Source organism: Cryomorphaceae bacterium, assembly GCA_017798125.1.
Taxonomy (GTDB): Bacteria; Bacteroidota; Bacteroidia; order Flavobacteriales; family ECT2AJA-044; genus ECT2AJA-044.
This window is the reverse complement of the sequence record CP059070.1, coordinates 749,728-1,672,473: the sequence shown is the minus strand read 5'-3', so window position 1 is coordinate 1,672,473 and position 922,746 is coordinate 749,728. Positions and strand designations below refer to the sequence as shown.

The following is a 922,746-nucleotide window of genomic DNA, read 5'->3' as shown; positions in this document are numbered from 1 at the left end:
GAACCAGATGTAACGAGCCGTGAGAATCGCGGCTAGAGGAAACAGTGGGAATATGTAATGCGGGAGCTTGAACTGACTAGAGCTCAGGGCGATAAAGGTGAAGGTGAACCCCGAGATAGCCAATGCTTCGTGCCCTTCCTTCACGCGAAATCCGTTCTTGACAATGCGAATCCATCCCGAAACCCAAGCCGGGATGAAAAAGAGCATCCAAGGACTGAAGTCCCAGAGCATCGATCCGATAAAAAACAACGGTCCGCTGTCGTCTTCCCAGTAAATATCTCCTGTTACCCTTCCAAAACTCTGGGTCCAAAAGAAGAACTCAATACCACTTGGCCCATCCAGACCGTAGACGTGCTTCTCCGGGTGAAGATCAAACTGTTGATAAAGTCCCCAGAGCATTGGAGTGAGAAGCAAAAGGGCAAAGCACAAAAAAACCAGCCAACGCCAATTCAGTATGTTTTTCCAGTCTCTGGTCAACAACAAATGACCACCCACGGCAATACCGGGAAACACAATCCCAATAGGTCCTTTCGACATCATGGCCAAGGCCACCCCTAAACTACTCCCCAACAAATACTTCCATTGACCGTGTTGTAGGAAGGCACTGAGCTGCCATAGCGCATAGGCGGTAAATCCCGTTAAGATTCCATCGGTCCGCACATCATTGGTCATCAAGAGCATGGCCTGGGTCGTTCCCAGAATCAATGCGGCCATCCGCGCGATACGCCGATCGTACCACATGGAGGCCAGCTTATAGGTCGAAAAGATCCCCAAAAGGAGGACAAAAAGTGCGGGTAGTTTAAAGCTCCAATTGTGGTAGCCAAACAGGGTAAAACTCGAACTGGAGAGCCAAAACAGCAAAGGAGGCTTATCGAGGTAATCCTTTCCTCGTTCAAAGACCTGGAGATAGCTACCGGTCTCGGCCATCTCCCGGCTGATCTCCGCATACTGAGCCGCATCTACCTCCATGATGTCCACAAAAAGATTGGCGACAAACACGAGAAGGATCAAGCCGACGGCCACGTGATAGCGATATGTGAAAAGGTGCCTCACGGCACGAAGGTAGGGGAAATTTGACGGCCTAAATGTAGATTCGAGCCCGGTCTTCGGGACCAAAGGTGCGGTGTGCGCCTTTCTGGTACCGCTCTGCGGAACTCAAGGCCAAAAGCGCATCGAACTCATGCCAGTTTTTGAGTTCTCCCTGCAGTTCCCAATGAGGGTGTTCTTCTTTCAACCGAGTCAAAAAAGCAGGAAGGCCACTGAAGTCCTTTTTGTAAACCTCCTCGTTCAACTCCAGTTCTCTTGCTCTGAGCTTGGGATATGATTCCAGAATGATCACTTTACCCAACTGCTCTTCCAACTGCTTCTTCAGGCGCATGGCTCTTGCCGTTAATCCACCGAGAAACATGGGCGACATGGCCCCGACTTCTCGGTCCACCGGGCGGTAGAAATAGTCGTCTCCATCACCAAAATAAGCACCAGGCAGACTCAGGGGAGCGTCTAGAAATATGATTTCAGGCCTTTCCCCGAGGGCAATATCCAAGATCATTTTATCCGCATCTTGACCCTTTACGGAGGAGTAAATGCGTACGCCTTCGCCCTCTGTAGAGGCTATGGCGGTAGTCCCGGCCATCTTGGATCCGTAATCAATTCCCCAAATTCGCATGAGTTGTAAACCGCTGAGGACTCTAGGTTGTTCTCCAAATGTGAAAACCCTGCGCCTTATTCTCGGAGATCAGCTCAATGCCGCCCATTCATGGTACAAAGAGAAGACTCCAAATGTCCACTATGTCCTGATGGAAGTGCGGTCCGAAACGGACTATGCACCTCATCATATTCAAAAAGTTTGTGCGCTTTTTGCCTCCATGCGCCGCTTTGCCAAAGCCCTTGAATCTGCGGGGCATCAGGTGACCTATATCGCTTTGGACGCACCCGACAATAGCGGATTTGAAGGAAACCTTCAGAGACTCATCGCAGAATACGGGATCGAACGATTTGAATATCAGTGGCCCGACGAATATCGTCTGGACCAACTCCTTCAACGAATGGACTTGGGCATTCCAACAGAAGGTGTTGATACCGAGCACTTTTTGACCAAACGCACGGAACTCGCTGAATTCTTCAAAGGGAAAAAGACCTATTTGATGGAGAGCTTCTACCGCTCCATGCGAAAGAAATACGATCTCTTGATGGTGGCAGGAGAACCTGAAGGCGGAAAGTGGAACTACGACGGGGCCAACCGCAAAAAATTCCCCAAGAACGTCGTGTTTCCAGAGCCCTTGGAATTCGCCCATGACGTCCGTGATATTGTGGAAATGCTGGATCGAGAGGGAGTAGAGACCATTGGCAACCTGGATGAGGAACGGTTGCCTTGGCCGACATCGCGCCGTGAGGCGCAAGAAGTGCTGGACTACTTCGCAGAGCATCTGCTCCAGCAATTTGGGACCTATCAGGATGCCATGCACACCGATGACTGGAGTGGGTATCACAGTCGATTGAGCTTTGCGCTGAACACGAAGATGCTCCATCCCCTCGATGTGGTGAATCGGTGCATCGCCGAATACCGAAAGCGCGACGACATTGAGCTGAACCAAATTGAGGGCTTTGTGCGGCAAATCATTGGGTGGCGTGAATATATGCGCGGCGTTTATTGGGCGCATATGCCGGATTATGCCGAGAAGAATGCCCTACGGGCCGATCGTCCCCTTCCCTCCTATTTTTGGACGGGAGAAACCAAGATGAACTGCGTCCGCCACTCGGTGAAGCAGAGTTTAGACCACGCTTACGCCCACCATATTCAGCGTTTGATGGTCACCGGAAACTTCGCGCTTTTGGCCGGTATAAATCCCGATGAATTGGACCGTTGGTATTTGGGCATTTACATCGATGCCTTCGAGTGGGTCGAGATCACAAACACCCGGGGGATGAGTCAATTTGCAGACGGCGGAATTGTGGGAACCAAGCCCTATAACTCTAGCGCAAATTATATCAACAAGATGAGCAACTACTGCTCGGGATGCCACTATCAATTCAAGGAAAAGACCGGTGATAAAGCGTGCCCTTTCAACAGTCTGTACTGGCATTTCTATGAACGACATCGCGAGGAGTTCGGCAAGAATCCGCGCATCGGGATGGCCTACCGGAATCTAGACCGAATGGACCCGGAGCAGCGAGCCAAAATCATGCAACGCGCAGAGTGGGTCCTCGAAAACATAGAGGAACTGTGAATCTTGTTTGGATCAAACGGGACTTCCGAACTCGTGACCACGAACCTCTATTCGCGGCTGTAGCTTCTGGAGAACCTACGCTTATCGTCTGGATTGTTGAACCTTCTCTGATGGCGCATTCCGAAATGAGTACGCGTCATTGGCAATTCATGTACCACAGCTGGCTGGAGTTTCAGCGGCGTGTTCATGGGCACGGCGGCAAAGCCGTTCTTTGTTATGGAGAGGCCCTTGACGTCTTCGAGAAACTTCAACCCAAGACTATATACTCGCATCTCGAAGTCGGCTTAAGACTCACCTTTGATCGAGACCAATCTGTTGGACTCTGGGCTCGGGCAAATGGCGTGCAGTGGCATGAGTACCGACAGCAGGGCGTTCGGCGAGGTCGGAAGAACCGACAAAATTGGGATGCGGAGTGGCGCTCGCTTATGCTACAGCCCAAGAAAAACCCAGATTGGTCCAAAGGAAGCTGGGTCTCGGATATGGATGTGGAGTCGTTCGAATTGCCGGAAGACTTACGGAAAGCTTGGAGCGATTATTCAGAGGCCTATCAGGAACCGGGAGAAGCTGCAGCACACGCCTGTCTCAAGTCTTTTCTCGAGGAGCGCAGCATTAATTATCAACGTCATATCTCCAAACCGAGCGAAGCTCGATCGAGCGGATCTCGATTGAGTCCTCATTTGGCGTGGGGCACCATAAGTATCCGCCAGGTGTATCAAGCAGCTCGGGGTGCTTTGGAGCGGGGGAATAAGCGAAACCTTCAAGCCTTCATCAGCCGAATTCACTGGCACTGTCATTTCATTCAAAAGTTTGAAAGTGAGTGCCGTATGGAGTTCGAGGACATCAACCGGGGGTTCGCGGCGTTGGAAAAGCCCGTCGATCAAGAGCTAGTAGAAGCCTGGACGGCTGGGCAAACAGGAGTCCCTATGGTCGATGCCTGTATGCGCTGTTTGAATGAAACGGGTTTTCTCAACTTCCGAATGCGGGCCATGTTGGTGAGCTTCTTAACCCATCACCTATGGCAGCCCTGGCAAGCCGGAGCTCAGCATTTGGGTAACGTCTTTTTGGATTTTGAACCGGGCATTCACTTTCCACAAATTCAAATGCAGGCAGGCGTTACGGGGATCAATACGGTGCGCATGTACAATCCAATCAAGCAAGGTGAAGATCACGATCCAAAAGGCTTGTTTATCAAACGATGGATCCCGGAATTGACTGACTTGCCGATCGAATTTATTCATGAGCCTTGGAAAATGACGGAAATGGAACAAGAGCTGTACGAATTGCGTTTGGGCATTGACTATCCGCGACCTGTTGTGGATGTGGCAGCATCGGCCCGTAGGGCCAGAAAATGGATTTGGGAGGCGCAGAAATGGCCTCAAGTGAAGAGCGAAAGTCGCCGTATCTTAGCAAGGCACACAGCGCCAAACAGAAGTATACGGAGGCGGACACAAGAGATATTGAAATGAGCGAAGAATTCAAGAATCCGATTGACAAGGACAAGGTGGCCGAAAAGCCGAGTACCTTGGAGTACGAGCACCATGTGGGCAGCGCCAAGATTGAGAAGGTCGATAAAAAGAAGGTTCGTGTGAAGGCCTTGAGTGCCATGTATGAGCAGACGGACCAGCAATTGGGCCAAATTAAAGATCAAATTGAATTGCTCGCAAAGCAGGCCAAGGCCATCGAGGACCGAAAGGAAATTTCCGAAATGATCTATGCTGCAGAAATGAATTTCTCCCCGGAAATCAATCACGTTTACCACTTGTACCGCAAGGAGGACAACGAAAGTGTATTGTCTCTCATTGGACCCCGGGAATGGGGGCGTTCGAAATCCTATCCAGAATTCGTAGCTTCGGTAAGGTTAATGGCGGACCATACATGGGATATTCTGCCAGAGCCCGATACGCATTAAATCCTATACCATGAACCGAACTGTTTCTCGTTTTCTCGCTGCACTCCCGATATTGATGCTCGTGAGTTGTATGAGCCCTTCGTCACCCAAAGGCAATGATGAAAAGCCGGTGATCAATTGGAAGGAACGCGAAACCAACGTCGTTCGCTTGGATTCTCTGGACCGAGGCGTCACTTATGTTCCTGTGTATTCGGGAATCTACAGTCAAACGGAAAAACGCCTGCACGCTTTGACCGTTACCGCGAGTATCCGAAATACCAGCGTTAAAGACACGCTGTTCTTAACCAGTGCCAACTACTACGACACTCATGGAAACTTGGTTCAAGAACACCTCACCAAGCCCGTTTACTTATTGCCGATGGAAACCGTCGAAATCGTGATCAATGAGAGCGATGAATCAGGTGGCCCGGGCAGTAACTTCTTAATCGAATGGAAACACGAAGCAGGGTCTCCTGAGCCTTTGATGGAGACGGTGATGATCTCCACCTCTGGGCAGCAGGGAATCTCCTTTACCTCTCGAGGCGTGCGCATCGAATAAGATCTATTCGCCCATGTGGTCGCATATCCTTGCCCAGATTGTTATTCTCTTCGCGGTCATCGATCCGATCGGTTCCATACCCGTATATCTTGAAGCCACCAAACAGCTCAACGGACAGCACACGCGGAAAGTGGCTATTATTGGGCCCCTAGTCGCCTTTGGCATTTTCCTCTTTTTCATTGTTGTCGGTCAAATCATCTTGGAATGGATGCACATTTCCCTGGACGCCTTTCAGATCAGCGGCGGTTTGATTCTATTTCTATTCGCTCTCACTATGGTCTTTGGTCAAGGAAAGCCAGCGAGCGAAGTTGAACTGATTCAAGACTACAAGCACGTGACGGTTTTCCCGGTCGCCATTCCTTCCATTGCTTCACCAGGAGCCATCATGGCCGCAGTACTCCTTACGGACAACCACCTCTATTCCTTGAATGAACAAGCCCTCACTACCGTATTGGTCTTGGTCATAGTCCTTTTAACCATGATTGTTCTATTAGCGGCTAGTCGACTCCAGAAGGTCATTGGTATCTACGGCATCACTATTATTTCCAAGATCATGGGGCTTATTCTGGCCTCCTATGCCATGCAGAGTATCCTGAGTGGTATCCGCGACTTCTTCCAACACGGATAATAACTTGGACTTTTTCAGAAAGTCCCCGAACTTGGGTTCACCTAGTTTTGGGGCATGATCATCAGTAGCCAAATCATCGAATTTCAGGGAAGACCGCTTTTTCAGAAGGCGCGCTTCAGCACCCCTATGGACATGCAAGGGTCCATTCAAGACTTCGCCTGTTTTTTCTACATGGTGGAAGGAAACATGCTGAGCTACGATTCTCGTGGCGTCCACCGAATAGGGGAAAACGAAGCCGTGGTAAAAAACTGCAACAACTACGTGCAGCGCTACGTACCCGCCAAAGGAGGAGAAGAATGCGAAGCGATCGCCATATACCTGTATCCGGATCTACTGAAGACCATCTACAAAAATGAAGTGCCCAGTTTCTTGAAAGCCGATGGGAACCAGAGCCCGCCTCAGTTCGTGGACAACCGGCTCATTGAGCAGTACGTGACCAACCTGTCCATCTACTTCGAAGAGCCCAGTTTACTCGACGAGGAACTCGGTATTCTCAAACTCAAGGAGCTCATGATGATTCTGCTGAAAAGCGAGAATTACGAGAATATTCGGCAGCTGCTCTCCGAAATCTTCGCCCCGGTCAATATGGAGTTTGTGCAGACCATCGAGCGCAATCTCTTCAATTCCCTGAGCATGGACCAACTGGCCTTTATCTGCAACATGAGCCTGTCCACCTTCAAACGGGAATTCAAAAAGGAATTCGGCGAATCCCCGGCCCGTTACATCAAGAACCGCCGGCTGGAACATGCCGCCAACCGCATCCTCTGCACCACTGAGCCCATCTCAAGTATCGCTTACGATTCCGGCTTCCAAGACGTGACCACCTTCAGCGCCAACTTCCACAACAAGTACGACCTTTCCCCGTCAGCTTACCGCTTAAACCAAAACAGAAAGTAAGCGGACCTTTTCGGAAAAGCCCGACCCCCTATTCCCCGGATCTTTGTCTTGTAACTTAAATCAATGCACGATGAAGAAGTTCCTAGCAACACTAGTCGTTTTATTCACCCTAAATGGAATAGTCATGGCACAACATGGATTTGATGTAGAAAGAGAAATAGTCATCGAAGTCTCTGCAGACGAGCTTTGGGAAATGGTTGGACCTGGATTTGTAGATGTCTACAAGTGGTCTTCTAATGTAGATCACGCCGTAGGAACGGGAAACCCCGAATTTGAAGGAGCCGTTTGCAGCGAGCGCTTCTGCGACGTAAATGTCAAAGGATTCAACAAAATCAGCGAGCGCTTAACCGCCTACGACGAGGACCGCATGAATCTGGCCTACGAGGTCACGGACGGCCTGCCCGGTTTCGTCACCTTCGCCGAGAACAACTGGACGGTGGTTCCGGTCTCTGAAAACCGAGCCATCTTGGTTATGAAAGCCAAGTTTCGTTCCAAAGGACTCATGGGTTCTTTGATGAATGGAATGATGGAGAAGAAGATGATCAAGACCTTAGAAACCGTTCTGGAGGACGCGAAAATCTACGCCGAAACAGGCGAGCAATCTCCCGCAAAGAAGAAGCGCGTAGCCGATCTGGCCAAGAAAGCGCCCGTCGCGGCTTGAGCGATTCAGATCAGTTAGGTAGTAAAGGCGCGGCATTGGCTGCGCCTTTTTCATTCTGCGCAGATTGAATACCTTCTGCATCAAAACCGACGCACATGTCCGACCTTCGCTACCCCATTGGCCTCCTTTCCGCTTTCCCCCGAGTCTCTTATAAAGATCGCCAGGAATACGTGGACTTCATCGGTGCCTTCCCTCAGTTGATGGAGGAGAAGATTCAGGGCCTACGGCCCGATGCCCTCCGGCTCCCCTACCGCCCTGACGGTTGGTCCATTCTCCAGGTGGTGCACCACTGCGCGGACAGCCACCTCAACGCCTATACTCGGTTTCGTTTGGCCCTGACCGAAGACCGTCCCCACATTCGCCCTTACCAAGAGCACCTCTGGGCTCAATTGGCGGACGCCGTTAATCCTGACCTCACGCCTTCTCTTCAAATCCTAACGGGCGTCCACCACCGCTGGCATCAACTTCTTGAATCCATGACCGAAGCGGATTGGAATCGAACTTATCTTCATCCGGAATACAACGATGAATACGACCTACTAGACGTCTTGGCCCAGTACGTCTGGCACGGCAAACATCACTTGGGCCATATCGATCAAGCCCTTCGCTTTCAGGGGGCCTTTCCCGTCTAAACCACGCTTCCAGCACAAAAAAAGCCCGCTTTCTGTCGAAAGTGGGCCTTGTTCTAATAAGCTGTTCGATTATTTCAGGAAGCTGTACTCCCTAGCATAATACATCATCTGCTCGGTAAAGTCTGCTGGATAGTAGACCTCAGCATCTACAACGCTATCTCCCTCCATTACAGGACGAATCTCAGGGTTGATGAATCCTCCGTAAGGAGCTACGTTCAACGCCTCTGCGCGTTCCAATACTTCAGCGTGAAGTTCATTATCGATTTGAACACCGTAGTTCTCGACCAATGCTTTACCTGCTTCATAGTCACCTTCCGATTTGATGCGTTGAATCTCACGCAACAACTCACCAAATAGCTCGCGAAGCTTATCGTAATCGTTCACCACCACGTAGGTCTTTCCGTCAATGACGTCAAAGCTGACCACATTGTCCGCCTTTCCTTTTTCGTAGGCCCAGAGGGCATTGATCTGGCGATTGCGCATGTGCGCTTCTTCCAGTACCTCACCCGGCTCAAGGCGACGCAATTGGGTCATCAATCCGTTCATCATATAGCTGTCGAACTCGGCCATTCCCACATCAGTGCTAGGAACAAGACCCAATTCCACCAATTTAGGATCAGTGATGTAGTACAAGGACACCAAATCAGCTCTCGCTTCTTCCAAAGTACTCGCGTAATTCTTCAGCGTCTCCTTTGGCGTGCCAACGCCTTCGTTCAATTGTCCAGACGCGTGTCCAATAACTTCATGCAAAGCTGTGTGCATCTTCGAGGCCAATTTCCCGTGTTCCTTCATGCGATCGCGAACGGCATCGTCGTGGACAAATTCTTCCAAGAAACCTTCTCCAGACGCAGCTTCATAAGCGGCTACAATGTTTCCAAGGCTCACCGATTTTGACCCGTGCTGGGCACGAATCCAGTTCGCGTTCGGCAGGTTCACTCCAATCGGCGTACTCGGAGAAGCATCCCCGCTCTCACCGGCTACATTGACCACTTTATAGCTCACGCCGACCACGTTCTCTTTTTTGTGCTCATCCATGATGCTGGAATTGTCCTCGAAGTACTGAGCATTTTCCGCAAGTACACTCATCCGCTCAGAAGCGTCAAAGTCCTTAATCTCCACGATACTCTCATAGCTTCCCTTGTACCCTTTCGGATCGTTGTAGACCTCGACAAACCCTTGGATGTAGTCAATATCTCCTTCTGTGGCACTGACCCAGGCCACGTTGTACTCATCCCAGGTCTCTAAATCTCCCGTGCGGTAATAATCCACCAACAGGCGTAGTGCATTTGCCTGAGCCTCATTCTCCGCAACACCTGCCGCTTTCTCCAGCCAGTATACCACCTGTTCAATGGCTGCTCCATACATACCACCAACATGCCAGACGCGCTCTTCGAGCTGTCCGTCTTCATTGCGTACCACCTTTGAGTTCAATCCGAAGGAAACATCTTGATTCTCTGCGTTAGCCTTCATGCCTGCATAAAACGCATCCACTTCTTCTTCGGTGACATCCGCATCGTAAAAGTTTGTAGCAGATCCAGCTACCAATCCTTTTGTTGGATCTAGATTCACTTTTTTGTTATCCACCGAAGGATCAAACATGGCGACAACGATCTGAGCATCGAGGCTGTATCCGGTTTCACTCATCAAGCTTTGGAAGTACTCCTGTGAAAACTCGGGCATGATCTTACTCATGCTGTAATGGTGATGGATTCCATTCGAAAACCAAACGCGCTTGGTATAAACCATGAAGTTAGCCCAATCATCGCTCTCGCGATCTCCTTCGAAGTTTTCTACGATGTGCTCCAAGGCATGGCGAATGTCCAAGTTGTAACGGTAGTTCTGATCCCAAATCATATCTCTACCTGCTAAACCCGCTTGAGTCAAGTAATAAACCATGGTTCTTTGCTTTGCCGTCAAGCGATCAAATCCAGGTACTTGGTATCGAATGATTTTCAGGTCTGCAAACTGCTCGGTTTGCCATTGGAACTCTTCAGAGGTTACTTCCCCGCTTTCTTCTCCTTGAGGTGCAGAATTACAGGCGGTTAAGAATAATCCGCCCGTAAGGGCGAGATAGAATAGCTTTTTCATGGTAGTGAATTCATTTTGAGGCGCCTAAAGTACAAATTCGTAACTTGGTTTCGCGCTATTCAAAACCTCAACCACATGAAAGCTTTAAGAATTATTCTCATCGTACTCCTTGTGTTATTTGGAGTATTTGTCATTTTGAACGCGGCCTTGCCTAAGAATGTGCAAGTGAGTCGCGAGCTGGTGATGGACGACAGTCCAGAGGCCATTTATGCTCAAATTAGTGACGTGCAAAACTGGCAGAATTGGTCTGTTTGGTACGAAATCGATCCCAACGCGGAGTATGAATACAGTGACCCCAGTAGCGGGGTTGACGCTTGGTACAGTTGGAACAGTGAAGACCCCAACCTCGGAGTTGGCAAGCTGACCATTGTCGAAACAGAAGAGCCAAGAGCCATGCGCACGCGTATCGAATTCGAAGGAATGGGCGGCGTAGACGGATCCTGGTCCTTGACCCCTATGGAAGAGGGTACCAAGGTCGTTTGGACCGCGGACATGGAATTTCCGTTCTTCCAACGCTGGGTTGGAATGATTATGGACGGTGCTTTAGGACCTCAGTTTGAAGGAGGCTTGGCGAATATTGACTCAGTGGCCAGCGCTGCTGGTGAAGCGGCGGCAGCAGACTATGGTTTTGAAGAAGTAGAATTCGACGAAATCATGGTGTACTACGTCTCTATGGATGAAGTGCCTATGACTGACATCTCTGCAAAAATGGGCGAAGGCTTTGGCGCTATAATCGGCTGGCTAGGTGAAGATGCTGCCAATATGGATTATCCCATGTGTGAGTACACCCTTTGGGACGAGGAAAACGGCATTTGCACATTCCGGACCATGGTGTCTGTAGAGACCGACAAAGCCGCTAGTCCTCCTGTGATGGAAGGCACCTTGATTGGAGGCCGATACATGAAAGGAGTGCACATGGGGGCATATGAAGACATGATGGGTATTTATTTGGCTGCTGACGACCATATCGAAGATATGGGATGGGAACTCGTTGGAGGCCCTGTGGAGCAGTACATCACGGATCCAGCCATGGAACCCGACACGTCAAAATGGATTACAAACATCTTCTGGCCAATTGCAGCGGAAGGTGACAATATTGAAAGCTAAGCCTAAACCGAAAAAAGTTTCATAGCGCAGAAATCCCGCCTTCACGGCGGGATTTTTCTTTTTCTGAACCCTTGCTTAGGATTGAGGGTTAAGCCTCTATGCATCGCAAAAAGCACCTACCCCAAAAAGACTGCCTAGTCTGTGGTAAGCCCTTCTCTTGGAGGAAAAAATGGGCCGATGATTGGGAATCGGTCAAGTACTGCAGTGAGCGATGCCGAAGGAATAAGAATAACGCCGAATACAAGGCTAAATTTCAATGACATGCGCGCTCTAATCTGGTTCAGAAATGACCTTAGGATACACGATCACGAAGGCCTTTACAAAGCCTCCATGGACCACCGCGAACACATCGGACTGTACTGCTTTAAACCTGCTCAGTTTGGAGAAACGACGTCAGGACTCCCAAAGACCGGCGCTTTCCGCGCGCAATTTGCCATTGAAAGTGCTATTCAATTGCGCTATAATCTTCAGACACTGGGTGGTGATTTGATCGTACGACAGCAGGACCCTGCAGAAGTCATTGCTCAAATACATGAACAAAGCCCGCTCGATGTCATCTATTTTGAATCCGAGAATACATTTGAAGAACAGGAGGAAGAAGAAGCCGTTCGCGCCTTGGGTATTCCCATGGAATCCTATTGGGGTAAGACCCTCGTTCATCCAGAAGATGTGAATAAGGGAATTGAGAGACTTCCCAATGGGTTTACCTCATGGAGGAAACGGCAAGAGGCCCACTGGACCATTCGAAGCGAATTCCCGAGGCCGCGTCAACTTTTCTTTCCCGATACTTTGGCCATTGGTCCAATCCCTACCCTAGATGATCTTGGACTCGAGGCCCAGGAACCGGACGCTCGAGGAGTCCTTACATTCAAAGGTGGAGAAAGTGAAGCCCTTACACGTCTTCAGCATTATTTCTGGGACGCCAATGAGCTCAGGAGATACAAGGAGACGCGAAATGGACTTCTCGGGCCCGACTATTCCAGTAAATTTTCTCCGTGGCTCGCCAATGGAAGCCTTTCGCCGCGTCGCGTGTACTCTGAAATCCTTCGGTACGAAGAGCAAGTCGAAAAGAATGAAAGCACGTATTGGATGATCTTTGAATTGCTTTGGCGAGATTTCTTTCGCTTCAAAAGCATGAAACTCGGAGCTGGATTCTTCAAATATCCCATTCGAGGCAGGATTAAAAACCCATGGGGTCTGTCTGAATTTCGAGCGTGGACCGCTGGAGAAACAGGGGTTCCATTCGTGGATGCAAACATGAAGGAATTGGCGGCCACAGGATTCATGAGTAATCGAGGCCGACAAAACGTAGCGAGCTACCTCATCAACGACCTGCGCGTCGACTGGACCCTCGGGGCGGAATGGTTTGAAAGCCTATTAATTGATTACGATGTCGCCAGCAATTATGGTAACTGGACCTACCTAGCCGGCAATGGAGCTGATCCAAGGGGACAGCGGTACTTCAACATACCGAAGCAAGCGTCGATGTACGATCCAGTTGGAGCATACCAGGCCCATTGGCTCGAGGATTAATTACCCTCTGGGCTTCAACGGTCTTATTTCCAAATCTACCGGGAAGTAGTTGTGGTGCGTCTGAAGCAATTCAACCACGCTCTTGGCAACATCTTGAGGGCGCATCATGTTTTCGTTGGCCTCGATCATGTCGATATCGTCGAAGAAGCTCGTATTCACACTTCCTGGGTATACCGTACTCACTTTAATCCCAAAATCTCGAAGCTCTTGATACCAACTGTGGCTAATTCCCCGAACGGCGTGCTTTGTTCCCACGTATCCACTGAAGCCTTTAACCCCATTCAAACCCGCTATTGAGCTAATATTAACGATATGCCCCTGCCCTAGCGCTTTCATGCCCGGAAGCAGGTTTCGCGTCACTTCGAATAGGCCTAGAACGTTTACGCGAAACATCCCTTCCCAATCACTCCAAGACTGCTCGTCAAGGTTTCCATAAACGCCGTATCCCGCATTATTCACAAGAAAAGAAATGTCACGACCTACACGTTCAAAAGTCTCTTGGGCAGCATTTTGAATAGAAGCTTCGTTTCCGACATCGCACGAAACAAAATGAAAATGATCGTGCTCCATTTGCGGCTCAGTCCTGCCCCAGCCAACAACCACAGCTCCTTTGTCCAGCAATTGCTTTACCAATTCCAAGCCAATTCCCTTGCTTACTCCAGTGACCACACCAATTTTGCCTTGTAGTTCCATGCGTTTCTTATTTTCGAAGGTCAACGAACTCAGAAAGCAAAGGTTTACAAAGGTGAAAACCTTTAACCGGCTCACGAGTTAGACCTCAAAGGACCTTTTGTGAACTACTGCTCTCATTGTGGATCGAGTCGCTTGGATTTCACCATCCCGGAAGGGGATAATCGTCTTCGCTTTGTATGCCAAAATTGCGGACGAATTCACTACCAGAATCCACGTATGATTGTAGGTTGCCTCCCCTTGTGGAAAGGACACATTTTATTGGCCAGAAGAAACATCGAACCCCGATTTGGACTTTGGAACCTTCCAAGCGGATTTTTGGAAAACGGTGAAACTGTGGAAGAAGGCGCGCTGCGAGAACTGCACGAGGAGACACATGCAACTGGCCGAATTATAAGACCACACGCGGTCTATAACCTGCCGCACGCCAATCAGGTATATCTTCATTTTTTGGTGGAACTGGATTCAGATCATTATGAATTGACTCCCGAGTCCTCAGAAATCGCCTTCTTCTCTCCGGAGAATATTCCATTCGAGGATATGGCCTTTAGCTCCAGTACGTTTTCGATTAAGAAACACTTAGAATACCCCGATGGGCCTGCTTCAGGCGTGCACATCGGTGCTTATACCAAAACATTTTAAATGGAATCACTTTCCCTTGAATATCGCATACGCGAACCACTCGTTAAAGCAAAAACCCCACCCCTTGTCATCATGCTTCATGGTTATGGGGCCGATATGAACGATCTCTTCACTTTTGCGAACGAGATGCCTCCTCACGTCTTGGTCATCAGTGTCCAAGCCCCTCACCGATTACCTTGGGGTGGTTATGCCTGGTGGCCCTTGGAAATGGATCCGAATGGCGGCATCAAAAGAGATCCAGAGCAAGCCCAAAAGGCCGTACAGTTGGGACGAGGGTTCATTGAAGAGGTCGAAGAGCACTTCACCTTTGATCCCGAGCAGTTCTTTCTTCTTGGCTTCAGTCAGGGCGGAATGATGAGCTATGGCTTGGCACTCTCCGATCCCGAAAAATACTCTGGGGTCATGGCCCTTAGCTCCTACTTAATGCCTGGAATCATTGGCAAACTGCCTACGGCAGGATCTCCACTTCCGCCCTTTTTCATCAGTCATGGAACGCAAGACCAAGTTTTGCCAGTTCAAGGTGGACGTGAAAGCCGGGATCGATTGGAAGATTGGGGCGCAGATGTAGTCTACAAAGAATACCCAATGCCTCACGGCATTAATCCGGATAATCTAAGAGACCTTTTGGATTGGCTGAATCGACGATTGAAAGGATAATCACGGATTATTATGACCTGCCGCGTTCTATTCCCTCTTTATATCGACTAATGGCTCGTTCCCGAGCCATTTTATGCTCGACGATTGGCGTGTAGGTTAATTCTTGAAATTCGGGCACCCACTTCCTGACATAGGCTAATTTCGGGTCAAACTTTTTCATTTGGAGTTCGGGGTTGAACACCCTGAAATAAGGTGCAGCATCCACACCGCTACCAGCCGCCCATTGCCAACCACCATTGTTACTGGCCAGCTCAAAGTCCATGAGCTTTCGAGCGAAATAGGCCTCACCCCAACGCCAATCAATCAAAAGGTGCTTGGTCAGGAAGGACGCGACAATCATTCTCACTCGGTTGTGCATGAATCCAGTCGCATTGAGCTCACGCATTCCCGCGTCTACAATGGGATATCCCGTTCTGCCTCGGCACCATCGATCGAAGTGCTCCTCGTTGTTTTCCCACTCGATAAAATCGTACTCAGGTCTGAATGCTTTTCCGTCGACTTGCGGAAAATGGTAGATGATGGCCTGGTAAAAATCCCGCCAAATCAACTCGTTCAAATACTTTTCATTAAGCGCTAATGCGCTTTTGGTCAGGGATCGGATACTCACTGTTCCGAAGCGAAGATGCACGCTCATGCGAGTGGTTCCACGCATGGCGGGAAGGTCTCTTGTCTCGTGGTACTGAGATACAATATCTTCGTCTAGCCTTCGACTGGGTATTTCAAGCGAGCTCGGAATAAAGCCCATATCATTCAAGGATATGGCTTGCGAAGGAGGCATCTGATTAAGCCCGCTAAGATTGCTTTCTGACGTGAACGGGGCAAGGTGATCTTCAGTCAACTGCTTCTTCCACAATCGGCTATATGGGCTATAAACCACATAAGGTGTACCATCACCTTTGACCACTTCATCTTTCTCGAATATGACATGGTCCTTTACCGCCTCAAAAGAAACTTCGTTCTCGCTGCACAATTGGGCTATTTCACGATCCCGATCACGGGCATAAGGCTCGTAGTCCTCATTCGCATATACCTTGGCGACGGGATATTCCTCGAGCCACTTGGACCAAACCTCATGAGGCGTTCCATAACCAATGAGCAAAGTTCCACCCGCTTCTTCGTATTGTTCTTTTACGCGCAGAACTTCATTGTGAATAAAAGTCACACGCCCGTCGTCTTTATCCTCTAGCTTATCGAGAATTGAACGATCAAAGATGAAAACAGGGATGGTAGGCTCATCGGCCCGTAGGGCCAGATACAATCCGTGATTATCTTCTATGCGAAGGTCACGGCGGTGCCAGAAAAAATTGACAGGACTCAATGCTCCTGATTTTGCTTGTTGAAGTTGAGTTCGCGAAGGTCTTCGTAGGGCCGTGCGTAAGATAAGCGGGCGATCTTCTCAGTAGTCAAGTAAGCGTCAAGTCCACTCCCTGTGACGGTTCCCGCAGCGTGTAAGTCGATAAAACCATCCATACCCACCGCATTCTTGGGAAGAATTACTTCTACAACTTCCCCAACAATCATGATGGTGTGATTGGCTTGGATGTTGTAGCGTTCGCGAAAGCGCAAACCAATTTTTATTCGAGACTCGGCGACATAAGGCGCTTTCATATTTTCCGAAAAATACGGGGTTAGACCCGTCATTTCGAACTCGCTCTGTGTGCGGGTATATTTCGCCGCTGTTTGATGCGCCGAAGCCACGATGTCCTCATGGATATGGTTGAAGGTGTACTCGTTTTGCTCTATAATGTTGGTCAAGGTATGACGGGGCACCGTAGCGGGGCGAATAATCATACCCATCAAAGGTGGGTTACTTCCCAAATGAAATACCGAGTTGAAAATGGCCAGGTTGGGCTTTTCGCTCTTGCTGCACGATCCACACAGATTTACACTTTTGAATCCAGTTAGGGAATTGAAAAAGTGTGCGCGGTACCTGCGCTCCATTTGTGGAAAATCATCCGATGTAAAACTGAGTTCGTCCATGTTGGTTAGAGGGGTCTCAAGGCCGACATTCCGCCGTCTACTTGCATTATTTGTCCGCTGATCCAGCTCGAGTCTGTTCCGAGAAGGAAGCGCGTGGCTGCGGAGCTATCCTCCGTGCTACCCACTCTTTTCAGTGGGTGGCGGTCGGAGCTGGCTTCGCGTTTTTTATCGTTGTTGAGCAACCGATCCGCAAGCGGTGTGTCGACCAAACTTAAAGCGATGGCGTTCACGCGAATCTTGGGTGCAAATTCAGCAGCCAAAGAACGGGTTAGACCCTCAATGGCTCCTTTACTCGATGAAATACTGGCGTGGAAGGGCATCCCAGTTTGGACGGCCACCGTACTGTACAAGACAATAGAGGCGTGTTCCGAATTCTTGAGTCGCGGAAGAGATTGTTGTATACTGCGCACCGCACCAAAGAAATTCACTTCCATTTCGTCGCGAAAAACACGCTCGCGGAGCATGTGAAATGGCTTCAAATTAATCGTCCCAGGTGCGTAGACCAATCCATCCAGCACTTCAGGAAGATCATTTAAACTAGCTTCTTCATCGGTCACATCAAAAGACTGCCAGTGGACGCCAGACAGGCCTTCAAGACCTCCTTCGCTTCTGCTCGCTGCCCAGATTTGGTGTCCTTCTTGAAGCAGATCCTTTACAACCTTCAAGCCCGTCCCTGAACTTCCGCCTATGATGAGGTAATGAGCCATTACTTTTTGCTTCTGAGTTCGTCCATTTGCTTGGCAATTTCTTCTGCTTCAGCGGTCAATTGACCGGCCTTAAGCACGTCGCCTCCTCGCTGAACATCCCGAGCTTCTTCCAGCTTCGCTTTGTAAGCTTTCTCTAGCTTCTTGATGGGATCTGATTTGAATAGTCCAAACATATCAGTCGAGGTATTTAAGGAATTCGTTTTGTGTACGCTCGGTTTTAAACGCTCCACTGTAATGCGAAGTAACTGTTGCGCTGTTTACATCTTCAATCCCGCGGGTACTTACACACATATGCTCCGCGTCTATGATTACTGCCACGTCTTCCGTCTGAAGAACGCGTTTTAGCTCATCTGCAATTTGCTCCGTTAGGCGCTCTTGTACTTGAGGTCGTTTTGCGAAGTACTTCACGATGCGATTAATCTTACTCAATCCGATCACCTTCCCATTGCTCTTGTACGCCACATGCGCTTTCCCGATAATGGGCACAAAGTGATGCTCGCAGTACGAGTGTAAGGTGATGTTCTTTTCTACGAGCATTTCGTCGTACCCGTATTTGTTTTCAAACAGCTTAACCTCCGGCTTATTCGCTGGATTCAAACCGCTAAACACTTCTTTGATATACATCTTGGCCACACGGCCAGGAGTTCCTTTCAGACTGTCATCGGAACGATCTAGTCCCATGATGTCCATGATTTTGCCGAAATGAAAGGCAATCTGCTCGATCTTCTCTTCATCCGTTGCATCAAAGGCATCTTCGAGCATCGGAGTATCCTTGCTCGTTCCTACATGGTTATCCCCAATGAAATCCTCATCTGGTTCAACCACTGTCAATATTTCTTCCGCCAGGCGAACGGCACCATTGTGGTATCCGTTATTTTCCGTCGTATTCGACGAAATTCCGTTGCGTTTCATACAGGGTCACTTTTAGTTCATATTGCTCATTGATCCTTGCTCGGATCCTGCGCCAAATGACTACGGCAATGTGCTCGGCCGTCGGAATTAGTTCCGCAAACTCAGGCACATCCAGATTTAGGTTTTTGTGGTCAAAAGGTTCTTCCACTTCTGTGCGGATAATATCCTTTAAGACCTTCATGTCAATGACGTAACCCGTTTCCGGGTCAATCTCCCCCTTTACACTGACAATTAAGTCGTAATTATGGCCGTGATAGTTATCGTTCGCACACTTACCAAAAAGCTGTCTATTTCGTTCATCGTCCAACTTAGGATTGTATAGGCGATGAGCCGCATTGAAATGCGCTTTACGATGTACTGTAACCTTCATTGATCAATCAAGTTCTTGCTCCGCTCAACTCTTGCATGTGCTCATGAAAGGGTTCAAAGCATATTTTAAACCACTCGGTAAAGCGTTCTGGATGGCTTTGTATCTCAAGGCTCACTTCGTCTAGACCCACCCATCGAAAATCTGCGACCTCTGCTGAATTCACAATAGGATCTTCATTGTAGTAACCCAACAAAACATGGTCGAGTTCGTGTTCTGTGAGTTCGTTGTCTAGCTCAGCTCGGTAAATGAACTTGAATAAACGTTTAAGTGGAGTTGTGAATCCCATTTCTTCTATGAGTCTTCTTTCTCCCGCGACTAGAACTTGTTCGTCTGGTCTTGGATGACTGCAGCACGTATTCGTCCACAGACCACCACTGTGATACTTCTCATGAGCACGCTGCTGGAGCATTAATTCTCCCCGGTCGTTCAATACAAAGGCAGAGAATGCTCTATGGAGGACTCCTTTGCGATGAGCTTCCATTTTCTCCATTCGGCCCAATGCTTGGTCCTGTTCGTCAACGAGTACGACTTCTTCTACCTTCATAGCAAGTTCATGCGATAACGGAAGTAGGTTCCAACCATGAGGCCATACTTCTTTGTATTCGGGATGCGAACACGTTCCTGCATGATGACCATGGGTTCTGTGTTCCTAATTTTTTCAAACAAGCGCGTATAGTACATGTAGGCCAGATATACTCCGAACCGCGCTTTTCTCGGTAATTCTTTAATTCCCTCTAAGGCCTCTTTAAAATCTGCTTCAATATCAGCCTCGATCTCTTGTTTGCTCATTTGGTCAAACATCTCGAGGTTTACGTCGGGAAAGTAGCTTCGACCAAGCTTCTCATAATCCGCCTTTAAATCCCGCAGAAAATTGACCTTCTGAAAAGCTGAACCCAGCTTCATTGCCGGTGCCTTTAGTCTTTGGTACTCTGCTTCATCTCCGTTGAGGAAAACCCTTAAGCACATCAGTCCAACTACCTCAGCCGATCCCAAAATGTACTCTTCAAAACTGCTCTGATCATATTCGCGATCTTCTAAATCCATTTCCATGGAATGCAGGAAGGCATCAATGAGTTCGCGCTCAATACTATAGCGATGAACGACCTCTTGAAAACTGTTCAAGATGGGATTCAGACTGATTCGTTCCTCCAATGCCTGATAGGTCTCTAATCTGAACCGATCGAGGAGCTCTTTTTTGTCAAAATCATGGAAACTATCGACAATTTCGTCAGCAAAACGCACGAATCCATAAACCGCATAAATAGGATCATGAAGCTCTGAACTCAGCAAACGGATCCCCATAGAAAAAGAGGTGCTGTAAGAGCGTGTAACGATTTTACTGCAGCGCAAGCTGACTTGATCATACAAAGCTTTCATCCAAATCTTTTTTTAGGTCCTTTACCACCTCTCCCGCAACAACCTGGCCGCTAATTAAACTGGGAGGAACACCTGGCCCAGGCGTAGTAAGCTGTCCTGTAAAGTACAAGTTCTTAATTTTCTTACTCTTCATGGCCGGTTTGAGAATGGCTGTCTGGTCAAGGGTGTTGGCCAGACCATAAGCATTGCCTTTAAAGGCGTGATAGTCTTCAACAAAGTCTTTATGGGCGTAGGAGCGCTGATAAACGATATGGTCACGGACATTCTGACCCGTCAACCGCTCTAACCGCTCCAAGACGATTTCTAAGTATTTCTCTCGCACCTCAGGCCCATCTTCCAATCCAGGTGCCGTAGGGATAAGAATAAAAACATTCTCCATACCCTCAGGAGCACTGTCAGGGTCTGTTTTGCTTACGGCGCTGACGTAGAAAAGAGGTTTCGATGGCCATTTTGGGTTTTCATAAATCTCCTTGCCGTGCTCTTCTAGGCTCTCGTCAAAGAACAACGTATGATGCAACACACCATCAAGAGGTTTGTCCAACCCAATGTAGTACAACAAGCTACTTGGGGCCATTTTTCTCTTACTCCAGTACTTTTCGTTGTACATTCTACCCTCTGGAGGGAGTAAATTCTGTTCTACATGGTGGTAATCCGCTCCGGCCACGAATACATCCGCTTCATACACTTGTTCGGTCGTATATACTCTATTTGCGCGCCCTCCATGAATGGCAATTCGGGTAACTTCTTGATCACACAAGATTTGAACACCCTTTTCTTCAGCTAATGAGACCATCGCTTTGACAATCTCATACATCCCTCCTTTTGGATACCATGTTCCTCCAACCATGTCAGCGTAATTCATGAGGCTGTATAAGGCAGGAGTATCTTTGGGCATTGCTCCCAAGAACAGCACTGGAAACTCGAGTAAGGATCTGAGTTTTGGATGACTGAATTTCTTGTGAATGACCTTTTGAATGGAACTGAACAACTGCAACTGGACAACTCCTTTTGCAACGCGCCAATCAGCGAATTCGAGCAAGGATCGACCGGGCTTCCGAACTAGATCATTAATACCTACTTCGTATTTATAGGCAGCATCACTTAAAAATGACTTAAGCTCCGCGGCACTGCCAGACTCAATTCTATCGAACATGTCAAAAAGCTCTTCGATCTCAGCGCTTAAATCGACAAAATCATTTTCACCGAAATAAACCCTATATGAAGGATCGAGTCTTTCTAACTGATAGTAGTCGGATACTTTTTTTCCAAACGTCTGAAAGTATTGCTCAAAAACATCCGGCATCCAATACCATGAAGGCCCCATGTCAAAAGTGAAACCGGCGGCTTCAAATTGTCGAGCACGGCCGCCTGGCTGACTATTCTTTTCAAGAATGGTCACCTCGAATCCCGCCTCAGCAAGGTGCGTTGCTGCAGACAAGCCGGCAAAACCGGATCCTATGACAATGGCTTTTTGGGACATGTAATTCTTAGTAGCGGTAGTCTTTCAACTTCTCCATGAGCTTTTTACGGGCCAAGAAGATTCGACTCTTTACGGTACCCAATGGAATGTTCAAGATCTCTGCTATCTCTTCGTACTTATACCCTTCGTAGTGCATCATAAAGGTATCTACGTAGTTCTTGTCCACGGATTGGATTTGCTCCATTAAATAATTCTGATTGACGACAGAATCAGTTTTGGACTCCTTATTCGCTTCCTTTTGATTTAGGAAGTAGTTGTTATCTGTACTGTCGACAAAAGTGTTACGAGACTTTTGCTTGCGATACTTATTAATAAAGGTATTCCGCATGATGGTATACAACCACCCTTTGATGTTTGTCCCGGGCATGTATTTGTCTTGATTCGCGATGGCCTTAAGGAAGGTATCTTGAGTCAAGTCATTGGCTTCTTCGACATCTTTAGTCAAATTCATGGCCAGACGCTTGAGGAATTGCGTGTGATCAACCATGAGATTTCCAAATTCTGCAGTTGTCATTATTTCAAGAGGTTTGTTTAACGTTTACAATCCAAAATTAAACAAGAAACTTCAAACCACCATGGATTGTGGAACTTATTTAACACTTTGTTAAACATTTTATTTTTACCCCTGATTTTCAGCTACTTACGTTCTTTCATTTCTTTTCGAAACTTTAATATGTAACTTTATGGCTGATTTTTAACTTCGTTAGTCCAGGAATTAGAGTAACCATGATCGATTTAAAAGAAACCCAACGCCTTAAAGAACAACTGGAAGCGAACCCAAGTGATTTCGCAGCAATTATTGAAAACACCCCTTTGGCAATTTGTATTACCAACGAGCTTGGAAACTATTCCGCGGTCAATCAAAACTACTTGCGCTTGTACGGGTACGAGGAATCCGAGATGGTCGGATCATCCTTTCTCATGGTTGTACCAGAGAATGATCAAGATAGGCTGCAAGATCTGCACGACATCTTCATGAAGCTTAAAGACGAGATTTTTAGAAACTGGGAAGTCCAGCACAAGGATGGCCACACCTTTAAAATCTCGGCAGATGCTGGTTTTTCCCCAGATATACTAGGGAAGCCACATAAAGTCACCTTCATATGGCCAGAAGAAGAACATGATCAAAAGCGCATGCAGGCTTAGTGGATCACCTCAACAAGGTGACGGAGGGAGTCAATAATAGTTACGTTACCCGGGCGATCTAGATCGTGTAAGAAGGATACATTACCCGAAATTATAATAGACTCAGAGGGAAAAGTCTCCGCCAATTGATTGATGTATTCCTGACTTTCCTCCTGGCTTGCAGGTTCCGTTAAGAAGGTCATCAAGGCGTGCGGTGATGTTATCTCCGCTACAGATTTCAAGTCTTGAAAAGGGATATCTTGCCCCAAGTAGATACACTGCTTTCCTTTACTCTTTAGTATATAGGTGGACAACAGCGTCAAGAGCTCATTGAACTCAGACTCCGGTAAGAAGAGCAGGAATTTTTCATTGTCTCCCGTCGCGAGTGGAATAGCATCAATTGCTACCAGCACCTTTTGACGAATGAGGTTCGTGATGAAGTGTTCTTGTGCGCAACTCACCTCACCCGTGCGCCACATTATCCCAATGCGCTGAAGAAAAGGATAGATTAACTCCAGGATGGTTCCTTCGAAGCCGCGCTTCAGCAGGCTCGTAGAGAAGATCTTCTCAAATTTGAGCTCGTCCAATTCCAACATGGCCATGATAAGGCCATTGATCTTCACTTTTATCGCCTCTGAAGAAGCTTCGTTTTCAAAGCGCTCATATATGGAGCGAACTTCTTGATTAAACTCTTCAGAACTGTATTTCGCGATTTTCGAAATCTTATGGCCGTTGTTGGCGAGAAGACTGATGTTGAGCAAGTGCTTTAGCTGCTCTTCATCATAAAACCGGATGTTACTATCTGTTCTTTCAGGGTTTAATAGGCCATAGCGCTGCTCCCACACCCGAATGGTGTGTGCCTTTATTCCGGAGAATTTCTCCAAATCTTTGATGGAATATGTAACCATCAGCGCTTTTTTGTTCAAGTTTAGTTCAACAAAATTAGACAAATGCCTATGTATCACCAACAACCATCGAAAAAAAACGTTCACATTGGCTTGTGAAAAAGTATAATACCTTCTGATTATCAACACCTTAACTTAGTGTTGAAAAGACAATAAGTATTTGTTTAAGGCAAGAGTACAGAAGAAATACGGAGTTCTGGGTTCCGAATGGTATTCGAATCAGTCAGAGTCAGCAGGAAAGACAGTAGAGCATCTCGATCTTCGACATTCAGCTGAAACCCCTTGATTTTAGGATCCAAATGCTGATTGCTATTGCCTTTGGTTGCGTAATGATCGAGGACTTCCCCCAGGGTTTGCACCTCACCGTTGTGGAAGTACGGTTTGGTGAAAGCTAGGTTTCTTAAGGTGGGGGTTTTGAACTTTCCGCGATCAAGAGAGTCCAGCGTCACCCTAGATCGTCCAGGGTCATTATCGCCCCAAGACCAAATCCCGGTATTGTGAAAATCTAAGTCTGTGAAAAGTGGAGGTGTATGGCAATTCGAGCAGGCAAGGCTATCGGAAAGGAACAACTCCTCCCCCCTGAGCTCCAAGGGGGAAAATTTAGCTCGGCCCCTTTGGACTTGATCCCATTTACTTTGGGCTGAGATTAATGAACGCTGATAAGCCCCCAATGCTCGGGTGATGCCGTACATGTCAGGTTCCTTTCCGAATACTCCATTGAATCGTTGGCTGTAATAGGCATCGCGCCGTAGGCGCAAAAGAAGCGTATCCAAACGCATGTTCATTTCATCCGGATTCTCCAGAGGGGCAAGCACTTGCTTTTCCAAACTCGTGGTTCCACCGTCCCAGTGCCAAGAGGTGAAGAAGCCCACATTTAAAAGCGAAGGCGGATGGCGAAAAAAACGGGTCCCTTCCGTTCCCATGACCAAGGCCTCTTCAACCGTCCAGGCGTGATCGGGCTGGTGGCACGTTCCGCAGCTGACATTGCCCTGTCGACTGAGCATCGGCTCAAAAAAAAGCTCTTTTCCAAGGGCAGCCCGTTCGGGATTCCAAGGATTATCATCGACCTCCGAGATGGAAGGCCATGAAGAAGGGATTTCGGGACGTGCTAGTTCAGGCGAAGGCCGTCGAGCACAAGAACCGAACAAGGTGATGATGCCAAGCCCAAAGAAGAGGACGCCTTTCATCAATTACTCCACGCTGAAGCTCGCGGCGGCGTTATCAGTGATGCGACGTGCGAGCTCCATATTGTCCATGGTATGGGTTGCATCATCGACAAATACATCAATAGGATCTTCAGCACGATATAGGACATTCTGAAGATCGAAATTCAAGTCAATGGTATACTGACCTTCTCCGCTGACATCTAAATTCAGCGCTATACTCTCAAGCTCGCGATAAAGGGTATCCGTTCCTGTATGGTAAACGAGGAGATGGTCGAAATTATCGGACTGCGTGCTGTCTACACGCCCTTCGTAAATGAGGAATCGGTACTTGGACGCCCAGGTCCAGTACATGTTTTGAACAGCGCTCAAGGGGTGCTCTGCATCAAACATAGCAGGGTCGCTGGCATTTACATCCTCTGGCAGGCCGAGAGACATTTCCAATGCGGTGTACTTACCTTGTGGAACTTCGAAATCAAAGGTGTAAACCTCGTTCTCCGAATCGACCAAGACAACATCGGATAGACTGCGGCGCGCACCGCAATCGCAGACTAAGGTCAAATTGGAGAGGTACATTTTAATTTTGGATACTTGGTGGTCCGCTCCGTTGTATGCAAAGCTTTCATTCAAGCCAATGTCATTGCCTTGAGCTTTAAAATTAACGCGAAGGGTTACCGACCCATCTTCGGGATCATTATCCTTATCGCAAGAGGAGAAGAAAAGCGAAGTAGATAAAAGAGCAGTGAGGAGAATTAATCTTTTCATTTTGAGTAGTGATCTAGTAATCGTTCTTAAAAAAGAACGTGTGTCTTCTTAGTAACGTTGGGAAAGTACAAAAGTGTTGCGTGTAGGTCAGTACCAAGAGTCACGTTTGGCTGGCTCATTGCTTTCCCCATCACCGATTTGCCCCATCAAGTTGAATTCTGGAGTCTGCTCAATGGAATGCATGATCTGATCTAGGATGTCTTCTACCGGGGCGTCATAGTCGATATCCAGCGGCTCCTTGACCTGGACCTTGAGCTGAACATTGCGCCCTTTTAAGAGAATACCCTTCTTATCGAATGCACGTCGAAAACCGTCAATAGTAATAGGCACCACTATGGGTCTAGTGTTTCGAATAAGATGCGCTGTGCCCTTTCTTCCGGCAACAAAGGGCTTGGTGGTGCCTTGTGGGAAAGTGATAACCCAGCCGTCACTGAGGGCCTTTGAAATATTGTCGGGATCCTTTTGATCCACCTCGCGCTGAATTTCTTGGCCTTTTTCTCTCCAGGTTCGCTTGACCGAAATGGATCCAGCGAGCTTAAAGATTCGCGGTAGCAGACCGCTTTCCATGGTTTCTTTTGCAGCAACGAAATACAGTCGAAGGACTGGATTAAGCAGAAAAATCGGATATTTGATGGTGTTGCGAAACCCCCATCGGGCCGAGGAAAAAATGTGGAAGAACGCCGCAACGTCAGCGTAGTACGTCTGGTGGTTTGAAACAAAAAGGACATTTTTCTTGGGCAGGGCTTTCAGGATTTCTGAGCCCCGAATCAAGGTCTTGTTTCGGATATTGAAGCGAGGGTAGGTGTAGATTCCGAAAACCAGAATCATCAGCCGCTTGAGAATCAGAGGATTTCCGAACCGGTCAACAAACAGATGGCGCAACTTCAAATGGACTGCTTTTGATTCAGTACATCAAAGATATAGCTTTTTTCATGGCTACTCCTTGAAGCCGGACCGCTCCAAGGCCACGGAAAGCTCCGCCAGCATCATTCCCGTGGCTCCCCATATCACGTGACCATCATATTGGTATGCCGGGACCTTCATGTTGCCGTACCTTGTTGTGACCGGATGATATCCCACATTTTGAGCACCCATAATCACGCTCAAAGGCATTTCAATCACCTCGGCCACTTCACCCACTTCGGGAATCCAATTTCGTGGACCATCAATTACCCCCACAAAGGGATGGACTAGAAAATTACTGGGTGGAATATAAAGTTGAGAAAGGGCGCCTAAGTGATCGATGCGCTCGGGAAGAAGCCCTACTTCTTCGCGGGTCTCCCGAATCGCCGTTTCTTGAAGATTGAGATCGGCCTTCTCGTGTTTTCCGCCAGGAAAGGCAATTTGGTCACTGTGTACTCCGGGATAAGAGGGTCTTTTAATGAGTACGGTATGCCAGGTGGATTGGTCCTGAAAAAGAAGGACCATAACTCCCGCGTGGCGGGCATTCAAGTCCGCAAGTTCTTCTGGGCTTGGAGGTATTCGATCCCCCAAGGCTAAGAGGTTTTGTGCCTCATAGCCTGGAGGATCAGTATTGAGTAATGTTCTGAGCTGTTCTATCAAACCGCGAACTGTGTGTCACCGGTCAGATGTTTGTAATTGGCCACAACCCATTCTTTTAAATGGATCGCTTCCTCGCGACTGACCCAAGTCAGGCTTTTTTTGAGCTCCTTACGAAACAATCGAGCATCAAAACTCACCTTGTGCAGGATGAGCTTAGCGTACTCGAGTCGAGACGTCTTTTTATTCATGTTGCGTAGTGTTTGTGGTGTGACAAAGAACGTGTATTCAGGTATTCCCAAAATGCTCTTTAATTTATCGAAAAATTAAATCGATTTCGAAGTCCCCGATTAAATCTTATTAACCACCAACGTCGAGTAAGCTGAACTAAGTATGTAGAAGCACGTTCAAAGTGCATGAAGGTCGTTTTAACCGGAGCAAACGGATACATAGGTCGGCGTTTGTTGGATCGCTTGGTTCGACAAGGCCACGAAGTGTACTGTTTTGTGCGAAGTCGAAATCGACTCATGCTCTCTCCATTTTTGGAAGACCGAGTCCACGTTTTTGAGACTGACTTTTTACGACCACTTGATCAGCCCGACCTACCGCGTGAATTCGACGCCGCGTACTACCTCGTGCACAGCATGACCAGCAGTACCAACAACTTTGCCTATCTCGAAGAACAGTCGGCCCACCACTTTATTGACTACATCAACGACACCAGTTGTCGACAACTCATATATCTGGGAGGCATCTACAATGCCCAGGAGCTTTCTGACCACCTAGAGAGTCGTCAGAATGTCGAGCGGATTCTTTCATCGGCCCGCAGGGCCAAACTCACCGCCTTAAGGGCAGGGATCATTGTGGGCAGCGGCAGCGCGAGCTTCGAAATCATTCGGGACCTAGTAGAAAAACTCCCGGCCATGGTCGCTCCCAAATGGCTCAACACGCGGTGTCAGCCCATTGCGATTCGAGACGTGCTGGCCTACCTCAGCGGGGTTTTGGGCGTGGAAGAAACCTATGGAAACAGCTACGACATTGGAGGACCCGATATTCTAACCTACAGAGAAATGCTGCTGCAATGCGCGGAGGTTCGCGGGATGAAGCGATGGATCTGGACGGTACCGGTAATGACTCCTAAACTCAGTTCCTACTGGCTGTATTTTGTGACGCGCACCAGTTATAAATTGGCCATTAACCTCGTTGACTCCATGAAAGTTGAGGTGGTCGCGGAACCGAATAACCTAGATGAATTCGTTCCCGGTAAGCGACTTCACTACAAGGAAGCTGTTGATTTGGCCTTCCAGCGCATCAAGCAGAACGAGGTAGTAAGCAGCTGGAAAGATGCGGTGACAAGCAGTCTGGAACGAGACGACCTGCACGAGCATGTGGAAGTTCCGACCTACGGATGCTTTATCGATAAAAAGGTACGGGTCTTGGATCAACCCGGGCCAAGCGTAAAGAAGAATATTTGGAGCATCGGAGGCGAAACGGGCTGGTACTACGGAAACACCCTTTGGCGCTTTAGAGGCTTTTTAGACAAACTTGTTGGCGGGGTCGGATTACGGCGTGGACGTCGAAGCGCGAAGGATTTGTGGGAAGGAGACGCATTGGATTTCTGGCGTGTTCTGATTGCGGACGAACAGCGCATCCGGTTGCTCCTCTATGCAGAAATGAAATTGCCCGGAGAGGCCTGGTTGGAATGGAAGATTATTCAGGACGGGGAGAATCAAATTTTGGAACAGACAGCCACTTTTCGTCCGTGGGGGCTTCTGGGTAGACTCTATTGGTATGCCGTACTCCCCTTCCACTATTTCGTCTTCAACGGAATGATCGATGCCCTGAGCACAAAAAGAAGCACGCCAGACGCGAACCATTCGTGAAGAATGTTGTTCCCGATACGTGGATCAGGATGAACTTCATACACCATGTTTTCCTTTAGGCATGTTTCTCTTACCCGGAGAACAAACCTATCTACATTTATTTGAACCCCGGTACAAACAGCTCCTACACGACGTCCTTTCGGGCGATCGCGTCTTTATAATACCCTACGTTCAAAACGGAAAAACCACGCATTTAGGAACCCGCGTCAAGGTTCGCAAAGTGGTCAAGACCTATGTGGGTGGAGAAAGCGACATCCTCATAGAGGCCACCGAAGTTGTTCGTATGCTCAAGATAGAAGATCAATTGGAGGATCGACTCTATCCCGGCGGCGTTGTCCGGAATCTTCGTCTGCAATCTGAGGAATCAGTAGGAACAGAACTACTGGAGCGATTCAAAGAGTTCGAACTCAATCGCGGAAATACTCGAGAAGGCTACGATTATCTACCCACGGTCGACCTCTACTCTATTGCTTCCAGCCTGAATTTGAGTGCGGAAGACAAGTTTCGATTGATTCAGTTGAGCTTCAAGCAAAAGCAGCAGTTTCTCGTCAAGCAAATTGAATACCTCGATTTGCTCCACACGCAGGAAGACCAGATCTTCAAGAACATCTACTTGAATTAGTAGGGCGTTCCTTCAGCTCGTTCATTCTTAAACGCCCTGAGGTACCATTCAAATTCGGTCAGTACCCGATCAGCTCTTCGTATATAAGCCTCATCTAAGGCCTGCCCTTCCTCGTCGAAGCTCTGCCCCACCTTGCTTATCGGCAAGGAAGACGGAATACTGATCATTCCCAATTCACCGGTAACAGCCCGTAAATGAGGCTCCACTCGGATCCCCCCAAAGGGACCTGCCGAATAGGTGACCAATAAGCTTGGCTTGAAATAATACTCCTTTTGAAAATGGTCCAGCACATTCTTCAAAGCAGGAGGAATACTGTGGTTGTATTCCGCCGAAACCAAGACAAACCCATCCGAAGCTTCCAAATGGTTATGAATGGATTCAAGAGGCTCTGGCGCCGGTTCATCGCGATACTCCTTATACATCTTTCGGAGCAGTGGAAGCTCCTTTTCCAGCGGATCGATAAGGTTTACTTCATGTCCGCGCTCGCGAAGTTGTGTCTGCAGAAATAGCGCAGCACGGAGGCCTTGTCTTTTGTCACGGGTGGATCCGTAGAACACTGTAATGACCATGGTTCAGGTTTTTCCGGAAGATATAAAGAAAGGAAGAAGCGCTTGGCCCTACGGGCCGATAAAAAGGGCGCGGGCCGATCAACTTGTGAAGGGCCCGTGTCCTCATCCGCGTGCAAGAAATCTTTTTTGAGTTCGCCATTGGCCTCCAGGCCCGTCCTTGCAGCACGAATCACCTAACGTATGTGATGTAATCTCTATTGATTACTTTAACGAATGTATAAGGAATTACGGGAATTGGTAATGACAAAAGTCAACTCTTGAAGAACATTCAGCAGGTTTTAGACGAACTAGACGAGATCATAGCTCGGAGTAGCGCAGACCAGTCGGCGCATGGTTTTTTTGCCACACTTTATCGACAGGTCACAGCGGATGTCGCTCGTGGAATTGCAGAGCAACGCTTCGAAGACAACGCACGCATGGAAGAGTTGGATGTTGTATTTGCCCAGCGCTATTTGGACGCCTACAACAGCTATCAAAGCGGAGACCCCTGCACGGAATCTTGGCGCGTCGCTTTTGATGCTGATCGGGCCCGCCGCAGTATTCTCTTGCAGTATCTTATGCTGGGCATGAACGCACACATCAATCTCGATCTGGGGATTGCCGCCTCTCAAGTCATGAAGGACCAACCCATAAATTCCTTAAAAAAAGATTTCGATCGAATCAACGAACTCCTCGCCGCACGAGTTGACGAAAGTCAAGATAAAATAGCTAGGCGCAGCTGGCTGTTCGGTCTTTTGGATCGATGGATGAAAAATTCTGATGAATGGCTAGCCAAGTTCAGCATCAATGCTGCCCGAGACGGCGCCTGGGCTTTTGCCGAAGAACTTCACCAACAAGCCCAAAAGGAAGCCCTGATAGAATCCCAAGATCAGCGCATCGCTGAAATCGGCCATTTTATTGAGGTTCCCGAAGGCCGTGTCCGATGGCTCCTGAGGCTTATAAAATGGACCGAGAACCAACGCTTGCCCTGGAACGATTGATATCGGGCAATTTCCGGACTGCTATCGTGCGGCACAGGACTGGCATAGGACCACTGCTCCATCTAGATTTACCCTAAAAAAGATGGACTACTTTACGTACACGCAAAAACTCGACGCCTTCAAACGCCTTGCCCAGCTTCAAGCCACAGGGACTCCTCGAGAAGCGGCCAACCGGCTAAACCTTTCCGAACGAACCATCAAGCGAATGGCCAGCCGCCTCCGACAAAATGGAACTCCAATTTTTTTCGACCGCGGCATACAATCTTACATCTTGCCGGAGTTTTCTTAAAGCGCTATTTTTAAGAAAACGTTTTCATGCCCCTCCAACTCGACCGTACCCTTCTTCGGAATAAGGCCATGTCCCTACGGGACGATTTGGAACCTGAAGTGCATGAATCCGGATCCCTTTCCATCACAGAACACGTCTTGGATCATCCGCGTTTAAAGCGGTTCAATTTCATCTTTCTCTACTTGAGTTATCGGTCCGAAGTTGATACTTGGCTCTTGGCCCAAGAACTACTCGACCGCGGGAAGACGCTCTGCGTTCCTCAGATCAGTGGACCCGGAAAAATGAAAGCAAGACAGATTAAAAACCTGGATGACGATTTAGAGAAAGGGCCAATGGGAATTGCCTCACCTGTTCCGAGGACCAAAGAAATCGATCCCCGATTGATGGATTTGATTCTGGCCCCAGGACTACTGTTTGATGAAGCAGGAACTCGCGTGGGATATGGAGGAGGGTTCTATGATCGCTTTCTTCAACAAGTTCGAGAGGGTATTGAAGTATGGGGGCTTTGTTTTGAAGAACAAATGAGCGGGCAACCCATACCTCGAAACGAATGGGACATACCCATGACCGGTTTGGTCCGTCCCAGTGGATTCAGCTCAATAGATTCATGAGAAGGCTATTGCTGTCTCTAGCCTTGTCCCTTTGGGTCCTCATCTGGCTTTGGGGAACGTCTCAATGGCACTGGACTCCGTGGGTTCGAACTATTGCCTATTTCAGCTATTTCACTGTAGCTATTTGGGTTCTGGATATTGGCTACCGAAAAATTCGTCCGAAAACGGATTGGTCCATTCGTTCTGGGCTGTTGCTCGTGATGGTCATGGCTGCCCTTCTTATTGCCGGGGGGCATGCCCTTCTGACACAAGGCTTTAACCTATCCTTAGAGCGCACCGTACATTATGACTGGACCGCACTCAAAGAGCAGAACCCTTGGCTTTGGTCATTGTCTACAGGGCTTCTGCACGCCATGATCATAGGCCTTATGGGTATGACCGTATTGATCTGGAGACGTCCGATCTCAGATTAGAGATGCTTGTTGATTTTTCCGAGAAGTTCAGCCGGGTTAAAGGGTTTTGAAACGTATTCGTCCATCCCCACGGTGAAGATTTCGTTCTGCTCATCGAGCATAGCGGATGCCGTCAAAGCTATGATTGGGGTCCTAAGCCCCGCACCAGATTCCCTTTCGCGAATAATGGCCGTGGCTTCTATTCCTGACATTTCAGGCATTCGGAGGTCCATCAGAACGACATCTGGCTTTCGTTCCTCCCAGCTTGTCACGGCCTCGGCTCCGTTTTTCGCCACGTTTATTTCAGCGCCCCATTTACTCAGAATCTTTTCGGCGACGATGACATTTACTGGGTTATCCTCAGCCAGTAGAATATACTTGCCCGCTAGTGGTTTCTCTTCTGTGCTTTCTTGGTTTGCTGAGGATTCAAAAGCGCGACCAACTTTGAGTGGAAGTTCAACTCTAAAGGTAGACCCATTCCCTTGTTCACTTTGGAGGGAAATCTTGCCGTCCATCAGTTCAACCAATTGACGAGTTATGGCCAATCCCAACCCTGTACCTCCAAATTTCCGCGTAGTCGAATTATCCTCCTGAGTGAAGATTTCGAAAATATCGCCCTGTCGCTCTTCAGCAATACCAATACCAGAATCGACTACGGTAAAGATGACCCGAACTTGGTCCTGGTGCCGGTCCTTCAAAGTAATATTGAGGTCAACACTTCCATCTTCAGTGAATTTCACCGCATTCGATAGAAGATTATTCAAGATTTGAGTCACACGGGTAGAATCCCCAATCAGCACTTGAGGAACGGACTCTGCACGCTTTAAACTCAATCGAACGCCTTTTTCTTCCGCCTTTAATGAATGTGCTTGCTCCAAGCTGTGCAGCAACTCATCAAGATGGAATTCGGCTTCTTCAAAGACGACTTTTCCCGCTTCAATCTTACTGTAGTCCAGTACATCATTGATCAAAGACAAAAGATTCTCCGCACTGAATTTCAGAATGTTCAGGTTTTCCAATTGGTCCGGACGAGGATCTTCTTCCTGGAGAATATAGCTCATTCCAATTACGGCGTTCAAAGGAGTCCTGATCTCGTGACTCATCGTGGAGAGGAACTCGGACTTAGCTTGTCCTGCCTTTTCGGCTTCATTTTTAGCCCGAATCAGATTTTGATGAGTCCGCTGCAACTCTAAATTCTGTTTTCGGACGATCTGTCGTTCGCCGTCGTAGTTGTTCTTAAAAAGAGCAAAGGCCGCTCCAGAGAAAATAGTGAGCGCCGTGGTGGCATATAGAATCTGACGATGTCTTAATTCGTCTGTGGCATAACTCGTAATAGCCTCTGGGAAAGTCGTTTCGAGCATATAGCAAGCCACAAAAGACAAGGCATTGATGGCAATGATGTAGGGATAGTACTTCCGCTTGACGAGACTTACACCGAGGATACAGCTGAAAACAAAATATGGCGGAACATCCCCGTTGATTCCATCACTCAGGAAATAAAGTCCGGAGATCGAGATCAAACCAATAGCAATGAATATTGGCGTTACGATTCGGTTGTATCCCCGAACTCGGGCAAAGAAGTACAGACAAGCAAATACTACGGATAGGCTTCCAACAATGATCGAAAGCATTGGATCCAATCCTTCAACCACGCTCTGAGCCGACAGCAGGGCCGTAAAGAACGTTGTCACAAACAGGGTCATGTTCAAGATCCGAGCATGGATCGAGAAGGCGTGAGCAGATCCCGCGAGTGCGTTGAACAGGCGTACTAGCATAATTGGAAGTTACATATTCCTTCTGTACTGCCCTCCTACTTGGAAGAGCGACTCCGTGATCTGCCCAAGGGAGCAGTGCTTGGTCGCCTCCATCAATTCTTCAAAAATATTCTGGTTCTCTAGTGCGGCCGATTGGATACGCTTCAAAGCTTCTTCGGACTGACCCGAATGACGCTCGTGTAAACGACCCAGCATGGCAATTTGATACTCCTTTTCTTCCTGAGTAGCTCGAATAACCTCCCCTGGAATAACCGTAGGCGATCCTTCTTTATTTAAGAAGGTATTCACCCCGACGATGGGATAAGTACCATTGTGCTTGAGTGTCTCGTAATACAGAGATTCCTCTTGAATCTTGCTTCGTTGATACATGGTTTCCATAGCACCGAGCACACCGCCGCGCTCCGTGATGCGATCAAACTCCATGAGCACAGCCTCTTCAACCAAATCCGTGAGCTCTTCAATGATGAAACTTCCCTGCAGTGGGTTTTCATTCTTGGCCAAGCCCAGTTCTTTATTGATGATGAGCTGAATAGCCATTGCTCGGCGCACACTCGCTTCCGTAGGCGTGGTAATGGCCTCGTCATAGGCATTGGTGTGCAACGAATTACAGTTGTCGTAGATCGCGTACAGTGCCTGAAGCGTCGTCCGGATGTCATTGAAGTCAATCTCCTGGGCATGAAGACTTCGGCCCGAAGTCTGAATATGATACTTCAGCATTTGGGCGCGTGCGTTGGCGCCGTATTTCTGCTTCATCGCCTTGGACCAAATCCGGCGAGCTACGCGGCCAATGACGGCGTACTCTGGATCAATTCCATTACTGAAGAAGAACGACAGGTTGGGCCCAAAGGCATTGATGTCCATTCCTCGGCTCAAGTAGTACTCTACATACGTGAATCCATTGGCCAAAGTGAAGGCCAGCTGAGTAATGGGGTTCGCTCCCGCTTCAGCGATATGGTAGCCGCTAATAGATACCGAATAGAAGTTTCGGACCTGTTGCTCGATGAAGTACTGCTGCACATCTCCCATCAATCGCAAGGCAAACTCCGTAGAGAAAATACACGTGTTCTGAGCTTGATCCTCTTTCAAGATATCGGCCTGAACGGTCCCGCGTACTTGCTTTAAGGTATCTGTTTTGATGCGCTGATACACCTCTTGAGGCAAGACCTGGTCTCCAGTGACCCCGAGGAGCATGAGCCCGAGTCCGTCATTTCCCTCCGGAAGATCCCCCTGATAACGAGGACGTTCTACTCCTTGCGCTGCAAAGATGGATTCCAGCTTCTTTTCGATTTCCTTTTCTAAGCCTTCGGCTCGAATATACTTTTCGCATTGCTGATCAATAGCGGCATTCAAAAAGAATCCCAACAACATTGGTGCTGGGCCATTGATGGTCATGGAAACCGACGTTTTGGGATCGGCTAAATCGAACCCGCTGTAGAGTTTCTTAGCATCATCCAGGCAGCAGATGCTGACCCCTGAGTTTCCAATTTTACCGTAGATATCCGGGCGTCGATCTGGATCGTTACCGTAAAGCGTGACCGAATCAAAGGCCGTGGACAAGCGCTTAGCAGGCATATCCAAACTCACGTAGTGGAACCGGCGATTGGTACGTTCTGGGCCACCTTCTCCCGCAAACATCCGTGTAGGGTCTTCTCCTTCTCGTTTGAAGGGATAGATCCCTGCGGTGAATGGGAATTCACCGGGAACATTTTCTTGCAACATCCATTTCAGCAAAGCGCCCCAAGCGTCGTAGCGAGGAACGGCTACTTTAGGAATCTGAGTATGTGAAAGCGACTCTGTATGCGTCTGGATGCGGATCTCCTTATCCCGAACCTTGAAGATGTACTCCGGCTCGCTATACTTTTTCTTTTTCTCCTCCCAGTCTTGGATGAGCTTCCAATTGTGTGGATCCAAATCAAGTTTGACCTGTTCGAAACGCTCTTGAAGCCCCTTGATCAGGCGATCTTTATCTTCCAAAGCTGAGGCCTTCAAGGACTCAATGCCCACGTGGACTCCGTAGAGTTCCTCGGCAACCCGCGCCTGATCATTAACCCAGTCGTCAAAGCTTCGGTTGTTCTCCGAAATCTCGCTTAGGTAACGCGTACGTTTGGGTGGAATGATGAAGATTTTCTCAGACATCTCCTTGGTGGCCGCATAGCTCGATTTCAAGCTAGCTTCCGTCTTCTCATCGACCAAACCCATCAAAACTCGATACAGTTCATTCATCCCCGGATCGTTGAACTGACTGGCAATCGTTCCGAAGACCGGCATACTGTCCGGATCCTGGTCCCAAAGATTGTGGTTGCGCTGATACTGCTTTTTGACATCGCGCAAGGCATCCAAAGCACCGCGCTTGTCAAATTTGTTCAGGGCAATGACATCGGCAAAATCGAGCATATCGATTTTCTCCAACTGGGTGGCCGCTCCGTATTCCGGCGTCATGACATATAGCGATACATCTGAGTGATCTAGAATCTCCGTATCACTTTGTCCAATCCCAGAAGTCTCCAGGATAATTAAATCGTATTCTGCTGCTTTAAGAATGTTTACAGCCTCTTGCACGTGCTTGGAAAGAGCCAAGTTACTTTGGCGTGTGGCCAAAGAGCGCATATAGACGCGCTCGTGATTGATGCTGTTCATCCGGATTCGGTCTCCCAGCAAGGCACCACCAGTCTTGCGTTTCGATGGGTCAACTGAAATGATTCCAATGTTTTTATCCTCGAAGTCCAACAAGAATCGGCGAACCAATTCATCAACGAGGCTCGACTTTCCAGCTCCTCCCGTTCCGGTGATTCCGAGGACCGGAGTTATGGATCGCGCCGCAAGGCGCTCGACTTCATCCAAAGTAGCGCGGCTCTCTTCTGGGTTGTTTTCCGCGGCAGAAATGAGGCGTGCAATGGATTTAGGGTCGCGTGTGTCTAGGTGACTCAGCTCTCCATTGAGGCTAAAGCCAACAGGGTAATCGCTCTGCTGCACCAAATCGTTAATCATCCCTTGCAGACCCAATTCACGGCCGTCATCTGGACTGTAGATACGAGTAATCCCGTAATCCATGAGTTCTTTAATCTCTTCGGGCAAGATAACGCCACCGCCACCGCCAAAGATTTTTATGTGACCAGCACCGCGCTCTTGAAGTAAGTCGTACATGTATTTGAAGTACTCCGTGTGCCCGCCTTGATAAGAGGTCATTGCAATGGCTTGGGCGTCCTCTTGAATCGCGGTATTCACTACCTCATCAACCGATCGATCATGGCCGAGGTGGATAACCTCGCATCCTGTACTTTGAATGATGCGACGCATGATATTGATGGCGGCATCGTGCCCGTCAAAAAGACTGGCTGCCGTCACGATCCGAACCTTGTTGGTGGGTTTGTAAGGTGCAGCTATTTGCATGTGTGTAGTGTTTAGTGGTACAAATATACCTCAAATGAGGGCAGTTGACTTACTCGGGCAAGCGGATCAATTCTCCACTTCCATTGTAAATGGCAACGATTTGAGTGACGGGCCCTGTGTAGTAGACATCTCCTGTACCATTGAATATGATGGTCATGTTCGAAATGACATGAATGTACGTGTCGCCAGGTCCGTTGACCTCAACCTTGCAGCTTTCGACGATTAGATCGCGTGCGTCCACTGTTCCGGGGCCCTGGTGATTAACCGAAAGCACCGCGCCTTCCCCGGTCATCAAGAGTTGGCCAGCTCCGGAAAAGACGCCCTCGAAGGAATTCCCGATACCCGTTATACTTACGTCGCCTGTGCCGGCAATCTGATAGGCTAAATTCTGAAAAGGGAAATTGACGAGCTCCACATCTCCGGAGCCGGCGTATAGAAATCTTCGCGGAGGAAGCGATTCCAAGTGTACGCGCCGATAGATGTCTGGATATGCTCCTTCTTCATCTTCAATAATCAAAGACGACCCTACGACCTGAGTCATGATATTCTCATGATCTCCCGGATAGGCTTCGGTAGTGATCCGAACTGAATCCGCAGGAGTGTAGCGTACGTTTGTGGTGCCTTCAACATACACGGCATCGAACTCCTCTTCGATGGGCCGATCGACCAAGGTCAGCGTTCCCAAGGGTTCAACGCTCTTTTGGCATCCCGAAAAGATGACTAAAAAAGCTATGAATCCTAGGTATTGCTTCATGTTTACTTGACTTCTAGGGATGCGAGCTGTTCGGTAAGCACCTTGATTTTCAACTCAGCATCCGCTTGTTTTTTACGCTCAATGGCAACCACCTGTTCTGGGGCGTTGTTCACGAACCGCTCATTGCCGAGTTTCTTCATCACCGAATTCAAGAAGCCTTGCTGGTATTTGAGCTCTTCCTGAATTTTGGCGATTTCCCCCTCCACGTCTACGTGATCTCCCATCGGAATAGCGAACTCGTTCGCTCCAACTCGGAAGGAATACGAAGCCTCAGGTTTGGGCTCGTCTTCATGAATGGTCCCAATGACGCCGAGCTTGTGGATGATGACGTCGAATTCATTACCTGTTGGTTCGTTCTTCTTCACGTACAGATCAAACTCTTCCTTTGGAGAAATTCCCTTGTCCTGTCGGAAGTTTCGAATGGCACTCACTATTTCTTTAACACGTTCAAAGTCCGCTACAAGGTTGGCATCAAAGGCCACTTGTGCCGGATAATCGGATACGGCAACGCAATCTCCTTCCTCACGTTCCGCAATTTGATGATAGACCTCCTCCGTCAAGAACGGCATAAACGGATGCAACAAGCGAATAATCAAGTTGAAATTGTGTCGGATATTCAACATGGAAAGGGTGGAAATTTTCTCTCCATACGGCGGCTTTACTGCCTCCAGATACCAAGAACAGAAATCATCCCAGATCAACTTATAGATGGTCATGAGGGCTTCAGAAAGGCGGTAATCTTCGAAGGATTTTTCGATCTCCGCCAGTGCGCTTTGGAAGCGATTCTGGAACCAAATGTTCGCAGCTTTCTCTTCAGGTCGAGGGTCGCTACCATCTGTTTCCCAACCTTTTACTAGTCTAAGGGCGTTCCAGATCTTGTTGGCGAAGTTCCGTCCCTGTTCGCACAGTTTTTCGTCGAACAACAGGTCATTTCCCGCCGCTGCGGACAGGAGCATCCCTACGCGTACCCCATCGGCGCCGTAATCTTCAATGAGTTTCAAAGCGTCTGGAGAATTACCCAGCGACTTACTCATTTTTCGGCGTTGCTTATCGCGGACCATCCCGGTGAAGTAAACGTGCTTGAATGGACGCTCTCCTTTAAACTCATATCCGGCCATGACCATTCGGGCCACCCAGAAGAAGATGATGTCCCATCCGGTGACCAAAACCGTTGTGGGGTAGTAGTAATCCAATTCCGTTTTGTCCTCGCCAAACCCGTCAAAGACACTAATGGGCCAGAGCCATGAGCTGAACCAGGTGTCTACTACGTCCTCATCCTGCCGTAAGGCAGTCATAGGTAGTTCTGCATTTCCAGTCTTATCTCGGGCCTGCGTCAAAGCCTCCTCCGCGGTTGCCGCTACGATGACCGTGCCGTCTTCCAGGTAGTAGGCCGGAATGCGCTGTCCCCACCATAATTGTCGGCTAATGGGCCAGTCCCGGATATTCTCCATCCAATGACGGTAGGTGTTTTTAAACTTAGGCGGGAAAAAGGCTACCTCATCTTCCATGACGGCCTCCAAGGCTTTCGGCGCGATTTTCTGCATATCCACAAACCACTGCAGGCTCAAGCGAGGCTCGACTATCGTATCGGGATTCCGCTCCGAATAACCCACCTTGTTCTGAATCGGCTCGATTTCGACGAGGTGATCACGCTCCTTCAGATCTTTTACGATCTTCTTACGAACGTCCATGCGATCCTCTCCAATGTACCACTGAGCTGCTTCGCTCATGGTTCCATCGGGATTCATGATATCCACGGTTTCAAGTCCGTGTTTTTGACCCAAATCGTAATCATTGGGATCATGCGCTGGTGTTACTTTAAGGGCTCCCGTTCCGAATTCACGATCCACGTATTCATCAAAAATGACGGGAATCTCTCGTTCTACGAGGGGAACGATAACGCGAGCACCCTTTAAATGCGTATAACGTTCATCTTCGGGGTGAACACAAATCGCCGTATCGCCCAATATGGTCTCGGGACGAGTCGTAGCAATGGTTAGATATTCATCACTTCCCTTAATCGAGTAACGAACGTGGTAGAGGTTGCTCTGCTCCTCTTTATAGATGACCTCTTCATTGGACAAGGTCGTTTGCGCAGCTGGGTCCCAATTGATCATTTTCAGATCGCGGTACAGGTATCCTTTGTTGTAGAGATCTACAAAAACCTGAATGACCGCATCGCTCAGACTGTCCTCCATGGTGAACCGAGTCCGGTCCCAATCGCAAGAAGCTCCCAGTTTTTTGAGCTGCTCAATGATGATCCCGCCGTACTGATCTTTCCAATCAAAGGCGTGGCTTAAGAATTCTTCGCGGCTGATGTCTGCCTTAGTAATACCCTGCTCGCGCAATTTGCGAACGACTTTAGCTTCCGTGGCAATGGATGCGTGATCGGTACCCGGAACCCAGCACGCATTGAAGCCCTGCATCCGCGCGCGGCGAATCAAGACATCCTGAATGGTGTTGTTGAGCATGTGGCCCATGTGTAAAACACCCGTCACGTTTGGCGGTGGAATGACAATGGTATAGGGCTCACGATCATCCGGTACGGAACGAAACATCCCTTGTTCCATCCAGTGATCATACCACTTCTGCTCTACTTCTTTTGGGTCAAAATTCTTCGCGATCTCCATGCGTCAATGATTGGGCGAACAAAAGTAGCAATTCCGCCTTGTTTTTAGGCGTGAACCATCCAACCATTGGGATGTTAATGCCGTGTTAATGCAAAGTCGCCCTTGCAAATGTGGCGCACCCTTTGCTACCTTTGTACTACGTTTCAAAACAAAAACATTGAACTCATGAAAAAACTGATCGCCACTCTTACATTGGTCTTCGCTGGTGTAGCATTGACTTTCGGTCAAGCCAATACCAATCCAAACGCACCTCAAATCTCTTTCGAGAAAGAGACCCACGACTATGGGACTATTGACCAAGGCGCGAACGGAACCTACGAATTCGTCTTCACCAACACCGGTAAAGAGCCGTTGATCATTACCAATGCGAAAGGATCTTGCGGATGTACCGTACCTGCATGGCCGAACGAGCCGATCGCTCCTGGAGCATCTGACGTGATCAAAGTAAAATACGACACCAAGCGTTTGGGCGCATTCAACAAATCGGTAACGATTACTTCCAATGCAGCGACCCCAACAAAGGTGATCAAAATCAAAGGTAAAGTGAACGCACCAAGCGGAAACACATCACCTGTAAAGCAGTCTGGAGCTTCGCCTGTGGCAAAGCCTTGATGCAAATCGAAAATTTTATTTTTGTCCCGGAGTTAACGCTCCGGGATTTTTTATTTCTGGCCCTACGGGCCGATGTCAACTAGTCAGCCATGCCATCACTTTCCCAGAAAGGGCAGCGTATGCCCTCCTCTCCAATCCGAAAGCTCGTTCCTTTTGCGGATGCCGCTAAAGCAGGTGGAACCACCGTATACCACCTCAACATTGGACAGCCGGACATCAAGACGCCAGAAGTCGTACAAGACGCCATCCACGTGGCTCCAGTGGAAATTATTGCCTATTCCCACTCCGAAGGAATCCTTACCTATCGAGAAGGATTGGCTAAGTACTATCGGAACGTGGGACTGGAAGTGAATGCCCACGATATTATGGTGACAACGGGTGGGTCTGAAGCCCTTAGCTTCATCATTGGCGCTACCATGGACCCAGACGATGAACTCATCGTTCCCGAACCCTTCTACGCAAACTACAACGGTTTCTCCATCGCTAATGGAGTCAACGTTCGAGCAGTCACAGCTTCCATTGAGGACGGATTTGCCCTTCCCACCATTGAGGAATTTGAAAAACTGATTGGTCCCAAAACCAAGGCCATCCTCATCTGCAACCCTGGAAACCCGACTGGGTACTTATACAGCGAAGCAGAACTGGAGCAGTTGCGGGCACTCGTGATCAAACACGATCTCTATTTGATTGCCGACGAAGTCTATCGCGAGTTCTGCTATGATGGCCGGACACATCACTCAGTTATGGCTATGGAAGGCTTAGACAATCACGCCATTATGGTCGACAGCGTATCCAAGAGATACAGCATGTGCGGAGCTCGTATTGGTTGCATTGTCTCGCGCAACAGCCATTTGATGGCCACCATCATGAAATTCGCACAAGCGCGATTGAGCCCACCGAGCCTAGGACAGATTGCCGCAGAAGCTGCCTTGAAAACGCCTCAAAGCTACTTCGACGAAGTCATTGAAGAATACGTGGAACGACGAGATGTCTTGGTCGACGGATTGAATAAGATTCCTGGGGTCCGATGCCCTAAACCTTCAGGTGCGTTCTACTGCATTGCCGAATTGCCCGTTGATGATGCCGATAAATTTGCGGAATGGCTCCTTTCGGATTTCAGCTATGAAGGAGGCACGGTCATGATGGCTCCAGCTAGTGGATTTTATTCTACTCCAGGTAAGGGTAAGCAGGAAGTGCGGATCGCGTACGTACTTAACATTGAGAGCCTCAAAAAATCTCTGACCATTTTGGAAAAAGCCTTAGAAGCTTATCCGGGACGCATTGGATGATTGCCGCCTTTGAACATATGGTGAAATGGCTTGGATACGCTCTGTGGATTGAGGCTGTTACTGCATTTTCGCCGCAGACCATGGGCCTTGAACCGCAATTCTTAATGCCTCCCATATTAGAGGAAAACAGCGGCCTAGTTTGGGACAGCGAGCATCAAACCTTTTGGACACACAACGACAGCGGAGGCAAGCCTCGTCTGTTCGAAGTGGATACGACCGGTAAAATCGTGAAAGAGGTCTTTTTGAAAGGGGCCTCTAACCGTGATTGGGAAGAATTGGCACTGGACCGTGAAACGAACACTCTATTCGTCGGTGACTTTGGCAACAACCGGAATAAACGAAAAGACCTTAGCATCTATCGACTCCCTTTGCCTCGAGGAAAAGCACAGGAAGTGCCGTGCGAGATCATTTCCTTTCGCTACCCCAATCAAAAGGACTTCCCTCCTGCAGATCGCGCCAAAGAATTTGACATGGAAGCCATGATCTACTGGAATGATTCGCTCTACCTTTTTTCCAAGAATCGAACAAAGCCGTATTCTGGATACACCTTCATGTATCGCGTTCCCTCGGCTCCGGGTGAATACGTTGCCGAGTTGGTAGACTCCTTTGCCACGGGAGGCTCGTATTATATGACCCAGTGGATTACAGCCGCAGACCTAAGCCCTTCTGGTGATCGTCTGGTATTGCTGAACAACGGTCATCTTTGGTCCTTCTCCAACTTCACTCCACCCTACTTCCTGCGAGGAGAAGCCACTAAACACCCTTTTGAGCGCACGACTCAAAAAGAAGCGATCACCTTCAAGGATGATCGGACGCTATTTATCTCTGAAGAGAAAAGCAGCGGCCCAGGGGCGTTATACCTCGGCATTTTACCAGAGAGGCACTAAGGGCCAAGTCGGGTCCCTGACTTAGCCCACTTTAGCCGGGTGAAAAGCCTCTATTTTCTGCAATTCTTACTACTCTCGGGAATGTGCTCCATTCCTCGCCCACCTACCCATGAACTACCCAGAGGATTTGTCCCCCCTTCGGATTCAGTACTGCGCATAGCCTTTTACAACCTTGAGAACCTCTTTGATACCGTGGATGATCCCAACACCCAAGATGAAGGTTTTACGCCTTTAGGTAGTCATCGTTGGAATGAGAAACGGCTTCAGCGAAAACTTTTAGAGCACGCACAAACTCTTCGCGCTATCGGGAGTTGGAACGGACTTGGACTGATCGGATTTGCCGAAGTTGAACACGAAGAACTTCTGCAAAGACTGTCCGTTCAACTCCCTTTAAAAAGTTTTGGTTACCAAACGCTACATTTCGAATCCGACGATCCTAGAGGAATTGATGTAGGAGCACTTTGGAACCCAAAGCAGCTGGACTTGGATACGACGGCCTGCTTTGACGTTCCTTTGAGTCTAGGGGATCGCCCGCTTCGATCATTCCTTTGGGCTCGGTTCTTTTTGAATTCAAGTGCCTTTCACGTCATTATTGTCCACTGGCCTTCACGATATGGGGGGCAAATGAATACCGAGCCTAAGCGCATCCGTGCGGCCCACAGAGCCAACGAAGTTCACGATTGGATAAAGCTCACTTATGGGGATGAACCCATCATCTTGATGGGAGACTTGAACGACGGGCCAAACAACTCCTCCATTCAAGATGGTCTGGGCCTCAGAAGTGACTCAAGTCGCTGGGAAATTCACTTTCCTGCACCCAACGCATTCTCAGGGACGCACGTTCATGCAGGTAGGTGGAACCTACTCGACCAATGTTACTTGTCTCTAAACCCAAACACTTCAGAGCGCCAATTGCGCTTCGACTCGCTTCGTATCTTTTCAGCTGCCTGGCTATTGGAAGAAAGCGAGCAAGGGCAGATTATACCTTTTCGGACTTATCGAGGACCTTCCTATCACGGAGGAGTCAGCGACCATTTACCCATCTATTTCGACCTGATTCAATCGAATCAGGACTAAACGGAAAAAACTTATCTTGCTTTATCTACAGTCGATCAAGTGGATTGGAGCAGAAGATGAGACGAATCGCACTACTTTTTTTCATTCTATTCTCGGCCTTTTTTACTTCGTGCAAAAAGGATGCTGAGGTTATTCCCGACAATGACGCGCCGTATTACGAATCTATACCACGCGTCTTAATTGAAAACTACGTCAATCGGACCTTCATCGACCTTATTGGTCGAGAACCACTAGATCCAGAAATGGCTTATTATGTCGATTTCCTCAAGGTGAACAACCTGGATTTCGAATCGCGGGACAGCATGATTATCGTGCTGATGACGGATACCCAACCGCGTCCCGAAGAAGGCTCCTATGTCCAAGCGTACTACCAAAGAGTGTATGACTTGAGTAAAGCCCGCTTTTTAGAGGGGGTTGCCGACGCCTACATTCAAAGCGAAATTGGTCAACTCTCCTTTGGGTTGCAAGTAGACAGCCTGAATGGAGACTATGCCGCTGCGGCTGAAAAACTAAGAGAGATTCGAAAATTCCAGAACATCCTGGATTGCCGTGTTGATTACATGAATGATTCTATAGGATTGGATTCGGTCTGTGCCCGCATGATCAACAACAATATTTATGACTTCATCAATATGAACACGTTCAATTTTGTGAATGCATCGTTTGACGATCTCTTTTGGAGATTCCCTACAGAAGGAGAATTCTGGGCGGGATACGACATGATCGAAAGCAATCAAAGTCAGATTATTTTTGGCGAATCCGGCACCAATAAAGAAGAGTATATCGACATTCTCGTTCGGCAAAGAGAGTTCTACGAAGGGAATATCACTTGGGCATACTCTACCCTCTTAGCCCGCCCTGCCAGCACTTTAGAGCTTTCGGACATGATGAATCATTTCTGGTTTGATCACGATTTTCAACGTGTTCAAAGGAAAATTATAAGAACAGATGAGTATGCGGGTTTCTAAAATAGCAGCGCTTAGCCTTTTAGGTCTCTGGCTTGTTCTCGCTTCTTGCCGGAAGGAGGCCGATATCTATGAAGTAAATCCCGAAGGTCTTCAGCTCGTAGAAACGAGTAAGTTCAAGTTGAAAACCACGAATCAATACGTCGCCATTCTCTATGCCAACCTCTTTCAAACGGCCCTTTCGGCCAACAAGCTGGTCGAGATCAACCGCTTGTTTGACGCTATTGGAGATGATCAAGTGGCCAAAGAAGTGCTCATTTCAAATTTCATGAATGACCCAGCGGTGATCATTCCGAGTGATTCGGATATGAGAGCTGATCCGGAAACTTTTATTTACGAGACCTATGTGCGCTTCTTAATTCGGAGACCTACGGAAGCTGAGCAGACGCACTTTGTGAACCTCATCAACACCAACACAGACATCACTGCAGAGCTGATTTACTTCTCCTTCGCACTGTCTGACGAATACGAATACTACTGATATGGAACGCAGAGAATTCTTAAAGAAATCGGCATTGACGGCTGCGGGAAGTATTGTCATGCCCCATATTTTACCCTCGGGCCGACTATTTGCTCAAACCGGAGTTCCGATGGCCGGACACGTGGTCTACGTCCTTTTCGCTGGAGGTGTACGACAACAAGAAGCGGTTCTTCAACGATATTTGGACGATAGCCAAAACGTCAATATTCCCGGGAACATCATGTACAACATGTTCAACGGACAAGCACCAGCGGCAAAAATCGTTTACGGCACCAACGTTCCAGGTGAACCCGACGGGAGCGCCCCAATTTCTGGAATCCTCGGTTCTACCATACAAAGCCAGGGTACCACCTTTGCGGAGGTACGCGCAACGACGGCGGGTCATTATAGCGGATTGAATACGCTATTGACGGGAAACACCGGTGTTACACAAGGACTAAAACAGAAGCCTGTTTTCCCGACCATCTTTGAATACGCACGAAGACACGCTGGATACAAGGCTACAGATTGTTGGTTTGTCGGCAATGGAATCGGGAATTCCACCCCGCTCCTCGACTTTTCAGAACATCCAGGGTACGGAGCTCAATATGGAGGTAACTTCCTCTGTCCAGAAGTCGCTTTTGGCGATGATGGAGTAGAGCACTTGTCCAACGCAAAAATTTACCATCCGGATGAAGAGCTGGACCCTATGTACAAGATGAAATACTTCTTGGACAATGCTTTCCGCTCAAACGGAGGAATTCCCGTACCAAACATCGGAAACACAGAAGAGGAAAAACAGGAGATCAAGCAGTTCATCAGTGACATGTTTGTGAAGCGAGCCTCCGGGAATGTGACCATGCCGCCAATTGCGGACAACGGTGACCTGCGCAACATTGGATGGGCTTGTGAAGTCATGCAGCGATTCAAACCGAAAATCACGGTGGTAAACCTCGGGGCTGTGGATGGCTGCCATGCCGATTTCACAGGTTATCTAAGGAGCCTACATAGAGCGGATCACGGAGTAGGATTTTTGTGGAACTATATCCAGACTCAGATTCCAGAAATGGCCAATGATACGGTGATGATTGTGACTCCAGAACACGGTCGAAATCAGATGCCCAACCCCATTTTAGACGAAAATGACTGGTTTGCATATGACCATAGTGACGCGAACAGTATGCGCGTGTTTACCCAAATGGTTGGCCCTGGAGTTCAAGGAAACCTCACCGTGGGAAGCGAAACGAACCAAATCGGAACAACGATGGACAATGTCTTGACCATTGGCGAAATTCTCGGGTTCAAAAGCGACATTCAAACGGCTGGATTGATGTCTGGAAGTGCACTGAGCTTATTTGATCGTATATGAGAAACGCTCTGGCCATTTTCATGCTTACTGGACTCTTCTTTTTCGTCGTGTCTTGTGCCGACGAAGAAAAGGATAACCCCTTCAACAATCCGAACCTTCAAGAACCCGTGGACTCCGTGGATACGGACACCCTCACTCCCGGCTCATTCGCTTTCTTGCACTATAAAGTCTTTCGTCCTACATGCGCAAACAGCGGGTGTCATGACGGAACTTTTGAACCTGATTTCAGGACCATTGAAAGCTCGTACAACACGATGGTCTATCAACCTGTGATCAAGAATGACGTCAGCAATTCCTTCGAATATCGCGTGAAGCCAGGAAGTTCTTCGGAAAGTGTTTTGATGAATCGCCTTACGGTCGATATTGACGGACAGTCGGGAATCATGCCTTTGAGTATTGACCCAGGAAGTGATTGGCCCGCACAAGAAAACAGTTACGAGAACTACATACGGGACTGGATCAACAACGGGGCATTGGACCAATTTGGCAATCCGCCTACCCAAGGGAATAGAGAGCCCCAGATGCTCGGTGTGGTTGCCTTTGCCGATGGCAGTCCAACAGCCTTACCTAGAGGAGCCGGGAACGGTCCTATTGAAGTACCTTCAAATACGCAAAGCCTGCAAATCTGGATTGCCTTTGCAGATGACCAAACTCCTGTAGGACAATTAGGTGTGAACGAGATCAGGTTTAGCAATGGCATCAATGACTTCACTGGAGCAACGGCTGAGACCTTGAGTGTTGTAGGACAACCCATTACCGCCGAAGGATACTTTGGCGATCCGGTATCGTATTTCCATCGCATTACCATCGACCCAAGTCAATATGCCAACCTGGGGCAGTTTAGCTATTTCAGGACCACGATTCAAGATGCAGACAATGATCCCTCCGAGATTCCGAATCAAGGAAGCTTCCAATACATCAAAGAATACTTTGCCTTTACTGTAATACCCTAATGAAACAGATTCGATTCTATATAGGGCTTATCTTGCTTTTGGGCCTAACGGCCCGATGCACCAAAGAGGTAGACAACGGTATTTCGGATGTGCCAGCCATCGAAATACGCCAAGTCTCCCCATTGACGATTGAGGAGTTCGACGGTAATGTAAAGGTCTTCCTCAAGTACGAAGACGGAGACGGAGATCTGGGTTTCCCAGAGGCGGATTCACTTTCATTGGAAGTCTGGGATGCCCGACTTTCAGAACCGGACTATTACTATGTGCCTGCGCTGGCTCCGGTCGGCGAATCTCTGACCATTCGCGGTGAACTGGAAATCACGTTAAACGGGACCTTCATCTTGGGAAATGGTCAACAAGAGACTACGACATTTACCATGCGCATAAGGGATAGAGCAGGTCATTGGAGCAACACGGTGGTCACTCCGACCATCACCATCGTTGAACCCTAAGCAGCATGAAGCACTGGAGGTTGTGGATTATCGGAAGCTTTTGCTTGCTGAGCCAATCGCTTTTGGCCCAGGGTGACTTCTATATGTCCAATGCCACCATCAACAACTGTTACGGTAATTTTTTCGACTCTGATCTAGGGATGCCCGCGGGCAACTACGACCATAACGAAAACCTAACGTTCACCATTTGCGTCCCCCAGGCTACTCAGATCACCATGATCTTCTCCCAATTCTGTACCGAAGCAGTTCTCGACTACATCCGGTTTTACGACGGACCCGACACCCTTAGCCCTTTGATTTTTGGACCCTGGTCAGGAGGAAACACTCCTCCCCCAATCGTCGCCACCTCAGGCTGCTTAACGATCAACTTTATATCAGACGTATCTGTGGCGTGTACCGGTTGGTCCGCACAATTCTTCAGTGATGTCCCGCCCCCTATTCCACCGAACATCACCGCTGTTGCAGGCACGTGTAATTCCAATCAATTGGTTGTTGGCTTCGATGCACCTATAGACTGTGATTCATTAAACGCAGGAGCATTCACGCTAAGCGGCACACCTGGTTACACCATCACCTCTGTACTACCGAACCCTTGCGTAAATGACTCTGCTACTTCGGCCATCCTGATGCTGGACAATGCCATCACAGATTGTGCGAGTTTCGGATTAGACTTTGATTTGACCCTTGCAGATGCTTGTGATTCGCTCCATTTCTTTACGCTAACCCAAGCTTTCGACGTATTTGACTGCCCTGTTGAGGTCCAACTTCAGGCCACAGCAGATTCCTTATGCGGTGGTGGATGTGCAGATATCCTTGCCGCTCCCAATGGAGGAGACTGCAATTACACCTATACCTGGAGCACTGGCTGGCCCAATATAGGAGGTCCCCATACGATATGTACATCGACCGATACAACCATCATCGTCACTCTTTCAGATGGACAAGGTTTCACCGATACAGACACCATCCAGATTTTTGCCATCGACGCTCCGGTGGCTGGTCCCGATACTAATGTTTGCAGCACATTTGGACCCCTTCAGCTCATTGGAGCAAGCCCTGCCGGCGGCATTTATTCCGGACCTGGTATTTCAAGTCCCACAGGTATCTTCGACCCTTCCCTCTCGGGTCTAGGTAGTTTTTATGTTTACTATGACTTCCAGGGATGCATCGACAGCCTTGAAGTCACCGTCTACGAGCTAGACGCGGGACCAGACACAGCTGCGTGCCCTGGAAGTGGGCCCCTGTTCTTAACAGGCGCTAATACTCCCGGTGGGACCTGGACTGGACCAAATGTAACGCCTACGGGGGTGTTTACTCCACCCGCGGTTGTGGATTCCTTTACCGTGTTCTATTCTGCCAATGGCTGCACTGATTCACTGACCATTTATGTCGACAGCATTGCCCTGGCGCCATTGGACTCGGTTTGTCAAAGTGACCCCATCGTTCAACTTCAATTCTCCCCACCAGGAGGATTGTGGAGCGGACCTGGGATCGTTGATGGTCAGCTTGGCTATTTTGATCCGGATGATGCCGGCGGCGGACTGCACACCCTCACCTATACCATCAGCGGTTGCGCAGGGTCTGAGGACATCTATGTATGGCCAATCGACATTGGGCAGAACAGGCTCGTGGTATGTCCTCAAACAGATACTGTATTCTTACCCACACCAAACCCAACAGGTGGGTATTGGAGTGGTCCCGGAATAATTGACTCGATCGCCGGGATATTCAACCCTTCCTTAATTGGTACTGGTGGGAACTATAACCAGGACATCTTTTACCATGTGAATGGTTGTGTGGACACCCTTGAAATTCGAGCGAGAAATACAACAGTCGACAGTGTTGTCCTGCGACGCTGCATAAGCGACACCATATTTGAACTAGGTAATGGAAATACGGGTCGAAATCCGTGGAACGGGGACTGGTCAGGTCCGGGCGTTATTGATCCCAATTATCCCGGCGAGTTTGATCCAGCGGCAGCTGGCCCGGGATTGCACCTTTTATACTACGACGCCAATGGCTGTAGAGACTCCATGTACATCGAGGTCTTTCCCCTGCCGACCGTTAATGACACCATTGTCTGCGAAGCTTCAGGAATCATCAATTTGTCCGAATCCGTTCCTGGCGGAATCTGGTCCGGACCAGGAATTGTAGTGGACACGACGGGCCTATTCGATCCTACTTTAGCAGGACCGGGAAGCCACACCTTGTACTACGATATATTTCAAGCCTGCCGCGACAGCATGGTGATCACGGTGGATAGCCTACCGGTTATTGACATGAGCTTTGTGGACTCTGCCTACTGTTTTATCGACAGCGTTATTGACTTAAACATCACGCCCGCCTCCGGAACTTTGACGGGTCCCGGTGTTATCGGCAACAACTGGAATGCCGCACTCGCGGGATCAGGAGTTCACCTCCTTCGTTTTGAAGCCACCAATGGAACCTGTACGGTTCAAGATTCTGCCTTTGTGTTGGTTCGAGATACCCTGGAAGCCAATAGCTCCGTGGATTCCACGGCTATTTGCTATGGTGATTCAGTTTTAGTCGACGTCAGTGCGGCTGGCGGAGAGACGACAAACATTCAATACCTCTGGAGCGATAGCCTTGGAACTGGACCAAGCCAAGTGCTTCAACCACTTCAATCGACAACCTATTTCGTCACCATAACGGACAACTGCTCCGAACCTGTGGTGCTTCCAATCGACATTGAAGTCTATCCGGAGATTGAAGTGGACCTCTTGCGTTCCGATACGGTCTGTTACGACTCCACAGGATGGGTGAGTATTCAAAGTGCCAATAACATAAATTACACTTTCACATGGCTGACCAATCCCACGCAAAATAGCCCGACGATCGACGTGGAGCGTGGGACCTACTACGTGGAATCCACCGATCCCAATACCGGCTGCTCCGTGGTCGACACCATTACGCTACCGTCCTTCTCCCAGCTCAACGCCAATTTTAGCCTTAACCCTAATTTCGATTGCTTATACCTAAGCGAGTCTCAGGTCAACCTCATCGATTTCAGTATTGGTGGTACTAGTGGCTATTGGGACTGGGGAGACAATACCGGCAATGTGCTCTACCAATTGGGGCAATATCCACAGCACTCGTATGCAGACTCCGGGCAATTCACCGTCACGCTTTACCTAGAGAACGAGGGTGGGTGCTTTGATATTCATCAAGAAACGGTCTGTATTGAACTGGACCCTGGAATCTGGATTCCGAATGCGTTCACCCCAGATGCCGACAACCTCAACGACGGGTGGAGGCCCGAAGGGTCGCAAATCGAAGAATATCGATTACTCATCTTCAATCGCTGGGGCGAACTCATGTTTGAAACGGACGATTTTTACGAAGCTTGGGACGGCACCTACAAAGGCGAGCCCGCCAAGAGCGACGCCTACGAATACCGATTGTGGTACCGATACATCGATGCGGAAACCGTCCATGAACGCATAGGTCAGCTCTATCTAATTCGCTGATTTCCTCCTATTTACTATCTTGTATACGATTCCCTTGGCCCTACGGGCCGATGGAGTAGCCCCGGCGGAGAGGTCTGCGGTCGTGAAACAACCCGGCTATTACGCCACCAAACCAAACCGCCTTGGACGCTTTGCGTCCTGCAACGCCTATGGCCGACAAACTGATCTACGAGAGCAAGAAGTCCAAGATTTACTTCTACGAGGACTCGGAGTGGAACAAACCCGTTTTGCTCAAGCTCCTGAACTATGAATTCCCGACGCCTCGGGATATTTCCCAGTTCTACAACGAATTCGATATTATCGAAGGTCTCGGTATGATTGGTACCCGAGAAGCTTTGCAACGCTTAAAGTACAAGGGCAAACACGCCATGTATCTTGAATGGGTGGAAGGTCAGACGGTCAAAGAAGCCTTCCAAGGAAAGCAAGAGGACATCCGGGACTTCCTACATTTAGCTGTTCCCATGGCTTCGGCAGTAGCAGAGCTGCACGATCAGAACATCATCCACAAGGACATCTCGGGGAACAACATGATTGTAAACCTCCAGGAACGTTGGGTGAAAATCATCGATTTTGGTATTGCTTCGAAGATTACGCTCAAAGAGCAGCACCTCGGAAATCCAGAGCATCTGGATGGCACGTTGGAATACCTGAGCCCGGAACAAACGGGTCGAATGAATCGCGTCATTGACTATCGAACCGATTTGTATTCATTGGGCATTGTTTACTACGAAATGCTCTGCGGCCGCACACCTTATCAAGGACTAGATGCCATGGGAATTGTCCATGGACATATCGCCGTCACTCCTCCTTCCCCAAGTGAGGTCAATCCGAAAGTTCCTCAGGCGATATCCGATATCGTCATGACTCTTTTGGCCAAGGAGTCGGAATTGCGCTACCAGTCGGCTCAAGGATTGCAAGCCGACTTGAAGCGTTGCGCGGAGGAATGGTCGTCGAAAGAAAGCATCGAGCCGTTTAGGCTCAAAGAACAGGACTACTCCGGAAAGTTTAGCTTACCGCAAAGACTCTACGGTCGGGATGGCGAAATTGAAGTCCTACTTCAAAAATTTACCGATGTGGCAGAAGGAGGGCTCGAGCTAGTCCTCGTCGCGGGCTATTCCGGAACGGGAAAGTCCGCATTGGTGCATGAAGTGCACAAACCGATAACGGAAAAAGCCGGGTACTTTGTCGAAGGAAAGTTCGATCAATACCAGCGATCGGTCCCCTATTACGCCTTGCTCCAGGCCTTCAATGAGTTTATCGACATTCTCCTGAGTGAAAACACATTGCGGCTTGATGCCATACGCGAGCAAATTCGCGAGGCGGTTGGTGAAGAAGGAAAAGTGTTGACAGACGTACTTCCCAACCTTGAATTGGTCATTGGCGAACAACCTGAGGTGCCGGAACTCGGAGGCTCGGAGGCCCAGAATCGTTTCAACTATGTCTTTCGAAAGTTTGTCAATGCCGTTTCTACGGAGGAGCACCCAGTGGTGGTTTTCATCGATGACTTGCAATGGGCAGATTCCAGTTCTCTCAGCCTGCTGAAGTCCCTAGTTACGGACTCTGACAATGCCTATCTCCTATTCATAGGAGCTTATCGGGATAACGAGGTCAGCCCTTCCCACCCTTTTATGATTGCCGTAGATGACGTTCGAAAAACGGGTGCTGAAGTTTACGACCTCCATATTGGGAACTTGAGCTACGATCACGTTCAGGAATTAGTCTCCGACGCACTCAACAAGGACCCTAAAGCCGTCGAGGACCTCTGCGAACTCGTGGTTCAAAAGACCCAAGGGAACGCCTTTTTTGCCACCCAATTCTTGAAATCCCTTTACGAGGATGAGCTGCTGATCTTTGATCGGTCCGAAAAATCTTGGTCCTATAACCTAGCGCGCATTCAGGAAAAAAACATCACGGATAATGTGGTGGACTTCATGGCCGCTAAAGCCCTCAAACTTCCCGAATCTACACAGAGTGCTTTAAAGTTCGCCGCTTGCTTCGGCAATCAATTTGACCGGGCAACGCTGATGACTATTAGCGAGCAGAGCGAAGAAGATACCATTGCTGATCTCCAACCAGCCCTAGCGGAAGGGCTCTTGCTCCCCTACGGAGATGAAGGCTTCAAATTTGCCCACGACCGCATCCAACAAGCAGTGTATTCTCTCATCCCAGAGGAAGAACGCGATGCCAATCACCTTCGCATCGGTCGACTACTGCTGCAAAATGCCGACGATCAGGTGTTGGAAGATAAGCTGTTTGACATCGTCAATCAGCTCAATTGGGGGGTTCGACTGATCGAAAACGAAGTAGAAAGAACGGAGCTCTGTGAGCTGAACCTTCGAGCCGGGATCAAAGCCAAAGAATCCTCTGCCTTCAAAGTAGCCTACGACTACTTTGTGGCGGGAATCGACCTTTTGAGTAAGGACCCGTGGAAAAATCAGTACCGCACTACCCTCCAGTTACATGCCCTGGCCGGAGAGACCGCCTATTTGAATGGGGACTTTGAGCAGATGAACCAAATGATCAATACGGTCATAGATCGCGCCGAGCATCTGTTGGAAAAGGTGAAGTCCTACGAGATTAAGATTTTAGCTTACAAGGCTGAAAATAAGCTGATTGAAGCGATCAACACTGGGCTCGAGCTCCTGGCACAACTGGGTGAGAAATTCCCCAAGAAGCCGACAATGGTCCATGTTATGGCTGCATTGATCAAGTCTAAAATTCAGCTTCGAGGCAAGTCAAACGAAACCTTGGCGGATTTACCCGCCATGACCGACGAGAACAAAATCGCGGCCATGCGCATCATTGCCGACATTGCCAGTTCCAGTTATTGGGCGACTCCAACCTTGTTTCCCTTGCTCATGTTCCGCATGGTTGAGCTTTCGCTTAAATATGGGAATACAGCGGTTTCTGCCTTCGCCTTCGCCACCTACGGGGTGATCATGTGTGGCGTATTGGGCGCCATGAAATCCGGCTACGAATACGGTAAACTCGGACTCATTCTTCTTGAGAAGTACAAGGCCAAGGAGTGGAAGACTCAGATCTATACCCCGATGTATTGCTTGATCGTAAATTGGAACGAGCACATTGATCAGACCCTGGGACCCCTTCAGGAATCCTACCACATCGGTTTGGAAACCGGAGCGATTGAGTTTGCTTGCGTCAATACTAATATCTACTGTATTCACAGCTACCTGAGTGGTAAGCCGCTCGATCGTTTGGAAGTTGAGACCCGGTCGTACAGCGAAAGTTTCGATCAATTCAAGCAAGAGACCAACTTCAACTACAATGAGGTCTATCGTCAAGGAATGCTCAACTTCATGGGGCAATCAAAAGACCCCATTGTTCTTACAGGGGATGCCTACGACGAGGAGAAGATGATGGCTCAAAACCAAGAGCGAAATGATCAAACCGGAACCTTCTTCCTTCATTTCAACAAACTCATACTCTGTTACTGCTTCGGCGAGTATGAAAAGGCCGTACATCATGCTGCGGAAAGTCGTAAGCTTTTGGAGGCCGTATTAGCCAAGTTCGAAATCCCCAATCACCACTTCTATGAGGCTCTGACGCTTCTTGCCCTCTATGATCGAAGTACGGGTGCACAAAAAAGAAAGTCCATTCGACGGGTGCGAAAGACCATTCGTCAAATGAAAAAGTGGGCCAAGGACGCTCCTGAAAACTTCATGCACAAATACCACTTGCTCAAAGCCGAATTACTTCGAGTTCGCGGACGAATGAAGGAGGCTGGATTGGCTTATGACGAGGCCATTAAAGGAGCCAGCCAACATGCGTTTACACATGAAGAGGCCATCGCTCATGAATTGGCCGGTGTATTCTACATCAAACAGAACTCCGAGCGTTTGGCGGAGCACTATTTGAAATCCGCCTACAATGCCTATAGAGAATGGGGAGCTCAGGCCAAATTGAGGGCTCTTGAGCAGGAACACCCGAACTACGTTAGTGGTGTGCATGGAAGTTCTGGCATTGGCACCCTGACCACTTCTGGATCCAGTTCCATGGGCCGAACGAACAGTATGCTCCTGGATATGAGCACGGTGATCAAGGCTTCAGCCAGTATCACCCGTGAAATTGTCTTACACAAGCTCCTGAAAAATCTGATGCACATCGTGATGGAGAACGCCGGTGCCGATCGAGGAATCCTACTCCTCAAAGATGGTGCTCAGTTCAAGGTTCAAGCCCAGTCTGATGATTCAGGATCCACGGTGGAAATTCTTCAAGGAACCGATTACCACGACAGCGCTTCCTTGTCTGAAAGCGTGGTCTCATATGTCATTCAATCGAAGAAAAATGCAGTGGTACAGGATGCCAAAAATGATGTCCGCTATACCCAGTGCAAATACATCAAGGACTCATCAGTTCAATCCATTCTGTCCTTGCCTATTCTAAATCGCGGGAATCTGGACGGGGTACTTTACTTGGAGAATAATCACGCCACTGCAGCTTTCACTCAAGATCGGATTGATCTTCTCGCCCTTCTATCCGGACAAATTGCTGTTTCCATCAACAACGCGATTCTGTACGAGAACTTGGAGCAAAAAGTAACCGAACGCACCGCGGAACTCGCTGCGGAGAAAAAGAAATCAGACGATTTACTCCTAAATATTCTTCCTTTAGAAACCGCTGAGGAGCTTAAGCGGGATCGAAAGACTACCCCGCGACATTTCGATATGGTCACGGTCTTGTTTACTGATTTCAAAGGCTTTACGACAATGAGCGAGCAGCTAAGTCCGGCAGAAATTGTAGATGAATTGGGGCGCTGTTTTGGCGCTTTTGACAAGATCTGCGATGCTCATAAGATTGAAAAAATCAAGACCATTGGAGATTCCTATATGTGCGTTGGCGGTCTTCCCGTGCCGAATTCGACGCACGCTGCAGATGCGGTAAAAGCGGCCCTGGAAATGCGTGATTGGATTGAAGAATACAAGGCTGTTTCAAAGGCGCAAGGAAAACCCATTTTTGAAATCCGTATTGGATTGCACACGGGACCTGTGGTTGCAGGTGTCGTGGGGTCAAAAAAATTCGCATACGACATCTGGGGGGATACCGTGAACACCGCGGCTCGGATGGAAGCCTCAGGAGAGGTCGGAAGGGTCAATATCTCCGGAAGCACGTTTGATGCCGTAAAAGATTTGTTCGAATGTACCTACAGGGGAAAAATCGACGCCAAGCACAAAGGCGAAGTCGACATGTACTTTGTAGAAACCGTTAACACCCCAGTCCCTACATGAGCCTATTCCCACCCGGCGCTAACGAAGAAGAAATAGAACGCGTTTATCGTGAGGCGCACAAAGCAACTCGAATAGATTACTCCGCTTCAGGTGGTTTCTTTGGACCTAAACTCAGGAATATCAATCACCTGGAAGTTGGAAGATCGAAAATCATCAACAGCTGGATCGTTCGCATCGCTGAGTACCTATTGGTGCTCTATCAGCGAACGATTGAAGCCATTCAACGATTGAAGCGGAAGATTTGGCCCAAAAGACGGACGATACATGGGCATCGTAAAGACGCCTATGTCACGGCCAAGTTGACCTTTGCCAAGCGTGATGACTACGCAACTCCAATCCACAACATGCCTTGTCAGCTTTGGGCGCGAACGCGCCTTGGCGGATGGCGCTTGTTTTCCGAAGGGTGGAGCGATCGAGACGGAATAGTTAAGTTGGAATTCGACTTTTTGGAATCGCGCCGTAGGCGCTATCATTCGTTTCATTTCGAGGTCTGCCAAATTGAGCACGTCTTTTTTCATCCGGACAGTGAAATCGCCACCACTGAATATCAAACCTTTGAGCGGCTCAAGGTCGCGAAAGGAGATATGACGGGGATGGGTTTGGATTTGGGCAATGTTCAGCTCTTCTATTGGGAGTACCGCCGAGATGTCCCCATTCCACGGGTGGTGATTAAGGATCACGACGAGGATGCGCCAGAGTACTACAGTGATGGTCGTAATGATGCCATTCAGCAGCAGTTTGTGCCCATTGAACTGACAAAGGACAAGCATCTGGCGCAAATTGCACTTGACCCTGACTCCTTGAGCATCAAGGAAATCCAGAAGGATTATCCGAAGAATTTGACGGTGGCGATGGAGGAAAAAATGCCTGGCTCAACGCGCTGTGACTACTGGTTTGGACGCCGGATGATGAACGGTATGAACTGTGCAACCTTTGTGCCGGACGAGCACGAATCGGACCGTTACTGGGTGCGGTACTTCGGAGCATGCAATTACGAGGTAAACGATGAGTATGCATTTCCAACGGTGGAAATGAAGTTCCATATTGCTCCAGACGGGCTTCCTGTTCCCGAAGAAATCATCACGACTGGACCGACCAATCAGTACGATAAATCCCCCTTCCAGCAGCGACGTTTTACACCCGCAGACGGCGAAAAGTGGGAACAGGCGAAGAGGGTTGCACGCGTATCGGGAGCCCTTTCTACGGAATTGGACGATCACTTTGCAGGGACACACGTCAATACCGAACAATTTGCCATAGCCGGGCGGAGAAACCTAAGGAAAAGTCCTTTGAGCACTCTGCTCTTCCCTCACCTCAAAGAGGTGGTATTGGTGAACCACAGCGCCGACGATATTCTGATTGGGCCTGGATATATTCCAAGGGCCTCGGCCATGACAGCCAATGGAATTGTGGAACGATGTACGGACATGATGGGTGTGTTGGACTGGAAGAATTGGTCGCCGATGGAGATCATTAACGATCAACATACTTATGCCAAAGCAGAACATCTCTTTTGGGAGGTGGTCTGTGATTTTGTGGATGACTTCTTTCAGAAAAATGAAGCGGGAATTCGTAAAGAATGGTTTGAGGTCTATCGCTTTTCTGAGGATTTGGTCAACAATAGCGCGCCGGTTTTTCACGATAAGAGGGATCTGGAGAGCTTAGCTCCGGACGCCGCTGCCTTCGAGCGCAAGCGAATCGACTACTACCATGCACGATATCGTTTCGATCCAAAGCTTGAACGCAGCTCTTTTGAAGGGCATCGGCGAAGCATGAGCCCTATTACGCACAATCCACTGGAACCTGATGCCGGGGATATGGACAATTTGAAAGACGCTTGTAAGTACGCCATTATGACGGCGACCTTTATGCACACCTGGGTGAACGAGCATCAGTATGAAGATATTGGAGAGGTTCTGTACAGCAGCCTCGGGTTGAGGTTTGGAGAACACAAGGACGGAATATTCCGGCCCGAGGATGACTATTCCATAGCTCCGGATCTCACTCGCTCTACGCAGATGATGTGGTTTAGCAACCTGCTTTCTCGCACAGAATACGGGTTCATTACCCGCAATGAAGAACACGATATTGATCCGCTGTTCTCTCACTTACTCGAGGAAAAGAGAACCGATTTCGAAGAGTTATACGTGGAAATCGACAACATTGAATCGCGAACCAACATCTAAGCTATGAGTTCAACGGCAATACATATTGAGCATACCGCTGAACGCGGGATTCGTGGTCTTTGGAACCGTTTTTATCTATGGCTTTTCAGCGAAATGTTTAGCTGGGCCATCGTATTTACATTGAGCCTGACGCATCGAAAACGCATGTCACATGACAACGGGATTGCCGGCGGTGGTAAAGTGACCATCGTAAAGGACCCTAAATTCCCAGAACACGAATTCTTCTCACCGGGCCGAGTCTTTCCGGCGCGAATTCGACATGCCTCTGCTACCTTTTTGGATGACGCGATGAACTGTATTCGATCCATGTCGATCAAATTCAGTGATGAGCACTTCAAAAGCCCCTTTGACATTGAAATGAATACAGGTGAGGTCAGCCTGTTCTGGTCTGCTCAGAGCTTCATGCAGTTTGCCAAGCTTCGTCGGGAGAAGTACGGAATTGAGTACATCGACTATTACAAAAAGTATCCCGAAGGATTGTTGGGCGCCCAAGTGGCCTTGCGGAGAGATCCGATCAGCTTTCACAACCTTCGTTACTATTGCAAAACGCCCTTTCGATTCTTGGGCAAGGACGACATACCGCGTTATGCTAAATACCGCGTACGCCCCTATGACAACGAACCCGAAACTGGTATCATGAAAGACCCTTCTACTGTGGATACTGGAAACCAGCGTATTCTACCCCACGAAACTAAAGGTCGGAACTACCTGAAGTATGAATACGAGGATCGTGTGAAAAGAGAAGGGGCTAAATACATGATGCAGATTCAAACCCGTATTGCCCAGGACGACGATGATCCTGAAATATTCAACAATATGGTTCCTTGGGACGAACATGCTCATCCATGGCACGATTTGGCCGTCATAGAGATTGATCACACCTACGATTGGAAGGAAAGTTGCCGAACCAGCTTTTCTTTGAACCATATGCCCAAGTCGTTGGGAATTATCAAGGCCAAGAGCATTTACGACTACAATAGCTTGAATTACATGCGATCACACAGTGAAAAAGCTCGGGTGGCGCGAATGTTGAGCTATCGACTATTTGGGTATCCAAATGCGATTCCCAATAACGACGACCGCAACTCTGGCGATTGGGCCAAGATACAGAGAGAGAAAGTCAGTAAGTCAAGTCGGGAGTCTTAAGGCAAGTGTTCCGCGATATCCGACTCAATCGCTTCCGGTGTTGTTGTGGGAGCGTATCTCTTAATGGGCGTGCCGTCCGGGCCGATCAAAAACTTGGTGAAATTCCATTTCACAGCATTTCCTAAGGTTCCCGGTAAGGCCTTTTTCAAGTATTTGAAGATAGGATCAGCATCTTTTCCGTTCACTTTGACCTTTTGGGTCAGCGGAAAGGTGACACCGTAATTCAATTCGCAGATATTGGCCATCTCCTCATTGGTCAGCGGCTCTTGACTCGCGAATTGATTGCATGGAAATCCGATGATTTGCAGCCCATCTTTTCCGTATTTGTCGTGGAGTTCCTCCAGTCCCTTGAACTGTGGAGTGAGGCCACACTCGGATGCTGTGTTGACGACCAAGAGTGTTTTACCCTTGAAATCCCCCATAGAAATCTCTTCGCCAGTGGATTTTTTCGTCGAGAACTCGTAGATGGACATAATCTGTTGTTTTTTCTACTAACAGTAAAAGTTGCACGAAGTTCTATTCAAAATCAGGATAAAGCAAATACTTTTTCCGTTTGAATTTAAACTGAAGTAGCTCTTTCTCCCAAGCCTCTCGAATCTCCTCCTCTGTCCGTCCTGCAATAATCTGTTCCCTAAGTGTTGGACCGCCGGCAAGAAGATCGAAGTAGTTCGGCCTCGCAAAAAACTCCTCACCTTCCGGGCAGAGACGATACGCATCGAGCAGCCAAAAAAGGTTGATTTGCCCATTTGCAGGAATAAAATCTCTTCCAAAAGTGGTCAAATCAAAGCCCTGACACAATTGGCCTTCGTGCTTTGGGTGATAGGATCCGAATCCTGCTTTCGGCGTAAAGCTGGTTGTACCTGGGGGCATCCAGGGGGCGCCCACTACCTCAAAAGGCTTCTCTGTTCCTCGCCCGATGCTCACACTGGTCCCTTCAAAGAAGCAAAGAGAAGGATAGAGATAGACTGCCGACATAGAGCGCAAATTGGGTGATGGATTGACGGGAAGAGCGTATCTCGTATTGTGGTCATATCCGGAGCAAGGCACAACTTTGAAGTCGAGCTCATTCTCCGTTTGAAGCCATCCTTCGCCAATAGCCATCCGAGCATACTCACCCAAAGTCAAACCATGTGCCACGGGAATGGGATGCAAGCCAATGAAGGAAGGCTCCGGTAGGTGGTTCATGGGGCCATCCACATAAAAACCATTGGGATTAGGACGATCTAGAATCAAAAAGTCAACATCAAAATCCGCGCACGCTTCCATGATGTAGCTCATGGAACTGACGAAGGTGTAGAAGCGCACACCTACATCCTGAATATCGAAGACGACGACGTCAATCCCTTCCATGTCCTCCTTGATGGGTTTTTTGTGGCTACCGTATAAGCTGATGACCGGAAGTCCCGTTTTGGGGTCTTTCCCGTCCGCTATTTTTTCGCCATCTGGAACATCACCTCTGAAACCGTGCTCTAGGGCAAAGACTTTCTGGACATCCACACCTAGGCTAAGAAGGGTATCAATGAGGTGCTGATCGCCAACGATTGAAGTGGGGTTTGCGACGACAGCGACGGATTTGCCGTACAACAGAGGACGGTAACGGTTCAATTGTTCAGCGCCAGTTTTGACTTGGCCCTGTCCCAAAAGGCTCAATAGAAGGCCGAGGAACGTCAATTTTATACCTTTAGCGCGCATTAATTCGTGCATGCATATGCGGTTTGAGTGGTTTATAGCGCGTCGACTTTCGAAAGCCGAAGCAAGTGATCGCAGTATCAGCGGTCCAATTATTCGGGTGGCCATTATCGCCGTTGCCTTAAGCTTTGCGGTAATGTTGATTGCCGTTTCGGTTGGAACAGGGCTGAAATCCAAGATCCGCGACAAAGTAATCGGTTTCACCGGGCACATCCAAATCACCAACTTCGACCAGAACTCGAGCTTTGAGCCCATTCCAATTGAGGCGGAAGCCGATTGGATTAAAGAAGTCCAAGAGCTTCCTGGAGTAAACCGCATCCAAAGCTATGCCACGAAGGCTGGCGTCATGAAGACTCGTGATGATTTCGAGGGTATTGTGCTCAAAGGACTCGGAGAAGAATACGATTGGACCCCCTTTCTCCCCTACTTGAATGAAGGCCGATTCCCGAGTCTTTCTGATACATCGAATCGAGAAATTCTCGTCAGCGATTATTTCGCGCGCAGACTGAACTTAGAAACGGGATCCAGAGTCCTGCTCTACTTTGTGCAACCACCGCCCAAAAATCCGCGGAGATTGCCTTTCACGGTCAGCGGAATCTACAAAACAGATCTTGAGGAATACGATCAGCTGTATGTGATGGGACGGTTGAGTGATATTCAAAACCTCAACGACTGGGGAACCGATCAGGTGGGTGGATTTGAAGTGCTCATTGACGAGTTCGACAATTTGGTGATGATAGGCGCTCAAGTAAATGCACTCATCGACTACAACCTCATTGCACGAACGGCCAAGCAAAAAAGCCCTCAGATTTTTGAATGGCTAGCCCTTTTTGATTTAAACATCTTCATTGTATTGGCCATCATGGTGGCCGTTGCGGCGATAAACATGTCCACGGCCCTGCTGATATTAATATTGGAGCGGACTCCTTTCGTCGGTACCATGAAAGCACTAGGGGCTCGAAATTGGAGCATTCGACGGATATTTCTCTACGATGCGTTCTATCTCATCGGATGGGGACTCTTCTGGGGGAACCTCATCGGCGGCGGTCTTTTGTTGCTTCAGGATCAATTCGGATTGGTGACCCTCGATGAAAGCACCTACTACGTCAGTGAAGCCCCGGTGGCGCTGCACTTATGGCAATGGAGCGCCATCAATTTGGGAACACTTGTTTTGTGCTTGATTGTTCTGATCCTCCCCTCCTACCTAGTCACTCGGATACCCCCAGCGCGAGCCCTCCGATTTGATTAATCATCGGCCCGTAGGGCCTCGCTAATCCGCCCAAGAATGGGTACCTTTGCCGCCAACTACAGCACAACGAAAAGCGCGGCATGATTTACGACAGCATCCTCGATACCATTGGTGACACTCCTATGATCCGCATGGATCGCATTGCCAAGAAATACGGAATTCCAGGAACCCTCTTGGGAAAGGTGGAATACTTCAATCCTGGGCATTCGGTGAAGGACCGAATGGCCTTGAAGATGATTGAAGACGCGGAAGCGGAAGGTAAAATCACCCCTGGAGGAACCATCATTGAATGTACTTCAGGGAATACGGGAATGGGGCTTGCCCTTGCGGCCGTGATAAAAGGGTACAAGTTGATTTGTACCATGAGCGATAAGCAGAGCAAGGAAAAGATGGATGTCCTAAAGGCGATGGGCGCTGAAGTGGTGGTTTGCCCTACGGATGTGACTCCAGAGGACGAACGTTCCTACTACAAAGTTGCAGAGCGCTTAGCTCGCGAAATCCCGAATAGCTTTTACCCCTTTCAATACGACAACCTGAGCAACCGGGCAGCACATTACGAAAGCACCGGCCCTGAAATTTGGGAGCAGACGGAAGGGAAAGTGACGCACTTCGTTGTAGGTGTAGGTACAGGAGGTACTGTTTCCGGTACGTCGCGCTATTTGAAAGAGCAGAATCCTGATGTTCAGACCTTGGGCGTAGATTCCTATGGTTCTGTTTTCAAAAAGTACCACGAGACTGGCGAATTTGATGAAAACGAAATCTACTCGTACATCACCGAAGGTATTGGCGAGGATATCTTGCCGAAGAATGTGGATTTCAGCTTGATCGATCACTTCGAAAAAGTTGGGGACAAAGAAGGCGCGCTCATGTGTCGCGAGCTGGCCCAAACCGAAGGCTTCTTCTTGGGATATTCCTGTGGATCAGCCATGCAAGCGGTTGTTCAAATGAAGGATCGCTTCGACGAAGACTCGGTCATTGTGGTCCTTTTTCACGATCACGGAAGTCGTTATGTAGGCAAGGTCTACAATGATGACTGGATGAAGGAACAGGGCTTTATTGACGCCTAATGCGCCCATTTATTGATCAGCTGGGAAGAACCGTGGCAGTGCCGGAGGCACCCAAGCGCATCATTTCACTGGTTCCCTCTCAAACAGAATTATTAGCTGATCTGGGCCTCGATGACGAGGTTGTTGGATTGACGCGCTTTTGCGTACATCCCGATCAATGGCGGTTTAAGAAGACGCGCGTAGGCGGAACCAAAGACTTTAAGCTCGATCGGATTCGGGATCTGAGGCCTGACCTCATCATCGCCAATAAAGAAGAGAATGAGCTTGAGGGCATTGAAGCGCTTGCATCGGAATTCCCGGTGTGGATCAGTGATGTTCAGAACCTCAGCGATGCCCTTTCCATGATCGAATCGGTTGGCCACCTCGTGAACCGTCCGGAAAAAGCTGCAGAACTCATTGAACGCATTGAAGGCCCGTTTCAGGCCTTAAGGGCCGCGCAACGGGACTCAGTGCCTGTTGCCTATCTCATCTGGAAGAATCCCTATATGAGTGTTGGCGGGGACACTTTTATTCACGCTATGCTCGAAGAGGGTGGCTTTGCGAATGTTTTTGGTGAGGAAAGCCGGTATCCTGAAGTTGATTTAACCGATCAGAGGTGGCAGAATGCCGAGCGCATTTTCTTGTCTTCTGAGCCCTATCCCTTCAAGGAGGAGCATATGGAGGAGTTGAGGCGCATCGCGCCGCAGGCGCACATTGAATTGGTGGATGGCGAACTCTTCAGCTGGTATGGAAGTCGCCTGGTGAAGACGCCTTCCTATTTGAGGGAATTAGGCAAAAAATAAGCCCCGGCAACCATGTGATACCGGGGCTTCTCGGGCTCGAGATAGTTTGGGTTATCTGGAGACCGAACCCGTAGGAAAATTACTTGCCACTTGATTTTCAATTGGATAGTTCACATGATCCATGGCACCGGCCATCGTGAACAGGGGTTTGAAAGCAAATGGAGCTTCTGAGTTGTCCGGATTGGGCTCAATGGAGATGACCAAAGGCATACCCGCCAAATCCACAGGGAAGGTCAACCCATTTGGCGCATTCATGACAAAGTCTTCGCCAGGGAAAGGAGGAGATCCAGCGTCCGTTCCGCTGAACGGTGCGTCTAGATCCGCGACAGAAGGATCGCTGAATCTTCCTGTAGAGACAGGGGTACCGTTGATCACGGCCCATCCTTCGTAGATCCAATTCGCAGGCAACGCCGGGAGGTCTAATCCAGCCGAGCCGTTACTCCCATCGAGAAACCAAACTCCACTCAGCTCGTCCGTCATATCGCTCGTGGTCGGCGTTGCCAATAAATATGTTCCCATTGCATTGGACAAATCTGCATTCAGAGCAGCTGGGTGCGCCGCAGATACCATGGCCTCATCACCGTTGAAAGCTCCTCCTAGAATTTTAATGTCGCTTGGAGCAGGGTCATTGTCTTGCTTGGGCTCAATGCTCAATACAAAATCAGTTGCCGCTGCGAGGTCCGCCTCGTCTACGGTAAATCGTGTGCGGGAAAGAACTCCGGCATCATCAACAGTAAAGGTTCCCGTGCTGACTGGGGCACCATCGACAATGATCCATCCTTCGTAGACTTCATCGGCCTCGACTTGAGCCAATTGTGAAAGGTTGAGTTCAAGGTTGCCTTGGTTGGAAGATGAATCGTCGTCATCTTCTGAACATGCAGTGAAGGCAAAAAGGGATACTCCTAAGAGTAGTAAAGACGCAGTTTTCATAATTTCTTTTTTTATGATTTCTGAGTCAAAGATCCTCCGAGAGTATCACGAAAAAATCACGGGCTCTTCACTTTTTCGTGACCTTCCTCACGCCGAGGGTAAGGAGAAGGCAAAAGTGGTGCTCTGATTGGCCTTGCTGACCACTGCGATCACGGATTGATGCAGATCCAAAATCCGTTTAACGATAGCCAAACCGAGTCCCGTCCCTTTGTTGTCCTTGGCCTGAGCGCGGTAATAACGATCAAAAAGATGCGGGACGTCTTCACTTGGAATTCCCGGGCCAGAATTCTCGATTTCAAACCTAATCTCCTCCTCCTCTTTTTTGACCCTTAGGGCCACGAATCCGGCTTCGGGGGTATACTTGATGGCGTTGTCGAGTAAGTTCTGCAAAACGCGTTGGAATAGCGCAGGATCCACTTGTACCTCCGGCAGGTCTGGTTGAACTTCGAGGTCGAACTCCAATCCCTTCTCAGACGCCAAGAGGGAAAAGTCTTCTGCAGAATGACGAACCAATTCTTCGGGTGTTGTCGTTTCTAGGTGAAGCTCCATTTGATCACTTTCCAATTTGGATAGCTCGAAGAGGCTGGCCACAAGTCGCTCTAATTTGTCGCTGCTGCGCAGCACGCGCTCAAAGTATTCGGCCCGTTGTTCCGCTGTGAGGGAATCGTTCTTGAGGGCAAGGGTTTCAATGTACCCTTGGATCACTGCCATTGGACTGCGAAGATCGTGGGAGACGTTGGCAATTAAATCGCGCCGTAGGCGATCGACTTTTTTGAGCTCTTCGATATTAGCGCTGAGGGTATCCGCCATCTGATTGAAGGTGCGCCCTACGGCGGCCAATTCGTTATCGGAGGTAATGGGTACCCGGGCCGTAAGATCTCCGTTCTCGTATTGCTGCACCGTCTTAATAATCTGACGGAGGTTACGCGTGAGCAAGAAAATCAAAGCAACGCTGATAAGAAGCGCCGAAATCAGAGTGATCACGAAAGATCGAGTACCAAGCTGCATGAAATAGTCGGAATACAGGGAGGCGGAGACCGTTTCGTACTGGTCGCTGGCCAGGACCATGTAAACATAGCCGAGTAGCTGGCCAGCTTCCAATACTTCTGTAGCCGAAAAAATGGTCTTTCTGCCGGGAATCCGAGGGTCGTCGCCCAAAACATAGGCGCATCCCGAGCTGGAGAGGAACTTTTGTACGGGTTCTAATTCTATGCTGTTCAGGCGAACCTCTTTGTCCAAAACCACATAGGAGAGAATTTCGCCAGAGGGATCCACGAGGTATACCTCCAGATTAGGGTTGACCGCCATCATGGAGTGCATGATTTGACCCAATGCCGCTTCATTGACTTCCCCATCTACAAAGGGCTGCACCTCTAGCAGCATATGTTCAGCTACGTGTGCATGGAGCTGCTGTGTGGTCTTTTGATGGTACTCTCGCATGGTGTTCGCCGTGAAAAACACGTAGGAGATTCCGATAACGACAAAGAGAAGGAACAATACCAAGCTCAGTCGCCAGACAAGGCTATTTTTAAAACTTTGGCCCATGAGATTAAAGTTGATCGTTGAAGCGGTAACCCACGCCCCAAGTCGTTAGAATAAAAGGAGCGTCAGCTTTGTCCTTATCGATTTTGGTCCGCAACCGGTTTATGTGTGAATTTACCGTATGCTCATAGCCTTTGAATTCGTAGCCCCATATATGAAGAAGCAGTTGCTCTCTGCTGAAACTCTGGCCTGGTGAATCTGCGAGCAACACCAACAATTCATACTCCTTTGGAGTAAGCTCAATTCGCTCACCATCAATTTCCACCTTTCGTTGCTCCAAGTCTATGAGCAATCCTCCTCGCTCAATGCGCTGGCGTTCTGAACCAGAGTTGCTTTTCAAACGCTCTTCTCTTCTCAACAAGGCCTTGACTCTTGCCTTCATTTCACGAATGCCAAAAGGCTTGGTCAGGTAGTCATCAGCTCCACTTTCTAAGCCGAGTACCTTATCGAATTCTTCGCTTCGAGCCGTAAGCATCATAACAGGGGTGAAAACTTCAAGCGCTCTCATCTTTTGGCAAATCGAAATGCCGTCCGTTCCGGGGAGCATGAGGTCCAAAAGAACTAGATCGTAGTTTCCAGTCAATGCCTCTTGAAGTCCACGGTTCCCATCCCCCACGCCTGTGGGTGTGCAGTCCATATCTTCCAAATGAAGCGTAATCAAGTCTCGGATATCTTGATCGTCTTCTACAACGAGTACCTTCTTCATAAGTCAGCGTTTGACTTACAAAGCTAGAAGCTAAGTATCACGAAAATGTCACGGTGCTTACATTTGGCCCTGAAGGCCAGCAAAATGGGCAAAAAAGGCGCGCAATATTTCGTGACTATTGAAGGTGTCCTATAGAGCCCCGTCGAAACTACGCGAGCAATTTAAAGGGACAAAAAAAGCCGCCTCGTTTCCGAAGCGGCTTCTTACTATTTCTAGAGCTTAAGCTTGGGCAGTCGGTCCGCCGAAATTCAGCGGAATGTTGCCTCGGTTGTCTTCTTGAATCTCACCGAATTGCTGCTCGTACTTTTGTACGTTATCGGCCAAAGCACGCATCAAACGCTTGGCGTGCTGGGGCGTCAAAACAATTCGAGACTTAACTTTCGCTTTGGGCACACCGGGCATCATCTTCACAAAGTCGACGACAAACTCCGCCGGACTGTGATTGATGATCGCCAAGTTACTATACGTCCCTTCCGCGATTTCTTCGGGCAATTCAATGTTGATTTGATTGCCTTGGTCTTGATTCTGATCAGCCATCTTAAGCTTCCTCTTCTACTTTAGCTTTCTCTGCCGCTTTTTCTTCGGCAGCCTTCTGCATCATGGCCTCCAAGTCTTCTTTGCTTCCTACGATCAAATCTTCGTATTCACGCAAACCTGTACCAGCTGGGATCTTGTGACCTACGATCACATTCTCTTTCAAGCCTTCGAGGTAGTCGACCTTTCCGCTTACTGCAGCCTCGTTCAATATCTTTGTGGTTTCCTGGAAGGAAGCCGCTGAGATAAAGGACTTGGTCTGGAGTGATGCTCGGGTAATTCCCTGGAGAATTGGACGGGCAACTGCTGGCAACGCTTCACGCGTTTCTACCAACTGCTTGTCGTTGCGCTTCAAGAAGCTATTTTCATCACGCAATTCACGTGCGGTGATGATCTGACCATTGCGTAGCTTTTCACTTTCTCCTTGGTCAGTAACGACGAGCTTGTTGTAAATCCAATCATTCTCTTCCATGAAGTCGTACTTGTGCACGAGTTGATGCTCCAAGAACTTGGTATCTCCTGAATCGACGATTTGCACTTTACGCATCATCTGACGAACGATTACTTCAAAGTGCTTGTCGTTGATCTTCACCCCTTGCAGACGATATACTTCCTGAATCTCATTCACGATGTACTCCTGAACAGCAGTGGTACCTTGAATACTCAAGATATCTGTTGGGGTAATGGCACCGTCAGACATCGCCATTCCAGCACGTACGTAGTCATTCTCCTGTACCAAGATCTGCTTCGATAGCGGAACCAAGTACTTCTTCACCTGACCTGTACGGCTTTCTACGATGACCTCGCGGTTACCACGCTTGATCTTTCCGTAGGAAACGATACCGTCGATTTCAGATACTACTGATGGGTTCGATGGGTTACGCGCTTCGAAGAGCTCAGTTACCCGTGGAAGACCTCCAGTAATATCACCAGCTTTAGCACTGCTGCGCGGGATCTTCACAAGTACCTTACCTGCTTCGATCTTATCGCCATCATTTACCATGATGTGTGCTCCAACTGGAAGGTTGTAGGTCTTGATGACCTCTCCTTTCTTAGATGTAATCTGAACGGTAGGAATCTTCTTCTTATCGCGCATTTCCGAGATCACCTTCTCCTGGAATCCGGTTTGCTCGTCAATCTCAACGCGGTACGTAATTCCCTCAATAACGTTGTCGAATTTGATCGTACCCGCAGTTTCCGAAAGGATTACCGCGTTGTATGGATCCCACTCGCACATCACATCACCCTTCTCGATTTTCTGTCCAGGCTTCACAAACAACTTAGCTCCATAAGGAATGTTGTTGGTGGAACGCAAGTGACCCGACTTAGGATCTACGATGCGCATCTCACCTGTACGACCGATAACGATGTTGTCTGGCTCTCCTGTAACAGGATCTTTGGCCCCTTCAACCGTACGCAATTCGTCAAATTCGATGACTCCTTCAAACTTCGCCATCATCGTTGATTCTTCGGCGATGTTCGAAGCCGTACCCCCAACGTGGAAGGTACGCAGCGTCAACTGTGTTCCAGGCTCACCAATGGATTGTGCCGCGATAACTCCAACTGACTCTCCCATTTGAACGGTTGAGTTTGTAGCCAAGTTACGTCCGTAACACTTCGCACAGATACCCTTGCTGGACTCACAAGTCAATGGTGAACGGATTTCAACCGCTTCAATTCCCGCATTGTCAATCGCCTCAGCGATATCCTCAGAAATCAATCCACCCGCTTCGACGATTACTTCGTCTGTATCTGGGTGATACACATCAACCAAAGAGTTACGTCCAACGATACGATCGTAGAGGCTTTCTACAATCTCCTCGTTCTTGCGCAATGCCGTTGTATTCAACCCGCGGAGTGTACCGCAGTCCACTTCAGAAATGATGACATCCTGGGCAACATCCACCAAACGACGTGTCAAGTAACCCGCGTCAGCCGTTTTCAAAGCCGTATCCGCAAGACCCTTACGTGCACCGTGGGTAGAGATAAAGTACTCGAGAATCGAAAGACCTTCCTTAAAGTTTGAAAGAATCGGGTTCTCGATAATCTCACCACCTGAGCTACCAGATTTTTGCGGCTTGGCCATCAAACCACGCATTCCAGAAAGCTGACGAATCTGCTCTTTAGAACCACGTGCTCCAGAATCCAACATCATAAAGATACTGTTGAATCCTTGGTTGTCTGTAGTCAAACGCTCCATCACACGCTCAGTCAAGCGCGCGTTGGTGTTCGTCCAAACATCGATCACCTGGTTGTAACGTTCGTTATTGGTGATCAATCCCATGTTGTAGTTTCCGGTGATTCCTTCGATCTGATCGATCGCACTCTTCACCATTTCCTCTTTTTCCTCTGGGATAATTACATCACCCAAGTTGAAGGACAACCCACCTCGGAAGGCCATGGTATATCCCAACTGCTTAATGTCGTCCAAGAAGGCCGCAGCCTCGGGCAAACTCGTGTGCTTCAATACGCGAGCAATAATTCCGCGAAGCGCTTTCTTGGTCAATACTTCGTTAATGTATCCTACTTGTGGTGGTACAGCTTCGTTGAAGATGACACGACCTACAGTAGTTTCGATCATGGTGTCCTTGATTTCACCGTGTACCAAGTCTTTGGTTTTCACCTTGATCCACGCGTGCAAGTCAACACGATCTTCATTATATGCAATGTTCACCTCTTCAGGAGAGTAGAAGGTCAATCCTTCACCGCGAACCACTTCATTCTTAGAACTCTTACGGATCTTAGTCATGTAGTACAGACCCAAGACCATATCCTGAGAAGGTACCGCAATAGGAGCACCATTCGCAGGGTTCAAAATGTTGTGAGAGGCCAACATCAAAAGTTGTGCTTCCAGAATCGCTTCATTACCCAAAGGCAAGTGAACCGCCATCTGGTCACCGTCAAAGTCAGCGTTGAAGGCCGTACACACGAGTGGGTGCAACTGAATCGCTTTACCCTCAATCAATTTGGGCTGGAAAGCTTGAATACCCAAGCGGTGAAGCGTTGGGGCCCGGTTCAAGAGAACTGGGTGTCCTTTCAATACGTTCTCCAAAATATCCCAAACGACCGGATCACGACGGTCAATAATCTTCTTCGCAGACTTCACCGTTTTAACGATTCCGCGCTCGATAAGCTTACGGATGATAAAAGGCTTGTACAGCTCAGCAGCCATTCCCTTAGGAAGACCACATTCGTACAACTTCAATTCTGGTCCAACGACGATTACCGAACGAGCTGAATAGTCAACACGCTTACCCAAGAGGTTTTGACGGAAACGTCCTTGCTTACCCTTCAAGCTGTCCGACAACGATTTCAAAGCACGGTTGCTCTGCGTTTTCACAGCGCTGGCTTTACGCGTATTGTCAAACAAGCTGTCTACAGACTCCTGAAGCATACGCTTCTCGTTACGCAAGATCACCTCAGGTGCTTTGATCTCCAACAAGCGCTTCAAGCGGTTGTTACGGATGATCACACGACGGTACAAGTCATTCAAGTCAGAGGTCGCGAAACGTCCACCATCTAGCGGTACCAATGGGCGAAGATCTGGTGGAATTACAGGAACAACCTTCATAATCATCCACTCAGGATTGTTCTCCATACGGTTATTCGCGTCGCGGAATGCTTCCACTACTTGCAAACGCTTCAAAGCCTCGTTCTTACGTTGCTGTGAAGTCTCTGTGTTTGCTTTGTGACGCAATTCACTAGACAAGGCCAATAAATCGATGTTCTTCAACAAATCGTGAAGTGCATCCGCACCCATCTTGGCGATGAATTTGTTCGGATCTGCATCATCCAAATACTGGTTCTCTGCTGGAATAGTATCCAAGATATCGAGGTACTCTTCCTCGGTCAAGAAATCCATTACCTGCAATGGCTCGCCATCCACATTCTGTGCGATACCCGCTTGAATAACGACGTAACGCTCGTAGTAAATGATCATATCGAGTTTCTTGGTCGGCAATCCGAGCAAGTATCCGATTTTGTTTGGCAGCGATTTGAAGTACCAGATGTGCGCTACAGGTACCACCAAATTGATGTGCCCCATACGCTCACGACGTACTTTCTTTTCGGTTACCTCCACACCGCATCGATCACAGATAATTCCCTTGTAGCGAATACGCTTGTACTTACCACAGTGGCATTCGTAATCTTTGACCGGTCCGAAGATCCGCTCGCAGAAAAGACCATCACGCTCCGGCTTATGCGTCCGGTAGTTGATCGTTTCTGGCTTCAGCACTTCTCCCCACGAATCTTCCAGGATTTTCTCCGGGCTGAAAGACTGATCGTAATCGCTGAAAAGTTGAACTCTTGGGTTTATTCTCTGTTCTCATCGCCATGATAAAGATGATAATAAAGTCGCTTTTCTGCGCCTACGGCGCGATGGGCAACTTCAATTAGTCAAGAGTTACATTGAGTCCGAGACCCTTCAATTCGTGCAAGCAATACGTTGAACGATTCTCAGGAATGCCCGGCTCTGGGCAGCGCGTCACCTTACACGATCGATTCATAGGCCTTAGCCCTTCCGATCACATCATCCGACTTCACGGTCAAGATCTCACGCAAGATGTTCGACGCCCCGAATGCCTCGAGTGCCCAAACCTCCATCTCTCCAAAACGCTGACCCCCGAACTGTGCTTTACCACCGAGCGGCTGCTGCGTAATAAGTGAGTAAGGTCCAATCGAACGAGCGTGCATCTTGTCATCCACCATGTGACCCAGTTTCAACATGTAGATAATTCAACCGTTGCTGGCTGATCGAATTGTTCACCGGTTCCTCCATCGTACAGGTAAGTCATTACGTACCGAGGCACGCCAGCGTCATCCGTGTGTTTACCCGTTGATGTCGTCAATGGATCGCACCATCAAATACGGCGTGTTGAACTTTCACACCTAGCTCGTCTCCGGCCCAACCAAGAACTGTTTCATAAATCTGTCCCAGGTTCATCCTCGAAGGTACGCCCAGTGGGTTCAAAACAATGTCCACTGGTGTTCCATCTTCCAAGAAAGGCATGTCCTCTTCACGAACGATCTTGGCCACGATACCTTTGTTACCGTGACGTCCGGCCATCTTATCTCCTACCTTCAGCTTTCGCTTCTTGGCGATGTAAACCTTGGCCAACTTCACAATTCCTGCAGGCAAGCTCATCACCAACGGTGATCTGGAACTTCTTACGCTTGTACATTCCAAGCAAGTCGTTCGCTTGGATATTGTAGTTGTGAAGCAGTCTCTGAATTAGTTTGTTAGAGTCATCATTGGACGTCCATCCTTCAGGGTTGATCACCGTGTAAGTCCTCGATGCTGTTCATCAAGTTCTTCTGAGTAAACTTCACACCCTTCTTGATGACCTCTTTTCAAGTTGTTGAAGACACCATTAGACTTCTTGGTACCAATAAGCTTCAACAGCTTACCGGCTAGTACCTTCTTCAATTCAGCACTGTCCTTGTCGAACTCCTTATCTAACTGCTCCAGGATCACCTTATCCTGTGCTTTAGACTTTCTATCCTTAATGGCTCTTGAGAAGAGCTTCTTGTCGATAACCACACCTTTTACAGATGGAGGCACCTTCAATGAAGCATCCTTCACATCTCCCGCTTTGTCACCGAAGATGGCTCGAAAATTTTCTCTTCAGGAGAAGGATCTGTTCTCACCTTCGGTGTGATCTTACCAATTAGAATGTCTCCTTCCTTGATCTCAGCACCGGTTCTAATCAAACCGTTCTCATCGAGATCTTTGGTAGCTTCCTCACTTACGTTTGGAATATCAGAAGTCAATTCCTCCAATCCACGCTTGGTATCCCTAACTTCCAGGGTATACTCATCAATGTGAACTGAAGTATAAATATCCTCCTTAACCACCTTCTCGGAAATCACGATTGCATCCTCAAAGTTGAATCCTTTCCAAGGCATGAATGCCACTTTCAGGTTCTGTCCAAGAGCAAGCTCCCCTTGCTGTGTCGCATATCCTTCACAAAGCACTTGACCTTTGGTCACCTTCTGTCCTTTCTGAACAATCGGCTTCAGGTTGATACAAGTACCTTGGTTAGTCTTAGCGAACTTGGTGAGTCTGTACGCTTGAAGGTCATCCTTGAAGCTAACTACTTTCTCAGTGTCGGTTCTGTTGTATCGGATAGCGATCTCCTGTGCATCCACATACTCAACAACACCGTCACCTGTGCATTGATCAACACGAGAGTCTCTCGCCACCAATTCTTCCAGACCAGTACCAACGATTGGAGAGTTTGGTCTCATCAACGGAACGGCCTGGCGCTGCATGTTCGATCCCATCAGGGCCCTGTTCGCATCATCGTGCTCCAGGAACGGAATCATGGATGCTGCGATGGAGGCAATCTGGTTGGTTCCAACGTCCATCAAGTGAAGTTCTCTGGCTCAACAACCGAAGTCACCTTCGAAACGTGCCTTAACCTTCTCCGTTAGGAACAGACCTTTGCCATCAATCTGGGCGTTCGCCTGTGCAATGATCTTCTCATCTTCTTCCTCAGCACTTAGGTACAAAGGATCCTTGCTCAAGGCAACCTTTCCTTTGTTTACTTCACGATAAGGTGTCTCGATGAAACCAAGCTTGTTCACCTTGGCAAATACACACAGTGAGGAGATAAGACCAATGTTCGGACCTTCCGGCGTCTCAATGGTACAAAGTCGTCCGTAGTGTGTGTAGTGTACGTCACGCACCTCGAATCCTGCTCTTTCTCTCGAAAGACCTCCAGGTCCAAGGGCAGATAATCTTCTTTTGTGTGTTACCTCAGACAGTGGGTTTGTTTGGTCCATGAACTGAGATAGCTGGTTGGTACCGAAGAAAGAGTTGATGACCGAAGACAGGGTCTTGGCATTAATAAGGTCAGTTGGGGTAAATACCTCATTGTCCCTTACGTTCATTCTTTCCCGGATAGTTCTGGCCATCCTGGCCAGACCAACACCGAACTGGTTGTAAAGCTGCTCACCAACCGTTCTTACACGTCGGTTACTCAAGTGATCGATATCATCCACATCCGTCTTGGCGTTGATCAACTTGATCAAGTAGGTAACGATGGAGATGATGTCCGTTTTGGTGAGAACGCGCTGATCGTCGGCCTCTTCCAGTCCTAATTTCTTATTCAATTCAAACGGTAAACGACCTACCTCACCCAGATCATATCGTGGTTTCAGAGAAGAATAGTTTGTCGATTACACCACGTGCAGTCTCCTCATCCGGCGGCTCGGCGTTACGGAGCTGACGATAGATGTGCTCAACAGCTTCTTTCTCAGAGTTAGATGTATCCTTCTGAAGGGTGTTATAGATGATGGCAAAATCCGCAGAGTTGATGTCTTCTTTGTGCAAGGATAACCGTTTTCACTCCAGCGTCCAGGATTTGCTCCATGTGCTCCTCTTCCAGTATAGTCTCACGATCTATAACAACTTCATTTCTCTCAATGGAAACAACCTCACCAGTATCTTCATCCACAAAGTCTTCGATCCAAGACTTCAGTACCCTTGCCGCTAGTTTACGGCCAAGCACTTTCTTAAGACCGGCTTTGGTCGCTTTAACCTCATCGGCCAGATCGAATATTTCCAGAATCTCCTTATCACTTTCCCAACCGATGGCTCGGAACAGGGTAGTAACAGGTAACTTTTTTTCTTTCGGTCGATATACGCGTACATCACATCGTTGATGTCTGTTGCGAATTCGATCCATGACCCTTTGAAAGGAATGATACCCTTGCTGAGTATAGTTTGGTCCCGTTAGCATGACGGCTCTGACCAAAGAATACACCTGGTGATGAAGCTGTGATACAATCACACGCTCCGCGCCGTTTACAACAAAGGACCCTTTAGGGGTCATATAAGGAATGGTACCCAGGTAAACATCCTGTACAATGGTTTCGAAATCCTCGTGCTCAGGATCCGTACAGTACAGTTTTAGTTTGGCCTTCAAAGGCACTGAGTACGTCAACCCACGCTCGATACACTCCTCAATCGTATACCTTGGTGGATCGATGAAATAGTCGAGGAACTCCAATACGAATTGGTTTCTCGTATCCGTAATCGGGAAGTTCTCGCTAAATACTTTATACAATCCTTCGTGCTCCCGGTCTCCAATCTTGGTAGTTTCAGCTGGAAGAACTCCTTGAAGGATTTTAATTGTATCTCAAGAAAGTCGGGATAAGCAAACCTGGTTTTACTGCGAATGCAAAATTCTTTCCTTCTTGCGTGTTGTAGCCGCTAATGTTGCCAAAGCAATTGGTTAATTGAAGAAAGAGCGATAAACCCTTGTAAACAAGTGGTTAACCCCTAATGGTTGTTACTAAAAAATGTCTCCTTATAAAACCTTAAACCACGCACTGGGCGTGGCAAAGCTTGCGATGCTTACTTCAGCTCAACCTCAGCACCAGCTTCTTCAAGCTGAGTCTTGAGGGCTTCAGCCTCATCCTTAGGTACACCTTCTTTGATAGCATGGAGCGTCGCACCATCAACCATTTTTAGCTTCTTTCAGTCCCAGACCAGTTAGCTCTTTTACAAGTTTAACTACAGCTAGTTTGGAACCTCCGGCAGCTTTGAGAATTACGTCAAACTCAGACTTCTCTTCACCACCTCCGGCATCTCCACCGCCACCACCAGGGCCAGCAGCAACAGCTACTGCAGCAGCAGCTGCGTTCGATACCGTATTCGTCCTTCAAGTAATCGGCCAACTCGCTTACTTCCTTCACGGTAAGGTTTACAAGCTCGTCGCCCAATTTTTTGATATCTGCCATTTTAATGTGTTTTAAAGTTTATATTGTATAAGGTGCGTAACCACATTTATTGCGCTCTTTCTTCAAGAGCTTTAAGCAGTCCAGATCGTGCTCTTTCCAGACTGAAGTCCAGAGATAACAGTTTTCGCGGCGATTGAAGAAGTACCAGAACATGTCTCCGATAGCTCATCCTTCGACTCTTCATGATTGGCAAGGGTTCCAACTGATCACCGCCAATGTAGATTGCTTCTTCAACGAAGGCCCTTTGATAATTGGCTTATCACTTTTCTTTCTAAAATCCTTGATGAGTTTGGCTGGTGCATTTCCAGTATCGGAAATCATCAATGCCGTAGGGCCTGTTAACAGATCATACAACTCAGAGAAATCCTTGCCTTCAACTTTGTCCATTGCCTTTCTCAGCAAAGTATTCTTCACAACGCTCAAGCTCACTTTGTTGATTAAAGCAAAGAGCGTCTCAAGTTGTTGGCTTGCATCTACATCCAATCCAGACGTATCGCGTTAGGTAGATGTTCTTCAGTTATCTGTTGAGCGTCTGGGCTAATCCTCAATGATCTGATTTTTTTCTTCTTTAGTCATCTGAATACTGATTATTCAGCCCGCCGCTGATTGATTTTGGATCAACCGCTAACGCTGGGGCTCATTGTACTCTCAGGTAAATGCTTTTCACATGTAAGTTCCCTTAGCCGCTGTTGGCTTGAGTTTCAACCAGTGTTTGTAATAGTTCGTTCGCATTATCTTCAATCTTCTTAGCGTCAAACGAGGCTTTAGCCATGGAAGCGTGAACTATGCCGTATTTATCCACTTTGAAGTCGATCTTTCCGGACTTAACATCACTTGAACTGCCTTCCCAATGTCCATAGTAACCGTTCCGGTCTTTGGGTTTGGCATCAAACCACGTGGTCCGGAATACGACCTAGGCACCAACTTTACCCATTACTGGAGGCATGGTGATGATGACGTCCACGTCGGTCCAACCGCCTTCTTGATTTTTCAATGAACTCATCCAATCCAGCATAATCTGCTCCTGCCTCCTTTGCTTCAGCTTCTTTATCTGTACAATGCCAAGGACTGATACGTTCTTTCCTGTTCCATGTGGAAGGGTCACAACACCACGAACCATCTGGTTGGCCTTTCGTGGATCAACACCTAGTCTGAACCGCTCAGATCTACTGAAGCATCGAACTTAGTGGTAGCTAATTTGTTTGATCAATCCTGAAGAAGCTTCAACGTGTAGGTCGTACTTTCTCCTGACATATGCTCTAGTGCTGCTTTTCTGCTCTTTTCGATAATTTCGCCATGACACTCTATATTGAAACGGAAGGGTCCCTTTACGTTAACACCCATGCTTCTTGCTGTTCCAGCAACCATACGCATGGCAGCTTTCAACTTGAAATGCGTTCAAATCCTGCATCTTGTCTTCTGCAATCGTCTTAACCTGGTCCCACGAAATCTTGGCCACTTTCTGTCTGTTGGATTCTGGAGAACCTTTTTTGATCTTGGCTGCTTCCAATAGTTGAACAGCAACCGGAGGAGTTTTGATGATAAACTCGAACGACTTGTCTTATAAACCGTGATAACCACCGGTAACACCTTCCCTGCTTTGTCCTGGGTTCTACCATTGAATTGCTTACAGAATTCCATGATATTCACCCCTTGGCACCAAGTGCCGGACCAACAGGTGGCGAAGGATTGGCTGCTCCCCTCTAATCTGTAGCTTAATTAAGCCATCTACTTCTTTTGCCATCTATATAAAATTTAGTAGTGCAAACGCCCAACTTTGCTTGTGCTAGTTGAGCTCCTACTGATTCAAATGAATTAACTTCTTTTTCAACCTGCATGTAGCTCAGTTCCAGCGGTGTCTTTACGTCCAAAGATCTTCACCATAACTTTAAGCTTCTTCTTCTCTTCATTGATGTCTTCAATGATACCGGTGAATCCGTTGAACGGACCGTCGATAACTTTTATCGACTCACCGACGATGAATGGAATGTTGATCTCCTCATCACTCTCCGCCAACTCATCCAACCTTACCCAAGTATCTCGGTTCACCTCAACTTGTCTCGCGAAGCGGCACTGGGTCCTCCTTCTCTTCCACCCAAAAAGCCAATGACTTATGATATTCCTTTAATAACGTATGCTCAACTTCACCGACCAGATGGGCCTCTAACCAGCACGTATCCAGGAAAGAAGCTCCGCTCTTTGAAACCTTCTTCCCGTTTCGGATCTGGTAATACCTTTTCCGTAGGGATGAGGACCAAAACTGCGGTGACCAAGTCTTGCATTCCTAGTCGCCACTCCAGACTCGATCAGTTCCTTCACTTTTTCTCCTGTCCGCTGATGGCGCGGACTACATACCATTTTCTATCTATCTCAGCCATCCTCTAATCTTTATCCAAAGATGCTGTAGGAAAAACTTTCCAAAACATGCCTTGCTAAACCGAATGAAGTCCATCGACCCAAACAACAAGGGCAATGAGAACTCGAGGCGACCAACGAAACCGAACTGCTTTGAATTCCTCCCAAGTTGGCCAGGAAACTTTGTTGACGAATTCGTCTACTGTGTCTTCTAAGTAGGTTCTAAATTTTGACATCTGTACTCTTCAATTTGCACGGGTGGTAGGAATCGAACCCACAGCCTACGGTTTTGGAGACCGTCGCTCTACCAATTGAGCTACACCCGTATTTCAAGGGGCTCAAAACCCGCCTCTATATTACAAGTAAAAGGCCCACGCCTTTCGGCGTGGCCCTTTCACCATCAAATTATACTCTATAGAGATTACTCTATAATCTCAGTCACCTGTCCTGCTCCAACAGTTCTACCACCCTCACGGATCGCAAATCTTAATCCTTGGTTGATAGCAACCGGAACGATAAGATCTACTTGGATAGAAACGTTGTCACCAGGCATTACCATTTCACGACCTTCTTCAAGAATGATCTCACCAGTAACGTCGGTCGTTCTTAGGTAGAACTGTGGACGGTACTGGTTGTGGAATGGAGTGTGACGTCCACCTTCTTCTTTCTTAAGGATGTAAACCTCAGCTTTGAATTTAGTGTGTGGAGTTACAGAACCTGGCTTACAGATTACCATTCCTCTTCTGATATCGGTTTTTTCGATACCTCTCAAAAGAAGACCAACGTTATCTCCAGCTTCACCTCTATCGAGGATCTTACGGAACATCTCAACACCAGTACATGTAGAAGACAATTTCTCATCTCCCATTCCAAGGATGTCAACTTCCTCACCAGAGTTGATAACACCTGTTTCAATTCTACCAGTGGCAACAGTACCACGACCAGTAATTGAGAACACGTCTTCAACCGGCATCAAGAAGGCCTTGTCAATGTCTCTTTCTGGAAGCTGGAATGTGCCAAGTATCAACAGCTTTCATTAACTTCGTTGAACTAGATCCAACCCATTTCTCTTCTCCGTTCAAACCACCAAGGGCAGAACCTTGAATAACTGGCAAATCATCTCCATGGGAATCGTAGAAAGAAAGTAGATCACGGATTCCATTTCAACTAGCTCAAAAGCTCTGCATCATCAACCATGTCCACTTTGTTCATGAATACAACCATTCTTGGAACACCTACCTGGCGAGCCTAGAGGATGTGCTCACGAGTCTGTGGCATAGGACCATCTGTTGCAGCAACAACCAGAATAGCACCGTCCATCTGAGCAGCACCAGTAACCATGTTCTTTACGTAATCCGCGTGACCTGGACAGTCAACGTGTGCGTAGTGACGGTTCTGAGTTTCGTACTCAATGTGCGATGTGTTAATGGTGATACCTCTTTCTTTCTCCTCAGGAGCGTTATCAATAGTATCAAAGTCTCTTTTCTCTGCAAGACCTGCACCAGAAAGTACTGTAGAAATTGCAGCAGTAAGAGTCGTTTTACCATGATCCACGTGACCAATAGTCCCAATGTTCACGTGGGGTTTGGTCCGCTCGAAATTCTCTTTTGCCATTTTAGTCGAGTATTAATTTGATAATTGTGTTTATGTATAAAATTTTAAACTTTCCTCGAGCCAATGACGGGAGTTGAACCCGTGACCTCTTCCTTACCAAGGAAGCGCTCTACCACTGAGCTACATCGGCTTCTCTAAAGAAAGACCGACAAACGGCCTCAGTTTCCTAAGACCGTCTTGTTGAGCGGGAGACCGGGGTCGAACCGGCGACATTCAGCTTGGAAGGCTGACGCTCTACCAACTGAGCTACTCCCGCTTATTAATATTTTGTTAGTTGCGCTACTGCCCAACCACCAAAACTGGTGGGGAGAGCAGGATTCGAACCTACGAAGGCGTAGCCAACAGATTTACAGTCTGTCCTCGTTGACCGCTTGAGTATCTCCCCATCCGAGCCAGTGAACGGACTCGAACCGCCGACCGGCTGATTACAAATCAGCTGCTCTACCAACTGAGCTACATCGGCTTCTAAACCCCGTTATCTATGGCGTTTGCATAAAAAAATGCAGCCCCATTTCTAAAGGGACTGCAAATGTATAAAAAGATATAGAATTGAAACAACGGGAATTCAAAAAAATTCCCGTCTATCTTCCAGACGCCGCGAACGCGTTCTTTGCGCTTGTTTAATTGACGCTTCAACACGTCCACACTCTGATCGATCGCCTCTTCAAAACTCTTGCACTGTTTCTTCGCGATCAAATCATTCCCGGGGATGTTCACCCGAACCTCCGCCAGCTTATTCACACCATCAGTCACGTTCTCCACTCGGAGGTAGACTTCGGCATCAACGATTTGGTCGTAGAACTGATCCAACTTCTGAAGTTTGTTTTCAACGAAGGCAAGCAATTTTGGCTCCGCATTGAAATTCACGGATTGAGTGCGTACGTTCATGTGCTTGAAATTTAATGGCCCCGTGGATGGGCCTGGTTGTACACCTTTTTTAACTGGTCCACCGAGTGGTGTGTATACACCTGGGTGGCCGAAAGGTTAGCGTGCCCTAGAAGTTCCTTAATGGCGCTGAGTTCCGCCCCGGCATTTAGAAGGTGCGTTGCGAAACTGTGGCGCAACACGTGAGGACTCTTCTTTTCTACACTGCTAACATAACTAAGGTAGCGATTAACCACCCGATAGACAAGCTTCGGATATAGTTTTTTGCCCTTCTTGGTTACCAGTAATTCGGGGGGCTCAACGGCCCGATGTAAGTCCTCGCGCTCCCTCCGATATGCCGACAGAGCTTCACCTAATTCCGTTTGTATGGGAATAATACGCTCCTTGTTTCGCTTCCCGAGAACCTTTAACTGTCCTCGTCCAACATCGACATTGCGCTCGAGGAGTCCGATCAGTTCAGCCCGCCGCATACCCGTATGATACAGGAGTAATATGATAAGACGGTCCCGGGTTCCTTCGAAGCCCTCTTCAAAGTACCGTTGATCCAGCAAGTGCCCCATATCCTCTTCCGGAACAACCATTGGTAGGCGCTTGCGCACTTTTGGTGTTTGAAGCTGAGCTGTAGGATTGACGCGAATGACACCCTCGCGGAGTAAGAACTTGTAATAGGTCTTTAATGAAGTCGCTTTCCGTTGTACACTTCTCGGCTCGTAGTCTTCGTTCATCAAGGTCACGATCCAGGAGCGCACCATGGGCGCTCGTACTTCGCGTAAGTCCCCCACCTCATAGATGAGCTGCAAGAAATCGGTAAACTGCGTTAAATCGGTTTGATAGGCCTTCACGGTGTGAAGACTATAACGCCGTTCGTGGGTGAGGTAGTCGTAAAATGCTTCTGGGTTCATCTCCAGACAAGATAAAAAAAGCCCGTCCAAATGGACGGGCTGACAATATCGTTTTGGAGGATTTGACTTATGCCTCTTCCTGATCCCGCAAGTTCTGGATGTAAGCAGCTTTAAGTACCTGCTCACGACGCTGAACGGAGGGTTTGGTGAACTGCTTGCGACGACGTAATTCGCGCATAGCTCCCGTACGATCGAATTTACGCTTGTAACGTTTCAGCGCACGATCGATGTTCTCTCCATCTTTTACCGGAATAATGATCATATGTCTAGCTCCTTTATTATCTGAATTTTAGGGCTGCAAATATACAACCTTTTTAAATTCAGTCAAATTACTTCAGCAAATGTTTTGAGATGACAACTTTCTGAATTTCACTTGTCCCCTCTCCAATGGTACAGAGCTTACAGTCCCTGTAGTACTTCTCCACCGGAAAGTCCTTTGTGAAACCGTAACCACCGTGAATCTGTACCGCTTCATTAGCCACGCGAACGCAAGCTTCACTCGCGTAGAGCTTCGCCATAGCACCAGAGATGGTCACGCGTTCACCTCGATCTTTTTGGTGACCTGCTTCATAGGTCAAGAGCTCAGAAGCCTGAATCTCCGTGGCCATATCGGCCAGCTTAAAGGCAATGGCTTGAAAGTTCCCAATGGGGCGACCAAATTGCTCCCGTTCCTTGGAATACTTCACAGCGTGCTCATACGCGCCACGTGCTAAGCCCACAGAGAGCGCCGCAATACTGATGCGACCGCCGTCCAATACCTTCATGGCCTGAATGAATCCATCTCCTTCGGAACCAATCATGTTCTCGTGAGGAACACGGCAGTTTTCAAAAATCAACTCTGTGGTTTCGCTGGCACGCATACCGAGCTTGTCCTCCTTGCGTCCGGCTGAAAAACCAGGTGTCCCCTTCTCAACGGCAAAGGCCGTCATTCCATGGCTGTCTCCTTTTTCACCAGTGCGTACAATGACCACGGCAATATCTCCGGATTTTCCATGGGTAATGAAGTTCTTACTTCCGTTCAAGATCCAATCATCCCCGTCGCGAACAGCCGTCGTCAGCATACCGCCTGCATCGCTACCGGTACCGACTTCAGTCAATCCCCAAGCACCGATCCACTCGCCGGTGGCCAATTTTGGCAACCACTTTTGCTTTTGCTCCTCATTGGCGTGGTACATAATATGACCAGTACAAAGGGAATTGTGGGCGGCTACGCTCAAACCTATAGAAGGATCCACTCGGCCGATTTCGGATACTACCGTGATGTACTCATCATAGGTCAAACCCGACCCACCGTATTCCTGAGGAACCAGTACGCCGAGCATACCCAATTCCCCCAATTTCTTCATAACGTCTACTGGAAAGTGCTGCGCCTCATCCCAAGCCATAATGTTGGGCTGTATTTCGCGCGCGCAGAAGTCACGTAGGGTTTCTACGATCATCTGACGTGTTTCGCTTACTTCGATGCTCATTTTGTGTAGTGTAGTGTAGTGTGTGTAGTTAGTGATTCGTCTCGGGGTCAGTACTCAATCAGGCAGTGAATCTGATCGCTGTACTTCTTCAATACCTCATCGCCCCCCAGAAAGTTCAAACCGATGATGAAACTGAAGCCTGCAAGTTCCGCGCCGAGCTGAGCGAGCAGTTCCGCTCCAGCGGCTCCTGTTCCGCCCGTGGCCAACAAGTCATCGTGAATCAGCACTCGATCTCCGGCCTTCACCGCATCCGTATGAATCTCGAGGGTAGCTGTACCGTACTCCAACTCATAATCGTACTTGATCTTGTCATAAGGTAACTTTCCCGCCTTGCGAATAGGAACAAAAGGGACGCCCAAAGCATCGGCTAATGTCATTCCAAAGAGGAACCCCCGGCTCTCAATGCCGGCAATAGCGTCGATCTTTTGGTCTTTGTAGGCCTCTACGAGTCGATCCAATACTGCCTTTCGGGCCCCTGCTTGCCCCAACAAGGGCGTAATATCTCTAAAGAGGATTCCGGGTTTCGGGAAGTCTGGAACAGCTCTGATGTGCTGTTCTATTTCTTGTATCGTCATTGCAGCGTTAAATAGGGTACAATTTTACGGAATATAGAGTCGGTCATCAAGTATCCACCGCGGACTTCGTCGAGGTTTTTAAAACCTCCTGTTCGCTCCCGGTAACGCACCCATTCCCAAGCAATGGCGGGACGTACATAAGGATGTCGATAGAAGCGAGTGACCGTGTCTCGGTTCAGGCGTAGGGAGTCCAATGCAGCGCCGTCTTCAAGAACTTGATCGAACCATCGGCCCGAGGTGTCCAATCCATACACTTCACCCAGTTGCTCTTTATAGGCGTATCCGCCAAGCAAGGCTCGGTATTTCAATATGCGACGAGCGTAGGTGGGACCAATTCCAGGAAGGGCTTCCCAAGCAAAGGTGTCGGTTTCATTTAAGGCGATCGTAAAGGGTGCTGAATTAGTTCTACTGGTTATTCTTTTGTCCCTTACGGGACGATGTACCGCAGGCTCCAAGGGCTCGTTTTGGGCTGTTTCCTCGTACACCCTTATGGTATCGAAGACGAGGATCGGTGAGGTATCGCGCCGTGGAGGCGCAAACAAATAATCAGAAAAATAGCCGGCTGCTTCTACCAGAATCAGGAGAAAGATGAGTACGAACAGAGCCATCCGTTCTCGCTTGGAGAAGGCTTGCGGACGCCGAGATGTAAGGGGCATTTCGCGTAGGTATTACGCGCTATTCCTCGTGGCTGGTGAAGATTTCGCCGGACTTGAGTTTACTCAGATAGGTTCGCAGATCGGAACGCACTTCCCCGCTCAAAAGCAGAAGTCCCAAGATGTTGGGGAAGGCCATCGCCAAGATCATCATGTCCGAAAAATCGATCACCGCTCCCAAGCTGACAGACGAGCCGATCACAATGAAGATAAGGAAAATGAACTTGTAGGCGAGCTCGGTGCGCTTGTTCTCTCCCAATAGGAAGGTCCACGCTTTGAGGCCGTAGTAGCTCCAACTGATCATGGTACTGAAGGCAAACAGGAAGATGGCAATAACCAATACCATTGGGAACCAGCTAATCACCGTTCCAAAGGCATCTGAAGTCAACTGCGCTCCAGCTACATCCGTAACCAAGTGCTTGTCGGTAAAGATCAATACAAGCGCAGTAAGGGTACACACAACCACGGTATCGATAAACGGCTCTAACAATGCAACGAACCCTTCCGCGACGGGATGATTCGTCTTGGCTGCTGAGTGTGCGATAGCCGCAGAACCGACTCCTGCCTCATTTGAGAAGGCCGCACGTCTGAATCCTTGAATCAGAACTCCAATGAAACCTCCTCTGAGGGCTTCCGCATTAAATGCTCCATTGAAGATCGCCATAAGCGCTTCGTCTACCTTGCTGATGTTTCCGAAGATGATGATCAAGGCAGCGATCACGTAGAGTAAGGCCATAAATGGCACCACCTTTTCGGTAACGCGGGCGATCGACTTAATTCCACCGATGATGACAATCCCGACCAGGATCGCGAGCAAAACTCCAAAATATGGTCCTGCTCCTTGAAGGGTCGAGAACTCCCCGCTCAATTGCTCATAGGCCTGATTGGCTTGAAACATATTTCCACCACCGAACGATGCGCCGACGGCCAACAAGGCGAATACGACCGCCAGTACTTTACCGAGACCACCCATATTACGAGCTGCCAACCCTTTTCTCAGGTAGTGCATTGGACCCCCGGATACTGATCCATCTGCATTGATGTTCCGGTATTTCACCCCTAGCGTACATTCTACAAACTTGGAAGACATACCCAGTAGACCCGCAACGATCATCCAAAACGTCGCACCAGGACCCCCAAGGGAAATCGCTACCGCGACACCGGCAATATTCCCTAAACCAACGGTTGCGGAAACAGCGGTAGCCAAGGCCTGGAAATGGGTTACTTCTCCTGGTGCATTCGGCTCATCGTGTTTCCCACTCGCCAGGGAAATGGCATGGCGGAATCCGCGGAAATTGATAAATCCCATTTTCAAGGTGAAGAATACCGCTCCGAAGACCAGCCAGATCACAATAAAGGGGATAGATTTAGTTTGAGGCGTACCATTCGCATTCATTGCAGGTTTACCGTCCTCGTCGTAAATGTGGTTGTCATATAAGTTCAGTGCAGCAAACGGATCACCGAGCAAGACACCCCCAACAGCTGATACAAGTGGGGTAAAGGCACCATTGAATTTCTCTGCAATACTTTCTGTTGGAATGCTGATGGATTCCGAAACTTCGTTTCCGGCCGCATCAACTACTCTTACGCTGTGTCCAATTCCTTCCGTCAATCCATAAGCGAAACGACTGAGCGTATCGGTGTCAGCGTCGCTCCAATAAAAACGATAAGGCTCCTGGCCTCCGTAGACCGTTACCTCGACTTCACCGTCATTGATTTCGCTGCTTGGATTGGTAACGACCACCCGCTCGATGGTCAATGCTTCTTGTGCAAAAGTGAACACGGACAGCAACAAAGCCATCGCGGTGAGTAGATTCTTCATAAAAGCGGTTTAATGAGTCACAATAATCGAGAAAAATAGGCCGGTGACCAAATCTAAGCCTGCGCAAGCTGCTTTCCGACCAAGGCTAGTCCTTCTTCAAAACTGTGGGGTTGATAGCCCAAGACTTGTCTGGCCTTGTCGATATAGAATCCCGTTCTGGGCGGCCTACCAGCACGCTGATTGAGGCCCGTAGAAGTCACGGGAGAAACGGAGTTCGTATCTATGCCGTAGAACTTTCCGACGCGATCGACCAATTCATAAATCGACATGAAGTCATCGCCAGAAATATTGAAGACTCCTCTCCCCTCTTTCTTAGCGCACAGGTAGCATCCCATGGCCAGATCTTCGGCCAAGGTTGGTGTGCGGTACTGATCGTTGACGATTTTTAGCTCCTGCCCCTTTTCCAGGGCCCCTTTAGCCCAAAGCACGATGTTGCTTCGGCTCATGTTGTCGGCTACACCGTAAACCAAAACTGTTCGCAGAATAGCCCAAGGCGTTTTCGCTGCGCTAACGATCTGTTCACCTTTAAGCTTTGATTCGCCGTAGTAGTTAACGGGGTTCGGCTCATCATCTTCTCTGTATGGGCCTTCTAGTCCGTCAAAGATGAAATCCGTAGAAACGTGAATCAGATGAGCATCCACTTGCTCACAGGCATCCACGAGGTATTCCACTGCATGTACGTTTAGGTCGTCACAGCCTTCCTTATCGTCTTCGCAAGCATCGACGTTCGTCATCGCGGCCGTATTGATGACTACATCTGGCTCATGGCCAAAAATGAGTTCACCAACCTCTTCTTTGTTTGTGATGTCTAAGGGCTCATATACATAGCCCTCCTTCAACTTGGTTCTGTTGGCTCCGCGCGATGTTGCTATAAGCTCCACCTCTGGATCTTGCGTGATGAGGTGAATGAGTTTTTGGCCCAATAATCCATTGGATCCGGTGACAAGAATCTTCATACTACCAACTCGACGGTTTAACTAGTGCCAGAATAAGATACACCAAGATGGGAGATCCAACGCCAAGCAGCGTTACTATGATCCAGCCCAATCGCATTCCAGAAACATCTAGTTCAAATCGATCTGCTAGCCAGGCGCACACGCCCAAAAGTTTAGGTTCGGTCATGAGTATTCGTTTTTATCCAGTCTGAAGAAGTTGTTCAATTGGGTGATTTGTTCCGGGATTCCCAAAACGAAGAGTTTTGAATGCGGAACCAATTTTGTATTGGCGTCGGGATTAATCACATAATCCCCCTCCGGCGTCTTGAATCCGATCACATTGCATCCAGTCACATTTCGAATCCCCAATTCAATGAGAGACTTCATTTGATATTGCTCCGGAATTTCATCCACGGCCACTTCTTCTAGATTGATGGCTGCACTTCCTTCCACAGAGATATGATCCAAAAATTCGACGACATCAGGAGTCACTACAAGCGAAGCCATATGAGCTCCACCCACTTTATCTGGCATGATCACGTTGTTGGCTCCAGCCGCCTTGAACTTTCGTTCGCTGTTTTCACTGGAGGCCCGGGCGATGACGGTCATACTGCGGTTGAGTTCACGAGCACTTAAAACAACAAATAGATTTTCGGCATCTGAAGGTAGCGTGGTGATTAAGGCACTGGCTCGCTCAACTCCAGCTTGTTCGAGCACACCGTCCTGGGTGCTATCTCCGCTGATGACCGGTATTCCTTCTTTCTTTAGTCGCTCTACGCGCTCTTCATCGCGCTCGATAACCAAGAACTCTTTTCCGTAAGCGCGCAGCTTCCGAATGGACTGTCGTCCGTTACGGCCATACCCGCAAACGATTACGTGATCCTTCAACTTATTCACTTTTTTACTGACTTGACGATCGATTAATGCTCTCCGAACCTCTCCATTCAGCAGGCTTTGACTCAACACCGTAACGGCAAAAGCAAATGTACCGAAACTGGTTATGATCAGGAATATCGTGAATATTCTACCATTTTGCGAAAGGGTCTGAACCTCAGCAAAACCAACTGTCGAAACCGTAATGATGGTCATGTAGAGGGCATCCACGAATGAAAACCCTTCAATCCACATAAATCCAACTACCCCAATGACTACTCCACCTATAAGGAAAGCCAGGGTAATACGAAGGCGATTATAAAAAGACTGAGTATTCAACAGGTTTGCTTAGAGATCGAACACGGAAACTTTCCGTTGTAAAAGATAATCTTTTGTTCGCATCATAAAAGCCAGAGTCAGGTACAAAATCAATGGGGAGCCCAAAGTGACGAATGAGGTGTAGATAAAAAATAGACGTACTAAGTCTGCGCGCACTCCCATGCGCTGGCCCAAACGGCTCGATACTTCGAAACCGTTTTTCTCAAAATATGAGCGTAGTCTTTCTATCATTTCTCTCTTCTTGTCCTATCAAGATACGACTTTCTCGTCGCATGCGTGTTCAACTTACTAAGCACCTCAATGTTCAACTTGCTCGGATTCACGAGCAAAAGACGGCCATTTGTTCGGCGAGCTTCTGTGCGGCGACTCTTGCCTTGTCAGCGTAATCCGGTCCTGATCCCGCGTAGAGAATACCTCTGGAACTATTGACCAATAAACCGATGTCTTCATTTGCACCATGGCGCACGACTTCTTCTAAGGACCCTCCCTGAGCACCGACTCCGGGGACCAACAGAAAATGATCTGGAATGATTTGACGGATTTCACTCAAGGATTCCGCTTGAGTTGCTCCCACGACAAACATCATCTGCTCCGGACTGGACCAAGACGCCGAGGTGTTCAATACCTGTTCAAAAATGGGTGTTTCTCCGACTTGTAGTTTCTGGAAATCAGAGGCACCGGAATTTGAAGTGAGCGCCAATACAATGGCCCATTTCCCTTCCTCGTCACTCAGAAATGGTTGAACAGAATCGGATCCCATATAGGGTGCAACAGTAATCGAATCAAAGCCCATTCGATTCAAGAAGGCCTCTGCGTACATCCTACTCGTATTACCTATATCACCTCTTTTGGCATCAGCGATGGTAAAGTGGTTCGGATAGTGTTTGTTCAAGTAGGCAATAGTGCGTTCCAAACTCTTCCATCCGTCGAGTCCCAAAGCTTCGTAGAACGCTGTATTGGGTTTATAGGCTACACAGAGGTCGTGTGTAGCATCAATGATGGCCTTATTGAATGCGAATACAGGATCGGCCTCTCGTTTAACCACCTCAGGCATCTTTTGCAGGTCTGGGTCAAGACCGACACATAGAAAGGTTCCCTTTTCTCGGATTTGATCCACAAGCTCTTTACGGGTCATACACTAGTTTCAGTTTCAGATCCTTCTTTCATTTTCTCGGCATTCTCCACCATTTGCAGCTCGTCACTAATCTTAGCTAGATCTCCATTCATTACATCACCCAAATTGTACAAGGTCAAGTTAATGCGATGGTCGGTGACACGGCCTTGTGGGAAGTTATAGGTCCGAATCTTAGCGGATCGGTCACCAGTACTCACCATGGTCTTGCGCTTGCTGGAGATTTCGTCCAAATGCTTTTGCAATTCTTGCTCGTAAATACGGCTCCGAAGGACCTTGAGGGCCTTATCGAAGTTTTTGATCTGAGATTTTTGGTCTTGACATTGCGCAACGATTCCCGTCGGAAGGTGTGTCAACCTTACCGCGGAATACGTGGTATTCACGGATTGACCACCAGGTCCAGAACTGCAATAGGTTTCCTTTTTGATATCATTCATGTCGACATCCACGTCAAACTCCTCAGCTTCTGGAAGTACGGCTACCGTGGCTGCACTGGTATGCACCCGGCCTTGGGTCTCCGTAGCTGGAACGCGTTGGACTCGATGAACACCCGACTCGTATTTGAACAAGCCATAGGCGTTATCTCCATTGATGTTGAAAATAATCTCCTTGTATCCTCCCGCGGTTCCTTCCGTGTAATCGACCAGTTCCGTTTTGAATCCCTCGTTTTCCGCATACCGCGTGTACATTCGGTACAAGTCTCCGGCAAATAAACTGGCTTCATCTCCTCCCGTTCCTGCACGAATCTCCATAACGGAATTCTTGGCATCCTCAGGATCCTTTGGTATCAAGAGAATTTTAATCTTCTCAGTCCAAGCTTCCTCTTGAGGCTCCAATTCATCAAGCTGCATCTTGGCCATTTCTTTGAGCTCAGGATCCGTTTCGTTGTGAAGAATCTCGCGCGCCTCTTCAATTCCCTCAATCAGAGCGCGATACTCTTTTCCGGCTCGTACAATGGGTTCAAGCTCTTTGTACTGCTTATTGAGTTCCACATAGCGCTTCATGTCGGATATGACCTCCGGATCACTGATCTGGGTAGCCAAGTCATTGTAGCGCCTGCTGATTCCTTCTATTTGCTCTAGTATTTGCATGAATTATCCTTGATATTCAAAGGTTCCGTGCGCACTTTGAATGGTCAATCGTTTCTCACCCTCTTCCACTCGACCGACAATTTTCGCAGGAACACCATGGCGCTCAGAAATCGAAATGATTCGCGCTGCTTCGGATTCAGGGACGTATAGCTCCATACGGTGTCCCATGTTGAAAACCTGGTACATCTCCTTCCAATCCGTTCCGCTTTGCTCTTGGATGAGCTGAAACAAAGGAGGCGTGTCGAAAAGGTTGTCTTTTACTATGTGGTGAGTATCTATAAAGTGAAGGATCTTGGTCTGTGCTCCCCCACTACAGTGCACCATACCGTGAATGTTCCCCCGGTTTGACTCCAAAATTTCTTTGATGATGGGGGCATAGGTTCGCGTTGGCGAAAGCACCAGTTTCCCAGCATCCAGTTCAACTCCTTCTACCTCGTCCGTTAGTTGCTTCTGCCCTGAATACACCAAGTCGTTTGGAACTTGAGGATCAAAACTCTCCGGATACTTCTCAGCCAAGTATTTTTCGAATACGTCGTGACGGGCTGATGTCAATCCATTGGAACCCATTCCGCCGTTGTATTCATCTTCGTAGTTGGCCTGACCGTAGCTTGCTAAACCGACAATAACGTCTCCAGGTCGAATGCGGTCATTACTGATCACGTCTGATCGACGCATACGACAGGTGACGGTTGAATCAACAATAATGGTCCGCACTAAATCACCAACATCAGCGGTTTCCCCGCCAGTACTGTAAATTCCAATTCCTTGTTCGCGAAGTTGAGCGAGCAACTCTTCAGTCCCTCCAATTAAGGCACTGATCACCTCACCGGGAATAAGGTTCTTGTTTCGACCAATCGTTGAACTCACCAGTATTTGATCAACCGCTCCAACGCATAAGAGATCGTCGATATTCATTACCAATGCATCCTGGGCAATACCCTTCCAGACACTCATATCTCCGGTCTCCTTCCAATACATGTAGGCTAGAGATGATTTAGTCCCAGCGCCGTCGGCATGCATCACCAAACAGTGATCTTCGCTTCCCGTCAAATGATCGGGAATGATCTTGCAGAAGGCCTTGGGAAAGAGCCCCTTGTCAATATCTTTGATGGCGTTATGCACATCTTCTTTAGAGGCGCTAACTCCTCGTTGATTGTATCTCTCTTGCTGACTCATAGACGTCAAATAAAAAAGCATCCCGACAACTCTGCCAGGACGCTTTTCACATAAATTCTTTTAATCTATTGGTTCTTCGGCACGTAGTTACGGCTCTTCACCTGGAAGTCCGTACGACGATTCAACTGACGAGCAATCTCATCCGCTTCATCACCATTGTCGCGTTGAAGTCTTCGGATAAAGGCTTCTGTTAAGCGATCTCCTGGCTCCAAATAATCCGGTCCTTCGTAAGACTCGTCAATAACAAATGGTTCTTTTTCACCCATACCCACCGCAATCAAGCGATCAGAGGCAATTCCGTTTTCAATCAAGTAATCCACACAAGACTGAGCACGACGTTGTGATAGTTGTTGGTTAGCAGGGTCCGATCCAATGTGGTCAGTATGTGAGCGAAGCTCGATTGTAATGTTCGGGTTGTCTTCCAGTACTTCGACCAAACCGTCCAAAGACTCCATCGCTTCTGGACGGAGCTCAGCACTGTTAAAGTCGTACTCAATTTTAGGAAGTACAATAGGCTTGCGAATCGGGTCGAGTTCTTTGTTCATGACCAAGGTGTGCAAGAAGCCATCAGTAGTCTCCTCAAATGCACTTAAGGGAATACCAACGGAAGTTACGCTACCCGACTTGGTCAAATAATCCTTAGCCTCAAAGTTTAGTGTGTAATTCACTCCTTCTGCCAATTGGTCGGCTCCGAAGAAATACGCTCCTGTTTCATCGGTGGTTGCCTCAAGTGCGGCTCCATCACTACCCACCAACTTCACTGTTACGCGATCCAAGGTACGACCCGTTTTGGTGTCGGTCACGACCCCTTGAAGGGCAAACAAAAGTGGCTTAAGACGTACTGCATAAATATCATCGCCTCCACGACCTCCGTCGCGATTCGACGTCATATAACCCACTTCCGGCTCATCTCCTTTGAAGATGATGGCAAAATCATCACTATTGGAATTGATCGGCGACTTCATGTTCTCAACTTCTCCGTAAGTTCCATCTGGATTAATCTTCGCACGGAAAATGTCCCAAGCCCCCATTCCCGGGTGGCCGTCCGAAGTGAAATACAAATAGTCTCCTTGAATAAAAGGATATCCTTCAAAGCCAACAGTGTTGATGGTTGATCCTAAATTCTCCGGTGTTCCCCAGGTACGACCTCGACGCTCGTAAGTCAACTTGTAAAGATCACGTCCTCCCTCGCCTCCGAGATCAGCAGCAATAATCATAGTCTCGTCATCGATCAAGAACGGGTGCCCAATTGAAGCCAGTGAATCGACATTCACGTTGACCAACTCAGGCTCTCCCCAAGTCTTCCCTTTTTTACGAGCCATGTAAATTCGACAACCCATAAATCCAGAATTCTTCTGGTTTTCACAACGAGTGAAGAACATCATATTTCCACGCTCGTTCACAGAAGCGAATCCTTCGTGTGCCTTAGTATTGATTTCAGGCGGTAAGGGAGCAGGAACGGACCATGTTGGTGCTTCATTCTCCGCACCACTACGACTGCGGCGACCACCGCGTTTTTTACGCTCTTCGTGGGTTTCATACAAGTCCATGAACCCTTGATCAGTCCATCCGTCAACATCTTTACCCGCACCGTCTTCGCGCTGTGAGGTGAAGATCATTGATGTTTGATCCTTATCTCCCCATGCTGGAGCAAAGTCATTCTCACGAGTATTGAAGTCACGCAGATTCTCAAGCTCGTAGCGTGAAGGAGTTTCAATCCACTCCAATGCTGCCTTACAACTTTCTACACCTTCCCGACCTCTAGGATCGGATGGTGCTTCTGCACGATAGTCTTCGTAGGCAACAATAGCCTCGTCGTATTCTCCTTGGGCCTTGAGCATATCGGCCAAATAGAGTTTAGCTTCTGGATTTGGATAGCGACGTTTAATCGCGCGATTATAGTAACCTTCGGCTTTGCGCCAGTCACCCATCATGCGATAGCATTCCGCCATGCGCCACGTAATTTCTTCTTTGATCTGACGATCTTTTTCCTTGGTTGAGGCCTTTTTATACAATTCAGCGGCTTGAGCGTAAAGTTGGGCTTCGTAAGCCTGGTCCGCCTGAATGGTGTATTTGGTTTGCGCAGAAATGCTCAGAGTTCCGACAAAGAAAAGGGCAATAAGTACCGATCCGAGTCTCTTCATGTTGTAGGTTGATGTTACGCTTTATAACGTGCTAAAATAAATAAACTTACCAAATAGCCATAAGAAAACCCGAGGCCATCGACCTCGGGTTCCCATAGTTTATGCAAATTTTGCGCTTATCGAGTGAAGAGCATCTCGCGATACTTTGGCAATGGCCAGAGCTCATCATCAATCAGCATCTCTAATTTATCAACCTCATAGCGGATGGTCTCAAAGAATGGCTTGACCGTTTCGTCGTAGGCAATGGCTAAATCACGAGCATCCTCTATGACATTTGCTTTGCGTCGCGCATCGACCATCGCATCGACGTTGGACTTAATTTTTGAGACTCGGCTTGAGATCTCGGTAATCATGTCCAATTGCTCTTTCGCTGCGCTCTCATAGGCCGCCTTTGGCAATACATCCTTCAATCCACGGACGTTGTCGATCAAAGTATTCTGGTAGCGAATGGCCGTAGGAATAACGTGGTTCTTGGCTAAGTCTCCAAGCACACGTGATTCGATTTGAATAGCCATTTGGTATTGTTCCAACATCACTTCGTGACGAGCGTGGATTTCTTTTTCGTTTAGTACTCCAAGTGATTTGAATAAGTCCGATGACTTTTTGCTCACGTAGTTATCCAAGGCTTTCGGAGTAGTTTTAATGTTCTCCAATCCAAGCTTCTTTGCGTGATCTTCCCATTCCTTGCTGTACCCATCTCCTTCGAAACGGATGGACTTTGAAGCCTTGATGTAATCGCGAAGTACATTAAAGATAGCTCCATCTTTTTTCAACCCCTTAGCGATCAAAGCATCAACGTCCTTTTTGAACTTCTGGAGCTGAGCCGCCATAATAGAGTTCATCACCGTCATTGGCAAAGAACAGTTGGCACTTGAACCTACAGCACGGAATTCAAACTTATTACCCGTGAAGGCAAAAGGTGATGTACGGTTACGATCCGTGTTGTCCAACAAGACATCAGGAATTTTACCGACGACGTTTAATTTGAGATCGGAGCGTTCCTCAGGAGAAAGCGCTCCCTCTTTTACCGCTTCTAGCTTATCCAAGGTAGCGGTCAATTGTGATCCAATGAAGACCGAAATAATCGCAGGAGGAGCTTCGTTGGCACCCAAACGGTGATCGTTGGATGCCGTCGCGATGCTCGCTCTAAGTAGTCCTGCATGTTCGTGAACCGCCGCGATGGTGTTCACGAAAAAAGTCAAGAATTGAAGGTTACTCTTCGGGTTTTTACCCGGTTTCAATAGGTTAACTCCCGTGTTCGTGCTCAAAGACCAGTTGTTGTGCTTTCCAGAACCGTTCAAGCCGGCAAAAGGCTTTTCATGGGTCAAGCAACGGAAGTGATGACGACGTGCGACTTTATCGAGCAAATCCATCAACAAAGAGTTGTGATCTACTGCCAAATTCGCTTCTTCAAAGATGGGTGCTACCTCAAATTGATTCGGGGCTACTTCGTTGTGACGCGTTGTCACTGGAATACCCAAGCGCATGGACTCTTGCTCGAATTCTTTCATGAAGGCCATGGCTCGAGCAGGGATTGAGCCAAAGTAGTGATCATCCAACTGTTGCCCTTTCGCAGGTGCATGACCGAAAAGAGTACGGCTCGTCAAAACGAGGTCAGGGCGAACATTGAACAAAGCTTCGTCCACCAAGAAATACTCTTGCTCCCATCCCAAGGTCGCATTTACCTTGGTCACATTCTTGTCGAAGTACTTACAAACGGCTGTAGCCGCCTCATCAACAGCGTTCAATGCACGGAGAAGAGGAGTTTTATTGTCCAAGGCCTCTCCCGTGTAGGAGACAAAAATGGTTGGAACGCAGAGTGTGTTATCGATGATAAAGGCTGGTGATGTAGGATCCCAAGCTGTATATCCTCGAGCTTCAAAGGTGTTTCGAATTCCCCCGCTCGGGAAGCTCGATGCATCTGGCTCTTGCTGAACCAGTAAGTCGCCATCAAAACGCTCAATAGCACGACCATCACTCAAGGGTGTGAAGAAGGCATCGTGCTTTTCAGCAGTTGCTCCTGTAAGAGGTTGGAACCAGTGCGTGTAGTGGGTTGCCCCTTTGCTAATCGCCCAGTCTTTCATAGCGCTAGCAACCTGATTGGCTATCTCGCGGTCGATCTTCTTACCGGCGACAATGGCTTCCATGACGCTTTTATAAGCTTCTTCAGGAAGATACTCCATCATGGCTCCGGTGTGGAAGACCATTTCCCCGTATAGGTCAGACATTTTGGAGTTGACTTCGAAGCCTTTGATGGGCTCCCGCTCCATGGTTTGCTTAAGTGCTTGAAAACGAATGTTGGACGACATATGGCGATTTCTTTAAATGATGCGGCAAAGATAATTCACGACATCGTCAAAAAAGAATCGTTTTACGTCTTTTTTATCAACAAACTATTAAAAACAGGGGGTACTGTGGTCTAAAGTTATTTTTCAGACCATATTTGGTCGATTTTTAGGGGGTGAAAAGCAAAATCACATAAAAAATATACACAAGGAGTAGAATGACCCCCTGCCATCTGTAAAGCTGGCGCTTGGCGTTCAAGTATAAAAATGGCGCGAGGAGAAGGGCCACACCCAGCATCCACCAAACATCCACTGCTAAAAGATGGGGGTCCGACACCTCTATGGGGGTAATCAATGCCGTAATTCCCAGCACGGCAAGAATATTGAAGATATTGGAGCCAATGAGGTTTCCAATGGAAATACTCTGCTCCTTCTTGAAGGCCGCGACGAGGGAGGCCGCGAGTTCAGGAACACTGGTTCCGACGGAAACCATGGAGACCGAAATCACGCGTTCACTTATTTCCCAGCGTCGGGCAAGGGTAATTGCTCCGTCAATGAGCCATTCTGAACCATAGAAGAGTGCCGCTGCTCCCGCAAGCAAGTACAAGGCAGTGCGACCGGGAGAATCCGGAATATCTTCTTCATCCTCTTCTGTTGTGTCGTGGATCTTGCGGGCGGCATCGCGCCGTGAGGCGCTGATCAAGAACACATTGAACGAAATTAAGAGCACCACAAAGAGAACTCCGTCCCAAAATCCCAAGCGGTAGTTAATGCTCACCAGGCCTAGAAATAGTGCAGTGGACAAGATCATCATAGGCCAGTCAAAACGCAGGCTGTTTCTGGAGATCGATAGTCCAAAAATTCCCGCGGTTAAACCCAGGACTAAACCTAAGTTCGCAATATTGGATCCAATGACGTTTCCGAAGGTAATGTCGGTATGCCCTTGAAAGGCCGCATTGAGACTAACGAGAAGTTCGGGACATGATGTTGCGAAGGACACTACGGTCATTCCGATGACCAAAGTACTTACCCTCAGACGTACCGCCAGGGAAACAGCCCCACGTACTAGTAGATCCCCACCTAGGGTCAATAGCGCCAATCCTGCAAGAAGAAAGAGCAGTGGCATTTAGGATTTAGATTCGGGTGGTTCCGGCGCGTCATTTCTGGAAGAAGCCTCATCGTTTTGGGAAGCATCTCCTTCATCTGAATTGGACGCAGGCTTCTGAGCTCGGGGTGACGTACGGGAAATAGCGCCCTCAATATCTCGAGTCTGCTGACGGATCCGTTCTTCTACTTGACGACCGAGGTTTGTGGAGTCGCCAGTGGCATCCTTAATCTCTCGCTGAATATCATTGGTTGCATTTCGAATCTCACGCATACCCTTTCCCAAAGCACGGGCTACCTCTGGAATTCGCTTAGCGCCAAAGAGCAGGATGAACACCATGAGGATGATGAAGATTTCTCCACCACCGAAATTAAAGATCAGGAAAACGGCTCCGAGCATGGGTCAAAGATACAAATTGAAGGGGCTCAGCGAACAAACAAAAAGCCGCTCCGAAAGGATCGAAGCGGCTTCTTAAAAAATCTTGTGAACGCTTTACGACTTCATCTTCTTGGCAATGGTATCGACCATTACTGGTGTAGCAATACACACTGAAGAGTATGTTCCGACAATGACACCCACCACCAAGGCGAACATGAATCCACGGATGGTTTCTCCTCCAAAGAAGAAGATAACCAAGAGTACGAATAACGTCGTCAAAGACGTGTTCACCGTACGGCTCAGTGTGCTGTTCAAAGCTTGGTTCACGTTGTCGTCAAAGTCGCGCTTTGGATGCAAGTTCAAGTACTCACGAATACGGTCGAATACGACCACCGTATCGTTCAAGGAGTAACCAATCACGGTCAACAAGGCAGCAATGAACGCTTGATCGATCTCCAAGCTGAACGGCACAAAACCATACAGGATAGAGAACAAAGACAATACGATCAAAACATCGTGGAAGACCGCAGCAACCGCTCCAAGCGAGAACTGCCAGCGGCGGAAACGAATCAAGATGTACAAGAAGATCACAACGAGCGAGAAGAGGATACTCCAAACCGCTGAGGTGCGAATGTCATCCGCAATGGTTGGTCCTACTTGTGAACTCGACATCAACCCGAATTCCTTGTCGTTAGAGTCGTTGAAGAACTGATCACGGGTGATCTCTCCTTGGAAATATGATTGAACACCCGTCCAAAGCTTGGCCTCGATGTCTTGATCAACCTCTACTCCTTTATCGTCGATACGGTACTTGGTTGTGATGCGCACCTGATTGCTTCCACCAAAGGTCTTTACCTCCGGACGCACAGCAGGTCCATCTTCTACAACGAAGGCTTGACTCAAGCTTTCCGTAATTTCAGAAGTGTTTACTGGTTGATCAAAACGAACCTGGTAGGTACGACCTCCAGAGAAGTCAACCCCTTGGTTCAATCCGCGCGTAAAGAGCGATACCAATCCAAGCACAATAACAACGCCACTAATGATGTAGTACATGCGTCGCTTCTGCAAGAATGGAATAGTCAAACCTTTGAATGCTCCTTCCGTCATCTTGGTCGAGAACTTGATGTCTCGTTTTTGTGACAAGAGGCGCTCGTAGATCAAGCGCGTCAAGAAGATCGCAGAGAAGAGTGAAGTTAAAATACCGATGATCAAGGTAGAAGCGAATCCACGAATAGGTCCCGTTCCGAATACGAATAGGATAATACCCGTCAACAAGGTCGTCACGTTTGCATCGATAATCGAGCTAAAGGCATTCTTGTATCCGTCGTTAATGGCCAATCGCAAACCTTTACCGGCCGTCATTTCTTCACGAATACGTTCGTAAATAAGAACGTTCGCATCTACCGCCATACCAATGGTCAATACGATACCCGCAATACCTGGAAGGGTAAGAACCGCTTGTACAGAAGCAAGAACTCCGAAGATGAAGAACATGTTGGCGATCAAAGCCAAGTTCGACACCAATCCAGCAGTGCTGTAATAGAAGATCATGTAGATCAACACTACACCCAAGGCAATCAAGAAAGAAACCAAACCAGCGCTGATCGCCTCCTTACCCAAGGATGGTCCTACAACGTCCGCCTGAATGATTCGTGCTGGAGCTGGCAGTTTACCCGCCTTTAGGATGTTCGCCAAATCCTTCGCTTCCTTCACTGAGAAAGAACCCGCGATTTGAGTCGATCCATTTTTAATTTCTTCGTTTACGTTTGGATAGCTGTATACGTAGTCATCGAGAACAACAGCTACTGAACGACCAACGTTATCTCCGGTCATTCGTGCCCAGATGTTGGCTCCTTGGTTGTTCATGCTCATCGATACTGATGGGCGACCCAATTCGTCGTAGTCCTGACGAGCGTCGATGATCGCATCACCTTGCAAGTACGCTTCGTTGTCGCGACTTCCCGCAATGGCCAAAAGGCGCATAAAGTTCTCATCGGAGTTGCTCTCCGTCTTCGCTTCCCAAAGGAATTTTGCGTAGCGCATTTCCGCTGGAAGTAGATCACGAACCTGCTTGAGGTTCAAGTAGTCAATCACCTTAGCCGTGTCCTTAATGGCCACGAATCCGATTACTGGACCCGTTCCAGCTTGGTTGGTTTCGAAGTTGTAGTTCGGCAGGAGAATGTCAAACAGTGGGTTGAAGGCCGCATTCGGATCCAAAGTAGAGTCCGCTGCAGTCTCACCAGCATCTGCTAAACCTAGAGAGTCTATAGAATCCTCTACGACTTCTACCGTATCTTCTTCGATTCCAAAAGAATCCAAATTCAAGGCGTCATCTGTCGCCTCAACTTCAGACTCGCTTTCAGTCTCCACTACTTCTGCAGCCGTTGGACGCTCCACGATATCCTTCAAACGCTCATTCGCAGCGTTCAAGAATGGAATCATGTCTTGGTTTTCATAGGTCTCGTAGAAACCGAGTTCCGCAGTGGACTGTAGGAGTCGTTTCACACGCTCGGGCTCCTTAACTCCTGGAAGCTCTACCAAAATTCGGCCAGTTCCTTCCAAACGCTGAATGTTTGGCTGGGCTACACCGAACTTATCGATACGAGCGCGCAATACAGTAAAGGCACGCTCAATGGCTCCTTCCGCTTCAGAACGCAAAACTCGTACAACTTCTTCGTCTGAACTGTCGAAGTTTACTTTGTCCTTAAGATCACGGTTTCCAAAGATTGTTGGATCAGCCAAACGGATATCGCTGCTCTGCTCTGTGCGGATACGCTGAAACTCTTGAAAGAAGAGTGTGATGTAGTCATCTTGACTATCGCGCTGGCGCTCATTGGCCGCATCAATGGCTTGATTGAAGATAGGATCTTTGGAGTTGTTCGAGAGCGAACGAAGAATGTCATTGACTGAAACTTCGAGGATAACGTTCATCCCCCCTTTCAAGTCAAGGCCCAAGTTGAGCTCACGTGACTTTACCTCATTGTAGGTATACTCCCGGACCAAAAGGTCAAAGACCGGTTGCGGCCCCATGGAGTCGATGTAGCTCTGATACAAGGCGGGATCACCATTCGCGTACTCTTCCGCATCTTTTTCTACACTTCTTACGATCCATGTAAAACTCAGCTGGTACAAGCAGATGAGGGCAAAGAGAATCGCAAACAAGCGGATGGCTCCTTTGTTTTGCATTTGAATTAGATAATGTTAACCTGAATTAAATCGGCCGCAAATATAGAGGAATGGTACCATATTAACAACCAACCTGGACCCGTCCCTGTTACGTATATTTGTATACCGTTGACTCCTTTGTAATGAAACGACTTATCACAATTCTTTTTATCGCCGCTGCGCACTTCAGTCAAGGACAGCAAGTGGCCTTTCAATTCCAGGACACCGTTGGTGTTTTTGAGGGTACTGACTCCCTGAACATGGCCTGGGCCGGGGGCATGAACTCGACCCACTGGTCACACATCCAGCTCAATTACGACGGTCGCATGGACCTCATTGTATTTGACAAAGCTGGAAGGCGTTGGCTACCTTTCGAAAATATAGACGTGGAGGGGCAATTGACCTACCGTTACGCCCCACAGTACATTTCGAGTTTTCCGGTGATTCGAAATTGGGCGGTCTTCAGAGATTACAACAACGACGGACGAATGGATTTGTGGTGCCATACCAATGCCGGTATTGCAGTCTACAGAAACGACGGAAACCCCACGGATGGTCTCCAATTCACGTACGCCCTCAACACGCCTCAACTTTTCACGGATTATGGAACAGGAATCCCCGTGAACCTCTATGTCGCCTCGACGGATATTCCGGGAATTGACGACATTGACGGGGATGGGGATTTAGACGTGGTGACCTTCTCTATTCTAGGCACATCGGTCGAATACCATACGTGCATGTCGCAAGAATTGTACGGCCACAGTGACTCGTTAGTTTACGAACTCGGTGATGACTGCTGGGGAAAATTCAAAGAGAGCTTCTCCAACAACGATATTTACCTAGACACCTGCGATAGCGACTTGACGAGTGGCGCAAATCGCCCACGCCATGCGGGGAGCTCCATTGCCATTCGCGATCTGAACGGAAACGGTAATATGGACTGTGTACTGGGTGACATTACCTTCAACAATGGTAACATGCTCACGAATACCGGGACTCCGGATGACGCCTTTATGAGCGCTCAAGACCCTCTTTTCCCGTCCAATGACGTTCCGGTAAATATTGAGCTCTTTCCAGGATTTCATTGGGTTGATGTAGACCGCGACGGCGACCGCGATATGATTGTATCCCCCAACATCGATGGAGGAGCGGAGAATTTACACAGCACCTTATTCTACGATAATATTGGAACGGAGAGCAATCCGGATTTCTCCTATCAGCAAGATGATTTCTTCCAAGATCGCATGGTGGAAGTTGGAGAAGGGGCCTTCCCTAGATTGGTCGATTTGAACGGAGATAATCTATTGGACTTGGCCATTGGGAATTACGGGACCATGAACAACGGGACCATCTCGGAGCCACGAATGGCGCTTTACCTCAACACGGGAACAGCAACGCGTCCGCAATTCACCCTTCAGAGTGAAGATTTTGGAGGCCTCTCTTCTCTGCCCTTCCCTGTAGGACTTATTCCGTCCTTCGGAGATTTGGATAATGATGGTGATCTAGATATGATCCTCGGTGATGGGAATGGAAACGTTCACTACTTCACCAATACAGCAGGGTCCGGCAACTTGGCCAATTTTGTACTGACCACGGCCAATTTGGACGGCATCGATGTAGGAAACATGGCCGCGCCGGAATTGGCGGATTTGGATCGAGATGGAGATTTGGATCTGATGATCGGACACTCCATCGGGCGAATTCACTACTACGAGAATACCGGTTCAGCGAGCAGTTTTCAGTTCACCCATGTCACGGATTCCTTGGGAAGTATTGATATGAGCACGCTGTGGTATTTCTTGGGATACGCCTTCCCAAATGCGGTGGATCGCAATGGCACCTGGGAGCTTTACGTGGGCGGAGCGCCAGGCAATGTTTCGCGCTACAACAATATTGACAACAATCTGAACGGAGTTTTCACGGAAGCGGATACCGCGTTGATTGGACTGTATCGACCAGGACGCCCTTCGCCAGCTGTAGCCGACCTAAACGCCGATGGACGATTGGATGTGATCCTGGGGAATTACTCAGGGGGTGTTCAATACTACGCCGGCATCAATCCACAAGACATCAGCACACCTGAGCTACCTGAGCAAGCGCAGTGGACCTTGTTCCCCAACCCGGCTTCTGAGCGCCTTCAAATTGGCGGATTGTCTGATGATACACCTGCGGACTTAACCATCTACGATCTGCACGGTCGACAAGTTCTATCGGGCAACTATCGTGGAACCATGGACATCAGCGGATTATCTGGTGGTTACTACCTTGTTCAGGTGCTTCAAGGAGATCGTTTGGAGGTGCATCGTCTCTTGATCCAACGATGAACCAACGGTCGATCGTTTTCTTTGATGGGTACTGCAATTTGTGCAGTCATTCCGTCCAATTTATTCTGCCTCGTGATCCAGAGGGGTATTTTCGAATAGCCCCCCTTGACGGCTCAACCGCAAAGGAAAAAATAGCGAGACACCCCCTACCTCATCGGCCCGATAGTTTGCTGCTATGGGAGGAAGGACAATGGTGGGTTAAATCTTCAGCCGCTCTTCGTATTGCGCGAAGAATAAAAGGCTGGAACTGGGCTTGGATCTTTCGTTTTGTACCACCCTTTATCCGAGACGCCATATACGACCTCATCGCCCGAAATCGATTCAGAATTTGGGGGAAAAGAGAAACGTGCTACTTGCCTCGTCCCGAATGGCAGCAACGCTTCTTGCCCTAAGGGCCAAAAAAAAAGCCCCAAGGGCTTACCTCGGGGCTTTTGCATCGTGCCGTAGGCACAAAAATTAGATATCCATATCGTCGAGGACCTTCATTACACCGCGAACGGCGGTAGCTGATTCCTCAAGCAATGCGCGCTCATCAGCGTTCAGATGTAGCTCGATGATGCGCTCGATTCCGTTCTTTCCGAGAATGACCGGCACTCCAAGGTAGATGCCGTCCATACCGTACTCACCGTTCAAGAGGGTACATACGGGGAATACACGACGCTGATCGCGGACAATGGCCTCGACCATCTGCGCAGCGGCAGCTCCTGGAGCGTACCAAGCAGAAGTTCCTAGTAATTTCACGATTTCTCCTCCACCTACTTTGGTGCGGTCTACAATCGCGTTCAATTTATCTTCATCGATCAGTTCCGTTACTGGGATACCTCCAACCGTGGTGTAGCGTGGAAGAGGAACCATGGTGTCGCCATGACCACCCATCAAAACGGCTTGAATGTCTTTCGGAGATACGTTGAGCTCAAGAGCCAAGAAGCTGCGGTAGCGAGCGGTATCCAGAATACCCGCCATACCAAATACCTTGCTGCTGTCCACTTTTGCGGTCAAGTACGCCTGGTAGGTCATAACGTCCAATGGGTTAGAAACCACGACGATCTTCGCATCTGGAGAGTACTTGATCACGTTTTCGGTTACCGATTTCACGATACCGGCGTTGGTCGCGATCAAATCGTCGCGGCTCATACCCGGTTTACGCGGCAATCCAGAAGTAATTACAACTACTTCAGAACCTGCAGTTTTTTCGTAGTCGTTTGTGGAACCAATCGTACGTGAATCGTACAAGTTGATAGGAGAAGTTTCCCACATATCAAGAGCCTTCCCTTCGGCAAAACCTTCCTTGATATCGACCAAGATGATCTCGTTGGCAATTTCCTTGTGAGCGAGTACGTCAGCGCAGGTAGCTCCTACGTTTCCGGCACCTACAACGGTAACTTTCATGATGTAGTGATTTTTCGTTACGAATTTTACTGCGAGCAAAGTTATGAAACGTTTGGGGCTGGACACCAACGAAAAAGGCTTTTCTCTCGTCTATTTTGGTACTTTTGAACGGGCCCTGCGGGCCGATGAAGAACCTAAGCATGAAAAGAGCACTTGTCGCGTTGATCATTCTCCTAAACCTGGGAATGGCACAAGCACAAATTTGGGCTGGATTGGACCAGGTCATTTGTGGATCTGATTCCGTTACCCTGGGCGCCCAGGTCGACTATGTTCAAGGAACGGCCTTGACCATGACCGATGATGTATACTCCCAAGTCATCCCCTTGGGGTTCAGCTTCCTCTATTTTGGCAACTCCTACGACAAGATTCTCTTCAGTTCAAACAACTACATCACTTTTGACACCACCAGCGCCGGCGGCTTTTCCAATTGGAGTATCACTGGACCAATGGGGACTCTGGGGAACACACCTGCAAATTCCATTTTGGGTCCTTGGCAAGACATCAATCCTGGCATTACCGGACCGGGCGTAAATGGGGTACTCTACGGCACCTATGGACCTCCGGGACAGCGGGTATTTGTAGCGGCCTTTTGCGAAGTCCCTATGTTCAGCTGTACCTCTCTATTGTTTAGCTCCCAAATCAAACTGTTCGAAGTGGATAACCACATCGAAATGCACATCCAGAGTAAGCCGCTCTGCACCACTTGGAACAATGGCCAGGCCATTCAAGGGCTTTCGAATTCCGATTTATCCACGACCGTTGTTGTTCCCGGGCGCGATGCAGGACCGGCGACTGCACCGTTGACTTGGAATGCCAACCAAGATGGGATGTCCTTTTTCCCCGTTGGAAATTCCTATATCGATTTTGCCATTCCCTTTTCTCCGACCATCTTTAGTTCCACTCCCCCTGTAGTGACGTGGTTCGATTCAACAAACACCATTGTTGGCGTCGGTGATACCATTCAGGTTCTTCCTCCGGGGAACATGACCTACCATGCTTCTGCTTTCATTTGCGGGGCTCAACAGACCATCACCGATACCGTGGCTATTCAATTTTCTGGCCTCAACCCTACTTGGGATATCGATAGTGTCATTTGTCGGGGAGACAGCACTGGAAACATCACTTCACTGACCACAGGGAATGCTGCACCCCTGACTTATCAATGGTCCAATGGTTCTTCAAATCCCGATCAATTGGGCGTTCCCGCCGGAACATATTATGTGACGATTACCGATCAGGTCGGTTGTTTTGTGACCGATACCGTTGATGTTTTTGAAGCGGATAGCCTTCTGTTTAACCCCATTGTAGAGAATGATCGATGCAATAATTCTGTGGGTCGCATCATTCCAAACATCACCGGTGGAGTACCGCCCTACACCCTAATGTGGAACGTAGGTAGTACCGCCGACACCTTGTCTAATCTGCCCGCAGGCCAATACGACCTTACCTGCATCGATAGCTTGGGCTGCATGCGTACTATGGATTTTATAGTGGGAAATGACGACTTTACCGTGGTTGTGGATTCTCTTTTAGCACTGCCTGAGGCGTGTGACCAAGCCGATGGATACATCGAGGTGAGCGCATCTGGAGGAACGCCGCCATACAGCTACTTGTGGAGCAATGGCCTAACCGGGGCAACTCAAAGTGCCCTTACCACCGGAACATATGGCCTTACGGTAGAAGACGTCAATGGCTGCTCCACTACCAATCAATATTTTATCCCCTTCCACGCGGCACCCATCCCCGGATTCATAGGACCTGATTCGGTCGAAACCTCATCGCCTACGGCAACCTTCTACGACACCACCGATGCTGTAGCTTCTTGGTTCTGGCAGTTTGGTGACGGAGGATCAGGCATTGACAGTGTGGTGACCCACGTGTACCAACAGGAGGGCGAGTATATCGTAACGCTCACGGTAACCGATAGCCTCGGATGTCAAGGAATTGCGACCAAAACAACCTTTGTGGTGGAGGAATTTTTCTACTATGTACCCAATGCCTTCACGCCGAACGAGGATGGAACCAACGACGATTTCTTCCCTGTGGTGGTCGGCGCTGACCCGAACACCTACGTCTTTCAGATCTACACGCGGGCCGGTCAAAAAATATTCGAATCCACGACCCTCAACGAAGGCTGGAATGGAGCTGTAGATAATGCCGGAGATTTGAAAAAACAAGACCTCTATACCTGGAGGTTGTACTTCCGAACTTTTAGCGGTCGAGAAATTGTGGAACGCGGAACTGTGACGATGATTCGATAATAAAGGAAGCCACGGGCCTCCAAACAATCAGACCTACCCAATCAAAAAACCCCGCCTTGATCAAGCGGGGTTTTTCATTAATACCTTGAGATGTTTAAGCATCAATATTTGCGTATTTCGCATTCTTCTCAATGAATTCTCGACGTGGGGGAACATCATCTCCCATGAGCATCGAGAATACTCGATCCGCTTCTGCAGCGCTGTCAATGGAAACTTGACGCAAGGTTCGGCCATCAGGACGCATTGTCGTTTCCCAAAGCTGCTCTGCGTTCATCTCCCCAAGACCTTTGTATCGCTGAACGTTCACACCTTTCTTCTCCTCTCCGCCCATCTCGAGCATCAAGCGATCCCGCATGTCGTCGTTCCACGCATACTGCTCCTTGCCGCCTTTTTTCACTAAATAAAGCGGTGGCGTGGCGATGTAGATATACCCCGCTTCGACCAATTCCTTCATATAGCGGAAGAAGAAAGTCAATATCAAAGTTGAGATGTGACTACCATCGACATCCGCATCACACATGATGATAATCTTGTGGTAGCGCAATTTTTCGGTGTTTAAGGCACGCTCATCCTCTTCAGTACCCACGGAGACCCCGAGTGCCGTAAAGATGTTCTTAATCTCCTCATTCTCGAAAACGCGGTGATGCATGGCCTTCTCCACATTCAAGATTTTTCCTCGAAGCGGCAAAATAGCCTGGAACTTACGGTCCCGGCCTTGCTTCGCCGTCCCCCCTGCAGAATCTCCCTCGACGAGGAAGATCTCGCATGCTTCTGGGTCTTTGTCCGAACAATCGGACAGTTTTCCTGGAAGCCCAGTTCCGGTGAGTACGTTTTTACGTTGAACCATTTCACGCGCTTTGCGCGCTGCATGGCGTGCACGAGCTGCGAGAATCACCTTTTGAATGATCATCTTCGCCGCCTTAGGATGCTCTTCGAGGTAGTTGCTCAGCATCTCCCCTACGAGCTGATCCACGGCACCACTCACTTCAGAGTTTCCAAGTTTGGTTTTGGTCTGACCTTCAAACTGAGGCTCCATGACCTTTACGGAAACAACTGCGGTCAATCCTTCGCGGAAGTCATCTCCGCTCACCTCAACCTTTTCTTTTTCAAGCATACCACTCTCCTCAGCATACTTCTTCAAGGTACGCGTCAAGGCACGACGGAATCCCGCTAGGTGCGTTCCTCCCTCGTGGGTGTTGATGTTGTTGACGTAGCTGTGAATGTTCTCGTTAAAAGTGGTGTTGTAGTGCATGGCGACTTCCACGGGAATATCATTCCGTTCTCCCTCCATGTACATCACATCCTCGAGCAGTTTTTCGCGGCTCTCGTCCAAGAACGCCACAAATTCACGCAATCCTCCTTCGCTGAAAAACGAATCGCTTACAAAGCTTCCGTCTTCCTCGGTTCTGCGCTCATCCGTGATAATCAAGGTAATGCCCTTGTTCAAGAAGGCGAGTTCGCGCATACGCGCACTCAAAATATCGTAGCGGTACTCCGTCTCAGAGAAGATTTCGTGATCCGGCTTAAAGTGAACAATAGTTCCACGGTAATCGGTTGTGCCTGTCTCTTTAACAGGAGCTTGAGGAATTCCTCGTTGGTAGTGCTGCTCGTATACCTTTCCATTCTTGTGCACTGTAGCATGCAAGTCCGTAGAAAGTGCATTCACACAACTAACCCCTACCCCGTGAAGACCACCGGATACTTTGTAGCTGTCCTTGTCGAACTTACCACCGGCGTGAAGTACCGTCATAACGACTTCCAACGCCGATCGCTTTTCCTTCGGGTGGATGTCCACCGGAATTCCACGACCATTATCTTTTACTGAAATCGAATTGTCTTCGTGAATAGTGACGTTGATGGTGTCACAGTGGCCAGCTAGGGCCTCATCGATGGAGTTGTCGACAACTTCGTATACCAAGTGGTGCAATCCCTTCTGCCCCACATCTCCAATGTACATTGCGGGCCGCTTTCGTACGGCCTCCAAACCCTCCAGGATCTGAATACTCCCCGCTTCGTACTCTTTCTGCTTAATTTCCTCACTCATATAAAGAACGCTAAGGTTTCGTTAGGTCTTAATCTTAGGTTAACAAAGATACTAAATTCCTACCCTAAAACCGAGCTGAAACCCGCATAAACACTGAGTTTTTCAACAATTTTTGGTCAGTTATTAACAGTCTGTGGTTTTTGGCCCTTACGGGCCGATAACAAAGGCCGCGCCTCCTTTAAAAACGATAGGTAAATCCGCCCAGAACATTGAATCTTTGGGCCGGATAATCCAACCACAATTCGTACTGTGAAGCAGTGAGGTTGTTGAAGCGTAAGAAGGCCGACAAGAGCTCACTATAGCGGTATTCCACACCTAGATTTACGTCGACATAGGCGGGGAGAACCTCACGGTTGTTCGGAATACCGACCAAGCTCTCGGGTAAAACCTGTCGCTCACCTACTAAAAACGCCTCGAGATCGAAGTAAATCTTGTCCCCGACCTGATACTTACCCAATGCGGTTAAGCGCAGAGAAGGCAAATTCCAGGCCGCTGCGAATTCCTCCGTGGAGTAGCTGTTGAACTCTCCTCGCAAACCAGCAGTGAATTTATCTCCAGTCTGATAAAAGACTTCTCCCATCAATCCGAATACAGAAAGATCGTCGTACACGATTTTGAACTTATTGGTGTCCAAATCTCCAGCTGCTGGCTGGAAGGGGTTGTTGTAGAACAAGACGAAGTCCGTATAGCTGGAAAACTGCGCCTTGACATTAAAGCTGGCCTGGGAGCTAAGTGCTCCTTTCAAACCCGCGAACATCCGACCGTTTTGAATCGTCACTTCGGGTTGAAAATTGGGCGCCAACCACGGGTTCTGATCCACCAAGCTGCGATAGGTATTGGGCATAACGCGGCCATCCCATCCCGCATAAGCGATCAGGATATCGTCCACGATACCGTAGGTCAAATCAATTTGTGGGAAGAAATTCACTCGTGTTGATTCCGCGGTCAAATCGCTGATCAAATAGGCGTGAATACCCAGTGTGAAGTGAAGGTCACCGTACTGGCTCTCGACGCGTGGACGCAATCCAAAAATGAAGTAGTCTTGAGCCAAGGTATCAAACGCAGTATTGATGTATTGGACATCCATGTCAACGCGCAAGAGCTCTTCATTGATGGGCGTGCTGACCTCACCGAGGAATTGCAAATAGTTCTCAGCACCCTCGTCTCCATCAAAGAATCGATGATACTTAATCTGCACCCCGTCAAAAACCACATCGTCGCGGTCCTTGGAGCTCAATAGCTCGAATTCTGCGCCAATGGTATGGAAGTCCTGGCGGATGCTGTCTTTCGCCACATCGGTCACCGCATTTCCGTAGTAGTGGATTCGATTGTGATCGTAATAAAGCCTCCCTCCGAGATTGAAACCGCTGTAATAGCGATGTCCGAAGGCTCCAACGCTGTTCTGTGCAAAGCCATTGAAGGCTAGATCATTAATTCCCCCTTGACTGCTCAGGTGTCGGACGTATACACCTCCTGACCAATTTCGGTTTCTACGGCTCGAATGACTGTAGTACAAATACGGCGTGGTGTAATTCCCGAAGCCGAGTTCCAGGTAGTTCTTGTACAGCTTATCGAGCTTGGAGCGACTGATTCGTGCCGGTCTGATGGGCTCGGGCGTGAATCGCGTTTGATACTCCAAGGGACGAATACTGTAATTCAGCGCCAGCGGCTCTGCTGCCGTATCGACCAGTGTGGGGAAGTACTGAAGTTTGACCGCATCCGATAAGGTTGGATCATACTCCTTGACGACCGTAATTTCTTCGGTTCCCAGGTCTCCGGGCTGGGCCATCGCGCCGTAGGCGCACATTACAAATACGGAGAGGAAAAGGATCTTCTTCATCTTATTCTTCATTTTCCTGTTCGTCCATTTCTTCCGGCATCTCGATCTGCAGGGTGTCGATCTCAATGCGCTGCTTCTCTTCTACCTTTTGCTCTTCTGAGCGGGCAATGGCCTCTTTCCATCGGCGGGCCTCGGCCAAAATCTCCTCGTTATTGCTCCGCTGGAGAATTTGGTCCAAGGTGAAGTTCGCCTGATACAAGTCTTCGAGCTTCCAGTAGTTCCGGGCCAGCAGGATCAGGGCTTTGTTTCCCCAGTACTGGTAGCTCGGCATATTTTGGAGGAGATCAAAAATGCGCTTTTGGCTCTCCTCGTAGTTCCCGGCGTCAAACTCGAGCTCAGCCAGGTAGTACTTAGCTTCTGCGCGGAATACGTTGGCCGCTTTATCTTCTACCCAAAGAAATTCGCGCTGCGCTACCATACGGTCTCCAGATTTCAGTGCGCTCTTCGCCAAGATGATGTGAGCCTCCTGCTCCAGGTCAACATCGAGCTTCTCCATGCGCAGGACGCGATTGGCATAGTCGACTGCTTTCTCACTCTTGTCGAGTTTGAAATTGGTTCGCATCAACCCAATGACAGCCGTTCGACGATTCTCGGGGAACGCCGCTTGACGCTCAAGCGAGGCGTATCGCTCCAAGGCCATTTCCCAATTCTCTCGGGAGTAATAGAGGTAGCTCGATTGAAGAAGAGCTTCTTCGCTGTACTTATTTCGACTGGCTAAAGCCAAGAATTCATAGTCTTCAAGCGCACCGCTCAAGTCGTCGATTTGAAAGCGGCACTGCGCTCGATAGTAATGCACATCTAGGTTGAAGATGCCCTGTGGATACTTATCCAAGTACTGATTCAAAGCTGGTAAGGTCTGGTTGCAATCACCAGCCGTATACTTCAAATATGCCGCGTCAAAGGTGAGACTATCGAGTTCTGCATCCGTAATGTTGGTGAAATCAAGTCCTTTGACCCAATTGGCATAGGCTTCTACATTACCCAGATCGATATAGATCTTCTCGGCAATAGCGACCGCCTCATTGGCCTCGGGAGAATTCGGATACTTGTCCACGACATCGCGTAAGACGATCAAGGCTCGTTCATTGACTCCCGCATTGTAGTGTATGAGTCCTTGGTTCATGAGCGATTTACGCGCGTAGTAGGAATCGGGGAAATCGTCCAAGACCCGCTGAAAGGCCTGAATCGCTTGTTCGTTCTGTCCCGCCTGCATATATCCTTTACCGAGGGTGTAGTATGCGTCATCCACATACTCGCTGGTCGGTTGGTCTCGAACCAAGGCGTTGAGTTGGTCGATCCGCGCTTGGTTCTTTCCGAGAAGACCTTGGCAAAGCGCAGCTTGGAAATACGCGTAATCCTGATCGGGTCCGCCCATTTTGGCGGCGTCTTCGTAAAAACGGTTGGCCGTAAAGTAGCCCTTGGTCACAAAGTAGCTATCACCGGTGCGCAACAAAGCATCGTGGATCAATCGATCCTTTTCTCCGCTCGCCTCGTCTAGGAATTTGCGGAACTGAGCCGCAGCGTTGCTGTAGTCCCCTTTTTGAAAATAGACGTAACCCAATCCATAGCGCGATCGGTTGAACAAGGGATGTTGGGTGGCTCCTGGAGTAACTTGAAAGTCTCCGTAGGCCACACGAGCCTCGTCGTACCGCTTTTGGCGATAGAGGGCCTCAGCCATCCAGTAATACGCCTCTGCTTCGAGGTCGCGATCAACGGGATACCTCAAACTCTTTCCAAAGAGGTCCAAACTGTTCTGCCACATCCGATTGTTGAAGAATTCAATGGCGCGGTTATAAGCGATCTTCTGGTAGGCTCCCTCTAATTGACGCGTCCGCGGTCCCAAGCGTTCCAAGCTTTCAAGGGCACGTCCGTAATCCTTGGTCGTTAGGTAAGCATTGACCAAGTAGGTCGAAGCCTCCTCAAAGTACTCGGACTCGGGATAATCATCGATAAAGGCCTGAAGCTCACGACCCGGATCTTGATAAGGGTTTCCCACCTCATAACTCAACTTGGCCACATTAAAGCGAGCCGTTTCCGTTAGTTCGTGATTGTAATCCAATTGAGCCACACTCTCGAAAGCATTCAGAGCCTCGCTTTTCAGATCCTTTTTGAGGTAGCAGTCGGCCAAGTGGAAATAGGCATTCTGTGCCAGAGAATCTCTGGAGTCAACAATCTTATTGAAGGCGCCCAAGGCGTCATCGTAGCGCTCGGTGCGGTAATAGGTATACCCGAGTTGGTAGTAGTCTTCGTCCTTCATTCGAGGCCCCTCTTCACGATAGCGCTCGAAATATGGCAGCGCTTCTTCGTACTCCTCCATATTGTAATGGGCTTCGCCAATAAGCCGTGCCACTTCTGGTGCTCGTTTCTCGGTTGCTGAAGCCAACAGGGACTGCCCGCTGGAGGCGAGATCCTCCCAGCGCTCCTGCTCATAGTAGATCTGAGTAATGTAGTAAGGCACGATGGGGCCAAAGCTCGGATCCTTCCGAAGGGATTCGAAGTATTCCAGTGCGCTTGCGGTTTTGCCTTCGGTATAAGCGATGTGACCATAGTAGTAGCGAGCTGAACTCTGGTACTCACTATTGGCATCCACCACTTCAACCAGTTGTGTTTTGGCCTCGTCGTATTTTTCCCGCATGAAGTAACTGTAGCCCAGCTTAAAGTGATATTCAGGACGATCCGCTCGAGGTAGAACACGCGGATTCATTTTCTCATACCACTGCATGGCATCCGTATACTTGCGGCGGCTGAAGTAGTGCCCCGCCGTGTGCCAGGTGATTTCATCGACCCTTGGAGAGGCGGGATGTGCACGCACAAACTCCTCCACAGCGTGCTCGGCGTTTCGCTGTTGCAATTCCAACGCACAAATGGCGTGGTAGTACTCCGCATCAATGCGAATCTCGGAATGGGCTTCCGGATGCGTCTCGATCAATTGGGCAAATTGATCTTGCGCTTGCACGTACTGCTCTTTGTCGAAAAGCATGCGTGCACGATCGTACGCTTGATCCGGATGGGTGTAAATTTCAGTCTGCTGAGCGAGGGTTTGACCAATGGTCAAGAAGGTTACCGCGCCCAGGGCCCAAAGCTTTAAGTGTCTCATAGTTATCTGCTCGGTACAGTACGGGTGAAGCTAAAGTACAATTGTTATATAGCGGCAGATCCTGAGGTTAGCGATAGTTATCAAACGCCGCCTGTTTATTATTATTTTAGCCCAAATTTGATACCGCAATTCCATGGACGTGCTCCTTTCTCTTCATCAAGCCTCGATTTACCAACGCGAAAGCCTTGTCCTCAGTGACGTAAGCTTTGAATTGGAAAAGGGAGCATTCGTGTATTTAATCGGAAAGACAGGCAGCGGAAAATCTTCGTTGCTCAAGACCCTGTACGGTGACTTGAGCCTTACTCAAGGAGAAGGAAGCGTCGCTGGATTCGATTTATCCAAACTGAAAGAAAAGGACATCCCATTTCTGCGACGAAAAATTGGAATTGTCTTTCAAGACTTTCAGTTGTTGACGGATCGTAACGTTCACGATAACCTACTCTTTGTAACGAAGGCCACAGGGTGGTCAGACAAGGCCAAAGCCGAAGAGCGGATTGCGGATGTACTGAAGAAGGTCGGCATGGAAACCAAGGGATTCAAAATGCCCTTTCAACTTTCGGGAGGTGAGCAGCAGCGTATCGCCATTGCTCGTGCTTTGTTGAACGATCCGGAGCTTATTCTCGCGGATGAGCCGACGGGAAACTTGGACCCCATCACTTCGGAAGAAATAATGAAGCTTCTGTGGGACATCAGCAAGACTGGCCGCGCCATTTTCATGGCCACACATGACTACAGCCTTATTCGCAAATTTCCCTCGCGTATTCTAAAGTGTGAGAGTGGACAGGTAACGGATCTTCGAACAGCAGGGGCCACAGAGAGCGAAGCGTAGCCCGATTACTGAATTGAGCTTCTAAAACTTCTTCCCGAACCGGATCCAGAGCAAAAGGCTCCATCATCAATTCTTGGATCTGCGCTTTAAAGCCCTCGCCATCCTTCGCGATATGGCAAAGACCTTCTAGCCCCGTTCCTTCAACCATGGGCGGATTTACGAGGCAGTGCCGGCCCAGGTAAAGTGCACTCAGTAATTTGAGTTTAATGCCGGTCGCTTGAAAGGTGGGGAGCACGTTGACGTGAGCTCCTTGTATCAAATCCTCAATGCGCTCCGTAGGCACGTTATTCTCCAAACGTATATGTTCATGATCAGCAACGGCTTGAACGAGGTCTGGTTGTGCATCACTACCGGCGATCACAAAAGGAATCTTGATGTCTAGAAAAACTTCATTGATCAAGTACATGGCCGCACGGTGATTCTCCGAAACCCCAAGATTACCGTGATAGAGCACATAACTTCCACGTCCCTCCAGACTGCGAACGTCAAGGTGCGCGTGAAAGGCCGACACATGCGCGACCTCCATTTCTGGAAATCTCTTTCTAAAGTAGGCCGCATCTGGAGAAGAAATGGCGGCAACGGCTGTAGCGTGTTCCAATTCTTCCTCAAAACGCTCGAGCTTGGCCGCTTCGTTTTGGAAGTACAGTCGCTTAAATACATTGGGCTCCGCTTCCGCTAAGTTCCAATAGTATTCATGCTCAATATTGTGGCTGCGCAGAATGCGCGTACGATCCTTTAAATCTGGATGAGCGAGGTAGTAGCAGCAGTGCACTCCTTCAAAGATTATCGGATGGTCATCCGCCTTTAGGCGGTCAATGAGTTCACTAGAATTTCTGCTGACTACGATATAGGGGCGGCGCTTAAACAAATTATTGCGCCCCACTTTACGCGGATAATAATGTGTTTCATGACACATGGCTTCGAGCTTTTCAGAATGCTCTCGTCCATATTCATAACAGTGCAAGTGGACTTTAACTCCCTCGTTGTACAGTGCCTGTACTTTGTAAAACACATCGATAACCCCACCGTAATTGGCTGGACAGGGGATGTCGAAGGAGATTAAATGAACGTGCTTGGGTTTAGGCAAAACGATCGATGATTTGGGTTAGGTTTTGTTTTTCGGTGTCCCAGTGCAACTCGTGCGCCGCTTCGCGTGCCTTCGCTTTACAGGTGGCTAACCACTCAGGGTCGCGAATGAATTCATTCATGACCGCTGCAATATCTGCGGGATCGTGACTCGGAATAATGTTCCCCAAGGCGTACTGCTCCACTATTCGTCTGACCTCGATCACGCCACTAGCGATGACGGCGATACCGGCTTGCAAGTAATCAAAGAGCTTGTTGGGTAAACTGTATCGGTAGTTGATGTTGGTGTCCTTATCCAGAGTGAGTCCGACGTCGCATAGTTGCGTACATTCCATCATGCGCTCATATGGCATGCGCGGATGGAAATGAACCCGGTCTCCAAGGGCCAACTGTTCCACTTTTGATTTCAGAATATCCAGAACATCACCCCCTCCGATAATCACCAAATGCGCAGTCTCCAATTGCGCCATGGCCTCTACGGCTTCTTCCGCGCCCCGGTCCACATTGATTCCACTTCCTTGCAGAACGAACACGGTCCGATCTTCGGGTAGACCCCAGTCTCGGCGAGAGCTCGCCGTCTTAACGTGAAACTTCGGGGGTATATTTCGCACAATGGTCAAAGTTTTTCCGTACTCCTGAGCGTACAAATCCGCAATACTCTGATTTACAGTGATTATGTGCTCGAGCTTCGGAAATATATTTTTCTCAATACGCTTCCAAACGGCCTGAACCCGAGGCCGAGATTCCAATTCAGGGACCCCAGTAAAGTACTCATGAGTATCGTAAACAAGCTCTTTTCGGCGCAAACGACTCACCCAGAAATTGGGCCAAAGGGTATCCAAATCATTGCTCCAGAGCAGGTCTGCTCGGCGCAGCATCAGAAAGAGGAATAGTCGCAAATTGTATTCAGCGTAGAACAGGAACCCCTTCTTAAAAACAAGATTCATCCGATGCGTTTCATAAGGGCGATCGAGGGGCAAACTACCGGGCAACTGACGGCCTACGAGCAAGACCTTCCACTCTTTCTCCAAGAGGGTCATACAGGTCTTGTGCACGCGCTGATCGGTACTCAGGTCATTCGTCACAGATACGATGGCTCGCTTCACTCCTAGGCGTTTCTCCGCAATTCGGCGTTCGGCCGCAAAAATAGGTAATTCTTAACATTCCCTTAATGGGTGGCCCTTACGGGCCGATGCCTATCTTTGTCGCTATGAATTGGACTTCCCAAGCCGATCTGACCTCCTACAACACCTTTGGACTCAGCGCCAAAGCCCAGCATTTTGGTCGCTTTGAAAACGTCGAAGATTTGCGTGAAGCGCTCCGTGAAATTGGCCATGCTCCAATGATGGTTCTCGGTGGCGGAAGCAACATGCTCTTGACCGCCGACTTCGAGGGCTATATTCTGCGGAATGAAATCCGAGGAATTGAAATGCTCTCTGAAGATGAAGCTTCGGCCATCGTCCGCGTCGGAGGTGGAGAGGTTTGGCATGACTTTGTGCTTTGGTGCATTGCCCAAGGTTTAGGAGGAGTCGAAAACTTGAGTTTGATTCCGGGCTCTGTGGGCGCCGCCCCAATTCAGAATATCGGCGCTTATGGCGTAGAACTGGAGAGCGTCTTTGAATCGTGTTCCGCTGTTGAACTCGCCAACGGGACCGTTCGTGAGTTTACGCCTGCCGAGTGCGATTTCGGATATCGATGGAGTGTATTTAAAGGCCCCCTGAAAGGAAAGTATGTCATCACCTCCGTGACCTTTCGCTTGACCAAAAATCCAGAAGTTAATACGAGCTATGGGGCTATTTCGGCCCAACTGGAAACCATGGGTGTCCAGGGAACTCCTTCCATCAAGGAAGTTAGCGACGCGGTCATCGCCATACGCGAAAGCAAACTCCCTAATCCGGCCGAGATCGGGAATAGCGGTTCCTTCTTTAAGAACCCCATAGTCGACGGTGAAAAGCACGCCGCCTTAAAGGCTGAATTTCCGGAACTGGTGTCTTATCGTGCCGTAGGCACTTCGCACAAAATTGCCGCCGGTTGGATGATCGATTACTTAGGTTGGAAGGGGTATCGAAAAGGTGATGCTGGGGTGCATGCCCGTCAGGCGCTGGTGCTCGTGAACTACGGAGGGGCCACTGGTGTTGAAATAGCACAGTTGGCTCGAGATATTCAGGACGATGTACGCGCTAAATTTGGCATTGAACTGGAGGCCGAAGTCAACTTCATTGGGGCGCACGGTCCCCTTTGATTTCGTATCTTTGCATCGCTAAACGAATTCAGATATGTTGAAGCTGGTTTTGCTTACGGTTGGCCTCCTTGCCTTGGGTATGGCAGGCTTGGCTATTAAGATTTTAGGAAAGAAAGACGGTGAGTTTTCGGGCACTTGTGCCAGTAATTCTCCATTTCTGAACAAGGAAGGTGAATCGTGCAGTATCTGTGGTGCCGCACCGAGCGAGCAGTGCCAAAACAAGGAATTGGCAAAATCGGCATAACCAAAAAAAGTTCCTAGCGAATCAATTCGGTAAAACCCTTTGATTCGTAGACCTTCCACTCCCCTTTATCATCACTGTAGACCAATAAGGCCTCGAGTCCTTCGTGGCTGTTTATGAATTCCATGGAGGCCTCTAAGCCCATCACCATAAAGGCTGTGGCGTAGCCGTCTGCGTCCATCGCCTGGTCAGCTACTACGGTTGCGCTGAGCAGATTCTGCTGAACCGTATATCCAGTTAATGGGTCAACAGTATGCACGTAGCGCTGCCCTGTTTCTTCATCAATTCTGAACTTGCGGTAGTTTCCAGATGTGGCTAGGGACTTCCCCGGTAGGGCAATGATCGCCTGGAAAGGATCTGATCCGCGCTCTTCAGTTGGTTTATCTATGCCCACACGCCAAACACGTCCTTCCAGATTGACCCCCTTCGCGCGAAGTTCACCTCCCACTTCAACGAGGTAATCAGTGACCCCTTTGGCCTCTAGGAATTCTGCTAACAAGTCCACGGTGTACCCCTGTGCGATCGCGTTGAAGTCGAAAACCACATTTGGCGACTCCTTGGTGACTCGGTCCCCATCTACCTGGACTTTGTCCATGCCCACGTAGCGCATTAGGCTATCTACTCGGCTGCTGTCCATTCGAGAAGGACCGGCAGGACCAAATCCGTAGGCATTGACTAAAGCGCCCACCGTTATGTCAAAGCGACCACCGGTTTCTCGGTTGATTTCGACAGACTTATTGTAGACCTCGCGAAAAAGACCATCGATCCGTACTGCGGTGTCCCCTTCATTCAATCGAGTAATCAGGGATGTACGGTGCCAGGGATTCATACTCTGGTCAACGGCCTTAAATATGGAATCTATGGATCGTTCAAAGGACTGATCGTCGTCGGTAACGATGGTTGTGATTTGATAAGTGGTCCCTTGGGCCTCGCCCTGATATCGGACGATCTGACCTTCGGGTCTTACGGTACAGGCGGAGAGGAGTGCTGCTGCCGATAAGAACAAGGTGGTATTTCTTAAGCGCATAGGTGTAAAAATAAAAAAGGGGACCAAACTGGCCCCCTTCTCTGGGTTTTTTAACCTCCGAAGTCGTCGAAGGCAATGTTTTCATCGGGTACCCCGAGATCATCCAACATCTTGAAGACAGCCGCATTCATCATGGGCGGTCCGCAGAGGTAGTATTCGATTTCCTCTGGCTCTGGGTGATGTTTCAAGTAGTTCTCCAATACCACATTGTGAATGAATCCTGTGTAGCCATCCCAATTGTCTTCTGGCAGTGGCTCACTCAATGCGATGTTGTAACTGAAGTTGTCAAACTCCTTTTCGATCTGACGGAAATCCTCGGTGTAGAAGAGCTCGCGTTTTGAGCGACCTCCATACCAGTAAGAAACCTTGCGATCACGTGTCTTTTCCGTGTGGAACAAGTGGAAGATGTGTGAACGCAATGGTGCCATTCCAGCCCCACCACCGATGTACAACATTTCTTTCTTAGTGTCCTTAATATGGAATTCTCCATAAGGTCCTGAGATGGTCACTTTATCCCCTGGCTTGCGCGAGAATACGTAAGAAGAACAGATTCCAGGATTCACATCCATCCATGTATTTTTCGCACGATCCCAGGGTGGAGTAGCGATACGAATGTTCAACATGATGATGTTACCCTCAGCAGGGTGATTAGCCATCGAGTATGCGCGGAAGATGGGCTCGTCATTTTTCATTTTCAGATCCCAAATACCAAACTTGTCGTAATCCGGCTTGTACTCATCACCAATGTTGTACAGATCCTTACTGAAGTCCACTTCTAGTGCAGGAACGTCAACCTGAATATATCCTCCAGACAAGAAGTCCAAAGTTTCTCCTTCAGGAAGCTTCACGACAAATTCCTTGATAAAGGTGGCTACGTTGTCGTTTGAAACAACCTCGCATTCCCACTTTTTAATTCCGAAGATCTCTTCAGGAACAGCGATCTTCATGTCGTTCTTCACCTTCACCTGGCAACCCAAACGCCAATTGTCTTGGATTTCTTTTCGTGTGAAGTAAGGCTTTTCAGTTGGCAGGATTTCACCTCCGCCTTCCATCACCTGACATTTACACATGGCACAAGTTCCACCACCTCCACAAGCAGAAGGCAAGAAGATCTTGTTGTTCCCCAAGGTGCTGAGCAATGTGCTTCCAGACTCCACTTCCACCTCTTGCTCTCCATTGATGGTCAAGCGAACAGGTCCAGAAGGGGCCAATTTTGCTTTTGCGGTCAGAAGAATCGACACCAGCAACATAATGATGATGGCGAAAGCAACGACCGTTGATACTATTGTGAGTGTACTTAAAAGCATGCGTTGTGCTTGTTGATAATTACAATTCGATTCCCATAAAACTCATGAAGGCGATACCCATCAATCCCGTGATGATAAAGGTTATCCCCAACCCTCTCAAAGGCGCTGGAACGTTGCTGTAGCGAATCTTTTCACGAATCGCAGCAATTCCTACGATCGCCAAGAACCAGCCCACACCCGAACCCAGGCCGAATGCCGTAGCTTCAACGATGGTTGGATAGTCGCGTTCTTGCATGAAGAGCGCCCCTCCAAGAATAGAACAGTTAACAGCGATCAATGGCAAAAAGATTCCCAAAGCACCGTAAAGCGCTGGGGCGAACTTCTCAACAATCATCTCAACCAACTGAACCATCGATGCGATGACCGCGATGAACATAATGAAGGACAAAAAGCTCAAATCAACAGTTGCAAATTCTGCTCCCAACCAGCTCAATGCTCCTTCTTTCAAAATGTAGTTCTCCAACAACCAGTTGATGGGTACGGTTACTCCTAGAACGAAAATTACCGCAGCTCCGAGACCTACACCTGTTTTAACCGTTTTAGATACCGCCAAATAGGAACACATTCCCAAGAAATAGGCGAAAATCATGTTGTCGACAAAGATCGACTTGACGAAAATATTTACGAGTTCTTGCATGGTCTATGGCTTAATTTTCTTCGATCAATTGACGATTCCGAGCACGTTGTACCCAGATGATAATTCCCACGGTAATCAAAGCCATAGGAGGCAACAACATCAAACCATTGTTGACGTAACCCATGGTGTACAATCCCGTTTCACTTCCAGCAGTAGAGTTTCCGAAGATGTTCACCTCAAAAAGCTGACCGCTACCGAGCAATTCACGGAAGAAAGCAACTGTGATCAAAATCCACGCGTATCCTGCTGAGTTTCCAATTCCATCGAGGAATGATCTCCATGGGTTATTCCCCAAAGCGAAGGCTTCGAAACGCCCCATGATGATACAGTTGGTGATGATGAGTCCGACAAATACAGACAACTGTTTACTGACGTCGTAAACAAAGGCCTTGAGCACCTGGTCTACGAGAATTACCAAGCTCGCAACAACGACCAGCTGGACGATGATTCGGATTCGATTGGGAATCAGGTTACGGAGCAATGAAATCACTACGTTTCCTACACCCAATACAAAGAATACCGATAAAGACATTACAATCGCTGGCTCCAATTTCACCGTGATCGCCAAGGCTGAACATATACCCAATACCTGCACAGTAATCGGGTTATCGTCATTCAACGGTGTGGTGAGGAGCTTGCGGTTTTTCTTCGAGAAGAGACCTTCTTTTTCCTTGACCTCTACTTGGGTCGTCTCTTCCACAACAGCTTCGTTCACTTCAGTGCTCATAAATCGAATTATTGTGCGTTCATGGTCATTTGGCCTCCCTGGATCTGCTCGAAGTAAGGAAGGTAGAAGGAGATACAGTCTTTCAACATTGCATCAACTCCATTACTGGTAATAGTACCACCCGAGATTCCGTCTACTTCATACTGCCCTGAGGCTCCTCCTTTCACGACGGCTACACTGATGAACTCACCATTTTCAAAAAGCTTTTTCCCGATGAATTGATCTTGGAAGAATCCTTTGTTGATTTCAGCACCAAGACCGGGAGTTTCCGTTTTGTGGTCAAAACTTGCTCCGTAAATGGTATTCAAATCTTCCTCCAAGGAAACATATCCCCAGATAGGGCCCCAAAGACCTTTGCCACGGAGAGGAACAACGTAAAAGGTCTTTCCATCTTTCTCGGCGATGTATAACGGCCAGGTCTGCTCTTCAACAGGAAGCTTTACCTGCTTGGCCAAATCGATTTTGAAAGCCTCTCCTTCAACCTCTGCTCCGGACATATCCAAAACGATTTGCTTGTTGACGTACTCAGGGAAAAGCTCTGCCGCTTCTTCACGAGAGGTTTCGTCCTTAGCAAACCCAATGGTCGAGAGGATATCTTGCTTCTTCTCGTTTTCAATGTTCTTATCCTGCATGGGCTTGAGGCTAATCGCCGCAGCCGACAGGATCACCCCTACCACTACAACCATAGCAGCGGCAAAAATGAAGGTGTAACTATTCTTATTGACGTCTACAGCCATAACTTATGCGTTTGCGGTGTTCATTCGTTTCAATCTCTTCTTGACGTTCGCCTCAACCACGTAATGGTCGATTAATGGTGCAAATACATTCATCAAGAGAATGGCCAACATGATACCCTCTGGATAAGCCGGGTTAAATACGCGAATCATGATCGCGAAGAAACCGACCAAGAATCCGTAGATCCACTTTCCCTTGTTCGTCTGAGCAGCCGATACCGGATCCGTTGCCATAAAGACCAATCCAAAAGCAAATCCTCCAATGACCAAGTGTTGGTACCATGGAGTTGCCATCAAAGCGTTTACTGAGAATGCATTGAAAATAAGACCCATTACTGTGGCCCCTACCAATCCGCTGAGCATGATTCGCCAGCTTCCGATACCCGTCCACAGCAAGAAAGCTGCTCCTAAAATAATCGCAAGTGTACTCGTTTCACCAACAGAACCTGGGATGAGTCCCAAGAAAGCTTCCATCGGCGTCCAGCTTCCGTAACCTGCAGCGGCCGTTTCACTCAACACCTCTTTTCCTGCTGCCAAACCACCGAGAATGGTCTCCCCAGAGATAGCATCTACAGTTGAGGCATCTGCAACCCATACCGTGTTTCCAGACATGAATGTCGGATAGGCGAAGAACAAAAACGCTCGAGCCGTAAGTGCTGGGTTAAGAATATTCATGCCGGTTCCACCAAATACCTCTTTACCGATGATTACCGCAAAGACCACTGAGATGGCCAACATCCAAAGTGGAAGGTCGACTGGCATAATGAGTGGAATCAACATTCCCGAAACCAAGTATCCTTCATTCACTTGGTGTCCGCGAATGATGGCAAACAAGAATTCAATCCCCAATCCAACGCCGTAGGATACAACGATCATGGGAAGAACTTTGATAGCTCCGTAAAGGAAAGCGCTGGTCAAGGTATAGGCCTCACCAGTTTGTGAGAAGTGCTGGTATCCAATGTTGTACATACCGAACAACAAAGCGGGAACCAAGGCGATGATCACGAAGAACATCGTACGTTTCAAATCGATACCGTCGCGTACGTGGGCTCCAGAGTGAGTGGTCTCCCCAGGTACAAAAACAAAGGTTTCGAAAGCATCAAGGGCGGGGTGCAGTTTTTCAAACTTTCCTCCCTTTTCAAAATTCGGCTTTACACCGTCAAAGAAATTGCGCAATAGTTTCTTCATCCTAGTTGTGCATTAAGACATTTCGTGTTTGATCATGTCGAGTCCTTCCTGAATGGTCTTTTGCAATTCCATTTTAGAAGTACAAACAACCTCGCACAACGCGAAGTCCTCGGCACTGACCTCATAAATTCCCAAACGCTCCATAGCTTCGATATCTCCGACCATGATCGCTTTGATCAACTGTTGTGGATAGATATCCATCGGAAGTACAGACTCGTACTGACCGGTCACTACAAAAGCGCGCTTTTCTCCGTGCATGTTGGTATCCAAGGAGTATTTCTTGCCTGGCATCAACCAAGACCAGAAAGCCCGTGAAGTACTGAACTTGTTGAATCCCGGTGCAATCCAACCAAAGAGCTCAGGCTCGTCTCCTTCTGGGATGGCCGTTACCATATGGTCGTAGTAACCCAAGTATCCATCCGCACTGACCTTACTTCCGGTCAACACATTTCCGGAGATTACACGCGTGTTTCCTTCCTTCAAGTTTCCGTTCAACATCGCACTTAGTTGTACTCCAGATACAACCTTGTAGTAACGCGGTTGGTTCACTTCAGATCCAGCAACACAAATGGTTTTAGACGCGTCGTATTTTCCAGTATTGAAGAATGCTCCAATGGTCGCGACATCCTGCGGATTCACGTACCAAACAGCCTCTCCTTTATTGATTGGATCAACGTGGTGAATCTGGATGCCCACATTTCCCGCTGGGTGAGGACCCGAAACGTTGTGGTTCACTACGTTCTGCGCATCTGAAAATACCTTCGCTGGCGTTGACTTGGCTCGAGTACTCAAGTGCACTTGACCATCAGTCAAAGTGTTCAAAGCATCGATTCCCGCCTGGAAATCAGCTTCACGACCTTCCATCAAGAAGTCGTAATCCGGCGCTAAGGGAGAACTATCAAAGGCAGAAATAAAAATCGCTTTCGGCGTTGCATCTGGATTGGCGATCACGTCGTACGGACGCTGACGCACCAAAGGCCAAAGCCCTGCCTCCAACATCAACGCGGTCACTTTTTCCTTGCCTAGCTCGGCAGGATTACCTGTGTTGAAGCTTTCGTAGCGTACTTCTTTATCGGCCAAAATCTTGACCTCTAAAATCTTTCTCTTTTCACCGCGTTTGATTTCAGCAACCTCGCCACTCACAGGAGCGGTAAAACGAATGCGGTCGTCATCCTTGCTGTAAAAAAGCTGGGTACCGGCAAGCACCTCATCGCCTTCTGCAACGAGCAATTTTGGAACAACACCATGAAAATCAGTCGGCTTAATCACGTAGGTTTCAGATGGGGACACCTCTCCGTAGACTTTGTCGGCACCGCCAACAAGCTTGATATCCACCCCACGCTTAATCTTAATGTCTTTAGACATTGTATATAGAATTAAATGGCTCTAAAGGGACCGCAAAATTATTAAAAAAGCCCAATGTTTTTAACTTTTACCCCTAATTTGTAACCCGAGTAACAGATCGGAATTGATACATGTTTATGAAGCGACTGCTCTGCCTAGGTTTCCTTGTTTTTAGTCTGACTTCTTGGGCCTCACGGCCCGATGCTGGACCTGCCTCTTTTGAATCGATCGACGGGCTTCGCTATGAAGACTACGTTTATCAGGATTTCATTGAAACGGTTCTTCTGTACAACACCAAGGATAGCCTTGCTTTTCCGATGATGCGACTCAATCAAGGCGGTCGCATGCGTCTGCATTTTGATGATCTGGTTGGAGACTTTCAACGATACTCGTACACCTTTGTCCATTGCAATTGGGACTGGACTCCTTCCCAACTTCAGAAACAGGAATACCTCGCTGGCTTCGACAACAACTTCATAGACGACTACGAATTCTCCTTCAACACTATTGTTCCCTACACGCATTATCAATTGGAGTTTCCGAACCAGAACGTTCGATTCTTGAAGTCCGGCAATTACTTGCTCGTAGTCTACGCGGACAACGACCCCAATAAAATCGTATTGACCAGGCGCTTTTTGATCTGGGAGCCCATTGTTTCTGCCCCCATGTTCGTTCGTCGACCAACCGTAGTAGACTACCGGGACGAGTACCAGGAAATTGACTTTGAAGTCAACCACGGCGGATACAACATCCCCTACCCCTACCAAGACCTGCATGTTGTGTTGGTACAAAACAGACGTTGGGACAACGCCATATACAACTTGCAACCGCTCTTTGTCCGAGACGGATCTCTATCGTATAACTACGAGTATGAGAATCTATTCCTCGGCGGAAACGAGTATCGATATTTTGACACCAAGGACCTCATCACCTTTCAATCCAGAGTAAGTCAAATCAAGTTCGATACCTTATTCCAAGTGCTGGTGACCCCTGATCAACCGAGGCGATTCACCACCTACAGCTTCTGGCCGGATGTGAACGGACAACGCGTCATCCGAAACATTCGAGGAAGAAATCCACACGTGGACGGGGACTACGCCATGACACACTTTCGCTTGTACATGCCCGAGCCTACCACAGAAGGAAACATCTATGTATATGGCGGCTTGAGCGACTGGCGGATTGACCCGCGATACATGATGCGTTACAATTATAAACGCGGTGCTTACGAAGCACAGATCCTACTGAAGCAAGGATACTACAACTACGAATATGTCCTGGTGCGTGATGGCACTGGCCAAGTGGACCCCTCTTATATTGAAGGCACTCATTTCGAAACCGAGAATCAGTATTCTGTATTGGTCTATCATCGCGAAATGGGTCAGCGTTACGATCGATTGGTAGGCGTCTCCACGGTGAACGCCACGGAATTCTACTAGACCTATCATTGAGAAATAGCTATCTTCGAAGGTGGCCAAAAAACAAGACCTCTCTATACTCCCGGACAATCGTCCTGCGCTTAAAGGTGACCACTGCCTCAATTGTGGCACCCCTCTTGAGCCAAAAGAGAACTTTTGCCATTACTGCGGACAACGAAATGATCAGCGAAGGCTGAATTTTTGGGATGTCCTCTCCGAGAGCATTAAGAGTTACTTTTCCGTTGATAACCGGGTCATCCATTCTTTGATTCCACTGGTAACCAAACCGGGTACGCTTACACGAGAGTACATTTCCGGAAAACGGCAACAGTTCGTTCATCCTATTCGGATGTACTTAACCGTATCGATTGTTTACTTCACCCTTTTGAGTCTGAGCAACTTTCTTGGACGGCCAGATCTGGGCTTGATCAATGTATCGGATTCGGATGGTCCAACCATTGAATTGGATGAATCCGGTCAGAACTTCATTATAGAGCCAAGTGAGGGCGATTCAGAGAACGACCTTCCACCTCCGACGGTTGTTGATTCTATCCTAAGAGAAGATTCAACGGTGGCCGCTTTTGCCGACTCCTTAAAAGAGTTGGACGAATGGGATGAAGCGGTGGCGGGAGCTTTAGTGGGTGCAGATCTGGAAGAGTTCATTTCAGATCAGTCTAAATGGGACACCGTCCCGAATGATGGCCCTTATAAACGACCTCGGGGCTACTATTTGGAGGAAACGGAGACCATAAGCCGAATCAATCGATTCATCAATGACCAGGACAGCATTGATGTGGTTGTGGCGCTTGAATACTTAGAACTCGAGAATACCCGTTGGAATCGATTTACCTATATCGAAATCCAGAAAGGTCGAACAGTCGATTGGATGGATGTACTGCGCTTTTTTGTTCGGAAATTGCCAATCATCCTATTCATCTTCCTCCCCATCTTCGCCCTGTCCTTCTGGGTGGTGTACATTCGACGCGACTATTACTACATCGAGCACTTAATTTTCCTATTCCACGTCAACACCGTTGGTTTCTTGATATTTATTCTGGATTGGCTCATCGGATTCAGCTTTCCAAACGTCGATCCTGACGGCCCTCTCCTTCTTGCTTTTATGGTCTATTCCTTCTTATCCATGAAGCGTTTCTACGGTCAAGGCTGGTTCAAAACCACTGTGAAATACGTTCTTGTGAACATTGGGTTTTTCACCTTTGGAGTAGCCTTCTTCCTACTTGCCTTCGGAATTGTTTTTCTCGCTTACTGATAATGACTATACTTGATTCGTGGTAACGCGAATTACATCCGGAATAAAAATCTCCGTGGAGACCAACTACAAGGGTCGCTACGTCAGTTCTGATGGTCCCCTCTGGGTTTTCCACTACCATGTGAGCATCTCCAACCAAGGTGATCGGGCAGTGAAGCTCCTGCGACGTCATTGGAGTATTTGGGATAGTGGCTCTTCTCCAACCGAAGTTGAAGGGGATGGAGTGATCGGCCTACAGCCAGAAATTGTTCCGGGAGATACGCATCGTTATCAAAGTGGTTGTCACCTTCGTTCCGGCATAGGCTTCATGAAAGGATCCTACCAAATGAAAGATTTGGTAACAGGTGACCAATTTGAAGTGGCAATCCCATTATTTCAACTCATCGCGCCGCAGCGACTCAACTGAGTCAAGATTCCCCGTTTTTGACCTCGATGTTTCATAAGTTTGTGCTTCATTCACTACGAACTTAAAGAGAGACCCATGTTAAAAGGTTTTTTCAATGTACCGGTTGCGACGAATGAACCTGTACAATCTTATGCCCCAGGATCACCAGAGCGAGCCGAACTCGAAGCGGAATTGGAACGTCAGATGTCCGAGGTGGTTGATATTCCCATGATTATTGGCGGAAAAGAAGTCCGCACTAACGATGAAGTTGAAATCCGTCCTCCTCACGACCACGCCAAGGTTGTTGGAAAGTACTCGCGTGCCGAAAAGAAACACGTTGAAGACGCCATTGAAGCCGCTCTAGCTGCCCGTGAACAGTGGGCAAAAATGAGCTGGGAGCAGCGCGCTTCAATCTTCTTAAAGGCGGCAGAACTGTTGGCTGGACCGTATCGCGCAAAGATCAATGCTGCAACAATGATTGGGCAGAGTAAAAATGCCTTTCAAGCGGAAATTGACGCAGCATGTGAGTTGGTAGACTTCTTCCGATTCAATGTGGAGTACATGGCTCAGATTTACAGCGATCAACCTGAATCTGCACCCGGGATGTGGAACAGAATGGAGTACCGACCTCTAGAAGGATTCGTCTACAGCATCACTCCTTTCAACTTCACCTCTATCGCAGCGAATTTGCCTGCTTCTGCTGCACTCATGGGTAATGTGAATATTTGGAAGCCATCAGACAGTCAAGTATACAGTACTCGTATCATTCTTGACCTCTTCAAAGAAGCTGGAGTTCCGGATGGTGTGATCAACGTTGTGTACGGAGATCCGGCCATGATCACAGAGACCTTATTGAGTCATCCAGATTTCGCTGGTATTCACTTCACAGGATCTACTTCCGTGTTCAAAGGATTGTGGAAGCAAATTGGTGGAAACATCGATACGTACAAAACATACCCGCGTATTGTCGGGGAAACCGGAGGAAAGGACTTTGTGGTAGCGCACCCAAGTGCTGATCCAACGGAAGTGGCGACGGCATTGGCCCGTGGCGCCTTTGAATTCCAAGGTCAAAAATGCTCTGCTGCTTCTCGTGCGTACTTGCCCAAGTCATCCGCGGGGCAAATTCTCGACACCTTAAAAGAACAAGTGGCCAGTTTCAAAATGGGTACCCCTCATGATTTCGGCAATTTCATCAATGCCGTTATTCACGAAGGCGCCTTTGACAAGCTGGCTGGTTATATTGACCGAGCCAAGGCCGATAGCGACGCCGAAGTAGTCATCGGAGGTGGTTACGACAAAAGTGTGGGCTACTTCATTGAACCCACCGTTATCGTGACAACAAACCCGAACTACGTCACTATGGAGACCGAGCTGTTCGGACCTGTATTGACCGTTTACGTATACGATGATGCCGACTGGGCTGGAATGCTGGAATTGGTCAATACAACTTCTCCATACGCATTGACTGGAGCCATCTTCAGCCGGGATCGTTACGCAGCAGAAGAGGCCACTAATGCCTTGGTGGATTGTGCTGGAAACTTCTACATCAATGACAAACCTACTGGAGCGGTGGTAGGACAGCAACCCTTCGGCGGGGCTCGAGGATCTGGTACCAACGATAAAGCTGGTTCCATGATGAACTTGATGCGCTGGATCAGTGCCCGCACCATCAAAGAAACCTTTGTACCACCGACTGACTATCGTTACCCATTCTTGGGCTAATGAAGAAGTGGTTGGATCGCATACCGTCCTGGCTGAAAAACCGCTACCTTTTGGTAGGAGCGGTTTTTCTGGCCTGGATGCTTTTTATCGATACCAACTCCTGGTGGTTTCATCGAGAGCTCAATCAAGAGATTGAAGAACTCGAAGAGGCAACCGAATACTACAAAGGAGAGATTGTCCAAGACAGCACGCTTCTCCACGACTTGGACAGTAATCCCGAAGCGCTGGAGCGGTATGCTCGGGAACGCTATCGGATGAAGAAAGAGAACGAAGACTTATTCATTATAGAACCTAAGGAAGAAGACGAGTAATGGACACGGAAAATGTGGGCGTAGGCTCTAGAGTAGACCATGAGCGCTACGGTGAAGGAATTATCGGAGCAGTGAATCTCAGTACTTATGAGATCTTTTTTGAGCGAGGAGGTAAAATGGACATCAGCAAGCACAACGACGAACTCGAAATTGTGGACGCCGTGGATGCTATTGAAGGGACAAACCCCACTTCGGGAAGTGGATTTCGTTTAGAAGACCTGAGACAAGTCATTGTTGATACGCTCGATGAATACGGACATTTGCAAGAGGTAGTTGAATTGGGTGATCGCTGGGAAGGCGGCACCCTGATTTTAAAGCCGGAAAACGAGGAACTACAGGCGAAGGAAATCCCCATTGAGACCTTCTTCCACAAGATTGTCATGATGCGAGATCGTCTGCGGGTTCTCGAGCAGAACATCAACAGCCACAAAAGCTTGAACGATGAAGAAAAGGTCAATCTGCAGCAGTACATCACCCGGTGCTACGGAAGCTTTACGACCTTCAACGTGTTGTTCAAGCACAAAGAGCAGCAATTCTCCAGTAAAGGATAAAGCATGAGCAATTCGGGCCTGTTTTCGGAGTTTTCTGGGACCTCACGGTCCGATTGGGAAGCTAAAGCAACAAAAGATCTTCGCGGAAAATCACTGGACGATCTCGCCCACACCGACCGCGATGGAATTGTGATTCAATCGTACTACACGGTCGAAGATCGACCTTCCGTCGCACTGCGAAAACGCCCGGGAAGGGCCAAGTTTGTCATTCAAGAAATCCTGGTACTCGACGAAGGTGAAGCCAACAGCTTGGCGCTAGATGTGCTCAATAGAGGAGCTACGGGCCTTCTGTTCTACATGCTGCCCAACGTGGATCTCCCCAAGCTACTGGAGGGAATTCATCCCGAATACTGTGAGCTCCACTTCGTTCAAGAAGGTGGAGGCGCCCTATTGGCCGAAGCACTGGGCTCCTATTACGAGAGTAAGGGTTATGATCACCAGAAATGTGCGGGCTCCATCAACAATGACATCCTCGAAAATTTGGCCCGAACGGGGCATTGGATCAAGGGTGAAGAAGAGGACTGGGCACACTTGACGGCATTGGTGGATCGCGTGGATTTTGCCCCTTGGAAAACCCTATGTGTGAATGCCAATTTGTTTCACAATGCGGGAGCAACGCCAGCAACACAAGTCGGTATTGCCCTCAGCATGCTTCACGAGTATTTGGTGCGCTACGGTGAAGTTGCCGCAGAGGCCCATTGGCTGAACATGGCGGTCGGAACCGCCTACTTCCACGACATTGCCAAATTGCGATCCATCCGCCAGTTGTGGTGGTTCCTCTTGGAACAGTACGAATTGGATCCAGAATCCTATCCGCTTCACCTGCATGCAGAGACAGGGTTGCGCGATAAGACTATTTATGATCCGTTCAACAACATGTTGCGCAACACCTCGGCGAGCATGGCAGCCTTGGTGGCGGGTGCGGACAGTATTTGCGTGAAGCCCCATGATGTTGCTTTCAAGAATCCCACGGAATTCAGTGAGCGCATTGCGCGTAACATTCCACTGATCCTCAATCACGAGAGCTACTTTGATGAGATTCAAGACCCGTCAGGAGGCTCCTACTTTATCGAAGCATTGACGGCAGCGATTAGTGAAAAGGCCTGGGGGGTGTTCAAGGAAATTGAAGCACGTGGCGGGTATGTGGAAGCCCTCAAGAAAGGCTGGCTTCAAGACCTCGTACACAAACAAGCAGCTGAAGAAAACGAACGGGTAACGGACGGTGAGAAAAAAGTCTTGGGCGTCAACCTATACCCAAAGGAAGAAAAGATGGCCGGAGAAGTGGAACAGGCCATGTTCTGCAGAGACCGGCAGACGGATACGGAAGTCGAACCGATTCGCATGCAGCGCTGGAGCGAAGGCTTGGAATCAAAAAGACTGAACGATGAAGCGTAAAGAGTTCAAGGACATCGAGTATGTCAAACCTTCGGGTAAAGAAAACATCGAGCCGCAGGCTCAGGAGGGTTTTGCTGCAGGCCTCCCCCCCTACCTTCGCGGACCTTATACCACCATGTACGCGAGTCGTCCGTGGACCATTCGTCAGTACGCCGGATTCTCCACCGCCGAAGAGTCCAACGCCTTTTACCGTCGAAACTTGGCGGCGGGCCAAAAAGGACTGTCAGTAGCCTTTGACCTTGCCACTCACCGCGGATATGACAGCGACCACGAGCGCGTTGTCGGCGATGTGGGTAAGGCTGGAGTGGCCATCGACAGTATCTTGGACATGAAGGTATTGTTCGATCAGATTCCGCTGGATCAAATGTCCGTCTCGATGACCATGAACGGCGCTGTTATACCGGTGATGGCCTTTTACATTGTAGCTGCCGAAGAACAAGGTGTAAAGCCAGAGCAATTGAGTGGGACCATTCAGAACGACATTCTGAAGGAATTCATGGTTCGCAACACCTATATTTACCCGCCTCAGCCGAGTATGCGAATCATTGCCGACATCTTTGCCTATACGGCCAAGAACATGCCTCGATTCAACAGCATTTCGATTTCGGGGTACCACATGCAAGAAGCTGGGGCCACTCCGGAAATTGAGCTGGCCTACACCCTAGCCGATGGTCTGGAGTACTTGCGGACTGGTATGGCGGCAGGATTGGATATCGATGCCTTTGCCCCGCGCTTGAGCTTCTTTTGGGCCATTGGCATGGATCACTTTACAGAAATCGCGAAGATGCGCGCCGGACGGATGATTTGGGCTAAACTGGTGAAACAGTTCAACCCGCAGAACCCCAAGTCCATGGCACTTCGGACCCACTGCCAAACCAGTGGATGGAGCTTGACGGAACAAGACCCGTACAACAATGTGGCGCGGACCGCCATCGAAGCGATGGCAGCTGCCTTTGGAGGAACGCAATCCTTGCACACGAACGCACTAGATGAGGCCATTGCCTTACCTACGGACTTCAGCGCGCGGATTGCGCGGAATACGCAGATATACTTGCAGCAAGAAACGGGCATTACGAACGTGGTGGACCCTTGGGCTGGAAGTGCCTTTGTCGAGCGCAAAACAGCCGAAATCGCCGAAGCGGCATGGAAACTCATCGAGGAGGTTGAAGAATTGGGAGGAATGGCCAAGGCCATTGAAAATGGACTGCCTAAGCTCCGCATCGAAGAAGCCGCCGCCAAGAAGCAAGCGCGAATCGACGGTGGAAAGGATATTTTGGTGGGGGTTAATCGCTACCGTACCAGCACCACAGATCCGATGGACATTCTCGATGTCGACAATACAGCCGTTCGTGAGGCTCAGATCAAGCACCTAAATGAAATGCGCGCTAGCCGCGACGAAGAGGCCGTTCAAAAGGCTTTGAATGCGCTGACTGAATGTGCGCGAAGTGGTGAGGGCAATTTGCTCGACAAGGCTGTGGAGGCGGCACGTCTACGTGCAAGTCTGGGCGAGATCAGCGATGCCATGGAGGACGTATTTGGCCGGTATACGGCAAAAATTCAAAGCATTAGTGGTGTGTATAGCAAGGAAATAGACCAAGACGACCGATTCAAGAACGCTCAGGCCTTGGCGGATGAATTCGCCGAAAAGGAAGGGCGCCGCCCGAGGATTATGGTGGCCAAAATGGGCCAGGATGGACACGATCGCGGAGCCAAGGTGGTCTCCACGAGTTTCGCTGACCTCGGATTCGACGTAGACGTCGGTCCGCTTTTCCAAACTCCTGAAGAAGCAGCCAAGCAGGCTGTCGAAAACGATGTACATATTTTGGGCGTCTCGAGCCTAGCAGCAGGGCACAAAACCTTGGTCCCACAGGTAATTGCGGCTCTAAAGGCCCTAGGGCGCGAGGACATCATGGTCATTGCTGGTGGCGTGATTCCCCAGCAAGATTATGACTACCTCTACGAAGCGGGAGTTGTGGGCGTCTTTGGCCCCGGAACGGTCATTGCCGAAGCTGCTGCGGATATTCTCACTAAATTGATCGCAACGGTAGATTAAAAACGTTACGATCATGGCCAAAGAATTAACCCACCCGAACTATAAATGCCCCAAGTGCAGTCACCGCACCTATACTTCTGAGTCGATCAGTACGACCGGTAGCGGATGGTCGCGCATTTTCGACATGCAGAACAAAAAGTTCACCGCAGTCACCTGCAACAACTGCGGATACACGGAACTCTACAAAGGGAAGCACAGCAACTTGAGTAACCTCTTTGATTTCTTCACCGGATAATGACTGAAGGGGCTTCCAATCTTCCAAGGCGCAAACTCCCCTCGATAGAAGAGTTTGTTAAGGGCATCTTGGCCGGTGACCGAACCCTGTTGAGCAGGGCCATCACCTTGATCGAAAGTACACGGGCCGATCATCAAGAGAAGGCCCAGGCCATCATTGAGGCCTGCCTCCCCCACTCGGGAAAGAGCTTTCGCGTTGGGATTACTGGAGTACCCGGAGTGGGTAAATCGACCTTTATCGAAGCCTTGGGCGTCCACCTCATCGAGGAAGGACATCGCCTGGCTGTGCTGGCCATTGATCCAAGTTCGAGCCGTAGTCGCGGAAGTATTCTGGGCGATAAAACCCGGATGGATAAACTGAGTACGGACGAGCGCGCCTTTATCAGGCCGAGTGCTGCAGGAACATCGCTCGGGGGAGTTGCCCGAAAGACGCGCGAGAGCATCATCCTATGTGAGGCTGCGGGATTCGACGTGATCTTTGTGGAAACGGTCGGCGTGGGACAAAGTGAAACAGCCGTTCATTCCATGGTCGATTTCTTCCTACTCCTGATGCTCGCCGGGGCCGGAGATGAGCTTCAAGGGATCAAACGCGGCATCATGGAGATGGCCGAAGGCATGATCATCAACAAGGCTGACGGGGACAATCTGAGCGCCGCTCGTCGTGCACGTGCCGACTATCAGCGCGCCCTGCACCTCTTCCCTGCTCACCCCGCGGGCTGGACTCCTCAAGTGCGTCACTGCAGCGCCTTGACGGGCGAGGGAATCCCTGAATTCTGGAAGGAAGTGATCGAAGCCTACCGGAAGGCGGTCACTGAAAATGACTATTTGCGCCTACGGCGCGATGAGCAAGCCCGCTACTGGTTTCACGAGCATATTGAAGATCGACTCCACCGCAATTTCTACGACCACAAGGCCGTCAAAGCGGAATTCGAAAAGTTGGAGGAAAAGGTATTGGCTCGGGAATTGAGTCCCTTTAAAGCGGCTGAATTACTCTTCGGTCTGGTTCAGTAAGCGGTCTTCGAGCACTAAATCCACAAAGAGTTTTTGATCGTCCACGAAGGCACTCTGCCATCGGAGCACGTCATCGGCCTGTAGACAACCGGCGCGCAGGTAGGTCGAAAGCACCACGTCATCCTCATCATCGATATAAGCCTTGGTCAAACGAACCGCGTTCCAGCGGTGAATCAAATCATCGCTGCATCGGCCTTCCATAGCCCATGCCAACATCAAATCACCGGCCAAGTCGTTGTACAGGTTCACCGCAACGGCACCGTAGTACAAAATGAATCGGCCTTCATCAATCTTAGTGATAGAGTCTGTTCCCGTAGAGGAAAAAAGTCGTTTGAGTTGGCCATCGCTGAAGGATTCGACGTACTGAGCCATCGTGCCGTAGGCACTGAAAAAGAAAAAGACGGTAAGGAGGAGGGATTTATAATTCATCAGTCACTTCGTTCTTAATGAACTCCAGGGCCCGGTCGCTCGGACTGTGCTCTTTGGCCGCCAAGATCTGCAGGACCAATGAGCGCAGATCCTCCGCAGAGGCGTCTGGGTTCAAGTTTTTTGCGGCCTGGTTGATCAAGTTAACCGTTGCGTCTTTTGCTCCTTTGATCATGCTCCACGCATTGGTGCTCACATAGATCTGCTGACTGAGGTTGTACTCGTATTCAGATCGGATCGTCTGCAAAAGAATAGCTTGGTAACCGGCCACGTTCATTCGATTGGATTTGATGCGCACCATGAGGTTCGCCGGTTGTATACGCTCCAAAAACAGGGCCAAACGTTCGTAGGCTTGGAGACGTATCGGCAAGCTGTTCCGACGACTATCCAATTTGACTTCGTACATGCGCCGTTTCTCTTCATTTCCCATGAACATGCTGAGCATGATATAGGTGATGATGAGGACAATGATGGCGGGGAGAATGTAACGGATGACTTCGAGTCCGACTTCCATGCTTTTTGTGTGTTTAGGATTAACAAACGTAATCAATAGAACGCAACTATTGCTATCTTTGGTTTCCTTCAAAAGCTGCCTTTTCATGAGCCACCCTATTTCAGACCGCCTCAACCGTTTAAGCGAATCCGCAACCATCGCCATGGCCCGTAAATCCAGGGAATTACGTACCCAGGGAGTCGATGTGATTAGCCTGAGCCTCGGGGAGCCCGATTTCAACACTCCGGACTTCATCAAGGAAGCGGCCAAAGCGGCCATTGACGATAATTTTTCGTCGTACACGGCTGTTGCCGGATACCAAGAATTGCGTGAAGCCATTGCGGCTAAATTGAAGCGCGACAATGGCATAGACTATCGTCCCAACCAAATCGTGTGTTCTACGGGAGCCAAACAGAGTTTATCCAACGTGCTCTTGGCTTTGATCGATCCGGGCGACGAAGTATTATTGCTGGCGCCCTACTGGGTGAGCTATCGGGAAATGGTCAAGTTGGCGGAAGGGACGCCCGTTGAAATTTTGGCCGGTGTGGAGCAGGAATACAAGTTTACCCCCGAACAAATCGACGCGGCCATCACGCCCCGGACTAAGGTGGTGATGTTCAATTCTCCTTCGAACCCCACAGGAGCCGTGTACAGCAAAGCTGAAATAGACGCCTTGGTGAAGGTTTTTGAAAAGCACGATCACGTGTTCATCATGAGTGATGAAATCTACGAGCACATTAATTTCTCTGGAGAGCAAATCAGCCTCGCAGCCTACCCGAGCATTTACGACCGTGTGATTACGGTCAACGGTTTATCCAAAGGGTTTGCCATGACCGGCTGGCGGTTCGGATACATTGCAGCGCCAGAGTGGATCGCCAAGGCCTGCGACAAAATGCAAGGGCAAATGACCTCGGCTACTTGTTCGATCACACAAAAGGCAGCAGAAGCCGCCATGCGGGCGGATGCCTCTTCTACCCATGAAATGCGCGATGCCTTTCGCGCACGTCGGGACAAAATGATCCCGCTATTCAACGAAATTCCAGGCTTTCACACGCCTGTGCCGGAAGGAGCATTTTACTTTTTCCCTGACGTGCGAGGCACCTTCGGCAAATCCGCAGAAGGTCGAACCATCGAAAATGCAACAGACCTCAGCATGTACCTTCTGGAAGTGGCTCACGTCGCCACGGTTCCAGGAGATGCCTTTGGTGCTCCGGGCTGTCTCCGGATGAGCTATGCGGCAGCTGAGGAGGTCTTGGTTGAGGCCATCGGCCGCATCAAAAAAGCTATTGAAGCTCTGAGCTGATGACGCCCGAGGAAATTAAGGATATCGTTCATCGGTTTTCGGATCAGAACGTCCTCGTTGTCGGGGACGCCATGATTGATTCGTACATGTGGGGGCATATTGACCGCATGTCACCCGAAGCACCCGTTCCAGTGGTTTCCATTGACTCCAGAGAAGAGCGACTAGGTGGTGCCGCAAATGTAGCCCTGAACGTTCAATCCTTGGGAGCTACCCCGTTCCTTTGCAGCGTGGTTGGTGAAGATCTCCGAGGAGAGCTCTTTGTACATCTCATGCAACAACGGGGGCTCAATACCGAAGGCATTGTGAGTGTAGATGATCGGCCTACAACCGTCAAGACGCGAATCATTAGTGATGACAAGCATGTTCTGCGCGTTGATCAAGAATCAACGGAACCGGTGACCTCCAAAAAGATCTTCAAGCGAATCAAAAAGATCTTCAAACAACATGAAATTCACGTGGTCATTTTCGAAGACTACAACAAAGGACTTCTCACTCCAGAATTAATCGAAGCTGTTATTGAATTAGCGCATTCATGCGAAATCCCGGTAGCGGTTGACCCTAAGCGCGAGCATTACTGGGCGTATCACGGTGTCGACTTGTTCAAACCGAACTGGAAGGAACTCAATGAAGGACTCGAATCTTGGCACGCTCCCGAAGACGCAGCCAAAGAAGAGCTTCGCAGCAAGGAGATTCGGGCTACTCGAGAACGCTTAGCCGCTAAGAGCGTGTTGTGCACACTGTCGGAGTACGGCGTTCAGATTCAGAGCGAAGAAGAGGAGCACCATTTCCCCGTGTATGAACGAAATATCGTAGACGTCTCCGGTGCAGGGGATTCTGTTATCAGCACTGCGGCCCTAGTTTATGCCCAAGGAGTGGCCCTTAAGGATGTCGCCCGTTTTGCTAATTTAGCAGGAGGGCTGGTGTGTGAACACGTGGGTGTCGTACCCATTGATCGTCGCCAATTACGCGATGAAGCACTTCAGCTCTTGACCTGAGACTGCCATCAATGTCATTGAGATCCTTTCGCGAACGCGTCAATATTTTTTTGTTCGACAGTAAAGAGCGTGTACTCTCCGCCCTGAATTACGGAAGTCTCATCGTCTCCCTGTTTACCATTGGCACGCTGGTGTATTTCTTTGGATACCCCCAATCCGACATGTCTAGGTCCTTTGTGATTATGGCCGTTCGCGGCAGTTTTGCCTTTTATTTCATCAAGTACTTTCTGGGATTCGTCTACAGCTTTCATCCGCGGGATTATTTTCGCGAGACCTGGTTTGAAGGCCTCTTGATGCTCCTCATCTTGATCAACTCCATCTCGCTTTTTGTCTTCGGATTCCCCTTGGTACGGTGGCTGGGCATGCAAATCGGATTCGAAAACCTGACCAGTTTTTACGTCCTTTTCATTCAGGGTTACATCCTCTTTTTAGTGGGTATTGAATTGACTCGAGCCACCACGGTGTTCAATTCCATAAGATTGGCACCCCCCACCCTACTGATCTTCAGTTTCTTGGTGCTGATCTCCCTGGGATGCGGGTTATTGAGCTTACCGGAAATGAATACTACTGGTGAACCCATGCCCTTTATTGACGCGTTGTTCACGGCCATCAGTGCCAGTTGTGTCACTGGACTTATCGTCGTTGACACCGCCACCTATTTCACCACCAAGGGACAAATCATCATCATGTTCCTCATTCAACTCGGTGGACTCAACATCATTTCCTTTGCCACCTTTATCGCCCTCTTTTCGCGAAAGGGAATTGGGATTCGTCATCAAAGTATGTTTCAAGATTCGATTTCTGCAGATGGCTTGAATGAAAGTAGAGGGCTTCTGAGGCAAATCTTCTTGTTCAGCTTTATCGCAGAGATCATCGGTGCGGTTCTCATCTTCATGCTCTGGAGTCCTAAAATGTCTTTTGAACACTTCGGAGATCGGTTCTTCTACAGTGTTTTTCACTCCATTTCAGCATTTAACAATGCGGGATTCAGTCTATTGACGGATGGACTGTTCGACGAGATGGTTCGTGGAGGCTACCTCCTGCATATTGTGATTGCCATTCTCATCTTCTTCGGTGGCTTGGGCTTTCCGGTCATCTCTGACATCTGGGGCCTTCGTCGGATGCGAGAACGAATTCAACAGCCTTGGAGAACCTACTCCATCGCTACTAAAATCGCCATTTACACGTCTATTGCCTTGGTCGTAGTAGGCGCCGTGGGCTTCTTCCTGATTGAAGATGACAATACCATGAGTTCGCTAAACTTTGGCGAACGAGTCATCACTTCAATTTTTCAAAGCGTCACCACCCGAACGGCGGGTTTCAATACCGTGGATATAGGTGCTCTAGCCACTCCTACGCTGATCATGTTTATGTTCTTGATGTTTATTGGAGCTTCGAGCGGTTCAACGGGTGGGGGAATCAAGACCTCTACGTTTGCCTCCATTTTTCTGGCCTCCTGGGCTACCATTCGAGGAAAAAAGAATGTCGATGTCTTCAAGCACACCATCCATCCAGAAACGCTGAACAAGGCCTACTCCATCTTCCTTTTTTCTGCCACCTTCGTCTTCCTCTGCATCTTTGCCCTTTCTATTGCTGAGCCAGAGATGAGCACTTTTGCTCTCGCATTTGAAGAAATATCGGCCTTTGCCACGGTGGGCCTCTCAACAGGCATCACCGGTGATCTGAGTGATGCTGGGAAAATAATTGTGATGATTTCTATGTTCGTAGGTCGCGTAGGAACACTTACCTTGGCCTTTGCGCTGAGCTCAAGAGTGGGTTCAACGGAGTACAAGTATCCTAAAGCGCAAATGATCGTCGGTTAATGCCTCAAAGCTTACGTACTTCTGGACAATTAGGGACACTGCCCGTTTTCTTGACGGCCATCTCGACCATCTTAGGAGCTATCTTGTTTCTGCGCTTTGGTTACGCAGTGGGAAACACGGGATTCCTAGGAACCATTGCCATCATCATTATTGGTCATATAGTCACTTTGCCAACAGCCTTAGCCGTGGCGGAGATCGCGACGAATATCAAAGTGGAAGGCGGTGGGGCCTATTACATCATTAGCCGAAGCTTTGGACTTAACATTGGTGCGGCCATCGGGATAGCGCTGTTCTTAAGTCAGGCCATCAGTGTGGCCTTCTACGTGATCGCCTTTGTCGAATCCTTGGCACCCTTGGCCGTCTATATGGAGGGCGAGTACGGGCTTACTTGGTGGGTAGAGCTGCTCTACAACAAAAAGGCACTTGGCTTCGGCAGTATGGGGCTACTGAGCATATTGATGCTGACCAAAGGGGCGAACATCGGAATCAAAGCGCTTTATGTGGTTGTCGTCGTTCTTTTCTCCTCCTTGGTCCTCTTTTTTGCCGGTGGAACGGACATGCCGTTTAGCGAGGTCAACTTCGTGGCCACGGTTGAGGATCCAGAACCCTTCTTTTATGTCTTTACCATCATCTTCCCTGCATTTACGGGGATTGCCGCGGGACTTGGCTTATCAGGAGATCTAAAAGACCCCAAAAAGTCGATTCCTCAAGGTACTCTTTGGGCCACCGTTGCCGGAATCCTGATTTACATCGCGGTCGCCTTTAAACTGATTATTTCCGTACCTCTCGAGGACCTGGCGAGCAATCAGCTCATCATGTCCGAGATTGCCATTTGGGGGCCCATCATCCCCATTGGTCTGGCTTGTGCCGCAATTTCCTCTGCTCTAGGTTCGGTCATGGTTGCCCCACGCACCCTTCAAGCCCTGGGGCTCGATGGCATCTTCCCCGGAAACGTCTTGAACCGCTGGACGGCTCGAGGAAAAAAGGAAGACAACGAACCTATAAACGGAAGCATCGTCACCTGTCTGATCGCCTTCATTTTTGTGAGTGCAGGGGACATCAATTTCGTGGCGGAGGTTATCTCCATGTTCTTCATGGTGACCTACGGAGCCATCTGTACGATATCCTTCTTGGAGCATTTTTCTGCGGATCCGAGCTATCGACCAACTTTTAGAAGCCACTGGAGCCTTAGCCTGATTGGAGCCGTGATGAGCCTTTGGTTGATGTTCAAAATGAACGCTCCGTACGCTTTCTTATCTCTGGCGCTCATGGGTGTGATTTACCTCTACATCAGTAAGTACAACAGCTCCAGAGGTGGTCTAGTGAAACTCTTTAGAGGAGTCATTTTCCAATTGAGCCGATGGCTTCAAGTCTACGTTCAAAAGAAGGACTACAACAACCCAGATGCCTACTGGCGCCCCTTCGCGGTCACCATTTCGGACCATACTTTTGAGCGCCGGGATGCCTTTGATCTGTTGCGCTGGTGGTCACTGAAGTACGGTTTCGGTACCTACATCCACTATGTAAAAGGATACTTGAGCGGTGAGACTCATCTCGAAACCCAAGAAGTCATGCGGCGCCTTTTGAACTTGGCCGAAGGCAATCAAAGCCGTGTGGTCATGGACACGATTGTTAGTCCTAGTTACACAAGCGCCTTAGCTCAAGTGATTCAGCTCAACGGGATTAGCGGAAAGGGACACAACCTCATCCTCTTTGAATATCCACGGAACGATGAAGAGCAAGTCGGCCAGATCGTCAACAACTACGGAATGCTGAAAGCCACCGAGTTTGACGTGGCCATTCTTAGTACGAACTACAGAGGGTTCGGACGTCGCAAAAAGATTCACCTGTGGGTCGGGTTCAGGGACTATGACAACGCTACGTTGATGATTCTCTTGGCCTTTGTCACCTTGGGTCACCCCGATTGGAAAGGTGGAGAAATCGAAATCTTTACGCTCTACGAACCCGGAAAGAGAAACGAGACGGCGGAGCGACTTCAAGAAAATATCCGCGAAGGAAAGCTCCCTGTATCACCGACGAACGTACGCTTGATTGAGAAAGGCGATGATCGTCCAATCAAAGCTTTCATCAATGAGTACAGCTCTGGAGCCGATTTGACTATGATTGGCTATCAGAGTCGCCAGTTAATGAAGCTTGGTGCGCAGGTCTTTGACGGCTACGATGATCTCGGAAACATTCTGTTTGTGAACAGTTTGCTGGAGAAAGACCTTGAATAGTTCGTACCTTTGCACGCGAAAATGGAAAAGCTCGAACAAGTCACCCCATACGGTTCCTCCGAAAAGTCGAAAAAGGAGCAAGTCGCTGAAATGTTCAACAACATCTCCAAGCGATATGACTTCCTCAATCACTTCCTCTCTCTTGGTATTGACAAGGGATGGAGAAAGAACGTGGTCAAATTGGCCAAAGCTGAAAAGCCAGAGCGCATTCTGGATTTGGCTACGGGAACAGCGGATCAAGCCATTGCACTTCGGGTAACTCAGCCTAAAGAAATTATCGGCGTCGATATTTCAGAAGGTATGTTGGAGCAGGGACGCGTTAAGGTGAGTAAGCAGGGCTTGGATGACCTCATCACCTTGAGCCTTGGAGATTCGGAAGACCTTCCATTTCCTGACGATCACTTCGATGTATTGACCGTGAGCTTTGGCGTGCGGAATTACGAGAACCTCAAGAAGGGTTTGAGCGAGATGCTTCGCGTCATTCGCCCCGGCGGAAAAGTGATCATCTTGGAATTCAGTCAGCCCGAGAAGTTCCCGATGAAACAGCTCTTCGGTTTTTACAGCAAGCGCGTTTTGCCAACCGTGGGTCGATTGGTTAGTAAGGATCCTCGCGCCTACACCTACTTGCCAGATTCTGTGGATGCCTTTCCATACGGAACGGCCTTTACGGACGTTTTGGAAGAACTTGGATACCGCGAAACGACGATAGCACCGCAGACCTTCGGGATTGCCAGTATTTACACGGGAACAAAATAAATGCGAAAAACGGGTCGTTCACCCCTCATGATGCAACATCGCCGACATATCGTTCTCATATTGGTTTTCTGCCTCACGGCAGGATGGGCCAGTGCGCAGAAGCGCTACAACTACGAGACTCGTCAGTCGCGCTCTCCGAAGTACGATTTTAAGACCATTCACTTCGGCTTCGAACTGGGCATCAACTACTACGACTTTCACGTCACCCCATCCGAAACCCTTCAGAACATTCAGGACAATCAGAACACGCTCTACAGCGTGGATTGCATTGCCACTCCTGGGTTTACGCTATTGTTGATTTCAGACTTGCGTTTGACGAGCTTTCTGAATCTGCGCTTTACCCCGGGAATCAGCTATACGCAACGGGATATGGTCTTTGATGTGTACAACGACCAGTTGGGTGACTTCTTCGTCGCGAAAAGACAAGTGGAGTCTACGTTTATTGAATTCCCGCTCTACCTCAAACTTCGCGGAAAGCGCGTTGGAAATGCGCGACCCTTTCTCATGGGTGGTGCCAAGTACATGATTGACATGGCCAGTCAAGAACTTGTGGAGGACCCTCGGTTGTTCCGAATCAAGCGCTTTGACTTCGCCTACGAGTTTGGTTTTGGTATCGATATCTACTTCGATTTCTTTAAATTCAGTCCACAGATCAAGGCTTCGACCGGTATGCGCAATATGGTCGTTCCCGATGACACGATCTTCACCGAAGGTGTGGTTGACTTGACCACCCGATGTGTTCTGATTAGTTTTCAATTCGAATAATGAAGCAGTGGGTTCTTCTTTTGGCGTTGTTCCTCATCGTGCCGCAGGCACAGGCCCAAATCGATTGGAACACGGAGGAAGAAGATGCAGCGCAGGGACGTGATCCGCAGCAAGAGGAGATTCCGCTGTCCCATACGGGGATGAGCTACGCCATCAATATTGGTGTCTACTTTGCCAATGATGTGACGGCGAATTACTACAATGGAAATCCCAATGGCCCCAACTCCATCCTTCGCCTGTACAACAACCCCAATACTTACGCGGAAATTCGGGATCAGTACAACGGAAACGACTGGTACCTGGACGGAAACAGCCTTCCGCTGGACATGCGCTATGACACGCCGATGTTGTTTGGAGTCAATTTTCAGTATTTCTGGAATGAAGACCTCGGCGCGTTCTTGGATTTCAACACAGCCCAACTCGTTTCTGGAGGCTTCGTCGCCGTACAAGTCGAAGATTTAACCGGACCGGTCATGGAGCAGCGGATCGAGCTTGAAGAAATTTGGGGAGAAGAAAGTCGGGTTCACGTGGATTTGGGGCTCACCTATGTTTTGAAGAACTCTTCGGCTTTTCAGCCCTTCATCAGTGCTGGAGTGGACTTCCTCTACACGGAAGTAAAAACCAACAAGGTCAAATTCGGGAACCGAACTTATTCTATCCTGAATCAGGGGTTTAACGGAAATGTGAACGAACCCCAAGGAGGAATGGGCGTGGGGTGGATGTTTGCCCCAGGTTTGAAGCTGCGTTTGAATGCTAGCTTTTCGGCAGATATTGGATGGAATTTCTACAATACCCAAGTACGGGTTGGCGATTATGCAGAACGCAATATGAATTCCGCCGCTTTCCTACGACTCGTCTATTATGACTTCTAAAGGAATTCGCTTCATGCTCATCAGCACCTTTGCCTTTTCGCTGATGCAGCTTTGCGTAAAGTTTTTACCACACCTTCCCGCTACGGAATTGGTCCTTTTTCGCAGTATTATTTCTTTAACACTCAGCTTGGTATACCTCCGTCGCATCGGAGTCTCGCCTTGGGGAAACAACAAGAAGTGGCTTGTTCTTCGCGGACTATTTGGCATTACGGCCTTGAGTATGTTTTTCTACACGCTCCAGAATATGCCCTTGGCTTCGGCGGTCACCCTTCAATACCTTTCTCCCCTCTTCACGGCCATCTTCGCCATCTTTATTCTCAAGGAACCCATGTCCAAGATGCAGTGGTTGTTCTTTGGACTCGCCATTGCCGGAGTCGTGGTCCTGAAAGGCTTTGACCCACGGATCGACGTCCTTTACCTCGGTCTTGGATTGGCGAGCGCTTTCTTCGCTGGCTTGGCCTACAATGCCATTCGCAAAGTGCGTGCGACGGACCACCCCGTGGTCGTGGTCTTTTACTTTCCCTTGATCGCTACCCCAATTATGGCAGTGGTCAGCCTTTTTAACTGGGTGACGCCATCCGGATGGGATTGGCTCATTTTACTGGGCATGGGTGTTTTTACCCAAATCGGTCAGGTGAATATGACCAAGGCCCTACAGGCCGATGCCGCCAACCAAGTCACTTCGCTCAAATACCTTGGGGCGGTCTACGCCTTGCTCTACGGCTTCTTCATTTTCGATGAAACCTATACCTGGGGATCGATTCTCGGGATCGTTTTGATCCTTTCCGGGGTCTTGATGAATGTCTTGACGAAAAAGAAAGTTTAGCATTATCTTGTGCTCAACTAAACTCAATTCCATGAAAAGACTCATCCTATTGTTGGCGATAGGCAGTATGGCTTTCGCTTCGAGTTGCACTCATACAAGTAAGGCCGGCGAAGAGGCCACTGTTGCGGCGCGCGATTTTTCACCTGTTGATGGAAAAGCCGTTGTCTACCTATACCGTCCTGGGAAATTTGTCGCTGGTGGTGTCATGACGCCGATTAAAGTCAATGGCTTGGATGCGGGGGGAACTGGTCCCGGGACTTTTTTCCGCTGGGAATTACCTCCAGGAGTTTACACCTTCTCAGCGCAAAATTCGGCCAGTACTCAGATGGTTCAAGTAGATGCCAAAGCGGGCGAAGTTTATTACATCAAGGAACAAGAGCACATTGGTGTAGCCTCTAGAGATACGCGCATATCAATGAAAGAAACTACAGCGAAAGAAGCTCAACCTGTCATCAAGAAAGGCAAACTCCTTTTGAGTAATTACACGCCTTAAACACTCAAGTGTGAAAGCAAGATTCCGGTGGCTGTAGCGACGTTTAGGCTGTCGATAGGTGCATGGCCGTTTTTAGGAATGGTAATGGTTTGGGAAAGCTGTGCTTTGACATCGGGCCGTAGGCCCCAACTTTCCGAACCCATCACCAAGATCATCTTTTCCGGTTTTTCAAGCGCGTGAATAGAGGTGCCATGCATGTCCGCTCCGAGTACTTGGAATCCGCGGCTGCGGCCTTCCCCGAGTAGGTCTCCGAGTTCAGTTTGCACGACGCCGAGTCGGAACAAACTGCCCATAGCGCTTTGGACCACCTTTGGATTCCACGGTTCAGCGCAGTCCGTGCTCAAGATGATTTGCCGAAGGCCAAACCACTCTCCCAAGCGCAAGATGGTACCCAGGTTTCCGGGGTCCCGAACACCGTCAAGGGCTAGAATCAAGGGGGCTTCCCAACGCACTTCAGGGGCCTCGGGAATATGGGCTACGGCGAGTACTTCGTTTGGCGTTTTGAGTCCGCTGATCATCTCCAAGTCTTTACCTGAGACTAGGGTATGTCCTTTCCCGCTATATTCTTCAAGGCCAAAGACGTCCTCAATCTGAAGAGCTGATTCGCGCAGTTCTTCGACTACTTTGGGCCCCTCCGCGACAAAGCGTCCGAATTGATTTCGGAATTTCTTTTGCTGAAGGGAACGGATGTATTTCTTTTGGGCCCGAGTGAGCATGCGATGAAGAATGGTAATTTTGCGAAGTTAGCAAATAGAAGCTGTGCCCTTGAAGAACCTATTTCGTCTTACATTTTTAGCCCTTGCAGCCGGCGCGATGCTCTCTTCGTGCAAGGCAACGCGATATGTTCCGGCAGAAGGGCACCTACTGATGAAGAATGAAGTTGAGGTGGACAGCACTCACCTTCGAGGTGGAAAGGAGTACTCTTATCTTCGAATTAGGCCCAATCGTCGGATACTGGGCGTGCCCTTTTACCTCTATCTCTACAACTCTGGTGATCCAGAGGCGGAAAAGGGATTTGGACATTGGCTTTCTGGATTGGGGGAAGCTCCCGCAGTCATTGATTCCACGAATTTGCGCAAGAGTGCTGAACAACTCAGTCGGTACTATTTCAACCAGGGTTATTTCGACGCGGAAGCATCGTACCGAGTGGAATGTAGTGACCGGCAACGCGCCAAGGTTTACTATTCCGTTCAAAAACACGAGCCCTACTTTATTCGCAAGATCGAGTACCAAATGGATGCTCCGGAGTTGGAGGAAATTGTAGTGAAACAGATGGCTGAATTGAAATTTCAGCCAGGCGATCAATACAACGCCAAGATTCTGGACCAAGAGCGTACTCGATTGACGGAGCTGTTCCGCGAGCGTGGTTTTTACGACTTCTCCAAAGAGTTTATCTACTTCGAAATCGACAGCGGATTGCCTGGACGGGTCGTGGACATTACCATGGGGATTGAAAACAAACCCGTACAGGATGGAGATTCCATTCAATACATCAAGCATACGCGATACAACCTAAGGGATATTCATATTGTCTATCGATACAAGCCTGGCGTGGCCTGGGGAGAGGAAGACACAACCTATCTCGGCTACGAATTCAATTATCGCGATGAACTCGAGTTTAGACCGCGATTGGCTACGGATGCCATCCTGATTGAACCAGGTGATCGTTATCGGCAGTCCCAGGTCGCGACCAGCTACCGACACCTCATCAATTTGAAGGTTTTTTCCGGAGTCAATATGGACTTTGTTCCGATTGAAGGCGACAGCGCCGCTCATTGGTTAGACGCTTATATTCTCCTTCGACCATTCAAGAAACAATCACTTGGTCTCGAGCTCGAAGGAACGCACACCTCTGGAAACTTTGGGGCCGGAGGTTCGGTCTTCTACCGCAATCGAAACATCTTCGGTGGAGGGCAAATTCTCGAAGTTCGGGTGAATGGTGCACTAGAAGCGCAGCAAGTAAGTTCAGATGCGAGTGGGGTATTCAACACCATCCAATACGGAGCTGGACTTACCTTACACCTTCCCTATTTCCTATTACCCTTTAATACGGAGGGCTGGATGCCTAAGAGGTACCAACCACAAACCGACATCAATGCGAGCTATAACTATCAGATTCGGGTTGATTTTGACCGGTCCATCCTCAATTTCGGCTTGCACTACACCTTCGACGAGAGCGCTGCCAAAAGACACATTTTTGAATTGGTCGACCTCAACTTTGTGAAGCTGACCAATGTCCGCGACTCCAGCAACATTGACGGAAATCGAATTCGAACCGGCTTTCAGGACGCCTTTATCCCGACCATCGGATACACCTTCCTATACAACAATCAGAGCCTGACCGCTCCGGGTCTCGACTATCAATTTTTCCGGGGGCACATCGAATTTGCCGGAAACTTGCTGAGCGCTGCAGCTGCGGCCAGCTCTTGGTCGCCGAATGACGATGGGCAGTATGAGCTTTTTGGAAACCCCTTTGCTCAATATGTCAAAGTGGATTTAGATTTCAGACAATATCAACCCGTATTGGCCTCGCGAAGGCTCGTTCTTCGACTCTATGGTGGGTTTGCCATTCCCTATGGGAACAGTGAAGTTGTCCCTTTCGAGAAACAGTTCTTTGGTGGGGGTGCAAACGACAACCGTGGATGGGTGGCCTATACCTTAGGGCCGGGTGCTGACACTACTGGCTTAGATGTGAATACCGGAGACATCAAAATTATGGCTACTTATGAATATCGTTTCGGGCTACTTGGAGACTTGAAAGGAGCCTTATTTGCCGATGTGGGGAACATTTGGACTTTAGATCCTATTGAAGAACAGTACAACACCGAGTTTCGACTAGATCGATTTTACAAAGAGCTCGCCATTGGCGCGGGTTTCGGTTTCCGCTACGATTTTGGGTTTTTTGTCTTTCGACTTGATGCCGGATTTAAAGTGGGGCAACCGGCACGTCCAAATGGACAATATTGGACTTGGGACGATATACGGCTCAGTAGGGCTGTGTGGAATTTCGGTATTGGATATCCCTTCTAAGAAAGGCTCAATTACTATATTGCAAGCCTTAATTTTACCGACCAAACTTAAACCTGATATAAAATGGCATACGATAATATCGTCTCCATCTTAGCAGACCAAGCAGATTACCTGCTCAATCACGAATCCAAGACAATGGCTAAAGAGCACCTGCATTTGCCAGGTGGTGATTTTGTCGATCGCGTTTTTGCGCCGGGCAATCGTTCGATTCAAACCATGCGCTCTCTTGAAACACTTTACGGTTCAGGCCGTTTGGGGGGATCTGGATACCTCAGCATCTTGCCTGTTGACCAAGGTATTGAGCACTCCGCTGGAGCCTCATTTGCGCCAAATCCAATCTACTTCGACCCAGAGAACATTGTCAAGCTCGGCGTTGAAGCTGGATGTAACGCAGTCGCTTCCACTTTTGGAGTATTGGCAAGCGTTGCACGCAAATACGCACATAAAATTCCGTTTGTGGTCAAACTGAACCACAATCAGCTTTTGAGCTATCCCAATACTACGGATCAAATCATGTACGGAAGCGTTGAAGACGCTTGGAATCTAGGTGCTGTAGCGGTTGGAGCGACCATCTATTTCGGAGCTCCTGAAATGGATCGACAACTGCAAGAAGTGGCCGCGGCATTTGAGCGCGCTCACGAACTTGGGATGGCCACCATTTTGTGGTGCTATACGCGTAACTCAGCATTTAAAACAGCTGAAGGAGATTTCCATACAGCTACGGATCTTCAAAGCCAGGCTAACCATATTGGAGTGACCATTCAGGCGGATATTATCAAACAAAAATTGCCGACCACCAATGGTGGATACAATGCGGTTAATTTTGGAAAAACACATCCAAAGGTATACTCTGAATTGAGTAGCGATCACCCGATTGATTTGACTCGCTACCAAGTAATCAATTGCTACATGGGCCGTCAAGGACTGATTAACTCAGGCGGTGGCTCTGGAGACAATGATATGCAAGATGCCGTAGTTACTGCGGTAGTCAATAAGCGTGCTGGTGGACAAGGATTGATTTTGGGTCGGAAGGCCTTCCAACGTCCAATGGACGAGGGTATTAAACTCCTACAAACAGTTCAGGACGTATACTTGGCAGACGAAATTACCATCGCATAAAAGAAAGCCTATGACTTGGTTTCAGCGTAAAGAAAAAGGGATTACTACTCCTACACAGGAGAAGAAGGATACTCCCAAAGGGCTCTGGTACAAAACTCCTAGCGGAAAAATTATCGATACCGATGAGCTCAAAGCAAATTTGTACGTCTCCCCTGAGGATGGATATCATGTGCGCATCGGGTCTCGAGAGTACTTTGCAATTCTCTTTGATGATGGCCAATTCGAAGAATTGGATGCCGAGATGACATCAGCAGACCCCTTGAACTTTGAGGATACCAAAAAATACAAGGACCGACTCAAAGCGACTATTGCGAAGACCAAATTGAATGATGCGGTGCGCACAGGAGTTGGAAAACTCGACGGCCACGATATCGTAATCAGTTGTATGGACTTCAGCTTTATCGGAGGCTCCATGGGCTCTGTGGTAGGTGAGAAAATAGCCCGAGGAATTGATCACAGCCTTAAAACAGGCATTCCGTTTATGATGATCAGCAAGTCTGGTGGAGCGCGTATGATGGAGGCTGCCTTCTCTTTAATGCAGTTGGCGAAAACCTCTGCGAAACTCGCTGAGTTGGATGAGGCTGGTATTCCTTACATCAGCTTATTAACGGACCCTACAACGGGTGGAGTGACGGCATCCTATGCAATGCTAGGAGATATCAATATTGCCGAACCAGGAGCACTGATCGGCTTTGCCGGTCCGCGCGTGGTACGCGAGACCATTGGCAAGGACCTTCCCGAAGGATTTCAGACGTCCGAATTTGTTCTGGAGCACGGATTTCTGGACTTTATTGCCAATCGGAAAGAATTGAAAGCCAAAATTTCACAGTTCTTGAGATTACTCGCGAACTAAAAAAGGCACAGTTCTTGAAACTTAACCGGTGTTCCGAATGGAGGACCGGTTTTTTTTATCTAACCATCTACCTTCGGGCAGCGTATTACAAGAAATACCATACATCAGCGTTTAGATCACAATGAACCTACCTCCTATGAATCGAAGACTCCTCCTTCTTTTGTTCTGGGTACTTGCAGCAGCTCCTTTGTCGGCGCAGCAGAGCTTTACCATTAGCGGCGTTGTTTCGGATGAATATTCTGGTGAATCCATGATAGGGGCCAGCGTTTTCGAACCCAATCTCCGAAAGGGCACCACAACCAACACCTACGGATTCTACAGTTTAACCTTACCCGAAGGCACCTATTCGATTGTCTTCTCCTTTGTTGGGTACGAGCCTTTCACCAGAGAGGTTGAACTCACCGAAGAACTTCAATTAGACGTCTCGCTCAAGGGCATGGAGCTCCTCGAAGTTGAACTGGTCGAAAAAGTGACTACTCAAATTCAAGAAACGACGCAGATGAGCACCATCGATCTCCCTATGGAGGCAGTGGAAAAGCTCCCTGTATTTATGGGTGAACGAGACATCCTGAAAACCGCCCAACTTCTTCCCGGAATTCAAAGTGGAAATGAAGGAACCAGCGGGCTGTTTGTCCGAGGCGGTAGTCCAGATCAAAACTTAATTCTATTGGACGGCGTACCGGTCTACAATGCCAATCACCTCTTCGGGTTTTTCAGTGTATTCAATCCCGATGCGATCAGCAGTGTGAGCATCATGAAAGGTGGATTTCCAGCACGCTATGGTGGTCGCTTATCATCGGTTATTGACGTGCATATGAAGGAAGGGAATATGCGCGAATTCCAAGGTGATCTGAGCCTTGGACTCATCGCTGCGAAGATTGCCGTCCAAGGCCCCATCAAGAAAGACACGACTTCCTACATGATCTCGGCACGAAGAACCTACATCGACGCTCTTGTACAGCCAGTGATCATCGCGGTTGAGAACACCTCTGCTGGATACTTTTTCCACGATGTCAATGCCAAGGTCAACCACAAGTTCAATCGCGAGCATCGGCTTTACGCCAGTACCTATTTCGGTAAAGACAAAGCGTACAATCGGGAGTCCTATGGAGACGGGGAGCTCTTCCGCGCTGGACTGGAATGGGGAAACCTAACCTCGGCCTTGCGATGGAATTGGCAGGTAACCGATAAGCTCTTTTCCAACACCACCCTCACCTACTCCAACTATGAAATGGCCGTCGGCTTTCAGGAAATTTGGACCGAGGACAACGAGCGATACGAGTACGAGTATGAATACTCCTCCGGAATCCGGGATTGGGCCATCAAGTACGACTTAGACTACATCCCCAACCCCAATCATTACTTCCGGTTTGGTGGGAACTACATGTACCACACCTTTAACCCAGGAGTCAATCTGTACGAAGCCAATGAGAATGGCGAAAACATTGAACTTGAAGCGGGAGGGAACAAAATCTACGCCAGTGAATACTTCTTGTACGGCGAAGACGACTGGGACATTACGCAGCGATTGAAGGTCAATATTGGTCTTCACTATTCCGGGTTCTTGACGCAAGGACAGCACTACACCAGTCTGCAACCAAGAGTAGCGCTGAGGTACTTGATCACGGATGAGTTGGCCCTAAAAGCCAGCTATGTTCAAATGGCCCAGTTCATTCACTTACTGTCGAATTCTGGAATCGGATTGCCAACGGACCTCTGGTTACCATCGACCCGTAGGGTCAAACCTCAATACAGCCAGCAGGCCGCCGTTGGATTGGCCTACACCTTCAACAACGAATTCGAGGTGTCCTTGGAAGGCTATGTCAAAGACATGCGCAATGTGATCGAGTATAAGGACGGGGCCAGCTTTGCCAGTGGCGCAGATTGGGAAGAACAGATTGAAGTGGGTGACGGCTGGGCCTATGGAGTGGAGCTGTTCATTCAAAAGAAGTTCGGAAAGTTCACGGGATGGCTCGGCTATACCTTGAGCTGGAGCTGGCGGCAGTTTGACAACTTGAATGGAGGTGATCCTTTCCCCTACCGATTCGACCGGCGTCACGATATCAGCTTTGCTGGTACCTATGAGTTCAATGAGATGAAGGACATCGGATTGGTCTGGGTGTACGGAACAGGTAATGCGGTCAGCTTACCCATCGCTACGTTCCAAACACCGAATCAGCCTTTTGACAACAATCCTTTCGGCTACTGGGGGAACCTCAATTTCTACGACGAACGAAACGGATACCGCATGCCGGCTTATCACCGTTTGGATGTGAGTTACAATACCCGAAAATACTACGAGAATGGAGCTTTGAGGACTTGGAGTTTTGGTGTGTACAATTTGTACAATCGCCAGAACCCCTTCTACCTCTATTTCCAAGACCGCGACAACGACGAGACCAACGAGCTGTATCAAATCAGCTTGTTCCCGCTCATGCCTTACGTCAGTTATAACCTGAAATTCTAAGCCATGAAAAAATTGCTCTTTATTATCTGTTTGGCGGCCTTTACGGCCGGATGCGAGAAGGAAGTTCCTTTCGACCCAGAGGAATCGCGTACGCGAATTGTGATGTACAGCTTTTTATATCCCGGGGAGATCATTCAAGTGGAGCTGACGCAAAGTCAGAACATCCTGATCAACTCGTGGAACGAAGACTACCCTCCCGTGCAAAACGCTATTGTCCGGGTCTATAAAGACGGAGAACTTCTGGGAGAAATGCAAGAAGACCAAATCAACAATAACGGTCAGTACTTCCTCTTTGAAACCGTGGAAGCTGGTGCGGAGTATCGTTTCCAAGTGGCGCACAGCGAATTCGAAGGCGTACAGGCATTTACGCGTGTGCCAGCGACGCCACCTACATTCACAGCACGCCTTATCGATACCACCAACTTCGAATGGACCCTTGAAGTGGAAGTTGAAGACCAAAGTGGAGCGAATTTCTACTTGGCGGATTTCTTGTGGGAATACGAATCTGGCGGGGCGAGTCTTCAGCCGATGTACTTCAGCTCAACGGATCCTTTCCTGAGCACTCCATATACCTATTACGACCCTACGGATCCGAACAAGTATTTCGATGGCGAGGCCTACTTTACAGACGAGCATTTCGCCGATGGCACCTATACCTTCAGGATTAAATTCTACGCGGATTATTGGACCTCACAGTCTTTCACGGGTATTCATGTTCGCTTAAAAAACATGTCTGAAGATTATTACCGCTACAAATACAGCAGCCTATTGCAGCAGTGGACTGATGGAGATCCTTTTGCTCAACCAGCCATTGTCCACAACAATGTGGAGAATGGAATTGGATGTGTGGGAAGTCTGTTTCCTGGAACCGTGGTGGTTGATCTCTGAATTATTTAAAAAGCGGCTGCGTGTATATAAAATTTAGTTTGTACATTTGCAGCTTGAAAAAGAAGCATAGTAAAGAAACTCTATCTCAGTAGTTTTATGACGATTACGCCGGAAGAAAAGAAAGAGATTTACGCCAAATACGGCAAATCAGAGAGCGATACAGGAAACGCGGAAGCACAAATTGCTGTGTTTACCAAGCGAATCAGCGCCCTCACCGAGCACTTGAAGCAAAACCGCAAGGATTACAATACACAACGTTCCTTGATCATCATGGTAGGAAAGCGCCGTAAGCTTTTGAACTACCTGAAGCAGATCGACATTGAGCGCTACCGCGCTATTGTTAAGGACCTAGGATTGCGTAAGTAATCTACTGGAATTCACGCGAATTAAAAAGGCAATTTCTACGAATTGCCTTTTCGCGTATATAGCCGTATCTTCCCGACACTTTTCTGAGCCGGGTAAACAAATCTGATACCGGCGTCCTTGAATACACACGTATACACGTACATACACACATACATTTTTATACACCCTTTTATACACACACATGAAACCAGAAGGAATCATTCAAGCTATTCAACTTCCCGACGGACGGGAAATTACCATTGAAACTGGCGTTCTTGCCAAACAAGCACACGGATCAGTTGTGATCCGTATGGGCGACACTATGTTGCTCGCAACAGCAGTCTCAAACTACGAGCAGTCTGATGTAGACTTTTTACCTCTTACGGTAGACTACCGTGAAAAATTTGCCGCCGCTGGGCGGTTCCCAGGAGGGTTCTTCAAACGCGAAGGACGTCCTTCAGATCACGAAATTTTGGTCATGCGTCTCGTGGACCGCGCCTTGCGTCCACTCTTCCCTAAGGACTACCACGCGGAGACACAGGTCATGATCCAATTGATGTCAAGCGATGAAAATGTTCAGCCTGATGCTCTAGCCGGTTTAGCGGCTGGTGCAGCAATCGCCGTTTCGGATATTCCTATGGAAGGACCAATGTCTGAAGTTCGCGTGGCACGTATCGATGGCGAGTTTGTCATCAACCCATCAAAAGAAGATACGGAGAAAGCAGACATCGATTTGATGGTGGGCGGTACCAAAGAGAGTATCGTTATGGTCGAAGGTGAAATGAAAGAAGTTTCGGAAGAAGAAATGTCCGACGCCATCATGTTTGCCCACAAAACCATCGCCAACATGTGCGTTGCTATGGAAGAACTCAGCGCTAAAGTGGGTAAAACCGAAAAGCGCGAGTACGAACCAGAAGCACAAGACGAAGAATTGCGTGCGAAGATCGCAGCTTTCTGCTACGACAAAGTTTACGCCGTTGCTAAGCAAGCACTTCCTAAGCACGATCGTTCAGCCGGATTCAGCGAGATCAAAGAAGAGATGAAGGCTCAGTTCACTGAGGAAGAACTCGAGGAAAAAGGTGCTTTGATCGGAAAGTACTGGAAAGAAACAGAGAAGAAAGCGGTACGCGACATGGTGTTGAACGAAGGTATTCGTTTGGACGGTCGTGCAACAACCGATATTCGTCCGATCTGGACTTCCATCGACTATTTGCCAGGAGCACACGGATCTGCACTCTTCACTCGTGGAGAGACGCAATCTTTGACCACGGCTACCTTGGGAACGAAGCTCGATGAAAACCGCATCGACAACGTGACCTTCCAAGGATCAGAGCGTTTTTACTTGCACTACAACTTCCCTCCATTCAGCACGGGAGAAGCTCGCCCAATTCGCGGTACTTCTCGTCGTGAAGTAGGACACGGAAACTTGGCACAGCGAGCCTTGGAACCTATGATCCCAGCCGAGAACCCATATACGGTTCGTTTGGTATCTGAGATCTTAGAATCAAACGGATCAAGTTCTATGGCGACGGTATGTGCCGGTACTATGGCCTTGATGGATGCGGGTATCAATATTACTCGTCCCGTGAGCGGTATCGCAATGGGATTGATCACGGATCAAGAGACTGGTAAGTACGCTGTATTGAGTGATATCCTCGGTGATGAAGATTTCCTCGGTGACATGGACTTTAAAGTAACCGGTACCACTGAAGGAATCACTGCTTGCCAAATGGACATTAAGATCAAAGGTCTTGATGCCGAAATCTTGGTTAAAGCATTGAATCAAGCCAAAGACGGTCGCGCACACATCTTGAACAAGATGCTTGAGACCATCTCTGAGCCACGCACAGAGCTCAAGCCAAATGCACCGAAGATCATTGTATTGGAGATCAACAAAGACTACATCGGTGCCGTGATCGGACCAGGCGGTAAGATCATCCAAGGAATGCAGGAAGAGACCGGTACAACCATCACCATTGAAGAGGTGGAGAACAAGGGAATCGTTGAGATTCTCGGTACGGATCAAGCGGGTATCGATGACGCCGTATCGCGCATCAAAGGCATTTGCTGGGAGCCTGTTGTCGGTGAGATCTACCTCGGAACTGTTAAGGCCATCCAGCCTTATGGTGCTTTCGTTGAGATCGGTCCTAAGACGGACGGTCTTTTGCACATCTCTGAGATCGACTGGAAACGCATCAACAACGTTGAAGATGTGTTGAAAGAAGGTGATCAAGTGAAGGTGAAATTGCTCGAGATCGACGATCGCGGCAAAATGCGCCTATCTCGCAAGGTCTTGTTCCCAAAGCCTGATCAGAATGAGGGCAAGCCTGAAGCAAGCGCTGAAGGAGGAGAATAAAATCTTTTTCGAAATACTGTAACCCTACGCCTCCTTTTCTCGTATAAGGAGGCGTAGTTCATTAATATAAAAGAGAGGAAAGTATATGAGACAGCTCAAGATCACGAAGCAGGTAACGAATAGAGAGACGGCGTCGTTAGACAAATACCTGCAGGAGATCGGAAAAGTGGATTTGATTACAGCGGAAGAAGAGGTAGAACTCGCCCGCAAAATCAAACAAGGTGATCAACTAGCTCTTGAGAAATTGACCAAGGCGAATCTTCGCTTCGTGGTTTCCGTAGCCAAGCAATACCAAAACCAAGGTTTGACCCTTCCTGATTTGATCAACGAAGGAAACTTAGGACTCATCAAAGCCGCCCAGCGTTTTGACGAGACCCGTGGTTTTAAGTTTATCTCATACGCCGTTTGGTGGATTCGTCAGTCTATTTTGCAAGCGTTAGCAGAGCAAAGCCGTATCGTCCGCTTGCCACTGAACAAGATTGGCTCGATCAATAAGATCAACAAGGCCTATGCTCAATTAGAGCAGGAGCACGAGCGTCAGCCAAGTGCTGAAGAGATCGGAAATATGCTCGAGATGAGCGAGAACGACGTTAAGGAGAGCATGCGAAACAGTGGACGTCACGTGTCCATGGATGCCCCGCTTGTCGATGGAGAGGACAGCAACCTGTACGACGTATTGCGAAGTGCGGAGAGTCCAAATCCAGACGCAGACTTGTTGAACGAGTCCTTGCGCACTGAAATCGAGCGTTCCTTGGCCACCTTGACCCCTCGCGAAGCGGACGTTATCCGTTTGTACTTCGGACTGAGCGGGCAGCACCCCATGACTCTCGAAGAGATTGGCGAAACCTTTGACTTGACCCGTGAGCGCGTGCGTCAAATCAAAGAAAAGGCCATCCGACGTCTAAAACACACCAGCCGTTCTAAGATCCTAAAGACATACCTAGGGTAATCCCCGGCTAAATCAATTGTAAAGCGCCCTCCGATTGGAGGGCGCTTTTCTTTTTGGGATAAGCTTATCTTTGCAGCAGAATAAAAACTGAGCCCATGCCCATCATCGCCCCTTCTATTCTCGCCGCGGATTTCGCCAACCTTGAACGCGATTCAAAAATGGTCAATCAAAGCGAGGCCGATTGGTTTCACATTGATGTTATGGACGGCGTTTTTGTTCCGAATATCAGCTTCGGCATGCCGGTCATTGAGGCCATCAATCGCCACGCTGAAAAACCGCTTGACGTGCATTTGATGATCGTTCAACCCGAGCGATACATCGAGGATTTCAAAAAAGTGGGAGCATCTATTCTGACCGTTCACTACGAAGCCAGCACCCATCTTCACCGCACTCTTCAAGCCATCAAGAACGCCGGTATGCAAGCCGGTGTCGCCCTAAACCCGCACACACCAGTATCGCTTTTGGAAGACACCATTGAAGATATTGACTTGGTCTGTTTGATGAGTGTAAACCCCGGATTTGGCGGTCAGAAGTTCATCGAGCGCACCTACGAAAAGGTTCGCGCACTTAAGGCGATGATCAATAGCCGAGGCATCTCTACCCTTATTGAAATTGACGGTGGCGTGACTGTTGAAAATGCACCAGCACTTATCGAAGCCGGAGCCGATGTATTGGTTGCCGGGTCTACGGTTTTCCGTTCTGACGATCCCGTTGCGACCGTTGCAGCCCTCAAGCGCGCTTAAGTGAATTTGGGCCTACGGCCCGATACTTCACTCCCGCCCCAAAACATAATCTTCCAAGTAGCTGAACTCCTCGGTGAGCTCACCTTTCAGATTGGTCTGGCTCGCCCGGCCGATCACATCATCTGGATCTTCAACAAGCAACGCTGGAAGCACATTTTTCATCAGCTCGCTTCCAAAATCCTCCGATGCATCTTTCGGAAGCTCACAAGGCAAGTTGTCGACCGCCATAACGCCGATAGCATTATTCGCTTCAAAGTCCACCTCGCGCTCCAAATAGGGGTCGTACCCATAAAGCGGATCCGCAATAGTAGAAGGCCTCAAAGTGGAAGCGACTGGTCCGTCAATATCACAGCTGACATCCGCTACAACGCGAATGTTGAAAACAGGATCACGGGCATCATCGCGAGTAAAAATAAATGGTGACCTATTGTCCCAATAGTGGCAAGCTATGTATACATCCATGTGACCTGCAAAGGCCATGAAGTTCGAATCAAATTCCTCGGGTGCCCGATAAAAATCACGAGGCACAAAATCGGCTCCATCCTTTCGGCGCACATAGTCCTTCACCAGGAGCTGAGCATAAATCGGATCGTCAAACTTCTCAACTGTAAACTCATCGGGACTTACCGCTTCTATCCCGGCGGTTTTAAGCACTTCCATGGCACCACCAGCTACCCTCCCTCCTCCGGTCAAGCCAATTCGGAAATGCTTGGGCAAGGAAATCTTAGAAAGCTCCGACTCCATGTCTTTCCGGTCTTCGCACTCATGAGCTGGTTTCAGCTCATATCGGTTGGTCTTCTTTCCATAGGCGAGCAGTGCATTGTATGCTCCCACAACACCGGCATATCGACCGAAACCAACCAGGCGCTTTCCACTTTTCGCGGTCAATACCTCGTAGTCGACTAGGCGAATGTTCTTTTCTAAAATTGCTCGAAGCAAATCGCGATTGTACGGCTGCTTTTTAAACGTGTGCGAAAAGAAGAAGTAGGTTTTATTCGGAAGGAGCATATCAATGGGTACTTCTTTGACACCGAATAAATATTCGCAATCGCTTAAATCCTCATCAACTCGAATTCCACGTTCTTCGTACTCTTCATCGTGAAAGCAGCGAATAGAACTAGGCTGCACCGTGATGTCCAATTCCGGAAACTGGTCTTTTAGCTGTCGACACTGGGCCGGTGTAAATGGAACGCGTTTATCAGGAGGATTTTTTCCTTCTCGAATAATGCCAATCTTGACTTTCTCCATAGCTCTTCAGAATAGTCCGCTAAGATATTGACAACTTGAGCGTCTTCCTAATATGCCGTACCTTTGCCCTCTGACTTTTACGGTCTTTGACTTGTTGGGGCTGATTTGGTTTTGACAGCGAGATAGTGGTCATGTAAGCACGCCGAGCATTGTGTTTTTGGCTCGTAAATCTCAAGACTCAATTTTTGTAATTGGCGAGACTAATTACGCTTTGGCAGCCTAATACCAGGTATTAGATGCCTTTGATCCAGGGGCTTACGTTTTCATCGTACGCGGACCCCACCGGATCATCATAACAAACGATGATAGAGAGACGCAACCGTTTCGGGCGTCAATCGAAAATTTAGAAACTAAGGAATGTGTTGGTCGTCGGGTTTCCGGCGCATTCTCGAAAATCAAACGCGACTAAGCGCGTAGAAAGCATGTCTGTTACTTGTTTGGACGCGGGTTCGAGCCCCGCCAGCTCCACAGAATAAAATGAAGCAACCCGTTTACCGTAAGGTAAGCGGGTTTTTCTTTTTAAGCGAGTCAAGCTTGCTTGTACGAGTTCGAAATGAAAAAGGCGCTGTAGGCCCGACGGGCCGTTCACGGATCCCTTTTGGGGCGCCCCCCAGACCACGCCAGAGGAGCGAAGCGATGAAGCGCTATCCTCACCACCTCCACAAAAGTCACGAGCAAACCGTTTACCGAAAGGTCAGCGGGTTTTTTTTCCGCGAGTCAAGCCTGCTTGTGCGGTTTCTTTTTATTCACCTCCTCTCCTATTCGTCCACCGATCCTTTTCGAATTGCTGAAAATATTTGAGAATAAATGAGGGATGTCTTTTTTCCAACTCTTGTTCTGAAGGTATAGGAAGAAAATGTGATGCCCAACGGCCAGAGTAAAGAAGTATAGTCCAAAGTCTAAAAGAATGCTTGGAAAAATCGGAGAATAAAAAACAATTGCGGCAATAAAGTGAAAGATCCAAAGCAGCTTAACAACATGCCATCCGTCTGTGAACGAAGCAAAAATATGACTGCTTCCCCAGAATCGTTCTCCTTCACTCGGGTCTCCATTCTTCCATTTGTTCCTCCACGCAATTTCATTATTCCAAAAGGACTCACCCAATCTGTGCATTCCCTTGCGATCAAAGAATGCGGCAAGTGTATGCCAAGTGGATAAACGATAATGATGAGGACTGGCAATTTTATCCATAGCAGCCTCCCAATACGTCCCTAAAAAGAAAATAATTAGGCTGAGCAAAGTACTTTGTACGTTACAAGGTTAATGACAACAGAGTACTGGTATGCCGAGATCGTTAAGGATAATGTTCTCCTTATCGACGTTACCAAACACCTTGGTATCACCGGCCACTTGAGCCATAATGCTGATTAAATGAGTTTCGTTATCCCGTGCATGAGCAATAGTTTGCCTGGAATAACCGACGCTGAAAATTTTGGCGTCTTCCTCTATAAGAGCATACTTGATTCCCTCCTCAGCAAAATAGTCTTCGCATTTTCTAACGTTCAATGCGGTCTCTTCGTCCAAACGATCAGTCTTGTAAATGGTGTAGAGCGCCACTTCCCCATCCGAGTTCATAAGGTCTCGGGTTTGACGCATTTTTAGCTCAAAGTTGCTGTGAGATGCGATTGGGAAGAGAACTTGTTGAAAGCCACCTACATGCCATGTGGACTGTTCTTGAATAACAAGGGAAGGAACATTAAGCATTTGGACGAGCTTCAAAATATTGGAACCAAAAAGAGCCTGTTTGATCCCTTTTTTTCCATGCGTGCCGATCAAGACTAAAGAAGTATGAAGCTTGTCTATTGCGGCTTCAATGACATCAAAAAATTGCCCCTCCACCAAATGACCTTCGCTCTTAACACCTGCAGCTTCCAATTGGGCTTGAACATCCTTCAGCGTATCCCAACATTCTTGTGCACGAGCCGTGTCTCCTTTTGGTACAACCGTCACAAAGTGTACGGGAACATTTCTATGATTGGCAATTTCGGTCGCAAATTCCACGACCCGATTAGATACTTCTGTGTGGTCAATTAGTGCGGTGATGGATCTCATCGGCTGCTTAGGTTTTGGACCAAGTTAGCCTTTTTTTAAATACGGCATTTGCCGTATGGTGAGCTTCAAAATGGCCTGCTACTTTTGAAAAAACTCGCCAAAATGAAGCATTCACTATTCTCTATTATTCTGATTTTCGCCCTCACGGGCGGACATGTCCGCGCCCAATGGGTAGCACTAGGCATTACTGCTGGACTTTCGAATCCTACTATCGAAACTATGGGGGCATTCACCAAGTACAATGGTGAATACTACGCCCACACTTTTCTGACCGGTCTCGTGAAATCACCAGATGCCATAAATTGGATACCAGTTGCTCAAACCGGACTCAATTTGCCTCCAGAAAAGCTATTTGAATGGGGTGGCCGACTATATGCGTGGTCAACCTGGAGCACGGAGGCCGCGTCTGTTCTGTACTTTTCAACCGATGGCGGGTTAAACTGGACACCAGATACTGTTGGCTCTCCCCCAAACTTCTTGGACCCAACAGTTCCGCCTGGTCATGCACGAAGTGCTGTCGTGGGGGATTACATGGTCATCCTCTATTCAAACGGCCTTCAAAACTACTGGAGACATATTGATAGCACGAATTACCGATTGGATAATTTCTTGATCGCTACTGGGGATGCAAGTGCCGTGCACTCACGGGGCGATACGATGTGGGCAGCAAGAGAAGGATCTATTTTCTACACGATTGACAATGGCTATAATTGGTCTAGTCCTCCCAATAATGGCCTTCCTTTTCCCGCTTTTTGCACAGACATATTTGTTGATGGAAATACGGTTTACATGACCACATCAACCAATTCCCAAAACGAGCCCGGATTCTGGAAATCCACGGACCGCGGCTCAAATTGGGTGGAATATTCTTTAGGATCTGTTATCGGGCCTGGAGTATTCGGTCAAAACCGAGTGATTCATTCCATTTGGGCCTCAGGTAATGACATATTCCTGGGACTTGGGTCCTCGGGACAAAACAATCCTGTTGAAATCGCTTACTCCAACGATGGAGGCTCTAGTTGGAACCTGGAATCCAACGGCATGCACAGCGATGCTTTTGGAACGGATGGAATCAATGAACTGTACATGTACGACGGCTATCTATTCGCTCAGTGCTTCTTCACCGATACCTATAAAAGAGGTTACAGCGTTGGGGTTCCTGATCAGAGCCGGCGATCCGTAAAGCTCTTCCCCAATCCGGCATCCGAATATGTCTATGTGACGGGGATTGAGCAAATTAGGAGTGCCATGGTCTTTGACCAACAGGGAAGATCAATTCAGGTATCGATCGAAGACTTTCGTTTGGATGTTTCTCATCTGGCCGTAGGTCAATACCATCTGTACGTGCAGTACGAAAATGGCGACTCCTTCAACAAAGCACTCCTCATTTCTCGGTAAATCAGAGGATTGGCCCCGATTTTGTGTATGTTTAGATAACTCTAAACACTCGGGGCTATGAATTTGAAGAAGGTCCTCCTCATCGGAATTGTGCTTGCCATGCTTGGCGGTGCCTATGGCTTGTATTTATTTTTCAAACCCGTTCCCAGTGTGGCGAGTATGAAAACGGATGAGCAAATTACGAGTATGGCCTTAGCTGGGGCTTTCGAACAGGACGAAACTCAAGCGGGGGAGCAATACCTCGGCAAAGTTCTTGAAGTCACTGGAGTGGTTACAGAAGTCATCCCGGGAGACTCTGCGGACGTGACCATCGTGCTCGGCTCTGATGGCTTTATCCAGGTGCTTGCGGGCATGGAAAAAACCTTAGTCAACGAAAGTGAATTGGTCGGAAACGAGATTACCGTTAAAGGTATTTGCACCGGATCCACTATGCTCGATGTCGTTTTGAGCAGATGCGTTTTCATCGAACCTTAGGTCGTGCTTAAAACCGTTCCACCTTCGTTTTTACAACAAACAATAATCCCTCACATTCAAATATTCCTTAGAACATGAAGCGACTCGCCTTACTACTGTCTTTTGTGATGCTTGCCGTCACCTCTGGAATGGCCCAGACCAAGTACATTACCAGAACAGCGGAGATTTATTTTAAATCCAATGGCGAAATAGATGATGGTGTTGAAGCGACCAATGCACAAGTCGCTACGATTCTGAACGGCGCCAATGGAGAAGTGGCTTTTCAGGTATTGATTAAGGCATTTAGGTTCAAGAAGGCGCTTATGGAGGAACACTTCAATGAGAACTATATGGAGTCTGATCAATTCCCGAAAGCAACCTTCACAGGTCAAGTAGAAGACTTTGAAGAGATAGAACTATCCGCTGCAGGATCTTACGAAGTGGTGGTGAATGGAAAAATGACCATTCATGGTGTTACCAACGAAGTCTCTCAGAAAGGAAGTCTTGAAGTCCTTGAAGATGGAAGTATCCGTATGAAAACGCACATGCTCATTCCTTGCGCCGACTACGGCATTGAAATTCCGTCTGTAGTGGCTGATAAAATCGCCAAAGAGATTGACGTAGATATTGACGCCTTACTCAAGCCCGTTTCCTGAGTCATCACATCTTTATGAAACAAGTGAGCCGCAAAATACTTGTTTGTGTTATGGCCTGGCTTTCTTTCGGCTGTGACAAACCGCTGCCTGATGGCTTTGTGTATTTGCATGAGATCGATCCTAGAATTCAAGTCGAATTGCGATATGCAGGATCGGACAATTTTGTGGGACGGCCCGTTGATGGGTACTCCGGGAATCACCTTATCATCACGGAACCGGCCGCTAGAGCCTTGAAACGGGTTCAAGACCGACTGGCTTCTGAAGGGTATGGACTAAAAGTTTTTGACGCCTACCGGCCGCAAAGGGCCGTAGACCATTTTATGCGATGGACTCAAGAAGCAAGTGACACCTTAACTAAATCAAAGTACTATCCTGATCTGTCCAAGGAAGTTTTGGTTCCTGAAGGATATATCTGGAAGAAAAGCGGTCATTCCCGAGGAAGCACCGTGGACCTAACTCTGATCGATCAGGAAGGAAAAGAAGTCGATATGGGGACGGGATGGGATTTCTTCGGGCCTGAATCTTGGCCATCATTTTCAGGGGTTTCAGATTCTGCTTACGCTCATCGGCAGATTCTACGGGAGGCTATGTTGGCCGAGGGGTTTTTACCCTTGAAAGAAGAGTGGTGGCATTTCACTTTGGAAAACGAGCCTTTTCCCAATACATATTTCAACTTTGTCCCTTAGGGTAACGCCGCTCGAAACCAAACGAAAACATAATATTCCGGAGTTCTTTATTCTGTTTTTTTATAACGCCCTATGACGTAAATTCGTCACTATGGCAAAAGTTAAAAAGTCACCACTAGTCGTTGAATGCGCCTGGGAGGTATGCAATCAAGTTGGAGGAATCTATACCGTAATCCGATCTAAGGTGCCCGCTGCCGTTGCGGAATGGGGTGATGATTACTGTCTCTTAGGTCCGAACGCAAACAAGGATATTCAGGCCGAGTTTGAAGACATCACGGACATGCGCGATCCCATCGGGAAAACCGTGGAAAAAATGCGGGGTATGGGCTACGAAGTTCAATACGGACGATGGTTGGTGACCGGTAGACCTAAAGCTGTGCTGCTCAATCTGCAGAATGTTTTTAACCGCCGGGACTCCCTTCATCGTCGTATGCATGAAGTTCATGGAATTGATGTTGACCCGGATCATGATCTTATTAATGACATGGTCCTTTGGTCCGATGTGAATCACACCTTCTTTCGAATATTGAGTCAAGAAGTTGTTAAAGAAAGTCGGCCTATTGTGGCACATTTCCATGAATGGATGGCCTCCATTCCTATTCTGGATATCAAGCACGAAAAGCTACCCATTAAGACTGTCTTTACGACCCACGCAACCATGCTCGGAAGAGTCTTGGCCATGAACGACCCTAAGTTCTACGACATTCTCCCCAAGTATGACTGGGAGGCGGAAGCTCGTAAGTACGGCGTGCTCACTATGACTCAGATCGAGCGTTTTAGCGCGGATAAAGCGGATAGCTTTACGACGGTATCTGAAGTTACGGGCCGAGAATGCGAGCACCTACTCGGTAAAAAGCCGGATTTTGTGACTCCCAACGGGTTGAATATTACACGGTACGCAGCCTTTCACGAAGTTCAGAATCGACACGAGCGATACAAAGAGAAAATACACGAGTTCGTCATTGGCCACTTCTTCAAAAGTTATCCCTTCGATCTGGACAACACCCTGTACTTTTTTACTTCAGGTCGCTATGAATACAAGAACAAAGGCTACGACATCACTTTAAAGGCGTTAAAGCTGTTGAATGAGATGATGAAGAAGGAAGGTGTCGACAAGACTGTCGTCATGTTCTTCATTACCAACCGGCCAACATGGAGTATTAATCCAGACGTACTGGAGAGTCGAGGCGTCATGCAAGAGATTCGAAGCAATTGCGAGTCCATTCAACATCAAATCGGTAAGAAGTTGTTTTATGCTGCTGCTCAGTCTACGGAAGGGCACCGACTGCCAAATCTAAACGACCTCATCGATGACTATTGGAAGCTGCGTTATCGCCGAACCATTCAGAGCTGGAAAACGGAGCAATGGCCCATTATTGTCACGCACAATCTTGTGAATGATACAGACGATGAGATCTTAAATTTCATGCGGGATGAGCAACTGGTAAATAGTCCCCTAGACAAGGTCAAGATGGTTTATCATCCAGATTTCATCAACAGTACAAATCCACTTTTCGGTCTGGATTATGGGCAATTCGTTCGAGGATGTCACTTGGGAATTTTCCCTAGCTATTACGAGCCATGGGGCTATACACCACTGGAATGTGTTGCACGTGGAATACCAACGGTTACATCAGATTTAAGTGGGTTTGGGGTGTACATCGATGAAATGGAAGAAGCTCGTGACGAAGACGGTATTTTCGTATTAAAACGACGCAAAAAGACTGAAAAGCAAGAGGTCAAAGACCTCGCCAATTTCTTGATGCAATTTGTTAAGTCAACGGCACGATACCGCATGCTTCAACGCAACAAATTGGAAACTTTCAGCGAGAATTTTGACTGGGGCGTTCTATTAGAGTACTACAAAACAGCCTATGAGGAGGCTTTAAAAGCCTAAGCGTGATTAATGCTTTTTCTTGTCGATGAATAAGCCCACCACATCAAAAGCGGATGAACGACGAGAAGCCTGGCCCATCCAATAGTCGGTGAGACACAAAGGCCATCTGGAATGCAGGACCCTATTTGGATAAAATAAACGTGAGCCGGAATGAAGGTCACCAGCATCAGAATAATAGCAAAGCCAGCGATTCTGCGCGTTTCGCGTATCAATAGCCCAAAGGCTAAGACAACCTCTGCAATTCCAGCTAGAATATTCAGCGTTCCTGGGAACGGAAGGTAAGGCGGAATCAAGCCCCAATAGAATTCGGGCATGACAAAGTGATTGATTCCTCCCAGCAGATAAAAGGCAAAAAGGGCCCTTAGCCCCCAAGAATTCAGGCCCTCAAATTCCATTGTGTCGTTCGGTGTACGTGAAGAAGTATGGCCCCAAATGGAATCCACCAAATCAGGTCATTGGTAATTAATGTATAAGCAAATTCAGCCGGAGCAGCACCGGTCAAATAATTGAATACAAACCCAGCGGGTCCCAAAATTTTGCCCAAAAACCCAACCGCTACTATGGGCCAGTGCCGTATGGGGTTGTAGCTAGCCCACCAATATCCAAGGCCGTAAACGCCAATAACCATACCCATCCCCTGCCAAATCATGGGGTGGTTGAGCGGAGTCATACCGGTCAAATGAAAAAAGTGCTGCGGGAAAAGTCCTACCCAGGCGCCCCAGATCACATTGTAAATGGCAGCTGCTTGGAGAACACGGGTCATCCAATGAGGGAAATGCTCTTGTTTCATGGTCGGATAACAGCGTTATTCTTAGAGAAGTTCGGAATAGTGTACCTTTACAAGGAACAATAGATATATATGACTTTTAAGGAATTAGGCCTACACGAAGGGCTGCTGGAAGCCATCAGCTATATGAATTTCGTGGAGGCGACACCGATTCAGGAGCAAGCAATCCCTGCGATCATGAATCGAAAAGATGTGCTTGCCTGTGCACAAACCGGAACAGGCAAAACCGCTGCTTTCCTCCTACCCATCCTAGATGAATTAGCTGAAAATCCCAGTCAGCATACGACAACACTTATCGTTGTACCGACGAGGGAACTGGCAGTCCAAATTAACCAAGAAATTCAAGGCTTCTCCTATTTCATTGGGGTTCATTCAGCTGCAGTCTACGGGGGCGGTGATGGCCGTGAATGGGATTTACAAAAAGAAGCACTCACGAACGGAACGCATGTTATCGTTGCCACTCCAGGTAAACTCATTTCCCATTTGCAGCAAGGTCATGTGAAATTCGGGAACGTACGCCATCTGATTTTAGATGAAGCCGACCGAATGCTGGACATGGGCTTTCACGACGACATTATGAAAATCGTGAGCTTTTTGCCCGAAAAACGTCAGAATCTCCTCTTTAGCGCAACTTTTCCCCCGAAAATCAGAAAAATGGGGAGAGAGCTCCTCAACGAACCTGAAGAGATCTCGATTGCCATTGCCAAGCCAAGCGAAAAGGTTGAACAACGGATTTATCGAGTATTTGACGAGCAAAAGTCTCCGCTTCTTCGACGAATCATCCGAGAGCATCCGGAGTACGAGTGTATTTTGGTGTTCAGCAGTACCAAGAAGAAAGTGAATTCAATCATACGCTCCTTAAAGCACAAGGACTACCGAGTGGATGGAATCTCTTCGGACTTTGAGCAGAAAGAAAGAGAAGCTGTTCTGTCTCGATTCCGGTCGAGAAGAACACGGGTATTGGTGGCTACCGATGTTTTGAGCCGTGGAATTGACATTAAGGATATAGACTTAGTTGTTAACTACGACGTGCCTTCTGATGCAGCCGACTATGTTCACCGCATTGGCCGAACAGCAAGGGCCAAAACTGAAGGTGTGGCCATTACACTGGTCAATCCTGCAGACATGGCCCGGTTTGATGAAATTGAGCGGCTTATAGAACGGACTTTGGAAAAACACCCTGCTCCGGAAGATCTCGGAGACAGTCCTACCTGGCGGAAGCCGGGACAAGGAGGTGGGAGTCGAAACCGGCGAAGAAACACATCGCGCCGTAGAGGCGCAAACCGCTCTAAAGGATCTGGTGGTGGTCGGTCTGGAGGGAATAGAAACCGAAACCAAAAAGGTCGGTCTTCTGGGGGGCGCGGGCCTCGTCGAGATGGTTCTCAAGGAAACCGTTCGAATAAGTCTAGTGGTTCCGGATCCTCCGGCGGTCAAGGCTAATCAGTCTAAGCCAACTTTAATTCCGGCGTAGAAGGTGATCGGGCGAGCGGGTCCGTAAATGTACCCTGCATCCCGATCAACTCCGGTATCAAAATCTTCTTGGTAGCTGTTCAAAAGATTGAACACACCACCATATACCTCAAGAAATCCGTGCTCTGGCCCATCGTGGTGGTAGCGAATCTTCGGGTTGAGCTCTATAAAGGATTCCGTGCGCTTTACAACCGTATATCCGGACTCAGGATCAATTACGTGAGGAACATCCATCCGGCCAGTGAATACACCGGACAAGGAGAAAGTCCAATTGGACAAGCCTTCGAAATTGACAGTCCCGTACCCATAGACGGGGGGAGTTCTTAGAATATTGGATGTGGAAATCACACTGTCTGCATTCGCATCGGTAATCATTTCCGGCTCCCATAGGACTTCATCTTCATCGTACCGAGCGGCTTGAATGGTTATTCCACTTTGCCAACTCCAATCCGACTGGAACGCCCCATTGAATTCAATATTTCCGCCGTAGACAACGGCCCCACTCCCATTTCTAACTAGGCGAACCGAACCACCCGTTGGCAAAGGCTGTAGATTGCCGGTAAAGAAAACGTCATTGAGGTCGGTGTAAAACCCTTCAAAAACCATGTTGAACTGAAGCTCCTCACGATATGGCGCCCATTGAAGTGAAGCGTTGTACGAATTCGAACGCTCAGGTCTTAAATCAGGGTCCAGTCGGTTAAATACAGCCTCACCTCCTACTATCTCGATATGTAAATCCTCATCAAAGGCTTGAGGAGCACGATAGCCTTGAGCATAGGAAGCTCGGAATTTCCAAGACTCATTGATGGTGTACTTGACCGTCGCTCTAGGGACAAATACAGGAAGGCTTTGGTTGTTCACATCTGTGCTGCTCGGCCAATCGTACTCCGCACGGATTCGAACCAAGTCCAATCTTCCCCCAAGAGAGAAGGACCAGCGATTGTTCAGCGTCCAATCTCCTTGAGCATATGACCCCAAGGTTTGAACCCTTTGATTTAAAGATCGCTCATAACCCAATTGATCATCTTGAACGCGATTGTATTGAAACTCAGAGCCCGCAGTAAGCGCCCAATGTTCACCATCATTCCAATTCCATTGCGCACCGGCAACAGCTGCGATATCACTGCTATGCCCGTAAGCATTCAAGGCTAGAACATCTTCTTGCGTGAGGCTGTCTCCCGGAGTCAGTATTCTACCCCCACTTCCGTAGTAGCTATCCCTTTCGGTGTGCTGCAGGCTACCGTATACGGCTATTTTACTGCGATCACCAGGAAGGTACTGTTCGTACGACACTTGCGTATTAAAAATGAGGTGGCTCAACTCTTCGGCTAGGTTGGCCTGATGTGGCGGACGTTCTAGTTGTCCTCCGCCGCGTCGATATTCATTAATCAAAGTTCCAGACCACTTGATTTTGGATCGGTCCGAAGGACGGACATAAGCATTAAAACCAGCAGATAGGTTCTCCAGGGCTACAATTTCGGTGAGATCATCTCCATTGGCGTCCCATCCTTCTCTGGTTCGGTACATACCAAAAAAGGTCAAGCCTTTTTTGTAATTCTCGCTGAGCACGGATCCGTTAAAAGTCAGTGCGCGGTCAGAAGATTCTGCATTTACGAAGGCTTGCTGAAGCCCAACTTCAAAGGAAGGGGCAACTGGCTCTTTAGTGATAATATTGACCGTCCCCGCGATGGCATTTCCTCCATACATAGCTGATCCTCCACCGCGCAGTACTTCAACACGCTCAATCATTTGTGTCGGTATGAGCTCAAGACCGTAAACTCCTGCAAGTGAACTGAATACAGCCCTATTATCAATCAAGATCTGACTATAGGCGCCCTCAAGGCCATTCATTCGCAGTTGTGTGAAGCCGCAGTTCTGACAATTATTTTCTAGACGCAACCCAGGGGAATAGGCCAAACCCTCTGCCATACTCAGACTAGCCGTTTGATCAAAAATACGATCGTCAATAGCACGAACGATTACGGTAGATTCGTAACGCTCAACTTCCGACCGATCAGCTGTAACAGTTATTTCGGAAAGCCCCAATCGATCTGGAATGATGGTCAGAATCAAATCTGGGGCGCCCTGCTCCACCAGAATTTCCTGCTTGAGCGTTCGATATCCAATAAACCGGACCTCGAGTGTATATCGTCCATCGGTGATGTCAACAAATCGAAAACGACCCTCAGCATCCGTAGAAGTCCCGGTTGTACCGTCCAAAAGGACCGCGGCTCCAACAACAGGACCCTCTGAGTCCATGACCACTCCTTCTATGGATTCCCCCCATAACTGAATGGAGAACACGGATAAAAACAAAAGACCTAAATACTTCACTTGCCACGAATTTCGCACAAATGTAGTGCTTATGTAGATTTATTCTAAATAAAAACGTGTGTTTTTCGCTCTATTTATAGGCTACTAAAGTAATATTTTTAGGCTTGTCTAATTTTATTTTTCAGAGTACTGGCTTAACATGCGTTCTAAACGCTTCAAATATTTACCGAAGGCCCACTTATTCATCCAAACAGCGGCGAAATGACTTAATGGGGTAACCACCACGACTACCATCAGTAGAATCATCCAATCTATATCTTGATCTACGGCAAGCGAAGGGTCCCGCAATTCCCGACCCCATAACATTCCGGCAGCGGCAGCAATAGGATAGAGAAAAAGCCCCATTCCCTCTTCAATCCTCAGCGCAAGCTTCGTTCGTCGGTACGCTGATTTCAAAGTACTTCGAACATTTAACTCTGGGTCTATCCAACGAGGTAGGCGTTGCCAGACCACAGCTATGTAAACTCCACAGATTATGAAACTGACGATGACAATGTCCATCAACGTTCGACTCAAATCGTTCTGCGTAGCAAACCGCATGATTATGATGGCTACAATACCCAAGGCAAAGTAGAGGGTTTTGAGCCCCATTTGGCGTCGAAGATGTTGTACTGGATGTTTGGATCTCTTTATTTCTTGTACGTCCATAGCTTGTTCCTTTTCCTCAGAAAGACTCGCCCATACTTCTTTTAAGTCACGATCTATTTCATCGCCTAGATTATCGATCCAACTATTATTGTCGTCACTCATGGCTTCATGATCTTTTTAAGATTCTTTTTTATCCGGTGGAGGCGTACACCAACATTAGAGGCTTGTAAACCCAATACTTCACCGATTTCACTGTAATCATACCCGTCAAAGTGCAGAGAAATCAATGCTCTGTCCAACTCATTGAGGCAGCGAATTGCGCCCCAAAGCGCTTCTTTTCTTTCGTTTCTATCAGCTTCTTCAGTGAATTCCTCGGACTCATTAAAAGGGCGGGTCAAGGTTCTCCGATCTTCCTTTCTACGGTGCGTAAGAACAGTGTTCAAGGTGACTCGATACAGCCATGTTCCGAACTTGCTTTTACCTTTGTACAAGTGAAAGGACTTCCACGTTTGAAGTAAAACTTCCTGATATAGATCTTTGACTTCCTCCTCGCGCTCTTCGTAGAGTCGAATCACCTTAAAAATGATTCCGCGATTCTCGGAAATTAACAGCTCGAACTCTGCCCTATTCTTCATTGAACTGGTATGGGTTGTACGCTATACCCTTGGCTCCTCAATTGCTCAACCAGTCCGCGTGAACCGACGAGGTGCATTGCGCCCACAGCAATAAAAGCTCCCCCGTTAGGAACGATTTGGGGAATTTGCTTCACCCACCTGTCGTTTCGGTCTTCTAGAAGGTGGTCAATGGAGCCCCAATGATCCATGTCCTTTTTTTCCATTCGCTCTATAGCCGAATAGTCATTGCTTTTATAAGCTTCAATAATGGCCTCGGTAACCTCTACAGCTTCGTCTTTATCTAATACCAATTGGACCAAATCAGTAGCTTGATCTGAAATTGATACACTGTCGTAAACCATATGACTCTGTTCTATCATAGATTCAAAACCTTGAACATTCTTCCCTCGTTTATGGCCTTCTGATGCGAAATAAACATCCATGGGTATGCCCGGAATATCAGACAATTCAGGAAAGGCTGCTTGATTGTAAGCAATGGTCAGGGCCATAGCGACCATCATGGGTTTCATTTGATTCAGCTGTGAAAGGGGAATATGCATAGTAGTCTGAACCTCTTGATCAACTAAGAAATAGTCGGCAGAATCCAGAAGTACTTGAAGAGTCTGATCTGTCATCATACCGATACTAAGAGCCACCGGGATTTGGGAACTATCGATTTCTGTTTCGACCAAAATGGAGCTCGATTGGTCATAGGCTTTAAGAACTGCTGGCCACTTTTCTAGGTAACCGTCGTTGAGTAAATGATACGTCCCGAATAAATAAATGGGTTCGGACATTCCCTCTTTTTCGACCTTCCAGAATAGTCCCTTTTCACTCCTGTTTGGCAAGAGTCGGCCGTCTGCAGGACCTGCATATAGTTGTCCAAAAAAGGTGGTAGAGGAGAAGACGGCTAAAAGAAGAAGTATGCGGTGTTTCAGTTTCATGGCATTTAAATTAAGTGTTCGATTTATTAGTCGAACGGAGGCCACAAAAAATTACATCTACTTCAAAAATTTATTCGCCTTTGAAGAAATCCGCCCTTCTCCATTGAGTCAAACGATCAACCGAGAATTGGTAGTAATCACTTTCTTGATCGGTTTCTTTCTCAATGTAGCTCTTGTAGTAGGCTTCAGCTTGTTCTCTATTTCCAGCCTCATCGAAGGCTCGTGCAATGAGATAGGTAAACACGGGATCTGAGGGGTCGTAGTAATAGGAATTCTTATATGCATTCACAGCCAGTTCTGGGTACCCCGCTGACTGGAGACTCCTTCCTTGAAACTCATAGTAGACCGGAAGCTCATCCGATGTGGCTAGAGTCGCAGCCTTCTCAAAATAGACTGCCGCCGAATCAAACTTCTCGAGTCTGTAATAAGCCATTGCCAATACATAGGTAGGCCCTTCTTCAGCGTCATTGGGATGTAGTCGTCTGAGAACAGGTATACTCTCCTCCACATATCCTGAACGGTAAAGAGATATGCCATAGATTTCATTCCATGTTGGGCTTAAAGTACCTAAGGAGTCAGCCGATTCTAGGTAAGGCAAAGCCGTCCAAAAACGTTCTGAGCGATATCCAATACGAGCACCGAGCAAGTACAACTCCCGTCTGGCTGGCTGATACTCCAAAGCCCTTTGCACCATGCTATCTGCAACAGACCAGTTCTGAAGTCCTTCATATAGCTCAACTACTTGAGCTAAGGAAGAGATATCGAATGGATTCAAACGAACCGCTTGCTCATAATGATGAATGGCCAATGGCAAAACTCCCAGGCGCAAAGAGGTAGAAGCGAATTGGCGATGATATCTGGATGACTCAGGGTATTTTCGAACTAGTTTTTGCCACAATACTAGGGCTGTAGTATCCCGGCCTGTAGCGTTCGCTACTTCCGCGGATAATGTCAACCCTGGAGTCCAGTTCGAGTCCAATGAGAGCAACTCTGAGCATGAAATCCAGGCCTTTTCTTCTTGAAATAAACGCTGATAAATACTTCCTTTTAAATACGCCGATTTTCGAGAAGGCTGAGACAGTTCACTTTGATTGATCAGCTTCAAAGCGTCATCATATTGGCGAACGCGCATTAACGCCTCGACAGAGTCCAGGACACTTGAAGAGGTTTGGCTATATGTTGAGATCGAAATACTCAACATACCGAGAACTAGAACTACTCCTTTCAATTGAGAAGAATTCTTAAGTAGAAAAGCGGATTGTAGATATTCTTGCGTTTGTCCATTTCTGAAAGGGATCCGGAAACGAGTCTTCGTACTGATTCATTTCGTGCAGACTTTCGAACGACAAAATTGATAAGCCATGGATAATGTAGTAATTTTTGAAGTGTTCGGCTCCATTTCAATTCACTCCACATACGTCTATACACTTCTTCATCATAGGCTTTTAAGTCCCCTGCCTGCGTCTTGTCTTTCTTGATTAGGTCTGGCAAAAGCTCCGCTGCTACACGACCGGTACGAATAGCATTTCCGATACCTTCACCTGTGGCTGGATCTATCACAGAAGCAGCATCACCAAGAAGGAGAAAATGATCACCTGATATCTTTCTTTTCTTGGAACCGATTGGTAATCCCCATCCTTTCACATTCTCTAAAGGCTCAGCATTCTTAAATCTATCTCTAAAGTCAGGATGATTTTGAATGATGTTCTCCATTTCTTTTTTAAGATTGACCGATTTCTCAGCAACCTTACTCGAAAGCATGCCAATCCCCACATTCGCATGACCATTGGGAAGTGGAAACATCCAGAAGTATCCAGGATTTACAGAATCGACGAAGTGTAGCTCGATGAATCCTTTTTCGTGAAATCCACTAACTCCTTTCCAGTACTGTCTTAAACCTGCACAGTAATGACTGCGTTCAACTGATGCACCTCCAATCGATTTGGCCAGACTACTCTGCGCTCCGTCAGCGATAAACAAGACTTTGGCATTAACGCTACCGTGATCCGTATCAACTTGCCAATATGAGCCTTTCCTTGAAGCACTTTTTACGGCTACTCCCTCACGAGATTCAACATTTGGTGAGGAACATGCGTGCCTCCACATATATTCATCAAAGGCTATTCGTTCAGATATATAACCTGGAGCCAAACCGGTCTTGGTTTCTGGAAACTCAAACTCTACAGTTTCCCCAGAAGGGCTGCTCACTTTGGCTCCGTAAGATGGCACCTTATGGGTAAATTCTTTAAGGTTTTCCAGAGGTAAATTCAACTGTAAAAGTTGGTTCCAAACATCAGGACTCAAAGCATCACCGCATATCTTATCTCTTGGGAATGTACTCTTGTCGACTAAAATTACATTTAACCCTGAGCCTTTTAGTCCGATCGCAGCAGCCGCTCCGGCAGGGCCACCACCGGAGATTAGAATATCATAAATCATCAGTAAAACCCTTTTTTCAAGAGGAGCATACTAAACCCTATATTGACACAGTAGAACCAATCATAAGGATCGCCGTCCTCAAGACCATCGAGTCGATCCGTAAATGTCACATGTTCATTAAATTCGATGGTACAACCCATAGCCCGAGGCAAGTCAAATCTTACACCAAAGGCAAAATGAACTGCACCTGAGAAGCCGACATTATCATTGAATCCCTTAATTGGATCCATACCCTTCAATTGCATATTTGGATTGTAGTAGATCCCAGATCCCCCCAATCCTATATAAGGAGTCCACCAATCATTATCGACCATAGTACTCGCTGAATACGTACTCCTGGTGTAGGGCCTTAAATTGAACTCATATCTCAATTCCAACGAGCTCACATTCCCATTCATTTTTAATCCTCTAGGCTTTCCGTAATTAAACTCATGCGTATGCAAGTGAATCATTCGGAAGGCCGTATACATATTGTGTCTAGGAGAAAAGAAATGCCTGAATTCAATACCGATGTTCGGTCGCATCTCGTAGGCCGCGGCAGCCAAATTAGACCAAGGGTCGTTGAGATCGCCCGCCATTCCAGAGGCTCCAATGGTCAGACCAATTTCATTGTACTTCTGCCCCGAAGCACTCCATCCGATCAACCCAAACAAAAGAAGAATAACCGCCTTTCGCATCCCACAAATATGGCATTGTTTCAGGTATAAACGAAAAAAGCCCCCTAATAGTAGGGGGCCTTAATTCTTAGCTGTGTGAAAATTAGTCCTCGAGCACTACATCAGCTCTGTTCCACTGAGTGTAGTCGATGATTTCATTATCGTCGTAGTAAACTTCATACTGTACCGTTCCTTCGTTGGTCCAGTACAACCACTTGCCATCCTTAACGCCATCCACATAATAGGCTTCACAGATTTTTCTTCCGTTTTCATCCCAAGACTGCCAGAATCCATCTGGAGTCCCATTTGAATACCGTCCGACTTCTCTTACTAATCCATTGGGATAGTAGAACGACGCCCAGACCACGGACTCCTCTGAAATACTGTATTCAGCTTGGACTTGACCATCCTCGTAATACACTGTTTTAACGGGGTCTTGCGCAGTGGCGACCAGCATCATCATACTCAGCACACTTGTCATAAATACCTTCATGGCTCCACATTTTACATTCATACCTAACACGAAGATAAGAATTTCCTAACACTTCGGTAATCCTTGCTTCACTTTTTGTTAACACTGACTTAACATTAAGGTTCACGACAGTTTTGGCATTACTTTTGACCTTCTATAGGTGAAAACAAACCCGACATGAAAAAAAGACTATCCATACTCCTGATTTCAGGTCTCCTCCTGGGGATAGCTGTAGGGTGCACGGGCAGCAATAAGATGACCAAGAAGGCCGTGCAGCTCGAGGAAGCTCAAATGACCGAGGAAGCGGCCCGATACTATTTACTCGCCCTTCAACGGAAGGGGACTAATGTCGATGCGCAAATCGGGTTGAAGAAGACCGGACAAATTGTGCTTAACCAACAACTCAGTGAATTCTACCGCGCCTTTGGGCAAGAAGACTTTCGAAAAGCCGTCTACACGTATAGAGAGGCTCGCGAATACTATGAGTTAGTCGACCGAGTTCACGTTCATCTGGATTTCCCAGATTACTATGCCGAATACTATAAGGAGTCCAAGGACGTATACCTCAGCGAACGTTATGAAGTAGCGCAAAAGGCACTTGATGAAGAGCGTTTTGCGGATGCTAAGGAGGTTCTTACGGAAATTGCCGGTTTCGATCCAGAATATGCGGATTTAGAAGAACTGAAAAACTACGCCAAACTCGAACCTAAATACCGCGAAGCCAAAGCCGCACTGGGTGCCAAAAAATACCGTACCGCGTACTACTTGTTTGAGTCTATTCTTCAAGATCGAGACTACAAAGACAGCCGTACGCTACAATCCAGGTGTAAAGAAAAGGCGACTTACACCATTGCTTTTCTTCCTTTCGAGAACAGCACAGAAAGTGATGGGTCTGACGAAGCCATTGCCGCAGCCATCATTCAGGATATTCTTCAAAGCAATGACCCATTCCTACGCATCATAGACCGAGAACATTTGGAGATTCTCTTGGACGAGCAAGAACTGGGGATGACTGGTTTGGTGAATCAGCAGACTGCCGCGAATGCAGGAAACTTAGTCGGTGCGCGCGCGGTACTCAGTGGACACTTAGTCCGGATGACCGAAGAAAAAGGCAGCGAAAAGCGCGAAATCAAGAAAGGCTACCACGCATACGTCGAAAAGATCCTAGACAAGGAGACCGGAAAATACCGCTCCGTGACGCGCTATGACAAGGTGTACTACAAACAGTACAACAAAGAGAACAAGGTCTCATTGGCCTTTCAGTACAAACTCATTAGCTCGGAAACCGGTGAAATCCTCTTATCTGATCTCATCGAACTCAATGAATCAGACGCGAGCGAATGGGCTCGGTACGATGGCGACGATCGCTACCTATACCCTGGAACTTGGGAGCGCCGTGACAAGGCCAGCTCCAGTGACCGAGTCTTTACCGGCCGCAGTCAACGACGCGAACTGGAACGTCTTTTGGAATCGAGCGGAGAGGTTTCGTCCATCGATGAGCTTGCTTTAATCCTGTACCGCAGCGCTGGTCAGCGTGTGGCGCGTAAACTAATCACCTTCAACCCAGAAGCATGAGCGCCTGGAGATACATATTGATAATGGCGGTATTGGCCACCTCACTTGGCGCCTGTAGCAGTGCCCAGAAGACGGTGCAAACGCCCAAGGAAAAGGCGCCCACTTGGATTGGCCAACGCCCTTCAAATCCGGACTATTACATCGGTTTAGGGAGATCCTCTAAATCCCTGAACCCACTGGACTACAACGCCGTGGCTAAGCAAAATGCCCTCGAAGACCTGGCGGGAGAAATCTCGGTCAATGTCAACGCCAATAGCGTTTTGAGCCAGACCGAAGACCCATCCGGGTACGCGGAATCGTACCGTAGTCAAATTCGCACGCGGACGGATATCGAACTCGAAGGCTTCGAGGTCTATGACACCTGGGAAGACAACGAGCGCTACTATGTCCTCTATCGATTGAGTAAAAGGGATTGGGCGGCAGCGCAGGAAGCCAAGAAACGCAAGGCAGTGGCGCAGTCCAAAGACTGGTACGGAAAAGCCCTACGGGCCGATGAAGAGCATCGCGCCGTGGAGGCGCTCACCTACTATGTAAAAGCATTGGAGTCCATTGAAGCCTATCTGGGCGAACCCTTGGAAGAATTCGACGATCAAGGTCAAAAGCACTTTTACGGGAACGAAGTCTATTTCCGACTAGCGGAAACCCTCCAAGGCCTGAACGTGGCATCCGAGGTCTCCAAGAGAACGATGAAACAGGGTACCCTTCAAGAGAATGAGTCCTTGGATTTCATTCTGGTCAACGAATCCGACATTCCGCAAAGTGGCCTTCCCGTATTGATCAAGTATTCCGAGCAACTGAGTCGTGGGACGGTTTTCACTAGTGGCGAGAGTGGTCAGGTGACCTATCCGGTTCCCGTCATTCGGACCAATGAGCGGACTCAGTACATCCGGGCTCGATTTGACAGCGAACGCTGGCAACAACAAGTAACCGATAACCGACTGGTACGTGACGTGCTCGAAGGATTGGTAAAAAAAGTCAAAGAAACGGTCGTCGAACTTGAAGTCCTCGCCCCTACTTTCAGGGTGGCCAGTTTGGAAAGTAATCTGGGCACTCCCCTTTCTACGCCCATGCTCGCTTCCGCCGTTCGTTCGGTTTTATTGGAAAATGGGTTTGCCTCGGACACAACCAATCCAGACTACAGCATTCACATCGAAAGTGATACGGACTCTTCTGGTGTTTCGCGCAATATGGCCACTTGCTACTTGCGTGGGCAGATGATCATCAAGCGCGGTGTGGAAGAAATCTACCGTACCTCTTTTCACGAGATCAAAGGAGTGCAATTGAACTATCAAAATGCAGGCATGGCGGCCTACCGTGAAGGAGTTGACTGGTTGACTTACGAAGTCCTTCCGCTGTGGGTCGATCGTGTTAGACCAACCCGATGAATTTTGACGTTCTATAGCTATCTTTGCATAAGCTATGGATCTTATCACCCCAGAGGTCGATCGGTTTGCCAAAACCCTTGACCGATACAAACAAGAAGGCAAACGAGTCTTTGCCAGTTCCAGCTTTCAGTCGCACAGCATCCCCATGTTGCACCTCATTTCGACTTTGCAGCCGGACATCCCTGTGTACTTTCTGGACACGGGCTATCACTTCCCGGAAACCTATGCTTTTCGAGATGAAATCGCGGAACTCCTTGGGCTTCGAATCGAAGTTGTGAGCTCTCCCATTGAAAAAGTAAAGCAAAAGGACGAACACGGTCATTTACTGTTTTCCAGCGATCCGGACCATTGCTGTTTCTTGAACAAGACCCTCCCGATGGAGCCTGTTCTAAGGGAATATGATGTTTGGATTTCAGGTGTTCGTCGGGATCAGAGTTCTGTGCGCAAGAACTTCGACTATGAACAACCGGGTAAGCACGGCACCACGCGTTGTCATCCCATGTTGGAGTGGAACAGCAAAATGATTTGGGAGTACCGAAAGGAGCATCAACTGCCCACCCACCCATTAGAGGAGCAAGGATTCTTGAGCATCGGCTGTGCCCCATGTACCCGAAAATTTGATTTGAGCGGCGATACGGATCGTCAGGGGCGATGGGCCGGAATGAAAAAAAGTGAATGCGGACTTCATACTGATCTCGCGAAAGCATGAAAATCTTAATTACCGGTGGAACCGGCTATCTGGGCTACGGGCTCACTCGTGAACTTCTTCGGACGAATAAAGACATCGAGGAAATTGTGATCTACGACAACTTGTCTAGCCGTCGATACGACTTCTTTACCGGTGAGCCTATGGACAAGAGCAAGGTGCGCTTCATGCAAGGAGACATCCTCGACGGTCGTAAACTGGAGAAGGCCCTTGAGGGAGTTGACTGGGTATATCACTTGGCTGCAAAGGTGACCACGCCTTTCGCTGACCGAGAATCTCATTTCTACGACCAAATTAACCATTGGGGTTCGGCTCAACTGGCCCAGAGCATTGAACGAAGTCCGGTAAAAGGACTGGTTTATTTGAGCAGTGCCTCCGTCTACGGCGATGGTGCAGAACAAGTCGATGAAGGGTATGAACCTCATCCAAACTCCTTCTACGGCATCAGCAAATTTGAGGGTGAGCGCCAAGTCGAGCGCCTTCAGAACACCGAGCTGTTCATCATTCGATCTGCCAATATTTACGGATATAATCCCGCTTTTCGGATCGACGCCGTGGTGAACCGGTTTATGTTCGAAGCTCACTTTAACGGTAAGATCACCATCCATGGTTCGGGTGAGCAGAACAGAAGCTTTATTCACATCGATAAGGCTGTGCACGTTCTAGCGCGTCTTCCCGAAGGAAATGCTGAGCCTGGAACGTATAATCTAGGAGAGCACAACCTGAGTATTTTGGACGTTGCCGATGCTATTCAGGCCGTATATCCCGAGATGGAAATGATGAACGTGACGCACGTAATGAAAATGAAAAACCAGAGTATCGAATTGCCCGTAAAACTGAGCCGTTCGATACCCTGGCCTGAAAAGGAGCTCCATCAGGAGTTGACAGAATTTAAGGAGGCTTTTGCTTTTTAAGCAACAGCGGTATGATTAGTTGCCTCCTTCAAGCTTATCCATTTCCTTGTTGAATTCCTCTTTGAACTTCTCGTAGTCGTAGTCGATACGCAAGCGCTCGTCTTGACTTAGCGTGGCGTTCATCGCCGCCAAGAGGCTTTCACCGGTCATTTCAATTGCGATATAAGTCTTGTACGTACCATCTTCCGTAGTGAACATCTTCTCACAGATGGTCTGAACACCAGCGAGCTCTTGGTTGATCACTTCGCGAGTCAATCCTTCGAAACGTTCTTCAACGTCTTCTTGGTTGTTGAATTCGCGGGAGTTGACGTAGTTGTCAATGGTTCCTTTGATGGTCGTGTTGATCGAGCTGGCCAAGTCCGCACGAGCATTGCTCATCGCTTTCTTCTTGGAGACCATCTGATCTTTGGATTCACCTACTGCGTTCGCTCGGAAAACTCCCTCGGCTGACCAGAAATCTTCTCCACTACATGGAACCGCGATTTCTACTTCGCCTTTAGGCGCTTCAAGTTTTTTACTCTTACAGGAGGTCAATGAAGCGGCGCTTAGTAACACCGCCCCGATAATGCTATAGGATACAATACGTTTCATGGCAGTACAATGATTTAGTTTCTGTTGATAAGAAACCAAAGGTCGTGCCAAAAAAAGGGAAACGCAATTATTCGTGTGGGTTGCTGTGGTCCGGATTATCGATAAAGTCCGGATCAGTAAGCGTTTTCAAGAAGGCAATCAAATCTGCTTTCTGTTGTGGAGTCCAGTTTCGCCCAACGCCAGCCGCCTTCATATTCGGATCAATGGTAGGTGAAGGATGCCCTCCCATATTGTAAAATTCGATTACCTCTTCTAATGTCTCGAAACGGCCGTCGTGCATATACGGCCCGGTGAGTTCTATGTTACGCAGGGTAGGCGTCATGAATAAACCCATGTCGGCAGGATTGGCCGTGATTTCAAATCGACCTTTATCCACCGGTGGCCAAACACTGTCCAATCCGTTGTTGTGGAAAGCGTTATCCGTAAACTGGAACGCCGTGGCATAAGCACCGTGGCAGTGAAAACAGTCAGACGTCTCGTTCTCGAAGGTATCGAACCCGCGAATTTCTTCTGGTGAAAGTTGAACCTCTCCACGCAAGAACTTGTCAAATTTGCTGTTCCCGCTGATAAGGGTTCGCTCAAACTGGGCAATGGCCTTGGTCACCCGATCCACGGTGATGGCCGTATCACCAAATACGTCCTCGAAGAAGGGAGGATAAATAGCATCCGCCCGAAGCTTGTCCAAAGCATCCGGCCACTCTTGATGCATCTCGATCGGATTGGGTACGGGTTCCTCGGCCTGAATCTCCAGTGTTGGAGATCTACCATCCCAAAACAGTCCATTTACGCGGTAAGCCAAGTTGATGATGGCCATGGCGTTCCGGGTTCCAGCAATCCCATCAATCCCAATGGATGTGGCGTTCGGATCTGAAAAACCAGAAGACTGAAGGTGACAATTCGCGCAACTCATGGAGTTGTCCGCACTCAATTGAGTTTCAAAGAAGAGGTAGCGCCCTAATTCGACGCCGCGGACGGTGGCAATATTGTCCGCCGGTTGATTCAGCGGTGGAAAATAATTGGGTACGTCAAATACGTATTCCGGATTCTCCTCTGGCCCTTCCCCAGGATTATCCGGCTCATCCGGACCACAAGCGGTCACGAGACTTAAGAGCCCTATGAATAAAACGTACTTCTTCATACTACAAACTTACGCAATGAATAAACGAAAGGTGGGTTGGCTTTGTTTTATTCAAAACGACAAAGGCTTCGTACCTTTGTGGTCACATTTCACGGATATGAAACAGCCCGCAAGTATTGAGGCCATTCTCAAGGCCCCGCTAGATTCCGATTTGAAAACCATCGCCGAAAAAGTGAAAGCCAAAGAGCGCATCACTTTTGACGAAGGAGTACTCCTATTTGAAAAAGGTGACTTGGGCTATTTGGGCGCCTTGGCGAACTTCATCCGAGAAGAGCGTCACGGAAACTACACCTACTTCAACCGCAATTTCCACGTAGAGCCGACGAATATCTGCGTATTCGACTGTAAGTTTTGTGCCTATAGCCGTTTGCTGAAGCACAAAAGCGAAGGGTGGGAAATGAGCGAAGAAGAAATTCTGGAAAAAGTGCGCTCCTACGATGGTCAGCCCATCACCGAGGTGCACATCGTTGGAGGGGTACATCCAAAAATGGGTCTGCACTACTTCGCTTCCCTCATCCAAAAAGTGAAGGAAATTCGGCCCGATATCCATGTCAAGGCCTTTACCGCTGTGGAATTGGAATACATGTGCCGGAAGGCCAAGGTCAGCTATGAAGAAGGCCTGCGCATTTTGAAGGAGCACGGACAAGATAGCCTTCCAGGAGGAGGAGCAGAGATTTTTGACGAAGAAATTCGCAACATCATATGTGCGGACAAGTGCAGCAGCGCTCAGTGGTTGGAGATCCACGAAACCGCGCATAAGTTGGGCATGCCCTCCAATGCCACCCTACTCTACGGACACATCGAAAAGTTCGAGCATCGGGTAGACCACATGAACCGCCTGAGGGAATTGCAGGATCGCACCGGTGGATTTAACACCTTTATTCCGCTCAAATTCCGCAACGGAGACAATCAGATGAGCGATGTTCCTGAGGTAACCATGATTGAAGACCTCAAGATGTATGCGGTTGGGCGCATCTATATGGATAACTTCCCTCATGTTAAGGCCTATTGGCCTATGATCGGCCGTAAGACCGCTCAGCTCACACTCGGTTTTGGTGTCAACGACATCGATGGAACTATTGATGACAGCACCAAAATATACTCTATGGCGGGTGCTGAAGAGCAAACTCCGGCCATGACTACCGGCCAGCTGGTGAGCCTAATCAAGGATGCAGGTCGTCACCCGATCGAACGCGATACGGTGTACAACCACATTAAGGACTACTTGGAATATGACGTTGAGGACTTGCGCGAGCAAGCCTTGTCCAATTAATCTTTGGAGTGCTTGGCGTAGTTACGCCACTTCTCAATAACCTCAGTTAGGTCGTCGGCCAATTCACTTTCAAAAGAAAGCCACTCCCCTGTTCGTGGATGCTCAAAGGCCAGTGTTTTGGCGTGAAGAGCCTGACGCGGTAGAATCTTGAAGCAATTCTGAACGAACTGCTTGTACTTGGTAAAAGTAGTCCCCTTTAAGATCTTGTCACCACCGTATTCAAAGTCTCCAAAGAGCGGATGTCCTTCGTGTGAAAGGTGAACACGAATCTGATGGGTGCGACCCGTTTCCAGTTTACAGCGAATGAGGGTCACATATCCGAGCCGCTCCACAATTTCCCAATGCGTCACTGCGTGCTTGCCTAGCTCGCCGTCTGGGAAAACGGTCTGAACCTTTCGATTCTTCAAGCTGCGACCTATGTTCCCGATAATGGTCCCGGATTCCTCCTTAAAGTCACCCCAAACCAAGGCCAAATAGCGTCGTTCAATAGTCCGGTCAAAGAATTGCTTGCTCAAATGAGCCATCGCATGCTCGTTCTTGGCAACGACCATAAGCCCAGAGGTCAGCTTGTCCAAGCGGTGGACGAGTCCCGGGCGGTCCGATTCATTTCGGACGGGTAGATTTTCAAAGTGATAGATGAGCGCATTGACCAGGGTCCCGGTGTAATTTCCATGGCCGGGATGCACCACCAAACCTGCATTTTTATTGAGCACCACCAAATCCTCGTCCTCATAGACAATGTCCAGAGGAATATCCTCAGGAATCAGTTCAATCTCCCGAGGGGGTGTACTCATCACAACCTGAACGACATCGCCAGGCTTTACTTTGTAGTTGGATTTAACGGCGATTCCGTTCACGTGAATATTCCCGGCCTCTGCTGCCGTTTGAATCTTGTTCCGCGAAATATTTTCGATGAAGTTGTTGAGGAATTTGTCTACCCGAAGCGGTTTTTGGCCCGGCTCAGCGACAAATCGATGGTGCTCATAGAGCTCTTCATTCTCCTCTAATTCCTGATCGCTCATAGTCCAGCCTTGATAAAGCGCGCATGTCTCGGTCGATCGCCATCGGTGAAAAGAATATAGGTTCCGGGCGCTAGATGTCGGATGGGGGCCGTCGTTCCTCGGCCCGATGCGACCTCTCTTCCCTGAATATCCACAATGCGCCATGCGCCTTCTTCTTCCCCTTTCCATCGGATCACCTCCAACGCAGGGTTCGGGAACACTTGGAATGCCTCACGGTCCGATTCGTTCAAGCTCAAATCGCTACTCACCGTCTTTCCGAACATGGGGCGCATCATCAGCGAGCCTTTCAATTCGCTCGGGAGCCAAATCCCCGACACGAAGTAGTACATCTTATCGGAGTTATCGTGATTGCGGTCAAAGCCCACGTACATCTCGTTGCTCAACACCTGCTCAATTCCGATGTACACCGGCTGATCAATCCATTGAGGTACATCCAGCAAGTAGCGCGCGTAGTAATTCGTTCCAGTGTAACGCGGCTCGTACACGCTATCGGTTTTATACAAAAGCGTAGAAGGCCCACCCGTTTGGGTATCAATGGTCCAAATGCCGATGCGGAACTCGTTCTCTGTCGCATCCACCAAGGTCGGTGGGAAGTAAAGCAATAAACCACGCAGTGAATCGGAGACCAAGGGATCGATGTAATACGCCATCTTGGCGCTCAAATCGTTTAGGGCATAACCCCGTTCCGCCGTTCCATCATCGTAGGCGTAGTAGTTGTAAAAGTTTTGTCGGAAGGTCAGCGTATCATTCTCCGGACGCACGTCGGGTACGGACTGAATGAAGTACTTCAGGACGACTTCTGAACTGTCGTTATTGTTCGTAGTGATGTTGTCTTCCAGATTGGTCAAGTAGATGTAATTGACCGAATCATACGCGAACGGATTCGAGTTCTTAAAGAGGACATTAGAATTGAAGACGTTCTGATCATCTTGGTACAAGCGGTAACCGAAATTCACATTTCGAATCCCCGATGCACGGTTCCAGAAGTACACCACATTATTGTCCTTATACGGATCGTTTAGCGAACTGAAATGAGGCCATGGAACGGAGTAATAATCCTTCAAAATGGAGGGTGGCCGTTCCGAGATACAAATATCGTCGATGGCGGTATCCAAACGCGAACGACCATCGTTGACAATCACGTAGTCTACATGCCAATGGTCCAAGTTCCCACTCAACGTTGCGTAGTTCTTGAAGCGGAACTGAAATCCACGCTGCAGCCAGAGCGTGTCGGTAATGGGAATGTAAACCGAGCGGAAGGTGGTATCCGCCAAATCACCTGGTGTAGACCAGATGTGAATCCACTCCAGGGTATCTACCGGCGAATTGAACTCCAAAACCAAGGAATCCTCTTCCTCAGGAGGATTACCCAAACCGGTCATTTGGTAGTAAAAGCTCAGGTAGACCGAATCGCCGGGCAAGTAATTCAAGTCCAAAGGTGCAGAAGTCAAGTAGTCCGCCACCCCATAAGATGAAGCATTCGCAATGTTGTACGCCTGTCCGTATTGATTGAGACCATCAAAAGTGGCCACCCCAAAGCTCGGAGGAGCCAAAGGCATATCTAGATTCACATAGGTGTAAAAATCCAACCAGCGGTTTTGACTAGGTACGGGAAGGGGATCACTAAAATCGTCGTAAAAGGGCAAAGACAAGGTGTCCGAAGCCGCCGTCGATCGGGCCGACATACTTCCAACACGCTCGGCATAAGCCTCGATTACCGGATTGGTCGCCAGCGGCGCTAAAAGCTCCTGAGCGTATGCGCTCGGAAGAGCCAAAATCATCATCGCCGCGAGGGCCTTACTGCACCAATTCATTCTGAAGCGTATCGGGTTCTGTGATGAATAACGTATCCAATGGGATTTTCGTACTGTCCTCAGTAAGCCAGAGATCAACCGACATTCCCAATCGAATCACTGGACGGGGGTTCGGGTCAGGGTACTGACGATAAACACGAGCAGCAGAAGAATCTTCGACGGTCTCGTCATAACTAAGCGCTCCTACATTCAAGCTCAATTCCTTCAATCGGTCTTCCGCCTCTTCTAAGGTCAAACCAGGGGTCCAGGGAACAGAAATTTTTTCATCGCTCAGTCCATTTCCCAGGATCAAATCGATGACGGCTCTCTTAGGTAGCGGATCTCCCGCCTCGACCTCTTCACCGTTGTACTCCACTCCGACGACGACATCGCGCGCCATATCGGGCACAAAAGTCAACTCACCTACTTGAAAACCATAGGTCTCGAGGTATGAAATAGCCTGCCGTTTGGACCGGTCGATCAAGTTCGGAAGAATGACTTTTTGAACATTTCGCGGATTGACGGTAAAGAAAATCGTTCTTCCCCGCTTCACCGCATTACCCGGCCCAGGAATCTGTCCAACGACTGCTCCGCGTGGATATTCAGGGTTAAATTCTGCGGAGTCAATCACCGCATACCCCAAGTCAATAGGCTCAAGTTCCAAACCTGCTTCCGTCAGGGTATAGCTTCTCAAATCAGGGACCAGGACCGTTTCTCCATGCTGGGTGTAGCTGCTGAGCCACCAGGTTAGGCCGAAGAATCCGACCACGAGAATAATCCCGTAGACGATGACGTTGCGCCAGAACAACTTGCTCCTTAAGAATTCGATGATGTCTCCCATACCCCTAAAGTCGGCGCAAAGATAAGATTTTGCCTCTGGCTCCGTTTCAAAATGTGCAGTACCTTTAAGGCCCTATGATTGCGAAGTCCGTCATTGCTGTAGTTGCCGGTGGCTACTCCAGCGAACGCGAAATTTCTTTAAAAAGTGCATCAGTTGTGATGGCACACCTCAATCCAGATGAATTCGAGGTGCATCTGATTGACATTGCACTGGAAGGGTGGAGTCATGTTGCTCCAGACGGAACCCGCACTCCAGTGAATCGCGGAGATTTCTCTGTTTCTGTGCCTGACGGCACGATAAAATTTGACGCCGTATTCAACGCCATCCACGGTACGCCCGGAGAGGACGGAAAGCTCACGGCCTATTTTGACCTGCTGGGCATCCCCTACAACACCTGTGGGTCTTTTGAAGCGGCCCTGACCTTTGAAAAAGGAGTCTGCAATCAGCTTTTGCGCCAGTACGGCATCAAGGTGGGACGATCTGTCTTATTAGGTGCCGGCGATTCAATTGACCCTGAAGGACTTATCGCCGAATTGGGACTTCCAGTATTCGTAAAGCCCAGTAAGGCGGGATCGAGCTATGGCGTGAGCAAGGTCAAAGCCGCCGATGAACTCGAGGACGCGGTTGCGTTTGCTCTAGAATTTGACGATTTGGTCATTGTCGAAGAATTCTTGGACGGCCGTGAATTGACCTGCGGGGTCTTTGAGCATCGGTCCGAGGTGACGGCATTGCCGGTAACGGAAATCGTCAGTGACAATGAATTTTTCGACTACGAAGCCAAATACAAAGGCGAAAGTCGAGAAGTGACGCCGGCGGACATCGCGCCGCAGGCGCAAAAAGACATTCAAGAAACCAGCCAACGCATATACCAACTCCTGCGTCTCAAAGGTGTGTGCCGGATGGATTATATCGTACGGAATGATGTGCCCCACCTCATCGAAGTCAACTCTGTTCCGGGCTTGAGTGAAGCGAGTATTGTGCCGCAACAGGCTCAACAATTTGGACTTGATTTACGTACGTTCTTCGGAGATCAGTTAAAACGAATTCTAAACGACCCCAGTTGATATGAAGAAATCGATCGTATGGTTTGCGGGCTTGCTACTCGTGCCCGTGTTCGCCACTTGGCTGGACCAACCATCCTTCGACCCCCAACGACCCGCCCCGCAAGGGACGATCATCGTTCGTGACAGCACTTCTGAAGAAGAGCGCCATCGCCAAAAAGAGGACTGGCTCACAGGCATGAAAAAGGCCGCTCCTGGTGTAAATCCCGAGCGCATGGAGCACCAATACCGCTTTGAGCGTCAACAACGACTTGGCTTTAGAAATGCACAGGACTCCTTAGCGGGAGGAAAGGTGATCGGTCAGTTTGAGGAACGCGGATGTGACTTCAACAGCGGCCGTATTATGACCGTTGAGTGGGACACCATCAACGATCTGCTTTATGCTCAGACTGCTGGAGGCATTCTATACAGCGGCCCTGAAGATGGCTCTGCCTGGCAACCGGTGAATGAGCAATTCCGAATGGAGAACGGTCTGTTTTTGCGTCTCGTGGACCACAACGGAGGACAACGGCTTTTATCTGGTGTAGGTGGAGACTGGTTTTACTACACAGATGACATGGGAGCAACTTGGGATACCGCCACGGGTTTCCCCAGCAACGACCGCAGCGTTCGAGACGTAGTCATGCTCAACGACTCAGTGAAGACCCTGTACTTGCTTTCTACAGAATGGACAACCCCGGTTGTCAACCGTATTTATCGAAGCACAGACCACGGGGCCAGTTTTCACGCCCTGTTCAATTTTCCGGTCGGCACTTTTGGCTATGGAGGAGAAATTGACCTGTGGAGCCACCGATATGAAGAAGCTGCCTTCTTGGTGGTTCAAGATTCCGTTTACGAATTAACAGGCGATTCAGCTCGTTACTTCCAAGGTACCATCCCTGGAGCCAGCGGGAACATGATCCTTACGGGGTATGCTTCGGACACACATGAATCCGATGTCCTCTACGCCTACGCAGGAGGCGACATCTTTCGAAGCAACAACAAAGGTCTAAACTGGACTTTCTCAGGTCCGACCAACGGTGGTCCGTTCCGTAGAAACAGTTTCGAGTGCTCCGTCGACGAAAAGGACCACATTTTCTTCGGAGGTGTTGAATGCTGGCGCTCTTTGAACCAAGGGCAGACCTTTTTCAAAGTCAATAACTGGTGGGAGTACTACGGTCTCGAAGCCACTAAATTACACGCGGATATTCCGGGAATCTTTTCCTTCTGGGACGATAACCAAAACGAGGTCTTGATGATTTGCACCGATGCCTCTGTATACCAATCCACGAACAACGGCTTAACCGTGAGCAATTTAGGTTTGCAAAACCTCAATGTCTCGCGGATTTACGATCACCTCAGCTCAACCTTTGAACCCGGTGCTATCTACGTCGGCACACAGGATCAGGGGTATCAGCGCGTCATGCAGGACAACGGAGGAGTGCTTTCCTTCAATCAAGAAATCTCCGGCGATTATGGCTGGCTGGTCAGTTCCGACGGAGGTTACAGCGTGTGGATGAATTATCCTGGCTTTGCCATGCACTGGACCGATGCACCCTATGGATGGGCTCAAAGCGTCAGCTGGGACTTCAATGGCGCCAATCAGTTTTGGCTTCCTCCCTTGATGGCCGACCCAAATGATGGGTATGTGGCCTACCTAGCCGGAAACCTCAACGGAGGAGGTGGATCGCACATGATCAAATTGACGCACAGCGGGGACATCACGCCCACGCAGATGCCCTACAATTTCAATCAAGGAGGTGCTGGAGACGTAACAGCTATGGCCTACAGCCCTATTGACAACAACCACTGGTACGTGCTTACCGAGAATGGCCGATTCTTCCATTCTTCAGATGCGGGATCCACTTGGACTTCTACACTGATTCAGAACGCACCGGGCACTCACTACTTCTACGGCATGTACATTTACCCCTCACCCGATCAATTGGGAACGGTTTACATCGGCGGAAGTGGATACAGTAATCCGGCGATTTATAAATCCACCAACCACGGAAGCGGGTTTACGTCCATGACCAATGGACTGCCTCCAACGCTGGTTCATGAAATCACGGGGGACCCAACGGACTCCTTGCTTTTCGCAGCGACCGAAGTAGGACCTTTTGTCTACGTCAGCGGAGATGATCAATGGTATGACCTAACAGCCATGGGCATGCCTGACGTGAATTGCTGGAGTGTGGAATACATCGACGCTTTAGACGTTGTACGCTGGGGAACACATGCGCGCGGGTTGTGGGATCTAAGCCTTCAGAATCCGGCAGTGAGTTTGGACGAGGAAGAGGTGGCTACTTGGTCCGTTTTCCCGAATCCGACTCGGGATCAGGTCCGATTCTCACAAGCGCTCGATGATGGTGTTCTCATGGATCTACAAGGCCGAGTTTTGCGTCAATGGAGTACGCCTATTGACCGCTTGGACGTGAGCGATCTCTCCACGGGTAAGTACGTATTGCGGAGCTCGGAAGGAGCACAAATCATTATCAAGCTCTAGTAGAACTTATTTAGGAACTGAACGAGTTTTTCCGTCGCACGCGCCCGATGGCTTATGGCGTTCTTTTCGTCCTGAGTGATTTCGGCGAAGGTTTTTGTATCCCCATTGAAGACAAAAATAGGATCGTACCCGAATCCTCCATCGCCTGACGGCTTTTCGGTGATGTGCCCATTGGCCAATCCCTCAAAGGTTTTCTCGTGACCGTCCACAATCAATGCTATTACGGTCTTAAAGCGAGCACTTCGATCCGCTTCGTTTTCCAGCTCGTGCAGGACCTTGAACATGTTCTCGCGATCATCTCGCTCAGGACCCGCGTATCGTGCGCTGTGCACTCCCGGACGCCCGTCAAGAGCAGTAACCTCTAATCCGGTGTCGTCCGCAAAGCAATCACGACCGTAATGTTCTTGAATGTATCGAGCCTTTTGCAGGGCATTGCCTTCTATGGTCGGTTGCGTTTCGGGAATGTCCTCTTCACATCCGATATCTTTGAGCGATAACAGCTTTATGTGCTGGGGCACCATGGCCTGCACTTCTTTGAGCTTATTGAGGTTGTTTGTGGCAAAAACGAGCTCCATGGGCTCATCAATCCCCGGGGCCTTGAGGGCCACTTTTGGGCCCTTAGTTTCCTTCTTCTTAAACCATCCTCTAATCATGGTGGTAGGGTTCATTTCTTAAAATGGTCATGGCCCGATACATCTGCTCCACAGCAAAGAGCCGAACCATTTGGTGGGAAAAGGTCATTGCACTCAAGGACAGTTTCATGTTCGCCCGCTGATATACATCCGGCGAGAATCCGTAGGGACCACCGATGACAAAAACCAGACGCTTGGTGCTTTCGTTCATTTTACGCTGAACGAATTCCGCCAGCTGACGAGAGGTCCAGGATTTTCCGCGCTCATCGAGCAGCACCATAAAATCAGCGGGTTTCAGCTTGTCCAAGATCGCACGTCCCTCCTGCTCCTTCTGGTCCTTTTCATCCCGCACACGCTTGACGTCGGGTATCGTAATCACCTCAAACGGCAGGTAATGCGGCAGTCGTTTTTCGTACTGCTGTACCCCTTCACGAAGCCAGCCCGCGTCGGTTTTCCCTACTTGTAAAAGCACCCATTTCATTCGGTAATTCTTCCGTACTTTGCATTCAAAGGTAGCACAAATGATAGCGCTCGAGGACCATCGCGATGAACTACTGGATTTCATAGACCGCTCCCTACGGGAGGATGTTGGAGACGGCGACCACAGCACCCTCGCGTGCATTCCGGCGGAAGCCACCGGTACCGCTCAGCTTCTGTGCAAGCAGGAAGGAGTTATTGCTGGACTGCCCCTTGCCGAACTGATTTTTCAGCGAGTTGACCCAAATTGCCGGGTAGAATACTTCTTAAAGGACGGTGACCGCATACAATCAGGCGATGTGGCTTTTAAAGTCACAGGCCCATCTCAGGCACTATTGACGGGAGAGCGACTAACCCTTAATCTCCTACAGCGAATGAGCGCGGTGGCTACAAAAACGCGCAGCTACCAAGATCTACTCCAAGGTCTTTCCACCCGCGTTCTGGATACACGAAAGACAACTCCGGGCCTGCGCCTTCTTGAAAAATACAGTGTAGTGGTTGGCGGCGGAGAGAATCACCGATATGGTCTGTACGACATGGTTATGCTCAAGGACAACCACTTGGACTTTGCCGGTGGGATTGCTCCGGCAATTGCCAAGACCAAGGCCTATCTGGCCGAAAAAGGCAAGGACCTTAAAATTGAGGTGGAAGCTCGTGACTTAGAAGAGGTTAAAGCCATTCTGAGCGTTGGCGGCGTGGACCGCATCATGCTCGACAACTTCACCTACGCGGATACCCGTGAAGCTGTAGCGCTTATTGGGGACACCTGCGAAACAGAATCCAGCGGAGGCATCACGCACGAGACCATTCGCGAATACGCCGAATGCGGCGTAGACTTCATCAGCGTCGGGGCCTTGACCCACAGTGTGCACAACCTCGACATGAGTTTAAAAGCCGTCGAATGATCGATCGTCTACTTCGTCAATTCTGGTATTCCTCTCCCATGATGGCCTTGCGCCGATTGTTGCAGCGTATATATGTCCCCGGGTTTGGCGGAGTTGACCTCTATCAGGTTCTAAAATTCTTCGCAACCGGACTCATCGAAGGATACCTGACCACCCGTGCAGCCAGCATTAGCTTCAGCTTCTTTCTGGCCATTTTCCCCTTTACGATCTTCTTGCTGACCATCATTGCCTACATCCCTATCGACAACTTTCAGATGGAGCTCATTGAGCTGCTCGAGCAGGTCGTCCCTCCAAACACTTGGGTGGCCATCGACAAGACCCTTACAGACATTATTCAAATCCGAAGAGGAGGCCTTCTTTCACTTGGTTTCGTCTTGGCCCTATTCTTCGCCAACAATGGAGTGAATGCCATTCTAACCTCCTTCAACGCCACCTTTCACAGCATCGAAATCCGCACCTTCTTCAGCCAACTACGAGCGTCAATTGCTTTGACCGTAGTCCTTTCCGTACTGTTCATTACGTCCGTCACCCTCGTAATCTTCAGCGAAACCATCATCAATCGCCTCGAGGTCCTCGAAATCGTATCACGTTTTGAAAGCCAGCTATTGGGCTTCGCACAATTCATCGTGGTCATCGCCCTCATCTTCTTCAGCGTGACGTTGCTGTACTATTACGGTCCAGCGAACCGCAAAGAACAGCGATTCTTCTCCCCTGGAGCCATTCTAACGACCCTGCTGCTCTGGCTCACCTCTTTCGGATTCGCCGCCTATGTCAACGGCTTTGCCAGCTACAATCAAATCTACGGCTCCATCGGAACGCTCATCATCATCCTACTTTGGATCTACCTCAACTCCATCGTCTTACTCCTCGGCTTTGAACTCAATGCGAGCATTGTCCATGCCCGTAAAACATCGAGTCACGAAATCGAGTTACAACATGTACGGCTCTCCCGCCAAAACAAAGACGAATCATGAAAAAAAGACTCCTTGTCCTGCTGCTTTGCGCCTCCGGCGCGATGCCTTCTTTTGCCCAGCAAGCAGACGACATTCTCGGCACCTGGTTTACTGCAGATAACGATTCCAAAGTCGAAATCACAAAAAAAGATGGCGCCTACATCGGTCAGATCATTTGGCTCAGCGACCCCTTCGAAGAAGACGGAAAGACCCCTTTGATCGATGACAAGAACCCCAATAAAGAGCTTCGTAACCAACCCATTCAAGGGATGATTCTTATGACCGGGCTGAAATGGAAAAACGGGGAATGGGACGATGGCGACATTTACGACCCAGAATCCGGAAACACCTACAGCGCCATGGCCACCATGCCGGACAAGAACACCATCAAGCTGCGCGGTTATATGGGTTTCTCCTTACTCGGTCGCACCACCACTTGGGTCCGAGCCAAGTAGCCCTAGAATCGATCAGGATTCTTCAAAAAGTACAGGCCTTTGACCTTACTGTTTCGGAAGCGACGTAATTCATAATATACGGTTCGCTGAGCACCCCAAGATCGGAAGAATCGCTCCACCGGTTCAATCATACTCCCTTCGAAATCAAACTCCAGGCCCAGCTCCCTCGACCAACGTATTCCCTCGTAAAGCACGGCACTAAAGGCCTCGCTTTCGCGTAATTCTGGATCTGAGCCCCCCTTATAATAGTATACTCGCTGCGCATCCTTTAGGAACATCGCAGCGCTGTGCACACGTCCTTGATCATCCACCGCCTCGATCAGATTGACTGAATGGTGTTCTAAACAGACTTTATGGATTCGATGCAGATCATCGCGGTCAAAATGTGGTTTTTCTCCTTGCCGGTCAAAAGTCTTGAGGCTTAAGTCCCATAGGGCATCTACCGTAGACCCTGGCCGTAATTGAATCGCGGATTCGGCCTTTTTTAGATTCCTCTTTACATTGGATCGAAATCCCTGGGTCACTCCGTCCAAATCCAATTCGGCAGGCAATCGATACGTCACTCGAGGACTTAGTTGACAGCCTTGCCAAACAAACGGCAAGAAGTACTCGAATTCCGGGTGTAATCGTGCTAAAAGCACATCGTGATCGGGCAGTTGTGCCATCAAGGCTTCAACGCCTTCCTTTAAATAAGTCTCGCGCTTGGCCGTTCCAACATCTTTTGGAAAATCAAACCAAGGCCCTAAATAAGGAGCTAGATCAGGAGTGTTCAGAATCTTCAATCCGACCTTGGACCTCGATTCCATCGGCCAGTAGGCCTGAACCCCTCCTTTTTCCCAACGGACTTCGCACAAAGCCTCTGCCAACAGGGCTTTAATCCACCAGTTTTCTAAAAATATCGGTTTCGGCATGGTACAGCGTACTAATTTATGGGAAACGCTCGAGTGGACTAAGGTAGTCTATTAGCTTCTTAAGTCAGAATGAACTACTTTTGTCCCTGCAAAGGCCAGCCATGCAAAGCACACAGATCGACACGGGGCTCGAGAGTCTTGAAAAGACCATTACGAGCGGAGGAGACGAGCGAATCGAACTGATTCACAACGGGTTGAACAAGTACCACATCAACCCAAGCGACAACCAAGACGTATTTAATCGCGGAACCTGCACCTGCTCTGTATTCACAGACGAGGCGCATGAACGCGTCAGCTATTTGTTTGACGGATTCCAAAAAGGAAAGATCAGTTTCGAAGAAGTTCGGACCGAGCAGGTCAAAAACCTGAAGCGCCTTTTGAATAATGTGGATTTGAACTACCACATTTTCTTTGCTCCTTCTGGAAGTGATTTGTGCTACTACCCCCTACTTTTCAGCAAACTGATCAGTCCAGACAAGCCCATCATGAGCTTGGTCACCTGTCCAGAAGAACTTGGCTCTGGATCCGCCATGGCCAACCAAGGTCTGTTCTTTTCTGAAAAGAATCAATTGCTGCCCTCTGTTACGAAAGGCGCTCCGGTCAATCCGGACCTTACGGTTGAATACAAGAGCTTTAATGCACGTGATGAGCACGGGGTTATCTTGGATCACCACGAGGCCATTAAAGACACGATTCGTCAGTATAAGGATGAATATACCATCATCGGCAATCTGGTGATTGGTTCAAAATCCGGTATCGAAGACAACATCAGCATTATTGAAGAATGCTCGGAGGACGTTCTGTGGGTAGTGGATCTTTGCCAACTGAGAACCAGCCGCGAACTTCTTCAAAAGCTCCTGAAATTGAACTGTATCGTGATGATCACGGGTTCAAAGTTCTATCAGTCCCCTCCTTTCTGCGGAGCTTTGCTCGTATCCGATACGATCAATGAAAAACTTGACCGAGCAGAGCCAAAAACATGGGGCTTTGAAAAAGTCTATACCAAGTACGACTTCCCTACAGAGCTTAAAGCGCTACGTGATCAATTTGCCGACTACAAGAACTACGGCCTTCTGCTCCGATGGGAATGCGCCATCGTCGAGATGAACTTGTTGAGCGAATACAAGGAAAGTGCGGCAAACTTGACCATTAGCCGCTGGAATCAACACATCACGGAGCTTCTGAATGCTTCTCCTTATTTTGATCTCATGCGTGATCAAGAGAAGACCAATAGCTCTATCATCAGCTTCCGTGTAAAAGTGGACGGCAACTACCTTTCGCATGAGCAATTGCAAATCTTGCACAAAGCCATTGTGACGGAGCAGTCACCCCTTTTGCCTCAATACAGAAAGCTCATTATTGGACAACCTGTCGCCTACGGAGACAACAGCTTTATCCGTTTTGCCATTGGGTCACACAATGTGCGCCAACTCTTGGATAGCGAAATGGACTTGAGCGAGGATACCGCCTTGGTTCAAACCATCGAGCATTTCATTAAGGAGGGTCGCTATTGAAACGGCACGCTGCATCGGACTACGAGCAGCTGTTTCAACGAGTGCTCCGTGACCGGGTAGATTCGGAAGACACTGCCCTTTTCTTTTACGATACACGAATTCTTCAGGATCGCGTTCAGCGTGTCCAGCAGGCATTCCCGCCGAAAACCAGGCATGCTGTTGCCGTTAAATCAAACCCAGTAACAGCGGTTCTTCGATCGTGCTACGCTGCGGGATTACAAGCAGAAGCTGCCAGTTTAGGGGAATATCATCAAGCCCGTCGTATCCCTGGCTTTGGTCACATTGTATACGACTCCCCGGCTAAAACGCCCGAAGAATTAGCAGAAGTGGCCGACAATCCCCGAGTCACCATTAACCTCGATGACTTGGATGAGCTCAAAGATCTTCCAAAGAGCATCCGCGCACGGATTGGTCTGCGAATAAATCCGCTGGTTGGCAGTTCGGCAGATGCCAGTATGAGCGTGGGTGGACAGTATTCAAAATTTGGCGCTTCGATTGAACAACGTGAGGCGATATTAGGTGCTTTTCAGCAAAACCCTATCCTTTCCGGATTACACGTCCACACTAGTTCACAGTCTTCAGACTACGACAAAATGGTCGAGGGAATTCGAGTGGTTTTAGACCTTATGAATGAAATTCAAAGTCACACCGGTCGCAGACTTGAGTGGATCGATATCGGCGGAGGCTTTCCCGTAGATTACGGGACAGAGAACTCCCATGAAATCGAAAAATACGGGTCCATGCTCCGCGAAAGGTGTCCTGAACTTTGGGAAGGCACCTTCGAAGTCATCACCGAATTTGGAAGGTACTACCATGCCCATGCCGGTTTCTCCCTTGCGCGCGTTCAAGGAGTCAAAAGATTTGAGGATCACCAAGTGCTCATCACCCATTTAGGGGCCGATACATTTGTGCGCGAATCGTATAATCGCGAAAAATGGCCCCATCAGTTCTTCATTTTAAACGACCGAGGGAGCCTAAAAAAAGGCCCTAGAATAACTACGGACTTGGGTGGTCCACTATGTTTCGGCGGCGATTTCTACGGCAAGGAAATTGAGTTACCGCAAGCAGAGAAGGGTGATTGGGTAGTCATAGCAGATACAGGAGCCAACAGCTACAGCTTATGGAGTCATCACTGTTCGCGCCCCTTTCCAAAGCTGTTCCTAGTTACCCGCGGTGGAAGAGTCACTGTTGGCAAGCAACGACAAGACATTATGGACGCGGCCCGATTCTGGGATTAAAAGCCGACTTTTGACTTCATGGCCGGAATTTGTGGCATTTTATCAACGCGTGCACTCGATCCTTCTTGGAAAGGAAAACTCGAGAAGATGTCCCGAGCCCTTAGTCGTTCTGACAATACTGAAGACGGCATCGTGGAGATCAAAGACGCTAGGGGCACTATAACCGGGCTCATCGCCTTTCGCCATTTCCAGCATTTTGCCGCACAACCTTTGAATAGCCGGGGTTGGCAATCCCACGTTTCAGGCGTTGAAGGGCTTTTCTACGGCCGAATATTTGACGACGGCTTTGTCCGGGGAGATTCCGAGGTCCAATACTTCATGAGCCTTTGGGCCCAAAAGAGTTGGAATTTTGCTGATGAATTTAACGGCAAGTTTTCCAGTGTTCTTCGTGTTCAGCCCAATCAATGGGTACTCTCACATGATCGTTTTGGACAAGAGACGCTTTTCTATACGCATCAGGGGGATTTCCTAATCTTCGGAACAAACATTCGAAGCATTCTCGCGTCGGGATTGGTTGAAGCGAAACCTCATTACGCATCCTTGTGGCACGGGTTGAGCTTTCCATGCACACCACAGCCCTACACAGCCTTTGCCGATATCTACGCTCTGCCTAAAGGGCATCATATCGAATGGAAAGATGGGCAGTTAAGCACTCGAGCGTTTCATCGCCTTCCTTATTGTGAAAAGGATCGAGACCCAAGTCGAAAGGAATATGCCGAAGCCATTGAGGACGCCTTGAATCGCGCCGTAAGGCGCCAAATAGAAGGAACCGTAAACGCGGGCTCCTTACTCAGCGGAGGAGTCGATAGCACCTTCTACACGGCTTTGGGGAAAAAGCATGCCCCGGAATTGCGCGCGGTGACCTTGACTTTGGAAGGGGAACGTTTCAAAGCGGCGGACGAAAGCGGTATTGCGGCAATCAATGCGCAAATGCATGGAGTACCGCACCAAGTGGTCTATCGAAAGCCCGAGGACATCCTGTCACAATGGGATGATGTCATCGATAATTTTGAACAGCCCGGGAGCACCTTCAACACCTACTACTTCGCTGGTCAGGCAGCACGTGAAGCGGGATTCCAGAATGTACTGACTGGAATGGGCGCGGACGAGCTCTACGGCGGATTTGGATACTTCCGGTACATCCGAATGTGGCGTAAATACCTGTGGGGAGCACCGCTCTGGAAACTAATCCCAAAGGGGAAGATCAAGAAACTGGACAGCTTTTCAGAGATGTTTGAAGCCCGCGAAATGATCGATTTCTACACCCACAACTTCGTGGTGATTAAGGAGCGGGAAAAACGGAAGATTTGGCCGGGAAGCGGCTTTGACACCTTCGCCCATATTCGGGAACTTTATCCCGAAGCAACTGCGCCTTGCGATGATGTAGACGTCATGCTATATTTAATGACAGCCAACACGCCGCACGAGCAGATGTACCGCATGGGGCAATCTCTTAAAGACCATGGCGTTTTTGGGCTTCACCCCTTCATGGACAACGATTTCGTCGACCTTGCCATGCGCATACCTGCCGACTATAAAGTCATCGGTCACGACCGAAAAGTGGTCCTGAAGGACGCGGCGCGGCCCTGGGTAAGTCCGGAGGTTGTGGGTATGCAAAAGCTGGGCTTTAGTTTTCCGATGGGCTATTGGCTCGAGCACGAATTGCAGGATACCGCTGCCGAGCTCATTGAATCATTGGTGAGCAGAGGGTTCTTGGATGCCCAGGCCATTGCGGGATTGCGGAAAAAGAACGATGCGCTCTTCCCCAAAAAAACCTACAAACTTCTATTCTTAGAGAAGTGGTTTCAGTGCTTCATCGACGCGTAAATACGCTCGATAATGTCGACGACCTTCAGTCCTTCCAGGGCATTTGTCGTAATGCTGGTTCTCCCTTTCAAAGTGTCGACGACATTCTCAGTAATATAGACATGGTTTGCGGCTGAACCCTTGTAGGCTCCATAATCATTGGCAGGATTGGCCGGTGGTAATTCAGGCATCTCGTAGTCCTGTACATTACACACCTCTACCTCGTTCATGTATTGGCCACCAATCTTCACGCTTCCTTTTTCTCCAATCACGGTCAAGGAACTCTCTAGGTTTTGGTTCCAAACCGACGTGCTGTAGTTGATACAGCCCATTCCACCATTGACAAACTCGAACTGGACCATTCCGCTGTCCTCAAAATCGGTTAAGTCGGCGTGGTTGAAGTCAGCAAATTGGCCTTGGATGTTTTCAATATCTCCAAAGAGCCAATACATAATGTCTATGAAGTGTGAGAATTGAGTAAAGAGCGTTCCACCATCGAGCTTCTTGTCACCATGCCAGGTATCCCGACCATAATAGCGTTCGTCACGGTTCCAGTAGCAGTTCACTTGAACCATGTATATGTCGCCTAGCCTGCCTTCTTCAATCATCTCTTTGATCCAAGCACTTGGCGGAGAATAGCGGTTTTGCATTACTCCGAAGACGTGTCGCGAAACGTGCAAGGCCTTGTAAATGACTTTTTCCGCATCCTGCTTGGAAAGAGCCATGGGCTTTTCAATGACCACGTGCTTCTTAGCATCAAGGGCCTTCATTGCCTGTTCCGCATGTAGGCCGTTTGGACTCGAGATTACAACAACGTCAATATCCAAATCAGCAGTCAACAAATCATCTACGGATTGAAAGAACGGGATGTCACCGAAATCATCTAACCCAAGCTCTTCCTTAGCCTTCACATCCGAAATACCAACCAATTCGGCCTCTGGATTACGCATGATCATGGTGCAATGCCGTTTTCCGATATGCCCGGCGCCTACAACCGCAAAGTGGATTTTCTCTCGTTCAATCAATACCATTATACTGCTTCTTTTTTTACGATCCCGTCTTCTAGGTTGTACCACTCCTTACTTTCCTCACACTGAGCGCGACCCGCTTCATCAAACTCGAGCCGATGACCATATTCGCTCATCCATCCTACTTGACGCGCAGGGTTCCCCACTACAAGAGCATAGGCCGGAATTGTTTTGGTCACTACAGCACCTGCTCCTATGAAGGCAAATGGACCAATGTCATGACCACAAACAATCGTTGCATTCGCCCCAATACTGGCTCCTCGTCCCACATGCGTTCGCGCATACTGGCCTCGACGAACGACGGCACTTCGCGGGTTAACAATGTTGGTAAACACCATGCTTGGGCCCATGAATACATCATCGTCACAGGTCACTCCGGTGTAAATAGAGACGTTGTTTTGAACCTTGCAGTTCTTTCCTAAGACTACATCGGGACTAATCACCACGTTTTGACCAATATTACATCCGTCTCCAAGCACAGCTCCAGGCATGATGTGGCTAAAGTGCCAAATCTTGCTGCCTTTTCCGATGCTCGCGCCTTCATCCACAACTGCCGTTTCGTGCGCAAAATACTCGTTCGTCATAGCGGCGAAAATACGGGAAAAGCCGGTAAATGCCTATTTTAGTCGCCTATGAAAGAAGTGAACAGGATTTTGGTTTTAGCTCCTCATCCCGATGACGGAGAGTTTGGGGCAGGAGGAAGCTTGAAGCGGTGGACAGAAGAAGGAAAGGATGTGCACTATGTAGCCTTTTCACCCTGTTTGAAGAGTTTACCTGAAGGATCCGAACCAGACCGGTTGTATCATGAGCTGTTGAAGGCTACAGGAATCTTGGGATTGAATCCCAATAACGTTCGCGTTTTAGACTTTCCGGTGCGCGAATTTCCAGCGAATCGACAGTTGATTCTCGACACCCTACTTGGACTTAAGAAAGAGATCAATCCAGACCTCGTTTTGATGCCGAATAGCCACGATGTTCATCAGGACCACCAGGTCATTCACCGAGAAGGTATCCGCGCATTCAAACATGCCTCCTTGATTGGGTATGAGCTCCCATGGAACAACTTGACGGTCATCAATAACTTTCACGTCACCTTGGATCGAAACCACATCGATGCTAAGATGAGGGCTTTACACGAATACAGCTCGCAGAAAGGACGGCCTTATATGAACGATGAATTCTTTTTCGGACTGGCCAAAACCCGTGGTATTCAAGTCAATACCGATTATGCCGAAGCGTTCGAACTGATTCGATACGTCGTTTAATCAAAGACTTCGAGCGCGGGCTGCGCTGCAAAGTTAAAGTCAAAAAGTGCTTGGTTTTCGTACGGAGAGCCTTCCGTAGATTGCGGTCCGTCAAAAGCGATATACTCGCCTCCCCAATAACAGATACCCACAGACTCCGTGGACTTCAACAAAGCCACTAGGTCTTGGACGTAGCGCTCTTGTCCCGAAGGTGTCGCTGGATAGTCCGGTAAGAGCTGACTTTCCAGACCTACGATATTATTGGTCCAATCGGCCCAATCTAGGGTGAAGGGGTAGGAGAATTCCGCAAGCAGACTTGTTCTCTCATGTTCCTCGGAGATGGAAGCGAGGGCCAAAGAAAGTGAATCAAGGCTTTTCCCGTGCCACATGGGATAATAGGACAGACCAACCATATCGTAGTCCAGGGAATCTGTTTCAAGAAGCATGGATTCCAAACCTCGATATCCGGCAAACTGCAGCATCACTTTAATATCCGGGTCTACGGATCGAACTGCTGCGGAACCAGACTCAAACAACCTATGAAAGCCCTCCGGCGAGTTCCATCGATGCCCCAGTGGATGAAGAAAACCATTGTTGACCTCGTTCCCAATTTGAATGATATCCGGCTGCATTTCTTGTGCAATGCGGGCGGTATAATTGAAGACACTATCCTCCATCTCTTCGATGGAGAGGCCCTCCCATGCAGCGGGCGGGTTTTGATGAGCTGGATCCGCCCAGGTATCGCTGTAGTGAACGGTCAACCAAAGCTTGAGGCCCTCGGATTTGATTTGATTCGAAAATGCCAATACCTCATCCCAACTTGATCGGGAATCAATGGGATCATACCACAACCGCAATCGCACCGTATTCATACCCGCTGCGGAAATAATCTGAAGAAAGTCTTCATTTTGACCGTCTCCATTTTTGTATTGAACGCCTCTTCCCTCAATATGCGGCACAAGCGAGGCATCTAGACCGCGATAAGACAAAGAAGTGCTAGGCGATGGATCAGGATCTTCCTTTCCACAAGAAATGAGAAGAATAGCGGCGAATATGATCCCGAGCGGCTTCATCGCACCTGTACGGATCTGGTGTGGACCCCTGAAGCGGTCTTGAAACGCAGGACATAATTTCCAGGAGCCCAATCCTCTAAATCGATTTCATGAGTCAACCCTCGATCTAGGCTTTTGTAGACTAATTTTCCAGTAGCGTCAAAGATCGATACCCTTCCGTTTTGCGTTGCTTGAAGATGAAGACGGCCTACGGCCGGATTCGGGAATACCTCGAGCAGTTCCTGACCGAACTCCGTTAAACCGATGCTGGTAATGTTGTAGCAATTCGAGGTATCCACACAACCGTTGTAGGTAATCTCCACAGCATATTGACCAATCTGGGTGGGCACAAAAGTCTGACTGGTTGCACCGGATACGGGTGCAAACCCCTGAGTACAGCTCAACCATTGATAGAAGGCACCCCCTTGGTTTGCCGTAAGGGTTTGGTCGCCATTCTCGGTCACATCTACGTTTACTTCGGTAATATCCACGTCAATAGTCATCACGGAATCACAACCAGCCGCGTTGGGAATGATGTCCGTATAGATTCCCGTAGTGTCAAAGACCGCCCCACTTGGAGCGACGTACTGGTTGCATGCAGATTCCTGAAAGGAAACCGTTGTATTGCCAGAACTTATTCCTGAACCCAGCACCCAGTTCGATGTAGACCCACTCAAAGCAAAATTGGTCAGCGTTCCGTCGAAACTCCCAGAGGCATCATCGACAAGAGTCGTTACACCAGCGTTACTGCCAGAGGCTACTCCAGAATTAGCTTTATAGTATACCTCTAGTCCCACGGGGATTTGACAAAACTCGGCGTTCATACTTCCCATAATCTCTGATGCGGTACGAGCATAGTTCCAAATCCGAACCTCATCAATAATTCCACTAAATGGGATACTGCCGCCCATTACACGCTCTCCAATGGTCATATTGGCTTGTCCTGTAGGCGTGTTTACCGTAGTCAAAGACCCCGTTCCAACCTGAGTCCCATTGACATAGAGGTACCCTACTCCATTCTCTAGGACAAAAGCCACATGATTCCATTGAGCGATGGGAAAGGTTCCGTTAGGTGATGAAATATTGGCGTTGGTTCCACCAGAAATGTAGACAAGCTTATCACCAGGGCCCACAGAAAATGTATTTCTAGAACCCACGGCATTCAATCCGTAGTCCAGAATACACATATTGGACGAGGCAGAGTTTTGCACGTAGACCCAAGCTTCAAAGGTCCTGTTCGCAGTGCCTGAAACGCCGGGATAAGAGGTTTGAACATAATCGTCGGTCCCATCAAAATTCAGTGCGTTTTGAGCATTAGAGAATAGGGCAAAACACAAAACAAAAGCGCTCAACACGCTATGTCGAAGGGCAGTAGTCATAGGTATAGGTTTAGATACTGGAAAGATAGAAAAATGCCCTCGTATCAAACGGGTTGTAATTCGAAGAGCTTCTCTGTTTCGAAGGAAATCGAAACCAAGTCTTGTACCGCCCAATTGGGGTCGTAGGGTACTAAAGACCACTTTTTGGCTTTTGGATCAAAGAGAACAAAGGCATTTCGATTGGAATCTACAGTGATGTAAATATGGCCATCGGCGATGGTGTTCTGAAGCCATTCTGATGATCCCATTTCAGGCGCCTTATTGGGCAGCTCGCGAAACTGAAAACGCTGCTCAGAAGAGTCGGACCGCAGCACCACTTCTCCTGTGGCCGTCGATGTTGCTAAGAACGCTATTCCCAGGTCCTTACCACCATGCGGGCTTCGCATATCCGAAATCAAAGGACTGGCCATTCCAGAATTCCGATCAATAGAGAACAGCTTCCCTTCGTGGAAAAAAGTTGCTAGAATCGATCCTGAATCTTTGCAGTAGGCGACCGAATTGATAAAAGCGGCTCGCTGTGCCGTTGGAAGGCTATCCTGAACGGGATCCTTGATCCATTTTGCTTTTTTTCCAGCCTGCTCAAGTGCGGTTTTTTGATCGAGTGTTCGACAGAGGTATTGTTCTTTGCCCTCGGCGTCGAAGCTCTGATTGAATCCATTTTCCCAAGCGTACCATTCCCAAAGGAGCTTCCCCGAGCGATAATCAAATTCGAATATGCAGTCCAGACCACTTGAAGCAATGAGCAGCGTATGATCGCGGTGCGGCGAAAAAGCAATGGTGTGGATGTAGCTGAACCAGGGATAATGCAGTCGGTAGGTTCTTCCTGAATCAAAAACAAAAACCGTGCTTTCGGCGGCGATGGCAAAACAATCTCCCGAGGCGTCAATACCACGAGGCTCCTTCATTCGATGAATAATTTCAGACCTCAACTGTCCATTCTGCAGCTCAACGTAGGCGACTCCGCCAATTCCTGCTTCGCGTCGTTCGACGCTGCCACGACGACCACTCTTGTTTTGTTTGGACGCCAAGTACCGGGCTCGAATGGCCTGAAGATCGAAGCTCTTAATGGTCACCGCCAGTCTTCGATCCCCGAAGTGTTCCGGGTCGTGATCAAAGGCGGATAGATCAATGTGCTGAGTTTCCACAGTGGTTAAACGAGTTCGTTGAATAGTTGAGCGAGTTGACCTGTGAGTCCTCGTCGTGAGTAGCGCTCATGGGCATCACCATCGTGCCGTAAGGCACTCCCTTTCTCTTTCCAGCGAAGGAAGCTCGTACGAAGACGATCCTTCAATTGAGCGCGATCGCAGTAATCGATCATGCCGTGACGGTCTGCATCGGAGAGGATTCGGGCGGCATTTCCATCCACGGGGCCGATGCCCAAGATTTCGCTTCGGGAGGCCAAGTATTCGAATATTTTACCGGTCAGAATGAGTTTGTTCGTCTTGTCCAGCGGGATGGGGAATAGAAGCAATTCACTGTCCACCATGAATTCTACGGCCTCTTGATGCGGCACGCTGTCCGTATACCGAACCATGGAGTCGATGCCCGCATCGCCCAAACTATTGCAGACATTGTTGGCCACCTTCCCTACCAAGTGAAGGCGGAATTCATCGGAGAATCCAGGAATTTCAGCGCTCAATTCTTTGATGACACTCCACAGCTCGGGTAGATCCTGGTTGGCCTTGTAATTCCCGGTGTAGCACAGCTCGAAATACTCTCGAGAAACGGAACTCGGGGTGGGGATATCATCGGGATCGTAGCCGTTGTAGATTTGTGCGACGCGTTGAGCGCGGTCTCCAAATTCCGCTTCCAGGCCGGGGCTAACTACCGAAATGGCATTGGCTTCATGCAGTACTGAAGTTTCGTGTTTCAAGTCCCGTCTTTCTGCAGCGGCCGTTCGCTTCATAAAGCGATTCGAGTATATATTGGTCCATGGGTCCCGGAAGTCGGCGACCCAAGGCGTTCCAAATTGCTTGTGCAGTTTCTGACCAATCAAATGGACACTGTGAGGCGGCCCACTGCTGAGGATCATATCAACGGGATTCTTTCGCAGGTATCGCGTGAGGTATTGAACAGAGGGGCGCACCCAACCGACCTTGGCATCAGGGACGTAGAGGTTACCTCGGAGCCAAATAGCGGCTTTCTTGATGGTCGATTCCTGTCCGGTCTGGACCATTACGTCGGTCACCTTGGCGTCCTTCCCTTGCCCTGTAATCTTCTTGTAGAGTTCAAAGGGCTCAAAGATTCGCGTTTTGTGGACTTCCAGGTCTTCCGGAACGTCCTTCTCCAAGCTGTGGTCCCAAGTGAAGGCCGCTGGATTCTCACAGGTATAAACCACGGGCTCCCAGTCGAACTCTGGCAAGAACTTGGCAAACTTCAGACAGCGCTGAACACCACTTCCTCCGGCGGGTGGCCAATAGTAGGCGATGATCAGAACGCGTTTCATTCCTCTTCCTCACGGGTTTTGCGCCACTGCATGAAAAGCAGAGCGATGCTTCCCAGCAGCAGGATCGCGCTACTGGCCAAGGAGATTTTCTCTCCGGTGTAGTACAATTCGGGCTCGAACTTAAATTCAATCACATGAGGACCCGCTGGGACGACCATTCCGCGCAGCACGTAGTTGGCTTGGAAGTGATCGGCAGGCTCACCATCGATGTAGGCATTCCACCCTCGGCCTTCATAGCCGAAGTAAATTTCACTCATAACCATAACCTGATCTGTGAAACCATTGGTTTGATAGACCAGCCTATTGCTCTTGATTTCCTGTAAGCGGATAATGCCGTTCGGGTCCTTTTTAATCGTGATCCCCTCAAGTTGATCGGCATAGCGCTCGTCGACAATCGCGGTTTTGGCTGGGTCAAAGGAGTTCAAGGCCGTCATTTCAGCATCGGCATTCGGCACCATCTGCACCTCTTCAACGAACCAAGCATCTCCCAAGTTTCCGGGGTTTTGTTGAGCGCGCAGCTGTCCTGTATTTTGATCGGGAACCAAGAAATACTTGACGTTGAGCATATTAATCACCGCCTGATTTCGCTGGTTGATTTGGTTGTCCACGAGCTCCTGGTAGCGCTTCAATTTGGCCGGGTGATATCCTCCGAGCGATTTGTGGAAGTAGGCTGTACGTGCACCGGCATCGAGCCGCTCGCCCAAGTGGTAGACGCGATAGTTGATGTCCGGATCTTGAAGGATTTGCTGATCGGCAGCGGTCGCAGTAAAGGGGCTTTCCATTCGTCTTTTCGGAACAAAATCCTCCTCATTTAGGTAGCGCTTATTTACAGTCCACAAATCGACCACAATGAGCAAAGCCAATCCTCCTAGGGCCATTTCCCTCTTGATCTTTCCGGTTAAAAACGCCCAGAGCGCACCGCCCGATAAGAGTACAAAGATGAAGGAACGCCAGGCATCGGCCCGCATAAGGGCCTTGCGATCGGCAATCAAATCTCCAAGCAAACCCGCATTGGCGAAGGCATCATCACGAAGGCCTTCAAAATCGAAAAGGCTTCCACCCATCAAAGCCATCAACAAGGCGAACCCACCGGTGATTCCTGCGCTGATTTTGAGTGCCTTCATAGCCCCGTCCGTGTCGACATTCTCATCGTAAAAGAGCTTTCTCAAAGCCATAAAACCCAACAGCGGAAGGGTGAGCATCACTACGACTAAGATGGAAGCCACCGCTCGGAATTTATTGTACATGGGCACATGGTCGATGAACAGATCTGTTAGCCACATGAGGTTTTTACCCCAGGAGAGCGCGAAGATCAAGATGGTAGTTGCCAGGAGCCACCACTTGTATCGGCCCTCTATAAAGAAGAGTCCAAAGAAGAAGAGAAAGATCACCACGGCGCCCATATAGTACGGACCGACCACGAAGGGTTGATCTCCCCAATACGTTGGAATATTCTCCAGTACCTGCTGCGGATTGGGCACTCGGCCGCGAAGGGCCTCACCCATGTGCGAATCCGAATCCAAAGGCTCGGTGCTGGCGCCACCCATGAAATAGGGAATAAAGACATTGATGCTTTCTGCGATCCCGTAGCTCCAAGCGGTGATGTAGTCCCGATCCAATCCATCGGTCTTATTCGTTCCCGCAACATCGTCAATGGTCAGCTCCGACTTCCCACGTGTACTGTATTTTCCATAATCGTAGCTGGTGATGAGGCGACTCGCATTAGCCCCAACGGCCAATCCCAAGGCCAAGAAGAGAACAGCGACCTGCTTAGCGAAATGTAAAAGCGTCTTCTTTCGAATGGCCTCGACCAATTCAAATATCCCGAGCAAGAACACCGCGATACCCAAGTAATAGGTCATCTGAATGTGGTTCACATCGATCTCCCAAGCCAGTGCCAAGGCGGCAATCAAACCACCTGCCAGCAGTTTTTTGCGGTGGAACACGGTCAATATCCCCAACAATACGGGAGCAAAAAGAGCCACGGCCCAAGTCTTATTGTTGTGCCCGGCTTCCATAATGAGGAACCAGTACGTCGACAGTCCGAAGGCCAGTGCCCCGACAAAGGAAAGCCGAGGATTGTATTTAAGCCCGGCCAGTAGAATGTAGAAGCCGACAAAAAGTAAAAAGAGGTAATTCGCAGGGGCGGGAATGGCCTTAACAGGCTCAAAAAAGACGGTGTGAATCAAGTTCCCCGGATACCGCACCGAGTTGAAGTATGCGGGCATTCCGGCAAAAAGTGAATTGGTCCAAAGCGGCTCCTCTCCGAAGGCCTCGCGATGGTCCCAAATTTCCTTACTCATACCGCGGTAATTGGCGATATCACTCTGGAACAACACCTTTCCCTCCAAGAGCGGAGTAAAATAAGCAAAGGCGAGGGTTAAAAATAAAATGACCGCCAAGACGTGCGGCCAAGCTTGCTTCCAAATTTGTTTCATACCCAGTGGTTTCTAGCTAGGCCCTAAGGTATGGATTTTTAAGAGCCTACGGCTCGATGTTCGGACTCAGAAATTCCTATTCAATTTGGCGGTTTACAAATCCAAATCTTCCATGGATCGAGCCGCCAAAACCACGCGCTTGATGACCCTATCCAGTTCATTCGAAGCATCCATTAGGTAGTTCCGAATTTCATTAAAATCGCTCGCCGAAGGGTCCAAAAGGTCGACCAAAGACATAATTCGGGCGAGTGGGGCGCGCATTTCATGCGATTGAACCCAGGATATTTCTCTTAAGCGTTCGTTGGTCCGTTCAAGTTCCGTCAATGCCACTTTCAAATCATGAACGTCAATTGACAATCCGATCCACTTTTCTATCTCGCCTTCATTGTTTAAGAAAGGTGTCGCGAAGGACTTGAACCAACGGTAGTCGCCACTCGCAACTTTCATCTTGACTTCCAACTCGTAGTTGGATTTATTTTGAATGCACTCACCCCATTTAGCGTGAAGTGCATCCATGAAATCAGGATGAATAATGTCTACCCATTTTTCAGGTCCGAACTTGGGATTATCCAATCCCAGCATCTTCAACCCTCCTGGATTGACATATTGCACGTTTACATCCTTGTCAGCCTGCCAAAGCACGTTGGGCATGTTTTCGGATATAATTCGATGCTGATCTTCGCTTGATTTCAATCGTTTTTCGGCTTCTACTCTGTGGGTAACATCTTCAACATACACCACCGCACCTAGTACTTCTGACTCCTCAGCATCTCGGATGGGTAAAATAGTAGTTTCTGCATAGAGTCCTTGTTCTTCATCCCTCGGAACGTACTCTTCAAATCTGGTCTCTTTACCTTCAAAAGCGCTGTCGTAATATTCTTTAAACCGGCTTCTGAGCTCTTGAGGGATTTCCTGGAACTCGAGAATATTAGCTCCTTTGACGGGCTGTTTTCCGTAGTAGAACTCATAAGCCTGCTCCCAACCAGCGTTGAAATCCTTCAAACAATAGGATCGATCCACCGCATAGATCATATGCCCCATGCTGTTGATCATATTTTGCAAGCGTTGTTCCGTCTGAACAAGCTCCTTTTTAGTGCTGACTGCACTTGATATGTTTTCCACATAGGAAATCGCTCCAATAATTTCCTTTCCGTCTAGACCGTATAAAGGACCAATGTTGTATTTGAAGGAGAGCGCACCTGAGTCGCCCAAATCAACAACTTCCGTCCCGGTCTGCTCCTCACCTTGAAAGGCTTGATCAAAATAACCCTTGAGTCGAATATTGAAGTCCTGGGGAAGTTGGTCGAGCTCAGTCATATTGATACCCGCAGTGATCTTTTGAGTAGAGAAGGCATGAAAACTATTCACGAGTTCTCGGTTATACTCTCTCAAGCAATATGATCGATCAACGGAATAGATCATATGACCCATGCTATCCATCAGTAATTGAAGTCTGTTTCGCGTTTCCTTCAATTCGAGACGGGAAGAGCGCGCTTCCGTAATGTCCCGAAGTACTCCCAAGTACCTTGTCTTTCCATCGATGCCAGTTACCGCACGGCCTTGAATTCGGAGCCATCGGATTTCTTTTTCCGCAGTGTAAATTCTGTGCCTAAAGTCAATAGGGTCCTTTTCCCAAAAGTGATCAAAATGAGGTGCTAACCATTCCTGATCCTCCTCATAAAAGTTAGCCCACAGTTCTTTCGGAGTACACGAACGTTTTTCGCTGGGGAAACCTAACAACTCACTCGTAAGAGGATGTTCCCAATACATGGTCATGGATTCCGAATCGAATTCAAAAGCTCCGGTTTCACCGATGGACATCGCTTGTTCTGAATGATGACGATATCGTATTAGGTCTTGAAGTCGTTTATCCTGCTCGGTACGATCCGTAAAAGACCCCGCAATACTTACGGCATGACCCTCTTCGTCAACAACGGCTTTCTTACACACCTCAACCCGACGGCTTTCTCCTTTGATATTCAATCGTAAGGAGTACTCAACTTGCTCTACTTCACCGCGCATGAGCTGAGCATCAGACTCTTGAAGCGATTCATCTTCTGACATGAATCCTAAATCCTCAAATCTTCTTCCCAGAATCTCTTCTTCGGTCAAGCCGAAAAAGGCACAAAAAGATTTATTGACTATGGTGAATCGTCCATTGTGATCCTTATGAAATACTGGAGTGGGAACGCTGCAGAGGCCAGAGCCTACGCGAATTTTCTTTCTGCTGGTTAAGTCTTCAAACAATATGATTTTACACTCACCTACCTCTTCTATAAAAGTTGAATTTCCATTGGCACTTTCCCATCTGACGAGACCATCGCGATTCAAGAAAGAATATTCAATGGATTTGGTAGAGTGATCATCAAGGTCCGCGATCATGCAGTGTAAATCTGGAGGAATGATGAATTCATCCAATTCGACGGTCTTCAGACCTACTAGGGAATCTTCCCGATCTCGAAGCTCTAGATACGCTTCATTGGTATAAACAACAAGTCCGTTGTGGATAATCAGCACCGGTAATGGGAGATGCTCGAAGGAGGTAAATGCCGATGTTTTCAGTTGTTCCATGCTACTATTTCCTAGCCAATACAATCTCCATTACCCATGGCGGTTCAGGGCATAGAGGGAAGACATAGCTAAGTTCAGTGCAGCTCAACGTCCTGAACAGTGACCTCAAATTACAAATTTTCGGCAACTAACCCATGTTAAGTTATTCTCGTACTTCCTTTAAACCTATGCTTAATTGAAGCATCTTAAACCAAAACCATGATCATGAAACGTCTCTCCCTACTGGCCGTCGCGCTCGCGATAGGCCTGTCCAGTTGCCAAAAAGATGAGGAGCCAACCAATAGCGGAAACAACGGATCTGGGGACATTCCCGTTGATCCAGTAGTCCTCAATCTACCGGATACCCCGTTCAATTACGCCAATCTCAACCTACCGAATCATTTTAACGGTGGCCCCGTTGCCAATGCGGATAATACTCCCGCAACGAATCCGACAACAGACGAAGGTGCTACCCTGGGACGCGTGCTATTTTACGACACCCAATTATCATTAAACAACACCGTGAGCTGTGCTTCGTGTCACCAAGCCACTGCGGGGTTCAGTGATCCTCTAGCATTTTCGGTCGGGTTCGAAGGTGGTGAAACGGGTCGTCATTCTATGAACTTAATCAATGCGCGCTACTACGCACCCGAGCACTTCTTTTGGGACGGGCGCGCGGAGACGCTTGAAGATCAAGTATTGATGCCCATTCAAGACCAGGTCGAAATGGGCATGACCTTAGATAGCCTCATCGCTCGTTTGCAAACACTTGAGTACTATCCAGAGCTTTTCGAAGAGGCATTCGGGACGGAAGATATTGATGAGGACCGCGTGTCAAGAGCATTGGCGCAGTTTGTCCGTTCCATTGTCAGCTACCAGAGTCCGTATGATATAGCTGTTGCCGCTACCCCTGGACCTCCGACCGGAGATTTAATAGGGTTTACGGATGAGCAGAACTTGGGCAAGCAAATTTTTGAAGACCCCGCGAGAGGAGCATGTGGCGCCTGTCATGGTACACCCGTTCAGATTGCCCCAGCACCCCGAAGCAATGGTTTGGACGCGAACCCTACGGATATTGGATTTGGCGAAGTCACGGGAAACCTGACAGATTACGGCCTCTTCAAAACACCGAGTCTGCGCAACATTGAGCTGACGGCTCCATACATGCACGATGGAAGGTTTGCGACCTTGGACGAGGTCATCGAGCACTACAATTCAGGCGTACAGAACCATGCGAATCTGAGCCCCCCACTTAGGTTGGGTAACGGGCAGATTCGACGACTAAACTTAACTCAAGAAGAGAAGGATGCACTGAAGGCCTTTTTGTTGACCTTGACGGACAACACCTTAGCCACAGAAGAGCGCTTTGGCGATCCCTTTGTAAACTGATTAATCTACTTCTTCGAAGTCGACATATTCCCCGCCCACATCTTTGGGTGGGGATTTTTTGTCTTTAGAGGATTCGACGCGAACCTCTCCTTCGGCTCGGGCATCGGGCCGTGAGGCCCTACCTCGTTCATATGCCTCTTGCTGGCGCTGGCGCATTTCACGCGGCGTCATTCCAGTCAAGGCACGGAAAAGATTACCCCAAAAAAGGCGAAAGCCAAGATAGAGCAGTCCGAGGATGAGAAGTACCTTGATCATCGATTATCGGCTGAGGTAACGATTACGCTCGCTGTATACCTTGAGGAAGAACTCGTCCCGCAGGTCATCGATGAATTGAATCGCCTCTCCCGTGGACTTCATTTCTGGTCCGAGCTCCTTGTTCACTTTCGGGAACTTGTTGAAGCTGAAGACCGGTATTTTCACGGCGTATCCTTCGCGGTGCGGCTCAAAATTGAAGTCTTTGACTTTCTTTTCACCGAGCATCACTTTGGTCGCGTAGTTCACATACGGCTCGCGGTACGCCTTCGCAATGAACGGTACGGTGCGCGATGCACGTGGATTCGCCTCGATTACATATACCGTGTCGTTCTTGATGGCAAACTGAATGTTGATCAGCCCCTTGGTTTCGAGGGCCAAAGCAATCTTGTGGGTAATGTCCACAATCTGCTGCATCACGTATTCACCGAGGTTGAACGGAGGAAGAACGGCATGTGAATCACCGGAGTGAATTCCACAAGGCTCAATGTGCTCCATGATACCGATGATGTACACATCCTCTCCGTCGCAAATGGCGTCGGCCTCGGCTTCAATTGCACCGTCAAGGTAGTGATCGAGCAGTACGCGGTTTCCGGGAATGCTCTTGAGCAAATCCACCACGTGGTGCTCCAACTCGTCTTTGTTGATGACGATCTTCATTCCCTGCCCTCCGAGTACATAGCTTGGACGCACCAAGATGGGGAAGTCTAGTTTGTCGGCCAATTCCAGTGCTTCGTCGGCATTTTCAATCACCCCAAACTCAGGGAATGGAATGTTCTGATCGCGAAGCAAGGTGGAGAAGCGTCCACGATCTTCCGCCAAGTCAAGTGCCTGATAAGGTGTTCCGATGATCGGAATACCGTAGCGGTCGAGCTTTTCAGCGAGCTTCAAGGCCGTTTGCCCTCCGAGCTGAACGATCACGCCTTCTGGCTTTTCGTGGCGAATAATGTCGTAGATGTGCTCCCAGAAAACAGGCTCAAAGTAGAGCTTGTCCGCTGTATCGAAGTCCGTCGACACCGTCTCTGGGTTACAGTTGATCATGATGGTCTCGTAACCGCATTCTTTGGCGGCCAGTACCCCGTGGACACAGCAGTAATCGAATTCGATTCCTTGACCAATTCGGTTTGGTCCAGATCCCAGAACCACGATCTTCTTGCGATCGGTCACTTCACTTTCGTTCTCGGCATACGGTGTACCTCCGGCTTCCACCAAGTTTTGCTCAAAGGTGGAGTAGTAATAAGGCGTTTGTGCTGGGAACTCTGCCGCACAGGTATCCACTAGTTTATATACCCGGTTGATGTCCATTTCAACACGTTTGTTGTACACCTCGCTTTCGAGGCATCCGAGCATGTGGGCAATCTGGCGATCCGCAAATCCTTTTTGCTTAGCCTCCAGCATGAGCTCGCGATCGATAGACTCGATCTCGTATTTCTCAATCTCGCGTTCCAAGTGGTGCAACTCCTCGTATTGCTTGAGGAACCACATGTCGATCTTGGTGATCTCGTGGATTTTGCGGAGCGGAATACCGAGCTGAATGGCGTCGTAGATCACGAAGACACGATCCCAGCTCGCATATCGGAGCTTGCTGAGGATGAGGTCTTGATCCTTGTAGCCCTTTCCATCGGCCCCTAGGCCATTTCTTTTTATTTCAAGCGACTGTGTGGCCTTGTGCAGCGCTTCTTGGAAGGATCGGCCAATTCCCATAACCTCCCCTACGGACTTCATCGCCAATCCGAGTACGCGGTTTGATCCAGAGAACTTGTCGAAGTTCCAACGAGGAATCTTCACGATTACGTAGTCCAAGGTCGGCTCAAAATAAGCCGTCGTAGTCTTGGTGATCTGGTTGTCTAGCTCATCGAGCGTGTAACCAATAGCCAGCTTGGCAGCGATCTTCGCGATCGGATATCCTGTGGCCTTAGAGGCCAAGGCAGACGAACGCGAAACCCGAGGGTTGATCTCAATGGCATAAATGTCTTCTTTTTCATCCGGGCTCACGGCGAACTGGACGTTACAACCTCCCGCGAAGTCTCCAATGGAACGCATCATGTGGATGGCCATGTCGCGCATGCGCTGATAGGCTGAATCCGAGAGCGTCATGTGCGGCGCCACGGTAATGGAGTCCCCAGTGTGGATACCCATAGGATCCATATTCTCAATGGAACAGATGATAATGACGTTGTCGTTCTTGTCGCGCAAGAGCTCCAACTCATACTCCTTCCACCCCATTAGAGCTTTGTCGATCATGACCTCGTGGATCGGCGACACTTCAAGCCCGCGGTTCAATGCATCATCGAAATCTTCTTTCTCATATACGATGGCAGCACCCGCACCACCCAAAGTAAATGAGGCACGGATAACGAGTGGAAATCCGAATTCCTGTGCAATGGTCTTTCCTTTCAAGTAGCTAGTAGCCGTAGCTTGAGGAGCCATTCCTACACCAATTTGCTCCATCAGCTTGCGGAACTGCTCGCGGTTCTCGGTGATGTTAATGGCGTCGATGTCCACACCGATCATTTCCACACCGTACTTTTCCCAAATGCCTCGCTCCTCAGCCTCAATGGCCAAGTTCAATGCGGTCTGCCCTCCCATAGTCGGCAACACGGCATCAATTTCTTGCTCCTGTAAAATCTTCTCGATGGATGCCACGGTCAAGGGCATCAAGTACACGTGATCCGCAGTGACCGGATCGGTCATGATGGTCGCCGGATTCGAGTTGATGAGGGTTACCTCGATTCCTTCTTCGCGCAAAGAGCGAGAAGCCTGGCTTCCAGAGTAGTCAAATTCGCAGGCCTGTCCAATAATGATGGGACCTGAACCAATAATGAGGATGCTGTTGATATTGGGATTTTTCGGCATAGTGAGGATTCGTTTGCGGGCGGAAATTTAGGCATAAAAAAAAGGTGCTGCCAAGTGGCAACACCTTAAATATGGTCAATCAATGAACGTACATTGGCTTAGTGGCGTGATTCGTCAGATACGCTCAAACGCTTACGGCCTTTCGCACGGCGACGAGCCAATACTTTACGTCCGTTGGCAGAAGCCATACGCTCGCGGAAGCCGTGCTTGTTGCGGCGCTTACGCTGTGATGGTTGGAATGTACGTTTCATCGTATAATATCTTTAATCGGGTGATTCTTCAATCGGGGTGCAAATATAAGGTGATTTCTTTATTCCACAAAGACCTGTTCACAAAAATCTACATACCCCAGTCAGGGGTCCAAGACCATGTAAACGTGGGGGATATGATCCAATTGAAACTCCTCCCCCGCACGTTCAAATCCAAAGCTCCCGTAAAAATCTGCATACAACCACTGAGCGGTGATTTTCACTCTTTGCTTTCCGAAGCGCTGGAAGGCCTCCTCCAAGCACTTATCGACGATTTTTCGACCCCATCCTCGACCTCGTGCCGAAGTAGCGGTGACAAAGCGCCCCACACTCAGTTCGGGAAATTCTGTGCCTGACGGCACGATGCGACCATAAACCATCATTTCCCCTTCCTCCTCTGCCCAGACATGTATACTGGCCTGATCCATATCATCGCAGTCCACAAAGGGGCAACACTGCTCCACGACAAATATCTCCTGACGCAATTTCAAGAGCGCGTACAGCTCTTCCTTAGAGAGTTCTTCCCACGTTTTGATGTGCCACATGCCGAAAGATACTACTTTCGCAACATGGCCTTTCACTTCACCAAGAAAGTCGTTTGGATTACGGGAGCCTCCTCCGGCATCGGCGAACACCTCGCCTACCGAATTGCTCGCGATGAACCCTACCTAGTCTTAAGTGCGCGCAGAGTTGACTGCCTGGAGTTCGTGGCGGGGCAAACGAACCTACCCGAAGGACATATCCTGATTCTTCCACTTGACCTCAGCCAACCCGATTCGTTTACCGAAGCCGCAAAGCAAGTCATCGATCGTTTTGGACGCATTGACTACCTCGTTAATAATGGCGGTATTGGTCATAAGAGCTCTGTTCTTGAAACCTCGGAAGAAGTGGATCGCCGCATCATGGAAGTGAATTTCTTCGGCAACATTGGCCTAACAAAAGCTGTACTGCCGTATATGATGGAACAAAATGCCGGTCAGATCACGGTTATTTCCTCCATGCTCTCCAAGTTCGGCGCACCAGATGTAGCCACGTATGCCGCCTCCAAACACGCGCTGAATGGCTATTACGAAAGCCTGCGTGAAGAATTGGTCGAAAAGAATGTAACCATTCAGGTCATTGCCCCTGGATTCATCAAGACCGATGTAACCGTGAAGTCCTTGGATGGAGAGGGCAAGCCTTACGGCCAAAACAGCCCAGCACAAGAAAAGGGTATGGAGCCCAAGCAATGCGCCATTAAGATCAAGCGGATCATGCGCATTGGCAAGCCATTTGCCTATGTGGGCGGTTGGGAATTGGGATCGATTCCATTCAAGACCCTGGCACCGAGACTCTTCTTCGCAACCATGCGTTGGCTTTCGCGGAAAGCCTAAAGCGATTTCGTATTTTTGGGGCTCGACAAGTACAGTACTATGGGATTGATCAACGAAGCTTATTGGGGCGCGGATGCTGAGGCGAAATTGAAAAGTGATTTTGACAACGCCGAACCGTGCCGCTTTTTGTCACTCGATAATTTTTTAACCGAAGACCTCGCTACGCAATTGTACGAGAACTTCCCGGGCATGGATGACCTCAAAGTGCGCCGTAAAAGTCTGAACGAGGACAAAGCTGAAGACTACCACTTTGACCGCTTTCACGAGAGCTTCTCCACCCTGCGTGAGTTCATTAAGAGTGATGAGTTCTGCCAGTACATGTCTCGCATCACGGGCATCGAAGGCATGCACACGACCACCGACGCCCTCGGCTCAGGAGTACATCAAGGCGCTAACGGAAGCTACGTCGACGTTCACGTAGACGTCAATATGAACCCGGAAAAAGGACTTTGGCGTCGCATCAACCTACTCATCTACCTCAACAAACACTGGAAGGACGAATACGGCGGACATTTGGAATTGTGGGACAAGGAAATGAAGGTCATGCACCACAAACTGGCGCCCAATTTCAACAGAGCCGTCATCTTTGAAACCGACGACAACTCTCCACACGGATACGGTAAAATCAATGTACCAGAAGGTGAAACACGCAAAAGCTTCTACACCTACTTCTACACACCTATGCCGGAGAACTTCGTCTACAGAGACTCCCGTTTCCGCAGCCGCCCGGATGACAACCCGGTCCGCAAGTTGGTGACCAACCTGAAGGAGACCGCCAAAATTTCTGGAAAGCGCCTCTTGAAAAACCTCGGGGTTAAAAGCCTGGACTTCCAGGACAAAAACAAGAAATGAGCGAGGAAAAGAAGGACAAACCCAAAATCTCCGGATCTTGGAAGAAAGCGCGTAAACTTCTTGTTTACCTCCGCCCACACCGACTCGAATTCGGTATTGGGATGCTCTTCCTCCTCGGATCGAGCCTCGCTTCACTTGCATTTCCCAAGTACTTAGGAGATCTGGTCGACAGCGCCAGCAAGGATTTCATTGAACGCATTGATGAAGTAGCCCTCATCCTGATTGGCATTTTGGTCCTTCAAGCGATCTTGAGCTACTTCCGCATCGTCATCTTCGTGCGCGTGACGGAAAAGATGCTGGCCGCCCTTAGGCAAGCGACCTACAAGCACCTCATCCAATTGCCGATGAGCTTTTTCAGTGAGCGCCGCGTCGGGGAATTGAACTCCCGCATCTCAGCTGATGTGGCCCTTCTCCAAGAAACCTTCACCACTACCCTAGCCGAATTCATCCGCCAGTTGATCATCATCGTCGGTGGAATCACCTTATTGGCCATCACCAGCGTCAAGCTGACCCTCTTTATGCTCGCCATTCTTCCGGCTATCATGATCATTGCGGTTTTCTTCGGGCGCTTCATCCGCAAATTCAGCAAGGACGTGCAAAAGCAAGTCGCGGAATCCAACACCATCGTGGAGGAAACCCTTCAAGGCATTCAAAGCGTCAAGGCCTTTGCCAACGAATTTTTCGAGATCCAACGATACACCGAGAAAACCAATGAAGTGGCCCGAACGGCCATCAAGGGCGGCGTATATCGCGGCGCCTTCTCCAGCTTCATCATCACCGGACTCTTCGGGGCCATCGTCGCGGTCATCTGGCGCGGCTCTGTTCTGGTCAATGCTGGTGAAATTCAGATTGGTGAGCTCTTCAGTTTCGTGATCTACAGCGTCTTCATCGGAGGATCCATCGGCGGCCTTGCCGACGTGTACGCCCGAATCCAGAAGGCCATTGGCGCCACAGAAGAGCTGATGGAAATTTTGGAGCACCCAACAGAAGAATTGCAGGATGAACGCGGGAGCCTGCGGCTCGATGGCGCTCTTTCCTTCCAAAACGTCACCTTCTCCTATCCCAGCCGTTCGGATATGACCGTCATCGACGGCATGAGTTTCCAGGCGGAGCCCGGTCAGCAGATTGCCTTGGTCGGTGCAAGTGGCGCGGGAAAATCCACCATTGTGCAACTGCTCTATCAGTTCTACACTCCTCAAGAGGGACAGATCTCCTTTGACGGAAAGCCGGCACAAGACTTTGAGCTCAGCGCCTTGCGGGGTCAAATGGCCTTGGTTCCTCAAGACGTGCTGCTTTTTGGCGGAACCATCAGAGAAAATATTGAATACGGCCGACCAGGAGCTAGCGAAGAAGAGATTCGCAACGCTGCGAAAATGGCCAACGCCCTTGAATTTATTGAACGTTTCAGTGAGGGTTTCGACACCGTTGTAGGCGAGCGCGGGGTTCAATTGAGCGGCGGACAGCGACAGCGCATTGCTATTGCCCGTGCGGTGCTTAAGGATCCATGTATCCTCGTTTTGGATGAAGCCACCAGCAGCTTGGACAGCGAATCCGAAAGACTCGTACAAGACGCTTTGGAGAAACTCATGGAAGGGCGGACCTCCTTGGTCATTGCGCACCGCTTGAGCACTATTCGCAGCGCAGATAACATCCTCGTGCTAGAGCAAGGAAAAATTGTGGAACAGGGCAAACACGAAGCTCTGATGGCCCTACCCGACTCCCGGTATCGAGAGCTCAATGAGCTTCAAGGTTACTTTGCCGAGTCTTCCTGAAACCAAGGGAAAGCTTCACATTTTCACAACTTCAGGATTGTTGGAATTCTACTACCTTGTAGTTCTTCTAACTAAAACTTGAATTGTATGCAGTTTGCCAATCACCGCCTTCAGGGGCGCTGGCTCTTTACGCTCGCCGCTGCTTTGATCAGTAGTGCGACCGCATTTGGCCAAAAACAACCCAACATTCTCGTTCTTTGGGGTGATGATGTAGGTCAATCCAACATCAGCGCCTACACGATGGGCATGGTCGGCTATCGAACGCCAAACATCGACCAGATCGCCAAAGACGGAGTCATTTTTACGGATTACTATGCGGAGCAAAGCTGCACGGCCGGGCGCTCTAGTTTCATCCTGGGCCAGAGCGTTTTCCGGACGGGACTGAGCAAGGTGGGAATGCCAGGTGCTGAGCAAGGTATTTCCGAATTGGATCCGACCATTGCCGAAATGCTCAAGCCACTCGGATACCGCACCGGTCAGTTCGGAAAGAACCACCTCGGGGACCGAGATGAGCACTTGCCCACCAATCATGGGTTCGACGAATTCTTCGGTAACCTGTACCACTTGAATGCAGAAGAAGAGCCTGAGCTTCCCGATTATCCAGATCCAGAGGAGTATCCAGACTTCCGCAAGAACTACGGACCCCGTGGAGTTATCCACTCCTATTCGGACGGACGCATTGAAGACACCGGACCCTTGACCAAGAAGCGCATGGAAACAGTAGATGACGAGACTTCTGAAGCGGCGATTCGCTTCATCAAAGAAGCTGTTGAAGCAGGCGAGCCATTCTTTGTATGGTGGAACGGAACGCGCATGCACTTCCGCACACATGTCAAGGAAGAATTGCGCGGTATTTCAGGTCAGGACGAGTATGCTGATGGAATGGTAGAACACGACATGCACATCGGAAAATTCCTCGACCTGCTCGAAGAATTGGACATTGTAGAGAACACGATTGTGATGTATGGAACCGACAATGGCCCACACAAAAATTCATGGCCCGATGCAGCCGTCAGCCCGTTCCGCGGAGAAAAGAACACCAATTGGGAAGGTGGATGGCGCGTACCTGCGGCCATTCGCTGGCCTAAGGAAATCCCCGCTGGACAGGTCTCGAATGAGATTGTTTCCGGTATGGACTGGTTCCCGACGTTCTTAGCTGCCGCTGGAAATGACGATGTTAAAGAAGAACTCCTCAAAGGAAAAACTGTCAACGGTCGTTCCTACAAAGTTCACTTGGACGGGTACAATATTTTGGACCACCTGAAGAACACCGAGGAGGTTGAATCAGAGCGTCATGAAATCTTCTACTTCAGCGATGACGGAGATTTGACGGCTTTGCGCTACGACGATTGGAAGTTGATTTTCATGGAGCAGAAAAGCCCGGGAACTTTAGCCGTTTGGGCGGAGCCTTTTGTGCCCCTGCGCGTCCCCTTGATGTTCAACTTGCGTCGAGATCCTTATGAATTCGCGAACATCACCTCAAATACGTACTACGACTGGGTATTGGATCACGTATTCTTACTGGTTCCCGCACAGACTTATGTCGGCAACTTCCTTAAAACCTTTGAGGAATACCCACCGCGCATGAAGGCTGCCAGTTTCTCCTTGGATCAAGTCATGGATAAACTGGAAACCCCGGCGGGGGCGCGATAAGCACCGCTTGAATTGACTAAATTCATAGCCCGAAGCCATTGCTTCGGGCTTTTTTACGCTCAGACAATCATGAAAAAGAAGATCCTTTCCCTTTCCCTTCTGGCCCTAAGTGCCGCGCTTATTCAATGCACACCAGCTCAACCTGAAACCGAGGAAGCCGTTGCTGAACCAGTAGCGGTAGAGCGGTCTGAAGAAGCACGAGTCCTTCCGTCCTGGAACGACGGACGTCATCGAGACCGTATATTGGACTTTGTCGCTCGTGTAACGGATACCGCAAGTTTGGAATACGTGGCACCCGATGAGCGCATCGCTGTTTTTGACAACGACGGAACATTGTGGAGCGAACAGCCCATGTATTTCCAACTCTACTTTGCGCTGGATCGCGCTGAACTCTTGGGCATTGAGCACCCGGAAGAAGCACTCGAGGGAGGGTATGGACCCTTGTTGGAACTGATCGGTCTGACCCACACCGCCATGACGGCTCGTGAATTCGACGGTATTGTCACGGCATGGTTGGATACCGCGAAGCATCCGGAGACGAACAAGCCATTCACAGAAATGGTCTACCAACCCATGTTGGAGTTGCTCGACTACTTAAGAGCCCATGATTTTGAAACGTGGATTGTGTCTGGAGGTGGCATCGACTTCATGCGCCCGTGGACCCAGAAAGTATACGGCATTCCACCACAGCAAGTCATCGGGAGTAGCGTTCAGACCATTTTCGAAAATACCGGTGATGGACCGGCAATTCGACGCCTAGGCAAAGTGGACTTTGTGGACGACAAAGAAGGAAAACCCGTGGGCATTCAGCGTCACATCGGACGGATTCCGATTCTGGCGGTGGGCAATTCAGATGGCGATCTTCAAATGCTGCAGTACACCGCCTCTAATGAGCTGGCGAACATGCAGGTTTACATCCACCACACCGATTCGGTTCGGGAATGGGCCTACGACAAAGACAGTCACATTGGCCAGTTTCACAAGGGGTACAAATACGCTTTAGACAACGACTGGATCATCGTCGACATGGCGAAGGATTGGGCAACTATTTATCCGGAGTAGCCGAAACCACGACCCGGAAGCCCACATGCGGCATACCCGTATCTTCCGAACCCGGCATCCGAGCGCTGACTCGGTAACTGCTGCAATATTCCTCATTGCACAGGTAACTCCCACCGCGCTGAGCGCGTTTGCTCCCATAGGGGTCGCGCGGATCGTATGATTTTTCCGGACCCTGCGGGTCGATGATCGTGTCCCGCATCATAGCATAGTAGTTCGCCGCATACCAGTCCGAACACCATTCCCAAACGTTTCCAGACATATCGTACAGGCCATACGGATTCGGAGCAAAACTCCCCACAGGGGCTGTAGCGGCAAAGCCATCCTCAGCCCGATTCTCATACGGAAATCCTCCTTGCCACGCATTGGCCTTGGGGTCTCCCGTTTCCACAAATTCGGTTCCCCAGGCATAGATCGCATCCACACGTCCGGCTCGAGCCGCGCATTCCCACTCCGCCTCGGTAGGCAAGCGAACACCTGCCCATTGACAGTAGGCCATGGCATCAAACCAGCACACCTGAACGACAGGGTGGTTGTCCAGACCTTCAATATTACTATCGGGGCCATGTGGATGACGCCAATCGGCACCTGTTTTCCAAGACCACCATTGCGTGAAATCACTCAAATCCACGGCGTGGCTGGGCGGATTGAAGATGAGCGATCCCGCAAGCAAAAGGCTGTCCGCCGGCTTTGGAGTACCTGGAGGCACTTGTGTTTTCAGCTGTTCCCAGTCCACATCGCGTTCGGCAACGGTGACGTAGCCCGTGGCTTCCACGAACTCGCGGAACTCAGCATTGGTGATTTCGTGAGTCGCCATCCAAAAAGGGCTGACCCGTACGTAGTGTTGGGGGTATTCATCGCGCCGACCCTTGTTGTCGCTACCACCCATTAAGAAGGTTTGGCCGGGGACGTAGATCATTTTGGAGGTATCGACCGAGGCGGGTGCTTCAGGGATATCAAAGTCTGTGGATACGAGACCCGAACGAGGGCTTTCAGCGGTTGAGTCGCAACCCACACAGGCTTTGTCGGAACCAACGCGGTCCGATGCGGGGTTGGAACAAGACATCGCGCCGTAGGCGCAAAGGAATATGAGGAGAATTCTTTTTACCATAAATAGGAGACGCCAAACATCAAACTAAAACTGTCGTACGCTTCAAAGCGATAGTCGTAATCAAGGGCGGCGGAGACTTCCATGTGCTCGAGGAAGTGATAACCCCATTCGAATCCGGCGCGGGCGACCACGAAGTTTTCATGCGATTCCAGTTCGTACCCTCCGCCGAGAACAATCACCCCGTGTCGTAGGACCCGGTGACCCACGACCAAGACGGGCGCAACGGGAAAAGAACGCTCCAAGCGCGCTTCATCTTCATTCTGTTTCACCTCAAAACTCTGTACGGTCAGGTCAACGTGAAGGCCCACAATCCACTTTTCTTTCAAATGGTAATTGTAGCCAAAGGACCAGATGGGCAAGGCCACTCCAACCGATTCCTCATTTTCCAGGTTCACTGCCTTGGGGACGTAGATATGCCCCAACATCAAAGAAAGCTGATGTTTCTCGGCATGAGTATGGAATACGGATTCGTGATGCTCTTCAGCTTCTTGAGCCGATAAAGCGAATGGAAGAAAAAGGAGCAGGAGCCCAAGTCTTTTCATGTCCCCAAGGTACAAACTGCCGCCGGAGTACGGTAGCTTTTATTGCCCTACGGGCAGATGGACCACTTGCTTGGTCTCGAAGAACTCTTCGGAAAAGAAACTCTTCAACGGCGTCAGGGTCGCCTTCGGAAAGGAGGCTAGTTCCTCTCTGAGATCACCGCCTTTGAGGTACAGAATACCATTGGCGTGAGGATGACGCGATTCACTTAGGAACTTCTTGCGCACCCAAGGGACAAAGGCATCCATACGAGTGACTGCCCGGCTAACCACAAAGTCGAATTTGTCCTTCACCTTTTCCGCACGCTGGTGCACCGCCGTCACGTTATCGAGGTGCAGCTCATTGGCCACGGCTTGAACGACTTTGATCTTTTTACCGATCGAATCGACCAGGCGGAACTCCGTTTCCGGAAAGAGAATGGCCAAGGGAATTCCCGGAAACCCTCCGCCCGTTCCAACGTCCAAGACCTTGGTCCCGGGCAGGAATCCCTGGACCTTGGCAAGGGCAAGCGAATGCAGTACATGACGCTCATAGAAATGCTCGGTGTCTTTGCGGGAAATGACATTGATCTGCGCATTCCAATCCATATACAGCGGATACAGCTGCGCTAAATGCGAGCGCTGCTTGTCGGTCAAGTCGGGGAAATAATGAAAAATGCGTTCAACCTTCACAAAGGCGAAGATCGAAATAAACTGGCAAGAAGGCCACGGGCACGGGACAATTTCGCCTTCACACTGCCCAAGGGCATCTGCAGTTCGGTGGCGATTTCTTCATAGCTCCGCTCCTTGAGGTAGCGTAACTCGACGAGTTGGCGGTAGTGTTCTTTGAGCTGGCCGATGACCTCGTGCACAGCATCGTGCCGCTGCTTGCGAACGAGCTCTTCTTCGGGACTCAAGACCGCCGTGGGCCGCTCGACCAAGATGGCGCGAATGGCCTCACCGATGCGCTCATCGTCCATGCTTAGCGTATCGCCTTTCTGGGCGCGGTGTAAATCTGTTAAGCTGTTCTGTCCTATGCGAAAGAGCCAAGTCGAAAAGGCGTATTGATCATCGAATTGATCTAGGGATTGCAGCGCCTTGGTGAAGGCGATCACCGTGGCGTCCTCCGCGTCTTCTGGTCGCTGGGTGCGCGATTGCAAATGCTGATACAAAGGCATCCAATACTGCTGGACCAAATGGGCCCGCGCCTTCTCATCTCCACTTCGGGCTTGAGTAATCAGTACGAGTTCTGTGTCAGGTGCTTCAGGCACGGTCGCTCCAGGTTTTACGGGGTCTCAGGCTGCGCAAGCCCCAAAGAAACATAAATCCGAGTAAAATCGGCTCATAATACCAACGCCACCAGAGCAAGCTTGTTTTCCCCAGAGCCTTGTAAAAGGGGTAGCGCAGCAAAGTGCTGACCAAGACATAGGAAACCACCAAGAATGCCGCCGTCACGGGGTGCCCATCTCCGAGCAAAAGAGCCCCAATACTGAAGAAGAAAAGTGCTTGGGCCAAGTGCCACGTCCAGATGTAGAGCAAGGGGCCTGTCCGAAATCGAGTGCCCGCCTGGGCGTGTCGACTCTTTTGTCTGAGCCACTCGCCGAACGATTTGGGCGGATCGCTAATGGTATGGGCCGCTGCGTTCCACCGCAGACCCACTTCCTTGGGCTTTCGCCGGTGGAGCAATAGGGAATCGTCCCCGCTGAGGATATCGGCATCGCGCCGCAAGTCGTCTTCCATGCCTTCCCATCTTCGGTAGCCCCAATTTCGTCCAACGGCCATATAGGGTTTGGCCCTACGGGCCGATGATAAATACAGCATCGCGGTCTGCACCGTTTCGAGCTGAATCAAGCGACCCAGCATTCCTCGACCCAGACGGTAATCGCCATAGCCCAATACAGCCGGACGACCTTCAGCGAGCGGTCGGACCATTTCTCGGAGCCAGTCTTCGTGAACCGGTTCGCAATCGGCATCGATCGACATAATGAAGTCATGTTCTACATGTGACCATCCCGCCAGAACGGCTCCTTTCTTCCCGGGGAGTTCTTTTTCTTCCAATCGCACGTGGGTGAACGTCCAATCACGGGGCAGCTGAGGGGACCAATCAGCGGGCATGAAGGCACCGTCATCCACGACCACCCACTGGACGGGAGCGGGATACGATTGCTCGGGCCATCGCGCAGTGAGGCGCAGAAGGTCTTCCCGCACATCGCGGGCACAGGTTAAGATGCTTATCGGAGGCCACTGCTCGGGCTCGCGGACCAGCGGCTCGCTCCGCAGGCTGCGGTAAAAGTGAAAATCATAGATCCCGAGAATGAGGATCGAGAGGGCGAGCAAGGTCATGCAGAGGCGTTGTGGGACATAAAAATGGCGATTTCAAAACTAAGAATTCGCCAATACCTAACTTTGCGCCATGCAATTCACGTTGGAAGCACAAGATCCGGCCTCGAAGGCCCGCGCGGGGAAAATGACTCTGGCGCATGGGGAGGTCGAAACCCCCATCTTTATGCCGGTAGGTACGGCAGGAACCGTCAAGGGCGTGCATCAGCGCGAATTGGTCGATGACATTGAAGCCCAGATCATCTTGGGCAACACCTATCACCTCTACTTGCGCCCCGGACTCGAGGTCCTCGAAAAGGCCGGAGGTCTGCACAAGTTTATCGGTTGGGACAAGCCCATGTTGACAGACAGCGGTGGCTATCAGGTCTATTCTCTGGCGGGTACACGAAAGATCAAGGAAGAAGGGGTCAAATTCAAGAGCCACATTGATGGCAGAGCACTCTTTTTCAGTCCGGAAGTCGCCATTGATATCCAGCGGACCATCGGAGCGGACATCATCATGGCCTTTGACGAGTGCACCCCCTACCCCTGCGATTACGACTATGCCAAGCGCAGTATGCACATGACCCATCGCTGGCTCAAGCGCTGCTGCAGCCACTTTGACCAGGGCGAAGGAAATTACGGCTTCGAGCAAACGCTCTTCCCCATTGTTCAGGGTTCCGTCTATCCGGATCTGCGCAAGCAAAGTGCTGAGTTTATTGCTGGTATGGACCGGGAGGCCAACGCCATCGGCGGCTTGAGCGTAGGTGAGCCCAAAGAGGATATGTACGGCATGACTGACGTGGTTACGGACATATTGCCCGCTGATCGTCCACGGTACCTCATGGGCGTCGGTACTCCCGCGAATATTCTAGAAAGCATCGGACTTGGGATTGACATGTTCGACTGCGTAATGCCCACTCGAAATGCTCGGAACGGGCAAATCTTCACATCGGAAGGGATCATCAATCTCCGGAACAAGAAGTGGGAGATGGATTACAGTCCATTGGATCCGAACGGGACCAGCTATGTGGATCACGCGTACAGCAAAGCCTACATGCGTCACCTTATCCACAGCAATGAATACCTGGGCAAGCAAATTGCCAGCATACACAATTTGGCCTTCTATCTTTGGTTAGTGAAAGAGGCGCGCCAGCACATTATTGATGGAGATTTCCGAGCTTGGAAAGACATGATGGTGCCCAAACTTGAAAATCGCCTCTAAGTGAAGCTGCTCGACCGCTACATTGTCCTTCGATTCTTGGGCACGTTCTTTTTCGTGATCTCCTTGATTCTCTTGATCGCCATCGTTTTCGACGTGAGCGAGAAGGTCGACAACTTTGTTCAGCACGACATTCCACTGAACGACATCCTCTTTGACTACTACATGAATTTTGCCTTCTACTACGGCAATCTGTTTTCGGCGCTCATCATTTTCGTCGCCGTCATCATCTTTACGAGTCGTCTGGCACAGAACACGGAAATTGTGGCCATTCTGGCCAGTGGCGTTAGCTTCAACCGCCTGCTTCGCCCCTACTTCATCGCCGCCACCGTTCTGGTCTTGTTGAGTCTTTATCTCAACAACTTCTTTATCCCGCGGGCCAACGAAACTCGCTTAGACTTCGAATGGACCTACATCAACGAAGGTCGGAGCAATCGGTACCGAAACCTGCACCGAAAGATTGGGCCCGACACCTACATCTACCTGGAGAGCTTCAATACCGCCAAGAAAGCCGGTTATCATTTTTCGCTGGAAGAGTTCTCTGGTGATAGTCTCCGGTATAAATTGCTGGCCGATTTCCTGCGTTGGGATTCCACGGAGAACATATGGCGTCTGGAGAACTACTATGCTCGACGCATTAATGGCTGGGAAGAAACTCTGGAGCGCGGGAATCGAAAAGACACGGTCTTGGCCTTCTTGCCCGAAGACCTCGTGACCAAGCTCTACACCATTGAAACGATGACCTTCCCGGAGCTCAATACCTTTATTGAGCAAGAAGAATTCCGCGGCTCGGAGAATTTGGTGTACTACTACGTAGAGCGGCACCGTCGCTTTTCCCTGCCCTTGGCGACCTACGTCTTGACCTTGATCGGTGTTTCTATTGCCTATCGGAAACGACGGGGCGGTATGGGAATGAACATCGCCCTCGGGTTTGGAGCCATCTTCATCTACATCTTCTTTATGCAGGTCAGCACGACCTTTGCCACCAATGGGAACCTTCCGGCAGGACTTGCCGTTTGGATACCCAACATAACTTTTGGCGTCGTCGCCTTATTCCTGTATCGCCGTGCCCTCGAGTGAATTAAAAAGTCAGATTCAGCTCCACCTCGTCATCTTCGTATGGGGCTTTACCGCCATCCTCGGCGAGCTCATCACCCTTCCGGCCACGCAACTCGTTTGGCATCGTATGCTCATCGCGGCCCTCAGTCTTTTTCTCTGGACTCGGATCAAGAAAATCGACCTGTCTTTGGGCTGGAAACCCGCCCTCCAAATGATTGGAACAGGGGCCATCACCGCTGGTCATTGGATCACCTTTTTCCACGCCGTCAAAATCTCGAACGTGTCCATTACCCTCGCCTGTTTGAGCACGGGAGCCTTCTTCACGAGCCTCATTGAGCCCTTGGTTTTTCGCAGGCGTGTCAAAGGTTCCGAGATCTTCTTTGGTCTGCTCACCATCGCCGGTATATCGGTGATTTTCGAGGTGACCACTGGCTATGAATGGGGCATTCTAACGGCGCTCATCTCCTCTTTTTTAGCGGCTACTTTTGCCGTGATCAACGGGGTTTTCGCAAAGACCTACCGACCGACGGTCATTACCACCTACGAAATGTTCGGTGGCGTCCTGGTTATTTCTATTTATCTCGCCCTCACGGGCGGATTTTCGGCTTCCATGTTCAATCCGCCACTCATGGACTGGGTGTGGCTTCTTTTCTTAGGTGTCGTTTGTACGGCCTACGCCTTCATTGTATCGGTTTCCGTAATGAAGGTCTTGAATCCCTATACCGTTGTGCTGTCCATCAACATGGAACCGGTGTACGGTATTGTCATGGCCTTCCTCATCTTCGGCGATGCGGAGCGTATGAACTTGAGCTTTTACTTAGGGACCCTCTTGATTCTGGCTGCCGTTTTTGGCAATGGGCTCTTTCGGAGGTATGTGAAGCGAAGAGCGGCCTGAACCAATTTCATTGCCCAAGAGTTAGGTTAACGAGAGATCGAAATTTGTCGATTGTACTATCTTTATAATCGACCCAAACGAAAACCAAACCTTGAAATGAAAAGATTTTACACTCTAGCAGGGATGCTCTTCCTTGCGCTATCTTCTCTTTTTGCACAATCACTAGACGCACTGCAATGGCGATTCATAGGTCCCGTGGCCGGGAACAGAGGCTCCGTTGTACTAGGACACCCGACTGAAAAAAGCACCTTTTACCACGGCGCCAGCAATGGTCTTTGGAAAACCGAGGATGCAGGACTGTATTGGATGCCTGTTGGAGACGACTATTTCAAGTCTGGTAATATTGGAGCCATGGAATTTGCCCCTTCTGATCCGAACGTGATCTACGTTGGAATGGGTGAGCCTCAAATGAGAAACAACGTCAGCTGGGGAGACGGTGTGTACAAATCCACCGATGGCGGAGAAACCTGGGAACATCTAGGTCTTGAAGAAACCCACCACATTGCTCAAGTTCGAGTCCATCCGACCGATCCAAATACCGTATATGTAGCGGCTTTTGGGCATGCCTTTGGACCCAATCCAGAGCGGGGTGTTTTCAAAACCACAGACGGTGGATCCACTTGGGAGAAAGTGCTTTACAAAAGCGATAAAGCAGGAGCTATTGATTTGGTCATGAACCCCGAGAACCCGGATGAACTCTACGCCGCTATTTGGGAGTTCGAACGAAAAGTATGGGGGCCCAAAACAGGTGGACCGGAATCCGGTCTATATAAAACCACTGATGGTGGTGCCACCTGGACCGAGTTCACCTATGCCAATGGACTGCCAGAAGGTGGACGAGGCCGAACCGGTTTGACCATGAGTGCCGCTGATCCCAATCGACTTTATGCCTTGATTGACTCGGAGACAGAACCGGCCTTGTATCGTTCAGACGACAGAGGTGAAAATTGGGAGTTCGTCTCCAACTACTTCCAAATCATTGGTCGTCCATTTTACTACAGCCATATCTACGCCAATCCGAGCGATGCGGATAATCTTTGGTGTCCAAACAACAGAATGTTCCAATCCATGGATGGAGGTAAAACTTGGGTACTAGAACCTGGAATCAAGGACGATTTCCACGACATCTGGATTGACCCAACAGATCCCATGCGCATGATTGGGACAAACGATGGAGGATGCCAAGTCTCCCTCACCGGGGGTAAAACTTGGAGCAGTCAACACTCGCAGAAAAACGTTCAATTCTATCGAGTCAATGTAGACAACGATTTCCCATACAATGTGTACGGAACCGGACAGGATGTACTTTCCTTTAAAGTTCCCTCCGCTTCTCGATGGGGCGGAATCTCACGCTACGACACGGAAATCATCGGAAATGGTGAAACGGGTAATGCCATTCCAAATCCCAACAATCCAGATATCGTCTACAATATTGGCTCTGGGGCTCCTTTCGGTAGTGGTGCTCCATTCGCCGTAAATGATTTGAGTACGGGACAGTCTCAAATTCGATCGGTCACTCCTTTTCCTATGTTTGGTTTAAATGCTTCAGACCTCGAGTACCGATTCAATTGGGATACCCCAATGATGCTTTCGACACACGACAATAAAACCATCTATTTGGCTGGTAACGTAGTCTTCAAAACGGAAGACGAAGGCATGAGCTGGGAAGTCATCAGCCCTGACCTAACAAACAACATCGAAGACCGTCAAAAAATTTCGGGTACGCCATGGTTGAGCGAGTACTTTGGTCAGGAGGTATATTCCACTGTTCACCGGATTATTGAATCGCCCGTTCAACAAGGACTGATTTGGACCGGATCAGACGATGGCAAAATCTTCATCACGAAAAACGGTGGTAGCGATTGGATTGACGTATCCATCAAGGATAAAGACTTGCCTGAATACTCCCAGGTTTATGAGATCGAAGCATCTCCTTTTGATCCTGCAACGGCGTACGTAGTATTCTCAAACTTTAACACTTACGATGACTACAGCCCATATATTTTCAAAACTTCAGACTACGGGGAAACCTGGACGAATTTATCGTCGAACTTTCCTCAAGAAGAAGTGACCAAGACCATCCGTGAGGACATTCACCGTCAGGGTATGCTTTACATTGGAACGGAAACTGGTGTATTCTATTCTATGGACGACGGCGCGTCTTGGAAGTCCCTTAAGGCCAATATGCCTTCCGTGGGCGTTGTTGACATGAAGTTGAAGGATCACGACTTGGTTATTGCCACCAACGGCCGTGGATTCTGGATCATGGATGATTTAACTCCACTGAGGTCTAAAGAAGAGCAAGCTGGAAAATCCATACATCTCTATTCTTCTCCTGCACATACGCGCTTCGGGTACAACTGGTGGATCGACTACGTACCTGGAGGAGATCCTGGAGACAAGAAGAATTACTTCGTACAAAACATGCGTCCCGGACACACCTATTACGAACTAGGTTTCACACCCGTCAATGGAGAGCGGAAACGAAAATTCATTGATGCAGGTGACCCAAAACCATTGGGTGTTCCCTTCTATTTCTATTTGGCTCAGGAACCTACGGACATCAAACTAGAAATTAAGGATGCAGATGGAGCACTTCTTCGAACCTACACCAAGGATCAAATGACCTTGACCTACGGCGACGGCAGTGATTTGAACAGTGGTCTCAACAAATTCGTGTGGGATTATCGGGTGGATATGGTTGTAGGAATCCCGAATCGTCCGCCCACTGCAATCCGTCCCATTACGGCACCTGGAACGTTTTTGGCTGTTTTAACGGTAGATGGTCAGACCGAAGAGGAATCGTTCACGGTAGCGGCTAGCCCTAAAGAAAAGTATACTCAAGAAGAAATGGACCAGAAGTTTGCCTTCTGGATGGATATGTACGCTGCTGCTGAGGAATCATCAAACAAAGTAATTGCTGCCGTCACCCTTCGTGATGAAGTGAATGCCAAGCTTGAGGCCTACAAGGCTTCTGGCGCGAGCTCTGGGAGCATTAAAAAAGCAGAGAAAGCGGCCGCGGCATTGACGAGTCACATTACAGAATATGAGGGCGCTTTTGTTTCGACTGGGCGCACCTTGGCGGAGATCATCAATCTTCCCGCGACTATTCTTTCTAAAATGGCCTTTATGAGTACCATCTTGGAACAATCAGAGGGGCCTGAGACTGCGCAAATGCGAGCCACTTTGGAACAATTAAAAGTGGATTCTCAAGCAGCTCACGAAGCCTACAACAAGGATGTGGATGGATTAGCAGCTAAGTTTGAAAAGAGCATTCAGGACTAGGCTCTTGCCGAGTCTTGTATCTACAAAGCGATTTGCCATGACGAAAAAAATTGTTTCTCTATGTCTTATAATGACAGGGTTAGGGCTATCTAGTCATGGCCAATCTGATTCAAAAAAGAAATCCATTGACCAGATTGCCCAAGAGCTCTCCAATCCGGTGAGTTTGACGGCAAGCCTGGTACTCCAGGGCAATTATAATTTATGGGGTGGATCCTTGGAGGGAGCGGGTGATCAGACGAGTTCTTCGCTTATCTTTCTTCCAACGCTGCCCTTTAAACTCGGCAAGTACAACTTGACGGTTCGTCCAAGCTTCCCGACTGCAGCTGCTCCCTACCTTGATGAACAAGGAGAATGGGAACTTCAAAGAGGATTTGGTGATATTGCCGTTATGGGAATTGTTGGTAGGGCGACCAAAACAGGTTTGCTTTACGGTATTGGCCCTACAGTTATAGCACCTACTGCCTCTTCACCTCGACTGGGTAAGGAGCAATGGCAAGTGGGACCGGTGGTTCTCGCCGGGATCCTAAAAAAATGGGGTGTTCTGGGAGTCTTATGGCAACACTGGTGGGGAGTTGGGAATGTCCCGGAGGGCCAGAACCAAGTGAATATCGGCACCACGCAGTTCTTTTATTGGTTTAGTCTGCAAAAAGGTTGGCAAATTGGAGGAAGTCCCATAGCCACGGCAAACTACATCAATGGAGTCGATACAGACTTTTCTATACCCTTGAACATAGGATTAGCCAAAACTTTAATGGTGGGAAACACTCCGATTAAAGCAACAGTACAAGGTCAATACTTTGCAACCCGGCCGGACCAGATAGGGCCTAGCTGGGGAGTGTTTTTTCAAATAACACCCGTCATCAATGTTCCGTGGTAAATAGGGTAAAAGACATAAATGGTAAAGCTTCAATAAGGTTCATTTGTCTTTTCCTGTGCCTCTTAGGATTTATGGACAGTGTTCACGCTCAAACCACCACCTTCAACTATGGAGGCTACGTCAAAATGGACGTGCTTCAAACGACCTACAACAATGGAACACTAAGTGGGACCAGTCCTTTGCGAGATTTTGTTCTTCCAGGTCAGATTCCAGTAGGTAATGGGACTTCTTCGAGCACCTTGGATGCACATGTCAAGGAATCGCGCTTCAATTTTGACGTGACTACTGAAATCAATGAATTTGAAATCCACGGATTTCTCGAGCTCGATTTCATGCTGTCTTCGACGGGGGATGAAAAAGTGAGTAATTCCTTTAATCCCCGCATACGTCACTTCTATTTTGAATGGGATCGAATGCTTATCGGACAAACGTGGTCCACGTTCATGGTCGTGGTCGTGCCCGATGACTTGGACTTTGTAGGTGCTCTAGAAGGGTTAGTAGCCAATCGTCAACCTCAGCTTAGGTACAAGGCAGGAACCTGGCAATTCGCCTTAGAGAATCCAGAATCTATAGTGTATAGTCAACGAGCTCCTGAGCAGTTGATATCAGATCAAGAATACTTGCCGGATGTGGTCGTTCGCAAGAATTTTTCTGGATCCTGGGGAACCTGGTCTGTTGCTGGAATGTACCGTTTCCTGAGCATTTCAGACAGTAGCGGCACCCATCGCACTCCGGGTTTTGGGATCACCACAGGAGGAAAAATTCCCGTTGGAAAAAATGGTGACGATTTCAGAATGGTCGTTTGTGCTGGATCAGGAGTTGGACGCTATCAAGCGGGAGCGTTCGTTTCCGATGCAGCTTATGTAGACTTCCAATCCATTCGATCGCTGCCTACGCTAAATGGGTACATCGCATACAATCACTATTGGATTCCCAATATCCTCTCCTCCTCTGGGAACGTGGGTTATTTTGAGTTGCTTGAACCGGACTTTTCGATTTCTCAAGAAGCCAACCAAAAAGCGATGAGCGCCTCCATCAACTTGAAGTACGATCCCGTCCCACAGCTTCGATTGGGATTGGAGTACGCCTGGGCCAGTCGAGAGCTGTTTGACGGTACCAGCGGGAGTCTGAATCGTTTCCAGTTTTCAGCCCGTTATAGATTCGGCTTCACGACCGAAAATGCCATTGAAAAGTAGGGAGCTCAAACTTGTACCCTATCATTTCGTTTAAGGAAACATGCAGTCCCACGAAATTCAATTGCGCGATGCGCTTAGGGAAACCGATCCGGTCCTTCGCGGAATCATTGATTCGATTGATTTCCCTTCGTTCGCGAATACCCACGATGTCTTTGAAGACTTGTGCAGCTGTATTTTGGATATGCGCATCCACTATGCGGGTTCGAACGCGGCCTTTCGCTACAAGCGCTTGAAAAAGTTGATGCAAGGAGCAGCAATTACTCCAGACTTTGTGTTGGCGAACGACCCGGATTATTGGGGACCTTTAAAGCTCAGTCGTCAAAAAGCGGAGTCCCTAAAACTTTGGGCGGAATACTGGGAAGAGCTCAACCTGAGTCAAGTTGACTGGAATACCCTGAGCAATAACGAGATCTACGACCTTCTTGAACCAGTTAAAGGGGTGAGTCGCTGGACGGTGATGATGATTCTGCTGTTTACCTTAGAGCGTCCGGATGAATTTCCTGAAACCGACTATCAGCTCAAAAAAGCCGTTTGTGAGGTCTACGGTTTTGAGGAAGACAAGAAGCTCCCTGAGCGTATTAGAGAACTGGGAGATCGATGGAAACCGAATCGATCGCTAGCCGTGCGGTACTTATGGCGGTGGAGGCAGCCTGTGAGGAGCTAAAGTTGTCCTTGCCAGCAGAAGTTCTCGCTGAATCGCGATAGGTCTGGCGCTTCCCGAAAGAGTCCGAAGCAGGTACTACCACTGCCGCTCATCGAGGCGTAAACCGCTCCTTCTTCATAGAGCTGGTCCTTCAATAAGTCAATCATGGGGTGCAGTGGAAAGACGGAGCTCTCAAAGTCATTGACCACATGGTGTCGCCATTCGCCCACGGGTTCTTGAATGTGACTCATTAGTCCTTTTCCGGCTGGGTCTTTGTCCACCCCAGAATAGGCCTCCGCAGTTCCGACGTGAATATTGGGGTTGACGAGTGCGAGGTGCCAGCCGGAGAGGTCGAGCTGAATTTCTTGAAAATGATCTCCTCGCTGCGTGGCAAAGAGAGGTGTATTGTGCACGAAGAAGGCACAGTCGCTCCCGAGTTGAGCGGCGTACTGAGCGAGTGCATCGGGCCGTAGGCCCAAATCATAAAGCTCGTTGAGGCCGATGAGGGTGTAGGCGGCATCGGAGGATCCGCCACCAAGGCCAGCGCCCATAGGAATCACCTTATGCAGATGTATGAGGGTGTAGGGCAAGTCGAAATCTTCCAGTAGCAGGTGATAGGCGCGCTCGCAGAGGTTGGTTCCACCTTCGGGGATCGGGAGGCCGCTGGTGCTGAACTGCACATGGCCTTTAGTGCCTCGCTCGCCTTCTGTTACCTCCAGAATATCGGTTAGCGGTACGGGATAGAAGACCGTTTCGAGGTTGTGAAAGCCATCGTCCCGTCGATTCAGGACGTTGAGGCCCAGGTTGATCTTGGCGTTTGGGTAGTAGATCATGCGGTTAAAGATAGCAGTTACGTGCGGCGTTTCGGTTAAATTTTGATAGTTTAGACCCCCAAATTCTACGCTATGGAATATCTCGATTTTGAGCAACCAATCAAGGAATTGGAAGAGCAAAGAGAAAAGGCCGTTCAGCTGGGTGATGAAACGCAGGTCGACGTCACAAAGACCTTGAAGGAGCTGGACAAGAAGTTGAACGATGCCCGTAAGGAGATCTATTCGAACTTGAGCGATTGGCAACGCGTGCAAATGAGCCGCCACCCCAATCGTCCTTATACCCTAGATTATATCGAGGCCTTAACCGATGGTGATTGGCTGGAGCAGCACGGAGATCGTGGCGTTCGCGATGACAAGGCCATGGTTGGTGGATTCGGCAGCATCGATGGGAAGACCTATATGCTGATTGGTCAGCAAAAGGGAAAGAATACCAAGCTTCGTCAGTACCGTAATTTCGGGATGGCCAATCCTGAAGGATACCGCAAAGCTCTTCGCCTGATGCGTTTAGCGGAAAAATTCAACAAACCCATTGTCATCTTCATCGACACTCCCGGAGCCTTTCCAGGATTGGAAGCTGAAGAGCGCGGACAAGGGGAGGCAATTGCCCGTAACCTGATCGAAATGTTCAAGATTAAGGTGCCCATCATTTGCATCATCATTGGCGAAGGAGCCTCAGGTGGAGCTTTGGGAATTGGAATTGGAGATCGCGTTCTCATGTTGCAGAATACCTGGTATTCGGTGATCTCACCTGAAAGCTGTTCTTCTATTCTCTGGCGCAGCTGGGAATACAAGGAACAAGCCGCTGAAGCACTCAAGCTCACGGCGGAAGACATGAAAAAGAACAAGTTGATTGACGGGATCATCAAAGAGCCACTTGGAGGCGCTCACACGGATCCAGAAGGCATTTTTGCCCTAGTCAAAAAAGAGATCGTCAAGCATACAACCAAGTTGGAGGAAATGGAAAGTGCCGCGTTGATTAAAAAGCGTCGAGACAAGTTCTCCAAAATGGGGGTTACCGGGTAAACCAGACAAAAACCGCCTGCACCTCCCCGCCAGGACTGGTGAGATATCGTTGTCCGCCATCGTTGGCATCGTAGCCGATGATGACATTTCCGAAGGCCGCGACCAGTTCGTTGGTCACTCCGTCATAGGCCAAATGTTCGGCCGAAACCCCTCCCTTAAAAAGAAGATTATTGGTGGAACTTAGATCTATGCTGTAGATCCCATCGGTCTGCGCATAAAAGTACTTTTCAGGAGTCCGCTGGGCGGCTGCTTGAATGGTTCCTGTTGGCCCGGGAATGGGTAGCTGAAATCCATTTTCCACATAGAAATAGTACCGCATTTGCCCTAGTCCATTCTCGTTCGAGAACATCAGAGTCTGGTTCGTGGTCACCGGAAAAGCATCAACGTACGAGCCGTTGATCAGTATTTCTTGAAGGGGAAAGCCGTTGTCCGCGTTGTAGGAAGCCCAGCGCTGGAAGTTGTCCGCGAAGGAACGCTCCACGGTGTAAATTCGATTGTCTTGGAAATGAAATCCTCGAGGGTATCTGAATTCGGGGGTAGTGAAATCGCTGTCCAACTGTCCACTGGCACTCCAGCTCCGTGTCCGGCCTTCGCGCATCCCCATAAAGAAGTATTCACCGTCCGTTGCAACAGCCGAGACACAGGGTTCTCCCGGTGCCGATTGGCAATCGCGTTGATAGACTTCGAGCATGGTGTTCAAGTCGAAAACACGGAAGGGTTCCGTCTCCCAACCCGAGGTCACTAGGCGTTGCGTTTCACTACTCAGGTCAGCTCCTACAAATTCGGCACCCAAGTCGGCAATGGTCTGCCAAGCTTGACCATCCATCCGGTACCTCGCAGTATAGTTCCCATTGGATTCCACGATGGCCACCAGGCCGAGGCGATCCTTCGGAATACCCGTTAAATTCAACTGGGAAAATGCATTGGTCGTGGCCTCACCATCACTGGCGCTCACTCGGATGTAATACGTCCCGCTCGCAAGGTCAATGGGAATGGGGTAATCAGTCTCGATCTGAACGTTCTTCCCACTGGGCTCAAATTCGATTCGGGGTCCTATGGGAATGAAGGCATCGTCTGTCATGGTAACCACCCAGCGGGTGATTTGCTCATCGTCTGTGGCGGTTGCTTTGACCAAAATAGTATCTCCTGCATCCACAAAAGCTCCATCGCTGGGCAACTCAATTTCGACCACGGGTGGAGTGTTGTCATCCGGGGTGCAACTGTGGATAACTATAAGCACGAAAAGGCTTAGAAAAAAGGCTATTTTTAACGTCTTTTGCATGATACCCTGGCCCTTAAGGCCGAAACAAAGAAGGCTATATGGCTAATGTACAAAACAATCCCTCCCGAGTTCCGCAACGCAGCAAAGCGCCCGTCATCGACATGGAGCACGGTCGCGTTCCGCCACAGGCGGTCGATCTCGAGGAAGCGGTGTTGGGTGCATTGCTCATAGACAAGAACGCGCTAAACGAGGTGATTGATATCATCAGCGCCGAAGCGTTCTACAAAGAAAGCCATCAAGAGATCTTCCGCGCCATTAAAGCGCTCTTTGGAGACAGCAAGCCCATCGACATGCTTACTGTGGCCAACTTCCTCAAAGAAGAAGGCAAATTGGATATTGCGGGCGGGGATTACTACTTGGCTCAATTGACGCAGCGCGTCAGCTCATCGGCACACATCGAATTCCATTCGCGCATTATTGTACAGAAGTATATCCAACGTGAGCTGGTGCGGGTGGCGAGTGAGATTATTCGGGATGCCTTTGACGAAACTACAGACGTTCTCGAACTCCTAGACAAGGCGGAAGCCCGACTCTTCGAGATTACCGAAGGGAACATCAAAAAGAACTACGATTCTGCCGAAAGTCTGATTCAACAGGCCCTGCAGAACATTGAAGATATTTCACGGAAGCAAGGACTCAGTGGAGTCCCCAGCGGATTTACGCAGATCGACAAACTCACCTCAGGCTGGCAGAAAAGTGACCTCGTCATTTTGGCGGCACGTCCAGGTATGGGAAAAACGGCCTTCGTTTTGTCCATGGCCCGAAACATGGCCATCGACCACCAAACACCTGTAGCAGTTTTCTCCCTGGAGATGTCGAGTGTACAGCTGATCACTCGTTTGATCTCTTCCGAGACCGGGCTGAGCTCCGAGAAACTTAGAAAAGGAAGTCTTGAAGACTTTGAGTGGCAGCAGCTCCACGCCAAGATCAAGAATCTTGAAAAAGCACCGCTCTTCATCGACGACACCCCTGCTCTATCGATCTTCGACTTGCGCGCGAAATGTCGTCGTCTGGTTTCCCAGCACAACGTCGGAATTATCATTATTGACTACCTCCAGCTGATGACCGCCGGATCCGACCAAAAAGGGGGAAACCGAGAGCAAGAAATCAGTACCATTTCCCGTTCCTTAAAGAGTATCGCCAAAGAGCTCAACGTACCGGTGATTGCACTGAGTCAGTTGAGTCGTGCGGTGGAAACGCGCGGTGGATCCAAGCGTCCATTGTTGTCTGACCTTCGGGAATCCGGAGCGATTGAACAGGATGCGGACATCGTGAGTTTCATTTACCGACCCGAGTACTACGGTCTCACCGAATGGGACGACGAAGAGCACACGCCCTGTGAAGGTCAAGCGGAGTTCATCCTGGCCAAACACCGGAACGGTGCCCTGGATGAAGTGCGCCTCAAGTTCGTCGGCCACTTGGCCAAATTCGCGGACCTCGATGACTTCGGCTACTCCGGCGGCGGATTTGTAGAATCGAAAATGAACGACGATGCCTTCGATGATGGGCAAACCCCTTTCTAAAATATGCTTAGTCCTCTTGGGACTAATGCTCAGTTTCAATGCCTTCTCACGCCACATCCTCATTCCGATGGGCGAGACAGGACAGAAGGACCATTTAAAGGCCTATGGTATTGCGTATTGGGTCCTCGAGCGCGAGGTCACCGTGCAATGGCTCCTCAATTATGAAGGCGGAAGTTTTCTGATCCCCTACGGGGAGATGATCGAGCGCGAGTGCATTATTCGCGGGGTGAGCTACAACCTGATCGCCGACGTTCAAGCCAACCAGATTCTGGCAGAAATTTCCTCTCCGGAGGTGAACATGGATGCCGTCAAGTTGGAAAAGCCTCCCAAGATTGCGGTATACTCGCCCAAAACAGCCCAGCCCTGGGATGACGCCGTTACTCTGGCCCTGACGTATGCCGAAATCCCCTATGACGTTGTATACGACGAGGAAGTTTTAAGTGATCTTTTACTCCTCTACGATTGGCTACACCTTCATCACGAGGATTTCACCGGTCAATACGGTCGGTTCTATCGCGCCTTTCGGAACGCCCCTTGGTACATTGATCAAAAACGCGATTCAGAAGCGCGTGCTGCTGCTTTAGGCTACACCAAAGTGAGTCAGGCGAAACTCGCAGTCGCTCAAAAGATCAAAAACTTCACCCTTGCGGGCGGATTTCTCTTCGCGATGTGCAGCGCCACAGACAGCTATGACATTGCACTGGCTGCGCAGGGTGTGGATATCTGCGAGTATATGTTTGACGGTGATCCTGCGGACCCTGCCGCACAATCCAAATTAGACTACAGCCAGACCTTCGCATTTCAGAACTTCAAGCTCAGCATGAATCCGAACGAATACGAGTTCTCAAATATCGACGCTACCAACACCCGTCCGCGTAAACCGGAACAGGACTTTTTCACCCTCTTTGACTTCAGCGCTAAATGGGACCCCGTGCCTACGATGCTCTGTCAGAACCACACCCGAGTAGTGAAAGGCTTCATGGGACAGACAACGTCTTACCGCAATGCGGTCCTCAAGCCAGATGTATTGGTGATGGGGGAAAACAAAGCCTGGGGCGAAGCGCGATACATTCACGGAGAATTCGGTGAAGGAACCTGGACCTTCTATGGGGGGCATGATCCGGAAGATTACCAGCACATGGTGGGTGATCCAAAAACGGAGTTGGAACTGCATCCCAATTCACCTGGATATCGCTTGATCTTGAACAACATCTTGTTCCCTGCAGCGAAGAAGAAAAAGCAGAAGACCTGATTCATCGCGCCGTAGGCGCAATTCCCTTAATTATAGAAGGACCAACGCAGTCCGAAGCGCAAGACCAAGTCGTTGGTCGGGTAATGCGGTGCTGTGAAGTAGCGGTAATCGAACCAGCCGGCATTGACGTGTTCGATGGTGAGGTAAGCGCTCAGCTCGCGAACTTGGGCGTTGACAAAGAAGTCGAGGAAGGGGTAGTTCCCAATGGTGAAATCATCCTGACGTAAGAAGAGTCCTGCCGAAGGTCGGTAAAGGTTTCCTTGGTAGTTCGAGGTGTAGTTGACAGTTGTTCCAATCTGTAAGTGGAGTGGCTTTTTCTCGAAGAGGTAGGCGTCCACGTAGATGCTGGAGCGGAGGACCACTTCCGGCAGGTTCACCGAAACCGCGGAGATGGCTTGATACATAACCTCATTATCCCAGCCGATGATGCCAAAATGGAATCCCTTAGTGAGTTTGAATTGCAGCACGCTTTCAAATCGATCCGAACTTGTGGCTACCGTACTCGAATCCACTTGGCGCCAAAACGGAGCATTCTGCATTCCCGTGTAGTGTACTTCCAAGCGATCCGGGGTCAGTTCATTCCCTTGACGCGGGAAGGCCTGTCCTATGCCTCCCCCCATTCGGATGACATTAAAGGAATAGAGGTCTCTCGTCCATTGATCGTGATTACCTCGGAAGTCGAGGTAGAACTTTCCGGGAGTTAAGAGCTGCCAATCTCCGTAGGCATCCCAATCCCATTTGGAATTCTGATCCTTGGTGGATCTGAGCGTTCCACCAAAGAAGGTATTCGCGGCATCAGGCCCCGAGATTCCCTTAATGACTTTCCCTGTGAGGACCGCAAAGGGCAGGTCGAACCGCAAGTCTCCAAAGAATCGAATATTGGTGCCCGAGGTTTGATCCCGCCAGGCGCCTTTATACTGGAAGACTTCATGGGTCAGGCCCGCAGAAAGAGCCAGACCCGAATAGATGTCCCAACTGAGTCCAGCGCTGTTGCGCAGTCGTGCGAAGAAGGTGCTGTCGAGCGTTTCTGTAAGCCCAAGAAAGTTGTCGTGGTAGTAGTCTTGATTGGGATCCGTGTCGTTATACACAAAAATCTGACGGGTCCAATTGGCCCTGTGAAAGACGCGAATGCGGGAAACGAACACCGTATCCGGAATGGTGTCATTGGCCGGCATTCTGACCTGGAATCCACCGATGCGATAAGAATGCTCCAATCCCGCTTGAAAATGGCGGTAGCGGTGCTCTGCAGCCGTCAGATTCATGGGCATTACCGTGCGGTCCGTTTCTGTATTATCCGTAAAGACCGAGTCCAAGGCCAGCCCTCCGTGCTGTTGAGCCGTATTGCGCACTAGTGTCGCATAGGTCCGCATGCGGTATCGAGTCCCGAAATAATGCGAAGAGACGCGGAACTGATTCCACGTTGTTTCATCATTCGGATAAAAACCCAAGCTGCGTACTCGGTTGTAGTTTAAAGCGATGTTCCATCCTGGGGTGATGTTCTGGGTATGGGTGACGTGGGTTCCACCTCCAATGTTGAAAGAGCTGCGGTAGCTCAAATCCGTGTAGGGGGTTCGCACATTATAAAAGGCCACCTGATTGGGTGCATCGTACTGTGGATGAAAGGACCCCTGCCCCAAATAAGCGCCTTGCTCATACGGTAAACGAAAAACGGTCTCTTGATAAGCCTGAGACAAATTCGTCAAACGATAGTAGCCAAAAAGGCTCTCATGTGAAGGGTTTAGACGGTACTGATCAATTACGGAGAGGCCCGTATCCACAAAGGTGAATCGCTCCTCCGTAATATCGTTGTCGGCTAATGTAAAGTAGCTGTGGCTGGGCGGTAAGGGCAGCGTATCTTGGGCTCGAGCGAGCACCACGCTAAACACCAGAAATAAGGGCAAAATACCGCGCATGTGGGCGAAGGTAAAACAAAAAAAAAGCCCTTCCGAGTGGGAAGGGCTTTTTGAAAAGCGGCGATGACATACTCTCCCGGATGTTACTCCAGTACCATCTGCGCTAGTGAGCTTAACTTCTCTGTTCGGAATGGGAAGAGGTGGGCCTCACTGCAATAATCACCTAAAGCTTTAAATAAGGTTTGACATCTTGGACAAAGATATAAGATAGAATCACTGAGAAAGTCTACGGGTAATTAGTAATGCTCGGCTTTGCCATCGCTGACTTTACACCTGCATCCTATCAACGTCATCGTCTATAACGACCCTTAAAAGAAATCTCATCTTGAGGTGAGTTTCGCGCTTATATGCTTTCAGCGCTTATCTCATCCAGACATAGCTACCCAGCGCTGCACCTGGCGGCACAACTGGTACACCAGAGGTCTGTCCAACTCCGGTCCTCTCGTACTAGAGTCGGGTCCTCTCAAATTTCTAACGCCCACAACAGATAGGGACCGAACTGTCTCGCGACGTTCTGAACCCAGCTCGCGTGCCACTTTAATGGGCGAACAGCCCAGCTGGGACCTTCTCTCCAGCCCCAGGATGTGACGAGCCGACATCGAGGTGCCAAAACCCCCGTCGATGTGAGCTCTTGGGGGAGATCAGCCTGTTATCCCCGGAGTACCTTTTATCCTTTGAGCGATGGCCCTTCCATGCGGAACCACCGGATCACTATGCTCTACTTTCGTACCTGCTCGACTTGTCGGTCTCACAGTCAAGCACCCTTATGCCATTGCACTCTACGCACGGTTACCAAGCGTGCTGAGGGTACCTTTAGAAGCCTCCGTTACTCTTTTGGAGGCGACCACCCCAGTCAAACTACCCACCATGCACTGTCTCCCTTTCGGGATTAGGCACTAGATAAATAAAGGGTGGTATTTCAAGGATGACTCCACCACGCCTGGCGACGCAGCTTCGAAGTCTCCCACCTATCCTACACATTATTTATCCAATGTCAATACAAAGCTGTAGTGAAGGTTCACGGGGTCTTTCCGTCCCGTTGCGGGTAAACGGCATCTTCACCGTTACTACAATTTCACCGAGCTCATGGCCGAGACAGTGCCCAGATCGTTGCACCATTCGTGCAGGTCGGAACTTACCCGACAAGGAATTTCGCTACCTTAGGACCGTTATAGTTACGGCCGCCGTTTACTGGGGCTTCAATTCAGAGCTTCTCCGAAGATAACTCCTCCTATTAACCTTCCAGCACCGGGCAGGTGTCAGACCCTATACATCATCTTTCGATTTAGCAGAGTCCTGTGTTTTTGATAAACAGTCGCCTGGGCCTATTCACTGCGGCTGACCGAAGTCAGCGCCCCTTATCCCGAAGTTACGGGGCCATTTTGCCTAGTTCCTTAGCCATGAATCACTCGAGCGCCTGAGGATACTCTCCTCGACCACCTGTGTCGGTTTACGGTACAGGTTCCTAATATCTGAAGCTTAGAGGTTTTTCTTGGAAGTCTGATTAGGTCTACTATCCACGCACCCGAAGGCTTGTGGTACTATCGCATTTCATCAAGGTCCGCGGATTTGCCTACGGTCCTTATAACTACGTGCTTCAACGTACTATTCCGTCAGTACGCGAGACTTTCACTACTTCGTCACCCCATCGCAATATTAGGAAGTACAGGAATATTAACCTGTTGTCCATCGACTACTCCTTTCCGCGGGTTCTGCGTTGGGTCCTGGCTCGCCAAATCCCTGAGCTGATTAGTGCGACTCAGGAAACCTCAGTCTTTTTCGTTGAGCGGGTTTCTCGCCCGCCTTATCGTTGCCTATACTCATACATTTTCTTTTCTAGACGCTCCAGCTTAAACCTCCACAGCATTCACCTTCAACGCAGCTAGAATCCCCACCTACTCTACGTAGTAGAATCTGAAGCCTTGGTGATATGCTTAATGCCCGATTATTATCCATGCGCAACACGCTCATTCGACAAGACAGTGAGCTGTTACGCACTCTTTAAATGAATGGCTGCTTCCAAGCCAACATCCTGGCTGTCTCGGCAACTGGACCGCCTTAGTTCAACTTAGCATATACTTTGGGACCTTAGCTGTAGGTCTGGGTTCTTTCCCTCTCGGACTAGGACCTTAGCACCCTAGCCCTCACTGCAGAGTATATCTTACGGCATTCGGAGTTCATCAGGATTTGGTAGGATGTGACTCCCCCTAGTCCTATTGGTAGCTCTACCTCCGTAAGACTTAACCTCCACGCTGCTCCTAAAAGCATTTCGGGGAGTACGAGCTATTTCCCGGTTTGATTGGCCTTTCACCCCTACCCACAACTCATCCAAAGACTTTTCAACGTCAACTGGTTCGGTCCTCCATTGCGTGTTACCGCAACTTCAACCTGGTCATGGGTAGATCACCGGGTTTCGCGTCTAACTCCAATAACTAATTCGCCCCGTTCTAGACTCGCGCTTCGTTTTCGGATACGTCACTTCATAACTTAACCTCGCGAGTGGAGTGTAACTCGTAGGCTCATTATGCAAAAGGCACGCCGTCAACGCACTAAGCGCCTCCGACCGCTTGTAAGCGCACGGTTTCAGGTTCTATTTCACCCCCTTATTCAGGGTACTTTTCACCTTTCCCTCACGGTACTTGTCCACTATCGGTCTCTCAGGAGTATTTAGCCTTACCGGATGGTGCCGGCAGATTCAGACGGAGTTTCACCTGCTCCGCCATACTCAGGATACTATACTAGGTAATATAATCTTACTTATACCGGGCTATCACCGTCTACGGCTTACCTTTCCAGGTAATTCTAATTCAATTATATAGTCCATATCGTAGTCCTACAACCCCGCACAGTCCGAAAACTGTACGGTTTGGGCTATTTCCCGTTCGCTCGCCACTACTAGGGAAATCACTAATTGTTTTCTCTTCCTCCGGTTACTTAGATGTTTCAGTTCACCGGGTTTGCCCCCTTTCGGGTAACATGTCTTCAACATGCTGGGTTGCCCCATTCGGAAATCTTCGGATCAAAGGTTATGTGCACCTTCCCGAAGCTTATCGCAGCTTATCACGTCCTTCATCGCCTCTGAGAGCCTAGGCATCCGCCATACGCCCTTAGTAACTTTCTCAAGATTATATTACTCGTGTGATATTTCTATCTTATATCTCTTTAATGTCCAAAATGTCAAAGAACGTTTTCCTTAAAAGGAATAGTGGAGAATATCGGAGTCGAACCGATGACCTCCTGCGTGCAAGGCAGGCGCTCTAGCCAGCTGAGCTAATTCCCCTCGTCTGTAGTCTCGGGCAGACTCGAACTGCCGACCTCTACATTATCAGTGTAGCGCTCTAACCAGCTGAGCTACGAGACTATTCAGAGAGACAAGGTCCACTCTACAAAAACGTTTATAAATAATGAAAGCACAAGAAAAAGTAAGGACTAACTATGTCTACCTAGAACACCGTAGTCTCTAAAAAGGAGGTGTTCCAGCCGCACCTTCCGGTACGGCTACCTTGTTACGACTTAGCCCCAGTTACTAGTTTTACCCTAGGCGGCTCCTTGCGGTTACCGACTTCAGGTACCCCCAGCTTCCATGGCTTGACGGGCGGTGTGTACAAGGCCCGGGAACGTATTCACCGCGCCATGGCTGATGCGCGATTACTAGCGATTCCAGCTTCACGGAGTCGAGTTGCAGACTCCGATCCGAACTGAGATAGGCTTTAAGGATTCGCTCCTACTCACGTAGTGGCTGCCCTCTGTACCTACCATTGTAGCACGTGTGTAGCCCAGGACGTAAGGGCCGTGATGATTTGACGTCATCCCCACCTTCCTCACAGCTTGCGCTGGCAGTTTTCTTAGAGTCCCCGGCCGAACCGCTGGCAACTAAGAATAGGGGTTGCGCTCGTTATGGGACTTAACCCGACACCTCACGGCACGAGCTGACGACAACCATGCAGCACCTTGAGACCAGTCCGAAGAAGGATCTATTTCTAGATCTGTCCGGTCCCATTTAAGCCCTGGTAAGGTTCCTCGCGTATCATCGAATTAAACCACATGCTCCACCGCTTGTGCGGGCCCCGTCAATTCTCTTTGAGTTTCACCGTTGCCGGCGTACTCCCCAGGTGGATAACTTAATGCTTTCGCTTGGCCGCTGACAGTATATCGCCAACAGCGAGTTATCATCGTTTACGGCGTGGACTACCAGGGTATCTAATCCTGTTCGCTCCCCACGCTTTCGTGCCTCAGCGTCAGTACAAATTTAGTGAGCTGCCTACGCAATCGGTGTTCTAAGGCATATCTATGCATTTCACCGCTACATGCCTTATTCCGCCCACTTCAAGTTGACTCAAGACTAACAGTATCAATGGCAGTTCCGGAGTTGAGCCCCGGGCTTTCACCACTAACTTATTAGTCCGCCTACGCACCCTTTAAACCCAATAAATCCGGATAACGCTTGGATCCTCCGTATTACCGCGGCTGCTGGCACGGAGTTAGCCGATCCTTATTCGTATGGTACATTCAGGCAGGTACACGTACCTGCGTTTATTCCCATATAAAAGAAGTTTACAACCCATAGGGCAGTCATCCTCACGGCAGGCTGGTTCGTCCATTGACCACATTCCCCTCCCGTAGTGAGTCCTGGTCCGTATCTCAGTACATAGTGTGGATTCAAATTCCCTCCCAGGCCCCCTACCTCATTTGTGTAGCCTTGGTGAGCCGTTACCTCACCAACAAACTAATAGGACGCATACTCATCTCATACCGCCGGAGCTTTAAATGAAAAACCATGCGGAAATTCATTACCATGGAGCATTAATCCGAATTTCTCCGGGCTATTCTCCTGTATGAGGCAGATTGTATACGCGTTACGCACCCGTGCGCCGGTCGTCGTCAGAAAGCAAGCTTTCTACGTTACCCCTCGACTTGCATGTGTTAGGCCTGCCGCTAGCGTTCATCCTGAGCCAGGATCAAACTCTCCATTGTAAAAACTTTGAATATTGATGACCTGGTTCTAGGTAATTGACAAGGTTAGTATGTTACCTTACTTTTCCTTGTTTTGTGCTTCCAATATTTTCAAAGAACTGTGACTGTTTCCAGTCGTCTTTATGTCTTCTTTAGACCGCCACTCTCTCGAATGGGACGGCAAAGATACAACCTTTTTCTAACTCACAAACAATCCGAGAAAAAATTTCAAATTTATTTTCGGAACGCTTTTTTTAAAGAGCGTGTTCCTTCATCAGGAACGGGAGGGCAAAGTTACAATGCTTTTGTAATCCTGCAAACACCTTGCGATGTTTTTTATTCACTCCGGTTATTAACAAAGAACGTTGCTTGTAAAGCGGCTGCAAATGTACGCACTCTTTTGACACATGCAAGCCCTAGGCAATAAAAATTTCGAACTTTTTTATACACCCCTGATTACCAGGGGTCATTAAGGAGTGCTGCTCGAGACCTGGAGGGTCTTCCCGTTGAAGAACTGTCCACCCTCAAGGAGGAATCGCGCCGTGTAGGCGCCCATCTCTTCGGCCGAAACGGCCGCTTTAAATCCCGGAAAAGCTTCTTCGAGCATTTGAGTCTGCACCGATCCAAAGGCCAAACCGTTAAAACGGAGTGGTGAATCTTTGTATTCCTCGGCCAAACATTCGGTGATTCCGATGACGGCCGCCTTGCTTGAAGAGTACGCACTGAGTCCTGGGAACTTGACCGAACCCTGAATGCCTCCCATGCTACTGACATTAACTACGTGCCCAGAAGACATATAAGGAAGGAGGAAACGGGTGAGTTTAACGACGCCAAAAACGTTGACCTTATATATAAGGTTCCAATCTTCATCGCTCAGTTCGTTAAAAGGACGGTTGATGAGTTTACCGGCATTATTGAGTAGACCATCTATTCGACCTCCGCAGAAAGCCTCTATGGCCTCCTGTAATGGAGTGTAGTCTTCCTGGCCTAAATCAAAGGCTAGGGGTAGAACAAGGTTGTCCTTGGATGGATCATCCGCATCGGCCCGCAGGGCCTGAAGGGCTTCTTCCGATCGAGCAAGCGCGATAATACGACGTCCTTCACCCTCGGAAGCAAGAGAACGTACGACTTCATAGCCGACTCCCCTACTTGCCCCGGTGATGATGAAGTGCCTCATTAGGCCAACATCGCTACGGGTTGCTCCATGTATTGCTTGAAGGTCTGCAAGAATTGAGCTCCTGTGGCGCCATCGACAACGCGGTGGTCACAGCTCATGGTTACCTTCATGATGTTACCAGGTACAATCTCTCCGTTTTTGACAACGGGCTTTTGGCTGATACCGCCTACGGCGAGAATACAGCTGTCCGGTGGATTCACGATCGCCGTGAATTCATCGATGCCGAACATACCGAGGTTACTAATGGTAAAGGTGTTTCCTTCCCATTCTGAAGGTTGCAGTTTCTTGTCGCGAGCCTTTCCGGCCAATTCGCGCACCTCGGCGCCAATTTGCGTGAAGGACTTGCTTTCCGCAAAACGAACGACAGGAACCAAGAGGCCTTCATCTACCGCTACGGCCACTCCGATGTGGACGTGGTTGTTGCGGCGAATGGTATCGCCCATCCAAGCCGAGTTGACGGCTGGGTGTTTGCGCAGGCTCATCGCCACGGCCTTAATGACCATGTCGTTGAAGCTGACCTTGGTGTCTGGCAGTTCGTTGATTTGTTTGCGCGACGCAATGGCATTGTCCATATCGATCTCTACGGTGAGGTAGAAATGAGGTGCCGTGAATTTGCTGTCGCTCAATCGGCGAGCGATGGTCTTCCGCATTTGCGAAACGCGCTCTTCCGTAAAGCTTTCTTCTAGATGTGCCGATGGCGTCACCGCTGCAGGGGCAGCTTGTGGTATTGGCGCCAAAGCAGGGTTGAATCCGTCCACATCGCGCTTGACAATGCGACCTCCATCGCCCGAACCTTGAACGCGACCGAGATCGATCCCGCGGTCCTCTGCCATTTTGCGCGCCAAAGGCGATGCCTTCAAACGGCCATCGTCCGATGTAGTCGCAGCTGGAGCTGGAGCAGCGGCAGGAGCCGGTGCTGGTGCAGGGGCTGGAGCCGCTTCGGCAGCAGGTGCAGGAGCTGGTGCTTCTTCCGCTGCTGGAGCAGGAGCTTCTTCTGCTGGGGCAGCATCACCGCCAGCCGCGTCGGCAGCAATCAACGCTGCAACGTCTTCTCCTTTTTCTCCGAGGATGGCCAAGATAGAATCGACTGGGGCAGCATCGCCCTCACCTACTCCGATGTGGAGCAAGGTTCCTTCTTGGAAGGATTCGAATTCCATGGTCGCTTTATCCGTCTCGATCTCGGCAAGCAAATCACCTTCGCTTACTTGATCTCCCACATTTTTGTGCCACTTCGCTACAACACCTTCTTCCATGGTGTCGCTCAATCGAGGCATCTTGACGATTTCGGCCATCGCTTATTGTTCTTTAATGAATGGGTAATCTTCTTGCTTGTATACGGTCGCGTACAGATCTTCCACGGTTGGGAATTCTGACTCTTCCGCAAAGGTAACCGCATCGGCCACCGCTTGTTTAACGCGCGCATCGATTTCGTCTAGCGCTTTCGCCGAAGCGTACTTCTTCTTCACGATCTCCTCGCGGATCACGTTGATCGGATCGATCTTCTGGTACTCGGCTACTTCGTCCTTGGTACGATACTTCTGGGCATCACTCATCGAATGTCCTTTGTATCGGTATGTTTTCATCTCCAACAAGGTTGGTCCTTTTCCGGCGCGGGCGTGATCCACCGCTTCGCGGGTTTCGTTCGCTACAGCCATCGGATCCATTCCGTCTACCGCACGGTGAGGAATACCGTATCCCGATCCCAGTTGATGCAGATCGGTCACGTTGGTTTGACGCTCTACGGAAGTACCCATGGCATATCCGTTGTTCTCAATGATGAAGATCACCGGCAAGCTCCAAGTCGCCGCCAAGCTCATCGCCTCGTGGAAGGCTCCCTGACGAACTGCACCATCTCCCATAAAGGTCAAGGTGACGCCACCGGTCTCGTTGTATTTGTCTGCGAAGGCAATTCCGGCTCCGAGTGGAATCTGTCCACCGACGATACCGTGACCTCCGTAAAATCCTTTTTCCTTGGAGAACATGTGCATGGAACCACCATTACCTTGACTGGTACCGGTCTTCTTTCCCATGAGCTCCGCCATCACATACTTTGGATCCACTCCCATCGCAATAGGATGCACGTGGTTCCGGTACGCCGTAATCATTTTGTCCCTGCCCATTACAACGGCAGCGGCACAACCGGCCAAGACTGCTTCTTGACCATTATATAGGTGGAGAAATCCCCGAATCTTCTGTTGGATGTACAAAGCACCTGCTTTGTCCTCGATCTTGCGCCACAGCAGCATGTCTTCATACCACTGTAAATAGAGCTTTTTGCTTGCCTTGATCTTTGCCATATCTAGCTTATTAAGTCCGCAAATTTAACACAAAAAGACTTACTCCCAATCCCTGAATTTGAACGTGAAAGGAAGCAGGGCTTCAACGCTGTCGGCCTCGAGAATTCTTCCTGTGGTTCCGTGGAAGAAAACACGCATGGGGTGGCCTTGACTTTGCTCGGTTTCGGCCATGACTTGACGGCATGCACCGCAGGGGGCCACCGGCTCGGAAAGATCGTGATCCACGGCACGGGCTGTAATAAAGAGAGCCTCTGCCTTCACGGCAGGATGCTCGGCTCCCGCGGCAAAAAGCGCCACGCGTTCCGCACACAAGCCACTCGGGAAGGCGCCGTTCTCTTGATTGTTGCCCGTCACCACCACCCCGTCTTCCAAGAGGACCGCCGCACCTACTTTGAAATGGCTGTAGGGGGCATAGGCCTTTTCGCGGGCCTCTTCGGCCCGAAGCATCAAAGCGTGTATTTCCTCGGGGAGTTCTTCAGGAGTATCGTACTCCACAAAACGAGCGGTCCATTCGAATGACTTCATTCCATCTCTATTGGGACCGAGAAGTTAAGCTTTTAATCGCGAATGATCATCGCAACGGCGTGTACCGCCATCCCTTCTTCTCGACCGACGAAGCCGAGTTTTTCGCTGGTGGTGGCCTTCAGGCTAATCTGGCCTTGGGATACTTCCATGACTTCGGCCATACAGGCCTTCATGTCGGGAATATGTGGATTGAGTTTGGGGCGTTCCGCCACCATGGTCGCGTCGACGTTGCCAAGGGACCACCCTGCATCGCGCAGTAAGCGCATCACTTCCTTCAAGAGAATCTTGGAGTCGACCCCTTTGTACTTGGGGTCGGTATCTGGGAAATGGTAACCGATATCGCGAAGATCCGCCGCACCGAGAATGGCGTCGCAAATAGCGTGGATCAGTACGTCCGCGTCGGAATGCCCTTTAAGACCGTGGGTGTGATCGATTCGAATACCGCCGAGCCAGAGTTCGCCACCTTCTTCCCAGCGGTGAACATCGTACCCCAAGCCAATTCGAAAGGGAGTCATTATTCGAGTTCGTCAGAAAGTCCCATCAAGTTCTCCAGGTCGAAGAACAAGGTAAAGCGAAGGGTATTCTCCAGTGGACTACGCACGGTACTGGTCGCCGGGATCAAGTAGGCGAAGTCCAATCCGAAGACGTTGTACTTGATACCCGCTCCAAGCGTGAAGTACTGACGTCCCCCTTTTTGCTGAGACTCGTAGAAGTAACCACCGCGAACGGCGAACTGCTCATTGTACCAGTACTCAGCACCCACGCTAATGGTGATCTCGTTCAACTCTTCTTGGAATCCTCCCGGAGCATCACTGAAGCTCTGGAATACTCCCTGTACGGGGGGTACATCTGGATCTTTCCCTGACTCGATGATCAGGTTTCCGTCCGCATCGCGGATGAATTGTCCGGTACTGTCGCGTGCGTACACCGGTGGTGTGGGCACCAAAAGCTTGTTGAATTCCAAGTGTACCGAGAAGGAGTTGTACTCGTCTACTTCGAAAAGCATCCCTGTTCCAACACCCAAGTTCGTCGGGATGAAGTCTGCTTCACCGGATTCGGTGTAACTGATCTTCGCACCCAAGTTGGTCAAGGAGACTCCCCAGGTCCAACGGGCATCCATATCTCCCGCGTCAAATTCTTCACCCTCATAGTACAGGCCGATATCTGCCGCAACGGACTGTCCAGGGCGGCTTTGGAATCCTTGTACGAACTGACCACCGGTCAGGTTCGAGTAAATGTAGCGCAAGGCTACACCTGCAGATAGGTTACGGGATAATTGAAGGGCGTAGGCCGCGTCAATCGCAAACTCGTTCGGGTTGAACTGTCCAATATTGTTTCCCTGGTCATCGGTAAAGGTGATGTCTCCCAAGGAGAAGTAGCGCATACTGACCCCGAGCGTCTGGCGACGTCCCAAAGTGTGGTAGTAGCTCAAGTAGGCCAAGTTAATGTCCGGCACGAGGCGAGAAAGCCATGGTGTGTACGACAAAGCGAGGGCCTGTCCTTCTGGAAGGAAGGCCAATTTGGCCGCGTTCCAGTGAATGGAGTTCGCATCTGGCGTCGTGCTGACCCCTGCATCTCCCATACCTCCCGCACGAGAATCCGGTGAAATCCGAAGGAACGGAACCGCTGTGGTGATGGTGTTATACTGATCCTGATCACCAAAGGCGTTCTGGGCATATCCTTCCGTGAGGAAGAGCGAAAAACAAACCACCGCGAGTGCGGCTAATCTGCTATACTTCATAGGGTCAATTTATTGGGCTGCAAATATAAGGGAATTCCGTCATTCGGGAGCTTAACGCAAAATGACCAGCTTCTCGTATTTCTCGTCCGAAGAATTATCAATCATCGAACGGACTTTTACGCGGTACACATACACCCCGCGGCCAATTTCGTCACCGTACTCATCGAGTCCGTCCCAGGTCACAGGCACCACGCGGAACCCGTCCGAGGTGACATTGGCATTCAGGGTTTTCACCAGCTTCCCAGAAACGGTGAAGATCTGCACCTGAACCTCTAAGGGCTCGGCCGGGCGGTTGTGTTCGAAATGGAATTCCGTGTAGGTCGTAAAGGGGTTCGGGTAATTCAAAACGTGATCCAAGGCGAGGTTCGCGCTTTCCGCCACCACAAACTCCGTTTCGGCTTCCGCACTGTTGTTCGCCACATCGTAGGCCTTCATATATAAATGGTGACGACCCGGAGACAGACTCTGAAGCGGATAGCGCACATTTCCACGGGTGAAGTCATCGACGTCGGCTTCGTAGAAATCATTCAAGACAATGGGACTGGAACTCTCTCGATCAATGACCGAGATCAAATCGTGCCCAATTCCATTCCCGACCACATTGATTCCAAGTGAATCGTAGAGCAAAGCAAAGATGTCCGGATTCTCATCCGTGATACCTCCGAACACAAAGGACTCATCGTTCATGTACAGTTCAATCCGGGGACCTTCGTCATCGAGCAAGGGATCATCGCTGGTTCCTCCAATCAGGATGCTCTTCTCCGCACCGCCGGCATCGGTCTTTCCTTGCAAGGCGTAGTGCGAGAGCTTTCCAAAGTCGATTTGGTAGGCGATGTCAATGGGCACCACAAACTCATAGTTCCACTGACCATTGACCACGGAGGCTTTACCTTTATATATGGTGTTCTGACGATCAATGAAAGGAATCGGAGCCGCTGCACCGTTGTTATCCAAGGTCTCTAGAGCAGAGAACTTATCGAATACTGTGGCATTCAGTATTCCATTGAAGTCGGAGACCAGCTGGCCGTTCAAGTCGTTGATGGTTCCGCTTACCTCCACTTTGCTCAGAGCAGAAAGTGTATCGGTAAAAGCACTCACCGCTGTTTGGTTGATGGTGCTCACGTTGACCGTATACTCGGGACGGTGGAAGCGCATGGCTGGATCACCGAGAAGTCCAAAGCGACGACGGTCTTGAGAGGTTCCCGCACCGTTCTTCGTGAAGCGCATGATTTCTCCAAAGGTGTAGTCCTCACCGTTGGCGTCTTTCTCAAAGGCGTAATCGTAGAACAGGTTGTTCAATACATCCGCTGGACCCACAAAGACCACCCGCATGGTACTGAACAAGGCCACGGAGGTTCCATCGGGGTTCAACAAGGCATATTCACCGGCCGATACTCGGTTGGGATCATCCATCCGGCTAAACTCACAGGTGATGGTCAACATCACATTCAGCTTGTCAATGTTTTGGTAGGAACGGACATCGTTCACATTCAAGATACCCTCACTGGCCCAACCTACCTCTCCTCCGTGCCCAACATAGTTGATCAAGAGTACTCCGCGCTCAATTTGGTTGCGCAGTTCATCCATCACTTCCGGATACTGCTCCCCTGCCGCAGAGGTGACCTGGGTGTAGGCATCCGAGTAAAGCTTGCGCACATTCAGTTCGGGGTACAAGGTGTCGACCTCCACGGCTAGGCGATCGGCGTTGCCCATCAAAACGGTTTCCCATCCTTCGTCTACGTCGTCGGCCACAAAGAGTACGCGCTGCGTCCAGTCTCCGTAAGACTCTTGTTCGTAGTAGCGGATAATCTTATCCACCACAGTGCGCGCTTCAGATACATTCTTAACCGTCAATCGCCCAACGCTCAAGTCGAGAACGTCGTTGAAGATGCGCTCCCCTTCATCGGGGTCCAGACAGCCGAAGTAGTCATCAGTGCAAAAGCTCTCGTACAAACTAAAGCTCGGTACGCTTTGGTAGGTGGCTACCAAGTTCGTGTTGTCGTTCAAGACGTCCTTATAATCATAGGAACAGTCACCAAAGAGCAAGAGGTGCTTCGGCAAGTCATCAGGCGTTGCCGCACGCTCGTAGAACATGCGCATGAAATCGCGAATGGCCGATGGATCCTGCTTACCCGATCCAAATTCGTGATAGATCTGCTGCGGGGTCACCACGGTGACCGTCATATCGTCTTCCACCGCGTGGAAATCAGCTAAGCGCTGCGCTTCTTCCAAGAAGGGCTTCGGAGACACGATGAACATGTCCGCTACGGGAAGGCCGTGCAGGTTCTGATTGTCGACCGATCCAAAGAGGGCTGGCGTTGGGAAATTGGAACCGTTGAAAGCGATGTACTGACGCAAAGCCGAGGCGTCGCGTTGCCAAGTAACGGTTTGCTGCCCTGAATTGGTGACGACCGCACCGGCGTTCAATGGATCTGAAACTTCCCAGACGGTAGCGCCCGAGGCAAAGGTCATGGTGTATTGCGCCAGATTCCCCGAACCAATGACATCGGGTTGAGCAATGCGCATGTAGTTTCCGGAGTATTCGAGATCACGAACCACGTTTACCGCCAAGTAATCCAACCAGGCAATCGATCCCGGGATTCCATTATCAGTATATACCGCCGAAAGAATGATGTTGCTGGGGTTACTGTTGTTGTAGGTTCCCGATCCCTCGTCTTCCTTGACGTAGTCCGCCGAAGGACTGGAACTCACCCCGGTGAAGTTCATGGTCACGGGTACCGCCCCGTTGTTGGAACGAATCTGAATGTTGGTGTTGCTCGAAGAGCGGGCCACCGAACGGGCTTTGACCCAAACGGGCTCCACGGTCACTAGATTCGGGAAGTTAAAGGTGAAATTGTAGCTCGGCGTCACGTCGAAATACTCGCCGAACCACTCGCGTCCGGATCCAACGAGGTTGGTCCAATCGTTCTCGTGATGAACGTAGTCCACAAATTGATTCACCGTATGGGTCGGCGTTCCCGGATCATCGCTGAGCGATGCCACGCGTTTTCCGTTCGCCCCACCAGCCGAAACATAATAATAGTTGGTATCGCAGTAGGAGTTCTTTTCGAATTCGAAGTTGCCGCCCTCGATCAGATTCCACTTTCCCGGTCCTTCCGCATAGAAGAGGATGTAATCCCCGCCGTCAAGGCTTCCATCGGCCTCCCCTTGCACCACAATGGCGAGTTCTTGAAGGTCATCAACCCGCGGAGCATCATTCGCCGGAGGCACCATGCCACCGCCACCGCCGTATACTTTTAAGGTGCGCGGATCCAAACTCGCCACGCCCAAGCCCAAATCGCTCAGTGCATTGCGGTCGAGTTTATACAGACCTTCTTCCGTCACCCCAACGCGAAACCAATTTCCGGTAGCGAGTGCACTCTGCGCGGTCCAGGAGCGGCTTTGGCCCTGACGGGCCGATGCGGTTTTGGCCTCAACCCGCCCAAATTTCCAAGTAAAAGAGGTCAATTTCTCCACCTGCCCCGTTGATGGGTTGCGGCGAAGCGGTATGAGTTCGATACGGGCAATGGGTTGCTTGCGGGACCATCCGACCGTAGGTCGTACTTCCACTGCCGAAGGCAATTCAACATTACCCAAGGTTTTGCGCTCAGCGGCGGTCAGGCTTTCGTACAAGGTATTCTCCAACACCACTTCGAAACCGGCGGGGCGTCCGCTCATGTCTTGCTGCACCATCAAATGGGGCAAAGCACTGCCGGGCAGGTTGTAGTACGCGCCGTCAAAATGTAAGGCCGGGACCGTAACGTCTCCACTGGTCAGCACGGTCGGTGCGTTCCAGTTCAGAATGACCGCGTTTTCCTGAGCTTGAGTAAGGCCCGTCAACGCGACGAAGACTAGCATGAATAATTTCCGCATGTGAGCTATCGTTTACCTCTACTCCAACGAGACGAAAGTCGCCGTAGTATGGTGGGGCCAAAAATAAGGCAATCCACGCGTAACCCCACCCTTTTACAACGACTTGCGTCCATATGTAAAGGAATTCGTATTATTGTTGGTTCATTAACCTGATCAGATGAAACACTTATTAGCAGTTGGTTTTGCACTTCTACTCAGTGCTGGAGCAGCACATGCGCAGGACCCTCACTTCTCGCAGTTCTATGCTAATCCTCTGTATTTGAACCCGGCGATGGCTGGTGCTTCAAAGTGTCCACGGGTAAATACTATCTATCGAAATCAGTACCCCGCACTCGGTGCTTTCCGCACTATTGGCGCGTCGTACGACCAGTTCGTGAATGGTATTAGCGGTGGATTGGGATTGTTGGTCACCAATGACAACGCCGGTGACGGAACGCTTGGAATTACAGAAGTAAGCGCCATCTATAGCTACCACTTGACGGTGAGTCGTGAGGTGAGCTTGTTGGTCGGTTTTCAAGCTGGATATCGTCAGCGTACGCTGGATTGGAGTTCACTTCGTTTCGGTGATCAGATCGATAACTTATACGGGTTTGTACGCCCTACTCAAGAAGTACAAGGTGAAGACCAAGTTGGACACGTTGATCTTTCAACGGGTTTTGTGTTGTTCACTGACATTTTCTACATCGGAGGTGCTTTCCACCACTTGACACAACCGGATGATCCATTCCTCGTAGAGTCTACTCTTCCCATGAAGATGACCTTCCACGGGGGTGCGCAAATCCCCATCGGTGGTGGCCGTTTGGCTTCTGGCCCAACAACCACTTTGAATCCTGGAGTACTCTACCAACAGCAAGGGGAGTTCCAGCAAATGAACTTCTTATTATCTGTAACGCGAGACGTATTGACCGGAGGTTTGGCCTTCCGTCACAACGTGACCAACGCGGACGCCCTAGTCGTCTTGATTGGATTCCAGCCTACAGATGCCCTTTCCATTGGCTACAGCTACGACTTTACCGTAAGCGAGTTTTCGAACCAAGAAGGTGGTGCTCACGAGATCTCTTTGAGCTACCAGTTCGACTGCAAGCCTAAGAAGAAGAAATTCAAAACAATAAACTGCCCAAAGTTTTAGTTTACCTTTGTGCAGCGAAATGTGCCTAAATCTCATGATTTTGAAAACCAAAAATCTTGCGCCCATTGCTTTGGCCTTCAGTGCCATGGTGATTTTTTCGGCGTGTAGCGAATCGAGCGAGACAACCGGTTGGAGTTATAACGACTCCAAAAACGGTGGATTCGAAGCGAATTTGAACTATCAGGGTCAAGAGACCGGTCCTGGATTGGTCTTCGTTGAAGGGGGTACCTTCACTATGGGCCGTGTAGAGAACGACGTGATGTACGACTGGGACAACATCCCACGCCGCGTGACCGTCTCTTCTTTCTACATGGACGAGACCGAGGTGACCAACGTAGCGTACCGCGAGTACTTGTACTGGCTCAACCGCGTATACTACTACAGCTATCCTGAAGTGTACGAGAAGGCATTGCCGGATACCCTCGTATGGCGTTCAGAATTGGCGTACAACGAACCTTATGTAGAAACGTACTTGCGTCACCCAGCATACAACATGTACCCAGTAGTTGGGGTGAACTGGTTGCAAGCAAACGATTTCTGTGCTTGGCGTACGGATCGTGTGAACGAGCAAATCCTCATCGCAGAGGGCATCTTGCGCACGAACCCAAACCAGTACGACGATGACAACTTCGACACCGATGCTTACCTCTACGGTCAGTATGTCGGAGAAGTCAAGAAGAACTTACCGGACCTCAATCCTGATGGAGCCGGAGATGCAGGTCGCCACGTAAAAATGGAAGACGGGATCATCTTGCCAAAGTATCGACTCCCAACTGAAGCGGAGTGGGAATACGCTGCTCAAGCACTGATCGGAAACACCGAATTCGAGCGTGTAACTGAAAAGCGTCGTTACCCATGGAACGGCCATGGTGTTCGTAATGCGGACAACAAGGTCAAAGGTCAAATGCTCGCCAACTTCAAGCGTGGACGAGGAGACAACATGGGTATCGGTGGGTACTTGAACGACGGATGGGACGTCACTGCGCCAGTGCGTAGCTTCCCTCCTAACGACTTCGGTTTGTACGATATGGCCGGAAACGTAAACGAGTGGGTGGCTGACGTATACCGCCCATTGAGCATGGAAGACATGAATGACTTCCGCGCCTACCGCGGAAACGTTTACGAGACTTGGGCGACCGACGAAGAAGGTTACATTGAGCCTGTTGACTCTTTGGGTAACATGGTGAAGCGCGAAGTGACCGAAGAAGAAGTTTTGGGACGTCGGAACTACAAGCGCTCTGATGTTCGTGATTTCTTGGACGGAGATGTTGAGTCTTCTATCTACTACGATCAAGGACAAGTTCCTGAAGGAGAAGCCGCGATGTACGACTACGGTCGCACCAGCTTGTACAACAACAACGTTCGTGTGTACAAGGGAGGATCTTGGAAAGATCGCGCTTACTGGTTGGTTCCAGGCACACGCCGCTACCTTGAAGAAAACCTCGGAACGGATGATATTGGATTCCGTTGTGCGATGCACCGAGTTGGTGACCCACGAGGTAACTAAGCAAAGAAATTATGTATTAGATTTATCCCCCGGCCCAATCGTCGGGGGATTTTTTTATGTCATCAATCGAAGACCTCTACGAACTCTACAAACGCAACCCGCGGATCAGCACGGATACGCGCAAAATTGAACCGGGTTGCATCTTTATCGCCCTGAAAGGCGATCGTTTCAACGGCAACCAATACGCAGAAGAAGCCCTAAACAAAGGGGCCGCCTTCGCGGTCATCGACGAACCGGAATACAACGGCAAAGACCGGTTCTTGGTCGAAGATGGACTGAAAGCCTTGCAAGACCTCGCTCGCCATCATCGTCGGCAGTTGGAGATACCCGTCATCGGACTTACGGGCTCCAATGGAAAGACCACGAGCAAGGAATTGCTGCGCGATACCCTGGCCCAGAAATTCAGGGTTTACGCTACCAAGGGCAACCTCAATAACCACATTGGGGTGCCGCTCAGCATTTTGGAAATCACGGACGAACACGAGATGGCCGTGATTGAAATGGGGGCCAACCACCAGAAAGAAATTGAATTCCTCTGCACCATCTCCATGCCGGACTTCGGCTTTATCACGAACTTCGGGAAGGCCCACTTGGAAGGCTTTGGAGGCGTGAAGGGAGTGATCAAGGGAAAGAGTGAATTGTACGCCTGGTTGCGCAACAACGGAGGTACAGCCTTCGTCTGTTCGGACGACAAGAAGCAGATGAAAAAGAGCAAAGGCATTAAACGCATTACCTTTGGGGAACGGAGTGGTGACTTGCACATCGGGCCGCAGGCCAAAGATAAGTTCGTCGGAGTGCTGTGGGAAGAACACAGCGCGCTAACGAAGCTTACCGGGGGGTACAACTACCGAAATATGGCCTATGCCGTTTTGATTGCGCGGCATTTTGGCGTCAAAGACGAGGATATCGTGAGTGGACTTGAGAGCTATAATCCGACCCTGAATCGCTCGCAGTACCAGAAGGGACTGCTCAACGAGCTGGTGGTGGATTGCTACAATGCGAATCCCAGCAGCATGAAGGAGGCCATTCTGAACCTGCGCCAGTTTAAGAACCCAGCGGTGATCCTCGGAGATATGTTGGAACTCGGGGAGCTCAGCGGAAAGGAGCACAAGAAAGTGTGCAAGCTGCTGCAGACAGAGGGTATTGATCAGGTGATCCTGGTGGGGCCGCTTTTTGCCGCCTGTAAGCGCCCGAAAGAGTTCTTGAGCTTCGCCAGTACGGATGAGGCCTTGGCCTACATCAAAAAACATCCATTTGAAAATCGTACGGTGCTTTTGAAAGGATCGCGCGGTGTCGCCCTGGAGCGATTGATTCCCTTCCTTTAATAGATCGCAGAAGCTCCAGAATGGAGCTCGATGGTCGCGGGGTCTACCATGAGGTAATCCCAGCCTCCGTTGGAGTAGCTTTTGCCCGTGAGTGTGGCCGGCTGACCGATGTATGGAATGAGCTCTTCGTGAATGCGTTCACCATTGGGTCCCGTCACCAAGAAGTACTCCTCCCCTTTCTCCGTGTTCACCACCAGGACCGGCGGTATGCCACCGCGGATGCAGAGGGCCGCACAGCTGCGGTGAATTTTTCCAAAGCCCGGTTTCATGACCCCGAAGTAGCACTTAGGGTCTACGATCTCTCCCGATACGGTGTGGGGTACAGCGCTGGACCGAGTGCTGGGTGCGTGCCAAAGGACTCCGTCGGGGTCGACACGAACCGTATTGGCATCGGTCAGCTGAATGAAGGTGCGGCCGTTGTAGTAGATGAGATTGCCTTCAACCGTAAGTGGCTTGTGCACGAGGTCAGGCAGCATGTCCTTGGCTCCTTTGAGATAGGCCTCGGGGCCGTATTTACCAAAGCCGAGCAATACGACGTCTTGAAAGAGTCCATCGCCCAGTTCTGTGCGGAGGATGGGATAGGGATCTTCGATGTACCAGCCCTTAACCACTGTTTGTTCCGATAGATCGAAGCTACTGTTTACCGAGGCCTGTTGGAAGCCGGCGAAGGCCAAGGCACTCACCAGGAGGGCTACGAAGGCCAGCAAGACAAAGCGACGGAGACGACTCTTGGTCTGAGGCCCAGCTCCGTCAACGTAGCCGATAAAGAATTCATCGTTCCGACTCATGAGGCAGGGACTTTACAGGGTTCAACAGGAGTTCCTTCGGCCAAAGCCTTGGCGTGGATGTAGACGTAGCCGTCTTCGATCTTGAGCTTGTAGGTGGCGATTTTTTCGGTGAAGGGCGGCGGCGATTGGCCATTACCGGGCAAGTATTGATAGCCGTGCCAGGGACAGGTGATGCAGCCGTCGACAATCTTCCCTTCGCCCAGTGGACCGCCTTGGTGCTTGCAGTAGTTGTGGACCGCAGAGAGGGCCCCTTCGTGTTTGAATATGGCCACCCGCTCATTGGCGACCGTGAAGATCTTGGCCCGCGATTCTTCAATCTCATCAGGCGTACAGACGCGCAACCACTCCTCGTTGGCCTTTTGGGCCTCGGCGTCTTTGCGGCGCTCTTGAAAGGCGGCACGGATATGAGTCGTTGATATGGCGATGAAGCCTAGGACCATGAGTCCGGCCGTCACTGAGGAGGCTTCTTGTTGAAAGGCTCCCAGAAGGACGTGCCCCAGAAGTAAGGCGTACGCGATATAGACCTTCATGTGCAGGGCTTTCCAAATGCGAGGGCCTAGATTGTGCAGGAAAAAGTCGTGGCTGGTGGCCGCCATGGTAAAGAAGATCAGAAGGGCCAGGAATCCGAGGGTTTGGAACGGGAACTGCGCCAGCGAACCATAGCTCGGATTACTCGCGAAGATGGACCAGATGGGATTGATGTTCCCCAGGGTGTGGAACTGAATGATGGCGAAAATGCCGTGAACGGCTGCCGCGAGGAACATGGTGACGCCCAGGTGGCGGCGGTTATAGAGCAAGGGCAAGAACTGCGGGTTCAATCGGGCCAAGGGGCCGATGAGCAGGATGAGGTGCAGCAAGAGCAACGAAAGGGTGCCGAATGCTCTCAAGATGAGGGTTTCTGGTGTGGCTTCGGGGTTAAAAGCGAAGGTCAGGGCGCTGAAGAGGATCAGGTAGCTCAAGACAAAGATCAAGATCCAGCGATCGTAGCGCTTCTTGTTCTTATTCCAGATAACGTAGGTATAACTCAATCCCATGGCTTAAAATTCAGTGCGGTAGAGTTCTACTTCTTTGAGGGCGTCCATAAGGACAAAGGCTTTGAGCTGTTGATCGGCTCGAAACTCGTAGTGACCGGCTGTTGAAACGGGCCCTAAGAGCACAAGTTGATCCCCGGGGGCCACGATGCCGTAGGCGAGGGTTCCGGAGCTGGAGGGCGCTTCAGCGAGGTCGACCAGGACGAGCATGTGATCGTTTCGGACGTCTAGGGTCACGACGATGTCTTCCCCACCGGCGAGGGTGTGGCCCAAGGCGGTCTGGTCAAAGGAAAGCAAGGGCGTTTGGATGAGTACGAGAACGATGAAAATGCCGAGGAAAGGTGCTCCGATGACCCAGCGAAAGAAATGTCCCCGACGTTGAGCGGTATTCATGATTTCGATGGGTTTTTGATGTAGCGCATCAGGAGCACGGGCCAGGTGGCGAGGATGCCCGGAAAGAGCAGGACGCGCACTCCTTTTGGGGAGTTTGCGAGTTGGGCATCGAGCCGTGAGGCTCCAAAGAAAACAATGAAGAGGGCGAAGACGAATCCGATGGCGGCGTAGGCCGCGAGGAAGTCTAGGAAGATTTCGATCACGATCATTGGGGCAGCAGTTTTTTAGCCAGGCGAGGCAGGGTGAGGCCTTGGACAACGATGGAGAAAATCACGATGGTGTAGGTCGTGGTGAGGATGAACTCGCGTAAGGGAGTATCGGGCAGTGAGAGGGCCAGACCAACGGAAATTCCGCCGCGCAGTCCGGACCACGTTAAGATGGCCATGTCGGACAGGCTGGATTTACGATCCTTGCGCAAGAAAAGGTTGGCGACCACGACCGAACCAAAGCGGGCACTGAGGGCCAAGGGAATGGCTAATAGGGCCACCCAGATGTAGTTGGTGTCAAAGTCGAGGCGTAGGATTTCCATCCCGATGAGCATGAAGAGGATGGCGTTGAGGATGTCGTCGATGATTTTCCAGAAGGCGTTCATGGCGCGGCGCTGATCGTCCATCCGGTCGAGTTTGTTCAGGTAATTGCCGGCAAACAGGCCCATCATGACCATGGCGAGGGCGCCAGATACTTCAATTTCGTTGGCCAAGTAATAGCCGCCCATGACGATGGCGATGCTCAGATGTACGCCGACAATGGGTGCATCGTCCAGCTTCTTCCAAAACTGCACCAAGATCCATCCCAGAGCGGCTCCCAGGGCCAAGCCACCGAGGCCTTCACGGGCGAAGCTTTCCAGGACAAATCCCAGCCCCACCCCTTCTCCGGGCATAGAGGCAATGGAAAAGACGCTTAAGAAGACCACAATGCCGACTCCGTCATTGAAGAGGGATTCACCGACGATCTTGATCTCGAGTTCTTCAGGTGTATTGGACCCGCTGAGGAGGGCCAACACGGCCACCGGGTCTGTGGGTGAGATGAGGGCTCCAAAGGTCAGGCAGTACCAAAAGCTGATGTCGATGCCAAAGAGGATGGTGAGTCCGTAGAGCCCAGAACCAATCAATAGGGTAGATACGAGGACGCTGATGGTGGCCAGGGTAATGACCGGTCCACGCTCCATCTTGAGGGCGTGCAGGTTTACGTGGATGGAACCGGCGAAGAGGAGAAAGCTCAAGAGGAAATCGAAGAGGATCTCGCGGAAGTCGATGCCTTCAATGGCACTGCAAACGTTGCGGAAACCCTCGGGGTCAAAGATGCCCACGATGGCCAGTACCACGGCGGCACCTAGGGATAGTAGCAGAATGCCGATGGTTTCGGGCAGCTTGAGAAAGCGCGTGTTCAGATAGTTGAACAGGGAGCTTAGGCCAATGAGGACGATGAAGGTTGCAAACATGAGCGGCGGTTTATCGGATTCCAGCCCAGGCGATGCCGGTGAGCTCGTGCATGTCGCGGTTAAACGTGGAAAGGTCGCCCGGATTGAACTTCGAGATGTCGTCATAGCCGCAACTGCGGGCGATCACCTGTATGAGGCCCGTGGTCGCTTCAAAGAAGTTGGCCAATTGGCGGGCGCTGGATTGGATGATCAATCGACTGCGCAGGTTTTCTTTCTGCGTGGCGATGCCTACGGGGCAGTTGTTGGTTCCACAGGCCCGCATACCGAGGCAGCCGATGGCCTGCAGGGCCGAATTTGAAACAGCCACCGCGTCGGCGCCCATCATGAGGGCCTTGGCAAAGTCTTCTGCGATGCGCAATCCTCCGGTCACCACAAGGGTGATATCTGAGGCGTTGCAGTCATCGAGGTGTTTGCGCGCACGTGCGAGGGCTGGAATGGTGGGCACGTTGATGTTGTCCCGGAGCACGGTAGGTGCTGAACCGGTCCCTCCTCCCCGTCCGTCGAGGATGATGTAGTCAGCGCCGGCCTCTAGGGCAAAGTCGATATCTGCTTCGATGTGGCTCGCGGCCAATTTGAAGCCGATGGGAATTCCTCCGGTCCGCTCGCGCACGGCATCAGCGAAATCGGCAAAGTCTGCGGCGGTGACCAGATCGGTAAAAGTTGCCGGGCTGATGGCCGTGGTGCCGGCTTCGAGCCCGCGCACTTCGGCGATTTCACCGACCACTTTATTCCCGGGCAAATGGCCCCCGGTGCCGGTTTTGGCCCCTTGCCCCCCTTTAAAGTGAAAGGCCTGGGCCTTCTCGACCTTGTCCCAACTGAAGCCGAACTTGGCCGAAGCCAACTCGTAGAAATATCGTGAATTGCTCGCCTGCTCATCGGGCAGCATGCCCCCTTCTCCCGAGCAGATTCCGGTACCGGCCATCTCTGCTCCTTTCGAAAGGGCCAGTTTGGCCTCGCGAGACAGTGCTCCGAAGCTCATGTCCGAAACGAAGAGCGGAATGTCCAGCTCCAAAGGCTTGGCGGCCCGCGGTCCGATCACCACCTTCGTGGCCACCTCCGCTTCATCGAGCAACGGTTTCCGCGCCAGCTGGGCCGGCAAGAATTGAATGTCTTTCCACTGAGGCAGGGTATTACGGTCCACCCCCATGGAGGCCGAAAAACCATGGTGCCCCACGTTGCGAAGACCATTCCGCGCCAATTCCATGATGTAGCCCGTGTAGGGCTCGGTGTCCTCGGGATGGATGTCCGCGTAGGTTCCGAGATAGGCCTCCCGGTCAAAGGGCTGGGGATGCTTCTCCTGAAAAGCTTGCACTTCCGCGAGGGAAATTTGCACCTCATCCCCTTCGATGCGCTCGGCAAACTTGTGCAGCGCCTCATCGTTGTTGTACTCGCTGATCCCCGTATCGTAGCGGTAATCCCAACCGTGCACCCCGCAAATGAGGTTGTGCCCGTCGATGTGGCCATCGGCCAGTAGGGCCCCGCGGTGGTGGCAGCGACCGTACATCACGGAGATTCCCTTTTCGTGCTTGATCACGACCAGGTCGGTATCGTCCACGAGGGCGTAGGCCGGTGTTAAATCTTCCAGTTCGGAGAGGCGGGCCACGGTGACCCAATCAGTATGTACGGACATGTCGAGCGGTTTAGGGTTGGTTCATCCAAGGTTCTCGGTGGGGCCTCGGCGGCGTCCATTCCTTCCGGAACGTCTTCTCCGCCAACAGGTCTTCGTATATCAGAATCTGCGCCTCACGGCGCGATGAAAAACTCGTCACACTAATCGTCTTGGGGACCAATCCCTTCTTCTCCATCATCAAACTCTCCTCGGCATTCCCCGATCCCCCAAAGTGGTGGAAATCAAAAATGCCCGATTGGGAGTACACCTCATGGCCCGCCAGCCACTCGCCAAACCACTGCTCGCGTTTATCGCGCACGGGCTGTGGATACAGGGTGGCACTCGACCAAATACAGGGCTTAGATGCATCCAGCGGGTTGTAGTGCAAGGTCTTTTCGTCCCAGCGGAACTCGTGCAGTACGCCTTCCTGCGCCCAAACGAGTGTGAAGGGCTCCAGATCGTGCGCGTCGTAGTTCGCGGCAAACTCCTCTGGGGACTCGTAGTCAAAGCTCTGTAGGGGCACCAGGCCCCGGCTGTGTCGGTAGGGCGGCTGATGCTTGTGCGTTTCGTAGGCCCCGTTCAAGAGGCAGCGGGCCCGGCCATCATGGTGCAGGGCAATCCAGCTTCCACTCCCCTGCGGATCGCGGGGAAAGAGCACTCCGGGCCGATTCGGATCATAGGTATCGGGCTCTTGCGCACGGGCGCGGTTCGGATCCTCGTCTCGATTGCTGGTGAGCAAGAAACCGTCGGCCAGGGGCAAGTAGGTGACCGTACACATTAGAAGGACACGGCGTTGCGGTGGTTCGCCGTGGAGGCGGCCACACCAAAGGATTCATCCAAGGGTTGATCCGGACGGATGGCCGACCAAGCAATGCGCAAAATGGCCATGTGGTGGATGCAGTGCTCCACGTTGTAGGCCAGTTCGCGGAAAAGGCTCGTAGCCGCCGTGGTGCTCTCCGGTGATCCGGGGACCAGGCGACCTTCCCACAGTAGGGGAATGTCTTCGCGGAGGGCATTCACCCGGGACATGATGTCCCCAATGATGGAGCGCATGAGCTCGCGGTCGGTCTCCCACTCCGCCTTGCGGGCGCGCAGGTCATAGTTGACCACGGCCTCGGTTCGGTCGAGTAAGAGGTAATAATTTTCAACGATGTGTCGGCAGTGCTGGCCCATGGAGGAGCCGCCCAATAGGGGCATCGCCTGCGCGTATTCTTTGTCGGTCAAAAGGGACAAAAGACGGTCCAACTGGGACAGTCGTAATCGATTAGCTTCTATCAAAGGTCTCATAGGTTATAGGACAAATGTATGCGGCCCCGAACAAGGTCAAGGTCGCATATCGGACAAAACGCCTTTGAAGATAAAAAAACCCCTCGACCGAAGGCCGAAGGGTTTACTAAAATCGTTGTCCGGAGGACTTAGTCTTTCAAGCAATCGCGTGAAATAACGATGCGCTGAATCTCAGAAGTTCCTTCGTAGATCTGCGTGATCTTGGCATCGCGCATCAAGCGCTCTACGTGGTACTCCTTCACGAATCCGTATCCACCGTGCACCTGAACGGCCTCTGTGGTCACCCACATGGCGGTTTCTGAAGCGTGCAACTTGGCCATGGCACTGGCCACGTCAAAGTTCTCACCGGCATCTTTCAAAGCTGCTGCTTTATAGATCAACAAGCGGGACGCCTCGATGCGCGTAGCCATATCCGCCAATTTGAAGGCGATGGCCTGGTGCTGTCCAATCGGCTTACCAAAGGTGGTACGTTCTTTTGAGTACTGTACCGCTAACTCATACGCTCCTGCGGCAATCCCGAGGGCTTGAGCGGCAATTCCGATACGACCTCCGCTGAGGGTTTTCATGGCGAACTTGAATCCAAATCCGTCTTCTCCTACGCGGTTTTCCTTCGGCACCTTTACGTCGGTGAACATGAGGCTGTGGGTATCAGACCCGCGGATACCGAGTTTGTCTTCTTTCTTACCAACCACGAATCCTTCCATGCCTTTCTCCACGATGAGGCAGTTGATTCCGCGGTGACCTTTTTCGCGATCGGTCTGAGCGATGACCAAGTAGATGGACGCACTGTTTCCGTTCGTGATCCAGTTCTTGTTTCCGTTGAGCAAGTAGTGATCGCCTTTGTCTTCGGCAGTGGTGCGCTGAGAAGTAGCATCGGATCCCGCTTCTGGCTCACTCAAACAAAAGGCTCCAATCATTTCTCCTGAAGCAAGCGGCTTCAAGTACTTCTCTTTTTGCTCTGGCGATCCGAATTTGTCGAGTCCCCAGCAAACGAGGGAGTTGTTGACCGACATCGCTACAGAGGCGGATGCGTCGATCTTGCTGATTTCTTCCATAGCCAGCACGTAGCTCATGGTGTCCATTCCACCACCGTTGTAGGCGGGGTCCACCATCATGCCCATGAAGCCGAGCTCACCCATTTTCTTGATCTCCTCGGCGGGGAAGCGCTGTTCGTCGTCGCGCTCGATGACACCCGGCAACAGCTCAGTACGAGCGAATTCGCGGGCCGTGTCACGGATCATCTTGTGCTCTTCGGTCAGTTCGAAACTCATTAGTAAAATTTTTGCGTTGTGTAGTGCTTTAACAGAGGCGCAAAGGTAATGGTTTTACGGATATTTGATAGTATTGAAGAATGGAGGAATCACACCAAATCAGGGCCTTAGGCATCATGTCCGGCACCTCGCTCGACGGGCTAGACCTGTGCCTTGCTGAGTTTTCAGCGCCTCACGGCGCGATGCCCTCTTGGAACCACCGCATCCTCCGAACCGAGACCGTCCCCTACTCGGCCGATTGGCGCCGCATCCTCAGCCACAGTCATCTCCTGCCCCAGCACGAGCTCTGGCAGCTGGATGTACTTTACGCCAAGTGGATGGCCACGCAGGTCAAACGCTTCCTCAAAAGGGAGACCGTGGACGTTATCGGGAGTCACGGGCATACCGTGCACCACATGCCCGATCAAGGGAAAACGGTCCAAATCGGGAATGGTCAAACCCTGGCCGATGAAGTGGGCCTTCCGGTCATCTACGATTTTCGACAGCCCGATGTAGACCTGGGTGGTCAAGGAGCGCCGCTGGTGCCAATTGGTGATGAGCTGCTTTTTGGGAACTATGAAGTGTGCTTAAACTTGGGTGGCTTTATGAATGCCAGCTGGCGCCAGGATGGCGTTCGACGGGCTGGGGATATTGGGCCGATGAATATTGGGCTGAACCACATTGCCCGGCTCTTGGATCAGGAGTACGATGCCGGCGGTAAGCTGGCACGGCAGGGGCAGTTGATTCCCTCGCTCTATGATTTTTGGAACGGGCTGAGCTTCTTTGATGAGGCGCCGCCGAAGTCCTTGGGGCGCGAGTTTATGGATCAGTACTACCTCCCCTACTTCAGCGATCACGCGCCGCTGGATTTGCTGCACACATTGACGCGCCATGCGGCGCTGCAGTTGAGCCGGGTCTTGGCGGACCGGCCCGGAAAGGTGCTGGCGACCGGCGGTGGGGTGTACAACGATTTCTTCCGCGAGCTGGTGATGGACTACGGCGGGCCGGAGCTGGTGGTGCCGGAGGCCGAGGTGGTCGAGTTTAAGGAGGCGCTGGTGTTTGCCTTTATGGCCGTGTTGAAGCGGCGCGGGGAGGTGAACGTGCTGAGCAGTGTGACGGGAGGTCGGGAAGATCACGCATCGGGCCGTGAGGCCCATCCCCCACCTACGCCGAAGGCGTAAATTTCATTTCTTCATAACGAGCGGGTGCGTGGGTTTTTTACCTTTGCGGCACTACACGAAGGACTTATGAAGGAACTACTCGAAAAATTCGAAAACAAAGCACCCGAAATCGTCTTTGAATGGAACGATCCAGAGACGGATGCGGAAGGTTGGGTGGTCATCAATTCACTGCGCGGCGGGGCTGCCGGTGGAGGTACGCGGATGCGTCCGGGATTGAACCGCCACGAGGTATTGTCGCTGGCTAAAACCATGGAAGTGAAGTTCACGGTCAGTGGGCCGGCCATTGGTGGTGCTAAATCGGGAATCAACTTTGATCCGCGCGATCCGCGCAAGGCGGGGGTACTGCAGCGCTGGTACAAGGCGGTGATTCCACTCCTGAAGAACTACTACGGAACGGGCGGGGATTTGAACGTGGATGAGATCCACGAGGTGATTCCGATCACGGAAGAATACGGATTGTGGCATCCGCAAGAAGGCGTCCTTCAGGGACACTTCACGCCACGCGACAGTGAGAAGATCAAAAAGATTGGTCAGTTGCGCCAGGGGGTTTCTAAAGTCCTCGAGGATGCGCATTACTCGCCAGAGCTCTCGCGCAAGTACGTGGTGGCCGATATGATCACCGGTTACGGGGTCAGCGAAAGCGTGCGCCACTACTACGATATCTACGGCGGTTCGGTCGAAGGTAAGCGCGTGATTGTGCAAGGCTGGGGAAATGTGGGGGCTGCGGCGGCCTTCTACATGACCCAGGCCGGAGCCAAGGTTGTGGGGATCATCGACCGCGTGGGTGGTTTGATCAAGGAAGAAGGATTTAGCTTCGACGAGATCACTCAGCTCTTCTTGGAAAAAGACGGAAACCAGTTGGCGAGCTCACAGCACACTTTGCTCTCTTTTGAGGAAGTGAACGAGCGCGTGTGGGATATGAACGCCGAGGTATTCTTGCCTTGTGCGGCTTCTCGCCTGATCACCCGAGAACAAGCAGACCGTATGATTGCGGCGGGTATGGAAGTGATTGCCTGCGGGGCCAATGTGCCTTTTGCCGATCAGGAGATCTTTTGGCATCAACTCGCATGAGTACCTGGAACCGCAGATTGTGGCAGTGTTGTTCCGGACTTGCATTTCGAACTTTGCGGATTATTGGCGCGTGTGTTTGCCTATCTGATGGAAACGGATGTGGAGCTGAGCGACGACGCCATCTTCACCGATACCAGCGAGACCATTCACCGCGCTTTGGCCATGAGCCACAGCAAAAACGACAGCAAGACGAAGATCGCACAGACGGCCTTCGAAATCGCATTGAACCAACTCCTCTAACTCTACTCTAAACTCCTTTTTGTCATGTACATCGCAATGGTTGTCATCTTCGTGCTCGGGTACTTGTTCATTGCCCTTGAGCATCCGTTGAAAATTGACAAGGCGGCATCGGCCCTGGTGACGGGGGTGGTGTGTTGGGCGCTTTACGCGGCCATGGAGCACTTTGACGTGAGCCACGGCTATGAGCACCATTTGCTGGAGCACTTGAGCGAGATTGCGTCGATCCTCTTCTTTTTGATGGGGGCGATGACCATCGTAGAGACCGTAGACGCACACGAAGGATTCTCGGTCATTACTGACCGCATCAAGACCACGAACAAGGTAAAACTCCTTTGGATTGTGGCCATCTTGACCTTCTTCTTCAGCGCTGTATTGGACAACTTGACCACTTCCATTGTGATGGTCTCATTGCTGCGCAAGCTGATCAAGGACAAAGAAACGCGTTGGATGTTTGCGGGTATTGTGGTTGTTGCCGCGAACGCAGGAGGAAAGCTTGTGGCCTCCGGTGGGGACGTGACCACGACCGCGCTGCTGGATGCGGTGGACAGATCACTGCGGTCAGCCGCTCATCAGCCGTCATCTTCTTGAGAGGCTCGCTCGTGTAAGTTGCTGGTACCGATGGCGGTCTTGAGCTTCACCATGAAAGGAACGGTGGAGCGTCCAGAAAAAGTGAGCGATCACCACGAAGTCGAGGTGGCGCAAAAAGAAAAGATCTTAATTTTCGTCTTGGGGGTTGCCGGTCTTTTGTTCGTACCGGTCTTCAAGACCATCACCCACCTCCCTCCGTTTATGGGGATGATGTTCAGCCTCGGAGTCCTTTGGGTGGTGACCGAGCGTTTGCACCACAACAAGGAGTGGGAAGAGCGTCAGCAGCTGATGGTGATCCACGTGCTGCGTAAGATCGACACCGCTTCGGTTCTTTTCTTCCTAGGAATCCTATTGGCCGTAGCCTCTTTGCAGAGCGCGGGACAGCTGGGCCAGATGGCCACTTTCCTAGACGGAAGCATCGGTACTTCAGAGCCTAGCGGAGTCTATGCGGTCAGCATGATCATTGGGCTACTGAGCGCCATTGTGGACAATGTGCCCCTCGTGGCGGCAGCTATGGGGATGTACGATATTGACGCCGCCGGATTCTTTTCTCAGGATGGTCTATTCTGGGAATTCTTGGCCTACTGTGCCGGGACGGGAGGTTCTGCCCTCATCATTGGTTCTGCAAGCCGGTGGTGCGGCGGTCGTGGTCTCGAAAAAATTGACTTTATTTGGTAATTGAAGCATATCAGCCTGTTGGCCATTTTGGCCTACTTTGCCGGGCGGTTGGAAAGATCCTCGAGGTGGCCTTGTTCCGATAAGCCTGAGCCGAGGCAGGCACAATATTTCGAAGGACCGTTTCTGACCGTATTACGAATAACCTTAATTCCTAGATCTCGTGACCGATCTACTGCAGATCAACAACCTGAGTGTTGGCCACCAGACACCTGCGCAAAAGTCGCACGCCCACGGCGAACAACGCGCTTTTCGCATCATCAAGCGCTGCAGCAACTCTGTGTTGGTATCGGTGGAAACGATCATCAAATGCTCGTTGCGTAAGACTCCAGGCATCATTGCCGTCGGATAGTTCCACGCCGTGTCTGCTGGGCTCCACTGGCATGCATCAAAAAGGCGAGCAGGCATGGAGACTCCCCGAACGAACGTTCCACGCGACTTCTTACATGGGACGGACGCCTCGGCAGCGCCACCGACGCCTGTGGCACCAGCACACGTCGATCGCCTGAAGAATCGCGCGGAGGGCTCTGCATCAGGAAAACGCCCGCTCGAAGAACATCCTTCACGCAGCCGTGAAAGTTGCCGGAAGCTTTCCAGTCAACTCCATGGAAATCAACTTGGTCGCACATTGGCCATCATTTCTGAGCAGCCCTGATGATTACCGTTCCTGGGAACCGTCATCGGGATGATCCTCGCCTTCCACGAGATGGCGAATGCCGGTGGGCAGATCAACGTTGAAATGCTTTCTCTCAATCAGGGAGTCGTATACCGACCATGACCATTCTCACCGTGGCCGGATTGATTGTGGGTGTTGTGGCTCTATCGGGCATTTGGCGGCCAACTTGCTTGTATCGCGCGGTGGTCTAAAGTGGTCTCTTCAAGATGGAAGCCCGCTCTATCACTGAATTTGGATCTCTTCATGAACTGGTCGCCTATTGAATTTGCGCAGCCGAAATAGAATGGAAGTGCGAACTTCGATGTCCTTTCGATGACGGATTATCGTGTTCTTGAAACTCATCTTCTCTGGTGTTGACTTCAGTACCTTGGTCACCATTGGTGAAATGCCTGGTGTGGATTTGAGTATTGCCCCGTGAGCAAGGCCAAGACGGTGAAGAAGCAGAGCACCAGCGTGCAGGCATGTGACAAAGGAACCTGAATCTACTTTGCATCACCGGCGTACCGATGTGGAGCTTGAGCTGCTTCGGCAGAAGCACGCTCGTGGGCCAATTGGGCGGGGATGATGAAAGCACTATAGTATTGCGCCGTCGAGCAAGGCGTGCCCATTGAGTATGCGGTGACCGTGATGGACATTGCGTACCGAAATCAATTCAAGATCGTGTTAGCGACCGATCCAAAGTAATGGTAGGCGACCAGCAAGACAGAAGGAAAGGCCTGTACTGGACCATTGGCATCCACGTGGTGATGCTGCTCCTGTTCTTCTTCTTTGGGCTGATTTGGTATGGTCCCTCCGCCTGAGGACAGGATCGCCATCAACTTCGAATGTAGAAGCCGCCTTTGGTCCTACCTCTCTTAATCGACATGGCAGACCTGGCACCACCGCAAAACCAGAGGTGAAGCGGGCGAGATGTGCCCGATATGTGCCCCGTGGAAAAGCGAGTCCCGTAGAGCAGATCGAAGTAGTAGGCTGTTCCAAGACGCGTGGTAAACGGTCAAGCATTGACAACGAAGAGAGCAGGTGAAGCCGCTCCCGAAAAAGCCGAAGAAGCCCAAGCCCCAGCGATGAGCTGAACATCGCGCATGAACGACTTCTTCTTCGGTCAACAGCAATTCCTCAACGAAGGGGATGCCCGATCCCGGCGATATGGGGACCCCGTCGGTAACCCACGTGCAATCACTAAGGAAACGGTGGCAGTAAAGGTAGCGGAAGGGCTGGCACCTCGGCGCACGGTAATCCCGAACAAGCTCAGGCACTGGTACATATTTGCAACGGCGAAGAAGTGGTTGTGCCCAGTTGAGGAAATCAGGGTAGATCGAACCATTACGAGAAGCTTACATTTTGCCCTTGAAAGAGAGAACGAGGGTACCACTAACACCACGCCTGTCTGTCTGCGACCAAAGCTGAAGAGCTGCTCATGTGAAAGCTTACCTGGCGAGGTAGACGCAATCGGCTTGAGTTTTTAACAAATCAGGACCATCATGTCTACCGCTTCAAACAGGAGTTAAGCCCTCTCACTCCACTTTGACCTACGAGGCGATCCAATGGCTCTTTTGCACGAAGCTTCCACATGCGCAACGCGTGGGCGGGTGCGGCGACTGGCACTTGACCTGCAAGCCAAATACCTGGGACCCTCATGGATTACACTGGGCCACCCAAAGAACACACACCTCAAGACCATCCACGTGAAACATGGCACAACTTGAGTGCAGGAAAGGGCAGCCATGCACTGCCCGCCCAGCGTCTTCCATGTATTCCCATGGCCCGCACCGTGAAGGCTCTACACTTCCCTCAAAAGATTTTGCGCGGAACAGCATGCCCCTCAGACACGCATTTTGATGATCCACTAAGCCGATGTCCTCGACTTCGTCCAGAAGCACCAGCCCTGGTTCCAAGAACACCAGTGCTCCTTCTTCGAAATGACCGTAGGCCTCGCCTTCGACTACTTCCGCCGCACCCTACCCGATATTGCCATCATTGAGACCGGCATGGGCGGGCGATTAGACTCGACCAATGTCATCACCCCTGAGAGACGTCATCGGCACGCATTGGCATGACCACCAGAAGTTCTGGGCAATACCCTAGAAAATTGCACGGTGAAAAGGCCGGAATCATCATAGCTGGGTTCGATTGTTGAGCAGGCGAAACTCCAACCGGAAAACCGCGCCCGTGTTCCGAGCCAAGGCCAAAGAAGTGGGCGCTCCCATCACCTTCGCCGAAGACCTCGACTTGCCGGTTCCTGAAAGTGACCTTCAAGGCCCCTATCAGCCCAAGAACCTGATCACCATTTCGGCTGCATTGGAGGTCTATCGATCGCTCGAAGGCTCCTTGCCCTTAAACGATGAACAGATTGCGGAAGGCCTGCTCCAGGTTCAAAAAACCACAGGCCTCCGGGGCCGCTGGCAGATCATCTCCGAGGAGACGGGGGATCATTCTGCGCCAGGCGACCTGGCGTGAAGAAGCCATCCGCTGCATCGTGGAACGTATGAAGGAAACCAAAGGCACTTCAAACTTTTTGTTCTCGGCTTGTGAATCGATAATCAGGATTTGTTTGAAATCATCCCTCTATTCCCCAAGGAACGAGCGAAATATTACTTCACGCAGGCTGATGTGCCTAGGGCGATGCTGGCGAAGGATTTATCTGAACAATTCAGAAAATATGACTTGGTAGGAGAAGTCTACCCTACCATAAAAGAAGCTGTCGCTGCCTCTGAAGTTGTCGCAAAACCTCACCGAGGCGAAGTTTTTGTGGGCGGAAGTATGTTTACGGTGGCGGAGGTTTAGGCAACAACGGTTTGGCTATGCGCAGTGTCCCGCAGGGAATTGCGTATAGGTGTTGTTGGGGGCAGTATTTCACTTCACAATTTCCTTCCGAATTCTGCTCAGGGAGTTTTTTGTAATTCCAATGTATGAAGCTAAGTAGTTCAGCGGTATTCGATTTGCAAGGGAAGGAAATCTGTCAAAAAACTCTAAATATCTAGTTTTAGCGTCTTCTGCTAACATAGGACTGATGCGGTTTACTTTTTCCATTAACGCTTTATTAGAGACTTTGGCAATGATGTTATCCCAATTCACAATAGTATTGGAAAGATTCTGCATATCTTCACGATTCAAAGTCAATAGAGTTGTTGGAACAATGGCTTGAATGTATTCAGTTGATGGAACACGTCCATTATAGCTATTTAAGTCAACAGCAAAATTCAGTTCATCTATAAAGTATCTCGTTATTTCGTCTCCTTCTTTGTTGTAGTAGCATACTCTCAGAATTCCATTGTTAACGAATGCGATTCTATTCGCAATCTTGCCCGCTTCTGAGAAGTATTCATCGGATTTTAGTTCAACAACCCTAAGACTACTTTTTATTAATTCAATTTGCTGAGCATTGAGTTGGTCGTATTGCAGTAAGTAGTTAATAATGCCATCCATATGCTACCAGTTTCCTACTCGTCTTTTGTATTGGTATAGCTCTCCGCTTTCCAATTCCTGTTTCATGATGTTCAAGGCGTTAGTCATAGGAACTTTTATCTGTTTAATAACTACATTTTTTACTAGAAAACGAGCAAAGAAGTTTTTTGGTACGAATTCATAAGTCCATTCGATGTGGATTTTACCGTCCCCTGTTTCTTTAAATGTCCAACTTCCATTGATTTGCTTGATTAGCATTCTCAACGAAGAAGTGAAACCAGTCACTTTATAAGTAAATCCTGAAGGTGGAGTCACACTCAAAAGTTCTTCCTGAGAAGTGCTTCCATCATTGAAATAAACGATTCTGTTCTCATTCGGGGTAAACCACGCTTCTCTATTGCTAGTACTGTCAATTTTAGGAATCATTTTATACGGTTCATTGAAAATATGTTCCAAGTCTATAGGAACTATGTACTCGAAAGATTCCTTCAAAGAAAGTTTGCTATCAACGTCAACCGAAACAACTGTTTTAGGGTATTTTTTTTCTTGAGCTCGTGAAAGTGTTGTCGCCATAAAAATCAGAGTTAATAAAGTTATGATTCGCATAATTCCTTATTTAGATATTACACGACAAAGCTATTAGTCTGTCTTTCGGCTACTGTTACCATTTGGTAATAAATCAGCTGAAACTGAGTTTTGCCATATTGCCCCCAACTTCCGGATAAGCACAATTGCACTTATCCAGTTCTATGTGAATTGATTTTGTGTTCGCCTTTTGATGGGTATTCCCCCGGATAAGCTCAAGTGCTCTGATTATACAAAATCACAACAGAACTCAGGCTTATCCGGCGGTTCGATCCCGTTACTCACTATTGAAGTTGGTAAAAAGGGGAAGCCTAATCGGTTTTCATGGAAAACTCTTAGGAAAAATTCAGGTATTAAGCGCTGTCCCATCGGGCCGTAGGCCCAAAACCTCATCAACTCAGCTTACTTAGTCCAAAGGCTGCTGCTGGGTGACGCAGTGGACCATGCCCCCATACTCGTAGAGGTTGCGGACGTCAATGCCCACGACGGTGCGGTTGGGATATAGGGTCTGGATGATGCCGTTGGCCACGGTATCGTTGGGGTCGTTGTAGTTGGGCACCAGGACGACGTCGTTGGCGACGTAGTAGTTGATGTAGGAGCCCGGAAAGCCGAGGTTCTGGCCGTTGGTTTTCACCACGTTATTTTGGGTCAAGGGGACTTGAAGGAAGGTGTAGGGATCGCCGTCTTTGTTGGTGGCGGCATACAGGAGGTCGATGTCGCTTTGCTGGACATCGTAGTTGAGGAGATCTGCGGGGCTCATGGTGACGATGGTGGTGTCATTGCCGAAGACGGCAAAACCATCGATGTGCTGGTCGGTGACTTCTAGGCCGGCTTGGCCTTCGAGCCAAATGAAGTGGGTGACTCCGAGGTATTGGATGAAGATGGATTCGGCATCGGCCCGTGAGAGGCCCGGGTTGCGGTTGTCATTGAGGATGGAGCTCTTGCAGGCCATCAGAGTTCCGTTGCCGTCGAGGACCACACTCCCCCCTTCGTTGATCATGACATCGTTCAGGTTGATGACTGGTCGGTTTTGTTCTTGGCCGATCTTGGCGGGGATGACATCGCAGTTGGCGTAGCCGAGGGGCTGACCGGAGAACCAGTCGTCTTTTTCACCCCAGGCGTTGAAGCCCCAATCTTGGATGACGAGGTTGCCTTGCTGGTCGTGTACGAAGATGGGGCCGCTGTCGCGGATCCAAACATCATCGGTTGGATGGATGTAGAAGTCGACATTATCAAGCGGGGTTCCGTTGGCGATCAGGAGGTTTTCGATACGCGTTTTATCAGTGTCGTTGTAGGCGATGATGTGAACTTTTTCACCGGATTGAAGGGCATCGGTCATGGCGACCCAGGTGGCGTCATTCTCGTTGCGGTAGGCGATGCCGAACTGATACTGGTGGGGCCATTGCAGCCAGGTGCCTTCATGGGGCCCGCTCTCTTCCGGCATGGTGTAGAGGATGCCGGTGTCGTCCGCTGGCGGGTCCTCTTCGGGAGTGCAGGCGGTGGTGAGGGCTGCTGTGATGGCCGTGGTACTTAGGGCCAGGATGAGGTTTAGGGGGTTCATGCGCATATCTCTTACAAGGTAACGAAATGGGATGGGGGTTTCGTTTAGTTTCCGCGGTCCATCCTTTTCCTAAACAACCAACGACATCAGGCTTTCAGATTAATCTGATATTGAATTCTCTTGGTTCTAATTATCGACTCTAAGGCTTCAAGAGTTAATAGTTTATATCCTAAAGATTCTGGATGAAGAGATACAAAACAGAACTTAAATTGACGCCCCATCAATCTCGCTAAGTCAAATTCGTTTTCAGTTGCTCCAAAAAAGAATCCTCGTGGATTATTAGGCAGTTTTTTCTTGGTGGTCTTCAATTCTATCAAAGTAATCTTGGACTTTTCCTCAACTTTGATAACGTTTTCTAGGCTATTATGCCCCTCGACTTGAACTAGGTCAAAAGCTCTGGAAAACTTCTTATCGATTTCCATTAATTCAAGAATACGCTTTCTACTTTCCTTGTCAGGGTAAATGAACGAACTCTCTGTACTTGTCAAAAAATGAATAGCCTCTTTCTCCGAGGTATTATTGCTATGCGTAATTGTATACGAATGTTTCCTTGCCATGTGCACTTTTAGAATTGACTTGAAACTAAAGTTATGGATTCAGAAGCCATTCGACTCCTTTTAGATTGCTCCCTCTGCTTGAAAGAACTCCTTCACTTGCTTATCGCTCCGTAGGAGCTCCTTGATATAGCTATCCATCTCTCCTGGAGAGTTGGCTTTGGTGGAAAGCTGCAGGGAACGGAAGGAACCATCGGTTTGCGGGGCGATGAGCACCACGCGGCCAATTCGAAGATCAAACAGGCGCATATTGACCAAGGCATAGGCGTTGTGATCGGCGGTTTCGAAGGCGATGAACTCAACGGGATTGGTCTTGGTAAGCACAAATCCTTCACCCGAATAATGCGGGTGGTTTCGGGAATTCACAAAGAGCTCCGCATGGCTGTATCCGTCGGCGGCGATGGAATCGGTCAGGACCACAATGGAAAAGAAGACCTGCGTCTGGGTCTGTTCCTCACCAAGAGCATACTGCATATTCAGATAGACGGCCTTCTTGTCGCCGATTTCAATTCCGCTCCATTCGCCTCCACTGGCTACGCCTTGGAATTCGTTGTTGGCCAGCTCATAATTCGGCACGGGAAAGGCGCCAACGGCCATGGGCTGAATGAGTGAGGGCGGGATTTGTTTGTCGACTTCGAGCAGTTCGGTGTTCCAAGTGGAGGCATCGTTCCGATGCTGGTTGTGGATTTGCTCTTGCTTGGGGTTCCAGTTGAGATTGGGTTGGGCAAAGGCGTTCATGGCCAATACGACCAACAGAAGGTTGAGTGTTCTTTTCATCAGGGTTTGGTTAGTGTTTCTGCGTCCGAACAGTCGGACGTTTCATGAAAAGACACCAGAATTGAAAAGAGGGTTGCCTGGGGGTGGGAAAAAGGCCGTTTGAAGCCTTCCTTCCTACTTCATCTCATTGACCGCGTCATCAATATCCTCGATAACCTCATAAATGATGGACACCACCACCTTCGATCTGTTAACCCCTTTCTGTCTTACAGTAATGAGTCGATGAGTCATATTAATGAACTCGTCATTTGTTCTTAAAGCATCGTAATCATTCGGAACGGCTGAATAGGGATCATCAATGCTTGTCCGAAGGAGCTTATTCGTGAGTGGGTAGCATACGTTCTCAGATATGGTCCATTCCACGCGGTCGTAGTCCTCCATCAAAAAGGCAAACTGACTATCGTAAATGGCAATGATTTTCTTTCTCAACGCCTTGTCACTAATGAGGTCCAGGCCTTTGCTTTTGAGGGATTCAAAGGTCGTGTAGGTCAAATAGGGGCTCGCCCAATTCGTAATCCACCCCAGTGCCGTTTTTAACTCTGGCGTTACTCCTTCGTTGTTTTCGAAGTTCTTAAGTATATATCGATAGCGATAGACGGTGGAGTCGTTTAAACTTATGGTCTCCTCGATCTCCTTTTTCGACTCCAAAAGGTCTTCCTTGATCCCTTCCAGAAGATCCTTTTCCTGGGCCCGATACTTGCGCTCCGCATTCCAATTATTGATCTGCAAGGCAATCAGGATTCCGATTACCACCAGTACGGTCTCACCAACAGCGTACTTCAAATAGGCACCTGTCTTCCCTTCGGCAAGCAAGCTCTGTTTAATTTTTCTGAAGAATCTAATCATAGGATAGCGGGTTCGTCTGGGTTACGCCAAGCCGAAATAAAAGCTCAGGATTCCGAGGGTATTAAAGACTCCGTGCAGGACCACCATAAACCAGAGGTCGTATTTACGGTTGTAAAAGATCAGCGAGAGCAGTGCTCCGGTGGTTCCCGCAACGAGCTGACCGGTGAGGCCTTGCTGCATGTGCATGTAGCCGAAAAAGCTGCTGAACAGGAGAATATTCAAGGCCAGGGGAATGGGACTGTCACCAAAGAACTTGACGAACTGGCGCATCAGGTATCCGCGGAAAATGATCTCCTCACCGAAGGCGGCTGTGGCCCACACGATGAGCATCCAGGTGATGGCGGTCGGGAGATCGCCCCGTACCTGATCCATACTGGAGTAATCAATCGGGATGCCGGTGATCCACTCCACCGTCGGAACTACGGCGAAGACGTAAACGACAAAGAGTCCGAAGGCCGTTAAAGGGGCTCTGACCAGGAGGTTTTTGGCATTGAATTGCTCTCGGCGGAATCCCAGGGCAGCCAGCGGCTTTCCAGAATACTCGATGGCGTTGGCGCCAATCAGGACCAGGGAAAGAATGATGTTCTCGAAGATGGTCCGCTGAATGGGACCGAAATACATAAATACGATTACCGCCACAGAGAGCAGCGGGACGATGATTTGTTTTGGGCTTAGGTTGTTCGGCAGGCTCATAGGGTCGCAGGTTTCGTTGGGGTGTTCGATGCCTCAAGATAGTGAATATGGACAGCTCGATTTACAGCTCGTAGACTGCGCCGTACCGCGCCACGCCGAAGCCCAGCTCCCCAACCCTTTGCGCCTCCTCGCTTTCGCCATGGGCCACCGGATTGGTGTGGTTGAAGTGAATGAAGATCACCTTGGCCTTTTCCTGCGGCTCGAGGTCCTTAAATAGCTCCAGACTCTCGATGATAAAGGGATGCGGAATCTGCGTGATGTCCCGATTGCCGATTTCCTCCCCGCTGTAAAAGGTAGCGTCGAGAAAGGCGTAATCCACCCGCGCGATCTCCTCGACAATGCTCCGCTCCCACTTGCTCCACTTATCGATGTCCGGAATAAAAAGCGCCGACTTATTCGGCCCCTCAATGCGGTACCCCACGGTCTCCGAAAACTCATCGCGATGCGGTACCTGCAGCGGCGTCACCCGCAGCTGCGGCGTAAGCTGTACGGGCTCATTATCGCTCAGCGCCTGCGGCGCGATATTCCCTGTCTCCACCAGTTGACTCCACGGTCCATTGCTTTCCAAAAAAGCCTTCATCCGCGGCATCGCGTACACGGGCACTTGGCTCGCATTCGTCGCCTCTTTACCCAAATACATCAGGCCCGTATAGTGTCCTATATGCGCATGGGTGAGAAAGATCCCATCGACCAGCTGGTTGGGATTCGCGACATCGGGCCGTGCCAGGTCCTTCATCTGGGCGGTGATGTCCGGCGTGGCTTCAAAGAGGTATTTCTTTTGATTGGCGTTATCCACAACACCTAAGCTCACCACTCTTCGCGTTTGGTCCGGGTTATCGAAGAGGTCCTTGCAGCAGTCCTTGGTGCAGCCAATTTGCGGCGACCCGGCATCTTGCATGGTTCCGAGGACAATGAGAGAAACGCCATCTGGGTCTAGCCTTGTCTTTTCCTCTGCTTTTGGGGTGCAAGCGATGGATAGGGACGTGATCAGACAAACGAAAAAGAGGCGCATGGTGCTAGTTCCAGAAGTTGAATAACCCCCAATATCCAAATCCTACCAATAAAAGAAGGTATTGCAGCTGATTAATGACCAAGAGGACCTTGGTCCAAGTTCTGTATTTGTCCGATTTCAACACCCTTACCGCATAGGCCGTGAGCGGCACAAACGCCAGCAAGAGAATGAAGGGTAAATAGGACGATGCACTGATCAAACTCGATGAGTAATGCTGGTAGGGCGCATCAAAATAGAAGATCGCCTTATTGGAAAAGAGGACGGCAGTGTAGCCGACCAAAAGGACGTTTAACAGGCCGATGGTTAATGTGATTCGCAGAGAAATGGGACTTCGTCTCAGCTGAGCGACAATCAAGACAAGGGCTATCAAAGCCAGGAGCGCGGCACTCAGGGCCAAGGCGATCCGCAGAGCAATGGTGTTCGATGGTGTCTTGTACGCCACCAGCCGCTCAAACTTGGCATTCCTGGGAAAGAGTTCGGGCACGTCTAGCACGTGATCGCCCTTCGCCAGCTCTTCGCTCAAATTAAAGGAAACGACCGTGTCGTAGTCGTGGTAGAAATACAAACTGACCTCCCCCTCTTGGGTATTCCAAATGGAGGTGAGCAAAGTTCCGTCTCCATTCCGCTTTCGGTCCACATGCATGGTGTCCGACAGCTCGCGACAGAATTCTAATGAAGTGCTCGTTTCCCGTGCGCTCAAGAAGTCCTGCCCGTTGCGAAATCGATCAAGCTCTCTGGCGTCTTCAACCGAGGTAATTGAAGGACAAAAATTAGCCAAGACGTAGTTTGGATCCGTGCCTATGGTCAGGCTGTAGGGCTCTACAACCAAGTAATTCCCGGCCGTATCCACGTAGATGAAGACATCGTGCAGAAAGCGGCTGTGGTCATACTGCTCGATGTACCTCTTGACCTCATCAACCGTAGCACAGGATTGCAGGATGCCGGTGAGGTAGTCCGCCTCATCTGTGATCTTGAGTCGATCCGGAAAGGCGTTTTCTCGCTCCGGATGGTACGAGGTCAATCGAGAGAAAACGAGGCCTTCCGTATTCATTCCGGACTGTGGTGTTGTTCTTCCGCCACTCACCTCTCGGGCTCCGGTGAACGCCGCGCCGTATTGATCGGCGCTTGGCGCATTCACGAACCATATTTTGGAGGTGGTCAGCCAGGCATCATGGTTGCAGCCCACCATGGTTTTCCCGTCTACGGTCACCTTGTACATACTGCAGGCATGGGTCTCGCTTGGACTTAGCATGAGCACAAAGAGAACAGCCAGTAGGGTTGGCTTTAGGTCAATAGGTTTCATGTTGGTCAAACGGCGCTTGGTCGAACTTAATTGCTGCACAGTGTCCCTGATTGACTAGAATGCCTCCACAATGAGTAGCCCCTCCTCTTCTGCACTGAGCTGTGCTTGAAGCTCACCTTGAGCGTTCCAATAGGCTGATTGTCCGGCGCCGATGAAGTCGGCCATGGGGCCAATACAGTTGGCCATAAGAACCTGGAGGTTCAGCTTTTTGGCCATCTTGGGGAAATACGCGTACGATCGTTCGATGTCTTCCTGTGTCTTGGCGGTACTGGCCAAGTACAGTTCAGCACCGAGCTCGAGGGCTTTCGTGTTGTGCGAGGGCTGCATCGACTCATAGCAAATGGCCGGGGCCAGTTTGCGACCTTGAAGGTCAAGCATGACTTGGTGGTCGCCCGGCACAAAGTAGGGTACTTCGTCTTTAAAAAGCAGCTGCTTGGCGTAGGTGATGGGCTCTTGGCCTGGTTGGAAGATGAAAAGGGCGATCTGGACGCCTTCTTTTGTTCTCAGCGGTGCACTAAGGGCCACGGTGAGTCCCCCGGAGGTGCTAAGTTGCGAGAAGATTTGGAGTCGAGGGTCATCGGCCCGTAGGACCAAAGCGTCGGCAAGCTCAGGCTCGTAGCCCGTCAAGGAGAGCTCTGGGAATAGGAGGAATTGTACTTCCTCGGAGGTTGCGCGTTCGACCCAAGACACATGCTGCTCGATGTTTCGAGCGATGTCGCCCGGGGCAGGTTGTATTTGAGCGGTGGCAATGCGCATGGGGTGGAAAGACAACGGCCCGCAGGGCCTAAACCCCGCGGAACCGAATTAAAAGTTTAGAAAAAGGTACGCTGATTATAGTTTGCGAACGCAACGAACGGCAATAGCGGCATTCTCCTCTGGAAGGCTTCGACGAAGGTGGGATCCAATTGAATTCCGCCCCATTAATGACAGCTCGAAGCAACCTTGGCCGTCGGCCATGGCCAAATAAGTGGTAATAAATGACTTACTGGGATAAGTCCCATTTGCTCTGCGGTAGCCGCTTCCCAATGCAGCAAACTTCCGGGAAATATGTAGCTCCGTACCATTCTTTTTAGCACTCTTGCGGTCCTTGGTCAACACCTCATCGGTAATGGTATAGACATTGTGTATTTCCGTTTCGGTACCTTCAAAGAATATCTCCTGCCACTCCTCATAGCTAGGGATGTGCCAGCCTTCAGGAGCGAGCCCTTTTTCGGAAGTTACGGCCGCTGGGTTGTAGAGGTTACCACCACCCATTTTTTGAAATTCCTTCATGTCGTTGTACATGGCATACATGGGTTCATTGTTTTGAATCCCAGCTTCCCATTTCTTCCAGTTCGTCGTCTTGGAGAGTTTTTCACCGTTCTGAAATTTGGTCGTGCGTAGGTTTTCTGCCATGATTAAATACCCGTTGTGTTCGAAGATGGCGTACTCGTTTCCATCTGCGTCTTTTACGGTTGGTTCATCCGCTTTTTTGGAAAAGGAGAAAGAAAGGGCAGTAGCCAAAGTGACTACAAGAAATAATCTAAGCTTCATTGCTATTGGGTTAATTAATTATCGAGGAAAGACTATAATGTACAGGTCATTACCGTTGCCTTCAGTCAGGTCAAAACGGTAGGTTCCTTCACCACTGGGAAGGTTGTAAGGTAAGGTTGCGATACCACTGGATTGATTGGCATCTAAAACACTCATGGTGTAACATTTTTTACCAGAGGAACCTCCGGAGAATTGAGGCTTCAGACAAACCTCTTGGGTGCCTTTGGCAAAATTGATGATCCATATGCCGATGAACTGGTGATGCATTCCATTAGCTTCAAAGGTGATGCTATTGCTCGTGGGAACACCATCATATAATGTGTATTTGTTGAAGCCATCAATCCCTATGCGCGCTTTAACTTGATTAATGACATAGTTGCGGTTTTCTGTTCCAGCCGAGCTATTTCGCGAGAAATCAAGACCATTTTCTTCACGGGTATTCCCTCGACCCACATAAATACCGTGTTCCCAGTTCCCGTACTTGACCGTGCTGCCATCAATATCGAGCCGTCCTCGTTCACCATGAGGCAAGAAGTTCTCATCCACAGGGCCAACATATAGCGTATCTCCTTTCCATATGGACATTTGCTGGTAGCTGGGCTTATGGTCCCTCAGCAGAATATCAATTCGGATTCCTTCCAGATCATTGTGAAGGGATGCGTAGCCTTCTTCTCTATAAGTAAAAGCCCCATCCTTCCAATCAATTCGTCCCTCGTAGTAGAGGCCCTCCTCAAAAACGAGCTTACCCTCAGCGGATTGAAATTCTCCCTCTTCCGAGAAGGACGCCTCAGCATCAACGCCGTTGCCGTAGATGGTTCCCGATCTAAAAGCATGAAAGTCGTCAATTACCCCAGTGTAATACACCTTGTATTCAGGTAAGTAAAAGTTGGTGGCCTTTGCAAGATCTCCCGATTGATATTCAACGAAAAGATATTCGCGAAACTGGTCGTTCTCAAGTTTGAGCGCAGCGGGTCCCCAGAGCAGTCCTTCGTAGTGTGTAACGAACATAGTGTCTCCAGAGCTCTTGGTAACCAATCCTTCTCCATGGGGATATCCATTCTGAAAACCGCCCTTATACTCCACTGTGCCATCGGCATACTTTGCGGTCCCTTGACCGGATAGGCAATCCCCTTCTACACAATTGACTGAAGACGATTCCGAACTGGGAAGAGCAAAAAATGCCTCTCCAGGTTCGTTGTACCAACCTATTTTCTTCTGGTGATATTCATCCTTGGCCAGGGCTCCTTCGTCCAAGGACGCCAGGCTCTGAAGAGAAGAAGTAAAGTCGAGAAGTGATTGCCTATCGTTCGGTTGTGCATGCAATCCTATTGCGAGGCAAAAGCAAACAAGTAAACATGCAAGAGGTCGGGGCCAGCCCAAACACAAAAGATTCTTCATAGGAGGATTTGAAGAGTTTCATATTCGTTCAGGTGGGATTCCGAAAATAGGAAAATTTGTTAAATAAACTAGGCCCTAATTCACTGGTGTATGCTCCGTCAAATAACGCAGCAAAAGCTCATCCAAATGGCGACGCGTTCCGGGTCCTTCGTAAATGCCATGAGATCGGTTCGGGTACACCATCAGGTCAAAGGCCTTGTTCTGCTTCACGAGTTCGTTGATGAGCATTTCAGCGCTTTGGTAGTGCACATTATCGTCCGCGGTTCCATGAATGACCAGAAGGTTTCCTTCGAGGTTCTTGGCGTAGGTAATCGGTGAGCCCGCAATGAAGTCCTCCTCATTCTCTTGAGGCAGCCCCATGTAGCGCTCTTGGTAAATGTTGTCGTAGATGAGTTGATTCGAAACCGCAGCTACCGCAATGCCTGTTTGGTAGATTTCGGGATACTGGAACAATAGATTCAGCGTCATGGAACCTCCTCCACTCCAGCCCCAAACGGCTACGCGATCGTTGTCGAGATACGGGAGTTTCAACACTTCTTTGGCCGCCATCGCTTGATCGCGCACGTTGATCTGACCGATTTTGCGGTAGATGCTCTTGCGCCATTCGCTGCCTTTGAGACAAGGTGTACCGCGATTGTCCATGCTGATGAGCACATAGCCCAGCTGGGTGTACATCGCGTTGGTCAGGCTCGTTTGACCGTCGACGGCCACTTGGCCCCAAGGCTCGCCGTAGACGTAGAACAGTACCGGATAGGTCTTGGTGGAATCGAAATCATGAGGTAAGAGCATCCGCACCTCCACATCAATCCCGTCTTCCGTGGTCACCTTGGTCCAGCGCACTTCGGGCATGGCCAGCGTACTCAACTTTTGGGCGTAGGCCTCATTGTCCACCACAGTCCATATGGTTCTGTGGTCCGGAAGACTCACAAAGCGCACCGTGCGCACCTCCGTAGAACTCTGATGAATGTGCACAGCGTACTTCCCATTCGGGGCCATGTCGTAGTTGTTGATGCCCGAATACGCCTGCGGCGTGATGCGCTCCATCCGCCCTTTCCCCTTCAAGTCCGCGCGGTACAAATAGCGCTGAGTCGGATTGTCCGGAGAGGCCATGTAGTACAAGTACTTGCTGGTGACGGCTCGCGTTGATGCCACGTCATACTCCGAAGGCGTGATCAAAGTCTTCTTCCCTGAGGCGATGTTTACCTTGTACACATGTCGCCAGGCGTCGTTTTCGGTCATGCGCAAAAAGGCCTTGCCACCGTCCACAATGGGCAGGTCGTTATTCCCCCAGTTATTGGCCGAGATATCCGGATAGCCCAAGTCCACCCAGGTGTCCTCAGTCTCGGTGTAGACCAAGCGCATGCTGTTGTCCGAGGGCGTGTAGGCCCAGACTTTCAATTCGTTTTGGTGGCGATTCATTTGCTGAATCAAGAGTAAATCGCTGTTCACCCACTGCATTCCTGGAATGTAGTTCTGTACGGGATCGCCCTCAAGCGGCACCCAAGAAATCTGTCCATCGACCAGGTTGATCATTCCAATACGGGCCGATGACGGGTCTTGACCCACCTTCGGATACTGCACAGGTATCAGCTTGGAATAAATGGAGTCGGTATTGTTGATCATGTAGAAGGTTCCGATGCTCGAGGCATCGAGCTGCCAGAAGGCCAAGCGGTCGTTCGCCGAATTGACCATGAAGCCGTCGCGCTTGCCAAATTCCTCTTCATACACCCAATCAAAGGTACCGTTGATGATGTCGACGGAGCCATCTGTAGTGAGTTGATCTATCGTGCCGGAGGCAAAATCCTCACGGTAAATATTGAACTCGTGAACGTAGTACACTTGTGTATTGTCGCTCGAGAACTTGGCGAACATCAGCGACGATGGGGCCAAGGAAGCGCCCAACTGCTTGAGCTGCGAAGTCGTCAAGTCATAGACCCAATAATCGCCCTTGGTATTGGAGCGCCATACCCGTTTCGAATTCGTGAAAATCAACACCTTGGAGCCGTCCGGGGACAGCGTGAAACTTTCGACCCGTAAGGGTCCGTCTTCGGCTTGAAGGGCCTGTGTGGGAACAAAGACAGAGCCCTCCTGCGTAGCACTCTTGTATTTCATCAGCTGGGTGCCTTCTTCCGTACGCTCAACAATGACGTAGCTATCCCCGTCGTCGATCCACTGAATGGACTCCTCATAATCCTGCCGAAACTCGCCCGAATAAATGCGGTCCAGGGTCAAAATGGGGTCTTGGGCCGCCACAGTGAGCGTGGCAAAGACAAGGGTCAAAGCGGCAAGGGCCTTCAGTCGAATCTTCATGAGATGGGGTTTTAAGGAACCCCAAGGTAAGAAATGTCGAGCCCCGCACTTGCGGCCTTAGAAGAACTTGCTCAATTCGATAAATCGAACTATTATTGTACTTATAGTTCGAATTCGATCATGAAACACTTCGGAGCCCTCAAATATCTACCGGTTTTTGTCCTCCCCGTTCTGACCTGGTATAGTTTCAACATCCACGGGTGGGCCACCTTCCTGCCCTTCGTTTACGTCTTCGGGTTCATCCCGCTGCTGGAGCTCTTCCTCCCCGCCGACGCAACCAATTTCAGCACAAACGAAGAAAAATCTCGGCTCGATAACCTGCTCTACGACGCCCTGGTCTACCTCACTCTCCCCGTCCAACTCTTCACCCTCGGCTACTTCCTCTTCTCCCTGCAAGAGGTCGGCCTCGCCCCGCTCGACATCGCCGGGCGCGTCCTTTCGATGGGTCTCTGCTGCGGCATCCTCGGCATTAACGTGGGCCACGAACTGGGCCATCGCCGCAAACGCTACGAAACCTGGATGGCCAAAATCAACCTGATGACTTCGCTCAACATGCACTTCATGCACGAGCACAACATCCACCACCACTCGGCGGTCAGCACCCCGGAGGACCCGGCGTCGGCCCGTTACGGCGAGCCCGTCTTCGCCTTTTGGATTCGCTCCATCACCGGTGTTTACGCCATGGCCTGGAGGCTTGAAGCTCAGCGCCTACGGCGCAATGGTCACCGCTTCCTCTCCTTCCACAATCAAATGATCACGGACCACCTCATCGAAGGCGCCCTCCTCCTCTTTATCGGGCTCTACTTCGGCTTGCCCACCCTCGGTTACTTCCTCATCGCCGCCCTTCTCGGCCACCTCCTCCTCGAGACGGTCAACTACGTGGAACACTACGGCCTCGTTCGCAAGAAAAAGGGCAACCGATACGAAACGGTCACCCCTCAGCATTCCTGGAACTCGGATCACGTCGTCGGGCGCATCCATCTCTTTGAGCTATCGCGCCATTCCGATCATCATTTCCGCGCCGGTCGCAAATACCAGATTCTGCGCCACATGGACGAATCGCCTCAGATGCCTACCGGTTACCCAGGGATGATGATCCTCTCCTTCTTCCCGCCCCTCTGGTTTGCCATCATGAACCCCCGCGTTCGTGGCATTCAAGCCCAACAAGAACTACCCCTTAGCGCCTAAACCGTGGATTACGACTACATCATCGTAGGCAGTGGCTTCGGCGGATCGGTCAGCGCACTTCGGCTCTCTGAAAAGGGCTACAAGGTGCTGGTGATCGAAAAAGGCAAATGGCGCGAGGGCAAGGACTTCGCCAAGAACAACTGGGACTTCAAACGCTGGCTGTGGCTGCCTTTCTTCAAGTGGCACGGCATCATGAAGCTTACCATCACGCGCCACATCAACATCCTTTCCGGCGTTGGGGTTGGCGGAGGTTCCCTAGTTTACGCCAACACCCTACCCGTCCCCAAAAAAGCCTTTTTCTCCACCGGTAGCTGGGCCAAGCTTCGGAACTGGGAACAAGATCTGGCCCCGCATTACGATACCGCCCTGCACATGCTCGGCGCTCAAAAGAATCCAGCCCTATTCGACGGCGACAAGGCCCTCCTTGAAGTGGCCCGCGAGATGGGGAAGGAAGACCAATTCTCCCCGACCAACGTGGCTGTTTACTTCGGCAAACCGAACGAAACCGTTCCTGATCCATACTTCGACGGCAAAGGCCCAGAACGCACTGGATGCAATTACTGCGGCGCCTGCATGACCGGCTGTCCCAACAATTCAAAGAATACCTTGGACAAGAACTACCTATACCTAGCGCAACAGCTAGGCGCCGAGATCTTGGCCGAAAAAGAAGTTACGGATGTCTCGCCCCTAGGGCCAGAGGACGGCTCTCAGGGCTATGCAGTGACCTTTAGAGACAGCACGCGCTGGATCAAACGAACCCGGACCCTAAAGGCCAAGGGCGTGATCTTCTCCGGTGGTGTCTTGGGTACCTTGAAGCTCCTCTTGAAACTCAAGCGCAGCACCTTACCTCGGCTATCAGACCGTATCGGTCAGGATATCCGCACCAACAACGAAACCCTCATCAGCGTCTCCTCTCTGGATCCCCAAATTGATGCCTCTCGCGGCGTCGCCATCGGAAGTATTCTGGAGACGGACGAAAACAGCCATTTGGAAATCTGCCGCTACGGCGACGGCTCCGATGCGTGGAAACTCACCCATCTGCCCCACAGCGCATCCAAGAATCACTTGGTTCGCTACGCCAACATGACTCTGGGTTTCCTGAAGGCACCCGGTGCCTACCTCAACATCTACTGGCGAAACAGCTGGGCCAAGAAAACCGTGGTCCTGCTCTTCATGCAGACCTTGGACAGCACCTTGACCTTCGGGCGCTCTCGCTTCGGCGGACTAACGACCAAAATGGGTTCCGGCAAGAAGCCTACCCCTTACATTCCGGAGTCCATTGAACTTACCGAGAAGTACGCCGAGAAAGTCAACGGAAAGGCGAGCTCCTTTGTGACCGAAGCACTCTTCGGCATTCCCGCCACAGCCCACATCTTGGGCGGCGCCGTCATGGGTGATAGCCCAGAGAAAGGTGTCATCAACGAACGGAACGAGGTCTTTGGCTACGAAAACATGATGGTCATCGACGGCTCCATGATCTCGGCCAACCCAGGCGTAAACCCTTCCCTATCCATTACCGCCATTGCCGAACACGCCATGGCTCAAGTACCGGAAAAAGCGGTGAGTAAATCCTTTATCTTTTAAGTCGCTATGGGAAGAAAAGCCATCGACAGACCGCGGAAAGCACTGACCCCGAAAGCCGAAATCTGGGTACGAGAACTCGTGCCTCTACTTCAAGACAAAGACCTGAGTCAGCTGACCCTTGATGACCTGAGCGATCTGATGGGCAAGAGCAAGAGCACCATCTATTCGTATTTCTCCACCAAGGAAGAAATCTACCACACCAGTGTTCACCTGGTGCTAAAAGACATTTCCGCAGCCATCTCGATGGAAAACCTCGCCGCCAATGATATGGAGCAGGCCCTGCGTTACATGCTCCTCAACATCAGCCTTGGAATTGAAGGGATATCCATAAGCTACTTGGAGCAGCTCAAAGACCACTTCCCGGACATCTGGGCCACCATTGAAGAATTCACCGGACAAGTACGCTTCCTACTCGAAAAGATCTATGAAAAAGGCATGGAGCAAGGCTCGTTCAAGCGCTTCAATGTTTCCCTGCTGACTGCATTGGATCACCACTTCGTGCTGAACATTATGACCAACGCCAGCACCTTCAGCGACCAGGGTCTTTCTCTTAATGATGTGGTGACCGAGTACCTCGAACTTCGCTTGAGCGCGCTCAAGAACGATTGAGCCTATTCGTCGAGCACATCGCTCCGTAGGAGCTCCCAAATACTATTTTGAAATTGATCTTTGAAGATCTTGAAATGTCCAATGTCTTTCACCCCAAACTCGGCTGGCACTAAGTGCCGGTATTTGACCTCGGCTTTGCTGTAATTTGCATACAACCATTCCACTGCGGCAGGTGGAGCAAAGCGGTCGTTTTCGATGCTGTAGGCTGAAACCTGACCTTTAAAATGATCGAAGTTGGTTTCCTCCCGCGGGAATTCGCTCAAAAAATAGTCTGGGCTGTTGCACCAGCGCGTCCATTGTTTCGCCATCCTTTTGGGGAGGTTTTCCATTCCGGTCACATTCTTCGAGGGCAGATATCCGAAGAGGTTGCTGAGGCCAGGAATGAGCACCTTGAAATTGAACCACATTTGGCGCCGACCTTTTCCGCTCCAGTGCTTCCAATAGCCGGACTGGGCCGCGACGAAAATGATGCGCTTGACTTGATCGGGCTGCTTCGTGAGCGAAATCATTTGGCCGCCAATGCTGTGTCCCATGAGGGCGATGGGCACACCCGGATTGTGCTCTATGGCATAGCCTACTACGCTAGCCAAATCCTGACGGGACCAGTCGGCCGCATTGTTGGAAAAGGCCGACATCTTGCGGTCACGAGACTTGCCGATGCCTTGGTAGTCAAAGGTGATGGTGGTGACCCCTGAGTGCTGCATGTACTGAGCAAACTTGGCATAGAATCCTTGAAGGACTCCAGTGGCGGAGGCGATGACGAGGATTGCTTTGGGTTCCTCTGCGCCAAATACGGTAGCGACCAGTTGATGGTCGTGGGCTTGAATGGAAACGACTCGTGTACTCATCGACCACTAAGATAGTAGGAGATAGACCACTCCTACAATCACCAGGATGGAAATGAGGTTTAACCAGAATCCGGCGCGCATCATTTGCCGCACGGTGACGTAGCCACTTGAGTACACTACCGCGTTAGGAGGTGTGCTGATGGGCATCATAAAGGCACAGCTTGCGGCAAGTGTGACCGGAATAGCCAGCAGTAAGGGATCAACACCCGTGCTTTGTCCTATGCCTATAACCACCGGAAGTAAAACGGTGACGAGGGCCACGTTGGACATCACTTCCGTGGCGAAAAGGGCCAGTGCGGTAAGGGCCAACATAAGCACTAGTGGTGAGGTATTGACGTGCTCGGCTACGTAGTTCCCGATGGAGCTGATGATGCCCGCCGTATCGAGTCCTTTGGCCAGGGCAAGCCCACCACCGAAAAGGAGCAGAATCCCCCAAGGAAGCCTTTGAGTGGACTTCCAGTCGAGGACGAATTCACCCTTTTTCAGGTTGACCGGGACGGTGAACATGAGGAGTCCACCGAACATGGCGATGTTGGTATTGTTGAGCACGCGCTGACCGAGTAGATCGTTCAGTGGAGCGGCAAAGACCCAGAGGAAAACTGTGATGGCGAAAACGATGAGGACGGAGCGTTCGGGCTTGCTCATCGGGCCGATTTCGGTCCAACGCTTGGCTATGAGTTCTTTGACGCCAGAGATTTCATCGCCCCGTAGGGGATAAATAAATTTGGTCAAGAGGTGGTAGGTGAAAAACAGCAAGAGGGCTCCGACGGGAAGTCCGAAAAGCAGCCATCGCGCGAAGGGGAAATCGGTGCCGTAGGCCTCGAGGTAGTACCCGGCAAAAACGATGTTGGGCGGGGTGCCGATGAGGGTCATGGTTCCACCAATATTGGCGGCATAGGCGATGCCCAGCATCAGTAAGAGTTTAAATCGCTTCAGGAGTGTTTCATCCGTGGTTTGTTCTTCCAAGAGCTGAGTAACCGAAAGACCAATGGGCAGGAGCATCACGGCCGTCGCGGTATTGGAGATCCACATGGCCACGAGGGCTGTGGCGATCATGAAGCCCAGGATGATTTGCCGCGGACGGGTGCCGGTCAGTCGAATGAGGCCAAAAGCAATGCGCTCGTGGAGTCGTCGCTCCTCCATGGCCAAAGCGATGATAAAGCCACCCAGAAATAGAAAAACGATAGGGCTGCCGTAGGGCATGAAGGTTTCCTTGAGCGGCAAAATGTCCAACGCCGGAAAAAAAACCATCGGCAAAAGGGCCGTGATGTAAATGGGCAAAACTTCGAGGATCCACCAGATGAGCATCCAAGTGGCAACGGCCAACACGTTGTTGACGATGGCCGTGTCAAAAGGCCTCAATAAGGCAATGGCCCCGAAGGCCAACGGACCTGCAAAAAAACCGATGCGCTGCAGCTGGGTGATGGCTATAATTTATTTGGTTCGTTCAAACACAAAACCATCCACCTCAAAAGCAGTCGCACTGTCGCCTTCCAAACTGAAGTTGTAGAGCTGGCCATCCTCTTCACTGAAGAACATGGTATCGTTTTCGGGCTTGATCAAGTAGGTAAACTCAAAGAAGTCGGCGGACACTTCAAGAGCACCGTCCTTCACTTCAAAATAGGCCTCCCCAAAGCGTTCGAAGTAATACGTTCCAGCAAAACGGCTGAGCTGTTCGTCGGTCTGCGGGGTGATGCTGCGCATGGTCGGATCAATTCCGGGTAAGCCGTACTCTTCGGCCAAGGCCAAATAAATCTCCGGGATGATGTCTCCGTTATCCGAATTGACAATGACGACTACGGCAATGGCCGTATCCTTCCAAGCGGCCATTCGGCTACGGAATCCTTCATCGGCCCCACCGTGCCCAAAGAGGTGCTCCCCAGAATAAGGACCGAGCCCCCATTCTTCAAAACCGGGTTCCAGCATTTCGTTGACGGTCTCAGCCTTCAACAGGCCATCTTCTTGGCTCTGGTAAATGCGCTGCATTTCAGCGAGCCATTTGACCAGTTCACTTGGAGTGGTCCACAATCCGGCCGCAGCCATTTCAGGATAAATGGGCCACTTCCCTTCCACTTCATCTCCATTGTAGCGATAACCGGTGGCAGCCAAGTGATGCTTGTCTTCAGTCAGCGGGTTCTCGTAAGTACTAACCGTCATCCCCAGTGGATCGAGTACGTGCTCTTGCATGAGGTCGGGAAAACGAGCACCATCGATGTCCTCGAACATCTGCTGCATAATGGTATAGCCACCCCCGCTGTACTGCCAACTTTCACCGGGCTCCTTGTACACGCGAACCGAATCGGTGTTCCCTTCGCCATCGAGCACCTGAGGTACCGTCGGTATGGTATCTCCTTTATCGTATCCAGGGAAACCCCAAACGGTCAATCCAGCGGTATGGTTGAGGATTCGGCGGGTCGTGACTTTTTCATTCTTTGTGAATTCATTGTCCGGTAAATGCCAACTGGTCAAGTAATCGTTGACATTGGCATCCAAATCCAGACGACCTTCTTCCATCAATTGATGAGCTCGCGTGGCCGAAACCGGCTTACTCATTGAGGCGGCCAGGAGCAAGCTCTCGGTGGTCAGCTCGCGGTTTTCCGAACTGTCTGCCATTCCATAGGCCTTGGCCCACTCGAGCTCCCCATTCACAGCGACCGCAATACTGACGCCCGGTATGCCATAGTCTTTGATCCGCTCTTCAATATTGAATCGCTCCGGTTCTACCCCTTCGATTTGAACGCGAGCCATGAGGCCATTTTCAATGCGTTCTACTTTGGCATCAAGGTCAGATGTAGGAGCTTCTGAGGTACAAGAGGCCAGAAGCCCTATTGCTACGAATCCTAGGAAAATACGTTTCATTTAGTCTTGGTTTTTCTTGGTGGGAATCACAAAGTAAACGCCGATACCTACCGTGAAGGCCTGGGGCTGGTACGATCGAAGAGCAACTACAGGATCCAATTCCAGTGCGGTATAATCCACACCTTCAATGGTCTGCTCTTCCATACTGGTGAACATAAACTGACTGTTGAAGGAAATCCCGACAATTTTGTGGACCTGCCAATTCAATCGGATTCCCGGAGTAAAGGCGACTCCTTGAGCGGATGCGACATCCGTCGCGTAATGACGGGTGGTAAAGTTTCTGGAATAAACGAGTTCGTCTCCAGGGATCAGCAACTCCATATATCCGATGTAGAAACTAGGCTCCAAGCCAATGTTCGGTGCTAATTCAAAATCATAAGACACCCCGATTTGACTTCCGTACGCCAAGTAACCTGCACGGCGCTCCAAATAGCTCGTTGTGGATGTACTGGTTAAGGAACTGGTCAATGCGGTTTTATACGTCTCGTGATCACGGCTGAATCCGGCCGTATAGAAGCGAATTCCTATCCCGAGTTTCCCAATGAAGTACTTGGTCGTCAAATCGCCCGTATAGGCGTACTCCGAGAACCCATTGACATCATTGATTTGATCGGACCCAGCAAAGTCACCGGTGCTGGCCCCGCCATTGCTGTTGAGTTCGATGCGCCAGGAGTTCTGGCCAAAAGCGGTGGCACTCAAGGCCAGGGCAAAGGTGAAAAGGAGGAATTTTTTCATGATCTGGGGTATTTATCTTTTGGCTTTAAGCCGTTCTATTTCATTTTCGATGGCAGCCATCAATTCTTTGGTGTCATCTATAGCCCAAAGATAGTTGAAGACCTTATGTCCTCGACTACCAATAATGTACTGCAGCTCCTTCTTGAACTGTTCATCGTCCAAAAGCTCGTCGTAGTGAACGATTTGGTGATAGTGCATTCGAGTGCTGTCTTGGCGATCGCGGTGTACCCGATAATAGACACTGTCGCTGAGTATGAGATACTTGTCCTGATAAGGCTTCGCCATTTCTAAAAACCGCACGGATCGATGCTCCCTTCCCAAGCCGACGATCCTCGGATTGATCAATTCGTAGACAAAAGTGATGTCTTGCCTTAAAGAGTCATTGCTGAGCACTTGGAACCCCGCAGATTGTAGGGCCGTATATCCAGAAACACGTGGAAAATACTGATCGTCGGCTCCTAATCTCAACATGTATTTCGTGGTCAGCTCATTTTCGGATTCCCGATTCATAATATGGTCACGTAGGGCTCGAGTCATGTCCTGGCTCTCTCTAATAACCTCTAAGCCCGATTCCAAATCGTATAATGAAGCACGCAGGTCCTCGTGAATCTCCTCGAGCAGCTTAATCTCCAAGTCCCGCTCTTTTCGATCACTGTTCCAGTTGTTCAGGGCCAAGGCGATCAATATCCCGATGACTACGAGCAGTATTTCACCGACCGCATAGGTCAGGTATTGGCCGAGCTTGCCCTCGGCAAGTAATTTTTGTCTGAGCTTCCGAAAGAATCGAATCATTCGCTCTGAGCGTTTTCCGGTCCGGCATAGAGGACATCGATCCGTAGGATCCGAACATCTTCAATGGGCCGGTCCAGTGAATCGGTAGCCACCGCGGCTATGGAATCCACAACATCCATCCCCGAAGTGACCTCTCCAAAAACCGTGTAGTTCTGATCCAGAAATGGCAGACCGCCTTCGGCGCGATAAACCGCTCGGTGCTCCTCGGGAATGACGTAGGGATCAAAATCGACCTCCTGTTCTTGAATGGCCATGAGGGTATCGTACATGGCAACAAAGGTCTCCAAGTCTTCGGCGTTCATGACTTTGCGCGCAGAATCCAACCACATTTCGTTTCCCGGAGCATGTAAAGCGTGGTACTCCCCGAGCCAACCGTTCAATCGCTCTTCGTTGGCGTCAATAATACTGTCGACGACTGGTCCGGATTGAACAATGTAAAATTGCCAAGCGCTGGAAGCAAAGTCAGGATGCCAACCGCGAGCTGCACCAATGGCGCCGCGTTTATGAAAAAGGTCGGGGTGTATTTCGGCGGGAACCAATCCCTCGCCACCACTGCCCAATCCTTCTCCAGGCGCCGCATTCTTGCTTTCCGGGTCACCTCCTTGGACCACGAATTCATCGATCACTCGGTGGAATAAGAGGCTATCAAAAGATCCCGCGAAGGCTTTCTCTACAAAATTGTCGCGGTGAAGTGGGGTCTCGTTGTACAGCTCAAACTCGATATCACCGTACGTGGTTACCATCAGGAGCGTCGCCCGTTCAGGGGTCTTTTCATCTGATGAAGTCGAGGTTGGAGAACAAGAAACCAGGAGCGTAATCAAGCACAAGCTCAAAGCTTTTCGAAGCAGCATGAGGGTAGGTTTTAGACCTACAATCTACTCAATTTGCCCCGATTCGCCTGCTTAGCAGTCGTCCTCCTTATCGCGTTCGTAGGTCAATTGGACTACGTCATCGAACCAATTGTTCCAGGAGTTCAACTGATCTGCAGCATCCGCTCCAAAGGGCCCGGAAGCGACTTGAAGCTTGACCGCTCCATTTTCGGCACCCATCATCAAGTACTTCTCGACGTAGTAAATCCCTCCGAAATCGTAGTCGATTTGCATGTACGTCTCTGGCCATAATGCTGTAATGGTTCCCGTGGCGACTTCTACGCTATCCACATATACATGAACTCGAGAGCCCTGTTTATAGTCACTGACAGCATGAGCGCCCGGAGCGAAGTGATTGCCCAAACGGCTCGAGTACTGATGGCCCGTAATCACATTCCAAAGAGACTTCGTGGTTCCGCCCATTTCAACTTCTCTGAAGAAGAAGGGCGTGGCGCCTTGATTGGCCAATTCCATAGGATTGAGAAAATCCACTTCATCCAGCCAAGCCGATCCATTCCCCCCGTTCACGTAACGAAAACCCACGACCGAGTCACCGGCCACAGCGAGGCCCTGAATCACCACGATCAATTCGTTCTTCCGCGTGTGCTTATTGTAGTATCGGGCCAAACGAGGTAAGCCCAGGTCGATGGGCTTGGCATCGGGATACTCGGAAGTATTGATGTACATCAAGGACGTACCATTGCGAGTTTCTTCCTTGGTCGGCAGCCGGTCCGTCACGACCTTCACGGAGCTCAAGTCCGACACGTCCACCGGTGGAAACCCGGTTAAGTTATCTGGACAATACCATCCGCCGTAGGAGTGATGCTCTGGTCGCTCCACATCGGACATAGGGTCCATATAGGCGGCCTCTGTCGCTTCAGGCGCATCCGTCTCTGAACTTTGAGTCGATTCGGTGGCCGGCGTATCTGGACTGCTGCAACTGGCGAGTGAACAGAAGGCAGCGAACGTAAGGAGTAAGTAAACTTTTTTCATGGTTGAGGTTTTGATGGTGGCAATGTAGAAGAATTCCACGCAATCGAATCCTAACCAATTGTTAAGGAGAATCTTAACGATTGTTAATGCGTCGTTTTTAGAGGGAGGAGCGGTGGGGAAAGCCAAGCACAGCGAACCAAGCAATGTGAGAGATCGAGGCGTTCGCTGTGCAGGCGTGTGTTCATGACCGTTGAAGGTATAGCTTCAACTTCTATAGTAAAGATCTGGAACACACAGCACACCGACGATAAGCCCGGTTGCAAAAACGATCACTGACGTTTCCTACTCGTCCATTGGGTTGTTTCCTTCGGGGTCATTGTTCCCGAATAATCTCCTTCTAAAGCGGAACAGCAGGTATGCAAAGAGGACTCCGAATAGTCCAATGATGAATTCAGCTCCATCGTCAATTACTGAAGTCACAATCTTATCTAAGGCGTCCCAAAGGCTGGTAATGTAATTGACGCGTACTTCAACGTCCAAGGTTCGAGTACTGATGGGAACCGATGCACCGGAGCAGTCGTCCTTTTCGTATATCTCCGCAGTAACCGATATTCTCAGAAGGCCACGCTTCAGCGGTTTGAGATTAAAATTATCATTTGCTCCATTCTTGGTCAGGCGTATACAACTGGATTGTTGCTCTTGGCCATTCGTCGACAAAACAAAATCAGGAGCATCGATGGTGACCCGAACATAGTTCCCTATAGAGGCATCAATAGGTTTCCAGGCCTCAACCTGACCGGGCAAATCTTCCGGCACGTGGTCGATTTCTGGAATAAAAATGTTCCAGGAAACCACCAGATGATCACTCTTGGCCAGAGCAGAATCACACTTTACTTCAATGAGGTAGTTTTGCGCTATTTCTTCAATGGTCCTTTGGGGTTTTGCAGCTGGCGTAGCTCCATCGGGATGACCAAAATCAATATCCACACCCCATTCGCCGTCCCCTGTTCCTGCGCTCAATCCAACCGTACTTCGATGGTCAGCCTCAATCGCCCTTAGTTCTTCACGGATGAAAGGATCGTCCCAGTCAATTTCAAGGTTTCTAACCTCTGGTTCTTCGGGCTCTGTAGATTCCATCGGAGGTTCGGGCGCTGATACTTCAAGAACAGGTTCTAATTCTTCTTCGTCTATGGACTCATCAACAGAAGACTCTGTGGTTTCTGTGGCAGTATCGGGCGAAACGGACTTTTCTCCGGCATTGTTACAACCGAGCAACAGGAGAATTGAGAAGACGGATAGAATGGATAAAAGGCGCATAAGACGTGGTTTTGGTCGCTAGGGTGTTTCATGACCGCGCCAATGCCTCCTCCAAAATACTCAAAATCGCAGAGCTGGACTAGTTCACTATCTGGAAACGCTTGGACACCCTGTGTTTTTCAAACCGCAGAAAGTAGGTTCCCGCGGCCCATTGGGACACATCGATCTGTACAGAATGTTTCGTTGCGGAAGATTCGGAAGATGAATACACCTCGTGACCGAGTGCATCCACGATGATGAAGTTTTGAGGAAAGGGAACATCGACCCGTAAGGTCTGATGCGCCGGATTAGGGTAAAGCTCGATTTTGGGCTGATGCGCTTCGGACACCGAAATAAGGTTGGCGTAATCGTACAATTGAAAAGTACCGGTATCCGCGGAGGCGCTGCCAAGAGCCAACATCTGGTTACTCATAGCCGCCGACCAAATATCTTGGTTTGAGGTGTTCGGAAGTACCGGGATTCCGGCAGGCTGCCAATCCCATCCGTTGTATTGATACACCTGGACCGCGGAGTCGCTGCGCACAACAAGTGTATAGTCATCGGGCATTTGAAAACCCCATCCAGCTTGACTCGTCAACAGGCCACCAACGACGTCAGAACCCCTTTGCATCCAAACTTGACCATTCCAGTCAAAGACCCGGACAGCGCCTTGATTGGCGCCTCCGGCATCATGCCCCATGGCACCAATGGCAATGGTATTGTCATCGGGCATCCAGAGATCGCTCCCGAATCGGTCGCCCGGTGCATCGCCCTCCATGGGCAAACCACGAGGATGCCAGTCATTTCCGGTCCAATAAAACACAAAGACCTTTCCTCTACGTCCGTCAAAACCATTTGCGGCAATGGCCAATCGATTTGCGCTGGGCATGAAGACGCGGGAACCGAACATCGAATGGCTGTGGTTTGGGTTCACCGGATTGCCCTTCGTGTTCCACTGAGTCCCATCCCATTCGTAAACGGTGGTGAACGTGGCCGGAAATTGCGGGTGGGAAGGTTCGGCCACGACTACCGTGTTGGCATCGGCCATGTGCCAAACAGTGGCTCCAGGGACTGGAACGGGGCGCTCGACCCATTCCGATCCTTGGTAGTCATAAACGACGACCTGAAGTCCTGAAGGAGTTCGGCGCGATACGCCTAGGGTATTCTCGTCCACTAGAATGTGGCTGAGATTCCGATGCTGCCCGACGAGTACGGAGTCAATGGCACCGCCTTTGGGCACAAGGTCAAACCCGTTCCACTCAAAGACACGGACCGTCCCACTCGGCGCCAAGTTGGACGGACCTCCGTGTACAAGGGGTGCACTGTGATAGGAATACCCGATGGCCCAGGTATTTTGAGCTACACTGATGTGGCACCCCGGCTTGCCGAACAACTGCGGCGTAGAGACCAAGGGAATCCCAGTGGGTATTTGAGCTAAAGCGCTCGAGTAAAGAACCAGCAAAAGGGCGCAGACCAATGGTTGTTTCATGACCTTCATGGCGGCTAGATGTTGGATGTGAAAGCAAGTTGCCAAATGATGAGTCGAATGGCGTTCACGATTGTGCCAATCTTCACCCAGACCGTGACACATGTGTTCATCAACTTTTTTTCACCTAAGTGTTGCTTAGTCTCAAGAAGGTGGTATATTTGCACTCCGATTTTAACGGGTCCCCGTCAACGATCTTTAAAATATTGGGCAATTAGCTCAGCTGGTTCAGAGCACCTCGTTTACACCGAGGGGGTCGGGAGTTCGAATCTCTCATTGCCCACAACATTTAAACCCGTCTTCACGAAGTGAGGACGGGTTTTCTTTTTTCGGGCCGTCAGAAGCTTGCTTCTGTAAGGTCAGGGAAAAGAAAACCCGTAACGCTGCGCAGCAGCGAACGGGTTTAAATGCTGTAAAGGCCCCCACCCGATCAACCCTTCGCGTGCGAAGGGGTAATCTCAAATCCCCTTTATCCATCACTAGAAAATTGGTAATTTTCAAATTGTGAAAGGGATGACACTCCTATACCTTTTGATTCTTGGGTTCACCATTCAAGGACAAACCTACTTTACACTGGACTCGACGGAGAGTCATGTGAGGTACATTCAAGCATTTTTGGACAAAGATGGAGGAGCCATTATTCATGAATTTAAGATCTCGCAACCTGTGGAGTGGTCCTTGGATAAAATGGAAACCGTAACTCTTGAGTACAGAAGACCCGATCGAAGAGCATTCCGACCGACAACAAGAACGGAATTGACCGTGCCAATAACATTCAACTCATGCAATGAAGCGCTCTATGTTCATAAAAGCTACTACAACCGCAAGGCAAATGCTTTTTTATGGATTGGAGGATATTTCCTTTTAGGAAGTGCAGTGATAGGCGCTAAAGCTCTTAGGTTTAATTCAGGTGAAGGAACTCCTTATGCCACGATCTTTGGTGTTTCTGCTATAAGCGGCGGCTTGATAGGCCTAGCCATTTTGACGCCTGGAATTGTCATCAAAATAAACAGGAAGAAAAGAGAAAAGTCTCTTGTTTGCCCGGATTAGAGGATAGACTGGAATCCAAACTCCATCGTGCCATAGCTGCCGAAAGCCCATCGCGCCGTAGGCGCTAAGGTCAAATAATCCCAACCCGCTTGGCGTAGGCCACCGCCTCCACCTTGTTGTGTACCTGGAGCTTGCCGTAGATGTTTTCGATGTGCTTGCGCACCGTGTAGGGAGAGATGGTGAGGGATTCCGCAATGTCGGAATAGACCTTTCCCAGCGCGAGCTGTTCCAAGACCTCTTGCTCACGCTTGCTGATGGACACTTCCTCTTCTTCAACCGGAGCCTCAACAACACCCGTTCTCAAAAGCCGGAGTGCCTTAGCGGCGATGGTCGGACTCATTGGAGCTCCCCCTTCGGCCAACTCATCAAGGGCTTCTTTAAGTTTTTGAGGGTGAATGTCCTTGAGCACATAACCATCAGCCCCCGCGCGAATGGCTTGAAAAACACTGTCGTCATCCTCCAGCACGGTCACAATGAGGACACGACCCACAAATCCCGAAGACTTTAGACGAAGCGTGGCCTCTACCCCATTCATATGGGGCATCTCCAAATCCATCAGCACCACATCGATATCCAGTCCTTCCAAATCACGCAAAGCTTGACGCCCATCACTGGATTCCCCCAAGACCTCAAGTCCGGAGAAGAAACTCAGCTTTTCACGGAGCACTTGCCGCTGTCGCGGCTGATCATCGACAATCCACAAGCGCAAAGACTCACTCATGATAGCTCATTTCAATAGTCGTTCCCGACCCAATCTCACTTTCCAGGGCATAAGACAGTCCATGGCGATCGGCGCGACGCTGCATTCCTTCTAAACCAGAACCTCGAGCCACCGCGGCGGGATCAAACCCTGAACCGTCATCTGAAACCCGAAAAGAGATTTTTTCGGCGATGGCAATGGAAACCGAAATATGCTGAGCCGAGGCGTACTTTAAAGCGTTGTTCAGCGCCTCCTGAGTCATGCGGTAGATGGCCAGACCTACTGCCTGCGGCAGGATGCGCGCCTCGCCTTCATGTGCAAATTCCACCCGGGTGGCCCCCAAGCCTTCGGGCAGGCGACGAACCCCTTGCTCCAGGCGGGTTAAAAGTTCTTGAGAGTTGAGCTGGTCTCGGTTCATGGCCCATACGGTGTTGCGCAGATCATCAACACTTTCTTGAGCCACCGCGGACATTTCCTCGAGCCTACCGGCCACCTCGGTTCCCGGCTGATCCCGCATCTGAAGGGCAAAACTCAAATTTTGTAGTGCACTGCTCAAGAAGCTCAGTTGAGAGCCGACATTATCGTGCAGGTCTTGAGAGATTCCCTGACGTTGATCGGTCAATTGCTGCTCAAATCCGCTTTTCATCAACTGCTCCTTGACCTCTTGTTCCGCCCGCTCTCGGCGCTGTCGTTCGCGGCTCCGTCTCCAAACCGCAGCCGCACCAATTCCGCCAAGAATCAGCGAAGCGGCCAAGAGCAAGAGCAGATTGTTCCGTCGTTGAACCTCGAGCTCTGCTCGAGTCCGCGCTTCCTGCTCTTCGGCCAAGGCGATCTTAGCCTCTGCGGTCTGGAAGCGTTCCTGGAATTCAATGACCTGTTCTTCCCTTTCTTCGTTCCGTAGGGTGTTGTACAAGTTGAAGGCCCGCTCATAGGCCGGTGCAGCCACCTCTGACTCTCCTTGTTCCGTAGCCAGATCTCCCAATCGATAATATACCTCCCATTGCTCCGAAACAGCCCCTTTCCGCTCGGCTACTGCAGCGCATTCCTTCATCAGTCGATACGCTTCGGCATCCTGTCCTTTGAGGTGCAGTTGCCAGGCCAGCGGATTGAGGTGTTGAATGAGTCGGACCGAATCTTCCAATGCTCGGTCAATGTCCACAGCAGCCCGGTAAGCCCATATCGCTGAATCGACGTCTTCCCTCATTTGATAGGCATTCCCTAAGTTGCCGTAGACAGTAGCCTTACCCCGTTCATCACCCACCGTATCCTTGGCCATCAAAGCCAAGCGACTGTAGTATAAGGAGCTGTCTATTTGGTTAATCTCGGCATAATAGAACCCCAAATTGCTGAGGGCCGCACTGAGCCCATATCCATCGGCCAGCTCGAGTCGAAGGGCATAGCTCTGTCGAAGGACTTGAATAGCTTCTTCGTACCGGAACTCTCCGGCGTAGATGAGGCTTATGTTGTTCAAATTGTTGGCCTGTCCAGGTAAGTATTCGATTTCGCGAAAGAGCGCCAAGGAAGCCTCATAGGCCGCCACAGCTTCATCGTAGTGGCCGCGATTCCAGTGGATCAGCCCAATATTGTTCCCAATACTCGCCTGCATTTTCAGGTCTCCGGCCGAGTCCGCAAGCGCAAAGGCTTCTTCATAAACCGCCATAGCCGCTGAGTCCTGACCCGCGATATCATAGAGAATACCTTTTACGTTGATGCCTCGAATGAGAAGTGGTTCATTCTCAATGGCTCGAACGCTGTCGAGGGCTTCATCAATGGCCAGAAAGGCCGAGTCGAGGTTGGTTCGACTCATGCGATAGGCCTGTTGGATGTACCCGAGGACGCGGATGGAATCCTCTTCGGATGTGGCGCATCGGCCCGTAGGGCCAGAAAGAACCAGGAAACCAATGGCTAGTAGCCAAAATTTCATTTGGGAGGCAAGTCGTTTCATGACTTTTTAAAAATAGTAAACTGAACCAACTCCATTTGTGGCGAAATCTGCGAAAAGGTTAAGGCTTATGCGATTTTTGATTGGCGGGTGAACGAAAATAGAAAGTCCTTTGTCTCAAATTATCAGTAGTTTGTATGTCGCAACCTGCCCTTTTAGTCGCAATTTTGCATGATGCCTAGACCTAAACGATACCAGCGCGCGGTCCTCTGGATGTCCTTTATCCTTCTGACCTCCTGCGCTACCTACAAGACCCAAATCGCCAAGAATGTGGCGCCTCAATCCGAACCGCTGGAAGAGGTGGCCTACCGCATGTTCCTCGTCGGGGATGCGGGATACGTGGGCAAAGACTCTTCGAACCCCACCCTAGATTTATTGGAACGCCGCTTAAATCAAGCCGGCTCGGAGAGTAGCGTGATCTTTTTAGGAGATAATATTTACCCCAAAGGACTGCCGGGAAAAAGCCATGATGAAGCCCGAGAAAAAGCGGAGGTGGCCTTGAATCGACAACTCGAAACCCTCCGAAACTACGAGGGTCTACCCTTCTTTGTCCCTGGAAACCACGATTGGGGGCGCGGCCTCGATGCGGTTCAACGACAGGAAAAGTACGTGAACAAGTACATCAACGAAGAATTCAAAGGCGTTGAGGACAAAAAGGAATACGAGACGTATTTCTATCCGGAGAATGGATGTGGTGGTCCGGAGATCGTGGAGATCAACGACCAACTGGTTATTGTCTTTGTGGACTCGGAATGGTGGCTACAAGACTGGGATTACGAGCCCGAGATCAACGACGGCTGTGATGCCAAGAGCCGCAAGGCCTTCATCTTCCAATTCGAAGAAGTCCTCAGGAAGCATCGCCATAAAAATGTGATCATCGCTGCCCACCACCCCATTGATAGCTATGGCTCGCACGGGGGTCAGTACTCAGCCAAGACACACCTGTTCCCCTTGACCGAACTGAACCCCAACCTGTGGATTCCCTTCCCGGTGATCGGCTCTATTGCCGCCTACCTCCGCTCCACTTTTGGAACGCGTGAAGACCTCAGTAGTGGGTACTACCGAGCCTATCGAAACGCCGTCTTGGCCGGAGCTCAGAAGAACGGGGAGTTCATTTTTGTATCGGGCCACGAGCACAACCTTCAGTATGTCAACTACGAAGGGCAGCACCAAGTTGTCAGTGGCGCCGGCTCCAAGCTGGAAGGAACGCGCTTGAAAGGAAATGCTCAATTCACCGCCTCCCAACCAGGTTTTGCAGAATTAGAGATTGATCGTCAAGGACAGGTCCGCCTGGTTTTCTGGAGCTCCTCACAGCCCGATACCCCACTATTCTCGAAGCAACTCAAGGGGCCACTGGAACTGATTCCAGAAAACGCACCCGAGACCTTCGAAGAGTACCCCATTGAAGAGCCTACCTTCACCGGCCCGGCAGTCACCTATGACCTACCCAAAGCCACGCCCATGCGGGACTTCTGGATGGGTGAGCACTACCGCGACCTATACGCCAAGGAGTACACCTTCCCCAGAATTGATTTGGATACCGCCTACGGCGGGATGTCTGTGCTCAAGCGCGGAGGGGGAAATCAGACTAACTCCCTTCGACTGGCCGATGCGCAAAACCGTCAATGGAGCATGCGCTCGCTCTCCAAAGACGCCACGCGCCTCTTGCCCTACCCCTTCAACAAAACCACAGCGGCCGAGGGACTCATCATCGACAACTTTCTGTCCACCCATCCTTTTGGTGCCCTGGCGGTGCCCACTCTGGCAGACGCAGCACAAGTCTACCACACCAATCCGGAGATCTACTACGTGCCTCAACAGCCGGCCATGGGCATGTACAACCGCGGTTTTGGTGGAGAAGTCTACCTCTTGGAGGAGCGTCCGCATAAATCATGGAGCGAACTGGCTTCGATCGGAAGTCCTGAGGACGCTATCAGCACTCCTGATGTGGTCGTCGAAACCACGGAAGACCATAAGAAGTACATCGATCAGCATTGGGCGGTGCGCTCCCGCCTTTTTGACCTCGTCATTGGAGACTGGGATCGGCACGATGATCAGTGGCGATGGGTGGAACTCGAAGATTCAACCGGTAGAAAGTTTTATCGCCCCGTACCTAGGGATCGCGATCAAGCCTTCTCCAAATACGACGGTGTCGTTACCGGCATTGCACGCCTCTTCCCATCCGGATTCTTGCACCAACTCCGACCGTACAGCGATGAAATCGCCGACGTTCGTTGGGCGGGCTGGAGCGCACGCTATTTTGATCGCTCCTTTACCAACGAACTGGAATGGTCCGATTGGGAGCAAGAAGCAACCTATATCCAAACACACCTCACGGACTCCATCATCGACGCGGCCTTTGCTGCTTGGCCTGCTGAGGCACAAGACGAAAGCGTAGAAGAGATTAAGGGACATTTACGGGCCCGCCGAAACAATGTTGTGGACATTGCGCAAGAACTCTACACGTATTTGGCCTCGGAGATCGATGTCATTGGATCGGACGCGAAGGATCGGTTCGACATCATTTTTGAATCGAAAGACACCGTCCTGGTTCAAGTCTGGGACACCAATGGCGATGCGGATCAGCAGCGACTGCTGAAACAGCGTCGTATTTACGCCAGCGAAACCAAAGAAGTCCACATCTACGCGATGGGGGATGATGACCACTTCATCGTAAGTGGAACGCCGGGTAAAAAGATCAAGTTCCGTCTTGTTGGCGGCTTAGGTGAAGACCGCTACGTGGCCCCAGAAGTGCTGAAGGGACGCGGCGATATTTTGGTCTACGACGAAAAAGGCGGAAAAGATGATATTGAGTCTAAGGTATACCGCGATCGTCGTAGTGTGAAACGCGAACTGAATCAGTACGACCGCCGCGCCTACCACTACGAATACGACATCCTTTTCCCGCTCCCCTTGGTGGCCTACAACCCTGATCAAGGATTGGTCTTAGGGGTCAACGCGAGCTGGACGCGCTACACCTTCAAGAAATCTCCCTTTGGGCAACTTCATCGCCTGAAAGCCAGCTACGGCTTTGCCACGAATTCACCTGAAATCAGTTATCGAGGGCTCTTCGTTGAAGCTTTGGGGAACAGTGATTTTGTCCTGAACGCCCTTTGGCGTGGGGACCGATTTGCCACCAACTATTTTGGGCTTGGGAACAACACCGAGAACACCCGAAACATCAACTACTACCGGGTCAACCAAAGCGTATTCCGATTGAATCCTGCCCTTCAGCGCAGAGCTGCCGACGACCGGGTGCGTTGGGATATTGGCCCCACTTTTTGGTGGGTAGATACGGAAGAACCTGAGGACGGATTCATCTCCTCGGACGATACTGATTTAGACCCCGAAGTCTTTGAACCAAAGCAGTTCATTGGAGCGCGAACGCAACTGGTGTATGATGGTCGTGACAACTTCCTGTATCCGACAAAAGGAGCGCGTTTGAACGTCACGGCAGAATGGAATGCCAACGTCATCAACGGAAACCAAACTTTGAACTACGGGGCAGACTTGTCTTTGATCTTCACCTTGGATGCACAGAAGCGTTTGCAGTACGCCACGCGATTGGGCTACGCAGGTGTTGCGGGAACCTATGAGTTCTTCTTGGCCCCAAGCCTGGGTGAAAACCACGGATTACGCGGCTATAGATTTGACCGCTTCAGAGGAGAAAACCGCTTCTATCACCGCAATGATTTGCGCTTGAAGCTGATCAACTCCTCCAACAAAACCGTCCCCTTCTCTGCAGGGCTCTTTGGTGGATTCGACTACGGCCGCGTTTGGCTTGAAAGCGAATCTTCGGACCGCTGGCACGCGGGATACGGTGGTGGCCTTTGGATGGCCCCTGTCGACTTCTTCGTCATTACGGCGGGAACCTTCTTCTCACCAGAAGGAAGTCGGTTTTATGTTAATTTTAAGTACCCTCTTTGACCCTATAGATATGGAAGCTTCCACTGAAACCATAGAAAAGATCGACTATGCGAGTAAAATGCAGCTCCGCGCCAGCGCGGTGTTGCGTAAACACGATCGAGAACTCACCTATCACAATATCGCCTTCTACAACCGCATGATCACGCATTGTGAGATCATCGGAGAGCACTTTGGGCTGACTGAAGATGAGTTTGACGACTTATTTGTTGCCGTTTGGACCATTGCCATTTGCTACAACGAAGTCATTTCCAAGTCACTTGAGGAAGAGTTCGAAGGGACCATTGGGCCAAAACGAGTGGCGGTCGCACGAAAGGAACTAGAGGCTATCAACTTTCCGGAGGAGCGCATGGAGACCATTCTCCACTTTGTCGCCTTCCGAATAACGGCACCAAAATCACGCATTGAGCTGGTGTACTCCGATGCCAACCTACGGGACATTTCTACCGGTGGGCGGGACACCCTTAAAGCTTTCTACCAAGAGCTCCTGCTGCGCGATGTAAAAATCAGCCAAAAGAGTTGGTACGATTTCTTACTCGAAACCATGGACTCCTATGGGTGTCGCACCGGATACGGAGAACAGTACATCATGCCGGTCATTCGTTCGATGAAGGCCGAGATTGAGGAGGAGCGCAAGGACCTGGAAAAACAGGAACACCTCATCCTTAAAAAGGAGTTGGAGATCAGTTCAAAAGAGCTCAAATCGCTCAAGAAGAACCTGACCAAACTCAAAACGCGGGATGCGCGGGGTGTTCAGACCTTGTTCCGAAACCTGTCCAAAAACCACTACACCCTGACGCAGATGGTGGACCGAAAGGCCAACATCATGATCACGGTAAACTCCATCATTTTGTCTTTGGTCATTGGTGGGGTATTTGGCACCAACATTGCCGAAAACGGCATGAGCGTTTGGCCCGTTGTCGTTTTAGCTAGTACGAGCATTGTCAGCATCCTCTTCGCCATCAACGCCATTCGTCCGAACCGGACGCAGGGAGAGTTTAATGAAGAACAGATTCGCCACAAGCAAGGAAACCCCCTCTACTTCGGAAACTTCCACAACATGACTCCGCGCGATTATGAGTGGGCTATGCTTCAGATCTTGAATGACGCCGACTATATGTACAGTGCCATGATTCGCGATGTGTACTTCTTAGGACAGTCCATTCACCGCAAGCACCAGAAGATCCGAGTTTCCTTGAACGTCTTTATCATTGGATTCGTACTGGCCTTTGCACTGGCATTGATGCACGCCATTATGCGCGGAACACTGGCCAACACCATTGCTCTGTGATTTCTCCATAATGGACTCCGCAGTTTTTGGCGAAAAACGCAAATCTGAGCAGGGCGCCGCGGAATTCCGTTGTGTCTGCCGAAGAGAAGCCTTCACCTTTGAAGCATCAAACCAAGTAAATGGATGCTCATGAAAACGCTTCGACACCTAACCGCCTTTCTTTTCTGCCTCGTATTGGGAAATACCCTTTGGGCTCAAGACTACGTTGACCTGCTCAAGTTTCGCTATGAAAGCACACCGCTCAACGGCTATGAGGGCGTGGAAGGCGGAAACGCACGGATCGATGAATTCACGCTGGACGCGACCGTTCCCGTAGTACTCAACGATCGGGTCGCCTTGATTACCGGATTCATTGGGGAGTCCTTGAGCTCCAAGTTTACCCCCAACGACACCAATGTGACTCAGGTCTTCGGCACCACATTGAAGCTTGGGCTGAACGTGCAGCACAACGATCGTCTTTCCATTCAATACGTGTTGTTGCCCAAGATCTCCTCGGATTTTATTGAGATTGGAAGCGACGATATACAGCTGGGCGGGGTTGTCTTGGCCAAGTACGCCAAAAACGACTACTTCAAGTGGAAGTACGGACTCTACTACAACGGAGAGCTCTTCGGCGCCTTCTTTGTGCCCCTGTTCGGATTCTACTACCACCGCCCTGGCAGTCCATGGGAGTTTGACATTACTCTGCCTTTGGCGGCCAACGCCAACTACGCCTTCAATCAAAAATGGAGTGCGGGAGCCCACTTTGGCGCCTTTGTCCGAACCTATAACTTGAACAAACCCTTCTTCACCGAACAGGGCGAGTACCTGCAGAAAAACAACCAAGAGCTCTACTTCTACGGGCGATTTGAGCCGGTGAAGAATGTCCTCCTGGAAGCCGGAGCCGGTTTTACGGTAGGGCGTCGCTTTGGCATCTACGATGAGGAAGACCGCGTACGCTTTGGCGTGTCGGCCTTCATGTTTGGAGATGAGCGCCCTGAGCCGGCGAATCCAAACATCAAAGACGGCATGATATTCAGCCTTCGCGCCGTTTATCGGTACCCCTTATAACCAGTCGCCCCTCAGAACGTACCGGTCACCGGGTCGATGGATGGAGCATCGGCCCGCAAGGGCCAAATTAGCCGTATGAAATTACATGCGGCTTTTTCTTTTCTAACTCTTTTGTCTTTATCCGTGATGGGCCAATCGCCTGTGGGGCTGTGGTCTGTATTCAGTGTAGAGCTTGCCGACCAACAAATGACTCCACAGGCGAAATGGTCCCAAATTTATCCAGACGGTCGCTACCTCGATGGCAACGGCTGGCAACAACACCACACCGGTCATTGGGTCGTTGACGAAGGTTCGGGTACGCTACGCATGATCGCCGATCAAGGTCCGGTGGACAATCAGGCACCCTTTCAATTGACGTTCCGAGGCGACACAATGGTTTGGCAGCGAATGGAAGAAAATATGCCGTTGACGGTCAAGTGGTTGCCCATCGAGGAATTGCCCTTAGCTCCGCGCGATCTCCTTCAGGGCCTGTGGGCGATTGAAGGCACCGAAGACGAGCTCTTCATTCGCTGGGATGATCGCTACGTCTGGACGCGTGACGGGGTACGCCATCAGGGCTACTACATCGGTGATGGGCATCGGCCTGAGGTGACCTTGCTCCCCTTCGACTCCTCGGAGGAGCCGAGCTCTTGGATGATTGTGGAGGAAGGAGAAGCTTTGGTCCTACGGACCGATGAGGCCGAACTGCGCCTGGTGAAACTTTCTTCCTGGAGGGATTAAACCATCGGCCCGCAGGGCCATCTATCTTAAAAAACAATCCCATGAAATCGAAACACATCTTTGCCGTGCTCTTCTCCTTTTTGGCACTTGGTGTTTTTGCGCAAGGTCCTGGTGGACAACAGCGCATGAGCCCGGAAGAGCGCGAAGCCGCCATGCGTGCGGAAATGGAAAAAACTATTCTGACCTTGGAACTCAACGAGGAGCAGGCCGCTCAATTTCGCGAGATCAACGAGCGCTATGGCGCCAAGGGAAAAGAACTGCGTGATCAGATTCGATCCGGGGAGATTCCGCGAGAGGAAAGTCGTGATTACATGATGGATTTAATGCTGGAACGGGACGATGAAATTCGCGAGATTCTGGAAAAACCACAATGGAAAGCATACAAGAAGATGCAACGTGAACGCCAAGAGCAGATGATGCAGCGCCGCGGTGGCCCTGGCGGAGGCGGTCCAGGTGGTCCTCCGGGAGGTGGTGGATTTTAAGCACCGCACGTAAAGAGAATTTGTACCTTTTGTTCCATGCAAAAGGAAATCTTCAAGGGCCTTTTGGCCCTTTTTTGGTGCGCCTCTTTAGGCGTTCAAGCTCAAGAGCCCTCTGTTGTTCACGGCGAAATAAACTACTATCCCGACTTCGAATCAGATATTGTGGAATCAAGGCCTCTAGCGGTCTGGACGCCGCCCGGGTACCAACCCGGCACGGAGTATCCGGTCATCTTCATGTACGATGGTCAAATGCTCTTCGATGCTTCAACCACATGGAACAAAAAAGCCTGGGATGTGGATGACGTTTTTGGTCAGGCCATTATCGACAGTATCCTTCCTCCTGCACTGGTTGTTGGCCTTTGGAACATATCGGAAATTCGATATCAGGAGTACTTTCCCGAAGGCGCTTTTGACAATATTCCGACGGAAATCTCAGACGAAATCCGAAATGTTGGAATGAATGGAGAATGGCCTCTTTCCGATGACTACCTAGAGTATGTTGTGGATGAAATCCTTCCCTTTGTCGAGGAGAATTTTAGCGTTAACCCATCGCAATTTTACATCATGGGGTCATCCATGGGTGGACTCATGAGTATGTACGCTCTATGCGAGTACCCGGAAACCTTTCAAGCAGCCGCTTGCGTTTCGCCTCATTTCCTAGGAGTTTTCAGCTACATCCCCGAGGTGACCGGCGGGTTTGTTGAATACATGAAGGAGCGCTTACCGGAAACCACCGACAGTACTCGCATCTACATGGACTACGGTGACCAGACCTTGGACTCGCTTTATGCGCCAGCACAAGCGCGGGTAGACTCTTTAATGATTGAGTTGGGTTGGCCTTCGGCCCGATGGACCACAGAGTTTTTCCCCGGAGCTGCTCATGACGAAGTGAGTTGGAAGGCACGATTGATGACCCCCCTCACGTTTTTACTAAAACCTGAATGATGAAGCGCCTACTTTATATTTCCGCAGTATCGGCCTTGAGTATTCTATCCTCCTGCAATGGCCCCCAAGAAACGGCTAGTGCAACGGCGACTCTTGAGGGCACGGTCGTTTATCGGGAGCGAATCATGCTTCCTGAAGATGCCAGAGTCATTGTGCAGTTGGTCGACGCGAACCGTATGGACGTCGCTGCACTCGTTTTGGCCTCGGATACTTTTTCCGCTTCTGCACCGCCCATGGCCTTCTCCCTAACCTACGATCCAGCTCGGATTAAAGAGGGACTTCGATATGAGCTCAATGCGCGCATCGAGCATCAGGGCAAACTTAAAATGATCAATGATGCTTCATCGGTTGCTCGCTTTGACGGGAGCTCGCATGAAGTTTTGGTCCGCAGTTCTGCTGTTCCATCCTATAGCTCCTACATTCCCTCAGACTTTCAGGCTCAGGGAAACGAGCCGTATTGGAAATTAACCCTTGACTTTGAACGCGGCCTGATGCTGCATCGCATGGATATGGAACCGATCTCTACGCCCATGCCTGAGCGCACGTTCGATTCAGAGACCAGAGAACTTGTTCTGGATGCGCGAACCGAATCCCATCACTTGGTCGTGCGGATTGCCGAAGAAAACTGTCAGGATACCATGGCCGACGAAAGCTATCCATATACCGTCTCTGTGGTGGTGGACGATGACCTCCGCTACTCGGGTTGTGGTTATTTGATGGACGAGACACTCTCCTTAAAAGGGAATTGGGTGCTGACCGACATGGCCGAAGGAGACCTCAGCTCAGCGCCGAAAACGCCTTCCTTAAGTATGGACATGCTCTTTGGACGGTATTCCGCTACCGACGGCTGCAATGGTATTGGGGGTGAGCTATCCATGAAACCTTCCACTCTACTGTTCAAGCCTGGATTCAGTACAGAAATGTACTGCGGCAATGACTTTGATGTCCAGTTTGCCAAGTTGTTTTTAGATGTGGACGGCTATCAAATTGTTGGAGAAGAACTCCAGTTATTCCGCGAGAATACGCGTGTTCTGACCTACAAGCCTGAACCCCTGGGCTTGGACCGCGTCGAACGCGATCTACACGATATTTGGGCCGTGTACTCCATCGGAAACACACCCATACCAAGGGGAATCGAAGCTCCGCGAATCGAATTCTATCCGGCAGAAGGCCGCGTCAGCGGATACACCAGTTGCAACCACTTCAACGGAGGCATGGAAAGCGACATTGGAAAAGTTCGCTTCGATGAGCGTATGGCCGTAACCAAACGCTACTGCGAAGGATCCGTAGAAAAGACATTCTTAACGGCAATTTCACAGGTGAGCGCCTATCGGCGCGATGGCCAACAGTTATTTTTGTTGGATGAATCTGGGAAAACCGTCCTCTCCCTTCAAAAAACGGATTAAACGCTACTGAATACCACCGCCCATGAAACCCTGGAAAAAGTGGGTCCTTGGAATCCTTGCCTTTCTATTCCTCGCAGTGGTCATCATCTTGGCCTTAGCACCCGGATACATCCATCGATATGTTGAAAAGCACGATGTTGATCTCGTCGGTCGGGAAATCTACATGGATGACTTGCGCATTCGCTGGTTGCGCGCGCAACTGGAAATCGAAGGCTTCGACATGCGCGAGCGCGATACGGCTGTCAGTTTTATCACCTTTGACCGATTCCATGCAGACCTGCACCTATGGAGTCTACTGCGGGGATACATCCATTTGAAGCGCGTGGAACTGGATCGCCCCATGGTTCATGTGGTACAGGATGGAACTGAGTTCAACTTCGACGATCTCGCCACTGCAACAGATACCGATTCTACAGCAGAGCCTTTAGACACCTCAAAAGGGTCTTCCTGGCACTTTGTCTTGGAAAATTACCACCTCAACGACGGCTTCATTCTCTACCAAAGTGATCTTCAGCCCGATCTCGAAATCGACAGCTTTGAAGTACGCGTTCCCATGGCCAGTGACACGGCAGCGCGTATCGGTTCTCATGTTCGTTTTCACATCGTCACAGGCGGTTTATTTACCATTGATACGGATGTAATGCTGGCAGAATCAGCCTTCGCCAGCCACTTTATCATGGACGATTTTGACTTCGAGTTCCTCGAACCCTTCCTGATGGCTTATATGGAATTGGAGGATTTAGAAGGTGTTATTGATCTGGACCTCGTTGCACACGGCGGGTGGTCCGAATCCAGTGACATCCAGCTTCGCGGGCTTATGGACGTTCGCGATGTCCAGATGATCGACAAATTTGGCGATGAATTGGTCGGCTTGGATCACCTCCATATGGGATTAGACTCCTTTGACCTCTACACCGCAGAGTTTGACTTAGGTGATTTTGAGGTGGATGGCTTTAGAGGCCTTTATGAAGTGTTTTCGGTCGGGGAGGATAGTCTGACCGATTCCTATTCGCGGATCATGCTTCCCCTGGCATCTGCCGAAGGTCCCGACACCCTGAAGTCAGGTGAGTCCGTGAACTACAACAACCCGTTCTCCATCGCCGCAGCTTATGTTGAGGTCTTTGCCAAAACCTACAAGGATGCGGACTACAAGCTGAATCACTTTGAGGTCAAGAACAGTTCCTTCACCTACAATGACTATACATTGCGTGACGCTTTCCGTTACGAGGTAACGGACTTGGCCCTACGGGCCGATGGAATTGATTCTCACGAGGAATTCCTGCAAATCAACGCCTCCGCCCTACTGAATGAAGTGGGCCATTTCGAAGGATATATCCGGACCTATACGGAGAACTTGCGAAACATGGACATCGAGTACAAAGTATACGGAACTGAACTCTCGCCCTTCACGCCCTATTCCGACACCTACGTGGCGCACCCCATTACCAATGGAGAAATTGTCTACGAAAACTCCACCACCATTCGGGATAACCACATCGAAAGCAATAACAACATTGTATTTGACGACTTAATCTTTGGCCAGAAGTCGGATTACGAGTCGTTCTACAACCTCCCTGTTCGCCTAGCCGTGGGTCTTTTGAAAGATAAAGATGGAGACATTGTGCTCGATGTGCCTATCGAAGGGGATTTGGATGACCCCGAGTACGACTACTCGAAGGCCATTTGGACTTCCATCAAGAACATTGTCCTCAATATTGTCAAGGCCCCCTTCAAGTTCATCGGAGGCATGTTCGGAATTGATGAAGACAACCTCAAGCAGATCGATTTCGGCTTGCTACAATTGCAGTTGAGTAAGCAGCATGAAAAGCAGCTGAGCGATATGGCGAAGGTCTTGGAAGAACGTCCCGATTTAAACATAGAGTTCAGGCGAATGACTCGAAAATTCGAGACCATGGAAAAATTTGCCGTGACTGAAGTGGCCCATATGTACCTGTATGGAACCCCGGTAGATGATCGCCTACCCAAAGAAGAATTTGAAGCAGTCAACGAGCTCGACATCAACGACAGCACCTTTGTGGCTTTTGTGGACAAAGGCATCCGAGAAGACCAACGGCATTTGCCCATTCAGCTCAAGTGCATCGAATATATAGGACAAGAACGAGCTTCCAGTCAAAGCGATAAGATCGGCGTCATACGCACCTCTGCTATTCGCTCTTACTTGATTCAGAAAAAAGACATAGATTCTACTCGAATTCGATTCTTGATCCTCCCGGAGGACTCTTTGGTTACGAGTCGCAGTACGAGTATATATTCGGTTGGTTTTTGGGTCGAAGACTAAAACCTACACGCTATGAAATACCAACTTTCCATCGAGATCGATAAACCTCGAGACGAAACCATTAAGATTTTCACAGACCCAAAGCAAATTCCACATTGGCAGCGGGGCTTTGTTTCTATTGAACCCATCAGTGGGGATCCCGGCCAATCGGGCTCCAAATCCAAACTCCTCTATCAGTGGGGGAAACGAAAAAGGGAAATGATCGAGGTCATTACGCACCGCGATTTACCTGAGCAGTTTCACGCTACCTATGAAGCAGGAGGTGTATACAACGTCCAAGAGAACTACTTCACGGAAATCGAAGGTGGAAAAACCCTGTGGCGCTCCGTCTCAGAGTTTCGCTTCAGTGGTTTTTTTATGAAAGCTTTGGGCACGCTAATGCCTGGAGCCTTTAAAAAACAGAGCTACAAGTTCATGACGGACTTCAAGAATCTGGTGGAACACGGTACTTCCGTGGCGAAGTGAATATGACTTAGTAAAAAATTAACGAACCACGTACGTATTCTTTATACGGAAAGTGTATTTTAGACACTAAGACTAAGCCATGAACAAGCCCGATTTTCACTTTGCCATCAGTTCTTCGATTGTCATTTTCTCTTTTGACGGATCGCAACTGCTCTTTTTGGTAGCCCGGAAGAACTCCGAGCCCTTTAGCGGCGCCACTATGCTTCCATCTACATACGTAGGTTCTTCAGAAAGCTTGGATGAAATCGCTGGAGAATTAGTCGAGAATATTTTTCACCTCAAGGATTACTACCTGGAGCAGCTCAACGCGTTTGGAAAAGTCTACCGTCATCCAGAAGGGCGCATCATCAATGTAGCGCACTTCGCCTTAGTCAACTGGTCCGAAGTTCAAAGTCAAGAATTAGACGAAGGATATCGCTGGGTTACGCGGGACCACATCCCTCAAATGGCCTTTGACCACAATGAAATCATAGAGTTTGCCTTGGAGCGGTTGAAGCGACGCGTTCGACACCGTCCTCTCGGATTTCACATGCTCCCTTCCGAGTTCACCTTGAAAGAAATTCGCCTGCTCTACGAAGAGGTTCTTCAACGAGAATTGGACAAGAGGAACTTCCAAAAGAAGTTTACGCGATCTGAATTGTTGCTCCCGATCGACAAGAAAGTCATCGCTGCCCCCGGTAATAAAAAGCCGTCCCAATTGTACAGTTTTGATGAGCAGCAATACCAGCGCCTGACCTTAAAGGGCTACGATTTCAAGTTCTAAGGAGGTCTCCTTCACTTGTTTCTTATTGGCGAATGCGTATATTAGATGTATATACATCAAAATCTGTTGCGCTATGAAAATTGTCAAATGGATCCCCCAGGTCTTGCTCATTATCGCCTTCACGATGGCCGGACTCCTAAAACTCCTCACCCCGTATGACCAAATCTCGGTCACGCAAGGAATGGATTGGACGAAGGATTTTAGCCCTATGATGATCAAAATCATCGGACTATTGGAGTTCTTGGGAGCTCTTGGTTTATTCCTACCGGTCGTCTTGAAAAGAAATTTGAACCTCGTTCCCTTAGCAGCAGCCGGCTTAGCGCTGACCATGGTCGGGGCCATGATTACTCATGTAGGGCGCGGTGAAATGGAAGCACTTCCCCCTAATGTAGTACTGCTACTCCTCTCTCTTTTGGTGATCTACATCAGAAAAGACTATATGAAAACCGCCTAGGCTAGAATCGGTAACCCACTTGAATGACAAACCGGGCGCCGACTTTAAAAGCGTTCGTAGAGCCTGAAAAGGTCGCCAGCTCACCATCTGTGAGTGTCGTCAGCCAAGGGTACTCATCAAAAAGCCATTCTACCAACTCGGGATAATACTCGTCTAGGGGTACATCGGAATTTCCTTCGGTCCCAAGCGTAAATCCATAGAGCGCATATGAAGGTGCAAAAGTGATGAGATCAACTGCCAATTTATCGTTGAAGAAGCTGAATTGATAGCCTATTTGAGCCCCTATCCCGAGGGTGTAGAGATGTGAATTGATATCAACACCAGCCATTCCTCCGCTTTCGAATTCAATATTGGCATTGGATTCCCACCAATGATTGTGGTGGGCCATGTAGGGAGCAAAGAATAATCCGTGTGGAGCAAAACCTTTGTTTTCACTCTTGAAGTAAAAACGATATTCGGCAAGAAGAGAATAGCCATTAGATCTTGACCGATCAAAATTAAATAAAGCTGTATCTGCTGTTCGCTCCTTGATAAGCCCCGGCATTCTCAAATACCCTGCGGTTATGGCAAAACTCTGATAGGGCTTGACGACTCGCTCATAACTGATGACTGCGCTGCGAACGTCCCAAACCAAGCTCGGCGTAGGATTGAATTTGATAACATTTGGACGGTAAAAGGGCTCAGATACCTCGAAGCTTCGCAAGGTGTCGTTCTGAGCGGAGAGACTCAGTTGAGTCAGTACAATTACTCCTAACCAAAGGCAACGGAGCTTCATGCTTATAGGATTCGGTATCCGATGCTCAGCAACACTTGGTGCATGTTACCATTGAGGTCGTATGATGTGTTCCCATCATTTACACCTTGAACGGGGTCGTCAAATGACCCTTCCGCTTTAAGGTCGATTAAGAACTTTCCGAGATCGACGCCTACTCCGTATTGCCAACCAAAGCTAGCCGTTGCGAATTCTAAGTCCCCACCATCCGCATCATCTGATGTGGATAAAATGGTATTAAACGTTGGGCCTGCATTGAGGCGAATCGGCCCCAATTTGATCCCGACCAAAACGGGGATATCTAGGCGATTGATGTTGACGATAACATCGGCTTCTTCTTGGGTAGCGGTATTGATGAAATCTACCTCTGCCGGTAGGTTGGTATACAGAAGCTCTGGTTGAACATAAAATCCAAGCACCTTGAAACGCGTATACGCTCCTACGTGAAAAGCAGTACGAGGCTCTCCTGGTCGTACTTCAACAGTGGCACCCCCAGGGATACTCAACTCTTCATTGATTCGGATGTCAGAACGGCCAACGCCAGCACGCGCACCGAGCTGGAAAACTTGACCGTAAGTCGTTGAAAAGGCCAATACAACAAAAAGGGAGAGTAGTGCTTTTTTCATGATGAATGAATTATACCCCTAAGGTCGAAAATTCTTTGGATATAAACTCCGAACTTGTTCACATGACCAAGCTTCGAAATGTTCTGATCGGCATCGTTGTGTTATTGGGCCTTCCAGTAGTCTTGACATGGCGTGTTGACCTTCCGGCCGATGAGCTCTGGAAAAAATACCAAACCCCACATTCGGCTACCTTTGAATACAAAGGACAGAGGATCCACTATAGCGCTTCCGGTCAAGGTCCTGCCCTACTCCTTTTACACGGTACGAGCTCCAGCTTGCATACTTGGGATGCCTGGAAAAAAGAGCTCGAGGGTCAATACCGAATCATCGCTTTAGATTTACCCGGATTTGGTCTGAGCGGGCCATCAAAATCCGGTGATTACTCGGCGGCCTTTTATCTAGAGTTGTTTGAGAGCCTACGCGAACATGTGGATATCGACAGCTGGACGGTTATCGGGAACTCCTTTGGAGGTAAACTGGCCTGTCTTTACGCAGTAAATACTCCGGACGTCTTGGATGGCCTTGTTCTCATCAATGCCAGTGGCTGGACAAAAGACGACAACGGGTTTAGCATATTTGACCTCGCCTCAGGTCCTTTAGGCCCCATTATTGCTCATTGTACACCGCGCTTTCTGATCGCTCGAACCTTGCGCAATGTATATGCCGATCCGTCCTTGGTCACTCCAGACCTCATCGATCGTCACTATGAGCTTTTGCTCTATCCGGGAAACCGTCAGGCCCTACGGGGCCGATTGAAAGCCGAATATCCCTCTTGGACCGCCGAAAGCGCTAGTAAAATTTTAACCCCTACCCTTTTTCTATGGGGAACAGAAGATCCGTGGTTTCCGCCTTCGAATGGACAGGATTGGGCAGAATCGATGAGCAATGCCCGCTTTGTCCCCATTCCAAACTCTGGGCATGTTCCTATGGAAGAGTCTCCACAAGAATCTGCTCGTGCCTTCGTTCAGTGGCAGGAAGGCAGAATTATTCCCAAACTGGATTAAAACCGAACGGCTTCGACATGGACATCTGGTGCCTCTCCCTCCACAGCAAGGTGAACGAAGTGGTTTTCGGAACCGACTTCAATTGGGGTCGTATTCCAAGACTTTTCGCGGAATTGAAATTGGCCCGGTTGAGCTTCGGTGATTTCTCGTAAAGGTAGCGTAAGGCCATCGCCGATTTCCTTGACAATAGCCTCCTTCTGTGTCCAGCGCTTGAAAAATGCACGAACGGGATCTTCGGATGTGCGAAAACCCTCCATCTCCACGGGATTAAACTGCTTGGTGAAGAGATAGGGGTCCTTTTGGCGCACGCGTTCACTGTCTAGACCAACGGGAAGATCATGAGACCAGGCGATGGCAACGAGGCCATCGGTATGGGTGACATTGAAGTGAAAGAGGTCCGGGTGGAAGGGTTTACCGTGGGGGCCTGCTTCGATTTCTGCAAGGCGTTGGGGCGATTGGCCATCGGCCCGCAGGGCCAAAAGCAAGAGAAGCTTACCAGCTAGTGCGTTGAAATATCCCTTGAAGTGCTTAAATTGGCGTATCTCGCTGAGCTGATTGTCAGGCATGAGGGCCAAATAGGCGTCCTCGGAGTCTTGCTCCCAGCTGTAGTTGTGAAGAAAAAACCGAACCTGAACCTGCGCCACGAGCGTAAATTTTAATCAAAAGTACAACATGAGTCAAAACCTATCGGCCGAAGAGGCCATGGCTAAATTGAAAGAGGGGAATCAACGTTTCGTAAACAACCAATTGAGCCACCCACACGAGGATATGAGCTGGCGTTTTTCACTGGTCGATGGACAAGAACCCTATGCCGTGATCGTCACGTGCTCGGACAGTCGAGTAACGCCTGAAATTGTCTTTGACCAAGGTCTGGGAGATCTTTTTGTCATCCGAGTTGCCGGGAATGTGGCTAAGGATAAAGTGATTGGAACCATTGAATACGCCGTCGCCCATTTGGGAGTGAACTTGGTCGTGGTCATGGGCCATGAAAGCTGCGGGGCGGTGGGTGCTTCCTTGGAGATCGATCTACCTGGCGGGCACATCAACTCCTTGGTCCATCAAATTCGACCTGCAGTCTTAGCAGCTCAAGAAATGGAAGGCGATTTGCTGACCAACGCCGTCAAAATCAATGCAAAAATGGTGGCTCGAAACATCATGGACGCCGATCCGTACATCCGCCCGAAACACCGGGAAGGAACTGTGGAGGTGGTACCTGCCTACTACCGTCTCAGTGACGGAGTGGTCGAGTTCATCTAAGGAGTTTTCAACAACTCTTGCATTTTCGATAGTATTGCTATTATCTTTGCAGGCTAAACACCCGATATGGATTTATCGCTTATCCTGCACAACTTCTTATCACCCCCTATTCTCTTTTACTTTTTGGGAATAGGGGCTTTTCTTATGCGGTCGGATCTGGAGATTCCTTCGACCCTGGGAAAACTCTTTTCGCTATACCTCTTAATGGCCATCGGTCTGAAAGGAGGGTTTGCCCTGCAGCATTCGTCGGGAGGCGGTGAAGTCTTCGGAACGCTCGGAGCGGCCGTACTGATGGCTTCAGTCACTCCTTTTGTAGCCTTTTTCCTGCTGCGTCGCTTTCTCGGAGTCTACAACTCCGCCGCTTTGGCCGCCACATATGGATCCATTAGTGCCGTAACCTTCATTACGGCTGTCGCTTTCTTGGAGAAGCTTTCGGAGAACTACGACGGATACATGGTCGCGGCAATGGCGCTAATGGAAAGTCCTGCGATCATCGTGGGGGTCTATCTGGCCAGCCGCTATGGACGAAAGTCCAAAACAGAAAAAGTAGAATGGAAACCGCTCATGCAAGATGCCTTCCTAAATGGATCGGTCGTCCTGATTCTCGGCTCCCTGCTCATCGGTTACGTTGCGGATCTTGAATACGAAGCAGCCCTGAAGCCGTTTACCAAGGACCTGTTCAAAGGAATGCTTTGCTTCTTCCTTTTGGACATGGGATTGGCATCCGCACGTCGGATCAAAGTACTGCGTAAAACGGCCAAGATTGCCGTTAGTTTCGGTATCGGTTTTGCCTTGTTCTCGGGATTGCTCGGACTCGGTGTCTCCTACCTCTTAGCCTTGTCTCCAGGGAATGCTTTGCTCTTCACCCTACTCTGCGGATCGGCCAGTTACATTGCCGTTCCTGCAGCTATGCGCATCGCCGTTCCTCAGGCCAACGCCAGCTTGTACGTGCCGATGTCCTTGACCATTACCTTCCCCTTCAACATCACCTTGGGGATTCCACTTTATTACTATTTGATTCAACTAATTTGGTAAGCCATGAAAGCCGTCAGTAAAATAGAACTCATTATTCCGAGTGCCTACGCACAGCATCGATTGCTCGCCAAATTGGATGAGTGGGGCATTGAAGGATACAGCGTCATCCGCGAAGTCATTGGAAAGGGATCCTCTGGCTTCAAAGGAGGAGATTTACCCGTTGATATTGGGCGAAATTGGTACGTCCTTATTGCCTGTGACCCTGAACGGGTCGAAGAGATTGTCGAGGCCTTTCGGCCAGTCATTACCAAGTACGGCGGTGTCTGCCTAGTCACCGACGCTCAAATGCTCAAAAAGAGTGCCTTCGAAGAGGACGCTGATTAATCAATCAGCAACCACTCTTCTTTATCCAATAAGGGCTTCGCAACCTTGTACTTCACCGTCTTGGTTTCCCCGGACATCCGGTGCTTGATGGTCACCTTGTCGTTCCGTCCAATCTTTCGCTCTTCGCGAACGATGGGCTCAGTGACACGAGGGCGTTGTGGCCCCATGGGCGGTGCCTGACCTCCTCCCACCTGACGTGGAGGAGCTGCTTGACCATTTCCTGAACCGGGATCACCAGGGCGACTCGTTTGAAGCTTGCTCATGTCCTGACGCGGCTGGCGTGCCTGCTGAACCTCTTGAGGGTTCTGCGTGGGCAACTCTCCCTTGAACAAGAAGCTGACCATCTCTTGGTTGGTCGTATTCAGCATGCGCTTAAAGAGCTCAAAAGACTCAAATTTGTAGATCAAAAGCGGATCCTTCTGCTCGTAAGTCGCCGCCTGAACAGACTGCTTCAAGTCATCCATTTCACGCAGATGATCCTTCCACTGCTCATCAATCATCGCGAGCGTAATGTTCTTTTCAAAGGCTGCAATCAAGGCGCGACCGCCTGAATTGTAGGCGTCCTCCAAGTTGACAACGGCTTGAAGCATGCGCGTTCCATCGCTAAAGGGAACTACGATGTTCTCGTACTGGCCTTTTTGATTCTCGTAGACGTCCTTAATGACTGGCCAGGCCATATTGGCAACGTGAACCATACGCTCTTTGTAGTGCGTCCGCGCAGCCTCATAGACCTGAGTCACCACCTCTTCGTGGTTGGACTTCATAAAGGTCTGCTCGTCCATCGGCGCCTCCATACTAAAGAAGCGGATCATGTCGAGCTTAAAGCCTTCGTAGTCTTTGTCTTGTTGGTAGATATCAATGAGGGTATCCAACGTATCGTACATGTTGTTGGCCAAATCGACGCTCAAGCGATCTCCAAACAAAGCGTGCTTACGGCGTTTGTACACCACCTCACGCTGTGAGTTCATCACATCATCGTACTCGAGAAGACGCTTCCGAATACCGAAGTTGTTTTCCTCTACTTTCTTTTGGGCACGCTCAATGGACTTGCTGATCATCGAGTGCTGAATCACTTCACCTTCTTCAAGACCCATACGGTCCATGAGTTTGGCGATTCGCTCAGAACCAAAGAGTCGCATCAAGTTATCTTCAAGAGATACGTAGAACTGAGAGCTACCCGGATCTCCTTGACGACCAGCACGACCTCGCAACTGACGGTCAACGCGTCGTGAATCGTGGCGCTCGGTACCGATGATCGCCAAACCACCGGCATCTTTCACCTCTTGACTCAGCTTGATATCCGTTCCCCGACCCGCCATGTTCGTGGCAATGGTAACGGTTCCTGGCTGACCGGCCTCCGCAACAACGTCGGCCTCCTTCTTGTGAAGTTTCGCGTTCAAAACGTTGTGCGGAACCTTCCGCATCTTGAGCATACGACTCAAGATTTCCGAAATCTCGACGTTCGTGGTACCCACGAGGACCGGACGCCCTGCCTCACGGAGTTTCACAATCTCGTCCGCAACGGCGTTGAATTTTTCACGCGTAGTCTTGAAGACCAAATCTTGACGGTCATCACGGGCAATCGGACGGTTGGTTGGAATCACCACCACATCCAATTCATAGATGTCCCAGAATTCACCAGCTTCCGTTTCTGCCGTACCCGTCATACCACTTAGCTTGTGGTACATCCGGAAGTAGTTCTGAAGGGTAATGGTCGCGAAGGTCTGGGTAGCGTCCTCGATCTTCACGTTCTCCTTGGACTCGATTGCCTGGTGCAAACCATCCGAATAACGACGGCCTTCCATGATCCGACCCGTTTGCTCGTCCACAATCTTCACTTTGCCGTCCATCAAGACGTATTCCACGTCTTTTTCAAAGAGCGTGTAGGCCTTCAGCAATTGGTTCAAGGTATGGATGCGCTCGCTCTTCACAGAGTAATCGCGGAGCATTTCATCCTTCTTCGCGGCCCGATCCTGATCGGATCCCTCCATTTTCTCGATCTCAACCATCAAGGCCCCAATGTCTGGAAGCACAAAGAAGTCGCGATCCTCACTGCCCGAAATCAGGTCGATACCCTTATCGGTCAGTTCAATACTGTTCTGCTTTTCATCGATCACAAAGAAGAGATCCTCATCGACCTTGTACATCTCCTTGCTCTGATCCTGCATGTAGAAGTTCTCCGTCTTCTGCAACTGAGCGCGAATACCCTCTTCGCTCAAAAATTTAATGAGCGCTTTGCTCTTGGGCAGTCCGCGATAGACTTGCAAAAGCTTGAAACCTCCCTCTTTTCCATCGCCTTCCGCCAATAATTTCTTGGCCTCGCTCAAGTTTTGAGTCATAAGCTTGCGCTGGGCGTTCACCAGCTGCTCCACCTTTGGTTTCAAGTCGACAAACTTCTGCTGATCGCTTCCCTTGGGAACCGGTCCCGAAATAATCAGGGGAGTACGCGCGTCGTCAATCAATACGGAATCCACCTCATCGACAATGGCGTAGTGATGCTTGCGCTGTACCAAATCTTCCGGGCTACGCGCCATATTGTCACGCAAGTAGTCAAAGCCGAACTCGTTATTGGTCCCATAAGTAACGTCCGCCTTGTACGCTTTGCGGCGCTCCGGAGAATTAGGACGGTGGCGATCAATGCAATCCACGGTAAGGCCATGGAATTCGAAAATTGGAGCCATCCATTCGCTATCCCGTTTAGCCAGATAATCGTTCACGGTAACCAGGTGTACCCCTCGGCCCGTCAAGGCATTCAAAAAGACCGGCAAGGTCGCCACAAGGGTTTTCCCTTCCCCTGTCGCCATCTCCGCGATCTTTCCTTGATGCAGTACCGTACCCCCAATCAGCTGCACATCGTAGTGCACCATATCCCAGGTAATTCGGTTCCCCGCAGCCATCCAATTGTTGGCCCAACGAGCTTTGTCTCCGTCGATTTCGACGTTCTCTTTACGGTGCGAAAGCTCAATGTCGAAGTCGCGCGCCGTCACTTCAACGTATTCGTTGCCCGCAAAACGTCTCGCAGTTTCGCGAACTACGGCAAAGGCTTCAGGCAAAATCTCCGACAGCACTTTCTCGACCTCCTCGAGCGACTGCTCTTCCAAGGCATCGATTTGCTTGTAGAGATCTTCCTTCTGCTCCACCTCGACTTCATCGCTATCGATCTGCTTCTGCAGTTCTGCAATTTGCTCTTTCTGTGGCGCTTCAGCCGCCCGAATCCGCTCGCGGAATTCATCTGACTTCGCCCGCAAATCATCGTTAGACAGCTCATCGAGACCAACCGCCGCCGCATTCACTTGGTCGACGTACGGCTGCAACTCTTTCAAATCACGATCGGCCTTGCTGCCAAAGACCGACTTCAATGCTTTATTTAGAAAACTCATATCCTTCTAATTCCTGGGAAAACAAAAATAGGCTTTTGCGCCTACGGCGCGATGCTCCCTAAGTCAAAAACCCCTCCATTTATTTGGCTCATGCCAAATCGGCACATCGGGGCAAAAAAAATCCCGCTCGTGGCGGGATGTAGGCTTAGTACTCGTCCTCGTTCCAGAGGAAGTCTTCGTCCGAGGGGTAGTCGGGCCAAATCTCTTCGATGGACTCGTAGATTTCGTTCTCTCCTTCTTCGATGGCTTGAAGGTTTTCAACCACCTCCAAAGGCGCACCCGTACGAATAGCGTAGTCAATCAATTCGTCCTTGCTCGCTGGCCAAGGGGCGTCGCTCAAATAAGAAGCTAATTCTAAGGTCCAGTACATGGTGCTTTCAAATTTTTTGCAAATGTAATTTTAATTTCCACATGTGCAAGTCTTTTTTCATCGGCCCGAAGGGCCCTTATTTTCTTGGCTCCCAAGGCGTTTCAACCGCTCCAAGCTCTTGACCGAGGAGACGACCCATAACAAAAAGATAATCCGAGAGTCGATTTAGGTAGGTCAAAACCAAGGGATCCACAAAGCTCTGTCCACGCAGTTCGGTCACAAGGCGCTCCGCCCTGCGGCAGATGGTCCGCGCAACGTGGCTGTGACTTACGGCCAAATGACCCCCAGGCAAAATGAAGGCTTTTAGCTCGGGGAGCTTTGCGTCCATTTCGTCCATCCACTGCTCTAAGAGCTGAACATCACTATCGCGCAAATCCGGAATGGCCATCTTGGATCGCTCTGGATCACTGGCCAAAGAAGACCCAATGGTAAAGAGGCGATCTTGGATTTCGATCAACTGTTCGGTCACCTGATCCATCCCCGCGGCGTCGCGAACGACCCCGAGGTAGGAATTGAGCTCATCGATGGTTCCGTACGATGCAATCCGCAAGTCGTGCTTGGCCACGCGCGTTCCTCCAATTAAGGAAGTCGCTCCACTGTCCCCTTTTTTCGTGTAGATCTTCATGTCCGAAATTTTAAGGTGAACGCCTTTCTAGCGAATCTGTTCATCCGAAGCGACCTGTCCATCGATCAATCGAATGACTCGGTGCGCATGCTGCGCAATATCTTCTTCGTGGGTCACGACCACGAGGGTATTCCCATTAGCGTGAATCTCGTCCATCAGGGCCATGATCTCCACCGAAGTCTTGGAATCGAGGTTTCCCGTAGGCTCATCGGCCAGAATAAGGGATGGACGGTTGACCAAAGCTCTTGCCACCGCGACGCGTTGACGTTGACCACCGGAGAGTTGATTCGGGCGGTGGGTCATCCGATCACTAAGGCCTACTAGACCGAGCACTTCCTCCGCTCGCTTCAAGCGGTCTTCGGAGGACTGTCCCGCGTAAACCAGCGGCAAGGCCACATTGTCCAAAGCCGTAGATCGAGGCAATAGGTTGAAGGTCTGGAAAACGAATCCAATCTCCTTGTTCCGGATCTCCGCTAAATCGTTGTCCGTTAATCCGCTGACATCGGTGCCATTCAGGACATACTGACCTCCTGTTGGGGTGTCCAAGCAACCCAAGAGATTCATCAAGGTCGACTTTCCCGATCCAGATGGCCCCATCAAGGCCACGTATTCTCCTTTTTTAATGGTCAAGGAAATACCGCGAAGCACCTTGAGTTCTTCGGCGCCCATCCGGAAATTCCGGGTGATGTCGGATAATTCGATTACGTTTTCCATGGGAAATCAAACTTAACCAAAATGCTCAAAGGCGCAACCGAAAATGTTCCCGTAACTGTTGCGTGCGGAAAAAGAGCAATCCGAATCTAAAGAGATCAATGGACTGGCGCACTTCAGGACGACGACAGAGTTCATCCCAAGCAGCCGTCATGGATTGAGAACGATATATATCATCGATAATCACAACGGAGTTTTTGTGCAGATGAGGCAAGATTTGATTGAAGTAATCATGTACTTCATTGGGATTGTGCTCTCCGTCCATCACCACTATATCCCACTCCTCACCAACTTTCATTAAAGTGGGAAGTAGTTCATCGAACTTGCCGTGTCGGACCAGAACACGATCCGATAGTCCAATTTTTTTGAGTCCTTCCTTGGCCACTTCCAATAAAGAGGCGCAAGAATCCACCGTAGTTACAGTTCCCGATGAGCCTCGCGCCAAATAAGTAGTCCCTAGACCAATGGAAGTACCGAGCTCCAGAACGCGATCTGCATCCGTGTACTCCGCCAAGCGCATTAATAGCCGACCGTACTTAGCGGGGACACTGGATCTTCGAGCGACATCGCAAACACGTCGTTCCTTGAGCTCGAGGGTCTCGTGATTTCCTGAAGTGCGCTGTTCCACATCGATTTTGCGATGATCGCGCATCATTTCGCGCCGTAGGCGCTCAATATCCTGAGTCCTCGGTTCTTCACGATCTTTGATGACTTCGTTATAGAGCTGAAAGAGATATGGGGAGTGAAGCGCATGTGCATTCCTCGCCATCATACGGTGGCGAAAGTAGGCCATCATTCTGTATGCGTTCCAACTCATGCGAATTCCGATAGTTCCAGCCAGCGGTCCGTTTTGACCTCAATTTCTTTTTGCACTTCAGCGAGTTCAATACTCAGCTCCTCCATTTTTTCCCCTTCCAAGTTACCTGAGGCAAACGAATCGTGAATTTCCGCCTTACGCGTTTCGAGCTTTTCGATTTCTGCCTCGAGCCCGTCGTACTCGCGCTGTTGCATGTAGCTCAAGCGCTTCTTCTCTTTGGGCGCTTCGTCTTTAGTCTCGACCGACTTACTGGCTTGTGCGGCGGCCTTCTGCTCTTTTTCCCGCTGCTCTTTTTCGGCCATGTAAACACGGTAATCCTGATAATTGCCATTCAAGTCCTTAACCGCGCCCGCACCCTCGAAGACAAAAAGGTGATCGACCAGCTTGTTCATGAAATAGCGGTCGTGGCTGACCACGATAATAACGCCTTCAAATTCCTGTAAAAAATCTTCTAGTACGGTCAGGGTGATCAGGTCCAGATCGTTGGTCGGCTCATCGAGGATTAAGAAGTTGGGATTGGCCATCAAGACGGTCAACAGATACAATCTTCTGCGTTCTCCTCCGCTCAACTTAGAAACATAGGTCCATTGATCATCTCGAGAAAACAAGAACCGTTCGAGCATTTGAGCCGCAGTTAACTTGCGTCCTTTAGTGAGCGGAATAACCTCGGCGATGTTCTTGACCACGTCAATGACCCGCTGATCTTCTTTGAGCTTAATTCCGTCTTGAGTGTAATAGCCGAACTGAACCGTATCCCCAATGACTACTTTTCCACCTTTTGGAGCCAAGGCACCCGTGATGAGTTTCAGAAAGGTCGTTTTGCCCGTTCCATTGCGCCCAACAATGCCTATTCGGTCCTTCTTTTTGAAGGTATAGCTGAAGCCGTTGAGGATGGGCAAATCGTCAAAATTCATTTTGACGTTGTGGAGCTCAACGATTTTAGCACCCATGCGCTGCATCTTGATTTCCATCTCCACCTGCTCGTCCTTGTTGCGCTTATGCGCTTCTTTCTTGATGTCGTAAAAGGCGTCAATCCGAGCCTTACTCTTGGTCCCGCGTGCCTTGGGCTGGCGGCGCATCCAATCCAACTCTTTGCGATAGAGGTTCTTGGCTTTCTCCACATTTGTGGCCTGAATCTCGTAGCGCTCGTTTTTCTTGGCCAAATAGTACTCGTAGTCGCCTTGGTACTTAAAGATCTGGCCTTGATCCAATTCAATGATGTGATCGCAGAGGGAATCCAAAAAGTATCGATCGTGCGTGACCATGAAGACCGTGACTTCAGATCGACCTAAGAATTCCTCTAGCCATTCGATCATCTCTATATCCATGTGGTTGGTCGGCTCATCGAGAATAATGAGGTCGGGGTCTTGAATCAGCAGCTTAGCCAACGCCACGCGCTTTTTCTGCCCCCCTGACAAATCCCCTATGGGACGGTCGATATGGTCCAAATTCAGCTTACCTAGAATCTGCTTCACGCGCACTTCTGCATCCCAAGCCTGAAGTTTTTCCATCTCGTCGAAAGCGGCCTGCATTTCCTCAGCTTCTTCGGGGTGCTCGAGACTGAGCTCATAGCGACGAATAGCTTGAGTAATGGGATCATCCCCATCAAACATAGCATCCAATATCAATTTATCTGCCGGGAGATTGGGGTCTTGATCCAGGAAACCCACTTGAATGTCTTTTCGGAAGGTCACGGCTCCTTCATCTGGGCCTTCCAAACCGGCCAGGATGCGCAACAGAGAGCTCTTCCCTGTCCCGTTCTTCGCAACAAAGGCCACTTTTTGGCCTTGATCTATGCCAAAGCTCACGCCTTGGAACAGAATGCGTTCCCCGTAGGATTTGGCCAGATTTTCAATGGACAGGTAGTTCATAGAGGTGCTGCAAAAGTGCGAAAAATGGGCGTTATTTGGGACATGGAGGAGATCAAGGATATCTACAAGAAACAGCGGGAATACTTTAACACTGGAGCAACGCTCTCCTACGCTTTTCGAAAAGAACAGCTTCGCCGGTTCTTGAACATGATGAACCACTACGAGCAGGACATGCTCGATGCTATGGCTGCGGATATTGGGAAAAGTCGCTTTGAAGGCTACACGCACGAGATTGCCTTGGTCAAATCGGACATCAAGTTTGCCTTGAAGAATTTGCGCTCGTGGATGCGGGATGAGCGAATTTCTGATGCGCTAGCCACCTTCCCTGCGCGGCACTTCAACCACGCGAGTCCCTATGGGAATGTGCTCCTGATTGCTCCATGGAATTACCCGGTTCGATTAGCTCTACTCCCGCTTGTCGGAGTCATTGCTGCCGGGAATACCACTGTGCTCAAGCCTTCCGAACTCGCTCCAAACATGTCCAAGGTTTTCAAGCGCATGATCTCCGAAACCTTTGACTCCGAATATCTCCATGTGGTCGAAGGAGGAGTCCCAGAATCAAATGCTCTCCTCTCCCAGCCCTTCAACTACATCTTTTTTACCGGCAGCACGGCAGTCGGAAAAATCGTGATGAAGGCCGCTTCAGAGCACTTAGTCCCGGTGACATTAGAATTAGGCGGAAAATGCACCACTGTTGTGGATGAAACAGCCTCTTTAGCCATTACGGCCAAAAGAATCGTTTGGGGGCGTTTCATGAACGCGGGCCAATCTTGTACCGCTCCGGATTTTGTAGTTGCGCACGAGAGCGTAAAGGACCGTTTGATTGAACTGATCGTCAAAGAGACTATTGATCAATGGGGGGCCAATCCAAAAGAGAATGAAGACTACGGGCGCATTGTAACCCCGCGACATCTCGATAGACTTATTGGGTTTTTAGGGGATGGTGAGCTTGTTCACGGTGGAGAACACGACTCGGAAGATCGATATTTAGCACCAACGATTCTCGACAATATTCAGTGGGAGGATCCCATCATGCAGGAGGAAATCTTTGGCCCCATTCTCCCGATCCTAAGCTATTCCAATTGGGATGCGCTCATAGCCCGTTTAAAGACCATGCCAAGCCCGCTTGCCTTGTATCTATTTTCAAAATCCAGCTCACATGAGAAGCAAATTCTGCGCGAACTCTCGTTCGGGAATGCCTGCATCAACGATGTAATCATGCATATGGCCAATCACCATTTGCCCTTCGGCGGCGTGGGTGACAGTGGCATGGGACGCTACCATGGGCGCTATTCGTTTCAGACCTTTTCCCATATCAAAGGGATCACCAAGACGCCCACGTGGCTCAGTATTCCCCTTCGTTTTGCCCCGTACGGTTCACGGATCAAGCTGGTAAGACGCCTTCTGGGATAAAACCGTCGTTCTCGATAATCTTCGGAACAAATTCAACGAACAACTCTTCAGAATACCATTTCCTCTTTCGGGTCTTTTCGATAATCTTCCGATGCGTATCGCCTTCATAGGCGTAGCGAAACATACTCTCCTTCGACGGCCACAAGGAAAAAGTGGCTTGCTCTACCCAAGGCAACTCACCCACTCCTTTAGAAAAAAGCACTTCCTTATTCTCTGTCAGGGATTTGCTCGCTACGGGAACATGTCGCCAGAATTCAAGGAGTCTTTTAGTGCGAATTCTCGCTCGTGTCATCACCGCCAGAGGGCCATCCTGATAAATATGATGTACAGGGAACGGCTGCTCCCCGTGCCATTTCCCATGTGCTTTAACAGTGTTCAAGTCGAGGTGAACATGGGATTCGGCATGAGCTTGCCAATCTCGACTCATCGGTGACTGTAAGAAAGCTCTGGCCTCTTCGGGAGAATCCCATACGGTTAGATGACCATATGTTCTAAAGTCGGGCTTCATGGAAAAGCCTTCCCCTGCTCCAGTACCCAGAAACTTGACAAACTTGGGCTTTGGCCCTTCTTCCAAACGCTCTTTAGCCAGGCCCATCTGTCGAAAAGCCCACCAGCGGCGGTTTTTAGGAAAACGATAAAAGGAAAGTACTACCACCTTATTCTTGCTTCAGCCATTTAAGGCGCAAAGCAGCATTTTGTTCTTCAACGGGGCGTATAATCAATGTATCTCCAGACCATTCTATGCGTCGTTTTACTTTTACACCCACTTCTGATGAGTCAGAATGCGTTAAGCGAGTATGTTGCACAACCGTGTCCCCTTTGAGTAATTCATAGGTTCCTGTGTAGAAATAGTCAATAGACTGCAGGTGAAGACTTACGTGGCCATTTCGGTCGTAATTAAGCACTCCGATCATCCCTTCTTCTCGATAGGGGGCCCATTCACCCGTCAGGGAATCCGCACGCTCCATAGACTGCAATTCCCAGTAGCCGTATAAATCTTCTTTAGCATCGAGCATCGGCAGATTTCCGTTGCGAAAATCAATGAACATCTTCAAGGACACCACCAGGGTCATCGCTACTACGAAAACGGCAAAGGACAACACATAGGCCAACAAGGTCTTTACAATGACGGCCCCGTCAAAGCCAAAGATTCGGGCTAAGGCGTAGACGAGATATATGAGGGAGATTCCGAACCCCAAGAAGACGTTAATTTCTGGTGAATCCCTCAGAAAAATCTGGAGAGGTGTAGTCACAACACCTAGTATGATCACAAAGGTGTAGAGGTAGGTGGACATCAAAAGATGTTCGGCGTAATTCCATTTCTCACTTCGGAGGAAAAGCCATGTGAATAAAGCTAAAAACGGAATGACCCCGACCGACAGAAAATTCATGTACTTGGTCATCAATCCACCCATGTACTGCATGGCAATTTCCTGCTGTTTACTTTCAACGGTCTGGACCGTAACGGCATCCATCAAGTCAAGTTGAACGAACAGAATAGCATTTATCGTGGCGAAAATAATCGCCAGTCGAATGGGGTTGTAGTACGGGCTTCGAATCCCCTTGATGTAATTGCGAATGAGCTCTTCCGGCCGCAGCAAAAGAAGCCTCATTGTGGTGTTGAAGCCACTGTCGTAGGAGAAAAAGCTCCCGAAAAATTCTCGGAGCAGGTTCCCAAAGGAAATTCTTGGCGTGGCATTATCTTCACCACACTGAGCACACCATCGTCCGTTTAATTCCGCATCACAGCGTTGACAATTTTCCATCAGAATCGAACTGCTAGGTCTACGCGAATTCCGAATGCATTCGGAGTCGAAAAGGCTGTTTCTTCTAAATAAGAGAGTCTCCAAATGGCATCCACACGTAGAAATTTGAAAATATTCTCAATACCTACTCCAACTTCATAATACCCGCGATCAGGGGCCTGAATCGTTGTTCCGTCTTCCGTGGTATTCAACTCAATATTATCTGGAGTTAAGGTTCCAATCATTCCACGAGCTGTGATTACCTCCCGCCACTTCAGCTTTCGAAATAAGGGAATTCGATTGAAGAAAAGCCCCACGAAGTGATGTTCCAGATTAAAACTCGCGTATTGATCGGTTGTGAATTCAAAGAAATTCATAAGGTTGTAGGAGTACCGTGCATAGGCATAGGTATTGTTACCTGGCGCCACATCCAACAAGGGAAAAGGCAGGGTTCCAAACACCTTACTCGCCTCAAGAGTCAAGATAGACTTACCGAAAGGCGGCAACAAGAAGGGCTTGGTAAATCCAGCATATATTTTGTGAAACTCATAGTCACTTCCCAAGAAGTCGGGAATACCATAGGAGTAGTTTAAAATGAAGGTTGGATGCGGCGTATACACATCCAAACGTTCGACTCCAACGCCGAGCCACTTTTTGCCCGGACGATACAGGAGATTCAACTCAATTTCGGAAGTAGAAATAGGACCCGCTTCAGCACTAATCTCGGTGAAATCTACGGCACCAACACCAAACACATCCCGGCGACGGAATTCTACCTTGGCCTCTAAATCTTTGATGTATTCACTTCGGAAATAAGTCTTGGTTTCCCGAACCAAACTCAATCGATCAAAGGGCTCTCTAGCGAGTACCGAACTCAAAAAAGACCCCGTACGCGTTGCTGCCGTGGTGTATCGTGCACCGATCTGCTCAATATCATAGGTGTGGTACGCACCGAGCTCCAAGCGCGGCTTGTCCTTGAAAAGCCATTTCCCACCCAGAGAGTATTTTAAGATTCCATCTCTGGTGCCGTAGGCGACATGAGCATATATGCGAAAAAGATCATTTCGGTCCCAATAAGTACGACCGCCAAAACGCAAACGCATACCTTCAACGGGGTTGAAGGCCAGAGTCGAAAGCAAGGGCCCCAAATCATAACCTTCCATCTCCCAATAACCTGAAAGGACAAAGGCAATGACATCCAAATAGGTCCGGAAAGCCGGCGTGTTCTTCAGCGTGTCAATCATGCTGTAGATGCCCAGCTCCTGCTCCGTAAGTTCCTTGTTGCGGACGTCCTTCCAATAGGTGTCATCGTTGGAGTTGGCTATCATGTCCTCCCGGCTAAACTCCTCTTCTCGATAAAATTCTTCAGGCCTGGGTTGGTCGATAACATAGTCGTTAAACTCTGTCGTTTTAATACCGTATAGCCCGTACGCATCCTTGTTGTCCTGAACAGCGAAGTCAACGATAATAAAGTCCTGTTTCAACATCCAGATGGAATCGTGATACAACTCGTAACTGCGGCGCACAGACAAGTCATTGACAAAATTCACATTGGCATCGCCGGTCATTTTCATGTCAATATCCGTCACCGCCCAGGTTTTTTCATCGACCCACATTTCCCCTTTGAAGGTCAATTCCTGCTTCCGGCGTGGAATGAACTGAATGTTGAATTGGGTACTTCCGTTTACCTCCGTGCTGTCGGTGAGGTAGTACTTATAGCTTAATAGTCCTAAGCTCGAAATAGGACTGACGAATCCCTTCTCGAAAATGGGCAGGTAATTGTCATAGATATTGTAGTCTTGGTATAGAGCACCCATGAACTCTTGGACTCCAGCATTGGCGTCAAATCCCGCATTTTTGGTCGCCCGCATAATTTCTTTCTCGAGCTTGGGGTCTTGCCGATAGTAATAGTCGTAGGCCGATTCGATGATGAAAATGGGCAAGTATACCTTACCGTTCACATCAGAAGTATCCGCATAATCAAAAATGAAATCGAGGGGCTTGAAGACCGCTCGATTCTTGAAATTATCATCAATGTTGTTCAAATCGAACTCTATCTTCTCGTACTTCTGATACTCGTAGGCCGATAAATTTTCCGGTGAGTTCTTGTCCCTGTTGGCCCAGATATTTCGAAGAATCACATGCGCCGGATTCTCCTTTTCCTTTTCATTCGGGTCTGCGGTGACCACCACCTCGTTAAGACTAATGCTCGAAGCTTTCAGCCGTATGGTTACTTCTTGATCTTGGCCGGGGACAATGGCCAGTGATGTCGTTTGATAACCCAGATAAGTGGCAATAATAGAATCGACCTTCTGAACAGTTTGAATTTCGAAGGATCCGTCAAAGTCGGTTATGGTACCGATGCTCGTGTTCGGGAAGACGACGTTGGCGAAGGGGACGGGCTCACTGGTCTCATAGTCCAATACCGTACCGCGCACACGTGTGATTTGAGCTTGTACCGTAGTAGACAACAAAACAAGGGCATAAACCCACTTCAACCGCACCATATGTTGAACCACGCACTGCAGCATATAGATTAGCTAAAGTACGCTTTTTCAACGGCCAGAAACCCGGTCCAGTATGCGGTATTGAATGGCCTCGGACAAATGAGTCAATCCGATATTATCCTGACCTTCGAGGTCGGCTATGGTACGTGCAACGCGCAGGATTTTGTGGTAAGCTCTTGCCGAAAAGTTCCATTTGTGAGCGGCCTCCCTGAGCAGTGTTTGTGATGCTCGGTTTAAAGCGGCATAGGTTTTTAGTTGGTCAGGTTTCAGCTCGGCATTGCGCTGTACTTCCAAATCGCAATACCGTCGAGATTGAAGATCCATGACACGCTCTACTTGTACTTTCATTTCCTCCGTTGTCCATGAGGTCTGGTGATGGTTGAGATCTGACCAAGGAACAGCTTTGACTTCAACGTGCATATCCAAACGATCCAAAAGTGGACGTGAGAGCTTTCCGAGGTATCGACCCTGAATAATGGGATTCGATGCCTCTTCAAACGAACCGGAGGGACTCGGATTCATGCTGGCAATGAGTTGAAAATTTGCCGGAAAGTCAACGGAATACCTGGATCTAGCAATGGTCACTTTTCGGTCCTCCAAAGGCTGACGGAGCAACTCCAGCACGGATCTTGAGAATTCCGGAAGCTCATCGAGGAACAAGACTCCACAGTGCGCAAGCGATATTTCGCCTGGAGCTGGAGGCACACCACCCCCTGCCATACTCGCTGCCGTACAACTGTGATGAGGGTGACGGAAGGGACGCGTCCTCATCAGGCCAATTCGTCCACTTTTACCGGAAATAGAATGGACCAAGGCAGCCTCCAAAGCCTCCGTTTTGGAAAGAGCGGGTAGGATTCCTGGAAAGCGACGGGCCATCATGGTCTTTCCCGAACCAGGCGGTCCAATCATCAAGATGTTATGCCCGCCTGCCGCCGCAATGACCAGAGCGCGCTTCACTGCCTTCTGACCTTGGATGTCTGCATAATCGGGGCAATCCCTTTGCTCGGATGGCTCAAAAACGGATGGAGGCCGTACTTGCCAACTTCGCACCCCAGATAAGGCCTCTAAAACTTCCTTAAAGTGCTCGGCATAGCGCACCCGCAGACCTTCGACCACGGCTGCCTCCTCGGCATTTTCCTTTGGGACCAAAATGCCAACATATCCTAAGGATTTAGCTAAAAGTGCCATAGCTAGTACACCTCGAACGGGACGGAGTGATCCGTCGAGAGAAAGCTCTCCAACGATCATATACCGCTCAAGTCCCAACAATGATATTCGCCGAGCTGCGGCCAGCACCCCTAAAGCAATGGGTAGGTCGTATAAACTACCCACTTTCCTGAGGTCTGCCGGCGCCAAGTTGACGGTGAATTGAAATCCAGGCCACTTCTGACCTGTGCGAATGGCTGAACGAATCCGATAGTAGCTCTCCCGAATGGCGCTGTCGGCCAGGCCGACAATATGCCACTTCCATCCAGGTGAAGTGCTGACTTCAACAGTGACGGGTAGAGCTCGAATGCCAATCAAGGAGGCGGAGTGCAACTTCACGATCATGCTGCAAGCTGGGAAAGCTCAAGGCCACATCGTGCCGTAGGCACCGAATAAAGAATACCGAGATGTTATTTTTTAGAACTGTAGTGTCGCTTGAGCCACTCGCTCAGTCCTCCGAGTCCAGGGAAAAGAACGCGCTCGGTGATATTGGCCTGGTCGAGCTTGTCGCGAACCTCCCACTTCAGCTCGGCGGGAATAATGATGCGGAAGAAAAGCTCGGGGTGCTTCTGAAGCCAGTCGTCCAAACGTACCGTTGGCGAAGACATTAGGGAGAATAAGGCAAACTGGTTGACAATACGCTCATCCAAAGAGGGCGGTTCGAGGAAGAGAATGAAGTCCTCCGACTCGACGAGTTCGTCCAACATCTCTAGGCGATCGCACACCGACTCCAGCATTTCTGCGGTGAAGGCATTGGACTCTTCGCGTCGAATGACCTGCTGTAATTTGTCGGGAAGAAAGGAATTGAGCTCCGTGTAGTGCAAGCACCAGATGACCCCATCCTCGTTGATCTTGGTAAGGTCGTTCGTTGTAAAGTGCAGTGCTACGTAGGGAGAATAGGTCCAATCCAGAAGACGCGTGGGTAGCCCGTGGTGTTGGGCTGTCGCCATCCAGTTCCAAATACTGTTCCCCGGGGCCGCATCGCGGTGGGCATATTTCTGGAAGTTCCGGAGCAAATGTCGTTCGAGCTTTGGATAAGGCCCTCCTATGCGCTGAAGGCTGGTCAGCAACTCGAAATTGGACTGATCCAGTCCGCGATAGATGAAATTAGATCGATATCGATTGATTCGGTCGTCCCAGGTATGACTAAATAGGCAATCCTGTAGCTCCGACCAGCTCGTTGGTCTCAAATCACCACTGAGGGTTTTCATGACTCCAGATTCAGGTGCTCCATGAGCTCGGTCAAGGATGCGGGCATGAGCGGCTTCGAAATAAAATCCACTACACTTGGGAACGACTGACTCTTTTCCTGATCACTGGGGTCAATGGAAGAGGTCAACATCACCACGGCCGAATCGAATCCGTCCTTCTCATATGCTTCCAGGAACTGCCAGCCATCTAGCCCCGGCATATTGATGTCCAAGAAAATAAGGCTCGGCATTTCCCCGCCCGAACGAAGGCGATCTAACGCAGGTTGCCCATCCGGGAATACTTCAATGGTGAGCTGATCGTTGAAGTGCTTCTTCAGCATCCGTTCATTGATCATATTGTTGATTGGGTCGTCATCGACCAAAAAATAGAGTGGCGGTTTCATGGCGTAGGTGTAGTGTGATGTACTATCGAAGGTACTAAATCTACTCCGATACGCCTAGAACTTCCTGCAGGTCTGGATTGATAAAGAGGTAGCTAAAGACCTCCAATTGGGCGGGATTGAACATCTGTAGCCCATCGACTTCGAAGGGCACATAAAGCTCTTCCTCCAGGTCTCGAATCACATAGCGCTCGCGGTCGGTTTGCCACAACACGGCCCCTTCGCGATATGGCTCATCGGGATCGATCTTGTACTTGACCAAATCCCACTCGTAAATGTGCTTGTTGTTCTTGTCTCGAATGCCCACGAACTCATCGCGCACATTGTAGTCCATGGCCTTTCCCGTCCACCAAAAGCCGTCTTTGCTGTAAAAGGTACTTCTTCCGTACATCACCCGCATGAAACCGACAATGGTCTCATCGTGTCGAATGCGATAGCGTTCTTCCGGAAGTTGGGGTTCATCGTTCCACATGCTGCTCCACGTAATGAATGAGGCAGTGGATGACTTTGATGTGAATCTCTTGAGCGCGGTCCGAAAAGTCACTGTGCGGTGCGCGAATTTCTACATCGCACTCCTTCGCCAAAGCACCACCCGTTTTACCGGTGAGGCCAATGACCTTCATTCCCTTCTCTTTTGCGGCGCCTACGGCGCGAAGAACGTTCGCGCTATTCCCACTAGTCGAAATGGCGAGTAGCACATCTCCAGAGCGCCCTAAGGCCTCTACACCCCGTGAAAACACTTGATCGTAACCGTAGTCATTCGACACACAGGTCAAATACGACGGATCGCTCAAGGCCAAAGCCGCATATGCGGGCCGATCTTCTCGAAAGCGGCCGCTCAATTCCTCCGCGAAATGCATCGCGTCGCTCATCGAGCCTCCGTTCCCACAACTCAAGATTTTGCCATCCTGCTGCAGTGCATTAACAAGCAGCGCTCCGGCCTGTTCAATCCGAGTGATGTTTTCGTCATCGGCGAGAAACTCCGCCAAGACTTTTTGGGCCTCAAGAAGTTCTTCTCTAATCATTATTTGAATGCTGCAACGCCGCGATCTAACCAATCCACAAATTTGGGAATGTCCGGGTCGTAGGCGGTGGGTTCAATCAAGGGATCCATATCCTCATGATCAATGATCACATAGTAGGGCTGACTGTTGGTTTGGTAGTGCTTTGCTTGGAATTCACTCCACAGGTTTCCAATGGTCTTCACCTTCTTTCCAGTGATGTCACTGGTGTATTGTTCCTCCTTTGGTAAGCGCTCGCGCTCGTCTACATAGAGCGATATCAAGACCACCTCATTCCGCAGGCGTTCCAACACCCGTGGATCGCTCCACACTTGCTCCTCCATTTTTCGGCAGTTGACACAGCCCCAACCGGTAAAGTCCAACATGATGGGTTTGCCCACCTTTTCTGCATAGGCCTTACCGGTTTCAAAATCGTGGAAACAGTTCAAGCCGTGCGGACAGTGTGCCGGGTCTGCACCTTCTGGAACCATCTCACCAGTTCCTGAAGCCACAACAGCTGTAGCGCTTCCCCCAAACCCTTCGGGTGACTCGCTGTAGAACATCGGCGGAGTAAATCCACTGATGGCCTTCAATGGCGCCCCCCAAAGTCCGGGGATTAAGTAGATGGTGAACATCAAACTGAAGATCGCGAAGAAGAGTCGTGATACTGAAATCTTTTCCAATGGACTATCGTGCGGCAGGCGGAACTTGCCCAGCAAGTACAAGGTCAAAAGTCCGAAGATGGCGATCCAGCTCACGATGAACCACTCGCGCTTGAGCAATCCTGCTTGCCACACCAGGTCAGCAGTACTTAAGAACTTCAAGGCAAAAGCCAATTCGATAAAACCGAGGACCACCTTCACAGAGTTCAACCACCCTCCAGACTTTGGAAGGGTATTCAACCAACCAGGGAAGGCCGCGAACAGCCCAAAAGGCAAAGCCAAGGCTAAAGAGAATCCAAACATTCCCACTAGCGGTCCTTGGATTCCCCCGCTGAAGGCTTCAAAGAGCAAGGAACCGATGATGGGTCCTGTGCAGCTAAAGGAAACCAAAGCTAGGGTGAAGGCCATAAAGAAGATTCCGATCAACCCTCCTCGTTCAGAGGCGCGATCGGCGTTGTTGACCCAGCTCGAGGGCAAGGTAATTTCAAACGCCCCAAAGAAGCTGATGGCAAAGACCACCAAAATCAAGAAGAAGGCAATGTTGACGTACGGGTTCGTACTGAAAGCGTTCAGTGCATCAGGCCCGAACAATACGGTAATCAAAAGTCCGATCAAGGTGTAAAGGACGATGATGGAACTACCGTAGATAATAGCATTAGCAATACCCTTTGCACGGGTCTTGCTCTGCTTCGTAAAGAAGCTCACCGTCAAAGGAATCATCGGGAAGACGCAAGGCGTCAATAAAGCCGCAAATCCACCCAAAAAGCTGAGCAAAAAGATGCTGATCAAGGATCGACTAGCCACCGGCTCGGCGGGGCCTGAACCTACAGAAACCGCTGCCTCTTCAACGACTTCTTCGCCTTCGACTACCTCTTCTTCTCCACCCGAAAGATCAAATCCACCGGAGTTTTCCAAAGGCTCAATGGTTGACTCCTCTTCAACGGATTCATCACCAGCTGCTTCGTCGTCGGTTTGACGAACCTCTTCCTCTTCACCGGAATCTTCGCTACCTCCTTCTGGGGTGAAACCGGCCAAGGAGAATTCGAAGTCAATGTATTCTGGGGGTAAGCACTGGGTGGCGTCACAGGTCATGAACGTGAGCTCTCCAACCACCTTTACGGGATCGCTCGAAGTAATGCGCACCTTCTGCACAAAATCAACCTCCAGGCTGTAGTACTTGAGGTCCATCATGAAATTCGGATCGTACTCCTCTTCCAGATGTCCGCGCTCTTCTACAGGACCAATGGCCTCCCAGCCAATGGCATCTTCAAAGATAAATTCGGTAGGAATGGGTCCTCCATCAGGGATATCCTGGCTGTACAAGTGCCACGTCGGATCAATCGTAGCGCTGAAAATAAGTTCTGCTTCGTTGTCGCTCAGTTGATTTGTGGAATAGCTCCATTTAACGGGCTCCAAAATCTGCGCAAAGGCCGTCGAGACAAAGAAAAACAGGGAGAGTAGTGAGTAGATCAGCTTCCGCATTATGCCTTACATTTCATTTTCCAAAAGCGCCACAAGGTACACCTTTTCGGTGGCGTCTCCAATTTTGTACCGGTCGTCAAGACGGTGCCCAACGAGCCAAATAATGTCATCTCCAGAGCACAAAAGCCAGGCATTTTCCTTGGCGGTACGGCTCCATTTTTCATCGGTGAAGTAGTCTTGAAGTTTCTTGGTTCCGCTCATGCCCAAGGGCTTAAATGCATCACCCGCCCTCCATCGCCTCAAGGTCAGAGGGAAGCTCAGCTTATCATAATCCAAAGCAGCTCGTAACGGGCTCGTCGGAATATCCACCAAGCGTCGTTCCTTCAACTCCCCGCGCAAAACGATTGGGTCATTGAGGGCTTCACCTTCATACCAGGTGTAGGTACTTTGCTCCTCATCCGCCCGTCGATCAATCACCAAGTGCTCCCGGTCCATCGTCAAGCGGTACTTCGGACTAAAGAAACGCGCACCCACCGTCTTTTCGTCTATCGCCCGAAGGATGTCCCCAAGGGCCGTAAATCCATAAGGGCGTAAGAGCTCATGCCACAGGGTAGCCGAGCCCGCCCGGTCTTGAATCGGGGCCATCCGCACTTCCGTCCAGTGCTCTTTCTCGCTAAACGCCGCCTTTCGTACCTCGCCCACCGCGTCGGCAAGCAGATGCTCCAAATCGCGCATTCGAGAGGCAAAGTCCGTGATATTGGCACTTAAAGCGGGTTGAATATCGAGTGCCTGCGGCACGATGTTGTGGCGAATCACGTTTCGCCGGTACTTCAGACTGGCGTTCGACGAATCCGTCCGAAACGCCACTCCAGACTCCTCCGCATAAGCGAGAATCTCATCCTTCCCTACGGTCAGGAGCGGTCGCAATAGGCCGCGCTCAGCGCCCGCAAACTCCTGCTCGGCCAGTATACCGCGAAGGCCACTGACCCCTGTTCCGCGAATCATATTCCACCAAATGGTCTCGAGCTGATCATCCCGATGATGGGCGGTCAACAGATGATCAAAACCCTCTTCCCGCATGACCTCCGCAAACCAATCGTAGCGCTTTCGGCGTGCCCACATTTGGACCGATTCATCGCTTTGATCTTCCAATTCCTCAGGACTAAAGCGCCGCCAATGAAGGGGAATACCGGCTTCTTGGGCGTATTGCTGAACAAAGGCCTCGTCGGCGGCCGATTCATCGCCCCGCAGCTGGAAGTTGGCGTGGGCCAAGGAGAGGTCGACACCGGCTGAATGAAGCAAGTGGACGAGCGTCATGGAATCCACGCCGCCGCTGACGGCAACGAGGCATCGCGCCGTAGGCGCAAGATTCGCCTCCGCCCAATCGCTTATGACTTTATTCAGCGGTTTCATGGCTGGGGTTTGATTGACGCACCGCCTCCAATAGGGCGCGCGCCTTGAGTTCTGTTTCGTTCCATTCCTCCGCACCGTCGCTCAAAATGGTCAGTGCCCCGCCTACTTGAAGGCTCAGATAGCGACGGTCCGCGCGATAGATAAGGGAACGAATGACGACGTTGAAATCGCCCTGACCCTGCGGGTCGATGTACCCCAAACCTCCGGAGTACCATCCGCGGCGGCTTTCTTCCATCTCCTCGATGATCTGCATGGCGCGAACCTTAGGCGCTCCGGTCATGCTGCCCATAGGAAAGGTGGCGCGCAACAGATCAGACCACGTTTTGCCCTGGGCGAGGTCGGCCCGAACCGTGCTGATCATTTGATGTACGGTTTCAAAACTGTAGATGCCGTAGAGCTCGTCTACGTGAACGCTGTCCCTTGCTGCTACCCGGCTGAGGTCATTCCGAACCAAGTCAACGATCATGACGTTCTCGCCCCGCTCTTTTCGGCTGTTGCGAAGGGCTTCTTTTAAGCGGAGATCCTCCGGCTCATCGCTCGAGCGGGCCGCAGTCCCCTTGATGGGCTGGGAAATCACGCGTTGTCCCTCTTTGCGCAGATAGCGCTCAGGGGAAGCACAAAGGAGATATTCTTCTTCCCAACGCCAAAAGGCCGAAAAAGGGGCCTGAGTTCGTTTTTGAATGGCCTGAAACGCCAGCCAAGGATCAATTTCAGCATCTTCAGCATAGTATTCCCGGCAAAAATTCATCTCGTAGATGTCGCCTTGCCGAATGTGTTTTTGAATGCGATCAAAGCGCTCCAAATAAGTTTCCCGATCCAATCGGCTTTCCCAGGAAATGGCCTTCGGGGCCACTACTTGGCCTTCAGGGCGAGGATCAGTCGTTCGGACCTGGCGCCACAGTTCGCTGGGGTCCTCTGTTTCGTCCTCCAGCATGTGGAGCTCCACCTTCCACCCTTTCAATAGCCACAAAAAGCGCGGACTGAAAAAGCGCAGGTCCGGAAATTCAAGACCATCCGTATTCGCCGAAGTGAGGTACTCTACTTCGTTCTTAAGGTCGTAACCCAAACCGCCAAACCACCAGTCTGGTCGGGCTAGTCGCGCTTGATCTAATGCCTCGAACGCGACCCCGGCAAAAGCCGAAAGGGAGTCCACAGCCTCCACGGCTACCGCCATTTCAAAGGCGGGTTCAAAGCGCCCGGGATATCGAAAATCGTTGTTGTCTAAAACACAAACTGCCCTGAACCGTCGGGTCCAGAGCAGTAGTTTGTTCTTGATCGCGGCCTTATCGGTAACGGGAAAGGTATGTACCGTTCGGCGGATCATCTTACTTGTGCAAAGCGCGGTTTTCTGTGGCTTCAAGAGCCGCCTCGCGAATCGCTTCCGTATATGTTGGGTGAGCGTGGCTCATGCGCGCAATATCCTCCGCACTAGCGCGGTACTCCATGGCCACAACTGCCTCTGCAATCATGTCCGCGGCACGAGGCCCACAGATGTGAACGCCCAAAATTTCATCGGTTGCCGCATCTGCCAGCATTTTCACCTGACCGTCCGTGTCCATCGAGGCACGCGCACGTCCACTCGCCTTGAACATGAAAGATCCAGTCTTGTACTTCACCCCGGCTTCTTTCAATTCCTCTTCGGTCTTACCTACAGAAGCCACTTCTGGCCAAGTGTAAACCACATTAGGAATCAAGTTGTAATCGATGTGCGGCTTCTGACCGGCCAAAAGCTCAGCCAAGGCCACACCTTCTTCTTCGGCTTTGTGCGCCAACATAATTCCTCGAACCACGTCACCGATGGCGTAAACGCCGTCTACATTGGTCGCGAATTGGTCGTTGATCACCACGCGTCCGCGGTCGTCCATCTCCAATCCGATGGCCTCGCCGTTCAATCCAGCCGTGTACGGCTTCCGACCCACAGCTACTAAGCAGTAATCCGCCTCAAAAGTGACCTCTTCACCTTTCTTGTTATCGGCGACTACCTTGACACCTTTTCCGGTGTTCTCCGCCGATTTCACCTTGTGGGAGAAATTAAATTTCACGCCCAACTTCTTCATCGCGCGGGTCAAATCCTTGCTCATCGCACTGTCCATCATGGGCACGGCACGATCCGCGTATTCCAAGAAGGTCACTTCCGTTCCCAAACGCTGGTAAACCGATCCGAGCTCGAGTCCAATAACACCAGCACCGATGACTACCATTTTCTTCGGTACAGCCTGCAATTCCAGGGCTTCCGTAGAACTGATGATGCGATCCTTGTCGATTTCGATTCCCGGCAAGCTGTTCGGCTTGGATCCGGTCGCAATGATGACCTTTCCAGTTTTCACTTCCGTCTCCGTCCCATCGGCAGCAGTGACTTTAAGTGTATTCGCATCCACGAAGGAACCCAATCCAGTGTGGACATCGATGTTGTTCTTGTTCATGAGGAAGGCAATACCGTCGGCATTCCCTTTAACCACTCCGCGCTTCCGCTCGATCATTTGCGGCATATTCACCTTCAAATCGGCCAATTCGATCCCGTGCGTTTCGAATTTTTCCGCGGCGTTGTGGTAGTGTTCTGAGCTATCGAGCAATGCCTTCGAAGGAATACAACCCACGTTGGAGCAAGTTCCGCCCAAGCTGTCGTATTTCTCGATGATTGCTGTTTTCATGCCGAGCTGAGCGCAGCGAATCGCCGCTACATATCCTCCCGGTCCTGATCCAATGACGGTTACGTCGTAGGTACTCATTATGATGATTTTATCAATTCAATTTCATTGAGGCTTCAAAGGTAACTAATGCACTGCTTATAGCCTCTTTCCGAGCTTTTCATTTGTCGATATGCGATGGGTGTTGTCTATGGATTTGCGCCTGCGGCGCGATGCTCCCTTTGCCCCTTCTTTCAAGCCTTCACTCGACCTCGCACAAAAACGTACAACAAGAAGGCTATGGCCAGAGCATACGCCAATCGCCCAATAGCGTCACCATAGCGCTGGTAGAGGGTCGGAGCATTGGACAAGAATACCTCCTGGCGCAGAGCTCCGCGCTCATCCCAACCCAGTCGCTGAAGTGTATTTCCTTTAAAGTCGATAAAGCCCGAAATTCCCGTGTTGGCCGCCCGAGCGACGCTTCTTCGGTTTTCAATGGCCCGAAGCTTCGCATAAGCAAAGTGCTGCTTGTACCCGTCGGTATCCCTCCACCACCCATCGTTGGTGATAATCCCCAAAAAGTCCGCTCCATTATTGGCATAATCGGTCACAAACTCCCCAAAAACACTCTCCCAACAGATGACCGGGGCCACTTTCAGGTCCTTAGTGCCGTGTGGGAAGACGTCTCGGGTTTCCTGCATGCCCAAGGTGCCCGTGGTTCCACCGAGATCCAGAATGGCTTCACCGAGTAGAGGTTGCAAAGTACTTCTAAAGGGCATTTGCTCCACCCCGACCACCAGCTTGGACTTGTGATAGGTTTGGATGGTATCTGAAGTGATGGAAATGGCGGTATTGAAGCTGTCCCAGTAGTATTGCGCTCGCTCGTTGTATCGCGCCGTAGGCGATGCATCTTGGGGGCGATCGTATACTTTATAGGTACTCGCACCAATCACAAACTGTGTATTTGGATACTGACGGAGCCAACTCTGAATCAATCTAATCGTGGGCTCGCGATCTAGGCGATCTTCATTCAACCCGCCCGGAAGGGCTGTTTCGGGAGCCAAAACAACGTCCACCTGATCGTCCATCACGGAATCGGCAATGGCCAGAATTCTGCGGGTTTGCTCGATGTCATCCGTATTGAACTTCTCCGTGTACGGGTCCACATTCGGTTGAATCACGACCACATCTGCAGTGTCCCCGAGGGCCACATATTGGGCTCCTATCTGCAAGCTTAGTGCTAAGGGCACTAGAATGAAGAGGACAAGCCGCAAGGCCAAGCGCAACCACTGTCGCACCGTTTGGTGCTGACGTTGAAACTTGGCCAACCAAGCGTACAGGGTGATGTTGACCACCCAGATCCAAAGGGTTCCTCCCAATGTTCCGGTATACTCGTACCACTGAACCGCGTCTGGAGCACCGGCAAAGGCGTTTCCGAGGTTCATCCAGGGCCAGGACAAATCCCAGCGTAAAATGAAGTGTTCGAAGGCAACCCAATAGGCCGGAAGCGAAATTAAGGCTCTCTGGGGGCCCAAGTTCTTACGACCTTTATAGTACAGGACCATCATCAAGGCCATGGCTGTTGCGTTGAACAGGCTGGAGGAAACGGCTCCAATCGCCGCGGCGTAATAGATCCACCAACTGCAAGCGACGTTCCAAATGAGAAAAGCGATAAAACTGTACCCAAAAACGGCCCAGCCCTTTTTGCCCTTGAATTCAGTATCGTAGTCTATTTCGCGTACCACCCAAAGCAGTGGAATGAAGGCGACTAAGGTCAAGGGGGCTAGCATCCGTGGCGGCCAAGCGAGGATGAGGAGTAAGGCAGAAGCGAGGGCTAGTAGGAGTCGCCGAAGCATAGTTTACGATTGCTTACGAGCGAAGTTAAGCTTTAGGGAGAAAACGTTGGAATACACGGCTACACTTTGGTCTCCAATATCGGTGAGGGCGTAATCCAGAGAAATGTTCTGGTAGCGGAAGCCAATGCCCAAGTTGGGTTGAAAGGTCCAATAGGAGCTATCGTCAAAGTCAATGGCCTCTTGAACATTTCCGACGCCCATGCGCAAGAAGAGAAAGTCACGGTATCCGAACTCGAGCCCTAAGGAAGGGTCAATACTGGCAAAATCGCTGGAAATCAAAGTGGGACGACGACCATCGAAGGTGGTCACCAGGTCAATTTCACTATACAGACTGAAGTTGTCTCCGAGCACAAAGGCGCGTCCCGCCGCCAGGGTCAATCTGGGCGCGGTCAACTCCAATGCATCTGTAGGGATCTCGTTGCCTGTTGCGATGAAGACCTCTTCAAGTTTATCTGTATTGAATCTCCATGCATTGAAGGTGGTGGTGGCATCGCGCAAAGTCGCCGCGAAGCTCCAGGCGTTGGTGTGGTACTGCGTTCCCAGATCGAATCCAAACCCAAAGGCATCTGCAAAATCTCCGATGCCTCGGTAAATGAGTTTGACGTTCCCACCTACACTTAGGCCCTCAATATTGGTATTGCGTGCGTAGCTCAAGAGCAAGGCGTAATCCGCTGCGCTAAAGAGGTTGATGCGGTCGTAATCGATGTTTCCATCCTGGTCGATGAGCTCACTGGTGTCCAAGATGTCGTCCACACCAAAACGAATCAGGGAGGCCCCAAAGGTGCTTTGATCATCTATGGGAGTAGCCCCCGCCAAATAGTCGTAATTGGCAATGCCGGCGAAGTATTCCGCGTGCATCAAGCCGATTTCCCAGCGCTCGCGCAAATGGACCAGACCGGCTGGATTCCAATAACCCGCTGTTACGTCCTGTACGCTGGCCACCACGGCATTGCTCATACCCAATGCGCGAGCATCCACCCCGATGGATAAAAACTCGTTGCTGTACTTACGTACCTGGGCTTCTGCTGGAACAGAAAGCAAGAATGCACATAAGGCGACAAAAGAGAGGCGCTTCATGTCTGCAAAGATGGATAACATTTCAATACAACAACAGAAAACTCGATATATTGCGCTTCACATGAATTGGAGATCAGCCATACCCAACGCCCTAACCATGAGCAATCTGCTCTTTGGCTTACTTTCGATTATCTATGCCTTTCACGGCAACTTCAAGTGGGCGGCTTTTTGCATCATTTTAGGAGCCCTTGCGGACCTGTTTGACGGAGCTGCCGCCAGAGCGCTAGGCGTAGCTGGCCCATTGGGTGTTCAACTGGACTCACTGGCCGATGTGGTCACCTTCGGGGTTGCACCAGGACTCTTACTGTACACCTTATCGGCGGAGTTGGGCGGAGCCAATGGAGGAACTGGAAACTGGGCTTGGGACATCGTGCCGCAGGCACCCTTAATGATTCCGCTTTTCTCCGCATTTCGACTGGCCAAATTCAACATCAGTACCGATCAAAAGACACACTTTTTAGGCCTCCCGACACCAGCTATGGCCTTGGCCTCGCTGTTCATTCCGCTCTACTACACGTACGGAGCGGGCGATAGTCTTTGGCTGAGTCCGCTACTTATTGCGGTGTGGTCGGTGGTGATTTCGCTGCTGATGGTCTCGAATATTCCGCTGATGAGTTTTAAAGGATCGGGCCGTGGATGGGCAGAGAATAAGTGGAAATATCTGATGCTCTTTTCCATGGGTGCGAGTCTTGGCTTCTTTGGTTGGACAGGTATACCGATTAGCTTACTTTTGTACCTGCTTTTTAGCCGAATACATTTTAACCGATTATTGAAGTCATGAGATTCCGCGCAGAAATCAATGTAATGCCCTTACCCGCTCTCTTAGATCCACAAGGAAAAGCGGTGTCTACCAACATGAAAAATGTCGGTTTGGCCGAGATCGATTCGGTGCGTATTGGAAAGCACATCCACTTGGAAATTGAGGCGGCTGATCGCGATACAGCTCAAGCCAAAGTTGACGAAGCGTGTCAGAAGCTTCTCTGCAACAAGATCATGGAAAACTACGAGTTCGAGCTCTTCGAACTCTGATATCCCGTTCGGCGCATCGCCCAGCGGAAGGTTCCCGGAAAATAACGACTTAAGACGATCAAGAACCGCATCATAGGGGGCTTGATGGTAATGTTTTTTGGCCTGTGCACCAGTTGAGCAACAGCGCGTCCTGCCTGCTCTTCCGTCAACGTGCGCACCAACCAATCCACCACTTTTGGAATACGCTCCTCACTTCGCGCATTGGTGGTGAAGTAGGGTGAATCTACTTTCCCCAAAGAGATCAAGGAGACTTTGAAGTCCGTGGAGTGCAAGTCTGCTTGCAGCGACTGCGCAAAGCCTTGCATGGCTGAACGGGAAGTGGCGTATCCAATGGCACCCGGAATAGGCACGTAGCTGGCTACCGAGTTGACAATGATGAAATGTCCCGTACCACGCTTTCTCATGAGATCGTAGAAAACCTTCACGGTATAGGCTGTAGCGAGATAGGGTGATTTTATGGTCTCGAAGTAATGTTCGGCGGTTGACTCCTCGAGCGAAAGCCATTCGCCCGCACCAGCACTGTTGATGACCACGTCGGGAACACCTCTTTCCTCGGTGATTTGCGAAGCTCCGCGCTGAACAGCCTGGGGGTCACTTAAATCGATGGAATAAGTAGAGACGTGCTCTCCACTTGGGTCAAGCTCCTGTGCCGCGGCTTCTAACTTCTCTTGATTGCGAGCAACGAGAACAACGTTCGCGCCTTCGTTCACAAGGATTCGAGCAGCTGCTTTACCAATTCCGCTGGAGCCCCCTGTAATGAGGATCAGTTGATTCATCAAGCTCAGAGATTAGGAGCGACGGAGCTCAAATTTTTCGCCGAGGTATACCTTACGGACTTGTTCGTCCTCCGCCAATTCCTCAGCAGAACCGGACTTGAGAATGCGCCCTTCGAAGAGCAAGTAAGTTCGGTCGGTGATGCTCAAGGTCTCCTGAACATTGTGGTCTGTAATGAGGATTCCGATGTTCTTCTCTTTGAGCTTCTCGACAATGCTCTGAATATCTTCCACCGCAATGGGGTCTACACCTGCAAAGGGCTCATCGAGCAAGATGAACTTTGGATCAACCGCCAATGCTCGAGCAATCTCGGTACGTCGGCGTTCCCCACCACTCAGCAAATCTCCACGGTTCTTGCGGATGTGCTGAAGGCCAAACTCGTCCAACAAGTCCTCGAGTTTATCTTTTTGTTCCGCCTTGGACAACCCGGTCATTTGAAGCACACCTCGAAGGTTGTCTTCAATGCTGAGCTTCCTAAACACGCTGGCTTCCTGAGCCAAATAGCCTACGCCTTTTCGAGCGCGCTTGTACATCGGAAGCTTGGTAATGTCCTCATCGTCGAGGAAAACACCGCCTTCATTGGGCTTTATAAGGCCTACAATCATGTAAAAGCTCGTCGTTTTTCCCGCTCCATTGGGACCCAACAGCCCCACGATTTCGCCTTGGTTGACTTCAACACTGACGCCTTTCACTACCGTGCGCTGCTTGTAGCGCTTGACCAAATGTTCTGCTCTGAGTTTCACGTGTTGCTAAAGTAACGCTATTCGGTTGGAATTCGCATGCCGGGCTCTCGAACGAAGCCGCCCATGAGGTCCATAAAACCTTCCGGGAATCGCCCTTGATCGCGCATGCTTTCATCCGCGTGGAAATAGGCCTTGAATTGAATTTGTCCTTCGCGTTTAGCCACCGGGAGTACGCGCTCAATATTGTCCCGCAAGGGTAGGGTCTGGTCTTCCCGGCCGTAAATCAAGAGAACCGGAATGTCCAGGGAGGCATAAGAATTCACGGGATCGAAATCCAAGTTGCGGGCGCTCGGATTGACTTGACAAGAGTCAAATGGAGGCAACTCCGAGGGAGGCTCGCGATGGACGAGATCGCTGAAGGCAAAGAAGTCTTCTAAATCGTACATGCGCTCATCATCTCTGAGGAGTGAATCTTCACGCATCCACGCTTGGTACCCTTCACGGGTGCGCAAGTAATCCACATAGCCCGTTAAGTATCGTGTAAAACGCTCGGCAAACTGCTCTGTCCCGCCATTCTCTAAAACAACGGAAGCCACTTGATATCGAATCTGCTCACGAGGTGTGATGTTTGGCGTAGAGATGCCCAGCATGAAGTCCGCTGGAGCGCGGTCATGGGCAAAGTGCATCACCCATCCACCCTGGGCAATAGACCAATAGCCCAATCGGTCCGAATCGATGTCCTCTCGATTCTTCAAAAGAGATAAGCCAGCAGCTGCATCGGATCCCAAATCGTTTAAATCCGCATACCACATGACTCCTCCGCTTGCGCCACAGCCCCGCTTGTCGTAATTGAGGACCGCTACGCCCTGATGTACTAGAGCACGCGTAAACTCTTGATAGTTTTTTCGGGTCGCTGGGGCAGCACCGTGAATCATAACCACTGCTGGAAAAGGACCCTTCCCTTTGGGCTTACTCAATACGCCATGGAGGGTATCGCCCAGCGAGGTAAAGGAGACTTCCTCGGTTCGGATGGCCGAAGTTTTCGGGCCGCAGGCCCCAAGAACTAAGAGGAATAGTCCGGCTATGAGGGCAATGCGACTCACCCTTTGGATTCGTTTTCTAGAGCATCCCAATACTCAGCTGCTCTGCGCAGGTGTGGGATGACGATGGTTCCTCCAATCAGTTGTCCTATGGCCAAGGCTTCGAACGTTTGCTCTTTGCTCAGGCCGACTGCGTGGCATCTTCCAAGGTGGTATTTGACGCAATCGTCACAGCGAAGCACCAATGAGGCAACCAGTCCAATTAATTCCTTCGTCGGGACATCCAAAGCACCTTCCATAAAGGCGTTGGTGTCGAGGTTGAAGATGCGCTTGATGACTTTGTTATCGGCCTCCAAAATGAGGTCGTTCAAGCGGCTGCGGTTTTCGTTGAATTCTTCGACGATGTTAGCCATGGGCTTCAGCTTTTTTCTGATTTCGGATCACACGAGCAGAGATGAAAATACTGATCTCATAAAGTACCAGAAGTGGTAAAGAGACCAGGATTTGACTGGCGATATCCGGCGGAGTAATAATGGCGGATAGAACGACGGTCACCACAATAGCATGACGACGGTAGGTCTTCATCATTTGCGGGGTCAGGAGGCCCAGCTTGGTGAAGAAGTATACCAAGATTGGGAGCTCGAAAATGAGTCCAGTAGCCAAGGTGACCGTGGTGACGGTTGAAATAAAACTTCCGAGGTTAATCTCGTTCGCCACTTGTTGGCTGACCGTGTAACTCCCCAAGAAATTGACCGACAACGGCGCAATCATGAAGTATCCGAAACTCACCCCAGCCATGAAGAGCAGGGAGCTGAAGAATACGACTCCACTCGCGTATCGACTCTCCGATTTCTTCAATCCCGGCTTGATGAAGCGCCATACCTCCCAAAGGACGTAGGGAAAGGCCACGATGAATCCGGCAATCAAGCTCACCCAAATGTGGGTGGTGAACTGACCGGCCATGTCAATATTTTGCAGCGTGAAAGGAAGTTCGGTCATGCAGAGCGCATCGTCCAGTCCCAAGGCTTGCGACAATAGGCAAAACATGCGGTAGGTAACGAAGTCCGCGTTCTTGGGTCCGAAAATGATGACGTCGAATACAATACTCTTGGCCACAAAAGCGACAATAGCAAAGAGAATAACGGCTCCTGCGGAGCGAATCAAATGCCAACGAAGAATCTCGAGGTGGTCCAAAAAGCCCATTTCGGCGCCTTCGCCGTCGGTGATTTGTTTGGGAGGCTGTTCGCTCATATCAAATAATCCCTTCCTTCAAGATATCGTGCAGATGGATAATGCCTTTGTACTCCCCTTCCTCAACCACCACGAGCTGGGTGATGTTCTTGTCTTCCATTTGATGTAAGGCTTCTGAAGCCAAAGTTTGGGGCTCCGCATATTGAGGAGACGGGGTCATGATGTCCCGTGCCTTCACCTGAAGGACATCATCTTCGCGCTCCATCATGCGACGCAGATCGCCATCGGTAACCACTCCAACCATTTCGGAGCCGTCCAAGACAGCGGTAATCCCAAGGCGCTTGGTCGAAATCTCCACAATCACTTCTTTAACCGACGCATCTGCTTGTACTGATGGACGCTCGTTCTGAGTGTACAGATCAGCCACGCGAACGTAGAGTCGTTTCCCCAAGCTTCCACCGGGATGATAGCGGGCAAAGTCTTCAGAGCTAAAGTTGCGAAGCTCGAGTAAGGCAACCGCAACGGCATCTCCCATGACGAGCTGGGCCGTGGTGCTGGATGTAGGCGCCAAATTATTGGGACAGGCTTCTTCCTCTACTGCTGTATTCAGTACGAAATTGGCCTGTTTTCCGAGGTAGCTATCGGATCGGGCCGTGAGGCCCACGAGCACATTGCCCATGCTCTTAATCAAGGGCAAGAGGGCTTTGATTTCGGGCGTATTCCCACTGTGGCTTAAAGCCAGGACGACATCATCCTTCTGGACAATACCCAAGTCGCCGTGCAGGGCATCGGCCGCGTGCATGAAAATAGCTGGCGTCCCCGTAGAGTTGAGCGTCGCGACGATTTTGTTGGCAATATTTGCACTTTTTCCAATACCGGTGACAATAACTCGGCCATTGGAGCGATAAATGGTATCGACGGCATTCGCGAACTCATCTCCGATTTGTCCTTTAAGGCCTTCCAAGGCTTGAGACTCAATGGATATGGTGCGCAATGCAGACTCTATGATCTTATCAGAATGTTCCAAGTGAATGTGCGCTATAGGTTGGTGAACTTGCCAAAATGCACTACATTTAGGTTAGTACCCTCGAAATGAGTGACACACAGCGCTACAAAAGTAATTAAAACCGTAACACTCGACGGGCCCGCTATGTCTCCCCCCCTGAAGAAATCACTAAAGCAGTATTTCGGCTTTGACAAGTTCAAAGGCCAACAGGATGCCATTGTTCAAAGTGTATTGAACGGTGAAGACACCTTTGTCATTATGCCAACCGGCGGTGGAAAGAGTCTATGCTATCAACTGCCGGCGTTGATGAGCGAGGGAACGGCCATTGTGGTTTCACCACTGATCGCCTTGATGAAAAACCAAGTGGATGCCATCCGCGGGTTCAGTGAGGAAGAAGGCGTGGCCCACGTATTGAACAGTTCCTTGACCAAGAAGGAGGTCACGCGAGTTAAAGAAGACTTGTTAAGCGGCATCACCAAGCTTTTGTACGTGGCTCCAGAATCCTTGACCAAGGAAGACAACATTGAATTCCTCAAGCAGTGTAAGGTGTCTTTCTACGCTATTGATGAGGCCCACTGTATTTCGGAATGGGGGCACGATTTTCGTCCCGAGTACCGGAACCTGAGGAGCATTATTACGCGAATCGAACGCGCACCCATCATTGCCCTTACGGCCACGGCAACGCCCAAGGTCCAAGAGGACATCCAGAAGAACCTAGGCATGGAGACAGCCAACGTCTTCAAAGACTCCTTCAATCGACCCAACCTATACTACGAGATTAGGCCGAAGGTCAACGTGATCAAAGAGATCATCAAGTATGTAAAGAGTCAACCAGGAAAATCGGGAATCGTCTACTGTCTTTCGCGCAAGAAAGTAGAAGAGCTGGCCGAGACGCTTCAGGTGAATGGGATTAAAGCCCTGCCTTATCACGCTGGGCTGGATGCCGGAACTCGTGCCAAACATCAGGATGCTTTCTTGATGGAGGACGTGGACGTCATCGTGGCTACCATTGCTTTTGGGATGGGGATTGACAAACCAGATGTGCGCTTTGTTCTGCACCACGATATTCCCAAATCGCTGGAGAGCTATTACCAAGAAACGGGGCGAGCTGGCCGTGATGGCGGCGAAGGTGTGTGCATCTCCTTCTACAGCTATAAAGACATTGAGAAGCTCGAAAAATTCATGCAAGGAAAGCCCGTCGCTGAACAAGAAGTGGGTCATCAACTCTTGCAGGAAGTGGTCGCCTATGCGGAGACCAGTATGAGTCGACGCAAGTTTATCCTCCACTACTTTGGCGAAACCTGGGACGAGCGCAATGGCGAGGGCGTAGGTATGGACGATAACCAGCGCTATCCTAAGGAGCATTTTGAAGGTAAAGAGTTCGTACTCAAAGCCCTTCAAACAGTTCGGGAGACGAAAGAGCGCTTCAAAATCGAGGACCTCAGCAAATTCTTATCGGGCATTCGAAATGCGACCATCGAAACCTATAAGCTCGATGGGCACGCGGAATTCGGAAGCGGAAAAGACAAGGATATGGCCTTCTGGCGGATGGTGTATCGCCAGGCGATTGTGGCCGATCTGCTTCGCAAAGAGATTGAGACCTATGGCATCTTGAAGATTACCCCATCTGGAGAGGCTTTCTTGAACGAGCCGACTTCCTTTATGCTGGCCGAAGACCATTACTTCGACATTGCTGCAGAGGCCGATGAAACCAATGCTTCTACCGGTAATACCGGCGGGGCAGACAAAGAACTGGTGAAGATGCTTCGCGAACTGCGCAAGAAAGTCGCGGCATCCAAAAACCTACCCCCCTATGCCGTTTTCCAGGAAGCCTCGCTCGAAGACATGGCCATCCAATACCCCATCGATCTCGAAGAGATGAAAAACATCTTTGGTGTGGGTGAAGGAAAGGCCCGAAAGTTCGGTAAGCCCTTTGTCGAGCTGATCGAACGCTACGTTCAGGACAACAACATCGAGCGTCCAGACGACATGGTGGTCAAAACAGTGGTCAATAAAAGCGGCCTGAAGGTATACATCATTCAGTCCACCGACCGCAAGCTTCCCTTGGAAGATATTGCCGCCGCCAAGAACCTACAAATGGATGATCTCCTCACCGAGATCGAACGCATTGTGTACTCCGGCACCAAGGTCAACATCGACTACTATCTGACGGACATGCTCGAAGAGGATCAGCAGGAGGAAATCTTTGACTACTTCATGGAGGATGCCGAAACGGATTCCATTGACGAAGCTATGGCCGAATTCGATGACGAGTATTCCGAAGAAGAGTTACGCTTAATGCGCATCAAGTTCTTGAGCGAAGTTGCCAACTAAACGGCCTTAAATTCCTGATTCTGGCCCTGCGGGCCGATTCTATTATTTCCCGAAAATGAGCTTGAGCGCCGCGAGGAGCATCATGACGCCAAAAATCTTGCGGAGCATCCTTTGGTCGATCGCAATGGCCATTTTACTGCCGAAATAGCCCCCCACCACAAAGGTGATGGCAATGATCAAGGCAAATTTCCAGTCGAGGGCTCCAGCCTTGTAGTAGTTGATGCAGGCCAAAATTCCAACGGGCGGAAGCATCACCGCCAAACTGGTCCCTTGTGCGGCGTGCTGGGACAATCCCAGAAAGAAAACCATGGCAGGGACCATAAGGATTCCTCCTCCGACTCCCACTAAACCACTAACCACTCCTGCGGCCAGTCCGATGAGAATAAGAATTAAAATGGTCTGAAGATTCATGGACGCGATTTAGAAATCGAGTCCTAAAGATATATAAAAGATGCTGTCACGTACGACGCCGTCTTCCCAGCCCCAGCCCCAATCAGCTTTAACAAAATACCCGAGCATACGGGTTCGAAGACCGAAACCATAACCCGCCACGATGGGCTCCACTTGCGTGTTCAAGTTCACTGAGATAGGTCCTTGTTCAATGGTCTCCGTATTCAAGAAATTCTCTTCGCTATATGGGGTCAGTCCCGTCCAAGCGGTTCCAACGTCAGCAAAACCCACCACTTGGAAGTTCGTCAAGAAGTCCGAACGCAAAGGACGATTGAACAAGTAACGGAATACCGGAATACGTAGTTCCGAATTGAAAACGGCAAAGGAAGTACCGTTTCGAATGTTCTGGACAAAACCACGCATGGGAGTGGCCAGGGTCTGGAAAACGTAGTTCTGACTAAAGTCAATACTGCGGCCAAAATTGTAGCGCGGGCTAAACCAATTGTCTACCCCACCCATGAAGTAGGCTAACTTTTCATTTCCCCAACTGCTTCCTCCGGCAAATCGATTGGCCCAGATAATGCTTCGATGCACTGGCGTGTATTTTCTGAAGTCGAATCCTGCCGTTATAGTGTGCCCTCCAGAAGTCAAGTTCTGGTAGTACTCTCCAAAGATCTTCCAGCGAGAGCCCTCATAGAGGTTGAGCCCCTTGTTGATGGTGTTGTCAAAAACCAAAGTTCCTTTCCCAGTTACCCACTGGCGTTGGAAATTAGGTTGATCCAAGGTGACCTGATCCGTCGCCAAAAGCACGTTCTGATCGAAGCGGTAAGTTCCCGAACCCGTGACGGCAAAGACTTCACTAAACGGCCAGCTGACCTTGTAGGTCACCTCGTGTGTTTGCGTTTTCACCACAAGGTTGTTGTCCAAGAACGCGCGCTGACCACGGCGGTGCAATATCAAGCTCTTATCCAATCGATGCTTGAGATCCTTGAAGACCAAGAAGAATTCATTGTTGTTCAAATCGACGGAGAGTCGGAAGGCACCAATAATCTTGTAGTTCTCCATCAAATCACCCAAACCAATCTTGAAGAGACCATTGAAGCTCGGGTTCAAGAAGAGCGGCTGACCACCGGTAAAAGGCTGGTAGGTTTCGTTGATGAAGCTGTTGTCCACCTGGGCCGTAAAGAAATCGGTAAAGAAGGCGGTAACATAATTACGGGCTTGCGGAATCTTGAACTGAGGGTTCTTTGCGCCCGCTTTGGCCACATTGTCCTTGGGAAATTGAACTTCGGGAACGTCTGAACGATTGTCCGCCACTTGTTTTTCCTCGGAGGATTCGCTCTTCGGCTTTTCGGGAGTCTGATTGAATTGCTCGTAGACCTCTTCACCGAATATGTAGTTGTTGATGTCAATTTCTCGGACCACATCAACTTCGCGAACCTCTTGAATCACCCCGACCTCAAAGTTGTACTCCTTTCGGCGCCTTGGCGCTGGATCAACCAAGGGCGCTGTGGCGGTAATTTCTCTTAATTCTTCAGCGGGTATGAACTCCTCCTCATTCAACCGGAATCGACCTTTTTCATAATGGATGAATCCCAATCGATTCGATTCCGCATTTCCGGACTGCTGGATGATGTTGTAGGGGAAGTTCGTGACCTGGAAATTGTCGTAAATGTAGCGGTAGTGGGTGGTGGTATCTACATAGGCCACGGCACTATCAATGTGCACCATATGCCGGTTGCGTGTTCCTCCTCGATCACTCAAGTACGCTATATACCCCGGCTGGTATTCATAAGGCACTTCTTCATTGACTTGCGGCGTGTTGGTCAAACGTCGCAGTTGATCTCCACCGTTTTTCAAATCATACCAGAAAAGGTCATTGGTCGGCGAGAACTCAAACAAGGTGTCGGGAACGTTCAGTGTATCGCCCAGTCGGTTTGAAGAAAACACCACAAACTGATCGTCCAGGATAAATCTCGGGTGGTGGTCGTCATAAATATCGTTGGTGATCTGCTCAAAGGTATTGGACACTACATCGTAGATGTACACATCCGTTTGTCCTCTTCGTATCGCCGACAAAAGCAATCGCCGCCCATCTTGCGCATAGGAGATGTCCGTGATCTTATTGAACGTATACAGTGGACGAGATTCAAATTTCTTCTTTCTCAGGTCGTAGATCCCCAAGAACGTCAAGCCTTTATCTTCGTAAATCATCGACAGGAAATTCCCTGTCGGATGCCAGGTCAACAGCGGATAACTGTAATCCGTGTTTTGAGCAATCCTGTACCCCTTTTTGATGATCTTCTTTTTCTTGTCCTTTCGGATATCGACCAAGTACACCTTGTACAAGCCCAACTCATTGCGCACATAGGCGTAATGACTCCCCGTCGGGCTAAATCGGAACTGCGATAACACCTGGTCTTTTTTGGCCTTCTTTAGCTCTTCCGTATCGGGCGGCTTGAAGTCCTTCAGCACGCCATACCTCTTTTCGTAGTAGGCCATCCAATCCTCTGCTACACTAGTCAATGATGAACCTAGTACAAACAAGAATCCAGAATCGACATTCCGATTGATGATGGTCATAAACAGGATGTGCGGAATCACCTTCTCCCCGTAGGTATTCACCACATAGTTCCAGAAGCTGTGTCCTGCATAGCGCGCATCATCACCGCTCAGCGAATTAAATCGCTTGTACTTGTTGCTCAAGATTCCATCGCGAACGCGACTGTCAACCTCCACATTCCACGGCTGAGCAATGAAGCTCTTCAAGCCTTCCGTGTACCATTCCGGCAAGTGAACAAGGGTACTGCTGCGAACCGCATCCTTCAGACTACCCCCGTAAATCAGGTTCTGAATCACGATCTCTGCCACTCCAGCCCTAATCTGCCGGATAAAGTCATTGTGGTCCCCATTGAAGTAGACGAACATGCGCGTTCCTACAATGGTCGTTTGCCCACCCGTATTGTAGTCCTCCTCTGTACTGAGATTGATGTTGCTCTGTTTGAGGTCCGACATGTTGTTGAACACCAGAATTTGAAGCCGATCATCGACTGGAAAATCAAGGTATTTCTCTATTTCCTTCAGATGCGCATTGACCTCACGAGCGGCGAACTGAGCGAGCTCCTTTCCCTCCTTGTAGTAGTATACATCGTACCGCTCGAAGCGATAATAAGACCAGAGAAAATCATTGTATTGAACACGGTTTTTACCGAATTCTTGTTGCATACCGTAATAGAACTGACCGGCGGCGCTGAAGCCGCTGCCCAGGAATACGCCCAGGAGCACCAGGTATGTCGAAAACTTTTTGAGCAATGTACTGATCAGTGAACTACCGAAGATAACAAATATCCTCGGCGGGTTGCATGGGTAAAAACGTGGAAAACGCGTCAAATGTTGGCTTTTCCCTATTTTTAACTTCATGAAAAGACTTCTTCTCTCGTTTGTCGCTTTGAGTTTCTTTTTTTCGGCCTACGGCCAGATTAGCCATAAACGCATTAAAGTGGCCCCGACCAAGGTCGTTCGCGTCAATCCCATGGCCGAACGGGTCGATTATTCGCCCCAACTCATCACCCTTGAAAAGCCTACTCCTGGGAAGCAAGTCAGCCCTAAAGAATTGGCCAAGATCAAGGCGAACGCGCGCTTTGGGACGCACAAATCTTCCGGGCAATCGCTGACCGATACCGCGGACCGACCGATCCTGATCAAGGAGTGGGCCGCCAACTCTGCGGACGGCGTGCCCAATGACAACTCCGGCGCCGTATCCAAAAATGGATACATGATTACCGTGTTGAACTCGCGGATTCGCTGTCACGATTTAGAAGGAGACAGCACTTTATGGCAAAGCTCATTGGGTTCATTCTGTGTTGATCTCGGTTTCGGAAACGCGAAGTACGACCCAAGGGTGGTCTATGACCCAGACGCCGATCGCTTTATTGCCGTTTGGCTCAATGGATTCACCTATCAAACCAGCCAAGTCATTATTGCGGTTAGTGCAAGCCCGGACCCATCGGATGACTGGCTTCTCTATTCTTTACCGGGCAATCCACTGGAAAACGACACTTGGAGCGATTACCCGCACATTTCCTTGTCGACACACGATCTGTACATCACCTTCAACACCTTCTTCAATGGCTCATCCAACAACAGTGGATATGTAGAATCTACATTTTGGCAAGTGCCATTGCAACAGATGTACGACGGAACGTTGACAGAAAGCAACTATTACTACGATCTCGAATACGGCAATCAGCCCATGTTTAACCACACCGGAGTCCAAGGCGGCTCTGAGCTCTACGGCCCGGACTTCTATCTTTTGAACACGCGTAACCTAGACCCTCAGAACGACACCGTATTCTTGGTGCATGTGACTGACCACGGCCTTGGCGATCCCGATCTTGAGATCATTCCCGTGGTCATGGAAAATCCGTACGGTCTTCCTCCTGAAGCGCGACAAGAAGGTTCTCCTACTTTTGACACCAATGACGGCCGCGTCCAAGACGCCTTCATGGAGAACGATCAAATCCAGTTTGTTCTGAATACACGAGATTTCACCAACAACAGCGCGGGAATCTACCATGGCGGAATCAAAAATATCTCCACCGGATCGTATGAAACTTGGGCCAATGTGATCTCTCGAGACACCATTGATTTGGCTTACTCCAGTTTGACCTATACCGGAAAGAGCTTCTTGGAAAACGATGCCATGCTTACTTTTCTCTACAGCGGAGAAACTCAGTACGCCAGCTTCGGAGCCATCTACTACGACAACGCCGGAAAGTACAGCCGAATCACACCCATTTTGAAAGGAAATGGTGTAGTCAATGTCTTGACCAGCATCAACGAACGCTGGGGAGACTATACAGGTGCTCAAAGGGATTACAGCAATCCAGGAGCCGTGTGGGCTACGGGAAGTTATGGGCGTTCTGGATTTGGGAAGGTCACGGGAACCAGAGCCGGACATTTACACGCACCGACCATTGACCTTCCTCCGACAATTCCCGATGAGACGTTTGAAGGAATTCTATTCCCAAACCCCAGCGCGGACCACTTCTATATTGAATTCGTATTGGCTTCGGCGCAGATGCTGACCTTCGAAATTGTAAGCGTGAATGGACAGTTTTCGGACGTGCTTCTAAAGCGACAAACACCCATTGGAGCGCATCGCTTTTCGTTCGATACGGCTCATCTACCTGCCGGTCACTACGTACTAGTGGTCAAGGGCAGCAATGGGGATCAGATCAAGCGCGAGCGCGTGATCATCATGGAATAAACCCCATTGGGTTAAGCGTACTCTTCTAAGAGTTCGAGCATCTTCTCTTCCACCTCAATGGTGTCCCACATTCGATGGATGGCGGGCATGGCCATAATTTGCGCCATGATCTTGTCTTGACGCTTTCCTTCTGCTAAGGCCTCGGAATATGGAATATGGCTAAAGGTGACCATGGAATATAGCGGCATCCACTTTTCCGGATACTTGGCGTAGAACCGCGCCTCGATTTGCTTCTGAAGCAAGAATTCTGGGTCACCCGTCAAGTCGCGCATCTCGACAAAGTTGCGCATAGCCAAATCCGCAATAGCATCTGCATTAGGTTTGCGCGAGGCTTCAAATTTCGGAAAGACCTTGGCCCAATCATCACCGTGAATATCCAAGAGTTCGGCAAAAACGGAGCAATCTTCAAAACCACTGTTCATCCCCTGCCCGTAAAACGGTACGATGGCATGCGAAGCATCTCCCATCAAACATACTTTTCCGTTGCGACTCCAAGGGAAGCAGCGAATGATGACCAAGCTCGCTGTTGGATTCTCAAAATACTGATCGGCGTAGTCTGGCATCAAGGGAATGACGTCTGCAAACTGTTCCTCGAAAAAGGCACGCACCTCATCCTTGGTATTCAGCGTATCAAAGCTGGGGTCTCCTTCGTACGGGAAGAAGAGCGTACACGTGAAGCTTCCGTCCGTATTGGGAAGCGCGATGAGCATGTAATGCCCCCGCGGCCAGATGTGCAAGGCGTTCTTTTCCAGCTTGTGGGTACCGTCCTCATTGGGTTCAATGTTCAGCTCCTTATAGCCGTGTTCGATGTACTGCTGTTCGTACGAAAAGCGATCGGTTTTCTGCATCACAGCGCGCACCGCTGAAAATGCTCCATCTGTTCCAAAGAGGGCATCCCCTTCAACGATGGAGCGCTCTCCTGTTTCGTAGGATTCAAAATGCGCCGTCGAAGTATCTAAATCTACATTGGTGCACTTCTGGTTGAAGTGGAGTTTGACTCCTTTCTTTTCCGCGAGGTCCATAAGGCGGGCATTCAACCCACCGCGCGATACACTGTAAATCGCCTGGCCTTCCTTCCCGTAGGCTTGGTCCGTCAAGGTTCCATCCTTGGCGTGCATGACACGCTTGTACATGGGAATGGCCACATCGCGCACGTCATCCGCGATTCCGGCACCCTCTAGTCCCTTCCAACCTCGATCACTCATGGCCAAGTTGATGGACTTTCCGGCAGAAATGTCCGTTGCTCGCATATCGGGCCGACGTTCGTAGATGTTCACATCGTGACCGCGGTCTTTGAGGTAAATAGACAATAGAGATCCGACCAAGCCGGCTCCGCTAATATTGATCTTCTGACCCATGGTTCAGGATTTTAATTCGTTGAGCGCTTCATCCAAGTATTGGCCAAAGCGGTAAATGTCTTCGTAGCTGTTGTACATCGGAACAGGTGCCATCCGAATAACGTTCGGTTCCCGCCAATCGGCAATCACACCTTTTTCGGTGAGCTTGTCAAAAAGCGCTTTCCCTTGACCGTGCATCAACACGCTGAGCTGACTACCGCGCTGAGTCACCTCACGCGGTGTAATAATTTCGAAGGAAGCTTGGTGGGCCGTGGCGACTGAATCAATAACATATTCGAGGTAACCCGTGAGGTCTCGTCGCTTATCGGCCCGTAGGGCAAAATCCATTTGATCAAATTGATGGAGGGAAGCTAGATGGGGCGCCATAGCAAAGACCGGGGCGTTACTGAGCTGCCAGGCCTCGGCCGACTCGATTGGTTCGAAGCCGGGTTCCATTAGAAAACGGCGTTCCTTGTTATGGCCCCACCAACCCGCAAAACGGTGTAATGCTTTATCTGCGTGATGGCGTTCGTGGACGAAGATTCCGGAGACGCTTCCTGGACCTGAATTTAAGTATTTATAACTACACCACGCAGCAAAATCGGGTCCCCATTCATTTAATTTTAAATCAACGTTCCCTGCCGCATGCGCTAAGTCCCAGCCAACGCGGGCTCCAACGCCGTGTGCAGCGCGCGTAATTTTTTCCATGTCGAAGAGCTGGCCGCTGTAGTAATTGACTCCACCGATAAAAAGCAGCGCCAATTCACCCCCATTCTCCTCAATGGCCTGGAGAAGATCCTCCTCGCGAATCAGGTGTTCCCCTTCCCTGGGCCCAACCTCGATCAAATGCTCTTCGGGATCTAGACCGTGAAACTTCAATTGGGACTCCACCGCGTACTGATCGCTTGGGAAGGCCTTGGCTTCCGTCAGTATTTTGGTTCTTGGCCCTTCGGGCCGATAAAAGCTGACCATCAATAAATGAAGGTTTGTGGTCAAGCCATTCATCGGGACGACTTCACTCGGCTTGGCTCCCATCAGTCGAGCTAGGCTCTCCAAAAAGAATTCGTGGTAAGGCATCCAGGGGCGTTTTGCCTGAAAATGGCCTTCGACGCCGTAGGTCGCCCAATCATCCAATTCCTGCTGAATGTACTCCTTGGCTTTCTTCGGCTGAAGACCTAAGGAGTTTCCCGTGAGATAGACAACGTCCTGCCCTCCGTGCTGTGGGAAGTAAAACTCCTGACGAAAATGGCCCAAGGGGTCCAATCGATCTTGTTCACGGGCAAATTCGAGGGAAAACTGGTAGTCCATTCAGCTTAGGTTTGAGGCCTTAAAAGTAGGAAACTTCAAAACAACTGAGCCAGCCACAGCGCCATCAACCAAAGCAAGCTCAAGCCTTCTATTCCAACGCTGTAATAAGGCTCTGGTCGGTCGGGATTCGACATAAATAGGCCAACGGCGGCCAATTCCGCAACGCCGATCAGGGCGATCATTTCGGGCAGCGTATAAAACCCTCGGCCCCATTGCCAGACAATGAGCAGGTCCATGATCAAGATGGCGAAGAGTCCAATTCCCTTGGCCCCATTCATTCCATAGCGCTGAGGAATGGTCTGGAGCTCTTTGCCGTCAAAGGGCAAATCCCGAATGTCAAAAGGCAGGGTGATGGCAAAAATGAACAAGAAACGCTCAGCAGTCAGTAAGGCCCCCTCAACGCTACCGAATGCACCAGCTTCTATGGCGGGCAGAGTAACGGTCACAAGAGACCACAAAAGCGCGATCATGAAGATTTTGAATCCCGGCACTTCGCGCAGTCGTCGGCCTTTTTTTCCGGGCAAGCGAACCGCATATAAAAAGGAGAGCCCCCCAAGTGGAATAATGAACCACTGAGTCAAGCGCTCGAAGTGAAAAAAATGATAGGCCGATCCGGACAAACCGATCACGACTAGGGCTCCTATCAAGAGTCGATGTTCATTGATCCAGCGGTGTAAAGGAGCCTTCGGAGCCTCCTTGAGATCTAGGAGTTGATAGAGTCGCATGAAATTGTACGACGCCAAGGTGGAAAAGAAGGTGAACCAAGTGATGCGCGAACTGGTTAAGTCCAGCAAAATGACCGACGAATGAACCAGAGCGGCCGTACAGAGCGCCACGAAAATATTCGTGTAAACGAAGTAACGTCCGACGCGTGGAAGCTGGTACATTTTGTAATTTTGCGGTCTTAATTCAGCTAAGATATGAACACCGATTCTTTCTTGTACCGACATGTAGGCCCACGCGAAGCAGACGTGGCCGCAATGCTGGAAACCATTGGCGCCGATTCAGTGGAGCAATTGATCTCCGAAACCGTGCCCGATGGCATCCGCTCAAAGGCGGATTTGGACTTGCCGATCGCCTTGTCTGAATATGAATTTATGAACCACGCTCGCGAGCTTGGTGAAAAGAATCGCCTGCACCGAAACTACATCGGTCTCGGATACCATGACACCATCCTTCCTGGAGTGATCCAACGCAACATCTTGGAAAACCCGGGTTGGTATACGGCCTATACGCCATACCAAGCTGAAATTGCACAGGGTCGATTGGAGGCCTTGGTCAACTTCCAGACCATGATCATGGAGTTGACCGGAATGGAAATCGCCAATGCATCACTGCTCGATGAAGCAACTGCGGCGGCAGAAGCCATGACCATGCTTCACGCTGCTCGCCCTCGTGATCAGAAAAAACGAGGAGCGGATAAGTTCTTCGTATCTGAAGAGATCTTTGCCCACACCTTGGACGTCTTGATGACGCGTTCGGTTCCGGTTGGAATTGAAATCGTCGTCGGCGATCACCGCACCTTCGAACCGACCGATGAATTCTACGGCGCTTTGGTTCAATATCCAGGACGTAGTGGAGAAGTATTCGATTACCGCGCTTGGTCGGAGAAAATGAAAGAAGCTGGATTGGCCTTGGCCGTTGCCGCGGACATCATGAGCTTGGTGCTGTTGACCCCTCCGGGAGAGTGGGGAGCGGAAGTGGTTGTCGGTACCACACAGCGATTCGGAATCCCCTTAGGATATGGTGGACCACACGCTGCTTACTTCGCAACGAAAGAGAGCTACAAACGTCACGTTCCTGGTCGAATCATCGGAGTATCTATGGATGCTGCCGGAAAGCCTGCGTTACGCATGGCCTTGCAGACCCGCGAACAGCACATCAAACGCGATAAAGCCACCTCCAACATTTGTACGGCACAGGTACTGCTCGCCGTTATGGCCGGTATGTACGGGGTGCACCACGGGCCCAACGGACTGCGCAACATCGCGCGAAAAATTCACGGCCTGGCTGGTGCCCTTGCCGAAGGCTTGACCTCTTTGGGCTATGCCATTAAAAACGAGAATTACTTCGACACCCTGACGATTGACTTGGGCGAGTCCCTGCTATGGACGGGCGATTCAACACAGCCGATTGCACGATTGGCGGAAGAGCATGAAATGAACTTCCTCTACGTCGATGATCGCACGGTTTCCATCGCGTTGAACGAGACCACTCGCCTGAGCGACGTTCAAGAAATACTAGAGATTTTTGCAACGGCCAAAGGGGCATCTGTGGAGGTGCCAGAAGCCATCGTGCCGTTAGGCACAAAACTCGGAGAAGGATTAGAGCGTACGTCATCCTTTATGGAACACGACATCTTCACCAAGTATCATTCGGAGACCGATATGATGCGCTACATCAAGAAATTGGAGCGCAGAGATTTGTCTTTGAATCACAGCATGATCGCTTTGGGTAGCTGTACCATGAAGTTGAACGCGGCTACGGAAATGATTCCGTTGACGTGGCCAACATGGGCGAATATTCACCCATTTGCTCCAGTAGAGCAGGCGGCAGGCTATCAGGAAATGTTCCGCGAGTTGGAGCGCTACCTCGCCGAAATCACCGGTCTTGAAGCGACTTCACTGCAACCTAATTCTGGAGCTCAGGGAGAATATACCGGACTCATGGTGATTCGCGAGTACCACTGGAGTCGTGGAGATTATCATCGAGATATTGTCTTAATCCCTAACAGTGCCCACGGAACCAATCCGGCCTCTGGAGTTATGGCGGGAATGAAGGTAGTGGTTGTCGCTTGTGATGAGCGCGGTAATATCGACGTTGAAGACCTTCGAGCCAAGGCCGAAGAGTACAGCGACCGCTTGAGCGCATTGATGATCACTTATCCATCCACGCACGGAGTTTTCGAAGCCAGCGTACGCGAGATCACCGACATCATTCATCAGCACGGTGGACAAGTCTATATGGACGGGGCCAACATGAATGCCCAGGTCGGGGTGACCAGCCCGGGAATGATTGGCGCAGACGTTTGTCACTTGAACCTGCACAAGACTTTTGCCATTCCACACGGTGGAGGCGGTCCTGGAATGGGTCCTATCTGTGTTGCCAAGCACTTGGTACCCTTTTTGCCAAGTCACGTCATGATTCGAGTCGGTGGAGTTGACGGTATGAGCGCGGTGAGTGCCGCCCCATGGGGAAGCGGACTGATCTTGTTGATCAGTTATGCCTACATCCGAATGCTAGGGCCCGAGGGTTTGACTAGAAGTACGGAGTATGCCATCCTCAACGCCAACTACATCAAAACGCGTTTGGAAGAGCACTACGGTATCCTTTACTCTGGCGAGAATGGACGTTGCGCTCACGAGTTCATTTTGGAGTGTCGCGATTTCAAGGCCGCTTCCGGAGTTGAAGTGACCGATATCGCGAAGCGATTGATGGATTATGGGTACCACGCACCTACTGTGAGTTTCCCCGTTGCCGGTACGTTGATGATCGAGCCTACGGAAAGCGAAGGGAAGAATCAATTGGATCGCTTCTGCGATGCCATGATCCAGATTCGCGAGGAAGTTAAAGCCCTGGAAGAGGATCGCGTACCAAAAGATGATAATCCGCTGATGAATGCGCCACACACCTTGGAGATGGCTATGGCCAGTGAATGGAATCATTCATATTCCCGCCAGGAGGCAACTTTTCCTCTCGCTTGGATAGAGCACAATAAATTCTGGCCAACTGTGCGACGGATCGATCAAGCCTATGGTGATCGACACTTGGTGTGTTCTTGCGAACCCATGGAGGCCTATGTGCAAGAAACGGCAGAAAGCATGGCTTAATGTTCGCAAATGGAACACTCAGTGTTTCGAATTGATACAATTACAAAAGAGGCCTCCGGGCCTCTTTTTTTGTTTTCCCTTGATTTTCAACTTCTTATACTTTTTGGCACGGCAATTGGCTTTAGTCGGGTGTAGCAATCGTAGACCTTTCGTTAACACGAACGTCTGTAGCCAGACGACAGGTTTTCCTCTCAGTGTAAGTTTGGGTTAATATACAGTGAGATCAGAGATCCACCTTCGCGGGTGGATCTTTGCTTTTGTACCTATCTGAAACATCCTCTTCGGCTATTCAACCTTTTTTACGCCAGCTCCCCACAAACCTGTTCCAAAGTGTTCCATAATAGCACATTTTTGTTTCAAAAAGGAACACTTCTCAATTCTGGCACAAACCCCTGTATACTGATTATCAACACTTTAAGTTCTTGGCACGCCGGTTGACTATTCTATGGCAGAAACACTTAACACTCTTTATCATGCTTCGTAAAACACTTTTAACCTCAGTATTCGCCCTCTTATTAACGTCCGCATTTGCACAAAACAATGTCATGTGGAATCAAGGGCATGAAGGCAACAGCTTCGTATCGAAAACATTGCCAGATCAAAATGTCAATAAAGACAAGGTGGTTTTCATCTCTAAGCAAAATGCTCACGAGCACACGCAACGAATCAATGGTGCCGTGCCTCCAACAAACCCATACGTTTTTGGTGGATCAAAACCACAGTTTAGCCCAACGACTCGCGTGGGATGGCACTTGTTCTTTGGATACACCTTTGTTCGCAACTTGGTGACCCTATAAGGACCAACACACTTAACACACTTTGAAAAGGAGCCTCAGGGCTCCTTTTTTTGTACACCAACTTTTGACCCACCCCAATTTGATCCATTTCTATATGGTTCAATTCCATTTAATCTAATTCCAACGGGTTCATTCTATTTGATTCAGAATGAAACAACACCCTTTAAATGGCCTGAAGCGAGCTCAATTCAAGCTCAATCACCTCCAAAAAGTGTTCCATTCCAGTACATTTTTGTTTCAAAAAGGAACACTTTTTAATTGTGGTATGAACTTTATTATTCTGATTTTCAGGTGTTTATGTTCTTGGCACGCCGGTTGACTATTCTATGGCAGAAACACTTAACACTCATTATCATGCTTCGCAAAACAATTTTAACCTCAGTATTCGCCCTCCTATTAACTTCTGCATTTGCACAAACCAACGTTACGTGGAACCAAGGGCACGAAGGAAACAGCTTCGTTTCTAAAACATTGCCAGATCACAATGTCAATCGCGACAAAGTGAACTACGTCTCTAAGCAAAATGCTTATGAGCACACGCAGCGAATCAACGGTGCGGTACCTCCAACAAACCCATACGTTTTTGGTGGATCAAAACCACAGTTTAGCCCAACGACTCGCGTGGGATGGCACTTGTTCTTAGGATACACCTTTGTACGTAATCTGGTGACCCTATAACATTGCTCAAACTTTGAACAAAAGCCCGAGGTATTGTTTATCTTTACCTCGGGTTTTTAACTTTTATTTTTTACGATTATGAAAAGATCAGTACTCTTAGCTGTCGTAATGATGGCAACTGTTGCAGCTTTCGGTCAATACCGCCAGACTGCAGGTGAGGTCAAACTCACACCAACACAACGTATGAACAGCCTTAATCCAAAGGCCTCTACTGAATACCGCGGAGGTATCAGCGAGATGTTTGTATGGTATGGTTCTACCGAAGGAGAGATCTACGGTACACCACAAACTGAATTCATCTGGGACCTTCACTCTCGCGGGGATTCTGCAGACTTGAACTTCCAGTACGTTATTGTAACCTATCCAACGCTTCAAGCTTGGGATGATCCAAACGGAACAAGTGTTATTGACTGGAGTAACGTAATCAGCGCTACTGTCGATACGGTTTGGATTCAAATGGGTCATGAGAACAACAGTGGCCAGTTGGATACGGTGAACGTACAAATCGTTTCCTTGGACGGACAGGGTCGCCCAACGACCAACGTTCTTTGGGAAGAGTCAATCACTACGGACACCAGCTTTACCGGTGGAGACAACTGGACGAACTCAGTTTTCCGTCCGTTCCTTCCAAACTTGACGTTGAACGAGCCTTTCGGTGTTCGCGTGAACTACTTTGGATCTAAATTGGACACCTTCGGAATCGTTGCTGGTTTCTACGAAGACGGAATCTGCACGGGTACTACGCCTAAAGCATTAGAGTCTTTGTTCCCAAACAACAGCTTCCGTTTGTTGTCTCAGTATGATTTCGCTGGACTATTGCCTCAAGCAGCAGGAGGAGATATCTACTACGATTGCAACCAGAACAACGCATACGATCCAGGAATTGATGGAGAGCACTTTACACAAAACATCAACTTCGGTGTTTCTTTGACCATTGAGGATGATATCTCGGTAGAGGAATTGCCAAGTGCTTTGACTGAAGTGAAAAACTTCCCTAATCCATTTAGCCAATTCACCAACATCGAATACACTTTGGACAACAGTGCCAATGTTTCTTTGGAGGTGTATGACCTTACTGGAGCGGTCGTTTTCTCAACTGAAGCAGGTCAGCAAATGCCCGGAACCCACACCATCAAGTTGATGGTTCCAGGATTGGCTGAAGGTATCTACTACTACAGCTTGAACGTGAACGGTGGAACCGTTACTAAGAAAATGGTCTTGACTCGATAAGCAAGCCCAAACACATTGAAAAAAGCCGCTCCTGATGGGAGCGGCTTTTTTTATGATTTGATTTTTGCCAGGCTAAATTTTCGCTCGAATCTTCCGCATGAGGTTTGAGCTGAAGACAAAGTTGCTTACGGCCTCATTCCCTGTACTGATAAGCTCTTCACTATTCCCTTCCCAAGCCTTATATCCTTCTTTAATGAAGACGATATGCTCTCCAATCTCCATGACCGAATTCATGTCGTGCGTATTGATCACGGTGGTAATGTTAAACTCGTGTGTAATCTCCTGGATAAGATTATCGATGACAATCGCCGTTTGAGGGTCCAATCCACTGTTGGGCTCATCGCAAAAGAGGTACTTGGGCTCCATAACTATTGAGCGCGCTATAGCCACGCGCTTTTGCATTCCTCCACTGACTTCTGCCGGCCTGAGCTGATTGACTTTCTCAAGGTTGACCCGCTTCAAACAGAAATTGACTCGATCGAGTTTCTCGCTTTCGGACATGTCGGAGAACATGTTCAAAGGAAACATAACGTTCTCTTGAATGGTCATAGAGTCGAACAAGGCGCCGCCCTGAAACACCATTCCCATTTCTTGGCGAAGACGCTTTCGCGTATCGTAGTCCATTTCATTCAAAGCGCGTCCATCGTATGAAATGGTCCCACCGTCTATTTCATGAAGGCCGACCATACTTTTCACAAATACGGTCTTCCCCGATCCACTTTGACCAATGATCAAATTGGTTTGTCCTTCAGCGAATTGAGCGCTTACCCCCTTTAAAACCTGTTTCTCGCCGAAACTCTTGGTAATGTTATCTACTGTGATCATAGCAGAACCTGTGTTAAGACGAAATTCAGAATAATGATGGTGATGGAACTGTAGACCACCGCTTGAGTACTGGAACGTCCTACATCCAAAGAACCTCCTTTGGTATAGTATCCATGATAGGAGCTGACTGTAGCAATCACAAAAGCAAAAATGATCGTCTTGATCATGGCATAGGTGAAGCTGTAGGCATTAAACTCTAAGGTAGCGCCATCGACAAATTCTCCGACCGTCCACAAACCCGTCAAAGGTCCGGCAGCCAAACCGCCGAGAATACCAGCAGCAAGGCTCAAGATGATCAATAGAGGGTTAAAAAAGATCGAGGCAATGATTTTGGGAAGAATCAGAAACTGTGCTGAATTAACACCCATTACTTCAAGGGCGTCAATCTGCTCTGAACTGCGCATGGTCCCTATGTTCGAGGATATACTGGAGCCTACTTTTCCGGCCAATACCAGAGAAATCATAGTTGGTGAAAACTCCAATACCAGTGATTGACGCGTTCCATATCCTATGTACCAATTCGGCAAAAATGGACTGTCCTGAATGTTAAAGGCCAGCTGAAGGGCAACAACAGCGCCAACAAAAATGGAGATGAATATGACGATACCCAGAGAGCTTACTCCAATGTCCCAGATTTCGCGGGACAACTCTTTGCGAAATGCCGACCACTTTTCCGGGATGCGCAGCACTCGCCAGAGTAAGAAAAAGTACCTTCCAACGTGGAAGAAAAAATTCATTCCAATAATTTTACGCTAAAATAAGCGATTACTTTACATGGTCTTGAAGGAACGAAAGTCAATCCAAAAACTTATTCTCAGCGTCCTCTTTTTGGGGACCCTAATTCTCTCTTCGTGCTCTGCAGGAAAGCGCGGTTGTGATTGCCCAACCTTCGGCATGAACCAAAGCGCCGAAGCGCCGTTAAAAAGCTGATTCAAGGCTCTCTTGATTTGCGGTCAATTGCTTACTTTTGCCGCTTAGAATCAATCTAAATAACTGCTTTTGACACTAGCTGAACTCCGCATGGGTGACCGAGCCTTGATCAAATCCTACGATCAAGAAGATATCGCACTCAAGCTTATGGAACTCGGCATGATTCCAAATGAATTGGTGACTTTGGTTCGCCGCGCTCCTGCGGGTGATCCTATTGCCATCAAAATTGGAAGCAGTATTCTCGCCCTTCGGCTCGATGAAGCAGAAGCGGTGAAGATTGAAAAAATTCAATAAGGATTGGCCAAGGGAAGCAAGAAGATCGCCCTCATAGGGAACCCCAACAGCGGAAAGAGCACGCTATTCAATGCTTTAACGGGCTTGAATCAGCGGGTAGGCAACTTTCCTGGGGTTACTGTAGATAAGAAAATGGGATCATTCTCGATTCAGAATGCCCAAGGTCAAAAGGAGAGGTTCGAACTCATTGACCTTCCTGGAACCTATAGCCTTTATCCAAAGTCCGTAGACGAGCTGGTCACTTTCGAAGTGCTCTGTGATCCAGAAAATCCAGACTACCCAGAACAGGTCATAGTGGTGGCCGACAGCACCAACATGACGAGAAGCCTTTTCTTAGCCACGCAGGTCATCGAACTCAACCTGCCCACCATCCTGGTTTTGAACATGGGGGATTTAGCAGAAAAGGACGGACTCACCTTTGATCTCTTTCGCCTTCAAAAAGAACTGGGAGTGCCTGTGGTCCTTATGAATGCAAGAAAGAAAAGTGACCTGAGCAAGCTTAAGGCTCTCCTGGCGATTAAAACTCAGGCCCCTGAAAAAGACTTCATCAAGGTCGGTGAATTCTCTCCAGAGCTTCTGGAACGCGTTAGAGAATCCGTTAACGTGAACAGTGATTATGCCGCGTTTCAGGTTGCGTGCAATTACAAGTTCATCAGCTATTTCAAGGATCACCCGGAGCGCAGCAAACGGATTCAGGAACTCGTTGTGGAGCACGAGTTTAAGCCCTACAGATTTCAAGCGGACGAAAGCAAAAAGCGCTACGAGCTCATCCCTGGAATTATCGCGAGAAATGTCCGCCAGTCCAAGAGTACTCGTGAGCATTTAACAGAACGAATTGACAACGTCCTCACCCACAAAGTCTGGGGCTATGTTATATTCCTGAGTATTCTATTTGTCATGTTTCAAGCTGTTTTCAGTTGGGCAACTCTTCCCATGGAATGGATTGAATACGTATTTACCAGCATGACCGAATACCTCGCCAACTCCCTACCACCGGGAATTCTCTCCGGCCTACTCACCGACGGTGTACTCGCTGGTTTGAGTGGTGTGGTTGTTTTTGTACCTCAGATCGCCTTCCTCTTTTTCTTCATCGCCCTCCTCGAAGACACCGGATATATGTCCCGAGTGAGCTTCATGATGGACAAACTTATGAGGCGTTTTGGACTCAATGGACGAAGCGTGATTCCCTTGGTTGGCGGCTTTGCCTGTGCCATTCCAGCCATCATGGCCACTCGAAGCATTAGCGGATGGAAACAGCGCTTGATCACCATATTGATCACTCCATTAATGAGCTGTTCCGCTCGGCTCCCCGTCTACACCCTGCTCATCAGCCTGGTGATCCCCAGTGATGCACAATGGGGGATATTCAATGTCCAAGGACTTATCCTCATGGGACTTTACCTACTCGGATTTGTCGCGGCCATCGTCGTAGCCTTCTTGCTCAACCTCTGGCTGAACGAAGCCGATCGCAGCTTCTTTGTCATGGAGCTCCCGGGCTATAAATGGCCCGATTGGAAAACTATTGGATTCACACTCATTGAGAAAGTACGCATCTTCTTGTTTGATGCAGGTAAGATCATCGTGGCCATTTCCATTGTGCTGTGGTTTTTGTCGAGCTATGGCCCTGGCGAGCGAATGGCCAAGATCAATGATAAATACGAGGCTTTGGCCGTAGACGGTGAACTCGACGCAGGTCTACGCGCAGCTATGGGCAGTGAAAAACTGGAAGCTTCTTATGCTGGAATCATTGGCAAGACCATCGAGCCAGCGATCCGCCCCTTGGGCTACGATTGGAAGATCGGAATCGCCTTGATCACGAGCTTCGCGGCCCGAGAGGTCTTTGTAGGTACTATGGCAACCATTTACAGTGTGGGAGATCCAGACAACGAAAGCTCCATTCGAGAGAAAATGCAAGACGAAGTAAACGTCATCACCGGGAAGAAACAATATGGCCTTGCTACGGGATTATCCCTAATGGTCTTCTACGCCTTTGCGCTTCAATGCATGAGTACGGTAGCCGTTGTGCGTCGGGAGACGCGAAGCTGGAAATGGCCCTTGGCCCAATTCCTTTTCATGGGTGCCATGGCCTACGTAGCCAGCCTAATCACCTATCAATTGCTCGCCTAAATGGCATGGAGCTCCCACATCCCGCCGCAGGCGGAAAACTACGTTAGCGAATTACTGAGACCCTTTCGGGTCGATGTGCGCGTTTCACGTGCCAGAAGGACCAAAACTGGGGATTTCCGTCCCGGGAAAAGAGGGCATCAAATTTCGGTGAATGGCAACCTCAATGAATTTCATTTTCTCTGGGTACTCGTTCACGAAATCGCCCATCTTCACGTGTATGAGACCTATAGGCAGCGTGTCGCCCCTCATGGTCCTGAATGGAAACAGACCTTTCAAAATCTAATGTGGCCATTGACAGAGGTCGAATACGTTCCACAGGAGCTTCGAGCTCATTGGCAACGTCACTTGAGGAAGCCCAAGGCATCAACCTTCAGCGATCCCACATTGGTTCAAGCCTTCCGGGTTTACGACGAAGAAGATGACGTGACTACGGTATCCATGTTGCTGGAGGGCCAGGAATTCGAGCTCCCAGGAGGTCGAAGGTTCCGACGGGGTCCGAAGCAGCGAACGCGGTATAAGTGTCAGGAAATCAGCTCGGGTCGATGGTTTTTAGTTCCCGGTCTAGCCCCGATCGTCTCTTGATTTTCTTAGTTTTGCCACATCAAAACCATTGCGATGAACACCCATACATATAGTGTCATCATGGCTGGCGGTATCGGCAGTCGTTTTTGGCCCATGAGCCGAACCACGAATCCGAAGCAGTTTCTCGATATACTCGGGACTGGCAAAACCCTGATCCAGCAGACCTACGAGCGCATGCGACGCTTCACTCCCGAAGGGCAAGTGTTTGTAGTGACCAACGAACAATACCGGGATCTGGTCAAAGAACAGCTTCCGGAAATGGGTGATGATCAAATCCTCCTCGAACCAGCCCGGCGAAATACTGCACCATGTGTGGCCTATGCGGCGTATAAAATTCACGGATTGGATCCAGAGGCCAACATTGTCGTTGCCCCGTCTGATCACCTCATCCTGAAAGAGGATGAATTTGTCCGCGTGATCGAACTCGCTTTGGATACGGCGGCCAACAATGATGCCCTTTTGACTTTAGGTATTCGCCCGAGTCGACCTGATACGGGTTATGGATATATTCAGTACAACGAAGACCAAATCCTGGACTCGAACGAAGTATGTAAGGTTAAGACCTTCACGGAAAAGCCGGACCTTGACTTGGCTAAGAAGTTCCTCGAAAGCGGCGACTTCCTTTGGAACAGTGGTATTTTCATTTGGTCGTCCAAGAGCATTATCAGCTCTTTCAACGAGCATCTGAGCGAAGTAGGACTTCTCTTTGAGGAAGGAGTTGACGCTTTGAATACTCCTGATGAACAGGCATTCATCGGTCGCATCTATCCCACGTGCAAGAACATTTCCATTGACTACGGCATCATGGAAAAAGCCAAGAACGTCTACACGGTGCCGGCCGAATTTGGTTGGTCTGACCTAGGAACTTGGGGCTCTCTCTATACGCATGTTGATCGCGATGGTGAAGGAAATGCCGTCGTTGGGGCCAAGCAGGTCATGCTGTACGACAGCAAACGGAACATGGTCAGTACGTCAGGCGATAAACTCGTGGTCATTCAAGGCTTGGAGGACTTTATCGTGGTGAATACCGACAATGCCTTGTTGATTTGCAAGAAAGAAGACGAGCAGATGATCAAGCAATTCGTTGCCGAAGCCAAAATTGAAAAGGGCGATAAATACGTCTAAAGCCCCGCTCAGCCAAAAAGAAGAAAAGAGTATCTTTCCTTCATGGCTGATGAATCCCAAGAAAAAGAGGTTCAAGAAAAAGTGACGCACGGACCGCGTCGCCTGTTTCTGATGTTTCTGGCCTATGCCCGGAAGACCATCGATATCCACGAGGGCACCGATCCTGAAAACACGACAGCAGGTATCAAACGAGACATTGACTTTAAGGGTCACAATGTCTGGATTCTAATCTTCTCCATTTACATCGCTTCCATTGGACTCAACACCAACTCAGGAGCGGTCATCATTGGAGCCATGTTAATCAGCCCCCTCATGGGTCCAATCCTCGGGGTCGGGCTTTCCCTTGCAACCAATGATGTCAGTACTCTGCGAAGATCGCTTCGTTCCTTTGCCACTATGGTGGTCATAGCGATTCTGACCTCCACGAGTTACTTCTTTTTGACTCCATTGAGCGATGCACAATCAGAGCTATTGGCCCGGACGAATCCTACCTTGCTCGACGTCTTTGTTGCCTTATTTGGTGGTTTGGCGGGAATCATGGCGGGCTCGAGAAAAGAAAAGAGCAATGTAATCCCCGGCGTGGCCATCGCAACCGCTTTGATGCCACCACTGTGTACCGCGGGTTTTGGTCTGGCGACCGGTCAGCTGAACTATTTCTTTGGTGCTTTTTACCTCTTCCTGCTCAACTCCATTTTTATCTGTTTGGCCACGGTCATCATCGTTCGCTATCTGCGATTCCCGATGGTCGATTTCTTGGACCCCACCAAAGAACGCCGCGCTCGTCGATTGATTCTCGTTTTCACCATCCTGATCATCCTTCCCTCTTTGTGGATCTTCTACAACGTGGTCCAAGAGTCTCTTTTCTACCGCCGAGCAAACGTTTTCATCAGCGAAGTGATCAAGTACGATGAAAACCTCGTTACGGACCGGATGCTGGAGTATACCGCAGAAGAACAAGAGATCATTGTCGTTTTTGAAGGTGGAAAAAGTGTACCCATATCGGTTAAGGAGCAATGGGTTGCCCGCCTTCCGGAATACCAGCTGGACAAGGCACAACTCAAGGTCGTGCAGTCTTCCCAGTTCGATCCTGACCACTACCAATCGGTGCTGAATGACTTTAGAGCGGAAACCTTCTCCGACTTGTATTCCAAGAATCAAGAGGCCCTGGCCGAGCGTGAAGTCCGCATACAAGAACTTGAAGAACAGTTGGCCTACATCGTTCGGGACACGCTCCCCTTCCAAACCATTGGTCGAGAACTCAAGGCTCAGTACGAAGAATTGGAACGCTTCAGTTTTGGCCAGGCCTACGGGACCGACTTCGCTCAAACCGATACTCTTTGCCTACTCATGGTGCAATGGCAAAAAGGGACTCGAAGTCGAGACATGCAAGAGATGGAAGAACAAATGGCTCGTTGGCTCAAGGTCCGACTGAGTCAGGACAGCATTGCCGTAGTACGCTACTGATGGATGGGGTGTTTCATCTCGAAGGACCCATTGAACAGCTGGGCGGAACCATGTCCTCATATGCCGGACTCCGCGTTCCGGGAAGCATTGTGGCTCAATTGCCCAAGAAGAACCGCACGCGATTGCTGGTGGTGGTAGAAGATATGGTGGAGCTGCCTTGTGGGCTCACCAGTTTTGGGGACGGAGACTACTTTTTCATGTTCGCTAAGCGGAACCGCAAGAAAGTGGGCAAAGACATTGGAGAAACAGTTCAATACACCGTTCAAGAGCACCCGCTACCCTTGGGCGTCGAAATGTCTGAGGTGCTCGAGGTCCTGCTGGAGCAAGACGAAAATGCGCGACGTATATGGGACGACCTTACGGACGGACGAAAGCGCACCATCATATTCAGTATCGGTCGAATTAAAGACATCGACCGGCAAATACAGACCATCATCAACTTGTTGAATCAATCTTTAAAATCATAAATCATGGCCAACAGAAGATCCTTTCTCAAGCAGACCGCAGCACTGACCGCAGCGACAACTATTGCCCCGATTGCGGGAGCATTCGCAACTCCGCGACCGCAAGAAACGGGAACGGGACTCTACCTTATTGGACCGACGGAAGGCTATGCGCCCTTTATTGGCACCTTATTGGGCACCATGAACATGATGCGAACATGGGTCAAAAATCAGGTCGAAAGCCTCAGCGTGCAAGAACTCGATTGGCAGATTGACGACAAGTCGAACTCTATCGGGGCCATGCTCTGGCACTTAGCCGCCACAGAGCGCTACTACCAACTGAACACTTTTGAGAACCTTGAATGGGGTACATGGAGTGAAGACATCAAGGCCGAATGGGATCTTCCTATGAGTCTAGGCGAGGAAGGCCGTGAAAAGATCAAAGGCAACAACATTGATTTCTATTTCGAAAAGCTCGACGGTGTTCGTGCGGAAACCGAACGCTGGTTCGCCACACTGGACGACGATTGGCTTTGGAAGTCCGAGGAGTTCTTCGGCAACGAGCCAACGAACAACTACGCTAAGTGGTTTCACGTCTGTGAGCACGAATCCAACCACAACGGACAAATCAAATTCCTGAAGAAAAGGATGTAAGAAAAAAGCCCTGCCGATAAGCAGGGCTTTATTTTTTTGAGCCTACGGCTCGATGCTTACTTCAAGCTTCCGGTCATATCCTCCGGACGCACCCACTCATCGAATTCATCGGGAGTCAAATACCCGAGATTTACGGCCTCCTCTTTCAAGGTCGTTCCATTCTCATGAGCTGTCTTGGCAATCTTGGCCGCCTTCTCATATCCTATCTTGGTATTCAAAGCTGTGACCAACATCAGGCTGTTGTTGACATGTGCTTCGATGTTCTTACGGTTGGGTTCTATGCCCACCGCGCAGTGGTCGTTGAAGCTAACACAAGCATCTCCAATCAGACGTGCACTCTGCAGCACATTCGCCGCCATCACTGGCTTGAACACGTTCAATTCGTAATGCCCTTGAGCACCCCCTACAGCAATCGCCATATCGTTTCCAATCACCTGAGCGCAAACCATAGTCATGGCCTCCGCCTGAGTCGGATTAACCTTTCCAGGCATGATCGAGCTTCCTGGCTCATTCGCTGGAATGATGATCTCACCAATTCCCGAGCGCGGTCCTGAGGCCAAAAGACGAACGTCATTGGCAATCTTATTCAAAGAAACCGCGAGCTGTTTCAATGCACCGTGTGTTTCCACTAGGGCATCGTGCGCCGCAAGTGCCTCAAACTTGTTCTCCGCACTGACAAAGGGCAATCCCGTGAACTGAGCGATCTTCGCCGCCACGAGGTCCGCATACCCTTCCGGGGTATTGATACCCGTACCTACGGCCGTTCCTCCGAGCGCCAATTCACTCAAGTGATCCAAGGTGTTGCGAAGTGCTTTAAGTCCGTGATCGAGCTGTGAAACATATCCTGAAAACTCTTGACCTAGCGTCAAGGGCGTTGCGTCCATAAGGTGTGTACGACCGATCTTCACCACATCCATGAAGGCTTCAGATTTCGCCTGAAGCGTATTGCGCAGCAGCTCAACTCCTGGAATAGTCGTCTCCACCACGCGCTTGTAGATGGCGATGTGCATTCCCGTTGGGAAGGTGTCGTTCGAGGATTGAGATTTGTTCACATCGTCATTCGGGTGGATCACGCGATCTCCTTCACCCAGGGTTCCGCCGTTCAACACGTGCGCACGGTTGGCAACAACCTCGTTGACATTCATGTTGGACTGAGTTCCCGACCCCGTTTGCCAGATCACTAAGGGAAATTGATCGTCGTGTTCCCCGTCGAGGATTTCCTCGCAGACTTGAGAGATCAAGTCTCTTTTCTCTTCGGCCAAAACACCCAGCTGACAGTTTGCATGGGCTGCGGCCTTCTTCAAATAAGCGAAACCGTAGACGATTTCCAGGGGCATGCTGGCCGCTGGACCAATCTTGAAGTTGTTTCTGGAACGTTCTGTTTGGGCGCCCCAGTACTTGTCAGCAGGGACTTGAACGTCTCCCATGGTATCTTTCTCAATGCGAAATTCCATGTTGTGTTTTTTATGCGGTTAATTATTAAATTTGGACTCTCTTAAAGAACAGAACTATGTTTATCGGATTCCTCCTGTTTTTGGCTGTTTTCTTGATGGCTTTCTGGTTGATGCTCTTCATCACCGGATTCCTCCCTTTCTGGATCGTCGGATATTTCATCGACCTGTTCAGTGACGAGGTAGAAGAAGAAGCCGACGTCGCTGCCGAGTCTTAAGACTTACAGCAGTTCTAAAACATTTTCAGGAGGTCGTCCCAGGACGGCCTTTTTTCCTTTCACCACTATTGGTCGTTCAATCAACTTGGGGTATTCTGCCATAGCGAGCAAAATCTCTTCGTCGCCTAGCTCTTTACCCTTGAACTCCTCTTTCCAGATGGCCTCTCCTTTGCGGACGAGCTCATCGGGCCGTAGGCCCAATTTGCTCAACAAATCGCGCAATTCATCCACGGTCGGCGGATCCTCCAGGTAGAGTACGATCTCGGCATTACCACCATTGTCCTCAATGATAGCCAAGGTCTCCCGGCTCTTGCGGCAACGCGGATTGTGGTAAATCTTCATGCTCATCGCCTATTCGTTTTCGTTAGTTACCCCTTTGCCTTCCTGCATCAAGTAGGCCTTAATGAAGGCCTCGAGATCACCGTTCATGACGCCCTCTACATCGCTGGTCTCGTGCTGTGTGCGGACGTCCTTAACGAGTTTATACGGATGAAAGACGTAGTTCCGGATCTGTGATCCCCACTCGATTTTCTTTTTCCCCGCCTCGATTTCGCTCTGCTTAGCGCGGCGTGCTTCTAATTCCAGTTCGTAAAGCTGAGACTTCAAAAGCTGCATGGCCTTTTCCTTGTTCCCTAACTGAGAGCGCGTCTCCGTATTCTCGATAATGATGCCCGAAGGTTTGTGGCGCAAGCGCACTCCGGTCTCTACCTTGTTTACGTTCTGCCCTCCTGCTCCTCCAGAACGGAAGGTATCCCATTCGATATCGGACTGGTTGATGTCGATTTCGATGGTGTCATCCGCAAGCGGATAGACGTACACAGAAACAAAACTGGTATGTCGTCGGGCGTTGCTGTCAAAGGGAGAAATACGCACCAATCGGTGAACGCCATTTTCGCCTTTCAAATAACCAAAGGCGAAATCCCCATCAATTTCGATGGTGGCCGTCTTCACTCCTGCCACATCGCCCTCTTGATAATTGAGTTCGGTGACTTTGAAGCCCTCTTTTTCCGCCCACATCACATACATGCGAAGGAGCATCGAGGCCCAGTCACAGCTCTCAGTTCCCCCAGCACCAGAAGTAATCTGTAGAACAGCGCTCATAGGATCTTCTTCCGCCGAAAGCATATTGCGGAACTCAAGGTCTTCTACCTTGGTCTTCAATGCTAGGTGGTTCTGGTCAATTTCTTCTTCAGAAGCTTCACCCATCTCATGAAATTCGAGCAGTACGCCCAGGTCATCTTTCATGGTTTCGATCTCCTCATAAGTCTCCACCCAGAATTTCATCTGGCGGATTTTCTTCATGACGATCTCGGCGGCCTTGGGATCATTCCAAAATTCGGGGTCGGCCGTTTTCTCTTCTTCTTCTCCGATCAGTAGTTTCTTGTGATCGACGTCAAAGATACCCCCTTAACGCGTCAACGCGTCCTACTAAGTCCTTGTACTGGTCTTGTGTAATCATGGCGCAAATTTACACAATCGGCGATGGTGAACGTTTATATTTGTAAAAAACAGAACATGTCTTTCGTACTGCTCTCATTCCTATGGATTTGCTATTTCGTGATGCACAGCGCCATGCTCGCTCCAAAGATCAAACAGAACATCCTCGGACTCACCGGGCTTCCTGAAAACCGATACCGCGTCCTGTACAACATCGTGGCGATCCTCGGTATTTTACCCCCACTCATCTATCATTGGAGTTTGCCTAAACCCACGCTGATGACCGAGCCCAACGTCCTCATTGAATACCTCGGACTTCTCCTTATGGCAGCGGCGGTCTATCTCGCCTTTAAGTGTTTTCAAGGCTACTCCCTTGGGGAGTTTATCGGCTTAGAGCAGCCCAAAAGCGCCCAAAAACTCAATACCGAAGGACTGAACGAACTGGTGCGGCACCCACTCTACTTCAGTGCTCTAGTATTCCTCTTTGGAGGATTGCTTCGCTCGCCGAGCTACGTGTACCTCGTGACCATGTTTTGGATTGTCTTGTACATCATCATTGGCGCTCAACTCGAAGAAGCGCGCTTGGTCGAAAAATTTGGCAAGGCCTATCGAGACTACCAGGACAAAGTGCCAATGTTGATTCCCTTCTATAAATTCAAGTGATGATTATAGATCTACGCAGTGATACGGTGACCCGGCCGACTCCGGGCATGATGGACGCCATGATGTCCGCTCCCGTCGGTGATGATGTCTTTGGCGAGGACCCTTCTATCAACGCTTTAGAGGAAGAAGTAGCCCATTACTTCGGTGCGGAGGCGGCCTTGTTTTGTCCCTCCGGGACGATGACCAATCAAATCGCCATTCGCGTGCATACACGTCCTGGTGACGAAGTGATTTGCCATGGGTACAGCCATATCTACAATTATGAAGGTGGCGGTATCGCTCTGAACTCAGGTGCGTCCGTGAACCTCGCTCGTGGCCCTCGGGGCCTTATGACGCCTTCGGACGTGGATGTCTTGGTTCGCAATCCACAGGACCCGCACGCGCCTTATTCGCGTCTTTTGGCCGTGGAAAACACCATGAACAAAGGTGGTGGTGCGTGCTACGAATGGGATACTCTGCTGGCCCTCGGGGCCAAAGCCGAAGAGTATGGTTTGGCCTACCATCTGGATGGTGCCCGACTATGGAACGCGCTCGTCGCAAAAGGTGATGACCCGAAAGCCTATGGTGCCCTTTTTGACACCATTTCCGTATGCCTGAGCAAAGGACTTGGCTGCCCCGTGGGCTCCGTTCTGCTAGGCAAGAAAGTACATATTGATCGCGCCTACCGTTTGCGCAAAAGCATGGGTGGCGGTATGCGTCAAGCGGGAATCTTGGCTGCCGCTGGGCAGTACGCCCTAAACCATCACATTGATCGCCTTGCCGACGACCATGCCAAGGCTCAGGCTGTGAAATCCTGCTTGGAATCGTGTTCTTGGGTACGGTCTCTAGAACCCATTGAAACCAATATTGTGATCTTTTACGTAGCGGACGGAATCGATCCCGAGGCTGTGATTCAAAAACTGGATGCTCAAGGCATTAAAATCGTTTCCATGGGTGAGGGAAAACTAAGAATCGTAATGCACTTGGACATCGATCAAGGGCAGCTCGAACACCTACTCACACAACTGCCTTCAGCCGTATAAAAAAAGCCACCGCGTTGGCGATGGCTTTATTCAGTTGATTGGACCTAGGTTTGGTTAGGGGCAAGCCAACTGGATGACGATATCAGTTGCTGTCCGGTTTTCTGAGATGGAACATCCCGCTCCAGCCGGATTGACAATAAAGTAATCCGTCATGGGTACGAATCGTACCGACATGATTTCTTTCTCAGCGGGAACCACATCTGCAAAGAATTCATCTGGAATGAGATATCGCTTATACACCCCATCACCTTCATAATCCATCAAGAGATCTGGATTTTGAGTGGTGGTGAAAAACGAACTAATCTCATACTTAGCGCTGTCCGTTGTTGTGGCCTCTGCGAACATCCAAACCTCATCAGACCCCAATGGAGAAGAGGAACAATTGGATGGATCGCGACGCGTCATACGGCTATCGCTTGTATCCTCACGAGCGTACTCGTAAATGATTTGGATTACGTCATCACTCGCCGGATTCAAAGGAAAGGCAAAACCAGGATTCTTCACCGTAATGGCCGGATCTACCGCCAACATCAAATCTTCTGTCTTACGATCTGGATCTCCATATCCTCCACCATCGAGGGGCTTCACTAGGAAATGGATGTCTTCGTCATATACGGTCGAAGCGTCCACGGCATAAAACTCCGTCGGAGTCATGGTGTAGCTGTAAATGCCCTCGGCTTCCTTGGTCATCTTCAGCGCTGGATTTGAATTCTTCCACGCCTGAGAGCCAAGCCCATTGGCCAAAGAATCATTGGCTCCCCATTCATAGGGTTTCCAAGTCCAGATATACATATCCTCGCCTCCCGCGGCGATTTCAATAATCCCCCAGTCATTCGAGGTCTCGTTCAAGTTCACAATGATCTTGATTTCTTGGTCTGGTGTGAACTCGGGTGGGTCACTTGTTACTTGACCAAAAGCCATCAATCCCGAGAACAATACTACTGCTGTAAATACTAACTTCTTCATAGCTCTATCTTATTCTCGTGTGAATGAAAAGTTATACTGAACACTTGGCGCATCACATTTTTCGCGAGGGACATTAAAGCCCATGTCGTTATCGATCTCGCGTACCATTCTAGACAATGACGCTGTAACAGTATCACCGGCGTCCGTGTAGAAAATGATGTTGCTCGGGAAACTCGGATCATCAAATGAGTAGGTCCCTTGAGTCCCTATAAAGAAATCACCGGCTCCTTCTTCAACTGTATAGGTTCCCTCTCCTCCGCTCAAGGTAACTGCTCCAAAGTCCGAAGCATAGAACGGAGTAATATCACGAGTTTCTTGCAAGGCTTCTTGCTTATCCACCATATCCACTTGGCTTAGGCGCCATTTTCCGGAGAATCCGGAAGTAGCGTCATAGCTAGGTCCAATGTCTGATGGAATATCTGGCCGGCACGATGCTACCCCTATAAAAAGGGCAACTAGGGCGGCTATGGAAAATTGTCTTTTCATCTCTATATATTTTAGCAACCTCCGGTTGGGTTCAACTCAAATTGATCCGTTTGCTCTGAAATAGGGAACTGCAAAATCATTCCGTCACAATCCCATGGAGCATTGCGCACTTCGCGCTGTTCGCCTAAGGCACCACGACGCTTAATCCACTGAATGCGCTCTCCTTCAGCAAAAAGCTCAATACGACGTTCAAATTCAATCGCCTCACGAATTTCTGAAGGTGATGAACTGGATGGAATATCATAAGCATTGGTCCCATATGCACGTCGACGTATGTCATTGACATGCCCTGCAGCAGCGGCTGGATCTGTTCCCGCAATACACTCGGCATACATAAGTTTCATACTGGTCGTATGAATCAGAGGAACACTGACAAAGTCGCGATCGAACTTACTCACCGCCACGAACTCATTGGGCGCACCATCATTCCGAATTTGGAAGAACTGCAGCACCCTTCTATCATCCGCGTTGGCAGAATAAGGATTCAAGAACGTACGATCCGTTCTCAATTCCGGATTTGGGTTATTATCACTTCTGTAGTTTCCTGTGAACGCACCTCCGCGGTTATCCACGGTATTGTTGATCGAGGTACTCACAACACGGAAAATAAATTCACTTTGAACGGAACTGGTATCTCCAAAAACGAATCGATCCAACCCAGCGGCGCTGGTGTCGAATGGAAATGCTTGAATGACTGGAGCAGCTTCTGCCGCCGCATCACCAAGGCGGTTTTGCTGAAAGTACACCTTAGCCAGTACCGCTTGAGCAGCATAGCTGGTAGCGTAGTTTCCGTTGCTTTGTGGAAGATTCTCTTTGGCGAAAATCAAATCCGGGATAATGAGGTTTTCATACACTTCGCGAACAGAGTTTCGCGCCCCAATCTCAAAATCGACGGTAGTGCGAATCATGATTCCCGCGTGACTATTGTCCGGTGTATATCCCCATGGCTGAGCAAACAATCGAACGATCTCGAAATGAGCTAGGGCACGGATAAAGCGAGCTTCAGCTTCCATTCTGGTGCGATCCGCTTCCGTCAAATCCGTGGCCAAGTCGAAATTCTCGATGACGAAGTTTGCCCGCATGGCTGCACGATACATGTTCCCGTACGTCCCTCCAATAGTCCCATTGAAGAAAAGTGTATTGAAACTGTAGATCTCGCGGTAATCGAGGTTGCTGATCGGCCGCGCGAGATTATCGCTCAGCAATTCATTAAAGGTTTGGAAGTTTCCATTGGCAAAGTCGCCAATCGAACTATATGCTCCATTGAGGAACATCTGAAGTGAATCCGTATTGACGATGGCCTCCTCAGTTGTGAGTGAACCATCGGGCTTCACGTCCAAAAACTTTTCACATGACGCTGATACCAAGATCAACGCAAGAGAACTGAATACAAGTGCTATTCTTTTCATGATCTTAGGTATTAAAATTGAACTTCAAGTCCGAAAATGAACGTCTTCTCCTGAGGAGGTGTCAAGTACGTAATGTTCGGGCTCATGTTACGGTCCGTTGGATTCTCAAAGTCACGGGCAATCTCCGGATCAACACCAGGGAATTTGGTGAAGGTCAAGATATTGGTGGCCAAAGCACTCAAACGAATGCTCTGAAGCCCCCAGCGGCGTACTTTATCCGTAGGGATGGAATATCCTAACGTCACATTTCGCAAGCGCATGTAGCTGGCGTCGTGCAACCATAAGTCGGTGTTGATCCAAGGTGTCGTAGAACCGTGGTTCGCAGGGTCTAGTGTAAGGCGTGGGTAACGCGCATCATCTCCGGGTTGCGTCCAACGATCATATACGTGACGCGTCATGTTCCAATCCGATACCATGGACAATTGACGCTTACTGGAAGAGTCGTAGATATTCCCTCCGATGGTGAATACGAAGAGGACACTCAAATCCCAGTTCTTGTAAGAGAAGCTATTGGTAATCCCACCGACGGCATCAGGGAGTACGTTTCCTACTGTCACGCGGTTGACTGGATCCCATGTATAGGTTTCGTTCCCATTGATGTCAAGGTAAACCGGCGCTCCCGTTTCCTTATCTACGTGTGAGAAGCGAACGAGGAAGTTGGTTCCAACCGGCTGTCCCACAACGGTACGCGTATCATTCGTACCTCCACTTACCGCATCTTCGCTATACCCTCCAATACTGGTAATCTCGTTATAGTTACGTGCAATATTGAAGTCCGTAGTCCATTTGAAGTCACCAACCGTATTTCTCGTGGTCACATTGAATTCAACCCCGGTGTTGTAGATACCTCCAACATTATCCCACAAGTTGGCAAAACCACTGGCTTGCGGAACTTGCACCTGCAGGAATACATCGCGCGTATCCTTGTAGTAATAACCGAGCTCTCCATGGATTCGGTCATCAAACAATCCAAACTCAATCGCCGCGTCAAAAGTGTACGAGCTTTCCCAGCGCAGGTTAGGATTTTCGATAATGGTTGGATAGTAGTACGGAGATCCGTTGTATCCATTGACATTTTTCACATTATTCGCCCGCCATTGATTTGGTGGAATCGCTGCGTTTCCTGTCAATCCATATCCTGTTTTTAGCTTCAAAAAGCTCAAGGTATTGTTGTCTCTCAACCACTCTTCCTCGGTGATAATCCAACCAAAAGAGATCGCTGGGAAATAACCGAAACGATTATTCGGGCCGAACTTAGACGAACCATCAGCACGGAAGTTTACTTGAGCAAAGTACTTGCCTGCCAAGTTGTAGTTCACGCGACCAAAGAAACTCACAAACGTGAATTCGTTCGCTGGATCGTTGAAAATGAAGTCTACTGAATCGCGCATCGCCTTATCCTCCCAGAAGGGGTCGGTGGCGTCAATCACCTCCGCATAAGAGGAGCGGCTATAAGAGCGCTGTGCCTCTGTTCCAACTAAGAAGTCCCAGTTGTGCAAGGTATTTTGACTCAGGTTGTATTGAGCAGTTAATGACCCATTGTAGTTAATGACCTCTGTTGGGATTCTCTTTGAAACCCCAGCATGGTCGCTGTTGATCAATTCCTGAGGCTCATAGATATCTTCGTTGATCTTCATGTAGTCCAAAGAGGCGGAACCTCGGAACGTCAACTTTTCAGAAGCACGGTACGTCAGAGCTGCGTTGTTAATGGTTCGGTTCTCTGTATTTCTCCACTGCTTCAAATCCTGAACGCGAACCGGATTGGTTCCTCCGATGAAATAATCACCCTCAGCATCGTAGATGGGATAGATAGGCAAAGCAGTGGACATTGCTGCACCAAGACCTCCAGACCAAGCGGCATCCACCCGGTCATTAACTCCTTGGGCAAAGCTGGTAGAAATGCTCAAGAGTAGGTCATCGGTCAGGTTCACGTCACCATTCAAACGCAAGCTCAATCTGCGGAAACGGTTACCGACGAGGAAGCTCTCATTATCATTGTATGAGAGTCCCGCGTAAAAATTGTATTTCTCTGCTCCCTTGGAGACTGAGAAGTCATGATTCTGCTTGAAGCCTGTGGCAACGGTTTGGTCCACCCAATCGGTTCCTTCAAACGCCTGAGCTTCCTCCCAGCTTACACCGCCAGGAAGTACAGGTGTTCCGATGTTTCCATCATTGACCCAAGCCTCTTCATACATTTGAAGGTACTCTTCCTTATTTAACATCTCAGGCAAGGCCGTTGGATTCGAAGTTCCTAAGCGCGCACTGTAGCTAAAGTGCAAACCGCTCTTTTTACCACGCTTGGTTGTAATCAGAATAACCCCGTTCGAACCACGAGATCCATAGATACCAGTCGCTGCCGCGTCCTTGAGGATCTCAACAGACTCAATATCGTTGGGATTCAGCGTAGCGAGTGGATTGTTGTTCATCGCTCCCGAATTCCCTTTGATAAAGTAATCCTGGGTGATGGGGATTCCATCGACTACATAAAGTGGGTCACCACCTGCAGAGATTGAAGCAACTCCGCGAATTCGCACAAGTGATCCTGACCCTGCCAAACCGGAACCGGTGATGACTTGGACCCCAGGAGCTTTTCCTTGGATTGCAGTTTCAAAAGAAGGTGTTGGCATGTCGTTCAGTTCTTGCGAACCAAGTTTGACTACCGAGCTAGTAAGCTCTCGTTTTCGCTGAACACCGTACCCAACCACTACAACCTCATCGAGATCCGTGGCTTCAGGGTCCATGGTCAAATCGACCACGGTATTCTCACCTGCTTTTACTGTTACTGTTCTCGTTGCAGTGGCATATCCAATAAACGAGAATTCGAGGGTCACCTCACCGGGTTCAAGCCCGGAAATGGTGTACCGACCGTCAAAATCTGTCGCAGTACCGTTCGATGTACCCTTAACCAAAACCGAGACCTGCGGTAGTGGCAAATTGGTTTCATCGATTACGGTTCCTGAAATGCTCTGTCCGTTGACGGTAAATCCGAGACAGAGCCCGAGAAAGAGCGTCAAGACGCCCGTGTAGAACTTCCTCATAATAGACCCATGTTTATCCGTAATGATTTCAAATGTACAAAAAAGACGTAAAGTGTATTTAATACACTTAGACGTTTATCCTTCCTCGACCAGTTCTTCCTGATTGAGTGCAAAGAGCTGCGCTGGCTTGTGTAGAACGCCTTGTTGTTTCTCTTCAAGAGGAACAACCCACTTCTCTTTAAGAACCTTTTTTCTGAAGTTTCGCTTGTCGAGTTTCTTCTCCAGAATTATTTCGTGCAATGCTTGGAATTGGGATAGCGTAAACTTCTCTGGCAAAAGCTCCAAGCCAATTTTTTGGTGGGTAAAATCCTCCTTTAACCGCGCCAATGCAGCGTCAAAAATAGCATCGTGATCGAAGGCCAGTGAAGGAACTTCATGGACTTCTTTCCAGAATACTTCCTCCGCAAAGGAAGATGCGGCAGGGCTGAAGTCCTCCATGCGAACGAGGGCTAAGTACCCCACAGTAATGACCCGTGCTTGAGGATTCTGACGATAGGACTGCAGCCAGTCTAAATCCTTGATATTACTTACACGATTGGGATCTCCGAAAGCGTGAAACTGCCTCAGAAAAATCCCCTCTAATAAGGTTAATTCCTTTAATACGCGATTCGCCGCGTCATTTAGACTTTCATCTTGTAGCACCAAATCTCCGGGCAATGCATATTGTGAATGCATGCCCTCCTTGAGCTCTTTTTGCTTAATCAACAATACGTTTAGTTGCGTATTGTCAAATCCGAACACTACGCAATCCACAGATACGTTCGGATTAACTCCTTGACCCATTCCCCCGATAATTAAGTGTAGTAGAAGGTTTTAAGTCTCAAATGCTTCCATTCGAGACCGAAAAAGTATACAAATTCAAGTAAAGGGCCAAAATAAGTGTAAATTTTACACTATGTTTGTTTTTGACTTCAAGAAAGAAAATGAGTTCGAAAAAGATCAAAACCATTGGCGTACTTACTTCCGGTGGGGATGCACCTGGAATGAATGCGGCGATTCGCGCCGTGACGCGTGCGGCACTTTTTTATAACAAGAGAGTCTACGGCATCTACCGAGGGTATGACGGTTTGATTCAAGGGGATTTTGAAGAGCTTGAATCGAAGAGCGTCAAGCACATCCTTTCCAAAGGAGGGACTTTCTTAAAATCTGCTCGATCAAAAGAGTTTCGCACAGAGGAAGGCCGTGCTAAAGCAGCTGAACAACTTAAGAAACACGAAGTAGACGCACTCGTAGTGATTGGAGGTGACGGGTCCTTCACTGGTGCAATGCATTTGAGTGAAGAACACGAGATTCCCATTGTCGGTGTTCCGGGCACAATCGACAACGACCTATATGGTACGGATTACACTATTGGCTATGATACCGCAACGAACACGGTGGTCGAAGCCATTGACAAGATTCGCGATACAGCGAGTTCGCACAACAGACTGTTCTTTGTAGAGGTGATGGGTCGCGATACAGGCTTCATTGCTTTGCAAACAGCATTGGCGACCGGAGCACTTTCGGTCATATTACCTGAACGAAATACACAATGGGAGCAGCTTGTTGAAGACATTAAAAAAGGTGAGGCCGCTCGCAAGACAAGCAACATCATCATTGTTGCAGAAGGCAACCACTTAGGTGATCCCTACGAACTTAAAAAGCGAGCTGAAGCAGAGCTCCCACAAACAGAAGCGAAAGTGACCATATTGGGTCACCTACAACGTGGAGGAGCCCCGAGCTGCTTTGACCGAGTCATTGCAAGTCGATTGGGCGTTGAAGCGGTCGAAGCACTTCTAAACGGAAAGTCAAATATCATGGTTGGATTATTGGACGACAATTTGACCCATACCTTCTTTTTACAAGCGATTAAAAATCAAGCACAAATAGATCAGGATCTACTCCGGATCTCCAAAATCCTTAACACACAATGAAAACTAAAGTAGCCATTAACGGATTCGGCCGAATTGGCCGATTGAGCTTCCGCAACCTCGTTAAGAACGATGCGTTGGAAGTTGTAGCGATCAATGATCTTACTGATCCCGCTACCTTGGCTCATTTGTTGAAATACGATTCTATTCACGGCCGTTTCGACGGAGAAGTGAGCCAAGAGGGTGACGTGATCACTGTGAATGGACAAGCGATCAAAATTTACAGCGAGCGCAATCCTGCGGATTTGCCATGGGGAGATCTCGGTGTAGAGATCGTTCTTGAATCTACTGGCGTTTTTCGCGATGCTGAAAAAATGGGATTGCACCTCCAGGCTGGTGCAAAGAAGGTAGTACTTAGTGCTCCAGCAAAAGGTGATGTGAAAACCGTTGTTCTCGGCGTAAATGACGATGTATTGACATCGGATGACACACTCGTGTCCAACGCTAGTTGTACCACCAACTGCCTTGCTCCAGTAGCTAAAGTATTACACGAGGAATTCGGCATTCAAAAAGGATTCATGACGACGGTACACGCGTACACGGCGGATCAGAATCTTCAGGATGCTCCTCACGGTGATTTGAGAAGAGCACGTGCCGCAGCCTTGAGTGTAATTCCAACCAGTACAGGGGCAGCAGCAGCTGTTGGTAAGGTATTGCCTGAATTGAACGGCAAATTGGACGGAATGGCTATGCGCGTTCCAACGCCGACCGGTTCAGCAACCGACTTAACGGTTGTTCTGGATCGCGATGTCACCAAAGAAGAAGTTAATGCAGCCATGAAGGCCGCAGCTGAAGGGCCTATGAAAGGAATCCTTCAATACACGGAAGACCCGATTGTATCCGCCGATATTATTGGAAATCCGTACAGCAGTATTTTTGATGCAGAGTTGACCTCAGCCAGTGGAAACCTGGTAAAAATCGTAAGTTGGTACGACAATGAAGCCGGTTATTCGGCTCGTGCCGTTGATTTGATGGTCCGCTTGGCCAATATGTAAGTAGTATGATCCTGATCGCAGAAAGTGGTTCTACCAAATGCGATTGGGTGTTGTTGAACCGAGATGGAAGTGAAGCCGATCGATTCTCTACGATGGGCTTCAACCCGTATTTCCACAGCGCCCGATTCGTCGCTGAGCATTTGCGCAATTTACAGCGCGTGCAAAAGCTCCGAAAGGATGTCGAGATGATATTCTTTTACGGAGCCGGATGCTCTACCGAACCGCTCAAACAAGAAATTAAACGAGGCCTAGAACAGGTCTTTGTACACGCAGAGATCGAAGTCGATCACGACTTGGTTGCCGCTGCCTATTCCACCTATAATGGGGAACCAGAAATCGCCTGTATCATTGGTACGGGTTCGAACTCCTGCTATTTTGACGGGCACTCTTTACGGGAAGAGGTTCCGGCATTGGCCTTTATCTTAGGTGATGAAGCGAGTGGTTCCTATCTGGGGAAAAAATTGTTGAGTGCCTTTCTCTACAAACAGCTACCCAAGAGTATTGAAGAGGACTTCTTGGCCACTTATCATACAGATAAGGACGAAATCATTGACAACGTATATAATCAACCCAACGCCAACGTATACTTGGCCGGTTTTGCTCGATTTGTCAGTAAGCACAAGGAGGATCCCTTTTTCGAAAAAATCATCTATGAGGGCTTTTTGCTCTTCTTGCGCATGCATGTCCTCTGTTTCCCTGAATCCAAGAACACGACGGTCAACTTTGTGGGGTCCGTTGCCTATCACATGGAATCCCTCCTTCGTCGGGCGTGTAAGGATTTAGACATCAAATACGGTAGAGTAATCAAGAAGCCCGTGGACGGTTTGGTAGCCTATCATTTGAAGCACAAAATTCAACTCGAAGCATGATTAAGAATATCGTCATCTTGGCCCACAATGCCATGAAGCCGACTATGGCCGAGTTCATTAAAGAACGTGAAGAGTGGTTGTGGGGAAAACGTTTGGTCGCTACCGGACGTTCAGCAGAGTTCCTGGAAAAGAACGAATTCAAAGTTCCCATTGTACACCTGAGCCCTGGTCAAAGCGGCGGATATTCGGAGATCAATGACATGATCTCGAAAGGTGAGGTAACACTCGTCTTGTTCTTCGTGGATCCGGACGTGAAAGAGCGTCACCATCCGGATATCGAAGCCTTAATTGAAATATGTATTCGTCAAAATGTTCCCTTAGCCACCAATACGGCTACGGCTGAATTGATGATCCTGGGTCATATTCGCAAAGAAATGGCCGAACGGATGAAACACTGATCATCCCATGCCTATTAAAGCCTTCCTTTTTGATTTAGACGGGGTCATTGTCGATACGGCGAAGTATCATTTCATCGCGTGGAAAAGACTCGCCAACGAGTTGGGGGTGGATTTTACCGAAGAGGAAAATGAACAGCTCAAAGGAGTGAGCCGTCGCGGAAGTATTGAGAAGATCATGGAATGGGGGAATATTCAATTGAGCGAAGAAGAAATCGAGCACTGGATGAAGGTGAAAAACGATTGGTACCTTGAACTGATCGCTCACATGAACCCTAATGAAACTCTTGCTGGAGCCAAAGAATGTCTCGAACAAGCTCAGGCACACGGAATTAAAATTGCCCTGGGATCTGCATCGAAGAATGCACCTATGATATTGAGGCAATGCGAACTAGAAGATTTTTTTGAAGCCGTTATTGACGGAACCAAGGTTACACACTCCAAACCGCACCCTGAAGTATTTCTGAAAGGTGCTGCGGCGCTTGGCGTAGCGCCAGAAGAATGTGTCGTCTTTGAGGATTCCAAAGCGGGTATTGAAGCGGCCATCGCAGGGGGAATGCGTACGGTGGCCATTGGAACTCCGGAAATTCTTCCCGGCGCAGAGGTCTACGTCGAAGGACTCCATGAATTCAATACGGCAACATACCTAAGTTAAAACCTACTCTACACTACTACCTATGCAAGCGAAATACCTAGAGGTCGATGAATGGCGCATCATCGAGCGTCACTGGGACCCCGAAAATCATCCAAAATCAGAGAGCATCTTTTCGATCGGAAACGGCCGCATGGGTCAGCGGGCCAATTTCGAGGAGCAGTATAGCGGAAAGAGTTTGCGCGGTTCCTACATCGCCGGAGTCTACTATCCAGATAAAACGAAAGTGGGCTGGTGGAAAAATGGTTATCCCGAATACTTCGCGAAGGTCCTCAACAGCGTGAACTGGATTGGCTTGGATGTTGAAGTCAACGGCCAAATGCTCGATTTAGCAAAGGTCGAAGTCGATTCTTTCTACCGTGAATTGAACATGCAAGAGGGCTACCTGCTGCGCTCCTTTGAAGTCACCTTCCCAGGTGGTGAGCGGATTGGCGTTCAGGCTCAGCGATTGTACAGCATGAAGCGCGACGAAATTGGTGCTTTGAGCTACAGCATTACCCCTTTGAATTTCGATGGTGAGATTACCCTCCTCCCCTACTTGGACTTCGACGTAGAAAACGAAGACACCAACTGGGAAGAGAAGTTCTGGGATGGCGTTAACCAAGCCACCCAAAAAGCGGCAGCCCATGTAACGGCCAAAACCAAGAAGTTGGATTTCCACGTATGTGCAGCTATGCGTTATGAAGTGTTGCGCGATGGAGTGGCCGAACCGGCCGAAGAGACCAGCGAGGAGCGCAATATGTTTGTAGGGAACCGGATGAAGGTATCGGCCCGTGAGGGCCAGAGCATCACGCTCCAAAAGTATGTGGGGATTCTGAGCTCCATGAATCACGCGAAAGAAGACTTGGTCACTAAGGCCAGCGAGCGTGCACAAGAGGGTCGTGAAGCTGGATTTACGCAGTTATTGCAGGAGCAAAAGGAGGCCTGGGCGGCCCGATGGAACAATGGGGACATTGTCATTGAGGGCGATGCCGAAGCACAACAGGGCATTCGCTTTAATATCTTCCATATGCATCAGACGTATACGGGGGAGGATGAGCGCTTGAACATCGGCCCGAAGGGCTTTACTGGAGAAAAATACGGGGGATCGACCTACTGGGATACGGAGGCTTATTGCCTTCCTTTCTACTTGGCGACAGCCGAACCGCACGTGGCCCGAAACCTTTTGGTGTATCGTCACAAGCACCTGCAAAAGGCCATTGAAAATGCTGCGAAACTCGGTTTTACTAATGGAGCGGCCTTATACCCAATGGTAACCATGAACGGTGAAGAATGCCACAATGAGTGGGAAATCACCTTTGAAGAAATTCACCGGAATGGGGCCATCGCCTATGCGATTTACAACTACGTTCAACACACCCAGGACTACGCCTACTTGGGCGAATTTGGTCTGGATGTGCTGATTGGTATTGCCCGATTCTGGAGTCAACGCGTGCACTGGAGCGAACACAAGCAGCAGTTCGTCATGCATGGGGTCACCGGGCCGAACGAGTACGAGAACAACATCAACAACAACTTCTATACGAACTACATCGCCACCTGGTGTTTGCGCTATGCAGGCGAAGCGATGGATCACGTTCGGGAGAATGATGCCGACCGATGGAGCGCAATCGCAGCCGATCTGAACTGGTCGGAGGACGAGCGCACGCGCTGGAACGAGATCATCGAGAAGATGTACTATCCGGAAGATGCCGATCGTGGCGTTTACTTGCAGCAAGAAGGATTCTTGGACAAAGAACTCCGCAGAGCGGATTCACTAGCGGACAGCGAACGCCCCATCAACCAGCATTGGAGCTGGGACCGCATTCTCCGCTCCTGCTTCATCAAGCAGGCGGATGTGTTGCAGGGACTGTACTTCTTCGGTCATGAATTCGACCGGGAGACCCTGCGTCGGAACTTCGATTTCTACGAGCCGATGACGGTTCACGAATCCAGTCTATCACCTTGTATTCACGTGGTGCTCGCGGCACAACTCGACTATGAGGAAAAGGCCTTGGAGATGTATCACCGAACCTCGCGCCTAGACCTCGACGATTACAATCGCGAAGTCCATGAGGGGCTGCACATCACCAGTATGGCAGGAACGTGGATCAGTGTGGTTCAAGGTTTTGGTGGCATGAGCGTGCACGGCGGAGCCCTGCACTTTGACCCCTATTTGCCTTCTGAATGGAAGGGCTTGAACTTCCGGATTACCTGGAGAGGGACCCACTTGGCGGTGAACATTACTCCGGAAGAAATGGAGATCACGAATGAAGGTTCTGTACCAGCTGAATTTAACCTCCTCGGAGAACACCACTCGCTTCAACCCGGAGCAGCGGCTGTGACGGGGGCGTCAAAAGCTTAAGATGATGAAGAATTTTGCCATTGCATTGGCCGGAGTATTACTCGCAACGGCCTGTAGTCGTGGACCAGCTACTAAGCTCCATCAAGGCCCTGAGATGATAGGTCTGGCCGGTCCCTTAGTGTTGACCAAAGACAACCCTGATTTCTACCCTGGGGACTACATCGTCGATACCCTAAGTCTGGATCGCCTAGAGTTCGAGCACATGGAAGTTGCGCGCGACAAGGCCTTCCAATTGTACCCGGAGTCATCGAAGGATCAATACGGATGGGTGGAATTGCACGCCATGAATGGTGACTCCTATGATGTCCCCGTATTCTTTGCTCCTATTGAACCCATCAATTTTGAGTATCGAGGGGCTGCCGATTCCGTTTTCATTTTTGGAACCTTCAATGCGTGGAACCGGGGAGCGGATAAGATGGCGGATCAAGGCAATCTTTTCCGCACGACTTTGGAACTTGCCCCCGACACGTATCAATTCAAATACTACGTCTGGAAGAACGGCACTGCGACCGAAGTGGTGGACGTGTCCATGGACAGCATCTCCAATGGCATGGGAGGGTTCAATTCCAACCTAGTGGTCCCGCATTCAGGCGAAGGTCCTGCCATGCTCGAGCCCAAGCTGGCCGATCAGCGGACCATTGAGCTCGAAGGACTCGCGGACGATCAGCACGTTTTGGCCTACTGGCAAAACCAGCGACTAGAACTGGATAGTCTATCCTCAGGCCATTACCGAATCAATATTCCCGAAATTGACGAGAGCTCGAGCTATGCCGAAGGGCGCAGTCACCTTCGTGTCTTCAGCGTTCGGAACTTTCAGCGCTCCAACGACCTCTTGATTCCCTTGGACGCCGGAAATATTATTACCGACGTTGACGCGCTCGACCGTTCCGACTGGCAGACCGCACGCATGTACTTCATGATGGTGGACCGTTTCAAAAATGGCAAAACCGAGAACGACAGCGCCGTGGATGACCCGGATATCAAACCGATTGCCAACTACTACGGGGGCGATATCCCGGGGATCACGCAAGTCGTTGAATCCGGGTTCTTCGACGAATTGCACATGAACACGGTTTGGATCTCTCCCATCGTTCAGAACCCTTGGGATGCCTGGGGTCTTTGGGACAAAGGAGGTGTCACCTCGAAGTTTAGCGGCTACCACGGGTATTGGCCCATCTCGAATGTCCGTCCAGACGTTCGCTTTGGAACGCCGGAAGAAGTTCGCTCCTTGCTCGATGCCTCTCACGATCGAGGCTTCAATGTATTGACCGATTACGTAGCCAACCACGTCCACCAGCTGCACCCGATCTTTATCGATCACCCGGATTGGGCTACGCCGCTGTACTTGCCGGATGGCACGCTCAACACCGAGCGATGGGACGATCAGCGCCTGACCACGTGGTTTGACACCTTCATGCCCACCTTAGAACTCCGAAACCCGGAAGTCGTCAATGTCATGACAGACTCGGCTATGGTTTGGGTTGCCGATTACGATTTTGACGGGTTCCGCCATGATGCCACAAAGCATATTGACGAATTGTATTGGCGGACCTTGACACGGAAGATTAAAGAAGCCAAACTCGATCGTCGCATTTACCAGATCGGTGAAACCTACGGCTCCCCCGAGCTGATCAACAGCTATGTGAGCAACGGGATGCTCGACGCTCAATTTGACTTCAATGTGTACGACGCTGCGGTGAGCGCCTTCGTGAATGAGGACGCCAGTTCTGTAGAGAACTTGGTGACAACCCTGAAGCAAAGCTGGAACACCTACGGTTACCACAACCTGATGGGCTACATTTCCGGGAATCAGGACCGCAGTCGATTTATTACCCTCGCCTCTGGTGACGTTCGAATGGACGAAGATCAGAAGCTCGCGGGTTGGACACGAGACATTCCGAAGCCTCAACCAACGGCCTATCGCCAGCTGGCTACGCTGCATGCGCTTAACTTCGCCATTCCCGGTATTCCGGTCATTTACTACGGTGATGAGTACGGCATGTGGGGCGCCAACGATCCCGACAACCGGAAAATGATGAAGTTCACAGGTTATGATGCGGATGAGGCAGCCCTACGGGCCGATGTAGAAGCCCTCGCAGCAGCTCGAACTCGCGAGATGGCACTGCTCTACGGAGAAACAGAGATCGAGATCGACGGTGAAAGCGTCATTCACATTACGCGAACCTATCTCGGGGATAAAATCCAGATTTGGATCAATCCAGGGTCTGCGCCAGTTCCATGCGATGCCTCTTCCGAGGGCATTCTAGCAGGCCACCTCGTGGAAGGTGATGATGGAAACGTATTAGAAGCACACAGTTTTGTCTATATCAAAGAATAAATGATGAAGAAATTATTGGTATTTATTTGGGCCGGAATTGCTTTGAGCTGTGCCGGACCTCAACAAGAAGAGTCAGCTATGGAAGCACAATCCGAAGCTCCAGAAGCCATGGAGAGCCGTCATCCGGAATGGGTTGCTTCGGCTACCATTTACGAAGTCAACATTCGCCAATACACGCCTGAAGGGACCATCAATGCCTTTGCTGAACACCTACCGCGATTGCAAGAATTAGGCGTTGACATCCTTTGGATCATGCCCGTTCAACCCATCGGCGAAAAAAACCGAAAAGGTCCATTGGGTAGCTACTACTCCATTCAAGACTACACCGCCATTAATCCGAGTTTCGGGACGATGGACGATTTTAAAGCGATGGTCTCCCAAGCCCACGAATTGGGCTTCAAGGTCATCCTAGATTGGGTGACCAACCACACCTCATTCGACCACGGCTGGACCGTCGATCATCCCGACTTCTACACCTATGATGAAGACGGCAATATCAACGTCGCCAAAGACAACGAAGGGTTCTTGACCGACTGGACCGATGTTGCAGACTTGAACTTTGACAACCGAGATCTTTGGTCCGCCATGGCTGGCGAAATGCGCTTCTGGGTGGATTCAACCGACATCGACGGCTTCCGTTGTGACGTCGCTGGATTTGTGCCCATTGAATACTGGAATTTCTTGACAGAAGAACGTGCGACATGGGGGAAAGAGTTGTTCATGCTGGCAGAATGGGCAGAGCCAACCGACATGCAGAACTTCAACATGAACTACGGTTGGGACGTGCACCACATGACCAATGAAGTGGCCCAAGGACATAAATCGCCAAGTGATATTGAAGCACTTCGAAGCGTCATCGACAGCAACTACACCCGTGATGATATTCGCATGTACTTTACGACCAATCACGATGAGAATTCGTGGAACGGAACGGTCTTCGAACGTTATGGAAAAGCACATTTCCAATGGTTCGCCTTCTGTATGACTTTTGATCGAGGCATGCCCTTGATCTACAGCGGACAGGAAGTCGGTTTGAACCGCAGATTAGTTTTCTTCGACAAAGATGAAATCGATTGGACGGTGGAGACGGATTCGCTAACGGGCTGGAATTACAAGGACTTCTACACCACCATGATGGATATCTACCACAAAACGCCGGCCTTATACAATGGAGCCTATGGAGGTGACTTCACTCCGCTCATCGTCAATGACGAGGAAGGAACTTACGCCTACAGAAGACAATTAGGCGAAAGCTCAGTTACCATGCTTTTCAATTTCGGTGATGAGGCCATTCAAAAAAGCGTTGAATCATTGGAATTAGACAGCGTTTATTGGGTATTCGACGGGCAAGATGAAGTGTGCTGGGATGCAGACAAAGCAGAAGATATCGTAGTCCTAGGCAAGCAGTTCATGATGTTCCGCAAATAATACTCAAGGCTAAACTTGAAAAACTGAACTATGGCACAATCTGTACCCCACGCCCACGGCGAAGCAACAGCCGCTGAAAAACCAAGACTAGGTCTAGGGACCATCATTAACCTCAGCATGGGGTTTATGGGAATTCAGATGGGCTTTGGCCTTCAGAACGGTAACGCGAGTCGAATCCTTCAGAACTTTGGCGCCGATGTTCATCAACTGAGCTGGTTCTGGCTTGTAGCTCCCTTTACCGGTCTTATTGTGCAGCCCATCATTGGGCACATGGGAGACAATACATGGACCAAACTCGGCCGACGTAAACCCTACTTCTTGATCGGGGCCATCATGGCTGCGCTAGGTTTGATTTTCCTCCCGAATTCGAACCTCCTGGCGGGCGAGTCACTCTCGGCAACTGAGTTTATCGGAATCAGCGCAGTCCTTTGGATCGGCGTTCTTTTCTTGGCCTTGATGGATGCAAGTTTCAACATCAGTATGGAACCCTTCCGAGCGCTTGTCGGAGACATGCTTCCAAAATCTCAGGGGACCATTGGCTTCAGTGTACAGACCATATTGATTGCCATCGGCGCCATTATTGGTTCTTGGCTGCCTTATGTATTGACCAATTTCTTCGGTGTATCCAACGTAGCCGAGGAAGGCTCCGTTCCGATGAGCGTCGTTTGGTCCTTTTACATCGGTGCTATTCTTCTACTGGCCACCATCATTTACACCATTGCCACCATTAAGGAATACTCCCCTGAAGACTTCAAGAAATACATGGGTGAATCGGCGGAGGAAGAAGGTCCAAAGCAAAACATGTTCAAGGAGATCTTTGCGGACGCCATGAAAATGCCTCGACGAATGCAGCGTTTAGGCTGGGTTCAGTTCTTCTCTTGGTTTGGACTGTTCACCATGTGGGTCTACACCACATCAGCTTTGGCAACGCATCACTACGGTCTTTCTCCTACGGATACCCATTCGGCTGACTTCAATGAAGCGGGTAATCTGACGGGATACCTCTTTGGTTGGTACAACGCCTTTGCCCTTCCCTTTGCCTTCTTGCTCACCCCATTAGCCAAGAGGACCAGCCGTAAATTTGTCCACTTCATCGCGCTGTTGAGCGGAGGTCTGGGCTTACTTGGGCTGTACTTCTTGCCAACAGACTGGTTGATCTTGAGCATGCTCGGCATCGGATTTGCCTGGGCAAGTATTCTGTCCATGCCCTATGCCCTGCTGATTGATTCGCTACCCATCAACAAGATGGGTATCTACATGGGTATCTTCAACTTCTTCATTGTGATCCCTCAAATCATCAACGGTTTGATTGGAGGTCCAATCATCCACGCCTTTTTTGACGACTACGCCATGCCCTACTTGGTGACCGGCGGACTGTTCTTTGTATTAGCGGCGATTCTGACCCTGCGCATTAAAGAGCCCCTTTTCGGGGAGGCCGAAACTTTGGACGCAAGTACGGAAGTCTAAAGAACTCGATACACCGCAAAACCGCGTGCGGGCAATGTAATGGGCTCGCCGTTCCGCTGATCGGATGAGTCTAATGCATTCTGCAACGTAGATCCGGAGAACAAAAAGTCGACGTAGCGATCGAGATTAAACTCGTGTTCCTTGTCGCTTCCATTGACCAAAACCATAAAGGTGGCTTCTCCATCATGCCGGAAGAAAACGTATTCGCCTCCACGAGGAGTGTACTGTGTCAATGCTCCACTTGAAAACGCCGTATGCTCTCGACGCAAACGAGACAAGGCTTGGATGTAGTCAAAGGCGATGGTCTCCAGACTATCGCGGCCCGAAGCTTCAAATTTGTTTACCGAATCTCCTTCCCATCCTCCTGGGAAATCCTGACGAATATCCCCGTGGCCGTTAGTGGCTTTCATAAGGATTTCTGTGCCGTAGTACACGCAAGGAATTCCGCGAGTCGTCATGAGTAGCCCAAGTCCCAACTGGAATTTGGACATGTCCTCACCCACTACTCCGTAGAATCGAGCGAGATCGTGATTGTCCGCAAAGGTGACCAGCGAATCTGGATGAGCATACATCCAATCTGCCGCGAGCGTATAGTATACGGCCGCTACCCCGCTGGCCCAACCAGGCTGTTCCTTTGACGCATCCTCAATGGCGTAGTACATCTGGAAATCCGTAACTGAAGTTTGAACCGGATCGAATCCCTCGCGCTGCGCCATGCCGGTTGGGAACCAAGATTGAATCTGTTGCCCGTGAACCCAGGTTTCTCCAAAGAAAAAGTACCCCGGATGCTCTTGCCGCACCGCTTCGCCCAATCGAGCCATGAAGTCTTGTTCCGGATAAGCGTAGGTATCAATACGCAAGGCATCCACTCCGTACGTCTCAATCCACCAAAGCGTGTTTTGAATCATGTACCGAGCCAGATGCTCGTTATCGTAGTTCATGTCGGGCATATGGTCGTCAAACCAACCTTCGTCAAAAAGCTTGCGCTCAGAGGCCGGCGCGTGAGGATCGAGCAATACAGATGCTCGAAAATTCGTCTTGGTAAATGCTTCCCATTGATGTACCCAGTCCTCAGAGGGAGGATCAAGGACTAAATAATGTTGCGAACCGAAGTGATTGTACACCACATCCATCACCATCTTCATTCCCCGAGCGTGCATCGAGTCCACCAAAGCCCCATAGTCCGAAAGCTCTCCGTAATGAGGGTCAATTCGGTAGTGGTCACTAATGGCGTATCCGTGATAAGGCTCCTTGAATTCATTCGCTTCCAAAACAGGGTTAAGCCACAAGGCAGTCATCCCCAATTCCTCAATGTAGTCTAGATGCTGGGTTATACCCTGGAGGTCTCCCCCGTGTCGAGCATAGCCATCTTCCCGATCCAGCTCCATATTATTGGAGCCCTTTACCACATCGTTGTTCGGATTCCCATTGGCAAATCGATCCGGAGTGATCAAGTACATGACATCCGCCGGAGTCAAGCCCATCGGCCGTGCAGTACGCTCGCGAAGCTCATAGGTAAATGTCTTCTTTCGTTTTCCTTTTTGGACATAGAGTTCCAAGTTCTGACTTTGGGCCTGCGGCCCGATAACAACCGTCAAAAATGCGTAGCGCGGATTCGATGCAACCTCGGCGTTGGACAAGAGTACGTCCTGTCCTTTAGAAAGACCAAAACCACAATCCGTCCAATCTTCCCCAGAAATCAAGAGCTCTAGAGTATCATTCGACATACCCGCATACCAATGAGGCGGATCAATTCGAGTAGGCCGAGATTGTCCGTAGGCCGAAATTCCAAAGGCCAGTAAAAGAAAAAGGCCGAAAGTGTGCAAAGCTGTACTGCGCATAGGTCTTAGAATAAGTGTAATAATGACAATTACTGACTAAAGTCAGGCAAATTTTACATTTTTTTATTTACCTTCGGCCTATAATTGTACAAAATACACTTAGTCAATAATTTAATTTTACTCATAGACCTATGAAAAAGCTCTACACTTTTCTGTTGGCAGGTTTGTTGTTCGGGGGGTCTGCCATTGCGCAGCCGTACAATGTGACCTTCCAAGTCGACATGACCGGACAGACTGTGGATCCAAATGGACCACATATTGCCGGTAACTTTCAAGCAGCCGCCGGTTTTCCAGGAGACTGGGATCCTGCCGCTACTTCATTGACCTTGGTTTCTGGTACCATCTACGAAGTATCTGTTTCGTTGCCAGCTGGAAACTACGAGTTCAAGTACATCAACGGTAACGCGTGGGGTAGCGATGAGGCTCCACCCGCTGTTGCTGGTATTCAGCCAAGCAACGGTAACTACAATCGTTTCGTTTCAGTCGTAAGCGACACCACACTTCCAGCCGTAGTATATGGAGCAGGAGCTCCGGTCGGCATGGTTGCTTGGCGTCAAATGGTGGACATGAACATGCAAACCCCAAGTGCAAACGGAATCCACGTTGCGGGTAACTTCCAAGCTGCGGCTGGAGCACCAGGAGACTGGGACCCTTCAACAACCGAGCTGTTTGACGTATTGGGTGACGGAGTTTACCAAGGTATCTTCTACGTACCTGCTGGAACCTACCAGTACAAGTACATCAACGGAGACGCTTGGTCAGACAATGAAAGCGTTCCTTCTGCTTGTGAAGTAGGTGGAAACCGCGAAATCGTATTGGCCGGGGACACTGTGGGGGGACCACTTTGCTTCGGTATGTGTACGGCTTGTCCAGCAGCTCCGCTTCCACAATACAGCATGACCATTCAAGTAGATTTGAGTGCGAGCTGTTTGTTGGATATTGCTGCCGGTGACTCTGTTGACGTTGCAGGTACCTTCAACGGATGGGGAGGAACACGTACTTGGGCATTGGATCCAGATGGAGACGGAATCTACGAGACTACTGTAATGGCAGACTCTGGTGAAGTTAAGTACAAAGCTCGTATCATCAAGCCTGGTAGTGATAACTGGGAAGGCGGTGGCGACAAAATTGTCGACCTGTCTAGTGATACTACTTTGGATGTGCGCTGCTTCGGTGCTGATGTTTACGGTGCTTGTGCACCTAAACCAGCGAACGGTCCAGTTACTTTCCGCGTAGACATGAGCAATGAAGTATTGCAGTCTGGTGGTGTATGGATCATGGGAGACTTCACCGAGCCTAACTGGCAAGATGGAGCGCTTCAATTGAGCCCAACCCCAACAAACCCAGCAGTCTTCGAATTGGTATTGAACGACTTCTGCCCAGGATCTGCGCAGTACAAGTTCGTGAACGGTACACCAAATGCGACCGGAACAGTTGAAGAAGATTACGACTTTGCACAAGACGGATGTGGTGTGGTCAACGGATCATTCCCAGACAACCGGATTGCAACGCGTACGGACGATCAAATGCACATCTTCCAGCACGTATTCAACAGCTGTACAGAGTTGAGCATCAGCGTTGATGAATTCAGCAAAGAGTCTTTGACTATTATGCCGAACCCAATGTCTGAAGGAGCTGTAATTGCTCTTCCAACAGAAGGACAGTTTGACGTTGTTATGGTTGACGTAACCGGCCGCATTGTTCGCAACATGAACGGCGTGAACGGAAACGTGAGCATCGAGCGCGGAAACCTCGTTTCGGGAATCTACTTCTTGAACGTTGTAAACGAGGCTGGATCAGTGAACACTTCTAAACTGATCGTTCAGTAAGATTTTTCATAATCAACTTTAAGGTCCCTATGTCGGCACTCTCGGCATAGGGACTTTTTTTGTTTGGTCAGGTGCTTTTTCCGTACTTGGGGTCAACCTAAGTCCTAACCTAAACAACATGAAATATCAGTCCGAGCTCCTGGAGCTTTGGAAGAACCGTTTACCGGATACCAAAGAAGCCGCCAAAGTCCTTTCCGAAACCCTTCATGTCAGTCTTGACAGCGCCTACCGAAGACTGCGAGGAGACACCGCTCTAAGCTTTGACGAAGGCATGCAGCTCATGCAGCATGCGGGACTTTCAAACGGTGCACTCACTGGTGGGCAAAGCACCCACATTGCTTTTCAGCGTTTAGGAGCCATCGACAATCTGGACCGACTTCGAGAGATCTATTCTGAGAACGACGGTCACATCAGTGCCTTGAGGCAAGAAGATGGACACATGCTCTATATGGCCAAGGATATTCCCATTTTCTACAACTTCCTCTTCGGCCAAATCGGCGGATTTAAATCCTTTGTTTGGGCCAAATCCCTCTACAACTTTAGCGATGAGCAGCAAGAGGTATACAGTGAAGGCAGCGCACCGGAACCCTTGCTTCAGGCGGGACAACAAATGGCCTTGAACTACCAGAAGCTATCCAGTACCGAGTTTTGGACGGACAGCACAATTTCCAGTGTCCTGAAACAACTGAAGTACTATTATGAAATGGGAGCCATCAAGACTCAGCGCCTTGCCCTTTCCATACTTGATGATGTTCGGAAGCAAGTAGACTTGGTCATTGAGCAGGCAAAATTGGGTCAAAAAATAAATCCGGCCACCGGTGAGCCCATCCCGGGGACTAGTTTCAAATTATACTACCACGAACTCCTGGTCATGGACAATTCCGTTTTGGGCCTGACTGAGGATCGTAAACTCTATTTTGCCCCATACAGCGGGCTGAATTACTTGAGCACCGTAGACCAGAACTACTGCGGAGAAATTGAAAAGTGGGCGCATGACCAAATGGACAATAGCATCCTACTGAGCAAGAGCTCATCCAAGGAACGGGTCAAATTCCATCGACGCCTTCACCAACAAATCGACTCTCTTTACGAATACATCAAATACTTCTAATCCATGAAGTCAGATCTCGAGATCGCACAGGAAAATGAAATGCGCCCGTTGGCGGAAGTGGCCTCTGAAATTGGCGTGAACGCCGAGGACCTCGAGTTCTATGGGCCAACCAAGGCCAAAATCCCACTCAAATACCTCGATCCAGATCCGAGTCATTTCGGAAAGCTCATCCTCGTTACGGCGATGACCCCTACTCCTGCGGGTGAAGGGAAAACAACGGTTTCCATCGGACTGGCCGAGGGTATGAACCGAATCAAGAAGAAAACGACTGTGGTTCTTCGCGAACCGAGTCTTGGTCCAGTGTTCGGAATCAAAGGAGGTGCTGCCGGTGGAGGTTATAGCCAGGTGGTCCCCATGGAAGAAATCAACCTCCACTTTACGGGCGACTTCGCAGCGATCACAGGCGCCAACAACCTCTTGGCCGCCATGATTGACAATCATCTGCACTATGGGCACGAGCCCTTGATTGACGCTCGGCGCATTCTGTGGAAGCGGGTGACGGACATGAATGATCGCTCACTTCGCGAGATCACGGTAGGTTTGGGCGGACCCACAAATGGATTCCCGAGAACGGGTGGCTTCGATATCACCCCCGCCTCTGAGATTATGGCCATTTTATGCCTGAGCGAGAACTTCGCAGACTTAAAGGAGCGCCTAGGAAATATATTGGTCGGTTTCACGAGGAAGCTTGAACCGGTCTATGCGCGTGATATTCGCGCCGTAGGCGCCATGGCTTTACTTCTTCGAGATGCGATTAAACCGAATCTCGTTCAAACACTCGAAGGAAACCCCGCAATACTGCACGGAGGTCCCTTTGCCAATATTGCGCAAGGCACCAATTCCGTCATCGCGACCAAGATGGGTTTGAGCTTATCGGACTACGTGGTGACAGAAGCCGGGTTTGCCAGTGATTTGGGTGCCGAGAAATTCTTCGATATCAAGTGTGGATACTCGGGCTTGAAGCCCAGCGCATCGGTAGTGGTCGCGACGGTACAAGCACTCCATTACCACGGAGGTGTAGCCTTGGATCAATTGAAAGAAACCAATGTAGAAGCGGTCCGAAAGGGCTTCCAAAACCTCTTGGCGCACCTCGAAATCGTTCGTAAATACCACATCGAACCGGTGGTCGCCATCAACGCTTTTCATACCGATGACCCTGAAGAGCATGCTTTGATTCAGGAACTCTGTGCACAACACGGTGTCAAAGCGGTGGTGAGCGAGGGGTTTGCCAAAGGCAGTGAGGGTACGGAAGCCCTAGCACGTGCTGTAGTGGAAGCCGTGAACGGAGTGCGCAAAGGGAGCTTCAAGACCCTGTACTCCTGGGATCTTACGGTGAAAGAGAAGATTGAAAAGGTCGCTCAAGAAATCTATGGAGCTTCGGAAGTCGAATTTGATTCCAATGCGGAACGGGACTTGCGTCGCATCGCCCGCCTAGGATTGGATGGACTACCGGTGTGCATCGCCAAAACGCAGAAGAGTCTATCGGACAATGAGAAGCTGAAGAACCGCCCGAAAAACCACATTCTACATGTGCGCGGGATTGAGATCGCGGCGGGTGCGGGATTTGTGATTCCGATCACCGGGACCATTATGCGGATGCCCGGACTTCCGAAAGAACCGGCAGCCTACCACATGGACGTCGACGATCACGGACGGATTAGTGGTCTGAGTTGAGAATGTCCCAGACCAGGTCTGATTCAAATCCCTTCTGAAGCGCGTAGTTGGCGATTTTCCGATTTCGCGTAAAGGCGTTCTTGTCTTTGACACTGGCCGCTTTGCGCTCCAGTAGATCGGTGAGTACTCGATAGTACTCCTCATCATCAATTTCCGAAAGGCCAGCATTGATGCAGACCTCGGATACGCGTTTGAGCTTCAGAGCCTGCCGGATTTTGTATCGTCCCCATTTATTGGACCTGAACTTCCCCCGTGCAAAGGAACGTGCAAAGCGCTCCTCATTCAAAAAGCCGTTCGAAATCAGGTGCACCATCAATTCATCCGATTGTTCCGCATCTAGATCGTACTTCTGAAGGCGCTGTTCCACCTCAAACTGGGCGCGCTCTTGATACGCACAAAAGCGCTCTAAGTCACCGCGGACTTCAGCAAAAGAACTTGATGAGGATTCTGATGTTGACATGTACTAAAGATACCTACCTTCGGCCCAAATGAAAAACCGCTCGGCCCTGACTTTTCTCCTCAGCTCGAACATCGTTTCGGGCTTTGCCCAGGGCATTTCGGTTCTCGCCGTGCCGTGGTACTTTGCGGACGTCCTGGACCAGAGCAGCCTCTTCGCCGTTGTCTATGGCCTCGTCACCTTTTTAAGTCTATTCTGGAGCCTCTATGCAGGAACGCTCATTGATCGTTATTCGCGCAAATCACTCTTCCTATACGCCAATTTAATCGCTGGTTCATTAGTTGCCTTAGCGGCCATTTACGGTTTCGCCTACGGCGCGATGCCTTCTTGGATGATCCTGTCCGTCTTTGGCATGACCTCGCTCTTCTTCAACATCCACTACCCCGCCCTCTACGCCTTTGGGCAAGAGATTACTGACCCGAAAGACTACGGACGCATCAACAGTCTCTTCGAGATTCAGAATCAAGCAACCAAGGTCTTCAGCGGGGCAACAGCGGCCGTTTTGATCAGCGGGACCGTAGCTTACGAAGCCATCAATGTATTGGGGTTGAATGTGGAGCTACCCTTTGCCATTGAAGCTTGGGATCTACATTTAATCTTTGCCTTTGACGCCTCGACCTATTTCTTGGCCATGCTGCTGATCAGCCGGATCAAATACACTCCTACGGAAAAGAAAAAAGTCGACCGAGGAAGGGTCCTCGATCGACTCCAAGCGGGATTCCGCTATTTCCGTAAACATCCTTTGGTCTTCAAATATGGACTCTTCACACATTCGCTCTTCGCCTTCGTTCTGGTCCAAATCCTCGTCGTCCTCCCTCAGTACGTCAACCAATGGATGTCTTCCGGACCCGACCTGTTCGCGAGTGGACAGGCGTACTACGCTGTCGGCGCGCTCACGGCCGGATTCGCCATTCGGCGAATATTTTCCCGAACTAACAACATCGCCTCGGTCATCATCCTGATGCTCTTGGCGGGCTCGGTCTTTGTCTACTTGAGTCTCGGCCAGGTGACCCTGCTCTTCTACACCTGCCTATTCCTTACAGGTATCACCAATGCCGGTACTCGAATCATTCGCGTGACCTTTCTCTTCAACCAAATCCCTAACCACGTGATCGGTCGCACGAATAGTGTTTTTACGGTAATCAATTTAATTGTGCGCTCGGTGCTTATCGGAGTCTTCAGCCTACCCTATTTCATGGGTGGACCTACGGTCCGATACGCGTATTTGTTTGGAGGACTGTTCGTCGCCGCATCGGCTATACCGCTGCTGATCGACTACAAAAACCTACGCGCACTTAGTATCGACTCGTCAGGCGTTTAACTCTTCGCCGTTCTTATCGAAAAGATGAAACTCGAGATACTTATAGGCGTCTCGGGGAATCACCTTGAATTTCATTTTATACGTCGCATTCCACTTCTTGCGCATGCTTCTCCAACCGGTGTTGAGATAAGCCGCTATAAAGGGATGGGTATGCAATTCGTGAACCTTCTCACCCTTGTTCATCAAAGCTTCTAAAGTCGCTTCCATCTTATCGATGATCAGGATTGGGGCTTCCACCTCTCCTCCACCGTCTGGATCTTCCTCTCGGGTTTTGATGTTCATTTCTGGGCGCACGCGCTGACGAGTGATCTCGACCAGCCCAAATCGACTCGGAGGCAAGATCTTGTGTTTGGCGCGATCTTCGTCCATCGCTTCCTTCAAGCCTTTGTACAAGGCCTGACGGTTCTCCTTCTTCTGCATATCGATGAAGTCGACAACGATGATACCACCCATATCGCGCAGGCGCAATTGTCGGGCAATCTCCTTGGCCGCGATCAGGTTCACCTCAAGCGCGTTCTGCTCTTGGTTCTCCTTACTGTTGCTGCGGTTTCCAGAGTTCACATCCACCACGTGAAGGGCTTCCGTGTGCTCCACAATCAAATAGGCTCCCTTGCTCATGGAAACGCTCCGGCCAAAGGCGGCCTTGATCTGCCGTTCAATTCCGAAGTGTTCGAAGGACGGAATGCGTCCTTGGTACAGCTTCACGATATTCTCCTTGTCGGGAGCAATCGTTCCGATGTACTCTTTCACGTCGTTGAACAGCTCTTCATCGTCAACGACGATGCTGGTGAACGTTTCGTTAAAGATGTCCCGGAGAATAGCTGTCGCACGATCCATTTCGGTCAGGATACGGTACGGCGCTTTCTTGCGAGGCAAGAGTCGGTGCATATTCTTCCACCTCTTCACCAAGTCATTCATATCCTGGTGAAGGTCGGCTACTTTTTTCCCGGTAGCCACGGTACGAATGATGACTCCAAAACCCTTCGGGCGAATGGATTCAATCAATCGGCGAAGTCGGTTCCGTTCTTCTTTGTCCGGAATTTTGGAAGAAACTGAGATGCGATCTGAGAAAGGCATCAGTACCAAGTATCGGCCTGCGATCGAAATCTCAGAGCTGATACGTGGACCTTTCGTGGAGATGGGCTCTTTGGCCACTTGGACCAAGACGTCCATCCCCTTCTTGAGGACCTCATCTATTTTCCCGTTTTTATTGATATCCTTCTCCCGCTCGAAATTTTCAAGCGCCCACTTTTGACGTCCAGTTGTCGTTCTCTTTTGATACTTCAAAAGGGACTTGACCTGAGGACCTAGGTCGTGGTAGTGGAGGAAGGCATCTTTCTCGTAGCCTACATCAACGAATGCGGCGTTGAGACCGGGAACTGTTTTCTTTACTTTTCCGAGGTAGATGTCCCCTACCTGAAATTGGCGTCCTTCTACTTCTTTCTGCAATTCGTGCAGACGTCCGTCTTTAAGCAACGCAATTTGTACATCGGAACCGTTACTGCTATCAATGATCAGTTCGGTACTCACAATAATAAAGTTTTGGCCAGCGAGTCCCTACAAATAGGGATTCGGCCAGATGCTCAAAGCAATAGGGAAAGGAAAAGAAAGAACTTACTTCTTCTTGTGACGATTCTTTTTCAAACGTTTCTTACGCTTGTGGGTCGCCATCTTATGACGTTTACGTTTTTTACCGCTAGGCATAATGCTCTGCTTTAAGACGTTAATAATATTTTAATTACTCCATTGATCCAGCAACGCCTGCACTTCAGCTTTGGCTTCTTCGTCGGTACTCAACTCAAGGTAAGCCCCATAGGCCGCTCGGGTTTCCAACGTGTCGCCCAAACTGCGGTGTGAATCCCCTAAGAAACGGTAGGCATCCACGTTGTTTGGATCTAATTCGACGACCTTTCTGAACCGCTCCACAGCTTTTTCATACTGACCTGATTGAATACTAAACAATCCAAGGTAAAACTGTGCTTTTGGGTTATTCGGGTGTTCCTCTGCGATTTGGCGGAGGCTCATGATCCCTTCCATGGGGGCATCACCACGAACTTTCTCAATGGCTTCGTCGATTAACTCATCTACACTAGAAGTCTGTGTGACTTCCGGTGTGGTTTCATTTAGCGCTGTTCTAGGCGCTAGATATAAAAGAACGGTGAGAACAACACCGACCGAGATCAATATGATCGGTCCGGTTTTTCTCATTTCGCTACGCGAACTTTGTTTTTCACTCCTTCAACAAAAGTCTTGCTTGGTTTGAAAGCAGGAATATTGTGTGCTGGAATGATGATGGTGGTATTTTTTGAAATGTTGCGGCCAGTCTTCTCAGCGCGCTCTTTCACGATAAAGCTTCCAAATCCACGGAGGTAAACGTTCTCGCCATCTTCCAAAGAACCTTTTACTTCATCCATGAACGCTTCTACAGTGGCTTGTACTTCCAACTTTTCTAATCCTGTCTTGTCCGCTATATTGGCCACGATATCCGCCTTGGTCATCTGTATATGTATTTTACAATTGAACGATCGACATAGGTATGTCGTTTTTCAGGGGTGCAAATATACAGCAAAAAATCCTTTACCGTAAAACACAATTGTGTTTAATTTCTCGTGCTAAAGCACTATAAGTCAAACGAATTCACACGGCCTTTATGCGCTTTTCAAGCATTTTAATCGACTGGTACGAAGAAGATCACCGCTCGCTGCCCTGGAGGGACACTAAAGACCCGTACAAGATTTGGCTCAGCGAGATTATTTTACAGCAAACCCGAGTGGATCAAGGCCTTCCCTACTACCTCAAATTTGTGGAAGCCTATCCAACCGTTGAAGACCTCGCAAGGACTCCGCAAGACGAGGTGCTCAAACTGTGGCAAGGATTGGGTTATTATTCTCGGGCACGCAACCTTCAAAAGGCCGCTCGGCAGGTGACCGACCATCATGACGGAGTGTTTCCAGCGGACTACAAGAAGTTGATTGAACTTGCGGGCATTGGGCCGTACACGGCTGCGGCCATCGCCAGCTTTGCCTTCCAGCTTCCCCATGCCGTGGTCGATGGAAACGTATATCGTGTACTGAGTCGATACTTCGATATTGATCTGCCCATCAACAAGCCCAATGGGCAAAAGCACTTCGCGGCCTTGGCACAAGAAGTGCTGGATACCGATCGTCCGGACCTTCACAATCAGGCCATCATGGAATTCGGTGCACGGCAATGCACGCCTAAGAATCCGGATTGCATGTTCTGCCCACTGAATGAAAGCTGTGCATCACACGCGGTGGGAAAGGTTCAAGAACGCCCAGTGAAAGAAGGCAAAACCGCGGTGAAAAAAGTGTGGATGGACTACCTCTTTGTGGAAAGTCCAGGGGGCATTGCGATCCGAAAAAGAGCGGACAAGGGTATTTGGAGTGGACTCTATGACTTTCCGTTGATCGAAGGGGAAAAGGAGACATCGCGCCGTGAGGCGCAAAACAGCGAAGCTTGGAAGGCTATTCTGGACCCCGAAGCAGAAGTGCTGTCCGTGACGGAGGGCATCGTCCATCGATTGAGTCACCGACTACTCCACGTGCGCTTTTGGCGTGTGAAAAGTGCGCAAAAGCCCGACTTTCCAGGGATCGTGCTGGTGGATCGGGAAGAACTTCCGAACTTTGCCGTCCCGGTGGTCATTCACGAGTGGTTGATGTCTCAGGGTCTCGCCTAGTTTAATTCGGTGAGAATTTTAAATTTGTTAGAAAGCATTCAGGTATGGCAGGTAGTTTGAATAAGGTGATGTTGATCGGAAATCTCGGGGCCGACCCAGAAGTACGTCATTTCGATGATGGAGGGTCTTTGGCACGTCTGCGCATCGCTACTTCCGAAAGCTATACCGACCGAGAAGGGAATCGCGTGGAGAATACAGAATGGCACACCGTCATCTTGCGACGTGGCTTGGCCGGCGTGGCAGAAAAGTATTTGAAAAAGGGCGATAAAATCTTCATTGAGGGAAGCATTCGCACCCGTCAATGGCAAGATGACCAAGGAAACGACCGATATAATACGGAGATCCGCGCCATCAACATGACGATGCTCGGAGCCCCTGGTCCAGGATCGGGCTCAGCCAATCCGGCACCTCCCTCGGCGCCGGCGGCAGCTCCAGTGAATCCTGCCCCACAAGGCAAAAGCGGACCCGCACCGGCCGACCTCGGCGGTGGCGAGGAAGATGACTTGCCCTTCTAGTACGAACCAAACCTCCAGCGATTGGACCCTGACCCCGAACCTTTACTTCTTCTTAGCATACTCCTCGAAACACCGGTGACGACGATCGGTTATGGCATTACTTTGGCCGTTCTGCTCATGAGTTCTGCTTTGATTTCAGGTGCTGAAGTGGCTTTTTTCAGTTTGACGCCCGCGGATTTTGCGACCCTTGAAAAACGTAAAACCAGCGCCGACGACACCGTCCTCAAATTACTGGACAAGCCCAAAGGACTTCTTGCAACCATCCTTATTGCCAATAACTTCATCAACATCTTGATCGTCTTGATCTCCACCTTGTTGATGGACCAGTTGTTTGATTTCGGCAACAACGTTGTTCTGAATTTTGCGGTGAAAGTCTTGGGTATCACCTTCATCTTGCTCTTATTTGGTGAGGTACTTCCCAAAGTCTACGCCAACCACAACAGTCTGCGCTTCAGCAAAACCATGTCTCAGCCACTGGTCGTTCTGGGGCGCTTGGTCAAACCGCTGAGCGGCTTTCTGATCGGTACTAGCAATATTATTGAGAAACGTCTCAAGCCCTCGGGCCAGAACATCTCGGTTGAAGATTTGAGTACGGCCCTAGAATTAACCACGGACGACAAACAGGAGGACGACGATCAAAAACTGCTGGAGAGTATTGTGAAATTCGGCTCCATTGAAGTACGCCAGATCATGAAACCGCGGATGGATATGATTGCCCTCGACACCGAGATGAGCTATCCAGAAATCCTGAAGATCATCTTGGACAATGGATTCTCCCGCGTCCCGGTCTTCGAAGAAAATCTCGACCAGGTCAAGGGATTACTTTACATCAAAGACCTGCTTCGCCACCTCAATGCCGAGGAAGACTTCAAATGGACGAACCTACTTCGTGCACCTTACTTCGTTCCTGAAAACAAGAAAATCGATGACCTCTTGAAGGAATTTCAGGAGCGCAAAATTCACATGGCTCTGGTCGTAGACGAATACGGCGGTACCTCTGGCCTCGTGACCATGGAGGACGTCCTAGAAGAAATTGTCGGCGACATCAGTGACGAGTTCGACGACGAAGCCATCATCTACTCCAAGCTCGACGACCACAACTATGTCTTTGAGGGAAAGACGCCGCTGAACGATTTCTATCGGGTCTTGGACATTGACGGAGAAGAATTCGACGAAGAGCGCGGTGATTCGGATACCTTGGCTGGTTTTCTCCTGGAGATCTCCGGAAAATTCCCAGATAAGAATGAAGAAATAGATTTCCTTCAATACCGTTTCAAGGTAGAAGGGATTGATCATCGCCGTATCAAGCGGATCAAAGTGACCCTTCTAGATCCGAAAGCCTCTGACGATGCGAATTAACCTCTTGGCGGTCTTTGCCCTAATCCTGAGCTCCTGTAGTTCGGAAGCCCCCGTGCCCAAGCCCTTCGGCCATGTGCGCATCGATCTTCCGGAACACAACTATGTTCGATTTGCTGAGGACTACCCCTATACTTTTGAATTCCCTGCCTACGGCACGATGCGACAGCGCCCCGATTACTGGTGCACCGTGGAAATGAAGGACTTCAAATCCGACATTCACCTAACCTATAAACCACTCGACGGTGATCTCTTCAAATACCTAGAGGAATCACGCGACCTGGTCTACAACCACACCGGTAAAGCCGATGGTATTCAAGAACGCCTGTTTATGAATCCAGACCGAAGGGTTTATGGCGTGATGTATGAGATTTCGGGAGATGCAGCTTCTCAGCTTCAGTTCTTCATCACCGACAGCACCCAGCACTTTCTAAGAGGGGCTCTGTACTTCCGCGCAACGCCGAACTACGACTCCATCCGGCCCGTGTTTGAGCACCTACGCGACGACGTCATTCACTTGATGGAGACGACTGAGTGGAACCAGCCGTCCTAAACCAGACATAGGCCTGAAGGGCGAACATCAGAAAAGAGAATACCAAGTGTACAGGCTGAAATGCCTTGGGCAAACCGGCATAGGCCAAGGTAATTCCCGTGATGATCTCGAGGAGGACCAAGCCACCCAACCAGTAGACTTCTTTGATGGGCTCCCAGCGCAACCAATTGAAGGCAACAAGAGCCGCGTTCACGCCTAAAACCAGGATGGAGAAGCTCCGGTGCACCTTGAAAATCATGGGCAGTCCGTCCACCCAGGTGTCGCGGTCCGCACCGCCAAGAGCCTTGGCAATGACGTCAATTTCCTCGCGTACCTGTGTGCCTAATAGTATCTGAATAAGGCTTAGTACTAAGGCGATGGAAAGCATAAGTCGAAAGCGAGCATCGGCCCGTAGGGCCATCTCTCCGGTGATTCGGCGAAGCCGACTCAAGAGAGCTAAGAGCAGGGCGACGATGGCCAATGCACCGAACATGTGAATGGTGATTTGGCCAGGTACCAGGTTGCCATCGACCACAACCTTCCCGAGCCACGCCTCAAAGCCGAGCAAAATCAGAACGCCGAAGGCCATAAGCGGAATGCTGGGCGCTCGGCGTAGCCACGCCAAGCTCAAAACGAAGGTCAAGAAGACCGGAATACCGCTAAAGGCTCCAATCAATCGATTGATGTACTCGGTCCAGGTATGGAGGGCGTTGAACAAGGCGTAATCGTGTCGGGTGTACTTTTCCCAACGACTGGCGTCGTAGTCTTCGCCACTGGTGAAATCACTCTGGGCAACCCATAGCGCCTCATCCCGAATGATCATTTGCCCACTTTCAAAAGCCCGGCCAGGAGCCCATTCCAAAACGGCCCGCTCAGTCGGTGGAATCAGATAGCCAAAACACTTGGGCCAATCGGGACATCCCATGCCGCTGCCGGTCATCCGTACCACGCTTCCCGCCAGTACGACGAGCAAGACACAGACCAAGGACATTTTCGCAGTAAAAAAGAGTGCTTTCTTCATGATAGGCGAGGCAAATTTATCATTTTTGAGTTCGACCTATGAATGGATTTCTCCACCAACTTGCCGAGGAAATTTGGAACGAGCATCGCAACCAGCTCGGCGATGTGATTGTCGTATTGCCCAGCAACCGTGCAGCATTGTTTCTGCGGAAAGCGCTTTCCAAATTTATCGACAACCCTGTACTAGGACCGGAGATCTTATCCATCGAACATTTTTTGTCCCGTTGGAGCGGTTTGAAAACCTTTGACAAGATCCGCCTGTCCTTTGAGCTTTATGAGAGCTATCTAGAGGTGTACACCTCGGAAGACGGTTCCCCGCCAGATTCAATAGACCAATTCAGCAAGTGGGGGCAAATTCTACTTCAGGACTTTAACGAAGTAGACCGCTACTTGGTTCCATCGGAGGAGCTATATCGTTCCTTGGTCGATATCAAGCGCATTGAGCTTTGGATGCCGGATGGAGATCCGGAACCCACGCCCCTCATGCAGAAATTCCTGGATTTTTGGGACACGTTGGGGCCCTTGTATCAGGCTTATCGAAATCGACTCTCTGCGCAAAGTGGTGCGTATCAAGGCATGCTCTATCGACACCTCTGCGATGACTTGGAGCAGGCGCAGGAGCATTGGCCTCCTTCCTGGACCGGTCCCTTGTACATTGCCGGCTTCAACGCCATCAATAAAGCGGAAGAAACCCTGTTCAAGTGGTTGGTGAAGGAACGCAATGCCCAGCTGCGCTGGGATGTGGATCGCTTCTACCTCGAGACGGCAAAACACGAAGCGGGTATGTTCTTGCGGCGTTTCCAGCACATTGATGCCTTCACGGAAGACGGAGAGCTTCCTTGGACTGGGGATTACTGGGGAACAACCGCCAAGAAGATACGCGTCTGGGCCACGGCCAAGAATATGGCTCAAGCACACCATGCCGGACGCCTACTTCAGGATCGCCTCGAAGTTGATCCAGACTTGACTCGAACGGCGCTGGTCTTAGCGAATGAGGACTTGCTTTTGCCTGTACTCAACGCCCTTCCAAAGGAGCTTAAGCACGTGAACGTAACCATGGGTTACTCCATACGACATGGACTTGTCGTGGACTTTTTGGAGCAGCTAATCCGTCATCAAGAATCGATGGAGAAAGGTGTCTTGGCCGGAAAAGGCCTCCGCCTGTATCATAGAAATGTCATCCGCTTGCTGACGCATCCTCTGTGGAAATTGGCTTATCCGGAAGATCCCATAGCAGAGGTACATCGCGCTATTGTAGGGCGGAACATGATGTATTTCAAACCTGGACGGCTTCAATCCCTATGGGAAGAAGCTGAAGGCACTTGGAGTCCACACGTGGCGCGAATATTTGAGCCTTGGACCTCTGGAACTACCTCCTTGTTGGATTGGGCTCATGACCTCCGAACGGCATTAGACGAAATCGACAGTGAACGCATTCCCTGGGAGCGCGAATTCCTTTTTCAGGTGTACAAAGTGCTCGTACAGCTCCACGAGCTAAACAGTCGGTTCGGCCGGTTGGAAAGCCTGACGGCCCTGCGTACTTTTTTGCGCCCATTACTGCAACAACAGGAACTCTCGTTCTACGGAGAGCCTTTGCAGGGACTTCAAATCATGGGGATGCTCGAAACACGGACCTTGGATTTTGAGTGCGTCATTGTCCTTTCCGTGAATGAAGAGGTCTTGCCTAAAGGGAGCGGTGGCCAAAGCTTTATTCCCTTCGACCTCAAAAAGCACTACGGGCTTCCAGGCACAGCCGAAAAGGACGCCATTTTTGCCTATCACTTCTACCGCCTCTTGCAGCGAGCTTCTGAGGTTCACCTGGTCCACACCACCCAAACGGATGACTTTGGAAGCGGAGAGCGCAGTCGGTACATCACTCAAATCGAGCACGAATTGGGCCGGACCAGGAGTGCCATTGACTACAAAGAAGGTGTGGTGACCACGCCCCTGAATGCCCCGGAGCTAAATCCTTGGCAGATCGAAAAGTCTCCTGAGCTCTTGGAGCGGCTTCGGGAATTGATGCGCGAAGGATTGAGTCCTTCTGCCTTGAACCGCTATTTGCAGGCTCCCATGGAGTTCTACTTCCAATACGTACTTCGGCTTCGGGAGGCCGATGAAGTAGAAGAGTCTTTGGAGGACAGCACCTTCGGGGATGTGGTGCACGACGCATTGGAACAGCTCTACAAACCTCTCGAGGGTCAGGTTTTGACCCCGGAGGCCCTGGATGAGTTGCTTTCGAAGCACGAACAGCAAGTGGAGCGCTCCTGGTCCGAAAAGTATGCCGGCGGAGATCCGAACTCTGGCCAGAACTACCTGGGAAGTCGGGCAGCCAAGAACTATGTGAGGCGCTTTTTAGAAATGGAGCGCAAGAAGGTGGAAAGCACGGAGATTCACCTCATCGCCACAGAGAAGCGATTGGAAACCCAGTTCATTTTTCCCGATGGAACCGAGGTTAAGATCAAAGGAATGGCTGATCGCATTCACCGCGAAAACGGAGCACTGTGCATTGTTGACTACAAATCGGGGTCGGTCAAAGAGAAGAATATCTCGTGGAAGGGATGGACCCACGTACGTGAAAATGAAGGCCAAGAAAAGGCCGTTCAATTGATGCTCTACCGCTGGCTTTGGCATCGTGCCGAAGGCACAGAAATTCAGGAAATATCTGCAGGTATTTACTGGCTTCGCCGCCCGGATCGACCGAATTTCCTCACGTTTGGAGACAAAAAAAAGGCCCTCTCGGAAGAGGACCTTTCTGAATTTGAATCGGGCCTGGCTTCAGTCATTTTAGAGATTCTCGACACGGATGTGTCTTTTGTGAATCCCGCCGAAGCGCCCTTTTTACACTTTTCGAAACCGACCGAAGTCTGATCAGGCTTCTTTCATTTTCGCCGAGCAGGCTTTAGCGCAGTCGGTTTTCCCCGCTTTCACGCAGGCTTCTTTCATTTCAGAAGTACATTTGGAAGGGTCGCATTTGGAAGGGTCGCAATTCTTCTTGCTCTCTCCTTCAACAGCTTCCTCTTCCGATCCGTCCCATGAAGCCAATTTGGCCGTGTAGATTCCATCGTGCAATCCGTTGATCACTTCGATGATTTCGTCTTCGGAAATCTCTTCCGAATCGAACTCTACTTTAGCCGAGCTTTCGTCAAAATTGACACTGGCATAGGACACTCCCTCTGTGTTGCCCAAGGCTTTTTCAATGGTGCTGACACATCCGTGCGAGCACATCATACCATCAACGCTTAACTCAACGCTGGCCGCTACCACTTCGGTGCTGACCTCTTCAGAAGCTACTGCCTCCGTTGACGCTTGCTGTCCGCAGGCGGCAAAAAGCGCCAAACTCGCGGTGATGATTCCTGACAAAAGTACCTTTCTCATATCCCTCATTTTTCTCGTTAACAATCTTATTCTGAAACGATGTGGTAGGCTTCGGTTTCGGCCACCGCTTCGACCAATCGATCTTTGGAAACCTCATTTCCTTCAACCACGGCTTTTCCACGTTCCCAGCTCACATCAGCGCGTTCCACACCCGGAACGCTCTCTAAAGCGGACTGAACTGTTCGTGCGCAATGCATGCAGCTCATTCCTTCAATCTCCAAGTTCAGTTCCATAAAACAAAGTTACGGGTAAAACGCTTATCCTGAGCAATTATTCCACACCTTTGCGGCCATGCGCAATCGCTTTGATTCAACAGCCGGACATTGGCTAATTCTCATCCTTCTCGCCATCATATGGGGGAGCTCATTCATCCTGATGAAGAAGGGCCTAGCGGTCTATTCCTTTGACCAGGTGGGCGGGCTGCGCATGACCTTCGCCTTTGTCTTTATAGGCCTGCTCGGTTTTCAATACTACAAGTACTTCCAGTGGAAATACGCTCTACCACTTTTCTTGGTCGGCGCTCTTGGAAATGGCATTCCCGCCTTCCTCTTCAGCAAGGCCGAAACACGGCTCGACAGTTCCATCGTCGGCATTCTAAACTCCCTGGTTCCCCTCTTCGTCGTCTTGATCGGAATAATCTGGTTTGGGCTCAAAACGCACCTCCTCCAAGTCATCGGTATTCTGCTCGGATTGGTCGGCGCGGCAATCTTGATGTGGCCGACGGACTCTTTTGAAGGAGCCCAGTACTGGTACTACGGGTTCTACGCTGTTGTAGCCACGGTTTTCTACGCCATCAGCACCAACATCATCAAGTTCCAATTACATGACCTTAAATCCTTGGCGATCACAGTTCTCGCCTTCAGTTTTGTTGGACCCATCGCCCTCATTTACGTTTTGACGACAGACTTAAGCATTAGAGTTCAGGAGCCAGGCGCCTACGGCGCGATGGGCTACATCGCCATCCTGGGCATTATCGGAACGGCCGTTGCCGTTTGGATCTTCAATGGGCTCATCAAAATGACCACGCCCATTTTTGCGGCCTCCGTCACCTACCTCATTCCCATCGTTGCCATCGCCTGGGGCGTGATTGACGGTGAACAGCTGCTCCCCCGCCACTTCATCGGTGTGGCAGCAATCCTAAGTGGTGTTTATTTGGTCAATGGAATTAAACCGAAGGGGTCCAAATCGTCTTCGCCGTCTGAATAATCTCTTGACGGGTCTCGTATAGGCCTTGCATGTGTTTTCGATGTCGCGCATATTTTGCACGGAACCGCCACTTGGCCGCCCATTTCCGAATTCTTCCGGCATATACAAAGGCGAAATAGCCTTGCGCGTAAGCAAAGAAATAAAAGTATAGTCCGAACCACCAGGTACTGCTCAATCCAATCAGCAAAGCCCAAATGGACCACCAGAGCGTGTGGGTCACTAGGCCGAGGAAAAAGAGTCCAGTTCCCTCAAAATTCTTCGACTTAAAGATCTTGTAGGTGAATCGCTGACCGAGTTTGTATGGAAGGATATTGATCGCGAATCCCAAGAGAAATAAGGGAAAGCTCAACAGGTACAGCAGTCCTTCACCGAGCAGTTCGTGCATGGGCCAGTTCTTTCGAGCAAACAGGCCTTGACGCAACTTAAGGTCACGCATTCTATGCTCAAAGTCTTGAATCTTCTCCTTCAAGGCCGTGAACTCCTTCTTTCGAGCATCTTCCTGTTCCGCAAAGGTGTTGGCAAACTCCTGATCATACCGTAAGCGATCGGTATACCTTTTTGTCTTAATCCCAGCATCTTTCAACGCACTTGTGACATACATTTCGCGAAGGTGTTCGATGGTCGTATTGAATTCAGCCGACGGGATATTCATCATCAATTCCCTCATCCGATCCGAAATCACCGGCAAGAGTTCCTTGATTGTCTTGGCATCGTGACGCTCGTTGGCTTCCCAGATCTCCCTGACATTCACCGGCTTTCCGAAATTGACAACACAATGGCGGCCCATTTTGGCGTGCGATTCGTAGGTCAGTCCCGTCGGAACCATTTGTAGATCTAGATCTCCGTCCATTTGATTCAAGGCCATCATGGCCATCCGGAATGTTCCCTTCTTGAGTGGGCGTAAACGGCGCGACATATTCTGATCTCCTTCCGGATAGATCAAGATTCGCTGACCTTCCTTCATGCAATCCACGATGTCCTGCATGATTTGCTCGTTCTTCGACATGTTCTCGATACCGTCTTGAGGGCGGTAAATGGGAAACATTCGAATGTGCTTGAGCATTCGAGCAACAACGGGGTTCTGAAAAGCGCCAGCCCGAGCAATCGAGTACGGTTGATCGGGCATATGCGTAATGACAATAACGGCGTCTATTAGGGCATTTTCGTGATTGGGCATCACAATAAAAGGCTTGCCCCACGGAAGGTTCTCCCGTCCGTTGACCTCTATTTTCCAAAAAGTTCTCAGACCCGACCCTATCCAAAAATGAAGAAGTCGGTAAATGTTACTCTTTCTGTGTTTTGCCATACCTAACTTGGAATCGCCGGCGACGGCGCGTGTCGGCTCCAAAAATACGAAATGGAAAGGCCGACTACAATGTGCCAAATACTCCACCACGCTGCAAGGATGGCCATCCCCCCTAATCCGTCGAAGAAATTGAAGATTAGGATGAGTCCCAATCCCGAATTTTGAATACTTGTTTCAATAGCGATGCTCCGGCGTGTCGGCACATCGAGTTTCATCAACTTGGCAATTTGATATCCTCCGGTCAAAGCTACCGTATGGTGAACCAACACAAGGATGACCACGTACTGAATCACTTGTAAAAAGATGTTGTAGTTCGCCCTAAAGGCAAAGACGACAAACCCAATAAAAATCAACATGCTCAAATTCTTGATGGGCTTGACAATGGCTTCCGTAATCTTTGGAAACTGGTTGGCAAATCCAATCCCCAACACCAATGGAATGATCAAGAGCAATGCGATGATTTTGAATACTTCAACGGGATCTAAGGCAATGGTCTTCAGAATATCGTGGGTCGGTGGATATAGTGCCGCCCAAAATGCAAAATTCAAAGGCGTCATCAGAATACTGAACGCGCTCGAGAAGGCGGTAAGACTCACGCTCAGAGCCGTGTTCCCTCTGGCCAAATGAGACATAAAATTGCTGATGTTTCCGCCCGGAACGGCGGCCAACAGAAACATACCCAGGGCCAGACTCGGCATCGGCCGAAGAATCCAAACCAGTCCCAGCGTCGCTACGGGCAAAAAGATGAATTGACTAAAGATTCCCGTAAAGAGGGCCTGAGGGTGGTTCACTACTTGCTTGAAGTGATCGAGTTTGATCTCTAGTGATACTCCGAACATGATGAAGGCCAAACAGATGTTCATGAACAGCATGTTGCCTTCGCTAAAATTGAGTTGAATTCCGTCTAATTGCTCCATAACCTAATGAAGGGTAAGATATACATTTATCGCCAACCGCGTCGGGCTGATCCATACACCAAACCTCCGAACTCCGAGCTCAAAAGCCCTACGGAATTCCACGCCCGCCTTTTCATTTTTGCATTAAACGCAAAAAAGGCCTCCCGTGAGGAAGGCCTTTCGCAATTCTTACGCCTAAGGCGCTTATTAAATTACTTCACATCAAAGGCTCCTGATTCGAATTTTGGAGCAAAGTTGACTTCTTTCGTGAACGCATCAAGTTTTTGCGGGCCCAATGGAATGCTCACTTTACCCGGGTACATCACACCATCAAAGTCTTGATAATCGGCGTAGTCCGTTGACTGAACGATAGGACCTTCTGGACCTTCAGCCTCTACAGAAGAACGCACTTTGTATCCTGACTCAACATCGTAGTACTCGCGTTTTTCATCCCCATTCGGCATGGTAAGCACCATTTCATAGGCCGCTGCACCGTTCACGCGCTTGATGGCCGAGAGCTCTGCTTGAACACCCATCTCCTCGTAGTGCAATTCTGGGAAGATCAAAGCATCTCGTTTGAGGTCTGCAATTTCCTCCTCGCCCATTGGGATATCCTGACCTTGCTGGGTCATTTTCGCTTCATCTCCGTTCAAGCGCATGCTGAAGATCGCCATGGATCCCATGGACATATCTTGCGCCATTTTATCCGGCTCAGAGTATTTCTGATCCATTTGAAGACGCATGCCTTGCATTGAGATTTCCATCTTGATTTCCGCCTCAGTAATTTCAGAAAGCTTCTCGCGTCCACCGATGGCCGCCAAGTAGTCTTCGATTACTGTCTCCGCAGTAACACCTGCCGGAATTGGGATGCTAGGCTCTGTAGTAGGCTCTCCGTAGATATCAAACCACTCAATGGTTCCCATCGCAGACAAGCCGCCCATAATTTCATCGCCCTTACCCACAATAAGTACAGTTGCATTTTCGGGCTTGATGTGCTCCTGAGCCATGGCCTGAACGTCCTCTACCGTTACCGCAGACATACGCTGCAAATAGGTTGCATAGTAATCCTCAGGAAGTCCGTAACGTGCTGTATTCAGCGCGAAATTCGCCACTGTATTGGGATTCTCTAAACTCAGGGCAAAGGTTCCGTTCTTATAGTTCTTTGCTTTCTGAAGATCAGCCTCGTCTACGGGCTCCGTGCGAATACGGTTCAATTCGTAAAAGAACTGAGCCAATGCGCTGTCCGTAACTTCATTACGAACACTGGCACTCGCGCTAAACTCACCCACCAATTCATCGGTACTGTAGGAAGAGTAGGCACCATAAGTATATCCTTTGTCTTCACGAATATTCTTGTACAAGCGACCTTGTGATCCACCACCAAGTACTTGGTTCATCAAGGACACCTTTACGATGTCTGGATGACCTGGCTCTAGATCAATCAAGTTTCCAATCTGGACAATGGACTGAACGCTTTCGTCGCGGTTTACCACGGCTAGCTTCATTTCTGCAGGATTGGATGGCGAGATGTATTCAAACGTAGGTACGTCTGCCGCTTCCCAATCGCTCAGGTATTTCTTCACCAATTTCTTAGCCTTTCCTTTAGAGATGTCTCCTACGATCGCCAAATAAGCAATATTCGGACGGTAGTAGGTATCATAATACTCCTTGCAATCCTCTAAAGTGATGGCCTCAACGGTTTCTTTGCGCTCGATATCACCGTAAGGGTGCTGAGCACCGTACATTAGGCGGTTCCATACCTGAGCACTGATGGCGTCCGGATTGTCCTTAGCGAATTCCAATCCGTCTAAATTCTCCTTTTTGAGCTTCTCAAATTCCTCTTCGGGAAAACTTGGGTTCAACAAGACATCCGCATAGATTTCAAAGAACTCCTCTGTTTGAGCAGAAAGACAATTCCCGAAAACACCTGTTGAAGAGGTGCTCAAAGAAGCACCGAGAAAATCGATTTCTTCATCGATCTCAGCTTTTGTGCGCGTGGTTGTTCCACGGTCCATCATGGACCCGGCCATACCCACATATCCGGACTTGTCTCCTTCGAGAATTGGATCTCGGTCCAAAACCAAACGGAAGGTAACCCGAGGTAAACGGTCGTTTTGAACGACAAATACCTTCAGTCCGTTCTTCATTTCAATGACTTCGTACTCACCTATGTTCAATTCAGGTGCCGGCTGAGCCGTCGGACGAATAGATCGATCTAATTCTTGTGCTTCGAGGCCAATCGCAGCGATCAGCGCAACGAATAGAATACTTAGCTTTTTCATGATTTTCTTATTCAGCTGATGCTTGTTCTTGATCTTTAGGCAGGTAGATCAATTTCACCCGATTGTCCGTATTCAAATACTGTTGAGCCACGCGTTGGATATCCTCGCGGGTAACATTCATGTATCGATCAATCTCGTTGTTGATCAAGTTCGCATCCCCGTAGTACACGTGATAGTTGGCCAAACTTTCGGCGATACCCGACATGCTTGAGTTGCTCTGAATGAACTGTGAACGAACCTGGTTGCGTACTTTCTCAAGTTCGCGCTCTGAAATCAACTCGCTTTTCACTTTTTCGATCTCTTCGTCCAAGCCCATGGCCAAGGTGTCCAAAGACTTGCCAATCTGCGGCAATCCCAGAACGATGAAAATTCCCTCATCTTCCAAAGTGTATGGGAAAGCAAACACCTGAAGAGCTTTTTCTTCTTCATCCACCAGACGTTTGGGCAGACGGGCACTTTCTCCACCAGTCAACACATTGGTCAGCATGCTCATAGCATAAGCGTCCGCGCTGGTTTCACCAGGCATGCGGTAGCCCATAAATACAGCTGGAATTTGAATATTGTCGTACACGGTGTCCACGATCTCGCCACCCAATGGTGGTTCTTGAATATTTGGACGAGGAATCTCCTGGGTTCCTGCAGGGATTGTAGCAAAGTACTTGTTGATCCACTCCTTAGCTTGATCTGGATCAATATCCCCAGCAATGGAAAGTGTAGCGTTGTTGGGAACGTAGAATACGTCATAAAAATCCATGAACTCGTCCAACTTGGCCGCATTTAAATCATCCAATGAGCCAATGGGCGTCCAGTTGTACGGGTGCTCCGTAAACGCGCGCTCAAACATTTCTGCTGAGAAGCTGGCGTAGGGTTGGTTATCGATACGCTGACGCTTTTCTTCTTTAACGACCTCGCGTTGCGTATCCACCCCTTCTTGATCAATGTTGGCGTGAAGCATACGCTCACTTTCCAACCACAAGCCCAATTCCAATTGATTGGAAGGTAGGATTTCGTAATAAAACGTACGATCCTGGGTGGTATTTGCATTAAGTACACCGCCGTTGGCCTGGACAATTTCAGAATATTCTCCGCGAGCGATATTCTCTGAACCTTCGAACAAGAGGTGTTCAAAGAAGTGGGCAAAACCGGTTCGGCCTTCCACTTCGTTTTTCGAACCTACGTGATACAAAACCGTTACGGCCACGATAGGTGTAGAATGATCCTCGTGAAGGATCACGTGTAATCCGTTGTCGAGATCGAATTCCTCGAACTCAATCTCGCGCTGAGCCATTGCAGGTGTTGTCATAACGACCAGACCCAGCAGCAATAGGAGTTTCTGTTTCATAAAATGGATAAGATTTGATTTGAGCAGATTAACTGTCTTTACAAAGGATTCGCAATATAAGGATTGTGAACGTACCAAAGTCGTGCACTGGCGCGGTTTTCCCTCCGATTTAGAATCCTTTTGTCTGCAACATTGGTCAATAAGTCGAATACAATCCAACTTATACCCTGGATTCCAGTGTTAAAAAGGAATTCTTTCTTATCTTTGCCGTCCCGAAATCGGGAAATGATTTTTCGTTTAACCAGTTAATTCATAGCGATGTACGCAGTTGTAGAGATAGCAGGGCATCAATTCAAGGTTGAGAAAGATCAGCAGATTTACGTTAACCGCTTGGAAGCCAAAGAAGGCGACAAGGTCACTTTCGACAATGTATTGTTGATCGAAGACAAGGGTAAAGTAACTGTTGGCGCCCCCGCTATAAAAGGAGCCAAAGTAACGGCTAAAGTGCTCGAGCACTTGAAAGGCGACAAAGTGATCGTCTTCAAAAAGAAGCGTCGCAAAGGTTACCGTAAGAAAAACGGTCACCGTCAGTATTTGACTTCATTGGAAATTTCTGGCATTACCGCCAAAGCTCCAGCGAAGAAAAAAGCGGCACCGAAAAAAGAAGTTGAACCCAAAACGGAAGAGGCAGCTACAGAAGCAGCCGCTGAATAATCCGTAAAAACTCTTTGTCATGGCACATAAGAAAGGAGTAGGTAGTTCTAAGAACGGCCGCGAGTCGGAAAGTAAACGACTTGGGGTCAAAATCTTCGGTGGTCAGGATGCCATCGCTGGTAATATTATTGTACGTCAACGCGGAACGCAGCACTATCCAGGTGAGAACGTAGGTATGGGTAAAGACCACACCTTGTTTGCTCTTACCGATGGTAAAGTGGCATTCCAGCGTCGTAAAGGAGACAAATCCTACGTTAGCGTTATCCCAGCTGAGGAGGCGAACTAATACGTAGAACGCATATTTTTTCACAAGGCCGACTCCTCATGGATGTCGGCCTTTTTTATCTTTGAGGCATGTTACATGTAGCCCGAATTCGCGAAGAAAAAGAAGTCGTTTTGGCTGGATTGGCCAAGCGCAATTTTGCCCAACCCGAAATCTTGGATGAGATCATCGCCAAAGACGACGAGCGTCGTCAAACGCAAACAGAACTTGACGAGACGCTTGCGGCCATGAACCGAATTTCAAAAGAGATCGGTGGTCTATTTAAGGAAGGGAAACGAGAGGAAGCAGAAGCCAAAAAAGCGGAAACTGCCGAACTCAAGGATCGCTCTAAAGCTCTACAAGACCAAATGGCTGCCGTGGACGGGGTGCTCTTCGACCTATTGGCCCAAGTACCTAATGTTCCTAATGAATTGGTTCCGGCCGGGAATAGCGATGCAGACAATGAGGTGGTTCGCGGTGGAGGTGAGAAACCCGAATTAGGCGACCAAGCTCAACCTCACTGGGAATTGGCGGACAAATACGATTTGATTGACTTCGAATTGGGCGTAAAAATCACGGGAGCGGGTTTTCCTGTATACAAGGGAGCAGGAGCAAAGCTTCAACGTGCGCTGGTTCAGTTCTTCCTGAGCCGAAATACGGGTGCAGGGTATACAGAAATTCAACCGCCATTAGTCGTCAATGCAGCCAGCGGTTTTGGAACAGGCCAATTGCCGGACAAGGAAGGCCAAATGTATCATGCGCAGACCGACGATTTGTACTTGATCCCTACGGCAGAAGTACCTGTTACGAATATCTACAGAGATGAAATTCTTGCAGCTGATCAACTTCCTCAGAAGTTGACCGCATACAGTGCTTGTTTTCGACGAGAGGCAGGAAGCTACGGAAAAGACGTGCGAGGCTTGAATCGCCTTCACCAGTTTGACAAGGTAGAAATCGTTCAAGTGCAGCATCCCGAGCGGAGCTACGCAGCATTGGACGAAATGGTGGCTCATGTTGAAAGCTTACTAAAGGAGTTGGAACTCCCCTACCGGATTCTTCGCCTTTGCGGAGGAGACTTAGGCTTCACAAGCGCCTTGACCTATGACTTTGAAGTTTGGAGTGCTGCACAGGAGCGTTGGCTAGAAGTGAGCTCTGTCTCAAATTTTGAGACCTTCCAAGCACGTCGCTTGAAGCTTCGATACAGAGACGAAAACAACAAACCACAAATTGCACATACCCTAAATGGTAGCGCATTGGCATTACCTCGTATCTTAGCTTCATTGCTGGAAAACAACCAAACGGAAGATGGTATTCGTATTCCGGAAGCTTTGGTTCCCTATTTCGGCAGTGACTCTATTTCGTAATGCCTAGTGTTCGACGTTTCCTTTGGTCCCTTTTACTCGCGACAATCAGCGCGATGGCCTGGACGTCGTGTCAATTTACCTTCACCGAAGAGCAAAGTGCTCGGCACATTGAATTGGATTCGACGCTGTACTTCTTGGAAGGTTCTATTGAAACGGTACCCATTGACAGCCTTCAATGGATTGTCGGCCGTATGGGCACTAGTCTAGAGGCTTTGAGAGCAGCGTACACGGACACCACGGACACCCTCTTCTTGGTCGAGGTTTTGCCCTTGTATCAACGTAGTCATCAGGAGCTTCAACAACTCCCTGCTCAACTCGGACAGCTCAACGAACAAATTGACTATTCAAAACGTCAGCTGAGCGGTCTCCAGGCGGACGTTGGGCAAGGAAAAATTAAACCAGCCGAGGTTGACGAATTCCTCGATGCAGAAGAAGCCCATATTCAGGAAATGCTGGAACGGGCCGATACGCTGAGGTATATACTCGAAGTTGCCCTGAGACGTTATTATCACATCCAACCGCAGGTTGAAGAACGCATATGAAAAGACTCTTTTACATCGTACTCTTCCTTGGGATTTCCCAAGTTGCTCTGGGACAAGGCTGGAAGGAAAAGCGGTCCCTTGGTGAGCAATACCTAGAGTTGGGCGACTATGCCAAAGCGCAAACCCTCTTTGAAGAAGCCTATTCCATTCAGAAAAATGGAAACACCTATCAGTCGTTGTATGGCGTCTACATGGCTCGTGAAGAATTTAATGAAGCTGCCAAACTGGCTAAAGAATTTGCGAAACGAGCCAATCAGCTTCGATTTAATGTAGATCAGGCGGTTGCACTGGAGGCCAGCGGCGACCAGAAAAAAGCGGACAAGGTTTGGGCAGAAATCGAAAAAGGCGTCAAGGATAGGCCGAACCAGGCATTGTCCATTGCCCAACGATACAAGGACCTCCGACGATTTGAAGAAGCTTTAGCCATGTACCGCATCGCCCAAGCCAACAATCCCAAGTCCAATTTGCACTATCAAATTGCCGACATCTATTCTGCCATGGGAAGGATTGACTTGATGTACGGGGAGTACCTCAACATGATTGATGAAAACCCAAATTACCTCAGCTCCGTTCGAAATATGCTGAGTAGAAGCGTCTCTGACGATCCCGAGAATGAAAACAACATCATGCTCAAAGAGGCTCTGATTCAAAAAATTCAACAAACGGGACAACCGGAGTACAGTGATCTGCTTTCCTGGGTTTACGTACAAGAAAAGAACTTCGGCAGCGCCGCTCGGCAAGGAATAGCCCTCGACAAACGACTCAAAGGCAACCAGTCGGAAGTGTATCAACTAGCTCAAGTCTGCGAAACTAATGGAGCCTATGACGAGGCCATTGATTGTTACCTCTACATTGTCGAAGACGTGGGTGAAGACGGCCCATTTTATGAGGTAGCTCAAATCGGCTTGCTCCGGGTCTATCAAACGCGATTGGACCAAGACAACCAATACACTGAGGAGGACGTTCTTGAACTCAAAGCGGCCTATACCTCAACGATCGAGGAATTTGGCGCAAGTGAATACACCGTAGCTCTGCTCCGAGACCTCGCCCACCTTGAGGCCTTCTTTCTGAAGAACGTAGATGGAGCACAGAGCATCTTAGAAGAAGCCTTAGAATATACCAACGCCCGGCCGTTTGATATTGCCGAGGTGAAACTGGAGCTTGCGGACATCCTATTGCTGAAGAATCAAGAATGGGATGCCATTCTACTTTACGGGCAGGTCGAAAAAGACTTCAAAGAGGACATTATTGGACAAGAAGCCAAGTTCCGTCGTGCGCGGATCAGCTACTATCAAGGCGACTTCCAGTGGGCACAAGCGCAGCTCGATGTGTTGAAGGCCAGTACTTCGAAGCTGATCGCCAACGACGCTATGAATTTATCGCTCTTGATCTCAGACAACCTCAATTTGGACACGACCAGCGAAGCCCTTGAAACCTACGCGCGGGCCGAGCTATTGGCCTATCAGCAGCAGTATGAAATGGCTCTGAACGTACTGACCTACCTTGAAACCTCTTTCGGCGGACATCCCCTCATTGACGAAGTCATTTACAAGCGAGCTCAAATCTACTACGAGCTCCGAAATTGGGAGGCCGCTGCCGAGGCTTATCAGAAGATTGTGGACAGCTACAGCTTTGACTTACTCGGCGATGATGCTTACTACAACCTCGCACGCCTTTACGATGTGCAGCTGAACGACCCAGACAAAGCGTTTGAATTGTACGGGGACATGCTAACCAAATACCCCGGCAGCAGCTATACCGTCCAAGCCCGAAAACGCTACCGCGAAATGCGGGGCGATAATCAAGACCTATGATCATTTACAACGTAACCCTCAACGTAGACGACTCCATCCACGAAGACTGGCTTCAATGGATGAGAGAAGTGCACATCCCTGAAGTCATGGCCACCGGCCACTTTATGGAGGCGCGCTTCACCAAAGTCCTTGTTCAGGAGGAAAGCGGGACCACCTACAGCATTCAGTACACGGCCCCCCACATGATTGCCATCCAGCAATACCAGCAGCACGAAGGACCCGGACTCCGCCAAAAAACGCTGGACCGCTATGGAGACAAAGTCGTGGCCTTCAGAACCCTCCTCGAGATCCAAGAACTCTACAAGTAATTGGTTCGCGCAAAGAAACATCTGGGACAGCATTTCCTGAAGGAACCTGAAACGGCGCGTAAGATTGCTATGGCCCTACGGGCCGATGACTACTCCACCGTCCTGGAAATCGGTCCGGGTACAGGGGTACTCACCCAGTTTCTCATGGAACGTGAAGACATCGACTTGTACCTCAGCGAGGTCGATACCGAATCCATCGAGTTTTTACAGGCCCAGTACCTGAAGTTTCCTCGGGATCATTACCTCGGTAATTTCCTAAGGGTAGACCTCGCGTCCAGCGTGCCTGTACCCTGCGGCATCATCGGCAATTTCCCGTACAACATCAGCTCTCAAATCCTTTTTCGAGTATACGAGCAGCGCAACCACGTACCCGAAGTAGTGGGTATGTTCCAAAAAGAAGTTGCCGAACGCGTAGCAGCCGGGCCCGGGAGTAAAACCTATGGTATCTTGAGTGTCCTTCTGCAGGCCTTCTACGATATCGACTACCTATTTACCGTCAAACCGGGAGCATTCAACCCTCCCCCAAAGGTGAATAGCGGGGTCATTAGACTGGTCCGAAACGATGTGGAAAAGCTCGATTGCGACGAATCCCTATTCAAGTCCGTGGTCAAGATGGCCTTCAACCAGCGGCGCAAAACATTGAGAAATGCCTTGAAAAGTCTTATTTTCGACGGGCCTACGAAAGAGCTGGAAGTGCTGAATCAGCGCGCAGAACAGCTTTCCGTAGCGCAATTCATCGAACTTACGCAACAGCTTCAAGAGGCATCCCGTGGAACTGACTAAGGAATACATTGAGCACATTCAAGAGCGCCTAGCCACGGGGAATACCGCCGAGCTCGTTGCGGAGTTTGAAACCCTCCACCCCGCAGATGCAGCGGAAATCATGGAGGAGCTCAACGAAGATCAGGCCGCACAATTCTACCAACTTTTTGACGAGGAAAAGTCCGCAGATATTCTGATGGAGCTGGAGGAAGAGACGCGCGAGCGCGCAGTTTCCCTTCTCAGCCCTGACGTAATCGCCAACGAGATCCTCTTCAATCTGGATTCCGATGATGCAGCCGATTTCGTAGCTGAACTTGACGAAGACGTCAAGGAAAAGGTGATCGAGGAGATCGAAGACATTGAGCAAGCCAAGACCATTGTCGACCTGCTGGCCTATGAAGAAGACACGGCCGGTGGTCTTATGGCTAAGGAGCTTATCAAGGTCAACGAGAATTGGTCGGTGATGACCTGCGTTCGAGAAATGAGACGTCAGGCTGAGGATGTCGAAGAAGTCCACACCGTCTACGTGGTAGATGACGACGATCGCCTGAAAGGAACGCTCTCGCTCAAAAAACTATTGACCAATAGCACAAAAACCAAGGTCAAAGAGATCTTCAACCCCACGGTTATTTCCGTAAAAGCCACGACCGACGATGAAGAAGTGGCCGGCATTATGCAAAAATACGATCTCGTTGTCTTGCCCGTTGTGGATGACCTTGGACGACTCTTGGGTCGAATCACCGTAGATGACGTTCTGGACGTCATGAAGGAAGAAGCGGAACGCGATTATCAAATGGCCTCCGGTATCTCGGAAAGCGTAGAGCAAAGCGATGACCTGTTTCGATTAACTCGAGCACGGTTGCCTTGGCTCCTGGTTGGGATGTTCGGTGGAGTCGTCGCTGCTCAAATGCTCGACCTTTTCTCACTAGAAGAAAATGGAACCATGGGGTTATTTATCCCCCTTATTGCCGCGATGGGTGGTAATGTAGGCGTCCAATCAGCAGCGATCATTGTTCAATCACTGGCCAATGAAAGCATTAAACGAGGTACCATCGGAAACAAACTAGCCAAAGAGCTGGGCGTTGGATTGTTAAACGGAGCCATCATTTCCGTCCTTGTATTCGGCATCAGCCAATTGCTCGGCTGGGAAATCATGTTGGCCACAACCGTCAGCATCGCCCTTTTCGCCGTCATCATCTTCGCCGCACTGTTCGGGACTTTTGTACCCTTGGCCTTGGATAAATACAACATCGATCCGGCCTTGGCTACCGGACCCTTTATCACGACCACCAACGATGTGATTGGGTTGTGCATCTACTTCGGTATCGGTAAAATAATCCTCGGCTTCTAATGGCGGGCCGTGTCCTGCTCATCGACCACAATCACGACGCGCTTGTAGCGGGCTTGAACCAATTGGGATATACCTGCGAACCAGGATATGAATTGAGCTATCAAGAGGTACTCGATCGCGTTCCCGAATACGATGGGCTTGTCATACGCTCGCGCATTACTATAGATCAAAAGCTACTGGAGGCGGCTACCCAACTCCGCTGGATTGGACGAGTCGGCGCCGGCATGGAGAACATTGACGTTTCTTTTGCCGAATCTCAAGGAGTCGCTTGTTTGAATGCCCCGGAAGGCAATCGCAATGCTGTAGCCGAGCACGCCTTAGGGATGCTGCTCTCCCTGTTTAACAACTTGCGCAAAGCAGATGCAGAAGTTCGTCATGGCTTGTGGAAGAGAGAGGCCAATCGAGGGCTTGAGCTCGCGGGAAAAACGGTGGGTATTATTGGATACGGGTATATGGGCTCTTGGTTTGCGCAAAGATTGGCGAGCCTAGGAGTAGAAGTCCTGGCTCACGACAAATACAAGACGCATTTCGTTCCGCAGGAACACGGAGCGCACATCAGAGAATCGAGCCTAGAACAGCTTCAAGAAGAAGCCGATATCATCAGTTTGCATCTACCCCAAAGCGAAGAAACGCACCACTACATAGACGATACCTTCATTGAAAAATGCGCCCGCCCTTTTTTCTTGGTCAACACGGCGCGAGGAAAAAACGTAGATACAGCAGCACTGATTGGCGGACTGCGCAGCGGCAAGGTTTTGGGCGCGTGTTTGGACGTACTCGAGTACGAAAGCAGCAGCTTTTCGAATCTCTTTGATCGGGCATCGGTGCCGAAGGATCTGCAAGAGCTCCTTGAAGATGATCGGGTCATCCTGAGCCCACATGTGGCCGGATGGACCCACGAAAGTCATCGCCGACTGGCCGAGGTGATTGTGGAAAAGGTAGCCGCCTTAGGGCACTAGTCTTTTCCTTCCTCTTTCTTTCGCTGAACAAAAGCCTCAATAATCTTTTCGTCCCCGATCTCTTCAATGACCTGATTGAGGGTCTCCATCGGTGTATCCAACAGGTCTAGTATCATCAGACCATCCAAGGCGTTGTTGAATTTGGGATCGACGTTAAAGCCCACAATGCGCGCATTCTGCTTGATGTACTTTTTGAGCAAGATGGGGAAGCGCATATTGCCGGGGTCCATTTCCTCCACCAGCTTATCGATGCGGTTTACATCATCTTCGCTGAGATCAACAAGCATTCGATCGGCCTTTTTCAGGCGAACCCGAAAGCGTTTCCGTGGATGCACATACTGGGCAATATCGTAGTCGTAGTAGTTCTTCTTGATGAACTCAATAATGAGGGACTTGCTGTACTTCGAAAAGTTGTTGCTGATGCTCACACAGCCGATGAAGTATCGATACTGTGGATTTTTGAGCGCCGTAATCGTCAGACCTTTCCACAACAGAAAGAGTGGATAGGGCTTCATTTGATATTCATCAACAATAAAGGCGCGACCCAATTCAATGGTCTCCCGGAGCATCGGCAAGACCGGATCATCCAAGCGGAAGAGGGACTGAAAATAGAATCCGCGCTTGCCATATAGGTTCATGATGTCTGCTCCCATCCCAACGCGGTACGCACCCACGAGTTTTTGCGCATCCTTATCCCACAGCACCAAATGACGGTAGTACAAATCAAACTCGTCTACGTCTATTTCATTTCCCGTTCCTTCGCCTACGGCGCGAAAAGTATGTTCCCTCAAGCGACCAATTTCCTGCAAGAGCTTCGGCATCCGATTTCCCGGAATAAAAAAGAGCTCAAAGCTTCTAAAAGAGAACTCAAAAAACTCATCACGCAGTAGGCTCAGTTCTTCATGAACTTCTGAAGAAGGCAACGGCTCTACCACGGGCTTCATCTCCTCCCCTTTTTTCGGGACGAGGCGCACCTTGGGAAAAAAGCGATTCACGCGCATGGCGTTCCCCAAGGCATAGGTCTTCATCCTCAAGAATCGACCATATTGGTCCACACTCTCGAACTGGGCTTGTTGATCTACAGAGATGGCATGCCCAATTCGGACAACCACTTTCTTGTTCTTCTTGGCCACCACCTCTGAGGGCAGTTTCGCAGTCCGCAAAACGGGATGCAACATGCCCAGCAAGTGAAACATGAAGCTGTTGCTCCCCTTGAAGTAAATCGGGATGACCGGCACTTTGGCCTTCCGGATGATCTTGAGGGCGGGTCGCTGCCAACGCCGATCGGTGACGGATCCTTTCTGCAGCTTATAACTACTCACCTCCCCTGCCGGAAACATTCCCATGGGCTTCCCTTCGAGCAGGTGTTGCATCGCTTCCCGTAATCCGCCCAAATTACTCTTGGCCTCCCGCGCATTTTCAAAGGGATTCACCCCGATGAAATTAGGTGCCAAAGGCTGAATACGCTGCAACAAGAAGTTGGCCATGACCTTGAAATCGGGCCGACGTTCTGCCAATATTTTGATCAGGATAATTCCATCGATGCCGCCAAAAGGGTGATTCGAAACCGAAATGAAAGGACCAGTCTTGGGGATGCGTTTGAGTTCCTCCTCGGAGATTTCCACCTCAACGCCGAGCTTCTCCAAGACTGCATCGGCAAATTCAACCGCACTCGGAGCGTCGCTGAATTCATCGTAAATAGCGTTGACCTTATCCAGTTTGAGCAATTCCATGATGAGCTCTGCAACGCGCGGCAAGCCCAGCTGACTTAGACGCGTAAACTGCGCGAACTCTTCTGGATCGACCAAACTCATGCTTCGCTCAATAAGAGTTGAAGGGTTTCAGGAGTGCGCTGCTCCAACAAGACCTTGCGGCCGTCCAGCAGGTGCTTCCATTTGTCGGCATAATGCCGGACTGTGTAAAGGCTTAACCCGCCTTGGGCTTGAACTTCAAAATGAGCACCCAGTTCACTGACCAATTTGGGCAATTTCAGCTCGTCGTCATCCGTCACTACCGAGAACGACACCGCACTATTTTGCATCATATTGACCCGAAAACCATGTTGAGCGAAAGCGGCAAAAATGCTGCTCATATGTTGTTCCGCGATAAAGCTCAAATCCCGCGCCGCAATGTTGATCAAGACTTGATCGTGCTTGACAATGTAGCTCGGAACCTCGGGATGCTGGCGGCTTCCGCTTTGAATGGTGGAGCCCTGCGCCTGCGGCGCGATAAACGACTTCACCCGTAACGGAATGTTCTTTTCTTTCAGTGGCTGAATCGTCTTCGGGTGAATCACTTTCGCTCCAAAGAAAGCCAACTCAATAGCCTCAGCAAATGAGACTTCTTCCAGCAAGGTGGATTCTTTAAACTCATTAGGATCGGCGTTCATAAGTCCAGGAACGTCCTTCCAAATGCACACCTCTTTTGCATCTAGGAGGTAAGCAAAAATAGCAGCGCTGTAATCCGATCCCTCCCGGCCCAAGGTCGTATTGAAGTTCTCACTCGTACACCCAATATAGCCTTGACTCAAATAGCGCTGTCCTCTTTTGATGTAGCGACTCGCCTGCTGCTGACACAAGGGCCAATCAATTCGAGCATCTCTGTGTCGATTGTCGGTTTTGACGATATCACGGGCGTCCAGCCAGGCGTGCGACCAGTTTTGGTCATCCAAGTAGGCCGAAACAATCCGCGAGCTGATGAGCTCACCATAGCTGACGATTTGATCGTAGTTGTAATCGTACTCCTCTCGGGCTGGATCCTCTACGGTCCACTCCAATTCCACGAAAAGGTTGTTGACCTCATCGTGCACCGGATGATCGGCCGGAAAGAGCTCGTTCATAATGTCCGCGTGCTTTTCCTTACACGCAGCAAGCAGAGCAAAGGACTTTTCGGTTTCCCCGATGTAATGCTGTTTTACCACCTTCTCCAAGAGATTCGTGGTTTTACCCATGGCCGAAACAATGACCAAGGCATCGTCGTCAAACGTACCTATGATTTCTGCGATTCGCCGAACGCCTTCAGCGTCTTTGATGGATGCTCCTCCGAATTTATGAACCCTCATTTCCATTTCTTTTCGCCGCCCAAGCGCGCAGCTCTTCATTCATCACCTTCCACAATTCCCACTCCGGATCGCCGGTAATACCATAGCGCCCGTAAAAGCGCTTGGCCGGTTCGTTCCAGCCCAGGACTTCAAACTCCATTCGGCCCACATCCCACTCGGCGGCCTTGTCGAGGACCGCTTCGAACAATAGTGCTCCAATACCGGCGCCGCGTTCCGATTCGCGAACGACGATGTCTTCGAGGTGCAGGGTCTTCCCCTTCCACGAAGAATAGCGAGCGTAGTACATGGCCATCCCGAGGACCTCGCCGGATCGTTCGGCGATGAAGGCCTCGTATCGGGCCGCAGGCCCAAAACCATCTTCCTCCATTTGCTCGAGGCTCAAGGTATGCTGCTCTTCGGCCTTCTCGTAGATGGCCAACTCGCGGACCAAGGCGTGCATGGCGGGGACATCCGATCGAACGGCTTGACGGATATTGATTTCGTGATCCTTCATATCGAAACAAAGGTACACATTGGATTCAACCATTTATTTCGATATTTGCTTCAAAGCCTAACTCAACCATGGCGGTACAAACGCTGAGCGAATTCATTATTGAACGTCAGGCCGAGCTCCCACACGCGACCGGCGAATTCACCCGACTTTTTGGAGACATAACCATTGCTGCGAAAGTGGTGAACCGCGAGGTCAATAAGGCCGGATTGGTCGATATTCTCGGGGCTGCAGGGAGTGGAAACATCCAAGGGGAAGACCAGCAAAAATTGGACGTCTTTGCCAATACGCTCTTTATGGATCTTCTTCGGAATGGCGGGGAATGCCGAGCCATTGCCTCAGAAGAAGATGAGGACATTGTTGTGCTGGACGGTATCGCCGATGACGGCAAGTACCTCGTCGCTATGGATCCCTTGGATGGCTCATCGAACATCGATGTCAACGTTTCCATTGGAACCATCTTCAGCATCTTCCGCCGGAGAAAATTTGAAGGCCCAGTGACCGTGGACGAGTTCTATCGGCCCGGGACGGAACAGGTTGCAGCGGGGTATGTGATTTACGGTTCTTCCACCATGCTCGTGTACACCAGCGGTCGGGGCGTGAATGGCTTTACCTTGGACCCGTCCATCGGTGAGTTCTGTCTGTCGCATCCCAATATGCAGGTGCCTCAAGATGGAAGCATTTACTCCATCAATGAAGGAAACTTGTTTTCTGCGCCGCAAGGCGTTCAAGAATATGTGCACAAGTGTAAGGAGCGTCAATACAGCGCCCGGTACATCGGCTCTTTGGTGGCTGATTTTCACCGGAATCTTTTGAAAGGTGGAATCTATATGTATCCTTCTACGGAGAAGGCACCAAACGGTAAACTTCGCCTCTTGTATGAGTGCGCGCCCTTGGCCTTTTTGATCGAACAAGCGGGAGGTTATGCCTCGGATGGCGAACAGCGCATCATGGAAATTGTGCCTACGGATCTTCACCAACGTGTCCCTTACTACGTCGGATCACCAAAAATGGTGTCCGAAGTTGAACAATTGATGCGCGGCTGACTTAGTAAAGGCCGATGAACCAGCAAGAATTTACGCAGCTTTACGAAAAGGACCTGCAGGTCAAACGGGTCGCGGAAAAACTCCACGAGCCCGGAGTACAACGCGTACATCTCAAAGAGCTGGCGGGATCCCTACCGGCCATCATTGCCGCTTCCGTTTTCAAGAACTCCACGGTGCCCCATCTATTTGTCTTGAACGATAAGGAAGAGGCTGCTTATTTCTTGAACGATATTCAAAGCATCTTGGGGGAACGGGATGTGCTCTTCTTCCCGGGGAGTTATCGACGCCCATACCAAATTGAAGAGACGGAAAACGCGAACGTATTGTTGCGGGCGGAAGTGCTGAACAGGCTTTCATCGCGCCGTAAGGCGGCAGCTGTAGTCACCTATCCCGAAGGGCTCTTTGAAAAGGTGATTACGCGAAAGGAGCTTTCCAAGAACACCTTGCGCGTCAAGGAGAATGACCTGCTCAGTCCGGACTTTCTCAACGAGACCCTAAACGAATACCATTTTGAGCGGGTCGATTTTGTGACCGACCCCGGTCAGTTCAGCATTCGAGGAGGAATCGTCGATGTCTTTAGTTTCAGCAACGACATGCCCTACCGCATTGAGTTTTTCGGGGACGAAGTAGACAGCATTCGATCCTTCGATATTGAAACGCAGGTCAGCGAAGAGCGCGTTAAGGCCATTACCATTGTGCCGAATGTGAGCGACAAAACCATGGTGGAGCAGCGCGAGAGCTTTCTGCACTATCTCAGCAAGGAGACGGTCATTTGGACCAAGAACGCGGAGTTGGCGGGCGATCGACTCGAAAAGAATTTTGAAAAAGCTCAAGAGGTCTTTGAGGAGCTCAGCGGTGGTGTTCGTCATCGAACGCCCGAGGAGCTGTTCTTGAATCGGAAGGCCTGGAAGAAGGAGTTGAACGACTTCGATTTGGTGGAGTTTGGTCAGGGCTTCATGCATCGGGCCGATGAGGCCTTCGCCTTTGGGAGCGTCCCGCAACCCGCCTTCAACAAAAATTTTGAGCTCCTCGCCGAAAGCCTGCACAAGTATGACGAACAGGGGTATGAGAACCTCATCCTTTGTGCATCGGCCAAACAAGTGGAGCGCTTTCACGACATCTTCGAGGACATTGATGCGGAAGTGAAGTTTACGCCCGTGCTCTACACCCTGCACGAAGGGTTCATCGACCACGAGCGCAAGATGGTCTGCTACACGGATCATCAAATCTTTGATCGCTACCACAAGTTTCGACTCAAGACGGGATTTGAGAAGAAGCAAGCGATCACCTTAAAGGAGTTGACGAGTCTGCAGGTTGGGGATTTTGTGACCCACATCGACCACGGAATCGGAACCTTTGGCGGGCTGAAGAAAATCGATGTCAACGGCAAGCAGCAAGAGGCGATCAAGCTGATCTACAAGGACAACGACATCCTGTACATCAGCATCCACTCCCTGCACAAGATTTCCAAATACAACGGTAAGGAAGGCACCGCACCCAAAATCCACAAACTGGGTTCGGGAACTTGGGCCAAGACCAAGGCGAAGACCAAGACCAAGGTCAAAAAGGTCGCCTACGACCTCATCAAGCTCTACGCCAAGCGGAAAGAGCAAAAGGGCTTTGCCTGCGGTCCAGATAGCTACTTACAATTGGAACTTGAAGCTTCCTTCATTTACGAGGACACTCCCGATCAGGAGAAGGCTACGGAGATGATCAAGGAGGACATGCAAAAAGAAATGCCCATGGATCGCTTGGTCTGTGGGGACGTGGGATTTGGTAAGACCGAATTGGCCGTACGCGCCGCTTTTAAGGCCGTGGACAACGGTAAGCAGGTCGCTATCCTAGTACCGACTACCGTTCTGGCCTTCCAGCACTACAAGACCTTCGTGGAACGATTGAAGGATTTCCCCGTGACGGTCGAATACATCAACCGCTTCCGCAGCACCAAGCAGCAACGCGAGACTTTGAAGCGCTTGGAAGAAGGCAAGGTTGATATCCTCATCGGTACGCATCGGATAGTCGGGAAAGACGTCAAGTGGAAAGATCTGGGCCTCTTGGTCATCGACGAGGAACAGAAATTCGGTGTTGGAGTCAAGGACAAACTCAAGACCATTCGCGTCAACGTAGATACCTTGACTCTAAGTGCCACGCCTATTCCCCGGACCATGCAGTTTTCGCTTATGGGCGCACGGGACCTCAGCGTGCTGAGTACGCCTCCGCCGAATCGCTACCCTGTACAGACTGAAGTGCGCGGATTCAACGAAGAATTGATTCGCGATGCTGTGGCTTATGAAGTCAGCCGCGGTGGACAGGTGTTCTTTGTCCACAATCGAATCGAAAACATCAGCGAGGTGGCGGGAATGATTCAGCGCCTACTGCCCGATGTCAAGATCGGTGTGGCCCACGGACAAATGGAAGGGGCCAAGCTCGAAAAAATCATGCTCGCCTTTATGGAAGGGGAATTCGACGTACTCATTTCCACGACCATCATCGAATCCGGGCTCGACATTTCCAACGCCAACACCATCATCATCAACAACGCCAATTTCTTTGGGCTCAGCGACCTCCACCAAATGCGAGGCCGTGTAGGACGATCGAACAAAAAGGCCTTTGCCTACATGATTGCTCCGCCCTACTCCGCGATGACCGAGGAGGCCCGAAAACGCCTCAAAGCGCTGGAGCAGTTTAGCGACTTAGGCAGTGGATTCAACATCGCCATGCGCGACCTGGAAATTCGCGGAGCTGGTGATTTGCTGGGCGCCGAACAAAGTGGGTTCATTGGAGACATCGGCTTTGAGATGTATCAAAAAATCTTGGGCGAAGCCTTGAACGAACTCAAGCAAGAAGAATTCAAAGACCTCTACAAACAGGAAGAGGACAAGATGAAGCATTTCTTGGCGGAGGAGACCCTATTGGATACGGATCTCGAAATTCTGATTCCGGACGACTACGTCAACAATATTGCGGAACGACTCGCATTATATCGCCAGCTCAACAACCTGCAAACCGAAGAGGAATTGCGCAAGTTTGAGCAAGGCATGATCGACCGTTTCGGAGAAATCCCACCAGCTGTTCACGATCTACTGATCAGTGTCCGTTTGCGTTGGATCGGCCGCAAACTCGGCTTCGAAAAACTGACCCTAAAGGCCAATAAGATGATTGGCTTCTTCATCAGCGACCAAAGCAGTCCGTTCTACCAGAGTGCTACCTTCACACAAATCCTGAACTACCTCAAGAACAACTTCAGAACAGTCACCATGAAGGAGCGAAATAATCGTCTTACCTTGAGTTTTCAGAACGTCCCTTCCGTAGACCGTGCCATCGAACTACTCCGGGATATCTTGACCGATTGATCATGAAGGAAATTCGATCTTTCCAAGCCGCATTCCGCGGACTCTGGCATTTATGGACACGGGAGCGTCACGGACGCTTTCACTTGGCGGCTTCCATTATCGCCCTCACGGGCGGATGGTATTTTCACCTCGAAACATTCGAGTGGATTGCCGTGTTGATGTGCATTGGATTGGTCAACGGACTTGAGGCGCTCAATTCATCCTTGGAGCAAACCCTCGACCACCTTCATCCAGAGCACGATCCATCCGTAGGTCGAGCAAAGGACATGGCGGCTGGAGGAGTCTTGATTGCGTCGATCACTTCAGCCATCATCGGCTTGATGGTTTTCGGACCACATATCCTCGAGGCAATAGGCCTTTAATTCGTATTTTTGACATCTATTTTTGCGCCCATGTTACAAGAAGCCAAGCACCAAGAAATACAGATCAAAGCCATCGAAATTATCGACAAGAATCTCAGTATGCGGGAGAAGCAAAAAGCCATTTGCGACTTGCTCCTTCACGAGATTGGGCATTATGATTGGGTGGGCTTCTACATGAAAGATTCAGAGAAGGATGAATTGGTTCTTGGGCAGTACGCCGGAGAGCCCACTGAGCACAAGCGCATTCCCTTTGGAAAAGGTATCTGCGGTCAAAGTGCCGTTCAAGAACGAACGATCAACATTAGTGATGTGACAGCAGAAGACAACTACATTGCTTGCAGCATCGAAACTAAGTCAGAGCTTGTGGTACCCATTATGGATGGAGATCGATTTGTCGGTCAAATCGACATCGATTCCCACACGCCAAACGCCTTCAACATTCGCGATGAGCGACTGCTGCAAGCCATTTGCAAAAGATTGGCTGAGTTTTATTGATTGAAAACGTCTCGAATCTGATCGAGCGTTGCATTGAGTTCCTCAAGTTGCTTTTCTGAAAGCCCCCGAAGCATTTCCACAGGTGAAGGTTGCTCCTTAGTAATCAAATCCAGTAGGTCCAGACCTTCTTTTGTGATGAAGATATCCACTTGTCGGCGATCACTTTCGCAGAACTCACGAGTGGCCAGTTTCTTTTGAACCAGTTTGTCTACCAATCGGCTCACATTACTGGATTTATCCAACATACGCTCATTGAGCAACTTTACTGAAGCAGGCTCGCCTTTTCGACCGCGCAGAATGCGCAATACATTGTATTGCTGATGCGTCAAGCCGTAGGCTTTAAATACTTGTCCCTGACGCAGGGTTAGGAAGTTCCCGGTGTAGAGAATATTGATCAAGGCCTTTTCTTGCTCGGTCTTGAACGTCTTCTGTTTAATGGCTTCTTCGATGCTCATAGAAACAAACTTACGCATTTTTTCAATGTAGATACATCTATTTTGCGGGTATCTCGAGTCATCCTGTGATTCCCGTATATTAGAGCTATGAAAAGATCGCTACTACTCCTTGTCTTGGTCGTTTCCTCATTGTCCTATGCACAGGAAACTCCCCTACCACGATTTATGACCCCTGCCGAAGAGGCGCTTATGGATTCCTATGTGCCGCCTTCACCAGAGGGAATCCCCACGCCACCACCCGGCCCCATGCGCACCATGGCAGAATGGGAAGAAATTGAATACTTGACCATTACGTGGACAGGATACGCCGATATTCTGGCCGAAATTGTGGATGCCGCCCAGGATGAAGTTACCGTGATCATCACCTGCAATGACTCCAACAGCGTTATTAGTGCCCTAGCAAATCGCGGGGTTCCCAACCAAAACCTGCGCTTCATTGAGCAGGGGTTCAACTCCGTTTGGTGTCGTGATTATGGTCAAAACAGCGTCTATTTGAATGACGTCGACAGCCTGGTCCTTGTGGATTGGATCTACAATCGCCCCCGTCCCTTGGATGACCAAGTACCCGAAGGCATCGCCAACGAATTTAATTACGCCCTTTACACTTCTACCGTAGCTCCGGACGATTTGGTCCATACTGGTGGAAACTTCATGAGTGAGGGAACCGGAATTGGTTTCTCCAGTGAGCTCGTAGTTGTGGAGAACGGACCCTCCGGACAGTTCAACCAAACCGTTAAAACTGCGGCGGAAGTCGATTCATTGATGAAGGACTACATGGCTATAGATCCTTATGTGCGCATGGATGAACTTCCCTTCGACATCATTTCGCATATCGATATGCATATGAAACTCATCAACGAGAATACCCTTCTGGTTGGAGAGTTTCCTGCTGGCGTGTCTGACGGGCCTCAATTAGAGGCGAATCTTCAGTACATTTTGAGCAATTACACCGCTCGTGACGGAAACCCATTCCGACTCATCCGAGTTCCTATGCCGCCGAGCTTGGCCGGAAACTACGCGCCCAACGCCTATTACCGGACCTTCACCAACAGCATTTTCATCAATAAGACCGTATTGGTGCCCACCTATCGGGAAGAGTATGACACCACGGCATTGCGCATTTACGATGAGGCTCTGCCCGGCTACAACATTGTACCGATCAATTGTGAAGCCATCATTCCTGCGGCCGGAGCCCTACATTGCATCACCCACAGCATTGGTGTTCGTCAGCCGCTTTTAATACAGCACTGGAATCGCGACACCATTTCGACCATTAACGTCCCGCTCATTGAAGCAGAGATTCAGCACAAGAGCGGCATTGCGTCGGCCACACTGTACTTCCGGTATGGAACTACAGGAGCCTTTACGGCCCTTCCCATGACCGCAGGTTCGGGAAATTCTTGGTCAGCAAATATCCCGGTTGTTATTACACCTACCACCCCATACGACTATCTTCAGTACTACATTGAGGCTGTGGCCAATGACGGCAAACTTCAACGACGTCCTATGCCCGCTCCTCAAGGATATTTTGAAACAGTCCTGGCAAATGCCATCAGTATAGAAGAAGAGCGCGCAGAGCTCAAAAACGTCTATCCAAATCCAGCTTCGGCCATTACTTGTGTGCCTTTAAATGCGCCTACCGCTGGAACGGGAACAGTAGAACTGCTGAGTTCAGATGGACGAGTCATCCAAGTCTTACATGACGGAAAATTGGATGCTGGGACCAATCGCTTTTTCTTCGACGCCTCCACTTTGGCATCCGGTTGGTACCTCGTACGAGCTTCGGTGAATGGACGAATAATGACCCAAAAGGTCAGCGTACAATAAGGGTATTACATTCCTGTTCGGATCGCTTCTACAGGATCCAATCGAGAAGCAGTGTAGGCGGGAATGAATCCACTGATCACTCCAATCAAGGCGGAGATCCCGACTCCGGTGATGACATTTCCCATACTCATGGCAATGTTAAAATCGGCAGCCATTCGGACCGCTGTGGCGCCGCCGAAGACTAGAAGTAATCCAACGCCACCTCCAAGGACACAGAGGATGACCGATTCAAATAAGAATTGGAGCATGATGAAGAATTCTTGGCCCCCGAGGGCCTTCTGGATTCCGATTTGATTCGTGCGCTCCTTCACGGAGACGAACATAATGTTGGCAATACCAAAGCCACCCACCAGGATAGAAAAGCCACCAATAATGGCTCCCGCGGCCCCAATGATGTCGAAGAGTCCTTCAATTCCTGCAGAGATCGCACTGATTTCGTTCAATTGAAAATTGTCTTTTGCCTTAGGTTTCAAACGGCGTACGTTTCGCATCACCCCGCGAAGTTCATCCTTCAATTGTTCCGCCGTGACATCGGGCTTGGCCTTGGCCATGATCATCGGATTGCTCCGATCCATATCAATGAACTTTCTCAAGAAGTTGATGGGAACAACAACCAGCTCATCGGGGAGTTCCCGAAAGGTGTTGCTCCCTTGTTCCTCAAAGATTCCGATGACGTAAAGTTTTTGACCCAATACGCGGATCTCCTGTCCTATTCCGCCTCCACCTGGGAAGAATTTCTCTGCAATATGGGCCCCGATCATGGCAAAGTTTCGACCGGTTCTGAATTCCAAGTCGGTGAAGTATCGGCCCTCAGTTAGGTCAAACTCCCACATGACGTCGTAGTCCTCACTGACGCCAAAGACTCCTGCGCGTTCAATGGAGTTCCCTTCGTATTTGACCGTTACGGTTCGCGAAGCACCGAATGTGGCCGCGAATAAACTTGGGGTCTGCTTCTGAACTACTTCCAATTCTTCGTACTTGACTTCAGGTCTTTTCATGTACTCCCACCACTCGTATTCTCCACCGCCGCCGCCCCAGGGCCACTTCTGAATGTACACCACATTATCACCGAGCTCGTTGAGATCATCTCGAACGTTTCGTTCGAGTGAATCCACAACCGTGAATACGGCAATGATGGCAAAAATACCAATGGTGACGCCCAATAAGGAGAGAACTGTACGGAGTCGATTCACAGCAAGTGCGTGGAGCGCGAACTTGATGCTTTCGTTAAAAAGGCGCAAGTAGATCATAAGTCCAAATATAGCGAAGTGCAGGTCAATTTGTTACCTTTGGCGTCTTCAAAAGTATCCCCATTCTTATGGCTGTCAAGAAAATCAAAACCGCCCTCGTTTCGGTATTTCACAAAGAGGGTTTGGAGCCCCTAGTTCAATTGCTCCACCAAAATGGAGTAACCCTTCTTTCAACGGGTGGAACCTACGACTTTATCATGCGTCAAGGCATCCCTTGCGAGAAAGTTGAGGACCTTACCTCCTACCCTTCCATCTTGGGTGGTCGCGTTAAGACGCTTCATCCAAAAGTCTTTGGTGGCATTCTCGCTCGACGTCCGCTCCAAGATGATCTAAACCAGTTGGCGGAGTACGATATTCCCGAAATTGACTTGGTGATTGTTGACCTCTACCCTTTTGAAGACACGGTTGCCAGCGGGGCAGCAGAGCAAGATATCATTGAGAAAATCGACATTGGAGGAATTTCACTGATTCGCGCAGCGGCAAAGAACTTCAACGATGTGGTCATCGTTCCCTCACGACGCGACTACGATTACCTGCAGCGCATTTTGGAAGAAGGTGACGGTAGCACCACCCTAGAGCAGCGTAAATACCTCGCCGGTCGTGCGTTCAACATCAGCTCGCACTATGACACAGCCATCTATCACTACTTCCAACACGATGAAGACCAAAGCTTCAAGCGCTCCATCCCCACTGCGCATGTGTTGCGCTACGGGGAAAACCCACATCAAGAAGGTGTGTTCTACGGAGACCTAGAAGGCATGTTCGACAAACTCCACGGAAAGGAGTTGAGCTACAACAACCTATTGGATGTCGATGCTGCGGTGAACTTGATGAACGAATTTGACACCTGTACCTTTGCCATTTTGAAGCACAACAATGCTTGTGGTGTGGCCAGTCGTGAAAACTTGGTCGATGCGTATAAAGATGCATTGGCAGGTGACCCAGTATCGGCCTTTGGCGGCATCTTGATCACGAACGAGACTATTGACGTAGCTACGGCAGAAGAAATCAACACCCTATTTTGTGAAGTGGTGATTGCTCCGAGCATCGTGCCGCAGGCACTGGAAATTTTGAAGAGCAAAAAGAACCGAATCATCCTCATTCAGAAAGAAGTGGACTTGCCTAAGAAGCTATTCCGCACGACCTTGAACGGTGTTCTGGAACAAGATCGCGACAGTGTGACCGATCGCAAAGAGGAGATGGAAACGAGAACACAGGTGGCTCCGACTGAGGCTCAATTGGTGGATCTGGAGTTTGCGAGCAAGATTTGCAAGCACACCAAATCGAACACCATTGTTCTGGCTAAAGACGGTCAGCTTCTGGCGAGCGGAACCGGACAGACCAGTCGGGTGGATGCCCTTCGCCAAGCCATAGCCAAGGCGCGCAGCTTCGATTTTGACTTGAATGGGGCCGTAATGGCGAGTGATGCCTTCTTCCCTTTCCCCGACTGTGTGGAGATTGCGGATGAGGCGGGAATTAAGGCCGTTATTCAACCTGGAGGATCCATCAAAGACCAGCTGAGCATCGATTATTGCGATGCACACGAAATGGCCATGGTATTCACCGGAACGCGTCACTTCAAGCACTAATTTTTTTACTTTTAGCGGATTGACTAAAAGAGCACGGGGCTGATGGGTTTATTTGATTTCATGACGCAGGATATTGCGATCGATCTGGGGACAGCGAACACCTTGATCATCCACAACGATAAAGTCGTCGTGGACGCGCCGTCCATCGTTGCCGTGGACTCCATGAGCCGCAAGGTGATCGCAGTTGGGCGCACCGCTCAGCAGATGCACGGAAAGGCGCATGAAGGCATCAAGACCATCCGTCCACTGAAGGATGGTGTGATTGCCGACTTTAACGCTTCCGAGCACATGATCCGCGAGATGATCAAGAACATCCCGGCTCTCAAGAACAAATTCTTTGCTCCATCACTGCGTATGGTCATCTGTATTCCTTCCGGGATTACAGAGGTCGAAAAACGCGCGGTACGGGATTCCGCGGAACACGCGGGCGCCAAGGAGGTGTACCTCATCCACGAGCCAATGGCAGCGGCCATCGGAATCGGAGTGGATGTGACCGAACCGAAAGGAAATATGATCATTGATATCGGTGGGGGTACCACGGAAATTGCGGTACTTGCTCTAGGTGGAATCGTCGCCGACAAGTCCATTAAGGTTGCGGGTGATGTCTTCACCAGTGATATCGTTTACTACATGCGTGCCCAACACAATCTCGCCGTTGGAGAACGCACTGCCGAGCGGATCAAAATTGAAACTGGAGCGGCTACTGAAGATCTTGAGAATAAGCCAGAGCCATACGCTGTGCAGGGTCGTGACTTATTGACCGGGAAACCCAAAGAAGTTACGGTCACCTTTGGCGAGATTGCCAAGGCCCTCGACAAGTCCATCATTCGTATTGAAGACGCGATTATGGAAGCGCGTCCATGACCCCCTCCAGAACTCGCGGCGGACATTTACAATACGGGGATCTACATGGCCGGTGGAGGCTCTATGCTTCGCGGTTTGGACAAGCGAATTTCTCGCAAAACAGAACTACCGGTATTCATTGCAGAAGATCCTTTGCGAGCCGTTGTTCGCGGTACCGGAATTGCCTTGAAAAACGTCGACAAATTTACGTTCTTAATGCGTTAAAGTTGTAGGCCGTTTTTCATTCATGCGCAGCATCCTTCTATTTCTATATCGCTTCCATATCACTCTGACCTTCATTGGTTTAGAGTTGATTGCCATGGTGCTGATCGCGCGCAACCACAGCTTTCAAAACAGCGTTTTTTGGAACGGCACCACCGAGGTCACCGGACGGCTTTACGCCTCTATCGATTACTGGCGTGAATACTTCCACCTCCGCGAGAGCAATAAACTCCTCGTAGACGACAACGCCGCCCTCTACAGTCAGCTCCCTTCCTCGGGTTTTGATAACGGAGTGGAGCGGGTCCTACGGACCGATAGTACGCGCCAGCAGCAATACCAGTTTTATGGAGGTAAAGTGGTCAACGCTACCTTCAACAAGCGCAACAATTACGTCACCATCAACCGCGGGACCAGGCACGGCGTACAGCCAAGGATGGGAGTCTTTGACACCAAGGGCGTAGTCGGCATTGTGAAAAGCGCCTCATCGCACTACGCTGTAGTTCTTCCTCTGCTCCATCGAGACGTTATGATCTCTGCAAAACTGAGCGGTTCGGATCACTTCGGGATTCTGCAGTGGGATGGTAAAAACCATCAGCGTGCGAAACTTCGAGACATCCCGAAACACGCACAGATTACACCCGGGGATAGCATTGTAACCAATGGCTTTTCCAACATTTTCCCTGAAGGAATCATGTTGGGAATCATCGATGATGCAGAGCTGGTTCCAGGCACCAACTACTACGACATTACCGTTAAGTTGAGTACGGACTTTTCGCGCTTGCGACATGTGTACATCATAGAAAACAAATTGACCTGGGAACGCGATTCCTTGGAAGCTGCCTCCATTAATGAATAAGCCAGGACTACATCTTACCCGCTTTTTCGTCCTGATGGTTACCCAGGTTGCCCTCTTGAACCAAGTTCAATTCAGTGGCTACATCAACCCCTATTTGTATATCCTCTTTATTCTCCTTCTGCCTCCTCGCTTAAACAAGTTCTACCTATTGCTTATCGGATTCGGCACGGGATTGCTCATTGACGTGTTCATGGGCAGCTACGGCCTGCACGCCGCAGCCACTACTTTGGTTGCCTACCTCAGGCCTTGGGCCATACGACTATATGCTACACGCGGAGAAGACGAATGGGAATACTTAGGCCTCTCGACGATGGGGACAGCCAAGTTCTTGAGCTATACTGTTCTATTGGTTTTTGCTCACCACTTCCTCCTTTTCTTTTTAGAGGCCTTCCGCCTTTCCGAGTTCTTCACCGTTTTGGCTCGGACACTCTTAAGCACCGTCTTTACGGTTGCCCTTATCTTCTTGGTTCTGCTCATCTTTAATCGACGTAGCGAATGACCCAAGGCGATCTCTTTGAACGGCGAAAACTTCTGGTCTACCTGATCGTCCCTCTTCTCGGCCTGATCTTCCTTATTCGCTTGTTCTATCTCCAAGTCATTGACGACCGATACAAATTGAGCGCAGAAAGCAATGTGCTCCGTGCCATCACGCAGTATCCTGATCGCGGATACATCTACGATCGAAACGGAACATTGATCGTCAGCAATCAACCCGCGTACGACCTTATGGTGATTCCTCGCGAGGTGAAAGATTTAGACACGGCTGCGTTTTGTACTGATCTCGGGATCGACTCGCTCCAGTTCGCGAAACAATGGGAGACGCTCAGACGACGGCGCGGGTACTCGTATTACAAACCCTCAGTCTTTCTCAAACAAATTAGTCGCGAGCAATTTGCGGGGGTACAGGAAAAGCTCTTCAACTACTCGGGATTCTACGTTCAGAAAAGAACCCTTCGTCAGTATCCTTTTGCGTCGGCGGCCAACGTGCTGGGTTTTGTCCGCGAAGTATCGGACCACACCCTTCAAGAAAAACCAGAATATGCACCAGGAGATTACATTGGAGGTGCCGGGGTTGAGAAGAGCTATGAAGATGCCCTCCGAGGTCAAAGAGGAGTATCGTACCGCATGGTCGATGTGCACAACCGAATAAAAGGGTCCTTTCAAAAAGGGAAATACGACACAGTGCCCGTACCCGGTGCCGAAGTAACGACCACCATAGACATTGACTTGCAGCGATTCGCCGAGGCCTTGATGACCGAGAAAAGAGGCAGCATTGTGGCCGTAGAACCCTCTTCAGGGGAAATCCTCGCCCTAGTCAGTGCACCTACCTACGACCCCAATTTACTCGTTGGCCGTATTCGTAGTGCCAACTTCCGGAAGCTCGACGCAGACACCTTAAATCTGCCCATGTACGACCGGGCTGTATTGGCGGAATACCCCCCTGGATCGCCGTTTAAAATTGTGAATGCTTTGATTGGCCTGCAAGAGGGAGTTCTTACAGAGTCTACTACGCATTACTGCCGACACGGATGGCGCTACAAGTCTTTACACGTTGGATGCCACAGCGATCCGGGCCCTTATCGATTAGACAAGGCCATTGTGGCGTCGTGTAACGCCTACTTCTGCGAAACCTATAAAGACATTATTGAAAAATACCCAAGCACGGCAGAAGGCATGGACGCCTGGTCAGAGCATGTCAAAAGCTTTGGCCTAGGACGTTATATGGGCAACGATCTCCCTACGGGACGAAAAGGCCACGTCCCCGATGCCGCCTACTATAACGGAGTTTATCCTCCCGGGTCTTGGCGAGCCGTAACCACCATTTCTAATGCCATCGGACAAGGTGAGCTCCTTGTCACCCCCATTCAATTGGCCAATCTATCGGCCACCATTGCCAATCGAGGATACTACTACACACCCCATATCGTAAAGGCCATTGATGGACAAGCCATCTCGGACACTAATTTCACACAACCCAAATACACCACCATTGAACCGCGTTACTTCGAGCCCATAGTGGAGGGAATGCACGGTGTATATACAGATGTAGACGGTACGGCCTATTGGTCGCAAATTGAGGGAATCGAAATCTGTGGAAAGACAGGAACTGCGGAAAACCCCCACGGGCAAGACCACAGTATCTTCATCGCCTTTGCCCCGAAAGACAACCCTAAAATTGCCATCAGCATTTTTGTGGAAAACGGATATTGGGGATCCAGATGGGCAGCGCCAATGGCCAGTCTTTTGGTGGAGAAGTACATGAGAGATAGTATTTCGCGAACTGATTTGGAACAGCGAATGCTCGAAGGAAGTTTGGCAGAAGAATACGAACAACAAGCACAGCGAATCGGTGAGGAACGATAAAAATCCATTCGCAAATATCGACTGGCTGACCGTGGGACTATATGGTCTTATGGTCCTCCTTGGGTGGCTGAACATATACGCAGCGGTTTACAATGAGGAGCACGCCAGCATCTTCGACATGAGCCAGAAATATGGGAAGCAATTCCTTTGGATTTTGACCTCCTTGGTACTCATCCTACTCATTGTTATTGTGGACGGAAAATTCTTCAGAACCTTCGCTTTCCCGCTTTATGGAATCATGATGGCTGCCTTACTCGGCGTTTTATTCTTCGGAAAGGAAATTGCTGGGGCTCGAAGCTGGTATGCCTTTGGCGGGTTCAGTATTCAACCTTCTGAATTCGCCAAATTCGCCACCGCCCTAGCCCTTAGTGCCTTCTTGAGTGGCATGAATCGTTCCCTTGCGACATGGCGTGACAAATTATATGCACTCGGGATTATCGCTCTCCCGATGGTGCTCATCATCCCTCAACCCGACCCAGGATCTGCTCTGGTCTTCACCGCTTTATTCCTCGTCCTCTACCGAGAAGGACTGAGTGGTAACTACTTGGTCATAGGTGTTTCCGCCGCCATTCTCTTTTTATTGGCTTTACTTATTGATCAGTGGTGGCTGAGTGGACTGCTTCTTCTTGCGGGGCTTGTTTTCACATACATCACCCGAAAAACCAAAAGGGCGTGGATCTTTATTTCTCTACTAACCATTGGGGCTATAGGCTTTACTCAAAGCGTCGACTACGCATTCAATAATATTCTTGAAGACCGGCACCGCAATCGAATCAACATTCTCCTCGGGAAAATGGAAGATCCACAAGGTGTCGGTTACAATACTGAGCAAAGTAAAATTGCGATCGGATCTGGAGGCTTTTGGGGCAAAGGGTTCCTCAATGGCACCCAGACGAAATACGATTTTGTACCGGAGCAGAGTACCGACTTCATCTTTTGCACTGTAGGAGAAGAATGGGGCTTTGTGGGGTCATTCTTAACCATTGCCCTATTCGTTACCTTGATTCTCAGAATTGTACACGTAGCCGAACGTCAGCGTTCCCACTTCAGCCGAATATATGGATACTGTGTCGCCAGTATTCTCTTTGTGCATTTTGCCATCAATATTGCCATGACCATTGGCCTAGCTCCGGTTATCGGAATCCCCCTACCATTCTTTAGTTACGGTGGGTCAAGTTTGTGGGGATTCACTATTCTCCTTTTCATCTTTGTCAAGCTGGACGCATACCGGATGACCATCCTGCGATAAAAAAAATCCCCGTCAGCAAGGCCGACGGGGATTCAATTCGTTATTTCTAAAATCTTATTGGAAGCGTGCGCGGTTGTCTACGACGTTCGCTTGAGCTTTTAAGCTTTCGAATACATCGTTAGTGATGCGCGTACCGTATTGATTTGTGATTTGCTGCATCTCTGTCGCATAGCTTTCCTGAGTGGCAGCTTCATTACGGCTGTTCACCTGGATCACAAATACACCTGAGTTTCCAACAATCGGCTCACTCAATGTATTCAATGGAAGAGAAACCGCTGCGGCTGCAATCATAGGCTCATTTCCTACACCGCTCACACTGCTGTTCGCAAATGAAACGGCAGTAGCGTTGATTACCTGTGTTCCTAATGACTGGGCCAAATCGTTAAGATTGCTGGCTCCGCTGAGCTCTGCACTCAAGCTCTCTGCCTTCTTTTCACGAATAGCGCGGTTTTCGACTTGAGAGCGCACATCTTCCAAAGAAGCATATCCTTCTTCCTTAATATTGGTCAAGAAAGCCACCACTACCTGATTGGAGACGTCGAAGATATTGACCTCTCCTTCCTCAACACCATCTTCGAACGACCAACGCACAATAACGCGGCTGTCGGCAATTCCTGGAACGGTTTTATCCAAAGGACGAAGGTTGGTTGCGGGACGAACCTCTGCTCCGAGCTCTTGCGCTTTGGCGCGGAAAGCTTCCAACGACTCTGCTGATCCAGCAAGATCATTGCTCTCAGCGTAGATACGATCCTCTGTTGCATTGGAAGGAAGGATACGTTGATCCAAAATTCCCACCTTGACCACAGGACTAGCACCACCTTGATCCGTGATTTCAATAATGTGGAACCCGAATTCTGTAATCACAAGACCGATGTCTCCGGTTTCGTTATTGAAGGCGTAGTTGTTGAAGTTCGTGGTCATCATTCCTGGTTGGAACCACTCAAGGTCCCCTCCTTTAGTTTTGGATGGTCCATCCGAGTATTGACTGGCCAAACTTGCAAATTGACTTGGATCATCCTTAACCACACCAAAGAGGCTATCTGCTAATACCTGGGCTGCCTGTGGAGATCGCACTACTTCTGGGGCTGCGCGTTCGGCACCGGCAAAAGCAATCAAAATGTGACGAGCGCGAACAGAGTCCGGCTGAACTCCTTTGTCGATGAGCTTAGCTGCGCGGTAAAAGTCACCATCGCGGTAAGGTCCGTAGATGTATCCAGGTTCACTCGCAAACATGAGCGAATCGTAGCGCGCGTCCAAAAGCCCTTCCGTCAACCACTGCCCGAAATAGCGACTTTGCTCGCTATTGGCATTGATGAATGCAGAGTCGTCCTTTGTGTTAATGAAACCCCGAAGTGTATCATTCTCTTTAGTCTCGTTGTTGTAAACGACCTCATCCTGCATCAGCTCATCAAAACGACGTGCGGCAGCATTGACGTCGTCTTCAGAAGGAACTATATTGAAAACGACATACTCAATATCGCGAGCATCTTCTTGCTTGTAGAGCTCTTCTTTATTCTTGTTGTAGTAAGCCTTGATATCGCTCTCACTAACGCTAACAGCACTATCATTGATGCTGGTATACGGACGATAAATCAAGCTAATGCTCGCAGTAGTGTTGCGATCGCGAAAGCTCATTTCACCTTCTATATTGGTAGCGATGATTCCAGACGAAATCAAGTTGTTGTACTTGCTCTGAAACTGAGTCGTGTACAATTGATCTTCAAAAGCTTTCCATTGAACCCAAGCCTCTTGCATTTGCGGATCAGTAGAACGCTGCTGTTCTAAATTGTCAATGTACATCTTGACGAGTGCCTCGTCAAACTGCCCATCTCTTTGGAATCCTTGATTAGTATTGATACTGGGGTTGGAAATGATGACATCCCAAAGCTCTTTTCCGGTTACTTGAATGCCGAGTTCTTCGTACTGACTTCCCATAATTCCCTCGCGGAGAATTTCGTCGTAAGTCAAGTCAAAGAATTGATCTCGTGAAGCATTGGTCATACCTACATCTCCAGATGAAGCAATGTAGTCGTCGATTCTCTTTTGAACGCGTTGATTGAACTGGATCGAATTGATCTTTTCCCCGTTAATCTCGAGGATCGTGTTTCGGTCACGCTGGAGAATGGAACCTCCTGAACTGAGAAGGTCTGTCAGAATAAAAGCAAGCATGGCAAATCCCACAATTCCGATCAAAAGTCCGGAACGCTTGCGGATGTTCTGTAATGTGGCCATTCCTATGGATTTTAATTAAGGCCACGAAGATACAAGTATTGGCAGAAATTTGAAAGCCCCTATTCCTCCTCTTTCACACGCAGAATAACCTCTTCTATGCGGTTGTGATGGGAACTTTTGATGGTGAAAATGAAGGGCTTGACAACGATTACATCGTCTTTAACTGGAATGCTCTCGTAGTAGTGTGTAATTAAGCCGCCGAGGGTCTCGTAAGACTCGCTAACGGGCAAGTCCATTTTGTACTTTTCGTTGAGATAATCGATTTCCAATCGAGCGCTAAACAAGTACTTATTCTCACTGAGCTCTTCTTCCACTAGATCCTGGCGATCGTGCTCGTCCTCAATCTCGCCAAAAATCTCTTCGATGACGTCCTCAATGGTAATCAATCCACTGGTGCCGCCGAATTCGTCTAAGACAATGGCCAGGCTCTTTCGTTCGCGAATCAGTAGATTGAGCACCTCATTGGCTGGCATGGACTCTGGAACCATGGATACAGGCAGCAGAATACTGCGAATTTGCTTGGGTTTCTTGAACAGCTCAAAGCTGTGGACATAGCCGATAATATTGTCTAAGCTCTCCTTGTAAATCAAAATTTTACCCAGACCCGTTTCGATGAATCGCTGACGTAACTCTTCAACAGAATCACTCACATCCATGGCAATCAACTCGGTACGCGGAACCATGCATTCGCGGGCTTTAACCTTTCCAAAATCGAGGGCATTCTGAAAAATTTGAACTTCGTTCTCCACCTCTTCTAGATTGTTCTGGTCTTCGATCTGCTGACGTACGTAGTTATCCAGGTCCACGCGATTAAACATGGGTTTTTCATCGTCCAGATCGGCTCTAAATAGGGTCTTCAGTAAGAAACTGGAAATACCCATAACGAACCCCACCACTGGAAAAAGAGCATAGTAAACCAAAAGAACAGGCAAGGCAAAGGCTCGGAGTAATTGGTTTGAATACAGAGCAAAGATGGCTTTGGGCACATACTCCGCCATAATGAGAATAATGAGCGTACTGAACAGAGTTTGAATCAGCAAAACGGCTACATCATTTGACGTGAATTGATAAAGCGTAGGCTCTACCCATTTGGCCATGAAAATTCCGTACACCACTAGAGCAATGTTGTTCCCAACCAGCATGGTGGCAATAAATCGGCTCGGATGAGCCATCAAATGAGACAATAAGCGCGCGGCAAAGTCACCTTGCTTATTCTGAAGCTCAATCTGCAGTTTGTTGGAGGAAACGTAGGCAATCTCCATTCCAGAAAAGAATGCGGAGAGGAGAACAGAGGCCAGTACGATTGCTATAAGTGTAGAGACCATGAGTCAAGTTAGCCATTCCGATCACGCATCTTCTCTTCCATTCGGATACGCTGTTTACGTCGGAACCAATACATAAAGATAGCCAAAACCAAAAAGGCTCCGAAAATCCACTTCTTATCGCCTGGAGTATTCCACAAACGAACGAGCTCGATCAAGGAAACGCCAGCAATGACGATCCACATAATCTCAATGACTTTAATTGCTGCCTTCATCTTCTTCTAATGCTATGACCCCTGCGGGTTTTTTAATCGTGTATCGTGTAAAGGTCTGATTGGATTCAAGTCCGTAACCGGTTAATTGTTCCGTGGCTGTCGTTATCCGAACAAATTCATCTGTATAGATCTTCTCGTTCGTCTCATCCCAAGTTAGGTGTTCTGTCTGTAATTTCTCTCCATCTTCGTTGACGACAATCACATTTCGTTGGGCCTCGGTAATTCCTCGATCTTGATATTGAATGGCATATTCCGCACTCAATTGAGTGGTCACTTCTCCCAAGCTGTTGTAGAATTCGACTTCAAGCCCCTTTGGGTACTCAGTATAAGGTTTCTCAAGGGAAGCATACCTGGCAATTTCAGGTGCGTCAAGCTTTAACCGAATGGTGCCGCTATCGCTGTACAGGATCTCAATATCATAGGCCAGCTCATCCGGAATATCCACCGGAGCACTTTGCTCCATAACACCACTTTCGGGTTTAGAGCACGAAAAAAGCATTGCCGACACAAGGACGGCAATGCTCCAATGATATCTCTTGAATAACCCGATCAAGTTAGTCGCGGTCCGGGAATCGAACAGTAGCTGTTTCGTTTATCCAACAACCTACTGGCACACTAGCATCCTCGTGCTTTCCAAAGTTGAACGCCAAGGTAAAGTCAGGGGCATACTCCTTGTACGTGCTGATACGCTTGTTCGCTTTATCCGCAGCAGATGGATCAATGCTCTTGGCATAGTAATATTTGTCTAGGGCTGCCCAATAAACCGTCTTAACCTCAAACTCCGTTGATCCACAGCCTTTTGTAGAGGCGTATAGATCTCCGATTAAGATAAAGGGATCTCCCCATCCCGTGCGATCATTTGCAGCCTTCAAAGCAAAGGTGCGCGCTGAAGCTCGCTGACCGAGTTTTTGATAGGCCGTTGCAATTTTCAAGTTGGTTTCTGCTCGACGATTGGCAACAGTATCCCGAGATGCGGCCAATTGATAGTACTCTACAGCCTTTTGCCAGTCTTCACGAGTCATACTCATGTTCCCCATGGCGATACCTGACTGAACATCCGGATTCAAGCTAAACATTTGAGCCGCAATGCGGAAGTAAATGTCGCTATCCGTACATTCTTTGCGCTCGAGTAGTTTGGCCGCGCGCGCAAGGCGAAGTTCGTCTGCCGCGAAGTTGTCATAAGCCGCCTCGAATAGTGGAATGAGATCTTCACATTCAAAAAGCGGTCCTAACATCCCGTCAATTCCTGTACGAGCTTGATCGTAGTACTTCATGTACTTCTCTTCGCCAAACTCCGTGTTGTACTCAATATGACCCATAGTAGTCTGGTACACATCGATCAACTCAAATTTGTCCAATTTGTCATCGTTGTACATCATTGCACTTGCCTTCACGTAGTTGAACAAATCGGTTGCACCGGCTTCGTTCCCTTCCGCTTCAACACTTGCTTTCAAAAGACCGTATGCCTCCTCGTATGATTCTTTCTTACGATACTTCATCAAGACAGAAGCTTTTTCCCCTTGGATATAGCTTTCTTGACCTGGGAAGTACTGATTACGAGCATCCCAAACCATAAGGAGCGTATCCACAAGACTCTGCAAAACTTCAGGGTTCTCTTTGTTGGCATCTATTCGCGCCTTCATCAATCGAGGTCCAATGATGTAGATATTCTTGCTTGAGGCGGGACAGTTGTCAAAAGTCCATTTCCATGGCTTGTAGGCATCTCCGTAGTTCTTTGCTTTGTAGAACTCGTAAAAAACAGAGAGCTTTTCGCTACACGTTAAACTGTCGGTTCCATAGCTCTGAGCTTGGGCCTTTCCAAAGGAAAAGGTGAAAACAAGGGCCATCCCGAGGATGATCTTCTGTTTCATCGTTATTGAAATTTTAGTCAATTTTTCTTTTTGCAAACCATCTGTCGTTCATCGTCAGCCCAACGGTGAATCGGGCATAGCGTTCACGAATCAATTCATTTTCTATCGTTCCTTTCTGTCCCAACTGCACTCCAAAGTTCAAAGTGGAGAGGGATTTGTTCAGGAACGGTAATGCTACTCCAAAAGTCATACCAGCATCGTTAATGACCTTTCCACGCAGCTCTAAATTCGTTGCGCCGTAGTAGGCACCGGCGCGATATTGGACCCTAGACCAATAGCTCCCCACAGAACTCCAATCGGGCGTCCAATATGCTCCTACGGCAAAACGGTAGCTATTGTTCAAACTATCTCCAATACCATTGCGATTATATTCACTCCAGTTCTTGAACTGGTAATCCGCGCCAATGAAGAATTCGTTGTACTTGCCGTAGCCTATTCCAAAGCTCCCTTCTGTGGGATAAACAATGCTGCCGATGACTTCATCAACCGCCTCTAGGGTATCCTTAACAACCGATGTACCTAAAATGGTACCGGTATAGCTGTAACTCAGAAAATCGGATTGAACCTCGAGTTCGGCTTCTGGGCCCAGTACGGCCCCAAAGGTCATGAAGCGACCTTGATCAAGGTTTAATTTATACTGAAGACCGTAGCTCAAGTAAAAATTAGACACCCGCAGGGTTGCTTGTTCGCTGGTATTGAAAAAGCCCGTCGAATCAAACTCAACACTATTCGTTCGATCCTGACGACCAAAGATATAATTCAAGTTCACGCCAACGCTCAATCCCTTGATGGGCATATAAGCAATTCCCGTAGTAAAGATGTTGATCCCTCCGGTTCCCGTGTAGTAGTAATTCACTCCGCCAATATCTTCGAGCTCCTCAGAGGCTTGAAGGTTATAACCTAAGGTGGTATATGGGTAGATCGTAAATCCCGCTCCAAACCGCTTTCCCATGGGGACACCTACGGCAATGTGGTTCAGATAGGTAGAATTGCTGTTTTCCGCCCGTTCCGCTGTGGCTACCTCTGAAAAGTTCTGAATCGCGCCGATTTCAAAAGAAGTCAGGCGGAGGTGCGTATAACTGGCCGGATTACTGGGGTTTACGTGAAGTGAATCAATCATGGGGGCCAAGAGTCCACCCATTTGTTGGTTTTGTCCAAGACCGTAGAACTGAACCTCTCCCGGACCAAAACGCGCGTATGGACTCAGAGAACTGGTTTGTGCGTTCGCGCCTCCCACCGTAAGGGTGAAGCCTAGAACAAAGAGTAAGTGTTTAAGTGCCCGCATGATGCGTAAAGATCTCGTTCAGTCCCCGAAGGACGTAGAACGGGTCGGCAAAGATGCCCAAATTTTCAGTCGATTCAAAGTACTGCGCATCTCCACCGGTTAAAATAACGTTAAGATGAGGGTGTTCTTGCTTCATTTGGCGAATGTATCCCTCAATCTCTAACTGCCAGCCCTTTAAGCCCCCTTGCCAAAGAGAATCATGAGTACTTTTTCCCGGCCAAGCAGAATTATCGGGCGCATTCTTGACCCAAGGCAGACGTTCAGTGAATTCGTGCATAGAACGAAGACGCATCTGGAGACCAGGGCTAATGGACCCTCCCAGGTATCGACGACCTGGTGCAACTACATCAAAAGTGATGCATGTACCGCAGTCAATTACAAGCGAATACTGATCTGGACGAGCTACTGCTGCTGCGACAGCCACGGCCTTCCGGTCCATTCCTAGAGTTTCCGGTGTGGTGTACTCCATATGAAGGGGTACTGTGGATTCAGGCCTTAAAATAAAGGTCTGATAATCATCTTGAAGTGAAGCAACGAAAGGCTCTACGTCAGGCCCTGTACTCGCAGCGACGACAGCTTCGACATTCATTCCGTGTACCCAGGGCTCTAAATCTACCAAGGTAACATCCGTCATTCTGCCATGGTCTAAAAGCTCGGACCCATCAAAAACTCCGTACTTTAAACTTGAATTACCCCAATCCAGAACAAGTGTTCTCATTTACTGCTTTGTTTCGCGGCGAAGATAGCCAAAATCTAGCCCTCGTATTTGGAGTATTCAGAGCAAAAGAATTACATTTGCGCCCTTCTACGCTGGTACCATAGCTCAGTTGGTAGAGCAAAGGACTGAAAATCCTTGTGTCCCTGGTTCGAATCCAGGTGGTACCACAAAAAAGCCGCATCCATTTCAGATGCGGCTTTTTTTATTAGTTCCGGAACAGTGTCAGACTTCCCGTTCTTTCTTCTTCTCCTGGCGGGCGAATGATGTAGTAATACGTCCCTTCTGGACAATCCGCTCCGGTGTTGTTCACTTTACCGTTCCAACATCCCGAATCACCGTTGTTCACACACTGACCACCGTAGTTCGTGCTTTCAAAAACCTTCTGTCCCCAACGATTCATGATGTACACCTCTGTATTCGGGAACTTATCCAAGTTCTCAATCCAGAAATAATCATTATTCCCATCATTATTAGGCGTGAATACATTGGGCACCTCAAACTCGCAAATCTCGGTTACAAGTGTCACCTCAACAGAATCACTAGAACCACATTCGTCAAAGGCCAAGGCCATGTAGGTCTCTGTTCCTTCCTCTGGTTCAAGTACCAAGGTCGTGCTGTCGGTCACGAGATCTCCGTTCATATCGTACCACCCAAAGGTAACGGCGCCACCTCCTCCGGTGACCAATGCGTTCAAGGCCTGGACATCACCCAAACACAGATCGTAATCCGTTACGCCCACTTCAACATCGACAGGATCGACGTCAGAGAGTAAGGTTATTTGAATGGAGTCTTGTATCGTGAGACCTATACAAGCATCGGTCATGGTGACGTAATACGTTGTGCTGGTTTGGGGCGTATCGAAAAGATCGAAACCCGTGGACGTTTGACCATTGTACGTCCAATCAAAGCTGATAGGCGCCACTCCTCCCGAAGGCTGTAAATAGAGGTAAAGATCTTCTGGACCACACAAGACCTGATCCGGACTCTTAAAATCGAGCTTCAAGGAGTCAATATCCCTCAACAAGAGATTAATCTTCACCGGTTGGAATCCGGCGCAAGCATCTTGGAAGGGGAATTCTATAATGACACTTTCGTTCGGCTCATCAATTCCATCCCAAAGTCCAGTCACCGTAAATTGGATGCTATCGGAACCCGCGGGAATCAAAAGCACATTTGGTGTTACAACATAGTCCACACCTGGTGTTGCAGTTCCCAGCAACTGATAAGGCACAATGGAGTCGGTAGGCGTCACACGGTTCAGTTTCACGGTAATCAAGGCGTCGCCGCAACCTTCCAAAATGGTGGTATCGTTTTCGGCGTACGCGGAAGTGGATACGGATGTCAAGGTCGCTCCATTGGAGGAGAAACTCGCCGCCTCCAAGAATACCCCAGAATCATAGGAGAAGTCTCCTGCATCTGCAATCGCAATTTTAATGTGGTAAGGCTGATTGCAGATTACCTGAGCAAGGGCCGTAAGAACCGTTGTAAAGGCGTCATACTGCACCGTAGGCCCTCCGGTATTGTCGACGTAATACTGAGAATTCACCCCAATATTTACGTTGTCAATGGTCACGGGAACCGTAGTTCCTGGAATCAGGGCGATATTCTCATCCACGTACTGCCCACCATTGGGGTTCGGACCGCTGATGAAGAAGGCAAATACATCGTTGAACGACGAGTTAACGAACTCGGGATATTCTTCAGAACCAAAGACAAAACGGAAACTCGCCGTGTCGCTTTCGGGAATAAAGTCAAACTCCAGTACCGACGCATCGTTTGTGGTGCTCGTCGTTAAGAGATCAAGCTGAGTATCACCGGGAGCATTGTTACTGGATCCGGCCGATCCGATGTTGTTGGGCCCAACCGCGTTGACGATATCTCCAGTGGTAATGACAATTCCACTGTCCAATCCAATGTTCGAGTTTACTCCATTAAAGAATCCAATGGCGGCAGGTGCTCCTATGTAGGTAATGTTCGAAGTCTGGATACCCTGACCGATCAAAACACTATCCACCAAGTACTGGGGAGAATTGTACGGAGCTGCATTGGTCACCACCAACTGGGCCGAGGACCAATGAAAGGCCACAACGGACAAAAGGAGTAGAAAAAATCTCTTCATAATCATCTAATTAATTGCAGATATCCCGAGTACTCTGGTACTTCGTCGGTCAACGGCAATTGCAGTTCGATCCGGTATAAATAGGTTCCTTGGGGGGCTAATTCGCCTTTAAACGTCCCGTCCCAAGGGGCATTAACGTCGTCAGTTTCGTAGATCAATTCACCCCATCTGTTCCAGACCATGAGGCGATAATCACTAAACCCTTTGCCCGTTCCCCCGAAGGTTTCGTTGTTACCGTCTCCATTGGGTGTAAAGGCATTAGGAACGTAAAAATAGAATTCTGAAATAACTTCCACCAACTGAGAGGTCGAATCCACACATCCGTTTGGACTGGAAGTCGTCAACCACACTTCAAAAAATCCGGCTTGATCATACTTGTGCGTCGGATTTTCATCTGGACTGGTCGCCCCATCCCCGAAGCTCCAATTGAAGATGGTCGCTCCTGTGGTTTGATTCGTAAAGGAAATCTGTTGATTGGTCAGTTGCGTGAAGAAGTATTGCGCCTGCGGCGCGATTTCCACCTCCACCGGAGCTGAAGCACTCACCATGTTTCCACACGCATCCACCACATCTAAACCGATGGTTTGTGATGCCGTCGGGTACCAACCAAAGGCCGTGTCTGTTGATCCCGTATTCCAGCTAATGGACAAAGGCGGTATACCTCCGGTAATCAAGGCTTCCGAATACAAGGAGTCCCCTTCACAAATGAAGGCACTGTCCAACGAAACTGCTAAGGGCGGGAAATTGGGCACAATGATTTGGAAGGTGTCTACGGCCAACTGCGTATCACAAGTGTCCCGAACCTCAACGATATAGGTAGTGGTCGCGGTCGGCGCAAAGGTTCGGACCGAGTCCACAGAACCATCGTCCCAGAGGTAATTGAAATACCCGAAGCCACCCGTTCCTTGAGCCTGAACAGTAATAGAGTCTCCTCCACACGCAATAGTGTCTGGTATGTCTACAATGCCGAGCGGAGGCTGATCAATAATGGTCAGGGTGATCGTATCTGGCGGATAGGTCGTACATCCGGTCACAATGCTGTCCGTGTAGATGATGATGGTTTCCAGGCCTTCTTGGATTCCGTCACCAAAGCTGGTGAAGGGAATCTGCAAGGTTGAACTGTCTGGCAGCATGATGATGGTGTCCGGCAGTAAATTGTAATCCACCCCGTTGATGGCCGTCCCTCCAAAATTTAAGGGGACCAGAAGTGAGTCATCAAGTCCTCCTGTTCGGACGAGTTCAATGTAGGCCGATCCACAATCCTCAATAAGTGCTGTATCCGTTAGACCTTGGGTGAAGGTGGCCAAGGTGTTGATGGTCAAGGTCGGCGAAGTAAAACTACCTGCCTCAATGAATACACCCGAGTCCAAGATTCCATCTCCACCGTCCGCGATCCCCATTCGGATCGTGTACGTTGCTCCACAGACCACATAGGCCTCTGCTTGCATGGGGATGGTAAAACCGTCGTATTGAATGGTCACCCCAGAACCCGACGCTGTGCACAAATAAGAAGGTGCACAGGTCGTATTGGCGGGATCATTACAGATGTACTGGGCCGAGAAGTTTTGGCAGTTCAGGGTATTGATGGTCACAGGAACGGACGAAGCGCCAATGTTGGCCAAGTTCCTGTTGTTGTAGGTGCCTCCGTTCGGATCTGGACCCGTGAGCAAAAAGGCAAAAACATCGTTGACCGATCCTCCAACGAATTCTGGATACTCTTCCGAACCAAAGACGTAGTTGAATCGAAGGGTGTCGCTTTGCGGAACAAAATCGAATTCGAGGATAGCCGCATCAAAAGTGGGGAATCCCGAAAAGGCAGTGAGGTCAGGATCACCAGGAAGACCGTTGGCTCCCGTTTGACCCGGACTGTTATTGGGACCGATGGCGTTCGTGATGAATCCAGAGGTGATGACGATACCCGAATCAATACCAATATTGGACCCCGTACCGTCAAAAAAGCCAATGGCGGCAGGTGCGCCCGTGTAGCTCCAGTTGGAGGTTTGAACACCTCCGCCCACGAGAACGTTCTCTACGAGGTATTGTGCCGTATTGAAGGGTGCGGCGTTGTTGACCACGAGCTGCGCCATCGCGCCGTGAGGCGCAAAACAGCATAACCCAATGACTAGGAGTAAAACTTTTTTCATGGTTCGCTAAAAAGCGTTCCTAAAAGTAACGAAATATCCGGCCCTGAGGTTGGCATAGACCCCAAGTAGTGGCTAACTTGGCGGTCACAAATCAAAAAGATCATCATGTCTCAGATCAATTCATACATCGAAGAAAATAAAGACCGCTTTCTCAACGAGCTGCTTGACCTGCTCAGAATACCCAGCATCAGCGCGGATCCCGCCTTCGCAGGAGACGTATTGAAGTGTGCAGAAGCCGTTCGCGATCGCCTCGTTGAAGCGGGTGTGGACAGCGCTGAAATTTGTGAAACGCCGGGCTACCCGATTATTTACGGAGAAAAGTTTGTCGGCGAAGGTCTTCCAACGGTCTTGGTCTATGGGCATTACGACGTTCAACCGAGCGATCCCGATGATCTTTGGGAGTCTCCAGCCTTTGAACCGGTCATCAAGAAGACGGACTTGCACCCTCAAGGAGCCATTTTCGCCCGCGGCGCTTGCGATGACAAGGGTCAGATGTACATGCAGGTGAAGGCCTTTGAAGCCCTTGTGAAAACAGGTGAATTGCCCTGCAACGTCAAATTCATGATTGAAGGCGAGGAAGAAGTGGGTTCCGAGAGCCTGGAAGGGTTTGTTAAAGAGAACCGAGAAAAATTGGCTTGCGATATTATTTTGATCAGTGACACCGGTATGTTGGCCAACGATACGCCGAGCATTACTACCGGGCTTCGCGGTTTGAGCTACGTAGAGGTCGAGGTCACGGGACCCAATCGCGATTTGCACTCGGGTTTGTACGGAGGGGCGGTCGCCAACCCGATCAACATTTTGTCGCAGATGATCGCCTCCTTGCAGGACGAAAACAACCACATCACCATTCCTGGATTTTACGACAAAGTGATTGAGCTGAGTGCGGATGAGCGGGCCGATATGGCGCGAGCACCCTTTAACCTAGAGGACTACAAGGCCTCTTTGGACCTCAGCGATGTCCACGGAGAAGAGGGCTATGTCACCATGGAACGCAACAGCATCCGCCCGACCTTGGATGTGAACGGTATTTGGGGCGGCTATACGGGTGAGGGAGCCAAGACGGTCATCGCCAGTAAAGCCTACGCCAAGATTTCCATGCGTCTGGTTCCCGATCAAGATCCACACGAAATCACGGAGTTGTTTACCAAGCATTTCGAGAGCATCGCGCCGGGAAGTGTGAAAGTAAAAGTAACCCCACACCATGGCGGACATCCGTATGTTGCACCTACGGATACTCCGGGATACCTCGCCGCGAGCAAGGCTATGGAAGCCACCTTTGGCAAAACACCGGTACCCGTGCGCAGTGGTGGAAGTATTCCGATTGTGAGCTTGTTTGAAAAGGAATTGGGCAGCAAAAGCATCCTCTTCGGCTTCGGTCTGGACAGCGATGCCATCCACTCACCCAATGAGCACTTCGGGCTATTCAACTACTACAAGGGAATCGAAACCATTCCGTTATTCTACAAGAACTACACAGAAGCCCTGTCTTAATCGATCGCGATTGGAGGCATTTCAAAGGCCTCTGTTGGCAATTGACAAGCGCCTTCCTCGCAGAGGTATACCAAGGAGGTTCCTTCTTGGAAACGCAATTTGTGCAGAGGCAAATCTGAATCGCCTGTGGCGCCCGTCGTCAAGGCGTTGGGCAGGTAATTCTGATCCAGTTGTTTACGAAGCTCTTGGGCCTGCGGCCCGATAAGCACCACTTCGTAATATGGACCCAGCTCGTTCAGATACAGCGACAACCAATTGCTGTAGCCCTCGGCATATCGCCCCATTTGAGGCTCCACGGCTCGAAGCATGGTCCGCGCGGTATCGCGATAAGCCTTGCGTTCGAAATGGAAACTCAAGCGATACAGCTGATGAGCTATGACCGAATTCGACGCCGGAATGACGTTGTCTGCCGTCTCCATAGACCGAGCGACCAGCTCTTCGCCGCTGTTTGAAGTGTAGAAGAACATGCCGCGTTCATCCGAGTAGAAATGGTCGAAACAATAGAGCGTCCATTGATGTGCCTGTTGCAGATAGGCCTCGTCGAAGGTACATTCATACAGATCTAGGTATGCTTTGATCGACAGCGCATAGTCGTCCAAAAATCCATCAATGGTGCTTTTTCCTTGTTTGTAGGTGTGCCACAGCCCACCGACTTCTGTGCCTTGTTGCTTCAGGATCCAATCCGCGGTCGTGCGCGCCTGCTGGAGGTAGTCTTCGCGATCAAAGGTCCGGTAGGCCGCGACCAGCCCACTGACGGTCATGGCATTCCACGCGGTGAGGGATTTGTCGTCCAATCCGGGGCGTTCGCGCTTCTCGCGGGCCTTGAGTAGTGCGGGGAGTACATCGCGCCGTAGGCGCTCGTATTCCGGCTTATCCTCCGTGCGGTGAAGGATGTACTTGCCCTCCCATTTTTCACTCGGCCTGATGTGGTAGCATTCGGCAAACAGCTCCCAGTCGGCTTCGGGCACGTGCTCGCGCAATTCTTCCTCTGTCCAGACGTAGAAAGCACCCTCCTCCCCTTCGCTATCGGCATCTAAGGCGCTGTAAAAGCTACCGCTCTCGGCGTCGTACATCTCGCGCATCAGCCACTCGATGCTCTGGTGTACCGCCTCAGCGTAAAGCGGATCGGGTTGATCCCTATAGGCCTGGCTATAGAGTTCAAGGAGCTGTCCGTTGTCGTAGAGCATTTTCTCAAAATGCGGGATCTTCCATTCCACGTCTGTTGCGTATCGAGCCCATCCTCCTCCGGCTTGATCGTAGATCCCGCTCAAGACCATTTTTCGGAGGGTGCGGTGTGCGTGATCTCGGACTTCTGAATCGCCAAACTGCACACCGTAGCGTAACAGAAATTCCTGGTTCGTGGGCATGGGGAATTTAGGAGCCCGGTTGGGTCCGCCGCGCTCAGTGTCAAAGCGCTCTTTCCAGTCGGCCATGAGTTCTTGGACGGTACTGGCCTTGGGGGCCAGAGGGTCTGTTGGACGCTCAATCAATTCCATCATCTGAACCCCTTCGGTCAACCGCGCCGCGTATTCTTCCGCCTTGGCCGGATCTTGATCCCACAACGCGGCCACTTGCGTCAGGGCGTTGACCCATTGATCCTTGGGGAAGTAAGTCCCACCCCAAATCGGCCGTCCATCCGGCAACGCCACACAATTCAACGGCCACCCACCTCGCTTGGTCATGAGCTGAACAGCGTTCATATAAATCTGATCCACGTCGGGGCGCTCTTCGCGGTCGACCTTGATGCAGATGTAGTTGTCGTTCATCACCGCCGCCACGGCCGTGTCTTCAAAGCTCTCGTGCTCCATGACATGGCACCAGTGGCACGAACTGTATCCTATAGAAATGAGCAGGAGTTTATTCTCCGCCTTGGCTTTCTCCAAGGTCTCTGTGGTCCAGGGGTGCCAATCTACCGGATTGTGTGCGTGTTGCAACAAGTAGGGTGAAGATTCCTCAATGAGGGCATTGGTGAAGTCGTGTTGCTCTTTCGTGCTCATGCAGGATAGGGTTAGCGTCAGAAGAATTAAGGCCGAAAAACGCTGGAGGTTCATGACTGGAAGATACGACATGAAAGGGCTCGGAAATCGGGAGCAAACGGTCCCTTAAATCAACTTCTTGGGAATCCCGGCTACGAAATCTTTGAGGTAGAATGGCTCAAAGTAGGCCACATCCTCAAAGGTCTGTTCGGTGAAGGCCGACTCGCCCAAGGCCACCATGTCACGGGCACTGGGGAAGGTCTGGATAATATCGGGCCGTAGGCCCTGAAGCACCTCTTCTAGCTTTTCTGCACCATCTCCAACCAGCACCAGACGTCCGCTACCGGCAAAGCTACTCTCGTCAACAACCACGGCTTCTATTGGCCCTTGGGCTTCTTTTTTGGCATTAAAGGACTGGGCGTAGACTTCCATGCGCCGCGCGTCAATGACCGTGACGATTCGGTCATCACCTTCCGCTTGGACATCAGGATGATGCGCCAGGACTTCATTGGTCGTTACCGAAATAAGGGGCAATTGAGCCGCGTAGCACAGCCCTTTGGCAGCAGATACGCCAATACGGAGCCCCGTATAGCTTCCCGGGCCTTTGCTCACGCAAACAGCATCCAGATCCGATACCTGGAGCTTATTGCGTTCTAGAATTCGTTCGATAAAGGGGTGCAAATTCTCCGCGTGACTATAGCCTTCCGTGGCTTGCTCTTCAAGGTCGAGCAATGCTCCGTTGTCCCCGAGGGCCACGGAGCAGTTACGCGTGGCGGTCTCCAAATGGAGCAGCAGGCCCATTACTTTTCGACGTCGTCGTTGTTCAGCAAGTCCTGTGAAACGGTACGATATGGCCCTATAATCACCTCTGAGCTATCACTCACGCCGCTGGTCACCTCGATGTAGGTATCATCCTGCACTCCGGTTTCCACGGACTGAACCATAGCCTTTCCGTCCACGTACAAGAAAATCACTTCAAAGCGCTCGTCACTTTCGTTGAATCGGTTGCTGATTCGGGTCGCTTCGCTGGAGGTATCGGCCCGTGTCGTCACCGCTTGAATCGGAACGGTCAAGATGTCCTCAGCTACTTCCGTAATGATGTCCACTGTAGCGGTCATCCCAGGACGAAATGGGCTCTTCCCATTCTTTTCCAAGTGAGCATAGCTATCTCTCAAAATCCGAATCTTCACTTCGAAGTTGGTCACCTGATCCGCACTCAATCCTTGAAGGTCGGCAGAGCTGGCAATTTCCGTGACTACTCCTTTGAATTCCTGATCCAAATAAGCATCGACTTCTACGTCTACGGAATCACCGAGATCAACGCGAACGATATCCGTCTCGTTCACATTCACTACAACCTCCATATTGTTCAAGTTGGCAATGCGCATCAACTCGGTTCCCTGCATTTGGTTGGTCCCCACAACGCGCTCCCCAAGTTCAACGTACAGTGCGGAAATGGTTCCAGAGTCCGGTGCATAAATCGTAGTTCGACCCAGGTTGTCTCGGGCCTCCTTAACCGATGCTTCGCCATTTTTAACCATGGCTTCGGCCGATTCGACATTCAGCTTGGCCACTTCATAGGCGCGGACAATCTGGTCCCAATTCGCCGTAGAAATAACCCCTTGATCGTGAAGTGGCTTGTTTCGGTTGTAGTTATTCTCTGCTTCAACCAATTGAGCTTTGGCCGAACTCAAGTTCGCCTTGCTCTGATTCAACGAAGCCTCGGAACGATCAACGGCCGCCTCGATCAAGTCAGGATTTATTTGCACCAGAAGGGCTCCTTTACTGACCTGCTGTCCTTCAACAACAGGTAAAGCCACAATTTCCCCAGAAACTTCCGGAGCTAGTTTGACTTCCTTCTCGGGCTGAATCTTTCCACTGGCACTGACCGTCTCGATAATCGTTCGACGCACAGCGTAGTCAGTTTCTACCGACGTTGCGTTGGAGCCTCCGAACCAGCCTTGTTTTTTGCCGATGACGCCGAAGATCAATAGGACGACGACGGCGATGATGATGTAGCGAACCGTTTTGCTCATGGTTTAGCGCAATTGCATTGTTCCGTAATAGAAATCTAGTACTCGGTACTTAAAAATGTAATCGTATTTCGCTCTCAACAAAGAGCTTTCCGACTGGGTAAGGTTGTTTTTGGCCACGTTGTAGTCCACGACATTCACCACACCAACGTTGTAGCGTTCTTCTGTGTACTTGAAGGCCTCGCGATTGCTTTTCACCGCACGTTCCGAAGCGTTATACGCCTCCAAAGCGGCCACCGCGTCGGCATGCGACTGCTGAATGCGCTGGAGCAATTGGTTTTTGACGGTCTCACGACTATTCACCGCACGCAAGTAGTTCAAATGAGAGCGATTTACATTGGTCTTGTTTTGACGTCGATTCAGAATGGGAATATTCAAGTTCACCCCTACTCCAGCATTCCAGTTTTCACTCAACTGATCGCCATAGGTATTCGGCTCTCCAGTAAAGGGATCAGTCCTCAATCGGTTCGTCCAAAACGTTGAAAAGTTTCCCGACAAGGAAATGGAAGGAACATACCCGGATTGAGCAATCTTCTCATCGAGCTGTGCGCTTTCCACACGCGCTTCTGCTGCCGGAAGATCTGGCTGCGTATTCAAAGCGGTCTGATAGATTTCGTAGGCCGTGAAGTTCAACAAAACCGGATCCGGCATCACCACTTCAGGGGTCTCAATGTCAAAGCCGGTGTAGTCATCCAACTGTAGGCGCTGAGCCAGCTGAAGCAAGGTCAGATTAACGTTGTTTCGTGCGACGACTACATTCTGGAGTTCCTGAGCCAACTGGGCCTCAATTTCAAACAACTCACCTTGAGGGCTTGAACCCGCATCCACCAACTTAGAGGTACGATCCACCTGCTGTTGGGTAATAGCGGCCTGCTCTTCGGCAACCCTCAGCTGCTCTTTTCCCAGGAGCACATTTACGTAGTCCAGTGCAACCGCTAAAGCCAAGTCATTCTTGGCCTTTTCCAAGTCCAATTGCGAGGCATTGTAATTGATTTCGCCCTGTTTAGTCTGATTGTGAATTTGACCACCTTGGAAAACCGGTACATTGGTACCGATGAAATAGCTGTTCTGCCCTGTAAATTCCGTGGTGTTGATGTTGGTCACCGGGTTCGTGTTCAAACCCCAACCTCCATTGTAACTCACACCGGCATTCAAGTTGGGATACCAGGCTTGCTTGTTTTGTAGATAATTTTCTTGGTCAATAGCCGTCTGGATGGTTTGCGAACGGACCGTCAAGTTATTGTCGATCGCGTATGCAACGCACTGTTCCAGCGACCATACCGAGTTTTCCGGTTCGGTCTGCGCCTGCGTTCCGAAACCGAAAGCCGCCACGGCGGCGATTAGGAGAAGTTTCGATTTCATGTGTTGTGTGTGTTTCTGCTTAAACAAATATAGATTTTTTCCCTTATGGCGCGGGATTTGTGCCTACGGCACGATGTTTCCTTTGCCCTGTTAACTCCAAATTCGACGAACCAATTTCACTCCGTTCGGGTTTTATCCTTAGAACGCGTAAATTTGTCGCATGAAACGCATCGCCCTCCTTTTGGCCATTGTACTCGTCGCCCTCCCCTTTGGAGCAGACGCGCAGTGCAGTATGTGTAAAGCCGTAGTCGAAAGCGACCTCGAAGGAGGCGGCACCACCGCGGCTGGCCTTAATTCAGGTATTCTGTACCTGATGATGTTCCCATATTTACTCATCGGGACGATGGCCTTTTTCTACTACCTCTACAAAAAACGTCTCTCCGCTCAGGAACTGGAAGACTAAATTTGGAGTTTTTCACATAAACGCCCTGATTGTGAAAAACTTAACATGCCACAAGCAACGATTTCTTAACATTAGCGTTATCTTAGTAACAGTCATGGACTAACTTAACTTTTGTGCTATGTCAATTGCAATTACACTTCCACTTTCGGAAGGATTGCATCCCGATACAGTTAAGTCGATTACCAAGAAACTGCTACTTATTTTTGAACGTCGCCCTATGCGGGCTATCATGATTGCGAAATCGTGGGGCTGGAAGAGTACCGTTCAAATATTACAGCAGCGCTGGGATCAACGATAACACTTTTCGGCTGCGGTCCAAACGAAACTTCCCCCGCCTATGCGGGGGTTTTTTTGTGCCCTAACTTATCCTTTTTCATCCCTTGGAGCCCGGGTCCGTTATAGCCCTATAACTGCTCGTTCTGCATAAACCTGAAATAAAAAAGCCCCCGGACTTTCATCCAGGGGCCTTCTCCTCTCACATTCGGTAAAGAATTACCGCTGTATGATCCAGCGATGAGCTTTGATCTCTTCGCCTGATTGTAGGACAACTTGGTACATACCTGTCGCCAGTTGCTGTCCATTAATCTCAAAGTAGTGACGAGCTACAGGATTCAAGAATCCGCGGTGTACTTCCATGACGCGCACGCCTTGCATATTGTACACCTCAATGACCACTTCACGTCCTTCTGTCATCTCTACTGTAAAGTTACTTACACCTGAAGAAGGGTTAGGATACAAGTTCGTTTCGAACATCTCCTGCTCTCCTTCTTCTGTGAACTCAATAGCTGGGGTTCCTTCTTTCGAAGCCACAACAGTAGGACAAGAATTATCACAATTCGTATCCCAGTTCCAAATAGTGTGCTTATAGCCTTTGACCTTGCGGGCAATGAAGAACCCTGTCATTGTCGTAGGATTACTTGCCTTACTTCTCACTTTAAGATCCTCTTTACTGTAGATACTTCCATTAAACGTTACACCACGGTCTATTTCAACCTTATCCTCTGTAAAGACAACCACCTTATATCCATCAGGGTTGAACGTAACATTCTTCTCTACCTCGAATTCCTCGACACGCAAGTAGGTGCAACTGGCGAACTTCACTGTTGCTCCATCTTCAATTTCGAGCTCGTCGATAGACACGTCAGACTGGGTAAAGATGACTGTGGCGTTATCCTCCACCTCTATTTCATCATATTTAGTACCATTCAATGTGACCGTAGTACCTGGGTGCACGGTAACATCACTTCCTCCGCAATTGGCATATAAGAATGTAGGGAGTGTAACATTCGGTTGGCCAATAATCTGATTCGATACTGTGGCATTTTGATGTACTTGAATGACGTCGGCCATGACAAATGTATTCGGTCCTGCTACCGTTGTGTTCTTATAAATCTTGGCTTTTCTGTTATTCCCCAAGACTCCAACACCTCCGTTCACAACCAAATTGTTATCATGCAGCTTAACTTCTTTATTTGCTAAGATTGTATATGAAGAAAGCAGGTCTTCACCAGTATAGGTTACTGGGATGCTTGCTACACTAGTACAACCGAACTGGTTTGTTACCGTGACTGAATATGTTCCTGATGCGAATACCTCAGTCACATCAGAAGTCCCTCCGTTCGACCAAGCATAGGCTACAGCAGTTGGTGCGTCAGCAGTCAATACAATAGCTCCTCCTTGGCAGTATTCTCCAAGTTCGCTCTGTGCAACGCTCACACTTGGAAGTGGATGAACAGTAACATCAAAACTCATCGAAACCGAATTCCCTGAAGGATCTACTGCGGTATACTCTACCGTTGTTACTCCTAATGGGAATACCGACCCATTTGTATACGGCATTCCTTGAGTCTGAGTGGTTGTAGCACTACAGTTATCTGTTCCAACAGGAACAGGATAGTTCACAACGTCACCATCACACACAAAGATATCCGCCGGCACGGTCAATGATGGAGCGATATTGTCCTCCACCGTAACCGTGGACGTGCAGGTACTCACATTGCCATTATTATCCGTCACAGTAAGAGTCACTGTATTCGGTCCAACATTTGCACAGCCGAAGCTTGAGTTGTCGATCGCAATGCTCGCAACACCACAGGCGTCACTTGAGCCATTGTCGACGTCTTGAGCCGTGATGCTCGCTGCTCCACCCGCATCCAACTGGATGGTCAGTCTTGGCGCTCGCTACCGGCGCTACGTTGTCTTCAACCGTTACCGTAGAGGTACAGGTGCTCACGTTGCCGTTCACATCCGTTACCGTCAAGGTCACCGTGTTCATTCCAACATTTGCACAGCCGAAGCTTGAGTTGTCGATCGCAATACTCGCAACACCACAGGCGTCACTCGATCCGTTATCCACATCTTGAGCCGTGATGCTCGCTGCTCCATTCGCATCCAACTGGATGGTCAAGTCTTGGCAGCTCGCTACTGGCGCTACGTTGTCTTCTACCGTTACCGTAGAGGTACAGGTGCTCACGTTGCCGTTCACATCCGTTACCGTCAAGGTCACCGTGTTCATTCCAACATTTGCACAGCCGAAGCTTGAGTTGTCGATCGCAATGCTCGCAACACCACAGGCGTCACTTGAGCCATTGTCGACGTCTTGAGCCGTGATGCTCGCTGCTCCACCCGCATCCAACTGGATGGTCAAGTCTTGGCAACTCGCTACTGGCGCTACGTTGTCTTCTACCGTTACCGTAGAGGTACAGGTGCTCACGTTGCCGTTCACATCCGTTACCGTCAAGGTCACCGTGTTCATTCCAACATTTGCACAGCCGAAGCTTGAGTTGTCGATCGCAATGCTCGCAACACCACAGGCGTCGCTTGAGCCATTGTCGACGTCTTGAGCCGCGTGATGCTCGCTGCTCCACCCGCATCCAACTGGATGGTCAAGTCTTGGCAGCTCGCTACCGGCGCTACGTTGTCTTCAACCGTTACCGTAGAGGTACAGGTGCTCACGTTGCCGTTCACATCCGTTACCGTCAAGGTCACCGTGTTCATTCCAACATTTGCACAGCCGAAGCTTGAGTTGTCGATCGCAATGCTCGCAACACCACAGGCGTCACTTGAGCCATTGTCGACGTCTTGAGCCGTGATGCTCGCTGCTCCACCCGCATCCAACTGGATGGTCAAGTCTTGGCAGCTCGCTACCGGCGCTACGTTGTCTTCAACCGTTACCGTAGAGGTACAGGTGCTCACGTTGCCGTTCATCCGTTACCGTCAAGGTCACCGTGTTCATTCCAACATTTGCACAGCCGAAGCTTGAGTTGTCGATCGCAATACTCGCAACACCACAGGCGTCACTCGATCCGTTATCCACATCTTGAGCCGTGATGCTCGCTGCTCCATTCGCATCCAACTGGATGGTCAAGTCTTGGCAGCTCGCTACTGGCGCTACGTTGTCTTCTACCGTTACCGTAGAGGTACAGGTGCTCACGTTGCCGTTCACATCCGTTACCGTCAAGGTCACCGTGTTCATTCCAACATTTGCACAGCCGAAGCTTGAGTTGTCGATCGCAATGCTCGCAACACCACAGGCGTCACTTGAGCCATTGTCGACGTCTTGAGCCGTGATGCTCGCTGCTCCACCCGCATCCAACTGGATGGTCAAGTCTTGGCAGCTCGCTACTGGCGCTACGTTGTCTTCTACCGTTACCGTAGAGGTACAGGTGCTCACGTTGCCGCTACCATCAGTTACAGTTAGGACAACCGTATTAGCACCGATATGACTGCAATCGAAGGCGTTTTGATCAATGCTTAAGCTAGCAATGGAGCAGTTATCCGTGCTTCCACCATCAACATCGCCGGCTGTAATGCTGGCCGCACCGTTAGCATCGAGCTGAACCACGATGTCTTGGCATACAGCAATTGGTGGGGTCTGGTCCACTACAACAACGTCGAAAGAAATTGTTGAGGAGTTCCCATTTGCGTCATTTGCCGTAGCTGTTACCGTGGTTGTTCCTAGAGGATAAGTCTGTCCCGAGAAGTGACTCTGAGAAAGAGTTACCCCTGGACAGTTATCGCTCGGCACCAACGGAGCCCAGAATGCTTGGGCATCGCACGAGTTGGCATCCGTAGGTACGGTAATGGTGCCTGGATTACCGGTAATTAGAGGAGCCTGATCGTCGATCACCGTTACGTTGAACGTACAGGACACTCCATTGCCACCTGCGTCCGAGACAAGTATCGTTACTGGCGTAGTTCCTACTGGGAACAATCCAATCGTGTTCCCTACAATCGTCGCACCTGGGGCCATACTCATCACCAAAACAGAAGTTGGGCAATTGTCTGAAATCGTCGGTAAAGTCCAACCTACTAAGCCCGAGCAGTCACCAGTCACGGCACTAACCGTAATGTCTGCAGGACAGTTGGTCAAAACAGGGGCAATATTGTCTTCGACGGTCACAGTAGCTGTGCACGTACTGACATTTCCATTGTTATCCACTACCGATAGGGTCACTGTATTGGCGCCCAAGTCATCGCAATCAAAGCTTGTGTTGTCAACTGAAAGGCTTGCGATTCCGCATGCGTCTGAACTTCCTCCGTCAACATCTGTGGCAGTAATACTCGCCGAACCACTCGCGTCTAAGGAAATGGTTATGTCCTGGCAAATCGCGACCGGTGCTACATTGTCTTCAACTGTTACCGTTGCAGAACATGTACTGACATTTCCGTTCACATCGGTAACCGTTAAGGTCACTGTATTGGCTCCGATATTCGAGCAATCAAAACTGCTTGGGGAAACCGAAACAGCAGCAACGCCACAGTTGTCAGTGCTTCCACCATCAACATCACCCCCGGATATGGTAGCTTGTCCACTGGCATCCAACTGAATGGTGACGTCCTGGCAAATAGCAATAGGTGTTAAGTCATCGACTACCGTTACAGTAACACTAGTACTCGCGCTATTTCCTGTCGATCCATCCTGTGTATAAACTCGTGCAGCACCGCAGCATCCGAAATTGAGTGGGTTCATAACGAAGTCTACATACGAGTCTCCATTTACATCGGCAGCAGTCATATTCCAAATCTGAGGCATCCCGACAAGTGCTTCCTCAACACCTGTGAAGTTTCCAGATCCGTCGTTGCTCCAAATGGTCACTCCGACATTATAATTGCGATCAAACACAACTAGGTCATCATAACCATCAGCATTGACATCAGCGATGTCATGCCAGGCTGTGTAAATCTGATTTCCAAAGGCTGAGTTCGTACCCGTAATACCCTGAACGGTAAAGTTTCCGGAACCGTCGTTGACATACAACTTAGCCGGTTGCGTGGCATCCGTACTGGCATAAACAAAGTCTATGTCTCCATCTCCATCGAAGTCAGTGAGCTTCTCAATGAATCCATATGCAGACGGACTACCTGGAATAATCGCATTCTGAGTAAATACACCCGTACCGTCATTTACGTAGAGGTTTACAACGTATCCGAAGCTTATAACGTCCTGATCACCGTCGCCATCGAAATCAGCGGCAAAAGCCCCCATTTCGAAGTACTTATTAAACGTCTGCGTACTCGGAGCTGTATAGTCAAAAGCTCCCGTTCCATCATTGAAAATGAATGCCGACAAATTCGCCGAGGTATAATAATTAGCGTGGTAAACGTCAATATCCCCGTCTCCGTCAAAATCAGCTAATGCATCTTCTCCAAAGAAGGCTACGTTAGTAGAAGGCGACATGTTGTGGTCATCATAGAATTGGAAAGTTCCATTATTGTTGAGGTAGGTCTTTCCTCCAGCGGAAATATCTAAGTCCCCATCACCATCCAAATCGGCAACTCCTCCAATGTTACCACCAAAGGAAGCATAGGTCTGTGAGGTAAACCCTCCAGATCCGTTGGCTACATGTACCTGATAGGCAGAAACCAAATCACTCAGGCCGTCTTGGTTGATGTCCACGGACAAGAAGTCTGTGCCTTGGCCAGAACCCAAAGCAGTGTATTGGGACGAAACATCTGTAAATGTTCCAGCTGGTCCGCCTGCTCCGTCTACCGCAGTTAAAGTGACCGTATTAGGTCCAACATCACCACAATCAAAGTCCGAAATATCAATGGTCAAATCGTCTATTCCACAATTATCGGAACTTCCATTATCCACATCAGCCGGCGTAATACTTGCCACACCATTAGCATCCAAGGAAATAGAGATATTCTGACCAACTACTATAGGTGCAGTATTATCGCTTACCGCTACCTGGACCACAGCCGTACTAGAATTTCCATTCGAATCCGTAACCGTGATACTTACATTAGCACCATCTAAATCTGTACAATCAAATGACGTCTTTGAAGCAGAGAAAGTGAAGGCTCCACAATTATCTGAAGTGCCGTTATCAAATTGACTCGCAGTAACGCTGGCCTGTCCTTGAGCATCAAGCGTTACAGAGAGGTTTTGGACCGATACGCTAGGTGGAGTGACATCTTGTACAGTAACTGTAGCTGTCGTCGTCGATGAATTCCCGTTGACATCCGCTACGGTTAGTGTCACCGAATTAGCGCCAATATTAGCACAGGTAAAACTACTTGGACTTACGTTAAGGCTCGCTACCCCACAATCGTCTGAAGAACCAGCGTCAACTTGAGCCGCAGTGATGCTCGCGTTTCCATTGGCATCTAACTGAATCGTCACACCTTGCGCTACCGCTACTGGAGCTACCGCGTCATTCAAATTGAAGGTGATTTGCCCGTTCGTGGAAGAATTTACAGAGCAGTCTCCTGCTTGTCCTCCGTACTCTACTACGTATCCCGCAATGGCAGAACCAATAGCATTGGGATAATCATTCCATTGACCGTTGGTCAAGAAATGAGCTACATCCTCACCAAATTGGAAGGGAGGCCCTGTGGTAAAGTCATTGGGTTCTCCAGAAGCCCAGTTGTTGTATGCTCCATTCTGAGCACCCAAACCGGCAATGTAGAAGAGATCTCCGGCCTCTGGGCCTGTTACCCATCGCCACTCCCCTTCTACTTGAGAGTCATTTGCGCCAATCCAACCCTGGGCCCCTGGCAGCTTAGAAGCTGCAAAGGCATTCTCAGCCGCACTGGTGATGGTCACCAAATATCCTTGTTGACCATTATACGTCATTTGTTCTGCCGCTGCTTTCGCCGCTGCCCAAGTGATGCTTGGAGCAGGAACGAACTCGTAGAAGTGTCCGTTTCCAGAGAATACAACGGTACCATCGTCACGCTTAACGATATAGGATGCCGTAGCAGAGTGATTGGTATTGATTCCTGGTGTATACGTCCAAGTTCCATTTCCATTATCCACGATGCTTCCGCTCGATGGGTTCCCTACAAAATCAACCTTAAGCGTTTGGTTGTATGGATCGTTGTCATTACCCAAAAGTTGAGCCTCTGTAATGGTAATGGGTCCGCAATTCGTTAAGTCAAATACATCGGCGCCAGCTACAATGGGCTGAACGTCAAGAACCGTAACAGTCACTGTTTGCTGAGTAACGTTTCCGTTGACATCTGTAACGGTCACGACTACACTGTTTCCACCGACTTCATTACAATCAAATGAAAGTTGTGAAGCAGATTCACTCGCTACGCCGCAATTATCTGCACTGCTCAGGAGAATATCCGTAAGTAAAATACTTCCGCTCCCTGTTTGATCCAATTGTACTGTGGCATTCTGAACACTCATGCTCGGAGGAGTATTATCCTGAACATTCACTGTTGCTGAACAGCTTGAGCTCTCACCGCTTGGATCTGTAACCGTCAAGGTTACCGTGTGAACGCCTACACCAAATGGCCCATTTGGAGAAACCGACATGCTTAATGCATCGCCATCTGGGTCTGAAGACCCTCCGTCAACATCTTGAGGAGTTACAAAGACTTGACAGTTCGCGTCAACACTGAGGTTTGCAGTAGCACAAACGGCTACTGGAGGCTGGTTACATACCTGATTGGCATCGCCTACCGTTACGGTTGCCACTGCCGTTGCGGTATTGCCCGCAGCGTCAGCTACCTCTAAGGTAACGGGGAAGCTCTGTCCTAAATCCGCACAGCTGAACGATGTTTGTCCACTTGTGATGTTCATACTAACCACCGCGCAGTTATCCGTGCTTCCGCCATCGACATCAGCAGCTGATACAGTAGCTGATTGATTTCCGTCTAGATTAACGGTGATGTTTTGTGCAATCGCCTGCGGCGCGATGTTGTCCTCGACCGTCACATTAGCCTGGCAAATTGTTGAATTCCCTGCAGCATCAGTAGCTGTAATAGTTACACCCGTTGAGGAAACTGGGTTAATCGGTGTCGTAAAGTACCGTGTTTCAGATCCCGAAGTATTAAAGGTTCCTCCCCAAATCAGGTCGCATGGCCCTAATGGAAGAGTCGAAGTTCCCCAAATTGGACTTGATCCGTTGACTGATATGAATAACGGTGTACCATAATTATTCCACCCGTTCAATCCCACTTGCCAATCAGTGGTGTTTGTTCCAATCGTTTGGCTTCCATTGGCAAATTCAAAAGCTCCAGACACCTGGAAGGTTCCGCCAAAGAACTCAGGTCCACCTTGGTCGTACGCTTGAACGTGTAGGTAGTACTGCTGACCTGGAGTAAGGTTGGCTGGGTTCAAGGTAAAAGCGGTTGGCCAGCTATTCCCTTGGGAAATGAGCGTCCCAGCCACATTGTCATCTGTGCTGATGTAGGCAAAAAAGCCATTATCCGCAGAAAGTGTTCCGGTCAATACTCCGGCATTCGCAGGATTTGAGACAGTCCCAGAACAATCAAAACTCGTTTGACTGATGGTTACCGTTGGTGTTGAACAGTTGTCCTGAACTACGGAAACAACATCGGTCTGCTGAAGTGTAGCTTGTCCATTTGCATCCAATTGGATTGTGGCGTCTTGACATACTAAGGTAGGACCCGCAATATCTTGTACCGTCACAGTGGATGAACAGGTCGAAACTCCGCCATTATTGTCCGAAACGGTAACAACTACGCTTGTAACTCCCAATCCGTAAGGGGGTGCTGGACTGAGTGAGTACGTCAGAGGGTCACCATCTGGATCCGTGCTGTTTCCTGCAAAATCAGCTCCTGTAGGATTCGCTTGACAATTGGCATCTGCCGGCAAGAGTAAGTCCACACAATTAGCTACAGGTGGTTGGTTACAATTAAGGTTGGCATCACCTACGGTAACGACAGCCTGCGCGGTTGATTGGTTACTATTGACATCCGTTACGAGTAAGGTCACTGGGTTTGCACCTAGATCAGAACAACTGTACTCTAGTTGAGGAACGGGGCCTCCAAAACCAAGTTCAAATGATATATCCCCCCATGAGCAGCACCCTGAGCTTATGTCATAATCCCAAATAAACTGCCCTCCTGAATAGGTGTTTGTCCAAGAGTAATGAATGTCGGTGTAGCCCTCAATGATGAAGGTGTACTGTTGACCCGCCGTGACAGCCAATGGGGTACTCAAAGTTATTTCGCTCCAAATCGTTCCTCCTGCACTATTTACGAGGTTTACTCCTGATTCTGTGTAGAGTGGAGTACCTATAGATCCAAGTGTTCCGCTTCCGTTACCGCCCGCGTAGAAGTGTACATTCCTATTGGTGTAAGCGGCATTTACCTTAATTCTAACGGAGGTCAAGAAACCCGTCGTAGTTGCTGTAAAAGACTGTCCATGGCCAACATCATTGTTATTGGTAATGGGGCTTGGGTCATGCGAGATACTTGAAATCCCTCCAGGTAGTTCAAAGCCAAGTGACGCTACGCCACAATCATCAGCAGACCCATTGTCGACCTGAGAGGCCAAGACCGTCGCAATGCCGGAAGGGTCTATTTGTACAGTAACGTTCTGAGCACTTGCCGTTGGCGGTACGTTATCATTCAAATTGAAGGTAATTTCACCATTCGTTGTTGAGTTCAGATTACAATCCCCTGGCAATCCACCATATTCAATAATGTATCCCAAGATCTGGGCACCGGCATTGTTGGGGAAATCGTTCCAAAGGCCCGAATTCCGGAAGTGCGCTACATCTTCACCCGTACTGAAGTCATTGGGCTCATTCGGCTCCCAGTTCGTGTAAGCTCCATTGACCGCTTGACCGGTATTCTGATTATAAAAGAAGGTTCCAGCCTCTGGACCTGTAACCCATCTCCACTCTCCCTCAACTTGAGAGTCATTGGCACCAATCCAAGCTTGTCCAGCTAATTTGGAAACGGCAAAAGCATTTTCAGCTGCACTAGTAATGGTTACCAAATATCCTTGTTGGCCGTTGTATGATCTTGTACCAGCATCGGCAAGGGCTTGCGACCAAGTAACTCCAGGCCAGCTAATGAATTCATAGAAGTGACCGTTATCCGCAAAGACTACTGTACCGTCATCCCTTTTTACAATGTAGGAGGCTGTCGCTGAATGATTGGTATTGCTTCCTGGAGTATAAGTCCAAGTCCCATTGTTGTTATCGACAATGGTTCCAGAACTCGGGTTTCCAACAAAGTCAATTTTTAAGTTTTGGTTGTACGGATCAGTATCGTTGGACAATAGGTCCGCCGCAGAGAACGTGAAAGGACCACAGTTCGTCAGATTGAATGAATCTGCTCCAGCATTGATAGTGTCAACATCGTTGACGGTCACCGTCACATTTTGCTGCGCTACGTTTCCATTTACATCGGTGACCGTAACCACCACGGTATTGACGCCTACATCATTGCAATCGAAATCCAGCTTATTTGCGGAAGCTGACGCAACACCGCAATTATCCGCGGTACTGACAAGGATATCCGAAAGCACAATACTCCCATCTCCATTCACATCGAGATCAACCGTTGCCGGTTGCGTCACCATGGTTGGGTTGTCCAAGTCTTGCACCGTGATGGTAGTAGAGCAGGAAGACGATTCTCCGGACTGATTGGTCACCGTAATTGTGACTAAGTGCGTTCCCAAGCCAACGACCGGAGGACTCGAAGAATAAGTTAGACCGATATTTGATCCAGTATTTGGATCATATGACCCATTTGCCACTTGAACAGCGTCCACCGTGTACTGACAATTAGCTCCTACACCGAAAATAAGACCGGAAGAACAAACAGCAACCGGACCAGGAACCGAGGTTACTCTAATATTATCAACAAAACTCCCTGAGGCATCAGACCCATTAGAAAACTGAGAAAGTCTAAACGTAACTGGCCCGGCGCTAAAAACTCCAAAATCGACTGAAGAAACTTGTGCAAAAGAAGTCGAAGTAAAGGTCGCAGTTCCGATGACCTGACCACCATCTAAGACTTCAGCAACAACCGCTTCCGAACCAGGAGGGTTGTTATTTAAAAGATGCCTGAAGCTAAAAGTATATTGTCCTGCAGATAAGAACTGGGTTCTCTCTATGGTAGCATCGGAATTACCAGCAAGATCAATTGAATTACTTCCAAAAATAAAGCCTCCAACGTCAACCGAACCGGCAGTTACAGTAAAGGAGTTGATAGATTGTCCCGCGAAATAAACACCACCGGCAAGTCCACTGAAATCCTCCAGAAAGATATTCATCGGAGGAAGCAAAGGATTAAAAGCACCGGAGGGGCCTTCATCTAAATTTGGTGATGGACCAAATTCTTTGGCTCCATACGCTACAGAGTTGTTCGCAGAAAGGGTAGTCGTGCTCAAAAAAGTAAAGAGCCCAAAAAAGACCACCAACAAACGGGTAGAAGAGTAATTTAGTTTCATAAGATGGGAGGTTAGAGGGTGTGTGTGAGAGATTTAGGTTGTAGCGGGGATTAGGAGTCCCCATTTGGGTTAAAAAAGAAATCCGGAATAGCGCAACTCTGTCCACAAACGACGCTGAGGCCGTTTGTGGTCCTTGACCGGGGCAATAGGAAACCCGTAGAATTCTTTCATCAGAGTTGTTAGGTTTAGTGAACACAAGAACTCCAAGAAGCGTGGCGGCTCCTCGAAATTCAGCTCAAATGGAAGAAGGGAATGGCAAGCGGGTGGATGCTCGTTGTTTCACGACCATAGCCTTCAACCGCTACCGAAATTATATGCCAATGGCCTTCCTAAAAAAGGAATGTTGTAAACCGCACAAATTTTGTTGTGAATGGAATTAGATGCCGGAAAGGGCATCAATCACCTCATCTCGGTGGCTCCGAGAAAGAGGGATGACTTCATCACCTATGCGAACCTCATTAGAAGAATATCCCGTAACTGCTTTAGTATTAATAGCATAGGACCGGTGAGTCTGGATGAAATGCTCATCTTCGATGCGTTGAAGAAGTTCCTTAAGGGAACTTCGCTTCAACCATACCTTATCGCGTGTGTACAGCTCCACGTATATGTTTTCCGCTTTCATGTAGCGAATATCCTGCAGGGGGATGCGGGCGTGTGCATTTCCTTTTCGGACCGATACTCCGCGCTCAATTCCACTCGAAGCACGCATCATGGTCATCTCAATGGCCACGTATAGGTCTTGTTCTGTGAATGGTTTAACCACATATGCTCCAGGGCGCACCTTTTTAGCCGCTTCCACGGTACTCATATCTGAATAGCTGGTCACAAAGAAAAACGGGACCCCACTCTCGCTCAATTGTTCGCCGAGTTTGATGCCCTCGGATCCGAGTTTGAGGTTTATATCGAGAATGGCGAGGTCACATTCGCATTGGTTTAGGCCCTCACGGGCCGATGCTAAAGTATGCGCCATACCCACCACTTCATGGCCCATATCTTCGACCATGGCAGCTACCGTTTCGGCAACAATACGTTCGTCATCTACAATGAATACTCTATGCTTCATCATCCACCTCTTGAAACACGATACTAAAATCGGAAAATCCGCTAAAATAACCGTAGCTAAAGCTCGCACCCATTTCCTCAACCAGGATATTGACCAGTCTTAACCCCAAGGACCTCGAATTCTTCCAGTCATATCCCTCGGGCATACCGGGGCCATTGTCTTGCACGGACAAAATCCAACCGTCCTTTCCAATTAGCTTCCCGATAATTCTTAGTTCGCCTGTATCCGTATCGTTAAAAGCATACTTAAAAGAATTGGTGACCAATTCATTCACTACCATAGCTAATGACATGGCTTTCTCGATATCCAGTTCAATCTCCGCACAGTCTATGGACCAACTCACCCCTTCTGCCTTTTGGGCAAAGGAGCTCAGCAGGTTGGGCAAAAGCTCTTCCAAATACCCAGATAGCTTCACTTGTACCTCCTCATCGCGCTCATAGAGTCCTTGGTGAATGAGGGACATGGACTGAATTCGGCCCCTCGCCTCTCCGAGCGCTTTTTTCGCTTCGTCCGATTCGAGGTTCCTACTTTGTAGATATAGCAAGCCTGATAGAGTGGTCAGGTTATTTTTGACGCGGTGGTGCAATTCTCGGTAGAGGTGATTCTTCTGTTCCAAGGTCATCTCGAGCTTGCGGTTAGTAGATTCAATGACCGCTTGTTGATCGCGCAGCATGATATTGGCCAGACGCGATCGTCGATAAAACAGGAATAGGCTACTCAGAATGATGATCAGGCTCATGGACAAAAGTATGAGCAGCCGTTTTCGGTTGGACTCCATCTCAAGTCGCTCTTCCGCTACCAGCATAGCGTTTTCTGCCCGCAATAGGTCGTTTCGGGCAGATTCAGCACCGACTTTTGCCATGGTCTCCGCAATTTGCTCATCAATTTGCTGCTCAAGAAGGTCACAGTACAATTCGTGATAAGCCCAGTAGGTTTCTGTAGATTCCTTGTATTGACCTTGATCATAGTACACCTGAGCTTTTAGCTTAAAAACATCCGCTTGAGGAATGGGCCATTGATAGCGAATGGCGTCCATTTCCATCGCTTCGATTTCAGCCAAGGCAAGGTCAAAGCGCCCAGTACCTGAATAAAGACGAGCGATTTGGAAACGGACCTGTGCTAAATCACGCCAATGTCCCAAATCGGTTCGAATTTTCTTAGCCCTTTGGTAATAGGGCATGGGGTTCTCTCCGTCCCAATTGTGATTGATATAGCCCAAGTCAACCAATGCGGTGGCCTCATGCCAGGGAACGTTGTTTTCTCTGCACAACTGAATACACTCAACTAAATGACCGGTAGCTGCATCTATGGAATCATAGGCGGCCTCGATGAAAAGCGCGGATTTTCGATGGAGGAACCGAGCCCTTAAACTCGGTGAAATCGAAGGATCCGAAGACATGGCATTGAGTCGATCTAAATAGACAAAGGCCTCTTCGTACACGCCACTTGAGCGGCAGTGTTCCAGCATGTCTACGTATACCCTGAAGACCCCCTCTTTGTCCTTTAAGGCCTCGTAGGTAACCAACGCCGAGTCAAACATATGGACGGCATTAAGGTTATCCCCGCGAAGGCGGTGGACACGACCACGAAGGAGGTAGTAACGCCCTTGTCGTGCGCCTTTCATCGGCCCGTGAAGGGCCAAAGAATCTAGCCAGTATTCCGAAAGCCGAAAATCCCCGATTAAAAAGTTCGCCAGTGATTTGAAGTAGTAGTCTTCAGGACTAGAAATGACTTCATTCAACGTTTCGATTTCGGGTGTAAAATGAGTTTGTACGAAGCGCTGCTCAAAGGCGTCATCCTGAGCAAACCCAGCAGTAAAGATCAACAATGCAAATGCCAAAAGTCTAAGCCTCATCTTCCTCTCCTTCAAATACAATACTGAATCGGGCACGTTGGTCTAAATAGGTGTAACTAAATTGAGCGCCCATTTCTTCAACGAGAATTTTAACCAAGCGCAGGCCTAAGGATTTGGAGCTGTTCCAATCGTAGCCCGCGGGCATACCCGGACCATTGTCTTGGACACTTACCATCCATCCCGGATGAAGCTTCTTTCCCGTGACTCGAAGCTCTCCATTTATCACATCTTTAAAGGCATATTTAAATGAATTGGTCACAAGCTCATTGACAATCATAGCGAGGGACATCGCCTTTTCAATTTCGAGCTCAATATCATCGCAGTCTATGGACCAATCCACGCCTTGAGATTCGCTTGAAAAAGAACTCAACAAATTCGGGAGGAGCTCTTCTAGGTAGGTCGATAACTTGACTTGCACCTCATCGTCCCGCTGATACAGTCCTTGGTGGATCAAGGACATGGATTGGATTCTGCCCCGAGCCTCGGAAAGCGCTTTCTTGGCCTCCTCGCTATCCAAATTTCGGCTCTGCATATACAGCAAGCCCGAAAGCGTGGTCAAGTTGTTCTTGACGCGGTGGTGTAGTTCTCGATACAGGTGATTTTTCTGATCCAGGGTCATTTCTAGTTTCCTGTTCGTGGACTCGATGACCTCTTGCTGGCTCCGCAGCATGGTATTGGCTTGACGGGATCGCTGATAGAATACGTAGAGGCTTCCTAAAATGATGGCTAAGCTTACGGTCAGCAGTAAGAAAAGCTGACGACGGTTGGATTCCGCTTCTAGTTTTTCCTGTGTAGTGAGCATAGCGTTTTCGGTGCGAAGAAGGTCGTTCCGAGTAGTCTGAGCTCCAATCTTCGCCATCATCTCGGCTACCTGATCGTCGATTCGATCGGCCAAAATGTGGGTGTAGCGATCGTGATACACCCGATAGGCCTCAAGTGCCTCATTCGGGTTTCCTTGTTTCTGATATACTTCGGACCGAATTCGCCAAACATCTGCTTCTGGTACCTTCCATCCATAACTCACTGCATCGCGCAATACGACTTCCAACTTATCTAGGGCTTCTTGATACCGACCCTCATCCGAATAGGCCCGTGCGATATTGAAGCGAACTTGGGAAAGATCTCTTCGGTAGCCAAGCTCAGACCAAATCGCTTCTGCCCGCTCATAATAGGTCAGTGAGCCGGGCGCTTTTCGGTAATGCAGGGTATACCCATAGTCTTGAGCAGCGGTAGCCTCATGCCAAGGAAGGTCGTGCACTTGGCAATAGGCCATGCACTTTTGCAGTAGCCCCGGAATGATATCGGTTGAGTCAATAGCCTCAATCAAGTAGGCTGCCTTGCGGTGCATGTATCGAGCCAGCAAATCCGGTGGGATTCGAGAGTTATTGGCCAGTTTGTTCAGTTGGTCTTTGTAGACCTCCCCTTCTTCAAACATGATTAAGGCTCGGCAGTGCTCCAATAAGTCTACATATACACGGAAGATGTCTGCGTCGCTCTGATTTCGCTGGCTGACGATGAGCGCGGAGTCAAACATGGTTACGGCACCTAGGTTGTCGCCAACTAAACGATTCACCCGACCGCGAAGCAGGTAATATCTACTGATGTGCTCGTCGGACATCGGCCCGTGGAGGGCCACAGAATCCAGCCATTGATTGGAACGAGAAAAATCTCCCTGGAGGAAATAGGCCAGCGAACGGAAGTAGCTGTCGTTGGGGTCACTCAAGGGTTCCATTCCCGTCTCCCCTGTCGGATTCAAGTGGGTTTGACGGACTCGCTGATCAAAAGAATCTGCCCGTTGCGCATAAGTGAGCGCTGCCGAGGCCAGCATGCAAATGAGCAGTCGAAGTTTCATCACGCTCAAGATAAAAAAAAGCCCCCGCCAAAAAGCGAGGGCTCCAAAACCATTGCGGGTTTCGTTCACATAGCGCGAATTATCTAGTAATCACCAATCGGCGTTGCTCGACCGCATTCGCGTGCTCCAATACTACGGTGTAGTTACCGGCGGACCATTGTCCAACTTCTATGACGTGATCTTGGGCAAATGGTTCAGCTTCAGCTTCATAAATCAGCTGACCGAGTGCGTTGATCACGCGAATCGTGACTTGATCTGCCCCATTGATGGTCCAATCCAAGGTCACATGATCGCTGGTTGGGTTCGGATACAAGCGGACTTCTTTAAATCCGCCTTCATCCAAGCCAATGGTGCAATCCACTACATCCATACGCCAGCTACCGCTGGTCTCGCAGCCCGTCGCGGCGTCAATAAAGGTGTAGTAGTAGGTATGCGTACCCAAGCCTGCAGCAGCAGGGTCCAGTATGTTGTTCGTCACCCCAGGACCGGTAATGGTCAAGGTTCCATTCGGGTTCAATGGGAATGGTGCTGGATTATCGGTCAAACATACCGAAGATGGAATTTGACCCAAGTCAACGCTGTCTTGCGGCTGAAGGATATCGACAAAGACGGAGTCTGTAGCCACACATCCCTGACCATTGGTCACCTGCACTGAGTACCATCCGGACTGGGTAATGTTGTAGTAAGGAAGGCCTGAGCCATCCTGCCACACATAGTTCCACTTATTGCCCGTCGGTGACCACAGCTGAACAAAGCCACATCCGACCGTATCCGGCCCTAAGTCAATGGTAAAGGAACTTTCTACGGTAATATCAAAGGTTCCCGTAACCACATTTCCACTGGCATCCACAGCCTCATAGCACTGCGTTGTAGTCCCTACCGGATAGGTACTACCGCTGTTCTGACCACAAGTCTGAATGATGGTCACGCCCGGACAGTTGTCCGTAGCTGTTGGGTATGGGAAATTCACGATAGCCGAGCAGTCCATAGAATCTGCTTGAACCGTGATGTCAGAAGGTACCGTCAAGACCGGAGCCTCGTTGTCTTCAACCGTGATCACGAAGTTCTCTGTGACACAGTTTCCAGCCAAATCGCAAACCTCATAAACAACCGAATGAGTTCCGATTCCTACGAAGTCTCCCGACGCTGGACCACTGATCAGAGTAAAGATCAGATCTGCGGCCGCGGTACAATTGTCAATACCTTGAACCGGACCGTAAACCACTGTTGCCCCACATTGACCTGGGTCATTACTCACCGTAAAGTCAGCAGGCAAATTAGGTACGGGTGCTTCTAAGTCATTGACGGTCACGTCGAATGAACAGGTATCCGTATTTCCAAAGCTATCTTCCGCAACCCAGGTGATGGTGGTTGTACCCACTGGGAATAGATCCCCATCCATAAGGCCAGTGCCATCGGCACGATAGAGCGAGTCGCTTCCTTGGCCACCAACAAAGGTTGGCATCGGAATCATGGCGATTACTGCACCGCATTGTCCTGGATCATTAGGAAGAACCATATCATTTGGACAGCTTAACTGTGGAGGATTCGCATCGATCACGGTCACGGTATACGTACAGCTGTCTTGCAGACCATTCACGTCCGTAGCGGTATAACCGTAGGTATAGACACCGGGCTGCAATGGTCCAGGTGCTGGCGCCGTGGTCAAATCGACGGACTGAATTCCACAGTTATCCGTAGCATTTGCTCCTGGTGGAGTGTATGAAGCCCCGGAACTGTTGGTCGCGTAGATCGTATCATTCGCAGGACAGCTCACTACTGGCGGTTCAACATCAACAACCGTAATAGTCACCGTCATCGATACGGTATTACCCGATGCATCTTCATAGGTGTAATCCACTGTATGAACGCCAACAGACAAGGTGTCTCCCGGCATAATGCTCGGAGTACCCACCAATTGAGCATCGCAATTGTCGTCGACCATTGGCATGCTGAAGTTGGCCACGCCTGCGCAAGCTCCCGTGTATGAATCAAAGCTGAACTGATCACTTCCCGTGAGGGTTGGTGCGATGGTATCAAGGACCGTTACATTAGCCATACACTGCGCCGTATTTCCGGCCTCATCAGTTACCGTCAAGGTCGCTTGCTGTACGCCTATATCGGCGCAGAAGAAACTATCCGGCTGGGCTATAGTCGTCACTGGACCACAGGCATCAAAACTACCACCGTCAATCATTCCAGGAGCCAAATATGCCCAGCCTTGATCGTTCAAGTACAGCGTTACGTCCTGACATACTGCTGTAGGCGGAGTCAACTCGGTTACATTGACGTAAACCGTTGCCTGAGCACATTGAGTTGGCGACCAGCTGTCACATACTTCATATACCAGAGAATCTACCCCTACAAAACAAGCCGTCGGTGTGTAGGTAATGGTTCCGTCTGGGTTAACCACAACCGTTCCTGAATCAGGAGGAGTGACAATAGTGACGCTGGTGCTATCCAAGTAACCTTCAGGGTCATCATCATTCGGTAGAATGGAGATGACTACAGAAGCTGTATCCGTCGTACTCACCGTATCATTGACTGCTACCGGAGGCTGGTTATCTGGGTAACACGCTGGTGTTGCCGATGGATAAGCCACCGTATACATTGGAGAAGTCGGGTTGACTTCGAACTGCACTTGAATTGGCCTTAGGTTCGCGGCTGGATAATTAACGATACCGTTTGGCAATGCCTCGTATCCCGGCCACAATGAGCTACCCATTAAGGGTTGATTCTGAAGTGTATCCACGGCTACCCCAAAGGCATCGTAAATGTACACCGAGGTCGTCGTATTCGGCAATCCAAGCAAGGTTGCATCCCATTGGAAATACGGTACGTCCATATCACAATAGCTATCCACCACCGCACTAAGACTTGGATCCACCGTAATGTATACCCAAGCAGTATCGGTGCCTCCACTCTCATTCACAATGACGTATTGTAAGCTATCGGTTCCGCTAAAGGAACTGTCCGGAGTATACACCAATTCATTTCCGTTCCAATAAGAACTTCCATTGCTCGGTGGTGTCAATTCTTGAATCACCGTGATCACCTCGTTGTTCGGATCGCTGTCGTTATTGACAACAACAATGCTGACCGAATCCCCAGGTGTCGTACTCATAGTATCATTGACCGCAACAGGCGGATCAATTGGAATGATGTTCGGGTAGATGTATACTATGGCATATGCCGTATCACACTCTACAGGTGATGGAATTCCGAAATCACATACTTGGTAGATGATGGAATCCCATCCACTGAAGTTTGGATCAGGCGTATAGTTCAACCAACCTGTATTCGGATCAACCGTCACACTACCGTTATTCGGGAAATCCACAATGGTCACAGAGGTTGAATCCAAAGGATAACCTTCAGGATCGTAATCGTTCACCAAGACATTGATTGGAACAGAAGTATTCAGTCCAGTGGCCGCGTAATTCACGACGGCTACTGGTGGCTGGTTGGCCGGAACATCTTCTACCGTTACGTAGACCCAGGCCGTATCACATAGGCCGTCATTATCACAGACTTGATAGAGCAAGCTATCGGTTCCAACAAATCCTGGTGCCGGCGTGTAAATGGCCTCCCCGGTACTTGAAGAAACCGCCACTGAACCATTCGATGGCTGTTGTAGGACAGAAATCGTGGCTGGCACGATGATACCATCCGGGTCACTATCGTTTCCGGTAAGGTGAATGGTCACCGGTGTATCGATATTGGTCGTGGCCGTATCGTTTATGGCAACCGGCGGCAAATTCACATCTGGAATATTCGGACTTCCTTGTACCGTGACATATACCCAAGCGGTATCACACGCACTTGGCAATGGAGATCCATCATCACAAACTACATACTGAAGGCTGTCTACACCGGTAAAGGTTCCGTTTGGTGTGTAGGCAATAACGCCAGAGCCAGGATCCACGAAGTAACTACCCGCTGTTGGATCGGTAATGACCATTAGCGTAGAGTTGTCAATATTTCCATCGACATCGTAGTCGTTATTGACCACGGGTACGCCCACAATCTGCCCAGGATTGGTAAACGTTGTGTCGTTGACCGCTACTGGGGGATCATTTTCTGGTATGACGTCAATGTACACCCAAGCCGTATCGCACTGGCTCGGTGTCGGAGCTGGTGGATCGGTACAAATCACATATTGCAAGCTATCCGGGCCATCGAAGTTCGGATCTGGAATGTAGGTGATGCTTCCGTTGAGCGTATCCACGACAACAGTTCCACCAGTTGGGGGCATGAGAATGGCAACACTGGTCGAATCCAAGTGTCCATTAGGGTCCGTATCGTTATTCGGAATATCGATGACCACAGGGGTGTCCTCAGGTGTTGAAGCCGTGTCATTCACCGCATCTGGTGGTAGCATAATGGAAACACCATTCACGTCTACCAATACGTAGACGGTAGCGGTATCACACAAGGCTGGCACCGTATCCTCACAAACCGTGTACACATAAGTATCCAGACCACTAAACCCTGGATCCGGCGTGTACGTATGTAAGCCGGTCGTGTAATCAATCGTCACCATACCATTGGCAGGCGGCGTATTAATGACCATTGAATTGGTGTCGAGGTCATTGTCGACGTCGTAATCATTGCTCAAAACATCAATGTCAACAGGCGTATTGGGCGGTGTTCCCGTGTAATCATCAACAGCCACCGGCGGGTCGTTTACGGGGAATACAAAGAAAACATATACCCAAGCCGTATCGCACAGCGGCACAGCATTCTGGTCGCAGATCACATATTGCAACGAGTCTGGTCCAAAGAAGTTAGGCCCAGGTGTGTAGATGACCTCACCGGTCACAGGATCCACCGTTGCTGTACCTTCCCAAGGGCCTTGGATGATGGCTACAGATGTGCTGTCAAAGAAAGCTCCATCAGGAATATCAGTAGCAATTACGTCAATAGTAACTGGTGTATCCTCATTCACTCCAACCGTATCATTCACAGCAATTGGATTGCTAAACGGAATGGCCTGACAAGTTGCACTCGCTGGCGGATAAGGAATGTTGATCGTATCTGTAGGATTAACCGAAACAATCAAATTAGCCGCTGGTGCAGTCGCTCCAAAACCATCGTTTGCCGGCAACCACTGGCCATTGATTAATTCCCAACCTGGCCAGTCAACACAGTTTCCGTTATTGTCCAATACAACGCCTGCCCATGGTACAATACCCGTGTATGGTAAACCGCTATCCACCTGAACGATTACATCCAAACTATCCATCCAGTACAGGGTAATGGTTGGAGGTGGAGGGAAGTTGACCACTTGGACCGAGTACGTTACATATGGAACGTTATCCGCACAGAAACTGTCTGCATAGAGAATAACAAACTCTCGTTCTTCAACCGTGACCACGGCTATTGCCGTATCGCATAATGCTGGATTTCCTTGATCGCAAATGAGGTAGGTGATGGTATCGACACCTACAAAGCCACTATCGGCCACATAGGTCAAAACACCTGTATTTGGATCAAGGCTATAGACTCCATTGTTCGGTCCGTCTAGAACAGTCACTGAAGTCAAATCCAACGGATTAGATGTTCCGAAGTCATTCGCAGGAAGGTCGATATCCACTGGTGTACTCCAGCTTGTTGTAGCCGTATCCATATTGGCTACTGGACCTGTCGGGCCTTCAACATCAATATACACCCACGCTGTATCACACAACGTCGGATTGCCGTTGTCACAAATGCTGTATTGCAAGCTATCCGTTCCCGCAAAACCGACTCCTGGCGTGTAGGTAATTTCACCCGTAATCGGATCAACTGTTGCTGAACCATTATCTGGACTATTCGTAATCACCACGGTCGTTTCATCCACTGCTCCATCAGGATCGGAATCGTTGGACGGAGCATCAATTGTGACAGGTGATCCCTGAGGAGTCGAAGCCGAATCATTGACGGCAACCGGAGGCATGTTAGGCGCATCCGTTACGTCAATCATTACCCAAGCTGTACTGCAAAGGCTAGGTGTGTTCTGATCGCAAATCTGGTACTCAAGACTATCAAGCCCGGTAAAACCAGGATTTGGTGTGTAGGTCAATTCTCCGGTAGCTGGATCATAAGAAGCAGTACCGTTCATTGGCGCTGTAAGCTCCACGTAAGTCGCAGAATCCAGCGGTGCACTTCCGGGTATGTCGTTAGCAAGTACACTAATGTCAACAGGCATGCCGACTGTAGTCATCGCATTATCCAAAGTGGCCGTAGGACCCGTAGGAGGAGCCGCAGCACACGCTGGGGTAGCTGGTGGGTAACTCACAAACAGGGTATCCGTTGGATTCACCGTGAAGAGAATCGTCGCAACAGGACGAGTATCCTCGAATCCATCACTCGTTTGTACCCATGTTCCGTTGGTATACACCCAGCCTGGCCAGTCCGTTGGATTGCCGTTCGCGTCAACCACCATACCCGGCCACAACAAAGTATCCTGCATAGGCTGATCAACATAAGAAGCAATGGTACCGCCTTGTGCATCGACAAAGGTGACCGTCACCAATCCCGGACTAGCAAAATTGTCCGCTGAGACGTCCCAATACAAATACGCCACATCGCTAATACAAGCAGAGCCCGTATTCACGGTAATGGTCCGAGGTTCCACGGTAATGTACACCTCGGCCTCATCACAGAGGATGGGCATACCAGTATCACAAACCTGGTAGGTCAATGTATCCGTTCCCGTCCAATCCAAATCCGGAATATAGGTAATCTCCCCTGTCACCGGATCAACACTTGCTGTTCCGTTCGAGGGTTGATCAGTAATGGTCACCGACGTCGGGTCTATGTTGTTTTCTGGATCCGTATCGTTGACCAGCACATCCACAGTAACCGGTGTATTGGCACTCGTGGTGTCGTAATCATCTACAGCCATAGGCATATCGTTTCCGGCACCGATGGTGATGTAGATCCACGCGGTATCGCAAAGAGGAACAGCATGGTCGTCACAAATGGAATACTGGAGACTGTCTATTCCAGAGAATCCATTATTCGGAGTGTATTGGAAGAATCCAGTCGTAAAATCATAGAAGAAGTTTCCATTCTGAGGTGCAATGGTCAAAGCGGCACTACCGGGATCAATATTGGCTCCATAGGCCGTATCGTTCAGAAGGATAAAGTTGCTTACCGGTGTATTGATAGGCGTAAACAAGGTGTCATTTACCGCCTGCGGCGGGATAGGCGGAGTCGCCGCACACGCTGGAGTCGCCGGAGGGTACGACACCACAATGGTATCTGATGGGTTCACTGCGAAGACCACGCTTGCTGTGGGGCGAAGGTCTTGGAAACCGTCATCTGCCATCATCCACTGGCCATTCTGGAAAATCCATCCGGGCCAATCAATAGGATTGCCATTGGCATCCACAACCATTCCCGGATAGAGTATGGTATCCGTCATAGGCATATCCGTATACACAACCGCTGGGTTTCCATTGTTGTCCAAGAAGGTGATGGTTACCAATCCCGGGCTAGGGAAATTATCGGCGACAACCTCCCAGGCCAAATAGGCCACGTCGCTTTCGCAGTAGCTTGTGGAGTTAATGGTCAAGGTTCTGGGCTCCACCGTAATGACCACTTCTGCAGTATCACAATAGATCGGAATCCCTGTATCGCAAACCGCGTAGGTCAAGGTGTCATTGCCTTCAAAGTCAAGGTTTGGTGTGTATGTGATTTCTCCAGTTACGGGGTCGATCACAACCGTTCCATTGCTTGGCCCTGATACAAGCACAACCGAAGTACTGTCTAAGTTACCATTCGGATCACTGTCGTTGTTTAATACATCTACGACTACCGGCGTATTAACGCTCGTGGTTTCCATATCATCTATAGCTACCGGAGGTAAATTGGTAATGATTACGTCAATGTATACCCAAGCGGTGTCAAAGCCTCCTAGACCATCGGTAATTGCGTATTGAAGCGAATCCAATCCGCTAGTACCCGGCGTGCTGATGTACTGAATGTCATTCCCGATTTGCGTGGCCGTACCACTTGTAGGAGGCACCAAAATGGTAAATGTGGAAATTGGATCTCCATCAGGATCGAAGTCATTAGCGAGAACATCAACTAAAGTGGTGTCTCCCGTTGGGAGATTGAGAACCGTATCGTTGACGGCCACTGGATCATCATTGATTCCACCGACAATCACTTCAACAATGGCCGTATCGCATAATGCGGGTAAAGGTGTTCCATCATCACAAACTTGATAAATGAAAGTATCTGTTCCGTTAAAGTTAGGATCCGGAGTGTACGTTACTGCTCCAGTCACTGGATCAACGGAAACCGAACCATTCGAAGGTTGACCGGTAATGGTGACAGTCGTTGGGTCAATATTGCTATCGATGTCGTAGTCATTAACGGTCACTGGAATAGAAATTGGTGTATCCTCTGGCGTCGAAACGGTGAGTCCAACAGCTACTGGTGGATCATTACCATCAATGACCCAAGTCTGCTCGTCAAAACAACCATTCGCATCGGTGACACTTAGCGTATAGGTTCCCGGCGCTAGGTTCATGCGGTTCAAACCTGAACCAGCATCACTCCAGTCCTGGAAATAAGGAGCTACACCTCCGTTAATAGTCGCAGAAATTGTTCCGTTATTCAGACCACTAGTGGCATCTGTATACGTACCTGAGACGTCCAATGCCGCCGCGGGCTGGGTCAGAACAAATGAATTAACATGCGTACAGCCATTGTCATCCGTAACGGTAACTGAATAAGTTCCGGCGGACAGGTTGGACACATCCTGAGTGGCCGCACCTGTGGACCACTGATAGGAGTAATCCAATGCAACAGTTCCTCCACTTGGCGTCAAGTCAATGGCCCCTGTTGATTCTCCAAAACACAAAATATCAGTGGTGATACCGGAAGATGTCAAAGAAGGTGGATCTGTGAGGGTAACCGTGGCATAAGTCATACAACCATTGACATCGGTAATGGTCACTCCATAGGCACCAGAGCTCAAGCCGCTGGCCGTAGCAGTAGTCTGTCCGTCGCTCCATGAATAGCTGTAACCGGTGGTTCCACCAGATACCGTTACCAAGGCCGATCCATCGGCAGCCCCATTACAAGAAAGATCACGTCCGTTGTAGTTGCTGCTCACAGACGCTCCCGCAGTGAGTACTTCCGGTTCCGTTATGGTCAAAGCCCCTTGAACCGTACATCCATTCTCGTCGGTAGCGGTTACCGAATAAGTTCCGGCACCCACGGACATTAAATTTTCCGTGGTCTGACCATTGCTCCAGAGATAGGTAAAGTTTCCAGTTCCACCGGAAACGGTGAATCCAGCCGAAGCATCTGATTCGCCATTGCACGAAATATCTTGACCATTATATCCACTGGTAACGCCAACAGATGCAGTCAATGCGGTTGGATCGCTCAAAGTCACTTGAGCCGTGGACGTACATCCGTTCACGTCATATACAGTTACTCCATATATCCCGGCAGCAACACTCTGCAAAGTCGAATTTGTTTGGCCGTTGCTCCATAGATAGGTGTACGCTCCTGTTCCGCCAGATGCAGTGACCAATGCACTACCATCGCTAGCACCCACACAAGTGATATCAAATCCATTGTAGTCTGAAGAAACACTTGCGCCGCTAGTAATCGCCGTTGGCGCGGTAATCGTCACTCCGGCTGTAGCCTGACAACCATTGTCGTCGTAGACCGATACGTCATAGGATCCCGCAGCAAGACCAGAAATCATCTGTGTCGTAGCCGAATTGCTCCATAGGTATGTGTACCCTCCTGTTCCGCCAGAACCTGTAACACTGGCTTGACCATCGGATGCACCATTGCAACTAACTTGACTTCCATTGTAGCTTGAGGTCACCGAGGCCGAGGCCGAAATTTGAACGGGATCCGAAATGGTAACGCTCGCCGTACCTAAACAACTATTCACGTCGTACACGCTTACGTCGTAGGTTCCAGCACTCAATCCAGATATGGTTTGGGTAGATTCCGAATTACTCCAAAGATAAGTGTACGCTCCTGTTCCCCCCGATGCTGTCACACCTGCTTGACCATCTGAAGCTCCCGCACAGCTGACATCTGCACCGTTGAAGTTAGAAGTTACATCTGCCGAAGCAGTAACCGCCGAAGGAGCGGTAAGACTAACACTTTGAATATTCTGGTAGCCGTTGTTGTCGGTAACCGTGACTTGATGACTTCCAGAGCTCAAACCGGACACATTCGCAGTTGACGTTCCATTCTCCCATAAGTAGGTATACGGAGTCGCTCCTCCTGAAGCGGTGACCGTCGCAGTACCATCGTTTGCCGATGCACACGAAATTTCCGCGCCGTTGTAATTGCTTGTAACGGACGTACCCGCATCAAAATTATTGGGCTCTGTCAAGGTCACGGTTCGTTCCAAGGTACACCCGTTGGCATCCGTAATGGTGACATCATAGGATCCCGCAGACAATCCACTTGGTGACTGAAGGTTAGAACCATTTGACCATTCGTAAGAGTAGGCCGGGGTTCCTCCTGACGCAGTCACGGTGGCGGCACCATCGTTTCCTCCATTTGTGGACACATTGAAGCCGGAATAGTCCGTTGTAGCCGATGCACCTCCTGAGAGGGCCGTTGGCTCCGTGACCGTGAAGCTCTGTTTTAACTCACATCCATTATCATCTGTTACCGTAACCGCATAAACGCCGGCTCCCAAGTTGGAAACATCTTGGTTAGAGCTTGTAAATCCTGGGCCACTCCAGCTATACGCCAGAGTACCAGCACCACCTGAAGCCGTAGCTCCAAGCGTCCCATCAGAAGCCCCATTACAGCTAACCCCTGATCCATTGAAATCGCTTGCATCCGTGGACGTCATGGTCAATGCAGTAGGCTCTGTAACCGTAAAGTTTTGTTTTGTGGAGCAGCTGTTATCGTCTGTTACCGTAACTCTATAGGTTCCGGGTTCTAAGTTGCTGATATCTTGATTCGAACTTGTGTAACCACTTGGTCCTGTCCAAGAATATGCTAAGGCCCCTGTTCCCCCTGACGCCGTGACGCCAATCGCTCCATCGTCTGCGCCATTACAAGTGATTCCAAAGCCATTATTACTGCTTTGATCACTCGAACTAATGGTCACCGACGCTGGCTCTGTAAGGGTGAAATTTTGTTCCGTTGTACAGCTATTTGCGTCCGTAACGGTTACTTTATACGTTCCGGGCTCCAAACTACTTATGTCTTGATTGGTACTTGAATAGCCGCTAGGGCCCGTCCAAGCATAGGTCAGGACTCCCGTACCTCCAGATGCCGTAACCCCTAAAGTGGCGTCATCAGCACCATTACAGCTGATATCTGAGCCATTGTAATCGCTTACGTCCGTAGCAGCGAAGGTTAGAGCTGTTGGCTCGGTTAAGGTATATCCTTGCTTTACCGTACATCCATTGGCATCCGTAATAGTCAATGCGTATACCCCGGCCTCTAAGCCCGTCAGATCCTCGCTACTTGAAGAGAACGAAGAAGGTCCGGTCCATCCATAGGTCAGAGAACCTGTTCCACCAGAAGCAGTAATTGAGATGGTTGCGTCTGAACCACCATTACAGGAAACCGCGGAGCCGTTGTTATCGCTGACCCTTGAATTGTCTAGACTTAAGGATGATGGATCGGTGACCGTTACACCGACAATGACGGTACACCCTCCAGCGTCCGTTACAGTGACTTGGTATTCTCCTGCTCCAAGACCATCCACGTCTTGGTCGGTCGAACCCGTATTCCATTCGTAGCTATATCCTCCTGCTCCACCTGAAGCGGTAACTCCGATGTTGGCATCTGACGCTCCCGCGCAGCTGACATCCGAACCGTTGAAATCAGTATTTACTCCCGAAATGGCCGTAGGACTGGCAGGCTCTCCAATGGTAACGTCGACCAGAGCTTTGGCTCCCACGCCATCAGTCACGGTCACTTGATAATCACCACCGGCCAGACTATTGTTTGGATTGTCCGTAGAGCCACCTGGCCAAGTGTAGGTATATGAACCATCTCCGCCTGAAGCAGAAATTGTAGCACTACCATCCGCGTTGGTACAAGAGCTAGCAGGGGACTGAGCATCTACTCCAGCCTCCAATAAATCTCGTTCGGTGATGGTCACTGACGTTATATCCTTACAGCCGTTTGCATCCGTCACCGTCCCCGTATAGGTTCCCGCGGCTAGCCCCGTTATTTGAAGTTCACTCACTCCACTCGCGGACTCACCGTTCGACCAAACAAAAGTGTATGGAGTAGTTCCCCCCGAGGCTGAAATGGTTGCTGACCCAGTACTTTGTCCATTGATGTCCACATTGACTTGATCGTCACCAGCATTAAGTACATCTGGTTCTGTAAGAGTAAGTCCAGGATTATTGGTACAACCATCGTTGTCCGTAACGGTGAAATTGTACGTTCCGGCTGCTAGGCCAGTAACCAAATATGTATTGCTGTTTGTTGTCGTTGAACCCGAATTCCAGACGATGGTGTACGGTGATGAGCCACCACTCACGGAAACGGTAATGACACCATCGGATTCTCCGTTACAAGAGGGAGGGTCAGAGGCAGTAACTGTGGTTTGGCCAATGCTCGATGAAATAGGAATCGAGTTAAAAGTACTGGACTCAATGTAGGAGTACCACCAGGTGTTGATCGTTTGAGCATCTCCATATGTACCGTTGGTACAACCGGTCCAAGTATGGCAACCGGACCCAGCAATTACGGGCGTACACCCTTGTAGTTCTTCTTCATCTGGATTCTCATTGCTTGGATCCGGAACTTCTGAGTCGTCCCAAAACAAATCGGGTACATTTGATTGTGGACGAACACGCTCTACCTTGTAACCGTCCAAATTACATTCCGTGTCAAACGTCGGAAAGTGCGTCACCCCCGCAATGATATCGACACTCAAGTTCATAGAAACACTTGTACTAACTGTAGCGCCAAGCCCATCTTTACCGTCCCAAACGAAACAATGCCACCCAGCCGCTGGAACATCCTCTTCTAGTAAGACATCAGCCGTACCAGGGGTATATACCCCGTCCGGCCCGTCAAGGTCAAGCAAGATTCTTCCTAGGCCTCCGGCATTATTAAATCGAGCTCGAACGCAATAGTCGCCCAAGCATCCTTCGATGACGGGAGTATCGGTTGATACGGTAGGCATGGTTCCATTCGGAAATACATTGATATCCGGTTCATTCCAAAAGAGTTTGTGCTCTGGCGTTCCAGCATATCCCGTTCTTGATTTACGATCTTCCTCTATATCTCCAGTATTTCCAGTACCTGTAGAATTGGCAAAAGTATTCCAAGCGAAAGGGTTAAAATCATCCCCCCAAAATTTAGTTACGGTACCGTCCGCAGTGTAAATAAAGGTTTCATTCGAGAATGGAGTACCCCAGCCATCATCATTTCGCAAAGTCCAGCTTCGATTCCAGAGTCGACCTTCTTGGATGGTATGTGTGACGGTATTAATAACGGTGAAATCCCAAAGGTTAACGAGCTCTCCAGTAGACCCGAAACCACCGCTCCATGATGTTCCGCTATTGTTGTTGAATTCAATGTAATATTCTCCGGCCTGAGCTGGTGAGAAAACAAAAGCGTCATAGCCAGAAGATTGAGCTGCAGACCCAGTCGGATAATTTGGGCCATTGTCTGCCTCAGATTGCCCATCGATATATCCTGTTCCAGATCCTGGGATAGATTGGCTTGTGCCAGCCGGCCAAACTTTATTTCCCCCACTATCCATAATTCGAACCCACAGATTATCTGATCCATCTTCGTCAAACCCGAAGTATAGAGCCTCATCTGCATTGTCCAACGTAACGTAAATACGTTGTGTAGCATCGGAACCAAAATACGGCCCAAGATTTTGTCCAGCTAAACTACGACCAACCTCTAATTGGATGGTAGGCCCACCATTGGCATTAGCCTCTTTCGACCCCTCGGCATAAACCAAAGGATGAACCAATAGAGAAATAAATAATAAGACGAGTGACTTTTGGAAGGAGCGTATAAGTGCTTTCATACGGGCACGGGTTAGAGTTTAGGGCTCTCCCCACCGTCTGAAACGGCAAATACGTAACCAACGTCATCGACGTTTTACGACGTCAGTTGTTGTTTCATGCCCGTTGCTTTGACCAGCTCTGTCAAATCCAACACGTTCCGTCAGGTGGGACGAACAAGCAACAGAGTGTCATAAATTTTGCCAATTTTACTAAATCCTGTGTATCAGTGACTTAAGTCACACAACCTTCGTCAATATTCTCATAATGAGAATATGATGTGGGATTTTGTAAAAATTCAGAAGCTGTAATACGGCGCCATGAAAAGGTAGACGAGCACACCGGTTACGGATACATAGAACCAGATGGGCCAGGTGATCTTGGCGATGCGGCGATGCTTGTCGAACTCGCCCTTGGTGCCTCGGTAGATGCTGAAGAGTGCCAACGGCACGATGAAGATGGCCAAGAAAATATGAGAGATCAGGATGAAGTAGTACACACTGCGCATTATCCCCTCTCCCCCATAAGGAGTTGGAGGCGTATTGACCTTAGAAAGGACATAGCTGACCAAGAAGAAGGAACTCAGGACGAAGGCCGTCCACATGACTTTCTGATGGGCCTCGCGCTTACCCGATTTTATCAACCACAAACCCAAGGCAAGGAGCACTGAAACGGTACCGTTGATGGTGGCGTGAAAAAGCGGGAAGTTGGCGTCGATGTTGACCAGATCCATGGGGAAGTAGATCAAGACCGCGACGGCTACAGGAATAATGATGGAGAGCGCGATGATGATCGGCACCCAGACCTTGTCGTTCAGATTAGTTGTTGCCATGTTCCATTCGTTTCTTTTCGGCCCGTTTGGTGGCAAGACGGTACTCTGCTAATAACACCTTAATGTCGTCAATAAGTTCATTCACCTCTGCATCTGAGGTGCCATCGTACACCGCTCTTGGATTTCCGCGCTTGTCGATGCCCGAACGAATGTGTCCGTCCTTATCGATCAAGACCAAGTATTCCGAATGCAAAAACCCTCCAGGGGCCAAGTCGTCGACCATGGCGTTGACAAAATATCCTCGAGTGGCCACATCGTAGATGCTGTCGCGCGGGCCGGTCAAAAAGGTCCATTTATCCCAGTTGACCCCGATATCATCACCGTAGGCCTTCAGCACTTCTGAAGTGTCGTGTTCGGGGTCTACGCTGAAGCTGAGCAGGGCGAAGTCGTCGTACTCCTCAAAGCGGCTCTGTAGGCGAAGCATGCTTTGCTGCATGGCCGGGCAGATGGTCGGGCACGAGGTGAAGAAAAAGTCCGCGACGTATACCATCCCGCCGTAGGCGGAAGACTCAAATTCCTCCCCGTCCTGATCAATCAAGGAGAAGTCGGGAATGCTGTGGTAGATGGTGTCCACGACCGGTCGGCCGTCGACTTCAATGGTGTCTACACCCAAACGCGGGCCGATGTAGCTCAAGTGCACAAAGTTGTGCCGTCCCGTTGTCAGGGCAATGTAAAAGGCTGAGGGAAATACGAGGATCGCCAGTAGTATGACGGCCTGCCTGAGCGCTTTGGATTTCATGTAACGTTTCTTTTAGCTGATCACTTGGTAGATGTATCCACCTTCAACTAAAAGAATAAACACCAAATAAGGAATAAGGATCAAAGCGGGCAATGCAATGGCCCATCTCATTCCAGAACGCTCGTATTTGAAGTGCATGAAGTACATCACAATGTAGTACGCCTTCACGAGGGTCAAGATGATAAAGGTCAAGTTCAATAGGCTGGTGCCCATGACGTTCACCATCATCACATCCGGCTTGATGATACCCAAGGCTACCTCAACAGTCGTGACGACCAAAAGCAACCAAAAAACGAACCAAATACGCTTAACAGAAATTCCAGACATAATCTTATCGCTTTGGGCCTACGGCCCGATGAAACTTTTCCTATTAGACCAGGTAGAAGAAGGTGAAGACGAATACCCACACCAAGTCTACAAAGTGCCAGTACAATCCAACTTTTTCAACCATCTCATAGTGGCCGCGCGCCTGATAGGTACCTGCCAAAATGTTGATGAAAATAACAATGTTCAGTACCACACCAGAGAACACGTGAAATCCGTGGAATCCGGTGATAAAGAAGAAGAAGTTCGCGAAGAGCGGCTGACCGTACTCGTTTCGGGTCATGTTGGCTCCCTGTACCACCATCGCTTCTGGGAAGTGCTCCAAGGCCTCTTCCTTACTCATGGTGATCCCTTCTTTTCCGGGTTCTTTCAGGCTGTACTCTCCAGCTGCAAATCCTTCTTGCACTTGAGCAATTTCAAAGTGCTCGTGATGTCCGTGGGCACCGTGATGATCGGGACCGTGAACGACCGTACCTAAACTAATGTGTTCCCCTTCGGCATCCACCACATGCATGATTTCACCTGTAGTCAATTCGATGGCCCCCTTATCTCCGATGATGAAGTGATACCACTCCCAAGCCTGTGAGCCCAAGAAGATGAATCCACCGATGATGGTAGCAAACATCCACATGGCCACTTTCTTCTGGTTCATGTGCTCCCCTTCGTGCACGGCCAATACCATGGTCACAGAAGACATAATCAGAATGAAGGTCATCAAGGCCACATAAAGAAGTGGCTGGTCTCCTTCAACAAATGGGAAGTGGGTAAAAACGTTTTCTGCGATGGGCCAAGTTTCGATGAACTTGAAGCGCATCAGACCGTAAGCGGTCAAAAATCCGGAGAAAGTCAGCGCATCCGACACCAAGAAAAACCACATCATAAGTTTTCCGTAGCTCGCACCAAACGGGCGATTACCTCCGCCCCACACGTTTTCTTCTGCTGCAACCGTTGCCATTAAAAGGGTCTTTAGTTAGGTGGTGCAATAATACGAAGTTTTTGCAAAAAGCCAGTGTTTATCGCACCAGTAGAAGGAAGACAAAAAGGTAGATCCACACCCCGTCCAAGAAGTGCCAGAACTGCCCGCCGATCTCCAATCCAAGTATATTTCCGTTGTCGTATTTTCCTCTAAGGCCATTGACCATCATGTACAGAAGGCTGATGAAGCCAAAAGCCACGTGCACCAAGTGCGCAATAACAATGACGTACAAGAAGCTCCCCGCCGCATTGGACGACTCCCCGGTGAAGTAAATCCCACCGTTGATTAGGGTCTCAAACGCCTCGAACTGCATGTATACGAAGATGCTGCCCAGGATAAAGGTTCCGAGCAAACCGCTCAGCATTTTGTTCCGGTCCTGAGCCTTGGCAGCGCGCGTCGCAAAAATCATGGTCACACTACTCAGGACAATGGCCACCGTACTGATGTACATATCCTGCGGAAGGTCAAAGAGGATCCAATTGCCTTCGGCCCGACGAACGATGTATCCCGAGGTCAACCCCGCAAATACCATGGCCATACTGACCATGCCGATCCACAACATCGGCTTCGCCGCCTTCTTTCTCTGCTCCTTAAGTACTGAATCTACCATATCGCGTCAAGCACATAAATGATCTGAACCACGGGCATATAGATGATGCTCGCGAACATCAATTTCTTTGCCTCCACAACCGATTGGCCTCTAAAAAGGTTCCAGCTTTGCCAGAGGAAAAGTCCGCCTGCCAAAGCCACCGCTACAGCACCTGGTGTGCTTAAAATGAGGCTCCCGGTCAGTCCGGTCGCCGGAATCAGACTAGCAATGACGGTCCAAACGGTGTAGAACACGGCCTGAATGGCGCTGCTGTTGTCCCGCTTACCGCTAGGAAGGAGCACGTAGCCCGCTTTCTTGTAGTCATCGTCCAGAATCCAGGCAATGGCCCAGAAGTGAGGGAATTGCCAGAAAAACTGCATCGCGAAGAGCATGCCCGGCTCAATATCAAAGTCGTTGTTGGCGGCCACCCAGCCCAACATGAATGGAATGGCTCCTGGAATGGCCCCGATGAACACTGCGAGTGGCGTCACGCCCTTAAGTGGGGTGTATACGGCCGTATAAATGAAGAGGCTCAATGCCCCGAACATGGCCGACAGCGGATTGATCCAGTACAGCAAACCGAGACCTACAAGTCCCATAACGGTCGCGGCGATCAAGGCCTGGAGAACCGATAATCGTCCCGCAGGGACAGGGCGGTCTTTGGTCCGATCCATCAATGCATCCTGATTGCGCTCAATCACCTGGTTAAAAGCGTTCGAAGAACCCACAACCAAGAAGCCACCCAAAAGAAGTAGGGTGAACATGAAGCCATCGAAGGCCGGCATCCCGATCAGGTAACCTGCTCCGGCACTAAACACAACGCTTGTGGCCAAGCGCGGCTTCGCCAAAGCGACGTAATCCTTGAAGCTCGATGTCTGTGTAGCAGTGATTTCTTGGGCCTCCTTCATAAGTGCGTGCAAAGATAACACTTGCGGACTTAAAAGGGGTCAGTAGTCGTAGTAGTAATTTGCAAACAAGGTCCGAAGGCCAAAATACCAGTACGTAAAGGACTCGTCCGTCACTTCTGAATTGGCATTACGAATCATGACGCCCGTTTCAATCTGCAAGTTCGTCGCCGGATTCACCACCCACGCGGCCTGAAGATCCGTAAAGAAGACCTCGGTCCGAACACCTTGGCCAATTTCATTGCCGTATTCCTGCTCGCGCTCGTCATAGCTGATGAGCGGATTGGCGCCCCAATTCGAACCAAGGGTATCGCGCCCTTGAACCAGGTAATTGAACTGAGCCTTGAAGCGCCATCGGTCTTTGTTGTAACGGAAAATGGCCACACCTTCCCTCAGGTTTCCACCTGCCGGATGCGCATTGCTGTAGTTGTAGTGGGTGAAACTCGTGAAGGTACTCCGATGGCTGTACATGTAGGGGCGGATCTGGTTGTACTCCAGCTGCGCATGGAGGCCCTCAATGCCCAAATTATATCCCTTCACACCCAATTGCCAAGCAAACTTGTTGGCCCACCAGCCGTCGCCCGAAAGGATCTCACTAAACTTGAGTTCATCTAAGGAGAATTGCCCATAAAAGGTGAAATGGTCATTCAAGGAATACCTGAGGTTGGTCCCTAACATAGCATTTCCTCCTCCCGAATTGACTGCGTACTCCGCCGCCCTCAGGAAAATAATGGGATTCAGCATTTCGGGTTCCATTCTCCCTACTCCACTGCTATCGCCTGCCCAAACAATGGTCTCAAAAAGGCTCCACTCCCACTTCGGCGCAAAATTCCAACTCAGATAGTGAGCGCTCACATACTTTCTGAAATAGCTATTCTGACTGGGCGGAGTCCAGTTTATATCGCGTTGAACGGTCCAAAGATTCACATACTGGAACTGGCCCACATTGGTGCGAATTTCAAAGAACGGCGAGTTCATCGCGTTATCGCTCCAAATCAATGAGCGGTAGCCGTCTCCAATAAAGTGCTTATCTGTTCCCCCTCGAAGAGTAAAAAACTTGTTCAGTCGCCACATTATCGTACCGCGCCCCCAATACCAGGAAAGAGCACCATTCGGGTCATTTTGGGGTACCACGCGACCGGGAACCGCATTTAATAATCGTACCCGCGCGTCAACGTAATCCGGGAATCGCTCAAATCCAAAGTACAGGCCGGTTTGAAACCAAACATTCTTCCCGATCCGCCCTTCTGCGCTAAACCCGTAGGTATCCGTAAACGGAAAACGAGAATTATTCGAAAATCCAGAACGAAAATCAACCACCGGGTCAATCGTAATATGATAATCCTCGGTGTTCTGATCGACTAAGTGCTCTTCAAATAGCTTGCGATAGAGCCAGTTTCTTTGACTCTGAGCCTGCGGCTCGATGCGGCACTTCCCCTCGTCAATCAACGGCAGAAAGGAGCTGTGCTCCACCCCTCCTTCGGCCTGCGCACTATACACCAAATCGGCATTCAAGGGCACGGTAGGGTATTGAGCTACCAACGAATACGGCAAGATGGATATAAAGAATACCGCAACTGGGTAGAGACTTCTCCTATATAAGCTCATTTGAAACTGGCATGTAAATGCCCGAGGGAAATAGATGCCAAAATTAATCGCATGTAATACCACAGGACTAATTTAGCTTTAATGACTTACTTGGTCATCTTCCTTTTCTTTCTTTACATCCGTTTGCAACAGCTGGGAAATTTTAATCGAACCATCTTTCCGTTCAATCATAAACGGAATCAAGGATAGGAGAATGCCAAAGGATAACAGCATTATCAAATGAGTATGTATCCCGTTATGATTGAAATAAAGCGAAAAGCCAATGACAATTAAGCTAAACATATACACCATAATGGATGACTGGGTATGAGATAAACCAAGTGACAATAGTCTGTGATGAATATGGTTCTTATCCGCTTCAAATGGGCTTTTCTTATTGAGTATTCGCACTATGAAAACACGTAAAGTATCCATTAAAGGAAAAAACAGAACAGAGATTGCAATCACAGGAGCATTCCTAACAATGATTTGACTTTCTGATGATTGATTCAACTGAATAAACTTAACGGCAAGAAACGCCAAGAGGTATCCGACTATCATCGATCCAGTATCTCCCATAAAAATCTTTTGTCGCCTCGAAAAGTTGAACCAAAGGAAGCTCAGGAGGCTGCCGATAAGCGCACTTGAAAGAAGAACATAGTCCGTATCTCCATCCAGATAAAAATACGTGCCAAAAAAAACAGTACCTATTAAGGCTATACCCCCGGCCAGTCCATCTATTCCATCAATCAAGTTAAAAGCGTTGATGATGAGAACAGACACAAAAACAGTGAAAGCTACACTCACCAAATATGGTAGCTCATGAATGCCTAAGAGGCCCTGAAATTTTTCAATCCTAACATCACACAGTACTGTCAATACTACCGCGCAAATAATCTGCGTGGTAAACTTAGTAATCGGCGCAAGGACTAATATATCATCTTTTATGCCTGTAAAGAAGAGTATAATAAGCGCCCCTAGCATTACAAATAATTCATTAGACCCCTGAAAACTTGCGAAAATGCAAAGAGCGATTGAGAGTCCGAAGAAAATTCCGACACCGCCTAAGGTCGGTACTTTATTAGAATGGGAACTTCTTTCACCGGGCACATCCATAAGGTGTTTTATCCTTGCAACCCGAATAATTACTGGAATCGACATTGCCGTCAAGCTAAGGGCTAGTAGACCGCTAATGATAGCAACAGCGTGAGAAGATAAAAGGCTCGTCCACCACATACAATAGAATATTAAGGAGACAGCGCGCTTACAAAGATATAAGATTAATTATTCTATGAGGAAAAAGGTCAATTCCAATCCTCAGATTTCATTGTCTTTCTCAACCCTTCTTCTAAGGAGAAAGGCGCTACAAATCCTGAACCATGAGCTTTCTCCGCATTAAAAACAGTAGTGGCGCAAAATTTTCGGATTCGTACAGCACTTATGGGGAACTCTTTTCTTGTTATCCTACTCAATAGGTCAACACTATAACCGAGGACAACTCCAATCACATACGGGATTCTAATTTTAGGCACTTTGATATTCATCGCTGCCTCGACGGCTATAACGAGTTCATTCATGCTAAGATCAGGCTTATCTACGTAGTTGTAAATGTTTACGCCGTGATGCAAAGACTCACAGTTATAAGCAATAAATTCTACCAAGTTCTCAACATAGGCCATTGACTTTTGATTGATCCCTTTTCCAATTCTCAGGAATCGACCTGTTGCAATTTGGCGAAGAAGATTGTACACATTTCCGCGGTTGTTAGGTCCAAAAACAACAGTCGGCCTTACAATGACTAATTCTCGATTGTTGCTTTCATGAGCCCAATTCTCAAATACCTTTTCGGCTTCCCATTTGCTTTTCCCGTAATCATTAAACGGATCTTCTGGGAACAACTCATCTGGATTATCCTTGTTCAATCCATAAATGGCTACTGAGCTAGTGAATATTATCTTTTGAATTCCAAGATTCCTAGCAGCTTTACAAATATTCTCTGCCCCACCCACATTTACGTCATAGTACAAACTTATCGGCATCACATTGTCTTTATGTTCAGCCGCTAAGTTTATGACGATATCAGTGCCTACTAATGCTGTTTCAATCAGTTCAGTATCCTGGACGTTAGCAAGCGTGGTTATTTCCGGAAAAGTTGTAGACATTGACTTGTCAATATTGACTACATCTTGCCCTAGCCCTCTTAGTCTTTTGATTAAATAGGTTCCGATAAACCCACTCCCCCCGATTACGCTGATTTTCACCTTACTTCTTCATTATTTTATCCACTATGACAAAGTCGGGATCTTTTGTTCCTCGTAGAAAAAAGTAGTCGATTTTTCTAGGTTTTTTAGTCCCTTTATAGGGCTCTTTTAAAAAGACCTTTAATTTCTCCGGATCCCCCGAATTTGCTTCCGCTAATTGCTCAAAAAACTCCGGAACTTCATGTTGATCAATTTCAATTAACCCAAGCCCAGATTTTTCGGAAACACCAAGAATCAGCATAGAAGAATAATGGCCAAGGTAATGCGAAGTATAAGGAAAGTCTGTTCGAAGAGTAACGTTCGAATTCTTCAAAACACCGTCGTACAAAGACCTATCACTTCTTGGATGCAGCTTGAAATACACCTTTCGGCTGTCAGGCAAAAAAGAACTCACGCGTCCCATCAATGAATCATGCTCTTTCTTCGTCATACGCCCATCTTCAACCAAGGTTTGGCAAATATAGGTTATAGCATCTTCAGGATCTTCTTGCAATAAGTTCCGGTGGCTGAAATAGTCTGGGTTGCCAATAACCGAGAACTCCCTATTCTCAGGATAGTAGTGATACATTGTAAACCAATCGGCCCAATATTCGCCCCAAACAAATAAATGATCAGACTGAATATTCGATAAATCTCCTTTAAGCAACCATTTCCTAATATTCTCCGAATTAAGAAAGTCCTTATTCAAGAGAAAGCCCATTAATCTCAAACGATTACTGTTCGCCAATATAAGCTGAACGAATCTTTTTAAATAGACTAGTTTTCGTTCTAAATTTGAAGTAAACCCTGCGACATCTCTTGACAAGTATTTCATATACATGCCATGTTGTATCTGGGCGGTCATCACACCATGAAGCCTATATATACTTGTCCAATAGAGATCAGGAATTCGATAACTGTAAGTAAGGAATAATACTTCTTGAACATTTTGATTCGAAATGAACCCGTGAACTTCATTTGATCGAAGTACTTTAACATTCTCGTTGGAACAAATGGAAATAACTTCTTCTTCGTTTACAAAAGGTTCGATTTGAACGTAACACTCGAGATCCGAAAGCCGTGATTTAAGTTTCTTAAGAAGAGGCAACACATAGCGTCCTATGTTGCTCGGAGTTACTTCATGTACTATACAACTCTTGTACGCCCCGCTAAAATTCTTCATGAAATTACTTACTCAGAGAATTTATCTCCTCTATTAAAGCACGAGACTTATCGCCTAGCAGCATAAAATCCGTACTAACGGCTAGAAAAGTATGACCTGCATCAATGGCCTCCAGCATTAAATCCCCTTTTGGAGGAACTACGTGATATCCTGTCCTAATTCCCATCTTCGAGCAAACTTCCTTAAACCTCTGAAGCTTAGCTTTAAAACCAAAATCCTCAAATGAACCCGGCATTCCTAAAGACCCAGACAGATCATATGGACCAATCATAGCCGCGTCAAGCTGAGGAACCTCAAAGATTTCTTCTAAATTATCAATAGCCTCGTAATGTTCTATTTGGGCTATAACGACTGAATATTCTACCAACCATTTTTTGTAATCCTCAAATCCCTGTCCATATCTCTGTGCTCTTGACAAGCCCACACCTCGTTTCCCTAATGGGGGGTAGTGTACATGATTCACGGCTGATAAGGCGTCGTGTTTTGTTTTAATCATAGGGACTATTACCCCATCAGCACCGGCGTCCATTGCGTGCTTAATATATACTTCTTCGTTTTGCTGAACACGAACTAGCGCAGCCATTCCCCTTGACTGTATAGTTGAAATCAGAATTTGAAGGCTACTCGGATCAATCAAATTATGCTCGACATCCACTGCAAGCCAATCAAAACCGGACTCTGCTAAAACTTCAATAATGCTCGGGTGACCTATAGTAATCCATGACCCTAGAGTCAGCTCACCATTTCGAATTTTAGATTTCAAGCTCGTGTTTTGCATTCTTCTATGTATTGTTCTCTAAACAGATGCTATAATTGTAACTGGTCCGCCATTACCATCTATTGTTCTTAGTGGGGCAACCATGGCCCATTCTGGCTCTGAAGTCAAGCCTTCTAATGCTACATCTTCAAGAACTACAATTGGATTTTCTCCACATAAAAAAGCTCGATGACTCAATCTTCCTTCTTCCCTGTGCTTCCAACTCGTAAGCGATATAAAGTCAAAACCAACGGCACGTATATTGGGGAATTCTTCCCTCAGATAAGAAGCGATCTCGGGCGCCAGTCCCGGATTATCGTTGTGATATTTATCATTTGAACGCCATTTTTCGTATCCAGTACGAATGAGCAAAAGATCTGTCTCATTCGATACATTTCTCAAGTCAAGGTCGCTGATCTGAATCAATTTTGCCCCTTCACAAGGAATGTCAATAAGCGCAACTTTATCAAAGTACAATTCGCTAGCTGAATACTCTGGTGTTTTTTTTCCATTATCGCAGAAATGAAATGGAGTATCCATATGCGTCCCCATATGATTGTTGGTGAACGTTATAGTACTGGTATTTGCCCCAACGCCATCCACTATGGTACTCTTTGGTGCAATTTTCAGCCGATCTCGGTCTCCGTATGACGGAGTGTTTTCATCCAAAACGTGGGACAAATAAGTCAGCATGTTACTTTTCTTTTTTGCGATTTAATAAATACTCCGCCCAATAAAAGTCTTCCCATTCATCAATATCAGCAGCTTCAAGAGGATCCATTTCGAAAAACAATGGATTTGATCCTAGACGGTTTTGCCTCAAAGCATTCATTTCTTTGGTAAAAATGTAAAAGCAGGAATTTTCATGATAAAGTGGCTCTAGTTTTTGAGTCTGGATGAGATGATTTGGATCGTGATTTACAGGTTTACCATCAACAAAATAAAATCGCTGCTTAATTGGCGTCACCGTCATCACCGAATCAAAATCATCCTGCTTCAGAAAACGTTGAATAGCCCTAGTAATAGTCTTACTTGATATGCAGGGGTTGGTGCTATGGGTTTGTAGAATTACCTCGTTTGTGGCATGCTTCAGGTCATATTCAATAAGAGGCTGGATACTCACCTCATCACCACAAAGATATTCAGGCCGCATCAATACTTTTACCTTCCCAAAATCTTGAACTAATTCCGCTATTTCAGTGGAATCTGTATTGACAATGACTTCGTCAATTTCCGTACAGGACTCTAATGTTTCCAAAACCCAGTGACATGCTGGTTTCCCAGCTAAAGGACGGGTATTCTTATTAGGCACTCTTTCTGAATGCGCCTTCATGGGAACAAGTGCAGTAACTTTCTGGGTAATCATTCCTCCATTTTTCATTCTGGTTCAGCAGACTTCGTGCTTACCTTAACCGTGATCTTTTTAATGAGCATGGGAGCCCTAACGTAATGCTGAGGCCCATGCCCGTCCTCCTCGAACATAATCGCAAATACACCATTACCGATATCTACATGCGTGCTTTGTGGGTGTGGGTTCTTAAAGAAGGTCCGATCTTTTGCTTGATCATAAGGAATGTTTACTTCCATCCCGATGATTGGAGACCACAAAACACGTTCGAGCCCGATCACTGGGTATTGAATGTCAATGACATGACGGTGCGATTCAAAACCTCTTTCAAAATGTTCAATCGTTTCGTACTCCGACACTATGGCTTTTACTCGCTCGTTGATCTCATAAACGCCAAGCTGGATCGAAGGCTCTTTCGCAGCCTCTTTTAACCACTTTAATCCAGCGTAAATATCAGGAGATAGTCCCTTGTAAATCTCGATGTTCTCTAGTGTATCAACTATCATTGCTCTGGTGGTATGTTCTTAAGTACTCATGCATCCAATCAACAAAAAGTTCATTAGGCTCAGTCAAATCCTTAAACACTCGTCCACATCCTTTATTCAAGATTAAACCCAATAAGTGGTCAACGTTCTTTTTGTCTTTCTTCAGGGCGTCCATCAGTGCATCTACGTCTAAATCCGAAATGCTGAAATCACTCCATATTTGCTCAAATAACTCGTGCATATGGTCAAAGGCCGGCCGCTCTAAATAACCCTTTTTCATGGATACGAAATTTGACATATCCATTCCAAAAGAAACAGCTATACCATGCGGAATAGCATATTGATAATAGCTTTCGATCGCATGCCCAAATGAGTGACCGTAATTAAAAACCTGTCGCTCATTCTTGTCGAATTCGTCGATTTCTATATACGCCTTTTTGATCTCCAAGCTCCGTTGTACCAATCCATTAATTACGTCGAGATCCTCGATCGCCTTTGGATAATCCGTTTTGTAGCGGTCAAAGTCCTCCTGGCTTTGAACAACGAAATAATGACACATTTCGCCTAATCCTGATTTCAATTCTGCCATAGATAGGCTGGACAAAAACCGCTTGTCAATAAATATCCGAACAGGGGGGTAAAAGCCCCCAATCTGATTTTTGAAATTCTTAAAGTTTATCGAGGTCTTTGAACCAATACAACTATCCCCTTGTGCTAAAAGCGTCGTGGGGAAAAAGAACCAGGAGACACCGCGGTAAAGTATAGATGCTATGAACGCTGTAACATCCTGTATGATTCCGCCCCCTATTCCGATCAACCTATGGTTACGTCTAAATCCATTTTTGATCAAATACTCTATCACGGGTTCTACACCTTGGTAACTCTTTGTCGACTCCGTTGCGTCCACAACAATAACCTCTTCCTCTTTCCACGGCCCGTTTGCCAATAGCTCGGGATACTCATGATAAATAACCCGATCTATAATGATCATGTCTCCGGATTTCCATGTTTCAAGCAAAGCCTTTTTCGAATCACTCGTGAAATGCACTTCATAATCCTGAATAGAGCTCTTTACTCGGAAATTAGACAATTGTGAATCCGCCATCTACAACGATATTTTGTCCGTTTATATATGTATTAAGGTCACTGGCTAAGAAAGCAACGGTTCTAGCCATTTCAATGGGCTCGGCCATTCTATTTACAGGAACTTTTTTACCCAGCTCGACCATTTCTGATGTGCTCAGGCTATTCTTCGTTAGTTCAGTTAAAGTGAACCCTGGAGAAACCGCGTTGGTCAAAACGTTGTGTTTGCCAAACTCGACAGCCAGAGTTTTTGTGAATCCAAGTATAGCGTGCTTACTGGAGGTATATAGAGCCCTATGAGGCTTCGATATCACTCCCCATATGGAAGAAATATTTACTATTCTTCCATAATTTTTTTGACGCATTCCACGAACAACGGCCTGCGTTATACTCCATGGTGCTCGGAAATTCAGATCCATCAATTTATCGTAGTCGACTTCCTCAAAAGTTTCAAAAGGTTTGATGATGTTCGTGCCCGCATTGTTCACGACAATATCAAAGCCCTTTTGCATTTCATCGTGGGCAAGAAATGAGTCAAAATTATCCTTATCAAGATAATCAACTGCAACGGCTTCGATATTTTCAGAATTACCATTCCTCTCTAACTCCCTTAGTGCGCTCTGGCAAGACTCTTCCTTGGTGCCCGTAAATACAACTTCAGCCCCATTCTCCGACAGGCATTTAACGATTTCAAACCCAATTCCTCGGGAACCTCCGGTGATTAATGCTCGCTTTCCCTTAAAGTTGATCTCCATGCTCACGACGGATTCGCAACGGACAAGTACTCCTCGTCCTTTTCAAGGTACGATACCAAGATGTGCATGATCATCGTATGTAAATCTTCGATGGGTCCGTACTCTCCTTTCGGGTTTGGCGTAAAGAGTGAGATGTCGGCTACTTCATTGAGCTTACCTCCTTCAAACCCTACAAAAGCGATGGATGTGCCTCCCAATTCGGATGCATATTTTGCAGCATTCACAACGTTCATGGAATTTCCACTTGCCGATATACAAATGATAACGTCACCCGCATCGAAGTTGTCTTGCATTTGCTCTGTAAAAAGAGCATCATAACTATTGTCGTTTCCAATGGCAGTCATGATTGGAGTGCAGTCGGTAAGTGCCCGAACTCTTGGTCTTCTTTTCGAAAAGTACCGCACAAAATAACCGAAATCTACCTGCATGTGAGAAGCCGTAGCGGCACTTCCCCCATTTCCGCAAAACCATATGGTCTTATCGTTCTTGAAGGCTGTAATAAAGGAAGTTGCGATCTGGTCGAGCACATTTGGATCAACTTCATCGATCAACTTCAACAAGCGGCCTTTATAATCTTCAAAATGATTTTTAATCAATACTTTTCTGTCCATGATTAGTCCTTTAAAATGATTTCTGTTCGTAGCATTTATCCATAACACGCATCAAATCAAGAGCATCTTTACTACTGCCCTTGCTTATCTCGAATCCTTGCTCAATGGCTTCGTAAAAATGCTCCATCTCATAATTCCAGCTGTTGTCAGTATGATAACGGAGTCGCTCTTCATCTTCGAATGTAGCTGCAGGCGCGGCGCTTCTACTCTTCGCTATGGAGAGCTGTTCAGCACCCTCAATGGAGTAGGACATTGATCCGGTAATTAATCCATTCAGAACCATATACCCCTTCTCCAAGAAAATCTCCAACGAAAACAGATGTCGCCATTGTGTCATAGTGCTGTGCAGCGAAGCAACACATCCGGTATCATTATTCTTTAAAATAACGAAAGCATTGTCCTCCACGTCCATTTTCCAATACAAATTGGAGATTTCCGCTTTCACCGTATCAAATTTTCCACCCAAATACAGGAACAAGTCCATCATATGGATTCCTTGATCCATGAGGATGCCTCCTCCCGCTAACTCTTTCTTTGACCTCCATTGCTTGTAGTAATCATCCGTAACGCTCTTTCCATATCGCCCGCGCATCCAAAGTACTGATCCATATTCTCCGGAAGCAATGATCTCCTTGATCTTCATGACACTGTCGTGGTGCCGGTGATTGAACCCATACATCAAACACTTTCCACTTTCTTGCTCTACTGCAATGATTTCTTCCATATCCTTACCTGTGAATGCGGGCGGCTTTTCACAAAAGACATGCTTCCCCGCTCTCAGAGCAGCAATGGTAAGTTCTTTATTCAAAAAATTGGGCGTGCAGATCACTATCGCATCTATATCTTCCCTCGAAACAATTTCATCATGACTCAGATTGGGAAGTCCTTCACCCACCCCATCAACCAAGTTTGGCTCAGAAATGGCTATTACCTCAGATAATCCAGTGGCTTCAGATGCCTGATGACGCAATTGCCCCATTTTTCCATATCCTATGATACCGACTCGAATTTTCATTTTTCCTTCAATCATTTCGTTTCTTCAAGTGCATCCATCAGGTTCTTCACCGCGTCAACCTCCATGGCTAGTTTACCTTCCTTTGCATAAGACCCTAAATGGGGTGTCAATACCACATTTTCCAATTTTGTAAATGGCCCTGAATACGGCTCCTCACTAAATACATCCAAAGCGGCCTTGGCCGTTTCATTTTTTTTGAGAAAGTCAAACAAGGCAGCTTCATCCACAACGCCTCCCCGGGAAAGATTTATTAAAACGGCATTGTGTTTGACCAAATTTAATTCAGCCCTTCCAATAACAGCCCCATCGAAACTACCGCCGGGAACATGAATAGAGATTAAATCGGAATTCTTGAGAACCTCCTCAAAGCTTTTTGACAAGACTCCGTTCTCCGACATCCACTTTTCATCAGGATAGAGGTCATAGGCGCTCACCCGACAACCCAGAGCCTGATATTTCATAGCTGTGGCTTTGCCAATTCGACCCAACCCAAGAATTCCAACCTCTTTGTCTTCAATCAGATTTCCGATCGACTTTTTCCACACCCCTTCTCGGATAGACCTATCGGAGTACCCTATGTTTCTAAGTAGGTTCATGGCCAGTGCAATGGAAAGCTCGGCAACGGCCTTCGTTGGGCCAAAAGGAGTGTTTTTTATTATAACACCCCGCTCCTGGGCATAATCCAGGTCAATGCTATCCATTCCAACTCCAACACGGCTAATGCATTTCAAATTGGGCAATGAATCCAGGACCGATTTATCATAGGTCTCGACACCTGCCACGACACCCGCAGCATCTTTGGCTAGCTCAATGGTCTCCTCGGGTGTTAGCTTACGCCCGAAAGGGTTTGGAATTATTTCGTAGCCGTTTTTAAGTAGCAAATCCATAGGCTGGCTTCCGCACTGGCCTATAGAGGAGGGCGACAACAATACTTTTGTCATTTTTTAATGGTTTCTAGGGTTTTCTTTTGATGAAGACATAGTGCTCCCGGAATGGGCCCAAGGGAATATGCGTAAAAATAGACAATTTTACCATGTCGGGGCCGCGCTCCGACGTTGTATAAAAATTACCTAACCCTTGAGTTTCCGTTACATCAATTCCCAATTCGTCTTCTACTCTAATGAAATCTTCAAGGGATTGATGTTGACAATATTTCGAGATTAATTTACCCTCAAGGGTCTTTTCTTCTTCTAGCGTTCTGGAGAATAAGTCGGTAAAATTCACTCTCTTAAAATCATTCACGGTACTGTCTATCCCAGCATTGACTATTTTTTCTCCAACTCCATTGATACCGGATAAATAAGCGAGGTGGTTCCTAATATTATCAATGACATATTGTTCGGGCTGATGATACCTTTTTTTCTTTCCAAAGTAACGAGGGTCGAAATGGTTTGGATCATCGTCTTTATTCGATTCTATATCCGTTTGATTCCTATTCAGTTTTTTTGAGGATTTGTGAACCACAAAACTCATATCCACTCCGATAAAGTAGATTTCGTCAAAACCCAAGTACTCCAGTACCTGAAAGCCTTCATAGATCACCGATCCCCCCAAATAAACTTCGGGCATTTCTCGAGAAAACCCTAGCCCATGCACCTGCTTGAGCCAATAAGCATCTCCTCTATTGTCGACTTTCGAGTAAAATTCCGCTCCCCGAAAATGAATGTCAGGGAAGAAACTATAGTCGTAACGTTCAATTAGATCATTGAGCTGCCCTAAAAGATCTTGAAGTACCAGATTATCCGTGGACATATAAAATGTAGGAGTCCATGGAATCCGTTCTTCCATATTGTAGAAATGGTTAAAACACATGACGTATTCGCCCTCCAAGTAATGCAGAGGAGTTTTATTCAGGCTAGGCCCATTGCCTAATAAAAAGACACGTTTGCCCTTAAATGCACCTTTGAGGTTTGCCCAGTTTTCAAAGCGGTCATCCTTTGGTTGAAGGGCGCGTTTTGCTTTGTACAATAGCCGCTTTCTTGCTTTATCCAAAACGGCATCCATTCCCTCGTGCCTTATCGTTCTCAGGACTTTATCGATCATGCGGATGATTTTTCAGTTGCTTGAACCTCGAATGCGCATTCGATAATCCAATTAAAATAAGTACCCCCCAGAATAAATAACTCACGATAAAAGCCAAGCTAAACTGAATCGCAGCATGCAATCCTATTTCGAAACGGTTAAATTTCGAATCCAACGACAACCTGAAAAGCAGGTTCAGGTATAGCAATAGGCCCAAAACTCCAACCGACAAGCCTACAACTGCAAAGGCATTGAAGATCTGCCCCCTTGAATATCCAATGAGCGGGTTTCCCTTGAATCGCTCAATGAGCCATTTGTCGTAATGTGAATATCCCTCACCTAAGAAAAACTGCTTCACCCCACCCTCATTAAGGTAATTGAACATAACAAAGATACTGTTGGCCCGTACTCCTTCGCTACCTTCAAAAGAAGAGCTGCTGATGCTTGAAAAAGTCTCTGTTATCCGATTAATGATAAGGTCGAATCCGGCTGGCAAAAACAACAGTATGGCCACAAAGAGCAAAACATATCGAAAACCAATTCTACCGTTTGAATATGCCCAATGGGCGAAAATGAACCCCGAAATTACCACAGCCGTAAGGGAAACAGTGGCCAGGATCACACCAAAGATTACCCATAAATACCGAGAAGGGGCTTTACTTTTAAGCCCTATATACAAGAGCGTGCAAAGGTAGATGCCGTAGTACGACGGCTCGGTAAAGGTCGATTTAACTCGGTAGTAGCCGAAATAACTCGACAAGGGCGAATTCGTGGCTTTTCGGAAAAAGGGCACATAGGCCTCCAGGGGTTCCAACCCTAAAAAGGTTACACCGAGATCATAAGCCACGATCGGAAGTGTCAGAATAAACCCATATCTCAAGTATTTTTCAAACCCAACTAAATCGCGCTCTTCGTATTCAAAGACCAAGGGCAACGCCATAGCCGTGAGCATCCCCAAAGAATAAATGAAGCCGATATCGTGATACAGAATAGTTGAAACAAAACAGAAACCGATGAAAACGAACAAGGGCACGGCGATATTGGTCTTCATTTTCCGATTTGGAATAGAATAAAGCACCAACGTCAATACCACTATGGTCGGAATAGTAAGGGAAAAACCAAGTACATCAACTCCATATACGTTGATCCCAAAAGTGAGGAGGTAAAGCTTCAGTAAATTATTGATCATTTGCCACCGATTTTGGAACCAGCATCTTTACCAGCCGATCTAAGCTTTCCTCGTGATAAAACAAACGCACCTTTTCAGCTAAAAAAGACTGTTCCGCGTAAAGTTGATCCGGCGCAGCTTCGCGCAGTTCAACAAATCGCACAACGGCTCGCTCAAGATCTTCAGAATCCTTCAGCGTAAATAAGTGATTCGAGTTCTCTAAAAGAGCCACATTTTCAGGTATTCGCGAAGCAATCACAGGCGTATGAAGTGCCATGGCCTCAAGGATCACATTCGCAGCTCCTTCGCGTTCCGTTGGATGAATAAGTGCGTCACACCGTTGAATGAGCTCATGAACATCTTCTTTGCTCAATCGACCCAAAAACTCAATGTTGTCATGAGCCGCTGAACGGAGCTCTTTCATATACCCATCATCCTCTACTTCGCCGACAATCTGAATCTTGTAACCCCGATCTTCAAGCCTATTAAAAGCCTCAACAGCAACGTCAATATTCTTTCGCCGCTTGATATTCGCTACTAATAAAAATGTTTTTTCCAGTCTTGGTGCCTCAACGGCACGATGAATATCTACCGAATTATTCACGTATTCCGCCTCAATGTTCAGCGCGTTCAACAAGGAGTACTGAGGTAGGTTATTCGTAAGCACAAGGTCATAATGTTGGAGCAACCACCTTCGTAGAGGTGAGAGAACGTTCGGATAGAAAATGCGAATGGACAACACCGTATTCAGGCCCTTAGGTGCAAGCCAACCCAAAAAATAATTCTGCGGAAACGAAATAACGGTATCGAATCCGCCCTTCTTGAGCTCCAATAACAACCTTCGATTATATCCTGCAAAACGAAGCAACCTTTTCGTGCCGAAGGCACAAGGAACCAAGCCCAATCCACGAACCGGCAAACCATCGATCTCTGTTTCGCCTTTCGGGTTGGCGATGGCCACGATCTTTGCCGACACCCCCAATTCGATGAGCCGGCGAGCTAAGTGCGCAGCCTGAACTTCAGCACCTCCGTACGGAAAGCGGGTAACCAGCAGTGCTATGGATTGCTGAGAGCTTGTCATTTGGCTTTTGAAATTAGTCTTCGATTCAAAATGGCATCGCGTATCTCCTTTCTGGTTTGGCTGTTCAAGTAGGTAAAATACAACACGAAAGAGATCACCAGAACATACATCAACAAGCTAAAGGTTTTTGCCTGATTGGACCAATGCGCATTGAGGACCCAATAAAAAACGAACATATGGAATATGGACAGTACGTAGCCAGAGGCCACTTTAGCATATTTAAAAGGAAGCTTCCTGTTGTATTGGGCCGTAATGAAGATCAAAAGCGACTGGAGCAGGCTGCTTATAAAGTAGGCGACCGCGGCAGTAAGGACGCCGTAGGTTTCCAAAAAGTACCACAACAGGACTACCGTCATTATTGTCGAGACGGAACTTCCTATGAGGTTGTATGCCGTTTTTTTGCTCCAATTATTTCCTATGGCCAGTATATTCATTCCACCATCCCAAAAATACCCGCCAATGACCAGGGGCACCAGCGCAATGGACACCAAATATTCCGGACCTCCAAAAAAATACACAAGAGGAATAGTGAGCGCACTCAAGCCCAGCCATACCGAACCGCCAATGAAGTAATACACATCGAAGGCCGCAACGAAATTCTTCTCTGTATTCTCCATTTCGAACCACCGAAATGCAAGGGGGTTCCAAGCCATGCGGAACGCCGTGACGAATACTAAAAATATGGCCGCTACTTTAGCAGCTAAGCCAAAATAGGCCAAAGCAGATACAGACAGTATTGAAAGAATAAAGTACCGGCTGATGTATCTGTTGGACCAATTACTCAGTACGGCAGGCAATATGGGATAGGCATATTTTCGAATTTCTTTGAAGAGGCCCAACGAAAAGCTTCCCTTCCAACGAGAAAGTTGAGTCCAGCTGTACACCCCAACGATAAATCTGACGGTAAACAACGCCCAAAAAATGACCAAAGCCTCCTTCTTCAATAAAAATAAGAACAGAATTCCCAGAAAGGCCGACATCCAAGTAAGCCCAATAGAAACGTAAATGTAGGCTCTCGGCTTTCGCTCCATTCGAAGGTGAGCCAAATACAATTGGGTTAAAATTGCGAAAGGCACACTGAGAAGAATAGGTCTTAAATGAGCCCAATTAACTTGATCAAATGGGATACCCTTCCACACCAATAAACCGGTCAGCCCAAGCAATAAAAGTGATGATTGCAATAACACGGCACCGCCGACCGTATAAACGAGATTACCGAGTGTCTCGCTCTTCTTATGGTCTAAATAAAACCGCATAAAAGCACTGACCAGTTGAGCCTCACAGATCAGAATTAAAATACTGGTCGTTATGGTTCCAAAATCCAGGATACCGAATTCGGATTTATCCAACATTCGGGTATAAATTGGAGTAAGGAAAATACCCGTGAATTTGCTTAGTGCCCCCCCCACGCCATAAATGAGTCCTTCTTTGAGGAATTTTGCCACACTATTCCTTTTTCAGTGAGTATACCACAAATTCAGGATTCTCGTGAGCAACAGCATAACCCAGCCCGGTAAAATCGTAGTCTTGAATGTCTTTTCTATGATATCGCTTGGAGACGACCATATAATCCAAGTCGTATTGATCAACTAGTTCATGGATGTCTTCCTTGGGATAATCATACTTTGCCAAATCATTCCGCATGTATTTGAATCCATCTATCTCATTGGAGATGAACATATGGTATAGTTTTATACCGGAGTCGTACGTGTGAAACCCCAAGTAATACCCGTACTTCAGTGGTATTGTCAATACGTTGATCGCCTTATGGCCATTTCTTAAAAATGCGATACAATCGTCGAGATGATCATTTTTTACCAAGGGATCAAGACCTTTCTTAATGACCCCCTTAAGCCTGTAAATTAAAAACACCAATACTATCGAAGCCTGAACCAATACCAGAATAGCCAATATTACTTCACTCATACCCCATGAAATAATCAGCGTTACTCCGATTGACGAGAGGTATGCTGCCCCGTATTCAAAGTATCTTTCAGCTTCACCAAACAGCAGAAACGGCCGCAAGGTGGTGAGGAAGAAAATAATTAAAGTCGACGCCACGATTGCGAAACTCCATAGCATGTCGGTTTTTGTCTGATGGAGATCAAATCCGTTCAAATAGGCCCAAAGCAAAAACCAAATCCAAGGTGTTGATATAAGCAGAACCGTATAGCTGTTCTTCTTAAGGACGATTTCTAAAAACCTCAAAGGTTTTGTCACTAAATAATGGGGCAACTTGAAGAAATCCGAAATCCTATTTTTATCCGAAGCCGTTGTTCCCGAATAACTTTTTGCATACCACCAATAGTGATTGATCTTATGTATCAATACTTTTTTTGTCCCCAAAAATGGATCGAACCAAGCCGCGATAAATACAAAAAGTAGAACAAGCAACGCATTTGGTGCGCCGAGCAGTACTGAAACCGAAATACTTAAAAAAACTAAATTTTGCATCGCAAAAGCCGAAGCCGAAATAGAAAGGACTCCAAGAACTACAGCGGGAATTATAAAAGCATAATTTGATTCAAGTACAATTGGCTTTAGACAAGACAGGTACATAAGAATCAGCAGTAGACCAAGGGTTCTGGCCTTGACCCCTGTTAAGCGCGCTGTAATGCTGAATAGAATAGGAGAGGATCCAAAAACTAAAGCAATCCAAAAGGAAGGTGAAAAATGCCATTGCTCAGCATGAATATCTCCAAATATGACATAGATGAGAATTACACTAAGAATATCGTAGATGATATTGAGTGCATTTCCAAAAATGGCCCACCACTTTTCCGGTAACCAACTTACAATGAAGTACTGGAGTCGAGGGGCTCCCATAAACCCGTTCTGCAAACTATCGGAGGGAAAAAAGTTAGGTTTCAACCTGTATCCCTTTTGCATTCTGATGCGATGAAATGTAGCCCACTCATCGGAGTCATTGGTCGCGAGAAACGGTATTCGCAAGATCAAGTTAAAGAAAAGGAGAAGTATGACCTCCATATAAAGCTTCGTTATTTCGAGGTTCTCGTCCCGTGAAAATAAATCTCAGGCACCGAGCCATCGATGACGTTTTTAAGCTTGGCATTCAAGTCAGTGTAATAATCCTCCAAGGGTTCTCTTAGGTCACCCAGTAAATCCCAATCCGTGTATTTTTCTTTATCGAAAACATTTTTAACCTGGTATCTCCATGAATTTTCCAGATCCGTCCTTTCCTTATCAGATAAATTTGGGTAATTCGGTGACCTTACTTCTTCGTTATCTCTCAAAAACTGTGGTCCCCAATACTTATCCTTGTCCAATACTGAAAGTTCAATGTTTCCAGCCGGAATGCTGTTTTTTCCATGAAAGAAAATTGGTCTGTGGATCATCCCGGCCTTATCGGAATGTCTGAGTTCTTTATATCGTTCAATAGACCTTTCTATGGACGCCGCCGAATACCCTCTATTCGGGATTCCGGAAATAGGTTTCGGCTCCACGGCACCGCTTCCAATGAAATCTAAAATTCGTTCTATGACAGCAGTTCGGTCGCGCTTGAAATCTTCGAAAAAATATACGAATACGTTCTCTCTATCAAATGTCTGGTATAGCTCGGATAACATCTTCTCATAATCCAGTCGAAGCGCATCTAATTGAGCAAATCCGAGATTATTGCGTGGTGAAACATCTCGCAAGAACTCATCGGATTCAGAGTCGTAGGCTAAAAATTTTTCTATTGGTTGATAATGGTGCTCGTGAACAGATTCTCTGTAACAAGAAATGAGCCAATTGGGCTGAAACCTGAGGCTTACAATAATCTTGCATTCGCCAAAGACGTCTTTCAATCCTTTCACGTTCTCCTTCCAGTTACGATATGCTGAGAAAAGATCTCCGCACATTATTTCTTTGGATATGAGCTTCTTACGATTATCCTTCTTTAGTTCCTCACGTTCGCGTATTATGGCCTTCAATACCAAAGGGCGGTCCGAAGCCTCCGCTTTGATGTAGTCCATCGCATATTGAGTGAAAGGCTCAGGGTTGTAGTTGAAGCCTTCGACATCTAGCTTAGGAAATAGGTGATGTTGTAGATACTTCGTTCCAGTTTTATGCAATCCAATATGGACAATCGTCTCTTCTTTCATCTCAACAGATTATACAATTTTTGTCGGTCCGGAAAGCTCACGAGAACTCCCATGCCTTTACTTTGGTACACAACCATACTCCCTACTCCAAGGGCTGAGGCGCCAGCATCCATTCCTTCTTTTAAATCTGACGTGGTTCCAGCACCGCCACAAGCAACCAGAGGCACCTCGAGTTCACTTGAAATGGCTTTGATCGTGTCGAGGTCAAAACCCAACCAACTGCCATCTCTATCAATAGAATTCAAAAGTATCTCCCCAACTCCGTGTTCAACTAATCTGGAAATGTGCTCCTGCAGACTGCCTTTCTGTCTTTTCGATCCACCGTGAGAATAAACCTTTGGAATTCCGCGAAAGCTCATTTTATAGTCTACAGATCCAATAACACTCTGACTTCCATAGTGCTCACTCAACGCAGTAATAAGCTCGGGGTTATAATACCCGGCACTATTAATAATTATTTTCTCGAACCCTATTTGAAACAGGGTTCTCGCCTGTTCAATATTTGTTATTCCGCCACCATACGAGAGGGGAATAAAGCATTCGCTCGCCAGTTCTTCGAGAAGATTGAAATTGGGTTCTATCTTTTTTCTACTCTGATTTATACCCAAAATTGCGATTTCATCAACTTCGAGCTCATTGAATATCCTGACCGTATTGACGGCGTCACCGATATATCCGGGTTTTTTAAACTTCTTTGTTTTGACTAGGCTTTCACCCGAAAGCAACAAAGTCGGAATAACTCGAGTCCTAAGCACCTTCGTATTCTATAAAATTTCTCAAGAACTGCATACCGAACTTATGGCTCTTTTCTGGGTGGAATTGCGCTCCCAAAACATGTCCTCGCTTTAAAGCTGAATTGAACTCATGACCATATTCCGTCTTAAAGGCAACATCCTCGTCATTGGATAATTCAACGTGATAGCTGTGTACAAAATAAAAGCGCGGATTTTCCTCTTCAAGAGTGAGTTCGTTCAATCCCTTAAAAAGTTGCGTTCCTCCGTAATCCGAAACTTCATTCCAGCCCATATGGGGAATTTTCAGTGAGTTATCTTGGAACTTAAACCGGCGCACATAGCCCTTGATGAACCCCAAACCCTCGAGGTTCCCTTCTTCGGATCCTTCGACAAGCAATTGCATACCTAAGCATATCCCTAAAATCGGAGTATTTTGAGTTACAACGCTTTCCAAGAGCGCTTCTCGAAGGCCGGATTCATTGATTCTTTTCATGGCTGAATCAAAGGCCCCAACGCCCGGCAACAAAATCTTTGATGCTCGAAGCACCACATCTGGGTCTGATTCAATGGTTACCGGAGTCTTCAATCTCTTGAACATATTTCGAAGAGAGCCCAAATTTCCCATTCCATAATCAACGATAGTGATCATCTAATCAACTTTTGCTGGGAAACAATATTTTAAATAAAAGCTCATTGGAACTAAATTGCTATGAGCCAAAACCTTAAATAATGGCCTTAACCGCTCAAAGCGCTTTTTATACGTTGGGAATTCATTCCAGCTTCTCGGTGGACGCGACATAATTTCATCGAATTCAGTTTCCGATAACTTTAGTCGTTTTCTAAAGTACTCAAGCAGCTCTTCTTCCATGTGAGGCTCGCTGTTATACTCCTCCCAGGCCTCGCTTCGTGTTTTCAAGCCCATTCGAACCTCCGCAGACAAGGTATTATTCCTCATGTCCGTGTTGAATTTATTCGGCAAATAGTAGCTATGAAAAAATGCCGTCATCCTGTTCTCTAAATGGTGTCCGCCGTAGTACTCCCAGTTAAATTCTTTCGAGAGAAACTCTTTGGCCTCGCTCTTTGAATAATCCATATACCAATAAGGCCTGATTTTTTTTATCCGTTTGAAAACAGTCCAGTAAAGAAACCTCCAAAAGGTCATTAAGGGATAGGTCTTCATTGGTAGGCTACCGTATTTCTTATGGATGGACTTAATGTACTTTCCGTCAAAGTAATTTCTACCTACAGGCGTAATCCCCTCCGTTACAAAGGAATGTCCCTCTAAAACGTACTTGACTTTGTATTTGGAAGCGGCTCGATACAACGTCTCAGCCAATGCTAAATCCGTCGAAGCCTCTATTTCAGCAACACTTGCTTTAAAGAAAGATTTGAATATATCGTCCGACTCTTTATTGTCTACAACTAAGGTAAAAAGGTCAATATTGAGAGCGCTTGTCACCTTCCTTATGTTCTCAGTTGCGATTGCCGAATTCCATGTATTGTCGTAATGTACTGCCAAAGGCCTCAACCCTTTTTGAACGGCCCAGTAGAGCATATAGCTACTATCCGTTCCCCCACTCACACCGACCATACAGTCGTATTTTTTACCTTTTCCGTCTTTCTTGATCTCGCTGATTATATCTTCTAGGGCTTTTTTACCTTTTTCTTGCCCTGTCCCGAACTGCTCCTTTAAATCATCTACCTGCTTACAATAATTGCATACCCCATCTTCGTCAAACTCAATTCCATTAACTCGCTCATCGTATATACAACGAGAGCAAATCTGAAGGTTCGATTTATTGATGTCGCCTTGCCTTTCAATCATATTTCTTCTATTGTAGCCTTCCAAATAGTTATTTTCTTGCCCTTTATCGTAGTCCATGCCCCTGGGTAGGGTTCAGATTGAGCCCTTATAAAGTCATAAATCTCCTTGGCACTCTGATCCCAATCAATCTCTCCATCCTTTGGACTTCTTTGGGGGTAAATTTCGATCTTGTCTTCATCCTGCGGTACGAAATTCACTGATTCAGCATTCAATACTTGCGTGAGTGTTTCTTTTGAAGCCTGAGTGGCCTTTTCGTACACATCCTTGATGTAATCGTGCTCTTCTATTACTATTCGTTTCTGAGCTATAATATCCCCATTGTCCACTCCGTCTTTAAAACGAAAAAGAGTAACTCCTGTCTCGTGTTGCCCTTCAATCATAGCCCATACCAATGGCGCTCCACCTGCATATTTTGGAAGCAGTGAGGCGTGAATCCCCCATGCTCCAAGCCTTGCTACTGACCTCAAGGATTTATTCACCATGTAATACCAGCCCATGACGAGCATGACGTCGGGGTTCAATTTCTTGAGTGAATCCGCATAATCCGACATCCTACACCCACTTTGAGAATTCACAAGAAAATATGGAACACCTAATTGTTCTGAGTACGGCCTTAGATCTGCATAGTTATAGTTGACTACCTCTTCTGAACTGTAGCTAATCTTAAAGCTTTTGGGTATGGAGCATATTCCAACTATTTCAGCTCCAATTTCAATCAAATGCTGAAGTATCGCTTCACTAAATTGCGTACAACCCAAGAATACTATTCTCATCTTACTCTGGATTTTGCCCGTCTAAAAAAATACGACACCACCACTCAAAACTCATAAACGACCAAATCAACAACCTATGGTTGATTCGTTCATTCATGTGCTCGTCAACAATACCCTTTACATAATCAGGATTGATGAATTCGGCAGACGATGATCTCCCACTGAGCAAGAGCTCCTTAACGTAGTCAGCGTTTTCGCCTCTGTACCAACTTTCATCCGGGGCAGAAAAGCCTTGTTTCTTTCTGTTGATAATCTCCTCAGGTATAAAATCCATCATAGCTTTGCGCAATACGTTTTTACCGTCCGAGAATTCACGATATGCTCTTTTCTTCATGGCCGTATTCTCATCAATGCGACCAATCTCTCTCTCAAGATTACCTAACTTATGCCTAACGGGTATCTTTTGTGCAAAGTCAACAAGGTCATTATCCATAAAAGGAAAGCGCTCCTCCAATCCATTCGACATGGATAACTTATCCCCAACCGAGAATAGCCCAGGCAAAAAAGTCTTAATCTCAAAATAAAGTGAATTCTGAATGTGCTCCTCGGGTCGATCAAATTTCATGTGGTCATTGAACTTGAATACTCTTTCGAATATCCTACGAGGTTGAGATAAGTCAACTTGGTTCAACACACTGGTTTGAAACATCTTGTTTTTTTGATCATCGGGCACCAATCGTTGCCAAAAACTATAGTATTGATCAATGAAGTGTTCCTGATTCAAAGAATCGAATACTCTATAATACCTCCATGGATAGCCCCCGTACAACTCATCTCCGCCCGTACCTTGCAGGCACACCTTTACGAACTTGGAGGCCAACCTCGAAATGTAGTAGTTGGGGTACGACATACCCACTCGAAGGTCTTCCAAGTGATGAACAACTTTTGGAAGTGACCAGCTCAAGTCGCCAGCATTAATGACTTGTTCGTAATGCTCGGTGCGGAAAAAGTTGGCCATTAGTTCGGCATCGCGCCGTTCGTCAAAATTCGCTTCAACACCGGTAACCCCGCTCATGTCGAATCCACATGTAAAAGTTGAGAGTCTTGGTACGTGTTGAGAAGCGATCGAAGTAATAGAGCCCGAATCCATTCCGCCCGACAAGTAACTACCAACAGGCACATCGGCAATCATTTGCCGCGCTACTGCTTGCTTAAAGAGTCGTTCGGTTTCTTCTTTGGCCTCTTCGAATGTCATTTTTTCATCCGGATCGGTGAAGTCATAGTCCCACCAAGAGTGATGTTTAATTTCTCTTGTGGTAGAATCTACACGCACCGTATTTGCCGGAGGAAGTGAGTGTACATCCTTAAAAAAACTGTTAAACGTAAAGAGGTTTTGAAACGTAAAGTACTCATTTAGAGCCTCCAGATTTATCTCCTTTTTGAACTTCTTATATGGAAAGAATGCTTTTATTTCTGATCCGAAGAGTAAAGTTTCTCCATTGAACCAATAGTACAGAGGCTTAATTCCGAAACGATCCCTTGATAGATAAATGCAGCGCTCTTCTTCATTCCAAGCGCCGACAGCAAACATTCCATTGATCTTTTCAAAAAAATCGGCTCCGTAATGTGAAAGTCCTTCGACTAAAACTTCCGTATCGGACTGGGAAATAAATACGTGCCCCTTGGAGTGAAGGTCCTTCTTGAGTTCTAAATAGTTATATATACATCCATTAAACACTACGGACCATTTCCCACATTTGGATGACATGGGTTGCGCACCTTTTTCTGAAACGTCGAGTATCGCTAACCGCCTATGCCCTAGGCCAATTGAGCCCTTGATATAGATCCCCTCTCCGTCAGGGCCACGGTGTGCAACTTGACGCACCATCTGCTGGACCTCTTGTCGGAAAACAGGTTCACCATTAAGTTGAAATATACCGACGATACCGCACATTCTACAAACTCTTCAAGTGATGTACTACATACCTGAAATCTTCTTCTTCCATTCTGTTGTGCAACGGAATGGCCATCGAATGGTCATTTGCCCTTTGGGCCATGGGGAAATCTTTAGGCGAAATATTGAACCTTTCGGCATAGTAGTTCAACATATGAACTGCATGGGTTCCTGGCCTTGTCGAAATTCCAGCATCCTGCAGTTTTTCCATGATCTCATTCCGCGTATACGGTGATTTAGACTCATCGACATATGTAACATAGCTCTGCCAGCCGTGTTTGTACCCTTCATTAACTTGCGGAAGTGTCAACCAATCGATTCCAGATAACTCCCTTTGATAGTACTCGGCCCATTGCTGTCGTTCGCCGATGAACCGATCCAGTTTCTTTATTTGAACAATACCAACTGCACCTTGGAGGTCTGTCATGCGGTAGTTGTAGCCCATCATATCGAAGTCGGGAAGAATATAGGGCTTAGGGCCGTGATGACGCTGTTCTTCAGAGACACTTGCACCGTGGTTTCGCAAACAAGAAATTTGCTCTGCTAAGGCTTTATCGTTTGTCGTTACCATACCTCCTTCTCCTGTGGTAACAGATTTTCTGGGATGGAAAGAAAAACAACCAATACTGCCCAAAGCACCAGCTGGAGTTCCTTTGTACTCGGCCCCCGCGGCGCACGCAGCATCTTCTACAATCGGAATACCCGGCGCAGCCTTTGAAATGGCGTCCATATCAGCGCACAGGCCGAAAAGGTGGACGGCGATTATTGCTTTTGTCTTATCCGTTATTTTCGACTTTATCTTACTTGGATCAATATTGAAGGTATTGAGGTCAATATCAACAAATACCGGAGTGGCGCCTTGGTACAAGACAACATTAGCAGAGGACACCCATGTAAATGCTGGAACAATGACTTCATCCCCAGGGCCAATACCTAAAGCTGCCATACCCAAGTGTAGCGCAGTCGTAGCACTGGTGACCGCGATGGCGTGCTCCACGTTGTGTCGTTCAGCGAACAACCCTTCGAACTCCCTAACTTTTGGACCTGATGTAATCCACCCTGACATCAAGGGCTCTCTGGTGGCCATCCACTCCTCTTCACCTGTAACAGGCAACGAAATAGGAATATTTCTCTTTTGATCTATCATTCAATTATTTATTGTCGATTCCGGCATCGATCCTCCAATCAATAAGTTTCTGAAGTCCTTGCCTCAGATCGTATTTAAACTCAAACCCGATTTCCGCCTTTGCCTTCTGTTTCGAGCCTATTCGGTTTTGAACGAATTGACGAGCATCATCGGCTGCATACGGTTTATAGCTCACTTCTAAATTCGAATTTTTCAGCTCTAAAATTGTTTCACACAGCTCTCTTATCGAAGTCTGTACTTCGGTTCCAACATTATAGAACCCCATAGATGTATCACTTTCCAGGGCAGCCACATTAGCTCTTGCCACATCCTCCACGTAGATGAAGTCGTAGGCCTGACTCCCATCTCCATTGATCGTTGGAGCCTCATTCGCTTCTATTTTGTTAAGCATAATGGGAACGACCCCACTGTAAACAGCGTGCTGATCTTGGCCCGGTCCGTACACATTCATGTAGCGCAGGCCAATTATATCCAAGCCGTACCTATCATTGAAAGCCGTACACATCGCCTCGCCCGCGATTTTAGTTGAGCCGTAAAAGTTGGTGTTATTGAATGGGTGGTCTTCGGTCATAGGCACCTCAACAGCATCACCATATACCGAAGCAGAAGAACTGTAGATTAATTTCTTCACTTTGTGTTTGACACATGCCTCAAGAACATTGAATGTACCGGCTATATTCACGTCAAAAGCCGTACGTGGGTAGTCTTTACAGTGAAGAAGCCACATAGCGGCTAAGTGAAATACATAGTCAACACCATCCATGGCTGTATCCAGTATATCAGTCTCGCGAAGGTCTCCACCAAACTCATAGATTCGACAACGATCGTCCGCAAGTGAGGACGCAATATTCTCCATTTTACCCCGAGCGAAATTATCATAAATGATAACCTCCTTTACGGGATACTTCAGCAGTTCTTTGACTACAAACCCACCAATAAACCCAGCGCCACCTATAACGAGTACGCGCGCATCCTGCAATTTCATTTTATCAGCCATTTCTATTTTCTAGTTCGATTGAAGATTCCTTTTGCTTGACCTTTTTCATCGTCGTAGTACCCATAACCATAACCATAGCCGTAACCATAGCCGTAGCCATAACCGTAGCCATAGCCGTAGCCGTAGCCGTAGCCATAACTCTTCTTTTGACTAAAATCATTAAGCACTGCGTGAAGGTTCTGAATAACCCCTTGTTGAACTAATTGATTAGGGTAATTCAAAAGCCCAAGCTCCGAGTAATTTTGTCGACATATATATAGGTTTACATCAGCCAACTTGCTCACTTCAATAGCGTCCGTAACAAGACCTAAGGGCGGGCAATCCAAAACAATGATGTCGTACTTTTCTCTGGCTTCTCTGATAACAGTTTCGAAATCAGTTGTCATTAGTAACTCAGAGGGGTTCGGAGGAATAGGGCCCGCAGTAAGAATATCGAGACATTCGAATTTGCTTTTTTGGATGCAAGATTTCCAGTTCTCGTCCCCGGCTAATGCGGTCGTCAGGCCAACAGTATTAGCTAACTCAAAATCGTCGTAGATCCTCGGCTTCCTCAGGTCCACGCCCATTAACAGTGTTTCTTTGCCCGACTGTGCATAGGAGCCGGCCAAGTTCATCGAACAAAACGTCTTCCCTTCTCCACCTATGCTTGAGGTCACCATAATCACCTTTCCGTCTGGCCTTTTTGGTAGAAGAAAATGAACGTTCGACCTGAGTTTCCGTATACTTTCAGATGCCCCGCTTTTTGGACTTTCATAGATGGCCAAGTTTCCACTTTTCTCATAGCTTCCTAACACTCCAGCGAAGCCAAAGGATACCATCTCTCTAATCTGTTCTACTGTATGGATTTTTACATCAAAGTAATTCCGCAGATATACAAAAGCTAAAGGAAGTAGGAATCCAAAAATTAATGCGAAGAAATAGTTTCTGTATTCTTTTGGCTTAATATATTCATCTTCAGTTCTCGCAAAGTCTAGAACCTCATTTTCGCTTGTATTGGCCGCCTGAGCAATTCCGGCCTCAGCTCTCTTTTGAAGTAAGAAGTTATAGAGCTTTTCACTGACCATGAACCGCCTCTCTATATTCATTAACGCCCTCTTTGTACTCGGGTATTTTTGAATGGCCTTTTCTAACTCCTTCATCCGAGATTTTAAGTCTTTAACTCGGAGTTCTGTACTCTTTATCAGATTTGAAACATTTTCATCCAAACTGATTCGAACCGTCGAAATTCTCCTATCCAGCTCCTTAACCTTTGGATTCTCCGATGTAGCATATAGGGTAAGGGCGCTTCTTTCATACAATAGTTGATTCAATTGATCTATGAGCTCAACTAAAAGCGCGTCTTGTATTCCAACCGCACTAGGGGCTATAACTTCGGTTTCTTCTTCCTCGCGCAGCGACTTTTGTAAATACCTGAAATACTCCAAGCTCAGCTCTTGAAAGTTCTTGTCCGTTTCTAATTTATTGTATTGCTCAAGGAAAGCCTGACCCTCACTATCGAGGTCAATAATCTGCATGTCGGATTGATAATCTTCTAACGCACCCTCGGTTACTGCAAGAGTATCGGAGATTCTACCCAGCTGATCATCAATAAACTCCAACGTCCTGAGAGTCCGCTCGTTTTTTTTCTCGACTCCCATTTTGAAATACTCTTCGATAAGTGCATCTAAATAAACCTCGTTCTTGTAGGAAGTCGGCCCTTCCAGTATTAGGTTTATTCCGGATGCCCCTTCCGCCGTGGGCTCAACAATTAGCCGTTTTTGATAAGCCAGAGCAAGGATCTCAGGGTTCCTAAAAACAACATTATACTTTTCTCCCTCAATCTGCTGCTTAGCAAAGTACGGTGACTTTACCAGTCTGAATCTATAATTTTTAGATTCTATCCACTGACCAAACTCAACTTCCTGTCTCAGGAATGGCACCGGAGATAAGTCCATGAAATCGTCACTGGCGTACGAATACGGTTGGCCAGAAATTACTTGTTCTATAACTGCTTTGGATCCTCCAACAATTTCAAGGGAGAACTCGGCACCTACCAACTGGACATGACCGGTATCCACTTCAACGTTAAACGGCATTTCTTCATGGTACACCTCCGAGGTTCTTAGACGCCCAATAGCATGTATTTCCACTCCAAAATCCAATACGCTGATGGTGCGTTTAGCCAATCGAAAAGACTTGAGTTTGATCACCTCATTTTCATAGGACAACCTAGGATTATAGTAGCCAATCGCCGTCATCACGTTAGACATGGTCATGTCCATATCATTGGATTTATCCTCACCAATCAACACGATCGCTTGAGTTCGAAAGATTCGATCAGAGTATCGATTAATCAAAAACGCCCCAATCAAACACAAGAGAATTGAAAACAATATGGGCAGTTTGAAATGCCACAGCTGACCTAAAATTGTTCTAAAATCAGTCGTTGCCCCCCCTGTATCGTTTGAATTAGATTGCATTAAATATTATTAAAGTAGGATATAATCAATAGTACATTGGCAATTGCCGACAGTGATAATGCAATGGAGTTGAAACCCGTAGTACCGATTCCATAGCTCTTCACCTTCAATGGCTTCACATTGATAATATCATTGGGATGAATAAAGAAGTATGGACTCTCTATTACATTTTGATCGGTAAGGTCTATTTCGTTGATCGAAACCCCATTTGGGCCGCTTCTAATAATTTGTACCTCCTTCCTGTTTGCAGTAAACTGTGCGTCTCCCGCAAGTGCCAAGGCTTCAAAAATAGTCGCCTGGTCTTGATAGATTAAATATTTTCCTGGTCTTGAAATGTCGCCTACTACTGAAAACCTGATTCCAGATAGCTGGACAGAAACAAAAACGTCATTAAAATAAGACTTCAGCCCTTCTCGGACCCTGGCCTCCACTGTTTCGATATCACTTCCAGCTACTTTTATTTTTCCTAATACCGGGATCTCGATATCACCTGCATTATCTACCGTATACCCATTCAAGTAGAACATCAAATCCCCTCCATTAACTCCATTTATTCGCTGGCTTTCTGACAAGGTATTGAACAGGTCGTTGGATTCGGTATCCAAAGACCTAATTCTAATCGAAATAATGTCATTTTCTTGAATCAGATAATCTGTTGGTTTTGCACCATAATAGTCCTTCGTTTCACCTCCTTCTTCCTGCAAGTAGGTGAGCTTTTTGTTCCCAATGCAACCCGTGAGTAGCGATGATATCATCAGCAACCAAAAAACTCTATACCAGTTCCTTTCCATATCGCTGTCTTATAGCCTCCAGTCCGGGGAAATTACAATTCCTTTAACATCGATCAATATACCGCTTTGAGATAGAACTCTATCGTAATCACTTCTTCTCAACTCAACAAACTCCCGGTGTGCAACTGAAACAATGATCGCATCGTATTTGGTATTGCCTGCCCATGGATCGTCGATGAGCAGATACCGCTCTTTCTTATTCTTTTCATTGGGGTCTACCCAAGGGTCGTAAGCGGAAACTTCGCAACCGTATTCCTTCAACTCCTGCATGATATCGACCACCCTCGTGTTTCTTACGTCAGGCGTGTTTTCTTTAAATGTAACACCGAGAATAAGCACCTTAGCTCCACGAACGCGTTGTCCTCGACCAATGAGTAGCTTGACTGTTTTTTCCGCTATAAATTTTCCCATTCCGTTATTGATTTGGCGACTGGCCAAGATCAAATTGGGTCTGTATCCTAGTTCCTCGGAACGATACATCAAATAATAAGGATCTACCCCAATGCAGTGCCCTCCTACCAAACCAGGCTGAAACTGTAGAAAATTCCACTTAGTGCTTGCGGCTGCTAAAACTTCTCGCGTATCAATACCCATGTGATCAAAAATGAGGGCGAGTTCATTTATAATGGCGATATTTATGTCCCTTTGAGTATTTTCAATAACCTTAGCAGCTTCTGCGACCTTGATACTTGAAGCCCTGTAGGTACCCGCCTTCACAATTGAGGAATATAGCTCGTCAACCTCATCAGCTATCTCAGGTGTAGAGCCTGAAGTCACTTTGATAATATTGGTTAAAGTATTCTTTTTATCACCTGGGTTAATACGTTCTGGTGAATACCCCGCAAAGAAGTCTCTATTGAACTTCAAGCCAGAAACTCGCTCCAAAATAGGCACACAAACCTCCTCAGTAACTCCCGGGTAAACCGTGGATTCATATATCACAATATCCCCAATTTTAAGATGAAGCCCCACCGACTCAGAGGACTTTTGAAGTGGGGTAAGGTCGGGGGTATTATTTTTATCTATAGGCGTGGGTACCGTTACAATGAATATCTGCGCTTGATCCAATTCCGCAGAATTCGTTGTATACTCTACATTATCTCGAATTTCAGTTAAAGTTTCCCTCGAAACTTCCAAGGTCCGGTCATAACCGGCCAAAAGTTCATCAACTCGTTCAGGATTAATATCAAAGGCAATAACCTTTCTCGACTTTCCGAATTCAGCCACAAGAGGCATACCCACATAGCCTAAGCCTATGATGGCAATTTTTTTATTGATATCCATAAAATGATAAATAGATCATCTCATTACCTATGAGACACAGCGCAGAAGCGCCAAATGTACAGCTTTGACATATTCTTTAGTAAGGAATGTGTTAAGATTTTGCAAAATGGCATCTACGTCCCTTTTGCTCATTCGGTACGCGTTTCCGAATTTAAAATTAATGCGAATAGATTAGTTTTGACTCATGAAAATACTCGTAACAGGCGCTGCTGGATTCATCGGCTACTACACCACCAAACAATTGGCCGAACGCGGTGAAACCGTGATCGCCATAGACAATATCAATGACTACTACCCGGTTAGTCTAAAATATGACCGCCTGAAAGACCTAGGCATCGAAAGCGATGCCTTCTACTCGTACGACCCTATCACCTCTACCAAGTACCCGAATCTGCAGTTCATTAAAATGGAGCTTCGAGACGCTGGAGAGCTGATGCATTTATTTGACAAGGAAGGTATTACCCACGTCTGCCATCTTGCGGCGCAGGCGGGAGTGCGCTACAGCTTGAAGAATCCCCAAGCCTACATGGAAAGTAATATGGTGGGCTTTCTAAATCTACTTGAGGCCGTGCGGCATAATCCGGTGGAGCATTTCGTATACGCCAGCAGCTCCAGCGTGTACGCGATGAATAAGGAGGTGCCCTTCAGCACGAAGCACAAGGTGAGTAATCCCATTTCGCTTTATGCGGCCACCAAGAGATCCAATGAACTCATGGCCCACGTCTACAGTCATTTGTACGAAACGCCAACGACTGGATTACGATTCTTCACCGTTTACGGACCTTGGGGGAGACCAGATATGGCGCCGATGTTGTTTGCCAAGGCAATATTGAATGATGAACCCATCAAGGTCTTTAATAATGGGGAAATGGAGCGAGATTTCACCTTCATTGATGACATTGTTGAAGGTGTTATAAAAGTGCTCGACAAACATGTGCCTTCACACGAACAAGCAGACGGAATTCCTTTCAATATTTACAACATCGGAAACAACGCCCCGGTCAAACTGATGGACTTCATTTCGACTTTAGAAAAGGCTTTGGGCAAGAAGGCGGAGAAAATCATGATGCCCATGCAACCTGGGGATGTTCGGCAAACTTATGCTGATGTTTCTGAGCTGATCAGAGACTACGATTTCAAGCCGAGTACGAGTATTGAAAACGGTGTTCAAAGGTTTGCCAATTGGTTTAAATCGTATTACAAATATGAGTAAGCTTTCTTCAAGAAAAGAGAGCATACACTGATATCAACCCCATGAGCCCACTTCTTCGGAATTGGGCTCTTTGTTTTTTTGCACCTTTACGACATGTGTGGCATCAGTGGAATAACGACGAATGACCGAGGGCTCATTGAGCGGATGAACCGGACCATGGTGCATCGCGGGCCGGATGCTGAAGGCTACTATGTCGATGAAGAAATTGGCCTCGGCCACCGGCGACTGAGCATTATCGACTTGAGCGAAGGAGGTGCACAGCCAAGGGTTCAAGATCATTTGGTCTTGACCTTCAACGGAGAACTATATAACTACCTCGAAATTCGCGAGGAGCTTCGTGGACTAGGCCATCGCTTTGATACGGAGAGTGATACGGAAGTCCTTCTGACCGCATATAAGGTTTGGGGGGCTGACGCATTCAAAAAGTTCATCGGGATGTGGGCTTTGGTTATCTACGACACCAAGACCCATCAAATGGTGATGTGCCGGGATCGAATTGGTCAAAAACCACTGTACTACACCCAGGGCTCTTTTGGTCTGGCCTTTGCGTCGGAAATCAAAGCGCTCCTCCAGATTCCAGGTATCGGAAAAGAAAGAGCTGAGGCCCTTGCGGAATACCTCGCTTTCGGATTCAACCCTGAACCCAAAACGGCGTATGAGGACATTTTTGCCTTGGAGCCGGGAACCTATCGAGAATGGAATCGAGATCAAGGACTTGGGCCCGTCCGAAAATACTGGTCGCCCGGCTGGGATGTACAGCGACCCAGTGAGCGGGAAGCACTCGAGGAGTTAAACGAACTGCTTCAGGACTCGGTGAAGCTGCGCCTTCGGGCCGATGTTCCGCTAGGGGTATTTCTCAGTGGTGGACTGGACAGCATGGGCATGACCACACTTTTCAAGAGCCCCTGGACAGGCTTACACGTGGCCTTGAATGAAGACGAGCACGCGTTGGTCGAGAAAGTGATGGCCGAAAAAGAGGCAGATCTTGTGGTGGCCACGCCCGAAGAATTCGACTATCGAGGTGATTTCGATCACGTCATGAAGCATTTTGACACCCCATTCGGCGATAATTCGAGCATCCCGACCTATTGGATTTGTCGCGAAGCCCGAAAGAAGGGCTTTATTGTGATGCTGGGCGGAGATGGGGGCGACGAATTGTTCTACGGATACAAGCGATACAAACAGCTCGACCTCTATTCCAAAGGAGGTGGAACGGTGCTGATGCGAGGGGCGCACGCCTTGAGTCGTCGACTCTTGCCCGGCCATGATGTAGATAAGGCGCTGAGGTTTCTGGCCAAACCGACCTTTGAAGACTTCTATATCAAGTTGCGAGGGGGATTTACCCAGGATGAATGGCCGAATTTGCTCTCAAAGGAATACCGCAAGAGCATTAATGGTTACAATCCGGCGGAGGAGGTTCGAAAGAATTGGCCCACACAGGATTGGCCCACAGTGAAGCAAGCCCAGGCCTTTGATTGGTCTCAGAATTTCTTGAGCGATATCTTGGTGAAATCGGACCGAATGTCCATGGCCAACAGCATTGAATTGCGAAGCCCTTTCTTGGACCACCGGCTCTTTGAATGGTCCGCCAAGCTCCACCCTGACGTGCTCTACGGAGGTGAATTGAAAAGACTTTACAAGGAGTGGTTACTTCCTCGGCTACCAAAAGAAGTTTTGAACCAGCCCAAACGCGGTTTTGGAATGAACGTCAACGACCTTCTCCACCCGGTGACCGACCATCGCATTCACCCGAATGCCGCCGAGTGGCTCAAGGAGCAGAAGAAAATCTTCTTCTTGAACAGCTTTAACGCCACTACAAGGCACTCGTCATGAAGCGTTGGGCCTTCGTATATCAAAACGACCTCAACGAGGTCTCAGCGAACCTGAAGCAGTGCCTTTGGACCACCCAAGCTTTAGCTCAACAGGTCGATTTGACCTGGCTAACGGCACCATTCGACCCTCAAAAACATCAAAACGTACTTGCCCGCTTAGGCATCAGCAGTCCGCCCCCGCAGGTTTCCGTTGGACCTGAACTTGGCCACAATGGTCTGCTGTCGGAATTCACAAGTCGATGGGCCTGGAGCAAAGCAGCCTTGTCTTGGTTGCAAGCCCAGAACACCGAAGTGGTTTACACGCGTGATTTTGGCTTCCTCGTCTTTCTGGCGGTTCAAAAAATCCTGGGAAAGCGATGGTCGTTTCAGGTGATTTACGAGCCCCATAAAGTGTATCATCGGGCCAGCGACAAAGTCCCTCGCTGGGTTGAAGGAAAAGCTCTTCAAGTAGTGGATGTCTTTGCGCCGATCACGGAGGGAATTTGGACCGATCTCGAGCACGATTTCCGTATTAAAAAGCCACATCACATTGTTCCCGATGGCGTAAACCTACCGCCAGAGACGCCTTATCCCAAATCGGATGAATTCCAGATGATCTACACGGGCTCCTTCCAGTCCTGGAAAGGATTGGACACCGTTTTGAATGCCTTGAAAGGCTGGAAAAATAAAGAGGGTTGGAAGCTGACCGTGTGCGGAGGAAAGCCCGAGGAAATCGCGCTGTACGAAGCACAGATGAAAGAAGCTGGATTGAATGACCGCGTGCGATTCGCTGGTTTTTTGGATGAAGAGGCCCTACGGGCCGATGTCGCTCGTGCACACCTCGCCTTATTGCCCAATAATCGCGAACGCATCAGTGCTCGGTACACCAGTCCTTTGAAGTTGTTCGAATACTTGGGGTCTGGACTGCCGATACTGGCGTCTGACCTACCCAGCATTCGAGAGGTTCTATCAGAGGATCATGCATGGTTTTTTCAGCCGGAGGATGAAGGGGATTTTTTGAAGCAAGTGGAATTTGCCTGGAAAGATGCATCGCGCCGTAAGGCGCTTTCCAAAGGCAATCGCCTCTACGCGCAGAAGTTTACTTGGACGGAGCGCGCGAAACGAATTGCGTCCATCGTTCCTGATCTTCGCTGAAGAGCTGATCGTATTGGTCGTGGTATTCGGCCTTGAAGGGGGGAAGATCCTCTGCCTTGCTGTTCACCTTGGACAAGGCCTTTCCCAATCCCGATCGGCGCACCGAGTCTCCTAGTCCCGATAGGCCAAATCGATGGAGGTTCTCTCCGATAAACCGTTGAAGACCGTATAACGCTGACGATTTAGTCGATTTAGCGCGATTGCGGCTCGACAAATCGATGTCGCTCGGAAAAGGGGAGAGCTCAAGAAAGTCGGCAATTCGCGATAGGGTGTCCTCTGGGTTCTGCCGTATATCCTTCAGGGAGAGGTAGAGAAACTGATCTTCCGAAAACAACTCCAGGTAGGGTTGAATATTCTGGAAATAGAGGCCACGTTCGATCAACTCGCCCTCTGTGGCCATCACCTCTTCAAAAGATCTGGACTCTTGTTTTTTGTGAAAGTGGGACCACGTCCATTGACTGTACGCCCGTTCGACGGGGTCGCGATGACAGACGATGAGCTTTACGTCTGGAAAATGTCGATGTATGCGCTCTGCAGCTACCGGATCAAACAAATAATGGACCGAGAATTCACCAAGGACTTTTTGGTTTGAGGCGTGCTTGAAGTGTGACCAATAACCTCTGAGGTCAGGGGCGTACTTAGATTTTTGGGGATTGTAGTACGCAAAACGGTCGTTGAAGTAATGGAGCTCCTTAGGGAAGGACAATCCAACATCGGGGTGCTGGGCAAGTGCGTTGGCCACCCATGAGGTACCCGACTTCATCTCCCCTAATCCGATAAACTGGATTCCGCGGTCGCTTAGTCCCATTCGTTCAAGGTACGATTTAAGAGCGCTTCCACTCTTTTCTTGTCTTCCGCAAAGCGGCTCGAATATTTGGCCTTCAGCTCCTGGGGCATTTTTGGCGCTTTGGTGTTGGGGGACATATTGAGGTCATCACGTATCCACTCGAGAAAACGCGTTAACCCAATCTTCTGAGAGAAATCCAAAATTCCGTGGAGCTTATAGCGATGCATGAAATCACGAAGCCGCATATACGCCTGATTCACTTTATGGGACTTGACCTTGGTGGCAGCGTTGGAGACGCGCTCTAAATCGACCTCCACATCTTTATCGAGGTCCAAGAAGTCCGCAATACTGCGATAGAAGGCCTGGGCGTCCTTCTTGAGGTCTTCGTGCAGTAAGACCAAAACCTGGTCTTGGGGAAAGACACTCAGATACTCTTCCAATCGATTGGCATATGTGCTCACTTCCAGGACATAGGGATCACGAGCAACGTGCAATTCAAAATCTTCCGGACCTATGACTCCTCGATTTTGAAGGAATAGAAAATGAGAAAAGGCCCGAGCTACAGGTTCGCGCAAGCTGATGATTATTTTGGCTTCCGGATTGTAATCAAAGATGGCCTGAGCGCATCCTGAGAATTCGAAGTAACTCACAGTGAATTCTGCCCAAACGAGCTCTGGCGAAGCCTCCTTGAAAAAAGCGTGATACCAAGCAGGAGGTTGCGCCGCATTGCGATTAGGAACGTCGCGATGATAGTGCTGGAAAGGATTGAAATAGTGAAGTTCCTTTTCAATCGGCACATACACTTGAGGATGGTCGCGCAAAATATCGGCCACCCATGTCGTGGCCGTTTTCGGCGGACCTACTCCAATCACCTCTACCCGCTTGTCCTTCGTCGTCTCCATTTTCGAAGAGCAAAAATACCGTTACTTTTGAGTTCCTAAAAGTCTATTGGCATAGAAGCTTACACTCCCAAGTTAAAAGTCATTTACGTGCTGGGCATGAGCTATTCAGGTTCAAGCCTCTTGGGCTTTGTCTTAGGAGCCGTCCCAGAAGTATGGAACCTCGGTGAAGTCAAGGTGTTTCCGAGGGAGCATCGTTTGGGGCGCATTTGTACCTGTACCCGTCCTACCTTGGAATGCGAATACTGGGGGCCGCTCTACCAACAAGGTCTGACCGTATTCAATCGCGGATCTTCGTGGAAAAGATGGGAGGATACGGTGAGGATCTTGCTGCATCGGCCCGTGAGGGCCCCAAAGGAATCAGGAGATGCTCGAATGCTGCGCGCCAGTCTGGAGCACGCCAAGACTTTTGAACCCCAAAGCAAATGGCTCGTCGACACCTCAAAAAGCCTCTGGAGACTTTTTGCCTTGTGGTACAACCCCGACATTGAGGTCAAAATCGTCTACCTGCGAAGGGGAGCCAAAGAAAACGTGGCTTCCTATATAAAGCACGGGCATTCATTCGGAAAGGCGGTTCGGGAATACGGGCTCTTCCACCGCTTGAGTCGTTTGTGGCTGAAGAAGAATGCTGGAGATCAGGTACTCGAACTCTCCCATGAAGACCTGGCCTTGAAAGAAGCTGAGGCCATGAGTAAGATCTCCCAGTTCTTGGATCTGGACTACAGCCAATACAAAAGTCAAATGGCTTCCCGAGAGTACCACATTCGAACGGGAAACCCGAGGACTGTTGATCAATTCCGCGATGGCTTTAAGGGCTTCTTCTACGATGAGCACTGGAAAGAGCTGCTCAATGAAAAACAACAGCAGTACTTAGATCGTCGCTTCTCATGAGTCAGGGCATTCAAAAAAACATGAGGGCCACTTTCTTGTCGAAGATTCCGATCTCCGGTTTGGCATTTGCCCACTCCGTTTTGATTACTCGCCTCCTCGGGCCTGAGGGCTTTGGAGTGTTTCAGTTCATCACGACCAATGTCCAGTTTTTGGTGATGGCCATCGGCTTCAACATGACCAACGGAATCATGTACTTCACGGCGTCTCAACGGATAGCTCAATCGAAGATCTTCTCCATGATGGTCCTGATCTTTCTGGTCTTTTTTACCCTATTGACATCCCTTCTCTTCGGCTGGTCCTTGAGCGGAGGCATTGGACCTTTGATCCTTCCTGAAGGCTTCCAAAAAACGCCCTTTGCCATCTATTTTCTCGCGGCATTCTTGTATCACTTTGCCCAGGTTTTCATGCACGCTCATCTCAAAGGGCAGAAGAACTTCATCCGTTCGAACAACCTATTGATGCTCAGCGGAGTCCTGAACGTAGCGGTTAGCGGTTCACTTTACCTACTCGTTGCTGGAGGTTTCGATGCCAATATCGCGCTGCTCTTCCAGGCGCTAACCGGTCTTCAACTTGCCCTCCTTATCGTGACTTTTTGTGGGTATTACACGAAGGCTAGACCTCAATGGAATTTGAGTTGGTCTCGGTCAGAGTTAAAAACCTACTTCGGCTACACGTCCTTGGGCTATGGAAATATGTTCAGCAAGTTCTTCAACAAGCGCCTCGACGTCTATTTCGTCCAGTTTATTTCCGGATCAACGGCCTTAGGGCATTATGGAGTAGCCACAAGCCTGACCAATTTTCTGTTGGACTTTGTCCAGCCTCTGAACCAAGTTGTTCTTCCCTACCTCACCACCATGAATGAAGAGGAAACAGAGAAGACCTATCCCGTTTACTTGAGAGTTTTCACGGGAATTCTATTGATACCGGCCATAATCTTACTTGTGCTGGCAGATCCCTTGGTCAACTTGATCTACGGAAGTGCTTTTGGTCCCGCCGCAGCAGCCCTTAAAATCATGGCCATTGCCGTAGTCTTTGCTTATGTTCGAAACTACTTCTCCTCGTACAACAATGCCAAAGACCGTGTCCGGTTTAATCTCATGGCCAATATTTCGGCCTTGGTCATCACTGTTGTCCTCGATCTCCTACTCATCCCAAAACTGGGTATTCTGGGTGCGGCTTATGCGACGCTTTGTGCCTACGGGTTGTCCTGTGTTATGATTGGAGTTACGGTCAAACGCCATATGGATATTCCGTGGTCCACTCTACTCCTTCCCAAGCGGTCCGACTGGAAAACCCTGCGTGAACTCATCGGTAAACTTGGTTAAGACCAATTGCAAGCGCCTTTACCAAAGAGCGCACAACACGCTTCAATTTCGTCTTTGTACTTGGCCTGAAGGTAAGGCCTCAGTTGCGGAGGAATTTCGGCCTGGAGGCCAACGTTTGAGCGTTTACCGAATGGCATTTTCTGCGTATCTATATCAACAGAGACTTCAAGGAATTGCATGATTTCTCGAAGCAATCCTTCAGGATCCGAAACAATCTGCTCATAGAATCCGACAAACACACGATCATTCCCGAAAACGCGCGCCCAATCCTGATACACCTCGGTATAGGAACCTCGTTTTGTTGACTTAAATCCATCAAAATGAGCCTTCCATTGATCATCGGAAATGGACTCGAAAGGACGACCCTGAATTTTACAGAGAACCATTTTCGAGTGGGACCAAGCCCGTTCAATGGGATTGCGCAGGAGGAAAATAATCTTCGCGGACGGATTAAAGCGAGCAATGTGCTGAATGCGGTGCTTGGCGATGGTCGAATACCCGGGTGTGATCTCTCCAATAAGCCTCTCCCCTGCCGTCGAGAACTTCTTCTGATACCAATCGTAAGAGCGATAGTACTTCCAATCGAAGAAGTGAACTTCTTTCTCGGGAGGAAGAAAAATATCGGGATGATGAATGAGGCAATCTTGAAGCCACGTCGTTCCAGATTTCTGTGCACCTATGCAAAGGAAATCGGGAAACGGACCGGTTCTTTTTTCTGGGGGTCTTATCGCAAAACCCACTGTTTTTTGAGCGTCCTCAGCACGCCTTTTCAGGGCTTTAATACGCTCCCGGGCACTCATGCCTCTTCCTCTTCAGGTTGAGCGGCTTCCACTGAAGCGCGAGTCTTTCGAAAATCAACGAAGACCAACCCTAGCCACAAGAGCAAGGCTGCCAGTGAAGCGTATCCTCCCATGACCGATCCTTTCGGAACAAAATTCAAGACGACCTCTTGGTTTTCGCCAGCGCTCACGGGAACAGCGGTGAAACCGAGTTGACCTCGAACGGGCGACACTTGAGTACCATTAACGGTAGCTTCCCAACCTTCGTCAAAAGGTATCGTGAAGAAGAGCCATCCGTTGGTCGGGGCGTTCAAGCTCCCTTCGATTTGATTCTGGCCAAAGGATGAAAGCTTGAAGGTGCCTGCATCGCGCCGTTGGCGCAAAACATCCTGAAACTGAGCTACGGTCATGTTCTTGACCGGAATACGCTCTATTGGTACTTCAGCGCTCGTCATGTCCTCTTCAGACAGCACCATTCGCTGGTACAACTGAATCTCCCTCTGGCCTTCTCCAAGGGCCAAGAAGGTTTTTTCCGAAAGGGCTTCACCGTAAAAAGTCCCGAAGGGCAGGCGATGCTGATTCTGGTAAATGGTGATGTTTTCAACGGTCCCGATTGGACTGTAGGTGTTGGCCAAAACGGGGTTCACGACATCGGACTGGCGCAACAAATAGTCCACCCCAGCAAAAGGATATAAAAGAGGATTTCGCTCCACTCCTACTGCCCATCTAGTCTCAACTTCAGCAGTAGAGTCAGCGAGGGCCATCTTGGTCAGGAATCGGATGTAGTTGGCCTGATTAAAGCTGGAATACTGAGTGGTCCCGTAGAACCCGAGTACACGACCTTCATTTAGAGAACGGTGAATGCTGTTGGCGCTGGCGTAGTCTTTGGTGATCCGAAAGAATTGATCGTCCTGCGCGTGTATGTAGTCCAGGGCTTCAACGGTAAAATCGTTGTACCCAACCCGTTGACGGAGTTCTCTCTTGGTCATGGTATCTCTTTGACGGAAACCGTAACCCGCGTTGAATCCAAGGTCAATAAGCATGACGAGCAACAGGGCATATGGAACAAGGGCTCCGAGCTTTTTAAAGTGTACACCCGCGAAGATTCCCGTGAGCATGAGAATCACCATAGTGTCAAGCCCTTGAATGGCGGATACCAATTCAAGACGACCGTCGTAGTAGGGATAATGAAGTGAAATAAGCAGGACCACGGCAGTCGATAAAAGACCTATGAGATGAACGCTCTTTTCCCTTTGTATCACATCCAAGGCTTTTGTACTCATTAAGACAAAAATCAATGGCAAGAACAGGCTTAAGGCCTTCTTATAGTAGTCTCCTTGGAAAAGGTAGATGGCGTAGCGGAAATAAGGGAAAAGCAAAGGCAAAAGGGCAATGATCAATACAGCTCCCCAAAGTCGTTTTTCATTCTTGTTACCCAGAAGAATCAATTGAGGAATAAGGAAGATCATGAGTATTCCGCAGTAGAAAAGCGGTGCCTCGAGGTAGTTGTTCCAGCCGTTGAAATCGCTTCCGGCTCCCAACAAGTCATTGCTCAAAGTCCTCATCCAAGTCGTCAGCAGGTGGCCTCCATCGTGAACCGCCAAGAGCGGGCGGGCACTCAGGTCATCGGAAAGAGTGGCCGCAGTTGACATACGCGGACTGTTGGTTACGGTCGTCACACGCGTCAATAGGCCTGTAGCATTACCCAGAAACCCAATAATAGCCAATCCGGCCGCTGAAGCGCCTTGAACCGCCCAATTCATCGGCTTCCACTTGAGCTCTACCCCGCGGACAATGAAGTAGAGTAAGGCAAATTGGAAGAAGAAAAAGAGCTTCGGATCTACACCAAAGTTGTACAAGGCCAAGGGGAGAACGAAATACATCTTACGGGTCCATACGAGGTCAAGACCCCATAGAACAAAAACGGCATTGAGCACAAAAGCGTCGTGAACATACCAAGACCCTCCCACAATGGCGTAACCGCTAAACGCCATCGCCAATCCTCCGAATAAGGCAATCCATTCATTGGTCAAGCGAAGGCGCAGCCATTGAAAAGTGAAAACAGATATGGTCACAGCCTTAGCCCAAGCCAACCATGCAATTCTCTCCGCTACCGACCCCGATAGCAATCCAAAAAACCAATGATAGATTTCTTCAATTCCGAAGTGCCAACCGGAGTACATGTTCTGACCCATTCCGATGTAAAAGGACCACGCCATCGGAAATCCTTCTTCACTCAGATATCGATCCAAATGCAAAAGGTTGGGATACTTGAGGTTCAAAGTATCGCTCCCAATGTCCTTAAAAATATAGAGGTCTCCTCCGAATAGAAATGGAGAGAACACCAAGAAACCCAAAAGCGCTGGAACTCCTAAAATCCAAAGCCACGAATTGTAGGGTAGTTGTTCGGGCAAGAAAGAAAAGCTCAAGGCTTCCTTCTTGGTCGTCTTCTTTGTCACTTTCTTCTTGGCCATGAATCTGAGTGGTTAGGTTTAAGCCTAAATTAGTCTATAAGTCCGTACTTCTTTTTAATGCGAGGTGACTCTTGTTCATATGCCCGAACCATCTCTTTACCCCGAACTTTCATCTCACCATTAAACTTGGGATAAATAGCCCGTAGGAATTCAGCGACATCATTTCTCGGAGGTTTATTGGCCATCACCACATACAAGACGGCTTTCGGATTTGCCTTCCCTATTTCATAGAAGTCCTCCATGCGCGTCTTTGGCCCCAGTTTAATAGCCCGGTACTGCGGATAATAATGCTGAACCAGTCCAACTTGACCGGTAACGAAAATGACCTCGCGTTCCTTGTTTTCAATGATCTGAATTTGGCTATCCAAGTAATCCAGAACGTCTCGTTCGTACCTCGGAACCAAACTGAAGTTTTGCTCGTCCATCGAAAACGGCGAAAAAACGTTTCCTACGGCTAAAAATGCGAGAACAATGACCCCTACGTAGACCGGAATAGGAGACCAATTCTTCTTTAGTTTCTCAGCGACAAACTCAAAAGCCATAACACCGAAGAGGCCAATGGAAACCAAGTACGCCACATGGACAATCAAGTAGTACCGGTTAAAACCGTACGGGGGAATGAAGGTACCACCCATGATCATCGAGTAGAGTACTAGAGCAAAAACGAAATAGCCCGCAGAGATTCGGAAAAAACGACCGTAAAAGTCGTTGCGCTTGAGCGCAAGATATCCACCTCCAAAGAGCATTATTAAATTGAACAGAAACCAACCAGCCCCTTCCGGGTGATTGACGTCCATATAGTTTCCCAGCGCCTGGCCAAAAGTTGAAGGGTCCCATTCTCGGAAGAAACGACCAATGGCAACGTTAAGCCTTAGCGCAGGAATAGTGGCTGCCGCCACCAGAAGGGCGATCAATGCCCCGCCCCCAGCAAGGAGTAATTTTCTCGGATACTCTTTGTGCAATCCAGAGGTGAAAAAGTCCACGATCATGGCCAAAAGGCCAAAGACTAAAATCGAAAAGAGCGTCTGATGGAACAGTCCAGGAATTAGGAGTAATAGTGAAGCTGCAAGGACTCTGACTCCATAGGGTCTCTTTGAATAATAGATCTTGTAGGCTGCAAAGGAACAGACAATTCCAAAGACATACATGTAGCCGTAATACCGGATAAAATGAAGGGAGGACATGGTCCAACTCGACAGTATCGTCGGTAAAAAAAGTATCGCCAATTCCTTTGGACCTTGATCTGTCGGTCGAATCCAAAGAGCTAAGAGCATGATGAGCATGGTGAGCACAAAGGGCCATCCTCCGTACCACTTCTCAACGGATACATTTAATGCTTGGAGTATGAAATAGGCCGGTACGTTGAAGTACAGTATGAATCGGTGAGAATCATAAGTCTTATACTCCAGATCTGGATTGAAATTGACGCTTTCTGGATGCGGAGCCGCTAGTGGAACCCCACTTTCAACAGCATGAGCTAAGCCGTTATACGTGCTGACCTCATCACTTAAGTGTATGTACTTATCCAGATAGTTAACCGCAGATATCCCCGCATACAACATAGCAAGAATGCCCAGGGAAAGTACAACGCGCTGAATTATTGATGGCTTATTCGCCTCCATCAAATAATCATCCCCGCCGCAACGGTCTCATTAGTCCCTTCATCGACTAGGATGATGCTCCCAGTATTTCGATTCTTTCGATAGCTATCCGCCAACAATGGCTTGGTCGTGCGCAAACGAATTCGGGCAATGTCATTCATACCGATCGTATTGTCCTCTTCATCCCGATGCAAGGTGTTGATGTCCACCTTGTACACGATGTCCTTCACCATAGCGCGGGCATCGGTAGAGGTGTGGCGAATGCCATATTTACCTCCGTTGATCATGGGCTTACTGTTGAACCAGCAAATCATCACGTCCAAGTCCTGTGTGGGCTCGGGCTGGTTGTTGACTCGGCAAATCATATCACCGCGAGAAATGTCGATATCATCTTTCAAGGTCACCGTAACGCTCATCGGCGCAAAGGCCTCTTCGACCTCGCGATCTCCGTCGTAAATCTTGTCTACGATGCTCGTAAATCCGCTGGGCAAGGTAATGACATCATCCCCTGGTTTCATGATTCCTCCGGCAACACGACCTGCATACCCACGGAAATCATGGTACTCATCACTGTGTGGACGAATTACGGTTTGCACTGGGAAGCGCACGTCAATGTGGTTGTGGTCCGATCCAATGTGAATGGTTTCCAAGGTGTTCAAAAGCGTTGATCCATTGTACCAAGGCATCTTTTCCGAACGGTTCACCACATTATCTCCGTGCAATGCTGAAATCGGAATGAAACGAATATCTCCGATCTCCAACTTGGCGCTGAAGTCCTTGAATTCCTGCACAATCTTATTGTACTGCGCCTCGTCGTAATCCACGAGGTCCATCTTGTTGATGCACAAGATCACATGAGGAATCTTCAATAGACTCGCGATAAAGCTGTGACGGCAGGTCTGCTCAATTACCCCTTTGCGCGCATCGACCAAAATCAAGGCCAGGTTCGCCGTAGAGGCCCCAGTCACCATGTTTCGGGTATACTGAATATGTCCCGGAGTATCGGCAATAATGAACTTACGCTTGGGCGTTGCGAAGTAGCGATAAGCTACGTCAATCGTAATCCCCTGCTCGCGCTCATCCTTTAACCCATCGGTGAAAAGACTCAAGTCCACATGGTCCAAACCACGCGTCTTTGAGCTCGCTTCTACCGCTTCAATTTGATCTTGAAAAATACTTTTTGAATCGTACAGCAAACGACCAATCAAAGTCGATTTACCGTCATCTACGCTTCCCGCAGTGGTGAAGCGCAACAATTCCATATCCAAATAACCGTTCGTTTCCATGGTCAATTTTTTCTTTTGTTTCTGCGCCTACGGCGCGATACATTCCTAGAAGTACCCTTGTTTTTTCCGGTCCTCCATCGCAGACTCACTACGCTTGTCATCCGCGCGTCCCCCGCGTTCCGTGACTCGAGTTGAGGCTACTTCTTCAATGATTTTCTCCAAGGTATCCGCATCGGACTCTACGGCTCCCGTAATGGTCAAATCGCCCATCGTGCGGAAACGCACTTGTTTGCGCTCGGCCACTTCACCGTCCTTCTTGTTCAAGAACTCCGAATCACTCAGGTACTGGCCATCGCGCAAAATCACATCGCGCTCATGGGCAAAGTACAGGCTTGGGATTTCGATGTTCTCCAAGAGAATATACTGCCAAACATCCATTTCTGTCCAGTTCGAAATAGGGAACACCCGGAAGTGCTCACCGTAGCTTTTCTTTCCATTGAAGAGGTTCCAAAGCTCGGGGCGCTGGTTCTTGGGATCCCACTGACCAAACTCATCGCGGTGGCTAAAGAAGCGCTCCTTAGCACGAGCTTTTTCTTCATCTCGACGGGCACCTCCCATTGCGCCGTCAAACTTGTTGGCCTCAATGGCCTCTAGAAGCGCAGGAATCTGGGCCGCATTCCGGCTTGCATCCGCCCCTTTTTCTTCAGAAGCCTTTCCTTCATCAATGGCCTTTTGTACCGAACCAACCACGAGCTGAGCCCCTAGTTTTTCAACGAGAGCATCTCTAAACTCAATGGTTTCGGGGAAGTTGTGACCCGTATCGATGTGCACCAAAGGAAAGGGTACACGTGCGGGCCAAAAAGCCTTCTTGGCCAAGTGGGTCAAAATGATGCTGTCCTTTCCGCCAGAAAACAGCAGACAAGGGTTGTTGAATTGGGCATACACCTCACGAATCACGTAAATGGACTCGGCCTCCAGTTCGCGGAGGTGTTTCAGATAATATCTATGCATCGCTAAGGGTGATTTTAGGGAGAAGGACTTCCAGTACCTGCCGGACGTTCTCTTCTATATCGTCTTTATCCGTATCTATTCTTATCTCCGGGTTCTCCGGCACTTCAAACGGGCTGCTGATTCCTGTAAAATTGGAAATTTCACCTGCCCGTGCTTTCTTATACAATCCTTTTGGGTCGCGGGATTCAGCCACCTCCAGCGGCACATCTACATGTACCTCAACCATTTCTCCCTCCGCCAATTTCTCGCGAACACTGGCGCGATCGGCCCGGAAGGGTGAAATGAAGGCCGTCAGCACTATGAGTCCAGCATCGACCATGAGCTTGCTGAGTTCGCCAAGTCGACGAATATTCTCTACGCGACCCTCCTCGGTAAAATCAAGGTCTCCATTCAGTCCCGAACGGACGTTGTCGCCGTCCAATAAGTAGGTATGAAATCCGTGCGCAGCGAGTTCTTGCTCTACAGCGTTGGCTACCGTTGACTTACCTGAGCCGGAAAGGCCTGTAAACCAAACAACACAAGGTCGCTGGCCCAAAGATTGACTTCGCGTCTCCTTGGAGATCTTGTGATCATGTGGAATGATGTGAAGTTTTTCGCTCATAACCAGCCGTAATGAATCCAAACAAATGTAAGTGAAATAAGCGCGTAAAGGAAAGATAGCGGACCTCCGATCCGAAGAAAGTCCTTGAACTGATATCCACCTGGCCCCATGACCATTAAATTCGTTTGATAGCCCATCGGAGTGAGAAAGGCGCAGCTGGCCGCAAAGGCAATGGTCATGTAGTATCCAACGGCCACATCAGGCCCTGCGACTGCTCCTAAAGAATAAGCAATCGGAAACGCAATCGATACCGCTGCCGCATTAGTGATAAAGCTGGTCAAGACAAAGGTCAAAACAAACAAGGCGATGCTGATCACAATGGGACCTCCCCCAGAAAGGGCGCTTCCAATCCAACCGCCGAGAGCATCTGCCGCTCCACTTTCAATCATGGCGCGGCCTAAGGCCAAAGCACTCACCAGAATCAGCAAGAGCTTGACATCCATTTCTTTTTTCATGCCATCGACGTTAACAAAACCGAGGACCAGGAGCGCCGCCAACATGATCAGCGTGGCCATGAAGAGGTTCACATATCCGAAGATTCCGGCAATACCGACCAAGGCCACTACACCTACAAAAACCCTTTTAGGCGGTGCCTTTTTCACGGATGGATTCTTGATGCGCTTGACGATGTACAGGTTATTGAATCGGAACTCATTCCGGGCAAAGCTCTTACCTGTGGAAAGCAGTAGCAGGTCACCCGCCTGAAATCGCATTTCTCCAATCTTCCCGCTGACGCGTTCTCCATTTCGATGAATGGCCAAGATTCCCGCTTGATATCGCTCTCTAAAATTGACTTGCTTCACCGTAGATCCAATCAAAGAGGAGTTGGCCGGGATAACGGCTTCAATGATGTTTCGTCCTTCCGCATCTTCGAAATCCGCATGCTTGCTCATTTCTAAGCCGGGCATGCCCTCCGTCAAGTCAACGACGCGCTCCGTTTCCCCAACAAAAAGCAGCGAGTCTCCTTCTTCAATCACTTCTTCTGGTTCAACTGGGGTAATAACTCGTTCATCCCGGACGATTTCCACCAAGAACACGCCGCTCAAGTTCCGCAAGCCGGCGTCTTGAACACTTTTTCCAATCAAGCGTGACCCTGAACGCACCTTCGTTTCAACCACATAGTCCCGCGTAGGATCAGAAAGCTGGTCCAGTACATCTTCCCGCTGCGGCAAAAGACGTGGTCCCGCAAAGAGCATGAATATTATTCCACCGATAGTGACCAGAAATCCCGGAATTAAGAAATCAAAGAAGCTAAACAAAGGCTCTCCACTCTGCTCCAAGAAACCATTCAGAACTAAGTTAGTGGAGGTTCCAATGATGGTGATCATCCCACCCAGTATGGCCGAGTAACTCAGTGGAATGAGCAGCTGTGAAGGTGCAATACCTCTTTTTTTACACCAGTCGCTCACATAGGGAATCATGAGTGCTACTACTGGGGTATTGTTTAAGAAGCTCGAGCCCAAGGCCACAATTGCGGACATGCGCAGGAGCATCCCACTTTGGGTCTTGGCCCCTCGAAAAGGCCGGTCCAGCAAGCCTAGCAAGTTGAAGTGATCGCGCAGAGCACCCGTGATGAAGATCAAAACGAAGATGATGGCGATTTGCCGGTTGCCAAAGCCTTTGAGAAATTGATCCGTGGTCAATACCCCGGTCACAATGAGCATCAGGACCGCGATGAAGAAGGTCAACGCCGTTCGATTCCCTCTCCGGAATAGGGCAATAATGAGCCCAGCCAGCGTGATGGAAACGATGTAGATATGATACTCGGCCGGAATCATCTTACTTCCGGCGAACGATAAACCAAGGATTCAAGAGGTTCTCTTTGTTGTAGGTCAGAGGAGCGCCGGTGTCGTGCCGAACCACTTCACATCCCGCGTGCAGGGCAATTCCATGTCCAGCTCCCGTATCCCATTCCATGGTGGGTGCAAAGCGCGGGTAGACTTGCGCTGAACCTTCGGCTACCATGCACAATTTGAGCGAGCTTCCTCGGCTCAGAATTTCAATGGCCCCGTGCTCTTTTTCCAATTCCGCCATAAACGCCTCTGTTTCTGGGCTCATATGACTCCGGCTTCCCACCACGGTGAAGGGACCATCGTTGGGAATGGGTAGTGCTTGGCCATCGGCCCGTAGGGCCTGAATCGTATGAATTTTATGACCTTGTTCCGCCTTATAAGCGCCAATGCCTTCCGCTCCGACGTACAACGTGTCGGTTACTGGAACGTAGATCACTCCGAGGATGGGAACGCCTTCACGAACGAGGGCGATGTTCACCGTGAACTCTCCGTTTCGCTTGATGAATTCCTTGGTTCCGTCCAATGGATCGACCAGCCAGAAGGTGTGCCAATCGGCGCGCTTGCTGTAGTCCGCCAAATCTCCTTCCTCGCTGAGGATCGGATAATCGGTATCCTTCAGATACTCCATGATTTTGAGGTGGCTTCGGCGATCCGCTTCCGTAAGGGGACTGCTGTCGTCTTTGATGTCAACCGAGAACTCGGTGCCGTAGACGTCGAGAATTTCTTTTCCGGCCGCGATGCTGGCCTCTATGCTGAGGGATACAAGATGATCCATGTTCATGGTAATAGCTGTTTGGTGGCAAAACTACGAATTGGGCCTCAAGCCCCAATAGGATGCCAGGTGGTTTTGTACTCGACAAAATCAGTGATGTTCTCGAGCCCATCATCGGCCCGTAGGGCCAAGACACGCTTTACATTTTGCGCTGCCGCAGTGCGCTCTTCCTCACCGGGATTTTCTACGGCAAGTGCGTTGACGTCCATGTGACTGCTCATGTGCGGCAAGAGCTCGGCGGCATGCCCGGTCAGGAGGTTTACGACCCCGCTTGGGACATCGCTGCTGTGGATGACTTCGGCCAGTGAAATGGCCACGTGTCCGAAGTTTTCTGCCGCCAAAACGACTGCGGTATTACCGCTGGCCATGATCGGGGCCAGGGTACGGGTCAACCCGAGGAGTCCCTTGTCCACCGGAGCTACAGCGGCTACTACGCCGGTCGGCTCCGGTACGGTAAAGTTGAAATGCGGTGAGGCAACAGGGTTGACCGAACTCGCCAGCTGTTGATATTTGTCGCACCAGCCGGCGTAGTACACCCAGGCATCGATGGCGGCCATGACTTCATCGCGGGCGTCTGTTTCTGAAACCCCAACGGCGCCGAGTTCGGCGATGAACTGAGCCGCACGTCCTTCGAGCATTTCGGCCACGCGGTACAGGATTTGGCCGCGATTGTATCCCGTTCGAGCCGCCCAAGAATTCTGTGCTTTACGCGCCGCGACTACGGCATTTCGAAAATCTTTTCGCGATCCCTGACAGAGGTTTGCCACGAGCTGGCCCTTGTGTTCAAGCTTGAAATATCGTCCGCTTTCAGTCCGAGGAAAGGCTCCACCGATGTAGAGCTTGTAGGTCTTTTGTACGTCGAGTCTGCTCATATCACTTCACATAAGATTGCAGGCCCTGAAGGCCACCCTCGCGACCGAAGCCGCTTTCCTTATAACCCCCAAACGGACTGGCCGCATCGAACTTGTTGTAGGTGTTCGCCCAAACAACTCCGGCCTTCATTTTACTCGTCAGTTCGAAAATCTTGGCTCCCTTCTGAGTCCATACCCCAGCGCTCAGGCCATAGGGCGTATTGTTCGCCTTGGTGACGACCTCGTCCAAAGAGCGGAAAGTCTGGATGGCGAGCACCGGTCCAAAAATTTCTTCCTGGACGATGCGGTGGCTTTGCGCGGTCTCCAAAAAGAGGGTTGGCGCGCACCAATATCCTTTCTTCGGAAGGGCTATTTCAGGCGTATAAACCTCTGCTCCTTCCGATCGGCCGATGGCCAAATACTCTTGAATGGTTTTGAGCTGTCCGGCGCTGTTGATGGCCCCGATGTCCGTATTCTTGTCCAGAGGGTCACCGACGATGAGGCTTTCCATGCGCATCTTGAGCTTGGCGACCACCTCATCAGCTACGGCCTCCTGCACAAACAAGCGTGATCCCGCGCAGCAGACATGTCCTTGGTTGAAGAAGATCCCATTGACAATGCCCTCCACGGCCTGATCAATGGCCGCATCCCGACAAATAATATGAGCGGCTTTCCCGCCCAACTCCAAGGTTAATTTCTTGTTGGTCCCCGCCACGGCGCGCTGAATGATCTTGCCCACTTCCGTGGAGCCCGTGAAGGCAATCTTATCCACATCCGGATGATTGACCAATGCCGCACCTGTTTCTCCTGCGCCCGTAACGATGTTGACCACCCCTTTCGGGAAATCACAGTCTGCGACGAGTTCGGCGAGCTTCAAGGCGGTCAGCGAAGTCGTTTCCGCCGGCTTTAAGACCACCGTATTTCCAGCCGCTAGTGCTGGAGCGAGTTTCCACGCCGCCATGAGCAGCGGGAAGTTCCACGGGATAATTTGTCCGCAAACGCCAATCGCCTCCGCACCGCGCGGAAAAGCATAATCGAGCTTATCGGCCCACCCGGCGTAGTAGAAAAAATGCTGCGCCACGAGCGGAATATCGATGTCGCGACTCTCCCGAATCGACTTTCCACCATCCAAGCTTTCGATGACCGCAAATTCCCGCGAGCGCTCCTGTATCATACGCGCCAAACGGAACAGGTACTTGGCTCGTTCCTTTCCGGGCATACCGCTCCATGAAGGAAAGGCCCTACGGGCCGATGCCACAGCGCGATCCACGTCCGAAGCGTCCGCCGAGGCAATTTCGCTCAAGGCTTCCTCTGTAGCTGGATTGATTGTGGGAAAATAGGATCGCGCCGTAGGCGCAGAAAACTCACCGTCTATAAAGAGTTCATAGCGATCCGCAACGTGTACGTGATCACTGCTTTCCGGCGCGGGCTCGTAGGCCCAGCCACTGTGAAAATCAAATGCGTTTTCGTCCACCATATCAGTCGATGCTGAAGTAATTCATACTCTGATAGTTGCCCGTGCGCTGTTTTTCCAGCTGCATGAGCACGTCGTTTGCCAAGGAGCTGGCTCCAAAGCGGAACAGGTCAGGGGTCAGCCAATCGGCGCCCAAGGTCTCCTTGACCATCACCAGGTAATGCAAGGCCAATTTGCTGTTACTGATACCGCCCGCGGGCTTCATCCCGATGCGCTTACCTGTCTTCAAATAGTGGTCGCGAATGGCGTACAACATGACCAGGGTTACCGGAATGGAAGCCGCCTTGGGAATCTTTCCCGTACTGGTCTTGATGAAATCGGCACCAGCGTCGATGGCAATATCCGAAGCCAAGCGTACGTCGTCGTAGGTGTCCAATTCCCCTACTTCGAGGATGACCTTCAAATGAGCTTCGCCGCAGGCTTCTTTGACCGCCGCGATCTCATCGAAAATATAGCTGTACTCCCCCGAGAGAAACTTCCCTCGGCTGATGACCATGTCGATTTCGTTGGCGCCCTCATCTACCGCATATCGGGTATCGTCGAGCTTCACCTGGAGGCTGCTTTGACCGCTCGGAAAATAGGTCGCTACTGCGGCCACATTAATTCCGCTATCGCCCAAGGCTTCGCGCGCCACGCGGACGAGCGTCGGATAAACACAGACGGCCGCCACGTTGGGCAAGTCCTCGTACGAATCATGCAGGTGCTGCGCCTTATAGCACAGTTGCTTGACCTTCGCTGGGGTATCCTTTCCTTCAAGCGTGGTTAAATCGACCATCGAAAGGACTGTCTTGAGCCCATCGACCTTCGCTGCTTTTTTGATGCTCCGGGTCTGGAAGCGCTTAGCGCGTTCTTCCAGCCCGATGCGATCAATGCTTATGCCGCCGTCCGCGGTGTATTTCATAGGGTGCTTAATTCAAGTTCACGCTGATCGGCACGACGTAGCGTACCTGAACAGCCCGACCATTTGCACGAGCTGGCTCCATCGGAGGCAAGCTCTCAATCACGCGAAGAGCTTCTGCATCCAACTCATCGTTCACACTGCGAACGACCTTGGCGCGCTCGATTAAGCCCAATTCGTTGATTTCAAAATAAACTTCAACCACTCCGCGCTCGCGGTTATTCTCGAGCATGGTGCGTTGCTGTAGATCGCGCTCCGGGTAGGTGAACTCATCTTGGATGTGCGCGGCCAATTGCTCGTCAAAACAAGCGCGCTGATCCGCAGGCTCTACGATTTCTTCGCAACCTGGCATAGCAGGTTTTTGATCGGCCATGGCCATGGTGATGACGATTTCGTCTTCATCTTCGATTTCCTGGCCCTCCATCATATGGGCGTCTTTTACTTCAGCAGATACTTCATGGTGAATCTCCGCGGAGCGCTGATCTACATCCGCCGCTTCTTCGGTCTCATGAGCCGAGGCAGAGTCCATTTCCATAGCGCCCTCATCTGAACCTTCAGCCGTGCTATCCTCCATCGTTTGTGTGCTGTCCGTTCCTTCAGCGTCTGAACTGGATGCTGGGTCACTCATACAGCTGTACATGCCGAATGCCAAGCATGCCGCTGCGATCATGGTTATCTTCTTCATATCGTTTGGGTTTTAGTTCAAAGCAAGATAAAAAAAGCCCTCGGAGTAGACCGAGGGCTCTAGCGCCTAATTGCGGAAATTCTTTATTGTAGCTGAAAATTTATGGGGACCGCATAAGAAACCGGCACCGGCTTCCCCCTCTGCTTGGCAGGAGAAACCATGACAGGCATGGAATTTAGAAGTCTTTCACCTTCCGCTTTCAGGTGTTTATCCGGTCCTCGAACCGCCTCTACTTGTGTAACTTTTCCTTCAGCGTCTATGACAAAGGAGACAAAGACCTTGCCTTCCGTTCTCATTTCTCTTGAAATCTCAGGATAGTGAAAATTGTCCTGGATGTGATTCCACATCATTTCTACAAAGCATCTTTCGCGATCTTCTCCGCGCAGTCCTTCGCATCCCGGAAAGACGGGGAGTTCTTCCACCGAAATAAAGGGAATGGCCTCGAGCACTTCGTGTTTGCTCTGACCAGGTATGATTTCAGGCACCTCTTCCCAAGGTTTATCAGGTATTTGAATCGTCTTGTTGACCGCGACCAGCTTCTTGGGTCTTTTCGCGGGCTTGTTAGGCTCCAACTTCTTGGGTTCTACCGTTTTCTTTTTCTCGGGGACCGCTTTTTCACTTCGATAAACCACGGGCGGCAGAACCTCCGTATCCGGGTTCACCCGTTCGACAATATCCTGGGTGGGTAAATCGGAAAAGGACTTGAGCTGAAAAACGGTAATCATCAGGACTAAGGCAATGCTCAATCCAATGAGCCGGAACACAAATTTGTGGCGTTCGAGATCCGCCTTGGGCGACTTTTTGACTTCCATAGAGCAACAGTTTAAGAGAGATTAAACCGGGTGGTTATCTAAACTGCTCCAAATATGATGCCCAAAAAAAAGCCCCCGGAAAATTCCGAGGGCTCTTCTATTCTTTATGAAGCAAGTCTTTTACTGCAGCTTAAAGTTAATCGGTACCGTAAAGGCAACCGGTACGGACTTTCCACGCTGCTTGGCTGGAGTCATTTTTGGTAAAGTCTCCACAATTCGTACCGCTTCCGCATCGAGGTGCTTATCCACACTACGAGCAACAGTTGCATCTGTAATGGCTCCTTGTTGATCGATAACGAAGGTGACGTACACCTTTCCTTGAATACCCATATCCTTGGCAATAGGAGGGTATTTGAAGACGGTGCGGATGTGCTCGGCAATCTTTTGATTAAAGCACATATACTGCTCTTGTGAATCCTTGAGGTGCTCACAGCCCGGGAAGACCGGCTTGTTTTCTACAACCATGAAGTTCATGGGCTCCAGTACTTCCTCTTCCGGCTCTTCAATAATTTCAATGATCTCTTCCTCATCGAAGTCTTGATCTTGAATCTCGATTTCATCCTCAATTTCAATATCGTCTTCAACGACTTGAATCACTTCGGGGGGAGGAGGTGGAGGGGGTGGTGGTTTCTTTTGACGGATGGTCACAGGAACCATTTCTTCATCGATCTCCATATCGAGAGATCCGAGATCCATCAACTCGCGCTCGTACGTTTTCCACTCGAAAGCGAAGATCACGACCCCAAGGGCGATGATCAACCCTACGAGCGTAAAGATCGAACGTGAGCGTTCTAGATCAGCTTGTGGATTTTTCTTCTGTTGCATTGCCTTTCAGAATTGAGCGTTAAAAATAGGCATTCGCCCACGGGACACCAAAAAGTGCCATTAATTTTAAGTAAAGCTTCCTCCTTTGAGTAAGCGGTGCATGGGAAAAGCGAAGAGCGAGCCCGCCATATTGGCCACCACATCTAGGACTTCTCCTTTCCGGCCTTCGATGAAATAATGCTGAAAGAGCTCCAACATTATCCCAAAAACCATGCTCACAATAAACGCGAGAAGGAACGCTCTATTGCGCCAAACTACCTTGTGATCTTGTTTGAGCCAAGCGCGGGCCAGCAGAATGGTCAAGACAAAATAGACAAATGCGTGGGCAAACTTATCGGAGAACTGGACCCTTGGCATATCTCCTCCGGGCGTCAAACTAGTGAGCAAGATCACGCACATCCAAAGTATGGAGGGTACGAATCGCCGGAGCAGGGCCGTATTAAGCACCGATGACTTCTTTGTATCCGGCTGCATCCAACAGGCTGTCGTAATCGCCGTCATTGCTCGCCTTGATCTTGATCATCCAACCCTCTCCATAGGGGTCGTCATTGACTTTTTCTGGATCATCCTCAAGTGCAGCGTTGAATTCAACCACTTCTCCCGCCATGGGCATGAATAGATCAGATACGGTTTTCACGGCTTCGACAGATCCAAAGACTTCTTCTCCGTCCAATTCATCGCCTTCCGTTTCCACTTCAACGTAAACGATGTCCCCCAATTCGCCTTGGGCAAAATCAGTAATACCCACGACGTAGAGATCTCCTTCTTTGCGGATCCACTCGTGGTCTTTGGTGTACTTTAAATCCTCTGGGATATTCATTTGGTAGTGCTTTATTGAGGCCCTAAAATAGAGAAAGTTCTATCACTGACCTAGAGTGAATCGCATCTCGATTCCGAAGTTGGTATTCGCCGTTGGGAAGGCTGTGGATACCACGTAATTGGTCATCACACGATCGAAGAAGAGTCGAACGTTAAAGCGTCGAGAAATTACGTAATCGGCGGAGACTTGAATCTTCACCAAACTCTGACCACCGGTAGGCAAGGTGGTTCCTTCAACAATTCGTCGAATGATGGTTCTGTTCTGTCGAATCGAAACGTCCGCCTGAACATTCAAGTCCGATACAATTCGACGTGTCCGTCCACCGCTTTTTACACGGAACGGAACATCTCGGAAGCGATATCCAAGTCCAAAAATGTACTCCCTTCCCGCGACTTCAGTAATCTGGTTGTTTGCAAAGCTCATGGTCATGCTTCGGTCGCGGCGCATTTCGACCCGTGAGGTCAAACTGTTGTTCAGGGTAACGTCAATCTTAGCCAATGGGGAGAATGATTCGCGAATGGCCACCGTCTGAATCTGGTACTCGGCATAATAGTTTCCACCAGGGTCAATTCCATCTGGATCGTCCTGAACCCGTAAGTCTGTTTGGAAGCTCCCCACCGTATAGCTGGAGCGATAAGCATGGCTCAAGGTCACCGTTCGGAAGGTCTCGCGAACCCACGGAATCTTCATCAATCCGTCGTACGTAATTCGCCAGTTCGGGAGCGGCGTATTTCGGATAGTGGCTGTGTTGTAGGATGAAGCATCACGGCCTTGGTAAGCTGCCAAGAACGCGGGAATCAATACATCCTGTTGGGTTGGACCATAACCGACGGGGAATCCAGTAGAATCGTCAATGACTACTATCCCGTCTCGGTCCAGGGCTAGTCGCTCGGCGATGACAAATCGGTTTTCTAGAAACTGATCGTACGCGTCAGACTGGAACGTTCCGTCACTAAAGCTGACCTTCTCAAAGGCTGTAGACCAACTCAAGAAACTAATGCTCAGGTTTCCGCGATACATCGGGTTCAAATCCACGAAGTCATCAGTATCTGGATCATAGCGGAAGAAAGACTCGAAGTTCTCCGCATAGGTGCGGTTACCAGTCAATTCAATTCGGAAGTCGCGTATAGGCTCTAAATTCAAACGCAGGTTCAAGTTTTGAGCCACCGTTTGGGCATAACGCTGATTCTGCAGGGTATCTGTTGTGATCCAGCCATTGAGTGCGGCCTCAGGGCGAATATCCGCTTGAGATCCAAAGACAAACCCAAGAGAAGGTGCCATACTGCCATTGTATGAGGTGAGTCCGAAGAACGATACGCCCGGCAAGTAACCCGGCAAAAGCGTTCCATTGTTTTCCGTGTAGCTGATGTTACCGTTCTTCACCATCATCAAGAATCGCAGAACGCCTTTGCCAAACTCGCCGCTCTTCTCTTTTTCTTCCTCTTCTTCATCACCTGCGCCCGGCTCTTGTTGTCGACGCGTAGGCATTCTTCGCGTGTTGTTCTGGCGCTGATTGGCATTGCGCAAGAATCCGACCTTGTTGTAGAGCTGTGTGAAGTTGAACTGTAGGTTGTACTGTTGGGTGTTGCTGTTCTGAATGGTATTCCCAAAACTCAAACGCGTCTGTGAGGCCGTAGTCCAGTCGTAGTTACTGGTGTAGCGGTAGGTCGCATTAGTCCAGTCAAGAATCGGAATCAAGTTCACAGGTAGATTCCAATTGAAGTTCAAGGTCTGGTGGAAGCGCGTTGAACGTCCCCCGCTCCAGAAATTCGACCAAATGGTATCACGCGCACTGTCGTCTATGGCCCCTTCTGGTTCGTCAATCCGGTTATTCGAGGTGGCCGTATAGTCAATCTTGATGTTCTTGGTCAGATCGTACTTCAAGTCGTAGATCCGATCCATTGTAAAGGCCTTGTTGTAGTTTGGCTCAATCAGTAGAATCGCATCGCTGTTGTTTCTCAGCTTCGTCTCCGCGTAATCACGTCGAATGTTGGTCTGGAAGGCAAATCGGCTAGGTAGATAGTAGAAGTTCGCTTCGCTGAACAGGCGCAACCATTTAGAGCTTCGAAGGAAGTTGACGTTTCGGAAAGGTCGAACGTTCTCCGGTCGGGTATTGAAGTTATACGCCAGCTGCCCTTGGGTATTCTTCATGACCGAGTACTCCGTGTTTACATCTCGGTGGTACGTCTCGTTATAGGAATAGGTCACTGAGAAGTTCTCGATATCCCAAGGCATTTCCTTTTTCGGAGCCTGCTGCGTTGGCGCTCCGGGACCTCTTGGAACACCCGGCCCAGCCTGCGGCTGTGGTCGACCACCTCCACCGGTTCGTTCCTTGCGGACATTGGTGAAGTTAACGCTTGTCCGTCGCGTGTAATCCTGAATGATGTTCTTGAGGGAATCTCTTTCCTGACGGGTATCTAATGCGTCATATGCTTCTGACGTTTCGATGTCTGTATCCAATTCGTTAAACATTGGATTGGCAATTCGCTCTCCATACCCGAAGTACATCGGAATGCGAATACCCGAGTTTCCAAAGAATTGACCCAAGTTCAAATTCGACTGGAAGTTGTACTCCAGAATTTCTTCCTTGTTTCGGTCTTGGACGGCCTTGTCGATGCCTCCAAATCCAATGGTGCTGTAGTTACCCGAAAGGCTCACCGTACCGAAATCCGCCAGCTTGGCAACGGCACGAAGGGTTGCTGCGTATCCTCCACGTTGGTCAAAGTCCGTTAGACGCAACTCATTGAACCAGAATTCGGCACATTTGCTCATGCCGTCATCCGGATCACTTGGCCCCAGTTTTTTCGGATTCCGCATACCGAGCATGATGGTACGGGCATTCCCCAAACTCGGGTTACCCACAACAGTAATTCGGTGACCCTTGGCATTGATGACCGTAAATGGAGTCGTCAAATTCACATCCGGATTGCCCTGCATGGCGTTGTTCCGGGCCAATTTAGCCTGTGTGATTTCATCAAAACTGAAGTCGAATTCGTTCTCTTCTGGCCAAATCAAATCCGGATCTGAAGTTCCCCAAGGTGTAACGGTTACCGGAATCTCATATTCATAGTAGTTCTGAGTAAAATCGGATCCGATTCGCATGAAGGCCGTCATATCGCCGTCCTGGAGATCATCACCGTCACGCGCGTCTTCCGCGTGGACAAACATCTTGATGCGGTTGTAGTTCCGCATATCCATGTTGATGTTCTTGAAGGCTGCTCGGGCATCCCCGTCTTCCAACTCACATGCCCGGAGACTAATCGACTGCTCGTTCTGTGCCTGTAGGTTGGTGGTACCGAAAAGGACCTGACGATCAATTCCAGGAGGAATCACATAGGGAATCGGCGTACGCTGACCATTTTCTTCGAGGTTAACCGCCGTCAAATCGAAGTTGGTGTCGTCGTCCGAATCGTCATCTAGATTTTCTCCGGGTACAGCCAAGTTGTCTTGATAACGTCTCCAATCACTTCGCACAAACTCAAGACGAGCAAAACGCATGATCAAGGAATCTTGGAACCCTGTATACACCATTCGCATGAATCGAATGCTTCGGAAATCAAAGATGTTTCCAACAACGCGATCTGGCTCAAAAATGGGCACTTTAAGCTGATACCAAGTCACCTCATCAACCTGTCCGTTCTGAAGCTTAACCGAAGCCGTTACTGCATCGGTAATGTAGTTCTCTCCGACCACCATGTCTTCCGGACGGATACTGATTCGGTACTGGTAATACGCCTCAGTTTTACTTAGGGTCTGGTCTTGGTTGATGTCTTCGACATCAGGCAGTGTTGTGGCGGCGGTTGGATAGGGCTCAATACTGGTTCCAACAGGAGAGTTCCCTTGTGTATTGTTGTACAGCTTGTAGCGGTCCAAGATGCTGACTTCCGCGTCATCGTAATCCGATCCACGGTAGTAATGGTAGTCATCATTACCCGGATCTTGCAAGGCTTGTTGGTAAGCGCCAGAGTTAGTTCCGTAAGCGGCTGCGATCAAGTCCAAATAGGTCGGTGCGCCGTCTACATTGTTGTACGGCCAGCTGGCTTCCAAGGTGTTGTTCAATCCATCCAATCCGATATCCTGACGAGCACGAGCATCGGGATCATTGGCAAAGGCATTGACAATAGATTGATTGGTCGGCACATGTCCCCAAGCCGTAGAATCGACATCGATTAAATCCGTCCCTTCTGGCAAACCATTCTCAAAGGACTTTCGGTTATCGCGAAGAATGTCTTCAGAGATATTTCCTAAGTGAATGTACAGGTCTCCCCCTTCTCCGTCCGGATCGTAAACAAAGGGATCCAAAATCCACATCTGGATGAATTCGACATTGGCCGTTTCGAAGTTCGACTGGGTAATGGCGCGCATAATACCTCCCCATCGCGTTTGAGGCTGAGCCAGCGATCCATCTGCATTCAAACCAGCTGAAAAAGCTGTCGGCTCCACATCGAAGTTGTACGGTCCGCGCTCATCCGGATAGAAGGCCATGTTCATCACGGCCATGTTGGTTGGTTGACCGTTCGGGATATCCTTCGCTGGAAAGAGCTCCGTAATCAGGACTTCACGGACAAAGTGGTTACTCTGCTGGTCGGGGTCGTTGCGGATGTGATCTGGAGTAAGCGTATTGTTTCGGTGGAAAAGTGGGTCAACCACGTACCAAGCAAGCTTGGCTCGGTTTAGACCATAGGCGACATCGTCGCTGAGTTCAGCTTCAGGCCAAAGTTCGGGTTGCCCCTGTGGGGTTGAGGCAATCTGCCATTGGGTAACGGTCCGAATATCAATAGTCGTTTGGCTGTTCTCGAAGTCATCAATGTAGCTGGTACCGTCCCCATCGATCTTAATCCCTCGAGGAGAACCGGGGATCAGCTGGGCAAATTCACCCGTTACGTTAATGGTCGATTTAGCCTTGGTGCTGATACCGGGAAGGGCGTCCACCATACGTGTCAGGAAGCGAGACTCCGTAGAGTAGTTTCCATTTAAACCCCAAATCGTATTGTTGATGGGCTCATCTCCCATATTGACCTTTTGGGTCAAGGGACGTTCCCCAAGGTTGAGAATGGTACCCCCGAGCATGAGGTCGTCGCTAAACTCGTAGTCGACATGGGCCCCCATGAATCGCTTCGCCTGGAAGTTAAAGAGCGAGTTGTTTTCGAGCGAGATTTGAATAGGCGTTCCTGAATTCAACAATCCTTCGTCGATGATTTTTACTCGACCGAGGTTGTAATCTACGGTGTAGTGAACGTTCTCCACAAGTTGCTGTCCACCGGCGGTTACAGTCACGGAACCCTGAGGGACGTTCATGGCGTTCAGCGGTATCTCACTACTACTGCTCGATCGATAACTACCTCGGAATAGGAATTTGTTGTGCACAGCGTCCTGCTGGGCCACGAACTTGGTACTGTCGTAAAGCTGATCGTAAACGTAATCATCCGCCAGTGCCCCGTCTCCTACAGCTTCAAATTGACTCCTGAGGTGGTCTCCAAACGGCTCGGCCACGGGGAACATGATTCGCCCGTTGCTGGGAATAATGGTGAGTCCTGGCACAAAGTCATACACCCCATCGGGGAAAGGGTCGTTGTTGTTGTTGAGTTTATCGACGTTCAAAACGCGAAGAAGAATCTCGTTGGAAAGTTCGCCTTCTGGAATGAAGTTCATCGGTTGTCCCGTCTCATCATTGGCGTACAATACATCCAATCGGAAATCTTGTGGGTTGACTTGGAACGCACCGATGTTATAGACGTTCTTCATCATCAAATCCCACATCGGCTGATTCACCGCAACGATGACACTCTTCAGCAACTTCACCATCAAAGTCTGAGGAGCATCGATACCGTCGTTGGAGAATTCCCCTACCTGATAGGTTTGACCGTTCAGGGTGTATTGGAAGGCTACCCCAAGGACCTCATCGGCGTTCAGACTCTGATTCAAAGAGATGTAACCGAGGTTCGGATGGAAGGTGTATTCGTTTGAACGGAGTCGGCGGGCCGTTTCCAGTTCAGCGTAGTCGATTTGCTCGCGGAATCCGAAGGCATTCAAGTAATCGTTGACCTGGTTGATGTCCCGTGTTTGCGGGTTGGCGAAGTCCTCTGGATTCAGGGTGTTGATGGCGTTATCCGGGAAGGTTCCGCCATTGTACGCGATGACCGGGTTGTTGATGTTCCGCTCACCGAGGTCCATGAAACCGACAATGTTTCGGGTATCATCGGTAATGTTGGTTCTGTTCGTGACCCAGACCTCAATCTTGGTGATTTCAATTCCCGACGTGATGACGGGAAGCTGCTCGAGCCACTGATCGTAGTTCTCATAGAAGTACTGGCTCAAGAAGAAGTGTCGGTTGGCCTCGTACTCATCGACCCGAATCTCGAATTCCTGGGTACGAGCACCGCCCTCCACATCAATAGTGCTGGTTTCACTCTTCTGTTCGGAAAATACAGTAGTTACGGTGGCTTTTCCGAATCGAGCTTGCGCCTTAACCCCGAAGAGGCTTTGGGCCCCAGTAATGAGCGTGGAGTTCAAGGGCAAACCAACATTTCCCACTTCGAGTCGCTGGATGATTTCATCTTCATCCCCCGTGTACTCGAGTTTCATTTGATTTTCGAAGCTGAAGGTAGCTTCGGTATCGTAGTTCGTTGTGATGCGCAGTTTATCTCCGATGGAACCGGTGACGTTCATCTGAATGCGCTCGTCAAAGTTGAAGCTAGCCGTACGGCGATTTCGTTCAGGAAGGGCGGGGTTATCCGTGCGGTTAATCATGGCCCCGAAAATCAAAGAAGCCGACCCACGGGGTCGGATATCTACGGTGTTACCGCCAAAGAGTCGATCGAAATCTTCACCACCGACCTGGAATTGGGGAAGAAGTCCCCCGGCTTCTTCAAGACCGCTCCCCAGACCGCTATTGCCGCCTTGACCGGATTTGTTGTCCCAGTAGTCATCGTTCTGTTGACTGAAAACGTAGTCTTGGTATTCTGTGGGAGACAGGAACTGTGGAGGGCCGAGTGGGAAATCACCCATCATCCGCTGGATGACGTACTGATTGGATACGGGGTCGTATTGAACGGATTCCGTGACGTTCCCAGGCTCATCCAGTATCAGATCGCCCTGCTCAGAACCGCCGGTATCCGACGTGTCGGTCTGGGCCCATCCTGCCGTAGGCAGAAAAACCGCAACCGTTAACAACAAAAATAGCCATCGCAGGCTCTGTGTACTATGACGCAATGCCACCTCTAATTTCCCCTCAAATATTATTCAACGCCTGCTTGATCAAGACCTCCACGCTCAAATCGGGATCTTTTTTCAGCAGGGCATCCACTACTTTTTGCGACTTCGCCTTCGGGAAGCCTAGCACATCCAATGCAGTTAACGCCTCGTCTCGGGCCGTATTGCTTGTCGGTAAAGAAATTTCACCATCAACTTCGAGTGTAGCGGCCTTTCCTTTGAGGTCGATGATGATGCGTTGGGCCGTTTTGGCGCCAATACCCTTGATGGCCTGCATGGCCGCTACGTTCTCCGTGACCAGTGCCTGCTGCAGTTCCGCAGGGCTCATACTACTTAAGACAACTTGAGCAGTGCTGGCTCCGACTCCGCTCACACTGATCAACAGTCTGAAAAACGCTCGTTCCGTTGCATCGGCAAAACCGTAAAGGGTATGCGCATCCTCGCGCACCTGCAAATGCGTATACAAGAAGACCGCCTCGTCTGATGGCAGCTTCTCATAGGTGCTCAGGGTAATCTGAACTTGATACCCTACTCCATTACATTCGATGACGGCATGAGTTGGACTCTTTTCGACGAGTCTTCCGCGCAAATGTGTAATCATCGGTTTTTGATTTGAGCTTCGGCCGCAGCAATGGTGACCATGTTGACAATTTCATGTACACCCGCTCCCAGTTGCAGCACGTGCATGGGCTTATTCATCCCCATGAGGATCGGACCAATGGCCTCAGCGCCCGTCAATTCTTGAATGAGTTTGTACGAGATATTGCCCGATTCTAGGCTTGGGAAGATCAAGACGTTTGCCCCGTACTTAGCCAAGTCAGAGAATGAGAAGGTCTCCTGCAAGAGCTCTACGTTGAGGGCGAAGTTCGACTGGATCTCTCCGTCGATAATCATCTCTGGGAAACGGCGCTTGAGCAAATCCCGGGCGTAGGCCATTTTCTCCGTATTCGCGTCGCGCGAACTTCCGAAGTTGCTGTAGCTCAGCAATGCAATACGCGGTACAATACCAAATTCACGAACGGTACGGGCCGCCATTAAAGCGATGTCCGCAATCTCACTTCCCGTCGGATTGACGTTGATGGTGGTGTCGGCCAAGAAAAGAGGTCCTTTCTTGGTCATCAAAATGTACATCCCGGCGACTTTCTTCACTCCAGGAGCACGTCCAATACATTGAAGCGCTGGTTTGATGGTGTTGGGGTAGCTGCGCGATACTCCGCTGATGAGGGCATCGGCCTCACCCATTTCCACCAACATGCTGCCAAAGTAATTTCGTTCCCGCATCAAGCGCTGAGCCTCGTAAAGGGTGATCCCCATGCGCTGGCGTTTTTGCCAGAGCTCCTCGGCAAATTTGTGGCGGGTTTCGCGGGTATTCTCCGCTTTGGGATCCAAAATAGGGGTCCCGTTAAAGTCCATCTGGTGCTCGTGAATCAGCTCCTTGATGCGCTCCGTATTTCCGAGGAGGATCGGTTTACAAATCCCTTCGTCCATAGTGATTTGCGCGGCCTTCAATACGTTGTAGTTCTCGGCTTCTGCAAACACTACGCGCTTTGGATTGCGCTTGGCGCGAATCGTGATGTGTCGAAGGAGCTTGTTGTCCATCCCCAGACGCTTGTTCAAACCGAGCTTGTAGAGCTCCCAGTTCTCGATGTCCTTAAGGGCCACTCCGCTTTCCATGGCGGCTTGCGCCACGGCAGGTGCTACGGTGCTGATCAATCGTGGATCGAAGGGCTTAGGGATGATGTAGTCCGGACCAAAGTTCAAGTTGCGATCGTCGTAGGCCAAAACCACTTCCTCAGGCACGGGCTGCTTGGCCAATTCCGCAATAGCGCGAACGGCAGCGACCTTCATTTCTTCGTTAATGGACTTGGCTCGAACATCAATAGCTCCCCTGAATATGTAGGGGAAACCCAATACGTTATTCACCTGGTTCGGATTGTCCGATCGACCGGTCGCCATGATGGCATCGGGACGAGCGTCCATCGCATCGGCATAGCTGATCTCCGGATCGGGATTCGCCAAGGCAAAGACAATTGGACGATCCGCCATGGACTGCACCATTTCCTTGGTCACCAGTCCTCCTTTAGACAGTCCCAGAAAGACGTCCGCTCCTTTCATTGCGTCTTCCAAGGTATGTACCGGTTTCTCGGTCACAAACTGACTCTTGTATTTGTCCAGGCCTTCGCGATCTGTGCGCAAAGCGCCCTTACTGTCGAGCATGACCACGTTCTCGTGCTTCACTCCGAGGGCGCAGTACAACTTGGCGCAGCTAATGGCCGCAGCTCCTGCTCCACTGACCACAACCTGTATGTCTTCAATATTTTTCTCTGCGAGTTCTAGAGCGTTCAACAAAGCGGCAGCCGAGATTATGGCCGTACCGTGTTGATCGTCGTGCATGACCGGAATGTCGAGCTCCTCCTTTAGGCGCTCTTCAATTTCAAAAGCTTCGGGCGCCTTGATATCTTCGAGGTTGATTCCGCCGAACGTGGGCGAAATGGCTTTTACCGTCTCCACGAATTTGTCGACATCCGTGGCATCTACCTCGATGTCAAAAACGTCGATGTCCGCAAAGATCTTAAAGAGCAGACCCTTTCCTTCCATCACCGGTTTCCCGGCCAACGGCCCGATATCTCCTAAGCCCAGAACGGCTGTTCCATTCGAAATAACCGCCACCAAGTTTCCCTTAGCGGTGTACTTGTACGCATCCGATGGATTCTTCTCAATCTCCAAGCACGGATCGGCCACCCCAGGCGAGTACGCCAGGCTCAAGTCGCGTTGAGAACTGTATTCTTTTGTGGGGGTAACCTCGATCTTGCCCGGCCTACCTTTTGCGTGGTAGTCCAGAGCCTCCTTTTTCCTCGATTTCACAAGTGGTCGGTTTGGGCCACAAAGGTAAAAAAAAGCCCCGCGCGGGCGGAGCTTTAGTTTGTTCTGGTTGTTTGGTTGTAAAGCTTATCGCTGAATCACCAATCGCTTGGTCTCTACGGCATCTCCACGATCGCTGCGTACAGTCGCAAAATACAAGCCTGGCTGCAGGTGAGACACTTGAAGTGTCACCTGGCCCTCACGGGCCGATAAGTGGCGCTCGCCAACTTTCTTACCCAACATATCGAAGATCTCCAAGGTCGCCGCTGAACTGTTTTGCACGTCGAATTTAACGACATCGCTTGCAGGGTTTGGATACGGTGCGCTCAAAGCCAATTCGTTCTCTTCCAAGCTCACCCCGAAGACGTTGTACTCCACTTCATACGTCCACTGGTTGCTCGGGTTATTCTCATCGTAAAAGATGTACTCAATAGTCGTTGAGCCCGTGGTTCCATTCGGATACAAGTGTCCGCTGAAATTCAAGATTGTATCTCCTGGATTCAACATCAAGGGATCTGGAGTAGTGTCGGTCGTTGGCAAGTAGCACAACTGCCAGCAAATCGCATTGTCAAAAGAAGGGTTATCTGAAACTATGCGGCGCGTCACCTTGATGGACATAGGAGTTGTTCCCGTATTCACAACCGGATTGTAGGACACCAATTCAAAATCGCCGGCGGAACCGATTTCCACATCGTTCGACTTTTCTAGCCAAAGAGTTTGGGCCGTCAAGGAAGTGACCGCTGAAAATGCAATGAGAAGGAGTAGAATTTTCTTCATTTTAAGCCATTTATGTTACGACAAAAGGGATGTAAAGTTAATTAATTTCGCTGGAACTTTATTAAATTTACCGGCCTTGACCGAATCTACTTTGTCTAAAACTTAAATAGGATTATGAAGAGACTACTACTAAGTGTAGCGGCAATGACTTCGTTTGCCGCTTTCGCACAGCTCCCAGTGAGCACTACACCAGAAAACCGAAATGTAGTGTTAGAGGAGTTCACCGGAATCAACTGTACATGGTGCCCTGACGGACACAAATTGGCCAATCAATACGCTGCTGCTAACCCAGGAGATGTATTCTTGATCAACATCCATACTGGCGGATTTGCCAATCCTGGACCAGGACAACCGAACTTCACCACTTCTTTCGGATCGTCCATCGCGAACCAAACCAACTTGGCAGGATATCCTGCAGGAACCATCAATCGTCAGGACTTCAGCCCTACGTATTCTCAAAACTCTTCAGGTACTGCTATGAGCCGTGGAGATTGGGATGACGCTGGAAACTTAGTTCTTGCTGATTCGAGCTACTTGAACGTTGCCTTTGATGCAACCATTGACGTAACAGCCAACACCTTGACTGTTGATGTTGAAGTGTACTACACCGCTGACGGTGCTGCACAAAACAAATTGAACATTGCTGTTTTGCAAAACGGTGTTGCTGGACCTCAGGTGGGAGCCGCTACCTTGTACCCAGAGATGTTGAACCCAGACGGAACCTACAATCACCAGCACATGCTGCGTCACTTGATGACCGGCCAGTGGGGTGCCGATATCGACACGACTACTGCAGGTACACTCATCAGTCGTTCGTATACCTGGACTATTCCAGCCAACATCAACAGCATTCCAGTAGAGATTGCTGACTTGGAAGTGGTTGTGTTCGTTTCAGAAACGCAACAAGACATCGTTTCTGGTACGGGTGGAACCATCGACTACGTGAACTTCCCGTTCACTGCTAACGCGAAAATGCGCGGGGTAAGCTCAGAAACTGAAGTTTGTGCTTTGGAGGTAAATCCTACGGTTCAATTCCAAAACTTCGGAAGCGATACCATCACCAGCATCGACTTCAGCTACGATGTAAACGGTTCAGGCACACAAACACACAACTGGACTGGAACCTTGTTGCCATTGGCGAATCAGACCATTGCTCTTCCAGCAATCGCCTTTACCGATAATGGAAGCAACACCTTGAACGTGGACATCGTGAATGTGAACGGTTCTGCCGATCAAGATGCTACGGACAACAGCGGATCACAAAGCGGAATTTCTCAAAACTCTGGTTTGGGTACATTGAAGCTCATCATGCGTCAAGACCGCTACGGAAGCGAAATCACTTGGAGAATTCGCAACGAGCAAGGTTTGATCGTTGAGAGCGGCGGTCCTTACTCTGATTTGAGTTCAAACACCACAATGGACCACACACACAACTTGAGTTTGACCGATGTAGAGTGCCATACCCTAGAAGTATTGGATAGCTACGGTGACGGAATCAACGCAGGTTACGGTGCAGGTAAATACTGGATCGAGCAATTGGATTTAGTGCGTTTTGTTGAAGGGGATGGAGTTTACACAACAGACATTGAGCACCCATTCGACTACACAGCTACCGTGAGCATGGAAGAAACAGCACTCAACAGTGTTGAAGTGTTCCCGAATCCAGCGAATGAATCTGCGACCTTGAGCTTGCAATTGCCAGCCAACGGAGACATTAACTTCACCGTGGTCAATACCATCGGACAAGAAGTTGCTCGCGGAACAGTAAACGGAACCGAAGGCGCGAACAGCATTGAATTCGGAACAACCAACTGGGAAGCTGGATTGTACTACATCAACTTGGAGTACAACGGAACGCAATCCGTTGAGAAGTTGAGCGTTCTCCACTAAGAACATCGACCAATGAATTTCAGGGCAGTCCTGGTACTCTGGTGCCGGGACTGCTTTTGACATTACACAAAATCTAAACCGATGAAGAAAATTCTACTCGCCTTTCTTTTTCTTGGTATGGCCACCGCCTCGATGGCGCAAGCCACCATTCCATCCGTTGACCTTCAAGATTTAGAAGGTAGCATTGTGAATACAACAGAATGGAACAACGATGGAAAACCCATGATCATCAACTTCTGGGCAACTTGGTGCAAGCCATGCGTGACCGAATTGAGTGCTATTCACGATGAATACATCGACTGGGTAGATGAAACCGGCGTCAAGTTGATTGCCGTATCCATTGACGATACCAGAAATTCCATGCGCGTTGCTCCTTTTGTCAACGGACGCGGATGGGAATACGAGATCTACCTAGATCCAAATTCAGACTTCAAACGCGCTATGAACGTCGGAAACCCTCCTCACACCTTCTTGGTTGATGGAGATGGTCAGATTGTCTGGCAACACAGCGGATATGCCCCTGGGGATGAAGGGGACCTATACGATAATGTCATTCGCTTGGTCAACGGCGAAGACCTATCGCACTAAAGCCTAAACCATGCGAGGGAATAGAGTAGTCGGACTTCTTTTCCTTTTGTTTTGTACCACAACGGTATTCGGACAAATCGGAAATACAGACCTGGGGCAAATCCACGGTAACTTTCAAACAGACTTTCAGTACTATCGGGAAGACACCTTGATTGGTGCCCCTGATGTTCCTGAGGATTTCTTGTTGAACGGGTTCATGAATTTGAACTACACGCGGGGAAACTTCAAAGCAGGTATTCGTTTCGAGAGCTATGAGAATGCCTTGCTCGGGTTCGATCCACGCTACAAGGGCACAGGCATCCCCTATCGGTACGCAACGTATACGCAAGACGATTGGGAAATCACAGCCGGTAACTTTTATGAGCAGTTCGGATCTGGCCTCATCTTCAGAGCCTATGAAGAACGAGGACTTGGGTTTGACAATGCCATGGACGGTATCCGGGTCAAATTTCAGCCGACCAAAGGGGTTCGTCTAACTGGAGTTATTGGACAGCAGCGGTTCTACTTCGATAAAGGGGAAGGTATCGTTCGGGGAATTGACGTCGATTGGAACCTGAACGAGAGTATTGATTCACTGGCCAACAATCGCTGGCGCGTCATCTTGGGAGGTAGCTTCGTCTCCAAATACCAAGAGGATCGCGATCCGCGATACAACCTTCCTCTGAACGTAGGGTCTTGGGCCGGACGTGCTACCATCAGCCGTGGTCGCTGGACGCTGTTTACCGAAGCCGCCTACAAAATCAATGACCCGAGTACGGTCAACAACTACATCTACAAGGATGGACACGCCCTACTGGTGAACTTGACTTATTCGCGTAAAGGTCTTGGACTCTTGCTGGCTGCAAAGCGCATAGACAACATGAACTACCGGAGTGATCGGACCGCGACCGTCAATGACTTGTTGATCAACTACCTGCCGGCAATGACCAAGCAGCATACCTATAGACTACCCGCTCTGTATCCCTATGCTACACAACCGAATGGAGAAATGGGCCTTCAAGGGGAGCTTACCTATACTTTCAAGCGCAACAGCCCATTGGGTGGAAAATACGGAACTCAGGTCGCTCTGAATTACTCTGTAGCTCAGTCTCTAGACCTCAATCCGTTGAACGACACCACCGGCATCTACGAACCGGGAACGGATGGTTACGATAGTGACTTCTTTTCATGGGGAGACGAGCGCTATTTCCAAGACTTGAATATTGAGATCACCAAGAAAGTAAACAGTAAATGGAAGTTTATCGGAACTTACATTTACGAGGAATACAACCGCGCTGTCATCGAAGGAAAGCCCGGGTTCATCTATATGCAAGCCGCCATTTTGGAGGCGCAGTACAAGATCTCCAGAAACCACACCTTGCGTTTTGAAGCACAGGGAATGTGGACCGATCAAGATCGCGGAGATTGGGCCATGCTTTTGGTGGAGTACAGCATTTCACCCAACTGGTTCTTTGCCGTACAGGATGCCTACAACTACGGCAACCCAGAAGAAATCCGTCAAATTCACTATTATATATTCTCCATGGGCTATACCCGAGGAGGAACACGTTTCCTGGCCAATTACGGGAAACAGCAAGAAGGTATTTTCTGTGTGGGCGGTGTGTGCCGAAACGTTCCAGCCAGTAATGGTTTGAGCGTCACCATCACATCAACATTCTAAGCACTATGAAGAAGATTGCATTTCTATTTGTCTTGGTTTTCGGCCTCACGGCCGGATGCGATTACATCGACGACCCCATCCAAGGAGGGGACAGCGGCGGTGGAAATCCGACCGATTCTCTAGTTCAAAAAGTACTGGTTGAAGACTACACGGGCCACAAGTGCCCCAACTGTCCGGATGCGGCAACAGAGGCTGAAGACCTCAAGGCCATCTACGGTGATCAAGTGGTCATTGTAGCGGTGCACGCCGGATTTTTCGCCTCTCCGAGTACGGGCTTTGAAACCGATTTCACGACTCCTGAGGGAGATGCGATGAACGGATTCTTTGGTTTTGCAGCGTACCCCACCGGTATGGTCAATCGAAAAGGCTATCCAGGTCAACATGTCTTGAACTTCCAGGCTTGGCCACCAGCGGTAGCTGATGCTCTACTCGACGAACCTCGCGCGGATTTGAACTTGACCGCATCACTGGATGGGAATACGGTAACGGCCGATGTAGAGGTTATCTACCAAACAGACTTAGATGGTGACTATGCCGCCGTGGTGTGGATCACCGAGGACGGAATCATTGCTCCACAGGTATACGTGGGGCAAACCATTCCCGACTACGAGCACAACCATGTTTTGCGCACTTCATTGAACAGCACCTGGGGAGATACCATCAGCTCTGGGCCCGTAGAAGTGCTCACTCCATACACTGAGACTTATTCCACCTCCTGGAACGCGGAATGGAATGAACAAAACTGTCACGTGGTGGCTTTCCTCTACGACATGGCGACCTTCGAGGTGCTCCAAGTCGAGGAAATAAGTTTGTAAGTGTCACAACACCGTAAAATAGTGGTGGCGGTAACGGGAGCATCAGGCTCTGTGTACGCCAAAGTTCTGTTCGACCGCCTACTCGAGCACAAAGATCAATGGGACGAAGTGGGCGTAGTGATGAGCGACAACGCCCGGGATGTTTGGGAATACGAGCTCGGGAACCGCGATTTCGAAAAACTGCCCTTTAAGATCTACGGTAAAAAAGACTTCATGGCGCCCTTCGCTAGTGGATCAGCCCGCTACGGAACCATGATTGTAGCGCCTTGTTCCATGGGTACCCTTGCACGTATTGCACATGGTCTCAGTGACGACCTGATTACACGGGCCGCCGATGTGATCCTTAAGGAGCGCCGCAAATTGATCCTCTTGACCCGAGACACACCGCTGAACTTGATTCAGATCAACAACATGAAGACGGTCACGGAGGCTGGTGGCATCATTGCTCCAGCAGCACCGAGCTTCTACTCGCGTCCACAGAACTTTGAAGAATTGGCATTGACGGTTGTCGATCGGGCACTCGACTTAGCGGGATTTGATTTAGACACCTATCGCTGGTCAGAAGAAGACTGATTTCACGGTTATTTAATCTGGACGGAGTAAATTGTAGCCATCAACGATGGCATCATGAGAAAATTCTTGTTGGCGACCTCCGCCTTGGCCCTATTCGCGGCCTGCACTCCTACTTCAACCGAACCAAACGAAGACACTTCTACCGAACTTTTTCGGGAAGATACTTTCCGCATTCCCGCATCGCACCACAACCTTAGCTGGGATGATCAAAATCGACTCATTGCCACCGTGGATGGCGAAGTTTTCACGGAAGTTGAGCCTCCTACCTTTCATGTATTGTCCGAGTTTAGGGGAGCCTTCCGCGGGAGCGAGAATGGACTGAGTTTCAACTTCGGTTCCGAATTCAACGGAACACTGTATTTCGGATTCATTCCCTTTGACGATTACAAGCACCCGCAGCCTGTCTTCTTCAAGCGTCCAGCCAAGATCGAATCCGGAAAGGGCGAAATCGACATCGACCAATTGCGCGGGAAGTACGATATGATTGGCTGGGAAGAGTCTGGTCATGGTGTCATTGGGTATCGCGTCGCAGACGCAGATGGAGCATTGCTGTATGAAGGCCGTATCGCCTTCTCGGGAACAGGACCTTTTGAGACGGCCGCCACTATTGTTGAAGGCCCCTTTGTGCACAACGTAGGGCCAGACTCGGTTCAGGTGAGCTGGCTCATGGATCGCGCCGTGGAGGCGCAATTCTCTCTTCAAAAAGAGGGAAGCAACAGCACGAGTATGAGCATTTCCATCGATCAGGAAGTGCGTCACGAGGGTCAAGAGCATCTTTATGTGGCCACCATTTCTGGGCTGGACGCAGAATCGGATTATCGTTACTCACTGCTGTTTGACGGTTACCGTCAAGAACACGGGTTCAAGACGGCGCCGGCAGCTGGGTCTCAAGAAGCTTTCACCTTTGCCTACTGCAGTGATTCGCGCAACGGACAGGGAGGTGGCGAGCGTAATCTCTACGGGGCCAATGCCTACATCATGAAGAAAATGATGGCTCTGGCGACGCAGCAGGAAGCCGCTTTCATGCAGTTTAGCGGGGACCTCATCGACGGGTACCTATCGGATGGGGATGAAATGGATTTGCAATATGCCAACTGGAAGCGATCGATTGAATCGTTCTTGCACTACATGCCCGTCTATGTTTCCTTTGGGAACCACGAGTCCTTGAATCACCCCTTGATTTCTGAGGATGGAGGATACATTGGTATTGACCGCATGCCCTACGACACCGAAAGCGGTGAAGTGGCCTTTACGCGAAACTTTATCAATCCAACGGGGCTGACAGGATCTGAAGATGGAATGTCTTACGATCCGAATCCGGAAACTGTCGACTTTCCCAAGTACGACGAAACCGTCTTCCACTATACCTATGGAAACGTAGCCGTGGTTGTCTTGAATTCGAACTACTGGTACGCAACCAATAAGAGCGCCATTGATGCAACGAGCGGAGGTCAACACGCCTACATTATGGATCGCCAATTGGAGTGGTTCCGAGAGACCATATTGGCCTTGGAGGAGGACGAGCAAATCGATCACGTGTTCGTCACCCAGCACACGCCCTGTTTCCCCAATGGAGGGCACGTGAAGGATGATATGTGGTACCACGGAAACAACGAGGTGCGCACCTGGGTGGCTGGGAAGCCGCTTGAGCAAGGCATCTTAGAGCGTCGCGATGAGCTCTTGGAATTGATGATCAATGAGAGCTCCAAGGTCCGTGCAATCTTGACCGGGGACGAACACAATTACTGCAAAACGGAGATTAGCCCAGGAACCGAGATCTATCCAGAAGACTGGGACAAGGAGCGCGTAGAAATTAGTCGGACCATCTGGCAAATCAACAACGGTGCCGCCGGTGCCCCCTATTACGCTCAAGAGGAAACCCCATGGACGGAGCAGACCACAGGCTTCACCACCCAGAACGCCTTGGTCTTGATTGACGTGGAAGGCGATCGCATCTCAGTACGCGTTTTGAATCCGGACACCCTAGAAGAGGTGGATCGCTTCGACTTGATTTGAGTACTTTGAGGAGAACCAAATCCTCCGGCTCATGAAAAGGCTCTTGTATGTATTGACGTTCCTGTTGGCTCTTCCTACATTGACCCAAGCCCAAAACGCCTTGTCCAAAGGAAAGGCTCAAATCAATCTAGGCTTGGGCTTTGATGAAGTAGATGCTACCGTGTTTTATGGTAGTGTGGATTACGCGGTCCACCCCGACATTACCATTGGATTCAATGTGAATTACCGCGATTATAAAGCCGAGATCTTTCGCGATCTAACCATTGGCGGAAATTTGTGGGGCTATCAAGTTAACGGTAACTATCACTTCAACAACTGGTGGGGCATTAACTCCAATTGGGACGTCTACGCTGGAGCAAACTTGACCACCTATGTCTTGTACTTTGTTGATGGCGGCAGCTATTCCGAGACCTTGTTCGCAGGGCAAGTGGGCGCGAGATATTACATCAATCCGAAACTGGCCATTCAGGCCGAATTTTCCGGATACATCTATACCGGACGAGTAGGCCTAACCTTTGTTCTGTAGTTAGAAATCGATGATTACCCCTATGGTGGGTAGGGTTGTTCCCGTCGTATTCTCCAATTCCTTGAGCAAGTAGCGAGATGGATCGTTGGGATCCGTCACGGGGTTGCCATTTCCATCGCGAACCACATCCACAAACGGTTGCTGCTCTAAAGTGAATCCGAGGACATTCTCGACGTCGAAATAGAGATTCAGATTCCAAGTTTCGAAGAACCACTTCTTATCAATCCGAACATCTAACTGATTGAAGTTGCCATTGCGCAGGGTGTTGATTTGATCGTAGTCTGGAACGCCTTGGCCGGTTACATCCCACACGTCTTTGAGCGCAGTGGTTTCGAGGTCGAAGGGCGTGTACGGTGCGCCGCCCAAGAAACGCCAGCGGAATCCAGCTTCCCAATTGTTGCCCCACTTTTTTCCTCCCGTAAGGGAAACCAAATTCCGGTTATCCCAGCTCGATGGCACAAACTCGGATCCACCGTTGGTGAATTCACTCAAGACGAAGGTGTAGCTCACGATTCCGTAGAACCCTTTGAAGAGCTTTTGCTGGTATAGGATTTCGATTCCGTAGGAACGTCCGTCCGATGTTGGAATCGCGGGCTCGTTACCGATAATACCGAAATCAGACCCTAGGTTGGCCAGAGAAATGCTGTCGCGCGTAAGGAGTGGGTAATTGTCGTAGGTCTTGTAAAATCCTTCTACGCTGACCTTGGAGTTGAACGGAAGCAAGTAGCTGACTCCAGCGACCAGGTGGTTACTCTGTACGTAACCGATCCCGTTTTCCTGATTGACGAGGACCTCATCATTGTCGCGATATCCAAGCACCGTGTAGGGCGGCAATTGGTAAAATATTCCCGTATTGAAGTTGAAACTCAACTTATCCGTAATGCCATAACTCAAACTCAAACGCGGAGAGAACTGGCTGAAGGGATTGCTGGTCTCATCATTGTAATCAGAACCGTCAATTCGGAACCCGGCGGATACGGTTAAACGCGGGAGTGGGTCAAAACTGTAGTTCCCGAATAGACCGTATTTCCACAAATCGAGCTGCGAATTGAAATCGACGGTAATGGGCTCGCCATTGGCCACCGTCCGGTTGAAGGTACTGTTCTTGTAGCGCGCATGCTCGAGGTTTACTCCGTAGACAATACGCTGGTTTCCGTAGCGCGAGATATTCTCGTACCGGAATTTATTTTCGATTTCCTGCGATTCGTAGTCGAGAATAAGATTGTCGTCGCTGCTTTCGTCATTGCCCTCATACTTGACCGCGGTATTGTTCAAGTGGTACCGGCTCAAAACGAAATTCTGGTACCCGTTTTCACCGTACAAGGTGTACTTGATTCCCGTGGAGTAGTTCCACTGCTCGTTGACCGGCAGGTTGTTCAAAATGTACTGCTGAGACTCGGTCTCATTCGCGTCCAAGTTCAGGTCGAAGTTGTCGATGGCTCCAATCCCGAGTACCGTGATTTCACTTCGGTCATTGATCTTGTGCTTGACCTTAAGGGTGAAGTCGTTGTAGGTGGGCAAAAAGGGCAGTTCCAGCAAACTAAAGAGGAACTGGAGATAAGAACGGCGGACCGATAAAATCATGCCCGTGCGATCACCCAGTGGCCCTTCAGCTGTAAGGCCAATATCACTGGCACCAATTTGTCCTTTGAAGCCCCATCCGTCCATACGCGGATCCTTGAAGCGGAGGTCCATGACCGAGCTGAGCGCGTATCCCCGGTTCACGGGAAAAGCACCCGTGTAGAAATCTACACCTTCCAAGAAATTTACGTTGATGATCCCCACAGGACCTCCCCCTCCACCTTGCGTGGAGAAGTGATTGATGGATGGAATTTCAATACCGTCCAGGTAGAAGCGGTTTTCATTAGGCGCTCCACCACGGACAATCAAATCGTTTCGAAAACTCACCGTCGAAGCGACTCCCGGAAGGTTCTGAATTACTCTCGAAATATCTTGGTTCCCCCCTGGACTGCGACGAATCTCGTTCACCCCGAGGTTCTGGACACTCACGGGGCTCTCGGCGTCCTTTTCAAAAGGATTGGCGACCACTTCCACCTCGGCGAGCTGCGTTGCATCCTCATCGAGTTTAACCGTGATCTGGGCTGGTGAAGCAGGCGAGGCCTGAATTTCGGGCTCGATCTTGGTCCGGTAACCGATAAAGCTGATTTCTAGGTTGTACAAGCCGGCATCGACCCGTAGCTCAAAGTTCCCATCAATATCCGTTGTGGTCCCAAATTGGGTCCCCTGGGCAATGACATTGGCGAAGGGAAGGGGCTCGTTGTTCTTCGCATCGACAACCTGTCCGCGAATCACAGCGTTTTGCGCGCCAACCGCAAAGGCGACCAGCGCGAAGATGAAGCTCAGTGTATATTTCATCCAGAAAAAACTTTGCCGAGACTAACAGCGTAGTCCCGGCAATGTTTTGTGAATAGCTTGTTAAGGCCCTACGGGCCGATGCTTATGCCTCGTGCAAGGCCAAGAATGGTACCGTAGTGTGGTACGCGAACTTACTGGTCTGGCTCTCGTGGAAGAGTCTCTCGATAAATCCGTACTTACGCTTCATCATGACCACCATGTCCGCATTCTTAGCGGCGACAAAGTCATGAATGCCCTGCTCAATATCCTGCTCGGGCTCAATGTGGTAGCTGTGTGGAATATCGCACAGCACATCTTCAATGATGTCGCGGTTAACCCCACCAACGGCGTCTCTTTTTTGAAAGTGGAGGATCATGACTTCTGCCTTAATTAATTGAGCAATGTCACACAGTGTGCGCAAGCGGTCCTTATCGCCTTCCTTTTGGAAATCCGCTGCGTACACAATCTTTTCGATGGCTTTCACCGTGGACTTCTCCGGAATCGCCAAAACAGGCACATCGCTGCTGTTCAACACCGCCGTGGTGTTGGAGCCGATGAGCACCTCTTGAAGCCCACTGGCTCCCTTGGTTCCCATGACAATCAAATCCGCCTTGTACTTCTTTGCATTGTTCTTGATCGCGCGAATCGTGTTGTTCAATGAACTCCGCGTATTCACATCAACATCCGGATACTGCTCGTTCAATTCCTTTTGAAGTAATTCCAATTGCTCCTCAGAGTTCTTGCGCATGATGTCGATCAATGAAGTCGTCATTACCGTATCTGAATACGGCAACTCATAAGAGTTCAACAAGACAACTTGGGCTCCCGCACGCGTGGCGAGATCCATAGCAAAGTGCATCGCAGTGCGCGAATAGTCAGAAAAGTCGGTCGGAAAAAGAATGGTCTTTAGAGACATGATAAGCTGCTTATTTGTGCATGGTTAAAGGTAAACACAAATGTGAACTTTCCACATGAGGCTTGTCATTTCGTGGAAATTTAATGACAGCCCTCGTCGCTTCCTACAAGCCCCTGTTCGGTGCGCAATTCCAGGGCCGTATCGGGCGGGCTTACATAGGGGATTCCGAGGCCCATTCCTCGAAGGATGAAGAGTGCTCCAATGATCACCACCACTACTGGGATCATCTTTTGCAATCGCTGTCTCAAGGACACGTGAAGAACGTTCCCCGCAAACATGGCCAAGAACATCATGGGAATGGTGCCTAGGCCAAAGAGGGCCATGTAGGTGGCTCCTCCCAATGCCGATCCCACGCCAACAGAGCCGACGAGCGCAATGTAGACCAAGCCACAAGGCAGAAGGCCGTTTAAGAGGCCAAATAAATACCGATTCTGAGGTTGATCGGCGCGCATGGTTCGTGCCAACGCGGACTTGAGTGGTGTGGTCCAGGTCAACCATCGGCCCGTTAAGGGCCTAGAAAAAAAGCTGCTCGCGCGAGGGAATACGACCAAAACGATCATGGCAATACCGACGCCGATGGATAGGTATTGCTGTATGCCGGCGAGCTGTAGTCCGCGCCCCAGCCAGCCAAAAAGAAGGCCGAGGGCCGCGTAGGTCGTGACGCGGCCGAGTTGATAGAATAAGTTAGAGAGTACCGCGTATAGTGGACGACTGCGGTCTACAGGCAGCGAGAGTGCGATGGGGCCGCACATGCCGAGGCAATGGACGGAGCCCATGATGCCTAAGGCGAAGCCGGTGTAGACCAATTCGTTCATAGGTTGACGATTTGCTCGAAGTAATAGGCCTTACCTTCGGATTCACCCTCTACTTGAACCTCCCATTTTCCGGGAATCAGGTTCTCCTTGGAAATGGTGTACTGTTGATCTTGTATTCCTTCAACCTCAAACGTGCGGTCCAGCTTCTTGTCCGACGGGCGGTACAATTGAATTTTGCCGACGAAATCACCAGCGTTGAAATCCTCCGGGAAGACCAAGGCAATTCCCTTCTCGGTGCGTTGCCAAGTGAAATGGCCGCTCAAGGCCTTGGCGTTTGCTTCTTTATCGATTCGGTCTTGGTACGCGATTTCATCGGCGTAGTAATCCTGAGCCACAAGGTCTACCTTGGTGTTGACGCTCTTGACCACCATCACCACAATCATGGTCATGAACAGGACCAAGGCCGCGACAATATTCCATCCCCAATTCCACTTCATAGCTGCTTACTTAATGGGTCCGTTAAAATTCGTTTTAAAAGTCTCAACCAGTTCATCACCGCTGTAGACCCCGATCTTGATGTGGGTCGTTCGGCTTTCCAGGTCTTCACGATCAATGTAGATGAACATGGTTCCTTCGATGAACTCCCCGACCGGCAATACGCGATCTTGATTCCCAATGAGCATGACCTCTCCGTCCGCTGGTTCAATCATTCGGACTTCCACAGGAATCTCCTCGTGGGATTTATTGATCAACTTAAAGTTATACAGGTTGCTGATGCGCCCATCATCTTCGGCCCGATACAGCATCCCAGGCACCCGTAAGAAGGTCGCTTCCAAATCGGAACGAGAGACCAAAAATGCCGTGGTGATGGTCACCATGAGAACGAGAACTACAGAATAGGCAATCCGTCGTACGTTCATCACGGGCTTAGTTCCGGTGACAATGTTTTCTTCCGAGGCGTATCGGATCAGACCCGTGGGCAGTTCCACTCGCTCCATGATGTGGTCGCAGGCATCAATACAGGCGGTGCAGTTGATGCACTCCAGCTGCGTACCATTACGGATATCGATTCCCGTTGGACAGACATCGACACAGGCCCCACAGTCGATACAGTCTCCTTTTCCGGTCTCGGCCCGATTTTCCGTTTTACGCCACTTCGCTCTTCCCTGCTCTCCTTCTCCCCGTTTGTGATCATAAGCCACAACAATGGAATTGCGATCCAGCATAACTCCTTGAAGTCGACCATAGGGGCATACCACAATGCAGACTTGCTCCCGGAACCAGCTGAAGACAAAGTAGAATACCGTAGTGAAGATCACCAAGGCAGCGAAGGTGCCCATGTTGGCCACCGGCCCTTCTTTTACCAAGAGCAAGAGTTCGTCGGTCGAAATCAAATAGGCCAGGAAGGTGTTTGCTATCAAGAAGCTGATGGCCCAAAATATGGTGTGCTTTAGGGCGCGCTTGCGAAGCTTTTCTCCGTCGTTCCAGGGTTTTTTGGCGAGGCGCTTTTGCTGTCCTCGGTCCCCGTCAATCCAGTATTCAATCTTGCGGAATACCATCTCCATGAAGATGGTTTGCGGACATATCCACCCGCAAAATATCCGTCCGTAGACCACCGTAAACAGGACAACGAACACCACGGCGGTGATCATGGCCAAAAAGAAGAGGTGAAAGTCCTGGGGCCAAAAGACGATTCCGAAGATGATGAACTTCCGCTCCAAGACATTGAAGAGCATAAAGGGCTCGTCGTTCAAACGAATCCAAGGGGCTCCAAAAAGGAAGGCCAGCAACCCAATGCTGACCCAGGTACGAGCGGTATAAAAAGAACCGCTCGGTTTCTTCGGATAAATCCAGTTCCGTTTCCCTTCCTCGTTTATGGTGCCAACGTGGTCGCGAAATTCTTCGGTATCATAGATTTCTTCCGACATGATGTCCTCCTTTATTGCTTAGCGCAGAGCTACTTCGTCCGCTGGAACTTCCTCAACTTCTGGCGTTGCTGTAGAATCCGCAGCGGGTTCTTCTTCCACTGCAGGTACAAAGAGTTCTCCTTCCGGGTCCTTCCCTCCTTCTACGTTGGTTCCACGCAGGCTCATCACATACGAAGCCACTTGCTGCATTTCATCTGCACTGAGTTGCGTCTGCCATGGAATCATTCCTTTCTCAATCACCCCGTACTTAATAGTACTGAAGATTTCTTGAATGGTTCCACCGTGAATATAGTAGTCATCGGTCAAGTTAGGTCCAACGCTACCTCCTCCGCTCGCCAAGTGGCAAGGGGTACAGTTCACGTTGTAGATTTCCGCTCCGGCAGAAAGCGCAGAAGCATCTGCCAAGTAAACCACATTGGACTCGTCAATCAAGCTCGGAGCCGTCTTCTTCCATTCTTCAATGGCAGCGGCTGCATCCGCCAACTCTGTTTCGTATTCCTGTTGAGGAAGTGGAGAGGTCTTGAATACGTGGAAGTTCAAAAGGTAAATGACCGCAAATACAATGGATGCGTAAAAGCCCCAGACCCACCAAGGTGGCAAGTTGTTGTCGAGCTCTCGGATTCCGTCATAGTTGTGGTTCAACATAACGGTGTGTTCCTTTTCTACCGGCGTTGAATCCGTCATCCGCTTCATCAACTTCGCCCATGCAGACTCTCGTTTCTGCTCAGCTACTTCAGGGTGCTGAAGACGAACGATGGTCGAAATGGCATTGAGCAACACCAAGATGGTGACCAACAATACAAACACCGCAAAGACCAAGATCATGGTCACTGGATCGTTCAGTAATTCCGCGTAATTATTCATGGCTAGTAGGTTTGGGTTCTTCGTTTAGGTCTAGGGGTAAACTGCTCATATGCTTCACGTGCTCCTTCTTCTCTCCAAGTGCGTAGATGGTCCAGCCCAAGAAGAACAGGAAGAACAGTGCAAGCGAGATCAGTGGGAAGATCTCTATGCTGTCCATCGAAGCCATATGTCCTTTTATGAATTTCAGCATGGCGTCTTAGTTTTGGAGTTGTGAAACAGATTTTGGCATTGTTGGGTCCTCTGGTCCCAACCAAACATCATCGCTGCCCTTGATGTCCGTACCCAAGCGCTGCAAGTAGGCAATGAGGGCGATGATCTCGCGATCAGCCGTAATCTCAATATTCGGATCCTTGTTCAGCTCATCGGCAATCTCTTGAGCCTGCATTTCGAGGTATCCCACGGCATTTCCGCGGTACTCATCGCTGTAGGGTACACCGAGTTTCTGCATGGCCTTGATCTTGCCGGCGGTGTTCTTGGTGCTGAGCGAGTTCTCAAACAACCAAGGATACGGAGGCATCAGTGATCCTGGAGACATACTCCGCGGATTCAACATGTGGTTGTAGTGCCAGCTGTGCGGGTACTTACCCCCTTCTCGGTGCAAATCCGGACCAGTCCGCTTGGAACCCCACAAGAATGGGTGATCGTAGACAAATTCCCCAGCCTTGCTGTATTCGCCGTAGCGCTCAGTTTCGGACCGGAACGGACGCACCATTTGTGAGTGACACGCATTACATCCTTCGCGGATATACAAATCGCGACCTTCTAGCTCCAGGGCCGTATACGGGCGCACGGATTCAATGGTCGGAATGTTTTCTTTGACCATGATGGTCGGTACAATTTCCACGACCCCACCAATCAAGATCAAGATGATACTGAGGATCATGAGCTGTACAGGACGACGCTCAATAGCGTGGTGCCAGTACTCGCCTTTCTTCTTCTTATAAGTTGGAGCCAGTGGAGCGGCCTCAGCCTCCTCATTGGCGATTAAGCTACCGGTCTTAACCGTCTTGATGATGTTCCAAGCAATCATCACCATACCGACTAAGTACAGGGTACCACCAAGAGCACGAGTGATGTACATCGGAACGAGTTGAAGTACCGTTTCCAAGAAGTTACCGTACACCAAGGTTCCATCTGGGTTGAAGTCTTTCCACATCAAGCTTTGGGTAAATCCTGCCCAATACATAGGAAGTGCCCAGAAGATGATTCCCATGGTCGCAATCCAGAAGTGGATGTTGGCGGCCTTCTCACTGTACAACTTGGTGTTGAACATACGTGGCATCATCCAATAAAGCATACCGAAGACCAACATACCGTTCCATCCCAAGGTACCGATGTGTACGTGGGCGGGAATCCAATCCGTATAGTGCGCTAAGGCATTCACGTTCTTCAAGGAGAGCATTGGACCTTCAAAGGTGCTCATACCATAGGCGGTAATCGCCACCACGAAGAACTTGAGGATAACATCTTCCCGTACGCGATCCCAAGCTCCGCGGAGCGTCAGGAGTCCATTGATCATCCCTCCCCAGGATGGCGCAATCAACATAATACTAAAGACGGTACCCAGACTTTGCGCCCAATCCGGAAGCGCAGTATAGAGCAAGTGGTGAGGACCAGCCCAGATGTATATGAAGATCAGTGCCCAGAAGTGAATGATGGAAAGTCGGTAGCTGTACACGGGACGGTTCGCCGCCTTTGGCACGAAGTAGTACATCAGCCCCAAGACCGGTGTGGTCAGGAAGAAGGCTACCGCGTTGTGCCCATACCACCATTGAACCAAGGCATCCTGGACCCCGGCATAGACCGAGTAGGACTTTAAGAAGGTCAAGGGCAACTCCAAGTTGTTGAAGATGTGGAGTACGGCTACAGTCACAAAGGTGGCAATGTAGAACCAGATGGCCACGTACAAGTGGCGCTCGCGACGCTTTAAGATGGTCGCAAACATGTTCCAACCAAAAATGACCCAGACCACCGCAATCGCGATATCAATGGGCCATTCCAATTCCGCATATTCTTTACTCGAGCTGATTCCCAAAGGCAAGGTGATTGCTGCAGCAACAATGATCAACTGCCAACCCCAGAAGTGGATGGCGCTGAGTTTATCGGACCACATGCGGGCCTTCAGCAAGCGCTGCAAAGAATAATAAACTCCGGCAAAGATGGCATTCCCCACAAAGGCAAAAATCACCGCATTGGTGTGCAACGGGCGAAGGCGACCAAAGGTCAGCCAGGGAAGATCAAAGGACAGAGATGGGACAAAGAGTTGGAGGGCGATCAGCACCCCGACCAACATACCCACGACCCCCCAAAGCAAGGTGGCGTAGGCGAAGTTGCGAACCGACTTATTGTCGTAATAAAACTTCTCGAGTTCCATAGGTTACGGTTTGGATTGTGATTTCTTCGGTTTGTCAAACAGCATCCGAACGGATGGTGTATAGTCGTCATCATACTGTCCACTCTTCACCGACCAAATGAAGGCACCCAAGAATACCAAGGCGACCAAGAGGCTCACAATGATCAGGATAAACAGTACAGACATAGACTTTAGGTTTACAGATGCGAATTTAGGACGAGCCCATAGGGAGCTTTATGACAAGCGTCAGAGAAAAAGATGACTTTTATCAGCTTTTGTCTGAAGCCCCGCGGGGCGCGGGTTTTTGGCCTACGGCCAGATTCGTTCCCGCTGTGGCAAAGAACACCACAGTGATGCTGCTGAGCGGCATTAATATAGCAGCAACGATCGGACTCAACTGACCCGTCACCGCGAAGTACATACCGACCAAGTTGTAGGCAAAGCTGAGCGCAAAACTCGCATAGATGATGCGCACCGTCTTGCGCGCCCAGTGCAAGAATTCAGGGAACTCTTCCAAAGACTCTGCTGCCAAAATACCGTCGCACGAGGGCGAAAACGTATTGATGTTCTCGCTAAGGCTTACGCCCACATCACTTTGCTGAAGTGCGCCGGCGTCATTCAATCCGTCTCCGATCATCAAAACGCGCGCTCCCTCCTCTTGCTGGCTTCGAACATACTCCAGTTTATCCGTAGGACTTTGCTCAAACAAGAGTGGAACATCCGCTCCGAATATAGCCTTCAATGTTGAAGCTTCGCCCGATCGGTCCCCGGACAACACCTGAAGCTTAAAACGCTCCTTAAGCCTTTGAATGAGTCCACTGACTCCAGGGCGGTATTGATTCTTGATCAAGAAATACCCGAGAAGGCGATCGTCTTCCCGCACATAAACACGGGTTTGATTCGAAGAGCCCGAAGTTTCCGCCCCCACGAATGAAGCACTGCCCAACAGATAGGAATGCCCACCAATGTTCCCCCGAATACCTTTTCCCGTGTGCTCTTCAAACTCGATCACACGTTCACCGCTTCTGCGGTCCAAGTGATCACTGATCAAACGGCTGAGCGGATGATTGCTCTGTCGAAAAAGAGCAGCCATAGAGGCCTCTTGAACTTCCGCCAGCGTATCGCCAATGAACTCCAGTTGGCTGTGCGCACTTTCCGTCAGGGTCCCCGTCTTATCAAAGACCAAGGACGTAAGGCTGGCCAACCGTTCAATGACTTCTGCACTCTTCAAGTAAAAGCCTCGACGCCCGAACAAACGAAGCATATTCCCCAGAGCAAAAGGAGCCGACAAAGCCAAGGCACAGGGGCAGGCCACAATCAATACGGCGGTAAACACATGCAAAGCCGTCCGCTGGTCAATGCCCCACCAATAAAAAGTAGAAACGCCGGCAATCACCAAGACCACCGCCGTGAACCAAGCACTGATTCGGTTGGTCAAATTCTGGAATCGCCCCTCCTTCTCTTTCCGGAAAATATCGTTGTTCCAGAGCTCCGTCAAATAGCTCTGGGAAACAGGCTTCTCAATCGTTAGCTCAATAACGCCCCCTTTCTGGGTTCCACCGGCATAGATGCGCTGTCCTGTTTCATAGGTCACCGGATCCGACTCACCGGTGACAAAACTGTTGTCGATCAGGGCCGTTCCCACGATCAAGCGACTGTCTGCCGGGACCATCTCGCCATGGCGAATCACAATGCGGTCTCCGACCTCCAATTCGTTGATGGCCACCGAGGCTTCCGTTCCACCTCTTAAGCGTGTCACCGCTACGGGGAAATAGGAACGGTAATCGCGCTCAAAGCTCAAGTGTTCATAAGTCTTCGCCTGGAAGACGCGTCCAAGCAGTAGAAAAAAGACCAGCCCGGTCAAGGAGTCAAAATACCCCGGCGCAATCCCCGAAAGTACTTCATAAGAGGAGCGAATAAAGAGCACTGAGATTCCCAAGGCGATCGGAACGTCAATATTGATGTAGCGCTGCCGCAATCCCGACCAAGCACTGCGAAAGTAATCGCGAGCGCTATAGAGGATCACTGGAATCGACAGGATCATCATAATGTAGCGGAAGAATGGAGCGTAACGAGCCAGCCAGACATCCGTTCCGAAATACTCGGGCAGAGCCAAGAGCATAACATTCCCAAAGGCGAACGCCGCGATGCCCAATTGGTATATCAGCGTTCTATTCTGCTTTCGCTCACCTCCATCCAAATCACTCAAATTTATATTGGGCGGATAGCCCAACATCGCCAAAAACTCCGCGACTTGGCTGAGCGATTGCTTCTCCAATTGATAGGTGACCCGGATCTCTTTCTTCGGGAAATTCACTTCGCTGTGCAAAATCCCCGGAGTCAATCGGTCCATGTGCTCCAACAGCCAAATACAGCTGCTGCAATGAATGGCCGGCAAATAAAGGCGAACAACGGCCGTCTGCCCATCCGTAAATTCAAGGAGTCGGTCCTGAATACCCTCGTCGTTCAGATAGTCATAAGACCCTTTGAATGCGCCTTTCGGCGCGATACCACTCAGCTCCTCCAGCTCATAGTAATCGCAGAGGTCATTTTCGCTGAGCAGTTCATACACCGTACGGCAACCGGTACAGCAAAAATGAAGGTCTTGAAGAACGACCTCATCTTCTCGGCACTCGGCCCCGCAATGGGCGCATTCCACAGCTTCCGAAACGGTTTTTGACATCGGTACAAACCTCTGAACAAAAGTCAAGTAGGCATATGATATTGGTCAGGTTTTCTTTGGGGGTTCGCCGGCCCGGTCGTATATTTGATAGCCCTAGAACTATGGAACATTTCGATTGCCAAAACTGCCCAAGCCGCGTTGACTCGCCATTTCACGAGCTTTCAGCCGAAGAACTGAGCAAGCTCGAGAACATCAAATCGTGTACTTTTTTCAAGAAAGGTCAGATCATTTTCCACGAGGGAAATCGACCTGGAGGAATCTATTGCATCCGAAAGGGAAAGGCAAAATTAAGCCGCTTAGGGTCCGATGGAAAAGAACAAATTATCCGATTCGCCAAGGACGGTGAAATCATTGGCTACCGCAGCATTTTGAGCGGCGAAAACCTCTCGGCAACGGTAACCACTCTTGAAGATACTTCGGCCTGCTTTGTGCCCAAGAAAATCTTGTTTGAGAGCATCGAAGGAAATGCCAAATTCTCCCTGCGCATCATGAAGGAAATGTCACGAGAGCTCGGAGAGGCTGGAAAGCTGATCACCAACTTGGCCCAGAAATCCGTTCGGGAACGACTCGCGGAAGTCCTACTCGTACTTCAATCAACTTTTGGGGAGACCGAAGAAGGATTGGTGGACATTTCTCTAACCCGTGAAGAGCTCGCCAATATGGTGGGAACGGCCACGGAGAGCGTGATTCGCCTCTTGAGCGAGTTCAAGGAAGACGAGCTTATCGAGCTCAAAGGGCGCAAGCTGCGCATCCTCAATGCCCCGGAACTCACGCGCATAGGAAAGGTGTACGACTGAGCACCTGAGTGAAACTATTATCATCTTTTCACCTGACGTATGTCATTTAACTCCCTTTGGGGTAGTTCTACATTTGGTTTCGAACCTGAGGTATTATCATGTCGCGGAACCACTGGCAAAATGCATCCCCCTTTTTAGAGGTCTTTGACTGGGCTGACGAGGAGGTCTTTCGTTTCTGCTCCGAGCAAGGACAGGAGCTGGATCTGCAGCCCGGTGATATGCTTTTTCACCTAGACGACGACGTCCGCGGGATCTACTTGATTTGGCACGGCCATCTGAAAACCGTGGTTCCCGGCCCACAAAGCGACACCATTTCAGGCATCCACATTGCCGGGGGTGTTCTCGGTCTATCTGATCTGTTGGGCACAGGGGTTCATACCAAACAGGCCCAGGCACTGAGCGAGGTTAAAGCCATCTTGATCTACAAAGGGGAATTCCTGGCTTCACTGGCTCAAAACCCCAACATCAGCTATGCCTTAATGCGTCAGATGGACGAAGCGCTCAGCGAACTTGAAATGCGAGCCACCAACTTGATCCAGCAGCCAAGCGCACAGCGGCTCGCGGGATCCTTGTTGACCTTGGGCAAGAAGTTCGGCACCGAACCTGATGGACACCTTAGCGTGCGCTTTACGCCGCGGGATTTGGCCAACCTCATCTGCACCACACGCACCACGATTTATCGCCTGCTCAAGCAGTTTGAAGACGAAGGCCTCATCGGAGTGGACGATCACGGCATCAAGCTCATCGCAGAGGAAGGCTTGTTGAAGCGATCCGGCATCACCGTTTAAATCAATATAAATAGGAATTGTAGGGATAGCGCTTGGCGTGAATCTCCTTCACGCGCTCATACATGCGCTCGCGCAAGTCATCGATATTCTCTTTCTCCGTGGCGGAGATGAACATGGACTCCACGTCTTGACGCGCCATCCAGGTCTTGCGCCAGTCTTCCAAGGACCAGTTCTCCTTGGTTTTGGGCGTCAAGTCATCTTCCTCCTTCTCCACATATGAATAAGCATCGATCTTATTGAAGATCATCAGGGTGGGCTTATCGGCCGCCTTGATCTCCGCGATGATCTGGTTCACCGAAGCGATGTGCTCTTCGAAGTTCGGATGACTGATGTCGACCACGTGCATCAAGAGATCGGCTTCGCGCACCTCATCGAGCGTACTTTTAAAGGACTCTACGAGTTGGGTGGGCAGCTTGCGGATGAATCCGACCGTATCGCTCAAAAGGAAGGGGAGGTTGCCAATCACGACCTTTCGGACTGTGGTGTCCAAGGTGGCAAAGAGCTTGTTCTCGGCAAACACGTCCGATTTGGAAAGCAGGTTCATCAGCGTGGACTTGCCGACGTTGGTGTATCCTACTAGGGCGACGCGAACTAGGGCTCCACGATTCTTTCGCTGGGTGGCCATTTGTTTGTCCACCTTCTGCAATTTTTTCTTGAGCAGGGCAATTTTGTCCCGCACAATCCGGCGGTCGGTTTCGATCTCCGTTTCCCCTGGACCCCGAAGACCGATACCCCCGCGCTGACGTTCCAAGTGCGTCCACATCCGGGTCAATCGCGGCAGCAAGTACTCGTACTGGGCCAGCTCCACTTGGGTGCGCGCATAGCTCGTCTGAGCACGTCCAGCAAAGATGTCCAAGATCAGGTTGGTTCGGTCCAAAACTCCTTTCTCCAAGAACTTCTCGATGTTTCGAAGTTGGGAGGGGCTCAATTCGTCGTCAAAGATGGCGAGGTCCACCTTGTTCTTTAGCATGTACTCCTTGACCTCACTGAGTTTTCCCGAGCCAATAAAGGTCTTGGGATTGGGGATATCAATCTTCTGCGTGAAGCGCTTCAAGGTCTCAGCGCCCGCTGTCAGGGTCAGAAATTCGAGTTCATCCAAGTATTCCTTGACCTGAACCTCATCCTGTTCAAAGTTGATGATTCCAATGAGTACGGCCGTACTCGCTCCTTGGGTCTTCCTTCCGGTTTCGATCATTGTATCAAGCTCCACTGATTCCACGGAATGCGGATCAGTACGAGCAACAAGGCAATACCATAACCGATCAGCATCGAACGATACTGTTTCTTCGCTTCCGTCATCTTCTTCGTCCGGCTACGCACCACGGTGATCAGCACAATAGCGATCAACATCGTAGTGAAGTGCTCCACGCCCAAGAGGCGCATGCCCGGTTCGCGCATGATCATGCCCATGTCCCAGCCCCAGCCGCTCATGCGGGTATACCACAAATAGAGACCGATCAACAATTGAAGGTGGGCAAAAATGAGCGTCAAAAGCGTGATGCGCTTGTCGATGGCCCCAAAGGCCTCGCGGTTTCCGCCCATCGCGCCGCGGACAATACCGAAGACGAGGAACAAGAGGACCAATAGTGCGATCGTTGAGTGCAAATGAAGCATTCCAGTATGCATAGCTGAAGGTTTTTATCGGCCCGTAGGGCCATATTCTTTTTATGCGCCTACGGCGCGATGTAAAAGTAAGGACTTAGGCCGACATCAGGCCGCGGGCCACCAAGTAGGGTATTAGGAGGTATAAGATGCTGTCGCGGATCAGATAATAGAGAACGACGATGGCTATGAGCTTCCAGCCGCCCTTCTTGACCACGGCGCGCCAGCCTTCTTCCCGATAGATCTTGGTGTAGGGTCTTAGAAACGGTGGTGTTAATTTATCTCGCCAACTACTCATTCACTCAAATTGGGCCAGCTGCGGTGGGCATATTCAATGAGACCGCGGGTGCTGGCGTCGTGTTCTTTTTGGACCTGAGGGTCTTCCAATTCCGGCAGTATGTTTTTCGCCAGTTGCTTTCCGAGCTCCACACCCCACTGATCGTAGCTGTGGATGTTCCAGATCACCCCTTGGGTAAAGATCTTGTGCTCGTAAAAAGCCACCAGCGCGCCTAGGTGGAAAGGCGTTAGTTCCTTCAAAACGATGCTGGAAGTCGGAATGTTCCCGGGAAATTCCTTGAAGGGCACCAATTTTTCCAAAGCGTCTCCTTCCAGTCCTGCGGCAGTCAATTCGGCCCGTACTTCAGACTCGGTTTTGCCCTTCATCATGGCCTCGGTTTGGGCCAAGAAATTCGCCCACAACTTGCGGTGGTGGTCCTTCTCTCCGTGTCCGGGCTTGACGGCTGCAATAAAGTCGCAGAAGATGAGCTGGGTTCCTTGATGAATGAGCTGGAAAAAGGCGTGTTGCCCATTGGTTCCCGGTTCTCCCCAGACCACCGCTCCTGTGCGGTAGTTCACTTCATTGCCCTGCTTGTCGACGCGCTTACCGTTGCTTTCCATATCGGCCTGCTGGAGATAGGGAGCTAGTTTTTCCAAACGCTGATCGTAAGCGATGATGGCCTGTGTTCGGGCGCCCCAGAAATTCTGGTACCACACCCCGAGCATGGCCATGAGGACGGGAATATTCTTTTCAAACGGCGTGTCCCGGAAATGCTCATCGGCCGCCTCGGCTCCGGCCAAAAGCTCGCGGAAGTTCTTGCTTCCGATGCTGATGGCGGCACTGAGTCCGATGGAACTCCAAAGGCTGTATCGGCCCCCGACCCACTCCCAAAAGGGGAACATGTTCTCGGCGGCAATACCGAATTCACCCACTCCAGCAGCATTGGTGCTCAAGGCGGCAAAGTGCTTGGGAATATCGGCCTCTTGGGCCTCGGAGAGGAACCATCGACGTGCCGTATGGGCGTTGGTCATGGTCTCTTGGGTGGTGAAGGTCTTGCTGGCAATGAGGAAGAGGGTGGTATCGGGCCGTAGGCCCTGAAGGACTTCGGTAATGTCCGCTCCGTCGACGTTGGCCACGTAGTGCACGTTCAGGTGCTCGGGCTGCAGGTCTTGAAGGGCGCGGGTCACCATTCGGGGCCCCAAATCACTTCCGCCAATGCCGATGTTCACCACATCGGTGATGCGCTTACCAGTATACCCCTTCCACTCCCCTTCGCGAATGCGATCGGCGAAGTCCAAGAAGGCATCGCGCACCTGGGCCACCTCATCCATCACCTCGGCGCCGTCGACCTGGTAGGCCGTTCGGGTGCTGCGCAGGGCCATGTGCATGACCGCTCTGTGCTCGGTGGCGTTGATCTTGGCTCCGGCAAAAAGCGCGGCACGGCGCTCTTCCAAGCCCATTTCATGGGCCAGGTCCATGAGGCTTTTGAAGGCCTCAGCGTCGATGCGGTGCTTGCTGTAGTCAAAGAGAATGTCCCCGTTCCAATCCACACTGAAGCGTTGGAAACGGTCGGGATCTTGTGCAAAATGCTCGCGCATGTGGACATCCACGAGGCGATGTTGGTGTTCAGCAAGCTTCTCCCAGGCGTGGGCTTCAGTAGGTTTCATGGTTTTCGAGGTTCGGTTAGGGGTCGCGGTGAGTTAGGCGTTCTCTGCCACGACTTCGTTGATCTGACCGGGCAGCATTTGCTTGAGCATGGTCTCGATTCCGTTCTTCAAGGTAATGGTGCTCGACGGACATCCGCTGCACGCACCTTGCAAGATTACATGAACTTGACCAGCATCGTATTTCTTAAACTTTATGTTTCCGCCGTCTTGTGCCACGGCGGGCTTAACATACTCGTCCAAGATCTCAACGATCTTCTTGTCAATGCCTTCCAGCGGCTCAATCGGTTGGGCCAATTCGGCTGCTGTTGCGGAGCTGGTGGCCGTGTTCACCGGAGCGCTCAACACGGGCTCCCCGCTTTGGAGGTAGTCGCGAATGAACTCGCGAATCTCCAAGGTCACTTCTTCCCAATCGACAATGTCAAACTTGGTGACACTGACGTAGTTCTCGGTGATGAACACTTCCTTCACAAAAGGAAAGTGGAACAAGCGAGAGGCCAAAGGCGAGGGCTTCGCTTCTTCAATATTCTTGAATTCGAGGATCTGATCTCCTTCGACCAATGGCTTATTCGCCACGAACTTGAGGACGGCCGGATTCGGAGTCATTTCCGCATAAACGGTATAGGGTAGTTTTTGCTCTGACATTACTTCGTTACTTGAGGAATTGCAAAAGTACGGCTAAAGGGCCGCACAGCAAAAACAGCCTTCTTACCTTTAGGTTCTAAATCATCGGCCCATGGCACTAATTATTCCTGTACGCGACATTCATCCCCAATACGGCGAAGATTGCTGGTTCGCCGAGAATTCCACCATCACCGGTGAAGTGACTATGGGTAATGAATGCTCGGTCTGGTTCAACGCGGTCATCCGCGGAGATGTCCACTACATCAAAATGGGCCATCGGGTCAACGTTCAAGACGGGGCAGTCATTCACGCCACCTACCAGAAATCCCCCACCAACATCGGCAACAACGTGAGCATCGGGCACAACGCCTTGGTGCACGGCTGCACCATCCACGACAATGTGCTCATTGGAATGGGCGCCATTGTGATGGACGATTGCGTTGTAGAAAGCGGCAGCATCATCGCCGCCGGAGCCGTCGTCCTGGAAGGCACACACGTCAAAGCCGGCTCCATTTACGCCGGAGTACCCGCCAAAAAAGTCAAGGACGTCAGCGAAGAACTCGTCCGCGGACAAATCGACCGAATTGCTGAAAGCTATGTGATGTATTCGGGGTGGTATAAGAAGTGATCAGCCGAGCTTCTTCTCCTCAAGCCTTATCCGCTCTCCAAAAAAGGCCCGAGCACTTTGCTCAAAACTGGCGGTGTATTCACTGACCAAAAAGTGGTCCGCACCGAGGTGTTCCGGTGATAAGCCGTCCACCCCTCCCAGCACTCTTTTGACCTCGAGGGCCACGATGCGGGCGGAATTCAGGATGCTCACACGTCCAGCATAAAATTCATCGATTTCCGCTTCGATCAACGGATAATGGGTGCAGCCCAAGATGAGCTGATTGACGGTCTTCAAGGAAGGGTCGTCCAGGTACTTGTCCAGGACAGTTCGCGAAATCTGGTTGTGGTAGAAGCCTTCTTCAATCATGTGGGCCAATAAGGGAGTTGCCACGGAGTGGACCTCGAGGGCCGGATGACGCTCGCGGAGCTTATCGGTGTACACGCCGCTTCGGATCGTGGTGCGGGTGCCAATTACGCCGACAACCTGTCCAGGGATGTCCTGAACGGCATCGACCACGGGATCAATAACGTTGAAGACGGGCAGCTGTGGGTGCTGGGCTTTGACCGCTTCGTAGGCAACCGCTGAGGCCGTGTTGCAGGCAATGACGATGGCCTTGCAGGGGTATTCGGCCAAAAAGCGGGCGATAGCCAGGGAATAGTCGCGGACATCGTGCGGGGGTTTTTCTCCGTAGGGCAAATGAACGGTATCGCCGAAGTAGATCAGGGATTCGTTTGGAAGCTCCGCACGCAATGCGCTAGCTACGGTGAGTCCACCGATACCGGAGTCAAAGATGCCAATGGGTAAATCCGCGTTCATGGTGAGCTAAAATAAGAAATCCCGCCTGGGGCGGGATCTCGAGCATCGGCCCGTAGGGCCAAAATCTTTAATGCTTACTGAATGCCGAGCTTGGCTTTCACTGCAGGCATAATGTCGTTTCCGCCCTCGTTGTAGATGACGTTTCCTTTGCTGTTAGAGCTGTCGAGGATGTATGAGAACCCACCTTCGGTAGCCGCTTCCGTGATTGCGTTTTGTGCTTTCTCCAAAACCGGAGTCAAAAGCTCAATCTCTTTCGCTTGAAGATCCTGTTGTGCCTTCACTTGGTACTCCTGGATACGCTGATCGAGGTCTTGGATTTCTTTGTACTTGGTCTCTTTAGAGAGCTCAGTCATCACCGCTTCGTTTGCGCGGAAGTTGTTGACCTTGGTTTGCAATTCCGTCTGCATGTCGGTCAAGTCGGTCTCCAAAGACTGTGCGTAGGCTTGAAGCGCTGTTTCTGCTTCTTTGGTTTCTGGCATCAAGGAGATCAACTCATCAACGTTGATGTGTCCGATCTTAGAGTCTTGTGCTTGGGCAGCCACAGTTCCCACCATCATCAAAAGGCCCAAAGCCAAAGTTTTCATTGCCGTTTTCATCTGTTCTATCTGTAAGTGATTGATTCTAAATTATGAAGCGGTGCAAAGAAAACCGTTTTTTCCTGCATCCGCAAGGGTTTTTAGTAGCCGTAGCCCAAATCGTCGAGGATTCGGTCGCTCAAGTCGTACTTGGGGTCCGCGAAGATCATGCGCAGTTCACTGCTGCGGTCAAAGATCACCGCGTAGTTACCGCGTTCAGCCAAGGCCTGAATGGCGTTGTAAATCTGATCCTGTATAGGCTTGATGAGCTCTAGACGCTTGTTGAACAAGTCTCCCTGCGGCCCAAAGCGCTTTTGCTGGAGCTCCTTAGCTTCCTTCTCCTTGCGGAGGATTTCCTGCTCGCGTGCTTCCTTCATTTGATCGGTCAAGAGGATCTTCTCCATTTTATACGCCTCATAAAGGCGGTCGATCTCCCCGTACTTCTCTTCGATCTCTTTTTGCCACTTGGCGCTCAAATCATTGAGCTGGGTCTGTGCCTGATCGTAATCAGGAATATTCTGCAAGATGTACTTGGTATCTACGTAACCGAATTTTTGCGCATAGGCGCTGGTTGACATCAGCCCGAGGGCCAAAAGCAATACCCAAATCTTTTTCATGTGCTTTAGAATTGTTGTCCTAAAATAAAGTGTGTCTGCCATCCGGAAGGAATGCCGAACGGTCCGCCGAGTGGGTCGTATCCGTATCCGAAGTCAACCCCAAGCATACCGAACATCGGCATGAAGATCCGCACACCAAAACCCATCGCGCGTTTGATGTCGAAAGGTTTGAACTGGCGGAAGTCCCCCCATGCATTACCTCCTTCTGCAAACAGCAGGCCATAAATGGTGGAGTTGGGGTTCAGGGTTAGTGGATAGCGAAGTTCCGCGGTGAACTTGTCGTAGATCACCCCGCCGCCAATCGGCGATACGGAGTTGTTCGGATAACCGCGCAAACCAATCACTTCACGACCATCCAAGACGAATCCCTGTAGTCCGTCTCCTCCGACGTAGAAGCGCTCAAATGGAGAGTATCCCCATTCGCGGTTGTACTGTCCCAAGAATCCAAATTGGACCTGGGTTTTAAAGACGAGGTCGCCAATGATTCGGGTGTACCAAGACGCATCGATTTTCCACTTGTGGTACTCGATGAATTTGTACTTCACCTCTGGCTCCACCGTGCCCCAATCTTCGTCGATCAAGAGCGAGAATGGCGGAGTAATCTGGGCGGTAATGGCGAAGTTGGATCCGCGACGTGGGTAGATCGGCTGATCCACAGAGCTGCGACCTAAAATGATCTTCAGGTTCAAGTTGTAGGACTGGCCATCGGTATAGCCCAGGGCAAATAAGTTCTGGTAATTGAAAAGGTTGTAGCGCTGGAGGTTCACCCCTGTGTAAAGGGTGAAGTAGTCATCTGGCCACTTCAAACGACGGCCAATTCCAATACCGACACCCGTGATTGAAAGCTCTTGACGAAGGGGGTCATCCTTGGGACGCCCTGTTGGGTTTTGTACGGAATGGTAGAAGCTCACCGTAAGGGAGTTCGGTTTCTTTCCTCCCAACCAAGGCTCAGTAAAGCTGGCGTTGTAGGACTGGAAGAATCGTCCGTTGGACTGTGCCCGTAGGCTGATGCGCTGGCCGTCTCCTTGGGGAAGCGGATTCCATCCGTTCTCGGCAAACATCTGCTTGGTGCTGAAGTTGTCGAAGGTCACCCCAAAGGTTCCCACAACCCGTCCGGCACCCCATCCTCCTTGAAGCTCAATTTGGCTGGTTGAACGCTCTACTACGTTGTACTCGATGTCCACCATCCCCGTCTCGGGATCAGGCTTCGGTGTCGGCACAATCTGCTCCGGATCAAAGTATCCTAAGTTGGCCAGCTCTCGCGTAGTCCGCATCACATCCGTACGACTGAACAACTGACCCGGCTTAGTGCGGATCTCCCGCATGATCACGTGGTCATTGGTCCGCGTATTTCCGGTGACGTAAACTCGGTTGATGCGCGCAGGCTGCCCTTCGCGAATCCGCATTTCAATATCGATGGAATCGTTCTCCGCATAGATTTCGACCGGGCGGATATCAAAGAACAGGTGTCCTTGATCCATGTACATGGACGTCACGTCGTTCCCGTCAACCGAACCGTAAAGACGTCCGTCCAAACGACCTTGGTCGTAGACGTCTCCCTTTTCAACATCGAGAACCTTGGAAAGCTCCGCATTCGTGTACTTGGTGTTTCCGAGCCAAGAGATGTTTCGGAAGTAGTACTGACTTCCCTCATCGATCCAGATCTCCAAACGGACGGTGGCGTCTGTGTACTTGTAGAGCGAATCTTTGACCACGTAGGCATCGCGATACCCCAGCGTGTTGTAGTAACCCACAATCTTCTGCAAGTCATCGCGGTACTCGTCTTCCAGATACTTCGAAGACTTGAAAATACGGGCAATTCCCATCTGCTTCGTGTCCTTCATGGTCCGGCGCAGTTTGACGGACTCGACCTGCTCGTTACCGTGGAATATGATCTCTTCAATCTTTACCCGTGACCCTTTGTCAATGGCAATGTCCAAGATCATTCCATTGGCTTCATTCGGATCGGGCTTCGAATCAATCTGGATATTCGCGTTCAAATATCCCTTCTCGATGTAGTAGTTCTCCAAGCGGTTCTTGGTGCTGACAATCAAGTTGTCATTGACCACTTTCCCACGGTTCAGCTGAATGAGGTCCCGCAAGTCATCAATGCGCGACTTCTTCACTCCCGTAAAGGAGAACTTCGAGAGCCGCGGCAATTCTTTGAGGTAAATCTCCAGGATGACCACGTCATCCCCAATACGTTCTTTGATGGAAATGGCAATCTCGTCGAAGAGCTTCTGATCCCAGAGCTTCTCAATCGCCTTGGTGATCTTGGTGCCCGGAATATCAATGCGATCCCCAACCTGCAGTCCACTCAAAAGGACCACCACATTTTTGTCGAGGTTTTCACTTCCGGCCAGCTCAATACCGCCGATTTCATAATTTCTTGGGGTAGCGTATTCCACGCCCGTTTGCGCCTCAACGGCGCGATGCGTGAACAACGTCAAGCCAATCAACAACAGTACCTTACTCCACAATCCCTTCACAGTCGTTCTTGAATTTGCTCGCTCGTTTTACCGAAGCGGCGCTCGCGTTTTTGAAAATCTAAGATGGCCATGTACAAATCCTCGCGGCGAAAATCCGGCCACAGGGTTGGGGTGAAGTACAGTTCCGTGTAGGCAATCTGCCAAAGCAAGAAGTTGCTGATCCGCGTTTCCCCACTGGTCCGAATCAGGAGCTCCGGATCGGGAATGCCCGCCGTACTCAAGTGGTTCGAAATACAGGACTCATCAATCTCATCCGGCATCAAATCACCTTTGGCCACAGCTTCGGCCATCTTCTTGGCTGCCTCTATCATTTCCCAACGCGCACTGTAGCTCAAGGCCAGAACCAAGTCCATATGCCCGTTCATGGCTGTTTTGTCCATGACTTCCTGAAGCTCTCGGCGGCCGTCGGGCGGCAAAGCGTCCAAGTCGCCAATGGCGCGAAGGCGAATATTGTTTTCCGTGAGGGTGTGGAGCTCCTTTCTCAAGGTCGAGATCAGCAAGCTCATCAAGGCATCCACCTCACTTTTAGGTCGGTTCCAATTCTCTGTGCTGAAGGCGTAAAGCGTCAGGGCCTTAACGTTCAACTCCGCACAGGCTTCTACCGTATCGCGCACGGCCTTAACCCCGTTCTGATGGCCAAAGACACGCATCATCCCTTTTTTGCGTGCCCAGCGTCCGTTCCCGTCCATAATGACGGCAACATGCTGCGGTATGCGTTCAGGGTTAATTTGTTCTTTCAGGCCCATAGGTTAATCGTCAAAGTCGTGACAGCGCTCCGGGTTATCAAAAATCTTAAAACTCATCGAGATGGCCGAGATAAAGTACCAATCATTGGTCTCTCGGTTTCCTCGAAGATAAAAAGTATTGTCCTCTCCAGCGGCCCGATTGATGCTTCGATCGCTCAAGGCCCCAGCCACAGCTCCATTGATGGCAGCCAATTGCGTGGGATCTACATATCGGCCACTCACATCGTCCAGGTAATCCGTGTAGGTTCTTCGTGCTCCGAATTCAACCGCCACCGCGAATCGACGGCCAATATTGGCTTTATACCCCAATCCAAAGGGCACGCTAAAGCTCCACTGATTGTACGTGTCGAGGTCCGGCGCCAGGTTGGTTCCTTGACCCTCGGTGTTCAAGGGCTGAAGATCCCACCAGGTGTCCTGGTACAGTGCCTGAGGTTTAAAAGTGAAAAAGCCGAGTCCGGCGAAGACGTAAAGGCTGTGTTTTTTGGGAACTCCGATGATGTAGGGCCAAAAATTGAGCTCCAAACGCGCATCGGCTTCGAAAATACTCGAACGGAAACTCAAGTTTCGGTTCACGCGATAAGGCACCACGCTCAGGGAATCCGCGGCTTGAACACCGGCAAATCCCACCCCTGTTCTAAGGGCCAAATGGTCGTTAAAATTGAAGCGGATAAAACCTCCAAAGGCCAGATCTTCAGGCATATAGAAGCTTTCGATGATGCCGACATCACCGTAGTACTGTGACCCACCAATCCACAAGCCAACCTCAGGGCTTTGCGCCCTTAGGGAACCCGCGGTAACCACCATCAACATCAACATTGCGATTCTACGCATGAACAACACCTTTTCGGTCCTCAACGAAAACGCCCAATAGCTGAAATTATTGGGCATTTCTTAGGAGGCTGCAAATATAGTGAATCAAAGGCCTCTAGCCCAAGAGGATGGGATTTTGACCAGGCTTAATTTCGCTTGTCAATGCCCCACATTAATTTGTTCCGAAGGGTCTCGGAAAAAGTCTGCCCTTCAAAGCGCACCAAATGGATGTCGAAATTGGCTCGTTTCACGATCAATTCATCGTTTGACGTGATGCTCCGAACGCGTGAATCCAAGGACACCAAATGCTCTTCGCTTCGGCCCTCGACGCGGATCCGAAGCTCCACTTGATCACTCAGCACAAATGGCCGAACCGTCAGGTTGTGCGGGGCAATAGGCGTTAGAACGAAGTTTCGCGAGCCCGGCATAATGATGGGGCCGCCACAACTCAAAGAGTACCCTGTAGAGCCCGTAGGTGTAGAAATGATGAGCCCGTCACACCAGTATGAATTCAAGAGCTGGTCTTTCAAATAGACGTGAACGGTAATCATGGCGGTGGTATCCTTTCGGCTCACCGTCAACTCGTTCAATGCGAAGTTCATGCCCTCAAAAAGGTCGCGCTGGGTATCCAAGCGAATGACGCTGCGCGGTTCTTTCTCGTATTGACCTGTGGTCAAAAGTTCGATAGCCTTGCGGATGTCTTCTCGAGCGATATTGGCCAAAAAGCCCAGTCGCCCAAAGTTCACCCCCATTATCGGAACACCGCTATTCACGACCAGCATGGTACTGTCCAAGAGGGTCCCGTCTCCCCCAAGGGAAATAAGAACATCTACCTCCTTGCGCATCATGTCAAAGTGATCTTGGAAGGTATCGTCAAAAATGTCCGCAGACCAATACTGGGTATTGCGCTCGACAAAACGGAAATACGCAATCAGTTCACAGCCCGAGGCCTTCAGGCACTCGAACAGCTCTTCCGCGAACTTCAGATGTTCGCTCTTAATCTCTTTCCCGTAAATCCCGACCCGCATACTTACATGTTCAAGTAATTCATGAAGAGCCCAAAGCGTCGCTTCATTTCATCCGAATCGTCGTTCTCGTGGTAGGTGGCCGTGATTCGGTACTCATACCTTTCAAAGGTCTGAATCACCGCGGCCAAATCGGTCCGATTGATCTTCAACGTGACCTCCATCTTGGTACTGTCCGCGTGCTTGCTCACGTATACGCTCAAAATCTTGGCGTCGTTTGACTCGACGATCTGTGCGATCTCCGAAAGGCTGTAATCGTTCTGATTGATCTCCAGAATCAACAATCCCCCGGGCTCTTGAGCCGCAGTGAGTTCGCTCATGCACTCGATCAAATTCATGGAGGTGATATAACCCGCATACCGGTTTTGACGATCAACCACCGGAAGGAGGGTCACAGACATTTCGCCCATCAAATCCAGAGCGCGAAAGCAATGATCATCCGTGTTGACAAAGACCTGAGTGAGCGGAACTTCTTGTTCGGCCAATGACCCTTCGGGTCGATGCATGTCCAGCAAATCCAACTCGCGAACCAGACCGACCAGCATGCCATCCTCCACCACGGGAAGATGCTCCACCTTGAATTCATCCATGATGCCCAAGGCGTATAATCCGGAGTCCGATCGAGTGATCGGTTCGATCTCATTTTGTAAGACTTGTTTGCTAAGCATGACCGCAGGTTCTGTCTAAAACAAACATAACCTTTTTAACTTTGTTGCCTTCACTGCACTTCCATTTTAGCCATGGCTCATTCCACTCTTCTCAGCGTCAACATCAACAAGGTAGCCACCCTGCGAAATGCCCGTGGGGGAAAGGTCCCCAACTTACTTCAAGTCGCCCTTGACGCCGAGCGTTTTGGCGCCCAAGGCATCACCGTCCACCCTCGGCCCGATGAACGTCACATCCGCTACAGCGATGTCCGGGAACTCAAGCCCGAGTTGACCACGGAATTCAACGTCGAAGGCTATCCAGGCCCCGATTTTATGGAACTGGTCTTCGAAGTCAATCCAGCGCAAGTAACCCTCGTACCCGATCCGCCCGAGGCCCTGACCTCCAACGCCGGTTGGGACACCCGTGAGAAAGGCGACTTCCTCAAAGGAATCATCACTCACCTCAAGGCCCGAGGCATCCGAACCTCCATCTTTTTGGAGCCCGACCCCACCCTCATCGAATCGGCGGTGGCCACGGGAACAGACCGTATTGAATTGTACACCGAAGACTATGCCGTGGGCTTTGCCGCCGGACAAAAGGAAGAGGCCATTGCCCCTTATATCGCCACGGCGGAAGCGGCGAATGCCGCTGGACTAGGGATCAATGCCGGACACGATTTGGACTTGAAAAACCTCAACTACTTCGCCACGAATATCCCCGGTCTATTGGAAGTGTCCATCGGCCATGCCCTGATCAGCGATGCGCTGTATTATGGCTTGGAGAACACTATTCAAATGTATCGCCTCCAACTCTCCGAACTCTGATGAAACTGCACTCCCTCATTCAAGGCCAGGGCGAACCCTTGGTGATCCTGCACGGCCTTTTTGGCATGTTGGACAATTGGAAAACACTCGCCGGTCAATTCGCGGAGCATTTTGAAGTGCACCTTGTGGATCAGCGCAACCACGGCCGCTCCCCCCACAGTGAGGAGCACAGCTATACGGCCATGTCCGAAGATTTACTGGAGTATTTCGAAGATCACGGAATTGAGCGCGGTCACGTCATGGGGCACTCCATGGGCGGAAAAACGGCCATGCGCTTTGCTCTGGATAACCCCGACCGGGTGGATCGGCTCATCGTCGTGGACATTGGTCCTCAGTTCTACCCCATTCACCACCGTGAAATTCTAGACGCCTTGTTGAGTGTGGACTTGGATCAGGTGACATCGCGCCGTGAGGCGCAAAACCAATTGGCGCAAGGCATTCCCGAACCGGGTGTTCAGCAGTTCTTGCTCAAGAATCTCTATTGGATTGAGAAGGAGCGTTTGGCGTGGCGGTTTAATTTGCACGGCCTGAACGACCAGATTGGAAACGTGGGTGAAGCGCTTGGAAACGGCGAGGTATACGAAGGACCAACGCTCTTTATTGCCGGCGGCGAAAGCGACTACATCAATGCGGGAACTTTTGCCCACATTCAAGAGCACTTTACTTCGGCTGAAGTGGAAACGGTGGACGGGGCGGGCCACTGGGTGCACGCCCAAAAGCCGATGGAATTGCGGGACTTGGTGTTGGGCTACCTCACGCGTACTTGAGGTCAAAGACCTCGGCAAAAGCCTCTTTCACTTCCTGCTTGACTTTGGCGTAATCCAGGGTGCGCCCGACTTCAACATCTAGAGAGGTCACCGCCTTGTCCGTGATTCCACACGGCACGATGTATCCGAAATACTCCAGATTACTGTTGACGTTGAAGGCCAAGCCATGCATCGTGACCCAGCGTGAAGCCTTAATTCCCATCGCGCAGATCTTGCGGGCGCGATCCGTGCCTACATCGAGCCATACACCGGTCTCCCCAGGCGAGCGCTGGCCCTCGAGGCCATACTTTTCGAGGACCTTGATGATGACGTCCTCCAAGAACCTCAGGTACTTGTGGATGTCCGTGAAAAAGTAGTCTAAATCGAAAATGGGATAGGCCACAATTTGCCCCGGTCCGTGGTAGGTAATGTCACCCCCGCGGTTGATTGGGAAGTAGGTCGCTCCAATTTCTTTGAGCTTCTCCTCATTGATGAGTAAGTTCGCCATATCACCGCTCTTTCCGAGGGTGTACACGTGCGGATGCTCGCAAAACAGTAAGTAATTCCGGGTTTTCGGCCGCTCCTCCTCCGGGAGTTTGCGGTTGTCGAATTTCATCTGCACAGTGCCATCAAACAGACGTTGCTGATAGTCCCATGCCTTTTTATACTCGATGACCCCCAGATCCTGGAAATGGGTCGTTACGCTCATGCTTTAAATTTCGCCAGTTCGCTTTTTAGATAATCGATCACTTCGATTTCCATGACATCAACGTCATTCAGCTCAGAAAGATCATAGCTGGCCCAATCCCCAAGGTGAATCAAATACAAGGCTCGCTCAATGTCGTTTCCACCCTTGCTCCAAACCTCACGAACATGCGGCGTGTAGCGCTCGACAATCTCTTTATTGATGTCCATGCGCTTTTGTACACGAGCATCATCGCTCTCGTTCCGGAAAAAGACAACGGCCATATGATCGCCGCCTCCAGCCCATCCGACCAGCTCATTGTGGTTCATCTCCGGGACCATTCCCGTGTAACCAACCATCTTCGAATTCTCGTTGAACTGTTGACGGAAACGGACCGCCACTCCTTCGAAGCCATCTCCGGCATAAACCACCGGCATCTTATTCTGTAGGAAACCCGCAAGCTCAGTGCCTGCGGCACGAAGAGTGGCTCCTTCCTCCTCCAATAGCTGAATGCTGTGGCTCACCTCGTTCATGACTTCACCATCGACCAATCCGTAGTGGCTGAGGTACTTCAGCAGCTGAACAAAACTGTATCCAAACATGGATCTGGGCGGATTTCCGCCTGGAACCACAATGTGATTGCAGCCTTTCTCTTGAGCGTATTCCAGCGCTTGACCACCCGAAGTGATGATGCCAATTTCAGCACCGGCAGCATCCGCATGCGACAAGGCACTTAGGGTCTCTTCAGTATTCCCGCTGTAGGTGCTCACCAAAACCAAGGTGTAGGGATTGACAAAAGCGGGCAAACTGTAGCCCTTATTGACCACGATGGGCACCTTGCAGCGCGAGGCCATCAGCTCGGAGACGATGGTTCCTCCAATACCCGATCCGCCAAGGCCGGTGATGACCACTTGACGGATTTCACGAGCAGCAGGTTTCAAACTGGCTTGCTGTGCAATGTGCAAGCCATCAGCTAGGTGTTGTGGAAAGTCTTGAATCAGTTGCTTCATATGGCTAAGGTAACAAAAGAGTCGGTCGCTTTTTAGTACTTTTGCCCTTCAAATTTGAAGGAAAAAATGGCATTGAGCGAACAGGAAATCATCCGCCGCGAGGCAATGGAAGAGCTGAAAAAATTGGGGATCGATCCGTATCCGGCCGATCTCTATCCGGTAGACACCTCTGCGGCGTCCATCAAGAAGTACTACGAGGTCAACAAAACCGAGTACAAGGACATCACCATTGCCGGCCGCATCATGAGCAAACGCATCATGGGTAAGGCTTCCTTTGCCGAGCTTCAAGACAGCACTGGTCGCATTCAGATCTACGTCAACCGAGACGAAATTTGCCCCGGCGAAGACAAGACCTTGTACAACACGGTCTTCAAAAAACTCATGCACATCGGGGACATTGTGGGTATTAAAGGATATGTCTTCACCACACAGGTAGGAGAGATTTCCATCCACGTGAAGGAGTTGACCATGCTCACCAAGTCGCTTCGTCCTTTGCCCCTTCCCAAAACAGACGCGGACGGAAACGTACACGATGCCTTTACCGATCCGGAAAAACGCTATCGCCAGCGCTACGTGGACCTCGTGGTTAACCCAGACGTTCGCGAGGCTTTTGTCAAGCGCACCCAGCTCACGACCTCCATGCGCTCGTTCCTGAACGACAAGGGATACCTGGAGGTGGAAACGCCTATCCTGCAGCCCCTCTATGGAGGAGCCGCGGCCCGACCTTTCAAGACCCATCACAACACCTTGGACATGACGCTGTACTTGCGCATCGCCAATGAGTTGTACCTCAAACGCCTCATCGTGGGTGGATTTGATGGCGTATACGAATTCGCCAAAGACTTCCGCAACGAGGGAATGAGCCGTTTCCACAATCCGGAGTTCACCCAGATGGAACTCTATGTAGCCTATAAGGACTACGAGTGGATGATGAATCTCGTGGAAGAGATGGTGGAGAAAATCGCTCTCGACCTGCACGGTACCACCGAGGTTCCTTGTGGAGACCACGTCATCAACTTCCAACGCCCTTGGAAGCGATACACCATGTACGGCGCCATTGAGGAATTCACCGGCGTGGACGTCAGCGAACTCAATGAAGAAGACATGCGCGCTGCAGCGGTAAAGCTCGGTGTGGATGTGGACGACAGCATGGGACGTGGAAAGCTCATCGACGAGATCTTCGGCGAGCACTGTGAGCCCAAACTCATTCAGCCTACCTTCATTACCGACTACCCCGTGGAGATGTCGCCATTGGCCAAAAAGCACCGCAGCGAAGACGGCTTGGTGGAGCGCTTTGAAGCCATTTGCAACGGAAAAGAAATCTGCAATGCCTTCTCGGAACTCAACGATCCAATTGATCAGCGAGCCCGTTTCGAGGAACAACTCGAACTCGGAAAACGAGGTGATGATGAAGCCATGGTACTGGACGAAGACTTCCTGCGTGCCATTGAATACGGAATGCCGCCTACGGCGGGATTAGGTATCGGAATTGATCGTTTGAGCATGATCATGACCGACAGCGCCAGTATTCAGGACGTGTTGTTCTTCCCGCAAATGAAACCGGAAAAGCAAGCGCCAGTGGTAACTCCCGCCGAATTTGAAGCTGTGGGAATCTCCGCAGACTGGGCGCCTCACTTTTTGGAACAGTACGGCAGCATTGAAGCCATGCGCGAGCTGAAGCACACACAGGTCCACCAGCAAATGAACGGACTTCGTAAGAAGAAAAAGCTAGGCCTTCCCGCCCTTCAGCTGGACGAGGTTCAAGCCTGGATGGGTTAAACCAAGGGGCTTATTCCCTATTCAAAACGAAAAGGAGTCCAAAGCCAAAGTTCTGTACTTCTGAATAACGATAATTCAGGGTGCCGCGGAACCAACCCTGGCCAAGGGTTATATTGACCCCTCCTCCAATTGAACTGACCGAATCGTCATAGTTGGCAAAGTCAGCAAGCGTTCTGCTGTCCTCAATTTCATTCATGTCCGTGTTCACGAGATCAACATCCATGGTTCCGTCAGAAGTGGATGTGTAGGAGCTCGTTACATAGTCTCCAAAAACTCCGACCTCAATGAATCCGAATCTCTTGGCAATATCAAGTCGCGTTCCTATTGTATTGAGTACTGTGGCAAAGTCAAATTCAAGAGCAGACGTGCGCAATTCATAGCCCATGGAGACATCAACAACGGTTGGGTCTATGGTCGCAGAGTTTCCGGAAATGGAATACTGATTGTATCCTAAAGACAAGCTGGTCAGAATACCATTGTCTGCCAAGAAAGGGATCCAAGAACCGAATTCATGTTTTACATGAAATCCGAAAGAGAAATCATTCTCGATAGACAGCTCATCAAATTGATCACCCATGCTGCTGTATAACATTGGCGTAAACGTCGCGTAAATAGTCGTATTCGCACCAACTCCGTAACCGACACCAATCGTTCCGGCGGGGGTGGCACCGAAACCTAGTCCTTGACCTCCAGGAACTCCCACGGCCACTTCAACATTGTCACCGGTAGTCGGATCTACCAATGGTTGTCCGGTGGCAGGATCAATAAAACCATAAATTAAATCCGTTCCGTCTGCAGAATTAAAGATGGTGGGAATGGCATCTGAAAAGTAGTATAGACCGGAAGGCGAGACATCCAGGCTCGTCGGGTTCGAAATATTACTTTCCGTTAAATAAGAAGATCCTCCTACGAGCGAAATAGAAAATTCATTCTTATTCAAATTGCTCAAACCTGATTGAGCCACATTAAAAAAAGCAGTTCCAATGTTCTGATTGATGTCCCTTTGATACTCTGCTACAAACTGGCTCGTGACGAGAGGAATATCCTCAGCTTGATCCAAGATAAATTCAAATTCCTGACCATTTGTTGCAAGTGGTAGGGAAAAGATGAGCGCTAGTGCAATCCGGGAATAGGCCTTCTTCATTGTCTAGGTTTTTAAGTTAGCGGTCTGAAGGTAAGTAATTTTATTCCTCGGCCTTCTTTCTGGCAAAGACCAAAACACTCACCGTCCCAAACATAATTAGGCTGTAAATGGCCGGGGGAATAGTCATTTGGGAATTTCCAATTAAGGTTGCTGCAATGGCAATACCCAAGGTGCCGTTTTGAATACCTGTTTCAATGGAGATAGTCCGACTCTGCTGTGAGCTCAAATTCAGAAAACGAGCGGAGTAGAATCCGAGTGCCAAGGTCAATAGGTTAAGTGCCAATGCAACCGGTCCAGCTTGTGCGAAGTATCCAAGAATATTGTCGCGCTCCTTTAGAATTGCGGCGGCTATGATCAAGACCAAAAAGACAGCCGACATGATCTTTACCGGACGCTCCATTCGGGCGCAGAAGTTTGGCTGATAGCGATGAATGATCATTCCAATGGTCACGGGCACTAAAGTGACAATGACCACGCTAATGACGGTTTTGAGAACATCGAGTTGCATGGCCTCTCCATTCGGCATGAAACTTATTAAAGCGAAATTGACGATCAGCGGAATAGTAATGACCGTAACCAGGGAGGTTACCGCGGTCAAGGTAATAGATAAGGCTACATCTCCTTTGGCCAAGTGAGACAGTAAGTTTGAAGTGGCGCCTCCGGGACAGGCAGCGAGGATCATAATACCAACGGCTAATTCAGCTGTCAAGCCAAAGGCCAACACCAGCCCATAGGCAATCAAGGGAAGTAAAAAGAGCTGGTTGATTAATCCCAGCATTACTGCCTTGGGATAAACGACCACCCGCTTAAAGTCATCTGTCGTAAGCGACATACCCATCCCGAGCATGATGATGGCCAGTGCTAGGGGCAAAAAAACAGAGGTCAATAAACTGGATTCCATAATTCTTGAGGATTAAAAGTTTGCCCAAAACTTGCGGTTTTCACTTAAAACGGCGAATTGAATTTCGCGAAACCCCTGAGAATTATGAAAAATTAATAATTCCAGGAGCCGAAAGCCAATGGATTATCAAGTTAAGCTTTCAGGTAAATCCTCAAACGCAATAGATGCTCGGTAGTCTCGAGGGTGCCGAGATCGAGAATGCGAGAATTCTGCCAGATGTAGTGGAATTCATAGCGCCACGTTTCCGAGAGGTATTGACCAAAGGCGAGGTGAAGACGAATGTTGTTGATCACGTAGTTCTCAGGCACAACCGTGGAAATATCGATAGGCGCAAAGAGCTCTCCCTGCCCAACAAAGTAGAACTCTTTTAACACCTTGAATAAATCAAAAGTCTGCGTGGTGACGCCGAGTAGATATCGCGGTCGGATTCCGATGTACTGCGCATCTCCGGTCGTCCAAATAAAGCGCTCTTCTAGCCGGAATCGATGATTGATTTTAACCGGAATGGACCGGGGCCAATCAACATCTAATTCTTGATGAAGCCTGAGTTCATAGGTGTTTGGAACATCTTCGCCCCAAGTAGTGAAGTTTGCTGCTGCAAAAGATGCTGTCGCATTGGAATTAAGCAGATATCGGGCCGTAGGCCTAACATAAAACTGTCGCCCATCTTGGCCGCTAAAGATAGAGCGCAAGCCGGCATCACCCCCGTAATACCAGCGGTCAGTAGCTTGTATACCCAAATTGAAATCCCACCAGAATTCTTGGAGATTTAGGGTAGAGTCGCTTTGAGCCCACGCTGTCTGGCCTAGGCTGAGGAGTAATAGGGTAATATAAATTGAACGGGCCAGCGGACTAGGCCTCTTTGGTCTTGCATGTACTAATACCAAATGGCATGTACAGCGGACATGTGCGCACTAGGCTCGTCACAATGAATACCCCGGAAAGGATGTAGAAAATCGTCGCAATCAATCCGGAAACGACTCCGGTATAGGCGAGGTAAATGAGAACGGCAGAGACAATTAAGCGGATGATGCGATCCGCAGCACCCATATTCTTGATCATAATGCTAGGTTTAAAAGTTCTTCTCAATGATCCAAGCCAGTAGGGACACCAGTCCGATGCACAAAAGACAGACCCCTATAAACTTGAATACTTTCGAATTCATGATGTACAAAGTACCAAAAAAGGTCCAGCTCTAAATGTGACAATTATCTCTTTTACTCCTTGGAATTCGGCTTCAAAAGGTAGTTACAACTTTCAAGGGATTTGGAAAAATCATCTATTACGTGCACGCTCACTTGAGTTTTCAAGTTTATCACTAAATAATCCAATTCGTAGCAAAACTGAAGAATTGACTGTGCAGATTCCTGCCTAAATCTCTCTACCTTCTTTGATTTAGACTGAAGCGGCGTGACCTCACAAATAATAGACGGGCGATATTGCTCAATTGTTTTTCGAAAGCTCTGAAGTACATCACTTTCACCACCTTCAATGTCAAGTTTAATAACGTCGACTTGTTTCAGCTTGTGGTCGGTCACGAAAGCATCCCCAGTGACCGCGGGTACTTTTACCTCAATTGCATACCTCGTGAAGACCCGGAAATTCTCTGTCGTTGTGCCCAGTTGATCCTCCGAATATCTCAGTTTCAAATTCAAGATATCCTTGTCCCTAGACAAGGCGTGACCAAAAACCCTTGCATTCGATAACTGGTTGAGTTCGATAAGATTTTTCAAGTACTCGACGCACACCGGATTTGGCTCAATCCCCACGTACTCTACTTCCTCATTTATGGATTTAACCTTCAGGAGAGTTTGTCCTGTATTGGCCCCGACATCAATAAATGTTCCACCATCTTTTAATGCTTCACGCAAGAAGTCTGACATCCAAGACTCATGTTCAACGATCAAGTTATTCCAACCTGTACCCTTAATAACGGGTGTTCGAAAAGTAACTCCGTTAATCGTAGTCGTCCGATTAAAGCTAAACCTATGGCTGAATCTAAGTGCCCACCTGAACAGAATGTTTCGATCCGTTATGAAGTACCTATCAAAAAGATGGGGTAGCTGAAATCGGTGAAAAAATCTATAAATGTCTACCGCCTTCAATCGAGCAAGTAATTTGCTAAGTCCGTCATCGGAACATCTACCATAATGGCTCCAGCGGCGTAGGCAGCGATTTCATACGGGTTGTAGAAGAAGCGGATGCCTTTCTCGTCGAGTGCGAAGTTTTCCGTCAAAGGAATGGACGCTACATTCAAGCCAGCCTCATCAATCAATGAAGCCTCGGCATCGATCCCTTGTTGTTCGCGGTAGTGAAAATCAACTAGGGCTTCTACGGCCTCGCGAGCACCGGGTTTGATTAAATCATCCAAGAGCAGGGTATCTCCTGTAGCGACGTCGAAATTATAGTAATGGGTTTCATGGCGTCCGTGCGCTCCCCCACTGTATTCGCTGTATTCACGCTCCAAAGTCAGAACGTGCTCGTCCAATCGTCGAATGGAAAGAGATTCTTTGTGGGTCCAGGGCTGAACGTACTCTACCTCCGACTGAAGCTCTTTGTATTGATCGATGAAAAAACTCATTTGCTCCTGCCAACTTCGGCCCGTGGTTCGGTTTTGCGCCCAAAGCTTTGAAGCTACCAATCGGTTTAGGTCTTCCGCATAATCCGGCCCGTAAAAAGAGGGGAAGGCCAATTCAATCCGGACATAGCCTTCGCTGCCCTCTTCAACGATGAACTCACGAATGGTATCAATCATTTGATATCCTAGAGCTTGAGTAGACACCTCCTCTGATGCGGCGCTTTTCGGCTCATTCATTTGGCAGGAAGCCAGTAGCCATCCGCCCGTGAGGGCGAGAATAAATAGAGTAATTCTCATCTCACCTTAGCTTTTCGAATGATGCGAGCGAAGATGTTCGGGAAGAAGCGCTTGACGTAGATTCCGAGCTTCTCGCGACCGCCGATGTAAACCTCGTTGCGGCCCTGTTCCATGGAGCGAACCATAATGGCGGCGCACTTTTCGGCGGGCATTCCGTTGGCCTGCGCGTCATCCATCGTTCCGAGTTTTTCTCCACTTCCGGTCACCGCATTCACCGAAATCTGAGTACGGATGAATCCGGGGCAAAAGATGGTCACTTTCAAGCCTTGGTCGTGAAGCTCGGCGCGCAAGCTGTCGTAAAATCCATGGAGGGCATGTTTTGCTGCGGCATAGGCCGAACGGTATGGGCTACCAAATTTTCCGACCAAGCTCGAGGTAACGGCAATATGGCCTCCTCCATTCTCCAGCATACTGGGCAGAACGGCTTTGGTTAGCGCTACCGTTCCAAAGAAATCAATTTCCATGACCCGGCGATCCACTTCAAGGGGTGTGTTCAGGGCCTTGTCCCGCTGACTAATGCCACCGTTGTTGAAGAGGGCATCGACCCGGCCCATTTTGGCAAGAACCGCTTCCGCGGCCGGCTGCAAGGTTTCGGCATCGGCAAGGTCCAATGTTTGAACCATAACCTCTGGCGCACCGCGATCACGTGCTAACGTAGCGACCGCCTCCAGTTGTTCCTGTCTACGGGCCGACAGGACCAGACGAGCACCTTTACTCGCAAACTCAAATGCCAACGCCTCACCGATTCCCGATGTGGCTCCTGTAATCCAGACGACCTTATCCTTAAAATTCATAGTCACGAAAATACAAATTGCCTGAACCCTAATCCGCTCCGTATGTGTTACTTTTGCGGAATATGAAAGATATGAAGCAGTATTTAGTGATCGGCCTCACGGCCGGATGTCTTCTGAGCGCCACCGCTCAAGACTGTAATAAGGTCAACAAAAAGGTCCTTGCAAACTTCGAAGGTCGCGTGGAATACCTCGCCTCAGACGCCTTAGAAGGTCGTGAAGCGGGGACCGATGGTGAAGCCGCAGCACGGGATTACATCGTTTCCGAGATGGAGGCCATTGGTCTTGAGCCCAAGGGATCTGAGGGATACTTGCAGGCCTTTTCCTTCAAGCGCCCCATGAGCATTGACAACGTATCCACCTACATGAAATGGAAGGGCCCCTATTTCCGATTAGGAGAGGATTTTTACCCGACAAAGTACAGCAGCAACGGAACGTTTAATGGAGATGCAGTCGTGGTTGGTTACGGGATCGAAGCTCCTGAACTCGGGTATACGGACTACCGAGATACAATTACGGCATACCAGAATAAGGTCTTCTTCTTGGACATCGGTTCTCCTGACGGAACACACCCTCATTCAAAATTCCGCGCATATCACGATGTTCAGAAAAGACTAGAATTGGCCGTTGAGAAAGGAGCGAAAGCCATCATCTTGTTCAACACTGACGAGAATGCCGAAGATCCGGAAAGCTCCTTTAAAACGGCGGTCCCAGTTGGCGTACCCGTAGTCTTCTGGACTTCGTATGACAACGACGACATTCGAAAGAAAGGTGTTCGCGTATCGGTTAAAATGGACCCTGTTGAAGACACAGGATACAACGTGATCGGGTATTTAGACCGGGGATCAGACAAGACCATTGTGATTGGAGCGCATTATGATCACCTCGGGTTTGGTGGAGAAGGGTCTCGTTACACCGGTACTGAGCCCATGATCCATAACGGTGCGGACGACAACGCCAGCGGTACCGCGGGTATCCTGGAACTTGCGAGCTACTACTCCAAGAAAGGAAAGAAGATGACCGGGAACAACATCCTCTTCATCGCCTTCAGCGCTGAAGAAAAAGGATTACTGGGCTCCAAGTACTTTGTTGAGAACCCGACCATCGGCCTCAATGCAGTCAACTACATGATCAACTTTGACATGATTGGCTCGTTGGATGTAAAAGACGGCTTCATCATCAATGGAGTGGGCACTAGCCCTTCGTGGAACGATGCTCTGGCGGCCGTTGCATGTGACCTCAAATACACCACGACCGAGTCGGGTATTGGACCAAGCGACCACACCAGTTTCTACTTAAAGGATATTCCAAGCCTTCACTTCTTCACCGGAGCTACCGAATTCTACCACAAACCCACCGATGATCCTGGAACCTTGAACATGGCCGGAGCTGTGAAGATTGTCGAGTTCACGAAAGCCTTAATCAATGGCCTTAATGACCAGCCTGCATTGGCCTTCAGCGAGACTACTCAGCAGGAAAGCATGCGCGTTCCCAAGTTCAAGGTGACCTTAGGGGTTATGCCCGATTACGCCTTTGAAGGCCCGGGCATGAAGATCGACGGCATTATTCCAGATCGCCCTGCTCAAGCCGCAGGTCTGCAAGAAGGTGATGTAGTTCTTCAAATCGGAGATATGAGCGTGGCCGATATGCAAGGGTACATGAAAGCGCTTTCCGCTTTTGAAAAAGGAGATGAAGTGACCGTTACCTTTTTGCGGAACGGTAAAGAAGGAACTGCTCAACTAACCTTTTGATGAGCGCCGAACCAAAAGTGGCCATGATCGGAGGGGGTAGCTGGGCTACCGCCTTGGTGAAAATCCTCTCCGAGAACAATGAGCGCGTAGGCTGGTGGATGCGCAACGAGGAGGCTATCGAGCACCTCGTTTTGCACGGACACAACCCAAACTACCTCAGCTCCGTTTACTTTGACCCCTTGCGGCTCGAACTCTCCACAGATCTCAACAAGATTGTCGAAGAGCACGACATCTTATTTTTTGCTGTTCCTTCGGCCTTTCTTAAAAAGGCCCTCGAACCTCTAACCGTGTCCCTCAAGGACAAGATTGTGGTTTCTGCGATTAAAGGGATTATTCCAGATGAGAATCAAATCGTGGGCGAATACCTCCACGAAGGTTACGAGATCCCCTTCAACAACATTGCTGTTGTTACGGGGCCTTGTCACGCCGAGGAAGTCGCACTTGAGCGTTTGAGCTACTTGACGGCCGCTTCGGAGAATAACGATGTGGCTAAAACCATTAAGCGCAACTTGGTGTGCGACTACATCAAATGCACCACCTCGGATGACATCATTGGAACCGAGTACGCCGCGGTGATGAAGAACATCATTGCGATTGCTGCCGGGATTTGTCATGCACTTGGCTACGGCGACAACTTCCAAGCCGTTTTGGTGGTCAATGCCATCAAGGAAATGAAGCGCTTCATCAAGAACGTTTACCCGAACAAGCGCGATGTTACGGATAGCGCCTACCTCGGTGACCTCTTGGTAACCGCCTATTCACAATTCTCCCGGAACCGGACCTTCGGAAACATGGTAGGTAAGGGCTACTCCGTTCGTTCCGCCATGCTCGAGATGAATATGGTAGCCGAAGGATATTACGCCGTTGATTGCGTCAAGAAAATGGGAAAACTCCACGATGTCAGCATGCCCATCTGCAACATGGTGTACAAGGTGCTCTACGAACGAAAGTCTCCGAGAAAGCAAGTAGCCAAACTGGCCGATAAAATGAAGTAAGGCTTAGACTAAGGGCTTCTTCACGGTAAAGGATCGGCGGTCAAACTCGAGATAACCTTCTTCCCGCAATTCATTCAGCAATGTCGTCACCGTCTGGCGTGAAGTCCCGATCAGATTGGCAATGTTTTTATGGGTGAAAAAATGGGTCACCTTAACAGCTCCATTCTCAATTTCGACCCCTTTTTCATTCGCCAACTCCTGGATAAAGTCTTCCAATCGAGCGCGAACATCCTTAAAGACGAGGTTCTCGATCCGGCGCTCCATCTTCTTCATCTTCACGCCGATCATCTTGTAAATCCGCAAGGTGAACTCCTGATTGTCCTTCATCAGGTCTTGCATCATCTCGATATTGACCGGACAAAGCGTAGTTCCTTCCTCGACGACCTGGGCCACTTCAGACCGACGGGTCTCTCCCAGTAGCGCCATTTCACCGAAGATCTCACCGCGTTCTAGGACTCCTTTAACCACTTCATCTCCAGCCTCCGTGTACTGGACAATTTTGACCCGCCCGCTCGCCACCAGGTAGATGGTATCGGCGCTATCATCACTGAAATAGACGGTTTCGTTTTTGTCAAAGACCCGAAAATGTCGCGGGTCATTCGCCCATTCCGCAAACTTGTGCGGGCAAAGGATGTCAAAAAGGTTGACGTTCTCGAAGTACCAGATGCTGTCCATGCCCCTAAAGTTAGTAGATTGCTCGAGCATTCCCTATAACGTGAATTGAATCTGATGTCTGACGAACAAAAATTTCTGCCCTATACCCGCCCATTTGTAGAAGAAGAAGAGATGGTCCTACGGACCGATGCGTACTTCCAGCACCTCGATCAGCGCCGTTCGCTGCGGTTTTTTTCCGATAAGCCCGTCCCCAAGTCGGTCATTGAAAACCTGATCAAAGCGGCGTCTACGGCACCGAGCGGTGCGCACAAGCAACCGTGGACTTTTGTGGCGGTAGAAAATCCAGAAATCAAAGCCAAGATTCGCGAGGCAGCGGAAAAGGAAGAATACGAAAGCTACAACGGGCGCATGTCCGAAGAATGGCTCAACGATTTAAAAGCCTTCGACACCGACTGGAACAAGCCCTTTCTCGAAATCGCTCCGTGGCTCATCATAGTCTTTAAACAAAGCTATCGTCTCAATCCCGACGGCTCCCGAGGGTTGCATTACTACGTCAATGAAAGTGTTGGACTGGCGGCTGGATTTCTGCTAACAGCGATTCACAATGCCGGGCTGGTCGCCTTGACCCATACACCATCGCCCATGAATTTTCTCCAGCAAATCCTGGAGCGCCCCGGAAACGAAAAGCCCTTTCTGTTGATTCCGGTAGGCTACCCAGCCGAGGACGCGGTCGTTCCCGATCTCGAGCGCAAGCCCTTAGACGAGATCTCCGTCTTTATTTAAGCGAAATCATCTCATCGCCCTCCTTATAGGGCAGGTAGGTCATGATGAACTGCAGCATCTCGTCCGTGGTCCGCATGGACGTATTGCGTTGTGCATCGATGCGTCTGGGAGGATTGAAGGGATTCTCGGGGTTGTTGACCGTGTTGTCAAAGGTCGCGTAAATGTGAATGACCGAGCCCTTCGGAATCTTCTGCATTCGCTCGAAGGTGTAGAAATACTGCCAATGAAAATCCCACTCCGGAATCTTAATCAGTGGAATGGTATCCCCCGATGGTTCCAGGGCGAAGGCCCAAAAGTCACGGCCCAAAAGGTGCATGTGTGGATTAATGGTCAACAGAGAAATATCGTCTTCCACTTCAGCTTTCGTGTGGAATGTCATAACCGTATCCGGAGGAATAATGAAGTCGGGAACAATGCGGCTGATCCCGTAGGTTCCCATTTGGATCTCATAGGTTGGACGCTCCGGAGGCTCATCCGTAAAGAAGATATTGATCCGGCTGCTGTCCCACGCCTCTTTCGGGATGGGCGCATAGTGCATATCGTGGATCATAAAGGCCCCTTTCTTGGACATTTTGAATCCGCCGATGCCCTGAGGGTAGATGCTGGCAATCACACCAGGCAGGTAATTCACGACCAATGGGTCCAGGACAGGAAAGGAACCATCATCGTTTGGAATGTCCATTAAACGGTAGATCTCATCATCCGTAAAAAGCTCCGAGTCCACGATGTACTCCCCTGCAAATACATCGCTCTTCTTTTCGTCCTCGTACTTGATCAAATGCCCGTTCATATGGTGGACCAGCTGATTGGGGCCAGGGATGAACTCCGCGGCCTGAACATATCGCTCCTCCTCCATCTCATAGGGCACTTTCATGATCAGGAATTCATCGCGATTGGTTCCGGGCACCAAATAGGGTTCTACATAGAGGACAAGATCGGGTTCACCCAATTGGCTCCCCTCCGGATAGGTGGGTAATTCCGGTTCTAACTTCATATCCCCTTTTGGGGCCCCGGCCGCATGCCAGCGCTGAATGAGGTCAATCTGCTCATCCGTCAAGACTTTTTCCCCTAAGAAGCTCCGATAGGTGTGGTCCGCTGGCCAAGGGGGCATGTATCGGGTCCGCGTTACGTGAGCCACCATCTTGGATCGTTTCGCAACATCTTTGTAGGAAGTGAGCAAGAAAGGGCCGGGTTGACCAGACCTATGGCAGGGTACACAATTCTCGAATACGATGGGGGCAATATCTTTGGCCCAAGTGGGCTCTGAAGTGGTGCTTGAAGGGTTGTCTGCGGTGGGCGAAGGAGCGCATCCGACCGTGAGGGCGCTTACGAAAAGAAAAAGAGCAAGCGCATGCGTGCTCAGCTGAGCCAACCGAGGGCGGCGAGAATGGCGAGGGCGATGACGAACCAGGCCACTTGAGTTTTGGTCATTTTCTTCATACATCACTCAATAAAACAGCCGACGGGCTCAGTTTGATCAAGGCGGACGGGAACGCCGGAGCCAATGTCCGCCAAGGCGTCCTTGAGGTAAAACTCCGTGACCACTTGGCGGTGTTGCCCAAGGCTGACCGCCCAATTGTCAATTTTGCCCGTGTATTGCACTTTGGATTTGTTGTTCACCACAAAGACTTCAGGGGTGATGGTCGCCTTGAAGAACTGAACCAAGCGGAAATTGGGATCCATGACCACGGTGAGGTCAAGGTCGTATTCATCCAGATAGTCAAGAACGTCTTGCGGGGTATAGTCACTGCCCGACACCACCCCAATAAAGGCCGTGGAATCGTTGCCGTATTCTTCTTGTATATCCTTGATGTCCTTCGCGTAATTCACGCACAAGGGGCATTCCGGAGAGATAAAGTAGAAGACATTCGTATGGTTCTTCTTGAGCGCTCTCATGGAGAACTTTTCACCACTCGCCGTATCAAATTTACCCTGATACAGTCCTTTGGGCCGAACAGCACGAGCGCAGGCCAGAGCAAAAAGCACAATTAAAATGATCGTCCACGTCTTCTTCATCAATCCTCCATTTCGTAGAATCTCACTTCCATGGTCCCGTCCACGGTGATGTACGCTCGGTACATCCCGATGGTATTGAAGACCATGGCCATGTTTCCTTCACTGTCCAGCGCAATCAAGCCACCTGCGGCTTTCATGCTTCCTAAGTTGTCCATTACACCCTTCGACGCATCGCCGACACTGTTTTCGGCATACATCATTCGGGCATGAACATCGTGTGCAGCGGCGACGCGAATATAGTATTCTCCATGGCCCGTGCAACTCACTCCACAGGTTCGGTTGTCGGCATAGGTTCCCGCACCGATGACTGGAGAATCTCCAATTCGCGCCCATCGCTTATTGGTCATTCCTCCGGTACTCGTCCCCGCGGCGATATTCCCTTCGCGGTCCAGTGCAACAGAACCCACGGTTCCCATTTTTTGATCGATAGGCCCTGTGATGGCCCCTTGTTTCTTTTCCTCCTCGAGGACCCGTTGTAGACTCTTGAATCGGGCCGGGGTGAAAAACCATGCGGAGTCTGCCAATTCGAGTCCTTGCTCGACGGCGAATTCTTGCGCTCCTTCACGAGCCAACATCACGTGTGGACTTTCATTCATCACGGCCTGAGCCGCAGTAATGGGATTCTTAACGGTCCGCACTCCGGCGACGGCCCCAGCTTCTAAGTCTTTACCCCTCATGATAGAGGCGTCTAGTTCGTTTCGTCCTTCGTGCGTAAATACGGCTCCGCGACCAGCGTTAAACTCGGGAGAGTCTTCTAGGATCTTGATGGAGGCCACGACCATTTCCTCCGAAGTCGCTCCATCTTTCCAAAGCGCATAGCCTGCTTGCAGTGCCTCTTCCATACGAGCGATGACCTCTGCGGCCCGCTCCTCGGTCATGTATTTTGGGGCAATGGTTCCCGCCCCTCCATGGAGCACCATTACGACGTCGCTGGCCGTTTCCTGCGCCTTCAACGGCGCGATGCTCAAGCACCACGCGAAAACAAATAATATGACCCTGCTCAGCTTCATGAAAAACAAAGATACCAAGTTTCTATTGACTCTGATTATCAGGACCTTGATGGAAATATTGCCAGACTTTCATCGACTTTGATCGACCCACGATGGCCTCCAATGCGGGCTGGTCTGCTTCCTTGATTCGCTTGACCGATTTGAAGGCCTTGAGCAGATCTTGAGCTGTGGATTTTCCGATCCCCGGGATGGACTCGAGCTCTGTATTGAAGCTGCTCTTGCTTCTTCGGTTTCGGTGATGGGTAATCCCAAACCGGTGGGCTTCGTTTCGAAGTTGCTGAATGATCTTGAGCGTCTCGGACCGTTTGTCCAGATAGAGGGGCACCGGATCATTTGGATAGAAGAGTTCTTCAAGGCGCTTGGCGATTCCGATGATGGCGATCTTTCCGCGCAACTCGAGCTTGTCCAAGCTCTTCAGAGCGGCACTCAGCTGACCCTTTCCCCCATCAATCACGATGAGCTGAGGCAAGGGCTGCTCTTCTTCCACCAGGCGCTTATATCGTCGGTACACGACCTCTTCCATCGAGGCGAAGTCATCTGGGCCTTCCACCGTCTTGATGTTGAAGTGACGGTATTCTTTTTTGGCTGGCTTTCCGTTTTTAAAAACCACACAGGCCGCGACCGGATTGGTTCCCTGAATATTGGAGTTGTCAAAGCATTCGATGTGTCGAGGTTCTTCGGAAAGGCGCAAATCCAACTTCATTTGAGCCATGATGCGGTTTACGTGCCGGTCCGGATCCACGATCTGCATCTGCTTCAATCGCTCCTGGCGGAACTGCTTGGCGTTGCGAATCGATAGATCCACGAGGGCTTTCTTATCGCCCCGTAGGGGCTTATGGAATTTCACTCCGTCAAGCTCGACGTCAAGCTCATGACTGACCAAGGATTCCTTGGCGTGGTTTTGATACAGCTGACGGAGCTCGAACATTCCTAGCGTCAGGAGCTCTTCATCGGTCTCGTCGAGTTTCTTTTTGAATTCCAGGGTGTGGGATTGGATTACGGCGCCGTCCACAACACGTAGATAATTGACGTAGGCGCTCTGGACATCCGAGATCAAGGCAAAAACGTCGGCATCGTGGATTTTAGGACTCACCACGGTCGATTTGCTTTGATATCGATTCAGTAGGTCGATGCGCTCTTTTGTGCGCTGAGCGGCCTCAAATTGAAGCGAGGCGGCCTGTTCTTCCATATCGGCCTGTAGGCTTCGGCGAACTTCGGCCACATTCCCTTTAATGATCTCCCGTACCTTCTGAAGATTGGCGTCGTAATGCTCTTGCGATTGGTAGCCTTCACAGGGGCCTAAGCAGTTTCCAATGTGGTATTCCAAACACACCTTGAACTTACCAGCTTCAATGTTCTCTTTAGTGAGGTTGTAGTTGCAGGTGCGCAAGGGATAAATGCCCTTGATCAATTCCAGGACATTCTTCATGATGCGGCCCGAGGCATAAGGTCCGTAGTACTCCGATCCGTCCTTTATCACATTTCGGGTAGGAAAAACGCGCGGGAAGGGCTCCTTCTTGATGCAGATCCAAGGGTAGGTCTTGTCGTCCTTGAGCATCACGTTGTAGCGGGGTTGATGCTCCTTGATCAAGTTGTTTTCCAATAGCAATGCATCGACCTCTGTTTCGACGACAATGAACTCAATGCGTCGAATCTTTTTGACCAGCACCTTCAACCGTCCGGAATCTTGAACCTTATTGAAATACGAATTGACTCTTCGCTTTAAGTTCTTGGCCTTTCCAACGTAGAGCAATTTCTCCTCTTCATCGAAGTACTGATAGACACCCGGTCGTTCCGGAATGGTCTTCAGCTGGGTTTCTACATGCTCTTTGGCCATGCTCAAATATAGGCAATGAAAAAGGCCCCGCATGAAATCATGCGGGGCCCTGAATTATAGGTTTCGCTTAAGCTTATTGCAAGCTCACTCGGCGGTTAACAACGCCGTCTTTAGTCGCGATTTGTACCATGTATACTCCTTTAGCCTCTCCTGCCAAGTTGATGGCTTCAGAGTAGCTTCCGGTGAAGTTCTCAAGTGACTCAGAGTACATCACTTGACCCATTGCATTCAAGACGTAGATATCTACATCCTGAACTTCGGTCAACTCAAAGCTCAACGTGAAAACGTCGCGCGTTGGGTTAGGATACAAGTTGATGTCTGTCAAATCGATCTCGTTCAAACCAATGGTTACATCAATGGTTTGAGTCGTCACATCTTGACCTCCACAATCATCGGTTACAGTCAAGGTAACGGTATACTGTCCACCTCCAGCATAGGTATGCTGTACGGTAGCTCCAGATCCTGTGTCACCATCACCGAAGTCCCAATCGTAGCTCACTGCATCAGCAGAAGAACCACTAGCATCGAAGTCAACTACTTCCTGACCACCACCCGTCTGGTTCAGAGTGAAGGCAGCAGTTGGTGCAAGGTCGATTGTCGCTTGTGCATCAGCAGTTTGACCGTTCAAACATACTTGATTCACTACCCAGTCAAATAGGTAGTAGTAACGAAGCTGGTTAACGAAGTCTGTACTGTCAATGCTCACGAGATCAGGAATGACATATGGATAAGTCGCTCCCGCAGTTGAACGGAACAATGCTCCATTCGCTGCATCGTCGTAGCGCATGTTCAAGAAGTACTGTCCTTGTGGGATAACCATGTCAACAGATACTTGGTGATCTCCTGCACCTGGCAAGGTGATCGCTTTAGAAGTCTGAAGCAAAGTACCACCCGCAGAAGGAGGTGCTGTATACAAGTTCACTCCTACTACCATTGGTCCGTCAGAACGCAAGGTGATCGAATCCAAACGAAGGTCGTTCATCACGTTCACGTAGATACCGTTGGTGAAGTTTCCGAATCCAGTAGCTGCGATGTCAGGGGTTGGTCCCACGTGGAATTGTGATCCAACCAATTCACCATCACGTACGCTAAAGGTCTCGTCAGCGAACAAAGTATCTGTAACGAATGGCGTACCCGTACCGATAATGTCACCGTTGCTGTTCGTCCAGATTGGGAACGCTGTTCCGCTACCTGGAGTCGCAGTCAAGGTTGCTGGTGTGCCTTCACAAACCGTTACATCAGATGTAGTTGGTGTTGTAGTCACCACACATGGTGCATTAACCGCTCCTGTACAGAAGTCATCAATGTAGATGGTCGCCGCCAATCCCGGAGGTGCTGCTGAGAAGACATTGAACGCTCCCAAGTTTCCATAGACTCCTGGCAAGCCAGCAGACCAGATCCATTGGTGTACGCTCGCTCCATTCAAGATGAACTCAGCGCTGTCCGCATCCAAGTCGATCAGGAACTCAGCCTCATTCCAAGCACCACCGTTGAAGGTGAAGCTTGCCATGGTATCATTATTTGCAGATCCTCGTAGCAATTCACCAGCGCCGGTTGTACCGTCCAAGTACGTCTCCAGTGCCCAAGTGTTTCCTACACCTGAAGGATCATAGAAATGCATCAAGTTGAAGTAACCCCCGTCGGTTGAAGGCACGTAGAAGAAGAAGCTTACTTCATGTGTTCCTCCGTTGAAGTCTCCAAGACCGCGTACGATATCAGATGCACCGTTGGTACCTCCGTCGTGGACGTGCATACTTTGAGAACCTCCATGGGCTTGCGCTGTAGAGATCTCTGTATCCTCAGTTCCGAAGGCTCCACCCCATGGCAACCAATCTGTTGATTGACCGGCAAAGGCTCCTGTATTGTACGATTCGAAATCGTCACAAGAAAGCGGGTTGAATGAAGGATCGCTAATGCGCACATTGTCCACGAAGAAGTCCGTATCCTCATTCGAGATGGTAGACTCACCGTAGAATCCAATCTGAACATTGTTACCTGCATACATGCTGATATCAATCGTCTCATGAATCGTATCGGTGCCTGCAGCTGCTACTGTAGCAGAGTCAATCATCAAAAGGTGATCCGCACGGTTCCAAGTGGTACCCGCATCTGTAGAGATCACCACATATACGGTATCATCTCCGCCCCAGATACCACCTAAGGTAGAAGAGCTAAACTCACGGCAAGTCCAATCGAACTCAAGTTGCCATTGTCCGAAGTTGTTCAATTCAATGGTTGGAGAGAACGCCCAGTCATCTGTAAAGGTGTTCCAGATGTTCAGCTTAGCCGCACCGTCAAATCCGACATTACCGAAGCCATCATCCACCCAGCTTGAGAATGTTCCCGTAAAGATGGTTGGATCGTTAATTAACCCTTCCGCACCACCGAATTCAGCATCATTAAACGTTGGTGTAAACGATTCGAAATAAGGAGGGGCAATAAAGGTACCTGCGCTTGTTGGTCCTGTCCACAAAGAGAACTGTCCTGGCGCACCAGCGCACTCTTCACGAACGTAGAATGCGTAAACCGTTCCTGGGCTCAAGTTGGAAATAGTAAACGGAGTAGCTCCCGTTGAGACTACAGTACCGCTACCCAATTGGAATCCAAGTGGTCCGTACTCAATCTCCCAGTTCGTAGCCAAAGAATCATTAGGAGTCCAAGCCACATCAATAGCTGTAGAAGAGTTTCCTACGGCTACTAAGTTGGTTGGTCCAAAACATGCTGGTCCTTCAACAATTTGGAAGTCATCAATCGCAGCATCACCACTACAACATCCGGCTGATGTCGCACGGAAGCGTACAGAGAGTGCAGTAGCTCCAGCGAATGGCGCTAAATCCAGTACCTCAGTGATCCAAGGATCAGAATCTGCAGTTTGTGTTTGACCGAAGTAACCTGCAACCTGAGTCCAAGAAACTCCTCCGTCAATAGAAACTTCAACTCTCATAGAGTCAATCTGAACTCCATAGAAATGACGTGCAAAGATTAGAGCTGGATTAGTCAAACCAGAGATGTCTACTTGAGGACTTGTAATGATTCCTTCATTTCCTGAAGAGCCATTTGAGGCCTCAGTGTAGATATACTGACCTGATCCAGTCGTTGCATCACCCGTTGGTCCAGTAGCTCCAGAACCTGTCGTTCCTGAGCGGACATTAAATCCGTAGGTCGTGGTAGCACCGAGTCGGTCCCAACATGTACCGATGACACAGTCATCAGCGCTAAAGTTCGTTCCAGCTACCCAGCCGGTAGTAGTTTCGAAGTTTTCAATGTAAGGTGCAGTATAAGGCACACATTGAGTCGTGAAGTTCACTGGACCCGTCCAGAATGAATTGATTCCTGGAGTACCGCAATTCTCACGAACGTAGAAACTGTAAATCGTAGCAGGGTTCAATCCAATAACCGTAGCGGTATCGTTTGTGAATGCCTGAACACCAATAGGTCCGTTTGGAGATCCAATAGCTGAGTCAGGTTCGAAACCAGGTGCTCCGTAAGCAATCTCCCAGTTGGAAGTAGTTCCAGCACCTAACCAACCTAGGGTTACGTCAGTGGTTGTACTACCCAATGCAGACAATTGCGTTGGCAACGGACATGGTGATCCATTTCCAATATAGAAGTCATCAATGGCAAACTCAGAAATACTGCTGGTAGAAATGTTTCTCAATCCAACTTTCACCGTTTGACCAGCGTAAGCCAATAGAGAGAATTCACGGTATTGCCATGGATCATTCTTGGCAGCAGTTTGCTGACCAACAATCGAGTCAATGACTACCCATCCATTTCCATTGTCTACTTCAATGTAGGTGGTTCCCATAGAAGAACCGAAGGCATGAACATAGAATCCAACTGCTGGTGAAGCAGCAAGAGTAAGGTCCACCAATGGACTTTCTACACGCGCTGGAGTACCAGAGCTAAATCCATAGTCAAAGAATAAGTACTGAGTTCCAGAATTTGGTCCGGGAGGTCCCGTAGTTGAAGAGAAAGAAAAGTCATCAATCTCCCACATGTTTCCACTGGTAATAATTGGGCGAAGATCTCCTCCCCAACATTGATCAGCCGTTCCTGGGAAAGATGGAGTCCAAGCTGGTCCATCGAAGTCCTCAGTAAACGGAACTTGATAAATATCACAAAGCGTCGTTCCAGATCCAGGACCAGCCCAGAAAGAAACACCTCCTGTAGGACAGAATGCGTTTACGTACACCTGGTACTGCGTATTTCCGGTCAAACCAGTAATCGAGTGCTGTGGTAAGAAGACCAATTGAGTACCAATAGGACCGTTAGCAGATCCAACGGCGCTGTCCGGATCAAATCCAGGCAGACCCCAAACCACGTTCCAAGCTACATTCACTACGTCAACCCAAGCTACATCCAATTGAGATGAAGAAGCTGCAGTTACCGAAGGAATACCTGGGATATTACATGGTGATCCATTGTCGATAGCAAAGTCGTCAATCGCGATGTCATAGTCACAACAAAGCGCTCCACGCTCAGATACCAAACGAACTTGAACTGTATCGTTGGCAAAAGCTCCAAGAGGTACTTCGAAGTAGTAGAATGGATCAGACTTAGCCGTTTGGTATTGACCAATCAAGGAGTCCATACGCATCCAACCAGCTCCAGCATTAACATCGATATACAATTTACCAATGTCGTCTCCGAAGAAGTGGTAGTAGAACTGAGCAGCAGGATTTGTCAAACCAGCCAAATCAACCAATGGGCTGATGATTTCAGTCTGAGCAAAAGCAGCACCGAAGGAAGCCTCTAGGTACTGACCCGTTCCAGTTGTGTTATCCCCAGAAGGTCCATTTGCAGAACTAAAGTTGTTCGTTGCTACGTACCAGCTGTGATCAAACGGCGTATTGCTTCGACTCCAACATGGATCAATAGCTCCGGTGGTTGTACCGGTCAGCCAGTTACCACCGTCAAAGTTCTCTGTAAATGGAGCGGAGAATACGGTACAGTTCGTACGCGTGCTCACTGTTCCTCTCCAAGCGCTAAATGCTCCAGGAACGTTTGAACAAGCCTCGCGAACGTAAAAGTCATAATCCGTATTAGCGGTCAATCCGGTAACAGTAAACGGATGAGATGGAGCTGTTACTACTCCAATAGGACCGTTTGGAGAACCTACGGCAGAGTCAGGACTGAATCCTGGTGCTCCGTAAGCAACCTCCCAAGAAGTACCTGAGCTAGGAACCCAATCAACCGTAACGTCGGTTACACCATTCGCTACAAGCGAAATAGAGCTTGGACGGAAACATGGAGGTCCCGTTTGGATACTTACATCATCAATAGCGTAGTCAGAAGAGAATCCAGTCTTTGGAGCCGTACGGAAACGGATTTGAACTGTTGTATTCGCATATGCATTCAAGTCGAGGATTTCTTGAACCCAGGGATCAGCATTTGCGGATTGGATAGATCCGATGTACGTGTAAATCGTTTGCCATGCACCACCATTGTTCACGTCAACGTAGAACGTGTCCATAGCAGTTCCAAAGAAGTGTTGCCAGAAGAAAAGTGCCGGATTACTTACCCCGGTCAAGTCGACCAATGGAGAGTATAGTTCAGCAACAGAACCGTTGGCTCCGTTTGAACCCTCAACATATACGTAGTTGCCTGTTCCTGTCGTGTGATCGCTGTCCGGACCAGTTCCTGTAGAACCCGTAGTTCCGGTGCGCGTACCCCAAGCATATGCGGTAACCGTTGGAATCGCATCCCAACAAGGATCCAAAACAGCTCCGCCGTTATTAAATCCAGTTCCAGCAACCCAAGTGGAACCATCAAAGTTCTCTACCCATGGAGCGGTTACTGCCACACACGTTGTAAAGAAGCTTGCCTGTGCCCACGCACTAGTATCCGTTCCACACATGGAGCGAACGTAGTAGTAGTACTGCGTTGATGGTGCCAAAGCAGTAAGAGCAGCTGAAGGCGTTGTGGTTGCCGTACCTGAACCGGTAGGAAGACCCTGAACGGTAGTGACTACGTACTCATATCCCCCTGTTGGTGGAGTGGCGTTGTACGGAGCCCAAGAAATGTTGGCACTGTTGCTGGTCACTCCAGTTGCTGCCAGAGACAATGGCTGGATACAGCCAGTCAAGGCTCCAGCGTAAACTGCAGTAGTCAAGTAACAACTAGAAGTTCCCATACAGGCCGCATCGTCCGTCCAGTGAGCGCGATAGGTTCCAGTTCCTGCAATCGGGGATGTATGAGGTGATGGCCCGTGGCTAATCACGTTATTAGCGGCATCCGTAATGGTTACATAACCAGGAGTAGATGCAACCGTAAATGTATACTGTCCCGGAGCATTTACCGTAATTGTAGAATACTCTGTTGTATAGTTACAGGTAGAGATGGTAATGGGCACCGTAGTGGTGGCATCTACCGTTCCCGCCCCAAACGACAACGTGTTGATACACTGCGCTGATGCAGGGTTTGTTGAAATAAGCGTAAAGAACGCTACAGCCCACAATTGGGGCCATCGTAGTAGTCTTTTCATAGAATTTAATGGTTTAGGTTAATGGCAAACCGGCGCTAAATTTAGCGATTGTGACGTTGTTTGCCAAAAAAATAAAGCCTCCATAACATATTTCCTGCCCGAAGAAAGTTATCCTACTTTTGACACCGTGAAACGCGTCCTTATATATATAGTCGCCATTTTTACCTTTTCCTGTGCGCAGCCAGGAAGTCCCTCAGGTGGTCCGAAGGATCTCGATCCACCAGAAGCTTTTGAAGCCCAGCCTCCACTCGGAAGCGTTCAATTCTCTGCGAAAAAAATCACGGTTCCTTTCAATGAATACATCCAACTGAATGGGTTGAATCAGCAATTGCTGATATCCCCGCCCATGAAGGAACAACCGGACATCTACTTGAAGAAAAAATCACTGGTCATCGAGTTTCAAGAAGACTTGAGGAGCAACACCACATACACCTTGAACTTTGGAGAATCCATTGTTGACCTCACAGAAGGAAACCCGACCAATTTCAAGTACGTTTTCTCCACCGGGACCTTTATCGATTCATTGGTGTTCCAAGGAGAAGTGAAGAATGCCTACACGGGAAAGCCTGTTGAAGGTGCCTTGGTCATGCTGTACGGTGGTTTGGACACAGTGAGCATCCCACGGGATTCTCTGCCCGTACTACGACGTCCTGATTATGCCACTAGGACGGATGCCGCCGGCCTATTCACCTTGGACTACCTACGACACGACACCTATAAACTCTTCACCCTGGTCGACGGAAATCGCAACTACTTGTACGATCTGCCCAACGAAGAAATCGCCTATCTCCCAGAGACCATTAGTCCTAGTGATTCCGGCCGTATTACCCTGCGCAGCTTTGTCCCTAGTGATCGCCCCGCATTTCTAAAGGCTCGGCAGAAAACAGCCATTAGCATTGAATTCTACACGGTCGGTGGTGAACGACCGACGGTCACACCTTTACCCATTAACCCGCTCGACACCTTTTTCACCGTGCCCTTGCGCCCCGACACCCTGCTCGGTTTCTTGAGACCGGATCACGGATACGATAGCCTTTTGTTCGCCGTACAATTGGATACAGTTATCGATACCGCAAAAATCACCTGGAAAGAACGCGAGCTGCCCGAAACGCCTTGGAAATTATTGCCGAGCACAGGCACGTGGAATACCTTCGACACCTTGACAGTATACAACAGTCTACCTATTAATTACTTCAATCCAGAGGTCATTGAAATGACCGCCGACAGCATTGAACAAGAACTGACTTGGGCACAAACCGACGCCTTCCGTTACCAGGCCTATGTCGAACGTGCATACGGCACCGTTTATCAAGTGGAAGTGCTTCCCAACGCCGCCGGGACCGTGAGGGATTCCATCCAAGACACCCTTACGGCCACCCTAACCTATCCACGGGTCGATGAACTCGGTATCCTCATTGTCCAGTGGACCACTTCATCGAGTCACCCTTATATTCTCGATTTGCTCTCGGAGAAAAATGAACTGCTCGCGCGAAGAACGCATCCGGCCGTGGAGGCCGAGACTAAAGAAATCAGTACTTTTCGGGACCTTCCGCCCGGACAGTTTCGATTGAGGATGATTGAAGATCGAAACCAAAACGGAAGATGGGATCCTGGAGACTACTGGACGCAAGTTTTTAGCGAGCGGGTGTTCTACAGTGAGACCACCCTCGAGGTCCGTGCGAATTGGGAATTGGAATACGAATTAAACCTGAAATTAGAAGAATGAAAAGAGTCATCGTACTGATGGTGTTGTGCTTTGCCACAACGGCTACGTTTGCCCAGAAGAAAGGAAAAGTGGACCGCAGTGAGTCCAAAGAATCAGAAGCTATTGAATACCTTGTTGTCCGAGGCATAGAGATCAATGGAGCGGAGATGGGTAGTTTTTCACAGGAAGAAATGAGTGACCCTCGATACCAGGAAAAAATGTCCATGATCATGTTCGAGGAAGTGCAGTATCGGTTCACGATTGTCGGAGATCCTCGAAACCTCGACTCTGGAGTTGGCGAGGGGATTGAAGGGGCTCGCGACCCTATGGAAGCCCTAAATGCCGCAGGCGATATGGGCTGGGAACTGGAGTCCTCATACGCGGCCGTTCGCAATGGCGTTACCGCGCACTACTACATCTTAGCCAAAGAGAAATAATTTCTGGCCCTACGGGCCGATGCCCATCTACCTAGCCGATCGCAAATCGATCTTGGTCCGGTAAAAACGGCAAGCGTTCTCGAACCCGCGTCAGGTCTTCACGACTCACGGCGTGGGTTTTTTCGTTTTCCTCACCCGGTTCAAAAGTGACCAAGGTATCGCCCATGGTATCAATCAAGGCAGAATCTCCGCGATACGGAACGTCTTTTCCATCGGGCCCTACCCGATTCACGCCCACCACATAGCACTGATTCTCGATGGCTCGGGCTACCAGCAATTGACGCCAAGCGCTTGAGCGCCGTTCAGGCCAATTCGCCACGTAGAGCAAAACGTCGTAATCTGGACCCGCCGCAGCGTCCCAGCCGTTTCGCGCCCATACTGGGAATCGAAGATCATAGCAAATCAAGGGACAAAATTTCCATCCGCGAAATTCAACGATGAGCCGCTCCTCTCCGGCCTCAAAATGCGCCTGTTCGTTGGCCATCGTAAATAGGTGGCGTTTGTCGTACTCCTCGTAGGTGCCATCCGGATTCATCCAAACCAATCGGTTGTACAGACCCCCCTCTTCGCGAACTAGAAAGCTTCCTGTCACCGCAGCATCGAGCCGTGCTGCGTGGCTGGCCATCCATTTAAAAGTCGGGCCGTCCACATCCTCTGCGAGCGGGCCTGCCGTCATACTGAAGCCCGTTGTAAACATTTCGGGCAACACTACCACATCCGTCTCCAGTGGCAAAGCCTCCAGCTTGGCCCCGAGTGCCGTTCTATTGGCTTCAGGGTCTTCCCATATGAGCGCTGATTGAATCAGTGAAATATTCAAATCTCCCATCACAAGGCTTTTAATTTATTCAAGGCTTCCATCAGGGTTTCGTCCTTCTTGGCAAAACACAAACGCACCACTTGTTGCCCTGCTGGTTGTGTGTGATAAAACACGCTTACCGGAATGGCCGCAACACCCACCTCTTTGGTCAGCCACTCACAAAACGTCACATCATCCAGATCGCTAATCGCCGAATAATCCACGGCCTGATAATAGCTTCCCGAACTCGGTAAAAAGCTGAATTTACTCGACTCCAATTCCTTTAAAAACAGATCTCTCTTAGCCTCATAGTACGCGGAAATTCCGGTCCAATGAGTCGGATCTTGAAGCCAATGCGCCAGCCCTACCTGCGTTGGCCGATGCACCGTAAACGTCACATACTGATGCACTTTTCTGATTTCCTTATTCAGCGCCTGCGGCGCGATGGAATAGCCCACCTTCCACCCCGTTGCGTGAAAGGTTTTCCCGAAGCTGAACACCGCTATCGATCGTGCCCGTAACTCCGGGTCAGCCAATACGGACCGATGCGGCTCGCCGTCGAAAACAATGTGCTCGTATACCTCATCACTCAATACGATCAAGTTGTAGCGCTCCACCAATTTTTTCAGCTCTCCCATATCCGCTTCGCTCCAGGTCGTTCCCGTTGGGTTATGCGGATTGTTGATGACAATCATTCGGGTCTTGTGGGACACCTGAGCGCGAACCTCGTCCCAATCAATGGCAAACTCCGGGGCCTTAAGGGCAATGTACTTGGGCACCCCTCCGGCCAGCTCGACCGTCGGAGCGTAGCAATCATAAGCGGGTGTAAAAAGTATGACCTCTTCCCCTTCCCGGACAAAGGCCGTAATCGCATTGAAAATAGCCTGCGTCGCCCCTGCAGTAATCGTGATTTCACCATCGGGATCCACCTCAATTCCGTAGTCGTGTTTGTACTTGGCACTGAGGGCCTCTCGCAACGCTGGCAAGCCGGGCATTGGAGCATACTGATTCTCTCCGTCGTGTAGCGCTTGGGCTACAGCATCTAGGAGACCTTGGTCCACCGGAAAATCCGGATATCCCTGCGAAAGGTTGATGGCGTTGTATTCCGCTGCCATGGCCGACATTGTGGCAAAAATGGTCGTTCCTACGTTGGGTAGTTTCGAACGCAAATCTGGAAAATCATTCATGCCCTTAAGATAGTTTTTCCTCCATAGTTCTTAGCTTGGTCCTCATGGAATACACCCCGACCATTTCCGCCTCTGATATCGAAAAAGCCCACGAGGCCATCGGCCCTAAAATTCACTGCACACCGGTGTTGACTTCTTCAGCACTCAATCAGATGACCGAAGCTGAACTCTTCTTCAAGTGCGAGAATTTCCAAAAAATCGGGGCTTTCAAGGCCCGAGGAGCCACCTACTTTACGGATAGCCTGAGTGATGAAGAACGAGCCGCGGGGCTTTGTACCCACAGCTCCGGAAATCACGGCCAGGCCGTCGCGTGGGCCGCACAACAATACGGCGTTCCTGCCTATATCGTGATGCCCTCCAATGCCCCAGAGGTCAAGAAAAGAGCGGTGAAGGGATACGGTGCAGAGGTCATTGAATGCCCCCCTACCCTTCAGGCCCGAGAGTCCTATTTGGCCGAGGTTCAAAAGCGAACCGGAGCCTACTTCCTACACCCTTTTGATGATCCTCGAACCATCACCGGACAAGCGACTTGCGCCAAGGAGCTCATTGAAGAGGTGTCCGACTTGGATTACATCATCCCCCCGGTAGGCGGCGGAGGCCTGGCCGCTGGAACTTGCCTGAGCGCCCACTACTGGTCTCCGGACACCAGCGTCCTCGGAGGGGAACCTATTGGGGCCGATGATGCTTACCGAAGCTTAAAGGCCGGGGAGATCATTCCGTTGGACGAGGCTCATACTATTGCCGATGGCCTGCGCACATCCTTGGGCGAGCACACCTTTGCCGTGCTTCACCCCTTGCTAGAGCGCATCGTGTTGGTGACCGACGTGGAGATCCTCGAGGCCATGCGCCTGATCTGGGAACGGATGAAGATCATTATTGAGCCGAGTTGCGCCGTTCCGCTGGCGGTGGTCAAAAAAGAACCCGACACATTTCGTGGGAAACGCGTCGGGCTTATTCTAACGGGAGGTAATGTAGACCTCGATTCGTGGTCGTTTAATCCGTAACGGCGGCCACTAGGTACTCGCGATTCATGCGAGCTATGTTTTCGAGGCTGATACCTTTTGGACATTCTACTTCGCAAGCACCCGTATTGGTACAGTTTCCGAAGCCTTCCAAGTCCATTTGCTTCACCATGTTCAAGACGCGGTCCGATGCCTCCACTTTACCTTGTGGCAAAAGCGACAACTGAGAGACTTTCGCACTGGTGAACAGCATCGCCGACCCATTCTTACAGGTCGCTACGCAGGCTCCACAACCAATACAAGTAGCTGCATCAAAGGCCTTATCTGCGTCTTCTTTTGGAATTGGAATAGCATTCGCGTCCAAGGTATTTCCACTGGTGTTCACACTGACAAAACCACCCGCTTGGATGATTCGATCAAACGAAGAGCGGTCGGTCATCAAGTCCTTAATCACTGGGAACGCAGCTGAACGCCATGGCTCAATATAGATGGTATCACCATCGTTGAAAGAGCGCATGTGCAACTGGCAGGTGGTGATTCCACGACCAGGTCCGTGCGCTTCTCCATTGATGAACATGGAACAGGCACCGCAGATTCCCTCACGACAATCGTGATCAAAAGCCACAGGCTCTTTTCCGCTCTCTACGAGCTGCTCGTTCAATACGTCCATCATTTCGAGGAAAGACTGATCTGGAGAAATTCCGCTCAGTTTGTGCTCCTCCATTCGGCCCTTATCGTTAGGACCGTTCTGACGCCATACTTGAAGTGTAAGATTCATATCTGGTGTTTTTCCAATTCTTATTTGTAGCTACGTGTCTTCAACTCAACATTCTCGAACACGAGCTCTTCTTTGTGCAGGTTCGGCTCACTTGGATTTCCTGAATACTCCCAAGCAGAGACATAAGCGAACTCATCGTCGCGACGCAAGGCCTCTCCTTCTTCCGTTTGGTACTCCTCGCGGAAGTGACCTCCTGCAGACTCTTCGCGGTCTAGGGCATCGTGACACATCAATTCACCCAATTCCAAGAAATCAGCAACGCGAAGGGCCTTTTCCAATTCAGGATTCAAGCCTTCGGCTGAACCAGGAATGCGCACCTCAGCGTAGAACTCATCGCGCAAAGCTTGGATGTCTTTGATGGCTTGTTCTAAGCCTTCTTTGTTCCGCGCCATTCCACACTCGTTCCACATAATTTTTCCGAGGCGCTTGTGGAAATGATCAACCGTCTTGGTTCCGTTATTGTTGACCAAGCGGTCGATTTGTCCTTGAACGTTTTTCTCGGCTTCGTCGAATTCTGGGCTATCCGTGGAGATCGGTCCCGTACGGATATCATCAGCGAGAAACTCACCGATGGTGTAGGGAAGTACGAAGTATCCATCCGCCAGTCCTTGCATCAAGGCAGAGGCTCCGAGGCGGTTGGCTCCGTGATCGGAGAAGTTGGCTTCTCCAGTGGCGTACAATCCTGGAACCGTAGTCATCAGGTTGTAGTCACACCATACACCTCCCATGGTATAGTGAACCGCTGGATAGATTTTCATCGGTGTTTCGTACGGGTTATCATCGGTAATCTTCTCATACATCTGGAAGAGGTTACCGTACTTCGCCGCAACGATTTCTTTTCCGAGTTTGCGCACCTCATCATCGGATGGGTTGTGCATACCGCGAACATGGGCCTCCGTGCTTCCGTAACGCATGATGGCATCACTAAAGTCCAAGAATACCGCTTCGCCTGTTTGATTTACTCCGTAACCAGCATCACAGCGCTCCTTGGCTGCTCGCGAGGCTACATCTCGAGGCACTAGGTTACCAAAGCTCGGGTAACGACGCTCCAAGTAGTAATCTCTTCGATCTTCTGGAATATCAGTTGGCTTAAGCGAGCCTTCTCGCACGGCTTTAGCATCGTCGGCATCTGCCGGTACCCAAATTCGACCATCGTTCCGTAGGGACTCCGACATCAAGGTCAACTTCGACTGATTGTCTCCAGAAACCGGAATACAGGTCGGGTGAATTTGTGTGTAGCATGGATTGGCAAAAGCCGCTCCTTTCTTATGTGCTTTCCAAGCCGCGGTCACGTTGGACCCCATGGCGTTGGTCGACAAGAAGAAAACGTTTCCATAACCACCAGAGGCCAAGACTACGGCGTGCGCTGAGTGACGCTCGATCTCTCCAGAGACCAAGTCACGGGCTATGATTCCGCGAGCTTTACCATCGACGATGACCACGTCCAACATTTCGTGACGGCTGTACATCGCCACTTTTCCTTTGGCGATTTGGCGGCTCATCGCGCTGTAAGCGCCCAGCAACAATTGCTGTCCGGTTTGTCCTTTGGCGTAGAACGTACGGCTTACCTGAACCCCACCAAAGGAGCGGTTGTCCAAGAGACCTCCGTATTCGCGGGCAAAAGGAACCCCCTGCGCCACACATTGGTCAATAATATTAGCGGACACCTCTGCCAAGCGGTAAACGTTCGCTTCTCGTGAGCGATAGTCGCCACCTTTAATGGTGTCGTAGAACAATCGGTAGACCGAGTCTCCGTCGTTCTGATAATTCTTTGCTGCGTTGATCCCTCCCTGTGCGGCAATCGAGTGCGCACGGCGAGGAGAGTCTTGGAAACAGAAGGCCTTCACATTGTAGCCCATCTCCGCCAAGGAAGCTGCCGCTGATCCACCAGCCAATCCGGTTCCGATCACGATGACATCGATCAAGCGCTTGTTGGCTGGGTTCACCAGTCGAATATTGTTCTTGTGGATGGTCCACTTATCTGCCAGTGGCCCTTCAGGTATTTTCGCGTCGAGTTTCATATCGTCGGATGCTTCAGATTAAACAAAGAACAAGTAAACCGGGATGAGTCCGAAAAGAACCGGTACTCCTACGGCAAAGGCCGCGCCCACTTTCTTGATGGTCGGTGTGTAGTGCTCGTGGTTGACTCCAATAGACTGGAAAGCGCTCTGTACGCCGTGCCACAAGTGGAAAGCAATAGCGATCATTCCAATCACATAGGCCAAGACAATCCACCACACCTTGAAGGCCTCTACCACCTCTCCGTGGAGATCCTTCATTGCTGGACCCATATCCATTCCGGCCGTATCGAAAACGTGTCCATCACGAACTACTCCAGCTTCAACAGCAACGCTTTCTTTGGTCATAACCCATCCGGATTCGTTGGTCATGTAGGCCATCTCACCGAATTTGTACTCATACCAGAAATCGGCCATGTGAAATACAATGTAAGCCAGCGTAATAATGCCCAAGAAGGCCATGTTGCGGCTACTCCAGTTACTGTTGACCGAAGACTTCTCCATCACGTAGCGATCAGGCCGCGCTGCCCGGTTCTGGCGAGTCAGAAGGATTCCATCCACCGCGTGGAAGAGAATAGAGAAATAAGTCAAGTATGAAAGCAATTTGATCGCCGGGTTCGTGGTCATGAAAACCGCGTATTCATTGAAGGCCAGCTTGCCTTCATATCCGGGGATAAAGAGCTGTAAGTTTCCGGCCAAGTGGCCGATCAAAAACAAACAGAGGAACAGGCCGGTCGCGGCCATCCAATATTTTTTGACTAACGAAGATCCTAGCAATCCAGAGTTACTCATTGGGGTTGGTTTTTAGCACTTTGCACGCAAATGTACGGCGTGACCCTTCGAGATACAAAACATCGGCTTTGTAAAATAGGTTCAAGGCTAATATAGACTGCTTCTAAACGCATACGGAAGGGCTATGGAAATGCGGGGTCAAATTGTAGATTTGTCTTCACTACCTCTGAAAGTAAAGACTATGAAATACGATCCCATCCCATCCAGTCTGTTCGTCAAGAATAGAAAACGCTTCACTGCGCAGATCAAACCCAATGCCGTGGCCATCTTCAATGCCAACGATATCTACCCGACCAATGCGGATGGTACGCGATCGTTCATTCAGCACAGCGACCTCTTCTACTTGAGCGGAGCTGACCAAGAAGAGACCATCTTGGTGCTCTTCCCCGACGCCTACCACGAAAGTCACAGAGAAATTCTGTTCGTGAAGGAAACCAACGAGCACATCGCCATTTGGGAGGGTGAAAAACTCACCAAGGAACGCGCTCGTGAAATCAGCGGCATTCAGAATATTCAGTGGCTCGATCAGTTCGAGACCATTATGAAAACCATCATGTCGGAAGCGACCGTGGTATACCTCAACGGAAACGAACACCTGCGTCAAAGCAACGAAGTGGAAACGCGTGATGACCGCTTCCGCAAGAAGATTCAAGAGCAGTACCCCCTTCACCGATTCGATCGCTCCAACCCCATCATGCATCAAATTCGCGGCGTCAAGCAGGAGGAAGAAACAGCTTTGATGGCGGCTACATGTGCGCTCGACGTACAAGCCTACAAACGCGTAATGAAGTTCGTGAAGCCAGGCGTTATGGAGTACGAAATTGAAGCGGAGTTCGCCCATGAATTTCTGAGTCATCGCTCACGCGGATTTGGCTACGACCCCATCATTGCCAGCGGCGCCAACGCCTGTGTCCTACACTACATTGAGAACAATCAAGAGTGCAAGGATGGCGATCTCCTTTTAATGGATGTCGGTTGTGAATTGGCCAACTACAAGAGCGACATCACCCGTACGATTCCCGTAAATGGGCGATTTACACAGCGACAAAAAGACGTGTACAACGCCGTGCTTCGTGTCCAAAAAGATTCCTTGGACCTACTGCGCCCGGGCAATCAGCTGCACGAATACCACAAAGAAGTCGGTAAACTCATGGAGTCCGAGCTCCTGGGCTTGGGGCTCATTGATAAAACCGATATCAAGAATCAGGACCCCAAATGGCCGGCGTACAAGAAGTACTTCATGCACGGAACCAGCCATTACTTGGGACTGGATGTGCACGATTACGGATTGTGGGATGTGAAAATGGAAGTGGGCAACTGTTTTACCTGCGAACCGGGAATTTACATCCTCGAAGAGGGCATCGGGATCCGCATCGAAGACGATGTGTTGATCACCGAAAATGGCCTGATCAACTTCACGGAAGGAGCCCCGAAAGAGGTCGAAGAAATCGAGGAATACATGAACGCCTAAACCATGGCTGTTTTCCCCACCAGCAGTCACCGCTATCCCCTTGGAGAGGGAGAAGTCTCTTACCTGCGCGCCGATTACGAGGGCTCTGGAACCACCATTTGGATTCACGGATTTCTAGAGCACAGCTTGATGTGGACGCCGCTTTGGGAGAGCCTACGGCTCGATGGCACCCACATCCTCATTGATCTCCCCGGCCACGGAAATACGGATTCCTTTTCCAATACGCACAGCATGGATTTCATGGCGGAGTGCGTGGAATTAGCGCTTCGCGACGCCGAAATCACCGGACCCGTCCGGCTCATTGGTCACTCTATGGGTGGATACACTGCATTGGCCTATGCCGAGCGCTATCCAGAGCGCGTACAGGCGCTGATGCTCTACCACAGCACCGCCTATCCAGACAATGAGGAGAAAAAGGTCCAACGCGACCGCGCCGTCAAGGCCATTGAGGAGGGTCGAGTGATGTTTATCAAGGAGGCCGTTCGCAATCTTTTTGCCGCCGATTTGCGGGAAGAGAAATCCGCAGAGATTGAGCAAGCTACCCAGTGGGCCATTCAAACCGATCCGCGTGGAATTGCAGCGGCCATGAGGGGAATGAGGGATCGTCCCGATCGCCGAGAGCTGTTCACCGCTTCACCCAATGCCTTCGCTGTGGTGGGTATGCTGGATCCGGCTGTAGATGCGCAAAGGGAGGTTTCTTTTCTGGAACAGGAGTCGCGCGTGGAGACCATCATCCTGCCGCAGGCAGGACATATGAGTCATCTAGAAGAAACGGACGCTGCGGTTCAAGCCCTCCAAGATTTTCTGGACAAATCGGCCTAGAAATAGAAAATCCCTCCTGGGGGACAAGAGGGATTTTCAAAACCTAAAACCTAAACCTATGGAATGTCGTAGTCGGTTGACATTCGCATCTATTAACTGATACGTCAACCCAAAGTTCACGGTTAGGTCAAATTATTCTTTTTCTTTCTTGAGAAGGGCATCCCAACCCTGAGCATTCAGCGGATGTGCCTTGCTGTCTTTGCTGATTAAGTAGTACGCTTCTTCCTTGGTCATGTGGCCTACCACAGTGAGATCCGGATTACCTTTGATCTTGTCGAAGTCTTCTTGAGGAACGGTAAACAGCAACTCGTAATCCTCTCCCCCATTCAATACAGGAACGGTCGGATCCAACTGGAACTCATCGCACAATCGCAGCACTCCGGGGTCAATGGGAAATTTATCTTCATACAAGCGAACGCCGAGCCCGCTCTTCCGGGCCAGATGCAAGGCTTCGCTGCTCAATCCGTCGCTTACATCGATCATCGCCGTTGGTTTGACTTCTAATTGTCGCAGCAACTCGGGAATATCTTTCCGCGCTTCGGGCTTTAACTGCCGCTCCAAAACGTATTCGTGGCCTTGAAGGTCCGGTTGCATGTTGGGGTTTTCTTTGAACACGGCCTTTTCGCGCTCAAGCACTTGGAGTCCCATATAAGCGCCCCCCAAATCACCAGAAACCACGAGGAGGTCATTTTCCTGTGCCGTTGATCGCAAGACCACCTCATCCTTCGGAGCAGAGCCAATAGCGGTTATGCTCAAAATGAGACCTGAAGTGCTGGATGTAGTGTCTCCACCCACCAAATCAACCCCATATCGGGTGCAAGCGGCGTGCATTCCGTCGTAGATTTCCTCCAACGCTTCCACTGGAAAGCGATTACTCACCGCAATACCGACCGTCACTTGTTCAGGGACAGCATTCATGGCATAAACGTCACTGAAATTGATGACCATCGACTTGTATCCCAAGTGCTTTAACGGCACGTAGCTCAAATCGAAATGAACCCCTTCCACCAACATATCCGTGGTGACCACTTTGGACTTCTCATCCCCTCCAGAAATGACGGCAGCATCATCCCCGATTCCGTGGACCGAGGTGCTGTTTTGCAAAGGGAAATTTTGGGTCAAATGGTCGATCAATCCAAACTCGCCTAATTCCGACAGTGGAGTGCGTTTTGGGTTTTTGTCTTCAAGCATGCTCATGCGGCAAAAGTAGCCATTTAAACATTGACCTTAGAAAGCGCGTTTGCAGTGTAATTCGTACTTTTGCGGCAGATTTAGATTAATTATAAACAACTATGATTCAAGTCTCTGACACGGCCAAAGACAAGCTGATCCAGCTTATGGCGGAAGAAGGAGGCACTGTGACCGACAGCTACTTGCGCGTCGGGGTTACCAGTGGCGGCTGTTCGGGCTTGTCGTATGAGCTCAAAATCGATAGAGATATGGGCGATGCGGACAAGCTATTTGAAGACAAGGGTATTCGGATCGTGGTCGAGAAGAAAAGCTTCTTGTACCTAGTCGGTACAACGCTCGAATACAGCGGAGGTCTGAACGGCAAAGGATTCTTTTTTAACAATCCGAATGCTTCACGCACCTGTGGTTGCGGTGAAAGCTTCGCGGTCTAAATTGAATTTCGACTCGATATGAGTGACGAAAATAAAGTCTTAGAAGAGGTAACCACCTCGGAATACAAATACGGCTTCTATACCGATATAGAAAACGATGCCATTCCTCCAGGATTGAGCGAGGATGTCATTCGTTTGATTTCATCGAAAAAAGAAGAACCCGAGTGGATGCTGGAATGGCGCCTCAACGCCTTTCGGAAATGGTCCAAAATGAAGGAGCCCAACTGGCAAAAAGTCCAGTATGAGCGCCCGGACTACCAGGCCATCACCTATTATTCCGCACCCAAGAAGAAGGAAGGTCCAGATAGTTTGGAAGAAGTAGATCCCGAATTGCTCAAAACTTTTGAGCGCTTGGGAATTTCTTTGGAAGAGCAAAAGCGTTTGACGGGAGTTGCCGTGGACGTGGTGGTGGATTCCTCATCTGTAGCCACGAGCTTTAAAGAAAAACTGGGTGAGCTTGGAATTATCTTTTGCTCGATGGGTGAAGCCATCAAGGAGCATCCAGAGCTCGTGCGCAAATACTTAGGTACGGTTGTTCCCGTAACGGATAACTTCTTCGCCGCCTTGAACTCGGCTGTATTCTCGGATGGCTCTTTCTGCTACATTCCTAAGGGTGTTCGTTGCCCTATGGAGCTGAGCACCTACTTCCGCATCAACGCGGCGGGTACGGGTCAATTTGAGCGCACCTTGGTCGTGGCTGAAGACAGCAGCTATGTGAGTTACTTGGAAGGGTGTACCGCACCTCAACGGGACGAAAACCAACTACACGCAGCCGTAGTAGAGCTCGTGGCTCTAGACAATGCGGAAATCAAATATTCCACCGTTCAGAACTGGTATCCAGGAGACAAAGACGGAAAAGGTGGGGTCTACAACTTTGTGACCAAGCGCGGAATTTGTCACGAAAATGCAAAAATCAGCTGGACACAAGTGGAAACGGGCTCGGCCGTAACATGGAAGTACCCTTCTTGCATCTTGAAGGGTGATAATTCCATCGGTGAGTTCTATTCCGTTGCGGTGACCAGTAATCGCCAACAGGCGGATACAGGGACCAAGATGATCCACATTGGAAAGAACACCAAGAGTACCATCATCGCCAAAGGTATCTCCGCTGGTCATTCGGACGGTAGTTACCGAGGATTGGTGAAGATCATGAAGAATGCTTCGAATGCCCGGAACTTCTCGCAATGTGACTCACTCCTCATGGGTGACAAATGCGGGGCACATACCTTCCCGTATATCGAAGTCAAAAACGACAGCGCACAAATTGAACACGAGGCCACGACCTCAAAAATCGGTGAAGATCAAATCTTCTACTGCAAGCAGCGCGGACTAGGAGAGGAAGAGGCCATCGCCCTAATTGTGAACGGCTACGTAAAAGAAGTCCTCAACAAACTTCCTATGGAGTTCGCGGTAGAAGCCCAAAAGCTTCTGGAGATCAGCTTGGAAGGAAGCGTTGGTTAATCATTGAAACAGCAAACAAAGTCATGCTTAAAATAGACAACCTCAAAGCCTCAGTTGAAGGCAAAGATATTCTCAAGGGCATCAACCTTGAAGTCCACCCCGGTGAAGTTCACGCCATCATGGGACCTAACGGTAGTGGAAAGTCAACCTTATCCTCCGTTATTGCCGGTCGAGAAGACTATGAAGTGGACGGAGGTTCAGTTCGCTTCTTGAAAGAAGACCTACTTGATATGGAGCCAGAAGAGCGAGCACACCTAGGAGTGTTTCTCTCTTTCCAATACCCGGTTGAAATTCCTGGAGTAACGGTAACCAACTTCATCAAAACAGCCATCAACGAGACGCGTAAAGCGAAAGGATTGGATCCAATGTCTGCCAAAGACATGCTCAAAATGATGCGCGAGAAGATGGAACTCTTGGAGATGGATCGCAAATTCCTGAATCGCTCCTTGAACGAAGGATTTAGCGGTGGAGAAAAGAAGCGTAACGAGATCTTCCAAATGGCCATGCTCGAACCCAAGCTGGCTATCCTTGACGAAACCGACTCAGGGCTGGATATTGATGCTTTGCGTATTGTGGCGAACGGGGTCAACAAACTCAAAAGCCAAGACAACGCCGTTATTGTCATTACACACTACCAGCGCTTACTGAACTACATTGTCCCGGATTTTGTACACGTCTTGATGGACGGTCAAATCGTCAAGTCTGGAGACAAAAGCCTGGCCCTCGAAATTGAGGAGAAAGGGTACGACTGGATCAAACAAGAACTCGCAGAAACCGTTTAAAGGTGGCACTGAAAGAAGATATCATACACTCCTTCATGGCCTTTGAAGCGAGTTTGAATGGGCACTCTAAATCGCCCATCCACAAGATTCGCTCTGAGGCTTTTGATCGATTCGAAAAATTGGGCTTCCCCAATCAAAAGAACGAAGACTGGAAGTACACGTCTTTGATTCCCATCACCAAACGGGAATATTCCTTCAAACCCAACGCCGATGAGGCATTGGAATACAAGGACGTCAAGAAATACTTCGTGCACGACATTGACTCTTATCGTATTGTATTTGTCGACGGGATGTTTAGCTCATGGCTTTCCAACTTACCGAGCAAGGACTTTCACGTAGGCTGTCTCTGCGATGCACTGGAGCGGAATACTCCGGTGGTTAAAGAGTACTTCTCGAAGATTGCTTCAGACGAAAATGACGGGCTTTTGGCCATGAACACGTCCTTTGCCTATGAAGGTGCCCTCATTGAAGTTCCAGACAATGTAACGGTTACCAAACCGGTCCAAGTCGTTTACTTCAGCTCTGTTCGAGAGCGAGATTTTATGGTACAGCCACGCAACTTGATTGTCGTGGGCAAGAATGCCGAAGTCGAGCTTATTGAACGACATCAAAGCCTCGGCGAAGACAATGTGACGTTTACCAACACCGTCACCGAGATCTATGCCCATCAAGATGCACGCCTGACTCTGTACAAAATTCAGAACGATGTATCCTCAGCGAGCTTGATCGACACGACAACGGTTGTTCAAGAAGGACGATCAAACGTGTCTATTGGAACGTTTTCAACGGGCGGTCAATTTTTGCGTAACAACCTGCGATTCACCTTTGCGGGTGAATATGCCGAAGCCAACCTGAACGGAATTTCTCTGTTGGACGGGCGTCAGCACGTAGATCATCATACTACTGTGGATCACGCAGTGCCGAATTGCCAATCCAACGAACTCTACAAGGGTATCTTCGACGAGAAGAGTCACGGTGTTTTCAATGGTTCGGTGATCGTTCGTCAAGACGCGCAGAAGACCAATGCCTTCCAGCAAAATGACAACGTACTGCTGACAGATACGGCTACTATTGATAGCAAACCGCAGCTGGAGATTTACGCAGATGACGTAAAGTGCAGTCACGGATGCACCATCGGTCAGTTAGACAAGGACGCCTTGTTCTACCTGAAAAGCCGAGGAATTGGAGATCGGGAGGCCAAGGCAGCTCTTCTATATGCCTTCAAGCACGATGCTATGGAACTGGTGAAAATTCCGGCCCTGCGCAAGCGCCTCAACCGCATCATTGCCAATAAACTGAATGTGGATATTGATTTCGAGCTATGAGCACGGAGACTTTAGACATGGAAAAGATTCGGGAAGATTTTCCCATTCTGTCTGAGGAAGTCCACGGACAGCCCTTGGTATACTTTGATAATGCGGCAACGTCCCAGAAACCGACTCCCGTTATTGAAGCGATTACGCGGTACTACACACAGATCAACAGCAACATCCACCGCGGTGTCCACACCTTAAGCCAGAAGGCTACCGATGCTTTTGAGGAGACCCGCGAAAAGGTGAGAAAACACATCAATGCCGAGCATGCGCATGAGATCATTTTCACCAAAGGAACCACGGACGGAATTAACCTTGTGGCCTCTAGCTTTGGTCAACACTTCATCGGAGAGGGAGAGGAAGTGATCATTACGAATATGGAACACCACAGCAACATTGTGCCGTGGCAGTTGATCTGCGCTCAGCGCGGGGCTCGACTGAAAATCGTTCCGATTTCGGACAAGGGTGAATTGGATCTAGAGACCTTCCGCAAAATGCTGAATAAGAATACCGCTCTTGTAGCCGTGAATCACATCAGCAATTCTTTGGGCACCATCAATCCGGTAAAAGAGATTACCGAAGCCGCACATGAAGTTGGGGCGGCCGTTCTGATTGACGGCGCTCAAAGCGCACCTCATATGCCCATTGATGTTCAGGATATCGGAGCGGACTTTTACACCTTCTCAGCCCATAAAATGTGCGGACCAACTGGACTTGGGGTTCTCTACGGCCGCGAAGAATGGCTGGAAAAAATGCCTCCCTACCAAGGCGGTGGAGAAATGATCAAGGAAGTGTTCTTGGACCACAGCACTTGGGCGGACCTTCCGCACAAGTTTGAAGCTGGAACACCCAACATATCCGAAGTTGTTGCCTTCGGTACCGCTCTAGACTATCTGAATGAAATCGGATGGGAGGCCATCGAAGCACAAGAGCGCGACCTACTGGAATACGGTACAGCGCGTCTTTCGGAAATTGAAGGACTCAAGATCTACGGGGAAGCGGACCAAAAGGCCAGTGTAATCTCATTTTTGATTGAGGGCATTCACCCTTATGATGTGGGAATGGTCTTGGACAAATTGGGAATCGCTGTACGTACCGGACACCACTGTACCCAGCCCATTATGGATCGCTTTGAGATTCCCGGAACGGTTCGGGCTAGTTTCGCTTTCTACAATACCCGTGAAGAGATTGACCGTCTGGTCGAAGGCCTGAAACGTGTAAAAACCATGTTTGCCTGATGACCATCGAAGAAAAACAAGCGGAAATCGTCGACGAGTTCGCTCTGTTCGATGATTGGTTGCAGAAGTACGACTACCTGATCGAACTCGGTAAGTCTCTGCCCATGATTGAGGAGAAGTACAAAACAGACGACCGCATCATCAAAGGCTGCCAAAGTCGCGTTTGGTTAAATGCCGAAACCAATGACGGCGCCATTCGCTTCACGGCCGATAGCGACGCCATCATTACCAAGGGAATCATTTCCCTGCTCATTCAGGTACTTTCCGATGAGTCTCCAGAAGAAATTCTGAATGCCGATTTGCACTTCATCGATGAGATTGGGCTGAAAGAGCACCTCTCACCTACCCGCGCAAATGGTTTATTGGCCATGGTCAAGCAAATGAAATTCTACGCCTTAGCGTACCAAAGCAAAGCCAACTGATATGTTGCTGAACGAAGAACAACAACAGAAGCTAGGAGAAGATGTCATCCGGGTAGTATCTACTATTTACGATCCGGAAATCCCGGTAAACATATACGAGCTCGGACTTATCTATGATGTTCAGGTCAGTGACGAAGGCGACATTCACATCCTCATGACTTTGACTTCTCCGAACTGTCCGGTGGCAGAAAGCTTGCCTGTCGAGGTTGAGGAGAAAGTCAAAACTTTGAAAGAAGTGAAGACCAGCAAGGTCGAGATTACCTTTGAGCCTGCTTGGGACAAAGACATGATGAGCGAAGAAGCGAAACTGGAACTGGGATTCTTGTAAGAATGGCTGAAGAAATCGTCAATAAGGTTGCGGAAAGTTCCCTTCACCCAGTGAATCTGGAGGAGTATTACCCTGCCGGGCCTCGCATTTCTATTGACCTTAAAGATTGGCTTTACGAAGGAATCATCCTCCGTGAGAAAGACTTCCGCCAAGCTGTAAAGGACCACGACTTCGGTCAATACCAAGACGCCTACGTCTCCATTCACTGTTCCGAAGACGCCATCATACCCACATGGGCTTACATGCTCATGACCACGTCCTTGCAACCCTATGCCAAGAAGGTGGTGGTCGGCAGCCAAGAGCAACTCGAGTCAGTGCTCTTCCAACAAATCATTGCTGACTTAGACCTCGAGCCTTTCCGAGATCAACGCATTATTCTCAAAGGATGTGGCGACTTGCCCATACCGAATGACGCTTTTGCTGCCTTCGTTCAAAAGGTGCAACCCGTGGCTAAAAGCATCATGTTTGGAGAGCCCTGTTCCACGGTTCCCGTCTTCAAAAAACCCCGCTAAATCCTTACCTTTAGCGGCCAACAGAAAATTTCACTAATTACTACTGACATGAAAAGAATCGTACTGGTCGCTTTGGCGGCATTGATTGCCTTTCCTGCAGCCCTACGGGCCGATGAAGGAATGTGGCTACCCATGCTCATCAAGCGACTCAACGAGCGCGATATGCAAAAATTGGGCTTGCAGCTTACCGCTGAAGAGCTCTACAGCGTAAACAACTCAAGCCTCAAAGACGCCGTGGTTAACTTCGGTGGCTTCTGTACCGGAGAGATCGTATCGGACCAAGGACTTATCTTGACCAACCACCACTGTGGTTACGACGCCATTCGCTCGAACTCTACCGTTGAAAACGATATCCTCACCAACGGATTTTGGGCCTTGGCCAAAGACCAAGAGCTTCCTATTCCAGGATTGACAGCGACTTTCCTCATCCGCATGGACGATGTTACCGAGCAGGTGCTTAGCGCCGTAGGTGATACCATGAGCGAAGCAGAGCGCGGCGCAGCCGTTCGCGGAAAGATCAAAGAATTGATCGATGCAGCCTCTGAGGACAACGAGTACAAGATCGAAATCAAAGATTTCTTTGCCGGTAACGAATACTACCAGTTCACCTATGAAGTCTTTACCGATATCCGCTTGGTTGGAGCACCTCCCTCATCTGTAGGAAAGTACGGTGGTGACACCGACAATTGGATGTGGCCGCGCCACACCGGTGACTTCAGCATGTTCCGCGTTTATGCCGGAGCAGACAACAAGCCAGCCGAATACGCGGAAGACAACGTTCCGTACGTACCTAAGCACCACTTGCCTGTCTCTATCGACGGTGTGGAGAACGGGGACTTCGCGATGATCTTCGGTTACCCAGGCAGCACCGATCGTTACTTGACCAGCTACGGTATTCAAGAAGCGTTGGACGTGAAAAACCAGGCTATTGTAGACATTCGCGCCAAGAAATTGGACATCATGAAGAAGTACATGGATGCAGATGACGCAACCCGTATTCAGTACGCTTCTACTTACGCCCAAACAGCGAACTACTGGAAGTACTACATCGGCCAGACCGAGCAGTTGAAGAAAAACAAAGTATACGACCAAAAGGTAGCTATTGAAGAAGGCTTCACAGCTTGGGTTGGAGAAGATGCCGCGCGACAAGACATGTACGGCGACGCTCTTGGCATGATCGAAGCGTCTTATGGAGAGTTCACCAAGACTACTCTTTCTAACGTATACCTCAACGAGGCCATTTTCCAAGGTCCAGCAAGCTTCTACTTCGCTTACCAATTGCGCGGATTGCAAGCGGCTGTAACAAGCGAAGACACGGAGAAAATTGCACAACTTCAAGCGGCCATGGGCCCTATGGGAGCTGCGCATTTCGAAGAGATCAACAACGACATCGACCAAGAGACCTTCGGGGCTATGATGAAGATGTATGTAGATAACGTACCTGCCGATCAACAATCTGCCGTTGTAACGGATATGGTCGCGAAGTACAAGAACGACTTCGATCGCATGGCAGCAGATGTTTATGCTAAGTCCGTTTTCACAGATGCAGAGCGCTTCGCGAGCTTTTTGGAAAACCCAAAAGCGAAGACCTTCTCGAAGGATCCAGTATTCAAATTGATGGACGGTATCTTGAACGACTACATCGGAACCATTTCTCCTGTGCGTAGAGGAGCATCTGCTCAAAAGGCGGAAGGTGCTCGCAAATTCATCGCTGGACTGCGCGAAATGAATCCAAACAAGAGCTACTATCCAGATGCCAACTTCACCATGCGTATGACCTACGGTACAGTAGGAGATTACAATGCACGTGACGCTGTTCACTACTCACACTACACCACCTTGCGCGGTGTTATGGAGAAGGAAGACGACAGTGATGACGAGTTTGTGGTACCTCAAAAACTCAATGACCTCTACGACGCAAAAGACTATGGTCGCTACGCCAATGAGGATGGAGAATTGGTCGTTTGTTTCATCACCAACAACGATATCACCGGTGGTAACTCAGGTTCACCAGTGATCAATGGAAAAGGTGAATTGATCGGATGTGCATTCGATGGAAACTGGGAAGCGATGAGCGGTGATATCGCCTTCGAAGATCAGATTCAGCGTACGATTGCTGTAGATGCGCGTTACATTCTATTCATTATTGAGAAGTACGGCGGTGCAACGAATATCATCGAAGAGATGACCATCGTAAAAACAGAGCCAAAAGAAGAAATGCCAGCTCAGGAAGAAGCTCCTGAAGCTGCGGAAAAAGAAGAAGCCTCAGCGGAGTAATCGCTTAAAAGCTTCATCAGAGGGGTTGGACGAGCGAAAGACCATGAGGTCTTCGAGGTCCAACCCTTTTTTTCGTTCGGTGTAGGCGTCGAGGACGTGCTGCAAATAGGCGTCTGACTCGGCTCCCCAGCGGACATCGCGCCGTCGGCGCTCCCAAAACAAGTCATCTTCCACTTCTAGGAGCACTCGGGTATCAAACAGGTTCCAAAGGCGGGCGTCGTGAAAGACCAAAATGCCTTCGACAATCACGATATCGTGATCCGTGGAAGCCTGCTGAACGGCTGCAACAAGTAGGTCGTAATCGATGCTTTCTGGATGCTCCCAATCGCGGTAGGAATTCCCTTCAGCATCCACCCAAAGCGGCAATTCCGATTCGGGTTTACCAAAGCTGTCCATTTCAAGAACGGCCACGCGACGGTCAGACCAACCTGCAGCCAATTGAGCGGCAAGGGTCGTTTTCCCCGCTTGACTTAGGCCTCCGATGCCAATAAGTTGGGTCAATAGATCTTAGTATGCTCGTTTGTTGTTGCCTTCCACGTAGTTGATGAAGGCGCGGTTGACCACTCGGTTTCCACCTGGAGTTGGATAGTCCCCGGTAAAGTACCAATCGCCCAAATTCTTCGGGCAGGCCGCGTGAAGATCCTCAATTCCCTGATAGATGATCTCGACCTCAGCCTTGATCTCTTTCGGACGCAACAATTCACCAATCTTATCCGAAATCTGCTCTGCTGTGAAGGGCTCGTAAATACGCTTGACGTAGTTCACCACTTCGTTATCGGGCAATTCCGTCTGTGCCAAACACTGCTGATACACTTCTTGCACCAATCCTTCCTGACCCGTGTCCTTCAGGAGCTCAATGGCCGCCCTAAAGGCCACGAAATCGCCGAGCTTGGCCATGTCTATTCCGTAGCAATCCGGGTAGCGGATCTGAGGCGCGGAACTGACCACAACAATCTTCTTCGGATGCAAACGGTCCAAGATGCGCAGAATGCTCTGCTTCAAAGTGGTTCCACGAACGATGGAATCATCCAGAATGACCAAGTTGTCATCAGGCCTTACCGTTCCATAGGTCACGTCGTATACGTGAGCCACGAGGTCATCTCGTGAATCGTCATCCGTGATAAAGGTCCGAAGCTTGGCATCCTTAATGGCAATTTTCTCTACCCGCGGGCGACGATCAATAAGCGCCTCCATTTCGGACTCGCTTAATTCTGATCCACGCTCTCGAAGAATCTGTTTTTTCTCCTCTTTGAGGAAGTCTTCCATTCCTTTGACCATCCCGTAGAAGGCGGTCTCCGCCGTATTCGGAATAAAGCTGAATACGCTGTTATCCAGATCTCCATCAATGGCCTCAGCAACAGCTCCACACACGCGTCGGCCGAGCTCAATGCGCTCACGATAGATTTCCGCGTCGCTACCTCGACTGAAGTAGATGCGCTCAAAAGAACACGCCTTGCGTTCAACGGCATCCTTCACCCGCTTGACATCATACGAGCCATCCTTCTTGACGATCAAGGCGCATCCAGGGTCCAGTTCAGAAACCGACTCAAAGGGAACATTAAAGGCGGTCATGATGACTGGGCGCTCACTGGCCGCCACCACAATTTCGTCATCCGCATACCAATAGGTCGGGCGAATTCCCGCTGGGTCGCGCAAGACAAAGGCATCGCCGTGTCCTACCAAGCCGGCCATGGCGTATCCTCCGTCCCACTTTTTTGAAGCGCGCTGTAAAATTTCTTGCAGGTCCATGTGCTCAGCGATGAGCTTCGTCGCCTCCTGTTTGGTGATCCCCAGTTCTTCTTTGAACTTGTAGTAGAGCTCGTCGTTTTGCTCGTCAATGAAGTGCCCGATTTTCTCCAAAATGGTCACCGTATCGGCTTTCTTCTTTGGATGCTGACCCAGGGCCACGAGCTCATCAAACAACTCGTCCACATTGGTCATATTGAAGTTCCCGGCCAAAATCAGGTTCCGAGTCATCCAGTTGTTCTGACGCAAGAAGGGGTGACAGGCTTCAATACTGTTCTTTCCATAGGTGCCGTAGCGCAAATGCGCCAGGAAAAGCTCCCCGCTGAAAGGCAAGTTCTCCTTCAGCCATTGCACATCTTTTTTTCTTCCCGGTTCTTCGGTAAAGGCCTCGTTGAACCGACGATTGATCTTCTTGAAGATGTCCTGGATGGGCTGAGGCTTGATGCTCCGGTGTCGAGAAATGTATCGTTTTCCCGCAGGCACATCGAGTTTGACGTTCGCCAATCCGGCGCCATCCTGTCCTCGATTGTGCTGTTTTTCCATGAGCAAGTACATCTTGTTCAGACCGTAAAAGGCCGTCCCGTACTTCTCAACATAGTACTCCAAAGGCTTGCGGAGTCGAAGCAGTGCAATACCGCATTCGTGTTTGATCGGATCGCTCATAAGGCACCTCAGCTAATTGAGCGACAAAGTTACGAAGATTTAACGGTGCGAATCTTGAACTAGAACAATCCCTTTCGCACGCGCACGCGTTTATATTCGTAGCTTTAGAACTTATGTGTGTACTCCGTAAAGCTCAAGTACTGAGCCTCTTATTTCTATTCTTTCTGCCTACGGCAGGATGGTCCCAGTCCCTTCCCCAAACCGACACTGAGCGTCTGCGCTTTCTAGCCGACTCTTTTGCTCAAGTTTTCACCGCTGAAAAGGCCGAGGCCATCGCTTGGGCTCGAGCAAATAACTATCCTGTGCGAACCGTCACGGAAGACGGAACCGAAATCGAGATTATGCGGATCGAAAACGGGCACCCGGTGTATTACACCACAGACAATGACGACGCCGCCTTGTCGACCAACACCAACGACCTCTGGAATGGAGGTTCCCTTGGACTCAACCTGGAGGGCCAAGGTATGACCATAGGTGAATGGGATGGCGGATCTGTTCGATCTACGCACCAAGAATTTAATCCTGCCGTAGGCAGTACGCGCGTCACTCAAGGAGATGCCGCCAGTAATCCTTCACCCTCCTGGCACGCCACCCATGTCGCCGGAACTATGGTTGCGGAAGGAGACGTTGCTGCGGCACAGGGAATGGCACCTCAAGCCGATCTGCACGCCTATGACTGGAACAGCGACGATTCCGAAATGAGTACAGAAGCAGCCAACGGACTGTTAGTCTCCAACCACAGCTATGGAACCATATCGGGCTGGTATAACAACAGCGGTACTTGGCGTTGGTATGGTACGCCTTCGGTATCGGCTACGGAGGATTATAACTTCGGGAGATATAATTCATCGGCCCGATCCTGGGACCTCATAGCCGAAGCTGCCCCATACTATTTGATTTGCAAGTCAGCAGGGAACGATCGAAACGACGACCACAACGGCACCCATGAAGTGTGGAGCGGAGGTTGGGTGACCAGTACTGCGTCTAGAGATCCAGATGGTGGCGTGGATGGATACGATTGCGTGGGGCCTCAAGGAACCGCCAAGAATATCTTGACTGTTGCTGCCGTAAGTGATGTAACCCCGGGCTATACTCAGCCCTCTGACGTCAGCATGTCTTCGTTTAGCGGTTGGGGGCCAACGGACGACGGCCGGATCAAACCGGATATCAGCGGAAATGGAATTGGTCTCTATTCAACCGATGATGACAGCGATACGGACTATACCAATAGCAGCGGAACCTCTATGTCTTCGCCTAATGTGGCGGGGTCCCTCATTCTGCTCCAACAGCATTATCACGACTTGAACAGTGCGTACATGCGCTCATCCACCCTGAAGGCTTTGGTTATTCATACCGCCAATGAATGTGGGAGCAATGACGGACCAGACTATGCCTTTGGATGGGGGCTCTTGGACGCCTCGGCTGCAGCTAGCGCCATTTCCAATACGGCCGAAAACACCATACTCGAATCCACCCTTTCAGACGGTGGAACCTGGAGCTACACCTTTACTGCCAACGGAGCAACGCCGTTCTCGGCGACCATGGCATGGATTGATCCGGCCGGAGCTACGACGGGTTCAGTCCTGAATCCCTCGGCACCCCGATTGGTCAATGATCTAGACATACGACTCACGGACGGAAACTCTACTTGGTCACCGTGGATCCTCGACCCGAGCAATCCGTCGAATGCCGCGACGACAGGGGACAATATTTTAGACAATGTCGAAAAGATAGAAACCGCAATCCTGCCAGCAGGTACCTACACGGTGAACATCACGCACAAGGGTTCCCTTTCCGGCGGAAGTCAGGCCTTCTCCCTGGTGATGACCGGTCTCCCCTCGTTACCCATTGCCAATTTTGTGGCCAGCGAAACGGTTCCATGTACCGGAGATACCGTCACCTTGACGAGTCAAAGCTCTGGGGGGCCAACCTCCTACACGTGGTCGATTTCACCGAATACAGGTTGGAGCTATCTCTCAGGGTCGAATGCAAACAGTCAAAATCCTCAAGTCGTCTTTTCTTCTTCAGGGACCTATACCATCAGCTTGACCGCTTCAAATTCATTGGGCAGCGATGGCGAAATCAAGACGAACTACATCACGGTTGGCGGCTTAAGCCTTCCCTTTAGCGAAGACTTTGAAAGCTCTTCAACTCAAGGTCGCTGGACCGTTGAAAATCCCGACGGCTCCACTACGTGGCAGTTTGTTTCGGTCAGTGGGAATGGAGGGTCAACCGCTGCGGGAATCGACAACTACAACTACAGTGCTGCCGACAATGCCGTTGTTCAAGATCACTTGATTTCTCCAGCTTTTGATTTCAGTGGCTACTCCAATGTCCAACTCGACTTCGAGTATGCTTATAGACGTTACTCTAGCGGATATCACGATAGTTTAAGCGTCTGGATCAGCAATGACTGCGGAAATTCTTGGACACGTATTGCCAGCTATGAAGACAATGGTTCGGGTAGTTTTGCCACGGGAAGCGACCAAACCTCTCAATGGACTCCAGCGAGCGCCAGCGATTGGTGTGATGGCTCTGGCTCTCCGGCTTGTCCAAACCTAGACCTAAGTGCGTGGGACGATCAGCCCAGCATTCGAATTCGTTTTACCAATCTTTCGGGTTGGGGAAATGATCTTTTCATTGACAACATTAGCATTACCGGAACTTCTTCTGCTACGCTGACTACCATAACCGCGCAGGACGACCTCGACTGTTTTGGCGACAACGACGGTTCGGCGAGTGTCACTGTTTCCGGAGGGGTCAGTCCCTACACTTTCACCTGGTCGAATGGAGCAGTGACCGGGGGCCCAGTGACCACACACAATGTGGATGTAGGTAATTTCTTCTACAATCCAAGCGACTTCAACATCAACTCAGGAGATACCATTATTTGGACCCAATCCGCCGGAACACATAATGTCAACGGTTCACAAGCAACCTTTCCCAACAACCCAGAAAGTTTCACTAACGGTTCTGCCGCTGGGGGAAGTTGGACGTACAAAAGAGGCTTCACCACGCCGGGCTCCTACAACTATCATTGCGACCCACATGCAAGCTTCATGTCAGGATCATTCACTGTCTTGGCGGTAAGCAATAATTCCTCCATTTCGAACCTGAGTGCTGGGAGTTATTCATGTACCATCACGGACGCTAATGGACTCAGTACAACTGTAACCTACACCCTAGCTCAACCCAGCGCATTGTCCGCTTCAGAAACCATATCGGACCCATCGAACTTTGGCGCTTCCGATGGGCAGATATCCGTGACCGCCTCTGGGGGTACTCCTCCATATCAGTTCGACTGGTCTACAGGAACTTCAGACAACTCCAATCCCTCCGTTGAATCAGGCCTTGCAGACGGGTCCTACCAGCTCACCATTACCGATGCGAATGGCTGTACCCTTGAAGATTCGTATACCTTAACACAACCGGCGCCACCGGCTTTAACCTCTACTTCAACCTCTACGAATAACCTTTGTAATGGGGACGCCCAGGGAAGCGCGTCCATCTCTGTTTCCGGAGGAGTACCTCCTTATTCCTACACATGGTCCAATGGGGGAGCAACATCCAGCCAATCCAACCTTACGGAAGGAGTCTATGGCGTAACGGCTACTGATCAGCAAGGAACAACCACCACCGCCTCCTTTACCTTGGTGGACCCCGCAGTGCTCTTGGCCTCTGCATCTTCAACCAATGAATCATTGGCAGGAAGCATGGACGGTACGGCAGCAGTCACTGCAAGCGGTGGAACTCCGCCATACACCTATTTGTGGTCCAACGGCTCACAAATATCAAGCATTTCTTCCCTTGCAGCCGGTATGTATGGCGTTACGGTCACGGACGCTCAAAACTGCACAGTACAAGACCAAGTAACCATATCTGCTGGAACAACTCCCTTGAACTTGACAGGCAGTTCAACAAATGTATCCTGTTCGGGAGAAGCTGATGGCTCCATCGCCGTGACCGTCTCTGGAGGAACAACCCCCTATAGCTTCCTTTGGTCCAACGGTTCCAGCTCCCAAAATTTGACTGGGTTGAGTGCGGGAACGTACTCTTTAACCGTGACCGACAACGGTGGTCAAAGCTCCAGTTTTAATGCGGTGATCAGCGAACCTTCGGCCCTCATCCTTTTGGCCTCGGCCACAGATGAAAGCATTTCTGGCGCCAGCGACGGAGCTGCCCAATCGACGGTCTCAGGGGGTACTCCACCCTATACCTACCTATGGTCAACAGGCGGTAATGCGTCTTCCCTTTCTGGGCTTACACCGGCAGTTTATGGACTTACGGTTACCGATGACAACGGCTGCAGCCAGACTACTCAAGTGACTGTTCTAGCCGGCGTACCTCTGCTTTCAGCATCAGGAAACGCATCAAACGTTTCATGCTTTGGCAGTTTGGATGGGAGTATTTCTGTAATGCCTTCTGGAGGTATGGCACCCTATAATTATGCCTGGGATGATGGTTCGGTTTTACAAAACCGCTCGGGGCTTGGGGCCGGATCCTACCATGTGACCGTTAGCGATCAAAGTGGTCAAATGACAAGTCTTGCCTTCACCTTGACTCAGCCTACAGCCCTAGTGCTGACTTTGAATTCCAGTGATGAATCTATTTCCGGCTCTCTCAATGGTACCGTAGTCTCAACGGTGAGTGGAGGCACCCCTCCATACGCGTATACCTGGAGTACGGGAAGTGTAATGCCTTCATTAGCAAACCTCACTCCGGGAGTATATACCTTGACCATCACTGATGGTAACGGTTGTTCTAATGCTGCTTCTGCTTCGGTTGGCCCAGGTATTCCAGTGCTCACGATAAGCGGCCAAAGTATGGATGTTCTCTGCTTCGGCGGGTCAGATGGAAGTATCGATATAACGGTATCGGGTGGTTCTCAACCCTATCAGTATACCTGGTCCAATGGAATGGCCACTGAAGACTTGGCTGGCATTACAGCTGGGACCTATGGAGTAACCGCAACAGATCAATCCGGTCAATCGGCAACCTTTAATTCAGTCATTTCCGAACCGTCGGCTTTGTTGCTTACAGTGAGTTCAACCAACGAATCCATTGCTGGTGCAGCTGATGGAACGGTTAGCGCCAATCCCTCCGGGGGTACTGCGCCCTACGCCTATCAATGGAATACAGGAAGTATCACGAACGGCATGAGTAGCCTTCCTGCGGGTGTATACTCGGTAACCGTTACCGATGCCAATGGATGTACTAATTCGGGCACCGCAACGGTATCTACGGGCGTTTCCGTGCTAAGTCTATCGGCTGTTGGAACGGACTTAAGTTGTTTTGGCGATCTCTCTGGTAGTATAGACTTGATTGTCTCAGGGGGACAGCTCCCATACACCTACTTGTGGTCCGATGGAGTACAAACAGAAGATCGAAACGGGCTTAACGCAGGCTCATATTCGGTAACCGTGATGGATCAAAGTGGGCAGTCTCAAAGTCAATCCGTCGTCCTCACGCAGCCTACTGCCCTTTCTCTAGCCATAACTTCAATCGATGAAAGCGTGGTCGGAGCACAGGACGGTTCGGCTTCATCCAGTGTCTCAGGAGGAACACCACCCTACACGTATCTATGGTCCAATGGACTGCAGGCCACGGCCGTTTCTGGTCTAGCAACAGGGCCGTACTCGCTCACGGTATCCGATGCAAACGGGTGTCAAATTTCTGGGAGTGTTTCCATCGCTGCAGGGTCGGCCGTTTTGGGACTTTCCGGCTTAGCAACAGATGTAAGCTGTGCTGGAGGAAGTAACGGGACCATCTCTCTCACTGTATTGGGTGGCCAAGCACCTTTCGCCTTCTTATGGGCAGATGGACCACTGGTTCAGAATAGAACCGGCTTGGTTGCGGGGTCCTACAGCGTGACCGTTACCGACAATATTGGTCAGGAGGCAAGTTCAAGCTTTGTCATTACTCAACCCGTGGTGATCAGCGTTGCTTTGAGCAGCACGGATGAAACGATTAACGGAGCTTCTGACGGTTCTGCTTCAGCCACCGTAAGTGGTGGAACTCCGCCCTACAGCTATAGTTGGAGCAACGGAGCTATGAGCAACTCCATCTCGGGGCTAAATCCCGGCTCATACGGCTTGACGGTCACCGATGCCAATGGTTGCACCAACACGGTCAGTACAAGTATTGCACCGGGTACCCCAATACTGAGTATCAATAGTTCGGCCTCATCCGTCTCCTGCTCCGGAGGGTCCGACGGTTCTGCAACGACTAGCATTTCCGGAGGTCTTCCACCCTACACCTATCTGTGGTCTGATGGAAGCAATTTGGCTCAACGAATTGGTCTTGGTGCCGGCACATATACTGTGACGGTGAGTGATGGACAGGGGCAGCAGGCCAGTACAAGCGCCGTTGTCACGGAGCCTATTCCCATCACCCTACTCCTTGTTTTAACGGACGAAACTCTGAGTGGGAACAGTGATGGAACGGCTTCAACAACAGTCAGCGGGGGCACTCCGCCGTACAGCTACAACTGGTCGAACGGAAGCAGTCAACCTTCCTTGCTTGGACTGGCTCCAGGTACCTATGGATTAACCATCACTGATGCAAATGGCTGTTCGCAAACCGGTTCGGGAACGGTTGCTCCGGGAACATCCTTATTGGTGGCCAGCGGAACCTCCACAGATAATGCCTGCGCTGGTGATGCTGCAGGAACTATCCAAATAACGACTTCTGGCGGTGCTACACCTTATACCTATGCTTGGTCCGATGGAGCCACCACTGCCGATCGCTCTGGACTTCAAGCCGGCATATATGATTTGAGCATTAGCGATGCTTCTGGCCAACAAACGTCCTTGAGCTTTACACTGATTGACCCTACCCCTCTCTCAGGAACGTTGAGCGTCTCTGATGAATCGCAACTAGGGGCTAATGACGGTTCAGCAACCATGTCGCCTATGGGTGGCACCAGTCCTTATCAGATTGATTGGAGCACTGGTGCAACAGGACCGTCTATTGGAAGCCTGTCCCCAGGAAGCTATTCGGTAACCGTTACGGATGCGAACGGTTGTACCTTCAGTCAAGCCTTCGCCATAGGAGCCGGACCGGCTCCACTTTCCCTACAGATGGGAAGCACAGACATAGCGTGCAGCGGTACACCTGGATCAGCTTCCGTTACCGCTTCAGGTGGAACACCGCCCTACAGCTATGTTTGGAGTACTGGTGGCACGCAAGCCTCGATCAACACTTCTTTAGTGGGCATGTACGTGGTAACGGTCACCGATAATCAAGGCCAGCTGGCTTCGGATAGCGTCTTTGTTCTTGGAGAGCAATTCCCCGCTCAGGTCATTCTGGATTTGACCGATACCTGCTTATCGACGATTTCCCTGATCATTACCGGCGGAAACGGGCCTTATCAGTTCGACTGGACTGATTTCAATGATCCGAGCAACACGCCAAACGGCCCCACCATTACGCTGGCGAATGCCTGCGCAGATGCCGTGTGTTTGTCCGCTGCTTGTACGATTACGGATGCCAACGGGTGTACCTTTATGACGGATACCTTGGACTTCACCGGATGCTTGTCAAGCATTGAGGAAGACCCCATCGCTTGGAACATGTACCCCAATCCGGGAACGATAGAATTGAACATCGAAAGCAGTCGACTGCTCGACGAAATCAAGGTGTTTGATATGCTAGGTCGAATGGTGCATCAACAATCCGGAATCCATCTCGGAAAGACATCCCTTAGTACCGAAAGCTGGCCCTCAGGGACGTATATGATTCACGTGCGCATGGGAGATGCCATCCGCCGTCAACGTTGGGTCAAGACGGATTAATAGTCCAGTAAATCGGCAATAGCCGCTTGAACCTTCTCAGCGTTCGGAATCATCGTGGCCTCCAGCGTAGAGTTGAGCGGAATGGCCGGCATATTCTCAGAACCAATAACCCGCACTGGAGCATCCAAATCGCGGAAGCAGTTTTCCTGAATCTTCCCTGCAACGCCTTGTGCAAATCCATTTCCCACCGGCTCTTCCGTGACCACGAGCGCTTTGCTGTGGCGACGAACGGCTACGAAAATGCCTTCTTCGTCCAAAGGCAAGAGGGAGCGCAAGTCAAGTACCTCTATTTGACCTGGGTAAGCCTTGGCGGCTTGGGTAGCCCAATAGACTCCCATTCCATAAGTAACAACCAGTAGACTAGTGCCTGCGGCACGATGCGAATCATCGGCCCGTAGGGCCACTCGCGACGTACCAAAAGGAACGACGTATTCCTCATCCGGCTCGATGGTCTTCGCGGCCTCCGTGCCCTTTATTTTGGACCAGTATAAGCCTTTGTGTTCGAGCATCACTACCGGGTTGGGGTCGTAGAACGCCGCCTTCATGAGGCCCTTAAGGTCAGCACCCGTAGAGGGGTAAGCCACCTTGATTCCTCGAATATTGGTCAAAATGCTTTCGACACTTGAACTGTGGTACGGCCCACCACTTCCATACGCCCCGATGGGAACTCGGATGATGGCGTTCACGGCCCATTTTCCGTTCGACAGGTAGTAGCTTCGGCTCACCTCGGTGAAGAGCTGATTGAGCCCTGGCCAAATGTAATCGGCGAACTGAACTTCGACGATAGGCTTAAGACCCACCGCGGACATTCCAACCGTTGATCCAATGATGAATGCCTCTTGGATGGGCGTATTGAATACGCGATCATCGCCAAACTGTTGAGCTAGTGTCGCGGCCTCGCGGAATACTCCACCGAGTCGTCCTCCGACATCCTGTCCGTAGAGAATGGTTTCGGGATGGGCTTCCATGAGCTCTCGAATCGCAAACAGAGCCGAATCCACCATGACCGTGGGTTCCTTGCCCTCCGGTTCACGCTCACCCTTTTCTTCTGTGATTGGGGTTGGAGCGTAATCGAAGTTGAAGAGGTCTTCCGGCCTTGGATCTTCGGCGTCTTTCGCGCGTTCATAGTCCGCTTCAACCGCTGCTCGGGCTTCCTGTTCAATGGCCTCTAGTTCGTCTTCCTTCACCCCTTCTGCTCGCAACTTGGCATGAAGTAGTGGATATGGATCGCGCTTCGCCGCTTCTTCTAAATCATCGCGGTACCATTCTTTTCGAACCCCGCTGGTGTGGTGGCCGAGCAGAGGAACCTTGGCGTGTACCAAGAAAGGGCGGCGCTCCTTTCGGATGGTACCAATCACTTCTTCAAGCGTCTGGAAACAGGTCTTGAAATCGTTGCCTTCGATGGATCGAGTTTCCAGACCATTGAATCCACGGGCAAATTCGGCGGCATTTTGAGCACGCGTTTCGGCCGCATTTGCCGAAATATCCCACTCGTTATCTTGTACCAAATACAGGATTGGAAGTTGCTTAAGGACTGCCATTTGCAAGGCTTCACTGACCTCGCCTTCTGTCATGGCCGCGTCTCCAATACTGCAGACCACTACCGGATCTTCTCCTCCAAAGTCTTCATTGAGCTTGTGGAGTTCCTTGAGCTTAATCCCCATCGCGACTCCCGTGGTTGGAATGGCCTGCATTCCCGTTGCCGAGCTTTGGTGAGGGATCTTAGGCTTGTCCGGATCGTTCAGACTCGGGTGGGAATAATACGTACGCCCTCCCGAGAATGGATCTTCACGCTTAGCCATGAGCTGGAGCATACAGTCATAAGGGGTCATTCCAATCCCTAGGAGAATACTGTCGTCCCGATAGTACGGAGCTACCCAATCCTGTGGCTTGAGTTGCATGCCCAAGGCCAATTGAATGGCCTCGTGCCCCCGAGAAGTTGCGTGAACGTATTTAGAAGTGAAAGCTGCGTTTTCCTCATACAACTCGGCCATGCTCTTGGCCGTACTCATCAACCGGAACGCCTCTTTCAGCAACTCAATCTTCATGTGTAGGTGGTTTTGTATCGCGCTTATGGGAGCTTAAACGTCAAGCCCGCACCAAATACTTCTTTGAACTGTGCGGCTGGACCGGCTCCGATGACATTTCCTTCGCTGTCACGACGGTCAATCATAATATCATCGTCGTAGATCATAGTAAGACTAAGGCTTGCACTCAGCCAACTGTTCACTTTAGCCGTGAAAAGCATCTCCCAGTTGATGTCGATGTTTCCGAAGTTCTCCAAATAGTTGGCGTAGAGATCCAGCTTGTTGCTGAAGTCTACATTCTCTATCAAGTTGGTCTTCGTGTATACAATCTTCACGAAAGCTCCAGCCTCAACACGAACTTGCTGACCTTCAGTAATGATGTTCCCTGCCGTATCGCGCTCCGCAGCGTCCACACCGAAGGCTCCATCATTGGCCAAGTCTTGGTCCAAGACAAAAGTCATTTTGGATGTCAAGGGCGAAATGTAGATGGACAGATTTTCTGCAGGTACATAGTCCGCACCAATACCGACGAAGATGTATCCCGGAGCCATCCAATCTGAAATGCGAACATCGTCTTCATCAACCCCTTCATAGAACTGCGTTCTGAAGGTGAAAGATCCCGTAGCGCGCCAGTTCGGGTTCGCTAAATCGTGACCGAGTTTGGAGTTTAATTCCAAACGGTCATCGGTTTTGGTGAAATCGCCGTCCACAATGTTCACACCATAGGCTACATCCAGACTGTTATCCCAGTGCCAACGTCCTACAGAGCGATTGGCAAAGGCGCTGAACAGAGCGTTTCCTGAAAGGGCGTTGTCACCCCCCGCTTGCCAGTTCGAAAGAGCGGTCTGACTAAAGGTTAAGTTGAGTTGCGCTCCGGTTGTCCACGCTTTCGTGGTATCCTGAGCCAACAATGATTGTGGTAGTAAGAAGGCGCCGAGGGCCAATAAGAATAATCCTTTTTTCATGTCTTGCGAATTATGAATTGTGCACGTGTACATCCATCTGAGGATAAGGGATATTCAGTCCTTCGGTGTTGAAGGTGTTGTATATCTTCTCTTGCATATCAAAATAGATTCCCCAGTAGTCTGAGGCATTACACCAAACACGAACCACAAAGTTTACAGAGCTATCCGCCAATTCGGAAACGGCAACAAAGGGCTCGGGATCTTTCAAAATGCGGTCGTCAGCGTTGATCAAGCCCATCATGACTTCTCTGGCCTTGGCCGTATCATCTCCATAGCCGATTCCAAAAGTCATATCCACACGGCGCTGAGGCTCAGTGCTGAAGTTGGTCATGCTACCCGTAGAGAGTCCACCATTCGGAATGATGATGGTCTTGTTATCAGGTGTTTTGAGAATGGTATTGAAGATCTGGATCTCGCTTACTGTACCCATATGACCTTGAGCCTCGATAAAATCTCCCACTTTAAATGGTTTGAAAATCAAGATCATAACTCCGCCAGCGAAGTTTGAGAGTGTACCGGACAATGCCATTCCAACCGCCAAACCTGCGGCACCGAGTATGGCCACAAAGCTGGTCATTTGAACACCCAACATACTGATGGCACTGATATAGACCATCACTTTGAGCAGGGTTCCAATAATTCCGCCTAAAAAAGGCTGAAGACTCGGGTCAACCCCGCGTTTATTCATTGTTCTTTTGATTTATGTTGGTGATCGCCTTCGCGATCCAGAGACCGATGACAATTACGAGAACAGCGTAAATCAATCGAAGACCGAAATCTTGGACCATAGCCATGATTTCATCAGAATTAAATTCCATGTTGCAGAGGGTTTGATGATTAAACTTGGGTGGGTACGCGAATTTAGGCTTTTTGCTTGAAGGCGTTTATGGCCTTAACGGTAAAATCACTGAGAACCAACTTCCCGCTCATTTCAGCACGTTCTTCGAGGAGCTGATCCCAATGTTCCGTCCCATTCCAGAAAGCCTTTTTCAACAAGGACATGGCCTCTGGATTGCTCTTGGCCAAGCGTCCCGCTAAAGTGGCAATGGCCTCATCCAATTCTTCGGCCGAATCGTAGATTTCGGTATACAGTCCCTTATCACGAGCCCAATCGGCACTGCGCCATTCCGTAGCATTGATGGCTAGTTCGGTCATGGGTCCAGTGCCTATTTTCCGCTCGACGGCCGGGCCAACTACGAATGGTCCAATTCCAATGGCCAGTTCACTGAGTTTAACAGAGGCGAATTTAGTCGCTAAGCAATAGTCGACAGCACTGGCCATTCCGACACCTCCACCAACGGCCTTTCCTTGAACTCGACCAATGATGAACTTTGGACAGGTACGGGCGGCATTGATCACGCGCGCAAACCCCATGAAAAACTCCTTACCGGTTGGGTAATCCTCGATAGAGATGAGCTCATCGAAAGAAGCACCTGCACAGAAGGCTCGCTCCCCTGCGCTTTTCAATACGATAACCTGTGCCTCGTCATTAGCGCCTAAAGCCGTGATGGTTTCCGCCAACTTCCGCAGTATTTTACCTGGAAGTGAATTGCTTTTGGGATGTCCGAATTCAATGGTCGCCACTCCGTTTTCAATAGAATACGCAACGTGACCTTCGTCAATAATGCTCATGAGCTCTTTTTTTCAAATTCAAAGAAGTTCTGTCGTTCTACGCGACATGTTTGACTGTGGTACCAGCCGTACCAGCCGTTTCGGCCCCCTGATTTCGCTACGCGATGCCGCTCATTTTGGGCCCAATGTTGAATGGACTCCATGTCCTTCCAATAGGAGATGAAAATGGTTCCTTCTCCGTCGTTTCGCGATTCATGTCCCAAATATCCGGGCATGGTTTGTGCGAGGTTGATGGTCTCCTCATCCATTTCCGCATAGCCCTCGAGGTCTGGACCTGGGGCGTACGAAAAGATGACTGCGTAGTATGGCGCCTCTAGGGACGATCTGTCCAGTGCCATCAGGAACTTTGATCGCGCTTTTTCACCATGGTGAGAATGGTTGCCATGGCAACGGTTTCGTCCGTCTCATCATATACGTCCACGAGGAACTTCACGATGCCCTTGGCGATATCTTCTTCGCTGCGTTTTTCTTGGTCCACCTTTTCCTTGACGGTGAACTTCACACCCAAAGTCGCCCCTGGATATACAGGTTTGGTAAAACGCGCTTCATCAATACCGTAGTTCAATAGAACCGGGCCTTTTTTCGGATCAACAAAAAGTCCGGCCGCTTTACTCAGGATGAAATATCCATGCGCCACACGACCCTCAAAAATGGTCTCGTCCAAGGAAGTCGCATCCATATGCGCATAGAAGTTATCTCCCGAGACGTTAGCGAAATTGACAATGTCCGCTTCGGTTACCGTGTGCTTGTGCGTGTACACCGTGTCTCCGACGTTCAAGTCCTCGAAATGCTGGCGAAAGACATGAGGATTAGCTTCCGGGCGATCCGCCCCGGGTTGATAAACGTTTGTGACCCGCGTCAAAGTTGTCGGATGCCCTTGAATGGCTGTTCGCTGAAGGTAGTGCAAGACCCCGCGCTTTCCACCCATCTCTTCTCCTCCACCAGCTCGTCCCGGGCCACCGTGGGTCAGAAGCGGCATAGGTGAACCATGACCCGTTGATTCCCGGGCACAGTCCTCATTGAGAATGAGAATTCGGCCGTGGAATGCCGCCGCGTTGAGCACGAACTCGCGAGCAACCTCGTTATCCGCTGTTACCAGGCTACATACCAAGGAGCCTTTACCCATATTGGCCAATTCGATAGCCTCATCCAGGTTCTTGTAAGGCATCAGGGTGGATACCGGACCAAAGGCCTCGACATTGTGGCTGGCGGTTTTGTTGAACGGATCGCTGTTGACCAAAAGAAGTGGAGAAAGGAAGGCGCCTTTTGAGGCATCCGCTTCTGTGACCTCAACCTTGTCTAGACTTCCCCAGACTAAGTCGGAATCGTTCATCAATTCTTTGACTTTCTCACGAACCTCATCAAGCTGTACTTTCCCAGCCAGCGCTCCCATGCGCACCCCTTCCGCGGTTGGGTTTCCAACCTTGGTTTTAGCCAAGCGTTGCCCTAAGGCGATTTGAACATCTTCGAGCAAGGCTTCCGGAACAATCGCGCGACGAATAGCGGTACATTTTTGACCACATTTAACCGTCATCTCCCGCTGTACTTCTTTGATAAACAAGTCAAACTCGGGTGTTCCTGGAACCGCATCTGGTCCAAGAACGGAAGCATTTAGGGAGTCGGCTTCCATATTGAAGGGAACCGCTTCTTCAACCAAACGCGGGTGACTCTTCAGCATACGTCCTGTAGATGCCGACCCGGTAAAAGTCACTACGTCTTGAGAAGTAACGGAGTCCAAAATTCCCCGCGCACTACCGCAAATCAGCTGTAAACTTCCCTCTGGCAGAATACCGGACTCTACAATGTCACGGACCATCAATTCGGTTAAGAAACTCGTGACCGTAGCCGGTTTTACGATGGCCGGAACACCTGCAAGTAGATTGACGGCGATTTTTTCCAACATCCCCCAAATAGGAAAGTTGAAGGCGTTGATGTGGATGGCCACCCCTCTCTTGGGTACCATAATGTGATGCCCGATGAAAGAACCCGTCTTGCTCAAAGGTGCTGCGTCCCCATCGACATAATACGTTTCATCGGGGAATTGACGTCGCAAGCTGGCGTTGGCAAATAGATTTCCAATTCCCCCCTCGATATCGATCCACGAATCTCCTCGAGTCGCTCCTGTGGCATAGGACAATTCGTAGTATTTTTCCTTTTGCTTCAATAGGAATAGGGCTAATGCTTTGAGCATTCGACCCCGTTCGTGAAAGGTCATCTTGCGGAGAGCGGGACCGCCAACCTCTCTGGCGTAGTCCATCATGGCTCCAAAGTCTAAGCCATTACTGCTGGCCTCAGCAACGACTTCTCCGGTCACGGAGTTGTATAATGCTTGACCTTCTCCTGATCCTTCGACCCATTGGCCTTGGGCGTAATTCTTGAGTTTCATTGATGCTCCTTTTGTGTAGGGAGCTAAAATAAGACAAAGCGAACGCCCTAAAAAGAAAGAACGCATGGAATCCGGTGGAATTCGCGCTTTCCACTGGGATCTTGTGCTTCAATAACCCAGATGTAAATTCCGGGTGCACATCGATAAGACGAGAAACCTTGGCCCGACCAGGACCACTCCATGTTCTTGGGCATCATACCGCTGTCCGGATGCTCAAAAACCAATTGTCCACTGAGGTTAATCAAGCGAACATTTGCTGACCAGCCCGGCTCGGGAAAGCTCCAGGTCAAAACAGTAAAGTCCGCAATTCCGTCACCGTTCGGGGTGAAGAGCTCGGGGTTTACCTGGCCTTTGGAGCGCGGCCATGTCTCCGCGTGCGAATTGGGTCTAGTCGGCGTCGCTCCTTCCCGTGCTGAAGGTCCGCTGTACCAGTTGGAAGATGAGCGCGCAGAGGAATTGAAGTCTCTTCGCTCGAGACTGACATCCTCGGTTTCCAGTAAGAAGGGTACGTGCCATTCTCGGCGATAATGAAAGGACTCAACGACTTCGAATCCAGAGGTCAGCAAGGCAACAGATAAGGAATCATTGGTCAGGGAAAGCCACTCCGTTGTACCGTGAACCGAAAAGCTATCAAGCTCCGCAAAACTGGACCAAAGCTCCTCTGGATCCGTCGTCCAAACCCAGCGTTCCCCGGGGTTCATCACTAGCGATTGATCGAATGGTGTTCGCACTTGATCGAAAGACATGAATCGCGGGTTGTATTCTGCGAGCCGAAGATCCCCTATGTCAACGGCGTACTTACCTGTATTCACCCATTCAAGCCATTCGACACGGTCATCGCTCGGCTCAAAAAGCAACTCAGAAATTTGAATATCCCCACTATCAGGATCAGATACGGGTAACACGTGCAATGTATCCGGCATAAAGTACCGGCCAAGACAGTCGCGCAGACCTTTGGGCCAATAGAGGTGAAACCCTTCATTCGGCATGGGCTTTGAAAACTGAATTCGCTCCGTTCGAAAGGGGGCTTTGAGGGTGCGAGAAAGAAGAACCCCTTCTTGTATGACTTCCGGCGGATTTTCGGCCCAATAAACCGAATCTAAAGAATGAAACCATCGTAATTCCAGCTCATTGTAGACATAACCATAGCTGAGCCAACGATTGCTCGGCTGAGGAAGCTCAGATAAAACTTCCCACTCGCCCGGACTACCCCCATTTGGGTTGGCGCTCGACACCCAAACCCTTGACCCCATACACGATCGAGAAGTATCCGCCAAAACAAGACTCCATCCACCGTCGGACTTAAAGGACTCATGCATACTAGGTGAATATTCAACAGCATCAATGAGTCTGGCCGTGGAGTCCATCAGCAAAATTTGAGCTCCTGAATTCGGCAAGCTGGGCAGATCATAAAGCACGTGAAAGGCGCCAGGTTCGAGAATAGTGTTTCCCGACAGGCTGGTCTGTATTCCATTGACGGAAAGCACCAATCGATTTAGAGCAAGGGGATGAGCACTCCGATTATAGAGTTCGATATACTCGCGTTGATCCAGTTGGACCGGCGGGGTAGGATCGGCCATGATCTCCGTGATGAGCACATCCCGCAGTTTAGGTCGGAAATAACTCAGTGTCCAAGTAGAATCCAGAGTTCTCCCGCTCAAGTCACTCCATTCGGCCAGCTCAATCTGGTAAAGGGATCCTTCTTGAATCGGCTGGTCCAAAGAAAGTAGAAAAATCTCGCCCGTCTCCCGGTTGGGATGAGCATCAAACCAAGATCCCAAAGGCAGTTTTCGAAGTCGAATATTGTCGGCGGAAACGGTTTCGCTAAAAGTCAATTGCAAACTGCTTGGGCTTAAAATAGTGCTATGGACAATTCTCGGGTCCAAAGTGTCAACCCAGGGTGAATAAGCATAGGAGAAATCATCGAATGAAAATCGACCTGACCGAGTGGAGGTATAGCGGCACCAGATACCGGTATTCTGAAAAGGGCGACTCAGTGTATCGACCGCGCTTCCTAGGGGGATCCACGATCCCGATTGAAGTTGAGCGAGAGACCAAATTCCATCGTGGTAAGTCGCCCGTAGACGGAGCTGAACCGTATCTAAATCCACCACATCCACTCCCGATTCCCAGAGCATAACTTCGGTTGACCCAATCGTTCTTTGCAGTGAGATTCGATCTTCCGAGGTGCCGCCGACTTGCACGAAATAGGCCTCCTGTGCCGCGTTGAAATTGGGCTCCGATGAGAGCAAATACCAACGCAAGTAATTGCTACTGCTTGGATTAAAATCCAAGCGGAAATCAAGAGACCAAGAAGCGGAATCTGGCGGATCAATCAAGGTTGACAACTGCGATGTATCCGTCTGCGCAGGTGCTTGTAGAAACAGCCTTTGAAACATCACTTGAAAGTGCCCAGTATCCCCTTGCCACGGCGGGGAATAAGTGAAGTTTCCGTCCGAAAAGTCATCTAAGATTTGGGCCGAAGAACAAGTGGAGAGCATCAACGCGAGGGTGTAAAAAAACCATTTTTTCATATCTGAGGAGAATTCGTCCGTGGTGTAAATCTGCTACCTTTGGGGGCCTTAAGAGGTCATTAAAGGACAGAGTAGATGAAAATTGCAGTTGTCGGCGCCACGGGTCTTGTCGGGACCGTGATGATGAAGGTTTTGGAAGAGCGAAATTTTCCGGTTACGGAATTCTATGCAGTGGCATCGGCCCGTTCTAAGGGCCAAAAAGTGACCTTTAAGGACAAGGTGTACACCGTCATGACAGCGGAAGATGCTTTGGGCCTACGGCCCGATATCGCACTTTTTAGTGCGGGTGGCGATACCTCTAAAGAGTGGGCACCGCGTTTCGCTGAGCAGGGAACAGTGGTCATCGACAACTCCAGTGCCTGGCGAATGGAGCCCGACGTCCCTTTGGTGGTGCCGGAGGTGAACGGCCACGTGCTCACCAAGGAGCACAAGATCATTGCCAACCCGAATTGCAGCACCATTCAGCTGGTTATGGTCCTGGAACCGCTCCAACGACTTTATGGAATCAAGCGCGTCATCGTCAGTACCTATCAGAGCGTGACGGGGACGGGTAAAAAAGCCGTAGATCAATTGGACGGGGAGCGCCGGGGCGAAAAAGTGGAGCAGGCCTATCCCTACCCTATTGACCTGAACGCCATTCCGCATTGTGATATCTTCTTGGACAACGACTACACCAAGGAGGAGATGAAGCTCATGCACGAAAGCCGCAAGATTATGGGGCTTCCAGAATTGCGCTTGACGGCAACCGCCGTTCGCCTCCCGGTCAAAGGTGGGCATTCTGAAGCGGTGAACGTCGAATTTGAAAATCCCTATGACCTCAGCGTGATTCGCAAGACCTTGAGCGAGACACCAGGGGTCGTGCTGCAGGATCAACCTGAATTCAACAAGTATCCCATGCCGCGATTTGCCGAAGGTAGAGACGAAGTGTTTGTGGGGAGGCTGCGGGCAGATACATCGTGCCGTGAGGCACTGAACCTCTTCGTCGTTTCCGATAATTTGCGCAAAGGTGCGGCCACCAATGCCGTGCAAATTGCAGAACTGTTGGTGGGGTAAAAAAGAGAAGCCCCGCGCACAGCGCAGGGCCCTCTACAAACCACACTAATTAACCTAACCTAAAAATATTTTGAGCGTCTGTGCGAAGCGCTTACTGCAGCTTCGTGGCGTCTCGATAACCTTGTTTGTTCTCGTACCAGTCGTTGAAATTCATACCGTCGCTAGCTACCCAAGCATTGAACTTGAGGTACGCATTTTCGATACGTTGCTTTTCCACTGGCACGCGGTAGTCGTGGCTGATGTTCAAACCCCAAGGCTTCTTATCAGCAGTGATGTAATATATACCGTTGGCTGGATCTGAGTTGTCTGCTGCTTGACCGAACAAGGTCACATCCATCAAGTCTGTAGGCTCCTCACCGGAGAAGTGTACTTCTCGCCCGCGCGTTCCATTCACAAAGATGAAGGGGTTAAATCCTTCATTCAAGAAACCGCTTCGGTTCACCGGAGAAGCAAACTGAATGCTCATCGCAATGGTGTCGTTTCGGTTGTCATGCGCGTCATCAAAGGGGATAAATACCGCTTTTGATTGACCAGCTTCCAAGCCGTTAGGTCCGATGGTCACTAAATTGTCTGTGATGTTTCCACCTGTTACGCTAGTCACCTGTGCAGGTGTTACGGGCATTTGTACCCCAAAACCATTGTGGTATCCGGCGCCAATGTGAGCCACGTAGTATTTCGCTTCGATATCGACTATTTCGTTTGATCCGTTGGTGACTACCTCGTAGTTGACATGGACGACGAGGTCATTGAAGTCGTAGTCTCCTTGAGAAGGCCACAAGTCCTCAAAAGCCAGGCTGCTGTATCCATCTTCAAAGGGGATGTAGTTATTGAACGCACGCGTTGGATCATTTGGATAGTCGTCTTGCGAATCTGGCACACCGTCGTTATCGGTGTCTGTTCCTCCATTAGTAACTGGAGGCAAGGTTCCTGTTTCGATGGCTTCAATGGGGTTTGAAGTAACATAGAAAACGGCGTCGTTAAAGTCGTCATCCGATCCTTGATCGCGGTGCAAGTCTTCAAATCCAATCAATACTAAGTCACGTTGGGCATCAAACAGTTGAACATTGTGCTGACGTTTTGCCGGAGTGCTTTCCGGGTTGAAGTCTGGATTGCTGTAAAACTTTTGTTTGCTCGTATTCACTCCACTGAAAGTCCTCCATGCATTTTGAAAAATGACCCAGCCAATAGAATATCCCGCACCAAAAGCCCCTAGATATACTTTGTCTCCACTGTGCAATCCTCCTCCCGAGCCGGCAAAGCTCACGTTAGGAAAGATGTGGAAAATCGTGTCAATATCATTCGCCGTCTGTGGCGGATTATTGGTTGGATATACATAATAACCGAGGCTATTCTTGTATCCGGCACCTTCGTGGACAAACGTAATCCAAACATCGGCGGAGTCAACAATGCGCAAGTCGGTGGAGTTTCCAGTCGCCAAGTAATGCGGATTGGCAGTTGGAACTGGGTTGTTCTCAGGAAGTGATGCGTTACACGCTGAAATAAAGGCAGCGTCTAAGACATCTCCCTGGGGCAACAAGTATGAGGGTACTCCATGATAGTTATACGCACCCATGTAACTGTACACCGTATTTCCGTTTTTCTTTTGTGGAGGAATAGCCATTAAACTGGCTGCATCCATAGCTCGATTGCTCAGCCCCAGTGTACGAAGGTCGACATCCGCACGATCGTGGAACACGTCAACAGTTACTTGTCCGGGCAAGCCAATTGTTCTTGTCTCTAGATAGATCGTTTTGGCGGAAGTAGGAAGAATGACGGTTTCTGAGAAAGAACCTGAAGCATTCAAGCTTCCGTTTCCTAAGAAATGGCCTCCGCTGTCTGGATGAGCTGTATACAAACTGAATACTGCACCGGCCAAGTGGGCGGGTCCGTCTACATTTACTTCTACACTTGAAGACGTTTCGTAGTTAAAGTGTCCCGTAGCCGGTGTGTAGACCTCCTGAGTTTCTAGATCTTTCTTACAACCTACTAGGAGGATTGCGGCTGCGAAGAGAATGGCTCTGATGTTTTTCATGACGCTCTGATTAATATTGTTCGTTAGAGTGCGCCATGTGTACTGTCAAAACGGTGCCAAAAAACTAAAGCGCTGATTTACAACGCTTTAACAATTCTCATTCTATGTTTATATTCTCTTTTCTGGAATTATTCTCGTTTATGTATTTTTTCTAGAAAACGATAAAAGCCGGTTTAAACACAAACAAAGCCCCGATTTCTCGAGGCTTTGCAGGCTTTATATGGATAAGGTAACTCACTCTTCGCTTATTGAAGATTGGCGTTATTTCGATACCCTTGCTTGTCTTCGTACCAATCCTTCCACTGAGAACCTGCGGCATTGGTCCAGTTGTCAAAACGCAAGTATGCGTTCTCTATTCGCACCTTCTCTACGGGTACACGAAAACTGTTATTGACTTCGAGACCCCATGGCTCGTGATCGGCGGTCTTGTAGTATCGGCCATTTGCCGGATCACTGTCGTCTGCGCTTTGGCCGAACCATGTATTGTCCATCAAGTCTGTTGGAGCTCGTCCGCTTAAGTGAATCTCTCTTCCACGAGTCGCATTAGAGAAGATAAAAGGATTCAGTCCTGATTGGTTCCAAGAGCTCATACTGTACGTGCCACTCAAGGTGATCACCATATGGAGGGTGTCCTCCAAATTGTCGAAGGCATCATCAAAGGGGATAATGACTGCATTGGTCTGGCCCGCTTCTAATCCGGATCCGTTCAGGGTAACCAAGTTATCCGTGATGTTGTAGCCGGTAACGTTGGACACATTGCCCATCGGAATAGGCAATTCAACACCGAAACCATTGTGGAAACTTGCTCCGATGTGCTTGACATAGAAGTCCATTTCAATATCCACAATCTGATTAGAGGCGTCCAAGACGTATTTGTACTGCGCATCCACAACCAAGTCATTGAAGTCATAGTCCCCTTTTGAAGGCCATAGATCTTCGAAGGCATAGCTGCACATGTCATTGGCGTTGGGGAAGTAACTCGTAAAGGCACGAGTAGGATCGTTTGGATACTCATCCGCATTGTTATCTACCCCATCGTTATCGGAATCGTTGTTTGTGTTCCCTGTAATAGTCGGCATGTTGATAGTAGGGATGGCCGTAATCGGATTCGAGGAGGCATAGAAAATGAGATCGTTGAAGTCATTATCGCAGCTACCCCAGTTTCTTGGGATATCTTCAAATCCGATGAGTACCAAGTCTCTTTGGGTGTGGTACAACTGCACGAGGTGCTGGCGGATGCTTGCATTCTGCTCCGGGTTAAAGTCCGGATTGGAATAAAATTTTGTGGCGTTGAAATTGACGGTCTGCGTATTTCCTCTCCATGCATTCTGGAACAAGACCCAGCCGATTGCCTTATCCGAGCCAAAGGAACCGAGATATACCTTGTCTCCGGAATACAAACCTCCCCCGGAGCCCGCAAAGCTGGTATTGGGAAAAATAATATGAATACTATCTATGCCGGAAGCCGAAGTTGGCGGGTTATTTTGATCATATACATAGTAACCAAGCACATTTCGGTACCCCGCGCCTTCCGCAACAAAAGTGACCCATACATCTGAAGAGTCCTGAAGTTGGATATCCGTTGAATTACCACTTGCCAAGTATTGCGCGTTATATGTTGTAACAGGATAGTATTCCGGGAGCGCAGCGTTCACGTCGTTCAAAAGAGACGCGTCCACGTTATCGGCAACGGTTAAGTAATCAGGCACCCCTTGCTGATTGTAGGTTCCCATATACCCGATCACCGTATTAGAATTCTTGGTTCTTGGAATCGGGATGAACTGAGGGTCACCCATGTAGGGTGTATCGGGCCCCGTTTCTGGCAAAAGCTCCACGGAAGCACGTCCATTGACGATCGGGATTTCTACATCTCCCGGCAATCCTATATACCAGGTCTTCAAGAAGACAGACTCCGAAGCGGTTGGAAGAATGAGCTCATTGCTGTATTGGGCGTTATCGTCTAAAACTCCACGCGTCAACAGTCGCCCTCCACTATCAGGATTCGCGGTGTACAATCCAAAGCTAGATCCCGCTAAATGATCAGGCGCACCGATCTCTACGATGGTTGATGTTGAGGTGTTGTAGTCAAAGGCTGCAAGTCCGCCTTCGTTGTCATCGTCGTTGTTGTTCTTTTTACATCCTACCGATACAATCAGTACCGCGAAGAAAAATAATTTGAGTGCTTTCATGGTTTGGGGTGTAAAATTTACACTTAGGTGGTTCAAAACAGTGCCAAAACGTTAAACTACTGAATTTAAAGCACTTAGGCAATTATCTATGCAAGAATAATTCTCGCTGCGGTATTTTTTCTCGCTACGAGAATATCAGCTGTGCTTCCGCAACCACTTCATAACCAGCTTCATGGTCTCTTCATTCACCGTCTCATCGAGCTGCCCGTATTCGCTGATGGCGCAGGTGGTACAGGTTTGGAAAAGATGGTTTTGACCTGGCATGACCATGATCTGGAAATCTTTAATCGGGGCCTTTTTTAAAGCTGCCTCCAAGGCCGGTTTATTCAGCTCTGGAGAGACTTGAACATCTTTCTCTCCAAAAAGGGCCAAAACGGGTACCTCCACAGCCTCTAGAGAAGGACGCGGATCGTAAAGAATGAACTCACGCATCCAGGCACTTTTTATTTCACGCATAATGGCGTCTTGAGCCTGAGCTATATCTTCTTCTGATTCTCCCTCTGCGTAGCCAGCTATGACCGCTTTCATGGCTTCCTGCAGCGCTTCTTCTTCCATTCCGTCATCCAAGAGATCGTACAGCTCTCCCATCATCTTCTCGTTTTCTTCGATGTCTTCTGTGGACATTCCGGCCTGACGATATATGCGCGCACTTTGATCCAAAAGAATATCGCGACCTGGCATGGCTGGTCCAGCCAACAAGACCATGAAGGCCACGTCTTTTCGCTCTTGGGCTACCATCGGTGCAATGATACCTCCTTCGCTGTGGCCCATCAGTCCGATGGCGTCCTTGTCCACAACATCTCCCCGGGACTTGAGATAATCCATAGCCGCTTCAACATCATTCGCAAAATGGCGTGAGGTTGCCGTGGCGAACTTACCACCAGACTTGCCTACTCCGCGCTCGTCGTAACGGAAGACCGCAAAGCCCTTGCTGGTGAGGAAATCGCTCCAGACCCAGAAAGGGCGGTGGTTGAAAATCTCGCTGTTGCGGTCCTGTGGACCAGAACCCGATATCAGGATTACCGTTGGGAAGGGACCGGATCCATAGGGGTAGGTCAAAGTTCCCGCTAGGTCAATCTTGTTCTTCTTGTTTCGGAACTGAACGTTTTCCGACTCATAGTCATAGGGTAAGGTTGGATCCTGAGGACGTTTGTCCTTACCAATGGGCGCATTGGACTTCTCAAAATCTAAGGCGAGTTCAAAAGCTCCTTGTTTGAACGTACCACGCATTTCACCATCGGCCACACCCGCTTGATAGTTGACGCCTGCAGCATCGACTTTAAAGACGAACGTTCCCTCGGAGTAAAAAGCAGTGTCGGTTTGCAGGCCATAGGCTCCTTGATCGGGCGAATCCATGGTGACGGAAATACCGCCGCCTTCTGCCTCCACCACGTGGAGCACCATTCGGATAGAACCATTGGGGGTTTGTAGACTTCCGAGCCAATCGCCGACAACGGGAGACTGGGCCATCGCGCCGTAGGCGCAGAGGCTTAAGAGTAAAGTGAAAAGTTTCCGCATCATACCTCTAAGGTATCATTCAGCGGGTCTTCTTCAAAGTAAAATAGTCGGATTTCTGGATGGGGCGATTGGGCTCCTCTTCGCGCAGTGGTTCGCACTCTCGGAGGGTGTCGCGCATCTCGGCGGGCAGTTCTTGGTAGAGCTTGGTGCCCTCGGTTTTCCAGGCGAGCATATCGTCGCTGACGTCCTTGACGATGCGGGCGGGGTTCCCGACGACCACCTTGCGGTCTTCGATGACCATTTCGCCGGGGACAAAGCACAGCGCTCCGATAATGCAGCCTTCGCCCACTTGGACATCATCCATGACCACGGCATTCATGCCGACGAGGGTATTGGCGCCGATGTTGGCCCCGTGGATGATGGCGCCGTGTCCGATGTGCGCACCGGCACTGAGAATCATCGTCTTGCCCGGGAACATGTGCAGGACACAGTTTTCTTGAACGTTGCAGCCGTCTTCAATGACGATCTTTCCCCAATCGCCACGGATGGCGGCGCCGGGTCCGACATATACATCTCGGCCAATGATCACATTCCCCGTGACGTTGGCTTGAGGGTGCACATAGGCCGTTTCGTGAACGACTGGCTTGAAACCGTTGAATTCGTAGATCATACCCGTTCAATGATAGTGGCGTATCCTTGACCCACTCCAATGCACATAGTGCAGAGGGCATATTGTTTTCCTGTTTTCTGAAGCTCGAGGGCCGCAGTTTGGAGGAGGCGCGTTCCGCTCATGCCGAGGGGATGACCCAAGGCGATGGCTCCACCATTCGGGTTGATGCGCGGATCGTCGTCGGCCAAGCCCATTTGGCGCGTGCAGGAAAGGGCCTGCGCCGCGAAGGCTTCGTTGAGCTCGATGATGTCCATGTCGTCGAGGGTCAGATCGGCCCGTTTGAGGGCCTTCTCCGAAGCGAATACCGGTCCAATGCCCATAATGCGCGGCTCCACACCGGCAACGGCGGCCGAGACAATGCGGGCGATGGGCTTTAGGCCATTCGCCTTGACGCCGTTTTCATTCGCCATGAGAAGCGCGGCGGCTCCGTCGTTCAAACCACTGGCATTTCCGGCAGTGACGCTTCCTCCTTCGCGCTTGAAGGCGGGGCGGAGCTTGGCCAAAACTTCTAGGGTGGTTGTCGGCTTGATGAATTCGTCGTCTTTGAAGACGATATCGTCCTTTTTGCGCTGCGGAATTATCACGGGCGCAATCTCCTCGGCCAAGCGTCCGCTTTCGCGAGCGCCGGTGGCCTTCATTTGGCTCCAGTGGGCAAAGGCATCCTGGTCTTCGCGGGAAATGCCGTACATCTCAACGAGGTTTTCCGCGGTATTCCCCATACCATCGGTCCCGTAGAGCTCTTCCATTTTGGGGTTGATAAAGCGCCAGCCAAAGCTGCTGTCGTGCATCTGAGCATCGCGTCCAAAGGGCTTGGACACTTTCGAAATAACCCAAGGTCCGCGCGTCATGTGCTCCATTCCTGCAGCGACGTAGACATCGCCGTCTTGGTTTTGCAAGGCGCGGTAACTGTTGACCGCTGCCGCCATTCCTGAAGCGCAGAGGCGATTTACCGTTTCACCGCCGACAGTGTATGGAAATCCAGCTAAGAGCAAGGACATGCGCGCTACGTTCCGGTTGTCCTCACCAGCTTGGTTGGCGCAGCCCATGATCACGTCCTCAATAACGCTGGGGTCCAAATCCGGATTGCGGTCCAGAAGGGCGCGAAGCACATGAGCTCCGAGATCATCGGCCCGATAAGGCGCTAAAGTTCCACCGAAGTTTCCGATCGGCGATCGCACGCCGTCAATGATGAATACGTCTTGCATAGTATCGTGTTAAACGTCCCACTCCTGGCCAGTGCGGTACACCGTGCCCTTGAAAAGTGCGACCGTTTCGTCTTTTTGATTCGTGATGGATATGTCGTAGATGCCGATTTTGTTCCCCAAGCTGCGCTCCGTGGCGACCGCCCTTAAGACGTCTCCACTTTTGACCGGCTTGACGTGCGAAATGGAGGTTTCCACCGAGACCGACTGCCGACCGTGTCCGTTGCTCGCAAAGGCCAAGGCGCTGTCCGCTAAGGAGTAGGTAATACCCCCGTGCGCAATATCAAATCCATTGGTCATTTCGTCGCGCACCGTCATCTCCAACACGCTCTTACCCGCCCCGTCTTCCACGCGGCGAATACCCAGCCATTGGCTAAAAGCATCATTATTGTACATCGCGTCTACGACGCGGGAGTGCAGGGGTTCTTCGGCCATAGGGCAAAGATAACCTTTCACATTTACCCATCGATTCTGAGCCTACGGCTCGATGCGATAGTCCCTCGGGAATTAGGTATCTTCGAAACAAAGAGTTCCACTATGTGCGGCCGCTACGTAACCGTTTCGAAATTGACTGTCATTGAAAAGCGCTTCAATGTGGTGGCCCCGCAGCCCACGGGCTATCAGATTCGGGCGAATATTGGCCCTGGAAGCAAGACTCCGGTCATTACGAATGAAACGCCGGGTGAATTGCAGTTCTTCACTTTTGGTTTTACCCCGTTCTGGGCCAAGAAGCCTATGTACGTTTTCAACGCGCGGGCCGAGGGCGATCACAACAAGGAAGACGATCCACACTTTCACGGAACCAAGGGCATCATCAGCAAACCAATGTTTCGGCAATCGATCCGCAGCAAGCGCTGTTTGGTCCCCGCCGACGCCTACTTGGAAGGCCCCAAAAAGGAACGCCTGAGCAAACCGCATGTAGTCTATCGGAGCGATGGACAACGGCCCTTCGCCTTCGCCGGAATTTGGGACCAATGGGTCAATAAAGATACGGGCGAAGAAGTGTCGAGCTTCGCCATCATCACCACGGCAGCCTATGGAGTATTAAACAAGATTGGTCACCACCGCGCTCCCCTGATTCTCAGACCAGAAGACGAATCGGCTTGGCTGAGCAATGACCTCCCCCTGGGCGATGTGACTTCGCTACTGATCCCGGGCGATCCGAAAAGCTTGAACGCCTATCCCATTGACCCGGCGATCAAGAACCCTCGGGCCGAGGGATTGGACTTGCTCCGCCCAACAGGAGAGCGGCTCATTCCCGAGTACGAATACCGCTTCGAGACGGATCTCAAGCTCGAGGGCATGGGCCACACGCAGGCGAGGCAACGTCGATTGGACTTCGAATGAAGGTGAAAATCGAGAACGGTGAGCGCGTGCTCGAGGTGCATTCTGCCGGCGAATGGCGAAACTGGCTGGAACAACATCACGACGATGCCGGCGTATGGCTCGTCCTCTTCAAAAAGTCGAAAGGCCCCCAGCCCTTGAGCTACAACGACGCCCTAAACGAAGCGCTCTGTTTCGGATGGATTGATAGCCGCAAGCGCTCCCGCGATGAGCGCACCTACGTGATGTTCTTCGGGCCGCGTCGGCCTAATAGCCATTGGACCAAGGGCAATACGGAGCGGGTTTTGCGCCTACGGCGCGATGGTTTGCTTCGGCCCCCGGGAGAAGCCGCAGCGGCTCACCTCAAAAATCCAGGATAGGTCGTATCTTTCTAAAAAAGTTTGGGTCATGCATACGATTTTGGGCGCTGGTGGCGCCGTAGGTCAGGAATTGGCCAAGTCGCTCATCGACTACAGCGAGAACATTCGATTGGTTCAGCGAAACCCAGTCAAAATCAACGATACGGACGAGGTCTTCGCGGCCAATCTCACCCATCCAGATGAGGTGAATGCCGCGGTGCGCGGATCGGAAGTGGTCTATGTCACCATTGGATTTCCCTATAAGACTGCTGTTTGGAAGCAGCTTTGGGTTCCGTTTATCGAGCACGTAATAGCATCGTGCCGTAGGCACAAAGCCAAGCTCGTTTTCTTCGACAATGTCTATATGTACGATCGTGATCACTTGGATGGTATGACGGAGGAAACGCCCATTCGTCCAACCAGCGAAAAAGGGAAGATTCGCGAACATGTGGCGCGGTTGGTTCAAGAGGCGCATGAGAAAGGTGAGGTGGATACACTCATCGCCCGCGCGGCGGATTTTATGTGCACCACACCCAATAGCGTTCCCTATTCCACCATTGTCGAGAATTTGAAGAAGGGAAAGCCCGCGCAGTGGTTGGCCGCCAAGAACAAGGTGCACAACTTCACCTTTACCCCAGATGCGGGAGCGGCTGTGGCCTTACTCGGCAACACGGATGATGCCTTCGGAGAGGTCTGGCACATGCCTTCGAACCCAGAGCGGTTGACCGCCGAGGACTGGACGGCTAAGATCGCGGAGGCCTTTGGGGCCAAGAACAAGCTTCAGGTCCTGCCCACATTCATGATGACTCCCTTGGGGTGGTTTATGCCAGTGATGAAGGAAATAAAGGAGATGATTTATCAATACGATCGGGACTACCATTTTGATTCCAGCAAATTCGAAAAGCGCTTTGGCATGGCGCCAACTCCCATCGAGGATCAAATCGCCTACATGGTGGAGCACGCATGAATCAATTTCAGCCAGGCATTAAATTCAAAACTGTCGAAGACTTTCTCGACTACCTTCCCGAAGAGGAACTGATGGTGGTAGAGGCCTTGCGCGAGCTCATTTTTGATTGCTTGCCCGGAGTCGAAGAACGACTGAATTACAACGCTCCTTTCTACTTTGGTCACAAACGTATGTTCTTCATCTGGCCTGCGAGTTTGCCTTGGGGGAAGGTTGACCAGGGAGTTCGCCTTGGGTTCAGCCATGCGGACCTTCCGGATCAGACCTTTGCTGCCGGAGTTCTTCCCGATTTAGCGTTGGCCCGTGGACTGCTTTTTGAAGCGGCCCACTTGGACGGCTTTCAAGGCTGATTTCCCTATCTTCGGGGTATGCGAAAACTCCTACTCTTCCTTTGTCTTTCCGCCCCGTTTTTGGGCTTCACTCAAGACCCCACCGGATGGTGGAATGAATCCGTTTTTTACGAAATCTTTGTCCGCAGTTTCTACGACAGCGATGGAGATGGCGTTGGCGATTTCAACGGAATCACGGCCAAACTAGACTACCTGAACGACAACAATCCAGCCACCACATCTGACCTCGGGATCAACGCCATTTGGCTGATGCCCATTCACCCTTCACCAAGCTACCACGGGTACGACGTAACGGACTATTATGGCATCAATCCGGACTATGGAACCATGGCGGATTTCCAGAACTTTTTGACCGAAGCGCACAACCGAGGCATTAAGGTTATTATTGACCTGGTCCTGAACCACTCATCGGCCCAACACCCCTGGTTTCAGGCAGCGCGCAACGGTGATCCTTTTTACCGGGACTTCTACCGGTGGAGTGCCACGAATCCGGGCTACTCTGGCCCTTGGGGCCAAAACGTGTGGCATCAAAACTCAAACGATGGAACGCATTACTACGGCATCTTTTGGGACCAAATGCCGGATCTGAACTTTACCAATACTGCGGTCAAAGACTCCATCGTAGACATTATGGACTTTTGGCTCAATACCGTGGGTGTAGATGGATTCCGCTGCGATGCGGTCAAGTACCTCTATGAAAATGGGAATCAGCTAGAAGATCAGCCTCAGACTTTTGCCTACTGGCAAGAATTTAGGGCGATCATGGACAGTCTGAAGCCCGGTTCCATGGCCGTTGGTGAGGCTTGGACCAATACCGCCAATGTGGTGCCTTATGCGACCAATGATCGCTTCAACTATTGCTTTGAATTTGACTTGGCCAATGCGCTACAGTTTGGTGCCAACGTCGGCGATCCGCTGGCCATAAGCGGTCAGATGAATACCGTTCAAGGCAGTTACGATTCGCTGCAGTATGGGGTGTTCTTGAGCAACCACGATCAGAATCGCGTTTTCACCAATTTCCAAAGCGATGTGGCCAAAATGAAGGCCGCCGCAGGAATATACTTGACTCTTCCCGGCATCCCCTATGTCTATTATGGTGAAGAAGTCGGTATGGTGGGTCAAGGCGATCACCTCAACATTCGCCGGCCCATGCAGTGGAATCCCACTCCACCATATGCGGGCTTTACGACCGGGACGGCCTGGCAAGGTGTGCCGCTCAGCTACGTGAACTATAATGTGGAAACTTTGGGCGCAGACCCTCAGTCCCTTTTGAATCTTTACCGCAAACTCATCAACATTCGCAGTCGAGAACACGCCCTGCAATACGGTGAGTTTAAGCCGCTCTTCACAAGCATTCCCGGCTCCATATTGGCCTACGAACGATCAGGACTGACCTTGAATCCCATTATGGACAACCCCTTCATCGTGGTTTCCAACTTGGGCGATACGACGATCTCCTCGGTGAATATTGCGGTCCAATCCATGATAGCTGATGCGGGAACCGTTCTGCTTTATGACGTCGTGGAACCAGCGAACAGCTTCGTCTGGAGTTTTGCAGGAGGAAACGTGCTTGAAGTGACGAATCTTCCGGCCAAGATCACTCGGGTCTATCGGGTTTCCTATCCTTCCAGTTTGGAAGAGGAAGACCTCAAGCGCTGGACGCCTTATCCCAATCCGGCCGATCATCAGATTCAAGTTCAGGGAGGAGAAGCCGAAGAGTATGCGGTCTATGATGCTTTGGGCCGAACGGCCCTGGAAGGGGAGCTTTCCATGGGCGCGTTGGAGACTCATGAGCTGCCCGCCGGGTGGTACACTTTACACTTGTCCAACGAAGGACACAGCGAGGTGCACAAAATCTTGATTCAACACTAGTGAAGAAGATTCTGCTGATCAGCGGCCTTATGATCGGGGCCATTCTGATGCTCATTCAGTTGAGTGAGTTGACTTATTATCGGGTGTCCAGTGGATTTGAATTGTGGTTGTCGGCCGCATTGTTGGCTGCGGGTGGTGTTGGCTTGTGGCTGGGGCAAAGGAACGCATCGGCCCGAGAGGGCCAAAATTCGCTGCGCAAAGCGTCGGAAAAGGTAGATCAAGGTAAGATTGAGGAGCTAGGCATCACCACGCGGGAGCTGGAAGTGCTTCAACTTATTCAGGAGGGTTTATCGAATAAAGAAATTGCCGAACGACTATTTGTGTCGGAAACGACCGTGAAATCGCACGTGTCGAATCTGCTGGTGAAGCTCGATGCCAAGCGCCGCACTCAGGCCGTAGCCAACGCCCTGGAGTGGGCCGTGCTGGTCAAAAAATAACTCCTACTTTAGTAGGACTTCGGTGAAATCCAACTTTCGGAGGAGGTGTTGTTGGTGGGTGCATCGCAGTTTTGAAGCCTTGAACCCATAAAAACTTGTGTTATGAAAAAAGTAACTACTCGATTCGGCGTGTACAGCGGATTAGCCGCTACAATCTTCTTCCTCGGACCCATGGTGGTGAGTCCAGACAGCTTCTTGCAGCCTGAGAATATGGCCTCCGGAGAGGTTGTTGGTTACACAACTATGTTCTTGTGTATGTCCTTGGTTTTCTTTGGCGTTCGCGCTCATCGTAAAGAAGCTTCGGGAGGCTATTCCTTCGGAGATGGATTTAAAGCAGGCCTTTTGATTACCGTCGTTTCGACCGTGGTCTTCTACCTCGGAAATGTACTCGTATATGAAGTAATCAAGCCAGGCTTTTTGGAAGAATTCTTTGTGTTCTACCGAGAGTACATGGTTGAAAATGGATCTTCTGAAGCGGAAATTGCACAAATGGACAGCAGTGCCGTTATGATGACCAATGGATGGATCTACGCCGTCGTTATGGCCTCCACCACCTTCCTGATGGGACTCGTCATCTCCCTCATTTCTGGAATCACGTTAAGACGTTCTGCAACTGTATAAAACCCTTTCATGAACCCATTTGAAACAACGGTACAATTTCGCTGGAGTGACCTAGACCCCAACTTTCACGTACGCCACAGTGTGTACTACGATATCTGCGCTCAATTGCGCACAGTGGGCTTGGGCGCTGCCGGTTTTACCTTGGAATTCTTTGCCCAGAACAAAATCGGGCCGGTGCTCTTCCGAGAAGAGTGCACCTTCCGGCGCGAAATCCGCTTTGGAGATACCATCACCGTGGATCTTCAGGCACTGAAGCTCGCCAAAAATGGCGGGCGCTTCAGTTTTGTGCATCATTTCAAGCGCGGTGAAGACTTAGTCGCTACTCTGGTGGTCGACGGAGCCTTCATCGACACCGAAAAGCGAAAATTGACGACACCTCCTGAACATGCGCTTCCGATGATGGATCGCATTCCTAAGGCGGAAGGTTTCGAGTGGACCTAAAAACAACTCGACATGCCCTATTATTTTGACCTGCGGCGCGATTTCCGGAACGCCGTAGATCGGACCGAAGTGGCGCAAAATCTGCTGCGCCTGAAAACGCAATTGGAGTCGGAGATTCCAGACAAGGATCTGGAACAGCACTTGCTCCTTGCCACCTGGAACATCCGAGACTTCAACAAAAAGAGCCGGAAGGGCTTCGGAAAACGCACCAAAGATTCGCTCTACTACATCGCGGAGATCATTGCCCATTTCGATCTCGTGGCGGTGCAAGAAGTCAATCAGCTCGACGAGCTCAAAAAGGTCATGCGTATCCTCGGACCCGAGTGGGACTATATTGCCACGGACGTATCGGACATACGCGCCGGAGGTAATGGAGAGCGAATGACCTTTGTCTTTGACAAGCGCAAAGTCCGATTCAAGAATATTGCCGGGGAGATTGTACTCCCTCCGTCCAAGTTGATTTCCAAGACGGAGTTTAAAGTCGATGGAAAGAAAGTGGTGGGCGGAAAACAGTTCCGGCGGACGCCCTTCATTGTGAGCTTCCAGAGCGGCTGGTTCAAATTTGACATCTGCACGGTGCACATCTACTACGGCAGCAGCAGCGGGGCCAAGCTTCAAGAGCGCGTACAAGAGATCTCGGGGATCGCGCAGTATTTGAAAGAGAAGGCCTCGAAGGACCTCAAGCGCGACAACCGGTCCTTGATTCTACTCGGGGACTTCAACATCGTGAGTCCGGAACATCAGACCATGCATTCCCTATTGGATCACGGATTTGAGATTCCAGCTCAGCTACAGCGCCCCAGCAATATTGGTCAGGATCATTTCTACGATCAAATCGCCTTCATCACAGATCCTAGTACGCTGGAGTACATCGATCAAATCGATGAGGCAAACCCGAAGAACAACAACGCAGGGCTCTTCGATATTTTCGGATCGGTTTTTCGGTCTGAGGACGGTCCGCGCTACCTCTCCGAAATGAAGGCCAGTTCGAATGGAAAGAAGTGCGAAACCCAAACCGACCTACTCGACTATTACAAGACCTGGAGGACCTATCAAATGAGCGATCATCACTTGATGTGGGCCCGAATAAAAATTAACAATAGCCAGCGGTATTTGAGTAACTTGTAGTCGTGATAAGCAATTGGAAACCAACAGTGCGCCGCGGGGAACCGCACGATTTTCGTGCCATAGCCGAGGTGTTTCAATTGTCCATTGACGCTGGAGAAGACCACTACTCAGAAGAGCAACGTTCCGTCTGGAAGGAAAGCACGGACAACCGAGATCGCTGGCACCGCAAGATTCGCGATGATTACTTCTTGGTCGCAGAAGACGAAACAGGAAAACTCATCGGCTTTGGTTCTCTGTGCTGGGATGGGTATTTGGATGTTTTGTATGTACACCCTGAATACCAACGCCGGCGAGTGGCCAAATCCTTGTACAAAGGCTTGGAAAAAGAAGCGAAGAAGCGGAATTACGACCGGATCTTTTCAGATGCCAGCCATTGGGCCAAGCCTTTTTTTGAAGCCTTCGGTTTTATGGAGATTGCTGAAAATGAGGTAGAAAGAAAAGGCGTGAAATTGACTAATTTTAGAATGGAAAAACACCTCTGATTATGGACCTCTTCTCCCTCATATTTACCATTCTTGGCGTGCTCTTCATTGTGAGCTCGATCTTTGTGGTCAAACAACAAACCTCAGCTGTCGTTGAGCGCTTCGGTCGCTTTCAGAGCGTTCGTAGAGCCGGTCTTCAGTTTCGCATTCCCATCGTCGATCGCGTTTCCGGCAGGTTGAGCTTGAAAATTCAGCAGCTCGACGTCCTCGTGGAGACCAAGACCAAGGACGATGTCTTTGTTCGAATGAAGGTTTCCGTCCAATACCAGATACGTCCTACACAGGTCTACGATGCCTTCTATCAATTGAGTGATCCCGTGGATCAGATTACCTCCTACGTCTTTGACACCGTTCGGGCCGAGGTGCCAAAGATGAAACTCGACGACGTTTTCGAGCGCAAAGATGACGTGGCCATCGCCATCAAACGAGAGCTGGAGCAGGCCATGGAAACCTATGGGTTCAGCATCGTCAAAGCCCTAGTGACGGATATCGATCCAGATCAAGAGGTGAAAAACGCCATGAACCGAATCAACGCCGCAGAGCGCGAGAAGGTAGCAGCGGAATTTGAAGCGGAAGCGGACCGAATCAAGATTGTGGCGAAGGCCAAAGCGGAAGCTGAAAGCAAACGCCTTCAGGGTCAAGGGATCGCTGATCAGCGACGAGAAATCGCGAAAGGACTGGAAGACTCCGTTGTGGTCCTGAATCAAGCGGGCATCAATTCTCAAGAAGCATCCGCCTTAATTGTCATCACCCAACACTATGACACGCTTCAAAGCGTTGGTGAAAATGCAAACAGCAACCTGGTGATGATGCCGAACTCGCCGAACGCAGCCAGCGATATGCTTCAAAGCATGGTGGCCAGCCTTGCGGCTACGAAGGACTTTCCAACACCTCCGACCAAGAAATAAAAACCTAGAATGAAAAAAGGATTACTTCTGCTTGCCCTCTTGGGCGGGCTATTTGTGAATGCTCAGACGATCATTAACCTGCAAGATCATCCCAACGCCGAACTGATCGACTCGTTGGACGCTGCTTTTCCGCCAGCTTTAGGTCCGGATTCGATTTCACCCGTTATGGGCGATCGCCTTGAAGAGTTCCAAGGAGAGTGGATTGACTTTCTAACGGATTTCAGCACGTACTTAAATGATCGCGACTATCGCTGGGGGAAACCGACGCGCGCCTTTGTCCGTTTGTACAGCAACCCAGAGGGAGAAGTTCAATTCATCCTATACAAGTTTTTCGCTGGTTCTATGGAAGAAAGCAACTACTATCGATTCCCGGAGTTGCTCGAAGGCTTCTTGAAGGAAAACAGCATTCCTCTAGCCGAACCCGCCATGCTGCCCTTCTCGCAATGCGGACCGGTCACCTTTGTCGACGCTCCCTAAAACATCAGCCACACCCCAATAAAATGGGAAATGGCACCCCCCAAGACAAAGACATGCCAGATGGCGTGATTGAAGGGTATTTTCTCTACTAAGTAGAACACCACTCCTATGGTGTAGCAGGCTCCTCCTATAATGATCCACAGGACTTGTTCATCGGGAATGGCCTGTCGAAAAGAGGCTGGAGCTAAGACGATCAACCAGCCCATGGCCACGTACACCGCCGTTGAAATCAGGCGAAAGCGACCGGTAAAAAAGATCTTAAATACCGTTCCGAAAGCGGTCAATCCCCACAATACTCCGAGCATCCAGGTCTGGACTTCCGGTTTGGCGTAGTGAATGAGTAGAGGCGTATAGGTCCCGGCGATCAGGAAGTAAATACTGATGTGATCCCAGATCTTCATCAGGCGTTTGCGCGCCGGCTCGTGGTGATAGTGATAGAGCGAAGAAAAACCAAAGACCATCAAAAAGCCGATCCCGTAAACCACCGCTCCAACGGGGTCCAAAGGCCGAGCATCGCCGCTCAAAATGTGCTGTACTAATAAGGGAAAAGCAACCAGGCCAAAAATAAAGCCTGCCAAATGCGTTAAGGTGTTGGCGCGTTCATGCGCTCCGGTATATTCTTGGCTCATGCCCTTCGTTTACTGGGCAAAAATAAGGGAATCACCGCAGCTCACGGCAACCAAATGACGTGCTCGCCCTCCGGGATCTAAGAGTGATTTGTGATCCACATAGGTGAGACGGACCTCTTTCCCGACCAAATAAGCGCGCAACGCCTCAGGGTCTAAACCTTGCTCCACGCCGCGGTTAATGTAGTAATTGACCCCATCCATGTCCTTCAGGAGAAAGAAAATATCAAAGCTCTCCGTTGCTCGGATACCCCGTACTTCCGCCGTCACGGTAATCGTGTTGTCTTCGGTTGGCTGAGGAACGGGCCGAAGTCCTCCTACAGCCATTCCAATAGCTCCGAGGGCCAAGCCCCCAACGATCCACATCGTTTTCATACGCTCGGTTTTCAGAATTCGTTATACCAACGTCATTCCCTACAGCTTACGTACATTCAAGACGTGAAAAGGCACATCTATATCGGGCTTCTCTTTTTAATGGCTTTGGCCCTACGGGCCGAAGGGCAATCCGTGCACACCCAAACCGAACTCATTGCTCCTGAAGATTCCAACCAAATCACCGCCGTCCTGCAGCTTTCCAATGGCGACATTCTTCAAGCGGGCATTCAAATTCGAAGATTGCCGGCAGGAGTTCCCGTTTCCATCGCGAATGCCGAGACTGGTGACCCCAGTATTGTGCACTATCGGCCCGGAGTCGGGGAAGTTCAACGAACGGAATGGGATCAAAGCATCGCCACCATTCACGACCTGGTCGAAGCCCCCAATCGAGGGCTTTTCGTCTTTGGGAGTTTCCAAGGACACTTCGCTCCCAGCGGTGAGGCCTTGGAGCTCGGTCAATCTCAAGAACGTAGTTTCACGTTAAGACTGGACTCCTCCGGACAGGTACTTTGGACCCAAACCTACGGAGACACCTTATTCGACTTTCGCACTGGCGCCGTTTCGGGAACCTTTGTGAACGACACCCTCTATGAAGTAGGCGTTTTCAACTCGCTCTACAGCTACGTACTCAAACGCGACCCCAATACCGGAGCGGTCTGGTCACAAATTGTTTTACCGGCGCGGACCTGCGCGGACATCGAAGTCAACGACCAAGGCCATATGGCCATTACGGGAAACACCGTCAATGGAGTCTTCCCTGGACTGAGCTTGACCCTGCCGTCCACGGCGAATTTCTACCACTACATCGTGGTGCTCGACGCCGAGTACAATGGGCTATGGGGAAAGCTCTCGCCCTATGTCAGTGTGGACGTCGAAGATCGCCTCCATCGCAGCGGCGATCACTTGGTCCATCAGTTTCTTGAATTTACCTTCAACCCGACCGCTTCAGAGGTTATGTACCTCCAGAAATACACCTGGGCCGGTGCCCTTCTTCGGACCGATAGTCTCCCCTATTCTTCGGCCTCCTTCCTGTTCAACGCCAACCACGTTCTGGTGCGCGGCAACGACTACTACACCTTCGTGTACGATCCCTACGCTACGGTAGAAGTCCATCACTTCAATGGTCAGGATTGGGACTACGAAGGCTTCTTTCAGGGGTCCTTCTTCCTGCCCTTATTCCTCCTTCCGGACGGCCCTGAAGACCTGTGGATCGCGGGAAGCGTGCACATGCAATACCTCTACGTCAACAACGACACCATCATTCTCAACCCCAACTACCCCGGAGGCCCCTTTCCGTCGCGACGCTATTGGATTCACTGGGATCGCACCTCGGGAATTGGAATGCCCGAACGCGAATCCCTGGAGCTTGAGGTCTGGCCCAATCCAACATCAGATCGCGTTCACGTCGAGGGGATGGAGGGTGCTTATACCTACCGCATCTTGAATTTAGCAGGTCAAACCCTGGTTTCCGGAAACGGCCAAGGCCCACTCGATCTTCGCCTGGACAATTTTGCTTCAGGCCGATACGTTCTTCTCGTCTCCACGGCAAAGGGAAGCGGCGCTTATCCCTTGATCAAGCTAGAACCTTGAAAAAGCACTAAATTTGCACCGCTGAACAAGAAGGGCCTAAAGCCGTTTGTTGTCCAGAGGAAACAGAACACATGCACCTAAGACTTCCATTCACCCTGGCCTTATCGGTCCTTACTTTGGCTTTGTGGGCCCAGCGCGCTCCAGCCGCCGGAATATCCGGACTGGTCGTTGACCCGGACGGTCAAGCCATTCCCTACGCCTCAGTTCTCCTTTTACAGCCTACAGATTCCGCCATTGTTGAGGGCACCGCCACGGACATTGACGGAGGATTTATTTTGAATCCGCCCGTAGGGCAATACCTGCTTCAAATCAGCTTTCTGAGCTTCGAAGACTTTACCCGCTCGGTCGACTACACGGGAAAATCCATCAAGCTGGGCCGTTTGGAAATGAGTCCATCGAGCCTTGCCCTGGGCGAAGTCGAGGTCGTCGAACGCCGCAGCGAAATGGAATTGAAGCTGGACAAGCGCGTGATGAACGTCGGCGAAGACCTCAAGTCCGCGGGATTGAACGCCAGTGAAATTCTCGAATACGTTCCCAGCGTCACCGTTGACGTGGAGGGAAATGTCAGTCTACGCGGTTCTGAAAATGTCCGGATCTTGATCAACGGACGGCCTTCTGGACTACTGGGCACCAATATTGCGGATGCCTTGCGTCAATTGCCAGGAGACCTCATCGAGAGCGTTGAAGTCATCACCAATCCCAGTGCTCGGTACGATGCCGAGGGCGAAGCGGGTATCATCAATATCGTTCTGAAAAAAGAGCGCCGAGGAGGACTCAACGGGTCTGTTCAAGCCGTGGCGGGTTATCCGGATGACTACAGAGTCACCCTAAACGCCAACTACCGAACAGAGAAGATGAACATCTTCGGGAGCTCTTCGGTCCGATACGTCAATAGTCCAGGAGGCGGCTCCGGAACCCAGATCATCAACAACGAGGACACCTCCTACACCTTCCGGAACACGCGCGATCAATTACGCGGAGGCTGGAGCCAAACCTACCGCCTGGGTGCGGATTTCTTTTTGAACGATCAGAACACCCTTACCGTCAGCGGTCTATACGATACCGAGGACGGAAAGAACCTCGTCGACATCCGCTACTTCGATGAAACCAATGAAGGCATTTCACTAGGTGAGACCCTACGGGCCGATGAAGAGATCGAACTCGAGGACACCTATGAAGTCAACCTGAACTACCTCCGCACCTTTGACGAGAAGGACCGGAAGTGGACTGTGGATTTCCAGTACATCAAGGACAACGACCTCGAAAACAGCAACCTTCTTCAAACCAGCACCTATCCGGAGAGCGACAGTCTATATCAGCGATCCTCCAATACCGAAAACGAGGTCAATTTCCTCTTCCAGAGTGACTACATTGATCCATTGGGGAATGATCTAGTCCTGGAGCTCGGGACTCGAAACACCCTCCGCTACATCGACAATGACTTCTTGGTCGAAACCCGCGATGGGTCCGATGGCGATTGGGAGCCGATTGACGAATTCAACAATTACTTCCAATACCGCGAGGCCATTTACGCTGGGTACACCATCCTGAGTCAAGACCTTGGTCGCTGGTCCTGGCAAGGAGGCTTGCGTGCGGAATACACCGATCTCGAAACCGAATTGGTCGAAACCGGAGAAACCAACCCAAGAGATTACCTCAACTGGTTTCCGAGTGCTTTCCTCGGATATGAAGTGACCGAAAATCAGACGGCTCAATTGAGTTATTCACGCCGCTTGAGCCGTCCCGGATTCCGGCAACTACTGCCCTTCACCGGTTACAACGACAATCGAAACTTCTGGGCCGGAAACCCGGATTTGGACCCTGAATACACCAACTCTTTTGAAGGAAGCTACCTGGTGTACTTCGACAAGGGTAGCATCCTGACCTCCGCCTATTATCGTCATCGAACCGGTATTATTTCGCGCATCACCGTCATCGACTCCATTGGAAACACGGTACGCACACCCGTCAACCTTGCCGTCCAAGACGCCTATGGTTTTGAATTCACCGCCAACGCCGACATCAGTCAAAACTGGCGACTGAATGGAAACCTCAACGTATTCCATCAGGTCACTGTGGGCGACTACGAAGGACAAGATTTCGGTGCCACCAACACTTCTTGGACTACCCGAGTCAGTTCTCAGTGGAACTTCACCAAGGACCTCAAAGGACAGGTCAGTTGGTTCTATCGCGGCCCCCAGCAAAACGCCCAGGGCCGTGTCGAGGGAATCTCCTCCGTCGATGCCAGCGTCGGCATGGACCTCTTTGGTGGAAAAGGAAGCCTCACCCTCAACGTCCGCGACCTCTTCAACTCACGAAAACGCCGCTGGACCATAGACGAACCCGGCTACCTTAGCGAAAGTGAATTTCAGTGGCGCCAACGTCAATGGTTGCTTACCTTTAGCTATCGCCTCAAACAAGAGCGCAACCGCAGCGGACGCCAAGGCGGCGGACCCTCAGGTGGTGGAGGCGGTGGTTTTGGTGAATAAATGAGCGAAACTTTGGAGGCCCTACGGGCCGATTTAAAACATCCCAGCAAGGCGGGCATGCAGCCCTTGATTGATCGATTTGTCCGAGATCCGGCTTTTCGAGACACCGTCGTGGAGCTTTCCATCAGTCAAGATCACCCTTATTCCTGGCGCGCAGCCTGGGTCATGAAATGGGCCATCAGAGCCGATCGTTCCTGCTGGGACAAGCACGTAGACCAAATTATTCGTGCACTACCCGAGATTACTACTCACCAACAACTCGGTGCCTTTCTGCGGGAACTAGCCCCCTTGGAGTTGACTGAAGAACAGCGGGACCGACTCCTGAGCAAGGCTATTGATGAGCTGGAAACGCAAAGGGAGACGGAATACACCAAGGCCTACGCCGTGGAAGTTTTGGATCGGTCCGTTCGCGACTACCCCGAATTGGCCCGAGAATTTACCTTCATTGTGGAGCGCGCGCTCGAGACTTTGGAGAAGGCCTACGCCCGAAATAAGGCCATCAAGGCCTTAAAGCGTTGGTCCAAGTACGCTCAGTAAATCTCGATCGAGGCGACTTCAAGTCGATACGGACCGCTTTGCTTGTCAAAGAGAATGAAGCCCATGCGCTTGATGGCTTTCAAATCGTCCCGTGAGGGACTCTGATCCATTTGTCTTCCCACCTGCGAAATGCGCAAATCCTTCACAGGAATGTCAATAGTTTGCCATTTCTCCTTGGTTTTGATGTCATAAACGTACGTGGGGAGGTACCACTGCTTGGTCGGTTCCAACATCAGAGTATGCTTCCGGCCATCGCCTTTCAATTTGATGCGGATGCCCTTGGCCTCACTCAAATCATAGGTTCCCCATGGGCTTCTTATGGAGGCAAAGCCGCCATTGTTCTCGAGGGAAATCTGACCTTCGAGGACCATGGACTTCTCGGTAAAACTCGCGGTTCCCGTAGAACGACCGCCCATTACACCATCGAGGACTACGACCCAATTATTCACGTCCTTTTTTCCGAAATTGAACTGCATTTCGGTGGTCGGCGCTGCGGCGAGGAGCACCAAAGTGAGTAGCATACTTTTCATATCATCTGAATTTGCTTGCATAACACGCTCCACTCCAGCTTGTTTGCTCGTTAACATCCATTAACAGCATGGCCCAGACGAAAATCTACCGTTCCAAAGTCAATATCCCACTTGCCTTAGTGGTTTTTGTGCCTATCATAGCGGGCTTGATCTTGACCCTTTCGGAAAGAACCTGGGGTGCTGCGGCCATTATGGGCTTGACTCTCGTCTTCCTTTCTGCGATGTACCTCACCACGTTCTACGCCATCACCGCAGAACAGGATTTGGTCGTCCGAGGAGGGCCCTTTATATCGCGCCGAATTCCCATTGCCAACATCAACCGGTTGCAGAAAACCCGGACCATACTAGCCGGACCAGCGCTTTCGATGGATCGGCTTTACGTGCAATTTGACCAGGGTGATGCGGTGGTCATCTCACCGGTCCGGAAAAGTGAATTCATCGACGCACTGCTCAAAATCAATCCGAACATAGAAATTAACGCCTGATGGTCATACTCTACATTGCCACAACCCTCGATGGGTTCATCGCCGACTCCGAAGGGAGTGTAAACTGGATTCCACCAGCTCCGGAAGGAGAGGATTTCGGGTACGCCGATTTCTACGCCAGCTGCTCCCACACGGTACAAGGCGGAGCTACATATCGCCAAGTACTCACCTTTGGCGACTGGCCTTATCCAAGCACCCAGAATCTGGTTTATTCCCGAAGCGCCACCCCGGCCAACGACACCATTGAGGTCATCTCCACCGACCTCGAAGGCCACATTCGCGCCCTAAAGGCCAAGGCGGAAGGGCATATTTGGTGCATTGGTGGAGGCTCCATCAATGGCCAACTCTTGGCCGCAGGGCTCATCGACGAAGTCTGGCAATTCGTGCTTCCCGTCAACCTCGGCTCCGGCATCCCGCTTTTCGGAAATGTAGCGATTGACCCGAAGGCGGTTGAGGTCTTGGAACGAAGCCCACTCGCCGGAGGAGGCACCTTTATCAAATACAGACCCTAAGGCCTGATTTTGGTCATAGGCCGTCATTTCAAAACCTACGTACTTGGCTACACAATCCAGAACTATGTTTACTGCCGAAGAGCTGGCCCAGCTCAAAACCCGCAAAGGGTTCGAAGCACTGGCCAACGATAAGAATTTAGACCTGCGAAAGTTTCAGCGAAACCTCCGCTATGAAGAAGAGCTCTCCCGACTTCAAGCGCAATTGGTAGAGCTTCAGCGCTACATCGCCAAAAAGAATATGCGCGTTGCGATCCTCTTCGAGGGGCGCGATGCCGCTGGGAAAGGAGGAGCCATTAAGCGTTTCAAGGAGCACTTGAATCCGCGCTCCATGCGCGTCGTCGCGCTGACCAAACCCACTGAAGCTGAGATGGGCTCGTGGTACTTCCGACGCTACATTAAAGTACTACCTGAACCGGGCGAGATTGTCTTTTTTGACCGGAGTTGGTACAACCGTGCGGTTGTTGAACCCATCATGGGATTCTGTACCAAGGAACAGTACGAACTCTTCATGAGACAGGTTCCTGAATTTGAGCATATGCTTTATGAAGATGGTGTTCACGTCATTAAATTCTGGTTCTCTATTTCCAAGGAAGAGCAGAAAAAACGCTTTGACAGCCGTTTGAAGAATCCGCTCAAGGTGTGGAAATTCAGCCCGGTGGATCAGAAGGGGCAGGAGCTCTGGGATGAATACACCTACTATAAGGAGCAGATGTTTTCGCGTACCCATAGTGCCTTTAGCCCTTGGACCATTGTGAAGGCCAACAACAAGCGCAATGCACGATTGGAGAGCATCCGTCACGTACTCAGCCAATTCGAATATCCCGGAAAGGAGAAGGCCAATACGACCATATTCCCCGATCCGAACATCGTCCAACGCTATTATCGCCAACTCGAACAAATCGACATTTGATATGAAAGCTTCCGATCTCAGTCCAGAAGATGTCGCCATCTTGAATACCCGTGTTGGGATTACCAAGCTCATGGAGCACAAGAAGACCGATCTCGAACGCGTATTGCGCTACACGCGCTATGAATTGCGGTTAAGGCAACTCCAAGAAGAGTTGATCAAGCTGCAAAACTGGGTCATTGAAGAGGGGAAAAAAGTGGTCATCTTGTTTGAAGGGCGAGATGCTGCGGGAAAAGGAGGGGCCATCCGACGAATCACCGCACACATTAATCCTCGTCAATTTAGGATCGTCGCCCTGAGAAAACCAACAGACGAAGAAGCCGGTCAATGGTACTTTCAACGCTACGTAAATCAGCTGCCCAAAGAAGGTGAAATTGTCTTCTTCGACCGGAGCTGGTACAACCGCGCCATCGTTGAACCAGTCAACGGTTTTTGCACGCCTGGCCAGTACGAGATCTTCATGAGTCAAGTCAATGAATTCGAACGGATGATTCAAGAGTCGGGTATCCACCTCATCAAGTTCTACTTCTCGATTTCCAAGGAGAAACAAGCCGAGCGCTTTAAAGAGATTAGCCAAAGTCCATTGAAGAAGTGGAAAATGAGTCCAGTGGATGAGCGGGCCCAAGAACTATGGGATGAATACACCAAGTACAAGGAAGCCATGTTTGCCAAGACCAATATCCCAACGGCTCCTTGGATCATCGTTCAAGCGGATAAGAAAACTGATGCTCGATTAACCTCTACGGAACACATCCTCAAGACTATACCCTACCCAGACAAAGGGGAAGTTGTTTATAAGGACGTACCTTTGGTGTAATGCGCTATACCTTCTTTCACGTACTCAGCCGATTGAGCAAAGCCCTACTTCCGATGTTGTGGAAGACAACGGAGCTAGATCAACTGAGCAAAAGTCAGATGGCCATCATCGGCTTCAAGCGATGGGTCACCTTCAATTACCTTGACGAAAAAAAGAAACGCGAGGCATGATTTGTACACCCTACCGTTTTATTTTTTGAGATTTCATGGGAAAGCTTAGCTTTAAGCTACATGGAATCAATGGATAAGGACCAAATTGTCGAAGCCAACCTTCGCGAGTACGAAGCTTTCGTGGCACTCATCAATGAGTTGAGTCCTTCCGAATTTGAATCCGCACCGGAAGGTAAGTGGACCCCTGGACAGCAAATGGAGCACCTAGCCAAATCGGTAAAGCCTCTGGCCTTGGCCCTTCACCTTCCCGAGCCCGTTCTCAAATGGAAGTTTGGTGTAGCCAATCGCCCTAGCCGAACCTACGAGGGGCTTGTTGCTCGGTATTTGGAGAAGATCCAGCCCGGTTACGTTCCACAAAAACAATATCAACCCCGCAGCGTTCCCTTCTCGGACAAAGAAAAATGGACCCGTCGACTCCTGAGAAGTGTTCGCGTGATCAACCGACTCATTGCAAAAATGAGTGAAGAACAGCTCGATCGAATCATCGCTCCGCACCCGGCCATTGGAAAGCTCACGCTCCGGGAAATGATGTATTTCACCATCTACCATGCGGAACATCATCGCAAACTCATACTCCGGGATCGTGAAATACTGAACGCATGAATTGGAACGACGTCATTCGATATGCCAATCACGGCTCACCAGAAGCCCCTCGTCGCGTTGAAAAAACGGATGAAGAATGGCGGGCTCAATTGACCCCGGAACAGTTCCGAATCACGCGAAAAAAAGGTACCGAGCGTGCCTTTTCAGGTGAGTACTGTGAAATCCATGAAGCCGGAAAGTACAACTGCGTTTGCTGCGATGAACCCCTTTTCGATTCCACCGAAAAATTCTCTTCGAGTTCCGGTTGGCCCAGCTTTACGGAACCCGTAGAACAGCATGCTATTGCCTACGAAAAAGACGTCTCTTTTGGAATGGTCCGCGTCGAGGTCCTGTGCAACATCTGTGATGCCCACCTCGGCCACGTTTTTCCAGACGGTCCACCCCCCTCTGGGTTGCGCTTTTGCATCAATTCCGAAAGCTTGAAACTCGCTAAAACCTCCTAACAACAACTACACTCTATGAACCCAATATCCACCTAATTCTGCCGAAATTGAATCCCGATTTTGAAGCAATCGTTCGACAATCATCGGACTTACTTTGCACACACGAGCCCGATGGCACCTATGTTTTTCTTTCGGATGCGATTTTACCTGTCACTGGCTATACTGCCGAGGAGCTGATTGGTAAAAACCCCTACAATTTTATCCATCCTGAAGATGCCCTTCGCGTAGAGGAAGATTCTCACGCCCAAGTCCTCGACAGCGAAGTTCCCCCACCTATTGAAATCCGCTTTCGATGCAAGGATGATAGTTACGTCTGGCTAGAGGTGCACTCGCGCCCCGTACTTTCTAAAGATGGCGAGGTTACCGGTATTGTCACCACATCGCGAGTCATCAATGATTTGATCCAAGCGCGTACGGGCCTTGAAGTTGCCTTAGAAAAGTTAGAATCTGCGAGCGATATGGCTGCGGTTGGATATTGGGAGCTCGATTTGGTTGAACAACAAACCCATTGGTCTGACCAGACCTATCGAATTCATGAATTAGATCCTCTGGAGACTAAAGACTTGAGTCAAGCGCTTTCATATTATCCGGAAGAGGCCCGACAAACCCTAACTGACAAGCTTAAAGAAGCTACCGAAAACCAATCGTCCTTCGATGTCGAACTTCCTTTTGTCAGTGAAAAAGGCCAAAAGAAATGGGTCCGTGCATATGGTAAATACCAGCATTCCGTGGGACAAAACCCAAAGATGATCGGTGTATTTCAAGACATCACCAAAAAATATATCGAGCAGGAATACCTCGTTCAGATGTCCGAAACGCTGAAGCGTCAAAACAAGCAATTCGAGAATCTCCATCAAATCGTCGGTCATAATTTGAGGGGCACCATTGGCAATGTCCCCATGCTCATTGATATGATGCGTCAAACCGACTTGAATAAAGAGCAAGAGGAGGTCATTGAAATGATGGAACAAGTGCTCGAAGCGGCCAAGCGCAACTTGGACGACCTTGTCGATGTCATCAAGGTTCGAGCGGGCCTATCTGAAAACGTCGAGGAAGTCGTGTTCCAAGACGCCTTTCATAAGGTCCAAGAAATGTTGGTACAGAAAATCAATGAGGCCAAACCGACCATCGTCATGAATTTCGAAGACGCGGCCTCCATAGAATATCCGCGCGTTTACCTCGAAAACTACCTCTACAATTTCCTCTCTAATGCGCTGAAGTACCGTTCTCCTGATCGCCCACTTCACGTCAGCATCACCACGGGAATTGAAGGGGGCCGTACCTGGATGTCCTTTAAGGACAATGGGAGAGGGTTCAGCGAGCGCGAAGTCAAAGATGTCGTTTTCGCCCTTGATCGCCGCATGCACGAGGACGCAGCTGATGGCAAAGGCCTTGGAATGTTCATGGTCAAGAATCAAATCGAGAGCCTGGGAGGTGAAATTGAAGCCAAAGGCGTGCCTGGCGAAAGCGCTGAATTCATCATCCGATTCTAAGAATGCCTCTCGAGGATTTCGCTACCTTTAATCGCGAAACCTCGGACCATGCAGTACATCGCTTTTCTACGCGGCATAAACGTCGGTGGGCAGAAGAAAATCAAAATGCCCCTCCTGCGTCAGCAGTTGGCGGAAAGCGGTTTTCCCGAAGTTCAAACGTACATTCAGAGCGGAAATTTGGCCCTACGGGCCGATGCCGAACCTCGCGAACTTGAACGTGCCTTATCCGAGGCCATTCTACAACACAATGGATGGGAAGTTCCGGTGGTCGTTCGGACTGTTGAGCAGTTAAGGTCCATCCTCGCAGACATCCCTTTTAGAGGGAAAAAATACCTTTTAGAGCAACTGTACTTTACGCTGCTTCAGCAGTGCCCTACACCCGAAACAAGCGCTTTACTGACCGAATTAGATTACCCAAATGAAGAATTGGCCCTAGCCGGTCAAACCGTATATCTCTATTTGGGCAATGGAGCCGGAAAAGCCAAGCTCAGCAACAACTTAATCGAACGCAAACTTCAAGTGTCGGCGACCACTCGAAACTTGAATACGCTTCAGAAAATGATTGCGCTGTGCGAGGCTTCCGAATAATTGTCAAAAGACTTTTCCTGGCATTTGCGCTTCTGCTCACCACAATCGGTTCTGCACAGACGTACTTCCCACCCATCAACAATAATCAACCCTGGGATACGGTCAATGCTGGATATAATGCTCAGGCCGTTCAGGAGCTGAATACCTTTCTAGACACAACGGGCACCAAGGCTTTTATCATTCTAGAGAATGGAAAAATCGCCCATGAGGTGTATTTCGATTCGTTTACCCAAGACAGTTTGTGGTACTGGGCTTCAGCCGGAAAAACCATGACCGCCTTTCTCATAGGATTGGCGGAGGCCGACGGACATCTCGCCGTATTGCAAAATTCTAAGGCCTATTTAGGGTCTGGGTGGTCCTCGTGTGGGTCAACTTTTGAGGACTCCACGACAGTTCGAAAACACCTCACCATGACCACCGGGCTGGACTACAGTGGAAACACGGATTGTACGGACCCTTCTTGTCTCACGTGCTCATCAACTTCCGAGCCTTGGTACTACCACAATGCAGCCTATACCCTGCTCTACCATATGTTGGATTCTGTGACTCCCTTTGGAATCACGAACTACATATTGGGGAAATTGACCTTTACAACAGGCATTACCGGCTCCTATATTCCCTTAGGAGACAATCGAGTATTCATTTCCAATGCGCGATCCATGGCGCGTTTTGGTCTATTGGTCCTGGCACATGGAGACTGGGCGGGAAATACCATCATGAATTCTGGTCCTGGATCCTACTTTGATCAGATGGTCAACACCTCTCAATCGGCCAATGAAAGCTATGGCTACTTGTGGTGGTTGAACGGTAAATCATCTTATCGCCTTCCCCAAAGCACCTTGGTTTTTCCAGGACCATTGATTCCCAATGCACCGAGTGACCTGATCGCCGGTCTGGGTAAGAACGATCAAAAACTCTACGTAGTTCCCAGCCAGAATCGAGTCGTGGTACGCTTGGGCAACGATGGTGGGCAAGGTCTCTTTGCTGCCAGTGGCTACGACAATCAACTTTGGGCTCTGATCAACGCCTTGGATGGATCCACCAGTTTGGAGGAATGGAACTCAGATGAGCCGCCCTACCCCAATCCGAGTAGTGGAAGTCTGGTCATTCCATCGGCCCGTGAGGGCCAAAGCTATCAGCTTCTGAATATTTATGGCCAAGTGGTAGAGCAAGATCGCGTGATGGCTGAAGGTCGAGTGCAATTGAATGCTGGTCCTGGACTATATTTGTTGCAGATAGATCACGGTAGAACCTTCAAAATCATTCTCGAATAAGTGAAGCGCCTTCGGATTGCGTTGCTTTCGACCATGCTCGTGCTCGGCCTATTGGTCGCAGTGGTGGTCATTGCTGTGAACGCTCGTCGCAACGGTATTGTCAAGACTATAGTCCAGGAGGTCAATGGCGAAATTAAGGGGCGTGTTCAATTTGACGACGTCCACATTTCAGGACTGCAGAACTTCCCAGAAATTGAATTGCGAGTTGCGGACATCGTGCTGCACCAAACTTCGGAGCTGGGAGCTCGTGATACCGTAGCCTATGTGGAATACATGTACATCAATCTCCCGGTGTCCTCCTTGTGGCGAAAGAAGTTCACTATTGAAGATGTCTATTTCACAGGCGGGAAGATGGTTCTCGTTGATGAGTGGGGTGGGAAATTGAGTATTGAAAAAGCCCTGGCTCTCAACAAACCTTTTACAGAACGGACGAGCGAGGATCGAGGCAAAAATCCCCTGCTGCTTTCCATTGACTCTGTTCACGCTCGGGATTTTCAATTCATCTATCGGGCTGATCGATTCAAAGATGAATTGAAGCTGCGCATCGCATCCTTGGATGCTGAATTCAAGCAACACGGTGATTCGACCATTGCCTCAGCCCGTGTGGTGACCCATCTGGAAGAGCAGTTTGACCGCGAAGACGATGAGGAGGATCGCGAGCGCATCGAAGGTCGAATTCGAGTCAATGCGGACGTGGTGGTGACGAAGAACGACCTACTCATTACGGAAATTGATCTCAAAGCCTCCGAACTACTCTATCATTCGGACAGTATCGATCTGAAGATTGACAGCATTGGTCTTGCTGGGCCTGAACTCTCCTATGGACTTCGTACCGGGCCCTTCTTCGACCGTCTTTCGCTGGACGCCTTACTTACGATCAATGGACTGGATATGGCTCCTTATGTTTTGGAACAAACGGAATTCGTCCTAGAGGTAGATAAGGGGGAATATCGGTTTAATCCAGGGAGCCAGCCGATCTTCGGGAAACCAGGTGTTGGAGGGTTGCGAATCCGCCCGTTCTCTCCCATCCCAGAGTATGCGGTTGATCTGCGAATCCATCAGTTCGAAATGAAGGACTTGATGGATAATGCTTTTGACTCCATCCCCTTTTTCGGTAAAGCCAATATGGAAATCGACCTCAAGACAAAAGGGCTAAACAAGGATTTGATGTCCAACCTACAGGGACGTGTCGTTTTCGAAGGAGACTCGCTTATTCTGGCCAATGTGGACATCGACAAATTCGTCCGCAAGTTCAAGCGTAGTCAGAACTTCAACCTCGTCGATGTAGGTGCTGTACTCGTTGCTGGCCCCATTGGTTTAGCAGCATCCAAAGGCGGGGCCTATGCCAATCTGGCCTTGTTCTCGAAAGGCGATACCACCCATATTCGACGCCTGCTCAGTCATATAGAGGTGGACTCGGGAAGGTTTGAATTTACGGATGTAGCGATGTCTACCTTGGAAACTCGGATTTCAGGCGTGGGTTATGTGGATGCTGCGCAAGACACCCTTGAAGTCGAAGTGGATGTCATCAATCGAGCGGGTTGTAGTCTCGTCGGTCAAGAAGTTTATGGAACTCTGAACGCGACCGAACGGAGTAAGGTAAAAATCGTTCGGACCCTTCTCGGTCCCGTCGAAAACTTCCTCGAAGATGTGGGCATGATAGAGTGCAAACCGGTCTACACGGGCTCAGTCTTGCCTCCTCCAACCAAAATGGAGTTGCGGCGCAAGAACAGAAAGGAGCGAAAGAGGGAAAAAGAGTAGGCCACTAGGCATATCTCGGATCTTCAATGTAGGGCAGCTTCTCCAGATCGTCACAGTCGATCGCGTAGCACCCAAACTCTTCAATAACCTTTCCCCGGATACGGTAAATGCCGCGTCCGCGGAAGGGTTTTTTTTCCGCCTGCGGCGGGAAGTGTACCGAATCCACAAACAAGCCATCCTGGTCAATCCACGTCCCGAAGTGCATGCGTTTTCCGCTCTTGGTCTTGGTGTCTTTGATGGTCACCAAATAGCCATATACCTCAACGTGCTGACCCAAGGCTTCCTTCAAATGCACCGCACCCAGCTTGTTTTTTACAGGCTCTTCCAACAGCTCATAAGGAGCCACGAGCGGAAAGCCGATGATTTCCATCTCATCAAAAGCGTCTTCGCGATCTCGTCCGTTAAGCGGTGGCAAGTCGTACTTCTTTTGCCGAATCTCGAACAGCTCCTGCTTGCGCGGCTTGGACTTGCCTTTGCTCAGATGCATATGCGCTTCCCAGAGCAGTTCCTTCTTGGTCTTCCCTGTAAAACGAAAGGCCCCCACCCGAACCAGCAAGCGCAACTGCTCCAAGGAAATGGAAATACGCTTCAAAAAATCTTCCAAATCACGATAGGCACCTCCCATAGATCGTTCAGCCAGCAGCTGACGAATCACGCGCTGCTCTAAGGACTTCATGTGTTGAAAGCCCAAGAAAAGGCTGCGGTCATAAATGGTGGTGGCGTGCTGGCTTCGATTCACGCAAGGCGCACAAATCTCTGCGCCGCCCATCCGCGCCTCGTGGACATAAAACTCCGTCCGGTAAAAACCACCGAAATTGTTGATGACTCCCACCATGAATTCCAGCGGATAATGGGCCTTCAGAAATAGACTTTGATAACTCTCTACAGCATAACTGGCGGAATGTCCTTTGGCAAAGGCATAGCCGGCAAAACTCTCCGTCTGCCGCCAGACTTCCGACGTGAGCTCATCGCTGTATCCCTTTTCTCGGCAATTGCTGAAGAACTTGTCCCTCGCCCTAGAGAACTCTTCTCGGGACCGATACTTTCCAGACATTCCTCGCCGTAGCACGTCTGCTTCTCCCAGGGTCAGGCCAGCAAAATAATGCGCCACCTTGATCACATCCTCTTGGTAAACCATCACACCGTAGGTGTCGGGCATGATCTCCTGCATAATGGGGTGCGCCTCCTTTCGCTTTTCCGGATAGCGATGGCGCAAGATGTATTCCCGCATCATTCCACTTTGACTCACTCCGGGCCGAATAATGGAACTCGCCGCTACCAGGCCACTGTAGTCGTCCGTGCCCAGCTTGTGCAGCAGCTGGCGCATGGCCGGAGACTCTACATAGAAACAACCCATAGTACGTCCCACGCGAAGGAGCTCTTTGATGGCCGGGTCCTTTTTGAAGGCTGGGATATCGTGAATGTCGAGCGTTACCCCTCGGTTGCGCTCTACTTCATCTAAGGTATCGCGAATGTGGCCCAGACCGCGTTGACTGAGGATGTCAAACTTGTACAATCCCACGTCCTCCGCAATCACCATGTCAAAGTGCGTCGTCTCAAAGCCTTTGGGCGGCACGTAGGTGGTGGTGTAGTAGTGCATGGGGCGTTCAGAAATCAAAATGCCTCCAGCATGTACACTCAGGTGACTGGGAAATCCTTGAATGTATTGGCTGTATCGCAGCACCAGCTGCTCAATCTCATCGAGCCGTCCGCGGTACTTGACCTTCTGCTGCAGGCTGTCGATTTCGTGCTTGGGAAGGCCGAAAACCTTACCGAGCTCCCGCAAGACCGACTTGAACTGAAAGGTGATGTAGGTGGCGAGGAGGGTGGTCCTTTCCTTTCCGTACTTATTGAAAAGGTAGTGGGTGACATCGTCCCGGTCGGTCCAACTGAAGTCCAAGTCGAAGTCCGGTGGATTCTCGCGGTATAAATTGATGAAGCGCTCAAAGTACAGGTTGAGTTCAATGGGGTCCACGTCGGTGATCCCCAAGCAATAGGCCACCACGCTGTTGGCTCCACTACCCCGACCCACGTGAAAATAGCCCTTGCTTTTGGCGTAGTGGATCAGGTCCCAACTGATCAAAAAGTAGGACGTATAATCCTTCTGCTGAATAATGTCCAGTTCCATCTGAATGCGATCGAAGAGGTCATCATCTGGATTCTTGTAGCGATACTTAACCCCTTCATAGGTGAGTTTTCGGAGTTTGGCAAAATCCTCTTCCGCCGTTTTGGCCAATCGCTTGAGGTTGTTGTTGATTCCGAAGGAGAAAGAAATACTGCAGCGCTCCAACAGGCCTTCCGCCTTCTCCAGCAGATACTCATGCCCTTTGTATGCTGCTCGCAACTGTTGTTTGTCGAGGAAGCGATCATCGGGATGGCCCTCCTCTGCCTTGGGCAACTTGCTCAAGAGCGTGTTCTTGTCAATGGCGCGCAAAAGACGATGAGCATTGTAATCCCGCTTATTTCGGAAAGTAGCCGTGTGCAGGGCAACAAGCTTGTCTCGGCGCTTGGCGAAAGGTGAAAAAGGCAACTTGGTGAGCTCGCGGGCATGGACCCCGACATACTCGTTGGGCCTCAGCCTTCGAGGGGCCTTAGCCAGTGGATAGATAATGGATACGTGTTCAAAAGCGGGTGCCCGATCGGGGAGCTCGAGCTCCGTTTCATGTACAAGGTATGGAGAGAGAAAACGATTGAGTTCAAACCAGCCATCGTTGTCGTGTGCCAAGGCCACAAAGAGCTGGTCTGACCCTCGTCGAACATCAATACCCAAAACTGGGCGAACTCCGTAACGGTGGGCAATCCGAACAAAATTGAGTGCTGCCGAAGTATTGTTGATGTCTGTCAAAGCCAAGGTCCTGTAACCGTGGATCTGAGCCTGCTCCAAGAGCTCTTGCTCACTCATGGTGCCGTACTTAAGGCTGTAATAGCTGTGGTTATTGAGCAGCATGAATCAGGATTTACGATTGGCTAAAAGTTCAGGAGGACGCCCGTCAAAAGGATTGTGCATCCGGCCGATGGTCCGGGCACCCATGCTCACCGCACGCTTGACCGAGCCCTCTCCAAAGCGGTGACGCATCTTGTCCATGGCCTGATACAAACTGATGAGCTCCTCGGTATCCTCAAATAGGTTGATCTGGTGACCGCCTCCGACCAGATGACTCATGCGCACACCGACCAGACGAACGAGAAGACGTCGGTTGTAGAGCTTGTAAAAAAGCTCCTTCGCTTTTTCGATGAGCACATGGTCAGAAGCCGTGTAGGGAATCCGTGCTTGGAGGCTGTGGGTATTGAAATCCGAGTACCGGATTTTGACCGTAATGCAGGCCGTCAATTTGTTTCCGCGACGCAGTTGATAGGCCAGGCTTTCGGTCATGGCGACGAGTAAATCGTGGAGCTTGTTGACGTCAATGGTGTCTCGTTGGAAGGTCCGCTCGGTGGAAATGGACTTGCGCTCGTGGTAGCTGATGACCGGGCTGTTGTCGACGCCATTGGCCTTGAGCCACATCATACGTCCGTGCTTGCCGAAGACCCGTTCGACCAACTCGAGGGGCATATCCTGAAGGGTGCGGATAAACTCTACGCCCAGATCGCGCAATTGACGGTAGGTCGCAGCGCCGATCATGGGAATCTTCCGGACCGATAGTGGAGCCAAAAACGGTTTCTCCGCTCCGCTCGCAATGTGCATATGTCCATAGGGTTTACCTTCTCCTGTGGCCACCTTCGCTACCGTCTTGTTGGTGCTTAGCCCGAAGGATATGGGGAGCCCTGTCTCGTGGGTAATCTTCTGCTGAAGCTCCCGGACAAACTGATAGCATCCAAAGAATCGGTCCATGCCTGTGAGATCGGCATAGAACTCATCAACCGAGCTCTTTTCATAGAGGGGAACCTCCCCTTTGATGATCTCCGTGACCAAGTCCGAGTACTTGCTGTAGTTCATGGAATTTCCACGGAGATAGATCGCGTCCGGACAGAGCATTTTGGCCTGACGCATCGGCATGGCGGAATGCACCCCAAAGCGGCGTGCCTCATAACTACAAGAGGCCACAACTCCTCGATCGCTCGTTCCACCAATGATGACCGGCTTACCTACGAGCTCCGAATTGAGCAGGCGTTCCACCGACACAAAGAAGGTGTCTAAATCCAGGTGAACGATGTTCTTGTCTTTCATTTTCCGGGTTGAAAAATTGTGTTTTGATCTTTTTGACAGTATATTTGTCAATATTGTGACAACAAATTAGTCATCGGAAAAATAGAACGCAACCCCTGTTGAAAAGTTTCATGGCATTCGGACCCAATCTTCACCTGCTCAGAAAACGTCAACGCCTCGCACAGCAAGACGTGGCCAACGAATTGGATATTTCACGCTCTTCGCTAAGCGCTTATGAATTGGGCACCGTAGAGCCTCCCTATGGGATGCTGCTCAAGCTGGCTGATTTTTACCGCTTGTCCGTGGATGTATTGCTGCGCGAAGACCTGTCGAAGTGGAGCGAGCAAAAAATCGCGGCTTGGCAACAAGACGCAGACCTACGCGGCCAAAAGCTGCGGGTTCTGACCACCACTGTAGGAACGGATAACGAAGAGAACATTGAGCTTGTAGACACCAAGGCAAAGGCAGGTTATACCACGGGCTTTGCCGACCCCGAATACATCGCCTCTCTCCCTACTTTTCGATTGCCTTTTTTGAGCGATCAGCGCAAGTATCGCGCCTTCCCTATTTCCGGAGACTCCATGCCTCCCGTTCCAGATGATTCTATTGTCATTGGAGAATTCACACAAAACTGGGAGACTCTTCCTGCTGGACAGGAATGCATTGTATTGACCAAAGACGAAGGCATTGTCTTCAAACAGGTTCATGTTCAGGCTCACGGCCTATTGCTGGTCTCCACAAATCCCGCATATGAGCCCTATGTAGTCCCCTTTGCGGAGGTCCGTGAAATCTGGAGTTTTACCCACTACATCAGCGGAGCCTTTGAGTCTAATTTCGGTAGTGATGGCGTTTGGACTCAAGCCATTAGAGATTTGCAAAGAGAGGTCGCAGAGATCAAGGCAAATCAAAATCGTTTAGTAACTTAAGCGTACCAAACCAAGCCTCCCCATATGAATCGATTGTTACGCTCTTCTCTTCTTTCCCTCTCCATATTGGCCATTTCGTTTTCCGGATGGGCCCAGAACCGCGATGCCTATTTAGCCGGTATTCAGGGTTGTCTGGATCGCAACAATAAAGCCTGCGCCATAGTGGCCATCAAGAAATGCATCGAGGTTTTTCCGGACGATCCCGACAACGCCCGTCTTTATGCGCAGCTCGGTGGATACTATGAAGACTTGAATCAAGTCCCCAAGGCCCTTGAGATATACGAAGAAGGCCTCAGTCAGTTCGAAACAGACCCATACCTCTTGAGCAGCAAAGCCAGCGCACTTTCCGCCATGGGTTATTTCAGTGAGGCTGTAGACTTGTACTCAGAGGTACTAAAAGATGATCCCGGAAATCGTTCCGCTCGATTGGGCCGGGCCGAGATGTACATCAACGCACACGAATTAGATCCGGCCATTGCCGATTTGGAGTACTTACTGCGCAAAGATGGAGGAAGCGATCCTGGAGTGATTCGCCTGCTTGCAGAAGTAGAGCTGGAAAAAGACAATTTCGATGAGGCCATGAATTACTGTAATCAGCTCATCGTCGCCGAACCCCAAAACTCTGTGGCCTATGAGCAGCGTGCCCGTATTTTCGCTGAAAAAGGAAATCCAGCGGCCGGGTTGATTGACATCAACCGCTCTATTGAGCTGGATAAAGAGCGCGTAAGTCCGTACCTCACCAAAGGTAAATTGCTCGAAGCGCTAGATCGCAATAGCGAGATCTGCGGAGTCGCTAAGCAAGCGATGAAAAACAACATTGCCGAGGCAAGTCTGGGTAATTTGATGGTGCACTGCCCTTAAGAAGTGCGTTGCAGGGCTAAACTTTTTTAATCTTCCTCTTCCCCTAAGACAAGGTCAAAATCCAATTGCTTTTGGTTGAGATCTGCCCGCTTGGTGCGCACCATAACGGTATCGCCCAGCTGGTAGATCTTACCCGTATACTCTCCAATGATGCAGAAGTTGGCTTCGTCGAAGGTGTAGACATCGTCGTCGATTTCCGATAGGCGAACCAGACCCTCGCACTTGTTCTCGTTGATCTCCACGAAGATCCCCCACTGGGTCACCCCAGAGATCACACCGAGGAACTCTTTACCGATGTGCTGGGACATGTAGAGCACTTGCATGTACTTAATACTCGCGCGTTCGGCATCGGCGGCCATTTTCTCCCGCTCACTGGAATGCTCGCATCGGGCCTCATACTTATCGGGGTCTTTGGCCTGGTGCGCGCCGTCCAAATACGTCTGAAGGAGGCGGTGAACCATGACATCTGGGTAGCGACGAATGGGCGAGGTGAAGTGGGTATAGTAGTCAAAGGCCAGACCGTAGTGACCGATGTTCTCGGTGGTGTAAATGGCCTTGGACATGGTTCGGACCGCGAGCTTTTCGATCATGTTTTCTTCAGGCTGCCCTTGCACCTGATGCAGGATGCTGTTCAACGAATTCGTGATGGTCTTGCGGTTGGTCAAGGTCATGCGGTAACCGAATTGCTTGACAAAATTATTGAACTCTGCCACCTTGGTCGGGTCGGGCTCGTCGTGGACCCGGTAGACCATGGTTTTATTGGAATAGGTTCCTTCAGGTGTACGGCCGACAAACTCCGCCACCTTTCGGTTGGCCAAGAGCATGAATTCTTCGATGAGCTGATTGGCGTCCTTGGACTCCTTGAAGAACACGCCCAAGGGCTGGCCTTCAGGGTCAAGGTTGAATTTGACCTCTACGCTGTGAAAAGAAATGGCCCCAGATTTCATGCGCTTCGCACGCATCTTCTTGGCGAGTCGGTCCAAGAGATGCAGCTCGTTTTCCATATCGCCATCTGCGCCTTCCAGAATTTCTTGAGCTTCTTCATAAGCGAATCGGCGATCACTGTAGGTGACCGTCCGGCCAAACCAGCTGTGCAAGATCTCGGCCTCATCGTTCATTTTGAAAACGGCGGAAAACGTGAACTTCTCTTCATTGGGGCGTAGAGAACACAGGCCATTGGAAAGCACTTCCGGCAGCATGGGTACCACACGATCTACTAGGTATACCGAAGTCGCTCGGTCGTAGGCCTCGCGGTCAATGATATCTCCAGGTTGAACGTAGTGCGAGACATCGGCGATGTGGATGCCGATTTCATATAGGCCGTCCTCGAGTACCTTCACAGAAAGGGCATCGTCAAAATCCTTTGCATCAACCGGGTCAATGGTAAAGGTGGTGGTGTCCCGCATATCCCGACGACGGGCGATCTCTTCGGGGTCTAGTTCTGTGGGAATTTGAGCAGCCGCTTCTTCCACTTCTTCAGGAAAGCGATAGGGCAATCCGTACTCTGCAAGCACCGCATGCATCTCGGCATCAGCTTCACCTGGATTCCCGAGTACGTCAATAACTTCTCCGAAAGGTGAGGATGCAGACTCCGGCCAATCGGTCATTTTGACCAAGGCAATTTGCCCATGGGAAGCGCCTTTGAGCTTGTCGAGTGGGATGTAAATATCCATGTGCATCCGCCTGCTGTCCGGTACCAAGAACGCAAACTGCTTGCTGATTTCAATCTTACCTACGAACTCGGTTCGTGCCCGTTCAATAATGGCCTCGATTTCTCCTTCGGGCTTACGATTGCGCCGACGCGCATGGGCGTAGACCTTCACATAGTCGCCGTGAAGAGCGTGTTTCATATTGCGAGGTGAGATCCAGATATCATCCTCATCGGTATCTTCGAGCATGACATAGCCTCCCCCATTCTTGGTCATATCGACCCAGCCAGTGAAGTGGCGTTGGTGGCGCTTGGCCTTGAACTTACCCCGGTCAACTTGTTCCAATACCCCTTCAGCAGCAAGCGTGGCGATGATTTGAACGATCAGATTGCGATCGTGGGCATTGGTGACGCCGATTTGCGCGGCAATTTGTTTGTGGTTGAGGGCCTTTCCGGAGTTGTCTCGGTAGGCTCGAAGGACGCGGCGCTGAAGTTCCTTCTTCTTGTATTTCAGATTGCCGCTTTTCTTACGTTTCGCCATATCTTCCGAAGGTAAGGAAAAGGGAAGTTAGCGGGACATCGTGTCGTAGGCACAAAAAATATTTAACTTGCAGAGTCCTGTTTTTCAGCAGGTTAAGAAATAAATGCAAAAAAACTTCACACTCAGGCAACGCGGAATCCCATTTCCGTGTCTATCCAATTGAAACCCGGAAACAGTGCGACTGATCAACCTCGGAAATTCGGAAGAGCAACTGATACGGAAGTGTCTCAAAGGTGAGCGAAAAGCTCAACGAGCGCTCTACGATAGGTTCGCCGGCAAGATGCTGGGGGTATGTCGACGCTACGTGCGGAGTCAATACGATGCGGAAGAAGTACTGTCCAACGGTTTCATTAAGGTCTTTCACAACTTGGAGTATTACCGAAGCGAGGGAAGCTTCGAAGGATGGATCCGACAGATTATGGTCCGCGAGGCGCTCAATTTTCTACGGAAGCAAAAAGCCTTCTTCGAAGAAACGGAAGATGCCGTCCTCGAATCTCTGGAGCCTGTCGCCGAACAGAGAGAACTGGAAGCGCAGGATTTAATGCAGCTCATCGATGAGTTGCCCACGGGATACCGGACAGTGTTTAACCTCTTCGCCATTGAAGGGTATAGCCACAAGGAAATCGGATACGAATTGGGGATTTCGGAGGGAACTTCGAAGAGTCAATTGAGCAAGGCGAGAAAGATGTTGCAAGAACGAATGAACGAACTAGAATACGAACAGCTATGAATGCGACCGACCAAAAATTTCGCGAGGGCCTCGAAGGACACGAGGTGAAGCCGAGCGACGCTGTTTGGGAGCGCGTTGAGGCAGGGCTTCCCGCCACAGAAGAGAAAAAAGCAGTGGTGCTTTGGTACCGCTGGGCCGCTGCGGCAGCCATCTTGCTGATGTTCGGATTGGGATGGATGAGTCGCGACTGGTCCGGAGAAGTCCCCGCTCAAGAGCAAATCGCCGCTAAACCTACCGAAGAGTTGGAGGAGGCTAAAAAAGGTGAGGCGACAGAAAGCACCACCGAAGAAACGCAAGCCGAAACGACCCCAGTGGAAGAAGGAAGTTCGGAAACGACTGTAGAACCTGTCATTCCAACTACGCCCAAGGTGGTGAACTCACCGACACGCGCCCGGGAGCAAGTGATCAGCCTTCCAAAAGCAACGGTGAACCTGGCTTCATTAGATGTCCAAACGATAGAAGACCAGCCTGTGGATGCGCGTAAGAAATTTAAGATTGACCTTGAATTTACCGCTCCGCCCAGCAAGGAATTGATTGCCTCAGCGGAGCCGCAAAAAAAGAGCATTACCGAATTCGTAGATGATCAATGGGAAGCCTTGAGCGGATTGAAATTCAAAGATCTCGAGAACCCTAAAGGCAAAGTAGAATTGCCCAAAATTGATCGGAACGCCTTGAGCCTAGACAACCTTTTTAACAGAAACAAGCAACAGTAACATTAACACTTTAACACTCAGTAACATGAAAACCAGAACCCTACACTATTTACTGTCCATGATGGCAGCCCTTTTGATCGGATTGCCGTCTATGGCGAGCGTTCCAGGTGGCGAAGAAGACACCGTGATCATCGAGTCCAACGGAACCAAAATCATTATCCAAACGGACTCAAGCAGCGACTTAAACGGTTTGTCCAGCGTAGACATCAACCGCATGGTTGAAGAAATCACGCGTTCTATGACCGCAGCAAGCGAAGAAATGGCCCGTGAGTTGGCCGAGATCGAGCGAGCGGAAGAAGAAGGTCGAATCAGTGAAGATGAAGCCGATGAGCGTCGTGAGCGCGCCGAAGAAGAAATGGAGCGCCAAGTAGAAGCCATGGAAGAAGAGCTCGAAGCTCAAATGGAAGCACTGGAAATGCTCAGTGAAGAAATGGAGCGTCGGGTGATTATTGAAACAGAAGGTGGCGAGACCATTTTCGGATACAGTACCGATGACGACCTATGGGAAGGTGACGATTGGGATGACGAAGACGACTGGGACGATGACGATTGGGAAGTCGAATGGGACATGGGAGATAACGATGACCCAACCGTAGGTTATTTTGACCTCTCGATTGGACTAAACAATTATCTAGATGCCGATGGCAATTTCCCTACGGCCAGCGAAGATGGATTCGCCGTGAAAACGTGGAGCATGCATTGGGGATTGGGCTTTGGTGCCAAAACCCGACTCGGAAGCGAAAACAGCCCAGCACAGATCAAGTACGGTGTAGAGATCGCTTGGTCGAACTACAACTACGAAGGAACATTTGTACCTGTAAAGACAGAAGATGAAGTGATTTTCGTCGACAATCTTCAGACGGGATATGACAAGAACAAAATGAACGTAACCACCATCAATATTCCATTGATGCTTCAGTTGACTTCAGCAAAAGCGCTCTTTTTGGAAAACGGATTCAACTTAGGCTTTGGTGGATATGCGGGTTTCCGTACCGGTTCAAACGGAAAGTTTAAATACCGCGATGACAACAACGAAAAAGTGAAAATGAAGACCAAGTCAGATTACTTCTTGACCGACTTCCAGTACGGTCTTCAGGCTCAAATTGGAATCGCAGGAGTGAACTTCTTTGCGCGCTATGGCCTCAACACCTTGTTCCAAGAAAACCGCGGACCAGAACTGACCCCAGTGGTATTTGGAATTGTACTGTAATGAATTGGCGGCATGGCCGTCTACAGTATGAAGGTTTGAGTTAATTAAACTTTGGCAAGCCTTTTGCATCTAATGAATAGACCTATCGTTTAGATTATTTCGTAGCAGAAACACTTAACACTGGCTTGTTAAAGTGAGAAAGCCCTGGAGGAGTCCGGGGCTTTTTTTATTCGTGAGTCAAGAGCGTGATGATTTCAGCATGCTGTGGAAAGCGATCGAGTAGTTGCTGACGGCTAGGCAATTCGAAATCTGCAAAGCTGAAGCCGGGGGCTACCGTACAACCCGCTAAGGCGTAATCCTGATCTAGGACCTCACACGCGAACCATGTTTGTCCGGGAATGATCACCTGAAATTCCTGGTTTCTTTTCAAGTCTGGTCCGACCTCTACACAGGCGTAGGTACCGATGACGCTAATCATGTGTATGCGGATGGTGCCTCCTTCGTAGTGATGCCACACCTCATCTTGATTGATTCTGTGCCATGCCGAAAACGTCGTGGCTGGAAGTAAGAAGTAGATGGCCGTGCTGTGGTTTCGAGTTCCGCCATAGCCTTGCGGCAAGGCGTCTTCTGGGATGTAGCGTTCACTCCGGTAATTCTCCCGGAAAAAGCCTCCCTCTGGATGGGGCTTGAGGTGGAGCAATTCCACCAATTCCTCTACCCTAGTCATCGAAACTAACTACAACCTTCTCACTGCGCGGGTGCGCTTGACAAGTCAGTACATATCCTGCTTCGAGCTCATCCTCTTCCAGGGCATAATTCAAGTCCATCTCGACTTTTCCTTCCATCACCTTGGCTTTGCACGTACAGCAAACGGCTCCTTTGCAAGCAAAAGGAACATCGGCTCCGTGGTGGAGGGCTGCATCCAAGATATTGGGGCCGTCTTCATCCAGTCCGAACGCATAGGTCATACCATCCAGGGTCACTTGAACCTGAGCGTCGTAAGCCTCCGGCGCTTTTTCCACCATAGGTTTGTGCACTGCTTTTGCCTGTCCGGGCGTAGTAAAGAGCTCAAAGTGGACTTTCTTTTTGTCGACTCCTTTCTCAATCAAGGTGTCCTTGATATCCATGATCATTTCGCCAGGGCCGCAGAGGAAAAACTCATCAATCGACTTCCAATCAAAGAGACGATCGCAGAATTGCGCTGCCTTTTCCCCATCTAACCGTCCGTTGAACAGAGGTGCGTCCGTAAGCTCACGACTGAGCAAATGGTACACGCTTAAGCGGTCTAGGTAATCGTTTTTGAGCGCCTCAATTTCATCGCGGAATATAATGCTGTCGAAATTCTTGTTTCCATAAAACAGGGTAAAATGGCTGTCGGGCTCCGTTCTGAGCACAGTCTTCATGATGGACATGACTGGCGTAATTCCCGAACCGGCAACAAAGGCCACATAATGCTTGGCCTGCTCCGGCTTCAATTCCGTGTAGAACTTTCCAATCGGCGTCATGACCTCCAGCGCATCCCCCTCTTGAAGCACCTCATTCGCAAAGGTCGAAAACTTTCCCATCGGCACCGCCTTGACGGCAACGCGCAACTCATTGTCTAATGGACAGCTGCAAATGGAGTAGGAACGACGCACTTCTTCACCGTCGATTTCCGTCTTCAACGTCAGGTATTGTCCCTGAATATATCGGTAGTCGGCATCCAAGGTATCCGGCACGTCAAACTGCAGACTGACACATTCTTCTGTTTCACGTCGGATTTCTTTGACCTTGAGGGTGTGGAATTGAGGCATGTTTCGTCGGTTAAGTCCAGCAAAAATAGGGTTTTACACCCATCAAACAATTCTTAGCCCTCGACCGTTTTTCGTATACTTGTAAACTGGTTCAAGCCCTACACTATGGACGAAATGAAACTGGAAGCTGCCTTTCAAGCGACAATCGATCGCGAAGAAAAAATTGAGCCGCGCGACTGGATGCCAGAAGCGTATCGCAAAACACTCATTCGCCAGATTTCGCAGCACGCGCACAGCGAAATTGTGGGCATGCTTCCCGAAGCCAATTGGATTACCCGTGCACCGAGCCTTCGCCGTAAAGCCTCTTTGTTGGCCAAAATTCAAGACGAAGCAGGACACGGACTGTATTTGTACAGCGCAGCCGAGACACTCGGTGCCAAGCGCGAAGACCTCATCGATGATTTACACGCGGGAAAGGCGAAATACTCCAGTATTTTCAATTACCCCACCGTGACTTGGGCCGATATCGGCGCCATCGGTTGGTTGGTTGATGGAGCGGCGATCCAAAATCAGGTACCCTTGTGTCGTACCTCCTATGGCCCATATGCCCGCGCCATGATTCGGGTGTGTAAAGAAGAAAGCTTCCACCAACGTCAGGGGTACGAGATCATCTCGACCTTGGCGAACGGAACTCCAGAGCAGAAAGAAATGGCTCAAGATGCGTTGAATCGCTGGTGGTGGCCATCGCTGATGATGTTTGGGCCCAACGATGCAGACTCGCCGAACAGTGCACGCAGCATCCAATGGAAGATCAAGAGAAAAACCAACGACGAACTCCGTCAGGAATTTGTCGATAAAACTGTACCGCAGGCCGAATTCATCGGATTGCGTGTACCTGACGACGAACTCAAGTGGAATGAGGAACGCGGTCACTATGACTTCGGTCCCATCGATTGGGAAGAGTTCTACAATGTGATTCAAGGGAACGGGCCGTGCAACAAGGAACGTGTGGCTGCTCGCTTGAAAGCAAAAGAAGAAGGGCTTTGGGTGCGTGAAGCGGCCAATGCCTATGCTGAAAAACGTCGTCAGCGAAAAGCCGAAACCGCATGAGCGAATCAAAACCAAGTGATTGGCCTCTTTGGGAGGTCTTCATCCGCAGCAAAAGTGGTTTGCACCACAAACACGTAGGCTCTCTGCACGCGGCAGATGCCGATATGGCTATAGAAAATGCTCGTGATGTATATACCCGTCGATCAGAAGGCATCAGCATTTGGGTCGTCGAGTCGAAGCACATCATCGCCTCCAATCCTACGGAAGGTGAGAGTCTTTTTGAGCCAGCGGACAACAAAGTTTACCGACACCCGACCTTCTACGACATTCCGAAGGAAGTCGGTCACATGTAAGCCACTATGGAAATCAAAGAAGCCCTTTTTCACTACGCCCTTCGCATGGGTGACAATAGCCTGATCTTAGGTCACCGCCTAAGCGAGTGGTGTGGACATGGCCCCATTTTGGAACAGGACATCGCCTTGATCAATGTGGCCTTGGACCTCATCGGCCAAAGCCGGAGCTACCTGAGCTATGCCGGAGAACTAGAGGGCGAAGGAAGAAGCGAGGACGACTTGGCCTATCTCCGTCGTGAGCGTGAATTTCGAAACGTTTTGTTGACCGAGCTCCCCAACGGGGACTTCGGGAGAACCCTTGTACGTCAGTTCCTTTTTGACGTCTTCCACTACCTTCAGTTGGAGCGCTTGACGGAAAGCAGTGATGAGCAATTGGCAGCGATTGCCACGAAGTCCCTTAAAGAAGTGACCTATCACCTGCGGTATTCCAGCGAGTGGATGATTCGCCTGGGCGACGGTACAGAAGAAAGTCATCGCCGCGTACAAGAACCCTTGAATGACCTTTGGGCCTACACGGGCGAAATGTTCGAGATGGATGATGTGGATGAGACCTTAGTGGGAGTGGGCATCGCTCCTGACTTGGCGAGCCTCAAACCCGCCTGGGAAAACAAAGTCCGTGAAATTCTGACGGAAGCTACGCTGGATGTTCCCGAAAGTGGATGGATGCATTCCGGTGGTCGAAAAGGCGTTCATTCCGAGCACTTGGGCTACCTACTTTCTGAGCTCCAGTACCTGCAACGCAGTATTCCCAACGCTAAATGGTAAACCGATGAGCGCGACCGAAGACATCTGGGCATGGATGGAAGAGGTCAGCGATCCGGAGATTCCTGTGCTCACGGTCGTCGATCTCGGCGTGGTGCGCGATGTTGCCTTGGACAATGGTAAGGCCACGGTGACCATTACACCAACCTACAGCGGGTGTCCGGCCATGAATACCATCGAAGAAGAGATTAAAGCCAAGCTCGCCGAACACGGCTATGAAAACGCCGAAGTGAAAACTGTATTGGACCCCGCGTGGACCACGGATTGGATGTCCGAGAACGGCCGCCGCAAACTTGAAGAGTACGGAATAGCCCCTCCTGCCGCAGGCAGTGTCAATAAGAAAGCGTTGTTTGGAGAACCGGATGCGGTACGTTGCCCGCAGTGTAAATCCGAGAATACCCGTATGGTCAGTCAATTCGGTTCCACGGCGTGTAAAGCCATGTACCAATGCAACGACTGCCTAGAGCCTTTCGATTACTTTAAATGTCTGTAGGGGACTATTTGACCTCCTTGGCCTGATACATGAAGTAAGCACCCACCATGACGGCCGGTATGCTGAGCCATTGACCCATATTCAAGGCCATCCCTTCCTCGAATTCCACTTGGTTCTCCTTCACAAATTCAATCACGAAGCGCACGCCGAAAATGGCTACCAAAAAGAAACCAAAGAAATACCCTTGAAGGTCTTTCTTGTTGGTCCGGTAGTACTGACGAATCATGACCAGGAAAATCCCGAGGTAGCACAGCGCTTCATAAAGCTGAGCCGGATGGCGCGGCGTTAAGGGGTCAGGAACATAGGCCTTGGTGAAGATAAAGGCCCAGGGCAAGTCGGTGGCCACACCAATGATCTCGTGGTTGAATAGGTTCCCCATTCGGATAAAAAAGCCACCCAAGGCCACCACGATCACAATGCGATCCAGTATCCAGAGGACCGATTTCTTAGAATAACGCCGCGACCACAACCACAGCGACAGAATTATCGCAATCGCGGCTCCATGACTCGCTAAGCCTCCTTTGTTGATCATGACGATCTCACCAAGGTTTTGCGAATAGTACTCCCAATCGTAAAAGAATACATGCCCGAGACGCGCACCCACGATGGTTCCCACCATGATGTAAATGAGCAGGCCGTCGAGCCATTTCTCATTCAATTTCTCATGAACGAACATGCGCTGCACAATGGTGTAGCCGAAGAAAAACGCGAAGGAAAACATGAGTCCGTACCAGCGCACGGGCAGCCAGTCCACGTTCGGAAAGATCTCAGGTTCAATGGTCCAAGTAATGTAGGCCAGCATAGGCGCTAAGGTAGAAATTAATACCACTCGAGCACGGCCCAAATGCCCTTGCCCGTCAACAAATAACGCGAGGTTCCCGGCACCGGTACTACCGTGTAAAAGCCCCGCTCCGTTACAGAACTCCACTCCCCGTCAAAAAGTATATCGACCCCCGAACGCCCCGCCACAATTAAAGCGGGATTTGTGCCTACGGCACGATGTATCACTACGCCCGTCCGATGACCCGGATTGTTCGAGGGCATGAAGTTGACCCATGTTTCGCCACCGTCATAGGTCCGTCCCATACTTTGAATATTGGCCTCAGGTTCCGCCCAATTTCCCCCGACCATGAACCCCACTGAGTCCGTCAAAGTGAGTCCCATGGGACCACCCATTTCCAGCCCTTGCGGCATGGGCGTGGAAACCGCATCCCAGCTTACCCCTTGATCACAGGTTCGAAGCAGTCGATTGTTGATTCCTCCGGTGGCAAAATAGGTACAGCCCTTTCCAAAGGCGATGAGTTGATCGCTTGCCGCAAAGCCACCTTCCCCGGGCAACGCTTCAGGTAAAAGCTCCGGGTCAATACGACTCCACGACGCCCCTCGATCGATGGACCGGTAAATGGCCAAGGCTCCGTCAAAGGCATCCCCGAACATCCAGCCGTAGCCTTCACTCGAGAAACGCAGGGCGTCCATAAAGGCCTTGGGATCATCCTTTCTCCAGGCGATGGACCAATTTTGACCGGCATCTTCTGTTCGCCACAACACCGCCGGACTACCGGCCGAAAGGACCAGTACGGTACTATCGTCCAGCATCTCAATACTCCGATACTGCAAGGGTTCTGCGATCTCGCCTGGAGGTACCAAGGTATCTACACGCCAAGTCCGCCCACCGTCATAGGTACTGGCCACGCGAAATTCGTCACCCCCCATCCAAAAGACGTCGGCATTCCAAGCTTCCACCGCCCTGACCGTCATATCCTGAGGCAATCGGTCCAGCTCAAAATGAAATTCCTGGGCACTGAGGGTCAGTGCCAGGATGAGAGAGACCAGAACAGCGGCCCCCTTCCTCATGAATAGAATTTCTTGTTTTCGCGCGCCATCTTGCGCAACAAGGGACTTGGGCGGTATCGGTCTTCGCCGTACTCCGCCTGCAAGCGTTCCAGAGTTTTCAACGTATGCTCAATCCCCTTCTCATCCGCCCAGGCCAATAGTCCTTTCGGATAATTCACGCCCTTGGTCATGGCCAAATCCAAATCGTCTCTCGTGGCGATATTCAAATAGAGCGCATCGGCCGCTTCGTTGATGAGCATCGCCAGCACACGCCAGACAATCTGTTCGCCCAATTCACGATCCGTGTTGGGTTCAGGTTTCGACGCTCCATCCGCGTAGTCGTAGTACCCATGACCCGTTTTGCGCCCCAGCCAGCCCGCTTCTGAGTGTCGCTTTTGGGTGAAGCTCGGACGGTACCGTGGATCGTAATAGAAGGCTGCAAACACACTTTCGGTCACCGCGTAATTGATGTCGTTCCCGATGAAATCCATCAATTCAAAGGGTCCCATGCGAAAGCCTCCCAGCTCCTTCATGGCCCAATCGATCGTGGCAAAATCTGCGAAGCCCTCTTCATAGATACGAAGCGCTTCTCCGTAAAACGGACGCGCCACGCGGTTCACGATAAAGCCCGGGGTATCCTTCGCCAATACGGTGACCTTTCCCCATGAATCAATCAAGCTGCGCGCGGCATCCATCACTTCAGGCGCCGTTTGAACGGCCGGAATAATCTCGACCAGTGGCATCAACGGCGCTGGGTTGAAAAAGTGAATACCGATGGCCCGCTCCGGCTTTTCTAAAGCACTGGCAATAGCCGCAATGGACAGAGACGAAGTGTTGGTCGCCAAGATGCACTGATCGTCCACAATCGCTTGAAGATCCTGAAACAGCTTTTGCTTTACATCCATGCGCTCCACAATCGCCTCAATGATGAGTCCACAACCCGCAAAGGCCTGAAGATCGCTCACCCAGGATATCCGCCCGTGAAGGGCGCTAATCTCTTCCGCACTCATTCGGCCTTTCTCGACCAAACGAGCCAATATTTTCTGAAGTTTCGCATCGGCCTTTTCAAGCGCCTGCGGCGCGATGTCAAACACCACCACCTCATGCCCGCTCTGGGCCGCTACCTGGGCAATACCGCTGCCCATCGATCCTGATCCTACAACTCCTATCTTCATTTTCCCTTGAATTCAGGTTTGCGTTTTTCCAAAAAGGCATTGACGCCTTCCGCATAATCTTCTGTTCCTCCCGCCCGCGTCTGCAGCTCATCTTCGAGCTCCAATTGCTTGTCCAAGTTGTTGCGCGTACTGCGATTCAAGGCGCATTTGGTCAAGCCCAATCCCTGCGTCGGCATCTGCGACAGCGTTGTGGCAATCGCCATGGATTCTTCCGCGAAGGTTTCATCCGAAAACACCTTGTACAACATACCCATTTGTTCGGCATCGGCGGCCTTTACCTTGTCGCCCATCATCATGAGGGCGCTGGCTTTCTGGAATCCAATAAGACGTGGCAAGAAGAAGGTTCCTCCGCTATCCGGAATCAAACCGATTTTACTGAAAGCTTGAATGAAGGAGGCGCTTTCCGTTGCAACAACGACATCGCAGGCCAGCGCGATATTGGCTCCGGCTCCAGCAGCCACCCCGTTGACCGCCGCCACAACAGGCTTGAGAATTCGACGGATGCGCTTTATGATGGGGTTGTAATGCTCGCTCACAATCTTCGTCAGCTCCGGGCCTTCCGGGTCAATGGCCTCGGCCAAATCTTGACCCGCACAAAAGGCCTTGCCTTCTCCAATGATGTAGATGGCGCGAATGCTCGGATCTGCCTCGCAGGCGTCCAATCGCTCTTGCATCGCCATGGCCATCGGGCGATTAAAACTGTTGAATTTATCGGGCCGATTCAGTCGGATCACGCCAACTGCGCCCACTTGTTCAAAAAGGATAGAATCCATGTGCAGTGAGGGTTTGCTCAAATGTATGAATATGACGGGGCTTCCTCGAATCGTCTGGTCGGCTTTTTCGTAACTTCTTGGCATGAAAAATCGAACCCTCCTATTGGTCGTACTTCTGTCGACCGCTCTCACTCTTTCGGCTCAAGACGAAGAATCCGCCAATGCACAGGCCAACAATCCACTAGCCAATATGACCGCTCTCAACTTTCACAACTACTACGTACCGCGATTGACGGACGCCACGAGCGATAGCTACCTCAACAATACCTGGGTGCGCTTTGCCAAGCCCTTTTCCGATGGACGTCTTCTGCTACGCGTATCCGCTCCTATCAGCACTGTCTCCACTCAACTCGGATTCGAAGGAGCTTCAACGACCTCCGGTTTAGGAGACATCAACGCCTTCCTCTCCTATCAATTTGTTTCCAAACCCACCGCCACCATTGGAGCTGGACCACTCCTCGTAGCGCCTACGGCAACCGACGATCTCTTGGGTGCAGACCAATGGCAAGCCGGTGTGGCCATCGTAGCCTTCATCGCTAAGAACCCAACTTTTCAGTTTGGAAGCCTCATTACCTACCAAACCTCCATTTCGGAGAACGATGCCGGAACCAGCACCAGCATTGCAGCCTTCCAGCCCTTTTACTTTTGGCAGCTTGGAAAAGGGAATTACTTGCGCGGTGCCCCTATTTGGGTGTTTAATCTTGAAGCGAATGCCTATCACGTGCCTTTTGCCTTGGGCATAGGAAAGGTAGTGCGCATCGGTGATACAGTCTGCAACCTATTTGTGGAGCCGCAGTATTCCATGCTCTCCGCCGGAGCCCTCCAGCCCCAAGTGCAAATCTTTACCGGAATCAACCTTCAGTTCCTGAACTAGCATCGTGCCGTTTAGGCACCGGGTCATAGCCTGACGTTCCCCAGGGATGGCAACGCGCGATGCGCTTGGAACCGAGCCAAATACCCTTGATCACGCCCCATTCGCGAATGGCTTCAATGGTGTAGGCCGAACAGGTCGGGGTATGTCGACAATTGCGCGGTAATAGCGGGCTAAGAACGAGTTGATATACCCGAATTAGGAAGATGAAGGGCGCCTGGATGATGGCCCTAACCGTTTTCACTTCTCGAAGTCTTTATACAGCATACTGGGCTGCACCTCTTTGTTGTGCTGGTACTTGTTGGAGCTGTACTTCTCAAAGTCACCATCGATGCTGTGGTAGAAAATCTGGCAGATTTCCACGCCCGGGTAGATGCGAATCGGCTGTACACAGAACATCTCAAGGGTCCAATATCCGCTGAAGCCCACATCACCAAAACCAGCCGTCACGTGGACAAACAAGCCCAAGCGACCGATGGATGAGCGACCCTCCAACATGGGAACAAAGCTCTCCGTTGTGGTGTGCTCAATGGTTCGGCCCAAATAGAGTTTTCCGGTTTCGAGCAGAAGACCTTCTTCCGGAATCACCATCTTGGTGGCCGTATTCTCCGACTTCATGTCCAGCACCTCGTTGTCATAAACCAGCACCTCGTTGTGGAGGCGGAGGTTGTACGAGTTGGGGTTCAACTGTCCTTCGTTGAAGGGGTCGATTTTGATGTCCTCGCCCATGTGTGCGAGAATTTGCTTTCCAGAAAGAATCATAGCTTATCCGTTTTGGGTCCAGAAGGTCCCCTCTTTACTGTCTTTCAACTGAATACCGAGCTCGTTCAACTGATCGCGAATCTTGTCGGACATCGCCCAGTCTTTATTGGCTCTTGCGGTGTTGCGCAACTCAATCAGCAACTGCATCACGCCCTCCAGGGATCCATCGTCTCCTGCTCCGGCATCTTCTCGTTCCAGACCGAGCACCTGCTCGACCATGGCGTGGAAGAAAACCTTCATCTCCTCAATGGTGGACTGAGTCAAGCTCAACTTGCCATCAATGTTGGAATTGATGACCCGCACAGCGTCAAAAAGCTCAGCAATTAAGATGGGCGTATTGAAGTCATCGTTCATGGCGGCAAGAGCACGTTCTTTCCACGCGGAGGCGTCGTACTCGTCCTTTTCCCCTGCTTTCATGCGGTCCATGTCATCCATGGCCTGCATCATCTTCAAGTATCCCTTCTCGGCCGCCTGAAGCGCTTCATTGGAGAAGTCGATAGGCGAGCGGTAGTGGGCTTGAAGCATGAAGTAACGAATGATCATCGGTGAGTACGCTCGCTCGAGCAAGTCGTGGTTTCCCGTGGTCATTTCCTCGAAGTTGATGAAGTTGCCCTTACTCTTGGCCATCTTCTGTCCTTCGAGGGTGAGCATATTGTTGTGCAGCCAGTACTTCACTGGGGCATGCCCGAAGGCTGTGCAGCTCTGCGCAATTTCTCCTTCGTGGTGCGGGAATTGAAGGTCCATTCCTCCACCGTGAATATCAAAGGTCTCTCCAAGATACTTGGAGCTCATAGCTGTACACTCGAGGTGCCAACCCGGGAAGCCTTCGCCCCAGGGCGAGTCCCATTTCATGATGTGCTCCGGCTTGGCCTTTTTCCAAAGCGCGAAATCCTTAGGGTCGCGCTTTTCACTTTGGCCGTCCAAGCTTCGGCTTCCACTTTGGAGGTCTTCCAGTACTTTACCTGAAAGCTGGCCAAAGGGATAGTCCTTGACGTACTTGGCCATATCCAAGTAGACACTTCCGTCCACTTCGTAGGCATAACCGCGCTCCAAGATGGTTTCAACGATCTTGATTTGCTCGGGAATATGTCCGGTTGCACTCGGCTCGATGCTCGGCGGCAAGGTGTTGAGCTTGGCATAGGCCTCATGGTAGGTATAGGTGTACTTCTGTACAATCTCCATGGGCTCGAGCTGCTCCAAACGCGCCTTCTTGGTGATTTTATCCTCACCGGCTCCGGCGAGTTCGTCTTCCAAGTGCCCCACATCGGTGATGTTCCGAACGTAGCGCACCTTGTACCCGAGGTACTTCAGGTGACGGAATACGATGTCGAAAACCACGGCTGCGCGGGCATGTCCCAGGTGTGGCTCACCATAAACGGTAGGGCCACAGACATACATCCCCACGAAGGGCGGGTTGATCGGTTGGAAAACTTGTTTCTCGCGTCCGAGCGAGTTATATACGGTTAAAGGAAATTCTTTGGTCAGATCCATAATAGCTGGTTTTGCGGTTGTTGAACGAACGATTCAGAAAAGGAGAATCAGCAACAACAGCAACAGCTGCAAAAGTAAGAAGTGAGGATCTTCATAGGATCAAATCTTGAGACCAAATTACAATTCCATATTGATATAATCCAAGAACTCTTTTCGTACTTCGAGGTCTTGGAATTTTCCGCCGTACTCCGCCGTCACGGTGCTGCTGTCGATATCGCGGATACCGCGTGAATTCACGCAGAGGTGCTTCGCATCAATCACACAGGCCACGTCCTCTGTTCCGAGCGCCTCTTGCAGGTCCTTGACGATCTGCATGGTAAGGCGTTCTTGAACTTGTGGGCGCTTGGCGTAGTAGTCCACAATACGGTTCATTTTAGACAAGCCGATAACGTTCCCGCTGGATATGTAGGCGATATGTGCCTTCCCAACGATGGGCAAGAGATGGTGCTCGCACGTGGAGTACAGCGTGATGTTCTTCTCCACGAGCATTTCACCGTACTGATAGGTGTTGTTAAAGGTGGACATCTTCGGTTTTTCTTCGGGCCGTAGGCCCCCAAAAATCTCCTGAACGTACATTTTAGCCACCCGGAAAGGTGTGCCTTTCAGACTGTCGTCCGTCATGTCCATCCCAAGGGTGTGCATGATGTCGTACACCTTTTCCGAAATGATGTCCATTTTCTGGTCATCACTCAGATCAAAGGCATCATCGCGTAAGGGCGTTCGGGTATAATCCCCGGCAGCATGGTGATCTCCCATGTCTTCCATCTCTTGACGCGTCGTATCTATATCTTGTTTCAAGCTCATGTGTTCTGCTTTTCCGTACAAACGCCTTACGGGCCGAAAGGTTTGATGATCCTTTGCTCAAGCCCTGGGGCTGAATGAAATAGGGCTGCAAAGATACAAAGAAAGCCGTTTTACGACTCCATGGCGGAGAAGGCTTGCTTCTGGAAGAGAATAAGCAAGGTTACACCAATCGATATGGCGCTGTCGGCGATATTGAAAACGGGGCGGAAAAAGACGAAGTAATCCCCTCCCCAAAAAGGAACCCAATTGGGCATATACCCTTTCCAAAGTGGGAAGTAGAGCATATCGACCACTTGGCCTTGAAGGAAGCCGGCATAACCACCACCTTCCGGTAGAAAGGTCGCTACCTGACCATAGCTTTCGCTGAAGAGCAATCCGTAAAAGGCCGAATCCAAAATATTCCCCAAGGCACCCGCCATGATGAGTGAGAAAGCCACGACAACCGCTCCTTTCGCTCCTTTATCAATCAGTGATTTGAGGTAGTAGCCAATGGCGACCACGGCACCAATTCGAAATAGGCTGAGGGCGAGTTTTCCCCATACGCCTCCGAATTCGAGTCCGAAGGCCATGCCGTTATTCTCCGTGAAGTGAATGCGCCACCAATCGAATACGCGAACCTCTTCCCCGAGGTAAAAGTTCGTTTTGACGTACACCTTGACGATTTGATCGATCAGGAGTACTGCGGCGATAATGAAGTACGCTTTTTTCAAAGGAAGGCGCCTTAGCGCTTGCTCATGTTTTTGGCTTCGATGCTCATGGTTGCATGAGGTACGAGCTTCAAACGCTCTTTACTGATGAGCTTTCCGGTAACGCGACAAATCCCGTAGGTTTTGTTCTCAATGCGGACTAAGGCGTTCTTGAGGTCACGGATAAACTTCACTTGGCGACTGGCCAATTGAGCATTCGCTTCCTTACTCATAGTGCTGGAACCCTCTTCAAATGCCTTGAATGTGGGAGAAGTATCGTCGGTTCCGTTGTTGACATCGTTGACATATGTCGCCTTGATTGCAGCGAGATCGGCCTCAGACTTGGCAATCTTTTCCAAAATAATATCTCGGAACTCCGCTAGTTCCTCGTCGCTGTAGTGTGTCTTTACATTCTCTGCCATAACTCTACACTTTTTGTATCAATATCTCGGTCGCAACATCTTCAAATTCCACTGATGTACCGGCTTCTGATAGCTCGGTGACCAGCGCTAAGTCTTCGGCTAGTGTTTCGCTGCAGATGTACGACCTGTTGTTCTGTACTGCAGCTTCTAGAGCCGGGTGACTTTTCATCTCCAAGGTGATGCGATCCGTAACCTCTAATCCTGAATCCTTTCGGATGTTCTGGATGCGATTTACCAATTCTCGTGCCGTACCTTCTTCTTTCAAAGCGTCCGTCAACGTCACGTCCAAGGCAACCGTAAGGCCATTTTCAGATGCAACCAACCAGCCCGGAATATCCTCGCTGGTGATCTCTACATCATCCTTGTTTAAAGTAACGGTTTCTCCGTCGATTTCCAGCTGATAAACGTCAGCACGCTCAATTTCGCGTATCTGATCTTGATCAAACTGGCTCAGAGCTCCGGCGATCTGTTTCATGAGTCTGCCGTAGCGAGGCCCTAATATCTTAAAATTCGGCTTAATCTTCTTGACCAAAATTCCGCTCTCTTCAGAAATCAATTCCATTTCCTTCACATTCACTTCAGAGAGGATTAGATCCTGAACAGCCCTAAGCTGTTTAGCGCTGTGATCGTCCAAGACGGGCACCATCACTTTTTGCAGTGGTTGGCGAACACGGATTTTCTCCTTCTTGCGCAGACTCAAGATCAAACTCGTAATGGTCTGGGCATTGCGCATACGCTCTTCCAGATCGTGGTCCACTTGGCCTTCGTGGTAGATCGGGAACTGACTCAAGTGTACACTGTCATGAGCCTCTTTACCTGTTACCCCATTCAAATCTCGGAACAAACGTTCAGCGAAGAATGGTGCGATTGGTGCCATGAGCTTTGCCACGGTTTTTAAGCAGCGATAGAGCGTTTGGTAAGCGGCGTGCTTGTCCGGACCAAACTCGCCTTTCCAGAAGCGGCGACGACTCAGGCGCACGTGCCAGTTGGATAAGTTTTCGGTAACGAAATAGCTGATGGATCTGGCAGCACGCGTTGGCTCATAGTCATCGTACGCTTCTTGCACCGTTTTGATCAGAGTGTTTAACTCTGAGATGATCCAGCGGTCAATTTCAGCGCGTTCCGCAACCGGCACTTCAGTTTCACTATCGTCAAACCCGTCGATGTTCGCGTAGAGGGCAAAGAATCCGTAGGTGTTGTACAGCGTTCCGAAGAACTTGCGCTGTACTTCTGCGATTCCGTCGAGGTCAAAACGCAAATTGTCCCATGGTTGAGCATTGCTGATCATGTACCAACGGGTGGCGTCCGCTCCGTAGGTTCCCAGGGTTTTGAATGGATCAACGGCGTTGCCCAATCGCTTGGACATTTTTTGTCCATTCTTGTCCAATACCAGCCCGTTGGAGACCACGTTTTTGTAGGCCACGCTATCAAAGACCATGGTCCCGATGGCGTGTAGAGTGAAGAACCATCCGCGGGTTTGATCTACCCCTTCAGCGATAAAATCGGCCGGATAGAATTCGCGGTTATCAATCAGCTCTTTGTTCTCGAAGGGGTAATGCAACTGAGCATAGGGCATAGAACCTGAATCGAACCAAACATCGATCAAATCCGCCTCCCGTGTCATAGGAGCACCGGTGCTGCTCACTAAGGTGATTTGGTCGACATGGCTTTTGTGCAGATCAAAGACGTTGTAGTTGTCTTCGTACATGTTTCCAGGTTCGAAGTCTGCCAATGGGTTCGAAGCCATAACTCCAGCCGTAACGGCTTTATCGCACTCCGCCTTGAGCTCTTCCATGGATCCAATACACAGAGCTTCGGATCCATCTTCCGTGCGCCAAATGGGAATGGGGATTCCCCAATAGCGGCTTCGGCTGAGGTTCCAATCATTCAAATTCTCCAACCAGTTTCCAAAACGACCAGTCCCCGTACTGGCCGGTTTCCAGTTGATGGTCTGGTTGAGTTCGATCAAGCGGTCTTTGACGGCCGTAGTCTTGATGAACCAGGAGTCCAATGGGTAATAGAGTACTGGTTTATCGGTCCGCCAGCAATGCGGATAACTGTGCTCGTACTTCTCGACCTTGAAGGCCTTGTTTTCTTCTTTAAGGAGGATGGCCAGTTCTACATCTATGGACTTCTCTGGAGCCTCTCCTTCAGCATAGTATTCGTTCTTGACATACTTCCCGGCAAACGCACCCATCTCCGGACGGAATCGGCCCTGAAGGTCAACAAGCGGCACTGGGTTCCCATTTTCGTCTTCGACCAGCATTGGAGGAACACCGGCATCTGTGGCCACCTTAGCATCGTCCGCACCAAAAGTCGGCGCCGTGTGTACGATTCCCGTTCCGTCTTCGGTCGTTACGAAGTCTCCGGGAATCACGCGGAAGGCTTCCGATGGATTGTCCATCGGCTGCGCATAGGGCAGAAGTTGCTCGTAGCGCAGGCCAACGAGCTCGCTTCCTTTCCACTCCTTGGTCACCAAAAAGGGGATCTTCTTTTCTCCCAGGCTGAACTGAAGGTCTCCTTCGTTCTCCGCCTCTACAAATTTGCCACTGAACTGATAGCCCAAAAGCGGCTTAGCCAAAATGACTTGGATAGGCTCGCCGGTGTACTGGTTAAAGCTTTTGACCAAGACGTAATCGATCTTGGGTCCAACGGTCAATGCGGTGTTGGATGGCAAGGTCCAAGGGGTGGTCGTCCAAGCCAGCAGGTGAACGTCGCCTTCGATGCCCTCGAGCATAGAGGCATGTTCGTCTCGGACGGCCTTGAACTGGGCCACGACGGAGGTGTCTTTTACATCCCGATAAGTCCCGGGCATATTGAGCTCATGAGAGCTGAGTCCCGTTCCCGCTTTTGGGCTGTAGGGCTGAATGGTGTAGCCCTTGTACAGCATCTCCTTATTGTAGATCTGCTTCAATAGCCACCAAACGCTCTCGATGTATTTGTTCTCGTAGGTGATATAGGGATCATCCATATCCACCCAGTAGCCCATCTTCTCCGTTAGGTCATTCCACACATCCGTGTAGCGCATGACCGCTTCCCGACAGGCTTTGTTGTACTCCTCAACGGAGATGGACTTTCCAATGTCCTCCTTGGTGATGCCGAGTTCCTTTTCAACGCCCAGCTCTACGGGCAAGCCGTGGGTGTCCCAACCCGCTTTACGCTTGACTTGGTAGCCCTGAAGGGTCTTGTACCGGCAGAATATATCCTTGATGGTCCGCGCCATGACGTGGTGAATACCGGGCATTCCGTTCGCCGAGGGTGGACCTTCGTAAAACACGTAGGGCTTGTCGGCCGGACGCTCGCTGACGCTGCGCTCAAAAATGCGCTCTTCTTTCCAAAAGGCCAATACCTCATCCGTGAGGCCGGCCAAATCCAGCTTTTCGTATTCGGGATACTTCTTCATAATCGCTTCTCCGTCGGGGACTTAAGCGTGCAAAAATAAGAAATTGAGGGGAGGATTACTGCACCGCGGCAATGCACTTTAGCTCAATGGCAATGGGGGTTGGCAGCGCGTTAATGGCTACAGTTGTTCGGCAGGGCTTATTGTTAGGAAAATACTCTGCATAAATGCGATTGAAAGCCTTGAAATCGCGCTTCATATCGACCAGAAAAACGGTGATGTCGACGAGGTCTTCCCAATCCGCTCCGGCGTCTTCAAGAATAGCCTTAACATTGGCAAATACACTGTGGACCTGGGCTTCAAAATCGAATTCCTCAAAGTTTCCATTGTGGTCCAATTTCAAGCCGGGGACTCCGCTGTCGTGCGGGCCTGTTCCCGCAGTACGGGGTCCTACCCCACTCAAAAAAAGAAGGTTGCCCACTTTTCGGGCATGCGGATATGCACCTACGGCCTTAGGTGCCTTGCTGCTATCGAAAGAATCGCTCATCGTTTACTTTTTTGGCTACACAAAGTACGACATATTCGAACGAAGGTCGTGCACATAGCCGCCCCCAAATAGCACCACATGGACTAAAGTTGGATAAAGATTGCACAGCGGAACTCGAATACGCCAGTCCGACTCCAAAGGATAGACCTCGTGATAAGCTTTATACAGCTCCTCCGAAAAACCGCCAAACATGAAGGTCATGGCGAGGTCCATCTCTCGATGCCCAAAGTATACCGCCGGGTCAATGAGTACCGGTTCACCGCCCTGATCCCAGAGGTAGTTGCCGCTCCATAGGTCCCCGTGCAAAAGCGCTGGAGGTTCCACCGGAAAAAGATCGTCCAAGCGACCGTACAAACGCTCAAAGGCCTGAACGTCTTCACGCCGTAATGCCCCTTGCTCACGGGCTTGCTTCACGAGCGGTTCCAACCGCCGAAGAGCAAAGAATTCCGCCCAATCTTCAGTGGGCTTATTGTCCTGAGGGAGCGATCCGATGAAGTTATCCAGATCCGCTCCAAATGCGTCTTGACTTTGCTTGTGGAGTTGGGCCAATTGCCTCCCAAATGCTTCCCATGAATGAGGGCCTTCACGGCCCGATGCGATCCACTCCAGCACCAAAAACCCCTGATCCCCGGCGCGTCCAACATGCTCCACCTTGGGCACCCGAATTCCTTGCGCGGCCCCAAGGGCCTCGAGCCCTTCGGCTTCTCTGTCAAACATTCCGGGGTAGGCCTTGGCCGAGTTGTGTTTGAGAAAGAAGGAACCGACATTCGTATCGAGCCGTAAGGCTCTATTAATAGACCCTCCAGAAACAGGCTGGGCCCGTAGAAGTTGAATTGAATCGTCCCACGAGCCCAGTGCTTGTTGCGCAAAATCCGTCATCAATCTTGGATCACGAATCGCTTTTGTGCGGTTACCCCATCGCGTGTCAAACGAAGGATATACGTTCCTTGCGTCCATTGAGAAACATCCATGGTCCAGGTTTGCGCATCCGATCCCGCCTCAGATGAGAAGGTCTCGCGATGTAGTTCCTGACCGAGGGTGTTTACAATGACCAGCTCCGTGGTTGGGTCCGTCGCCGGCGTGAAGCTGATGGAAATCCGATCCCGCGTCGGGTTCGGATACAGATCAAAGCTCTGGAATCCACCCTCCTCAAGACCCGAACAGAAATCGATGGTGATTTTCACTGTTCCTTCCGTGACACAGCCGGTCACTGGATCGGTATATACCCAGCTGTAATTTCGATCACCCGCCGGCACACCTGAAGGGTCTACCGTGGTTCCGGTCGTCACTCCAGGTCCGGTCAGAACGATGTCCGAAGATGGAACACCGAAATCCAAGACAACCGGTCCATCATTTTTACAGATCACCGGAGGAATGCCCGATAGGTCCACAGAGTCAGAAGGTTCCAAAATGGTGATGCAAATCTCATCGCTAGCCACACATCCACCGGCATTGGTCACCGTTAGGGTGTAACAACCAGACATAGTGATATCTATGATAGGGCTGGTTTGGCCATTGTCCCAATCATAATCCCACTTATTACCCGTAGGTGGAATAATCTGAGTCGGTCCACAGACCACCAAATCCGGTCCTAAATCAATGTCAAAGGTGCTGATCACGGTGACGTTGAATTGCCCAGTCACCATGTTCCCGCTAGGGTCCACTGCCTGGAAGGTATTCGTTGTGGTCCCAACTGGGAAGTTTCCGCCCGATGCCGTACCCCCCGTTTGCGTGACAATTACCGCACAGTTATCGGTTCCTGTCGGGAACGGATACGTGAAGAGCACACTGCAGTCCAAGGTGTCGGCAAAAATAGTGGTGTCGTTCGGTACACTGATGGTCGGTGGCTCCACGTCCGTGACGGTTATGATGTACGACTCCGATGCACAGTTGCCGGCAAGGTCGCATACTTCATAAACGACTTGATGGGTTCCAACAGCCAAGAAATCCCCTGGCGCTGGTCCGCTCAGAAGCGTAACTGTAGCCCCAGTGGACCCGTCACAATTGTCCGTATAGGTCGGCGTGATTCCGCTGTATACGGCGCCGCATTGTCCCGGGTCATTGATCAGGTCAAGTGGTCCTGGACCTGTAATGTCCGGAGCCTCTACGTCGTTGACCGTCACTGTATAACTACAGGTATCGGTATTGCCGAATTCATCTTCTACTACCCAGACGATGGTCGTTGTCCCAATGGGGAAAAGGTCACCGTCTTCCAGTCCAGTATTGTCCGCACGATAAATGGAATCGTTGGCGCCTCCATTCTGAATGCTCGGTACCGGTATCATGGCCACCGTTCCTCCGCAAACTCCTGGGTCATTGGGAAGAACTATGTCTCCAGGGCAGGTCAAGGACGCTGCAAAGGTGTCGATAACCGTCACGGTATACATACAATCGCCCGTATTTCCACTCTGGTCTGTCGCCACAAAGGTGATGTCGGTATCTCCGATCGGCAAGAACGGAGCAGAGCCGTTGACGTCATATTGGACAATCGTACAATTATCCGTGCCCAATGGCGCGGGTGGTGCGTAGGCTGCAAATCCATTTGGCCCGGCATACAGTACAGTATCATTCGGGCAATTGATGACCGGTGAGATGGTGTCAAGAACCGTGATATTAGCCGTACACTGATCCGTATTACCATTGACATCGGTAACGGTCACCGTAGCTGTGGCGCCTCCGAGGTCATCGCAGGTGAAGCTGGTATCGCTCACCACAACCTGAACTGGACCACAAGGGTCTGCGGCTGCCGAGCCTATCGCACTCGCGGAAACACTTACTTCGCCTTGGTCATCCAAGTACAAGGTCAAATCACTGCAAATGGCCACTGGCGGGGTGTTGTCGTTGCAGTAGAAGTAGGCCCAGGCCGTATCGCATTCCGTAGGGATTCCCAAGTCACAAATACTGTATTGCAAGCTATCCACGCCTACAAAGCAGGCATTCGGGGTATAGTCGATACTCCCGTTCATCGCAGTGACTGCTGAACCCGAAACCGGGGGAGTCAGAATGGTCACGCTATTCAGATCCAATGCGCCCTCTGGGTCACTGTCATTGGCTGGCACGTCAATGTTGGCCACAGAACCCGTGCTGCAATCGAGGACTAAGGTATCGTTCACGGCTATCGGTGGCGCATTAACAACATTTACAAAAATGTAGTACCATGCTTCAGACGAATTGGGAATGGCCAAGGTGTCAAATATTCGGTACTGCAAACTGTCCACGAAGGCAATATTAGAATTAGATCCAAAAGGAGCCGCCAAACCAGGCGTATACGTGATAACACCGTCTGTTCCCAAAACATAGGTCCCGTTTGTTGGCCCCGTTATCACGGAGGTTGCGGCGGTATCGAATCCAGCAGACCCTATTAAATCATTAATCAACAAATTAGTGTCTACGGAAACTCCTGGAAGCGTGTACGAAGTATCGTTCACCGCAGTCGGACTCGCTGGGACGAGACGGTCTTCAAGAACTTCAATATAAACCCATGCCTCATCACAGAGCGAAGGATCTGGGTTTCCATCATCACAAATTCTGTAGCGAAGAGAGTCCATGCCGGAATAGTTGAAATCCGAAACGTAGACCAATGATTTAGTCAAAGGATCTATGACAGCCGTCCCATGAAGGGGGCCAATCAGAATCAAAGTTGAATCAAGCTCTATAGAGCCATCGGGGTCGGAATCATTATTAAGGATATCAATGATCTCTGGGATTGCCGTTGTTGCCACAGCCGAATCATTCACCGCGATGGGCGGATCATTGATAGGGTCTACAAAGATGTACACTTCGGCCCGATCGCAGAGTACCGGCGCGGGGTTTCCATCATCGCAGATTTCATACGTGAACGAGTCTACTCCATTGAATCCGGGGTTGGGTGTATATTCCCAGCTGTTCAAGCCGTTGTTAAAGGCGACCGAACCGTTGCTCGGTGAGCTAATGAACACCAGCGTCGAGGGGTCTATCATTCCGTCTGAATCGGAGTCGTTGCCTAACATGTCAAATGCGACAGGCACGTCTTCAATAGTATAGGCCGTATCGTTCACGGCTACCGGGGGCTGATTCGCGTCTGTGAAGATCAAATAAATCCAAGCGGTGTCGCAAAGAGATGGATCCGGGTTTCCATTATCACAAATGACATACTGAACGCTATCGATACCGACAAAGTCAACCAGAGCTGGATAAGTAAAGGTACTTGTGGATGGATTGTAGGTTGCATTAGCCAACCAGAACGGAGGGGTAATAATCGTAAAGGTCGTATTGACCAGGAAGCCATCTACATCAAAATCATTCACTAAAGGATCCAAGGTGATATCGACATTGGCAGGCGCCGTTCCAGTATCGTTGACGGCCACGGGCGGGTTATTCACTGGATCAATAGTAATGTATACCCAAGCATCATCGCAAAGCGCCGGATTGCTTTGATCGCAAACTCGGTACTGCAAGGAGTCTACACCATTGAAGTTCAAGTCAGGTGTATAGGTAATACTCGCCGTTCCGTTCGTTTGAACACTTCCATTCGGCGGCTGAGTCAAAATCGTAATCGTTGCTGGATCAAGAGGTGCAACAGTGGCAATATCGTTGGCGAGGATGTCGTAACTCACCGGGGTATTCTCGCTCGTTGTGGTCGTATCGTTTATTGCCTCAATAGCGCTTGGTGGACGCGTAGAGCACAGAGGCGTTGTCGAAATCAAATAATCAACGGCCACGTCGGCAGAATCAATCATATAGAATTCAATGATGGCCTTATCGCGAATCGATTCAAACCCGTCATTTCCTTCTTCCCAACTAGAACCATTGTAGACATAGCCCGGCCAATCTATGGCAAAGCCGTTTCCGTCTAGTACGGTCCCTGGCCAGAGTAAAGTGCCAAACTGTGGAAGGCCAGTAATTGAGTCAATGGTATTGCCTAAAGTGTCACGCCAAACGGCGGTGACAGGAGTTACCGATGCGAAATCCAATGCGACGACGGAGTAATTGACATAGACGCCATTCTTTACGCATTCGGTATTGGTGCCCACGGAAATATTTCCAGCGTAGACGAGAATGACCACATTCGCTTCATCACACAACTGCGGAGTACCTGAATTACAGATTCGGTACCGCATGATATCCAGTCCTGTAAAGCCAGGATTAGGAGTATAGGTTAATTCTCCTGTAGCCGGATTATAAACTCCCGAACCATTGCTAAAAGGAGAAACCTCTGAATATGAACTTAAATCAAGAGCTTCTCCGTTGCCGTTGTCGTTGACAATAATATCGACGGTAACAGGTGTATTGACTACTGTAGAATCAAAGTCTAGTTTGGCGGTAGGAGGAATATTTGACCAATTATTATAGATGATAATATCAGCTGTATCCAGAGTCTGACCATCAGTGATGTAATACGGCCAGTGGTCGTATGTGGAGTAATAGTCTGTTGGCGTATAAATCACAGAATCTCCTTGAAGGATCGCATTTCCGTATATGGGTCCATTGACTAATCCCACAACCCAAATGGAGTCACCATCAGGGTCCGAATCATTCAAAAGTGGATAAATAGTGATAGGGTTAAAATCTGAAGTCGTGTCAACGTCATCTACTGCAACTACTTGATTATTGACTGGGGTCACATCAATGTAAATCCAAGCTGTATCGGTCAATCGTGGAAGCGGCGTACCGAGGTCCTGAATCACATACTGAATTGAGTCTATCCCATTGAACAGTGGATCAGGCAAATAGAGAACAACTCCAACTGGTGCCGCCACGTCATACTGACCATTCATCGGAGGAGTAATTACCTGGAGATATGCCGTATTCAAAAAGAAATCCGGGTCATAATCATTTGACCTAGCATTGATAATCGCCAAGGTCTCTTCTGGTGTTGAGGTCGTATCATTTACCGCCACCGGTGGAACATTTGCGCCAATTACATATGTTTCAACATCTAAGCATCCATTATCATCTGTAACCGATATCGTATATGATCCAGGCGCTAATCCAGTGCGGTCCAAGGTTCCAGCACCATCTGACCAAGTACTAAAATAAGGTGGTGTGCCTCCGTATATTGTTACTTGAATTTCGCCATTATTCATGTTGTTGGAAGCGTTGGTCACCTGGCCATCAACGGTCAAAACCGATGGCTCCGATATCGGCACAAAGTATTCAATAGAAGCTAAAGCTGCATCGGTTACCGTACAGCCGTACACTCCTGGAGCCAAATTCGTTCTCGTCTGAGTGGTTGCACCATCAGACCACAAGTAACTGAATGGAGCAATTCCTCCGGAGACCGAGAGCGTTACTGATCCATCATTTGCTCCATTGCAGCTGATGTCATTTACATCTGGTGTAATGACCAGGATCCCGGGTTCTGTAATCTGAACAATGATAATGTCGCGGCATCCATTGGCGTCCGTGACGTCCAACCCGTAAAAACCATGAGGTAGACCGCTTATGGATGCCGTAGTTTCACCATTTGTCCACGCGTAGGTATACGGCATGGTTCCTCCCGATACGGTTACAGTTATGGAACCTGTCGATTGTCCGGCGATGAGCACGTCCTGTTTAGATTGAACACCCGCAATCAGAATGTCCGGTTGCGTAATTACCACAACCACTTGGGTTTGAGCGCCCTCACTGTCGAAGATATCACAGGTATAGGTACCTGCAAAGAGGTTTGAAATTGTCGCAGTATTAGCTCCCGTGTTCCATTGATAAGTGTACGGGGGAACTCCTCCCGAAACGGTAACGGAAGCACTACCGTCATTGTCCCCGAAACAGGTAATGTTCGTAGAGCTTGACACCAGGCCAACCAGGGCATTTGGCTCGTTAATGATGACAATCACTTCATCTGTACAACCTTCGGAATCGGTCACAGAACACGTGTAGGACCCAGCAAGTAAATTGTCGACTTCAAGCGTAGAGGCTCCATTACTCCAGAGCAGAGTAAAATCAGGAGTTCCGCCTGATATACTGACTTCAGCTTCACCCGTTGCTTCTCCGTTTATTGTCACGTCGGTCGATGAAACCAAAATTAAGTCAAGGACCGCGGGTTCAGTAATGACAACGCTATCGGTAACAAAACATCCATTCGCATCCGTAGCCGTGACAAAATAGGTCCCCGCTGAAAGTCCCGCAACGAGAGGCCCTGAATCTCCAGTAGACCACTGATAGGAAAATGGTGGTGTTCCTCCTTCTCCTTGAACTTCAGCTGTTCCAATTGCATCCCCATTACACGGATTGTCGGTCGAGAAAATGCGAACATCCGGATCCTGCTGAGGTTGGTCCAGAAACTGTGACGCTCCAACGGTACAACCGTTTGCATCTGTAATGATGACACGGTACAAGCCTGCTCCGATATCCGTCCAACTCTGACTAGACGGGCCAAAATTCCATTGATAAGAGTATGGAGGTGTCCCGCCCGAAGCGGTAGCCGTTAAAATACCCGTTTGATCATCGTGACATAGAATTTCTTGTGTCAAAGTTATTCCCCCGACAAGATCGGTAGGCTCGGAAACCGTGGCTTGACTAACAACGGAGCATCCAAAGAAGTCGGTCACAGTAACGGAATAGGTTGCCGCTATAACCCCACCTGTTGAGCTTGAATCCGATCCATTAGACCATGCATAGCTGTACGGTGAAGTTCCTCCTGAAACCGCTGCGGAAACCGATCCAGATGCGGCAGTAAAACAATCCACATCCGTAACACTTAATACAACGGAAACAGCAGCTGGCTCAACGATTGTAGCGCCGTCGATATACGTACATCCATTGGCGTCACTTAGGGTAATCGTATATGCACCAGCAGCCAATCCCAAAGACAAGTTCGTGGTCTCTCCATTAGACCAAAGGAAGCTATACGGTGGAGTTCCTCCCGAAGGAAAGATCCGTATTCCTGCATCAGCGCTTCCGTTACAAAGAGTAGTAATGGTCGAAACGGTAAACCCGCTGAGAGGGGTGGGTTCACTTATGATTCCTGAACGCACCCAAGGTCCGCAACCTACCCCGTCGGTTACTGTAACGGAGTAAAGGCCTGGTGCAAGACCTGTTCTATTCGGAGTGTTAGGACCTCCGTCACTCCAGACATACGTCAAGGGGGGAGAGGCCCCCACAACAACTAGAGTTGCAGCGCCATCATTGGCCCCTGCGCAGCTAACATTCGAAACAGTCGCTGTAAATGACACATTACAAGCTGGGTTATTGAGCGTAAACGTTCCAAAGGCAAGACAGCCATTTGCATCCTCAACACGAACAGAGTATCCACCGGCGGTCAAGTTGTTGAAGGTGTAGGTTGGACTCGACTGAGTCGCTACAAAAACATTATTTAAGTATATGTCGTAATCAGGTGTACCTCCATTGATGGTAATGGTTAAAGTGCCATCAGAGGCACCGACCGCTGAAGGATCGACTTCGACACCAACGACGGTAATTTGAGAAGGACTAACCAAGGTATATGAAGCTGAAGCCATGCAGCCATTTGCATCTGTAATATCCACGGTATATACGCCTTCGGATAAACCGTTTTCTATGGGGTTTCGTCCACCCGAAGACCATTGATAACTATATGGTGCAGTGCCGCCCACCACAGAGGCCGCTAGCCTTCCATCACTAGCTCCGGAACAAAGAACAGGACTTGATTCAGTTATACTGACGGTCAATAGTGAAGGCTCTGAAACCACTTGGGTTTCAATTGCGGAACAACCGTTTGCATCGGTTACCGATAACGTGTAGGTTCCCGCGGCGAGGCTTGAAATCGAAGTAGCGTTGGACCCATTGCTCCAAGCATACGTGTATGGTGAAGTTCCGCCTTGAACCGAAGATGAAATAGCACCAGATCCATCGCCGTTACACGATAAATTGGTCGGGAACATAGAAACAGAGATGGGATTGGGCTCATTAATGGTCGTACCTGTTAGGTTGATACATCCACCAGCATCTGTTACCGTGAACCCATAGCCCCCTGGCGAAAGGTTTGAATATGTATAGATCGTATCGGAGGAAACTTGATTGCTTCCGTCGCTAAATTGAACGGTATATGGAGCGATTCCCCCATCGAGTTGCAAAATAATTTCACCATCATCCGCCCCATTGCACGTAATATCCGACTTGGAGATCACTGTATTTCCTATGTTCGAAACGATGTTGACGTTGCTAAACTGAGAGTCATCCTTGAAGGAGAACCACCAGGTGTTGATGGTAATTTCGTTTCCATATCCAGAGCTCGTACAGCCCGGCCAGGTATGACACCCCACACTATTAGTCGGCTGACAGCCGTTAAGCTCGACCTTCTGGGGGTTCACATATCCATTGTAAGAATCATCCAAGTTACTGTCGTCCCAGAAAAGCTCTGGCACTCCGTTGTTCGCACTTGGAGGACGAATTCGTTCCACCACAAACCCTCCAGGGTTACACTCTAGATCGTATGTGGGAAAGTGTGTGATCCCCGTGACCACCTCGGCCTGAATAATGATGTTCGTTGAACCGCTGACCGGATCACCTAGTCCGTCATTCCCGTCCCATTGAAAGCAGTTTCGCCCCGCTTCCACCTTTTGAACCAACAAGACGTCCTCCGTATTCTCTTGATAACCCGGGGTTCCGTTCAAATCCAATATTACCGTTCCCTCACCGGGCTCGGTGAATTCCACCCATACGCAGTAATCTCCCAGGCAACCTTCTATTTCAGGCTGAGTGGGTACGACAAAAGACGGGTTACCCGTTGGCCAAATCAAACTGTCTGGGTCATTCAAAAAGATGGGGTATTCGGCATTTCCCTGATAGTTCAAGACTGATTTGCGATCCTCTTCCACATTTCCAGAAGAACCTGGCCCAGTACTGTTGCAATACAGCTTGAACCCATATGGTGAATAATCGTAAGACTTGAAACTGGAAACCGTTTGATCAGCCGTGTAGACGTACATGGGCGCCAAGAATTTCTTGGTAAACGAACCGGTACTCATGGTCCAATCCTGACTGTACAATCGACCTGGTTTTTCCAAACCCGTCACCACATCAATAACGGACATGTCCCACCAGTCAATGGTCAACTTGCTCGTAGTCGGCTGATCAATATTTCCGCTCCACTCAAACCAATACAAACCCGTATCCGATGGGGCAAATTCAAAAGGCTCGTATCCATCGCTGTTCGTCCCATCCCAATCCGGACCTTCAATAGCAGAATCCATATTGACTCGCCCTTTGGTATTCGTCGAACTCCCGGAGCGCGGAATTTCCTCCCCATCGTCCGAAGAGGTCGAAGGCCAAACCACATTCCCATTAGCGTCCTTAATCCTAACGTAGCATTTGGCGTCTTGATGAAGTTTAAAGCCAAAGAACATGTGTTCATTCGTATTGGAAATCCGGAAATTCACGCGTTGCTCGGGAGGGCAATCGTAAACGGATCCATACGGCGTACCATTCACATTTAAGTTGATAACCAAGCTAATGGGGTGACTCAAATAGCCCCCATTTCCATCAACGTTGACTTGCTTGGTTCCTTCTGCGGTGGCGACCAGCCCAACAAACACCCCAAGGGCAGTGAGCAAACGGTACATATTCTTCATAGATCTGGTTTGGTGCGAGAGACGTCTAGGTGCCAATAAATATACTAATTGACAAGGATTTAGTGCCTACGGCACGATGCTACCGCCCGACTTTTACAATACTTAATGTAAAGTTTACCCTAAGTGCACCTTTCAATCTTCGTAGTTGAAGGAAAATCCTGCAGAAATGTGGTAGCGGAAGTAGCCGTCATCCGTATTGGTACTTACCCCAACACCAATAGGCCCTAAACGTGTTTTCCAATTGAGTTCAACACCGTAGCCCACGGCCAAATACTGATTGTAAAAATCCTTCCAGTCAAAGCTTCCATACTGGGATATCGGTACGAATTCATACCACCCATAAAGGTTTGCTCCGTATTGTAGGTAGAACTGGTTGGCGATGACGTGTTGCATCTTGACTCCCGCTGAGCCAAAATTCACGGTTTCAAGTTCGGCATAATTCAAGCCGAGGACGGGCAGATCATTAAAGCGAACGCGTTGATACCCCCCAACGCGCCAATTATTGTACGACCGAAGTTCACTCTCAGCGGAAATGGTCAGGGCCAAAGAACCGTAAGGAAGCAACTGCGTTTTCTTGGCCAGCGGGAAAAAGCCCTGATAGCGAATTTGAAGCTGTCCATAAACGCCAGGTGTAATGTCATCAACCAATTCATTGAGTTCATCCCCAGTGATCCAAATGCTCGCTCCATCCCCCAGGCTCAGTTCTACACTATCTTGACCAGGTTCAAGATTGACTTGGTATGAGCTTTCAGGAATGAGGCTTCCCTCGACATAGAACTCGCTTCCTTCCGTGGGAAAATTTCGGTTATTCAAAGAGTTTCTCGTATACGCTGCTTTTACTTGAAAGAAGTTGATCACTTGGTTGCGCAGACCCTCAGGAACGGCCACGCTAAAACGAGAACGACTGGTCAACGATTGAAAATCCGCACCGATAAAAACACTCTCTTTAAGGCTCTGCGTAGTCAACACGCCTAAGCTGACCGAATGTATGTTTTGAATGTTAATGTCAATGGCTTCCCCTTTGTCGTACTGGGGTAACTGAGCACTGAGAAAGTCGTAGCGAAGGTTGGCTGCTACTGCTTTCCGCTTCCCCATATACTTGTAGTAATCAAATCGAAAACGAGGATTCTTCGAAATGTCCACCGCAGCCACTGTTCGGGATTCTCGCCCCAGTAAATCCCTAGCGGTAAGGTTGAGCAGGATCCCTGCCGAAAAAATGTTGTCGAAATGTACCGAGGCAAATAGACGAGCCCTTTCTTTCTCACGCATTTGGACACGTAGTACCGAGGAAGTATCCGTGTAAGGCTCAAAAATGTAATCCACCTTGTCAAATCCGTTGATGCCGAATACGCGGCGGACGGCGGACTGGAGTTGGTCCCTCGAGTACTCTTGGCCGGATATCAACCCCAGCTTATTGTCCACCAAGGCATCGGAGAATATGGTGTTGCCCTCCACGCTAATCGAATCCACTCGCTCTGGCCTCACCCGGCCAGCCATAGAGAATGGCTCACGGTCCATGCCCAGTTCCTCAGCCATCGCCTCAAATTCGGGCAAGTACTCTTGACCGACATTTTTACCCAGTTCGATAATCTCGGGAACATTGCCAAAACTCGCCGTGCTGTACGGACCTAAATCGGGCTCAATGTAGATGTCACAGTCTTCGATTTCCTGAGGTAAACGCTTGGCCGATGGAATCATGGCGAGGCTCATCAGAATACCGACCATGGATTCCGGTGTGGGCTCCTTCAACTTTGTTCCCACGTTGACACCAATAATTTTATCGGCACCGAGCTGAATCAGTTGTTCTACGGGGAAGTTGTCCACGACTCCTCCATCCACCACCAGCACGGAATCAACCTCCACAGCGGTGAAGGCGGTCGGAAGGGCCATACTCGATCGAATAGCTGTGGCCAAATCCCCGCGATCAAAAAGAATGGGTTCTCCGGTGGCCACATTCGTTCCTACACATCGGTAGACGATGGGGAATTCATCAAAATTCTCGTACTCTTTCGCGGTCCAAAGGTAGTAGCGCATGAACTCGCCGAGTACTTGGCCTTCAATAAGACCTGAGGGCAGCTTCAATGAGGTCCCTTCAATGGGAAACTCGACCAGATAGCGATTGTAGTATTCCTTCTCTTCAAAGGAGATATAATTCAGGGGCACTTGATTGGACAGGACTAAGTCCCAATCCATGGTCATCAAAATTTGCTCGATTTCATCTGCTGAATAGCCGATGGCGTAGAGCCCACCGACCACTGAACCCATGGAAGTTCCCGCAATGAAATCGGGCCGTAGGCCGGCCTCCTCCATCGCCTTCAAAACACCTACATGCAACGCTCCTTTTGCTCCTCCACCAGAGAGGACCAGCCCGAGTTTGGGTCGTTCTTGCGCACTGGCCCCGAGGGCCAAACACAGCAGTAAAAGGAGAAAAATGCGTCTCAATTCAGTGGTTTTGGTCCCGTTCAAGTTAGGAATTAAGAAAACTTTAACGCCCTACGGGCCGATGTTTCCTTGACAACAAGCGTTCTCCTTTCAGAAATTTGAACCCGTTACCCGCGGCTTCGTTACCTTGGGGCCGCTAAAACGTACATGAAATGGACACATCCACATCCGAATTTGATATTCGGGCGCTGAACGAAGAAATCGAACGCGAAAGCGCCTTTGTCGACCTGATCGGTCGCGAAATCAACAAGGTCATCGTGGGCCAGAAATACATGGTCGAACGACTCTTGATCGGCCTCTTGGGCTCCGGGCATATCCTCCTCGAAGGGGTTCCGGGACTTGCCAAAACATTGGCCATTAACTCCCTCGCCAGCGCGGTAGATGGGAAATTCAGTCGGATTCAGTTTACCCCCGACCTTCTTCCGGCCGACGTTATTGGAACCATGATCTACAACATGGCCGAGAACAAATTCAGCATCAAAAAAGGACCGGTCTTTGCCAATTTTGTCCTGGCGGATGAGATCAACCGGGCTCCGGCCAAGGTGCAAAGTGCCTTGCTCGAGGCTATGCAAGAACGTCAAGTGACCATTGGTGAAGAGACCTTTGGCTTGGAAGAGCCCTTTTTGGTTCTCGCCACTCAAAACCCAGTGGAACAAGAAGGAACCTATCCCCTTCCCGAAGCGCAAATGGACCGCTTCATGCTGAAGACTGTCATTGACTATCCGAAAAAAGAAGACGAGCGCCTGATCATGCGTCAAAACCTGGCTGCGGAACGCACACCTGTGAACCCAGTAGTGCATACCAAAGACATCCTCAAGGGTCGTGAGATGGTACACAAGGTCTACATGGACGAAAAGATTGAGCAGTACATTCTGGACATCATCTTCGCGACGCGGAATCCTGAAGTCTATAAGCTCAGCAGCTTGAAGCCGCTGATCAATTTCGGAGCATCGCCCCGTGGATCCATCAACTTGGCCAAGGCGGCAAAGGTCCACGCCTTCATCAAGCGCCGAGGCTACGTGATCCCAGAAGACGTGCGCGCCATCTGTATGGACGTGTTGCGACACCGGATCGGAATCACCTATGAGGCCGAGGCCGAAAACGTGACCTCAGAAGACATCGTCCGTGAAATCTTGAACGCCGTCGAAGTCCCCTAAACGATGGATACCTCAGAAGTCCTTAAGAAGGTTCGGCGCATCGAGATCAAAACGAAGCGCCTGAGCGATCACCTCTTTTCCGGCGAGTACCACAGCTCGTTCAAGGGCCGAGGTATGGCCTTTAGTGAGGTGCGTCCCTACCAATTTGGGGACGATGTACGGGCCATCGATTGGAACGTGACCGCCCGCTTTAAGGAACCCTTCATCAAGGTCTTCGAAGAAGAACGCGAGCTCACCCTTATGCTGGCCGTGGATATCAGTGCCTCGGAAAGCTTTGGATCGGGGAGCAAAACCAAAAGGCAAATTCTCACGGAAATTTGCGCCGTTCTGGCCTTTAGTGCCATGGGGAACAACGATAAAATTGGTCTCTTGCTCTTCAGCGATCAGGTGGAGCTCTTCATACCGCCGACCAAGGGCCGAAAGCACGTCCTGCGCATCATCCGCGAACTCATTGAATTCGAACCCAAGGGCAAGGGCACAGACATCGGAGGAGCTTTAAGCTACCTCAGCAATATGATGAAGCGCAAAGCCATTGTCTTTGTCTTGAGCGATTTCTTGGATACCGACTACAACGACGCTTTGAAAATCGCTGCGAAGAGACACGACCTAACGGGGATTCGCGTCTACGACGAACGCGAAAAAGACCTTCCCAACCTGGGTTTGATTCCCATGCGCGATCCGGAAACGGGCACGGAAAAGTGGGTGAACACGGGCAGCAAAGCCGTTCGTCGTCGACAGAAAGTGTGGTACCTCGACCGCGAAGCCGAGTTTATGAATGGCTTCCCACGGGCCGGCGCTGGTGCCATTAATTGCCGTGTGGACGAGAGCTATGTGAAAAAGATGTTGGGCTACTTTAAACGCCGCTCTGCTTGATGAAAAGATGGCTCTACATAGCACTCCTTTTTGCGGTATTTGTGCCTTACGGCACGATAGCCCAGGCGACCTATACCCTCCGTGCCGACACGAACAAAATCCTCATTGGCCAGCAGGTCCAACTCAAGCTTCGCGCATCCTTCCCTGAAGGAACCCCAATCCTTTGGCCCATGCTCGCCGACTCGGTTGGCCCGGCCGAAATCATTTCCCGCTCGGGAATTGACACTTCAAAGAAAGGTGAAGAAGTACTGCTTGAAGAGCGCATCACCGTGACCCTCTGGGACAGCGGCTACTACATTGTTGAGGCTCCGCCCCTCTTGGTCGATTCCGATAGCCTTCGGGCCGATCCGATTTTCATGACCGTCAATACCGTAGAAGAACTCGGCGAGAATCCCTTTGACATCAAAGAACCGGAGGACGCCCCAAAAACACTCGCCGATTGGCTCCGTCAACTTTGGCCATTCCTTATGGCGGCGGTGCTCATCGCCGTGGGCGTGTGGTGGTGGATGAACAAGCGTCCACATCGAGCCGTAGCGGAAGCGAAGGCTCCCCCTATCGATCCCTATGAACAAGCTTTGAACGAATTGGGCCAGCTTCGGGAAAACAAACTGTGGCAGAAGGGTGAGGTCAAGGAATACTACGACGGGCTCACGGACATTGCACGGCGATTCTTGGAACTCGAACGCGGGCTCCCGGCGCTTGAACGAACCACGGACGAAATCCGTGACCTTCTGGCTGGTCAGCCCGTGGCATCAGAAGTCAAGGAGGACTTTATTCGCCTCATGCAGGAGGCCGATATGGTGAAGTTCGCCAAAGAACGGTTCGATGACGAGGCTTGTGAACGGGCACTTCGCCGGGCGCGGAGCTTTATTGAAGTCGTGCACCAAGGCACTTTGAACGAGCAAAAGACGGAAACCCCATGACGAATTGGGAATTCGTACATCCAGAATGGTTCTGGGGCCTGCTGGTCTTGCCCTTGCTCGCCTTGTGGGAGTGGCGCCAGCTTCGACGCGGTTCCGCCAGCTTTACCCATACGGGAACGGCCGCCTACAAAGGAACGGATCTGCTCGGGCTCATCCGTTATTTCCTGCCCATACTGAGACTGGCAGCCATTGCGCTTATTCTCGCAGCGCTCGCTCGTCCGCGCACCTCCGAAACCGGTAAAAAGACCAGCTCCACGGAGGGGATTGATATTGTATTGGCTTTAGACGTTTCCAGCTCCATGGACGCTATGGATTTTAAGCCCAACCGGCTCGAAGCCTCCAAACAGGTCGCGGCTCAATTTGTCGCCGACCGTCCAAGTGACCGCTTCGCCGTGGTTGTGTACGCCGGTGAGAGCTTTACACAGTCGCCGCTGACTACCGATCATCGGATCGTGCAAAACAGCCTTTCAGATGTCCAGTTTGGCCGCATTGAGGATGGAACGGCCATCGGCATGGGTCTGGCCACTGCGGTGAATCGACTCAAGGAAAGTGCCGCCGAAAGCAAAGTCATCATATTGATGTCGGACGGAGTCAACAACTCCGGATTTATTGATCCGATTACCGCGGCAGAAATTGCCACGGAGTACGATGTCCGCGTTTATACCATTGGCGTGGGAACCATGGGCATGGCCCCTAAGCCCACCACGGACATGTTTGGCCGCAAACGCGTGGTCCAAGTCGAAGTGGAAATCGATGAAGAGCGGATGCAGCAGATTGCAGACTTGACTGGAGGGCGGTATTTCCGCGCCACCGACAATGAGAAGCTCGCGGAGATCTACAGCGAAATTGACGAACTCGAAAAGACCCAGCTCGAAGAGCTGACCTATTACGAATACGAAGAGAAGTTCTACCCTCTAGCCCTCTTGGCAGCCGCCTTAATGCTACTGGATTTTCTGCTTCGAAAAACCCTGCTCAAAAGCGCCATCTAATGGATTTGTATCGGCTCGAACATCCGGAATATCTGTACGCCTTAGCGCTGATCCCAGTGCTGTGGCTCGTACATGCCCTATGGGCGAGGTGGCGCCGTAAGGCCCGTGCGGCCTTTGGTTCCGCCGTGGCTACCGACCGCCTGGCCCCTGAGGCCACTCGAAGCCGTCACAGCATCAAGACCTTCTGGGTAACTCTTGGGCTCGCCAGCCTAATCATCGCTTTGACCAACCCACAGGTGGGCTCCAAGCTCGAAACGGTGAAGCGCAAAGGAGTGGATGTCGTTTTTGCCTTGGACGTATCGAAGTCCATGTTGGCCGAAGACGTGGCCCCAAACCGACTCGAAAAGTCAAAGCAGATCATCGGAAAGACCCTCGATGCCTTGGGCAGTGACCGCATTGGTCTCGTGGTCTATGCCGGAAGCGCCTATCCACAACTGCCGATTACCACCGATTACAGCGCCGCGCGCATGCTTTTGCGGACGGTCAACACGGACATTGTCCCCAGCCAAGGAACGGCCATTTCCGAAGCCATTCAACTGGCCGATGAGTACTTCAGCTCTGGCGAAACCACCAAGAACAAGGTCCTCTTCATCCTCAGCGATGGCGAAGACCATGAAGACGGTGCACGCGATGCGGCTACTGCCGTTGTAGACAAAGGCATCATGATCTACACCATCGGTGTCGGCTCAACGCAAGGAGGGCCCATCCCCGAGAAAAGCCGCGGTCAAACCGTGGACTTCAAGAAAGACCGCAATGGAAAAGTGGTCGTCACCAAGTTGGATCGAGACCAACTCGTAGAGATCGCCGCTGCCGGAAATGGTGCCTATATCGATGGCGACCGAACCGATGAAGTCGTCGATTTTATTGAAGAAACCCTCAACAGCCTACAGCGCGAAGAAATCGTAAGCAAAGTATTCAGCGAATACAAAGACCAATTCCCCATCTTCCTCGGACTGGCCTTGTTCGCCTTTCTGATGGATGCATTGCTCAGCGAGCGGAAAAGTTGGTGGAATCGCCTTAAATTGTTCCAGTCATGAAGCACCTCTTGATTGCCCTCTTTTTTGGCTTGGCCTTCAGTGCCCAAGCGCAGAACTCCCGAGCCCTGATTCGCTCGGGAAATCAGGCCTATCAGCAAGGCGCGTTTGATGATGCCGAAGTAGCCTATTCAGAGGCCCTACGGGCCGATGCGAACTCCGCCAAGGCCCGCTTCAACCTAGGTGATGCGCTTTTCCGCCAGGAACGCCTCGAAGATGCCCTAGCCGAATTTCAGGCCGCTGCAGAGCTGAGCGAAGACCCAGCCTTAAGAGCCAAGAGCTTCCACAACATGGGTAACATCCACGGGGCTGCCCAGCAGTGGGATCAGGCCGTTGAAGCCTACAAGCAATCTCTGCGTGCCAATCCCATGGACGAGGAAACGCGGCACAACCTGGCCTACGCACAGCAGCAGCTGAAGCAACAACAGGAGCAGCAGCAACAGAACAAGGACGAGAATCAACAGGACCAAAATCAAGATCAACAGAACGATCAAGAACAGGACCAGGAACAAAATCAGGATCAACAAAACCAGGAAGACCAACAGCAGCAAGATCAAGATCAGCAGAATCAGAATCAGCAGCAGGAGGAACAACAGAATGAACAAGGCGAAGACGAAAACGAGCAGCAGCCTGATCCAGAGCAACAAGGTCAGCAACCGGCCGAAGGGCAAATTAGTCGAGAGGAAGCTATGCGCCTATTGGAAGCCCTTCAGCAACAGGAACAGCAAGTGCAGGAGAAACTGAAAAAGGCCAAGGTCAAGGCCAAGAAGACAAAAAAGGAGAAGGACTGGTGATGAGAGCTTGGCTTGCAGCCATAGGGATGTTGGTATCGGTGACGACTTGGGGTCAAGTGACCTTCAAGGCCTACGCCAACGAAACCGTTGTGGGCGAAACGGAGCGCTTCCGCGTGACCTTCGAGGCCAACGATCGATGGTCGGAATTTGAGCCGCCCAATTTTGGTCCCTTTCGAGTGGTTCAAGGTCCCTCACAAAGCCAGTCGACGAATATCGTCAACGGCAACATGAGCACCACCTTCAGCTACAGCTACATCCTTCAGCCCACACAGGTCGGAACCTTTACCATCAATGCGGCACGTGCTCGAATCAAGGGTCAGCTGGAAAAAACCAACCCCCTTCAAATCAAGGTAGTTCCACAAAGCGAGAAGGCTGCTGATCCAAACGATCCTTATGCCATTGCGCAGCGGAGCAATATCTTGAGGGTGTTTGTCAGCAAAAGGGATGTCTATGTTGGTGAACCCATCACCGTGACCTACAAACTTTACTACGCCAGTCAAATCCGCAACTACAGTGGTCAGGCGCCCAACTTGAATGGATTTTTCAAAGAGGAAATCGAATTGAAGAATCAGCGCGAAGAGCGCGAGAACTACAAGGGCAAACTCTACAATGTGGCGACCCTAAAAAAGTATGTGCTGATACCGCAAAAAACGGGAGAGCTGGAAGTCGATCCCTTCGTTCTGGATCTGGAAACGGCCGTGCCTACCCAACAGAGGGATTTCTTTGGCAGACCCGTGTACCAGAACGTGAGCTATACGGCAAAGAGCCCCACCGTGACCATCGATGTTTCGGCATTACCGGCCGAAGGGCGCCCGAGCAACTTCAGCGGAGCAGTGGGTACATATAGCTTTGATGTTGCTTTAAGTGACACGGCTGTTTCAGCCGATGAGTCGGCGACTCTAACGGTCAATGTCAGCGGCCTCGGAAACTTGAAGCTCTTCGAATTGCCGCAACCCGAAGTTCCTAAGTCCATTGAACTGTACGATCCAAAGTACGCGGAACGCATCACGGCGAGCTCCAAAGGCCTTAGAGGTTCTCGGAAGAATGAATACCTCATGATTCCGAGGTTCAACGGGGACTATAAGATTCCCGAAATGAGCTTCACCTATTTCGATACGGACAAGAAGGACTACGTTCAATTGAAAAGCCCCGATTTCACTTTGCATGTCACTGGCGGCTCAGACGACCCTGGGGCAGCGAGCTCCTCCGGAGTGGTGCGGCGCGGCCGGGAAGAGGTCGATTACCTCAACGAAGAGATTCTGTACATCAAGACAAGACTTGGAAAAACCGTGAAGAAGGGATCGGGATTTCGGACCAGTCCGCTGAGGTGGACGGGATACGGCTTTGGTCTCCTGGCTTTCTTTGGCGTTCTCGTTTGGCGTCGTCGTCAAGAGGAACAAAATGCAGATGTCGCCGGACAACAGCGTCGACGAGCGCGGAAAGTTGCTACGGGGCGCTTGGCCGCTGCTAAGAAACAAATGGATGCCGGGGAACACCGTGCCTTCTATGAAGAGATTGCCCGAGCCTTGGAAGGGTATTTAAGGGATAAACTGCAAATGGATCTGGCAGGCTTGGGCTTAGATCGGGTCTTGGAAGAGCTGGGTCAACACGGAGCCTCGGAAGAATTGAATGCGCGGGTCAAAGAATTGTGGGATGCCACCTCTTTTGCACGCTATGCACCGAGCAGCGGTGCCGGCGCAGATGAGAAGCACTACAAGGCCACCTTGGAATTGATCACCGAATTAGAAGACGTTTTAAAATGAAGCACTGGATCTACATAGTACTCCTTTTCTTCGCGGTCTTCGCGCAGGCGGAGTCAATTTCCGAAGCCTTCGAAAAGGGAAATGCGCTCTACGCCGAAGAAGACTTTGGCGGAGCCATTGAGGCCTACGAATCCGGCTTGAACGGAGAGGAAACCAATGCGGCATTACTCTACAATTTGGGAAATGCCTATTTCCAAAACGGACAACTGGCCCCAGCCATTTTGAACTATGAACGCGCCTTGCTCATCGGTGGGCAAGATGAAGAGGTCGCTCGAAACTTGGCCATTGCTCAGGCCCAACGGGTCGATGAAATTGAGCCGCTCCCACGCCCCTTGTTGACGCGCTTCTATAGGAGTATTGCAGGGGCATTAGGGCCCAATTCCTGGACGGTTGTGGGTCTTTGGTTATTCCTTCTGGCCGCAGCGCTTGGTGCTGTGGTGGTAATGGGAAGGGGCACATCGGGCCGTAGGCCCATGCTCGTTATTTCTGCGCTTGTACTGTTGGGGCTTTCAATAATCTCGAACGCCATCAGCGAGTTTGAGGCCCAATATCAAGAGAACAATGCTGCGGGCATCATCATGGCCGCCAATACCTACGTAAAGTCCGGTCCGGATGAAGATGCAGAGGACCTTTTTGTTCTGCATGAAGGGACTTCCGTCAGCGTCCGCGAGGCGTTCTCGGGATGGGTTCGTATTCGACTGGCCGACGGTAAAATCGGCTGGGTTCCCGAAGAAGATGTTGAAGCGATTGAATAAAAAAGCCGAATCTCGCGATTCGGCTTTCCACTTTTTTGAGGGTTCGCTGCTTACTGGCGAGCGAATTGTACGTTGAAGATCAGCTTCACTTCATCTCCAACAACGACTCCGCCGGCCTCGGTCACTTGACTCCAAGTCAAACCAAATTCTTTGCGGTTGATTTTTCCAGTCACTTCAAAACCTACTTTGGTCTGTCCGTATCCATCGACCATGGTTCCGCCGTATTCCACAGTGAGAGAAACTTCCTTTGTAGTGTCTTTGATCGTCAAAGGACCAGTCAAGGTGAAGCTGTCCCCTCCTTTATTGTTTAGCGTTCCTTCGAAGGTCATCTTCGGGAATTGCTCTACGTTGAAGAAATCCGCAGAACGGAGATGATTGTCCCGATCCGATTGATTGGTATCAATAGAGTTTACATCCACGTCAAACGCCACGGCTGCTCCGTCGAAGTCATCGCCGTCTGATTCAAAGGATCCGTTGAAGTTGTTGAAGGTTCCCGTCACGGTTGAAATAACCAAATGCTTCACTTTGAATTGAACCTCGCTGTGCATGGCGTCTACCGCCCAAGTAGTTTTTGTTGCTGTTGCTTCCATTGTCAAATTTTTTAGGATTACACAGCAAAGATGAGAATTAGATGTACCTACATCTATTAACCTAGATTAAGAAAACACGCAAGACGAATTCGTGGTCTCAACGATGAAGTCGCCCGGCTTGACGAAGCAGGCTGCTTTGAGCGCGAGAAGATTTGGTCAAGGGGCCACAATGCTGGCTAATACCCGACTGCTCCACTTGCTTGGTGGAGGTGCACGCCGTAACGGTTAAGAGTACCCAGGAAGTCAGTAGTGCGATTAACAGTCCTCGCACGCTGCTTGTCGTCGGTTCCATGTGTCGGTTGTCTTTAGGCTCACGGGACCCTGCTGAAGAAGGAATGGCGCTCCCGAAGGATCGGCACAAATGGCCGTTCTACCTTCGCGGAAATCTATAGTCGGTTCTAAGTAGACCGTCCCTCCAGAAGCCTTCACTCGCTCTACAGCAGCTTCCACGTTATCGACACTAATATAGGAAACCCAAAAAGAACGCGTTTCAAGCATTGGGTTCTTGATGGCTCCGCCGACACGCTCGCCTTTGTTTTGAAGCAAGTAGTAAGGATTCAATCCTTCGCTCTTGGCCGTCATTTCATAACCCAAACCTGAATAAAATCGCGAAACGGCTGATGGGTCTTCTGCCCAAAGTTCAGCCCAAACAAATTCCCCTATACCAACTTGTGGCTCAGGATCACCATAGTCCGTACGAATGATTCCGAACATGGCTTCTTGAGGATCACGGACAATGGCCGCCTTTCCTCTTCCTTTCATATCGAAGGTCTCACCGAGGGTAGAACCTCCAACAATGCGAAGTCGATCTGCTGATGCAGATACATTCTCAACCGAGATAAATGGAATCCACTCTCCTCCTGAACCCGCATCCTTTTGTCCAATAGCCCAGATACCCGCTATTGGCTTGTTGCCTTTCTTGACGAGGTAATAGTCGTTATCACCATCGAACGATTGCTCAATGGTCCATCCAAAAACAGATTGATAAAAAGGAATGACTTGCTGGCCGTCATGTACAATCAGCTCTCGCCAGATGATCGATCCGTGATGATACACTTCTTGATCTTCTGCTTCTAGAGCAGGAAATGTCGATGGACGAGCACAGCTCGCGAAAAGGAGGATTCCAACGACAAGTCCTCCGAAAAATCGGATCGGTTGTTTCATGACCGTGACTTGTAATCTAGGCTAAGTTAAAAAAACCTAACCTTCTAGCAGCAAATATCTTACCAAAAAGGAGCTTTTCCTAATTTGATGCGATGCGTTCTATGTTTGAAGCAACCAATTTGGCCACTTGAGCCTCGCTCAAAGTGGTCGACAAACGAGACAAAAGCAACTCCAGAATATCTTCAAATCGAGTAGGCCCCAATTGGGCATGACCGTAATATCTCATCCCCCAGGCAGGGAACAGCTCCTCATCAAAAGGGAGTTCCAAGCTCTTTTTGACAGAGTGTCTTTCGTCCTTATTTATGGTGTTAAACAACTGATCTACAGCACTATCTGGACCTTGAAGAAACTGAACAAAGATGCCGTTCTTGTAGCTCATGAAGCCGGTAATCCCCCGGTCTTTGTTTCGCTGTTCAGACGAACTGGATAATTCTTTGAGCTCCTCTTCATTGAAGTCCATAGACTCCTCGCTCAGGTATATAATCGATTTCATTCGTGTTGTTTTAGGCGGTCGCTTCTTCCCACGACAAATGTCCTTCAAGATTGTTCGCTCCCCAGGTCTCTAGCTCGCTTTCTGTCCAAAGATTGGGAAAAAAGACTCGTTTTTGGAATTTGGGATGCATGTAACGCTGCCATTCAGAGCCGCCTGTGGCTTCGGCACCTCCCAAATATTTCCGCGCGGCATTCAAGTGGCTCATGACCCATTTTACGTTTACCGTATGGTCATAATGGCGCAGCGCATTGATCAATCGCGCATCGTTTCTTTGTGCTTCTGGCAAGCGCAAATAAACGAGCTGCAAATTGGACTTGTTGTATTCCTTCATGAAGGTGATGAACTCCTCCATGTACTTCTTTTCGAAGTTGGCGAGCAATGTCGTTTTATCTCCTGTATCAAAGTTCTTTCCCGCAGCTTGCCAGTACAAATGTTCGTAGGCGTGCTCAAAGGGAGTGTTCCGATCAATGGTGTCTCGGAATCGAGCATCGATCAGATTGATCAGGTCGGTACTGGCAAATTCGATTTTGCGGTATTGAGCACTTTGGAAGCCACTGGCGGGAGTCAAGGTGTCCCGGAACTTCATGTATTGCTCGCGCTCCATGCCATCGCCCATGATTGAAAAACTCTCGGTCAGCATATCGAAATATCGGCTGATTCGGTCCACGTGCATGGCAAATTTCTCCGCGGCAATATCCTCTTCACGTGCAATTTGCTCAATCTCCCAGAGCACCATTTTGAACAAGAGCTCATTGATTTGATGATATACAATGAAGATCATTTCATCGGGAAGCTGAGTCCGTTGTGTTTGCAAACCCAACAGAGCATCAACCTGAATGTAATCCCAATAGGTCATGGGCTTTGCGTGCAAAAGCCCGCTGAGATGTACGTCTGGATTCTGGCCAATGGCTCGATATTTTTCATCGATGGCCTCAAGCAGTTGTTCGCGATTCATGGATGGTCAAATAGGTGAGCGCAATTTAATCTTTCCCGCAAACATCGCGGCATTTCGTATTTTCCGCCTCAATCTCTACTCAACCATGGAACAAAGCCAACAAAAAATGATCATGGGCCACCCCGCAGGCCTATATGTCCTTTTCTTTACAGAACTCTGGGAGCGCTTCTCCTACTACGGAATGCGGGCGATCCTCGTCCTGTATTTAACGGCTAAAACGACGGACAGCAACGCCGGTCTCGGCTGGGAAAATGCCTCAGCCCTTGAACTCTACGGGTGGTATACCATGATGGTCTACGTCATGTCCGTTCCTGGGGGCCTTCTCGCCGATCGCCTTCTCGGGCAAAAGAAAACGGTCATGCTCGGAGGGGTCCTTCTCTGCATCGGACATATCATTCTCGCCGTTGATGCCCTCTGGGCCTTCTATACTGGTCTCGTCTTCATCGTCCTTGGGGTTGGAGCCCTGAAGCCCAACATCAGTACCATGGTCGGAGGGCTGTACCGTCGAGGCGATGCTCGGCGCGATGCCGGCTTCACCATCTTTTACATCGGAATCAACATCGGTGCCTTCACGGCTCCCCTCCTCGTGGGTTATGTCGGCGAGGTAATCAATTGGCACTACGGCTTCGGCCTTGCCGGAATTGGTATGGCCATAGGACAAATCGTCTACGTATTTGGTCAGCGTTACCTGAAAGGGGTCGGAGATTTTGAAAGGCCCTCACGGGCCGATGGTACGCCATCCTCCCAGCCGCTCACCAAAATCGAAAAGGACCGCCTCAAGGTGCTATTGCTCTCCTTTGTCGTCGTTATAGTCTTCTGGGGTGCCTACGAGCAAGCCGGTGGGCTGATGAACCTCTACGCCAAAGAAAAAATCGACCGTGTTATGTTCGGCTTCACCGTACCCGCCAGCTTCTTGCAGGCCCTGCACGCCTTTTATGTCATTCTGATTGGAGCGCCTATGGCCTATTTCTGGACCCAATGGCGTAAATGGGGTCGCGAATCGAGCAGCCTCTTCAAGATGGGTATTGGAACCATTATTACGGGTTTAGGCTTCCTCTTCCTTGCCGGAGCGGCACAAGAAACCCTTGGTTCCGCTGATGGCAAAGCCTCCATCTATTGGATGTTCGCGGCCTACCTTCTGCACGTCGTGGGGGAATTAAGCATCTCCCCTATTGCCCTTTCCTACATCACAAAATTGGCTCCAGCTAAGTACGCCAGCTTTATGATGGGTGCGTACTTCTTTGTGAGCGGGGTAGGAAACAAGATTGCCGGGCTGGTTGGCGAAGCGGCTCAAGAAGCTGGCGAAATGACCATCTTCATTGGCGTCTTTGGATTTTGTGCGCTTTTTGGTCTGACCCTAGTGCTTTTCGTCAAACGACTCAAAGGCCTCGCCCATGGAGCGGAGGACATTACTCCTGTTTCTCCTCTGACGGATCCGGAGTAACATCATCACCTTTCGTTTCGGCTTCCTGCTTTTCAGAGGGCGCCTCTTTAACCGCTTCTTCCTGAAAAGCGTGTTCATCTACCTGCTTGAGCGAAATCGCTTCAGGCACAATCATACCTATGCCGTGTAGGCGCAGGGTGTTGAAGACGTCCGTGTAGACCTGATTCTTGGTGAAGAGTATCTCTCGCTCCACCCAAAAGTGAATGTAGAAGCGCGCCTTGTTGTCTTCCACTCCATCGTAGTAAACAGCAGGCGCAGGAAGGTCAGCGCTCTGGATGATGTTCTTCATAGCGTCCTCCACAAGGTAGACCACTCGAGTAGGATCCAGGTCTTGGATTGGAAGCACAAATTCAAAACGCAAGCGTCTTTGGCGGTTGGCCAGAGTCCAGTTGATTACCTTCTGGGAAACAATGTCGCTGTTCGGCACAATCAATTCAGAGGCGTCGTAGAGTCTCAAGGTGGTTGCCCGGATTCCAATTCGAATCACTTCCCCTTCATCCAATTGAATCTTCACAATATCTCCTTCCGTAATCGGCCGCTCGAAAACAAGGATCAAGCCACTCAAAAAGTTATTGATGATGGATTGGAGACCAAAACCAATACCAACCCCAAGGGCACCCGCCAAAAGACCGAGATTAGCAAAATTGAGCCCGAGTTGACTCAAGGCCAAGAATATTCCAAAGGTGACCAAGATGTAGCTCGTCATTGAGCTTATCGCCATCGGCACACCTCGCTCCAAGTCTAGGCGAGTCAATAGCTCCTCCCTCAAGAATAGGACGGCTGGTCCAACGGTTAGCCAAGTGACAATAATAATCTTGAAGAAATTGATCCCATCGCCGATGGTGACCGTATAATCCCCAATGTCGGTTCCGGTTTTGATAAAGTCGGCCCACCATATGCCCAAAGCATCAAAAATGTAAAACCCGTTGAGCACAATTTGAGCAAAGAGAAGTACGGACAAAATTTGAAGAATGCGGGTCAATCCACGTGTGGCCTTCTGCCTAGCTTCGGGCATCCAACGGTGAGCATACTTGGGAATACCGGTATTGAACCACGTCCTTACCGCTACCGAAAGGGACTGGAACGTCAAGCCTATAAAGACAGCAGCCATCAACGTGGTTACTGTTCCATCGACCAAAAGCAGAGAGAAGATATGGTAGCCCGTTAAGTTCGTGACGAAAGCTATCGCTTGCACAAAAATCAGAATCGGTGTAAAGCCGAGCAGGAGCCTTACCCACCAGGCATTGATTCCATCAAAATCATGCCGCATCCGGTATATCCGAACCAGTCCATAGCTCAACACTAAATTCAATACGAGCAAAAACAGTCGTTGACTTAGCGGCCCAGTGTTGATTAAACCGTACTCAAAGACGATGTACGTGACTACGGATCCAATGATGATCCAGCGCTGTCCGTCGCGAATGTTTTGGGTGAAGAGCAATAAGAAAACAAACAATAGAACCGTCGAGAACACCAGACTAATCAGGGCTGGAGGGTTACTCAAAAAGAGTAAAATGGACAGTAAGGAATAATAAAAGGCGGAAAGCCAAGGTCGGTTGAATAGGCTCTTCGTAATGCGATCAGCATACACCTCATCGTCGAAAGACATATTGGTTTTCATCCGATAGAAAAGCACGAGAAAGAGCACAAATACCGGCACAAACCACAGGGTTTTATTCTTTTCTTGCTCGAGGTACAATCGGGCATCGCTGCGGGCCAGCCAGATCAATTTATTGAGCTCAATGCTCGAATCATCCGTGCTGTCGCGCTCCCAATTGAAAATGCCATCCCCGCGTTCCGTGATGCGCGAAATAAGTTGACGCGATTTCGCCTCTTCAATGGTCGACTGGCTGCTTTGAATCTTCAGGATCAACTCGGTAGCAATGCTTTCGACTTCCAGTGTTTCTTCAAACTCAAAGTCAACCACTTCAAATACGCTGTCTATTCTTCCGAGGGTAACAGTTATTCGAGAGGATACTTCTTCTTTGGCGTCATCGGCGTCCAATTCCTCTTTGATTAAGGACCAAGCATCCCTATATAGCTTGAGCTCACTCTCGATCGCCTCTAAGCTCTTGTTGCGAGAGGAAAGCTCTGAAACAATGGGACTCAAATTTCCTTGAAGCTCGGACCAGCGAAGCTTTAGACCATCTAGCGTCCCTGAGAATTGCTCGTTCCTCAGAACATCTTCCGTAAGCTCGTTCAAAGAATCAATGCGCATCCGAAGCGTGTCTAGGTTTGCTCTTCGCTGATCCATCAAAGAATCCTGAAGCAGGGGTTGAACATCTGATCGGAAATACTCGATCAGTTCTACGCGGGCACTCGAGATTTGGGAAAGCTCGATTTTCGGAATGACGACTGTTGAGTCAGAGGTTGCCGTTTGCGCTGATAGCGCGAAACTGCACACGAGAGTCATCAAGAAGAAGAGATTCTTCAAAGGAAATGGGGTTGGGTTCAGCCTCTAAAATAGAGAATTCGAAGCACAGAATTCTGAGCGGTCAAAGCGAAAAGCCTAAATTGTATGCACTTAGAACCCAAACCTATGGCTCAAGAACCCTCCAATCGGCCACTCGACGTGTACTTCCGCCTGGCCCTGGCTACCCTCATTATTTACTGGTGTTTTATGATTGCTCGACCATTTTTGGTCATGTTGATCTGGGCTTCCATCATCGCTGTGTCCCTTTATCCGGTGTACAAGGGCTTATCGAATTTGTTGAGAGGTCGTAGGGTACTCACCTCGGCCGTCATGATTGTCATTTTGGTGGCCTTATTTGTGATTCCGAGTATTCAAATCGGACATTCTTTGACCAAGACCGCCAAGGAATTGAAGCGAGAACTCGATACCGAACAGTTCAATATTCCGGACCCTGATCAAGCCATCGCCGATTTGCCTGTCGTTGGAAATCAGCTCTACGGATTGTGGATGGAAGCGGATACCAATTTTGAAGCCTTTCTGGAACACTACAGAGAGCCAATTACAAACGTAGGGGGCTGGTTACTGAAGAGCATTATTGGAGTCATGGGCGATTTAATCATCTCCATCATTGCCGTAATCATTGCCGGTGGCCTCATGGTCCATGGAGAGTCCATTTATACCTTCTTAGAACGTTTTGCGAACCGCTTAATTGGAGATCGAGGCCACGAGTACATCTCTCAGAGTCGGGATACCATTCTGAGCGTCGTAAAAGGAATACTCCTCATTGCTCTCATTCAAGCGGCGCTCGCGTTTGTGGGACTTGCTATTGCCAACTTCCCTGCCGCGGGTGTCTGGGCAGTCCTGATTCTTATAGCGGCCATTGTGCAGCTTCCCGTCATGATTGTGACCATTCCAATCATCATCTATGGATTCAGTTATATGGACACGACTCCAGCGATCATTTTTGCGATTTACATCGCGGCAATCGGTCTTATCGACAATATCTTAAAGCCCATTCTTCTTGGACGAGGGCTTGAAACACCCATGCTTGTCATTCTTATTGGTGCACTTGGAGGGTTGGCCCTCCACGGCATCCTCGGCCTATTCGTTGGACCCGTCGTCTTGAGCATCGGGTACCGTTCAGTCTTTATTTGGATGGATGGAAGCTCTACCTCATCACAGTTAGAAAGTTCAAAGTCTTAGTGCAAGTATCCTCTTTGTGAAGACAGGGCTTCAGGAGCCTGTTCTCCGATGATTTCTTTGAGGTCGATTTCGATATTCCGAGTAATGAAGTCCATGGGAACGTCCGTCTTGAAATTGAAGGGCTGAGACATCACGGTCCCGAACACGTAGATCTGATAGAAGATCCATCCGACAACCATGGTTACAGGAACAATGAGCAAGGGCAGGTTCAACTTCCAGAAGGTGTCGATCATGCCGAAGGGGAAAAACAAGATAAACACGGCCAAAAAAGCTCGGGTATAGTAGTCATAGGGACGTGGCAGAGGAGTGTCCTTTAACTTTTCGAGCATTCCCTGAAGCTCCGTTAACCGCGTAATGGTATCGTCAATCTGAATGTAGCTGTAAATGTCCAGTACTTCTTGAGCATTCAACTCCTTAATTCCATTCCCTTGATGCATGGCAATGGCCGTCACTCGATTGGACCGCTGAAGTATTTCTTTGTAATCTGATTCGTCGAAGTAAACGCCGACTTCACTATTCCACAATTCCGGTTCTTCGATATTCTTTAATCGCAACCTCAAGGCTTGTACCCAGGCAATTTGACCGCGCACCAATTGGAAGCTCTTATGCAACAGTGGCCCTGGAATATGGTCCGGATCTACCACCGTTAGGGCCTGACGGGTAAAGGTTCGACTTTCACTGGCGATACTCGCCCAATAGGATCTGGCGGACCACCACCGCTCATAAGCGGCAGCATTTCGAAAAGCCATAATGATGGCCAAAGCCGTACCCAGAATAGCCACGACCGCCGGAGGAATGCTGACGTAATCGGATACGTACATCCTGTGAATAAAGAGGGCCAAAGTGGACGTCACACCGCTGTACAGCAGGTTCTTCCATGAGAAGCGGATAGCCGCTCCAAAATGCAGGGATTTTCTGGTAATCATGGGTTTAGGTACAGGGCTTTCGGGTGAAGATACCCATTAATAGAGGAATCTTTGGTCATTCCTTTGTATCTTGACGAACATTTTTACAAAAATCCTTCTTTGTAAATCTGATCTACTCATTAACCCAACTGAAAGCGTGTCTTTCAGGTTATTTTTTTGCTATGAACAACTTCCTTAAACGCGGAAGCCTGCTATTGGTGCTATGTCTTTCCATGAGTGCCTTTGGACAGAACCGCTGGAAATCTACCGTTCAGACCTATTTGAACGAAAACTACACTGAACTCGGCGTTACGTCCGAGGATGTCCAATCTTTTGGTATTACCGACGAAGTACCTACGAAGAAAACAGGGGTATGGCACGTGCATATTGTACAACAAGTCAATGGCCTTGATGTCATCAATGGTGTTGCGAACATTACTATTGCACCGAATGGTGAAGTCGTTGCTGTTGGAAATCGATTAATTGCCCACCTCAACGACAAGTTGAGCGGATCGGGTAGCGCAGGTATCGCGCCGTTAGGCGCCATCCAAAAAGCAAAGGAGCGCCTCGCGTTAAGCGGCCAAATGGGAACAGCTTTGACTCCGGATGCTACTGGCGCTTTGCGCTTTGAAGGTGGAACTTTGTCTCAGGAGGACATTACGGCACGATTAGTCTATTGGAATGCCGGTGAGGATGTTCGCTTGGCTTGGGTAGTGGGTATCTACCAAATGGATGGCGAGCACTGGTGGCAACTGGTTCTAGACGCACAAGACGGTCAGGAGCTTCATCGCTATGACTGGGTTGTCCGTTGTACGTTCCCAAATCACCCTGAGGAGGCACACGTGCACTCGCACGAAAGTATGTCCGCTCCAGCGGCCATTGCGCCTGCAGCGCCAGCGGTTGCTCCAGCCTCGAATGGCGCCGTATATAATGTATATCCTTTGCCCATCGAGAGCCCGAGTCACGGCTCACGCGCTCTTTTGACCAACCCTCACGATACGGCGGCCTCACCTTGGGGATGGCACGACACGGATGGAATGGCCGGGGCAGAATACACCATTACACGCGGAAATAACGTACATGCCTACACAGATACTACGGACAACAACCAGCCGGATTTTGAGCCGGATGGAGGCACGGCATTGAACTTTGATTTTACCTTGGATTTGAATCAAGCTCCAGGAGCGTACAAATCAGCAGCCACTACGAACCTATTCTACATGAATAACCGAATCCACGATGTGATGTGGCACTATGGATTGGATGAAGCAGGTGGTGCGTTCCAAGAAACGAACTACACTGGGGTTCCAGGGGCTAGCGACGAGGTTCGTGCCGAAGCTCAAGACGGTGGTGGTCTAAACAACGCAAACTTTGCAACCCCTCCCGATGGGTCGAGTGGTCGCATGCAAATGTACCTTTGGACGGGCCAGTCTTCTGGGGATATTGTGACGGTGCATACACCTGCTACTATCTCTGGAACATATCCAGCTGGGCTAGCCAACTTCGGTCCGGCCATTACGACGACACCAGTTACCGCGGATTTAGCCCTGGCTTATGATGGGGTAACGGACTCGCTAGACGTTTGCGATAGCATCATCAATCCAAGTGATTTGTTAGGTAAAATCGCCGTAGTTCGACGTGGTGGTTGTTCTTTCGTCAGTAAAGTGCTGGCCTGCCAAAATGCAGGAGCCGTTGGGGTCATTGTCGTTAACAATCTAGGAGCTGCTGCCGGAATGGGTGGTTCGAGCGCAAGCGTGACCATTCCTTCTGTAATGGTCGCTTCTTGGGACGGACAAGACATTATTGATGCTCTTGTTCAAGGAGACAGCGTCAATGCTTCATTGTCGCTTCCATTAGGGTTTGGACAAGATCGTGATGGTGACTTAGATAACGGAATCATCATCCATGAATACGCCCACGGAATCAGTAACCGAATGACGGGTGGTCCAAGCGCCTCAGGTTGTTTGGGGAATGAGGAGCAAATGGGAGAAGGATGGAGTGATTTCTACGGAATCATGATGACCATGGACACAGCATTCGGGGTGAACCCTGCTCGTCGCCCAATGGGAACCTATGCGGTATTTGAATCACCGACCACTGGAGGTGGAATTCGCCCGGTACCCTATGACACCAACTTTGCCACGAATAACTACACCTACGCAGATCGGGCCAATGCTAACATTTCCGTTCCTCACGGAGTTGGATTCATCTGGTGTACCATGCTTTGGGACTTGAACTGGGCATTCATTGATCAGTACGGATACGATCCTGATTTGATTGGAGGAACAGGCGGTAACGCCATGGTCTTCCGCTTGGTTACAGATGCCTTGACCCTTCAGCCTTGTGGTCCTGGATTTGTCGATGGTCGTGATGCCATTTTACTTGCAGATCAACTCGCTTACAACGGGGCAAACCAATGTTTGATCTGGGAAGTGTTTGCCCGCCGTGGGCTAGGTGCTAGTGCTGATCAAGGGTCCCCGAATTCTCGTTCCGACGGAAGCGCTGCCTTTGACGTGCCTTTGAGTTGCCAGGTTGCAACAGAAGCGCCTACAGCTGATTTTGAGGTACTCGTTGATACCACATGTGACGGTGCGTTTGACTTTATTGATCTATCCTTTAATGTTCCTCAATCCTGGTCATGGGACTTCGGAGATGGAACCACTGATACTTTGCGTAATCCGAGCCACACGTACAGCGCTACTGGATCTTACACCGTTAAGCTGACCGTAAGCAATGACCTCGGGGTGGATTCACTTATCCGAACCAACTACGTTCACTACATCGCACCGACAGACAACCCTGCGGTTGCTGGTGGATCCGGATGTAGCGCTGATTCCATTCAGCTAACGGCGGTTGGGAATGCAACACCTTTGTGGTATGATTCTAGCCTTCAACTGGTAGGCACAGGAAATGTCTTTATGGCACCTCCTTCTACTACCACTCAGGATTATTTTGTTCGTGATGCCATCGTGTACCCGACAGAATATATCGGGCCAGCGGACAATAGCATCGGTGGAGGAGGATACCATGCTACCACGTACACAGGACATGTTAACCTTGACGCTTCCGTCCCCTTGACCATCAAATCAGCTTGGATTGATGCCGATGGTCCTGGCATTCGTGTTGTCAATGTTTACGACAGTCCTGATGCACTCGGTAATATCATCCAAACCGTACAATTGAATATTTCTCAGGGAGGTATTCAGCGAGTAGATCTTAACATCGATATCCCTAGTCCAGGTGAATACAGCTTTGGATTGGATCAAGCTGGCTTATACCGGAACAATACAGGTCCAAGCTATCCCTATGAGGTTGCTGGTCTTATGACCGTAAATGCACCAGAGGCTGGCCCTGATTTTTACTACTATTTCTACGACCTAGAAGTTACGCGGACTGGTTGTGAAGGCGACCTTGTTCAAGTTACGGCAACCGTAACAGACATCATTGACTTTAGCTATGCGGTGAACAACCAAACCGTGCAGTTTACAGATGCCTCACCTAATGCGACGAGCTGGTCTTGGGACTTTGGCGATGGAAACACGAGCAACCAACAGAACCCAAGTCACACCTACGGAGCAGATGGTCTCTATACTGTAACATTGACGACCGATGGTGGAACCTGTGTGAAAACCGAACAGGTTGTAATCGGTGTAGTGACCTTGGAAGAGCAAGATGTGCTTAGTGCAGAAGTGTTCCCGAATCCTGCAGTTGCGTCGGTGACCATCCAATTGGCCGAGCCGCTCGTCAGCGAAGCCGAATTGAGCATTTACAGCATTGATGGACGTGAATGGTTCCGAACTACCTTGGAGCGAGGAACAAGTGAAGAAGAATTGGACGTTCGAACGCTGGCGAATGGCGTTTACTGGATTCGAGTCGAATCAAACGGTCAAGAACTTCGTGAAAAGCTAGTGATTCAGAAATAAGGCTTTAGAATCACCACTCTAATCTCAGCGCCCTCAGGAAGAATCTCTTCTTGGGGGCGTTTGTTAATTAGAGAGGTCATTTCCGGAGTCATGGTATTCTCTGTTCGCGCACTTATGGCCTCCAAGTTCTCCCCGCTTTGAGCTTTTTCAATGACCATATAGCGCTGCATCATTTTCGACTTTTCACGATCGCTTAAGGGGCGAAGAGATGCCATCGCACGCTCAATTCCCTGCGTATAACCATCAGGGGCTAATCCTACGATTTGAAGCACTCCTTCCGACGTGCGAATCCAGAGCAAATAATAATGCGACCTGTTTCGAGAAGAAGGATCAATAAAGATCATTCTATGGCCCTTGAATCCACCTTGCGTGATTTCCTCATCGGCCAGCATGTACCCCTCTGGAAGCTCTTTCAAATTCTTACGCATGGTCCGAACCGTAGCATCTAAAGTTGTTGTATCCGGCAGTCGGCCAAGTGCCAAAGCACTCTTCGACTTTTCATTGGCCGCCATCACAGCACTTGCGTAAACCTCCGTCTGGAAACCGTCTTCCAAAGCGATGGAAACGTCGTGCGCAGGGAGCAAAATAGCCGTATCTCCCGGCGTACGTCCATATTCGATGGGCGCTCCAACCAGCAGCCCATCTACGGTTTCATTGAGTGCGCCTAACGGCGCGATAGGCTCTACCGTCAAATCATCCAACATCCCTTCAATGCGCTTCACGCGATCCGCCGTGATCGGATGATCATTCAAGTAGCTGCGTTCTTCCACGTGACCGGTAGCCAACTGAACAACCTCCGTAAGTTTCTGCAGAGCCGATATTAGGGCAGCGGGATCATAGCCGGCCCGGGCCGCTAGTTTTACTCCCTCAGTATCCGCCTCTGTTTCAAATCCTCTTCCATACTTGGCCATGACCAAGGCTCCTGAAGCATTGATGGGTGCATTGACCAAGGCTCCTAAATCGTCGTTAAAGACGCCGAGTATGTTCCCGGGAATACTCAAGAGGGCCGGGAGAATCCCTTTCTTCTGCAACTTGACGCCATGGCGGTTTTGGGCGTGAATAATTTCGTGGGCAAGGACACAAGCCAATTCTTCCTCGGTAGTCAGAAGCTCCAACAAACCCGTGGTGACATAGCAATACCCTCCAGGCAATGCGAAAGCATTGGGCTCAATAGTAGGTACAATTTGAAAGGAAAATGGGAAGTATGTGGTGTCCAAAGCATCGACCAATCGGTTCCCTACGGAAGCAATGTACGCGGTTCGTTCGGCGTCATCCAAGATGCCAAATTGAAACTCTACAAGGGCGGCGTTCTCCTTTCCCAGTTTACGATCTACATCGTACGGATTCTGTGCTCCGACTGTGGTAGAAAGGATTAAAAGAATTGTTAAGGCTGTCCATTTCATATCACAAAAGTAGGATTCTACATATCTTTTCGACACAAAACCAAAAAGCCATGACCAAGAAACTACTCATCCTTAGCTCTATTGCCCTTTTCGCGGCATGTAGCTCAAAGCTCGTTGCACCTACCGAAGCAGACCTCGCCGGGATTCAAGAACAGTATCCCGACGCCACCCTTATGGCCCTCAACGAAGGGAAAACCCACTACCAAGAAGTGTGCAGTAACTGCCATGCACTATACCTCCCTGGGAGCTACACGGATGATCAATGGGCCAAATTGGTCAAGGGTATGTCCAACAAAGCGCGAAACAACGGAATCCAGGTTTCGGACGATCAAGAAGCGAAAATTGCCATGTACCTCATGGCCGTCAACGAGCGGTAGTCCGCTTTATTGAACGAGAAATGTTTCGGAAAAACTCTGACCTGATGAGTTCAAAGTCATGTGATAAGAACCGGAAGGCAGATTCGCCGTCTCAATTTCTATTTTATTCGAACCAATAAGCCGGTGTGAAACCTCAATGGGCTGACCGAGCGTATTGACCACTTCCAGTTTGTAGGATTCCATGAGTCCAATTCCCAATTCCCAGGTAAAGGATTCAATGGACGGATTCGGAAACACCTGCGAAGCGCGGTTTTGATCCTCCAGGCCTGTGGATACAGCCAAATATTCTAAAGATGGATTGAAATTCGGAGAGAATCCGTTGGTGGCATAAACTGTTCCTTGATGAGTCGTTCCAGCAACCCCTACCCGTTCATCATTCATCGTAGAAGTACTCCATACTCCGGTATTTAGATTAAGATGGTCTACTACATCTAACGGTTCAATAATGGAGAGTAAGTTGATGTTGTGCTTTTCATCACCACCTATAAAGAGCAGCTGGCTTCCGGAAACAGCAATTCCCATGAGCGAGCGTTTTTCAGAGAGCTGAGCCGTGGTCCATGCGCTACCATCCCAAATATCCACTACATCGGATTGGGTTATGTTCACTATGGTTCCACCGGCAAAGTAAAACTTGCCTTGAGCGTAGATAGCAGACAAAAATCCTCGGTTTTGCGAAAGCACGTCTGCGCTCCAAGCTCCCGTTGTAAGATCATACCAATCCACAACTGCTGAGGAAGAATTTATTCCGTTGTGCCCGCCTGCAAAAGCCACTTTGTTTCCATCCGTAGCAGCCGCGAGAAATGCCCTAGGTTCCGATAGGTGTTCTGTAGTCCAGGTTTGCGTGGCCTCGTCATAAATAAAGACATCGTCACTGAAGGTCCCGACAGCCTGGTTATTCGCGTTCCACATCAGACTTTTATATCCGCCTCCAACGATAATCTTTCCTTGGGCGGCAACGACTGCAGCAGCGCCAATAACATCGGGCATGATCACATTAGACCAAGATCCATTTGAGTAAACCCGCATGGTATCTGATATAGCGGGTGGATTGTTTGCCAATGATCGAAATCCTCCCAGTATATAGATACCGCTATCTCCTTCTACACTGGAGTGATATCCTCCGGCACCCCATCCTTCGATGGACTCGATCATCGTATTCGTGTTGATATCCAACACCATGATACTATCAATGGGCTCTGCGGTAAAGGGATCGGCTCCACCAATAATCCAAACTTCGTCGCCAACCGTAAGTGCCGTATGTGCAAAAGTCTCCCAAGGAGTGGTGACTTTGGTCCACTGACCAAACGAAGAAAAAGAAAAGAATAGGGCAGTAAGACTGAGTGCCCAAGAGGCTAAGTAGTTGTTTTTCATGGCTTAGGTTTTCCCCAATATAGGAAACCTTACCTAAATCAGTCGGCGCGCTCAGCCAATGCATTGATGTCTGCGGGATCCAGAATGCTCTTATCTGTGCCGTATAAATGCACGTTGATCATGGCGAGTCCGATCTTGGTGGTATCCGTGATGGAGTTCGGGGCCAGCTTCTCCATCAGCCATAGAAGCCATCCGAACCAGTCGTACACGAACTGGTAAAGTGGGGTCCGCGATTTAATGCCGCGGCGCGGAATTATACCTCCGGGCCGAAACATCACCGCACGCCTGAACCCAAGCCCAAGGAGGTCGTTCTCCAGCTTTCCTTTGACCCTCGCCCACATGGTCCGACCCTTTTCCGTAGAGTCCGTTCCTTGGCCGGATACATAAGTAAAGGTCATGTCCGAATTAACCTCATGGAGTAAGCGGCCAGCGGCCATACCGTAGTCGTACGTCAACTTGGTGTATTTCGCTTCATCCATCCCGGCTGAACTCACTCCCATGCAGTAGAAACAGGCATCGACGTCCTGAAATTCAGCGCGAAGTGATTCAAAATTCTCAAAATCTTGGTGTTCAACTTGCTTGAGCTTGGGGTGCTGATCTTCCAGTGGACGTCGGACCACAGCGGTAACCGATTTTACCTGAGGGTGGTCCAAACATTCGAGCAAAACGCCTCGGCCGACCATGCCGCTTGCGCCAAAGAGAAGTACATTCATAAACATATATCTATGGCCGGGAGAGCCAATCTGCAATCATTTTTAGAACTTGCAACACGTTGCAGTAAATAAAGATAAGAATATGAGCAGGGACCAAAAGGGCATAGACCCTAGCGCGGAAATTCACGAACTCGCCTTGATTGAGGAAAACGTTGAGATTGGAGCTAACACGATCATTGGTCCTTTCTGCATTATTCGTGAAGGCGCCAAGATCGGAAGCAACTGCAAGCTGACCGCCTATTGTGAAATGCGCGAGAACGTTACCGTGGGAGACCATACATCGTTCGGTAGTCGATGCACCATCAGCGCGAACGCTTCGGTGGGCAGTCGCGTCAGTGTAAAATACGGCTTTGTCTTGGCCGATACCCCTAATCTGCAAGAAGGGGACAACAAGTCCGTTGGAAGCATTCACGACGGGGCGCTGATTGGTGCCAATGTCACCCTAATGCCCGGCTTCAGCATCGGTAAAAACGCCATTATCGGCGCCTGTTCTCAAGTTCGCTCCAACGTTGGAGATCACGAAATCTGGTACGGTAATCCGGCGAAGTTCTTCAAGAAAAACGACTAAGAGCCCTGCACATCCTCTTCGAGCTGTTCTAGGGAAACGCCCTTTGTTTCCGGCATGAGGAAATGGGTGAAGGCGAGCTGAAGGACCATAAATCCAGCAAACAGCGCAAAGATGAAACCCGGTGGAAAGGCATCGATGATGACCTGTCCCACGAGGGTTATGATGGCCGCCATGACCCAATGCGTGCTCACGCCCCAGGCCTGTCCTTTGGCTCGCACTTGATTCGGGAAAATCTCGGATATGAAGACCCAGATTACGGCTCCCTGACCCACCGCGTGAGAGGCGATAAACATCAAGATGAAGACGAGAATAAATCCAGACGACGCGCCGGTGTAGTACCCATAGGAAATGAGGCTCAAGCTGATGATGTAGCCAAAGGAACCGAGGTAGAGCAATTGCCGTCGGCCCGCGCGGTCAATCAAGGACAATCCAACAAAGGTGAAGAGCAGGTTGATGCCCCCAATGGCAATGGAGCTGAACAGCGATTCTCCGGTGGCCAGACCGCTTTGCTCCAAGATGACCGGAGCGTAGTAGAGCACGAAATTGATTCCACTCACCTGATTGAAAAAGGCGATCAAAAAAGCCAGTAGAAGAGGACGGCGGTATTCGCGTTTCCAAAGGCGCTCACTGCGTTCATGAGCGTGCCGATCGTCTGAAGCTTTGATTTGGTCTAGAACGGCTTGGGCGGCACCTTCATCGGGCCGTAGGCCCTGAAGAACCTCGAGCGCCCCGCGCTCGTCTCGCTGATGAATATAGAGCCATCGAGGACTCTGGGGCACGAAGATGACAAAGATGGTGTAGAGGGCCGCAGGAAGGGCCTCGATGCCGACCATCCAACGCCAGTCGTCCTCTCCTCCTACCCCGTGAAAAAGGTAGTTACTGATGAAGGCGATGAGGATTCCGAGCACCAGGTTGAACTGGTAAAGGGCCACGAGGCGTCCCCGCTCTTTGGATCCGCTGATTTCGGAAATGTAAATGGGGGCGGCAACCGAAGAGGCTCCAACACCCAAACCGCCGATGAAGCGGAAAAAGCTGAAGCTGTACGGGTCCCAAGCCACAGCCGAACCCACCGCGGAAAGGGTAAAGAGGATTCCGATGCCAATGAGGGTCTTTCGGCGACCGTAGCGGTCACAGGGAATGCCCCCGAATAGAGCGCCAACCACAGTCCCCCACAAGGCCATGGACATGATGAAAAATCCATGGAACCAAGAACTGGTATTCCAGAGCTTTTGAATGGGTTCATTGGCTCCGCTGATGACGACCGTATCAAAGCCAAAAAGGAACCCCGCGAGGGCCACAGCAAGGGCGGTGCGGAAGATGGTTTTATTCTGGAACATGCTCCTAAACTAACCAAAGATTCCTTTCTTTGGCGGCACAAGACCTCGATTTATGCGCCGTCTCTCGTTTCTCCTACTTGCACTGTTCACCGCGTTTGGCCTTCAAGCCCAGCACTCACAGCCTACAAGCGTAGACGATATCAATCCCTTCATCGGCACCGGAGGTCACGGCCACACCCACCCCTCCGCGCAATCCCCGTTCGGCATGATGCAACTCGGACCCAACACCCGCCTCGAAGGCTGGGACGGCTGCAGCGGATACCACTACACGGACAGCGTCCTCCTCGGATTCAGCCTCACCCACCTCAGCGGAACAGGCATCGGAGACTATGGGGATCTTTTGATTGGGCCCTCACGGGCCGATGGGGCACTTCTCCACATGGACAAATCCTCGGAGCGCGCCAGCGCGGGACACTATAGCGTGACCCTAGAAAATGGCATCCTTCTAGAATCCACCGCAGGCCCACGAACAGGCATTTTGCGAGTGGTTTTCCCAGAAGGTCATCGGGCCGTTCTCGATGTGGATCTTGACCATCGGGACTACGAGCTGAGCACCTCTTTTGAAGTCCTATCGGACAGCAGTTGGCAAGGACATCGCTACAGCCGCGGATGGGCACAAAACCAAAAGCTCCATTTCTATTTCGAGTCCAACCTGCCCGCTCAAACGGCGGAGGTCGACTCACTCCACTTTACGCTGGACTTCGGTTTTGTGGACACCGTTGAACTGTACATCGGAATGAGTGGTACAGATATCGATGGAGCCGTGAAAAACTTTGGAGCGGAGGGCTTGGCCTACGACTTCGCGGCCCTTAGGGCCAGAACCCGAGCGGAATGGGCGGCGGAACTCGACAAAAGCTATGTCTATCATCGCGATGCGGATTGGAGGGCCATCTACGCCACTTCCCTGTACCACGCGTACAGCGTTCCCAATTTGTGGAGCGATGTGGACGGGCGCTATCGCGGCTTGGACGATGCCATTCACACCGACACGACCTACGAGCACTACACCATTTTTTCTCTGTGGGACACCTACAGAACCGCGCATCCGCTATACGTCATTACGCAACCTGAGCGCACCCAGGCCTTTTTGAACGGCTTCTTGGACATGTATGACCAGTACGGCCGATTGCCCATTTGGGAACTCGCCGCCAACGAAACCAATTGCATGATCGGTTACCACAGTGTTTCGGTCATAGCGGACGCCTTAGCCAAAGGATATCCCATCGATACGGCCCGAGCTTTGGAGGCCCTCGATGCCACAGCGACCTACGATCGAAGTGGCCTTCTGGACTATATAGAAAAGGGGTTCTTGTCCATGGAAGATGAAAGTGAATCCGTTTCCAAAACCTTGGAATACGCCTACGACGACGCCTGTATTTCTTGGGCCGCAAACCTACTCGGGGACCCCGAAATGGGGGCGGAATACAATCAGCGCGCCACAGCTTACCGGTCCTTGGTTGATCCCGAAACCGGTTGGATGCGCGCTCGAGACAACGGTCAATTCCTCGCCGATTTTAACCCGAGTCAGGTCAACAACCACTACACCGAGGCCAACAGCTATCAATACAGTTTTGCACCGGTACATGACCTCGACTATTGGAAAGGGCTTTTGGAGCAGTATTTAGATGCCCCATCCGGCAACGACGCCCTCTACGGTCAACTGGAAAAGCTGTTCAATGCTCCACGCGAAACCACGGGCCGAACCCAGGCAGACATTACCGGTCTCTACGGCCAGTACGCCCACGGCAACGAACCCTCGCACCACATTGCCTACCTCTACAACAGCACGGATAGTGTCCACAAAACACAGGAACGCGTTTGGTCTATCATGGAGCAATTTTATCAGAATGCTCCGGACGGTCTTTCTGGAAATGAAGACTGCGGTCAAATGAGTGCTTGGTTTGTCATGGCCAGTTGGGGACTGTACCCCTTGGTTCCCGGCGAGGCTCGTTATGCCGTTTCCACGCCGTTTTGGGATCGAATGGAAATCACTTTGCCGAATGGAGCTCCACTGAACGCTCATGTCGGTGGAACGGGTAAATACCTGAAGTCCTGGTTTACCGATGAGGATCTTCAAGCCACGTGGATTGATCACGAGACCCTTTTGAAAGGCGGAACCTGGACCGTTGAACGAAGTGAATCCCCAACATCGTTCGGACAAGGGCAGCCTTACCGCAACAGTTTGGAAAACGAAACAGCCCCAGCACCCATCATTGAAATTCCGATCAGCATCAATAAGAAGACCGTTGGCCAGGTCGTATCCCCCATCGATAAATCCGTGACGGCGTCGGCCTCTGGTTCCATTCAAACAAAGGGCGCGGAACTCATCGCCACAGGAACTGGAGAAATTCAAGCGACTTCGCCCGTTGATGGTTTCGGAGCACACGAGAGTAGGGCCAAAGTCTTTTGGCGCGATGATCGCTTTGAGGCCCGGTGGGAAAGCGGTGTTCCGAACCCCCAATACACCGCCGGAGGACCCGCTTCTATGGTGGACGGGATTCGAGGAGATGTCGATTGGCGCAAAGGCCATTGGGTCGGAATTCAAGGTCAAAATGCAGAACTCCAGTTGAGCGCCAATAAAAAAATGAAAGCCTCCGAGGTTCAGGTGAGTCTGCTCAAAGACATCCGTTCTTGGATCGCCTATCCAAAGGCCGTCACCGTTTCCTCACAAGATCGAAAAGGACGATGGACCACCTGGGAACGACAGGAAATAGAGACGCCGCTCGGAGTCGATTGGTCTGATGACATTGAAATCACCGAACTCAATTTTCAAGCACCTAGTGGCGTGGTAGATTGCGCGGTCATCAAAGTCGAATTTGAAAATGCGGGGGCTCTCTTGGACTGGCATTTAGGCGCTGGAGGAGAGAGCTTTTTCTTCGTCGACGAGGTCATAGTGGAGTAGGTCAACCAACCTCATGGCACTCTTCTCCGTGAGTACAAGGACAAAAACCAACTGCCATGAAAACCTCCACACTCCTTTGTCTCGTGCTGCTGGCGTACAGCGTTCAAGCACAATTCCAAAACGAATCCAAAATTGTCCAGCCCAACCGAGCAGCCGAAAACTACTTTGGCTACTCCGTGGATGCGGATAAGAACGTATTTATCGTCGGGGCACCGCAATCGGGCCGATTTGAATTCGCACCTCCGCACAACTGGGGCCCGGGTCAAGTCGAGTTCTACGCACAGACCCTGACCGGTGTAATTAATTTACCCTATATCCTACCGAGCGATCTCGGAACTCGGGACTTCTTCGGAACCGATGTTGCCATTAGCGGCGATTACGCTGCGGTTGGCGCGCCCCAGCACCAGTTGGACGCCTCGGGAAGCAACCCCATCGCCGCCGCTGGAGCCGTGTACATCTACACCTTCAACGGATCTTCGTGGATCATCAGTCAAAAAATTGTCAGTCCGGATCGAAGCCAAGGAGACGCCTTCGGGGCCGCCATTTCCATGTCTGACGATGCACTAGTCATTGCCTCCCACGGAGAAGATTTAGATGCCAACGGTCAAAATTCCATGAATGCCGCAGGTGCCGTCTACGTTTACCGACGCAACGCCCAAGGACAGTACATCCTCGAGCAAAAAATTGTCGCTTCAGACCGGGCAGCAGTGGACGGCTTTGGCTACCATGTGGATATTTCAGGCCACCTTATCCTGGTCGGTGCACCGTGGCACGACAACGATGCCGCAGGCGGAAACTTCATGAACCTTGCCGGAGCGGCCTATCTCTATGAATTCAATGGAACCACCTGGAACGAGTACTCGAAATTGGTCCCACAAGACCGTGCTACGGGAGACTATTTCGGCATTCATGTAGCCGTGGAAAGCACCTTTGGAACCTTGGTCGTGGGCTCAGCCTTTGACGAAGCCACTTCAACCGGACCCCTCTACACGGGAACGGCCTATATCTTCTTGTACGGATCGGCCAGCGTCATCGAATTGCAGAAAATCGTGAGCAGTGATTATGAGGGGGGCGAAGGCTTTGGACAAGCCATAGATGTGGTCCCTGGAATCATTGCCGTGGGCGCATTCCGCGATATCGACGACCTCAATGGTCAAGCCGTTATTGACTCTTCAGGGGGCGCAGTATTCTTGTATACCCCAGATGCTACAGGCATGTGGAGTCAAAGTCAAAAGATCATTTCATCGGATCGCTTTGCCGGAGATCACTTTGGCCGCACCGTAGCTCTTTCCTCCTTTGATACCTTGGGAATATCCTCTCAGGGCTTGGTCGTGGGCGCCTGGAAAGACGATGAAGACGCACAGGGCGGGGCCTTCATGGAGCGCTCTGGATCGATCTACCTCTATGGCCAAAGCACTATTGGATTATTCGAAGAGCGCGCAGAAGCGACGTGGACTCTGTTCCCGAATCCGAGCTCCGAGGCGGTGACGATCTCGCATCTGCCCGTAGGGCAAAAAGAAATCACGGTATATGATGTGGAAGGCCGTCGTGTTTGGACGGGGCAGACCAGTCAAGAGACTTTGAGCCTACGGCTCGATGGCTTAGCCCGCGGAATATTCACCGTCGAGGTTCGAAGCGGTGATCGCGTTTCCCATAGGAAGCTATTGGTGCAGTAAGCGTATCCTTGCCGCAGGGCGTTTCAAAAAATGTCATAGCTTTGTAAGCGTCTTCGAAAGGAGACACCGTTATTTTAAATAGTTATCGAGAAAGGTGGAGGGACTGGCCCTGAGAAACCTTAGCAACCCTTGAAATTCAAGAAGGTGCTAAATCCAACCCGGCAATCGGGTGCAGATAATTCAAAAGACATTCATAGCCTCTTTTGACTATTTGTTGAAAGAGGCTATTCCTTTTTCTACCACTCTCGATCTAAAAACAGAACGAAAATGAAGGTAGAAATCATCCAAAACGAGCCCTTTCAATTCAGCACACCTTCCGGCGCTTTGCCGTTGGACATCGTTGCTAGTCCGGCCCTCAGCGGAGCGGATGCGGCCGGCTTCCGTCCTATGGAGCTCTTGCTCACGTCCCTAGCAGGTTGCATGTCCATCGATGTGCTGAACATCCTTAAAAAGAGGAAGCAAGAGGTAACCTCCTTCAAGGCTTCGGCAGAAGGGGAGCGAACCACGGAACCCCCAAATGCCTTTACCTCCATTCGTGTGGAATTCGAGTTTGGGGGAGACCTCGACCGAGAGAAAGTCGCCAAGGCGATTGATTTAAGCGCGGAGAAATACTGCTCGGTATACCACTCCCTTTCTCCCTCCATTGAAATCTCTTTCCATTTCACCCTACTATGAGTTCAGCAAACTTTGAGACGTTGGCCGTCCGAACACAAACGCGACAGTCTCAGCACCGAGAGCACTCGACACCATTATACCTGACCTCGAGTTTTACTTTTGACTCTGCCGAACACGGGGCCGAGATGTTCCAGGGGGCAGAAGGGAACCTGTACTCCCGCTTTTCCAACCCCAACACCACGGAGTTCATCCAAAAACTCGCCCTTATGGAAGGCTATAATCATGGGGTGGCCACGGCATCGGGAATGGCCGCGGTATACACTGCCCTAACCGCCCTACTTCAAGTCGGAGATCATGTCGTTGCGGCCTCGAATATCTTTGGAAACAGTCTGTACATCCTACAAACTCTCTTGCCTAAGATGGGCGTGGAATGCACCTTCGTAGAAGTTGACAGCAATTTAGGATTCGAATCGGCCATCCGAAAAAACACCAAGATCCTCTTTGTGGAAACTCCGGCAAATCCCACCTTGAAGATTGCGGACCTCCAGTTTTTAGGGGATCTCTGTGCGGCGAAGAACATCACCTTCATCGTTGACAACTGTTTTGCTACACCCTATTTGCAAAAGCCCTTTCAATTTGGGGCGCACTTGGTCCTCCACTCCGCGACCAAATACATCGACGGTCAAGGGCGAGTCCTGGGAGGAGCCATTCTCGGGGAGGAAAAAAGGGTGCAACAGTGCTACGATTTCATTAGGAGAACGGGTGCCGCCCTGTCTCCTTTCAATGCTTGGGTCCTTTCAAAAAGCCTGGAAACCCTAGCCCTTCGAATGGACAGGCATTGCCAAAACGCTCAAGGCTTGTTGGCCTTCTTGGACCAACATCCGGATGTTGTCGAGGTGCACTATCCGCACCATGCCGACAACCCTCAACTCGCAATCGCTCAGGCTCAAATGAGTCAGGGAGGTGGACTTGTGGGGTGTATTCTGAAAGGGGGGCGCGAGCGAAGTGCACGATTTCTGAACGCTTTAAAACTGCATTCCCTTACAGCAAACCTCGGGGATACACGGAGCATTGCCACGCATCCCAGCTCTACAACCCACAGTAAGCTAACTGAAGAAGCACAGCGGGCGGCCGGTATTGACCCGGGCTTCATTCGATTCTCCGTGGGTCTTGAGCACGTGGACGATATTCTATCAGATGTCGAACAAGCATTAAAGCAATCCCGGGCATGACAGCTGTTCAATACTTTCATAGGTCAGAAGTCTTTGCCCTAGAACTCGGGGGTAAGTTTTCTTCGCTTCAGCTCGGATATCATACCTATGGGGAGCTCAATGAAGCTCGGGATAATGTCATTTGGGTGTTCCATGCCCTAACCGCCAATTCGGATGTGCTGGACTGGTGGTCCGGGCTTTTTGGAGAAGGAGATCTCTTTTCACCGAAAGAGTACTTCATTGTCTGCGTCAACTCAATCGGATCGCCATATGGCAGCACAGCACCTGAAGGCCTAGACTTTCCAAAATTCACAGTGCGCGACGTTGCTCGTTCGCAGCTCCTTCTGGCCGAACATCTCGGAATCGCAAAGATCAAGGTGGCTATTGGCGGGTCCTACGGAGGTAGTCAGGCTTTGGAGTTTGCCCTAGCCTATTCAGGAACTATAGATCACCTCATTCTGATTGCCTGTTCTGCTCGGGAAACCGCTTGGGGTATTGCCATCCATGAGGCCCAACGTATGGCCCTCACCACCGATTCCAGTTTCGGGCAAGCTGGAGGCGGACAAGATGGGCTAAAGGCAGCGCGTGCCATCGGCCTTCTGACCTATCGTACTTCAGAGGCCTTCATCGAAACGCAGTCTGAGGAAGACGATCGGGTGGATAACTTCAAAGCGGCCTCCTACCTCCAATACCAAGGAGAAAAAATAGAGGCGCGATTCAATGCTCTGTCCTATTATTATTTGCACCGGTGTTTGGACACCCACAACCTCGGAAGAGACCGTGGAGGCATTCAGAAAGCCCTAGCCCAAATTGACTGCCCAACGCTTTGCATTGGTATAGAAAGCGATAAGCTCATTCCGCCTCATTTGCAAAAGCAACTGGCTGAAGGTATTCCTCAGGGACAGTACACCGAGATCACCTCGCGCTTCGGTCATGATGGGTTCTTGATTGAAACCGAAAAACTCACTCATTCTATTCAGGACTTTTTAGCGTCCTAAAACCAAAAATCATGAAGGTTTTAAAATTTGGCGGTTCCTCGCTTATCAATGAAAAGCTTCCCGCGCTGCTGGATATTGTGCAGCGCGAATCCTCCCTGGAGTCTGTGGCCCTCGTGGTCTCGGCCCGTGGAAAAAGTACGGACCAGCTCATTGAGCTCTACAAGTTGGCTCTTGATCAAAAGGACTTCAGCGAAGTCTTGGAGCAATTCAAGATGGGCCAGCAGATTCCTGGACTTGCCCTTGATCTTCAGTCCGACATTCAACAGCTCGAAAAACTGCTGTACACCGTTCGGGATTTTCAATTGGAAGACGATATCATTTTTGATCGCGTCCTGTCCTATGGTGAGTGGCTCAGCGCTCGAACCATTACCGCATATCTGGATGCCCATGACCTACCCGCCCAACTTTTGAACTCAGCTGACCTTATTCGGGTGGAAGAAGGTGAAGTGGACTTGAAGGCTTCGTCTGAGCTAATTACGGCTGCCCTATCCTCTGAAAATCCCTTAGCGATCTCGGTCATCACAGGGTTCTACGGTAGCGACAAAAAAGGAAGGGTTCGCACCTTGGGACGTAACGGTTCCAATTACAGTGCTACGGTCATTGGGGCGAGCATAGGTGCTTCGGAAGTTCAAAACTGGACAGACGTCAACAGCATCTACAGCGCAGATCCCAGATTGGTAGAAGATGCGGTACCCATCGCACACATGAGTTATAAAGAGGCCCACGAACTGTCAAACTTTGGAGTAAATCTTCTCCACAGCAAAACGATTCTACCCTTGATGAAAAGTGAAATCCCGCTGCGGATTAAGAACACTTCGGACCCCCAAGCCGCTGGCACCCTTATTGATAAAGACGGCGCCGAAAAAGGCATAAAAGCCGTGTCCTGTATCGAGGATGTCTCGCTGATTAAAATTTCCGGAAAAGGACTGAATGGTCGTATTGGGATTGACGGTCGAATCTTTTCTCGCTTGAGTGCTTCAGACATCAGTATTCGCATCATTTCTCAAGCGTCTTCTGAGCGCGGAATTGGCTTTGTCGTTGATCGCAAAAATGCCCCATTGGCCACGTCAGTTCTCCAATCCGAGTTTGAAGAAGAGCTCAATACAGGCGATATCTCCTCCATCGAAACTCTAGACGAGGTAGTGATCATTGCCATTGTCGGTCGACATAACTACGCCCTTGAAAAAGCCATTCAAGTTCTAAGGAAAAATCGCGTGTGGATGCACTTGATTAGCAACAGCATCAGTGGAGAACACATCTCACTTGTAGTAGATAAGGCCAAAGCTCAAAAAGCTATGCAGGTGGTTCATGCTCAGGTCTTTGGTGTGATCAAAACCCTCAATGTCTTTGCCATTGGCAAGGGCTTAGTCGGTGGTGCATTCATCGATCAGATCATTGAGACTTCGGCAAAAGTAGAAGCGAACCGAGCTCTACGCGTTCAGGTCATTGGAGTGGCAGATAGTCAGGGCTACGTTGTAGATGAAAAAGGGCTCGGGGTTGATTGGCGTCAGCATCTCGAGGGGGCCAATGGTCATCAAGGTGATTTACTTTCGGTATTGGATACTCTGAAGCAATCGGGAATCGAAAACCTGGTGGTCGCAGACAATACCGCTTCAGAAGAAGTCACCGCCCTTTATCCCGAAATCATTCGGTCTGGGTTTGATTTGGTCGCTTCCAATAAGAAAGGAAATTCAGGTGATCAAGAATCCTATGATAGACTGCGCACTCTTCTGAGAAGGTGCGGTCGTCACTTCTTTTATGAGACTAATGTCGGGGCGGGTTTGCCCGTCATCGACCCCTTGAAGCACTTACGCGATTCCGCGGATGAACTTACTCGGATTCGAGGCATCTTCTCAGGATCGCTGAGTTTTCTATTCAGCACGTTCTGCGCGGAGTCTCGTCTTTTCTCGGAGGTGCTTTTGGAAGCTCAGGAACGAGGCTATACCGAACCCGATCCCCGAGAAGACCTCTCCGGAATGGACGTAGCCCGGAAACTGCTCATTTTGGCTAGAGAAGTGGGCATTAAAGCCGAGCTGGAAGATGTCCAAATCGAGCCTCTTATCCCCGAAGAACTGGCCTCTGAAGAGTCCTTTGATGCCTTCCTGGAGAAAAGGGATTTCCTCGATCGCCATTACGAAGATCTTCGTCATTCTACATCTGTGGGCGAAGTCCTCCGATACATTGGTGATCTGGATGTGGGTAGCGGTACTTTAAGGGTGAGCTTAGGAAAGGTTCCTACCTCCTCTGCCTTAGGGGGGCTCCGTGGAGCCGATGCAATCTTCGAAATCTTTACGGCGTCTTACCAAGATCGACCCATCATCATTCAGGGAGCTGGGGCTGGAGCGGAAGTCACCGCTCGAGGAGTGTACTCTGACCTGCTCAGGATTGGAGCGCTGATCTAGTGGGATTTGCCTTCGTCACTGCTTTGTGATCTTCTGCAAACTACTCCCGTTCTCAGTCTCAATCTGAATGAAGTATTGTCCGGTGGCGACCTGCCCTAGGTCTAGCCGAATCCCATCGGATTCTTCAAAACGCTTCGACATCAGTTTTTTGCCCAATAAATCAACCACATGCGCAGTGCCGGTTTGATGCTCCATAAACTCGAGGTCTAAATGGCCATCGGTTGGATTAGGAAATACGGATACTTCAATCTCTTGTTCTTCGACGCCCATTCCGATATCTACGTTTTCGTAGTAGGAAAACCTTCCGCCAGTAGACCCATAATGACTGTACTCATACCCCACGGAGAGAATGTCCAGATCTCCATCATTATCCAGGTCGCCAATGGCCGAACTCACACCAAAATCCCCCGATGAAGTTAATCCGAATAAATTCATCTGAGCAAGACCAAATAAGGGGTTTCCTGAGGAACCGTTATTAAGAAAGAAAATAAAATCCCCGGTAAAAGTGTTGCCCATAACATCTAGATCTCCATCCATGTCTATGTCCCCCACAGATACGGTTGCCCATATAGATGTGGGGGTTAATCCGAAGGGATCGGTTTGTTCAACTCCGAAACTAGGAATCGTATCATTCCCGTTGTTCTGATAGTAATAAACCGAGCCTGAATGTTTTGCCGTACCAAAAAGGTCAAGGTCTCCGTCATTATCTAAATCGGCGAATTTCCCAAAATATATACCCGGCCCACTAATTGAAAGACCGAATGGATTTACCTGACTCCCAGAAAATGAAGGATTCTGAGCAGTGCCAATATTTTGATGATACAACCACACATAGGGGTACTGCGCGTAGCTTGAACTGGCCAAAATATCCACATCTCCGTCTCCATCAATGTCAGCAACTCCCGTGTATGTTGAGTAGATTCCTGATAAACCAAAGGGAAACAACTGACCTGGTCCAAAACTTGGATTATTCGGCGTCCCATTATTCACGTAGAGTAATGGATTCCCATAGTATCCGGACCCAAATAGATCAAGGTCTCCATCTTGATCGATGTCCATGAGCGTCAGATTAATAACAGGCCCGTACGCCGTTGAAAGCCCAAACGGATTTTGCTGTGGTGCGGCAAATTGCTGGCCAACGGCTGCACTACTCCATGCGAATATGAAACCGGCCGCAAGAACAGCACGCTTTAGTTCGGAACGCGTGAAGAAGGCATAGATCTCCCGAAAGAGGTTTTTGAGCTTGTTAGCGATCTTATTCTGCACCGAAGAGTCCATGTGGTCCCAGCGCCCATCGTGCCGCAGGCACTGAATTTGTTCTGAAAGTCTTTTGAATTGTCTTTTTTTTCGGGCGAAACGATTGGTGCTCATGAGGTATGTTTTTAGATGAAACCTAAGGACAGTACAAGAATAGGATAGACTGGAAGGCACTGGTTAACACCTATGTTGCGGATACCTGAACATATGTCGCTTCGTGAGGGCTTGTAGAATGGGGGATTTCCCGTTGTCACTTCGTTCCTCGGGAGATCAAGGGGGCGCGACATCCCAAAATGAAACCCATTCGGGGCTTTGCCCCAACGCGACTTTATTTTTCCCGCTCATTCAAGCAAGCTTGACTCGCGGGAAAGAAAAAACCCGCTTACCTAATCGGTAAACGGGTTTCATTTTGGGTGTGGAGCTAAGGGGATTCGAACCCCTGACCCCTTGCCTGCCAGGCAAGTGCTCTAGCCAGCTGAGCTATAGCCCCGAGTGGTCGGCAAATGTAAACAAACTTGCCGAACCATCCATGTTTACTGCTTGGTGACTTTTAGGGTCTTATTGCCTGCTTCGGTCTCAATGCGAAGCAAATACAATCCAGCCGAGTAGCGACTTAAATCAAAGGTGATGCGATCGCTCTCCGTAAAATCAGAGGAGAGAATAACGTTACCCGTTAAGTCCATAACTACTGCAGATCCTGTAGTCCATTCCCCCAGTTCGATGTTCAATACATCACGAGTTGGATTCGGATACACGGCTGCTTCAATTTCACGCTCCGTTATTCCGATTGATGGGTCGTCGTTTTCGAAATAATACCACGCCCCGGCTGGAGCATTATAGGGATAGGAGCTCGTAAGGAGGTCTAAGTCTCCATCGTCGTCCAAGTCGCCGAGTGCAGAGAAGTTATAATCCCCGATATCGGACAAGCCAAACGGATTCAATTGGGGAGCGGCAAAAGCTGGTGCACTCACTGATCCCGTGTTCTCGTAGAACGCAAACCCTCCGTAGTACTGACCTACTAAAATGTCGAGGTCACCATCCAAGTCCAAGTCGCCAATCGTGGCTAAACTCAATTGCCCTGCGTTAGACAATCCAAATGGGTTGGCTTGACTTTGGTTAAAACTTGGAGTAGATGCGGAACCACCATTGGGGATGTAGTAGAACCCGCCATTGTAGGCATCTACACCCATCAAGTCAAGGTCTCCATCGTTATCCATATCCACCATATCCATGGCTAGGAACCCTGGCGTTGGAACATTGGCTAATCCAAATGGATCCAATTGGCTTGCACCAAAAGACGGATTTGTGGAAGTACCTGTGTTCTCGTAGTACAGGAACTGGGTCGAATATCCATAGCCCTGAACGGCCCCCATGATATCGAGATCTCCATCATTGTCTAAGTCTCCGGTAGCACGCCAGAAGGTGTACTGTCCACTTAATCCAAATGGATTAAGCTGACCGGCAGCAAAGGCTGGGCTGGAGGCAGATCCAGTGTTCTGATAGAATATAGGATTACCATAATAATCCGACCCGAATACGTCAAGGTCACCATCCCCATCAATGTCGGTTAGGGTTGGCATATTCCAATAATCGCCTGTCGGCAAGGCAAGGCCAAAGGGATTTTGAACCGGGGCTTGGAATTGCTGAGCTTGAACTCCAGCGGTTCCTAAAAGCAGGAATCCGACGGCAGCGACAGCGCGTTTCCATTCGGACCGTGAAAAATATCCGTAGATCTCACGGTAAAGGTTCTTGAGTTTCTGGGTGATCCGCTTTTGCACCGAAGTGTCTAGGGTCTCCCATTGGCCATCGTGCCGTAGGCACTCCACCTGCTCAGAGAGCCGGTTAAATTGGCGTTTCTTTCTAGCGTAGAGGTTTTGCTTCATGTTGTTAGTGATTTTGGTCTGTCTTCTTCAATTACTGTGCCGCTTGTGTATTTCGGCCCCAATATGTGGCCTCGGGGGTCATTAATCCGAGGTAGTGATCGTCTTTTAAGGTGTTCAACAAGTTCGGTCGGCGACGTCCGGGAATCACCTGAACATCGTATATCTCATCCACCGAGGTTTGGTACAGGATTTCTCCAACCACCGCCGCCGTTGGCAAATGGACAATTTTAATACCGCTTTGATTGCTTTCTTGGGCGATTTGCAGATGCTTAAACGTGGAGCTGTTCTGCCGCAGCTTACTAAGACCTACGAAAGCAAACTCCCCATGGATAGCCATCCCGCGCACAAAACCTTTAAGGTTAACGATTTCTTCAAATGTGCCTGCGGCACGATCAATCCTCGCCAAGCCCCCGGTCGCGCTCAATAGGACGTACAACTCCCCGTTCACCATGCGCGGAGAATGAGGCATGGGTAGGCCTTCTACTAGGATTTCATCCGTGGTGACATCCATGATGGTTCCAGCCGTGGTTACTTCGGGGCGCCACGATTGCGGCGTGTTTCCCTGATTGAACATACTGGCATACTTGGGAAGCCCATTTTCCATCGCCATTCCGTTCAGGTGGCAGCGATCCTCACTGGCCAATTCGGAGATAAATGGTGGTTTCCAATATGTGCTGTAGTTGTACTCCCCGTCAATTTGAATCAAGGAGCTGAATAGAGTGTTGACCGCAAAAAGGCCTTGATCGCTCCATTCCAGATCATGCAGGTCGAGTCCGCCCACGTGGTATGAAGTACGGGGCATATAGAGGGCATCATACCTCTTCGGCGCCTTTGGGTAGGACTGAGCCAATTCCGGACTGTCGGTAAAAGTGATCACGTCGCGGAGGCAGGCAATGGCCATTCTTCTTCCGTTATCTTTGAGCGCTATACCCATTGGCTTTTCCAGCGTTCGCGGGAGTTGAACCAAAAATTCCTCATCTTTCGGGGACAGAAAAACAATCTTCCCTGCTTGGTAAGTTGTTATGGCAAGGGAAATGCCCAGTTTGGACAGAAGCTCCGGCACTTGAGGAGAATAGGTGCAAGAGAAAGGGGCGAGCCCCGGGTTCGGTGCGTTCATGAGGTGAAGTTATAAATGTGCGGAAGCATTCAATCAAATCTAATGCCTAAATATATGTTAAAGAAAAAGCTGGCCCTACTAACCCTTCTTTTGGGCTTTGGCTTCTCTTCACAATCTCAGGTACTCATTGCCTTGGTTTTTGGTGATAAGTTGAACTCTCCAAATGTAGAGTTCGGCCTAGAACTGGGGCCGACCATCAGCTATCTCGATGGATACAACCCCGGTGATTGGGCGTCCAGCTTTTTTATTGGTCCGTCCTTTAACATTCGCTTGAGTGAGCATTGGTGGATCCACCCTTCCGTACAAGTGGTGTCCTCCGTAGGCGTAGAGAACCTGGACCCCTACTCCATCGGCGATCCCGAATTTGACGACCTCACGGACCGATTTCGGGTTGAGCGCCGGATCAATTTCATCTCTGTGCCCCTCATCGCACGCTATGCTGTTACACCGCACTGGTTGCTGCAGGCCGGTTTTGAGCCCGCTTTAATGACCTCGGCAGTGGACATGTTCACTGCGGATATCGAAGATGGGGCGCAGTTGAATGTGGACATTACAGATGAATACTCGCGAATAGACGCGCGCGTGGTCGGTGGTCTAGCCTATCGTTTCCGTACCAACACGGCTGGTCTGTGGATTAGTGCCAAGTACTGCTACGGTCTTTTGGAATACCCAGATCCCAACAGTGATTTAGAGTCTCGCATGCAGTATTGGCAAATTACCTTTGAAATCCCGATTGGGGCCGCGGCAAAGAAGGAATAGTCCTAAAATTGAGCTAAATTCGGAGCAACGGATAAAATTTACATCCATGCGACAATCGCTCAAAGCCCTTCTACTCACTGCGCCCTTCATACTCGCGGCTTGCGGGAAGAAAGGCCCAGCCGCCACCCCACCTCCTTTTGCTATTTCAGCCGTGGCCATCACCACTCAAGATGTTCCTGTGGAAAAGGAATTCGTGGGTGAGGTACTCGGTAAATCAGATATCCCTATTCGAGCACGGGTCGATGGATACCTAGAAAAGATTCACTTTCGGGAAGGACGTCGCGTGACCAAGGGTCAGCTGCTTTACACCATCGATGATCAACCTTTCCGTGAAGATGTCAATGCCGCAGAGAGTCAGCTGGCCGAGGCTCGAGTTCACGCAGTCAACGCACAAAGCGAGCTAGAACGGTATGAACCGCTAATTAAAATCAATGCGGTCAGTCAGAGTGACTACGACAATGCCAAAGCCAACAAGGATGCAGCGGATGAGAGCGTTCGCGCAGCAGAAGCCTCACTGAATTTGGCCAAAATTAACTTAGGCTATTGCTCCATCAAAGCTCCTATCTCTGGAGTCATTGGAAAGTCCGAGGCCGAGGTCGGTGAATATGTTGGGAAGTCGCCAAACCCCGTAATTCTGAATACGGTTTCTCAGATTGACTCCATCCGGGTACAGTTCTTCTTGACGGAAAGCGATTACCTGGCCTTAGCTAGAGAGACACTCAAAGAACGAGAAGACACCCACGAAGAGCCGGACCCACCCCATGAGTCTAATCTTCGCTTGATTTTATCCGACGGAAGCGTCTTTGAAGGAAAAGGTCGTACGGATTTCATCAACCGAAACGTAGATGTCGGGACGGGAGCGATCTTGGTTCAGACTTCCTTCGAGAACACCGGTGGCCTCATTCGTCCGGGGCAGTTTGCCAAGGTGCGCGCCAATATGGACGTGGTTCAAGGTGCTGTCTTGGTTCCGCAACGCTGCGTGATGGAGACCCAAGGAAGAAATGCCGTATACGTCATCAACTCTGATTCAACAGTGACCCGAACAGCGGTAACCCTCGGGCCCAAGTATCGCGATTACTATGTGATCAGTCATGGGCTTGACGCCGGCGTTAAAATTGCCTATGATGGCCTTCAGCGCCTCCGTGACGGACAAAAGGTGCAGTATACCGTAAAGGAGTTCCAATCTCAGTTTGCGGACAATGAGTAATCCAGAAGTATCGCACAATTTTTTCGTACGCCGTCCCATCGTTTCGATGGTGATCGCCATCATCATGGTCATTGTTGGAGCCGTATCCATTACCGGGCTTCCCCTAGAGCAATACCCAAATATTACTCCGCCTGTCATTAAAGTGACCGCTTCCTACACTGGGGCCAATGCCGTTGCCGTGGAGCAATCCGTAGCGACCCCTCTGGAACAGGAAATCAATGGTGTGGAGAACATGATTTACATGAAGTCCACCAACGCCAATGATGGAACCATGTCCATTCAAGTGTCTTTTGACGTAGGTACGGACCCGGATATGAGTAACGTCTTTACCCAGAACCGGGTGTCCACGGCTACGCCAAAACTGCCAGAAGAAGTGAAGCGCCTTGGGGTGACCACCAAGAAGAGTATGCCGAATATTTTGATGCTCGTCATGCTGACTTCTCCAGATGATCGCTACGATCAAGGGTTCTTGGGGAACTACGCAAACATCAACATCAAAGACCGACTGGCTCGGATCAAAGGAATGGGTGAAGTGAGCGTTCTTGGGGGCGCAGATTACTCGATGCGCATCTGGGTAAAACCGGACATCCTTGCCAAGCTGGGGATTACCATTTCAGAGATCAGCAACGCCATCAAGGAGCAGAACGTCATTGTGCCCGGTGGAAAATTCGGTGCCGAGCCGGCTCCCAAAGGAACTGAGTTTACCTATACCGTTCGCCTTCCCGACCGCTTGCAGCGCGAAGAAGAATTTGGAGAGATTGTGGTTCGAACAAACTCCGATGGATCACAAGTCAAGATTAAAGACATTGCTCGAATTGAGCTGGGTCTTCAATCCTATGACGCCTACACTCGTTTGAGCTCCGTGGATGGTTTGCAAAAGCCAGGGGCATTGATTGCGATGTATCAGGCACCCGGATCGAATGCCGTAGCGATGGCCGATGAAATTCGGGAGGCCATGGAAGATATGGCAGAGAGTTTCCCTCCTGGGATGGACTATGTGGTTTCGCTAGACAGTACAGAACCAATCACCGCCGGTATTGCGGAGATCGTAGAGACTCTTGTCGTGGCCTTGCTTCTCGTAATTTTAGTGGTCTTCATTTTTATTCAAGATTGGAGAGCAACCTTGATTCCGACACTGGCCATACCCGTTTCGCTGGTAGCCGCCTTTATGCTCTTTCCCCTGCTCGGATTTACCATCAACGTTCTTTCCCTATTGGGGTTGGTACTCGCCATTGGTATTGTGGTAGATGACGCCATCGTCGTCGTGGAAGCTGTTCAGGTGAATATCGAGAACGGAATGGACCCCAAGACGGCCACGACCGAGGCGATGAAAGAAGTGACCGCACCGGTCATCGCTACTACCCTTGTTTTAGTTGCGGTATTTATCCCGGTTGCCGGAATTGCCGGAATCACCGGTCGTCTATTCCAGCAGTTTGCGATTACCGTGGCCGTTTCCGTGGTGTTCAGCTCCATCAATGCCCTTTCACTGAGTCCAGCACTGTGCTCTATTCTCATGAAGAAGCCCAAGCCCATCAAGGGGCCATTGGGCGCATTTTTTGGAGCCTTCAATAGGGGCTTTGATAAAAGCACTGAAGGGTACATGAGCTTTACCAAAATTGTTGGACGCAAGATTGGACGTGGAGTGCTGTTTCTCTTGATTGCCTTTGGCGCGGCAGGCTTTTTGGGCACTCAAGTTCCAGGCGGTTTTATTCCTGAAGAAGATCAAGGATACTTCTACATCAATATCCAAGGCCCCAACGCATCTTCTATTCAACGAACCGACGAGGTTGCCCGGAAAGTAGAGACCTTCTTGATGGAACAACCCGAAGTGGAGTACGTCACCAACGTGACTGGATTTAGCCTTTTGACCAGTGCCTTTAGCCCGTCTAACGGCTTTATGTTTGTCTCGCTCAAGAACTGGGATGACCGCGAAGCCACAGCTCTTGAAGTTGTGCGCAGGTTGAATGCACAATTGATGCGTATTCCAGAAGCCCAAGTGAATGGCTTTGGCCCTCCTGCTATTCCCGGATTGGGGAATGGTGGTGGATTCAGCATCATGATCCAAGACAAATCGGGTAACCCCCCTGAGTACTTGTTTGAGAATACAATGGCCTTTGTTCAGGCGGCCAATGCCCGCCCTGAAATTGGTGCTGCATTCTCTCAATTCCAAGCACAGGTTCCTCAACGAGAGATCATCATCAACCGGGACAAAATTTTGAAGGCTGGTGTTGATTTGAACTCTGTGTACGAGACTTTTGGGGCCTTCTTGGGAGGTTCCTACGTGAATGACTTCAACCGATTCGGGCGCTTGTACAAGGCGTACATACAAGCCGAGCCAGAGTACCGTCGCGACGCCTCCGGTCTAGACCTCTTTTACGTGAAAAATCGAGACGGTCAGTCGGTTCCGATCAGCACCTTTGTCCAAGTAGAACCCACCAGTGGCCCGGACTACACCAACCGTTTCAATCTATACCGGTCGGCGGAAGTTATGGGAGGGCCAGCTCCGGGTTATACCTCGGCTCAAGCACTGACGGCCCTGGAAGAAGTGGCCCGTGCGACGCTACCTTCCGACATGACCTTTGCATGGAACGCAATGAGTTATCAGGAAAAGGCAGCATCAGGTACGGTCGGTGTGGTCTTCGCCTTCTCGTTGGTGCTGGTGTTCTTGATCTTGGCGGCTCAATACGAAAGCTGGTCGCTTCCATTGAGTATCCTTTTAGGAACGCCCTTCGCCTTGCTCGGGTCTTTCCTGTTCTTGTATCTCGCTCGCTTGTTCAGTACCAGCTACGAACTCAACGTATTCGCACAAATTTCCCTGGTCATGCTCATTGCGATGGCCGCGAAGAATGCGATTCTTATCGTTGAATTTGCGAACATTAAATTCCAAGAGGGAATGAGTCTTTATGACGCTGCTATGGACGCAGCCAAGTTGCGCTTCCGGCCTATATTGATGACGGTATTCTCCTTTATCCTCGGGGTATTTCCACTGATTCTAGCTTCGGGCTCCGGCGCAGAAGCACGTAAGGTCATGGGGATGGCCCTACTTGGAGGGGTTGGTATTGCCACCTTGATTGGGGTCTTCATGTATCCCATGATGTTTGTAATGGTCGGGAAGCTCTTTAAGTACGAAGAAAAGCGCGCTGCGCTTCAAGCTAAAACGGAAGACGAATGAAGAAGATAGTCGGCTTTTTAGCACTAACGGTTTTGATGGCCTCCTGTAAAGTGGGGCCCAAATACGCAGGCCGCGATTTTGAGGTGGCCGAAGGGTTTAGCGTCCACGATTCTCTAGCCTTTGAAACGGACTCCGTGAATTCGGATAGTCTGGCATTTGTAGTGGAAGATCTTCGCTGGTGGGAATTCTTCAACGATCCTGTTTTGGATTCCCTCATTCGAGAGGGCCTGGCCAACAACCAGGACCTTCTAATTTCAGCGAAGCAAATTGAAATTGCCCAATATCAATTGGGTATTCAAAAGGCGGAACTGCTTCCAGGTTTTGATGTGGGAGTGGATGGAAGCTACGGCAACTCCTCTTTCTTCAGCATTCAGAATGGGGAGGATTTGGGGCAAGCCTTCGGAGCGGTCAATATGAACTGGGAGATCGACTTTTGGGGAAAATACCGTCGTTTAAATGAAGCCGCACGGGCTGATCTCCTCGCAACGGAATTCGGATATCGATCCTTGGCATTATCCCTTATTGAAACGATTGCCTCGACCTATTTTGAGTACCTCGCCGCCCAAAGCCAAGTCGAGATTTCCAAGCGTAATGCTGCTTCTCGAGACAGTATGATGCTCATCATCCAAGCGCGCTATGACGAAGGGTTGGTTCCCGAGATTGATCTAAATCAGAGTCAAATTCAATATGCCATTGCCGCCAGTGCTGTTCCGCAGTACGAGCGTCAGGTGATTCAGACTCGAAACTTGCTCAATTTTCTAGTGGGTCGGGCCCCGGGGCCTATCCGCACCACCAATGTCCTGGAGTCCGAAGAGCTCGAAGTTGAGATTCCGGTCTTGTTCCCGATAGACGTTTTGGCCCAGCGCCCAGATGTCCGGGCGGCAGAGCAAAACCTAGTGGCGCAAAACGCGTTTATTGGCGTCGCTCAAGCCAATCGATTACCGAGTATCAGCATCAGTGCTCTTATAGGAGCCGGTACGCTCAGCAATGGGTTTATTAGTCCTGACCAAGTGCTTTGGAGTGCTGGTGGTGGACTGCTATTCCCGCTATTCAACTTTGGTCAACTCAAAAAGCAAGTCGAAGTAGAAAGAAAACGCACCGAGCAAACAGAGTTCGAGTACCGTAAAACCGTGCTCAATGCTTGGAGAGAAGTTGAAGACGCACTAGCGGCCATTGACAACTTGGAAAAGGAAATTGACATCACCATTGATCGGGTTGATGCGGCGATGAACGCAGAATACCTATCGCGAGAGCGGTACGATAAAGGGGTGACGAGTTATTTGGAATTCCTGGAATCACAACGCCAGGCCTTCGAAGCGGAATTAACGCTTTCGGCCCGGCGGAGTGAATTGCTAGGGAGTTATGTCCGCTTATATGCGGCTTTAGGTGGTGGTTGGCTCAGTGAACAAGAGTCACAGCCTGAAGACCCTAGCCAGCCTTAACCATGCGCAACTGTTGGGTTGCATTTCCTTTGCGCACTTCGATCAAGTAAACACCTGAAGGAAGAGCGGAGACATCGTATTGATGCTCTCCATCAAATCCGTATTGAACAGAAGGTTGAATCATACGGCCTTGGAGATCAAACCATTGAACTTGATCTGTGCTATTCAAGCCTTCGACCGTGTAGTAGTTGACTGCTGGGTTTGGATAACCATTCAATTCTACTGTGTTGGCGTCCAATTGAGACATAAGAGATGACATATAGTCCTCAGGGCTCATCAAAGAATTGGACGGTTTCTCATCTTGGCTCAGCGCACCCCCTGGATTGGCCCGTTGTGCCATGAATCGATCGTCCTTGGACCATGTAGCTACGTCAAGCACATTGTTCTTTTCGGTCGGGTAGATCATAAGTGCAGGGCGCTTGTCTTCATCCCAGTGATCACTGGAATGGATACGGAAGGAGACTTCACCGTTGTTGTCCCCCATCTGTGGTGAGTAAACCACAAAACCATAGTTGTTGCGACGACCATGCGCCCATTCTTGATATGGATCGGTAAAGTCTATCTCGACAACACCATAATCATTGGGAGCCGTTAACCAGAATGGCCCAGCAAAACTCATTCCTTCCATTGGGGCATTGTTCCAATCTAATGTGGACTCGTCCCAAGCCTCGTTCAAGTAATAAAAGTAAAAGGGTGCTGTACAGTTGCTGACACAGCTACAAGCGTTAGACTTAAAGTGAACGCGCAGGATTACAGAGTCAACGTCGTATGGGAGCGTTGCAAAGTCAAACTGCATGTAGGCCTTGTACTGGTTTGTGTTGGTCGTGCTGACGGGAGAAGCGGCTATTTCAGGGGCTGACGGATATCCCTGACCAGTCAATTCCCATGTCCAAGTATCTTTTCCGTCTGTCCAACCGCCCTGATCAGAACCGTTGTTTTGACCAGGACCCGGTTGGAAGAGGAGCATACCACTTTGCGCGACACTTGCCAGTGCGAAAGCTAAGACTAACCCGGTGGTGGTTAACGCTTTCATGATAGTTGTTTTTAGAGTGCATTTCAAACATTTAGGTAGCGCAATTAGGCTTTGAGCAAGGTGGAGAAAGCTCTAAGCTCATAATGAAATTACAACCGGATTTCCAAATGGACAAGAAAAACGACGAAAATTTTACCTTTTTGGGGCAATTTTTCTCGTTTTGAAGCTTTTTTAGAATAATAAAAACCTTATAGTTCTGTTTTTTAATGTTTTAGACTTTGGCACGGTCATTGATATAAAAGAGGTTTCTAATTCTCGAATGTGGAATTTGGCGGGTTTTTGGTCTTGTTTTGAGAATTAAAGTTCCCAGCCGAAGGTGGTCTGGATAACGTAGTCGAGACGCTCGGCGTCTCCAGTGGGCTGATTGTCGAAGTTGACCGTGGTGCTCACCTTGATAAAGAAGTCTAATGGGAGGTCATACTTCAAAGAGGTCTTGGTATCGTAACGAAAACGACCGCGTTCCGTGAAACCGGGATAGCCAACGAAGCTGAAGAGAAGATCCAAGTCGCTTAAGTCAAAAAGATTGAGCTCAACGGACACAACGCCTTCCCAAGAATTTCGGGTAGTCTCATCAGCATCTGAAAAGACCTCTTCGGTGTTTGCTACTCCCAAGGACGTGTTGAAGTACCACGTATTGGTTTGAAACCAGTTCTTACCAAAAGTTGCTCCATTCACAACACGATACCTCAGGTTGATTTCGTCGTTGCTTAAAAAACTCACCCCAATTGCTCCTTGCCATGCGTTTCTGAGGTAGTGAGTATAGCCAAAGGTTGCATCGGTTCGTCGCGTGTCGTCAACATCATCTTGACTGCTCAGAAGGGAATTCCCCGATGCGCTCAGGTTCCAGTTGGCCGTGTAGTAACCAAGGTTTCCCGTTACGTTAAACTGACGAAGATTATTGGCTTTGGTGAGGTTCAGGCCTACGGCTATATCCGCCTTTAGTCGATCTTTCCAACCCCCACCCAACTCACTGAGATAGACGATGGATTGAATAGGAACGTTCAGAGAACTCCCGTACTCTAGGGATATGATGATCATGGTCGAATCACCGGGATCCATCACAAAAGTTCCGTTGACATAATCGCTCCCGATGTACCGAATCAAGAACGGCTGGTCGGAATGCATCTCCGCAACCTTCTCCCATTCCACCAAAAAATCGGTGTCGCTGTAATCCGTTTCAATCTTGAGCACCCCGTTTTTCATGGACTTGACTTCACCAACCATGAAGTCACCGTTGGTTAGGTACAGCGTATCATGCTGCGCGTGCAGGGTATATCGGGCCGTGAGGCCCAAAATCAAAAAGAAAAACGCTTTAAACCGCATCGAATCAATAGCTTCGACGCGAAGGTACTACATCAGGCTCAGAGCTCCCAGCCAAACGTCGTTTGGAAGATGTAACTCAAAGGTACTGCGCCACCAGAAGGCTGGTTATCGTAGTTCAACGTGGTTCCGAGTTTGACAAAGAAATCATACGGTAAATCGTACTTGACGTCGAGCTTAGCATCATAACGAAAACGACCGGCCTCCGTCAAGCTTGGGAACGCCGTGAAGTTCGAGAACAGGCTCAGATCGCCCGTGTCAAAGAGATTGAGTTCAAGCGTCACAAAGGCCTCCCATGAGTTGATGCTTGCTGCGTCTTCTCCCGAAAATTCTTCCTGGTTGTTCGCAACCCCTACCGTGGAACTGAAGTACCAAGTGTTGGTTTGATACCAGTTCTTACCGAGACCCGCTCGGTTGTTCAAACGAGAGACCAAGTTGATTTCCCCATCACTCAAATAGTTGACGGATGCGGCGCCAAACCAGCCTCGTGTGATGAAGACCTGACCGGTCAAACTCGCATCGGTCCGACGCGTATCGCTCGCATCGTCCTGCGTGCTGTAAATGGAGTTGACTGTTGCGTTCAGACTGAAGTTTTCGTCGATGTACCCTACTAGACCAGACGCGGTAAATTGGCGGAGGTTATTCGCTCGCGTCAAACTTGCTCCCACGGAGATATTGGCGCTCATGCGGTCAATCCACCCCCCGTCTACATCGCTGAGCTCCACAATGCTCTGTAGCGGCACCGTTACCTCACCGGCTCCATCTTCATAGGTGATCATAATCTGTGAGGGGTCTGATGGGTTCATGCGGATCTTACCCGCATCGTAATCCGAACCTTCATACCTGATGAGGAACACCTTGTTCGTGATGACGTAGCCGACTCCAGACCACTCAATAGTAAAATCGGCATCGCTATAGGCCGTTTCAATGGTGGCCACGCCTCGGGACATCCCTTTAAAGTCGCCAATGACGCGATCTTCATTGAGCAGAACGATGGTGTCTTGTGCTTGAACGGCGTAGCCAAAAAAGAGGCCTAAAAAGGCAAGCAAAGTTTTAAAATTCGAAGACATTTAAACTGAGTTTTAGTCGTTTGTTTATTGGTCGTTTAAGCGACCCTTGAAGTACGCAAATTTTCCATACTTTGGAGAATCAAATTACTACCTATGAAGACAAAACAACTGATCTACAATGGAGGCTGGGATTTTTCTTCTATGCCATCCGACCCTGCAGACCTTATTTTGGCCTTTGGTCAACGCCAACAATTGACAGCAGGTGGCTATAAAGCACTGCGCGACGCCAACCCCAACAGCACCATTTTAGCGGGCTCCACTTCTGGAGAAATCAGCAATTCCGCTGTTCTGGACGAGAACATTGTAGCGACGGCCGTTTGGTTTGACAAAGTGAAAACCGTTTCCAACTCGGTTCAAATCGAAGACCACGCCTCCAGCAAGGAAGCCGGTAAAGCTCTCGTAGATAAGTTTGATCGCGCGGACCTGAAATTCCTCTTCGTGATTTCAGATGGACAAAAAGTGAACGGCTCAGAGTTGGTTGAAGGCATGAATGAAGCCGTGAACAACGAAATTCCGATCTCAGGCGGACTTGCCGGGGACGGTGCGGATTTCCAGCAAACAGTTGTCGGCCTTGACGACCATCTCGGAGAAGGACTCATTGCCGCCATCGGATTTTACGGAGATAGCCTGGTATATGGATACGGTTCCAAAGGCGGTTGGAGCAGTTTCGGCCCTTCGCGAACCATCACCAAGTCCAAAGACAACGTTCTGTACGAAATCGACGGAACAAGCGCATTGGACCTCTATAAAAAATACCTCGGTGAATATGCCGAGCAACTTCCAGGCTCCGCCCTGCTCTTTCCTTTGGCCCTACGGGCCGATGGCCCCGATGGCGAAGAGGTGGTCCGCACCATCTTAACGATCGACCAAGAAGAGAAGTCCATGACCTTTGCGGGGAATATGCCGGAAGGAAGTATTGTGCGACTCATGAAGGCGAATCTCGACCATTTAGTAGACGCTGCTTTTGACGCCGTTGAACATTCCGTTTCGGATGAAGTTATTCAGGGCGATCAATTGTCTGTGTTGATTTCGTGTGTCGGTCGTAAACTGATTTTCGGAAATCGTATTGACGAGGAAATCGAAGCGGCGAGAGAAACGCTCGGCAACGAAACGGTCATTTCTGGCTTCTACAGCTATGGTGAGATCAGTCCGTTTCAAGCCCTGAATAGTTGCTCGCTGCACAACCAAACCATGACCGTCACAACCATCGCCGAGAAGTAAATACATGTCTCCTTCTGCTTATCATAAATTACTCAAGCGCCAGGTCCGCAAGCACCTGAACGATTTAAAAGAGCTTCCTGACCGAGAGGCCTTGGATCACTTTCTTGAAGCTGTAAGCAAGAGTTACTCATCTTTTGATCAAGATAAGGAGCTCTCACAGCGTATGTTTGATATTGCAGACAGCGAGTATCAGGAAATCAATAGACGTCTTCTTGAGGAGAAAAAAACTCGTGAACAGAGTATTGCTAAGCTGATCGAAGCGGTGAATACTTTGCGCCAGGCCGAATCCGGCTCCGAAGACATTGACGAAAACTTGGACCTGCTCTCCATCGCAGATTTGCTCGGAGAAGAGGTCATGCTTCGCCGTCAAATCGAAGAAGCTTTGAAAGAGGCTATTGTGGAGACCGAAAAAGCAGCAAAGGCCAAGACGGAGTTCTTGTCGATTATGAGTCATGAAATCCGCTCACCGCTGAATGCGGTAATCGGTATGACGCATATCTTAAACAACGAAGAGCACTTGCCCTCCCAAGAAGAGAATTTGAGTGTCTTGGAGATTTCTTCAAGAAACTTAATGCTCCTGATTAATGACATTCTCGATTTCAACAAGATCGACTCCGGAAACCTCGAGCTTGAACAGCATTCATTTGATCTGGCTCACTTGCTGAAGAATATTCGGAAAGCCAATGATCACGCTGCTAAGGAAAGAGGGAATATCTTGAAGCTATTCGTTGACGATGAATTGCCCACCAGTGTTCGTGGAGACAGCGCGCGATTGGGTCAGATCATCACCAACTTGGTTTCCAATGCGGTGAAATTCACCAATGAAGGTATGGTCCGCATCGACGCTACCGTCATGCGCTCAAACGATACCGAGGTGACCGTTCGGGTTTCCGTTGAAGACGAGGGGATCGGAATTCCAGAAGAAAAACTCAAGCGCATTTTTGAGCCCTTTACTCAAGCTGGCGCTGAGACCAATCGGAACTATGGCGGTACCGGTCTAGGACTTGCCATCACCAAAAAGCTCCTTCATTTGATGGGTTCTTCCATCAAGGTGAAGAGCTCTGAAGGGCAAGGATCTACTTTTTACTTTGATCTAACCTTGGTTACCGGGGAATCCGTTTCTCCTGAAACACCGAACTCCGGCCCAATAGACGAAGTGAAAGATCTCGGTAATGCTCGGATTCTGGCTGTAGATGATTTGGAGTTCAACATCATTACCCTAAGCAAGATCATTGGCAAGTGGAATATTGAATTGACCACTGCTTCCAATGGGTATGAGGCTGTTGAGCTTGTCCGAAACAAAGACTTTGATTTGGTCTTGATGGACTTGCAAATGCCCGTTATGGATGGGCGTGAGGCCACGGAAAAAATTCGTGAGTTCAATACCGAACTCCCCATTGTCGCTTTAACCGCCAGCACGAATGAATCCACACGCCGTGAAGTACTGGCCTTGGGAATGAGTGACTTCGCGGGTAAACCGTTTGAGCCAGATCAACTCTACCGAAAGCTGAAATCGCACCTCGTTGCGAAAAAGGAAGCCTAGAAATTGGTAATCTTTATTTTTGCAGCAAAGCATTTGAATTATGGGACGCGCGTTTGAATACCGCAAAGCGAGAAAGATGAAGCGTTGGGCGAGTATGTCCAAAGCATTTACACGTTTGACGAAGGACATTATCATGGCCGTTAAAGAGGGAGGGCCAAGTCCTGAAACCAACTACAAGTTGAAGCTTCTCATTCAAAATGCGAAGCAGGCGAATATGCCTAAGGACAATGTCGCGCGGGCCATCAAGAAAGCGTCCGATAAGGATCAGAGCGACTACAAAACCGTCGTCTACGAAGGATATGCTCAGCACGGTATTGCCGTTCTCGTTGAAACGTCTACGGACAATACGACACGCACTGTGGCGAACGTTCGCTCCTACTTCAATAAATGCGACGGAAACCTCGGGACTTCTGGATCGGTCGAATTCATGTTTGAGCATAAATGCCATTTCAAGGTTCCAGGTGAAGGCCTCGATCTAGAGGAGTTCGAGCTTGAAATGATCGATTTCGGTGTGGATGACATTTTTGCCGACGAGGAAGATGGTTCGGTTATGGTCTATGGCCCATTTGAGCAGTTTGGCCCAATTTCAAGCGCCCTAGACGAACAGAATATCGAAATCCTTGAATCGGGTACAGAATACATCCCAACGGATACCAAAGAGCTCAATGAAGAGCAAACCGCGGATGTTGAGAAGCTCCTCGAGATGCTCGAGGAGGACGATGACGTTTCGAACGTCTACTCCACCATGGCATAAAAAAACCCGAGGCGTATACCTCGGGCTTGGTCCTATTCTCAATGCCTAGATATTAGGCCGTGTAGAGGTATTCATAGTATTCTTCCAGCATGCGCTTCACGTCAAATTGAACACGTGTTTGCTGAATGCTCTCTCGCATCATATGTACCCATTTCTCACGATCGCTGTAGTAGGTAGGAATTACCTCGTTCTGAAGAACAGTGTAGAGGGCTTCTAGGTCGTGAGCATCGAGAACGGCGTCATCTTCACTCTCAAACCCATCACCAAACTGCCATCCTGTAACCCCGTGCTCACAGGCTTCTGGCCACCAACCATCGAGGATGCTGAAATTCAAGACGCCGTTCATCGCAGCCTTCATTCCTGAAGTTCCTGAGGCTTCCATAGGTCGTCTTGGATTGTTCAACCAGACATCAGATCCTCGTGTCAATTGCGCGCCGATTTCCATCCCGTAATTCTCCAAAAAGACCACACTGTTCGGATACTTCTTGCTCATGGCCACCAAATTCTTAACAATCCCTTTTCCGGTATCGTCAAATGGGTGAGCTTTTCCGCTGAAGACAATCTGCAGCTGCTGATCTTTGAGCAGTGGCTCAATGACCTCAGGCTTGGAGAAAATAAAATCAGAACGCTTGTATGGTGCTGCTCGCCGCGAAAAACCGATCAACAGCTTCTCAGCATCCAATTCGGCTCCGGTACGCTCGCGAATAAAGTCTACCAGGTTTCGCTTATTTACTTGATGGCGTTCCCAAATTCCCTGACCTGATTCAGCAGCGTCAAGCATTCCACCATCGACCCATGTAGGGACATGTATGGCATTGGTAATGGCTTTAATATCTGATCGGCCCTCAACATGGTCCCACATTTTGTTTGCCGTGACTCCGTGCAATTGTGCCACCGCATTGGACATTTTGGAAAGACAGAGGGCGCCAACGGTCATATTAAATGGTGATCCACCCAATTCAACCAATTGCTCAATGGTCATGCCCATATTCGCTCCCATATACATCAAACGATCAATAGGATGCGATTCATTCCCTTGAAGCACCGGTGTATGCGTGGTGAAAACAACTTCGTTCTTTGTTTGCTCAACCGCTTCTTCATGGGAAAGCCCGCCTTCTTTTTTCTCTCTAATCAACTCAAAGCCGGCAAAAAGTGCATGCCCTTCATTGAAGTGGTAGATATCAACCTCCATCCCCATAGCGCGGAGCGCTCGAACGCCCCCAACGCCGAGAACCAGCTCCTGAGCGATTCGCTCTTCACCGAACCAGCCATAGAGCTGACCGGTAATCCATCGCTCGCCATTCTCTGGGATGTCGACATCCAAAAGATACAGAGGCGCATTATCGTAGCGCTCAGTCTTCCATACTTTGCAGAATATTTCTTCCCCGCGAATCTCGACCGGAACAATCACTCCAGTATCCTCTAAGAATGGATACTCGTAGTTGTGATATGTATCATACGGTTTTCCCTCTGTGTCAATTCGCTGATCGGTATACCCTTGCTTCCATTTAATTCCGATACCGACAATGGGAAAATCATACTGTTTTGCTCCTTTCATGTAGTCACCAGCCAGGATACCAAGTCCTCCGGCGTACATTTTAAACTCTTCGTGTAGACCGTATTCCATGCAGAAATACGCCACTTTAGGCAGGTTGTTTGAGGTCATTATTGCAGGGCTTTAAGTTTAATTGGCAACAAATTAAAAGAAAATTAACTTAGTGTAGCTTTAACACTAAGTAAATTTATGTTATGTTTGCTTCATCAATTGAAACACCATGAGCCTTAAAAAGCAATTCCTAAAAACAAAACCAGTCTGCAAGGTTACCTTCTCCTTGCCGTCTGAAGCTGCTCCGGCGGCCGATAAGGTCTCCATTGCAGGTGAATTCAACAATTGGGATCCGTCAAAGACCCCAATGAAAAAATTAAAGAACGGCACGTTTAAGACGGTCGTTGACTTGGAAACAGGTCGCGACTACGCCTTTCGCTATGTGATTGATGGAGAAACTTGGGAGAATGATTGGGAAGCGGATGCGTATCGTCCAAACCAGCTCACCTTTGAAGAGAACTCCATCGTTTCACTTTCATAATATTCAGGGTCTTTAGGCCCAACCTTCTTTTTGTGTAGTGACCGCATTCGAACTGATGTCGAGCTGAATGAGCTCGGCCAGTTCGGTTGCGGATTTTTTAACTGCGGGTTTCAAGTGATTGGCCACGACAAACTTGAACACAAATTCCTGAAGTCGATTGATTTGAGGTTCAATTCCGATGCGCTCCATGAGCTCTAAGAAGAGCGCAGTTCCCTTGAGCCAGAGCTCCCAGTCGGTATCCTCATTGGTCTTATTGATTCGCACCACCAAACGGTTGGTCGCCAAGTAGTTCAATCGATCGTAGTCCAAGTATGTAGACGCATTCCACTCCTCTATGGCATCGGCATAACGAGCCAGTTTGGTAAAATTTAGCGGTTTATCAACGTTCGTAAAGACTTCTTCCAATTTGTACTCGAAGACCGTCTCCAAATTCCTTTGCAGGATCTTGGGAATATTGAGTTTCCCATTGCGCATGAGGTTGAGCAGGCTATAGCTCGAATCATAGATCTTCTCAAAAGAGGCCATGGCCTTTTCTTCATGCTCCTTGATCACGCGCTGCAGCAAGCGAAGCTGTTGGTCCTTAAACAAGTCAAAATAAGAGAAGCTCTTCTCTTTGAAGTACTTCTTGATGACGTCGATACAATCCGATAAGTTTCCTTCGTCAAATGCAGCAGCGGCGACTTCAACAATGGAGTCGAACTCCTCCGAGCTCAACTTCGTTGCCGTACTTCCAACCAAGTGGTGATTCCCAAGATATAGAATCGCAAAACTGAACTTCTTCTCGCTCAAAGTAACGCGTGACCGAACTCGCGTAAATCCCGCGGCGAAAATATAGGTGCCCATTTTCCGCCTAAGGAACCAATCGCTTGTACAGTCGTAGTTGAGAACCGTGAGATCTGTGGCGCTATCTTCGAAAAGGCTGTCCACAGCATAGTGCATTCCAACTTGCGTAAGGGTAAGCGCCTTGGGTTCTACGTCGTTCCGATAAATGTCCTCTCCAGTGCCCCGTTCAGGCAGGTTGCTCACCGATTTCTTGAGTCTTTTCACAAAGCCCGCGGTGAGCTTTTTAGACTGAACACTCTCCGCCAGTTGGATTCCGCGAGCGGCATACTGAAGAATCTGAACCGTTTCAATTCCGGATATGTCGTTGAAAAACCACCCACAACTGGTAAACATGTACATGCTGTGCTTCTGCATTTCGAGTAGCCGGTTGAACCGGGTTAACTCTTCCATGCTGAGCTCTCGATGAGCATGCTCTTCAACGAATCGCTCGTGGCTCTCAAGAGAGCGATCGTAGATGACTTCTATGTACTTATTGCGCACTTTCCACGGGTCGTCAACATACTGGCCCATTTCCTCCTCGAATATGGAGGAGAATTCTTCATTAAGCCAGTTCAGGGAATCGCGCAGACCTACGCGCCATTCTTGGTTCCAATGACCAGGACCACCTGTGTGGCATCCGCAATTACTTCTCCAACGTTCAATTCCATGGGCACAACTCCAACTCGAATCCTCGTGAATCTCGGCCTCGTATTCCGGTGGGAACAGCTCTAGAAATTGACTGTAATTGGTCAACTTAGCCCTTCCAGATTCCTCGAGAAAGCGCATACAGTACGCGAGGGCCATATCTCCGTTGGGGTGATGGTGGCCATAGCTTTCTCCATCTGTGGCTATATTGATTAGCTGCGTCTCCGTGTGATTTGGATCGTAGCCAGATAGCAAGCTTTCAGCAAAGAAGCCGCCGTCATTCAAATAGCCTTCAAAGGCAACGCCCTTGCTTCGGTCTCCGTCGTAAAAGAACAAATCAATGTGACGGCCCGAGGGAAGGTTCACTCGATAGGGTCTTCTAGAGTCAATCCCGTCATGCCATTGGGAGTCCCCGATTTTTCTGAAGCGCTTGGCCTGATAAGGGGAAAGAACGGTGAATTTAATGCCAAAATCTACCAAGACTTCAAGGGTTTCGGTATCTACAGCCGTTTCGGCTAACCAGATTCCCTCAGCTTCTCGTCCGAACCGCTGTTTAAAATCGTACATCCCCCAGAACACCTGGGTTTCCTTGTCGCGACGCGAGGCCAGTGGCATAATGATGTGATTGTAAACCTGTGCCATGGCCGAGCCGTGCCCTCCAAAGAGCTCCATGCTCATTTTGTCCGCGTCAATAATGGCCTTGTAGGCCTGAGGAGCATGTTGCTCCAACCACGACAGTAGGGTCGGGCCGAAGTTGAAACTCATGCGGGCGTAGTTGTTGACAATGTCGACAATCTTCCCCTGGTCATTTAAGATGCGACTAGTACTGTTGGGCCCGTAGCACTCGCGCATGATGCGCTCATTCCAATCATGGTATGGAGCCGCGGATTCTTGTATTTCAATCTCGTCCAACCAAGCGTTTTCTCGCGGCGGTTGGTAAAAGTGTCCGTGAATACAGACATAAGGTATATTCGACATGTACTATGCTTTGCTTCTCTTGAGGTATGAAACGCCTAGAGGAGGCAAGTTTACTTCAAGGGAAAACGGACGTCCGTGCCAACCTTGATCTTGCGCTTCGAGCGCAGCCCCGTTGGTGAATCCACTTCCGTAGAAGCGGTGTTCGTCCGTGTTTAAAATTTCGTTCCATTCACCGCCGGTTGGACAACCAATTCTAAAGGCTTCGCGGGCCACTGGTGTGAAATTGGCGGCAATTAATAAGTCATCATCGGAGTTGAGTCCTTTGCGCAGCCAGATCAAGGTTCCGTTCTGGTGATCGCTGTAATCGACCCACTCAAAGCCCTTTTGCGCGTACGCCAATTCGTACAAGGCCGGTTGGGAAGTGTACAGTTCATTCAACGCTCGAATCAGGTTCTGTTGTCCCCGGTGTGGCTCGTATTCCAGAAGATCCCACCGCAGTTGCTCGTCGTGTTTCCACTCAGCGGGTTGAGCGAGCTCATTCCCCATAAAGGACAACTTGCTTCCTGGATGGCCCATCATGTAGCCGAAAAGCAGGCGTAGGTGCGCAAAGCGCTGCCATTCATCTCCCGGCATTCGTTCGAGCAAAGCGCCTTTTCCGTGAACTACCTCATCATGGGATAGCGGTAGCATGAAGTTCTCTGTGAACATGTAGGTCAAAGAGAAGCTGACTTCATTGTGGTGGTACTGGCGATAGAGGGGGTCTTTTTTAAAGTACTCTAGGGTATCGTTCATCCACCCCATCATCCATTTCTTCCCAAAGCCCAGACCTCCGAGGTAGGTGGGTTGAGTGACCCCTGGAAAACTGGTGCTTTCTTCAGCGATGACCTGAGTTCCCGGAAAATCGCGGTAAACGACCTCGTTCATAGTCTTCATGAACTGGATGGCCTCAAGGTTCTCCCGACCCCCGTGTTCATTCGGAATCCACTCTCCGTCATTTCGTGAATAGTCCAGATAGAGCATAGAGGCAACGGCATCGACCCGCAATCCGTCCGCGTGGTATTCCTCCATCCAGAACCGGGCATTGCTGACCAAAAAGGCCAGTACTTCATTCCGCCCGTAGTTGAAGATGTAGGAGTTCCAGTCGGGGTGAAAGCCCTTTCTGGGATCGGCGTGCTCGTACAAATGGGTACCGTCAAAGCGGTAAAGACCGTGGGCATCTCCGGGGTAGTGCGAAGGCACCCAGTCCAAGATGACGCCAATACCTGCGGCGTGAAAAGCGTCGACCAAAGATTTGAAATCCTCTGGTGTTCCGAATCGCGCCGTAGGCGCAAAATATCCGGTTATTTGGTAGCCCCATGAACCAAAGAACGGGTGTTCCATCACGGGCATGAATTCCACGTGGGTATAGCCCATGTCCACGACGTAGGGAACCAGTTCGTCGATGAGTTCGAGGTAGCTTAAGGAGTAGCCGTCGTCTTTGCGTCGCCAGGAGCCTAAATGCACTTCGTAGACAGACATCGGTGAGGCTAAGGCGTTTTTGTTTTCCCGCTGGGCAATCCAATTAGAATCCTTCCACTCGTAGGGAGCTCCATGCACAATACTCGCGGTGCGCGGAGGAACTTCCCATCGGCGAGCAAAGGGATCGCCTTTCTCCAGAACTTCTCCGGTATTCGACATAATCAAATACTTGTACGCGTGTCCTGGGGAAACTCCGGGAATAAACCCTTCCCAAATACCGGAACTGTCCCAACGAACATTGAGCAAATGGAGGGTGTGGTTCCACCCGTTGAAATCTCCAATCACATGTACGCTTTTAGCGCTGGGTGCCCAGACCGCGAAATAGGTGCCCTGCACGCCTTCAATTTCCATAGGGGTGCTGCCAAATAGACGATGAAGGGCGAAATGGGTTCCGTCGCGAAAAGACTGTACATCACCCTCCGTGAAGAGCGAAAACGACTGTACTTGAGCTTCCATAGTTAGGGGTGGTTCTTGGCCGAACTAAATAACGAAAAATAAGGACGAGGAGCGCGGTTTTTTACCCGGTATTGACCTTGAATTTGGTCCATTTTTGAATGCGCGCAATCAAATCGTTTTGATGAAAGGGTTTGCTGAGGTAATCATCCATTCCAGCGGCCAAGAATCGGTCTCGATCTTCTTTCATTGCATTGGCCGTAAGGGCTATGATGATGGGCGCTTGGTCTCCGTAATATTCTTTGATTTCAATAGTCGCTTCGAGGCCGTCCTTACCCGGCATATTGATGTCCATCAAGATCAGTTCATACTCTTGACTGATGGCTTTTTCAATCGCCTGGATACCGTCTTCTGCCCAATCGGCGTTGATGCCCACCTTGGTCAATTGGAATTTTAGGAGCTCCCGATTCACGGGGTTGTCCTCGGCGACCAAAACGCTGATGTCTTGGGCGATAACCTCATCCGTAACTCGTTTTTTCTTGACCACCTCTTCCATGCGCAGGCTGCTCAGGAAAGTAGAGTATTTCCAGGGTTTTCCATGGACGGCAAGCTTGCTTGACTGAGGGCCCTCCAGCAAGGGTGAATGGGAGCGGCTGAAAAGGAAGGCCCGATACTTACCCGATAAGGACGTTGCCCGATCCTTCAAGTGCTCTATGACTTCCTTCTTTTCCGTTAGGACCAATAGCGTGAGCTCTTTTTGTTTGGTTGGCCAATGCTCCAAGTCCGAGTCGTAAATCCGAAGCGCTTGATGTCCGTGTACATTCAAGCACTGCTGGATGTAAAAGGCTTCCGTATCGGTGTCCGTATACAGGGCCATATGAACTTCGTTTTGTGAAAGCTTGACTTCTGGCTGTACTTCGGCTACCTCGAGCTGAATATCAACCCAAAAGGCCGATCCCTTACCCTGCTCGGATTCAACTCCAATACTTCCGCCCATCAGCTCTGCCAGTCGCTTACAAATGACCAGACCTAAACCGGTTCCTCCGTATCGACGGGTAACCGAGCTGTCCACTTGCGAAAAGGACTTGAAGAGTCGAGACTGCTTTTCCGGGGGAATTCCGATCCCGGTATCCACCACAGACAGCCGGTAATTCCCACCTTCACGTCCTTCGTGATAGGACACTTCAATAGCCACAAATCCCCGGTCCGTAAACTTCACAGCGTTATTGGCTAGGTTCAGAAGAATCTGGCGGATACGGTTGCCATCCCCCCGGACCAAGGAGGGCACATGTCCTTTGGGAGAATAGTAAAGGTCCAGACCCTTTGAATTGACCGTGTTCCGGAGGATGGACATGACATCTTCTATGACCTTGTCCAAGCGGAAGGAATGGACGTCGAGTTCCATGCTCCCCGATTCGATTTTACTGTAATCGAGAATGTCGTTAATGACCGTAAGCAGGGCACTTCCGCTGACTTGAATGGTCTCTACAAAATGCCGTTGATCCGAGCTCAAGTGGGTTTCTTCAAGCAAATCTGCCATTCCAATAACCGCGTTCATCGGCGTGCGAATCTCATGGCTCATGGTGGCCAAAAACTGGCCTTTGGCCGCGCTCGCCTCCTCCGCAATGGTCATGGCTTTTTGAAGCTCTGCCCGATTGTGCACGAGTTCTTCATTACGCGAAACAAGGGTGGAATTAATCTCAGAAATGGTGACTCCTTGACGCTCCATTTCCCGGAACACACCAAATAGAATCAAGCCGAACAGCCCCATCAAAATCAGGGCATTTCGAGAGGTCCGGAAACTACGGGCTGAAAGAACCTCTTCCACTCGACCCGCATCGGCCTGAACCAACAGCGTCCAATGCGTACTGGTCTTTTCCGACCGCACGTCCTTCCCAAAATACTCGAGGAGTTCAAGCTGCTCAAAAACAATCAAATCTCGAGGAGATACCACGCGTGACGTATCGGTTCGATTGATCAATTTCCAGAGTTCCGGTCGGTCTTTGGATAGGCTATTCGCATTTTGCGGATCGATCACATAGTCGTAAGGCTCTACGTAGTCCGGGGCCTTGATCCAATTCCCCAAAGCGTCGATCAAATAGGCGTCAAAGAGTTCGTCGTTTTCGATTACATCGAAGTAGTCTAGAATTCGACTTCCCTTGTAGCTCAGTAGAATATAGCCTTGTCGTTCACCCTGAAAGTATACTGGAGACCCTATTCGAATAACCGGGCTCAAGGGATACTCCACCCGACCTTCTTCCATGTTCAGATCAAAGCGAGAGAAGTAAATTTCATTCGACTGGGTCAACTTGAGTCCCTGGTAGTAGTAGCGATCCGACTTATCCTGCAAGAGGTCGTTCACCCTTATGGAGTCGCCTAAATAGCGGATTTTCAGCTTCTCACGACCTTCATCGTCCAAGAGTCGGATTTGCCGATAGCTTTCTTTGATGTCCCCATACTTGGACAGGGTTTTCTCAAAAACCATCCGGTCAAAGGGTGCCAATTCGTCGTTGATGTAGAAGGAATTGACCGGATTGGAGCGGAAGTACTCAAGATCCTGATAGGTCTCGACCATCTCATTCCGCAAGAACTCCTCCAGCACCTCAATTCGCTTTTCGGCGTCGGTTAGAAGGCTGGTATAATAATTGTCCCGGAATTGGCGATAGTTGTTGTAGGTCAGTGCACCAACCACCAAGGACGTAAAAATCAAAAGGGCCCAAAAGTAGGGCCACAGCGTCCGCTGGCTAATATTTTCAGGTGCACCGGTCATCAGGTCCGATTGACTTTCCCTTAGGGAGTTCGTATCTTTGTCCCAAGTTATGCAAAAAGCTTGCGCCATCCTATATACCCTCTTCTACCTCACGCTGAGCATCGGCGTGCACGGTACGGTTCACGAATGCATGGGCCGGGTAACGGATTGGTCCTGGGGCCATGAAGAGCTGAGTTGCTGCGCGGAACCCTGTCACGAGAGCCCTGCGATGGGTGGGTGCTGCGACAACAACGAAGTAGAAATCTGGCTTGTTGAAGAGCAATTGGCACAGAAAGAACAGTGGGTTCCCGCTCTATTTCCTTTGGCCCTCACGGGCCGATGTGCTCTTCCTAGCCTAGAAGAAGTGTTGGATAAGGAGGCTCAACCCATCGTGCCGCAGGCACAAAAACCTCCGGAACTACGGCTCTACCTGGAGCACATGTCTTTGCAATTCTACGGTTGACGGTCTATTTCCCATTGACTGTTTTTGTTTCAAAACAACCTTAGAATTAAAATCATGAAAAAGATATTCTTCATCGCCTTAGCGCTGGCGGCCTATTCACAGGTAAATGCGCAAGACAATCTCGCAACCGACACCCTCTGGGTAAATGGCGTTTGTGGCATGTGCGAAGAGCGCATTGAAAATGCTGCGTACATCAAAGGCGTTAAAAAAGCGGACTGGACGGTTGAAAATCATCAGTTGGTCGTGGTTTATCGCACCGATAAAACCGATCTGATGACCATCCAACAGGCCATTGCCGACGTGGGTCACGACACCCGAGATATTAAGGCTACAGACGAGAAGTACCAGCAGGTTCACGGCTGTTGCCGCTATCGCGAAATGCACCCCCATTGATGACTCGCTTCTTATTGTGGGCCACACTGCTGCTGGGAAGTAGCGCGGTGATGGCTCAATCCGACGTGCTCCAAGGTACCGTCCTAGGACAGACCTCGGAAGAGACCTTTCCCTTGGTCGGGGCCAATGTTTACTGGCGTGGAACGACCGTGGGGATTTCGACGGACCCTGAAGGCCGATTTATCTTGGAACGCCCTCCGGGCGCTGTGGACCTCATCGTCACCTTCATTGGTTTCGGAGCAGACACGCTCAGCATTGATCCGAACCGCCGGCAGGTGGAAATTACCCTCCGGGCATCGGATGAACAGTTGGACGAAATCACCATTCGCGAGAAGGCCGGAACCACCAATTTGCGGTATCTGGATGTCAACTTAACCGAGAACATCAGCGAGCGGGAGCTCTTCAAGGCCGCGTGCTGCGACTTGTCCGAGAGCTTTGAAACCAACCCGAGTGTGGATGCCAGCTTTACGGATGCCGTTACAGGAACCCGGCAAATTCGCCTTCTGGGCTTGGACGGTCCGTACAGCACCTACACCCGCGGGAATATTCGAGCTCTTGGCGGATTGGCTTCCGTTTATGGACTGGCTCTAATTCCGGGTACTTGGATCAAGTCCATTCAATTGACCAAAGGAACCGGATCCGCCGTGAACGGGTACAGCAGTGTGACCGGGCAGATCAACTACGAGCTCCGAGGGCCAAGCGACCCAGAGAAGCTTTTTGTAAACGGCTATGTAAATGGTGCCGGTCGTCTGGAAGAAAACGCCGTTTGGAGTGCCAAGCTCAACGATCAATGGGGTGCTGCGTTGTTGATCCATGGTCGACATCAACTCTTAGAAGTCGATCGAAATGAAGATGGCTTTCTGGATACTCCTGTCGGAAATCACTTCTTTATTCAAAATGTCTGGAAACGCTTCAATACGGATGGGCTGGGTATGCAATTCGGAGTGAAATACAGCCTGTTGGACCAGTGGTCCGGACAAAAGGGTTACCGCTCTTCTGAAATATCGGAAGCACTCTGGGGCTTTGAAAACCGAACCAATCGGATTGAACTTTGGGGTAAGGGGGGGTATGTACTGGACGTAGATCGCGGACAGAGCTTTGGCTTTCAGATCAACTACACGTACCACGACCTGCTCTCTACATTCGGAGGTTTGAATAGAGCGGTCAATACCTGGGAAGGAACCGAGCAAAGCGCCTATGTCAATGGAATCTACGAGACTTGGGTTCGGAACCCCAAGCACACCATCAAGCTCGGGGCCAGCTTTGTCTACCACAATCAAGATGAGACCTTCAACGATGATATCTACGACCGTTTGGAGACCATTCCGGGCGCCTTTGCAGAGTATACTTGGGCAGACGAGGATCGCTTTTCATTGGTTCTTGGGATCCGTGCGGATCAACACAACCTGTACGGGCTGAATGTGACACCGCGATTGCACACGCGCTGGGCCTTGAGCGAACAGTTCGTGCTTCGTGCGAGCGCGGGCAAGGCCTACAGAACACCGAATGTGTTTGCGGAACGAATGGGCTTGATGGCGAGCAATCGGGCTTGGCGCTTCACCACTTCTGACGACGATCTGCCGTACGGATTACGGCAAGAAGAGGCTTGGAATTTTGGTTTGAGCGCTTCTCAAGAATTTGAGTTAGACTTCCGTCCTGGCGCTATTCGCGTGGATTATTACTACACGGATTTCCAGAATCAAATCGTCACAGATTTATATGCTACCGCCCGTGAGGTTCGCTTGTACAACTTGGATGGTCGAAGCTTCTCCCACAGCCTACAGGTTCAATTGGACTATGAAGTGGTTCGACGCCTTGATGTCCGTATGGCCTATCGCTATTTGGATGTCCAGAGCACTTTCGATGGCGTGGAACAAGCGGTTCCCTACATCGCTCCGCATCGGGCCTTTATCAACGCATCCTATGCCAGTCGGGATTACTGGAAAGCCGATGTAACGGTCCAGTGGCAGGGGGTGGCGAAGTTGCCGACCACGGAGGACAATGCGCCGGAATACCGCATCGCGCCGCAGGCGCCTGATTTTGTCACGGTCAATCTTCAGCTTTCAAAGGAATGGCCTACGGCCGGATGGGAGGTCTACCTCGGTGTGGAGAATCTGACGAACTTCAAAATGACCCGCCCGATTGTAAGCGCAGAAGACCCCTTTGATGAGGCCTTTGACGCCTCTATGGTGTGGGGACCGATTCTGGGTCGGATGTACTATGCGGGCTTTCGCTGGCGGGTTCTTCGAGGGGTGTAAGCGCGGGGCTGTCTTTCCAGAAGGTGATGAAGGCTTGATTGTCTAGGCCTCCTTTAAAGCGGTAGAGCAGTCGGATATCGTGCTTACCACGGCCGTATTTAGCGAGGTCCAGCCATATGTAGATACCGCGCTGGTCGTAGCGGGCATCGCGCCGAAACCACCATTCCGGTTCCCAAATGGTGTCTTGATCCACAACGGGAATGTAGAAGTAATTGAGGCACTTGAGGTCTTCCCAGGGTCCGCCCGGGTTTGGGAACCTCAAGGAGTCCTCATGATAAGCTTCACAAGCGCGGGCGATACTGTCCTCCAAGCCGCTGTTGTGAATGGCAAAAAGGCGAACGGCCTGACCACTTACGTGCTCACTGGGAATATGCGCCACGCGGCTGATTTGACCATTTGAAATGTCTTCGTAATAGCCTGTATAATCGGATTGGTTGTACATCCGAGAATACATCTCATGGGCGTTGGAAGCGTTGGCACCAACCGTTCCGTACAATAGAATTGAAACCCCGGTATACACGATGAGTCCCGTGATCAGCCACCTCTTCTTGAGGTTCGATACGAGTCCGTAATACACCGGTCGGTAAATGGGGGCAAGCGTCAACACCCCGAGGATTCGGTAGATCGGCCGGTAAATCGGGTGGATCCACTTGATTTTCTTTAGTCCTCCAAGGGTGATGAAGTCGATGAGATAGGGCACGGTAATGATTAAAATGGCCCAATTGAGGTACGTGTCGATGACGTCCAGAGAGGCCATAAAGCTCTCCGAGTCGATGATCATCCATAGGATAACGATCGAGGTCAGTGCAATGATGGCGAGGAAGACGCCAATCATAAGCATGAACATCAAGAAGGTAATGGCGTAGATGGTGCTGCAAATGCGCTCGAGGTGCTGGATTTGCTTGGGAAAATCGGGCAGGCCCTGAACCATGTCCGCAAAACGGCCCTTGTAGTTGAGTTTATCGCTGTCGATTCCCCGTGGAAAGGCATAACTCAACCCTACCATACTTACCCAAACAATGCGCATGATCAAGTGTGCGCCCAATCCAAAAATGGTCCAGTATATGGCGACTTTCAAGAAGGCCGAAAGGTTCTCAGGAAGGTTCGTGAACCAAAGGACCCAAGTGGTCTGGGTCTTTAGGTACTGGACAAAAAAATCAATTTGATCCGGTAGCGGGTCAAAATCAGAAGGACTATACCCGAAATCAGAATTTCCGGTTCCCAGCTCTGCTCTTGAACGCGAACGAGCCATTTTGGGGTGTTCTTATTGTCCTCCATATCTTTAGATAGCCAACAAGGTAAAGAAAAGCGTCATGAGTAAGTCCAAGCGCATCAGAAAGTCCTCGGTGACCGACACCATCAAAGCCCTGCCCGTATCCGGAACATGCTTCATAGGGTACACCGGAAGGAGCAACGCGCAAAATAGGTCGGGAATTCGGGTTCGTTCGATCGCTTTGTTTGACACCTATTTCTCAACCTCGCGTCAGGTTCCCCATGATCATTTTCAGTTGCGGTCCTCCCTGATACAGTTCTTTGAACAAGGAGGTACCGAGGCCTTGGTTCTTTCCGCTGGATCAATCGGCGGAGCTCTTCGTCGCTCTAGGACAGCGCCCTTGCGGGGAACGGATTTCCTCACCGCTTGGCAACGTCTTCGCAACAGCCATGAGGCTCGGATCATCCTCGCACCAGATTCCATCTATTTACCTCGGGCCGACTATGTCTCCTTTCTTCGTGGAGCCCTCGATCACACCTCTGGACTGCCTGCTGCCTTTGCGCTTTTCGAGCTAAGAGCCTCTTCCGATTCGCTATCAGAAATGCAGTCGCTTCGCAATGCACTTTCCACCTTGAACAACTTCGAATATGGCGCTATGTATACCCCCAATCAACTTGGCACGAGCGGGGCTTCCACGCCGTTACTCGGGGCTGTAGCCGGAGCTGTCGATGTACACAGTACCTCCAAGGGTATGTGGAAAGGACCGGCGAATTTAACTTTAAACACGACCCAGCTATCAGAAGCATACGACCCCACTGCCCTGAGCATTTTCTCTCAAAGCGGGCAACGAGCCATTAATCCGATCCTCCAGATAGGTGGCAATATCAAAATCTGGGGAGCCCGAACGCTTTCAATGGATCCAGAGCACAAATACATCGCTTCGGAGCGCATGGCTCGATGGGTAGAAGCACATATCGAGAGCTATTTGAAGCGATTCCGACTGCATCGAAATGCCCCGCGTCTATGGAGCAGAGTGGAGCGTTCCGTCGACGGGTATTTGAATAGCCTTTTTCGAAAAGGAGCCCTGCAAGGCAGCAAGGCCAGTCATGCGTACTACGTTAAAGTCGGCCTCGGACATACCATGACCGCCGTGGATGTTCAACAAGGTCGTTTGATTGTGGAAGTAGGAGTGGCCTTTTTGAAACCCGCCGAATTTCGAGTTCTCCGAATGACTCGGAAGCTCAAGACTTAATCCAAGGTTTTGTACCAGCTTACCGCAGGAAGAGGGGCGAAAACCCCATCAGCAAAAGCCGCAGCAAATCCAAATTGAAAGGCTTGACCAGGTTTGTTGTACCACCGAACCCCCGGTGAAATGATCCCTCCAGTGGTGCCTTGTACCGCCGTAAATATTGCCTCGAACACGAAACTTGCCTTTGACCCAATAGGAGTCGTTCCTCCTACCATAATTAGGCTCGTTCCCCCAGAGGTCCCGTCCGTTGAAGCATAGCCATAACCGTAGCCAACCATGACATTACTGCTGTAGTTGCCCATAGTAACGCTTCCGTAAGGAAGAGCAAAAAAGAAAGGTGATTCGGCGGCAAGCGCAAACCAACTGTTGGTCCCTATATAGGTCCCGAGGGCGCCATGCACATTTTTCCCTAGGTCAAATCTCCCTTGGGCCGTTGCAACAATAGGAGCGCCAATCCACGTGGTGATCCCTCCCACTTGAAAATCTTCTCCAATTCCAAATTGGGCATCCAACCCTAGGGGGTAAATCTTTAGGTAGTTCTTTTTAGTCCGCCTGGGAAGACCGTTGAACGTAAAAAAATATCGATTCTGAAATGGCTCCTGTGCCCAAGCTTCTTCCTGACCGCGAAGCGCCTCATTGATCTCTCTGATCTCCTTGATCTGGTATTTCGGAATGGCAATTTGACCGAGGTTTGAGGTTTCTATGATCACCTCACGTCCATCGTCCGAAATGAAGTAGCCCATCTTCTGACTACCGTCGTTGAGAATAACCACTACCATTCGGGTATCCGAAACGTAATCCGTAGTATCCTGAGCTGCTGCGGGCATGGCTACAGCTACAAGAAGTGACAAAAAGAGAATATAGCGTAACATGAAAGCCAAGTTACGCCATTCTCCGAATTTAACCCTGGCCGTACTCAAGTCATCGAATAGGGGAAATCGAAAAGAGCACTTGCGCGTTTTTTCATTCTGGGCCTACGGCCCGATGCCGAATCGTGGCGTTTTTCACAAGATCACGTCTTCCCTTGCCGCTAAAGTGCGCATGTCAAAGTGCTTGTCGAAGAACTCGTCGCACCACAAGCACACATTCTCAAGAGCCTCTGTTCGCGCACGAGCGTGATCTTCGGAAATACCAATGGCCTCACCCATCGCCCAAGGGTTTCCTTCATTCAGCTGTTGAAAAACGGCTGATTTGCTCACGCGCTCGACCACCTCGCTCACCTTTTCGGTTCGCGCGTCTCCCATCGCGTCCTTGGTTCCAGGACAACACGGATTGATCGCCCAGAGCTGAATACTCACCTCCATGGGCACTTCCTTTCCGCCTAAGAACCCAATTGCCCCACTGAGTACTCCGCACGGGTTGTGCTTGGGATCTCGCTTCCAGACATCCGTTAACATCGCCCGACCGCGAGCCCAATTACCGCCCAGCCACATGTCTTCCGTTGCACCCCAATATCCCCAGGTCAAGTCCTGGCGGACATGGTCGTCTTTTCCAATCAATGGATCCTTATCGCTCCGCACTCCCTGACTCGCAAAGAGCTCGGCAATTTGCCCCAATCGTTCCCCCTTGTGTTTGTGAAAACGATCGATGCTGGCAATATCAAATCGGGTCACCCCTTTTTCGATCAAGGTCTTCAAGCGCTCCTCATTCAGGAGGTCGCCATTGGTCTGAAGCATGATTTGAACAGAATCGCCATAGCGCACCCGTACCTTATCCAGAATCGCATAGAGTTTCTCGCGTTCGGCAAGAGGTTCACCACCGCTTAAAATTAAGCGATCCATTTTTTCGGGAAGATTATCGACTATGGCTAAACAGTCCTCAAGGGAGATCCGCGCACCGCGCGGTCCGCTCATGTTGTAGCAGTGCGCACACTCATCATTACAGAGCTGGGTGAATACCCAGTAGACGCTTTCAAAATGATCGAATTTGGACATGTTGGTAACTCGTATTGAAGACTGCTCCAGCTTCGGAATCCATTTCCTCGATTAAACTCCCAAGGAGAACGAGTACAAATCACAAAGAAGAAAGCAATTAATAGAAATAGGAAAAGCAGGAACAAAAAACGTCGCCCACTTCTCTTTTGCTTGCTCATTAGAATAGATATCGAATTCCGAATTGAAACTGTCGCGGAGGAGCTGCGTTTCGGCGCACCAATACTCCAGAACTCGCCGGACCCACTTGGATCTGATTGCTCTGTGTTGCATTGTTGCTATAACCACTCAGGTTCTCCGCATTGAACAAGTTAAAAATATCGGCCCGAATTTCCATTCGTCCACCATTACTAAACGTAAATTGATACTGCGCCCCCAAGTCAAAGGTCGTGCTCCAGGGTAATCGATCACTGTTTCGAGACTCTCCGGGACTCCGGTCGCTATTCCCTACATAGGCATCCCCAAAAGCACGACCATCACCGTTTAAGTCGGTTGTTCCATAAATCGTCGCATCCGGAATACGGTTGATCGGCTGGCCACTTTGAATCAAACTGGCGACACTGATGCTAAACTTATCCGATGGAAAGAAGTACATCAGGGCATTGAGAACGTGGGTTCGATCATTGATGCTCGGGCCCCATTCATCTTCGAAGTTATTTGAATCCTGCGCTCGGAAATTGATGTCTTCTGTATTGTTTTCTAGTCGTGAAAGGGTGTAGCTTAATCGATAGGCATACTTGTCCTGTCCTTTCTCCTTGACCAAATTAACGTTGGCCGCATAGTACCGAGAGCTTCCGCCTGTTTCCGTCATGATGACCCCCCGAGCCGCCCCGCGCAGAGTATCTCCATTGGCCACGGCATAGCTTCCCTCGTACACGGGAACATCTCTGCTTTCATCCGCATCAGCTTGAGATCTTACCTCCACGTCGTCCGGGTCAATCGGATAGGCTTCTGGTGCATTGACATCCACCACGCGGAATAGGTTCTCCGAACGCGTGTGCAGTAAGTCGACGTAAAAAAGCATATTTCCTTTGACCTGGCGTTGATAGCCCAAATTGAACTGGTGGGTGATGGGGTTGTCGTAGCCGTTGGGATTGAGGATTCGACGCTCATTGCTGAAAATGAGCTCGCGTTGGCCCTGAAGGTCATCGGCAGATGGCCCTTGTAGGTAGTCCACTCCGGCTACATTAGCACTCAAGTTTCCGTCAAAAGTCACAGCATCAATATCGGTATTCGAAGGGAGCTGTCCTCCGTCTATGAGCGCCTGAAGTTGTGCTTTGTAGTCTTCAGAGGTGCTGCTTTGTTGCAAGGCGTCGCTGTAAATGGCGTAGATGATCTTGTCGTAGAAAACTCCATAACCGAAGCGAATGCTGCTCACTTCGTCAAGGCGATAATTCGCGTTAACACGTGGGGCTAAATTGTTCCAATCACCAGAGTCGCTCCCGCCCTTGGAGAGGTTGTCGTAGTCATAGCGCAAGCCCACGGTCACGTTCAGTTTAGGAGAAACGGCAATGAGGTCTTCAACGTAAAGACTGAACCGGTTCTGTCGTGCTCCAAAGGCCTTTTGCTGCAGTTCTACGCTGTAGTTCAAAACCTCTACATCGCTTGGAATGTCTCCGACGCCCAGGTCGGATCCAATGCCGCTGGCCGCCAGGGCGTCCAATTGATCCTGGGTGAGCTTGACGGTATAGCTCCCGTTCGGATTGCCACCGCCAAAAAGATCGTGTTGACTGCTGATGACCATCCCCCCAGCTTTGATCGTGTGGCGATCCTTGTACCACGTGAATTTCTGTTGCACTTGGACCGTATTCTCGGTCTGATCAAAGACGAAGCCCGGGTGACCGAGCAGGGCGATTGTCTGCTCATTTGGGTCCAAAACCGTCACGTTCGGATCTTCGGGGTTATTCGGATTGGCGTAGTTCCATTGAAAGCGGCTGTACTGAAGATTGGTCTCGCTGACAAAGTCATCTCCGGTATAGATGTTCTTAGAGGCCACCAAGAGCGAATTTCTATTCTGGGTATAGCCTGCCGAGGGGAAGGTCACTCCCCCTTCAAGACCACCGCCCTGGAATTCTACACCAACAAATCCGGCGTTCACTCGGACCGATGAACGGAATCGAGTGTTCCAGAAATGGTCGAGTTTTCCGCTCAAATACGTGTACCGGTTTTGCCCTTGAACCGTTTCGTTGACCCCGAGTTGAGGTACATTGAGGAGGTTGTCCTTGAGGTCAAAAGTCTGCTCGACGTTGATGTAGTAAAAGGTCTCATCGGCCCGTAGGGCCCCTCCTAAACCAAAGCCCAACTGATGGCGCTGAAAACCATCCTTGACGGCGTTCCCCGTCAAATCGCGCTGGGCGTAGGGAGACGATGCGTCAATGACGGGCCCGGGGCGCACCAAGTAGAAGACCTCGCCAGTCTTGGTGTTGCTTCCGCTTTTGGTGGTGATGTCAAAAACGCCGTTTCCGGTCCACCCGTACTCGGCGCTGTAGTTGTTGGTCAGCACGGTAATGTTGTCCACAAAACCGATGGGCACGGCAAATTTCTGCCCGCCCAAGAAATTCTCGTTGTTGTCCAGACCGTCGATGGTGTAGTTCGTGTACAGCCCATTGGAGCCGTTGATGCTCACGTTGGGTGCTTCCGGGTAAAATCCCGTGGCTTGAGTCACGTTCGGCAAACGATACAACACTCGGGTAATGTCCCTTCCTTCAACGGGTAGCTCCGTGATCTCTCGAGCCGTAAGCTCGCTGCTCACCTCGGCGTTGACCGTGTTGATACGTACATTGCTGGACTCCACAACGGTGACCTCTTCGAGGCTGTAATTGGCCTTCTCCAGCAAGATCAGCGTGACACTCTGGGTCTGATTCGACCGAAGGGCAAAACTCCCGCTATTGGCCGCCAAATACTTGCGCGTCTCCGGGCTCACGACCCGATACGTCCCGCTCGTGGACAGTCCGCTCAGCTTGATTTTTCCTTGCTTGTCCGTTTCGCGCTCTATGGAATAACCTATCCCTCCATTGCTGATTTCGACCACTTGACCGACCACCGGCTTGCCGTCGTTCCCCGAAAGGATGCTGATTTCCAAACGCGCCTGCGCCTGACTCACATTGGCCAGCGCGAAAATCGCGACAACCGTCCATAATGCTCTCTTCATAACTGTAGCTTGGTGCCCTAATGTACGCTACAAGATTAACCTAGTCAGTGACAACAGAACGTCAGGCGGGCGACCTTAGGGGATTTCCGCTCTTGACGGGGTTTGTGTTCTGATCTGCGCCTACGGCGCGATAAAAAAAAGCCCCCGACATGCAGGGGCTTCTCCTCTTAGTGTTGTACCACAAGTCGTTTGCGTTCGACTCCGTATTCGTGTTGAATAAGGACCGTGTACTGTCCGTTCGCCCACTGGTGCACCGGTATCGTGACGCTACTGCTTCCGCTAGGCTGCGCCTGCTCGTACATCAACTGCCCAAGGGTATTGACCACCAGGATGTCCACTTCGCCGGGTCGCGAAGACGTCCACTCCAACTTGACTTCTGTCGATGTCGGGTTCGGGAACATCTGAACCTGGAAGCTGTGTTCCTCTTCCAAACTCACGTCACAAGGCAGCACGGTGATCTGCTCGCTCGCTTGACCCGAACATCCATTCGCATCCGTATAATTGTAGAAAATCGTGAAGGTTCCACTTCCAGACGCCGCTGGGTCAAACGAATTCCCCGTCATTCCCGGTCCGCTAAAGGTTCCGCCTGCCGGTGATCCCGTCAGGGTCAGCGCAGGAAGATCTAGGCAGTAGAAATTATTCGGTGGCATTCCGCTAATGCTGACGTTCGGATTCCCTGTGATGGTCACTGAAACGGCGTCACTGGCCGAACATCCACCCGGATAGGTAACCGTCACAGAATAGGTGCCCGACTGCGTCACTGTAAGCAAACTCGCGTTAGAACCTGTGCTCCATTGATACGTTCCTCCGGATGGCGCCTGTGGCACTAAGGTTGCCACAGAGCATTCTGTAACCGCCGGCCCTAGACTTACCGTGATTGAAGGCGTCACAGTAATACTAAAACTACACGTGCTCGTGTTTCCACTTGCATCCGTCGCAGTGAAGGTTATCGATGTAGTCCCGACCGGATAAATACCACTGGAGCTATTCCCGCTTTGCGCAATGGTCACTTGACCCGGGCAGTTATCTGTTGCCGTTGGGAAGGGATAACTCACGATCGCATTACATGAACTTCCCGTACTGGAAACGGTGATGTTCGATGGGCAGCTCAAAACAGGTGCTTCCTGATCCGAAACCGTCACGGTGAACGTGCACTGGCTGGTGTTCCCCGCGTCGTCCGTAGCTTGATAACTAATCGCCGTTGTTCCTATCGGGAACACGCTTCCTGAGGCAGGGCCGCTGATACGGGTTAACGATACATTGGTACAGTTATCCGTGGCTGTTGGAACCGCATAGTTGACTATTGCCCCACATTGCCCTGCGTCATTCGAAACAGAAATGTTCTGAGGACAACTGATTATCGGATTTTCATTGTCTGCAACCGTTATGGACATGGAGCAGAACGAAGAACTACCATTTGGACGTGCAATCTGCCACTGAATCAAGGTTGTACCAAGCGGGAATTGACTACCTGACACAAGATTAGTATTGTTGTCTATACGCGTTGTAGTTGTCGTGCCTGGAGTTAAGACTACAGGGTCATTAAAAGTAACTGTCGCCGCGCATTGACCAGCGTCTACATTGGCTGTTATATCATTTGGACATTGGACCTGTGGCGCCCAACCATCCGAAACAATTACATCTACAGAACAAGAAGCCATATTACCCGCTTGATCGGTAAATTCAAACGTGTTGACCGTAATTCCGACGGGGAATACCCCTCCACTCGGAATTCCAGCAGTTTGGTTCACGGTAACATTTCCACAATTATCTACAGCTGTTGGGGTCGTATAATTGACGACCGTAGAACTCTGGCCAAATTGTGCATTTGCGTTGACCGTTGCAGGGCAAGAGACTTGTGGAGCCTCAGTATCTACTACCGTAATATCAAAGCTACACGTAGACGTATTTCCGGATGGATCCTGGGCACTAAAGCTTAGAGTAGTCGTTCCTACCGGGAATGTACTTCCTGAAGAGAGTCCCGTATTATCCGTTTGAGTAACGGTAACAGTACCACAACCGTCGACTGCAACTGGAGCCGCGAAGGTCACCGCCGCCCCGCAGGTATTCGGATCATTATTGGCTATGATATTGCTCGGGCATGTAATGGTCGGACCCGTCATGTCTGTAATAGTCACTGTGGTCGTGCAACTCACAGAGTTTCCACTAGCATCCGTTGCAGTCACCGTTATGGTGTTGGATCCAACGTCTGAGCACGTAAAGGCGGTTTGGGATAAAGTGATTGTTGTTCCACTACAATTGTCAGTGCTGCTTTGTACCACGCTCGTAGACGATAGATTTACAATGCCCGCCGTTCCTATGCTGAATGTTGTAGGGCTACACACCAAGGATGGCGGAGTTTGATCACTGACCGTCACTACAAAATCACATGTGCTTTGATTCCCTGAGGCATCCGTAGCGGTCAAGGTAACCAGTTGAGTCCCCAAGTCAGAACAATCAAACGTCGATTTGCTCAAGGCGTATGTGGTCCCTGGGCAGTTATCCGTTCCGCTCACCAAAGCATCCGAAGAGGCCAGGGTCGCTTGACCGCTGGCATCAAGTTGAACACTTACGTTTTGACATGAGATTGTCGGACTTACGGTATCCAATACAGTCACTTGAGATGTACAGGTGGTTGTATTCCCGCTCGCATCCGAAACTACAATAGCCAAGCTTTGTACTCCTGTATTGTCACAGTCGAATTGACTGATGTCGTAGTTAGCCCCTGTAACACCGCAATTGTCTGAGAAAATCAATCCCAAATCCGTGACGGTCAATACGGGCTGTCCATTCGCGTCGAGATAAATATTGGCGTTCTGACACGTTACATTCGGTGCCATGTTATCTACCACTGTGACCGTAGCTGAACATGTTGCCGTTTGCCCATTGTTCCCGGTAACCGTGATCACTACGCTATTGGCGCCAAGATCGCTACAATCAAACTGAGATTGTGATACCGTCACCCCAGCAACCCCGCAAGGTGCAAGGCTCGATGCCACAACGTCTGATGTCGAAATACTGGCGTTCCCATTAGCATCCAATGAGACCGTGACATTCTTACATGTAACTGAAGGTACATTGTTGTCGACCACCGTTACATTCGAAGTACAGGTACTTACATTCCCGCTTGCATCGGTAGCTGTTAGGGTCACTGGCACTGTACTTCCAGCGTGAGAACAATTAAATGAAGCAATTGAAGCTGTTAGTGTCACTGCCCCACAGAGGTCTGTTGCACTAGCCATTTGATTCGGCAGGATAGTGACTATTCCACTTGCATTCAACGTGACCGTCGGGTTCAAGCAGGTAATCGCCGGAGGGGTTTGATCCAATACCGTAACCGTTGCTCCACAAGTCGAAGAGTTTCCACTTCCATCAGTGACCGTCAAAATCACTGAATTAGTACCGAGATGTACACACGTGAACTGAGTCTGATCTAGACTTAAGGTAACTCCACCACATACGTCCGAACTTCCATTATCTACAGACGAAGGTAAAATCGTCGCTTGTCCTGAGGCATCCAAGACGACATTGATGTCTTGACACATAGCAACGGGGGGAGTATTGTCCACGACGGTAACTTGTGCCGTGCAGGTCGCTGAATTTCCGTTTCCATCCGTAACCGTCAATGAAACACTATTAACGCCTAAATGAGAACAGTCAAATGAGGTCTGACTCAACGCGTAGGTGAGCGTTCCTCCACAAGATGCAGAGCTCCCTCCATCAATGTCCATAGCACTCAGCGTAGCTTGTCCACTGTTATCCAAAATGAGTGTTGCATTCTGACAGACCGCTGTTGGCAATGCGTTGTCAACGATGGTCACGCTTGGACTACAGGTTGTCGAATTTCCCTGTGCGTCAACGCCGGTAATATCAATCGTGAAAGTGCCCAATTGGGTGCAATCAAAGGTGCTCAGATTTGCACTTAGCGAGACACTGCTGCAATTATCGGAAGCGTTCACGATGAAGTCATTAACATCTATAGTCACCTGTCCATTGATCAGAGAATACGTAACTGATTGGCAGTTCAAGACGGGCGCCACTTGGTCTTCAACCGTAATAGTAGCAGTACACGTAGATGAATTTCCACTCGCATCCGTAACGGTCATCGTTACCATATTTGTCCCCAAATCTCCACAATCAAAGCTCGTCTTACTAAGGGTGTAACTGGCAATAGAACAGTTATCCGTGCTTCCAGCGTTCACCATGGACGGAGTAAGGTTGGCTTGACCAGAACCATTCAATTGCAACGTAACATTCTGACACTGCGCCTGCGGCGCGATATGATCAACAACGCTCACTTGAGCGCTGCAGGTGCTTGTATTCCCGTAGGCGTCAACAACGGTCATAACCACCGTTTGTACGCCTATATCCGAGCAGTCAAAGCTGGTCTTATCCAAGCTCAAAGTCACGGCAGTACACACGTCCGATGACCCGTTGTCGACATCACTCGTTGAAAGACTAGCCGCACCAGTCGCGTCCAATTGAATCGTGACATTCTTGCACAATGCAGTAGGAGCAGTTTGGTCCGAAACTGTTATGGTTGCAGAACATGTGGATGTATTTCCATTTACATCAGTTGCCGTAACCGTCACTACATTCGACCCAACATTGGTACAATCAAATGTAGACTTGTCCAAACTCAGTGTGACTGCGCCACAAGCATCAGTAGAGCTTTGTACAACATCACTGGTTGATATAGATGCGCTGCCGCTCGCGTCAAGCACAATGCTCACGTCTTGGCAAGTCACCTGGGGGGCCACTTGATCCACGACCGTAACCGTCGCTGTGCATGTTGCCGATTGGCCATACGAATCCGTAGCCGTTAGTGTTACCGTGTTGGCTCCAATATTTTGACAACTAAAATTATAGGGTGCCACTGTCATCAATAAAGGAACTCCATACGGGCTACTTGATCCGTTATCCACCATATTTGGTGTTATAGAAGCTGCTCCAGTAGCATCCAACTGAACAGTGATGTCCTGACAAATTATGTCCGGCGGGCTAGAGGTCAAGGTAAATGTAGAAGAACAAACACTGCTATTCCCATTATTGTCCGTAACGGTCAAGTAAACGGTATTCGCACCCAAATGGGTAGCATTAAAAGTAGTCTGGCTAATCGTATAACTCGCTATTCCACAAGCATCCGAACTTCCATTGTCAATACTTGCAGGACTCAAAATGTAAGTACCACCAAATGGAAGAAGGTCCGTGAAGTCTTGACACTGTGCATTCGGAGCTATATTATCCTCAACTGTAACCGTTGCTGTGCACGTGCTCGAATTTCCGCTTTGATCGGTTACCGTCAGAGTCACCGTATTGGCGCCTATATCCGAACAAGTAAAACTATTCGGTGAAGCAGTCAAGCTGGAAATTGTGCAGTTGTCACTGCTTCCATCGTCAATTTGTCCTCCGGTTATTGAGACATTTCCAGTTGCATCTAATTGGACGGTTATGTTCTGGCAAATCGCCGTTGGACTGATGTTATCCACTACAGTAATTGTGGTCATACACGTGCCCACATTTCCACTGTTGTCCGTTACAGAAAGTGTTACGGTATTCGAGCCTAAATCACTACACGTAAACGAAGTTTCGCTCAATGCATAGCCCGCAATCGTACAGTTATCCGTACTCCCGTTATTCACATCAGCAGTCGTTATACTTCCATTTCCATTGGCATCCAACTGGACGGTTACATTCTGACATAGAGCCGTTGGACTGATGTTGTCCACTACCGTCACCGTAGTCATACATGTGCCCACATTTCCACTGTTGTCCGTTACAGAAAGTGTTACGGTATTCGAACCTAAATCACTACACGTAAACGAAGTCTCGCTCAATGCATAGCTCGCAATCGTACAGTTATCTGTACTTCCGTTATTCACATCAGCTGTCGTTATGCTTCCATTTCCATTGGCGTCCAACTGAACCGTTACGTTCTGGCAGATTGCGGTTGGACTGATGTTGTCCACTACCGTCACTGTAGTCATACAGGTGCTGTAGTTGCCACTTTGATCCGTCACCGTCAAGGTTACCGTATTGGAACCCAGATTACTGCACGTAAAGCTCGTTTGGCTTAGGGAATAGCCCGTGATCGAGCAATTATCAGTACTTCCATCATTTACATCCGTCACTGATATGCTTCCATTTCCGCTTGCATCCAACCAAACCGTTACAGCCTGACAGATTGCGGTTGGGCTAATGTCGTCCACCACCGTCACTGTAGTCATACATGTGCTGTAGTTCCCGCTTTGATCCGTCACCGTCAAGGTTACGGTATTCGAGCCTAAGTCACTACACGTAAACGAAGTCTCGCTCAATGCATAACCCGTAATCGTACAGTTATCCGTACTCCCGTTGTTTACATCAGCTGTCGTTATGCTTCCATTTCCATCGGCATCTAACTGGACGGTTACATTCTGACATAGAGCCGTTGGACTGATGTTGTCCACTACCGTCACCGTAGTCATACATGTGCCCACATTTCCACTGTTGTCCGTTACAGAAAGTGTTACGGTATTCGAACCTAAATCACTACACGTAAACGAAGTCTCGCTCAATGCATAGCTCGCAATCGTACAGTTATCCGTACTCCCGTTATTCACATCAGCTGTCGTTATACTTCCATTTCCATTGGCATCTAACTGGACGGTCACGTTCCGACAGATTGCGGTCGGACTGATGTTGTCCACTACGGTGATCGTTGTTGAGCAAGATGCTGTTCTTCCAGAGTTCGATGTAACCGTGAGCGTAACCTCATTTCCGCCAAGATCTGAGCAGGAAAATGCGGTTTGACTTAGCGTGTAACTAGCGATTCCGCAAGTTGCAGAACTTCCGTTATCCACTGCCCCTGTAGTCAGTGTCGCAGAACCGGATGCATTTAATTGAAGTGTTACGGCTTGACAAACCGCTGTAACATCATCCGCAACGGTAACTGTTGTGGAGCTGGAGTTGGGACAGGTACCACTTGTCGTATAAGTAACCGTATAAGTACCCGGCGTAGACGCTGAAAGGTCAATCGCTCCCGAACCAGAGGCAATCGAAAGCCCGACGCCACTGCTAAAGGTTCCACCGGTCAGTCCGGTAATCGTTGGAGTAGGGTCAGAACCAGTAGAACAATACTCCGATTGTCCGTAACTAAAGGATGCGTCATCTAGAGCATTTATTGTCACGGATGTATTTGAGCTGTTCGGACACGTTCCGGCTGTAGTATAGGTCACAGTATACGTTCCAGGAGTCGAAGCGGAGACGTCAATCGCTCCTGTACTAGAGCTCAATGATAGTCCGACAGTACTGCTAAAAGATCCTCCAGTCAGTCCTGAAATGGTAGGTGTTGGATCAGAGGCGTCCACACAGTAACTGGTTGACCCGTATGAAAAGGACGCGTCGTCCAGGTTGTTGATGGTTACCGAAGCTGTCGAGCTGTTCGGGCATGTTCCTGCGGTGGTGTAGGTCACCGTATAGGTCCCTGCCGTAGACGCAGATACATCAATGGTACCATTGGAGGCAATGGATAATCCTACAGTGCTGCTAAACGTTCCCCCGGTTACACCCGTTATGGTCGGCGAAGGATCCGATGCATCCTTGCAATAACTGGATGATCCGTAGCTAAATGCAGCGTTGTCTAACGCGGTAATGGTGACCGAAACAGTCGAATTTGCAGGGCAACTTCCCGCTGTAGTGTAAGTAACAGAATACGTTCCAGCCGTAGAGGCAGATACATCAATCGCCCCTGAACTCGTATTCAAAGAAAGGCCTGAAGTGCTGCTAAAAGTACCCCCGGTAGTTCCCGTAATGGTCGGTGTGGGATCTGAAGCATCCACACAATAATTGGAAGCGCTGTAGCTAAATGATGCATCATCTACAGCCGTTGGTGTAATAGTCACAGACCCACAACTCCCAGCGGTCACACACCCTCCCTCACCACGAACATAATAGGTAGTACTAGGAGTCCCCGGAGAAACGGTAATGGTCGATCCTGTTGTCGATCCTACTGAGGTTCCCCCGCAGGATCCCGTATACACATGCCAGGCCGTAGCATCATTCAAGCTCCCGCTGATATTGAGCGTCGCCGTTGCACCAACACAAACCGTACTTGGCGAAAATGTAACCGTTGGAACATCTGGATCGGAGCACGCCGCTTGTACGAATATAAAGTTGTCCAAGAATGACCCCCAGCCTGCGTACAAACCACCAAAAGAATCGCTCCCTTTAATCCGAATCTCATCAACACTCGCAAAACCGCTTGCTGAAACTATATAGGTCGTTGCTGAAGACGCTCCTATGATCGTTTCCTGCGCTACTTGCACCCCGTCATTGAATCCTGTAATCGTATATCTATCATAAAAGGAGAAAGCATCATCCGCAGCATCGAAGGCCACAAATTCCGCATCGTTCGCAAACTTCAATGCCATGTATTCCGGATGCTCGTAGGGGTCCTCTTCAACTTGATGAACTTCTATTCGCCCTCCGGTATTATCATATTGAAAGCCGAAACTGTCCGTTTCAAAAGACAAGGCTAGGCTTGCAAACGCCGTACTAAGACCGTTATCGGTGGTCTTAAAGTCAACAGTCCCAAGGTTCGCGTTCGACAATGAAAAGCTTCCAACATAAGTTCCACTTGTCGGAACACCTGTGGGTTGCGATGCAAAATCTAGGGTTGTAACCGTTCCAGAAATGACTTTGTAACGAGCCTTTCCAGTTGGGTGAACAACAGTGCTCGTATTTCCCGACCCATCCGTCGCCGTGAAAAGCAGTTCGCGCGTTCCGGCAGTAGTCGTAGGGTCAAAAGCTACAGTTCTAAGTACTGTTTGGTAGGCGCTCGGGGAAGCGCTACCTGAAAGGGACAATACTCCCGTAGTTGAGTTATACGACACGGAGATTCCGCCTGAAGCCGTCGCACTTAGTACATCTCCTGCCTGAAAGCCTGAACTAAAACTCACCTCAGCTGAGTCGATTTGGCTATCATCCAGCTCGTATACATTTAACGAGCTGTTGACCACTGTCGCACTCGCCGTCGATGCTAAAATGGAAAGGTCGTTTCCTACATCGACAACAGGAGCCGTATTTTGATTGAGCGTGACGTAGAATACATTAATTGTATTGTTCTGAAGTGCATCCCCGGTTCCCGAATTAATATCCGCCAACTCAGCAGCTGTACTGGTCGTCAAATTCAAAAATTGTGGCTCGTCTCCATTACCTCTGTCTTGCTGATACGCTATTCCGTCACCGAATGCATTCGCATTTCTAAATCGAGAGGTGTTCCAGTTTGTCGCTCCGGTAGTGACATTAGTGGCGTTTCCAGCACTATTATACCTGAAGAAGTGATAGGTTTGGCTAGGGTATGACGCAGTGTTCAAACCAAAATATAGGTTTGAGCCGACCACCATTAAATCCTGCGGCGCATAGCCAGAGGTAGGACTGTACTCCTGGGTCACAGTATTGGAACTATTCACGGAGTAGAGGCGATACTGACCGGGGTTAAACCCTGCTCCTCCAACAAAAAAGAGCTTACTATCAAAGGTTATAAAATCTCTTGGGTCCGGGTCTGTCGCAGCAGTTCCTGACAAGTCTGCAAAGGCGTGAACCAAGGAAGTTCCCGAGCCATTGTATCGATATAGCTCTGTGTCATTGTAATACAGCGTTGAACTAGTACTGGCGGACATATAGATATATCCATTATATACAGCCATTCTGCCTGGCTCATAAAGACTGAAATTTGGCGCAGCTGATAATGTTGTTCCATCCCACATGTAGAGATCTGTGGCGCCACTGCTGCCTGCCCGGCCGGCGAAATACAGCTTATCACCCGTTCCGTCATTGTACACCACTAAGCCATCCATCCCTGCTCTGTTCAGAGTCGCGCTGGTCAGATCCGTAATCGTTTCTGTAGTCAAATCGAGCTTATAGACGTGTCGTGGGTCACCGGAAGGTTCGTAGGTGAAGTACACATCACCATTGTACACGACAAACTCTCGAGTTTCAGGGTCGAAATTTGTCGATATGCTTCCAAAAAAGTCTACGTCTCGACCGTCGTAAGCCCCTATTTGTGTTACAAAATCCTCATCGAAATAAGCGCAATAGACCTTGTTGTTATACTCGAAAATATCAAACCTTCGCGCGATTCCAGTGCTCCCTGGGTTTGGGATGGCTACCGGAACCACACGTCCAGTTGTAGCATTGTAGCCATAGAGGTTCGTGTTCGTTCCATCATTTGCTACAAACATCAAATTTGATGGAGTGGCGATGGGTCCGCAACCCACTACAACATCATCGGAAGCCGAAACAGGGCACCCCGATGAGGTAATCGTGTATGTGATTTGATGTGTTCCTACTCCAGCAGTTGCAGGGTCAAATGAGTAGGTCGTTCCATTCCCATCATCCGTTACCCCAGTCCCAGAGTATACGCCTCCTGTAGGTGTTCCTCCTCCTTGCCCAGTCTGAACGCCGGCATCAACACACAAATCAGCTAATGCGGTAAACGAAGGGCTAGAAGTGGTTGTAACGGTCACCGTGGCTTGGCCGCATGACCCTGGTGTCACACAATCTCCTTCTCCCCGAATGTAATAGGTCGTAGTTGATGACGGAGTTACTTGCAATGAGTTGTTCGTCGTAGAACCTACCTGAGTTCCGCCGCAAGACCCTGAATAAACAACCCAGTTTAAAGCACTATTCAAACTTCCCGTCCAACTGAGGGTAGATGAAGAGCCTGGACAAACGGTACTGGGAGTCGCAGTAATGACCGGAACGTCAGGATCGTTACAGCTTATGGGAATGACGAAGTCATCAATGGCAAAATTCGATCCTCCTGATGTGCTTAGAGTGAACGAAGTAATCCCGGTCCAATTCAGGGTTTTTGTCGAGGGGCTTGTTCCAACTGAAAAAGAAACGGCTGAATTACTTCCTCCAGTCGGAGTAGCCGTCCATGTCTTGGTTGAAGAAAACTCTCCCGCTTGGATAGAGGTCAAATCAACAGCCTGAGAAAAGCTAATGGTAACTGATGATGTACTCGGACTCTGTGCAAATACGTGTGGATCTGCCCCTGTCCCAAAAACTCCCGATACAAGGACCTGGCCAGAGGCTGTATAGGTGGCCACTACTCCAGCGGAGTTCGAACTAGTCGCTTGAGCGTTGCTTCCGTTTCCGTCTGTATCAAACGACCAATTTATGTCCTGGCCATTACTCAGGAAAGGTAATAGCGCTGCTGTTGCGATTAAAATCGCTTTGTAAAGATGTTTCATGACAAGAAGACTTGTAAAATGTAAGAGACTGAGAAGATAGTCCTAAAAACGGGCGTCTTAGATATTGAAAGCCCTAAATGTTGTGAACGTCATGTTCCGTGTTGTGAATGACCGCTTACTCTAGGCCTTCTCCGCCCAAGCGAGGGCCAAAACGCCGATTTGCGCCAACGGCGCGATGACGGACGCTGCACTTTCAATCGTGCTTCCGGTGGTCACGACATCATCCACCAGCCAAATCTTCTTCGGTATGCCATCAGGCGATTTTTTCAGCGCAAAAACGTCCTCCACATTACCTTTCCGGGTCCAGGCGTCCATCTTGGTTTGGGTCTTTGTTTTTCGAACGCGCTTCAGCCCTTTCCAAACAGGTATCCCCGAACTAGCCGAGATTCCTTCGGCGATGACCTCGGCTTGATTGAACCCGCGACGACGCTGTCTCGAAGGATGAAGCGGAATGGGGCAAAGGGCATCAGCTTGAAAGCCACTTGCATGCAATCGGCTCCCGAGCTCTGCCCCAAAGTGGTGTGCAGCCGAGAGGGTGCCCTTGTATTTGATGGCGTGCATCAAAGGCCTGGTTGGGCCTTCACCATCAAAATACCAGAGCGCAATAGCCGCCTCTATAGGCATTCGGCCATCGAAGATTCGAAGCAGTTCATGCCGGTACAAACGGTGGTGATCCGTGTAGGCCAGTAGAGTTCGGCAACGACCACAAAGGTGGCGTTCGCCATGGTACAGCTCGGAATTGCAGTGTAGACAATGTTCGGGTAAAAGCAGGAAACTCAATGCCTGCACGGAATTGCGGATGAAACGTGGTGTACGCATACTTGAAACATTATTCATTGCAGAGTTCCAAGGACACTGTATCTTTGTCGCCATCAGTCAGTTAACGAATTTAACCAAAAAAAGGATTATGTCTGATTCATCGAACCGCAACAACCGCATCATTATCATTGTGCTGTTGATTGCGTTGGTAGCAGCCGTCGCGGGGCTCTACATTCAAAAGCAGAACAACGATACGGAGGTGACCGATTTGACGGAGGAGAAGAACGCGTTGATCGTGGATCTCGACGAATTAGCTGCTCAATACGAAGCGTTGATCTTGGAAAACGACAGTGCCAATGAAGAATTGGTCGCTGAGCGAGCACGCATCATTGCACTTCGCGATTCTGTTGCAACGCTCCAAGCCGATGTTGCGCGCTTAACGCGTTACCGCAACGAAGTCTACACCTTGAAAAAAGAGAAAGCTGTTCTCTTGGCTCGTGCGGACTCTTTGATCATTGTCAACGAGCAACTCGCTACCGAGAAGGCAGCGATTGAAGAGGAGTTGACCGAAGAAAAAGAGCTGACCAACACTTTAAGTGCTGAGAAATCTCAGTTGGAAGATCGTGTAGCTCGTGGTCAAGTGCTTAATGCCGTTGAAATCATCTCTGGTGGTATCAAGGAAAAAGGCAGCGGCGAAGAGAAAGAAGTATCTAAAGCTCGCAAGACAGATCGAATCAAAACGTGCTTTGTTTTGGCGAAGAATGAGATCGCTAAATCCGGTGAGAAAGTCATCTACTTGCGCGTGACGGACCCAGAAGGAATGTTGATCGGAAAGAGTATGGCCGAGTACGCAGTGAGCTACAACGGACAGCAAATCGTTTGCAGTGAAAAGCAAACAGTGATTTACGACAACGAAGCAATGGACGTCTGCATGTACCTAGACCGTATGGAAGGTCAAGAATGGGTTGAAGGAACCTACGACGTCGAAGTATACGCAGAGAATGAATTGATTGGAACAAGCCAATTCACTTTGGAAGGAGGCTTGTTCTAAGGAACCGATTTACCTGGTTTTGAAACCTCGCAGCACTTGTTGTTGCGGGGTTTTCTTTTGTGCGAAATTCTTTGCTCTGAAAAGGTGTATTAGAAGAACGCTTTGAGCTGAACACTCCCGGTATGTGCTGCTGGAACGCCTTCACTTACGCGCCCGTCGTACAGAATGTTCAGCTGTAAATGCTTGGCAATATTGCTCTGGAGCGTTGCATTCCAGGTCGCGTTTTGACCGGGCTGCAAACCCTCGAGCATGGCATAAGCCACTGGTGTATTGGCAGCCGCCGAATACGTATTGCGAATGAGGTTTACTCGGGCGGTGATAAGGGCCTTGGAGGCCACGTTGTAGTTGAATTCAACCCCTGTGTTTAGGGCATCTAGCTCCTCCCCTAGTTCACTGTTGTTGAGAGAGGCTCGATATCCCACAATGAAACTGAGTTTCCAGGTACGTCCCGGTTGAAAAGTGATGGTTTGCTCCGTGCGCTGCTCATCCAAATCATAACTCCTAGCATCGAATCCCTCCGAACCATTGGCCCGCTCCCGGGTCCCGACTTGACTGTTCCAGATCCAGTTTTCCAAGAACATCCAGCGCCACTGGATTTGATGCTCCAAATTGCGCTGCGATTCGAATCCGTAGCTGACCAGGTTTCGACCCTGGTTTTGAACAAAGGTGTAATCGGCACCAAAGCTCGCCTCGCTCCGTTGGAAAAAGAGGGTATTCCGCCAACCTTGGTTCAAGGCTATCAAGGTCGAATCAAAGGTGATTCGGCTGAAGGGATTGAGGCTCGAGGCGAGATCACCTCTTTGGCTTTTTCGTTCGGTATTGTAGGTGACTTGTACCGAGAATTTGCTCAAGACTTTTCGGATGTCGGTCGTGCGTCCCCATACGGCTCCGGGGTTGAGGATGATGACCTGAGAGAACTTGTTAAAGTTGGTGCGAACGTATTCATTCGACTGCTGAAAGACTCGGATATACCGGGCATCGCTGGGGAATTGAGCAATCTCAAATTCATCGAGCTGTTGAATCCCGTCACCGTTGTAATCGACCCACGCGTAAAGCCCCTGACCGGCCGCAACCTCCACGTAGGTGAATTCCCGACGCGCCTCCTGACCAGAACCACTTTCGTAGAAGGTGGTCAAGTTAATGGCGTTGCGGAAGAGTCGCTGTCGGTACTGTAATCGACCCGTGAGGGTCCGGTCCTCGGGATTTACGGTGTCGTTCAAGTTCTCCAAATCGCGAAAGGTAAATCCGGCCTTCAAATTCCCGCTTCGAGCGATGCGCAAGCGCCCGTCCAAGGTGAGCGCATTGGCAATGGTGGAGGGGTCCAAGTCTTGAGGGCTCGGAGCGTAATCTGTTCGATTCAAATAGGTGAATTCCAGTCCGTTTTTAAGGGAATCGTTGTTTCCAATGAAGAACTCCCACTGGTCAAATCGATAGCTGCCCGATTGAAGGGAATCGGTACCGTTGCTCTGCTTTTCGTTGAATTCACTTTCGCCCCGCATCCCAAATTTGAGCCACTTCCAATACTGCCTGAACTGGGTTTTTTGACGAATGAAACGCTGGCGAGCGCCGCCCACATAAGACTCCAACCAAGAGGCTTGAACAGAGGCCAAAGTTCCGCGGTGATTGACGTCTCCCAATAAGTTGTTGCGCAAGGCTCCGTACTCCGGTCCATTGGCTAAGTACTGCACAGCGTATTGAATTCCTCCGACATTTTGCTTCCGGTATCCGGCACGCGCCGTGATGAAATGCTGATCGCCTGGTGTCAAGGTGTCTGTGAGGTTCCAGTCCCGCTGAAATTCAACACTTCGAAACCGCTGAACGGGCTGGTAGCGGTCCTGTACATATTCGTAGTCAACGCCAGCCTCCCAGCCGGTCTGCCATTTTTTATCTGCAAAGACATTTACCGCGAGGCCGACATCGTCGTCACTGTCGAGCTCACTGAAGGTGTTGGGGTCGTATCGAGAAACCGAAGTCTGAGCCCCAACACGCAGTCCGTCTTGATTGAAGGAAAGACCTCCCGAGGCGATTTGAAGTTGGCGCGGTGTGATGATGGTGCGCACGGGTGCGTACTCCCCTTGCGGAACACCCCCCACAGGCGGGACCCACTGAAAAACGCGACCGTTAACTGCGGCATCACTCAAGATGTAGTCTCCGTTTCCAACGCCAACGTTGCTGAAGGAAGCCCGGTAATAGGCCTCAGATGGGTTGGTAGAGTAGACCAAGACGCTGTCAAATCCAAGGGAGTCTCGAAGGGCGTATAGAATTTCACCTTCCGTATACCCCACACTGTCAATCGCAGGAATGACGGCAGCCTCGAGACTATCCCCGATGGTGGATAAATAACGTTTGTCCTCATCGGATAGGTCCTGTTGCAGGTTTTGGTTCCGAGCATCCTGTTCGGAGTAAACCCCGAGCGCCCACTGCCAAGTGCCCTTGGTTTGGGCGACCTCGCCTTCGAGCAGGGATCGCGCATAGCTCTGGTCCGTATACTGAAATTCCACGACGATCCGCTTCACATTCGTGATCTGCTGCAGGGCCGTAAAAGTGATCTCACCGGCATTGTAGTCGATAACGTAGTCGTGGTTTTGACCGCGGGTCATGAGTTGCCCATCGATGAAAACGCGCTCAGAACCCGAAACGATGATGATGAACTGCTCGTTGTTGGCTCCGGTCAATTTATAGGGCCCTTGGTTTCCTTCGATACCGAAGAAGTTGTTTCGAGCAAACTGCCCTCGGGAGAGGGCGGCCGAAGCGCGTACCTCGAGTCCGCTTTCGGCATCGCGCCGTTGAAAGGTGGCCCCGCTCAGTTTCTTGTACCAAGGCATGAAGCGAAAGCGTTCGGCCGTGACTTCATAATCGCCGGCAATGATCTTCCCTAACTGGTCGTTTTCGAGCTCGATGTACGCCCGGTCAAATTCCCGCAGCTGCTGGGTATATCCGTCGGCCTGGATAGGCACATTATCGTCGGTGATGGACGCACGGATATAGGTGTTCTCGTTCAAGCGCCCGCTGAGCTGCAGATCAAGGCTCGAATTCAATACGAGGTCTTGGCGGTTTCCCACGGTGACACCGCGGCTGATGGATCCGTTTTTGTCCAGGCCTTCAAAAGGCTCAAAGTCGATTTGCTCAGATCCCACTTCATAATAGCCGGGTGGGCGATTGTCCAACATCCGGATGTTGAGTAGGGAGGTGTCTTTTCGGGAAACGGGGGCTCCGTAATCGTAAGGCAAAGCGGTGTAAGCGATGGTGAGTTGGCCGGTGTCCAAGGGAGCGACCCAGAGCTGTCGGGTTCGGAAGTCGAAATGGTAGTCCTGGGGGTTGAGAGGGCCCCATCGCGCCGTGAGGCGCAAAGACTGCGGCGCAATCGACGTGGAGTCCAGCACCAGGGTGTCGCTGGGCCACGGAATCGTCAGCAACCGCTGGTCCGGATCCGCGACCTGTGCCACCGCAAATGCGGGGAGCAACAGCAAGAACAGGGTGCGTGCGACCTTCATGGGCGGTTTATTAACGATGGATTGTGGGTTTTGTTAAGTCAAAGCCTGAAAATCGGCCCTTCGCATCGCGTATCTTAGCCGCAAAATAGGGTACTATGAAGAAGATTGCGTTGTTTTTATTGGTTTTCGGCCTCACGGCCGGATGCGTTCCGATCAAAAAATTTGAGGAGCTTCAAGCGAACTACGACCAGAGTCAAGAGGAATTGTCTCGCCTGAAAACGGAGAACTCGGAACTTTCCATGACCCTGAAAGAAATTGAAGCCGAGCGCGATCGATTGGCCAAGTCTACCAAGGGTTTGGTGGCGGATACAACCTCAAAAGGCAAGCAGCTTCGCGCCTTAAAGCGCAGTTACGAGGAGCTCAACGACAGCTATGAGCTGCTGATTGAAAACAACAACTCCCTCATCGCGCGCAATGCCGAAGAGAACCGCCGTTTGCTCGAAGAGATGCAAGTCTTGGAGGCCAAACTCCAAGGAAAAGAGGACAGCCTTCGTCTGCGTTCTGAAGAAATGGACAGTATTTCGACCGCCTTGGTCGCACGTGAAGCCAAAGTGAATGAGCTCCAGCGCATGCTCACCGAAAAAGACAGTGCAACAGAGGCCCTGCGTAAAAGTGTCGCCGATGCCTTGCTCGGATTCAAGGGCAAAGGTGTAAATGTCGAAGAGAAAGACGGCCGTATCTACGTGACCTTGGACAACAGCTTGTTGTTCCAGTCTGGAAAGTGGGACGTGGGCTCAGAAGGAACCAAAGCCTTGGATCAGCTCTCTGGTGTATTGGCCGAAAACCCAGAGATTAACATCTTGATCGAAGGGCATACCGATGACGATCAGTACTACGGTGGTCAGGTCATTAAGGACAACTGGGATCTGAGTGTGATGCGCGCAACTAGTGTGGTGAAGATCTTAACCGCGAACGACGGTGTCGATCCAACGCGGGTTACTGCAGCGGGTCGTTCCGAATACCTACCCGTCGCGGACAATGCCGCGGATGGAGGTAAAGCGAAGAACCGTCGCATCGAAATCATCTTGATTCCAGACTATCAGGCACTGCTCGATTTAATCAACGAGTAATTTAAGGCCTCAGGCTTTTCCACCATGCGGCCAGCTGTTTCCGCTGTTCGGCCGTCAGTTGTGCTTCTGGGTGCATATTGGCGTAGGACTTCAGCGGCATCTCCAACTCGAGTGTCTCTTCCACCATTTCCTCCAGGGCATGGGAGCGTTTTGCCTTTCCGCGCAGGCCCCATTCGTTAAAGTTGAGGTGCTCTTTTCCGTGGTTAACGTGATCCTGAACAATCCAACTCACGGGTGCTATTTCCGAATACCAGGGATAGGTGGTTTCGTGCGAATGACAATCGTAGCAGGCATCCTTAAAGAGCTGTTCTATTTCTGGTTCGCCGGGATAAATAGCGATAAAATCTTGCGATGGATCGATCTCAGGAACGGCCCGATTGGGGCGGATTGCTTGAATGCCTAGTAAGACTAGGACGATGAGAAGAAGTACTTTCTTTCGAGTCATAATCAGAAGCGCACATCTGCCCACTCCTCCCCTTTCTTGTCGAACATCAGTCGAGCAAAGGGGCACAAGGGCATGATTTTCAATTGGTTTTCTCGAGCGTGGTCAACAATGGCTTGGACCAATTGTGCCGCCTTCCCTGTGCCTTGCAAACTGTCATCCACCTCGGTGTGGTCGATGATCAGCTTGTCTGGTCCGGCCATGGTATAGGTGGATTCTCCCATACGCTGACCGTCTTGATCGAAGTAGTAGGCGCCTTTTCGACCGTCGAATTCATTCTTTAATTCCATGAGTCGAATGTAAAAAAGAAAGTCCCCGGAACTGAGCTATCCGAGGACTTTTTCAACCAAACCTAGTAGTACTCATGAGTGAATCTTCTTGTGTAGTTGTCGGCCATGAGTAAGCCGGAAGAGAGGAAACAACTAATTGTAGTTGAAGATTCTGGTGTAAAAGTATAACAATACTTTTATAATAGCAATACTATTACAAATAATTATTTCACTTCGCCCGAAATGTAGAGTACCGCTTCTCCGTAGTTCACATTGGTGTTTACTACGATGGATTTGCGAAACTTGCCCATGGCCTTGGCGTTATACGTACAGGTAATGCTCGCAGATTCTCCGGGTTGAATCGGTGCTTCTGGATAATTAGTGGCTGTACAACCACAGCTGGGCTTTACTTTGGTGATGATCATGGCTTGACCCGATTCATTGGTAAAGACAAAGTCGTAGGAAACTGGCGCGTCTTGTTCGATGACGCCAAAATCATGCGAGGTGCGTTCCCAATTCATAGGGCCATCTTCAGCTTTGAGTGAAGCACCAGAAAGGCCGAGCACATTGCTCATCGCGCCGTGAGGCGCAAAAGACATGGCCATTAGGCCAAAGGTCAACGTTAGGAGTAAGAGTGAAAACTTCTTCATGTTTTTATGTTTAGAGTTCGAGTCAAAAGTATTGGGACCCGCCGTAGAGCGCTGTTAATGAGGTCCTAATAATTGTTAATGCCCTGTTAAGCCCTAAACAAAAGGCCGCAGAAGACCTTATTTTAGCGTCGTGAAAAGTCGTCAGATACAAATGGTGGTGCTCTTGGGAGCGCTTTCGATCATCGGAATCATCTCCGCTCAAGTCTATTGGGTGCAGAAGGCTTATGCCTTTGAGGAGCGTGAATTCAATCAAAAGGTGAACGAGGCGCTGACCATTGTTTCGCACCAATTGGCGGAATACAACGGGCATGTGCCCAACCGCGAGAATCCGGTCCGCCAGATGGGTCAGGATTACTTTGTAGTGAACGTACAAGACTTCATCAACGAAGAGGTCCTAGAGTATTACTTGAGCAAGGAGCTGGACTATCAGCATATTGAAATCGAATTTGAGTACGCGATTTACGACTGTGCCTCGGATCAAATGGTGGCGTGCAAACCGGAAGGAAGTGTCGCCGAAGAGCAGCCCGTCGCAACGGTAGACATGCCGAAGTCCAAAGAGTACTTGTATTATTTCGGGGTTCGCTTCCCCACCAAGAATCAGTACCTGCGCGCGAGCTTGGGGCCTTGGACCTTTACCACCCTGCTCGTCTTTATTGCTACCATCTTCTTCAGCTATTCCATTTTCATCATTCTACGCCAGCGTCGATTGAGTGAAGTTCAGCGGGACTTCATCAACAACATGACCCACGAGTTTAAGACACCGATCAGTACGATTGCTATATCGAGCCGTGTACTCAGTGAAGATGAGATCAAGGATGAGCCGGAGCGCCTGAAGAGCTATGCGAACATCATTGCCGATGAAGCGCAGCGTCTGAATACTCAGGTGGAAAAAGTCCTTCAGGTCGCCAAGAGTGAAAAGGAAGAGCTGAGCCTGCGCAAGGAGTGGTTAGACGTTCACGAAGTTTTGGAAACTGCTGTCCACAAAATAAATCTCAAGAGTTACGGGACGGATGCCAAGATTACGTCCGATCTCCGAGCTACGCGCCGGTTTATTGAGGCTGATCGAACGCATTTCATCAACGTCGTTTGGAACCTGTTGGATAACGCCGTGAAGTACAGCAAGGACCAGGTGGACATTTGTGTTCGGACTTCTGATGACGACAAACTACTCCGGGTGTCCATCAAGGATACGGGCATTGGAATGGCGCCTGATCAGCTGAACAAGATTTTCCATAAATTTTATCGGGTCCCGACCGGTAATGTACATGACGTGAAAGGGTTTGGACTTGGGCTGCACTATGTGAAGAACATTGCATCGGCCCATAAATGGAAACTGAATTGCGAAAGCACTGAAGGAGTTGGCAGTGAATTTACCTTGCTGATTCCCCACGCCAAATCAAACCTATGAGCTACTCCGGCGCACACATTCTCTACGTAGAAGATGACATCAACCTCAGCTTTGTGACCAAGGACAACTTGGAAAAGCACGGCTTTCAAGTCACGCATTGCCCCGACGGGGAGGCGGGTTTGGAGTGCTTCCAAAAAGGCGGATACGACCTTTGCTTGCTGGATGTGATGATGCCGAAAATGGATGGTTTTGCCCTGGCAGAGCAAATTCGCAAGGTCAATGAAGACATTCCGATCATTTTCTTAACGGCCAAGAGCATGAAGGAAGATCGTCTGGCCGGATTGCGAACCGGTGCAGATGATTACCTGACCAAGCCCTTTAGCATTGAAGAGCTCATCTTGAAGATTGAAATCTTCCTGCGCCGCAGTAAGTACAACGAGCCAACTGAAGCCGATCAAAAGCAATTTACCTTGGGTCGTTTTCACTTCGACTACGAAACGTACACCTTGACCGATGGGGCTGAGAAACAAAAGCTGACCCAGAAAGAAGCTCAACTTCTGCACTACTTCTGCACCAACACCAACAAGGTCCTCAAGCGCGATGAGATCTTATTGAAGATTTGGGGCGATGACGATTACTTCTTGGGGCGTTCCCTCGATGTCTTCATCTCGCGATTGCGTAAATACCTCAAGCCCGAAAAAGCCGTGAAGATCGACAACGTGCACGGCGTAGGCTTTGTCTTCAAAGTTTAACGACGCATCACCTGGATACGGGAAGCCTGAGCACCGCCTTGATAGACGGTATGCTTTGCTTTGACGTAATCTTCTCTTTCCGCCTCAAATATGTTTTCCACATATCGCTGTGGGTTCCGATCAAAGAGCGGGAACCACGTACTCTGAATCTGGACCTGGATCTTGTGTCCCTTCTTGAAGGTGTGGTTCACTCCTTGTAAGGGCAGCTGGATCTCCGTGATTCTATTCGGTGTCATGGGCTCCGGGTTTTCAAAGCTATTTCGATACCGGCCCCTCATGATTTCAGAACGGACCATCATGTGGTGGTTGGCCAAGCTGCTGCCTTCCGGCGTGTGTTCGTGGTTGGCGGAATCCCCCGGGAAAACATCGATCAATTTGACCACCCAGTCCGCGTCACTTTGTGTCGTAGAGACAAAGAGTTCGGCCAAGAGTTCGCCAGAGAGGGTTAGGTCTTCATCGAGCCGTAGGCTCTCATACACCAGCACGTCTTGACGGCGAGCGGCGAAGCGCTGGTCCTCGCACATATAAGGACGGGGCGTAAAACGCCAGGACAGGTCTGCTGCGGCGCGGTAAGGAACCGGTTTGGCCGGGTCGCTGATGAAACTGTTCTCCGTGGGCAGCTCGCCTTTTTGATTGGAAAGCACGCCGTTCGGAGCCAGCCAGAACGTCTCGGCTACAGCGTCTGTAGGTGGCCAGGTGGCAAAGGTGTCCCAGCGGCAGGTGCCCGTATTGTAAATCAGCGCCTCCGCTGGCTCGAAATCTCCTTCTTCATGGAGGTGCTTACGGAAAAATGGGGCCTCCATTGTGGCTTTAAATCCGTCGCTCAAATTTGAGCCGAAGTACATATCGCCCACGACTTGATGCTCTTTATCGCGAGACCAATCGCCATGACTCCATGGCCCCATAATGATGGAGTTGGCTTGACCCTCATCTCCGCGCAAGTTTTCTAGGGTACGATAGATGTTGAAGGGCCCGTACAGGTCCTCCGCATCAAACAATCCGCCTACGGTCAAAACCGCTACGTGATTGTCTTGAAGGTGCGGTAGAATGCTTCGAGCTTGCCAAAATTCATCGTAGTTCGGGTGGCTTTTGATCTGCTCCCAAAAGAAGTCGCCCTCAGGTTTGAAGGCCTCACGCTCCGCATAGGTTGAGTGATCCATGTAGAACTGGTAGGGGTCCTGATTGTCAGGATCCGGGAACTTATCCGTGTACCAGCTCGTGCTGGTCGTGTCGCTCTGAAAACCGAATACCGGGTTGATGGGCCAGTACAACAAGGTATAGGCCCCGCGGTGGTGAAAATCGTCGAAGTAAAAATCGCTCACCGGTGCTTGCGGGGAAACGGCCTTCACGGCCAGATGCGCGCGGACCGAAGCCGCCGCGGCATAAAAGCCAGGGTAAGAGATGCCATATACACCGACTCGGCTGTTGTGCCCTTCCAGGTTTTTGATCAGCCAGTCCACCGTGTCGTAGGTGTCGGTCCCCTCGTCTATTCCACCACCGGCGGTATCTGCGAGGAAGGGGCGCATGTTGTCCCATTCGCCATCAGACATCCATCGGCCGCGAACGTCTTGACGAACGAAGATATACCCGTCATCCATGAGGTATTTGTTGCGCGTAATGGCCACTGTTTGATCTGGTCCGTAGGGTTTGCAGCTGTAGGGTGTTCGCTGCATCAAGATGGGGTAGCTGCGGCTGCTGTCCACCGGGTAGTACACCACGGTGTAGAGCTCGATGCCATCGCGCATCGGGATGCGGTATTCGTGCTTGGTGTAGTCGGCTTCGAGACGCTCCTCGATGCTCAACTCGGCGACGGTATCGTTTGATTGGGCATCTTCCTCCATCGGCCCGTTAGGGCCAGTACAGGCAAAAAAAAGGGCCGCAAAAGCGACCCCTGTCAGTAGTTTTTTCAACATGGGGCTTCGTTTGGGAACCCCAATGTCGCAATTTTAAAGCGTTCCGCGCACTTCTTGCTCGCGCTCAATCGCTTCGAAAAGGGCCTTGAAGTTTCCTTTTCCAAAGCTCTTGGCTCCCTTGCGCTGGATGATCTCGAAGAACAAGGTTGGGCGATCGCTCACCGGCTTGGTAAAGAGCTGCAAGAGGTAGCCTTCGTCGTCGCGGTCGATCAAGATGCCGAGCTCCTTTAGCGGCTCTAGGTCCTCGTCGATCTCCCCTACGCGATCCAATACGGTATCGTAGTAGGTCGCAGGTACCCGTAAGAACTCCACTCCGCGGTCGCGCATAGCGGTTACGGTTTCAATGATGTTGTCCGTTGCCACCGCGATGTGCTGAACCCCGGCGCCGTTGTAGAAGTCCAAATACTCCTCCACTTGGGATTTCTTCTTCCCTTCAGCGGGCTCGTTGATCGGGAACTTGATGCGTCCATTTCCGTTGGTCATCACCTTACTCATCAAGGCGGTGTAGTCGGTGGAAATATCCTTGTCGTCGAAGGAAACCAATTGAGCAAAGCCCATAACCTTGGCGTAGAATTCCACCCAGGTATTCATTTCGTTCCAACCCACGTTGCCGACCATGTGGTCGATGTACTTAAGGCCTGTAGCTGGCGCCGTGTACTCCGGTTCCCAGACTTTATATCCCGGCAAGAATGGTCCGTCGTACTCGCTGCGCTCAATGAAGAGGTGTACGGTATCTCCGTAGGTGTGGATTCCGGAACGCACGACTTTACCATTGGCGTCTTCAATCACCTCGGGCTCCATGAAGCTCTTGGCTCCTCGGCTCGTAGTGGTTTCCCAGCTCTTGGTGGCATCGTCTACCCAAAGGGCCACGACCTTAACCCCATCGCCGTGTTTACTGAGGTGTTCGTTGATTAGCCCACCTTCATGCAGAGGCGTGGTCAGTACGAGACGGATTTTATCTTGTCCCAATACGTAGCTCGCACGGTCCGTAAGACCCGTTTCAAGTCCGCCATAGGCCACCGGCTGAAACCCGAAGGCGTGCTGGTAGTAATGTGCGGCTTGCTTGGCGTTTCCAACGTAGAGTTCGACGTAATCGGTTCCGTTCAAAGGCAGAAAATCTTCCGCCTCTGGGAATAGTTTTTCGAGTTGTAGAGAAGTCGTATCCGTAGACATGGTGTAGTGGTTTTTTTAGTGCTCAATCCAGGAATTCCAGTATTCCCCATCGTCCAAAGCTAAGGCATCTTTGGTGACCCACAAGGGCTTGAAGGTATCGACCATTACGGCGAGTTCTTCCGTCTCTGTTTGGCCAATGCTTCGTTCGTAGGCTCCAGGGTGCGGTCCGTGTGGGATTCCCGCTGGATGTAAGCTGATGTATCCTTTGTCAATATTGTTTCGGCTCATGAAGTCTCCATCCACATAGTACAAGACCTCATCGCTGTCGATGTTGCTGTGGTTGTACGGTGCAGGTATGGCTTCCGGGTGATAATCGTACAGGCGAGGCACAAAGCTGCACACCACAAAGGTGTTGGTCTCAAAGGTCTGATGTACGGGTGGCGGCTGGTGTACGCGTCCAGTAATCGGTTCAAAGTCGTGGATGCTGAAGGCGTAGGGGTAGTTGTACCCGTCCCAACCCACCACATCAAAAGGGTGGCTCGCGTAGGTCAGGGTGTGCAGGTGGTTTTGCTTGCGCACCTTCATCACAAATTCACCCTTTTCTTCATGCGTTTCCAGCTCTTCAGGTCGGCGAATATCGCGCTCACAGAATGGGCTGTGCTCCAACAGCTGCCCAAACCAATTCCGGTATCGCTTCGGGGTGTACATGGGACTGTGGCTCTCGACAATGAAAAGGCGGTTATCCTCGGTGTCGAAATCGATCTGGTAGATCATTCCTCGTGGAATCAAGAGATAGTCTCCGTAGCCGAACTTCAAGTTTCCCAACATGGTTCGAAGCGTTCCTGTGCCTTTGTGCACAAAGATCATCTCATCGGCGTCGGCGTTCTTGTAGAAATAATCGCGGAGCGATTCGGTCGGCGCGGCCAAGGTGATATTGACGTCTTGGTTGGTCAAAACGGTCTTTCGGCTCTTTAAAAAATCCGCCTCCGGCTTTAAATCCCAGCCCTTGAGCAGTCGGCTGTGCATGTTGTGCTTCACCGCCACTTCGGGCGTAACATCTATGGCGTCTTGAACAGAAGTCACCATGGTAGGTCGCTCAACGTGGTACATCAAGCTCGACATTCCATCGAATCCAATGGTCCCAAACAACTGCTCATAATAGAGGTTGCCGTCTGGCTTTTTAAACGTCGTATGACGCTTGTGCGGGATTTTCCCGAGTTTGTGGTAGATAGGCATTAGGTCTGTTTTTGTGTAGGTCGTTCGTCGAACTTCCGGTGAGAATGAAAGCGCCTTTCGGACTTCTGTCCCTTGCGAAGTTCTCGTTGTTTCTCTTCTGGTAGGGCTGCGATTTCAGAGCACTCATCAGAACAGCAGTGATCGTATTTTTCCGCGCACTCCTCGCATTGAATAAAGAGCAAGTTGCACATCTTATTGGCGCAGTTCACTTGCGTATCACACGGCTTGCCACATTGGTGACAGTGGGCAATGATTTCCTCGGAGATCCGCTCTCCCAGGCGGTCGTCGAAGACGAAATTCTTGCCGTGGTATTTATTGGGAAGCTCCTCAAAACGCAATTGCCGCGCGTAGTCAATGATGCCGCCGTGCAGCTGATTGACATCCTTAAACCCGTGGTGCTTCAAGAAGGCGCTGGCTTTTTCACAGCGAATTCCTCCGGTGCAGTAGAGCAATACTTTTTGGTCTTCTTTTCCTTCCAAGGCTTCCAGTACCTCCGGAAGTTCTTCGCGGAAGGTTTCCGCCTGCGGCGTGATGGCACCCTCGAAGTGTCCGACTTCGCTTTCGTAGTGATTGCGCATGTCGACTACGATGGTTCCCTCTTCCGAAAGCGCTTCGTTCCACTCCTTAGCATTCAAGTGACGGCCTACGTTGGTCACGTCGTACTCGTCATCTGCCAAACCGTCTGCTACAATTTTCTTGCGCACCTTGATGATCAGCTTCAAAAAGCTACGACCATCGTCTTCCACGGCAATTTTGAATGGAATCTCACTGAATTCAGGAATGGTGTGAAGCTCTTCCACAAAGGCGTCCCATTCGTGCTCGGGAACGTTCATCTGTGCATTGATTCCCTCTCGGGCCACGTAGATTCGTCCCAAACACTGACGCGCTGCCCACTTTTCATAAAGGGCATCGCGCATCCCTTTAGGGTCTTCGATAATCACGTATCGATAAAACGACACGGTGATGCGTTTGAAGTTCTCAGCGTCCAAACGAGCTTGAAGCTGCTCTTTACCCAGCTTGTTGAACAACCCTTTTTTTCCTGAATTCGGATCCATCGGCTTAACTCTTTCTGCTCCAGGCGCAAAATTACGGAAATCAGAGCGGGTCGTGAACTGACGGATATCATATATCTTAGCAGTTCACTACACCACACACCTCATGAGCAAGAATATTCTAGTGGTGGGCGCCGCCGGTCAGATCGGTACAGAGCTCGTCATGGAACTGCGCAAAGAATATGGCAACGAGCACGTAGTTGCCGGGGACATTCGCCCCGCTTCCGATGAAATTATGGCCTCAGGGCCATTTGCCCCCATGGACATCACCGATGCCATGCGCCTGGAAGAAATCATTGAACGCCACGAGATCGATACGGTTTTTCAAATGGCGGCCTTGTTGAGCGGTACAGCGGAGCAGAAGCCCAAGTACGGGTGGCACCTCAACATGACGGGGTTGCTCAACGTCTTGGAGCTGGCCCGTGAAGGCAAGATCAAGCATATTTACTGGCCGTCGAGCATAGCCGTATTTGGGCCGACAACTCCAAAAGAAAACACCCCTCAAGTAACGGTTTGCGAGCCGACAACCGTTTACGGTATTTCTAAACTGGCTGGTGAGCGATGGTGTGAATACTACCATAAGCGCTATGGGGTAGATGTGCGCAGTATTCGATATCCAGGCATCATCTCTTGGAAATCAAAGCCCGGTGGTGGCACTACGGACTACGCGGTTGAGATCTACTACGACGCCATCGAAAAAGGCGCCTATGAAGGCTGTTTCTTGGGGCAGGGTACTCGCTTGCCCATGATGTACATGGATGACGCCATTCGTGCGACCATCGAAATCATGAAGGCTCCTGCTGAGCAGGTCAAGATTCGCTCTAGCTATAATCTGGCGGCCATCACCTTTGCCCCAGAAGAAATTGCGGCTTCCATTCAAAAGGTGCTCCCCGACTTCAAAATGGACTACGATCCGGACTTTCGTCAGGCTATTGCCGATAGTTGGCCGTCGAGCATTGACGATAGCGAAGCTCGAGAACACTGGGGTTGGCAACACGACTATGACTTGGACAAGATGACCGAGACCATGTTGCACCGGCTCAAACAAAAATTGGGCGCCTGATTGCTCAGCACGCCCAATTCCTTCTAAAAATATCTTGTTTACAGTTCGCGAACGCCTGTATTCCACATCATAAAGCTGTACACATCGGCGTACTCCTCGATGATCTTTGAAATCGGTTTTCCCGCACCGTGCCCTGCGTCAGTCTCAATGCGAATCAAGACAGGATTGTCCCCAACATGAGCATTCTGCAAGGTCGCCGCAAACTTAAAGCTGTGCGCCGGTACTACGCGGTCATCGTGGTCTCCAGTCGTCACCAAGGTCGCGGGGTAGCTGGTTCCTTCTTCTAGATTATGCAGTGGAGAGTAGTCGATCAAGTAGTCGAACATCTCTTCACTTTCCTCGCTGGATCCGTATTCTGGAACCCATCCCCAACCCACAGTAAATTTGTGGTAGCGCAGCATATCAAGAACTCCTACTGCAGGTAAGGCAGCAGCGAAGAGTTCTGGACGCTGGGTCATGCAAGCTCCAACCAAAAGTCCTCCGTTGGAACCGCCCATAATGGCCAGGTGCTCAGAACTGGTGTAGCCTTCTTCGATGAGGTACTCTCCGGCAGCGATGAAGTCATCGAATACGTTCTGCTTCTTCATCAACATTCCTGCAGAATGCCATTCTTCACCGTATTCGCCACCACCGCGCAAGTTAGCCATGGCAAAAACACCTCCGTTCTCGAGAAGCAATAGACGTGTTGTGCTAAAGCTTGGAGTTAAGCTGATGTTGAACCCACCGTATCCGTACAGCAAGGTCGGGTTGGTTCCATCCAACTCTACGCCTTTCTTGTGCACGATAAACATGGATACTTCAGTACCGTCCTTGCTCTCGTAGAATACTTGTTTGCTTTCGTAGTCTTCTGGATTGAACTTTAGCTCGGCTTGATAGTACACTTCCGACTCCCCGGAGGCAACATCATAGGCGTAAATGGTTCCTGGGTCCGTGAAACTCGTGTAGCTGTAATAAAGGGTTTCGTAGTCCTTCAGGCCGCCAAAACCACCAGCCGATCCAGCACCAGGCAACTCAATTTCGCTTACCTCTGAACCGTCGTAGTTCATTCGGTAGATGCGAGACATTGCGTTTTCGAGGTACGAAGCGAACATGGCTCCGCCACCAGTAGACACAGAGCTCAAGTAAACCTCACGTTCAGGAACAATGGTCTCCCAGTGCTCTGAAGTTGGGTTTGCTGGGTCCACGGCTACTACTCGGCGCATGGGTGCATCGAGGTCTGTGGCGATGATGAATTTGCCGTTTTTGAAGTCAACGATATCGCTTTTGCTGCCAAAGTCATTGGTGAACGCAATGAAGCCTTCGTCGAGTTTTTCAGGATCCTGGAAGTAGACGTTTACCCCTTCAGTTCCTTGTGCTTCGTACATCACGAAGTACTCATTGTCTTCGGTCATGTAACCATAGTGGTACAAGCGCGGGTTGTCTTCGTTCTTGTAGATGAGTTTGTCCTCGCTTTGCGGAGTTCCGATCTCATGATAGTAAATCATGTGGAAATCACTGGATGCTGAAAGCTCTGTTCCTTCTGCTGGGGCAGGATAGCGCGAGTAGAAGAATCCGTTTCCGTACCAGCTAGCGCCGCTGAACTTACACCATTCCAATACGTCTTCGAGCTCGGTGTTTGTTTCAATATCCCGAATGTGAATAGAGCTCCAGTCGCTTCCCGCTTCACTGACGCTATAGGCCATGTACTTGTCGTCATCGCTAGCTCCGAGAAGCCCTACGCTGACCGTACCGTTTTCGCTCATGGCGTTGGGGTCCATGAAGACCATCTCTTCACCGTCGTCTCCTTTCTTGTAGTAGATGACGCTTTGATCTTGAAGGCCGTCGTTCTTGGTCAAGAACACGTAATCGCCCACCTTACGAGGAGCGCCAATGCGCGGATAATTGATCAGCTCGGTCATCCGTGAAACCAAGGAATCGCGGTATGGGATTTGGTCTAAATAGCCGCGGGTCACTTCATTTTGAGCGCGAACCCAAGCTTCGGTTTCCGCGCTCGTATCGTTTTCGAGCCAGTTGTAGGGGTCAGCTACTTCATTTCCGAAGTAGGTATGAACCGTATCCACGGTTGCGGTTTCCGGATAGTCCGGAGTTTCGATGGTCATAGCTGTTTCGCTTGTTTGTGGGGAAGAGCAGGAAGCGAGGACGCATCCTGCCGTGAAGGCAGAGAAAAAAATGTTCCTTTTCATGTAGTAGTGTTTAGGACGCGGAATTTACGAAATAAAAAAGCCCCTTGCGACATGCACAAGGGGCCTGGAGTATAAGGGTTAGAGGGAGCTTACTGCTTCAAAATCTGAAGGGTGATGTCTCCTACAGACAAGGTGTAGAGTCCGCGCGCCAATGAGCTCATGTCGGCACTTTCTCCATTTACTTCCATCACAGCCTGACCGTTCATGTTGTACAGAACTCCACCCGTAACCTCACGGTTGAAGTTCACTACGTCAACAACTGGGTTCGGGAAGGCAGTCAAAGCGTTTTCGCGTGCCTTATCGTCCAGTCCGATGGTTCCACCAATGGAATAAAGGGAAAGGGTTCCGCTTACTTCACTGGCCACCGCTAAGAGAGGGCTGTTGGTAGGGCTGTTCGCAGCGGAAATGAATTTTACATCTTCTGGTCCGAGATCTCCTGCGCCGCTTTGATCAGCATCCACGGTGAAGTCACGGTTGTTGAAATAGCTTACAAACGATGGGGCCATAGGGTTGCTGATGTCGTACACCATGACGCCACCCATACGCTCCAATCCTACAAAGCAGAAACGGCTTCCGTTCAAGTCCGCTACTTCGATGGCTTCGGGCTCAGCTCCTTTATCGTCTGAACGGTTCTTGAATGAATCGTTGTCGTCGTTGGTGGAGTTGAAGTTGTTCGGGTATGCGGCAAAGGTCTGCTGTCCAATTTCACTTCCGCTGTCCCAAACGAGTACACCGTTCTCATCCCAAACAGACCAGGAACGCGCTCCGTAGCAGTACAATTCATCGAAGTCACCGTCTCCGTCCAAGTCGCCTAAGGTGGTGGTGATGTTCATGCGGCCTAGGCTGTCTTCGTTTTGAAGGTCTGCCGCATTCGGAAAAGCAGTTGCGTCTAAGGTCAAATCTTCGACGCGCTCCTCCTCAGAGAATCCGTCGTAATCACGAGCGTCGCCTTCGTTAGCAGTTACAATGTAGTTGCTTCCGTTGTGCTCAAAAGCGTCCATAGCATCTGGCTGATACATACCGTAAATAGGCCAGTTCTTGAATTCCACTGCGCTGGAACGGTTCGAAGCGTCCATAACATTGTTTGGATCCATCCAATCTTTAAAGCCTAGGGCCACTATGGCTGTAATACTGTTGTTGGTCAAATCGATCTTAATCACAGCGTTGTTCTCTTGGCAAACCGCCCAAGCCGTCGTGTTGTCTGGAGATACGGCAATGTATTCTGGTTCGAGATCTTGAGAAGCCGAAGAGGGGTTTGACCCGCTGTTGAAGCTGTGCTGTCCCACGTCATTCCAGTCATTGGAAGGAAGGACCAAGAACTCAGAGGTAAGGGAGTCGGTTCCCGCAGCAGCATACCAGTCGGTATTCCCCATGTTTACTTCTGATTTACGCACCAAGGTGTGGTTTTGCGTTCCGTTCGAAACTCCCGCAACGTCGAATCCAGAACCCGGATCAAAGGTAGAGTCGTTGGCGAGGTCGTAGTAACCGATGAGGTCGATGCAGTTGGTGTCCCCTGTTGTGGCATCAATCTTAAACAAGCCACGAACGTCGTCTCCGTTAAAAGAACAGACAAATGAAGAGCCGCCCGAGAATGGATTCACAACCAAGGTATCCGCGTGCATGGTGATCATGCTGTCGGCGTCTTCATGCGCCAAAATGTACACGTCTCCCGCGTCCAACATGGTTCCTGCTGGGAAGAAGAATTCTCCCGTCCACGGGAAGTTTCCGTTGAAGTTCTCGCGAACAACGTACTGACTCAAGTCAACATCCGCTCCGGTACCGTTGTAGATCTCGAGGTACTTGTTTTGGCTAGAGCCTTCTCCATACTCAGAGAAGAAAAGATCTCCGGCCATCGCTGGGCCCTCACCGAAGATGCGGACACCTTGTGTGCGTAATTGGTCTTCTTGGCCGTCCCATTGAGTAAAGTCCAACTCAGTAACATCTGCTTGTGAGACGCCCATTACCCCTCCACTAACGTCGATGATGCTAATGGATCCACGTGGGTCAATGGTGTATTCGTCATTGGGTTCCCCTTCGTTGGCAACCAGCACCTTTTGCCCGTCTGGTGTGAAGGTGACCATGTCAGGTAAGTACCCCACTTCGACGTCCGCCACGTAGTTTCCGTTCACGTCGAAAAAGACGGCATGACCGCGGACGTCAACATCGTCTGCTTCAACGGCGGCAACAATGTAGCCTCCGTAATAAGAAACAGAGTTGGCTCCGGCACCCCATTGAGACACGTCAATAGTGCTGGTCTTGGTAATGTTGGTGGCATTTGAAATATCAAATACGTCGATTCCGTCTACGTCCGCATTGATGCAGAAGATCTGCTGAGTTACGGGGTCATGGGCTAGAATTTCCATGGCTCCTTCGTCAAAGGTTCCCGATTCGTACGTAGAGAGAAGAGATAGATCAACGAGGTTCTGGCCGATGGCCGCAGAACCCATGATCATTGCAGTTAAAAAAGTGTAGAAGTTTTTCATGTCAAGAAATTTTGAACAAAATTCCCCAACGTGAACCGCAAAGAAGTTAACTCCCTTTTGGCCTTCGATTAACCCTTTGTAAAAATTATTAAGAAATCATTACATCGCTTCCCGAAGGAAACTTGTCACCGGCATCATGGTTTCGAAGTACTGCTCCACCACGTCCATAAAGTCGTCTTGAATGCAGGATTCGGCAGGTAGCTCCCCCATAAAATAGAGCTGCTTCTTGTACAGCAAGGGCTTTCCATTGTCCGCCGCAATGCCCAATTCTTTGGGAAGGCGTTTGTGCTCAGCGCCCTGCGGCTCTCCAAAGCGTTTAGAAAACGAAGGCTCAGTTATGATCCGGTTGAAGTGCTCGTAGTTGTGAAGCAATGCATTTCGAAGATTAGCCAGCTCTGCATTTGGAATGTCATACGCGCCTCCTCCCATCATGACCTTATCCGGGCCGAGATAAATGTAAAACCCGGGGGAAGTCCGGTCCTTCCGACCATAGGGAGATATGATCGCGGTCCGATTCATTTTGTACGGCGTCTTATCCTTGCTGAATCGGATGTCCCTATTGATCCGAAATATCGCGTCTTTAGGCTCCAGCCCTAGGGCATCATCGTACTTTCGACCGCGTTCAATCACCTCAGCAATGAAGTTTTCAAACGGTTTCTTTACGTTATTTTCGTAACGTTTGCGGTTCGCATCAAACCACTCCTTGTGGTTGTTGTTGGCCAGTTCGCGGAAAAAATCGAGGAAGTCAGACGAGAGATGAGCCATAGCCGTTTCAATTACATGTGTCAATTTAAGCAAATCGTGCTCGTATTGTTCGTTTCGATTGGCCTGTTCGCACATGGGCAGACGCCTATTCAAACGACCAAAACGGCCTTTTCTGTAGACCTCATCGATGAGCTCCCTGAAGCTTTGGCCTTTGATCCGGTGGACTCCCTTTGGTACTTCGGCATGGTTAAAACGGGAAGGGTGTACCGCTACAACCCCGCTACCGGAAAGAAGAGTGTTTTCCTCGGGGAGGATCAGGACCGCCGGGCCGGTGTTTTTTCCCTGGAAATTGATGCAGAGCGCCGAGTCCTATATGTGCTTTCCAGCCCGATTCCCGCCTTTCACGGTGACGGCCCCCGCCCGTGCACCATATATGAATACCACTTGCGGACGGGCGTTCTGCTCCAGCGCAATGATTTCTACGACCCGGACGAGCGGCGCTTACTGGGCGATATGGAACGCTACGGAGACGGAACGCTCTTCATCAGCGACAGCTACTACCCCGCCATACTGAAGCGAACGCCGGATAACCAGCTCGAAGAGTTTCTATTTCGGCCCGACCTTTTCCGAAGCCTCCAAGGCCTCGCGCTCGACGATTCTACGGGAATCCTCTACGCCGCGGACTACAGTAAGGGCCTATTTGCCATTGACATCTTTACGGGCGAGATCCTGGCCGACACCGCGAGCTTCGGCGAATTTTCCCTTCGCGGCATTGACGGGCTGGCCCTCTATGTGGCTCCCGATGGCCGCCGTAACCTCTATGCAGTTCAGAACGGCACGCAGCCGAAGCGGCTGATTGGAGTGGGCCTACGGCCCGATGGTCGAGACTTCACCCATTTCGGCATCATCGATGAAGATTCATTTCCCATCGGCGAACCAACCAATGGAGTCTTTGTCGGCCCGAAGTTCTACTTCATCGCGAATTCACCATGGCCCTACTTCGATCAAGACGGAGCACCACTGGATCATGAGGTATGGCAAGAAAAGCTCGAAGTGCGAACTCTAGAAATCAAGCCATGAACCCATCAGAATACCTCGCACCTCTTGAAGAAGCCTTGCGCAAAATGGGAAACCCGGAACGGGGCGCCCAAATGCAGGCCTATATGCGCGACCTGTACCCCTATTACGGCATCCAGGCGAAACCTAGGGCAGACCTTCTAAAGGAATATTTGCAAACAGCGGGCTTTCCCGAAAACGTAGAATCTGTGGTTGAAGAGTGCTGGGAACGCGACGAACGCGAATGGCAATACATAGGGCTCGAGCTCGCGGATCGTGCCCATCGTAAGAAGATGCTCGAGGTGCCCATGGAGCTCTTTCGCTTTATGATCATCAGCAAGCCCTGGTGGGATACGGTAGACAGTGTGGCCTCGAATGCCGTTGGACGAGAAATGAAAAAAGCAGAGGATTTCAGGCCGACGATGGAAGATTGGCTGTACAGTGGAAATCTTTGGTTGCAGCGAAGCACCCTCATTTTTCAACTGAAGTATAAATCCGATACAGATATCGAGTGGTTACATCAATCGATTTCCGAACTTAAAGGCAACAAAGACTTCTTTATCCAGAAAGCCATTGGCTGGGCCTTAAGGCAATATGCCCGAATCGATGCGGAGTGGGTGCGCCGCGAGGTCACTCAACAGAATCTGGATGGTATTGCCCGGCGTGAAGCCCTCAAACATATTGGCGCATGAAAACATATCTCTGTCTTTTAACATTGGCCATCGGAAGCCTTCTGCACGCGCAGGAGAGCGATACCCTTGTCGCTCGTGAGCTTTCCTTTGTTACTCAGAACGCGCAGTTTGACGGGAAGGAAGAGCTGGCTTTGAAGGTGGTCATCCCCCTAGCGACCTTCGAATCCATCGAGCGCTATTTTAAGAAGCATATTGATGACTACACCAAGTCCAAAGTTGAACACAATGCCGGAACGTATCGAGTAGAGCCCATGAATTGGCCTCAGATCTGCGATTCTGGAGCTACCTACTTCGGACATTTTGAAGATTCCCCGTACGGCCTTGTTTGGATCTCTGCGGTGGAGTGCCGCGATCGCTTTATTCAGCCCAATGATGCCAAGGCTTGGCAGGACATGAATCGCATGGCCAAAAACTTCGCCTACCAAGTGTATGACCGCGCTTTTGAACAAGAAGTTGAAGCCCAAGAAAAGCGGGTAAAGGATCGTGAAAAGGTCATCAAGGGTCTGGAAAACGAGCGATCTAGGGCCGTCAAGAGCATCGAAAACAACAAGAACCACATCAAGAACCTGGAGACGGAAATCCACGACTACGACTCAGAGCTCGAAGCGCTGAATACCGGCATTGCCAAGATCAGATCGGAGCGAGTGGCTATGACAGAAAAAGAGGACATCAAGGCCAGCAAAGCGCGGGAAAAGGAAATGAACAAGAAACGAGACAAAGCACGCAAACAGCAAGCCAAGCGGAACAATCAAATCCTGGATTTGAACGAAGCCATAAGCCACTCCGAACAGCGCATTGCAGATATCGATGTCGAGGTTCCCGACGCATCCATGATCTTAAACAGCGAACAAAATGAGCTCGTTCGCCTTCGTGCCGAGCACGACAAAATTAAGAAGTGGGCAAAGTCCTAAGACTTTACTCTTAACGGCCGAAAAGGATTTCCTCTTCCGGTAATTTCGCCTCTCTCGGATACGTATTGTTGCTCCGGTCTTGGTCCACGGTAAACTGACGTGGGTCAATGGTCACCTTTACGATTTCTCTTCCATTCAACGGAACCTGAAAGGCATAACTTGGGAAGGTCCAGGGCCATGGCGTGTGGGCGGACTCATCGTCCCGTAGGGACCGCTCTCCCCACATCATCTGAATAGGCACGTAATGCTCTTCTTTACTGCTGTCGTTGAATTCGACAAGCAGGTCCAAAGGCATGGGCGTAGTTCCGAGGTTTTGCAGAAATACCGTTGCGGTGTCTCCTGGGGCCTCCACTCTGCTTACGGCGTAATCCAAATCGCGGTTGAGCTGAGTCCAGTACTGGAAGAACCAGTCCAGCTCGAGGTCCGAGGTGCGCTCCATCACCCGCTTGAAGTCCGTGGGCGTAGGGTGTTTAAACCCCCACTCTTCGAAGTACGTCCGCATCCCTTTCAAAAAGGTCTCTTCGCCCATGATGTACTCGAGTTGAGCGCAAACCAAAGCTCCTTGCGTATAGGCCGCCACCCCATAACTTCCGTTTCTGGTGTAGTGGTCTGAGTGGGTCGTCAGCGGCTCCACAAAGTCCAAGTCGCGGGCGCGCAGGTAGCGGTTAAAATCATCGAGGTGGGGGTTGTCTTCTCCTCGCTCCCAGATTTCATTGAGGACCCGATTCTGAGCATAGGAGGTAAAGCCTTCGTCCATCCATGGGTAGAGTGTTTCGTTTGTTGCCAATACTCCTTGGTACCAGTTGTGCAGCATTTCGTGCACGGTGACGCTCACCAAAGCGGGGAAGGATATTTCGCCCGTAATCAAGGTGGCCATGGGGTATTCCATACCTCCATCCCCTCCTTGAATGGTGCTGAACTGCTTATACGGGTATACCCCAAAATCGCGGTTCATGATCTCCATGCATTGAATGGCCTTCTCTGGAAGAGCTTCCCAATTTGCGATGGTTGCAGAGTCTGTCGTTTGATAATAGAAGTGCATGTCCACGTCATTCGGACCTTTGAAAGTGGTGTGGCGATAATCAGGATCCGCCGCCCAAACAAAGTCGTGTACGTCTGGTGCTTTGAAGTGCCATGTTTTCTGATCACCCTCCAGTTTGGGGGCTCCTTGAAGATATCCGGTACCTCCAACGACATAGCTGGAATCAATTTGAATCTTCACGTCAAAAGACCCCCAAACACCGTGAAACTCTCTTCCGATATACGGGTTCGCGTGCCAGCCTTCGTGGTCAAATTCACACATTTTCGGGTACCATTGCGCCATGGAGTAGTCGATTCCTTCCTTGTTGTCGCGCCCGCTGCGACGAATCTGAACGGGAACTTGGCTTTTGAAGCTCATCTCGAAAGTGGCTCTTTTTCCTGGTTTAATCGGCTCAGGAAGTTGAACTTCTAAGATGCTTCCAGAGACGGTGAAGGGCGCTTTTTTTCCGTTTTGAGTCAGAGACTGTACGATGTGAAATCCTGTTTCGGTCGTCTCCAAGTTGAAAATTCGATCCTGGATGCGTCGATCTGGGTCGTCGATGGTTCGCGAGCGAATATCCATCATGCTGCCCGGCTGAAAAGCATTGAAAAAGAGGTGGTAAAACACCTTATCTAAGGTCTCGTTCGAATTGTTGGTGTAGACCAGTTTTTGGGTGCCCTCAAATTGATGGTTTTCCACATTCATGCGGATGTCCATTTCATAATCGGCCTGTTGTTGCCAATAGTCTTGTGCAAAGGAAGACGTTGTGGTGCCTAAAAAGAGAAGAAGCAGGAGTAATCCTGAGCGGTACTGATTCATGGGGTGATTATTGCAAAAGTCGGCCCGAGAGACGAACGAGTTCCAGTTCGCTCAACTTCAGAGTATATCGGGCATTATTCAAATTGATCCGAGCAAGGGCCAGGTTTCTCTGGGCCTCGCGAAATTGTGTGCTGGTGATTTGTCCTCGGGAAAACTGTTCTTGGCTCCGTTCAAAGTTCAAGATGTTCGTCGCCACATTGATGCGTTCGATTTCCAAAACGGTCAAGTCGTTCTGGTAGTTTCCCCACGCATTCTTGACATCGCGCTCCACCCCAGTTGCGGTTTTATCGCGGAGCTCTTGAGAGCTTTCATAAGCCAGCTTCGCGTTCTTGACCTGTGCTGAAATCCGCTCTCCGTCGAAGAGAATCCAGCGAAGCGTAATTCCTCCAGAAAACCCTTGATTCTCTTGTTGCAGTAAGATTCCCGCTTCGTTCTGATTGTTGGTATATCCGTACTGGGCGTTCAAATCGAGCCGTGGATATCGCTGACCCTGCGCTCTTTTGATATCGAAATCCGCGCCTTGCTCTCGGTAGGCAGCAGCCAGCAAGAGTGCGTTGTTTTGCATGGCGCTGTTGAGCATACTGTCGAGCTCTATTCCACCGGCATAGGTGACATTGGTGTCGACCTCATATTCGGTATCTATTTCGAAGCCGAGCAATTGGTTGAGGATTCGACGCTCGTTTAACCAACTCTGACGAGCCTGTAGAACCGAGACGGAATCGGCGTTGTAGTCCACCTCCGCGTTCAAGACGTTCAGTTTAGTGGCCGAGCCAAAGTCATAGCCCACCTCTTGACGGCGAAGTCGGTCGCGACTGATGTCGAGGTTGCTCTGGCTGATGTCGAGTTGTTGCTTTAAACGTGCTACGTTGTAGTAGGTCACTACAGAAACAAGGAGCGTGTTTTCAATCGTATAGCGCGCCTCGAGGTCGGCAATGGTCGCTGAGTTCTTGAGTTGCTTATAGCTGTAGACCGTACCCAGACCGTCAAAGAGCGCATAGGTGAGGCCGATGTTGGCCCCGTAGCCCGTCGATTGGGCGCCATCGATGGTGGTGGGTGGAATATCTCCAGCAAACTCGAGGTCGGTGTTGTTGACGCTGTAGGTTCCGGATCCGTTGATCGCTATGGTGGGTGTCAATCCGGCGTTACCTGGAACGGCGGCGTTCTCGGCTGATTCCGCTGTATTACGAGCCACAACAACGTCGTAGTTTCGCTCCAAGCAAATCTGAATGACCTGGCTCAAGTCCAATTGGTTTTGAGCCCACAAGGGACCGGTAACCAGCAAAAACAGAAGAACGAGTTTATGCTTCATCAGTCGATCTATTTTCGTTCTGCAATTGCTCCCAATACTGCTCCTTCACGGCTGATTCCATGCTTTCTGGGGTGGGAAGCGGGCGACCGGGTCCCCAGTTCCACGCCCAATGGAAACGCCTTTTGAGTTCGTTCTTGAGGACCAACATCACCGGCAACATAATGAGTGTAATCACCGTAGCAATGGCGATTCCATAGGAAACGGCCACCGCCATCGGAATCAAGAATTGCGCTTGGAAGCTCTTCTCCAGCATCAAAGGAGCTAGACCCGCGATGGTCGTCAAGGAGGTCAAGAAGATGGCTCGGAATCGAACCATGCCCGCCTCGTAAACCGCCTCCTCAAAAGAGAGTCCTTCTTTCAAGAAGTTGTTCATCTTGCTGACCAGGACTAGGGAGTCGTTGACTATGATTCCAATCAAGGCTATAATTCCCAAGTAGCTAAAGATGGACAAAGGCATTCCGTGGAGGAAGTGTCCCCAACTCACACCAATAAAACTGAAGGGAATCAATAGGAAAATGACCAGTGTTTGTCCGAGGCTTCGGAAGGTGAAGGTCACAATAGCCAAGATGAGGATGAGGATGACCGGCATTACTTTTCCGGCTGATTTTTGTGTTTTTTGAGCTTCTCTATTCTGTCCCTCAAAACTGGCGCTGACCGATGGGTAGCGCTGTAAAATGGGTGGAAGAATCGCTTCTTGAATATTTGTGTTGATGTCCGTGGCAGAAACGTCGGCACCAGCTAAATCCGCTTCCACGCGAATTTCCCGTTGGGCGTTGAGGTGGTTGATTTCGATGGTTCCCCGCGCAATGTTGTAGTCGGCGATTTCGCTCAAGGGATAGGATGCCCCTGAAGAAGTGCGGATGCGCATGTCTTCCAATCGGGAAAGAGAGCTTCTATAGTTCTCGTCATAGCGCACCCAAACCTTAACCTCATCGAGTCCTCTTTGAAGGCGTTGAACTTCTTCTCCGTAGAACCCTTGGCGCACCTGTCGGGTGACTTCACGAAGATTTAGCCCCAGCAGATGTGCTTTGTCTTTGAGGCGCAGGTTAACTTCTTTAAAACCTTGCTGATCGGTGTCGATGACATCTCGGACGTCAGAAAGGTCGTTAAGCTGGGCCTTCAGTTCGTCTTTGGCGGCAACCAGCTCGTCCAAATCGTTCCCAAGCAAGGATACCGAAACGGGTTTTCCGAAAGGAGATGCTGTTCCAAAGCTCAGGTTCTCCGCAGTGTAAATGGGCCCTACCGCTTCCCTAAAGACGTTGGTCAATTCAAAGCTGGACATCTCGCGCAGTTCGGAACTGATGAGGATGATGTTGAGGGAGCCTTGATCGATGGTCGGGCCCAGCTTCTTCACGATGGTCTTTACTGGGTTAAGGGAATCATCGCGCCGTAGGCGCATCTCCTCACTCACCTGCCACACCTTCGATTCGATGTAATCCAGCTTTTCCATGGTGATGCGCTCGGAGGTTCCCGAAGGCATTTTCAGCTGCACTTCCACGTTTTCGCGCTCGATGTTAGGGAAATAGGTGGCGCGGATGAAGCCGCCCGAGAAGGCGCCCATCGTAATCATCAACAATCCCACCATGATGGCGAGGGTCAGCCATTTGTTCCGCAAGGCAAAACGCAGTGAGGGTTGGTAAAGGCGTTCGCGCAGGAATCCGATGACCCCGTCGCCAAAGCGTTCGAGGGCGGATTTGCCCTTTTTGGACACCTTCAAGGCGCTGCTGTGTGCAATGTGCGAGGGCAATATGATGATGACCTCAATGAGGGAAATGACCAGGGTGCCCACCACCACAATGGACATTTCGGAGAAGAAATCACCGGACCGCCCGTCCAGGAAAAAGAAGGAGCTAAAGGCGATGATGGTCGTTAACAAGGCGCTGGTCACCGCAGGTAACACTTCCATGATCCCGTCAATGGCGGCTTGTATGGGGTTCTTTCCCTTCTCGTATTGGTAGTAGATGTTTTCGCCAACAACGATCCCGTCGTCCACCAGGATTCCGATCACGACGATCATTCCGAAAAGGGAAATGACGTTGATGGTGACGTCGAAGTAGTTGGCCAGAATGAACATCCCAAAGAAGCTCACCGGCAGGGAAGCCGCTACCCAGAGCGCTAGGCTGGGATGAAGGAATAGACTCAACAAAACGAGTACAAGGGCAATTCCGATCAGGCCGTTTTCCACCAGAAGGTCTCGACGTTCGTTCAGGGTCACGGCCTGGTCTCGAATAACCGTGGCTTCAATCACGTCATTGTCCACGTTGAAGTCAGCCAGGTACGCGTTGACCAAGTCCGCGGTCTGGAGAATGTCCTCCGAATTGGTGTTGGAAACGGTGATTTCTACCCCTGGGTTTCCGTTGATTAGGGTGCGGTTGGGGTTGTCTGCCCATCGGTCTCGGACCGATGCCACGTCTCTGAGTCTAACAATGGCTCCGTCCTCGGTGGTTTTCACCACCATCATGTTCATCTCATCGGCCGTGTAGACTTTCTCGTTGACCCGAATGAGCAGCTCTTCTTCATTTCCTTTGATGGTTCCACCCGTTGAGCGCAAATTACTCCCGCGCACAGCCCCGGCAATCTGATCAAAAGTGAGCCGATAAGCCCGCATGGAGTTTTCGTCCACCGCTATTTCAATTTCCTCTTCCGGATACCCCGAGATGGCGATCTGCGAAACCCCTTCCATACCGCGCATATCCTCTTCCACCTTTCGAGCAAAGCGCTTCAACGTCTGGAGATCTACGTTTTCGCCGCTCAGCCCAAAGCTGATGGTGAAGTTGTTGAACTGCTGCACATAAGCCACAACCGGCTCCATGCCGTCCGGGTAGGATGGAATCTGATCCACCGCATTGCGCACGTCGTCCACCACCAAGTTGGCATCGTATTCTTTGAGGACCTCAACGGTAATGCTCGCGGCGTTTTCTCGCGAAACGGAAGTCACCCGTTCAACACCTTCCAAACCTTTCAGGTTGTCTTCGATCTTGATGACCACCCCTTCCTCTATTTCCTCTGGGCTGGCCCCAGGGTAAACTACCTGAATGGCAATCGTGCGGCTTTCGGTCACGGGAAAGAAGGTCGAGTTCAACCCGGTATAGGCGAAATAGCCGAAAATGAAGAAGATCGCCATGATGATGTTCACGGCGACAGGATACTTGATGAAATAGGCTACGAGTGCGCGCATCTTAGGGCTGCGTTACTTGTATCGGCATTCCTGGATAGGCACCCGGAACGGGTTGTGCAGGAATCAATGCTCCCTCGCTCAATCCGCGAATGATGGCCGTTTCTTCCGTGAACCGAACCACATCAACTTGTCGGAAAACCAAGGTTGAGTCCGCCAATACGTAGAGTTCTCCTCGGTCGTTCACCATTTTTCGGTTAATGGCAAAGGCGTTTTCGATTTCCTCCACTTGAATATCGGCATTGAGGAACATTCCTTCGCGTAGGTCTGAACCGCGAACCTCAATGAAGAGGTTCACGCTTTGGGTCATCGGGTCAATGCGGTTATTGATTCGGCGAATGGTCCCTGTCCAGTTTCCCGTCACGTCATTCGATCGCAAATTCACTTGGTCGCCGTTTTGGACAAATTGAAGGTCTGATGCTTTCAGGGACACTTCCAACTCAAAAACCTCATCGCTGATGAACTCCCCGAGTTTTTGGCCTCCCCGTACCAAGGTGCCCGGTTCAATATTGGCTTGAGTTACTACTCCGTGAAACGGTGCTTTTAAGGTGTATTTATCAAGACGTGCTTCTGCACTCTTGATGTTGTAGTAGCCGGTGTAAATTCCCCGTGCCGTGATGAAGAGTTTTTCCTTTTCGCTGGTCACTTCCGGTAGTTCCTCGATGGGCGCGTCGACCGAAAATGAAGAGAGGTACTTGGTCCATTTGTCAAACTGGTCCGGATAATCTATCCGAATATCAGACATCACTCCACTCAAGGTGTTCAAGAAGCTGCTCTTCTGAGCCACCAGATTCGCTTGCGCCTCCGTCTCATCGATCTGAATCAAAACCGATCCGCGCTCAAACGTATTGCCTTCTCGAAAACGGTCCGATGCTCTAAGCAAACGACCGCTCACCTCTGCGTACAGCTCAATCCGATTCCGCGCTTTTAGCGTTCCAGTCACCGGAATCATAACGCCAACCGGTCCTAGATGAACCGTGTCCGGAACCACGCCGACAATGCGTTGCTTTGAATTCCGCGGTGGTGTTTTTTTCTGTGCAGCCAAGAAGTTTCGGGCGGCAAACGCACCCACCAAAACCAATACGGCCGCTATAATGCTCAACCGACCTCTGTTCATATCGATAAGGTTCCTTCGAGTTGCATCAGCTTGATTTTCAAAACTGCTGCAACGGTTAAACTGTCCTTGAGTTCTCCGGATTTCACGCGCTGGTACACCTCTTCAAAAGGAACTTTGACCATCGCGAGCTCTTCGTTTTCATCGGGCTCCGGTTCGTGTTCGGTAAGTTGCGTGGCCACGTACAACAGCGCTCGTTCATCCGTAGCACTATTGCTCAAGTCCATTTCCTGAATCAGGGCCCACTCCGCAGCCTCTAGTCCTGCTTCTTCCCGAAGTTCTCTTTTAGCGCTCTCGAGCGGATCAACACCCAAAGGCCCACCACCTTCAACTATTTCCCAGGTATAGCGTTCCAAAGGCAATCGGTATTGACCAATAAGCCAGGTATTTCCTTCGTTATCGATGGGAACCACCCCTATGGCGAGGTTTTTGAAATGAACAATGCCATATTCCCCCGGTGAACCGCCAGGTGTGATGACATCACTCTTGGTGACCGTGATCCACGGATTGTCATATTTGACCTCCGTGTGTAATGTTTTCCAGGGGTTATTCGTCGTCACTATGAACTCAGAGTTGCGCGCTTGCTAAGTTAGTCTAATAATTCCGCTCGCTTGTGATTGTTCGCAGCTCACTCTATACCTTTGCTCTACCTTTGTCAAACCTCACATAATGAAACACTTCCTCCTGCTGTCCGCGGTTTTTTTCACCCTCGTGACCTCGGCGCAAACGGCAACCTTGAGCGGATACATCCGCGATGCCGCAAACGGTGAAGAGATGATTGGCGCCAACATCTACTTCCCTTCCCTCCAAAAAGGAGTGACCACAAACGCGTATGGGTTCTACAGCATCTCTGTTCCTCCTGGTAGGTACGAAGTGCAGTTCTTGTTCATCGGATACCAAACGGTGATTGAAGAAGTGGACCTACGGTCCGATGTACGCCGCGACCTCGAGCTCAGCTTTGATTCCGAAGAGCTTGAAGAAGTCGTCTTGACTGAAGAGCGATCTGTGGAGAATGTCACCTCTGTGGAAATGTCCGTCACCGACCTCAGCATGAAAGAAGTGAAGAAGGTGCCTGCCCTCTTAGGTGAAGCGGACATCATTCGTACCCTTCAACTCATGCCCGGTGTGAGCACTGTGGGTGAAGGGGCAACCGGTTTTAATGTCCGTGGGGGAAACATCGACCAAAACCTCATCTTACTGGACGAAGCCCCTGTGTACAACTCCAGTCACCTTTTCGGCTTCTTTTCCGTCTTCAATTCCGACGCTGTTAAAGACGCTAAACTGTACAAAGGGGGTATCCCTGCAGAGTACGGAGGTCGACTCAGTTCTGTTTTGGACGTACGCCAGAAAGAAGGAAATTCCAAGCGCTTCGCAGGAACTGGTGGCTTAGGAATTTTAAGTTCTCGACTCACCTTGGAAGGTCCTATTCAAAAGGATGTGTCGAGCTTTATGGTGGCCGGCCGTCGCTCCTACGCAGATCTTTTTCTCGCCTTGTCCCCCGACCCAGATATTCGCGACAATACCGCCTACTTCTACGATCTAAACGCCAAACTCAACTACCGAATTGGTGAAAAGGACCGCATTTTCGCCTCGGCATATTTCGGTCGCGATGTTTTCGGTTTCGGAGACTTGTTCCGCTTCGCTTGGGGTAATCAGACCTTCACGCTCCGTTGGAACCACCTCTTTAGTGAAAAGCTCTTTGCTAATTTCACGGGACTCGTTTCGGATTACCGCTACAACTTGGGTATTCCTGAAGGTGCGCAGGCTTTTGATTGGGACTCGCGTATCGTTAATTACAATTTAAAGGCGGACTTGAAGTACTACATCAATGCCGACAACACGCTCTCTTTTGGAGCCAGCTATTTGACCTACCGATTTGAACCCGGTTTGGTGAAACCAGCCAGTGACGAAAATATCTTCAACGAGTTCACCATCCCTAACCAGTACGCCATTGAACCGGCAGCGTATATTTCCCACGAGATCAAAGTAGGAAGTCGTTGGAAATTCCAGTACGGTGCGCGCTACAGCATGTTCTTGAGACAAGGAGCAGAAGATATTCGCATCTACGAAGATGGTCAACCCAAAGAAGTTGAAACCATCATCGATACGGTCTCTTACGGCGATGGAGAAAACATCGTCACCTTCGATGGATTTGAGCCCCGCTTTGCAGTCAATTATCTGGTCAATGATGAGGTTTCGGTAAAAGCTTCTTACAACCGAACACGCCAGTACATTCATCTAGTCTCCAATACCACTGCGGCAACGCCTGTCGACATCTGGACTCCATCTGGACCCTATGTTGATCCAGCCACCGCAGATCAGTTTGCCCTAGGCTATTTCCAGAACTTCAACAACAACACCTACGAAGCTTCCGTGGAAGTGTACTACAAGTCTATGCGCAACCTCCTCGATTACAAGAATGGAGCGCAGTTGGTCTTGAACCCGGTGCTGGAAACAGAATTACTCTCTGGAGACGGCCGAGCATATGGGCTAGAGTTCTTCGTTCGCAAACGCACCGGTCGCTTAACCGGTTGGATTTCCTACACGCTTTCGCGATCGGAACTCCAGGTCGCCGGACCTACGCCAGAAGAAACCATCAATAATGGAGATTGGTATTCCAGCAATTGGGACAAAACCCACGATATTTCCGTAGTAACTACCTATGCCATCAACAAACGATGGGATGTTTCAGCCACTTTTGCGTTTCAAACAGGACGACCCATCACCTATCCAGATGGTCGATTCGTTCAAGACGGAATCGTCATTCCCGTTTACAACAACCGAAATGGAGCGCGCATCCCGGCTTATCACCGACTGGATCTGAGCGCGAATTACACGCCTAACCCCGAAAAGAAAAAAGGATGGAAAGGCTCTTGGGCTTTTGGGGTATACAACGCCTACGGACGCCGAAATGCCTACAGCATATTCTTCCGACAGCAAGAAGACAATCCCACCCAGACCGAAGCAGTGCGCCTCAGCATCTTCGGAAGCATCGTTCCTTTTGTCACCTATAATTTCTCCTTCTAATGAAAAAGCTACTGATTCTTATTCTACCGGTTTTGGCTTTTTGGAGTTGTCAAGACGTTGTTGAACTCGATCTTCCAGAAGGAGATGTACTTCTTGTGATCGACGGTCAAATTACCGATCAACCTGGTGAGACTTTTGTCTATCTCAGTGAGACTGTCCCCTACTTTGACGAAGAAGGTAACCCTCCAGTCCCTGGTGCAACCATTACTTTGTTTGAGGATGACGCCTTGGTCTCAACATTTATTGAGCCCGAGCCTGGTTTCTATTTGTCCAGCTATGTTGGAACCACTGAAAAAAGCTACCGAATCGAGGTAGAACTTCCCGATGGACGCCGCTACAGCAGTGAATCTGAATTGCTTCCTCGCGTTCCCCCCATTGACTCGGTATACTACCGTTTCGAAACGGACCTGCAGTTCTTGGATGACGGATACTACGTGTATTTCGCCACGCAAGAACTCCCCGGTCAACCTGAGTTTTACCGATGGAAATTCTACTTCAACGACGTCTATCAGAATACCCCTTTTGATATTCAGTTGGCCAATGATGACTTCGTAGATGGAAACTACATCTCTGAATTCGCTGTGAGTTTTGACCCCTTCTTGGTCGGCGATACCGTGGTTGTAGAACAGTACAGTACTTCACGTGCTTACTTTGATTATTGGAACCTCATTGCCACTCAAACAGCTCAAGTTGGAGGTCCTTTTGATCCACCTCCCGCACCTGTTATTGGAAATATGATGAGTTTGAGCAGTACTGATGAAGTGGTCTTGGGATATTTCTCAGCACACGGATTGGCTACTGGACAGACTATTGTTCAGGAATAGCACTTCGATAGACCTTGTTGATGGTCCGGGGTGTTGGAATGCGTATTCCAAAGTGAAAACTGACGTTGAAATAGCTCCAGGCCATCACCACATCAGGGAGGTTGTAAAGATCTGCATAGCCTGCAAAGAGCACGGCCAGCCAGAAATAATCATGTGAATATCCTGCAGATATCCGATAGTCTAGAGCCGGATTCACCACGAATCGATCGTCGAAATTCATGCCCGTTTCTCTATAGCGCTGAAACTGAAAAGTGGCTTCAACCTGAGCTGCTCCGTGGATGAACCAATACTCCGCGGGTACAAAGGTGTAGGCATATCCCATACCTGTTGTAAGCTCATTGAATCGTACTTCTTGGAGGTTTTGAAGATTAAGATAAAAGGGGCGCGTGGGATAAGGAATGATTGAACTATCTCCAGCGACACGGAAGTGTCGAACTTGAAAAGAGGTAACCAACGTTCCCGCTGATTTCAGCTGACGCTCAGAAAAAGAAATGGCCGATCGGGCCGAGAATTTTTTCCAATTCCAAAAATGAAGGTAGGACGTCATAACGTTCCATACCCGAAGATCTTCGCGAACATAAAACTGATCTTCATCGAGGACATTATCCAAGTAATTAGTGGAGTTCTTATCCGCAAACCCTTGAGTAGCGATAAACTGACCCCCAACGATTCCTTTTTTCTGGTAAAAACCCAGATTCGCTTCAATACGTCGCGATGTTCCATAGAGCTCTTGACTCTTGAAATCATCGGGAATACTCACGCTTAGGTTAGCGCCAATTCGGTCCAAATTCAAACTGATTCCTACAATTCGACTCGCGTTGGGTTGGTAGTTAGAACGAAGGCTATCGACCCCCACGTTATTGTATTCAGGAGCAATCAACAAAGCGTAGTTCCGAATAGCTATAAAGCTACCCGCACTCAGTTTTTTAGGATACTTCTTGTAGTAAGTCGTGTCGCGCTCATTTTCCTGACCGAGAACAGACAGAGAAAAGAATACCGCCAAAGATATAAGGAGCCAACGCATGCAGCAAAGATAGGCCTATTGCTCTGGACCTAAGAGATCATCGACTGGGATGCCGTCGTACTTCACTTCTACCCCATCTTCGTAGGTGATGTACAATTGAATTTCACCCAGTTCATTGTAGTAAATCCAATCGCCATTCTTAGCGCCTACAATGTACTTTCCTTCCATTCGAACCTTACCGTTAGGCCAATAGTACTTGTGTTTGCCATCAGGTTCTCCGTCAATGTAACCTCCTTGAAATTGTAGGTCTTCCGTATCCGCCCAATAATACTTCCATACGCCTTGACGCTCCCCTTCGACGTAGCTACCCAACTCGGTATGATCGCCCACTTTGTAGTTCCATGGACCTTCTTTGAAACCATCGAGGTACTCGCCTTCGGCAACCACTTCGCCAAACTCATTGTATTCAACCGAAGGGCCTTCCATTAAACCTCTGAAATACTCTTCTTCTCGACGCACGGTTCCATCATCGAAATACCAGCGCCAAAAACCAACAGGTAAATCGTTTTGATATCGACCTGTTTGTTCCATTTTACCATTGCGGTGGTAGTACTTCCATTCTTTGATCTTCTTTCCGTCTTTATATTCCCCCTCAGCCTTTTTCTCGCCTGTTGAGTAGTAGAACACCCAAGGACCCTGTTCACGTCCCTGATCGTCTAAAATACCCTCGGCCAATAAGGTTCCTAAACTGTACTTCGCTCCTGAAATTACATTTCCATCTTCGTCGTACGAACGGTGCACTCCATCTTTCACACCATTGCGATAACCACCGAGGGTTTTAATGGATCCATCTGCATATACTGTTCTACGTACGCGCATTTTTGCCGTTTCTGGGGCATCGGGTTGTAGCACGCCATCAATGTACTTCTCCGTACGGCGGAGATTTCCCTTCTCGTCGTAGTACTTGAAGTAGCCATGACGCAGCCCCTTGGAATAACTACCTTCTTGGCGAATCACATCATCGGGCCAAAACCACATCCAGAATCCAACGGTATCGCCTGCTTCACTAAAACGATTGATCTTTTGCTGCTTGACAAGGACTCCTTTCTTGTACGTATACAGCGTAATCAGTCTTCCATCCTCACCGTATTCAAAACCGTTGCCTTGTTCGAGGTTGTCCACAAAAGGAACCATGCGCTGAACGCCAGCTTCGGGATAAAACCACTTCGTGGGACCCTGGCGCTCATCCTGAACATAGGTCTCGGTTTTCTGCTTTATTCCCTCCTTGAATGTTGTACGCAATCCGTCTTTGATCCCTTGATCGTAGGTCACCTTGAGCATAGTGTCTTGCTCGTTTCCGTAAAAGATCCATTCGCCATCGAGCTTGAAGTTCACTCGATTTCCTTCGGACTTGAGATTGCCATTGGGATGATACGTCTTCCAATAGCCGTTGGGTTGCCCATCGACCATATAGCCCTCACTCGAAACAGTAGTGCCATCCCGGAAGTACAGAACGGTATATTCTCCGGTCGTATCGGTTTGAGCAAAAGCTGTACTCGATAGAGCCAAAAGAAGAATCCAAATACTCCAAGTTCTCATTAACACCTCTTATTTATCTTCTTATTCTTTTAAAGAATTTAATATGATAGTAATAGTCGGTTAACAGCAGGGATAACTTAAAAGGACTTTTCTTGTGTACTTCCCTTGTTAAATGTTGTTCACCGCCAAAACGGCCATCTGTTCATTAAAGTTCGTTACAGCTGAGCGACTTAGCTAATTTATACACATCTGTGAATAAACGTGGAACCCGCTCAAATTGTATTTCTCTCTTGGGTAAAGGTCGACTTTGAATGTGAATTAATGCCCAAAAAGAAGGGAGAAAGAAGTAAAAAGTCGACTTGGAAAAGGCGAAAGAAAGGTTCAGTAGGTAAAAAAAGCATTGGTTTCATTCTTTTTTGTCCAGAGCTTATCTACAGTTATTAACATCTATTCACAAGGCTTTGTGAACAGTCGGATACCTCGGTGAAAAGGCTTTATCTTTGCCTGCAAATCAAGGCTTTATGAAGATAGGTATCGCTGGTGACCACGCCGCTTACGAATTGAAACCCCAATTGACTGAATTGTTGGAATCTCTAGGGCATGAAGTAGAGAACTTCGGCACCGACGGACCTGATTCAGTAGATTATCCAGATCATGCACATCCGCTCGCTACTTCTATTGAAGAAGGTAGAAATGAGCTGGGTATTGCTATTTGTGGAAGTGGAAACGGAATCAACATGACTTTGAATAAGCATGAGGGTATTCGAAGTGCGCTGTGTTGGAATGAAGAGCTTGCAGATCTAGCTCGTCAACACAACGATGCCAATGTTGTAGCTCTTCCCGCACGATTTATCACGGATGAAATGGCCAAGCGCATTGTTCAGCGATTTCTAACCGCTGAATTCGAAGGTGGTCGTCACCAACGACGAGTGGACAAAATAGCTTGTGCTTGAGGGAGTTGTTGATTTCTTAATTTCCGATCACGCCTGAAACTTATTAAATTTAATAAGTGTTGATCAGGCAATGATGCTTCAAAACTTCGGAACTACATTTTATACCATGTTTGAACGAAAGCCCGTAGAGCTTTCCGAACATGTTTGTGCTATGCGGGAAAAGTATCCTGAGGCGGAGCTATTTGTAGGCACAGACAGCCAAAACTACAGTGATGTTACCGTCTATGTAACCACGGTTGTTTTTCGTTTTCCCAACAATGGGGCTCACGTAATTTATTCCAAGAGTAAAAAGAAGCGGGTCAATGATATGTGGTCCAGACTCTGGCACGAGATGGAACGAAGCGTAGAACTGGCGCAGTTCATTGAAGCTAATTGCGGAGTCAAGGTGCAGCAGATTGATATGGATCTCAATGAAGATCCGAAATACCCATCAAACAAGGTTCTGAAAGCAGCACAAGGCTTTATTGAATCTATGGGTTTTAAAGCCATGGCAAAACCCAATATTCTCATGGCTACCTGGGCGGCGAATGCTCTTTGTCAGTAAGACTTATTTGAACAACCAAGGCTCAGGATTCTGCTTGGTTGACCCTTTCCACAATTGAAATTGAAGCACGGTTTGATCATCCGTTCCATCGGTTCGGACGGTTCCAATCATTTCTTTAGTGGCCACCGTTTGACCTTGGGTCACGTACACTTCATTCAAGTTACCGTAAACCGTTAAGTACTCACCGTGACGGAGGACCACTGCCCTACCGGCTCCCGGAATGCGAATAACCGCGCTGACGGTACCTTCGAAACAAGCTCGAGCGATGGACCCTTTTTCTGTGGCGATGTCGATTCCATCGTTTTTGATGGTGATTCCGCGCAGAACGGGATGAGGTTGCTCCCCATAGGGACTGACGATAATACCGCGTTCCACAGGCCAGGGTAGTTTTCCACGGTTCGAGGTAAAGTTGGCCGAGAGCGCTTTCGCTTCAGGGGTCATCGCGAAAGCTTCAAACTTGCCTTCAGGATCTTTGGCACGAGCAGCTTCGCGCGCCTTTCTAATCTCTTCTTCGATGATTCGCTGAATGGCACTTTCCAGTTTTTTGGCGTCCTTTTCTTTTTGGCGCAGCTCCTTCTTGAGTTGACGCTCCTTGTCGGATAGCGCATCTACAGTGAGTCGTTGCTGTTGCTTTTCCCCGTCGAGGAGTTCGCGCTCGCGAGCTTTATCGGCCCGTAGGGCCTCTTTTTCTTCTCTTTCTAATTCCAGTGCAGCGATGCGTTCTTCCAACACCTCTTCCATTTGAATTAAACGCTCGGCCTGGCGGCGTCTAAAGTCGTTGTACTGCTTGAGAAACTGAAGTCTTTTATAGGCTTGGTTGAAGTCCTGGGCGGAGAGCAGAAACATCAAGCGCGTATAAGAACTGCGGCTTCGATACGCCTGACGAATCATCTCGGCATATTGATCTCGAAGGTGATCCAATTCGTTCTCCAAAGAGTCGATTTGGGCGTTTTGCCGTTCGATTTCGGAATCAATGAGTCGGATTTCTCGATCAATGGTCTGCATCAATTCCTCGCGGATGCGAATCTTTTGATCCAGGGTATTGAGTTGATTTAGGGAAACGCGCTTGGACGCCTGCGTTTCATTGATCAGCTTGTTGGTATAGCTGATTTCTTCCTGAAGATTCTTCTTTTGACGCTGAAGTTCTTCCTTGTTTTGACCCAGCAACTGCGTGCCGACGAGCACGAAGAGAAGGATGAAAAAAGGCCTATTGAGGAAGGGGTGCATAGTTGTCGGGAATCTCGAACGGGTAAGATAGAACAATATCCGTTTCTACTTTATTGGCCCGCATTTGCACTTTTGTAGAAAGTGAAGAGTCTCGCGCCTCGGCTGTAAACCGCGTTGGCCATGCTCGATCACCCACCCATGTGTAGTCGCTGTTGAATACTTCCAGGTAGCGATCTTTGGCCGGATCAATTACCACTTGCTCAGTGATTTCGAGTTTTTCTTTGGAAACGAACATCTTCTCAATAAACCCTACAATGTTGGCGGTATCCAATCGCCCTACGGGCGGATGATTGCTGAGCACGTATCCATTTGAATCGACGGAGCTGTTCAGTTCACTGCGTTTCCAGTCAAAAAGAGGACTTCCACTGAAGATGCTCTGAAGCGTTTCAAAGGTAATCGGCGCCCCAATTTCCTGGCTCAGTGCTTCAAAATCGCTGTCGAGATAAGTCTTGTTCAGGCGGTTGAAGAACAACACGCGATCTGGAGTGATTTTGGCGCGGCCGACCTCAATACCCAAGGCAGCGGTAATGGTGACCCAAAAAACACTATCTCGCTTCATCCGGACTTTGGCCGTGAAAGAGAGCTTCGTGAATTTATCTTCATATCGGGAGGTCACACGGGCGCTGTAGGTGTCCCATGTATCGCGCTGTTCATCCAGTGCTTTGAGCACCTTGGATGGTTTCATTTCCGCGTACGTTGTTTCTGGGGTAATGAGTTTCCGAGACTGGCACGCCCCGAACACGAGCAAGCCCATGAGTCCGACAAGGAGCTGACGCTTACTCATAAAGCTGTTGTTCCCGGATTTTTTGATCGATCCATTCACTTGCTCCACCGTATTCAGCCGCCTTTTCCCACTGCTCCACCGCCTCATCGATTTGACCGAGTTGGAACAAGATATCGCCGTAGTGCTCGCGAACCTCACCGCTGTTTCCTCCACCATTGGCGATGGCTTTTTGGATCCAACTCAAGGCCTCGTCATAGCGCGCTAACTTGTATAGCACCCAAGCATAGGTATCTTGGTAGGTGCCGTTGTTGGGGGACAGTTCATTGCTTTTTTTCGAATAAGCCTCCGCCAATTCGAGCTTTTCACCCCGGACCGATAGATAGTAGGCATAGTTGTTCAGCACGACTTCATTGTTGGGGTCGTAGGCCAGTGCTTTGTCGTAGAATTCGTCGGATTCTTTATCGTTTCCGGCTTGATGATGCGCATCTCCGAGGTAGGAGTCAAACTGGGCTTGTAGGGGTCTATTTCCCAAGGCGAATTCACGGCCAGCTTCTAGAATTTCAACAGCTTCCTCGTACTGCTCGTCTTGCATGAGGGCTACGCCGTTGAGCAAATAGACAATGGGCTGAGCCGGGAACAGTTCCAATGCGGCAGTGCTCTCGGTCAGCAAAGCGTCCATGTCAGCTAAATCGGCGTCTAAGAGCAGAACCTGCTGCCAGATGGGAAACTGAGTGGCACCTGCCTCAATCGATTGACGAAAAGCAGCGCGCGCCTTTTCAGGCTTTTCTTCACGCAGGTAAAAATCACCCTTTACCGCATAACCTTTGGGGCTATTCGGGTGTGCATCGATCACGGTCTGAACGAGCATAAGGGCGTCTTCTCGTAAGCTTGTGTCTCGTCCAGAGCGCTCGTAGTAGTTCAAGATGACCTGCATCTTGGCGTCGATGTTCAAGTCGGGATCCTGAAAGGCGATCACATAGGACTTAAGGGCCAGATCAAATTGACCTTCTTGCTCGTAATAGCCGGCAAGTGCGAGGTGAACTTCGGGAGCTCCGGGAAAGGCTTCCAAGGCTCTATCAAACTGCTTTCGCGCATCTTCCGAGCGGTCATTAGCCTTGTACAATTCTGCCAGCAGAACGTAGTACTGAACGTTTCCGGGATAGGCTTCAATCAGGGCCTCGAGCTCGGCAGCAGCCTTGTCGATATTCCCCATCTTCACATAGATGAGTTCTTTCTGGAGGGAAACTTCTTCCATGACACCCCAGCGCTTTTCAATGCCGTCATAGACCTTAAGTGCACCTTTCAAGTCGTTTTGCTGAAGAAGGGTTACGGCCAAATTGAAGTGGTGTTCCGGGTTGTTGGGCTCTATGACTTGAAGTTCTCGGTACTGGGCTGCTTGGGCTTCATAGTCCCGTTGCAAGCCGTAAATATCGGCAAGCACCATGCGGTACCACCGATTGCCCGGATCAACTTCCACCGCTCCTTCACAGAAAAACTGGGATTGACCGACGTTTTGGAACTCTAAATAAAGCAGAGACAGTTCGTACATCACCGCCCCATTCCCTCCGTCAATGCGAAGCGCTTCGAGGAAGTACTCCAGGGAGCGGTCGTAGTTGCCCAAAGCCTTTTCCTTTTGGCCGGCAAAGAAGGCGCGATCGAACTGCATCCGATCCCGTTCAGCCAGAGGGTCTACCTCGTTTTGAACGCTGGCATCAGCGGGTGGTCTTTGCGCCTCCTTCATCCCGCCGCAGGCGGAAAGGAACGGAAGGAGGGCAATATATAGGACGTATTTAAGTCTGAGTCTAATCAAAGTAAAGTACTGTAATCACCAATGCTGACGGACTTCGACCCACCTTTGTAGTGGACCTTGTTCCCCAGCATGGAGTTGTCGAGTTCCGCATCTTCAATAACGGTGTTTTCCTGCACCAAGGTATTGCTGATGGTGGAATTCTCGACGCGCGTTCCATTGCCCAGACTAACGTTTGGACCGATGGTCGAATTTACGATCACCACGTCTTTCCCGATGAAGCAAGGAGGAATGATCTCCGAGTTTTCAGCGGTCGCCGAAGGATCGATCAAGCCCTGCCCCTCTTCTTTAAGATAGCCGAGAATCTTTCCGTTGGTTTCGACGGTCACATCTTTGTTTCCGCAGTCCATCCAATCGTTGACCTCTCCAGGCAGGTACTTCGCGCCTTTTTGTTTCATGTTCTCCAAGGCATTGGTCAATTGGTATTCACCCTTGTCCTTGATATCGTTGTCGATGAGGTATTGGAGCTCGTCCTTGAGCCAATTACCGTCTTTGAAATAGTAGATACCGATAATGGCGAGGTCGCTGACAAATTCCTCTGGCTTTTCCACGAAATCGGTGATGTTCCCTTCATCAGAGATTTTGACCACACCAAAAGCGCGTGGATCTTCAACTTGCTTTACCCAAATGACACCGTCGCTCTCGCGGTCAATGCGGAAGTCGGTGCGGAACAAAGTGTCGGCAAAGGCCACTACCACATTTCCTTCCAAGCTGTCCTTGGCACACAAGATGGCGTGAGCGGTTCCTAAAGCTTCATCTTGGTAATAGATGCTTCCTTTGGCTCCAACGCCTTCAGCAATTCCGATGAGCTGTTCTTCAACTGCTTTACCGAAATCACCGATGATGAAAGCCACTTCATCCACATCGTCACCGGCGACCTTGGCAATGTCTTGCACCAAGCGCTGTACGATCGGCTTTCCAGCGATCGGGATCAGAGGTTTGGGAACGGTCAAGGTGTGTGGACGCATTCGCGATCCTCGGCCGGCCATGGGAATAATGATTTTCATAGTGGGTGGTTTTTATTTTCCTGTGGAACCGAATCCTCCGGCTCCTCGTTCACTTGATTGTAAAGTTTCGCTGACCGACCATTCGATTTGCTCGTACTTCGCGATGACCAGCTGTGCGATGCGGTCACCGTGCTGGACGGTAACTGGTGACTGACCCAAATTGATCAAAATCACCCCAATTTCTCCGCGGTAGTCTGCATCGATGGTACCCGGTGCATTCAGAACGGTAACCCCTTCTTTGAGGGCCCATCCGCTTCGTGGCCGCACCTGTGCTTCGTATCCGATGGGGAGCTCCATGTACAAACCCGTGCCCACGAGCTGTCGCTGTCCGGGTTGAAGTTCTACAGGACGCTCGAGATTTGCTGAAAGGTCCATGCCCGCAGAAGCCTCCGTCTTGAATTGAGGAAGGGGGTTTCCCGAACGATTGATCACTTTAACTTTCATCTCCACTCTTTTTCGTCCATCGGCGAATATAGCGATGCTCGAAGGCCGCTAATATCGCCCCAAATATAAGGAATAGGCCTATGTTAAGCCGCAAGGTATTGTTAAGCACACGTTGCGCCAAAACAACGACTAAAATCGACAATGCGAGGTAGCCGAACATGCGTTTGAAATCGTAGGGAATGGGGTAGACACGCTGACCCCAAATCAACGAGATGATCATCATGACGGCGTAGGCCGCTAAAGTAACCCACGCTGCAGCGGTATATCCGTACAGCGGAATGGCCGCGAAGTTGAGCGTGATGGTAATGATGGCTCCCACGGTGCTGATGATGGCTCCGTTGATGGTCTTATCCGAGAGCTTGTACCAAATAGACAAGTTGATGTACACACCCAAAAACAGGTTGGCCAAGAGAAGAATAGGGACTACGTGCAGCCCTTCGTAGTACTCGGGATTGGGGATAAACACTCGAGACAAAGGATCAATAAAGAGGTTGAGTCCAACGAAGATCAAGCTGGTTGCAATGATGAACAGGTTCATCAGCTCCGCATAGGTTGCGCGGGCGTCCAAATCTTTGGCTTTGGCAAAAAAGAAGGGTTCGGCACCGTAGCGATAGGCTTGGATGAAGAGCGTCATGAAGATGCTCAATTTATAACAGGCACTGTAGATACCAATTTGACTGAAAGCCTCCTCTTTTGGGAGTACAAAGTTCATGATTTGACGGTCCGCGACTTCGTTGATTGCGCTGGCCAAGCCGGCAATCATAAGCGGCCAACTGTAGGCAATCATATTCTTCCACAAATCCATGGAGAAGCCAGCGGCCAATCCGCGTGCTTCGGGAAGCAACAAAGCGAAGGTGATGGCAGAAGCGATGAGGTTGGAAATGAAGATGTATCCAATTCCGATGGAGGGGTCATAGCCGACCTTGGCCAGTAAGAAGAGCAGGTTAAAGCCAATGTTCAAGCCAATATTGGTCAGCTTGACCACGGCAAAACGAAAGGCCTTGCCTTCAGCGCGCAAACGAGCAAAAGGGAGGGCAACTACCGCATCAAGGGCCAGAATCGCCGCGAACCACGTGATATACTCGGGGTGGTCCGGCATGTGCACGGCAGCGGCTAGAGGTTGTCGAAAAAGGAGCGCGAGTCCCAGAAACAAAGAGCTGGTAATCACCAAAGACCAAGCGCCTGTGCTGAAGACTTCCTTTGGGTCGTATTCCTTTTCCCGAAACCTAAAGAAGGTGGTTTCCATCCCATAAGTCAGGATGACAATAAGGAAGACAACCAGCGCATAGAGATAGCTGACCTTTCCGTACTCCGTAGAGTCAAAAAGGCTGACGTAAAGGGGAACGAGCAGGAAATTGAGCAGACGCCCAATGATGGTGCTCAGACCGTAGATGGCCGTTTGGCCGAGAAATTTACGAATTGGATTCATCCATTATTTTCCAGGAAAGTCCGCCTTTCGCTTTTCCATAAAGGCGGCTGTTCCTTCTTTGAAATCTTCGGTACCAAAGCAGTTTCCGAAGACTTCGACTTCCTTTTTAAAACCGTCAACACCCTCTTCAAAGTATGCGTTGACGCATTCGATCACACCTGCCACCGCTGTCGGCGATTTGGTGCCTATTTTTTCTAAGAGATCATAGCAGAATCCGTGAAGTTCTGTCTGAGGAACTACATGGTTCGCTAAACCGAGACTCAGAGCTTGATCGGCTTTGATCATGTCTGCAGTCATCAAGAGCTCCAAAGCCTTTCCTTTTCCAATCAATTGAACCAAGCGCTGAGTTCCCGCATACCCGGGAGTAAGGCCCAAGTTGACTTCTGGCTGCCCGAAGCGAGCATTTTCTGAAGCGACCCGCATATGACAGGACATAGCTAATTCACACCCTCCACCTAGAGCGAAACCATTAACGGCGGCAACCACCGGTTTTGGGCAACGCTCGATCATAAAAAACACGTCGTGACCATTGGCGGCCAAATGTTTTCCCTGCTCTACATCGTATTCGCTGAACTCTTTGATGTCTGCCCCTGCGGCGAAGGCCTTTTCGCCCATCCCAGTGATGATGACGCTTTTAATGGCTTTGTTTTCGTACACATCTTCAAAAACGGCACGCAATTCGGTGAAGACGCGCGTGTTGAGCGCATTGAGGTTATCGGGCCGATTCAAGGTAACGGTCAAAATTCCGTTTTCCAGATCGGTCAACAGGGTTTCAAAAGTCATGGGTTCTTTTTTGTGCGTTTCCAGCAAAGATAGAATTTACGCCCCGGAAGCTCGAGGCAGCGTGAGGGTAAATGTGGACCCCACTTCGACTTCGGAGGAAACCTGAATGGTGCCCTCAAAGGTCTGCACGATGTTGCGTACCATAGCCAATCCCAAGCCTGTTCCACTGCTCTTGGTGGTGAAATTTGGCTCAAAAATTTGCTCCAATTGCTCCTGCGGTATACCGCATCCGTTGTCGCGGACCTCGATAAAGGCATGGGTGGCATCGGCCCGTAGGGCCACTGAAATTTTGGCCTCGCGATCCTCGGGAATGGACTGCATGGCGTTGGTGAGCAGGTTGTTCATCACCCGAATAAAGTACTCTTTGTCGGCGGTGATGCACACTTCGTCAGCGTGCTCGGACGTAAAGGTCACGGTCTGATGCGTGAAGAGTTCCGTACAGCTTTTCAGCGTTCGGTTGAGTTCGAGCTCTTGGTGGTTTTGAACCGGCATTTGGGCGAAGGCAGAGAACGAGGAGGCAATGCTCGATAAGGTGTCAATCTGCTCCACCAAGGTGTTCGTGAAGCTTTTCATCTTGCTCTCGAATTCCGGATCATCGGGTTTCAGCCGTCGCTCCAGTTGCTGCACGGTCAGCTTCATGGGTGTGAGCGGGTTCTTGATTTCATGAGCCACTTGTCGCGCCATCTTCTTCCACGCACCCTCTCTTTCGCTTTTTGCCAGCAGATCAGCGCTTTTAGCAAGCTCACCCAGCATTCGGTTGTATTCGTTCACCAGAGCGCCTATTTCGTCGTCGTGCTCCCATTCAATGCGTTCGTTTTGACCGTCGATTCGTACTCCTTTAATGCGCGCCTGTACCGCGGTCAACGATGAAGTGATGTAGTTGGAAAGGAAGTAGGCCAAGAGTCCGGCGCCAATGAGGAGCAAAACGTAGATCTGTGCCAAAGACTCCAGGAACTCTTTGAGCTCCCGCTTGTGAAAGCTGTCGGTCTGGAAGTACGGTACGTTAATCACGGCCAAGGGCTCACCCATAGAACTGTTGAGGTACTCGTAGGTGGAAAGAAATTTCGTGGTGTCTAAGTCCTGCTGCATCACCACCCGAGTTTCGCCATTCCGCAAACGTTGAATAACCAGCGGGTCCAGGGAGTCCTGAAGGATCTCCATGTCGAAGAGCTTGGTGTTGGAGGCGATCAGTAACTGGCCCTCGAGGTCAAAGATGTTGATGTCCAACTTATTCACATCGGCCACCTCGCAGATCTTGTTGTCGAACAGGGGTGTGATGCTGTCCGTGCGCTGAGCGCTCACATCCTGCTGTAAAAAGTAGTCGATGCTGGTGTGGATCGCGTCCTCTTTGCGCTGCAAGCGCTCCAAATGGTATTGCTCATTCTCCCGTTTGAAGTGGTAGACCGTAATGGAAGCCATCAAGATGCTCGAAAGCAGAATAATGGCAATCATGGAAAGGAAAATCCGTGCGCGTAAGGTCATACGGCTAATTTGATCATTTCTCCTTGAAGTATCAAAGACTGGGCCACGAGCGCCCCGTCCGTGCATAAAAAAAGCCCCGCACAAGGCGAGGCTTTCCAGTATAGATTGGGTATTGCGCCTACGGCGCGATGTTTTTATCCGTTCAATGCTTCCGCACCACCCACAATCTCCAAGATCTCGTTGGTGATCGAAGCTTGACGCAACTTGTTGTAGGTCAACTTCAGCTCTTTGCTGAGCTCGGTTGCGTTGTCGGTTGCTTTGTGCATGGCCGTCATTCGCGCTCCGTGCTCTGAAGCATTCGAATCCAATAGAGCTTTGAAGAGTTGAGTTCTCAAACTCTGAGGAATCAACTGCTCAACAATTTGCTCTTTGTTGGGCTCAAAAATGTAGTCCGCCGTTGAAGAAGCGTCTTCATTGATTTCGATGGGCAAGAAGGTCTCTTTCTTGAGAATCTGAGAAGCTGCGTTCTTGAAGCTGTTGTATACAAGTACGATTTCATCGTATTCTCCAGAAGCGTAGGCTTCCATCAATCGATTCGCGATTGAGCCAGCATCTTCGTAGGTCAAGTTATCAAAGATCGCCACGTTGATTTCGTTCACGCGGTACTCGCGCTTTTGCATCAACTCACCGGCTTTCTTTCCGAGGGCCATTACTTCTACGTGTGCACTGGCGTACTTTTCATCAGCCAACTCGCGAGCGGCTTTGAACACGTTTGAGTTAAAGGCACCACAAAGACCACGGTTTGAGCTGACCGGAATCAACAACACCTTTTTGACGTCGCGCTTTGAAGCGTATACGTTCTCCGAGGTGTCCAAACTGGCGCTCAAGTTTCCGAGAATCTCAGTGAGCTTTTCGGCGTACGGACGCATCTGTGTGATGGCGTCCTGAGCGCGTTTCAATTTGGCGGCTGAAACCATCTTCATCGCACTGGTAATCTGCTTGGTGCTGTTCACCGAGCCAATGCGATTCCGAATTTCCTTAAGGTTAGCCATTGGGGTTAACTTTTACGATTGGTACTTCGAAGTCAATTCAGCACAAGCTGATTTCAACACGTCTTGGATCTCATCGTTCCAAGTTCCCGTGCGAAGTTGATCCAAAGTGTCTTGGTGTTTTTGACGAAGGAAGCTGGTGTACTCAGCTTCGAATTCACGAACCTGGTCAACCGGTACATCGCGCAACAATCCTTTCGTTCCCACGAAGATGATCGCGATCTGCTCCTCTACAGAAACAGGCGACCCCTGTGGTTGCTTCAAGATCTCTACGTTACGCTTTCCTTTCTCAATAACGTTCATGGTCGCCGCATCCAAGTCCGAACCGAACTTCGCAAAGGCTTCCAATTCGCGGTACTGTGCTTGATCCAATTTCAAGGTACCCGCTACTTTCTTCATCGCCTTGATCTGAGCAGAACCTCCTACACGAGATACAGAGATACCTACGTTAATCGCTGGACGAACTCCGGAAAGGAACAAGTTACTCTCCAAGAAGATCTGACCGTCCGTAATGGAAATTACGTTGGTTGGAATGTACGCGGAAACGTCTCCTTCTTGTGTTTCGATAATTGGAAGTGCGGTCAAGGAACCGCCACCTTTTACTTTGTCTTTCAAGACTTCAGGAAGGTCGTTCATTTGAGCTGCGATGGTGTCGTCGTTGATGACTTTCGCTGCACGCTCCAAAAGGCGCGAGTGCAAGTAGAATACATCTCCAGGGTAGGCCTCACGACCTGGAGGACGACGCAACAAGAGGGATACCTCACGGTAAGCAACCGCTTGTTTTGAAAGGTCATCAAATACGATCAATGCTGGACGTCCTGTATCGCGGAAGTACTCTCCAATCGCCGCTCCAGAGAATGGAGCAAAGAACTGCATTGGAGCAGGGTCAGATGCGTTCGCCGCAACAATTACGGTGTAATCCAACGCTCCTTTTTCTTCCAAGGTTTTTGCGATACCAGCAACTGTTGATCCTTTCTGACCTACAGCGACGTAGATACAGAATACAGGCTCACCGCGATCGTAGAATTCTTTCTGGTTGATGATGGTATCGATGGCCACGGTAGTCTTACCGGTTTGACGGTCACCAATAATCAACTCACGCTGTCCACGTCCAATAGGAATCATGGAGTCAATCGCTTTCACACCAGTTTGAAGAGGTTCGTTTACCGGTTGACGATAGATTACACCAGGAGCTTTTCGCTCAATCGGCATCTCGTAAAGGTCACCTTCAACAGGCCCTTTACCGTCAATTGGGTTACCCAAACCGTCTACTACGCGGCCCAACAAACCTTCACCTACGTTTACAGAAGCAATACGTCCGGTACGCTTGGCAACACTACCTTCACGGATGTCAGTAGAAGGTCCGAGCAATACAACCCCAACGTTGTCTTCTTCCAGGTTCAATACGATTCCCTGCAATCCGTTTTCGAACTCGACGAGCTCACCAGACTGAACTTGGTTCAATCCGTAAATACGGGCAATACCATCTCCAACTTGGAGAACGGTTCCCACTTCTTGCAGCTCGCTCTCTGATTTGTGGCCAGCGAGTTGTTCGCGGAGGATTGCTGATACTTCAGCAGGATTGATTTCTGCCATCTTAATACGCTTTTATGTAAAGATTTTCTTCGAATTCGCGCGCGATTTTGTTCAATGCCCCGCGCATACTAGCATCAATTTGTTTGTCGTCCATACGTAGGACAAAACCTCCAATGAGGCTATCGTCGATGAGCTCGTTAAGCTCAACTTCTGCACCTGTTTCTGCGGACAGACGAGTAATGACTCGCTCGCGAACATCGTCATTCAACGGACGCGCGGTACTCAAGTACGCAGTTTTGATTCCCTTGTGCTCTTTGTAAAGGCTCAGGAATTTGTCGGCGATCTCCAGCAACAACTCTTCGCGTTTCTTCTTGGCCAAAAGGGTCAAGAACTGAATGGACAAATTGCTCATCTTGTTCTCGAAGACCTTGGTCAAGACAGCGATTTTGTCGTCTGGCTTGATGATCGGGCTACGCAACATCAAGGTCAAGTCGCGACTCTCTGATGCAGACTCGAGCAAGTGCTTCATATCTGCATGCACCTCTTCAACCTGATTCAGGTCGAGAGCGAGGTCCAACAAGGACTTGGCGTAGCGCTGTTTTACCAGTGAATGCTTCATTTCACGGCTTAGTTAAAAGAAATGTCGTTCAGGTAGTCGTCCACCAACTCCTTCGACTTATCTGTATTGGTCAATTCAGAACGAAGAACCTTCTCAGCAACTTCAATAGCGAGCGTACCTACAGTGTTACGCAAATCGTGAAGAGCAGCTTTTTTCTCGTTCTCAATGGTTTCACGTGCTTGAACCAAGATCTTCTCGGCTTCGTCTTTTGCTTTTTGCTTAGACTCCTCAACCATGTTGTCGCGAATTTCTCTCGCCTCTTTCAACATTTGGTCGCGCTCAGCACGCGCTTCTTTCAAAATACGTTCGTTGTCTGCTTTCAGGTTCGCCATTTCCTCGCGCGCTTTTTGCGCTTCGGTCAAGGCCTCTTCAATAGACTGTTCGCGATCGTTAACCGCGGTCAAAATAGGTTTCCAAGCAAACTTGCGGAGAAGGAATAAGAGGATTAGGAACGAAAGTGTCGTCCAAAAAACTAATCCAAATCCTGGGGTTACTAAATCCATGCTCGTGTGTAATTAACTATGCGTTCTTTTTTGAGGAAAGATCATCGGCTGCAGGCAATCCCTGTTCAACCGATGATCCTGTGCTAATGTGATTAGGCAACCAACAAGGAAACAACCACCGCGAAAAGAGCAACACCTTCAACAAGTGCAGCAGCAATAATCATCGCAGTTTGAATCTTTGAGGTAGCTTCTGGTTGACGAGCGATAGCATCCATCGCTTGTCCACCTACACGTCCGATACCCAAACCGGCTCCGATAACGGCCAATCCAGCACCTAATGCAGCTAATCCAGTCATAATGAACTTAAATTATAGTTAGTAAATCGTTCCTCTATCAATGGTGCTCTTCTACGGCCATTCCAATGAACAGTGCAGAGAGCAAGGTGAAGATGTACGCCTGCAACGCAGCAACCAACAGCTCCAATACATTCATGAACAACACGAACGCTACGGAGACAGGAGAAATCAACACCGTGTCAAAAATGAAAATCAATGAAACCAAGCTCAGAATGATGATGTGCCCTGCCGTAATGTTGGCAAAGAGACGAACCATCAACGCGAAAGGCTTCGATAGAATTCCAATCAGTTCCACTGGAATCATAATAGGCCACAAGGCAACAGGTACCGGTGGAGTCAAAATGTGTTTCCAGTAATATTTTTTACCGCTGAAGTTGGTGATCAGCAAAGTGAAGACCGCCAAGGTCATCGTGAGGGCGATGTTTCCCGTGTAGTTCGCGCTAAACGGGAAGAACGGAATGAGCCCGATGAGGTTGTTGATCCAGATAAAGAAGAACAGGGTCAACAAATAAGGCATGTAGCGCTTGTAGTCTTTTTCACCGATGTTGGGTCGGGCAATGTCGTCGCGCACAAACACGATTAAGGGCTCTAAGAATTTGGCCATTCCCTTCGGTGCAGCAGCGCCGTTTTTCTTGTAGAATTTAGCCGTACCCAAGAATAACCAGAAGATGATTACCATAGAGAGCATCATGCTGAATACATTCTTAGTAATGGAGAAATCTAATGGAGCGGCATTCGCAACATTGTGATCGGCATCCATATCTACGTACTGACCGTGAGCATTAGGCTCTTCGCTGGCGTAGTAGATTTTTTCGTGGAGGTTGACAAAACGTTGTCCCGCAAATTCAACGACGTGATGCCCTTCTGTGTCGTGATGAAATTCGCTCGAGGAGAAAATCATGAGTCCGTTATCCGTCCAGAGAATGACCGGCAACGGCATGCTGATGGGATGTCCGTTGTAATCAATGATATGAAAACCGTGGGCATCCGCAATGTGGTGCATGATTACCTCTGTGGCATTGAATTCCTTCTCTTCGCCGTGATCCTCACTGTGACTTTCTCCGTGTCCGGCTTCATGCTCCTCAGAGTGAGCATCACTGTGGTCTCCGTCATGGCTTTCTGAATGCTCTTCAGAGTGCTCGCCGTCATGTGAAGTTGCGTGTGCTTCAGTGTGTGCTGAAGAATCAGCATCGTGGTGATCTTGGGCCGCGGCAATATTGACGGAGAATAGAAGTGCCGCAGTAATCAGTAAAAAGGCTCGAAATGAATGATTTCGCATCGTCGTGAACTCAGTAAATACCTGCTTCAAAAATCGCTGCAAAAATAGGTATAAAAGTCGAATATGAAAGCCAATATTCGAACTTATTAACACCTGTTGAAAGCGAATCAAACAACGCTGCGAATTCGACGGAAGATCAGGGTCGTTTCCAGCGTCAAAAACAGGAAATAAGGAATCATGGTGTGGACCACTCGAGCCTTGATGTCGGGAGCGTCATTTAAGAGTCCCGGAAGCAGGTAAATAACCACTGCCATCATTTTGACCACTCCACCACCGAGGAAGCCAAAACCCAGTTGCTGTGGGTGTTTTCGTTCCAACCAGACGAGGAATACAAACACAACCTCATACAAGATGACCAAAAAGGCGTAGGTTGGCCACAGTGGCTTCATTTGCCATGCCTCAGGGAAAAGGTCCATGGTTAGGGACTGTATTAAATAAATCAAAGGGACCGCGACCACAAAGATCAGGGCGGGTTTCCAACTATTCTTCATCTTGGCTATCGCGCATCACGTTTCTAATGATTAAGTAAAGGGCAGCAAGGACACTGGTTAAAGACAAAATGAGCGTCCAAAGCGGGAATTCCGCTCCACGACGCTCATCTATTTTGTATCCGGCAAAACTACCTACGGCAATTACGCTCATCATTTCGATGGCCATGCCGCTGTACCTTGCCCATTTCTTAAGCCGATTGTTCTGCGGCTTCTTTGCGCTCGGCATCTTTCAAGTCTTTTACCACAGCTCCCATTTTACAAGTACCTGTAAAGTTGGCGCCGGGCTCAATGCTCAATTTATCCACGAGAATATCTCCGTGAATGTTTGCTGTTGCTTTAAGTGCGAGCAATTGGGTGACTTGAAGTTTTCCTTTGATGGTGCCTTCAACATCTGCATTTTGGCAGAAGACTTCCCCGGTGATTAAACCTTTTTCACCTACAACGACCTTTCCTTTAGTATTGATGCTTCCTTCCAGGGTTCCGTCAATACGAAAGTTTCCGTCAGAGATGATATCTCCTTTGATAGTGGTTTCAGGTCCGATTCGGTTCCGGGCTGGAGCCTGCGGGTCTAGATTTTTAGCCATGTCTTTTCCTTTTGCGAACATTAGAGTGCGAATAATTTGCGAAAAAAGGGCCTCAAATGTAGGTATTTAAGGCATAATGACCATAGAATCGTCGGAAAATCAAGGTTTTATAACCCTGACTTCAAGCCGTATTCCTCCATGAAGAAGAGTTCATAAGCTTCGGGGACTTTGTTCTGAAAGAGGATGGCAAAGTTAGGCTGAGAGATGACAAAATGCATCCATTCTCTACCGGTGAGGATGCGCTCGAGATCCGGCTCCTTTTCGATGGCGTTGAAATAAGACATGGCCTTCTCCCCCCCTTTCATGGAGCGAACAGATACCATTTGATACTCTTGATCCAAGAAGAGCCCTCGAACATTCAGGTTTTCCAAACTGAAGTACTGCTGGTTGAAATTACTCAAGAAGGTAGAAAGCTCATTAGCCTTGTTGCTTTCTGCCGGAAAGACGATGATGTAGAAGTGACTATCGTCTTTGGAAGAAGTGAACTTCTTAGCTTCTTCTGCGAGGTAATTCGCAACGGAATCGGACTCTTCCTTCTGAGCAACGACCTCTTCGGTTTCGCCGGTATAGAAGGCCACAATCCTCTGTGCTTCTTGACCCTCCTCAGAAAAGGGATACTTCTCGTAAACCGTTTTCATTTCTTCTACCAGCTTGGCTTCGCTGCGCTTTCCGTTGGCCATAGCCCTCAAAAAGGCAAACTTAGGCTCAAGTGGATCTCCTTCAAACAACTTGAGGTTTGCCTCACATTTTTTAGCGCAGGTGGTAAAACGCCCTTTTTCGAATTCAGCATAACAAGAAGCGTACGCCGCTGTCGATCGGTTTCTTTCCTCCTCTAGACGGTCTGCATAGGACGGGTCTTGGAGGATCTTTGCAAAGTCGCTGTTGGGATCCAGTTCAATGAGCAACTGTTTGTACTTGGCCGCCTTTTCCGGCTCTTCAAGATCCGTGTACAATCGGAATAAGTAGAAGTATTCCTGAATGCGGTATTTGTTTTCCGGGTAACGATCGAGCAGGCGTTCAAAGGTCTCGGCCGCCTTTGGATAATCGAAGAGTTTCTCCTTGTAAAGTAGCGATAGACCGAAGAACGCCTCGATATTCAGGGCGTCGAGTGAGTCTTGCTCCTCTTGGGTCGTCGGAAGTTGAGCCACGTAGATGCTGCGGTCGTACTTATATGCTCTAAAGGTGCTGTCTCCAATAGTCACCGTTATGGTGTCGCCAAACTCTTCTTCAAATTCATCTGAACTGAACGACTGCTTGTTGGAGCGCCGCCAATTGTCTTCTAAACGGCGTCTACCCCAAATACGCTGAAACTCTGTCCGCCCAAGGCTTACGGTTGAAGGATTGTAGAAGTACCAGTTCCCTTTGGTCGTGGACCCCTCATTTCGGTTGAAGTTGTCCTGCTGCATCCGCATAGAAGCATTGAACCCCTGTCTTGCTTCTTGCTCTCTTTTCCGGTCTTCCTCCTTGAGTTTGGCCAAGTACTTATCAATGGCCGCCTCTCGGTCACCTGGCTTCATACGTCCCAAACGCAAGAGGCTGTCATTCTCCTCAATGGTCAAAACGTAGCCGACCAATTCATCTAGGTTTTCTGCAAGCTGTTTTACCTCCTCGTATCGATCGAAAGTCGTCGGTAAAACCGTCATCGTACTGTCGTAGTAGGCTTGTGCTACACGATAATTGCCCTCGTCAAAGGTGATTTCTGCCAGCCGCAAGTAACTCTTCGCCTTTTGGGTGTTGTTGGACGTGCTGTAGTAGGCAGAAAGACTGTAATTCTCCTTGGCCTTTTCATCCTCTCCCATTTCCCACGCAATTTCAGCGAGAGCAAAATAGATTTGATCTAAGTATTCCAGGTTCTTTTCGTCCTGAGCGAGCTCTTCTAGAGCCTCGATTAATGGAGCGGCATTTCTTCGATAACCACTGATGCACAAAGCGCGCCGAATTTGCGATTGAAACTCCATAACGTACGGCGCTTTCATGCGAAGGACTTCAGCATAGTACTGAATTGCCCTGTTGCACTGACCGTTTTTCTCGTAGAGTTGACCGAGTATGAATGTGTACCGCGATTTACGCTCTTTGCTTTTGCTTTGACTGATGGCCCGCGTGAGCTGTTCAATGGCGTATTCGTATTCTTCCTGCTCCGCATGGATCTGGGCGTAGATGGCGTGGACCTCCGACTTTAAGTCATTCGGCACTTTTCCAGTCGTCTCCAAAACCTCCAAGGTGTAAATGGCCTGAGAGTAGTTGCCCATGGCCAAGTAGCTACGAGCTGCCCACCACATGGATTCGTGGTATAAGGATCCACCTGGAAATTGAAGCGCCACATAATTGAAGGCCTCAAGAGCAGCTAAATAATCCTGCTTGTAGAACCGGGCTTTACCAATGAGTAAGTAATTGTCATCAATCCATTGGTTCTTCTCTTCCCCTTTGATCACCATGGAGTGACGACGAATCACCACTGTGGCCTTTTCAATGGCCCGATCCATTTGGGAATAGATCATCTTGGCATCTTCAGGCGCTCCGAGAACATATACCGGAAGTACGTTTTCGTAATCGTCGATGACGGAGTTCTCCAACTTCTCCACTCCCTCCCGAAAACTTTCATTTCCGTTGAAGTATCCGTTGTAGTGAGCGGTCAACTTGTGGTACTCGCGATTCACGAACTTGTCCTTTTCCGTGGAGCAGGCCACGAGAACAAGGGCGAAAACAAGGGGTGCAATGAATTTTATGTGGTGCTTGATCTTCAAGTCAGCAGGGTCAATTTCCTTTACTTAACTGCGGGGCCGCAAATTTATTATTATTCAACGAGATCCGCCGCTCTTCTGCACAGATTGCGATATTTGCCAAATGGCAAAGAGCAAGGATAAGAATGAAGAAATCCGGCCTTGGATCGAGCGACTCAAGAACAAGTACCGCTTGGTTATCCTGAACGATGACACTTTTGAAGAGAAGTTGTCCTTTAGATTGTCGCGGTTGAATGTCTTTGTGGCAACGGGTCTCAGCGTTATTACCCTGATTGCTCTGACCATTATCCTGATTGCTTTTACCCCGCTTCGCGAATACATTCCTGGTTATAGCTCCACCTCCCTGAGAAGACAAGCCATGGACAATGCGGTCTTGACTGATTCTTTGAGGCGAGTGATTGCCAATCAAGAGCGATACGTGGACATTATTAACGGGGTGATCAGCGGAAACCTTCCGGAATACGATACAGCGGAAGTTGTTGAAGCCAGTGGAAACGACAGTATTGAAATGCCCCCGTCTCCTGAAGACAGCGCGCTGCGTGAGCGCGTTGCTCAGGAAGAACGGTACAACATCTTTGAAGACGGCGTTCGGGAAAGTGGGGACTTGACCAACTTGACCTTCTTTTCACCCATCAAAGGGGTGGTTTCTGGTCGTTTCGACCCATCCACAGATCACTTCGCAATCGATATTGTAGCCGCGGAAAACGAACCCATTTTAGCCGTTCTGGAAGGAACGGTCTTGTTGGCGACCTGGTCCAGCGACGAGGGTTATGTCATGGCTATTCAGCACGTCGGTGGATTGATCTCTGTCTACAAGCACAACAGTGTATTGCTCAAAGGACAGGGTGAAGTTGTTCAGGCTGGCGAAGCCGTGGCCATCATCGGTAACTCTGGGCACTTATCAACAGGACCCCATCTTCACTTTGAACTTTGGAACAATGGAATAGCCGTCGATCCAGAAAGCTATATTGTATTCTAAATGAGTTTAAAAGCCCTACTTGCCAAGCCATTTGCGGCCTACGCCGTCAAGCAAACCAATCGGTGGGCGAAGGCGCCCTTTGCAAGTCAGCGCGCCGTCTTTGAGCAGCTCATCAAAGGAGCGGAAAATACGGCCTTTGGTCAGGACCATGATTTTGGCAACATCCAGACGTACCAAGACTTCAAGGAACGTGTACCGGTTCGTGATTACGAAGACCTAAAGCCCTACGTCGAACGAATTCGACAAGGCGAACAAGACGTTTTGTGGCGGGGATTGCCACTCTATTTCGCCAAAACCTCAGGGACCACCAGCGGTGCTAAATACATTCCCATTTCCAAAGAAAGCATGCCCTTCCACGTCGAAGCGGCGAGGAATGCGCTTCTTCACTATGTGCATGAATCGGGGAACACCACCTTCATCGACGGCAAGATGATTTTTCTTCAAGGCTCGCCGGTCTTGGATGAAGACAGCGGCATCAAGCTGGGCCGATTGAGTGGAATTGTCGCGCATTACGTTCCAAAATACCTTCAGCGCAATCGAATGCCAAGTTGGGAAACCAATTGTATTGAAGACTGGGAAACCAAGGTGAGCGCCATTGTGGACGAGACTCTTCCCGAAGACATGCGGCTCATCAGCGGAATCCCTAGTTGGATGCTGATGTACTTCGAAAAAGTTCAGGAACGCACAGGTAAGAAGATCAAGGATATCTGGCCCAACTTTTCACTTTTCGTGAATGGAGGCGTGGCTTATGAACCGTATCGCGCGAAGTTTGAAGAGATGATCGGTGCTTCGATTGATACCGTCGAATTATATCCCGCTTCGGAAGGGTTCATCGCTTATCAAGACTCACAGACCGAACCTGGCCTTTTGTTGCTACTGAAGCAGGGCATTTTCTATGAGTTTATTCCGGCCGATCGATTCTATGACGACGATCCTCCCCGCTTGTCGATTGAAGAAGTCGAGGTTGGGGTCAATTACGCCCTGATCATGTCGACCAATGCGGGTCTTTGGGGGTACAACATTGGGGACACTGTTCAATTCGTCAGCACAGATCCTTATCGAATCATTGTCAGCGGCCGCATCAAGCATTACACCTCGGCCTTTGGGGAGCACGTAATTGCCAGCGAAGTCGAAGCGGCCTTGAAAGTGGCCACCGCAGACACGGGCATTCAAATCAACGAGTTCACGGTAGCACCACAGGTCAATCCTGAAGAGGGCCTACCTTACCATGAATGGCTCATGGAAATGGATGAGGTCCCGACGAACTTGGACGAGATGGCCGCCATCATCGACCGGGTCATGCAAGAGAAGAACATTTACTACGCCGACTTGATTAAGGGTAAAGTGCTCCGACCACTCGTCATCACGCCTATAAAGCCGGGCGGATTCAAAGCCTACATGAAATCGGTAGGACGATTGGGCGGACAAAACAAAGTTTCACGCTTGAGTAATGACCGCAAAATTGCGGATAAGCTCAGCGAATTTTCATGGTAATGGAAAAGAAGAGATTGGCCATTCTTGGGTCTACTGGATCTATCGGGACCCAAGCATTAGAAGTGGTCAGCGAACAGCCCGATCAATTCGAGGTGGAAGTGCTCACGGCAAATGCCAATGATGCGCTGCTGATTGAGCAGGCTCAAAAGTATCGCCCCAATGCGGTCGTTATCGCCGATGAGACCCGGTACGAGAAGGTGAATGACGCCCTATTTGACCTGGGCATCAAGGTTTATGGTGGCAAGGAGGCTCTGCGCGATGTGGTTCAAATGGAAACGGTTGACCTCGTGTTGACGGCTCTTGTGGGCTACAGTGGTTTAGCCCCGACCCTCAGCGCCATAGAAGCTGGGAAACCCATCGCCTTGGCCAATAAAGAGACTCTGGTTGTTGCAGGAGAACTGGTCACGGAAGCGGCCGCGCGCAAACGCGTTCCCCTATTGCCTGTGGATTCCGAACACAGCGCCATTTTCCAATGCTTGGTCGGCGAGTTTCACAACCCTATTGAGAAGATTGTATTGACGGCTTCGGGCGGGCCTTTCCGCGGAAAAAGCCGGGATGAATTGTTGCACGTCACCAAGGCCCAAGCCTTGAAGCACCCGAACTGGGACATGGGTGCCAAGGTGACCATTGACAGCGCGAGTTTGATGAATAAAGGCCTAGAGGTGATGGAAGCCAAATGGCTTTTTGGCCTACGGCCCGATCAAATTGACGTCATCGTTCACGCCCAGAGCATTGTACATTCCCTCGTGCAATTCGAAGACGGAAGTATGAAGGCCCAACTGGGGCTTCCCGACATGAAGTTGCCCATCCAATACGCCATGGGCTATCCGAACCGTTTGCAAAACAGCTTTCCGCGGTTCGATTTTCTCGACTACCCGAACCTCACTTTTGAAAAACCGGACATGGAGACCTTCAGGAACCTAGGATTGGCCTTTGCCAGCTTGGATCGCGGAGGAAACATGCCCTGTATTTTGAACGCCGCCAATGAAATTGCTGTGGCGGCCTTCTTGGAAGACCGCGTGGGCTTTTTGCAAATGTCGGATGTCATTGAAACTACAATGGCCAAAGCGACGTTTAAGGAAAAGCCAAATTATGAGGATTACGTGGCCTCAGACGCCGAAGCACGGCGCATCGCTGCGGAACTCATAAACTAGTACCTTTGTCACCCTTCAGGAACACGAAACATGGAAATCACCGATATATTGGTCAAAGCGGCTCAGTTCTTTTTGAGCCTCTCCCTGCTCATTGTACTGCATGAGCTCGGTCACTTTATCCCCGCCAAACTCTTTAAGACACGTGTAGAAAAGTTCTACCTCTTTTTCGACCCTTGGTTCTCGATCTTCAAGAAGAAGGTTGGAGATACCGAATACGGTATCGGTTGGCTCCCCCTTGGCGGTTACGTCAAGATCTCGGGGATGATCGACGAGAGCATGGACAAGGAACAAATGAAGCAGCCCCCACAACCTTGGGAGTTTCGATCTAAGCCGGCTTGGCAGCGACTGATCATCATGATTGGCGGGGTTACCGTCAATGTAATTCTCGGAATCGTCATCTATGCAGGAGTTTTGGCGTATTGGGGAGAGCAGTATTTGCCGACCAAAAACGTCACAAATGGTATTGCAGTGGACTCGACTGGTGAGGCCATCGGTTTACAGAACGGCGATCAAGTCCTCTTGGTCAACGGCAATGAAGTTGAGAACTTCAACCACATTGCCATGGAACTGGTTTTGGGCGCAGAGGGAATTACCGTGGACCGCAACGGACAGCGAATCGATCTCACCGTTTCGTCCACGGATGTCAAAAACCTCATCAATGATCCGGGCTTTATTTCGCCCCGCATTCCATATGTAGTAGGTGCCTTTACAGACACCAGTGTAGCCGCTGAAGCAGGCTTGAAAGAGGGAGACCGACTGATTGGACTAAACGGTCGCCCATTGTCGTTCTTCGATGAGTACATCGACAGCATCCCTACCTATGCCGGGCAGACCATCAGCTTGATGGCGGAGCGCGATGGGGAACGTGTGTTGGTGGATATCGATGTCCCGGAACACGGAAAAATTGGGGTTTACCCTGGTGGAGCATATGCCGACTTCTTTGAGGTGGAAACCAAGAAATACGGATTTTTCGAGTCCATTCCTGCCGGATACAACCGAGCTGCCTCTACCCTGTCGAACTACATTCGCCAGTTCAAAATCATCTTTGACACAGAGACAGAAGCCTACAAATCTGTCGGCGGATTCTTGACGATTGGTAACCAATTCCCAAGCACTTGGGATTGGCAGTACTTCTGGAACTTCACGGCCTTTTTGAGCATCATGTTGGCCTTCTTGAACATCCTGCCGATTCCAGCACTAGACGGTGGCCACGTGGTCTTTGTCTTGTGGGAGATGCTGACGGGGCGTAAGCCGTCAGAGAAGGTGCTCGAGTATGCGCAAATGGTTGGTTTTGTGATTCTTCTCGCCTTACTGATCTTCGCCAACGGGAACGATATTCTGAAGTTATTCCGCTAATTTGGTCTTCGTAAATCGAGACCTCATGAAGCATATCCTTCCACTGCTTTTGTTGGCGGTGCTGACGCATCGGGCCGTAGGCCAAGAGAATCAAAACGACAGCCTCTATTCTGGGCTGATGATCGTTCCTTTTCCACCGACCATGTACTTAAGCGATAGCGACCGGGAGATCGCCGAAGCGAGTGAAATGAACTACGATGCCATTCGCAGCCGATTCCGCTTGGGCTTGGACATCAGCTTCGCCGTTCGTCTGCAAGAGCAATATGGGGATCACAGTTTATTGCGCGACACTTCGGACCGTGCCGAGGGAGATTTGCAGCAACTTTATCGGAATACGCGCTATTCTTATGCTTTTACCCCTGCGCATCTGAGGGCGCTAGAAGAAGCAGAGGAAGAAGAGCAAAAGAAGATCAAGAACCCCTTCAAAAAGAAGAAGGAAAAATCCGAAGAACCGGAAATAGAACAGGGTCTTTTTGGCTCCGAAGAGCAGAGAGCAATGCCTGCCGCTGATGAGGAAGGAACGTATATGAAAGTGACCTTTAGGGACTCCACGGAGCTTCAGGAATTGGCCGAGGCCTATGGAATAGAGGTCTTTCTCTTTCTGAATCAATTTGAAATCGACACGCGCTTCGATGATTGTATTGATTTTCAAAACAAGATTTATAACCGTGAAATACGGGTGCATTACGATTTGATTCGCGCGGACGGAAAGCGATTGGATGGAGGTGTGCTCACCACCACCTTTCCCAGCAGCGTGAATGACGTTAACCAAATTACCCGAGGCTATTTCGGAGGGTTGACCGATGGATTTGTATCTAAAGTTCCTGCCCGAACGCCCACGGATTGATTAACTTTGCACTCTCACTACATTAAGTATCTACATCATGTCAGAATTGACCGACAAAATCAAAGATATCGCCAACAACATTCAGCGTGAATTTGGCATTCAAATGGCCCTTCGTGAATTAGGCCTTGACGCGGACAACCACGGCGTGTCAACAGGATCCGAGTACTTCGGAAGTGGCCCGTCTATCGAGAGCTTTTCTCCTGTAGATGGAGCCTTGATCGCCCGCGTTTCTACAACTTCAGAAGCGGATTACAATCGAGTGATTGTCTCGGCAGAAGAAGCGTTTAAATCGTGGCGTCACATGCCCGCCCCTAAACGCGGTGAAATTGTACGTCAGTTCGGTGAGAAGCTTCGCGAGAAGAAGAGCGCATTGGGAAAGCTCGTCAGCTATGAGATGGGTAAATCCTACCAAGAAGGTTTGGGAGAGGTTCAGGAGATGATTGACATCTGCGATTTTGCCGTAGGTCTTTCTCGTCAATTGCACGGACTCACGATGCACAGTGAGCGTCCAGGACACCGCATGTATGAGCAGTACCACGCCCTTGGAATTGTTGGCATTATTTCCGCATTCAACTTCCCTGTTGCCGTTTGGTGCTGGAACACGGCTTTGGCTTGGGTTTGTGGAGACGTTTGCGTCTGGAAACCTTCTGAAAAAGCACCTCTTTGCGGTGTAGCCTGTCAAAAGATTTGGGAGGAGGTCGCCCGGGAAAATGATCTACCAGAAGGCATTAGCTGCTTGGTCAACGGAGACTACAAAGTAGGAGAGATGATGACCGCCGATAAACGTGTTCCGTTGGTGAGCGCGACGGGATCTATCCGCATGGGTAAGATTGTTGCTCAAGCCGTAGCTGCTCGTTTGGGTCGCTCCTTATTGGAGCTTGGAGGTAACAACGCCATCATCATTACGCCAAATGCCGACTTGGACATGACCATTATCGGCGCCTTGTTTGGAGCCGTGGGTACCGCAGGACAGCGCTGTACCAGTACACGCCGTTTGATCATCCACGAGGACGTGTACGATGAGGTGAAAGAGAAATTGACCAAGGCCTATGGGCAAGTGAAAATCGGAAACCCATTGGACGAGAAATTCCACATGGGACCACTCATTGACACCGGCGCCGTGGAGCAATACTTGAACGCGGTTCAACAAGTGAAACAAGAAGGCGGAAGTATCTTGGTTGAAGGTGGAGTGATGCAAGGAGAAGGCTACGAAAGCGGATGCTATGTGAAGCCGGTCATTGCCGAAGTGGAAAATCACTATCAAATTGTACAACACGAGACCTTTGCTCCAATCCTGTATTTGATTAAGTACAGCGGAGATGTAGAAGACGCGATTGCTCTTCAGAACGGTGTTGTTCAAGGGCTTTCATCGGCCATCATGACTACGAATATTCGCGAGGCTGAGCGTTTCTTGAGTGTGGCGGGATCTGATTGTGGAATCGCCAACGTCAACATCGGTACTTCTGGTGCTGAAATCGGAGGAGCATTCGGTGGAGAAAAAGAAACCGGAGGCGGTCGCGAGTCTGGATCTGACGCATGGAAAGTATACATGCGCCGTCAGACCAATACCATCAACTACAGCACGGAATTGCCTTTAGCACAGGGCATCAAATTCGACCTGTAAAAGTAAGGGTACCTTGATTCGCCCGATCCAATCCAAAGATAATCGAGCACTTCGCGCCGTTGTACGCGAGGTGCTCGAATCATTTGGGGCCAATCGAGAAGGCTTTGCCTATGTGGACCCCGAGCTCGATGATATGCACGAAGCGTATTCGTCTAAAGGAAGCCGGTACTACGTTCTGGAGCTGGATGGCGCAATCGTTGGAGGCGGTGGAATTGGCCCTCTGGAAGGGGCACCTTCAGAGTACTGCGAGCTCAAGAAAATGTACTTTGCTGAAGCGGCCCGAGGTCGGGGATGGGGCAGACGTATGATCGAGCAATGCTTAGTAGATGCCCGGGCCTTTGGATACCGCTATTGCTACCTGGAAACCTTGGAGACTATGGACGCCGCCAAACACCTTTACCGGGATTACGGATGGTCTCCCAGGACGCAACCCTTTGGCGATACAGGACACGGAGGGTGCGATGTCTGGATGATGAAAGAACTGTAATGGCCACAATAGGAACGGACATTCTAAAAGCCGCTGAGCACCTAAATAAGGGCGAGCTCGTGGCCATGCCCACTGAGACGGTTTATGGCCTGGCTGGAAATGCGCTGGATGAAGATGCAGTACTTCGCATTTTCGAGGCCAAACAACGACCCAGCTTTGACCCTTTGATTGTGCACTGCGCCGATTTCGATAGAGCCAGCGCCTATGTGGACCAGGTTCCGCGCGCGGCTTTGGAACTAGCAAAAGCATTTACGCCGGGGCCTTTGACCATGATCTTACCAAAGCGCCCGAATGTGCCAGATTTGGTAACCAGCGGCCACCCGACCGTGGGGATTCGCATTCCTCGCCACCCGATGGCTCAAGATCTTCTCCAAGCCCTGGATTTCCCATTGGCGGCGCCTTCAGCGAACCCTTTTGGCTATGTGAGCCCGACAACGGCTGAACACGTAGAAAATCAACTCGGCGAACGCATCCCCTACATCCTGGATGGAGGGCCATGTGCCATTGGCTTGGAGTCGACCATTGTGAGCTTTGAAGGGGATCAACCCGTGGTGTTGCGCCTGGGAGGCTTGGCCTTGGAAGAACTTGAAGAGGCCTTGGGCGAGAAGGTTAAGGCTGTACGAACCAGCAGTTCGCGCCCCGAGGCTCCGGGCATGTTGAGTGCACACTATGCTCCCGGAATGCCGGTGCATTTGATGCCGTGGTCCGAAGGCCAGGATTTGGCCCTTAAGGCCAAGTCGGCGGGTTTGATCTGTCTCAAGCGGCCCTCAGGGACACCAGATCACCTTCAAGTCGCGGAATTGGCTCCGGACGGAAACCTGAACAAGGCCGCCCAAGGCCTTTTTGCGGCTCTTAGGGCCATGGATGAGGCGGGAGTAGAGCTCATCATTGCCGAGCCCATGCCGGATTCCTGGCTAGGACGGGCCATGAATGACCGACTCAAACGGGCAGCAGCAGGAGCGTCGTGAGTACGGCACAACTTTGTACCTTTGTGATACTTTAAAGTAAGACCTTATGTCAAGTTTGACGGTATTAGCGGGCTTTGTAGGCCCTTGGCAAATTGCCTTGATCGTGATCGTAGTGGTGCTTCTTTTTGGTGGTCGTAAGATCCCGGAATTGATGCGCGGACTGGGAAGTGGTATCAAGGAATTCAAAGACGCCACAAAAGAAGACGACGACAACGACAAGAAAGAGATCAAAGACTGATCGATGGCTTATAGCACGCTCGCGCAGATCCAGTCAGACCTTGGAAAAGGGGTCCTGACCCTCCCTGATTTAGTGAATGCCTACCTCGCTCGCATTGAACATCATGCCGAGTTGAACGCCTTTTTGGAGGTGTATGGTGAGGAGGCCCTCCAACGGGCCGATGAGGTTCAACGCCGAATGCAGGACGGCAGTGCGGGTCGTTTAGCCGGACTCATTCTTGGACTCAAAGACAACATCGTCTACAAGGGCCACCGAGTCGGTGCAGCATCCAAAATATTAGATGGATTTGAGAGCCTGTTCAGCGCAACGGTCGTCGATCGATTGCTCGCTGAAGATGCCATCATTATTGGCCGATTGAACTGCGATGAATTTGCCATGGGATCGTCCAACGAGAACAGCGCCTACGGGGCTGTGCGCAACCCCAAGGATACAAATTGCGTACCGGGAGGATCTTCTGGTGGTTCAGCTGCGGCTGTAGCTGCGGACCTCTGTCACGCCGCACTTGGGAGTGATACGGGAGGGTCCATTCGACAACCGGCTTCCTTTACGGGAATCGTGGGGTATAAACCGACCTATGGAACCGTATCGCGCCACGGACTTATCGCCTACGCGTCCAGCTTTGATCAAATTGGGCCTATGACCAAGAGCGTTGAGGACGCAGCCTTGATTCTAGAAATCATGGGTGGCCCTGACGCCTACGACAGCACGGCCTCACAAGAGCCGGTACCGGCTTTTTCTGAAGCTGTGGCTGAGGGCGCATCGGCCCGTGAGGGCCAAAAGAAAATCGGCTATATCGCGGAAGCTTTGAATGCCGAAGGATTAGACCCCGAAGTCAAGGCAGCAACAGAAGCCGAAATTGAGCGATTGCGCTCGGAAGGTCATGTTGTGGAAGAAGTAAACTTTCCGCTTTTGAGCTACTTGGTGCCGACCTATTACATCCTCACAACGGCGGAAGCTTCGAGTAATTTGGCCCGGTACGATGGCGTTCATTTTGGCTATCGAAACGCCGAAGCGGAGGGATTGGAGCCGACCTATAAGCGTTCACGTACCGAGGGCTTTGGCGAGGAAGTGAAGCGCCGAATCATGCTCGGAACCTTTGTGCTTAGCTCAGGCTTTTACGATGCCTACTACGGTAAAGCGCAAAAGGTGCGTCGCTTGATTCGCGAACAGACCGATGCACTTCTGAAGGACTATGATCTCTTGATGTCTCCAACAACACCGCATGCGGCGTTCGAGATTGGCAAGACCTACGATGATCCAACCACCATGTATTTGGAGGATATCTTCACGGTTCAAGCGAACTTGGGAGGCAACCCTGCCGTTAGCCTACCCTTGGGTCACACCTCGGAAGGATTGCCTTTTGGCCTGCACTTTACCGGGGGCCGAAAGGAAGACGCTAGTCTATTGGCGTTCAGTGCAGAGCTAATGAACAAGCGGGCGTGAATAAGTAGTGCCCGGTCGGGTACTGCGGTCTTCAAAGGAACGTTTACTTAGTGGTATGAAAGGAAAACTCTTTTTAGGGGCAATGCTCCTTGGTGCTTCATTGGTGGCGGCACCCACAACGGACACGGACACGGTTAAGGGCTTGGCGGATGATCCGTTCTTGATTCAATTGGACAGTCTTCTATTCGCGGATTACTTTCTGGCTGGGCCGGACAGCACCGTAGAGGACCCCAACGTCATCGGAGCTGGCCCCGAGGTGAGCGACAGCGTCATTCAGTACCGCTTGACTCTGTTGGATGAGCAGACTCCCCTGGAGCTCGACTACAACGAGCACGTGGCTCGCTTCATCAATGTTTACGCGAACAACCGCCGTCAACAGGTGTCGCGCATGATGGGCTTGGGTCAACTCTACTTCCCCTTGTTTGAAGAGGTCTTGGACAAGTACAACATGCCTTTGGAGTTGAAGTATTTGGCCATTGTGGAGAGCGCATTGAACCCTCGAGCCAAGTCCCGCGTGGGAGCCACCGGACTGTGGCAGTTCATGTACAGTACGGGAAAGATTTACGGCCTTGAAGTCAGTAGTTATGTGGATGAGCGCAGTGATCCGATGGCCAGTACGGATGCCGCGGCCCGCTTCATGATGAAGCTCTACGAGAGTTTCGGGGATTGGAACCTCGTCTTGGCCGCGTATAATTCAGGCCCGGGTAATGTGAGTAAGGCCATTCGCCGATCAGGAGGCAAACGTACCTATTGGGAGATTCGCCCATGGCTCCCTCGGGAGACCCGGGGGTATGTCCCCGCTTTTATCGCGGCGAACTACATCATGAATTATGCAGAGGAGCATGAGATTTACGCTCAGGAAGTGAGTGTTAGCCGCTACGATGTGGACACCATTGTACTCAAACGTCTGATGACTTTTGACCAGTTAAGCCTATTGGTTCAGGTACCTGTAGGGGACTTGGAATTGCTGAACCCCCAATACAAGCTCAACATCGTGCCCATCATAAAAGGAAAGAGTTACACGGTGACTCTTCCTCGTGAGAAAGTAGGTCTATTCGTCACGCATGAGGACAGCCTTTATCGCTATGCCGAGGCGGCGATGCCGGGCCTTAGCTTGCCAAAGTATGTGGAGATGAATGATCGGGTGCGCTATCGGGTCAAGTCAGGGGATTACCTCGGCAAAATCGCCATCAAGTACGGTTGTTCGGTTCGTGATATTCAGCGTTGGAATAACATGAAAGGTACCAACATTCGGGTGGGTCAGCGACTCACTGTTTACGTCCGGAATGTAGAGTCTATTGCGCGCATCAGCGGGGTTCCTGAGAAGGAAATCACGGGAATGACCAAGGAGGCTCTTGAGGAGAAAAAAGCGGAGGCGGAAGAGGCTGCGTCAAAAGAGGCGGGAGCTGCCGCAGAGGCTGCTCCAGTACCGCAGGCGAAAGAAATCTACTACACTGTTCAGCGGGGCGATACGCTCTGGGATATCGCCAAGAAATACGAAGGGGTAAGCCCGGATGAGATCAAGAAGTGGAACAACATTAGCTCGGCACGAAATTTGAAGCCTGGTATGAAACTCAAGATCAACACCTCCTCATGAAGAAAGCCGCATTCCTCCTCCTATCCGCGCTATTCATTTTAAGCGCCTGTAAGCCCGAAAAAGACGGTAAACGAAGAAGTGGAGGGGTGAAGCCGACATCGACCGGTAAACTCGGCGAATTGGTGGTTGTGATGCCGGAGAGCTGGTGGCAGGACACTGCCGGAGCAGCCTTCCGACACTACTTCGGTTCTGAATACCCGGGATTGCCGCAAAGAGAAACCCGATTTACGGTTGTTCAAATCCCGCCATCGGCTTACAATAAGCTCTTCAAGACCCACCGAAACCTCGTTCTGGTTGAGGAAGATTCTGCCGGCCTTGGCTTTGAATACAATCGTTTTGCCACGGATCAGCTCGTTATGGCCATTGAAGCGCCGAGCCCCATGGAATTCGCGAAGCTTCTCAAGGAGAAGGGTGCCGATGCCGCCAACCAGTTTACGAATGCGGAGATCAAGCGTCTTGACCGGGCTCATCGCTTGGTCAAAACCAATGATGCCTACAACGAATTGCGGGCGATGGGCTTGGAAATCACCGTCCCGAACGACTTCCGATTGAACATGATGGAAGACGACTTTATTTGGTTCTTCCGGGATAAGCGCGAAGTAACCCAAGGAATCTTGATTTACATCGGCGATCCGTTGCCCGACCTGGGCATGGAACAGGCCATTGTTGCCGCGCGTGATTCGATGACCCTACGGGTCGAAGGGGAAGTCGAAGGCACGTACATGCGTGTGGAGCAGTTGTACGCCCCAGTTGTTCGGGCCACCGAAACACAGGGTCGATTTGCCATGGAAACCCGCGGCCTTTGGAAAATGGAAAATGACTTTATGGGTGGCCCATTTGTGAATTACACCATATGGGACGAGGACCGAAACCGCACCGTTGTAGTAGATGGGTTCGTCTATGCGCCAGGTAAGGATAAAAGGAATTACGTGATGGAACTCGAGGCCATCATTCAGTCCTTACGCTTTGTTCAAAATGACTAAGGAGCGGCCGTAAAACCCTTACGACAATTCTTCTTTCCAACCGAGCAGGTTTCCGCGGTACTGGCTTTCCACCACTTTTTTCGCGGTATCTCGGTCGGTCGCTTGCACGGCAATGCGCACTTCTTTGTGCGGATCCTCGAGCAGGACTACTCCCTCGAATGTTTGGATTAACATATAGTTGTTTTTAGGGTTGTTGGACATAGCAATGTTTTCGTGCAAGGTGACGCGCACTCATTCATCACCTCCAAAGGTACGAAAAACAAATCGAATCGGGGCCTAATAGCCTAGGAAAGAAGCACGTGGAGAATTTCCAAGCTCTTGAATTGTATTTGCTCATTCAAGTGATTTCGATGGTACAATTCAAGAACTTGAAGACCTTGATATCGAAGGTCTGAACTCATCTGAACGGCTTGAGCCTCTTCCCAGGATTTATTTAAAAGTGCACCGACGGCGGCGACGCCTTGTGAATCTGCAAAGTCGGGGTGTGATGGGCGGTGATCTTGAAAGACGCCTTCTCGGAGATCGAAGACTTTACCATTGGCCATTCCGTGAGGATAATAGCCTAGGTATTCAGTGAGTCGAAGTGCAAAGAATAAGGGAAGGTTCCCCAGCTCGTTGGTAGGTAAATCGAGAAGGCCAACAGATGCGGAAATAAACGCATAGAGTTCTGGGTGCGGCTCCTGATCCTTGCAAACGCGTAAAACAACCTCTGCCATGAATTGGGCAATGGCCGTCTTCACTGGGTGCTCATGCGCAGTTTCAATTTTGTTGACCCTTTGCACCTCTTTGATGCGCTCTAAGCGCTCTTCTCGATGATGGTAGGCAACCAGACCGAGTTCTTGCAATGGGAGTAGGTGGCCCATGGAAATCGGGCTTTTCTTACTACGAGGAGAGGGAATCAGGTAGGACTGAAGGCCAAAGTCCTTGGTATACATCCGAACAATGGTGCTTCGCTCCCCGTAAGGAAAATGGTGAAGGACCAGAGCCGGAGTTTTGACCAACATCTTAGCGGACAATCATAATCTTCGTCACAGCCGTTTCACTGCCGTCATCATTGGTCAAAAAGACTAAGTACACGCCGGTAGCAACATCACGCCCGCTAAACGACTGTCCGTTCCATAAGGCTTGTCCACCTAGGGCGGTGGTTTCAAAGACGAGATTGCCAGAAATGTCCGTAATCTTGACATTGGCGTTTTCCGCTAGACCTCGAATCGCGATATCTCCGGAAAAACCCGGTTTGACGGGATTGGGAAAGGCCATAACATCTCCGAAAGTATCCTGACCTTCTGTGGCCCCACCTCGGTATGAGATCATTCCTCTATCCGTACTTATATAGACCTCACCGTGATCAGGGTTGATGCCAATAGCCTGAATAGAGTTGCTGAAAAGGGGAGAGTTCTCTTCGGTAAAATGCAAGAGCTCTTCCGTTCCGTCAGGAGACATCACGAATACTCCGCTCCTTGCCGTTCCGAACCACTTTCGATTTCCACCATCGATGGCAATGGAGGTCACCGCTTCATTTTCCAGAAGTTTGGAAAGGGATCCGTTTTGCTCAATCAAGACATGTTGTGCGTCGAAGTTTTGTCCAGTAAAGATGCGCTCTGGTGAAAAGAAGGTGACAACTCCTTGGTTGGTTCCAACCCAAACAGCCCCATTCTTATCCGTGGCCATACTTAAGACGGAACGAGACGAAAGCGCGCCTTGACCTGTAGCCGTTCCCAGTTTACGTTGCTGATCGTCGTTTGGATTGGCCAACGTATTGTTGTGGTTGAATACGACAATTCCATCGTTTCGAAGCTGAACCCAAACCTGATCGGAATTGTCCACCATAACGCTTTTAATCGGTAGCGTTGAAGGAGCTAATCCCCCCAGACCGTAGTTGAACCACTCATTATTTCGGGTACGAACCACCAACGGGTTTTCTGTGCTGGAGTTGGTCATCCAAAGACGGCTTTGACTGTCAAAATCTAGACCGCCAATATTGGTAAAACCGGCTTGGCCATTTTTTTCTTCAAGGATGGAATTCGTGTAGTCGTAGCGACTGTGTAAGGTGCCATCCGCATTCCAGCGCATCAAACCTCGACTGTATGAAGCACCCCAGATAACGTTTTGATCTATGGGGTCGAACGCAATTTCGATCATGTCGAATGCAGAGTCTTGGATGCTTTGGTCACTCGGAATCCACTCTCCTTCTCGTTTGATTTGAATAGGTTTCGAATTGAAGAGATTCAAGAATGAACCGTCCACCCCGCCGGGAGCAACCCAAACTTCGTCTCCACGTGAAACGACGTCAAAGACTTCTCTCACTTGAGGCCCTTCCGGAAAGTAATTGGGATTGAGAAACCCGTTCCAGTGTCGAACGAGACCTGACTCTCGAGTCCCTAGAAAGAATTCACCAAATTCAGGGTCTCCTTGTACAATGGTGGTTATGTAGAAGGGATAATCAACGCCTCCTTGTGTGGCGCCCGCTGCTTTTTCAAAGTTCTTGTCCAAAGCGGTAAAACCAAAGGTGGTGCACTCCATCAAGTAGTCGTCATCTGCGGCCAAGCTGTTTCGACGCCAAAAGGCCAAGTCCGTAAAAGGAATCCACCCGCCGCTTTTGTTGCTGTAAATGGTATCGGTGTTGAATACTTCGCCGGGTTTGTTGACGTACAAGCCGCCGTCAAAATAGGCTAGGGTGTTTATAGGCCCGCCGAGCACTTGGTCCAATGACCATGCGTTAAAATCTCTCAAATTAGGGTCATTGAGGTCCGCTGTATACAGACCATCTTCTGTCGCGGCAAAAAGAAATTGACCATCGGTACTCATTTCGTTTACAACTACTTGTGTTCCGGCATCACCAATGAAATAAGGGCCGTCAAACTCTCGGGTCTGAATATTGAATTCCACGACTCCAAAGTCGCAGCTGAAAAACATGCGATCTCCGACGGGAAGGATATCATTGATGGTTTTTCCACCAGAAATGGTGAAACGTTGAATATCGAAATAGGTGCTCTGTTGTTCACCTTGAATCACGTCGATGATTTGATTGTCATAGGCAACAACGAGTGTCCCAGATTCTGCGTGTTCGGTCATCGCAGTTATGACCACACCGCTTAAACCGTCGATTTTACTTTCTCGTTCAAGGTTTCGGAATTGACGTCCGTAATAGAAGAGACCATTTTCTGCAGCGACGACCACTTCATCAGGACGGACAACAATGTCTATGACTTTGTTATATGGAAGTTCGTTTCCCCAACTCCCCAATGCAATATCGGGTTGAGCAATGGACGAGAGCGCATAGAGAAAAAGTATGCCGGTGAGTAGTTGGCGCATGGATCAAAGTTCGTCTAAATCAACGGAGAAATGATAATTTTAGTTTGAACACTCTTTTTAAGGCCTAACGAACAGAAAATCAGCAATTTGCAACTGAACTGATAAGCGCGGCTCTCCAGAAGTTTCGGCCGCCCCGAGACATGTGAGTCCAGAATTGGCTTAAAGCGGCTTAGAACGGATAAAACAGGCTAGTTTGAGGGTTTTTGGAATATGTAGATCAAACTACTCCATTCATTGTTCCTTCGCGCTGCAAGATTCGAGCGCAGGCCATTGATAAATGCATGAATCGGACGAGCGGCTCCGGATTTGTATTTTTCACTAAGTAGACTCACGTAGTAGGCGTCAAAAATCATTGGCTCCGTTTTTTTGAACGAGAAGCCGCGACCTTCGAAAAGTCCTTTCATTCCATTTTGAGCAAAATGGAAAAGATGGCGAGGTACGTCATAGGCAGCCCAATGAGGCCCGTAAATTTCTGCGTCTTTGGATTTGAAGTTTGGAACGGCAATCACCGCAATACCTCCAGGTCGCAAGATTCGATGAAGATGGGCAACCGTGTCTACAGGATCAGGGACATGTTCGAGTACGTGCCACATGGTGACCACGTCCATTGAGCCATCTTCAAAAGAGATCAGCGACTGGTCTTGGGAGAGGGTAATGCCAAGCTTTGATTCGGCTTTTTCTCTGGCGGCGTCATTGGGCTCCATTCCCTGAACGCTCCAATGATTGTTTTGAAGTTCCTTAAGGAAGTCACCTGTTCCACAGCCTATATCCAAAAGCGTGCGCTGGGTGGTGAGTTGCTCAACCAGATTTCGCTTCTTTTTAAGCGAATACGATCGTACCCACTGATAAACACGATCCATTAAAGTCTGGGCGGAATCTGTATGCGAAATGTATTCTTCAGACTCATAGTAGCGACCTAGATCTTCAAGTTCTGGCCGGGGGTTGGTCACCAAAATTCCGCCGTCTTCGTTGCTCATTACGGAGAACGCATTGTGGGAAACCGTGTAGTCCTCACAGGTAATAAAAGGGTGCAAAGTCGTACCGGTAACCGGACAAGAATCAAATTTTTTCATGAGAGTGTTCCACGTGAAACATTATCGCCCCATATGCACTAAGAGCACATTGATATCAGCGGGGTTGACACCACTTATTCGGCTGGCCTGAGCGATGTTCGCAGGACGAATTTCGTTCAATTTTTCGCGAGCTTCCAAACTTATCGCTTGAAGTTTTGAGAAGTTGAAGTCGATGGGAATGGAAATATCCTCTAATCGATGAAGCTTTTCAGCATTCTCTCGTTCTCTTTCTATGTATCCGTGGTACTTCAATTGAATCTCACACTGTTCTAAGTCTTCTTCTTCAATTCCTCGCTCACTGATATAGGACTTTAACGATTCCACCTGAGCCAAATCGTTGATGTGGACTTGAGGGCGAGACAGTAGCGTGTCTAGTTTCCTTTTCTGGTCGATGGGAGCCGTTTCAAGAGACTCAAGAATTGGATTAACCTCAGAGGGCTCTACGCTTGTAGCTTCCAAAAACTTCTTCAATTCTGATGTATTTGCCCTCTTTTCTCGTACGCGCTCCATACGTTCTTCCGAAGCAAGGCCCATGTCGTATGCGATTGGCGTAAGTCGAAGATCCGCATTGTCTTGACGGAGGAGAATCCGATACTCCGCTCGTGAAGTGAACATTCTGTACGGTTCATCTGTGCCCTTTGTGATTAAATCATCAATAAGCACACCTATGTAGGCATCCGATCTTTTCAGGGTAAAGGACGATAAACCATGTACCTTTCGATGGGCATTAATACCTGCCATCAGACCCTGGCTTGCGGCTTCTTCATACCCCGTTGTACCATTGATTTGTCCTGCAAAAAACAGACCTTCGACCAACTTGGTCTCCAGGGAATGGCTCAATTGAGTGGGG

758 protein-coding genes, 10 tRNA genes, 3 rRNA genes, 1 other RNA gene, 10 pseudogenes and 1 riboswitch (2 of these 783 cut by a window edge) are annotated in these 922,746 nt (G+C 49.7%); of the genes and pseudogenes, 328 read left to right on the top strand and 454 right to left on the bottom strand.

From position 1 onward, the window contains the following. Both HZ996_07165 and HZ996_07160 read right to left on the bottom strand, forming a co-directional pair. Positions 1-1,053, bottom strand: partial view of a glycosyltransferase family 39 protein gene (locus HZ996_07165; GenBank protein QTN38927.1) — the 5' portion only. It extends 642 nt beyond the left edge of the window; 1,053 of the gene's 1,695 nt are visible here — the first part of the coding sequence; it begins with the start codon at positions 1,051-1,053; its stop codon lies beyond the left edge, outside the window. Between the two features lie 28 nt (positions 1,054-1,081). After that, the gene (locus HZ996_07160) at positions 1,082-1,666 is read right to left on the bottom strand and encodes a DUF429 domain-containing protein (GenBank protein QTN38926.1); all 585 of its coding nucleotides are present in this window, start codon (positions 1,664-1,666) and stop codon (positions 1,082-1,084) included. On the opposite strand from HZ996_07160, the gene HZ996_07155 reads away from it, so the two are divergent. From HZ996_07155 to HZ996_07120, 8 genes are all read left to right on the top strand, one after another. Continuing rightward, positions 1,665-3,227: a cryptochrome/photolyase family protein gene (locus HZ996_07155; GenBank protein ID QTN38925.1), complete on the top strand. Its 1,563-nt coding sequence runs from the start codon at positions 1,665-1,667 to the stop codon at positions 3,225-3,227. The two genes, HZ996_07160 and HZ996_07155, sit on opposite strands and share 2 nt — an antisense overlap. Next, the gene (locus HZ996_07150; GenBank protein QTN38924.1) at positions 3,224-4,693 is read left to right on the top strand and encodes a deoxyribodipyrimidine photo-lyase; all 1,470 of its coding nucleotides are present in this window, start codon (positions 3,224-3,226) and stop codon (positions 4,691-4,693) included. Before HZ996_07155 ends, HZ996_07150 begins: the two co-directional genes overlap by 4 nt. Continuing rightward, complete coding sequence (locus tag HZ996_07145) at positions 4,690-5,136, top strand: DUF2452 domain-containing protein (protein ID QTN38923.1); 447 nt, start codon at positions 4,690-4,692, stop codon at positions 5,134-5,136. The genes HZ996_07150 and HZ996_07145 overlap by 4 nt, the downstream gene beginning before the upstream one ends. Positions 5,137-5,191: 55 nt before the next feature. Next, a complete protein-coding gene (locus HZ996_07140; GenBank protein QTN40018.1) occupies positions 5,192-5,674 on the top strand; it encodes a DUF3124 domain-containing protein in 483 nt (160 codons plus the stop codon). Between the two features lie 13 nt (positions 5,675-5,687). After that, a complete protein-coding gene (locus tag HZ996_07135) occupies positions 5,688-6,302 on the top strand; it encodes a MarC family protein (protein QTN38922.1) in 615 nt (204 codons plus the stop codon). 54 nt (positions 6,303-6,356) lie between these two features. After that, a complete protein-coding gene (locus HZ996_07130; GenBank protein QTN38921.1) occupies positions 6,357-7,199 on the top strand; it encodes a helix-turn-helix transcriptional regulator in 843 nt (280 codons plus the stop codon). A 70-nt stretch (positions 7,200-7,269) separates the two neighbouring features. Further along, a complete protein-coding gene (locus tag HZ996_07125) occupies positions 7,270-7,860 on the top strand; it encodes an SRPBCC family protein (GenBank protein QTN38920.1) in 591 nt (196 codons plus the stop codon). Between the two features lie 95 nt (positions 7,861-7,955). Beyond that, positions 7,956-8,492 carry a putative metal-dependent hydrolase gene (locus tag HZ996_07120; protein QTN38919.1) on the top strand — a complete coding sequence of 179 codons (537 nt, stop codon included), beginning with the start codon at positions 7,956-7,958 and terminating at the stop codon, positions 8,490-8,492. A 69-nt stretch (positions 8,493-8,561) separates the two neighbouring features. On the opposite strand, the gene HZ996_07115 is transcribed toward HZ996_07120, so the two are convergent. Continuing rightward, positions 8,562-10,580 (bottom strand): dihydrofolate reductase, encoded by a 2,019-nt coding sequence (locus HZ996_07115; protein ID QTN38918.1) that lies wholly within the window; start codon positions 10,578-10,580, stop codon positions 8,562-8,564. Between the two features lie 75 nt (positions 10,581-10,655). Here HZ996_07115 and HZ996_07110 point away from each other — a divergent pair, with 75 nt between their 5' ends. The 3 genes from HZ996_07110 (at position 10,656) to HZ996_07100 (ending at position 13,220) form a co-directional block, all read left to right on the top strand. Continuing rightward, a complete protein-coding gene (locus tag HZ996_07110) occupies positions 10,656-11,687 on the top strand; it encodes an SRPBCC family protein (GenBank protein ID QTN38917.1) in 1,032 nt (343 codons plus the stop codon). Between the two features lie 98 nt (positions 11,688-11,785). After that, positions 11,786-11,947 carry a DUF2256 domain-containing protein gene (locus HZ996_07105; protein ID QTN38916.1) on the top strand — a complete coding sequence of 54 codons (162 nt, stop codon included), beginning with the start codon at positions 11,786-11,788 and terminating at the stop codon, positions 11,945-11,947. A 1-nt stretch (position 11,948) separates the two neighbouring features. Further along, positions 11,949-13,220, top strand: coding sequence for a DASH family cryptochrome (locus HZ996_07100; protein ID QTN38915.1), 1,272 nt, complete (start codon positions 11,949-11,951; stop codon positions 13,218-13,220). On the opposite strand, the gene HZ996_07095 is transcribed toward HZ996_07100, so the two are convergent. Further along, on the bottom strand, positions 13,221-13,913 hold the full coding sequence (locus HZ996_07095) for an SDR family oxidoreductase (protein ID QTN38914.1): 693 nt from the start codon (positions 13,911-13,913) through the stop codon (positions 13,221-13,223). A gap of 99 nt (positions 13,914-14,012) precedes the next feature. Here HZ996_07095 and HZ996_07090 point away from each other — a divergent pair, with 99 nt between their 5' ends. Beyond that, positions 14,013-14,552: an NUDIX hydrolase gene (locus tag HZ996_07090; GenBank protein ID QTN38913.1), complete on the top strand. Its 540-nt coding sequence runs from the start codon at positions 14,013-14,015 to the stop codon at positions 14,550-14,552. Continuing rightward, positions 14,553-15,209: a phospholipase gene (locus tag HZ996_07085; GenBank protein ID QTN38912.1), complete on the top strand. Its 657-nt coding sequence runs from the start codon at positions 14,553-14,555 to the stop codon at positions 15,207-15,209. It abuts the gene before it with no gap. Between the two features lie 10 nt (positions 15,210-15,219). Here HZ996_07085 and HZ996_07080 read toward each other — a convergent pair whose 3' ends face one another. Genes HZ996_07080 through HZ996_07035 form a run of 10 tightly spaced genes read right to left on the bottom strand, consistent with a single transcriptional unit; the run spans position 15,220 to position 22,549 of the window. Then, on the bottom strand, positions 15,220-16,527 hold the full coding sequence (locus HZ996_07080; GenBank protein ID QTN38911.1) for a deoxyribodipyrimidine photo-lyase: 1,308 nt from the start codon (positions 16,525-16,527) through the stop codon (positions 15,220-15,222). Continuing rightward, entirely contained in the window at positions 16,524-17,189 is a 666-nt protein-coding gene (locus HZ996_07075) for a flavin reductase (GenBank protein ID QTN38910.1), read from the bottom strand. Before HZ996_07075 ends, HZ996_07080 begins: the two co-directional genes overlap by 4 nt. 5 nt (positions 17,190-17,194) lie before the next feature. Beyond that, entirely contained in the window at positions 17,195-17,896 is a 702-nt protein-coding gene (locus HZ996_07070; protein QTN38909.1) for an SDR family oxidoreductase, read from the bottom strand. After that, complete coding sequence (locus HZ996_07065) at positions 17,896-18,069, bottom strand: Lacal_2735 family protein (protein ID QTN38908.1); 174 nt, start codon at positions 18,067-18,069, stop codon at positions 17,896-17,898. Before HZ996_07065 ends, HZ996_07070 begins: the two co-directional genes overlap by 1 nt. Position 18,070: 1 nt before the next feature. Continuing rightward, the gene (gene folE / locus HZ996_07060) at positions 18,071-18,808 is read right to left on the bottom strand and encodes a GTP cyclohydrolase I FolE (protein ID QTN38907.1); all 738 of its coding nucleotides are present in this window, start codon (positions 18,806-18,808) and stop codon (positions 18,071-18,073) included. After that, on the bottom strand, positions 18,768-19,178 hold the full coding sequence (locus HZ996_07055) for a 6-carboxytetrahydropterin synthase (protein QTN38906.1): 411 nt from the start codon (positions 19,176-19,178) through the stop codon (positions 18,768-18,770). Before HZ996_07055 ends, folE (HZ996_07060) begins: the two co-directional genes overlap by 41 nt. A gap of 7 nt (positions 19,179-19,185) precedes the next feature. After that, entirely contained in the window at positions 19,186-19,722 is a 537-nt protein-coding gene (gene idi / locus HZ996_07050; GenBank protein ID QTN38905.1) for an isopentenyl-diphosphate Delta-isomerase, read from the bottom strand. Beyond that, entirely contained in the window at positions 19,719-20,555 is an 837-nt protein-coding gene (locus HZ996_07045) for a phytoene/squalene synthase family protein (protein ID QTN38904.1), read from the bottom strand. Before HZ996_07045 ends, idi begins: the two co-directional genes overlap by 4 nt. Beyond that, on the bottom strand, positions 20,539-22,035 hold the full coding sequence (crtI, locus tag HZ996_07040; protein ID QTN38903.1) for a phytoene desaturase: 1,497 nt from the start codon (positions 22,033-22,035) through the stop codon (positions 20,539-20,541). The genes HZ996_07045 and crtI overlap by 17 nt, the downstream gene beginning before the upstream one ends. Positions 22,036-22,042: 7 nt before the next feature. After that, positions 22,043-22,549, bottom strand: a complete 507-nt coding sequence (locus HZ996_07035) for an RNA polymerase sigma factor (protein QTN38902.1) — start codon at positions 22,547-22,549, stop codon at positions 22,043-22,045. 212 nt (positions 22,550-22,761) lie between these two features. Here HZ996_07035 and HZ996_07030 point away from each other — a divergent pair, with 212 nt between their 5' ends. Then, on the top strand, positions 22,762-23,181 hold the full coding sequence (locus tag HZ996_07030) for a PAS domain S-box protein (protein QTN38901.1): 420 nt from the start codon (positions 22,762-22,764) through the stop codon (positions 23,179-23,181). Here the strand turns inward: HZ996_07030 and HZ996_07025 are convergent. The 6 genes from HZ996_07025 to HZ996_07000 all read right to left on the bottom strand — a co-directional run bounded on the left by HZ996_07025 (position 23,178) and on the right by HZ996_07000 (position 27,744). Next, positions 23,178-24,068: a MerR family transcriptional regulator gene (locus HZ996_07025; GenBank protein QTN38900.1), complete on the bottom strand. Its 891-nt coding sequence runs from the start codon at positions 24,066-24,068 to the stop codon at positions 23,178-23,180. The two genes, HZ996_07030 and HZ996_07025, sit on opposite strands and share 4 nt — an antisense overlap. Positions 24,069-24,229: 161 nt before the next feature. Further along, complete coding sequence (locus tag HZ996_07020) at positions 24,230-25,252, bottom strand: methylamine utilization protein (protein QTN38899.1); 1,023 nt, start codon at positions 25,250-25,252, stop codon at positions 24,230-24,232. Positions 25,253-25,255: 3 nt separating this feature from the next. Next, positions 25,256-25,993, bottom strand: a complete 738-nt coding sequence (locus HZ996_07015) for a hypothetical protein (protein QTN38898.1) — start codon at positions 25,991-25,993, stop codon at positions 25,256-25,258. Between the two features lie 87 nt (positions 25,994-26,080). After that, positions 26,081-26,881, bottom strand: coding sequence for a 1-acyl-sn-glycerol-3-phosphate acyltransferase (locus HZ996_07010; GenBank protein QTN38897.1), 801 nt, complete (start codon positions 26,879-26,881; stop codon positions 26,081-26,083). A gap of 48 nt (positions 26,882-26,929) precedes the next feature. After that, positions 26,930-27,556, bottom strand: a complete 627-nt coding sequence (locus HZ996_07005; GenBank protein ID QTN38896.1) for a CoA pyrophosphatase — start codon at positions 27,554-27,556, stop codon at positions 26,930-26,932. Then, positions 27,553-27,744 (bottom strand): hypothetical protein, encoded by a 192-nt coding sequence (locus HZ996_07000; GenBank protein ID QTN38895.1) that lies wholly within the window; start codon positions 27,742-27,744, stop codon positions 27,553-27,555. Before HZ996_07000 ends, HZ996_07005 begins: the two co-directional genes overlap by 4 nt. Before the next feature lie 165 nt (positions 27,745-27,909). On the opposite strand from HZ996_07000, the gene HZ996_06995 reads away from it, so the two are divergent. Beyond that, positions 27,910-29,376: an SDR family oxidoreductase gene (locus tag HZ996_06995; GenBank protein QTN38894.1), complete on the top strand. Its 1,467-nt coding sequence runs from the start codon at positions 27,910-27,912 to the stop codon at positions 29,374-29,376. A gap of 61 nt (positions 29,377-29,437) precedes the next feature. After that, on the top strand, positions 29,438-29,998 hold the full coding sequence (locus tag HZ996_06990; GenBank protein ID QTN38893.1) for a hypothetical protein: 561 nt from the start codon (positions 29,438-29,440) through the stop codon (positions 29,996-29,998). On the opposite strand, the gene HZ996_06985 is transcribed toward HZ996_06990, so the two are convergent. Beyond that, complete coding sequence (locus HZ996_06985) at positions 29,995-30,567, bottom strand: NAD(P)H-dependent oxidoreductase (GenBank protein ID QTN38892.1); 573 nt, start codon at positions 30,565-30,567, stop codon at positions 29,995-29,997. The two genes, HZ996_06990 and HZ996_06985, sit on opposite strands and share 4 nt — an antisense overlap. A 257-nt stretch (positions 30,568-30,824) precedes the next feature. On the opposite strand from HZ996_06985, the gene HZ996_06980 reads away from it, so the two are divergent. The 4 genes from HZ996_06980 (at position 30,825) to HZ996_06965 (ending at position 32,860) form a co-directional block, all read left to right on the top strand. Beyond that, the gene (locus HZ996_06980) at positions 30,825-31,547 is read left to right on the top strand and encodes a hypothetical protein (GenBank protein QTN38891.1); all 723 of its coding nucleotides are present in this window, start codon (positions 30,825-30,827) and stop codon (positions 31,545-31,547) included. A gap of 82 nt (positions 31,548-31,629) precedes the next feature. Beyond that, positions 31,630-31,836: a hypothetical protein gene (locus HZ996_06975; protein QTN38890.1), complete on the top strand. Its 207-nt coding sequence runs from the start codon at positions 31,630-31,632 to the stop codon at positions 31,834-31,836. 26 nt (positions 31,837-31,862) lie between these two features. Next, positions 31,863-32,447: a 5-formyltetrahydrofolate cyclo-ligase gene (locus HZ996_06970; GenBank protein QTN38889.1), complete on the top strand. Its 585-nt coding sequence runs from the start codon at positions 31,863-31,865 to the stop codon at positions 32,445-32,447. Further along, the gene (locus HZ996_06965) at positions 32,444-32,860 is read left to right on the top strand and encodes a hypothetical protein (protein ID QTN38888.1); all 417 of its coding nucleotides are present in this window, start codon (positions 32,444-32,446) and stop codon (positions 32,858-32,860) included. Before HZ996_06970 ends, HZ996_06965 begins: the two co-directional genes overlap by 4 nt. Here HZ996_06965 and HZ996_06960 read toward each other — a convergent pair. From HZ996_06960 to HZ996_06945, 4 genes are read right to left on the bottom strand one after another with little or no spacing between them, the layout of a single operon-like run. Further along, on the bottom strand, positions 32,857-34,614 hold the full coding sequence (locus HZ996_06960) for a response regulator (protein ID QTN38887.1): 1,758 nt from the start codon (positions 34,612-34,614) through the stop codon (positions 32,857-32,859). The genes HZ996_06965 and HZ996_06960 overlap by 4 nt on opposite strands. Before the next feature lie 9 nt (positions 34,615-34,623). Continuing rightward, the gene (locus tag HZ996_06955) at positions 34,624-38,004 is read right to left on the bottom strand and encodes a methylmalonyl-CoA mutase family protein (GenBank protein QTN38886.1); all 3,381 of its coding nucleotides are present in this window, start codon (positions 38,002-38,004) and stop codon (positions 34,624-34,626) included. 49 nt (positions 38,005-38,053) lie between these two features. Next, positions 38,054-38,758 (bottom strand): DUF2807 domain-containing protein, encoded by a 705-nt coding sequence (locus HZ996_06950; GenBank protein ID QTN38885.1) that lies wholly within the window; start codon positions 38,756-38,758, stop codon positions 38,054-38,056. Between the two features lie 2 nt (positions 38,759-38,760). After that, the gene (locus HZ996_06945; GenBank protein QTN38884.1) at positions 38,761-41,388 is read right to left on the bottom strand and encodes a valine--tRNA ligase; all 2,628 of its coding nucleotides are present in this window, start codon (positions 41,386-41,388) and stop codon (positions 38,761-38,763) included. A gap of 165 nt (positions 41,389-41,553) precedes the next feature. Here HZ996_06945 and HZ996_06940 point away from each other — a divergent pair, with 165 nt between their 5' ends. The 13 genes from HZ996_06940 to HZ996_06880 all read left to right on the top strand — a co-directional run bounded on the left by HZ996_06940 (position 41,554) and on the right by HZ996_06880 (position 61,518). Then, complete coding sequence (locus HZ996_06940) at positions 41,554-42,000, top strand: DUF1573 domain-containing protein (GenBank protein QTN38883.1); 447 nt, start codon at positions 41,554-41,556, stop codon at positions 41,998-42,000. An 89-nt stretch (positions 42,001-42,089) separates the two neighbouring features. Next, complete coding sequence (locus HZ996_06935; protein QTN38882.1) at positions 42,090-43,289, top strand: pyridoxal phosphate-dependent aminotransferase; 1,200 nt, start codon at positions 42,090-42,092, stop codon at positions 43,287-43,289. A gap of 17 nt (positions 43,290-43,306) precedes the next feature. Next, positions 43,307-44,176: a hypothetical protein gene (locus HZ996_06930; protein ID QTN38881.1), complete on the top strand. Its 870-nt coding sequence runs from the start codon at positions 43,307-43,309 to the stop codon at positions 44,174-44,176. Between the two features lie 39 nt (positions 44,177-44,215). Beyond that, positions 44,216-45,253: a hypothetical protein gene (locus tag HZ996_06925; GenBank protein ID QTN38880.1), complete on the top strand. Its 1,038-nt coding sequence runs from the start codon at positions 44,216-44,218 to the stop codon at positions 45,251-45,253. 56 nt (positions 45,254-45,309) lie between these two features. After that, positions 45,310-46,221 (top strand): hypothetical protein, encoded by a 912-nt coding sequence (locus tag HZ996_06920; protein QTN38879.1) that lies wholly within the window; start codon positions 45,310-45,312, stop codon positions 46,219-46,221. Beyond that, positions 46,208-46,699, top strand: a complete 492-nt coding sequence (locus HZ996_06915; protein QTN38878.1) for a hypothetical protein — start codon at positions 46,208-46,210, stop codon at positions 46,697-46,699. Before HZ996_06920 ends, HZ996_06915 begins: the two co-directional genes overlap by 14 nt. 1 nt (position 46,700) lies before the next feature. After that, the gene (locus HZ996_06910) at positions 46,701-48,047 is read left to right on the top strand and encodes a hypothetical protein (GenBank protein QTN38877.1); all 1,347 of its coding nucleotides are present in this window, start codon (positions 46,701-46,703) and stop codon (positions 48,045-48,047) included. Beyond that, positions 48,044-49,000 carry a hypothetical protein gene (locus HZ996_06905; protein QTN38876.1) on the top strand — a complete coding sequence of 319 codons (957 nt, stop codon included), beginning with the start codon at positions 48,044-48,046 and terminating at the stop codon, positions 48,998-49,000. The genes HZ996_06910 and HZ996_06905 overlap by 4 nt, the downstream gene beginning before the upstream one ends. Next, positions 49,000-49,452: a hypothetical protein gene (locus HZ996_06900; GenBank protein QTN38875.1), complete on the top strand. Its 453-nt coding sequence runs from the start codon at positions 49,000-49,002 to the stop codon at positions 49,450-49,452. The genes HZ996_06905 and HZ996_06900 overlap by 1 nt, the downstream gene beginning before the upstream one ends. Before the next feature lie 5 nt (positions 49,453-49,457). Next, positions 49,458-52,940 (top strand): gliding motility-associated C-terminal domain-containing protein, encoded by a 3,483-nt coding sequence (locus HZ996_06895; GenBank protein QTN38874.1) that lies wholly within the window; start codon positions 49,458-49,460, stop codon positions 52,938-52,940. 122 nt (positions 52,941-53,062) lie between these two features. Next, positions 53,063-58,186 carry an AAA family ATPase gene (locus HZ996_06890; protein ID QTN38873.1) on the top strand — a complete coding sequence of 1,708 codons (5,124 nt, stop codon included), beginning with the start codon at positions 53,063-53,065 and terminating at the stop codon, positions 58,184-58,186. Continuing rightward, a complete protein-coding gene (locus HZ996_06885) occupies positions 58,183-60,372 on the top strand; it encodes a hypothetical protein (GenBank protein QTN38872.1) in 2,190 nt (729 codons plus the stop codon). The genes HZ996_06890 and HZ996_06885 overlap by 4 nt, the downstream gene beginning before the upstream one ends. A 3-nt stretch (positions 60,373-60,375) precedes the next feature. Next, positions 60,376-61,518, top strand: coding sequence for a hypothetical protein (locus HZ996_06880; GenBank protein ID QTN38871.1), 1,143 nt, complete (start codon positions 60,376-60,378; stop codon positions 61,516-61,518). Here HZ996_06880 and HZ996_06875 read toward each other — a convergent pair. Together HZ996_06875 and HZ996_06870 are read right to left on the bottom strand one after the other, a co-directional pair. Continuing rightward, positions 61,515-61,991: a glutathione peroxidase gene (locus HZ996_06875; GenBank protein QTN38870.1), complete on the bottom strand. Its 477-nt coding sequence runs from the start codon at positions 61,989-61,991 to the stop codon at positions 61,515-61,517. The two genes, HZ996_06880 and HZ996_06875, sit on opposite strands and share 4 nt — an antisense overlap. Before the next feature lie 43 nt (positions 61,992-62,034). Beyond that, positions 62,035-63,210: a DUF1343 domain-containing protein gene (locus HZ996_06870; GenBank protein QTN40017.1), complete on the bottom strand. Its 1,176-nt coding sequence runs from the start codon at positions 63,208-63,210 to the stop codon at positions 62,035-62,037. A gap of 16 nt (positions 63,211-63,226) precedes the next feature. Between HZ996_06870 and HZ996_06865 the strand changes: the two genes are divergently transcribed. The 3 genes from HZ996_06865 to HZ996_06855 all read left to right on the top strand — a co-directional run bounded on the left by HZ996_06865 (position 63,227) and on the right by HZ996_06855 (position 66,305). Beyond that, positions 63,227-64,456, top strand: a complete 1,230-nt coding sequence (locus HZ996_06865; GenBank protein ID QTN38869.1) for an ABC transporter permease — start codon at positions 63,227-63,229, stop codon at positions 64,454-64,456. An 80-nt stretch (positions 64,457-64,536) separates the two neighbouring features. Beyond that, on the top strand, positions 64,537-65,523 hold the full coding sequence (locus HZ996_06860) for a pyridoxal-phosphate dependent enzyme (protein ID QTN38868.1): 987 nt from the start codon (positions 64,537-64,539) through the stop codon (positions 65,521-65,523). Further along, positions 65,523-66,305, top strand: coding sequence for an ABC transporter substrate-binding protein (locus HZ996_06855; GenBank protein QTN38867.1), 783 nt, complete (start codon positions 65,523-65,525; stop codon positions 66,303-66,305). The genes HZ996_06860 and HZ996_06855 overlap by 1 nt, the downstream gene beginning before the upstream one ends. 51 nt (positions 66,306-66,356) lie before the next feature. Here HZ996_06855 and HZ996_06850 read toward each other — a convergent pair whose 3' ends face one another. The 35 genes and pseudogenes from HZ996_06850 to secDF all read right to left on the bottom strand — a co-directional run bounded on the left by HZ996_06850 (position 66,357) and on the right by secDF (position 103,684). Then, complete coding sequence (locus HZ996_06850) at positions 66,357-67,235, bottom strand: anti-sigma factor (protein QTN38866.1); 879 nt, start codon at positions 67,233-67,235, stop codon at positions 66,357-66,359. A gap of 87 nt (positions 67,236-67,322) precedes the next feature. Continuing rightward, positions 67,323-68,780 carry a HAMP domain-containing histidine kinase gene (locus HZ996_06845; GenBank protein QTN38865.1) on the bottom strand — a complete coding sequence of 486 codons (1,458 nt, stop codon included), beginning with the start codon at positions 68,778-68,780 and terminating at the stop codon, positions 67,323-67,325. Between the two features lie 4 nt (positions 68,781-68,784). Next, positions 68,785-69,483, bottom strand: a complete 699-nt coding sequence (locus HZ996_06840) for a response regulator transcription factor (protein ID QTN38864.1) — start codon at positions 69,481-69,483, stop codon at positions 68,785-68,787. A 219-nt stretch (positions 69,484-69,702) separates the two neighbouring features. Next, entirely contained in the window at positions 69,703-70,020 is a 318-nt protein-coding gene (locus HZ996_06835) for a DUF3467 domain-containing protein (GenBank protein QTN38863.1), read from the bottom strand. Position 70,021: 1 nt separating this feature from the next. Next, complete coding sequence (gene rpoC, locus HZ996_06830; protein QTN40016.1) at positions 70,022-74,335, bottom strand: DNA-directed RNA polymerase subunit beta'; 4,314 nt, start codon at positions 74,333-74,335, stop codon at positions 70,022-70,024. 76 nt (positions 74,336-74,411) lie between these two features. Further along, a pseudogene (rpoB, locus tag HZ996_06825) lies at positions 74,412-78,202 on the bottom strand (DNA-directed RNA polymerase subunit beta). Between the two features lie 177 nt (positions 78,203-78,379). Next, positions 78,380-78,765 (bottom strand): annotated as a pseudogene (gene rplL, locus HZ996_06820) (50S ribosomal protein L7/L12). A 180-nt stretch (positions 78,766-78,945) separates the two neighbouring features. Further along, entirely contained in the window at positions 78,946-79,248 is a 303-nt protein-coding gene (gene rplJ / locus HZ996_06815; GenBank protein QTN38862.1) for a 50S ribosomal protein L10, read from the bottom strand. A 154-nt stretch (positions 79,249-79,402) separates the two neighbouring features. Then, positions 79,403-79,962 (bottom strand): annotated as a pseudogene (locus tag HZ996_06810) (50S ribosomal protein L1). 9 nt (positions 79,963-79,971) lie between these two features. Then, positions 79,972-80,509: pseudogene (rplK, locus tag HZ996_06805) on the bottom strand (50S ribosomal protein L11). After that, positions 80,481-81,143, bottom strand: a pseudogene (locus tag HZ996_06800) (KOW motif-containing protein). The pseudogenes rplK and HZ996_06800 overlap by 29 nt, the downstream one beginning before the upstream one ends. Before the next feature lie 230 nt (positions 81,144-81,373). Then, a tRNA-Trp gene (locus HZ996_06795) sits at positions 81,374-81,446 on the bottom strand. A gap of 95 nt (positions 81,447-81,541) precedes the next feature. After that, positions 81,542-82,734: pseudogene (tuf, locus tag HZ996_06790) on the bottom strand (elongation factor Tu). Between the two features lie 58 nt (positions 82,735-82,792). Then, positions 82,793-82,864: transfer RNA gene (locus HZ996_06785), tRNA-Thr, on the bottom strand. A gap of 53 nt (positions 82,865-82,917) precedes the next feature. Next, positions 82,918-82,990, bottom strand: a tRNA-Gly gene (locus HZ996_06780). 44 nt (positions 82,991-83,034) lie between these two features. Continuing rightward, a tRNA-Tyr gene (locus HZ996_06775) sits at positions 83,035-83,119 on the bottom strand. Between the two features lie 5 nt (positions 83,120-83,124). Continuing rightward, a tRNA-Thr gene (locus HZ996_06770) sits at positions 83,125-83,197 on the bottom strand. Positions 83,198-83,199: 2 nt separating this feature from the next. Next, complete coding sequence (gene raiA, locus HZ996_06765) at positions 83,200-83,622, bottom strand: ribosome-associated translation inhibitor RaiA (protein QTN38861.1); 423 nt, start codon at positions 83,620-83,622, stop codon at positions 83,200-83,202. An 11-nt stretch (positions 83,623-83,633) separates the two neighbouring features. Further along, positions 83,634-84,521, bottom strand: a complete 888-nt coding sequence (locus HZ996_06760; GenBank protein ID QTN38860.1) for a tyrosine-type recombinase/integrase — start codon at positions 84,519-84,521, stop codon at positions 83,634-83,636. A 67-nt stretch (positions 84,522-84,588) separates the two neighbouring features. Beyond that, positions 84,589-84,783, bottom strand: a complete 195-nt coding sequence (locus HZ996_06755; GenBank protein QTN38859.1) for a 30S ribosomal protein S21 — start codon at positions 84,781-84,783, stop codon at positions 84,589-84,591. Positions 84,784-84,850: 67 nt separating this feature from the next. After that, on the bottom strand, positions 84,851-85,990 hold the full coding sequence (locus tag HZ996_06750; GenBank protein ID QTN38858.1) for an acyl-CoA dehydrogenase family protein: 1,140 nt from the start codon (positions 85,988-85,990) through the stop codon (positions 84,851-84,853). A gap of 47 nt (positions 85,991-86,037) precedes the next feature. Then, entirely contained in the window at positions 86,038-86,565 is a 528-nt protein-coding gene (locus tag HZ996_06745) for an adenine phosphoribosyltransferase (GenBank protein ID QTN38857.1), read from the bottom strand. Further along, positions 86,562-87,221, bottom strand: coding sequence for a helix-hairpin-helix domain-containing protein (locus tag HZ996_06740; protein QTN38856.1), 660 nt, complete (start codon positions 87,219-87,221; stop codon positions 86,562-86,564). The genes HZ996_06745 and HZ996_06740 overlap by 4 nt, the downstream gene beginning before the upstream one ends. A 19-nt stretch (positions 87,222-87,240) precedes the next feature. Continuing rightward, on the bottom strand, positions 87,241-89,040 hold the full coding sequence (locus tag HZ996_06735) for an amino acid carrier protein (GenBank protein ID QTN38855.1): 1,800 nt from the start codon (positions 89,038-89,040) through the stop codon (positions 87,241-87,243). Positions 89,041-89,093: 53 nt separating this feature from the next. Then, on the bottom strand, positions 89,094-89,996 hold the full coding sequence (locus tag HZ996_06730) for an SDR family oxidoreductase (GenBank protein QTN38854.1): 903 nt from the start codon (positions 89,994-89,996) through the stop codon (positions 89,094-89,096). A gap of 1 nt (position 89,997) precedes the next feature. Continuing rightward, the gene (locus tag HZ996_06725; protein QTN38853.1) at positions 89,998-90,162 is read right to left on the bottom strand and encodes a PspC domain-containing protein; all 165 of its coding nucleotides are present in this window, start codon (positions 90,160-90,162) and stop codon (positions 89,998-90,000) included. Then, positions 90,159-91,103 (bottom strand): potassium channel protein, encoded by a 945-nt coding sequence (locus HZ996_06720; GenBank protein ID QTN40015.1) that lies wholly within the window; start codon positions 91,101-91,103, stop codon positions 90,159-90,161. Before HZ996_06720 ends, HZ996_06725 begins: the two co-directional genes overlap by 4 nt. A 403-nt stretch (positions 91,104-91,506) precedes the next feature. Continuing rightward, entirely contained in the window at positions 91,507-92,322 is an 816-nt protein-coding gene (pyrF, locus tag HZ996_06715) for an orotidine-5'-phosphate decarboxylase (GenBank protein ID QTN38852.1), read from the bottom strand. Beyond that, positions 92,319-93,404, bottom strand: coding sequence for a peptide chain release factor 1 (gene prfA / locus HZ996_06710; GenBank protein QTN40014.1), 1,086 nt, complete (start codon positions 93,402-93,404; stop codon positions 92,319-92,321). Before prfA ends, pyrF begins: the two co-directional genes overlap by 4 nt. Before the next feature lie 9 nt (positions 93,405-93,413). Next, positions 93,414-94,586, bottom strand: coding sequence for a phosphoribosylformylglycinamidine cyclo-ligase (locus HZ996_06705; GenBank protein ID QTN38851.1), 1,173 nt, complete (start codon positions 94,584-94,586; stop codon positions 93,414-93,416). 65 nt (positions 94,587-94,651) lie between these two features. Beyond that, a complete protein-coding gene (locus HZ996_06700) occupies positions 94,652-96,730 on the bottom strand; it encodes an OmpA family protein (protein ID QTN38850.1) in 2,079 nt (692 codons plus the stop codon). A 116-nt stretch (positions 96,731-96,846) separates the two neighbouring features. Next, on the bottom strand, positions 96,847-99,039 hold the full coding sequence (locus tag HZ996_06695; protein ID QTN38849.1) for a glutamine synthetase III: 2,193 nt from the start codon (positions 99,037-99,039) through the stop codon (positions 96,847-96,849). Between the two features lie 145 nt (positions 99,040-99,184). Then, a complete protein-coding gene (locus HZ996_06690; GenBank protein ID QTN38848.1) occupies positions 99,185-100,141 on the bottom strand; it encodes a calcium/sodium antiporter in 957 nt (318 codons plus the stop codon). After that, entirely contained in the window at positions 100,142-100,519 is a 378-nt protein-coding gene (locus HZ996_06685; protein ID QTN38847.1) for a twin-arginine translocase TatA/TatE family subunit, read from the bottom strand. Positions 100,520-100,612: 93 nt separating this feature from the next. Then, entirely contained in the window at positions 100,613-103,684 is a 3,072-nt protein-coding gene (gene secDF, locus HZ996_06680) for a protein translocase subunit SecDF (GenBank protein QTN38846.1), read from the bottom strand. Positions 103,685-103,806: 122 nt separating this feature from the next. Between secDF and HZ996_06675 the strand changes: the two genes are divergently transcribed. Both HZ996_06675 and HZ996_06670 read left to right on the top strand, forming a co-directional pair. Then, positions 103,807-105,987 carry a T9SS type A sorting domain-containing protein gene (locus tag HZ996_06675; GenBank protein QTN38845.1) on the top strand — a complete coding sequence of 727 codons (2,181 nt, stop codon included), beginning with the start codon at positions 103,807-103,809 and terminating at the stop codon, positions 105,985-105,987. Beyond that, the gene (locus tag HZ996_06670; protein ID QTN38844.1) at positions 105,984-106,379 is read left to right on the top strand and encodes a DUF393 domain-containing protein; all 396 of its coding nucleotides are present in this window, start codon (positions 105,984-105,986) and stop codon (positions 106,377-106,379) included. The genes HZ996_06675 and HZ996_06670 overlap by 4 nt, the downstream gene beginning before the upstream one ends. A gap of 64 nt (positions 106,380-106,443) precedes the next feature. Here the strand turns inward: HZ996_06670 and mdh are convergent, their stop codons facing one another. Then, positions 106,444-107,376 (bottom strand): malate dehydrogenase, encoded by a 933-nt coding sequence (gene mdh, locus HZ996_06665; GenBank protein ID QTN38843.1) that lies wholly within the window; start codon positions 107,374-107,376, stop codon positions 106,444-106,446. Between the two features lie 140 nt (positions 107,377-107,516). On the opposite strand from mdh, the gene HZ996_06660 reads away from it, so the two are divergent. Then, positions 107,517-109,637 carry a gliding motility-associated C-terminal domain-containing protein gene (locus HZ996_06660; GenBank protein ID QTN38842.1) on the top strand — a complete coding sequence of 707 codons (2,121 nt, stop codon included), beginning with the start codon at positions 107,517-107,519 and terminating at the stop codon, positions 109,635-109,637. 94 nt (positions 109,638-109,731) lie between these two features. Here the strand turns inward: HZ996_06660 and gyrB are convergent, their stop codons facing one another. From gyrB to HZ996_06645, 3 genes are all read right to left on the bottom strand, one after another. Further along, positions 109,732-111,681 (bottom strand): DNA topoisomerase (ATP-hydrolyzing) subunit B, encoded by a 1,950-nt coding sequence (gene gyrB, locus HZ996_06655; protein ID QTN38841.1) that lies wholly within the window; start codon positions 111,679-111,681, stop codon positions 109,732-109,734. Between the two features lie 178 nt (positions 111,682-111,859). Next, positions 111,860-113,521, bottom strand: coding sequence for a hypothetical protein (locus HZ996_06650; GenBank protein QTN38840.1), 1,662 nt, complete (start codon positions 113,519-113,521; stop codon positions 111,860-111,862). 1 nt (position 113,522) lies between these two features. After that, positions 113,523-116,618, bottom strand: coding sequence for a tetratricopeptide repeat protein (locus HZ996_06645; protein ID QTN38839.1), 3,096 nt, complete (start codon positions 116,616-116,618; stop codon positions 113,523-113,525). A gap of 133 nt (positions 116,619-116,751) precedes the next feature. On the opposite strand from HZ996_06645, the gene HZ996_06640 reads away from it, so the two are divergent. After that, a complete protein-coding gene (locus HZ996_06640) occupies positions 116,752-117,447 on the top strand; it encodes an ATP-binding cassette domain-containing protein (GenBank protein QTN38838.1) in 696 nt (231 codons plus the stop codon). Here the strand turns inward: HZ996_06640 and HZ996_06635 are convergent. Together HZ996_06635 and HZ996_06630 are read right to left on the bottom strand one after the other, a co-directional pair. Further along, positions 117,356-118,534: a glycosyltransferase gene (locus HZ996_06635; protein QTN38837.1), complete on the bottom strand. Its 1,179-nt coding sequence runs from the start codon at positions 118,532-118,534 to the stop codon at positions 117,356-117,358. The two genes, HZ996_06640 and HZ996_06635, sit on opposite strands and share 92 nt — an antisense overlap. After that, complete coding sequence (locus HZ996_06630; GenBank protein ID QTN38836.1) at positions 118,527-119,639, bottom strand: glycosyltransferase; 1,113 nt, start codon at positions 119,637-119,639, stop codon at positions 118,527-118,529. Before HZ996_06630 ends, HZ996_06635 begins: the two co-directional genes overlap by 8 nt. A 104-nt stretch (positions 119,640-119,743) precedes the next feature. Between HZ996_06630 and murB the strand changes: the two genes are divergently transcribed. Then, entirely contained in the window at positions 119,744-120,775 is a 1,032-nt protein-coding gene (murB, locus tag HZ996_06625) for a UDP-N-acetylmuramate dehydrogenase (protein QTN38835.1), read from the top strand. A gap of 37 nt (positions 120,776-120,812) precedes the next feature. Continuing rightward, positions 120,813-121,019, top strand: a complete 207-nt coding sequence (locus tag HZ996_06620; protein QTN40013.1) for a membrane or secreted protein — start codon at positions 120,813-120,815, stop codon at positions 121,017-121,019. 13 nt (positions 121,020-121,032) lie between these two features. Here the strand turns inward: HZ996_06620 and HZ996_06615 are convergent, their stop codons facing one another. From HZ996_06615 to HZ996_06585, 7 genes are read right to left on the bottom strand one after another with little or no spacing between them, the layout of a single operon-like run. Beyond that, entirely contained in the window at positions 121,033-122,043 is a 1,011-nt protein-coding gene (locus HZ996_06615; GenBank protein ID QTN38834.1) for an FAD:protein FMN transferase, read from the bottom strand. Positions 122,044-122,093: 50 nt separating this feature from the next. Then, a complete protein-coding gene (locus HZ996_06610; protein ID QTN38833.1) occupies positions 122,094-123,350 on the bottom strand; it encodes an NADH:ubiquinone reductase (Na(+)-transporting) subunit F in 1,257 nt (418 codons plus the stop codon). A 19-nt stretch (positions 123,351-123,369) separates the two neighbouring features. Then, complete coding sequence (gene nqrE / locus HZ996_06605; protein QTN38832.1) at positions 123,370-123,987, bottom strand: NADH:ubiquinone reductase (Na(+)-transporting) subunit E; 618 nt, start codon at positions 123,985-123,987, stop codon at positions 123,370-123,372. A gap of 10 nt (positions 123,988-123,997) precedes the next feature. After that, on the bottom strand, positions 123,998-124,714 hold the full coding sequence (locus tag HZ996_06600) for an NADH:ubiquinone reductase (Na(+)-transporting) subunit D (protein ID QTN38831.1): 717 nt from the start codon (positions 124,712-124,714) through the stop codon (positions 123,998-124,000). A gap of 8 nt (positions 124,715-124,722) precedes the next feature. Beyond that, on the bottom strand, positions 124,723-125,451 hold the full coding sequence (gene nqrC, locus HZ996_06595; protein ID QTN38830.1) for an NADH:ubiquinone reductase (Na(+)-transporting) subunit C: 729 nt from the start codon (positions 125,449-125,451) through the stop codon (positions 124,723-124,725). Positions 125,452-125,454: 3 nt separating this feature from the next. Continuing rightward, entirely contained in the window at positions 125,455-126,636 is a 1,182-nt protein-coding gene (locus HZ996_06590; GenBank protein QTN38829.1) for an NADH:ubiquinone reductase (Na(+)-transporting) subunit B, read from the bottom strand. A 12-nt stretch (positions 126,637-126,648) separates the two neighbouring features. Further along, positions 126,649-128,001 carry a Na(+)-translocating NADH-quinone reductase subunit A gene (locus tag HZ996_06585; GenBank protein ID QTN38828.1) on the bottom strand — a complete coding sequence of 451 codons (1,353 nt, stop codon included), beginning with the start codon at positions 127,999-128,001 and terminating at the stop codon, positions 126,649-126,651. Between the two features lie 116 nt (positions 128,002-128,117). Here HZ996_06585 and HZ996_06580 point away from each other — a divergent pair, with 116 nt between their 5' ends. The 10 genes from HZ996_06580 to meaB all read left to right on the top strand — a co-directional run bounded on the left by HZ996_06580 (position 128,118) and on the right by meaB (position 138,330). Beyond that, positions 128,118-129,419 (top strand): DUF5103 domain-containing protein, encoded by a 1,302-nt coding sequence (locus HZ996_06580; protein QTN38827.1) that lies wholly within the window; start codon positions 128,118-128,120, stop codon positions 129,417-129,419. A gap of 31 nt (positions 129,420-129,450) precedes the next feature. Next, positions 129,451-130,668: a DUF3667 domain-containing protein gene (locus HZ996_06575; protein ID QTN38826.1), complete on the top strand. Its 1,218-nt coding sequence runs from the start codon at positions 129,451-129,453 to the stop codon at positions 130,666-130,668. A 19-nt stretch (positions 130,669-130,687) separates the two neighbouring features. Continuing rightward, positions 130,688-131,074, top strand: coding sequence for a Co2+/Mg2+ efflux protein ApaG (apaG, locus tag HZ996_06570; GenBank protein ID QTN38825.1), 387 nt, complete (start codon positions 130,688-130,690; stop codon positions 131,072-131,074). A 75-nt stretch (positions 131,075-131,149) separates the two neighbouring features. After that, positions 131,150-132,775, top strand: coding sequence for an L-glutamate gamma-semialdehyde dehydrogenase (gene pruA, locus HZ996_06565; protein ID QTN38824.1), 1,626 nt, complete (start codon positions 131,150-131,152; stop codon positions 132,773-132,775). Then, positions 132,775-133,086, top strand: a complete 312-nt coding sequence (locus HZ996_06560) for a septum formation initiator family protein (protein QTN38823.1) — start codon at positions 132,775-132,777, stop codon at positions 133,084-133,086. The genes pruA and HZ996_06560 overlap by 1 nt, the downstream gene beginning before the upstream one ends. Beyond that, the gene (locus HZ996_06555) at positions 133,086-133,637 is read left to right on the top strand and encodes a hypothetical protein (protein QTN38822.1); all 552 of its coding nucleotides are present in this window, start codon (positions 133,086-133,088) and stop codon (positions 133,635-133,637) included. Before HZ996_06560 ends, HZ996_06555 begins: the two co-directional genes overlap by 1 nt. A gap of 3 nt (positions 133,638-133,640) precedes the next feature. Next, entirely contained in the window at positions 133,641-135,032 is a 1,392-nt protein-coding gene (locus tag HZ996_06550) for a hypothetical protein (protein ID QTN38821.1), read from the top strand. Then, complete coding sequence (gene scpA / locus HZ996_06545) at positions 135,022-137,085, top strand: methylmalonyl-CoA mutase (GenBank protein ID QTN38820.1); 2,064 nt, start codon at positions 135,022-135,024, stop codon at positions 137,083-137,085. Before HZ996_06550 ends, scpA begins: the two co-directional genes overlap by 11 nt. Positions 137,086-137,098: 13 nt before the next feature. Beyond that, a complete protein-coding gene (locus HZ996_06540) occupies positions 137,099-137,320 on the top strand; it encodes a GTP-binding protein (GenBank protein ID QTN38819.1) in 222 nt (73 codons plus the stop codon). Beyond that, positions 137,320-138,330: a methylmalonyl Co-A mutase-associated GTPase MeaB gene (gene meaB, locus HZ996_06535; GenBank protein ID QTN38818.1), complete on the top strand. Its 1,011-nt coding sequence runs from the start codon at positions 137,320-137,322 to the stop codon at positions 138,328-138,330. Before HZ996_06540 ends, meaB begins: the two co-directional genes overlap by 1 nt. Here the strand turns inward: meaB and HZ996_06530 are convergent. Beyond that, positions 138,307-138,759, bottom strand: coding sequence for a hypothetical protein (locus tag HZ996_06530; protein ID QTN38817.1), 453 nt, complete (start codon positions 138,757-138,759; stop codon positions 138,307-138,309). The genes meaB and HZ996_06530 overlap by 24 nt on opposite strands. Further along, positions 138,749-139,270, bottom strand: coding sequence for a hypothetical protein (locus HZ996_06525; protein QTN38816.1), 522 nt, complete (start codon positions 139,268-139,270; stop codon positions 138,749-138,751). Before HZ996_06525 ends, HZ996_06530 begins: the two co-directional genes overlap by 11 nt. Positions 139,271-139,355: 85 nt before the next feature. Here HZ996_06525 and HZ996_06520 point away from each other — a divergent pair, with 85 nt between their 5' ends. The 9 genes from HZ996_06520 to HZ996_06480 are packed head-to-tail and all read left to right on the top strand — an operon-like array spanning position 139,356 to position 149,319. Next, positions 139,356-140,552, top strand: a complete 1,197-nt coding sequence (locus HZ996_06520) for a pyridoxal phosphate-dependent aminotransferase (protein ID QTN38815.1) — start codon at positions 139,356-139,358, stop codon at positions 140,550-140,552. Next, complete coding sequence (locus tag HZ996_06515; protein ID QTN38814.1) at positions 140,552-141,547, top strand: D-glycero-beta-D-manno-heptose-7-phosphate kinase; 996 nt, start codon at positions 140,552-140,554, stop codon at positions 141,545-141,547. Before HZ996_06520 ends, HZ996_06515 begins: the two co-directional genes overlap by 1 nt. Positions 141,548-141,558: 11 nt before the next feature. Then, a complete protein-coding gene (locus HZ996_06510; protein ID QTN38813.1) occupies positions 141,559-143,370 on the top strand; it encodes an ATPase in 1,812 nt (603 codons plus the stop codon). After that, positions 143,370-145,607 (top strand): amino acid permease, encoded by a 2,238-nt coding sequence (locus HZ996_06505; GenBank protein QTN38812.1) that lies wholly within the window; start codon positions 143,370-143,372, stop codon positions 145,605-145,607. Before HZ996_06510 ends, HZ996_06505 begins: the two co-directional genes overlap by 1 nt. 21 nt (positions 145,608-145,628) lie before the next feature. Continuing rightward, positions 145,629-146,363, top strand: a complete 735-nt coding sequence (gene ubiE, locus HZ996_06500; GenBank protein ID QTN38811.1) for a bifunctional demethylmenaquinone methyltransferase/2-methoxy-6-polyprenyl-1,4-benzoquinol methylase UbiE — start codon at positions 145,629-145,631, stop codon at positions 146,361-146,363. Positions 146,364-146,390: 27 nt separating this feature from the next. After that, positions 146,391-147,128 (top strand): PorT family protein, encoded by a 738-nt coding sequence (locus HZ996_06495; GenBank protein QTN38810.1) that lies wholly within the window; start codon positions 146,391-146,393, stop codon positions 147,126-147,128. Beyond that, the gene (locus HZ996_06490) at positions 147,128-148,000 is read left to right on the top strand and encodes a hypothetical protein (GenBank protein QTN38809.1); all 873 of its coding nucleotides are present in this window, start codon (positions 147,128-147,130) and stop codon (positions 147,998-148,000) included. Before HZ996_06495 ends, HZ996_06490 begins: the two co-directional genes overlap by 1 nt. Before the next feature lie 13 nt (positions 148,001-148,013). Then, entirely contained in the window at positions 148,014-148,826 is an 813-nt protein-coding gene (locus HZ996_06485) for a DMT family transporter (GenBank protein QTN40012.1), read from the top strand. A gap of 31 nt (positions 148,827-148,857) precedes the next feature. Beyond that, the gene (locus HZ996_06480) at positions 148,858-149,319 is read left to right on the top strand and encodes a DUF2846 domain-containing protein (GenBank protein ID QTN38808.1); all 462 of its coding nucleotides are present in this window, start codon (positions 148,858-148,860) and stop codon (positions 149,317-149,319) included. Here HZ996_06480 and HZ996_06475 read toward each other — a convergent pair. Beyond that, the gene (locus tag HZ996_06475) at positions 149,316-150,035 is read right to left on the bottom strand and encodes an RNA methyltransferase (GenBank protein QTN38807.1); all 720 of its coding nucleotides are present in this window, start codon (positions 150,033-150,035) and stop codon (positions 149,316-149,318) included. The two genes, HZ996_06480 and HZ996_06475, sit on opposite strands and share 4 nt — an antisense overlap. A 151-nt stretch (positions 150,036-150,186) precedes the next feature. Here HZ996_06475 and HZ996_06470 point away from each other — a divergent pair, with 151 nt between their 5' ends. The 9 genes from HZ996_06470 to HZ996_06430 all read left to right on the top strand — a co-directional run bounded on the left by HZ996_06470 (position 150,187) and on the right by HZ996_06430 (position 162,069). After that, entirely contained in the window at positions 150,187-152,349 is a 2,163-nt protein-coding gene (locus HZ996_06470) for a BamA/TamA family outer membrane protein (protein ID QTN38806.1), read from the top strand. Positions 152,350-152,412: 63 nt separating this feature from the next. Then, entirely contained in the window at positions 152,413-153,468 is a 1,056-nt protein-coding gene (locus HZ996_06465) for a class I fructose-bisphosphate aldolase (GenBank protein QTN38805.1), read from the top strand. A gap of 10 nt (positions 153,469-153,478) precedes the next feature. Continuing rightward, positions 153,479-154,321, top strand: coding sequence for an acetyl-CoA carboxylase carboxyltransferase subunit beta (locus HZ996_06460; GenBank protein ID QTN38804.1), 843 nt, complete (start codon positions 153,479-153,481; stop codon positions 154,319-154,321). 136 nt (positions 154,322-154,457) lie between these two features. Further along, positions 154,458-156,788, top strand: coding sequence for a TonB-dependent receptor (locus tag HZ996_06455; protein QTN38803.1), 2,331 nt, complete (start codon positions 154,458-154,460; stop codon positions 156,786-156,788). Positions 156,789-156,791: 3 nt separating this feature from the next. Beyond that, positions 156,792-157,676, top strand: coding sequence for a DUF4249 domain-containing protein (locus HZ996_06450; GenBank protein QTN38802.1), 885 nt, complete (start codon positions 156,792-156,794; stop codon positions 157,674-157,676). A 96-nt stretch (positions 157,677-157,772) separates the two neighbouring features. Next, on the top strand, positions 157,773-158,042 hold the full coding sequence (gene rpsO, locus HZ996_06445) for a 30S ribosomal protein S15 (protein ID QTN38801.1): 270 nt from the start codon (positions 157,773-157,775) through the stop codon (positions 158,040-158,042). A gap of 181 nt (positions 158,043-158,223) precedes the next feature. Beyond that, positions 158,224-160,377: a polyribonucleotide nucleotidyltransferase gene (locus tag HZ996_06440; GenBank protein ID QTN38800.1), complete on the top strand. Its 2,154-nt coding sequence runs from the start codon at positions 158,224-158,226 to the stop codon at positions 160,375-160,377. 85 nt (positions 160,378-160,462) lie between these two features. Further along, positions 160,463-161,326 carry a sigma-70 family RNA polymerase sigma factor gene (locus tag HZ996_06435; protein ID QTN38799.1) on the top strand — a complete coding sequence of 288 codons (864 nt, stop codon included), beginning with the start codon at positions 160,463-160,465 and terminating at the stop codon, positions 161,324-161,326. A 95-nt stretch (positions 161,327-161,421) separates the two neighbouring features. Further along, positions 161,422-162,069 carry a ribulose-phosphate 3-epimerase gene (locus tag HZ996_06430; GenBank protein ID QTN38798.1) on the top strand — a complete coding sequence of 216 codons (648 nt, stop codon included), beginning with the start codon at positions 161,422-161,424 and terminating at the stop codon, positions 162,067-162,069. A 27-nt stretch (positions 162,070-162,096) separates the two neighbouring features. On the opposite strand, the gene HZ996_06425 is transcribed toward HZ996_06430, so the two are convergent. After that, on the bottom strand, positions 162,097-163,317 hold the full coding sequence (locus HZ996_06425) for an alanine dehydrogenase (protein ID QTN38797.1): 1,221 nt from the start codon (positions 163,315-163,317) through the stop codon (positions 162,097-162,099). A gap of 96 nt (positions 163,318-163,413) precedes the next feature. Here HZ996_06425 and ssrA point away from each other — a divergent pair. Further along, positions 163,414-163,788, top strand: a transfer-messenger RNA (tmRNA) gene (gene ssrA / locus HZ996_06420). Between the two features lie 246 nt (positions 163,789-164,034). Here the strand turns inward: ssrA and HZ996_06415 are convergent. Both HZ996_06415 and HZ996_06410 read right to left on the bottom strand, forming a co-directional pair. Continuing rightward, positions 164,035-164,556: a hypothetical protein gene (locus HZ996_06415; protein QTN38796.1), complete on the bottom strand. Its 522-nt coding sequence runs from the start codon at positions 164,554-164,556 to the stop codon at positions 164,035-164,037. A 21-nt stretch (positions 164,557-164,577) separates the two neighbouring features. Beyond that, positions 164,578-165,369 (bottom strand): universal stress protein, encoded by a 792-nt coding sequence (locus HZ996_06410; protein QTN38795.1) that lies wholly within the window; start codon positions 165,367-165,369, stop codon positions 164,578-164,580. Positions 165,370-165,471: 102 nt separating this feature from the next. Here HZ996_06410 and HZ996_06405 point away from each other — a divergent pair, with 102 nt between their 5' ends. The 5 genes from HZ996_06405 (at position 165,472) to HZ996_06385 (ending at position 170,459) form a co-directional block, all read left to right on the top strand. Next, on the top strand, positions 165,472-166,767 hold the full coding sequence (locus tag HZ996_06405; GenBank protein QTN38794.1) for a hypothetical protein: 1,296 nt from the start codon (positions 165,472-165,474) through the stop codon (positions 166,765-166,767). Positions 166,768-166,824: 57 nt separating this feature from the next. Next, complete coding sequence (locus HZ996_06400) at positions 166,825-167,241, top strand: hypothetical protein (GenBank protein ID QTN38793.1); 417 nt, start codon at positions 166,825-166,827, stop codon at positions 167,239-167,241. A 74-nt stretch (positions 167,242-167,315) separates the two neighbouring features. Beyond that, entirely contained in the window at positions 167,316-167,876 is a 561-nt protein-coding gene (locus HZ996_06395; GenBank protein QTN38792.1) for a YceI family protein, read from the top strand. A 14-nt stretch (positions 167,877-167,890) separates the two neighbouring features. Beyond that, entirely contained in the window at positions 167,891-168,562 is a 672-nt protein-coding gene (locus HZ996_06390) for a M15 family metallopeptidase (GenBank protein QTN38791.1), read from the top strand. 91 nt (positions 168,563-168,653) lie between these two features. Next, the gene (locus HZ996_06385; GenBank protein QTN38790.1) at positions 168,654-170,459 is read left to right on the top strand and encodes a glycosyltransferase; all 1,806 of its coding nucleotides are present in this window, start codon (positions 168,654-168,656) and stop codon (positions 170,457-170,459) included. On the opposite strand, the gene HZ996_06380 is transcribed toward HZ996_06385, so the two are convergent. Both HZ996_06380 and HZ996_06375 read right to left on the bottom strand, forming a co-directional pair. Beyond that, positions 170,456-170,854, bottom strand: a complete 399-nt coding sequence (locus tag HZ996_06380) for a hypothetical protein (protein QTN40011.1) — start codon at positions 170,852-170,854, stop codon at positions 170,456-170,458. The genes HZ996_06385 and HZ996_06380 overlap by 4 nt on opposite strands. After that, the gene (locus HZ996_06375) at positions 170,836-171,222 is read right to left on the bottom strand and encodes an alkyl hydroperoxide reductase (GenBank protein ID QTN40010.1); all 387 of its coding nucleotides are present in this window, start codon (positions 171,220-171,222) and stop codon (positions 170,836-170,838) included. Before HZ996_06375 ends, HZ996_06380 begins: the two co-directional genes overlap by 19 nt. Positions 171,223-171,318: 96 nt before the next feature. On the opposite strand from HZ996_06375, the gene HZ996_06370 reads away from it, so the two are divergent. Beyond that, on the top strand, positions 171,319-172,686 hold the full coding sequence (locus HZ996_06370; protein ID QTN38789.1) for a DEAD/DEAH box helicase: 1,368 nt from the start codon (positions 171,319-171,321) through the stop codon (positions 172,684-172,686). On the opposite strand, the gene HZ996_06365 is transcribed toward HZ996_06370, so the two are convergent. The 8 genes from HZ996_06365 to HZ996_06330 all read right to left on the bottom strand — a co-directional run bounded on the left by HZ996_06365 (position 172,687) and on the right by HZ996_06330 (position 180,784). Further along, the gene (locus tag HZ996_06365) at positions 172,687-175,050 is read right to left on the bottom strand and encodes a TonB-dependent receptor (protein ID QTN38788.1); all 2,364 of its coding nucleotides are present in this window, start codon (positions 175,048-175,050) and stop codon (positions 172,687-172,689) included. A gap of 114 nt (positions 175,051-175,164) precedes the next feature. Beyond that, positions 175,165-175,800 (bottom strand): hypothetical protein, encoded by a 636-nt coding sequence (locus tag HZ996_06360; protein ID QTN38787.1) that lies wholly within the window; start codon positions 175,798-175,800, stop codon positions 175,165-175,167. Beyond that, a complete protein-coding gene (locus HZ996_06355) occupies positions 175,797-176,273 on the bottom strand; it encodes a sigma-70 family RNA polymerase sigma factor (protein ID QTN38786.1) in 477 nt (158 codons plus the stop codon). The genes HZ996_06360 and HZ996_06355 overlap by 4 nt, the downstream gene beginning before the upstream one ends. Further along, positions 176,270-177,196: a TraB/GumN family protein gene (locus tag HZ996_06350; GenBank protein QTN38785.1), complete on the bottom strand. Its 927-nt coding sequence runs from the start codon at positions 177,194-177,196 to the stop codon at positions 176,270-176,272. Before HZ996_06350 ends, HZ996_06355 begins: the two co-directional genes overlap by 4 nt. A 70-nt stretch (positions 177,197-177,266) precedes the next feature. Then, the gene (locus HZ996_06345) at positions 177,267-178,424 is read right to left on the bottom strand and encodes a tetratricopeptide repeat protein (GenBank protein ID QTN38784.1); all 1,158 of its coding nucleotides are present in this window, start codon (positions 178,422-178,424) and stop codon (positions 177,267-177,269) included. Next, entirely contained in the window at positions 178,421-179,635 is a 1,215-nt protein-coding gene (locus HZ996_06340; protein QTN38783.1) for a geranylgeranyl reductase family protein, read from the bottom strand. Before HZ996_06340 ends, HZ996_06345 begins: the two co-directional genes overlap by 4 nt. Further along, positions 179,635-180,312, bottom strand: a complete 678-nt coding sequence (locus HZ996_06335) for a hypothetical protein (GenBank protein QTN38782.1) — start codon at positions 180,310-180,312, stop codon at positions 179,635-179,637. The genes HZ996_06340 and HZ996_06335 overlap by 1 nt, the downstream gene beginning before the upstream one ends. Before the next feature lie 82 nt (positions 180,313-180,394). Next, the gene (locus HZ996_06330) at positions 180,395-180,784 is read right to left on the bottom strand and encodes a hypothetical protein (protein QTN38781.1); all 390 of its coding nucleotides are present in this window, start codon (positions 180,782-180,784) and stop codon (positions 180,395-180,397) included. 156 nt (positions 180,785-180,940) lie between these two features. Here HZ996_06330 and HZ996_06325 point away from each other — a divergent pair, with 156 nt between their 5' ends. From HZ996_06325 to HZ996_06310, 4 genes are read left to right on the top strand one after another with little or no spacing between them, the layout of a single operon-like run. Further along, positions 180,941-182,338 (top strand): hypothetical protein, encoded by a 1,398-nt coding sequence (locus tag HZ996_06325; protein ID QTN38780.1) that lies wholly within the window; start codon positions 180,941-180,943, stop codon positions 182,336-182,338. Then, positions 182,335-183,723, top strand: coding sequence for an LPP20 family lipoprotein (locus HZ996_06320; protein QTN38779.1), 1,389 nt, complete (start codon positions 182,335-182,337; stop codon positions 183,721-183,723). Before HZ996_06325 ends, HZ996_06320 begins: the two co-directional genes overlap by 4 nt. A 34-nt stretch (positions 183,724-183,757) precedes the next feature. Further along, positions 183,758-184,432 (top strand): phosphoadenylyl-sulfate reductase, encoded by a 675-nt coding sequence (locus tag HZ996_06315; GenBank protein QTN38778.1) that lies wholly within the window; start codon positions 183,758-183,760, stop codon positions 184,430-184,432. Next, positions 184,429-185,343: an NAD-dependent epimerase/dehydratase family protein gene (locus HZ996_06310; protein ID QTN38777.1), complete on the top strand. Its 915-nt coding sequence runs from the start codon at positions 184,429-184,431 to the stop codon at positions 185,341-185,343. Before HZ996_06315 ends, HZ996_06310 begins: the two co-directional genes overlap by 4 nt. A 15-nt stretch (positions 185,344-185,358) precedes the next feature. Here the strand turns inward: HZ996_06310 and HZ996_06305 are convergent, their stop codons facing one another. Together HZ996_06305 and HZ996_06300 are read right to left on the bottom strand one after the other, a co-directional pair. Continuing rightward, positions 185,359-185,934 (bottom strand): LPP20 family lipoprotein, encoded by a 576-nt coding sequence (locus HZ996_06305; protein ID QTN38776.1) that lies wholly within the window; start codon positions 185,932-185,934, stop codon positions 185,359-185,361. A 67-nt stretch (positions 185,935-186,001) separates the two neighbouring features. After that, on the bottom strand, positions 186,002-187,072 hold the full coding sequence (locus HZ996_06300) for a c-type cytochrome (protein QTN38775.1): 1,071 nt from the start codon (positions 187,070-187,072) through the stop codon (positions 186,002-186,004). A gap of 97 nt (positions 187,073-187,169) precedes the next feature. On the opposite strand from HZ996_06300, the gene mqnE reads away from it, so the two are divergent. Then, positions 187,170-188,345: an aminofutalosine synthase MqnE gene (gene mqnE / locus HZ996_06295; protein QTN38774.1), complete on the top strand. Its 1,176-nt coding sequence runs from the start codon at positions 187,170-187,172 to the stop codon at positions 188,343-188,345. Here mqnE and HZ996_06290 read toward each other — a convergent pair. The 3 genes from HZ996_06290 to HZ996_06280 are packed head-to-tail and all read right to left on the bottom strand — an operon-like array spanning position 188,342 to position 192,001. Continuing rightward, on the bottom strand, positions 188,342-189,367 hold the full coding sequence (locus tag HZ996_06290; GenBank protein ID QTN38773.1) for an RluA family pseudouridine synthase: 1,026 nt from the start codon (positions 189,365-189,367) through the stop codon (positions 188,342-188,344). The two genes, mqnE and HZ996_06290, sit on opposite strands and share 4 nt — an antisense overlap. Beyond that, positions 189,364-191,181 carry a T9SS type A sorting domain-containing protein gene (locus HZ996_06285; GenBank protein QTN38772.1) on the bottom strand — a complete coding sequence of 606 codons (1,818 nt, stop codon included), beginning with the start codon at positions 191,179-191,181 and terminating at the stop codon, positions 189,364-189,366. Before HZ996_06285 ends, HZ996_06290 begins: the two co-directional genes overlap by 4 nt. Then, complete coding sequence (locus HZ996_06280; GenBank protein ID QTN38771.1) at positions 191,165-192,001, bottom strand: PASTA domain-containing protein; 837 nt, start codon at positions 191,999-192,001, stop codon at positions 191,165-191,167. The genes HZ996_06285 and HZ996_06280 overlap by 17 nt, the downstream gene beginning before the upstream one ends. 74 nt (positions 192,002-192,075) lie before the next feature. On the opposite strand from HZ996_06280, the gene HZ996_06275 reads away from it, so the two are divergent. Both HZ996_06275 and HZ996_06270 read left to right on the top strand, forming a co-directional pair. Beyond that, positions 192,076-193,065: a D-alanine--D-alanine ligase gene (locus tag HZ996_06275; protein ID QTN38770.1), complete on the top strand. Its 990-nt coding sequence runs from the start codon at positions 192,076-192,078 to the stop codon at positions 193,063-193,065. Between the two features lies 1 nt (position 193,066). Then, positions 193,067-195,547, top strand: a complete 2,481-nt coding sequence (locus HZ996_06270) for a T9SS type A sorting domain-containing protein (GenBank protein QTN38769.1) — start codon at positions 193,067-193,069, stop codon at positions 195,545-195,547. Here HZ996_06270 and HZ996_06265 read toward each other — a convergent pair. Together HZ996_06265 and rlmH are read right to left on the bottom strand one after the other, a co-directional pair. Beyond that, complete coding sequence (locus HZ996_06265) at positions 195,544-196,122, bottom strand: non-canonical purine NTP diphosphatase (protein ID QTN40009.1); 579 nt, start codon at positions 196,120-196,122, stop codon at positions 195,544-195,546. The genes HZ996_06270 and HZ996_06265 overlap by 4 nt on opposite strands. Before the next feature lie 70 nt (positions 196,123-196,192). Next, the gene (gene rlmH, locus HZ996_06260; protein ID QTN38768.1) at positions 196,193-196,660 is read right to left on the bottom strand and encodes a 23S rRNA (pseudouridine(1915)-N(3))-methyltransferase RlmH; all 468 of its coding nucleotides are present in this window, start codon (positions 196,658-196,660) and stop codon (positions 196,193-196,195) included. Positions 196,661-196,700: 40 nt separating this feature from the next. Between rlmH and nadC the strand changes: the two genes are divergently transcribed. The 3 genes from nadC to HZ996_06245 are packed head-to-tail and all read left to right on the top strand — an operon-like array spanning position 196,701 to position 198,969. Then, positions 196,701-197,561, top strand: coding sequence for a carboxylating nicotinate-nucleotide diphosphorylase (gene nadC / locus HZ996_06255; protein QTN38767.1), 861 nt, complete (start codon positions 196,701-196,703; stop codon positions 197,559-197,561). Then, a complete protein-coding gene (locus tag HZ996_06250) occupies positions 197,558-198,535 on the top strand; it encodes a YihY/virulence factor BrkB family protein (GenBank protein QTN38766.1) in 978 nt (325 codons plus the stop codon). The genes nadC and HZ996_06250 overlap by 4 nt, the downstream gene beginning before the upstream one ends. Beyond that, complete coding sequence (locus HZ996_06245) at positions 198,532-198,969, top strand: DUF2147 domain-containing protein (protein ID QTN38765.1); 438 nt, start codon at positions 198,532-198,534, stop codon at positions 198,967-198,969. The genes HZ996_06250 and HZ996_06245 overlap by 4 nt, the downstream gene beginning before the upstream one ends. A gap of 2 nt (positions 198,970-198,971) precedes the next feature. On the opposite strand, the gene HZ996_06240 is transcribed toward HZ996_06245, so the two are convergent. Beyond that, positions 198,972-199,880: a GNAT family N-acetyltransferase gene (locus tag HZ996_06240; GenBank protein ID QTN38764.1), complete on the bottom strand. Its 909-nt coding sequence runs from the start codon at positions 199,878-199,880 to the stop codon at positions 198,972-198,974. A 101-nt stretch (positions 199,881-199,981) separates the two neighbouring features. Between HZ996_06240 and HZ996_06235 the strand changes: the two genes are divergently transcribed. The 3 genes from HZ996_06235 to HZ996_06225 all read left to right on the top strand — a co-directional run bounded on the left by HZ996_06235 (position 199,982) and on the right by HZ996_06225 (position 204,459). Beyond that, positions 199,982-201,394 (top strand): hypothetical protein, encoded by a 1,413-nt coding sequence (locus HZ996_06235; protein QTN38763.1) that lies wholly within the window; start codon positions 199,982-199,984, stop codon positions 201,392-201,394. Continuing rightward, on the top strand, positions 201,391-202,632 hold the full coding sequence (locus tag HZ996_06230) for a diaminopimelate decarboxylase (GenBank protein QTN38762.1): 1,242 nt from the start codon (positions 201,391-201,393) through the stop codon (positions 202,630-202,632). Before HZ996_06235 ends, HZ996_06230 begins: the two co-directional genes overlap by 4 nt. Before the next feature lie 87 nt (positions 202,633-202,719). After that, positions 202,720-204,459: a hypothetical protein gene (locus HZ996_06225; protein QTN38761.1), complete on the top strand. Its 1,740-nt coding sequence runs from the start codon at positions 202,720-202,722 to the stop codon at positions 204,457-204,459. Here the strand turns inward: HZ996_06225 and HZ996_06220 are convergent. Both HZ996_06220 and HZ996_06215 read right to left on the bottom strand, forming a co-directional pair. Next, complete coding sequence (locus tag HZ996_06220; protein QTN38760.1) at positions 204,438-205,469, bottom strand: Gfo/Idh/MocA family oxidoreductase; 1,032 nt, start codon at positions 205,467-205,469, stop codon at positions 204,438-204,440. The two genes, HZ996_06225 and HZ996_06220, sit on opposite strands and share 22 nt — an antisense overlap. Then, a complete protein-coding gene (locus tag HZ996_06215) occupies positions 205,469-206,050 on the bottom strand; it encodes an N-acetyltransferase (GenBank protein QTN38759.1) in 582 nt (193 codons plus the stop codon). The genes HZ996_06220 and HZ996_06215 overlap by 1 nt, the downstream gene beginning before the upstream one ends. Positions 206,051-206,098: 48 nt before the next feature. On the opposite strand from HZ996_06215, the gene HZ996_06210 reads away from it, so the two are divergent. After that, positions 206,099-206,731 carry a PIG-L family deacetylase gene (locus tag HZ996_06210; protein ID QTN38758.1) on the top strand — a complete coding sequence of 211 codons (633 nt, stop codon included), beginning with the start codon at positions 206,099-206,101 and terminating at the stop codon, positions 206,729-206,731. Here the strand turns inward: HZ996_06210 and HZ996_06205 are convergent. The 6 genes from HZ996_06205 to HZ996_06180 form a co-directional block, all read right to left on the bottom strand. Continuing rightward, entirely contained in the window at positions 206,728-207,783 is a 1,056-nt protein-coding gene (locus tag HZ996_06205) for a glycosyl hydrolase 53 family protein (protein QTN38757.1), read from the bottom strand. The genes HZ996_06210 and HZ996_06205 overlap by 4 nt on opposite strands. Further along, entirely contained in the window at positions 207,780-209,141 is a 1,362-nt protein-coding gene (locus HZ996_06200; GenBank protein QTN38756.1) for a T9SS type A sorting domain-containing protein, read from the bottom strand. Before HZ996_06200 ends, HZ996_06205 begins: the two co-directional genes overlap by 4 nt. Positions 209,142-209,185: 44 nt before the next feature. After that, positions 209,186-210,286: a hypothetical protein gene (locus tag HZ996_06195; protein QTN38755.1), complete on the bottom strand. Its 1,101-nt coding sequence runs from the start codon at positions 210,284-210,286 to the stop codon at positions 209,186-209,188. A gap of 5 nt (positions 210,287-210,291) precedes the next feature. Continuing rightward, positions 210,292-211,587: a glycosyl transferase family 1 gene (locus HZ996_06190; protein ID QTN38754.1), complete on the bottom strand. Its 1,296-nt coding sequence runs from the start codon at positions 211,585-211,587 to the stop codon at positions 210,292-210,294. Then, positions 211,584-214,025 carry a hypothetical protein gene (locus HZ996_06185; GenBank protein ID QTN38753.1) on the bottom strand — a complete coding sequence of 814 codons (2,442 nt, stop codon included), beginning with the start codon at positions 214,023-214,025 and terminating at the stop codon, positions 211,584-211,586. The genes HZ996_06190 and HZ996_06185 overlap by 4 nt, the downstream gene beginning before the upstream one ends. Positions 214,026-214,118: 93 nt before the next feature. Further along, positions 214,119-216,596, bottom strand: a complete 2,478-nt coding sequence (locus HZ996_06180; protein ID QTN38752.1) for a PAS domain S-box protein — start codon at positions 216,594-216,596, stop codon at positions 214,119-214,121. Between the two features lie 204 nt (positions 216,597-216,800). On the opposite strand from HZ996_06180, the gene HZ996_06175 reads away from it, so the two are divergent. Then, positions 216,801-217,964, top strand: a complete 1,164-nt coding sequence (locus HZ996_06175; protein QTN38751.1) for a cytochrome-c peroxidase — start codon at positions 216,801-216,803, stop codon at positions 217,962-217,964. On the opposite strand, the gene HZ996_06170 is transcribed toward HZ996_06175, so the two are convergent. The 4 genes from HZ996_06170 to HZ996_06155 all read right to left on the bottom strand — a co-directional run bounded on the left by HZ996_06170 (position 217,965) and on the right by HZ996_06155 (position 221,865). Beyond that, positions 217,965-218,219: a DUF4834 family protein gene (locus HZ996_06170; protein ID QTN38750.1), complete on the bottom strand. Its 255-nt coding sequence runs from the start codon at positions 218,217-218,219 to the stop codon at positions 217,965-217,967. Positions 218,220-218,222: 3 nt separating this feature from the next. Next, entirely contained in the window at positions 218,223-221,072 is a 2,850-nt protein-coding gene (gene carB / locus HZ996_06165; protein ID QTN38749.1) for a carbamoyl-phosphate synthase large subunit, read from the bottom strand. A gap of 98 nt (positions 221,073-221,170) precedes the next feature. Beyond that, positions 221,171-221,323 (bottom strand): 50S ribosomal protein L34, encoded by a 153-nt coding sequence (gene rpmH, locus HZ996_06160; protein QTN38748.1) that lies wholly within the window; start codon positions 221,321-221,323, stop codon positions 221,171-221,173. Between the two features lie 101 nt (positions 221,324-221,424). Further along, the gene (locus tag HZ996_06155) at positions 221,425-221,865 is read right to left on the bottom strand and encodes a GNAT family N-acetyltransferase (protein ID QTN38747.1); all 441 of its coding nucleotides are present in this window, start codon (positions 221,863-221,865) and stop codon (positions 221,425-221,427) included. A gap of 24 nt (positions 221,866-221,889) precedes the next feature. Between HZ996_06155 and HZ996_06150 the strand changes: the two genes are divergently transcribed. From HZ996_06150 to HZ996_06130, 5 genes are all read left to right on the top strand, one after another. Continuing rightward, positions 221,890-222,693, top strand: coding sequence for an SDR family NAD(P)-dependent oxidoreductase (locus HZ996_06150; protein ID QTN38746.1), 804 nt, complete (start codon positions 221,890-221,892; stop codon positions 222,691-222,693). Positions 222,694-222,732: 39 nt separating this feature from the next. Next, on the top strand, positions 222,733-223,545 hold the full coding sequence (locus HZ996_06145; protein ID QTN38745.1) for a 2OG-Fe(II) oxygenase: 813 nt from the start codon (positions 222,733-222,735) through the stop codon (positions 223,543-223,545). Continuing rightward, positions 223,542-225,317, top strand: coding sequence for an ATP-binding cassette domain-containing protein (locus tag HZ996_06140; GenBank protein QTN38744.1), 1,776 nt, complete (start codon positions 223,542-223,544; stop codon positions 225,315-225,317). The genes HZ996_06145 and HZ996_06140 overlap by 4 nt, the downstream gene beginning before the upstream one ends. A gap of 87 nt (positions 225,318-225,404) precedes the next feature. Continuing rightward, positions 225,405-226,970 (top strand): arylsulfatase, encoded by a 1,566-nt coding sequence (locus HZ996_06135; GenBank protein ID QTN38743.1) that lies wholly within the window; start codon positions 225,405-225,407, stop codon positions 226,968-226,970. A 69-nt stretch (positions 226,971-227,039) separates the two neighbouring features. After that, complete coding sequence (locus tag HZ996_06130) at positions 227,040-228,032, top strand: haloacid dehalogenase-like hydrolase (protein QTN38742.1); 993 nt, start codon at positions 227,040-227,042, stop codon at positions 228,030-228,032. On the opposite strand, the gene HZ996_06125 is transcribed toward HZ996_06130, so the two are convergent. The 5 genes from HZ996_06125 to HZ996_06105 are packed head-to-tail and all read right to left on the bottom strand — an operon-like array spanning position 228,016 to position 232,001. Then, positions 228,016-229,140 (bottom strand): formylglycine-generating enzyme family protein, encoded by a 1,125-nt coding sequence (locus HZ996_06125; protein QTN38741.1) that lies wholly within the window; start codon positions 229,138-229,140, stop codon positions 228,016-228,018. The genes HZ996_06130 and HZ996_06125 overlap by 17 nt on opposite strands. Further along, positions 229,134-229,682 (bottom strand): hypothetical protein, encoded by a 549-nt coding sequence (locus HZ996_06120; GenBank protein ID QTN38740.1) that lies wholly within the window; start codon positions 229,680-229,682, stop codon positions 229,134-229,136. Before HZ996_06120 ends, HZ996_06125 begins: the two co-directional genes overlap by 7 nt. A 39-nt stretch (positions 229,683-229,721) precedes the next feature. Next, positions 229,722-230,351, bottom strand: coding sequence for a 16S rRNA (guanine(527)-N(7))-methyltransferase RsmG (rsmG, locus tag HZ996_06115; protein QTN38739.1), 630 nt, complete (start codon positions 230,349-230,351; stop codon positions 229,722-229,724). Continuing rightward, positions 230,348-230,929 (bottom strand): sigma-70 family RNA polymerase sigma factor, encoded by a 582-nt coding sequence (locus HZ996_06110; GenBank protein ID QTN38738.1) that lies wholly within the window; start codon positions 230,927-230,929, stop codon positions 230,348-230,350. The genes rsmG and HZ996_06110 overlap by 4 nt, the downstream gene beginning before the upstream one ends. Next, a complete protein-coding gene (locus HZ996_06105; GenBank protein QTN38737.1) occupies positions 230,922-232,001 on the bottom strand; it encodes a glycosyltransferase in 1,080 nt (359 codons plus the stop codon). Before HZ996_06105 ends, HZ996_06110 begins: the two co-directional genes overlap by 8 nt. A 70-nt stretch (positions 232,002-232,071) precedes the next feature. On the opposite strand from HZ996_06105, the gene tgt reads away from it, so the two are divergent. From tgt to HZ996_06070, 7 genes are all read left to right on the top strand, one after another. Next, positions 232,072-233,202 carry a tRNA guanosine(34) transglycosylase Tgt gene (gene tgt / locus HZ996_06100; GenBank protein QTN38736.1) on the top strand — a complete coding sequence of 377 codons (1,131 nt, stop codon included), beginning with the start codon at positions 232,072-232,074 and terminating at the stop codon, positions 233,200-233,202. Continuing rightward, positions 233,203-234,279 carry an LptF/LptG family permease gene (locus tag HZ996_06095; protein ID QTN38735.1) on the top strand — a complete coding sequence of 359 codons (1,077 nt, stop codon included), beginning with the start codon at positions 233,203-233,205 and terminating at the stop codon, positions 234,277-234,279. It begins immediately after the preceding gene. Continuing rightward, positions 234,266-235,153, top strand: a complete 888-nt coding sequence (locus HZ996_06090) for an EamA family transporter (GenBank protein ID QTN38734.1) — start codon at positions 234,266-234,268, stop codon at positions 235,151-235,153. Before HZ996_06095 ends, HZ996_06090 begins: the two co-directional genes overlap by 14 nt. A gap of 96 nt (positions 235,154-235,249) precedes the next feature. Continuing rightward, positions 235,250-238,438, top strand: coding sequence for a hypothetical protein (locus HZ996_06085; protein QTN38733.1), 3,189 nt, complete (start codon positions 235,250-235,252; stop codon positions 238,436-238,438). A 37-nt stretch (positions 238,439-238,475) separates the two neighbouring features. After that, on the top strand, positions 238,476-239,315 hold the full coding sequence (locus tag HZ996_06080) for a hypothetical protein (protein QTN38732.1): 840 nt from the start codon (positions 238,476-238,478) through the stop codon (positions 239,313-239,315). Positions 239,316-239,386: 71 nt separating this feature from the next. Then, the gene (locus HZ996_06075; protein ID QTN38731.1) at positions 239,387-240,511 is read left to right on the top strand and encodes a hypothetical protein; all 1,125 of its coding nucleotides are present in this window, start codon (positions 239,387-239,389) and stop codon (positions 240,509-240,511) included. Positions 240,512-240,551: 40 nt separating this feature from the next. Continuing rightward, on the top strand, positions 240,552-241,175 hold the full coding sequence (locus tag HZ996_06070) for a hypothetical protein (GenBank protein ID QTN38730.1): 624 nt from the start codon (positions 240,552-240,554) through the stop codon (positions 241,173-241,175). On the opposite strand, the gene HZ996_06065 is transcribed toward HZ996_06070, so the two are convergent. After that, complete coding sequence (locus tag HZ996_06065) at positions 241,172-241,987, bottom strand: 4-(cytidine 5'-diphospho)-2-C-methyl-D-erythritol kinase (GenBank protein QTN38729.1); 816 nt, start codon at positions 241,985-241,987, stop codon at positions 241,172-241,174. The genes HZ996_06070 and HZ996_06065 overlap by 4 nt on opposite strands. 72 nt (positions 241,988-242,059) lie before the next feature. Here HZ996_06065 and HZ996_06060 point away from each other — a divergent pair, with 72 nt between their 5' ends. Further along, entirely contained in the window at positions 242,060-243,010 is a 951-nt protein-coding gene (locus HZ996_06060; GenBank protein ID QTN38728.1) for an acetyl-CoA carboxylase carboxyltransferase subunit alpha, read from the top strand. On the opposite strand, the gene HZ996_06055 is transcribed toward HZ996_06060, so the two are convergent. Further along, a complete protein-coding gene (locus tag HZ996_06055; protein QTN38727.1) occupies positions 243,000-244,250 on the bottom strand; it encodes a hypothetical protein in 1,251 nt (416 codons plus the stop codon). The two genes, HZ996_06060 and HZ996_06055, sit on opposite strands and share 11 nt — an antisense overlap. Before the next feature lie 80 nt (positions 244,251-244,330). On the opposite strand from HZ996_06055, the gene dnaB reads away from it, so the two are divergent. Next, on the top strand, positions 244,331-245,815 hold the full coding sequence (gene dnaB / locus HZ996_06050) for a replicative DNA helicase (protein ID QTN38726.1): 1,485 nt from the start codon (positions 244,331-244,333) through the stop codon (positions 245,813-245,815). Then, positions 245,796-247,067 (top strand): asparagine synthetase B, encoded by a 1,272-nt coding sequence (locus HZ996_06045; GenBank protein ID QTN40008.1) that lies wholly within the window; start codon positions 245,796-245,798, stop codon positions 247,065-247,067. The genes dnaB and HZ996_06045 overlap by 20 nt, the downstream gene beginning before the upstream one ends. A gap of 26 nt (positions 247,068-247,093) precedes the next feature. Here the strand turns inward: HZ996_06045 and HZ996_06040 are convergent, their stop codons facing one another. The 13 genes from HZ996_06040 to porU all read right to left on the bottom strand — a co-directional run bounded on the left by HZ996_06040 (position 247,094) and on the right by porU (position 263,546). Then, the gene (locus tag HZ996_06040) at positions 247,094-248,980 is read right to left on the bottom strand and encodes a hypothetical protein (protein ID QTN38725.1); all 1,887 of its coding nucleotides are present in this window, start codon (positions 248,978-248,980) and stop codon (positions 247,094-247,096) included. Between the two features lie 55 nt (positions 248,981-249,035). After that, a 5S ribosomal RNA gene (gene rrf, locus HZ996_06035) occupies positions 249,036-249,147 on the bottom strand. 49 nt (positions 249,148-249,196) lie between these two features. Next, positions 249,197-252,101: ribosomal RNA gene (locus HZ996_06030) — 23S ribosomal RNA — on the bottom strand. Between the two features lie 85 nt (positions 252,102-252,186). Next, positions 252,187-252,260: transfer RNA gene (locus tag HZ996_06025), tRNA-Ala, on the bottom strand. Between the two features lie 7 nt (positions 252,261-252,267). After that, positions 252,268-252,341: transfer RNA gene (locus HZ996_06020), tRNA-Ile, on the bottom strand. Between the two features lie 98 nt (positions 252,342-252,439). Continuing rightward, positions 252,440-253,959, bottom strand: a 16S ribosomal RNA gene (locus HZ996_06015). The 16S, 23S and 5S rRNA genes sit together here with 2 tRNA genes alongside, the layout of an rRNA operon. Before the next feature lie 443 nt (positions 253,960-254,402). After that, complete coding sequence (locus tag HZ996_06010; GenBank protein ID QTN38724.1) at positions 254,403-255,110, bottom strand: SDR family oxidoreductase; 708 nt, start codon at positions 255,108-255,110, stop codon at positions 254,403-254,405. Further along, entirely contained in the window at positions 255,110-256,402 is a 1,293-nt protein-coding gene (locus HZ996_06005) for a pyruvate dehydrogenase complex dihydrolipoamide acetyltransferase (GenBank protein QTN38723.1), read from the bottom strand. Before HZ996_06005 ends, HZ996_06010 begins: the two co-directional genes overlap by 1 nt. Before the next feature lie 3 nt (positions 256,403-256,405). Continuing rightward, on the bottom strand, positions 256,406-257,407 hold the full coding sequence (gene pdhA / locus HZ996_06000) for a pyruvate dehydrogenase (acetyl-transferring) E1 component subunit alpha (GenBank protein ID QTN38722.1): 1,002 nt from the start codon (positions 257,405-257,407) through the stop codon (positions 256,406-256,408). A gap of 39 nt (positions 257,408-257,446) precedes the next feature. Continuing rightward, entirely contained in the window at positions 257,447-257,932 is a 486-nt protein-coding gene (locus tag HZ996_05995; protein QTN38721.1) for a cytidine deaminase, read from the bottom strand. Between the two features lie 32 nt (positions 257,933-257,964). Next, positions 257,965-258,447 (bottom strand): 2-C-methyl-D-erythritol 2,4-cyclodiphosphate synthase, encoded by a 483-nt coding sequence (locus HZ996_05990; GenBank protein ID QTN38720.1) that lies wholly within the window; start codon positions 258,445-258,447, stop codon positions 257,965-257,967. Next, on the bottom strand, positions 258,447-259,673 hold the full coding sequence (gene porV / locus HZ996_05985; protein QTN38719.1) for a type IX secretion system outer membrane channel protein PorV: 1,227 nt from the start codon (positions 259,671-259,673) through the stop codon (positions 258,447-258,449). The genes HZ996_05990 and porV overlap by 1 nt, the downstream gene beginning before the upstream one ends. 51 nt (positions 259,674-259,724) lie before the next feature. After that, complete coding sequence (gene porU, locus HZ996_05980) at positions 259,725-263,546, bottom strand: type IX secretion system sortase PorU (GenBank protein QTN38718.1); 3,822 nt, start codon at positions 263,544-263,546, stop codon at positions 259,725-259,727. A gap of 157 nt (positions 263,547-263,703) precedes the next feature. Between porU and HZ996_05975 the strand changes: the two genes are divergently transcribed. The 3 genes from HZ996_05975 to HZ996_05965 are packed head-to-tail and all read left to right on the top strand — an operon-like array spanning position 263,704 to position 267,507. Then, on the top strand, positions 263,704-264,675 hold the full coding sequence (locus tag HZ996_05975; GenBank protein QTN38717.1) for a PorP/SprF family type IX secretion system membrane protein: 972 nt from the start codon (positions 263,704-263,706) through the stop codon (positions 264,673-264,675). 34 nt (positions 264,676-264,709) lie between these two features. Further along, positions 264,710-266,182 (top strand): SUMF1/EgtB/PvdO family nonheme iron enzyme, encoded by a 1,473-nt coding sequence (locus HZ996_05970; GenBank protein QTN38716.1) that lies wholly within the window; start codon positions 264,710-264,712, stop codon positions 266,180-266,182. A gap of 56 nt (positions 266,183-266,238) precedes the next feature. Then, positions 266,239-267,507, top strand: coding sequence for a UDP-N-acetylmuramoyl-tripeptide--D-alanyl-D-alanine ligase (locus HZ996_05965; GenBank protein ID QTN38715.1), 1,269 nt, complete (start codon positions 266,239-266,241; stop codon positions 267,505-267,507). Here the strand turns inward: HZ996_05965 and HZ996_05960 are convergent. The 9 genes from HZ996_05960 to HZ996_05920 form a co-directional block, all read right to left on the bottom strand. Next, entirely contained in the window at positions 267,504-268,295 is a 792-nt protein-coding gene (locus tag HZ996_05960) for a hypothetical protein (protein QTN38714.1), read from the bottom strand. The two genes, HZ996_05965 and HZ996_05960, sit on opposite strands and share 4 nt — an antisense overlap. After that, positions 268,292-269,329, bottom strand: coding sequence for a ferric reductase-like transmembrane domain-containing protein (locus HZ996_05955; protein QTN38713.1), 1,038 nt, complete (start codon positions 269,327-269,329; stop codon positions 268,292-268,294). The genes HZ996_05960 and HZ996_05955 overlap by 4 nt, the downstream gene beginning before the upstream one ends. Positions 269,330-269,332: 3 nt before the next feature. Then, entirely contained in the window at positions 269,333-269,719 is a 387-nt protein-coding gene (locus HZ996_05950) for a hypothetical protein (protein ID QTN38712.1), read from the bottom strand. Further along, positions 269,716-269,928, bottom strand: a complete 213-nt coding sequence (locus HZ996_05945; protein QTN38711.1) for a hypothetical protein — start codon at positions 269,926-269,928, stop codon at positions 269,716-269,718. Before HZ996_05945 ends, HZ996_05950 begins: the two co-directional genes overlap by 4 nt. Beyond that, positions 269,925-271,160, bottom strand: a complete 1,236-nt coding sequence (locus tag HZ996_05940; GenBank protein QTN38710.1) for a sodium:proton antiporter — start codon at positions 271,158-271,160, stop codon at positions 269,925-269,927. The genes HZ996_05945 and HZ996_05940 overlap by 4 nt, the downstream gene beginning before the upstream one ends. A 10-nt stretch (positions 271,161-271,170) precedes the next feature. After that, the gene (locus tag HZ996_05935) at positions 271,171-272,790 is read right to left on the bottom strand and encodes a Rieske 2Fe-2S domain-containing protein (GenBank protein QTN38709.1); all 1,620 of its coding nucleotides are present in this window, start codon (positions 272,788-272,790) and stop codon (positions 271,171-271,173) included. Between the two features lie 10 nt (positions 272,791-272,800). Beyond that, positions 272,801-273,547 (bottom strand): NRDE family protein, encoded by a 747-nt coding sequence (locus HZ996_05930; protein ID QTN38708.1) that lies wholly within the window; start codon positions 273,545-273,547, stop codon positions 272,801-272,803. Continuing rightward, a complete protein-coding gene (locus HZ996_05925; protein ID QTN38707.1) occupies positions 273,547-274,056 on the bottom strand; it encodes a hypothetical protein in 510 nt (169 codons plus the stop codon). Before HZ996_05925 ends, HZ996_05930 begins: the two co-directional genes overlap by 1 nt. A gap of 128 nt (positions 274,057-274,184) precedes the next feature. Then, positions 274,185-275,327: an acyl-CoA dehydrogenase gene (locus HZ996_05920; protein QTN38706.1), complete on the bottom strand. Its 1,143-nt coding sequence runs from the start codon at positions 275,325-275,327 to the stop codon at positions 274,185-274,187. An 80-nt stretch (positions 275,328-275,407) separates the two neighbouring features. Between HZ996_05920 and HZ996_05915 the strand changes: the two genes are divergently transcribed. From HZ996_05915 to HZ996_05895, 5 genes and pseudogenes are all read left to right on the top strand, one after another. Beyond that, entirely contained in the window at positions 275,408-276,487 is a 1,080-nt protein-coding gene (locus tag HZ996_05915) for an anhydro-N-acetylmuramic acid kinase (protein QTN38705.1), read from the top strand. 66 nt (positions 276,488-276,553) lie between these two features. Beyond that, positions 276,554-277,798 (top strand): annotated as a pseudogene (locus tag HZ996_05910) (amino acid dehydrogenase). A 24-nt stretch (positions 277,799-277,822) separates the two neighbouring features. Then, positions 277,823-279,064 (top strand): annotated as a pseudogene (gene nhaD, locus HZ996_05905) (sodium:proton antiporter NhaD). A 160-nt stretch (positions 279,065-279,224) separates the two neighbouring features. Further along, positions 279,225-279,413: a hypothetical protein gene (locus tag HZ996_05900; protein QTN38704.1), complete on the top strand. Its 189-nt coding sequence runs from the start codon at positions 279,225-279,227 to the stop codon at positions 279,411-279,413. A 54-nt stretch (positions 279,414-279,467) separates the two neighbouring features. Further along, positions 279,468-279,716, top strand: a complete 249-nt coding sequence (locus HZ996_05895; GenBank protein ID QTN38703.1) for a hypothetical protein — start codon at positions 279,468-279,470, stop codon at positions 279,714-279,716. A gap of 668 nt (positions 279,717-280,384) precedes the next feature. Here HZ996_05895 and HZ996_05890 read toward each other — a convergent pair. Then, positions 280,385-280,552: a hypothetical protein gene (locus tag HZ996_05890; protein ID QTN38702.1), complete on the bottom strand. Its 168-nt coding sequence runs from the start codon at positions 280,550-280,552 to the stop codon at positions 280,385-280,387. A gap of 1,104 nt (positions 280,553-281,656) precedes the next feature. On the opposite strand from HZ996_05890, the gene HZ996_05885 reads away from it, so the two are divergent. The 3 genes from HZ996_05885 to HZ996_05875 all read left to right on the top strand — a co-directional run bounded on the left by HZ996_05885 (position 281,657) and on the right by HZ996_05875 (position 282,521). Next, positions 281,657-281,794, top strand: coding sequence for a hypothetical protein (locus HZ996_05885; protein ID QTN38701.1), 138 nt, complete (start codon positions 281,657-281,659; stop codon positions 281,792-281,794). A 112-nt stretch (positions 281,795-281,906) separates the two neighbouring features. Next, positions 281,907-282,194 (top strand): hypothetical protein, encoded by a 288-nt coding sequence (locus tag HZ996_05880; GenBank protein QTN38700.1) that lies wholly within the window; start codon positions 281,907-281,909, stop codon positions 282,192-282,194. A gap of 90 nt (positions 282,195-282,284) precedes the next feature. Then, complete coding sequence (locus HZ996_05875; protein ID QTN38699.1) at positions 282,285-282,521, top strand: hypothetical protein; 237 nt, start codon at positions 282,285-282,287, stop codon at positions 282,519-282,521. A gap of 69 nt (positions 282,522-282,590) precedes the next feature. On the opposite strand, the gene HZ996_05870 is transcribed toward HZ996_05875, so the two are convergent. From HZ996_05870 to HZ996_05810, 13 genes are all read right to left on the bottom strand, one after another. Continuing rightward, entirely contained in the window at positions 282,591-283,163 is a 573-nt protein-coding gene (locus tag HZ996_05870; GenBank protein ID QTN38698.1) for a Crp/Fnr family transcriptional regulator, read from the bottom strand. Positions 283,164-283,166: 3 nt separating this feature from the next. Next, positions 283,167-283,715, bottom strand: a complete 549-nt coding sequence (locus HZ996_05865; GenBank protein ID QTN38697.1) for an SRPBCC family protein — start codon at positions 283,713-283,715, stop codon at positions 283,167-283,169. Positions 283,716-284,133: 418 nt separating this feature from the next. Continuing rightward, entirely contained in the window at positions 284,134-285,171 is a 1,038-nt protein-coding gene (locus HZ996_05860) for an agmatine deiminase family protein (GenBank protein QTN40007.1), read from the bottom strand. A gap of 203 nt (positions 285,172-285,374) precedes the next feature. Then, positions 285,375-285,710: a hypothetical protein gene (locus HZ996_05855; protein QTN38696.1), complete on the bottom strand. Its 336-nt coding sequence runs from the start codon at positions 285,708-285,710 to the stop codon at positions 285,375-285,377. 195 nt (positions 285,711-285,905) lie between these two features. Continuing rightward, the gene (locus HZ996_05850) at positions 285,906-286,619 is read right to left on the bottom strand and encodes a hypothetical protein (GenBank protein QTN38695.1); all 714 of its coding nucleotides are present in this window, start codon (positions 286,617-286,619) and stop codon (positions 285,906-285,908) included. 114 nt (positions 286,620-286,733) lie between these two features. Further along, positions 286,734-287,465, bottom strand: a complete 732-nt coding sequence (locus HZ996_05845) for a hypothetical protein (GenBank protein ID QTN38694.1) — start codon at positions 287,463-287,465, stop codon at positions 286,734-286,736. A 21-nt stretch (positions 287,466-287,486) separates the two neighbouring features. Then, positions 287,487-288,158 carry a CPBP family intramembrane metalloprotease gene (locus HZ996_05840; protein ID QTN38693.1) on the bottom strand — a complete coding sequence of 224 codons (672 nt, stop codon included), beginning with the start codon at positions 288,156-288,158 and terminating at the stop codon, positions 287,487-287,489. Positions 288,159-288,219: 61 nt separating this feature from the next. Further along, a complete protein-coding gene (locus HZ996_05835) occupies positions 288,220-289,170 on the bottom strand; it encodes an MBL fold metallo-hydrolase (GenBank protein QTN38692.1) in 951 nt (316 codons plus the stop codon). 4 nt (positions 289,171-289,174) lie between these two features. Next, positions 289,175-290,512 (bottom strand): hypothetical protein, encoded by a 1,338-nt coding sequence (locus HZ996_05830; protein ID QTN38691.1) that lies wholly within the window; start codon positions 290,510-290,512, stop codon positions 289,175-289,177. 15 nt (positions 290,513-290,527) lie between these two features. Further along, complete coding sequence (locus HZ996_05825; protein QTN38690.1) at positions 290,528-291,229, bottom strand: carbon-nitrogen hydrolase family protein; 702 nt, start codon at positions 291,227-291,229, stop codon at positions 290,528-290,530. 75 nt (positions 291,230-291,304) lie between these two features. Next, complete coding sequence (locus HZ996_05820) at positions 291,305-292,006, bottom strand: fibrobacter succinogenes major paralogous domain-containing protein (protein ID QTN38689.1); 702 nt, start codon at positions 292,004-292,006, stop codon at positions 291,305-291,307. Positions 292,007-292,024: 18 nt separating this feature from the next. Next, on the bottom strand, positions 292,025-293,260 hold the full coding sequence (locus HZ996_05815) for a hypothetical protein (protein ID QTN38688.1): 1,236 nt from the start codon (positions 293,258-293,260) through the stop codon (positions 292,025-292,027). 219 nt (positions 293,261-293,479) lie between these two features. Next, positions 293,480-295,714, bottom strand: a complete 2,235-nt coding sequence (locus HZ996_05810; GenBank protein QTN38687.1) for a DPP IV N-terminal domain-containing protein — start codon at positions 295,712-295,714, stop codon at positions 293,480-293,482. Between the two features lie 120 nt (positions 295,715-295,834). Here HZ996_05810 and HZ996_05805 point away from each other — a divergent pair, with 120 nt between their 5' ends. Genes HZ996_05805 through HZ996_05795 form a run of 3 tightly spaced genes read left to right on the top strand, consistent with a single transcriptional unit; the run spans position 295,835 to position 299,095 of the window. After that, complete coding sequence (locus HZ996_05805; protein QTN38686.1) at positions 295,835-296,902, top strand: alkane 1-monooxygenase; 1,068 nt, start codon at positions 295,835-295,837, stop codon at positions 296,900-296,902. A gap of 3 nt (positions 296,903-296,905) precedes the next feature. After that, a complete protein-coding gene (locus HZ996_05800; GenBank protein ID QTN38685.1) occupies positions 296,906-298,486 on the top strand; it encodes a GMC family oxidoreductase in 1,581 nt (526 codons plus the stop codon). 6 nt (positions 298,487-298,492) lie between these two features. After that, positions 298,493-299,095 (top strand): TetR/AcrR family transcriptional regulator, encoded by a 603-nt coding sequence (locus tag HZ996_05795; protein QTN38684.1) that lies wholly within the window; start codon positions 298,493-298,495, stop codon positions 299,093-299,095. A gap of 2 nt (positions 299,096-299,097) precedes the next feature. Here the strand turns inward: HZ996_05795 and HZ996_05790 are convergent, their stop codons facing one another. The 9 genes from HZ996_05790 to HZ996_05750 form a co-directional block, all read right to left on the bottom strand. Next, on the bottom strand, positions 299,098-299,943 hold the full coding sequence (locus HZ996_05790; GenBank protein ID QTN38683.1) for an alpha/beta fold hydrolase: 846 nt from the start codon (positions 299,941-299,943) through the stop codon (positions 299,098-299,100). A gap of 6 nt (positions 299,944-299,949) precedes the next feature. Beyond that, positions 299,950-301,359, bottom strand: coding sequence for an SLC13/DASS family transporter (locus HZ996_05785; GenBank protein QTN40006.1), 1,410 nt, complete (start codon positions 301,357-301,359; stop codon positions 299,950-299,952). Between the two features lie 18 nt (positions 301,360-301,377). After that, positions 301,378-302,802, bottom strand: coding sequence for a beta-lactamase family protein (locus HZ996_05780; protein ID QTN38682.1), 1,425 nt, complete (start codon positions 302,800-302,802; stop codon positions 301,378-301,380). Then, positions 302,803-303,537, bottom strand: coding sequence for a hypothetical protein (locus HZ996_05775; protein QTN38681.1), 735 nt, complete (start codon positions 303,535-303,537; stop codon positions 302,803-302,805). It abuts the gene before it with no gap. 12 nt (positions 303,538-303,549) lie between these two features. Further along, positions 303,550-304,329: a hypothetical protein gene (locus HZ996_05770; GenBank protein ID QTN38680.1), complete on the bottom strand. Its 780-nt coding sequence runs from the start codon at positions 304,327-304,329 to the stop codon at positions 303,550-303,552. Continuing rightward, positions 304,326-305,180: a peptidylprolyl isomerase gene (locus HZ996_05765; GenBank protein ID QTN38679.1), complete on the bottom strand. Its 855-nt coding sequence runs from the start codon at positions 305,178-305,180 to the stop codon at positions 304,326-304,328. Before HZ996_05765 ends, HZ996_05770 begins: the two co-directional genes overlap by 4 nt. Before the next feature lie 51 nt (positions 305,181-305,231). Next, positions 305,232-306,191, bottom strand: coding sequence for a hypothetical protein (locus tag HZ996_05760; GenBank protein QTN38678.1), 960 nt, complete (start codon positions 306,189-306,191; stop codon positions 305,232-305,234). Positions 306,192-306,473: 282 nt separating this feature from the next. Continuing rightward, positions 306,474-307,448, bottom strand: a complete 975-nt coding sequence (locus HZ996_05755) for a hypothetical protein (GenBank protein QTN38677.1) — start codon at positions 307,446-307,448, stop codon at positions 306,474-306,476. 79 nt (positions 307,449-307,527) lie between these two features. Further along, positions 307,528-308,925, bottom strand: a complete 1,398-nt coding sequence (locus HZ996_05750; protein ID QTN38676.1) for a T9SS type A sorting domain-containing protein — start codon at positions 308,923-308,925, stop codon at positions 307,528-307,530. 196 nt (positions 308,926-309,121) lie between these two features. On the opposite strand from HZ996_05750, the gene HZ996_05745 reads away from it, so the two are divergent. Beyond that, positions 309,122-309,196 (top strand) — tRNA-Val (locus tag HZ996_05745). A 221-nt stretch (positions 309,197-309,417) separates the two neighbouring features. Then, a complete protein-coding gene (locus HZ996_05740; protein QTN38675.1) occupies positions 309,418-309,963 on the top strand; it encodes a hypothetical protein in 546 nt (181 codons plus the stop codon). A 70-nt stretch (positions 309,964-310,033) separates the two neighbouring features. On the opposite strand, the gene HZ996_05735 is transcribed toward HZ996_05740, so the two are convergent. Both HZ996_05735 and HZ996_05730 read right to left on the bottom strand, forming a co-directional pair. Continuing rightward, the gene (locus HZ996_05735; GenBank protein ID QTN38674.1) at positions 310,034-310,684 is read right to left on the bottom strand and encodes a response regulator transcription factor; all 651 of its coding nucleotides are present in this window, start codon (positions 310,682-310,684) and stop codon (positions 310,034-310,036) included. Further along, positions 310,677-312,608, bottom strand: coding sequence for a tetratricopeptide repeat protein (locus HZ996_05730; GenBank protein ID QTN38673.1), 1,932 nt, complete (start codon positions 312,606-312,608; stop codon positions 310,677-310,679). Before HZ996_05730 ends, HZ996_05735 begins: the two co-directional genes overlap by 8 nt. Before the next feature lie 171 nt (positions 312,609-312,779). Here HZ996_05730 and HZ996_05725 point away from each other — a divergent pair, with 171 nt between their 5' ends. The 11 genes from HZ996_05725 (at position 312,780) to HZ996_05675 (ending at position 326,404) form a co-directional block, all read left to right on the top strand. Continuing rightward, positions 312,780-316,532, top strand: coding sequence for a BamA/TamA family outer membrane protein (locus HZ996_05725; protein QTN38672.1), 3,753 nt, complete (start codon positions 312,780-312,782; stop codon positions 316,530-316,532). A gap of 10 nt (positions 316,533-316,542) precedes the next feature. Then, complete coding sequence (locus tag HZ996_05720) at positions 316,543-317,820, top strand: hypothetical protein (protein ID QTN38671.1); 1,278 nt, start codon at positions 316,543-316,545, stop codon at positions 317,818-317,820. Positions 317,821-317,949: 129 nt separating this feature from the next. Continuing rightward, entirely contained in the window at positions 317,950-318,870 is a 921-nt protein-coding gene (locus tag HZ996_05715; GenBank protein QTN38670.1) for a hypothetical protein, read from the top strand. Between the two features lie 75 nt (positions 318,871-318,945). Further along, positions 318,946-319,590 (top strand): hypothetical protein, encoded by a 645-nt coding sequence (locus HZ996_05710; GenBank protein QTN38669.1) that lies wholly within the window; start codon positions 318,946-318,948, stop codon positions 319,588-319,590. A gap of 41 nt (positions 319,591-319,631) precedes the next feature. Next, positions 319,632-320,072, top strand: a complete 441-nt coding sequence (locus HZ996_05705) for a hypothetical protein (GenBank protein ID QTN38668.1) — start codon at positions 319,632-319,634, stop codon at positions 320,070-320,072. Between the two features lie 36 nt (positions 320,073-320,108). After that, the gene (locus tag HZ996_05700; protein QTN38667.1) at positions 320,109-321,017 is read left to right on the top strand and encodes a prolyl oligopeptidase family serine peptidase; all 909 of its coding nucleotides are present in this window, start codon (positions 320,109-320,111) and stop codon (positions 321,015-321,017) included. Then, the gene (locus HZ996_05695; GenBank protein ID QTN38666.1) at positions 321,017-322,423 is read left to right on the top strand and encodes an META domain-containing protein; all 1,407 of its coding nucleotides are present in this window, start codon (positions 321,017-321,019) and stop codon (positions 322,421-322,423) included. The genes HZ996_05700 and HZ996_05695 overlap by 1 nt, the downstream gene beginning before the upstream one ends. Before the next feature lie 22 nt (positions 322,424-322,445). After that, positions 322,446-324,722: a DUF748 domain-containing protein gene (locus tag HZ996_05690; GenBank protein ID QTN38665.1), complete on the top strand. Its 2,277-nt coding sequence runs from the start codon at positions 322,446-322,448 to the stop codon at positions 324,720-324,722. A gap of 12 nt (positions 324,723-324,734) precedes the next feature. Then, positions 324,735-325,187, top strand: a complete 453-nt coding sequence (locus tag HZ996_05685; protein QTN38664.1) for an SRPBCC family protein — start codon at positions 324,735-324,737, stop codon at positions 325,185-325,187. A 79-nt stretch (positions 325,188-325,266) separates the two neighbouring features. Further along, positions 325,267-325,950: an NUDIX hydrolase gene (locus HZ996_05680; protein ID QTN38663.1), complete on the top strand. Its 684-nt coding sequence runs from the start codon at positions 325,267-325,269 to the stop codon at positions 325,948-325,950. Between the two features lie 73 nt (positions 325,951-326,023). Then, positions 326,024-326,404, top strand: coding sequence for a DoxX family protein (locus HZ996_05675; protein ID QTN38662.1), 381 nt, complete (start codon positions 326,024-326,026; stop codon positions 326,402-326,404). Between the two features lies 1 nt (position 326,405). Here HZ996_05675 and HZ996_05670 read toward each other — a convergent pair whose 3' ends face one another. After that, positions 326,406-327,179: a hypothetical protein gene (locus HZ996_05670; protein ID QTN38661.1), complete on the bottom strand. Its 774-nt coding sequence runs from the start codon at positions 327,177-327,179 to the stop codon at positions 326,406-326,408. 2 nt (positions 327,180-327,181) lie between these two features. Next, entirely contained in the window at positions 327,182-327,802 is a 621-nt protein-coding gene (locus tag HZ996_05665) for a PorT family protein (protein QTN38660.1), read from the bottom strand. A 62-nt stretch (positions 327,803-327,864) separates the two neighbouring features. On the opposite strand from HZ996_05665, the gene HZ996_05660 reads away from it, so the two are divergent. Continuing rightward, entirely contained in the window at positions 327,865-328,806 is a 942-nt protein-coding gene (locus HZ996_05660) for an alpha/beta hydrolase (protein ID QTN38659.1), read from the top strand. Here HZ996_05660 and HZ996_05655 read toward each other — a convergent pair. Further along, positions 328,803-329,450: a 4'-phosphopantetheinyl transferase superfamily protein gene (locus tag HZ996_05655; GenBank protein ID QTN38658.1), complete on the bottom strand. Its 648-nt coding sequence runs from the start codon at positions 329,448-329,450 to the stop codon at positions 328,803-328,805. The two genes, HZ996_05660 and HZ996_05655, sit on opposite strands and share 4 nt — an antisense overlap. A gap of 28 nt (positions 329,451-329,478) precedes the next feature. On the opposite strand from HZ996_05655, the gene HZ996_05650 reads away from it, so the two are divergent. The 3 genes from HZ996_05650 to HZ996_05640 all read left to right on the top strand — a co-directional run bounded on the left by HZ996_05650 (position 329,479) and on the right by HZ996_05640 (position 331,422). Next, complete coding sequence (locus HZ996_05650) at positions 329,479-330,063, top strand: carbonic anhydrase (protein QTN38657.1); 585 nt, start codon at positions 329,479-329,481, stop codon at positions 330,061-330,063. Between the two features lie 66 nt (positions 330,064-330,129). Beyond that, positions 330,130-331,098 carry a sodium-dependent bicarbonate transport family permease gene (locus HZ996_05645; GenBank protein QTN38656.1) on the top strand — a complete coding sequence of 323 codons (969 nt, stop codon included), beginning with the start codon at positions 330,130-330,132 and terminating at the stop codon, positions 331,096-331,098. Between the two features lie 3 nt (positions 331,099-331,101). Continuing rightward, positions 331,102-331,422, top strand: a complete 321-nt coding sequence (locus tag HZ996_05640; GenBank protein ID QTN38655.1) for a hypothetical protein — start codon at positions 331,102-331,104, stop codon at positions 331,420-331,422. Here the strand turns inward: HZ996_05640 and secA are convergent. The 6 genes from secA to HZ996_05610 all read right to left on the bottom strand — a co-directional run bounded on the left by secA (position 331,419) and on the right by HZ996_05610 (position 339,196). Beyond that, a complete protein-coding gene (secA, locus tag HZ996_05635; GenBank protein ID QTN38654.1) occupies positions 331,419-334,802 on the bottom strand; it encodes a preprotein translocase subunit SecA in 3,384 nt (1,127 codons plus the stop codon). The two genes, HZ996_05640 and secA, sit on opposite strands and share 4 nt — an antisense overlap. Before the next feature lie 145 nt (positions 334,803-334,947). Then, the gene (locus HZ996_05630; GenBank protein QTN38653.1) at positions 334,948-335,172 is read right to left on the bottom strand and encodes a DUF2795 domain-containing protein; all 225 of its coding nucleotides are present in this window, start codon (positions 335,170-335,172) and stop codon (positions 334,948-334,950) included. 76 nt (positions 335,173-335,248) lie between these two features. Beyond that, complete coding sequence (locus tag HZ996_05625; GenBank protein ID QTN38652.1) at positions 335,249-335,797, bottom strand: cob(I)yrinic acid a,c-diamide adenosyltransferase; 549 nt, start codon at positions 335,795-335,797, stop codon at positions 335,249-335,251. Between the two features lie 27 nt (positions 335,798-335,824). Beyond that, positions 335,825-336,511, bottom strand: coding sequence for an ABC transporter ATP-binding protein (locus HZ996_05620; GenBank protein QTN38651.1), 687 nt, complete (start codon positions 336,509-336,511; stop codon positions 335,825-335,827). Positions 336,512-336,536: 25 nt separating this feature from the next. Further along, positions 336,537-337,325 carry a class I SAM-dependent methyltransferase gene (locus HZ996_05615; protein QTN38650.1) on the bottom strand — a complete coding sequence of 263 codons (789 nt, stop codon included), beginning with the start codon at positions 337,323-337,325 and terminating at the stop codon, positions 336,537-336,539. Continuing rightward, entirely contained in the window at positions 337,322-339,196 is a 1,875-nt protein-coding gene (locus HZ996_05610) for an ATP-binding cassette domain-containing protein (GenBank protein QTN38649.1), read from the bottom strand. Before HZ996_05610 ends, HZ996_05615 begins: the two co-directional genes overlap by 4 nt. A gap of 51 nt (positions 339,197-339,247) precedes the next feature. Between HZ996_05610 and HZ996_05605 the strand changes: the two genes are divergently transcribed. Then, entirely contained in the window at positions 339,248-340,609 is a 1,362-nt protein-coding gene (locus tag HZ996_05605) for an aldehyde dehydrogenase (GenBank protein QTN40005.1), read from the top strand. Here HZ996_05605 and HZ996_05600 read toward each other — a convergent pair. From HZ996_05600 to HZ996_05535, 14 genes are all read right to left on the bottom strand, one after another. Continuing rightward, a complete protein-coding gene (locus tag HZ996_05600; GenBank protein ID QTN38648.1) occupies positions 340,581-341,264 on the bottom strand; it encodes a spheroidene monooxygenase in 684 nt (227 codons plus the stop codon). The two genes, HZ996_05605 and HZ996_05600, sit on opposite strands and share 29 nt — an antisense overlap. A gap of 1 nt (position 341,265) precedes the next feature. Continuing rightward, positions 341,266-342,375, bottom strand: a complete 1,110-nt coding sequence (locus tag HZ996_05595; protein QTN38647.1) for a DUF3667 domain-containing protein — start codon at positions 342,373-342,375, stop codon at positions 341,266-341,268. Further along, entirely contained in the window at positions 342,375-344,885 is a 2,511-nt protein-coding gene (locus tag HZ996_05590; GenBank protein ID QTN38646.1) for a carboxypeptidase-like regulatory domain-containing protein, read from the bottom strand. Before HZ996_05590 ends, HZ996_05595 begins: the two co-directional genes overlap by 1 nt. A 24-nt stretch (positions 344,886-344,909) precedes the next feature. Then, positions 344,910-346,412 carry a YifB family Mg chelatase-like AAA ATPase gene (locus tag HZ996_05585; protein ID QTN38645.1) on the bottom strand — a complete coding sequence of 501 codons (1,503 nt, stop codon included), beginning with the start codon at positions 346,410-346,412 and terminating at the stop codon, positions 344,910-344,912. Positions 346,413-346,477: 65 nt separating this feature from the next. Then, the gene (locus tag HZ996_05580; GenBank protein ID QTN38644.1) at positions 346,478-347,278 is read right to left on the bottom strand and encodes an FRG domain-containing protein; all 801 of its coding nucleotides are present in this window, start codon (positions 347,276-347,278) and stop codon (positions 346,478-346,480) included. Further along, a complete protein-coding gene (locus HZ996_05575) occupies positions 347,275-347,661 on the bottom strand; it encodes a response regulator (protein ID QTN38643.1) in 387 nt (128 codons plus the stop codon). Before HZ996_05575 ends, HZ996_05580 begins: the two co-directional genes overlap by 4 nt. A 40-nt stretch (positions 347,662-347,701) precedes the next feature. Continuing rightward, on the bottom strand, positions 347,702-348,130 hold the full coding sequence (locus HZ996_05570; protein QTN38642.1) for a hypothetical protein: 429 nt from the start codon (positions 348,128-348,130) through the stop codon (positions 347,702-347,704). Beyond that, positions 348,117-348,683, bottom strand: coding sequence for a D-sedoheptulose 7-phosphate isomerase (gene lpcA, locus HZ996_05565; GenBank protein QTN38641.1), 567 nt, complete (start codon positions 348,681-348,683; stop codon positions 348,117-348,119). Before lpcA ends, HZ996_05570 begins: the two co-directional genes overlap by 14 nt. After that, on the bottom strand, positions 348,683-350,803 hold the full coding sequence (locus HZ996_05560) for a thioredoxin family protein (protein QTN38640.1): 2,121 nt from the start codon (positions 350,801-350,803) through the stop codon (positions 348,683-348,685). The genes lpcA and HZ996_05560 overlap by 1 nt, the downstream gene beginning before the upstream one ends. Before the next feature lie 6 nt (positions 350,804-350,809). Further along, on the bottom strand, positions 350,810-352,156 hold the full coding sequence (gene tilS, locus HZ996_05555; GenBank protein QTN38639.1) for a tRNA lysidine(34) synthetase TilS: 1,347 nt from the start codon (positions 352,154-352,156) through the stop codon (positions 350,810-350,812). Beyond that, positions 352,140-353,480 (bottom strand): anthranilate synthase component I family protein, encoded by a 1,341-nt coding sequence (locus HZ996_05550; protein QTN38638.1) that lies wholly within the window; start codon positions 353,478-353,480, stop codon positions 352,140-352,142. Before HZ996_05550 ends, tilS begins: the two co-directional genes overlap by 17 nt. 1 nt (position 353,481) lies before the next feature. Next, positions 353,482-354,885, bottom strand: a complete 1,404-nt coding sequence (lpdA, locus tag HZ996_05545) for a dihydrolipoyl dehydrogenase (protein ID QTN38637.1) — start codon at positions 354,883-354,885, stop codon at positions 353,482-353,484. A 152-nt stretch (positions 354,886-355,037) separates the two neighbouring features. Next, positions 355,038-356,639, bottom strand: coding sequence for an apolipoprotein N-acyltransferase (gene lnt, locus HZ996_05540; GenBank protein QTN38636.1), 1,602 nt, complete (start codon positions 356,637-356,639; stop codon positions 355,038-355,040). Positions 356,640-356,642: 3 nt separating this feature from the next. Next, positions 356,643-357,716, bottom strand: coding sequence for a PorV/PorQ family protein (locus tag HZ996_05535; GenBank protein QTN38635.1), 1,074 nt, complete (start codon positions 357,714-357,716; stop codon positions 356,643-356,645). A 61-nt stretch (positions 357,717-357,777) separates the two neighbouring features. Here HZ996_05535 and pssA point away from each other — a divergent pair, with 61 nt between their 5' ends. Together pssA and purS are read left to right on the top strand one after the other, a co-directional pair. Next, on the top strand, positions 357,778-358,497 hold the full coding sequence (gene pssA / locus HZ996_05530; GenBank protein ID QTN38634.1) for a CDP-diacylglycerol--serine O-phosphatidyltransferase: 720 nt from the start codon (positions 357,778-357,780) through the stop codon (positions 358,495-358,497). Continuing rightward, positions 358,494-358,745, top strand: a complete 252-nt coding sequence (gene purS, locus HZ996_05525; GenBank protein ID QTN38633.1) for a phosphoribosylformylglycinamidine synthase subunit PurS — start codon at positions 358,494-358,496, stop codon at positions 358,743-358,745. Before pssA ends, purS begins: the two co-directional genes overlap by 4 nt. On the opposite strand, the gene HZ996_05520 is transcribed toward purS, so the two are convergent. From HZ996_05520 to HZ996_05495, 6 genes are read right to left on the bottom strand one after another with little or no spacing between them, the layout of a single operon-like run. After that, positions 358,718-359,521 (bottom strand): SDR family NAD(P)-dependent oxidoreductase, encoded by an 804-nt coding sequence (locus HZ996_05520; protein QTN38632.1) that lies wholly within the window; start codon positions 359,519-359,521, stop codon positions 358,718-358,720. The genes purS and HZ996_05520 overlap by 28 nt on opposite strands. A gap of 12 nt (positions 359,522-359,533) precedes the next feature. Beyond that, positions 359,534-360,262 carry an LPS export ABC transporter ATP-binding protein gene (gene lptB / locus HZ996_05515; protein ID QTN38631.1) on the bottom strand — a complete coding sequence of 243 codons (729 nt, stop codon included), beginning with the start codon at positions 360,260-360,262 and terminating at the stop codon, positions 359,534-359,536. A gap of 17 nt (positions 360,263-360,279) precedes the next feature. After that, positions 360,280-361,305, bottom strand: a complete 1,026-nt coding sequence (locus HZ996_05510) for an alpha/beta fold hydrolase (GenBank protein ID QTN38630.1) — start codon at positions 361,303-361,305, stop codon at positions 360,280-360,282. Next, positions 361,302-361,655 carry a carboxymuconolactone decarboxylase family protein gene (locus HZ996_05505; GenBank protein ID QTN38629.1) on the bottom strand — a complete coding sequence of 118 codons (354 nt, stop codon included), beginning with the start codon at positions 361,653-361,655 and terminating at the stop codon, positions 361,302-361,304. Before HZ996_05505 ends, HZ996_05510 begins: the two co-directional genes overlap by 4 nt. Next, positions 361,648-362,493: a twin-arginine translocase subunit TatC gene (gene tatC / locus HZ996_05500; GenBank protein ID QTN38628.1), complete on the bottom strand. Its 846-nt coding sequence runs from the start codon at positions 362,491-362,493 to the stop codon at positions 361,648-361,650. The genes HZ996_05505 and tatC overlap by 8 nt, the downstream gene beginning before the upstream one ends. 1 nt (position 362,494) lies before the next feature. Continuing rightward, a complete protein-coding gene (locus HZ996_05495) occupies positions 362,495-363,460 on the bottom strand; it encodes a KpsF/GutQ family sugar-phosphate isomerase (GenBank protein QTN38627.1) in 966 nt (321 codons plus the stop codon). Between the two features lie 123 nt (positions 363,461-363,583). Here HZ996_05495 and HZ996_05490 point away from each other — a divergent pair, with 123 nt between their 5' ends. Further along, a complete protein-coding gene (locus HZ996_05490; GenBank protein QTN38626.1) occupies positions 363,584-365,773 on the top strand; it encodes a RecQ family ATP-dependent DNA helicase in 2,190 nt (729 codons plus the stop codon). Positions 365,774-365,815: 42 nt separating this feature from the next. On the opposite strand, the gene HZ996_05485 is transcribed toward HZ996_05490, so the two are convergent. Then, on the bottom strand, positions 365,816-366,184 hold the full coding sequence (locus tag HZ996_05485; GenBank protein QTN38625.1) for a sulfite exporter TauE/SafE family protein: 369 nt from the start codon (positions 366,182-366,184) through the stop codon (positions 365,816-365,818). 9 nt (positions 366,185-366,193) lie between these two features. Next, positions 366,194-369,448 (bottom strand): hypothetical protein, encoded by a 3,255-nt coding sequence (locus HZ996_05480; GenBank protein QTN38624.1) that lies wholly within the window; start codon positions 369,446-369,448, stop codon positions 366,194-366,196. 133 nt (positions 369,449-369,581) lie between these two features. On the opposite strand from HZ996_05480, the gene HZ996_05475 reads away from it, so the two are divergent. After that, complete coding sequence (locus HZ996_05475) at positions 369,582-371,432, top strand: T9SS type A sorting domain-containing protein (GenBank protein ID QTN38623.1); 1,851 nt, start codon at positions 369,582-369,584, stop codon at positions 371,430-371,432. A gap of 11 nt (positions 371,433-371,443) precedes the next feature. On the opposite strand, the gene HZ996_05470 is transcribed toward HZ996_05475, so the two are convergent. From HZ996_05470 to HZ996_05460, 3 genes are read right to left on the bottom strand one after another with little or no spacing between them, the layout of a single operon-like run. Beyond that, positions 371,444-372,790, bottom strand: a complete 1,347-nt coding sequence (locus HZ996_05470) for an FAD-dependent monooxygenase (GenBank protein ID QTN38622.1) — start codon at positions 372,788-372,790, stop codon at positions 371,444-371,446. A gap of 3 nt (positions 372,791-372,793) precedes the next feature. Next, the gene (kynU, locus tag HZ996_05465; protein QTN38621.1) at positions 372,794-374,077 is read right to left on the bottom strand and encodes a kynureninase; all 1,284 of its coding nucleotides are present in this window, start codon (positions 374,075-374,077) and stop codon (positions 372,794-372,796) included. 35 nt (positions 374,078-374,112) lie between these two features. Next, complete coding sequence (locus tag HZ996_05460; GenBank protein QTN38620.1) at positions 374,113-374,964, bottom strand: hypothetical protein; 852 nt, start codon at positions 374,962-374,964, stop codon at positions 374,113-374,115. A gap of 33 nt (positions 374,965-374,997) precedes the next feature. Between HZ996_05460 and gcvP the strand changes: the two genes are divergently transcribed. The 4 genes from gcvP (at position 374,998) to HZ996_05440 (ending at position 380,612) form a co-directional block, all read left to right on the top strand. Beyond that, on the top strand, positions 374,998-377,907 hold the full coding sequence (gene gcvP / locus HZ996_05455; protein QTN38619.1) for an aminomethyl-transferring glycine dehydrogenase: 2,910 nt from the start codon (positions 374,998-375,000) through the stop codon (positions 377,905-377,907). A 473-nt stretch (positions 377,908-378,380) separates the two neighbouring features. Then, on the top strand, positions 378,381-378,704 hold the full coding sequence (locus HZ996_05450) for a hypothetical protein (GenBank protein QTN38618.1): 324 nt from the start codon (positions 378,381-378,383) through the stop codon (positions 378,702-378,704). Between the two features lie 354 nt (positions 378,705-379,058). Then, positions 379,059-379,382, top strand: a complete 324-nt coding sequence (locus tag HZ996_05445; protein ID QTN38617.1) for a hypothetical protein — start codon at positions 379,059-379,061, stop codon at positions 379,380-379,382. A gap of 78 nt (positions 379,383-379,460) precedes the next feature. Continuing rightward, complete coding sequence (locus HZ996_05440; protein ID QTN38616.1) at positions 379,461-380,612, top strand: T9SS type A sorting domain-containing protein; 1,152 nt, start codon at positions 379,461-379,463, stop codon at positions 380,610-380,612. A gap of 72 nt (positions 380,613-380,684) precedes the next feature. Here the strand turns inward: HZ996_05440 and HZ996_05435 are convergent, their stop codons facing one another. Then, the gene (locus HZ996_05435; GenBank protein ID QTN38615.1) at positions 380,685-381,437 is read right to left on the bottom strand and encodes an ATP-binding cassette domain-containing protein; all 753 of its coding nucleotides are present in this window, start codon (positions 381,435-381,437) and stop codon (positions 380,685-380,687) included. Next, positions 381,434-382,174, bottom strand: a complete 741-nt coding sequence (locus HZ996_05430; GenBank protein ID QTN38614.1) for an ABC transporter permease — start codon at positions 382,172-382,174, stop codon at positions 381,434-381,436. Before HZ996_05430 ends, HZ996_05435 begins: the two co-directional genes overlap by 4 nt. Before the next feature lie 262 nt (positions 382,175-382,436). On the opposite strand from HZ996_05430, the gene HZ996_05425 reads away from it, so the two are divergent. From HZ996_05425 to HZ996_05395, 7 genes are read left to right on the top strand one after another with little or no spacing between them, the layout of a single operon-like run. After that, positions 382,437-382,661 (top strand): ferrous iron transport protein A, encoded by a 225-nt coding sequence (locus HZ996_05425; protein ID QTN38613.1) that lies wholly within the window; start codon positions 382,437-382,439, stop codon positions 382,659-382,661. A 3-nt stretch (positions 382,662-382,664) separates the two neighbouring features. Further along, positions 382,665-384,788 carry a ferrous iron transport protein B gene (gene feoB / locus HZ996_05420; GenBank protein QTN38612.1) on the top strand — a complete coding sequence of 708 codons (2,124 nt, stop codon included), beginning with the start codon at positions 382,665-382,667 and terminating at the stop codon, positions 384,786-384,788. Then, positions 384,789-385,370: a SprT-like domain-containing protein gene (locus HZ996_05415; GenBank protein ID QTN38611.1), complete on the top strand. Its 582-nt coding sequence runs from the start codon at positions 384,789-384,791 to the stop codon at positions 385,368-385,370. Positions 385,371-385,403: 33 nt separating this feature from the next. After that, a complete protein-coding gene (locus HZ996_05410) occupies positions 385,404-386,495 on the top strand; it encodes a mannose-1-phosphate guanylyltransferase (protein QTN38610.1) in 1,092 nt (363 codons plus the stop codon). 42 nt (positions 386,496-386,537) lie between these two features. Next, positions 386,538-387,959 carry a DUF389 domain-containing protein gene (locus HZ996_05405; GenBank protein ID QTN38609.1) on the top strand — a complete coding sequence of 474 codons (1,422 nt, stop codon included), beginning with the start codon at positions 386,538-386,540 and terminating at the stop codon, positions 387,957-387,959. Next, positions 387,959-388,426 (top strand): DUF1905 domain-containing protein, encoded by a 468-nt coding sequence (locus HZ996_05400; protein ID QTN38608.1) that lies wholly within the window; start codon positions 387,959-387,961, stop codon positions 388,424-388,426. Before HZ996_05405 ends, HZ996_05400 begins: the two co-directional genes overlap by 1 nt. 3 nt (positions 388,427-388,429) lie before the next feature. Further along, positions 388,430-389,056, top strand: a complete 627-nt coding sequence (locus tag HZ996_05395; GenBank protein QTN38607.1) for a DinB family protein — start codon at positions 388,430-388,432, stop codon at positions 389,054-389,056. Positions 389,057-389,112: 56 nt separating this feature from the next. Here the strand turns inward: HZ996_05395 and fumC are convergent, their stop codons facing one another. Then, positions 389,113-390,510, bottom strand: a complete 1,398-nt coding sequence (gene fumC / locus HZ996_05390) for a class II fumarate hydratase (GenBank protein ID QTN38606.1) — start codon at positions 390,508-390,510, stop codon at positions 389,113-389,115. Between the two features lie 56 nt (positions 390,511-390,566). On the opposite strand from fumC, the gene HZ996_05385 reads away from it, so the two are divergent. Continuing rightward, positions 390,567-390,725, top strand: a complete 159-nt coding sequence (locus HZ996_05385) for a hypothetical protein (GenBank protein ID QTN38605.1) — start codon at positions 390,567-390,569, stop codon at positions 390,723-390,725. Between the two features lie 3 nt (positions 390,726-390,728). On the opposite strand, the gene arsC is transcribed toward HZ996_05385, so the two are convergent. Together arsC and prfB are read right to left on the bottom strand one after the other, a co-directional pair. After that, the gene (arsC, locus tag HZ996_05380; protein QTN40004.1) at positions 390,729-391,067 is read right to left on the bottom strand and encodes an arsenate reductase (glutaredoxin); all 339 of its coding nucleotides are present in this window, start codon (positions 391,065-391,067) and stop codon (positions 390,729-390,731) included. A gap of 9 nt (positions 391,068-391,076) precedes the next feature. Beyond that, positions 391,077-392,184, bottom strand: a protein-coding gene (gene prfB / locus HZ996_05375) for a peptide chain release factor 2 (GenBank protein QTN38604.1) whose coding sequence is annotated in 2 segments (ribosomal slippage) — positions 391,077-392,120 and positions 392,122-392,184 — 1,107 coding nt in all. Because the reading frame shifts where the segments join, the coding sequence is not laid out codon by codon here. A gap of 56 nt (positions 392,185-392,240) precedes the next feature. Between prfB and HZ996_05370 the strand changes: the two genes are divergently transcribed. Both HZ996_05370 and HZ996_05365 read left to right on the top strand, forming a co-directional pair. Beyond that, on the top strand, positions 392,241-392,825 hold the full coding sequence (locus tag HZ996_05370) for an isoprenylcysteine carboxylmethyltransferase family protein (GenBank protein ID QTN38603.1): 585 nt from the start codon (positions 392,241-392,243) through the stop codon (positions 392,823-392,825). After that, positions 392,825-393,847 carry a DegT/DnrJ/EryC1/StrS family aminotransferase gene (locus HZ996_05365; protein QTN38602.1) on the top strand — a complete coding sequence of 341 codons (1,023 nt, stop codon included), beginning with the start codon at positions 392,825-392,827 and terminating at the stop codon, positions 393,845-393,847. Before HZ996_05370 ends, HZ996_05365 begins: the two co-directional genes overlap by 1 nt. Before the next feature lie 54 nt (positions 393,848-393,901). Here the strand turns inward: HZ996_05365 and HZ996_05360 are convergent, their stop codons facing one another. The 5 genes from HZ996_05360 to HZ996_05340 form a co-directional block, all read right to left on the bottom strand. Next, positions 393,902-394,813, bottom strand: coding sequence for a hypothetical protein (locus tag HZ996_05360; GenBank protein QTN38601.1), 912 nt, complete (start codon positions 394,811-394,813; stop codon positions 393,902-393,904). A gap of 9 nt (positions 394,814-394,822) precedes the next feature. Continuing rightward, positions 394,823-395,299, bottom strand: coding sequence for a DUF5004 domain-containing protein (locus HZ996_05355; GenBank protein ID QTN38600.1), 477 nt, complete (start codon positions 395,297-395,299; stop codon positions 394,823-394,825). Between the two features lie 11 nt (positions 395,300-395,310). Next, positions 395,311-396,708 carry a RagB/SusD family nutrient uptake outer membrane protein gene (locus HZ996_05350; GenBank protein ID QTN38599.1) on the bottom strand — a complete coding sequence of 466 codons (1,398 nt, stop codon included), beginning with the start codon at positions 396,706-396,708 and terminating at the stop codon, positions 395,311-395,313. 11 nt (positions 396,709-396,719) lie between these two features. Continuing rightward, complete coding sequence (locus HZ996_05345) at positions 396,720-399,746, bottom strand: TonB-dependent receptor (GenBank protein ID QTN38598.1); 3,027 nt, start codon at positions 399,744-399,746, stop codon at positions 396,720-396,722. Positions 399,747-399,821: 75 nt separating this feature from the next. Continuing rightward, positions 399,822-400,529 (bottom strand): NUDIX hydrolase, encoded by a 708-nt coding sequence (locus tag HZ996_05340; protein QTN38597.1) that lies wholly within the window; start codon positions 400,527-400,529, stop codon positions 399,822-399,824. Positions 400,530-400,669: 140 nt separating this feature from the next. Here HZ996_05340 and pfkA point away from each other — a divergent pair, with 140 nt between their 5' ends. The 9 genes from pfkA to HZ996_05295 are packed head-to-tail and all read left to right on the top strand — an operon-like array spanning position 400,670 to position 412,144. Next, positions 400,670-401,659, top strand: coding sequence for a 6-phosphofructokinase (gene pfkA / locus HZ996_05335; GenBank protein ID QTN38596.1), 990 nt, complete (start codon positions 400,670-400,672; stop codon positions 401,657-401,659). After that, positions 401,656-402,651 (top strand): type I glyceraldehyde-3-phosphate dehydrogenase, encoded by a 996-nt coding sequence (gene gap / locus HZ996_05330; GenBank protein ID QTN38595.1) that lies wholly within the window; start codon positions 401,656-401,658, stop codon positions 402,649-402,651. Before pfkA ends, gap begins: the two co-directional genes overlap by 4 nt. 5 nt (positions 402,652-402,656) lie before the next feature. Continuing rightward, complete coding sequence (locus HZ996_05325) at positions 402,657-403,520, top strand: ATPase (protein QTN38594.1); 864 nt, start codon at positions 402,657-402,659, stop codon at positions 403,518-403,520. After that, positions 403,517-403,918 (top strand): methylglyoxal synthase, encoded by a 402-nt coding sequence (locus tag HZ996_05320; protein QTN38593.1) that lies wholly within the window; start codon positions 403,517-403,519, stop codon positions 403,916-403,918. The genes HZ996_05325 and HZ996_05320 overlap by 4 nt, the downstream gene beginning before the upstream one ends. Positions 403,919-403,925: 7 nt before the next feature. Then, a complete protein-coding gene (pgmB, locus tag HZ996_05315) occupies positions 403,926-404,570 on the top strand; it encodes a beta-phosphoglucomutase (protein ID QTN38592.1) in 645 nt (214 codons plus the stop codon). A 22-nt stretch (positions 404,571-404,592) separates the two neighbouring features. Further along, positions 404,593-406,911: a glycoside hydrolase family 65 protein gene (locus HZ996_05310; protein ID QTN38591.1), complete on the top strand. Its 2,319-nt coding sequence runs from the start codon at positions 404,593-404,595 to the stop codon at positions 406,909-406,911. Position 406,912: 1 nt separating this feature from the next. Continuing rightward, positions 406,913-409,249 (top strand): alpha-amylase, encoded by a 2,337-nt coding sequence (locus HZ996_05305; GenBank protein ID QTN38590.1) that lies wholly within the window; start codon positions 406,913-406,915, stop codon positions 409,247-409,249. Further along, on the top strand, positions 409,250-410,677 hold the full coding sequence (locus HZ996_05300) for an alpha-amylase (protein ID QTN38589.1): 1,428 nt from the start codon (positions 409,250-409,252) through the stop codon (positions 410,675-410,677). It abuts the gene before it with no gap. A gap of 30 nt (positions 410,678-410,707) precedes the next feature. Continuing rightward, complete coding sequence (locus HZ996_05295; protein ID QTN38588.1) at positions 410,708-412,144, top strand: MFS transporter; 1,437 nt, start codon at positions 410,708-410,710, stop codon at positions 412,142-412,144. Here the strand turns inward: HZ996_05295 and HZ996_05290 are convergent. Next, positions 412,141-413,985 (bottom strand): cyclomaltodextrinase N-terminal domain-containing protein, encoded by a 1,845-nt coding sequence (locus HZ996_05290; GenBank protein ID QTN38587.1) that lies wholly within the window; start codon positions 413,983-413,985, stop codon positions 412,141-412,143. The genes HZ996_05295 and HZ996_05290 overlap by 4 nt on opposite strands. A gap of 131 nt (positions 413,986-414,116) precedes the next feature. Here HZ996_05290 and HZ996_05285 point away from each other — a divergent pair, with 131 nt between their 5' ends. From HZ996_05285 to HZ996_05275, 3 genes are all read left to right on the top strand, one after another. Continuing rightward, complete coding sequence (locus HZ996_05285) at positions 414,117-415,814, top strand: T9SS type A sorting domain-containing protein (protein ID QTN38586.1); 1,698 nt, start codon at positions 414,117-414,119, stop codon at positions 415,812-415,814. 118 nt (positions 415,815-415,932) lie between these two features. Continuing rightward, positions 415,933-416,925 carry a hypothetical protein gene (locus tag HZ996_05280; GenBank protein QTN38585.1) on the top strand — a complete coding sequence of 331 codons (993 nt, stop codon included), beginning with the start codon at positions 415,933-415,935 and terminating at the stop codon, positions 416,923-416,925. A gap of 3 nt (positions 416,926-416,928) precedes the next feature. Then, a complete protein-coding gene (locus HZ996_05275) occupies positions 416,929-418,599 on the top strand; it encodes a formate--tetrahydrofolate ligase (GenBank protein QTN38584.1) in 1,671 nt (556 codons plus the stop codon). On the opposite strand, the gene HZ996_05270 is transcribed toward HZ996_05275, so the two are convergent. Beyond that, positions 418,583-419,059: a RecX family transcriptional regulator gene (locus HZ996_05270; protein ID QTN38583.1), complete on the bottom strand. Its 477-nt coding sequence runs from the start codon at positions 419,057-419,059 to the stop codon at positions 418,583-418,585. The two genes, HZ996_05275 and HZ996_05270, sit on opposite strands and share 17 nt — an antisense overlap. A 28-nt stretch (positions 419,060-419,087) precedes the next feature. Here HZ996_05270 and HZ996_05265 point away from each other — a divergent pair, with 28 nt between their 5' ends. Then, positions 419,088-420,377: an MFS transporter gene (locus HZ996_05265; GenBank protein ID QTN38582.1), complete on the top strand. Its 1,290-nt coding sequence runs from the start codon at positions 419,088-419,090 to the stop codon at positions 420,375-420,377. On the opposite strand, the gene HZ996_05260 is transcribed toward HZ996_05265, so the two are convergent. The 3 genes from HZ996_05260 to HZ996_05250 all read right to left on the bottom strand — a co-directional run bounded on the left by HZ996_05260 (position 420,366) and on the right by HZ996_05250 (position 422,875). After that, positions 420,366-421,907 (bottom strand): Rne/Rng family ribonuclease, encoded by a 1,542-nt coding sequence (locus tag HZ996_05260; protein QTN38581.1) that lies wholly within the window; start codon positions 421,905-421,907, stop codon positions 420,366-420,368. The two genes, HZ996_05265 and HZ996_05260, sit on opposite strands and share 12 nt — an antisense overlap. A gap of 204 nt (positions 421,908-422,111) precedes the next feature. After that, positions 422,112-422,585, bottom strand: a complete 474-nt coding sequence (locus HZ996_05255; protein ID QTN38580.1) for a tetratricopeptide repeat protein — start codon at positions 422,583-422,585, stop codon at positions 422,112-422,114. Further along, complete coding sequence (locus HZ996_05250) at positions 422,582-422,875, bottom strand: integration host factor subunit beta (protein QTN38579.1); 294 nt, start codon at positions 422,873-422,875, stop codon at positions 422,582-422,584. The genes HZ996_05255 and HZ996_05250 overlap by 4 nt, the downstream gene beginning before the upstream one ends. 152 nt (positions 422,876-423,027) lie before the next feature. On the opposite strand from HZ996_05250, the gene mutY reads away from it, so the two are divergent. The 4 genes from mutY to gldD are packed head-to-tail and all read left to right on the top strand — an operon-like array spanning position 423,028 to position 426,498. Beyond that, entirely contained in the window at positions 423,028-424,074 is a 1,047-nt protein-coding gene (mutY, locus tag HZ996_05245) for an A/G-specific adenine glycosylase (GenBank protein ID QTN38578.1), read from the top strand. A gap of 44 nt (positions 424,075-424,118) precedes the next feature. Continuing rightward, positions 424,119-424,589: a single-stranded DNA-binding protein gene (gene ssb / locus HZ996_05240; protein QTN38577.1), complete on the top strand. Its 471-nt coding sequence runs from the start codon at positions 424,119-424,121 to the stop codon at positions 424,587-424,589. A gap of 21 nt (positions 424,590-424,610) precedes the next feature. Then, positions 424,611-425,948, top strand: a complete 1,338-nt coding sequence (gene gldE / locus HZ996_05235) for a gliding motility-associated protein GldE (protein QTN38576.1) — start codon at positions 424,611-424,613, stop codon at positions 425,946-425,948. Beyond that, positions 425,938-426,498 carry a gliding motility lipoprotein GldD gene (gene gldD / locus HZ996_05230; GenBank protein ID QTN38575.1) on the top strand — a complete coding sequence of 187 codons (561 nt, stop codon included), beginning with the start codon at positions 425,938-425,940 and terminating at the stop codon, positions 426,496-426,498. The genes gldE and gldD overlap by 11 nt, the downstream gene beginning before the upstream one ends. On the opposite strand, the gene HZ996_05225 is transcribed toward gldD, so the two are convergent. After that, complete coding sequence (locus HZ996_05225; protein ID QTN38574.1) at positions 426,455-427,498, bottom strand: COX15/CtaA family protein; 1,044 nt, start codon at positions 427,496-427,498, stop codon at positions 426,455-426,457. The genes gldD and HZ996_05225 overlap by 44 nt on opposite strands. A gap of 38 nt (positions 427,499-427,536) precedes the next feature. Here HZ996_05225 and HZ996_05220 point away from each other — a divergent pair, with 38 nt between their 5' ends. Further along, entirely contained in the window at positions 427,537-430,365 is a 2,829-nt protein-coding gene (locus HZ996_05220; protein ID QTN38573.1) for a PD-(D/E)XK nuclease family protein, read from the top strand. Here HZ996_05220 and HZ996_05215 read toward each other — a convergent pair whose 3' ends face one another. Beyond that, positions 430,366-430,872: a heavy-metal-associated domain-containing protein gene (locus tag HZ996_05215; protein ID QTN38572.1), complete on the bottom strand. Its 507-nt coding sequence runs from the start codon at positions 430,870-430,872 to the stop codon at positions 430,366-430,368. It abuts the gene before it with no gap. A gap of 26 nt (positions 430,873-430,898) precedes the next feature. Further along, positions 430,899-431,105: a cation transporter gene (locus HZ996_05210; GenBank protein QTN38571.1), complete on the bottom strand. Its 207-nt coding sequence runs from the start codon at positions 431,103-431,105 to the stop codon at positions 430,899-430,901. Positions 431,106-431,163: 58 nt separating this feature from the next. Between HZ996_05210 and HZ996_05205 the strand changes: the two genes are divergently transcribed. Next, a complete protein-coding gene (locus HZ996_05205) occupies positions 431,164-432,078 on the top strand; it encodes a DMT family transporter (GenBank protein ID QTN38570.1) in 915 nt (304 codons plus the stop codon). On the opposite strand, the gene HZ996_05200 is transcribed toward HZ996_05205, so the two are convergent. From HZ996_05200 to HZ996_05185, 4 genes are all read right to left on the bottom strand, one after another. Next, on the bottom strand, positions 432,038-433,384 hold the full coding sequence (locus HZ996_05200; GenBank protein ID QTN38569.1) for a 1-acyl-sn-glycerol-3-phosphate acyltransferase: 1,347 nt from the start codon (positions 433,382-433,384) through the stop codon (positions 432,038-432,040). The genes HZ996_05205 and HZ996_05200 overlap by 41 nt on opposite strands. Before the next feature lie 2 nt (positions 433,385-433,386). Continuing rightward, entirely contained in the window at positions 433,387-434,301 is a 915-nt protein-coding gene (locus tag HZ996_05195; protein QTN38568.1) for a bile acid:sodium symporter family protein, read from the bottom strand. Between the two features lie 191 nt (positions 434,302-434,492). Further along, a complete protein-coding gene (locus HZ996_05190; GenBank protein QTN38567.1) occupies positions 434,493-436,562 on the bottom strand; it encodes an insulinase family protein in 2,070 nt (689 codons plus the stop codon). Between the two features lie 7 nt (positions 436,563-436,569). Continuing rightward, positions 436,570-437,904 (bottom strand): insulinase family protein, encoded by a 1,335-nt coding sequence (locus tag HZ996_05185; GenBank protein ID QTN38566.1) that lies wholly within the window; start codon positions 437,902-437,904, stop codon positions 436,570-436,572. Between the two features lie 258 nt (positions 437,905-438,162). Between HZ996_05185 and rplU the strand changes: the two genes are divergently transcribed. The 9 genes from rplU to HZ996_05140 all read left to right on the top strand — a co-directional run bounded on the left by rplU (position 438,163) and on the right by HZ996_05140 (position 445,920). Then, the gene (rplU, locus tag HZ996_05180; protein ID QTN38565.1) at positions 438,163-438,558 is read left to right on the top strand and encodes a 50S ribosomal protein L21; all 396 of its coding nucleotides are present in this window, start codon (positions 438,163-438,165) and stop codon (positions 438,556-438,558) included. A 19-nt stretch (positions 438,559-438,577) separates the two neighbouring features. Then, on the top strand, positions 438,578-438,844 hold the full coding sequence (rpmA, locus tag HZ996_05175; protein ID QTN38564.1) for a 50S ribosomal protein L27: 267 nt from the start codon (positions 438,578-438,580) through the stop codon (positions 438,842-438,844). A 68-nt stretch (positions 438,845-438,912) separates the two neighbouring features. Next, positions 438,913-440,184 carry a serine--tRNA ligase gene (serS, locus tag HZ996_05170; GenBank protein QTN38563.1) on the top strand — a complete coding sequence of 424 codons (1,272 nt, stop codon included), beginning with the start codon at positions 438,913-438,915 and terminating at the stop codon, positions 440,182-440,184. A 53-nt stretch (positions 440,185-440,237) separates the two neighbouring features. Beyond that, positions 440,238-440,726, top strand: a complete 489-nt coding sequence (locus HZ996_05165) for a hypothetical protein (protein ID QTN38562.1) — start codon at positions 440,238-440,240, stop codon at positions 440,724-440,726. Next, the gene (locus tag HZ996_05160; protein QTN38561.1) at positions 440,723-442,540 is read left to right on the top strand and encodes a tetratricopeptide repeat protein; all 1,818 of its coding nucleotides are present in this window, start codon (positions 440,723-440,725) and stop codon (positions 442,538-442,540) included. Before HZ996_05165 ends, HZ996_05160 begins: the two co-directional genes overlap by 4 nt. Further along, positions 442,537-442,848, top strand: coding sequence for a DUF4286 family protein (locus HZ996_05155; GenBank protein QTN38560.1), 312 nt, complete (start codon positions 442,537-442,539; stop codon positions 442,846-442,848). The genes HZ996_05160 and HZ996_05155 overlap by 4 nt, the downstream gene beginning before the upstream one ends. Next, positions 442,849-443,631 carry a 16S rRNA (adenine(1518)-N(6)/adenine(1519)-N(6))-dimethyltransferase RsmA gene (gene rsmA / locus HZ996_05150; protein ID QTN38559.1) on the top strand — a complete coding sequence of 261 codons (783 nt, stop codon included), beginning with the start codon at positions 442,849-442,851 and terminating at the stop codon, positions 443,629-443,631. It begins immediately after the preceding gene. After that, positions 443,618-444,961, top strand: coding sequence for a magnesium transporter (mgtE, locus tag HZ996_05145; protein ID QTN38558.1), 1,344 nt, complete (start codon positions 443,618-443,620; stop codon positions 444,959-444,961). Before rsmA ends, mgtE begins: the two co-directional genes overlap by 14 nt. Next, a complete protein-coding gene (locus tag HZ996_05140) occupies positions 444,961-445,920 on the top strand; it encodes a hydroxyacid dehydrogenase (protein QTN38557.1) in 960 nt (319 codons plus the stop codon). The genes mgtE and HZ996_05140 overlap by 1 nt, the downstream gene beginning before the upstream one ends. Here HZ996_05140 and HZ996_05135 read toward each other — a convergent pair. From HZ996_05135 to HZ996_05125, 3 genes are read right to left on the bottom strand one after another with little or no spacing between them, the layout of a single operon-like run. Continuing rightward, complete coding sequence (locus HZ996_05135) at positions 445,917-447,734, bottom strand: lysophospholipid acyltransferase family protein (GenBank protein ID QTN38556.1); 1,818 nt, start codon at positions 447,732-447,734, stop codon at positions 445,917-445,919. The two genes, HZ996_05140 and HZ996_05135, sit on opposite strands and share 4 nt — an antisense overlap. Further along, on the bottom strand, positions 447,731-448,981 hold the full coding sequence (locus HZ996_05130; protein QTN38555.1) for an aspartate kinase: 1,251 nt from the start codon (positions 448,979-448,981) through the stop codon (positions 447,731-447,733). The genes HZ996_05135 and HZ996_05130 overlap by 4 nt, the downstream gene beginning before the upstream one ends. Next, positions 448,968-449,474, bottom strand: coding sequence for a GNAT family N-acetyltransferase (locus HZ996_05125; GenBank protein QTN38554.1), 507 nt, complete (start codon positions 449,472-449,474; stop codon positions 448,968-448,970). Before HZ996_05125 ends, HZ996_05130 begins: the two co-directional genes overlap by 14 nt. A gap of 68 nt (positions 449,475-449,542) precedes the next feature. Here HZ996_05125 and fbp point away from each other — a divergent pair, with 68 nt between their 5' ends. The 4 genes from fbp to HZ996_05105 are packed head-to-tail and all read left to right on the top strand — an operon-like array spanning position 449,543 to position 454,727. Beyond that, the gene (fbp, locus tag HZ996_05120; GenBank protein QTN38553.1) at positions 449,543-450,517 is read left to right on the top strand and encodes a class 1 fructose-bisphosphatase; all 975 of its coding nucleotides are present in this window, start codon (positions 449,543-449,545) and stop codon (positions 450,515-450,517) included. Between the two features lie 14 nt (positions 450,518-450,531). After that, the gene (gene mfd / locus HZ996_05115) at positions 450,532-453,870 is read left to right on the top strand and encodes a transcription-repair coupling factor (protein QTN38552.1); all 3,339 of its coding nucleotides are present in this window, start codon (positions 450,532-450,534) and stop codon (positions 453,868-453,870) included. 2 nt (positions 453,871-453,872) lie between these two features. Continuing rightward, positions 453,873-454,232, top strand: coding sequence for a diacylglycerol kinase family protein (locus HZ996_05110; protein QTN38551.1), 360 nt, complete (start codon positions 453,873-453,875; stop codon positions 454,230-454,232). Positions 454,233-454,262: 30 nt separating this feature from the next. Beyond that, the gene (locus HZ996_05105; GenBank protein QTN38550.1) at positions 454,263-454,727 is read left to right on the top strand and encodes a GAF domain-containing protein; all 465 of its coding nucleotides are present in this window, start codon (positions 454,263-454,265) and stop codon (positions 454,725-454,727) included. Here the strand turns inward: HZ996_05105 and HZ996_05100 are convergent. Further along, positions 454,721-455,182 carry a MarR family transcriptional regulator gene (locus HZ996_05100; protein ID QTN38549.1) on the bottom strand — a complete coding sequence of 154 codons (462 nt, stop codon included), beginning with the start codon at positions 455,180-455,182 and terminating at the stop codon, positions 454,721-454,723. The genes HZ996_05105 and HZ996_05100 overlap by 7 nt on opposite strands. A gap of 87 nt (positions 455,183-455,269) precedes the next feature. On the opposite strand from HZ996_05100, the gene HZ996_05095 reads away from it, so the two are divergent. Next, positions 455,270-457,009 (top strand): agmatine deiminase family protein, encoded by a 1,740-nt coding sequence (locus HZ996_05095; protein QTN38548.1) that lies wholly within the window; start codon positions 455,270-455,272, stop codon positions 457,007-457,009. Positions 457,010-457,014: 5 nt separating this feature from the next. Here HZ996_05095 and HZ996_05090 read toward each other — a convergent pair whose 3' ends face one another. Further along, entirely contained in the window at positions 457,015-458,259 is a 1,245-nt protein-coding gene (locus HZ996_05090) for an ABC transporter permease (protein QTN38547.1), read from the bottom strand. Positions 458,260-458,327: 68 nt separating this feature from the next. Here HZ996_05090 and purH point away from each other — a divergent pair, with 68 nt between their 5' ends. The 6 genes and pseudogenes from purH to rodA all read left to right on the top strand — a co-directional run bounded on the left by purH (position 458,328) and on the right by rodA (position 465,382). Continuing rightward, positions 458,328-459,848: a bifunctional phosphoribosylaminoimidazolecarboxamide formyltransferase/IMP cyclohydrolase gene (gene purH / locus HZ996_05085; protein QTN38546.1), complete on the top strand. Its 1,521-nt coding sequence runs from the start codon at positions 458,328-458,330 to the stop codon at positions 459,846-459,848. Positions 459,849-459,890: 42 nt separating this feature from the next. Continuing rightward, a pseudogene (locus tag HZ996_05080) lies at positions 459,891-460,916 on the top strand (rod shape-determining protein). 22 nt (positions 460,917-460,938) lie between these two features. Further along, on the top strand, positions 460,939-461,769 hold the full coding sequence (gene mreC / locus HZ996_05075; protein QTN38545.1) for a rod shape-determining protein MreC: 831 nt from the start codon (positions 460,939-460,941) through the stop codon (positions 461,767-461,769). Beyond that, positions 461,762-462,268, top strand: a complete 507-nt coding sequence (mreD, locus tag HZ996_05070; protein QTN38544.1) for a rod shape-determining protein MreD — start codon at positions 461,762-461,764, stop codon at positions 462,266-462,268. Before mreC ends, mreD begins: the two co-directional genes overlap by 8 nt. Continuing rightward, entirely contained in the window at positions 462,265-464,133 is a 1,869-nt protein-coding gene (gene mrdA / locus HZ996_05065) for a penicillin-binding protein 2 (GenBank protein QTN38543.1), read from the top strand. Before mreD ends, mrdA begins: the two co-directional genes overlap by 4 nt. Further along, positions 464,120-465,382: a rod shape-determining protein RodA gene (gene rodA, locus HZ996_05060; protein ID QTN38542.1), complete on the top strand. Its 1,263-nt coding sequence runs from the start codon at positions 464,120-464,122 to the stop codon at positions 465,380-465,382. The genes mrdA and rodA overlap by 14 nt, the downstream gene beginning before the upstream one ends. A gap of 54 nt (positions 465,383-465,436) precedes the next feature. On the opposite strand, the gene HZ996_05055 is transcribed toward rodA, so the two are convergent. Genes HZ996_05055 through HZ996_05025 form a run of 7 tightly spaced genes read right to left on the bottom strand, consistent with a single transcriptional unit; the run spans position 465,437 to position 473,025 of the window. Beyond that, entirely contained in the window at positions 465,437-467,614 is a 2,178-nt protein-coding gene (locus HZ996_05055) for a peptidylprolyl isomerase (GenBank protein ID QTN38541.1), read from the bottom strand. A gap of 59 nt (positions 467,615-467,673) precedes the next feature. Then, positions 467,674-468,939 (bottom strand): HlyC/CorC family transporter, encoded by a 1,266-nt coding sequence (locus HZ996_05050; protein ID QTN38540.1) that lies wholly within the window; start codon positions 468,937-468,939, stop codon positions 467,674-467,676. Between the two features lie 8 nt (positions 468,940-468,947). Next, a complete protein-coding gene (locus tag HZ996_05045) occupies positions 468,948-469,151 on the bottom strand; it encodes a hypothetical protein (GenBank protein QTN38539.1) in 204 nt (67 codons plus the stop codon). Then, positions 469,135-469,659: an LPS export ABC transporter periplasmic protein LptC gene (gene lptC, locus HZ996_05040; GenBank protein ID QTN38538.1), complete on the bottom strand. Its 525-nt coding sequence runs from the start codon at positions 469,657-469,659 to the stop codon at positions 469,135-469,137. Before lptC ends, HZ996_05045 begins: the two co-directional genes overlap by 17 nt. A 46-nt stretch (positions 469,660-469,705) precedes the next feature. Next, on the bottom strand, positions 469,706-471,022 hold the full coding sequence (locus HZ996_05035; protein QTN38537.1) for a hypothetical protein: 1,317 nt from the start codon (positions 471,020-471,022) through the stop codon (positions 469,706-469,708). 13 nt (positions 471,023-471,035) lie between these two features. Continuing rightward, entirely contained in the window at positions 471,036-472,307 is a 1,272-nt protein-coding gene (locus HZ996_05030) for a hypothetical protein (protein QTN38536.1), read from the bottom strand. Further along, positions 472,294-473,025 (bottom strand): type III pantothenate kinase, encoded by a 732-nt coding sequence (locus HZ996_05025; GenBank protein ID QTN38535.1) that lies wholly within the window; start codon positions 473,023-473,025, stop codon positions 472,294-472,296. Before HZ996_05025 ends, HZ996_05030 begins: the two co-directional genes overlap by 14 nt. 94 nt (positions 473,026-473,119) lie before the next feature. On the opposite strand from HZ996_05025, the gene HZ996_05020 reads away from it, so the two are divergent. Continuing rightward, positions 473,120-473,192 (top strand) — tRNA-Phe (locus tag HZ996_05020). Positions 473,193-473,230: 38 nt separating this feature from the next. On the opposite strand, the gene HZ996_05015 is transcribed toward HZ996_05020, so the two are convergent. Together HZ996_05015 and HZ996_05010 are read right to left on the bottom strand one after the other, a co-directional pair. Beyond that, positions 473,231-475,144: a choice-of-anchor L domain-containing protein gene (locus HZ996_05015; protein QTN38534.1), complete on the bottom strand. Its 1,914-nt coding sequence runs from the start codon at positions 475,142-475,144 to the stop codon at positions 473,231-473,233. 2 nt (positions 475,145-475,146) lie between these two features. Further along, positions 475,147-477,288, bottom strand: a complete 2,142-nt coding sequence (locus HZ996_05010) for a choice-of-anchor L domain-containing protein (protein ID QTN38533.1) — start codon at positions 477,286-477,288, stop codon at positions 475,147-475,149. 105 nt (positions 477,289-477,393) lie between these two features. Between HZ996_05010 and HZ996_05005 the strand changes: the two genes are divergently transcribed. Next, positions 477,394-478,782 (top strand): dipeptidase, encoded by a 1,389-nt coding sequence (locus HZ996_05005; protein QTN38532.1) that lies wholly within the window; start codon positions 477,394-477,396, stop codon positions 478,780-478,782. Here the strand turns inward: HZ996_05005 and HZ996_05000 are convergent. From HZ996_05000 to HZ996_04985, 4 genes are all read right to left on the bottom strand, one after another. After that, entirely contained in the window at positions 478,779-480,779 is a 2,001-nt protein-coding gene (locus tag HZ996_05000; protein QTN38531.1) for a thioredoxin domain-containing protein, read from the bottom strand. The genes HZ996_05005 and HZ996_05000 overlap by 4 nt on opposite strands. Before the next feature lie 105 nt (positions 480,780-480,884). Next, positions 480,885-481,559: a tRNA (adenosine(37)-N6)-threonylcarbamoyltransferase complex dimerization subunit type 1 TsaB gene (tsaB, locus tag HZ996_04995; protein QTN38530.1), complete on the bottom strand. Its 675-nt coding sequence runs from the start codon at positions 481,557-481,559 to the stop codon at positions 480,885-480,887. Then, positions 481,559-482,794, bottom strand: coding sequence for an efflux RND transporter periplasmic adaptor subunit (locus HZ996_04990; GenBank protein QTN38529.1), 1,236 nt, complete (start codon positions 482,792-482,794; stop codon positions 481,559-481,561). The genes tsaB and HZ996_04990 overlap by 1 nt, the downstream gene beginning before the upstream one ends. 3 nt (positions 482,795-482,797) lie before the next feature. Then, entirely contained in the window at positions 482,798-484,153 is a 1,356-nt protein-coding gene (locus HZ996_04985; protein ID QTN38528.1) for a TolC family protein, read from the bottom strand. A 160-nt stretch (positions 484,154-484,313) separates the two neighbouring features. Between HZ996_04985 and HZ996_04980 the strand changes: the two genes are divergently transcribed. Next, the gene (locus tag HZ996_04980; protein ID QTN38527.1) at positions 484,314-484,556 is read left to right on the top strand and encodes a hypothetical protein; all 243 of its coding nucleotides are present in this window, start codon (positions 484,314-484,316) and stop codon (positions 484,554-484,556) included. Between the two features lie 118 nt (positions 484,557-484,674). Beyond that, a complete protein-coding gene (locus tag HZ996_04975; protein ID QTN38526.1) occupies positions 484,675-484,854 on the top strand; it encodes a hypothetical protein in 180 nt (59 codons plus the stop codon). 194 nt (positions 484,855-485,048) lie between these two features. Here HZ996_04975 and HZ996_04970 read toward each other — a convergent pair whose 3' ends face one another. The 43 genes from HZ996_04970 to HZ996_04760 all read right to left on the bottom strand — a co-directional run bounded on the left by HZ996_04970 (position 485,049) and on the right by HZ996_04760 (position 550,674). After that, positions 485,049-486,713, bottom strand: coding sequence for a T9SS type A sorting domain-containing protein (locus HZ996_04970; GenBank protein QTN38525.1), 1,665 nt, complete (start codon positions 486,711-486,713; stop codon positions 485,049-485,051). After that, positions 486,655-487,311 carry a hypothetical protein gene (locus tag HZ996_04965; GenBank protein ID QTN38524.1) on the bottom strand — a complete coding sequence of 219 codons (657 nt, stop codon included), beginning with the start codon at positions 487,309-487,311 and terminating at the stop codon, positions 486,655-486,657. The genes HZ996_04970 and HZ996_04965 overlap by 59 nt, the downstream gene beginning before the upstream one ends. After that, positions 487,308-487,763: a hypothetical protein gene (locus HZ996_04960; GenBank protein ID QTN38523.1), complete on the bottom strand. Its 456-nt coding sequence runs from the start codon at positions 487,761-487,763 to the stop codon at positions 487,308-487,310. Before HZ996_04960 ends, HZ996_04965 begins: the two co-directional genes overlap by 4 nt. Then, positions 487,720-496,224, bottom strand: coding sequence for an HYR domain-containing protein (locus HZ996_04955; GenBank protein ID QTN38522.1), 8,505 nt, complete (start codon positions 496,222-496,224; stop codon positions 487,720-487,722). The genes HZ996_04960 and HZ996_04955 overlap by 44 nt, the downstream gene beginning before the upstream one ends. Positions 496,225-496,600: 376 nt before the next feature. Then, a complete protein-coding gene (locus tag HZ996_04950) occupies positions 496,601-497,290 on the bottom strand; it encodes a response regulator transcription factor (protein ID QTN38521.1) in 690 nt (229 codons plus the stop codon). Next, on the bottom strand, positions 497,277-499,142 hold the full coding sequence (locus HZ996_04945) for a sensor histidine kinase (protein QTN38520.1): 1,866 nt from the start codon (positions 499,140-499,142) through the stop codon (positions 497,277-497,279). Before HZ996_04945 ends, HZ996_04950 begins: the two co-directional genes overlap by 14 nt. Next, entirely contained in the window at positions 499,132-500,994 is a 1,863-nt protein-coding gene (locus HZ996_04940; GenBank protein ID QTN38519.1) for a hypothetical protein, read from the bottom strand. Before HZ996_04940 ends, HZ996_04945 begins: the two co-directional genes overlap by 11 nt. A gap of 79 nt (positions 500,995-501,073) precedes the next feature. Next, entirely contained in the window at positions 501,074-514,993 is a 13,920-nt protein-coding gene (locus HZ996_04935) for a tandem-95 repeat protein (GenBank protein QTN38518.1), read from the bottom strand. A gap of 275 nt (positions 514,994-515,268) precedes the next feature. Then, positions 515,269-515,802 carry a DUF420 domain-containing protein gene (locus tag HZ996_04930; protein QTN38517.1) on the bottom strand — a complete coding sequence of 178 codons (534 nt, stop codon included), beginning with the start codon at positions 515,800-515,802 and terminating at the stop codon, positions 515,269-515,271. Further along, positions 515,789-516,541: an SCO family protein gene (locus tag HZ996_04925; protein QTN38516.1), complete on the bottom strand. Its 753-nt coding sequence runs from the start codon at positions 516,539-516,541 to the stop codon at positions 515,789-515,791. The genes HZ996_04930 and HZ996_04925 overlap by 14 nt, the downstream gene beginning before the upstream one ends. A gap of 12 nt (positions 516,542-516,553) precedes the next feature. Continuing rightward, on the bottom strand, positions 516,554-516,868 hold the full coding sequence (locus HZ996_04920) for a cytochrome C oxidase subunit IV family protein (protein QTN38515.1): 315 nt from the start codon (positions 516,866-516,868) through the stop codon (positions 516,554-516,556). Between the two features lie 43 nt (positions 516,869-516,911). Beyond that, the gene (locus HZ996_04915; protein QTN38514.1) at positions 516,912-517,820 is read right to left on the bottom strand and encodes a cytochrome c oxidase subunit 3; all 909 of its coding nucleotides are present in this window, start codon (positions 517,818-517,820) and stop codon (positions 516,912-516,914) included. Positions 517,821-517,878: 58 nt separating this feature from the next. Then, positions 517,879-518,451: a heme-copper oxidase subunit III gene (locus HZ996_04910; GenBank protein QTN38513.1), complete on the bottom strand. Its 573-nt coding sequence runs from the start codon at positions 518,449-518,451 to the stop codon at positions 517,879-517,881. Beyond that, positions 518,445-519,338 (bottom strand): protoheme IX farnesyltransferase, encoded by an 894-nt coding sequence (cyoE, locus tag HZ996_04905; protein QTN38512.1) that lies wholly within the window; start codon positions 519,336-519,338, stop codon positions 518,445-518,447. Before cyoE ends, HZ996_04910 begins: the two co-directional genes overlap by 7 nt. Before the next feature lie 39 nt (positions 519,339-519,377). Next, the gene (locus HZ996_04900) at positions 519,378-520,943 is read right to left on the bottom strand and encodes a hypothetical protein (GenBank protein ID QTN38511.1); all 1,566 of its coding nucleotides are present in this window, start codon (positions 520,941-520,943) and stop codon (positions 519,378-519,380) included. 78 nt (positions 520,944-521,021) lie between these two features. Then, complete coding sequence (locus HZ996_04895; protein ID QTN38510.1) at positions 521,022-522,158, bottom strand: undecaprenyl/decaprenyl-phosphate alpha-N-acetylglucosaminyl 1-phosphate transferase; 1,137 nt, start codon at positions 522,156-522,158, stop codon at positions 521,022-521,024. A gap of 68 nt (positions 522,159-522,226) precedes the next feature. Beyond that, on the bottom strand, positions 522,227-523,183 hold the full coding sequence (locus HZ996_04890; protein QTN38509.1) for an NAD-dependent epimerase/dehydratase family protein: 957 nt from the start codon (positions 523,181-523,183) through the stop codon (positions 522,227-522,229). A 1-nt stretch (position 523,184) separates the two neighbouring features. Further along, positions 523,185-524,345 (bottom strand): hypothetical protein, encoded by a 1,161-nt coding sequence (locus tag HZ996_04885; GenBank protein QTN38508.1) that lies wholly within the window; start codon positions 524,343-524,345, stop codon positions 523,185-523,187. Positions 524,346-524,349: 4 nt separating this feature from the next. Then, positions 524,350-525,123 (bottom strand): 2,4-dihydroxyhept-2-ene-1,7-dioic acid aldolase, encoded by a 774-nt coding sequence (locus HZ996_04880; protein QTN38507.1) that lies wholly within the window; start codon positions 525,121-525,123, stop codon positions 524,350-524,352. An 18-nt stretch (positions 525,124-525,141) separates the two neighbouring features. Next, entirely contained in the window at positions 525,142-525,795 is a 654-nt protein-coding gene (locus HZ996_04875; protein QTN38506.1) for a cyclase family protein, read from the bottom strand. A gap of 1 nt (position 525,796) precedes the next feature. Beyond that, entirely contained in the window at positions 525,797-526,483 is a 687-nt protein-coding gene (locus HZ996_04870; protein QTN38505.1) for an acylneuraminate cytidylyltransferase family protein, read from the bottom strand. Next, positions 526,480-526,956 (bottom strand): YhcH/YjgK/YiaL family protein, encoded by a 477-nt coding sequence (locus tag HZ996_04865; GenBank protein ID QTN38504.1) that lies wholly within the window; start codon positions 526,954-526,956, stop codon positions 526,480-526,482. Before HZ996_04865 ends, HZ996_04870 begins: the two co-directional genes overlap by 4 nt. Further along, a complete protein-coding gene (locus HZ996_04860; GenBank protein QTN40003.1) occupies positions 526,946-528,025 on the bottom strand; it encodes a 3-dehydroquinate synthase in 1,080 nt (359 codons plus the stop codon). Before HZ996_04860 ends, HZ996_04865 begins: the two co-directional genes overlap by 11 nt. Next, positions 528,018-528,773, bottom strand: a complete 756-nt coding sequence (locus HZ996_04855) for an SDR family oxidoreductase (protein ID QTN38503.1) — start codon at positions 528,771-528,773, stop codon at positions 528,018-528,020. The genes HZ996_04860 and HZ996_04855 overlap by 8 nt, the downstream gene beginning before the upstream one ends. A gap of 2 nt (positions 528,774-528,775) precedes the next feature. Then, positions 528,776-529,384, bottom strand: coding sequence for an SIS domain-containing protein (locus HZ996_04850; GenBank protein ID QTN38502.1), 609 nt, complete (start codon positions 529,382-529,384; stop codon positions 528,776-528,778). A gap of 10 nt (positions 529,385-529,394) precedes the next feature. Then, on the bottom strand, positions 529,395-530,399 hold the full coding sequence (locus HZ996_04845) for a Gfo/Idh/MocA family oxidoreductase (protein QTN38501.1): 1,005 nt from the start codon (positions 530,397-530,399) through the stop codon (positions 529,395-529,397). 11 nt (positions 530,400-530,410) lie between these two features. After that, entirely contained in the window at positions 530,411-531,340 is a 930-nt protein-coding gene (locus tag HZ996_04840; protein QTN38500.1) for a phosphoglycerate dehydrogenase, read from the bottom strand. A gap of 13 nt (positions 531,341-531,353) precedes the next feature. Beyond that, positions 531,354-532,442 (bottom strand): hypothetical protein, encoded by a 1,089-nt coding sequence (locus HZ996_04835; protein ID QTN38499.1) that lies wholly within the window; start codon positions 532,440-532,442, stop codon positions 531,354-531,356. Next, the gene (locus HZ996_04830) at positions 532,432-533,610 is read right to left on the bottom strand and encodes a hypothetical protein (GenBank protein ID QTN38498.1); all 1,179 of its coding nucleotides are present in this window, start codon (positions 533,608-533,610) and stop codon (positions 532,432-532,434) included. Before HZ996_04830 ends, HZ996_04835 begins: the two co-directional genes overlap by 11 nt. Next, a complete protein-coding gene (locus tag HZ996_04825; protein QTN38497.1) occupies positions 533,600-534,670 on the bottom strand; it encodes a glycosyltransferase family 4 protein in 1,071 nt (356 codons plus the stop codon). Before HZ996_04825 ends, HZ996_04830 begins: the two co-directional genes overlap by 11 nt. After that, complete coding sequence (locus HZ996_04820; protein ID QTN38496.1) at positions 534,667-536,115, bottom strand: lipopolysaccharide biosynthesis protein; 1,449 nt, start codon at positions 536,113-536,115, stop codon at positions 534,667-534,669. Before HZ996_04820 ends, HZ996_04825 begins: the two co-directional genes overlap by 4 nt. Position 536,116: 1 nt before the next feature. Further along, entirely contained in the window at positions 536,117-537,559 is a 1,443-nt protein-coding gene (locus HZ996_04815; GenBank protein QTN38495.1) for a hypothetical protein, read from the bottom strand. 110 nt (positions 537,560-537,669) lie between these two features. Beyond that, complete coding sequence (locus HZ996_04810) at positions 537,670-538,776, bottom strand: hypothetical protein (GenBank protein ID QTN38494.1); 1,107 nt, start codon at positions 538,774-538,776, stop codon at positions 537,670-537,672. Beyond that, positions 538,773-539,531: an imidazole glycerol phosphate synthase subunit HisF gene (hisF, locus tag HZ996_04805; GenBank protein QTN38493.1), complete on the bottom strand. Its 759-nt coding sequence runs from the start codon at positions 539,529-539,531 to the stop codon at positions 538,773-538,775. Before hisF ends, HZ996_04810 begins: the two co-directional genes overlap by 4 nt. Continuing rightward, the gene (gene hisH, locus HZ996_04800) at positions 539,524-540,159 is read right to left on the bottom strand and encodes an imidazole glycerol phosphate synthase subunit HisH (protein QTN38492.1); all 636 of its coding nucleotides are present in this window, start codon (positions 540,157-540,159) and stop codon (positions 539,524-539,526) included. Before hisH ends, hisF begins: the two co-directional genes overlap by 8 nt. Continuing rightward, positions 540,160-541,335 (bottom strand): N-acetyl sugar amidotransferase, encoded by a 1,176-nt coding sequence (locus HZ996_04795; GenBank protein QTN40002.1) that lies wholly within the window; start codon positions 541,333-541,335, stop codon positions 540,160-540,162. It abuts the gene before it with no gap. After that, positions 541,332-542,108 carry a methionyl-tRNA formyltransferase gene (locus HZ996_04790; GenBank protein ID QTN38491.1) on the bottom strand — a complete coding sequence of 259 codons (777 nt, stop codon included), beginning with the start codon at positions 542,106-542,108 and terminating at the stop codon, positions 541,332-541,334. The genes HZ996_04795 and HZ996_04790 overlap by 4 nt, the downstream gene beginning before the upstream one ends. Before the next feature lies 1 nt (position 542,109). After that, a complete protein-coding gene (gene asnB / locus HZ996_04785) occupies positions 542,110-544,002 on the bottom strand; it encodes an asparagine synthase (glutamine-hydrolyzing) (GenBank protein ID QTN38490.1) in 1,893 nt (630 codons plus the stop codon). A 1-nt stretch (position 544,003) separates the two neighbouring features. Beyond that, entirely contained in the window at positions 544,004-545,149 is a 1,146-nt protein-coding gene (locus HZ996_04780) for a DegT/DnrJ/EryC1/StrS family aminotransferase (protein ID QTN38489.1), read from the bottom strand. Between the two features lie 4 nt (positions 545,150-545,153). Next, complete coding sequence (locus HZ996_04775; GenBank protein QTN40001.1) at positions 545,154-546,134, bottom strand: NAD-dependent epimerase/dehydratase family protein; 981 nt, start codon at positions 546,132-546,134, stop codon at positions 545,154-545,156. 14 nt (positions 546,135-546,148) lie between these two features. Then, positions 546,149-548,407 carry a polysaccharide biosynthesis tyrosine autokinase gene (locus tag HZ996_04770; protein ID QTN38488.1) on the bottom strand — a complete coding sequence of 753 codons (2,259 nt, stop codon included), beginning with the start codon at positions 548,405-548,407 and terminating at the stop codon, positions 546,149-546,151. A 197-nt stretch (positions 548,408-548,604) separates the two neighbouring features. After that, positions 548,605-549,396, bottom strand: a complete 792-nt coding sequence (locus HZ996_04765) for a polysaccharide biosynthesis/export family protein (GenBank protein ID QTN38487.1) — start codon at positions 549,394-549,396, stop codon at positions 548,605-548,607. A 9-nt stretch (positions 549,397-549,405) separates the two neighbouring features. Further along, entirely contained in the window at positions 549,406-550,674 is a 1,269-nt protein-coding gene (locus HZ996_04760) for a nucleotide sugar dehydrogenase (GenBank protein ID QTN40000.1), read from the bottom strand. Positions 550,675-550,864: 190 nt separating this feature from the next. Between HZ996_04760 and HZ996_04755 the strand changes: the two genes are divergently transcribed. From HZ996_04755 to HZ996_04745, 3 genes are all read left to right on the top strand, one after another. After that, a complete protein-coding gene (locus HZ996_04755) occupies positions 550,865-551,893 on the top strand; it encodes an NAD-dependent epimerase/dehydratase family protein (protein ID QTN38486.1) in 1,029 nt (342 codons plus the stop codon). A 93-nt stretch (positions 551,894-551,986) separates the two neighbouring features. Further along, positions 551,987-553,726 carry an asparagine synthase (glutamine-hydrolyzing) gene (gene asnB / locus HZ996_04750; protein ID QTN38485.1) on the top strand — a complete coding sequence of 580 codons (1,740 nt, stop codon included), beginning with the start codon at positions 551,987-551,989 and terminating at the stop codon, positions 553,724-553,726. Then, positions 553,723-554,859: a glycosyltransferase family 4 protein gene (locus HZ996_04745; protein ID QTN38484.1), complete on the top strand. Its 1,137-nt coding sequence runs from the start codon at positions 553,723-553,725 to the stop codon at positions 554,857-554,859. The genes asnB (HZ996_04750) and HZ996_04745 overlap by 4 nt, the downstream gene beginning before the upstream one ends. Here HZ996_04745 and HZ996_04740 read toward each other — a convergent pair. Beyond that, complete coding sequence (locus HZ996_04740; GenBank protein ID QTN38483.1) at positions 554,804-555,667, bottom strand: sulfotransferase; 864 nt, start codon at positions 555,665-555,667, stop codon at positions 554,804-554,806. The two genes, HZ996_04745 and HZ996_04740, sit on opposite strands and share 56 nt — an antisense overlap. Next, positions 555,658-556,548: a sulfotransferase gene (locus HZ996_04735; GenBank protein ID QTN38482.1), complete on the bottom strand. Its 891-nt coding sequence runs from the start codon at positions 556,546-556,548 to the stop codon at positions 555,658-555,660. Before HZ996_04735 ends, HZ996_04740 begins: the two co-directional genes overlap by 10 nt. 96 nt (positions 556,549-556,644) lie before the next feature. Here HZ996_04735 and HZ996_04730 point away from each other — a divergent pair, with 96 nt between their 5' ends. Together HZ996_04730 and HZ996_04725 are read left to right on the top strand one after the other, a co-directional pair. Continuing rightward, positions 556,645-557,436 carry a sulfotransferase domain-containing protein gene (locus HZ996_04730; GenBank protein ID QTN38481.1) on the top strand — a complete coding sequence of 264 codons (792 nt, stop codon included), beginning with the start codon at positions 556,645-556,647 and terminating at the stop codon, positions 557,434-557,436. Positions 557,437-557,471: 35 nt separating this feature from the next. Next, positions 557,472-558,761, top strand: a complete 1,290-nt coding sequence (locus HZ996_04725; GenBank protein QTN38480.1) for a polysaccharide biosynthesis C-terminal domain-containing protein — start codon at positions 557,472-557,474, stop codon at positions 558,759-558,761. On the opposite strand, the gene HZ996_04720 is transcribed toward HZ996_04725, so the two are convergent. The 20 genes from HZ996_04720 to HZ996_04625 all read right to left on the bottom strand — a co-directional run bounded on the left by HZ996_04720 (position 558,758) and on the right by HZ996_04625 (position 586,234). Continuing rightward, positions 558,758-559,561 (bottom strand): sulfotransferase, encoded by an 804-nt coding sequence (locus tag HZ996_04720; protein ID QTN38479.1) that lies wholly within the window; start codon positions 559,559-559,561, stop codon positions 558,758-558,760. The genes HZ996_04725 and HZ996_04720 overlap by 4 nt on opposite strands. Continuing rightward, on the bottom strand, positions 559,558-562,014 hold the full coding sequence (locus tag HZ996_04715; protein ID QTN38478.1) for a YfhO family protein: 2,457 nt from the start codon (positions 562,012-562,014) through the stop codon (positions 559,558-559,560). Before HZ996_04715 ends, HZ996_04720 begins: the two co-directional genes overlap by 4 nt. A 29-nt stretch (positions 562,015-562,043) precedes the next feature. After that, complete coding sequence (locus HZ996_04710) at positions 562,044-563,636, bottom strand: hypothetical protein (protein ID QTN38477.1); 1,593 nt, start codon at positions 563,634-563,636, stop codon at positions 562,044-562,046. Beyond that, positions 563,636-564,901 carry a GTP-binding protein gene (locus tag HZ996_04705; GenBank protein QTN38476.1) on the bottom strand — a complete coding sequence of 422 codons (1,266 nt, stop codon included), beginning with the start codon at positions 564,899-564,901 and terminating at the stop codon, positions 563,636-563,638. The genes HZ996_04710 and HZ996_04705 overlap by 1 nt, the downstream gene beginning before the upstream one ends. A gap of 45 nt (positions 564,902-564,946) precedes the next feature. Next, a complete protein-coding gene (gene cysD / locus HZ996_04700; GenBank protein ID QTN38475.1) occupies positions 564,947-565,852 on the bottom strand; it encodes a sulfate adenylyltransferase subunit CysD in 906 nt (301 codons plus the stop codon). Next, entirely contained in the window at positions 565,845-566,453 is a 609-nt protein-coding gene (gene cysC / locus HZ996_04695) for an adenylyl-sulfate kinase (GenBank protein QTN38474.1), read from the bottom strand. The genes cysD and cysC overlap by 8 nt, the downstream gene beginning before the upstream one ends. Beyond that, positions 566,450-568,231 carry an SLC13 family permease gene (locus tag HZ996_04690; GenBank protein QTN38473.1) on the bottom strand — a complete coding sequence of 594 codons (1,782 nt, stop codon included), beginning with the start codon at positions 568,229-568,231 and terminating at the stop codon, positions 566,450-566,452. Before HZ996_04690 ends, cysC begins: the two co-directional genes overlap by 4 nt. A gap of 1 nt (position 568,232) precedes the next feature. Next, positions 568,233-569,027 (bottom strand): 3'(2'),5'-bisphosphate nucleotidase CysQ, encoded by a 795-nt coding sequence (cysQ, locus tag HZ996_04685; GenBank protein QTN38472.1) that lies wholly within the window; start codon positions 569,025-569,027, stop codon positions 568,233-568,235. A gap of 38 nt (positions 569,028-569,065) precedes the next feature. After that, positions 569,066-569,890, bottom strand: coding sequence for an aldehyde dehydrogenase family protein (locus tag HZ996_04680; GenBank protein ID QTN38471.1), 825 nt, complete (start codon positions 569,888-569,890; stop codon positions 569,066-569,068). 1 nt (position 569,891) lies between these two features. Next, positions 569,892-571,346 (bottom strand): aldehyde dehydrogenase family protein, encoded by a 1,455-nt coding sequence (locus tag HZ996_04675; protein QTN38470.1) that lies wholly within the window; start codon positions 571,344-571,346, stop codon positions 569,892-569,894. A 1-nt stretch (position 571,347) separates the two neighbouring features. Then, entirely contained in the window at positions 571,348-572,244 is an 897-nt protein-coding gene (deoC, locus tag HZ996_04670) for a deoxyribose-phosphate aldolase (protein ID QTN38469.1), read from the bottom strand. A gap of 7 nt (positions 572,245-572,251) precedes the next feature. Beyond that, entirely contained in the window at positions 572,252-572,926 is a 675-nt protein-coding gene (locus tag HZ996_04665) for a TonB family protein (protein QTN38468.1), read from the bottom strand. A gap of 83 nt (positions 572,927-573,009) precedes the next feature. Then, positions 573,010-573,738 carry a TonB family protein gene (locus HZ996_04660; GenBank protein ID QTN38467.1) on the bottom strand — a complete coding sequence of 243 codons (729 nt, stop codon included), beginning with the start codon at positions 573,736-573,738 and terminating at the stop codon, positions 573,010-573,012. 120 nt (positions 573,739-573,858) lie between these two features. Beyond that, complete coding sequence (locus HZ996_04655; GenBank protein QTN38466.1) at positions 573,859-574,563, bottom strand: TonB family protein; 705 nt, start codon at positions 574,561-574,563, stop codon at positions 573,859-573,861. Positions 574,564-574,629: 66 nt separating this feature from the next. Further along, on the bottom strand, positions 574,630-574,956 hold the full coding sequence (gene vanZ, locus HZ996_04650; GenBank protein QTN38465.1) for a VanZ family protein: 327 nt from the start codon (positions 574,954-574,956) through the stop codon (positions 574,630-574,632). A 46-nt stretch (positions 574,957-575,002) separates the two neighbouring features. After that, positions 575,003-575,383, bottom strand: coding sequence for a glycine cleavage system protein GcvH (gene gcvH, locus HZ996_04645; protein ID QTN38464.1), 381 nt, complete (start codon positions 575,381-575,383; stop codon positions 575,003-575,005). A gap of 42 nt (positions 575,384-575,425) precedes the next feature. Then, complete coding sequence (gene sprA, locus HZ996_04640) at positions 575,426-582,556, bottom strand: cell surface protein SprA (GenBank protein QTN38463.1); 7,131 nt, start codon at positions 582,554-582,556, stop codon at positions 575,426-575,428. Positions 582,557-582,614: 58 nt separating this feature from the next. Continuing rightward, positions 582,615-583,196 carry a Holliday junction branch migration protein RuvA gene (ruvA, locus tag HZ996_04635; protein ID QTN38462.1) on the bottom strand — a complete coding sequence of 194 codons (582 nt, stop codon included), beginning with the start codon at positions 583,194-583,196 and terminating at the stop codon, positions 582,615-582,617. Then, positions 583,193-585,460 (bottom strand): NADP-dependent malic enzyme, encoded by a 2,268-nt coding sequence (locus tag HZ996_04630; protein ID QTN38461.1) that lies wholly within the window; start codon positions 585,458-585,460, stop codon positions 583,193-583,195. Before HZ996_04630 ends, ruvA begins: the two co-directional genes overlap by 4 nt. Positions 585,461-585,544: 84 nt before the next feature. Beyond that, on the bottom strand, positions 585,545-586,234 hold the full coding sequence (locus HZ996_04625) for a T9SS type A sorting domain-containing protein (GenBank protein ID QTN38460.1): 690 nt from the start codon (positions 586,232-586,234) through the stop codon (positions 585,545-585,547). A 114-nt stretch (positions 586,235-586,348) separates the two neighbouring features. Here HZ996_04625 and HZ996_04620 point away from each other — a divergent pair, with 114 nt between their 5' ends. From HZ996_04620 to HZ996_04590, 7 genes are all read left to right on the top strand, one after another. Continuing rightward, complete coding sequence (locus HZ996_04620) at positions 586,349-588,124, top strand: Omp28-related outer membrane protein (GenBank protein QTN38459.1); 1,776 nt, start codon at positions 586,349-586,351, stop codon at positions 588,122-588,124. 81 nt (positions 588,125-588,205) lie between these two features. Then, positions 588,206-588,712: a TlpA family protein disulfide reductase gene (locus HZ996_04615; GenBank protein ID QTN38458.1), complete on the top strand. Its 507-nt coding sequence runs from the start codon at positions 588,206-588,208 to the stop codon at positions 588,710-588,712. A 10-nt stretch (positions 588,713-588,722) separates the two neighbouring features. Beyond that, the gene (locus HZ996_04610; GenBank protein ID QTN38457.1) at positions 588,723-590,372 is read left to right on the top strand and encodes a hypothetical protein; all 1,650 of its coding nucleotides are present in this window, start codon (positions 588,723-588,725) and stop codon (positions 590,370-590,372) included. Positions 590,373-590,377: 5 nt separating this feature from the next. Continuing rightward, positions 590,378-591,187 (top strand): Omp28 family outer membrane lipoprotein, encoded by an 810-nt coding sequence (locus HZ996_04605; GenBank protein QTN38456.1) that lies wholly within the window; start codon positions 590,378-590,380, stop codon positions 591,185-591,187. Next, complete coding sequence (locus HZ996_04600) at positions 591,188-591,760, top strand: UbiX family flavin prenyltransferase (GenBank protein QTN38455.1); 573 nt, start codon at positions 591,188-591,190, stop codon at positions 591,758-591,760. A 54-nt stretch (positions 591,761-591,814) separates the two neighbouring features. Then, complete coding sequence (locus tag HZ996_04595; protein ID QTN38454.1) at positions 591,815-593,776, top strand: metallophosphoesterase; 1,962 nt, start codon at positions 591,815-591,817, stop codon at positions 593,774-593,776. A 31-nt stretch (positions 593,777-593,807) separates the two neighbouring features. Next, entirely contained in the window at positions 593,808-594,302 is a 495-nt protein-coding gene (locus HZ996_04590) for an outer membrane beta-barrel protein (protein QTN38453.1), read from the top strand. On the opposite strand, the gene HZ996_04585 is transcribed toward HZ996_04590, so the two are convergent. The 10 genes from HZ996_04585 to HZ996_04540 all read right to left on the bottom strand — a co-directional run bounded on the left by HZ996_04585 (position 594,303) and on the right by HZ996_04540 (position 606,156). After that, positions 594,303-596,678, bottom strand: coding sequence for a TonB-dependent receptor (locus HZ996_04585; GenBank protein QTN38452.1), 2,376 nt, complete (start codon positions 596,676-596,678; stop codon positions 594,303-594,305). Between the two features lie 82 nt (positions 596,679-596,760). Next, on the bottom strand, positions 596,761-597,573 hold the full coding sequence (locus HZ996_04580; GenBank protein ID QTN38451.1) for a universal stress protein: 813 nt from the start codon (positions 597,571-597,573) through the stop codon (positions 596,761-596,763). Positions 597,574-597,653: 80 nt separating this feature from the next. After that, entirely contained in the window at positions 597,654-598,388 is a 735-nt protein-coding gene (locus HZ996_04575; protein QTN38450.1) for a sulfite exporter TauE/SafE family protein, read from the bottom strand. After that, positions 598,385-598,825 (bottom strand): FixH family protein, encoded by a 441-nt coding sequence (locus tag HZ996_04570; GenBank protein QTN38449.1) that lies wholly within the window; start codon positions 598,823-598,825, stop codon positions 598,385-598,387. Before HZ996_04570 ends, HZ996_04575 begins: the two co-directional genes overlap by 4 nt. A gap of 6 nt (positions 598,826-598,831) precedes the next feature. Next, complete coding sequence (gene ccoG / locus HZ996_04565) at positions 598,832-600,256, bottom strand: cytochrome c oxidase accessory protein CcoG (protein ID QTN38448.1); 1,425 nt, start codon at positions 600,254-600,256, stop codon at positions 598,832-598,834. 18 nt (positions 600,257-600,274) lie between these two features. Next, positions 600,275-601,120, bottom strand: a complete 846-nt coding sequence (locus tag HZ996_04560; GenBank protein QTN38447.1) for a c-type cytochrome — start codon at positions 601,118-601,120, stop codon at positions 600,275-600,277. Further along, positions 601,113-601,310, bottom strand: a complete 198-nt coding sequence (locus HZ996_04555; GenBank protein ID QTN38446.1) for a CcoQ/FixQ family Cbb3-type cytochrome c oxidase assembly chaperone — start codon at positions 601,308-601,310, stop codon at positions 601,113-601,115. The genes HZ996_04560 and HZ996_04555 overlap by 8 nt, the downstream gene beginning before the upstream one ends. Before the next feature lie 6 nt (positions 601,311-601,316). Next, positions 601,317-603,494 carry a cytochrome-c oxidase, cbb3-type subunit I gene (ccoN, locus tag HZ996_04550; protein ID QTN38445.1) on the bottom strand — a complete coding sequence of 726 codons (2,178 nt, stop codon included), beginning with the start codon at positions 603,492-603,494 and terminating at the stop codon, positions 601,317-601,319. 3 nt (positions 603,495-603,497) lie between these two features. Beyond that, positions 603,498-603,659 (bottom strand): cbb3-type cytochrome oxidase assembly protein CcoS, encoded by a 162-nt coding sequence (ccoS, locus tag HZ996_04545; protein ID QTN38444.1) that lies wholly within the window; start codon positions 603,657-603,659, stop codon positions 603,498-603,500. 82 nt (positions 603,660-603,741) lie between these two features. Beyond that, positions 603,742-606,156 carry a heavy metal translocating P-type ATPase metal-binding domain-containing protein gene (locus tag HZ996_04540; GenBank protein QTN38443.1) on the bottom strand — a complete coding sequence of 805 codons (2,415 nt, stop codon included), beginning with the start codon at positions 606,154-606,156 and terminating at the stop codon, positions 603,742-603,744. Between the two features lie 101 nt (positions 606,157-606,257). Between HZ996_04540 and HZ996_04535 the strand changes: the two genes are divergently transcribed. Both HZ996_04535 and HZ996_04530 read left to right on the top strand, forming a co-directional pair. Then, positions 606,258-606,953, top strand: a complete 696-nt coding sequence (locus tag HZ996_04535) for a Crp/Fnr family transcriptional regulator (GenBank protein QTN38442.1) — start codon at positions 606,258-606,260, stop codon at positions 606,951-606,953. Positions 606,954-607,051: 98 nt separating this feature from the next. Continuing rightward, complete coding sequence (locus HZ996_04530) at positions 607,052-607,741, top strand: Crp/Fnr family transcriptional regulator (GenBank protein ID QTN38441.1); 690 nt, start codon at positions 607,052-607,054, stop codon at positions 607,739-607,741. A 1-nt stretch (position 607,742) separates the two neighbouring features. On the opposite strand, the gene hflX is transcribed toward HZ996_04530, so the two are convergent. From hflX to HZ996_04505, 5 genes are all read right to left on the bottom strand, one after another. Next, positions 607,743-608,936, bottom strand: a complete 1,194-nt coding sequence (gene hflX / locus HZ996_04525) for a GTPase HflX (protein ID QTN38440.1) — start codon at positions 608,934-608,936, stop codon at positions 607,743-607,745. Beyond that, complete coding sequence (locus HZ996_04520) at positions 608,933-609,367, bottom strand: hypothetical protein (GenBank protein ID QTN38439.1); 435 nt, start codon at positions 609,365-609,367, stop codon at positions 608,933-608,935. The genes hflX and HZ996_04520 overlap by 4 nt, the downstream gene beginning before the upstream one ends. A 73-nt stretch (positions 609,368-609,440) precedes the next feature. After that, positions 609,441-609,641, bottom strand: a complete 201-nt coding sequence (locus HZ996_04515) for a hypothetical protein (protein ID QTN38438.1) — start codon at positions 609,639-609,641, stop codon at positions 609,441-609,443. After that, positions 609,638-611,287: a glucose-6-phosphate isomerase gene (gene pgi / locus HZ996_04510; GenBank protein QTN38437.1), complete on the bottom strand. Its 1,650-nt coding sequence runs from the start codon at positions 611,285-611,287 to the stop codon at positions 609,638-609,640. Before pgi ends, HZ996_04515 begins: the two co-directional genes overlap by 4 nt. A 33-nt stretch (positions 611,288-611,320) precedes the next feature. Further along, positions 611,321-611,929 carry a NifU family protein gene (locus HZ996_04505; protein ID QTN38436.1) on the bottom strand — a complete coding sequence of 203 codons (609 nt, stop codon included), beginning with the start codon at positions 611,927-611,929 and terminating at the stop codon, positions 611,321-611,323. Positions 611,930-612,020: 91 nt separating this feature from the next. Here HZ996_04505 and HZ996_04500 point away from each other — a divergent pair, with 91 nt between their 5' ends. Continuing rightward, complete coding sequence (locus HZ996_04500; protein QTN38435.1) at positions 612,021-612,536, top strand: gamma carbonic anhydrase family protein; 516 nt, start codon at positions 612,021-612,023, stop codon at positions 612,534-612,536. Here HZ996_04500 and murI read toward each other — a convergent pair whose 3' ends face one another. From murI to HZ996_04460, 8 genes are all read right to left on the bottom strand, one after another. After that, on the bottom strand, positions 612,537-613,334 hold the full coding sequence (murI, locus tag HZ996_04495; GenBank protein ID QTN38434.1) for a glutamate racemase: 798 nt from the start codon (positions 613,332-613,334) through the stop codon (positions 612,537-612,539). A 74-nt stretch (positions 613,335-613,408) separates the two neighbouring features. After that, positions 613,409-613,930 (bottom strand): OmpH family outer membrane protein, encoded by a 522-nt coding sequence (locus HZ996_04490; GenBank protein ID QTN38433.1) that lies wholly within the window; start codon positions 613,928-613,930, stop codon positions 613,409-613,411. Positions 613,931-614,010: 80 nt separating this feature from the next. After that, positions 614,011-614,526 carry an OmpH family outer membrane protein gene (locus HZ996_04485; protein ID QTN38432.1) on the bottom strand — a complete coding sequence of 172 codons (516 nt, stop codon included), beginning with the start codon at positions 614,524-614,526 and terminating at the stop codon, positions 614,011-614,013. Between the two features lie 5 nt (positions 614,527-614,531). Then, positions 614,532-617,015: an outer membrane protein assembly factor BamA gene (gene bamA, locus HZ996_04480; GenBank protein QTN38431.1), complete on the bottom strand. Its 2,484-nt coding sequence runs from the start codon at positions 617,013-617,015 to the stop codon at positions 614,532-614,534. Further along, entirely contained in the window at positions 617,012-617,761 is a 750-nt protein-coding gene (locus HZ996_04475) for an isoprenyl transferase (GenBank protein ID QTN38430.1), read from the bottom strand. The genes bamA and HZ996_04475 overlap by 4 nt, the downstream gene beginning before the upstream one ends. A gap of 3 nt (positions 617,762-617,764) precedes the next feature. Then, entirely contained in the window at positions 617,765-618,592 is an 828-nt protein-coding gene (locus HZ996_04470; protein QTN38429.1) for an outer membrane beta-barrel protein, read from the bottom strand. 125 nt (positions 618,593-618,717) lie between these two features. Next, positions 618,718-619,599: an NAD kinase gene (locus tag HZ996_04465; GenBank protein QTN38428.1), complete on the bottom strand. Its 882-nt coding sequence runs from the start codon at positions 619,597-619,599 to the stop codon at positions 618,718-618,720. Between the two features lie 2 nt (positions 619,600-619,601). Beyond that, positions 619,602-620,264 carry a CBS domain-containing protein gene (locus HZ996_04460; protein QTN38427.1) on the bottom strand — a complete coding sequence of 221 codons (663 nt, stop codon included), beginning with the start codon at positions 620,262-620,264 and terminating at the stop codon, positions 619,602-619,604. A gap of 72 nt (positions 620,265-620,336) precedes the next feature. On the opposite strand from HZ996_04460, the gene HZ996_04455 reads away from it, so the two are divergent. Both HZ996_04455 and HZ996_04450 read left to right on the top strand, forming a co-directional pair. Continuing rightward, positions 620,337-621,068, top strand: a complete 732-nt coding sequence (locus HZ996_04455; protein QTN38426.1) for a pyridoxine 5'-phosphate synthase — start codon at positions 620,337-620,339, stop codon at positions 621,066-621,068. Next, positions 621,068-621,835, top strand: a complete 768-nt coding sequence (locus HZ996_04450) for an alpha/beta fold hydrolase (protein ID QTN38425.1) — start codon at positions 621,068-621,070, stop codon at positions 621,833-621,835. The genes HZ996_04455 and HZ996_04450 overlap by 1 nt, the downstream gene beginning before the upstream one ends. Here the strand turns inward: HZ996_04450 and lipB are convergent. Both lipB and HZ996_04440 read right to left on the bottom strand, forming a co-directional pair. After that, positions 621,822-622,523, bottom strand: coding sequence for a lipoyl(octanoyl) transferase LipB (lipB, locus tag HZ996_04445; GenBank protein ID QTN38424.1), 702 nt, complete (start codon positions 622,521-622,523; stop codon positions 621,822-621,824). The genes HZ996_04450 and lipB overlap by 14 nt on opposite strands. After that, positions 622,520-623,509 carry a bifunctional phosphoglucose/phosphomannose isomerase gene (locus HZ996_04440; GenBank protein QTN38423.1) on the bottom strand — a complete coding sequence of 330 codons (990 nt, stop codon included), beginning with the start codon at positions 623,507-623,509 and terminating at the stop codon, positions 622,520-622,522. Before HZ996_04440 ends, lipB begins: the two co-directional genes overlap by 4 nt. 66 nt (positions 623,510-623,575) lie before the next feature. Between HZ996_04440 and lysS the strand changes: the two genes are divergently transcribed. Continuing rightward, on the top strand, positions 623,576-625,288 hold the full coding sequence (gene lysS, locus HZ996_04435; protein ID QTN38422.1) for a lysine--tRNA ligase: 1,713 nt from the start codon (positions 623,576-623,578) through the stop codon (positions 625,286-625,288). 10 nt (positions 625,289-625,298) lie between these two features. Here lysS and HZ996_04430 read toward each other — a convergent pair whose 3' ends face one another. From HZ996_04430 to HZ996_04400, 7 genes are all read right to left on the bottom strand, one after another. Continuing rightward, positions 625,299-626,432 carry a hypothetical protein gene (locus HZ996_04430; GenBank protein ID QTN38421.1) on the bottom strand — a complete coding sequence of 378 codons (1,134 nt, stop codon included), beginning with the start codon at positions 626,430-626,432 and terminating at the stop codon, positions 625,299-625,301. 40 nt (positions 626,433-626,472) lie between these two features. Then, complete coding sequence (locus HZ996_04425) at positions 626,473-627,333, bottom strand: bile acid:sodium symporter family protein (protein ID QTN38420.1); 861 nt, start codon at positions 627,331-627,333, stop codon at positions 626,473-626,475. A 131-nt stretch (positions 627,334-627,464) separates the two neighbouring features. Beyond that, on the bottom strand, positions 627,465-628,073 hold the full coding sequence (locus HZ996_04420; protein QTN38419.1) for a DUF2490 domain-containing protein: 609 nt from the start codon (positions 628,071-628,073) through the stop codon (positions 627,465-627,467). Between the two features lie 112 nt (positions 628,074-628,185). Then, positions 628,186-628,395, bottom strand: a complete 210-nt coding sequence (locus HZ996_04415; GenBank protein ID QTN38418.1) for a DUF2892 domain-containing protein — start codon at positions 628,393-628,395, stop codon at positions 628,186-628,188. 155 nt (positions 628,396-628,550) lie between these two features. Continuing rightward, on the bottom strand, positions 628,551-629,216 hold the full coding sequence (locus HZ996_04410) for an FkbM family methyltransferase (GenBank protein QTN38417.1): 666 nt from the start codon (positions 629,214-629,216) through the stop codon (positions 628,551-628,553). Between the two features lie 218 nt (positions 629,217-629,434). Continuing rightward, a complete protein-coding gene (locus tag HZ996_04405) occupies positions 629,435-630,208 on the bottom strand; it encodes a DUF3298 domain-containing protein (GenBank protein QTN38416.1) in 774 nt (257 codons plus the stop codon). Further along, on the bottom strand, positions 630,205-631,002 hold the full coding sequence (locus tag HZ996_04400; GenBank protein QTN38415.1) for an SDR family oxidoreductase: 798 nt from the start codon (positions 631,000-631,002) through the stop codon (positions 630,205-630,207). Before HZ996_04400 ends, HZ996_04405 begins: the two co-directional genes overlap by 4 nt. 71 nt (positions 631,003-631,073) lie before the next feature. Between HZ996_04400 and HZ996_04395 the strand changes: the two genes are divergently transcribed. Further along, complete coding sequence (locus tag HZ996_04395) at positions 631,074-632,750, top strand: M20/M25/M40 family metallo-hydrolase (GenBank protein QTN38414.1); 1,677 nt, start codon at positions 631,074-631,076, stop codon at positions 632,748-632,750. Further along, positions 632,750-633,745 (top strand): NAD(P)H-dependent glycerol-3-phosphate dehydrogenase, encoded by a 996-nt coding sequence (locus tag HZ996_04390; protein ID QTN38413.1) that lies wholly within the window; start codon positions 632,750-632,752, stop codon positions 633,743-633,745. Before HZ996_04395 ends, HZ996_04390 begins: the two co-directional genes overlap by 1 nt. Positions 633,746-633,748: 3 nt before the next feature. Here HZ996_04390 and HZ996_04385 read toward each other — a convergent pair whose 3' ends face one another. Continuing rightward, positions 633,749-634,420, bottom strand: coding sequence for a Crp/Fnr family transcriptional regulator (locus tag HZ996_04385; GenBank protein ID QTN38412.1), 672 nt, complete (start codon positions 634,418-634,420; stop codon positions 633,749-633,751). 54 nt (positions 634,421-634,474) lie between these two features. Between HZ996_04385 and HZ996_04380 the strand changes: the two genes are divergently transcribed. After that, the gene (locus HZ996_04380; protein ID QTN38411.1) at positions 634,475-635,143 is read left to right on the top strand and encodes a nitroreductase family protein; all 669 of its coding nucleotides are present in this window, start codon (positions 634,475-634,477) and stop codon (positions 635,141-635,143) included. On the opposite strand, the gene HZ996_04375 is transcribed toward HZ996_04380, so the two are convergent. The 5 genes from HZ996_04375 to HZ996_04355 form a co-directional block, all read right to left on the bottom strand. After that, positions 635,136-636,284, bottom strand: a complete 1,149-nt coding sequence (locus HZ996_04375) for a hypothetical protein (protein ID QTN38410.1) — start codon at positions 636,282-636,284, stop codon at positions 635,136-635,138. The genes HZ996_04380 and HZ996_04375 overlap by 8 nt on opposite strands. 302 nt (positions 636,285-636,586) lie before the next feature. After that, on the bottom strand, positions 636,587-637,159 hold the full coding sequence (locus HZ996_04370) for a redoxin domain-containing protein (GenBank protein ID QTN38409.1): 573 nt from the start codon (positions 637,157-637,159) through the stop codon (positions 636,587-636,589). Next, positions 637,159-638,169 (bottom strand): isoaspartyl peptidase/L-asparaginase, encoded by a 1,011-nt coding sequence (locus tag HZ996_04365; protein ID QTN38408.1) that lies wholly within the window; start codon positions 638,167-638,169, stop codon positions 637,159-637,161. Before HZ996_04365 ends, HZ996_04370 begins: the two co-directional genes overlap by 1 nt. Before the next feature lie 22 nt (positions 638,170-638,191). Then, on the bottom strand, positions 638,192-640,006 hold the full coding sequence (gene uvrC, locus HZ996_04360; GenBank protein QTN38407.1) for an excinuclease ABC subunit UvrC: 1,815 nt from the start codon (positions 640,004-640,006) through the stop codon (positions 638,192-638,194). Positions 640,007-640,079: 73 nt separating this feature from the next. After that, positions 640,080-646,493, bottom strand: a complete 6,414-nt coding sequence (locus HZ996_04355) for a fibronectin type III domain-containing protein (GenBank protein ID QTN38406.1) — start codon at positions 646,491-646,493, stop codon at positions 640,080-640,082. A gap of 127 nt (positions 646,494-646,620) precedes the next feature. Between HZ996_04355 and HZ996_04350 the strand changes: the two genes are divergently transcribed. After that, positions 646,621-648,219, top strand: a complete 1,599-nt coding sequence (locus HZ996_04350) for an Ig-like domain-containing protein (protein ID QTN38405.1) — start codon at positions 646,621-646,623, stop codon at positions 648,217-648,219. Next, entirely contained in the window at positions 648,216-648,635 is a 420-nt protein-coding gene (locus tag HZ996_04345) for a hypothetical protein (GenBank protein QTN38404.1), read from the top strand. Before HZ996_04350 ends, HZ996_04345 begins: the two co-directional genes overlap by 4 nt. Before the next feature lie 31 nt (positions 648,636-648,666). Here the strand turns inward: HZ996_04345 and HZ996_04340 are convergent, their stop codons facing one another. Together HZ996_04340 and HZ996_04335 are read right to left on the bottom strand one after the other, a co-directional pair. Then, entirely contained in the window at positions 648,667-649,461 is a 795-nt protein-coding gene (locus HZ996_04340) for an amidohydrolase (GenBank protein QTN38403.1), read from the bottom strand. After that, positions 649,461-650,618, bottom strand: coding sequence for an aminotransferase class I/II-fold pyridoxal phosphate-dependent enzyme (locus HZ996_04335; protein ID QTN38402.1), 1,158 nt, complete (start codon positions 650,616-650,618; stop codon positions 649,461-649,463). Before HZ996_04335 ends, HZ996_04340 begins: the two co-directional genes overlap by 1 nt. A 44-nt stretch (positions 650,619-650,662) precedes the next feature. Between HZ996_04335 and HZ996_04330 the strand changes: the two genes are divergently transcribed. Further along, entirely contained in the window at positions 650,663-651,622 is a 960-nt protein-coding gene (locus HZ996_04330) for a threonine/serine dehydratase (protein QTN38401.1), read from the top strand. Here HZ996_04330 and HZ996_04325 read toward each other — a convergent pair. From HZ996_04325 to HZ996_04315, 3 genes are read right to left on the bottom strand one after another with little or no spacing between them, the layout of a single operon-like run. Beyond that, entirely contained in the window at positions 651,612-652,358 is a 747-nt protein-coding gene (locus tag HZ996_04325) for a succinate dehydrogenase/fumarate reductase iron-sulfur subunit (GenBank protein ID QTN38400.1), read from the bottom strand. The two genes, HZ996_04330 and HZ996_04325, sit on opposite strands and share 11 nt — an antisense overlap. A 20-nt stretch (positions 652,359-652,378) precedes the next feature. Next, on the bottom strand, positions 652,379-654,379 hold the full coding sequence (locus HZ996_04320; GenBank protein QTN38399.1) for a fumarate reductase/succinate dehydrogenase flavoprotein subunit: 2,001 nt from the start codon (positions 654,377-654,379) through the stop codon (positions 652,379-652,381). Between the two features lie 18 nt (positions 654,380-654,397). Further along, positions 654,398-655,168 carry a succinate dehydrogenase cytochrome b subunit gene (locus tag HZ996_04315; GenBank protein ID QTN38398.1) on the bottom strand — a complete coding sequence of 257 codons (771 nt, stop codon included), beginning with the start codon at positions 655,166-655,168 and terminating at the stop codon, positions 654,398-654,400. Positions 655,169-655,349: 181 nt separating this feature from the next. Between HZ996_04315 and HZ996_04310 the strand changes: the two genes are divergently transcribed. Both HZ996_04310 and HZ996_04305 read left to right on the top strand, forming a co-directional pair. After that, on the top strand, positions 655,350-656,639 hold the full coding sequence (locus HZ996_04310) for an aminopeptidase P N-terminal domain-containing protein (GenBank protein QTN38397.1): 1,290 nt from the start codon (positions 655,350-655,352) through the stop codon (positions 656,637-656,639). Between the two features lie 3 nt (positions 656,640-656,642). Then, positions 656,643-657,461, top strand: a complete 819-nt coding sequence (locus tag HZ996_04305; protein ID QTN38396.1) for an alpha/beta hydrolase — start codon at positions 656,643-656,645, stop codon at positions 657,459-657,461. A gap of 132 nt (positions 657,462-657,593) precedes the next feature. Here HZ996_04305 and thiL read toward each other — a convergent pair whose 3' ends face one another. After that, on the bottom strand, positions 657,594-658,652 hold the full coding sequence (gene thiL / locus HZ996_04300; GenBank protein ID QTN39999.1) for a thiamine-phosphate kinase: 1,059 nt from the start codon (positions 658,650-658,652) through the stop codon (positions 657,594-657,596). Positions 658,653-658,753: 101 nt separating this feature from the next. Here thiL and HZ996_04295 point away from each other — a divergent pair, with 101 nt between their 5' ends. Genes HZ996_04295 through HZ996_04255 form a run of 9 tightly spaced genes read left to right on the top strand, consistent with a single transcriptional unit; the run spans position 658,754 to position 667,416 of the window. Continuing rightward, the gene (locus HZ996_04295; protein ID QTN38395.1) at positions 658,754-659,083 is read left to right on the top strand and encodes an iron-sulfur cluster assembly accessory protein; all 330 of its coding nucleotides are present in this window, start codon (positions 658,754-658,756) and stop codon (positions 659,081-659,083) included. Between the two features lie 18 nt (positions 659,084-659,101). Beyond that, the gene (gene sufB, locus HZ996_04290) at positions 659,102-660,544 is read left to right on the top strand and encodes a Fe-S cluster assembly protein SufB (GenBank protein QTN38394.1); all 1,443 of its coding nucleotides are present in this window, start codon (positions 659,102-659,104) and stop codon (positions 660,542-660,544) included. A 23-nt stretch (positions 660,545-660,567) separates the two neighbouring features. Beyond that, positions 660,568-661,326 (top strand): Fe-S cluster assembly ATPase SufC, encoded by a 759-nt coding sequence (sufC, locus tag HZ996_04285; protein QTN38393.1) that lies wholly within the window; start codon positions 660,568-660,570, stop codon positions 661,324-661,326. 2 nt (positions 661,327-661,328) lie between these two features. After that, a complete protein-coding gene (gene sufD, locus HZ996_04280; GenBank protein QTN38392.1) occupies positions 661,329-662,651 on the top strand; it encodes a Fe-S cluster assembly protein SufD in 1,323 nt (440 codons plus the stop codon). Further along, positions 662,648-663,877 (top strand): cysteine desulfurase, encoded by a 1,230-nt coding sequence (locus HZ996_04275; GenBank protein QTN38391.1) that lies wholly within the window; start codon positions 662,648-662,650, stop codon positions 663,875-663,877. The genes sufD and HZ996_04275 overlap by 4 nt, the downstream gene beginning before the upstream one ends. Then, positions 663,877-664,299 (top strand): SufE family protein, encoded by a 423-nt coding sequence (locus HZ996_04270; GenBank protein QTN38390.1) that lies wholly within the window; start codon positions 663,877-663,879, stop codon positions 664,297-664,299. Before HZ996_04275 ends, HZ996_04270 begins: the two co-directional genes overlap by 1 nt. 1 nt (position 664,300) lies before the next feature. Then, the gene (locus HZ996_04265; GenBank protein ID QTN38389.1) at positions 664,301-664,627 is read left to right on the top strand and encodes a DUF59 domain-containing protein; all 327 of its coding nucleotides are present in this window, start codon (positions 664,301-664,303) and stop codon (positions 664,625-664,627) included. Positions 664,628-664,629: 2 nt separating this feature from the next. After that, complete coding sequence (locus tag HZ996_04260) at positions 664,630-665,139, top strand: DUF2480 family protein (GenBank protein ID QTN38388.1); 510 nt, start codon at positions 664,630-664,632, stop codon at positions 665,137-665,139. Positions 665,140-665,187: 48 nt separating this feature from the next. After that, entirely contained in the window at positions 665,188-667,416 is a 2,229-nt protein-coding gene (locus tag HZ996_04255; GenBank protein ID QTN38387.1) for a S46 family peptidase, read from the top strand. Here the strand turns inward: HZ996_04255 and HZ996_04250 are convergent. Both HZ996_04250 and HZ996_04245 read right to left on the bottom strand, forming a co-directional pair. Beyond that, positions 667,405-667,917, bottom strand: a complete 513-nt coding sequence (locus HZ996_04250; GenBank protein QTN38386.1) for a hypothetical protein — start codon at positions 667,915-667,917, stop codon at positions 667,405-667,407. The two genes, HZ996_04255 and HZ996_04250, sit on opposite strands and share 12 nt — an antisense overlap. A gap of 6 nt (positions 667,918-667,923) precedes the next feature. After that, the gene (locus HZ996_04245) at positions 667,924-669,825 is read right to left on the bottom strand and encodes a class II glutamine amidotransferase (protein QTN38385.1); all 1,902 of its coding nucleotides are present in this window, start codon (positions 669,823-669,825) and stop codon (positions 667,924-667,926) included. Between the two features lie 113 nt (positions 669,826-669,938). Between HZ996_04245 and HZ996_04240 the strand changes: the two genes are divergently transcribed. Continuing rightward, complete coding sequence (locus HZ996_04240; protein QTN38384.1) at positions 669,939-677,618, top strand: T9SS type A sorting domain-containing protein; 7,680 nt, start codon at positions 669,939-669,941, stop codon at positions 677,616-677,618. Here HZ996_04240 and HZ996_04235 read toward each other — a convergent pair. From HZ996_04235 to HZ996_04205, 7 genes and pseudogenes are all read right to left on the bottom strand, one after another. Further along, positions 677,615-679,666 carry a tungsten formylmethanofuran dehydrogenase gene (locus HZ996_04235; GenBank protein QTN38383.1) on the bottom strand — a complete coding sequence of 684 codons (2,052 nt, stop codon included), beginning with the start codon at positions 679,664-679,666 and terminating at the stop codon, positions 677,615-677,617. The two genes, HZ996_04240 and HZ996_04235, sit on opposite strands and share 4 nt — an antisense overlap. A gap of 23 nt (positions 679,667-679,689) precedes the next feature. Next, entirely contained in the window at positions 679,690-680,610 is a 921-nt protein-coding gene (locus HZ996_04230; GenBank protein ID QTN38382.1) for a DUF3078 domain-containing protein, read from the bottom strand. A gap of 10 nt (positions 680,611-680,620) precedes the next feature. Then, positions 680,621-681,428: pseudogene (locus HZ996_04225) on the bottom strand (mechanosensitive ion channel). 43 nt (positions 681,429-681,471) lie between these two features. Beyond that, a complete protein-coding gene (locus HZ996_04220; protein QTN38381.1) occupies positions 681,472-682,242 on the bottom strand; it encodes an enoyl-CoA hydratase/isomerase family protein in 771 nt (256 codons plus the stop codon). Further along, positions 682,239-682,580, bottom strand: a complete 342-nt coding sequence (locus tag HZ996_04215; protein QTN38380.1) for an antibiotic biosynthesis monooxygenase — start codon at positions 682,578-682,580, stop codon at positions 682,239-682,241. Before HZ996_04215 ends, HZ996_04220 begins: the two co-directional genes overlap by 4 nt. After that, positions 682,580-684,628 carry a phenylacetic acid degradation bifunctional protein PaaZ gene (gene paaZ, locus HZ996_04210; protein ID QTN38379.1) on the bottom strand — a complete coding sequence of 683 codons (2,049 nt, stop codon included), beginning with the start codon at positions 684,626-684,628 and terminating at the stop codon, positions 682,580-682,582. The genes HZ996_04215 and paaZ overlap by 1 nt, the downstream gene beginning before the upstream one ends. Positions 684,629-684,675: 47 nt before the next feature. After that, positions 684,676-687,162, bottom strand: coding sequence for a lamin tail domain-containing protein (locus HZ996_04205; GenBank protein ID QTN38378.1), 2,487 nt, complete (start codon positions 687,160-687,162; stop codon positions 684,676-684,678). A gap of 75 nt (positions 687,163-687,237) precedes the next feature. Between HZ996_04205 and HZ996_04200 the strand changes: the two genes are divergently transcribed. Further along, positions 687,238-688,215, top strand: coding sequence for an aspartate-semialdehyde dehydrogenase (locus HZ996_04200; GenBank protein QTN38377.1), 978 nt, complete (start codon positions 687,238-687,240; stop codon positions 688,213-688,215). Between the two features lie 91 nt (positions 688,216-688,306). On the opposite strand, the gene HZ996_04195 is transcribed toward HZ996_04200, so the two are convergent. The 6 genes from HZ996_04195 to paaI all read right to left on the bottom strand — a co-directional run bounded on the left by HZ996_04195 (position 688,307) and on the right by paaI (position 696,201). Then, entirely contained in the window at positions 688,307-690,247 is a 1,941-nt protein-coding gene (locus tag HZ996_04195; protein QTN38376.1) for an LruC domain-containing protein, read from the bottom strand. A gap of 245 nt (positions 690,248-690,492) precedes the next feature. After that, positions 690,493-692,436, bottom strand: coding sequence for an LruC domain-containing protein (locus HZ996_04190; protein QTN38375.1), 1,944 nt, complete (start codon positions 692,434-692,436; stop codon positions 690,493-690,495). Positions 692,437-692,571: 135 nt separating this feature from the next. Beyond that, complete coding sequence (locus tag HZ996_04185; protein QTN38374.1) at positions 692,572-693,957, bottom strand: alpha/beta hydrolase; 1,386 nt, start codon at positions 693,955-693,957, stop codon at positions 692,572-692,574. Positions 693,958-693,973: 16 nt separating this feature from the next. Beyond that, on the bottom strand, positions 693,974-694,564 hold the full coding sequence (locus HZ996_04180; GenBank protein ID QTN38373.1) for a transferase hexapeptide repeat family protein: 591 nt from the start codon (positions 694,562-694,564) through the stop codon (positions 693,974-693,976). Then, a complete protein-coding gene (locus HZ996_04175; GenBank protein ID QTN38372.1) occupies positions 694,561-695,769 on the bottom strand; it encodes an acetyl-CoA C-acyltransferase in 1,209 nt (402 codons plus the stop codon). The genes HZ996_04180 and HZ996_04175 overlap by 4 nt, the downstream gene beginning before the upstream one ends. Positions 695,770-695,778: 9 nt before the next feature. After that, positions 695,779-696,201 (bottom strand): hydroxyphenylacetyl-CoA thioesterase PaaI, encoded by a 423-nt coding sequence (gene paaI / locus HZ996_04170; GenBank protein ID QTN38371.1) that lies wholly within the window; start codon positions 696,199-696,201, stop codon positions 695,779-695,781. Between the two features lie 102 nt (positions 696,202-696,303). Here paaI and HZ996_04165 point away from each other — a divergent pair, with 102 nt between their 5' ends. From HZ996_04165 to HZ996_04110, 12 genes are all read left to right on the top strand, one after another. Then, entirely contained in the window at positions 696,304-697,113 is an 810-nt protein-coding gene (locus tag HZ996_04165; protein ID QTN38370.1) for an SOS response-associated peptidase, read from the top strand. After that, complete coding sequence (locus HZ996_04160; GenBank protein QTN38369.1) at positions 697,110-697,469, top strand: hypothetical protein; 360 nt, start codon at positions 697,110-697,112, stop codon at positions 697,467-697,469. Before HZ996_04165 ends, HZ996_04160 begins: the two co-directional genes overlap by 4 nt. Positions 697,470-697,497: 28 nt before the next feature. After that, a complete protein-coding gene (locus HZ996_04155; protein ID QTN38368.1) occupies positions 697,498-698,415 on the top strand; it encodes an NAD(P)H-binding protein in 918 nt (305 codons plus the stop codon). Continuing rightward, on the top strand, positions 698,412-698,762 hold the full coding sequence (locus HZ996_04150) for a DUF1801 domain-containing protein (protein ID QTN38367.1): 351 nt from the start codon (positions 698,412-698,414) through the stop codon (positions 698,760-698,762). Before HZ996_04155 ends, HZ996_04150 begins: the two co-directional genes overlap by 4 nt. An 18-nt stretch (positions 698,763-698,780) precedes the next feature. Beyond that, entirely contained in the window at positions 698,781-700,634 is a 1,854-nt protein-coding gene (locus HZ996_04145) for a T9SS type A sorting domain-containing protein (GenBank protein QTN38366.1), read from the top strand. A 29-nt stretch (positions 700,635-700,663) separates the two neighbouring features. Beyond that, positions 700,664-701,071, top strand: a complete 408-nt coding sequence (locus tag HZ996_04140; protein ID QTN39998.1) for a response regulator transcription factor — start codon at positions 700,664-700,666, stop codon at positions 701,069-701,071. Between the two features lie 102 nt (positions 701,072-701,173). Continuing rightward, positions 701,174-701,692 (top strand): DUF4199 domain-containing protein, encoded by a 519-nt coding sequence (locus HZ996_04135; GenBank protein ID QTN38365.1) that lies wholly within the window; start codon positions 701,174-701,176, stop codon positions 701,690-701,692. A 9-nt stretch (positions 701,693-701,701) separates the two neighbouring features. Continuing rightward, positions 701,702-702,133: a thioesterase family protein gene (locus HZ996_04130; GenBank protein QTN38364.1), complete on the top strand. Its 432-nt coding sequence runs from the start codon at positions 701,702-701,704 to the stop codon at positions 702,131-702,133. A gap of 12 nt (positions 702,134-702,145) precedes the next feature. After that, a complete protein-coding gene (locus HZ996_04125) occupies positions 702,146-703,261 on the top strand; it encodes an endonuclease/exonuclease/phosphatase family protein (protein QTN38363.1) in 1,116 nt (371 codons plus the stop codon). 2 nt (positions 703,262-703,263) lie between these two features. Then, positions 703,264-703,743 (top strand): GNAT family N-acetyltransferase, encoded by a 480-nt coding sequence (locus tag HZ996_04120; protein ID QTN38362.1) that lies wholly within the window; start codon positions 703,264-703,266, stop codon positions 703,741-703,743. A gap of 2 nt (positions 703,744-703,745) precedes the next feature. Further along, complete coding sequence (locus HZ996_04115; GenBank protein ID QTN38361.1) at positions 703,746-704,651, top strand: SPFH domain-containing protein; 906 nt, start codon at positions 703,746-703,748, stop codon at positions 704,649-704,651. Between the two features lie 9 nt (positions 704,652-704,660). Continuing rightward, entirely contained in the window at positions 704,661-705,128 is a 468-nt protein-coding gene (locus HZ996_04110) for a hypothetical protein (protein QTN38360.1), read from the top strand. Here HZ996_04110 and HZ996_04105 read toward each other — a convergent pair. Continuing rightward, positions 705,125-705,757, bottom strand: coding sequence for a hemolysin III family protein (locus tag HZ996_04105; protein QTN38359.1), 633 nt, complete (start codon positions 705,755-705,757; stop codon positions 705,125-705,127). The two genes, HZ996_04110 and HZ996_04105, sit on opposite strands and share 4 nt — an antisense overlap. A gap of 9 nt (positions 705,758-705,766) precedes the next feature. Further along, positions 705,767-706,129 carry a hypothetical protein gene (locus tag HZ996_04100; protein QTN38358.1) on the bottom strand — a complete coding sequence of 121 codons (363 nt, stop codon included), beginning with the start codon at positions 706,127-706,129 and terminating at the stop codon, positions 705,767-705,769. Positions 706,130-706,192: 63 nt separating this feature from the next. Between HZ996_04100 and HZ996_04095 the strand changes: the two genes are divergently transcribed. The 3 genes from HZ996_04095 (at position 706,193) to HZ996_04085 (ending at position 710,745) form a co-directional block, all read left to right on the top strand. Beyond that, the gene (locus tag HZ996_04095) at positions 706,193-707,719 is read left to right on the top strand and encodes a T9SS type A sorting domain-containing protein (protein ID QTN38357.1); all 1,527 of its coding nucleotides are present in this window, start codon (positions 706,193-706,195) and stop codon (positions 707,717-707,719) included. 71 nt (positions 707,720-707,790) lie between these two features. Then, the gene (locus tag HZ996_04090; GenBank protein ID QTN38356.1) at positions 707,791-710,208 is read left to right on the top strand and encodes a TonB-dependent receptor; all 2,418 of its coding nucleotides are present in this window, start codon (positions 707,791-707,793) and stop codon (positions 710,206-710,208) included. Further along, complete coding sequence (locus HZ996_04085) at positions 710,209-710,745, top strand: hypothetical protein (GenBank protein QTN38355.1); 537 nt, start codon at positions 710,209-710,211, stop codon at positions 710,743-710,745. Here the strand turns inward: HZ996_04085 and HZ996_04080 are convergent. After that, on the bottom strand, positions 710,739-711,275 hold the full coding sequence (locus HZ996_04080) for a CIA30 family protein (protein ID QTN38354.1): 537 nt from the start codon (positions 711,273-711,275) through the stop codon (positions 710,739-710,741). The two genes, HZ996_04085 and HZ996_04080, sit on opposite strands and share 7 nt — an antisense overlap. Positions 711,276-711,343: 68 nt before the next feature. Here HZ996_04080 and HZ996_04075 point away from each other — a divergent pair, with 68 nt between their 5' ends. From HZ996_04075 to HZ996_04025, 11 genes are all read left to right on the top strand, one after another. Beyond that, positions 711,344-711,760, top strand: a complete 417-nt coding sequence (locus HZ996_04075; protein QTN38353.1) for a PH domain-containing protein — start codon at positions 711,344-711,346, stop codon at positions 711,758-711,760. Then, complete coding sequence (locus HZ996_04070) at positions 711,760-712,272, top strand: dihydrofolate reductase (protein ID QTN38352.1); 513 nt, start codon at positions 711,760-711,762, stop codon at positions 712,270-712,272. The genes HZ996_04075 and HZ996_04070 overlap by 1 nt, the downstream gene beginning before the upstream one ends. Before the next feature lie 64 nt (positions 712,273-712,336). Continuing rightward, positions 712,337-713,182, top strand: coding sequence for a polyphosphate kinase 2 (gene ppk2, locus HZ996_04065; protein ID QTN38351.1), 846 nt, complete (start codon positions 712,337-712,339; stop codon positions 713,180-713,182). A gap of 1 nt (position 713,183) precedes the next feature. Then, positions 713,184-713,996 (top strand): polyphosphate kinase 2, encoded by an 813-nt coding sequence (ppk2, locus tag HZ996_04060; GenBank protein ID QTN38350.1) that lies wholly within the window; start codon positions 713,184-713,186, stop codon positions 713,994-713,996. After that, positions 713,996-714,166 (top strand): SsrA-binding protein, encoded by a 171-nt coding sequence (locus HZ996_04055; GenBank protein ID QTN38349.1) that lies wholly within the window; start codon positions 713,996-713,998, stop codon positions 714,164-714,166. The genes ppk2 (HZ996_04060) and HZ996_04055 overlap by 1 nt, the downstream gene beginning before the upstream one ends. Before the next feature lie 60 nt (positions 714,167-714,226). Then, complete coding sequence (locus HZ996_04050; protein ID QTN38348.1) at positions 714,227-714,769, top strand: DinB family protein; 543 nt, start codon at positions 714,227-714,229, stop codon at positions 714,767-714,769. Continuing rightward, on the top strand, positions 714,766-715,212 hold the full coding sequence (msrB, locus tag HZ996_04045; GenBank protein ID QTN38347.1) for a peptide-methionine (R)-S-oxide reductase MsrB: 447 nt from the start codon (positions 714,766-714,768) through the stop codon (positions 715,210-715,212). The genes HZ996_04050 and msrB overlap by 4 nt, the downstream gene beginning before the upstream one ends. A gap of 47 nt (positions 715,213-715,259) precedes the next feature. Next, a complete protein-coding gene (locus tag HZ996_04040) occupies positions 715,260-716,705 on the top strand; it encodes a PAS domain-containing protein (protein QTN38346.1) in 1,446 nt (481 codons plus the stop codon). Positions 716,706-716,753: 48 nt separating this feature from the next. Further along, positions 716,754-717,293: a DUF1697 domain-containing protein gene (locus HZ996_04035; protein QTN38345.1), complete on the top strand. Its 540-nt coding sequence runs from the start codon at positions 716,754-716,756 to the stop codon at positions 717,291-717,293. After that, positions 717,275-718,567, top strand: a complete 1,293-nt coding sequence (locus tag HZ996_04030; GenBank protein ID QTN38344.1) for a serine hydrolase — start codon at positions 717,275-717,277, stop codon at positions 718,565-718,567. Before HZ996_04035 ends, HZ996_04030 begins: the two co-directional genes overlap by 19 nt. After that, a complete protein-coding gene (locus HZ996_04025) occupies positions 718,568-720,328 on the top strand; it encodes a hypothetical protein (protein ID QTN38343.1) in 1,761 nt (586 codons plus the stop codon). Positions 720,329-720,332: 4 nt separating this feature from the next. Here HZ996_04025 and HZ996_04020 read toward each other — a convergent pair whose 3' ends face one another. Next, positions 720,333-723,275 carry a DNA polymerase III subunit alpha gene (locus HZ996_04020; protein QTN38342.1) on the bottom strand — a complete coding sequence of 981 codons (2,943 nt, stop codon included), beginning with the start codon at positions 723,273-723,275 and terminating at the stop codon, positions 720,333-720,335. Positions 723,276-723,278: 3 nt separating this feature from the next. Then, complete coding sequence (dinB, locus tag HZ996_04015) at positions 723,279-724,496, bottom strand: DNA polymerase IV (protein QTN38341.1); 1,218 nt, start codon at positions 724,494-724,496, stop codon at positions 723,279-723,281. A gap of 110 nt (positions 724,497-724,606) precedes the next feature. On the opposite strand from dinB, the gene HZ996_04010 reads away from it, so the two are divergent. After that, a complete protein-coding gene (locus HZ996_04010) occupies positions 724,607-725,401 on the top strand; it encodes a LexA family transcriptional regulator (protein QTN38340.1) in 795 nt (264 codons plus the stop codon). Positions 725,402-725,425: 24 nt separating this feature from the next. Beyond that, the gene (locus HZ996_04005) at positions 725,426-726,262 is read left to right on the top strand and encodes a tetratricopeptide repeat protein (protein ID QTN38339.1); all 837 of its coding nucleotides are present in this window, start codon (positions 725,426-725,428) and stop codon (positions 726,260-726,262) included. Between the two features lie 26 nt (positions 726,263-726,288). On the opposite strand, the gene rnr is transcribed toward HZ996_04005, so the two are convergent. Further along, positions 726,289-728,451, bottom strand: a complete 2,163-nt coding sequence (gene rnr / locus HZ996_04000; protein ID QTN38338.1) for a ribonuclease R — start codon at positions 728,449-728,451, stop codon at positions 726,289-726,291. 175 nt (positions 728,452-728,626) lie between these two features. Between rnr and HZ996_03995 the strand changes: the two genes are divergently transcribed. Genes HZ996_03995 through HZ996_03985 form a run of 3 tightly spaced genes read left to right on the top strand, consistent with a single transcriptional unit; the run spans position 728,627 to position 731,104 of the window. Then, complete coding sequence (locus HZ996_03995) at positions 728,627-729,181, top strand: RNA polymerase sigma factor (GenBank protein QTN38337.1); 555 nt, start codon at positions 728,627-728,629, stop codon at positions 729,179-729,181. Then, entirely contained in the window at positions 729,178-729,894 is a 717-nt protein-coding gene (locus HZ996_03990; GenBank protein QTN38336.1) for an anti-sigma factor, read from the top strand. The genes HZ996_03995 and HZ996_03990 overlap by 4 nt, the downstream gene beginning before the upstream one ends. A 25-nt stretch (positions 729,895-729,919) precedes the next feature. Next, the gene (locus HZ996_03985) at positions 729,920-731,104 is read left to right on the top strand and encodes an outer membrane beta-barrel protein (GenBank protein ID QTN38335.1); all 1,185 of its coding nucleotides are present in this window, start codon (positions 729,920-729,922) and stop codon (positions 731,102-731,104) included. Between the two features lie 166 nt (positions 731,105-731,270). On the opposite strand, the gene HZ996_03980 is transcribed toward HZ996_03985, so the two are convergent. Both HZ996_03980 and paaK read right to left on the bottom strand, forming a co-directional pair. Further along, positions 731,271-731,771 (bottom strand): cupin domain-containing protein, encoded by a 501-nt coding sequence (locus HZ996_03980; protein QTN38334.1) that lies wholly within the window; start codon positions 731,769-731,771, stop codon positions 731,271-731,273. After that, the gene (gene paaK / locus HZ996_03975; protein ID QTN38333.1) at positions 731,764-732,837 is read right to left on the bottom strand and encodes a phenylacetate-CoA oxygenase/reductase subunit PaaK; all 1,074 of its coding nucleotides are present in this window, start codon (positions 732,835-732,837) and stop codon (positions 731,764-731,766) included. The genes HZ996_03980 and paaK overlap by 8 nt, the downstream gene beginning before the upstream one ends. Positions 732,838-732,942: 105 nt before the next feature. On the opposite strand from paaK, the gene paaA reads away from it, so the two are divergent. From paaA to paaJ, 4 genes are read left to right on the top strand one after another with little or no spacing between them, the layout of a single operon-like run. Beyond that, the gene (paaA, locus tag HZ996_03970) at positions 732,943-733,887 is read left to right on the top strand and encodes a 1,2-phenylacetyl-CoA epoxidase subunit A (protein ID QTN38332.1); all 945 of its coding nucleotides are present in this window, start codon (positions 732,943-732,945) and stop codon (positions 733,885-733,887) included. Beyond that, positions 733,884-734,180 carry a 1,2-phenylacetyl-CoA epoxidase subunit B gene (paaB, locus tag HZ996_03965; protein ID QTN38331.1) on the top strand — a complete coding sequence of 99 codons (297 nt, stop codon included), beginning with the start codon at positions 733,884-733,886 and terminating at the stop codon, positions 734,178-734,180. The genes paaA and paaB overlap by 4 nt, the downstream gene beginning before the upstream one ends. 6 nt (positions 734,181-734,186) lie before the next feature. Further along, entirely contained in the window at positions 734,187-734,945 is a 759-nt protein-coding gene (gene paaC, locus HZ996_03960; GenBank protein ID QTN38330.1) for a phenylacetate-CoA oxygenase subunit PaaC, read from the top strand. A 4-nt stretch (positions 734,946-734,949) separates the two neighbouring features. Continuing rightward, complete coding sequence (gene paaJ, locus HZ996_03955) at positions 734,950-735,435, top strand: phenylacetate-CoA oxygenase subunit PaaJ (protein ID QTN38329.1); 486 nt, start codon at positions 734,950-734,952, stop codon at positions 735,433-735,435. A gap of 4 nt (positions 735,436-735,439) precedes the next feature. Here paaJ and lgt read toward each other — a convergent pair whose 3' ends face one another. From lgt to HZ996_03935, 4 genes are read right to left on the bottom strand one after another with little or no spacing between them, the layout of a single operon-like run. Then, a complete protein-coding gene (lgt, locus tag HZ996_03950; GenBank protein QTN38328.1) occupies positions 735,440-736,237 on the bottom strand; it encodes a prolipoprotein diacylglyceryl transferase in 798 nt (265 codons plus the stop codon). 17 nt (positions 736,238-736,254) lie between these two features. Then, the gene (locus HZ996_03945) at positions 736,255-737,289 is read right to left on the bottom strand and encodes a hypothetical protein (protein ID QTN38327.1); all 1,035 of its coding nucleotides are present in this window, start codon (positions 737,287-737,289) and stop codon (positions 736,255-736,257) included. Next, complete coding sequence (locus HZ996_03940; protein QTN38326.1) at positions 737,286-738,443, bottom strand: NAD(P)-binding domain-containing protein; 1,158 nt, start codon at positions 738,441-738,443, stop codon at positions 737,286-737,288. Before HZ996_03940 ends, HZ996_03945 begins: the two co-directional genes overlap by 4 nt. Further along, positions 738,440-739,216: an enoyl-CoA hydratase/isomerase family protein gene (locus HZ996_03935; GenBank protein QTN38325.1), complete on the bottom strand. Its 777-nt coding sequence runs from the start codon at positions 739,214-739,216 to the stop codon at positions 738,440-738,442. The genes HZ996_03940 and HZ996_03935 overlap by 4 nt, the downstream gene beginning before the upstream one ends. Before the next feature lie 82 nt (positions 739,217-739,298). Between HZ996_03935 and HZ996_03930 the strand changes: the two genes are divergently transcribed. Further along, positions 739,299-740,090, top strand: coding sequence for a hypothetical protein (locus HZ996_03930; GenBank protein ID QTN38324.1), 792 nt, complete (start codon positions 739,299-739,301; stop codon positions 740,088-740,090). Here HZ996_03930 and yidD read toward each other — a convergent pair. The 11 genes from yidD to HZ996_03875 form a co-directional block, all read right to left on the bottom strand. Then, positions 740,068-740,331, bottom strand: coding sequence for a membrane protein insertion efficiency factor YidD (gene yidD, locus HZ996_03925; protein ID QTN38323.1), 264 nt, complete (start codon positions 740,329-740,331; stop codon positions 740,068-740,070). The two genes, HZ996_03930 and yidD, sit on opposite strands and share 23 nt — an antisense overlap. Continuing rightward, positions 740,328-740,849: a dCTP deaminase gene (locus HZ996_03920; protein QTN38322.1), complete on the bottom strand. Its 522-nt coding sequence runs from the start codon at positions 740,847-740,849 to the stop codon at positions 740,328-740,330. The genes yidD and HZ996_03920 overlap by 4 nt, the downstream gene beginning before the upstream one ends. Before the next feature lie 3 nt (positions 740,850-740,852). Next, positions 740,853-742,340, bottom strand: coding sequence for a cysteine--tRNA ligase (locus HZ996_03915; GenBank protein ID QTN38321.1), 1,488 nt, complete (start codon positions 742,338-742,340; stop codon positions 740,853-740,855). 117 nt (positions 742,341-742,457) lie between these two features. Beyond that, positions 742,458-743,144: a GTP cyclohydrolase I FolE gene (gene folE / locus HZ996_03910; protein QTN38320.1), complete on the bottom strand. Its 687-nt coding sequence runs from the start codon at positions 743,142-743,144 to the stop codon at positions 742,458-742,460. 110 nt (positions 743,145-743,254) lie between these two features. Continuing rightward, on the bottom strand, positions 743,255-743,854 hold the full coding sequence (locus HZ996_03905) for a lipoprotein signal peptidase (GenBank protein QTN38319.1): 600 nt from the start codon (positions 743,852-743,854) through the stop codon (positions 743,255-743,257). Positions 743,855-743,865: 11 nt separating this feature from the next. Then, entirely contained in the window at positions 743,866-744,252 is a 387-nt protein-coding gene (locus HZ996_03900) for a TraR/DksA family transcriptional regulator (GenBank protein QTN38318.1), read from the bottom strand. A 4-nt stretch (positions 744,253-744,256) separates the two neighbouring features. Then, positions 744,257-747,658 carry an isoleucine--tRNA ligase gene (locus HZ996_03895; protein ID QTN39997.1) on the bottom strand — a complete coding sequence of 1,134 codons (3,402 nt, stop codon included), beginning with the start codon at positions 747,656-747,658 and terminating at the stop codon, positions 744,257-744,259. A gap of 52 nt (positions 747,659-747,710) precedes the next feature. Beyond that, the gene (locus tag HZ996_03890; GenBank protein ID QTN38317.1) at positions 747,711-748,139 is read right to left on the bottom strand and encodes a RidA family protein; all 429 of its coding nucleotides are present in this window, start codon (positions 748,137-748,139) and stop codon (positions 747,711-747,713) included. Between the two features lie 15 nt (positions 748,140-748,154). Next, the gene (locus HZ996_03885; GenBank protein QTN38316.1) at positions 748,155-749,018 is read right to left on the bottom strand and encodes a fructosamine kinase family protein; all 864 of its coding nucleotides are present in this window, start codon (positions 749,016-749,018) and stop codon (positions 748,155-748,157) included. Next, the gene (locus tag HZ996_03880; GenBank protein ID QTN38315.1) at positions 749,018-758,668 is read right to left on the bottom strand and encodes a tandem-95 repeat protein; all 9,651 of its coding nucleotides are present in this window, start codon (positions 758,666-758,668) and stop codon (positions 749,018-749,020) included. Before HZ996_03880 ends, HZ996_03885 begins: the two co-directional genes overlap by 1 nt. A 132-nt stretch (positions 758,669-758,800) precedes the next feature. Then, positions 758,801-761,110 (bottom strand): patatin-like phospholipase family protein, encoded by a 2,310-nt coding sequence (locus HZ996_03875; GenBank protein ID QTN38314.1) that lies wholly within the window; start codon positions 761,108-761,110, stop codon positions 758,801-758,803. A 152-nt stretch (positions 761,111-761,262) separates the two neighbouring features. On the opposite strand from HZ996_03875, the gene HZ996_03870 reads away from it, so the two are divergent. The 8 genes from HZ996_03870 to HZ996_03835 are packed head-to-tail and all read left to right on the top strand — an operon-like array spanning position 761,263 to position 769,398. Further along, complete coding sequence (locus HZ996_03870; protein QTN38313.1) at positions 761,263-762,267, top strand: MoxR family ATPase; 1,005 nt, start codon at positions 761,263-761,265, stop codon at positions 762,265-762,267. A 3-nt stretch (positions 762,268-762,270) separates the two neighbouring features. Then, entirely contained in the window at positions 762,271-763,140 is an 870-nt protein-coding gene (locus HZ996_03865) for a DUF58 domain-containing protein (protein ID QTN38312.1), read from the top strand. Next, positions 763,140-764,063, top strand: a complete 924-nt coding sequence (locus HZ996_03860; GenBank protein ID QTN38311.1) for a hypothetical protein — start codon at positions 763,140-763,142, stop codon at positions 764,061-764,063. Before HZ996_03865 ends, HZ996_03860 begins: the two co-directional genes overlap by 1 nt. Further along, on the top strand, positions 764,060-765,052 hold the full coding sequence (locus HZ996_03855; GenBank protein QTN38310.1) for a VWA domain-containing protein: 993 nt from the start codon (positions 764,060-764,062) through the stop codon (positions 765,050-765,052). Before HZ996_03860 ends, HZ996_03855 begins: the two co-directional genes overlap by 4 nt. A 5-nt stretch (positions 765,053-765,057) precedes the next feature. Next, positions 765,058-766,089 carry a VWA domain-containing protein gene (locus HZ996_03850; GenBank protein ID QTN39996.1) on the top strand — a complete coding sequence of 344 codons (1,032 nt, stop codon included), beginning with the start codon at positions 765,058-765,060 and terminating at the stop codon, positions 766,087-766,089. After that, positions 766,086-766,880 carry a tetratricopeptide repeat protein gene (locus tag HZ996_03845; GenBank protein ID QTN38309.1) on the top strand — a complete coding sequence of 265 codons (795 nt, stop codon included), beginning with the start codon at positions 766,086-766,088 and terminating at the stop codon, positions 766,878-766,880. Before HZ996_03850 ends, HZ996_03845 begins: the two co-directional genes overlap by 4 nt. Then, complete coding sequence (locus HZ996_03840; GenBank protein ID QTN38308.1) at positions 766,880-768,643, top strand: protein BatD; 1,764 nt, start codon at positions 766,880-766,882, stop codon at positions 768,641-768,643. Before HZ996_03845 ends, HZ996_03840 begins: the two co-directional genes overlap by 1 nt. Next, positions 768,640-769,398: a tetratricopeptide repeat protein gene (locus HZ996_03835; GenBank protein QTN38307.1), complete on the top strand. Its 759-nt coding sequence runs from the start codon at positions 768,640-768,642 to the stop codon at positions 769,396-769,398. The genes HZ996_03840 and HZ996_03835 overlap by 4 nt, the downstream gene beginning before the upstream one ends. A 50-nt stretch (positions 769,399-769,448) precedes the next feature. On the opposite strand, the gene HZ996_03830 is transcribed toward HZ996_03835, so the two are convergent. The 4 genes from HZ996_03830 to HZ996_03815 form a co-directional block, all read right to left on the bottom strand. Then, entirely contained in the window at positions 769,449-769,988 is a 540-nt protein-coding gene (locus tag HZ996_03830; protein ID QTN38306.1) for a YceI family protein, read from the bottom strand. 255 nt (positions 769,989-770,243) lie between these two features. After that, positions 770,244-771,152, bottom strand: a complete 909-nt coding sequence (locus HZ996_03825; GenBank protein QTN38305.1) for a VOC family protein — start codon at positions 771,150-771,152, stop codon at positions 770,244-770,246. A 79-nt stretch (positions 771,153-771,231) separates the two neighbouring features. Next, positions 771,232-771,645, bottom strand: coding sequence for a BLUF domain-containing protein (locus HZ996_03820; protein QTN38304.1), 414 nt, complete (start codon positions 771,643-771,645; stop codon positions 771,232-771,234). Between the two features lie 10 nt (positions 771,646-771,655). Then, a complete protein-coding gene (locus tag HZ996_03815; GenBank protein QTN38303.1) occupies positions 771,656-772,600 on the bottom strand; it encodes a tryptophan 2,3-dioxygenase in 945 nt (314 codons plus the stop codon). Positions 772,601-772,685: 85 nt separating this feature from the next. Between HZ996_03815 and HZ996_03810 the strand changes: the two genes are divergently transcribed. Further along, positions 772,686-774,044: a peptide MFS transporter gene (locus HZ996_03810; protein ID QTN38302.1), complete on the top strand. Its 1,359-nt coding sequence runs from the start codon at positions 772,686-772,688 to the stop codon at positions 774,042-774,044. On the opposite strand, the gene HZ996_03805 is transcribed toward HZ996_03810, so the two are convergent. Beyond that, positions 774,010-776,478 carry a mechanosensitive ion channel gene (locus HZ996_03805; GenBank protein QTN38301.1) on the bottom strand — a complete coding sequence of 823 codons (2,469 nt, stop codon included), beginning with the start codon at positions 776,476-776,478 and terminating at the stop codon, positions 774,010-774,012. The genes HZ996_03810 and HZ996_03805 overlap by 35 nt on opposite strands. Positions 776,479-776,583: 105 nt before the next feature. Here HZ996_03805 and HZ996_03800 point away from each other — a divergent pair, with 105 nt between their 5' ends. After that, on the top strand, positions 776,584-777,660 hold the full coding sequence (locus HZ996_03800; GenBank protein ID QTN38300.1) for an AI-2E family transporter: 1,077 nt from the start codon (positions 776,584-776,586) through the stop codon (positions 777,658-777,660). Here the strand turns inward: HZ996_03800 and HZ996_03795 are convergent. Next, the gene (locus tag HZ996_03795) at positions 777,657-778,586 is read right to left on the bottom strand and encodes a hypothetical protein (GenBank protein QTN38299.1); all 930 of its coding nucleotides are present in this window, start codon (positions 778,584-778,586) and stop codon (positions 777,657-777,659) included. The two genes, HZ996_03800 and HZ996_03795, sit on opposite strands and share 4 nt — an antisense overlap. Before the next feature lie 161 nt (positions 778,587-778,747). On the opposite strand from HZ996_03795, the gene HZ996_03790 reads away from it, so the two are divergent. Then, entirely contained in the window at positions 778,748-782,488 is a 3,741-nt protein-coding gene (locus HZ996_03790; protein QTN38298.1) for a T9SS-dependent M36 family metallopeptidase, read from the top strand. Here HZ996_03790 and HZ996_03785 read toward each other — a convergent pair. Beyond that, positions 782,479-783,891, bottom strand: a complete 1,413-nt coding sequence (locus tag HZ996_03785; GenBank protein QTN38297.1) for a M48 family metalloprotease — start codon at positions 783,889-783,891, stop codon at positions 782,479-782,481. The two genes, HZ996_03790 and HZ996_03785, sit on opposite strands and share 10 nt — an antisense overlap. 50 nt (positions 783,892-783,941) lie before the next feature. On the opposite strand from HZ996_03785, the gene HZ996_03780 reads away from it, so the two are divergent. Next, entirely contained in the window at positions 783,942-784,268 is a 327-nt protein-coding gene (locus tag HZ996_03780) for a cytochrome c (GenBank protein QTN38296.1), read from the top strand. A 6-nt stretch (positions 784,269-784,274) separates the two neighbouring features. On the opposite strand, the gene HZ996_03775 is transcribed toward HZ996_03780, so the two are convergent. Together HZ996_03775 and HZ996_03770 are read right to left on the bottom strand one after the other, a co-directional pair. Continuing rightward, positions 784,275-785,639: a T9SS type A sorting domain-containing protein gene (locus tag HZ996_03775; GenBank protein ID QTN38295.1), complete on the bottom strand. Its 1,365-nt coding sequence runs from the start codon at positions 785,637-785,639 to the stop codon at positions 784,275-784,277. A 38-nt stretch (positions 785,640-785,677) separates the two neighbouring features. Further along, positions 785,678-786,352 (bottom strand): epimerase, encoded by a 675-nt coding sequence (locus HZ996_03770; protein ID QTN38294.1) that lies wholly within the window; start codon positions 786,350-786,352, stop codon positions 785,678-785,680. 82 nt (positions 786,353-786,434) lie between these two features. On the opposite strand from HZ996_03770, the gene HZ996_03765 reads away from it, so the two are divergent. Then, positions 786,435-786,920 carry a transferase gene (locus HZ996_03765; protein QTN38293.1) on the top strand — a complete coding sequence of 162 codons (486 nt, stop codon included), beginning with the start codon at positions 786,435-786,437 and terminating at the stop codon, positions 786,918-786,920. Here the strand turns inward: HZ996_03765 and HZ996_03760 are convergent. Next, positions 786,917-788,257 carry a sugar porter family MFS transporter gene (locus HZ996_03760; protein ID QTN38292.1) on the bottom strand — a complete coding sequence of 447 codons (1,341 nt, stop codon included), beginning with the start codon at positions 788,255-788,257 and terminating at the stop codon, positions 786,917-786,919. The genes HZ996_03765 and HZ996_03760 overlap by 4 nt on opposite strands. Before the next feature lie 52 nt (positions 788,258-788,309). On the opposite strand from HZ996_03760, the gene HZ996_03755 reads away from it, so the two are divergent. The 6 genes from HZ996_03755 to thrA all read left to right on the top strand — a co-directional run bounded on the left by HZ996_03755 (position 788,310) and on the right by thrA (position 798,061). After that, positions 788,310-791,159, top strand: coding sequence for a glycoside hydrolase family 92 protein (locus tag HZ996_03755; GenBank protein ID QTN38291.1), 2,850 nt, complete (start codon positions 788,310-788,312; stop codon positions 791,157-791,159). 56 nt (positions 791,160-791,215) lie between these two features. Further along, entirely contained in the window at positions 791,216-792,835 is a 1,620-nt protein-coding gene (locus tag HZ996_03750) for a T9SS type A sorting domain-containing protein (protein ID QTN38290.1), read from the top strand. A gap of 79 nt (positions 792,836-792,914) precedes the next feature. Further along, a riboswitch (SAM riboswitch) is annotated at positions 792,915-793,017 on the top strand. An 85-nt stretch (positions 793,018-793,102) separates the two neighbouring features. Beyond that, positions 793,103-793,510: an OsmC family protein gene (locus tag HZ996_03745; GenBank protein QTN38289.1), complete on the top strand. Its 408-nt coding sequence runs from the start codon at positions 793,103-793,105 to the stop codon at positions 793,508-793,510. Beyond that, positions 793,507-794,682 carry an aminotransferase class I/II-fold pyridoxal phosphate-dependent enzyme gene (locus HZ996_03740; protein ID QTN38288.1) on the top strand — a complete coding sequence of 392 codons (1,176 nt, stop codon included), beginning with the start codon at positions 793,507-793,509 and terminating at the stop codon, positions 794,680-794,682. The genes HZ996_03745 and HZ996_03740 overlap by 4 nt, the downstream gene beginning before the upstream one ends. Then, a complete protein-coding gene (metX, locus tag HZ996_03735; GenBank protein ID QTN38287.1) occupies positions 794,679-795,659 on the top strand; it encodes a homoserine O-acetyltransferase in 981 nt (326 codons plus the stop codon). Before HZ996_03740 ends, metX begins: the two co-directional genes overlap by 4 nt. Positions 795,660-795,670: 11 nt before the next feature. Further along, complete coding sequence (gene thrA / locus HZ996_03730; GenBank protein QTN38286.1) at positions 795,671-798,061, top strand: bifunctional aspartate kinase/homoserine dehydrogenase I; 2,391 nt, start codon at positions 795,671-795,673, stop codon at positions 798,059-798,061. Between the two features lie 15 nt (positions 798,062-798,076). Here the strand turns inward: thrA and HZ996_03725 are convergent, their stop codons facing one another. The 4 genes from HZ996_03725 to HZ996_03710 form a co-directional block, all read right to left on the bottom strand. Beyond that, positions 798,077-799,432, bottom strand: a complete 1,356-nt coding sequence (locus HZ996_03725) for a T9SS type A sorting domain-containing protein (GenBank protein ID QTN38285.1) — start codon at positions 799,430-799,432, stop codon at positions 798,077-798,079. Positions 799,433-799,734: 302 nt separating this feature from the next. Continuing rightward, a tRNA-Ala gene (locus tag HZ996_03720) sits at positions 799,735-799,808 on the bottom strand. A 43-nt stretch (positions 799,809-799,851) separates the two neighbouring features. Next, positions 799,852-801,201: a T9SS type A sorting domain-containing protein gene (locus HZ996_03715; protein QTN38284.1), complete on the bottom strand. Its 1,350-nt coding sequence runs from the start codon at positions 801,199-801,201 to the stop codon at positions 799,852-799,854. A 31-nt stretch (positions 801,202-801,232) separates the two neighbouring features. Next, entirely contained in the window at positions 801,233-802,318 is a 1,086-nt protein-coding gene (locus tag HZ996_03710; GenBank protein ID QTN38283.1) for a TIGR03032 family protein, read from the bottom strand. Positions 802,319-802,372: 54 nt separating this feature from the next. Between HZ996_03710 and HZ996_03705 the strand changes: the two genes are divergently transcribed. Genes HZ996_03705 through HZ996_03690 form a run of 4 tightly spaced genes read left to right on the top strand, consistent with a single transcriptional unit; the run spans position 802,373 to position 808,898 of the window. Further along, the gene (locus HZ996_03705; protein ID QTN38282.1) at positions 802,373-803,077 is read left to right on the top strand and encodes a PorT family protein; all 705 of its coding nucleotides are present in this window, start codon (positions 802,373-802,375) and stop codon (positions 803,075-803,077) included. 46 nt (positions 803,078-803,123) lie between these two features. Beyond that, on the top strand, positions 803,124-804,284 hold the full coding sequence (locus HZ996_03700; protein ID QTN38281.1) for an efflux RND transporter periplasmic adaptor subunit: 1,161 nt from the start codon (positions 803,124-803,126) through the stop codon (positions 804,282-804,284). After that, positions 804,277-807,456, top strand: coding sequence for an efflux RND transporter permease subunit (locus tag HZ996_03695; protein QTN38280.1), 3,180 nt, complete (start codon positions 804,277-804,279; stop codon positions 807,454-807,456). The genes HZ996_03700 and HZ996_03695 overlap by 8 nt, the downstream gene beginning before the upstream one ends. Then, the gene (locus HZ996_03690; GenBank protein ID QTN38279.1) at positions 807,453-808,898 is read left to right on the top strand and encodes an efflux transporter outer membrane subunit; all 1,446 of its coding nucleotides are present in this window, start codon (positions 807,453-807,455) and stop codon (positions 808,896-808,898) included. The genes HZ996_03695 and HZ996_03690 overlap by 4 nt, the downstream gene beginning before the upstream one ends. Here HZ996_03690 and HZ996_03685 read toward each other — a convergent pair. The 3 genes from HZ996_03685 to HZ996_03675 form a co-directional block, all read right to left on the bottom strand. Further along, the gene (locus HZ996_03685) at positions 808,885-809,931 is read right to left on the bottom strand and encodes a T9SS type A sorting domain-containing protein (GenBank protein ID QTN38278.1); all 1,047 of its coding nucleotides are present in this window, start codon (positions 809,929-809,931) and stop codon (positions 808,885-808,887) included. The two genes, HZ996_03690 and HZ996_03685, sit on opposite strands and share 14 nt — an antisense overlap. Positions 809,932-810,228: 297 nt before the next feature. Next, entirely contained in the window at positions 810,229-811,254 is a 1,026-nt protein-coding gene (locus HZ996_03680; protein QTN38277.1) for a DUF481 domain-containing protein, read from the bottom strand. Between the two features lie 38 nt (positions 811,255-811,292). Further along, positions 811,293-812,321, bottom strand: coding sequence for a DUF481 domain-containing protein (locus HZ996_03675; GenBank protein ID QTN38276.1), 1,029 nt, complete (start codon positions 812,319-812,321; stop codon positions 811,293-811,295). Between the two features lie 93 nt (positions 812,322-812,414). Here HZ996_03675 and HZ996_03670 point away from each other — a divergent pair, with 93 nt between their 5' ends. From HZ996_03670 to HZ996_03660, 3 genes are read left to right on the top strand one after another with little or no spacing between them, the layout of a single operon-like run. Further along, positions 812,415-813,542, top strand: a complete 1,128-nt coding sequence (locus HZ996_03670) for an FIST C-terminal domain-containing protein (GenBank protein QTN38275.1) — start codon at positions 812,415-812,417, stop codon at positions 813,540-813,542. A gap of 4 nt (positions 813,543-813,546) precedes the next feature. Further along, positions 813,547-815,085 carry a response regulator gene (locus HZ996_03665; protein QTN38274.1) on the top strand — a complete coding sequence of 513 codons (1,539 nt, stop codon included), beginning with the start codon at positions 813,547-813,549 and terminating at the stop codon, positions 815,083-815,085. A gap of 40 nt (positions 815,086-815,125) precedes the next feature. Continuing rightward, complete coding sequence (locus HZ996_03660; GenBank protein ID QTN38273.1) at positions 815,126-815,839, top strand: YebC/PmpR family DNA-binding transcriptional regulator; 714 nt, start codon at positions 815,126-815,128, stop codon at positions 815,837-815,839. Positions 815,840-815,891: 52 nt separating this feature from the next. On the opposite strand, the gene glgP is transcribed toward HZ996_03660, so the two are convergent. Next, a complete protein-coding gene (glgP, locus tag HZ996_03655) occupies positions 815,892-817,505 on the bottom strand; it encodes an alpha-glucan family phosphorylase (protein QTN38272.1) in 1,614 nt (537 codons plus the stop codon). A gap of 109 nt (positions 817,506-817,614) precedes the next feature. Between glgP and HZ996_03650 the strand changes: the two genes are divergently transcribed. Beyond that, positions 817,615-817,926 carry an isoamylase early set domain-containing protein gene (locus HZ996_03650; protein ID QTN38271.1) on the top strand — a complete coding sequence of 104 codons (312 nt, stop codon included), beginning with the start codon at positions 817,615-817,617 and terminating at the stop codon, positions 817,924-817,926. A gap of 12 nt (positions 817,927-817,938) precedes the next feature. On the opposite strand, the gene HZ996_03645 is transcribed toward HZ996_03650, so the two are convergent. From HZ996_03645 to HZ996_03635, 3 genes are all read right to left on the bottom strand, one after another. Further along, complete coding sequence (locus HZ996_03645; GenBank protein ID QTN38270.1) at positions 817,939-820,371, bottom strand: DUF3536 domain-containing protein; 2,433 nt, start codon at positions 820,369-820,371, stop codon at positions 817,939-817,941. Between the two features lie 3 nt (positions 820,372-820,374). Beyond that, entirely contained in the window at positions 820,375-822,285 is a 1,911-nt protein-coding gene (glgB, locus tag HZ996_03640) for a 1,4-alpha-glucan branching protein GlgB (GenBank protein ID QTN38269.1), read from the bottom strand. Positions 822,286-822,346: 61 nt separating this feature from the next. Next, positions 822,347-824,992: a response regulator gene (locus HZ996_03635; protein ID QTN38268.1), complete on the bottom strand. Its 2,646-nt coding sequence runs from the start codon at positions 824,990-824,992 to the stop codon at positions 822,347-822,349. Positions 824,993-825,041: 49 nt separating this feature from the next. Here HZ996_03635 and HZ996_03630 point away from each other — a divergent pair, with 49 nt between their 5' ends. The 3 genes from HZ996_03630 to HZ996_03620 are packed head-to-tail and all read left to right on the top strand — an operon-like array spanning position 825,042 to position 828,085. Next, on the top strand, positions 825,042-825,434 hold the full coding sequence (locus HZ996_03630; GenBank protein QTN38267.1) for a hypothetical protein: 393 nt from the start codon (positions 825,042-825,044) through the stop codon (positions 825,432-825,434). Between the two features lie 54 nt (positions 825,435-825,488). Continuing rightward, positions 825,489-825,827 (top strand): cation transporter, encoded by a 339-nt coding sequence (locus tag HZ996_03625; protein ID QTN38266.1) that lies wholly within the window; start codon positions 825,489-825,491, stop codon positions 825,825-825,827. After that, positions 825,827-828,085: a TonB-dependent receptor gene (locus HZ996_03620; GenBank protein QTN38265.1), complete on the top strand. Its 2,259-nt coding sequence runs from the start codon at positions 825,827-825,829 to the stop codon at positions 828,083-828,085. Before HZ996_03625 ends, HZ996_03620 begins: the two co-directional genes overlap by 1 nt. Here the strand turns inward: HZ996_03620 and HZ996_03615 are convergent. After that, positions 828,012-829,337, bottom strand: a complete 1,326-nt coding sequence (locus HZ996_03615; protein ID QTN38264.1) for a hypothetical protein — start codon at positions 829,335-829,337, stop codon at positions 828,012-828,014. The genes HZ996_03620 and HZ996_03615 overlap by 74 nt on opposite strands. A gap of 61 nt (positions 829,338-829,398) precedes the next feature. Here HZ996_03615 and HZ996_03610 point away from each other — a divergent pair, with 61 nt between their 5' ends. Next, a complete protein-coding gene (locus tag HZ996_03610; GenBank protein QTN38263.1) occupies positions 829,399-830,550 on the top strand; it encodes a phage tail sheath family protein in 1,152 nt (383 codons plus the stop codon). On the opposite strand, the gene HZ996_03605 is transcribed toward HZ996_03610, so the two are convergent. The 5 genes from HZ996_03605 to HZ996_03585 form a co-directional block, all read right to left on the bottom strand. Next, positions 830,547-831,419: a hypothetical protein gene (locus HZ996_03605; protein ID QTN38262.1), complete on the bottom strand. Its 873-nt coding sequence runs from the start codon at positions 831,417-831,419 to the stop codon at positions 830,547-830,549. The two genes, HZ996_03610 and HZ996_03605, sit on opposite strands and share 4 nt — an antisense overlap. A gap of 132 nt (positions 831,420-831,551) precedes the next feature. Then, a complete protein-coding gene (locus tag HZ996_03600; protein ID QTN38261.1) occupies positions 831,552-832,481 on the bottom strand; it encodes a radical SAM protein in 930 nt (309 codons plus the stop codon). A gap of 157 nt (positions 832,482-832,638) precedes the next feature. Beyond that, positions 832,639-835,629, bottom strand: a complete 2,991-nt coding sequence (locus HZ996_03595; GenBank protein QTN38260.1) for a TonB-dependent receptor — start codon at positions 835,627-835,629, stop codon at positions 832,639-832,641. A 167-nt stretch (positions 835,630-835,796) separates the two neighbouring features. Beyond that, positions 835,797-846,866: an HYR domain-containing protein gene (locus HZ996_03590; protein QTN38259.1), complete on the bottom strand. Its 11,070-nt coding sequence runs from the start codon at positions 846,864-846,866 to the stop codon at positions 835,797-835,799. 120 nt (positions 846,867-846,986) lie between these two features. Beyond that, entirely contained in the window at positions 846,987-847,685 is a 699-nt protein-coding gene (locus HZ996_03585) for a ComF family protein (protein QTN38258.1), read from the bottom strand. Positions 847,686-847,773: 88 nt separating this feature from the next. Between HZ996_03585 and HZ996_03580 the strand changes: the two genes are divergently transcribed. Then, a complete protein-coding gene (locus HZ996_03580) occupies positions 847,774-848,676 on the top strand; it encodes a hypothetical protein (GenBank protein QTN38257.1) in 903 nt (300 codons plus the stop codon). Positions 848,677-848,765: 89 nt separating this feature from the next. On the opposite strand, the gene HZ996_03575 is transcribed toward HZ996_03580, so the two are convergent. Then, a complete protein-coding gene (locus tag HZ996_03575) occupies positions 848,766-852,170 on the bottom strand; it encodes a hypothetical protein (GenBank protein ID QTN38256.1) in 3,405 nt (1,134 codons plus the stop codon). A gap of 95 nt (positions 852,171-852,265) precedes the next feature. On the opposite strand from HZ996_03575, the gene HZ996_03570 reads away from it, so the two are divergent. Next, positions 852,266-853,240 carry an OmpA family protein gene (locus tag HZ996_03570; protein QTN38255.1) on the top strand — a complete coding sequence of 325 codons (975 nt, stop codon included), beginning with the start codon at positions 852,266-852,268 and terminating at the stop codon, positions 853,238-853,240. 1 nt (position 853,241) lies between these two features. Here HZ996_03570 and HZ996_03565 read toward each other — a convergent pair whose 3' ends face one another. From HZ996_03565 to HZ996_03555, 3 genes are all read right to left on the bottom strand, one after another. After that, the gene (locus tag HZ996_03565) at positions 853,242-853,685 is read right to left on the bottom strand and encodes a heme-binding domain-containing protein (protein QTN38254.1); all 444 of its coding nucleotides are present in this window, start codon (positions 853,683-853,685) and stop codon (positions 853,242-853,244) included. 2 nt (positions 853,686-853,687) lie between these two features. Further along, on the bottom strand, positions 853,688-853,972 hold the full coding sequence (locus HZ996_03560) for an N-acetyltransferase (GenBank protein ID QTN38253.1): 285 nt from the start codon (positions 853,970-853,972) through the stop codon (positions 853,688-853,690). A gap of 203 nt (positions 853,973-854,175) precedes the next feature. Then, on the bottom strand, positions 854,176-854,601 hold the full coding sequence (locus HZ996_03555; GenBank protein ID QTN38252.1) for a DUF1573 domain-containing protein: 426 nt from the start codon (positions 854,599-854,601) through the stop codon (positions 854,176-854,178). Between the two features lie 130 nt (positions 854,602-854,731). On the opposite strand from HZ996_03555, the gene HZ996_03550 reads away from it, so the two are divergent. Beyond that, entirely contained in the window at positions 854,732-856,009 is a 1,278-nt protein-coding gene (locus HZ996_03550; GenBank protein QTN38251.1) for a HAMP domain-containing histidine kinase, read from the top strand. Then, the gene (locus HZ996_03545; protein ID QTN38250.1) at positions 856,006-856,701 is read left to right on the top strand and encodes a response regulator transcription factor; all 696 of its coding nucleotides are present in this window, start codon (positions 856,006-856,008) and stop codon (positions 856,699-856,701) included. The genes HZ996_03550 and HZ996_03545 overlap by 4 nt, the downstream gene beginning before the upstream one ends. Here the strand turns inward: HZ996_03545 and HZ996_03540 are convergent. From HZ996_03540 to HZ996_03525, 4 genes are all read right to left on the bottom strand, one after another. Then, positions 856,698-858,542: a CocE/NonD family hydrolase gene (locus tag HZ996_03540; protein QTN39995.1), complete on the bottom strand. Its 1,845-nt coding sequence runs from the start codon at positions 858,540-858,542 to the stop codon at positions 856,698-856,700. The two genes, HZ996_03545 and HZ996_03540, sit on opposite strands and share 4 nt — an antisense overlap. Before the next feature lie 105 nt (positions 858,543-858,647). Then, positions 858,648-859,787 (bottom strand): 4-hydroxyphenylpyruvate dioxygenase, encoded by a 1,140-nt coding sequence (gene hppD / locus HZ996_03535; GenBank protein ID QTN38249.1) that lies wholly within the window; start codon positions 859,785-859,787, stop codon positions 858,648-858,650. Between the two features lie 15 nt (positions 859,788-859,802). Next, entirely contained in the window at positions 859,803-860,963 is a 1,161-nt protein-coding gene (locus HZ996_03530; GenBank protein QTN38248.1) for a homogentisate 1,2-dioxygenase, read from the bottom strand. Next, a complete protein-coding gene (locus HZ996_03525; GenBank protein ID QTN38247.1) occupies positions 860,963-862,018 on the bottom strand; it encodes a rhodanese-related sulfurtransferase in 1,056 nt (351 codons plus the stop codon). The genes HZ996_03530 and HZ996_03525 overlap by 1 nt, the downstream gene beginning before the upstream one ends. Positions 862,019-862,121: 103 nt before the next feature. On the opposite strand from HZ996_03525, the gene HZ996_03520 reads away from it, so the two are divergent. Then, entirely contained in the window at positions 862,122-863,078 is a 957-nt protein-coding gene (locus HZ996_03520) for an NAD-dependent epimerase/dehydratase family protein (GenBank protein ID QTN38246.1), read from the top strand. 38 nt (positions 863,079-863,116) lie between these two features. Here HZ996_03520 and HZ996_03515 read toward each other — a convergent pair whose 3' ends face one another. The 3 genes from HZ996_03515 to HZ996_03505 all read right to left on the bottom strand — a co-directional run bounded on the left by HZ996_03515 (position 863,117) and on the right by HZ996_03505 (position 868,509). Further along, a complete protein-coding gene (locus HZ996_03515; protein ID QTN38245.1) occupies positions 863,117-865,261 on the bottom strand; it encodes a S9 family peptidase in 2,145 nt (714 codons plus the stop codon). A gap of 89 nt (positions 865,262-865,350) precedes the next feature. Then, positions 865,351-867,744, bottom strand: a complete 2,394-nt coding sequence (locus HZ996_03510; protein ID QTN38244.1) for a choice-of-anchor I family protein — start codon at positions 867,742-867,744, stop codon at positions 865,351-865,353. A 99-nt stretch (positions 867,745-867,843) separates the two neighbouring features. Then, complete coding sequence (locus tag HZ996_03505; GenBank protein ID QTN38243.1) at positions 867,844-868,509, bottom strand: DUF2461 domain-containing protein; 666 nt, start codon at positions 868,507-868,509, stop codon at positions 867,844-867,846. A gap of 36 nt (positions 868,510-868,545) precedes the next feature. Between HZ996_03505 and HZ996_03500 the strand changes: the two genes are divergently transcribed. The 3 genes from HZ996_03500 to HZ996_03490 are packed head-to-tail and all read left to right on the top strand — an operon-like array spanning position 868,546 to position 871,108. Continuing rightward, positions 868,546-869,529 (top strand): hypothetical protein, encoded by a 984-nt coding sequence (locus HZ996_03500; GenBank protein ID QTN38242.1) that lies wholly within the window; start codon positions 868,546-868,548, stop codon positions 869,527-869,529. After that, complete coding sequence (locus HZ996_03495; GenBank protein QTN38241.1) at positions 869,526-870,197, top strand: DNA alkylation repair protein; 672 nt, start codon at positions 869,526-869,528, stop codon at positions 870,195-870,197. Before HZ996_03500 ends, HZ996_03495 begins: the two co-directional genes overlap by 4 nt. Continuing rightward, positions 870,194-871,108: a hypothetical protein gene (locus tag HZ996_03490; GenBank protein ID QTN38240.1), complete on the top strand. Its 915-nt coding sequence runs from the start codon at positions 870,194-870,196 to the stop codon at positions 871,106-871,108. The genes HZ996_03495 and HZ996_03490 overlap by 4 nt, the downstream gene beginning before the upstream one ends. A gap of 10 nt (positions 871,109-871,118) precedes the next feature. Here the strand turns inward: HZ996_03490 and HZ996_03485 are convergent, their stop codons facing one another. The 5 genes from HZ996_03485 to HZ996_03465 are packed head-to-tail and all read right to left on the bottom strand — an operon-like array spanning position 871,119 to position 879,109. Continuing rightward, entirely contained in the window at positions 871,119-872,948 is a 1,830-nt protein-coding gene (locus tag HZ996_03485) for a M1 family metallopeptidase (GenBank protein QTN38239.1), read from the bottom strand. Between the two features lie 7 nt (positions 872,949-872,955). Then, positions 872,956-874,257 carry a TolC family protein gene (locus HZ996_03480; GenBank protein ID QTN38238.1) on the bottom strand — a complete coding sequence of 434 codons (1,302 nt, stop codon included), beginning with the start codon at positions 874,255-874,257 and terminating at the stop codon, positions 872,956-872,958. Beyond that, a complete protein-coding gene (locus tag HZ996_03475) occupies positions 874,247-877,435 on the bottom strand; it encodes an efflux RND transporter permease subunit (protein ID QTN38237.1) in 3,189 nt (1,062 codons plus the stop codon). The genes HZ996_03480 and HZ996_03475 overlap by 11 nt, the downstream gene beginning before the upstream one ends. A 1-nt stretch (position 877,436) precedes the next feature. After that, positions 877,437-878,549, bottom strand: a complete 1,113-nt coding sequence (locus HZ996_03470; protein ID QTN38236.1) for an HlyD family efflux transporter periplasmic adaptor subunit — start codon at positions 878,547-878,549, stop codon at positions 877,437-877,439. Further along, positions 878,546-879,109 carry an NUDIX hydrolase gene (locus tag HZ996_03465; GenBank protein ID QTN39994.1) on the bottom strand — a complete coding sequence of 188 codons (564 nt, stop codon included), beginning with the start codon at positions 879,107-879,109 and terminating at the stop codon, positions 878,546-878,548. The genes HZ996_03470 and HZ996_03465 overlap by 4 nt, the downstream gene beginning before the upstream one ends. A gap of 106 nt (positions 879,110-879,215) precedes the next feature. Here HZ996_03465 and HZ996_03460 point away from each other — a divergent pair, with 106 nt between their 5' ends. Both HZ996_03460 and HZ996_03455 read left to right on the top strand, forming a co-directional pair. After that, positions 879,216-881,573, top strand: a complete 2,358-nt coding sequence (locus tag HZ996_03460) for a TonB-dependent receptor (GenBank protein ID QTN38235.1) — start codon at positions 879,216-879,218, stop codon at positions 881,571-881,573. Further along, positions 881,573-882,397 carry a DUF4249 domain-containing protein gene (locus HZ996_03455; GenBank protein ID QTN38234.1) on the top strand — a complete coding sequence of 275 codons (825 nt, stop codon included), beginning with the start codon at positions 881,573-881,575 and terminating at the stop codon, positions 882,395-882,397. Before HZ996_03460 ends, HZ996_03455 begins: the two co-directional genes overlap by 1 nt. Here the strand turns inward: HZ996_03455 and HZ996_03450 are convergent. Next, on the bottom strand, positions 882,381-883,421 hold the full coding sequence (locus HZ996_03450; protein QTN38233.1) for a DUF4421 family protein: 1,041 nt from the start codon (positions 883,419-883,421) through the stop codon (positions 882,381-882,383). The genes HZ996_03455 and HZ996_03450 overlap by 17 nt on opposite strands. A gap of 15 nt (positions 883,422-883,436) precedes the next feature. Further along, on the bottom strand, positions 883,437-884,960 hold the full coding sequence (locus HZ996_03445) for a hypothetical protein (GenBank protein ID QTN38232.1): 1,524 nt from the start codon (positions 884,958-884,960) through the stop codon (positions 883,437-883,439). Positions 884,961-885,421: 461 nt separating this feature from the next. On the opposite strand from HZ996_03445, the gene rpiB reads away from it, so the two are divergent. Together rpiB and HZ996_03435 are read left to right on the top strand one after the other, a co-directional pair. Further along, on the top strand, positions 885,422-885,853 hold the full coding sequence (gene rpiB, locus HZ996_03440) for a ribose 5-phosphate isomerase B (protein ID QTN38231.1): 432 nt from the start codon (positions 885,422-885,424) through the stop codon (positions 885,851-885,853). Positions 885,854-885,959: 106 nt separating this feature from the next. After that, a complete protein-coding gene (locus tag HZ996_03435) occupies positions 885,960-886,397 on the top strand; it encodes a hypothetical protein (GenBank protein ID QTN38230.1) in 438 nt (145 codons plus the stop codon). A 3-nt stretch (positions 886,398-886,400) separates the two neighbouring features. Here the strand turns inward: HZ996_03435 and HZ996_03430 are convergent, their stop codons facing one another. From HZ996_03430 to HZ996_03345, 18 genes are all read right to left on the bottom strand, one after another. Then, complete coding sequence (locus tag HZ996_03430; GenBank protein QTN38229.1) at positions 886,401-887,624, bottom strand: peptidoglycan DD-metalloendopeptidase family protein; 1,224 nt, start codon at positions 887,622-887,624, stop codon at positions 886,401-886,403. Beyond that, positions 887,605-888,408, bottom strand: a complete 804-nt coding sequence (locus tag HZ996_03425) for a DUF4292 domain-containing protein (GenBank protein QTN38228.1) — start codon at positions 888,406-888,408, stop codon at positions 887,605-887,607. Before HZ996_03425 ends, HZ996_03430 begins: the two co-directional genes overlap by 20 nt. Continuing rightward, complete coding sequence (locus HZ996_03420; protein QTN38227.1) at positions 888,401-890,158, bottom strand: tetratricopeptide repeat protein; 1,758 nt, start codon at positions 890,156-890,158, stop codon at positions 888,401-888,403. The genes HZ996_03425 and HZ996_03420 overlap by 8 nt, the downstream gene beginning before the upstream one ends. Continuing rightward, a complete protein-coding gene (locus HZ996_03415; GenBank protein QTN38226.1) occupies positions 890,155-891,162 on the bottom strand; it encodes an NTP transferase domain-containing protein in 1,008 nt (335 codons plus the stop codon). Before HZ996_03415 ends, HZ996_03420 begins: the two co-directional genes overlap by 4 nt. A 12-nt stretch (positions 891,163-891,174) precedes the next feature. Beyond that, on the bottom strand, positions 891,175-891,606 hold the full coding sequence (gene dut, locus HZ996_03410) for a dUTP diphosphatase (GenBank protein QTN38225.1): 432 nt from the start codon (positions 891,604-891,606) through the stop codon (positions 891,175-891,177). Continuing rightward, on the bottom strand, positions 891,596-893,035 hold the full coding sequence (locus HZ996_03405; GenBank protein ID QTN38224.1) for an oligosaccharide flippase family protein: 1,440 nt from the start codon (positions 893,033-893,035) through the stop codon (positions 891,596-891,598). The genes dut and HZ996_03405 overlap by 11 nt, the downstream gene beginning before the upstream one ends. 3 nt (positions 893,036-893,038) lie before the next feature. Beyond that, complete coding sequence (locus HZ996_03400; GenBank protein ID QTN38223.1) at positions 893,039-893,818, bottom strand: enoyl-CoA hydratase/isomerase family protein; 780 nt, start codon at positions 893,816-893,818, stop codon at positions 893,039-893,041. 36 nt (positions 893,819-893,854) lie between these two features. Then, complete coding sequence (locus HZ996_03395) at positions 893,855-895,300, bottom strand: GHKL domain-containing protein (GenBank protein QTN38222.1); 1,446 nt, start codon at positions 895,298-895,300, stop codon at positions 893,855-893,857. Between the two features lie 134 nt (positions 895,301-895,434). After that, positions 895,435-896,292 carry an ATP synthase F1 subunit gamma gene (gene atpG / locus HZ996_03390; GenBank protein ID QTN38221.1) on the bottom strand — a complete coding sequence of 286 codons (858 nt, stop codon included), beginning with the start codon at positions 896,290-896,292 and terminating at the stop codon, positions 895,435-895,437. 12 nt (positions 896,293-896,304) lie between these two features. Continuing rightward, complete coding sequence (locus HZ996_03385) at positions 896,305-897,885, bottom strand: F0F1 ATP synthase subunit alpha (protein ID QTN38220.1); 1,581 nt, start codon at positions 897,883-897,885, stop codon at positions 896,305-896,307. Between the two features lies 1 nt (position 897,886). Further along, complete coding sequence (atpH, locus tag HZ996_03380) at positions 897,887-898,444, bottom strand: ATP synthase F1 subunit delta (protein ID QTN38219.1); 558 nt, start codon at positions 898,442-898,444, stop codon at positions 897,887-897,889. 8 nt (positions 898,445-898,452) lie between these two features. Beyond that, positions 898,453-898,947 (bottom strand): F0F1 ATP synthase subunit B, encoded by a 495-nt coding sequence (locus HZ996_03375; protein QTN38218.1) that lies wholly within the window; start codon positions 898,945-898,947, stop codon positions 898,453-898,455. Between the two features lie 92 nt (positions 898,948-899,039). After that, positions 899,040-899,243 (bottom strand): ATP synthase F0 subunit C, encoded by a 204-nt coding sequence (gene atpE / locus HZ996_03370; GenBank protein ID QTN38217.1) that lies wholly within the window; start codon positions 899,241-899,243, stop codon positions 899,040-899,042. Between the two features lie 37 nt (positions 899,244-899,280). Next, on the bottom strand, positions 899,281-900,522 hold the full coding sequence (gene atpB, locus HZ996_03365; GenBank protein QTN38216.1) for a F0F1 ATP synthase subunit A: 1,242 nt from the start codon (positions 900,520-900,522) through the stop codon (positions 899,281-899,283). Positions 900,523-900,629: 107 nt separating this feature from the next. Beyond that, positions 900,630-900,938 (bottom strand): hypothetical protein, encoded by a 309-nt coding sequence (locus tag HZ996_03360; protein QTN38215.1) that lies wholly within the window; start codon positions 900,936-900,938, stop codon positions 900,630-900,632. A gap of 64 nt (positions 900,939-901,002) precedes the next feature. After that, positions 901,003-901,179, bottom strand: coding sequence for an AtpZ/AtpI family protein (locus HZ996_03355; GenBank protein ID QTN38214.1), 177 nt, complete (start codon positions 901,177-901,179; stop codon positions 901,003-901,005). A 22-nt stretch (positions 901,180-901,201) separates the two neighbouring features. Beyond that, positions 901,202-901,618: a polymer-forming cytoskeletal protein gene (locus HZ996_03350; GenBank protein ID QTN38213.1), complete on the bottom strand. Its 417-nt coding sequence runs from the start codon at positions 901,616-901,618 to the stop codon at positions 901,202-901,204. A gap of 86 nt (positions 901,619-901,704) precedes the next feature. Beyond that, on the bottom strand, positions 901,705-904,341 hold the full coding sequence (locus HZ996_03345) for a tetratricopeptide repeat protein (GenBank protein ID QTN38212.1): 2,637 nt from the start codon (positions 904,339-904,341) through the stop codon (positions 901,705-901,707). A 100-nt stretch (positions 904,342-904,441) separates the two neighbouring features. Between HZ996_03345 and HZ996_03340 the strand changes: the two genes are divergently transcribed. The 12 genes from HZ996_03340 to HZ996_03285 are packed head-to-tail and all read left to right on the top strand — an operon-like array spanning position 904,442 to position 917,508. Beyond that, positions 904,442-905,317 carry a M23 family metallopeptidase gene (locus tag HZ996_03340; GenBank protein QTN38211.1) on the top strand — a complete coding sequence of 292 codons (876 nt, stop codon included), beginning with the start codon at positions 904,442-904,444 and terminating at the stop codon, positions 905,315-905,317. Next, positions 905,318-906,811, top strand: coding sequence for a GH3 auxin-responsive promoter family protein (locus HZ996_03335; protein ID QTN38210.1), 1,494 nt, complete (start codon positions 905,318-905,320; stop codon positions 906,809-906,811). After that, the gene (locus HZ996_03330; GenBank protein ID QTN38209.1) at positions 906,805-907,965 is read left to right on the top strand and encodes a 1-deoxy-D-xylulose-5-phosphate reductoisomerase; all 1,161 of its coding nucleotides are present in this window, start codon (positions 906,805-906,807) and stop codon (positions 907,963-907,965) included. The genes HZ996_03335 and HZ996_03330 overlap by 7 nt, the downstream gene beginning before the upstream one ends. A 30-nt stretch (positions 907,966-907,995) precedes the next feature. Next, positions 907,996-909,321: an RIP metalloprotease RseP gene (gene rseP, locus HZ996_03325; GenBank protein ID QTN38208.1), complete on the top strand. Its 1,326-nt coding sequence runs from the start codon at positions 907,996-907,998 to the stop codon at positions 909,319-909,321. Positions 909,322-909,346: 25 nt separating this feature from the next. Further along, complete coding sequence (locus tag HZ996_03320; GenBank protein QTN38207.1) at positions 909,347-910,168, top strand: hypothetical protein; 822 nt, start codon at positions 909,347-909,349, stop codon at positions 910,166-910,168. A gap of 37 nt (positions 910,169-910,205) precedes the next feature. Continuing rightward, complete coding sequence (locus tag HZ996_03315; protein QTN38206.1) at positions 910,206-911,792, top strand: aldehyde dehydrogenase family protein; 1,587 nt, start codon at positions 910,206-910,208, stop codon at positions 911,790-911,792. Positions 911,793-911,805: 13 nt separating this feature from the next. Beyond that, positions 911,806-912,279 (top strand): GNAT family N-acetyltransferase, encoded by a 474-nt coding sequence (locus HZ996_03310; protein QTN38205.1) that lies wholly within the window; start codon positions 911,806-911,808, stop codon positions 912,277-912,279. Next, a complete protein-coding gene (locus tag HZ996_03305; protein QTN38204.1) occupies positions 912,279-913,247 on the top strand; it encodes a threonylcarbamoyl-AMP synthase in 969 nt (322 codons plus the stop codon). The genes HZ996_03310 and HZ996_03305 overlap by 1 nt, the downstream gene beginning before the upstream one ends. Positions 913,248-913,293: 46 nt before the next feature. Continuing rightward, on the top strand, positions 913,294-913,485 hold the full coding sequence (locus HZ996_03300; protein QTN38203.1) for a twin-arginine translocase TatA/TatE family subunit: 192 nt from the start codon (positions 913,294-913,296) through the stop codon (positions 913,483-913,485). A 3-nt stretch (positions 913,486-913,488) separates the two neighbouring features. After that, entirely contained in the window at positions 913,489-914,928 is a 1,440-nt protein-coding gene (gene gatA, locus HZ996_03295; protein ID QTN38202.1) for an Asp-tRNA(Asn)/Glu-tRNA(Gln) amidotransferase subunit GatA, read from the top strand. Between the two features lie 55 nt (positions 914,929-914,983). After that, positions 914,984-916,525 (top strand): LysM peptidoglycan-binding domain-containing protein, encoded by a 1,542-nt coding sequence (locus HZ996_03290; GenBank protein ID QTN38201.1) that lies wholly within the window; start codon positions 914,984-914,986, stop codon positions 916,523-916,525. Then, positions 916,522-917,508: a DUF4837 family protein gene (locus HZ996_03285; protein QTN38200.1), complete on the top strand. Its 987-nt coding sequence runs from the start codon at positions 916,522-916,524 to the stop codon at positions 917,506-917,508. The genes HZ996_03290 and HZ996_03285 overlap by 4 nt, the downstream gene beginning before the upstream one ends. An 18-nt stretch (positions 917,509-917,526) precedes the next feature. Here HZ996_03285 and HZ996_03280 read toward each other — a convergent pair whose 3' ends face one another. The 5 genes from HZ996_03280 to mnmG form a co-directional block, all read right to left on the bottom strand. Beyond that, positions 917,527-917,682 (bottom strand): hypothetical protein, encoded by a 156-nt coding sequence (locus HZ996_03280; protein QTN38199.1) that lies wholly within the window; start codon positions 917,680-917,682, stop codon positions 917,527-917,529. Between the two features lie 110 nt (positions 917,683-917,792). Further along, positions 917,793-918,512: a DNA repair protein RecO gene (recO, locus tag HZ996_03275; GenBank protein ID QTN38198.1), complete on the bottom strand. Its 720-nt coding sequence runs from the start codon at positions 918,510-918,512 to the stop codon at positions 917,793-917,795. 1 nt (position 918,513) lies between these two features. Further along, positions 918,514-920,823, bottom strand: a complete 2,310-nt coding sequence (locus HZ996_03270; protein QTN38197.1) for a T9SS type A sorting domain-containing protein — start codon at positions 920,821-920,823, stop codon at positions 918,514-918,516. A gap of 188 nt (positions 920,824-921,011) precedes the next feature. Next, the gene (locus tag HZ996_03265; GenBank protein ID QTN38196.1) at positions 921,012-921,896 is read right to left on the bottom strand and encodes a class I SAM-dependent methyltransferase; all 885 of its coding nucleotides are present in this window, start codon (positions 921,894-921,896) and stop codon (positions 921,012-921,014) included. A 21-nt stretch (positions 921,897-921,917) separates the two neighbouring features. Further along, positions 921,918-922,746, bottom strand: the final stretch of a protein-coding gene (gene mnmG, locus HZ996_03260; protein QTN38195.1) for a tRNA uridine-5-carboxymethylaminomethyl(34) synthesis enzyme MnmG. Its footprint extends 1,040 nt past the window's final position; only the last 829 of its 1,869 coding nucleotides appear in the window; its start codon lies off the right edge, out of view — the gene reads right to left on this strand; the stop codon is at positions 921,918-921,920.

Coding starts and splice junctions, on each gene's coding strand:
- asnB (QTN38490.1), bottom strand. CDS start 544,002: ATGTGCGGTATCGTCGGTATATTTCAACTTAATGGTGAACCTGTTTTC.
- HZ996_05825 (QTN38690.1), bottom strand. CDS start 291,229: ATGCGCATTGCCACCGCTCAAATACAACCTGCCCCGGGCGACATCGCT.
- HZ996_05730 (QTN38673.1), bottom strand. CDS start 312,608: ATGAAACGACTTGCCTCCCAAATGAAATTTTGGCTACTAGCCATTGGT.
- HZ996_03930 (QTN38324.1), top strand. CDS start 739,299: ATGAAAAATCGAACCCTCCTATTGGTCGTACTTCTGTCGACCGCTCTC.
- HZ996_03705 (QTN38282.1), top strand. CDS start 802,373: ATGTTAAAGAAAAAGCTGGCCCTACTAACCCTTCTTTTGGGCTTTGGC.
- HZ996_05590 (QTN38646.1), bottom strand. CDS start 344,885: ATGCTGCAGTGCGTGGTTCAACATATGGTGCGGTTGAAGTGGGTTTAT.
- HZ996_06755 (QTN38859.1), bottom strand. CDS start 84,783: ATGATCATTATTCCGGTAAAAGATGGAGAGAACATCGATCGTGCGCTG.
- HZ996_06060 (QTN38728.1), top strand. CDS start 242,060: ATGGAATATCTCGATTTTGAGCAACCAATCAAGGAATTGGAAGAGCAA.
- HZ996_05125 (QTN38554.1), bottom strand. CDS start 449,474: ATGAAGGATCACGAAATCAATATCCGTCAAGCCGTTCGATCGGATGTC.
- HZ996_04195 (QTN38376.1), bottom strand. CDS start 690,247: ATGAAAAACATCAGAGCCATTCTCTTCGCAGCCGCAATCCTCCTAGTA.
- nqrC (QTN38830.1), bottom strand. CDS start 125,451: ATGGCTGTAGACGTCAATAAGAATAGTTACACCTTCATTTTTGCCGCT.
- HZ996_04070 (QTN38352.1), top strand. CDS start 711,760: ATGGTCATACTCTACATTGCCACAACCCTCGATGGGTTCATCGCCGAC.
- HZ996_03400 (QTN38223.1), bottom strand. CDS start 893,818: ATGACTTTTGAAACCCTGTTGACCGATCTGGAAAACGGAATTTTGACC.
- HZ996_03580 (QTN38257.1), top strand. CDS start 847,774: ATGTCTGATTCATCGAACCGCAACAACCGCATCATTATCATTGTGCTG.
- HZ996_06850 (QTN38866.1), bottom strand. CDS start 67,235: ATGAAAACTGCGTCTTTACTACTCTTAGGAGTATCCCTTTTTGCCTTC.
- HZ996_05890 (QTN38702.1), bottom strand. CDS start 280,552: ATGGCGATCCTGTCCTCAGGCGGAGGGACCATACCAAATCAGCCCAAA.
- HZ996_05640 (QTN38655.1), top strand. CDS start 331,102: ATGAAAGCCGTCAGTAAAATAGAACTCATTATTCCGAGTGCCTACGCA.
- HZ996_03945 (QTN38327.1), bottom strand. CDS start 737,289: ATGAGGAAGGGGGCCGCTGTTCTGGTCTCTCTCATCCTGGCACTGACC.
- HZ996_06705 (QTN38851.1), bottom strand. CDS start 94,586: ATGAGTCAGCAAGAGAGATACAATCAACGAGGAGTTAGCGCCTCTAAA.
- HZ996_05050 (QTN38540.1), bottom strand. CDS start 468,939: ATGGTCTCTACACTTATAGCAATCGTACTGGCCTCTGTTCTCCTCTCC.
- HZ996_03810 (QTN38302.1), top strand. CDS start 772,686: ATGGAACAAAGCCAACAAAAAATGATCATGGGCCACCCCGCAGGCCTA.
- HZ996_04840 (QTN38500.1), bottom strand. CDS start 531,340: ATGACAAAAGTATTGTTGTCGCCCTCCTCTATAGGCCAGTGCGGAAGC.
- HZ996_07155 (QTN38925.1), top strand. CDS start 1,665: ATGAGTTGTAAACCGCTGAGGACTCTAGGTTGTTCTCCAAATGTGAAA.
- HZ996_04190 (QTN38375.1), bottom strand. CDS start 692,436: ATGAAAGCACTCAAATTATTTTTCTTCGCGGTACTGATTGTATCGGTA.
- HZ996_04230 (QTN38382.1), bottom strand. CDS start 680,610: ATGAAAAAAGGATTATTCTTATTGGCCCTCGGCGCCTTCTTACTACCA.
- mutY (QTN38578.1), top strand. CDS start 423,028: ATGCGCTTTTCAAGCATTTTAATCGACTGGTACGAAGAAGATCACCGC.
- gcvP (QTN38619.1), top strand. CDS start 374,998: ATGAACACCGATTCTTTCTTGTACCGACATGTAGGCCCACGCGAAGCA.
- HZ996_04415 (QTN38418.1), bottom strand. CDS start 628,395: ATGATCAAGAATATGGGTGCTGCGGATCGCATCATCCGCTTAATTGTC.
- HZ996_05850 (QTN38695.1), bottom strand. CDS start 286,619: ATGAAAAGAACACTCAACCTTCTGTTGGTCGTATTGGCCATGAACGCC.
- HZ996_04185 (QTN38374.1), bottom strand. CDS start 693,957: ATGATGCGGAAACTTTTCACTTTACTCTTAAGCCTCTGCGCCTACGGC.
- HZ996_04975 (QTN38526.1), top strand. CDS start 484,675: ATGTCAATTGCAATTACACTTCCACTTTCGGAAGGATTGCATCCCGAT.
- secDF (QTN38846.1), bottom strand. CDS start 103,684: ATGCAAAACAAAGGAGCCATCCGCTTGTTTGCGATTCTCTTTGCCCTC.
- fbp (QTN38553.1), top strand. CDS start 449,543: ATGGCGGTACAAACGCTGAGCGAATTCATTATTGAACGTCAGGCCGAG.
- HZ996_05460 (QTN38620.1), bottom strand. CDS start 374,964: ATGTACCAGCTTCCACGCGTCGGACGTTACTTCGTTTACACGAATATT.
- HZ996_04390 (QTN38413.1), top strand. CDS start 632,750: ATGAGCGCCGAACCAAAAGTGGCCATGATCGGAGGGGGTAGCTGGGCT.
- HZ996_04955 (QTN38522.1), bottom strand. CDS start 496,224: ATGAAACTAAATTACTCTTCTACCCGTTTGTTGGTGGTCTTTTTTGGG.
- gyrB (QTN38841.1), bottom strand. CDS start 111,681: ATGAGTGAGGAAATTAAGCAGAAAGAGTACGAAGCGGGGAGTATTCAG.
- HZ996_05775 (QTN38681.1), bottom strand. CDS start 303,537: ATGAAAAAATTCCTCCTTTTCACCTTTGCCCTGGCCTTGAGTGCCACC.
- HZ996_04205 (QTN38378.1), bottom strand. CDS start 687,162: ATGAAAAAATGGTTTTTTTACACCCTCGCGTTGATGCTCTCCACTTGT.
- sufB (QTN38394.1), top strand. CDS start 659,102: ATGAGTGACGAAAATAAAGTCTTAGAAGAGGTAACCACCTCGGAATAC.
- lnt (QTN38636.1), bottom strand. CDS start 356,639: ATGCTTCGGCGACTCCTACTAGCCCTCGCTTCTGCCTTACTCCTCATC.
- HZ996_05190 (QTN38567.1), bottom strand. CDS start 436,562: ATGAAAAAGCTAAGTATTCTATTCGTTGCGCTGATCGCTGCGATTGGC.
- HZ996_03665 (QTN38274.1), top strand. CDS start 813,547: ATGTCTCCTTCTGCTTATCATAAATTACTCAAGCGCCAGGTCCGCAAG.
- HZ996_03940 (QTN38326.1), bottom strand. CDS start 738,443: ATGAAGATAGGAGTTGTAGGATCAGGATCGATGGGCAGCGGTATTGCC.
- HZ996_05095 (QTN38548.1), top strand. CDS start 455,270: ATGAAAAGATCGCTACTACTCCTTGTCTTGGTCGTTTCCTCATTGTCC.
- HZ996_04220 (QTN38381.1), bottom strand. CDS start 682,242: ATGAGCATTATTGACGAAGGTCACGTTGCGTATTCTATTGAAAACGGA.
- HZ996_05030 (QTN38536.1), bottom strand. CDS start 472,307: ATGCGGGCACTTAAACACTTACTCTTTGTTCTAGGCTTCACCCTTACG.
- HZ996_05220 (QTN38573.1), top strand. CDS start 427,537: ATGAATGGATTTCTCCACCAACTTGCCGAGGAAATTTGGAACGAGCAT.
- HZ996_05165 (QTN38562.1), top strand. CDS start 440,238: ATGGCCTGGACGTCGTGTCAATTTACCTTCACCGAAGAGCAAAGTGCT.
- HZ996_03485 (QTN38239.1), bottom strand. CDS start 872,948: ATGAATCAGTACCGCTCAGGATTACTCCTGCTTCTTCTCTTTTTAGGC.
- HZ996_06970 (QTN38889.1), top strand. CDS start 31,863: ATGCCCCTCCAACTCGACCGTACCCTTCTTCGGAATAAGGCCATGTCC.
- HZ996_03280 (QTN38199.1), bottom strand. CDS start 917,682: ATGTTAATCCAAACATTCGAGGGAGTAGTCCTGCTCGAGGATCCGCAC.
- HZ996_05345 (QTN38598.1), bottom strand. CDS start 399,746: ATGAGGAAGTTCTACACGGGCGTCTTGACGCTCTTTCTCGGGCTCTGT.
- HZ996_03625 (QTN38266.1), top strand. CDS start 825,489: ATGAAAAAGATATTCTTCATCGCCTTAGCGCTGGCGGCCTATTCACAG.
- HZ996_03455 (QTN38234.1), top strand. CDS start 881,573: ATGAAAAAGCTACTGATTCTTATTCTACCGGTTTTGGCTTTTTGGAGT.
- cysD (QTN38475.1), bottom strand. CDS start 565,852: ATGCATAGATATTATCTGAAACACCTCCGCGAACTGGAGGCCGAGTCC.
- HZ996_06400 (QTN38793.1), top strand. CDS start 166,825: ATGAATTTGAAGAAGGTCCTCCTCATCGGAATTGTGCTTGCCATGCTT.
- HZ996_04150 (QTN38367.1), top strand. CDS start 698,412: ATGAATCAATTTCAGCCAGGCATTAAATTCAAAACTGTCGAAGACTTT.
- HZ996_04270 (QTN38390.1), top strand. CDS start 663,877: ATGACCATCGAAGAAAAACAAGCGGAAATCGTCGACGAGTTCGCTCTG.
- hisH (QTN38492.1), bottom strand. CDS start 540,159: ATGATCACTATCGTTGATTATGGAATGGGAAATTTGGGCTCTCTTCGA.
- HZ996_04795 (QTN40002.1), bottom strand. CDS start 541,335: ATGATTGAAAGGCAAGGCGACATCAATAAATCGAACCTTCAGATTTGC.
- HZ996_03605 (QTN38262.1), bottom strand. CDS start 831,419: ATGTTACGCTATATTCTCTTTTTGTCACTTCTTGTAGCTGTAGCCATG.
- HZ996_06380 (QTN40011.1), bottom strand. CDS start 170,854: ATGGAATTTGAGGGCCTGAATTCTTGGGGGCTAAGGGCCCTTTTTGCC.
- HZ996_05580 (QTN38644.1), bottom strand. CDS start 347,278: ATGAAAACCCTCAGTGGTGATTTGAGACCAACGAGCTGGTCGGAGCTA.
- HZ996_04595 (QTN38454.1), top strand. CDS start 591,815: ATGAGAAAATTCTTGTTGGCGACCTCCGCCTTGGCCCTATTCGCGGCC.
- HZ996_05005 (QTN38532.1), top strand. CDS start 477,394: ATGTCTCAGATCAATTCATACATCGAAGAAAATAAAGACCGCTTTCTC.
- HZ996_05865 (QTN38697.1), bottom strand. CDS start 283,715: ATGGCGACAACACTTTCACGAGCTCAAGAAAAAAAATACCCTAAAACA.
- HZ996_05790 (QTN38683.1), bottom strand. CDS start 299,943: ATGAGTACACGAGTCGTTTCCATTCAAGCCCACGACCATCAACTGGTC.
- HZ996_05690 (QTN38665.1), top strand. CDS start 322,446: ATGAAACCCTGGAAAAAGTGGGTCCTTGGAATCCTTGCCTTTCTATTC.
- HZ996_04100 (QTN38358.1), bottom strand. CDS start 706,129: ATGAAAACGATGTGGATCGTTGGGGGCTTGGCCCTCGGAGCTATTGGA.
- HZ996_06180 (QTN38752.1), bottom strand. CDS start 216,596: ATGGAACAACTGAAAACATCGGCATTTACCTCCTTCGAGCATCTCCCA.
- HZ996_06670 (QTN38844.1), top strand. CDS start 105,984: ATGAACCAACGGTCGATCGTTTTCTTTGATGGGTACTGCAATTTGTGC.
- hflX (QTN38440.1), bottom strand. CDS start 608,936: ATGATCGAAACCGGAAGGAAGACCCAAGGAGCGAGTACGGCCGTACTC.
- HZ996_04980 (QTN38527.1), top strand. CDS start 484,314: ATGAAACGCATCGCCCTCCTTTTGGCCATTGTACTCGTCGCCCTCCCC.
- HZ996_06430 (QTN38798.1), top strand. CDS start 161,422: ATGCCCATCATCGCCCCTTCTATTCTCGCCGCGGATTTCGCCAACCTT.
- HZ996_04865 (QTN38504.1), bottom strand. CDS start 526,956: ATGATAGTTGATACACTAGAGAACATCGAGATTTACAAGGGACTATCT.
- scpA (QTN38820.1), top strand. CDS start 135,022: ATGAAGCGTAAAGAGTTCAAGGACATCGAGTATGTCAAACCTTCGGGT.
- HZ996_03595 (QTN38260.1), bottom strand. CDS start 835,629: ATGAAGAGAGCATTATGGACGGTTGTCGCGATTTTCGCGCTGGCCAAT.
- HZ996_07045 (QTN38904.1), bottom strand. CDS start 20,555: ATGAAAGCTTTGTATGATCAAGTCAGCTTGCGCTGCAGTAAAATCGTT.
- HZ996_05135 (QTN38556.1), bottom strand. CDS start 447,734: ATGAGTTTGGTCGATCCAGAAGAGTTCGCGCAGTTTACGCGTCTAAGT.
- HZ996_04130 (QTN38364.1), top strand. CDS start 701,702: ATGAACCCATTTGAAACAACGGTACAATTTCGCTGGAGTGACCTAGAC.
- HZ996_05015 (QTN38534.1), bottom strand. CDS start 475,144: ATGAAGAGATTTTTTCTACTCCTTTTGTCCGTTGTGGCCTTTCATTGG.
- HZ996_04085 (QTN38355.1), top strand. CDS start 710,209: ATGAGCGAAACTTTGGAGGCCCTACGGGCCGATTTAAAACATCCCAGC.
- HZ996_04465 (QTN38428.1), bottom strand. CDS start 619,599: ATGCGGGTCGGGATTTACGGGAAAGAGATTAAGAGCGAACATCTGAAG.
- HZ996_04745 (QTN38484.1), top strand. CDS start 553,723: ATGAAGCGTTGGGCCTTCGTATATCAAAACGACCTCAACGAGGTCTCA.
- HZ996_05570 (QTN38642.1), bottom strand. CDS start 348,130: ATGTGGAACGATGAACCCCAACTTCCGGAAGAACGCTATCGCATTCGA.
- HZ996_06910 (QTN38877.1), top strand. CDS start 46,701: ATGGAACGCAGAGAATTCTTAAAGAAATCGGCATTGACGGCTGCGGGA.
- HZ996_04430 (QTN38421.1), bottom strand. CDS start 626,432: ATGAAGAAGGCCTATTCCCGGATTGCACTAGCGCTCATCTTTTCCCTA.
- HZ996_05185 (QTN38566.1), bottom strand. CDS start 437,904: ATGAAACAGAAACTCCTATTGCTGCTGGGTCTGGTCGTTATGACAACA.
- HZ996_03335 (QTN38210.1), top strand. CDS start 905,318: ATGAGTTTAAAAGCCCTACTTGCCAAGCCATTTGCGGCCTACGCCGTC.
- HZ996_04740 (QTN38483.1), bottom strand. CDS start 555,667: ATGGGACTAAGCGACCGCGGAATCCAGTTTATCGGATTAGGGGAGATG.
- HZ996_05395 (QTN38607.1), top strand. CDS start 388,430: ATGGCCAACAGAAGATCCTTTCTCAAGCAGACCGCAGCACTGACCGCA.
- HZ996_05275 (QTN38584.1), top strand. CDS start 416,929: ATGAAGTCAGATCTCGAGATCGCACAGGAAAATGAAATGCGCCCGTTG.
- pssA (QTN38634.1), top strand. CDS start 357,778: ATGAATTGGAGATCAGCCATACCCAACGCCCTAACCATGAGCAATCTG.
- HZ996_05285 (QTN38586.1), top strand. CDS start 414,117: ATGAAAAAGCTCTACACTTTTCTGTTGGCAGGTTTGTTGTTCGGGGGG.
- HZ996_05265 (QTN38582.1), top strand. CDS start 419,088: ATGAAAAACCGCTCGGCCCTGACTTTTCTCCTCAGCTCGAACATCGTT.
- HZ996_05660 (QTN38659.1), top strand. CDS start 327,865: ATGACCAAGCTTCGAAATGTTCTGATCGGCATCGTTGTGTTATTGGGC.
- rseP (QTN38208.1), top strand. CDS start 907,996: ATGGAAATCACCGATATATTGGTCAAAGCGGCTCAGTTCTTTTTGAGC.
- HZ996_05915 (QTN38705.1), top strand. CDS start 275,408: ATGGAGGAATCACACCAAATCAGGGCCTTAGGCATCATGTCCGGCACC.
- HZ996_05385 (QTN38605.1), top strand. CDS start 390,567: ATGTTTATCGGATTCCTCCTGTTTTTGGCTGTTTTCTTGATGGCTTTC.
- HZ996_07085 (QTN38912.1), top strand. CDS start 14,553: ATGGAATCACTTTCCCTTGAATATCGCATACGCGAACCACTCGTTAAA.
- HZ996_05650 (QTN38657.1), top strand. CDS start 329,479: ATGAGTCAAAACCTATCGGCCGAAGAGGCCATGGCTAAATTGAAAGAG.
- HZ996_06945 (QTN38884.1), bottom strand. CDS start 41,388: ATGGAGATCGCGAAGAATTTTGACCCAAAAGAAGTAGAGCAGAAGTGG.
- HZ996_06265 (QTN40009.1), bottom strand. CDS start 196,122: ATGGAGCTCGTTTTTGCCACAAACAACCTCAATAAGCTCAAAGAAGTG.
- HZ996_06640 (QTN38838.1), top strand. CDS start 116,752: ATGGACGTGCTCCTTTCTCTTCATCAAGCCTCGATTTACCAACGCGAA.
- HZ996_06410 (QTN38795.1), bottom strand. CDS start 165,369: ATGAGATCCATCACCGCACTAATTGACCACACAGAAGTATCTAATCGG.
- HZ996_06690 (QTN38848.1), bottom strand. CDS start 100,141: ATGCCACTGCTCTTTCTTCTTGCAGGATTGGCGCTATTGACCCTAGGT.
- HZ996_04355 (QTN38406.1), bottom strand. CDS start 646,493: ATGAAAAGACTACTACGATGGCCCCAATTGTGGGCTGTAGCGTTCTTT.
- HZ996_05160 (QTN38561.1), top strand. CDS start 440,723: ATGAAAAGACTCTTTTACATCGTACTCTTCCTTGGGATTTCCCAAGTT.
- HZ996_06530 (QTN38817.1), bottom strand. CDS start 138,759: ATGAATTATAAATCCCTCCTCCTTACCGTCTTTTTCTTTTTCAGTGCC.
- HZ996_05010 (QTN38533.1), bottom strand. CDS start 477,288: ATGAAAAAAGTTTTACTCCTAGTCATTGGGTTATGCTGTTTTGCGCCT.
- HZ996_06540 (QTN38819.1), top strand. CDS start 137,099: ATGGCCAAAGAATTAACCCACCCGAACTATAAATGCCCCAAGTGCAGT.
- asnB (QTN38485.1), top strand. CDS start 551,987: ATGTGTGGCATCAGTGGAATAACGACGAATGACCGAGGGCTCATTGAG.
- rplU (QTN38565.1), top strand. CDS start 438,163: ATGTACGCAGTTGTAGAGATAGCAGGGCATCAATTCAAGGTTGAGAAA.
- HZ996_06695 (QTN38849.1), bottom strand. CDS start 99,039: ATGTCGTCCAACATTCGTTTTCAAGCACTTAAGCAAACCATGGAGCGG.
- HZ996_04915 (QTN38514.1), bottom strand. CDS start 517,820: ATGGCAACGGTTGCAGCAGAAGAAAACGTGTGGGGCGGAGGTAATCGC.
- HZ996_06455 (QTN38803.1), top strand. CDS start 154,458: ATGAATCGAAGACTCCTCCTTCTTTTGTTCTGGGTACTTGCAGCAGCT.
- HZ996_06340 (QTN38783.1), bottom strand. CDS start 179,635: ATGATTTATGATATTCTAATCTCCGGTGGTGGCCCTGCCGGAGCGGCT.
- HZ996_06550 (QTN38821.1), top strand. CDS start 133,641: ATGAGCAATTCGGGCCTGTTTTCGGAGTTTTCTGGGACCTCACGGTCC.
- HZ996_05365 (QTN38602.1), top strand. CDS start 392,825: ATGATTATAGATCTACGCAGTGATACGGTGACCCGGCCGACTCCGGGC.
- HZ996_03470 (QTN38236.1), bottom strand. CDS start 878,549: ATGAACAGAGGTCGGTTGAGCATTATAGCGGCCGTATTGGTTTTGGTG.
- HZ996_05970 (QTN38716.1), top strand. CDS start 264,710: ATGATTTTGAAAACCAAAAATCTTGCGCCCATTGCTTTGGCCTTCAGT.
- HZ996_04140 (QTN39998.1), top strand. CDS start 700,664: ATGATCGGGGCCATTCTGATGCTCATTCAGTTGAGTGAGTTGACTTAT.
- HZ996_04870 (QTN38505.1), bottom strand. CDS start 526,483: ATGAAAAATGGAGGAATGATTACCCAGAAAGTTACTGCACTTGTTCCC.
- HZ996_03570 (QTN38255.1), top strand. CDS start 852,266: ATGAAGAAGATTGCGTTGTTTTTATTGGTTTTCGGCCTCACGGCCGGA.
- HZ996_06950 (QTN38885.1), bottom strand. CDS start 38,758: ATGAAGCAATACCTAGGATTCATAGCTTTTTTAGTCATCTTTTCGGGA.
- HZ996_03865 (QTN38312.1), top strand. CDS start 762,271: ATGGATACCTCAGAAGTCCTTAAGAAGGTTCGGCGCATCGAGATCAAA.
- HZ996_05310 (QTN38591.1), top strand. CDS start 404,593: ATGCAAGCGAAATACCTAGAGGTCGATGAATGGCGCATCATCGAGCGT.
- HZ996_06650 (QTN38840.1), bottom strand. CDS start 113,521: ATGAAGAAGATCCTTTTCCTCTCCGTATTTGTAATGTGCGCCTACGGC.
- HZ996_05735 (QTN38674.1), bottom strand. CDS start 310,684: ATGAGTGAGTCTTTGCGCTTGTGGATTGTCGATGATCAGCCGCGACAG.
- HZ996_06005 (QTN38723.1), bottom strand. CDS start 256,402: ATGGCCGAAATCGTCAAGATGCCTCGATTGAGCGACACCATGGAAGAA.
- HZ996_06220 (QTN38760.1), bottom strand. CDS start 205,469: ATGGTATTGATTGAACGAGAGAAAATCCACTTTGCGGTTGTAGGCGCC.
- mreD (QTN38544.1), top strand. CDS start 461,762: ATGAATAAGCCAGGACTACATCTTACCCGCTTTTTCGTCCTGATGGTT.
- HZ996_03755 (QTN38291.1), top strand. CDS start 788,310: ATGCGCCGTCTCTCGTTTCTCCTACTTGCACTGTTCACCGCGTTTGGC.
- HZ996_03590 (QTN38259.1), bottom strand. CDS start 846,866: ATGAAACATCTTTACAAAGCGATTTTAATCGCAACAGCAGCGCTATTA.
- HZ996_05725 (QTN38672.1), top strand. CDS start 312,780: ATGCCTAGACCTAAACGATACCAGCGCGCGGTCCTCTGGATGTCCTTT.
- HZ996_06505 (QTN38812.1), top strand. CDS start 143,370: ATGCCTCAAAGCTTACGTACTTCTGGACAATTAGGGACACTGCCCGTT.
- HZ996_06480 (QTN38808.1), top strand. CDS start 148,858: ATGAAAAGACTCATCCTATTGTTGGCGATAGGCAGTATGGCTTTCGCT.
- HZ996_05045 (QTN38539.1), bottom strand. CDS start 469,151: ATGAAGGCAGCAATTAAAGTCATTGAGATTATGTGGATCGTCATTGCT.
- HZ996_06720 (QTN40015.1), bottom strand. CDS start 91,103: ATGTGGATTGAAGGGTTTTCATTCGTGGATGCCCTCTACATGACCATC.
- HZ996_04815 (QTN38495.1), bottom strand. CDS start 537,559: ATGCAAAAGGGATACAGGTTGAAACCTAACTTTTTTCCCTCCGATAGT.
- HZ996_05035 (QTN38537.1), bottom strand. CDS start 471,022: ATGAAACAGAAGATCATCCTCGGGATGGCCCTTGTTTTCACCTTTTCC.
- fumC (QTN38606.1), bottom strand. CDS start 390,510: ATGGAATTTCGCATTGAGAAAGATACCATGGGAGACGTTCAAGTCCCT.
- HZ996_06155 (QTN38747.1), bottom strand. CDS start 221,865: ATGTGGCACATCAAAACGTGGGAAGAACTCTCTAAGGAAGAGCTGTAC.
- HZ996_04515 (QTN38438.1), bottom strand. CDS start 609,641: ATGAGTAGTTGGCGAGATAAATTAACACCACCGTTTCTAAGACCCTAC.
- HZ996_06855 (QTN38867.1), top strand. CDS start 65,523: ATGCGCCCATTTATTGATCAGCTGGGAAGAACCGTGGCAGTGCCGGAG.
- HZ996_03525 (QTN38247.1), bottom strand. CDS start 862,018: ATGGATCCGAATTCAGGAAAAAAAGGGTTGTTCAACAAGCTGGGTAAA.
- HZ996_06245 (QTN38765.1), top strand. CDS start 198,532: ATGAAAAAAAGACTCCTTGTCCTGCTGCTTTGCGCCTCCGGCGCGATG.
- paaC (QTN38330.1), top strand. CDS start 734,187: ATGGAAATCAAAGAAGCCCTTTTTCACTACGCCCTTCGCATGGGTGAC.
- HZ996_06485 (QTN40012.1), top strand. CDS start 148,014: ATGCTCATCAGCACCTTTGCCTTTTCGCTGATGCAGCTTTGCGTAAAG.
- hppD (QTN38249.1), bottom strand. CDS start 859,787: ATGTCTACGGATACGACTTCTCTACAACTCGAAAAACTATTCCCAGAG.
- HZ996_06685 (QTN38847.1), bottom strand. CDS start 100,519: ATGCTCGGAGCCGTTTTCCTGATCTTTAATTTCGGTGGTGGAGAAATC.
- HZ996_03870 (QTN38313.1), top strand. CDS start 761,263: ATGGACACATCCACATCCGAATTTGATATTCGGGCGCTGAACGAAGAA.
- HZ996_04145 (QTN38366.1), top strand. CDS start 698,781: ATGCGAAAACTCCTACTCTTCCTTTGTCTTTCCGCCCCGTTTTTGGGC.
- HZ996_05445 (QTN38617.1), top strand. CDS start 379,059: ATGCTTCGCAAAACAATTTTAACCTCAGTATTCGCCCTCCTATTAACT.
- HZ996_04235 (QTN38383.1), bottom strand. CDS start 679,666: ATGAAGATTGAGTTGCTGAAAGAGGCGTTCCGGTTGATGAGTACGGCC.
- dinB (QTN38341.1), bottom strand. CDS start 724,496: ATGAAAGACAAGAACATCGTTCACCTGGATTTAGACACCTTCTTTGTG.
- HZ996_06045 (QTN40008.1), top strand. CDS start 245,796: ATGGGCAAACCCCTTTCTAAAATATGCTTAGTCCTCTTGGGACTAATG.
- HZ996_05430 (QTN38614.1), bottom strand. CDS start 382,174: ATGAATTTTTTCTTCCACGTTGGAAGGTACTTTTTCTTACTCTGGCGA.
- HZ996_03700 (QTN38281.1), top strand. CDS start 803,124: ATGCGACAATCGCTCAAAGCCCTTCTACTCACTGCGCCCTTCATACTC.
- HZ996_04960 (QTN38523.1), bottom strand. CDS start 487,763: ATGAACGGCAACGTGAGCACCTGTACCTCTACGGTAACGGTTGAAGAC.
- HZ996_04930 (QTN38517.1), bottom strand. CDS start 515,802: ATGGCAACAACTAATCTGAACGACAAGGTCTGGGTGCCGATCATCATC.
- uvrC (QTN38407.1), bottom strand. CDS start 640,006: ATGGCCAAAGAGCATGTAGAAACCCAGCTGAAGACCATTCCGGAACGA.
- HZ996_06840 (QTN38864.1), bottom strand. CDS start 69,483: ATGAAGAAGGTACTCGTTGTAGAAGACGATCAAGATATCCGAGACTTG.
- HZ996_05280 (QTN38585.1), top strand. CDS start 415,933: ATGAAATATCAGTCCGAGCTCCTGGAGCTTTGGAAGAACCGTTTACCG.
- HZ996_03560 (QTN38253.1), bottom strand. CDS start 853,972: ATGGAATTAAAGAATGAATTCGACGGTCGAAAAGGCGCCTACTACTTC.
- HZ996_04790 (QTN38491.1), bottom strand. CDS start 542,108: ATGAGAATAGTATTCTTGGGTTGTACGCAATTTAGTGAAGCGATACTT.
- gap (QTN38595.1), top strand. CDS start 401,656: ATGAAAACTAAAGTAGCCATTAACGGATTCGGCCGAATTGGCCGATTG.
- HZ996_05000 (QTN38531.1), bottom strand. CDS start 480,779: ATGAGCACGAAAGAGCAACACGACTTCACCAATGCCCTCATTGAGGAA.
- HZ996_05090 (QTN38547.1), bottom strand. CDS start 458,259: ATGATCTACTTGCGCCTTTTTAACGAAAGCATCAAGTTCGCGCTCCAC.
- HZ996_05990 (QTN38720.1), bottom strand. CDS start 258,447: ATGACTCCCTTTCGAATTGGCTTGGGGTACGATGTTCACCGCTGGGAA.
- glgP (QTN38272.1), bottom strand. CDS start 817,505: ATGACCTCAAACAACCTGCCTAAAGTGGCGTATTTCTGCATGGAATAC.
- mqnE (QTN38774.1), top strand. CDS start 187,170: ATGAAACAGCCCGCAAGTATTGAGGCCATTCTCAAGGCCCCGCTAGAT.
- HZ996_04880 (QTN38507.1), bottom strand. CDS start 525,123: ATGCAAAACACGAGCTTGAAATCTAAAATTCGAAATGGTGAGCTGACT.
- idi (QTN38905.1), bottom strand. CDS start 19,722: ATGAAGGTAGAAGAAGTCGTACTCGTTGACGAACAGGACCAAGCATTG.
- HZ996_06235 (QTN38763.1), top strand. CDS start 199,982: ATGCAAAGCACACAGATCGACACGGGGCTCGAGAGTCTTGAAAAGACC.
- HZ996_05840 (QTN38693.1), bottom strand. CDS start 288,158: ATGAGCCTGCCGAACAACCTAAGCCCAAAACAAATCATCGTCCCGCTG.
- HZ996_06940 (QTN38883.1), top strand. CDS start 41,554: ATGAAAAAACTGATCGCCACTCTTACATTGGTCTTCGCTGGTGTAGCA.
- HZ996_04765 (QTN38487.1), bottom strand. CDS start 549,396: ATGGAAAGGAACTGGTATAGAGTTTTTTGGTTGCTGATGATATCATCG.
- HZ996_04585 (QTN38452.1), bottom strand. CDS start 596,678: ATGAAATATACACTGAGCTTCATCTTCGCGCTGGTCGCCTTTGCGGTT.
- HZ996_03750 (QTN38290.1), top strand. CDS start 791,216: ATGAAAACCTCCACACTCCTTTGTCTCGTGCTGCTGGCGTACAGCGTT.
- cyoE (QTN38512.1), bottom strand. CDS start 519,338: ATGAAGGAGGCCCAAGAAATCACTGCTACACAGACATCGAGCTTCAAG.
- HZ996_03830 (QTN38306.1), bottom strand. CDS start 769,988: ATGGAAGCAACAGCAACAAAAACTACTTGGGCGGTAGACGCCATGCAC.
- HZ996_06870 (QTN40017.1), bottom strand. CDS start 63,210: ATGCGCGCTAAAGGTATAAAATTGACGTTCCTCGGCCTTCTATTGAGC.
- HZ996_04335 (QTN38402.1), bottom strand. CDS start 650,618: ATGAATGATTTTCCAGATTTGCGTTCGAAACTACCCAACGTAGGAACG.
- HZ996_04535 (QTN38442.1), top strand. CDS start 606,258: ATGGAACATTTCGATTGCCAAAACTGCCCAAGCCGCGTTGACTCGCCA.
- HZ996_06065 (QTN38729.1), bottom strand. CDS start 241,987: ATGATCTACTACCCAAACGCCAAGATCAACCTGGGCCTCAACGTCCTG.
- HZ996_05475 (QTN38623.1), top strand. CDS start 369,582: ATGAAAAGACTTCTTCTCTCGTTTGTCGCTTTGAGTTTCTTTTTTTCG.
- HZ996_03795 (QTN38299.1), bottom strand. CDS start 778,586: ATGATTACCAGAAAATCCCTGCATTTTGGAGCGGCTATCCGCTTCTCA.
- HZ996_04405 (QTN38416.1), bottom strand. CDS start 630,208: ATGAGAATTACTCTATTTATTCTCGCCCTCACGGGCGGATGGCTACTG.
- arsC (QTN40004.1), bottom strand. CDS start 391,067: ATGAAGATTTACCACAATCCGCGTTGCCGCAAGAGCCGGGAGACCTTG.
- HZ996_05305 (QTN38590.1), top strand. CDS start 406,913: ATGATGAAGAATTTTGCCATTGCATTGGCCGGAGTATTACTCGCAACG.
- lpdA (QTN38637.1), bottom strand. CDS start 354,885: ATGAGTACCTACGACGTAACCGTCATTGGATCAGGACCGGGAGGATAT.
- HZ996_05855 (QTN38696.1), bottom strand. CDS start 285,710: ATGGAAATCGATAAGAAGTTTTCCAGAGCTTTTGACCTAGTTCAAGTC.
- HZ996_04255 (QTN38387.1), top strand. CDS start 665,188: ATGAAAAGAATCGTACTGGTCGCTTTGGCGGCATTGATTGCCTTTCCT.
- HZ996_04385 (QTN38412.1), bottom strand. CDS start 634,420: ATGGACAGCATCTGGTACTTCGAGAACGTCAACCTTTTTGACATCCTT.
- HZ996_05255 (QTN38580.1), bottom strand. CDS start 422,585: ATGAGAAAAACCGGACCGATCATATTGATCTCGGTCGGTGTTGTTCTC.
- nqrE (QTN38832.1), bottom strand. CDS start 123,987: ATGCAAGAACTCGTAAATATTTTCGTCAAGTCGATCTTTGTCGACAAC.
- HZ996_04035 (QTN38345.1), top strand. CDS start 716,754: ATGCAGTACATCGCTTTTCTACGCGGCATAAACGTCGGTGGGCAGAAG.
- HZ996_05405 (QTN38609.1), top strand. CDS start 386,538: ATGGCTGATGAATCCCAAGAAAAAGAGGTTCAAGAAAAAGTGACGCAC.
- HZ996_04265 (QTN38389.1), top strand. CDS start 664,301: ATGTTGCTGAACGAAGAACAACAACAGAAGCTAGGAGAAGATGTCATC.
- HZ996_03675 (QTN38276.1), bottom strand. CDS start 812,321: ATGTCTTCGAATTTTAAAACTTTGCTTGCCTTTTTAGGCCTCTTTTTT.
- HZ996_05535 (QTN38635.1), bottom strand. CDS start 357,716: ATGAAGCGCCTCTCTTTTGTCGCCTTATGTGCATTCTTGCTTTCTGTT.
- HZ996_03360 (QTN38215.1), bottom strand. CDS start 900,938: ATGGACCTTTTCCCTGAGGCATGGCAAATGAAGCCACTGTGGCCAACC.
- HZ996_07025 (QTN38900.1), bottom strand. CDS start 24,068: ATGGTTACATATTCCATCAAAGATTTGGAGAAATTCTCCGGAATAAAG.
- HZ996_03530 (QTN38248.1), bottom strand. CDS start 860,963: ATGCCTATCTACCACAAACTCGGGAAAATCCCGCACAAGCGTCATACG.
- msrB (QTN38347.1), top strand. CDS start 714,766: ATGAATTGGAACGACGTCATTCGATATGCCAATCACGGCTCACCAGAA.
- HZ996_07105 (QTN38916.1), top strand. CDS start 11,786: ATGCATCGCAAAAAGCACCTACCCCAAAAAGACTGCCTAGTCTGTGGT.
- paaA (QTN38332.1), top strand. CDS start 732,943: ATGGACGAAATGAAACTGGAAGCTGCCTTTCAAGCGACAATCGATCGC.
- HZ996_05110 (QTN38551.1), top strand. CDS start 453,873: ATGAAGGAAATTCGATCTTTCCAAGCCGCATTCCGCGGACTCTGGCAT.
- HZ996_03650 (QTN38271.1), top strand. CDS start 817,615: ATGAGCCTTAAAAAGCAATTCCTAAAAACAAAACCAGTCTGCAAGGTT.
- HZ996_04605 (QTN38456.1), top strand. CDS start 590,378: ATGAAGAAGATTGCATTTCTATTTGTCTTGGTTTTCGGCCTCACGGCC.
- HZ996_06975 (QTN38890.1), top strand. CDS start 31,630: ATGGACTACTTTACGTACACGCAAAAACTCGACGCCTTCAAACGCCTT.
- HZ996_04620 (QTN38459.1), top strand. CDS start 586,349: ATGAAGAGACTACTACTAAGTGTAGCGGCAATGACTTCGTTTGCCGCT.
- HZ996_03740 (QTN38288.1), top strand. CDS start 793,507: ATGAGTTCAGCAAACTTTGAGACGTTGGCCGTCCGAACACAAACGCGA.
- HZ996_04180 (QTN38373.1), bottom strand. CDS start 694,564: ATGATCTACGAATTCAACGGTTTCAAGCCAGTCGTTCACGAAACGGCC.
- HZ996_05215 (QTN38572.1), bottom strand. CDS start 430,872: ATGAGAAAGGTACTTTTGTCAGGAATCATCACCGCGAGTTTGGCGCTT.
- HZ996_04575 (QTN38450.1), bottom strand. CDS start 598,388: ATGAACGAATTGGTCTACACCGGCTTCGCCTTAGGCATCATGGGCTCC.
- HZ996_05340 (QTN38597.1), bottom strand. CDS start 400,529: ATGGGTCAAGGAGTTAATCCGAACGTATCTGTGGATTGCGTAGTGTTC.
- ppk2 (QTN38350.1), top strand. CDS start 713,184: ATGAAAGCTTCCGATCTCAGTCCAGAAGATGTCGCCATCTTGAATACC.
- gatA (QTN38202.1), top strand. CDS start 913,489: ATGGCTTATAGCACGCTCGCGCAGATCCAGTCAGACCTTGGAAAAGGG.
- HZ996_06240 (QTN38764.1), bottom strand. CDS start 199,880: ATGCCGAAACCGATATTTTTAGAAAACTGGTGGATTAAAGCCCTGTTG.
- HZ996_05130 (QTN38555.1), bottom strand. CDS start 448,981: ATGAGGGTTCATAAATTCGGAGGAGCATCCATCAAAGACGCTGAAGGC.
- HZ996_04935 (QTN38518.1), bottom strand. CDS start 514,993: ATGAAAGCACTTATACGCTCCTTCCAAAAGTCACTCGTCTTATTATTT.
- HZ996_03800 (QTN38300.1), top strand. CDS start 776,584: ATGGCTCAAGAACCCTCCAATCGGCCACTCGACGTGTACTTCCGCCTG.
- HZ996_03680 (QTN38277.1), bottom strand. CDS start 811,254: ATGCGGTTTAAAGCGTTTTTCTTTTTGATTTTGGGCCTCACGGCCCGA.
- tgt (QTN38736.1), top strand. CDS start 232,072: ATGCAATTCACGTTGGAAGCACAAGATCCGGCCTCGAAGGCCCGCGCG.
- HZ996_04105 (QTN38359.1), bottom strand. CDS start 705,757: ATGAGCCAAGAATATACCGGAGCGCATGAACGCGCCAACACCTTAACG.
- sufC (QTN38393.1), top strand. CDS start 660,568: ATGCTTAAAATAGACAACCTCAAAGCCTCAGTTGAAGGCAAAGATATT.
- HZ996_03765 (QTN38293.1), top strand. CDS start 786,435: ATGAGCAGGGACCAAAAGGGCATAGACCCTAGCGCGGAAATTCACGAA.
- HZ996_04325 (QTN38400.1), bottom strand. CDS start 652,358: ATGAATCTTACACTTCAAGTATGGCGTCAGAACGGTCCTAACGATAAG.
- HZ996_04570 (QTN38449.1), bottom strand. CDS start 598,825: ATGAAGTGGAATTGGGGATGGAATATTGTCGCGGCCTTGGTCCTGTTC.
- HZ996_07145 (QTN38923.1), top strand. CDS start 4,690: ATGAGCGAAGAATTCAAGAATCCGATTGACAAGGACAAGGTGGCCGAA.
- HZ996_04090 (QTN38356.1), top strand. CDS start 707,791: ATGCACCTAAGACTTCCATTCACCCTGGCCTTATCGGTCCTTACTTTG.
- HZ996_05410 (QTN38610.1), top strand. CDS start 385,404: ATGAACACCCATACATATAGTGTCATCATGGCTGGCGGTATCGGCAGT.
- HZ996_03645 (QTN38270.1), bottom strand. CDS start 820,371: ATGTCGAATATACCTTATGTCTGTATTCACGGACACTTTTACCAACCG.
- pfkA (QTN38596.1), top strand. CDS start 400,670: ATGAGTTCGAAAAAGATCAAAACCATTGGCGTACTTACTTCCGGTGGG.
- HZ996_03610 (QTN38263.1), top strand. CDS start 829,399: ATGAGTAAGTCCAAGCGCATCAGAAAGTCCTCGGTGACCGACACCATC.
- HZ996_05755 (QTN38677.1), bottom strand. CDS start 307,448: ATGCGCCTTTTATCCATTCTATCCGTCTTCTCAATTCTCCTGTTGCTC.
- HZ996_05805 (QTN38686.1), top strand. CDS start 295,835: ATGAAACACTTCGGAGCCCTCAAATATCTACCGGTTTTTGTCCTCCCC.
- HZ996_04850 (QTN38502.1), bottom strand. CDS start 529,384: ATGGACAGAAAAGTATTGATTAAAAATCATTTTGAAGATTATAAAGGC.
- meaB (QTN38818.1), top strand. CDS start 137,320: ATGACTGAAGGGGCTTCCAATCTTCCAAGGCGCAAACTCCCCTCGATA.
- HZ996_04340 (QTN38403.1), bottom strand. CDS start 649,461: ATGGGAGATTTGAATATTTCACTGATTCAATCAGCGCTCATATGGGAA.
- rpmA (QTN38564.1), top strand. CDS start 438,578: ATGGCACATAAGAAAGGAGTAGGTAGTTCTAAGAACGGCCGCGAGTCG.
- HZ996_06600 (QTN38831.1), bottom strand. CDS start 124,714: ATGAGCACTGAAGTGAACGAAGCTGTTGTGGAAGAGACGACCCAAGTA.
- HZ996_06350 (QTN38785.1), bottom strand. CDS start 177,196: ATGAAACTGAAACACCGCATACTTCTTCTTTTAGCCGTCTTCTCCTCT.
- HZ996_04440 (QTN38423.1), bottom strand. CDS start 623,509: ATGAAGCAACTGATTCAAGACTTTCCACAACACCTAGCTGATGGCTTG.
- HZ996_05440 (QTN38616.1), top strand. CDS start 379,461: ATGAAAAGATCAGTACTCTTAGCTGTCGTAATGATGGCAACTGTTGCA.
- atpG (QTN38221.1), bottom strand. CDS start 896,292: ATGGCTAACCTTAAGGAAATTCGGAATCGCATTGGCTCGGTGAACAGC.
- HZ996_06735 (QTN38855.1), bottom strand. CDS start 89,040: ATGAAGAATCTACTCACCGCGATGGCTTTGTTGCTGTCCGTGTTCACT.
- HZ996_04400 (QTN38415.1), bottom strand. CDS start 631,002: ATGAATTTTAAGGATAAGGTCGTCTGGATTACAGGAGCCACATCGGGA.
- HZ996_04470 (QTN38429.1), bottom strand. CDS start 618,592: ATGCGTAGAATCGCAATGTTGATGTTGATGGTGGTTACCGCGGGTTCC.
- HZ996_04330 (QTN38401.1), top strand. CDS start 650,663: ATGGAATACACCCCGACCATTTCCGCCTCTGATATCGAAAAAGCCCAC.
- HZ996_07135 (QTN38922.1), top strand. CDS start 5,688: ATGTGGTCGCATATCCTTGCCCAGATTGTTATTCTCTTCGCGGTCATC.
- HZ996_03430 (QTN38229.1), bottom strand. CDS start 887,624: ATGCACCCCTTCCTCAATAGGCCTTTTTTCATCCTTCTCTTCGTGCTC.
- HZ996_06405 (QTN38794.1), top strand. CDS start 165,472: ATGAAGCATTCACTATTCTCTATTATTCTGATTTTCGCCCTCACGGGC.
- HZ996_04455 (QTN38426.1), top strand. CDS start 620,337: ATGGCTCATTCCACTCTTCTCAGCGTCAACATCAACAAGGTAGCCACC.
- HZ996_06305 (QTN38776.1), bottom strand. CDS start 185,934: ATGAAACGTATTGTATCCTATAGCATTATCGGGGCGGTGTTACTAAGC.
- purS (QTN38633.1), top strand. CDS start 358,494: ATGAGATTCCGCGCAGAAATCAATGTAATGCCCTTACCCGCTCTCTTA.
- HZ996_05485 (QTN38625.1), bottom strand. CDS start 366,184: ATGAATCTTCAGACCATTTTAATTCTTATTCTCATCGGACTGGCCGCA.
- pdhA (QTN38722.1), bottom strand. CDS start 257,407: ATGGCAAAGATCAAGGCAAGCAAAAAGCTCTATTTACAGTGGTATGAA.
- HZ996_06990 (QTN38893.1), top strand. CDS start 29,438: ATGTTTCTCTTACCCGGAGAACAAACCTATCTACATTTATTTGAACCC.
- HZ996_03815 (QTN38303.1), bottom strand. CDS start 772,600: ATGAATCGCGAACAACTGCTTGAGGCCATCGATGAAAAATATCGAGCC.
- HZ996_03690 (QTN38279.1), top strand. CDS start 807,453: ATGAAGAAGATAGTCGGCTTTTTAGCACTAACGGTTTTGATGGCCTCC.
- HZ996_05630 (QTN38653.1), bottom strand. CDS start 335,172: ATGTACTGGACCTTAGAATTAGCTTCTTATTTGAGCGACGCCCCTTGG.
- HZ996_05780 (QTN38682.1), bottom strand. CDS start 302,802: ATGAAACGTATTTTCCTAGGATTCGTAGCAATAGGGCTTCTGGCCTCT.
- HZ996_04775 (QTN40001.1), bottom strand. CDS start 546,134: ATGAAATTGCAGGATGCGCGCGTACTCGTTATAGGTGGCGCTGGGTTT.
- HZ996_05105 (QTN38550.1), top strand. CDS start 454,263: ATGTTACAAGAAGCCAAGCACCAAGAAATACAGATCAAAGCCATCGAA.
- HZ996_03480 (QTN38238.1), bottom strand. CDS start 874,257: ATGAAGCATAAACTCGTTCTTCTGTTTTTGCTGGTTACCGGTCCCTTG.
- HZ996_06955 (QTN38886.1), bottom strand. CDS start 38,004: ATGCAAATAGCTGCACCTTACAAACCCACCAACAAGGTTCGGATCGTG.
- dut (QTN38225.1), bottom strand. CDS start 891,606: ATGAAAGTTAAAGTGATCAATCGTTCGGGAAACCCCCTTCCTCAATTC.
- lipB (QTN38424.1), bottom strand. CDS start 622,523: ATGAGCGTAACGACCCATTTCCAGGATCTGGGGGTCATCGAGTATAAA.
- HZ996_05295 (QTN38588.1), top strand. CDS start 410,708: ATGGCACAATCTGTACCCCACGCCCACGGCGAAGCAACAGCCGCTGAA.
- HZ996_05200 (QTN38569.1), bottom strand. CDS start 433,384: ATGGCAAAACACAGAAAGAGTAACATTTACCGACTTCTTCATTTTTGG.
- HZ996_03285 (QTN38200.1), top strand. CDS start 916,522: ATGAAGAAAGCCGCATTCCTCCTCCTATCCGCGCTATTCATTTTAAGC.
- HZ996_04505 (QTN38436.1), bottom strand. CDS start 611,929: ATGTCAGAGCAAAAACTACCCTATACCGTTTATGCGGAAATGACTCCG.
- HZ996_05895 (QTN38703.1), top strand. CDS start 279,468: ATGGAGACTCCCCGAACGAACGTTCCACGCGACTTCTTACATGGGACG.
- HZ996_05505 (QTN38629.1), bottom strand. CDS start 361,655: ATGGCTAACATCGTCGAAGAATTCAACGAAAACCGCAGCCGCTTGAAC.
- HZ996_07110 (QTN38917.1), top strand. CDS start 10,656: ATGAAAGCTTTAAGAATTATTCTCATCGTACTCCTTGTGTTATTTGGA.
- HZ996_05360 (QTN38601.1), bottom strand. CDS start 394,813: ATGAAGAAGTTAGTATTTACAGCAGTAGTATTGTTCTCGGGATTGATG.
- metX (QTN38287.1), top strand. CDS start 794,679: ATGACAGCTGTTCAATACTTTCATAGGTCAGAAGTCTTTGCCCTAGAA.
- HZ996_04080 (QTN38354.1), bottom strand. CDS start 711,275: ATGAAAAGTATGCTACTCACTTTGGTGCTCCTCGCCGCAGCGCCGACC.
- HZ996_04580 (QTN38451.1), bottom strand. CDS start 597,573: ATGTCTCTAAAGACCATTCTTTTTCCGACCGACTTTTCTGACTATTCG.
- raiA (QTN38861.1), bottom strand. CDS start 83,622: ATGAACGTACGCACTCAATCCGTGAATTTCAATGCGGAGCCAAAATTG.
- HZ996_03315 (QTN38206.1), top strand. CDS start 910,206: ATGTCAGAATTGACCGACAAAATCAAAGATATCGCCAACAACATTCAG.
- HZ996_05415 (QTN38611.1), top strand. CDS start 384,789: ATGGCATGGAGCTCCCACATCCCGCCGCAGGCGGAAAACTACGTTAGC.
- HZ996_05680 (QTN38663.1), top strand. CDS start 325,267: ATGAACAAGCCCGATTTTCACTTTGCCATCAGTTCTTCGATTGTCATT.
- mreC (QTN38545.1), top strand. CDS start 460,939: ATGCGCAGCATCCTTCTATTTCTATATCGCTTCCATATCACTCTGACC.
- HZ996_03920 (QTN38322.1), bottom strand. CDS start 740,849: ATGATTCTTTCTGGAAAGCAAATTCTCGCACACATGGGCGAGGACATC.
- HZ996_03450 (QTN38233.1), bottom strand. CDS start 883,421: ATGCGTTGGCTCCTTATATCTTTGGCGGTATTCTTTTCTCTGTCTGTT.
- ccoG (QTN38448.1), bottom strand. CDS start 600,256: ATGTCGGAAGAAATCTATGATACCGAAGAATTTCGCGACCACGTTGGC.
- HZ996_05625 (QTN38652.1), bottom strand. CDS start 335,797: ATGAAGATCTACACGAAAAAAGGGGACAGTGGAGCGACTTCCTTAATT.
- HZ996_06865 (QTN38869.1), top strand. CDS start 63,227: ATGCGGTTTGAGTGGTTTATAGCGCGTCGACTTTCGAAAGCCGAAGCA.
- HZ996_05610 (QTN38649.1), bottom strand. CDS start 339,196: ATGAACTACCTGTCCATTGAAAATCTGGCCAAATCCTACGGGGAACGC.
- HZ996_03425 (QTN38228.1), bottom strand. CDS start 888,408: ATGAGTAAGCGTCAGCTCCTTGTCGGACTCATGGGCTTGCTCGTGTTC.
- HZ996_04010 (QTN38340.1), top strand. CDS start 724,607: ATGGCATTCGGACCCAATCTTCACCTGCTCAGAAAACGTCAACGCCTC.
- HZ996_05945 (QTN38711.1), bottom strand. CDS start 269,928: ATGATCGTGATCGAAATCTTCCTAGACTTCCTCGCGGCCTACGCCGCC.
- secA (QTN38654.1), bottom strand. CDS start 334,802: ATGAGTTTTCTAAATAAAGCATTGAAGTCGGTCTTTGGCAGCAAGGCC.
- HZ996_04665 (QTN38468.1), bottom strand. CDS start 572,926: ATGAAGAAGATAACCATGATCGCAGCGGCATGCTTGGCATTCGGCATG.
- HZ996_03900 (QTN38318.1), bottom strand. CDS start 744,252: ATGGCAGAGAATGTAAAGACACACTACAGCGACGAGGAACTAGCGGAG.
- HZ996_04720 (QTN38479.1), bottom strand. CDS start 559,561: ATGAGTGCCCGGGAGCGTATTAAAGCCCTGAAAAGGCGTGCTGAGGAC.
- HZ996_03515 (QTN38245.1), bottom strand. CDS start 865,261: ATGAAAAGGAACATTTTTTTCTCTGCCTTCACGGCAGGATGCGTCCTC.
- HZ996_06140 (QTN38744.1), top strand. CDS start 223,542: ATGAGCGAGGAAAAGAAGGACAAACCCAAAATCTCCGGATCTTGGAAG.
- ruvA (QTN38462.1), bottom strand. CDS start 583,196: ATGATTACACATTTGCGCGGAAGACTCGTCGAAAAGAGTCCAACTCAT.
- HZ996_04315 (QTN38398.1), bottom strand. CDS start 655,168: ATGAGTAACTCTGGATTGCTAGGATCTTCGTTAGTCAAAAAATATTGG.
- HZ996_03475 (QTN38237.1), bottom strand. CDS start 877,435: ATGCGCGCACTCGTAGCCTATTTCATCAAGTATCCTGTCGCCGTGAAC.
- HZ996_05870 (QTN38698.1), bottom strand. CDS start 283,163: ATGGATGGCATTATTAACTACTTACTGCAATACGACCAACTCAATGCT.
- HZ996_06725 (QTN38853.1), bottom strand. CDS start 90,162: ATGACCGAACCTAAACTTTTGGGCGTGTGCGCCTGGCTAGCAGATCGA.
- HZ996_04810 (QTN38494.1), bottom strand. CDS start 538,776: ATGAAAGAAGAGACGATTGTCCATATTGGATTGCATAAAACTGGAACG.
- folE (QTN38320.1), bottom strand. CDS start 743,144: ATGAGCTTGAAACAAGATATAGATACGACGCGTCAAGAGATGGAAGAC.
- HZ996_05950 (QTN38712.1), bottom strand. CDS start 269,719: ATGAATACCGCTCAACGTCGGGGACATTTCTTTCGCTGGGTCATCGGA.
- HZ996_05350 (QTN38599.1), bottom strand. CDS start 396,708: ATGAAAAGAATAGCACTTGTATTCAGTTCTCTTGCGTTGATCTTGGTA.
- HZ996_03435 (QTN38230.1), top strand. CDS start 885,960: ATGTTTGAACGAAAGCCCGTAGAGCTTTCCGAACATGTTTGTGCTATG.
- HZ996_05860 (QTN40007.1), bottom strand. CDS start 285,171: ATGCCGGAAGAGAGCGGGCCCCATGAAGGCACCTGGCTGCAATGGCCC.
- mfd (QTN38552.1), top strand. CDS start 450,532: ATGAACCAGCAAGAATTTACGCAGCTTTACGAAAAGGACCTGCAGGTC.
- HZ996_06460 (QTN38804.1), top strand. CDS start 153,479: ATGACTTGGTTTCAGCGTAAAGAAAAAGGGATTACTACTCCTACACAG.
- HZ996_04755 (QTN38486.1), top strand. CDS start 550,865: ATGAAAATACTCGTAACAGGCGCTGCTGGATTCATCGGCTACTACACC.
- HZ996_03890 (QTN38317.1), bottom strand. CDS start 748,139: ATGAGCGATTCTTTCGATAGCAGCAAGGCACCTAAGGCCGTAGGTGCA.
- HZ996_04260 (QTN38388.1), top strand. CDS start 664,630: ATGGCTGAAGAAATCGTCAATAAGGTTGCGGAAAGTTCCCTTCACCCA.
- HZ996_06560 (QTN38823.1), top strand. CDS start 132,775: ATGAAGAAGTGGTTGGATCGCATACCGTCCTGGCTGAAAAACCGCTAC.
- HZ996_06730 (QTN38854.1), bottom strand. CDS start 89,996: ATGAAGATTCTTGTCACCGGATCCAATGGATTATTGGGCCAAAAACTC.
- HZ996_06170 (QTN38750.1), bottom strand. CDS start 218,219: ATGATCAAGGTACTTCTCATCCTCGGACTGCTCTATCTTGGCTTTCGC.
- rlmH (QTN38768.1), bottom strand. CDS start 196,660: ATGAAATGGGTGCTTTTACAAGTAGGGAAAACCGACGCGGGCTGGCTT.
- HZ996_06085 (QTN38733.1), top strand. CDS start 235,250: ATGAAAAGATTTTACACTCTAGCAGGGATGCTCTTCCTTGCGCTATCT.
- HZ996_03885 (QTN38316.1), bottom strand. CDS start 749,018: ATGACGGATTTTGCGCAACAAGCACTGGGCTCGTGGGACGATTCAATT.
- HZ996_03855 (QTN38310.1), top strand. CDS start 764,060: ATGACGAATTGGGAATTCGTACATCCAGAATGGTTCTGGGGCCTGCTG.
- HZ996_04615 (QTN38458.1), top strand. CDS start 588,206: ATGAAGAAAATTCTACTCGCCTTTCTTTTTCTTGGTATGGCCACCGCC.
- HZ996_04945 (QTN38520.1), bottom strand. CDS start 499,142: ATGAGGCTTAGACTTTTGGCATTTGCATTGTTGATCTTTACTGCTGGG.
- HZ996_05765 (QTN38679.1), bottom strand. CDS start 305,180: ATGCTGCTTCGAAAAGCTTTGAGCTTGTGCTTGATTACGCTCCTGGTT.
- HZ996_07055 (QTN38906.1), bottom strand. CDS start 19,178: ATGAAGGTTACAGTACATCGTAAAGCGCATTTCAATGCGGCTCATCGC.
- rnr (QTN38338.1), bottom strand. CDS start 728,451: ATGGCGAAACGTAAGAAAAGCGGCAATCTGAAATACAAGAAGAAGGAA.
- HZ996_06145 (QTN38745.1), top strand. CDS start 222,733: ATGGGATTGATCAACGAAGCTTATTGGGGCGCGGATGCTGAGGCGAAA.
- HZ996_06750 (QTN38858.1), bottom strand. CDS start 85,990: ATGAGCATCGAAGTAAGCGAAACACGTCAGATGATCGTAGAAACCCTA.
- HZ996_06125 (QTN38741.1), bottom strand. CDS start 229,140: ATGGTAAAAAGAATTCTCCTCATATTCCTTTGCGCCTACGGCGCGATG.
- HZ996_06915 (QTN38878.1), top strand. CDS start 46,208: ATGCGGGTTTCTAAAATAGCAGCGCTTAGCCTTTTAGGTCTCTGGCTT.
- HZ996_05835 (QTN38692.1), bottom strand. CDS start 289,170: ATGCGCCTCTTTTTCGTTTGTCTGATCACGTCCCTATCCATCGCTTGC.
- carB (QTN38749.1), bottom strand. CDS start 221,072: ATGCCGAAAAATCCCAATATCAACAGCATCCTCATTATTGGTTCAGGT.
- HZ996_03980 (QTN38334.1), bottom strand. CDS start 731,771: ATGACTAGGGTAGAGGAATTGGTGGAATTGCTCCACCTCAAGCCCCAT.
- pgmB (QTN38592.1), top strand. CDS start 403,926: ATGCCTATTAAAGCCTTCCTTTTTGATTTAGACGGGGTCATTGTCGAT.
- HZ996_06290 (QTN38773.1), bottom strand. CDS start 189,367: ATGAGCGATCAGGAATTAGAGGAGAATGAAGAGCTCTATGAGCACCAT.
- HZ996_06905 (QTN38876.1), top strand. CDS start 48,044: ATGAGAAACGCTCTGGCCATTTTCATGCTTACTGGACTCTTCTTTTTC.
- HZ996_06325 (QTN38780.1), top strand. CDS start 180,941: ATGAAAAAAAGACTATCCATACTCCTGATTTCAGGTCTCCTCCTGGGG.
- HZ996_06075 (QTN38731.1), top strand. CDS start 239,387: ATGGACAGTGTTCACGCTCAAACCACCACCTTCAACTATGGAGGCTAC.
- HZ996_07120 (QTN38919.1), top strand. CDS start 7,956: ATGTCCGACCTTCGCTACCCCATTGGCCTCCTTTCCGCTTTCCCCCGA.
- HZ996_06275 (QTN38770.1), top strand. CDS start 192,076: ATGATTGCGAAGTCCGTCATTGCTGTAGTTGCCGGTGGCTACTCCAGC.
- HZ996_04735 (QTN38482.1), bottom strand. CDS start 556,548: ATGGAGACGACGAAGGACAAGCGGGTAGAGGTGATTGGAGTAGGTCCG.
- HZ996_04990 (QTN38529.1), bottom strand. CDS start 482,794: ATGAGCAAAACGGTTCGCTACATCATCATCGCCGTCGTCGTCCTATTG.
- crtI (QTN38903.1), bottom strand. CDS start 22,035: ATGTCCCAAAAAGCCATTGTCATAGGATCCGGTTTTGCCGGCTTGTCT.
- HZ996_05685 (QTN38664.1), top strand. CDS start 324,735: ATGAAATACCAACTTTCCATCGAGATCGATAAACCTCGAGACGAAACC.
- HZ996_03320 (QTN38207.1), top strand. CDS start 909,347: ATGAAGCATATCCTTCCACTGCTTTTGTTGGCGGTGCTGACGCATCGG.
- HZ996_04275 (QTN38391.1), top strand. CDS start 662,648: ATGAGCACGGAGACTTTAGACATGGAAAAGATTCGGGAAGATTTTCCC.
- HZ996_04200 (QTN38377.1), top strand. CDS start 687,238: ATGAAAATTGCAGTTGTCGGCGCCACGGGTCTTGTCGGGACCGTGATG.
- HZ996_06920 (QTN38879.1), top strand. CDS start 45,310: ATGAGACGAATCGCACTACTTTTTTTCATTCTATTCTCGGCCTTTTTT.
- HZ996_04965 (QTN38524.1), bottom strand. CDS start 487,311: ATGAACACGGTGACCTTGACGGTAACGGATGTGAACGGCAACGTGAGC.
- HZ996_03745 (QTN38289.1), top strand. CDS start 793,103: ATGAAGGTAGAAATCATCCAAAACGAGCCCTTTCAATTCAGCACACCT.
- HZ996_04560 (QTN38447.1), bottom strand. CDS start 601,120: ATGAATAATTACGCGGAATTACTGAACGATCCAGTGACCATGATCTTG.
- HZ996_05300 (QTN38589.1), top strand. CDS start 409,250: ATGATGAAGAAATTATTGGTATTTATTTGGGCCGGAATTGCTTTGAGC.
- HZ996_06590 (QTN38829.1), bottom strand. CDS start 126,636: ATGAAGAAACTATTGCGCAATTTCTTTGACGGTGTAAAGCCGAATTTT.
- HZ996_07125 (QTN38920.1), top strand. CDS start 7,270: ATGAAGAAGTTCCTAGCAACACTAGTCGTTTTATTCACCCTAAATGGA.
- HZ996_03880 (QTN38315.1), bottom strand. CDS start 758,668: ATGAAGAATATGTACCGTTTGCTCACTGCCCTTGGGGTGTTTGTTGGG.
- HZ996_06960 (QTN38887.1), bottom strand. CDS start 34,614: ATGCTAGTACGCCTGTTCAACGCACTCGCGGGATCTGCTCACGCCTTC.
- HZ996_03460 (QTN38235.1), top strand. CDS start 879,216: ATGAAACACTTCCTCCTGCTGTCCGCGGTTTTTTTCACCCTCGTGACC.
- HZ996_03660 (QTN38273.1), top strand. CDS start 815,126: ATGGGACGCGCGTTTGAATACCGCAAAGCGAGAAAGATGAAGCGTTGG.
- HZ996_03715 (QTN38284.1), bottom strand. CDS start 801,201: ATGAAGCAAAACCTCTACGCTAGAAAGAAACGCCAATTTAACCGGCTC.
- HZ996_05155 (QTN38560.1), top strand. CDS start 442,537: ATGATCATTTACAACGTAACCCTCAACGTAGACGACTCCATCCACGAA.
- HZ996_06120 (QTN38740.1), bottom strand. CDS start 229,682: ATGAAAAGACTTGGGCTCCTGCTCCTTTTTCTTCCATTCGCTTTATCG.
- HZ996_03775 (QTN38295.1), bottom strand. CDS start 785,639: ATGAAAAACAACTACTTAGCCTCTTGGGCACTCAGTCTTACTGCCCTA.
- murB (QTN38835.1), top strand. CDS start 119,744: ATGAATTGGACTTCCCAAGCCGATCTGACCTCCTACAACACCTTTGGA.
- HZ996_04900 (QTN38511.1), bottom strand. CDS start 520,943: ATGAGCTTATATAGGAGAAGTCTCTACCCAGTTGCGGTATTCTTTATA.
- HZ996_05720 (QTN38671.1), top strand. CDS start 316,543: ATGGAAGCTTCCACTGAAACCATAGAAAAGATCGACTATGCGAGTAAA.
- HZ996_06985 (QTN38892.1), bottom strand. CDS start 30,567: ATGGTCATTACAGTGTTCTACGGATCCACCCGTGACAAAAGACAAGGC.
- HZ996_03860 (QTN38311.1), top strand. CDS start 763,140: ATGAAAAGATGGCTCTACATAGCACTCCTTTTTGCGGTATTTGTGCCT.
- HZ996_04910 (QTN38513.1), bottom strand. CDS start 518,451: ATGGTAGATTCAGTACTTAAGGAGCAGAGAAAGAAGGCGGCGAAGCCG.
- HZ996_06435 (QTN38799.1), top strand. CDS start 160,463: ATGAGACAGCTCAAGATCACGAAGCAGGTAACGAATAGAGAGACGGCG.
- HZ996_06965 (QTN38888.1), top strand. CDS start 32,444: ATGAGAAGGCTATTGCTGTCTCTAGCCTTGTCCCTTTGGGTCCTCATC.
- HZ996_07015 (QTN38898.1), bottom strand. CDS start 25,993: ATGAAAAGATTAATTCTCCTCACTGCTCTTTTATCTACTTCGCTTTTC.
- HZ996_05250 (QTN38579.1), bottom strand. CDS start 422,875: ATGACCAAGGCGGATATCGTGGCCAATATAGCGGACAAGACAGGATTA.
- HZ996_05940 (QTN38710.1), bottom strand. CDS start 271,160: ATGTTTGCAACCTTCATCGTCCTCATTGGCCTAAGCTCCCTGTTCAAC.
- HZ996_03780 (QTN38296.1), top strand. CDS start 783,942: ATGACCAAGAAACTACTCATCCTTAGCTCTATTGCCCTTTTCGCGGCA.
- HZ996_06225 (QTN38761.1), top strand. CDS start 202,720: ATGTCCCGAGCCCTTAGTCGTTCTGACAATACTGAAGACGGCATCGTG.
- HZ996_06900 (QTN38875.1), top strand. CDS start 49,000: ATGAAACAGATTCGATTCTATATAGGGCTTATCTTGCTTTTGGGCCTA.
- HZ996_06930 (QTN38881.1), top strand. CDS start 43,307: ATGGTGAAATGGCTTGGATACGCTCTGTGGATTGAGGCTGTTACTGCA.
- lgt (QTN38328.1), bottom strand. CDS start 736,237: ATGCTGGCCTACATTACTTGGACCATTGAACCTGAGATCTTTCCGAAC.
- HZ996_03990 (QTN38336.1), top strand. CDS start 729,178: ATGAATGCGACCGACCAAAAATTTCGCGAGGGCCTCGAAGGACACGAG.
- HZ996_04395 (QTN38414.1), top strand. CDS start 631,074: ATGAAGCAGTATTTAGTGATCGGCCTCACGGCCGGATGTCTTCTGAGC.
- HZ996_04690 (QTN38473.1), bottom strand. CDS start 568,231: ATGATTCCGGCCGAGTATCATATCTACATCGTTTCCATCACGCTGGCT.
- HZ996_05520 (QTN38632.1), bottom strand. CDS start 359,521: ATGAATCAACTGATCCTCATTACAGGGGGCTCCAGCGGAATTGGTAAA.
- HZ996_06470 (QTN38806.1), top strand. CDS start 150,187: ATGAAGAATGAAGTTGAGGTGGACAGCACTCACCTTCGAGGTGGAAAG.
- HZ996_05225 (QTN38574.1), bottom strand. CDS start 427,498: ATGAAGAAAGCACTCTTTTTTACTGCGAAAATGTCCTTGGTCTGTGTC.
- HZ996_04895 (QTN38510.1), bottom strand. CDS start 522,158: ATGTGGTGGACGAGCCTTTTATCTTCTCACGCTGTTGCTATCATTAGC.
- HZ996_06215 (QTN38759.1), bottom strand. CDS start 206,050: ATGACGAACGAGTATTTTGCGCACGAAACGGCAGTTGTGGATGAAGGC.
- HZ996_04610 (QTN38457.1), top strand. CDS start 588,723: ATGCGAGGGAATAGAGTAGTCGGACTTCTTTTCCTTTTGTTTTGTACC.
- HZ996_03845 (QTN38309.1), top strand. CDS start 766,086: ATGAAGCACCTCTTGATTGCCCTCTTTTTTGGCTTGGCCTTCAGTGCC.
- HZ996_06465 (QTN38805.1), top strand. CDS start 152,413: ATGGCATACGATAATATCGTCTCCATCTTAGCAGACCAAGCAGATTAC.
- HZ996_06895 (QTN38874.1), top strand. CDS start 49,458: ATGAAGCACTGGAGGTTGTGGATTATCGGAAGCTTTTGCTTGCTGAGC.
- HZ996_04125 (QTN38363.1), top strand. CDS start 702,146: ATGCCCTATTATTTTGACCTGCGGCGCGATTTCCGGAACGCCGTAGAT.
- HZ996_06130 (QTN38742.1), top strand. CDS start 227,040: ATGAAAAAGAAGATCCTTTCCCTTTCCCTTCTGGCCCTAAGTGCCGCG.
- HZ996_06010 (QTN38724.1), bottom strand. CDS start 255,110: ATGAGGCACTTCATCATCACCGGGGCAAGTAGGGGAGTCGGCTATGAA.
- cysC (QTN38474.1), bottom strand. CDS start 566,453: ATGAGCGAAAAACTTCACATCATTCCACATGATCACAAGATCTCCAAG.
- HZ996_05925 (QTN38707.1), bottom strand. CDS start 274,056: ATGAGACCTTTGATAGAAGCTAATCGATTACGACTGTCCCAGTTGGAC.
- HZ996_05645 (QTN38656.1), top strand. CDS start 330,130: ATGGATTTATCGCTTATCCTGCACAACTTCTTATCACCCCCTATTCTC.
- HZ996_03790 (QTN38298.1), top strand. CDS start 778,748: ATGAACAACTTCCTTAAACGCGGAAGCCTGCTATTGGTGCTATGTCTT.
- HZ996_06580 (QTN38827.1), top strand. CDS start 128,118: ATGAAGCGACTGCTCTGCCTAGGTTTCCTTGTTTTTAGTCTGACTTCT.
- HZ996_07095 (QTN38914.1), bottom strand. CDS start 13,913: ATGGAACTACAAGGCAAAATTGGTGTGGTCACTGGAGTAAGCAAGGGA.
- HZ996_04005 (QTN38339.1), top strand. CDS start 725,426: ATGAATCGATTGTTACGCTCTTCTCTTCTTTCCCTCTCCATATTGGCC.
- HZ996_03445 (QTN38232.1), bottom strand. CDS start 884,960: ATGAGAACTTGGAGTATTTGGATTCTTCTTTTGGCTCTATCGAGTACA.
- HZ996_04020 (QTN38342.1), bottom strand. CDS start 723,275: ATGCTGCTCAATAACCACAGCTATTACAGCCTTAAGTACGGCACCATG.
- HZ996_03915 (QTN38321.1), bottom strand. CDS start 742,340: ATGGATCTGACCAAAGAATTTCCTTTAACCGTATATAACTCGCTCGGA.
- HZ996_04165 (QTN38370.1), top strand. CDS start 696,304: ATGTGCGGCCGCTACGTAACCGTTTCGAAATTGACTGTCATTGAAAAG.
- HZ996_03670 (QTN38275.1), top strand. CDS start 812,415: ATGAAGACAAAACAACTGATCTACAATGGAGGCTGGGATTTTTCTTCT.
- HZ996_04500 (QTN38435.1), top strand. CDS start 612,021: ATGGCACTAATTATTCCTGTACGCGACATTCATCCCCAATACGGCGAA.
- HZ996_03375 (QTN38218.1), bottom strand. CDS start 898,947: ATGGATTTAGTAACCCCAGGATTTGGATTAGTTTTTTGGACGACACTT.
- HZ996_05470 (QTN38622.1), bottom strand. CDS start 372,790: ATGGGTCAGAAGATCAATATTAGCGGAGCCGGCTTGGTCGGATCTCTA.
- HZ996_03490 (QTN38240.1), top strand. CDS start 870,194: ATGAAAACATATCTCTGTCTTTTAACATTGGCCATCGGAAGCCTTCTG.
- HZ996_06585 (QTN38828.1), bottom strand. CDS start 128,001: ATGTCTAAAGACATTAAGATTAAGCGTGGGGTGGATATCAAGCTTGTT.
- HZ996_05290 (QTN38587.1), bottom strand. CDS start 413,985: ATGCGCAGTACAGCTTTGCACACTTTCGGCCTTTTTCTTTTACTGGCC.
- HZ996_05205 (QTN38570.1), top strand. CDS start 431,164: ATGCGCAATCGCTTTGATTCAACAGCCGGACATTGGCTAATTCTCATC.
- HZ996_06450 (QTN38802.1), top strand. CDS start 156,792: ATGAAAAAATTGCTCTTTATTATCTGTTTGGCGGCCTTTACGGCCGGA.
- HZ996_04485 (QTN38432.1), bottom strand. CDS start 614,526: ATGAAAAAGATTTGGGTATTGCTTTTGGCCCTCGGGCTGATGTCAACC.
- thiL (QTN39999.1), bottom strand. CDS start 658,652: ATGCTTGAAGACAAAAACCCAAAACGCACTCCACTGTCGGAATTAGGC.
- glgB (QTN38269.1), bottom strand. CDS start 822,285: ATGGAAGCTCAAGTACAGTCGTTTTCGCTCTTCACGGAGGGTGATGTA.
- HZ996_04835 (QTN38499.1), bottom strand. CDS start 532,442: ATGATCGATAAAGTCCTGAGAACGATAAGGCACGAGGGAATGGATGCC.
- HZ996_05710 (QTN38669.1), top strand. CDS start 318,946: ATGAAATTACATGCGGCTTTTTCTTTTCTAACTCTTTTGTCTTTATCC.
- HZ996_07100 (QTN38915.1), top strand. CDS start 11,949: ATGCGCGCTCTAATCTGGTTCAGAAATGACCTTAGGATACACGATCAC.
- HZ996_05435 (QTN38615.1), bottom strand. CDS start 381,437: ATGATCACAGTAGATAACATTACCAAGAGTTTCGGCGAGAAACAGGTT.
- HZ996_06205 (QTN38757.1), bottom strand. CDS start 207,783: ATGAAGCCGCTCGGGATCATATTCGCCGCTATTCTTCTCATTTCTTGT.
- HZ996_03505 (QTN38243.1), bottom strand. CDS start 868,509: ATGGCTCATCTCTCGTCTGACTTCCTCGATTTTTTCCGCGAACTGGCC.
- HZ996_05670 (QTN38661.1), bottom strand. CDS start 327,179: ATGAAGCTCCGTTGCCTTTGGTTAGGAGTAATTGTACTGACTCAACTG.
- HZ996_04920 (QTN38515.1), bottom strand. CDS start 516,868: ATGTCTGGAATTTCTGTTAAGCGTATTTGGTTCGTTTTTTGGTTGCTT.
- HZ996_04770 (QTN38488.1), bottom strand. CDS start 548,407: ATGGACATGACCATGTCTAACGTGATGACGGCGATTGGCTACTATAAT.
- HZ996_07160 (QTN38926.1), bottom strand. CDS start 1,666: ATGCGAATTTGGGGAATTGATTACGGATCCAAGATGGCCGGGACTACC.
- HZ996_03270 (QTN38197.1), bottom strand. CDS start 920,823: ATGCGCCAACTACTCACCGGCATACTTTTTCTCTATGCGCTCTCGTCC.
- HZ996_03630 (QTN38267.1), top strand. CDS start 825,042: ATGCAAAAAGCTTGCGCCATCCTATATACCCTCTTCTACCTCACGCTG.
- HZ996_06995 (QTN38894.1), top strand. CDS start 27,910: ATGAAGGTCGTTTTAACCGGAGCAAACGGATACATAGGTCGGCGTTTG.
- HZ996_05025 (QTN38535.1), bottom strand. CDS start 473,025: ATGAGAACACTTGTTCTGGATTGGGGTAATTCAAGTTTAAAGTACGGA.
- HZ996_06490 (QTN38809.1), top strand. CDS start 147,128: ATGAAGCAGTGGGTTCTTCTTTTGGCGTTGTTCCTCATCGTGCCGCAG.
- rpmH (QTN38748.1), bottom strand. CDS start 221,323: ATGAAACGTACATTCCAACCATCACAGCGTAAGCGCCGCAACAAGCAC.
- HZ996_04160 (QTN38369.1), top strand. CDS start 697,110: ATGAAGGTGAAAATCGAGAACGGTGAGCGCGTGCTCGAGGTGCATTCT.
- HZ996_06660 (QTN38842.1), top strand. CDS start 107,517: ATGAAAAGAGCACTTGTCGCGTTGATCATTCTCCTAAACCTGGGAATG.
- HZ996_04115 (QTN38361.1), top strand. CDS start 703,746: ATGGACCTCTTCTCCCTCATATTTACCATTCTTGGCGTGCTCTTCATT.
- HZ996_05370 (QTN38603.1), top strand. CDS start 392,241: ATGTCTTTCGTACTGCTCTCATTCCTATGGATTTGCTATTTCGTGATG.
- HZ996_06880 (QTN38871.1), top strand. CDS start 60,376: ATGAGTTCAACGGCAATACATATTGAGCATACCGCTGAACGCGGGATT.
- HZ996_06315 (QTN38778.1), top strand. CDS start 183,758: ATGGATCTTATCACCCCAGAGGTCGATCGGTTTGCCAAAACCCTTGAC.
- HZ996_06520 (QTN38815.1), top strand. CDS start 139,356: ATGAGCCACCCTATTTCAGACCGCCTCAACCGTTTAAGCGAATCCGCA.
- porU (QTN38718.1), bottom strand. CDS start 263,546: ATGCGGAAATTATTCATGCTAGTCTTCGTCGCGTTGACGGGCCTTACT.
- cysQ (QTN38472.1), bottom strand. CDS start 569,027: ATGAACATGGATCATCTTGTATCCCTCAGCATAGAGGCCAGCATCGCG.
- HZ996_05750 (QTN38676.1), bottom strand. CDS start 308,925: ATGAAGGTCATGAAACAACCATTGGTCTGCGCCCTTTTGCTGGTTCTT.
- HZ996_05930 (QTN38708.1), bottom strand. CDS start 273,547: ATGTGTACGGTCACCTACTTGCCCCTGGCCGACGGTTTCTTGCTCACC.
- HZ996_04830 (QTN38498.1), bottom strand. CDS start 533,610: ATGATCAATAATTTACTGAAGCTTTACCTCCTCACTTTTGGGATCAAC.
- HZ996_05450 (QTN38618.1), top strand. CDS start 378,381: ATGCTTCGTAAAACACTTTTAACCTCAGTATTCGCCCTCTTATTAACG.
- HZ996_03685 (QTN38278.1), bottom strand. CDS start 809,931: ATGAAAGCGTTAACCACCACCGGGTTAGTCTTAGCTTTCGCACTGGCA.
- HZ996_05595 (QTN38647.1), bottom strand. CDS start 342,375: ATGGAAAATTGTCAACGCTGTGATGCGGAATTAAACGGACGATGGTGT.
- HZ996_05955 (QTN38713.1), bottom strand. CDS start 269,329: ATGGGATTGAGTTATACCTACGTTATCTGGAATAAGAACAAGAAGCGC.
- HZ996_04370 (QTN38409.1), bottom strand. CDS start 637,159: ATGAAGAAGACGTGGACGATCATTTTAATTGTGCTTTTTGCTCTGGCC.
- ubiE (QTN38811.1), top strand. CDS start 145,629: ATGGAAAAGCTCGAACAAGTCACCCCATACGGTTCCTCCGAAAAGTCG.
- HZ996_06515 (QTN38814.1), top strand. CDS start 140,552: ATGACGCCCGAGGAAATTAAGGATATCGTTCATCGGTTTTCGGATCAG.
- HZ996_06385 (QTN38790.1), top strand. CDS start 168,654: ATGGCAAAAGTTAAAAAGTCACCACTAGTCGTTGAATGCGCCTGGGAG.
- porV (QTN38719.1), bottom strand. CDS start 259,673: ATGAAGTATAGCAGATTAGCCGCACTCGCGGTGGTTTGTTTTTCGCTC.
- HZ996_06330 (QTN38781.1), bottom strand. CDS start 180,784: ATGAAGGTATTTATGACAAGTGTGCTGAGTATGATGATGCTGGTCGCC.
- HZ996_06210 (QTN38758.1), top strand. CDS start 206,099: ATGAAAGAAGTGAACAGGATTTTGGTTTTAGCTCCTCATCCCGATGAC.
- gldD (QTN38575.1), top strand. CDS start 425,938: ATGCGAATTAACCTCTTGGCGGTCTTTGCCCTAATCCTGAGCTCCTGT.
- HZ996_04705 (QTN38476.1), bottom strand. CDS start 564,901: ATGGAAACGAACGGTTATTTGGATATGGAATTGTTGCGCTTCACCACT.
- atpE (QTN38217.1), bottom strand. CDS start 899,243: ATGACTGGATTAGCTGCATTAGGTGCTGGATTGGCCGTTATCGGAGCC.
- HZ996_07070 (QTN38909.1), bottom strand. CDS start 17,896: ATGGCTCATTACCTCATCATAGGCGGAAGTTCAGGGACGGGCTTGAAG.
- ppk2 (QTN38351.1), top strand. CDS start 712,337: ATGTTTACTGCCGAAGAGCTGGCCCAGCTCAAAACCCGCAAAGGGTTC.
- HZ996_04985 (QTN38528.1), bottom strand. CDS start 484,153: ATGAAATCGAAACTTCTCCTAATCGCCGCCGTGGCGGCTTTCGGTTTC.
- HZ996_05975 (QTN38717.1), top strand. CDS start 263,704: ATGAAACACTTATTAGCAGTTGGTTTTGCACTTCTACTCAGTGCTGGA.
- HZ996_06355 (QTN38786.1), bottom strand. CDS start 176,273: ATGAAGAATAGGGCAGAGTTCGAGCTGTTAATTTCCGAGAATCGCGGA.
- HZ996_04660 (QTN38467.1), bottom strand. CDS start 573,738: ATGGAAGTCAAAAAGTCGCCCAAGGCGGATCTCGAACGCCACAAATTT.
- HZ996_05560 (QTN38640.1), bottom strand. CDS start 350,803: ATGCGGAAGCTGATCTACTCACTACTCTCCCTGTTTTTCTTTGTCTCG.
- HZ996_04845 (QTN38501.1), bottom strand. CDS start 530,399: ATGAAAATTCGAGTCGGTATCATAGGATATGGAAAAATGGGGCAATTG.
- HZ996_04490 (QTN38433.1), bottom strand. CDS start 613,930: ATGAAAACGGCAATGAAAACTTTGGCTTTGGGCCTTTTGATGATGGTG.
- HZ996_03385 (QTN38220.1), bottom strand. CDS start 897,885: ATGGCAGAAATCAATCCTGCTGAAGTATCAGCAATCCTCCGCGAACAA.
- HZ996_06280 (QTN38771.1), bottom strand. CDS start 192,001: ATGGGAGACATCATCGAATTCTTAAGGAGCAAGTTGTTCTGGCGCAAC.
- HZ996_05820 (QTN38689.1), bottom strand. CDS start 292,006: ATGAAGCTTAGATTATTTCTTGTAGTCACTTTGGCTACTGCCCTTTCT.
- HZ996_04410 (QTN38417.1), bottom strand. CDS start 629,216: ATGTCAGACTTCTTGCGTGAAGCATTAAAAGATGGTGGAACATTTATT.
- HZ996_03265 (QTN38196.1), bottom strand. CDS start 921,896: ATGAAAAAATTTGATTCTTGTCCGGTTACCGGTACGACTTTGCACCCT.
- HZ996_03300 (QTN38203.1), top strand. CDS start 913,294: ATGTCAAGTTTGACGGTATTAGCGGGCTTTGTAGGCCCTTGGCAAATT.
- paaB (QTN38331.1), top strand. CDS start 733,884: ATGAGCGAATCAAAACCAAGTGATTGGCCTCTTTGGGAGGTCTTCATC.
- HZ996_06040 (QTN38725.1), bottom strand. CDS start 248,980: ATGCGCGGTATTTTGCCCTTATTTCTGGTGTTTAGCGTGGTGCTCGCT.
- HZ996_06760 (QTN38860.1), bottom strand. CDS start 84,521: ATGAACCCAGAAGCATTTTACGACTACCTCACCCACGAACGGCGTTAT.
- HZ996_06285 (QTN38772.1), bottom strand. CDS start 191,181: ATGAATTGGTGCAGTAAGGCCCTCGCGGCGATGATGATTTTGGCTCTT.
- HZ996_04540 (QTN38443.1), bottom strand. CDS start 606,156: ATGTCAAAAACCGTTTCGGAAGCTGTGGAATGCGCCCATTGCGGGGCC.
- recO (QTN38198.1), bottom strand. CDS start 918,512: ATGTTGGTCAAAACTCCGGCTCTGGTCCTTCACCATTTTCCTTACGGG.
- HZ996_06190 (QTN38754.1), bottom strand. CDS start 211,587: ATGAAACGCGTTCTGATCATCGCCTACTATTGGCCACCCGCCGGAGGA.
- HZ996_06495 (QTN38810.1), top strand. CDS start 146,391: ATGATGCAACATCGCCGACATATCGTTCTCATATTGGTTTTCTGCCTC.
- HZ996_03615 (QTN38264.1), bottom strand. CDS start 829,337: ATGGCTCGTTCGCGTTCAAGAGCAGAGCTGGGAACCGGAAATTCTGAT.
- HZ996_04885 (QTN38508.1), bottom strand. CDS start 524,345: ATGAAGAATTTTAGCGGGGCGTACAAGAGTTGTATAGTACATGAAGTA.
- HZ996_03725 (QTN38285.1), bottom strand. CDS start 799,432: ATGAGCACCAATCGTTTCGCCCGAAAAAAAAGACAATTCAAAAGACTT.
- HZ996_06270 (QTN38769.1), top strand. CDS start 193,067: ATGAAGAAATCGATCGTATGGTTTGCGGGCTTGCTACTCGTGCCCGTG.
- HZ996_06525 (QTN38816.1), bottom strand. CDS start 139,270: ATGGAAGTCGGACTCGAAGTCATCCGTTACATTCTCCCCGCCATCATT.
- ccoS (QTN38444.1), bottom strand. CDS start 603,659: ATGTCTGTACTGTTTATCCTGATCATTGTGAGCCTCTTGGTCGCCTTG.
- HZ996_06070 (QTN38730.1), top strand. CDS start 240,552: ATGCAGTCCCACGAAATTCAATTGCGCGATGCGCTTAGGGAAACCGAT.
- HZ996_04075 (QTN38353.1), top strand. CDS start 711,344: ATGGCCCAGACGAAAATCTACCGTTCCAAAGTCAATATCCCACTTGCC.
- HZ996_03395 (QTN38222.1), bottom strand. CDS start 895,300: ATGACCTTACGCGCACGGATTTTCCTTTCCATGATTGCCATTATTCTG.
- pyrF (QTN38852.1), bottom strand. CDS start 92,322: ATGACCCGTAAAGAGCTTGTGGATCAAATCCGAGAAAAGGGAACCTTT.
- ssb (QTN38577.1), top strand. CDS start 424,119: ATGGCAGGTAGTTTGAATAAGGTGATGTTGATCGGAAATCTCGGGGCC.
- HZ996_05795 (QTN38684.1), top strand. CDS start 298,493: ATGGGAAGAAAAGCCATCGACAGACCGCGGAAAGCACTGACCCCGAAA.
- paaJ (QTN38329.1), top strand. CDS start 734,950: ATGAGCGCGACCGAAGACATCTGGGCATGGATGGAAGAGGTCAGCGAT.
- HZ996_03340 (QTN38211.1), top strand. CDS start 904,442: ATGGCAAAGAGCAAGGATAAGAATGAAGAAATCCGGCCTTGGATCGAG.
- HZ996_06555 (QTN38822.1), top strand. CDS start 133,086: ATGGACACGGAAAATGTGGGCGTAGGCTCTAGAGTAGACCATGAGCGC.
- HZ996_04710 (QTN38477.1), bottom strand. CDS start 563,636: ATGGAGGCGAATAAGCCATCAATAATTCAGCGCGTTGTACTTTCCCTG.
- HZ996_06845 (QTN38865.1), bottom strand. CDS start 68,780: ATGGGCCAAAGTTTTAAAAATAGCCTTGTCTGGCGACTGAGCTTGGTA.
- HZ996_06360 (QTN38787.1), bottom strand. CDS start 175,800: ATGAGTGACGACAATAATAGTTGGATCGATAATCTAGGCGATGAAATA.
- HZ996_03785 (QTN38297.1), bottom strand. CDS start 783,891: ATGAAATGGACAGCCTTAACAATTCTTTTAATCCTTTCTACCACAGTC.
- pgi (QTN38437.1), bottom strand. CDS start 611,287: ATGAAACCTACTGAAGCCCACGCCTGGGAGAAGCTTGCTGAACACCAA.
- HZ996_07130 (QTN38921.1), top strand. CDS start 6,357: ATGATCATCAGTAGCCAAATCATCGAATTTCAGGGAAGACCGCTTTTT.
- kynU (QTN38621.1), bottom strand. CDS start 374,077: ATGGACTACCAGTTTTCCCTCGAATTTGCCCGTGAACAAGATCGATTG.
- HZ996_03840 (QTN38308.1), top strand. CDS start 766,880: ATGAGAGCTTGGCTTGCAGCCATAGGGATGTTGGTATCGGTGACGACT.
- HZ996_06335 (QTN38782.1), bottom strand. CDS start 180,312: ATGCGAAAGGCGGTTATTCTTCTTTTGTTTGGGTTGATCGGATGGAGT.
- HZ996_06395 (QTN38792.1), top strand. CDS start 167,316: ATGAAGCGACTCGCCTTACTACTGTCTTTTGTGATGCTTGCCGTCACC.
- HZ996_06510 (QTN38813.1), top strand. CDS start 141,559: ATGTCATTGAGATCCTTTCGCGAACGCGTCAATATTTTTTTGTTCGAC.
- HZ996_04950 (QTN38521.1), bottom strand. CDS start 497,290: ATGATGAAGCATAGAGTATTCATTGTAGATGACGAACGTATTGTTGCC.
- folE (QTN38907.1), bottom strand. CDS start 18,808: ATGAAACGCAACGGAATTTCGTCGAATACGACGGAAAATAACGGATAC.
- HZ996_05195 (QTN38568.1), bottom strand. CDS start 434,301: ATGGAGCAATTAGACGGAATTCAACTCAATTTTAGCGAAGGCAACATG.
- HZ996_06700 (QTN38850.1), bottom strand. CDS start 96,730: ATGAAGAGACTCGGATCGGTACTTATTGCCCTTTTCTTTGTCGGAACT.
- HZ996_03820 (QTN38304.1), bottom strand. CDS start 771,645: ATGAAATCGATTATATACCTGAGCGAGGAGTCTATGGACTTCAATGAA.
- HZ996_06105 (QTN38737.1), bottom strand. CDS start 232,001: ATGACCTTGCTCGCCCTCTCGATCCTCATTCTCGGGATCTATGATTTT.
- HZ996_04135 (QTN38365.1), top strand. CDS start 701,174: ATGAAAAAAGTAACTACTCGATTCGGCGTGTACAGCGGATTAGCCGCT.
- HZ996_03355 (QTN38214.1), bottom strand. CDS start 901,179: ATGGCCATCGAAATGATGAGCGTAATTGCCGTAGGTAGTTTTGCCGGA.
- HZ996_04655 (QTN38466.1), bottom strand. CDS start 574,563: ATGCAACAGAAGAAAAATCCACAAGCTGATCTAGAACGCTCACGTTCG.
- HZ996_06615 (QTN38834.1), bottom strand. CDS start 122,043: ATGCGCTTAAGAAATACCACCTTGTTCTTATCGGCAGCAGCACTCCTC.
- HZ996_05270 (QTN38583.1), bottom strand. CDS start 419,059: ATGTCAACATCAGAATCCTCATCAAGTTCTTTTGCTGAAGTCCGCGGT.
- dnaB (QTN38726.1), top strand. CDS start 244,331: ATGGCTAATGTACAAAACAATCCCTCCCGAGTTCCGCAACGCAGCAAA.
- HZ996_03510 (QTN38244.1), bottom strand. CDS start 867,744: ATGAAAAACTTCTACACTTTTTTAACTGCAATGATCATGGGTTCTGCG.
- HZ996_06310 (QTN38777.1), top strand. CDS start 184,429: ATGAAAATCTTAATTACCGGTGGAACCGGCTATCTGGGCTACGGGCTC.
- HZ996_07140 (QTN40018.1), top strand. CDS start 5,192: ATGCTCGTGAGTTGTATGAGCCCTTCGTCACCCAAAGGCAATGATGAA.
- HZ996_05210 (QTN38571.1), bottom strand. CDS start 431,105: ATGGAACTGAACTTGGAGATTGAAGGAATGAGCTGCATGCATTGCGCA.
- HZ996_04875 (QTN38506.1), bottom strand. CDS start 525,795: ATGCTGACTTATTTGTCCCACGTTTTGGATGAAAACACTCCGTCATAC.
- HZ996_06675 (QTN38845.1), top strand. CDS start 103,807: ATGAAACGACTTATCACAATTCTTTTTATCGCCGCTGCGCACTTCAGT.
- HZ996_04320 (QTN38399.1), bottom strand. CDS start 654,379: ATGAAACTCGACGCGAAAATACCTGAAGGGCCACTGGCAGATAAGTGG.
- mrdA (QTN38543.1), top strand. CDS start 462,265: ATGACCCAAGGCGATCTCTTTGAACGGCGAAAACTTCTGGTCTACCTG.
- HZ996_07065 (QTN38908.1), bottom strand. CDS start 18,069: ATGTTTGGACTATTCAAATCAGATCCCATCAAGAAGCTAGAGAAAGCT.
- HZ996_06835 (QTN38863.1), bottom strand. CDS start 70,020: ATGGCTGATCAGAATCAAGACCAAGGCAATCAAATCAACATTGAATTG.
- HZ996_06175 (QTN38751.1), top strand. CDS start 216,801: ATGAAACGTCTCTCCCTACTGGCCGTCGCGCTCGCGATAGGCCTGTCC.
- HZ996_04215 (QTN38380.1), bottom strand. CDS start 682,580: ATGGCACTGGACAGATCGTCCCTAGAGGCGCCATACTACGCAGTCATC.
- HZ996_06375 (QTN40010.1), bottom strand. CDS start 171,222: ATGACCCGTGTTCTCCAAGCAGCTGCCATTTACAATGTGATCTGGGGC.
- HZ996_05885 (QTN38701.1), top strand. CDS start 281,657: ATGACCGTAGGCCTCGCCTTCGACTACTTCCGCCGCACCCTACCCGAT.
- HZ996_05355 (QTN38600.1), bottom strand. CDS start 395,299: ATGAAAAGACAATTTTCCATAGCCGCCCTAGTTGCCCTTTTTATAGGG.
- HZ996_04475 (QTN38430.1), bottom strand. CDS start 617,761: ATGGGCCTGAAAGAACAAATTAACCCTGAACGCATACCGCAGCATGTT.
- HZ996_05965 (QTN38715.1), top strand. CDS start 266,239: ATGTCATCAATCGAAGACCTCTACGAACTCTACAAACGCAACCCGCGG.
- lysS (QTN38422.1), top strand. CDS start 623,576: ATGGCATTGAGCGAACAGGAAATCATCCGCCGCGAGGCAATGGAAGAG.
- HZ996_06390 (QTN38791.1), top strand. CDS start 167,891: ATGAAACAAGTGAGCCGCAAAATACTTGTTTGTGTTATGGCCTGGCTT.
- HZ996_05490 (QTN38626.1), top strand. CDS start 363,584: ATGTCTCCCCCCCTGAAGAAATCACTAAAGCAGTATTTCGGCTTTGAC.
- tsaB (QTN38530.1), bottom strand. CDS start 481,559: ATGGGCCTGCTGCTCCATTTGGAGACCGCCACGCGTAACTGCTCCGTG.
- HZ996_03305 (QTN38204.1), top strand. CDS start 912,279: ATGGCCACAATAGGAACGGACATTCTAAAAGCCGCTGAGCACCTAAAT.
- HZ996_04460 (QTN38427.1), bottom strand. CDS start 620,264: ATGCTTAGCAAACAAGTCTTACAAAATGAGATCGAACCGATCACTCGA.
- HZ996_04375 (QTN38410.1), bottom strand. CDS start 636,284: ATGGTGGCTCACGTAACGCGGACCCGATACATGCCCCCTTGGCCAGCG.
- HZ996_04310 (QTN38397.1), top strand. CDS start 655,350: ATGAAATACGATCCCATCCCATCCAGTCTGTTCGTCAAGAATAGAAAA.
- HZ996_04175 (QTN38372.1), bottom strand. CDS start 695,769: ATGCAAGACGTATTCATCATTGACGGCGTGCGATCGCCGATCGGAAAC.
- HZ996_06080 (QTN38732.1), top strand. CDS start 238,476: ATGACGAAAAAAATTGTTTCTCTATGTCTTATAATGACAGGGTTAGGG.
- HZ996_03695 (QTN38280.1), top strand. CDS start 804,277: ATGAGTAATCCAGAAGTATCGCACAATTTTTTCGTACGCCGTCCCATC.
- HZ996_06860 (QTN38868.1), top strand. CDS start 64,537: ATGATTTACGACAGCATCCTCGATACCATTGGTGACACTCCTATGATC.
- HZ996_05055 (QTN38541.1), bottom strand. CDS start 467,614: ATGGCCACATTACAGAACATCCGCAAGCGTTCCGGACTTTTGATCGGA.
- HZ996_03710 (QTN38283.1), bottom strand. CDS start 802,318: ATGAACGCACCGAACCCGGGGCTCGCCCCTTTCTCTTGCACCTATTCT.
- HZ996_05760 (QTN38678.1), bottom strand. CDS start 306,191: ATGAAAAAAGTTTACTTACTCCTTACGTTCGCTGCCTTCTGTTCACTC.
- thrA (QTN38286.1), top strand. CDS start 795,671: ATGAAGGTTTTAAAATTTGGCGGTTCCTCGCTTATCAATGAAAAGCTT.
- mdh (QTN38843.1), bottom strand. CDS start 107,376: ATGAAAGTTACCGTTGTAGGTGCCGGAAACGTAGGAGCTACCTGCGCT.
- HZ996_04680 (QTN38471.1), bottom strand. CDS start 569,890: ATGAGCAGACTCGACGTACAAAAGACCTACAAGCTCTACATCGGTGGA.
- HZ996_04110 (QTN38360.1), top strand. CDS start 704,661: ATGAAAAAAGGATTACTTCTGCTTGCCCTCTTGGGCGGGCTATTTGTG.
- HZ996_03635 (QTN38268.1), bottom strand. CDS start 824,992: ATGACCGGTGCACCTGAAAATATTAGCCAGCGGACGCTGTGGCCCTAC.
- tilS (QTN38639.1), bottom strand. CDS start 352,156: ATGAAACCGCTGAATAAAGTCATAAGCGATTGGGCGGAGGCGAATCTT.
- HZ996_04155 (QTN38368.1), top strand. CDS start 697,498: ATGCATACGATTTTGGGCGCTGGTGGCGCCGTAGGTCAGGAATTGGCC.
- HZ996_04855 (QTN38503.1), bottom strand. CDS start 528,773: ATGGAGATCAACTTTAAGGGAAAGCGAGCATTAATCACCGGAGGTTCC.
- lpcA (QTN38641.1), bottom strand. CDS start 348,683: ATGATTAGAGAAGAACTTCTTGAGGCCCAAAAAGTCTTGGCGGAGTTT.
- tatC (QTN38628.1), bottom strand. CDS start 362,493: ATGAGCGAACAGCCTCCCAAACAAATCACCGACGGCGAAGGCGCCGAA.
- HZ996_04345 (QTN38404.1), top strand. CDS start 648,216: ATGAAAAGAGTCATCGTACTGATGGTGTTGTGCTTTGCCACAACGGCT.
- HZ996_05695 (QTN38666.1), top strand. CDS start 321,017: ATGAAGCGCCTACTTTATATTTCCGCAGTATCGGCCTTGAGTATTCTA.
- HZ996_03330 (QTN38209.1), top strand. CDS start 906,805: ATGGTAATGGAAAAGAAGAGATTGGCCATTCTTGGGTCTACTGGATCT.
- HZ996_04425 (QTN38420.1), bottom strand. CDS start 627,333: ATGGAATCCAGTTTATTGACCTCTGTTTTTTTGCCCCTAGCACTGGCC.
- HZ996_05325 (QTN38594.1), top strand. CDS start 402,657: ATGATCCTGATCGCAGAAAGTGGTTCTACCAAATGCGATTGGGTGTTG.
- HZ996_03520 (QTN38246.1), top strand. CDS start 862,122: ATGAGCAAGAATATTCTAGTGGTGGGCGCCGCCGGTCAGATCGGTACA.
- HZ996_05700 (QTN38667.1), top strand. CDS start 320,109: ATGCAAAAGGAAATCTTCAAGGGCCTTTTGGCCCTTTTTTGGTGCGCC.
- HZ996_05675 (QTN38662.1), top strand. CDS start 326,024: ATGAAAATTGTCAAATGGATCCCCCAGGTCTTGCTCATTATCGCCTTC.
- HZ996_06440 (QTN38800.1), top strand. CDS start 158,224: ATGAAACCAGAAGGAATCATTCAAGCTATTCAACTTCCCGACGGACGG.
- HZ996_03540 (QTN39995.1), bottom strand. CDS start 858,542: ATGGAGGAAGATGCCCAATCAAACGATACCGTCGCCGAGTTGAGCATC.
- HZ996_06645 (QTN38839.1), bottom strand. CDS start 116,618: ATGAGACACTTAAAGCTTTGGGCCCTGGGCGCGGTAACCTTCTTGACC.
- HZ996_06250 (QTN38766.1), top strand. CDS start 197,558: ATGATCGATCGTCTACTTCGTCAATTCTGGTATTCCTCTCCCATGATG.
- HZ996_05100 (QTN38549.1), bottom strand. CDS start 455,182: ATGAGCATCGAAGAAGCCATTAAACAGAAGACGTTCAAGACCGAGCAA.
- HZ996_07075 (QTN38910.1), bottom strand. CDS start 17,189: ATGGACGAACTCAGTTTTACATCGGATGATTTTCCACAAATGGAGCGC.
- HZ996_04730 (QTN38481.1), top strand. CDS start 556,645: ATGAGCTATTCAGGTTCAAGCCTCTTGGGCTTTGTCTTAGGAGCCGTC.
- HZ996_06745 (QTN38857.1), bottom strand. CDS start 86,565: ATGACGATACAAGAAATAGAACAGCACATCAGAGCTGTTCCAGACTTC.
- HZ996_04365 (QTN38408.1), bottom strand. CDS start 638,169: ATGAAGCTGAGCAGGGTCATATTATTTGTTTTCGCGTGGTGCTTGAGC.
- HZ996_04715 (QTN38478.1), bottom strand. CDS start 562,014: ATGGCCAAGAAGAAAGTGACAAAGAAGACGACCAAGAAGGAAGCCTTG.
- HZ996_06135 (QTN38743.1), top strand. CDS start 225,405: ATGCAGTTTGCCAATCACCGCCTTCAGGGGCGCTGGCTCTTTACGCTC.
- HZ996_04925 (QTN38516.1), bottom strand. CDS start 516,541: ATGAAATCCAAAGCGCTCAGGCAGGCCGTCATACTACTGGCGATCCTC.
- HZ996_05575 (QTN38643.1), bottom strand. CDS start 347,661: ATGAAACCGCCACTCTATTTTTTGGTCGATGACGACCCAATCAACAAT.
- HZ996_06740 (QTN38856.1), bottom strand. CDS start 87,221: ATGCCCCTTACATCTCGGCGTCCGCAAGCCTTCTCCAAGCGAGAACGG.
- HZ996_03575 (QTN38256.1), bottom strand. CDS start 852,170: ATGAAGGTCGCACGCACCCTGTTCTTGCTGTTGCTCCCCGCATTTGCG.
- serS (QTN38563.1), top strand. CDS start 438,913: ATGTTACATGTAGCCCGAATTCGCGAAGAAAAAGAAGTCGTTTTGGCT.
- HZ996_06320 (QTN38779.1), top strand. CDS start 182,335: ATGAGCGCCTGGAGATACATATTGATAATGGCGGTATTGGCCACCTCA.
- HZ996_06475 (QTN38807.1), bottom strand. CDS start 150,035: ATGCTCACTCGGGCCCAAAAGAAATACATCCGTTCCCTTCAGCAAAAG.
- atpH (QTN38219.1), bottom strand. CDS start 898,444: ATGAAGCATTCACTGGTAAAACAGCGCTACGCCAAGTCCTTGTTGGAC.
- HZ996_05140 (QTN38557.1), top strand. CDS start 444,961: ATGGCGGGCCGTGTCCTGCTCATCGACCACAATCACGACGCGCTTGTA.
- HZ996_03585 (QTN38258.1), bottom strand. CDS start 847,685: ATGCGTACACCACGTTTCATCCGCAATTCCGTGCAGGCATTGAGTTTC.
- HZ996_03405 (QTN38224.1), bottom strand. CDS start 893,035: ATGAATCCAATTCGTAAATTTCTCGGCCAAACGGCCATCTACGGTCTG.
- HZ996_03565 (QTN38254.1), bottom strand. CDS start 853,685: ATGACTCGAAAGAAAGTACTTCTTCTCATCGTCCTAGTCTTACTAGGC.
- HZ996_04530 (QTN38441.1), top strand. CDS start 607,052: ATGTCGCGGAACCACTGGCAAAATGCATCCCCCTTTTTAGAGGTCTTT.
- HZ996_03835 (QTN38307.1), top strand. CDS start 768,640: ATGAAGCACTGGATCTACATAGTACTCCTTTTCTTCGCGGTCTTCGCG.
- HZ996_05665 (QTN38660.1), bottom strand. CDS start 327,802: ATGAAAAAAGCACTACTCTCCCTTTTTGTTGTATTGGCCTTTTCAACG.
- HZ996_05620 (QTN38651.1), bottom strand. CDS start 336,511: ATGGAAAACGTAATCGAATTATCCGACATCACCCGGAATTTCCGGATG.
- HZ996_04380 (QTN38411.1), top strand. CDS start 634,475: ATGTCTGACGAACAAAAATTTCTGCCCTATACCCGCCCATTTGTAGAA.
- HZ996_04055 (QTN38349.1), top strand. CDS start 713,996: ATGCGCTATACCTTCTTTCACGTACTCAGCCGATTGAGCAAAGCCCTA.
- HZ996_06200 (QTN38756.1), bottom strand. CDS start 209,141: ATGACTACTGCCCTTCGACATAGCGTGTTGAGCGCTTTTGTTTTGTGT.
- nadC (QTN38767.1), top strand. CDS start 196,701: ATGATAGCGCTCGAGGACCATCGCGATGAACTACTGGATTTCATAGAC.
- HZ996_04675 (QTN38470.1), bottom strand. CDS start 571,346: ATGGTGGACGAAAACGCATTTGATTTTCACAGTGGCTGGGCCTACGAG.
- HZ996_03770 (QTN38294.1), bottom strand. CDS start 786,352: ATGAATGTACTTCTCTTTGGCGCAAGCGGCATGGTCGGCCGAGGCGTT.
- purH (QTN38546.1), top strand. CDS start 458,328: ATGGCTGTCAAGAAAATCAAAACCGCCCTCGTTTCGGTATTTCACAAA.
- HZ996_06300 (QTN38775.1), bottom strand. CDS start 187,072: ATGAAGAAGTACGTTTTATTCATAGGGCTCTTAAGTCTCGTGACCGCT.
- HZ996_05320 (QTN38593.1), top strand. CDS start 403,517: ATGATTAAGAATATCGTCATCTTGGCCCACAATGCCATGAAGCCGACT.
- atpB (QTN38216.1), bottom strand. CDS start 900,522: ATGCGAAATCATTCATTTCGAGCCTTTTTACTGATTACTGCGGCACTT.
- HZ996_06610 (QTN38833.1), bottom strand. CDS start 123,350: ATGCTTTTAAGTACACTCACAATAGTATCAACGGTCGTTGCTTTCGCC.
- HZ996_05770 (QTN38680.1), bottom strand. CDS start 304,329: ATGATTCGATTCTTTCGGAAGCTCAGACAAAAATTACTTGCCGAGGGC.
- HZ996_03985 (QTN38335.1), top strand. CDS start 729,920: ATGAAAACCAGAACCCTACACTATTTACTGTCCATGATGGCAGCCCTT.
- HZ996_05960 (QTN38714.1), bottom strand. CDS start 268,295: ATGAGTCGGAACGATGAATTCTTTATCGGCTACGTTGACGGAGCTGGG.
- HZ996_07035 (QTN38902.1), bottom strand. CDS start 22,549: ATGACAACTGCAGAATTTGGAAATCTCATGGTTGATCACACGCAATTC.
- HZ996_04625 (QTN38460.1), bottom strand. CDS start 586,234: ATGAAGAAAATTCTACTCCTTCTCATTGCATTTTCAGCGGTCACTTCC.
- HZ996_06885 (QTN38872.1), top strand. CDS start 58,183: ATGAGCCTATTCCCACCCGGCGCTAACGAAGAAGAAATAGAACGCGTT.
- HZ996_05845 (QTN38694.1), bottom strand. CDS start 287,465: ATGATTAGATTCTTCAGAAAAATTAAACAGAGCTTGCTTGCCGAAGGG.
- HZ996_06150 (QTN38746.1), top strand. CDS start 221,890: ATGGCCTTTCACTTCACCAAGAAAGTCGTTTGGATTACGGGAGCCTCC.
- HZ996_07020 (QTN38899.1), bottom strand. CDS start 25,252: ATGAAAGGCGTCCTCTTCTTTGGGCTTGGCATCATCACCTTGTTCGGT.
- HZ996_03555 (QTN38252.1), bottom strand. CDS start 854,601: ATGAAGAAGTTTTCACTCTTACTCCTAACGTTGACCTTTGGCCTAATG.
- HZ996_05920 (QTN38706.1), bottom strand. CDS start 275,327: ATGAGTTTCGAACTGACCGAAGAGCACAAGATGATCCGTGACACGGCC.
- rpiB (QTN38231.1), top strand. CDS start 885,422: ATGAAGATAGGTATCGCTGGTGACCACGCCGCTTACGAATTGAAACCC.
- HZ996_05550 (QTN38638.1), bottom strand. CDS start 353,480: ATGATCCGCCGAACGGTACATACCTTTCCCGTTACCGATAAGGCCGCG.
- pruA (QTN38824.1), top strand. CDS start 131,150: ATGTTAAAAGGTTTTTTCAATGTACCGGTTGCGACGAATGAACCTGTA.
- ccoN (QTN38445.1), bottom strand. CDS start 603,494: ATGGAACTCGAGAAGTTTTATTACGACAATAAGTCGGTTCGCAACTTC.
- HZ996_03760 (QTN38292.1), bottom strand. CDS start 788,257: ATGTTCCAGAATAAAACCATCTTCCGCACCGCCCTTGCTGTGGCCCTC.
- HZ996_03600 (QTN38261.1), bottom strand. CDS start 832,481: ATGTCCAAATTCGATCATTTTGAAAGCGTCTACTGGGTATTCACCCAG.
- murI (QTN38434.1), bottom strand. CDS start 613,334: ATGAACGCGGATTTACCCATTGGCATCTTTGACTCCGGTATCGGTGGA.
- HZ996_05715 (QTN38670.1), top strand. CDS start 317,950: ATGAAAACGCTTCGACACCTAACCGCCTTTCTTTTCTGCCTCGTATTG.
- HZ996_04825 (QTN38497.1), bottom strand. CDS start 534,670: ATGACAAGCTCTCAGCAATCCATAGCACTGCTGGTTACCCGCTTTCCG.
- HZ996_03935 (QTN38325.1), bottom strand. CDS start 739,216: ATGGATTCTATCCTTTTTGAACAAGTGGGCGCAGTTGGCGTGATCCGA.
- paaZ (QTN38379.1), bottom strand. CDS start 684,628: ATGAAACTCAAGAATTACGCCCAAGGCCAATGGGTCGAAGGATCAGGA.
- HZ996_03545 (QTN38250.1), top strand. CDS start 856,006: ATGAGCTACTCCGGCGCACACATTCTCTACGTAGAAGATGACATCAAC.
- HZ996_07000 (QTN38895.1), bottom strand. CDS start 27,744: ATGAATAAAAAGACGTCTCGACTCGAGTACGCTAAGCTCATCCTGCAC.
- HZ996_03620 (QTN38265.1), top strand. CDS start 825,827: ATGACTCGCTTCTTATTGTGGGCCACACTGCTGCTGGGAAGTAGCGCG.
- HZ996_05995 (QTN38721.1), bottom strand. CDS start 257,932: ATGAAGTCATTCGAATGGACCGCTCGTTTTGTGGAGTACGATACTCCT.
- HZ996_04450 (QTN38425.1), top strand. CDS start 621,068: ATGAAACTGCACTCCCTCATTCAAGGCCAGGGCGAACCCTTGGTGATC.
- HZ996_06425 (QTN38797.1), bottom strand. CDS start 163,317: ATGGAGAAAGTCAAGATTGGCATTATTCGAGAAGGAAAAAATCCTCCT.
- HZ996_04590 (QTN38453.1), top strand. CDS start 593,808: ATGAAAAGGCTCTTGTATGTATTGACGTTCCTGTTGGCTCTTCCTACA.
- HZ996_04555 (QTN38446.1), bottom strand. CDS start 601,310: ATGCTGAAATTCATAAAAGGACATATGGCTTCGATGGACAGCATAGAG.
- HZ996_03350 (QTN38213.1), bottom strand. CDS start 901,618: ATGTTCGCAAAAGGAAAAGACATGGCTAAAAATCTAGACCCGCAGGCT.
- HZ996_05935 (QTN38709.1), bottom strand. CDS start 272,790: ATGTCCGTACATACTGATTGGGTCACCGTGGCCCGCCTCTCCGAACTG.
- HZ996_04940 (QTN38519.1), bottom strand. CDS start 500,994: ATGAAACTTCGACTGCTCATTTGCATGCTGGCCTCGGCAGCGCTCACT.
- HZ996_05400 (QTN38608.1), top strand. CDS start 387,959: ATGGATGGGGTGTTTCATCTCGAAGGACCCATTGAACAGCTGGGCGGA.
- HZ996_03495 (QTN38241.1), top strand. CDS start 869,526: ATGAACCCATCAGAATACCTCGCACCTCTTGAAGAAGCCTTGCGCAAA.
- HZ996_04295 (QTN38395.1), top strand. CDS start 658,754: ATGATTCAAGTCTCTGACACGGCCAAAGACAAGCTGATCCAGCTTATG.
- HZ996_05615 (QTN38650.1), bottom strand. CDS start 337,325: ATGAGTTGGAACGCATACAGAATGATGGCCTACTTTCGCCACCGTATG.
- HZ996_04305 (QTN38396.1), top strand. CDS start 656,643: ATGGCTGTTTTCCCCACCAGCAGTCACCGCTATCCCCTTGGAGAGGGA.
- HZ996_04780 (QTN38489.1), bottom strand. CDS start 545,149: ATGATAGATCAAAAGAGAAATATTCCTATTTCGTTGCCTGTTACAGGT.
- HZ996_05585 (QTN38645.1), bottom strand. CDS start 346,412: ATGATCGTGAAGTTGCACTCCGCCTCCTTGATTGGCATTCGAGCTCTA.
- HZ996_05810 (QTN38687.1), bottom strand. CDS start 295,714: ATGAAGATTCGACTGAAGGCCCTTGCCGCTTTGACCCTTGTCTTTGCC.
- HZ996_04050 (QTN38348.1), top strand. CDS start 714,227: ATGGAATCAATGGATAAGGACCAAATTGTCGAAGCCAACCTTCGCGAG.
- HZ996_03415 (QTN38226.1), bottom strand. CDS start 891,162: ATGAAAATCATTATTCCCATGGCCGGCCGAGGATCGCGAATGCGTCCA.
- HZ996_06935 (QTN38882.1), top strand. CDS start 42,090: ATGCCATCACTTTCCCAGAAAGGGCAGCGTATGCCCTCCTCTCCAATC.
- HZ996_03290 (QTN38201.1), top strand. CDS start 914,984: ATGAAAGGAAAACTCTTTTTAGGGGCAATGCTCCTTGGTGCTTCATTG.
- rpsO (QTN38801.1), top strand. CDS start 157,773: ATGACGATTACGCCGGAAGAAAAGAAAGAGATTTACGCCAAATACGGC.
- HZ996_04245 (QTN38385.1), bottom strand. CDS start 669,825: ATGAGCGATCCGATCAAACACGAATGCGGTATTGCACTGCTTCGACTC.
- deoC (QTN38469.1), bottom strand. CDS start 572,244: ATGAAATACACCGCGGACGGCGGCATAAGCATTGATCGCATCGGGCTG.
- HZ996_06370 (QTN38789.1), top strand. CDS start 171,319: ATGACTTTTAAGGAATTAGGCCTACACGAAGGGCTGCTGGAAGCCATC.
- HZ996_04520 (QTN38439.1), bottom strand. CDS start 609,367: ATGCATACTGGAATGCTTCATTTGCACTCAACGATCGCACTATTGGTC.
- HZ996_03825 (QTN38305.1), bottom strand. CDS start 771,152: ATGAAACAACCGATCCGATTTTTCGGAGGACTTGTCGTTGGAATCCTC.
- HZ996_06875 (QTN38870.1), bottom strand. CDS start 61,991: ATGTCCATCTACGAGTTCTCGACGAAAAAATCCACTGGCGAAGAGATT.
- HZ996_04240 (QTN38384.1), top strand. CDS start 669,939: ATGTGTGTACTCCGTAAAGCTCAAGTACTGAGCCTCTTATTTCTATTC.
- HZ996_07115 (QTN38918.1), bottom strand. CDS start 10,580: ATGAAAAAGCTATTCTATCTCGCCCTTACGGGCGGATTATTCTTAACC.
- paaI (QTN38371.1), bottom strand. CDS start 696,201: ATGGCCGAAGAACCCCTGCACTCCCGCGTCGTAGACGCGATGTACAAT.
- gcvH (QTN38464.1), bottom strand. CDS start 575,383: ATGAATATCCCAGAGGATTTAAAGTACACCAAAGACCACGAGTGGATC.
- HZ996_06185 (QTN38753.1), bottom strand. CDS start 214,025: ATGAAACAAATTTGGAAGCAAGCTTGGCCGCACGTCTTGGCGGTCATT.
- paaK (QTN38333.1), bottom strand. CDS start 732,837: ATGCCTCAATTCCACACCCTCAAGGTCAAAGAAATCCGACGTGAAACA.
- HZ996_07030 (QTN38901.1), top strand. CDS start 22,762: ATGATCGATTTAAAAGAAACCCAACGCCTTAAAGAACAACTGGAAGCG.
- HZ996_05705 (QTN38668.1), top strand. CDS start 319,632: ATGAAATCGAAACACATCTTTGCCGTGCTCTTCTCCTTTTTGGCACTT.